We start from the raw sequence: 900,473 nt of genomic DNA, 5'->3' as shown, positions 1-900,473 counted from the left end.
CGTTCCAGGGCACGGCACAGGCCTTCCAGGATTCGCTCGCCTCACAGCCCTACCTGATTGCGGCGGCGCTGGTGGCGGTGTACATCGTGCTGGGCCTGCTGTATGAGAGCTACATCCACCCGCTGACGATTCTGTCGACGCTGCCCTCGGCCGGCGTGGGAGCCTTGTTGATATTGATGGCGGGCGGCTACGACCTGAGCGTGATTGCGCTGATCGGCATCATCCTGCTGATCGGCATCGTGAAGAAGAACGGCATCATGATGATCGACTTCGCGCTCAAGGCCGAGCGCGAGCAGGGCATGTCGCCGCACGACGCCATCTACCAGGCCTGCCTGCTGCGCTTCCGCCCGATCATGATGACCACCATGTGCGCGCTGCTCTCGGGCCTGCCGCTGATGCTGGGCCACGGTTCGGGCTCGGAGCTGCGCCGGCCGCTGGGCTACGCGATGGTCGGCGGGCTGATACTCTCGCAGGCACTCACCCTGTTCACCACGCCGGTGGTCTACCTGTACCTCGACCGCGCCCACTACTGGTACATGAATCGCAAGGAGGCGCGCAAGGCCCGCAAGGCAGCGAAGGAAGGCAAGGCCCCGGTGCCGGCCGAGGCGCACTGATGAGCGCCGGCTGACATCACGGACAGGGACGGAGACAGAGACAAAAACGCCATGAAGATCCTGATAGTCGAAGACGAGCTGAGAACCGCGGACTACCTCTCCAAGGGGTTGACCGAGCAGGGCTGCGCCGTCGACATGGCGCACAACGGCATCGACGGCCAGCACCTGGCGCTCACGCATGACTACGACGTGATCGTGCTCGACGTGATGCTGCCCGGGCAGGACGGCTTCTCGGTGCTGCGCGCGCTGCGTGCCGTCAAGCAGACGCCGGTCATCATGCTTACCGCGCGCGACAGCGTGGAAGACCGCATCAAGGGCCTGCACGAAGGCGCGGACGACTACCTCGTCAAGCCCTTCTCGTTTCTTGAACTGCTGGCGCGGCTGCAGGCGCTGAACCGGCGTGGCCGCAAGCAGGAGCCGATGCAGCTGCGCATTGCCGACCTGCAGGTCGACCTGCTGGCGCGCAAGGCTTTTCGTGGCAGTGGCGGCGGCAACACGCGCATCGACCTCACGGCCAAGGAGTTTGCGCTGCTCGCCGTGCTGGCAAGGCGCCAGGGCGAGATCCTGTCGAAGACCGCCATCGCCGAGCTGGTGTGGGACATGAACTTCGACAGCAACACCAACGTGGTCGAGGTGGCCATCAAGCGGCTGCGCGACAAGATCGACGTGCCCTTCAGCCCGAAGCTGCTGCACACCATCCGCGGCATGGGCTATGTGATGGAAGTGCGCGACGGCGACAGCAACACCGCCGAGGGGGAGGGCGCCGCACCGTGAAGCGCTCGATCACCGCGCGGCTGGTCATCATGTTCGCCGCGGCGGCGCTCGCGACCTTTGCGCTGACCGGCTTCGCGCTGCACAGGGTGCTGATTCGCGAGCTGGACCGGCACCAGTACGAAGAGCTCGACACCACGCTCAAGAGCCTGCAGTTCTGGATCAAGGCCATCGACACCCCCGAGCGCTGGACCCGCGTGCAGGCGCGCATGGATGCGCTCACGCCAGAGGACGGCAGCGTGCGCTTCTGGGTGCTCAGCGACGACCCGCGCTTCCAGTACGGCAAGGGCCTGGCCGAAATCGACGGCCTCACGCGCGAGGCCAACGGCCACACCAGCAGCATCGTGCTGCCGGGGCAGGAGAGGCCGTTTCGCACGCTGTCCGTGCACATCGAGCCCCATGCGCAGCGGCCGGCCGTACGGCTGATCGTCGGGCGCAACACCGAGCCTTATGCGCGCACGCGCCAGACCTTTCTGACCGCGCTGGCCGCGCTCGGGCTGGGGTCGGCGCTGGTGGTGGCCATTGCCGGCTACTGGATCGCGCGCGTGGGGTTGCGGCCGCTGGAGCGGCTTTCGGCCGAGGCGCAGGCGCTGCGGCCCAAGACCTTGTCGCAGCGGCTGCAGTCGGGGGCCTTGCCGGTCGAGCTATCGGCGCTGGCCGAGGCCTTCAACGGTGCACTGAACCGGCTCGAAGAGGCCTACGGCCAGCTCGAATCGTTCAACGCCGACGTGGCCCACGAGCTGCGCACGCCGCTGGCCAACCTCATCGGCAGCACGCAGGTGGCACTGTCGCGCCAGCGCAGCGCGGGCGAGTTCCAGGAGGTGCTGCAGGCCAACCTCGAAGACCTGGAGCGCGTGCGCTCCATCGTCAACGACATGCTGTTCCTCGCGCGCGCCGACCGCGGCGAAGTGGCGACCGGGCTGGTGCTCACGCCCGTGGCGCAGGAAGTGCGCAAGACCATCGAGTTCTTCGAGTTCGTGCTCGACGAGACGCGCGCGCAGGTCGTCATAGAGGGCGACGTGCTGGCCGAGGCGCGGCTCGAAAGCGCGCTGTTCCGCCGCGCCATGTCGAACCTGCTGCAGAACGCCATCGAGCATTCGAAGCCCGGGGCGCAGATTGCCGTGACGCTGCGCGAGGAGGCCGCCTCGACATGGATCACCGTGTCGAACCCGGGCGCACCCATCGACGAGCAGCATCTGCAGCACCTGTTCGACCGGTTCTACCGCGTCGATGCCGCACGCAACGACGGCGGCGAGCATCACGGCCACGGGCTGGGGCTGGCCATCGTGAAGGCGGTGGCGAGCATGCACGGGGGCCAGGTGAGCGCATCGAGCGAAGGCGGCCTGAACACCTTTGGTTTCAGCGTGGCGCGCCCCCCTGAAAAACTCGCTGGCTGAAGCCGCCCGCCAATGGCCTGTGCCCAGTACGTTCTTGGGCCATGCCCGAGAATCGCGGTTCGCATGAACCGCACGCAACCACCGCAAATTCATCCAGCATCCGGGCAAGGGCAGCCATGGCGCAGCTGATGTCCCTGCTTGTGCAGAACGCGATCCTGGTGGTGTTTGCCGCCAGTTTTGCCGCACGCCTCGGGCTCCCGGTGCCGGCGGCCGCGGTGCTGGTGGTGACGGGCGCGCTGCTGGCGGCGGGCGATGTCTCGGTGCCCGGCGTGGTGGCGGCTGCGGTCGTCGCCAACCTGCTGGGCGACGGTGCGTGGTTCTATGCCGGGCGGCGCTTCGGCTACCGCTTCATGCGCCTGCTGTGCCGCATCTCGCTGTCGCCCGACACCTGCGTGCGGCGCGGCGAATCGCTCATTACCGACTGGGGCGGCATGTCGCTCGTGGCCGCGAAGTTCGTGCCGGGCGTGTCGGTGGTGGCGCCGCCCATGGCTGGGGCGCTGGGCATGTCGGTGCGGCGCTTCATCGGCTTCGACATTGGCGCAGCGCTGGTCTGGACGGGCCTCTTCCTCGGGCTGGGCTGGGTGTTCCGCAACCAGATCCAGGAAGTGCTGGCCGTCATGGCGCAGGCCGGCGGCATTGCCACGGCCGCGCTGGCGGTGCTGTTGCTGGTGATCCTCGCGGTGCGCTACTGGCGCCGGCGGGCCTTCATGCGGCTCACGGGCATGCCGCGCATCTCGGTGGAAGAGCTGCACGAACTGCTGAGCGGGGAAGAGCCGCCGCTGGTGATCGACGTGCGCGGCCAAGCCGGCATGCAGATCGACCCGCGCCGCATTCCAGGTGCAGAGGCGTACACGCTCAAGGCGCTGCAGCAGCGCAGCCTTGACCTGTCGCATGCATCCGGGCGCGTCGTGGTGCTGTACTGCAACTGCCCCAACGAGGTGTCGGCCGCGCAGGCTGCACGCGTGCTGCTGGCGCGCGGTGCGCGACGGGCCCTGCCGCTGACCGGTGGGCTCGACGCATGGGTGGCCTCTGGCCGGCCCACCAGCGTGGACTGACCTCGCGCCTGCAGAAATCAGCCCTGCGTGCTAAGGTGCCCGGGCTTCGGGTTAACCCCTAAGCCCACCCCCCCTTCGCAACTGGCAACCGGGACTCCTCGTGTCTTCTTCCGCTCCCACAGCCTCTCCGGCCGCTTCGACCGCAACAGGCCTCACGCCCGCGCTCACGCTGGTCTTCGCCATCGCCTGCGGCCTGTGCGTGGCCAACATCTACTACGCCCAGCCGCTGATCGGCCCCATCTCCGACACGCTGCAGCTGCACGCCGGGCTGGCCGGCCTGATCATGACGCTCACCCAGCTCGGCTACGGCGCCGGCCTTCTGCTGCTGGTGCCGCTGGCCGACGTGGTCGAGAACCGCAGGCTCATCGTCGGCGCGTTGTTCGGCGCGGTCGTCGGGCTGGTGGGCATTGCGCTCTCGGACTCGGCCGTTACCTTCCTGGCTGCCTCCTTCGTGGTTGGCGCATGCGCGGTCGCGGCGCAGGTGCTGCTGCCCTTCGCCTCGCACCTCGCGCCGGAGGCCACGCGCGGCAAGGTGGTCGGCAACATCATGGCCGGGCTGCTGGGCGGGATCATGCTGGCGCGGCCCTTTGCCAGTGTGGTGGCATCGGCGCTGGGCTGGCGCGCGGTGTTCTGGTTGTCGGCCGTGCTGATGGCCACCCTCATCGCCGTGCTGTGGCGCGTGCTGCCGCAGCGGCGGCCGCATGCCTCGGTGGGCTACGCGCGCACCATGGCCTCGCTGCCCGGCATCGTGTGGAACACGCCGCTGCTGCGCCGGCGCGGCTTCTACCAGGGGATGATGTTCTCCGGCTTCCAGGCCTTCTGGACGGCCGTGCCGCTGGCGCTGGTGCACGAGTTCGGCATGGGGCAGCGCGGCATTGCGCTGTTCGCACTGGCCGGTGCTGCCGGCGCGCTGATGGCACCGCTGGCGGGCCGGCTGGCCGACAGGGGGCTGACGCGGCCCGCCACAGGAGTCGCCATCGTCGTCGCACTGCTTTCCTTCGTGCTCGGCGCGATCGCCATGCACTACCACTCGCTGGCCGGGCTGGTCGCGGCGGGCATCCTGCTCGACGGGGCTGTGCAGCTGTGCCAGGTGCTCAACTTCCGCAGCCTGTTCATGCTGGCGCCGGAGCTGCGCGGCCGGCTCAACGGGCTGTTCATGACCTTCATCTTCATCTGCGCCGCGGTGGCCTCGGGCATTGCAGCTGCCGTGTATGCCTTTCACGGATGGGGTGGGCTGTGCCTGCTGGGCGGCGGCTATGTGCTGCTGGCGCTGCTCTACTACGCGACCGAGTTCCGCCAGCAAACTTCGGCCGTGGCCGTCGGCAGGTAGCAGACGCAAACGACCGTAGACTCGTTCGCTTTGCGTTGCATTCAATGAGCTCGCCGATTTTTTCGCGGTCCATTCAGGTAACCCAAACCGACGCGAGCGGTATCTGGCCCATCCTGATGCTTTGCGTGGCTTACTCCGCATTGATGGTCGCAGGGGCTGCATGGGTTATCGACCTGGATGCGAAGGGCTGGTACATCGCGCGCGACATGGTGGCCATGCTTGCGCTCATGGCGCTGTGGCTGGTGGGCCTGGTGTTCGTCGTGCGTGCATGGATCTGGGTCGAAACGCATTGGCTGCAATCGGCCAAAGGCCGGGCAAAGGCGTTCAACGAATGCACGCGCGTCGACATCGGCGAAGGCGGTTTCTCCGTGCAAGGGCTTGGCCATGTCGATTGGATCGACGTGCTGACCCTCGAAGGGATTCCCGACAGCGACAACTATCTGATCGTTCACACACGGCCATTCAAGAAGCTGATGTTGACGGCACCTGTCGATGAACTGGCGCCGGTCATCAACCACTATCTCGCGCTGAGAAGCAGCGTCAAGGCAACGCGAACGGGCACTCTGCAAAGCCGCGCCATGGTTTTTTGCTGGCGATGCTTTCTCGCCTGGATCTGGGCGGGGTATGCGTTGGCTGGCGCCGCAGGCATCGCGTTGCTCCTCAACGTGTCAGATGCAGGATTCATGAAAACCATGGTGGGCCTCTGCGTGCTCATGCCACTGATCGCGTGGCTGGTCTGGGCCATTCCTGTCTCGCAGATCAGCACCTTTTCGCATTCGCGAGTGCGAGCCTTCGAACTCGACGGCACGCGGCTGCGCAGCATCGACGGTGCTTGGCAATTCGACCTGCTGCGAGCTCGCGTCAGCCGTCGCCGTGCCAGCGGTATCGGCTACGAATTCACTTTCCTGACCGTTCGCCCGGAGTCGGGAAAGAGGCTCGATCTGATACTGGAAGGCGGGCCCGATCAGGAGGCGTTGCTGGACGCCTTGAGCGATCGAGGCTTGCTGCCTGCGATGAACCCGCAAGGCTGAACGCCCGGGCCCCACAGGGGAGCCAGGGCGAAAGTGCTCAGTGGTAGCCTTGCCACCCGATGAATCTCCGCACCAAGATCGTTGCGCTGGCCGTTGCACCTTTGCTCATCGCACTGGTGCTGGTGGCCCTCGCGGTGCGCCACCAGGAGCATGACCTCGCCCAGCGCGAGCGAGCCCTCATCGAGCGCAGCTACATGGACCAGCGCCGTAGCGAGCTGCGCAGCTATGTCGAACTGGCCGTGAGCAACCTGCTGCCGCTGTACGAGTCAGGCCAAGACGACGAGGCCACCCGCAACGAGGCCCTGCGCCGCCTGGCCTCGCTCAACTACGGCGACGACGGCTACTTCTTCGTGTATGACCTGGAGGGCAACTCCCTCATGCACTCGCGCCAGCCCGAGCTGGTTGGCCAGAACCTGTGGGAGCTGCGCGACTCGCGCGGCCGCTACACCATTCAGGAGCTGATAAAGGGCGCGAAAGAAAACGGCGGCGGCTACGTCGAGTACGAATGGCGCAAGCCGTCGAGCGCGCAGATGGCGCCCAAGCTCGGCTACGTGACCGCCATGCCGCGCTGGAACTGGATGGTCGGCACCGGCCTGTACCTCGACGACATCCAGTCGACCATGGACACCCTCGACCGGCAGATGAACGCCAACGTTACCGCCACCCTGCTGTGGATTGCCGGCATTGCCGCGCTGTGCCTCGGCGTAGTCAGCGCCGCCGGCCTGCTGCTGAACCTTAGCGAGCACCGCACCGCGGAAGCCAAGCTGCGCCTGCTCGCGCGGCGCGTGGTGCAGTCGCAGGAAGAAGAGCGCGGCCACCTCGCGCGCGAACTGCACGATGGCACCAGCCAGACGCTGGTGTCGGCCAAGCTGCTGATCGAATCGGCAGTCGAATCGCTCGACCGCCAGCGTCAGCCCACACCACCCGCGCTGGCCAAGGCACTGCAGCGGCTCAACGATTCGCTGATTGAAGTGCGCCGCATATCGCACCGGCTGCGCCCCGCCTTGCTCGACACCCTGGGCCTGCCCGCCGCGCTGGAGCGGCTGGTCGACGAGTTCAGGGAAGAGGGTGGCGTCGACGCGTCGATGATGATGGGCGGCGAGTCTTTCGAGCTGCAGCCCGAAGTGAAGACCGCGCTCTTCCGCCTGACGCAAGAGGCGCTGACCAACGTGCGCAAGCACGCGAATGCACAGCACGTGAACATTGCGCTGCACTTCGACGAAGAAGAAGGCGTGCGGCTCGAAGTGAGCGACGACGGCACCGGCTTCGACATACAGGCCGTGCAGCTCGACCCCCGGCGCGGCATTGGCCTGCGAAACATGCGCGAGCGCATGGAGGCCATTGGCGGGCGGCTCATCATGTGCAGCAACGCCGGGCGCACATCCATCGAGGCCGAAGTGCCGACCCGCAGCGCAAGGGCTGCCGAAGAAGCGCCCGCATCCATCACATGACGACGACCAAGACCATCAGGCTTTTTCTTGTCGACGACCACCCGCTGGTGCGCGACGGCCTGCGCGCCCGGCTCGGCTCCATGCCCAACCTGGAGATCGTCGGCGAGGCCGGCAGCGCGGCCGAAGCGCTCGCACTGGTAGACAGCGTGCAGCCCGACCTGATGCTGATGGACGTCGGCATGAAGGACATGAATGGCATCGAGCTCGCGGCCCTGCTGCTGCAACGCCAACCCGCGACGCACATCGTGATGCTCAGCATGTACGACAACCCCGAGTACGTGCAGAAGGCCCTGCAGGTGGGCGCGCGCGGCTACGTGCTGAAAGACGCGCCTGCGGCGGAGATAGTCGCGGCCATCGAGGCCGTGTCGGCAGGCGGCACCTTCTTGAGCCCGGCCGTGTCGAAGAAGCTGTTTCGCACGCAGGAGCCGCGGCCTCTGCTGACGCCGCGCGAGAGCGAGATTCTTTCGGCGCTGGGGCGAGGCGAATCGAGCAAGCAGATTGCCCGCGACCTGGGGCTGAGCGTGCGCACGGTGGAGGCGCACCGGCAGAGCATCAAGCGGCGACTGGGCATCGAAGGGCAGGCGGAGCTCATCAAGTACGCGGTGGAGCATGCGCGGGAGTTCGGGCAGCGCTCGTGAGCTTCAACGACTGACTGTCAGAGCTTTGTGTATTAGCGCTGCCGCCCGGCGAATACCTGAGCTATTCGAGAAATTCTCGGCAGAAGTTTCTTCCTGCGCCGGGCTGGTTTTCTCTACAGTGAATGCCCCTGTGATTGAACGACCCGCTATGTGGGTGAGGAAGGCGGCATACACAACCAACACCAACAACCGGATGAATGAATGAACCGCTTCGCTTCACGGCGGGCTATCGGTGCGACGCGCATCGATGCGAACGTGAGGCACAAAAGGCGACGGCCAAGGTGCGCGAACACCTTGACCGTCTAACCAAGTGACGTGCATTAACTTTGGAAAGAGAGCACACCAAATGGCTGAACGAATTATGGCCGGGCCTGCGAGGCCGGCATCTGCGGACGCGACCGCCACGACACGGGATCCGTCCGATCTTCTTGAGAACAAGCTGGAGCAGTTGAACTCACTGCTGTGGTGCTTCTACGGCGCAGGGGACGGATGGTTCCAGGACGCGGGAGAGGCGCATCGGGAGAATCTGCTTTGGATTGCTTCTGATTTGGCGCGGGAGGCGGTGGAGTTGTTTCAGGAGAGTGGGGGTGGGTGACGGGGCTCGGTGCTAGATGCTTTGCAGGGTGTCCAGGGCTGCTTCAGACTGGTTGCGGTCAGTCGGCACGGCCCGCTGAATGTCGGCTGTGCGCAGCAATCGAGCCATCTGGCAGCACATCAATCCGCCTCACTGCTGTGGCAAGGCGGACCGATCTTCACCGCTCAATCGGCGCTCGCTCAGATCTCCGTCTGCTCCGAAATCTCCAAGGCGTCATCCACCTCGATGCCCAGGTATCTGACGGTCGATTCGAGTTTGGAGTGGCCGAGCAGCAACTGCACCGCGCGGAGGTTCCTGGTCCGTCGGTAGATCAGCGTCGCTTTCGTCCGTCGCATGGAGTGCGTTCCGTAGTCGGCAGGATCCAATCCAAGCTCCTTGACCCAGCCAGCAAGAATCCGGGCGTACTGCCGGGTGCCGAGGTGCGGCGAGTCGTGCATGCGGCTCGGGAACAGGAAGTCGTCCGATCTCAGTCCGGCGCGCTGGATCCACGCCTGCACAGCCTCTCGGGTTCCAGGCGTGAGTTCGAACTGCACCGGACGCTGGGTCTTGTGCTGCATCACCGTCGCCCGTGGGGCAACCTGCTCCCCGTGGCAGACGTCCCTGACCTTCAGGCTGACAAGATCGCAGCCGCGCAGCTTGCTGTCCAAGCCCAAGTTGAAGAGAACCAGTTCACGCACTCGGCCCTCCAGTTGCAGCCGCACCCGCAGCGCCCAAATGTCCTTGAGTTTGAAAGGCGCCTTCTGGCCGACGATCTTGCCCTTGTTCCAGGGCACTCGGCAGGTGGCTGTGTTTGCTGATCCCATGATGGTCTCCCATCGAGTTGAGGGAGCCTCAGCATGCGCGGCCAGACTGCATCTGTCCTTGAACCGCGCCTGCTTCACCGGATTCGGCATCAGCTTTCGCGGCCATATTTGACCTACGGCAGCAAGGGGCACAATCGGCCGGAAGCGGACTCTTACCAACCGAGCCACATCTGTTCATGACCAGCTACGTCCTCGCCCTCGATCTCGAAGGCACCTTGATCTCGAATGCGATGAGCCAGATCCCTCGACCGGGTCTGGCAAATTTTCTGACGCGTTGCGCTGAAATTTTTCCCCGCATCGTCATGTTCACCACCGTCAAGGAAGAGCGATTCAGAAGGATCGCGCGCTTGCTGGTGGACGAAAAGGTCGCACCCGATTGGTTTGCGGATGTCGAGTACGTCACATGGAACGGGGAGACAAAGGACCTCCGATTTGTGCCCGGCGTGCAACCGCACCAGGTGTTGCTTGTGGACGATTTTGAGAAGTACGTGCATCCGGGCCAGGAAGCTCAGTGGCTGCAGATCGAGTACTTCGACTATCCCTATAGTTCGGCAGATACCGGCCTTGCCAAGATGCTTCAAGTTCTGGTGGCGCGTGCTTGATTTCCGACTTGGTTCAGTACGGTCGCGGCAAGAATCGGCTAAGGGCCTTTTCGCCGGCAGTGCGACCGGCTACAGCCGGCCAAAAACCGACTTTCCTGATAGAGAAAAACAACCGTGTACGGATGCATATGAGAAGACGAAGATTCTTGACTGTTGCTCTTGCGCCGATCGCTGTGGTCGGATGCACGTCTATGGAAAGCATCTCTAAGCCATCCAAGGATGAGTATTTCGTGCTTGACAAGACCTATACGCGCGCCGAGGTTCGAGGTCTGATTCCTTACAACTACGTCATTGGACTTCGTGCAGGAACGTACTCTTCCGTCGGGGAAGATCGAGATGGACGCTATTTTCAAGGAGAGGGAGATTGCGTAATCCAACTCGGTACTGAACGAGCAGACCATTTCCTTAAATCTGGAGAGATCCCGCGAGCCATGGCTGGCTTTCCGGGTGGAGAAGGCGGAATCTGGTTGCCTAGAGCCGGAAGCAATAGTCCGCCTAGGCTGTGGTACAAAATTCGAAATAAGGGGTTGGATACGATGCAAATCGTGCCATTTCTTGTTGTGAATGCGACGGAGGGCTCTTTCGGGTGGGTGCCATTGGAGAACGATGCTGCATTGTTAGCAGAAATCAAGGTCCGCGAAAGATAGCTAGCACTGGTCGGTGTGCAATGTCTGGTTTCGATGGGGCGCAAGGTCACGTATGGGCTCACGCCGCCGACAGTACTTCGGCTGCAGTCGGCTAGTAGCCGACCTTCACCGCCTCGGTCTACCTTCCACCCCAACTCGCCAATCACAGAAACATGACAGTCGCGATGTCACCGCTGTGGATCAAGCATCCTGACATCCCATGGGGTAGCGTCGGGTGGCGCATGGGCTGGGGTGAGGCGTACTGGGGTCAATGGAGAATTTTCTTTCTGGCCTTGAAGGAAGAAGAGCGCCACCGCTACCGAGAGACCTGGCCGGAACCTGAGTCATGGCGGGGGCTGTATGCATTTATTGAGTCGGGTGAACCCCCACCCTGGGCAATCGAACACAGGAGAAAACTGGCTGGGCCATATCCCCTGCCAAGTACCGAAGAGTCCAGCATCAGCGAGCACTACCGGGTTGTATGGTTGGTCAGGTGCCACATGAGCAAGCTGGGCGTCTACGAAGTACCTGCGAGATTTCCGTCGCCGTATCTTGGACAAGCACTGGATGAGGGCGACGTAACGTTCTATGCGGAACCGAACGGCGCCTGGTGGCGTTTGTCGATGCCAAAAAGTGGCGGGCTTATGCTGAACCGATTGACGCAACCAAACGCCCCTGACATGTTGCTGTTCCGTAAGGCATAGCGGCTGTCGGCCACAAGCCGACCTTCGATAGCGGCTCACTGTTGTGTCAGAAATGAGGAGATTGGAACGGCATGGTGGCGCGTAAAGACGAGGTGACGGTAGAGCTGAGCGACGTGAGAAGCTCGCTCGAACTTCAGAATCGGCTAATGACCGCGCTCGACTTTCCAGGGTGGTACGGCCGGAACTGGGACGCCTTCTGGGACGCAATCGCAGGGTTGGTGGAAATGCCGCACCGGCTGCGATTTGCCGGCTGGGCCGACTTCGCAGACCGCCATCCGCGTGATGCCAAGCAGCTCCGTGAGTGCCTTGCCAGGATGCGAGCCGAACTGCCAACCCATGCCGCCGTGGTTGCCTATGACTAGGGGCGGGATGCGGTCACAGCCGGACTATTGCGTTGTTCACGTTAGGAGCACCCATTGAGCCTGCCTGATACGAAAGAGGCCATTCGCCGCCGGCTCTTCATCGCGGCTGTTCGCAGCGGCAACCAGACTCCACAGTTTGGCTTTCAGATCTGCCCCGACTGCGGCGGCCGAGGCTCCATTTGCGTGGAGCGAGAAGTGAGTGGGCGCCGGAGTGCGGCGTTCGAGGAGTGCCCGGAGTGCCACGGTGAGACCATAGTCCCTGCATAGCAACTCACGCGATACAGCCGATCAAATAGCCCGGCGGTGCATCCGTTTTTGAGTAGCGGCGACTTCTGCTCAGGGTTCGTTCACGACGGGAGCGCGACCGGCTACAGTCGGCCACATGCAGTCATTCAGCCAATTACCACCAGTCCCGCGAGACCGGTCGTTCGTGGCGCATTCCAATCTAGAAGCCTTCGAGAATGCCTCCGTCAACTGAAACCCTGCAAAGACTGAGCGACTTCGCCTCTGGCAAAACTCCGGTGCCTAAGTTCGAGCAACAGCTCTACAACGATCCAGACATTGAAACGTTGCTCTCGGCAGAGAGCGCTCCTCGATTTTGCCAAACGGGAACGACGCTATTCCACTACCTGATTGGACTCGACCTCAGCGACCCAGGCCACGTGCTCAACGCACAGGACGTATTGGTTTCGTTGCTCCAGAAGCACGGAGTGAAGACAGCGCTGGCCGGGGCCGCAACGGCGGAATATGCGCTGCTGCTCGATGCCCAGCCGCGCTGGCTCGACGCGGACGTCAAGTTCCTTGCCTCGTTACTCGATGCCGCGCCATGCCTACCTCCCAAACAGAGAAAGGTATGGCTGCGTCAGAGAATCTTGGAGCTGTTTAAGTACGCCAAGCAGCCCCCGCGCTGGTTGCAGTCTCCAGCGTGGCCCATCGGAGATGCTGGCCCTTTGGTCTTCTTGGGGCAGTTTCCTGTCGCCGACTACTTTCATGATGAGGCGGCGGTGTATGTTTTCCATGACCCGGCGAAGGACGCGTTCACAACGTTCGTTCAGCACTGCTGAGCTCGCGGCATGAGGACAATTACCAAGATGCTTCCTCGCGGCCAACACCGGACGTTCAGGCCCTCGGCCAGAATCCAGTCAAAAAATCAGCATCGGCCGCACTCCCATGGTCATTGACGAACTCTTCGGTCTGCTCCCGCGCCCCGCCCAGCCCAGGGAGCAAGGCACCGCGCCCGAATGGGGCACCGTGACGTCCAAGCTTGGCGGGCCATTGCCCACCGACTACATGCAGTTCGTTGACCACTATGGCTCAGGGACCATTAACGGATTCCTGACCGTTCTCAACCCTTTCAGCGCGAACCCACATGTGAACCTACTGGATCAAGTGTTCGTCCAGCTCTCGGCACTACGCGAACTCCGGACCAGCTATCCCGAGGACTTCCCGTTCCCGCTCTTCTTTGAACCAGGCGGCCTCCTGCCATGGGCTGTTTCGAATGAAGGAGATGTGTTCTGCTGGAGCACCGTCGGCGCGAGCGGTTTGTGGGAAGTCGTCACGGTGCCACGTAGTGATTCGCCCGAGCACTTCAAGATGAGCATGTCGCAGTTTCTCGCGCGAGGATTGACCGGCCAACTCAAGACCTCGGCCTTACCTCCGCATTTCGCTTCGGGAACTGGCTCATTTGAGCCGCACCCTGCGTGAGGAAAACTTCGGCAGACGGCCAGCAGCGGTCACTCGTCGCTGCCTCACAACGGTGTCTTTGTGAGCGCGTGCGCACTGTCCAGTTTGGCGGTCAACAACCAAACCAGAAGGGACATCAATCGGACCGGCCAAAGACGCCCCACTCCATCGAGCGGGGCGTCTCCCTATTGATCCCTGTCAGCTTGCCGGATTGCGCGCCATGACGATCCACGCCGCGCCGCCGATCATCACCGACCACTCACCGGGCTGGCCCGAAAAGGCGGCACGAACTGCGGCCGAAGCGCGGGCACGGATGTCGTTGGACTGATCAGCGAGCACGCGCGACAGGGGGCCAACTTCGAACGCCATCTCCACCGCGTCCTCAATCGCCGCGTCCCGCGTCCCGCCTTCGCCGAACGGGATGGAGGCATCCAAGGGCGCGATGGAAATATCGGTGAAGCCGGCCGCCGTCAAGATGCGCGCCACCCGCCCCTTATCGCCGAAAGAAAATGAGCCGGGTGCTTCAGAGTCGGGCTGTGCGGTCGACGGGACGATGCCCTTGATCGCGCCCATTGGTAGGCGCATCCAATCGTTCTCGGCCACGCCCCGCCAGCAAACAAAAGAGACCCGCCCGCCCGGCTTGAGCGCCCGGCGCATGTGGGCGAACGCTCCTGCCGGATCGTCGAAGAACATAACCCCGAAACGCGAGAACAGGATGTCGAACTCGCCCTCGGGCAGCTTGGCGCTGCTGGCGTCGGCTACTAGGAATAGGGCCGTCGAATCTTGTGGCGCAAGCGCGCGCGCTCGTCCAATCAGCGGCGCGGATATGTCCACGCCCAACACTCGGCCCTCCGCGCCAACGAGCGCGGCCAGAGCAAGACTCGACGCGCCCGCGCCGCAGCCGACGTCCAGCACGCGCTCGCCCATCACGGGCGCGGCTGCTTCGATCGCGGCCTTTCCAAACACCGCCAACATGGCGTCGAGTCGAGCCTGGTTGGCGACCCAGCGCTCCCCGCTTTGGCCGTTCCAGTCAGCGATCTGATTAGCGTTTTGCTCTGTCATGCAGTTTCCTTGTCTTGGGACGAGTGATCCGCTACTCGGCCCATGCCTCGATCCGTTCCGCGATCGCCTCGGGGGCCTCGATGTGCAGGAAGTGGCCGACGTCAGGGACGACTTCCAGCGAGTGTGGGCTGGCGAACCGATGTCTGTCGTCGACCTGTTGCGGAAAGATGCAGCCGTCGTCGGAACCGTGGAGCTGCAGCAGGGGCGTTGTGATCGGCTGAGATAGGCGGCGCATCGTCCCAAGCATGCCGGGCCGCAGCAGCCCCCTGTAGTAGCGCAAGGGCGCGGGCATGCTTGCCTGCAGGGTCTCGTGTAGCTCCGCCTGGACAGCTGGATCGAGCGAGAGGCCCGGCGACCACTGACGCCATAAGTGGTCGATGAGGGCGAGATTTCGGGCGCTGGCGATCCAGCCGCTTCCCGGCAGTTGGAAGAGCCCCATATACCAGCTGCGGCGTAGCTGAGTGAGGCGCGGCTGGCTCAGAAATGTCAGTGGGTGCGGGAAGGCCAGCGTGACTGCGCGTTTGATCCGCTCCGGCGCGGTGACGCAGACATCGTATGTGATCGCGCCGCCCCAGTCGTGACCAATCAACTCTACGGCTCGCCCGGGAGACCAGCGGTCGATCAGCGCGAGCACGTCGCCGGTGAGGGAAGCCATGTCGAACGGTCCCGAGGTCGGGGACGGGGCGTAACCGCGAAGCCAGGGGGCGACGACGTGACGCCCACGGCGACCGAGCTCGGCAAGGAAGGGCTTCGCCGTCGGCGGATGGTCCGGGAAACCGTGCAAGACAAGCGTCGGCTGAGCATCGGGATCACCACCCTGCAGCGCGTGAAAAGTGCCGTGTGGCAGGTCGAAGGTGACGTGTTCGAAGTCCATGTGCATCAGGCTTCTCTAAAAGTGCGTTTCCTCAGGCGCCGCGTGCGGATCTATGCCCTCAAGCCACCATCGATTGCTGGGCGAAGATTCCCGCCATCGCGCCCTGCGACGATGCTTGGGTGACCGAGGGCAAGAAGGGCGTGGTCAGGTCGCCGGCGGCGTAGATGCCGGGCATGCTGGTTTGGCGGCGCTCGTCGACCTTGAGAACGATGCCGGTGGGCGTATCCACCGTGGCGAGGCCCAGTGATTCATGCAGGCTTGCGGACGGCTTGTTGCGCGGATGGGCGAACAGGACGTCGACCGCGACGTTGCGGCCGGTATCGAGATTGACTGTGGAGATATGGCCCTTGTGATGGGCGATCTCGACGATCCGGCCATCGATGACAGGTATGTTGCGGCGCGCCAGATCGGCCTGGATATCGGGCGGGATGTCGTGACCATCGGCGAAGACAGTCAACTTGTCGGTCCAATCGCGGAACAGCTTGGCCTGACTGTGCGATTGCGGGCCGGACCAGACGAGGCCCCAATGCCGGCCGGCGACTTCAAAGCCGTCGCAATAGGGGCAGGGCACGATGGACGTGCCCCAGCTTTCGGCAAAGCCTGGAACCTCAGGCATCTGGTCGGCAACGCCGTAGCTCAGGATCACGCGGCGCGCCCCGAGGCTTTCTTGATCGTCAGTGACGACGCAGAAATCGTCGATGGCGCCAGACACGCTCTCGGCCCGGGCATTGACCAGCCTGATCGTTGGATAGCGCGCCAGCTGCTGCCGCGCCTCGGCCAGGATGTCCAGAGGTGGCTTGTGATCGTGGCCGAGCAGGCCATGCGAGTGGCCGGCAAAGCGGTTGCGCGGCCGGCCGGTATCGAGAACGGTGACCTTGCGGCGGGCACGGCCGAGTTGCAGGGCGGCGGCGAGGCCGGCAAAGCTGCCGCCGATGATGATGACGTCATTCATGGTGATGGGCTCCGTGTGGGTCGATTGATTATTGGACTATCAAGTACAGTAATTTATGTCCGATATAGTAAACTGTCAAGTCCACTAAATCCGCTCATGACTCTCCCCCCAGTTCCTGCTCCCAAGCCCCAACGCGGACGACCACGCGATCCCGAGCGCAGCCGGCGCATCCTGGAAGCGGCGCAAAGGCACTTCAACGAGCATGGCCTGGAGCGTGCGAGCGTGGATGCCATCGCCGCGGACGCAGGTGTTTCCAAGATGACCGTGTACAGCAACTTCGGCTCCAAGGAGGGGCTGTTCCAGGCGGTCGTGCGCGACAGGACGGCAGCGGTGGTGGCTGACTTCCCGGGCGCCGGGACGCTGGACCCGGGTCAGCCGGAGAAGGTGCTGCTGGCGATCGGCGCCCGGTTTCTCGCACTGGCGCGCGGGGACGCACTGGGCGCGTTGCGCTCTGCCTACGGCGTCGCGGGGACGCAGCCGGAAGCCTGCCGAGCGTTCTACAAGGACGGCCCTGAGCGTGCGAACGGCGAGCTGGCTGCATACCTGCGCCGTGCCCACTTGGCGGGCACGCTGAAGGTGCGGAACCCGCTGCAGGCAGCGGACCTGTTCCTGTCGATGTTCCTGGGCTCCGGGCACATCCGCGGAATGCTGAAGCTCGATATGCCGGATACCCGGGAAAACAGGGCTCTTCTTCGCGAGGCCGTACGGGTCTTCATGGCGGCCTACGGCGCGTAGGCTCCACAATGTGGCAAGGTCGCGATTACGCGGCGGCAAGTGAATCGAAGCTTTTAGGCCGGAACCTTGAACCGCATTCCGCCGCCGCTCAAGAGCCCAAGATGGTGAGTTCTAAGGTCCGCTTCCCAAGCCGTCGAAGGACAGCAACGGGCCCTTTGCGCCGATGGCCCGTGCGGCTACAGTCGGTCAGAAACAGACGTTCAGATGACTCACACCGTTAACGAAATTCTTGAACGCTTCACGACCTTCGATGGCAGGCTGACAGAAGTCGTAGGGCTCCTGGCATGGAGATTCGAGAATCAATCTCTTGAACACGCAGTCTGGGCCGAGCGGACCGAACGCTCAAAGCTATGGCTTGAGGTGGACGAGGAGACGCCCGTGCTGGACGCTGAATTGCTGACACGCTGGGACGGAAAGAGGGTCATCGTCACTGGTGTTCTGCGTGGGCCTGACCCAAAATTTGGCGGGTGCGGGCACTTTTCACTGTGGCCTGCAGAACTGCTGGTGCGGTCGATTCGGCGGGAGTAGCTTGACGCCAAGAGGTCAGCATCGCGCAACGATGCCGCCGCCTGAATGACTGCTTCCGAGTACACGGAATGTCTCGTGTGGGCGGCGGATTCAACCGGTCGATGCAACACATTCGCTGAACATCTCAGCGGGTGTCTGGAAACCGAGCGTCTTGCGCGGCCTCTCGTTCAATTGTCTCGCGATCGCGTTGAGCTGGCGCTGTGAGAAGCCTGCGAGGCTCACGCCCTTGGGCATGTACTGCCTAAGCAAGCCATTGGTGTTCTCGTTGCTTCCGCGTTGCCATGGGCTTTGCGGATCGCAGAAGTAGACCCGGATGTCGGTGGCCATCGTGAATTTCTTGTGCGCGTGCATCTCCGTGCCTCGATCCCAAGTCAGTGACTTGTAGAGCTCCTGCGGCAGTTTGCGGGCGTTCTTGATGAGTGCATTGACGACCGTCTGCGAGTCCTTGCCATCCAGCTTCACCAACATCACGTATCGCGTTTGACGTTCAACCAATGTCGCGATCTGGCTGTTGCCACTGCCAAAGACCAGGTCGCCCTCCCAGTGACCAGGCACTGCTCGGTCTTCAACGCAGGCGGGCCGCTCACTGATCGAAACAGCATCGACGATCTTCCCGTGAATTGCCGTCTTCTGCGTGTAGTGGCGTGACCGGCGCATTCCACGGGTGCGCCGCAGGTGCTCCAACAACTCTTTCTTCAAGGCGCCACGCGCTTGAATGAACAGACTGCGGTAGATGGTCTCGTGTGACACGTGGTGGCTCTCGTCGCACGGATAAGTATGCCGGAGCCAACCTGCGATCTGTTCCGGCGACCAGAGCACGCGCAGCTTGTCCATCACGATGCGAGCCAATGTGCGGTTCTCACTCAGCTTGCAACGCTTGGGACGTCGCGCTCGATCCCAAGTCGCTTCATCGGCCAGGCTGGCACGGTAGCCATCGCTACCACCGTTGCGCTTGATCTCTCGACTGATCGTCGATGGTGCTCGCCCCAGTCGCGCTGCAGTGGATCGAATCGACTCGCCTGCCACCATCGCCCGCGAGATCTCCTCGCGCTCGGCCAACGTCAATGCAGTCGATGCGCGCGATCGCTGAGGCGGCCGGAATCCGCCCGTTTCCGCAAGTATTCGATGGATCGACGTGTGAGGCCGATCGAAGAGTTTGCCGATCTCATGCAACGTCCAGCCTTGCTTCCAGCGCTCCCACATCAGTGCCTTCTGACTGCCTGAATAGTAGATTCTTGGTCGCCGCTTCATCTGCAACACTCCTTCCGCCTATGCGGTGGTTAGTGTGTTGCATCGACCGGTTGAATCCGCCGCCGATAGTACCCATTCGCGCTAGGCTGGGGGATGTCGGCAATCGCTGCATAGCCGTCCTTCGTGTGCGCCCGCTTCAGACTGTTGCGAGACCGGCCTGCACGCCTGGCTATCTCGCGAATGCACAACCATTCATTTCATTTGCATCTTTTACTCAGAGCAAATCAGCCGGCGCATCATGCCTTGTGCATGTCGTATTGATGCACTTTGGGTCTCGGCTCGACCCACCCGGCCGCTCCGGTATCCAACTACTTCAATTGGAGACCCAAATGAAAAAATTCATTCCCAGCGCCATCGCCAGCCTCCTGATCGCAGGGGCAATCTTGACGGCCGCCGCCAAGGAGAAAGTCGTCGACCGGAGCATCACGGAAGCGGAAGTCCTGGGGGCCCAGCAGGCCTGGTGCAAGGCGCTGGTCGACATCAGCGCTGCGAATTCCAGCGGAGGGCAGCCGGCCGCCAGGGCGCTGGCCGAGAAGGTCATCGACAGCGCTTACGCCTACCAACTGGGCGCAGTGCTGTTCAAGCCGACGCTCACGACATCGCCGCAGACCTTCCGCACCGCTCGCGACGGCGCGCTGGCGTACTTCGTGGGCGGCAACCCTGCCTTTCCCAACGACACCGGCTTCGCCCTGAAGGGCTGGACTAAATGCGAGATTGCCAACACTGCCGTACTCATCCACGGCGACGTGGCCAGCACGCTGGGTAACGTGCTGTTCACTGACCCGGACGGCAAGGTCACCACGGTCGACAAGACCTGGACTTTCGTGAAGGACGGTGCCGGCAAGCTGCGCATCGTCGTGCATCACTCGTCGCTGCCGTACGCTGGCCGTTGAACACCGCGTTCGAGTGCCGGCAGGCCCAGGCTCTAGGGCGGCGCCTTCAAGGGGCCTTCATCGGGTGATGAAGGCCCCTCGGAGGACCGTCATTGGTGGCTCAAAGGCGCGAATCGGTGGCAGCACGACATCGTAGCGCTCGACCTGCACCGTGGTGAATTGCCCCACGCAACCCTGCGCCAGTGATGAGGTGCCGATGTCGCGCGTCAACACATTGGGGTTGCCGTGCACGTTTGCACTTCGAGCGGCAGTGGCCAGAGTGGCCGAACGCCTGTCTGTCTTGGGTCAGTAGGCACCCATGTAGTCGCGCTTGCCGATCTCCATACCGTTGTGACGCAAGATGGCATAGGTGGTGGTCACGTGGAAGAAAAACTGCGGCAGTCCATAGTGCAAAAGATATGCGCTTGCGGTCAGCTTCTTTTCCTTGGGGGTGCCGGGGCGCAATACGATCTCGCGGCTTTCGCTGGAATCAAATTGCTCAGGCTTGAAGGAGCCGATATGGGCCAAAGCTTTGGCGATCAACGCTTGCAGGTCGGCGAAGCTGACCTCGGTGTCGGGCCAGGACGGCACCTCGGCACCAGCCAGGCGGGAGGCAATGCCCTTGGAGAAGTCTGCGGCGATCTGTACCTGACGTACCAGCGGAAACATGTCAGGGAACAGCCGCGCCTGCAGCAGCGCATTTGGATCGATATTTCTTTGCGTCGCCTGGTCTTCGGCCTTCTTGAGCACGTCGGACAGGGCGCGCAGCATCTGCTGCATGACGGGAACGGAGGCGTTGTACAGCGGGCTAGTCATGGTGAGTTCACTTCAAAAATTGGGCACGATGGCCGGAGTTGGCGTGGCAGGGGCCCTGCCGACCATGTAAGGCTAACAGCACAGGGCGAACTGAATCGCCCCGGCTTTTGTGGCTAGCTTTTCTTCCCGCTGGTAGTCGGAGCAGCCGCGTTGAAGGGCAGTTCACTGGCAAGAAGCGGACGTCAATTGCAGACGCACGACAGACCGCGATCGCTGCAATGCAGACATCGTCGACCGACCGGCAAGCATTCGATATCCTTACCCCAGTGTTTTCAAGCTTTCTCATCCAGGTACTACTCGAATGTCAGACCTTCTCTACAGCCCTGCAGCCGACCGCAACAAGCAGCCCATCCTCGATGCATTGACTCGCATCCTCGGCGAGCATGGCACCGTGCTGGAGATCGCATCTGGAACAGGCCAGCACGCCGCCTTGTTCGCCGCAGCAATGTCTCAATGGATCTGGCAACCCACCGACGCGGATGCCCGCATGCTCCCCGCACTCGCAAGCCGAGTCGCAGAAGCCGAGCTACCCAATCTCCGCCCACCACTCCCACTCGATGTGATGGCCCCTCAATGGCCATCGCAGGGCCCCGCGTTCACCCAAGAAGAGAAGTTCGACGCGATCTACTGCGCCAACATGCTGCACATCGCACCTTGGGCCACATGCGCCGCCCTGATGCAAGGGGCCGCGCGGCATCTGCTTCCTGGCGGGTTGCTCATCACATACGGGCCTTACTTCGAAGATGAAGTCCCAACGGCGCCGAGCAACCAGGCGTTCGACGAAGACCTGCGCGCCCGAAATCCCGCATGGGGCATTCGTCGTCTGGAGGACGTGGCAGCAGAGGCGCACCGATCAGGCCTCGCGTTGCGCGAGCGGCATGCGATGCCCGCGAACAACTTGCTGTTGGTCTTCGGCCTCCAGTGAATACAGCGTACCGGTGTCTCCAAGGTGCAGCCTGGAACGCCGCCGAGTGGTTGTGCCTGGAGCACGCGCGTATGGCATTGAGCCTTTATTTCTTGGCTAAAGCATGGTGATACAGAGGGAGAGGGGTTGAGCTCTGTGCGACGATGCCCCCGAAGTTCCACTTGCAATTTTTCCGCAAGAGGGAGTAATTTCTAGGCCGTTTCAGCTTCACCGTCATTCCTTGGAGATAGGCTAGCCTGCCAAGCTGAAGTCCTTGCCTTGCAAGGCTTCGAGATCCAAATAATCACCAGGAAGAATTAATGCCTACGTTCGCAACGCTTTGGGCCAATCATCCAAAAATCAAAGGTGACGATACCTTGTTGGATGAAAAGGTCTACACAGACCAATGCGCGATCGATGTCGGTGCAGCCTTTATTCGATCAGCTATGGACATGAGGTCCTTCAAAGGGGTCTATTCATGGCAAAAGGACAAGCCCAGGTATCCGATACGAGCACAGGAGCTCGCAAACTGGCTTGATTCCCCGGCAGCAGGGTTGATGCATCGAACTGAAAAGTACTTGGGCAAGGAAGGGTTCGAAAAGATTGCCGGCCGCACAGGGATCATCTTCATCCAGAACTACTGGGGAGAGGGCAGACAGGGCGACCACATTGATCTATGGAACGGTTCCCGCTTGACGAAGTTCTCTTCCTGGTTTCGTATTCATTGGCACTTGTCGGTCGAAGGATGGGCAACCGATATGAGGAAGGCAGAAGCCATCTGGTTCTGGTACGTGCCATGAACGTAGTTCTTCGAATTCTCTTCATCGCCGGCGGCGCACTGCTGCTTGGATTCCTTTCGAACGTCATCTTGGTCGGCATCGGTCATTGGTATGAAATGAAGGTGGCACGCAGTGAGTACGATCTCTCCGATGCCTTCATGATTGCCGTGTTCGTTCAGGCACTTTGTGTTGTTGCCGGCGGATTGATTGGCAACTGGCTGTACCGGCGGTGGCGTAACAAGAAAGTCCCGAAAACCGACTGATGAAGAGAAGAAGTTCGACGCGATCTGCTGCGCCAACATGCTGCACGTCGCGCCTTGGGCCGCATGCGCCGTCTGGAGAGCGGGACGACAGAGGCACGCCGATCAGGCCTCGCGTGGCGCGAGCGGCATGCGATGCCCGCGAACAACTTGCTGCTGGTCTTCGACTTCTAAGGCCGCGGTGCAATCCGAACGAAAGGTGGGTTTGCCGTTGCAGACCCTTGGCTGCATGCCGCTACCACGCTATCGCAAACTGAACGTACAAGAACAAAACGCCTTGGTCGAAGATGCGATCCGTCGAGAAGCCATGCACTGGCGGCAGAACGCGCTCCCCGAAGCACTCAAGGTCACTGGCCTTGAGCGAGGTGTTCAGTGGGAAAAATCCATCGTTGTTGATCTGGATATCGACTTCCCCGGAATGCCGAAGCTGTGCGGCTTGCTGCTCACGCAAGACGAGAGGTTCGTGGACTTCGAGATCGACACCGACACGACTTATGGGGTCGTTGAATCGGTGGAAATCTGGGAAGACGTGACGGCGATTCAGAACACGAACCCGCGCAACCGCGGAATTGGTGCGGGGCGTGGAGCGATCGCAATCAAGGTGCTTCGGGCACTCAACAGTTGAAAGTCAGACTCCTAGCAATATGAACATGATGCGCCTCGAAGGACAGAACTTTGCCGAACTCAAAGCGCCCACGGATGCGCAAATTCGGCGGAGAGTGCTCGCACTCCAGAGCGCAGGAAAGCACTCATACGCTTCGCTGACGAGCGAAGACGGAAGCTACGTTCAAGTTGCGGGTGGCCAGGCAACCTGCATGGTGGAGCGGTTCGACCCTACAACCGGGAAGCGAGAGAGGGCGTTTCACGATAAGCCAAGCCCGGTTTTTCCGGATGGCACCTTGCTTGTGTTTGGTGCGGGTGAGCTGACGCTCAAGTCCGATGAGTGGTTTGTGGCAGATCCGGTCGTGGAGATATTCCTGTGCTTCAAGGAGCATCGCCAGTATCCGGACACCGTGTCATGGCGTGCTGCACCGGGCTTCTGACATGCTGCACTGAAGCCGAACATTGCAGGCTGTCGTTGTCCGCGCTTGGGGCAGACCCGCATCGATGCGATACACGCATGCGCGCAAACCCGTGGCGACGCGCCATGGTCTTCTCAATACCATGCGGCTTGGGCGCATTGCCGCCCGTCCGACAACAACTCAGACAGGCGACAAATGGCAACTCCAGATTCCCGCAGGCGCAGCGCATCGATCAGCCTGGCCGCATTGGCCACCGCAGCCGCACTCGCCGGATGCGCCTCTGTCAGCGAGCCCGCAATCACGCCCGCCCAAACGGCCCAGGCGCAAGCCGCGTGCACGGCGCTGCAAGACATGAAGATCGCGGCCTCCGCCATCGGCAAGCCGAGCTCGGGCGCGGTCGTCCAATCCGCGAGCTTCGTTCCCGCCAATGCCGCGGACAACCCCAACGGCGAGTACTGCGCGGTCAAGGGCGTCGTGCTGCCCGTGAGTGCATCGGCGCCCAGCCTCGAGTTCCAGGTCAACCTTCCCACCGCATGGAACCGCCGTGCGCTGCAGATGGGCGGTGGCGGCTATGACGGCACGCTCGTCACCGGCCTGGGCGCCTACACCGCGCAGCCCAACGGCACACCCAACGCGCTGCGCCAGGGCTATGTCACGCTGGGCAGCGACGGTGGGCACAAGGGCACGGGCAACTTCGACGGCAATTTCGCGCTGAACGAAGAGGCGCTTCTCAACTACGGCCAGCAGTCGGTGAAGAAAACGCACGACGTGGCGCTGGAGATCATCCGGCAGCGCTACGGTGCGGCGCCACGGCGCTTCTATTTCATCGGTGGATCGCAGGGCGGGCACGAGGCGCTCGATGCCGCGGCGCGCTATGCCGCCGACTACGACGGGGCCATTGCCAACTACCCGGCGTACAACATCACGATGCTGCAACTGGCGTCGCTGCATGTCGGCAAGGCGCTGTATGCCAATGGCGGCGCGGGCTGGATGAACCCGGCCAAGAAGACGCTGCTCGTCAATGCAGTGTATGCCGCCTGCGACGGGCTCGACGGCGCCAAGGACGGGATCATCGGCAATGTCGCGGCCTGCAACGTGGTCTTCAACATCGACAAGGTGAAGGCCTCGCTGCGTTGCGTTGGTGGCGCTGACAACGGCGACTTCTGCCTGTCTGATGCGCAGATTGCGGCCGTGCGGCAGATCGCATCGCCCTATGACGCGGGGTTTGCGGTTGCGGGGCAGCAGGTGTTTCCGCGCTGGCCGGTGCTTGAAGGTGCGGTGTTCTCGGTGTCGTCGTTCGGCGCATCGCGCGTGCCGTCGAACCCGCCGGCCGCCACCGATGCGTTGCTGCTCTCCATTGGCGCGGCGCACGCCAAGTATTTCGCCACGCGCAACCCGTCGCTCGATGCGCTGCGCTATGAGCCGGCGCGCTACAGGGCACGGCTGCAGCAGCTGGGCAGCATCACCGACGTGACGACGGTGAGCCTCGAAGCCTTTCGCGCCAGGGGCGGCAAGCTGATCCTCACGCATGGCACGGCAGACGATTTCATCAGCCCCTACAACACCGAGGACTACTACCGTCGCCAGGTCGCCGCCTTCGGCCAGGCGGGTGTCGATTCATTCATTCGCTTCTACAGCGTGCCGGGCTTCGGCCACGGCATGGGCCCGTACCGGCTCGGCTACGACGGGCTCGCGGTGCTCGACAACTGGGTCGAGAAGGGGCAGGTGCCTGAAACGATTCCCTCGGTCGACAACAACCAGAACGCCAACCGCTCCCGGCCGATGTGCCGTTGGCCGGCATGGCCGGCGTTTACGGGGGCGGCGAGTGCTTCGATGAACGACGCGGCTAGCTTCAGCTGCAGGGCGTCCTGACATCGTTGGTACTTTCCATCGGGTTTTGTGCTCGAGTTTCGTGCACCATCGTGCATCGATCACGATGTTTCACTTTTGAAACGCATGCGTGTCTCGATCCCCCGGTGGGGCGTTTAAAGTTCGAGCCCGGTGCGTTTTCGCGTCACAGACTTTTCCCCCAACCGTTTTACTGATTGAAGAAAGAACCCCCGTTTTGAACAAGACCGACCTCATCGCCGCTATCGCCACGGACACGAACCTCAGCAAGGCTGACGCCGCCCGCGCGCTCGACTCCGCCATCGACAACCTGTCGCGCGCCCTCGCCAGCGGCGACACGGTACAACTGATCGGCTTCGGCACTTTCGCCGTTGCAAGCCGCCCCGAGCGCACGGGCCGCAACCCGTCGACCGGCGAGCCGATGACCATCAAGGCCAGCAAGGCGCCCAAGTTCACCGCCGGCAAGGCGCTGAAAGACGCTGTCAACACGCCTGCAGCAGGCCAGTAAGCGCTTTTTCCTCTCTTCCCTCCGTTGCGTCGGCGCAGCAGCGCGGGCCTCGGAGGGCCTCATCTTCAGGAAGCCGTCGCATTCCGCGCTAGAGTTCATGCACGTTCACGAGCCCAGCCATCCGACATGTACGACGCGCCTGTGCCATCAACGCAACAATCCCGCACATTGCAGCAGTGGCTGCTTCGGCTCCTTTTCACAGGGGCCTGCCTTCTGGTTCTGGGCTGTGCAAGCCCATCGGGGCCACGACAAGGGCCGGGGCCCGCCGTCAGCAGCACGTTGACGGACGAACAATCGAACAGCGTCGCAATCCACGCGCTCGGCCTTGTAGGCACGCCGTACCGCTATGGTGGCAACACGCCTGATGGCGGCTTCGATTGCAGCGGGCTCATCGGGTACGTGTATCTCAACAGCGTGGGCGAATCGCCGCCGCGCACCGTTGCGCGGATGAGCGGCTTCGGCAGCCCGGTGTCGATGTCCGAGCTTCGCACGGGCGATCTCGTGCTCTTCGGCCCGTCCACGCCGTCGCATGCGGGCATCTATGTGGGCGGGGGGCGCTTCGTGCATGCGCCATCGACTGGCGGCGTGGTGCGGCTTGATCGGCTGGATGGCGTTTATTGGTCGCGCCAGACGGTGCAGGCGCGGCGGCCTTGAGTCCGGCAAGCATGTCGGCAGCATCGTTCACCCTCACTCCGACAGACTTCGCGCGCCTTCAGAAGGTCGTCGGACGCCGCGTTGGCCGCAAGCCGGGTTTGTCGTCCACCCTGTTCATGTTGCGCGCGGCGGTATGGGTGGGCGTCGGATTGCTGGTCGCGGCGTACGTGCGCGTGCTGGACGACTACGCCGAGCTGCCACATCTCCGGTTCATGGCGTACCTTGTGATGATCGTCTTTCTGCTGCTGGTGTCGCTGCCCCATGTTTCCCAGGCGCTCTGGCGCAAGCACGTGTTCGCCCCCAATGGCACGTTTCTCTCGCCCCAGACCGTCAGCATCACGGACAGCGCGCTGACGATCCAGTCCGCAACGATGCGGTCAGAACTTCTGTGGGCGGGCTTCATGGCCCGCGAGGAAGACGACGTGAACCATTATCTCTTTACCGATGAGATGCAGGCGGTCGTGCTTCCTCGTTCTGCCACTGCATCGTTTGCCGACGAGTTCGAGCGCCTGACTTCGCATCTGAAGAACAAGCCCTGAGGTGAGGGCTCCGCTTCGATTGACTCCGGGGCCTCAGCTGGCCTTGCCGCGACCGCTCTTCTTCGGGCTTTCGGCGCGCGGGCTCGCCGCACTTGCTGCTGCAGCAGCGCCATTCAACTGATCGACCCACGACAGCGCATCGACATACGACATGAACCGGTTGAGGTATTCCGGCGACAGGTCGCGCATCAGCGTGAGCGAGCGGTGCACGAGGTGATGCGAGTTGAGGGGGCCGGCGTTCTCGGGCACCTTTGCCAGTGACTGCGTCAGGCGCCGGTCGGCGCTGAGCTTGGACCAGGTGCTCTTGAAGTAGCGGATCGACTTCAGTTCTGTGGAGGGCGAAGAGGCAGAAGAGTTGGCGGGCGTCGCTTTGCCTGCTGCTGTCGGGCTGGCATCCATGACCGGCGCGTGCTGCGCGATGTGGTCGACGAGCGCGGCGAGCGCACCGCGTTCAGTCGTTGCTGCTTGCGGCTTCGCAACGTCCGCAGGCGTCGCTTTCTCAAGATCCTCGCCGTACGCCGCCAGCAGTGCGACCACCTTGTCGTCGAGCATGCGCCGCGCTTCGCCGCCGTGCGCAGTCGCGCGCCTGGCCATCGCCTCGATGACACGAAAGCGCACAGGGTCGAAGCGCTGATCGCCACGCGCGATCGCTGCGGCGACCATCGCGCCGGTGTCGCGGCAAGTCTCCTGATCAGTCACGGGGCTTCGCGTTGGCGTTGGAAGGGCGCGGCGTGGGCGCCATCTCCACACGCCGGTTCTTCGAGCGCCCGTCGGCATCGGCATTCGACGCCACTGCCTGCTCGGAGCCGAAGGCGGCCGCAAAGATCGACGACGACGGAATGCCGGCCTCGATCAACGCACGCGTCACTGTCAGCGCACGCTGCGCCGACAGCTCCCAGTTGTCTGCGAACTGGCGTGCGTTGTCGCGCATCTGCCGGTCGTCGGTGAAGCCGCTCACCATCAGGATCTCGTCGCGCGACTTGAGGTATGCGGTCAGCGGTGCAGCCAGGCTCTTCAGCAGTTGCCGGCCTTCAGGTTGCAGCTCCGCGGAGTTGAAGGCAAACAGCACGCTGCCGTTGATGCCGATGCGCCCGTTGGCCAGCGTCACGCGGCCGGCCGCGAGCGGCCCTGCCAGGGCCTGTTCGAGCGTCTGCAGGCGCTTGGCCTCGGCCTGCCGTTGCTTGACTTCAGTTTCCAGCTTCGACGCAAGCTCCAGCTGCATGCCCAGCGCGCACACCAGGATGAGCACAAAGGCCCCGAGCAGGCCGGCCATCAGGTCGCCGAACACCGCCCATACCGGCACGCCCGGCTCGTCGAAGCTGGCGTCGAGCTCTTCGCGCATCATGCTTCGCTATCCACCGGCGCTTGCTGCTGCCTGCTGGCGATCTGCTGCATGTCTTCGACGATCTGCTTCTGCGACATGATGCTCAGGTCGATCACTTCACGGGCCTGCGTCACGTAGTAGGCCAACTGTTCATCGCTGCGCGCAATGGATTTGCCCAGCGCGCCTTCGATGCGCTGCAGGTGGCCCACGAGCTTGTCGTTCGACTGGCTGAACATCTGCACTGCGAGGCCGAAGGCTTCACCCAGGCTGGCCACTTCGACGGCGCTGCCGGTGATCTGCGCGGCAACGGCGGCCATCTTCTCGGACTCGGCATCGGCCTTTTCAGTGAAGCGGCTGCCGACGCGCTCCAGCAGGTCCGCCGATGCGGACACCAGCGTGTCGATGGCTGTGCGCTGTTCGGTGGACGCGTGGTTCACTGCATCGAGCAGGGTGGCTAGCGTTTCGAGGATGCGGCTGCGTTCCTCCAGCATTGCGTTGTCGCGCGTCATGCTGTCGGCGAGCTTCTGGCGCAGCTCGGTCACCACTTCGGCTGCGGCCCGTGGTGCTTCTGCAGCGGCTTGCAGGAGCTGCGCGATTTCGGCGACGGTGTTCTTCGCATGCGCCTCGGTCTGTGCCGTCATGTCGCGTGCGGTCTGCGCCACTGTGTCGAAGAGCTGCTGCTGCTGGCTTGCGTTGTGTGCGTTGACCTGCTGCCATTCCTGTTGCAGCGAGGCTGCCATGGCCGTGAGCGATTGCGTCCATGCCGAGAGGCGCTGCTCGTCGCGCGATGCCATCTGGGACATCACTTCGGCCGCGGCCTGCGGTGCTTCGGCTGCGGCTTGCAGTAGCTGCCCGATCTCTGCGACGGTGTTCTTTGCATGCGCTTCGGTCTGTGCGGACATTTCGCGCGCGGTCTGCGCCATGGTGTCGAGCAGCTGTTGCTGCTTGCTCGCGTTGTGCGCGCCAGCTTGTTGCCATTGGTCTTGGAGCGACGCGGCCATGGCTGTCAGCGATTGCGTCCAAGCCGAGAGGCGCTGTTCGTCGCGCGATGCCATTTCGGTCTGCAGCTTTGCGTGCGCCTGGTCCACGGTGCCCAGCAGCGAGGCCGAGTACTGCTCGAAAGTGGCGGCTGCGGCTGACAGGGCCTGGTGCGAATCACCCGACAGCTTCTCGCTGACGCGCTGATGCTGCGCGAGCGCGTTGCCCCAGGTGTCCGACACGTTGCTCACGGTGCTTTCGAGGCGTGCGGAAACGCTGTCTACCAGCGCGGCCGAGCGTTGCTCGAAGGTCTGCGCGAAATGATCGTGCGAGCCGCGCAGGTCTTGCGACAGCGCCTCGGTCGTGCGCTGGTGCTCGGTAAGGGCTGTCTTCCAGGTGTCGGCCACGCGGGTGGTGGTGGCCTCGAAGCGGCTCGAGAGGCCATCGAGCTGCTGCTGCACGGTTTGCGAAATGGTGTCGTGCAGCGTGGCGGTTTCGCGTGCGATGCCGGCCATGGTGGCCTCGACGACAGGCTGTATCACCGCGCTGGCGACGCGTGCGCTTTCGGTCAGGCTCTGCTTCAGCGACTGGTCGACGGAAGTGGCGAGGCTGCCGTACACGGCTTCGGCCTTGCTGTGGAAGTGGTCCTGGCTGCTGACGAGGCGTTCGTTCAGCGCCTGGGTCTGCCGCTCCATCGCATGCATCATGGCCTGCAGCTGGCCGACCAGCTCGGGCATGGCGTGGGCCTGCTGCTGCAGCAGCTTGAACGACTCTTCACGCTGATGGCTGAGCGAGAAGACGCGCAGCACGGTCGCGATCTTCGTGTCGAGCATCTGACCGGCCTGCAGCCGCTCGCGCCGGCTCAGTGCCGAGGCAAGGCCCAGCATGGCCGAAGCGGCCACGCCGGCCACCGAGGTGCCGAAGGCAAGGCCCAGGCCCTTCACGGGGGCGGAGAGCGAATCGCGAATGGTCTGCAGGTCGGTCGAGCTCTCCAGCGCCAGGCCGGTGCCCTTGAGCGTGACCACCATGCCCACGAAGGTGCCGAGCATGCCAAGCAACACGAGGAAGCCGGCAAGGTAGGGCGTCATCGCCGGGCCGGGCAGGCCGACGCGCTCGCCCTCGATGCGCAGGCGCACGGCGTTCTGCAGCGAAGGGTGCAGCTGGCCGAGCCAAGTGCCGAGGCTCTCGGGCGGGGAAGAGAGGTCTGCCACGGCGTGCGTCAGCGTGGCCGTGGCCTGCTGAAAGCGGTGCAGCTCCAGCGCGCCCATGATGTAGAACGCGCCGACGATCACGGTAACGGCCAGCGCCAGCGGGTTCGTGCCGATGTATCCGGCGCCCACCCAGCCAACGACGGCCAGGCCTGCGACAAAGACAGCGTATTGAAGGAATCGGGTCATGTAGTTCTGGTGGCCTGGGTGCGAAGGGCTTCGAGCAGCCCTTCGACCGGTTGAAATCGAAAGTCCAGTTCGGCGAGCAGCACGTCCTGGGCGTCCTTGCGGAACACGGCCAGCCACGCTTCGTCGGGCTGGGCACTGTTGTCTTTATCTGTCTCTGGTTCGCCGTCCGGCAGGTCCGGCACGTCTGGTGCCTGGCTGGCCTTGCGCAGGCGCTCGAAGTGCTTTTCGAGGATGCCCGGCACGGCCGACAGCAGGCTGTGCTCTCGCGCCTCCAGCACCTGCGCCATGACCACGTCCACGGACGCGAGCCGGGCCATGGACGGCGACCTTGCCGCCAGCGCCGAGCGCAGCCGGCTGCGCAAAGAGCCGACGCCTGCTTCCATCGCCTGTTGCCGGGCGAGATAGCGTCGGCGGTAGGGGGTGAAGTCTGGCGTTGCGTCCTTGCTGGTGCCGAAGGTGGTGTCTTCGACGATGGCGTTTGCCAGCGCGGTTCGCACGCGTTGGCATTCGCTTTCTTCGGTGTTGCGGGGAGCGCGCGTGCTGGCCTGCGTGGTTGCCGGTGCGCCATCGAGCGCTGCGGACAGCGAGATGGCATCGGTCCAGCCGAACCACTGGCTCAACCGGTCAGCGGTGGGTTGCGCGGGTTCGCGAGCGTCGATGTCGGTCAGTCGTGAAAGCAAGCGAATGAGCGCCGAGCCGTTGAAACCTGTGCGCCTTGAAACTTGCCCCATAACCTCCTGAACGCGCTTGAACGCACCTCTTCGAAAAACCTCGCAGTCTACAACAGAGCCCTCTCTCGAAGGCCTCCCTGGCGGCCTCGCCAGACCTCGGCTGTGTAACGAAATGCCAGCTTTTTCATTTTGTGCGCGGCGAAGTTACGTGCTCGGGCCGCACGCCCATTCCCACGGCCCGTGCCGGGAGCCTGCGCAGCAGGGGCCAGCGTGCCAGCAGCCGCAGCGGCCAGGGCACGTGCCCAACCGTGGCCGTGAGCTCGCCGTCGAGCACTGGCATCAGCACGCGGTCTTGTATGAGGCGCTGCACGGCCTGCGTCACGCGCACGGGCCATTCCCTGCGGCGCTGCAGCTGGGGCAGCAGGGTGTCGATTTCCTTGTCGGTCGCCGCGCCGGCCAGCGCTGAGGCCAGCAGGTTCGCGGCGGCCACGGCGTCTTGCACGGCGAGGTTGATGCCGACGCCGCCCACCGGCGACATCGCATGCGCGGCATCGCCGATGCACAGCAGCCCGCGGCACGACCAGGCCTCGAGGCGGTCGACTGTTACTTCGAGCAGCTTCACCGCGTCCCAGCCGGGCAGCGCTTCCGGCAGCCGCGCGGCGAGAAAGGGCGCGATCTTGCCGATCGCTTCATGGAATGCCCCGATGCCCCGGGCCTGCAACGCATCGTGGCCGCCCTTGGGAATCACGAAGGCGCATTGCCAGTAGTCGCCGCGGTTCAGTGTCACCAGAAAGCGCCCACCCGCGACGTGGCCCGCAGTGGCCGATGGGTCGCCGGCCTGCCTGGGAATGGCCATCCACAGCACGTCGATGGGCGCGCCATAGCTGATGTGCGGCAGCGCGGCGGCATCGCGCAGCGCGGAGTGCCGGCCGTCGGCCGCCACCACCAGCGAGGCGTGCAGCTCGACATCCTGCGGCTGGCCCGCGCGGCGGCCTCGCCGCACCTTCACGCCGTTGACGCGGCCCTTGTCCTGCAGCAGGCCGATGGCCTCGGCATCTGTCCACAGTTCGAAGCCCGGGTAGCGCCGGGCCTCGTCGCACATGAAGTCCAGAAACTCCCACTGCGGCATCAGCACGAGAAACCTGCTGTGCGCGGGCAGATGGGTGAAGTCGGCCACGGGGATGCTGCGGCCTTCGATGGTGGCGCGCAGTTCCTCGATGCGGTCGTGCGGGCGCTGCAAAAAGGCTTCGAGCAGGCCAAGCTCGTGCAATATCTCCAGCGTGGACGGGTGCACCGTGTCGCCGCGAAAGTCGCGCAGAAAGTCGAGATGCTTTTCCAGCACGACGACGGGCACGCCGGCCCGGGCCAGCAGAAGGCCCAGCACCATGCCGGCAGGACCGCCACCTGCGATGCAGCAGCGTGGTTGTGTGTCCATGGCTTCTATCTTTTCGCTCCCTGATGACGGGCTCGATCTTCGCGCGTGGTCCGGTTCATGCATGTAGGCCCGCAGGCATTGCACAGCGGCCCGGCGCTTGCCGTATCCGGGTTTTCCATTACGCAAAGCCACGCGCCCGCCCTGCGCAGTCCGACGGATGCGCCCGCGCCGCAGCCCGGCAAAACTCCTCGGGTCAATAACGAGGAGACATCCGCATGCACAGCATCCGACGCCATCTGGTGTGGCTGGTCGTGGCCGTGGTCGGCGCTTTCGCGCTAGGCACCGTGGCCCTGACCCGAGGCGAAAGCGTCAACGCCCTCTGGGTGGTGGCCGCCGCGATCTGCACCTACCTGATCGCCTACCGCTACTACAGCCTCTTCATCGCCGACAAGGTGCTGGGCCTGGACGGCAACCGCAAGACGCCGGCGCACCGCCACAACGACGGCCTCGACTACGTGCCGACCGACAAGAACGTGCTGTTCGGCCACCACTTCGCGGCCATCGCAGGGGCCGGTCCGCTGGTGGGCCCGGTGCTCGCCGCGCAGATGGGCTACCTGCCCGGCCTGCTGTGGATCCTGGCCGGCGTGGTGTTCGCCGGTGCGGTGCAGGACTTCATCATTCTCTTCATTTCCACGCGGCGCGACGGCCGCTCGCTGGGCGACCTAGTCAAGCAGGAGATGGGCGTGGTGCCCGGCATGATCGCGCTGTTCGGCACCTTCATGATCATGATCATCATCCTCGCGGTGCTGGCGCTGATCGTGGTGAAGGCGCTGGCCGAATCGCCGTGGGGCACCTTCACGGTGGCTGCGACGATTCCGGTGGCGCTGTTCATGGGCGTGTACCTGCGCTACATCCGACCGGGGCGCATCGGCGAGGTGTCGCTGATCGGCTTCGTGCTGCTGATGCTCGCCATCTTCGGCGGGCAGGCCGTGAGCCAGAACCCCGAATGGGCGCCCCTCTTCACCTTCGACGGCAAGGCGCTCACGTGGATGCTGGTGGGCTACGGCTTCATCGCCGCGAGCCTGCCTGTGTGGCTGCTGCTGGCGCCGCGTGACTACCTGTCGACCTTCTTGAAGATCGGCACGATCATCGCGCTGGCCATCGGCATCGTGTTCGTGATGCCCACGCTGCAGATGCCGTCCATCACGCAGTTCGCGCAGGGCAACGGCCCGGTGTGGTCGGGCAGCCTGTTCCCGTTTCTCTTCATCACCATCGCCTGCGGCGCGGTGTCGGGCTTTCATGCGCTGATCTCCTCGGGCACCACGCCCAAGATGCTCGACAACGAGCGCCATGCGCGCTTCATCGGCTACGGCGGCATGCTGGCCGAATCGTTCGTTGCGGTGATGGCATTGGTTGCGGCCTCGTGCATCGAGCCGGGCATCTACTTTGCGATGAACAGCCCCGGCGCGCTGGTCGGCACGACCGCGCAGCAAGTGGCGGCCACGGTGTCGAGCTGGGGCTTCGTGATCACGCCCGAGATGCTGGTGCAAACCGCCAAGGACGTTGGCGAAACCACCATCCTCGGCCGCGCAGGCGGCGCACCGACGCTGGCCGTGGGCATGGCCCACATCCTCCACCAGGTGATCGGCGGGCAAGCCATGATGGCCTTCTGGTACCACTTCGCGATTCTGTTCGAGGCGCTGTTCATCCTTACGGCTGTGGATGCCGGCACCCGCGCGGGCCGCTTCATGCTGCAAGACCTGCTGGGCAGCTTCGTGCCCGCGCTCAAGCGCACCGATTCGCTGCCGGCCAACCTCGTTGCCACGGCGCTGTGCGTTTCGGCCTGGGGCTACTTCCTGTACCAGGGCGTGGTCGATCCGCTGGGCGGCATCAACACGCTGTGGCCGCTGTTCGGCATCTCCAACCAGATGCTGGCCGCCGTGGCGCTGATGCTGGGCGTGGTCGTGCTGTTCCGCATGAAGCGCGAGCGCTATGCGTGGGTGGCCATTGCGCCGGCAGCATGGCTGCTGGCGTGCACGCTCACGGCCGGCTGGCAGAAGATCTTCTCGGCCGACCCGAAGATCGGTTTTCTCTCGCACGCTGCGAAGTACACCGACGGCATCGCCAACGGCGTGCTGGTTGCACCGGCCAAGACGCCCGAAGCCATGTCGCGCATCGTGTTCAACGACCGTCTCGACGCGGCGCTGTGCGCGCTCTTCATCTTCGTGGTGCTGAGCGTGCTGGTGTACAGCATCAAGGCCTGCCTCGCGGCGCGCGCGGCCAACCGGCCGACCACCAAAGAGACGCCGTTCGAGCCCGTGGGCGCGGCAGCCGCAACGGCTGCTCACTGACGCCATGGGCCTCGCATTGCCGGAAGCCGGGCGCTACTTTGCGCGCTCGCTCAAGCAGTCGCTGCGGCTCATGGTCGGGCTGCCCGACTACGACGCCTACCTGACGCACATGGCGGCCACCCACCCTGACCGGCCGCCGATGAGCTACGAGGCCTTCTTCCGCGAGCGGCTGGAGGCGCGCTACGGGGCGGGCAAGGGGCGCTGCTGCTGAGCCTGGCGCGGCATTGCGTTACAGGTATTTCCGATCGAAGCCCCGTCTCTAGGGATGTACTGGCCGGTTCCCGGGGCCTAGAGTCCCGTCCATGTCCGCAGCCTTGTGGCTGGCATGGAGGGCGATATGTCCCAGGATCCGTTTGCAGAGTTCAAGGGCCGCCAGCGCGAGATGTGGTCGACCTTTGCGCCGACCGCCATGTTCACGACCCCGGTGGCTGGGCATCTCGTCAGGTTCGCGCAGGTAGCGCAGGGCGAGGCGGTGCTGGACGTCGGCACCGGAACGGGCGTGGTGGCCATCACGGCGGCGCGCCGGGGCGCACGCGTCACGGGGCTCGACCTGACGCCCGAGCTGCTCGAAGCCGCGCGCGACAACGCCGGCGTCTCCGGGCATGGGGACATCACCTGGACCGAAGGCGATGCCGAGAACCTGCCGTACGCCGATGCCTCCTTCGACGTGGTGCTGAGCCAGTTCGGCCACATGTTCGCGCCGCGTCCGGAAGTTGCCGTGGCCGAGATGCGCCGCGTGCTGAAACCCGGCGGCCGCATCGCCTTCGCCACATGGCCGCCGGAGGATTTCGTGGGGCGCATGTTCGCCTTCATCGGGCGCAACTCGCCGCCCCCTCCGGCCGGCGCGTCGCCGCCGCCGCAATGGGGCAACCCGGGCATCGTCGCGGAGCGCCTGGGACCGCACTTCGAGGCGCCGTTCTTCGGGCGCGGCACCATGCAATTTCCGGCCCTGAGCATCGAGCACTTCCGCTTGTTCCTCGAGCGCTCGGTCGGCCCGATGCGCAAGCTCGTGGAAGGTCTCGCGGGCGATCCGCAGAAGCTGGCGGCACTGCGGTCCGAGTTCGATGCGCTTGCCGAGCCGTACTACGTCGACAACGTGGTGCACCAGAACTACCTGCTGACGCGCGCGCGGGCACGCTGAGCGCCGCCGGGCCGACACGCCGGGGCCGTTGCAGGAGTTGCCGCATCGAGCCGTCATTGGGCTCAGGCGCCGACTGAGGCGGCCTGTGTCAATTCCAGCTTCTTTCTTTGGCGCGGCGGCGCGACGATGTCTTCCATGTCAATCGTGGAGAACATCGATGCAACCCGAATTCAACCAGCTTGCCGGCCTGTCGTTGCGCTGGCGGGTCTTGCTCTCGGCGGCGCTGCTCCTGGCGGCCGCGCTCTGCGCGGCCAGTCCGCTGGACGCCGGCACGCAATTGCAGGCCGAGCAGCGCTTCCAGCTCGCGCTGGAGGCACAGGCCGCGCGCGACTACCGCTCGATGCTCGAACAACTGCGCCAGGCGGCCAACGAAGGCCATGCCGAGGCGCAGGAGATGCTCGGCATGGTGCTGATGACCGGCCCCGCGCTCTACGGCACCGCCGTGAAGGCCGACCGCTGCGAGGCGGGCATGTGGATGCGCCGCGCGGCGGTGCAGGGCAGCGAAACGGCGAAGGTGCAGCTGACCTTCCTGAACCGGCTGCGCGCCTCGCCTGCGGGGAAGAGCGCCTGCGGCTGAATGCGTAGTGCCTGATCGCGGCCATGCTTGCGCACTGGTCGCACAATGGCGCATGGCGACGAGGGCGTGCTGTCGCCCTCGACACAAGGACCGTCCTCCATGCGCAACGTGCTCGATTTCAGTTCCTGGCAAGGCCTGCTCACGACCCTGATGGGCCTGGTGCTGGTGTCTGTCGTGGCGGTCGGCATACGCCTGCTCGTGATGCACAGCGTGCAGCAGCGTCGCGAGCGCCAGAACCGGCAGATCAACGAGCGGCTGAAGACGCTCATTGCGGCCTACAAGGTGCTGGGCGGTTCGTTCACCGGCGACCTTGCCGTTGACCCCAGTCATCTGCGTGAGCTTCGGCAACGTGCCGGGGCTGCGGCGGCAGAGGATGCGGCTGCTCATGCAGACGTGTCCGCATCGGACCGCCGTCGCCGCATCCGCGATGCAGTGGAAGCCGCGCTGTCCGACGTGATCCTGCTGGGCACCGAGACGCACGTGCGCCTCGCCGCCAAGGCGGCCAGCGACATGGTCGCGGGCCGCACTGTCGAGACGGCAGAGCTGGTCGTGGCGCTGCGCACTTTCATCCGCGACGTGCTGGACCTCGATCCAGTCCCTGCAGAACTGGGCATTCCCAGGCAAGGCCCCGTTCGGGCGAAAGGCACGCCTGCGCGTGGTGATCGTGGCGAAGGAGCCGGTGGTGGGCGTGGTGGCAGTGCGAAAGGTGGCGGCGGTGGCGGCGCGGGGATGCGGTCCGAGACCGTTCTTGAAAGCAACGACGCTCACGCGCCGGGCAGCCGCGAATGAAGCGCGAACGAAGAGGGATGCGATGTTCAAGGATCGCTCCGATGCCGGCCGGCAACTGGCGTTATTGCTGAGCCAGTACTGCGATGCACAGCGCTGCATCGTGCTCGCACTGCCGCGAGGTGGCGTGCCAGTAGGTGCCGAAGTGGCACGCGCGCTGCACCTGCCGCTCGACGTGCTGGTCGTGCGCAAGCTCGGCCTGCCCGGCCATGAGGAGTACGCCGCCGGCGCCATTGCAGTCGGCGGCATTCGCGTGACGGGCGAAGAAGCGCCCGGTATGGCGCGCACATTGAAACGGGAGCAGCGCGAACTGCAGCGGCGCGAGCGCGAATACCGGGGCGATCGCGCGCCGCTCGACCTGCATGGCATGGCGGTCCTATTGGTGGACGACGGACTGGCGACCGGCTTGTCGATGCGCGCAGCGGTGATTGCTGCAAGGGCACTCGGCGCAGCCTCGGTCATCGTGGCCGTGCCCCTGGGCAGCGCGTTCGCGTGCCATGCGCTGCAGACACCGGCCGACCCGTCAGCGCTGACCGGCATCGGCAGCATGAGCCCCGCCATGACCCATGCCGACGAGGTGGTGTGCCTGCACACGCCAGAGCCCTTCTTCGCCGTCGGTGCCTGGTACGAATCGTTCGAGGCGCCCAGCGACGAAGAGGTGCGGCAGGCGCTGGCTCAATGGCGCTGATGATCTTTCTTCCCCGACGCCTCCGCACCGTAGACTCCTGTGTCACCAAAGAGTGGAGCGGAGTGATGGCCCAGAGAGAAGTACACAACGGGAGAGTGAGGCGAAGCGCCTTCCGCTCCGCAATGCGTGCGGGAGCATTGATTTCATGCGTGGCGCTGCTGGTTGCTACTGCCTTGACACTGACAGGCTGTGCATCGCATGACCCGAATCTCAAGCGCATTTCGGGGGATTCCATCGAACTCCACGAGAAGCTGATGTTTTCCGCCATCGCAGGCGCAGCGCCCGGCGTGCGGTACTACCACGGCTTGTTGCCCGGCACCTACAAGGCCACCATGGAAGACAAGGCCGGTCGGTACTACTTCGGCAACGGTGCCCTGCTGGTGCTTGGCGGTCAGCAGAATGCCGATGGCACTACGGAGGAGCCGCTGGCTGTCGGCGGTTTCTGGCTGGCGAAGGACAAGGGCGCATCTCCGCCAATGCGCCTGTTCTACCTGCCGAAGTTCCGGGATCAGGGCACGATGGTGAACGGCGTGATCGTGAACACCATTGTGCAAACTCCGGGGCTCTCGGTCGGACAGGCCGGCATTGCCGGTGCGCTGGGTGGTGCGATTGCCGGGGCGATCGTCGAGAGTGGCGCCGTGGGGTATGGCCCGAAGAACGGGGAGCCGATCTTCGTTCCCTTCAAACAGGTGCCGGATGAGAGTCTGCTCTTCACGCAAGCTGTGGCTAGCCGTACCCCGGCCAAGGCGGAAGAGGCGCGTTGAGACAGGAAGTACCTACAGGCAATGAAGAACGCACTCTCTTGACCAACGAAACCGAGTCTGGCGCCGATGCCCATCCATTCATTTGCCGCAACCGACCTCGTCTTCGATCACCAGAAACTCGGCGTGCTTCTGGTGTTTCCGACAGAGCAACTGCCTCAGGCGCGGCTTCGTCCCAGCCCGGTCGACCTTGAGGAACTCGTCGACAGCCCGCATCCCTATCTGCGTGAAATGGCCGAACAGGCCTTGCAGCGGGACAACGGAATCAAGAATGCTCTGGACGCGATCGCGAGCGAGTTCGAATTTGCTCCGCTCCCCACGCTGAAGCGATGGTGTCAGGCCAACGGCTTTGCGGCGCTTGCCTCGGAGTTAGGGCAACTGCCTGTCGCGGCGGCGGAAGGCACCTTCAAATTCAAGGGCTACCTTCCGACCAGGATCGATGAATCGGCAGCAACACGCTACGCCGCGTTGCTTCTCCTCATGGCTGTGCGTGCGATCTTCTTTGGCGAGCGAAGAGGTCTGGATCAGATCGTCGGTAGCGTCGAGGCCAAGGGCTGGCGCTATGCCCGTGTGCTTCCAGAAGACTCTGCGCTCGTGGTCAGCGGCTTTATGACGCTGTCCGAACATTTTTCCGATCTGGGGATGGCGACGGTGCTCCGCTCATGCGCTCAGCGAATAATCGATGCTGTTCATCCCGAAGACAGACCTGTCGCTGCGCTCGCAATCACTTATTCGTTGCTGGTGTCGACCGGTCGTTCCGCATTGGCCAAGAATCCTCAGCTACTTCTGAAGTTCGCTAGCTGAAGAATTCAGAGCTTCTTTTCGGTCGAGTGCTATGCCTTCTGCGTCGGAGCACTCATCGCATCGAACCCACGCGCCAGATCCGCCGTCAGATCCTCCGGCGCCTCCAACCCGATGTGCAACCGCACAACCGCCCCGCGCTTGCTCCAGTCCGTCACGCTGCGCGCCGCGCGCATGTTGGTCCATGCCACCAGGCTTTCATAGCCGCCCCACGATGAGCCACGCCCGAACAGCGTGAGCGCATCGACGAAGCGCTCGACCGCGGCGCTCTCGATGCCGGGCTGCAGCTCGATGGAAAGCAGCCCGTTCGTACCGCTGCAATCGCGCTTCCAGATATCGTGCCCCGGATGCTGCGGCAGTGCAGGGCAGAACACGGTCGCCACTTCAGGCCGCTTCTCCAGCCAGCGCGCCACGTCCAACGCATGCCGCTCGTGCATCTGCAGCCGCGCCGACAGCGTGCGCATGCCGCGCAGCACCAGCCATGCGTCGTCGGGGCTCACGGTCATGCCGAATGCGTCGCAGCGCTCGTTCAGCGGCCGCCACGCGGCTTCGGTCGTGGCGACTGTGCCCATCATCACATCCGAGTGGCCCGAGAGGTACTTGGTGGCGGCCATCGTCGAGATGTCGGCGCCCAGCGCCAGCGGCCGGTACTGGCAGCCCGAGCCCCAGGTGTTGTCCGCCGCGAGCAGCGCGCCGCGCGCGTGCGTCAGCTCCGCGAGCTTCGGCAGGTCGCACATTTCGTAGACCAGCGAGCCAGGGCACTCCGCGTACACCAGCCGCGTGTTCGGCTCGAACAGTTCCTCGATGCCGCTGCCGTCCGCCGCGAAGAACGAACTGCGAATGCCGTACGGCTCAAGAAACGAATGCACGAGGTTGCGCGTGGGCTCGTACACGCTGTCTGACATCAGCACATGGTCGCCCGGCTTCAGATACGACAGCAGCAGCATGCCGATGGCCGCGAGGCCGGTCGGAAAGAGCCGCGTGCGGTAGGCACCTTCGAGTTCGCTCACCGCGTCTTCCAGCGCAAAGGTGGTCGGGGTGCCGCGTGCGCCGTAGCTGAAGATGCGTTCGTCGTCGCGCCGCGCGCGTGCGTCGCGCATTGCGCCCACGCTGTCGAACAGCACGGTGCTCGCGCGCACCAGCGGTGTGTTGACGGGCGCGCCACCGGCATAGGAAGGCGCCTTGCCGGTGCGCGTGAGCCGGGTGTCGAGGGAGAGTCCAGGGAAGTCTTTGTGCGAGTTGGACATGGTGTTCAAGCGTTGGCCAAGCCTCGATGGTGCGTCAATCTGCCTTCGCACCGGAAAGTTTGACGATGCGCGACCAGCGGTCGATGTCCTGGCGCAGCTGCGCCGCAAAGGCTTCGGGCGAATTGGCCACCACTTCACTGCCACCGTCGTTCACGAGCTTGGTCACCTCAGGCATGCGCAGCGTGCGCACGATGGCTTCGTTCAGATAGGCCACGCGCTCGGGCGGTGTGCCGGCCGGTGCGAAGAAGCCGTACCAGTCTTCGAAGCGTGCACCGGCATAGCCCAGTTCCTCGAGCGTCGGTGCATTCTTGAAGACGCCGATGCGGCGCGGGCTGGTCACGGCCAGCACGCGCAGCTTGCCGTTCTGCACCAGGCCCGCGACCGAGGATGTCGAGGTCACGAGCACGTCGACCTGTCCGCCGAGCAGGTCTGTGAGTGCGGGGCCGGCACCCTTGTAGGGAACGTGCGTCATGGCGATGCCATCGTCTTTCGACAGCACCACGCCAACGAGGTGCGACAGCGTGCCGTTGCCCGGCGTTGCATACGTCACCTTGCCGGGGCTGGCCTTGGCCTTGGTGGCGAGGTCGGCGAAAGTCTTGAGCGGCGAGTTGGCATCCACTACCAGCGCGAGCGGCGCGGCGTTGATCTGCGTGATGGGAATGAAGTTCTTGATCGGGTCGAAGCCGGGCGCCGCATACAGCGTGGGGTTCACGGCCATGATCGACACCTGCGAGGTGAGCACGGTGTAGCCGTCGGGCTTGGCGTCGGCCACGGCCTTGGCGCCGATGTTGCCGCCCGCGCCGCCGCGGTTGTCGACCACTGCCGCCTGTCCCATGATTTCCGGCAGGCGCGTGGTCACGAGGCGCGCGGTTGCATCGTTGCCGCCGCCGGGCGGGAAGGGCGAGATGAACTTCACCGTCTGCGACGGATAGCCGTTGCGCGGCGCGAGCGGTTCGGCTGTGGCTGGCTGCAAGACGAGCGCCGCGAGCCATGCGGCGGCGACTGCAAAACGGGCAAGGTGCGGGATGCGGCTGGCGAACGACATGACGGAACTCCTGGAATAGGAACGGACAAGGACGAACAGAAAGCGAAAGCCGGGCTCAGGGGTGCGATGCGGCGGTGGGAAGGCGGAAGGCGGCTCGCTCCTGCGCGTCGAGCTGCGCGACGAGGCCGGTCTCCCATGCGAGGTAGCGGCGCGCGGCTTCCTTGTTGCCGTCGTGCCGGTCGTGCACGAAGAACAGGTAGTCGATGCAGTCGCTGTCGGCGGGCAGCGCGGGCGTGGCCTCGACGGGCAGTCCTGCGGCGCGCCATGCGGCCATACCACCGGCCAGCAGCAGCGGCGCGGGCGAGTGGCCTGCGAGCTCGGAGGCGGCAGCCCATGCCGCAAGCGGGGCATCGTCGGCGACCAGCACGAGCTGGCGGGTCTCGCTCTTCACGTCGCCTGCGAGGCGAGGGCGAATCGACCAGCGCGCCTGCGGGATATGGCCGGCGCGAAACTGCATGCTGCCGCGCAGGTCGATCACCGCCACCTCGTTGCGCTCGATGCGCGCAGAGAGGGCCTGCGCATCGATGGTGGCCAGTGCGGGTGCACCCGGCGCTGCAGCAGGCGCGAGCGAGAGGCCACTCGCCAGCCCGCCCTCGAGCACGCTCGCGTCATGCCCCATCTGCCGCAGCCAGCTCGCGATGGTCGGTGCGCGCACGCCGTCGTTGTCGAACAGCACGAGCCGGGCACCGCGCACGCCGAAGTACTGGTCGCCTGCCTGCATCAGTTGGCCGCCGGGCGTGTGCTGCGCGCCGGGCAGGCTGCCGGCCGTGAATTCTTCCGGCGTGCGTACGTCGCACAGGAACAGGCTGCGGCTCGCATCGGCGGCCCATTGCTGCACGGTCTGCGCGTTCACCGCCGGCACGTCGAAGCGGGCGGCCAGCGCTTTCGCTGCGGGGCGCAGGTCGGTGTTGCCGCTGTCGTCCGCATAGCGCCGCGTGCCGCCATGCTCCAGCGTGTGGTCGCCCAGGTACCAGCCCTGCGTGCCGTTCTCCAGCGCATAGACGGGGTTGGGCAGCCCGAGGTTGATGAGCGTCTGCGCGCCGATGATGCTGCGCGTGCGGCCCGCGCAGTTGATGACGATGGGCGTGGTGGTGTCGGGCGCCAGCTGGCGCACGCGGTAGGCCAGCTCGCCGTTGGGGCAGCAGGTGGCGCTGGGGATGTTCATCTTGTGGAACTCGCTGACGGGGCGGCCGTCGAGCACCACGACCTTGTCCTTGCGCGCCAGCATCTCGGCGAGCTGGTCGGCGCTGACGCGGGGCGTGTGATAGACCTCTTCGGCCAGCTCGCCGAAAGTCTTCGAAGGCAGGTTGACGCCCGCGAACAGCACGTAGCCCGCGGCCTTCCATGCGCGGGCGCCGCCTTGCAGCACGTGCACGTCGGTGTAGCCCAGCACGGCCAGCCGCGCGGCGGCGCGTTCGGCCACATCGGCATCGCCTTCGTCGTACACCACCACCCGCACGCCGCGGCGCGGCACGAGGCGCGGCGCATCGATTTCCAGCCGGCTGAAGGGCAGGGGAATGCCGTAGAACAGATGCGCCTCGCCGTACTGGCCGTGCTCGCGCACGTCGAGCAGCGCGATCTCGCCGCCGTCGTGCAGCCAGGATTTGAGGGTCTTCGGGTCGATGAAGGAGGTCATGAGAGCAAGTCGTTGGGACGAACGAAGTCCTGCGAGGCCGCAGCGCGCGGCCCGCATGAGGAAAAGGAAGGCCGGGAAGGGAGCGCTTAGCGGCGCGTCTGCACGCCGATGCCCATGGTCTGGTACGTGCCTGCTGCCAGGTCGTAGGCGGTGCGCTGGTTCAGCGTTTCGAGCGCACGGCCGTACATGTGCAGGTGGCGAATCACTTGCTCGCCCTGGATCTCGACCGAATGGATGTCTTCAGGCATCAGCGCGATGCCCTTGCCCGGCGCGACGACGACCAGTTCGGTCTGCTTCAGCTTGCCCACGCCCGGCACGTTGCCGTCGTCGGTGCGCTCGTACACGCGGTTGTGCTCGGTGCCCTCCACGGCTGCGATGCAGGCCCAGGTCGTGTGGTTGTGCGGCACGATCTTCTTGCCCGGGCGCATCACGTTCAGGTACAGCGCGTAGCTCTGGTCCGGGTCTTCGGCGATCAGGTAGCGGGCCTGGTGCTCGCCGGCCTCGGGCGGCGGGAAGTCGGCGGCGCCCCAGTATTCGGTGTGCGCGGCCAGGTCTTGCAGCGAATCGAGCACCACGTCGAGTTTTTCGCGGGTGGCTTCAGCGCCGCCGATGGCTTTCTTCATGTCGGCGATGGACGCCTCGACGGCCTGGCGGCGTTGCTCGGAAGGGGTGCTCATGCAGTTTCTCCAGTGGGGTTGCCTGTTTGGTGTGCATTCACTGTAGTGACGGGGGCGTGACGCAACAATCCAAGCAGAGCAGGAAACACATCAATAAAATTAATGTATGCCCACGCTCGATCTCGAACTGCTGCGCTCTTTTGCGGCCGTCGTCAGCCTCAACAGCTTTGCGGCGGCGGCCGTGCACCTGGGGCGCACGCAGTCGGCCATCACGCAGCAGATGCAGCGGCTGGAGGAACAGATCGGCCATCCGCTGTTCGCCAAGCAGGGGCGGCAGAAGCGGCTCACGGAGCACGGCGAACGGCTGCTCACCTACGCGCATCACATGCTGGCGCTGAACGACGAGGCGCTGCGCAGCCTGCGGCAGGGGCAGCTCGAAGGCAACCTGCGCATCGGTGCGCCGCACGACGTGGCCGAGACCATGCTGCCGTTGCTGCTGACCGAGGTGGCGCGCACCTCGCCGCTGCTGCAGCTCGACATCCACATCGGCCGCAGCCCCTATCTCATGACATCGCTCAAGAGCGGCGAGGTCGACATGATCATCTCCAACCGCGCCGACGAGCAGTCGCAGTTCGAAGGCGTGGTGCTGCGCACTTCGCCCACCGTGTGGCTGTGCGCCGCGAGCTACGTGCACGACCCGACGAAGCCGGTGCCGCTCATCATGGCGGACGGGCCCAGCATCTTCCGCCGCATCGGCCACGAGGCGCTCGACGCGGCGGGCGTGGCCTGGACGCCGCGCTACACCTCGTCGAGCCTGATCGGCATCAAGGCCGCATTGCGCGCGGGGCTGGGCGTGACGGCGCGCGGCGTGGAGCAGCTCGACGCGGGCTTGCGCGTGCTGGGCGCGGGCGACGGCATGCCGCGGCTACCCGACCTGGCGTACTACCTCTATGTGCGCAGCCATGTGGTGAACCCGGTCACGCGGCAGGTGTTCGAGACGCTGAAGAAGCACCTGCGGCTGCCGCGTACCGACATGCCGGCGTAGGGCTCCTGCTGTCGCCTACATCATTGCGTAGCTGCCGCGCCCGCCCTGCTTGGCCCGGTACATGGCCTTGTCGGCCGTGGCGAGCAGGTCTTGCGGCGTTTCGCTGCCGCTGCCCAGGGCGATGCCTATCGACACGCCGATGACCATGCTTGAATGCTCCAGCTGCAGCGGTTGGGCGATCGCGTCGATGCATCGCCGTGCCAGCGTCAATGCGGCCTGTTCCGCGGGCTCTTCGAAGTCGGTGGCCAGCAGCACGAATTCGTCGCCGCCGATGCGCGCCACTGTGTCTGTGTGCCGCACCAGGGCCCGCAGCCGGTGCGCGATTTCCCCGAGGGCCTTGTCGCCCGCTTCGTGGCCGAATGTGTCGTTGAGGTCCTTGAACCCGTCGAGGTCCAGGTAGAGCACGGCTACCTGCTGCGCGCGCTGCCTGGCATGGACCAGCGCCTGTTGCAGCCGCTCGTCCAGCAACTTGCGGTTGGGCAAGCCTGTCAATGTGTCGTGGTGGGCCAGGCGAGCCAGCGCCTCCTGGTTGTCGAGCAGCTTGGCCAGCAGCCGGTTGAAGGCTTGCGTAAGGTGCCCGATTTCGTCATTGCGCACCACCTGCAGCGGCGTCAGCGCGAGCTCGCCGCGGGTCATGCGGTCGGCCTGGTCGGCGGCGCGCAGCAGTGGCCGCAGCAGCCACGCCATGATCAGGCCGATCACGACGAGCACCGCCGTCACGGCGGGCGCGCGTTGCTGCAGGATGAAGGTCTGCATGCGCGACACCGGGGCCAGCGCTTCCGACACGGGTAGCCTCGCCACCACGAACCAGCCGCTGTTCGGCACCGAGGCAATGGCGGAGATTTCTTCGATGCCCTTGGCGTTGCGCGTCGTCCCACTGCCGCGAAAACCCGCCATGGCGCGGTCGTGCAATGGGTTCACGCCGTCGGGCGGGGTCGGCGTGAGGGACATCGAGACGTCCGTGGAGGCGACGAAGATGCGGTCGCGCGGCGAGATCACCAGGATGCCGCCGGCCTGGCCCACGCGCCCCTCCTGCAGGTGGTCGAGCAGGCCATCGGCCGAGAGGTCTGCCGTGCCGAGCAGCACGGCGACCACCTGGCCGGCACCGTTGCGGATGGGTGCGGCCATGGGCAGGGCCGAGTGCTGAGAAGCCGTGGACCGTGGGCGGCCTACCGCGCGCTTCCCGGCGGATGCGGCTGTGAATTCCGGACCGCCCGTTTCCAGCTGTACGGCGCTGTCGCGCCCGTCGAGTCGTTTGCCGGTGACATCGGTGACCACCAGGCCGAGGGGGAAGAAGGCGCTCAGCGCGCTGCGTTCCGCCAGCCATGCATGCAGCTGCTCGGGCTGCGCCAGGAGTTCCGGCGGCAGGGCGCCAGCCAGGCGCTCCAGGAACGACAGCCGTTCGTCCAGGTAGTTGTCGACATCGCGGGCCACGTAGGCGGCCAGCGCCATCTGCTGCGTCGCCACCGATTTCGTCAGGTCTTCCCGCAGGAAGCGGGTGAGCTGGATGTAGCTGGCGGCGGTGCCCACGACTGCCATCGCCAGACCCATCACGAGGAGACGAACGACCAGGCTATTGGCGGATTTTCGGAGATTCACTCTGGCTGCGGGTCGAGAGGCGGTTAGGTGCGGGACTGTATCCGAAGCGCTCCTGCGGCCGCCGACGGCGCGACCAGAGGAGGGCCGCGCCCATGGCCAGCACCAGGAAGCCGCCGAAGCCCGCAAGCGTCGGCAGCAGCGGCGCATCGAAATACAGCAGCGCGCCGTACACCCCCAGCATCGCCAGCGAGGCCAGGCTCTCGTTGAAGTTCTGCACCGCGATCGACTGGCCCGGGTGCATGTACAGCAGCCCGCGGCTTTGCAGCAGCGCGTTCATCGGCACCAGCAGCAAGCCCGCGAGCGCGCCGATCACCACCAGCAGCGCGGCGGCCACGGCGGGCTGCGTCACCAGCGTCATGAGCAATATCACGGCACCCAGTGCAATGCCGATCGGCAGCGCGCGCAACGCACGCCCGAGCGGGAACCAGCGCGAGGCAGCGACGGCGCCAGCCGCCATGCCGATGGCCACCGCGATCTGCAGCAGCGCGCCCTGCGACAGGGTGAGCCCCAGCCGCTCGGCCGCCCAGCGCAGCACCAGAAACTGCAGCGTGGCCGACGCGGCCCAGAAAAGGCTGGTGACGGCCAGCGAGATGCGCGCATCGGCATCGCGCCACAGCAGCGCCAGCGAGCCCCCGAAATCCCGCAACAGCCGGCCCGGGTGCGCCAGCGCCGCGTGGTCGCGTGCCGGGCTGTGCGGAATCGCGAGCGTGCAGGCGGCGGCCAGCAGGTACGCCGCGCCGATGGCGGGCAGGGCAAGGCCCTTGCCGACCAGCGTGCTGCCCAGCGCCACGCCGAACAGGATCGACAGCACCGTGCCTGCCTCGATCCAGCCGTTGGCGGCGACCAGTTCTTCTTGCGGAATCAGCTCGGGCAGGATGCCGTACTTGGCCGGCGAGTAGGCCGCGGCGCCAAGGCCGACCAGCGCGTAGGCCACCAGCGGCTGCACCTGCCACAGCAGCAGGGCGCAGCCGCCCAGCTTGATGAGGTTGGTGGCCATCAGCACGCGGCCCTTCGGCGCCGCGTCGGCCACGGCGCCTGCGAAGGCGGCGAGCAGCACGTAGGAAAGATAGAAGAACAGCCGCAGCGCGGGCGTCATCCAGCCGGGCGCGTGGCGCTGCATGAGCAGGTCGATGGCGACGATCAGCAGCGCGTTGTCGGCCAGCGAACTGAAGAACTGCGCGGCAACCACCGAACGCAGCGCGCGCTTCGACCGCGCGCGTGGGGCCGCCGCGCTCACGCGGTCATGCCGAAGAAGTGCTGGCGGTAGCGCGGCGACACGTCGTCCACGCGCAGCATCAGCGGCAGGTCGGCGGTGTTGAAGGCCACGTCGAGCGCGGGCGGGCCGAGCAGGCGAGCGCCGCAGCGCAGATAGCCCTTGATGAGCGGCGGGGCGGCGGGAGGCGCTGTGTCGCTGTCGGCATCGGCGTCTGCCCCGTTGTCCAGCGGCAGCGCGACGCGCGGCTCCACGCGCCAGCGCTGCTCGACCAGGTGCGTGCGGCACAGCCGGTGCCACAGCCGCGCGGCCGTCGCGCCCTGGTCGTCGAGCCCGATGCTCGCGCAGCCGATCATGGTGTCGAGCGCGTGGTCGACCATGTACTGCCCCAGCGCTGCCCACAGCGCCATGATGACGCTGCCAGAGCGCCACTCGGCATCCACGCACGAGCGGCCCAGCTCCAGCGCGCGGCCGCGCAGCGGCGCGAGCGGCGACAGGTCGAACTCGGTGTCGGTGTAGAAGCCGCCCGCGCGATGCGCCGCCTCGGGCGTCAGCACGCGGTAGGTACCGATGAGCGGGCCGGGGCCGTGCAGCGGGTCGATGGCGCGCACCAGCAGGTGGTCGCAGAAAGCGTCGAAGCGGTCGACGTCGAGCCCGGGCGGCGTGCCTTCGGGCGGTGTGAGGCGCGCGCCCATCTCCTGCGCGAACACGCGAAAGCGCAGGCGCTGGGCGTCACGCACGTCTTCTTCGCAATCGGCCCAGCGGGTTTCCAGCACGGGCGCAGCGGCCGCGAGTGGCGTGGGCGAACGGTCGGGCAGGGCGTGCGTGGCGGTGATGTCCATGTGCGTGCGGCAATTCACTCAGTTGGAGGGCGGATAGCGATCGACCAGGCGGTTCTGCCGCCGGTTGAGCCGAGCGAGCGCGAGCAGGCCGATGGGCCGCACGCCGGCCTTGCGCTGCGCCGCGCCAATGGCGAACAGCAGCCGCTGCTTGGCGAAGACCATGCGAAAGCCTTGCACCACGCCGGTGTCGGGGTCCCAGGCCTCGATGGCTTCGGAGCCCGCGCCGTTGATTTCCATGATGGTGAAGCCGCGCCCGGCGCCGAGTTCGCGCAGGCTCTGGTAGCGCACGTCGAAGCGCCCGAAACGGAAGTCGGGCATGTCGCGCGCGATGGCGTCGATGGCGCGCACGAGCTCGGGCGTGATGAGCGCCGCGCCGTCGCGGTAGAGGCCGCCCACGCGGGTCGAGCCGATGGTGGCCAGCCGCACCTGCTGGCCGGCGGCCGGCACGCAGTCGGGCGGCACGCTGCATTCGTGGCGCGGCGAGCGCGCGATGCGGCGGGCGCGCACGTCGGCCGCCACGAGCTGCGCCACGGTGCTGCGGCCGTCGCCCGTCACGCGCGGAAAGTAGCGCAGCGCCAGGCCGATGATGCGGCCTTCGCCAGTGTCGGGGTCGCGCGCATAGAAGATGCCGGCCTCGCCTTCCTGTGGCAGGTAGCGCTGCAGCACGACCGTTTCACTGCGAGGAAAGACGGCCAGGTAGGCCAGCAGCGCTGCCATGTCGGGCAGCAAGCGCACGCCGTAGCCGCACAGGCCGAGGTCGGGCTTGGCGACCACTGGAAACGCGAGGCCGCCGTTGGCCATGGTGTGCCGCAGCGAGTCTTCGGTTGCCGTGCCGTCGTTGAACACCGCGCAGTAATCGGCCGTGACCGAGCGCGCCAGCGCCCCCATGCCGCGGAAGTATTCGAGCTTGCCTTCGCCCACCAGCCCGCCGGAGGTGAGGTGTGGGTTGGCCGCCGATGGCACGGTGGCGCCGCCGTAGCGCAGCGACAGCCACAGCCACTGCACCACCAGCGGAACGCAGATGAGCCACTTGGGCATGCGCTCCAGCACGCTGCATTCGCGCACCACGGCCAGGCGGCCGGTGTCCACGCCGAAGTCGAGCCCGGCGGCCATCACGCGGCCTCCGTTGCGCGGGTGGCAATGAGGCCGACTGCGGCGATGCGATCGATGTGCGCATACACCGGCCGCTCCAGCTCCTCGCCGAACACATCGGGGTCGATCTCGGCATACGACCAGTCGAAGCCGGGTGCTGCAAGCAGGGACTGCAGTTCGGCAAGGAACGGGTCTTCGCCATCGACCATGGCCACGCCTGTGTAGAGCAGCAGTTGCCCGCCCGGCGCCAGCCGCTTCAGCGACTCGGCCGCGATGCGCACGCTGAGCGCTCGCCCGAGCCGCGTGCCGCCGTGGCGGTAGGCGCGCTGCGCGCCGTCGTCGAGGTAAGGCGGGTTCGACACGATGAGATCGAATTCGCCCTCGACCGCCGACAGCGCATCGCCTTGCGCGAGCGTGACGGCGATGCCGGCCACTTCCGCATTGATGGCCGTGTACTGCAGCGCGAGCGGGTTGATGTCGTTCATCACGACGGTCGCCTGCGTGCCCGTGGCGGCCAGCGCGCGTGCCACTGCGATGCCGCCCGCGCCGCTGCCGCAACCCACGTCCAGCACGCGCACATGAGGCTGTGCCTTGCGCCGGGCAAGTGCGTGGTGGAGAAAGCGCGCGAAGCGGCTGGTGTCCGGCCCGAAGAACACGGCGTTCTCCTCGACCGTCGGATAGGCCGAATGAAAGAACAGGTCGTCGCCCAGGCTGGCGATGCGCACGGTGCTGCGCAGCAGCGAGCCCGTGTGCCGCACGATGCCGGCACGCTCCATGTCGGCCAGCAATTCCGGCGGCACCGCGCGCGCTTCGAACGACAGGTTCCAGCCGAAGATGTCTCGCAGCGTCGCGCCCGGCTCGCGCCCGCGCCGCGCGAGCACGCGCTGGTGGGTCAGCGGGGTGACCGTGGTGAATCGGTAGCCCGTGGCCGCCACCTGGCGCAGCACGCCGGCCGCGTTCAGCATGCGATGGCCTCCTCGGCGTGCCGCAACTCGGCGGTGTAGCGCTCGAAGCAGCGTTCGCCGCAGACAAGGCGCATCAGCGCGCCTTCGGCAATGAACTGCCCGCAGGCCGGATCGACCTCGACCAGCGGCCGGATCACCTCGCGGTTCCATGCGCGCGAATGCGACACGTCGAGCGCCGCATGCAGGTCGAAGTAGGAGCGCGCGCGGCCGCTCAGGCCCAATCGGCGCATGCCGGCCGCCACTTGCTTCACGCGCCCGGGCGCCGTGAGCTCGATGACACCGAGCGCGCCTATGGAGTGGTAGCCGTAGCGGCGCGTGGTCGCCAGCCCAACCATGGTGTTGGCGAGCGCCAGCGACTCCCACACGGTGGTGTCGATGGCCGGATGCAGGCCGAGCTCGCGCACCATGTGCTCCAGCATCTGGCCGTGCATGGCGCTTTGCTTGCCGTGCCCCATCTCGTCCCAGAAGTTGCGCGCGCATTCCAGCTTGGGCTGTGGCGGCAGCTTGACCTGGGTATAGGCCAGCAGGTCTTCGAAGCCGGCCTCGCCCGCGGCCTCCTGCGTGAGGAACCAGCGCATCTGCGGCAGCGTGGCCTCGTCGGCCAGCCAGTCGAACAGCGGGTGATGCTGGCCGGGGCCGGTGTGCGCCAGCGATTCGAACCAGCTGATGAAGTGGCCCGCGTTGCCGGCCGCTGCCGCTGCCGCCGCCTGCACCGAAGCGCGCAGGGCTTCGAGGTATTTGCCTTCGAGCAGGCGGCACGCATGCTCGCGGGCGAGGTCGTCCTGCCACTGGGGCGAGGGGCTGCCGAGCCTGAGTCGCTCGGCGTTGAACCGCGCCAGGTGCCGGTGAAGCTGCGTGTTCGCGTCGGGAGTGTCGTCAGGAGACATGGCCGATCCTCGTCATCCGCTGGGCAAAAGAATCAGGTTGCGCCTTTGCAACGCGGCTGTCCGTCAGACAGTGCCTACAGATTCGCCCCTCGGCGCGGGGATCGGAGGGAGATCGGCCTCAGGTCGCCCAGATGCGCGGCGTGGCCGCGGGCAGCTGCCACAGCTCGCTGCGCCATGCCTGCCAGACCTGCCGCAGCAGCTGCATCGCGGGCTCGACCACGGGTGCCAGAACCCGCAGCACGACCACTTCGGGGTGCGGGCTGGTGGCGCCGGCGCTGTCGAACAGCGGGCTTGCTTCGAGCAGCGTGCGGGCTTGTGCAAGCAAGGCATCGCGCCGGGCGCGCGCCACCGGCGAGCCCGCCACGAAGAACAGCGAGGCCATGCAGCGGTGGCCGCCGAGGCCGATGGGGCTTTGCAGCAGCCGGTGGTCGGCCGCGTCGATGCGCCCGCGCTCCAGCCACACGCCGGGCACCTCGATGTGCTGCAGGTAGGTGCCACGCTCGAAGGGCTGCTTGGCGTTCGGCAGGCCGAGCGCGGTAACGTCCCAGCCGATCAGCTCGGCGCCGGGCGCGACCTCGATGGAGAGCCGGTTCTCCGCCTGGCAGCCGCTGTAGCAGATGGCTTCGAGCGGCAGCCATTCGAGCCGCGCGCCGGCCGCGAGGCGGATGCGCGTGCGCTGCAGCGCCAGCTCGCCTTCGGAGCGGTAGAAGCGCGAGGCGCCGGGCGTGGTGATCAGTCCGTGACTGCCGTCGGCGGCCTCGATGTCGATGTCGAGCGTGTCGCCGCCCACCAGCCCGCCCGGCGGATGCACCAGCACGTTGTGGCAGACGGTGTCGCCCTCGGGGTACAGGCTTTGCAGGATGCGCAGCGGACCGTCATGGCGAAAACGGGCGACGGTGCGGGCGGCTTCTTGTTGGTAAGCGAGATGGAGACGGGCGTGCCAGGGCATGCAGCGAGTCTAGTGCGCTCGCTTGCGGTGTCTCAGGTCTTCCAGGCGCCGTCGTGGGCCGCACTCGCTTCGTCGATCAGCGCTGGCCCGATGCATTCGATGGGATGCGGCGAGGCGCGGAACACATCGCGGCACGACAGTTCGGCATCGCGCTGGTCCTGCCGCTCGCCACGGAACACGCGCAGCCGCTCGGCATCGATGCCGAACACCACGCGCCCGATGTTCGACCAGAAGATGGCGCCGGCGCACATCACGCAGGGCTCGCCCGATGCGTAGATCGTGGCGCCCGCGAGTTCTTCGCGAGAGAGCTTGCGCCCGGCCAGCGCGCGCAGTGCGTTGACCTCGGCATGGGCGGTGCAGTCGCCCGTCTCGGCATTGCTGTTGCCGGCTTCGGCCAGCACCTCTCCGGCGGCGGAGACGATGACCGAGCCGAAGGGCCGGTTGCCCCGGCGACGTGCCGCATGCGACCAGACGATGGCCTTGCGCAGGTAGCGCCCGTCGCGTTCGTCGAGCGTGGTTTCGGCGGGATAGGTGGTGGTGTCGCTGTTGGAGTTCATGCCTTGGGGAGGGAGCGTTCGCTGCGCGATGGAAGCATTGAAGTGTTGAAGATGGCGTCGGACGCGGGCTTGACCTTGAGGCCGAAGACATCGGCCACTTCGTCGACCTGCTGTTCGAGCGTGAGTTTCTTTATATCGCCAAGACCGTGGCCGCGCGTGTCGGCCGCGCCCACGTATTGCGCGGTGATGCCCCAGCGCTCGAGTTCGATCTTCTCGTCGAGGATGGGCTCGCGCTGGCGCATGGCCGCGATGCTAGGCGCCGGATTGGCAAAGGTCTCGACGATGGCGCGGTTGCTCGCGCGCAGAAAGGCCGCCACTACCTTCGGGTTCTGCGCGATGAGGTTGCTGCTCGCGAGGATGGCGTTGCCGTACAGGTTGACGCCCGCGTCCGCGTACTTGAGCACCGACAGCTCCTCGGGCTTCATGCGCGCGAACAACGAAACGGCCGAGTCGTGGAAGTAGGTGGCGGCATCGACGTCGCCGCGCACCATGACGTTGTCGCGTGCGCTGAAGTCGGTGGTCTGCCACTGGAAGGCGTCGCCGCGCATGCCTTGCTTGCGCGCGACCATCGGCCAGGCACGGCGTGTCGATTCGACGGCCGCCGCCGCGACCTTCTTGCCCGCGAGGCTCTTGAAGTCGCCGGTCACGCCGCGGTCCTTGCGGCCGATGATCACGAACGGTGCGCGGTTGTAGTACTGGTACACGGCCTGCACCATCGGCGTGCCGGGGTTCTGCGCGTTGAACTCGACCAGCGAGCTGATGTCGCCCAGCCCCAGCTGGTAGACGCCGCTGGCAATGCGGGTAATGGAGGCGACCGAGCCGGCGCCGGTGTCGATGCTCACGTCGAGCCCCTCGTCCTTGTAGTAGCCCTTGGCCAGCGCCAGGAAGAAGGGAGAGGTCTGCCCGTTGATGCGGAAGTCGAGCGTGAACTTTAGCGGGGTGAGCTTGCCGCTGCCGCCTTGAGCGAAGACGACAGGGGCGGCAAGGGTGGCGGCACTGGCCGCGAGGAAGGATCGACGTTGCATGTGGGGCCTCGGAAGCTTCGGGTCTTGAATCCCCCTGCGCAGGGCAGAAGGCGTTTCAAGAGCAATTTCCGGGCGGGCGCACGTTCGTGGTGCGTGCGCTGCTGAACGCTTCTACTCTTGCAGCAGGTCATGCACGACGCATGCCAAGGGCCCTTTCGAGCATTTTGCTCGGGCATTGAGGGTGAGGGCTTGGAGGGGCAGCCTGGCCGGGCGCACAATCCGGGCGCGCAATTTGCAAGGCATGTTGCGCAGAGTAGAAGCGTTCAGTCGCGCGATGCCCCACGCATCCAGGCAGGAAATTGCTCTTTCACGTTCGTCCCCACGCAACAAAGAAGGAGTCCGCGCATGCTCGTTACCCAACAACCCGTCTTCCGCAAGTTCTGGCATGCCGTCATGCCGCTCACCGAACTGGCACAGGGCCCGAAGCCTTTCAGGCTGCTGGGCGAAGACATCGTTCTCTTCATCGATGCCGACGGCCAGCCCGCTGCGCTGCGCGACCGCTGCTGCCACCGCACCGCGAAGCTGTCGAAGGGCTGGTGCGTGGACAGCGAAGGCCAGGCCTGCGGCACCGGCGCCATCCAGTGCGGCTACCACGGCTGGACGTACGACCGCAGCGGCCAGGTCATCCGCATTCCGCAGTACGAAGCAGATCGCAAGATCTCGCCCGAGTACCGCACCGCTGCCTACCGCTGCACCGCGCGCTATGGCTATGCATGGGTGGCGCTCGAAGAGCCCATTGCAGACATTCCTGCCATTCCCGAGTTCGACGACCCGGGCTACCGCACCATCTTCCAGTTCTACGAAGAGTGGCAGACCAGCCCGATGCGCGCGCTCGAAAACTCTTTCGACAACTCGCACTTCAGCTTCGTGCACCGCGCCACCTTCGGCGTGGCCGCGAGCCCGAAGCCGAGCAAGTACGAGCTGGTGGAAAACGAATCGGGCTTCTATGCCGAGACGGTCATCGAAGCGACCAACCCGGTGAAGTTCCATGCGATCAGCGGCGTGACCGACCCGATCACCACGCGCCACATGCGCAACGCCTACTTTCTGCCGTTCTCGCGCCGGCTCGACATCGAGTACCCGAGCGGCGTGCGCCACATCATCATCAACTGCTTCACGCCCATCGACGATGGTCGCATGCAGCTGTGCCAATGGCTGTTCCGCAACGACACGGAGGCCGATTGCACCGCGCAGATGCTGATCGACTTCGACGATGCTGTGACGCGCGAGGACAAAGACATCCTGGAATCGACCGACCCCGATGCGCTGGTCGATACGCGCCGGCGCGGCGTGGAGTATTCGATGGAGTCCGATCGGCCCGGCATGCTGATTCGCAAGCATCTGATGCAGCTGCTTGCGAAGCATGGCGAGGCGGAGGTTTATCGCGGCATGAGCAGTGCCGTGATTCCGATTGCAAAGGCCGCCTGAGCGGCCTCCGCATCAAGCCGGAGCAGTCGCCGGGTTCGGGCGCGTTGCGCGCGATGAGCCCTGTTCGTAGCGGTCCATCGCAAGACCGTCGGTGCGGATCTCCGGCCGCTGCCCCATCACCATGTCGGAGATCAGCTTGCCCGAGCCGCAGGCCATGGTCCAGCCCAGTGTGCCGTGGCCCGTGTTGAGGAACAGGTTGCCGTAGCGCGTGCCGCCGACGATGGGCGTGCTGTCGGGCGTCATCGGGCGCAGGCCGGTCCAGAAGGTGGCGCGCGGCACGTCGCCGCCGGGGAACAGGTCGGTCACGACCTTCTCGAGGGTGGCGCGGCGGTTGGGGTTCAGGCGCAGGTCGAAGCCGCCGAGTTCGGCCATGCCGCCCACGCGGATGCGGTTGTCGAAGCGCGTGACCGCGACTTTGTAGGTCTCGTCGAGCACGGTCGATTGCGGCGCGAGCGATTCGTCGAGCAGCGGCACGGTCAGCGAGTAGCCCTTGACCGGGTACACCGGGATGTCGAGGCCCAGCGAGGCGATGGCGGCGCGCGAGTAGCTGCCGAAGGCCATCACGTAGCGGTCGGCCGTAAGGATCTTGCCGGTGGTGGTGCGTACGCCGGTGATGCGATTGCCGTCCGTCTCCAGTCCGTCGATGGTCTGGCCGAAGCGGAAATCCACGCCCAGGCCGCGCGCGATTTCTGCAAGGCCGCGCGTGAACAGGTGGCAGTCGCCGGTTTCGTCGTTGGGCAGGCGCAGGCCGCCTGTGAGGCGGTCGCGCGCGCCGGCCAGCGCGGGCTCGACGCTGGCGAGCGCATCGCGGTCGAGCAGTTCGTAAGGCACGCCGCATTCTTCGAGCACCGCGATGTCGCGCTGCACCGCGTCGAGCTGCGCCTGCGTGCGAAACAGCTGCAGCGTGCCGCCGGTGCGCTGCTCGTACTGCAGGCCGGTGTCGGCGCGCAGCTGCTGCAGGCAGCCGCGGCTGTATTCGGCCACGCGCATCATGCGTTCCTTGTTCACCGCGTAGGCCTCGGGCGAGCAGTTGCGCAGCATCGCGGCCATCCAGCGCAGCTGGAACATCGTGCCGTCGGGGCGGATGGACAGCGGCGCGTGCTTCTTGAACATCCACTTGATCGCCTTCAGCGGAATGCCCGGCGCGGCCCACGGCGTGGAGTAGCCCGGCGACACCTGGCCGGCGTTGCCGAAGCTGGTTTCCTCGGCGGGGCCGGCCTGCCGGTCGAGCAGGGTGACCTCGGCGCCCGAGCGCGCGAGATAGTAGGCCGTGGTGGTGCCGATCACGCCGCCGCCGAGAACGATGACTTTCATGGTGTATTCACTGATTCAGATGGAATGAGTGGAATCTAAAGTGCACAATGCAGTGGATTCCATTGTTTTCAGACGTTTGGCAGTGAAATACACTGCCGCCAATCGTCCAAAAGCCGCGCGCGAAGTGAAATGCCCGAACTCGACCGAATCGACCGCAAGATCCTCGACCTGCTTCAGCGCCAGGGCCGTGTTTCCATGACCGAGCTGGCCGAGCACATCGGCCTGTCGGCCTCGCCCTGCGCCGAGCGCGTGAAGCGCATGGAGCGCGACGGCGTCATCACGGGCTACCACGCGCACGTGTCGCCCGAGGCGCTGGGCAAGACGCTGCTGGTGTTCGTCGAGATCAAGCTCTCGGCCAAGTCCGGCGACGTGTTCGACAAGGTGCGCAAGGAACTGCTGCACATGCCCGAGGTGCTCGAATGCCACCTGGTGTCGGGCAGCTTCGACTACCTCGTGAAGGCGCGGCTCAGCGGCATGAGCGAGTACCGGCACCTGCTGGGCGACATCCTGAAGAAGCTGCCGGTGGCGGCCGAGTCGCACAGCTACGTGGTGATGGAAGAAATCAAGGAAACGCTGATGCTGGCCGTCGACCGCTGAACCGATGAGCAAGAACCACGACGTTCCCGACATCGCCATCCGGCCCTGGCGCCTCGACGACTTCGACGCGGTGAAGGCCATCCTCGACGACACCTTCGCCGGCACCTGGCTGCCGCAGCTCACGCCCGAGGCCGCGAAGGCCTACAAGGAGAGCGGCGAGCCCGTGGGCTACATCGACGAGATGGGGCCGGCCTTCTTCGTGGCGGAGATCGATGGCGAGGTGGTCGGCGTGGTCCATTGGGAGCACGACTTCGTGCACGCGCTGCACGTGCCGGCCGAGCACCAGCGCAAGGGCATCGCCCGCGCCCTGATGGCCTTCGCGGAAGACGGCATGCGCGCTGATGGTGTGGCACTCGCGCGGCTCGAAACCGACACCTTCAACACGCAGAGCCAGGGCTTCTACCTCGCGCTCGGCTACCGCGAGGCCGACCGCTACCCCGATCTCGAATGGCACAGCGGGTTCACGACCATCCTGTACGTGAAGACGCTTTCCTCCTGAACCGCAACTCCCTACCAAGGACATCTGCATGACGATCTCGATCCGCCGCGACGGCACCACCGGCACGCGCCACATCCTGAAGATCCGCAACCACGAGATTCCGGTCGATGCATCGCCCGCTGGCGGCGGCAGCGACGCCGGCCCCGAGCCGCATGACCTGTACGACGCATCGCTCGCGGCCTGCAAGGCGCTCACGGTGCTGATCTATGCGCGGCGCAAGGGCATTCCGGTGGAAGACATCGAGGTCGTGGTCGACCGCGACGACAGCGAGGAGCGCAAGGGCGTCTACCGCCTCAAGTCGGGCCTGCGGCTGAGCGGTGACCTGACGGAAGCGCAGCGCGACGAACTGTTGCGCGTGGCCGGCAAGTGCCCTGTGCACAAGCTCATGACCGAGGTGAAGACCGAGATCGAGACCGGCTGGGCGGACTGAGCTACCGCCGCATCGTCAATGCAGCACGCGGTAGGTGCGTACCGCGCGCAGCAGCGCCCACAGGCCGGCTTCGGCCGGCACCTTCTTCTCGTTGAACGACACGGCGATGTACACATCGTCGGCCGGCACGTAGGCCACGATGCTCGTGAAGCCCTCGATGCCGCCGCTGTGCCCGAGCATCAACCCGGGACCGTCGGGCACGTCGTAGAGCTGCACGCCCATGCCATAGAACGCGTTGCTCCCGACATAGGGGCCGAGCATGGCGGGCATGCCGGTGAACATGCGGTGTACCGCTTCGCCGGGCAGCACCTTGCCCGCGAGCAATGCGTGCCAGAACACCGCGAGATCGCCTGCGGTCGATGCCAGCGCGCCCGCGGCGTAGGGCGTGGCGTACTGGTCCGGTGCGTCAACTGGTCGGCCGGCTGCATGGCCCGTGGCGACGGGCAGTTCGACGCCCGGCTTGCGCATGGCCGTGTGCTTCAGCGCTAGGGGCTTGATGAGCCGCTTCGTGAGCACGTCTGCGAACGGCGCGCCGTCCACCTTCTCGACGATCACTCCGAGCATTGCGTAGCCGGTGTTGGTGTAGCTCCAATTCGTGCCGGGGCAGAACTGCGGCTTTTGCGACATGCCGAGTGCGATGACGTCGGCGGGCGTGCGGTAGGCCGCTCCCAGCGACGGTAGCGCGTTGAAGCTCACGAGGCCGCTGGTGTGGCGCAGCAGTTGCTCGATGGTTGTGAGCTTCGCATTCGGCGCGTCGGGAAACCACTTGTCTATGGTGTCGTCGAGCCTGAGCTTGCCTTCCTCGACGAGCTGCAGCACGACGGCGGCCGTGAAGGTCTTGGCGGTGCTCGCGACCTGAAAGGGCTGGTCGGGCACGACGGGTTGCGGCGGCTCCTTGCGAGCCAGGCCGCGCGTGGCGGACCAGATGCCTTCGCCGGGAATCGCGACCGCCACGCTGGCAGCGGGAACGTGCGCGAGCATCTTGTCGAGCGCGTCGCCGAGTGCCTTCTGCAGCTCGACAGGCAACTCGCCGTCGATGGAGCGCTTGAAGTCCTTCTGCCATACAGCTTCGGGCGCCGAGCGCATCGGCGGGCCGGCGTAGATGGGCGAGGGCGCGCACTGCGCCTGCGCGAGGCCCCACGCCACCGACGTGGCCAGCAGAACGGCCGATGAAATCTTCCGCAACGACATTCGGTGCTCCCGGTGTGCCGGCCTACTTGGCCGCCTCGGCTTTCGCGCGTGCGGTTTCAATGCGCTTGGCATTGCGGTCGCCCCAATCGGCCAGCGGCCCGAGCGCCGCATTGAGCGTGGCGCCCAGCTTGGTTGCCGAGTACTCCACGCGCGGCGGCACTTCGTGGAATACCTCCCGATGGACGATGCCGTCGGTTTCGAGTTCGCGCAGCTGCTGGATGAGCATCTTCTCGCTGATGTCGGGCAGCAGCCGCTTGAGCTCGCCGAAGCGATAGGCCTGCGCGTTCAGCTCCCAGAGGATGACGGCCTTCCATTTGCCGCCGATGACGTCGAACGCAGGCCCGATGCCGCAGTTGTAGGGTTTCTTCGATTTCATTTCTTATCCGTGGAATGCCCCATAAATACCCAATACATACGTTTTGGTAAGTACCTGACTTTATTGTAGGTACTTGACCATATGGAAGCGAAATTTCTACGATTCGACCATCTTCACAAACAGCAATCGAATCGTCATGAACAACAAGCGAGTTTCCGTTCTGGGCCTGGGCTCGATGGGTTTCACCATTGCTCAGCTCTATCTCGATCAGGGCTACGAAGTCACGGTGTGGAGCCGCACGCCCGGCAAGGCCGATGCGCTGGTCGCGAAGGGCGCCGTGCTGGCGCGCGACGCGGGCGAGGCGTTGCGTGCGAGCCGCGTCGCGGTGATGTGCGTCTACGACTACCGGGGCGCCGATGCGATCCTCGCGCTCGACGGAGTCGCGGCCGCCATGGACGGCCGCCTGCTGATACAGCTGACCACCGGCAGCCCGCAGGACGCGAGCGATGCAGAGGTCTGGGCTCACCGCCACGGCGCTGCGTATCTCGAAGGCGCGATCCAGGCCGCGCCGGATCAGATGGGCCGGCCCGATACGCCGCTGCTGGTGTCCGGCGCAAAGCACGTGTTCGACGAGGCCGAGCCGTGGCTGAATTTGCTGGCCGGCGGCATCGTCTATCTGGGCGAGAAGGCGAGCGCAGCGGCGGCCATGGACCTCGCTACGCTCTCCACCATCTACGGCACGATGCTGGGTTTCATCCACGGCGCGCGCATTGCCGAGCACGAAGGCTTCGACGTGGCCGAGTACGGTCGCATCGTTGCGGGCATCATGCCGACCTTCGCGGGTTTTCTTCAGCACGAGGGCTCCGTCATCCAGTCGGGCGATTTCAGCATCTCGCAGAGCCCGATGCGCATCTCGGTCGAGGCAACGCAGCGCATCCTGCAGGCGGCGCAGGCGTCGGGCATCAACACCGAGTTTCCGGCCTTCGCCGCGGGACTCTTCCAGCGGGCCGATGCGGCAGGGCTCGGCGGCGAGGAGCTCGCTGCGTTGATCAAGCTGCTGCGCGCTTGAAAGGCATCGGCATGGCTCAAGCCCATGTCATGAACTGGATGGCACGCAGCACATCGGCCTCGCGCTCCATGAAGAAGTCGGTGTGGTTGCTGTTGTCGAGGGTCAGCCGGTTCGGGGTGTTGAGCGCCGCCACGAGCTGGTTCGAATTCGTGATGGCCGCGCTACGGATCATGCGCACGTAGTCCGAGGCATCTTTCTGCGTCTTGGCATCGAGCGGCAGTTCCAGCCACGGGAACATGTCGCGGGTGTCCGCAGGCAGGGCGGTCACGACCAGCGAAGGTGCGCGCACGGCCTTGTAGTCGGGCGAGAACGAGTGGGCGGCTGTTTCCATGGCGTCATTCACTTCGCTGGGTGTGTTGAGACTCACGCTTCCGTCGGCATGGATGTCGAGGCTGTCGCGCAGGTTCGCTTCCAGCACAGGCCACCAGTTCTTCGAATTGCGGCGGGAGAAGGCGATGGCAGCCTGCAGCGAGCGGCCGTTCTCCGGCTTCGGTTTGGGTTCTTCGAGCAGTGAGTTCGCCGGTACGTCCTCGCCGCCACTGTCTGCGCCCACCGTGTAATCGAAGGTCGTGTCGAGATAGATCAGGCCCTGCGTCCGTTCGGGATACAGGCCCGCGAAGTGCGTGAGCTCGTTGCCTGCGATCGAATGGCCGCCCAGCACCGCGCGCCGTACGCCGAGGGCGTCAAGCACGGCCTTCAGGTCGGCCACGAGCGTGTCCACCTCGTAGTACTGCGTGGCGGTCTTCACGGGCAGCGGCTTGTCCGAGAGGCCGTAGCCGCGGCGGCTGATCGCGATCACGCGCGACTTGGCGGCCAGTGCGGGTGCGAGGCCGTCGAAGCTGCGCGCGTTGGCGCCAAGCCCGGGCAGAAATACAAAGACCGGGCCGGTGCTGCGGGGCGGCTGCCAGTCGCGCACCTGCAGCGAGACTTCGGGCGAGCTCGAGACCTTGATACGGCGGTCGATGACGGAGACTTTGCCTTCGCCACTGTCGTTCCTTGGGCTTCCATCGTCAACACCCGGGTTGGTGTTCGGGGGGGCATCCGGGTTGGCACCTGGGCCGGCAGCGGCGGGAGCAGCAGGACTGGCATCCGTGCCAATGCCGGGCCCGATGCCAACGCCGCCGCGGCCGCCGCCACCACCGCAGGCGGCGAGCCCTGCAGCACTGGTCAGTGCCATGGCATGGAGGATGTCCCGCCGCCGGAGGCGGTTGCGATCCGGCTGGTCGCGAGGGGCCAGGAGGGTGGGCGATCGATTCACGTCGGTGTTCCGTTTCCGTGTGGTGAGGAGTCGCTCCAGTGTCCGGGCCCCACCTGAAGGGCTGCTTCGGCATTCATGAAGATTTCCTGAAGTGCTTCACCGGCGTGTCGCTGATACTCCGGCCACATTCCGGAAACGGAGTGGTTCGTTCACGTGGAGGCTCATGAATCTCTTGCTTGTTGAGGACGACCTTGACCTGGGCAACGGCGTGCGCATCGCGCTGGCCAATCAAGGCATGGATGTGGTGTGGGTCCGCAGACTCGACGACGCCTTGCGCACCCTCGACGGCGGCACCTTCGACATGGTGCTGCTCGACCTCGGCCTGCCCGACGGCGACGGGCTCGACCTGCTGTTCCGCCTGCGCCGCGACCGGCAGATATTGCCGGTGCTGGTGCTGAGCGCTCGCGACGCGCTGACCGACCGGCTGCGCAGCCTGGACGACGGCGCGGACGACTATCTCGTCAAGCCCTTTGCGCTGGCCGAGCTGCTGTCGCGCGTGCGGGCGCTCGCGCGGCGCAGCTACGGCTTCAACGACGAGACCATCCGCATGCGCGGCCTGGCGCTGCACGAGCCCACGCGCGGCGTGATCGTCGATGGCGAGCCGGTGGAGCTTTCGCGCTGCGAGTTCGACCTGCTGGCCTTGCTGCTCAAGCGCACCGGCCGCGTGGTCACGCGCCGCGTGATGGAAGAGCAGGTGCTGCCCGGCGGCCAGGCCAACGGCAGCAATTCGCTCGAAGTGCACATCTCCAACCTGCGCAAGAAGATCGGCCAGGGCTACATCCGCACGGTGCGCGGCATCGGCTACGTGATTGACGTGCAGTCGCTCGTGCGGAGCACGCAGAAATGAGGCAGGCGCTGGCGCAGCGCTGGAAGAACTGGAAACAACCTTCCCTGATGCGGCGCCTGCTGCTGGCGCAGATGGGCGTGGTCGCCTTGCTGTGGACCATGGCCATCGCGCTGCTGCTGTACGACTCCTACGACGACCCCGAGCTGCTGAAGTTCGACAAGATCTTCCAGTCGGTGATTGCAATTGCGAAGAACACGGCCGACCAGCCCGACAAGCAACAGGAAACCCTGGCCGCCTTCGAGGCTGCGCTGCTCGAAACCATGGGCGACGGCGACGCCGCTTCGGACACCTCGCCGGTGCTGCAGGTCTGGCAGGGCGACAAATTGATCTATCGCTCGACGGCGGCCGTGCCTGTCATTCTGAATACCGTGCCGAACCGCGTCGAGACCGTGAAGGCGGGCAACCGCGAGTGGCGCGCGCGCACGCTGGCCTCGCCCACCTCGGACGTTCGCGTGATGCTGGCCGAGCCCAGCGTCTGGCGGTTGACGGTCACCGTGATGTACCGCGGCTACTACCTGCTGCCGCTGGTCATCAGCTTGCCTTTTCTGGTGTTTCCCGCGTGGCTGTCGGTGCGCCTTGCGCTGCGGCCGTGGCGCCGGGTGAGCCAGGAAACCGCTGAGCGCGGGCCGGCCGACCTCACGCCGCTGTCGTACGCGCCGCCGCACAAGGAACTGCAGCCGCTGGTGCAGAGCATCAACAGCCTGCTGCAGCGGGTGCGCGACAGCACTTCGCGCGAGCGCAGCCTGATCGCCGACGCCGCGCACGAGCTGCGCACCCCGCTGGCGGCCATGCGAGTGAATGTGGAGGCGCTGAAAGAGCAGAGCACCGACGAACAGCAGCGCGAACTCATGGGCAACCTGCTGCGCAGCAACGACCGCGCGGCGCGGCTGGTGGGGCAGCTGCTGCAGCTCATGCGCAGCGACGCGGTTTCGGACAACGCGCTACCCGTGATGCTGTCGCTCGACGCGCTGGTGCAAGACCGGCTGGCCATGATCGAAGGGCTGGCCAGCGCCCGCAACGTCGAGCTGGAACTGGTGAGCGAAGACCGCGTGCCGGTGCTCGGCGAGCGCGAAAGCCTGGTCTCGATGATCGACAACCTCATCAACAACGCCATCAAGTACAGCCCGCCGGGGAGCACGGTGGTCGTGCATGTGGCGCGCGAGGGCACCCAAGCACTTCTGACGGTGGCAGACGAGGGGCCCGGCATTCCGCCCGCGTTGCGCGAGCGGGTGTTCGACCGCTTCTTCCGCAACCCCGACCAGAACCAGAGCGGCAGCGGGCTGGGGCTGGCCATCGTCAAATCGGTGGTCGACCGGCACGGCGGCGAAGTCGCGCTCGGTGAAACCGCGAACGGCGGCCTGCTGGCCACCGTGCGGCTGCCGCTGGCCATGGCCGATACGCCGCAGCCAATGCTCTGCAGCTGAAACCTCGCCTGGCGCACGGCCAAAGGACCAGGGCAGGGCCAATTTGGTGCAAAGAATTACACTACCCGGTGCTGTTTACAGGACACTTTCCAAATGAAGTGGGTCATTCTTGCCATCTTCGCGCTCAGTGCGCTCTACGTTCATTTCCGCGGCCAGGTGCGGCATCGCTTCTTCAGACAGCTCTCTGATCACTCGACCTTCCTGGCCCCGTTGAACGTCTTCATGTACCTTTTCTCGAAGGTGCCGGGTACGCCGTACCTGTCGCCCGCGCAGTTCCCCGAGATGCGCGTGCTCGAAGAAAACTGGGAAGTCATCCGCGAAGAAGCGCTGGCCATGCGCAATGGCGGCAGCATCAAGGCGTCGAGCCAGTTCAACGACGTGGGCTTCAACTCCTTCTTCAAGAGCGGCTGGAAGCGCTTCTATCTGAAGTGGTACGACGAGGCGCATCCCTCGGCCGCGGTGCTGTGCCCGCGCACCACAGAGCTGCTCAAGGGCATCGGCACCATCAAGGCCGCGATGTTCGCCGAGCTGCCGCCGGGCAGCCGCCTCGTGCGCCACCGCGACCCCTTCGCCGGTTCGTTGCGCTACCACCTGGGCCTGTGGACGCCGGGTGTCGAAGGCTGCTACATCGACGTGGACGGCCAGCGCTATCACTGGCGCGACGGTGAAGCCGTGGTGTTCGACGAAACCTTCATCCACTACGCCGAGAACACGACCGACCACGACCGCGTGATCCTGTTCTGCGACATCGAGCGCCCGCTGAAGTACCGCTGGGCCAGCGCCGTGAACCGCTGGTTCGCGAAGAACCTGCTGGCCGCCGCCAGCTCGCCCAACGACGCGGGCGACAAGACGGGCGGTATCAACCGCGCCTTCAAGTACATCTACCAGATCCGCGTGATCGGCAAGCGCCTGAAGGCTTGGGACAAGCGCGTGTACTACCTCGTGAAGTGGGCCATCTTCGGTGGCCTGGCCCTCTGGATCTTCTGGTAATGCCGGCTTTTCACGGCTTTCGCTGAAGGCCGAAGGCGGTTGCGAAGGCCTCTGCAACCGCCTCGACATTGCGGCTGCCTTCGTCCGAGTTTCGCCAGACCAGCGAGAGCTTGCGAAACGGAGCACGACTTCCCAGGTCCACTTCGCGCACCGCATAGGCATCGACCAGCGGACGCCTGGGCTGCGGGACGACGGAAACTCCCAGGCCCTGGGCGACCATTGCAACGATGGCGTCCATCGAGCGCAGCTCCATCACGCAGCGCGCATCGGGTTTCAGGCTGCGCACGTATCGCGCGGCGACGCGTCCTCCCGAAAGAGACAGGTCGTAGCCGATCCAGTCGTAGGCTTCCAGCAGTTGCCTGACGGTTTTACCGGAGGCATTCGGCGGCGCCAGCAACACGTAGGGCTGGCGGTGCAGCTCCCGCCAGACCAGCCGGCGCGAGCCGCCGGCTTCCGGCCTGACGAGCAACGCGACGTCGAGCCGCGCCGCCTTGAGCTCCGAGATCATTTCGTCGCTGTCGTTCAGCGGGGGAACCACCACATCCAGCGACGGATGCTTCCGGCGAAGCTCATGCAGCGCCTGCGGCAGCACGTCGCTCTGCATGCTGGTGATCACGCCGACCCTGATGCGGCCCGCCACTTCCACTACCGGGCGGGAGCGAAGCATCTGCAGCCGGTGGGAGAAGTCGCCCACCGCGCTCACTACCTCATGGGCAAAGGCCGTTGGCGCCACCACGCGGGTGGAGCGGTCGAACAGCGGCTTGCCGAAATACTGCTCCAGCTGCTTGACCTGCAGGCTCACCGCGCTCGGGCTGCAGCCCACGACGCCGGCCGCGGCGGTGAAGCTGCCCTGTTCGAGGATGGTGCGCAGGGTGACCAGCATCGTGAGATTCATGAGAAATCCTCACAGTTGATATTTGTATATCTCGCTTTACTCATTTTATGGCGGGCCTAGGATTCGCTGAATTCATTCAACCTGCCCGATCGGAACCACCCGCTCATGAACGACATCCGACGCCATCGTCTCGCGCGCGCCAGGAGCCTGGCATGCACCTTGGGGCTCGCGCTCGCCGCAGCGCATGCGGCCGCCGCGGCGTGGGTGCCCGAGCGTCCCATTCACCTGGTCTCGCCGAGTCCCCCGGGTGGGGGCACGGATGCCGTCTGCCGCCTGCTTGCGGCCAAGCTGGGCGAGCAGGCCAAGTGGCAGGTCGTCGTCGACACCAAGCCCGGTGCCGGCAACAACATCGGCCTGGAGTTCGGCGCGAAGTCGCCGCCCGACGGCTACACCGCCGTGCTGGGCGAAACCAGCAACCTTACGGTCAACCAGTTCCTCTACAAGAAGCTCAGCTTCGATCCCTCGAAGGACCTCGCGCCGGTTGCGCTGGTCGGCACGGGCGTGTCGGTGCTGGTGGTGAATGCCTCCAGTCCGTACGACAGCCTTGCTTCGCTGCTGGCGGGCTCGAAGAAGAAGCAACTTGCGTACGCATCGTCCGGCAACGGAACCGTCGGGCATCTGGTGGCCGAGAACCTGCGCGTGACGGCGGGAGCCAACGTTTTGCATGTGCCTTACAAGGGCGGTGGCCCGGCCATGACGGACATGCTGGGCGGGCAGGTCGACTTCTACATCTCCTCCCTCGTTTCGGCGCTGCCGCTCATCAAGGACCACAAGCTGCGGGCGCTCGCCGTGACTTCGGGAGCGCGGGATCCATCGCTGCCTGACGTTCCCACCTTCATCGAGAGCGGCTTCAAGGGCTTCGAGTACTACACGCTCTATGGTGTCGTCGTGCCTGCGAAGACACCGGAGAACATCGTCCGGACCATGAACACGGAGATCAATCGGGTGCTCGATTCGGCGGATGTCCGGGCCAACCTCGCCGCGCGCGGCATCTACGTGCGGACCGGAACGCCGGAAGCGTTCAATACATTCCTGAACAGCGAGAGAAAAAAATGGGCGGAGGTCGTGAAGGCGACCGGCGCAACTGCCGAATGACCCAAGACAGCATGTATCCGCCGGTGGACCTTCGCAGCGACACGGTGACGCTGCCCACAGAGCAGATGTATGACCGCATCGCCTCTGCTCCTCTCGGCGACGACGGGCTCGACGGCGACCCGACCGCGCTGGAGCTGGAGGCCGAGGCCGCCCGACTGCTGGGCAAGGAGGCCGCGCTGTATGTCCCGAGCGCAACGATGGCCAACCTCCTTGCCATCCTCGCCCAGGCCGGGCGGCAGGAAGTCGTGCTTGCCGAAGCGGCATCGCACATCTACGTGACCGAGCGCGGCGCGGCCGCGCTGACCGGGTCGTTCTATCAGGGCATTGCCGGCGTCGACGGCGCCATGGACCTGGGCTTGCTCGCGCAGGCCTTGGGACCGGGCCGCAACAAGCTGCGCACCGGGCTCGTCTGTCTGGAAACTTCCCACAACAACGCCGGCGGGGCGGTGCTGCCGCTCACCCACATGCAGGCGGTGTTTGCAGTGGCCAGGGATGCGGGCGCTGCGGTCCACCTGGACGGCGCACGTTTGATGAACGCGGCAGTGGCACTGGGCGTGCCAGCTGCGGAGATCACGGCCTTTGCCGATACCGTTTCGCTGTGCCTGTCCAAGGGCCTGAGCGCGCCCATGGGGGCTGTGCTCGCCGGGCCAACGGACACCATTCAGCGTGCCAGGTGGCACAGAAAGCTGCTCGGGGGCAGCCAGCGCCAGGTCGGGATCGCCGCGGCCGCGGGGCTGGTTGCCATCACCACCATGGTGGGCCGGCTTGCGGACGATCATGCGGTCGCGCGCCGCCTCGCTCACGGAATCGGCCAGCTCCGTGGGCTTTCCGCCAACGAGCCGCAGACCAACATCGTGCAGGTCGACGTGAGCGCCACCGGGCTCGACGCGGCTCAGTGGGAAGCCGCGCTGCGCAAGCTGGGCGTGCTGGCCCGGACTTGGGGCAGGCACAAGCTGCGCTGCGTCACTCATCGTCATACGGGCGAGCGCGAGATCGATCTGGCGCTGGAGGTTTTCAGGGCCGTCGCCGCGAGCGCTGCTGCTTGACTGTCTGGTGTGCTGGGGCTCAGGCCTCGGTCCACACCAGCCAGTCGCGTGTGGTGCCGGCCCAGCTCACGGCGGCTGCGAGCAGCGTGCCGCCGAGCACATCGAGCAGCACGTGCTGTCGCGTTGCCAGCGTCGAGTAGACGATGCCGAAGGCCCACAGCAGGTTCAGTACGCGCAGCCATGTGGGCGCTTGCACGCTGCGCAGCTGGCGCTCCAGCAGCACGGCCGTCAGCACCGCGAACGCGACGTGCAGCGATGGAAACGCATTGCCACCCACGTCGGTGGCCTTCAGAAACTGCAGAGCCGGGTACTGCGCCCAGTCGACCGCAAACACCGGCACCGTCGTAGGAAAGAGCCAGAACACCACGAGGCCGACGGCGGCCATGATGGCGGCGTCGCGCGCACAGGCCCAGAGCTCTGCCTTGTCCTTCGCGAAGGCCGGCGCCAGCGAGATGTAGAACCACAGCGAGCCGTAGAGCACCATCGCGTCGTCGCTCACGTCCACCCAGTGGTCGAGCCGCGTGAGCGGCATCACCATCGGCTCCGATGGTGGGTTGTGCATCACCCAGAAGTACACGACGAAGAAGCCCGAGATGCCGACCGTGGTGCCGATCATCTTCGCCACCCAGAGCGTGGCGATCCGCTGGCCCAATGCCACGTACCAGGGCACGAAAGGGTGGAGGGAGGAAGTCGCCGGGCGGGAGGTCATGCAGTGCTCCAGCTTATGCAGCTGCATTGCGTGAACATTGCGCTTTCTGCAATGAGCTGCAATGAGGCCTCTCCTAGAATGGCCCGCTTCTTTTTTGCACACAGCCCTTGCCGCACCCCTCATGAGAATCCTGCTCGTCGAAGACGAAGTCGACCTGGCGCAAGCCCTGGCCTCGGCGCTGCGGCAGAACCAGGCAGTGGTCGACGTGGCGAGTTCGCTGCGCGAGGCCGAGGAGGCAGCGTTGTCGGCGCAGCACGACGTGATCGTGCTCGACCGTGGCCTGCCCGATGGCGACGGCCTCTCGCTCGTGGCCTTCCTGCGGCAGAACCACATCGCCACCGCGGTGCTGGTGCTCACGGCCATGACCGACGTGGCCGAGCGCGTGCTGAGCCTCGACGGCGGTGCGGACGACTATCTCGCCAAGCCCTTCTCGATGGACGAACTGATGGCGCGCGTGCGCGCACTGGCGCGGCGCCCAGCAGTGCGGGCGAACCTCGTCATGACGCTCGGGCAGCTGCGCTTCGACCATCACACGCGGCAGGCCCATGTGGGCGAGCTGTGCCTCACGCTGCCGCGACGCGAGCTGCTGGTGCTCGAGGCACTGCTCGAACACCGTGGCCGCACGGTGCTTCGCGAGGCCATGCAAGACCGTGTGTACGGCCACAAGGACGAGATCCAGTCGAACGCGCTCGACACGCATGTGTCGCGGCTGCGCTCCAAGCTCGACAAGGCCGGTGCGCAGGTGGAGATCCATGCGATCCGCGGTGTCGGCTACCTGATCTGCGCGGCCCGCATGGCGGCATGACATGACACTGAGCCTGCTCTCGCTGCGCTGGCGGCTGATCTGGAGCCTGATCCTGCTGCAGGTGGTGGTCGGCTCGCTGGTGATGGGCGGCTTTCTCGGGCTGGCCTGGGTGCTGGGCCGCGTGGTCGACGAGACCGGGCAGGAGACCGTCACCGTGATCCAGCGCGCGCTGGCGCGCGGCCCCGATGGGCAACTGGTGGTCGAGCCGACGGCAGAAGTGCAGCGCCTGCAGAAGGCCGACCCGCCGTTCTGGTTCATCGCGCGCGATGCCCACGGCTCGGAAGTGCGCAGTGGCGACGTGCCGCCTGCCTATTCCGCGCTTTTCAACGCGCTCGGCGACATGGAGCGCATGGCCCTCAACCCCGAGGACGACAACACCCGGCCCAAGGCCCGCTTCGAGCGCGCGGAGACGCGCGCGGGCCTGGTGGCCGTGATGGTGCAGACCGGTGGCCCGCTGACGGTGAGGAACACGCTCAAGGGCACGGGCATCGCCTTTCTCTTTCTGGTGGCGCCGATGGCGCTGGTGACCTGCCTCGGCGTGATCCTGGCCACGCCCTTCGTGGTGAAGCGCGGCCTCAAGGGCGTGGTGGCTACGGCCGAGCATGCCGAGAGCATCGACGTGCACGAGCGCACCACGCGCCTGCCGCTGGCCAACGTGGCCAGCGAGATCCGCCCGCTGGTCAACGCCGTGAACCGCGCATTCGACCGGCTCAACGAAGGCTACGACCGGCAGGAGCGCTTCCTCGCTGACGCCGCACACGAGCTGCGCACGCCGATCACCACGCTGCAGATCCATCTCGAAGGACTGCAGGACGGCCCGCTCAAGGTCAAGCTGATGCAGGCCTCGGCACGGCTCGCCACGCTGGCCGAGCAACTGCTCGACCTCCAGCGGCTGGACCACGTCGCGGTGCACGACCAGCAGCAGGTCGACCTGAAGGCGCTGTGCGAGCGCGTGGCGGGCGACATCGCGCCGCTGGCGATCATGAATCGTTGCACGCTGTCGGTCGATGCGCCGCAACCGTTGTGGGTGCGCGGCGATGCGCCCTCGCTCGAACGCGCGCTGAGCAACCTGATCCAGAACGCTATCGAGCACGGCGGGCAGGGCTGCGACATCCAGGTGCGGCTGTGGGAGCCATCGGGCTTCGAGGTGCTCGACTCCGGGCCCGGCATTCCGGCAGCGGACCGCGAGCGCGTGGTGGCGCCGTTTCACAGGCTCGTGCCGCGCGGGCGCGGCGCGGGGCTCGGGCTGCATCTCGTGGCCGAGGTTGCGCGCCTGCACGGCGGGCAGCTCACGATCGGGTCGAGCGAATCGGGAGGCGCGAAGATGCGCCTGGAGCTGAACCTCGACGCATGAAGATCTTTCCGCCATGAACGCCATCGACCGGCTACCCGAACCCACGAACCTCGCCGGCGCGCAAGCGCTCATCGCGCGCGTGCAGGCATTGCTCGATGCCGCAGGGCTTGCGATGCGCGCACCGCCGCCCGAGCCCACAACCTGCTGCGGTCGCGGCTGCAACGGCTGCGTGTGGGAAGGCTGGCTCGCCGCCGTGGCCTACTGGCGCGACGAGGCTTCGCTGCGGCTCGGCTGATGGCTCAAACGATGCCGGCACCAAGGGCCGGAAACACATCACTGAACAACAAGCCGATCAGCTGCTGCCCGGCGGGCGTGGACCAGTCTTGCGCGATTTCCGCCATCAGCGTGTTGGTGGCGGTGAGCACCACGCCCGCGTCGTGCATGCGCTGGCGGGAAAACTCTTCGGACAGATCGCTGGGCGAGCCCGATGCATCCATCACGGCCTGCACGGCAAAGCCTTCGACTGCGGCGTCAATGGCCGGGAAGATCAGGCAAACGTCGGTGGTGACGCCCGCCATGATCAGCTGCTTGCGCCCGGTTGCGAGCACTGCGTTGCGGAAGTCGGGATAGGCCCAGGCATTGACCACGCCAGGGCGCTTGATGCGTGCAGCGTGCGCTTCGGGCAGGATCTCGGCGATCTTCGGAAGGATCGGGCCCTGGGCGTGGTCTTCCTGGCTGGACGTGATCACGGTCGGGATGTTGAGGATCTTTGCCATCTTGGCCAGCGCAATCGACTGCTTGGCCGCGAGTTCGCTGTCGATGTTCTTGATCAGTTGCATCGTGCCGACCTGATGGTCTATCAGCAGCAAGGCGGTGTTGTCGGCGGTGAATCGTTCGATCTTCATGGTGTAGCTCCAGTTCGGCTTCTGCTTCAGGCAGCCTCGGCCGCAGCCAGCGCCGGATAGTCGATGTATCCCTTGGCGGTCGGCGGTGCGAAGAAGGTGCTGCGGTCGGCTGCGTTGAGCGCGGCGCCCACGCGGAAGCGCTCCGGCAGGTCGGGGTTCGCAAGGAAAGCGCTGCCGAACACCGTTGCGTCGGCCTTGCCTTCGTACAGTGCGCTTTCGGCGCTGTCCTGGGTGAGGCCGCCGCCGATCAGGTATGCGCCTTCGAAGCGCGGGCGCAGGAGGGCGTGGTAGTCGAACTGCGCACCGAAGAGGGTGACATGCAGATAGGCCAGACCCCAGCCGCGCAGTTGTTCGACCAGGTAGGCGTAGGTCTCCTGAGGCGCAGCATCCGTGATGCTGTTGTAGTTCATCTCCGGCGAAATCTTGATGCCGACGCGGTCGGCGCCGGCCTCTGCGGCCATCGCATCCAGCACGTCCAGCACAAAGCGGGCACGGCCTTCGACTGAACCGCCGTAGATGTCCTGGCGCTGGTTGCTGCCGGAGGAGAGGAACTGCTCAGGCAGGTAGCCGGAGGCTGCGTGCAGCTCTACACCGTCGAAGCCGGCCTCAAGCGCGCGGCGGGTGGCCTGGCGATAGTCTTCGATGACGTCGGCGATCTCGAGCAGGCTCAGCTCGCGGGGCGTGACGAAGTCGACCTGGCCGGCAGGCGTCCACGCCTGGCCCTCGGGCTTGATGGCCGAAGGCGCCACGGGCGTCGCGCCGTCGAGCAGCGAGGGATGCGAGATCCGGCCGGTGTGCATCAGCTGCATGAAGATGCGGCCGCCGCGAGCGTGCACGGCCTCGGTCACCTTCTTCCAGGCTGCGACCTGTGCCTCGGTCTCGATGCCGGGCGTGTGCACGTAGCCCTTGCCCATGGCGGACGGGAACACGCCTTCGGAAATGATCAGGCCGGCGCTGGCGCGCTGGGCGTAGTAGGCGACCGTCAGGTCGCTCGGGACGCCGTCGCCGTCGGCGCGGGAGCGGGTCATCGGGGCCATGACGAGGCGGTTCGGCGCAATGTAGCGGCCGATGCGAACGGGGGTGAACAGTTGGCTCATGGTGAATTCCTTGGGTTGTGCGGTGCGATGGACGCATCTTTGATTAATCTGCTGAAGAGATAAATACGTCAAAATGGCTTTCATTGATCCATAAATGGCGCAATCAAGATGGAACTGCTGAACGACATGGCCTTGTTCGTGGAGGTCGCCCACGCCAGGAGCTTTCGCCGCGCGGCCGATGCCTCGGGCGTGCCGAGTTCGACGTTGTCCAGGCGAATCAGCGGACTGGAGAAAGCCATCGGCCTGCGGCTCTTGCATCGCACGACACGCAAGGTCGAGCTGACGGAGGCGGGGCAGCTCTACTTCGAGCGCTGCCGGCGCATCGTCGAAGAAGCGCGCATCGCTCACGAGCAACTGGGCGAGATGCTGGCGCAGCCCAGCGGCGTGCTGCGCGCGTCGCTGCCGGTGGACTTCGCCACCATCTACATGGCACCCCTGGTCGCGGAGTTCGCTCGTCGCTACCCCGGCATCAGCTTCGAGTTCGATCTCACGCCGAGGCGGGTGGACCTGGTCACCGAGCCTTTCGACGTGGCCATCCGCATGGGCGAACTCGCGGACTCGAACCTGATCGCCCGGTTGCTCGCGCGGCTACCCGTTCAGGTTTATGCCTCGCCCCGCTACCTCGAGCTGTCCGGCGAGCCAACGCACCCGAGCGATCTGGCGCGACACGAGTGCCTGGGCCTGCCCAAGGCAAACAAGTGGACGCTGCAGCGCGAAGGAGAGGTCGTCGAGGTCGAGGTGGGAGGACGGTTTCAGGTGAACAGCGTCGGCATGTTCCGGCGCCTGGCGACCCTCGACCTGGGCGTGATCCTGCTTCCGCAGGAGATCGCTTCCGAAGATGTCGCGGCAGGTCGCCTGCGACCGGTGTTGCCGCAGTGGCACGGCACCCCGACTTCCGTCTATGCGCTCACTGAAACCCGCCTGCTGCCCGCAAAGACTCAGCGCTTCATCGAGTTCCTGCACGAGCATCTCGGGCAGCGGCCTCGCGGGGCCGAGTGAGCAAGGGGCGCTCGCGTCACTTCGATGAATCTCGCGCCGGCGCCGTGTCCTTCAGGTGCTCCAGGAACCATCGCCCGGCAGGCCCCGGCGGCAGGTCTTTGCGGTACACGGCAAACATGGCAATCGGCGGTGTGGTGGGTTGAAAGGCCTCCAGCTGCAACCGGGTCAGGAGCCCTGACTCGATGTCGCTGCGCACCATGGCAAGCGGCATGTGCCCCCAGCCAAAACCCGCGCGAAGAAACGCATGCTTTGCGCCCAGGTCTGCGAGCCGCCATATCGATGAAGTGAACACGCCGAAGCTCTTGCCGCTGGTCAGCGAGGTGCGATCCGTCAGGACGAGTTGAACGTGCTGCTCCAATTCCCGCGACGCGATGACGCGTTTCTGTGCGGCCAGCGGGTGCGAGGAGGCAGTCACCGTCACCATCGGAACGTCGAGCAGTTTCTCGGCATCGAGTTCCTCCGGAACGAGGGGCATGGACCCCATGATGCCGATCCTGCAGCCGCGCTGGAGCACCGGTTGCGCCACGGCGCCCAGTGCCTCGACATAGAGGCGCAGCGGCGTGTGCGGAAACGCGGCCCGAAAGAGACCGACCGCCACCGTCAGCGAGTCCATGGGGTACATGACGTCGACCACCACCGACAACTCGGGTTCGAGCCCTTCGGAGATCGTGCGCGCCGTGGCCTTGAAGCCGTCCATGCCGTGGACCACGGAGCGGGCCTGCGCAAGCAGAGCGGTGCCTTCCTCGGTGAGCTTCGGATAGCGCCCGCTACGGTCGAAGAGCTGCACATCGATCTGCCCTTCGAGGTTGGCCAGCGTCTGGCTCACCACCGACTGGGCCCGGCGCAGCCTGCGCCCGGCGGCCGAGAAGCTGCCCTCATCGGCGGCCGCAATGAAGGTGCGCAGTTGATCCATTGAAACGCCGTCCAGCATCTATCGCTCCCATCGATGAAACTCCCGGGAAAATATCTGCTTCCCCGCTGGGTGTCCAGCGAGTTGCCAGGATCGATGCGTTCACAGGATCAGGGCACGAGGATGATCGCCCCCGACTTGCGCCGGGCCGCGATGTCCTCGTGCGCCCGCGCCGCTTCGACGAGCGGATAGCGGGCCACGTCGAGCGTGCCGAAGACACCCTTGCGGTACGCGTCGAACACCTCGCCGGTCGCCTGGGCCACGGCACCTTGCACGTGCTGCGCCATCGGCCCGCCCACGATGCGAACGCCGCGAGCGGCAAGGCCCGCCCGGTCGATGTCTGGCGCCCCGGAAGCCGCGCCGATGGTGACGATGGTTCCGCCATCGCGCACGGCCGCTGCCGATGCTGCAAAAGTGGCCTTGCCGACGAACTCGTAGACCACGTCGACGCCTTCGGGCGCGATGCTGCGGATCTGTGCGGCCAGATCGGCGTCGCCAGAGAGCAATACGTGATCGATGGTGCCCTCGAGCGCTGCTCGCTTCGACTGCGAGCCCACCGTTCCGATGACGGTGGCGCCTTTTGTCTTGGCCCAGCGCGAGATCATGGTGCCCACGCTGCTCGAAGCGCCTTGCACCAACACCTTCTCTCCTGCCTTGAGCTGATGGAAGCCATTCAGTCCGACCCAGGCAGTCAGGCCCTTGGTCAGCACCGTGACGGTCTGTTCCGAAGAGAGATCGTCAGGCACCTTGAGTAGCGCGGCTGCATCGACCAGGCGCACCTGCGCGTAGCTGCCCGGCGCGAGGAAGTAAGCCATGCGATCGCCGACCTTGACGTCTGTGACGTCCGGCCCGATGGCCTCGACGATGCCGGCGCCCTCGACCCCAGGCACCGAGGGCAGCGGGACGGGCATCACGCCCTGGCGAAAAGCCGTGTCGATGAAGTTGACGCCGATGGCCTCATGGCGCAGGCGAACCTGTCCGGGCCCCGGCATGCCGACGTTGTCGTCCTCGACTTGGAGGACTTCGGGAGAACCGTATTGATGGAAGCGGATGGTGGTGGTCATGTCTTTCTTTCGGGTCAAATCACGGCGAGCAGGCCGCCATCGACGAGCAGCGCAGTGCCCGTCACATAGCTCGACAGGTCCGAGCCCAACCACGCGACGGCGTCGCCGATCTCGGAAGGTTTGCCAAGGCGCCGCAGTGGCGTGCGCAGGCGAAAGCCTTCTGCAGCCTCTGCGATGCCGGGGCTCGTTCGCAGCAGGTGCGTGTCGATCGTTCCCGGGGCGACTGCATTCACACGGATGCCATCCGGCCCCAGTGCATCGGCCAGCGACTTGGCCATCAGGACCACGCCGCCCTTGCTGGTGGAGTAAGCCACCGTCATGCCCGCGCCCGAGATGCCGCCCATGCTGGCCATGAGAACGATGCTCCCGGCCTTGCCCCGTGCCTTCATGCTGCGGGCTGCCGCCTGCGCGCTGAACAGCGTTCCGTCGAGGTTGATGCCCATGAGCCGGCGGTAGTCCGCCTCTGCAACGTCGAACCCATCGGCGCGCAGCGTGATGCCCGCATTGGCGACCATCACATCGACGCCGCCGAACTCGTCGGCTGCTTTCAGAAGGTCGTCGACCTGTGCCCGCTGGCTGACGTCTGCGCGATGAAAGCGCGCCAGCACGCCCAGCTCCTCGATCTCCTCCATCGTGGTGCGGCCTCCTTCGCGGGGCTCCGGCGTCACGTCCGAAACGATCACCGCCTTGGCTCCGTGCTTCGCGGCCTGCACGGCCACAGCCTTGCCAATGCCGCTGGCAGCGCCGGTCACGACGACCACCTTGTCCTGAAGAATGTTGGTGTTCATGACTTGTCTCCTGCGGCGCGGGGCCATGCATCCAGCTGTTGAAGCACGGAGAAGAGATTGGCAACACCCCAGTGCTCCGTGATCTTTCCGTTCTGCACGCGCATCGCGTCCACGGTTTCGAAATGGATCGCGCGGCCGGTCGGCGCAATGCCGAGGAAGGTTCCCTGCTGCGTGCCGTGATAGGTCTTGTAGGTGGTGACGACATCGCCATCGGCGCGTTGCCAATGGATCTCGGCGTGAAAGTCGGGGAACGCCTCCCGCAGGATGCGATACAGGCCCAGCGCACCGGCCTTGTCGGGCGTGCAGTTCGGCTGTGGCGTGTGGTCGAGGAAGTCGTCCGAGAACAGCTCGTCGAACAGGGCCCAGTTTCCGCGCCCTTGCACTTCTTCGGTATTGCGGCGAACGACGGCCTTTGCCATCTCGCCTGCATTCAAATTGCTCATGGTGTTGCTCCTTGTCGGTTCGGTTTGTTCAAAGTTCGAAGCCGCCGATGGTCATTCCACCGTCGACGACCAGCATCTGGCCCATCACGTAGCTCGCGGCATCGGAGGCCAGCCACACGGCGGCGGCTGCCACCTCTGCGGGATGGCCGCCTCGCTTGGCAGGAATCGCGGTGGAAACCAGCTTCGCGAAGGCCGGGTTCTGGTCGCTCGCGACCTTCACCATCGGCGTTTCCGTCCATCCGGGGGCGAGGGCATTGACCCGCACGTTGTGGGCGGCGTTTTCCATCGCGGCAACGCGCGTGAGGCCGTGCACGCCGTGCTTGGAGGCCGCATAGGCGCTCATCCCGCCGGGGCCCGTCAGTGCCGCCACGGACGCCGTGTTCACGATGGCGCCGCCGCCACTTTTCTTGATGAGCGGCAACTCATGCTTCATGCCGAGAAAGACGCTGCGCAGGTTGACTGCAATCACCTTGTCGAAGTCTTCGGTCGGGTAGTCCTCGATGCGTTGCGCCTTGCCGGTGATGCCGGCGTTGTTGAAGGCCACGTCGAGCCGGCCGGCCTCGCGTTCGATGCGTGCAATGGCGTTGGCCACTTCTTGCTCGACGGCCACATTGGCGATGAGCGCGCGGGCCTTCCCGCCGATCTCGGTGATGAGATCGATGGTTTCGGCAAGGCCGTGCTCGCTCAGGTCGGCGGCATACACAAGACCCCCTCGTGCCGCGAAGGCCTTGGCGGCCTCCCGGCCGATGCCGGAGCCCGCACCCGTGACGAGTACCACCCGTCCTGCAAAGTCGTTGGAGACCATGTCTTTCTCGCTTCTACAGATGGAGGGTGCGGGTGCTCAGGCAAAGAGCTTCGCGGCGGTCTTGGCCACCAGCTCGCCCTGATGGCGCGCGCCGGCCAGATCGATCGCCGTCGGTTGCCGCGAGCCATCGCCGCCTGCGACGGTGGTGGCACCGTAGGGCGCGCCGCCGACGATCTCGTCGACGCTCATCTGGCCCTGGTGGCTGTACGGCAGGCCCACGATGGTCATGCCGAAATGCAGCAGGTTGGTGATGATCGAGAAGAGCGTGGTCTCCTGGCCGCCGTGCTGGGTGGCCGACGACGAGAAGGCCGCACCGACCTTGCCGTTGAGTGCGCCGCGGGCCCACAGCCCACCGGCCTGGTCGAGAAAGGCGGCCATCTGGGAAGACATCCGGCCGAAGCGGGTGCCGGTGCCTACGACGATGGCGTCGTAGTTCTCCAGATCGGCAACGCGCGCGACGGGCGCTGCCTGATCGAGCTTGAAGTGCGCAGACTTTGCGACCGCTTCGGGAACCGTCTCGGGGACGCGTTTCACGTCGACCTGGGCGCCGGCTTCACGCGCACCAGCGGCAATGGCCTCGGCCATCTTTTCGATGTGGCCGTACGACGAGTAATACAGAACGAGGACTTTGGGCATCTCTGAATCTCCTGGTTGGACAGCTCGGCGAGCTGCATGACCTGAAGATTAGGGATGCACGACCTATCCAGGAAGCCTGTTTGTTTCGATGGAATATATCGGTCAAGTAGATGGATGCGACGTCACGCGATATCGGTGGAGCGAGTCAGGACCTCGTGCTTCGTCAAACTCGTCTGCATCGCGTCGAGCTTTGCGCTTACCAGCCCGAGCGCGTCGCTGCCGATCAGCAAATGCTCCGGCAGCTCCGGCATGTTCACCAGAGTGAGGATCGCATCTGCAGCCCTGTCCGGATCGCCCAGTTGTTTGCCGCTCTTGTCCATGCGCGATTGCCGGATTGGATCGAACAAGCTGTCGTAGTCGCTGATGGAACGCGCGCTGCGCACCATCGAGCGGCCAGCCCAGTCTGTCCTGAAAGATCCTGGGGCAACAGCAGTGACTGCGATGCCCAGGCCCTTCACTTCCTTCGCCAACGTCTCGGAGATCCCTTCGAGGGCGAACTTGCTGCCACAGTAGTAGCTGATGCCGGGCATCGTGATGTAGCCACCCATCGACGTGATGTTGATGATGTGGCCGCGCCGACGCTGACGCATGAACGGCAGAAACGCCTTGATGACTGCGACCGCACCAAAAACGTTGACGTCGAATTGGCGGCGCATTTCATCGAGAGACGATTCTTCCAGGATGCCCTCGTGACCATACCCTGCGTTGTTGATCACGACATCCACTGGCCCGATCTCAGCTTCGACGACAACGGCGAGTGGTGCAACGGAGTCGAACTGCGTCACGTCGAGCAGCTTCACATGAGCCTCCCCGCGAAATTGCCTGCCGAATTCGGTTGCTGCCTGCTCGGTACGAACGGTTCCGACGACTCGGTGGCCCGCCCGCAATGCGGCGTTCGCAATGGCGCGGCCGAGGCCGCTGCCGACGCCCGTAATGAAGAAAGTCCTGGTGTTTTGCATGCGTCGATCTTAGAAATCGAGGGCGCCCGGAGCCAGTCGCAATCCTATGTTTGGCTTGCCTATTTCTATGAAGTCCAACCGCTCTCGCTTACTTTTTGCCAGGGTGTGATGCACAGTACGATGAATGAGTAAATCGCGCGCATCAACCATCGACCGCGCTGGCAGACTCCGCGAGGAGCGCAAGGCCAGCATGGTGGCGCTCTTGAAGCGGCTCGCACCTCGAGAGGGCTACACGCTGACGGCGCTACCGGACGTGCGTTTCCTGCGCTCCGATCGCCCATTGGCCTCGACCCCTGTGCTCTACGAACCCGGGATCGTCATCGTCTGCCAGGGACGCAAGCGCGGCCTCTGGGCAAATCAGGTCTACCTCTACGATGCCCAGCACTACCTCGCGGTGTCCGTGCCGGTGCCGTTCACCATGGAGACCGACGCCAGTGCCGACGAGCCTCTGCTCGCGATTTACTTCAGCCTCGATCTCACCGTCCTCGCGGGTCTTGCGTTGCAGGTTGATGAACTTATCGAGAGTTCGAAGACGGCACCAGTCGGCATGTTCTCGACGCCGATCGACGACGCATTGATGCAGACCGTTCTGCGATTTCTCGAGGCGATGAGTTCGCCCGTAGAGGCTGTGTTGCTCGGGCCGGCGATCGTGCGCGAAATCTACTTTCGGGTGCTCATCGGGGAACAGGGAGCATCGATGCGCGCGGCGCTGGCCAGCCAGGGGCAGTTCGGAAAGATCGCCAAGGCCGTGCGGCGCATCCACACCACGTTCGGCGACCGTCTTACCGTCGACCGCCTGGCTCGCGAGGCGGGCATGAGCATCCCGACGTTTCACACTCACTTTCGTGCCGTCACCCAGAGTTCTCCGATGCAGTACCTCAAGTCGGTACGCCTTCATCAGGCGCGCCTGCTGATGTTGCGAAATGGGAAGACCGCGTCCGCGGCGAGCATCGAGGTGGGATATGAAAGCGCGTCGCAGTTCAGTCGTGAGTTCAAGCGCTTCTTCGGGCTCACTCCGAGCGATGAGGTTGCGCGCCTGAAGTCGAGCTTCGCGATGCCTCCTTTGCCGGGGAAGCAGGGGTGGGTGACGTCGCATTGATCGACGCGGCCAGATTGCTGCAAAGTGGCCGTCTGGCAAGCATCCTGAAAGCCGTTCTTCGCGAACGCCTGCTCCTGGCTGCTAGGCCCGAGCAGGCTTGCCTGCCGGTTGCCGTCGGGTGAGCGCCATGTTAGCCGTCATCATGGCCGCGACCAGCGTGACCAGCCACGAGACGTACACCCACAGCAAGAACATGGGGAGCACTGCGAACGCCCCATATAGCGCCTTGTACGTTGGCACTTTGACGAGGTAGGTGGTGAAGCCGCGCTTGCCGAGCTCGAAAGCCACGCTGGCGATCAGGCCACCTGCGAAGGCGTCGCGCAGCCGTACCTTGGTGTTCGGAACGAGGTAGAACATGCTCGTCAGTACGGTCACGCCGAGCATGAGCGGCCCGAGGTCGAGCACGAATGCAAGCGAGGATGGCAGTGCGCCGATGAGGCCCATGGAAACGCCCAGCAGATACGACGTCGCCCACAGGCTCAGCCCCAGAACGGGTGGCCCGACGGCCAACATCAGCAGGTACAGGCCAACCCTCTTGAAGAACGGCCGGTTCCTCCGGATCTTCCACATCTGGTTCAGCGCGTTCTCCACAGTGAGCAACATCGCGATGGCCGTGCCCAGCAAGAAGAGCGAACCGACCCAGGTCAGGCCGCTGGCGTTCGCGGCGAACTGGTTCAGGTACTTCAGCACTGTGCGTGCGATGTCCGCGGGAAGCAGCCTGCTCAGAAAGAACTCCTGAAGCGCATCCTTGAACCGCGTGAAGGCATGGAATCGCGTGAGCAGCGCGAGGCTCGCCGCCAGCAGGGGAACGATGGACAGCAAGGTCGTGAACGCCAGGCTTCCGGCGACTTGGGGCAAGCGCTCTTTTCTGGCGCGGTCGATGGTCAGGCGGGTCAGGGCAAACATGTATCGCTGAGGAAGGAGGAGTCGAACGGTTCCGCGGGCGCAAGGACCGCTGCCGCTGCAGCTGATTGTCAGTCCGACTGTTGTTCCGTACGGATCGCATCTCCGTTCGACCATCCCGAAGAGGCCTGCCCCTGAGGCCTCTCACTTTGGGTCAGCTACTGGACTTTGCGTATTCCTCTGCGCTCATCATCTCCAGTCCGACGAACGGGGCGTTGCCTTCGACCCATGCGTCGTGCCCCGGCGGGATGGTGTACGACATGCCTTCCTCGATGACGGTCTGCGAGCCGTCATTCATTTGCACGGTGATTCGACCGGAAACCGCATACCCGACGTGAGCCACCTGGCAACTGTCCGTGCCCACGACCGGCTTGATGCACTTCGACCAGCGCCACCCGGGCTCGAACTTGAAGCGTCCGAGCGTGTACCCCTCGAGGCGGACCACTTCGACCCGGGTCTTTTCGGGCTCCCGAACCTCATCCGGTTCGTCATGGGATTTCGTCTGAAGCTTGTTGACATTCATCGGACTTGCCATAGCTACTCTCCTTGCACGAGTGAGCAAACGGTCCGCGGCAGCCTCGTGCGAAACCGCACGTGAACGATTGAATAGTAGTCCTGGGCCATGCTCGCGGTGACCTATTTTTTGCACGACTGCACCGGTGGTGCGCAGTCACAGAAAGTCTTCGTCCACCACCAGCGACAGCAATGACCAGCGCAGTCGCTGGGCCCAGTTCGATTCCGGTTCCCGGTGCAGCACCCAGCGGCGTCCGTCGCGCAGAAAGCTCCATTGCAGGCCGCCTCGCAGCGGTGCTTCGCTCACGGTGAAGCTCGCAGGCATGCGCACGCGCTGGATCAGGTCCGCCAGCTCGCCTGCAAGCGTGGGGCTGTCGACGATCAGGCCCAGTTCAGTGTTGCAGTGCGCCGAGCGCCGGTCCATGTTCATCGACCCCACGTAGAACCAGCGCCGGTCGACCACCGCCAGCTTGGCGTGCAGGCGGCCGAGCGAGCCGCGGTCGCTTTCGGTGTCGCTCCAGGCCGTATGTGGTTCGCCAGTTGGCATCAGCTCGTACAGTGTGGCGCCCATCTTCAGGAGAGCGCTGCGGTAGCGCGCGTAGCCGTAGTGCACAAGCGGCTCGTCGGTGGTGGCGAGCGAGTTGGTCACCACCGATACGCTCGCGCCCTCGCGGCTCGCATGGGCGAGTGCTTCGATCATGCGGGGCATGGGTACGAAGTAGGGCGAGACGACGAGCGCCTCGGAGCGTGCGGTCCGGAAAAGATCGAGGTTCGCGGCCATGACCGCGCTCTCGCGGCCTTGCGGCCCTCCGGCTTCCTCGACGCTTCCGCTGGCATCACTGGCGAAGGGGCCTTGCACCACTGCGTCCGCTACGACGCGCACCTTCGCGGGCACCAGTTCGACCCGCCCCCGCGCCAGCTGCGCGCCGACCGGGCCGCGCCCCAGCGCGTCGCGCTCGTTGGCAGGAGGCATGAAGCGACCGAGGCCATGGACCAGCGCGGCGAAGCGTTCGCGCGCATGGGCCGGCGCCGGACGGTCTCCGGCCGCGATGGCCTCGAATGGGTACGACATCGGTCCGTTCCAGAAGGCATCGAAGCTCGCCGACAGCGCGCGCACCGCTGGCCCGGCCAGCAGCGCGTCCATGTCGATGAAGTTCGCTGGCTTGCTGCGCCCGAAGTACTCGTCGGCGATGTTGCGCCCGCCGGTGATGGCGAAGCTGTTGTCGGCAATGAAGAGCTTGTTGTGCATGCGCCGGTTCACGCGGCCGATCTCGTGCAGCGACAGCAGCACGCGCGTGCGCGGGCCGCCGCTGCGCACCGGCAGCGGGTTGAAGAGACGCACCTCCACGTTGGCGTGCGCGGCCAGCCCGGCCAGCATCTCGTCGTCCCCGCCCGCGTACAGGTCGTCGACCAGCAGGCGCACGCGCACGCCGCGCCGGGCCGCGTCGCGCAGCTCGCGCAGGAATTGCCGCCCCGAGGTGTCGTTGGTCACCACGTAGTACTGCGCGTCGACGGTATGCCGTGCGGCCTGCGTGAGTGCGATGCGCGCGTCGAGGGCCTGGTCGCCGTCCGGCAGCAGGCGCACGCCGGATACGTCGGGTATTTCGGGCGTCGCGCCGTCCGGTTCCGGCAGCGACGCGGCGGCGATGCGCGCGAGCGCGCTGTCCCCGACGTCGGTGCGCGCCTGCGACGCGACCCGGTGCACGTTGTCGGGCAATGCAGCGCAACCCGCCAGCAGCGAGACCGCGACCATGGCCGCGGCGCACAGCGCGCGGGCGAGCACCGCGTGGTGGAGCGCGAAGATGCAGAACCGGCACGCAAGGGGTTCCCATGCGGCACGCAGCGCGGCAAAAGACTTTGGGGTGTTCATGGCGGTCCTCGGTGCATCGCATGCGCAGTGGTGATCGATGCAGCCAGTCTTCCGCGCGGTGCCCGCCGCAACAATTGAACGCAGCGCCTAGTCTGCGGCGCGGTGCCGGCGTGGCCATCCGACTAGGCCGTTGGTGTAGGTGCGCGCACTCGCTTATTGGGGGGCTTTGCGCTAACCTGCATTCAGGACGGGGAGAGCCACCGTAGACGAGAGGTCTGTATGAAGGTTCTTCTGGTCGATGACCACGAGATCGTCTGGAACGGCACCCGACTCCTGCTGGAGCGAATGGCCGCCGAGATCGAACCGGGCCGCCCCTTTCATTTCGAAGCGGTGCGGGACGCCGAGCAGGCCTGCCAGCTGGACCCAGCCGGTGTCGACCTGCTGCTGCTCGACTACCACCTGCCCCAACTCTCCGGGCTCGCTGCGCTCAAGGCCGTGAAGGCGCACTTCGAGGCCACGCCCGTGTGCATGCAGTCTGCGGAAAGCTCGCCGCAGCGCGTGCGCGAGGTCATCGAGGCCGGCGCGGCCGGTTTCATCCCCAAGTCGTACCGGCTCGAGGACATGGAGGCAGCCCTGCGCGTGGTGCTGCGCCACAAGATCTACCTGCCGGCCGAGTTCGTGCTGGCCGATGACGTGACCCGCGCGCGCGACCCCGACGAACTGCCGCGCGAGGATCTCGCCGGCTTCCTGCGCATCGAGCTGTCGCCGCGCCAACGCCAGGTGCTGGCGCTGGCGATGCGGGGCATGCCGGTCAAGCTGATCGCGCGCCAACTGCTGATTGCCGAGGGCACGGTGAAGGTGCACCTGTCGATGGTCTACCGGGCGCTTGGCGCGCGCAACCGCACCGATGCCCTGTGCCGCGTCTTCGACGCGCAGGCGGCATGGGCGCTCGAGGCCACGTGAACATGGCGGCCGCACTCGACGAGCTGGACGAACGGCGCTTGCAGGTGGTCGCCGAGCAGGCTGTGGGGTTGCGCTGGCAGATTCTGCTCACCGCCGTTGTCGTCGCGGCCATCGTCTGGCGCGACGTTTCGGCACCCTGGGTGCTCGGTTGGTTCGCGGCGGTGATCGCCAGCCGCGAGTGGCGTGCCGCCGCGCTCGCGCGCATGGCCGCCGACCGGGCCCGCCCGATCGCCGCGCGACTGCGCGCCACCGTGCGCTGGAATGTGCTGATCGGCGCCTGCAACGGCTCCGCGGCGCTGTTCATGGCTTGGCTCGACCCGACGCTGGACGCGGTCCTCACGATGATCCTGGTGTCCTGGGGCGCGGGTGCCGTGTCCACCAGCGCGACCGTGATGCCCGCCTTCCTGGCCTACGCGGGGCTGCTCTTCATGCCCACTGCGGCCATGTGGCTGGTGGCCGGCGGCTGGCTCGGCTGGGGCGTGGGCGCGCTGGTGCTGATGTTCTTCGGGGTGCAGACGCGCTTTGCCCGGCGCAACCTGCAGACCTTCGAGGAGTCGTTCGGCATCCGCGCCGAGAACCAGGCGCTGGCCACTTCGCTGGAGTTCGAGCGCGCGCAGCTGGCCATCGCCCGCGACCAGGCGGTGCGCGCCAACAACGACAAGAGCCGCTTCCTGGCCGGCGCCAGCCACGACCTGCGCCAGCCCCTTCAGGCGATGGCGCTCAACGTGGGTGCGTTGCGGCACGTGGCGATGGCGCCCGATGCGCGCGCGATCGTCGAAGTGGTCGACAGCAGCCTGGAGCAGCTGCGCGCCATGCTCGACGCCTTGCTCGACGTCTCGAAACTCGATGCCGGCGTGGTGGTGGCTCAGCCCCAGCGCGTGCGGATCGACCGGCTGCTGACAGCCGTGATGGCCAGCTTCGGCGCTGCGGCGACAGCGCGCCGGGTCGGTCTGCACATCACCTGCCCGCCTGGTCTGGCGGTGCGCACCGACCCCGACCTGCTGCGCCGCATGTTGGCCAACCTCGTCGATAACGCGATCAAGTTCTCGCCCGCGGATGGACGGGTCGAGGTGCGGGTCTGCACGCGGGATGCGTCGGATGTATCGGGCGCATCGGACGCCGAGGTCGAGCTGACAGTGCAGGACAGCGGCCCCGGCATTGCACCCGAGAACCACCGGATCGTGTTCGAGGACCTGGTGCAACTCCAGGCGACGGGCCCAGGCATCGCGACTGCCGCGGGGCATGGCCTGGGCCTGGGCATCGTGCGGCGGATGGCCGAGTTGCTGGACGTGCCGGTCGAGCTCGAGTCCAGCCTTGGCGCGGGCGCCTGCTTTCGCCTGCGGCTGCCGCGCGCCGCAGCCGTCGGCGTCGACGGCTGCGAGGGTGACGGCGCAGGTGCGTCGTGGAGTCTGGCCGGGCGCTGCGTGCTGGTGCTGGAGGACGACCCGATGGTGCGCGGCGCCTATCTCAACGCGTTGGGAGCGATGGGCTGCCGCGTGCTGTCCGCCGCCACGCTCGACGAAGCACTGGGGCAGGTCGACGAGCCCGACGCGGTGGTGGTTGACTGCCGGCTCGGCGGCGGCGTCTCGGGCTTCGATGCCGCCGAGCGCCTGCGCGAGCAGCGCTGCGCACAGCCCGCGCTACCCATCGTCATGGTCACGGCCGATACCGACCCGGCGGTGGTCGAGGCGGCGCGGCGACAGGCGCTGCCGCTGCTGCGCAAGCCCGTCGACGACCAGAGGCTCGGCCGCGCACTGGCCGCGGCCATCGAAGGTTCCTGAGTTCGCGACCAACCCGCGAGGAGTCGAACATGAACAACGGAGGCCGCCACCACGACGATGTCCCGGGCGACCGTCTGCTCTCGGAGGGCGCTGAAGTGCTGGTGCGCGAGATCGTCGCGGCACCGCCCGACGCGCTGCACTGCGAGGTGCTGGTCATCGGCAGCGGCTACGGCGGCGCGGTGGCGGCGGCACGGCTGGCGGGCGCGCTGCCGGTGGACGCATCGCCGGGCACCGCACCGAGCGTGGTGCCAATCAGGGTCTACGTGCTGGAGCGCGGCAGCGAATACCTGCCGGGCGAATTTCCGGCCACCTTTGCCGAGCTGCCGGGACACGTGCGCTTCAGCATGCAGGACGGCAGGCCCGCGCGCGGCAATGCCTCGGGGCTGTTCGACCTGCGCCTGGGCGGCGATGTGAATGCGCTGCTAGGCAACGGGCTGGGCGGCGGGTCGCTCATCAATGCGGCAGTGATGGAACGCGCAACGCCCGATGCCTTCGAGGGCGGCGCCTGGCCCGCGGGCCTCGACCTCGCCGCGCTGGCGGACGGCTACGACAAGGCCGAAGCCATGCTGGGCCTGGAGCAGATCCCCGAGAGCGTGTCGAAGCTCGATTCCTTGCTGAAAGCCGGTGCGCGGCTGCATGCGGCGCGCGGCAAGGCCCACGTTGCGATCGCCTTCGCCGACGGCACGCGCACGCCGGCCCAGGTTGCGATGCATGGCTGCCTGCGCTGCGGCGATTGCGTGAGCGGCTGCAACCACCGCGCCAAGAAATCGCTGGACACCAACTACCTGGCTCTGGCCCATGCGCGGGGCGCGCGCCTGTTCACTGGTGGCACCGCGCACCGCATCGTGGCCCTGCCGGGAGGGGCCGGCTATGCGGTCGAGTTCTTCTTCACCAACCGGCGCAAGGCACGCACCGACAACGCCCGGCCCTACGTGGTGCGCGCGCGGCGGGTGGTAGTGGCCGCAGGCACGCTGGGCTCCACCGAGCTGCTGCTGCGCTCCAGGGCCGCGGGTCTGCCCGTCTCGCAGGCGCTGGGCGCGGGCTTCTCGGCCAACGGCGACATGATTGCGGTGGCGGCCGACCAGGACGACGAAGCGCTGTCCAGCGCGGCCGAAGGCGACGCGCCGGCGCAGCGCGGCATCGGGCCGACCATCACCGGGCTGCTGCGCACCCGCGCGAAGCAGGGCGAGCGCCCGCTGGTGATCGAGGAGTTCGCCATTCCCGCGCCGCTGCGCCGCCTGCTGGCCGAAGTGGTGAGCACCACAGACGCCCTGCAGGCGCTCGCGCGCATGGACCTCGACCTGCACGCGCCGGACGAGGTGCACGATCCGCTGGCCGTGGACGACGACATGCTGCGCCGCACGCCGGTCTACGGAATGATGGGCGACGACGGCGCCGCTGGCACCATCGAACCGGTCGGCCAAGGCGGCAGCGACGCGGTGCTGGCCGACGCGCAGGTGCGCGTCGCGTGGAACAAGGTCGCGGCCCTGCCGGTGTTCGCGGCGCAGATGCGTGCGCTGCATGTGGCTCACGACGGCGCCGGCGGGCTCGGCGGACGCGTGCTGCCCAACCCGCTGTGGAATCCGCTCCCGCCGTTTCGCAGCCTCGAGTCCCTGGTGGCTCCGGTGGGCTCGGTGCTCACCGTGCACCCGCTGGGCGGCTGCCGCATGGCCGAAGGGCGCGAGCGCGGCGTGGTCGACAGTTGGGGCCGCGTCCACGACGGTGTTGCCGATGCCGCGTTGTTGCCTGGCCTGGCGGTGCTCGACGGCTCGATCGTGCCGGTGTCGCTCGGCATCAACCCTTCGCTCACCATCGCGGCACTGGCCGAGCGCGCAGTACCGATGCTGGCCGCGGACTGGGGCCTGGCGCTGGCGGATTCGCCGCAACCCCCGGCGTCGGAGCGTCCGTTGCGCCGTGACCTGACCCATCCCCGCACGTCCGCGCCGACGCGTGTCTCGATGTGCGAGCGGATGACGGGCCGCGTGCACATCGACGGCCAGTCCTTCGCTTTGAGCACCGAGGTGGAATTCGAGCCCGTCGACATACCGGCCCTTCGCGCGACGCCGCGCACGCTGGCCCAGCCGGCGGTGATCCTTCGCTTCGGCAAGGGCAACAAAGCGCCCATCGCGCATTGCACCGGCACCGCGTCGATGCTGGTGCGCGAGAAGTGCGACAGCATCGAGCGCATCCTGCGCAGCCACGCGCTGGCGCGCAGGAAGCTGCAGGCGCTGGCGGAGGTCCTGCTGCCTTCGCGCGCGTCCGTGGCGGGCCCGAACGGCGGCAACGGCGAGGAGAACCTGGCCTTCGACGGTCCGGTCATGGCCGACCTGATGGCGCTGTGTTCCCACCTGGGGCAGGTGCGCCTCATCGAATACGACTGGACGGTGGCGCGGGTCGAGAACGGCGCGCCGCTGAAGGAGGGCGATCGGCTGCGGCTCACCAAGCGCATCGCGTTCGTCGAGGGCGGCAACCCGTGGCGGCAGCTGAGCGAGGGCGAGCTGCAGCGGATCGGCCCCCTCGGTGAGGAGCCGCTGGGCCGGATGGTGCTGGACCCTTCCTACTTCGTCGAGAAGCTGCAACCCCTGCTGCGCGTCGAGCACCAGCAGGACATGCCCAACCAGCTGGGCGACCTGGCCGAGCTGGCGCTGTGGGTGCTGCGCATCGTGCTGCACATTCACCTGCTGCACTTCGTGCCGCCGCCCGACTCGCCGAAGCGCGACTGGGAGCGGCTGCCCGGCGAGGTGTACGGCGTACGGCCCGAGCCGGTCGAGCTCGACACCGCCGCCGGCCCGGGCAGCGCGCCGCCGCGGCTGCTGTCGCGCTACCGCCCGCCGGCGCGTCGCGCGGGCACGCGGCCCGTGATGCTGATCCACGGCTACGGCGCGAGCGGTTCCACCTTCGCGCACAAGAGCATTCCCGGCAACCTGGTACACAGCCTGCTCGAGGCCGGGCGCGAGGTCTGGGTGCTCGACCTGCGCACCAGCATCGGCTTCTCGTGCCGGCCGCGGGCCTACTGGTCGTTCGACGAAGTGGCGGAGGCCGACATTCCAGATGCATTGCGCACCGTGCAGGCGGCGTATGCGACGCCCGACGAAGTAGCGCCCGTCCAGGTCGACGTGGTGGCGCATTGCATCGGCGCCGCCATGTTCAGCGTGGCGGTGCTGCGCCTGCCGGGGTTGCATGCGTCCATTGGCGCGGTGGTGCTGTCGCAGGTGGGGCCGCTGCTGCGCGCCACGGCTTTCAACCGCTTCCGCGGCTATGTGGCGGGCTACCTGCAGCAGTTCATCGGCATCGACGAGTTCGACACGCGACCCGCGCTGACGCACACGCAGCGCCTGCTCGTCGACGGCCTGCTGGCGACCTTTCCCTACCCTGATGAAGACGGCGAAGCGCAGCGCCTGCGCAAGGCACCGGGCTTCGCGGCCGTACGGCACCGGGCCGACGCGATCTTCGGCCAGACCATGCGGCTACACAACATCGGCAAGGACACGCTCGATGCGCTCGATTCGATATACGGCTTCGTGAAGCTGCGGGGCCTCGCCCAGGTCGGCAACTACGCCCGCGAAGAGGTGCTGACCGACGCCGGCGGACAGGGCCACGCGGTCGGCTTCGAGCAGCTCGGCGAGCGCTTCGGCTTTCCGGTGTTCATGCTGCACGGGCAGCGCAACGCGGTGTTCGACTGGCGTGGCTCGTACGAGAGCTTCTGGCTGCTGAAGCGCGTGTTCGGCAAGGACGGTGGCCTGCCGCGGGAGCCCCCGGAGCTGCCGGACCCGCCAGACTCCTCGAACCCTTCGGGGGGCGACCTGTTCCTCGGCGAAGGCACCCCGCACCAGCTGCTGGTGCTCGGCGCCTACGGCCACCAGGACACGCTGATCGGCGAGAAGGCCTGCAGCGACGTGTTTCCGCACATCGTGCGGTTCCTCGAGGCCTTCGACAAGAAGCCCGGCCCCGACACGCCGGTGCCGCCCGACTGGCGGGCCAGCCTGCCGTGGACCGGCCCATGGCTCGGCCATGCGAGCCGCGTGGCCGGCAACGCGGGCCGGCTGCATTGCCGGCTGGCGCTGCGCCCGCCGCCCGCGCATGTGTCGGCGCGCGCCGTGGTCTTCGTGCCCGCGTGGCGCCGCGGCGGGCGATGGTGCTTCGACTTCGCATGGATGGTGGGACTGCAGACCACGCGCGAAAAACTCCTGCAGGAGGCGGTGGAAATCGACCTCTTCGACGACCGGCTCGCCGAGTACCAGGGCTTCGCGGTGCTCACGGCGCACGACGACCTGCCCATGGCACGCGGCCCCGTCGACGTGCTGGGCCGGCGGCTGGAGGCCGGGCTGTTCGCGCAGCCGCAGGACGAGCCGATCGAGCCCATCCGCCGCCAGGTGATGCAAACTCTGGACGCAGCGACCGACGCGCAGCGCGAGCGTGCCGTGGTGCGCCTCGACCCCGCATGGACGAGCGCCGTGCAGCGCGAGGGCGAGCCCGCACAGGCCTCGCTGTGCTTCGCGCTCGCCAGTTGCCAGTACGTGCCGGGCCTGGTCGACCGGGTGCCTGCACAGGCGTCGTACCGGCGGCTCGCGCAGCGGCTCGAGGTGCTCGCGCCACCGCACAAGCCGCAACTGCTGGTGCTGGCCGGCGACCAGGTGTATGTCGACCAGACCGCGGGGCTCTTCGTGCCGGCGGGCGGCGACGACGTCGGCCAGGCCTATGCGCTCACCTTCAGGCTGGAGGCGCTGCGCCAAGTGATGGCCTCGCTGCCGACCTATCCGCTGCTCGACGACCACGAGGTGATGGACGACTGGGAGCCGGGCCCCGACCCCTATGGAACGCCGGCCGTGCGCGCCGCGCTCGACGGCTACTTCGCGCAACAGCACAAGCTGGTGCACGACATCGGCCCGGGCCGCGACCAGCGCCCCTTCGACTACCGCATTGCGCCGGCCGGCTTTCCGTTCTACATGCTCGACACGCGCAGCACCCGCCAGCAGCGGGCGCTGCGCACCGCAGCGCAAGCCGCGACCCCTGCCGCGCCGCTGGACCAGGCGGCGATCCGTGCCGAGGCCAGCATGGGCGACCTGAAGAAGTGGCTGGAGGCCGCGCCCGCCGGACTGCCCAAGTTCATCGTGTCGCCGGTGGCGCTGTTCCCGATGCCGCGTGCGGCCGTCTTCGGCGACCCCGCGCAACGCCTGGGGTTGGACGACTGGAGCGGGTACCCGGCCTCGCAGCGCGCGTTGCTCGAACTGCTGCGCGACACCAGCGCGCGCCACGTGGTGGTGCTGTCGGGCGACCGCCATATGTCGAGCGTGTCGAGCCTCTGGCTGCAGGCGGCGGGCGGGCCTGTGGAGGTGATCTCGGTCGTGTCCTCGGGCCTGTATGCACCCTGGACCTTCGTCAATGCGCGGCCCGACGCGTTCTGGCTCGACGGCCAGGTCGACCTCGGCGCCACGCCAGGAGCCTTCGGCGCCACCATGGTCACGGCGGCCGTGAGCACCGGCAACGGCTTCGCCGTGCTGCAGGTGGAGCGCGGCGCCACCGGCCATTGGCGGATCGGCGTCACCCTCGACCTGGACGACGGGCTCACGCAGTGCCATCGCGACCTCGATCCGGCCTGCGGCAGCGGCTGGACAGTGGAGGGACCGGCGCGCTTCGCTCGCGTGTAGCGCCTGTGTGTCCTCGGCATGCCGATTTAGATCGCTGCCGCCGTCAGCGCGTGAGCCAGCCGTTGATCTCGTCAATGACTTCGGCTTTGGCGCCGCCAGAGAGTGCCTGCAACCGTATCCGCGACATCAGGTAGACGAAACGGGCCTGCGCCAGATCACGCTGGGCGGAAACCTTCTGATGTTCCGAGTTCAGCACGTCGGGCAAGGTGCGGCTGCCGGCCTCGAACGAGCGGCGATTCGAGATGACGACCTGCTCCGCGGAGCGCACCGCCTGTTCAAGGGCCTTGACCCTCAAGATGCCTTCGGTCACGCCGCGGAACTCGCGATGCAGTCGCACCCCGAGGTCGCGGCGCAGGGCTTCGAGGGCCTCTTCTGCCCGCTGCTGGTCTGCGAGCGCCTGCCTCACGGTGGAACTCACATGGCCGCCCGAATAGAGAGGAATATTGAGCTGCAAGCCGATGGACCTGTTGTTGTAACGGGTCTTGATGCTGGTGATCGTGTCGCTGTCGTTGCGGGACCACTGGGCGATGGCGTCCAGCGTCGGGTAGTGACCTGCCTGTGCCTTCTCCAGCTCGTGCCGGGCTGCTTCAACCTGGGCGCCGAGCGACCGGAGTTCCGGGCTGTTGAGCTCGGCCCGCTCGATCCAGTCTTCCACCCGGTCGGGCGCCGGCCGAACGAGCCGCATCCTGGACGGGTCCAGCGACGCCAGCCCGTCGATCGGGCGGTTGACCAGGCTCTGGAGTTGCCTGCGTGTGAAGTCCAGGTTCTGGCGCGCCTCCAATTCCTGTGCGACGTTGAGGTCCAGGGCCGCGCGTGCTTCATCGATATCGGTGCGCGTGCCGAAACCTGCACCGAGCCGCTTCTGCGCGGCATCGAGCTGGGTCGTGTAAGCCGTCTTTTGCGAGAGCACCAGCGCGAGATGCTCCTCGGCCAGCAGTGCCTCGAAATAGGCGCCGCTCACCCGAACGCCGACGTTTTGCAATTCGCGTTCGAGAATCGCCTCGGCATCGTCGACCTGCGCCCGAGCCTGGCGGTAGTCGGCCATCTGGTACATGCGGAAGATGGGTTGCCTCAAGCTCAGCACTTCGCTGCTGCTGGTGTAGCGCAGGTTGGACGTGACGAGGTGCCCGGAGGCGTCCGGCGAAGTTCTCTCCAGCCAGTTCCGGTAGCGCGAGACGCTTGCCGACAAGTTGGGAAGCAGTTGCGCGCGGGCCTGCGGCAGGCGTTCGCGCCGGGCATCCGTGGCTGCCCGCACCGACCGGATCGTCGAGTCCTGTTCCAGTGCTTCCCCGTAGGCCTGAGACAAGTCGAGCGACCAGGCCGGCCCCCAGAGAAGGCCGGCAGCAGCGAATGCCAGCGCGGTTTTTTTCACTGCTCACTCTTCCGTCATGGAGGCTGCGATGCGCTTGGTGAGCGGATGCAGGAGGTAAATGAGCAGCGAGCGTTCCCCCGTCTTGAAAACCACCTCGACCGGCATGCCAGGCTGCAGCGAACGTTTGCCCAGCTTTCTCAGGCCCTCTTGCGTCACCGCCACTCGCGCGAGGAAATAACTCGTGTTGGTCTGGGGGTCCGTCAACAAATCGCCGGAGACCGAAACCAGCTTGCCCTGCACCACGAGCTGCGGAGAATGGGCGAACGTAGAGAAACGCACGTCCACCGGTATGCCGGCGTGGACGCGGTCGATCAGATGAGGCGGCACTCTCGTTTCAAGCAGCAAGGGCTCGTTGGCAGGCACCACATCCATCAGTTTTTGCCCCGGTGCGATCACGCCGCCCACGGTCTGCGCCACCAGTGCCACCACCTGGCCCGAAGCGGGCGAGCGGATCTCGGTGCGGCCCAGTTCGTCCCGCAAGGCGAGGAACTTCTCGAAGTCCCCAAGCACCTCGCGGCTGACTTCCGCCTGCTGCGTTTCCACTTCCTTATGGTATTCCTGCTGCCTGGCAATGGCACGCTGGCGAAGCTCCGCGACCGACCGCCGGGCCCGGCCCGTGTTGCCGATGAGTTCGGCAATGAATGTGCTCGACTCCGCGATTTGACGCTCCATCTCCAGCTGGCGATTGCGCGGGGCATACCCTTCGGCGACCATCTTGCGTGTCTGGGTCAATTCCTCGTCGAGAAGCGAAAGCTGGGTCCGGCGGCTGCTCAACATGCTTGCGTAAGCCTGGGACAACGCTTGCTGGCCCTGGATGTTCTCTTCGATCGATTGCAGGTCGGCGCGCAAGGCGGCGCGGCGCGACTTGAGCAGTTGCTCCTGGTTGAACATCTGCTGCCGGATCAGCGGGTCCGTGGCTGCCGCCTGCAAGTCCGGATGGAAGTCGATGGCGTCCTGTCCCCCCTGTTCGGCCAGCAGGCGGCCTTGTATGGCGCGAAACCCCAGGTAGCGCTGCCGCACGGTTTCGAAACTCGCTCTGGCTGCGGCGTCGTCGAGCTTGAACAGCAACTGGCCTTCCTGGACTTGATCGCCTTCGCCGACCCGCACCTCCTTGAGGATGCCTCCGATCTGGTGCTGGACAACCTTACGCTTCGTGTCGATGGCGACCTGCCCCTGGCTGGGCACGCCTTCGTCCAGCGGAGCAAACGCGGCCCACAGCAGAAACCCGCCGAATCCGGCGACCAAGGCCCACACGCCGATTCGCCCTGCGCGTCCGAACTCGTTCCCGAGTCCATCGGCATCCTGCGACCGATCGTCCTTGGCAGGCGAGGGGATGGAAGTCACGTCTCTGAGAAGATTCGGTTTGGCCATTTGGAACTCCCTGCGAGATGAGTCGAGTACAGGACGGCGCCGGATCAGGCCGACTGCACCAGGGCCGCCGGTCGCACGTCAGGCTGAGGGCGACGAAAAGACGCGAGCACGGCATCTCGTGGTCCGTCTGCTGTCAATTCGCCATCGCCCAGAACCATGAGGCGGTCGGCCACGGCAACCGCGCCCTGGCGGTGGGTTACCAGGAACACCGTTTTCCCCTTGGCCTTCAATTCCCGTATGGCTCGCAGCAGCGCTGCTTCCCCGTCATCGTCCAGGTTGGCATTCGGCTCATCCAGAACAATGAGCGACGGGTCGCCATAGAGCGCCCGGGCCAGTCCGATTCGTTGCCTCTGCCCTCCGGAAAGCAGGTGGCCCGCGTCCCCGATGAGGGTGTCGTAGCCTTTGGAAAAGCGCAGGATCGTCTCGTGCAGGCCGGCGCTGCATGCGGCCTCTATGACCTTGCGCGAGTCGACCTCGCCGAGCCGCGCAATGTTCTCGGCAATGGAGCCTGCGAACAACTCGACGTCCTGCGGCAGATAGCCAAGATGCGGACCCAGCTCCAGACGGTTCCAGCCTCGGATCGGCACGCCATCGAGCAGCACCGCGCCGCGGGATGCGGTCCAGATTCCGACCATGACTTTCACCAGCGTGGACTTGCCCGAACCGGAAGGTCCCAAGAGCGCGACCACTGTTCCTGCGGGGACCGCAAAAGAAATGTTCTTCAGGATGGGCGCCGCGCGCCCCGCAGCCCCCGCAAAGATGCCTTGCAGGCTGATCTCGCCGGTAGGTCCGGCCCGGGGAGGGACAGGGGCCTGCCCGGGGAAGTCGGCCAACAGCTTTTCGAGACGCTCGAGTGCAGCGCTGCACGAGACAAAACCCCGCCACGTGCCGAGCAACTGGTCGATGGGCGCGAGGGCGCGGCCCATCAGCACATTCGCCGCAATCATGGCGCCCGGCGACAACTGGCCATCGATCACCAGCAGCGCGCCCGCCCCCAGCGCGAGCGACTGTTGGCTGTAGCGTATGAATTTGCTCCAGCCGGCGACGCGATTGACAAAGCCATGAGCGGAAGTGCTCTTGTCCATGCAGGCCGCATGCTGGCGGTTCCAGCGCTTTTGCAGATTGGCGACCATGCCCATCGATTCGAGCACCTCGATGTTGCGAAGCTTGCCCTGCAGGTCGCTCATCGTCTCGCTCGCGGCTTTCAGGGCCGCTTCCGATGGCGCGACGGTCTTCCTCTGTCCGAACCAGGCCAGTGCGACCTGGACCAGGGCGAACCCGAGCGCCAGGACGCCGAGCCAGGGATGAAGAAAGAAGATCACCGCGATGTAGATCGGCGTCCAGGGTGCATCGAAGAGCGCAAAGACGCCCATGCCGGTCAGAAACTGGCGGATCTGGTTCAGGTCTGCGAACGGCCTTGACACGGTGGATACCGACTGGCCGAGGTAGGCCTGAAAGCTCCCGTTGAACACCCGGGTGCTCAATTGCCGGTCGAAGCGCAGGCTGGCCCGCACCAGCAGACGCGAGCGCAGCCATTCCGACAAGGCCAGCGCCCCGAAAAGAAGCAGCGTGATCAAGGAAACCGCGAGCAAGGTCAGTTCACTCTGACTGGCAAGCACGCGGTCGAATATCTGCAGCATGTAGATGGTCGGCGCGAGCATGAGCAGATTGGTCAGGAAGCTCAACGATCCAACCAGCAAGAACTCTCTTCGGAACCCCCAGAGAGCGCGCCCCAGTTCGCTGCGGTTGAAGAACGCAGGTTTCTTCATGGCAGTGGGTGCGCCTGAAGCGCGATGCTTGCAGCGTTTCCGGCATCGCGCCGCTTCGATGCAAGGCTGCTTTCTGCCTTGCGCATCCGATCCGCCGCCTGCTCGGTGGCTTGCCGCAGCGCAGCCAGGACCTCGTCGCGTGCGCCGAACGCCTGCATCGTGCCGTCGCACAGCACCAGCATCTTGTCCGCCACGGCCAGCACACTGGTGCGGTGCGTCATGACGACGAACGTCGTGCCGCGCGCCTTGAGATTCAGGATGGCGCTTGCCAATGCTGCGTCGCCGGCGTCGTCGAGGCTCGAATTCGGTTCATCGAGCACCACCAGCGCTGGCTCGTCATAAATCGCGCGCGCCAACGCGACCCGCTGCCTCTGCCCGCCCGACAGCACAGCCCCTTCGGGTCCGATCGGGCTGTCGTAGCCCAACGGAAGGCTCGTGATGTACGCGTGCAGGTCGACGGCCAATGCTGCCGCTTTGACCTTCGAAGGTCGCACCTCCCCGAAGCGCGCGATGTTCTCGGCCAATGTGCCGTCGAGCAATTCCACATCCTGCGGCAGATAGCCGATGTGCGGGCCGAGTTCGCTCTTGTCCCACGCGAACACGTCTGCGCCGTCCAGCCGCACCTTGCCGCTCGCTGCAGGCCAAAGGCCGACGATCAGGCGTGCCAGGGTCGTCTTTCCCGCGGCAGAGGGACCCACGACGGCAAGCACCTCGCCGGGCGCCAGGGCGAAGGCCACGTTCTTCAGGATGGCCGGACCATTGCCTGGCGCGCCTGCCACGAGGCTTTCGACTTGCAGCGCGCCTTTGGGTGGTGGCAAGGACATCGTTTCCGGTCTCGGGGCAATGGCGCTCAACAGGCTGTCCAGGCGTTGCCATGCATCGCAGACATTGACCACCGCGCGCCATTGCGTCACGAGCTGCACCAGCGGCGCCAAGGCACGGCCGCCCAGGATCGAGCCGACAACCATCATTGCGGCATTGCCATTGAGCGGGTTCTTCAGCAGCAGCCAGGCGCCCAGGCCGAGCAACAGGGAACCCATGGTGACCTGCAGGAACTTGCTGACGGCCTGGCAGGCCCCAGCACGGTCCGAAGCCAGGGCCTCGCGCTGCAGGAAATCGCGTCGCTTGCCCATCCAGCGGCGATGGACGTCCTGCAGCATGCCCATCGACTCGATGACCTGCGAGTTTCTCAGCGCAGCGTCCGCATACTGCTGTGCTTCGATCGCGCATCGATTGGCCGACACCAGCGGCGGCCGCGTGTTCCGGTCGTTGATCCAACCGACAAACACCTGCAGCAGCGAGCCCACGACAGCCGACCAGCCCAGCACCGGGCTGATGGCGAACAGCAGCCCCATGAAGACCAGCGAAACCGGCGCTTCCATCAGCGCCAGCAACGGCGGCGAATACAGGAATTCCCGCAAGGTCCGCAGGTCGTTGAGCGGTTGCACGGTTCCGCCCGGCAACCGCTTGAGCCCCGCTTCGAAGACGGCGACGAACACGCGGTTGCGCATCTTCTGATCCAGTTTCTGCCCGGCCCGGTACATCACTTCCGAGCGAGCCCAATCGAGTACTTCCATCAGGCAGTAGGCGGCCAGAACCAGCAATGTCAGCATGGCCAGCGTGAGCGTGCTGCGACTGTTCACGACGCGCCCGTACACCTCCAGCATGTACCCGCTCGGAGCCAGCAGCAAAAGGCCGGAGCAAACACTGAACCAGGCCGCCCGTACGAAGTAGGAGTGGAGCGTTGTCACCGCCTGCCGCAATTCGCCAGACTTTTCCTGAGGCTTCATACCACCCCGCAGGTTCGACATCAGTACGCCTGAATACAGGCCAAGTGAGAAGGGGCAGCATTTCTGCTGCCCCCTTGCTCCAGAGCTCGTTACGCGATCGCCTCCGTTTGCTGGGTTGTGCCTATCAGGTTGGCCACGCCATCGATCTCCAGGTGGACATCGAAGTTGAAGCCTGCGAAGTCGGCATCGCCGTCGATCACCTGACCCACAAAGTTCAGGTCCACGTCCGAATTGATCGTCGCCGACGTGATCACATCGATCTTGATGATCTTGAACACATCGTTGTCCGCCGTATCGGCATAGTTCGAACCGGTCGCGGTCAGATTCACCGCGTTATGGCCGCTCAGGCTGATACCCGTGCCAGTGATTTCTTCGGTGCTGCTCAGGACCTGCACGCCCGTGATCTGGAAATTGGCGCTGTCGTAGTCGTCCTCGCCGATGCTGACGACCTTCAGGCCTCCTCCGGCCGATTGATAGTCCGCCGCGGAGTTGGCGATCAGAAGCCTGGTCGTGGTGGTGTTGGTCGACGCATTGAACAGCTTCAGCAGAACAGCCACATCTTCGCCGTCCGTGATCTGATCGATCGTGATGTTGATCGCGTCAGCGTAGGCCGTGTCCGTACCGACGATGGTCGCCCCGGGTCGCTGCGGCGGGCTCGTCAGATTGGGGTTGCTCACCGGATTCGATTTGTAGAAGTCGAAGTTCAGCAACTCGCCGGCTTGGACGGTATCGGAGTTCACCCCGAGGGTGTTGGTTGCGACGTTGACAAAACCCGCGGTCTGGCTGGTGAAGGTTTCGCCCGTCAGGAACGCGTGATTGCCGCCCGCCAACAGATCGCTGGAATCACTCGGAGGCGAGGAGGCCCTGGCTGACAGCACGCCGAAAAAGTCGTTGCTGTATTTCTGGACCACGATCTCCGGCGAGTTGTTGCCTTCCGTGTCGTAGTTGAAGGATGCCAGCGGCGCACTCGTGGAGAACGTCGTTTGTCCTCCGAAGACCTGATCCAGATCGAAGGCGTAAGTACCGTCTGTCTTGTTGAAGACGACCGTGCCTGTTGCCGCCTGCGTTGTCGTCGACGTTGGCCCGGGGTAGTAGTTGAAGCTGAAGTTGTAGGTGACGGTCGTGGCGTCTTCGGCAAAGTGAGAGACGGCTGTATCGGTGATGGGCCGCCCGCCGCCGGTCGTTCCGGTCAGGCTGTTCAGCACGATGCCGTCGGTCGACGAGTTGTCCACGTCGTCGGCGCCAATGGAGAAGTTGTAGGTTCCCGCAATGGGCTGCGCGTCGTTCGCTCCGGTGAGGTCGGAGATGGCGGTCACCGTCGGGCCGTCGTCGTCGAACTTGATGTTGGCGCCGATGTTGAGCACCTTGGAATCGGTCGCGGTGTCGCCATCGCCATCGGTGAGCGTCACGGCATTGGTCAGGGTGATCAAGGTGTCGGCCAGCGTGGCCTGCTGGGCCGCGTAGTTCGACGAAGCACCCGGCAGCGCGTGGTCGATTTCTGCAAATTGCTGCAGCGTTACCGAACCGGCGCCACTCACGGCGACATCGAAGATGATGTTGGCTGCCGAAATACCGGCCTCGGTGGCGGAGGTCGAACCTATGACCGTTCCGGCAACCAGGTACAGCCTGATGACCGCACCGTCACTCGTGAGCCCGGATGCGCCGCCCTGCGTTGCCACGCCGAGCGCGAAGGTCGATGCGGTGCTGCCCGCCCCGTCGGCGCCATAGCCACTCGAAGTCACGCCGAAGGCCGTCGCGAAGTCCTGGGTGGCGGAGTCGGTGGCTGCCCCGATGGTCTGTGCGTCCTGGATATTGAGCAGCGTCGTGTCGGTGGGCGCTGCCAGCACGATGGACGGGCCGTCGTCGTCGAACTTGATGTTCGCGCCGATGTTGAGCAGCTCGGAATCGGCGGCGGTGTCGCCATCGCGATCGGTGAGCGTCACGGCATTGGTCAGGGTGATCAGATCGTCGGCCATCGTGGCCTGCTGGGCCGCGTAGTTCGACGAAGCACCCGGCAGCGCGTGGTCGATTTCTGCAAACTGCTGCAGCGTTACCGAGCCGGTTGCGTTCACGGCCAGGTCGAAGACGGTGTTGGCTGCCGAGACGCTGGCCTCGGTGGCGGAGGTCGAGCCGATGACCTTGCCGTTCAGCAGGTACAGGTAGATGCTGGCGCCATCGCTCTTGAGCCCGGAGTCTTCGCCCTGCGTCTTCACGCCGAGCGCGAAGGTCGAGTCGGTGGTGCCTGCCCCGTCGGTGCCGAAGCTGCTCGAAGTTGTGCCGAAGGCCGTCGCGAAGTCCTGGGTGGCGGAGTCGGTGGCTGCTCCGACGGTCTGTGCGTCCTGGGTGTTGAGCAGCGCCGTATCGGTGGGCGTTGCCAGCACGATGGACGGGCCGTCGTCCTCGAAGACCATCATGGAGCCGACCTCTGCCGTTGCGTTGGAAACCCGCAGCAGCCGGAAACCTCCGATGTCGAAGTCCGCGTGGGTGTTGCCCGAGGCATTGAGGTCGGCCCCGTTTTCGATGAGTACGCGGTTGTGGTCCGCTGACGTCGTGTATTCGATCGAGTAGCCGGACTTGACGCCGGTGATTGTTGCGATGCCGCCGGTGACGCTGATGACGATGGCCGAACTCTGTCCGCCCTCGGCGCCGTTCGAGAAGGTTTCCAGGGCCGCCCCGGTGACGGAGTCGAGCACGCGCACGCTCGTGATCGAAATCACCTGGTCGCCCGAATAGCCCTCGATGAAACTGTTGCCGGCCTCGAGCGCCGTGCTGTATGCGGTGATCTTGACCTGGGCGGTCTTTCCGCTTTGCAACTGCACAACGTCGAAATCGGCAGTCCTTGCTCCGAACATGCCGGTGAAGTCGATGTTCGATTCCAGATCGGCCTCGTTCTGGTCCAGGGTCGGAATGGTGACGTCCGCCCTGGCGCCGGTCACGAACGTGAAGCGGATGCCTTCCTGCTCGGTGATCATCTGGCTGTTGGTGCCAAACGTGGTCGGCCCGCCGGCCTTGCTGGTGTTGATCGTGTCGCCGGTCGTGATGTTGATATCGTCGGCGGTGCTGTTGGGGTTGGCCCCGGACTGATTTGCCGGGTCCTTCCCCGTCGCGATGATCGACACGTCGGAAATCCGGCCGTTGACGATCGTCGGATTGTCCTTCGTGAACATCAGGAACAGGTTCTGGCCGGATGGCGCGCCTGCGAGGTTGAACTCCGTATCCTGGCTGACACTGACGAAGACCTTGTCGAGCAGGTTGACTGCATCGTCGGGGTTGGTGGCATCCGGGTCCGATATCGCTTCGTACTGGACCATCCAGATCTTGGCGCCGGTCACCGGGGTTCCCGTTTCCTCCAGGTAGGCGGCGAACACGACGACATTGAGGGCGGTCTTCCCGTAGACGACGTTGTTGTTGGTCGTGTCGGTGTAAAGGAAGATGTCTTCGCCGTCGGCTGTATTGAGGCCGCTGTCGAAGCCATTGAGCGGAGCGCCGTTCGTGTCCGTGAAGGACACATCGGTGACCGTGCCGGAGATGCTGAATGTGAATGCGTTGGTGCCGGTATTGGACCCGTTGTAGCCACTCAACGCGGCGTTGATGGCGGTCCCGACACTCTGGGCCGCCAGGCGGCTGCTGAAGGCAGTCGGCAGCGAGCTTGCGGAGATGTCATTGTCGTTACTGTCGCCGGCAACGGCGGGAGTAGCGGCAAGGTTCTGCAGATTGGCGGATTCGTCCAGGGTGACGGTCGAGCCAGCCGTCAAATTTAGCGCGGGCATAAACACTCCTTGGTTGAGAAAAAACCCGCCGATCGGAATCAGTGCACCCGATTGAGGCGCGTTCGCCGCCAATCAACCAGGCTCACGTATCAGCAGAGGAGGCATGCTGTGCCGTCAGACGGCGCCTTGTCCATGGGATAAAAGTTGTCACCCAAAGGATGACGCGTCGTGCCGGGCGTGCGCTCTCATGCCCTTAACCTTTTGATACCTTGGGAGGTCCGCGGACCTATCTGCACGATGGTGCGGTCTTTATCATTAACCTCCGGATACCTCCAAAACAAGTGCCCCGGGGGAAGCCATGGAAGAAATCCCACTGTCGTCTGCTGGGCTGGAACCTGCGTGGAACGCAGATCCGCGGCCGTTCACGCAAGACTTCCGCCCCCCGTCGCCATTTGCGCCACCCACGCTGTGGACATCGAGCTGTTTTCAGCCGGCTTGCCTGGAGATTCCATCTCCTGCCCCGTGCCCTGCGGTCGAAGTCCGTGTTCCGGTTCTCGTCGCAACCTGTCCAGGTCGCGCATCGCTGCTGTCCGGGCTGGGCCTGTTGGCCTCGAGGCAATGGGCCGAGCAGATGTATCAGGTCGAGTACGCGGAAATGAACAGCATCTCTGACCTGGAAGCCTGCTGCCGGCAGCAGGCGCCTCGTTTGCTGTTGGTGGACATCGCGTTGATTTCGCCGGAGAGAGTCAACAAACTGGACGATCTGCGCCGCCGCTTTCCAGCCACCGACTGGCTCCTCGGCTGGGAGGAGCCCTCCATGCTGGGGCTGGATGCAGCGATCCGGAGTCAGGCGCGCGGCTGCGTCGAGTGGACAGCGAGCGCAGAGCAGTTCGCGCAATCGCTGGATGCCGTGCTGGCAGGCACCTTGGGCTTCCCGGGCCCGGTGTTGCAGGCACTCTATCTGTCTGTGCTGCGATTGAAGGCAGGCGGCGGGCGGCCGGCGTCCTGCGCGATATCACCTGCAATCAAACTGACCGCACGCGAGGACGAGGTGCTTTCGCTGATGTACCGGGACATGACCAACAAGCAGATCGCCGAGCGACTCGGCATCAGTGTCAACACAGTCAAGAAGCACCTCGCCCACGTGTTCGCGAAGCAGGGGCAGCACAGCCGGCGCTGGCATCTCACCTGATCCGTGGCAGGCACCGATGTCGAATCCGGCGTGGCCTACTTACTGATTCTGCGAACCCCGGTGCGCCCAACCCGTGGTGTGCTTCTCGATCACGCTGAAGAGCTCGTACATCAGCATGGCCATTGCGCCCACCACCATCAGGCCCGCGAAGGCCAGGCCCATCTGCATGGCCGAGCCGGCGGAGATCAGCAGGTAGCCGATGCCTTCGTTGGCGGCGGTCATCTCGCTCACCGTGGTGCCGACAAAAGCCAGCGTGATCGCCACCTTCAGCGAGCCGAAGAAGTAGGGCATGGAGCGCGGCAAGCCGATCTTCATGAGCACGTCCCAGCGCTTGGCGCCGAGCACGCGCAGCACGTCTTCAAGCTCCGGCTCCAGCGTGGCCAAGCCGGTCGCGATGTTGACCATGATCGGGAAGAAGCTGATCAGAAAGGCCGTGAGAATCGCCGGCCCCACGCCGATGCCGAACCACACCACGAGGATAGGCACGAAGGCCGCCTTGGGCAGTGCGTTGAAGGCGGTCATCAGCGGATAGATCGCCGCGTACGCGATGCGCGAGCTGCCGATCACGAAGCCCAGCAGAACGCCCACCACGATCGCCAGGCCGAAGCCGGCCATCGTGACCCAGAAGGTGCGCCACGCGTGGCCCGCGATGATTTCCTTGTATTCCCAGAACTGCGTCCAGATGCGCCAGGGGCTAGGGAAGATGAAGTCCGAAACCTCGAAGCCCGCACAGATGACCTGCCACAGGATGAGCACCGCGACCAGCAGCAGCCATGGCGACCAGCGTTCGATTTGCTTGGTGTTCTTCATGGTGCGCCCGCTCAGTGAGACACGGCCGCGGCCGTCTGCGCCGCGCTGATGCCGGTATTGCGGATGGCACCGATGTGCCCGCGCAGCTCCAGCACGATGTCGGTGAACTCCTTCGTGTAGGTGAGCTCGAGTTCGCGCGGACGCGGCAGGTCGATCTCGCGCTTGACCACGAAGCGCCCCGGGCTCTTGCTCATCACGTACACCGTGTCGGCGAGGAACACCGATTCGCGCAGGTCGTGCGTCACCAGGATCACGTTGAACTGCTGCTCGGTCCAGAGGTCGCGCAGGATGCACCACAGCTCTTCGCGCGTGAACGCGTCGAGAGCGCCGAAGGGCTCGTCGAGCAGCAGCATCTTGGGCTCGTGGATGAGCGCGCGGCAGATGCTCGCGCGCTGCTGCATGCCGCCCGAGAGCTGCCACGGAAACTTGTCTTCATAGCCCGCAAGGCCCACCTTCTGCAGCAGCTTGCGTGCGCGCTCGACGTATTCCTTGCGCTTGGCCTTGAAGTTCGAGCGGTAGGGCTCGACGATTTCCAGCGGCAGCAGCACGTTGTCGACCGTGGTGCGCCACGGCAGCAGCGACGGCGCCTGAAAGGCCATGCCCGATATCTTGAGCGGCCCGGTCACCGGCTGGCCGTCGATGCGAATCTTGCCCATCGAGGGCATCTTCAGCCCCGTGGTGAGCTTCATGAAGGTCGACTTGCCGCAGCCCGAGGGGCCGACGATGGCGATGAATTCGCCGCGCTTGACCTTCAGGTCGATGGCTTCGACCGCGAAGTGGTTCTCGCGCAGCAGCTCCTCGTTGTAGGCGAGCCAGACGTCCTGGAAGTCGACGAAAGGGGCTGCAGCCGCGTCTTGCGATGCGTCCGCCATCACTTCTTCAGGATGTTCAGTTCAGCGGCGGGCGGTAGCAGAGCGGCGGTCCACACCGCGTCGGGGCTCACGCGCGTCTTGGTGTTGAAGGCGTCCGACACCTGCGAGGCCATCAGCGACATGCGGCCTGCGTTGACCGCGCCGAAGCCTTCGGCGCGTGCGTCAGGGCTGTTGATGACGGTGTCGATGGCCAGTTGCAGGCGGCGGGTTTCGAGCTTGCTGTCGATGATGCCGTCGCGCGCCTTCACCGATTCGATGGCCACGGCCGGGTTGGCAATGACTTCCTTTGCGCCCTTGGCAAAGGCCGAGAGGAATTTCTTCACCGCCGCCGGGTTCTCCTTGATGAGCTTGGGCGAGGCGATGATGACGTTGCCATACAGCTTCACGCCGTAGTCGGGGTAAGGCAGCACCACCACGTCGGCCGTCTTGGCGCCGCGTGCCTCGAGGTTGAGCAGCGAGGTGAAGGTGAAGCCGGTGATGGCGTCGATGTCACCGCGCATCAGCATGGTTTCGCGCAGCGTCGGGTCCATGGCGGTCCAGTTGACGGCGCCGATGTTGTTGGCCTTGGCGAAGATCGGGAACGCGCGGCGGCCTGCGTCGAACACCGGCGCGCCCAGCTTCTTGCCGGCTAGGTCGGCCGGCTTGGTGATGCCGCTCTTCTTGAGCGCCATGACCGAGGCCGGCGTGTTGTTGTAGACCATCATCACCGCGACCGGCTTGTTGGGGCTGTCGGGGTTGTTGGCGTGAAATTCCATCAGCGCCGCGAGGTCGGCAAAGCCCATGTCGTAGGCACCCGAGGCCACGCGCGTGACGGTGCCGCCCGAGCCGTTGCCCGCGTCGATGGTCACGTCGAGCCCGGCCGCCTTGAAGTAGCCCTTGGCGGCGGGGTGCAGGAACAGCGCGGCCGGTCCTTCGAAACGCCAGTCGAGCTGGAACTTGATCGGCGTCGGGCTCTGTGCAAGGGCCGGTGTGAGGCCGAAGCAGATGGCCGAGGCGGCGAGGAAGGACTGGAGCAGTTGGCGCTTGTTCATGCGGAGATCGATCCGTTAGGGGAAGGTGAATGCTTCGGCATTCAAGCAAAAACGGTGCCCGCACGCGATTGGTGCGAACCCTTCCAGTGGATCGAGACGGTGCGCCTTTGCACCCCTCAAATGCAAAAACGCGGCGAGGCCGCGTTTTTGGCACCGAAGGCGGGCAAAAACACCCCCCGGTTGAAGGCTCTTACTTGTCGACCGTGACCTTCGCCACCGCCAGCGCCGTCATGTTGATGATGCGGCGCACCGTCGACGACGGCGTCAGCACGTGCGCCGAGCTTGCGGCGCCCAGCAGCACCGGGCCGACGGTGATGCCGTTGGCACCCGTCATCTTCAGCACGTTGTAGAGGATGTGCGCCGAGTCGAGGTTCGGGCACACCAGCAGGTTGGCTTCGCCGCTCAGCGTGGTCTCGGGCAGGGCGGTGCGGCGGATTTCTTCCGACAGTGCCGCGTCGCCGTGCATTTCGCCGTCGCATTCGATGTCGGGCGCCATCTGCGCGAACAGGTCGCGCGCCAGCCGCATCTTGCGGGCCGAGCCGCGGCTGGAGGTGCCGTAGTTCGAGTGCGACAGGAAGGCCACCTTCGGCGGCAAGCCGAAGCGGCGCACTTCCTCGGCGGCCATCAGCGCGATGCTGGCCAGCAACTCGGCACTCGGGTCTTCGTTCACGTTGGTGTCGGTGATGAACACCGTGCGCTTGTCGAGCGTGAGCGCGTTCAGCGTTGCGAAGCCTGGCGCGCCGCGCTTCAGGCCGATCAGGTTGCGGATGTGCTCCAGGTGCACGTCGAAGCGACCGACCAGGCCGCAGATCATGGCGTCGGCGTCGCCCAGGTGCATCATCAGCGCGGCGATGGTGGTGTTCGAGCGGCGCACCATCGTCTTGGCGGCCTCCGGCGTCACGCCGCGGCGGCCCATGAGCTTGTGGAAGCTTTCCCAGTAGATGCGGAAGCGCGGATCGTCCTCGGGGTCGACGATCTCGAAGTCGATGCCCGTGCGGATGTGCAGGCCGGCCTTCTTGATGCGCGCCTCGATCACTGCGGGGCGGCCCACAAGGATGGGCTTGGCCAGGCCTTCGTCCACGGCCCACTGGGCGGCGCGCAGCACGCGCTCGTCTTCGCCTTCGGCGTAGGCCACGCGCTTGGCGGTGGCGATCTTGGCGGCGCTGAACACCGGGCGCATGAACATGCCGGTCTGGTAGACGAAGCGCGTCAGGTGCTGGCGGTAGGCGTCCATGTCTTCGATCGGGCGCGAGGCCACGCCCGAGGCGGCGGCGGCCTTGGCCACGGCCGGGGCGATGCGCAGGATCAGGCGCGAGTCGAAGGGCTTCGGAATGATGTAGTCGGGGCCGAAGGCCAGCTCCTGGCCGGCGTAGGCGGTGGCCACCTCTTCGCTGATGTCGGCCTTGGTCAGGTCGGCGATCTCGCGCACGCAGGCCAGCTTCATTTCTTCGGTGATCTTGCTGGCGCCGCAATCGAGCGCGCCGCGGAAGATGTACGGGAAGCACAGCACGTTGTTGACCTGGTTCGGGTAGTCCGAACGGCCCGTGGCAATGATGCAGTCCGGCCGCACGGCCTTGGCCAACTCGGGGCGGATTTCAGGCTCGGGGTTGGCCAGCGCCAGGATGATGGGCTGCGTGCCCATGGTCTTGACCATATCGGCCGTCATCACGCCCGGGGCCGAGCAGCCCAGGAACACATCGGCGTCCTTCACCACGTCGGCCAGAGTGCGGGCGCCGGTGTCTTTCTGGGCGTAGCGTGCCTTGGATTCGTCGAAGCCGCCCGCACGGCCCATGTAGATCAGGCCCTTGGAGTCGCAGGCGTAGATGTTGGCGGGCTTGGCGCCCAGGCCCACCATCACGTCGAGGCAGGCGATGGCGGCGGCGCCGGCGCCCGAGACGGCGATCTTTACGTCCTCGATCTTCTTGCCGACCAGCTCCAGGCCGTTGAGCAGCGCGGCGGCCGAGATGATGGCCGTGCCGTGCTGGTCGTCGTGGAACACCGGAATGTTCATGCGCTCGCGCAGCTTCTTCTCGATGTAGAAGCACTCGGGCGCCTTGATGTCCTCGAGGTTGATGCCGCCCAGCGTGGGCTCCAGTGCCGCGATGATGTCGACCAGCTTGTCAGGGTCGTTCTCGGCCAGCTCGATGTCGAACACATCGATGCCGGCGAATTTCTTGAACAGGCAGCCCTTGCCTTCCATCACCGGCTTGGCGGCCAGCGGGCCGATGTTGCCCAGGCCGAGCACGGCCGTGCCGTTGGTGATGACGCCCACGAGATTGCCGCGCGCGGTGTATTCGGAGGCCGTGGCCGGATCCGCGGCGATGTCGAGACAGGGGTACGCCACGCCCGGCGAATAGGCCAGCGACAGGTCGCGCTGGTTCAGCAGGGGCTTGGTCGGGGTGATCGAGATCTTGCCCTTGACGGGCGAGCGGTGGTATTCGCGCGCTGCCTCGCGAAGTGCTTCTTCTGCAGGGGAAAGGGGTGCAGCCATGAAAGTCTCCTTGTTTCTGACGGGCAATGAGGCTACCGCAAAAGCGTGGCCTCTTCTTACAGGGTGAATGCCGAAAACGCCTGGATCTATATCTTTAGCTTGATAAGGAGGGCTGGCCGGTTCGCTAAACTGCAGATCGTTACCTACGGTTAACAGGGTATTGGCCGGGGAATCTCCAACAACGACAAAACCAATGAGGGGCAACAGCGCATGACATCCGGACCTTTCACCAGCAACGACCCCGATGTCGTGGTCATCGGCGGCGGCCCTTCGGGCTCCACGGTGGCCGCGCTGCTCGCGGACAAGGGGCACGACGTGGTGCTCATCGAGAAGGCGCAGCATCCGCGTTTTCACATCGGCGAATCGCTGCTGCCGATGAACATGCCGCTGTTCGACCGGCTGGGCGTGCGCACCGAGGTCGAGGCCATCGGCATCCGCAAGCACGGCGCCGAGTTCGTCTCGCCCTGGCATGACCACACCAGCCACTTTCACTTTGCCGAGGCGATGGACAAGAGCTTTCCGTACGCGGTGCACGTGCGCCGCTCGGAGTTCGACGAACTGCTGTTTCGCCATGCCGGCAATCGCGGCGCGCGCACCTTCGAGGGCCAGCGCGTCACAGGCGTGGACATGGAGGCCGGCAAGGGCACGCCAGACAACCGCCCGCTGGTCAAGGTCAAGGCCGACGACGGCGCCGAGACCACCTGGCGCCCGCGCTTCGTGATCGACGCGAGCGGACGCGACACCCTGCTGTCGAACCAGTTCGACGCCAAGCGCCGCAACCGCAAGCACGCCAGCGCCGCGCTGTTCGGCCACTTCGCCAACGCCGAGCGCCGGCCGGGCCGCTTCGAGGGCAACATCACGCTGTTCTGGTTCGACCACGGCTGGTTCTGGTACATCCCGCTGAAGGACGGCACCGTGAGCGTCGGCGCGGTGGCTTCCCCCGCGTACTTCAAGAACCGCAAGGGCACGCTCGAAGAATTCCTGATGGAAACCATCGCGCTCGCGCCCAAGCTGGCCGAGCGCCTGAAGAACGCCACGCTGATGGAAGGCGCCACCTCCACCGGCAACTACGCCTACGACTCCGCGTTCTGCCGCGGCGACCGCTTCATGATGGTGGGCGACGCCTATGCCTTCGTCGACCCGATGTTCTCCTCGGGCGTGTACCTGGCGATGAACAGCGGCTTCGAGGCCGCCACCGCGGCCGACCACTGGCTCAAGGGCGAGGCGAAGGAGGCCGAAAAAGCCTTCCGCCACTACGAGAAGGTGATGAAGCGCGGGCCGCAGATGTTCTCGTGGTTCATCTACCGCATCACCTCGCCGGCCATTCGCCGTCTGTTCATGAACCCGCGCAATGTCTGGCGGATGCAGGAGGCGCTGCTGTCCATCCTGGCCGGCGACCTGTTCCGCAACACTCCCATCGGCCCGCGCTTCTGGGGCTTCAAGGTGACGTACTACGCGTCGTGCCTGGGCATCCTGCCGCAGGCCATCAAGACCTGGGCATGGCGTCGGCGCAACCTCAAAGAGTCTCTGGAGGCTGCTGCGAAACCCTGAGGCTCAGTCAGGAGTGACGGTGTGCTGGGCGAGCGCTTCCAAAGCCCGCACCAGCGCCGAGTGGTCGAGCTGGCCGTAGCCCAGCGCCGCACACGCATTCATCAGCTGCGCGGCTCCCGCTGTCTGCGGCAGCGCCACGCCCAGCGAGCGCGCGCTCTGCATGGCGAGGTTCAGGTCCTTCTGGTGCAGTGCGATGCGGAAGCCCGGCGCGAAGGTGCGCTTGATCATCCGCTCGCCATGCACTTCGAGGATGCGCGAGCTGGCGAAGCCGCCCATCAGCGCCTGGCGCACCTTGGCCGGATCGGCGCCGGCCTTGGAGGCGAACACCAGCGCCTCGCCCACGGCCGCGATGTTCAGCGCCACGATGATCTGGTTGGCCACCTTGCAGACCTGGCCGTCGCCAGCACCGCCCACCAGCGTCACGTTCTTGCCCATCTTGTCGAGCAGCGGCTTCACGCGCTCGAAGGTGCCTTCGTCGCCGCCGCACATGATCGTGAGGCTGGCGGCCTTGGCGCCCACTTCGCCGCCGGAGACCGGCGCGTCGATGTAGCCGGCGCCGAGCGCGATGATGCGCTTGGCGAAGCCCTTGGTGGCAATCGGGTCGATGGAGCTGCAGTCCACCACGATCTTGCCGCGCGAATCCTTCAGGCCTTCGGCCACGCCCTGCGTGCCCGGCTCGCCGAACAGCACCTTCTCGACGTCGGGCGTGTCAGGCACCATGATGAAGATGATGTCGGCCTGGCGCGCCACCTCGGCGGCCGAGGCGCAGATCGTGGCCTTCGAGATGAAAGGCTCGGGCGTGTTGCCCTGCGTGTTCACGAACAGCTGGTGGCCTGCGTCGAGCAGGTGGCCCGCCATGGGCGCGCCCATGATGCCGAGGCCGATGAATCCGATTTTTTGTTGGGTCGTCATGTCTCTGGTTTCCTTATCCGATGTTCTCGAGGTTCGCGATGTTCATTGCTTCTGCGTGAGCGCCTGGCGCCAGCCGAGGCCTTCCACGGTGGTCGCGCGGGGCTTGTATTCGCAGCCGATCCAGCCGTCGTAGCCGAGCGAATCGATGTGCTTGAACAGCCATGGGTAGTTGATTTCGCCCGTGCCCGGTTCGCCGCGGCCCGGGTTGTCGGCCAGCTGGATGTGGCCGATCTGCGCGAGGTGCCTGGTGAGCGTGTTGCCCAGCTCGCCTTCCATGCGCTGCGCGTGGTAGATGTCGTATTGCACGCGCAGGTTGGCCGAGCCGACTTCTTCGATCAGTGCCAGCGCCTGGTCGGTGCGCGTGAGAAAGAAGCCCGGAATGTCGAAGGTGTTGATGGGCTCGATCAGCAGGCGCAAACCTGCCGCTTCGAGTTCGCGTGCGGCAAGGCGAAGGTTGTCGACCACCGTCTTGTGCGCAAGCTCCCTGCTCACGCCGGCAGGCACCTTGCCCACGAGGCAATTGACCTGCGGGCAGCCGAGCGCCGTCGCGTAGTCGATCGCCACGCCGATGCCTTCGGCGAACTCGCCCGTGCGGTCGGGGTGGCAGGCGATGCCGCGCTCGCCCTTGTCCCAGTCGCCGGCCGGCAGGTTGTGCAGCACCTGCTGCAGGCCGTTGTCGCGCAGGGCGGCGGCGAGCTCCTTCTTCTCGAAGGGGTAGGGGAAGAGGTACTCCACCCCTTCGAAGCCCGCCTTGGCGGCAGCCTCGAAGCGCTGCATGAACGGCAGCTCGGTGAAGAGCATCGTGAGATTGGCTGCGAACTTTGGCATGTCGTTTTTCTTTCTTGCAGTCTCAATCCAGCATGGCCGCGACGGCGGTCGGCGCATCGGCGATGGTCTCCGCCAGCGGTTCGAATTCGGTGATGTTGTCGATCTCGGTGCCCATCGCGATGTTGGTCACGCGCTCGAGCATCACTTCGATCACCACCGGCACGCTGAACTCGGACATCAGCGCCTCGGCGCGGCGGATGGCCGGCGCGATCTCTTCCTGCTTGTTCACACGGATTGCCTTGCAGCCCAGGCCCTCGACCACTTTCAGGTGGTCCACGCCGTAGCTGCTCTCGATGCCTGCATCGGGGCCCGCGTTGATGTTGTCGAAGGCGAGCTGCACGCAGTAGTCCATCTCGAAGCCGCGCTGCGCCTGGCGGATCAGGCCGAGGTAGGAGTTGTTCACCACGATGTGGATGTACGGCAGCTTGAACTGCGCGCCCACGGCCAGCTCTTCGATCATGAACTGGAAGTCGTAGTCGCCCGAGAGCGCGACGATCTTGCGCGTCGGGTCGGCGGCGCGCACGCCCAGCGCGGCGGGAATGGTCCAGCCCAGCGGGCCGGCCTGGCCGCAGTTGATCCAGTGGCGCGGGTTGTACACGTGCAGGAACTGCGCGGCGGCGATCTGCGAGAGACCGATGGTGCTCACGTAGCAGGTGTCGTTGCTGAAGTTGTTGTTCATGCACTGGTACACGCGCTGCGGCTTCATCGGCACGTCGTCGAAATTGGTCTTGCGCAGCATCGTCTTCTTGCGCTCGATGCATTGCTTGGCCCAGCCGCGGCGGTCGGGCAGGCGGCCTGCGGCCTTCATTTCCTCGGCCACTTCAACGAAGAGTTCGAGCGCGGCCTTGGCGTCCGAGACGATACCGAAGTCGGGCGTGAACACGCGGCCGATCTGCGTGGGTTCGATGTCGACGTGCACGAAGGTTCGGCCCTTGGTGTACACATCGACCGAGCCCGTGTGGCGGTTGGCCCAGCGGTTGCCGATGCCAAGCACGAAGTCGCTCGCCAGCATCGTTGCGTTGCCGTAGCGGTGGCTGGTCTGCAGGCCGCACATGCCGGCCATCAGCGGATGGTCGTCAGGGATCGCGCCCCAGCCCATCAGCGTGGGAATCACCGGCACGCCGGTGGCTTCGGCAAAGCGCACCAGCAGGTCGGCCGCATCTGCGTTGATGACGCCGCCGCCGGCCACGATCAGCGGGCGCTCGGCCGCATTCAGCATGCCGATGGCTTTTTCGATCTGGGCGCGCGTGGCGGCCGGCTTGTAGGGCTTGAGCGGTTCGTAGCTGTCGATGTCGAATTCGATCTGCGCCATCTGCACGTCGAAGGGCAGGTCGATCAGCACCGGGCCCGGGCGGCCCGAGCGCATCAGGTGAAAAGCCTGCTGGAACACCTGCGGCACCTGGCCTGGCTCGCGCACCGTGACCGACCACTTGGTGACGGGCTTGGAGATCGACTCGATGTCGACCGCCTGGAAGTCTTCCTTGTAGAGCCGCGCGCGCGGCGCCTGGCCGGTGATGCAGAGAATGGGGATCGAATCGGCCCAGGCCGAATACAGGCCCGTGATCATGTCCGTGCCCGCCGGGCCCGAGGTGCCGATGCACACGCCGATGTTGCCGGCGATGGCACGGGTGTAGCCCTCGGCCATGTGCGAGGCGCCCTCGACGTGGCGCGCGAGGATGTGCGAGATGCTGCCGCGCTGGCGCAGCGCCGAATACATCGGGTTGATTGCCGCGCCCGGAACGCCGAAGGCCTGCGTCACGCCTTCTTTTTCCATCACCAGAACCGCGGCTTGCACCGCTGTCATCTTTGCCATTTGAGTCTCCTTGAGGTGGTCCCACTGTAGGAAGCGGGGGGCATTCGAAGAAGACGGCTGGGGACCATAAAACCTATTCCATGGCGGAATAAGTGACTACCATCCGGCCCATGGACAGATTGTTGGCAATGGAAATGTTCGTGCGCGTGGTCGAGACCGGCAGCTTCTCGAAGGCGGCGCGCGAGTTCAACACCACGCAGCCCACCGTGACCAAGCAGATAGCGGCCACCGAAGAGCGGCTGAAGGTGCGGCTGCTCAATCGCAACACGCGCGGCGTGAGCCTCACCGAGCCGGGCGCGCTGTACTACGAGAAGTGCAAGACCATCGTGCGCGAGGCCGAGGAGGCCGACAGCATCGTGCAGCTGCGGCAGAACCAGGCTCAGGGGCTGCTGCGCGTGGGCACCTCGGTGGCATTCGGGCGGCGCGTGGTGGTGCCGCTGGCACTCGAATACATGCGCCGGCATCCGCAGGTGCAGCTCGACCTGAGCTTCGAGGACCGCTACGTGGACCTGATCGCACAGGGCATCGATGTGGCGATCCGCATGGGCAAGCTGGCCGATTCTTCGCTAGGCGCACGCTACCTGGGGGTCAATCCGTGGGCGATGGTCGCGTCACCGGCCTACCTGAAGAAACACGGCACACCGAAGCGGGCGCAGGACCTGAGCGCGCACGTGGCGCTCATCTACAGCAGCGTGGTGGGCGACGAGTTCTGGCGCATGCACACGCCCAAGGGCGAGCCGGTGACGGTGCCTGTGTCCGGCCGCTTCCGCTCGAACAACCTTTCCGCCGTGCTGGCCGCAGCACGCGACGGGCTGGGCATTGCGCTGATGCCGCGCTACGTGGCCAGCGACTCGCTGGCCACGGGCAAGGTGCGCGAAGTGCTCGGCGACCACGCGCTGCCCGAGCAGGAGATCCACGCCGTCTTTCCCTCGCCCAAGCTGGTGCCGGGCAAGGTGTCGGGCTTCGTGGCCTTCCTGCAGGGGCGCTTCGACGAAGGCTGGTGGGCGGCCTGAGCTTCTTCAGGCCGCAACGAATGCGCCGTGCAGGCCCAGCGGCAACGCGTAAGGCAGCGTGGCCTGCGCCACCGGCCCCGCCGCCAGGTTGTCGGCCGCGAAGCACGACAGCACCGTCTTCTGCCGGCCGAAGTCGAGCACCGTGCCCAGCACCCAGCCCGGCTTCGAGCCGTCTGGCACGAAGACATGCTCTTCCACCATGGCCTGCGCGCCATAGTTGAAGCGCTGGCTGCGGCCGGTTTCGACGTCGGTGCGCGCGATGGAGCCGAAGCCCGGAATATCAGGGCGGATCTGCGTGGCATGAACCACGTTGCGGTGGCGCATGCCCACGCGGCGCGGGTCGATGCGCGGAAACTCGGCCTCCAGCGGCAGGGCCTTCTGCGTGGCCTCCCCAGTGCCGAGATTCAGCGTCGCGACGGTCAGGTGTGGATGGGTGCTTCTCACAATGCGCACGCGCATCACTTCGCGGTTGGTCGTGAACACCGAGTCGGCGTTGTCCGAACGCACGTAGTCGATGTGGATCTGCGTGCCGCGCGGCGTGTCTTCTTCCCAGGCATTGCCGACGTGAAAGAGGAAGCCGGCCGGCAGCGTGAGCATCTGGCGCTTCTCCCAGTTCTGCTTGTCGACCACCAGCGCGCGCATGCCGAGCTCGGGCCGCCAGACGTGTGCGTCGAGAAAGCTCGCGCCAGCCTCCTTGCGCTTGCCGTCGTAGACCAGCGGCGGCATCAGGAACACCAGGTGCCGCTCGGTCACGGCGAAGTCGTGGACCATCGGCATATCGGCCACCGGCACCACGGCGGCGCGCCGCAGCGTACCTTCGGGCGCGATCTCGTACAGCGCCAGCAGGCCCTGGCCGGAGCTCACGCCGAAGTTCCAGATCGTGCCGTTCGGGTCGACCTTCGGGTGGGCCGAGAACGGCATGCCCGCGAGGTCGGCGCGCCAGGTCTTCACGCCCAGCGTGTCCAGCGTGCGCGCATCGATGCGCGTGGCCGAGCCGCCTTCCCACAGCGCCAGCACCTCGCCGCGCATCGGCAGCACGCTGGTGTTGGCGACGTTGATGCTGTCGGCCGAGGTTGGCGGCTCCACGCCCGGCGGCATGGTGCCGAAGGCCTCGAACAAACGGCGGCCGGCCTTCGCCTCGGCCACGCGCTTGGGCGTGGCGACGTAGCGGCCCTGGTGGCGCACGTCGGCGCCGTCGATCACGAAGCTGTGCACCATGCCGTCACCGTCGAACCAGTGGTGGTAGCGCTCGCCACCCAGGTCGTGGCCGGCCGGGCCGATGCGAAACAGCGTGCCGGCAACGGCATCGGGAAAGCGCCCGCGCACCGTGGCGCGGGTCAGCGGCAGGTCGCTCGGGGGCGTGGTGAAGCCGGTCTTCCAGGGCGCGCTGGCGGCTTCGAACTGGGCTTGCCAGTCGTCGGTGCCGGCGGCGCGCGCCAGCGGTGCCAGCAGGGGCAGGGCGCCGGCCGAAACCAGCAGGCGCAGGAGTTCGCGTCGTTCCATGGCGGTCTACTCCTCAGTGCAGGTGAATGACGGTCTGCAGGTCGGCGTCGACGCTGATCGCCGCGGCTTCGAAGGACGGCGCGGCGCGGTTGCCCTTGGCGTCGTTCGAGAAGCCGTAGCGCTCGGTCGGCATGCCCATGAGGTTGGTGTCGAGCTTGCCGTTGCCGTTCTCGTCGGCAAACACCCGCAGCGCGTAGCGCCCTGGCGCCAGCCCCGCGAACACGAGCCGGGCCTTGCCTTCGCGCATCGGCGCGGTCTGCGAGGCCACGGCCTTGCTGTCGGCGTAACCGGCGGCGTCGTTGTACAGCGCGACGTAGAGCGTGGCTTCGGCCGTGGGGCCGTCGGCGACGCTCAGGCTCAGGTCGGCGGCAAGGGCGCCGAAAGGCGCAAGGGCCACGGCGGTGCACAGGGCGCGCACGACCGGGCGGGACAGGAGGGCGGGAAGTTGCATGGCAGGCCTCGTTGGAAGTTGGAGGCCCGACGATCTCGCAGGCTGGGCGCGGTGCCCAGCGCCATGTGACGAAACGCAGGTTTGCGCGCGTGAAATGCGCGCGGGCGGGGGCAAACGGGTCGGCGCCCGTGCCTGCCTCAGCCCTTTTTCTTGTCTCCGGCGCTTTCCGCGCCCTCAGCCGCCTCGTGGCCGTTGCCCACGTGCCCCGAATCCGCGAACAGGCTCCACGCGGCCATGAACAGCGCCGCGATCACCGGCCCGATCACGAAGCCGTTGATGCCGAAGATCGCCATGCCGCCGATGGTCGACATCAGCACGATGTAGTCGGGCATCTGCGTGTCCTTGCCCACCAGCACGGGGCGCAGGATGTTGTCGACCAGGCCGATCACGAACACGCCAACGAAGATCAGCACGCCGCCCTGCCAGAAATGCCCCGTGGCCAGGAAGTAGATGGCCACCGGCCCCCAGATCAGCGCGGCACCCACGGCGGGCAGCAGCGAGAGGAATGCCATCAGCACTGCCCACAGCAGCGCGCCCTGCACGCCGAGAAACCAGAAGGCCAGCCCGCCGATGGTGCCCTGCGCAATGGCTACAGCCACGTTGCCCTTCACGGTGGCGCGGATCACGGTGGTGAACTTGTTGAGCAGGTAGTGCGTGTGCGGCTTGGCGAGCGGCACGGCATCGCGCATCGTCTTCGACAGCGTCGCGCCGTCGCGCACCAGGAAGTACAGCAGGTACAGCATCACGAAGAAGCTGACGACAAAGTCGAAGGTGTTCTGCCCGATGGTGAGCGCCTGGCTCGCGATGATCTGGCTGGCCTGCCCCGCGATGGCCGACACGCGCGCCTGCCAGGCTGCCATGTCGCCGAGGTTGAAGCGCTCGACCAGGTTCAGCAGCCATTGCGGCGAGGCATCGAGGATCTGCTGGAAGTAGGCCGCGAAGTTGATCTGGCCCGAGCGGATGTTCTGTGTGACCAGCGCGATCTCTTGCACCAGCGACACGCCCACCATCGCCAGCGGCAGGATCACGATGAACAGGCAGATCGCCAGCGTCGACAGCGCAGCGGCATTGGGCTTGCCGCGCATTTTCTTCAGCAGCCACTTGTAGAGCGGCGTGAACAGGATCGCCAGCGCCACCCCCCACAGCACTGCGCCGAAGAACGGCATCAGCACCCAGAGGAAGGCGGCGGTCACGGCGGCGAGAAGGGCGAGGAACACGCCGCGCTGGAGTTGGGGTGAGTTCATAGTTGTCTCGGACTGTAGCCGAGCCGGAACCCACGGCCGTGTCAGCGGGCGCGCCCTTGTGCGGCGCAACAGGACTGGGGAGGAAATCCGCCGGAAGCGATGGCCCGGCGGGCTATGCCTGCTATCGAACAGATAGCTACCACCGGTATTAATGCACGGCTTCAGCGCTTGGCGCGCGGCAACGCCACAGGCGCCAGCGTGGCGCGCAGCCGGCTCGGCGCGTCCGGCTCGGCGGCGGCATCGACCTCGAGCGAGCGCTCGACATTGCCGATGTGATCGAGCATCAGCCGGCGCGCCCTGGCCGTGTCGCCGGCTTCGAGCGCCGCGACGATGGCGCCGTGCTCCGAGCAAGACTGCCCCGCCTCGTGCTTCGACTGGTAGAGCGTGGCCGCCAGCGTGGTGCGCGCCGTGAGGTCGCGCAGCACGTCGACCAGCAATTGGTGTCCCATCTGCTCGGCCAGGCACACGTGGAAGTCGGCCAGCAGGAAGGCGCGCGTGGCGGCATCGGCGCCTTCGATGGCGCGCTGCTCGTCGGCGATGTGGTCGCGCAGCTTGCGGATCACCTTCGACAGCGGCCGCCCCTCGCTCGCTTCGAGGATGCCGGCCTCGACGATGCGCCGTGCGGAGAAAGCATCGCGCGCCTCTTCGGCCGAAGGCTCCACCACGTACCAGCCGCGGCGCGATTGCACTTCGACAAAACCGCGCGCCTGCAGCTGCATCAGCGCCTCGCGCACCATCGTGCGGCTCACCGAGAAGTTCTCGGCCAGCGCCTGCTCGCCGAGCCGCTCGCCCGGCGCGAGCTTCTGCGCGAGGATGGCCTCGACGACGCGTTCGGCAATGACGGTGGGGCTGACGTCGGCGGGCATGTTTCTTTTCTTTTTCTTCTTCAGTGGGCGCTCGAGGCGGTGGAGGTGCCTGCGGTGTTCACCACGGCCTCGGCCAGCGGTTCGTCGTCGGGCGAGTAGCGGCCGTCGAGCACCGCGTGTGCGCGTTCGCGGTCGATGTCGCCTTCCCAGGCGGCGATGGCAACGGTCGCCACGCAGTTGCCGATCAGGTTGCCCAGTGCGCGGGCGATGCCCATGAACCAGTCGACCGACAGCACCAGCACCAGCCCGATGGCGGGAATCGCCGGAATGGCGTGCAGCGTGGCCGCCAGCACCACGATGGCCGAGCCCGGCACGCCGTGCGCACCCTTGGACGTGACCAGTGCGATCGCCAGGATCGTCATCAGGTCGGTCATCGAGATCGGCGTGTTGGTGGCCTGCGCGATGAACACGGCCGCCAGCGTGATGTAGATCGAGAACGCGTCGAGGTTGAACGAGTAGCCCGTGGGAATCACCAGGCCCACTGTCGAATCGCGGATGCCCATGCGGCGCAGCTTGGCCATGATCTGCGGCAGCACGCTGTCCGACGAGGTGGTGGCGAAGACGATGGTGAGCTCTTCGCGCAGGTAGCGCAGCAGCTTGATCAGGCTGAAGCCCGACATGCGCATCACCAGCCCGAGTACCACGAACACGAAGATCAGCACCGCGCCGTAGAAGAGCGCAACCAGCATGCCCAGCTGCTTGAGCGAGCCGATGCCGTACTGTCCGACCGTGAACGCGATGGCACCCAGCACGCCCAGCGGCGCCAGCTTGATGATGATCCCCATGATCTTGAACAGCACCAGCGAGAGTGCATCGACCACCACGGCCACCGGCTTGCCACGCTCGCCCAGCAGCGTGAGCGCGCAGCCGAAGAGCACCGCGAACAGCAGCACCTGCAGCACGTCGCCAGTGGCGAAGGCGTTGACCACCGTGGTCGGAATGAGCTTCATCAGGAACTCGACCGTGCCGCCGCTCGTGAGCTTGTCGGCGTTCGAGGCATAGGCACTCATCGCGGCCGGGTCGAGCTTCGACGGGTCGACGTTCATGCCCGCGCCGGGCTGGAACACGAAGGCCAGCACCAGGCCCATCGCCAGCGCGATGGTGGTCAGCACCTCGAAGTAGATGAGCGACTTCACGCCCACCCGGCCCACGCGCTTCAGGTCTCCCGCGCCGGCAATGCCATGCACCACCACGCAGAACACCAGCACCGGGATGATCATCTTGATCAGCTTGATGAACCCGTCACCCAGCGGCTTGAGCTTGACGGCGTACTCGGGCGCGAAGAGCCCCGCGAGCACGCCGAGCACCAGCGCGATGACCACCTGACCGAAAAGCGATTTGGCGAAGCGAGGCATGGAGTCTCCTGTCTGTCTTGTCTAGGTTTTGCATGCAAGCAACGCCTTGTCTTGCATACAAGAAATGTAGGCAAGAAGACTTTGGGAAGGTCAGAGGGTATTCCCGGGCCCGCCATTTGTTGATTGGAGTGAACTACTGCGGCTCGTCGTCCATACGCGGTTGTGACTCTCTCGTCAGCGTCTTGGCCAGCAACCGCAAGGTACTCGCGGAGGCTGCAGTGGCCTCGGAAAGAACGGCACCGCGCCGATAGGCCAGCCCCAGGTCCATCGAGGGCACCGCGCTCGACACCACCGTCCTGCGAATTCGCCCGCCGTCGTGAGACCAGGGGCGAAACACCAGATCCGACAAGATGGTCACACCCACGTTCTGTGCAACGAGGCTGCGCACGGCCTCGATCGATTTGGTGCGGAACACGACCTTGGGCTTGAGCTTCATCGCGCCCCAGTAGCGGCCAACGGTGTCCACGTGCTCGTCCATGTCCAGCAGCACGAAGGGCAACTGCGCGATCTCACGCAGCGACACCGACTTCTGCGCCACCAGCGGATGGTCGAACGACGTCCACAGGCGGCGCTGCGACTTCAGCAGGTTCTCGCGCCGGATGTCCGGCGCGCGAGAGAGGTTCGACACCAGTACCACGGCCAGGTCGAACTCGCCGCTGCGCAGGCCATCCTCGATCTCGAGCCGGTTGCGCTCCACGGGCTCGAACTCGACCAGCGGCAGTTGCCTGCGCATCGCGCCGATGATCTTCGGCAGCATGTATTCGGACACGGTGTCGGTGATGGCGATCTGCACCCGCCCCTCGACCGAGGACACCGAGTTGCGGGTTTCCTCCACCGCTGCCTCGAGCGTGTGCAGCATGTGCTCCGCGTGCCGGAGAAAGCCCTCGCCCTGCACCGTGAGCCGCAGCCCGTCGGAGTGCCGCGTAAAGAGCTGCACCTTCAGCGTGGACTCCAGGTTCTTGAGCGAAGTGGTCAGCGACGGCTGACTCACATAGCAGCGCTGGGCCGCGCGGGACACCTGCCCCGTGTGCGCGGCAGCCACGAAGTGTTGCAGCTGCTTGATCGTTATCGACATAGATGCACCCTATATCGCTCTATTGAAAATAGAGATTATGAATTGTCGATGGTAGTTCCTAACATCCGCGCAGCACGCCATGTCAGGCGTGTGACGAGGACGCCCACAGTTCCAGCAGCAGTAGCAGGAGAAACCCATGCCATCGACATCACAGACTTCCGCCGGCCCCGGCATCCACCCTCCTGTACCCCAAGACGCCCAGGCCGATGCCGGGCTGCTGAGCCGCCTGGGCCTGCGCTTCACGGCTTGGGCCGAGCGCTGGTTTCCCGACGCCTTCGTGTTCGCGGCCATCGCCGTGGTGGTGGTCGCGGGCGCCGCGCTGCTCAACGGATCGAGCCCGCAGGCGGTGGCCAAGTCCTTCGGCGACGGCTTCTGGAGCCTGATTGTTTTCACGATGCAGATGGCGCTGGTGGCCATCGGCGGCTACGTGGTGGCGACCTCGCCGCCGGCCGCGCGGCTCATCCGCAAGCTGGCCGCACTGCCCGTGTCGGGGCGGCAGGCCATCGCGTACGTGGCAGCGATCAGCATGATCCTGTCGCTCTTCAACTGGGGCATTTCGCTGATCTTCAGCGCGCTCTACGTACGCGCGCTGGCCGGCCGTCTCGACCTGCGCATGGACTACCGTGCCGGCGGCGCGGCCGCCTACCTCGGCATGGGCGCGACCTGGGCGTTGGGGCTCAGCTCGTCGGCGGCGCAGTTGCAGGCCAACGCCAGCAGTCTGCCCAAGAGCATTCTTGACATCACCGGCGTGATCCCGTTCAGCCAGACCATCTTCCTGTGGCAGTCGGTCGTCATGGCGCTGGTGTTGATCGTCGTGTCGGTGGCCATCGCGCTGTGGTCGGCGCCCGACGCGAAGCACGCGGTCACGGCGCAGGATCTGGGCGTGGACCTCACGGAAGCGAAGCCGGCCTCTCCCGATTCCGCCGCACGCCGCCCCGGCGAGTGGTTCGAACGCAGCCCGCTGCTCACGCTGCTCCTGTGCGCGCTGGGCTTCGGCTGGTTGGCGCAGGAGTTCATGGCCAAGAGCCCGTTGATCGCGATCTCGGGCCTCAACACCTACAACCTGTTGTTCCTCATGATCGGGCTGCTGTTGCACTGGCGCCCGCGCAGCTTTCTCGACGCGGTGTCGCGTTCGGTGCCGTCGACGGCGGGCGTGATCATCCAGTTCCCGCTGTACGGTGCCATCGCGGCCATGCTGACCGCCGCCAAGGGCGACGGAGGCATTACGCTGTCGGACCGCATCGCGCACCTGTTCGTGAGCATCTCCAACGTCGACAGCTTCGCCGTGGTGATGGGGGCGTATTCCGCCGTGCTGGGCTTCTTCATTCCCTCGGGGGGCGGCAAGTGGATCATCGAGGCGCCCTACGTCATGCAGGCGGCCAACGACCTGAAGGTACACCTGGGCTGGGCCGTGCAGGTCTACAACGCGGCCGAGGCGCTGCCCAACCTGATCAACCCGTTCTGGATGCTGCCGCTGCTGGGCGTGCTCTCGCTCAAGGCACGCGACATCGTGGGCTTTACCTTCCTGCAACTGCTGGTGCATGCGCCGCTGGTGCTCTTCATGCTCTGGGTCTTTGGCCGCACGCTGAGCTATGTCGCGCCGGTGATTCCTTGAATGCCTTGAATCACGCAGGTTCCGGATGCAAGTGACGACGACGGCGGCAACGCAAACCAAGCAGGGCTACTGCACGCTCTGCCGTTCGCGCTGCGGCACGCTCAACGAAGTGCGCGACGACATGCTGGTGTCGGTACGGCCCGACCCTTCGCACCCTACCGGCCAGGCGATGTGCATGAAGGGCAAGGCCGCGCCCGAGCTTGTGCACAGCCCGCACCGCCTGCGCTACCCGATGCGCCGCACCAGGCCCAAGACCGAAGCGGATCCGGGCTGGGTGCGCATCGGCTGGGACGAGGCGTTGGCCGAGACCGCGCAGCGGCTGGGCGCCATCAAGGCCGAGAGCGGCGCCGAGTCGGTGGTGTTTGCCGTGACCACGCCCAGCGGCACGCCACTGACGGACAGCATCGACTGGATCGAGCGCTTCGTGCGCCTCTTCGGCAGCCCCAACATCTGCTACGCGACCGAGGTCTGCAACTGGCACAAGGACTTCGCGCACGCCTTCACCTTCGGCTGCGGCATGCCCGCGGCCGACTACGCGCAGGCCGAACTGATCGTGCTGTGGGGTCACAACCCCGCGAACACCTGGCTGGCACAGGCCAATGCCATCGGCCGCGGCCGCGCGAACGGGGCGAAGATGGTGGTGATCGATCCGCGCCCCACCGCGCTCGCGCGGCAGGCCGACACCTGGCTGCCCGTGCGGCCCGGCACCGATGCGGCACTGGCGCTGGGGCTGATCCACCTGCTGATCGCGGACGCGCGCTTCGACGAAGACTTCGTGCGCGCTTGGACCAATGCCCCGTTGCTGGTGCGCGGCGACAACGGGCACTTCCTGCGTGAGCAGGACCTGTGGCCCGATGCCGAGGGCAACCGCTTCGTGGCGTGGAACGAGGCGCGCGCTTGTGCGGTGCCCTATGACACCGCGCAGGCGGCGCAAGCCCAGGACGCAGCCCACTTCCGCCTGCGCGGCGCGGTCGAGATCGATGTGGGCGCACATCGCCTGTCGTGCGCTCCGGCTTTCGAGCTGCTGGCCCAGGGCTGCGCCACCTATACGCCGCCGGAGGTCGAACGCATCACCGGCGTTGCTGAAACCTCGTTGCGCGCGGTCGCCGATCTCTTTGGCACTTGCCGCCGCGTGGCCTACCACGCCTGGACTGGCATCGGCCAGCACACCAACGCCACACAGGCCGAACGCGCGGTCGCCACGCTGTATGCGCTGTGCGGCAGCTTCGACCGCATCGGCGCGAACCGCGTTCGCGTCGGTCCGAGCGTCAACGCCGTTAACTCGCTCTCACTGCTGCCCGACGCGCAGCGCGCCAAGGCGCTCGGTCTTGCGGAGCGCCCGATCGGCCCCCCCGCGCACGGCTGGGTGACGGCGCGCGACACCTACCGCGCGATTCTCGAAGGCGAGCCTTACAAGGTGCGCGCGATGATGGCCTTCGGCACCAACCTGCCCGTGTCGCAGGCCGACACCGCGCTCGCGCACCGGGCGCTGTCGCAGCTCGAATTCCACGTGCACTGCGACTTGTTCGAAACACCCGTCGCCAGGTACGCCGACATCCTGCTGCCGGTCAACACGCCATGGGAGCGCGAAGGCCTGCGCATCGGCTTCGAGATCGACGACCGCGCGGCCGGTTGGGTGCAGTTGCGCCAGCGCATGGTTGCGCCGCGCGGCGAATCGCGCTCAGACAACGATGTGATCTTCGAACTGGCCACCCGCCTTGGCATGGGTGACGGCTTCTTCGGCGGCCGCCTCGACGCCGGCTGGAACCACATGCTCGAGCCGCTCGGCCTCACGGTCGATCAGTTGCGCACCCGGCCCGAAGGCATTGCCTGCGCCATCGACGCAAGCGAGCAGAAATACGCCCGCGCCACACCCACCGGCGTGCGCGGCTTCGACACCCCGACGCGCCGCGTCGAGCTCTATTCCGAAACCCTGCTGCGCCACGGCCAGCCGCCGGTCGCCACCTTCGTCGAACCGGCCGACACGCCGCGCGACGCGAAGGCCACGCGCCAGGGCCGCTTCCCCTATGTGCTGAGTTCGGCCAAGAACGGCTTCTATTGCCATAGCCAACACCGCAGCCTGCCTTCGCTGCGCAAGCGCGCGCCCGATCCGGTGGCCGAGCTGAGCCCCGCACTGGCGGCCGCCAAGGGCATCGCGGACGGTGACTGGATGCGCATCCGCACGCGCGTGGGCGAAGCCCGCTTCGTCGCACGCGTCACGCCTCAACTGGCGGACGACGTCATCGTTGCCGAGTTCGGCTGGTGGCAGGGCTGCCCCGAACTCGACCGCGACGGCCTGCCGATCGAAGGAGCACTGGGCAGCAACTTCAACGCGCTGATATCCGCCGACAGCTGCGACCCGGTGAGCGGCTCGGTGCCGCACCGTTCCTTTCTCTGCGACATCGAACGCGACCCGGCTACCGGGACGCGGCAGCGCAAGTGGTCCGGCTACCGTCCCTTCCGCGTCAGCGAGCTGCGGCCCGAGGCCGATGGCGTGCTGGGTATCCACTTCGAGCCGGTCGACGACGGCAAGCTGCCCGACTACCGCCCAGGGCAGCACGTCGAGATGCAGTTGCATCTCGACGACGGCACGCAAGTCACGCGCGCCTATTCGCTCACGGGCGCGGCCGAGGTGCCGGGCCGGCGCAGCTACAGCGTGGCCGTGCGCCACCAGCGCGGCCGCTCGGCCGACGGCACGCCGCACGAGGGGCGCGTGTCGAGCCATCTGCACTGCGCGCTGAAGGTCGGCGACACCCTCACGCTACGTGCGCCGTCAGGCAGCTTCGTGCTGCCGCGCCACTCGCCGCAACCGCTGGTCTTCTTCGCGGGCGGCATCGGCATCACGCCCTTCATCAGCCTTCTCGAATCGCTTCCCGACGGCATGCAAGGGCCGGCCATCTGGCTCTACTACGCGAACCAGAACAGCACGACACACGCCTTTCGCGAGCGTATCGCGCAGCACAGCGCACGTCTGCCGCAGTTGCGGGTCGTTGACCACTACAACGCACCACGGTCGCAGGAGCGCCTGGGCATCGACTACCAGTCGAACCGCTACATCGACGCAAGCGTGGTGGACGATGCGCTGATCGCGCAGCGCGCCCGTTTCTACATGTGCGGACCACCCGCCATGATGGACGCCGTGACCGACGGGTTGATGGCGCGGGGCGTTCCGCGCTTCGACATCTTCAGCGAAGTGTTCCGCTCGCCCACTGCGCCGCCCACCGACGGCGACCAGCACTTCACCGTCAACTTCGCGCGCTCGGGCCACGCCCCCGCGACGTGGACGCCCAGACAGGGCACGCTGCTGACTTTTTGCGAATCGCTCGGCCTGCAGATGGCCAGCGGCTGCCGCGTGGGCCAATGCGAGAGCTGCGCCGTGCGCCTGCTGGCCGGCAAGGTCCGTCATCTGCACGGCAGTGAGCCGGAAGACCCGTCCGTGTGCCTCGCCTGCCAAGCCGTCCCTCTCGAAGACGTGGTGCTCGAGGCATGACTGCGGGCACTTCCATCCACTTGATTCCATCCGCAACCCTATGAAAATCATCGATACGGAAAGCACCCGCCGTGCGCTGCCTTTCGAACGCCTGATCCCGGCGCTTCGGGAGATGTTCGTCGCTGGCTGCGAGGTGCCGTTGCGGCACACGCATTCGCTCCAGGCCGGGGCGGACGACCCGCCCCGCACCGTGCTGGTCATGCCGGCGTGGCAGCGCGACCGCTACCTGGGCATCAAGACCGTGACCATCTTCCCGGACAACGCGCAGCGCGGCCTGCCCGGACTGTTCTCGACCTATGTGCTGTACGACGCAAGCACCGGCGAGCCACTGGCGCAGATCGACGGCAACGAGATCACTTCGCGGCGCACCGCTGCCGCATCGGCCCTGGCCGCGTCCTATCTCGCGCCTGCGGGTGCGCGCAGTCTGCTGGTCGTCGGCTGCGGGCGTGTCGGCAGTCTTGTTCCCGAGGCCTACCGTGCCGTGCTTCCCATCGAACGAGTGGTGGTGTGGGACCGCGACGAATCTGCGGCGAAGGCACTCGCTGCGCGGCTGTGCGCGCAGAACATCGAGGCGGCCGTCGCGCCGGACCTCGCCAAGGCGGTGAACGATGTCGACGTCGTGAGCTGTGCCACGCTCGCCACGCAGCCACTGGTGCAGGGCGCGTGGCTGCGGCCGCGCAGCCACCTCGACCTGATCGGCAGCTTCACGCCGCAGATGCGCGAAGCCGACGATGCCTGCTTTGCTGGCGCACGCCTGTTTGTCGATACGCAAGAAGCGTTGCACAAGAGCGGCGAACTGCTCGGGCCCATGTCGCGCGGCGTGTTCGCCGCCGCAGATGTAGCGGGAGAGTTGGCCGATCTGGCCGCGGGCAGGATTCAGGGACGAGCCGAAAGTGACGGGCGGACCGTCTTCAAGGCTGTGGGTACCGCGCTGGAGGACTTGGCCGCTGCAGTGGTGGTCTACGAGGCTTCCGATCCGCACTGAGGCACTTACCTTCGCAGGCCGTCGCTACATGATCTCAAAGAATCGCTTTTCTCGACCTCTCGCGTCCCAAACTTCACAGAAGTCAATCTGTCCCGTCGTTTCTGGACATGTCTTCTGGTCCATCGGTTTGTTCCCCTTGGGCAGGAAGACGCAATGAGCCATCGGGTCGAGTTCAGCGCAAGACAGCCGAATCAACGAGACGGAGCACTGGCTCGCCAGATTCCCTTCACGATCAGCACTGCGAGCAGCACGCCTGCTCCGGCAAAGACGACGCAGGCAAGCACAAAGCGAAGCGGCGCCTGTGCCAGCACGATGTCCGGTGCTCCCCATGGCGCGGAAATGACGCCTTTGAAAAGGCCTCGAACGGCAATGTAGACAGGTGCTCCCCCGAAGAGGAGAGCCAGAAAAATGCCGAAGGCCTTCAACTGCCACGGCGACAGCACGGTGTTCTCAAAACCGCTGTCCTCGAATCGGACACTTCCCAGGATCGGGAGGTTGAATATGACGACGACGAGCGCGAAGAAGGCGACAAGCACTGCGGGGATGAGGAAGATCCCTCCCAGCGCAGAGCTACTGCCCGAACGCATCTCGATCGCGCTGTAAGTCGCGCCGAGGAAGATGACAAGCGCAATTGCCCTGCGAAGCAAACCCATCGATTGATCCTGATGTGTCAAGTAAGGTCGAGATCCACGTCGTCGTCATTCCAGCGGCGCTCGATAAGCCAGGCAGCCAAAGCGGCGGTTGCCAGGCCCAGCAGGACGCTGCTCCAGCCCCATGGCCCCACGCGCCAGCGAGGCACCATCAGCAGGCATAGAGCCCAGAGCAGCGGGGCGCGCACCAGTGCCCGCAGGATTGCTCCGGGTACGAGGAACGTCATCAGGAAGATAAACGCCAACCCCAAGGCCCAGGCCACCAGCTGACCCAAGCCCATGACTGCAGACCAGCCCAGCATGCGAAAGAAATCCGCAACAGGTTCTGCATGCACGGACAGGCTTGTGAACGCCAGGAAGGCACCCACCCAGCGGGTGGGTCGAAGGTGCGATATCAGGGGCGGCGCGAGCATGGGCGCAGTATGCATACCCACGCCGTGTGCCGGATATCAGAGGCAGGAAGGCGCAAAGGCCGCAACCGGCAGGTGCATGGCCCGATACCGAAGACAGTTGTTCCTGGTCGATCAAGCGCCGCGCCGTGACGCGTATTTCTCTTGAGAGGCACGGGCGACAGCAGCGAGTTGCGCTTCGAAACAAAAATGACCCGGACCTTGCCCACTGTTGACCTATAGAGTCGAGCTTGGCGCAGGGTGGCAGTTCCATCCCGCTGGCGGCTTCCCCATCTTGTAAGGAAGGACGACGCGATGAGTAAGGACCAAGCTCGCCTGCAGCACCTCCTGGTGCGAATGCAGGCCCTGTACGGAGAGCACGATGCCGATGTTCTTCAGCTCCGTGACGCGGTGCACCGGCTGGAACTCGACGAGACCCGTGTACACGGGACGCTACGCTATTCCGATGCGCCGCTGTTTTCCGACCGGGCGGCACGCCTGGCGCGCGCGGGCCAGGACGCAGGCCTTTTGTAGAGCATGTGGCTTCGGTGTCCCGGCAACAGCAACGGCTACATCCGATCTGCGGTCGGCAGGTTGTCCGGCTCGTACTGCAACGCGGGCCCGTGGCAGTTAATGGAGTCTTGAAGGGAGTGGGCGAGCCAGAGATCGAGCATGTTGCTTGAAGGTGCGACGCTGCGTTCGTCTTGAGGCGGCGCACTGACAACATCACGCCGCTGGTCATGCCCCACCACCTCGCTGGCGAACCATCGGAAGATGTTGCTCCGGCTTTTCAGCCCATCGCTGGATCGAATGAAGAGAAAGCCCTACAGCTCATTGCCCTCCGCGTCGACCGGGATGCCGGCGGCTCGCAAGGCTGTGACCTTCGCGCCGGTGTCCATGTCGAACGGCAGCTTCAGGGTGATGGTTGCGTTGTGGACCGTCCGTCTCGACATGGCTTTGCCCTCATGTTTCCTGGTGGCTCCGCAGACCCTGGAGAGCTTCTTCTTCTCCGAAGGTCCGTCCCGCGTTGTCGCTCTCTCTCTACTTGTCGTGATGCAGGTACGTGGCCTGCTTCGGCAGCAGCAGGCTGACAAGGAAGGCCACCCCCATCATTCCTGTCACGTACCAGTAGAAGTACGACTCGTGCCCGATCGACTTCAGCCCCAGCGCCACGTATTCCGCGCTGCCGCCGAAGATGGCATTGCCCACCGCGTACGACAGGCCTACGCCCAGTGCACGAATCTCGGGCGGGAACATCTCGGCCTTCACGATGCCGCTGATCGAGGTGTAGAAGCTCACCACCGCCAGCGCGAGCGTGATCAGCATGCCGGCCACCAGCGGGCTGCTCACGTTCTGCAGGTTGCTCAGCACCGGCACCGTCATCAGCGCGCCCAGTGCGCCGAACAGCAGCATGTTGGTGCGTCGGCCGATGCGGTCAGACAGCGCGCCGAACAGCGGCTGCATGCACATGTAGATGAACAGGCAGGCCGTCATCACGTTGCTTGCGGTCTTGATCGACATGCCGGCCGAGTTCACCAGGTACTTCTGCATGTAGGTGGTGAATGTGTAGAAGATCAGCGAGCCGCCGGCCGTGTAGCCCAGCACCACGAAGAAGGCGCGCTTATGGTTCGTGAACAGCTCGCGCATCGTGCCCGCGCCCTTGGCGGCACGGGTCTTGGTGCTCGCGGTTTCGGTCAGCGTGCGGCGCAGCATGAGTGCGACCACGGCGGCGATGGCGCCGATGACGAACGGAATGCGCCAGCCCCAGCTCTTGAGCTCGGCCTCGTCGAGCACCTGCTGCAGCACCACCACGACAACCACCGCCAGCAATTGGCCGCCGATCAGCGTGACGTACTGGAACGACGAGAAGAAGCCGCGCTGTCCGCGCATCGCCACTTCGCTCATGTAGGTGGCTGTGGTGCCGTATTCGCCACCGACCGACAGGCCCTGCAGCAGCCGTGCGGCCAGCAGCAGCGCGGGCGCAGCGGCGCCGATCTGTGCATAGGTCGGCAGGCAGGCGATGACCAGCGAGCCCACGCACATCATGACGACCGAAGTCACCATCGAAGTCTTGCGACCCTTGCGGTCAGCCAGGCGGCCGAACAGCCAGCCGCCGATCGGGCGCATGAGGAAGCCGGCAGCGAACACGCCAGCGGTGTTCAGCAGCTGCACCGTGGGGTCGGACTTGGGGAAGAACGCCGGCGCGAAGTAGATGGCGCAGAAGGCGTAGACGTAGAAGTCGAACCACTCCACCAGGTTGCCGGACGAGGCGGCAAAGATGGCGAAGATGCGCTTGCGCTTTTCTTCGAAGGTGTACGGGGTGTTGTTGGCGGTGGTCGCGTCGGGGCTGGAGGCGCCGGCGGTCGCACTGCTTGCGATGGCGGTCATGAAAAGGGGTCCTTGCTTGTCTCTTGCTGCGGCCCGCCGCAAAGCCGCGCGAAGCCGTCCCGCCGAGTCTGTCCGGCCGCCGTCGGGCTGTCGTCCGTAGCCTGCCGCCGGGCGGCTACGTATCGGTACGCAAGGGTAAATACCTAGAATGGGGTGCCGCAAGCAAACGGGCTCGCAATGGAGGTCGATGATGGAAGAGCAGAACATCCGGACGGCTATCGACAGACATTGGGCTGCGTCCGCCGCAGGCGACCAGGTCGTCGAGCATGAGATCTATCACGACGATGCCGTGTGCACCTACCCGCAGTCAGGCGAGGTCATCCACGGCCGGCACAACCTGCAGGCACTTCGCAGCCATCACCCCGGCAAGCCATCTGGGTTTGTGGTCCGGCGGATCGTGGGGGAGGGCAGTCTCTGGGTAACCGAGTATGCGATCGACTACGGGGGCAAGAGCGCCTTCACCGTGAGCATCATGGAGTTCCGGGGTGGAAAGGTATCGCGCGAGACTCAATACTTTGCCGATCCCTTCGACGCCCCCGCTTGGCGCGCCCAGTGGGTCGAACGGGCAGCGTGATTGCGCACAAGCTGATGTTCAAATTCAGGAGACACCGCGCCCCGCCAGAAGGAGTTCTCGCCGCCATGACATGGTCACTGTTCTACCGCTTCGACAACGAGGTGCCCACCGACTTCCACGAATTGCGCCAGTTCGGCAGCTCACTGTGGGCCGCGAGTGGCAAGGTGAAAACCATGGGGCGCTCCAGCGTCGCCGAGTTTGCCAGTCCGCAGGCCGCGAAGGACGCCCTCGTGCAGCGCAGCAGCGAGATCGAGGCCCGGGGCTACAAGCGGGTGCGCCAGGGCACACACGACCCGGCTCGCATCGACTTCCCCCTGCTCACCGCCGAGATTCGCGATGGTGCTCGCCGCGCCTTCCAGGCCATTCGCGCGGCCCACCCCGACGAAACCATCCGCCTCTTCGCGCTCGGCAGTGACGACAGCGCGATGACCATCGTCCACGCCGCTGGCATTCTTGCGCTGGGCGAGCCCGGCGACATGGACGACGAAAGCGAGATCTGGTGCTCCGCCGAGTGGCCCCATTCGGAGGGCGACGAGTTCCTCGACATCGCCTACCGCATGATTCTGCCCTGCCACCGCAACGACTTGCCCTGCAGTGTTGAGTTCGACGTCTTGCACGCGGGCCTCTTCGAAGCCTGCGTCGCTGCGATGGAACAACTTGATCGCGAAGGGTTCTTTGGTACTGGCGCGGTGCGTGAAGAGGTTGTACTGCTGTGCCAGAGCGAAGGCGCCGAGGACATGGAAGGGTCGATTGCCCGGCTCAATACTCCGCGTGTGGTGGGGCGACTTGAACGCTGGATCAAGCTCTGCGAGTGAGTTCCGATGGGGATGGTCTTGGCGGGTTAACGGTCAGCGGAAACGTCGAAATCCGCAAAGCGGTCATCTTTCAGCGTGTGCAAGAAACTGGACTGGCTGATCTAGGCAAGGGAGGAGCCAAGGGTCGGCGAGGAAAGCCTCGACAGGACTGCAGTGCGGCAGACATCCAGAATTTCATCGGCGAGTGGTGAGTCGTCAGGACACGCCCGTGACAGCACTATTGCGCCGATTACCTGTGCAATGACGTCGATCCGCTTGGCACGCGCGTCGCCGCACTGATCGCCTTCCTCTGTCGCGCCGCACTGGTTTGCCAGGTTCGCCAGCAAGCTTTCAACGCCGGCCGCAAAAGCCGTCTTGATCGACTCCGTCTGACGCGCGGCATCTCCGCATAGTGCGGCCATCGTGCAACCGTCACCAGGAGCATCGCGGTGCTCACGGGACAAGTAGTGCTTGACGAACTCCATCGCATCGACGCCTTCGGCCTTGGCCGCCGTCTGCGCAAAACCGCATGTTGCCGCTTCTGCCATCAGGTCGGCCTTGGACCCGAAGTGCTTGTAGAAGCCACCATGGGTGAACCCTGCGCCCGCCATCAAGTCCGCAATCCCCACCCCGTCATAGCCTCGCTCGCGAAACAGCGTGGAGGCCGTCTCGACGATGTGTGCCCGGTTCGCCTGGGCCTGCGCTTTGGTGACCTTCATGTCCAGGATCTCTCTAGATGTGCCATCAGTGAAGTCATGAATATACATTGATGTTAATCATCATCAAACCCCTTGACAGCAAAGATGACAATCGACATCATTAAGCCAACTCACCTCGAAAGGCTTCTGGAAATGAGCGATACCCACCTGACTGCCCCCCCTTCTTCGAGGTGGATGGCGACAAATTCGCCTCTAGCCGCTGGGGCAACACGCGATCCAGTTCCTGAAGGAGTGATGCCGCCCGCATCCCCTTTTTCTGCCTGACCAACGACCTTTTCGATCAAGAGAAAACACATGACATCCCATTCCACTGTTCTCATCACGGGCGCCTCGACCGGCATTGGCGCCATCTATGCCGACCGCTTCGCACGCCGCGGCCACGACCTTGTGCTGGTGGCACGCGACAAGGCGCGGCTGGAAACGCTCGCTGCGCGGCTGCGCGAGGAAACCGGCGCTGCCGTCGATACCCTCCCGGCCGACCTGACCCAGCCCGGCGATCTGGCCGCAGTCGAGACGCGCCTGCGCGAGGACACCAAGATCGAAACCCTGATCAACAACGCCGGGGCTGCACTGTCCGGTCACTTCATCGACCAATCGACAGACGATGTCGCCCGCCTGGTCAGCCTCAACACCACCGCACTCGTAAGGCTGGCGAGCGCCGTCGCCCCGCGCCTGGCGCAGGCCGGCAAGGGCGCGATCGTCAACATCGGCTCGGTGGTCGGCCTGGCGCCCGAGTTCGGCATGTCGGTCTACGGTGCAACCAAGGCCTTCGTGCTGTTCCTATCCCAGGGGCTGAGCCTGGAGTTGACGCCCAAGGGTGTCTACGTGCAGGCGGTGTTGCCAGCCGGAACCCGTACCGAGATCTGGGAGCGTGCGGGCATCGACAGCAGCGCGATGCCTGATCTGATGGGAGTGGAAGAACTGGTAGATGCCGCACTGGTCGGATTCGACCGCCGCGAACTCGTGACCATCCCGCCGCTGCATGATGGCGCGCGCTGGGAGGTGCTGAACGCGGCACGGCAGACCTTGATCGCGGACATCCGGCAGGCGCATGTGGCAGAGCGCTATCGAGCCGCAGCCTGAAACCGCAAAAGCCCCAGAGCGGAAGGGACGGCACATGACATTCAAGGCACTGCTCGCCAGCAAGACCGGCGACACCATTTCAAGCAGCCTGGTCGACTTCAAGGACGAAGATCTGATGCCGGGTGACGTCACCGTCGCGATCGAGTACTCGACGGTGAACTACAAGGACGCGATGGCGCTCAGTGGCCGGTCACCGGTCATTCGCCAGTTTCCGCTGATTCCGGGCATCGACTTTGCCGGTGTCGTCGAGTCGTCGACCTACCCCGGCCTCGTCGCCGGCGACCGTGTGCTGGCGACCGGCTGGGGACTGAGCCAGACGCACCACGGCGGCTTCGCACAGAAGGCGCGAGTGAGCGGTGATTGGCTGGTCAAGATCCCGGAGGTCTTTTCGACCCGGGATGCCATGGCCATCGGCACCGCCGGGTTCACCGCCATGTTGGCCGTGCTCGCACTGGAGCATGGGGGCCTGGCGCCCGAGCGGGGAGACATCCTGGTGACCGGCGCCAATGGCGGTGCCGGCTCTGTGGCCATCGCATTGCTGTCGGGCCTGGGCTATCGCGTGATCGCATCGACCGGCCGACTCGACGAAGCCGTCTACCTGCGTGCGCTGGGCGCGGCGGACGTCATCGACCGCCACACCCTGTCCGAAGCGGGCGCACCGATCGCCAAGGAGCGGTGGGCCGGGGCCATCGATTCGGTCGGCAGCCATACGCTGGCGAACGTCCTGGCGCAGACCCGGTATCGCGGGGTGGTCGCGGCTTTCGGCCTCGCACAGGGCGCGGATCTGCCGGCATCGGTTCTGCCCTTCATCCTGCGCAACATCACCCTCGCAGGTATCGACTCGGTCAATGCGCCGCAGCCTGTGCGGCTGCAGGCGTGGTCGCGTCTGGCCAGCGACCTGGATCTGGAAAAGCTTGCACGGACCACCAAGGTGATTGGCCTCGCGGAGGTGCCTGATGTCGCCAGTCAAGTCCTCGCAGGGAAGGTTCAGGGGCGCACCATCGTCGATGTGAACGCCTGACCGCCAACACGATGACGATGACCCCTACCGACCGGCATCCAGGATCGAGCATGCCCTACATCGACACCGCCACCCGATCGATCGATGTCGACGGGACTGCATTCGCGTACCGTGACCTCGGGCCGCGCAGTGGCGTGCCGCTGGTTCTGCTCAACCACTGGGGCGCGGTACTCGACAATTTCGACCCGCGTATCGTCGATGGGCTTTCCCGCAGGCATCGCATCATCGCCATCGACTACCGGGGAATTGGCGCTTCGGGCGGAACGGCACCTGTGACCATCGACGCGATGGCACGGGATGCGATCGCACTGATCCACACGCTGGGTTTCGAGAAGGTCGATCTGCTTGGCTTCTCCCTCGGAGGATTCGTGGCGCAGGACATTGTGCTGAAAGCCCCCGGCCTGGTGCGCCGGCTCATCCTGACCGGTACGGGGCCGGCGGGCGGCAAAGGCATCGACCAGGTAGGGGCGGTCTCCTGGCCGCTGATGGTCAAAGGCTTGTTGACACTGCGCGATCCGAAGACCTACCTGTTCTTCACCTCCACGGCCAATGGTCGTCAAGCCGCCAAAGCCTTCCTGGAGCGACTGAGGGAACGCAAGACGGATCGGGACAACGGGCCGACGCCCAGTGCCTTCCTGCGACAGTTGAAGGCAATCAAGGCCTGGGGCCAGCAGGCGCCGCAGGATCTGGGCGGCATCCGCATCCCTGTGCTGATCGCCAATGGCGACAACGACATCATGGTGCCCACCGTGAACAGTCATGACATGGCGCGTCGCATTCCTGGCTCACAACTGGTCATCTACAAGGACGCCGGACATGGCGGGATCTTCCAGTACCACGGCGAGTTCGTGCCCAAGGCGCTGGCCTTCCTCAATGACTGAAAAAAGTACCCCATGAAAGCTTTCATCATCGATCGCTATGGAAAGAAAGAAGTTGGCCGCATCGGCGAAATGCCCGACCCCGAGGTCCGGGACGATGACGTCCTGATCCGGATCCACGCGGCGAGCATCAACCCCCTGGACACGAAGACCAAGAGCGGTGAATTCAAGCTGATTCTTCCCTACCGCCTCCCCCTGATCCTGGGCAACGACATGGCCGGAACGGTCGTGCGGGTCGGCGCTCGCGTTCGCAACTTCAAGCCCGGTGATGAGGTCTATGCACGCCCTGACGACGATCGCATCGGCACCTTCGCCGAGTTCATTGCCGTCAAGGAGTCGTCGCTGGCGCTGAAGCCCGCGAATCTCAGCATGGTCGAGGCCGCCTCCGTTCCTCTGGCGGCCCTGACGGCCTGGCAGGTGCTGGTCGAAACTGCCAAGCTGAAGAAGGGGCAGAAGGTGCTGATCCATGCCGGCTCCGGCGGCGTCGGCACCATCGCCATCCAGCTTGCCAAGCACCTCGGCGCGTTCGTGGCCACGACCACCAGTACGGCCAACATCGGCTGGGTGAAGGCCTTGGGCGCGGACGTCGTCATCGACTACAAGCAGCAGGACTTCGCCACGGTGCTTCGCGGCTACGACGTGGTGCTGAACAGCCTCGGCACCAACGAGCTGAACAAATCCCTCCAGGTTCTCAAGCCGGGCGGGCATCTCATCTCCATCTCCGGGCCACCGACCCCGACGTTCGCCGTCGCGCGAGGACTGGCTTGGCCGCTCCAGCAGGTGCTGCGCCTGCTGAGTTTCGGCATCAGGAAGAAGGCAAAAAAGATCGGGGGTGAATACACCTTCGTCTTCATGCGGGCCGATGGGGCGCAGTTGCGCGAGATCACCGCCCTCGTCGAATCTGGTGCGATCCGTCCGGTCGTCGACAAAGTATTCCCGTTTCAGGACACCCACAAAGCTCTGGCCTACGTAGACAGTGGGCGCGCCAAGGGCAAGGTCGTGGTGCAGATGATTTAGCTGCCGCGCGATGTTGCGCGGAAAGCGCACGGTTGTGCCCGGGCTGTTCAACAAGCTGTCGTGCTTCGGCGTGCGTTTCTTGATACGGCGTTCGCATCGCGGGTGGCGACTCAAGTGCTTGGCAAGCCGCGGTTCGAGCTGCCGACACGCTCCGAGCAGACAAGCCGCGTGGTCCAAGTAGCGAGTACGAGCGGCTCGCCTTGAGCTTCGGTGGGAATGCCGTCCAAACCGCTGGCGTATTGAGTACCCCGACGGCAACGAGAGAGATGCCGGTCTGCGGGCCGATTGCTTAATACGCCCTGCAACGAGATGTCCCGAAGGCATATGCCCTTCTGCCTATGCCTTTCTCTATTTGCGCGGCAATTGAACCTCTGCGTCACGAGCGTCAGCGCCGAACCGAACCGGTAGTGAGCAACGAGAGAGCGGCTTGATCGCTCATCAGTTCGATCAGGACCTGTGTGGCTCTCCGGTGGAAACATGCGTGATTTCAATACCGCCCTGCTGCTTAAGGCGTTCCATCCAAAGATGCAGGATGGTGTCGATATGGGAAACGTCGCGCGATGTTGTGAAGCCCGAACCTCCTACCGATGGCAGATGTTGCTCATGGCAGAGCCGTGGATCTCATGACTTTGGTCATTTCAGGTTCGCAGCCATCCGCACTAAGATGCCCGGACCATGGCTACTGCCACCCCCCTGCCGCTGCATGCCGCGCCGTTGCGTAGCGAGGCCAGCATTGCCATACCGGCGCGGGGCATCCTGGTGGTCGACGACCACGAGCTGGTGCGCCTGGGCCTGAGGGCGCTGCTGCTTGCGGAGACCGGCAGCGTGCCGGTGTACGAGGCACGCTCCCTGGCCGACGCATTGCGCTTGTACGAGTTTCATCTCACGTCGCATCTTCTGGTGCTGCTCGATCTCGATCTGCCCGACTCCCAGGGGCTGGATACCCTGGTGCGTTTCAGGCGCGCCTTTCCTGCATCGCGCGTGGTCGTGCTATCGGGCAAGGACAGCCATGCGTTGATGCAAGGGGTGATGGCGCTCGGGGCGCAGGCCTTTCTTCCCAAGACAGGTCACCTGGGCGAGGTGTTGCGCTACGTGAGGGACAACGATCTGGTCGCTCTGCCAGCCTCGCCGTCCACGGCCCCTGTCGCTGTCCGCACGACGCCGGCGACGGCGACGACTGAGTTGCAGCCGCAGCTCAATGTGCGCCAGGTCGAAATCCTCGACTGGCTGCTGGCCGGCAAGTCGAACAAAGAGATCGCACAGCTGTCGCACCTGACCGAGGGCACGGTCAAGAACCATGTGTCTACCCTGTTGTTGCTGTTCGGGGTGCGCTCGCGAGCCCAGCTCATCAGCAGTCTGAAGTGAGCCCTCCGCGCCATGCGGCCTTCGACGTGGCGATGCCCCGCATGCCTGCAATGAATGACTTGCATCCGCCCGAGTTGGCCGAGCGGGTGCTGCGCGAACAGGTGGCCGCGGTCCATGCCAACGCGCCGGCAGCCTATCTCGCGGACTTCCTCACGGCACAGTCGCTGGGCATCGGCCTGTTCGTGGCCACGTGGCGCTGGCAAGTCCTGCTGTGGATGGCGCTGCACCTGGCGTTAACGCTGCGACGAGCCTATCGGCGCTACCAGCGCAGTCCTGATGCTGCCGCCCATCCCGAGTACTGGGCACGCTTCAATGCGCGCAACGTGCTGCTGCGCTCCTGTGTCTGGGGCCTGGCGCCGTGGCTGTGCGTTCCGCCGGGGCGCAACCTGGGGCTCTGGGTCATGGTCATCGTGATGATGATGGGCGGCTGCGCCGGCGGAGCACTGTCGCTGGCGGTTCTCAAGCGCAACATTCCACGCTTCATCGTGCCCAGCATGGCGAGCCTGACCTTGGCGCTGGCCTGGCGCGGCGATAGCACGCACCTGTTCCTGGCCACCGGCTGCCTGCTGTACATGTGCGTCATGATCATGTTCGCGCTGCAGCATCATCGGCTGCTGACAGCGGCGCTTACCATGCGTTTCGAAAAGGAGGCGTTGGCCGAGCAGCTGAGCCATCAGATTGCCGCAACCCAGCGTGTCAGCGAGGAGAAGACGCGCTTTCTTGCCGCGGCGAGCCACGATCTGCGACAGCCTCTGCACGCCATCGCATTGTTCGGAGCCGTCATTGAAAAGAAGCTCAAGGGCACCGAGGAATGGAATCACGCGGTGCGGTTGATGGACGCGGTCGGAACGCTCGGCGATTCGCTCGACATCCTGCTGGACATCTCGCGACTTGATGCCGGCGAGGTGGCGCCGCAGATTCGACCCGTGGAGCTCAATCCGCTGTTCCTCGCGCTCAACAATGTGTTCGTGGCGCAGGCGGCCGATCGGGATCTGCAACTGCGGCTGCGTGCCACGCCTTGCTGGGTGCTGAGTGATCCGCAGCTGTTGCAGCGGCTGCTGTCCAATCTCGTGGACAACGCGCTCAAGTACACGACGCGCGGCGGCGTGGTGGTGGCTGCCCGCGCACGCGGTCCGCTGGTGTGGATCGACGTATGCGATACCGGCATCGGCATCGCGGATGAGCACCTCGGCCGCATCTTCGACGAGTTCTACCAGATCGGTAATCCGGGGCGCGATCGAGCACAAGGACTGGGCATCGGCCTGTCCATCGTGCAGCGGCTCTCACGCCTGCTGGCGCACCCGCTGCAGGTGCGCTCGCGCCTGCATCACGGCAGTCGCTTTCGCCTGGTGCTTCCGGCGGTGACCGCCTCGGGTGTCGTGCCACTCGCTGCATGCCCAGGCGCTGCCTCGCCATTGCCGCAGCGCGTGCTGCTCATCGATGATGAAGCCGCGATCCGCCAGGCCGTTACCGGGCTGCTGCAGGCCCACGGCGTAACCATCGATGCAGTGGCCAGCGAGGCCGAAGCCGAGGCCGTGCTGGTGCAAGCCGCACATGGGAGTACCCCTGTCGAAGTTCTGTTGTGCGACGTGCGGCTGGCCGACGGTGCCGACGGACTTGCCGCGGCGCAGCGACTGAGCGCGCGCTTCAGCCCTGGCTTGCAGGTACTGTTGATCACCGGGGAAACCGCGCCGCAACGACAGCGGCAGATGCTCGACTCCGGGTTGCAGGTGCTACTCAAGCCGGTGGCTGCCGACAGGCTGCTGCAGGCCCTTGCATCGCTGACGCGGCACGATACGACGCACGCTTGCATGCGCTCCTGAGCATCTTTTTTTGCTGCTCGGCGATGACCTTCGACACTAGATCGCAGGCGTTGCCGACCCTACCGTGGAGGCCTTCTCGTTCACTCCACTTGAAAAAAGGAAGGCCCATCATGAATACCACTCGTACCGTTTCCCGCGCATGGCGTGCACCTGCCGCGCTGCTGATGATGAACCTCGTGCTGGCCGCCTGCGGCGGCGGTGGGGGCGGAGGCGGTGGCTTCCCCGGCTTCGCTGTCGCTCCTGCACCTGCTCCTGTTCCTCAGGGAACGCAGACGCCGGCACCGACGCAGGAAGACACCGCGCCCTCCATCACGACACAGCCATCGGATACCACCATTGGCCAGGGCGTGACCGCCATGTTGAAGGTACAGGCTGTGCGTGCCACGACCTACCAGTGGCAGCGCAGCGTTGATGGCGGTGCCAACTGGACCGATGTTTCCGGCGCCACCAGCGACAGCTTCACCACAGCTGCCAATCAACTGGCCGACAGCGGCCAGCAGCTGCGCGTGCAAGTGACGGGCCCCAATGGCAGTGTGACCAGCCATGCCGCCACGCTGACGGTCAAACCCTGGGTCGCCAACGTGCTGGCGACCACCGGGGTGACATACAACCGTCCCTATCAACTCGTTCTGGATGCCAGCGGCGCGAACCTCTACGTGGCCATGGGAGGCAATGGTTCGGTCTACAGGATCGACACGGCCAGCGGCAGCGGCGCGGAAGTAACGCCGGGGACGACCATGAACACGCCGTATGGCCTGGCACTGGCCGCCGACGGTACCCTGTACGTGAGCGACCAGCATCGCATCAACAAGATCGCCCCCAACGCCACAACCTACAGCACCTGGGTGGGCAGTGGCACCAGCGGGTACGCCGACAGCCCGGCCGCTGCAATGTTCAACGACCCCGCCGGCATTGCGCTGGACAGCGCAGGCAACCTGTTCGTGGCAGACCTGGAAAACAAGCGCGTGCGCAAGGTCGCTGCCGATGGCACCACGAGCACGCTCGCCGGAGACGGCACGCAGGCCTACCTCGACGGAGTCGGCACGGCCGCCCAGATGGCGCGCCCGCAGGGCCTGGCGATCAGCCGCGATGGCAGCACGCTGTACGACACGGACACCGACGGCACATGCTTGCGCAAGATCGATGTGGCCAGCGCCACAGTGAGCACGCTGCTGGGCGATTGCAACGGCAACGCTGTTTCCAATGTGGTCGACGGAACGGCCGCCACGCCGGCCAAGCTCGGCTATTCCTACGGCGTAACGGTGGATGCACATGACAACGTGTTCCTGACGCATGCCTGGGATGGCGTGGCGCGAGTGGTCACGCCTGCGGGCGAGATCAGCACACTGCGGGACAGCACCGGCGCGGCGATGAGGTTCAATTTTCCGATTGGTGTGGCGGTCGCCAGCGACGGGACCATCTACGTGGGCGCATCCAACGGCAACCAGATCTTCAAGCTCACGCTGGCGCCCTGAGCCGTTGATCTTGTCTGCCCGATGCGGCTTCGCACGCCCGCTTCGCCGCGGATCAGGTGGCCTGCCTCTTTGGCCGAGCAGATTTTGGCGCCTCGCTTCGCGCCAGCCACAGTCCGCTCGCAACGATCAATGCCCCGCCGCCCAGCGTCCATGCGTCGGGCGCGGCCTGCCAGAACACCCAGTCCAGCACAAGCGCCCAGGCCAGGGCGCTGTATTCGAAGGGGGCGATGGCGGCGGCCTGGCCGTGACGGAAGGCCTCGGCGATAGCCATCTGGCCCAGAAAGCCGCTGATGGCCAAACCCGCAAGCACCCACGTGTGTTCAGCCTGGATTGGCACCCATTGCGGCGCCGACAGCAGACCGCCGCCCACTGCCATGCCGGCCGTGGTCCAGAAGACCAGCGCGGCGCTCGATTCGGTGCGGCTGATGAGCCGGCCCAGCATGTTCGACAGCGCATAGCAGACTGCGGCCACCAGAATCGCCAGAGCGCCCACCGAGAGGAAGGCACCCTGCTCAGGCCGCAGTGCGATCACGACACCGATGAAGCCCAGCCCGATCGCGATCCAGTGCCGCGGCTGGACCGACTCGCCCAGCATCGGCACGGCGATGAGCACCATCAGCATCGGAGCGATGAAAGTGAGTGTGTAGGCCTCTGCCAGGCCCAGGGTCTTCAGGCCATGGACGAAGAGCACGAGCATCGTCATGTTCAGCGCAGTGCGCAGCAGGTGCAGGCGCCAACGCAGCCGGCGGCTGAAAACGCCGGCTGCCTCGCGCCGCCAGGCGATGTACAGGCACACCAGGGGCAGAGCCGTGAGACCGCGCAGTGCCATCACCTGCACCGGCGGGTAGTGCCCGGCCAGGTTCTTGAGCAGCGCGTCCATGCAGGCAAAGAAGGCGCAAGCCAACAGCATCGCGGCGATGCCGCGCAGGGTTCCGGTCGAGTGCATGGTCGGGTTGTCTCGCGGCAGTGGCCGGGGAGGGGACTTGTTCTTGACCGCCTAGCATAGGCGCTGCGAACGTCCGGTCGTGGCCGGGCGCCGTCAATTGCACAACGAGCCGCTTGCCGCTGACGGCAACCCGCACGGCGACCGTGCTTGGGAGAGTGCGTCATTTCACGTGGCACGCCGTCTAGAGAAAGTCGCGCCAAGGCGACGCATCTAGAACGGCTTTTGCTTGTGCCACGCCGCCCTCTTTGTAGGCATGGGCAACTGCGACGGTGGAAGCTTGCAATTGAAGCAACTCATCTGCCGTTGGTCCACGTCTCAAGGCAGTAGGCTGCTCCGGGAGCCTATCGATGATTTCGCGCAGTTCTCGAATGACTTTCTGATGCTCCAAATGCCCGTCACAAGCTGAACCGCGCACCTCACTCAGAGCCAAATCGACGATCCATCCGTTGTGGGACATGCTGTCGCGAGCCCGTCGTAGATGGCTTGCGTAGGCCGCGTGAGGCCGGAGCGCAGCAAGAAAGGATGCTTCAACGACGCCCTGCCACGAATAATGAGTAGACAGATCGGCGACAAGTTCTTCGTCCAGTGCGCTGGCCGCTTTTGCGCATGCATATAGCGTATCGAGCGGTTCATACTTCACCAACGGAAATTGACTGAGAAGCGAAGCCAACTCCCGCCCATCATCTCGCAGTCTTGTCCAGAATCGAAGTGCCGCTTGCGGCTTCATGAAACGGAAATATGGAACCTCATGAAGGAGGCGGAGCACATCGGATTCAACGTAGAACACATCGCACCTACAAAACTTTTTCGGGTTGAATGCTGCGTCCAAAGCTGGAGGATCTCGGCGGACGAAAGGCGGCTAGTCCTTGTACATTGGCTTGCTTTCAATGTCCGGTTCTGGCCGGTTGCGGAAACATTGACACGCCACAGGCCCTGGATGTCATTGGCCACTATCGAACACAGATTTGAGAAATTCGCCAACATCAAGCGGCGATTGCTCGCGTCCCAGCGCATCGCCACCAAGCACCACACCATAGCTGAGACAGCGCTTAGATTCTGCTGTGGCCTCCGTACCCGACAGCGTTTTCTCATCTTTGCGCATCGTGAATTTGTTTGTATCCAGATCATAGGCGCCATGGCATTCGCGTGCGCTTGTTGCTGACTTGACGACATGGAGTCGTGTCGGCCTGTCAAATCCGTGATAAGCATCGGGGTAAGTTTTCAGCGTGACCTGTGCGCCTTGCTTGCGTAAATCGTTGGCGTACGTCACACACGGCGCTGCCGGCGTGTAGTTGTCCTTGCCGCCAAGTAGCATCAGTATCGGAGCGCCATCCAGATGCGCCGATGTGTAATGTATGCCGCAGCCGGGATAGAAGGCTATATGTGCGGCAAAGTGCAGATCGTCTTCGATCAGGGCGCGGCGAAACGGCTCCTGTGCAGAATAAAGCGCTGCAATCCCTCCGCGCGAGAAACCCATCACACCGATTTTTCTTTTGTCGATACGTGGATCGGCCGCCAATAGGCGTAGAGCAAAGTAGGCGTCTGCCACACCTGCCGTCATCGATAGCTGAGTTTGGTCAGCTTCGGTATTGGTGACGCCTCGGCCCGTAAAACTATCGACGACGAAACTGGCAAATCCCATCGAGTTCAAGCGTTGCGCCCAGACCATCTCGCCTGGATTAACACCGCTGCTTCCGTGCAGGATGACCACCGCCGGAACGGCAGAGTTCATCGCTTCAGGAAACGCCAATCGCCCGGTGATTGAGACCTTCTTGTCAACGGTGCGCTCCACAAAATCCTTGACGCGTTCAGGCGTGACAGTCTCAAAGACGATGGTGCTGCCATGGCCATCGTCAAGGGGAGACCCGGGCATTATTGAAGCTGCGCATGCGCTTCCAATGCTGACCATGCACATGGCAATAGCAATGAAAACTCTTCTACAAGTGCTCATGTTTTTGTGATGGTGTGGATGTACCAATTTCCGCTCCTGTGCCATTCTCCTCTCTACTCGCTAACCGGCAATGATCTGCGAACGCCAGCTACACGATAGTTATTTGCGAGCGTCGCTCGTCAGGATTCTTCATGGTGAGCCTTGCGATGACTGTGGGTCGGCAGCACCGCTCCAGTAGCCTCTTGCCCCAACTATTAGTCATAAGCCATTCAAGCCTTTCCCAAAAATATGGACGACTGGCTGGCAGGCCTGACTGGTCCTGGCCGAAATTTGCCATCAACTCGAGAGCAGCGCTGCGATGCAGCGACACTGAAACGGCACGGCCTTGGTGAGGTCCCCGGACCAGAAGACGTCGCAAAGCCCGCCCCAGGTCAGTTCGATATGCCGTCGAGAAATGTCAGGTCTTGTTGTCAGCCCGGCTCTGCTTCAGCCGGCGAATCTCGGCGAGCTGGAACCTGAAGGCATCGACCGCTTCCTTGGCCTTGGGCTCCCAGGTGTCGGTCTTCATGTGCGCGAGAACCGCCTCCAGCGCATCACCGAGTTGTCCAATCTGCCGTCCGTAGCTTCCGACGTCATCCAGAATCTGCTGCTCCAGAGCAGGGTCTGACGACTTGCCCATATTGATGTTGATGAACCCAAGCTGCCCATTGGCGATCTTGGTAAACCAAGTCCAGGGATTGATTTCCTGGCGCACATTGCCAGAGAGCGGCAAGTAAAAGTTCGGCATCGGAGTCCTCCTGCGCAACGCGACTGGCTGCAGCGATGAGGTCAAGCAAGAAGCTCGCCGAGCCACTTCCGGTCCTGCCATGGGCTCGCGCATTGGGCCCCCTTGCTTCCAGTCGGGTCGCTACAGCGCGTGTTCCCGCAGGAATCGGTCCAACTGATGGCTGTTCGCCAGCCCCAGCTTGGCGAACACATGCGCGCGGTGGGTTTCCACGGTGCGCTGCTCCAGCGGCGCGAGCTCCTGCGCGATCTGCTTGTTGGGCTTGCCCTCGGCCACCAGCCGGGCCACCTGCATCTCGCGCGGCGTCAGCTTGTCCCACAGTGCCTGCGCGGCCTGGCGGGCCTGCCGGCGCGCGGCGATCTCGCCAGCCTGCTGCAATGCTTTGGCGATGCTGTCCAGCAGGCGTTCGTCGTTGCACGGTTTTTCCAACCAGCCGAAGGCGCCGTTCTGCACGGCCTCGACGGCCATCGGTATGTCGCCGTGGCCGGACAGGAAGATCACCACCAGCGGGCTGTCTTGTGCGCGCAGCGCATCGAACACCTGCAGGCCGCTCACGCCGTCCATGCGCAGGTCCAGGATCACGCAGCCCGCGCGCTGCAAATCGGCGCCGGCCAGAAAGGCCTCGCCCGAGGCAAAGGTCTGCACCGCATAGCCGCGCGACAGCAGCAGCAGGCCCAGCGAGCGGCGCACGGCCTCGTCGTCGTCCACCACGCACAGGTTGTTGGCAAGAGCGCTCATGGCGTTCATGGGGGTGTGATTTCCAGTTCGAGGGTGAAAACTGTGCCACCGCCGGCCCGGTTGGCAAAGGACAGCCGGCCGCGATGGGCCTCGACGATGGTGCGGCAGATGTTCAGGCCCAGCCCCAGCCCGCCGGTCTTGGTGGTGAAGAAGGGCGCGAACACCTGCTCGGCCAGCGCGGCGTCGATGCCCGGCCCGCGGTCGGCCACGCGGATGTGCATGCGCCCTTCGAGCACCTCGGCCTCGATCTCCACGAGCCGTTGTTCCGGCGGCGTGGCCTGCATGGCATGCAGGCTGTTGGACAGCAGGTTCAGCAGCACCTGTTCGAGCAGTACGCGGTCGCCGCGCACCTCGGGCAGCCCTGCCGGTATGCGAACCTCGGCGCGCGCCTGGCGCATGCGCATCTCGCCCTGCAGCAGCGCCAGCGCGTTGCTGACCAGCGCCGCCACCGCGCAGTCTTCGGTGCCGGCGGTGCGCTGGCGCACGAAGCCGCGAATGCGCCGCACGATCTCGGCGCTGCGCTGGGCCTGGGCCATGGTCTCGTCGAGGCTGCTGACCAGCAGCGACTGGTTGCCCTGCTCTGCAAAAGCCTTGGCGGCGCTCGCGAAGTTGCTCAGCGCCATCAGCGGCTGGTTCAGCTCGTGGGCCAGCGTGGAGGCCATCTCGCCGAGGCTGGCCAGGCGCTGGGCGTGCTGCAGCTGCTCGTCGTTCTGGCGCTGGCGCAGTTCGGCGCGCTTCTGCTCGGTGATGTCCACCACCGAGCTCATCCAGCCGCTGTGCTTGCCGTCGGCGTCGATCAGCGCGGCGGTGTAGACCATGGTGATCACCTCGTGCCCGTCGCGGTGCCGCAGGCGGGACTCGAAGCCCGCGTGCGCGGGCTCGCCGCTCATCATGGCGTCGTAGTGGCGCCAGTGCAGCGTCACGTCGTCAGGGTGCCAGTAGGGGTAGGGCGGCAGCCGGCCGAGCAGTTCGTCGGCGCCGTAGCCGGTCATCTCGCAGAAGGCCAGGTTGACGTAGATGATGCGGCCGTCCAGGTCGCGCGCGCGCATGCCCACCAGCAGCGAATCTTCCATCGCCTTGCGGAAGGCGTGGGCCTCGTCGAGTTCGTGGGTGCGCTCGCGCACGCGCAGCTCCAGGTCGCGCCGCGCATCGCGCTGCTCCGCGAAGCGGCGTTCGCGCAGCTGCCAGTACAGGCCGCCCAGCAGCAGCAGGCTGGCACACAGCAGGCCCAGCATCCAGGCGCGTTCGCGCGCGCGAGTGACTTCGGCATGGTCGGCCATCACCGTCAGCGTCCAGCCGAGATCGGGCAGCGGCTCGTCCACCGCCAGGAAGCGGCGCGGCTGGCCGCCGAGGTCGGTGCGCACGAGGTAGCCGGGCCCGCCTTCGTCGCGATCGACCTTCCACGGCAGCGCCGGAAAGTTCGTGCGCGCGCCGTACTGCTGGTCGCGCCGCATGCCTTCGATCTCGGCGGCGCCCAGGGCTCGCGTGGCCTGGTACATCCATGACTGCACCGAACTCAGGAACACGATGCCGCGCGCGTCGGTCAGCAAGATGGGGTCGCGCGCGAAGGTCCAGGCATCCTGCAACTGGCGCAGGCTGACCTTGACCGTCACCACGCCCAGCACCGCGCCGCCGTCCGGCCGCACCGGTGCCGAAATGAAGAGCCCCGGCTCGCCGGTCGTCTGGCCCACACCGTAGAACAAGCCGTTGCGTCCCGCGCGGGCGTCGATGAAGTAGGGCCGGTTGGCATACGACTCGCCGACGAAGGTCTGCGGCGTTGCCCAGTTGCTGGCCGCCAGCGTGAGGCCCTGCAGGTCGATCAGGTAGAGCGCATCAGAGCCCGCCTGGCGGTTCACTTCCTCGATGTAGCGGTTGGCGCGCTGCTTCACCGCCGCGTCTTGCGGATGGGCCAGCGCGGCCAGCACGTCCGGATGCAGGCTTGCCGTGAACGGGAGGTAGCTGTACTTGCCGGCGGCATCGCGCAGGCCCAGCACGTGGACTTCCATGGCGCGGCGGATCGAGTCGGCCTGGAAGTTAGCTTCGCGGCTCGCGGCCCATTGGGCTGCGAGGCCGATCAGCAGCAGCGCCAGTGCGAGTACGGCCGCCCATGCGGCTGCCGCGCGGTAGCGGCGGCGCGGGCGGGTTGGGGGTGGCGGAGGAGCGAGCGTGATTGGCGGCATGGGAGGCAGGGGCCGACCGGCGCGGCGAGCAGAATTTTGCCCTGATCGCTGGAAGGCCCCCGGATGCCGCTGACGCTTGGCTCAGGCAGCCACGGGCTGCACAGGCGCTGGAGCTCGTGCACGGGAAGCAGGCACCACGTCCAGCTGCTTCACCAGCACGCCCCACCGCACGCGCGCTGACACCACACTCTCTTCCTTCACATGCCCGAAGCCGCGAATCTGCTCGGGCAACCGTGCCAGCGACAGCGCGGTGTCGAAGTCGATGCGATCGAAACGCGCAAGCACGTCCTCGACCATCGCGCGGTAGTCCTCGATCAGCTGCCGCTCCATGCGCCGTTCGGCGGTACGGCCAAACGGGTCGAGCGCCGTGCCGCGCAGGCCGCGCAACTTCGCGAGCAGGCGGAACGCGCTCATCATCCACGGCCCGAAGCTCGTCTTCACCGCGCGGCCCTCGGCGTCGCGGCGGCCGAGCACTGGCGGCGCCAGGTGAAAGCGCAGCACCGGCTTGCCTTCGAACTGCTCCTCCAGCTTTTCCATGAAGCGCTTGTCGGTGTAGAGCCGCGCGACCTCGTACTCGTCCTTGTAGGCCATGAGCTTGAACAGGCCCGATGCCACGGCCCTCGCCAGCTGCATGCTGCCGCGCTCGCGCTGTTCGACCACGCGCACGCGTTCCACCAGCTCGGCATAGCGCTGCGCATACGCCGCGTTCTGGTACGCCGTGAGGAATGCGGTGCGGTCCGCCACCAGCGCCTCGAAGCTCTGCGGCCGCTGCAGCGCCACCACCTTCGAAGGCGCGGCTTCACGCGTTACTGCGGCAAGATCCAGCGCCGCCTTGCGGCCCCAGCGGAACGCAGCCTGGTTCGCCTTCACGGCTACGCCGTTGATCTCGATGGCCTTGTTCAATGCCTCGGCGGACAGCGGCACAAAGCCCTTCTGGAACGCAAAGCCCAGCAGGAACAGGTTCGCCGCAATCGCATCGCCCATGAGCCGTGTTGCAAGCTGCGTCGCATCGATGAAGTCCGCGCGGCCTTCGACCGATTCCTCGATCAGAGCGCGCACCTGCGCGGCCGGAAACTCCCAGTCGGGTTGCTGCGCGAAATGCCCCGTCGGCTGCTCGAAGGTGTTGACCAGCGCATAGGTGCGCCCCGGCCGCATGCGCGCGATGGCATCGGGCGCACCGGCCGTGAGCATGTCGCAGCCCAGGATCAGGTCGGCCTCGCCGGTGGGAATGCGCTGCGCCTTCAGCTGCGCCGCGTCGCGCGCGATGCGCACGTGTGACGTTACCGAGCCGTTCTTCTGCGACATGCCCGTCATGTCGAGCACGCTCACGCCCTTGCCCTCGAGGTGCGCCGCCATGCCGATCAGCGCGCCGATGGTGATGACGCCCGTACCGCCGATGCCGGTGATCAGGATGTTGTGCATGCCTTCGAGCGCGAGCGGTGCCGGATCGGGCAGGGCGGCTTCTTCCGACGGAGCCTTTGCTGCCACCAGCGCCTGCTTGCGCGGCTTCACGCCTTCCACCGTCACGAAGCTCGGGCAGAAACCCTTGATGCACGACTCGTCGGCATTGCACGCGCTCTGGTCCACGCTGCGCTTCAGGCCCAGGTCGGTCTGCTTGGGCAGCAGCGCGGTGCAGTTCGACTGCTCGCCGCAGTCGCCGCAGCCTTCGCACACCGCGTCGTTGATGAACACGCGCCGCGCGGCCTGCGGAAACTCGCCCTTCTTGCGGCGGCGGCGCTTCTCGGCTGCGCACACCTGGTCGTAGATGAGCACCGACACGCCCTCGAACTCGCGCAGCTCGCGCTGCACCGCGTCCATGTCGTCGCGGTGGTGCACGGTGAGCATGAAGCCGTCACGCTCCGGCGGCAGCACGCTGCGATCGGCCCAGCGCGTCGGGTCTTCTGCCACCAGCGCGAGGCGCTTCACGCCCTCGGCTGCCATCTGGTGCGCGATGCGCGGCACAGTGATGGGCCCGTCGACCGGCTGCCCGCCCGTCATTGCGACCGCGTCGTTGTAGAGGATCTTGTAGGTGATGCTCACGCCAGCAGCCACCGCCGCGCGGATGGCGAGCGAGCCCGAGTGGTAGTACGTGCCGTCGCCCAGGTTCGCGAACACGTGCTTGCGCTTGGAGAACCACGCCTGCCCCAGCCATGGCGCACCTTCGCCACCCATGTGCGTCGTCGTCTTGTTGTGCTCGGGGTAGATGGCCGTTGCCATCACGTGGCAGCCGATGCCCGCGAGCGCGAGGCTGCCTTCGGGCACCTTGGTCGAGGTGTTGTGCGGGCAGCCCGAGCAGTACCAGGCTGGCCGCGAGGGCGTGGCCACGGCCTTGCCCAGCACCACGTCCTTCGCGTCAAGAATGGCGAGCCGCATGCGGATGCGGTCGCTGGTGTGAAAGCGCGCCACTCGCCCTGCGATCACGCGCGCTATCTGCGCCACCGAGAAATCGGCCGTTGCCGGCAGCAGCCAGCGGCCACGCGGATGCACCCACTCGCCCTGTTCGTCGAACTTGCCGATCACGCGCGGGCGCACGTCTTCGCGCCAGTTGTAGAGATGCTCCTTGAGCTGGTACTCGACGATCTGGCGCTTTTCTTCCACCACCAGGATTTCTTCGAGCCCGTCGGCAAACTCGCGGATCGAGTCGGGCTCCAGCGGCCACGGCATCGATACCTTGAAGAGGCGAATGCCGATGCGCGCGGCCTCGTCTGCATCGATGCCGAGTTCTTCCAGCGCTTCGAGCACATCGCGGTACGACTTGCCCGAGGCCACGATGCCCAGCCGCGCCTTGGGTGAGTCGATGGTCACGCGGTTCAGCCGGTTGGCGCGCGCATAGGCGATGGCGGCGTAGATCTTGTAGTCCTGCATCAGCGCTTCCTGCTTGCGCGCCTGCACGCCGAGCGTGTCGGTCGACAGGCGCGCGTGCACGCCGCCGGGCGGGAACACGAAGTCCGAAGGCAGCCGCGTGTGCTCGTCGAGCGCGCCGGCCGGTATGGAGCCGGAAGATTCAACCGTGTCGGCCAGCGCCTTGAAGCCCACCGGCAGCCCTGCGAAGCGCGACATCGCGAAGCCGTGCAGGCCCAGCTCGATGTATTCCTCCACGCTCTGCGGATAGAGCATCGGGATCATCGAGGCGGCGAACAGGTGGTCGCTCTGGTTGGGCAGTGTGGAAGAAGACGCGCCGTGGTCGTCGCCCGCCACCAGCAGGATGCCGCCGTTGGGTGAGGTGCCCGCATGGCTCATGTGCTTGAACACGTCGCCGCATCGGTCCACGCCAGGTGCCTTGCCGTACCACATGGCAAAGACGCCATCGACCGTGCTTTCGCCGGTCAGGTGCACCTGCTGCGTGCCCCAGACGGCGGTGGCGGCCAGCTCCTCGTTCACGCCGGGCAAGAACTTGACTGCGTTGGCTTCGAGCTGCGGCTGCGCCTTCCACAGCGCTTCGTCCAGGCCGCCGAGCGGCGAGCCGCGGTAGCCCGAAACAAAGCCCGCGGTGTTCAGCCCCGCCTTCTGGTCGCGCCATTTCTGCACGAGCATGAGGCGCACCAGCGCCTGGATGCCGCTGAGGTAGATCCGGCCTTCGGTGGCCGTGTATTTGTCGTCCAGCGCAACGCTGGCCAGTTCGTGGGATGCCATGACTGAAAAAGACTCCGGGTAGGACTCGTTGAAATGCGGGCGTGGCCCCGGTAGAGGGCCGGCTCGCGAGATGCCTTGCCGGGGTAGACGGCGAGGCAGCAATGATTCTTCCGCCTTGTCTTCTGAAAGTGCTTCTTCGTTTTGGCAAAGCGCGGCGCTTTACGGAAGATCTGTCTTTTGCGGGTGCGATCGACCGAAAGGATTTCGGCAGGCTCGGAGCCTCCCGCTGGCCCGACAATGGCGACCCCCGCAGCACGACGAGAACCCGATGAGACCCGACCTCGATTCGCTGGCGCTTTTCCTGCGCGCCATTGAGCACGGCAGCCTGTCGAAGGCCGCCGCAGAGAGCCACATGGTGCTGTCGGCCGCGAGCCGCCGCCTGTCCATTCTCGAAGGCCACCTGGGCGTTGCGCTGCTGAACCGCACCTCGAAGGGCGTGACGCCCACCGGCGCCGGCGAGTCGCTCGCCATGCATGCGCGCCAGATCCTGCGCGACGTAGACCGCATGCGGGCCGACCTGTCCGACTACGCACAGGGCGCCACCGGCCGCGTGCGGCTGCATGCCAATGCCTCGGCCATGGGCCAGTTCTTGCCGGACGACGTGGCGAGCTTCCGCCAGCGCTACCCCGAGATCCGCGTGAGCGTGGAAGAGCACCGCAGCGTCTACATCGTGCAGGCCATTCGAGACCGGCAGGCCGACGTGGGCGTCATCACCAGCGAGGCGGCCGACCCGGCGCTCAACTTCATTCCCTACCGCACCGACCGGCTGGTGGCCATCGTGCGGCAGAAGCATCCGTGGCGCGGGCGCGAGGTGTCGTTCGAGGAACTGCTCGACTTCGATTTCGTGGGGCTGGAAGACGACTCGGCCATCTCCCGCACGATGGAAGACGCCGCCATGAGTGCGCGCAAGGTGTTGAAGCTGCGCGTGCGGGTGAAGAGCTTCGAGGCCGTGTGCCGGATGATCGAAGCGGGAATGGGCGTGGGCATCCTGCCCGAGGGGGCTGCGGTGACTTATCGCAAGGAGATGAAGCTGCGCTTTATCAACCTCACCGACGCTTGGGCTTCACGACGGATGTATCTGTGCACGCGGCAGGAGGCGTTGAGCTTTCCGCAGCGCCGGTTGGTCGACCATCTGTTGGCGCGCGGGATGCCGTAGGGCTCGGGCTCGGGGTCATTCGGGGCGACGCTCACGCCGACGGGGTACCTTGCTCCGCGAATGTCCCCCGGCCTGCGGCCTCCTCCTTTATTTCGCTGCGCAAGGCACCCCATCGGCGTGATCGTTCAGAGCCGCTGCGGAAGCTGCATTTGTTGGCGGTCGCCGAGACTTCGTGCCGCATGGAACGGCTATTTCGCCGGGTTCTTCTCTAGAGTGGATGCCCCTGTCACTCGAGACCCCACCAAGGGGAGAAGAAAGGCGCCACACACCCCCAGTCACCTGAATGTTCGAAGGCTGCTTGCCTCGCGGCAGGTTGTCGGTGCGAAAGCAGCGACGCAAATGCGAGGTATCAAAAGGCGACGGCCGAGGTGTTACGAGCACCCCGACCGTCTAACCAAGTTCGTGCACTTACCTTGGAAGGAACGCACAAAAATGGCTACCAAGACTATAGCCCGGCCTCGCACGCCGGTAGCTTCCGAAGACAACGCCCAACACCCGGCGGATCTTCTCGAAAACACCCTCTCTCAACTCGAAGCCCTCCTGTGGGTCTGCCACGGGGAAGACATCGACTGGTGCAGCGGGGATGGGCCTCGACGATTGGACAACCTGCTTTGGCTTGCGGCTGAACTGGCTCGCAAGGCGGGGGAGCTGTTTCAGATGAGCGAGAAGGCGCGGCGCGGGGCGCTTGAGACCGGCAGTTAGTGGCTGGTCTGCGGGCTGCGTGTTTCGCGGCCCGCCTGGCGAACGGGTTCTTTGGGGTACGACGGCTGAAGCCTTCGTGATGGAGGGAATTCGGTTTGGTTGAGGCTGCTTGTGGATAGGCCTCGGTATCAGCCATGCGCTCCATGCTGATCGTCTACAGACAATGCGAGCATCCGCTTTGCAGGGCGGAAGCGGACTGTCGCTGCTCAAGGCTAGACTTCCGAGTCCGGCCAAGACCCGACATTCGCCGACGGGGCTCAATTTGTGTACACCGGCGGAATGCACGTCAACATTCGACCAACATGAGCTACTCAGTATTTGTGCAGAAGTTTGCCCGCGGCGAGCCCAGCGCCGCTGCTTCTGCTTCGGTCGTTTCGATTCTGCAAAGGTATGGTGACGTCAGTGATGCCGGCGGTCGGCTGGAATTCACGCCGGACGACGACGACCTTTGCGAAATCGGATTTGTTGGCGGCGGTGAAGTCGACGGGATCGACTCGGTCAGCTTCGAGCGACCGGTCTCTGGTGGTCGGCTAGCCTCGCTCGTGTTCGAGCTACTCGGCATCCCCGGAATGTGCTACTACGAGTTGGATTGCAGCTACGTTCTGGCGCGAACAGAAATCACAGCAGAACTTCCGCCCGACTTGGTCGGCCTGTGCGAATCGGGAAGGGTCACTGTCATTTCTTCTATGAGTGACGTTCCGCTGTGACCCAGGACGGCCACGAGCCGACATTCGGCTAGCATTTCAGTTGTAGCAAGAACAAGGTGCCGCCGCCCCGAGCCGACCACAAAGAGACGTTGAACAATGGCGAGTTTCTTCGACAAGTTCCTAAAGGGTGATGCCCGGCAGCCCGCAATCGGACCGGTCAAGGCGGAAATGCCTGCATCGGACGAGGGCCGCGCGGTGCTTCAGAACTATCTCGATGCATCTGCGCGTTTCGGCAAAGGCGATTCGCATCTCCTTCCGCCACTCCAGGTTCTGGAGCAAAGCGGTCTTTTTGCATATCACCCCATCATTCAGCAGCTAGGTGGGTATGTCCTGGACGACGCCGACACAAGCGACCACCACATTCTCGCGACCAGTTCGCCCCTCATTGGGAGCGTGCTCTTCCTCGCTCACGACGGAGATACACGCTTCGTGTTCGACTCTGGGTCGACCTTTCTCGCGGCCGTTCGCGAGGCGCACGAGAGGGGCATTGAAGTAACGGACTTGCATCCAGACCACTCGCCTCTCGCAAAAGACCAGAGTGCACTGGGCGCGTTCGTTCGCAGCCTCCTCGACGGTCAAGAACTGAACGACGTGGTGGTCTCTCTGATTCCATCGCTAAATCTCGAGGACATCGATTTGCTGCGGAGGCTCGCACAAGACGAAGACTTCTTTCTAGGCGAGGCCGTCGGGACCGAAATCGAAAGGCGTCCATCGCCGGCGCTCCTACCGATTGCCGAGCTATGCGCAGCACATCGTCATCCGCAGGTCGCTCGGGCGGGGGAGCGCGCGGTCAGACGGATTCGTCAGCTTGGCTAGTTCCCCGCCCGCAAGGCGCGGCGTCGCGGCGGGGGGGGCCGACCGGCTACAGTCGGCCAGAAGCCGATCTTCGACAGTGCCGTCCGAAGCGCGTGCGTACTAACCGCAACGTGAGCAAAATCGACCGAGTGATCAACAGCCATCAGCGAACGATGACCGCCTCAACTGCCGTGCTTCTCTTTATGTGCGTCGGGACGGTCTTCCTGTACACGGAAAAGATGAAGTTCGACCCGCCAGCAGGTCGTTTGCGACTGGCTTGGCGCCTGGCCTACTGGGGTGGATCGATGGTGTTTTTGCTAGGAGCAGTGCTTGCAGCCGACGCGACGTTTGTATCGCCAGTGTTGAAAAGTCATCTCGTGTGGGTTGCGCTGTTCTTTGTGGTGGTTGCGTTCGGAGGCATAGTCATCCAGTTTTTCTAGGCTATGACGGCCTGCGGCCAGAACCAGTCACCCGTCGTGTCGACGCGATCATTTCCATGACCACCTACTCAGTTCCAGTTCCGCATACCGTTCGCGAGATAGGTGACCGGTTCACCAGCATCTTTGTTGGTGCACCGGACTTTGTGTTCCTGAACTCCTGTGTTACTTACACGATCACGCTCGACATGATGATGAACTCGCTGGTCGAGGGCATCACGAGCGTCATGCAACGAACGAAAAGCGCCGACGCTGCTAAGGCGTATGAGAAGTGTTTGTCAGAAGTCGCTGCGATTCATGAGCTCTATCGAAGCGGCGAGGTGGCTGAGGCTCAGCAGCGCATTCAGACAGCAGAATGCAGTTTCCTGGGTGCGGGAAAGCGAAAGAAGTCGCGGCCCAAATAGTGGCGACGGGTGTCCGCTTTCGAGTCAGGCGACCGACCGTTCAGGGCCCTGTGCTGCCGTCCACCCGACCGTTACAGATGTCTGCTTTGCAGTCTGAAGCGGGCATCGAACGCAGTCATACCAATGTCGACCGTGGCCGACGCCAGCCCTTCGCCGCAGCGGTCGAACCGCCAACGCCACAGCCGCGCTCATCGTGCGCAGGGCATCTGGTGCTCCCCGCAGCGAAATAAAGGAGGAGGGGCGCAGCCCCGGGGGACATTCGCGGAGGGGAGTACCCGGTGTCCTGTGCACGCGCCCCGAACAACGGTGCACAGAACACAACAAGAAATCAGCGCAGCGCTTCGACCAGATCCAGCACCATCCGATCAGGCCCGAATTTCTCGACGCCCTGCGTCAAAAGCGCATCGACAGCCTGCGCAATGCCATGACTGGAAGACGACTGCTCCGCCATGTCGTTGTAGTACCCCAGGTCCTTCTTGGCATTGGCCATCGAGAACTTCAGCGAATCGGTGCTGCCCGTCAGCAGCTTGGGCTTGACGCGTTCCAGCGCCACACCGTTGCCGCCGCCCTTGGCAAGCACGTCGACAAACACATCGGGCTTCACGCCCGCGCGCTCGGCACAGGCAGCAGCCTCGCACAGCAGCGCCACGGTGCCCAGCGACACAAAGTTGTGCAGCAGCTTCATCGCGTGGCCCGCACCGATGCCGCCCACGTGCGTGACGTTCTCGGCAAAGCAGCGCAGCAACGGCAGGCACGAGGCCAGCACCTCGGCGTCGCCACCCACCAGCAGGTTCAGCCGGCCTTCGGCGGCTTCCTTCGCGGTGCGCGTCATCGGCGCATCGATGAACTTGCCGCCCTTGGCGCTTACTGCTTCCGCCACCTTGGCGGTGGAGGCGGGAACGGCCGTCGAGCAGTCGATTACCACCGTGCCGGGGCGCAGCGCAGTCAATGCGCCCTTGTCGCCGAGCATCACGGCCTCGACCTGCGGCGTGCCGGTAACGCACAGGATCAGCACGTCGACCTGCGCAGCGAGCGCGGCCACGTCCTTCACCGAAGTGGCGCCGGCCTTCAGCAGGCCGTCGATGGGCTGGTTGCCCGCATGCTCCAGCACGGTGAGCTGGTGGCCGTGCTTGACGATGTTGCTGGCAATGCCGTGGCCCATCAGGCCGACGCCGACGAGGCCGACTTTGCGCGGCGCTTGCTGTTCAGTGGTTGTCATGTGTTGTCTTCATCCGTGCTTGATGGCGATGGTCTTGAGGGTCGTGAATCCGAGCAGGGCCTCGAAGCCCTTCTCGCGGCCGAAGCCGCTGGATTTCACGCCGCCGAAAGGCAGTTCTACACCACCCGCCGCACCGTAATTGTTCACGAAGACCTGGCCGCAGTGCAGCTTGTGCGCCATGCGCAGCTGGCGTGCGCCGTCGCGGGTCCACACGCCGGCCACCAGTCCGAAGTCCGTGCCGTTGGCCAGGCGCACTGCCTCGGCCTCGTCGGCGAAGGGCATCACGACCAGCACCGGGCCGAAGATTTCGCGCTGCACCAGGTCGCTGTCGTGCGGCACGTCGCGGAACAGCACGGCCTCCTGGTAGTAGCCGGTAGCCGATGCATTGGGCGACACCGTGCCGCGCGCCGCCACCTTCAGGCCGCTGGCCTCGGCCGTCGAGACCATGTCGCGCACCTGGCGAAACTGCTTCTCGTTGATGAGTGGACCCATGTCCAGGTCTTCGGCGGGCGTGCCCGCGCGAACGGCCGTGAAGCGCTTCGAGAGCCGCTGCACCACCTCTTCGTAGACCGACTGCTCCACCAGCACGCGGCTGCCCGCCGAGCAGGTCTGGCCGGCGTTCTGGATGATGGCGTTGAGCAGCACTGGCTCGGCCGCATCCAGGTCGGCGTCGGCGAACACGATCTGCGGCGACTTGCCGCCCAGCTCCAGCGTCACCGGGCAATGGCGCTCGGCTGCGGCCAGGCCCACGCTGCGGCCGGTCATGGTCGAGCCGGTGAACGAGATGTGGTCGATGCCCGGGTTCGCACACAGCGCCGCGCCGGCTTCCTTGCCGTAGCCCGTCACCACGTTGAGCGCGCCGGCCGGAAAGCCCACCTCCGTCGCAATCTCCGCCAGGCGCAGCAGCGACAGGCTCGCGTCTTCCGCCGGCTTCACCACACAGGCGTTGCCCGCGGCGAGCGAGGCGCCAACGCTGCGGCCTGCGATCTGCATCGGGTAGTTCCAGGGAATGATGTGGCCCGTCACGCCGTGCGGAATGCGCACCGTCAGCACGGTGTAGCCGCGCTCGTAGGGCAGGGTGTCGCCGTGCAGCTTGTCGCAGGCACCGGCGTAGTACTCCATGTAGCGGGCCAGCGCGGTCGCGTCGTTGCGCGCCACGCGCAGCGCCTTGCCGGTGTCGCGAGCTTCGAGCTGCGCGAGCTCTTCGTGGTGCTGCATCACGGCGGCGCCCAGCTTGGCGAGCAGGCGGCCGCGCTCCAGCGCGGTCATCGCGCCCCAGGAGCCGTCGAAGTTCTCGCCCATGGCCTTGCGTGCGGCGCGCACGGCCGTGTCCACGTCGGCGGCGGTGCCGCGCGCGATCTGGCCGAATTTCTGGCCATCGCTCGGGTCGATCACGTCGATGGTGGCGTTGCCTTCGGACGGCACGTGGCGGCCGTCGATGTAGTGGGTTGCGTTCATTTGCTTTGTCTCCTTGCGACCGGTCACTTGGGTTCCGGCCAGGGGTGTTGTGCTTCGCGGATCTGCTCGAAGGCGCGGCTGAACTGCAGCACGCCCAGGTCGTCGAAACGGCGCCCGGCAATCTGCAGGCCGATGGGCAGGCCCTCGGCCGAGTAGCCGCAGTTGATCGAGGCGGCAGGCTGCTCCGACATGTTGTAGGGCACCGTGAAGCCGATGTGCTCCAGCGGCAGCATCGGGTCGTTGGTCGGCGAGGCATGGTCCGCCGGCGCGGGCATGTTGGGCGACACCGGCGATATCACGAAGTCGTAGCCCTTGGTGGCGGCAACGGTGGCCGCGCGCGTGGCGATGAACTGGCTGTAGGCGTCGAAGATGTGCGCGCCCGAAAAACCGGCCGCGCTCTCGGCCCAGTCGCGGATGTACGGCAGGATCTTCGCGCGCTTCTCCGGCGTCATCGCCTGCATGTCGATGCACGAGCGCATGCGCCAGAAGTGGTCCATGCCCTGCAGCATCTTCGGCGTCATGAAGGGCTTGATTTCTTCCACCAGCGCGCCGGCCGCCTCGATGCGCTTCGCAGCGCGGCGCACCGCCTCCGCGATCTGCGGGTCCAGCGGCAGTCCGCAGCCCGCGTCCATGTGCAGCGCCACGCGCTTGCCCTTGATGAACGACGGGTCGACTTCGAAGGTCGTCCAGTCGATGCCCGGCGCCGGCAGTTCCGAATAATCGCGGTCGTCGGGCTGTGCGACCGAGGCCATCATCAGCGCCGAGTCGGCCACCGTGCGCGTCATCGGTCCGGCGCAGCGGCCCATGTAGGGCGTGCTCAGCGGAATGCGGCCGAAGCTGGGCTTGAGCGTGTAGATGCCGCACCAGCTGGCCGGCAGGCGCAGCGAGCCGCCGATGTCGGTGCCCACGTGCAGCGGGCCGTAGCCTGCGGCAGCCGCTGCACCGGCACCCGCGCTGGAGCCGCCCGGCGTGCGTGACAGGTCCCACGGGTTGCGCGAGAGTTCATGAAAGCTCGACAGGCCCGACGACAGCATGCCCAGGTCGGGCATGGTGGTCTTGGCGACCAGCACCGTGCCGTCTTCCTTCAGGCGTGCGGCGGGCGGGGAGTCCTGCGTCATCGGCACGAGGTCGTAGGCGGCGGTGCCCAGCGGCATCGGGTCGCCTTCGGTCGCGAGGTTGTCCTTGATGGTCACGGGCACGCCGTCGAGCGTGCCGCGCGGCTTGCCGGCCAGCCAGCGCGCCTCGGAGGCGCGGGCCTGTTCGAGCGCAAGCTCGGGGCGGAAGAGCCAGGTCGCGTGCAGCTCGGGTTCGTAGGCCGCAATGCGCTCGTTGACCGAGCGCACCACTTCCACCGGCGAGAGCTCCTTGCTGCGGTAGGCCGCGTGCAACTCCTGCACGCTCAGGGAGTACAGGGGCCTGGTCATCGCATCAGCTCCACGAGATAGCGGCCAGGTCGTTCACCACGATCGGCATGCTCGGCCACAGGCCCTTCACTTCCTTGCGTGCGATGGTCGGGAACACCGCCTGGTACAGGAAGCCGTTGACCGCATCGGTTGCCAGCTGGCGCTGGGCCTCGGCCAGCAAGTCGGCGCGGCGCTTCTTGTTCTCTTCGTTCTGGATGCTGACGAACAGGTCGCGGAACTTCTTCGAGTCGTAGCCCCAGTAGTAGTCGGGCTCGGTGTACTTCACAAGGTCGAAGGGCTCCACGTGCGCGACCATGGTCAGGTCGAAGTCGTGCGCGCCGCCGAAGGTGCCGCTGAGCCACTGGGCCCACTCGACGTTCTGGATCTTCACGTTGATGCCGATCTGCGCGAGCTGCGCCGCGATCATCTCGCCGCCCTGCCGCGCATACGAGGGCGGAGGCAGCTGCAGGCGCAGTTCGAGCGGCGTCTTCACGCCAGCCTCGGCCAGCAGCTTCTTCGCTTTCTCGATGTCGTAGGGGTTCATCGCCGTGGTGTCGATGAAGCCCGGCGCGCCGAGAGCGTAGTGGCTGCCGATGGGCCTGCCGAAGCCGTCCGCCGCGCCCTGGACGATGGCGTTGCGGTCGATGGCCGCGAGGATGGCGCGGCGCACGCGCACGTCGTCCAGCGGCTTCTTGCGGTTGTTGATGGTCAGGATCACCTTGCCGCGCGTGCCGACCTCGATCACCTGGAAGCGCGGGTTGCCCTTGAACTGGCTTACCGAGCGCGTGCCCGCGCGCGGGAAGATGTCGATGTCATTCGACAGCAGCGCGGCGGTCTGCGCGGCCGTGTCAGACATGAATCGGAAGACGAATTTCTCGGTCTTCGCAAGATTCGGGTCGCGATACGTCGGCGATTTCACCAGCGTGCACGAAGCGCCGCGCTGCCATGCGCTCAGCTTGTACGGGCCGGTGCCTACCGGCGCAGTGACGTTGGTCTCGGCGCTCTTGGGCTCGACGATGCAGGCGGTCGATTGCCCCAGCATGAACGGCAGGTCGGGGTTGGGCAGCGTGCTGTTCACGCCCACCATGTACTCGTCGAGCACCACGGTGCCGATCTCGCTGAAGAAGCGCTTGTCCTTGTTGGTGCTCTTGGCATTGCCCGCGCGGTCGAACGAGAACTTCACCACCGACGCGTTGAAGGGCTGGCCGTTCTCGAAGCGCACACCCTTGCGCAGCTTGAAGACGAAGGTCTTCATGTCGGGCGACGACGTCCAGCTCTCGGCCAGCATCGGCGTGACCGAGCCGTCGGCGTTCACCTTGGTGAGCGTCTCGAAGATGTTGTACTGCGTGATCTCCGCGATGGCCGATGCGGCGCCGCTCGTCGGGTCCAGGCCTGGCGGTTCGAGCGGCATGCCGATCGTCAGCGTGTTCTTGCCGGCCTGCGCGCGCGCCTGGGGCAGGAAGACACCCGGGATTGCCGCGGCCATGGCGGAAGTCATGAGTGTGCGTCGCTTCAACATTCGATAGTTCCTGGAGGTGAGGGTGGAGGAAAAGAAAGCCTTGCCCGGCTAGCGGGACGGCGTGTGCAGAACGGCGGAAAGCAGGGTGCGCGTGTATTCGTGCTGGGCGTGCTGGAACAGGTCGGCCGGGCGGCCTCGTTCGACGATGCGGCCCTTGAAGACCACGCAGACCTCGTCGCACAGATGGTTGACCACCGCGAGGTCGTGACTGATGAGCAGATAGCTGATGCCGAACTGCTGCTGCAAGTCCTGCATGAGGTTGAGCACTTGCGCCTGCACCGACACGTCGAGCGCGCTGACGGGTTCGTCGGCGACTATGAGCTTGGGGCGCGTGATGAGCGCGCGGGCAATCGCGATGCGCTGGCGCTGTCCGCCCGAGAACTCGTGCGGGTACTTGTCCATGTCTGTTGTGCGCAGGCCGACCGCTGCCAATGCTTCGGAAGCACGCTCGCGCTGCACCGAGCGGCTGGTCTCGGCCAGTGCTTCGAGCGGCTCGGCGACGATGCGTGCGACCGTCTGGCGCGGGTCGAGCGAGCCGTAGGGGTCCTGGAACACCATCTGGAAATCGCGCCGCGCGGTGCGCAGCTCGGCCTTGGGCAGCGCATGCAGGTTGCGGCCTTCGAGCGAGACAGTGCCGGAGGTAGGCGTGTCGAGCGCCATCACAAGGCGCGCGATGGTCGACTTGCCCGAGCCCGATTCGCCGACGATGCCCACGCTCTTGCCGGCCTGCACCTCGAAGCTCACGCCGTTGAGCGCCTTGACGGTGGGCGGGGGGCCGAAGAGCTTTTCGCGCGGCAGCGCGTAATGGCGGTAGAGGTTGTTCACGGCCAGCAGGGGCTGGCCGGCGGTGATGGGCTTGCTCATGCGGTGGCCGCCTTGGCATTCAACGCGGCGATTTCGCCCAGGCGCAGGCAGCGCACCGTGTGGTCGTTCGGCAGCATCGTGGCTTTGGGTCGCGTGCTCTGGCACAGGTCGATGGTGTGGGCGCAGCGGCCGGCAAAGGCGCAGCCGCGCGGCATGTCGACCAGCTCGGGCACGCTGCCGCGAATGGTCGGCAAGCGGCCGGCGCGCACTGCGCCGATGGCGGGCCGCGCAGCGAACAAGCCGCGTGTGTAGGGATGTGCACGGCCGGCAAAGACCGTGTCGGTCGGGCCGCTCTCCACTGCGCTGCCGCCGTACATCACGAGCATGCGCTGCACGCTGTTGGCGATCACGCCGAGGTCGTGCGAGATCAGGATCAGCGCCATGCCCATTTCCTTGACCAGGCCCTGGATCAGGTCGAGCACCTGCTTCTGGATGGTCACGTCGAGCGCGGTGGTGGGCTCATCGGCAATCAGCAGGTCGGGCCCGCAGGCAAGCGCCATGGCAATGCCGATGCGCTGGCGCTGCCCGCCGGAGAACTGGTGCGGGTAGGCGTCGAGGCGAGACGCCGCATCGGGAATGCCCACGCGGTCGAGCAGGCTCAGTGCTTCCTTGCGCGCCTGCGCCTTCGTCAGCCCGCGATGCAGCTGCAGTGGCTCGCCGACCTGGCGCGCGATGGTGTGCACCGGGTTCAGCGCAGTCATCGGCTCCTGGAAGATCATGCCGATGCGGTTGCCGCGGATCTGGCACATCTGCTTTTCGGGCAGGCCGACGAGCTCCTGCCCGTCGAGCTTGATGCTGCCCGCGACCTTGGCACTCGATGGCAGCAGGCCCATGAGCGACATCACGGTGATCGACTTGCCGCAGCCCGATTCGCCGACGATGCCCAGCGTTTCGCCGCGCTCGAGCGAGAACGAAATGCCGCGCACGGCCTGCGCCGGCCCACGCTGGGTCTGCAGGCCGATCTGGAGGTTGTTGACTTCGAGGAGGGGCATGGCGCTTACCGGGCTCTGGCGAGGCGGGGGTCGAGCAAGTCGCGCAACCCGTCACCAAGGAGGTTCAGCCCGAGCACTGCGAGGGCGATCGCCATGCCGGGGAAGACGGCCAGCAGCGGCTGCTGGAACATGAGGGTCTGCGCCTCGCTGAGCATGCGACCCCACGAGGGTTGCGGCGGCTGCGTGCCCAAGCCGAGGTAGGAGAGGGCGGCTTCGGCCAGGATGGCGATGGCGAAGCGGATCGTGATCTGTACGATCAGCACGGCCGAGATGTTGGGCAGCACGTGCTGCATGGTGATCGCGAACGGGCCCTTGCCGCAGGCGCGTGCGGCGGCCACGTACTCGCGCGACCAGATTGCGTTGGCAGAAGCCCGTGTGATGCGCGCGAAGGTCGGGATGTTGTAGATGCCGATGGCCACGATGGCATTCACGATGCCGGCTCCGAACACGGCGGTCATCATGATGGCCGACAGGATCGCAGGGAAGGCCAGCGTGAAGTCCGACAGCCGCATCACCGCTTCTTCGACCCAACCGCGTTTCGCAGCCGCGAGCAGGCCCAAGGCGGTGCCGACCACCAAGCCAATACCGACTGCGATCACGCCGACGAGGATGGACGCGCGCGCACCGACCAGCAGCAATGAAGTCACGTCGCGGCCGAACGCATCGGTGCCGAGCCAGTGCGAGGCCGAAGGGGCCTGCATCTTGTTCGGCATGTCCATCGCATAGGGCGACCAAGGCGTCCACACGAAGGACACGAGGGCGGCCAGGAGCAGCAGGGCGGCAAGCACGCCGCCGATGACGAAGCTGCGGTGCTTCAGCGCGCGGCGCCAGAAGCCCGGCACCTTGAGCGCCGCGGCGCTTGGGCTTGGAATAGCTAGGGTGCTCATATGTCGCTGGCCTTGATGCGCGGGTCGATCACGGCATACAGCACGTCGACCACGAAGTTCACGATGACCACCATGGCCGCCAGCAGCATCACGCAGTTGCGCACCACGATCAGATCGCGGTTGCTGATGGCCTGGAAGATCAGCCGGCCCAGGCCCGGCAGGTAGAACACGTTCTCCACCACGATGGTGCCGGCCAGCAGCTCGGAGAACTGCATGCCCATCACGGTGATGACGGGGATCATGGCGTTGCGCAGCACGTGGGTCCACAGCACCGCGCGCTGCGAGACACCCTTGGCGCGGGCAGTGCGCACGAAGTCTTCGCGCATCACTTCGAGCACGGCCGAGCGCGTGATGCGCGCGAGGATCGCGGCTTGAACGACGGCGAGAGACAGCGCCGGCAGCAGCAGCGACTTGATGCCCGCGAAGATGCCTTCGCCCCATCCCTCGAAGCCGCCTGCGGAGAACCACTGCAGCTGTACGGAGAACACGAGGATCAGCAGGATGGCGAACCAGAAATTCGGGATCGCGATGCCGACCTGGGCCATGCCCATCAGGCCGACGTCGCCGAGCTTGTTGTGGCGGGCAGCGGCCGTAACGCCGACGAGCAGCGCGATCACGACGGTGAGTGCCATCGCCAGCATGGCGAGCGGCACGGTGAGCGCGAGGCGCTCCAGGATCAGGTCGAGCACCGGCGAGCTGTAGGCGTAGCTGTCGCCGAGGTTGCCGGTGAGCAGGCCGCCTATCCAGTGCCAGTAGCGTGTCCACGCCGGCAAGTCGAGGCCCAGCTTGGTGGCCAGCGCTGCGACGGCTTCAGGAGAGGCATCCGGTCCCATCAGCATCTGCGCTGCATTGCCCGGAAGAATCTCCAGCACCAGGAACACGATGATCGATGCGCCCACCAGGGTGCCGATGAGCGTCAGTGTGCGTTTCAGCAGGAACAGGCCCATTTCAGTGACTCCGCTCTGCGTTGTGTCGTTGGGTGTTCTTGTTCAGGGCGAGTGCGAATGACACCGGGTACTCCCCTCCGCGAATGTCCCCCGCCTTCGGCTCCTCCTTTATTTCGCTGCGGGGAGCACCCGGTGCCATTCGCACATGAGCGTGCCTTGAACAAGAGCGAGATTTCATGCCGAGATGCAGCTAGCAATCGCGCGGCCGACGTCCACAGTCGAAGCAGTGCCGCCCATGTCGCGAGTGCGCGGACCTTCGCTCAGCACAGTCTCGATGGCCGAGATCACCGCAGCCGAAGCCTCTGCGTACACGGGGTCGTTGTTGCCCAGATGGTCGAGCATCAGCGCGGCCGACCAGATCTGGCCGATCGGATTGGCGATGCCCTTGCCCGCGATGTCGGGCGCCGAACCGTGCACCGGTTCGAACAGTGAGGGGAATTTGCGTTCGGGGTTCAGGTTGGCCGAGGGCGCGATGCCGATGGTGCCGGTGCAGGCCGGGCCCAGGTCGGAGAGGATGTCTCCGAACAGGTTGGAAGCCACCACCACGTCGAACCAGTCAGGGTGCTGCACGAAATGCGCGCACAGGATGTCGATGTGGTACTTGCTCGTCGCCACGTCGGGGTAGCGCGTGGCGATCTCGGCCAGGCGCTCGTCCCAATAGGGCATGGTGATCGAGATGCCGTTCGACTTGGTGGCGGCCACCAGGTTCTTGCGCTTGCGGCGATTGGCGAGCTGGAACGCGTAGTCGATGATGCGGTCCACGCCGGTGCGGGTGAACACGGCCTCCTGGATTGCCATCTCGCGCGGCGTGCCTTCGAACAGGCGCCCACCCACCGAGGTGTACTCGCCCTCGGTGTTCTCGCGCACCACCAGAAAGTCGATGTCACCGGGCTTGCGGTGCGCCAGCGGGCCAGGCACGCCGGGCATCAGGCGCACGGGGCGCAGGTTCACGTACTGGTCGAAGTCACGGCGGATCTTGATGAGCAGGCCCCACACGGCAATGTGATCGGGCACCTTGTCGGGCGCACCCACCGCACCGAAATAGATCGCGTCGTGGCCCTGGATCTTGTCGGCCCAGTCGGCCGGCATCATCAGGCCGGTGCGCACATAGTGGTCGGAGCCCCAGTCGAAGTGGTCGTACGAGAAATCGATGCCGAAGCGGCGACCGACCGCATCGAGTACGCGCAACCCTTCGGGCATGACCTCGACGCCGATGCCGTCTCCGGGAATGACGGCAATCCTGTGCTTTTTCTGCATTGACTCAACCTGTTCCAAGTTCGTTTCGTTCGGTGCACCAGCGCTCGTGACGCAGGGCTTGCCAAAAAATTCTAGAAGCGAGAACCGGGCCTGAAGAGGGGGTTGGCACTCAAATGGTATTGACAAAATCAGAAGGCAAAGCGGAATGCCTTCAAAGGAGATTCCGAGAATTCCTTGTCATTAAATTGACTTTGACTTCAGAAAATTAGAAGGCGAAGAGCATCCGCGACCGACCGCTTGCCGGCTCCGACAACCGGTTCATGAAGGTTTTCTGAAGCCCTCGGCGCGGGCGTGCCGGATACTCCACGCGCTTGCGATGCGCTCCGCAGAGACCGCCGCCTGGAGGACCATGAATCTTTTGCCTGTCGCCATGACGGCGCTTGCCCGGCGCTGGAAGCGGTGGTTGCAGCCCTCGCTGCTGCGGCGCCTGCTGCTGGCGCAGATCGCAGTGGTCGTGCTGCTGTGGGGCGCCATCCTGGCGCTGTTCCTGTACGACTCCAACCGCGTGACGGATCTGGTGCGCTACGACAAGATCTTTGATAGCGTCATCACGATTGCGCAGAACCTCGCGGCCGACCCCGCCCGTCAGCAGGAGGCCCTGAAGGCCTTCGACATGGCGCTGCTCGAAACCTCGGGTGACTTCAGTTCGGAGACGGACAAGGCGCCCGTCATGCAGGTGTGGCAGCGGGGGCGGCTCATCTTCAACTCCACAGCTGCCGCGCCGGTCATGCACACGGCAGTGCCGGGTCGGGTGGAGAACGTGCGCGTCGGCGAGCGCGTGTGGCGCGCACGCATGATGACTTCGCCGGGGCTCGACACCCGCGTGCTGCTGGCCGAGCCGAAAGTCCTGCGTTTCAGCTTCACCGTCGACCACCGCAGCTACTACCTGCTGCCGCTGGCCATCAGCCTGCCGTTTCTCGTCTTTCCGGCGTGGCTGTCGGTGCTGTTCGCGCTGCGGCCCTGGCGGCAGGTAACGCAAGAGACTGCCGAGCGTGGCCCGGCCGATCTGACGCCGCTGAGCTTCGAACCGCGGCACAAGGAACTGCAGCCGCTGGTGCGCAGCATCAACGGCCTGCTGCGCAGCGTGCGCGACCGGGCATCGCGCGAGCGCGTGCTGATCGCCGATGCAGCGAATGAACTTCGCACGCCGCTCGATGCGATGCGCGTGAATGTCGAAGCGCTGAAGGAACAGACCGCCGACGCGGGCCAGCGCGAACTCATGATCAACCTGCTGCGCAGCAACGACCGCGCCGCGCGGCTGGTGGGCCAACTGCAGCAGTTGATGCGCAGCGACGAGATGCCGCAGGACGCGGTGCCCACGCGGCTCGCGTTCGATGCGCTGGTGCAGGAGCGCATCCCGTTCGTGGAAGACCTTGCACGCGTGCGCGGCATCGGGCTGGACTTCGTGTCCGAAGGCGCGGTGCTGGTGTTCGGCGAACGCGAGAGCCTGATCTCGATGGTGAGCAATCTCATCGAGAACGCCATCAAGTACAGCCCGGATGGCGGCACTGTCACCGTGCGCGTTGTGTGCGAACCGGAATCGGCGAAGGCCGTGCTGCGCGTGACGGACCAGGGGCCGGGCATTCCGCCGGAGCTGCGCGAGCGCGTGTTCGACCGCTTCTTTCGCAACCCGGACCAGACGCAGTCGGGCAGCGGACTGGGGTTGGCGATCGTTCGTTCGGTGCTGAACAAGCATGGCGGCCGGATCGAACTGGCAGCCGGTGAAGACGGGAGCGGCCTGCTCGCGACCGTGTGGCTTCCGTTGTCGACGGGCTGACAGGGCCTTGCGTCCCCCGTACCATGGCCCGATGCGAACACTCCAACTCCCCACCGGCGGCGAGATGCCGGTCCTCGGTCTCGGCACCTGGCGCATGGGCGAAAACGCGGGGCATCGCGCGGCCGAAGTGAAGGCGGTGCGCGAGGCCATCGCGATCGGCTACCGCCTCATCGACACCGCCGAGATGTACGGCGAAGGCGGTGCCGAAACCGTCCTGGGCCAGGCCATCGGCGAGGCCTTGCGTGCGGGCGACGTGCGGCGTGAAGAGCTCTTCGTCGTCAGCAAGGTCTACCCGCACAACGCCAGCAGGCGCGGCACGCGCGATGCCTGCGAGCGCAGCCTGAAGCGGCTGGGGCTCGACGCCATCGATCTCTACCTGCTGCACTGGCGCGGCAGCCATCCGCTGAGCGAGACGGTCGCGGCAATGCATTCGCTGGTGGCAGACGGGCGCATAGCCCACTGGGGCGTGAGCAACTTTGACACCGACGATATGGAAGAGCTGGCGCAGGCCGTGGGCGATGGCCCGGAGTGCGCAGCCAATCAGGTTTACTTGTCGCTTGGCGAGCGCGGCCCGGAGTTCAGCCTGCTGCCCTGGCTGCGCGAACATGGCATGCCGCTGATGGCCTACAGCCCGATCGACCAGGGCGCGCTGGCCGAAGACGATGGGCTGGGCGAATTGGCCGAGCGGCTCGGCGTGACGGCCGCGCAACTGGCGCTGGCTGCGGTGATCGCGCGGCCCGGCGTGGCGGCGATTCCGAAGGCGGTGCGCAGCGCGCACCTGAAGGAGAACCTGGCGGCAGCGGAGTTGAAGCTCGATGCGGCAACTCTCGAAGAACTCGACCGATTGCACCCACCGCCGCGGCGCAAGGGGCCGCTGGCGATGATCTAGCAAAGGCTCAGTGGGCTTCGGCCTGCTTGGCCGCAGCAATGACGGCTTGCTCGTCGTGCTTCGCACCATTGAGGAACAGGTTCAGCAGCACAGCCGCAATCGACGCCAGCAAGATGCCCGACTCGATCAGCGAGTGAATGGCATGCGGCATCCACTGCTTGAAGTTGGGCGCAATCAGCGGAATCATGCCGACGCCAATCGACACCGCGACGATCATCGCGTTGTGGCGGTTGGTCTTGAAGTCCACGCCCGACAAAATGCGGATGCCGGTGGCCGCCACCATGCCGAACATCACGAGGCCCGCACCGCCGAGCACCACCGTGGGCAGCGACTCGACCAGCGCGGCCATCTTCGGCAGCAGGCCCAGCACGATCAGGATCGCGCCGCCGGCCACGCACACATAGCGGCTCTTGATGCCGGTGACGGCCACGAGGCCCACGTTCTGCGAGAAGCTGGTGTACGGAAAGGTGTTGAAGATGCCGCCAATCAGCGTGCCCAGGCCGTCGGTGCGCAGGCCGCGGGCCAGGTCCTTCTGGCTGATCTTGCGGTCGGTCATTTCACCGAGCGCGAGGAACATGCCGGTCGATTCGATCATCACCACGATCATGATGAGCGTCATCGTCAAGATCAGGATCGGGTCGAACTGCGGCATGCCGAAGTGAAAGGGCAGCACGATGTCGACCCACGCGGCCTTGCCCACCTTCTCGTAGGTCATGAGCCCGGTGATCGAGGCCACCACGGCGCCGATCACGATGCCGAGCAGCACCGAGATGTTGGCGATGAAGCCCTTGGCGTACTTGACGATCAGCAGGATCGACACCAGCACCAGCGCAGCCACGCCGAAGCCCGACAGGTCAGCGTACTTGGGGTTGGGCACGGTGGGCATGATCGCGAAGCCCTTGGGCACGGCGGGAATGGAGCTGCCGGGCGAAGTCACTTCGGCCAGCCACTTTGCATAGACCGGGTCGACCAGCGCGGGCGCCGTCGGGCCCACGGGGTTGCCGAAGATCCAGTTGATGCCTACGCGCATCAGGCTGATGCCGATGACCGCGATGATGGTGCCGGTGACCACTGGCGGAAAGAAGCGCAGCATTCGGCTCACCAGCGGCGCGATCAGTATCGACACCACACCCGCGCCGATGATGGCGCCGAACAGCAACTGCGCGCCGTTCTGGCCGGGGTTGGCATTGGCGATGGCGACCATCGGCGCGACCGACGCGAAAGTCACGCCCATCATCACCGGCAGCTTGATGCCGAAGAACTGCGTGGCGCCCAGCGCCTGGATCAGCGTGGCGATGCCGCAGCAGAAGAGGTCGGCCGAGATCAGCAGCGCGACCTCGTCGGGCGTGAGCTTGAGCGCGCGCCCGACGATCAGCGGCACCGCGACGGCGCCCGCATACATCACCAGCACGTGCTGCAGGCCGAGGGCCGCGAGCTTGCCCGAAGGCAGGCGCTGGTCCACGGGATGGACTGTTGAGAGAGAACTGTCGGCCGTCATCGTTGGGCTCCTGCTGCGGCGAGAAGGAAGGTGGGCGACACGGCTTGGCATGCGCACACCCCGTTGTGTACGCCAAACTGTATACAACTTATGCAACAATCCAGACTCTGGAAAACCCGCATCCGCGCAGGGGCCTCGCCGGGTGGTCAAGGCCGCAAGACTGTCGCCGGCCGCCGGGACCATCGACGCATGAATCCCTGCGCTATGCGCGCGGCCGGGCCTCGCGCACCGTGAGGCCCGAGGCCGCCTGCTTGGCATCGTGCTTCGCAATGGCCGCTTCGCTCGCCACATCCTCGGCATGGCTGAACATTCCCGGCGGAATGCGCACCGCGCCGATGGACAGCGTGGAGAAGGGCGTGAACCGGACCACGCCATGCCGGTCCTCGCCTTCGATGCCACCGGACTGTCTTTCCGCTTCGTCGTAGAGGCCGGGCGCCTGCCGGTTGAAGTCGTCGATCAGAGCGGTGCAGCGCCGGTGCCAGTCAGGGCTCTGGAACAGCACCAGGAAGTCGTCGCCGCCGATGTGGCCGACGAAGTCGCGATGGGCGTCTGCATGCTGCGTCGCCAGTCGCGCGAGCAGCAAAATCATTTCGTCGCCGCGCCAGTAGCCGTAGTGGTCGTTGAACACCTTGAAGTTGTTCAGGTCGGCATAGCAGGCAGCAAAGTCGGCACCGCTGTCGAGCAGGCGCGCAATGTGGATGTTGATGGGGATGTTGCCCGGCAATGAGGTCAGCGGATTGGCGTGCCGGGCGGCCTCGATGCGCGCCTCGGTCACGGCGCGCACGAGCTGGTCGCCCGTGCCCAGGCCGACGTAGCGCTTCTTCTCCGTGACGATGAAACCTTCGCTCAGGTAGCGCTGGTCTTCAGACATCAGGATGCCGAGCAGGCTCTCGACGTTCTCCTCGCGCTCCACGATGCGCGGGGTGCTGCTGCCGTAGGCCAGGCAGGGGCGGCGGCCATGGACCTCGCGGAAGTACATCCGCGCGTAGTCGTTCATGAACGACTGCCGGTTGATCAGCGAGACGGGGGTGCCCTTGTCGACCACGGCGAGCGCATGCAGCTCGGGGTGCTTCTGGAAGATTGCGGAGACCTCGTCGATCGGCGTCTGCGGGCTGAGCGCAGGCGCCTGGATGACCGACAGGCTGCGCAGCACGTTGGGCTGCGACGGTTGCGACGCGTGCGGCATCACGGCGATGCGGGTGTCGCGGATGGTGGCCGCCATGGGCTCGGGCAGCGCCGGCTGCAACGCTGGCGTCGGCCGGCCGAACAGGTAGCCCTGGCCGTGGGCAATGCCGAGGTCGCGCAGCACGTGCAGGTCCTTCGCGTCTTCCACGCCCTCTGCAATGAGCTCGGTGCCCAGCGCGTTGCCGAAGCCGACGATGGCGCGCACCAGCGCCACGCTCTGCGGGCTGTTGGCGATGCCCTGGGTGAGCAGCTTGTCGATCTTCACGAAGTCTGGCTGCAGGTCTTTCCAGCGCCGCAGGTTGGAATGGCCTTCGCCGAAGTCGTCGAGCGCGACGCGTGCGCCAAGCGCATGCAGCGTCTCGACCGCACGCCCAAGCGCCTCGGGGCTGCCGGTGGCCCGCTGCTCGGTGAGCTCCACGGTCACGTCGCGGGCGCTGACGTTGTGGTGCGCGAGCATGCGTTCGAGCCAGCACGCCGTGCCCGCGCCGCCCATGGCCGCGACCAGCGCGTCGGCGCTCATGTTCACGAACAGCCGGCCCGCATCGGGCAGGCGGCCCCACTGGGCGAGGATGACTTCCACGCACAGCAATTCGAATTCGGTCAGCCGCGACTCGGCCGCGGCAAGTGCAAGCAGCGCCTGCGGGCTGTGGAGCGGGGTGCCGGTCGGTCCGCGAATGAGGGCTTCATGGCCGAAGACCGTGCCCTTGCGCAGATCCACGATGGGCTGGAAGAAGGGCGAGATCGCAGGAGGCGAGGCAGGGGTGGCGTTGGGCCGTGTTTGCCGGGGCATGCTGTGGAAGTTGTTCGTCGGCGGCGATCGCGCACGGGAAAAACGCGTAAGCCATTCGGGCTACAGCATGACGCGGTTGTGTGACAGCCGCACCGGCCCTGCCGGCCGTGTGGGGTCAGGCGAGCAGCGCCTTGACCAGATCGAGCTGGCGGTCGGGCTTTTCGGTGCCGAGTTCGAGGCTGGACTCGATGCGCTCCAGGTGGTCGATCATGCTCGTCACGGCTGCCTCCACGTCGCCCTTGCGGCACAGGCGCAGGAAATCGGCGTGCTCGTCCGACGAGCAATGCGGGTCGTTCGACGAGTGGTAGAGCATCGCAATCAGCGAGCTGCGTGCGACCAGTTCACGCACCAGCTCGGCGAGCGTGCGGTTGCCGGTGGCCTCGGCCAGCGCCACGTGGAAGTCGCCCAGCAGCTTCTCGCGCACGGTGCCCGTGGTGGTGGTCTGGCGCAGTGCGGTGCGCTCGAACTTGATGTGCTGCTCCAGCACCTGGTAGTCGCGCGGCCGCGCGGCGGCGATGAACAGGCGCACCACTTCGCTTTCGAGGATGCGGCGCACCGCGAACACCTCGCGGGCCTCTTCCACCGAGGGCTGGCAGACGAAGGCGCCCTTGTCGGGAATCATCTCGATGAGCTTGTCCTTCGACAGCATCAGCAGCGCGGCGCGCACCTTGGTGCGGCTCACCGAATACACGCGGCCCAGCGCTTCTTCGCGCAGCCAGGTGCCGGGCGGCAGGCGCTTCTCGACGATCGCGGTGGCGATGTCGTTGGCGATGCTTTCGATGGAGCTGTTCTTGTCGGCTGCAGCCACGCCGTTCTCGTCCGGAACGGCGGTGGCAGGGGAAGCGGAGGGTTTGGAACTGGCGCGGGGCATGCGCGGATTGTGGCCTAGCGCGGGAGAGTGAAGCCCTCGAGCGCACCAATGATGGGCTTGGGCAGGGGCTTTGCCAATTCGCCGCGCTTGCTGGTGCGCAGCTTCAGGGCAACGAGCGATTCGACCAGCTTGGTGCCCGCGGCCACGCCGTCGATCACGGGCACGCCGAGCACCTGCTCGATGTGCGCGCACAGGTCGGTCATGCCCGCACAGCCGAGCACGATGCAGTCGGAGCCGTCTTCTTCGAGCGCGCGCCGGCACTCGTCGACGATGCGTTCCCGCGCGCCCGAGCCCGGCTCTTCCAGTTCGAGCACGGGCAGTTCGCAGGCGCGCACGTTGGCGCAGAAGCGCTCCATGCCGTAGATCTCGGCCAGGTGCCAGGCCTGGCCCATGGTGCGGCCCAGGGTGGTCACCACGCTGAAGCGGCTGCCGATCATGCTGGCCAGGTGCATCGCCGCCTCGGCGATGCCCACCACCGGGCCGCGTGCCAGCTCGCGCGCGGCCTTCAGGCCCGGGTCGCCGAAGCAGGCGATCACGTAGCCGTCGATCCCGTCGCGCTCGCCCGAAGCGATCTCCTGCAGCAAGCCCGGCACGGCCAGCGCCTCGTCGTAGTGGCTTTCGATGGAGACCGGCCCCATGGCCGGGCTCACGGCCACGATCTCGGTGCCGGCATGCGCCACCGCGCGGGCGCAGGCGCCGATCTTCTCGGTCATGCTCCAGGTGGTGTTGGGATTGATGATCTTGATGCGCACGGCGCGGTCCCTTTCTTTCTCTTTCAGTTCAAGTCTTGCTGTTACGGTTCAGCAGGGCATAGAGGACGAAGCCCAAGCCCATGCCGATGAACCAAGCATAGTTGGCGCCACCGCGCAGCGCCGGCACCATCACGCACAGGATCGGCACGAGGGCGGACGGCACCAGCGCCTGGATCGCCTTCGGGTTGTAGCCGCCGCTGTACCAGTATTCGCCCTTGGGGCTCATCGTGTAGAGCGCGTCCACGTCGATGCGCTGCTTGCGCACGATGTAGTAGTCGGCAATCAGGATGCCGAACAGCGGGCCGATGAACGAACCCAGCACGTCGAGCGTGTAGTGAATGACCTCGGGGCTGTTGTAGAGGTTCCACGGCGTGAGAAACACCGAGCCCACCGCGGCGATCATGCCGCCCGTGCGCCAGCTGATGTGCTGTGGCGCCACGTTCGAGAAATCGAAGGCCGGCGAGACGAAGTTGGCCACGATGTTGATGCCGATGGTGGCGATCATGAAGGTCAGTGCGCCCAGCACCACGGCGGTGGTGCTGTCGATCTTGCCCACGGTGTGCACCGGATCGGTGATGAGTTCACCAAACACGGGCAGCGTGGCGGCGGTGGTGATGACGGTCAGCAGCGAGAAGAACACGAAGTTCACCGGCAGGCCCCAGAAGTTGCCCTTCTTCACCGCGTCGAAGCTCTTGCCGTAGCGCGAGAAATCGCCGAAGTTGAGCATCGGGCCGCTGAAGTAACTCACCACCAGCGCAATGGCCGAGAGCATCACCGGCAGCGCGTCCCAGCCCTGGAACTTGATGCCGCCCAGGTTCAGGTCGATGTTGCTCCAGCCGGCCTTCCACACCAGCCAGCCGCAGAGCACGGCCATCACCACGTACACCGCCGGGCCGGCCCAGTCGATGAACTTGCGGATGGCATCCATGCCGCGCCAGAACACGAAGGCCTGCAGCACCCACATGACCATGAACGCGACCCAGCCAAGCGCCGAGAGGCCGACGAAGCCGTACTGCGCGACATCGGCATACGGCGCGAGGCCCGGGGCCATGTGCAGCGCCAGCACCATGAACGCCGCCGAGGCAAGGTACGTTTGCACGCCGTACCAAGCCACCGCGATCAACCCGCGGATGATGGCCGGAATGTTCGCGCCCAGCACGCCGAAGGGCGCGCGGCACACCACGGGGTAGGGCACACCCGTGACCTGGCTGGGCTTGGCCACCAGGTTGCAGAAGAACTGCACGATCACGATGCCCACCAGCAGCGACACCAGCACCTGCCAGCTCGACAGGCCCAGCGCGAACAGGCTGCCGGCCGTGATGTAGCCGCCCACGCTGTGCACGTCGGACATCCAGAAGGCAAAGATGTTGTATTGGCCCCAGGTCTGCTTCTTCAGCGGAGCGAGGTCTTCGTTGGTCAGGCGCGGGTGGTAGCCGGGCTTGATGAGGGCGTTCGATTCCGCGTGCGGCGCAATGCCGGCTTCGCTTGCCCCCGCGGGGGCGTGGCTGACGACTGTGCTCATGGTCTTTTCCTCGTGCGAGTGGGGTGGATTGAGTACGTGTTTTTCGGATGCGTTATTTGTATACAAAAAATGCACTCAATCAAGACCATTCGGGGAATCATATATCCGTAGATTCCCTGATGCGCTGCCGACGCTGCGGGGTGAACCCCGTGGCGTGCGTAGCGCGCCGCTATGCTGCGGCAAACATTTGGAGGTGGAGATGCAAAGAGAAAACTGGGGGCGTGCCGCCCGGTGCATGGCGGTGCTGCTTTGCTGTGCCGCGTTGGGAGGCTGTGGTCTCTATTCCGTCAACCGCGAGGCGAAGCTGTACCGCGCCGAGATGGCCGAGGAGATGAGGCGTGAGGTGGAAGAGTGCCGCAATGGCTCCTCACCGGAAAAGCGGCACGTTCTGGACCATCGCTACCGGGATACCGACGCGTCCGACTGCTACAGCGCGGTGATCTCCGCTGCCAGCCGCTCGCTCGAGGGAGCGAGGGTCGATAGGATTCAGAAACCGACGATAGGCAGTTCGCCGTCCGCCGTTGCAATACGCAAGCCGTGGACGCCCCAGGAAGTGGCCCAGGCAACCTCCGCGGCCGAAGTGCTCGGCCAGATGGCGTGGCCTGCAGTGCTGAGCAAAGTGGTCTACCGACGGTATGCGCCTGAGGCAAGCCGGGGCGACTGCGCCTACAGGCCGGATCTGCATCCGCTGGAGCGGCTGAAGAGGGTCCCGTCCGCCGGTGCCGGCAAATGGGAGTCATGGGAGCACTCGGGGGTCGGCTGCAAAGCCGTGGGAGGCCTGTACTACGAGACCTTCGTTTATCGCCTGCCCGACGGGCCGATCACACAAGCGTTCATTGTCTTTCGCGGTACGGAGAACTACAGCGGCCAGTTGTTGCCCGATTGGGAAGCGAATCTGGCGATGGCGCTGAATCTCGAACCACAGCAGTTCGTGCAGGTCCGGATCGGATTGAAAGAGATCGTCAGAAAATTGAAGAAAGACGCCCCGAATGTCGAGATCTACACAGCCGGGCATTCCTTGGGGGGCAGCATGGCGCAACTGGCCGCATACATGAGTGAGGACGTGAAGATCGCCTACGCCTTCAACACGTCGCCGGTGAGCGGCTGGACGTGGTTGCGCAAGCAGCAGAGCGAAAACCCGGGAGAAGTCGTGATGCCGAGAAAGGATCCCCCGATCATCAGGGTCATGCAGGACGATGAGGCTCTGGGGTTCATCCGGGTGTTCTCCAACGCGGCGAACTCGACAGTGCGCCGTACAGGCCGCACCGACGTGGCGCTGGATTTCCCTTCGAGCCGCGACGTGCTGAAAATCTCCAAGGTGTCGGGGCGTCTGAGCGCTGGCGTGGCCCTGCACTCCATTACTTTGCTCGCGTGCAACTTGACGGCTCGCGTCGCGAATGGAGCTCCCGGTGCATTTGGCTTCACGAAGGAGCAGGCTGAAGCGGTTATCAGCGAGCGAGATGGCGCCTATTCGGTAACGGGCGCCGAAAGGACAGAAGGCCTATGCCAGGTGGTTGACCGTGGCGCGAATTGCACGGTGAACTGGACCGGCGCAGGTTGGCCGACAAACTGCAGGTCGGACCAGGCGCCCTCGCTCAGCCCGTCGCCATGAGGTTTTCACATCCCGACGGTCGCGCGGATTGCATCGGGGGAGCCGGCCGTTTCTGTCGCTCTCGATCTCATTGACTGATCGAAATCCGTGTGGCTCAGAGAAAAAATATATCGCTTTCAGTTGTGAGACGCGCTGCTTAGAGTCCCGTCCATCCCCCACTTTCGATGGCAAGAACCATGAGCAACGCAACCACCCGCATCCCCTTTCATCTCGCGTTTCCGGTGCGCGACATCGCCGAGGCACGCGCGTTCTACGGCGACTTGCTGGGATGCCCCGAAGGCCGCAGCGCGCCCGAATGGGTGGACTTCGATTTCTACGGCCATCAGATCGTGGCGCACCTGGCGCCCGACGAATGCGGCCACCACCAGAGCAGTTCGGTCGACGGTCACGACGTGCCGGTGCGTCACTTCGGCGCGATCGTTCCCATGGACCAATGGCAGGCCATGGCCGACAAGCTCATCGCCCGCCAGACCAAGTTCGTCATCGAGCCCTATATCCGGTTCAAGGGCGAGCCTGGCGAGCAGGCGACGATGTTCTTCCTGGACCCCTCCGGGAACGCCATCGAGATGAAGTCGTTCGCGGACCTGAGCTCGCTTTTCGCCCGCTGAACGGGCAATGGCCCATGGGTCGCGGGGGCGCTGGCGCCATGTGCGTGCGCGCCTTTAAGATGCGCTCGCCCGCCGCGGTCGCCGACCGCGCGTTGACGCAACAGAGTCGCGCCCATGCTCCAACTTCTCTCCGATCCCCAGGTCTGGATCGCCTTCGCCACCCTGACCGCGCTTGAGCTGGTCCTCGGGATCGACAACATCATCTTCATCTCGATCCTGGTCGACAAGCTGCCGCTGGCCCAGCGCGAATTCGCACGGCGCATCGGCCTTTTCATGGCCATGTTCATGCGCATCGGCCTGCTGCTGGTGCTGGCATGGATCGTCGGGCTGGTGAAGCCGCTCTTCGTGGTGTTCGGCCAGGAGATCTCGGGCCGCGACCTGATCCTGATACTGGGTGGGCTGTTCCTGATCTGGAAGAGCACGAGCGAGGTTCACCAGTCGCTGGAAGGCGAACATGAGCACAAGCAGAGCACGGCCAAGGCGACCTTCGCCTCGGTGATCCTGCAGATCATGCTCATCGACCTGGTGTTCTCGCTCGATTCGATCATCACCGCGGTCGGCATGGTGGACGACGTGCGCGTCATGATCGCAGCGGTGATCGCTTCGGTGCTGCTCATGATGCTGTTCGCCGGGCCGATCGGCCGCTTCGTCTCCAACCATCCCACCATCAAGATGCTGGCGCTGTCCTTCCTGGTGGTGGTGGGTGTCGTGCTGGTTGCCGAAGGCTTCGAGCATCACGTGCCCAAGGGGTATGTGTACTTCGCAATGGCTTTCTCGCTGAGCGTGGAAATGCTCAACATCCGCATGCGCAAGAAGTCGGCGAAGCCCGTGGTGCTGAATCCGCCCCACATACCGGGCGATTGAGGGGCCGAGCCGGTCAAGTCGGCACTACGCCGAACGTCGGCGAGTCGGTGCCGTCGCGTCGACCGCATCGCGCAGGCATTGGGCGAAGTGCGCCACCACGGGCGGACTGGCCCGGGGCTTGCGATGAAGCAAGCCGATTTCGCGATGGAAAGTGAACTCGCCCAGCGAGACGATGCGCACCCCCGCAGGCATCGGAAGATGCGCCTCGACCAGCGGCACAAGCGCCACGCCCAGGCCCCTGGAGGCCAGATGAATCAACCCGGGGATCTCGTCGATCTCGATGGCGTCGTTGACCGAAAGGCCTTCCCGGCGCAGAAACGCCTCGACCATCCGCCCTCCGAACGAAGCCCTGTCGTAGCGAAGGAACGGCTGTTCCTGGATCAGCGCCCGCCAGTTCTTCGTTGCGGGAACGGCCTTGGGCACGACCAGCACAAAGGGCTCCTGCACCAACGCCTGCCACGTCAGGTCGGGAGGCATTCCGAAGGGCGGGCGGATGATCACGGCCGCATCGATCTTGCCGGCGTCCAGGTCGTCCATCAGGCGCATCGAGACGCCGGGCGACACATGGACGCGCACAAGGGGGAATGATTTGCGCAGCTGCTCAAGCGCGCGCGCCAGCAGAGTTGGTTGCGCCGACGCAATCGAACCGATGCGAAGGAGCCCCCGGGTGGCGTCGTCGTGAGGAAGTTCGCCGAGCTTGGCGAACAGGGCGCAGATTTCTTCCGCCCGCGGCAAGGTCGTCTGGCCCGCGACGTTCAAGGTGGCCGATCGGCCCGTCCGGTCGAAGAGCTCGAAGCCCAGGGCCTCTTCGAGCCGCTTCATCTGGCTGCTCACTGCCGATTGCGTGAGGCCGATGCGGTCGCCGGCTGCCGCGAAGGTGCCGAGCTTGCACACCGCAATGAAGGTCTTGAGTTCGTTGATCACGCCCGGAGCATCGCAAACATCGATGCTCGGGTCAATCGAGCTTCAACAGAAGTGATGGATGTCCGACTGTCCAACGGGCATGGGCTATTCTTCGCACCCTTCCAAGCAGGTATCCGCCTCGCACCGATCGATGCCTTCCATCAAATTCCGCTCGCGGCTCTCACTGGCCTTTGCAGCGCTCGTTGCGCTGGTCTGCGTGCAGGCTGCCTTCATCTACCTGGGCTCCGAGCGCGTCACCTTCTATGCGCAGCACAGCCGGCTGGCGAGCGACATCCAGTCCGATCTGCTGGAGCTGTCCGCCAACAAGCAGCGGCTGCGGGTATGGGCCTCGCTGCGGCTGATGAATGGCGACGCACCCATCGAGTCGCGCGACCGCTGGCTGGCCGGCATGCGCTCCAGCGCAGCCAGCCTGCGGGACCTGACGCAGCGCGACCTGGCCTGGTGGACCACCGTGACCTCGGCGCGGGGCACACAGGTGCCCGAGGCGGTGACCCAGCTGGCGGCCAGCATCGACCTGCTCGATGCCAACATCGCCGCGGTCCAGGATCGCCTGCTGCAGCTCACGCCACTGCAGCCGGGAGCGGAGTTTTCGTCGGTGTGGCAGCAGATCAACCAGGTGTTCGACGTGACGCGCGGGCGCGACCTGCGCGAACTCGTCAACGGCGCAATCGAGCGCCAGAAGCAGGCGGTGCCGGCCGCGCGCCTGGCCACCGAGCACGCCATCGAGGTGCTGCGCCTGCAGGCCATCGGCCTCGCTGTGTTGACCCTGGCAGCGGCGGTGCTGCTCGCCATTCGCCTGAACCGGCGGCTGCAGGCACCCATCGCCAGCCTGCTGACCGGCACGCAGGCCTTGCAGGCGGGCCAGATGGACCATCGCATGACGGTCGGCTCGGGTGACGAATTCGGCCAGGTGGCCGAGAACTTCAACGCCATGGCCGCCGAACTGCAGCAGCGCCGGAGCGATGCCGAAGCCGCGCGGCACAAGCTCGAAGAAGCAGTGGATGCGCGCACGGTTGAGTTGCAGACCGCGCACGTCACGCTGCAGAACATCGACCAGCGCCGCCGCCAGTTGTTTGCCGACCTGAGCCACGAGCTGCGCACGCCGGCCACCGCCATCCGCGGCGAGGCCGAGATTGCGCTGCGCGGCACCGACAAGCCACTGGCCGAATACAAGGAAACGCTGTCGCGCATCGTCGGCGGCGTGGAGCAGCTCGCGCGGGTGATCGACGACCTGATGCTGATCGCGCGCGCCGAGGCCGATCAGCTCGTCATGCGGCAGGACCAGGTGGACCTCGGCCTGCTGGTCGGCGATGCCACCGAGCAGGCCGAGGCGCTGGGTGCGCTGCACGGCGTTGGGGTTCGCCTCGATGCCTCGCACGACGCACAGCCAGGGCTGCTCTACGTGCATGCCGATGCCGACCGGCTGCGCCAGGCCTTGGTGATCGTGCTCGACAACGCGGTGCGCTATTCGCGCTCGGGCGGCGAGGTCCGCATCGGCTGGCGTGAAGTCGACGGATGCGCGGAGATCGCGGTGCGCGACAAGGGCATCGGCATCGACGCCGACGAGCTGCCCACGGTGTTCCAGCGCTTCACGCGCGGCCAGCGCGCGCGGGCGCATCGGGTCGATGGCACCGGCATTGGCCTGTCGATTGCGCAGGCCATCGTTGTCGCGCACGAAGGCCGCATCGACATAGACAGCGAACCGTTCGTGGGCACGACGGTTCGCATCCGGCTGCCGCGCTTTGATGGCGCAGCCAGCCCCACAACGCCGGAGGCCGCATGAACAACATCCTCGTGGTCGAAGACGATCCGCGCGTGGCCGACTTTCTGCAGCGCGGCCTGCGCGCCGAAGGTTATGGCGTGCAGCTGGCGCGCACCGGCACCGAGGGCCTGGCATTGGCGCGCGGCGGTGAGCCGGCGCTGCTCATCCTCGACCTGATGCTGCCCGGCATCAGCGGCCTGGAGCTCTGCCAGACGATGCGCGCCGAAGGCCATCATGTGCCGGTGCTGATGCTCACGGCCATGAGCTCGCTGGAGGACAAGGTCAACGGCCTGCGGCTGGGCGCGGACGACTATCTGACCAAGCCCTTTGCCTTCGAGGAGCTGCTCGCGCGCATCGAGGCGCTGCTGCGGCGCGGACGCGAACAGCGCGTGAAAGCGAGCAGCCTGCAGGTGGCCGACCTCGTGCTGGACCGCGAACGCATGCAGGTCACGCGGGCCGGACAGCCGATTGCGCTGACGGCGAAGGAGCTGGCCTTCCTGGAGCTGCTGATGAGCGCGCCCGGCCGCGTCTACAGCCGCGAGCGCATCCTCTCGAACGTGTGGGGCACCAACGAGGATCCGCTGACCAACGTGGTCGACGTCTACGTGCGCCGCCTCAGGGCCAAGATCGACGAGGGCCACCCGCTCGCGCTGCTCAAGACCGTGCGCGGCTTCGGCTACCGGCTCGACGCGCAGGAGGCCTGAACAACTGGACGCCCGGGCGCGCGTTCATCCGTTGTTCATCTGCGCTTCAACCTGCGTTCATGGCCCGGCACGGGTCGTGTTCATCTCTGCGCCAGAGACTTGATTCCTGCCTCGCGAATGCGGTGCAGCGCCGGCAGACACCGGTGCTTCAACACTTTCACAACAAGGAATCTCCGTGAAGAAAAGTCTCGTCACCAGTGCCGCCCTCGGCGTTCTTTCTTTCACTCTCGCCACCGGTGCGCTGGCCCAGGGTTCGGGCGCCGTTGCCTGCGCGCCGACCAATGAAGCGCAGATCGGCGCGCTGTTCGACCGCTGGAACAACTCGCTGCGCACGCTGGACCCCGACAAGGTGGTCGCCAACTACGCACCCGACGGCGTGCTGCTGGCGACCGTGTCGAACCAGCCGCGCACCAACCCGGCGGAGATCCGCGACTACTTCGTCAAGTTCCTCAAGAGCGAGCCGCAAGGCACGATCGACAAGCGCATCGTCAAGATCGGCTGCAATGTGGCGCAGGACGTCGGAACCTACACCTTCCGCTTCAAGGATGGCGGCACGGTGCATGCCCGCTACACCTATGTCTACGAATGGGTGAACGGGCAGTGGCTGATCGCGCATCACCACTCGTCGGCGATGCCGGAGGCGCGCGCCGCGAAGAACTGATCGATGCGGGCGGGCTCCGGCTCGCTCGCTACAGCGCCGCGACCTTCACGAACACCGGGTTCGAGTAGAACCACAGGTCGCTGTAGTTGCGCACGTTGATCGCATTGAAGCGCGCCACGTTGTCGGTGCCGGTGGTCTGCGCATCGGGCAGCGGCTCACCGGCGGCGGTTTCGTTGGGCACGTCGGTTCCCAGGTTGGTGCCGCGCAGGCGGAAGTACTGGTTGTTGCCGGCCTTCACCGTGTAGCTCACCGAGAAGTAGCCGTCGGCATCGAGCTTCCAGTCGTTGCGGGTGAAGCGCTTGAGCACGCGCGTCGACGGGTTGGTGTCGCGCGCATAGCCCGGCGTGCCCGCCAGCTCGGGGCCGGTCACGTCGCCGCCGATCAGGTCGATGTGGTCGACCACCGGCTTCACGTTGGCGAAGTTGCCGCTGCCGAGCTGGTATTCGAAGTTGTTGCGCTCGGGGCTCTTGAAGCGGATGGTGATCTTCAGGTCTTCACCGGCCTTGGCCGTCACGTCCGAACCCATCTCGCCAGTACCTTTGGCGCTTTGCACCTTGAAGTCGAGCGCGTCGATCAGGCCGCCGTTCACAGCGAAGAGCTTGCCTGAGCGCAGGGCCGAGAGCAGCGACTTCGGATCCTTGACGTCGCCCCACAGGTGGTTCCTGGCGTATTCGCCCGGCGCGTAGCCGCTGCTGTACTGGCCTTGCGAGGTGGTGAAGTGGTAGTCGGAGTCGGCCACGTTCCAGATGTGGCGGCCTTCGGACAGCAGCGCGTCCCAGGTGCCGCCGAGCTTGGCGACGAGGTAGTCGACGCCGCCGTAGGTGCGCGAGGGCAGGTTGGCCGGAATGTAGGCGCTGTTGTAGCCGCCGCGGTCGGGCTCCATCTGGTTGCCGACCATGCCTTCGAGCGAGAACACGATGTTCGGCGCGAGGTCGTTCATCTCGCGCAGCTGGGCGATCGTGTACTTGCCGGGGTTGCGCGAAGGATGGTTGATCTGCAGGTAGCTGGTGTCGGGGTAGTTCTTCTTGAGCCAGGCGATAGCGGCGAGCGTCTCGGCGTGCGTGTCGTAGTTGACGCCGGCCTTCGGGCCCCAGGCGGTGACGTCGCCGGCCGGGAAGAGTGCGGCGGCCCGGTTGGTGAAGAGGTATTCGAACTGGCTCGCGGCCTTGAGCGCGGCATCCGACATGGGGTTGTCGGTCAGGATGCCGACGTTGCCGTGGTCGTGCGAGGGCATGTCCCATTCGAAGGACGCGAAGATCGTCTTGTCGGCATATTTGCCGCCGGCCTGCAGCGCCTTGATGCGCGGCACCTGGTACTTGGCCATGCCTTCCGAGAACGGAATCTGCGCCGGCAGCTTGGTGCCGTTGTTGTCGTAGGAGGACAGGCGCAGGTGGTCGGACAGCGCCGCCCAGTCGAGCCCGAACTGGTCGAAGGCCTTGGCCAGCACCTGGTCGAGCGTGGAAATCTGCTGCGTGTCGTCCGACTGGATCGTGTGGATGTGCAGGTCGCCCACGGTCCAGCGGCCTGGCGGTACCGACGGGCCTGGATCGGCCGCGGGAGCGGGTGCGGGCGCGACGGCCGCCGGGGTGCTGGGCGCCACGGGGAAGAAGGCCGGGCCGCTGGAGTCTCCGCCGCCGCAGCCGGCCAGCATGAGCGTGCCGATGGCGAGGGTGGAGAACAGCGTGCGGCGGAACGGGAGGGGCGTCGAGAGGGCGGTCGGAAGAATGAACATGGCGGTCTGAAAAAAATGACGCGCACCTGAAGTGCGCGTGTCGAAGGAAGTCGCCGAGTCTCGAATGGCGCGATGACGCTTCGATGAAAGCAGAACGAAAGTTCGTTGTTTTCGCGCCAGCAACCGGGCCGCCGGAGGGCTTGCCCTCTATAAACTGTGCCCCTTCCATGATCCCCAGCGCGCCCGTCCCCCTGCCCACCGCATCCATCGACGATGAAGTGCTGTCGCGCATGGTGCGCACCGATCAGCTCGTGACGGTGCGCCGCAGCGTTCTCTCGGCCATTCCGATCAGCGTGGTGCTGAGCTTCACCGCGGCGCTGGTCGCCCTCAATGCCGGCCGCGCGTTCGAAGGGATGAGCTGGCTGCTGCTGTCGCTCATGGTGAACGGGATGCGCAGCTACATCTGCCGCTGGCCGTTCGCGCCTTCGCCCGGTGCCGAGCCCGGCAGTGATGTCCTGACCTCGCCAAATGGTCGTCCGGTCGAATGGCACTTGCGCATTGCTGCGGTCCTGGCTGCGGTGTCGGGCTGTGTGTGGGCCCTCATTCCGTTTCTGTGCGACGGCTACTCATCGCCGCAAGCGGTGTTCTATCTCACGGTGGTGTGCGGCATCTGCGCGGGGGCCGTCACCTATGGCATTGCCTATGCGCTCGTGCCCATCAGCTTCATCACGCCGGCGCTGCTGTCGGTGGTCGGTTGCCTTGTCTATGCAGGCGGCTTCGACAATCTGAGCCTGGCGGCGATGGTGCTGCTGTACCTCGCGGCACTGGTGCGCGGTGCGCTGCACAGCGACAGGACCTTCCGCGAAGGAAGCCGCCTGCGCAACGAAGCCACAGCCATGGCCGCGCAGCTGCGGCTGGTGCACGCGCTGTCGCTGGACGCCACGCAGCAGCTGGCCTTCCGGGCCTCGCACGATTCGCTCACGGGCCTGCTCAACCGCGAAGGCTTCACCGAGGCGGCGACGCTGCACATCGCCGCACCCGGCGGCCGCCAGCACGGCCTGCTGCTGCTGGACCTCGACGGCTTCAAGGCGGTGAACGACGCCTTCGGCCACAAGGTCGGCGACCGCGTGCTGCAGGACGTGGCCCGCTGGCTGCAGCGGGAGACCGCCGACATGCAGGCCGTGCTCGGCCGCTGGGGCGGCGACGAGTTCGCGGTGCTCTACAGCCTGCAGGACGAGCGGCAGGCGCCCACGGCGATTGCGCAGGCGCTGATCCGTTCGATCTCATTCGCCACTGCGCACTACGGCGGCCATCTGGGCGTGAGCATCGGCATCTCAGTCTCGGGCGAGGCCGAGATCGCCGACATGATCAGCTTTGCCGACGAGGCCGTCTACGAGGCCAAGCGCACCGGGCGCAACCGCTACCAAGTCTTCGACAAAGCGCTCAACCAGCGGCTGGCCACGCGCCGGGACGTGGAGCGCGACCTTCTCCATGCCATCGAGGCGCGCGACATCGGCGTGTGGTACCAGCCGATCATGAACAGCGACGGCCGGGAAGTTCACAGCCTCGAGGCATTGATGCGCTGGAACCATCCGCGCCATGGCCACATTGCCCCTGAAGAGGTGATCTACGCGGCAGCGAGCACCGGCGTGGCCGAGCCGCTGCTGCGGCATCTGGTCGACGAGGTCTGCCTGGGCATGCGCCAGCTGGAGGCCGTAGGCTCCAGCCTGGCCGCCGTGCCGGTTGCCATCAATGTCTCGCCGCGCGAGATGGCGCAGCTGGCGGTCGACGACATCGTGCTCGGCATGCTGAAGGCGCGCGGCGTGGCACCGCGCCGGCTGCAGATCGAGATCACGGAAGAGGTGGCGCTCGACACGCATGCCACGCGCAGCCGGCTGAGCGCGCTGTCGGCCGCGGGCGTGGCAATCGTGGTCGACGACTTCGGCGTGGGTTATTCGTCGCTGGCGTCGCTGCGCAGCGAGTACGTGCGGCAGGTGAAGATCGACCGCAGTTTCATTCTCGACCTGTCGTCCTCGCCGGGCAACGTGGTGCTGGTGGACGCCATCGTCCAGCTCGGCCGCTCGCTGAACATCCAGGTGGTTGCCGAAGGCGTGGAAACGCAGGACGAGCTCGATGCCCTGCACGCGATAGGTTGTCGGCTGGTGCAGGGCTATCACCTGGCGCGGCCCGCGCCGCTGCCCGATGTGATGGCGTGGGCCGCGGCGCGCCTGGCGCCCGCGGCCGTCAAGGTCATCTGAGCTGGATCAGGATCAGGCCAGCAGGTCGCTGAGCGTGCGCGCGATCACCTTGGTGGCGCGGCGCAGGTCTTCGAGCACCACGCGCTCGTCGCTGCGCTTGGCGTGCGATTCGAGCACCGTGCGCGGGCCGGCGCCGTAGATCACGCCGGGAATGCCGGCTTCGACGTACAGGCGCACGTCGGTGTACAGCGGCGTGCCCATGGCCTTGATGGGCTCGCCGAACAGTTCGCCGCCGTGCTTCTGGATCGCATCGACCAACGGCTTGTTGCCGGCCAGCGGCTTCATCGAGTTGGCGAGCAGCAGGCGCTTGATCTCGACCGTGATGCCCGCGCTCTCGGCGGCCGCATCGGCAATCACCTTGCGGATCGCGGCTTCGACTTCGACCGGGTTCTCTTCGGGGATCATGCGGCGGTCGAGCTTGAACACGACCTTGCCGGGCACCACGTTGGTGTTGGTGCCGCCCTCGATGCGGCCGACGTTGAGATACGGGTGCGTGATGCCCTCGACCTTCGACGTGACCTGCTGGTAGAGCGTGTTCTGCGCATACAGCGCGTTGAGGATCTTCACGGCGCCTTGCAGCGCGTCGATGCCGGTGGCCGGCACGGCGGCGTGGGCCATCTTGCCGTGCACCGTCACTTCCATCTGCAGGCAGCCGTTGTGCGCGGTGACCACTTCGTAGCTGAAGCCGGCCGCGATCATCAGGTCGGGCTTGGTCAGGCCCTTGTCGAGCAGCCAGCCCGGGCCGAGGATGCCGCCGAACTCTTCGTCGTAGGTGAAGTGCAGCTCGACGCTGCCCTTGGTCGGCTTGGCCACCGCCTCGAGTGCGCGCAGCGCGAAGGTGAAGCTGGCGAAATCGCTCTTGCTGACTGCTGCAGCACGGCCGTAGAGGCTGCCGTCAGCGATCTCGCCGCCATACGGGTCGTGCGTCCAACCTTCGCCGGGGGGCACCACGTCGCCGTGGGCGTTCAGCGCCACGGTGCGGCCTTCGTTGCCGTACTTGCGGCGCACGATCAGGTTGGTGATCGATTCGAGGCCGTAGTCCTTCACTTCCTGCGCGGGCACGGCGTGTTTTTCGGCGTCGAGGCCGAAGTCTTTCAGCAGCTCGGCGGTGCGCTCGGCGTGCGGCGCGTTGTTGCCCGGTGGCGTGTCTGTGGGCACCTGCACGAGTTGCTGCAGGAATTGCACTTCCTCGTCGAAGTGGGCGTCGATCCAGGCGTCGAGCTTGGCGTAGTCGGTCATGGTTGTTCTTCTGTGAATCAGTGGGCTTGTTCGGCGGTGAGGTTTTCCAGAAGCAGCTGGAAGGCCTGCACTGCGAGCTGGATGTCGTCGTTGGTGCTCGATTCGAGCGGGTTGTGGCTGATGCCCGAGTTGATGCCGCGCACGAACAGCATGGCCTGCGGCATCACCTCGTGCAGCTTCATCGCGTCGTGGCCGGCGCCGCTGGGCATGCGAAAGAGCGGAATGCCCAGCGTATCGACGGCCTTTTCCCAGCGCTGCTGCCAGGCGGGTGCGCTGGGCGCGGCGGCGGCGCGCATGGTTTCTTCGAGCTCGTAGCGCACGCCGCGGCGCTCGCAGATGTCCTTCAGCGCGTTGACCACGTCGGTGGCCAGCGCGTCGCGCTGCGCGTTGTTGGGCGCGCGCAGGTCGAGGCTGAACTTGCAGCGGCCCGGCACCACGTTGATGGAACCGCTGGGCACTTCGAGCATGCCGACGGTGCCGACCGAGTCGCCGTCTTTGGCGGCGCGCTGCTCGGTGTAGAGGATCAGCTCGGCCACGGCGGCCGCGGCGTCGCGGCGGCGGTCCATGGGCGTGGTGCCGGCGTGGCTGGCCATGCCGATCACTTCGCCCACGTAGCGCACGCTGCCGTTGATGGAGGTGACGATGCCCAGCGGCAGGTCGAGCTCGGTGAGCACCGGGCCCTGTTCGATGTGCACTTCGACGAAGCCGAGGTAGCGCGCCGGGTCGCGCTGGATCTTCGGGATGTCTTCTTCCTTCAGGCCTGCCTGCTGCATGGCCTCGCGCATGGTGATGCCGTCGGCATCCTTCTGGTCGAGCCAGCGCCGGTCGAAGTGGCCGATGAGCGCGCCCGACCCGAGGAAGGTCGCCTTGTAGCGCTGGCCTTCTTCTTCGGCGAAGCCCACCACCTCGAAGGCGAAGGGCAGGCGCTTGTTCTGACGCTTGAGTTCGCGCACGCAGGCCATCGGCACGAAGATGCCCAGGCGGCCGTCGTACTTGCCGCCGTTGCGCACGGTGTCGTAGTGCGAGCCGGTGAGCAGGGTCTTGGCGCCGGGCGTCGAGCCTTCATAGCGGCCCACCACGTTGCCGACCGCGTCGATGTGCACCGAGTCGAAGCCCACGTCGCGCATCAGCGCGCTGATCTGTGCGGCGCAGGCGCGGTGCGCATCGGTCAGGTAGGTGACGGTGAGCTGGCCCTTCTCGGCGTAGCCGGGATCGGTGTGCACCGAGAGCTGTTCCTGCCAGTCCCACACGTCGTTGCCGAGCGTGACGTCGGCGGCGAACTTGTCGTCGAGGCGAATCTCCGCAATGCGATGGATGTTGCGCAGGGCCTCGCCGAGTTCGAAGTCGGAGTGGTTGTACAGCCGGCGCGCGAAGGTGTCGATGATCTCGCGCTTGGCCAGCCCCGTGCCGCGCGGGCCGCGCACCGCGAGGATGAACGGAAAGCCGAACTTCGCGTTGTAGTCGGCGTTGAGCTGCTGGATCTTTGCGAACTCCTCGGGCGTGCAGTCGGTCAGGCCGGCCTTGCTCTGCTCGTTGGTCGATTCGGCCGTCAGCGTCTTGCTGACCATGGCCTTGCCGGCGAGCTCGGGGTGGGCGCGGATCAGGCCGATCTGCTCGTCGGCCGACGAAGCAGCCAGCGCCTGCACGAGCGCATGCTTGAGATGCGCGAGCGAGCGGAACGGGCGAGCGGCCAGCGCGCGCTGAGCGATCCAGGGCGAGTGCTCGTAGATGCCGTCGAGCAGCGCGACGGCTGCGGCCGGCACCGCGGCGTTGAGTTGGGCGATGGTGAGGCTCATGATGCGGCTCCGGCTTCAAAGGGGTGCGCCTGCTTCCAGTGGCGCGCGATGTCGACGCGCCGGCAGACCCACACGCGGTCGTGTTGTGCGATGTGATCGAGAAAACGCTGCAGCGCCGTGATGCGGCCCGGCCGCCCGAGCAGGCGGCAGTGCATGCCGATGCTCATCATCTTCGGGCTGTTGTCGCCGTTCGGGTCGCCTTCGGCATACAGCGCGTCGAAGGTGTCCTTCATGTACTGGAAGAACGGGTCGGCGTGCGAATAGCCCTGCGGCAGCGCGAAGCGCATGTCGTTGCAATCGAGCGTGTAGGGCACGATGAGCTGCGGCACCACGGTGCCGTCGGTCTTTTGCACCTTCATCCAGAAGGGCAGGTCGTCGCCGTAGTAGTCGCTGTCGTATTCGAAGCCGCCGTAGTCGGCCACGAGGCGGCGCGTGCGCGGGCTGTCGCGGCCGGTGTACCAGCCCAGGGCGCGTTCGCCGGTGAGCTTTTCAATGGCTTCCATGCCCAGGCGCATGTGTTCGCGCTCGGTGGCTTCGTCGAGGTTCTGGTAGTGGATCCAGCGCCAGCCGTGGCAGGCGATCTCGTGGCCCAGTTCCTTGAAGGCGGCGGTCAGCTCGGGGTAGCGCTCAAGCGCCATGCCCACGCCGAACACGGTCAGCGGCAGGCCGCGTTTTTCGAACTCGCGCAGGATGCGCCACACGCCGGCACGCGAGCCGTACTCGTAGATGCCTTCCATGCTGATGTGCCGGTCTGGAAAGCTCGCCGGGTTGAACATCTCGGAGAGGAACTGCTCGGAGCCCGCATCGCCGTGCAGCGTGGCGTTCTCGCCGCCTTCTTCGTAGTTGAGGACGAACTGCACCGCGACGCGCGCACCGCCCGGCCATTGGGCGTGGGGCGGGTTGCGGCCGTAGCCGACGAGGTCGCGCGGGTAGGGCAGGGTAGTGTCGTAGACGGTCATGGTTTGGATCAGGACAGCGCGAGGGAGATGTCGTTGGTGGGCACCTTGCGGTCGAACGTGAGATTGGCCTCGACGTGCTCCAGGTGTTCGGTCATGAGGCGCACGGCGCGCTCTTCGTCGCGCGCGGCCAGCGCCTTCACGATGTCGGCGTGCTCGTCGTTGGAGTGCTCGGCCGCGCTGGCGCTCTGGTACATCAGCGTGATGAGGGCGCAGCGCGAGATGAGTTCGCCCAGGATCTGCGCCAGCACCTGGTTGCCCATGAGCTCGGCCATGCGCACGTGGAAGTCGCCGAGCAGCTCGGTGCGGCCCGAGATGTCTTCGCCCGACACGGCTGATTTTTCGAGCGCAACGTGCTCCTTCAGCGCCTTGATCTTGGCGGGCGTGACGGTGCGCACGAACTCGCGCGTCATCTCGGCTTCGAGCATGCGGCGCACGGCGAACACCTGCTTGGCCTCGTCGACGGCCGGTGCGGCCACGAAGGCGCCGCGTGCGGGCTCGAGGCGTATGAGCTTGTTCTGCGACAGCTGGAACAGCGCCTGGCGCACCAGCGTGCGCGAGACGCCGAAATGATCGGCCAGCTTCTGCTCGGCCAGCTTGGTGCCGGGCTGAAGCCGGTGCTCGACGATGGCCTTCGTGAGGGCATCGACGATCGAACGGGTGGTGGAGGACTCCATGTTTTTCATGATAGACCCAAAGCCGGTAACTGTATACACTTTTGTCCACCGGAATTTCCCGCACCCATTTCAAGGAGCGCCCCATGGGCCTGAGCACTCACGTACTGGACACGATGCATGGCGGTCCCGCAGCCGGCATGGAGGTCGCGCTGTTCACCACCGACGGCGACGCCGCGACGCTGGTGAAGCGCTTCACGCTGAATTCGGACGGCCGCAGCGACGGCCCGCTGTACGACAACAACTCGCTGAAGGCCGGCACCTACCGGCTGGTGTTCGACGTGGCGGGTTACTTCAAGGCTCGCGGCGTCAAGCTGCCTGAGCCGAACTTCCTGAACAAGGTGTCGCTGGACTTCGGCGTGGCGCACACCGACCAGCACTATCACGTGCCCCTGCTCGTCAGTCCGTGGAGCTACTCCACGTACCGGGGCTCCTGAGGTCAGTCGCCTTGTTGCTGGCCTTCTGTCAGGGTGTCGAGCTGGAAGCGCCCGCTCTTGTCCCACAGCCAGGTGTCGGTCCACGTGACCGCTCCGAGGCGCGTGGCGGCGGGGAAGGGCGCGGCCTGCAGCACGGCACGCTCGATCTCGGCGATCACTTCGGGCGCATGCTGGGGCGCGCGCAACCAGTGCATCGACACCACCTTGCCACCCGCATCCAGGTTCACCTGCAGCGTACCGACCGCATAGAGCATCGGCGGCAGTTGCCCGCCGTAGATGCGCGAGCGGTTGATCTCGTAGATGTGGCGCGCCGCATCGCGGCGGTAGTCGCGCGCCGTGGCGGCGTTCGATGCACGAGGCACCCGGCCGGATGCGTTGGAAGGGGAGGCGCTGCTCAACTGGCCGGGCACGGCGCCAGGGCTGCCGCAGCCGGCCAGCCAGAGGGCGGAAAGAACGGAAGCAGCAAGTGCAAGGCGGCGGGGCGTAAGCTGGCGATTCATCGCCGGGTTTATACCGTGAGTCCTCACGGGCCAGGCAACCGAAGGTATCGACAACGATGAGCGGTGCGGTCGATCAACTGCTGGCACGTCTTCGCCACGAAGACGCGGTGCTGGTGCGCGTCGAATCGACGCAGGGCTCGGCACCGCGCGAGGCCGGCACCTGGATGGCGGTGTGGGCCGAGGCGCTCACGGCCACCATCGGCGGTGGGCAGCTCGAATTCCAGGCCACGAAGGAAGCACGCGAAATGCTGGCCGGCTCGCGCAAGCCCTTCGATGGCATCCAGCGCTACCCGCTGGGCCCGAGCCTGGGACAGTGCTGCGGCGGCGTGATGTTCCTGTCGTACGAGCGCATCACGGCCGCTGATGCGCCAAGGCTGCAGCGCGAACTGGTCGCGCAACTCAAGCCCGTGGCGCTGTTCGGCGGCGGCCATGTGGGCGCCGCACTGGCAAGGCTGCTGGCTGCGCTGCCGTTTGCGGTGCGCTGGGTCGACAGCCGCGACGGCGTGTTTCCCGACGAATTGCCCGCGCAGATCGACACCGAACATTCAGAACCCGTGCAGGACGCCGTGGCCGCGCTGGTGCCGGGCAGCCGCGTGCTCATCATGAGCTTCAGCCATGCCGAAGACCTGGACATCGTCATCGCCTGCCTGAAGCGCCTGCGCGAGCGCAACGACTTGCCCTATGTCGGCCTGATCGGCAGCAAGACCAAGTGGGCCACTTTCAGCCATCGGCTCGAGGCGCGGGGCTTCACGGCCGGCGAACTGGCCCGCATCACCTGCCCGATCGGCGTGCCCGGCATCACGGGCAAGGAGCCCGAGGTGATCGCCGTGGCGGTGGCGGCACAGTTGTTGCAATCGCTGGGCTGAACAGGGTTTTCCCGGCGGCCACGCCCTAAAAAACAGCCCCGTCCCTTGCCAAAACTGTATACACTTTCGGTCCACAACAAGCCGCAGCGGAGCGAGGCCCATTTTTTCATGGAGCCTGCGTTCGCGGCACTTTCTCTGCTTACAGCGCCCGCGGTGGTGAGCAGGCTGAAACCCCTCCTTGGTGCCCCCACGCGCCAATCGGGTTGAGAGAGAAGCATATGGAAAGTTATTACCTCGACTGGGCCAACCTGCTGCTGCGCTGGGTCCACGTCATCACCGCCATCGCCTGGATCGGCGCCTCCTTCTACTTCGTGATGCTGGACAACAGCCTCGAGAAGCCGCAGGACCAGGAATCGCTCGACAAGGGCGTGGGCGGCGAGCAATGGGCCGTGCACGGCGGCGGCTTCTACAACATGCAGAAGTACGCGCTGGCGCCCAAGAAGCTGCCGGACCACCTGCACTGGTCGTACTGGGAGAGTTATTCGACCTGGATCACGGGTTTCACGCTCTTCACCATGTCGTACCTGTGGAACGCGAGCACGTACCTCATCGACAAGTCGAAGATGGACTGGCAGCCCGGCGCCGCCATTGCCGTGGCGCTGGCCTTCTTCGTGGTGTTCTGGATGGTGTACGACGGCATCTGCCAGATCTTCGGCCGGCGCAAGCACGGCGACACCATCGTCGGCGTGCTGATCGCCATCTTCATCGCCTTCGCGACCTGGCTGGCCTGCCAGTGGTTCGCGGGCCGCGCGGCCTTCTTGCTGGTGGGCGCCATGATGGCCACGACCATGAGCGGCAACGTGTTCTTCTGGATCATCCCCGGCCAGCGCAAGAACGTGGCGGCGCTGCGCGAAGGCAAGCCGGTGGACCCGGTGCACGGCCAGCGCGGCAAGCAGCGCAGCGTGCACAACACCTACTTCACGCTGCCGGTGCTGTTCGCGATGCTGAGCAACCACTACAGCTTTACGTACACGCACAAGTACAACTGGATCGTGCTGCTGCTGATCATGCTCGGCGGCGCGGCCATTCGTCAGTTCTTCGTGGTGCGGCACCGCTTCAAGCTGGGCAATGCGGGCAACCCGCTGCCCTATGCGCTGGTCGGCATCGTGGTGCTGGGCCTGACCATCGTCTGGATGAAGCCTGAACCCGTGGCGGCCCCCGCGGTGGCTGCCGCTGCGCCTGCCGTGCCGTTCAAGGACGTGCAGAAGGTGCTCGAACAGCGCTGCTTCATGTGCCACGGCGCGGCCGTTCAGATGAAGAACGTGCGCGTCGATTCGCCGGAGCAAGTGGCCGCGCATTCACAGGCGATCTACCAGCAGGTGGTGGTCACGAAGATCATGCCGATGAACAACGCCACGGGCATCACCGACGAAGAGCGGGCCCTCATCAGCCGCTGGTTCCAGGCTGGCGCAAAGACCAACTAGACAGACAGAAGTTGACCGGCGGCAAGAGGGCGGGTCACGGTCCGCAGCACAATCGCCGGATTGGAGACAAAGCAGCAATGACCGCATCGAACCCCGCCTTCGGCCCCGCTCCCGATCCGCGCGAAGCCCCGCGCGCCTTCCTCGAACATCTCTACCGTGTGGCGGTGGACCGCGCGCTGCCGCTGTCCACGCTGGGCGCTCATCTGCCGCCGCCGCCCAAGGGCCGTACGCTGGTGCTGGGCGCAGGCAAGGCCGGCGGCTCGATGGTGCAGGCGCTCGAGGCCCTGTGGCCGGCCGATGCGCCGCTGTCGGGGTTGGTCGTCACGCGTTACGACCACATTCCGCCGCGGCCCGAAGGCGTGCCGCAGCGCATCGAGATCGTCGAGGCCGCACACCCCGTGCCCGACGCAGCAGGCCAGCAGGCCGCCGAGCGCATCCTCGCGCTGACGCAGGGCCTCACGGCCGACGACCTTGTGCTGTGCCTGATCTCGGGTGGAGGTTCGTCGCTGCTGGTGCTGCCGGCCGAAGGCTTGACGCTGGCCGACAAGCAGCGCATCAACAAGCAACTGCTCGAAAGCGGCGCAGGCATCGGCGAGATGAACTGCGTGCGCAAGCACCTGTCGCGCATCAAGGGTGGCCGGCTGGCGGCGGCATGCGCGCCGGCCCGCGTGGTGACGCTGACGATCAGCGACGTGCCCGGCGATGACGCAGCCGTCATCGCCAGCGGCCCGACGGTGCCCGACGCCACCACCTGCGCCGATGCGCTCGCCATCCTCGACCGCTATGGCATCGAAGTGCCCGCGCCGGTGCGCGCGCAACTCGAAAGCGGTGAACTCGAAACGCCCAAGCCGCACGACGCCGTGTTCAAGGGCCACGAGACGCACATGATCGCCACGCCGCAGCAGTCGCTCGAAGCGGCGGCCAAGGCTGCGCGCGAGGCCGGCATCGAGGCGCACATCCTCAGCGACGAAATGGAAGGCGAATCGCGCGAAGTCGGCAAGGTGCACGCTGCGCTCGCGCGCGCCGTGGCGCACCGCGGCGAGCCGTTCGCGCGGCCCTGCGTGATTCTTTCGGGCGGCGAGACCACGGTGACGATCCGCCCACGCCAGCCGGGCCAGGCCAAAGGCCGCGGCGGGCGGGCCGGCGAGTTCTGCATGGGGCTGGCCGGTGCGCTCATGGGCCAGCCGCGGGTGTGGGCGCTCGCCGCCGACACCGACGGCATCGACGGTGTGGAAGACAACGCGGGCGCCTTCGTCACGCCCGACACGCTGGCGCGCGCCACCGCTGCCGGGAAGAAGCTGTCGGACCACCTCGACCGCAATGACGCCTATGGCTACTTCGACGCCATCGGCGATCTGTTCGTGACCGGCCCGACCCACACCAACGTCAACGACTTCCGCGCGCTGCTGGTGCTGTAAGGAGCTTTCTTACTCCTTCAGCACCATGTCGATGCACATCACCGCCGCCACGATCAGCAGGCGGCGGGCATCGTTGGCCGGCACGCCCGGGTCGATCGACAGCATGTAGTTGTCGGCGGTGGTGAAGAGCTCCTTGCCCAGCCCCGCCCATTTCTTGGACACGGCGGCGAACTCGGTGCTGCCCTGCACGAAGCGGAAATCCCAGCTGGTCCACTTGCCCTTGAGCGTGCAGGCAATCTGCTCCTGAGCGTCGAGCACGTCGAACTTGCCGCCGATGGAAAAGAGCTTCTGCTTGAACGAACCGACGACCTGGTCGTTGCCGTCGAGCACCTGCACCTTCGACAGGAAGATGGACACGCCGCGCTTGACCGACAGCACCTTCTGCCCTTCGGGCGTCGACACCACCACGTCGAATGGCGTGAAGCGCTTGTAGTCGGTGAAGCGCAGCAGCTTGCTGAAGAAGCCGAGGTTCGGCTCACGGCACTCCAGAATTTTCTGTTGCGAATTCGGGTCGAAGATGTCGTAGTTGTTGGCGGCCTTGAAGATGCCGACGTGTTCCTTGATGAAAAACAGGTTGTTGCGCAGCGCTGCGTGCATGGATTTCCCTCGTCCTCTGTGTGTTTGTGTGACGGGGATTATGTTCGGCGCGCATGACGACCCCGTTCCTCCCCCGTGACCGCCGGCGGGCGAGGTTTGTGAACTCGGGTTAATCTATGCCTCCGGCGGCCTGTGGCTGCCGTTGAAGCCGGCGCATCCTTTCGGGTGCAGAGCCGCACAGCACCTCCAGAATTCCCCATTCTTCTTTTCATCATCCAGTCCCCGAAGGAAAGTTCGCCATGACCGCCACCTACACCGACACCCGCCTGCTGATCGACAACGAATGGGTCGACGCCACCGGCGGCAAGACGCTGGACGTAGTGAACCCCGCCACCGGCAAGGCCATCGGCAAGGTGGCTCACGCCAGCATCGCCGACCTCGACCGCGCCCTGGCCGCCGCACAACGCGGTTTCGAGACCTGGCGCAATACCCCTGCCAATGAGCGCGCCGCCGTCATGCGCCGCGCCGCCGGCCTGATCCGCGAACGCGCCCCCGAAATCGCCAAGCTCCTGACGCAAGAGCAGGGCAAGCCGCTGGCCGAAGCCAAGGGCGAAACGCTGGCTGCCGCTGACATCATCGAATGGTTCGCCGACGAAGGCCGCCGCGTCTACGGCCGCATCGTGCCCTCGCGCAACCTGGCCGCACAGCAGCTCGTGCTGAAGGAGCCGCTGGGCCCCGTCGCCGCGTTCACGCCGTGGAACTTCCCGATCAACCAGATCGTGCGCAAGCTCGGCGCTGCGCTGGCCACCGGCTGCTCGTTCCTGGTGAAGGCGCCCGAAGAAACCCCGGCATCGCCAGCCGCGCTGCTGCAGGCTTTTGTCGATGCAGGCATTCCGCCCGGCACCGTGGGCCTGGTGTTCGGCAACCCCGCTGAAATCTCGAACTACCTGATCGCCCACCCGATCATCCGCAAGGTCACCTTCACCGGCTCGACCCCGGTCGGCAAGCAACTCGCCGCGTTGGCCGGTTCGCACATGAAGCGCGTGACGATGGAACTGGGCGGTCACGCTCCGGTGATCGTGGCCGAAGACGCCGACGTGGCGCTGGCCGTCAAGGCAGCGGGCGCGGCCAAGTTCCGCAATGCGGGCCAGGTCTGCATCTCGCCGACCCGCTTCCTGGTGCACAACAGCCTGCGCGAAGAATTCGCCCGCACGCTGGTCAAGTACACCGAAGGCCTGAAGCTCGGCGACGGCCTCGCCGAAGGCACGACCATCGGCCCGCTGGCCAACGCCCGCCGCCTCACGGCCATGGCCCATGTGCTGGAAGACGCGCGCAAGAAGGGCGCCACCGTGGCGGCCGGCGGCGAACGCGTGGGCGACACCGGCAACTTCTTCGCCCCCACCGTGCTGACCGACGTGCCGCTGGACGCCGACGTGTTCAACAACGAACCCTTCGGCCCCATCGCCGCCATCCGCGGCTTCGACAAGCTCGAAGAAGCGATTGCAGAAGCCAACCGCCTGCCCTTCGGCCTGGCCGGCTATGCTTTCACCAAGTCGATCAAGAACGCGCACCTGCTGAGCCAGAAGCTCGAACTCGGCATGCTGTGGATCAACCAGCCCGCCACGCCGTCGCCCGAAATGCCGTTCGGCGGTGTGAAGGATTCGGGCTACGGTTCGGAAGGCGGCCCCGAAGCGCTCGAGGCCTACCTGAACACCAAGGCCGTTTCGATCCTCGGCGTTTGATCGGCGCTTAGTCTTCGGCGGAGGCGTTCCAGAACGCCTGCTGCACGCCGTCGAGCGTTTCAAGCTCGGCAATCACTTGGTCGAGCTCCAGCGGCTCGACTGCGGTGGCGTACAGCGTTGCCTCGATTTCCGTGTCGGCCGGCCCGAAGGCGTGCTGGTCGACGTCGCGCACCGGGTAGTTCGCGGCTTCCAGGAGCAGCAGCAACTGGTCCATTACCTCGGGCCGCGCCGCGCGCGAGCAGATCACGCGCACCGCATAGGTCGCCTCGCTCGATTCTTCGCTGATCGGGCGGCGGTTGATCCGGTTGACCACCGGCCGCAGCAGCGTGTTGCTGGCGAGTACGAACAGCGCGGCGATCATCGCCTCGCCCAGCAGATCGGCGCCCGCGCAGGCGCCTACCGCCGCCGACCCCCACAGCGTGGCCGCCGTGTTCAGGCCCGTGATGTTGGCGCCTTCCTTCATGATCGCGCCCGCGCCCAGGAACCCGATGCCCGAGACCACGTAGGCCACCACGTGCACAGCCCCGTCCTGGCCGTGCAGCCGATTGGCCATATCGACGAACACCGCCGCACCCACGGCCACCAGCGTGTTGGTGCGCAGGCCCGCGGTGCGCTGTCGTATCTGCCGCTCGAGGCCGATCAGCGAGCCGAGGACGAACGCGGCCGCGACGCTGATGAAAGTGTCGAGCAGCGAGAGCAGGTTGATGTTCTGGATGGCTTGCATCGAAAGGTTCTTTCTTGTCGGTAGGCCCCGCATCGGGAGCCAGGGCATATTTGACGTTGCCAGGATGAAACCTTGTTGGCGAGTTGTTCGGGGCACTAGTTGATCGGCGAGCATTCATCTCACTGCCACCCATACCGCCGCGCATACCACCCCTTCACCGCCTGCGTCAGCAACGCATAGCCGACCAGCATGGCGACAAGCCAGGGGAAGTACATCAACGGCAGTGCCTGCAGCTTGAAGTAGTGCGCCAGCGGCCCCATCGGCAGCCAGATGCCCACCGCCGCAATCGCCGCACCCATGATCAGCAGCGGCCATGCCGCGCGGCTTTGCAGGAAAGGAATCTTGCGCGTGCGGATCAGATGCACGATCAGCGTCTGCGACAGCAGGCCCTCGACGAACCATCCCGACTGGAACAGCGTCTGGTGGCCCACCGTGTTGGCCGCGAAGACGAACCACATCACCGCGAACGTGAGGATGTCGAACACCGAGCTCAGCGGGCCGAAGAACACCATGAAACGGCCCAGGTCCGCCGGGTTCCAGCGCTGCGGGCTCTTCAGAAACTCCTCGTCCACGTTGTCGAACGGAATCGCGATCTGCGACACGTCGTACAGCAGGTTCTGCACCAGCAGGTGCAGCGGCAGCATCGGCAGGAACGGAAGGAACGCGCTCGCCACCAGCACCGAGAACACATTGCCGAAGTTCGAACTGGCAGTGAGCTTGATGTACTTGAGCATGTTCGCAAAAGTGCGGCGCCCCTGGATCACGCCTTGCTCCAGCACCATCAGGCTCTTCTCCAACAGGATGATGTCGGCCGACTCCTTGGCCACGTCCACCGCGCCGTCCACCGAGATGCCGATGTCCGCGGCGCGCAGCGCGGGCGCGTCGTTGATGCCGTCGCCCATGAAGCCCACCACATGGCCATTGGCATGCAGCGCGTGCACGATGCGCTCCTTGTGGGCAGGCGTGAGCTTGGCGAACACCTGGTGCGCTTCGACCACCAGGCGCAGGTCGGCATCGGCCATGTCCTCGATCTCTCGGCCGAGCACGATGCGGCCGACTTCCAGTCCCACGTCGGCGCAGACCTTGCGCGTGACCAGTTCGTTGTCGCCCGTCAGCACCTTCACGGCCACGCCGTGCTCGGCCAGCGCGCGCAATGCGGGCGCGGTGGATTCCTTCGGAGGGTCTAGGAAGGCGACGTAGCCCAGCAGCGTGAGCCCTGACTCATCGGCCACGCCGTAGGCCGGCTTCCGTGCCTCGGTCTTCAGCGAACGGCTGGCCACGGCCACCACACGCAGGCCCTGGGCATTGAGCTCCGATGCCACGCGATGGATGCGCGCCAGCACCTCCGCATCGAGCGCCAGCACTTCAGCGCCACGCTCGACCGAGGTGCATACCGACAGAATCTCTTCCAGCGCACCCTTGCAGATCAGCAGGTGCTCGCTGCCGCCATTGGCCACCACCACCGACATGCGCCGGCGCGAGAAATCGAAGGGCACTTCGTCGATCTTGCGATAGGCCGTCTGCAGACGCGTTTCGAGTTGCAGCTCGGCATGGCTCAGCACGGCTTTGTCGAGCAGGTTCTTCAGACCCGTCTGGTGAAAGCTGTTGAGGTAGGCCAGCTGCAACACGTGGTCCGAGCCTTCGCCCCAGGCGTTGGTGTGGCGCTCGAGCACGATGCGATCCTGCGTCAGGGTGCCGGTCTTGTCGGTGCACAGCACGTCCATTGCGCCGAAGTTGTGGATGGCTTCGAGCCGCTTCACGATCACCTTCTGGCGCGACATCACGACCGCACCCTTGGCCAGCGTGGCCGTCACGATCATCGGCAGCATCTCGGGCGTGAGGCCGACCGCGATAGACAGCGCGAACAGCGCCGCCTCCCACCAGTCGCCCTTGGCAACGCCATTGATCACCAGCACCAGCGGCGCCATCACCAGCATGAAGCGGATCAGCACCCAGCTCACGCGGTTGATGCCTGCCTGGAACGCGCTGGTGCCGCGATCAGTGGCTGTCACGCGTTGCGCCAGCGCACCGAAGAATGTGCGATCGCCCGTGTGCACGATGAGCGCGGTGGCGGTGCCGCTGATCACGTTGGTGCCCATGAAGAGCAGGTTCTCGCGTTCGAGCACGCCCGCCGCGTGGTCGCCGCGATCGACGACGAATTTTTCCACCGGCATGGCCTCGCCCGTCAGCGCGGACTGGCTGATGAACAGGTCCTTGGCGGTGAGCAGTCGGCAATCGGCCGGGATCATGTCGCCGGCCGACAGCGCGATCACCTCGCCCGGCACCAGGTCGCGCATCGGCACTTCGACGCGCACCGTACCGGCGTGCGTGGTGTCGAAGCCCTCGTCGCCAGCGGCACCCGCCTTGTAGCCCGGCGCAGGCCGCAGCACGGTGGAGGTGTTGCTCACCATGGCCTTGAGCCGGTCGGCCGCCTTGTTGGAGCGCGACTCCTGCAGGAAGCGCAGCACCGTCGACAGCACCACCATGCTGCCGATCACGAGCGTGGCCTTCATGTCCTCGGTGACATAGGAGACCAGCGCCAGCACCGTCAGCAGCAGGTTGAACGGATTGCGGTAGCACTGCCACAGGTGCTGCCACCAGGGCAGCGGCTGCTCGTGGCGAACCTCGTTGCTGCCGAGGCGCTTGCGCAGCACTTGCGCATGGCCTTCGCTGAGGCCGCGCGGCGAACTGTTGAGCTTGAGCAGCATCTCGCCGGCATCGGTGCGCGAGGCGGTGCCCAGTGCCTTCGCGATGTCGGGCGGCATGCTGACGAAGGAGCCGGTGCCGACGGGCTTCGATCCCAGCAGCGTCTGCCAGCGCTCGAAGTGATGCAGCATGTGGCGGCTGCGCAGGAAGCTTTCGAAGAAAGACTTCAGGACGTTTTTCATGGGGTTCTCCTTCGGGGCGGCCGCCGCCCGCCCAGGGAGAACCTCCGGGCATCAATCAGCCAGGAGCAACCCTTTGCGAAGCGCGGCGGCGGGCCGCGTTGTTGTTGGTGCAATCGATCGAAGCGAAGGGGGCGCGCTACGGCGCAAATGAGAGGCTGGGTCCATCGTGTGCTCCCGGGTTGCTTGCAGGTTGAAAGAAGGGCTCGGAGCGCGGCTCAGCGGCGAGGCGCGCAGGCCGGCTGGAGCACCAGGAAGCTGCGGATGCGGCGCGTTGTCCAGAGCGCCGCGGCCTGGTCGAGCGAGGCATCGACGACGGGCGCGGCGTCAACTGCCGCAGGGTCGCGGACAGGCGCGTGCGCCGACGGGCGAACACGCTGCTGCTGTTCGTGCGGCTGACGACGAAGATGAAAGTGACGCATGACAAGACTCCTTCGCAGTGAAGGGCCTCGTGCACGGACGCACGCAAGCTGACTGAAAAAGTCAGCGACGAAACGACGGGAATCGGGAGGAGGGGAACCGCTTGCCGATGAGGCAAGAGGGCCACGCTGTGTGCACACCGGCACGCAGCGCGGGAGAAGCCTGCGCTAGAGAGCCGGGTGTGTCACGCCTGCCGAGGCACGCGTCTTGTCACTGATCCAACTGGCACTGTCCACGCACGGGGCTCCGAAATGAAGATGCAGGATTGTTGCACTGCGGCACGAACAGCGTCAACCATTTTGGCCATGTCCCTCGATGCCGGCATGGTAGTTATCGCCTCACTGTTGCGGTTACGTCCCGCTTGTGCGGGCACCTGAGACGGTCGTGCAAACTGCGCGCCCTCACTTCACAGAACATCCGCGCTGACTTCATGCTGAATTCACTTCACTTGAGCACACTGGCTTCGACAGCAGACGGCGCTGGTAGAGGCGAGGGAGGAATAAAATCGCTCAGGGAAGTGCCTCGATGCCGACTGCTGTCACCTTTCACGGTCTGCAGGACCATCAGACCAGATCGCTCGGGCGTGAAAAAGCCCGCACGAAGCGGGCTTTGGGAATGTGGTCGTGAACTCTTACGCGGTCCACGCTACGGCAAATTCTTTTGCATGAAGTCATTATTGTTTTTCTCGTCGTAGTGACTTCGACGCGCTGGTGTGAGATTCAGCTTGCCTGGCCAGGCAGTGCTCAGGATCATTGAGCGAGGTCGCATTGTAGCCTCTCTGCCGCATCCATCAGCCCGCGAAATCATCCAGCCGTTGTCGCATATGAAGAAACTGGCAATTCTGTTTATTTGCACCGGCAACATCTGCCGCTCCCCCACAGCCCACGTCCTGTTGATGCACAAGGCCCGCGCAGTGGGTTTCCACGTCGAAGTCGACAGTGCAGCCGTCTCCGACGAAGAGCGCGGCAATCCGCCCGATCCACGCTCCGTGGCCGAGGCCAAACGCCGCGGCATCGAGATGCACGCCCATTCCGCGCGGCAGGTCCGCAAGGCCGACTTCGAACGTTTCGACCTGATCATCGGCATGACTGCCCAGCATTGCGCCGCGCTGCGCCGGCTCGCGCCCGCAGGCACGGCCCACAAGGTGCACCTGTTCACCGAATTCGCCGAGGGCGTCGAAGGCGATGTGCCCGACCCCTGGTATGGCGGGCAACAGGCTTTTGTCGAAGTCTTCGACCTGATCGATCTTGGCGTCGATGGCCTGCTGACGAGGCTGGCCGCGCTTGCTACCAGCGCACCCGCACACCCAGCGACGCGTTGATCGAGCTCTTCAAGCGCGCCGCGCCGCCCGAGGCCCACAGCTTGCCCAGCTCCCCGTAGAGCGAGGCGCGCTCGCCGAGAGCGAGCGTCACGCCACCGGCCACTTCGGTGCTGGTCGAGCCCGTTTCGCTGCGGATGGCCGTGCCGCCGCCGAAGTTCAGGAACTGCGTCACGTCGGCACCGCCGGAGGCGTGGAACACGTTGATGCGTCCATAGGGCTGCAGCGTCCCGGCGCCGGTGGCGATCTCGCCCTTGATGCGCACGCCTGCGCGCACGATGAGGCCGTCATGCGGGTCCTGTGTCACCGCGGCGCCGGAGATGCCCGTGTCGTCCATGCGCAGGCGCTGGTGAATGAGCTGCAGCTGCGGTTCCACGATCCAGCCGCTGCCGATGCCGAAGGCCTTGCCCACCTCGATGGAGGCCAGCAGGCTCTTGCCCTTGCCCGAGCTGCCGAAGGTCGCGAACGGCTGCACGTTGTAGCGGTGCTGGCCGGCCTGCAGCACGGCATCGGCGTACCAGCCCTCGTCGCCGTGCCAGGTGGCGTAGGCGCCGAGGTAGCGGCTGCGCAGGTCGTTGGAACCCACGTCCAGCCCCTGGATGCCGCGCGCGAAGCCGTTCACGCGGATATTGCCTTCGAGCTGGCCGACGTAGACGCCCACGTTCCAGCGGGTGTCGGCCCACAGGTCGGTACCGGCCTGGAAGCCGTGGAGGCGACCCTTGCTCTGCGCGTTCGCAGTGCCGCGCTGGCTCGCGTCGATGTCGGTGCTGATCAGGCGGCCCCAGGCGCGGCGACCGCGAGCGCTGGCGCCGTCGGTGGCGAGCCGCGTGTCGTCGCCGCCGCGCAGGTGCAGGTTGCCCAGCATTTCGAGGTTGCCTTGGCGCAGCTGTTGCGCCAGCGCGGCATACAGCGGCACTTCGATGCGGTAGGTAGGCAACCCGCCGATCCCGCCCGGCCCGCCCGGTGCTCCAGGAAGGCCGCCGGTGGTGGAGCGCAGGTACCAGTTCTCGCCGCTGCCGCTGGCATCCGCCGGATACAGCCGGTACTCGTAGGCGCCAGCGTCCACGTGGCCGCCGGCCAGCGAGAAGGCGTCCCTGGTGGTCTGTGCGGTGGTGGTCGCGCCGTTCAGGGCGCTGATCACCTCGATGCCGTTGCCCGTCGTCAGCGCGCCCAGTCCGCCGAGGTTGATGATCTGCACCGTGGTGCGCCCGCTCGCGGTCGCGCCGGCGCCGTCGAGCACCAGGCGGTCCGAGGGGCCGGTGGCATTGAGCACCGCGCCCAGTTGCAGGATGCCGTTGTTGCTCGTGTAGGGCCCGGTGACGGTGAGCGTGGTGCCCGGCGCGGCGCCGGCCAGCGAGACCGTGCCGCTGTTGGCCAGCGCGGCCACCGTCTGGCTGAAGCCGGCCAGGTCGAGCGTCGCACCCGCGGACACGCTGGTGGCGGAGGCAGGGCTCAACGCATTGGCCGCGCCTGCGCGCAGCGTGCCCGCGTCCACCTGCGTTGCACCGGTGTAGGTGTTGGCGGTGCCGGCCAGCGTCAGCGTGCCGCTGCCCTCCTTGACGAGCGCGCCGCCGCCGCTGACGGCGCCCGTGAGCGTGCCGTTGAAGGCACCGGTGTCGACCACCGCGCCGCCGCCGCCGGCGGCGAGCGTCACGTTGTTGGCGACCGTCAGGCCATCGGCCGCAAGACCGAGCGTGGTGCCGCCGGACATCGCAAGCGCGCCCGTGCCCAGTGCCGCATTGGCGCCCACGTCGATGCGGCCCTGTGTGAGCGATGTGCCGCCCGCATAGCTGTTCGCGCCGGTCAGCGTGAAGGTGCCCGTGCCTTGCTTGACCAGGTCGCCGCTGCCGCTGAGCGTGCCGCCGAAGGTGGTGCTGGTGTTGTCGCCGCCGGTCGTGAGCGTTGCGCTGCCGAGCTGGAGTTCGCCGCCGGCCGTGCCGCCGCCGGACAGCGAGCCGATGGTCTGGTTGAAACCGTTCAGGTCCAGCGTTGCGCCCGCCGTGTTGGCCAGTGCGATCGGCGCGGTGGGATTCAGCAGGTCCGGCGCGCCGAAGCGCAGCGTGCCGGCCGCGACGGTGGTGGCGCCCGTGAGGGTGCTGGTGCCTGCGAGCGTCAGCGTGCCTGCGCCCGACTTGACCAGGCCGCCACTGCCGCCGAGCGCGCCGCTGGCGGTGAAGTCCAGACCCGGATCGACGATCTCGATGCCGCCGCCCGCCGCGCCGATGTTCAGGTTGCGCGCGGTACCGGTGAACGTGGTGCCCGTCACCTGCAGGCGCCCGCCGTCCAGCGTCACATTGCCGGCGGCCGCGCCGAGGTTCACATCGGCGGAAACGGACAGCGTGCCGCCCTGCACCGCGGTGCCGCCGGTGTAGGTGTTGGTGCCGCCGAGAACCAGCGTGCCGTCGCCGGTCTTGGCGATGCCGGCCGTGCCCGCGACCGTGTTGTTCAGCGTGGCGGTGAAGCCGGCCGAGCCCGCGCCGCCGTCGCCGACGCGGATCTCCGCCTTCGCGCCGCCCCCCGCGCCCAGCAGCGTCAGCGCGTCGCCGGTCAGCGTGTAGCCGTTGCTCGCGAACTGCAGGCCGGTGGCCTGCACCGCGCCGCCGGTGTTGTCCACCGTCACGGTGCCCGGCGCGCCGGTGAAGATCGCGAAGCCCGGTTGCGGCTGCATCGGCAGCGAGATGTTGCCCACCGCATCGGTCCACACCGGCGAGGTGGTCGACCAAGTGCCGGTGCCGCCGCCCGACTGCGTCGGACTGGCCAGGCCATTGGCATTCCAGAAGTCCAGCGTCATGCCCGTGCTGTTGACGAGCGTGAAGCGCTTGTCGGCGCTGAGGTTCTGCAGGACCACCGTGGCGCCGCCGGGCACACCGCCCAGCGTCAACGTGCCGCCGCCCGTGAGCGCGCCGCCGTAGTCCACGAGCCGGTACACACCGGGGCCGAAGCCGCCGGTGTCCGTCACGTTGATGGTGGTGTTGCCCGCGATGAGGAGGTTGCCGCCCACGCTCACGCTGTCGCTCTGGCCGGGCGTGGCGAAGTTGGCGCCGGGCGTGCCGAACTGATAGTCGAACACGCTGCCGTTGGCAAGTGACAGGCTGCCGCCGATGGTGAGCATGCCCATCGCGCCGGGGGTGCCCGGTGCCAGCACGGCAGTGTTGTTGAGCGTGACATCGCCACCGATGCGGCCATTGCCCGACAGCGTGGAGCCGTTCTGCATCGTGACCGCGCCGCTCCCGGTGGCGCTGCCGGTCGCGTTGCCCACCTGCAGCGTGCCGCTGGCGACCACAGTCGGCCCCGAGTAGGTGTTGGCGTTGTTCAGCGCCAGCGTGCCGGTGCTGCCCATCGAGATTCCCCCGGCGCCGCTGACCGTGCCGCCGAGCGTGATGTTCCTGGCGCCCGCGACACCCAGGTTGTCGTTGAGCACGACGTCGTTCGCCAGCGCCACGTCGGTGCTGGCGCTGAGCATCGCGGTGCTGGCCACCGTCAGCGCGCCGGTACCCAGGGCTGTGTTGTTGCCGACGCTGAGCGTGCCCGCCTGCAGGGTGACGCCGCCGCCGAAATTGTTGGCGTTGTTGAGTGCCAGCGTGCCGGTGCCGTTCTTGATGAGCGAGCCGGCACCGCTCACCGTGCCGTCGAGCGTGAGGTCTGCTGCACCGCCCACCGTGAGCCCCGCGCCTGCTCCGAGCGTGACGGCGTTGGTCAGCGCGAGTGCACCGCCCGTGCTCGACAGCGTGGCGTTGCCCGTCACGCCGAGCGTGCCGGTGCCCAGCGAGGTGCTGGTGCCCAGCGCGAGCTGGCCGCCGGCCAGCGTCACGCCGCCGCCGAAGTTGTTGGCGCCGCCCAGCGTGACGGCGGCGGTGCCGTTGACCGCGAGCGCGCCCGCACCGCCGATGACCCCGCCCAGCGTGAGCGCATTCGCGCCACCCAGGCCCAGCGTGGCGCCGCCGTTCAGCGTGACGTTGTTGCCCAGGGTAATGCCGGGTACGCCCGCGCTCAGGTTCGCGCTGCCGCTGACACCGAGCCCACCCGTGCCCAGCGCGAGGTTGTTGCCCACGCTGAGCGTGCCGCTGGCCAGGTTGACGCCGCCCAGAAGGCCGACGTTGGCGCCATTGAGGCCCAGCGTCGCCGTGCCGTTGTAGCCCAGCGCGCCGATGCCCGACACCAGCCCGCCGAGGGCGATGTTGTTGGCGCCGCCCACTGTCAGGCCCGCGTTGAGAACGACCGCGTTGCCCACGCTCACGTTCGCACTCGCATCGAGCGTGGCGGCGCCGTTGACCGTCAGCGCGCCCAGGCCCAGCGACGTGTTCGTGCCGATGCCCAGGCCGCCGGCCTGCAGGTTCACGCCGCCGGAGAAAGTGCTCGCGCCGCCCAGCGAGAGCTTGGCGGCACCGGTCTTGATGAGGCCGCCGAGGCCGCCGAGGGCGCCGTTGAGCGCCAGGTCGCTGCCGCTGCCGATGGTCAGGCCGGCATTGAGGTTGAAGTTGTTGGCAACGCTCACGGCCGCGCCGGCCGTGAGCGAGCCGGCACCGCTGACCGTGACCGCCCCCGTGCCCAGCGCGAGGTTGTTGCCGACGGTGAGCGCGCCGCCGCCCAGGTTGAAGCCGCCGGCGAAGTTGTTCGCGCCGTTGAGCGTGAGTCCCGGCGCACCGGCCAGGCTCATGCCGCCCGCGCCACTGATCGTGCCGTTGAGCGTCAGCGCACCGCCTCCGCCACCCGCGCCGAAGTTCAGTGTGTTGTTGAGCACGACAGCGTTGCCGATCGTCACGCCGGCCACACCGGTCAGCGAACCGGCGCCGTTGACGGTCAGCGCGCCCGAGCCGAGCGCGGAACTGTTGCCGAGGTCGATCGAGCCGGCCTGCAGCACGGTGCCGCCGCCGTAGTTGTTGCTGCCCGTCAGCGCCAGGGCGCCGCTGTTGAGCGTCAGGCTGCCGGCACCGGCAATGTTGCCGCCCAGAGTCAGGGCGCCTGCGCCGTTGAGCGACAGGGCGCCATTGAGCTGCACCGGGTTGGTGAGCGTGCCCGTGAAAGCGGTGTTCAGCGTGGCCGGACCACCGACCAGGAACAGGCCGGTGCCGAGCGAGCTGGCCGAGCCCAGCGTGAGCCCGCCCGCATTGAGCGCCAGCCCGCCGCTGAAGTTGTTGCTGCCGGACAGCGTCAGGGTGCCGGCCCCGTTCTTGATCAGCCCGCCCGCGCCGCTGATCGTGCCGCCAAGCGTCAGGCCGTTGGCGCCCTGCACGATCAGGCCGCCTGTCAGGTTGACGTTCTGCGCCAGCGCCAGGCCCGGGAGCGACGCCTCGATGGCGCCGCCGTTGGCCGTCAGCGCGCCGGTGCCGAAGGCCAGCGGGTTGTCGAAGACCGAGAGACCGCCGTTGAGCGTGGTGGCGCCGCTCACCACCGCGCCGGTGAGCGTCCACGTGCCGCTGTTGACGGTCAGGTTCTCGAAGTTGAGGTACTGCAGGCCCGAGATGTTGCCGGTGCCGCCCGTGCCGGAGCCGGGCCCGGCGATGGTGTTCTGCAGCACGAGCGTGTCGCTTCCGCCGACGCCCGCATCGACCGTGCCCGTGGCGGCGAATGTGAGCAGGCCCGGTGGGAGGGTGAGCGTGGGAATGGCCACGGCAGGCAGGGGTATCAGTGGATTGCCGATCGACGAGCCGGTCACCGCCACGAAGGTGTCGTTGCTGACTGTGGTGCCCAGCGAGACGCTGCCGTTGATGGTGCCCGCGTTGACGAAGGTGTTGCCGCCAGCGGTGGGGCTCTCGAAAGCCACGCGGCCCGTGATCGTTCCGGTGTTCGTGAAGTTGACGTTGCCGCCGCCGTAGACGGCGACCGCGATCGAGTTGACCGGATCGAAAGCGCCCAGCACGCTCACGCCGATCGAGCCGCTGTTGTTGAACGTCGTGGTTCCGGCGTTGGCGATGACCGCCGCCGTGCCGAGCAGGCCGAAGGTGCCGTCGAAGGTGCCTTCGAGCAAGCCCGAGTTGTTCACCGTGACGTTGCTGCTGGTGGGCGCGATCAGGTTGCCGATGGTCAGGGCCCGCGCGAGCACGAGGGACCCCGCCGCATTCGCATCGATGGCACCCAGGTTGTTGAGCGTGATGTTGTTGCCCCCAAGGGCCATCGCGGTGCCGCCGGGCAGCGTGCTCATGATGCCGCCCGCCTGCACCGTCACGGCGAGGCCGTTGGCGTTGCTGAGAAAACTGTTCGGGTTCGGCGGCAGCGTGATCGGCACGCCGGTGCAACTCACCGTGTCGTTGTCGATGGGGGCTGCGGGTGTGCATGCCGCCGCCGCTTCGCCGCTGTGAAACTGCAGCGCCGCCAGCACCGCGAGGGCAGGGAGCACGCTGTGGCATACAGCACCGGTGCTGCCTCTTGTCCTCCCTGAACCACTGCGCTTCGTCAGTTCCGATGCGACCCGGAACTCCCCCGACCGATGATCAAAGATGACACGGTAGACATGGTTCACGGCTCGCCTCCAGCCTTGTAATGGCTGTGATTATTTGTATCGAGGCGTGTGAAATGAAAGGGTACTGAAAGGCTTCACGGAGCGCGAAGCCGCGGCGAATGAGGTCCAAGGAATTAACCGGCGGCGCTGGCCGGCGCTATGCGCAGAGTGCGCGAATGTCCGGCGGAATCGGCACCGCGCGGATGCCGCCGCCCTCGCGTTTCGCGGCGAAGATCCGCACCTCTTCGCATTCGAGGATCAGGTCTTCGTCGCGCGTCACGCGGTAGGTCTGCACGAAACTCTTGTCGCGCCACTCGGTGATGCGCACCGCAATCTGCAGCGTGTCCCCATAGCTCGCGGCCTTCACGAAGCGCGTGTGCGTGTCGACCAGCGGCGTGCCGATCACGCCCAGCGTCTGCGCCGTTTCCTCCCAGCGCGGCACGCCGCACTCGGCAAAGAAGTGCCGGGAGGCCGCATCGATCCAGCGGAAGAAATTGGGAAACCAGACGATGCCGGCGGGGTCGCAATCGCCGAATTCGACGCGTGCGGTGTAGACGATTTCTTTGATGCTGCTCATCAGCCCATTCTCGTTGGCAGCCACAGGGCAATGATGGGGAAGGCGATCAGAATCACCAGCCGCACGATGTCGGTCACGATGAACGGCAGCACGCCCTTGAAGATGGTGGTGAAGCTCACGTCCTTCACCACGCTCTTTATGACGAACACGTTCATCCCCACCGGTGGATGGATGAGCCCCAGCTCCACCGTCATCACGATGATCACGCCGAACCAGATGGGGTCGAAGCCCAGGTGCACGATCACCGGGTAGATGATGGGCACGGTCAGGATGATCATCGCCATCGCATCCATCAGGCAGCCCAGCACCAGGTACATCAGCATGATGAGCGCGAGCACGCCGTAGCGGCCGATGCCCAGGCCGGTGAGAAATTCGGTGAGCTTCTGCGGGCTTTGCGTAATGGTGAGGAAGTAGCCGAACAGCAGCGCGCCGATCAGCACCGTGAACACCGCCGCGGCCGTGCGCGTGGCCGACAGCAGTGCCTCGCGGATCTTCGGGCCGTCGAGCTTGCGCCGCACCAGCCCGAGGATGAACGCGCCGCTCGCGCCCACGCCGCCCGCCTCTGTCGGCGTGAAGAAGCCGCCGTAGAGCCCGCCGATCACGAACACGAACAGCACCAGCGGCGCCCACACGTTCTTCAAATCCTTCAGGCGCTCCGACCACGGCTTGATCTCGCCGCCGGGCAGCCAGTCGGGCCGCAGTTTCACGATGATCGCGATGGTCAGCACGTACATGGCCATCGCGAGGATGCCGGGCACGATGCCCGCCATGAAGAGCTTGCCGATGTCCTGCTGCGTGAGGATGGCGTACACCGCCAGCACGGTCGAGGGCGGCAATATCGCGCCCAGCGTGCCGCCCGCGGCAATCACGCCGGTGGAAAACGACTGCGGATAGTTGAAGCGCCGCATCTCCGGATACGCCACCGCCGAGAACGTGGCGGCCGTGGCTACCGACGAGCCGCAGATTGCCGCGAAGCCGCCGCACGCCACCACGGTGGCCACGCCGAGCCCGCCGCGCAGGTGGCCGATCATTGAGTTCGCAGCCTTGAAGAGTTCACGGCTCACACCCGACACCGATACCAGCGCGCCCATCAGCATGAACATGGGGATCACGCCGAAGGTGTAGTCGGTCACGGTGCGCATGGAGGTCTGGCCCACCAGCTTCAGCGCGGGCCCGGGCCCGACGAGGTAGCTGTAGCCCACCACGCCGACCAGCCCCATCGCCATGCCGACCGGCACGCGCAACAACATCAACACGAAGAGGGCGACGAAGCCCAGGATGGCAACTGCATCGGGGCTCATTCATCAGCCTTCTGTTCGGGGTGGATTTCTTCGAGCTGCTCGGGGTGGAAGATCAGCCTGTAGGTGCGGATGGCGATCAGCAGCACCGCGCACACGTCGCCGGCCCAGGCCACCGCGTAGAAGGGCCAGGTCGGAATGTTGAGGTCGTAGGTCTGCACGTTGTCGACGTAGGTGCCGCGCACCTTGTCGAACAGCATGGCGGTCTGCACCGCCACCACGAACAGCAGCACCAGCGTGGCGAACACGTCGATCACGCGTTTCATGCGCGGGCCCGCAGCCGTCCAGACGAGGTCGACCGTGATGTGGCCGCCGCGATAACTGGTGGCCGCGATGCCCCAGAAGATCAGGATGCCCAGCAGCATGCGGCCGAAATCGTATGCGTCGGGGATCGAGGTGTCGAAGAACTTGCGCAGCACCACGGCCACGAAGATGTTGAGCGCGACGATCCCCACGAAGATGGCGGCAAGCCATTCGATCGTGTTGATCGCGCGGTCCATATAGCTGGCGGACCGTGTAGCCATCGCTCAGAGCGCCGATTTGTATTTGACGAGGCTGGCCTTCAGTGCATCCATGATGGCCTTCGGGTCTTCACCCACCTTCTTCACGCTCTCGGCCCACTGCGCCTCCGAAGGCGCTGCCGCCTTGCGCCATGCATCGAGCTGCTCGGGCGTGAGCTTGTAGATCTCATGCCCCGACAGCGCCGCCATCTTGGCGTGCCCCGCAAACTCGAAGTCGGCCCACGGGCCGGCCACCTTCTGCGCCCATTCGCTGGTGCAGTGATCGTCGATCACCTTCTTCTGCGCGGTGGACATGGCGTCGTACTTGCCCTTGTTCATCACCCACACGAAGGGCGTGACGTAGAGCGGTGCGTCCATGTGGTACTTCACCACCTTGTCGATGCCGAACAGGCCGATCGATCCCCACGGGAAGGTGATGGCGTCGGCCACGCCGCGCTCCAGCATGTCGCGCGACTCGGGCGCCGATGCCTGCACGTTGGTGCCGCCCAGCGACGTGATGAGCTGGCCCACGGTGCTGGTGGCCGGGCGCACCTTCATGCCCTTGACGTCGGTGGGCACGGTGATCTTCTTGCGCGAGTGGAAGGTGCCCGGGTCATGCACGAACGCGAAGCAGTACTTCACGTCCTTCATTTCCTTGGCCGCGTAGTTGCGATACCAGGCGTCGATGGCAGCCGAGCCCTCCTTGCCGTTGGCGAACAGGAAGGGCAGCGACGCGCCCGCCATCACCGGGAAGCGCCCCGGTTGGTAGCCGGGGTTCACGTACGAGAAGTCGGCGATGCCGTCGCGCGCCATGTCGTAGTGGTCGAAGGCCTTGCCGAGCTGCTCCGACGGAAACAGGATGGCGGTGATGGTGCCGCCCGATTCCTTCTTGATGTCGTCGGCCCAGGCCTGCAGCGCGGGGTTGAGCGGGTGCTGCGCGGGCACCCAGCTCGACAGCTTGAGCTGCACGGGCTTGTCCTGCGCCTGCACGGCGGGCGAGCCCGCGACGAGCGCGGCGCAGGCTGCGAGCAGGGCAAGGGGCTGGATGCGGCGAGCGACGCGTTGCGGGCGTGGTTTGCCGAGGCGGCGGGGGCGGTGCGTGGTTTGCATGGTCTCCTTCGTTATGGGTAGCGTGTGAAATCGTCGAGTCCGGTGAGCCTAGGCAGGCGCGCGTGCGGGGTAAATGGAGGGTTTCCCGCGCGTGCTTTCCGGAGTTCGTTGTGTGGAGCCGTTCTGTTCGTCGAGCGAACGCGGTGTGGGCCGGTCGACATGGCGCGGCCCGAGCTCGCGTGCATGCGCGGCGCCGAGCAGCGTCATCGTGCGTTCGGTCTCCTGCGCGAGCAGTTGCAGCACCGACAGCGCGCCTCGCTCGCCGTCGCAGGCCAGTCCGTAGACGGGTGCGCGGCCGACGAGGACCGCACGCGCGCCCAGTGCGAGCGCCTTCACGACATCGCTCCCGCGCCGGATGCCTCCATCCATGAGCACGGGGATACGCCCGCCGACCGCATCGGCGATGGCGGGCAGCGCCGCAATGCTGGCCGGTGCCGCATCGAGCTGGCGTCCGCCGTGGTTCGAGACCACGATGCCGTCCGCGCCATGCCGCACCGCGCGCCGCGCGTCTTCCGCGCCGAGCAGGCCCTTGACGAGCAGCGGGCCGTCCCAGAGCTTGCGCAGCCACGCGAGGCTTTCCCATGTCAGCGTGCGGTCCATGGTGCGCGAGAGCAGCGCGGCCTGCGTCTGCGCTGAGACCGGTGCGTCGTCGTCATCTGGCAGCAGATTCGCGAACTGCGGCATGCCACCGCGCGCCAGGCGCAGCAGCCATGCGGGGTGCCGCGCCATGTCGAACACCGTGCCGGGCGTGAGGCGCATCGGCACGCGAAAGCCGTGCCGCAGGTCGCGTTCGCGCAAGCCGCCGACGGGCACATCCACCGTGAGTACCAGCGCCTCGAAGTTGGCTGCGCGCGCGCGGCGCACGATGCGCTCGGCGATGGCGCGCTCGCCCATCACATAGAGTTGCATCCATAGCGTGGCGTCGGGGGCGGCAGTGCGCACGTCCTCGATGCGGGTGTTCGATGCGGTCGAGAGAATGAAGGGCACGCGAGCGGCCTGCGCGGCGCTGGCCAGCAGGGCATCGGCGCGCGGGCGCACAAGGCCGGCCAGTCCGATGGGCGCGACCGCGAAAGGCGCGCGCCAGCGTCGGTCGAAGAGTTCGATGCCGATGTCCATCGCGTGCGTGTCGCGCAGGCACTCCGGAATCAGCGGCAATGCTTCGAGCGCATCGCGGTTGCGCCGCAGGCAGCGTTCGTCTTCCGCGCCGCCGTCGACATAGTCGAACACCAGTCGCGGCAGCACGCGCCGTGCGCGGCGGCGGTAGTCCTCGACGTTGAGCAGCTGCGTCATCGTGGGCGCCTTCCGTCTCAGGCGCCGCCGGTCGGCTTGCGCTTCATCCAGCGGATGGGCTGGGCCTTGATGGGGCGTGCGGGCGCGCCATGCTCGACCAGTGCGGCATCGAGCGCCTTGCCCGCGTCGTCGGCCAGTGCGGCCGTGCGCGCGGCGGCCACGGCTAGCGCGCGCTCGGCCGGCGCCACGCCGGACTGTGCGGCGAGCTGGTCGGTCACGTGCAGCAGGTTGTCCTTGCCGCGTTCGTTGGTGCTGCCGTAGCCCTTGATGAGCCGCCCGCACAGCGCGAGTTCGTGGCCCAGCGCCCAGGCTTCGCGCGTGCCGGCTTCCACGGCGGCGAGCCAGCGTTCGATGAGCGCCTGTTCCTCGGCGAAGCGGCTGCCGCGGCGGCGCAGCCAGCGCAGCGAGGCCAGCAGCCGCAGCGAGGCCATGCCGAACACCGAATGACTGCCCACCTTCAGCGGCAGCGCCCACGGCGCGAGGCCGCGCGCCTGCCGGCCCCGGTCCCATGCCGTCACGCGGCGCGAGAGCGAAGGAGGCAGCAGCGCCGCGAACTCGGCGGCACCTGGCTTGAAGTGGTCGTAGACCTTCACGATGTCTTCATCGCCGGCCCGCACCTCCTGCCGCACCCGCTGTGCGCGGCTCGCGCGGCCCTTGAGCGCGGCCACGCGCACGATGTCGTCGAAGGCCATCCACAGCGCGAGCCAGCGCGCGGCCTCGCGGGTGATGGCAAAGCCATGTGCTCCGGCCGGATCGGCGGCGCGCTCTGCGTCCAGCACGCGGCTCAGGCGTTCGGTGTAGAGCGCGGCGTAGGCGGCGTCCTGGTAGTCGAGCACGCGGGCGTGGCCGAGCGTGAGCATGTCGTGCACGGCCGGCGGAAAGCGCCGCGCGAGGTCGGCGGGCAGGGCGCTGGCTGGCGGTGGTGCGTCGCTCGTGTCTCCGGCCAGCACGCTGCTGACGAAGGCGGCCTGTGCGCGCGGGGCGCTCACCGCGTCGAAGGCTGCCGCGAAGCCCCGCAGGCTGGCGGCGGCCATCTTGCCGAGCTTGTCCGGCGCGCTCGTGTCGCCGCCGCGCACAACGTGCTCGTAGGCCTCGCGTGGGAACGGAAACAGCCCGCTGCCCGCGATGGCGCCGAGCATCACCGCGCTGACCACCGTGCCGCTGTCGCGCGCGATGGCGTTCATGTCGAACACATGATGCTCGCGGCTGAAGGCCTTCACCACGTCGAGAAGTCGTTGCGCGTCGGCGCGGCCGTCGCCGGGCTCCATGCGCTCGGCCGTCGTGAAGATGCGTGCCGACGAACTGATGACCAGCGTGCGCAGCGGCGCGCTCATGCCGTTGCCGATCTGCCGCGCGGTTTCCAGCAGCTCCGACGAGACGATCGCGTCGAGCGCGCCCGGCACCGGGCTCAGGCTGAACACGGGGCGCTTGCCGCTGAGCTGCGCGAGCGGCACAGGGAACACTTCGAGGTAGTAGGTGGTGGCGCCCGTGCGCTGCGCCACGCCGGGAATCGACGTGCTCTGCGCCGCGTAGCCGGCGTGGCGTGCGATGTCGACCAGCCATTCGGTCAGCACGCCGCCGCCTTCGCCGCCGAGGGCGCAAACGAGCAGGGTGAGGGGGCGGTTCTGTTCCATGCCTTCGCTCCTCACGCCGGTTGCAATGCGCGAACTACCGCACCGCGCAGCCCGTGCAGCAGTCGCTCATGCCACTTCGGGTTCTGCACCACCTCGGCGCGGTAGAAGCTCGGGCACAGCGTGGCCGCATGCGCATTCGCGCCGCACAGCCCGCAGCCCACGCAGCCGTCGATCACGGTGGCAACTGGGTCCACCTTCAGCGGATCGGGGTTGTCCTTGAGCGTGAGCGTCGGGCAGCCCGACAGGCGGATGCAGGCGTGGTCGCCGTTGCACACGTCCTCGTCGACGCCGTACTTCACGCGCACCACGCGCTCGCCCTTCTTCAGCAACCCGGCAATCCACGGCTTGATGCGGCGCTGGCGCTCCAGCTGGCATTCGCCCTCGGCGATCACCACCTTCAGGCCGTTGAAATCGCTGGTGAGCGCCTCGGTCAGCGTCTTGCGCATGCGCTCCACGTCGTAGGTGGTGACGGTGCGCATCCACTTCACGCCCAGGCCCTTGAGCGTGTCTTCTATGGTCTGGTTCTTGTCGACCAGGCTCTGCTGCTTGTCGACGGCGCGCTCCTTGATCTCGTCGTCGGGCGTCGAGATGATGTCCTGCGTGCCGGTGGCCGAGGTGTAGCCGTTCTTGAAGATCAGCAGCACCGCGTCGTCGCCGTTGAACAGCGCGCTCTGCACGCCCGTGAGCAGGCCGTTGTGCCAGAAGCCGCCGTCGCCCATGATCGACAGTGTGCGGCGGTTCATCATCGGCGCCACGCCCGCGCGGCTCGCCAGGCTCATGCCGTAGCCCAGGATGGAGTGGCCCATCGAGAAGGGCTCGAAGGTGCCGAAGGCGTGGCAGCCGATGTCGGCCGCGATGTGCACCGGCCCTGTTTCCTGCTGCGCGAGCTTCAACGCCGAGAACACAGGCCGCTCGGGGCAGCCGATGCAGAAGCTCGGCGGCCGGTTGGGCAGCGGCGCGCTCAGGCTGCGCGCAACGGCTTCGCGGCGCTCGCGGTTGCCGGCCAACCAGGCCTGCGCAGAAGACGAGGCTTCGCTTGCCTCGATGTACTTCGCGGCAAAGGCTCCGATGCCGCCCGACAGCACCTCGACGCCGTACTCGCCCGCCGACGGCAGCATGTCCTTGCCGTGCAGCGGCGTCTGGATGTCGCGCCGGCGCAGCAGCGTGGCAATGTCCTGCTCGATGTACTCGGGCTGGCCTTCTTCCACCACAAGCACCGCGCGCTTGCCTACGCAGAAGTCGGCGACCTGTTCAGGTACCAGCGGGTAGGTGACGTTGAGCACGAGGATCGGTATGTCCGTCTCGCCGAAGGCATCGGCCAGCCCCTGCTGTTGCAGGCTGCGGATCAGCGCGTTGTAGAGCCCGCCCTGCACCACGATGCCAAGGTCGGCGTGGCGCTGGCCCGGTATCAGCTCGTTGAGGCCGTGCTCGACGATGTAGCGCCGCGCTGCCGGAATGCGCTCGTCGCCCTTGAGCTTCTCGTGCCGGAAGGTGACGGGTGGATGCGCGAGCCGCATGTAGTCGAAGCCCGCCGGCTCCGTCATCAGCGCGCGGGTCGAAATGGCGGGCGCCATGTTGTCCTTGCATTCGAAGCTGCCGCGCACGTGGCAGGTGCGGATGCGCAGCTCCATCAGGCAGGGCATGTTCGAGCTTTCGGAGAGGCGGAAGCCTTCTTCCACCATGCGCACCATCACGCCGAGGTCGGGCCGCGGGTCGAGCAGGCACATGCTCGACTTGAGCGCGTAGGCATGCGTGCGCTCCTGGATCACGCTGGCGCCTTCGCCGTAGTCCTCGCCCACCACGATCAGCACGCCGCCGGTCACGCCCGGCGAGGACAGGTTCGACAGCGCATCGGCCGCCACGTTGGTGCCGACGATGGACTTCCACGTGACCGCGCCGCGCAGCGGGTAGTGAATGGACGCGCCGAGCATTGCCGCGGCCGAGGCCTCGTTGGAGCAGGCCTCCACGTGCACGCCCAGCTCGTCCATGTAGGCCTTGCCCTGGACCATCACGTCGAGCAGGTGCGACACCGGCGCGCCCTGGTAGCCGCCGACGTAGGCCACGCCCGATTGCAGCAGGCCCTTGGTGATCGCGAGGATGCCCTCGCCGTGAAAGGTGTCGCCTGCGCCGAGGCGCAGCATTTCCACTTCCTTGCTGAATGAGACTTCCAAGAGATTCGGCTCCGATGTTCGTTGGGGGGAGGGTTCGGGGTGCGCAGTGCCGGCACCGTGCATCCGCCGGTGCTGCATGCCGGAAGAGGGCGTTTATTTGGGAGGCGGCTTGGGCGCCGCGCCGGGAAAGCGCGCCACGTAGTAGGCGAGGGTGTCCAGGTCTTCCGGCGGAACGCGGCCCACCGCTTCGCCCATGGCCTGCGTGTAGCCCGGGCGCTTGCCGGTGCGGAAGCCTTGCAGGGACAGTTGCAGATAGTCCTCGTGCTGCTGTGCGATGCGCGGCACCTGCTGGCCGCCGCTCAGGTCGGCGCCGTGGCAGAGCAGGCAGCGATGTTCCTGCGCCAGCGCCTGGCCGCGCGCCATGCGCGCCGCGTCGGCCGGCGCGGCAGGCGGCGGGGGCGGCACCGCGGGCAGGGTGGCGATGAAGTCCGAGAAGCCGCGCAGGTCCTCGTCCTTCATGGTCTTGGCCACCGCCGTCATCGCGGGGTTGTCGCGCCGGCCTTCACGGAAGAGATACAGCTGCGTGATCGCGTAGAACGAATGCTGCCCCGCGAGCACCGGCGTGCCTGCCATGTCGCTGCGACCGTTGGCGCCGTGGCATGAGGCGCAGAGCTCGGCGTAGCGCTGGGCGTAGCCGCCCTTTGCCGCCTGCGTGCCCTGTGCACCGGCCGACGATGCTGCGGCCGCCATGATCATTGCCGCCATCGCGTGTCGAAAGAGAAGGCCCGCTGGTGTCATCGGCCGCCGTAGCTGATGCGGTAGATAGCGCCGGCGTGGTCGTCGCTCACGAGCATCGAGCCGTCCTTCAGCACCAGGAAGTCCACTGGCCGGCCGAGGTAGGTGTTGTTCTCGACGAAGCCGGTCATGAAGGGCTCGACCTTCGCGCCGCCCTTGCCGTCGGGCCAGGCGACCGCGATGTCGGCGTACTTGGCGGTGCGGTTCCACGGGCCGTGGCGTGCGATGAACATGGCGCCGCGGTACTTGGCCGGGAACATCTTTCCCTTGTAGAAGGTGAGGCCCAGCGCGGCGGCGTGCGGGCCGAGCAGCGCGGCGGGCTTCACATAGTCGTTGCAGCTCTTGCCCCAGCCGAATTCGGAGTCGGCGATGTTGCCCTGGTGGCAGTACGGGTAGCCGAAGTGCTGGTCGGGCCTGGTCACCACGTTCAGCTCGTCGTTCGGCAGGTCTTCGCTGAGCCAGTCGCGGCCGTTGTCGGTGAACCAGAGGTTGCCGGTCTTGGGATCGAAGTCGAAGCCCACCGTGTTGCGCACGCCGCGCGCCACGGTCTCGATGCCGCTGCCGTCGGGGTTCATGCGGAAGATGCGCGCGTGCGCGTCGTCGGGCTCGCACAGGTTGCAGGGCGCGCCGACCGCGTAGTAGAGCTTGTCGTCGTGCATGCGCAGGTAGCGCCAGCTGTGGTCCTGCCCGCCGGGCAGCTTGTCGTTGAGCACCACGGGCGTGCCGGGGTTGTCCAGCTTGTCCTCGATGCCGTCGTAGCGAACGATCTGCTTGTGGGTCGCGAGGTAGAGCGCTCCTTTGTAGAACTCGATGCCGGTGGCGAACTCGGTCTTGTCGATGATGGTCCTGGGCTTGCGGTCGCCCTTCTCGGGGATCGCGTAGACCTTGTTGCCCACGAAGAGCGTGCTCACGAACACCGTGCCCTTGGCGCCCTGGCGCAGCTCGCGCGCGTCGAGCACGCCCGAGGCCCAGGTCTCGACCTTGAAGCCGGGCGGCAGCTTGAACTTGGCCGTGGGCAACTGGTCGGCCACGGTCGGAATCGGGAAGGAGGGCACCGGCGCCATGCGCGTGGCGGCTTCGTTCTTCGGCCTGCCCTTGGCCCAGCCCGGCTCTTCGGTGGGCGGCTGCTGGGCCCATGCGGTAACGGCTGCGCAGAGAAGGGCGGCGAGCGCCGCATGCGCGCGGAACGCGCCGAATGCACGAATCGGGGCCATGTCTTGTCTCCTTCTTGTCGTGGGGCTGTCCGGTCGCGGGGGCGATCCGGACAGCGCCCGCCAGTGTGCGTGGCGCTGCTGCAGCGTTCAATAAAATAATCGAGCTAAGTAATATGAATGGCATGCATATGGAAACGCTCGACCTCAACCTGCTGCGGCTGTTCGACGCGGTCTACCGCGAGCGCAACGTGAGCCGTGCCGCCGAATCGCTGGGCCTCACGCAGCCGGCAGCCAGCCACGGCCTGGGCCGCCTGCGGCTGCTGCTTGCCGATGCGCTCTTCACCCGCGCCCCCGGCGGCGTGGCGCCAACGCCGCGCGCCGACCGGCTGGCGGTGGCCGTGCAGGCGGCGCTGAGCGTGCTGGAAGAAGCGCTGCACGAGTCCGACCACTTCGAGCCGCTGGTGTCGCGCAAGACCTTCCGCATTCACATGAGCGATATCGGCGAGGGGCGCTTCCTGCCGGCGCTGATGGCGCGGCTGCGAGAGTTGTCGCCCGGGGTGAGGGTCGAGACCATGCCGCTGGCGCCGGGCGACATCGCCACCGGCCTCGACGGCGGCAAGGTCGATTTCGCCTTCGGCTTCCTGCCGCGCGTGAAGGACACCCAGAGCACCCAGCTGCTGAAGGACCGCTACATCGTGCTGTTGCGCAAGGACCATCCCTTTGTGAAGCGGCGGCGTAGCGGGCAGGCGTTGCTCGAAGCCTTGCAAGAGCTCGAGTACGTGGCGGTGCGCACGCATGCGGACACGCTGCGCATCCTGCAACTGCTGAACCTCGAAGACCGGCTGCGGCTGACTACCGAGCACTTCATGGTGCTGCCGGCGATCGTGCGTGCTACCGATCTGGCGGTGGTGATGCCTCGCAACATTGCGCGCGGCTTTGCGCAGGAGGGGGGCTACGCCATCGTCGAGCCGCCGTTTCCGCTGCGCGACTTCACGGTGTCGCTGCACTGGAGCAAGCGCTTCGAGGCCGATCCGGGGAACCGGTGGCTCAGGCAGGTCATCGTCGAGCTCTTCTCGGAGAAGCCGTGAATTCGTGAGTTGGCGCGCGGTTATTCTTGGGTGGCCGCCGCCTCTGCGCCTCCCGTTGCCCTGATTGCTTTCGAATGTTCGTTTTGCTTCCCCTTTCCCCCGCACTCTGAAGACGCAGCCGGTGCAAGAAGTTCTTTCCCAGGCCGGCCCCGTGCTGGTCTTCATGGCCTGCGTGGCGCTCGCCACCTATGCGCAGAACCTGACCGGTTTTGCATTCAGCCTCATCCTGCTCGGGCTGGTGTCGGTGTTCCATATCGCCAGCGTGAGCGACACCGCCAACGCCGCCACGGTGCTGAGCCTGATCAATGCGTGGACGTATTTCCGCGCCCGGCCCGGCGTGGTGCCCTGGCAGCTGATGAAGCCGGCGCTCAATGGCAGCACGGTAGGCGTGATCGTGGGCCTGATGCTGCTCACATGGCTCAGTGGCGGGGCGGTCAACTGGCTGCGCGGGCTGCTGGGCGTGTCGATCCTGGGCTGCGCCGTGCTTCTGGTGCTGCAGGGCAAGCCGCTGCCGGTGGTGTCGGGGCGCACGAGCTTTGCCGTCATCGGCGGGTTGTCGGGCGTGCTGGGCGGGCTGTTCTCGAGTTCGGGGCCGCCCATCGTCTTCCATATGTACCGCCAGCCGCTGGACCGCGAGCTGGTGCGCCGCGCGCTGCTGCTGATGTTCGCGTTCAACTCGCTCGTGCGGCTGGTGATCGTGGTGCCGACAGGGCATTTCTCGTGGCATGCGGCGCTGCTCGCCGGGTGCGCGATGCCTGTGGTCTACGGGGTGACGCGTGTGCACCACCGGTTGCCGAACAAGCTGCGGCCGCGTACGCTGAAGTGGCTGGTCGGCGGCTTGCTCGCGGCGGCGGGCTCGACGCTGATCGCCTCCGCGTGGGTGGCCATCGCGCACGGCTGACCACCGCCCGGGCCACGGCACCGCCCGGTGTGTGGCCCGGTAATTGCAGCGCATGCGCAAGGGTTTCCCCGTACGTGGCATACCGACCCCCACATACGCGTTATGGGCCCCTCCGTATGCACGACGCCGAACAAGCCGCTAACGTCCATGACTGACCCACGACGGGTCCCCCACGAGCCCAAAAGCATGAGCACCGACAGCAGCAGTAGCAGCCAGATTCACCCGATCCGCTTTTTCCATCGCGGAAAGATCGTCGACGTCACCGGCGTCCACCCGACCCGTTCCGTGCTCGACTGGCTGCGCGAGGACGCCCGCTGCACCGGCACCAAGGAAGGCTGCAACGAAGGCGACTGCGGCGCCTGCACCGTCGTCATCGGCGAACTCGCAACCGACCCGAACGCCCCCAGCGCCGTTGGCGGCCTGAACCTGCAGACGGTCAACGCCTGCATCCAGTTTCTTCCCACGCTGCACGGCAAGGCCCTGTTCACGGTCGAAGACCTCAAGGCGCAGACCCAGTGCCAGGCCAAGGCACAGGACAGCAACATCGCCAAGAAGCACCCCGTGCACACGCTGCACCCGGTCCAGCAGGCCATGGTCGACTGCCACGGCTCCCAGTGCGGCTTCTGCACGCCCGGCTTCGTGATGTCGCTGTGGGCCACCTACGAGCACCACCAGGCCGAAGGCACGCAGCCCACCCGCCAGCAGCTGGCCGACGACCTCTCCGGCAACCTGTGCCGCTGCACCGGCTACCGGCCGATCCTCGATGCCGGCCAGCGCATGTTCGACCTGCCTTCGGTTCGCCTCGACACCCAGCCCGTGGTCGCAGCGCTCACCGCCCTGCAGAACGACGGCCTGGACCTGAACTACGCCGCCCCGCTCGGCGCCCGCATCGACCACTTCCACGCCCCCAAGACCCTGGCCCAGCTTGCCGCGCTGCGCGAACAGAAGCCACGCGCCCAGCTGCTGGCCGGTTCGACCGACGTCGGCCTCTGGGTCAACAAGCAGTTCCGCGACCTGGGCGACATCATCTACGTGGGCGACGTGGCCGAAATGAAGACGATCGAAGACCGCCCGAACAATGCAGGTGGCGAGCTCTACATCGGCGCGGGCGCCTCGCTCGAATCCGCCTTCGCCGCACTGGTCGAGCGCGTGCCCAGCCTGGCCGAGGTGTGGCTGCGCTTCGCCTCGCCGCCGATCCGCCACGCAGGCACCATGGGCGGTAACGTGGCCAACGGTTCGCCCATCGGCGATTCGCCGCCGGTGCTGATGGCGCTCGACGCACAGATCGAACTGCGCCGCGGCGATGTGGTGCGCCGCATGCCGCTGCCCGAGTTCTATCTGGACTACATGAAGAACCAGCTGCAGCCCGGCGAATTCGTCCAGGGGCTGGCCGTTCCGCATGCCGCGCTGCGCCGCCAGATTCGCGCCTACAAGATCAGCAAGCGCTTCGACTGCGACATCTCGGCGCTGTGCGCGGGCTTCGCCATCGAGCTCGAAGCCGGCAGCGACACGGTGAAAGCCGTGCGCCTGGCCTTCGGCGGCATGGCCGCTACCGTCAAGCGCGCCGCGAATGCCGAGGCTGCTTTGCTCGGCAAGCCGTGGACGCAGGCCAGCGTTGCCACCGCCAGGCTCGCGCTGGCGCAAGACTTCAAACCGCTGTCGGACATGCGCGCATCGGCCGACTACCGGCTGCAGGTGGCGCAGAACCTCATTCAGCGCCTCTGGCTCGAAACCCGCGCCGAAGACGCCCTGTCGCTGGAAGAAACCAGCGTCTGGAGCGTGATGCCCCACGCGACCCCGGCCACTGCCGCAGGAGTCTGACCATGAACAAGCCCATCGACGCCCGCCTGCTGCAGCCCTCCGAGGCCTTTGCCGACTACCTGACCAACACCGCCGCCCGCATCGACGTGGGCGCTGAAGCGCTGGCGCACGAGCGCGGCATGCGCGTGGGCATCAGTCGGCCTCACGAATCGGCGCACCTGCACGTGGCCGGTGAAGCGACTTACATCGACGACATTCCCGAACTCACCGGCACGCTGCATTGCGCGCTGGGCCTGTCGCCGGCCGCCAATGGCCGCGTCACGGCGCTGTCGCTCGACGCCATTCGCGCCATGCCGGGTGTGGTCGCGGTCATCACGGCCGACGATATTCCGGGCACCAACGACTGCGGCTCGATCATTCACGACGACCCGATCCTGCTGCCTGTGAACGACGGCGGCGAGATCCGCTACCTCGGCCAGCCGGTGTTCGCCGTGATCGCCGAAACCCGCGCCGACGCGCGCCGCGCCGCCGCGAAGGCCAAGGACGCGCTGACCATCGAGGCCCAGCCGCCCGTGCTCACGCCGCAGGCCGCGCACGAACGCGGCCAGTACGTGGTGCCGCCGATGCACATCGTGCGCAGCGGCGGTGCCGCCAACGAAGGCGACGAGGCCGCAGTGCGCACCGCCATCGCCAACGCGCCGCATCGCCACAAGGCCACGCTCGACGTGGGCGGGCAGGAACAGTTCTATCTCGAAGGCCAGATCAGCTACGCCATTCCGAAGGAAGGCGGCGCGCTGCACATCCATTGCTCCACGCAGCACCCGAGCGAGATGCAGCACCTGGTGGCGCATGCGATGCACCTGCAGTCGAACGAAGTGCATGTGGAATGCCGGCGCATGGGCGGCGGCTTTGGCGGCAAGGAGTCGCAGTCGGCACTGTTCGCCTGCGTGGCGGCCATCGCGGCGCGGCAGCTGCAGCGCCCCGTGAAGCTGCGGCTCGACCGCGACGACGACTTCATGGTCACGGGCCGGCGTCACTGTTTCTGGTACGAATACGAAGTCGGCTACGACGACGAAGGCCGCATCCTCGGCGCAGAGATCACGATGGTCTCGCGCGCCGGCCACTCGGCCGACCTGTCGGGCCCGGTGATGACGCGTGCGCTGTGCCACTTCGACAACGCCTACTGGCTGCCCAACGTGACCATGCACGGCTTCTCGGGCAAGACGAACACGCAGAGCAACACGGCCTTCCGCGGCTTCGGCGGTCCGCAGGGCGCGATTGCCATCGAGAACATCATGGACTCGGTGGCGCGCGAATTGAAGCGCGACCCGCTCGACGTGCGGCGCGTCAACTTCTACGGCAAGGCGGAGAACAACGTCACGCCGTATCGCCAGACCGTCACCGACAACATCGTCCACGAACTCGTGGCTGAGCTGGAAGCCAGCAGCGACTACCGCGCGCGGCGCGAAGACATCGCGGCCTTCAACAAGAAGAGCACGGTGCTCAAGCGCGGCCTGGCACTGGCACCGCTGAAGTTCGGCATCTCGTTCAACGTGAAGCACTTCAACCAGGCCGGCGCGCTGGTGCACGTGTACACCGACGGCTCGATCCTCGTGAACCACGGCGGAACCGAGATGGGGCAGGGCCTCAACACCAAGGTGGCGCAGGTGGTGGCGCACGAGCTGGGCGTGAGCTTCGAGCGCGTGCGCGTCACGGCGACCGACACGACCAAGGTGGCCAACACCTCGGCCACTGCCGCGTCGACCGGCGCCGACCTGAATGGCAAGGCCGCGCAGGACGCAGCCCGCCAGATTCGCGAGCGCCTGGCCGAGAGCGCGTCCGAGCGCCATGGTGGCAAGGCCAGTGAAGTGCGCTTTGCCAACGACAAGGTCGAGGTCAACGGCCGCACGCTGGCTTTCAGCACCGTGGTGGGCGAGGCGTATCTCGACCGCAAGCAGCTGTGGTCCGACGGCTTCTACGCCACGCCCGGCCTGAGCTGGGACAAGGACAAGATGCAGGGCCGCCCGTTCTACTACTACGCCTACGGCGCGGCGGTGAGCGAGGTGATCGTCGACACGCTCACCGGCGAGTGGAAGCTGCTGCGCGCCGACATCCTGCACGACGCGGGCAAGTCGCTGAATCCGGCGGTGGACATCGGCCAGGTCGAAGGTGCCTTCATCCAGGGCATGGGCTGGCTCACCACTGAAGAGCTGGTGTGGCACCCGCAAAGCGGCAAGCTAACCACGCACGCGCCCAGCACCTACAAGATTCCGACCGCCAACGACTGCCCGCCCGTGTTCAACGTGCGTTTGTTCGAAGGCCAGAATTTCGAAGACTCCATTCACCGCAGCAAGGCCGTGGGAGAACCGCCGCTGCTGCTGCCGTTCTCGGTGTTCTTCGCGATCCGCGATGCGGTGTCGGCGGCCGGTGGGCACAGGGTCGATCCGCCGCTGAAGGCGCCGGCCACCAGCGAGTCGATCCTCCGAGCCATCACCGCCGTGCAGGCGGTGGAACCCGCATCGGCCGAATGACAGCGGGCCGTGCTCGCACGGTCCGAGCTTCACTTCCACACCCGGTTTCGCCAAATGCTGCGCTGTATAACTGTTCGCACAGACAAGAAAGGTGTGAACAGCCATGAGAGACCAGGCGCTTTTCGACAAGATCGATCTTCATTTGATCCGGGTGCTTCACACTGTGCTGACCGACCGCAGCGTCTCGCGCGCAGCCATCCGCCTGGGCATGTACCAGCCGGCCGTCTCGGCCGCGCTGAAGCGCCTGCGCGAGCTGTCGGGCGATCCGCTCCTGGTGCGCTCGGGCTCGGGCATGGTGCCCACCGATGCGGGGCTGCGCATGATCGAGCCGGCTGCGAGCATTCTTCGCGCGGCCGAGATGCTGTTCTCGGATGCGCGGGGCTTCGAGCCGCAGTCGGCGGCCACCACCTTCCGCATCGCGGCCAGCGACTACATGGACCCGCTGTTCCTGCCCATGCTGGTGGCGCAGGTCAAGCGCGACGCGCCGCTGTGCCAGATCGAGATCCACGCGCTCTCGCCCGACTCGGACTACCACGGCCACCTGGCACTCGGCCAGGTCGATCTGGTGATCGGCAACTGGCTCAAGCCACCGGAAGACCTGCACATGGCGCGGCTCTTCGGCGACGAGGTGGTGTCGCTGGTCAACAAGGACCATCCGGCGGTGCGCCGCGGCTGGGACCTGGAGACATGGCTTGCGGCCGAGCACATCGCGCCCACGCCCATGCACCCGGGCGGGCGCGGCATCATCGACCAGATGCTCGACGAGCTGGGTCGGCAGCGCAACATCACGGCGCGCTGCGCGCACTTCAGCCTCATTCCGGACATGGTGGCTTCGAGCCTGCTGGTGCTGACCACCGGGCGCCAGTACTGCGAGCGTTTTGCGTCGCGGCTGCCGCTGAAGATTCTCGATTGCCCCGTGGCGCTGCCGCGCCTCATGTACTACCAGCTCTGGCACGAACGCACCCATTCGTCGAGCTCTGCGCGCTGGTTGCGCGAATGCATCAAGGACGTGGCGGCTTCGCTGCGGCCTCCGGCTTCCGCCATACCCGGTGTATCTGGCGTTGCGGCGCGCCCGCCTGCCGCCCCTGAAACCCCGGATCCCTGAGAAAACCCCGTTCGCGCCGGCGTCGTGAGCGGGGGAACGATGAAAACCGCCACTACAACAGCTGGAGACAAGCGAAATGAGTACGTTGGAACAGGCGCCGAAAGGCGCCGAGCCCCGCATCCCGGGGCATGTCGAGTCCGCGCGTCCGCGTGCGGCTGTGGGCAGCGCAAGCGGCTCGGGCCTGCTTGAACGCCTGTTCAAGCTCAGTGCGCACAACACCACCGTGCGCACCGAGGTCATCGCGGGGCTCACCACCTTCCTGACGATGGCCTACATCATCTTCGTGAACCCGTCGATCCTCGGGGACGCGGGCATGCCGAAGGGCGCGGTCTTCGTCGCCACCTGCCTGATTGCCGCGCTGGGCACGCTCATCATGGGCCTGTACGCCAACTACCCGATTGCCATGGCGCCGGGCATGGGCCTGAACGCCTACTTCGCCTACGTGGTGGTGCTGGGCATGGGCTACACGTGGCAGGTTGCGCTGGGCGCGGTGTTCATCTCGGGCTGCCTGTTCCTGATCGTCACGGTCACGGGGTTGCGGGAGCTGTTCATACAGGGCATACCGCAGTCGTTGCGAACTGCGATCACCGTGGGCATCGGGATGTTCCTGGCGCTCATCGCGCTGAAGAGCGCCGGCGTGGTGGCAGCATCGCCCGCCACTTTCGTCACGCTGGGCGACCTGCACTCGGCGCCGGTGGTGCTGGCGACGCTGGGCTTTCTCATCATCGTGGCGCTCGACAAGCTCAAGGTGCGCGGCGCGATCCTGATCGGCATCGTCACGGTGACGGTGCTGTCGTTCTTCTTCGGCGGCAACAAGTTCCATGGTGTGTTCGATGCGCCGCCGTCCATCGCGCCCACCTTCATGCAGCTCGACATCCTGGGCGCGCTCAAGGGCGGCATCCTGAACGTGGTGCTGGTGTTCTTCCTGGTCGAGATGTTCGACGCCACCGGCACGCTGATGGGCGTGGCCAAGCGCGCCGGCCTGCTGGTGCCGGGCAAGATGGAGCGCATGAACAAGGCGCTGCTGGCCGACAGCGGCGCGATCTTCGCCGGCTCGCTGCTCGGCACCTCGAGCACCACGGCTTATGTGGAAAGCGCTGCGGGCGTGCAGGCGGGTGGGCGCACCGGCCTCACGGCCGTGGTGGTGGCGCTGCTGTTCCTGGCCTGCCTGATGATCTCGCCGCTAGCGGGCTCGGTGCCGGCCTATGCCACCGCGCCGGCGCTGCTCTTCGTGGGCTGCCTGATGCTGCGCGACCTGGTCGAGCTCGACTGGGAAGACACCACCGAGGTGATCCCCGCCGCGGTGACCGCGCTGACGATGCCCTTCACCTACTCGATCGCCAACGGCCTGGCCTTCGGCTTCATCACGTACGCCGTGCTGAAGCTCTGCACCGGCCGGGCACGGGAAGTGCATGCGATGGTCTGGGTCATCGCCGCCGTGTTCCTGTTCAAGTTCGCCTATATCGGCGGACACTGATGCAATGAACTGAGCGAAGCGCCGTCGGGCGCCGATGGTCGCGGGAGCACGCTATTAAACTGATAGCTGTTCCCGCTTTGTTGCAGTTGAACGAGACAAATCCACGAAACCCGGCATGACAACCCCCAGACTCCAGCTCGCGAACATCACCAAGCGGTATCCCGCGGTGGTGGCGAACAGCGACATCTCCCTGGCCGTGCAGCCCGGCGAAATCCACGCCGTGCTCGGCGAGAACGGCGCCGGCAAGTCGACCCTGATGAAGATCATCTACGGGTCGGTCAAGCCCGACGAGGGCACCGTGATGTTCGACGGCCACGTCGTCAACCTGCGCAACCCGCAGCAGGCGAGGGCACTGGGCATCAGCATGGTGTTCCAGCACTTCAGCCTGTTCGACACGCTCACCGTGGCCGAGAACGTCTGGCTGGGGCTCGACAAGTCGCTGCAACTGGCCGAGGTTGCGCGCAGCATCACCGCCAAGGCGAGCGAGTACGGGCTCGACATCGACCCCTCGCGCCCGGTGCACACGCTGTCGGTGGGCGAGATGCAGCGGGTGGAGATCATCCGCGCGCTGCTCACCAACCCCAAGCTGCTGATCCTCGATGAGCCGACCTCGGTGCTCACGCCGCAGGCGGTCATCAAGCTCTTCCATGTGCTGAACAAGCTGGCCTCCGAGGGCTGCAGCATCCTCTACATCAGCCACAAGCTGCACGAGATCCAGGAGCTGTGCAGCGCCTGCACCGTGCTGCGCGGCGGCAAGGTGACGGGGGTGTGCAATCCGCAGAACGAGAGCACGCAGTCGCTGTCGCGGCTGATGATCGGCAGCGAGCCGCCGCCGTTGCAGCACCGGCCGGTGCATGCGGGCGCAGTGGCGCTGCGCGTCGACGGGCTGTCGCTGGCGCGCGAAGACCAGTTCGGCATGGACCTCGAGGGCATCTCGTTCGAGGTTCGCGCTGGCGAGGTCGTCGGTATTGCGGGCGTCTCGGGCAACGGCCAGCGCGAACTGCTCTACACGCTCTCGGGCGAGGACGTGCGCGCCGAGGCTTCGATGGTCCGGGTGTTCGACAAGCCGGCCGGCCGGCTGCGCCCGCGCTCGCGTCGTGCGCTCGGCCTGCACTTCGTGCCCGAAGAGCGGCTGGGCCGCGGCGCGGTGCCCACGCTGGGGCTCGCGCACAACCTGCTGCTGACGCGCAGCGACGCAGTGGGCCGGGGCGGGTGGATCCGCACCGGCGCGCTCGAGCGCCAGGCCAAGGCCATCATCGAGCGCTTCAAGGTCAAGGCCGGCGGGCCGCGCGCAGCGGCGCGTTCGCTCTCGGGCGGCAATCTGCAGAAGTTCATCGTCGGGCGCGAGATCGACGCCAACCCGAAGCTCTTCATCGTCTCGCAGCCGACCTGGGGCGTGGACGTGGGCGCGGCTGCGCTCATCCATGCGGAGATCCTTGCGCTGCGCGACGCCGGCTGTGCCGTGCTGGTCATCAGCGAGGAGCTCGACGAGCTGTTCAACATCTGCGACCGGCTGCACGTGATCGCCAAGGGGCGGCTGTCGCCCTCCATCGACCGCGCGGCTGCCACGCTGCCGCAGATCGGCGAATGGATGAGCGGGCTGTGGCAAGCCAGCGCCGGCCAGAAGGCGGAGGCCGCCCATGCTTAAGCTCGAACCCCGCCCGGAGCTGTCGCGCTTCTGGAGCTATGCCTCACCGATCCTGGCGCTGCTGATTACCGTGCTGATCGGCGTGGCGCTGTTCGCCGCGCTCGGCAAGGACCCGGTCAAGGGCCTGCTGGTGTTCTTCTATGAACCCATCAAGAGCGGCTACGCCATCGGCGAGCTGATGGTGAAGGCGACACCGCTGCTCATCATCGCGCTCGGGCTGGCCGTGTGCTTCCGCTCGAACGTGTGGAACATCGGCGCCGAAGGGCAGTTCGTGTTCGGTGCCATCGCGGCGGGCGGCGTGGCGCTGCTGGCCGACAAGACCACGGGGCAGTGGATCGTGGTGGCCATTTTGCTGGCCGGCATCCTTGGCGGCATGGTGTGGGCGGGCATCGTCGCGTTCCTGCGCGACAAGTACAACGCCAACGAAATCCTGGTGAGCCTGATGCTGGTCTACGTGGCCACGCTGTTGCTGGGCTACATGGTCTATGGGCCATGGAAAGACCCGAACGGCTACAACTTCCCGCAGACCAAGACTTTCGAGGCAGTCACGCAGATTCCGCGCTTGTTCAAGGGCTCGCGCGTGAGCATCGGACTGGTCATCGCGCTGGTGGGCGCGGGGGCGCTGTGGGTGTTTCTGTTCCGCACGCGGGCGGGCTTCGCGCAGCAGGTCGGCGGGCTGGCACCGGCGGCCTCGCGTTATGCGGGCTTCTCGGCGCGGCGCGCGGTGTGGATTGCGCTGCTGACTTCGGGCGGCGCGGCCGGCCTGGCTGGTGCGCTCGAAGTGGCAGGGCCGCTCGGCCAGCTCACACCCTATGTGCCGGCGGGCTACGGCTTCGCGGCCATCATCGTGGCCTTCGTCGGGCGGTTGCATCCGGTGGGCATGATCTTCTCGGCCATCCTGATGAGCATGTTCTATATCGGCGGTGAGCTTGCGCAGTCGCGGCTGGGCCTGCCCAAGTCGCTGACCGGTGTGTTCCAGGGGCTGCTGCTGTTCACGCTGCTGGCTTGCGACACGCTCATCGCGTACCGCATCCGGCGCAAGGCGGCCGCGAAGGCCGCCACCATGACCACTGCCTCGCTGCAGGCCAGCACGCCCATTACTGCACCCGTCGCGCGTGCCACCGAAGGGAGCCACTGAACATGGAAAGCTACGCACTCCTGCTCGGCTCCACGCTGAGCGCGGGCACCGTGCTCGCCATCGCGGCGCTGGGCCTGCTCATCAACGAGAAGGCCGGCATCGTCAACCTCGGCGCCGAGGGAATGATGCTGTGCGCAGCAATCGCCGGCTTTGCCACGGTCGTCACCACGCACAACCCCTGGCTCGGCTTTCTGGCCGGCATGGCGGCGGGCGCCTTGCTCGCAGCCTTCTTCGGCGTACTGGTGATCTGGCTCAACACCAACCAGTACGCAACGGGCCTGGCGCTGAGCCTGTTCGGCGTCGGCTTCTCTGCCTTTGCCGGCATCAACTTCGTGCAGGCCAAGCTGCCGGAAAGCACGTCGTACGCGATCCCCATGTTGAGCGACATTCCGCTCGTTGGCCCCGCATTGTTCCGCCATCACCCGATGGTGTATTTCGCGGTGGTGCTGACCCTGGCGTTGATCTGGTTCCTGTACCGCACGCGTGCCGGCCTGGTGCTGCGCTCGGTCGGCGAATCGCCCGAGTCGGCGCATGCGCTGGGCTATCCGGTGCGGCGCATCCGCTTCATGGCGGTGATTGCGGGCGGCTCGCTGTGCGGGCTCGCGGGCGCGTATCTGTCGACCGTGTATACGCCGCTGTGGGTCGAGGGCATGGTGGCCGGCCGCGGCTGGATCGCGCTGGCGCTCACCACCTTCGCCACCTGGCGGCCGGTTCGCGTGCTGCTGGGTGCGTACCTTTTCGGCGGCGTGTCGATGCTGGGCTTTCATTTGCAGAGCAGCGGCGTCGACGTGCCCTCGCAGTTCCTCAGCATGCTGCAGTACATCGCGCCCATCGTGGTGCTGGCGCTGATCTCGCGCAACCCGGCCTTCATCCGCGCCAACATGCCGGCTTCCATCGGGAAACCGTTCTACCCCGGCTCATAATCGCGTTTCGTTTTCCGCCAACCTGTCCTTTTGAGGATTTCCGACAATGAATGATCTGAACAAGCGCTCCCTGCTCAAGCTGGCCGCTCTCACTGCGGTCGCTTCGGCGGCCCTGATCGGCTGCGGCAAGAAAGAAGAAGCGGCAGCACCGGCCGCGGCGCCCGCGCCGGCCCCGGCACCCGCCGCAGCAGCTCCGGCTCCGGCAGCGCCGCTGAACATCGCATTCGCCTACGTCGGACCGGTGGGCGACGGCGGCTGGACCTTCGCGCACGACAACGCCCGCAAGGCGCTCGAGAAGGAATTCGGCGACAAGATCAAGACCACCTTCGTCGAAAGCGTGCCCGAGGGCGCCGACGCAGAGCGCGTGTTCCGCGACATGGTCGGCCAGGGCAACAAGCTGATCTTCGGCACCACCTTCGGCTACATGGAGCCCATGCTCAAGGTCGCGGCCGACAGCAAGGAAGTGAAGTTCGAGCACGCCACCGGCTACAAGACCTCGGACAACATGCGCACCTACGACAGCCGCACGTACGAGGGCGCGTACATGGCCGGCGTCATTGCCGGCGCCATGACCAAGAGCAACACGCTGGGCGTGGTCGGCTCGGTACCGATTCCCGAAGTGCTGCGCAACATCAACAGCTTCACGCTGGGCGCGCAGTCGGTCAACCCGAAGATCACGACCAAGGTCGTGTGGGTGAACGAGTGGTTCAGCCCGCCCAAGGAAACCGAAGCCGCAACCGCCCTCATCAACGGCGGCGCCGACGTGCTGTTCCAGAACACCGACTCGCCGGCCGTGCTCAAGACCGCACAGGAAAAGGGCAAGCGCGCCTTCGGCTGGGATTCGGACATGACCGCCTACGGTCCCAAGGCCCACCTGGCCTCGGCCACCATCAACTGGGCCCCGTACTACATCAAGGCCACCCAGGAAGCGCTGGACGGCAAGTGGGCCACCGGCCAGAGCTGGTGGGGCGTGAAGGAAGGCGCCATCGACCTCGTGTCGATCGCCGAAGACGTGCCGGCCGAAACCAAGGCCAAGGTCGAGGCCGTGAAGAAGGGCCTGAAGGACGGCAGCTTCGTGATCTGGAAGGGCCCGATCCTCGGCCAGGACGGCAAGGAAGTGGTCGCCAAGGACGCCGTGGCCGACGACAAGTTCCTGTCGGGCGTGAACTTCTACGTCAAGGGCGTCGAAGGCAAGGTGCCGGGCGGCGACAAGAAATAAGCTCGCCCCCAGGCTTCGCGCACTTCGTGTCGCTACGCCAACCCCCTACCGGGGGCGACACCTGAGGCCCGGCGGAGCCGGTTCCTCGGTGTCCGCGAATCGGCCACGTTCGCGAGCGAGGGCGCTTATACATTCAAAAGTTCTAACCTCCCGCGCGTTGCGCGGGTTTTCTTTTTTGGGGCGACCCAGTTGAAAAGTCCTCGCGTCCGCTACAGTAACAATTAGTGTCTAATTCGCGTTCCTGCCGCAGCGCAGATCGCGGCCGCGGCACGCTCCGGAGGACTCTCAACGATCCATCACGACGAGACTGAAATGCAGGATGCCGTCACCAACCCCACGCACGCAGTGTCGCAATCATCATTGCCGAATCCGTTGGAGATTCCGGGCTACGAGTTGCTGGAGGAGCTAGGCGCCGGCGGCTATGGCACCGTGTATCGCGCGCTGCAGAAGAACACGGGCACCGTGGTCGCAATCAAGGTCGTGAAGCTGCAGGTCGGCAGCCAGCGCGTTGCACGTTTTCACCGCGAGACGAAGCTCTGCGCCTCGCTGCACCACCCGCACATTGTCCAGTTGCTCGACAAGGGCGAGCAGGGCCCATGCGTCTATGGCGTCTTCGAGTACGTGCCGGGCGAAACGCTCACCAGCCTGATCCGGCGCAAGGGCGCGCTGACGGCCACCGAAACCGCTCACCTGATGGCGGAAGTGCTGGACGCGCTGGACTGCGCGCACAGCGCGGGCATCGTGCACCGCGACCTGAAGCCCGACAACGTGATGGTCACGTTCACCGGCGCCGTCCCGCATGCGAAGGTGCTCGACTTCGGCATCAGCACCGTCATTCCCTCGAACAGGGGCGCCGAGTTCCCTACGCTCACGATGACCGACGAGTCTCTGGGCACGCCGGCCTACAGCGCGCCCGAGCAACTGCGCGGCGAGCCGCCCGGCGTCAAGTCCGATATCTACGCCTGGGGGCTGATGTTCATCGAGTGCCTGACGGGCGTGCCCGCTATTCGAGGCGCATCGGCGGCAGAAATTCTTCACCAGCAACTGAGCCCGCAAGAGGTGCCTCTGCCGGCGGAAATCGCCAGCCATCCGGTGGCCTCCGTCTTGCGCCAGGCATTGAGGAAAAAGGCGGCCGACCGCAGCGATTCGGCGGCCACGCTGCTGGCCGAACTCGGGCGCCTGCGGCTTGACGACCTGGTGGGCGTGCTGCGATCGGCGAAGCAGGCGCAAGACGAAGCTCTCAGCCACACCGTGGCCACCACGCGCGGGTTTTCCGAAAAGCGGCAGCTCACCGTGCTGTGCTGCAGCGTCTCCGTCTGGCCGGACGCCGGCGCGGACGAAGAGGGCATTGACGACGCCTTGCCCTCCGACATCGAAAACCTGGAGCTGTTGCAGCGCAACGAGCTCACCCTGTTCGCGGAGACCGCCACGCGGCGCGGCGGATTGCTGGCGGGCACGCTGGGCGACCGGATGATCGTGCTGTTCGGCTATCCGCACGCCAGCGACACCGATGCGCGGCAGGCCGGCATGACGGCGCTGGAGCTGATCGACCTGAGCCGCGAGCGCTCGGCCGCCATCGAGCAGGCGCACGGCGTGCACCTGGGCATTCGCATGGGCATGCACACCGGCATGGCGGTGGTGGCCGCCGGAGAAATCCCGTCGGGCCATGCCGTCAACGTCGCGGTGCGGCTCGAGGGCGTGGCCGATACCGGCACGCTGCTGGCAAGCGAAAGCAGCTACCGGCTGCTGGGCCGCCATGCGCGTTTCGACAAGGCCGGCAACGTGACCCTGCCGGGGCAGTCCGGCGGCATCCAGACCTACCGCCTGGGCGGTGAACAGCAGGCGCCCGCGCCGCATGGATCCGTGGAGCAGGCACTGCACAACGCGTGCATCGGACGCGAGCCCGAACTGCAACAGCTGCGCGCCGCATGGGCGCAGGCCCGGCAAGGCCACGGCGGCGCGGTGTGGGTCCGCGGCGAGCCCGGCATCGGCAAGTCGTGCCTTGCCGACGTGCTGCGCGAGCAGGTGGCGCGGGAAGGCTGGCAGACCGTCAGCGCGCAGTGCCAGCCCGAGAACCAGAACAACGCGCTGACGCCGTTCCTGACGCTGCTGCGCCAGCGCCTCGAAGCTGCGCCGGATGCAACCACGCCCGACGCCCGGCGTGAGCGGCTGCGCGAGGCCCTGCAGGCCGCCGGCTGCGACGCCGAAGCGGTACTGCCGATCTTCTGCGCGTGGCTGTCTCTCCCACTGGGCGATCGCGCACCCAGCCAGGTGTCTCCCGCGATGCAGAAGGGATTGCTGCTGCAGTCGACCGCACAGTGGCTGCTGCACATGGCCGAGGCGGCGCCGCTGCTGCTCCTGCTCGAAGACGTGCACTGGGCCGACCCCACCAGCATCGAGTTCGTCGAGCAGCTGGTTGCCCAATTGCCGCAGCAGCGCGTGCTGCTGGTGCTGACCGCGCGGCCCGAATGGGTGAAGCCGCCGGCGCTGCAGGCCGAGTGCATCGAGGTGCGTCGGCTCGAAGACGCGCAGGCCGCCGAACTGGCCCGGCAAGCGCTGGCGCCGAGGGTCGCCGCGCAGCAGGTGATCGACAACGTGGTCGCGCGCACCGACGGCGTGCCGCTGTTCATCCAGGAAATGGCGCGCATGCTGCTCGACGCCTACCTGGTGGAACAGGAGGGCGTCTGGGTCTTCAAGGACACGGCGCAGCCGGCTGCCATTCCGGTCACGCTGCGCGACTCTCTGGTCAGCCGCTTCGACCGGCTGGGCTCCGTCAAGGGCCTGCTGCAGCTGGCAGCCACCATCGGGCGGCAGTTCGATGCCGAATTGCTGTGCGCCTGTTCGGGCAAGTCGCCCGAAGCGATGGACAAGGACATGGCCGTGCTGCTCGACGCGGGGCTCGTGGCCCCGGCCGGGCCGCCGGGCGCCTTCATCTTCCGCCACGCGCTGATCCGCGACACCGCCTACGAATGCATGCTCGACGCGCAGCGCCGGCAACAGCACCGCAACGTCGCGCAGACGCTGCTGAGCAGCCAGCCTCAGCGCGTGGCCAGCGAGCCGGGCAGCGTGGCCCAGCACTGGGCCGATGCGGGCGAGCATGCGGAGGCCGTCGCGCTGGCCGTGCGGCAGCTGCTGATTACCCAGCACCGCTCGCTGAACGACGAAACCATTGCCTATGCCCAGCACATCGACGGCTGGATGGCGCACCTGGACAGCGCCGCGCAGCGCGAGGCGCGGCTCGATGTGAACAGCTACGTCACGCAGGCCATGATGAACAAGTACGGCTGGGCGCATGCGCAGGTGGTGGACCGCATCGCCCTGTCGCAAGAGCTGCTCTCCGACGACGTGGCGCGGGAGAAGCAGGTGCAGCACCTGTGGACGCTGATCACCTTCCACCACGTCGCGAGCAATCGCGCCGAGGTGCAGCAGCTGAGCAACCGGCTGCTCGACCACGCCACCCAGCAGCAGGACGAGGGCGTGTTCGTCGCGGCGCAAACGTACCTCGGGCTCGCGCACTATTCCGACGGCTATTTCGAGCGCGCCGAGCAGTCGCTGACGGACGGCATCGAGCGCTACAGCCCCGAGGGGCATGCGCACCATGCCGCCTACTTCGGCTTCGACACCCGCGTGTGGGCGACCACGGGGCGCGCACTCGTGCGCTGGTTCGCGGGCCACGACGCGGCCGCGCGCGCCGACGCCACCAATGCCGTGCGCTGGGCTCGCGAGATGTCGCACATCCCGTCGCTGAGCATGGCCCTGCTGTACCAGAGCCTTGGCCATCAGGGCCGCAACGACAAGGCGCGGGCGCTGGTGAGCACGGGCGAGCTGCTCGGCATCACCGAGCGCTACGGCCTGCCGGCATTCCAGGGCTACGCGGCAATCATCCGCTGCTGGGCTACCGGCGACGTCGACAACATCGCGCAGGCCGACGGCTGGGTGCAGGCGCTGTGGGGCATGGGCTGCCGCTATTGCCAGACCTACTACCGCGCCTTTGCCGCCGACACGCTGGCCGCCAATGGCCGCTGGGGCGAGGCGCTGGAGCGGATCGACGAGTGCCTGCGCCTGGCGGACGAGCTCAAGGAAGGGCTCTACAGGTCCGAGCTCCATCTGCAGAAGGCCCGTTACCTGCAGGCCTCGGGCGGCGAACACGACGCAGTGGCCGAGTGCTTCTCGCAGGCCGCCAACGTCGCGCGCGAGGGTGCGAAGTACAGAACCGAATACGAAGCCCTGGCGGCGTTGCAGGCACTGGCACCCGCCGGGCACAACGTGGCTGGACGCCTCAAGGAGCTGGCCGACCTGCGGCCGGAACTGTCGTCGCGCATGCCCGTGCATGCGCCTGTTTCTCGAACCATGTCTTGAACCAAGGATGAAGTCACCATGACCTTTCAAAGCCAAGCTGCCGACCCATTGCTCGAATTCCGCCTTGCCTACCTGCGCGGCATTGCCAAATCGTGGCAAGACGACGCCTATCGCGCAAAGCTGCTCGGCGCGTCGGACATCCAGCAGATGCTGCACGACGACTTCGGCCTGCCGACGCAGTGGCCGCTGCTCGACATCTCGCTCTTCCAGGACCCCAATCCGGACATGCGCGCCGCATGGAAGCCGATGCTGACGTCCGGCTGGGTCGGCCCTGACGATTCCTTCGTCATCGTGCTGCCGCAGGCACCGTCGTCGCAGGCCACGGAGGCCCTGGCTGCTTACTACCAGCTGTTCCCCGACTTCATGGGCCCCGCCGCTGCCTACGAAAAGCCGCCCGGCGTCGTTGGGGGGGCGCTGCCCACCGGCCTCGGCATTCCTGGCGGCGGCGACGGTTCGTTGCTGGCGTTCGGTGGCGTGGTGCTGCGTGCGGTCGCCCTCGCATGGCAATCGCCGGAGTTCCTCTTCGACCTGACGCGCGACCCCGACGCCGACAAGGCGCCCGTGCTGAGCCAATGGCTGGGCTACAACAACCCGTTCAACTTCAAGATCCTGTTCACGACCAACTCCGCCTTCACATGGGACGCAGCGAAGGGCGAATGGAACCTGGAGGGCGCCAACGGCTCGCTGATCAAGAACGGCATCCGTCTCAACTACCCGACTGCTCCGGTGGAAGTGGAGCTGCGGCCGATCGCGCTCACCTCGTACAACAACACGGGCCCGGCCTATCCCTTCACCTGCTGAGTCCGCTGCCGAACAGGGGCAGGCCACGAGCGCGCTGCAAGGCGCCTCGGCCACGCTCCTGCTGACGCTGGCCGCGCGTGCCGACTCCGGCAGCGTGGCCGATGCGTCGGTGTTTTCCGATCCCGAGGCGCGGCGCATCGCGGCGTCGCTGCCTTTCGATCTGTCGGCTTACGCGAAGGACGCGGCATTCGTCAGGAGCGTTGTCCTGCGTGCCGCACTGTTCGACCGCTATGCGGCCGAGTTCCTCGCGGCCCACCCTGCCGGCCTGTGCATCACGCTCGGCGCGGGGCTTTGCACCCGGCGCAGTCGCCTCGGGGCCGCCGTCACGGCGAATTCCCGCTGGCTGAACATCGATCTGCCTGAAGCCATCAGCCTGCGGGCGCAGCACGTCGCGCGTCATGAGGGCGAGAGCGACCTCGCATGCTCGGTGCTCGACGACGCGTGGTTCGACGCCGCCGACCTGCCCGGCGAGCGGCCCGTGCTCGCGATGCTGGAGGGTGTCTGCCCCTATCTTCCGCAGGCGCCGCTGGAGGCGCTTCTACGCCGGTTGGCCGGTCGCTTCGAACACACCGCCACGCCATGTGTCGTCGTGCTCGACCACGTGCATCCGGTGTTCGCGCGCATGCCCATGGAGGTGGGCGGCATGCGGTTGCCGGTGGTGTCGGGCTTCGAGGATGGCGCCCGCATCGCAGGCCTGCATCCGGCGATGCGAGTGCTGTCCGAAGACCATATCTACGCGCAATTCTCGGAACAGCATCGGCTGTTCGAGGCGGCGTTCCGGGCCACGACTGGGGCTTGGCCCTATGCCGTCGTGCGCCTCGCGCTGGGCCTGAAAGACGATGAGTAGCGCTGCGGCGGCGCCGGATTTCTTCGGCGAGGTTTTCCGTTGGCACGACAGGTACCTGCCGCCGGTGGTGTTGCAGGACCGCCTGCTGCTGCCCAGCGAGAACGACCTGTCGGTGCTCGGCTCGCCGGGTGTCATGGCCGTCGAGCGCGTGCTGCGCGAGGGCGTCAACCTCGCCACCTATTGCCGCACCGAAGGCGCAGCCGCACTGCTCGCGCAGATGCTGCATGCGCTCGAGGCGTTGACGCGCCAGGGGCTCGTGCGACCCGTTGCGATGGACGGCGGCGAGCCGTACCTCGTGCCCGATTTTTCGGCGGCGCATGTGCGCACGGCCATCTCCGACCACGTGGATGTCATCGCGCTGTCGAACGCGGTGAGCGGCGACGCGGCAAGCGGCTGGGCGCAGGCGTTCGCCGACACCGGCCTCACCCTCGTTTTTTGCGACGACTACCTCGACCCCCGGCTCGGCACCATCGATGCGCAGCAGCGCGCCTCGGGTCGTCCCTGGCTGCTGGTCAAGCCCACCGGCGAACAGGCCATGGCCGGCCCATTCTTCAGGCCGGGCGCAGCGACGGTCGGCCCCTGCTGGCATTGCCTCGCGCACCGCTGGCTGAGGAACCGGCCGGCGCGTGCATGGTGGCAGGCGCGGCATGGCACCCCGGGCAGCGGCCTGCCGGTGCGGGCAGGTGACCGGCTAGTCGCCGAGCGCCTCGGCCAGTTGCTGCCCATAGCGCAGCAGATCGCCACGCATGCGGACGCACAGGTGCGGACGCTGGATTCACCGCAGCCGCATTCCGTCGCCGCCCGCCCCCAGTGCCCGCATTGCGGAACGCCGGGGCTCGTCGCGCAGCGGCAACGCGAACGCATCGTGCTGGCGCCGGGCCTACCCATTGGCCGGCGCGATGGCGGCTGGCGCACGGTGCCGGCCTCGGTCACGGTGGCGCGGCTGGCGCCACACGTCAGCCCGCTGTGCGGCGTGATCGCGCAGATCGCGCCGCTGAACGCCGAGTCGGAGGGCGCGCTGACCGTCTATCGCAGCGAAATCTTCAGGACGCCGCCGCCCGGCGACGACCTTTTGCCTGGCGCGCTGACCCAGATCTGCCTCGGCAAAGGCATGTCGATGGACCAGTCCCGCGCCAGCGCGCTGTGCGAGGCGGTCGAGCGCTATGCCGCCTTCCATCAGGGCGACGAAGCCTCGGTCGTGGCCTTCGCCGCCGACCTCGATGCGCGCTGCATCCAGCCGCAGGCGCTGGCGCTCTTCAGCGACCGGCAGCGCGAGCGATTCGACACGGCGCAGAAGCCTCCGCATGCCGTGGCGTCGTCCGTGTCGTCCGGGCCCGCATGGTGGACGCCTGCCTGGTCGCTCACGGCCGATGAACGCTGCTACCTGCCGCTGGCCTTCTGCTTTGCCCATGCGCCGGCGCAAAGCCAGTGCCACGTCAGCTGGACATCGAACGGCTGCGCCGCCGGGAACACGCGCGAGGAAGCCATCCTGCAGGGCTTTCTCGAACTGGTGGAGCGCGATGCCGCCGCCATCTGGTGGTACGGCGAAGTTCCCAGGCCGGCCATCGACCTCGGCGGCCTGTCCGACGAAATCCGCCAGCGCGTCGAACGCACCTGCGGCCCGCAATGGGAGCGCTGGGTGCTCGACATCACCCACGATTTCGGCATTCCGGTGGCGGTTGCCATCGGCCGGCATCTGCAGACGGGCGCGTGGGCCATCGGCTTCGGCTGCAGCCCCGACCGTGCGCTGGCCTGCGAGCGCGCGCTCACCGAAATGAGCCAGCTGATCGCGGCCGGCAAGACCTTCGCGATGCAGCGTGCCGCCGGGGAAGCCAGGGAAGAAGGCCCGCCGCGCTTTCTCATGCCGTCGGACGCGGGCAACGTCGTGCCGGCGCCAGCCGCGCGCACGGACATCGCCGGGGAGATCCGGCGCTGCGTTGCCATTGCTGCTGCGCTCGGCCTGGAAACCATCGTCCTGGACCACACGCGCCCCGACATTCCCCTGCACACTGTGAAGGTGGTCGTGCCGGGGCTGTGCCACATCTGGCCGGAGCTGGGCAATCCGCGCCTGTACCGCGTTCCAGTCGCCATGGGATGGCGCGACACTCCGGTGTGCGAAAGCGACCTGAATCCGCAGGCGCTGTACGTCTGATACGGTCCGATTTCAAGAGAAGGAGAAAAGGGAAAGCCGATGGCCATTTTCAGGAACAAGCTCGACGAGCGCGCCATCATGCTGCGACCCGTGCACGCCTTCGGCCGCCGCGCCTCGGCGTGCCAGACGGTGCTGAAGGCAGCGGACGTGTCGCAGGTCCATGCGATGGTGCGATGGAACAGGCACACATGGGAAATCGTCGACCAGAGCCGCAACGGCACCACCGTGAACGGCGAGCGGCTGCCCAGCGGCCGATGGACTGCCTTGCCCGTGGGCGCCGAAGTCCGCATGGGCGTGGGCGATGAAACGGCCTGGACCGTGGTCGACCTGGCACCGCCGGTCACCTGCCTTTTTCCTGTCGATGGAGGCGTTGCCCCGCTGGCGCTGGGCCTGCGCGAGAACCTGCTGCCGGACGAGCACCAGCCCGAAGTGAACGTGTATTTCCAGGACGGCAGATGGATGCTCGAGCACATCGACGGCATCGAGCCCCTGAGCGACGGTGCCATGGTCCGCACCGCGGTTCGCATGTGGGAGTTCGTGCTGTGCGACGACCTGGCGTTCACTTCCGAGAACCCGATCACGCCGTCGGCGCCGGGCTCGGCATCGGCGGATGTCGCGCTGCACTTCAACGTCAGCCAGAACGAGGAGCACACGAGCCTGAGCCTGGTGGCGGAAGGCAAGTCGGTATCGCTCGGCGAACGCATCCATCACTACACCCTCGTCACGCTCGCGCGCGTGCGCCAGAAAGACGCGCAAAGAGGAATCGCGCCGCAGAGCCAGGGCTGGATCGGGCTGGACGAACTGTCGCGCATGCTGGGCGTGGAGCCCTCTTACGTGAACATCCAGATCTTTCGCGCCAAGCACCAGATCCTCAATGCATTGCCGCCCCATCTGGCCGAGCCGCCGCTGGTCGAGCGGCGTCGCGGGACCGTGCGGCTGGGCAACTATCCCTTCGAGATCCAGGGCGGTGCACAGCCTGTGTAATCGTCTGTAATTCCATTCGACCCCTGCGCTCCCTAGAGTGACGTCAAGTTCGGTGCCGCCGTCGCGGCATGAACTGGCTGATCAACCACTTCCGGGAAGTTGTCATGGGAATGATCTATTCCGTCACGGTCAACAACCATGCGAGCCATTCGGCTTATTTCATGGTGTTCCAGAACGACCCGACGCAATGGGCGCCGAATGCCCTGTCGCTGGCCTGGTTCGCCAGGTTCTCGAACCCGAGCCCGACTTCGCGCGTCAAGTTCCAGTGGAGCATCGACACCGGCTTCTCCTGGGCCGAGACGGGCGAGCTGCAGCCCGGCATCCAGTTCATCGCCACTGAAACCTACGACCCCAGCGGCCTGAACAACAAGATCACGCTGGACTACAACGGCGCCTACCGGTTCGTGAACCCCACCCAGGGGCCCGACCAATCCCGCTTCTATCTCGCCGAATCGCCCAGCATCCCGATCAGGTCCGCGGCCGCCGTGGGCGTGACCATGGGGGGCAGCACGGTGTATGCGGCGCAGGCGCGCCCCAACCAGAACCTGGCCTTCTCGCCGCGGCCCAAGTACTTCATCGCCTACGGTGACTACGAGGAAGGCGGCGTGATCGACGTCAGCACGGTCAACAACCCGCTGGAGCTGCCATTCCCGGCAGGCGTCTACGCGTTGACCACCACGCTGAACGCGGACGGTACCTGGGACCAGCCGGAGAGCCTGGCCCATTCCAATGCGAGCCGCCTGCGACTGCTCGCGGCCTGAAATTCCAAGCCTGTCACACAACGTGCGCCTCCGCCGAGGATGACGACCATGAGAAAGCCACGCCATGTTGCAATACCCCATGCCGCTGAGGCAGCCATCACCGCTGAAGTTCCGGAGTCCGGCGATGCACTCGCAAACCGCCGTTGAAAGAGTCGCCATGCGGCGCGTGTTCCTGGTGCCCCCAGGTGCCCGCCCGGAGGATCCCGGCGTCGACTGCCTGCCCATGGACGAAGAGGTCTGGGAGCGCGGCTACACGCTCGTGATCGACGAAGTCAAGCGCGGCCTGCTGCAGGACTTCTGGAAGAACTACTACGGCGCCTCCGCCGAAATGGCGATGTCCGGCGACCGGCTGATGGAGTTCCGCAAGGACATCATGGCGATCACGCCGGACTGCCTGTGCGAGCCGACCGTGTTCCGCTTTCTCGTGCAGCTGACCCGCATGTGCGTGCGGGCGTACAGCGTGCAGGGCAGCCTGCAGGTCGTCGCCGACTGACTGGGATTGACTAGGATTGCGCCGCCTGGAGCTGCGCCGCCATCTTCTGGTGAATGAGGTTCACCGCCTTCAGGGGGCGCAGCATCACCTTGAACTCGGTGATCCTGCCTGCGTCGTTCCACTTCATCATGTCGACGCCGTTGATCTGGATGCCGTCCAGCTCCAGCGCGAATTCGAGCACGGCGTCGTTCGCGGACCGGAGCTCGCGCACATAGCGGAAGCTCTCGTTGAAGAAGACCTGGAACGCCGCGGCCAGGTACTTCTGCGTGATGGCTTTCCCGACCTGGGGCTTGTGCACCACCGGCGAGTGGAAGACGGCCTCGTCGTCCAGCAGGGCGTCGAGCCCCGCCACGTCGCGTTCCTTGACGAGCCGGTGCCAGGTGGCGAGGGTGTCGATGGCCATGGTTCTCCTGAGGCTGTGAGTGAAGATGCCCGGCATTTGACGTACCCGCATGCGACATGGCAAGGCTTCCCCCGCGCCTTGGCGACTCGACTCCCTCAGACGGCAGACGCCGCCGCAGCCCTCGTACCGCGACGGTCGAAGACCGGCGGCGTCTTGACGATCGAAGTCAGCGCGGGTTCGGCCATGCGCAACGAGGCCAGGTCCGGCCGGGGGCGGCGCAGCTGCGCGTGGGCCGAGAAGGCTTCTTCCATCGCCCGCGCTGCGCCCAGCACCTGGTGGTCGGCGCGAAAGCCGCCCACCACCTGCAGCCCGAAGGGCATGCCCGCATGGTCGAGTCCGCAGGGCAGCGAAATGGCCGGGTGCGTGGTGAGCGTGACCACGTAGGTCAGCGCCAGCCAGCGGTAGTAGTTGGCCTGCTGCTCTCCGTTGATGTGGCCGGCATACAGCTGCGTCCACGGAAAGGGAGACACCGGCGTGGTGGGCGACAGCACCAGGTCGTAGTCGGCGAAGGTCGTCTGAAAGCGCTTGATGAGCCGCGTCTGCTCGGCCTGCGCCCAGGCGCTGTCGAGCAGGCTCATGCGAGCGCCCATCTCGTAGTTCGCGCGCGGGTTGGGTCCCAGGCTGGCGGGGTCGCGCTCGTAGGCCGCCTGCATGCCTGCCACGAAGGCTTCGGCACGCAGCACGTCGAAGCAGCGGTGTGCCTCGCCCATGTCGAACTCGACCTTGTCGCAGCGGCGGAACAGGTGCCGCATGGCTTCGATCTTCTGCCGGAAGGTGGCGCGGATGCCGTCGTCCACTGCGCAGGTGCCGAAGTCTTCGGTCCACGCCACGCGCAGGCCGGCCAGGTCGACCTGCGCGGGCGCCAGAAAAGACATCGGGTCGAGCGGATAGCTCAGCGGGTCGCCCGCGTGCATGCCGGCGGATGCCGCCATCTGCAGGCAGGCGTCTTCCACCGTCCGGCCCATGGGGCCGACGACCGAAATGGGCGTCCAGCCCAATGGCTTGCGCACGCTGGGCACGATGCCCGGCGACGGCCGGAAGCCCACCACGCCGCACTTGGCCGCCGGAATGCGGAGCGACCCGCCGGTGTCGGAGCCGGTGCACACGGGCAGCATGTCGCAGGCCAGCGCAGCCGCCGAGCCGCCCGAGGAGCCGCCGGCATTCAGGTTCGGATTGAAGGGGTTGCCCGTGGCGCCCCACACGTCGTTGCGCGAGTTGGCGCCCGCGCCCATCTCGGGCACGTTGGTCTTGCCCGCCACGACGGCGCCCGCGCGGCGCAGGCGGGCCACCAGCTCGATGTCTTCCGTGGGCACGTGGTCGCGGTAGATCGCCGAGCCCCAGGTCGTGAGCAGGCCTTCGGTGGGCTCCAGGTCTTTCACGCCCAGCGGAAGGCCGTGCAGCAGGCCGAGCGCATCGCCGCGCATCACGGCGCTTTCGGCCACCATGGCTTCGTTGCGCGCGCGCTCGAAACAGGTTGCGGTCACCGCGTTGACGAAGGGGTTCACGCGCTCGATGCGCGCGATGCATGCTTCAAGGAGCTCGACGGGCGAGATGGCCTTGCTGCCGATGAGCCGGCGCAGTTCGACGGCGGATTTTTCGACGAGCTCAGTGCTGGTGTCGCGGGATGTGTTGTTCGTTGGGTTCATCAGTCGGCTGTGATGTTTGCGCGAGCCGCAACGGCACGCATCAAGGGCAGTTCGCGGTTGATCAGCTCACTCGACGCGGTACTGCTGCTGAACGCCGGCTCCAGCCCCTGGCCCAGCAGCTTGGTACGCGTTTCGGGGTCGGCGATGGTCGCGGCCAGCGCCTTCTCAAGCTTGGCCTTCACGTCGGCGGGCACGCCCTTCGGGACGGCGATCATCAGCCACGAGTCCATGTCGACGCTGGCATAACCGCTCTCGGCGAAGGTGGGCACGTCGGGCAGCAGGGCGGAGCGCTTCGCAGTCGTCAGCGCAATGGCCTTGATCTTTCCGCTCTTGAGCTGCGGGATCGCCGCGCTCACCGTGTCGATGCTGAACGGAATCTGGCCTCCCATCAGGTCGGTCATTGCCGGCGCGCTGCCCTTGTAGGGGATGTGCGTCATCTTCAGGCCAGTGGCATGCAGCATGGTTTCGCCGGCGAACTGCGCGGTGGTGCCGGTGCCGAAGGAGCCGTACGAATACTTGCCCGGCGAGGCCTTCACGTAATCGACGAACTGCTTCACCGTCTGCACGGGCACCTCGCTGTTCGCCAGCAGGATCAGCGCGACGCGACCCGCGATGCCGATGGGGTCGAAGCTCTTCACCGGGTCGTAGGGCAGGGCGGCGCGGATCGCGGGGTTGACGGTGAACGTCGAGCCCGAGCTGATCAGCAGCGTGTAGCCGTCGGGCGCGGCCTTCGAAACATAGCTTGCGCCGACCACCGTGCCGGCGCCCGCGCGGTTCTCGATGATGACGGGCTGGCCGAGCTCCTTGCCCAGACGTTGCGCGATCACGCGCCCGTTGACGTCCGTCGCCCCACCCGGCGGGAACGGAATGACCAGCGTGATCGGGCGCGAGGGAAAGTCCGCCGCCGCCGCGGCGGCGGGCGCGGTCAGCGGCAGGGCGCCAAGTGCGAGGCCACATACCAGTGCCATGCGCGCCATGAGCGGGAGACGGTTCATCGGGAACTCCTGGATTTCGACGGGGATTTCGATGGGGATCGGGAGAGGGCGGGTTCATCCTAGGAGCGTCATGCCGGTGTCACAAGCGCAATGTTTAGAATTCTGCGTTGCCGAATCGGCAATCCACGCAATCCGTTTCGGACCACGCCACAGGAGAAATTCATGCAGCTTCGTGCCTTGCAGGAGACCGCGGTGCGCTACTTTCTCGAGGTCGTGAAAACCGGCTCCGTGAAGGAGGCAGCGCTCAAGCTCAACGTGGCGCCCTCGGCGGTGAGCCGGCAGGTGGCGCGGCTGGAGCGCGAACTCGACACTCTGCTGTTCGAGCGCCATGCGCGCGGCATGGTGCCCAATGCCGCGGGCGAGCTGCTGGCGGCACACGCCAAGCGGGCGCAACAAGACATCGAGCGGGTCACGAACGACATCGCCGGCCTGCGCGGCCTGCGCAGCGGCCATGTGCGCGTGGCGAGCACCGAGGGCTTTGCCTTCGACTTCATTCCCAGGCTGATCGCGGACTTCCGCCGCAAGCACGAGGGCATCCGCTTTCACCTGGAGGTCTGCTCGCCCACCGATATTTCGAGCCAGGTACGCGACGGCGAGGCCGACGTAGGCATCACCCTGAGTGCTGCGCCCGAGCCCGGCATCGAGATCCAGCTGCGGTACCCCAGCCCCATCCTCGCCGTGATGGCCAGGGACCACCCATTGGCGCAGCAACGGCAGCTGTCGCTGCGCCAGGTGGTCGCGTATCCGCTGGGGCTGCCGCAGGAAGACAGCTCCATACGCCGCCTGCTCGACGCAAGCTGCGCCCGGCAGGGGCTGCGCTATTCACAGGCCATGTCCAGCAACCACGCGAATGCACTGCTGAGTTTTGCAGCGGCCGGCGGCGGCAGCATCGCCTTCTACGGCCCGCTGTCGATACGCACGCTGCTGCAGAGCAAGGCGCTGGTCGCCCTCCCCGTGAAAGACCGCGAAATGAACGAACGGCACCTGGAGATAGAGACCATGGCGGGCCGCTCGCTGCCCGATGCCGCGAAAGCCTTCGTGCGGCATCTGGTGGAGGCCGTCAAGGCCAGCGGATAGGCCCTGGGGTTGCGCCGCCTTCAGCGGGCGTCAGGCTGGTTTCAGCTATCCGCGCCGTTCGAGCGCAGCCTTGATGAGCGAAGGGTAAGGCGGCCGCGATTGCGGCGTGGCTGCAAAGCGCTGGCCGGCGATGTCGATTTCGTACTCGCCGTGCATTGCCTCTTCCCTCGTCAGTGGTTCGGCGCTGCGTACGTAGCCCATCACCACCATCCGCTCCAGTACCGCGCTGTAAGCCGTGGAGGTCAGCTCGCCGACGGCCTTGCCGTTGCGCAGGATCGGTTCGCCGCCCCATGCGAAGGCCTGCGGGTCGTCCAGCGTGAACATCATCAGCCGCTTGGAGAGCCGTTCGGGTGTGATCTTCGCGAGCGCGGCCTGTCCGATGAAGGCAACCGGCTTGTCCAGCTGGACCGCGAATTCCAGGCCCGCCTCGAACGGGTTTTCGTCCGGACCAAGTTCGAGGCCGAAGGCCCGGCGCCCGGCCTCGATGCGCAAGGCGTCGATCGTGTAGTAGCCGCCGTCGCGAAGGCCCAGGTCGGTGCCCGCGTCGAACAGCGTGTCGTACACATGCACCGCCATCTCAGTCGGGATGTACAGCTCCCATCCCGGACCGCCGACGTACGAGACCTTGGCCGCGAGTGCGCGCGCGTAGCCGACATCGATCTCGATCACTGCCGATTGCGGAAACGCCTCCTTGCCCAGGTCCTGCGGCGTGACCCGGGACAGCAGCTGCTGCGCCTTCGGGCCGGTCACCGTGAGGGTGCAGTAGCTGGAGGTCACGTCCGTCACCGTCACATGCTCGTGCGCATGCATGTGGCGCCTGATGTGGCCGATGTCGCGGCAGGGCTGAGCGGAGCCGGTGATGATCAGGAAGCAGTCTGCCGCCAGCCTCATCACCGTGAGGTCGCTCTCGAAGCCGCCGCGTTCGTTGAGCAGCGCGGTGTAGACCATGCTTGCAGGCCGGATCGCCACATCGTTGGCGCACAGGCGCTGCAGCAGCAGCTCGGCGTCGCGGCCCTGCACCATGAGCTTGCCGAACGAGGTCTGGTCGAAGACAACCACGTCTCGCCGCACCGCCATCTGCTCTTCGATGCAGGCATCCAGCCAGTCGGGGCGGCCGAAGCCGTAGCGGGCATGCGCCTCTTGCCCCGGCAATGCGAACCAGCTCGCGCGCTCCCATCCCAGCTTGCTGCCGAAGGCGGCGCCCTTGGCCTTGAGCCGGTCGTACAGCGGCGAGCGGCGCAGCGGTCGTCCGGACTCCAGCTCGTGGCGCGGCCAGCGCATTGCGTAGTGCAGCCCGAGCGCTTCCACCGTGCGGTCCTTCAGCCAGCGCTTGTTGCTGTTGAAGGGCGCGAAGCGGCGGATGTCCACGTCGAGCAGATCGGCCGGCGCGGCGCCGCCGACGATCCATTCGGCGATCAGCTTGCCCGCGCCGCCCGCGTTGGCGATGCCGGCCGAGTTGAAGCCGGCGGCCACGAAATAGCCGCGCACCTCGGGCGCTTCGCCGAGGATGAAGTTGCCATCCGGCGTGAAGCTCTCGGGGCCGTTCAGGAACAGCTTGATCTCGGTGGTCTCCAGCGCCGGCGTGCGGTGCACCGCTTCGTCGAGCAGGATCTGGAACTGGTCCATGTCGTCCGGCAGCAGCTGGAACTCGAACTTCGGCGGGATGCCGTCCATGCCCCAGGGCTTGGCCACCGGCTCGAAGCCGCCCATCACCAGGCCGCCGACTTCTTCCTTGTAGTAGATGTAGCCGTCGGGGTCGCGCAGCACCGGCAGGTCCCGGTGGACGCCTTCGATCTCCTTGGTGACCAGGTAGAAGTGCTCGGCCGAATGCAGCGGAATGTTGACGCCCGACATCTTGCCCAGCTCGCGTGCCCATTGGCCGGCGCAGTTGAGAAAGCTCTCACAGCGCACCGTGCCCTGGCTGGTCTCGACGCCGACGATGCGGCCGTTCTCGATGATCGTGCCGGTGATCTGCACGCCCTCGAAAATTTTCGCGCCGCGGTTGCGCGCGCCCTTGGCCAGCGATTGCGTGAGGTCGGTCGGGTTCGCCTTGCCGTCGCCGGGCAGCCAGACTGCGCCCACGAGATCGTCGATGCGCATCAGCGGCCACAACTCCAGCGCTTCGGCCGGCGTGATGAACTCGGCCTCGATGCCGAAGCTGCGGGCCGTGGCGATGGTCCGTCGCAGAAGCGTCATGCGCTCGGGCGTTCGGGCGACCGTGATGCTGCCGCACTGTTTCCAGCCGGAGGCCAGGCCCGTCTCGGCTTCGAGCGAGGCATACAGGTCGATGCCGTAGCGGCTCATCTTCGTCATGCTGCGGTTCGCGCGCAGCTGGCCGACCAGCCCGGCGGCATGCCAGGTCGTGCCGCAGGTGAGCTGGCCTTGTTCGAGCACGATCACGTCGGTGCAGCCGAGCTGGGTGAGGTGGTAGGCCGCGCTGCAGCCGGCAATGCCGCCGCCCGCAATGACGACCTGCGCATGGGAGGGAAGTGGCGTCGCCATGATGTGTCGGAGGACTCGTTGATTGAGGGAGGGTTACTTGAAGACCACCGTCTTGTTGCGATGGACCAGGATCCGGTCTTCCAGGTGGAGGCGCACGCTGCGCGACAGCACGCTCTTTTCGATGTCCTTGCCGAGCCGCACCATCTCCTCGATCGAGTTGCCGTGGTCGATGTCGATCACGCCCTGCTCGATGATCGGGCCGGCGTCGAGCTCGGCCGTCACGTAGTGGCTGGTTGCGCCGGTCATCTTCACGCCGCGCTCGAAGGCCTGGTGGTAGGGCTTGCCGCCGACGAAGGCCGGCAGGAAGCTGTGGTGGATATTGATGATGCGGTTGCGCAGGCGCTGGGTCATGTCGTCCGACAGCACCTGCATGTAGCGCGCGAGCACCATGAAGTCGCCGCTGAACTCGCGGAACAGCCGCTCCACTTCGGCGTAGGCCTGCGTCTTGGTGTCGGGCGTCACCGGCACGTGGAAGAACGGGATGCCGTGCCACTCGACGAAGGATCGCAGGTCGTTGTGATTGGAGATCACGCACGGAATTTCGCAGTGCAAGTCCTTGTTGCGCCAGCGGTGCAGCAGGTCGTTCAGGCAGTGGTCGAGCTTGCTCACCAGCACCAGCATGCGTTTCTTCACCGAGCTGTCGGAAACGCTCCACTCCATGTCGAACTGCTTGGCGACCGGCGCGAAGCGTTCGCGCAGTTCGTCCAGGTAGAAGGGCAGCGTGTCGGCCTGGATCTCCACCCGCATGTAGAAGCGGTTGTGCAGCGCGTCACCGTGCTGTGCGGCCTGGGTGATCAGGCCGCCGTGGCTTGCGATGAAGCTGCCCACGCCCGCCACGATGCCCGTGCGGTCCGGGCAGGTGAGGGTGAGGATGTAGCGGCGTGGTGTTTCGTCGCCCATTGCCATGCCTTCAGGCGGCAACGGGTGCGGTGACGCGCCTGATGCCCATGGCCTTGAGCGTCTCGCCGATGGCGGCCACGGCGCCCGGAATGCCCGCCTCGCCGAAGTGGCCCATGCAGCCGACGCGGAAGGTCTCCACCTGCGTGAGCTTGCCGGGGTAGAGGATGTAGCCGCGCTTCTTCACCTCCTGGTAGAAGGTCTTGAAGTCGTAGTTGGCATCGTCGGGCGCGTGGAAGGTGACGATGATCGGCGCCTGGATGGCGGACTCCAGGAAGCTGCGGATGCCCAGCGAAGCCAGGCCTTCGATCAGCGCCTTGCAGTTGCGCGCATAGCGCCCGCCACGCGCCGCAAGGCCGCCTTCCTCGATGTACTGCGCGATGGCGGTGTCGAGCGCGGCGACCACGTGCGTAGGCGGCGTGAAGCGCCACTGCGTGGTCTTCTCCATGTACACCCACTGGTCGTACAGGTCCATGCTCAGCGAGTGGCAGTTGCCTTCGCACTTCTCGAGCGTGCTGCGCTTGATGACGACGAAACCCATGCCCGGCACGCCTTCGAGGCATTTGCCCGAAGCGGCGACGACCGCATCGAAGGGCGTCTTGCGCGCATCGATCTCCAGCGCGCCGAAGGAGCTCATGGCGTCGATGATCAGCCCGCGGCCGTGCCTGGCGACAACCACCGCGATCTCGTGCAGGGGGTTGAGCACGCCGGCGCCGGTTTCGCAGTGCACCACCGCGACATGGGTGATGCCTGGGTCGGCCGCGAGCGCCCGGTCAACGTCGGCCGGCGAGACCTGCTTTTCTTCCGTGTAGTCGATGGTGGTCAGCTTGCGGCCGAGCACCTTGCAGATCTTGGCGAGCCGCTGGCAGTACGCGCCATTGCTCGGCACCAGCACGTGGCCGTCGCGCGGCACGACGGTGCCGATGGCAGCTTCCACCGAGAAGGTTCCGCTGCCCTGCAGCGGAACGCACTCGTGCGTGCCGGTGCCGTGCACGATCTCCAGCACATGCTTGCGGATGCGTGCGGTGATCTGGTTGAAGTCGGCGTCCCACGATCCCCAGTCGCGCAGCATCGCCTGCCGCGTGCGGTCCGAAGTGGTCAGGGGGCCGGGCGTGAGAAGAATGGGGTAGGGGGCTTGACTCATGATGTCTCCAGGCAGGGAAAGAAATGAGAGGAAGGGGAAGACAGAGGGGCCGCCGTTCAACTGCGGCTCAGGTTGCGCCAGGCCTGCGTGCGCGACAGCAGCACGCGCGTCAGCAGCGAGTAGGCGATGCACACGATGGTCGAGGTGACGACGATCAGGCTGGCCAGCGCCGCGGCCGGGCCGATGTCGCCGGCGTCGTCCAGATGCATGATCGCGACCGAGGCCAGGATGGTCTCCGGCGTGTAGAGAAAGATGGCGCACGACAGGCTGGCCATCGACACCACGAAGAAGTAGCGCCCGATGTCCAGGATCGCCGGCAGGCACACCGGCACCGTCACGCGCAGGAAGGTCTTGAAGAACGGCACCTTGAGAGAGGCCGACACGGCTTCGAACTCGTTGTCGATCTGCTTGAGCGCCGTCACGGCTGTGAGATGGCTCGAGGTGTAGTAGTGCACCACCATCGAGATGATCAGGATCGCCATCGTCTGGTAGAGAAAGTTCAGCGGGTTGGCCGGATGGTTGAAGAACATCACGTAGCCCAGCCCGAGCACAAGGCCCGGCACCGCCATCGACAGCACCGCCATCAGATGCATGCCCTTGCGCATCAGGCCGAGGTTGCGCGTCTTCTCGATCAGGTAGGCGCCCACGAAGACGATCAGCGAGCCGGCCACGGCGGTGGCCATGGCAACGATCAGGCTGTTGCCGTAGGCCGCGGCCATGTCGCTTTCGACCAGCACGAAGTGGTAGTGCTTGAGCGTGAGCGAAAGGTCGTAGGGCCACAGCGAGATCAGCGAGGTGTAGATCGCCATGCCGATGGTGGCCAGCAGCAGCCCGCACACGACCGCGCAGAACAGCATCAGCAGCGGATCGGCGAGCTTGCGGCGCTTGGGGCTGTAGGGCACCGAGCGGGCCGTGAGCTGCGCCTTCAGCTTGCGCCGCACCACGTAGTCGATCACGAAGGAAATGATCGAGGGAAGCAACAGCAGCATGCCCACCACCGCGCCGATGGAGAAGTTGTGCTGCCCGACCACCTGCTTGAACACATCGACCGACAGCACGTTGAAGTTGCCGCCGATCACCTTGGGCGCGCCGAAGTCGCTCACCACGTAGGTGAAGACAACGGTCGCCGCGCTGATGAGGCCGTACTTGCACGAGGGCAGCGTGATGGTCATGAACTGGCGCGACGGCCGCGTGCGCAGCGCGGTGGCCGCCTCGTACAGCCGGCCGTCGGCGAGCGACAGCGCGGTGACCAGGATCATCAGCGCATGCGGAAAGGTGTTGTAGACCTCGGCCAGGATGATGCCGGGCGCGCCGTAGATCGACGCGCCGCCCAGCAGGAACTTGAGAGCCCCCTGGTTGCCGAACCACTGCACGAAGGAAATGGCCGAGAGCAGCGAGGGCGCCAGCAGCGGAATCAGCGCAATGAGGCGGAACACCGCCTTCAGCGGCGCCGGCATGCAACTGCGCGTGAGCGCGTAGGCAAAGACGAAGGCGGTGGGCACCGAAATCATCACCACGGCCGCCGAGACCCACACCGAGTTCCACGCAGCGCGCAGCAGGCTCGGCGTCTGGAAGTAGGTGATGAAGTGGGCGAGGCCGACGAAGCGGCCGTCCTTGTCCTGCACCGCGTGGGCCAGGATGGTCGCCAGTGGTGCGATCAGGAACACGAAGAGCATTGCCATCACCACGAACAGGATGACCCGGGCAATGGTCTCGTCGCGGCTCCAGCGCATGGCCGGTCGCGCGGCGAACGAAGGACGAGGGTGTGCCAGCGTGTTCATGGCTTCGGGCTGCGTGCGGCGAAGGCGCGGATGCGATTGGCGCGCAGCGCGATGTCGATGGTGTTGCCTTCGCGGATGTCGAGGTCGTGCAGCTGGTTGAGCGAGAAGTGCAGGCCGAGCGTTTGTCCGTGCAGCGCATCAGCCGTCACTTCGGCGATGCACAGGCCGCCGAGGAATTCGACCTTGGTGACCAGCGCCTGCAGGCGGTTGGCCGTGTCGTCACCCAGGTGCTCGACCGCGCGGTCTTCGGGGCGCAGGTAGAGGTTGACCGCTTCGCCGGGCTCGAAGGCGCCGTCGCAGGCGTCGCACTGCAGCTCCATGTCGCCGACCTTGAAGCGGTGGTTGCCCAGCGCCACCGCACGCAGCACGTTGACCTTGCCGACGAAATCGGCCACGAAGGGCGTGGCCGGCTGTTCGTAGACTTCCATCGGCGTGCCGACCTGCTCGATCACGCCGTGGTTCATGACCACGATGCGGTCGGCCATCGACAGCGCCTCTTCCTGGTCATGCGTGACCATGATGGTCGTGATGCCGACCTGCTTCTGCAGCCGGCGGATTTCGCCGCGCAGGCGAATGCGCTCCAGCGCATCGAGCGCCGACAGCGGCTCATCGAGCAGCAGCAGGCCGGGGCGCGTGGCGAGCGCGCGGGCCAGTGCCACGCGTTGCTGCTGGCCGCCCGAAAGCTGGCTCGGGTATTTGTTGCCCGAGGTCGGCAGGCCGACGAGCTTCAGCAGCTCTTCGACTCGCACCTTGATCTCACCCCGTTTGGCGCGGCTGTTGACCAGCCCGTAGCCGATGTTCTCGGCAATCGACAGGTTGGGAAAGAGCGCATACGACTGGAACACGATGCCGTAGTCGCGCCGGTCCGGCGGCAGCCACGAGACGTCCTTGCCGTTCTGCAGGATCTGCCCGGCGGTCTGCGTTTCCAGCCCCGCGATGATGCGCAGCAGCGTGGTCTTGCCGCAGCCCGAGGGGCCCAGAAAGCACAGCATCTCGCCCGGGTTCACGCGCAGGTGCACGTCGCGCAGCGCACTGAAGGATTCGAAGTCCTTGCGAACGCCGACGATCTCGAGCGCTGCAGGAGCGCTAGCAGGCACCGGGCTGGCAATGAACTTGGTGTCGGTCATATCCATTTTTCGCACTCGTCGTTGGCGGGCGTCACCACTGCGGCAGCGCCCGCGGATTGAAAGTCGTCGGGAATGCCGTCGGGCCTACTTGGGTTCAGCCTTGCCTTCGTAGCGCTTGCTCCATTCCGCCAGGATGCGCTCGCGGTTCTTCGCTGCCCAGTTGATGTCGTTCTTGGCGAGCAGCTTTTCGTAGTTGTCCGGAATGCCTTCGAGCTTCGAGGCCACGCCGGGGTAGGCCACTACCGCCCACCATGTGGAGGTGATCTGGTTGGCCTCCTTGCTGGCCATCCAGTCGGCGAAGCGCTTGGCCTGTTCCGTCTTCTTGCTCGTCTTCATGATGCTGGTGGCCTCGATGTCCCAGCCCAGGCCTTCCTTCGGAAAGATCAGGTCGACCGGCGCGCCCGACTTCTTGACCTGATGCGCGCGGAACTCGAACGAGATGCCGATGGGGAACTCACCCGCGCCGGCCTGCTTGCAGGGCTTGGAGCCCGAGTGCACGTACTGCGCGATGTTCTGGTGCAGCGCGTCCATGTACTTCCAGCCTTCGGCGTCGCCCATGTTCTGCAGCCATGACGACACGTCGAGATAACCGGTGCCGCTGGAGGCCGGGTGCGGCATCGAGATGGTGCCCTTGTAGACGGGCTTGGCCAGGTCCTTCCAGCTCTCGGGCTTGGGCAGGCCGAGCTTCTGGGCCTCGACGCGGTTGAAGCAGATGGTTGCGGCCCAGACGTCCATGCCGACCCAGGCCGGCGGGCGGGCGGTGTCGGAGTAGGCGGGGTTCAGGTCCTTGAAGCCCTTGGGCTCGTAGGGCAGGAGCATGCCTTCCTGCTGCAGCAGCGCGAGGCTGCTGGCGGCCAGGCCGGCCACCACGTCGGCCTGCGGGTTGGCTTTTTCGGCCAGCAGCTTGGCGGTGACGATGCCGGTGGAGTCGCGCACCCACTTCACTTCGATGTCGGGGTTGGCTTTTTCGAAGGCGTCCTTGTAGAGCTTCATGGCGTCGGTCTCGAGCGCCGTGTAGACCAGGAGCGGAGTCTTCTGCGCCCAGGCGGCGCCGCCGGCCATGAGGCCTAGCGCCGCAACGCACAGGGCCGCCGTGAGACGGCGCGTGCTTTGTTTCATCGTCATCTGTTTCTCCTGAAGTGGCTTGCTGTCACAGGGGGGTGAGTGAGTGGCGGGCTCCGGCGCGTGGCGTTCCAAGGTCCGGTGAACGCAATGTAGATTGCTGATTGAAGACTGTCAATAAAAAATTGTTGACAGTTTTCAATCCTCGGGGAAAATACGCCCCATGGTCACCACCAATCACTCCGCCGCCCTCGCGTTTCTCCAGTCCAGCTCGCTGCCGATGCTGATGCAGGAAGAAATCGAGCGTTTGATCATGACCGGCGAGCTCCCCGTGGGCAGCCGCATCAACGAGAGCGAACTCTCGCAGCGCTTCAACACCAGCCGCGGCCCTATCCGCGAGGCGTTGCGTGCGCTGGAAGAGGCCGGCCTCGTGCGCAACGAAAAGAACCGTGGGGTCTTCGTGCGCGAGATTGCGTTCGAGGAAGCCGACGAAATCTACGAACTGCGCGAGGCGCTGGAAGAAATCATCGGCCGGCGCGTGGCGCTCGCCATCAAGCCCGACGCGGTCGAGCGCCTGCGCGCCATGCTCGATGCAATGCGCTCGGCAGCCCAGGCGCAGGACGTGGAGCAATACGCGCAGCTCAATCTGCAGTTCCACGAGATCCTGCTCGACACGGCCGGCAGCAAGAAGCTCACCGAAACCTACAAGCGCCTGGTCAAGGAGCTGCACCTTTTCAGAATGCGTGCGCTCGACAGCGGCGGCGGCCTGCGCGTGTCGGCCGACGAGCACCGCGACATCGTCGACGCCATTGCCAGCGGCGACCCCGACACGGCAGGGCGCGCGCTGCGCCAGCACGTCGCGGGCAGCCGCGCGCGCATGCACAAGGCCTTCGGCCGCGCCGATTCCGACGCGGCGACCGCATCGAACAACCCACCCCAAAAGGAAGTCTGAAATGACACCGGAGACACTCGAAGTCAATGCCCGCAGCTACCGCTGGATGAGCCGCCCCGTCGTGGTGGTATGCGTCGATGGCTGCGAGCCTGCGTACCTGGACGCGGCCATCGCAGCCGGCGTAGCCCCCTGCATCGAGCGCATGCGCAAGACCGGAGCAGACCTGCTGGCCGACTGCGTGGTGCCCTCCTTCACCAACCCGAACAACCTGTCCATCGTCACCGGCGCCCCACCGGCCGTGCACGGCATCTGCGGCAACTACTTCTTCGACCGCGAACTCGGCCAGGAAGTCATGATGAACGACCCCAAGTACCTGCGCGCGGGCACCGTGCTCGCAGCCTTCGCCGATGCGGGCGCCTCGCTCGCGGTGGTCACCGCCAAGGACAAGCTGCGCAAGCTCCTGGGCCACCGCATGAAGGGCATCTGCTTCTCGTCCGAGAAGGCCGACCAGGCCACCATCGAGGAGAACGGCATCGACGGCGTGGTCGAGATGGTCGGCATGCCCGTGCCCTCGGTGTACAGCGCGGAGCTCTCGGAGTTCGTCTTCGCCGCCGGCGTGAAGCTCATGGAATCGCGCCGCCCCGACCTGATGTACCTGTCGACCACCGACTACGTGCAGCACAAGGCCGCCCCCGGCAGCCCCGCGGCCAACGCCTTCTACGCCATGATGGACGGCTACCTCGCGCAGCTCGATGCGCTGGGCGCCACCATCGTGCTCACGGCCGACCACGGCATGAACGACAAGCACGACGCCGACGGCGCGCCCAAGGTCATCTACCTGCAGGACGTGCTCGACGACTGGTATGGCAAGGACCAGGCCCGCGTGATCCTGCCGATCACCGACCCGTACGTGGTGCACCACGGCGCCCTCGGCTCCTTCGCCACCGTGTACGCCCCCGACGAGGCCCGCGTGCCGGGCTGGATCGAGCGCATCCAGCGCCTGCCGGGCATGGAGCTGGTGCTCTCGCGCAAGGACGCGGCCGCGCGCTTCGAGCTGCCGCCCGACCGCATCGGCGACATCGTGGTGGTCAGCGAGCAGAGCACGGTCATCGGCACCTCGGCCAGCCGGCATGACCTGTCGGCGCTGGAAGTGCCGCTGCGCTCGCACGGCGGGGTGTCGGAGCAGCGCGTGCCGCTGATCTGCAACCGGCCGGTCACCGGCATTGCCGCCAGCCGCCGGCTGCGCAACTTCGATGCGCTGGACCTTGCGCTGAACCACGCCCAGTAAACCGTCGCCCGGAGCACTCCCCCATGAGCCAAGCCACCCTGAAGCCAGGCACCATTCACCGCGAAGCCCTGCGCATTGCCGGCGAGCGGATTCACCGCGACCGCACGATCGACGTCACCTACCCCTACACCGGCGAAGTGATCGCCACCGTGCCCAAGGCCACGCTCGAAGATGTTCGGGTGGCCTACAAGATCGCGCGCGACTACAAGCCCACCCTCACGCGCTACGAGCGCTACAAGATCCTGATGCGCGCGGGCGAGATCATCGCCTCGCGCCTGGACGAGATCTCGCGCGTGATCACGATGGAGTCGGGCCTGTGCCGCAAGGACTCGCTGTACGAGGTGGGCCGCGCCTCCGACGTGCTGCTGTTCGCGGCCAACCAGGCGCTGGTGGACGACGGCCAGGTGTTCTCCTGCGACCTCACGCACCACGGCAAGAGCCGCAAGGTCTACACGCTGCGCGAGCCGCTGCAGGGGGCGATCACGGCCATCACGCCGTTCAACCATCCGCTGAACCAGGTGATCCACAAGGTGGCGCCCTCCATTGCCACCAACAACCGCATGGTGCTCAAGCCCAGCGAGAAGACGCCGCTGACGGCCTTCATCCTGGCCGACATCCTGTACGAGGCGGGCCTGCCGCCGCCGATGCTGTCGGTGATCACGGGAGACCCGCGCGAGATTGCCGACGAGATGCTCACCAGCGCCGACGTGGACCTGGTCACCTTCACGGGGGGCGTGGCCATCGGCAAGTACATCGCGGGCAAGGCGGTGTACAAGCGCCAGATCCTGGAGCTGGGGGGCAATGACCCGATCATCGTGATGGAGGATGCAGACGTCGAGGAGGCGGCCACGCTGGCGGCCAGCGGCTCGTACAAGAACTCGGGCCAGCGCTGCACGGCGATCAAGCGCATGCTGGTGCACGAGGCGGTGGCGGACCGGTTCGTGGAGCTGCTGCTGGCCAAGACAAAGGCGCTGAAGTACGGCGACCCGATGGACCCGGCCACGGACATGGGCACGGTGATCGACGAGGCGGCTGCGATCCAGTTCGAGGCGGTGGTCAACGAGGCCATCAAGGCGGGTGCGAAGCTGCTGTACGGCAATGAGCGCAGCGGTGCGCTGTATTCGCCCACGGTGCTCGACCATGTGGACCCCGGGATGACGGTGGCCAGGCACGAGACCTTCGGGCCGGTGTCGCCGGTGATCCGCTTCAGGACGATCGAGGAGGCGATCCGCATCTCCAACGGCACGGCCTACGGGCTGTCGTCGGCGGTGTGCACGAACCGCATGGACTACATCACGCGCTTCATCCGCGAGCTGAACGTGGGCAGCGTCAACGTGCGCGAGGTGCCGGGCTACCGCCTGGAGCTTACGCCCTTCGGCGGCATCAAGGACTCGGGCCTCGGATACAAGGAAGGCGTGCTCGAGGCCATGAAGAGCTTTACCAACACCAAGACTTATTCGTTGCCGTGGTAGTCGCCGCATCGCTCGCTGTACCGTTGGACGTGGAAGGCATCGTCGCCCTGTTCGAGGCCAAGGGCCACGCGCAGTACGACGGTGAACCCGTCACGCAGCTCCAGCACGCGCTGCAGTCCGCGCATCTGGCCGAGCAGGCCGGTGCATCCAGCGAACTCATCACCGCAAGCCTGCTGCACGACCTGGGGCACCTGCTGCACGACATGGACGGCACGCCCACGCAGCAGGGCCTGGACGACCTGCACCAGTACCGCAGCCGCGCCTTCCTGAAGCACCTGTTCGGCCCGGCCACGCTCGACCCGATCCGGCTGCACGTGGACGCCAAGCGCTTCCTGTGCGCGCGCGAGCCGGGGTATCTCGAAGCGCTGTCGGCCGATTCGCAGCGCAGCCTGGTGCTGCAGGGCGGCGTGTTCGACGAAGCGCAGGCAAGGCAGTTCGAAGCGCTGCCGCATGCGCTCGACGCTGTGCGACTGCGCCGCTGGGACGACAACGCCAAGTGCGCCGATGCGAAGACGCCCGACCTGATGCACTACGCGCGGCACATGGTGCTCGCGTCGAGGCAGGCTGCCACGCCGCAGCCATAACCTGAAACCGAGAGCCTTCCGACATGCGCCCCTTCTGGATCGAACAGGCCCTCTTCAACGACGGAGACCTCGCACCTGCACTGCAGGGCGCACAGCGCGCCGACGTCTGCATCGTCGGTGGCGGCTTCACCGGGCTGTGGACCGCCATCCAGGCGAAGCAGCGCAACCCGGCGCTCGACATCGCCATCGTCGAGAGCGATCTCTGCGGCTCCGGTGCGAGCGGGCGCAACGGCGGCTGCCTGCTGACGTGGTCGACCAAGTTCTTCACACTGCGCAGGCTGTTCGGCGAAGCCGAGGCCATCCGCCTCGTCAGGGCCTCGGAAGATGCGGTGCAGCACATCGCCGACTTCTGCCGCGCGCAAGGTATCGATGCCGAGCTGCGGCAGGACGGCACGCTCTACACCGCAACCTCGCAGGCCCAGGTCGGCGCGCTCGACCCCGTGATGAAGGGGCTGGAGGACTGCGGCATTCATTCCTACCGCACGCTGCCGCCCGAAGAAGTCGCGCGCCGCTCGGGTTCCGCGCGCAACCTGGCAGGCGTGTATTCGCCCATCGCCGCGACCGTGCATCCGGGCAAGCTGGTGCGCGGGCTGAGGCGCGTGGCGCTGGGCATGGGCATTCGCATCTACGAGCGCAGCCCGATGATCGACTTCACGCAAGGCCATCCGGTCACGGTGCGCACGCCGGCCGGCAGCATCGAGGCGCCGAAGCTGGTGCTGGCGATGAACGCGTGGATGGCCAGTGCCTTGCCTCAGTTCGAGCGCACGATCGCCATCGTGTCGAGCGACATGGTCATCACGGAAAAATGCCACGAGCTGCTGCGCGCGACGGGATTGGTCGATGGCGTCTCGGTGCTCGATTCGCGCACCTTCGTCTATTACTACCGCACCACCGTGGACGGCCGCCTGATGCTGGGCAAGGGCGGCAACACCTTCACCTGGGGCGGGCGCATCGCGCCGGTGTTCGACCAGCGCTCACCTTACGAGGCCGAGCTCACGCGCGCGCTGCATGGCTTCTTTCCTTCGCTGCGCGACGTGCCAGTGACCGCGAGCTGGAACGGGCCGTCGGACCGCTCCGTCACCGGCTTCCCGTTCTTCGGCAAGCTCAACGGCGCGCCGCACATCTACTACGGCTTCGGCTACTCGGGCAACGGCGTGGGGCCGACCTACATGGGTGGGCAGATCCTCTCTTCGCTGCTGCTGGACGAGGACAACGCCTGGACGCGCAGCCCGCTCATCCAGGGGCCGCTGGGGCAGTTTCCGCCCGAGCCGATCCGCTACATCGGCTCGATCGTCGTGCGCGACGCGATCCGCCGCAAGGAAGCGGCCGAGGACCGCGACAGCCGGCCGTGGATGGTCGACCGGCTGCTGAGCAAGTTCGCCGACGCGGCAGGCAAGTCGGACAAGGGCTGAGCGCGTTCAGGCCAGCCGGTCGAGCAGGCTGTACCAGGCCACGCCGCCCGCCACGTAGAAGCGCTGCAATCCGTGCAGTGGAATCGGCTGGATCGGCGTTACCGGGTACGGAAAATCGGCGCCCGCATCGACCAGTCGCGCCGCCACGTGCTTGCCCATGCTCGTGGCCAGCGCGATGCCGCGTCCGTTGTAGCCCAGCGCCACCGTCACGCCCGGCGCGGGCGTGTGCACGTGCGGCATGAAGTCGCGCGTGACCGCGATGCGGCCGGCCCAGCGGTACTCGTAGCGCAGCGGCCCCAATTGGGGAAACAGCAGCTCGAGCGAGCGCTCGAGGTGCGCGAAATCCGCGGGCCCGGCCGGGTCGGCAAAGTGGCCGCGACCGCCCATCAGCAGGCGGCCCTGCGCGTCCTTGCGGAAGTAGAGCAGCAAGCGCTGCGAGGTCGAGGCGGTTTCGCCGCCCGGAAGAATGGCGTCGGCCGCCGCACCTTTGAGCGGTTCGGTCGCGACGATGAAGCTGTTGGCGGCCAGCACGGTGCTCGACAGCTTCGGCCACAGCGCGCCGGTGTAGCCGTTGGTCGCGATGAGGACCTGCTCGGCGGTGACGCTCGCGCCAGTCGATGTGCTCGCATGCCAGTGCGTGCCGCGGCGCTCCAGCGCCGTGACTTCGGTGCCGCCGTGCACGGCAGTGCCCGCAGCCTGCGCGGCGCGCACCAGCCCGCGCGTGTAGGCCAGCGGCTGGATGCCGCCAGCGCGGCCGTCGAGCCAGCCGCCGGCAAAGGCTTCGGTGCCGAGTCGCGCGCTGACGGCGGCGTGGTCGAGCTGCTGCGTGCTGACGCCACGCTTCGCCCACTGCTCGGCGCGCGCATGCAGCGCGGCCACGTCCTTCTGTGCGTAGGCGGCCTGGATCCAGCCTTTGCGCACCGGCTGGCAGTCGATGCGGTGGCGGGCGATCAGGTCGAACACCAGGTCGGCCGAGCGCGAGACCGCATCGATCAAGGGCTCTGCACGCATGTGGCCATAAATCTGGACCAGCTCCTCGGGGTCGTGCTTGAGTGAAGGATTCACCTGCCCGCCGTTGCGCCCCGATGCACCCCAGCCGGGTTCGTGCGCCTCGAGCACGCAGGCCTGCGCGCCGGCCTCGGCCAGATGCAGCGCAGCCGAGAGGCCGGTGAAGCCGCCGCCGACGATCAGCACGTCGGCCTTGCGCGATTCGGTCAGCGGCGGTGTCGGTGGAGCGGGTGGCGCGGTGTCGGCCCAGAGCGAAGGAGGCAACGCGCGAACGCTCATGCGCGCACCTCCGCGGACGCCACGGCACCGGAGGGGTGCAGCACGCGCCGCAGAAAGTCTTGCGTACGCGCCTGGCGCGGCGCGCCCAGCACCTGCGCGGAAGGGCCTTCCTCGACGATGCTGCCGCTGTGCAGGAAGCACACGCGGTCGGCCACTTCGCGCGCAAAGCCCATCTCGTGCGTGACCACGATCATCGTCATGCCCTCGTCGGCCAGTGCGCGCATCACGCCGAGCACGTCGCCGACCAGCTCGGGGTCGAGCGCGGACGTGGGCTCGTCGAACAGCATGGCCTCGGGCTTCATCGCGAGCGCGCGGGCGATTGCCACGCGCTGCTGCTGCCCACCCGAGAGCTGCGCCGGATACGCCTGTGCCTTCTCGGCCAGCCCCACCTTGGCCAGCAGCGCCAGCGCTTCTTCGCGCGCCTGCGCCGCGTTCTGGCGCAGCACGTAGACCGGGCCTTCCATCACGTTCTCCAGCACGGTGCGGTGCGGGAACAGGTTGAAGCGCTGGAACACCATGCCCATGCGGCTGCGCAGCCGGTGGATGTTGGGCGCGTTGCGGTCCACCCGCTCGCCGAAGGCGCGCACTTCGCCGCCTTCGTACGACTCCAGCCCGTTGATGCAGCGGAGCACCGTCGACTTGCCCGAGCCCGAAGGGCCGATCAGGCACACGACCTCGCCCTTGTCCACGTTCAGGCTCACGCCCTGCAGCACGCGGTGCGTGCCGAAGCGCTTTTCCAGTCCTTCGACGTGGATCATGGTTGTTTTCTCCCGGCGGCAAAGCGCTTCTCTAGCCGGCGCAGGCCGTAGACCAGCGGCAGGCTCATCAACAGGTAGAGCAGGGCGACCAACGTGTAGACCGTCATGTTCTGGAAGGTCGACGAGGCGATGAGCTGGCCGGCACGCGTCATCTCGGCCACGGTGATGGTCGAGACCAGCGAGGAATCCTTCAGCATCATCACCAGCGTGTTGCCGTACGGCGGCAGCGCGATGCGAAAGGCTTGCGGCAATATCACGCGCCGCATGATCAGCGCCGAGCGCATGCCCATGGCCTGCGCGGCCTCGCGCTGGCCCGGATCGACCGCCTCGATGCCGGCGCGGAAGTTCTCGGCCTGGTACGCCGAGTAGGCAATCCCCAGCCCGATCACGCCGGCCTGGAAAGCCGTGAGCTGCACGCCGAACTCCGGCAGCACGAAGTAGATATAGAAGAGCTGCACGATGATCGGCAGCCCGCGAATCACGTTGATGGCCACCGTGGCGGCCCAGGAGAGGGCGCGCACGGGTGACAGCTTCATCAGCGCGAGCGCAAGGCCGAGCGCGCTGCTCAGCAGGAAGGCGAGCACCGTAACCTGCACGGTGACCACCGCGCCCTGCAGGAGGATCGGCAGGAAGTCCTGCGCGTTCTGTAGAAAGGTGGGAGCAGCCATCTGCATCAGCCTCGTCGCTTGATGCGCGGCGCATCGAACTGGTCGGCCGACGCAGTCAGGCCCATTCGGGGAACACCGCGGAACCGACTTTGCCGGGCCACAGGTGTTGCCCCCTGCAAGGGGGTTGGCGAAGCGACACGAAGTGCGCGAAGCCTGGGGGTGTGCATCAGATCCCCCATTTCTGGACGATCTTGGCGAGCGTGCCGTCAGCCTTCACGGCGGCAATGGCCTTGTTGATGCGGGCCATCGTCTCGGTGTCGCCCTTGCGCACCACCAGGCACACATCGCCCACGTTCACGGCCTTGTAGCTGTCGACCAGCTTCACGCCAGGGAATGTGTTCTGGCGGATCTGGTAGGCCATGATGGGTTGGTCGCCCAGCCCTGCCTTGATGCGTCCGAGCGAAAGGTCGCGCGTCATGTCGGCCACCGAGTCGTAGCTGCGCACTTCCTTGAAGATGCCTTTCTTGTTCAGCATGTCGAGGAACACGGTGCCGACCTGCGCGCCCACCACTTCGCCCTTGAGCTCGTCGAGCGAGACATACGCGCGGGTGTCGTCGGCCTTGACGATCAGGCCCTCGCCGTACGAATACACCGGGTCGCTGAAGTCGACCACTTCCTGGCGCGCCGCTGTCTTGAGCATGGCCGCCGAGACGATGTCGATCTTGCGGGCCGTGAGCGAGGGAATCAGCGCCGAGAACACTGTCTGCTGCACGTTGACGTTGAAGCCGCCCGCCTTGCCTACGGCAGTGACGGTGTCGACCATCATTCCCTGGATGGTGTTGGTCTTCACGTCGAGGAATGTGAAGGGCACGCCGGTGGCGGTGGCGCCCACGTTGTAGGTCGGGGTGGCGCCTTGTGCCATGGCCAGCGAGGCGGTGCCGGCGATGCAAAGACCCAGGGCCAGGCGGTGAAGGCGGCGAACGATGCGATTCATGGAAGCACTCCTCGGAGGAAAAGGACGTTGAAAAGTGGAAATGAACGGAAAGGAACGGAAAAAGGTGATGCACCCCGCGATGCAACATGCATGCCAATAGTCGATTCTTTTGAATCTCTAATCAATAAATAGAAACCACTAGTCGGGTTTTGAGAATCGATATTCGATATTTCAAGAGACTGTAGCTATACTCCAGCGCCATGGACGCCACACCCGACACAGCCCCCGAAGACAGCCAGAGCCTGCTTTTCAACCAGTCGCTGGAGAAGGGCCTGGCCGTGCTGCGCGCCTTCAGCGCACGGCGGCGCACCATGACGCTGGCCGACGTGGCCGAGGCCACCGACATCACCAAGAGCTCGGCCCAGCGCATGGTCTTCACGCTCGAAAAACTGGGCTACGTGCGCAAGCACCCGAAGACGCGGCGCTACCAGCTCACGCCGCGGGTGATGGAAATCGGCTTCAACTACCTGGCGGCCCATTCGCTGATCGACATGGCCAACCCCTTCCTGTCAGAGCTGACCAAGGTGACGACGGAAACCTCCTGCCTCACCGAGCCCGACGGGCTCGACATGGTCTACGTGGCGCGTTTCGTCAGTGCGCAGTTCGTGCCGGTGCACATGCCCATCGGCAGCCGCATTCCCATGTACTGCACGGCTTCGGGGCGCGCTTTTTTGAGTGCGCTGCCCGAGGAAGAGGCGCGCTCGCTCATCGAGGCCTCCGACCGCGTGGCCCACACCATGCACACGTGCACCGATGTGGACGCAATCCTCGAAACGCTGCGCCAGGCGCGCCTTCAGGGCTTTGCCACCAATGCCGAGGAGCTGTTCCTCGGCGACATGACCATCGCGGCGCCCGTGCTGGGCAGCCAGGGGCGGCCGGTGGCCTCTGTGCACATCGTGGCGCCGACCAGCCGCTGGACGATCGACGAAGCCGTGCGCAAGCTGGCGCCCACGCTGCTGCTGTGCGCGCGCTCGCTGACCAGTTCGGCGCGCAGCATCGACTGACTGACGGCTATACGGTTTCAGGCATCGCGCTGGCGGTGGCTGGCTTTATGCTGTGCGGGATCACAACGCAGCAGCAGAGTCCCCTACCATGACCGATTTCCGCCCCGTCTACGACAAGAGCTTCGACCGCATCGCAGCCGACCGCCTGCCCGAGTTGCTGCGCGCCATGCCCAAGGCCGAACTGCACATGCACATCGAGGGTTCGCTCGAACCCGAGCTCATCTTCGCGCTCGCGCAGCGCAATGGCGTGTCCATTCCCTACGCCAGCGTCGAAGAATTGCGCAAGGCCTACGCCTTTACCAATCTGCAGAGCTTTCTCGACATCTACTACGCCGGCGCCAGCGTGCTGCTGAAGGAACAGGATTTCTACGACATGGCCTGGGCCTACCTGGAGCGCGCGGCAGCAGACAACGTGGTGCACACCGAGATGTTCTTCGACCCGCAGACGCACACGGCGCGCGGCGTGTCGATGGAGACGGTAATCAACGGCCTGCACCGCGCCTGCGTCGATGCGCAACCGAAGCTGGGCGTGAGCGCCACGCTCATCCTGTGTTTCCTGCGGCACCTGAGCGAAGAAGAAGCCTTCGAGACGCTGGAGCAGGCGCTGCCATTCCGCGACAAGTTCATCGGCGTGGGGCTCGATTCGAGCGAGGTCGGCCATCCGCCAGAGAAGTTCGCGCGCGTGTTCGCACGCTGCCGCGAGCTGGGCTTTCACCTTGTCGCGCATGCGGGCGAAGAGGGCCCGCCGGCCTATGTGTGGAGCGCGCTCGACGTGCTCAAGGTCGAGCGTGTCGACCACGGCGTGCAAAGCACCAAGGACCCTGCGCTGATGAAGCGGCTCGCGCAAGACCGCATTCCGCTCACCGTGTGCCCGCTGTCGAATCTCAAGCTCTGCGTGTTCCCGGACCTGTCGCAGCACAACCTTGGCGCGCTGCTGGGTGCAGGCCTGGTCGCTACCGTCAACTCGGACGACCCGGCTTACTTCGGCGGCTACATGAACCAGAACTTCACGCAGACCTTCGCGGCCACCGGGCTCAATGTGCAGCAGGCCTGGCAGCTCGCGGCGAACAGCTTCGAAGGCAGCTTCATCGACGCGGCGGCCAAGCGCGCCTATGTCGACCGGCTCAACGCGGCCTTCGCGACTTTCTGATCCGCAACGGCGGGCCGCGGCACCAGCAGCGGCATCGCCACCAGCGCGCAGGCGCTGGCCGCCAGCCACACCATCGGCCAGCCCTGCAGCGCCAGCAGGTGCGGAATGGAAAACGGCGTGACGAAGCAAACAAGGAACACGCTGGTGTTGGCCATGCCCAATGCCGTGCCGGCGCGGGCCGCACCGGCCAGCGTGGCGAGCTCGGTGTAGGCCACGCCGTGCCAGGCCGACACACACACGCCGCTCACGCCCAGCAGAACGACCAGCGCGATGCGCAGCGCAACTGAATCGGCGGCATGCGTGCCCGAGGCCATCACCAGCACCGCGAGGCCCGCGAACAGCAGCACGCTGAGCGCACTGCAAGCCCGCAGGTAGGCCGGCCGGTTGCGCCGCCGGTCGGTCCAGCGACCGCTCCACACGCGCATGACCATCGCGCCGACCTGCGTGAACACCATGGTCGCGGTAATCGTCGCAAAGCCCGCATGGCCAAAGTCGTGCAGGAACACGGTGCCGAAGGACAGCACCGCGAACTGCGGCGCGCAGAGGATGCCGATGCCGGCCACGATGCGCCACACGCGCACGTCGCGCAGTGGACCACTCTTGGGTGCGGCCGCTTCCACGGTCTTGTTGCCGCGCGGCGCAATGGGTGGCTCGTGCACCCACGCCCAGCTCATCGCTGCGCTCAGCGCGCACAGCAGCGCGAGCAGGCCGTACAGCGCGGCAAAGCCGAAGTGCAGGGCGACGAAAGGCAGCACCAGCGCGCCGATGCCGCCGCCCAGTGGCACGGCCGTCTGCCGGATGCTCATCGCGAGGCCGCGCTCGCTGGCGTCGAACCACGTCATCACCGCGCGGCCACTGGCACCGTTGACGCTGCCGCCAAGCAGGCCGACCAGCAGCAGCCCGGCGCCGAGCCAGCCCAGGCCGGGAATGTGCCCCGCCGCTGGTGCGGCCCACAGCGCCATAGCCACGAGCGCGATGGCCGTGCTGCCCAGGCCCATCAGCAGCACCGGCCGGTCGCCCCAGCGGTCGGTCAGCAGGCCCCATGGCAACTCGCTCACCGCGATGCCTAGCCCCATGAGGCCGAGCACCAGCCCGAGCGTGGCGTTGTCGAGCTGGTAGCCGGTGCGCATGAGCACGGCGGTCATCGGGATGCCGCTGAAGGCCACGGAGAACGCCGCGTTGGCGGCCACGCCGGCAGTCAGCACCTTCCAGCGGTGGCGCGGCGAGAACGTAGAGGAGGAAGAGGGAGGTTGCGTCATGTTGGGCGCAGTGTCCGCCGCCGCCAAGGTTTTGAAAATCAGAAAATAATGTGCCAATCGTCCTGAAAAACAGGATGGTCAAAAAAGGAGCCCCGACATGAGCCAGGTGATGTTCGATCTCGACGTGCTGCGCACTTTCTCCACCGGCATCGCGCTCGGCAGCTATGCGCGTGCCGCCGACAAGCTGGGCCGCTCGACTTCAGCAGTGAGCGCGCAGCTCAAGAAGCTGGAGTCACAGGCCGGCACCGTGCTGTTCCGCAAGGCCGGCCGCGGGCTGGAGCTAACCGACGCCGGCGAAACGCTGCTGGCCTATGCGCACCGCATGCTCGAACTGAATGAAGAAGCCAGCGCCGCCATGCGCGGCGCCGACCTGCAGGGCTGGGTGCGCCTCGGCCTGCAGGAAGACTTCGGCGAGACGCTGCTGCCTGCCGTGCTCGGCCGCTTCGCGCGCGCGCATCCCAAGGTGCGCATCGAGGCCTGCGTGGCGCGCAGCGGCGAGCTGCGGGAGCGGCTCGAACTCGGCCAGCTCGACCTGGCGCTGGCATGGGACGCGGGCGACCAGCCCCTGTCGCCGTATGCCGAGCGCGTGGCCCGCCTGCCCTTGCTGTGGATCGGCCCCAAGGCGCCCGACCGGATCGAAGCCGACTGGTGGACGCAGCGCGAGTACCGCGGCACCGGTACGCGCCAGGCCAAGAGCAAGGAGCCGTTGCCGCTCATCATGCTCGACGCCCCGTGCCCGCTGCGCGAGATCGTCATCACTGCGCTCGACCGTGCCGGCGTGCCATGGCGCCGGGCCTTCGGCAGCGCCAGTCTGGCCGCGCTGTGGGCCGCTGCCTCGGCCGGCCTGGGCCTCACGGTGCGCACGCCTTTCGGGCTGCCATCGCACGTGCGCATCATCGATCGCACGATGCTGTCCCTGCCGGCACTGCCGCAGATATCGCTCGTGCTCTATCGCGCGCAGGCCCACTCCGAGGCCCCGGTGGGCCGGCTGGCCACGCTGCTGCTGGAGGCGGTTCGCCAGCATGTGCAGCCCATGGCCGTTCCGATGCGGGAGAATCCGCCGCTGGAGACAAAAACAAAAGTGATACGGCATGGCAACGCAAAACTTCCTGCACCTGTGGGATGACCGGTTCCTCTACATCACGCCGGCGATCCAGTCGGGCCTGACGGCCCGCTCGTCGGCCACGCTGCTGGCGTCGATCAGCGGGCATCCCTTCGCGCTGGAGGCGGTCGACGGCACGCGCGTGCACTGCACCGCGGCGCTTGTCGCTCCGCACGTGTCGCGCCGGCTCGACGTCGATGGCTGCGGGCTGCTGTCGCTCAATCTCGATCCGGCCTCGAGCGCCTACCGCATGCTCGCCAAACGCATGGGCGGCCACGGCATCCTGCCGATCGATGCGCGCCGCTTCGGCCGGCTGCGCGACGATTTCGATCCGGCGCAGCACGGCGCGCTTTGCAGCCGCGGGCTACGGGCGCTCAGTGTGAAGCTGGTCGAGGCCATCAACGAATTCCCCGAGAGCGAAGCGGCCATCGACCCGCGCATCGAACGCGTGCTGCAGGCCATCCGCGCGCATGCGGGGCAGATTCCGCTGCGCGACCTGTCGGCGGTGGCCTGCCTCTCGCCCGACCGGCTCACGCACCTGTTCGCCCGGCAGGTGGGGGCGTCGGTCAAGCGCTATGCGCTGTGGACCAAGGTGCGGCGCACGGTGCAGCAGTTCACCGTGCGGCGCCCACTTACCGACGTGGCGCTGGTCAGCGGCTTCACCGACGCGGCGCACATGAGCCGCACTTTCCAGCGCTACTTCGGCCTGTCGCCGTCCTTCCTGGCGAGCCAGGTGCGCGTGACCGCTGACGACGGGGCCTCGCACGCCTGGGGCCACCAGCAGGGGCTGGCGTCAATGTAAAGAAGGGCACGCGCGCGAGGCGTTCGCGTCGCCCGTCTTAAGATTGCCGCCGAACGCGCCACGCACGCTCATCGCCCACGCAGCTGCGTTCCTCATACACAACAGGAACACTGCATGCGCTCGAAATTCAAGTGCGGCCTCGGGTCGCTTTTTCTCGCGCCGGTTGCCATGGCCCTCGTGGCGTGTACCGGCATTACCGACCGTTCAACGCAACCGCACGGCAGCTACAAGGCCGAGATCCGCCGCACCGCCATGGGCGTGCCGCACATCAAGGCCGACGACTGGGCCGGTGCCGGCTATGGCTACGGCTATGCGCAGGCGCAGGACGATCTCTGCACCATGGCCGACAGCTTTCTCACCTACCGCGGCGAGCGTTCGCAGTTCTTCGGCGCCGAGGCGCTGCTGCTGGCCAAGAGCACCATCGGCCAGCCCAGGAACATCGACTCCGACTTTTTCCACAAGCACGTGGTCACGGCCGACGTGGTGGGGGCCATGGCTCGCGCGCAGCCGGCCAGCATCCGCGGCATGGTCGAAGGCTTTGCCGCTGGCTACAACCGCTACGTGCGCGAGCTGAAGGCTGGTGCCGGTGCAGGCAACGCACATGCGGCCTGCCGCAACGAGGCGTGGGTGCGGCCGGTGAGCGCCGACGACATCTACCGCCGCATGTACGCCACCAACCTGGCGGCGGGCTACAGCAACTTCCTCTCGAACATCGCGAACGCGGCGCCGCCTGCCGCCAAGGTGTCGTCACGCGAGGAGCACGGCGCGCAGCCGCTGGCGTTGCAGGTCGGCGGCGAGGCGGGCGTGGGCAGCAACATGATCGGCTTCGGCACAGCGAGCACAGGCGACGCGAGCCCGTTGCTGTTCGGCAACCCGCACTGGTACTGGCGCGGGCCTGATCGCTTCTATCAGGCGCAGCTCACCATTCCGGGGCAGCTCGACGTCAGCGGCACCTCCTTCCTCGGCGTGCCGGTGATCCTGATCGGCTTCAACGACAACATCGCGTGGAGCCACACGGTGTCGGCGGCGCGGCGCTTCGGTCTCTTTCAATTGCAGCTCGCTCCGGGTGACGCCACGAGCTACCTGCGCGACGGTCGCGTGGTGAAGATGCAGGCCCGCACCGTCACCGTGAACGTCAGGCAGGCCTCGGGCAAGGTCGAGCCGGTGACGCGCACGCTCTACACCTCCGAATACGGCCCGCTGGTGAACCTGGGCGCGATCAACCCGGCGCTGGCCTGGAGCCAGAGCATGGCCTTCGCCATCCGCGACATCAACGCCGACAACTACCGCACCTTCCGCACCTGGCTGCGCTGGGCGCAGGCGAAATCGCTCGACGAGCTCATCACCGTCCAGCGCGAGGAGGCCGCGATCCCTTGGGTCAACACCGTGGCCGTGGGCCGTGGCAGCGCCAAGGCCTGGTATGCGGACATCGGCGCGGTGCCCAACGTGTCGCCCGAGCAGATGGCTGGCTGCACCACGCCCGCCGGCAAGGCGATGGCGGCCGCGCTGCCGCGCGTGCCGGTGTTCGACGGCTCGCGCAGTGCCTGCGACTGGCAGAGCGACGCCGACTCGGTGCAGAAGGGGGCAGTCGGCCCTTCGCGCATGCCGAGCCTGCTGCGCGACGACTACGTCGCCAACATGAACGACAGCTACTGGCTCGCCAACCCGAAGGCGCCGCTCACGGGCTACCCGGCCATCTTCGGCCCGACGGGCAGCAACGCGCAGACATTCCGCACGCGGCTCGGCCATCTCATTGCGCAAGACACGAGCAAGGGCGCAACGGTCGATGCCGTCGAGCGTGCGACGCTCGGCAGCCGCGCCTACACCGCCGAACTGTTCAAGGCCCGCGCGCTGGAGCTGGTGTGCGGCGTGCCGCGCATTGCAGTCACGGGCGACGCGCAGACCGGTGAGGCGTTCTCGCCGCCGCGCAGCGTCGACACCGGACCCGCCTGCGCGGTGCTGAAGGCGTGGAACAACACCGGCCTGGCCTCGGCGCGCGGTGCCCATGTGTGGGACGAGTTCTGGGCGCGCGCCTCGCGCCTGCCCGCGGACAGGCTCTATGAAGTGCCTTTCAGCGCGAGCGATCCGATCAACACGCCGAGCGGCCTCAAGACTTCAGCCGCTGAAGATCTGCGGCAGGCCTTCGGCGCGGCCGTGCTGCGCGTGCAGGCCAGCGGCTACGCGCTCGACGCGCCGCGCGGCGACACGCTGTTCGTGACGCGCAACGGCCAGAAGATTCCGCTGTCAGGCGGCTGCGACGGCCAGGGCTACTTCACGATCCTTTGCTCGGAGAACCGGCTCGACAAGGGCGGCTACACGATGGATGCCAACCCCAACGGCAACAGCTACATGCAGATCGTGCGTTTCCCCGTGGGAGGCGTCGAAGCTCACACCTTCCTCACCTTCTCGCTGTCGGACGATCCGGCGTCGCCACACAACGCCGACTACACACGCGCCTACAGCGCCGGGCAGTGGCTGCGCCTGCCGTTCTCGGAAGCGGAGATCAAGGCCGACGCCGCCTACAGCAGCGTGACCATCAGCGAGTAGGGAGGAGGGCGCAGCGGTGCTTCAGCGCCGCTTCGCCAGCCAGTTCCACCCGGCGCCCGCGGCCATCAGCACGCAGGTGCCGAGGAACACGGCGCGCATGCCGATGTGCCCGCCCACGAAGCCGCCGAGCAGCGGCCCCGCGACTTGGCCTGTGTACTGCGCAGAGGTCGAGTAGCCGAGCATGTTGCCCGCCACGCGTTCGGGCACGTTGTGGCGGATCACGCTCGCGATGCAGGGCAGCAGCCCGCCGAGCGACAGCCCCATCAGAAAGCGCAGCACCACCAGCTGCCAGCCCGAGCTGACGAAAGCCTGCGGCACCAGCAGCAGCGCCGACACCGCGAGGCAGCCGACGATCACGTTCCAGTGACCCACGCGGTCGGCCAGCTTGCCCAGCCACGAGGCCGAGAGGATGCTGCCCAGCGCCGCCGCCGACATCACAAGGCCGGCCATCATCGTCACGTGGTTCGGGTCTTCGACCAGCGTGGCAACGTAGACGGTGATGATCGGCTCGATCGACATGTTCGCGAGCATCAGCAGCATGCCGGTGAAGAGCATCGCGACCAGCGGGCGCTTGTCGGGCACGGCGGCCCAGCCGGTGTCGTCGGAGGCGCCGCGCTGCTTCGATGCGGAAGGCACCTTCTTCTCTTCGCGGATGAGGAAGGCCGTTGCGAGAAAGGCCACGAAGATCATCGCGCCCGCCGCGAAGAAGGTGTTGCGGATGCCGACCAGCGGCGGCAGCACGCCACCCACCAGCGGCCCCACGAGGTTGCCCGCCATGATGGCCGACGACATCGTGCCCAGCGCCCAGCCGGTGCGCTCCTTGGGCGTCTGCGTGGCGACCAGCACCATCGAGCCCGAGGCATAGCCGCCGAGCAGCCCTGCCAGGAGCCGCAGGCCCACGAGCTGCCACACGTTGCCCGCAAGGCCGATCAGCGCCATCGCCACCGCCATGCCGAGGCTCGCGCGGATCAGCATCGGCTTGCGCCCGTAGCGGTCGGCCAGCCGGCCCCACAGCGGCGCGACCAGCGCGGCGCTGAAGAAGGTGGCGCCGTAAGCCGCGCCCGACCACTGCACGATGGCCGCATGGTCCTTCACGCCCAGCTGCTCGACGTACAGCGGCAGGAAGGGCAGCAGCAGCGTCATCGCGATGATGGTGGTGAAGGAGCCGAACATGCAGACGGCGAGGTTGCGCTGCCAGTGGGTGTGGGCGCCCGTCCCGGCTGGCGGGGCGTTTGTTGCGTTCGTTGTTGTCGGGTGCGTCATGGGGAGCGCCCATTGTGGGACGACGCGGCCGGGTTGGCGCTTGCCGATTGGTGGCGGCACCCATCGCCGCGCGGGAAGGCCGCGCTGCGTATCCCTCACGCCAACGCGGTCAGCGCAGGTCGTCTAGCCTCGCGTCCGTCATTCAGTGCAACCCTCTTTTCAGGACATGGCCATGAAACGCATCGGCGTGCTCGTCTTCCCCGGCTTCCAGATCCTCGACCTGGCGGCGATTGCGGCGTTCGAGCTCGCCAACATCCATGCCGGCAAGGCGGTCTACAAGGTCGAGCTGCTATCGGAAGAGGGCGGCCTCGTGACCAGCTCGTCGGGCGTGGCCACCGACAGCAAGCGCTTCGGCACGGCGAAGTTCGACACGCTGGTGATGAGCGGCGCGCTCTTCGTCGCGCCCACGTCCGAGAAGATGCGCCGCTTTCTGCGTGCGGGGCTGCGCAATGCGCGCCGTGTGGCCAGCATCTGCACCGGCGCCTTCGGGCTGGCAGATGCGGGCCTGCTCGACGGACGCCGGGCGACCACGCACTGGTCCTTTGCGGGCGAACTGCAGAAGCGTCATCCCGCCATCAGGGTGCAGCCCGACCGCATCTTCATCAACGACGGGCCGGTGTGGACCTCGGCCGGCATGACGGCCGGCATCGACCTCGTGCTGGCGCTGGTGGAGGAAGACCTCGGCGTGGAGGCCGCCCGGTTCGCGGCGAGGAAGCTGGTCGTGTATCACCGCCGCGCGGGCGGGCAATCGCAGTACTCCGCGCTGCTCGAGCTGGAACCCAAGTCCGATCGCATCCAGAAGGCGCTGGTGCATGCGCGGGCCAACCTGCGCGAGACGCTTTCGGTGGAGGAACTGGCCGAGGTCGCGCACCTGAGCCCGCGCCAGTTCAGTCGCGCCTTCAAGGCCGAGACCGGGCAGTCGCCCGCGCATGCCGTGGAGAACCTGCGCGTGGAGGCGGCGCGCGCGCTGATCGACGAGGGCAGCCTTGCGCTCGGCGTGGTCGCGCGCGAAACGGGCTTCGGCGACCCCGAGCGCATGCGCCGCGCCTTCCTGCGCACGCTGGGGCAGCCGCCGCAGAGCGTGCGCCGAGTGGCCCGGAAAGAGGCCGCCACGGCCTGAAGCGCCGGATGTCCTGAAAGGTGGCTTATATGACATTTACGCCATAGCCTTGCAGGAGGAGACTTCCCCTCATGGCCACAACCCCGTGGCGATCAAAGGAAACTCCATGACTGCAACTTCAAATCCCGGCAAGGGCACAGCCCTCATCACCGGCGCCTCGTCGGGCATCGGCGCCGTGTACGCGGACCGCCTCGCGCGGCGCGGCTTCGACCTGATCCTGGTGGCGCGCAATCGCGAGCGCCTCGCCGCACTGGCCGCGAAGCTCGCGGACGAGACCGGGCGAAAGGTCGAGGTCCTTTCGGCCGACCTGTCCGACCGAAAGGACATCGCGTCCGTGGAAGCCGTGCTGCGCACTCGCGGCGACATCACCGTGCTGGTGAACAACGCCGGCTTCGGCGCCGCCGCACCGCTGCTCGGCTCGGACATCGACAGGATGGAGGAAATGATCGAGCTCAACGTGAGCGCGCTCACGCGGCTCACCTATGCGGCCGTGCCCGGTTTCGTCGAACGCGGCGCAGGCACGCTGGTGAACATCGCCTCCATCGTGGCGATCTCGCCCGAGACGCTCAACGGCGTGTACGGCGGCACCAAGGCTTTCGTGCTGGCGCTGAGCCAGTCGCTGCAGCACGAGCTGAAGGACAAGGGCGTGCGCGTGCAGGCGGTGCTGCCCGGTGCGACGGCCACCGAGTTCTGGGGCGTCGCGGGCGTGCCGATCGAGCATTTGCCCAGCGAGATCGTGATGACCGCGCAAGACATGGTCGACGCGGCCCTCGCGGGGCTCGACCAGGGCGAGCAGGTCACGATTCCCGCGCTGCCCGACCTTGCCGAGTGGGATGCCTTCGATGCGGCGCGGCGTGCGATGTCGGGGCGGTTGTCCAGCACCGTGCCCGCGGTGCGCTACCGCGCCGCCTAGACGGCTCGGGCATAAAATCCTCACCCCGCAGCAGGGCGTCCCGGCCTGCTGCGGGGTTTTGCTTTTCCGGGGCCATGTAGAGGAACACCATGTACAAAAACCTCGCGGGCCGCGCCGTTCTGGCGCTGGCCGCCGCGTGCTTTTTATCTCCCGCCTTCTCGCAAACGCAGCAAGCCAAGGGTCCGCTGAAGATCGGCTTCGTCTACGTCACGCCCGTCACCGATGCCGGCTGGGTGCGCCAGCATGAAGAGGGCCGCAAGGCCGTCGATGCTGCGTTGGGTGACAAGGTCAAGACCACCTATGTCGAGAACGTGGCCGAGGGTGCCGACGCCGAGCGCGTGATCCGCGACCTCGCGCAGCAGGGCAACACGCTCATCTTCACGCCGAGCTTCGGCTACATGGAGCCGACGCTGAAGGTGGCGAAGGACTTCCCCGAGGTGAAGTTCGAATCGATCACCGGCTACAAGACCGCGCCCAACGTGGCGACCGCCAATGCGCGCTACTACGAGGGCCGTTATCTCGCGGGCATCGCGGCCGGCCGCATGACGAAGACCAATATCGCGGGCTACGTGGCGGGCTTTCCGATTCCCGAGGTGCTGCAGGGCATCAACGCCTTCACGCTCGGCATGCGCTCGGTGAACCCGGCCGCGAAGGTGCACGTGGTGTGGCTCAACGAGTGGTTCGATCCGCCGAAGGAGCGCGATGCGGCGATGGCGCTGTTCAACCAGAACGCCGACGTTGTCGCCTTCCACACAGGCTCCACCGCCGTGATGGCTGCGGCGCAGGAGCGCGGCAGGATGGCCATTGCCTACCACTCCGACATGCGCAGGATCGCGCCCGACGCGCAGATCGTCGCGGTCACGCACCAGTGGGGCGGCTACTACACGCAGCGCGCGAAGGCCGTGCTCGACGGCAGCTGGAAAAGCGGCAACCTCTGGGGCGGCGTGAAGGAAGGAATGATCCGCGTCGGCGACTTCGGCACGAAGGTGCCCAAGGCCGTGCAGGACGAGGTGCTGGCGCGGCAGAAGGACATTGCGGCGGGCAAGCTGCAGCCGTTTCGCGCAACTGCCGGTGACGTGCGTGACAACGAAGGCCACGTCGTGATCGCCAAGGGCGCGCAACTGAGCGACGAGCAGATACTGAAGATGAACTGGCTGGTCGAGGGCGTGCAGGGGCGGGTGGCGCGCTAGCTCTATTGACCTGCGCGCGCAGCACGAGGCAACAGAGCCTTGATGCGCTGGCGAAGCAGCGCGGGCGTCACGGTCGGAGTCATTTGCAGCACGGCCATACAACGGTCCATTCGACCCGGTCGTGCAAGCAGCGCCTCGGCGGCCTTGGTGAGATCGGTGTCGATGCTGTTGCCGTAGGCGCGGCTGGCTTTGCTCGTTGCTCGACGCAACAGTGCCGCCCCGGGTTTCATCATGGCCAGGTCGATGATGTCGCGGCTGAAGACGCTGTCGTCGGCCCAACGGTCCGAGTTTGCGAGCAACTTGCTCGTTGCCATGTCGAGCGGCGTAAGGGTCGCGATGTCGCCGACTCGGTCCTCTGCTCCCGGCAATTCAAGTTCGATGCGCGCTTCGAGAACGATTTCAAACTTGATCTCGGTGTTGTCTACGCGAACCGACGATCGAATGCCGTATTGATCGGCGCGAAGTTCAGCCGATTGCTGAATCTCGGAGCCTTGGCGTGCGAGTGCGCCGAGGCCTTGATTCCTCGTCAGCAGTTGGCGCAGTTGGCGATAGCCATCGATGTCGGATACGAGGAAGTCGATGTCCACGGACTCGCGGTACTCGCCGTAGCGAAGCGCGATAGCCGTGCCTCCGCCGAAGAAGCAATGGCTTTGGGCGAGCAGGTTTGCGTCGAGTGAGGCCAGCACCTGAGCGACGCGTTGATGGTGTGGCCGTTCAAACATGCAATGGCTTCCTGCCAAGGGTGCGCGCCAGGTCTTCCAACAAGTCGCGCTCTTTGGCGTCCAGTGCGGATGTGTCGACATGGCGCCAGTTGCGCTCGTAGGTTCCCCATGCTTCTTCGGGCGTGAGTTCGGTGGTCGGGGCCAATTGCCAGGCAAGTCGGCGCAACTGGGGGTAATCGGCAATTCGAATGCCCCCTGGGAGCGGCGCAAGGGCTGGCGGCTCAGTGGACATCACCACATCGACGTCGAGACCCAATGCTCCCAGCGCATTCATATAGGCGCCCATCGTGACCGAAGGTTCTCCGCGCTCGATCCTGTGCAGCGTCATGCGAGACACGCCCGCTGCCTCTGCGGCGGTGGTGGCGCTGACCTTCAACGCCTTGCGGTGTGCATGAATGCGGCTGCCGAGCGTTGCGAGGCGCCGGTCTGCTGTGGCTGTGGTGGGCGGGGAAGTGGAGGGCATTATGTCTCCCATGTTAGACAAATTTGAAAATTTGTCCAAAATGAGTGACATCAAGCGCTATCTTTCAGCCCAGCCGCTCGACCACAAAGTCCACAAAGGTCCGCAGCTTCGCACTCGGCCGCGCTTCCGGCAGCCGCATGATGTGCACCTGTCGCGTGGGCAGTTCCCAGTCGGGCAACAGCTGTACCACCTGGCCCGATGCGAGTGCAGGTCCGAGCAGCGCATCGGCCTGCACGATCACACCCACGCCGGCCATGGCTGCGGCCAGCAGCGCCTGCCCGTTGTTGGTGGTGAGCGGGCCGCGCACCGGCACGTGCACCGTCTCGCCCTTGCGTGTGAAGCGCCATGAATGGTTCGGCCCCCAGGTCGCGAAGCCCAGCAGCGGAAAGGCCTCCAGGTCGGACGGGTGCTTCGGCTGCCCGTGGCGCGCGACCCACGCGGGGCTGGCGACGGCATACATGCGCGCCAGCGCGAGCGGTCTTGCAATGAGCCGCTCGTCGACCGCGGCGCCCGAGCGGATGCCGCAGTCGAAGCCCTCCTCCGCGAGATCGACCACGCGGTCGTTGAGGCTCAAGTCGACCTTCACCTGCGGGTAGGCGGCGATGTAGTCGCCGATCACCGGCGTGAGCCGGTGCGCGCCGTAGGCCACGGGCGCGGTGACGCGCAGCACGCCCTGGGGCATGGCGCGCAGCGACTCGGCCACGCCGTCGGCGGTGTGCACGCTGGCCAGCACGTCGCGGCAGCGCTCGAGGTAGGCGGCGCCGATCTCGGTGAGCGAGTGGCGGCGCGTGGTGCGCTCCAGCAGGCGGGCGCCAAGCTGCTCTTCGAGCGCGCGGATGTGCTTGCCGACCATTACTGCCGACAGGTCGAGCGCCTCGGCGGCAGCGGCGAAGCTGCCTGCATCCACCGTGGCCACGAAGACTTCCATGGCGCGGAGCTTGTCCATATTGAGAATCCAGAGTTTCGAATGACCGAACCAGATGGCAATTTATCAAATCAATGGTTCGTAAAACAATAGCCGCTTGTTGAGTCACTTTTGGCGAGGTTCTCCATGAAGGTTCTTGTTGTGGGCGCGACGGGCGCAATTGGCAGTGCGGTGGCTCAGACGCTGGCTGAGCGCGGTCACGAGGTGATTCGCGCAGGCCGCACGCGCGGCGACTACCAGGTCGACATCACGAGCGATGCGAGCGTCGAGGCGCTGTATGCGGCGGTGGGACGCGTCGATGCCATCGTGTCGGCGGCGGGCGGGCTGTTCTTCGGGCCGCTGAATGAAATGCGGCCGGCCGACTTCAACGTCGGCCTGCAGGACAAGCTGCTCGGCCAGGTGCGGCTCGCGTTGCTGGGCCAGCATGTGCTGACCGATGGTGGCTCGATCACGCTGACCACGGGCATCGTGGCGGACGAGCCGATCCGCCAGGGCGCGAATGCCACGGCCGTCAATGCGGCGGTCGAGGGTTTCGTGCGCGGCGCGGCGATCGAGTTACCGCGCGGCATCCGCATCAACGTGGTGAGCCCGACGGTGCTGACCGAATCGCTGCCGCTGTACGGGTCGTTCTTTCCCGGATTCGAGTCGGTGTCGGCGGCGAAGGCTGCGCAGGCCTATGTTCGCAGCATCGAAGGGCCGCAGACGGGGCGCGTGTATCGCGTGTGGCAATGAGAGTGCGTGCGTTGCTTGGGGGCGTGTCGCTCGCGTTCGTGGCGGCGATGGCTTCGGCTGCGCCGGCCGGGGTGCAGGCCTTGCCGGACGACTGGTATCCGGAAAGCGTCGCCATCGGCCCGGACGGCTCGTTCTACGTCGGCAGCTGGCGCGAGGGCGCGGTCGCGCGCCTGAAGCCGGGTGTCGCGCCGAAGGCCGAGGTGCTCGTGAAGCCAGGCGCCAATGGTCTGGCGAACGGGCAGGGCGTGCTGGTCGATGCGAAGCGTCGGGCGCTGTGGGTCTGCTCGGGCAGCAGCGGCTTCACCACCGTGCCGCAGACGCCGAGCGCACTCAAGCGCTACGACCTGGCCACGGGCGCGCCGCGCGCGAGCTATGCAATGCCCGACAGCGGCTACTGCAACGACCTCGCGCAGGACGCACGCGGCAATCTCTACGTGACCGACTCCTACCACCCGCGCGTGCTGAAGCTCGCACCGGGCGCTGCCGCGCTCACGGTGTGGAAGGAAGACCCGGCGCTGGCCGGACCGGGCCCCTACAAGGGCCTGAACGGCATCGCCATCGATGGCGGACGCGATGTCTATGTGAGCCTCGTGGCGGCGGCTCCTTACGTGCTGCGCATCGGCCTGGGCACCGGCGGCAACGCCGGCGAGGTCACGCGCATCGAGGCGCCGCGTGTGCTGAAGAACGTCGACGCAATCCGCGCCTGGAAGCCCGGCCGGCTCGTGCTGTTCGAGAGCAATGCCTTCGGCGAAGGCCCCTACGGTGGCCAGATCACGGTGGCGCGTGTCGACGGCACGAAGCTCGGCCTGCAGACGGTAGTGACAGGGCTCAACGACCCCTCGTCGGGCGCGGTGCGGGGCGATCGCGTCTACTTCATCGAATCGAAGTACGCGCTGCTGACCAAGCGCAAGGACGGCGACGGGCCCGTGCCGACCGGCGTGCCCTTCGACATCCAGTCGCGTGCGCTGCCGCCGCGGTGAGTGCGTTCCGCATATAGCACTCATATGCGCATGGAAATTGCGGTGCAGCGGGGCTGGATTACCCTCCGCACCCACGATGAAAAAAGCCTACCGCGCCTCCCTCCTGCGATTCGACGCCGCCGGCCAGCCCGTTTTCGATGAAGACGGCCTGCTGGTCGTGGCCCCCGACAGCACCGGCCGCCAGCGCGTGCTCGATGCGGGCAGCCATGGCGCCGTCGCGCCGCGCCACCCCGGCGCCCACGTGACCCATCTGCCGGGGCGCATCCTCGCGCCGGGCTTCGTGGACATGCACATCCACTATCCGCAGACCGACATCATCGGTTCGCCCTCGCCGGGCTTGCTGCCCTGGCTCGAGAACTACACCTTCCCTGCCGAAAGCAAATTCGCAGACCCCGCGCATTCGAACGAAGTGGCGGACGTGTTCTTCGGTGAACTGCTGCGCAACGGCGTCACTACCTCATTGACCTTCGCGACTTCGCATGTGGCCTCGGTCGATGCCTTCTTCGAAGGCGCGCAGCGCCGCGGCCTGCGCATGATGACCGGCAAGGTGCTGCAGGACCGAAATTCGCCCGACGGCGTGCGCGATGAAACCGAGCAGAGCCTGATCGACTCCGAAGCGCTGATCCGCAAGTGGCACAACGTCGACCGGCTGGGCTATGCCATCACGCCGCGCTTTGCACCCGCGAGCACCGATGCCCAGATGCGCGGTGCGAGCGAGTTGGCCGCCAAATACGCCGACACCTGGATCCAGTCGCACGTGGCGGAGAACCGCGACGAAGTGAGCTGGGTGCGCGAGTTGTACCCCAAGGCGCGCTCGTATCTCGACGTGTACGCCGGCTTCGGCCTGATGCGCGAGCGCGCCGTGTACGCCCACTGCATCTACCTCGACGACGCCGACCGCGCCCTGCTGCGCGAGACGAAGACGGCGGCGGCCGTGAGCCCGACGAGCAACCTGTTCCTCGGCAGCGGCTTCTTCGACTTCGGCGCGGCCGACCGCGTGGGCTATCCGTACGGCCTGGCCAGCGACGTGGGCGGCGGCACCAGCTTCAGCCCCTTCCACACCATGATGGCCGCCTACTACGTCGGCCGTGAAGGCCAGACCAAGACCGGCCTGAGCATCGCGCCTTCCGAACTCTGGTGGCGCCACACCGGCGGCGCGGCGCGCGCGCTGGGGCTCGATGGTGTGGTCGGAAACCTGCAGCCGGGCTGCGAGGCCGATTTCCTGGTGCTCAACCCGGCGGCCACGCCGCTGCTGGCGCGCAAGACGAAGCTGGCGAGCACGCTGGAAGAAATGCTCTTCGCCATGATCGTGCTGGGCGATGACCGCCTGGTCGAGCGCACGGTGATTTCGCAGGCGCTGTAGCACCCGGGGCGGCGGGGAGGGCAGTGGCGCATGCCACAATTCGCGCCATCTCCCCCGCAGCAGCAGTAGCGACCGCATATGAGCATCAAGAGCGACAAATGGATCCGGCGCATGGCCGAAAACGAAGGAATGATCGCGCCCTTCGAGCCCGGTCAGGTGCGCGAGAGCGACGGCCACAAGATCATCAGCTACGGCACCTCCAGCTACGGCTACGACATCCGGTGCGCGCCTGAATTCAAGGTTTTCACCAACATCCACAGCACCGTGGTCGACCCGAAGAATTTCGACGAGAAGAGCTTCGTCGACATGCACGGCGACTACTGCATCATTCCGCCCAACAGCTTCGCGCTGGCGCGCACCGTCGAATATTTCCGCATCCCGCGCAACGTGCTCACCATCTGCCTCGGCAAGAGCACCTATGCGCGCTGCGGCATCATCGTCAACGTCACGCCCTTCGAGCCCGAGTGGGAAGGCTACGTGACACTCGAATTCAGCAACACCACGCCTCTGCCCGCCAAGATCTACGCGGGCGAAGGCTGTGCGCAGGTGCTGTTCTTCGAGAGCGACGAGGTCTGCGAGACCAGCTACAAGGACCGCGGCGGCAAGTACCAGGGCCAACGCGGCGTTACGTTGCCAAAAACCTGACGAAACACCAGGCCGTCTGCTGACGGCCGGTTACCCCGGAGGGCGCCGGGGCAAGTACCATCCTGCGACCGCCGGCAAATCCTCCTGCAATGGCCGGCAAGGAGACTGCGATGAGATGGGAAGGCAACGAACAATCGGACAACGTCGAAGACCGCCGCGGTGAAGGTGGCGGTGGTGGCGGGGGCGGCGGCTTCATCGGCGGTCGCGGCATCGGCATCGGCACCATCGCGGTCGCGCTGATCGCGGGCTGGGTCTTCGGCATCAACCCGCTCACGGTACTGAGCCTGCTCAGCGGTGGCGGCGGTCCGGCCCCGATGCAGCAACAGCAACAGGGGCCCGCACCCAAGCCACCGTCCGGCGACCGCGAGGCGGCCTTCGTCTCCACCGTGCTCAAGAACACCGAAGTGGTCTGGACGGGCATCTTCAAGCAGAACGGCGGCACGTACCACGCACCCCGGCTCGTGCTGTTCCGCAATGCCACGCCCACGGCCTGCGGTACCGGGCAATCGGCCATGGGCCCGTTCTACTGCCCTGGCGACCAGAAGGTCTACATCGATCTCGGCTTCTACGACACGCTGAAGAACCAGCTCGGCGCGCCGGGCGAGTTTGCGCAGGCGTACGTCATCGCGCATGAGGTCGGCCATCACGTGCAGGACGAACTCGGCATCACCGCCAAGGTCGACGGCATGCGCAGCCGCCTGAGCCAGACACAGAACAACGCGATGAGCGTGCGCGTCGAACTGCAGGCCGACTGCTTCGCGGGTGTGTGGGCACACCATTCGCAAGAGTCGAAGAAGTGGCTCGACCCGGGCGACATCGAGGCCGCCATGAACGCCGCGCAGAAGATCGGCGACGACGCCCTGCAGCGTTCCGCAGGCCGTGCAGTGGTGCCCGACAGCTTCACCCACGGCTCGAGCGCGCAGCGCCAACGGTGGTTCGGCGCGGGTTATCAAAGCGGCGATATCAAGTCCTGCGACACCTTCAATGCGCGTAGCCTCTGAGCTGCATCGTCTTGAAGGGCCTGCCAGCGCTGGGTTGGTTGCTATCTAATAAATAGCAATTCCGCTGGCGCGGGCGTTGTCATGCCACCGTCACTGCCGTTTTTTGCGGCAATGCGACAATAGCGGGCTCAATGACAAGCTCCTTCTCCAATCTATCGCTGGCGGAACCGCTGGCGCGCGCCGTAGCCGAAATGGGCTACGAGACCATGACACCGATCCAGGAGCAGGCCATTCCGGTCGTGCTCGCGGGCCAGGATGTGATGGGCGCCGCCCAGACCGGCACCGGCAAGACGGCGGCGTTTTCGCTCCCGCTGCTGCAGCGCATGCTCAAGCATGAAAACGCCTCGACCTCGCCCGCGCGGCATCCGGTCCGGGCTCTTGTGCTGCTGCCCACGCGTGAACTGGCCGACCAGGTCGCGCAGCAGGTCAAGCTGTACGCCAAGTACACCAACCTGCGCAGCACGGTGGTGTTCGGCGGCATCGACATGAAGCCGCAGACGCTGGAACTGAAGAAGGGCGTCGAGGTGCTGGTCGCTACGCCGGGCCGTCTGCTCGATCACATCGAAGCCAAGAACGCGGTGCTCAACCAGGTCGAATACGTCGTGCTCGACGAAGCCGACCGCATGCTCGACATCGGCTTCCTGCCCGACCTGCAGCGCATCCTGAGCTACCTGCCCAAGCAGCGTACTACGCTGCTGTTCTCGGCCACGTTCTCGCCCGAAATCAAGCGACTGGCCGGCAGCTACCTGCAGAACCCCGTCACCATCGAAGTGGCGCGGCCGAACGAAACGGCCTCCACCGTCGAGCAGCATTTCTACAGCGTGGCCGACGACGACAAGCGCCGCGCGCTCAAGCAGATCGTGCAGCAGCGCGGCATCACGCAGGCTTTCGTGTTCGTCAACAGCAAGCTCGGCTGCGCGCGCCTCGCACGCTCGCTGGAGCGCGATGGCCTGCGTACCACCGCACTGCATGGCGACAAGAGCCAGGACGAACGCCTGAAGGCGCTCGCCTCGTTCAAGGCCGGCGAAGTCGACCTGCTCGTGTGCACCGACGTCGCGGCCCGTGGCCTCGACATCAAGGACGTGCCGGCGGTCTTCAACTTCGACATTCCGTTCAACGCCGAAGACTACGTGCACCGCATCGGCCGCACGGGCCGCGCCGGCGCCTCGGGCCTGGCCGTGAGCTTTGCCAGCGGCGGCAACGATGCGCGCCTGGTGGCCGACATCGAGAAGCTGATCAAGAAGAAGATCGAGCTCGAACCCGTCGAGTTCGAAGAAGACCGCCCGCGCGGCCGCATCAACGACGGACGCCGCCACTGGCGCGAAGAAGGCGAAGCCGGCGACGCACGCGACGTGCTCGACCAGCCGCGCGAACGCCGCGAGGCCGAAGCCCGCCGCGGCGGTGGACGTCCGCACCGCGCACCGTCGGCACCGCGCGATCCGTTCTTCGACAAGCCTTACGAAGCCGGCGAGCCCGATGCCACACCGGCATGGGAAGCCGCCGCCAAGGCTGCAACGCCCGCACGCGGCATCTCCAGCAACATCAAGACCAAGCGCAAGGTCGCCGCTCTGTTCAAGAGCGCCGAGCCGAGCTGATCCAGGCGTGTAGAGGCGGCATCAGCCGCCTCGGTTCAGCGCCAGCCGCGGTGCCATCCGTATTGCGGGTGGTGCCAGCCCCAGCCGTAGCGCGGGTGGTAGGCCCACACGAAGCCGACACCGGGCGACACATACGTGGGTGCCACATAGGCCACGCCCGGAGGCGCTGAGTACACGGGGGCTGCCGGTGCGACCACGCAGCCGGTCAGGACTGCTGCCAGCGCGGCGGCGGACAAGGCAAGAACAGGGAATCTCATGGCAAAGCTCCTGGGATGAGTTGTTGTCGGTATGAACAACCAACGTCCCGTGGCATCGCCGGATGACGGCCTTTACCCAGGCTACACAGTGTCACCACCGTGTTGTCATCCTTTCAAAACGCTTGCATCTAGATCACGTTGAAATGATGCGTGCCGTCGCGCCCTAGCTGCGCCACCAGGCCGTACTCCCAATCGAGATAAGCCTGCATCGCTTCGGCCGGCGCGTCGGTGCCTTCGTAGGGCCGGCGATAGCGATCAGTGCGCGCGGTGGCCAGTCGTGTCTCGCCGGTCTCCGCGTCGAGGCCTGCGGCGAACCATGCCGCGTTGCCGCCGGTCAGCACCAGCACCTCGATATCGCCCTTGCCGCGCGCATCGAGCAGCGCGCGCAGGTCGGCCGCGGCATATCGGGCGAGCAGGCTGCTGCCGCAGGTCAGCACATAGCGCTGCGCCGGTGGAATGACCGCATCGAGGGCCTGCGCAAGTTGCGCGCGGATTACATACCAGGCGCCGGGAATGTGGCGCTTCACGTAGTTCGCGCTCGTCGTCACGTCGATCACCGCGGTGCCGGGTTGCTCCAGCAACGCCGCCAGTTCCTTCGGCGCGAGCTCGCCCACAACGGCCGCAACCGGCGGGTATGAGCTCGGCGGTGCCGAGGTCTCGATGAAGTCCGCAGCCGTTGGCACGACCTCCGGCACGTAGACCTCCCACCCCATCTGCGCAAGCCACGACGCGCTCATCGAAGCCCGCACGCCATCGTCGTCCGCCAGCACGATGCGCGCGCCGCGCACGGGCACCTGGTGATCGGTTTCCTGCACAAGTTGCCCGCCGGGCGCACTGGCAAAGCCGGGCAGGTGGCCCGCCGCATATTCCTCGGGCGTGCGCACGTCGAAGCGGTACACGGTGCGTCCCGGCGCTTCGAGCGTCTGCAGTGCGCCGAGCGCGATGCGGCGCACGCCAGCCAGATCGGCCACGCGTTTTGCATCGGCCCGCGCCTGTGCGCGATGCGTTTGCGACACCACGGCAGGCGCCTGCCGGTCGGCACCATGGTCCAGCACCTGCCCCGCAAGCTTCCAACCGATCGTGCCGTTGCGCAGCGCAGCCACCGGGTTCGGAATGCCCGCGTTCACCAGCGACTGCGTACCGATGATGCTGCGTGTGCGTCCTGCGCAATTGACGATCACCTGCGTCGAAGGATCAGGCGCCAGCTCGCGCACGCGCAGCACGAGCTCCGCGCCCGGCACGCTGGTGGCCGAGGGAATGCTCATCGTCTGGTACTCGTCGAAGCGGCGCGCATCGAGCACCACCACGTTGGCCTTCGCATCGACCAGCGCCTTCACCTCGGGCGCGGACAGCGAAGGTGTGTGCCGCTCGTGCTCGACCAGTTCGCCGAAGGACTTGCTCGGCACGTTCACGTCACGGAACAACTCGCCGCCCGCGCGCCGCCAGCCTTCGAGGCCGCCTTCGAGCAGATGCAAGTTCGTGTAGCCCAGCGCAGCCAATGTCTTCGCGGCCAGCGGCGCAAGGTCGACACCGCCGTGCTCGCCGTACAGCACGATCAGCGTGTCGCGCCGCGGAATGCGCCGCCACGCTTCGATCTCGATGCGCGACAGCGGCAGGTTCGCAGCCCACAGCGGATGCTCCTGTGCGAACGGATCTTCCTCGCGCACGTCGAGCAGGGCGGTTTCGTCGCGGGCGATGAGCCGCTCGCGCACGGCGGCGAATGAAAGAACGGGAAAGGAGGCAGTCGTCATACGGTGTTCGAGGATGCGAGTTCAGCGGAGCGGTCCCACAGGTTGGGCAGCAGCGCGTTGGAGTATCCGGAGACAAAGGGCTTGCGGCCGCCCTCCGTCGGGTAAGTATGCCGCCGCACGGCGCCGATGTTCGCGCCGTACACGTGGATGCTGATCGACACGCGATCCGCATGCGCGTTGTGCACGCGGTGGAGGTCGCCGATGGTGGGCGACACGGCTTCCACGTCGCCAGCGTCGAGCCGCACCGCCTCGCCCTGCGACTGCGCATTGCCCTGCGCATCGAGCGCATAGCCCTGGCTGTACTCCGCGCCGCGCAGCATGCCGATCAACCCCCACACCGTGTGGTCGTGCACCGGCGTGGCCTGTCCCGGCCCCCACACGAAGCTCACGACCGAAAAGCGCTCGGTGCTGTCCGCGTGCAGCAGAAATTGCCGATAGCGCACAGGGTCGGGCTGGGCAAAGGCCTCGGGCAGCCAGTCGTCGCGCGCAACCAGCGTGCGCAGCAACGCGCCGCCTTCAGAAAGAATGCGGGGCTCGTCAGGCGCGCTGTCGAGCAGCCGGCCGAAGGCGCCGACGAATTCGCGCAGGGGCGCCAAGGTGGCGATCACGCCGGGCGCTTCCAGACGCTGGTGTCGGTAATCGCGCGCACATCCACCCGCACCGGCAGGATGCCGTCGCGCGCCGAGCGGTCGGCTACGGCCTGCAGCGCGACGATGTCGGCTTCGCTCACCGGCCGGCCTGCCACCGAAGCCCGCGCGGTGATGATGCGCGACGACTCGATCGGCAGCCGCGTGAGCTGGCTGTAGGCTTGTGCGTAGGCTTCGGGGTTGGCCAGCGCCCAGTCGCCCGCGCGGCCCAGCCGGTCGAGAAACTGCACGATGGCCGCGCGCCTGGCCGGGTCGGCCAGCGAATGTTCGCTCGCGGTGATGAAGCCCAGGGCAGTGTTGATTCCGCGCCCGTCGCGCAGGATGCGTCCGCCTTGCTGCACGGCGATGGTGTAGTACGGATCGAAGATGGCCCACGCGTCGATCTGCTTCGAGGCGAAGGCGGCGGCTGCGTCTGTCGGCAGCACGAACTTCACCGTTACCTCTTCGCGCCGCACGCCGGCTTCTTCGAGTGCGCCGTACAGCTGGTACTGCGAGATGCTGCCGCGCGCCGACGACACGATCACCGTCTTGCCGCGCAGGTCCGCAACGCTGCGCAGCGGCGAATCGGGCTGCACGACGATGCCCAGCGAGTCGGCCTTGCCGACGCGCGTGGCGACGATCTTCAGCGGCGTCTTGCCCACGGCCGCGGCCAGCACGGGCAGGTCGCCGGCCATGGCTGTGTCGACTGCCGCGCTGCGCTGCGCCTCGAACAACGGTGCCGCCCCCTGGAAGTTGGCCCAGCGGTAGGCGAACGGCGCGCCTTCGAGGGTGCGCGAGGCCTCGAAGAGCGAGCGCAGGCCACCGGCCTGGTCGCCAAGCACCAACGTCGTCTGTTGCGGCTGCGCCCACACGCGCAGCGAGCCAGCGGCGGCCAGCGAGAGCGCGGTGCCTTGCTTCAGCCAACTGCGGCGGGAAGCCCTGGAAAACAGCAGGTCGGTCATGCAGCGGCTCCCGTCGAGAGCAAAGCGCGCCTGCCCGCGGCCACCAGGATCGCATCGTTCTGCGGCGTGTGGATGCGGCTGCACAGCACGTCGCGGTAGTGCCGCTCCAGCGGGTTCTGCCGCGTGAGGCCGTGGTTGCCGCTGAGCTGCAGCGCCAGCTCCACCGCGCGGATTGCGTTGCCTGTCAGCGTGTACTTGAGCAGGCCGCTGTCGGCGGCAGGTTGCGCATGGCCGCGATCGACGGCGGCAGTTGCGTCGTCGAGCAGCACCCGGTTGGTTCGCAGCAGCGCCTCGATCTCGCCCACATGCTCCTGCACGCGCGGCAGGCTGGCCAGCGGCGCGCCGAGGCTGCCAGGGGCGCGCTGGTTCAGGAAGCCGACCAGCCAGTCGCGTGCGGCCGTGGCCACGGCGTCGTAGAGGCTGCCGAGCAGCACCGTCATCCACGCCTGCTGCGTGGCATGGGCGTCGATATCGGTCTGGCTGCCTGCATCGGGCGCCCAGTCGGCCGGCGCGCGAAGGTCCACTGCATGGTCGAGATCGATGGCGACGTCTTCGAACACCACCTCGTGGCTGCCCGAGGCGCGCAGGCCCAGATGGTCCCAGCTCGCGATCACGCGCACGCCGGGCGCGTTGCGCGGCACCAGGAACACGCCGGTGCGCGGGGCGGCTTCATCATCCTCATCGGTACGAGCCCACACGGCGAGCCAGCTCAGGCCCTCGATGCCGGTGGTGTAGAGCTTGTGGCCGTCGATCTTCCAGCCGCTGCCGTCGCGCCGCGCGACCGTGCCGGGCAGGCCGCCGCGGGCCGGCGAGCCGAGCGCGGGCTCCACGCGCAGCGCGTTGATCAGCGCGCCGTTTGCGACTGCATCCCGCGCCACGCGTTCGCGCAGATGCGGTGGCCAGCGGCTGTCGATGCGCGTCAGTGCGTGGTGTTGCAGATAGGTCATCGTGAGAATCAGCGCCGTGGCCGGCTCGCCCCGCGCCACGGCCGAGATCACGCGCCGTGCCGTCGCCAGCGTGGCACCGCCGCCGCCGTGCTCGGCGGGCGCGACCAGCCCGATGAGTCCATGCGCCTGCAGTGCCTCAAAGTTCTCGCGCGGAAAAGCGCCGCTGCGGTCGTGGTCGGCCGCGGTGGCTGCGAACTGGGCCGACAGGCGCGCCAGCACGGAGGCATCGACGGTGGAAGGCGGGGAGGGGTGTTCAGGCGTGGCCGGCGTGCGGCGCAAGGGGAGTGCACTCATGGTTCCCGCACGGTACCGGGCCGCCCGGCGCGGGAAAACGACGCATCCCGCATATGCAAACTCGTTTTTCTGCGTTCGCTTCCGTGGGGCGTCTGGTTACGGTTCGGTGCATGAAACCAGACTTTCCTTTGGGCAGGCGTCGTCTGCTGCAAGCCGCCGCGGCGTTGGCCGCGACCGGCACAGCAGGCTGGGCGCAGGCGGCCACGCCCTCGCGCGACCTGTCCGGCGTCACGCTGCGCGTGGGCACCTACAAGGGCCTCTGGCGCCCGCTGCTCGCGGCTTCGGGCCAAGCCAACACGCCCTACAAGATCGACTGGCGCGAGCTCAACAACGGCGTGCTGCACATCGAGGCCATCAACGGCGATGCGCTCGACCTGGGTTCGGGCAGCGAGATTCCGCCGGTGTTCGCGGCGCGACAGAAGTCCAGCGTGAAGCTGGTGGCCGTCACGCATGAAGACCTGAACAACCAGGCCACGCTGGCGCGCAAGGACGCACCGATCCGCACCATCGCCGACTTCAAGGGCAAGCGCGTGGGCTACGTGCGCGCCACCACCTCGCACTACTACCTGGCCAAGCAGCTGGCCGAAGCGGGCCTGTCGTTCAGCGACATCCAGGCCGTGAGCCTCACCCCGTCGGACGGCCTCTCGGCCTTCGCGCGCGGCGACCTCGATGCCTGGGCCATCTACGGCTACAACGGCCAGCTGGCGCGCACGCAGTACGGCGCCCGCGTCATCAAGACCGGCGTGGGGTATCTCTCGGGCAACTTTCCGATCTACGCCAACCCGCGCGCTCTCGACGATGCGTTGCGCCGCGCCGCGCTGAGCGACCTGCTGCAGCGCCTGCAACGCTCGTTCGCGTGGATCAACGGCAACTTCCTGGCCTATGCCCGCGCGCAGTCGGCCGAAACGCGCGTGCCCGTCGGCGACATCGTCGAGCTCTTCAACGGCCGCAGCGGCGACTACAGCCTCGGCCCCGTCAGCGATGCCGTGGTGCGCAGCCACCAGGACGTGGCCGACACCTTCCTGAAGATCGGCGTGCTCGACGGTCCGGCCGACGTCAAGCCGCTGTGGGACCGCAGCTTCGAGAACGCGCTGCGCCTGCCCGCTGCCTGACATCCACCCCCCATTCATATTCAAACAAGGACAACACCATGAGCCAGCAACACCAAGACGGCGTCGAATTCATCGGCATGATCCAGGGCCAGAAGGTCTCGGAGATCCACGCGGCCAAGGGCCCCTCGCTCGACCGCGACTACGTGCGCGCCTTCGCGCAGGCCCACGAAACGGCCGGCTTCGACCGCGTGCTGGTGCCGCACCACTCGACCAGCCCCGACGCCACGCTCACGGTGGCCTACGCCGCCTCGGTGACGCAGCGCATCCACTTCATGCTCGCGCACCGCCCTGGCTTCGTGGCACCCACGCTGGCGGCGCGGCAGTTCGCCTCGCTCGACCAGTTCAGCGGCGGCCGGCTCGGCGTGCACTACATCTCGGGCGGCTCCGACGAAGAGCAGCGCCGCGACGGCGACTGGCTCGACCACGACCAGCGCTACGCCCGCACCGACGAATATCTCGAAGTGCTGCACAAGGTGTGGACGGCCGAGAAGCCCTTCGACCACGAAGGCGCGCACTACCGCTTCCAGAACGCGTTCTCCGAAGTGAAGCCGCTGCAGACGCGCAACGGCAAGCCGCACGTGCCGGTGTACTTCGGCGGCGCTTCCGAGGCTGCGATTCCGGTCGCCGGCAAGTACGCCGACGTGTACGCGCTGTGGGGCGAATCGCTCGACCAGGCGCGCGAGCTGACCACGCGCGTGCGCGCTGAAGCGGCCAGGCACGGGCGCAGCGTGCGCTTCTCGGTGTCGTTCCGTCCGATCCTGGCGCAGACCGAAGAAGCCGCATGGGCGCGCGCCGAGAACATCCTGGCAGAGACCAAGCGCCTGCGCGTGGTGCAGGGCTACAACCGCGGCGGTCCGCAGCAGAGCGAAGGCGCCAAGCGCCTGCTGGCCGCGGCTGAGAAAGGCTCGCGGCTCGACAAGCGGCTGTGGACCGCGGTCGCGCAGGAAATCGGCGGCCGCTCGAACAGCACCGCGCTGGTCGGCACGCCCGAGCAGGTGGCCGATGCGCTGCTCGACTACTACGACCTGGGCGTGACCACTTTCCTGATCCGCGGCTTCGACCCGCTGGAAGACGCTCTGGACTACGGGCGCGAGCTGATTCCGCGTACGCGCGAACTGGTGGCGCAACGTGCGCAGGCACAACGCAAGGCGGCCTGAGTCATGAGCGCTGTTCTCTCCATCGACCGCAACGCCCCCCAGCCGCTGAAGCTCAACCCGAACCCGCAGCAGAAGTACTGGTTCGACCCCATCCCGCCGCGCACCACCGTGCAGGCCGAGCGCCGCCATCGGCAGGAGCGCCTGGCCGGCGCCTTCCGCCTGTTCGCGCGCTTCGGCTTCGCGCAGGGCCTGGCCGGCCACATCACGGCGCGCGACCCTGAGCTGAGCGACCACTTCTGGGTCAACCCGCTGGGCATCCATTTCTCGCGCATCAAGGTCTCCGACCTGCTGCTCGTCAATTCGAAGGGCGAGACCGTCATTGGCGACAGGCCGCTCAACAAGGCCGCCTTTGCCATTCATGCTGCCATCCACGAGCACAACCCGAAGATCGTTGCCGCCGCCCACACGCATTCGACCTACGGCAAGGCCTGGTCCACGCTGGGCCGCAAGCTCGACACCATCACGCAGGACAGCTGCGTGTTCCACGAAGACGTGGCGCTGTTCGACGACTTCACCGGCATGGTGGTCGACACCAGCGAGGGCGACCGCATCGCTCACGCGCTGGGCGACAAGAAGGGCGCCATCCTCAAGAACCACGGCATCCTGACCGCAGGCCCCACGGTGGAGGCCGCCGCGTGGTGGTACATCGCGCTCGACAACGCCTGCCACACACAACTGCTGGCCGAAGCCGCCGGCAAACCGCAGCCCATCGACGAGGCCACCGCGCGCCACACGCACAGCCAGATCGGCGGGCCCGAAGGCGCCATCCATTCTTTCGACAGCCTCTATGAGGGCCTGGTCGAAGCCGAGCCCGAACTGCTGCTGTAACGCGACGACGATGAACCCAACCCTCTCCCGCCGCAGCGTGCTGCGCGCCGGCGGTGCTGCCGCCGTGGTCGCCTCGGGTGGCCTGATCGCTTCGCGGGCCTTCTCGCAGCAGGCGCGCAAGCTCACCTTCGCCTGGAACGCCGCAGCCTTCTGCCTCTCGCCCGTGGTGGTGGCGCAGGAGCGCGGCTACTTCGAGCGCAACGGCCTGCAGGTCGACCTCATCAACTACACCGGCTCCACCGACCAACTGCTGGAGTCGCTGGCCACCGCCAAGGCCGATGCGGCCGTGGGCATGATCCACCGCTGGCTCAAGCCGCTCGAATCGGGCTTCGACGTGAAGATCGTCGGCAGCTCGCACGGCGGCTGCGTGCGGCTGGTGGGCGCGAAGAGCGCGGGCGTTACCAACCTGGCGAGCCTCAAGGGCAAGACCATCGGCGTGTCCGACATCGCGAGCCCGGGCAAGAACTTCTTCTCGATCCTGCTCACGAAAAATGGCATCGATGCCGACAAGGACGTCACCTGGCGCCAGTACCCGGCCGACCTGCTCGACATCGCGGTGAAGAAGGGCGAGATCCAGGCCATTGCCGACGGCGACCCCAACATCTACCTGATCGAGAAGCGCAACCAGGGCGCCTACGTGGAGGTGGCGAGCAACCTCTCGGGCGAATACAAGGACAAGGTCTGCTGCATCGTCGGCGCGCGCGGCGAGCTCGTGCGCAAGGACAAGGCCACTGTTGCCTCGCTGGTGCGCGCCATCGCGCAGGCCTCCGACTACGTGGCCGAGAACCCGAACGAGTCGGCCAAGCTCTTCGCCAAGTATTCGCCCAACGTCGCGGTGGAAGACCTGCGCGCCTTGCTCGGCACGCTCACGCACAACCACCATCCGCTGGGCCGCAACCTGCGCGACGAAGTCGAGTTCTATGCGCGCGATTTCCGAGGCGTGGGCGTGCTCAAGAAGAGCACGGACCCGGTGCGCTTCGCCGAGCATGTTTCTTTCGATCCGCTGGCATGAAGCCCGGCATCAACAAATCCATGACCCACAGTTCACGTCGCCAGTTTCTCGTTCAAGGCACCACCGCAGCCGCCGCCATCGCATTGCCCGGCTGGGCCTCCGCACAGGGCCGCCCGGTGCTCAAGGCCGGCGACCAGAAGGGGGGCCTGCGCGCGCTGCTCGAAGCAGCGGGCGGACTCGAAGGCCTGGGCTACGACATCCAGTGGTCGGAGTTCCCGGCCGCTGCGCCGTTGGCCGAGGCTCTCAATGCCGCTGCGGTCGATTCCGGCCCCATCGGCGATGCGCCGCTGATCTTCGCGCTGGCCGCGGGCACGCGCGTGAAAGCCATCGGCGCGAACCGCTCCGACTCCTACGGCACGGCAGTGCTCGTGCGGCCCGATTCACCGCTGAAGACCGCTGCCGACCTCAAGGGGAAAAGCGTCGCGACCAATCGCGGCTCCATCGGCCACTACATCACGCTCAAGGCCATCACTGCGGCCGGCCTCAAGCCCGAGGACGTGAACCTGCGCTTCCTCGCGCCGGCGGATGCCAAGCTCGCGCTCACGCAGGGCTCGGTCGATGCCTGGGCCACGTGGGAGCCCTACACCGCACTGGCCGAGGTCAGCCACCATGCACGCGTGCTGGTCAGTGGGCGAGGGCTGCTGCCGGGCCTGAGCTACCTCGCGGCGACCGACAGCGCCATCGCGGCCAAGCGGCCGGTGCTGCAAGACTTCCTGCAGCGCGTGGTGAAGGCCCAGATCTGGTCATACCGCAACGTCGACGCCTACTCGGCCGCGCTGGCGCGCATCATCGGCATTCCGCCCGAAGCCGCGAAGCTGCAGTTCGAACGCCGCCAGCAGAAGTGGGTGCCCATCGACGCGCAGGTCATCGCCGACCAGCAGGGCACCGCAGACTTCTACCGGCAGGTCGGACTCATCAAGCAGCCGCTTGATGTGAAGGGCACTTTCGACACGGGCTTCGGGGTAGCGGCTGGCTAGTGATGCCCGGCTGCAGATGCGCCGGCTTTCACCGAATGCTCTGCCGCGGAGGCCGTAACGGCCGCGGTGCCCGTTTCGAGCGAGCACCATGCTGCCGAAGGTTTGCCCGCCTCCAGCGAACACCATGCTGCTGCGGGTTTGCCTGCCTCGAGCGAACACCACGCTGCTGAAGCCTTGCCCGTCTCGAGCGAACACCATGCTGCCGAAGGGTTGCCGGCCTCCGCCGAACACCACGCTGCTGCAGGCTTGCCTGCCTCAAGCGAGCACCATGCGGCCACATCCTTGGCTGCCTCGTGTCGGGGCGCGGGCGCAGGCTCGCCGAATTCCTCGACGGTCAGGCGCTGCATCTCCAGGAAGGCTGCTTGCAGCGCCTGGGCATCTTCCTCGCCGCGCAGGCCGAGGTACGGAAAGTGGTGCAGGAAATAGCCGAAAGTGGTTTCGCAATCGGCTGCGTACTTTCTCGTGTCGAGGATGTGCATGTGCCAGAAGCGGTCGACGTCCTGCTCTGGAGCGAGCGTCAGGTCGGGGTGCTTGGCGTGCAGTATCAGGTAGCGCTTGTAGGCCACCTCCATCTGATCCGCGTAGGCTGCCGACCAGCCGTAGCCGTCCTCCTTGCGGCAGGCCTTGAACTTGATCGGTGTGAGGTCGAGCGCATTGATCGCGGTGATCGTCTGCTCCAGTGTCTTGCCTTGAGTGGAATGAACCATGAATGCTCCTGTTGAGTTGCTGGAAGGTCCGAGCGAACGTGCCCGGTGAAGATTGCTCCGAAGGTTCGGCCGTCAGACCACTACCGATGGGGCAAATTGGTTGCGCAGGTGATGCGCCATGAAATCGCGCGCCTCGTCGGCGGGTACGGGCTTGCACAGCCAATAGCCCTGGGCCTCGTCGCATCCGTGGCTGCGCAGGTAGTCGAGCTGGGCTGTGGTCTCGATGCCCTCGGCCACCACCTTCATCCGCAGTCCGTGGGCCAGGGTGATGATTCCGTCGATGAGCGCTCGTGCGTCGGGGTCTTGCGAAAGGTCGTTGATGAAGGAGCGGTCGATCTTGACCGTCGACAGCGGGAAGTGCTTCAAGTAAGAGAGCGAGGAATAGCCCGTTCCGAAATCGTCGATGGCGAGCCTGACGCCCATGTCCCGAATCGTCCGGAGCAATTTCGCCGCATGCTCGGGGTTCGCCATCACCGCGCCTTCGGTGATTTCCAGCTCCAGCAGCGACGGCTCCAGGCCCGAGGTTTCCAGGACGGCCCGTATGTCGGCGATGAGCGTGCGGCTTTCGAATTGGCGCGGCGACAGATTGACGCTCACCAGCACCGCGGGCAAACCGTATTTCTGCCACGAACGCGAATCGGCGCAGGCCCTCTCCAGCGCCCACTTGCCCATGGACACGATCAAGCCGATCTCTTCGGCGATCGGAATGAACTGCATCGGCGGAATCATGCCCAGAACCGGATGGTGCCAGCGCATAAGCGCCTCGACACCGACGATGCGCTGGGTCTGCAGATCCATCTTCGGCTGGTAATACATTTCCAGCTCGCCACGTTCCAGGGCATGGCGCAGCGCGCTTTCCAGCATCAGCTGCTCGGTACTCTGCGCATTCATCTTCGCTGCGTAGAACCGGTAGGTGTTGCGGCCCTTTTCCTTGGCGCGGTACATCGCCGTGTCGGCATTTTTCAAGAGCGCTTCGGCATCGGCGCCGTTCTCCGGATAGACGCTCACGCCAACGCTTGCGCTGACGTGCAGTTCGCGCCCCTCGATCACGAAAGGCTCGGCGCAGCAGGCCAGCACCTTTTCGGCGAGCACCTCGGCATCTTTCGGGCCGGACAGGTTCTCCAGCACCAGCACGAACTCATCGCCGCCAAAACGCGCCACGACATCGGTATCGCGCAGCAGCGCCGTGAAGCGCTCGCCGCAGATCTTGATCATCTCGTCGCCCACACCGTGGCCCAGCGTGTCGTTGATGTGCTTGAAGCGATCCAGGTCGACGAACATCACCGCGAACTGCCTCTGATGGCGGTTGCTGCGCCTGATGGCACGGGCAAGCTCGTGCTGCAGCGCGGCGCGATTGAGCAACCCGGTCAGTTCGTCGTGGCTGGCAATGAAGCGAAGGCTCCGCTCGGCCCGCTTGCGTTGCTTGTACTGGGCGATCTGCAAGGCGATCACACGCAGCGACTCCAGCGTCTCTGCGTCGGCAACGTACGGATTGGAGCCAAAGAGTTCCAGTGCCGTGGTCGCATCGGCGGAGGCCATCGGCACGATGAGGCCGACGGTCAGCCCGGCCTGGTGGGCCATCGTATCGCGCGTGAAATGGCTCGGAGCCGCCAGCGTGTCGATTCGCACAACGCCACCGATCCCCCAGGCGCGACCCAGCGAACCTTCGCTGGGCCGGTAGGTGAGCGACCGGCTGGCGCTGACGAATCGCTGCACCGCCGGGTCGTTGTCGGCATGCCAGGCCGCGGCACAGCGAGCCAGGCCGTCGTCGCCAACGCTCCACAACGCGCCGCAGTCCCAGCGCAGGTCGGTGCATACCGCCTCCAGCGCCAGCGCGATCACCGTCTCGGTCCTGCCGTCACCGGCAAGCAGCCGGGCGATCTTGTATTCGAGCTTCTGGCGCAACGCATCCTTGCGCGGCTGCGTGGCGTCGCGCACGGTGCCGCGCACCAATCTCTTGCCTTCATCTTCGGCCGATTGCGCGATGACGTGGAGCCAGCGTTCGGTGCCATCGGGCAGGCACAGACGATGCTCGAATTCGCTGCGTTCCGTGGACCGGGATGCCATTGCGATGCGCTGTTCGACCGCGAAACGCTCTGCGGGCGGAATGCGCAAGAGCAGCGTGGGCAGGTCCGGCGGCAAGGGGCCCGCCTCGAAGCCCAGGATGCGCCGGGCTTCTTCGGAGCATTGCAGGGCTCCGGTTTCGGGATCGAGGATCCAGCTGCCCAGGCTTGCCAGGTGCTGGGCCTCCTCCAGCTGCCGTTCGCTCCTGCGCAGGTGGCTGGTCATCCGGTTCGCCAGGACCTGGGCCCGGCTGCGTGCGGTGGTCAACGAAAAGACGATGCCGGCAAGCAGCATGCTGGTGGCCAGGCCACCAAGGACGATGAGCCACGGGATGGTCTTGTCGAGCGGGCCGAAGACCTGGTTTTCGTCCTGGCCGACTTCCACCAGCCAGGAGTGCCCGCCCAACTCGAAGCCGAGCACGCGCTCGAGGCTGTGCGCCGGTGCGGCAGCGGGTTTCGCCCGGGACGCGCTGTCGAACAGCAATTGCCGCTCGCCGAATGGGGTTGGCGTTACAAACCTGGTCTCCACGCGCGTCCCGATCGCCCCCTTACCCGGCCCGGCATCGATCAGGCGCAACCGGAACGTCCTCGCGGCATCGGTACCGACCACGTCGCTCAGCATCCCTGCGATGCTGAAGCCCGCGCCAACCGAACCGATGTAGGCACTGCGCCGCTGCTCGAGCGTATCGAGCGGTTGCCTCGGGCGATAGACCGGCAGCCGCATCGCCAATCCAATGTCGGACTCGCGACCCGGGAGGCGGACCTTGCGGCCGGACATGACGAGCCCGCCGGTGTCGCGCCCCTGCTCGAGCGCGTTTCCTCTGTCGGGCATCGCGCCCAGGTCATTGCCGAGCAGCTTCTCGTTGCCGCCCTGTGGTTCGACGTAGATCAGCGGGTAGTACGTGTCCCGCCCACCGGGCGGCTTGATGGCGAAGCCGGAGGCAACGCCGGCGTCGAGGCCGGCATCACCGCGGACTCGTTCCTCGAAGGCCTGCTTGTCGTTGGCCGCGACGCGGGGCGCATAGTTGACAGCCTGGAAACCGGGGTAGGCGCTCGCCAGGTTCAGCCCCGCGACGTAGTCCCTGAAGTCGCTCCGCGTCACGGCATCGGAGGTGTTGAATCGCGCACGCAGGCCGATCAGGACGGCGATGTAGTCGTCGAAGCGGGCCTCGACCTTGCGAGCCAGATCGAAGGCGGCTGCGTCGAAGCGCGTCTGGGCACTACGCCCGATCTCCTGGTGGGCGGAGACACCGAGGGCGATCGACAGCGCCGTGCCGGCCACGAAAATTACCAGCGGCAAGCGAATCCTGACCCAGACGGACACTGACATCGGATTTGATCCTGTCGTTGGTACAGGCCGGTTAGCTCTGTGTGCAGTGGTGCGGCACGGCAGAGAACGCAGCAGGTTGCTTCGTTGCCGCAATATATATGGCTGGCGAGAGGGCGTCACGCAATTCGTTACAACAATAACAGCACATGCATGGGCGGCTCATTCCGAGTTTGAATGCTTAAGTTTCAACTCTGGCAAGGCGAAACCTGGCATTCGGATCAACCTGCCGATTCGGAGCGCGGCGGTTGATCGCCCGGCGTAGCGACGGCGCTCCTGTGCACGCGCCCCGAAAAGAGACGTCAAAACGAAAACGTAGCCAAGTCCAAGACTCGCGTAGATGCGTCCCCCGGACGCGGGGCGCCGCTGGCTAGAGTTGTTACATGATTTCTGCCACCGACACCCTCTACGCCATCGCACCCGCGCCCGTTCACTCGCTGCCCATCCAGGGCGAACGCGCACGCTTCCCGGTCAACCGCATCTTCTGCGTGGGCCGCAACTATTCAGAACACGCCCGCGAGATGGGCCACAACCCCGATCGCGAGCCGCCGTTCTTCTTCATGAAGCCGGCCAGCGCCATCGTGGCCGACGGCGGCGAGTTCGCATACCCGACGCTCTCGAACGATGTGCACCACGAGATCGAACTGGTGGTCGCGCTCAAGACCGGCGGATCGAACATCGCCGCCGCCGATGCGCTCAGCCACGTGTACGGCTATGCCGTCGGCCTCGACATGACCCGCCGCGACCTGCAGGGCGAGGCCAAGAAGATGGGCCGCCCCTGGGACACCGGCAAGGCCTTCGACGGCTCGGCGCCCTGCGGCGAGCTGGTGCCCGCGGCCAAGGCCGGCCATCCGGCGGCCGGCGAGATCCGCCTCGAAGTGAATGGCGCGCAACGCCAGGTCGGCGACCTCGCCGACATGATCTGGAACGTGCCCGACACCATCGCCTACCTGTCGACTCTGTTCACGCTGCAGCCTGGCGACCTGATCTTCACGGGCACACCGGCCGGCGTGGCGGCCGTGCAGCGCGGCGACCGCATGCGCGGCACGGTGGCGGGCGTGGGCGCGCTGGAAGTCGTGGTCGTCTGAGCCTGAGGACGGTCCGCGCATCGGACCTGCCGGGCCTGGCCGCCTCGCACGCCGCAAGTTGGCGTACCCTCGCGGGCAGACGCCTGCCGCCACGCCTGTTCCGATGCGCCCCTCTCCCTCCACGTCCGTCCGCACCTATGGCATGCACGAGCGTGCCGACCACCTCGACTTCGACATCCGCTTTCAGGGTGCGCGCAACGAGCTCACGCTGCCGCACCGGCATGCGTACTTCCAGATCCAGATCGGCATCGAGGGCAGCTCGCAGCAGGCCATCGGCGGCGAGGTGCGCCCCTTCGGGCCGCGTCACCTGAGTTTCGTGCTGCCGTACCGGGTGCACGTGATTCCGCATCCGCCCGAGGCGCTGTACTGCATCGTCAACTTCGACCAGCGCTTTTTGTGGCCCGAACTCGAGGTCGACGCGCTCGACCTCGACGACGTGTCGCTCGCGCGCTACCCCGACCTCGCGCCCTTCCTGTTCCAGGAGTACGTCGACTTCGCCTTCGACGAGACCGACTTCGCCCGCATCCGCGGCTGGCTCGACGAGCTGCACGCACTGAACGCGGGCCGCAACTTCGGCGCCAAGATCGCGATGCGTGGCATCGTGCAGCAGATCATCGGGCTGGCCTGCATGCGGCAGGAGCAGGCGCTGATGCGCCTTTCGCTCCAGCACAACGGCAAGACCTCGCAGCGCGATGCGTTGCAGCGCGTGGTGCGCTACGTGCGCGACAACCTCGACAAGCCGCTGTCGCTGACCGATGCAGCGGCCGCTGCATTCCTCTCGCCCAACTACCTCGCCAACCTGCTGCGCAAGGAAACCGACCGCACCTTCACCGACCTCGTGACCGAGCGGCGCATCGAGCGGGCGAAGGAGCTGTTGTCGTCCACCTCGCTGCTGGTGCGGGAGATTGCGCACCAGTGCGGTTTTACCGACGAGGCGTATTTCAACCGGCGCTTTCGTCAGTGGGTGGGGAGTACGCCGCGCAATTTCCGGCGCGACCACGTGGTGAATGCGCGCGGGTAGTTTTCCTCAGATCAAGACGCCGAGCGCTCCAGTCAGGCTTGGGTCACGCCGTCGATGGGGCTTACGTCGCCTACGAGCTGCAGGAGGTCCACCATCGTAAAAGTCCCAGGCGTGCGCGAGGGAAGAGTCGGCGTCCAGTCCGGGCCTTTCTTCCAAAGGTAGGACTCATGATCGCCGTGGACCAATCCGATGAAGACTTCCGCCACGATACGCGCGCCCACAGGCCCCAATCGCTCGCCGCCCTCTCTGACCGACGCTTCCTTGAGGATGTAGTACCACAAGGGCGTCTGCTCATGTAGTCCCTGCGCCTTGGCCACCGCGCCGTCCGTGCCGGACGAGATCTCGGCGCTTGTCAAAGGGTTGGGCACTTCCATTGACTGCGCAACCGATTGGCCTGAAGGCAGTCCGAGCATCACGCCCCGCTTCAGGTTCAGGAACGGCAGGCTGGCACCGCCAGGCAGCGTATGCAGCGTCTTGACGACGAAAGGATCGATGCGCCGCGCATGATTGAGCGTGACCCCTGGTGGGTTGTTGCCGAAATCGTAGAAGCGCCGCCAGTCGATGATCCAGTTGCTGGCGAGCTTGCTTATCGGAGTCGGAGCGGTGAGCGGGTTGGGCGCCAGGTCACCCACGATGCCACCTGAGAGGCCGGAGAACGCGAAGAGAAGTCCCAGCGAGGCGGGTGCGAGCCCGCCCGGGGTGAAGACTCTGTTATGGCTGTAGACCTCCCGAACCATGCTGTGTCCGAGCCGGTAGGCCGCACCGGAGAACTCCACGGGCATGTAGGGCGTCTTCTTGAACCGGTAGAACTGGCGGCCCTCGTTGAGAACGCGAGCCACGATGCCGTCTTCGGTGAGCCGTTCCACGAAGTCGTGCAGCACGAGCCATTGATAGTGCCAAGTCACCTCGCGCCGGGCTTGAAAGAAGAGCTCGGCGGGCGTGGGAGCCGTTGGCGAAGCCATCAGCAGGTCCACCACCTTGTTGTGGAACTTCATGAAGGCCAGATGAGTTTGTGCGACCAGCAGGTTCTCGTCATTGCGATGGTCGCCGATCAAGGCCTGGCCCTCGGGGCTTCTCGGAAGGTCGTTGGGAAACACGCCAGGTATGTCGGCCGCATTCTGTTGAAAGCCCAGGGTGGTCTTGCCGATCAGCAGCTTCGCGCTCGGCGCATTGTTGGGGCCGCGGGCGTAGAGGTGCGGGCTGCCGTCCGGACCTCGCCCATAGATCGAGTCCAGGTCCAGCGCCGGCGTCCTGAAGTTCTCGACCCCGGTCGGGTCCTCCAGCTTGTCGCCGATGGAGGTCAGATCCAGCGTGATGTCGTGGTCGACGAACTGGCCCAGATAGGTGAACCCCGCCGGCACTCGTGCGTTGTCTGCGCTGCTGTTGTCGTCCAGCATTGCAGCGGCGAGCGCCTTCAACTTGTCGTCGGAAACAGAAAGAGGCGCCAGGTGAGGGAACATCCGGCCGAACATGCCCGGATCGCCATGTCCCGAGAGCGCATCCAGCGATCCTTTGGTGGGGTGGCGGCCGGCTCGGCCGTGCTTGGGATCGACACCGATTTCATCAGTCATGACGAATTCCTTTGCTTCGTGTGTGGGGCTTCGAGCAACATGATCGGAGCGGGTTTGCATCCTACGGAGCGGCAGAAGAATTCATATACGCTGCTCGCGGTAGGCCGGTTGCGCTAGCGAAGCTTTGCGACGAAGAGCTCACTGAATAGCCAGACTCTTTCTCCGGCCGTTCTAAATTTCTACCGCACGCGCCAATTGCGACAACCTCTTCACCAGCGGCTCGAATAGCTCCGCCGGCGTGTTGCCATACCCCAGCACCAGCCCGTTGTCCGACGGCGTGGGCTGCAGCGCGAAGCCCGATAGCGGTGTGGGCGCAATGCGATGGCGCAGCGCCTTGGCCGCGATAAGTCGATCGTCATAGCGCGCGGGTAGACGCACCGTCAGATGTAGGCCGCAGTAGCCACCGTCGATCTCGTGTAGCACTTTGAAATGTTTGTTCAGCGCGAGCCGCAACGCTTGCTGCCGGTCGCGGTACAGCCGGCGCATGCGGCCCAGGTGCCGGCTGAATTGGCCGCTCTCGATGAAGTCGGCCATGGCCAGCTGCTCGTGGCGGTGCCCACCGCGCAGCATCTCTTCCAGCGGCGCCTGCACGGCGGACATCAACTGCGCGGGCAGCACAAGAAAGCCCAACCGCAGCGAGGGAAACATCGTCTTGCTGAAGGTGCCGACGTAGAGCACGGGCGCATCGTCCACCAGCCCCTGCATCGCACCGATGGGCTCGCCCGTGTGGCGAAATTCGCTGTCGTAGTCGTCCTCGATGATCCACGCGCCATGCAGGCGGGCCTGCGCGATCAGGTCGAGGCGGCGCGCGATGCTCAGCACGGAACCCACCGGGTACTGGTGCGAGGGCGTGGTGTAGATCAGCCGGGGCGGATGCTTCTGCCAGTCGCGCTCGTTCACGCACAGGCCTTCGGCATCGACCCGCACGGGCACGATGCGCATGTCGCCCGCATGCATGGCAGCCTTCACGCCGCGGTAGCCCGGGTCTTCGACCCAGCCGATGTCGCCGGGGTTGGACAGCAGCCGCACGCACAGCGAGATGGCTTCCTGTGCGCCTTCGGCAATGACGACCTGGTGCGGCTCGCAGCGTACGCCGCGTGCCACCGACAGGTGACGCGCGATGGCCGCGCGCAGTGGCGGCTCGCCCAGCGGGTCGCCATAGCCCAGCGCGGCAGAGCCGGCGTCGCGAATCGCCCGGTCGAGCGCGCGCCGCCATGCGGCCGACGGAAAGTGCGATAGCGCGGGCACGCCGGGGCGCAGTGCCATGTCTGTCTCGGCGCGCGACACGCTGGGCTTGATGTTCGAGAGGCGCAGCGCGGTGGTGGGCGTGCCGGCTGGCTTGCCTGCGCGCTTCGGCGGAAGGGCGGGCGACGAAAGCTCGGTCACGCGCGTGCCCTGCCGGTCGGGCCGCACATAGCCCTCGGCCGCCAGATGCTCGTAGGTCGCGGTGACGGTGTTGCGCGAGATGCCGAGCGCCTCGGCGAGTGCACGCGAACCGGGCAAGCGGCTGCCCGGCGCCAGGCTGCCGTCGAGGATGGCGCGCTTGAGCCGGTCGTGCAGCTGGCGCTGCATCGAGCCGGCGTCGCGCTCCTTCACGAGAGGAGATTCGAGCAGGGCGGTGGGGGAAGGGAGTGGGCGTGGCACCATTGAATAAGGCATTCGTGGCACTTTCATTGGAGCCACGATGCGGGTACTTTACGTCCTCCGACCTTGCCGCTCCAGCTTTTCAGAAAGACACCCGCATGCCAGTCCGCCACAACGAATTCGGCCAGTCCATCGGCCCCGGCCTGCCCGAATGGACCCCGCGTTCCCTGCCGCCGCGCCGCTCCCTCGAGGGCCGTTTCTGCACCCTCGAGCCGCTCGATGCAGCAAAGCACACCGACGACCTGTACGCCGCCTACGCGCAGGCCCCGGACGGCCGCGACTGGACCTACCTGGGCATCGAGCGGCCCGCTGACATCGACAGCACCCGGGCCTACGCCGAGCGCATCGCGAAGAGCACCGACCCGATGCACTTCGCCGTCATCGACAGGCAAAGCGGCCGCGCCATTGGCTCGTTGGCGTTGATGCGCATCGACCCCGCCAATGGAGTCATCGAAGTCGGCACCGTCAATTTCTCGCCGCTGCTCAAGCACACGCCGATGTCCACCGAGGCGCAATACCTGCTGATGAAGCTCGTCTTCGACGAACTCGGCTACCGCCGCCACGAATGGAAGTGCGACAACTTCAACGAACCTTCGAAGCGTGCGGCCCTGCGGCTGGGCTTCCAGTACGAAGGGCTCTTTCGCCAGGCCGTGATCTACAAGGGACGCGGCCGCGACACGGCGTGGTTCTCGATCATCGACAGCGAATGGCCGGCGTTGCGCACCGCCTTCGAGCGCTGGCTCTCGCCCGAGAACTTCGATGCGCAGGGCAAGCAGCGCATGTCGCTCGACAAGTTCCGCCTGCCTTCCTGAGCCTGCATCGTCACTGCGTACCGGGCGCAGGCAGCGCCTTGCACAGGAAGTCGAGAAAGGCACGCACCACCTCGGGCAGCGTGCGCCCGGCCAAGGTCTGCAGCTCGACCGAGCGCGCCCGCATGCCGCGCTCGCGAATCTCCGCGGCATGCAACTCGCCGCGCCGCACGCGTTCGCGCACCGTGATCTCGCCGGCAATCGCAAGGCCGCCGCCGTGCAGCACGAAGCTGGCGAGCGCCTCGAAACGGTTGCTCACCAGCGCGGGCTCGAACACCACTGCGCGGTTGCTGCAGGCCACGTCGAACAGCTGGCGCACGGTGGTGTCCGGCCCCGACAGCCCGATGGGAAACGGCAGCATCTGCGCCAGCGTCACGCTGCGCTGCTTCGCCAACGGATGGTCGGGCCGCATCAGCGCGAACACCGAGGCCGCCTGGCGATGCGACACCCGAACGCCCTGTACCGCGGCGCGGCTGTAGGTGAGGCCGATGTCGGCATCGCCGAGCAGCACGGCTTCGGTCACGTCGGCGGGGTCGCAGGCCTCCAGCTCGAACTGGATGCCGGGGTGCAGCGCGCGGAACGCGACGATGGCCTGCGGCAGGAACTCGTTCGCGAAGCCCGACGAGCAGGCGATGCGTACATGCCCGCGCTGCAGGCCTTGCAGTCCCTGGATGTCGGACACAACGCGCTCGGCTTCCAGCGCACCGCGTCGCGCGTGCGCCGCCAGCAGCTCCCCGGCTGCGCTGGGCGCCATGCCGCGCGGGCGGCGCTCGAACAGCGGCACGCCCAGCAACTCCTCGAGCATGGCCACCTGCCGGCTGATGGCCGATGCACTGACGTTGAGGCGCGTGGCCGCTTCGGTCAGCGAGCCGCTGCGGACCACCTCGAGAAAGTAGCGAAGCGAGGTTTCCTGCAGGCGATGGGAGGACATGGCGGCGGACGCGGGTTGGCTGCGTTGCAAAAAAAGCAAAGATATCCCGAAAAATCGGCAATTGTTCAAAAGCACGCGTTTGCCTAGACTGCCTCGCAACTGTCACAAAGCGGATCCCGCCATGCCCTTACAGCGCAGAACCTCGCGCAGCCCGCTCGCGCTGCTCCCACTGACCTTGCTCGCAGGCGCCTGCATGACCTGCATGGCCGCAGCCGCAGAACTTTCCCCGGCCGATGCCGAGCGCCATGCGCAGGCCACCTATCGCGAGTACTTCGAGCTTCTGTCCTTGCCCAACGATGCGATCTCGCCGGAGGACATCCGCAAGAACGTCGAATGGCTGGAGCAGGCCTTCCGCAAGCGCGGCTTCACCACGCGGCAGTTGCCCAACGACGGCAAGCCGATGCTCTATGCCGAGTACCCGGGCAGCGACCCCGCGCGCAAGACGGTGCTGTTCTACATGCACCTCGATGGCCAGCCCGTCATTCCCGCGCAATGGGCGCAAAAGAGCCCGTGGACGCCCGTGCTCAAGCGCAAGGCGGCCAACGGCGGATGGGAAGAGATCGATTCGGCGCCGCTCTTCAGCGGACCGCTCGACCCCGAGTGGCGTGTGTTCGGCCGCGCGTCGGCCGACGACAAGGGGCCGATCATGATGATGCTCGCGGCCATCGACGCCCTGAAGGCCGGCGGCGGGCAGCCGGCGGTCAACGTCAAGGTGATCCTCGACAGCGAGGAGGAAAAAGGCTCGCCGTCGATCAGCAAGGTGATGCAGGCGCACCGCGACCTGCTGCGCTGCGACGCGATCGTGATCCACGACGGCCCCATGCACGCCACCAACCGGCCCACGCTGGTGTTCGGCAACCGCGGCGCGGCCAGAGCCCAGCTCACGGTGTACGGTGCCAAGGTGCCGCTGCACAGCGGGCACTATGGCAACTACGCGCCCAATCCGGCGCAGCGGCTGGCCAGCCTGCTGGCCTCGATGAAGAACGATCAGGGCCGCGTGACGGTGGCCGGCTACTACGACCACGTGAAGATCGGCGAGGCCGACCGCAAGATCATGGCCGCCGTGCCCGACGACGAGGCCGCACTCAAGCGTCGCCTGGGTATTGCCCAGACCGACAAGGTCGGCGCCAACTACCAGGAGGCGATGCAGTACCCCTCGCTGAACGTGCGCGGCATGGCCGCGGCAGCGGTGGGCGACAAGGTGGCCAACATCGTGCCCGACAAGGCCGTGGCCGAGATGGACCTTCGCACCACGCCCGACTCCGATCCGGCCTACCTCGGCCAGCTCATCCAGAAACACATCGAGCGCCAGGGCTACCACCTGGTCAAGGGCGAACCGACCGACGAGGAGCGCAGCCGCTACGACAAGCTCGCGAGCTTCTCCTACCAGAGCGAGGGCGGCGAAGCAGCGGGCTCGCAGATCGACTCGCCCGTGGGGCAGTGGGCCTACAGGGCGCTGAGCGACACCTTTGGCGCCAAGCCCGAGCCGGTGCGCATCCGGATGATGGGCGGCACGGTTCCCACCGCCGAGATCGTGCGCGTGCTGCCGGTGCCCTTCGCGATCATTCCGCTGGTGAACGCCGACAACAACCAGCATGCAGCCAACGAGAACCTGCGCATGGGCAACTACGTGAGTGGCGTGCGCACCGTGTACGGGCTGATGACGCAGGCGTTCTGAGAGGTCCTTCAGCCGAGCTTCAGCCCGGCTTCTGCGCCTGCTCGCACTCGACCTGGATCAGCTCGCGCTCGTCCAGCGTCGCGCCGATGCGCACCGCACTCAGGCAGCCGCCCCACACACAGCCCGTGTCGGTCGAGAGCAGGTCGGGCCGCGAGAGCCAGCCCAGCGTCGACCAGTGGCCGAAGGCGACGGTGGCGTTGGCCGTCTTGCGCCCGGGCACGTCGAACCAGGGCATGAAGCCTTCGGGCGCGGTGGCCGCGCTGTCCTTGGCATCGAACTCCATCACGCCGTCGGTCGTGCAGAAACGCAGCCGCGTCAGTGCATTGACGATGGCGCGCAGCCGGGCGCTGCCCGTGAGCGTGTAGCTCCACTGCGCCGGCTCGTTGCCGTACATCGACATCAGGAACTCGCCGAGCGCCGGCCCGCGCAGCACCGATTCGACCTCTGACGCCAGCACCAGCGTGTCGCCCACCGTCCACTGCGGCAGCACGCCAGCGTGCACCATCAGCAGATCGCCGCTGCCGATGCGCATGTGCAGCGCCATGTGCTGCTGGCGCACCCATTCGAGCAGCGCCTCGATGTCGGGCGCGGCCAGCAGCTCGGCCAGGGTGTCCTTGCGGCCGGCCTTGCGCGCGCCGTGCGCCACGCCCAGCAGGTGCAGGTCGTGGTTGCCCAGCAGGCTCAGCGCCGAGGCGCCGTAGCCCTGCACACGGCGCAACACCGCGAGCGAATCGGGGCCCCGGTTCACCAGGTCGCCCAGCAGCACGATAGTGTCTCGGCTGGGAGAGAAATCGATCTTTTGCAGCAGCCGCCCGAGGGGGGCGTCGCAGCCCTGCAGGTCGCCAATCAAGTAAAGTGACATTCCCTCATTCTCTCCCTCAGTTCATGGATGTCTTCCTCCTGGCCTTGTTGACCACGCTCAACGCGTTGTTCGCAATGTCCGAAATGGCCCTTTCCACCAGCCGGCGCGCACGTCTCGCGGCATTGGCCGAAACGGGAGACACCGGCGCGGTGGCCGCGCTGAAGCTGATGGAGTCGCCCACGCAGTTCCTCTCGACGGTGCAGATCGGCATCACCTCCATCGGCATGCTCAGCGGTATCGTCGGCGAGGCCGCCTTTGCCGAGCCGCTCTCGGTCTGGATGGAAAGCGTCGGCATGGGCCGCGGCACCGCCAGCATCGCGTCTACTGCGGTGGTGGTTACCTGCATCACCTTCTTCACCATCATCTTCGGCGAGCTGGTGCCCAAGCGCATCGGGCAGCTGTATCCCGAGCCCGTGGCGCGCTGGGTGTCACGCCCCATGCGCGGACTGGCCAAGGCCGCCAAGCCCTTCGTTTGGATGCTGGCGGGCGCCACTGCCACCATGCTGAAGGTGCTGCGCATCGATGCCAACGCGGCCCGCTCCGTCACCGAAGAAGAGATTTCGGCCAGCCTCGAAGAAGGCGTGGACGCCGGCGTCATCGAGCAGCATGAGCACCAGATGGTGCGCAATGTGTTTCACCTCGACGACAGGCGCCTGTCGTCGCTGATGATCCCGCGCGCCGACATCGAATGGCTCGACGCCTCCTTCAGCGTGCAGCAGGCGCTGCAGAAGGTGGCCGAGGCGGGCGCGCTCAATCTCGTGCATTCCTGGTACCCCGTGTGCCGCAACTCGCTCGACGACGTGGTCGGCGTGATCAGCGTGGCGCACCTGCTGCGCCTGGGCGCCGCACACCCCGGCGTGCTCGGCCAGGAGGCCACGCCCGCCGTGTTCGTGCCCGAGACCCTCACCGGCATGGAGCTGCTGGAACAGTTTCGCGCCCGCGCTGGCCGTCTCGTGTTCGTGGTCGACGAATACGGCGTGGTGCAGGGCCTCATGACTCCGCGCGACCTGCTCGAAGCCATTACCGGCGAGCTGCAGCCCGGCATGCAGACCGACGCCTGGGCGCGCGAGCGGCCCGACGGCGTGTGGGAGCTCGATGGCCTCATGCCCGTGTCGGAGCTGCGCGCGCGCCTGGGCATCCGCGAGCTGCCCGACGAAGAGCGCAACCGATACAACACCGTGGCAGGCTTGCTGATGGCTGTGTCCGGCCACTTGCCCGAGGTGGGCGAGCACATCGATTGCGCCGGCTGGTGCTTCGAGATCGTCGCGCTGGAAGGCCGCCGCATCGATCGCGTGCTGGCATCGCCCGACCCGGCGGCGCCCCCCAAGGAAGACTGAGGCGCGGGCCATGCTGTCGCTGCTTGCTCTCAGCTGCCCGCAATGTTCCGCGCCGCTGCCGCGCGCCGCCCGTTGGCGCACGGTGAACTGCAGTTACTGCGGTGCCACTGTCGTGCGCAGCGAGGAAACCGTCGAGCGCGAGAGCTTCCGCGCCGCGCTGCGCCGGGCCAATGCCGACGTTGCCGGCGGACGCATCCTCGCGTGGCGCGGTGCGCGCTACCGCGTGCTGGCGCCGCTGGCTACCGGCGAGCACGGCGAAGTGCTTCTGGCCGAACGCCTCGGCGCATTGCCCGAGCGCGTCACCTTCAAGCTCGCGCGAGACAGCGCGGCCAACGACGTGCTGGTGCGCGAAGGCGCGGTGCTGCAGGCCCTGCAAGACTTGTCGGTGCCCGGTGCTGCCTACTTCACCCGCCGCCTGCCGCAGCCCTTGGGTGTGGGCGTGGCCGAGGGGCTGGGCGACGGCGCTCGCCAGGCGCTGGTGCTGCGCCATCCGCCCGGCTTCTGGGGCAGCCTGCAAGACGTGCAGCAGGCCAATGCACAAGGCATCGACCCGCGCCATGCCGTGTGGATCTGGCGCCGCATGCTCGAAGTGCTGGCTTTCGTGCACGGCGCTGGCTGGACGCATCGTGACCTGTCGCCTGCGCACGCGCTCGTGCATCCGCGTGACCATGGCGTGCTGCTCATCGGCTGGTCGCGCGCTCAGCATGCGACCGGCGCGGCCCAAGGCTCCGCTGTTGCTCGCGACCTCATGCAAGCCGCCTGGACCGTGCGCGCCGTGTTGCATGGCGGCGCGGCCGGTGAGCCCGGCTTCGGCTCTCACACCCCCGCACCGCTCGTCGCCTTGCTGCGCCAGTGCAGCGAAGACGCCGCCACCTGCCGGCGCCTCGGCGCGCAGGGCATCGAGCAAGAACTCTCCGCCGCATCGCGAGAAGCCTTCGGCGCATCGAAGTTCGTTCACTTCGACCCCGCGCCGCGCGCCGGCGCCTGAACCGCAGTCATCAAGGAAGAAAAGCTCATGGGATACGGAAACTACTCGCACGCCGCCCACACGGCGCTCATTGCCGATCGCGCCGCCAAGCCTGGCGCCGAGGTTTTCACGCAGCGCTCCACCCACCCGCTGATGAACCCGAAGGGCCTGAAGGTGCGTGAGTCGCGCGACAACGCCGACCACCCCAACTCGCTGGGCATCGTCTTCGCGCTCGACGTCACCGGCTCCATGGGCGACATCCCGCAGACCTTGGCGCGCCGCGAGCTGCCCACCTTCATGAAGCTGCTGACCGACTGCGGCGTGGCAGACCCGCAGCTCATGTTCATGGCTATCGGCGACGCCACCTCCGACCACGCGCCGCTGCAGGTCGGCCAGTTCGAGTCGACCGCAAACCTCATGGACCAGTGGCTCACCTGGAGCTATCTCGAAGGTGGTGGCGGCGGCACCGGCGAAGAGAGCTACGAGCTGGCCTTCTACGTCATGGCGCAGCACACCGACATGGACTGCTGGGTCAAGCGCAAGAAGCGCGGCTACCTGTTCGTTACCGGCGACGAGCTGCCGTACCCGGCAGTCTCGCGCCACCAGGTCGAAGGCCTCGTCGGCGAGAAGCTCGACGAGGACATTCCCATCGAAGAAGTCATCGCCGCCGCGGCCGAGACCACCAACCTGTTCTTCCTGATTCCTGATGCCCAGCGCCGCCGTCGTTGCGAACCGCGCTGGCGCGAACTGCTGGGCGATCACGTCATCTGCATGGATTCGCCCGACGACGCCTGCGCCGTGGCGGCCGGCATCGTCGCCCTTACCGAGAAGGCCGTGCCCAGCCTCGAAGCGCTGGCCGGCGTGATGAGCGGCACAGGCATGGCCAAGGAACGTGTCGGCGGCGTTCTGCATGCGCTCGACGGCTATGCCGCGCTGCTCGACCCGACCGCATCGCGCCGCGCACCGCCGGCTGTGGCCGCCGCGGTAGCGGGCCCGCGTTCGTCGTGGTGGAAGCGGCTTTTCGGCTGATGGCCGTGTGACTGCCGCCACGCGCTACGTTTCGCTGCTGGGCCTTGGATTTGGAGACTGCGGCAAGGGGCTCTTTACCGATCACCTTTGCGGCACGCTGCAAGCCCACACCGTCGTGCGCTTCAACGGCGGCGCGCAGGCCGGGCACAACGTGGTGCTGGCCGACGGGCGGCATCACACCTTCTCGCAATTCAGTGCTGGCAGTTTTCATGCGGGCGTGGGCACTGTGCTCGCGAGCCCGGTGGTGGTGCACCCGACGGCACTGCGCGTAGAGGAAGCGGCATTGCGCCGCATGGGTGTGGAAGACGCCTTCTCGCGTTTGCTGATCGACGCACGCTGCCGCGTGACCACGCCTTTCCACCAGGCTGCGGGGCGGTTGCGCGAATGGGTGCGAGGGGAGGACGCGCATGGCAGTTGTGGCGTGGGTGTTGGCGAGACCGTGCGGCACGCGCTTGCTTCACCCGACGAAGCCTTGCACTACGGCGACTTGCTGCAGCCCGCACGCGCGCTTGAAAAACTGGAAGCCTTGCGCACCACGTTGCTGCGCGAGTTCGCAACCAACTCAGTTCCCTCGCATGCCGATGCTGCACAGGAACTCGCCATGCTTCGAGACGACACGCTCGCACGGCGCTGGCTCGATGCCGTGGCGCTGTGCCTTAAGCAGTCGCCACCCGCGAGTACGGACCGCATCGCTGAACGCCTCGCGCAGCCCGGTACCGTGATCTTCGAAGGCGCGCAGGGCGTGCTGCTCGACGAGTGGCGCGGGTTTCATCCGCACACCACGTGGAGCACCATCTCGACCACAGCGGTCGAAGCCGTGCTGCGAGACGTGGGCATCGATGCGCCCGTGCAGCACCTCGGCGTGCTGCGCACCTACCTCACGCGCCACGGCTCAGGCCCGCTTCCCACGCACGACCACGCACTCGACGCGCGGCTGGCCGAGCCGCACAACGCCGATGACGGCTGGCAAGGGGCGTTTCGGCGAGGGCACCCGGACGCGGTGCTGCTGCGGTATGCACTCGATGCGGTCGGCAAGCTCGATGGGTTGGTGGCGAGCCATCTCGACGGCATCGAAGGCGCAGGCTTGCGCTGGTGCTCTGGCTATCGCAGCGCAGATGGTTCGAGGCTCGCCTCGCTGCCTTGCAGCGAGACGCCAAACCTCGATCACCAGCACATCCTGACGCAACAGCTACAAGGCGTGCAGCCACTGTACGAGCCCGGCGCCATCGCCACGCCGCAGGAGTGGGTCGAGCGCGTCGAGACCCTGAGCGGCCTTGCGGTGCGCTACGGTGCCTTCGGTCAGACGCGTGACATGGTGCGCGCGCTGCAGCCCGTCAATCGTCTTTGAAAGACGTCATGCCCTACAACATTCCCTTGATCGTCGGCGCCGCACTCAGCGCCATCGCCGCACTGCTGCATATCTGCGTGATCTTCGGTGGGCCCGCGTGGTATCGCTTCTTTGGTGCAGGGGAGCGCATGGCCGCAGGCGCCGCTGCCGGGCACCTGTATCCACCCATCGTCACGTTGCTGATCGCGTGCGTGCTGGGGGTGTGGGCGGCGTATGCACTCTCGGGGGCCGGAGTGCTGCAACCACTGCCGCTGCTGGCGTTCGTGTTGCCCGTGATCACCGCGGTGTACCTGCTGCGCGGACTCGTCGCATTGGCGCTGTTCGTCTTCGACCGGCAGCGGTTGACGGCCTTCTGGGTGTGGAGTTCGGCGATCTGCCTCGTGTTCGGCATCGTCCATCTGGTTGGGTTGGTCCAGGTGTGGGACAGGCTTTGAATTTGTCGAACGCGCGTCCGAGCGGTTCGTACGCATCTGCGCATTGGTAAAAAAACCAGATGAAACAAGGGATCAAGACATGAAGAAATTCGTGGTTTCCTTTCTTTCGCTACCAGAGCGGTTCGGGTCCCTCTGAGCTGACCGGCTGGATCGTTACCTTGTTCCCCTGCCTGATCGTCGATTGGAGAACCAAGGCGCTTGGGCCAAACAAGTACCTGGGCAACTGGAAGGCGCACTTCGACGCCGCGAATGCGCGCACGGGATGGCTGCGTTACGACGTGCCATCAGAAGGCCCTGGCATCCATGCGGTGCCGCAGGCGCTGGCTAGCGCGCCCGTGCGCTGCATCGATCTGCTGAACGGCTCGAAGAAAGAGCTGCGATTTGTGGCGGGTATGTTCGGCGTCGCGCAGGATGGTGACACGGGCGCGCTGTCAGCGAGCTTTGGATGGGCGGTGGTTCATGAACCGGCGGTTGATGGGGCCGCCGCCAGCCCGCTTTCCGAGCCAGTGCCTGTTCTCGATGAAGTCACGGGGAAGTGGATCGCCGAATAGGTACAGAGGTACAGGTCGTTCTGCTGAGCAAATCGATGCTGCCACTAAGATCCGTCGGCGACCGCGGTTGACAGTCTGGCTTCCACTAAAACCATCATCAAGGAACGCGACATGGAGACAAGAGGGATTCTTCGCAGGCTCATGTTCACGGCAGGTTGTGCCCTGCTGCTGGAGCTTTCAGGCTGCGGCGGAGGAGGCGGAGGAGGCGGAGGGGGCGGCGCAGCGGTATTGCCCGTAGCTCCTGCAGTCACCACACCGCCGCCCGCGAACACCTCGAGCGGCCGGGTGGTCAGCATCTCGATGAAGTCGGATGTCACGGGCGCGACCTATCCCATCCAGTTCTATCTGCCGGCCGGATACGACAGCGCAACGTCGTCCTATCCCGCGATCTACATCACCGATGGCGACGCCGTCTACAACAACAGCGTGACGCGCTTCAAGAACTTCACGGACATCCTCGAGGCGGCGGGCAAGAAGGCGATCGTCGTTGGCATCGGCGGCACCGCGCGCCGCAACACCGACTATCTGATGCCGGGTGCCAAGGCGTACCACGACTTCCTCACCGGCCAGCTGGTGCCGTACGTCGAGTCGAACTACCGTGCCAACCCGGCCAAGCGCATGCTCTCGGGCTTGTCGAACGGCGGCATCTTTGTCGCATGTGCCTTCTTCATGGAAGGTGCGAGCCAATTCACCTTCCAGTATTTCTTCTCTTCCGAGGCGCCCTTCAACGGCGCACACGACCAGATCGATCCGCTCGAAAGCCAGATGTACGCGAGCAGCAGCGGGCGGGACATCCCCGTGACCTTGCTGCTCGGATATGGCATCGGCAACGTCGGAGGAACGGTGATCACCGCGATGTACGACCAGATCGCCAGTCGCAACTACAAGGGCCTGCAGCTGAGCGTGAAGGGCTATCCGGGCGGCCACACGCCGATGGACCTGCCGTCATTCGAGGACATCGTTGCAAGGTTCATCGACTAGCAGCGCAAGCCGGTCCCCTTCTTCCATCGATCAGTCCCGCCGGGTGCCCTTGGGCAGCAGAGCCGCCACCACGCCCAGCAGCGGCAGGTAGGCGATGGTCTGGTAGACGAAGGCGATGCTGGTGTGGTCCGCGAAGATGCCCAGCACCGCGGCGCCCAGCCCGCCCATTCCGAACGCGAAGCCGAAGAACAGGCCCGACACCATGCCCACCTTGCCCGGCATCAGTTCCTGCGCATAGACCAGGATCGCAGAGAAGGCCGAGGACAGCACGAGTCCGATCACGACGGTCAGTGCCGTGGTCCAGAACAGATCGGCGTGCGGCAGCAGGAGCGCGAACGGTGCCACGCCAAGAATGGACACCCAGATCACCGGCTTGCGGCCGATGCGGTCACCAACGGGCCCACCGAGGAGTGTGCCCAGCGCCGAGGCGAAGAGGAAGAAGAACAGGTGCAGTTGCGCGTTCTGCACCGTCAGGCCGAAGCGCTCCATCAGGTAGAACGTATAGAAGCTGCTGATGCCCGCCACGTAGAAGTACTTGGAGAAGATCAGCACCAGCAGCACCGCGATGGCGCCCATCACCACCTTGGGCGGATACGGCGCCGCGGCGGCCGGCTTCTTGCGGCCGGCCTTGGCGACATGGTGCGCGGCATACCAGCGGCTCACCTGCAGCAGCAGGACGATGCCCAGCAATGCTGCCAGCCCAAACCAGGCCACGCTGCGCTGGCCGAAGGGCACGATGACGGCGGCAGCCAGCAGCGGCCCGATGGCCGTACCCGTGTTGCCGCCCACCTGGAACACCGATTGCGCGAAGCCGTGCTGCCCTCCCGAGGCCAGCCGCGCGATGCGCGACGACTCCGGATGGAAGATGGACGATCCGATGCCCACGAATGCCGCGGCCAGCAGTACAAAGCCGAAGCTGGGCGCGAAGGCCAGCAGCATCAGGCCGATCAACGTGGACATCATTCCGAAGGGCAGCGAATACGGTTGCGGCCGGCGGTCGGTGAACAGGCCCACCAGCGGCTGCAGCAGCGATGCGGTCAGCTGATAGGTCAGCGTGATCAGCCCGATCTGGGTAAAGCTCAACGAGAACTCGCCCTTCAGGATGGGATACATCGCCAGGATCAGCGACTGCATCATGTCGTTGATCATGTGCGAGCTGCTGATGCCGGCGAGGATGCCGAAGGCCGGCTTGGATTTTTGAGAAAGAGAGGCCGGATCGCTGGCCGCGCCGGTCGGCGTGGCGCTGGCGTCCAAGGATGCTGCTGCGGAGGTTGTCATGGGAGAATTATCGAAAGCACCGCTGCGCCTGTCTCGCGCCAATCCACCAGAAACCCTCGCGAAAAGGACATGGACTCATTTCGCAAGCCCAAGGCCCTGCCTCAGGTGCTCAAGGAGATCGATGAGGCGCCGACGCCCGTCACCGGCCGGGCCACCGACTACCCAAGCGGCTGGTACATAGAGCCGCATGCGCACACCAAGCACCAGCTGATCTATGCCGTGCGCGGCGTAATGGTGGTGCAGGCCCGGGCGGGCCGCTGGGTGGTGCCGCCCACTCGCGCCATCTGGATGCTGGCCGGCATGACCCACGAGATCCGCTGCATCGGAGAAGTGCACATGCGCAGCCTGCAGGTGGCGACCGATGCCGCCCCCAAACTGCTGGGAGAGACCCGGGCCGTGGGCATATCGCCCCTGCTGCGCGAACTCATCCGAGCCGCCATGGAGGTGCAGCAGCCTTACGTGCCCGGCACCCGCGATGGCCGCGTCATGCGCTTGATTCTGGACGAGCTGCGTGCATTGCCGGTGCTGCCGCTGCACCTGCACATGCCGTCCGACCCGCGGCTGCTGCAGATCTGCGAACTGCTGCAGCAGCAACTGGACGACTCCTCCACCATGGCCGACTGGGCGCGGCGCCTTGCGGTGAACGTGAAGACCATCCAGCGCCTGTTCGTGAACGAGACCGGCATGACCTTCGGTCAATGGCGACAGCAGGCTCGGCTGCTGCGAGCGCTGGAGTTGCTCGCGGCCGGCGAGAAAGTCATCGACGTTGCCCTTGCGCTGGGTTACGAAAGCCCCAGTGCCTTTGCCACAATGTTCCGCAAGCAGTTCGACCAGACGCCCAGCCAGTTCTTTGCCGAAGGCTGAGTCCTCGCGGTAATCATCGGAACGAGCCATGAAGATCGACGCATTCGACGAAGGCCTTGAGCACCGGAATATCGTCCCGTATGACCTTGCATACGCCCGAGTCTTCGCCGGGGTGAAGGAGTACGTGTGCATGCATCTGGCCAGCGTGGAACTCGTGCACATCGGAAGCACAGCGGTGGTCGGACTGCGTGGCAAGCCGATGATCGACATCACGGCGATCACCTCCCGCGATGACCTTCGGGAAGAGCAGAGGGCGTTCGAGCGCATCGGCTTCCACCGTCGGCCGGTCTGGGTCGACAGGGATGAGAAGCCGTATGTCTGCGCCTCCGTCTTACATGAAGGGCGGCGCTTCAACGTCAACATCCACATCTGCCATCGCGGCGATCCTGTCCACAAGGACTCGCTGGCCTTCATCGACATACTCAGCCGCCGCCCGGATCTGCGCAGAAGATACGAAGAAGCCAAGGACCGCGCCCATGCGGTGGACCCGGCCAACCCCCAGGTCTACAACCGGGAGAAAGAGGCCGTGATCAAGGAGATAGAGGCGCAGATTCCAAAGGCCTCGACAAAGGAAGGATGCATGGAAGTTCATCAAGTTGGCGCTTCGGAACTCAAGGACCTTCTGGCCTTGTACAAGTATCTTCACGACGCCGATGACCCCTTGCCCGACGCCGCAACTGTCGAGGCCGTCTGGCAGGAACTGCTGGGCAACCCTCGCTACAAATACTTCGGCGGTTATGTGGGCGGCAAGCTCATCGCAAGCTGCGCCCTCACCGTCGTCCCGAATCTCACCCGCGGCTGCAGGCCCTATGGCGTGATCGAGAACGTGGTGACCCACTCCGACCATCGCAAGCAGGGACATGGCAAGGCGGTGCTTGCAGAGGCCTTGTCCTTTGCGTGGTCGCAAGGCTGCTACAAGGTCATGCTGATGACCGGCAGGAAGGATGAAGCGACCTTCCAGTTCTACGAGTCGGCCGGCTTCAATCGCAATGACAAGCAGGCGTTCATTGCAAAGGCGCCTGCCGACCAGGGCCGTTCCTTCCCGTGAGCCTCGAAACAAGGCTCATCCTCTTCACTTCAGGAGAACACAACCATGGCTACCAACACCGTTCGTCTGCACCGCGTGCTGCGCACTCCGCCGGACCGGCTCTACCGTGCCTTCGTCGAGCCTGGTGCTTTCGAGCGCTGGCTGCCACCATTCGGATTCACCGGAAAAGTCCACAGCATGGAGCCCGTGGTCGGGGGCGCCTGGCGCATGTCGTTCACCGCCTTTGGTACGGGCCACAGCCACTCGTTCGGCGGGAAGTACCTGGAGCTCGTCCCCGGCCAGCGCATTGCATACGACGCCACTTTCGACGACCCCAATCTGCCTGGCACCATGAAGACCACCGTGACGCTGACTCCAGTGTCCTGCGGCACTGAAATGTCCGTCGTGCAGGAGGGCATCCCCGATGTGATTCCTGTCGAGATGTGCTACCTGGGTTGGCAGGAGTCGCTTGTCGCACTGGCCCAGTTGGTCGAGCCGAATATTCCGGGTTGAGGAGGCCCCTTTGAGCTTGTGGTGCCACCTCTGGAGAAGGGCGTTGCGACCTGACCAGAATTTGCTGACCAAAACTTCAGTGGAAAGGGTAGTTCAATGCACCCTGTGATCCGTCTTCTCGCAACCCTCATCGTGTTATTGAGCAGCGTGGCACACGCAGGACAGGGGCGCGAGTACGTCAACTCCTATTTCGAACTCTGGCTCAAGGCCCACAACTTCACGAAATTCGAGAAGAAGCCGAATGGGCTTTTCTTCCCCGCGCAAGGGGTACTTCTCGACGGTGAGATCCATGAGGCAAAGGAGTTTTCCTCCAGCAAGTTGTACTCGGTCGAATCCCGGGTTTCCATCACGTTCAAGGATGGACGTCGGCTCGATGATTTCGTCGCAGGCATAGGGAGCAGCGCCGAGGACGCGTTCAAAGACTCGCTGCAGAACTTCTGTCTTACGACGCTGCACCCGATCTACGCGGAGCTCTTCGATCATTCCGACTCCCATGTCAGAAAGGATGCATGGGAGATCAATGGCACTCGGCGCCGGATTTTCTTATCCGAGTGGGGGCAGCGGGGTGTGTCGATCAATGAGGCCACCCAGAAGCAGATCGAGCAGTTGATCGCGGCGGAGTTGCGGAACACCTCCCCGACAAAGGAACTGCAATGGGCGAAGCTGGTTGTCCTGATCGTCAAGGGGAAGGTGGAGCAGGTGGCGTTCACGGTCAACGGCATGCAGGACGAGCGCATTACGCGACGGCTCTCCGCCTTCAAGTGGCCAGTCTCCGGCGAATTTACGATGGCGAAATTGTTCTTTGTGATCGGCGGGGTGTAACTACCGGAGTGGCGGTCAAAGGCCGGCACTGATGAAGCATTGACGACGGCGCAACGCCACGCTTATAGTCGCCCCCGCAGTCGCCTCCACGGCACTGTCGTAGGCGTTACCGTCATCCAACGCGTCCTTTGTCGAGAGGATCCCAGCAGGGAGTGTCTCGACGCAGTAAAGGAGCCTTTGGCATGACATCACTTCCCTCATCCTGACCCCGTTGCCACGCTTGTCGCACTGATCTTCGGTCGACTGGCGCTGGACTCGTCCATCTTTTCCTTTCACAAGCCGCATCGCCGATCCTTTCAAGGACGAGGCGAATGCGCTGTCACGTCACCTGCATACGACCTCAACACAACAAGGAGTAGCGAATCATGAAAATGACCGGCAACACAATCCTCATCACCGGTGGAACCAGCGGCATCGGCCGTGCGCTCGCCGAAGCTTTTTACGACCGCGGCAATCGCGTCATCGTCTCGGGGCGACGGCAGGCCCTGCTCGATGAAATCACGGCGAGCCGGCCGGGCATGATCGGGATGCCGCTCGATCTCGAAGACCCGGCTTCGTTGCCTCGTCTCGCCGAAGACGTTCGTGCGCGCTTTCCCGAACTCAATGTGTTCGTCGCCAACGCCGGCATCTCGCGAGCGGAGAACATGGCCGCAGACGGCTGGGATGTTTCTGCCGCCCAGGCCATCGTGGAGACGAACATCATGGGCGTGCTGCGCGTGACGGCGGCGCTCCTGCCGCTGCTGAAAAGGCAGCCAGACGCGGCAATCATGGCGACCAGCTCCAACCTTGCCTTCGTGCCTCGGGCCGATTTCCCGACCTATTGCGCCAGCAAGGCATTCGTGCACTCCTGGCTTCAATCGCTGCGCCATCAGCTGCGCAATGTTTCAGTCGAAGTGCTTGAACTGGCGCCGCCCTATGTGCAGACGGAGCTCACGGGCGACAGCCAGGCATCCGACCCGCGCGCCATGCCGCTTGCCGCGTACGTGGCGGAGGTCATGCAGCTGCTGGAGTCGCAGGACCACCCCCGGGGCGAAGTGCTGGTCGAGCGCGACAGGGCTCGGCGCTGGGCCGAGCGGGATGGCCGCTACGACGCTACCTTTGCCGCCATGAACCCGACTGCGGCGTAGTTTTAGAGAAGAGCGGCGCGGTGCGGAAAAAGCAAATGCGCTGGGAAGTCTCGATTTGTGGGAATAACTTTTCTTCAGCCCACAATGGCGGCTTGAGTACAACGAAGTCGTGGCGTCGGGCTTCTTTTCCACTGAACGAGCAAGGGAGCTTCTATGGATTTCGAATCGCTGCTGGGGCGGCAGCTGAAGGATGACGAGGTTGTCGAGGTGTTGGAAGTGCAGGACATGCAAGTCGTCTACGACTTCGACCGGACACACGAGAATCTTGAGGATGTTTATTGGGCTGCAGCACAAGCGTCCGGTTTTCAGTTCCGCTTCGACCAAGACCAGAAGCTGGACGTTGTGTTTCTCTATATCGCGGCCAGCGAGGGTTTCAGGCCTATCGCGCGTGACGAAGTGGGCATCCCCTTGTATGAGAGCTTCGATGAGGCGAAGCAGGGCTTCATGCGGGAGGGAATTTCTTTCAGAGAAAGCCCTGGGGAGAAATGGTGGATCAAAGGCGATTTTGGGTCCAACACACGGCACTACGAGTTTCAGGACGACGCGCTGTTTCGTGTCACGCTGAGCATGAAAGCGGCATAGGCTGTGCCGACGGCAATGTCTCGATTGGCGTCTGCCAGGGTGCGCATCGCAACTACCGGCTACAAGCCGGTATCGATGTCGATTGCTTCACTAACTTTCTTCGTATCTATCCGATCGGTGTCCGTCTAATGTCCGCGCCACCATTCTTCAAATAGACGTGACTTCGCTAGAGCGACAGGATGCTCAGGCAAGCCAGATTCATACTTTGTTATGAACGCAGGCAAGAACTCTCGCAGCCTCTCTTTGCCATTCACCGCACCAGATTAGTACTTCGGTGAGCTCGATCGCGCATTGCTTTTGCGCAAAACCAACCGCAGGGGCAGCATATCGATCCGCGCCCGTAACAACGCTTGAAATTGTCATCGGTTCGGGCCCACACTCCGAACGCCTGTCACTCTGGATAGATCGCGATGTCCTTTTCGTTCGGTGCCGTTGTCGTCACCTATTTCCCCACCGACGGGCAACTGACGAACCTCCATTCACTCGCGCAGTCGTGCCCGCGCCTTTGTGTGGTCGACAACACGCCAGAAGTGGGCGACTGGCATCGCGCGCTCATCGACGCGGAGATCCCCGTGCTGCACAACGGCAACCGTGGCGGCATCGCGGGTGCCTTCAACTGCGGCATCGTCGAACTCGAAGCGCGGGGCGTTGAACTCTTCTTTCTGCTCGACCAGGATTCGGAGCTCCCGCCCGGCTACTTCAACGCCATGTGCCAGGCCGCAGTGGCAGCACGAGACAGGAAACACGATCGCGGCACAGGCGATGCCGGCGAGAGCGAAGAAGACGCTGCCTTCCTGATCGGCCCGCTCGTCCATGACACGAACCTGGACGCGCTGATTCCGCAATTCGGCCTCGAGGGCAAGCGTGTCTATCAGTTCGACCTGCGAAAGCCTTTCACCGAACCGCTGGTTCGCTGCGCCTTCCTGATCTCTTCTGGTTCTTTGATTTCGCGCGCGGCCTGGGCCAGGATAGGTCGCTTCGACGAGCGCTACGTGATCGACCACGTCGACACCGACTACTGCATGCGCGCACTGCACTGCGACGTACCGATCTATCTGAATCCGCACGTCGTGCTTCAGCATCAGATCGGCGATCTCCAGGCGAAGTCGCTGTTCGGCTGGAAGATCTACGTCATCAACTATTCGGCCGTGCGCCGCTATTACATTGCGCGCAATGCCCTCGACCTCTCGCTGGCGCATGTGCGCGCCTTTCCCGCGATTCTGTTCATCAACGTCTACACGCTGAAGCAGATCCTGCCCATGCTGATCTTCGAGCGCGATCGTTTGAGAAAGTGCATTGCACTGATGGTCGGCTTATTCGATGGCCTGCTCGGCCGGCTTGGCGGCATCCGCGAGGCGCGCCCCCGGATGAGCAAGTACCTGAGCCGCAGCGGTTGAACTCGCGATGAGCTCGACCCTTCAAGCGCCCCGCGCCCGCCGCGCCGCGCTCGCTTTCATATTCGTGACCGTGCTGATCGACTTCCTCGCGTTCGGGTTGATTCTTCCTGGTCTGCCGCATCTGGTGGAGCGCCTCGCTGGCGGCAGTACTGCAACAGCGGCGTATTGGATCGCAGTGTTCGGCACGGCGTTTGCAGCTATTCAGTTCATCTGCTCGCCGATTCAGGGCGCCTTGTCCGATCGCTTCGGGCGGCGACCTGTGATCTTGCTGTCGTGCCTGGGGCTGGCCGTGGACTTTGTGTTCATGGCCCTGGCCAACAGCTTGCCGTGGCTGTTCATCGGCCGGGTGGTGTCCGGCGTGTTCTCGGCCAGCCTTACTGCAGCCAATGCCTACATCGCCGATGTGACGTCGCCGGAGGAGCGCGCCAAGAGCTACGGCATAGTGGGCGCGGCGTTCGGTGTGGGCCTGGTGCTCGGGCCGGTGCTCGGCGGGCAACTGAGCCACATCGATTCACGCTTGCCGTTCTGGTTCGCGGCCGGCCTGACCATGCTCAACTTCTGCTACGGATGGTTCGTTTTGCCGGAGTCGCTGCCCTCGGAACGGCGCAGCCGGAAGTTTGACTGGTCGCACGCCAATCCGATCGGATCGCTGGTGCTGTTGAAGCGCTACCCGCAGGTGTTCGGGCTTGCGGCGGTGATCTTCCTTGTCAACCTCGCGCAGTATGTCTATCCCAGCGTGTTCGTGCTGTTCGCCGACTACCAATACCGCTGGAAGGAAGACGCGGTGGGTTGGGTGCTCGGACTGGTAGGCGTGCTCAGTGTGCTGGTCAACGTGCTGTTGATCGGGCCGGGCGTGAAGCGCTTCGGCGAGCACCGCACCCTGTTGTTCGGGCTGGGTTGCGGCGTGCTCGGCTTCGTCATCTACGGCTTCGCCGATGTCAGCTGGGTCCTTGTGGCTGCGCTGCCGTTCGGCACGTTGTTGACGGTCGCCGGACCGGCGGCACAGACGCTGCTCACCAGGCAGGTCGACGCTAGTGAGCAGGGTCGCGTTCAGGGCGCGTTGACGAGCCTGGTGTCAGTGGCAGGTATCGTCGGACCGGCGACGTTCGCCGGCAGCTTCGGTTATTTCATCGGCGTGGACGCACCCGTGCATTTGCCAGGCGCGCCTTTTTTCATTGCCGCGGTGTTCCTGGGCATCGGCGCGCTGATCGCGTGGCGTTACGCACGGCCGACGGTGGCGGTGGACGCAACAGCAGCGGTAGTCGAGCCGACCTAGCACGGCCTTCTCGGCCATGCCTCGGCAAGGTCATGGGCAACGGAAGCTATATTGTTCATTCAGCAACAAGAGAGAAGTCACCATGGCAAAAGCCTATTGGGTCAGTGCGTACCGTGCCATCAAGGACGCCGACAAACTTGCAGCCTACGCAAAACTGGCCGGCCCGGCGATCACTGCTGGCGGTGGGCGCTTTCTGGCGCGTGGCCTGCCCGCCAAGGTCTACGAGTTCGGTTTGTCCGAACGCACCGTGTTGATCGAGTTCGACAGCCTCGAGCTGGCTACGTCCACGCATGACAGCCCTGACTACCAAGCTGCGCTTGCCGCGTTGGGCGACGGCGCCGAACGGGATCTACGGATCATCGAAGGGGTCTGAGCAACCGCGGGCCAGGGGCTGGCGCCGACTCAAGCAGCCGAATCCTTCTCTGGCAGCAACGCCTCCAGGACGAAGCGTGTCGGTCCGCTGGCACCCCGGTCGCTGACCGCTAGACCGAGCTGCCGCCATAGAGCCGGGCTGAGCGGGCGAACGGCGACGCGAGGATCGCGCGCGGGCTCGTGCGATTCCTCCGGCAGCAAGGCCGCTCCGTAGCCGGCGGCGACCAGTGTCCTGATCGCATCGTTGTAGTTGAGCTCGATGCGCGGCCGGCAATGGACGCCAGCCGCAGAGAACCATTCCGCGGTCAGCCGGTAGAGACGTGTGGAAGAGTCGTTCATGATCAGCGGTCGCTGGGCCAGCCACTGCGGGGTAAGCCGCCTGGGTGCTTTCCAGTCCGCCGGCAGAAAGGCGACGACAGACTCGCGCCGCAGCGGAGTGACATGAACACCGCGCACAGGCGCCTGCGGCAGCGCCACGACCGCCAGGTCGAGGCTGCCTGCGGCGAGCCGGGCCATGCTGTCGTTGGAGGTCAGCACCTGCACGTTCACGTCGATGCCGGGATGGTTCCGGGCAAGACGTTCGAGCGCGGGCGGCAGCAGGTGCGCAATGGCGCCCGTCGAGGCTCCCACCCGCACGCGGCCCGTTTGGCCGGCGAGCTGACGTCGAACGTCCTCCACTGCGTCGTCCGCGTCCGCCAGCAACCTGCGGGCACGCGCGATGAAGCGCTCTCCCAAGGCAGTCGCTTGCGCGGGCCCCCGCCCGCGAACGAGCAACTGGCCACCCAGGCGCGACTCCAGTTCCGCGATCTGGACGGTGACGGTGGGTGCCGCCAGGTGAAGGGCGCGCGCAGCATTGGCCAGGGACCCGAGGTCGGCGATGGCGACAAGGGTGCGCAGATGGTCAAGGCTCAGTTCCCGCATATGGCTAATTTAACTTTTCTTAATCTGGGGTTCCATATATTTAGCTGGAGCCATCGAGGTCGTATCCCTACGATTGCGCTCCATGGACCTCAATATCTTCATCGACGGCGACCAGGGCACCACCGGCCTTGACCTGCAGAACCGCCTGCGGGGCGGGGAATTTCGCATCCGCACATTGCCGACAAGCCTGCGCAAGGATGCGGCTGCCCGTCGGGCCGCTCTCAACGAGTGCGACATCGCGATCCTTTGCCTGCCCGATGCCGCAGCGCGCGACGCGGTGGCGATGATCGAGAACCCTGCCGTGCGTGTCATCGACGCCAGCTCGGCCCACCGCACCAGCCCGGGTTGGGTCTACGGCCTGCCGGAGCTCGATGCACAGCAAGGCGAACGTATCGCCTCGGCACCGCGGGTCACGAATCCGGGCTGCTATCCCACCGCCGCGGTCGCTCTGCTGCGACCGCTGACGGATGCGGGTTTGTTGCCCACCGACTATCCGCTGGTCATCCATGCCGTCTCAGGCTATTCGGGTCAGGGCAGGGCGGGGGCGGAAGCGCACGAGGCCGCAGCTGGCGGCGCAGGGGCGCATTCGCTGAAGGTCTATGGCCTTGCACTCGAGCACAAGCACGTCGCGGAAATCGAGGCCTATGGCGGCTTGGCGCAGCGGCCCATCTTCGTGCCGGCCTATGGCAGCTACCGGCAGGGCATCGTGCTCACCATCGGATTGCACGCGCGGATGCTTCCCTCTGATGCTTCGGGCGTGCGCATCCACGAATGCCTTGCGGAACGATACCGCGATGCGGCGCATGTGCGCGTGCTGCCGATGTCGTCTGCTGTGCCGATGACCGAACTGGACCCGCAAGTCCACAACGGCTCGAACGACATGAGTCTGGCCGTTGCATTCAATGAACGCACAGGTCAGATCGTCTTGAGCGCGGTTCTCGACAATCTGGGCAAAGGTGCCGCAGGCGCGGCCGTGCAGAACCTGCGATTGATGGCGAGCGCTTCGTAGCCCACTTTGTGAATTCGAAAGGGATATGGCTCACGCAGCCGGATTGTTGTGGGTCCTTCTTTCCCCACCTCTCACCACGCATACCCCGCCTGCACCCGAGCCGCAACCCTGTTATTGCTCCCGCTACTCGTAGCCGTCGAAACCCCCACCCCCAGATTCAGGTTGTCATTGACCTGATAGCCAAACGCAAAGCCCACAGCCGACGCACCTGCATAGTTGCCAACCGCAGCGCCCATCCATTTCTTGCCCACCGGCAGCGTTGGCATCGACGGCATGGCCAACGCCGCGGCCACGCCCTGCGCAGCAAATGCATTGGCCTGGCTGGTCGCGTTGCTCACTGCCTGCTGCAGCTGATTGACGTTGACTGCGTCAGTGCCCAGCACCCCCGGCGCGACATTCGTGATGCCGCGCAACTGACCGGTGGCGGCGTTGCCCACCGACACGGTGTTGTCGCGCTCCGCCACGGAGCCCTGGCCCAGCGCGACCGCGTTGCTGCCCGAGGCCAATGTGTTGGCGCCCAGCGCCACGGCGTTGTTGCCGGTGGCGATGGCGTTGTTGCCTACTGCGGTGGTTGGGTCGGCCAGCGCCTTGGCGCCGGCACCGATGGCGACCGAGCCCGCATTGCTGGCTTGCGCCCCGTTGCCGATGGCCACGGTGTTCTCGCCGTTGGCCTGCGCGTTGGTGCCCATCGATGTGCTGCCCGCGCCGCTGGAACTGGCGCCGGGGCCGCAGGCCACGGCACCGCCAGCGCCCACCGCGCACACGCCGCTGGCCAGGGCCTGGTTCATCAGCGTCTGCAGCGCCGTCACCTGCTGCACGGTGAAGTTGTTGGCCGTGGTGATGGCGGTCTGTTGTGCCTGCTGCACCTGGCCGACGTTGGCTGCATCGGTGGTCGCCTGACCCGCGCTCACGTTGCTGATGGTGGTGCCGGCGCCGCCGTTGGCGTTGAGTTGCAGCGATGTGCCGCCCGCGCCGTACTGCGCCGAGTTCTGCGCGAGGGACTGCGCAGTCGAGGCGGTCTGCTGCACGGTGTAGAGCTGGCTGCCATTGACGGCATCGGTGCTCGTGGCGTTCACCGCGCCGGCGTTGACGTTGACGAGGGTGCGCGTCTGGCCCGCCGAGCCGAATGAAACGGTGTTTGCCGCGGTTGCGACCGAGTTGGCGCCGATGGCTGCGCTATTGGTCGCGCCACTGGCAACCTGGCTGCCCGTGCCGACGGCCACGCTGCCGGTGGCCAGCGCCGACGCACCGGATGACCCGTTGTAGGCGCCGCCAATGGCGGTGCTGCCGTTGCCCGATGCCACGGCGCCCTGGCTGGCGCCCGAGGCACTGCCGATGGCGACCGCCGAGACGCCCGATGCCTGCGCGCCGCCGCCGCCCGCCTGGCCGCTGAAGCCGCAGCAGCCGTCCGTGCCCTGGCCTCCCGACCCGACGGCGATGGCGCCGCTGGCAGAAGCTTGTGCACCGCTGCCGCCGTTGCCGCCCGTGCCGCCCGCGAACCCCTGCCCGGCGGTGCCGCCGCCGCCGATGGCCGTCGCGCCGTTCGCGTTTGCGCTGGCGCCCGCTCCACCTGTGCCGCCGGTTCCGCCGGCGGTTCCGTTGCTGCCGTCGCCGCCCGCTCCGATCGCGGTGGCGCCATCTCCGGAGACCGTGGCTGCGCCACCGCCGCTGCTGCTCGTCCAGCCCGGCTGGTTGGGGCCGGGGTTGCCGGCGTCACCGGCCACGTAGCCCGCTGCGTGAGCGCTTCCCATGGTGAGCAGGGCCACGGCCGGCAAGTACCGGCGCGAGAGCTGGAGTCGAGTGAGCATGGTTCTTCCCTTGCAAAAACGAATAAGACAAAACGCGGGCGAGTGTGTCTTTTTGTTTGCAGAAGAGCCATACCCGAGAACTGGTAGATCCGGCTCCGGCAAGGCTCGGCGTCAGGTTGAGCGCGTCATACTCCCAGCCGGATCATTCGCACGGGATGTGATGTGCCAACCGAGCCGGGAGTAGAAAAATGATCACTGCATGCTGGCGTGCGCTGCCTGCCGCACTGGCGCTTGCCCTCTCGCTGCTGATGAGCGCCTGCTCCAGCCTGCCGCCCCGGGTGCCGGAACAGCCTGTCAACGCCATCGCAGATTTCTCGGCCACGCCGTTGAGCGCGATCACGCAGAAGGTGCTGCCTCAAGATACCCGCTCGGGCTTCCAGCTCCTGCCCTATGGCCCCACTTCCTTCGCCACCCGCATCGCAATGGCGAAGCTCGCCACCCGCAGCCTCGACGTGCAGTACTACCTGCTGGCCGCGGACAACACCGGCCGCGCCCTGATGCGCGAGCTACGCGACGCCGCGCTGCGCGGAGTGCGCGTGCGGCTGCTGGTCGATGACCTCTACACCACCGGCGAAGACGATCTGCTGCTGGCGCTCGCCAGCTATCCGAACGTGCAGGTGCGCCTGTTCAACCCGTTTCCGGGCGGGCGCGGCAGCGACGTGACGCGCTTCATCAGCTCGGGCCTGGACTTCGACCGCATCAACCGGCGCATGCACAACAAGCTGTTCGTGGCCGACAACGCCGCGGCAGTGGCGGGCGGTCGCAACATGGCAGACGAATACGTGATGAATGCCGCCGGCAGCAACTTCGTCGACATGGACGTCTTCGCGGCCGGCCCGGTGGTGCGCGAACTGTCGAACGAGTTCGACCACTACTGGAACAGCGAAGTCGTCTACCCCGTGGGCCAGATCGCCCGCAGCACGCTGACACCCGCGCAACTGCAGCAGAACTTCGAAGCGCTCACCGCCACGGCAAAGCCGCCCGAGGCGTTCCGAATCCCGCTGGACGGCAAGATCCTCAACGCCAGCGCAAACGAGCCTTCCGTCGTGCCGCTCGACATGGTGCCCATGCTGAACCTGCCTTTCGAGCTGGCCGAGCACCAGTTGAGCCCGCTGCTGTGGGCCAATGCGCGCGTGCTGTTCGATCCGCTCACCAAGACCGAGGGCCTGAACGAGCGCGAGAACTCCATCAAGGGCACGGTGACCGAAGGCGTCATCCGCTGGTTCGAGACTTCGCGCTCCAGCATCAAGATGGTGTCGCCGTATTTCGTTCCGTCCGATGCGGCCGTGGCCAACCTGGCGCGGGCGCAGGCCGAGGGCATCAGCGTGTCGCTGGTCACCAACTCGCTTGCGTCCACCGACGAGCCATGGGTGTACGTGGGCTACTGGCCGCACATCCACGAACTGCTCAAGTCCGGCGTGACCATCTACGAGCTGAGCCCCACGCTGAGCGTGAAGCGCGGCAAATACGGCATCTTCGGCCACCGAACGGGCGCGTTGCACATGAAGAACGGCATCGTCGACCAGAAGCAGGTGTTCCTCGGCTCGATGAACCTCGACCCCCGCTCGGCCCGGCTCAACACCGAACTAGGCGTGATCATCGACAGCCCCGAGATGGCGCGGCAGCTGCTGAGCTTCGCGGATGCGGGCAGCTCCTACCGCTTGCGGCTCGACGCCACCGGCCGGAACGTCGAATGGGTAGAAGAAGACGAGGACGGCAAGGAAACGGCCTACGACGTGCCGCCCGAAACCTCGGCGTGGCAGCGCTTCAAGCTGCGGCTGATCGCGCCGTTCATTCCGCAGAGCCAGCTATAGCGGCTCTGCGTTCGCGGGCTCGCCCTTACCGCTCTTACACGTTGCTGGTGGCGCGCACTTCCTCGATGGTGGTCTGACCGGCCAGCACCTTCTCGATGCCGTCCTGCCGCAGCGTGCGCATGCCTTCCTGCAGGGCCGCTTGCTGGAGCTCCTCCGCGCGTGCGCCGGTCTGCACCAGGCGGCGCAGCGTCTTCGACATGGTCATCAGCTCGTGGATGCCCACGCGCCCCTTGAAGCCGGTGTCGCCGCAATGCTTGCAGCCGGTGCTGGTGTAGGTGTGCAGGTGTCCGTCGCGGCCGTATCGCTGCACCCAGTCGCTTCGCACCGCCTGGCGCTGGGCCGCATCGTGCTGCTGCGCGCCGAAGGCGTGCATGTAGTCGTCCAGCAGTTCGTCGACGGTCTCGGGGCTTGCGGGCTTGCTGCTGGTGCATTGCTTGCACAGGCGGCGTACCAGCCGTTGCGCGAGCACGGCCAGCAGAGAGTCTGCGAAGTTGAACGGGTCCATGCCCATGTCGAGCAGTCGGGTCACGGTTTCAGGCGCGCTGTTGGTGTGCAGGGTCGACAGCACGAGGTGGCCGGTCAGTGAGGCCTCGATGGCGGTCTTCGCGGTTTCCTCATCGCGGATTTCGCCGACCATGATCACGTCCGGGTCGGCGCGCACGAAGGCGCGCAGCGCCTTGGCAAAGGTCCAGTCGATGCGCGGATTGATCTGCACCTGCCGCAGCCCGGCCTGCGTGATTTCGACCGGGTCTTCCGCCGTCCAGATCTTTCGCTCCGGCGTGTTGATGTGCATCAGCGCCGAGTGCAGCGTCGTCGTCTTGCCCGAGCCCGTGGGCCCCACGCACAGCACCATGCCGTAGGGACGCTCGATGGCCTTGGTCAGCTGCGCGAGGTTGTTCGGCGACAGGCCCAGCTCGCTCATGGGAATGGGCTTGGCCGATGCCAGGATGCGCATCACCACGTCTTCGAGCCCGTTGTTGGTGGGAATGGTCGCCACGCGCAGTTCGATGCGGTGCTGCGGCGAGTACTTCGCAAAGTTGATCTTCCCGTCCTGGGGGTTGCGCTTTTCGCTGATGTCCAGGTCGCACATGATCTTCACGCGAGCGACGATGGCGTTACGGTAGCTCGGCGGAAGCTCCAGGTAGGTGTAGAGCAGGCCGTCGCGGCGAAAGCGGATGCGGGTTTTTTCCTGGCCGGGGTAGCTTTCGATGTGAATGTCCGACGCGCCCTCGCGATGCGCCTCGAGGATCATGCTGTTGATCATGCGCACAAGGGAGTTGTCAGACTGCTCGATCGGCGCGTCGGAAGTGGGCGCGGCGGGGCCTTCTTTCTCCAGCGTCTGCAGCAGTTCGCTGGTGCCGGCCATGTCGAAATCGAGCGGCTGGCTGGGATCGAGGCTGGACGAGAAGACGCCGGGAGCGGAGGCCGTGTGCTCGCCGATCTTTTCGTACACCGCTCGCAGCACGCCGTCGAGGTCGAGGCATTGCCCGACGACCGGCGTGACCTTCATCTGGGCGATGAACTCCACTTCGTCGAGGGCCGAATGCCGGCTGGTCGGGTCGTCGATCGCTACGACGAGGCGCCCTTCGTGCAGCATCAGCGGCATCACCTGCAGGCGGCGCGACACCGCATACGGGAGCTTGCGCAACGCCTCGGCAGCAGCGGGAAACAGATGCAGGTTGACGAGGGGGTAGCCCATCTTGCGCACCAGCGCGGTCTGCAGCTGGCCGCGGCTCACTACGCCCATGCGCACCAGCGTCTCGCCCAGCGGCACGGTGGGCTCCAGCTTTTGCTGCGCCAGCCCCGCGCGAAGCTGCTCGTCGGTGATCATGCCCAGCGATGTCAGCGCTTCGCCGATGCGTGCGATCGGTGTGCGGCTCTGGGCTTCGAGCGCGCTATGCAACTGCTCGGGCATGACGACTTCGATGGGGGGCATGGGGCGATCTCCTGTCTGGATTGCGGACAGGCAATCGTAGAGCGTGATCGATGCACTTGCCACCAGCTTGACCCTTGAGTACACAAGTTCTCAATGCTGTAATGAAATGCCCCCCAAGGCTTCGCGCACTTCGTGTCGCTTCGCCCGCCCCTCGCCGGGGGCGACACCTTCTCGGCCGTGGTTCGCACCCCGAATCTCCTTTAGTCCTACGCGGATTGCCCGCCATCTGCCCAAACATGGCCGCGATGCGTCAATTGATCCTTGCAACGACCCTGGGGCTGAGCGCGCTCGGCGCTTCCACACAGGCCGAGCCCGTCAAGGTGCCCGTCGACAGCGACGAGAAGGGCTCCGTCTACGTCGCGCCCAACGTCAACCCGACCGAGACATCGGCCACCGTCAAGGGGGGCACGGTCGGCGTGCTGCGGCCCGATGGCAGCGGCACTTACATCGGTACCGACACCTCCATGCCACGGCCTACTTACTCGCTGGGCGGAAGCACCGGCGGCAATCTGTCGCTCTCGGGCGGGTTGTCGTCGGACGGCAAGAACAACAACGGCGTGAAGGCCGGCGTCACCATCAAGTACTGAGTCGGGTACCGAAGGCCCCACGGGCTCAGACCAGCGTGCCGTACACGATGAACCCATCGTGCGTCGCGACCTTGTCGTAGAGCGTGCGGCCGGCTGTGTTGGTCACGTGCGTCTGCCAGTACACGCGATGCACGCCTGCATCCTTTGCGCGCTCGTACACGCCCTGGATGAGCTGGCGGCCAACGCCACGCCCACGCTCTGACGGCAGCGTGAACAGGTCCTGCAGATAGCAGGTCGGCTCCAGGCGCGTGGTGCTGCGGTGAAAGAGGTAGTGCGTGAGCCCGACCAGCTGGCCATCTCGCTCGGCGACCAGCGCGTGCACCGGCTCGTAGGCATCGAAGAAGCGCTGCCAGGTGGCTTGCGTGATTTCATCGGCGAGCGCGGTCGCACCCTCGCGTCCATAGAAGGCGTTGTAGCCATCCCAGAGCGGCTTCCATGCCGCGTAGTCTTGCGGCGTCGGCGGGCGAATCAGGAGGGAGGAGGTCATGGCGTCGGTGGTCTGCACGTTGAAAGACATGCGATTGCAACATGACCCGGCTCAGGGCGCGAAGAACTCCTTCAGCGCTTCTTCAGGCAACTGCCCGCGCAGGCCGATGGCGACAACGCCGGGGCGCGTGTCATCGGCGGGCGGCGCGGCCTTGCGCAAGCTGCCGTGACGGCCGGCGAACTGCACCTCCGACCATTCGCCGTCGCCAGTGCGCAGCAAGCCCTTGAGCCGCAAGACACCCGGCGGCACCTCGCGCAGCCAGGCGCGCAGCGTGGCGGCGGGAATCGCGGCTTGGGGCAGCGCGCTCCACGTCTGGAACAACGATCCGTGATCGGGGTTGTCATGACCGTGGTGATCGTGACAGTCATGACCGCAGACATGCGGAGCCACATCCGCATGCGGCAGCCCCGACAGCAGCGCCAGCGGCACCGCCGATTCCGTCGTCTCGATGCATGGCGTGCCCGGCGCCGTCGCACCGACCCACGCTCTGGCCGCAGCGAGCGCCTCGGCGGACGCAAGGTCGGCCTTGTTCACCACCACGAGGTCGGCCGACTTCAGCTGCCGCACCAGCGTGTCGGCCAGCAGCGGGTCTGCCGACTGCTGCGCCACCGCACTCGCATCCACCAGCACGATCACGCCTTCGAGGCTCAGCTCCGGCGCGGCCATGCCGATCTGCGCGATGCGCCACGGGTCTGACACGCCGCTGGCCTCGATCACCACCGCGTCGAACGGCGTCTTCGCTTCGATCACGTCCACCAGTGCCCGCCCGAGGTCGTCGCCGATCTGGCAGCACACGCAGCCGTTGGTCAGCGCGGTGGTGTCGCCGTGCGTGGCAGCGATCAGTCCGGCGTCGATGTTGAGGGCGCCGAAGTCGTTCACCAGCACCGCCATGCGCAGGCCGTTCGCCTCGCGCAGCCAGCGGTTGAGCAGCGTGGTCTTGCCCGCGCCCAGGAAGCCGCCGATGACGGTGAGCGGCAGGCGCTTCTTCTTCGGCGTCATGTGGCCTTCAAGCCCTTTGCGCCTCGAACACGCGGCCCGACAGCACCGTGCCCCACACGCGCGCGTCCTTCAGCGCCATCGGATCCATCTCCAGCGGATCGTCTTCCAGCACGCAGAAGTCGGCGCGCTTGCCGCATTCGATGCTGCCGATCTCGCCGTCGAGCCTCAGCGTCCACGCCGCACCGAGCGTGATGGCGCGCAGTGCCTGCGGCACGCTGATGCGCTCGGCCTCGCCCAGCAGCCGGCCCTTGGGCGTGATGCGGTTCACGGCGCACCATGCGGTGAAGAGCGGCCCGAGCGGCGTGACGGGCGCATCGGAGTGGATGGCCAGCGGCACGCCCGCCGCCAGCGCGCTGCCGCAGGCGTCGAGCCGGTTCGCGCGGTCGGGGCCCATGGTCATTTCGTAGTGCTGGTCGCCCCAGTACCAGATGTGGTTGGCGAACAGGTTGGCGCACAGGCCCAGCGATGCCATGCGGCGGAACAGCGGCGCGTCGATCATCTGGCCATGCTGCAGCGTGTGGCGGTGGTCGGGGCGCGGGGCGCGCGCGAGCACGCGGCCGATGGCGTCGATGGCCACCTCGCTGGCCTCGTCGCCGTTGGTGTGAGTGTGGATGGTGAGCCCGGCGCGGTGATAGGTCTCGAAGTCGGCCTCGTACTGCGCGGGCGCGGTCACCCAGATGCCGTTGGGTGCGCCGTTGAAATGCCCCGGCCAGCGCAGCCGCGCCGAGAAGCCCTGGATGGAGCCGTCGAGCATCATCTTCACGAGGCCGTAGCGCAGGCGGTCGGTGTTGCGCGGCACCAGCGCCTTCACGTGCTCCGCGCCCTGCGCGGCGCCATGCGTGCCGTGGAAGGCCTGGAACGCGGGCAATATGCGCACGCCGAAGCCGTCGTCCTGCGTCACCGTCTCCAGCACGCCGCAGTCTTCAGGCGTGAGCTTGTTGACGAGGTCGGTCGCGGTGGTCACGCCCTGCAGGCAGGCCAGCCGGGCGAAAGAGCGCACGCCCGCTTCGGTCATCGGCGCGAGCAGGCCGGCGTTGCCGATCTTGCGCAGCACAAGAAACATGGCAGCCGGCTCCTGCAGTTCACCGGTGGGCTCGCCTTCGCTGGTGCCACTCGCGAACTTGACCACGCCTTCGACCTCGTTGTCGCGCGTGATCTCGGCGATGTTCAACATCGCACTGTTGACGTTCATCAGGTGCCCGTTGGCATGGCCGATGACGATGGGCCGCGTGCTGCTCGCACGGTCGACGTGCTGCACCGTCATGCGCTCGCCGCCGAAGTAGATGGGGTCGAACCCCCAGGCGATGAGCGGCTCGGTGTCGGGTACGCCGTCGGCCGTCATCTTCGCGGCCACTTCGCTCAGGCGAGCGACCACCTCGTCCATGGACCGCAGGCCGTTCCACACCTTGCCTTCGGGGTCACGGCGGTCGAACCAGCCGAGGTACGTCCAGTCCCACATGCTGCCTTCCTTCAGGTGGCAGTGGCCTTCGACGAGGCCGGGCATCAGCACCTTGCCGGCAAAGCGCTCGTCGAGCGTGAAGGGGCCCCAGCCCTGAATGTCCGCCAGCGCGCCGACGGCAAGCACGCGGCCGTCGCGCACCGCCACGTGAGTGGCGTGCGGCTGCATCGGGTTCATGGTGATGATCTTGCGGGCGAGGTAGACGGTGGTGTTGCTGGTGCTCATGGCGATGTGGGGATCGAAAGAGGAGGGCGCGGCAAGCCGTCGACGACATCGACGCGCCTGCAGCGTACCCAATGATCGGGCGCGACTTCGCGCAGCGGCGGCAGCTCGGCCGCGCAGGCCGGCTCCGCCACGGGGCAGCGGCCGGCAAAGCGGCAGCCCTGCGGCGGGTTGATGGGGCTCGGCGGATCTCCGCTGAGCTTGATGCGGTTCGCCGCGCGCCGCCGCCCGCCGCTCACCGTGGGCACGGCCGACATCAGTGCCACGCTGTACGGATGCAGCGGCCGCGCGAAGAAACTGCGCCGCGGCGCGCGCTCGACGATCTGGCCGAGGTACATCACCGCGATGTCGTCGCAGATGTGCTCCACCACCGCCATGTCGTGCGAGATGAAGAGATAGGTCAGGCCCAGCTCGCGTTGCAGTCGTGCGAGCAGGTTCAGTATTTGCGCGCGAATGGCGATGTCGAGTGCCGACACAGGTTCGTCGCACACCACCAGCTCCGGGTTGGTGGCCAGCGCTCGCGCAATGTTGATGCGCTGGCGCTGCCCGCCCGAGAACTGGTGCGGAAACAGGTGCTGCTGCTCGGGCCGCAGGCCCACCGCCTCGAACAGCTCTGCCACACGGCGCGTGCGTTCTTCCGGAGTGCCCACCCGCATCAGGTCGAGCGGCGCGCGCACCGCTGCACCAGCCCTCTCGCGCGGATTGAGCGAGGAGAACGGGTCCTGAAAAATGATCTGCATGCGCGTGCGCGCCTGCCGCAATGCTTCGCCCTGCAGCGCGCCCAGGTCGGTGTCGCCAAGCCGCATGCGGCCCGAGGTAACGGGCGACAGCCGCATCACCGCCAGCGCGGTCGTGGTCTTGCCCGAGCCCGATTCGCCGACCACCGCGAGCGTGCTGCCGCGCCGCACCTCGAAGGAGACGCCATCCACCGCCTTCACCACCTCGGGCGTGCGGCCCCAGCCGGCCTTGCCGCGCGGAAAGTGCACTTTCAGGTCATCGACCGAAAGCAGCGTGTCGGTCTTGCCGATGAATGTCATGCGGCCTCTCTTTCGCGTTGGTCGAGCGCTTCGGCATGCAGCCAGCAGGCCGCGCCGTGCGGCACGCCAGCGGCCGCATTGCCGTGCATCGCGAACATCGGCGGCACTTCGGAGGCGCAGCGTGCCATCGCGCGCGGGCAGCGTTCTCGAAAGGCGCAGCCCGTGCCCAGCTCCCAGATCGAAGGCACCACGCCCGCGATCTCGGCCAGGTCTTCACGCGCATCGTCGTCGTACGCTGCGCTGCTGCCGAGCTCGGGCAGGCAATCGATCAGCCCGCGCGTGTAGGGGTGGCCGGGCTCCGACAGCACCTGCTCGGTTGTGCCTTGTTCGATGACGCGGCCCGCGTACATCACCATCACGCGGTCGGCCATCTCGGCGACCGCGCCCATGTCGTGCGTGATGAGCATGATGGCCGTGCCCTTCTCGCGCTGCAGTTCGCGCAGCAGGTCGAAGATCTGCGCCTGTACCGTCACGTCGAGCGCAGTGGTGGGTTCGTCGGCAATGAGGATGTCGGGGCGACAGGCCAGCGCCATCGCGATCATCACGCGCTGGCGCATGCCGCCGGAGAGCTGGTGCGGGTACTCGTCCACGCGCCGCTCGGGCGCAGGAATGCCCACCTGCTGCAGCATCTCGATGGCGCGCTGCCTCGCCGCACGCGCGTTCATGCCGGCATGCAGCTGCAGCGATTCGCCGATCTGGTCGCCCACGGTGAACACCGGGTTCAGCGATGTCATCGGCTCCTGGAAGATCATCGAGATGCGGTTGCCGCGCACCTCGCGCATACGTGCATCGGTGGCCTGCACCAGGTCTTCGCCCTGGAACAGCACCCGGCCGTCGCGGATGCGGCCCGGCGGCGAGGGAATGAGCCGCAGCAGCGCCAGTGCCGTCATGCTCTTTCCGCAGCCCGATTCGCCGACCACGCACAGCGTTTCGCCGGCGCGGATCTCGAAGTCGACCCCGTTGAGCACCAGCGCCTGGCCTCGCCTTGTCTTGAACTCGACGTGCAAGTCCTGCACGCGCAGCAGTGCGTCGTCGTTCGTCATCAGCGTTCCCTCAGCTTGGGGTTGAGGGCGTCGTTCAGGCCGTCGCCGATCAGGCTCACGGCCAGTACGGTGACGAAGATCGCCGCACCGGGAAAGGCCACGGCCCACCAGCACGAAAGCACGTACTGCCGACTGGAGCCGATCATCAACCCCCAGCTCATCTGGTTCGGATCACCCAGCCCGAGGAAGGACAGGCCCGCCTCGAACAGAATCGCAGCGCCGATGGCCAGCGTGGCCGACACCACCAGCGGCGGCAGCGCGTTGGGCAAGATCACTTTCCAGATGATGCGAGCGTCGCGTGCGCCGATGGCACGCTCGGCCCGCACGAACTCCAGCCCGCGAAATTTCATGAACTCAGCACGCGTGAGCCGCGCGGTGCCGGTCCAGCTCACGATGCCGATGGCCAGCGTCACCGTTACCAGCGTGGGCGAGAACAGCGTTACCACCACCATCGCGAACAGCAGCGCGGGCAGCACCTGGAAGAACTCGGTCAGCTTCATCAGCGCAGAATCGACCTTGCCGCCGTAGTAGCCCGCGAAGGCGCCGAGCGTGATGCCGATCAGCACCGAGAGCAACGCGGCCACCGCACCCACCAGCAGCGTGGCGCGCCCGCCGTAGATCAGCGCGGTGAGCACGTCGCGGCCCAGGTAGTCGCTGCCGAGCCAGGCGTCTTCGCTGAAGGGCGGCGTGAGCGGCGCGGCCTTGATCTCGAACGGGTCGGCCGGGTAGACCCATGGCCCGGCAATGGCCACGAGCAGCACGACCAGCAGCATCGCCATGCCGGCGATGGCGGCAGGGTTGCGCAGGAACATGCGCATCGCCTCCACACCCGGGTGCTCGATGCGCATGGCGGGTTTTGCCTGGGCCTTGGAAGATGCGGCAGCAGCAGCGGTAGGCATCGTGATCACCTTGCTCATGAGGCCTTGATCCGTGGATCGATGAAGCGGTAGCACAGGTCGGTGAGCTGGTTCATCACCACCACCACGATGGAAGAGAACAGCAGCACGCCGAGAATGGTCGGGTAGTCGCGCCGCAGCACCGACTCGAAGGCCAGCCGGCCGAGGCCCGGCCAGTTGAACACCGTCTCCACCAGAATGGCGCCGGCCAGCACGTTGCCGAACTGCAGCCCCAGCACCGTGACCACCGGCAGCAGTGCGTTGCGCAGCGCATGCTTGTAGAGCACCACGCGGTCGGCCAGCCCTTTTGCGCGAGCGGTGCGGATGAAGTCGGAGCCCAGCACGTCGAGCATCGACGAGCGCGCAAGCCGGCTGTACTGCGCGAGATACACCAGGCTCAGCGTGAGCGTGGGCAGCACCAGGTGCTGTGCCACGTCGAGCATGTCCGCGAAGCCGCCGGTGCCCGTCGAGTCGATGGAGCGCATGCCCGCGACAGGAAGAATCGGAAACACCGATGCCAGCAGGATCACCAGCATGATCCCCAGCCAGAACACCGGCGCGGCGAAGCCCACCAGCGACAGCACGGTGATGAACTGCGAGAGCAACCCGTTCGGCCTGCGCGACGACAGCACGCCCAGCGCAGTGCCCACGAAGAAGGCCAGCAGCACCGAGCTGAGCACCAGCAGCAGCGTGGCCGGTACGCGCTCGGCGATCATGCTCGTCACCGGCAGGTTGAAGAAGTACGAGTAGCCCAGGTCGCCCTGCGCCACCTTGCCCAGGTACACGCCGAGCTGTACCGGCAGCGACTTGTCGAGCCCGTACTGCGTGCGCAGCTGCGCCATCAGCTCGGGCGACATGCCGCCGCTGGCGCCGGCAATGGTTTCCACCGGGTCGCCCGGCGCCGCGTGCACCAGCACGAAATTGAGCACCACCACCGCGAGCACCAGGCCCAGGGCCTGGAGCAGTCGCGAGGCGGTGTAGCGAAGCGTGCCCATGTCGTGCCCGCCTTACTTGATGTACACCTCGTCGAGCGGCGACAGCGGCCCCCAGATGGTGGTCGGCACGTTGCCCACCTTCTTGCTGGTGATGGTGTGGTACGGCACCTGGTTGATGAACTCGATGGGCAGCTCGTCGGTCACGATCTTCTGGAAGATCGCGTAGTAGGCCTTGCGCTGCGTCGGGTCGATCAGGCCGCCTGCGGTGTTGAGCAGTTCGTCGACCTTCGGGTTGGCGTACGACTGCGTGTTGGTCCACACAATGGGCTTGATGTTGGTCGACAGGTAGGTGCGGTGCACGCCGATGATCGGGTCGCCCCAGTTGAACACCGCGTCCATCGACATGTCGAAGTCGTGCGAGGCCAGGCGCTTGGCCCAGGCCGGGAAGTCGGCCGAGGCGCGCACCTCCACCGTGATGCCCACTTTCTTGAGCTGGCCGCGGATGTACTCGGCCACGTTCTTCTGCTGGTCGTCGCCGCCGGGCAGGTAGTCGATGGTGAGCTTGAAGCGCTCGCCGCCCGCGCCTGCCTTGTAGCCCGCGGCGTCGAGCATTTCGCCGGCCTTCTTCAGGTCGAGCGGGTAGCGCACGAGGTCGGGCACGGCAAAGGGGCTGCTGGCCACCAGCGGGCCGTCGGACACGGTGGCAAAGCCGCCCATCAGCGCCTTGGTGATGAAGTTCTTGTCGATGGACGTGGCGATGGCCTTGCGCACCTGCACGTCCGACAACGGCTTCTTCGCAGTGTTGAAGGCCAGCCAGTTGAGCGGGCCGATGCCGTCGTAGCCCTTGGGCGTGAGCGACACCCTGGGGTCGTTCGCGAAGCGCTTCAGGTCGGTGGGCAGCGTGGCGAAGGGCAGCATCTGGATGTCGCCGCGCTCCAGCCCGAGCACCAGGCTCGCCATGTCGGGCGTGACGTTGACGATGATCTTGTCGAGATAGGGCTTGCCGGGCAGGAAGAACTTGTCGAAGCGCTCCAGCACGATGCGCTGCGCTGGCTTGAACTCGGTCACGCGGAAGGGGCCCGAGCCGATCACGTCGGTGGTGTTGCGCGGGTGGTTCTTCAGGTCTTGCCCGTCGCCGTAGATGTGCTTGGGAAGAATGGGGCACAGCGCCGGCGACATTGCCAGCACGATGGCCGGGTGCGGCACGCTCATGCGGATGATGGCCGTGTACGCATCGGGCGTTTCCACCTTCTCGACCGGGCCGAGCATGGTGGTGAACGGGTGGTTGGCCTTGATGGCCATGATGGAGAAGGCCACGTCGGCCGAGGTGACGGGCTTGCCGTCATGGAACACGGCATCTTTGCGCAGCTTGAGCGTGAGCGACTTGCCGTCGTCGGCCAGCTTCCACGACTCGGCCAGGTAGGGCTGCGGATTCCACTTGTCGTCGAAGCGCAGCGGGCTCGCAAAGATCTGCGTCGAGGGCAGGGCGGTGGCAATGCCCGACTGCACCGCGCCGTTCAGGTGCCGGGGCGTCTGCGTGCTGCCGATGACCAGCGTGCCGCCGCGCTTGGGCTCGTCGGCCGCGGAGGCGGGCAGCGGAAGCAGGGCGCTCGCGGCCAGGAGCGCGGCGGAAAGCAGTGTGGTGCGGCGCGTGAAAAGAGAAAGCGGGAGCTGCATGACAAGACCTCGGAGAGTTCGACACAGGCAATCGGATTCGGCCAACGCCAACGCGAAGACCTTGTGTCGAAGATAGGCGCTTGGTACACACCGGCGAAGAGCCAACGTGGCACGACTCACAGGGCCAGAAGGGGCGGGTTTGCCCCGTTGTGCAGCAGGGCGTGCGCCACTTCGGTGAATGCGCGCAGGCGGTGCGCCTACTTCTCGTCGCGCAGCCAGTACCACTTGTAGAGCATGCGCTGCCCGATGCGCCGGAACGGCGCGAACGCGCGCGACTCGACCACCCCCAGCACGTTGGGAAAGGGCAGCGGCGAGCGGTAGATGGGCAGCTCGAACACGTCCTTGCCCGAGTCCTTGCCCGCCACGCGCTCGGCCAGCCGCTTGCCCGCCCAGGTCGAGAACGACACGCCGTTGCCGCCGTAGCCCACCGCGTACCAGATCTTCTTGCCGGCATCGGGCTGCGTGATGCGCGGCATCATGTCGTGGCTCATGTCGACCCAGCCCCACCACGAGTAGTCGATGCGGATGCCCGCCAGCGGCGGGAACTTGCGCGCGATGGCGTCGGTGAGCAGCTTCAGGTGCACCGGGCCTTCGGCGTCGGCGCCGCTCACGGCGCTGCGGCTGCCGATCTGCAGCCGGTTGCCCTTGAGCAGCCGGTAGTAGAAGCGCAGCGTGCGCGTGTCGGTCAGGAAGGTCTGCGACTTGAAGTTGGTGGCTTGCAGCTCGGCATCGGTGAGCGGGCGCGTGACCACCGAGTTCGACAGGATCGGCATGATCCGGTTCTTCAGCAGCGGGTTGAGCGCCTGCCCCGTGTAGCCGCCGGTGCACACCGCCACGCGGCGCGCGCGCACCACGCCGGCGGGCGTCTGCAGGTGGTGCACGCCGTCGATGGTCTGCCAGCCTTGCACGGGGCTGGATGTGTGCACCGTCACGCCCAGCGCGCGGGCGCGCCGCATCAGGCCGAAGGTGAACTTCAGCGGGTGGATGCCCACGCCCTCGGCCTCGTACATCGCGCCGACGGTCTCGCGCTCGTCGCAGTAGTCGTGGCGCACTTCCTCGGCGCTCATCATGCGGGTGGCGTAGCCGAACTTCTCGCGCATGAGCCGTGCCTCGGCGTCGAGGCCGGCGAGCTTTTCAGGGCGGTGTGCGAGGTAGAGGTGGCCGCCGTCGTAGGCGTCGCAGTCGATCTGCGTGGTGAGGTGGCGGAAGTTCTCGAAGCCGCTGCGGATCTCGGCGTCGAGCCGCTTGGCGGTGTCGAGGCCCCAGCGTTCGATCCACTGCGATCGCTTGAGCCGGCCGCTCGCGTTCTGGCCCTGGCCGCCGCTGCGGCTGGAGCAACCCCATGCGGCCTGGTTGGCTTCGAGCACGGTGGCGCGGATGCCGTGCTCCTGCGCGAGGTAGAGCGCGGTCGACATGCCGGTGGCGCCCGAGCCGATGATGGCCACGTCTACATCGATGTCGCGCAGCAGCGGGCCGTCGTCTTCCGGCGGCTCGCCGGCGCTGGCCACCCACCAGGTGGGTGCGTAGGCGCGGCCGGCGCCGGGGTCGGGCGCGCGCAGCGGGTCGTACTGCGGGTCGTAGGGGCGGAAAGGGGCCTGCGGCGGCTGCTGCTCGAACGCTGCGGCGTCGATGGCCGCGCTGGCGGTGGCCGTGGCGGAGGCGAACTGCACGGTGCCTGTCATGGTCATGAAGGGCTCCAGGAGAAGGGGAAAGAAGAGGGCCGGAAAGAAGTGGGCCGAGGCGTGCTTGCCTACTTCGCGGCGGGCAGGTTCGGGCGTGCCTTGCGGAACACGTTCTTCAGGTGGATCTTTCCGCCCTTGAAGGTGAAGACGTCGATGCCGTCGGTCTCGATGCGGCTGCCGTCGGCGGCGGTGCCGGTGAAGGTCCACTGCGAGGTGCCGAAGTCGCCATGCACGAAGTGCTGGCCGTTGATCCATTGCGCGTCGGGCACGGCTTGCCATGCTGCGGCAAAGGCCTTGCGCACCGCCTCGGTGCCAACGTGGCGGGTGCCGCAGGCGTCGGGGCCGGCGGCGGTCTGGAAGATGCAGTCGGGCGTCATGAAGCTCATGAGGGCGTCGATGTCGTGGCGGTTCCAGGCGTCGCTGAAGGCGGCAAGGGTGTCGGTGGTCACAGAAGTGGAAGGCATTGCGGTCACGCGGGAACTCCGGAAATTGATGCGGCAAGAGTAGGCAGCCGCCTGCCGGCGCGATAGGGCCAGTTGGGAGGATTCGACCGAGCCAGAGCACCACGAACCGCGTGCACTGCCCTAAACTGCGGCGCACCATGCCCCCGAATCCGCGAGCCACCCAGTGGGCGCAGCTCTTCGCGCTGCCCGATCAACCGGCGCTGCCGCTGCAGGCCCGTTTGCGCGCCGCCGTGGTGCAGGCCATTCTTGAAGAGCACCTGGCGCCCGGTGCGCCGCTGCCCTCGTCGCGCGAGCTTGCGGCGTTGCTGGGGCTGAGCCGCAATACCGTTACCTCGGCGTACCTGCAGCTCATTGACGAAGGCTTTCTGGAGGCGCGTCCGCGCAGCGGGGTGTTCGTGGCGCACGATGCCCGTCCGCTTTCAGCCGTTCATGCGGAGCCGCTGGTCGGGCGCAGTGGGCAGGCGAGCCAGCCGCCCGACTGGTCGGGTCGCGTGCTGCGCTCGCTGGTCGACAAGCCAACGTTGTCGAAGCCCGACCGGTGGCGCGACTATCCGTACCCTTTTGTCTACGGCAACTACGACCCGCAGCTCTTTCCCACAGAAGACTTCCGCGAGTGCTGCGCGCGCAGCCTGGCGCGCTCGCAGCTGCCGCACTGGACGCCCGACTTCGAAACCGACGACGTGCCCGACCTGATCGAGCAGATCCGCACGCGCCTCTTGCCCAAGCGCGGCGTGTTCGCGCTCAAGGAAGAAATCCTCGTGACCATGGGCGCGCAGCATGCCTACTACCTGCTGGCCGAGGCGCTGTTCGACGAGCAGACGCGCGTGGGGCTGGAGGAGCCGGGGCATCCACATGCACGCAACAGCTTCTCGCTGCGGCAGCCCAAGTGGGTGGAGGTGGATGTCGACGAAGACGGGCTGGTGGTCGATGCGCTACCGGCGGCGGACTACTTGTTCGTCACGCCTTCGCACCAGAGCCCCACCACCGCAACGCTGAGCCTCGAACGGCGCCAGTGGTTGCTGCGCAAGGCCGAGTTGCAGGACTTCGTGATCATCGAGGACGACTACGAAGCGGAGAACCTGTACGAAGGCACGCCCATGCCCGCGCTCAAGAGCCTGGACAAGACGGGGCGGGTGATCTACGTGGGGTCGGTGTCGAAGAGCCTGTCGCCTGCCTTGCGGCTGGGCTTTATCGTGGCGCCGCGTGCGCTCATCAAGGAGCTGCGCGTGATCCGGCATGCGATGGTGCGGCACCCGAGTGCCTTCCTTCAGCATGCGTATGCGCTGTTTCTCTCGCTGGGGCACCACGAGTCGCATGCGCGGCGGGTGAACCACGCGATGCAGGAGCGGCTTGCCCTGGCTGCCCAGGCGCTGCGGGACCATCTGCCCGATTTCGAGTTCCGGCTGCCTTCTGGCGGGGCTTCGATATGGGTGCAGGCGCCGACGTGGGTAGATGCCACGGAGCTGTCGCTGATGGCGCGCAACCATGGGGTGCTGATCGAGGCGGGCGATGTGTTCTTTGCCAAGCCGCCTTATCCGTGCCCCTTCTTCCGGCTGCGCCTGTCTTCGATTGCGGCCTCGCAGATTCCGGCGGGGATCCGGGCTCTGGGAATAGCGGTGGAAGAACTGGCTTTGGCGCGCGGAGAGAAGCGGCCGGCGGGCGGCCGGACCCATTGACCGGCTGAAGAGTTCGGGGGAGGCAACGCCCCGTCTGAGTGCCATGTGCACCAGAACAAGGGTATTCACCCATCGGCTGGCTCCATGCCCGCCCCGGTGCTGGTACTTCCTGGCTGGAGGCGATGCGTGCAAAGTCGCTGCGAGATTCACCTACTGGAGAAACCCGATGACCATGTCCCGCCGTCTCCCCCTGCAACTCGCCGTGCTGGCCGCCACGCTGGCAGCCTTGTGCGGCACCGCTTCCGCACAGCAGGCCAAGGAACTCACCTTCGCCCACCAGGACATGCTGGTTCCACTGCGCCTCGTCATGGAGTCCGGCGAGGTCGAGAAGGTCACGGGCTACAAGATCAACTGGCGCATGTTCGCGGGCGGCGGCGACGTGATCCGCGCGATGGCTTCAGGCGACGTGCAGATGGGTGAAACCGGCTCAAGCCCGCTGACGGCCGCGGCCAGCCAGGGGCAGGACATCAAGCTGTTCTGGATCTCCGCCGACATCGCGAATGCGGAAGCGCTCATCGCGCGCAATGCATCGGGCATCAACAGCATGAAGGACCTGGCCGGCAAGAAAGTGGCCACGCCCTTCGTGTCGACCGCGCACTACCAGCTCATGGCCGGCATGAAGATGGACGGCGTCGACCCCAAGAGCGTGAACGTGATGAACATGCGCCCGCCGGAGATCGCGGCCGCATGGGAGCGCGGCGACATCGACGCCACTTTCATCTGGGACCCGGTGCTCTCGAAGATCAAGGCCAGCGGCAAGACCATCGCCACCTCGGGCAGCATCGGCAAGCGCGGCGCGCCCACCTTCGAGGGCATCGTGGTCAACGCCAAGTGGGCGGCCGCGAATGAGCCTTTCATGATCGCCTTCGTGAAGGCACTCAACCGCGCGAACGAGGAATACAAGGCAACAGGCAAGAGCTGGACGCCCGATTCGCCGCAGACCAAGGCCATGGCCAAGTGGACCAAGGCTGATCCGAAGGACGTTGGCGCAGCGATGGCGCTGTACACCTTCCCGACGATGGCAGAGCAGGTTTCGCCGACGTGGCTGGGCGGTGGTGCTGCCAAGGCGATGGCTAACACGGCGGCCTTCCTGAAGGAACAGGGGCGGGTGCAGGAGGTGAAGCCTGACTACGGCGCGTTCGTGACCACTACTTATGTCGAGAAGGCAATGGGCAAGTAGCAACGAACGGAAAGCGGAGATCTGAAATGCCCACGCTAGACATCCGAGACCTGACGGTCAACTACGCGGTAAAGGGCGGCACGCTGCAGGCGCTGGCCCCCGTCAACCTTACGATGCACGACGGCGACTTCGTCGTAGCGCTAGGTGCCTCGGGCTGCGGCAAGACCACGCTGCTCAACAGCATCGCCGGCTTCCTGCCGCCATCGACCGGCGAGATATTGCTGGATGGCAAACCGGTGGTCGGCCCCGGCGCCGACCGCGGCGTGGTGTTCCAGAAGCACGCATTGATGCCCTGGCTCAACGTGCGCGACAACGTGGCGCTGGGCCTGCGACTGTCCGGCGTGGGCAAGGCCGAGCGCGACCGCATCGCTGAAGAAAAGCTGGGCCTCGTCGGCCTGCAGAAATACGCCGACCGTGCGGTGTACGAACTGTCGGGCGGCATGCAGCAGCGCGTTGGCATTGCGCGCGCACTCGCGAGCGACCCGGCCGTGCTGCTCATGGACGAACCCATGGGCGCTCTCGATGCTTTCACGCGCGAACAGGTGCAGGAGATTCTTCTGCAAGCCTGGTCCAAGTCGAACAAGATGGTGTTCTTCATCACCCACTCGGTGGAAGAGGCGCTGTTCCTCGCCACCCGGCTGATCGTGATGAGCCCGAGCCCCGGGCGCATATCGCACGTCTACGACGACGTGCCTTTCTCTCGCCAGTACCTGTCGCACGGCGACTCGCGCAAGGTGAAGTCGGAGCCCGAATTCATCCGCATGCGTGAAGAAGTGCTGTCGATCATTCATCATCGCGAGGTTGCCCATGTCTGAGGTGTCGATCGCATCCCCCGTCGCCATGACGCCACCGCCTTCCAAGCCCGCCACCCCGCCAGTACTGCCTGCACCCGCAGCAGGCGCCAAGCTCAAGACCAGCGCCTTCAAGGTGCCGGGCGAAGGCTCGAGCGTGACCATCAGCATCGTCACCGTTGTGGCGTTGGTGGCGCTGTGGTTCATCGTTACCAACATGGGCTGGGTCAAGCCTCTGTTCCTGCCCACACCGCAGGCGGTGTTCCAGCAGTTCTACGAATACCTCACCGGCCAGGCCAACGACAAGCCGCTGTGGCAGCACTTTCTTGCCAGCATGTTCCGCGTGTTCTCGGCCTTCTTCCTGGCCTGCGTCACCGCCATTCCTGTGGGCATCGCGATGGGCATGAGCCGCTTCTGGCGCGGCATCTTCGATCCGCCGCTGGAGTTCTACCGGCCGCTGCCGCCGCTGGCGTACCTGCCACTCATCATCATCTGGTTTGGCATTGACGAGCTGCCGAAGGTGCTGCTGATCTTTTTGAGCTGCTTCGCGCCGCTGGCATTGGCCGCGCGCTCGGGCATGCGCAGTGCCTCACAAGAGCAGATCAACGCCGCGTACTCGATGGGCGCGAGCTACATGCAGGTGATTCGTCACGTGATATTGCCGTCGGCATTGCCCGACATCCTTGTGGGCATGCGCATCGCCATCGGCTTCGGCTGGACAACGCTGGTGGCCGCCGAGATGGTGGCGGCCAACATGGGGCTGGGTCAGATGGTGCTGAACGCGTCGAACTTCCTGCGCACCGACATCGTCATCATGGGCATCATCGTCATCGGGGTGGTTGCTTATCTGTTCGACCTGCTGATGCGGTGGCTCGAGCGACGTCTGGTGCCCTGGAAAGGGCGCATGTAGTCGGTGCCATGTGCACGGGCTGCTGTGGCGGCAGCGCCGGGCCTTCGGCCAGCGCGCCCATCGATTGCTCCAGGAAGTCGAGCATCGCGCGCATCGCGGCGCTGTTGTGGCGGCGCTGCGAATACGCGGCATACAGCCAGTGCTCGCGCGGCATGTGCTCGCGCAGCACCGGCACCAGCGCCCCGCGCTCCAGGTGCGACTGCGCCAGCGGCTCGGGCACATAGGCCACGCCCACGCCACGCAGAGCCAGCTCGATCAGCGCCACGGCGTCGTTGGCTTCCATGCGGCTGTGCACCGGCACGTCGTACGGCTTGCCGCCGGTCTCGAAGGGCAGGTGGGTGGTCGGCTTCGCCGAGAAGCTCAGCACATCGTGCCGGCCCAGGTCTTCGGGCGTCTGCGGCATGCCGCGCTGGGCCCAGTAGGCCGGCGTGGCGCAGACCACCATGTCGAACTGCACCAGCCGGCGCACGATCAGGTTCATGTCGTCGATGCGCCCGCCCGTCAGGTGGATGTCGATGCCTTCCTCGATCAGGTCGAGGTTGTCGTTGGTGAACACCAGGCTCACGTACACGTCGGGGTAGAGCTTGATGAACCCGGCGATCACGTCAGAGAGCCAGCCGGCGATAAGCCCGTGCGGCGCGCTCATGCGTAGCCGACCGCGCGGATGCGAGCCGTGGGCCTGCAGGTCGTTCAGGGTGTTCTCGGCCATCGTCACCAGTTGCGTGCTGCGGTCGAGCAGCACCTGGCCGGCGTCGGTCAGGCTCAGGGAGCGGGTGGAGCGGTTCAGCAGGCGCACGCCGCTGCGGGTTTCGAGCTCTGCCACATAGCGGCTCACCGTGGCTTTCGACATGCCCAGCGAAATCGCTGCGCGGGAGAAGCTGCGCCGGAACGCGACTTCACGGAATGTTTTGATGAGATCGAGGCCGTCCATGGTGGAGGCATTGTTCCAGCATCGAGGATGAGGCCGTGGGGTGTAGGGGCATACCCAGGCCTGGATCGGACTTCACGCGAGACAGCTTCCGTGACGATCGACACGAGTAGACTCCGCGGTTTTTCCTTTCTGCAGAGGAGCGAGCTGCGATGGCTATCTTGGACGCTGGCCCCTACTTCCACGGTACGCGGGCGGACCTTCAGATGGGCGATCTGCTCACGGCCGGCTTTCGGTCAAACTACGACGGCCGCGTCGTCATGAACCACATCTACTTCACCGCCTGGCCCAAGGGCGCTGGGCTGGCCGCCGAAATGGCGAGGGGCGACGGCCGTGGCCGCGTCTACATCGTCGAGCCCACGGGCGCCTACGAGGACGATCCCAACGTCACCGACAAGAAGTTTCCGGGCAATCCCACACGCTCGTACCGCAGCCGGGAGCCGCTTCGGATCGTCGGCGAACTGGAGACCTGGGAACTCTTCGATCCGGAGTACATCCGGCAGCTCAGGGAGCGCGTACGCGTTGGCATGGGAGAGATCATCAACTGAATCCCGCCTGCCGTGCCGCGCCGGGTAGCGAACGGAGATGGACCGGGTTGTTGACCGTCTTGGGCCTCTCGGCGCCACTGCTGTGCGGCTGAATTCGGCCAGAAGCGCTCCCTCGCGGCCGACGTTCGAAGCTGAGGCAGCCGCAATGAGTTCAACCCACAGGGCTACGGCAGTTGGTCATTTTGGATCGATAACATCAAACTCGAACTGCACCGGAGCGGAGTCTGCGACGTAGGCGCTGATCAGGTAGTGGCCGGCAGGATCGCCATCGGCCACGTCCCAAGACTTCGAAATGGTGCCGTCGTAGATGGTCAGGGTCACGTCCAGCGAAATAGTCTTGCGATCCGCCGACGTACCGTAAGGCTGGCCACCGCTGCCCCACGTCTTCGGGGTTTCCGGCAATGTCACGCGTTCGAGAATGCGGACCTTGCCAGATTTCCGGTTGAGTTTCAGGATCCAACCGTAGTTTTGGTTGATCGCCCGTGGCACGGTGTTCGAAACCTTGAAGTCCAGCACATCGTTGTTGGGCGCGAGCTTGAAGAGCCCAAAGACCGCATCGAGCGGGCACGCTCCATTCGCTGTCGGGGCAACGGCGCAAGCTTTGAACACGGCGGCATTGGATTCAGAAATGAATCCATGCGATGCGGCGCCCGTTGTTTGAGCGCCAATGTGGGTGCATGCGACCGCGGCGAAAAGAACAGGAAGGTGGCGTGAATATTTCATGGCAGATGAGGCTCGGCAAGCGACTGTCAAACGATCAAACCTTGCATGTCTTATGGCATAGGTTGAGCCAGGAGCGAGCTCGACCTTCGATGCGAGATGCGCCCGCCATGCTCTCCCGGCGAAACGCAGCAGCATTGCCAGCGAGACCTACTTGAATGTAAGGCTCAAGGGTCGGCTCCCGTCAACCAGGCGTGCCCGGCGTACCCGGCGTACCCGGCGGAATCCTAAGCGTCCGCTTTCGAGAACGTCGCTGGGCCCTTTGCGCAGACTTCCCGTGCGGCCACAAGCGGCCAATCGCGAATGGCTGCTTCGGCGATGCTCTATCCTCATTAAAAAGGTGTGGGATCGCTAACTCGGAGGAGTAGGCGATTGACGCGCGCAGCCTTCGCTGCTTAACATCAATGCACCTTCCACCGTCGACGTGCCATGAAACGCCGTGAGTTCGTTCTTGTTGGCACTGCGCTCGCCTCACTCGGCGTGTCAGCGTGCACCCATTCGATCGGAGGCTTCGCCGCAAAGACTTCGCGAGAAGATGACTGGGACATCGCCGCGGGTGACGACGGCAAGCTCGTTGACACCGCCGCACTCAGCAAGATGGCCGATCGGCTTGCGGCTTCGGGCTCGAACATTCACTCCGTTCTTGTCTTGCATCGCGGCAAGCTCGTTTTTGAGCGCTACCTCCAAGGCAGCGATCAGGTGCCGACCAGCTTTTTCGGCAGCCGCGTGGAGAACGTCGTCTTCGACGCCAACACGCGCCATGCAATGAAGTCAGCGACGAAGAGCGTCGCGTCGCTCGCCGTCGGCATCGCGATCGACCGGGGGCTGATCCATGGCGTCGACGAGCCGATCCTTGGCTTCTTCCCCGAACTCGCAGACCTGCGAACGCCAGAATCGGATCGCCTGTTGCTGCGGCACGCGCTCGGCATGACGCTCGGTCTCGAATGGATCGAGTCAACGCCCGCGACCGGCGATCTCGCGAACGACGAAACGCGCATGTATTTTTCGGGCGATCCGTGCCGCTACGTGCTCACGCGCCGAACTGTCGCGGCGGCTGGGCAGCAGTTCTTCTACAGTACCGGCGCGCTGGCGCTTATATCAGCGATCCTGCATCGGGCCACCGGCAGACCGCTCGACGAGTTCGCGCGAACGAGCCTGCTGGAGCCCCTGGGCATCTCCGGCGAAGAATGGAGCCGAATGGGCAGAGACAGCGACGCCGGCGGAGGCCTTCGCATGCGTCCACGGGACATGGCGAAGATCGGACAGCTCGTGCTGGCGGGCGGGCGCTGGGATGGACGCCAGATCGTGTCGAAGGGCTGGATCGAAGCTTCCACCGCGTCGCTCATCAAGGCAACGGACGACCAGGACTACGGCTACCTTTGGTGGAGCGGCCATGCCAGAGCGCACCGACGAATAGTCCGCTGGATCGGTGCGCTCGGTCGAGGCGGGCAATCGATCCGCATCGTGCCCGAGCTCGATCTCGTCGTTGCCGTGACGGCAGGCTACTACCAGGACTACAGCCCGCAGGCATTCAAGTTGCAGTACGGCGTGTTCAACGATGTGCTGCAGGCTATCTCACCGTCCCTATGACTCGGATACCGTGACTGGCGTCCATGCTGTCAGCGCTTAATTGAACCGCGAAACACCGGGCGATCTTCGCGAAACGCCTATTACGGTGACTGGCCGCTTGGCGATGGCCCACGTTGCACTCGCTACATCCGCTTGGGGCCCGAAGGCGGCATAGGTTTATCCCGCAAGCGGACCTCCAGTTCAGCTTCGCCGCCCCTGCAGCAGGGCTTGCGGCTACTGCCGGAAAGAGCCCTTCGGCCTAACCATTTGCTTGAGATTCTTGAGCTTTCGAGGGGCGCGCTCGGTCCATAAGATTTCCGCCCCGTCTCCCAGCTTCTCGTAGATTGGGAGGACATCGGTGATACCCACCAACTTCCATTGAACAGGTACGCCTTCCGGACCACCCTTGTATGGCTTCGCATTCGCGCGAGCAACCGTCATGCCCTTTTTATAGGCATCGTCAAGGGTTCGCGCACGCACAAGAATTGTGTTCTCCCACGACATGAATCGAGCTTCATCATCGTCCTTTCTGTCGTCATTCAACTCCACGAAGCGCAGCAGGTACGAAACCGCATACCAGCCCACCGGTGAAAGATTCTTGTCGTATGTCATGCAAAGATTGTCTCGCCAGTGGCTCGGAGCTAGTAGAGCGACAGCTGCTCAACCGAAACTCTGAACGACTGGTTCTGACCGGCTGGCGTCATTTTTGATTCACTCGCACGAGTGCAAGAGCTTGCTCAGAATCCCCCGCTCTTCATCGCTGAAAAAGTCCTTCAGGTCCTCGAAGTCGCCTTCAATGAAATGCTTCTGCATGTTTCTAAGACTTGCTCTCAGCAGGAGGAGTAGCCCTTTAGCGTCGTAGTCATATCCTGGACCGCTGAAGCCTACCCAGTCCTCTACAAAGTTCAGCAACTCATCGCTGGTTTCGAAGTGCATATTTCTCCCGAATGACTGGTTGTGGGCTAAGTTTTCCCAACGGGGCGACTGGCCGCTCCTAGTCGATAGTACTCACCCGCGCTTTGCCGCCAAATGCCAGCAACCGCCGCGCACGGAACGGACATCAGGTCTCCAGAGTGCAGCGTGTGATGCAGTCCCAGCCGACGTACGCGAAGCACGCAGCCTACGACGCGGCAACGGCCTCCTTGACGAAGTCGGTGTACTTGCGCAGAGGACGTCCGAGGACGGCCTGCAGGCGATCCGCGGCGCCGTCCGCGCCATGCATGCCGAACTTCTGGATCCCGGCCATCATCAGGCGCATATCGTAGGCAAGCCAGGACGGCGCCGATGTGGCCATCTGCGCTTCGAAGGCCGCCACGTCGTCTCCGCCGTAAGCCACTTCACGACCGAGCGCAGCACTCCAGATTTTGGCCACCGACTCTCCGGTCAACAGCTCGGGCCCGACCAGCTCCAGCGTCACGCGTGGTGACGGCGCGGTCGCGCGATCGCGGCGCAGCAGTTCGGCGACGGCGGCGTCCGCGATGTCTCGCGCGTCGATCATCGCGACGCCTGTGGAGCCGATCGGCATCGGGTAGACGCCGTAGCCCTGGATCACCTGCTGGACCATGCGCTCGTTCTGCATGAAGTAGGCCGGCCGAAGGATGGTTGCCGGAATGTCGAGGCTCTCGATCATTCGCTCGACCGTGTGCTTGCCGGTGAAGTGCGGCACATCGGTGAACTTGTCTGCATGGATGACCGAGAGGTAGACGATGCGCTCGATGCCAGCTTCGCGCGCCAGGTTCAGCGCGACGAGGGCCTGGGTCACTTCGTCGGGCGTGACGGCGTTCAGCAGGAACAGCGTGCGCACCGACGACAGTGCCGCGCGCAATGAGGGCACGTCGGTCAGGTCGCCGACGACCTCCTTGACGCCGGTCGGAAAGCTCTGCTTTCCGGGTGTGCGAACGAAGGCGCTGACTTCGGCGCCGGCACTGGCCAGGCCTTGGACGACGAGGGAACCGATGGTGCCGGTGGCACCGGTGACGAGAATGCTCATGGAAATCTCCTGGGAGGTTGGTGGGGGGGATGAAAAGATCGATCAGCGCGAGAAGTCCGCAACGACCTTGCCGATGCGCGGGTCGGTGCGATTGCGTTCGATGGCCATGGGGATGTCGCCGAAGCCCACGACTTCGTCGAGCTTCGAAATCAGCGTGCCTCCGGCGATCTCTGCCGCCAGCCGTTCCAGGAGCGCCGCGTCAGGCTTGCTCATGAACCACAGTCCGCGGCGGCCGGGGGGCGTGCGTGCCAGGATGTCGGGCGAGGACGTGCCGACGATCGCGCCGTCCTTCGTCAGCACCTGCCACGAGCGATCGAGCACTTCGCCGCCAACGTAGTCGAGCACAAGGTCGATGTCGCGCGCGACCGACTCGAAGCGTTCGGTGCGGTAGTCGATGACGTGGTCCGCGCCCAGGCTGCGCACGTATTCGACGTGGGCGGTAGACGCCGTCGCGAAGACTTCGGCGCCTGCCTGCTTGGCGTACTGCACGGCATAGCCGCCCAGCCCTCCCGCTGCACCATGAATGAGGATTCGCTGGCCTGCGGCGATCGGACCCGCGTGGTGCAGGCTTTGCCAGGCGGCCACGGCCGCGACGGGGACGGCGGCCGCATGGACGTCGTCCAGGCCTTGCGGCGTGCGTACGAGCTTCGCCTCGTCGACTGCCACGAACTCGGCATAGGCACCCAGGCCGCCCAGCGGGCCCATGACGCGATCGCCCACGCGAAAACGCGAGGCGCCGGAGCCAAGCGCTTCGACGACACCCGCAAGCTCGATACCCAGCACGGCGGGCAGTTGAAGCGGGAACGCGTCCCGGACGAAGCCTTCACGAATCTTCCAGTCGATGCCGTTCACGCCGGCCGCCCGGACGCGCACCAGGACCTGGCTCTGTCCGGCCGTGGGCCTCGCGGTCTCGGCGACCTCGGCGGCGGCAGCACCGCCATAGGCCCGGATAAGCACGGCACGTTGAGTGATGGTGGTGGTCATTTCAGTTTTCTCCTGTTGAAGTTGCGGTAAGGAGAAGATAAGTCGTTGCATTGTTAAAACGAAGATCCGAAAATGAAGACACCTCGTTTCAATTGCGGAACACTATGGATCTGAATGCACTGAGCGACTTCGCGCTCGTCGCAATGAACGGCGGCCTCGGAAAAGCAAGCCGCGCGAGCGGTAGATCGAAGGCGACCTTGTCCCGGCGCATCGCCGATCTGGAAGAGCAACTCGGCGTGCGGCTCATCGAGCGCAGCGCCCGCGGGCTCAAGCTCACAGAAGCCGGGCAGATGCTGATGGACCGCACCGAAGGGCCGATGCACGAGGTGGCCGACGCCATGACTTCCGCGCGCGAGGGCTTGTCGGTGCCCCGCGGACGCCTGCGCATCGCTTCGCCGGTGCTGTTCTCCCAGCTGGCGATGGGCCGCATCTCCGCCGAGTTCTGCACGGCCTACCCCGAGGTCAGCTGCGAGGTGGTGGCGGACGATCGCCTGGTGGACCTCGTCGAGGAGCAGTTCGACGCCGCGATCCGGATCAATCCAAGCCCGGACAGCAGCCTCGTCGGCCGGTGTTTTGCCAAAGACCGGCTGGTGGTCGTGGCCGCGCCCTCCGTGCCCGTGCCTACGCCAGGCAAGGTCAGCCCGGTCCCAGGCATCGTCTCGACAAGCTTTCAACCGACGAACTGGACGCTGGACGACGGACGCCTTGTCCTGGAGCCGATTCCGAGGCTCAGACTTTCCTCGTTCCTGATGATTCGCGACGCTGCGATCGCCGGCGCTGGCGTTGCCCTGATGCCGCAGTCGATCGCATGGAACCAGCTGACGCGCGGAGAACTGGTTCAGTGGGGCATGGTTTCAGGCGTGGAGGTCGCGCTCTGGGTCCTGCATACGTCGAGGCGACTCCCTGCACCGAAGGTTCGGGCGTTCGTCGATTTCATGTGCGCGCAGTATCCGCAGGGGTCTCTCGTACTGAACGGCTAGGTCAGCTGTTTTCATTCTGGGGAAAATGGACTCACCCTAAACCGAGCACGAGGGGATCAAGATGTCAGCCGACGACTGGTGGAAGTGCGGAATCGTCTATCAGGTCTACCCGCGTTCGTTCCAGGACAGCAACGGCGATGGCATCGGCGACCTGGGCGGAATCCGCGCCCGGCTGGATCATCTGGTCTCGCTCGGCGTCGATGCCATCTGGATCTCGCCGATCTATCCCTCGCCGATGGCCGACTTCGGGTACGACATCTCCGATTTTTGCGGCATCGATCCGCGCTTCGGCACGCTGGACGGCTTCGATGCGCTGGTGCAGGAGGCCCACGCGAGAGGGCTCAAGCTCATCCTGGACTTCGTGCCCAACCACACGTCGGACCGTCATCCGTGGTTCGCGCAGAGCCGCAGCGCACGCAGCGATCCGCGACGCGACTGGTACATCTGGCGCGACCCGGCGCCGGGCGGCGGGCCGCCCAACAACTGGCTCAGCAATTTCGGCGGCCCGGCCTGGGCCTTCGATGCGACCACCGGCCAGTACTACTGCCATTCGTTCCTGAAGGAGCAGCCCGACCTCAACTGGCGCAACCCCGAAGTGCGAGCCGCGATGTACGAGGTGCTGCGCTTCTGGCTTCGGCGTGGCGTCGACGGATTCCGTGTCGACGTGCTCTCTCAAATCATCAAGGACGCGCAGTTCCGCGACAACCCGCCGAATCCGGACTTCGCCCCGGGCCAGGACCCATTTTTTCGCTGGTTGATGCTCTACAACACCGACCTGCCGGAGGTGCAGCCGATCGTGGCCGAGATGCGCCGCGTGGTCGACGCGTTCAGCGACGCACGCTCGTCGCGCGTGCTGATCGGCGAGCTCTACCTGCCGCTCCCGCGCCTGGTCGCCTACTACGGACTCAACGCCGCAGGCGTGCTCGAAGGCGTGCAGCTGCCCTTCAACTTCCAGCTGATCGCGACCGAGTGGCAGGCGGCGCGCATCGACCGTTTCGTGCGCGACTACGAAGCCGCCTTGCCCGCCGGCGCCCAGCCGAACTGGGTGCTGGGCAATCACGACAGACCTCGCATTGCGAGCCGCGTCGGGCCACAGATGGCGCGGCTCGCGGCCATGCTGCTGCTCACGCTGCGCGGCACGCCGACGCTCTACTACGGCGACGAGATCGGCATGACGGACGTCCCCATTCCCGCCGATGAAGTGCAGGACCCGTTCGAGAAGAACAAGCCTGGCATGGGCCTGGGTCGCGACCCGGAGCGAACACCCATGCAGTGGAGCGCGGCAGAGCATGCGGGCTTCTCGACCGGTACGCCGTGGCTGCGCCTGGCAGCCGACTGGCCCACGAACAATGTGGAGGCGCAATCACACGACGCGGGGTCGATGCTGGCGCTCTACCGGCGCCTCATCGCGTTGCGCCGCGCGCAGCCTGCGCTGAACCGGGGCAACTACGAAGCGCTTGAAACCGGAGGCGAGGTGCTCGCCTATGCGCGCAACGGCGAAGAGCAGCGGCTGGTGGTGCTCTTGAACTTCGGCACCACCCCGGCGCCGATTTCGCCAGCGTTGATGCCGCACCAACCGATCGTGCTCGCATCGACCGATCCTGCGCGCGCCGAGTTCATCAAGGGGCCCCTGGTGCTGGCGCCTTGCGAAGGCATCGTCATCGGCGCCGTGGACGACAAGGGTCCGACGACACGATGAGCAATCAAGACTTGCCGGTCTGGATCTCGACGTAGCTGCGCGCATGCCAGCGCACTCGAATGGGCCACTTCGCGTCGGCAATGGTTTCCGAATTCACGTCCTTGCCGCTGCCGTAGTTGATCTGCCGGTCGGGACGCCTGTTGAGGCCGATCAGCAGCACGATGCGGCTGCCCGCCGCGAGCTTGCAGGCCGTCACGCGTTCGGCGGTGAACGCAAGCAGCTGACGCTCGCCGGCCCGCAGAAGCCGGCGACGCATGCGATGGCCTGCGTAGCTGGCGCGAAAGTCGTAGGGATCGAACAGCAGCTGGTATTCGCCGCTTGCCGTCTGCTCGTACAGCGAGATGTTGAAGTCCACGTCCTGCCGTGAGGGCGTGATGTCGAACACGCCGCGCAAGCTGCCGATGAGCTCGGTGCCCTCCGGGAGCGGATCACTGACAAAGCTGATGCTGTTGCGCGCCGGCAGTTGCTTCACGCGCAGCGCGTCCGGCCACGGGATGCGCACGTCGCGTCGATCGGCGAGATCGACCGAGAGCCGCACGTTGCCACCGCCTTCGGACGGCGACGGCAACAGTCGGTGCGGGTCGTCGCGCTCGCGGGTATCGAGGTGAAGGCGCAGCCGGGTGCGCTGCGGCGCGTCCAGCGTCGGCGCATGGCGCCACTGGTCCGCGCCCATCACCTGGTAGTTGACGCGATCCATCAGCAGAGAAGGCTTGTTCGCGCCTTTCAGGATGTGGTCGAGCCATTGGTAGCGCAGATCGGGCAGGTCGACGCGTGCGACGGGGTCGAGCGTGTAGCCGCGCAGCGTCGGCGCCGTGCCGCGCCGGATCGAGGCCGCGTCGTAGGGGCCGAGCAGCAGCGTCGTGTCGGCCTGCGGCCGGTTGCGAAGATGCTCGTGGTGGAAGTAGAGCGCGCCGGCATCGGCGCCGTAGTAGCCGGCAAAGCTGAGCACCGGAATGTCGATTCGCGCAAACTGCTCCGCCGACGGCAAGAACTTCTGCCAGTAGCGATCGTGGCTCGGGTGCGTCAGCCAGGTTCGGACCAGCCTGCTGCGCTTGCCCAGCAGGACGCGGTCTATGTCCCAGTAGGGGCGATTGCCACGGTGCCAGCGTGCGTCGAGTGCCTGCCACATCGTGTCCGGGTCCGCGTCGGCGTCGACGCCGGCCCGCAGGGGCTCGGCAGTCGCGTGCTCCTGCGCCCAGCGGACCATGGCGTTGCGGAAGATTTGTCCGGCCATCGGGAAGTCGATGCCCGGCGCCATCGGCGCGATCGTGGCAATGGCCTTGAGGGCAGCAGGTCTCCTGCGAGCGGCGGCCCAGGCGGCGTAGCCGGAGTAGCCGTCGCCGAGCATGGCGACGCGGCCGTCGCTCCACGCCTGCCGGGCAATCCAGTCGATGACGGCGGCGGCGTCTTCGCCGTCGCGAACGAACGGCCACACGGCGCCCTTGCCGTCGGGCGTGCGTCCGCGCACGTACGCCGTGACGCCGACGTAGCCTTTGGCGGCACTGTGCTGTGCGTCGTCCTCGGCGGGATCGAGCGTGAAGCGCAGCAGCGTCGGCAGGGCTGCCAGTGCGTCGTTTGCGCGGCCGGGCCGAACCAGGCGCGCATGGATGACTCCCCCGCGCACGGGAATCCTGATGTCAGCCTCCGCCACGTAGCGGTTGCGGTTTTCCGCCGCGAACAATTCGGGCAGCAGCGCATTGAAGCTGCGACGCGACTGGTACGAAAGCCAGGTTCGCACGAGCGCCAGCGCATCGGCCTGCGGGAGGCTGCCCTTCGCGCGCCAGAGATCGAAAGCCTGGCGCAGCGGCTCTCTGTACACCGCCGGCGGGATTTCGAGCCGCGCCATGATGGCCTGGGCTTGCGCGTTGTCGAGCGGCGACACCAGTTCCTGGAACGAGCGCGCGTAGGCTTCGGAGAAGCCGAGGCGCCCGTCCGCTTCGAGCATGCGCGCACGCGCATAGATACCGTCGAGTATCGCCCGCTGGACCAGGTCGTCGAACGGCTTGCCCTGGCGGCGGCTGCGCAGCGAGCCGCTGCTGTCGTAGGCTGCACGGTAGGCGCCGCTGACGATCTGCAGGGCGGTCAGGTTGGCCAGGAAGACATCGGTGTCCGCCTCCTGGTACACCGGCAAGATGCGCTCGGCCAGATCCCGCATCAGGTCCGCCGCGGTGGCATCGTCAGGATCGCGCGGTGGCCGGAAGCCGAAATCGGCCGCCCAGGCCCAGGTCGGCCACGCGGGCAGCGCAAGAATCAGCCGCATGAGGGCGCGACGCGCACGACTGACGGTTGACCCGGGGTGTCTCATGGTCGCTGCTCCTCGGGTGCGGCGTTCGGCGCCTTGACCAGATGCACCACCCGCGTGAACAGCCGGTCGTGCGCTCCTCCAGCCGAGCCTATGTGAACAATGCCCGTGTGCTTGAGCTTGCCCAGTGCGTCGATGATGAGTTCGAGCGTGTCGTCGTCGAACGCGCTGAAGGCTTCGTCCATCACCAGCCAGGGCGGCGCCTGCAGCACCACGCGGGCGAAGCCCAGCCGCAACTGCTCGTCCATGCTGAGTTCGCTCTCCCAGCGACCCGTCTTGTTCAGCAACTGTTCCAGGCGCTGGAGGCCCACACTCGCCAGCGCGGCCACCATGGCTTCTCTCGGGTAGCTCGATGGCTCCATCGCATACGACAACACTTCGGCCAGCGTGCCGCGGGGAATGTAGGGCGTGCCGCGCGGCATGTAGTGGATCGTCTCGCCGACGGGCCGGCGCACGGTGCCGCAGCCCCAGGGCCAGAGGCCCGCGAGCGCCCGGAACAGCAAGGTCTTCTCCGTGCCCGGTGTGCCGAGGATCAGGACGCACTGGCCGCGGTGCACGACGAGACTGGGGTCGTCCAGCTGATCGTGGCCGCTCCAGGAGCGAACCTCGAGCGCTTCGATCGCGAGCGTCCCAGCTTCGCTCTCTTCGTAGGCGATGCGGCTGCCACCTGCCTGTGCCTCCAGATCGGAGGCCAGCATCCGGCGCAGGTCGGTGACACGCAGCAGCGTGGCGCGCCAGTCGGCAATGATGCTGAAGTTGTCGACGAACCAGCGCAGCGACGACTGCGCCTGCGTGAAGGCCGCGGCAGCCATCATCAAGCCGCCGAACGAAACCTTCCCCGAGAAGTAGAGGGGGGCGGCCACCAGCGTCGGCGCGATGATGGTGACCCAGCCGAAGCCTGCGGTGACCCAGGTCAGGTTGGTCAACCCGAGCACCACGCGCGACGTGGCGCGCAAGACGTCGCCGAAATGCATGGCGACGCGACGCTTCTCGTCGGCCTCGCCACCAGCCAGGGAGATGCCGTCCAGATGCTCGTTGATGCGCGTCAGCGAGAAGCGCAATTCGCCTTCACGCGCGTAGCGCTCGGCGTTGCGCGAGATCAGGCCGTTGCCGACCCAGTAGGTGAGCAGCGAGCCGGCGATCGCATAGGCAATTGCCGCCCACAACATGAAGCCCGGCAACACGTGGTCCTCGCCGTTGAAGAAGAGGCTGAAGTCCTTGGAGATGACCCACAGCACGCTCGCAAAGCTGCCGAACAGCATCGCTGCCTGCAACAGACCCACGCCGAGGGTGACCGACAGATCGCACAGCTTCAGCGTGTCGTCGTGCATGCGCTGATCCGGATGGGCCCCCATCGGGCCGCTGGCCTGGAGCCAGAAAGCCCGGCGCGGCTGCAGCCACAGCCCCACGAGGTCATTGACCACGGCCTCGCGCAGCTTCAACTGCAAGGTTTCGCCCAGCCACCTCTGTGCGACGTTCAAGACCAGCAGCACGCCCGCAATGATGGCGAAGACGCCTACCTGCACGACGAATTCGCTCAGGTCGCGACGCGAGATCGCATCGTAGAACGGCTTGTTCCAGCTATTGAGCTCAATCTGCCCATACGCCGTGAGCGCGACGACCACTACGATCGCGCCCATCAGCACGACAAGCGTTTTCGCGACCGGGGACACTCGCAAGGCGCCGAGCAACTCGCGGACCTGACGGAAGACACCGGCTCTTGCAGCCGGCTCGACACGGTTCTCAGGCCTCGCGCTCATCGCTACTGCGGCGCCTGACAAGCGGCGGCCGCGATGCGGCGCGCCGAGACACACGAAATGAAGGCGGCGTGGCTCCATGCCAGTTGCTTCGCCGAGGTCTGCGCGCCGCTGCGCTGGTCGAACTGTTCCGACAGATCACCACCGGCCGGCGTGTACGCGCGTACGGTGGCGAGGTAGGCGTCGCCGCGCCCCATCCACTGGTTCCAATGGCGTGCATCGCCGCCCATCGCCGCGGCGCGGAAACAGAACTCGGCGGCGCCGAGTGTCGAGAAAAAGTACGCACCACCCGAGTAGTACACGTCGCCGGCATACCGACCCATCGCCGCGCCACGGCCTGTGGCACGGCCGTGGTTGATCGGATAGGCTGCATCGAACAGCGCGTCGAGTCGCGCCAGCGTGGCCTGCATGCGCGGATCGGCCGGGCCATGCGCGGCCTCGGTGCCGAGGCTGTGGATTGCCGACAGGATCACCGCGATGTCCAGCGCCTTCGCACTGGGCTGGCCGTCCACTAGCACGCGTGAACGGTAGTAGCCGCGCGTCGAGTCGCGTTCGTCTCGCTCGTCTACCCAGTAGTCGTCGAGCAGGCGCTGCACGGCCCGCGACTCCTCCCGGCAGCGCTGCGCCAGCGCCGCGTCGCCCAAGCCCTCCAGCCATGCCGCGCCTTCGGCCAGCGCGGCCCCTGCGACGCGCAGTGTGTAGTAGTGGTGGCCGAGCTCTTCCTCCCAGATGTCGTACGACGGCTCGCGCCAGTGACGCAGCGTGAAGTCGATGTCGAAGCGAATCAGCGGCGTGACCTCCGCCAGCAGGGCCGCGTCGAGGTGCCCGCCGGCCGCCCAGCGCAGCAGCGCCAGCGCGCGCAATGGCGGCCCGTCGTGCTGGGGGCGCGCCCATCGGAGGACGTCGAGCGTACCGTCGGGGTTCACTCTCGTTTCGGCGACGACGGCATCGCCGTGGACGCTCGCGAGGTCATGGTCTTCGCGCAGGTACTGCAGGAGTTCGGGGGCCACGCGCGCTCTGCGGCTCTGCTCCGCGGGAACCGCGCGGCCGTCGAGCCCGTTCACGGCAAGGCTGAAGCGGGTGAAATCGCGCAGATGCTGCAGGGCTTCGTCGCCGATGCGTCCGTCGACGTAGAGCAGGCGCAATGCATCGATGACGACAGCAGAGTCCCGGAACCAATGAAAGAAGTAGTCCGGGTCCGGGTCGTAGTTGCCGAGTACGGGCGAGGCAATGATGGCGCCGGCGACCGGCCGTATGGTCTGACCGAAGCCGGGGCGATGCTTGACGATAGACACCGGCGAGATGCAGGGCAGCATCGCGCTCGCCGAATGGGACAGCTGTCTTTCGAGCCATGACTCGAAAGCCGGGTCTTGCTGGCTCGCCACGCTGAAGGTCACGGTGCAGGCGACTCGAGGTGCGGGCTGCTGAAGTCCAGGGCGCGCAGCCCGGCCTGCACTTCGGGCACGCTCATGAACAGTTTCCACAGAAGGCCCGTGCGATGGTTCTCCATCATCACGACGATCGGGCCCTGGTCGATGGCGAGATATGTCTCTGCGAACCAACCGCGCCGTTCGCAGAACGCATCGATGAAGCCGTAGTCCTTCCACAAGCGCGTGCCATGCACGGTGAGGAAATGCCGCAGAACCTGCATCACCTCGGTGGGCGCATACGGCAGGCTGGCCAGCGCGGCCGTCGGCGAAATGGTGCCGTTGTCGATGTCCGGGGCGTGCGCGAGGTAGCCGTCGGGGTCGTCGCTGGCGGTCAGGCCCCAGCACGATTCACCGTAGCCCGGGTGGCCATGAGGATTGGCGATGCAGTGCGCACGGTTGATCTGCAGGTGGCGGCAGTTGAGGTCCCAGTAGTCGGCGTAGCGATCCTTCAGGCCGTGCGGATCGAGGCCGCAGAACGAGTAGTGCGTGAAGAACAGCGGGCCGCCGTACGGCATGCCCAGCGGTATCTCGATGCCGTAGTACGACCGGCCGTTGAGGAAACCGGCCCCCGCCGCAAAGCCGCGGTGGTACACCCGCGGATCTATCGCATGGCGCGGCGCGGCCGCTGCCAGCAGGTAGGTGATGAGGCACTCGTTCCAGCCGCGCACTTCATGGTTCATCGCCCAGCCGTGGTTCGGGCTCCAGTGCCAATACAACACGTCCCGCCCGCCCTGGGTGAACCAGTTCCATTCGACGTCGTGCCACAGCGTGTCGATGTCGCTGCGCAACCGGCGCGCCGCGGCCGTGTCCTCGCTGAAATACTGGCGCGCACAGAGCAGGCCCATGCAGAGGAACGAGGTCTCGACCAGATCGCCCGCGTCGTCCTTGGGGCTCATCGGGATCGTCGCGCCGCTCGCTGCGTCCATGAAGTGGGGGAAGGCGCCGTGGTAGCGCCTGGCGCGAAAGAGGGCGTCCCGCATGCGCCCCAGGCGCTCCAGCGCTGCGTCCCGCGTGACCCAGCCGCGCTCCACCGCGACGATCATGGCCATGATGCCGAAGCCCGTGCCGCCGATCGCGATCCTGTCATCGGGCAGGTCTTCGCCCGTGGCGCCGACGAGCGTGCGGCGGTCGAGCGCCAGGCCGCTGTCGGCATCCGCACCGTCCCAGAAATAGCGGAAGGTCTGCCGCTGCACGGCGTCGATCAAGGCTTCATCGGGCAGGGCTGCCAGTGCCCTCGGGTTCCTGTCATCCATCAACACGAACGGTTCCTTTCGTTGTTGTCCCGGGTGTCACGTTTGGTTTCACCGAATCATCGGCGACGCCACGCGGCTGAGAGCTCTTCGCCCGCAGCATGCCATCATTAGGCCCCCTGGGTTCTATTCGAAATCCCTGATGAGTCGCATCGATACTCTCATGGCCCGGATGACGCTAGCCGAAAAGCTGGGTCAACTGACGATGACTGCCTCCGGCTACACGGTCACCGGGCCGGTGCTCGCGGGAGACTCCACGCAGTCGATCATCGACGGCACCGTCGGCAATCTGCTGAACATGGTCGGCGCCGGCCACACGCACGAGATGCAGCGACTGGCCGTCGAGAAGTCACGGCTCGGCATTCCGCTGCTGATTGGCCTGGACATCATTCATGGCCATCGCACGCTCTTTCCGATCCCGCTTGCGGAGGCCGGCACCTTCGACGAAGACCTCTGGGAGCGCACGGCGCGGGAGGCTGCACGCGAAGGCGCTGCCGACGGCCTGGCGATGACTTTTGCGCCGATGCTCGATGTATCGCGCGATCCCCGCTGGGGCCGTACCGCGGAAGGACCCGGCGAAGACCCTTGGCTTAACGCACGCATCGCGCAGGCCAAGGTGCGCGGCTTCCAGGGGGCAGACCTTTCATCGGCCGATTCGCTGGCGGCCTGTGCGAAGCATTTCGTCGCGTACGGCGCAGTCACCGCGGGGCGGGAGTACGCCGCCGTGGACATCTCCGAGCGCACCTTGCACGAGGTGCATCTGCCGGGCTTCGCAGCAGCGGTGCGCGCCGGCGTTGCGACGCTGATGCCCGCCTTCACCGATCTCAACGGCGTGCCGATGACTGCGCACATCCCCTTGCTGCGCGACTGGCTGCGCGGCGAGATGGGCTGGGACGGCGTCATCGTCAGCGACTACAACGCAATCGCGGAATTGATCAAGCACGGCGTCGCGGCCGATCTCGTCGATGCCGCAGTACTGGCGCTGAAGGCCGGCGTCGACATCGACATGATGGCCGACGCGTATCGCAAGGGCCTGCCCATCGCGCTCGCGCAGGGACGGGTGACGATCGAAGAGATCGACGCGAGCGTGCGCCGCGTGCTGCAACTCAAGGAGCAGCTCGGCCTGTTCGACGACCCTTACCGCCGCGGCGCGACACCCGAACTCGCGGCGGTTGTTGCCGAGCGGCACGCGGTGGCGCGCGACGCCGCGCGCAAGGCCATCGTCATGCTGAAGAACGAGCGGGACACCCTGCCTTTGCCTGCTGCGGCGAAGGCACTGTGCGTCATCGGCCCGCTGGCCGACGCAAGCACCGAGATGAAAGGCCCGTGGTGGGGTGCCGGCGAACACGAGCCGGCCGCGAGCGTGCTTGCCGGCTTGCGTGCCGCGCTGCCGCAGACCGACATACGCCATGCACCCGGCGTTGCCATCGAGAGTGATGACGACAGCGGCATCGAAGCTGCTGTTGCGCTGTGCGATGGCGTCGACGCCGTCCTGCTGTGCCTGGGCGAGCGTGCCACCATGAGTGGCGAGGCCGCGAGCCGCGCCACGCCCGCGCTTCCCGGGCTACAACAGGCGCTGGCCGAAGCGGTGACGGCACGTGCACACGCGCTCGGCATCCCCGTCGTCGCAATCTTGTTCTCGGGCCGTTCGCTCGTCGTCCCCTGGCTGGCCGAACACGCCGATGCGCTGCTGGCTGCGTGGTTCCTCGGCATCGAAGCCGGCCATGCGATCGCCGACGTAGTCACGGGCCAGGCAACGCCAAGTGGCCGCACGCCGATGAGCTGGCCGCGCGCCGTCGGGCAGCTGCCGATCTACTTCGGCCAGCGTCCCACCGGCCGGCCGATGAATCCCGCCGACTACTTCACGAGCAGGTACCAGGACGTCGAAAATTCGCCGCTGTATGCCTTCGGCCACGGCTTGACCTTCGGCCGGTTTGTCTACGACGAGCTTCAGGTAGAGCCGCGACGCGTGCGCGAGCAGGACGCGCTGAAGATCAGCGTCAGGCTGCGCAACGTTGGTGCACGCGAGGCTGAAGAAACTGTCTTCCTGTTCGTTCGCGGCAAGCTAGGCCGTGTCACCCGGCCGTTGCTGGAACTCAAGGGCTACGCGAAGCTGCGATTGATGCCGGGCGAAGCCGGCTTGGTGAACCTGGAACTGCCGGCGGCCGAGTTGCGCTACCTCGGGCCGGACCTGCAGCCCTTGTTCGAGGCGGGCGAAGTCGAAATCTTCGTCGGGCCGAGTGCTGAGCAAACAGGGTTGTTGCGGCAGACCATTGAATTGTGCTGAAGCCCTAGGGCGTAGGGGCATGCCGTTACCCGTGGCTATACTGCACCGGTCACGTCAAAAAGAGGCGTGATCGGGATTGGACTCCCGTGCAATCACTGCGACGCAAGCCGCAGTTTCCCCGCAGGGTCTGCGGCTTTGTCGTTCGTGCTTCCAGTTTTGGCGGCTCGATGGGCGGGCGCGAGCCCGGCCGGTTTCACGCAAGTGGTTGCCCGGTAGTCCAACCCGTCGAGCTGCCGCCCCCGCTTGGACTCGGGTGCGGCGGTTTCAGCAAACCGCAATCACTTGGAGGCCATTCATGGCTGCATCCGCTCGCGCGTCCGTGCACGTTCACTCACTTCCCGAATCTTCTGAAGCCGCTAGCGTTGAATCGCTTGCGCTTCAGGCATGCGATGACATCGACAGCCTTCACGCTGTGCATCGTGCCTATGCGTGTCTTGAAAAACTCATCGTCCCGCAACGCGTGAACGACACGGAAGAGGTCTATCCGACGCGCGCTGAACTCGGTGCTCTGGTGCGATTGGTCAATGAAGAACTGCAGCAGCGTATCGAAGCGGCTGAGGCCACGATTCAGTCGTGGCGAGCTGCCGTAGGCGAGGGCGGTGCGCAATGAAAAGCTCGCGTCAACTATGGCAGTCGACTTTGGGCCTCTTCGCCCCGGCCTTGCGCGAGGCTACAGTCGACGGGCAGCGGAAGTTGCCTTTCCAGCCGGTGATGGACCAGATCATCCAGCAATGAGTAATCAAGAAAAGCCTAGAAGCGAATCGACTGCCTTCGAGCGCATTGGCGGAAAGATAGTGCTGCTTGCACTTGCTGCGCTTTCGAGCGGTGAGGGCTTCGTTGCGTTGCTAACGGGTCGTCTTGCTGAACGAGGACCACGTAGTGCCCCGCTTCGTGTTTCGGAGTTGAGCGGACTTGCGGCGTATGCCGGAGGCGTATTTCTCATACTCGTTGGAATCACGCTCGTCGTGCTTGCCTTTAGAGGGCTACGTTCTCAAAGAGTATTGAAGGTTTTGCTTGCCGTTGACGTACTGGCATTCGTCGCCGCTGTCGCGACTCGCCTCCAGTACTGAATGTCTGCTTCGGTCCCCTTTGCGCAGGCCGCATGTAAGGCTACAGTCGGCCAGGAGCGGTCACTCATTCAAAGCCGTTGGAAAAGCTTGAAACAGCGATTCACAACGCACACCGCATATAAATTCACCAGCTTAACTATTCCTAGCAGAGGAAGCAAACAGCATGTTTTTGCTTGATGCATCAAACAAAGCGACCATCAGCGAACACTTTAGAAGAAACAAGGCCTTCTCGTGGTCTGAGGAGTTTTTCCTCTCAGCAATCGATGCCGACAAGTCGAAGTATGACGTTCTCTGGGCGGTGATTGCATTGCGTGATTGCGGTACTCGGAAGAGCCTGCCAGCGTTAAAAGCTCTATCCAAGTACCCAAAGCAAGATGTCAGGGACAGTGCAGTCCTGACGATTGCGCAAATAGCCGGCGCAGCGGAGACGCCTTACTTTGTAAAGATCCTTGAAGATCCACTGAGCGGCCGCAACAAGGTCTATGCGCTGTGGGCCATCGGCGTATCAGGTGACGAGCGCGCGTTAGCGTCAGTTGAGCAATATGTTCGAAAGAACAAAAAGAAGCTACAGACTGAAGACTTGGACCCTAGAGCGCAGGAGGAAGTGCTTGCGTTCCTCTATCGGGTGGATGCTTCGAGCCTGCTGCAAGAGTTTTCCTTCCTAGTCCCGCCGTTGGCTCGTTTAACGCCGTTGGCGCTGCACAACTTTCTGCAGCGCGTTCCTGGAATGAGGGCTTCGATTGAAGCCGAGCTTGGAAAATTCGTTCCAGCTGAAATCCCAAAGAATGACTCGTCACTGGCTTAACCGCGCCTGGACGCTGCGCTCGCTGCTTGCGGACCTCTTTGCCCTGAAAATCTAGTGCGACCTTGAGCCAAAAAACATCCGACGGCCAACGGCCAATAGCCGTCACTCATGCCAGAGACTCAACTTAAATGAATACGGGCGAGATTGCACTCAAGATCACTAATCACGAGAGCGTTGAAAGCCTGATTGGCTTCGCGTCATCGTGGTTGGTCGATCTAGGCTTCGTATCGCACGCCGGGCCAACTTGTGCGCTGCTGATGCCAGACGACCCTGAAGAGATCGACCTGCATGACCAGGAGCAATTCAACTGGTTTCGAGCCTCAGTGGTCGAGTCTCTGCACGTGGCGGGGCTGGCCGGAGTCTGCGTGGCTGCAGGGCCAACTGACCCTGCAGCGGAAGACGTCCGCCGACTCTGAGTGCATTTGGCTTCGAGCAACCGTAGTGCCGCAGGCGAGGCAGAATTCGGCCGGAAGCGGACTCTTACCAACCGAGCCACATCTGTTCATGACCAGCTACGTCCTCGCCCTCGATCTCGAAGGCACCTTGATCTCGAATGCGATGAGCCAGATCCCTCGACCGGGTCTGGCAAACTTCCTGACGCGTTGCGCTGAAATTTTTCCCCGCATCGTCATGTTCACCACCGTCAAGGAAGATCGATTCAGAAGGATCGCGCGCTTGCTGGTGGACGAAAAGGTCGCACCCGATTGGTTTGCGGATGTCGAGTACGTCACATGGAACGGGGAGACAAAGGACCTCCGATTTGTGCCCGGCGTGCAACCGCACCAGGTGTTGCTTGTGGACGATTTTGAGAAGTACGTGCATCCGGGCCAGGAAGCTCAGTGGCTGCAGATCGAGTACTTCGACTATCCCTATAGTTCGGCAGATACCGGCCTTACCAAGATGCTTCAAGTTCTGGTGGCGCGTGCTTGATTTCCGACTTGGTTCAGTACGGTCGCGGCGAGAATCGGTTAAGGGCCTTTTCGCCGGCAGTGCGACCGGCTACAGCCGGCCAGGAGCGGACCGTCGCACCGCATGGTGTCCTCGCAGCGCGCAATCTTTTGGGAGAGAAATGCTGATGAATCGCTTCTTGGTGACTCATAACTACGGAATGGGCGCGTTGTACTGGTGGATCGAGGCTCCGTCTTCAGACGCGATCATTCAACGCTATGCAGAAGTTGAAGTCGTTGACTTGAGTGGGATCGACCCAACTCGATTCACTGATATCGCATCGCTTAGCATCGGCGACCCTGCACCTCCTGGTCTTGCTGGGCTGGAAGATCAACGCCGTATTCAACGAGGTAAGCCTGGCTATGGAGTGCTAGTGGGGCGTGGCAAGGTCTATTTGAGACAAGACTATCTCGAAGAACGTGAGACCTATCTCGTCGAGTACGACGAGAACGGATACCGGACCCGTCAGATCATGCAATCTGCCGATGGCAGTTTGGAAAGAAGCGGTCCCGAGGATTGGCTCTTCAATCCACCTGAGGACCTTTGGAATCCAGATCTTGCATCTTGCGAAATCCCCCGTGAAGAGTTCGATTCCCTATGGGCCCGCGCTCACGACGGGAATTGAGAATGTTTGCTGTCGTCTGGTGCGCCCATAGTTGCCCAGTTCTAGCCACCGCCGCCATGGCACAGTTCGGCCAGTTGCGGTCCTTCGTCACGAGCTCCTGGTTCGCGAACACCCCAAGCTCGGTGCACGGCAGCGAGCGTCGGCCAAACAACAGGCGTACGCAGCGGATGAGATCCAGCAGATCCTCATGAACCGCGGCTACTGATGCGTGTGTCCCGACCACAAGGGGCAACAGTGGATCATTTCCCTGCCTGATGCTGTGCGACGGCCTTGGCATCAGTGCGTTCGGCAAACAGGTATTCGAGCTTGCAGGAGCCAAATTCGCGCTCGAGCTCCCGCTGGCGGACCGGGTGGTTTCCGAACCGAAAACTGCTTGTGGAGTCGGCCGAAGTGGGGATGCGATACACGCCGTAGCTCCGAGGCGACGTGAGCCGCCCATTCGGCCGCACGCTGGAGGGGCTAATGGCGCGAGTAATGATGTGCTCGATCGACGTCATGGTGAGCAGAATGCACGATCAGCAGGGATGCGCCAAGGGACAAATGTCCCAAATCTGGCTAGGTGGAGCCTCCTCTGCTTTCAGCGATGCCTACAATTTTGCCTGGGCGACATAAGCGCCGTTCTGGCGGTGGAGAGGAGTCGCCGGCTAGCTGGCTTGGGGGCTATGCGGTACTTGAAATTCGTTCGTCGCGATGACGAAACGACGCCGACGACTAAAAGTTGCGAGCGAAGGCTCTCTGACGGCCTCACCCGACCTCCCAGCATATCGACCTGAAACAACTACTGACCATGGCAATTGTTGAAATTACCGGATGGCGACCCGGTTTTTTGAAGGTCTCTTGCACGACGACCTTGCGAGCCGTTGCGGGCCTGGGTTTGGCGGAGGCTAAAGCCGTTACCGATGGGGTGCTCAGAGATGAACCTCAGCGAGTCCAAGTTCCCGATGCGAAAGCGCATCAATTCGTGCTCGCTCTTCGAGAACTAGGGGCATCAGCAGACGTTGTCGAAGGAAATGGCGACTCGACATCGACCTAGAACTGCATCGCGCAAATTGAACGCCCGCTTCGGAGAAAACTGTACAGCCGGTTAGGGCCCAACACGGCCGTACGTTTTTCTCCGAAGCCGTCATTCAAGAACGTATAGATGCGGTTTAAGCCAAAACCATACTGCTGCGCCCACGGCCAGCCACAGGACCGCGACGAGGAGTGCGCCGGCCCTGCTGCTTGGCTTCGAGCCCTTCGTCTGCATCCACTCGTCTGCTTGGCTGCGACATTCCGCGAGGACTTCAGGCGGCAGCAGCCTGATGGTCAGCCAGATTAAGACGGGAAGTAGCAGAACGTCATCGACGTAACCCAGCACGGGGATAAAGTCTGGAATCAGGTCAATGGGACTCAGCGCATAGGCCACCACAAAAACACCCAATGCCTTCGCGTACCAAGGCGTTCGAGGATTTTTGCCTGCAAACCAAAGCGTCACGCCGTCGCGTTTGATTCGCTTGGCCCAAGTCTTCAAGTTGTCGCTGATTCGCATGGGCGCAAGCATGCCAGGGTCACGTGGCCGAACTCTGCCCCGCGGCTTCGAAGGACTGCTGATCGCCGATAGTACCCGTTCGCACACACCCTATCGAACAACAGCGACGAGCCTGAAGCGGGGGCGGAGCCTGATCTCAAACGACCGTTCTTGGTACTGACGTCCACAATTGGCAAAGCCTCATCCAAAACCCATCCAGCCGCGTACACGCACCCACGGCACACACTCCGAAGTGCCCCCAACGAGGAAACCGCACATGCCGCAGGACATCGCATTCGCCATCCGCTGGGTCGAAAAGGGCCTGGTGCCCGACACCGTCGTCCGCCAGGGCATCCGCCGCCTGCTGAAAGACCGGCTCGCCGAACTGCACGCCGGCAACGCCCTGGCCGTGGCCGATCTGACGCAAGACTTCGTCGCCCGTATGGCCGCTGAGAACCTGGCACCCCTGCCCGAGAAAGCCAACGAACAGCACTACGAAGTCCCCGCCGCCTTCTTCGCTGAGGTGCTGGGCAATCACCGCAAGTACAGCAGCTGCTACTGGCCCGAGGGCACCCGCACGCTGGAAGATGCCGAGTCCGCCGCGCTGGCTGCCACCTGCGAGCGCGCCGGCCTGGGTACGGGGCAAGACGTGCTGGAGCTGGGCTGTGGCTGGGGTTCGCTCACGCTGTGGATGGCCGAGCGCTATCCGGGCAGCCGGATCACGGCGCTGTCGAATTCGAATTCGCAGCGCGAGTACATCGAGACGCAGGCGGCGCAGCGGGGGCTGGGCAACGTGCGCGTGCTGACGCGCGACATCAACGTCTTCGACACCGACGAGCGATTCGACCGGGTGGTGTCCGTCGAGATGTTCGAGCACCTGCGCAACTGGCCGCAGGCGTTTGCCAATGTGGCGCGCTGGCTCAAGCCTGGAGGGCGCTTCTTCATGCATGTGTTTGCCCATCGTGAGGCGCCGTACCCTTTCGAGGTGCGCGACCCGAGCGACTGGATGAGCAAGTATTTTTTCTCCGGCGGCATGATGCCCAGCGACGACTTGGCGCTGCACTGCCAGGACGACTTGCGGCTGCTGCGCCGCTGGCGCTGGGAAGGCAGTCATTACCAGCGCACGGCCGAGGCCTGGCTGCGCAACATGGACGAGCGACGTGATGCGCTGCGTCCGCTGTTCCAGGCCACGTACGGCGCCGAGGCCAATGTGTGGTGGACGCGCTGGCGGCTGTTCTTCATGTCGGTGGCGGAGCTGTTCGGCTTCGACCATGGGCAGCGTTGGTGGGTGAGCCACTATCTGTTCGAGCGCAGGGCATGAGTGGCGTAACGGAAGTAGCGATTGCGGGCCTGGCATGGACCGTATCGCTGGCGCTGCTGACGTGGGTGGTGAGCCTCGTGCGGCACGACGCGAGCCTTGTCGATCGCATGTGGCCGGTCTTCATCGTGGGCGCGGGCCTCGTGTATTTCGCGCTGCTGCCTGTGCAGACGGTGCGTGGGCTGTGGATGGCGGTGCTTGGCGCAGCGTGGGCTGTGCGGCTGTGCCTGTACATCACCTGGCGCAACTGGGGCCACGGCGAAGACCGGCGCTATCAGGCGATTCGCGCACGCAACCAGCCGAACTTCGGCTTCAGGAGCCTGTATCTCGTGTTCGCCCTGCAGGCGGTGCTGGCGTGGATCGTCTCCGCGCCTTTTCTGCCGGGCATGTTGGCGGCACGACCGCTGGGCGTGCTCGATGTGTTGGGCGTGGCACTGGCGCTGTTCGGCATCTTCTTCGAGGCCATTGGCGATGCGCAGATGGCGCGCTTCAGGGCCGACCCGAAGAATGCGGGCCAAGTGATGGACCGCGGCCTGTGGCGCTACACACGGCACCCTAACTACTTCGGTGAGGCCTGCGTCTGGTGGGGCATCTGGCTGATGGCCATGGGCGGGGCAGGGTGGAGCGGCGCGTGGAGCGTGGTGTCGCCGCTGCTCATGACGTGGCTGCTGCTCAAGGTTTCGGGCGTGCGCATGCTCGAGGCCGACATCGGCGAGCGTCGCCCCGCATACCGCGAGTACATCGCGCGCACCAATGCCTTTGTTCCGGGGCCGGTGCGGCGGTGGCACTATCCGGATCAGTGAAGCCCTCGTTCAAAAGTCTGCTGATGCGCATCGTCCTCTGGAGCACGGCAATCGTCGTGCTGGTCGTCCTCGTGGGCGTGGTGTACGAGCAGGTCGGCCGATACCGTGCGGCGCGCGACTTTCCCGCGCCGGGGAAGATGGTCGACATCGGCGGGCGAAAGATCCAGCTGGATTGCCGGGGCTCGGGCTCGCCCACCGTCGTGTTCGAGGCGGGGCTGAGCGTCGACGGTTCGTTGAGCTGGTCGGCCGTGCAGTCGAAGATCGCGGCACACACGCGTGCGTGCTCGTACAGCCGCGCGGGTTTGATGTGGAGTGACGCTTCGGATGCGCCCTATAGCGCCAGGCAGGTGGCACAAGACCTTCACGAAGCGTTGACCCGCGCGGGCGAGCACGGCCCCTTCGTGCTGGTCGGCCAGTCGCTGGGCGGTCTTTATGCGACGAGCTTCACGAAGTACTTCGGCGCTGAGGTGGCGGGGCTGGTTCTTGTCGACCCATCGCATCCGGACCAGGTCGCGCGTGTCGCGGCTTTCATGACGGAGACGCGGTCGCTGCGCTCTCGCATCGCCGTGTGGCTTGCGTGGTCCGGCCTGTTGCGCGCGGCGGCCCCCTCGCTCTTGCCGCAGGCTCCGAACCAGACGGCGCGCGATGCGCAGGCGGTTCACGCCTTTGCGCCGAAGTCGATGGTCACGCAGCTGGCGGAGAGCGATGCGACCGATGCGTCGCTCGCCGAGGCCGGTGCCTTCCGGAATCTGGGCAACCGGCCGCTGGTGGTGCTCACCGCGATGGCGCCTTACACCGAAGCGGAACTCCGGGGAATGAAGATCACGCCTGAGCAGGGCAAGCAGGTGCAGGCCATCTGGGAGAAGCTGCACGAGGACATGGCGACATGGTCCTCGCGAAGCACGCACCGGCTGTTGCCGAACGCCGGGCACGACATCCAGTTCGACGACCCGGCTGCGGTGATCGACGCGGTGCTGTCCGTCGTCGAAACGGTCCGTGCGGACCGCGACAACGGGTCGCACTGACGCTACGCCTCACCAGCGGATCTTCACGCCCACGCTGCCGTTGACTCCGCTCTTCGTGCGCGTCGCGCCGCCCGAGTCCCACAGTTTGCCCAGTTCCGCATACACGCTCGTGCTTTGCGTCAGCTGCAGCGTGGCGCCTACCGCGAGCTCGGTGCTCGTGCCGCCTGTGCGTGTGGCAATGTCGGTGTACGCGGCCGGGCCGATGAAGCGGCTGACATCTGTGCCGCTGCTGCTGCGGTAGACATTGGCTCGCACATAGGGCTGCAGCAGGCCGGCGGAAGTGGCGATCTCGCCCTTGACTCGCACGCCCGCGCGCGCCAGCCAGCCGTTGTGGCTGTCTTGTTGCACCAGGGCGCCCGTGATGCTGCCGTCGTCGAGGTTCACGCGCTGATGCACCAACTGCAACTGGGGCTCGATGGTCCAGCCCGGGGCGATGTTGAAGGCCTGGCCCACCTCGATGGAGGCCAGCAGGCTGCTGCCCTTGCCGGAGCTGCCGAAGCCCAGCGTGGGCGACACGGTGTAGCGGTGGCGCCCGGCCTGCAGCACGCCGTCGACGTACAGGCCGCTGTCGTTCTTCCAGGTGGCGTAGGCGCCCAGGTACTGGCTGCGCAGGTCGTTGGAGCCGGCTGCGTAGTTCACGATGCCGCGCGCGAAGCCTGTCACGCTCATGTCGCCGTCGAGCTGGCCGACGTAGACGCCGGCGCGCCAGTTGGCATCGGCCCACAGGTCGGTGCCGGCCTGGAAGCCCGTGAGGCGCCCCTTGCTGGTGGGGCTGACGGTGCCGCTCTGGCTGATGGTGCGGTCGGTGCTGATGATGCGGGCCCAGGCCTGGCGGTAGCCCTGGTCTGGCGTGGCGGTGTTGGCGCCGGTCGGGCCGTCGTCGCCGACGCGCTGATGCATGTTGCCGAGCATCGCCAGGTTGGACTGGCGGAACTGCTCGGGCAGCGCGGCGTAGAGCGGCACTTCGGTGCGGTAGGTGGGCACGGTCACGCCGCTGCCGCTTCCGCCACCGCTGGCCGGTGGAACGACGGTGGCAGTGGAGCGCAAGTACCAGTTCTCGCCCGTGCCACTTGCGTCGGCGGCGTACAGCCGGTACTCGTAGGCGCCGGCATCGACGTGGCCGCCTGCCAGGGCGAAGGCGCTCTTCGTGGTCTGTGCGGTGGTCGTCGCCCCGTTCAGCGCGCTCACGACTTCGATGCCGCTGCCGCTGGTCAGCGCGCCCAGGCCTCCGAGGTTGGTGATCTGCACGTTGGTCGTGCCGCTGGCAATGGCGGTGCTGCCGCTGAGGATCAGCCGGTCGCTTGCGCTGCTGCTGTCGCCCAGCGCCGTGCCAAGGCGCAGCGTGCCGCCGCTGCCCACCCACGGGCCGGTCACCGTGAGGGTGGTTCCGGGCACGGTGCCCACCAGCGAGACGGTGCCGCCGTTGGTCATCGACGCGATGGTCTGGCTCCGGCCGGCCAGGTCGAGCGTGGCGCCCGATGCGACCGTGAAGGCGCTGGCGCTGCTGAGTGCGTTCGCCGCACCGGCGCGCAAGGTGCCGGCGGCGACGTTGGTGGCGCCGGTGTAGATGTTGGCGCCGGCCAGGGTCAGGGTGCCTGCGCCACTCTTCACCAGGTCGCCGGCACCCGAGATCGGGCCCGACCAGCCCATGTCGTGGCCGTTGGTGTTGATGGTGCCCGTGCCGCCCAGAAGCAGGGCATTGCTCATGCTCAGGCCGTCGGCGCCGGCAATCACGCTGGCGGTGGCGCCGCTGTCGATGGCAACGGCGCCCGTCAGCGCCGCGCCGGCGTTCAGGGTCAGGCTGTTGCTGCCGCCGGTGAATTCCACGGCCGACGCACGGGTGAGGCCGTCGCCGGCCAGTCCGCCCGAGATGGCGCCGCTGTTGGCAATGGTGAGGTTGGCGCCCATCACGCCGACGCCGCCCACACCGTTAGCGCCGCTCGCGCCTCCGTTGCTGTTGGCGCCACCGGTGCTGCCGGCCCCGCCGGTGATGGTGCCGCTGTTGGTGATCGTTGCGCTGGCACCCGTGGCCCACAAGCCGATGCCGCCGTCGCCGCCGGCCCCCGGCGCACCGGTGCCGCCCGCGCCGCCGCCACCGGCTCCGCCTGCACCCCCTGCGCCACCAGTGACCGTGCCGGTGTTGGTCACCGACACCGCGCTGCCGGCCAGCGTGATGCCGTTGCCGCCGGCCCCGCCGCCGCCGCCCGATGCGTTGCTGCGCGCCGGCAGCAGTTCTGCCCCGCCGTTGCCGCCCGCACCGCCAGCGATGGTGCCGCTGTTGGTGAAGGTGAGCCCCGCCGTCGTGGCATTCAGGAAGAACCCGCCGCCGCCGCTGCCGCCGCCGCCGGCTTGCGAGAAGGCATTGCCGCCATTGCCGCCCGCGCCGCCCGTGGAACTGCCGGAGGCCGTGTAGTTGCCGGTCGGCCCGATGAGGATGGAGCCGAAGCCGCCCGCGCCGCCGCCGCCGGCAGCCCAATAACCGTTGCCGCCCAGGCCTCCGGTGCCGCCGGTGTAGCTGTTGGAAGAGGAGGCAACGGCGCTGCCGATCGACGAGCCCTGGAATCCGCCGCCACCGCCGCCGCCGTACCCGTTGCCGTTGGCTGCGTCGCCGGTCTGCGATTGGCCCGCGCCGCCGTTGTCGCCCTGCAGTACGCCGGGGCTGACGACGTTGCTGGTCGTGCCCGCCGCGCCGCCCGTGCCTGCGGTAGCGCCGGCAAAGGAGCCGATGTTGGCAGTGGAGCCCGCCGTAACGCCGGCATCGGTCGACGATCCGCCGGCTCCGCCGTTCGCACCCACCGTGGTGTCGTTGAGCCCGCCGCTGCCACCGCTGCCGTTGCTGCCGCCCGCGCCGGCGTGCAGCGAAGGGTCGCCGACGGGCTGCCCGCCAGCGCCGCCGGCCGCCATCGCCGGCCCGGCGCCCAGGAGCAGCACCGCGACGGCGACTGCCCCCAGTTCGCCCAGTCTGGCCGATCGCGCGTGGCCGCGAGATGTTTCAGGAGCGGCTACCCAAGTGCCGAGCGTTGGATTCCAGAGGGTGCGAAAAATCTTGTTCATGGCTTCAATTTGTTCGTTTGTTGTTACCTGACAGGCAGGCTCCCGTGCGCAGGTGCGCTCTCTCTTGCGTCTGCGCGTTCCGTCGTTTTCCATTTACAAGTCAAAAATGTAAGTACGCGTACACGCTGGCGATATGCCTGAAAGCGGGTACCCCCTGAGGGAGTGATAGGCGAGGAACGGGAGCACCAGGCCCGTCCCGAGGCTGCGTACTGAGGCCTACGGCACTACAGGCGCAGCGCCGTCTGACGCAGGTCTACCCTGAACTGCGTCTGAAAGTAACCAATGATTCGCGACGGATACAAAGATCCGGCTCGCGAGGCGAGCTACGTGCCCGGCCTTTGGGAGATCGCCAGGCGCGCGGCCAGGCCGGCCAGCACCGAGCCCATCGCATAGCGCTGCACGGCCAGCCAATGCGGGTTGTGCTCGAACCATCCGGCAATGCGGGAGGCAGACATCGCCATGGTCAGCAGCACGACAAAGCTGATCGCGATCTGCGCGACGCCGAGGATCAGGCTCTGCGCGAACAAGGAGCCGTGCTCCGGCGAAATGAACTGCGGGAACAGCGAGAGATAGAAGAACGCGACCTTCGGATTCAGCAGGTTCGTCAGCAACCCCATGACGAAGAGCTTGCGGGGCGAGTCATGCGGCAGCTGCCGCCCCTGAAACGGCGAGCGCGCGCCGGGCCGAACAGCCTGCCAGGCCAAATACGCCAGGTACACAGCGCCCGCCCACTTCAGCAGCTCATACGCCAGAGGCACCGTCACGAACAGCGCCGACAAGCCCAGTGCAGCCGCCATCATGTGCGCGATGAATCCGGCGAGCACGCCGAGCAGCGAAACAAAACCGGCCTGTCGACCCTGGCAGATCGACCGCGAGATCAGATACACCATGTTGGGCCCAGGCGTGATAGCCAGCAGAACCACGGCACCGGCAAAGATCGCCAGATCGGTCAGGGGGACCATGGCAGCCTCCGTGCGGAAGACGACGTGACGATGCGCAGCACCGCGGCGCTTGCTCCATCGCTCTGCACCACGACCGGTCCGTTGTGATGCAGCAGCAGCGATTCGCCGCTGGCGACGAAGTGGTCGTCGAGATCGCCGGGTTCGGTGAGCCACACGCGGCCGCTCGTCACTTCGAGGCGTGCGCCGGCGCGGTGGCGCAGCGTGCGTGCCTCGCCGATGGGTAGCGTCATGAGAGACGGGGCGGATGCGCCGTGGCGTGTTCCGGGCGATGGGGTGTGGGTGAGTGTGTTCATGGACTCGACAGTAGAGATCGGGCCCCAAGTCGCACAGCCACAGGCATTCGCCATCTGGAGTGGTACAGACCGGGCGCAGCCGCATCTGTGCCAGTCGCGGCGGCCGTCATCTGTACCTGTCGGGCCACTTCGGCGCGGTACAGAATGCGGCCATGCCCGAGCACGACCAAGCCGAGGTGCTGTATCTGCAGATCGCCGAATCGATCGCCATGCCGATCCGCACCGGCACGCTCGCGCGGGGCGAGCGCATTCCGTCGGTGCGCGAACTGGCGCGGCATCACAGCGTGTCGCTGGGCACGGTGGTGCAGGCCTACCGCATGCTGGAGGATTCGCGCCTGATCGTGGCGCGCCCGCGCTCGGGCTACTTCGTCGCGGCCCGCCCGCCGAGGCCGCCCGAGCCAGAAACCTCGAACCCGCCTGCGGACTCGATGGCAGTGGACGTCAGTTCGCTCGCAGCGCGCGTGATGCAGCTCGCGCACGACCCGGGCTACGTTTCCTTCGGCGCCGCATGCCCGAGCGCCGACCTGTTTGCCGAAGAGCGCGTGCGCCGCGCAACCAGCCGCGCCGTTCAGCGCCATCGCGCAACGCTCACCCAATACATCGTCGGCTCCGGCGATGAGAGCCTGCGCCGCGCAATCGCGCGCCATGCGCTGCGCATGGGCTGCCAGCTCGACGCGCGCGACATCGTCGTGACGAACAGCTGCCTCGAATCGATCACGCTCTGCCTGCGCGCGGTAACGCAGCCCGGCGACGTGGTCGCACTCGAATCGCCAACGCTCTTCAGCTTTCTGGAGATCCTCGAAGACCTGCACCTGCGTGCGCTGGAAATTCCGACGCATCCGCGCACCGGGCTCTCGCTCGACGCGCTGCAGCTGGCCTTCGAAACGCAGCCGGTGAAAGCCGTGCTCGCCGTACCCACGCTCTCCAATCCGATGGGCGCGAGCATGCCGCCGGCCGACCGGCGCCGCCTCGCGCAGATGGTTGCCGAGCGTGGCATCCCGCTGATCGAGGACGTCACCTACAACGACCTTGCCGAGCAGGACGAGCAGCGCCGTGCCGTGCGCTCCTTCGACACCACGGGGCACGTGATGCTGTGCTCCTCGTTCTCCAAGACGGTCGCACCGGGGCTGCGGCTAGGCTGGGTCGATGCCGGGCGCTGGGGTACGAAGGTCGCGCGCATGAAGCAGGTGACCAGCGGCAGCCAGTCGGCGATGCTGCAGCGTGCAATGGCCGACCTGCTGATGCAGCCGGGCATCGAGGCCAACTACCGCCAGATGCGCTCGACCATCGCGGCGCGCGTCGATGAAGTGCGCGGGCTCATCGCGCAGCACTTTCCGAAGGGCACGCGCGTCACCGATCCTCCGGGCGGGTTCATCCTGTGGGTCGAACTGCCGCACGGCACCGATTCGCTCGCGCTGTTCCAGGCCTGTCTTGCCGAAGGCATCGTCATTGCTCCAGGCACGATGTTCAGCGCCACGAACCACTTTCGCCACTGCATCCGGCTGGGGCTCGCCGGCCGCTGGGACGACGCCCATCGCCATGCACTGCGGCGTGTGGGCGCGTTGGCGGAGGCCATGTCAACGCTGCGCTGAACGACTGGTGCGTTTCTTCTGGCCGTGCCCGAGGCTTTGGAGGTACGCGCAGAACATGTCGGCCATGGCGTCTGCGTAGGCTTCGATCTCCGCGTCGGTTCGCGGGCTTTCAGAGAACTGCTTTCCCACCGCGCTGAACGTCGTCGTGATCAGGTCGCCGGCCAACGCGCGCGTGGCTTCGGAGGCATCGGGCAGGGCCTCCCGCATGAAGGCCTGCACGGTGCGGTCTCCGGCGGCCCTGGCCTCATGCGCCTCGGGTGCGTCCCGGTAGAGCGGGGCGGCGTCGCTCAGCGCCACGCGCATTCCGGCTTCTTCGCACTCCGAGCGGATGAAGGCGTGCACCAGCATGCGCAGCCGCTCCAGCGGCGGCCTTTGTGCGTCTTCGAGGATGCCGCACAGCATTTCCGTCGTCTGCCGCCATTCGTCGCTCTGGAGGCGAAAGAGGATCGACGCCTTGTTCGGAAAGTACTGATACACCGACCCGACACTGACGCCGGCCCTCTCGGCCACTCGCGTAGTGGTGAAGCGGTTTGCGCCTTCCTTCGCCAAAACCTGAAGGGCGGCTTCGAGGATCGTGGCGACGAGCCCGGTCGAGCGGGCCTGCTTGGGCTGTCTTCTAGAGGAGATCGGTGCGCTTCGGCGTTCGGTCATCGGTGGGGCTCGCAACGCGAATAGGAAATGTGAATGTTCCTTCATATTATGAGTGCTCGTTCACTCCAACACGAAGACCCCTGTGACAACCCTGACCACCACACCGCTCGAGCCCTTGCTGGAGCGCCTGTTCGAAGAGGCCGCCGCCGCGTCGCCTGCAATGAGCTCCGCAGTTGCCGATCTCTCCAGCGAAGAGCGCACGCGCCTGATGCGCAGCAAGACCGACTACCTCGACTTCTACGCAAAGCTGAAGGACGTTCCGCTCCCCGTTTCGCGCGAGACGAGCGCGCTGCTCTACATGTTGGCGCGCAACAGCGGCGCGCGAACCGTCGTCGAGTTCGGAACCTCGTTCGGCATCTCGACCCTGCACCTCGCCGCGGCCCTTCGGGACAACGGCGGCGGCCGCCTCATCACCACCGAGTTCGAGCCGTCCAAGGTGGCGAGGGCTCGCCAGAACCTGGCGGCCGGAGGCCTCGACGACCTGGTCGAAATCCGCGAGGGAGACGCGCTGCAGACGCTTGCCGCCAACCTCCCGGATTCGATCGACCTGCTGCTGCTCGACGGCGCCAAGGCGCTCTATCCCGAGATCCTGGAGCTGGTCGAAAGCCGCCTCAGGCCGGGCGCTTTCATCGTCGCCGACAACGCCGACTACAGCCCCGACTACCTGGCGCACGTGCGCTCGCCTGAAGCGGGCTACATGTCCACGCCGTTCGGCGGAGATGTCGAACTGTCGATGCGGCTCGGCTGACAACAACACCGGCGCGGACACAGCGTCCGCGGTGCCAGTCGCACTGGCCGTAAGCGTCTGACGTCAAGCAACGCACTCAACGATCCTCGTCGATCGGAGTGCGTTCGTTTGCGCGCTTCCGTCGATGGGGAACAGCCTGGACAACACCATGACTTCTCAATCGACACAGTCGACAACATCTTCGACACGTCACCCGGCGCAGGGCCGCCTGCTGCTGCTGACGGCCATCCTCTTCATTTCCTATCTTTGCGTCGGCATGTCATTGCCCATCGTGCCGATCTTCGTGACCGGGCGGCTGGGGCTCGGCAATGTGTGGGCCGGGCTCGGCGTCGGCATCGCCTTTCTTGCCACCGTCGTCAGCCGGGCGCATGCCGGCAGCCTTTCGGACCGTCGCGGGGCCAAGGTCGCGGTGGCGCGCGGGCTGGCTTTCTATGTGGGCGGGGCGGTGGTCTCGCTGATTGCGGGGCTGTCGTTTCTGGCGCCGTGGACGGCCTTCCTGATCCTCATTGCAGGCCGGCTGCTCATCGGGCTTGGCGAGAGCCTTGTTGCGGTCGGCGTGATCGGCTGGGGGATCGGCCTCGTCGGTCCCGCCCGTTCGGGCCACGTGCTGGCATTGGTTGGCGCCGCCATCTACGGCGCTCTGGCAGTTGGCGGGCCCATCGGCCTGGCGTTGCTCGACCGGTTCGGATTTGCCGGTGCGATGGGCGTCAGTGCGATCCTGCCCTGCCTCGGGCTGCTGACCGTCTGGCGCATCGCAGGCGTTGCCGCGCACCCTGGCACAGAGCGCCCGCCGTTCTGGCGCGTGATCGGCAGGATCTGGCCGCACGGTTCCATCGTCTGCCTCCAGGGCATCGGCTTCGCCGCGATCGGGGCGTTCTTCACGCTCCATTTTCTGGATCAGCACTGGCGCTATGCCGGGCTGGGCCTGACAGCCTTCGGCAGCGGATTCGTTCTGGTCCGCGTGCTCTTCGGCCATCTGCCGGACCGCGTGGGCGGCCTGCCCGTGGCGATCGGATCGCTCGCCGTCGAGACGCTCGGCCAGGTCCTGATCTGGAGTGCGACCGATCCGGTGCTTGCCCTTGTCGGCGCGTTTCTCACAGGGCTCGGCTGCTCGATGATCTTTCCGGCCATGGGGCGCGAAGTCGTGCGCCTTGTGGAGCCGCATCTGCGCGGCACGGCGCTGGGCGGGTTCTCGGCATTCCAGGACATCGCCTACGGCCTGACGGGTCCCGTGGCCGGGCTTCTGGCCGACCGGGCGGGTTACAGCGGCGTCTTCCTCATCGGCGCAGGTGCTGCGGCGGCGGGTCTTGTGATTGCGATCAGTCTCCGCCAGGTGCAGAGAGTTGCTCCAGGTTGATTTCGCAGGCCGCCTTCAAAGCGGCCGCGACCTTCTCCGGCTCCAGGCGTAATTCCGCGATGTCGCGCTCCCCGACGCAAAGGCCGTCGAGCCGCACGTAGATGCGTGAGAAGTCGCCACCGAGCGCCCGCGCCACGTCGCTCAGGCAGTCGGCAAGCGTGGCGAAGCCGCCGTCGCGGTACGAACTGGGCGGTATCACGCCCTTGGACCGCGGCGCGCGAACGGAATACGCGTACGCCGCCGCTTCCTTTCGGAGCTCCACCACGGGCTGCAGGCAGCGTTGAACTTCCCCGGTCTTTTTCATGGACTCAGTTTAGATGTGGCGCTGCGCCCCATCCAGCTAGCGCGTGCGCTGCTTTGCAACGAATTCCGGCGTCACCGTGCCCTGCTTGTTGCCGAACTGCGCGATGACGTAGTTGGCGAGCGCCGCGACTTCTGTGTCGGTGTAGGCCTTGCCGAACGCCGGCATGTAGACCTCCCTGTCGTGCACGTGCATCCGCACGCCCTGCAGGATCATCTGCGTGACGTTGGAGCCGTCAGGGTCGTTCACGCCGCGCGTTCCAAGCAGCGACGCGTTGGCGGTCTGCTGGCCTTGTCCGTTCCACTGGTGGCAGCTCGCGCATGCCGCCGCGAAGAGCCTCAGGCCTTGCTCGTGGCCTTCGGCCGTGTTGGCGGCAGGCGCCGCCGCACTCGCGGCCACGGCCCATGGCGCCTTTGCGTCGACCTCGATCGGGTCTTTGCCGGCCTTGGCGGGCACCGTGCGCAGATAGCTCACCAGCGCCGAGGCGTCCTCCGGCTTCAGGTACTGCAGGCTGTGCTCCACAGCCTCGCCCATGGGGCCAGAGGCCGAGCCGCGGCCATCGGCGTGCCCGGTCGTCAGGTACGAGGCAATCTCTGCATCGCTCCACGCGCCGATGCCGTTCTTCGCATCCGACGTGATGTTGTAGGCGCGCCAGCCCTGGATCGATTCGCCCGCGAGGTTGTTGCCCGCATCCATCGCGAATGCGAAGTTGCGCGGCGTATGGCATTCCGCGCAGTGGCCCAGCGCCGTGGCGAGGTACTTGCCCTGGTTCCACGCAAGCGGCTTCGACGCGTCGGCCTCGAAACGGCTGCTCTTGAAGAAGGCCGCGTTCCAGAAGCCCATGGCCCAGCGCTGGTTGAACGGGAAGCCCAGGTCGGCCTCCTTGTTCGGCTGGTTCACCTTGGGCAGGCTGAAGATGTAGGCCTTGATCGCGAGCACGTCGTTGCGGCTCAGCGTGGTGTACGAGGTGTACGGGAACGCCGGGTACAGGCGTTTGCCGTCGGCGCGTACGCCGTCGTGCAGCGCGCGCACGAAGTCATCGTCGCTCCATTTGCCGATGCCCGTCTCCGGGTCGGCGGTGATGTTCGACGAGTAGATCGTGCCGAAGGGCAGCACGAAGGGCAGGCCGCCTGCAAAGGGCTGCCCCTTGCCGCCGGGCACCGTGTGGCAAGCGATGCAGTCGGCGGCCTTGGTGAGGTATTCGCCGCGCACGAGCAGCGCCGCGTCGCTGGGTGCGCCGGCCAGCACCGGCGCCTCGCCCTCGGACTTGTCGGTGCGGTTCAAAAAGAAATACAGCGCCGCCCCAACGACGAACACCGCCACCAGAAGTTTGAGAAGCCGCTTCATGCTGCGCTCCTTTCGCCGAGCCCGGTGGGCCCACTGGGTTCGGCACTGGCGATCTTTTTCTTCAGCGCTTCCTTGTCCTGCGCCAGCAGCGCGCGGTTCACCGGCAGCTCGCGCAGGCGCACGCCCGTGGCCGCGAAGATCGCGTTGGCCAGCGCCGGTGCGGCAATGGCGGTGCCGACTTCGCCAAGCCCGCCAGGGGCCTCGCCGCTCTTGACGGTGTGCACCTCTATCGGCGGTGCCTCGTTGATGCGCAGCATCCGGTAGTCGTGGAAGTTGCTCTGCTCGATGGCGCCGTCGCGCACCGTGATTTCGCTGAAAAGCGCCGAGCTCAGCCCGAACAGCAGCCCGCCCTGGATCTGCGCCTCGATGGAGCTCGCGTTCACCGCAATGCCGCAGTCGAGCCCGACCACCGCGCGCCGCATGCGCACTTCGCCCTGCGGCGTGACCTCGGCCTCGACGATGGCGCACACGCGGCTGCCGAAGGCATCGCCCACCGCCACGCCGCGCCCGACGCGCGCCGGCAACGTGCCCTGGCCCCAGCCGATCTTGCTTGCCGCCAGGTCGAGCACCGCGAGCGTGCGCGGGTTCTTCTTCAGCATGGCGCGCCGGTAGGCCACCGGGTCTTTCTTCGCGCGGTGCGCCAGCTCGTCGATGAAGCTCTCCATCACGAAGAGGTTGTGCGTCGGACCCACGCCGCGCCACCAGCCGACGTTCAGGCCGGCCGGCATGTCGTGCCGTACCCATTCGACCTTGAGGTTCGGCAGGTCGTAGCAGGGCTCGGCAACGCATTCGATCAGGTCGCCGTCCATGCCGTCCTTGCCCATGAAGGCGGGAGCCCAGCGGCCCAGCACCGTGCCGCCCGAGATACGGTCGCCGAACCAGAGGATCTGGCCCTCGCCATCGACCACGGCCGAGATGTCGTCGTGGTACATCGGGCGCACGATGTCGTGGCGGATGTCTTCCTCGCGCGTCCACACCACCTTGAGCGGGTAGGGCACCTGCTTGGCGAAGGCCACGGCCTGCTCGACCGAATCGGTCTCCAGCCGTCGGCCGAAGCCGCCGCCCAGGTACTGGTTGTGCACCACGACCTTGTCTTCGGCCAGGCCGGTGATCTTGGCCGCGGCGCTCACGCAGCGCGTGGGCACCTGCGTGCCGACCCAGATCTCGCACTGGTCGGGCCGCACGTGCACCGTGGTGTTGAGCGGCTCCATGGTCGCGTGGGCCAGCATCGGAAGGTCGTAGGTGGCCTGCACCAGCGTGCCTTCCGGCCGCTTGCCGGCTTCCTTGCCGATGATGGCCTTGTCTTTCGCCAGCGCGTTGGCCAGCGCCGCACGCAACTGCTGCGTGGTGAGCGTGGCGTTCTGCCCCGGCGTCCACTGGATCTTCAATGCATCGAGGCCCCGCTTCGCGGCCCAGAAATGCTCGCCCACCACTGCGACCGCGTCCTTGATGCGCAGCACGTCGATCACGCCGGGAATCGCCCGTGCCGCCTTGTCGTCCACAGAGGCCAGCACGCCGCCGAGCGTGGGGCTGGCCTTGACCGTCGCCACCTTCATGCCCGGCAGCCGCACGTCGATGCCGAATTGGGTGGTGCCGTTGACCTTGCCCGCCGAATCGACGCGCCGCAACGGCTGGCCGATCAGCTTGAAATCCTTCGGCTCCTTCAGCGTCACCTTTTCCGGCATCGGCAGCTTGGCGGCGGCGCTGGCAAGCGCACCGAAGCCGAGCTGCCGGCTGGATGCCGCATGGCTCACCACGCCGCGCGCGACCGTGCAGCTCGCAGCGTCGACCTTCCACTGCGCGGCGGCGGCACTCACCAGCAGCGTGCGCGCCACGGCGCCAGCTTCGCGCAGCACGCCATAGGTGCCGCGCGTGCTGGTCGAGCCGCCGGTGATCTGCCCGCCGAGCAGCGGCATGCCGTAGAGCGCCTCGTTCGGCGGCGAATGCTCCACGCGCACCTGGTCGAGCTCGACGCCCAGTTCCTCGGCCAGCAGCATCGCCGAGCCGGTGTAGATCGCCTGGCCCATCTCGGCCATCGGCATCACGAGGCGCACGCCGCCGTCGGCATCGATGCGGATGAAGGCATTCGGCGCGAATGCCGGGTTGCCGTCGGCGAGCGCGGCGGCCGCGTCGGCCGGCTGCTGCCTGGGGCTGATCGCGGCGAAGGCCTTGCTGCCTCCGACCCAGGTGAAAGCCAGCGCAAGGCCGCCGGCCTGCAGGGCGGCGCGCCTGCTGATGCCACCGATGCCGGCGGCCTTCACGATGCGCTCCTTGCCGGCATCGCGACCACCGACTGCAGCACCTCGGCCTTGCCGGTGGCGGCCTGCTTGATGGCCGCACGAATGCGCGAGTAGGTACAGCATCGACAGACGTTGCCCGACATGGCCAGGTCGATGTCGGCGTCGCTCGGGTTGGGCGTGCGCTGTATCAGCGCTGCTGCCGACATGATCTGCCCGGACTGGCAGTAGCCGCACTGCACCACGTCGACATCGAGCCAGGCCTTCTGGATGCTCTTGCCCGCAGGCGTCTGCGAGACGGCTTCGATGGTGGTGACGGCTTTCTTGCCGATGGAGCCGACCGGCAGTACGCATGAGCGCACGGGCTGGCCGTCGAGGTGCACGGTGCAGGCGCCGCACTGCGCGATGCCGCAACCGAACTTGGTGCCGGTCAGGCCGACGATGTCGCGCAATGCCCAGAGCAGGGGCATGTCCTCGGGCGCGTTGAGGGCAACGGACTGGCCGTTGATGTTGAGATCGATCATGGGCCCCGCCTTTTTTCTGGTTCGCCGTGGGTGGCAGCGCGAACCATAGCGCGACTTCGGAAAGTGCGCTTGGCGGGCAGGGCAACGCTCAACCGGGTTACCCGGATTTCATCGACGGGCGCCTATCGAAAGCACCCGAAGGTATTCATCGCCGCGCAGGATCGTCAGGCGGGCACCTTCTGCGCGGGCGCCTGCAGCGGCGGCGTGCCGGTCTTGAACAGACTTGCCAGCTGCGTGCGCAATTCCGGCGTGTCGGCATGGCCGTGGACGGCCACGGCGTGCTGCACGGCAGCATCGAGCAGTTCGCTCTCCGTGTCGGCAGATAGCGCGACGCTGCAGTTCGTCGTACTCGGGTACTCGCGGCAGTCGATGTATTGGCGTGACATGGTGGCTCCTGGAATGTCCTTACGGACGTGCTTCGAAGATCAGGTTGAACGGGGTCTCGCTGGCGCGGCGGAAGTGCGAGAAGCCGCCTTGCGTGACCACCTCGCGAAGGCGCGCTTCGCCGGCCTGCGCACCCAGGCATAGGCCCACTTCCTGCGAGCGCGAGGCAGGCGTGCAAATGAAGCTCGAGGCCGAATAGAACACGCGCCCTACGGGGTTGATGTTGTCCTCCAGCCGGTCGTTGGCAAAGGGCTCGACGATCATCCAGGTGCCCTGCGGCTTGAGGCTTCGCCGCACGTGCGCCGCCGCGCCGACGGGGTCGCCCATGTCGTGCAGGCAGTCGAAGACCGCGACGAGGTCGTAGTTTTCTCCGGGGAAATCCTTGGCGCTCGCGACCTCGAAGCGCAGGCGCTTTTCATCGTCGACGCCGGCCTTGCGCGCCGTTTCGCGGGCGCGTTCGATCGAAGGCGCGTGATAGTCGAAGCCGACGAAGCTGGACTCGGGATAGGCCTGCGCCATCAGCAGCGTCGATGCACCGTGCCCGCAGCCCACGTCGGCCACGCGCGCGCCGCGCTTCAGCAGGGGCTCGATGCCCTCGAGCGCCGGGATCCACTGGCTCACCAGATTGGCCGCGTAGCCGGGCCGGAAGAAGCGCTCGGTGCCATGGAAGAGGGCCACATCGTGCTCGTGCCAGCCGATGCCCAGGCCCGTGCGCATGGCCTGGACCATCTTGGGAATGATCTTGAACTGCGCCACCGCGATCTGGAAGGCGCCGGGCACGAAGGCCGGGCTGCCTTCCTCAGCGAGCGCGAAGGCCTGTTCCTCGGTCAGCGAGAACAGCTCGCCTTTGGGGTCGTACTCGACGTAGCCGCTGGCGGCCTGGGCCGAGAGCCATTCGCGCAGGTAGCGCGGATCGGTCTCGGTGCGGCGGGCCAGTGCCTCCGCGGTGGAGGGGCCTTCGGCCAGCGCCTTGTACAGGCCGAGCTGGTCGCCGACGACGATGGTTGCCGCGTGCATCACGGCGCCGATGTCGTGGACGAAGTTACCCATGAACGCGTTAAGCCGTGTTTCGTCGATAGCCATGTGTATCTCCTTCGCCGGTGGGCGGCCCGCGCGCCCCCCGCCTGCCTATACTGTTCGCGGCAAAGGGCCTGCAAGCATCCTGCGTCTCGATGCGTGCAGGCGCCATACGCAGCAATGCGTATGCACCGTGAAAGGGGCATGCCATGACGAACCTGACGCGCAACAATCGCGCGAGCGCACTTCGCCTGCTGGAACAACTGGAGTCCGGGCATTCGCCCGTGCGGCATCACGGCGCCGGCAACGATGGCTTGCGCGCAACCCACCGCATTGCAACAAAGGCGCCGGGCCGGCGCGAATTCCGCCGCGCTGCGCTGCAGGCCGACTACTACCGGCGCGCGGGGTTGGAACATGCGGTGGCGGTTGCCTTCCTGTACCGGCTGGCCTGCCGCGCCGAGGCGCCGTTGCCCGAAGCACCGCTTGCCGGCCTCACGCCCCGCGAGGGCGACGTCATGCACTGGCTCTCGCGCGGAAAGACCGATGCCGAGATCGCCGCCTTGCTGGAGATAAGCCCACGCACCGTGCACAAGCACCTGGAGCATGTGTACGTGAAGCTGGGCGTCGAGACGCGCACGGCGGCCGTGATGCGCGCGCTCGGCATGGACAGGAGCCCATAGGGAAGGAGCAGCCGGGGCCGGCCGGCCCTCGCCGTCAGCGCGAGGCTACCGCCACCGGGGCATCGGCCGGCGAGGCAGATCGCCCGATCATCCACGCGCACACCGCCGACACCACGCCCGCGAACAGCACGTACAGGCAGATCTGCCACGGCTCGCCGCCGCCAGACTTCAGCAGCGCGGTCGCGATGATCGGCGTGATGCCCGAGGCGAAGATGCCCGAGAACTGGTAGACGAAGCTGATGCCCGTGTAGCGCACCTTCGCATCGAACAGATCGCAGAACAAAGCAGCCTCGGGCCCATACACAGATGCATACAGGATGCCGAAGGGCACGATGATCGACAGCCAGATCAGCATCACGTTGCCGCCGCTGTGCGTCATGAGCCAGAAGCCCGGGAACGCCGACACCGCAGTAATGAGCGAACCCCACATGTACACCCGGGGCCGCCCCAGCCGGTCGGACATGCGCCCGAAGAAGGGAATGGCAAAGCACATCACCACGGCCGCCGCCATCACGCCCAGCAGCGCTTCGGTGCGGCTGATCTTGATGGTGGTCGTGAGGTAGTTGATGGAGAACACGCCGAAGATGTTGAAGAACACGCCGTCGATGTAGCGCGCGCCCATGCCCTTCAGAACATTGCCCGGGTAGCGCCGGATCATGTCCATGAACGGAATGCGCAGCTCGGCGTTGCGCGCCTTCACGGCCGCGAACTCGGGCGTTTCCTTCACGTGCAGGCGGATGTACATGCCCACCATCACCATCGCGCCGGAGATGAGAAAGGCGATGCGCCAGCCCCAGGCCAGGAACTGCTCGTCGGTGAGCAGCGACGACAGCAGCGCCACCACGCCCGAGGCCAGGCACAGGCCGATGGCCAGCCCGATCTGCGGCAGCGAGGCATAGAAGCCGCGCTTTTCCTTCGGTGCGTATTCGTACGCCATCAGCACCGCGCCGCCCCATTCGCCGCCCAGGCCGATGCCCTGCGCCACGCGAAGCAGCAAGAGCAGCAGCGGCGCCGCGATGCCGATCTGCGCATAGGTGGGCACCAGCCCGATCAGGAAGGTAGCCACGCCCATGATCATCAGCGTGATGATGAGCATGCTCTTGCGGCCGATCTTGTCGCCGAAGTGGCCGAAGATCACGCCGCCCAGCGGCCTCGTGACAAAGCCCACTGCGAAGGTCGTGTACGCCAGCAAGGTCGACACCACCGGGTCGCTGCCCGGAAAGTAGAGCTTGTTGAATACGATGCCGGCCACCACGCCGTACAGGAAGAAGTCGTACCACTCGATGGTGGCGCCCACCAGGGCCGAGACCACCACCCTGCGAATCGCTTTCTCGTCGCTTGCGCTCATGTCGTTGTCTCCGATGAGGTTGTCGTGGCGGCCTCTGCGGGCCTTGGGTTTGCAAAAAACAAAAAACTCAGTGCGCGGCTGCTGCCGCTCTCGCGTCCTCTCTGATCAGGTCGACGGCCTTCTCGGCCATCATCACGGCGGGTGCGTTGGTGTTGCCCGACACCAGCGTCGGCATCGCCGAACAGTCGATCACGCGCAGGCCCGCCACGCCGTGCACGCGCAGGCGCGCATCGACCACGGCGAGCGCATCGCTGCCCATGCGGCAGGTGCCGGTGGGGTGGAAGATGGTGGCGCCGTTGTTGCGGCAGAACTCCAGCAGGTCGGCGTCGCTCGCGGCATCGGGGCCGGGCTTCACCTCACGCTTCACGTAGGGGCGCATCGCGGGTGAATCGGCAATCGCGCGCGCGGCCTTCACGCCGGCCACAGTGGTCGCGCGATCGAGCTCGGTGGCGAGATAGTTCGGCTGCATCTCCGGCGGCTCGGCCGCGTCGAGCGAGCGGATGCGCACATGGCCGCGCGACTCCGGCCGCAGCTGGCACACCGACATCGTGAAGCCCGAATACGGATGCACCTTGCCGCCCGCCATGTCGGCCGAGAGCGTGGCCACGTGGAACTGGATGTCGGGCGTGGCCGCCACCGGCTGGCCGCTTTCATCCTTCAGCGCGCGCATGAAGCAGCCGCCCTGGTTGATGCCCACCGCCAGCGGGCCGGTGCGGTGCATCAGCCATTCCAGCCCCATGCCCATCTGGCCGAACCAGGAGTTGAGCTGGTCGTTGGTGGTGATGGGCTTGGTGCACTCGTAGCCGAGGCGTATCTGCAGATGGTCTTGCAGGTTCTCGCCCACGCCGGGCAGCTCGTGCACGACCGGGATGCCGAAACGATCGAGCAGCGCGCGCGGCCCGATGCCCGAGAGCTGCAGCAGCTGCGGCGACTGGATCGAGCCGGCCGACAGCAGCACCTCGGCGCGGCAGCGCGCGGTCTTCAGTTCGCTGCCTTGCCGGTACGTGACACCGGCGGCGCGCTGGCCTTCGAACACCAGCTTCTGCGCCATCGCCTCGGTCTCGATGCGCAGGTTGGGGCGGCGCTTCACGGCCGGCGTCAGGTAGGCCTTGGCCGTGCTGCAGCGCCAGCCCCTGTGCGTGGTCAGCTGGTAGTAGCCCGCGCCTTCCTGCGCGGCGCCGTTGAAGTCGTCGGTGCGCGGCACGCCTGTCTGCCCGGCGCCGTCGATGAAGGCCTCGATCAGCTCGTGCTTCGCGGCGATGTCCGAAACCCTCAGCGGGCCGTTGCCGCCGTGAAAGGCGTCACCGCCGCGCTGGTTGCCCTCTGATTTGATGAAGTAGGGCAGCACGTCGTCGTAGCCCCAGCCGGCGTTGCCCAGCGCGGCCCAGTGGTCGTAGTCCTCGCGCTGGCCGCGGATGTAGATCAGCCCGTTGATCGCGCTCGATCCGCCCAGCGTCTTGCCGCGCGGCCAGTAGATGCGCCGGCCGTTCATGTTCGGGTCGGGGTCGGTCTCGAAGCGCCAGTTGTAGGTGGGGCTCCACATCGTCTTGCCGTAGCCGATGGGCAGGTGGATCCACAGCGAGCGGTCGGCAGGCCCTGCTTCGAGCAGCAGCACGCGCGCGGCCGGGTCTTCGCTCAGCCGGCCAGCCAGCACGCAGCCGGCCGAGCCGGCGCCGACGACGATGTAGTCGAACTCTTCTTCAGGCATGAAGGGGTCCTGTAGGGGCCTGTGGGGTCCGGGAGTGGAACAATCGCTTCGCTCGGCCGCATCCTAGGCTAATGATTTTCGGAACGCAATGTTCCATTTTTAAGGTTTACCCGCATGCCCCGTTCCGCGCGCACGCCTGCCGCAGTGATTTCTCCAGAGGAGGCGGAGTCCGCTTCCGGCTCCGGTTCGTCGGCCGAGCGCAGCCTGCGCCTGCTGGCGCTGCTGGCCAACGAAGGCCGCGCGCTCACGCTCGCTGAACTGGCCGCGCAGCTCGGCCTGCCCAAGGGCACCGCGCACCGCATCTGCACCCAGCTGCTGGCCACCGGCTTCCTGGCGCGCGACGTGGACGAGCGCTCGTTCAGCGTCGGCCCCGCGCTGCGCAAGCTCGCCTTCGACACGCTGAACCACGGCGTGGTGCGCGGGCTGCGGCACGAGGTGCTGTCGGAACTGGTGCGCCAGGTGGGCGAAACCTGCAACCTCACCACGCTCGACGGTGCGCAGGTGCTCTACCTCGACCGCGTGGAAGCGCAATGGCCGCTGCGGCTGACGCTCGACGTGGGCTCGCACGTGCCGCTGCACTGCACCGCCAGCGGCAAGCTGTTTCTCACGCAGATGCCGAAGAAGGAGCGCGATGCGCTCATCGACAAGCTGCCGCTGGAACGCATGACGGCCAACACCATCACCAAGGCCGCTGCGCTGCGCACCGAGTGCGAGGCGATCGCCAAGGGCGGCTACTCGTGCGACCGCGAAGAGTTCATCGCCGGGCTGGTGGCCGTGGCCGTGCCGGTGCGCGATGCGGCGGGCGCGGTGCGCGCCGCGCTGGCGGTGCATGCGCCGACCGCGCGCATGTCGATGGACGATGCAGTGAAGCGCATCGATGCGCTGAAGGCGGCGGCGGAGAAGATGAGCGGGCTGCTCTGAGCTTGTCGGCCTGCTCTTACTCTTCGTAGCCGATGTCCAGCCTCATCATGGCGCCGGCGCTGTCGATTCTTTCCGCGCGGAAGTAGTAGCGCCCGCGGTAGCTCTCGAAATGAAGGGGAAGGGCGACGGGTTCGTCCCAGCTCGTCAGCGCGAAGCCCTGGTTGCGCAATTCATGCAGCAGCGCATCCAGGCGCTGCGGATCGGGGGCGACGCGAATGTCGGCATCGGCCGGCGGTGTGCCTTGCGGGTCGTGCAGCCATCGCGCGAAGCTGCCGATCAAGGTGAAGACATGGCCCTGTGTGCGGAGGGCGTCGAGCAACCGGGCTGTGCCCTGCAGGTCTATGCGCGCGCGCTGCTTGCGAAACACCAGCGCGTATTCGTGGCGGCGATCCGTGCGCGCTGGAAAAGCTTCGCTGACGGCAGTCGCTTCGCTCTCATGCGGATAGATCAGCACACGCTCTTCTTCCATGGTGAAGAGCGCACCGAGGATGCGTGCGAGATCGAAGGCCAGGGGCAGCACGCGATCGCCGAGGCGAATGTTCTGCACCATCGCAATGCAATGGCCGCCTTCGCGCAAGCGCGTGCGAACGGCGTGGAACACGTTGCGCAGGCCCTCCAGGTGCTGCGCATAGCTGCGGCTGTCGTAGAGCTGCGAAGCCGCAGGGGCGCCCGACCACTGGCATCCGAAATAGGGCACGTTGGTAAGGCAAAGCTCGAAGGGCTGCAGCGCGGTGGTGTCGAGCGTGTCGCATGAGCCGTGCAGCAGGGTGATGTCGCTGTCGCCGATGCCGTGGCGCGCCAGCCGTTCGCGTATGAGCTGGATGCGGTCCGCGTCGATTTCGCAGCCTGCCGCCCGCCGGTTTTCCAGGCGCGCCGCAAGCAAGGTCGTGCCGAAGCCCGCGAAGGGATCGAAGACTGTGTCGCCGCGCTGCGAGAACTGGCGCACGAACGGCGTCATCTGCTCGACCCACCCGCAGTCGCGCGCGCCCAGCGGGTCACGCGCACGCAGATCGTCGGGCAGGCGGTGGAGCGGCGACTCGTGGTCGAGCATCAGCCAGCTGTGGCTAGGCATCGGCATGCACCTGCATCGAACGGGTGTCGAGCAGCACGTCGCGCCCGGGCTCCCAGCCGGCGCAGAGTTGCCCATCGGGAAAGTAGACCAGCTTGTAGATGTCTTCGGTCGCATGGCGGGCGTGCATGGCGCCGTAGTCGGAACTCTCGAAGATCACGGACAGGCCATTCGCGGTGCGCAGGCGCAGGTTCCAGAAGTAGTAGCCCTCGGTCAGGCTCTCGACAGTCCATCCGCGCGAGACGGCGGCGTCGTCGAGGCAGGCTGTCAGCAGCGCGTCCATTGGCACCCGCTGGGCGTGCAGGTAGCGCGCCGTGGCGTTGTCCCGGTAGCTGCCGTCGAGCCGGGAGAACTCACGGAAGACGACGGTGCCTGCGCCGCAGCGCTGCTGCGCCCACGAGAGGTAGGTCGAGACGTCCTGCGGCCGTGCGATGCCGCTGCGCTGAAGAATGCACACCAGGCGCAACGGCATTGCATCGGCCAGTTGCCGCGCTGTGCGTTCGAACACCGCCTGATCGCTGATTTCCAGCCCGGGCCTGAAACGCATGATGGCCTGGTTGGTTGCACCTTCGTGGTGGTGGCGGGACAGTTCGAGCCAGCTCAGTCCGAAGTCTTGCAGCGCACGCTGCAGGATGGCACCGCCTGTCTTTGCAAAGCCGGCACCGTTGGTGTACAGCACGCGGTCTTCGACGCTCGGGCCGTCGCTTGCTTCGGCCGCGGCCAGCGTGGCCAGCAGTTGCAGCATCCAGCCGGCGTCGTCGCTGGTCTCCAGGCCCGAGAGCGACCACGAGAGCGGGACGCCGCGCAAGGCCCGCAGTGCATGTGCAAGGCCATCGAAGTAAGTGCCGTCGGGCCGCAGCCGGGAGGCCGGCACACCGCCATAGGTCTTGCGAAGATTCTCCGAGCAGAAGCCGCAGCGCGCCGAGCAGGGCTGAACGGCCGCATAGGGCGTGAAGGTCAGGGGTTGCGCAAGGCGCCGCCGGACACCGCCGATGGTGTGCGTGTGCCAGCGTGCGGCCTGCCGTGGGTCGGGCGCTCGCAGGTTGACCTGTGCGGCGGCGGCGCGCAGGCGCTCGAAGAACGGAGAGCTTGCGCTGCGTGGCAGATCGGCGACGGCCACGCTGCCCATGGGGACGGTGAGGGCGCGCGTGGCACTGTCGGAAGGCATTGCGGAAGGCATGTCGGGCGGAGGAGCCAGGAGTCGATGCACCCGCAACGATACGACACCGCGCCGCGCGCGTTGAACGAGAATCTGCCGCTCACCAACCGGGAGAAGCAACGCCATGGCGAATGTCGTCAAAACCATCCGCAACTTCAACGCCGGTCGCGACCCCGAGCGCCTGGCGATGAAGTACGAGAAGCTGCGCTCCAGTCCGTTTGTCTTCCTGCGCGGTACCTGCCACCTGTTCTACGACCGCCTGCCGGCCGATGCGCTGTTCACCAGCAAGGCTCCGACGGCATGGCTGTGCGGCGACGCCCATCTGGAGAACTTCGGCAGCTACAAGGGCGACAACCGGCTCGCGTACTTCGATCTCAACGACTTCGACGAAGCGGCCCTCGCGCCGGTGACGTGGGAACTGGTGCGCTTCCTCACGAGCATCCTGGTGGCCGGCGACAGCCTGCGCGCCTCGCGCGACGATGCGAATGCGCTGTGCAAGGTGTTTCTTGAAGGCTATGCCGGCGCATTGGCGCTCGGCAAGGCCCGCTGGGTGGAGCGCGACACAGCCAGTGGCCTGATCCATGAGCTGCTCGCGAAACTCAAGGCCCGCAGCCGCCCCGATTTCCTGAACAAGCGCACCGAACGGAAGAACGGTCGCCGAAGCATCCTGCGCGACGGCGAGCATGCGTTGCCAGTCGACAAGGTCGGGCGCGAACGGGCGAAGAATCTGATCGGCGCATTCGCGGCAACGCAGGACAACCCCGACTTCTTCAAGGTGCTCGACGTGGCGCGGCGCATCGCCGGCACCGGCAGCCTGGGCGTGGAGCGCTATGTTGTCCTGGTCAAAGGCAAGGGATCGCCCGACGGCAACTACCTGCTCGACCTGAAGCAGGCGCCCGTGTCGTCGCTAGTGCCGCACCTGAAGAAGATCAAGCAGCCCGCATGGCCGTCGAATGCGCACCGCATCGTGGGGCTGCAGCGCCGCATGCAGGCCGTGTCGATGGCCTTCCTGCACCCGATCGTCGATGGCAAGTCTTCCTACGTGCTGCGCGACCTGCAGCCCAGCGAAGACCGGGTGACCCTCGACGTGCGCCACACCGGGCTCGACCAGGTCCGCGACGTGATCGGGGAGATGGGGCAGATGATGGCCTGGGCGCACCTGCGCAGCTCGGGGCGCCAGGGCTCGGCCATCGCGGATGCGTTGGTCGACTTCGGCGCTTCGGCGAAGTCGTGGCGGCGCGACCTGCTGGATGCGGCGCACCAGTGCGCCGCGCAGGTCGAGAGCGATTGGGAGGTCTACTGCGAGGCCTACGATGCGGGGAAGCTGGCGTAGCCTTCCTGGTCGTGTCCTGGTGGCCGACTTACCCGAGCAGACCCACCACCGACCGCACCACACTCACCAGCGCCAGCGCAATCAGCAGGTTCAGCACATGCCTCCTGAACTGCTCCGGCGAAACCCCCTTGAACGAGCGCTGTCCGTACCAGATGCCCGCGAGCATCGCCGGCGCCAGCCACAGCGCCCACTTGAGGGTGTCCGGCCCCAGCAGGTTGCCGGACGCGTGGGTTGAAGAAGGCATCAGCGCCGCGCAGATGAGCGACACCACGTCGCTGAACAGCAGCAGCGCAATCAGCGTGGCCCGCAGCGCGGCCGGTGCCATCTTCGCGGTGCTGAGCAGCACCGCGATCGCGATGCCGCCAATGGCCGCCACGCCGTTGATGAAGCCAGAGGCCAGCCCGGCCGCCAGCCGCACGCCGCGCGTGGGCACCAGCGTGACGTGCGCGCCGCCGCGCAGCAGCAGCGCGGCCGCCATCAGCAGCGCGCCGATCAGCAGGCGCAGTGGTGTCTCAGGCAGCCATGCGAGCAGCGCCACGCCGACGGGAATGCAGATCAGGTTGCCCAGCATCAGCCAGCTGAGCCAAGGCATGTCGACATCGCGCGCAATGCCGCGCAGCTGGCTCAGGCTTGCCAGGATTTCGAGCATGAAGATCGCGGGCACGACCAGCGCGGGCGACACCACCAGCGACATGCCCGCCACGGTGATGGCCGAGAAGCCGAAGCCCGCGAAGCCGCGCACGATGCCCGCCGCGAAAACCACGCACAGGCTGTAGACCAGCGTTCCCGGCGCCAGCGGCGGCACCAGCAGTTCAGCCGCCGTCATGCCTCGAACAGCGGCAACAGCTTCAGGCGCTGCACCTTTCCAGAGGGGCCGCGTGGCAGGTCTTGCACGAAGCGGTAGTGGCCGGGCGCCTTGTAGCGGCCGAGCGCGGTGGCGCTGAACTCGCGCAGCTCGTCTTCGGTGCAGGCGCAGCCTTCGCGCAGCACGATGCACACGCCGATCTCCTGGCCGTAGTGGCGGTCGGGCACGCCTACGGCAGCGGCTTCGAGCACGGCGGGATGTTGCAGAAGGGCTTCGTCGATCTCGCGCGGCGCGATGTTCTCGCCGCCCTTGATGATCAGCTCCTTGATGCGGCCGGTGACGAAGAAGAAGCCGTCCTCGTCGCGATGGCCGAGGTCGCCGGTGCGCAGCCAGCCATCGGGCGTGAAGCTTGCGCGGGTGGCTTCCTCGTTCTTGTAGTAGCCGAGCATCACGTTGGGCCCGCGGATCACGATCTCGCCGGTCACGCCGGTGGGTACGGCTGCGAGCCGGTCATCGACCACGCCGGCCATGCAGCCCGACGCGCGGCCCACCGAACCGAGCTTGCGCGCGGCCGGGTCCATGGGGTTGGAGAACGAGGGCGCGGCCGTCTCGGTGAGGCCCATGGTTTCGACGATGCCGATGCCGAACATCCGCTCGAACGCACGCAGGTGCTCGGGCGGAAGCGCAGCCGAGGCCGAGCGGCAGAAGCGGATGGCCAGCGTCTGCGCAAGCGGCGGCTTCGGACCTTCGAGCAGGTACGAGATCATGGTGGGCACGACGTTGATCCAGCTGCACTGCGTTTGCGTGGCCTGCTCCCAGAAGCGGCCGGCCGAGAACTTCGGTGGCATCGCCAGGCTGCCGCCGTGCGCGAGCGGCGCGAGCATGGTCACGGCAAAGGCGTTGATGTGATACAGCGGCAGCACGGCGAGCACGCGGTCGGAGGGGCGCAGCGCGTGCTCGACGCTGATGGCATGCGCGTTGGCCGCGAGGTTGCGCTGCGTGAGCATCACGCCCTTGGGCATGCCCGTGGTGCCGGAGGTGTACATCAGCAGCGCGACGGCATCGGGCGAGGGCGGCGGTGTGTCGACGGCCGGTTCTTCCTCGTCGGGCAATGCATCGCCTTCGGGGTCGACCACGACCAGCGTCACGGGCCGGTCGAAGCCTTCGACGATGCCGCGCACACGCTCTTCCCACTCGGGCGCAACGCAGACCACACGGCAGTCGGAGTGCGAGAGCACATAGCGCATCTGCTCCGGCTGCGAGAGCAGGTTGATCGGGTTCACGCAGAAGCCGCCATGCATCGCGCCCAGCAGCAGCCGCAGGGTCTGCAGGCCGTTGGGCATGACGACGGACACCGTGTCGCCGGGCTGCATGCCGAGGCCGCGCAGCACGGCCGCCACGCGGCGGCAACCGGTCGCGAGCTCGCCGTAGCCCAGGTGGCGTTCGGTTTCGGTGGCGCGGGCATACACCGCGTGCGGCTGCTGCCTCGCCTGTTGCTCGATCAGCGCATGAACCGTTGTTGCAGCCGCCGTCATGCTTACTTCGCGCCGTGCTCGGCGAAGAAGGCGCCGAAGATTTCTTCCTCGCTCGGCACCTTCTCCGGAATCGGCCGCGACACGCGCGTGATGTTCAGGTAGTGGCGGTAGTTCATGTTGTCCGAGAAGTTGTTCTTGCCCCAGGTGCCACAGCCCATCGACAGCGAGAACGGCAGGCCGTTGTCGAAGCTGCCGCCGGTGGCAATGCAGTGCGCCTGGTCGACGATGACGCGCGACACCGGCAGCGTAAGGCCCAGCGTGAGCGCGCGTTCGGGCACCGCACTGTGCAGGCCCACCGAGTGGCCCGCGCCTTCGTACGCATAGATGCGTTCGACGGTAGCCATGGCGTGCGCGAAGTCGCGCGCCGCATACACCGCGAGCACCGGGCTCAGCTTCTCGCCCGAGAACGGATGGTCGTGGCCCACGCCGTCTTCGGCCACCATGAGGATGCGCGGATCGGCATCGGCAATTGCCAGCCAGGCGGCGCGGTTGGCGCCGTCGATGGCGGCCGCCCGCTCGGCGATGGTGCGCGCCGACTGGCCGATGACGGCGGGCGAGAGCTTGCCCTCGGGCCACATCAGCGCCTGCAGCGTGGCCTTCTGCGCGTCGGCGAGCATGACGGCGCCGCGGTCTTTCAGCGCGGCGAGCGTCTGGGCGCGCACTGCGTCGATGATGACGAGGCTGTTCTCCGACGAGCAGCTGGTCGCGTTGTCGAAAGTCTTCGAACGCACGATGCGGTCGGCGGCCGCGGCGATGTCCGCCGTTTCGTCGACGATGCCCGCCACGTTGCCCGCGCCCACGCCGAAGGCCGGCGTGCCGCTCGCATAGGCCGCGCGCACGTTGGCCTGCGAGCCGGTGGCGACCACCAGGTCGCACAGGCGCATCAGCTCGGCGGTCGATTGCTTGTTGACCGGCGAGGGCAGCAGCTGCACCAGGTCGCGCGGCGCGCCGATGCGGTCGAACTGCTGGTGGATGAATTCGATGAGCCGCGCCGCCGTTGACCAGCCCTTGGGCGATGGCGCGACGATGACCGCGTTGCGCCCCTTGAGCGCGTTGATGATCTTGTTGGCCGGCGTGGCGCCCGGGTTGGTCGATGGCGTGACGGCGCACACCACGCCCACGGGCCGCGCAATTTCGACGATGCCGCGTGCCGGGTCTTCTGCGATCACGCCGACCGAGCGCGCCCCGTGCAGGTCGCGCAGCAGGCCGAAGGTCTTGCGGTGGTTCTTGCGCACCTTGTCCTCGACGTTGCCCACGCCGGTGTCGGCCACGGCCAGTTCGGCCAGTTCGCGGTTGCGCGCCGGCTCGATGATGGCCCAGCCGGCCGCGACCACGGCGGTGTCGACCTGTGCCTGCGACCAGGTTTCGTAGATGCGCTGCGCGGTGCGGGCGCGCGCCACGAGTTCGGCGATGGGGGAAGAGGGGGCTGCGTTTTCCATGAGTTTGTCCGTGTCGATCAATCGACCTTGATGCTGGCTTCCTTGGCGAGCTTTTGCCAGCGCACGAGTTCGGTGGTGACGACCTTGCCGAGTTGCTCGGGCGTACCGCCGACGCCTTCGCTGCCTTGTGCGAGCAGCTTGTCGCGGATGTCCGGTTCTTTCACCACCGTGTTGATCACGCGGTTGAGCTTGTCGATGGCCGGCTGCGGCGTCTTCGCGGGCACGAACACGGCGTACCACGAGTCCACGTCGAAGTCGGGCACGCCGGCTTCCTGCATCGTCGGCACGTCGGGGAAGGCCGCGCTGCGCTTGGTGGTGGACACCGCGAGTGCCTTGAGCTTGCCTGCCTTCACGAACTGCGCGGCCGCCGGAATCGACACCCACAGCAGCGGCACCTGCCCGCCCATCACGTCGGTCACGGCCGGGCCGCCGCCGCGGTAGGGAATGTGCGTCATGTGCGTGCCGGTGCGCAGCTTCAGCAGCTCGCCCGCCAGGTGCCCGGGCGAGCCGTTGCCCACCGAGGCGAAGGCGATGCTGTCGGGCTTGGCCTTGGCCAGCGCGATGAGTTCGGCCACGGTGTTGGGCGCGAACTGCGTGTTGGCCACCAGGATCTGCGGCAGCGAGGCGACCATGCCGACCGGAGCGAAGTCTTTCGCGGTGTCGAAGCTCAGCTTGGCGTAGATGGCCGGGTTGATGGTGTGCGAAGACAGCGTGAACAGCACCGTGTAGCCGTCGGGCGCCGACTTGGCAACCACCTCGGTGCCGATGGAGCCGGCTGCGCCACCGCGGTTGTCGATCAGCACCGGCTGGCCCAGCAGCGTTTGAAAGCGCTCCTGCACGATGCGCGCGATCACGTCGGTGCCGCCGCCGGGCGGGTAGGGCACGATCAGGCGGATCGGCTTCGTCGGGTAGTCGCTGCCGTTCTGCGCTTGTGCGGCGAAGGGCGACGACAAGGCGGCGAGAGCCAGCAGCCCGGCGTGCAGCCAGGGGGCGAAGAGCAACTTCATTCCGATCTCCTTCTCTTTGTGATGGGCGTCGGCGGCAACGGCACGGCCGGTGCGGCGTTCAAGCGATAGCCCAGCGTGACGCTGGCGTCGCGCGCGCAGGCCATCAGGTGATCTGCCAGCCCGCGTGCCTGTGTGCGCGCAAAGCGGATCGAGGGCACGCTCATGCCGACGGCGGCCACGGCTTCGCCGCGCGCATTAAGCACGGGCACGCCGAGGCCGCAGACGCCGATGCGCCATTCCTCGCGGTTCTCGGCATAGCCGCGGGCGCGCGAGCGTTCCAGTTCGCTGAAGAGGGCGTCGAAGTCGGTGATGCTGTTCTTCGTGTGCGCGACCAGCGTGCCCAGGCGCTCCTGCAGTGCCGGCACGTCGAGCGCGGCTGCAGCGAGCAGCGCCTTGCCCGAGGCCACGCAGTACGCCGCCGCCCGGCCGCCGATGCGCGAGTACGCGGCCACGGGCAGCGGGCTGTCGAACTTGTCGAGGTAGACGATCTCGGCGTCGTCCAGCACTGCGAGGTGGATGGTCTCGCCCGTGGCTTGTGCCAGCAGCGCGAGGTGGGGCCGCAGCAGCGCGCCGATGTCCGATGCATCGGACACCATGGCCCCCAGCTCGAACAGCCGCAGGCTCGGCCGGTAGGCGCTCGTGTCCGGGTCTTGCACGGCCCAGCCGCATTCGACGAGCGTCTGCAGCGTGCGGTGTGCATTGCTGCGTGCCATGCCAAAGGCCTGGGCCAGTTCGGTGACGCGGCAGTCGCGCTGCTGGCGCACCATCCATTCGATGGCGGCGAGGCCCTTGGCAAGCGTGGAGTCCATGAGGCTTTCTATGGGATATCCGATGTTCCAAATATTGGAACTGCGTTCCCGGATGTGAAACGCAATGTAAGAACGCTGGGTGCCCTTTGTCAATCAGGGACTTGGATGTAATGCCAAACGCCTCAGGTTGCAGGCCTCAGCGGCGATGGCGCCCGGCCATGAGTTCGATCACCTCGCGGAAGAGGGTGTTGCCGCTGGAGGCGGCCAGGTCGAGCACATGGCTGCGGCTGTAGTAGGGGCTCAGGTCGAGGCCCACGCCGATGCCCGCAATGGCGATGTCGCCGCGCTGCTCCTGGCGCGCGACCACGTCGCGCAGGTGGTGGTCGAGGTAGTGCGCGTCGTTGGCCAGATGCGTGGCGCTGTCCATCGGCGAGCCGTCGGAAATCACGAGCAGCAGCTTGCGCGCCTCGCTGCGCTGGCGCAGCCGCATGCAGGCCCAGTCGATGGCCTCGCCATCTATGCCTTCGCGGAACAGGTCGGCTTTCAGCAGAGCCGCCATTGCGGGGCGTGCGCGCCGCCATGGCATAGCAGCACTCTTGAAGACGAGGTGGCAGCGCTCGTTGAGCCGGCCCGGGTGCGGCGGCCGGCCGGCGCGCACCCATTCGCGCTGCGGGCGCCCACCGTTCCACGCGCCGGTGGTGAAGCCCAGCACCTCGCTGGTCACGCTGGCCTGTTCGAGCGCACGCGCGAACACGTCGGCCATCATCGCGACCGACTCGGCATGCTCCTTCATCGAGCCCGAGCAGTCGATGAGAAAGGTGACGATGCAGTCGGCCGCCGGCTCCATGCGCTCGGTGCGGAACAGGCGGCGCTCGGTAGGCGAGGCCACGAGCTGCGCGAGGCGGCGGCCGTCGATCAGGCCTTCTTCTTGCGCGCCGTCCCAGCCGTCGCGCTCGGGCTCGGCCAGCAGGGTGCGCAGTTCACGCGCGAGGCGGGCGATGTTCACTCCCTGCGCGGCAATGCGGCGGTCGAGCTTTTCGCGGTGGTCGGCGAGCACGTCCTTGCGCGCGAGCGTGGCGGCGTCGTGTTCGCGGTCGTAAGCGTTGGAGAAGACGCGGTATGCGCCACCTGCGTTGTCGAGCACCGCGCTGCGGCCCGACTCGGCGGTGGTGAAGCGCTCGACGATCTCCTGGTCCATGTCGGCCACGAGGCTGAACACGCTGCGCTTGTCGTCCACATGCGGGTCGCGCGCGGCGTTGCTGCCTTCTTCATCGGCTTCGTGCAGCATCGCGGCGACGGTGCGCGCGATGGCACGGGCGTGCACGGCGTAGGCGGCCTGGTCGGCGCGATCCTTGCGCAAACCTGCCAGCGCATGGCCGATCAGCGGTGCGAGCGCGAAGCGCGTGGCTTCGAGCATGTCCTCGGTTTCTTCCACCACCTGCTGGCCGCTGACGCGGGCGCGGCAGATCTGCGCCACGGCGTACAGCAGCAGCCCGCGCGCGGTGTCGGTCAGGCCCGAGTGATGAAAGGCGAGTGACCACTGCTCGTGCCGGTGCCGCAGGTTGTGCCGCATGCCGGCCATGACTTCGGGCGCCATCGCCTCGACGCGGAACTGCTCGAGCATTTCGAACAGCATGCGTTCGACCGGCTCTTCGGGGCGCAGGCTTTCGTGCAGTGCTGCGTCCGATTCGGTGAGCCGCAGCGCGAGCCCGTCGGCCACGCCACGGAACGAAGCGAAGTCGTCGGTGTCGGGCGAGGGATGCAGGTGCGGCGCAAACCACGGCAGCGCCACGCGGCCACGGTGCAGCCGCCGGCCGCGAAAGTGCAGGTCGCGCTCGCCGCTGAAGGCGCGCACCACGCCCGCGCAAAGCTCCGCGACCTGTTCTTCTTGCCGCACGCGGCGCTGCATCGCGCTCGCGGGTTCGGCATTCATTCGCGCGGGCCTTCAGAGAGCTGGTGCGACTCCTTCAGTTCGCGGTCGAAGCAGCGCTGGAAGTATTCGGCGACCAGGGGCCGCTCGGCGTCGTCGCACTTGTTGACGAAGGACAGGCGAAACGCCAGCGCCGGGTCCTTGAAGATCTCGATGTTCTCTGCCCAGGTGATCACGGTGCGTGGCGACATCAGCGTAGAGAGGTCGCCCGCCGCGAAGCCCTTGCGAGTGAGGTCGGCCACCGCCACCATCGACGCGACCAGCTTCGTGCCCGCCTCGTCGGCCAACGATGGCACGCGCGCCTGCACGATGGCGATCTCTTCATCGGCCGGCAGGTAGTTGAGCGAGGCCACGATGTTCCAGCGGTCGATCTGCGCGTGGTTGAGCCGCTGCGCGCCGTGGTACAGGCCGTTGAGGTTGCCCAGGCCCACCGTGTTGGCGGTGGCGAACAGGCGGAAGAAGGGGTGCGGCCGCAGCACTTTGTTCTGGTCCATCAGCGTGAACTTTCCGTCGCGCTCCAGGATGCGCTGGATGACGAACATCACGTCGGGCCGGCCCGCGTCGTACTCGTCGAAGACCAGCGCCACGGGGCGTTGCAGCGACCACGGCACGATGCCTTCCTGGAACTCGGTGACCTGCTTGCCTTCGCGCAGCACCACTGCGTCCTTGCCGACGAGGTCGAGCCGGCTGATGTGGCCGTCGAGGTTGAGCCGCACGCAGGGCCAGTTCAGCCGCGCCGCCACCTGCTCTATGTGCGTCGACTTGCCGGTGCCGTGCAGGCCCTGCACCATCACGCGCCGGTCGCGCGTGAAGCCCGCGAGGATGGCGAGCGTCACGTCGGGGTTGAAGCGGTAGACCGCGTCGACCTCGGGCACGTGGTCGTCACGTTCGCTGAAGGCTGGCACCCGCAGGTCGGTGTCGATGCCGAACACATCGCGCACGCTCAGCATCCGGTCGGGTCGAAGGTCGGCGGTATCGGTCACGGTGGGCTTTCGGGGAATGTGGGGTCAGGCCTGCGCGCGGTCGGAGGCTGCGTCGGCATCGATGCGGCTCAGCGCCTGTGCGGCGCGTTGCAGGGCGGGCAGCAGCGTCTTCGCCTTGGTTGCGTCGAGCCGCATCACTGGCGCCTGCACCGCGATGCACAGGTTTGAGGGCGCGTCGTCGCCCGAAGGCACCAGCGTGGCGATGCACAGCAGGCCCGGCAGGAACTCTTCGTGGTCGATGGCGTAGCCGTCCTTGCGCACGCGCTGCACTTCCTTCTCCAGCGCCTCGGGGTCGGTCAGCGTCCGGGGCGTGTAGGGCTCCAGCGGCGCGTTCGACAGCAACCGGCGGCGCTGCGCCGCGCTCATCTGCGAAAGAAAGATCTTGCCGCTGGCCGAGCAGTGCACCGGCACGCGCGAGCCCGAGTGCAGGTAGAAGCGCAGCGGCGCGGCGGTTTCCACGCGGTCGAGGTACACGACCTCGCTGCCCGAAAGGGCGGTGAGGTTGCAGCTCTCGCCGATCTCTTCCACCAACTGGCGCAGCACCGTGTGGCGCGCACCGTGCAGGCTGTCGTTGAGCAGCAGGTTCTCGGCCAGCCGCCGCAGCCGCGTGCCGATGCCGTAGTGCCGGCCATCGCCTTCGCGCTGCAGCAGCCCCGCGCCTTCGAGCTGCTGGAGCATGCGGTGCAGCGTGGGCTTGGGCAGGCCGGTTTCTTCCACCAGGCCCTGCAGCGAGTAGCGCTGGTCTTTCGCGGCCATGACTTCGAGCAGCGCGAACAGGCGCATGGTGGGCGTGTCGCCCGCCGGTTCCTGCGCTTCAGGTGAGAGGCCTTTGACGATCTTCATGGGGGCGGATCATATTCTTTTTACGAAAAACAAGACAATACGTTCCGATTTTTGTAAATTGTTTGACGCCGCGGCGATGCCGACCTATATTCCGCCGGAATGAAATCCGGAACGAGAAGTTCCGACTTTTGACGCGCAACCACTGCCCACTTTCCTTCAGGAGACGCCTTCCATGAGCCAGAAGCAACCCGCAGCACCCACACGCGAAGCCGTCACCGGCGTGCAGAAGATGACGCCCTCCGAGGCCTTCGTCGAGACCATGGTCGCCAATGGCGTGACCGACATCTTCGGCATCATGGGCTCGGCCTTCATGGATGCGATGGACATCTTCGCGCCCGCCGGCATCCGGCTGATTCCGGTGGTGCACGAGCAGGGCGGCGCCCACATGGCCGACGGCTATGCGCGCGTGTCGGGCCGTCACGGCCTCGTGATCGGCCAGAACGGCCCCGGCATCAGCAACTGCGTGACGGCCATCGCGGCCGCCTACTGGGCGCACAGCCCGGTCGTGATGATCACGCCCGAGACCGGCACCATGGGCATGGGCCTCGGCGGCTTCCAGGAGGCCAACCAGCTGCCTATGTTCCAGGAGTTCACCAAGTACCAGGGCCACGTGAACAACCCCAAGCGCATGGCCGAGTACACGGCGCGCTGCTTCGACCGCGCCATCTCCGAGATGGGCCCCACGCAGCTGAACATTCCGCGCGACTACTTCTACGGCGAGATCACCACGGAGATCCCGAAGCCGATGCGCGTGGAGCGCGGCGCGGGCGGCGAGAACAGCCTGAACGCGGCCGTCGAGCTGCTGGCCTCGGCGAAGTTTCCGGTGATCCTCTCGGGCGGCGGCGTGGTCATGGGCGATGCGGTGGCCGAGTGCCAGGCACTGGCCGAGCGCCTGGGTGCGCCGGTGGCCAACGGCTACCTGCGCAACGACTCCTTCCCCGCGAGCCACCCGCTGTGGGCCGGCCCGCTGGGCTACCAGGGCTCCAAGGCCGCGATGAAGCTCATCGCGCAGGCCGACGTGGTGCTCGCGCTCGGTTCGCGCATGGGCCCCTTCGGCACGCTGCCGCAGCACGGCATGGACTACTGGCCGAAGGACGCGAAGATCATCCAGGTCGAGGCCGACCACACCAACCTCGGCCTCGTGAAGAAGATCACCGTGGGCATCCACGGCGACGCCAAGGCCACGGCGAAGGAACTGCTCAAGCGCCTGCAGGGCAAGACGCTGGCCTGCGACGCCAGCAAGGCCGAGCGCGCCGCGAAGATCAAGGCCGAAAAAGCCGCGTGGGAAAAAGAGCTCGACGAGTGGACCCACGAGCGTGACCAGTTCAGTCTCGACGCCATCGAAGAAGCCAAAGGCGAGAAGACACCCACCGGCGGCAGCTACCTGCACCCGCGCCAGGTGCTGCGCGAGCTCGAAAAGGCCATGCCGCCGCGCGTGATGGTCTCGACCGACATCGGCAACATCAACGCCATCGCCAACAGCTACCTGCGCTTCGAGGAGCCGCGCAGCTTCTTCGCGCCGATGAGCTTCGGCAACTGCGGCTACTCGCTGCCAACCATGATCGGCGCCAAGTGCGCGGCGCCCGACCGTCCGGCCGTGGCCTATGCCGGTGACGGCGCCTGGGGCATGAGCATGGTGGAAATCATGACGGCCGTGCGCCACGACATTCCGGTGACGGCCGTGGTCTTCCACAACCGGCAGTGGGGCGCGGAGAAGAAGAACCAGGTCGACTTCTACAATCGCCGCTTCGTGGCCGGCGAGCTCGAAAGCGAAAGCTTCGCAGGCATTGCCAAGGCCATGGGCGCCGAGGGCATCGTGGTCGACAAGCTCGAAGACGTGGGCCCGGCGCTGAAGAAGGCCATCGACATGCAGATGAACGAAGGCAAGACCTGCGTGATCGAGATCATGTGCACGCGCGAGCTGGGAGACCCCTTCCGCCGCGACGCGCTGTCGAAGCCGGTGCGCTTCCTCGACAAGTACAAGGACTACGTCTGAGCCATTCCATGACTGACTCGCTGCTGACGCTGAACGCGGGTTCTTCGTCGATCAAGGTTGCATTGTTCGATGCGGCTGGTGACGGCGATGCCTCGTTGCCGGCAGCGCGTTGGTCGGGGCAGGCGGATGGACTCGGCGCGGGCCTGAAGGCGCGGCTGCGTGTGCGCGATGCCCAGGGGCAGACGCTGCACGATGCGGCGCTCGATGGCGCGCAGGCTTCGCATCAAGGCGCGCTTGCGGCCTTGCTCGAATGGCATGCGCAGCAGGCCGATGGCCGGCGCATCGCGGCGGTCGGGCACCGCATCGTGCATGGTGGTGCGGACTTCGTTGCGCCGGTGCGCATCGATGCCTCGGTGCTCGATGCGCTCACCAAGCTTGAGCCACTGGCGCCGCTGCACCAGCCGCACAACCTTGCGGGCGTACGCGCTGCAATGGCAGCGTTCGAAGGTGTGCCGCAGGTGGCGTGCTTCGACACGGCCTTTCATGCGGTACAGCCCGAGGTCAACCGCCGCTTCGCGCTGCCACGTGCGCTGCATGACGCGGGCGTGCGGCGCTATGGCTTTCACGGCCTCTCCTACGAATCGATCGTCGCGCAGTTCGCCGGCATCGCGCCCGAGCTGGCGCAGCGGCGCGTGATCGTCGCGCATCTCGGCAATGGTGCGTCGATGTGCGGCATCGCGCAGGGCCGATCGGTCGCGACGACCATGACTTTCTCGCCACTCGACGGGCTAACGATGGGCACGCGCTGCGGCCACATCGACGCGGCCGTCGTGCTGTACCTGATGCGCTCGCACGGCATGTCGGCCGACCGGGTCGAGGCGCTGCTGTTCCGCGAATCGGGCCTGCTCGGCATCTCGGGCGTGTCGAGCGACATGCGCGTGCTGGAAGCATCGGCCGAGCCTGCTGCGGCCGAGGCCATCGGGCATTTCGCCGAGCAGGTGGTGCAGCACATGGGCAGCCTCGCGGCCGCGCTGCGCGGTGTCGACGCCATCGTGTTCACCGGCGGCATCGGCGAGAACGCGGCCCCGCTGCGTGAGCGCATCCTCGAAGACTGCGAATGGCTGGGCGTGAACGTCGACGCGGCCGCTAATCGCAGCGGCGCCGCGCGGCTCACCACTGCCGAGAGTCCTGTCAGCGCGTGGGTGCTGCGCACTGACGAAGAGGCGGTGATCGCGCGGCACACGGCGAACGTGCTTCGCGTTGCTGGCTGAGGGCTTTCTAGCGCGCCGATGAAGCGCGCGGCACGCTGGCGCCGCAGTGGCGCAGGAAGTCGGCCGTCGCGCGGCCCAGCAGCTTGTCGCGGTGCATCACCGTTGCCAGCCGCCGCGTGCCCGCCGGCAATCGCGTGCGCAGCTCGACCAGGTGGCCGTCTTCCAGCGCCTGCGCCACCGTGTAGCGCGACAGGCACGCCAGCCCGGTGCCCGAGGCCACCACACGCTTGATCGCCTCGGTGCTGCCCAGCTCGAAGCCCACGCGCACCTGCTCAAGGTTCTGGATCAGCCATGCGTCCGTTACCTGCCGTGTGCCCGAGCCATGCTCGCGCAGCACCCACGTGGCTTGCGACAGCTGCTTGTGCGTGGCGACACGGCCCGCCAGTGCATGGTTGGGCGCGGCGACGATCACCAGCTCGTCTTCGCGCCAGGCGCGCACCACGAGGTCGGGGTGCGTCTGCGGGCCTTCGATGAAGCCGACGTCCACGTCGAAGCCCGCGACCGCCTGAATCACATCGTGCGTGTTCGCGATGTGCAGGTGCACCTGGCTCTGCGGATGCAGGTGCGTCCATTGCGACACCTTCTCGGGCAGCAGGTACTCGCCGATGGTGAAGCTGGCCGCCACGCGCAGCGGCGCCGCATGCTCGCCGCTGAAAAGCGCCTCGACCTCGCCCGCCTGATCGAGCAGCGCCTGTGCCTTGGGCAGCAGCGCGCGGCCGTTCTCGTTGAGCACCAGCCGGCGTCCGAGCCGGTCGAAGAGCAGGGCGCCCACCGAAGACTCCAGGTCGGCCAGCGCGCTGCTCGCGGCCGATTGCGAACGCGCGATGCGGTCGGCTGCGGCACGGGTGCTGCCTTCGCGCGCGGTGGCGACGAACACCTCCAGCTGCCGCAGGTTGAGGCGCAGGCGCTGGCTCGAAGTCTGACTCTGAAGCTGATCTGTTTTTCCGGTCATGGTGAGCGATATTCTCTGCTTTTTCGTTTGATCGAGGCTGCATAACATCGCACGGACCCCGCCTGAAAACAAAGGACCGCCAGTGTTCAGCTTCCTGTCTCGCGAGCCGGTGCACGACCCGCTGGTCGCGCCCACGCCCACAGCCGACACCACGGTCAAGACCACCACCTGCTACATGTGCGCCTGCCGCTGCGGCATTCGCGTGCACCTGCGTGAAGGCGAAAAGGGCCCCGAGGTTCGCTACATCGACGGCAACCCGAACCATCCGCTGAACCAGGGCGTGATCTGCGCCAAGGGCTCGTCGGGAATCATGAAGCAGGTATCGCCTGCACGTATCACGCAGCCGCTGCTGCGCAAGGCCGGCAGCGAGCGCGGAGCCGGCGAGTTCGAGCCCATCAGCTGGGAGCGCGCCTACGACATGCTCACCGAGCGGCTCGGCAAGATCCGCGCGACCGACCCGAAGAAGTTCGCGCTGTTCACGGGGCGCGACCAGATGCAGGCGCTCACGGGCCTGTTCGCGCGGCAGTTCGGCACGCCCAACTATGCGGCGCACGGCGGCTTCTGCTCGGTCAACATGGCCGCGGGAATGATCTACACCATCGGCGGCAGCTTCTGGGAATTCGGTGGGCCCGACCTGGAGCGCGCCAAGCTGTTCGTGATGATCGGCACGGCCGAAGATCATCACAGCAATCCGATGAAGATCGCGATCAGCAAGTTCAAGCGGGCTGGCGGTCGCTTCATTTCGATCAATCCGGTGCGCACGGGCTACTCGGCGATTGCCGACGAGTGGATTCCGATCAAGCCGGGGACCGACGGCGCGCTGTTCATGGCGCTGCTGCACGAGTTGATAGCCAACGAGCTTGTGGACCACGCCTTCCTCAAGCGCTTCACCAACGCACCGCAGCTCGTGGTGCTCGACAACTGCGAGCGCGAAGGCCTGTTTGCCTTCGACCCTGAACGCGGCCCACCGGGCGACGGCCGTAACCCGCACAACAAGCTGGTGTGGGACAAGGCCAGCGGCACGGTGATGCCCGCGTATCCCGAAGGCATTGCCGACGGCTGCGATCCGGCGCTCGAAGGCCACTACACGCTGGTCGACGGTACGCGCGTTGCGCCTTCATTCCAGCTGCTGCGCGAGCGGGTAGCGAGCTGCACGCCCGAGTGGGCGCAGGCCATCACCGGCATCGACGCGGCGCGCATTCGCAAGCTGGCGCGCGAGATGGGCGAGACGGCGCTGCAGCAGGCCTTCGAGCTGCCCATTCCGTGGACCGATGCATGGGGCAAGCACCACGCCACCACGCAGGCGCGCCCCGTGGCCTTCCATGCGATGCGCGGGCTGGCGGCGCACTCCAACGGCTTCCAGACCGTGCGGGCGCTGGCCGTGCTGATGAGCGTGCTCGGCACCATCGACGCACCGGGCGGCTTCAGGCACAAGGCACCGTATCCGCGTCACATCGTGCCGAACTACCGGGCCTTCAACGACCCCGGAATGATCCAGCCGAACACGCCGCTCAATGCCGCGCCACTGGGTTTTCCGGCCAGCCCGGAAGAGCTGGCGATCAACCCCGATGGTTCGCCGATCCGCATCGACCATGCCTTCTCGTGGGAGCACCCGTTGTCGGCGCATGGGCTGATGCACAACGTGATCACCAATGCGGCAAAGGGCGACCCGTACCGCATCGACACGCTGCTGATCTTCATGGCCAACATGGCGTGGAACTCCAGCATGAACACGATGGCGGTGCGCGAGATGCTCAACCGCAAGGACGAGAAGGGCGAGCACATGATTCCCTTCCTCGTGGTGTGCGACGCCTTCCAGAGCGAGACCGTGGCCTTTGCCGACCTGGTGCTGCCCGACACCACGTACCTCGAACGCCACGACGTGATGGGCATGCTCGACCGGCCGATCTCCGAGTTCGATGGGCCGGTGGATTCGGTGCGCGTGCCGGTGGTGCCGCCGACGGGGGAGTGCAGGCCCTTCCAGGAGGTGTTGATCGAGCTGGCCTCGCGGCTGAAGTTTCCGGCTTTCACCACGCCGGAGGGGGGGCGCAAGTTCACGGGCTACCCCGACTTCGTCGTCAACTTCGAGCCGCAGCCGGGCATCGGTTTTCTCATGGGCTGGCGCGGCAAGGACGGCACCGAGCACCTGCGCGGCGCGCCCAACCCCAAGCAGTGGGAGGCGTACGCGCAGAACAACTGCGTGTTCCAGTACCACATGCCCGAGACCATGCACTACATGCGCAACTGGAACCGGGAATACCTGGACTTCGCAAAAGACAAGGGCTGGCGCCAGCGCAACGACCCGGTGCAGCTGGCGCTGTACTCCGACACGCTGCAGAGCTTTCGCCTTGCGGCGCAGGGCAAGAGCGCGGGGCGGCAGCCACCCGATGCGCTGCGCGAGCGCATCGACAAATACTTCGACCCGCTGCCGTTCTGGTATGCGCCGCTCGAAGAGGCTGCGACTGATCTCGATGCCTACCCGCTCAATGCGCTCACGCAGCGGCCGATGGCGATGTACCACTCGTGGGACTCGCAGAACGCGTGGCTGCGGCAGATACACAGCCACAACTACCTGCACGTGAATCCGCTGACCGCGCAGGCCGCGGGCATTGCTGATGGCGGCTGGTGCTGGGTCGAGAGCCGCTGGGGCAAGGTGCGCTGCATGCTGCGCTACAGCGAGGCTGTGGAGCCTGGCACTGTGTGGACGTGGAATGCCATCGGCAAGGCGGACGGCGCATGGCAGCTGGCGCCTGGCGCCGACGAGGCGCGCAAGGGCTTTCTGCTGAACCACCTGATCAGCGAGGAACTGCCCTGCGCCGGCACTGCGAGCGGGACCATCAGCAACTCCGACCCGATCACCGGGCAGGCCGGCTGGTACGACGTGCGCGTGCGCATACGGCCGGCCGAACCGGGCGAGCCCGAAGAGAGCTATCCGCAGATCGCGAGCATGCCGGCGGTGCCCGGGGTGCTGGGCAAGGCGGCGAGCGTGTTGACGTACTTTGCGGGGAGGGGGAGGAAATGATGCAGTGGTTGAAGGACCTGATGTCGTCGGCTCCGGTCTTGCCCCCTCTCCCGCAAGCGGGAGAGGGCTGGGGTGAGGGCGGCGGCGCTGGAGCTGGAGGCCTTGCCGCCATGAAGGCCGCTGCACCCTCACCCCAACCCTCTCCCGCCAGCGGGAGAGGGAGCAACACGGTGCGTGCGGCACAGGGCGAGACACTCGTCAAGCAACTCGCCCTCGTCATCGACCTCAACGTCTGTGTCGGCTGCCACGCCTGCGTCACCTCGTGCAAGCAATGGAACACCTCCGGCAGCGCAGGCCCGCTCGCCGACGAGCGGCCCTATGCCGCCAACCCCACCGGCACCTTCTTCAACCGCGTGCAGACCTACGAGGCCGGCGCCTTCCCGGTCACTGAAACCATCCACTTCCCCAAGAGCTGCCTGCACTGCGAAGATCCGCCCTGCGTGCCCGTGTGCCCCACGGGCGCGAGCTACAAGCGCAAGGAAGACGGTATCGTGCTGGTCGACTACGACAAGTGCATTGGCTGCAAGTACTGCGCATGGGCCTGCCCGTACGGTGCACGCGAGCTCGACGAAGAGCGCCAGGTCATGACCAAGTGCACGCTGTGCGTGGACCGCATCTACGACGAGCAACTGCCGAAGGAAGACCGCAAGCCGGCCTGCGTGAAGGCCTGCCCCACGGGCGCGCGCATCTTCGGCGACGTGAAGGACCCGGACTCCGAAGTGTCGAAGGCCATCCGCGAGCGCGGTGGCTACCAACTGATGCCCGAGTGGGAGACCAGCCCGGCCAACCAGTACCTGCCGCGTCACATCACGCAAGCCACGCAGGCAACGGACGCGCGGGAGTAGCCGGATGCATCCCGCGTTCTCGATTCTTTTCTTCACCACGCTGGCCGGCGCGGCTCAGGGGCTGGTCTTCACGCTCGCGCTTGCGACGCTGTTCGGCCTTGCGCTGGCACCCGGCTTCCTGACGTTGGCGCTTGGTGTTGCCGAAGTGCTGCTCGTGGCCGGGCTTGCCGCATCGTTCATGCATCTGGGGCGCAAGACTCGTGCGTGGCGTGCAGTGCTGATGTGGCGCACCTCGTGGATGTCGCGCGAGGTGATCGTGCTGCCAGCCTTCATCGCGCTGGTGGGGCTGTGGTGGCTGTCGCTGATGCTGGGTATCGGCGCGCCGTGGTCGTGGCTGCTGCCCGTGCTGGTGCTGTGCGGGGCCGTCGCGCTCTGGTACTGCACCGCGATGATCTATGCCTGTCTGCGCTTCATCGAGGAATGGGCGCATCCGCTGACTATCGTCAACTTCACGCTGATCGGGTTGTCGTCGGGGCTGGTGCTGGCCTGTGCAATGGCGGCTTTGAGCGGTGAGGCGCGCTTCGTGCAAGTCTTCGGGCCGTGTGCGCTGGTTGCCACGCTGGCAGCGTGGGCTGCGCGCGGGCAGGCGCTCCGGCGCAACGCGGGCATCCGCCACAAGTCGACGCTGCAGTCGGCCACCGGCATCCGCACGCAGAAGCTGGTTCAGAAGTCGATGGGCATGTCGGCCGGGTCGTTCAACACGCGCGAGTTCTTTCATGGCGCATCGCTGGCTGCGCTGAAGAACATGAAGCTCGGGTTTCTGCTGCTGGCCTTCGTGTTGCCGGCGTTGCTTTTGGTGTGGGGCCTTGCGAGTGCTGCGGTGTTGCCGTGGTTGCTCGCGGTGCTGGTGCAGGCACCGGGCCTGCTGGCCGAGCGCTGGTTCTTCTTCGCGCAGGCGAAACACCCGCAGAACCTGTACTACCAGGTGGTGTCTTAGCGAGCAACAGCGTGATCACGCTCGGCCCGAGAAGGCAGGCCTGCTTACCTGCGTGATGGAAGCAGCGTCGACAGCGCATCTGCTTCCTTCTTCATGGCCAAGGCCAGAGCGGTGCCGGCCGCACCGGCCAACTTGTCAGACAGGCCAGTGGCGACAAGTGTGTGCGCTACCCGCCCGGAGGCATCGAGCAGCGGCACGGCAATCACCGTCACGCCGCTCATGTAGTAGCCGCGATCGATGCTGAAGCCGCGCTTGCGGACCTGCTCGACCTCGCGCTTCCAGGTGGCAAGATCGATTGGCTTGTCCCATCGCAGGGCCTTGAAACGCTTTTCGATCTGCGGCCACGTCTCGCTGCTGAAGGCCGCCACCAGGCGCCCCGTGGCACTGACCAGCGCAGGGAAACGACTGCCGACATCCACATGCAGGCGGAAGGGAGCGTTGGAGCGCGACAAGGCCAGCACGACCATCGGCTCCATGTCATGGGTTTCGACGCCGATCATCGTTACGTTCCACTCGTTGGCCAGAACGTCGAGTACTGGTTGTGCGAGGCTGGCGAAGCTGCTGCTTTCGATCGCGCTGCGGGCCAGGCTCAACATGCCGGTTCCCAGCGAGTAGCGCTTGGTGTCGCTGTCGATCTTGACCAGGTCTTCAACGATGAGTGCACGAAGAATATGCAGGCAGGTGCTGGGGACGAGTTCGAGTTCATCGGCAATGGCCTTGACGCCCATCGCATGCGCGGAGCGCCCGAGAAGTCGCAGGATCGCGATGGCCCGCGTGACGCCGGGCACCGGCCTGACACGCACGGGCTTGGTGGGCTTGGCGCCTGTTTTCGTTGGCTTCGAGGCGGAAGAGGAACTGGACTTCATGGGGCTTGCGATTGGCGGGCGCAAGCTTATCCCAGAAGGCGCGCGGCGAACCAGGCCAGCCCAGGTGTTCCCGATAGCGGCGAGAGGGTCGGTCAGCGCAGTCATGGTGTCCATCGGTCCTAGTCCGCCTTCATTCCCGACGTCTTGATGATCGGCTCCCACTTTCGGCGCTCGCTTTGCACGAACTCGGCGAGCTGCTGGCGCGTGCCGCCGCCCGGGTCGAAACCGTACTCCAGCAATTGCTGGCGGGTCTCGGGCTTCTTGAGAATCCGGTTCATTGCTTCGTTCAACACGTCCAGCGTGGCCGAAGGCGTGCCGTGTGGCGCGAAGAGCGCGTTCCATGCGATGACCTCGAATCCCGCATAGCCCTGTTCCGCCACCGGCTTGATGCCCGGGACGAGCGCGCTCGGCACCGCAGAGGTGACGGCCAGAGCGCGCACGTGGCCTGCCTGCAGCTGCGAGCGCAATGCAGTGGGGGTATCGATCAGCAGCGGCAACTGCCCGCCGAGCACATCGGTCATCGCACTGCCGGAGCCCTTGTACGGCACCTGGAAGATCTGGAGCCTGGAGCGCTCCTTGAGCAGTTCGATGACCAGGCGGGCGCTCGTGCTCGGTGTCGCGATGTCCGCGGAGCGAGGGTCGCTCTTGAGCGCACTCACCAGATCGCCGATGGATCGCATCGGCGACTTGGCGTTCACAACCAGCACCATCGGAAAGCTGCCCGTCAGAACGATCGGTTCGAAGTCCTTCTCCGTCTTGATGCGCTGGCCGGCATAAAGGTACTGGTTGACCGCATGCGTGGCATTGGTCCCCATCGTGAGCGTGTAGCCGTCGGGCGGCGCGTCGGCGGCAAGCTCGGTGCCGAGATTGCCACCGGCGCCCGGCCGGTTGTCGACGATGACCGGTTGCCCCAGCTCTTTGGCCAGCAGATTGCCCAGATAGCGCGTAGCGATGTCCGTGCCTTGCCCGGCCTGGTAGGCCACGATGATCCGGATCGGCTTGGTGGGGTAGGTCTGTGCCGGCGCACCGTGCGAACAAAGAGCGATTGCGCAGCCCGTGGCGAGCAGTTTCCAAAGTCTCATTTTTGTCTCCTGTGAAGGCATCGTCGGTCCGGGCCTGACGCCCTTTTTCGGGTCTGTGTCACAGGCCTGGCCTCCGTTCGGAGTGTTGTGATTCGATGGCACACCACGGTCGGACGGGTTGAATCAAGTATCAAAGTCGCGGATGAAATTGTCAAAGAAGATGCAAATTTGTACTAAGACAAAATTAATTTTTGTACTTTCATGAGCGCCTGCGCGACCAGAACCTCCTGACCCGCAGCCTGCAGCTGGCCGCGCATGAACAGCAGGCTCGAGGTGCGGCGCACCAGCTGCGCTCGAGCTTCCACGAGCACGCCGGCTGCTACCGGCGCCAGAAATTGCGTGTCCAGCTGCACCGTCACGCAGGGCATGCGTGAGGCGGCCTCCCAGGCCACGGTGCTGATCGCGTGATCGGTCAAGGTGGCCAGAAGGCCACCGTGCACGACACCCGCCGGGTTCAGATGAGCGTCGGTCGACCAGACGGCGTAGACCCAGCTCGTGCCTTCGCGCCTGGTCCACAGCGGTCCGGCGGTCGACATGAAGGCACCGGCTGTGCGGATGCGACGCCAGCCTGCAGCGGCAAGGTTCTCGAATGGATCGATGGGTTCTTCCATGGCATGAGAGGTGTTCGTTGGAGGATGTCGAAGGTCTTCTTTCTACCGCAACTGAATTCGTGGGTTTGTCTATATACAAAACAGAGTCGTATTTGACAATGAAACATCGTGAGTCGCATAGTTCAGGCATCGCAAGAGGACCTGAACTGATGACCCACCTGACCGACTACACCTCCTTCTCAGACGCACAGTCGCATTGCTCGACGGAGACGCTCTGGGCGCTTTTCGACGGCGACCGGCAGTCGTTCAACATCGCCTACGAGTGCGTCGACCGCCATGCGAGCGAAGGAAAGGTGGCCATCGTGGTGGCGTATGCGAATGGCAGCGAAGAGGTCATCACGTTCAAGGCGCTGTCGCGCCTGTCGAATCGCTTCGCCAATCTGCTGGTGGCGCGTGGCGTCCAGCCCGGCGATCGCGTCGCGGTCATGCTCGAGCCCTCGCTGGCCTTCTACGTGGCGATCTTCGGCGCGATCAAGACGGGCGCGATCGCCGTGCCGCTCTTTACGCTCTTTGGCCCGGACGGCATTCGCCTGCGCGTGGAAGACTGCAAGCCGAAAATTCTCGTGACCAATGCCGAGAAGGCGCCGGTGTCCCAAGGCATCGACGGTGTCGAGGTGCTCGTGGCCGATGGCGGCTTCGTGCAGAGCCTGAGTGCGTTCCCCGACACCTTCGAGGTTCGGACAACGGCCGAGGACTACGCGATATTCCAGTACACGTCCGGCACCACCCGCGAATTGCCGGCGGCCGTCAAGCACAAGCAGCGCGCACTCGTCACGTTGATGCTGGCGGCGCTCTACGGCACCGGCGTCCGGCCCGGTGACCGCTTTTTTTGCCCGTCGTCTCCCGCATGGGGGCATGGGCTCTGGCACGGCACGCTGGCGCCGCTGGCGCTCGGGGTGACCATCGGCGCCTACTCCGGAAAGTTCGATGCGGCACGGCTGCTCAAGGCCCTGCAACACGGCCGCTTCAACAACATTTCGGCCGCGGCAACGCACTTCCGGATGATGCGCAACTCAGGTGCCGCGGACAAATACAAGTACTACCTGGAAAAGGTTTCCTTCACCGGCGAGCCGATGGACAGCGAAACAGAAGATTTCGTCCGCGCCGCTTTCGGGCGGCCCGTGTGCAGCATGTACGGCACCACCGAGATCGGCGTGATTCTCGTGAACTACCCCGGCGCTGCGGATTTCAAGGTGAAGCCCGGTTCGCTCGGCAAGCCCATCCCCGGAGGGCGGGTCGATGTTCAGGACCCGGAAGGCAAGACATGTGCACCGGGTGTCGTGGGCGAACTCAAGATCTGGCGCAACGACGCCTGGGTGCCCACCAAGGACCTGGGCAAGGTCGACCAGGACGGCTACTTCTTTCACGCTGGCCGGGCCGACGACGTGATCATCTCCGCGGGCTGGACCATGAGCGCGGTGGAGATCGAAGACGCGGTGCTCAAACACCCCGACGTGCGCGAGGCCGCTGCGATTGGCGTGGCCGACGAACTCCGGGGCCAGGTGGTGAAGGCCTTTGTCGTCACGGAGCGCGAGGGCAGTGATGCCTTCACCAAGGAAATCCAGGACCTCGTGCGCAGCCGACTGAGCCAGCACGAGTATCCGCGCCACGTGGTCTTCGTGTCGGACCTTCCCAAGACACCCGCCGGCAAGGTGCATCGCAAGGTCCTGCGAGACCGCGAGCGGCAGCCCGCGAGCGTCTGACCCCTTTATTCCCCAACCCTCTTATCTACAACCACCAGGAGACCAACGATGTCTGTGCAAAGCGAAAGAACCTTCCCGAAGATCACCGAGCGCGGCCTGGACGAATTGCGCGAGCGCATCGGCCAGAAGATCGAAAACACCCAGGAGCCATGGTGCTACGAAGCCACGCGCGACAACATTCGCCATTACGCACACGGCATCGGAGACGACAACCCGCTCTGGTGCGATCCGGCCTATGCCGCAAAGACGAGGTACGGCAGCGTCGTGGCACTTCCGAGCTTCCTGTTCTCGACCAGCCGGATCGTGTCGGGCTATGTGGGTGGCCTGCCGGGTGTGCATGCGATGTGGTCGGGCGCCGACTGGACCTGGCACAAGCCCGTACTGCGCAATGATGAGATCCGCACCGAGGCCTACCTCAAGGACCTGGTCGAGCACCAGACGCGTTTCGCGGGCCGCGCGGTCCAGCAGATCTATCACGTCGACTTCTACAACCAGAAGGGCGACAAGGTGTCCGAGGCCGACAGCTGGTGCTTCCGCACCGAGCGCGATCATGCCCGGGAGCAGGGCACGAAGTACAAGGAAGTGCGCGCACGCACGCCCCGGCAGTACTCGCCCGAGGAGATCCAGGAGGCCTTCAAGCTCTATCGCAACGAGGAAGTGCGCGGAACGACCCCGCGCTACTGGGAAGACGTGGTCGAAGGCGAGGCGCTGCCTGTGATGTTCAAGGGCCCGATGACCGTGACCGGCTTCATCGCCTATGCGCAGGGCTGGGGCGGCCTTTATATCCGTGCCAACAAGATGGCCTGGAAGCTGATCGACGCGCATCCCGGCGTGGGCATTACCAATCGCTTCGGCATTCCCGACGTGCCCGAGCGCGTGCATTGGGAAGAAGACTTCGCGCTTGAAGTGGGCGCGCCAGGCGCCTACGACTACGGCCCGGAGCGCACTTCCTGGCTCACGCATCACCTGACGAACTGGATGGGCGACGACGGCTTCCTGCGGAAGGCCAGCTGCAAGATCCGCCGCCACAACCCCGAGGGCGACATGCTGTTCATCAAGGGGCATGTGAAGCGCAAGTACGTCGAGGACGGCAAGCATCTGGTCGAGATCGAGCAGGAAGCGCGCAACCAGGACGATGAGCTCTCCGTGCTCGGTTCCGGCGTGGTTGAATTGCCCAGCCGCGGCTAGTATTTGCGGCCGGAAACAAAAAAAGGCCAACAAGGAAGACAAACGATGCGTGGTGCGCTCAGCGGCATTCGGGTAGTGGATCTGTCGCGCGTGCTGGCGGGGCCGATGTGCTCGCAAATGCTCGCGGATCACGGCGCGCATGTGATCAAGGTGGAGCCGCCCGGTGGTGACGACACCCGCACGCTCGGGCCGCCCTTCGACCGGCACGGTGACGCGTCCTACTTCGGCGCGATAAACCGGGGCAAGCAGTGCATCAGCATCGATCTTTCGAAGCCGCCGGGACGGCGGATCCTCGAACGGTTGCTCGAGGAGGCCGACGTCCTGATCGAGAACTTTCTGCCCGGTACGCTGGAAAAATGGGGAATTTCTTACGAAGGGTGGATCAAGGAGCGCTTCCCGCGCCTCATCCACTGCAGCATCAGCGGCTTTGGCGCAGACGGCCCGCTGGGTGGGCTGCCCGGCTATGACGCGGTGCTGCAGGCGCTGTGCGGACTCATGAGCGTCAATGGCGAACAGGCGAGTGGCCCGACACGGATCGGCGTGCCCATCGTCGACCACCTCACCGCCTACACCGCGCTGTCGGGCATCCTGCTTGCGCTGCAAGGCCGCAACGCCTCGGGCCAAGGGCAGCACGTGGAGGCTACGCTGTTCGATGCGGCGCTGAGCCTGCTGGTCCCGCATGCGGCCAACTACTTTCAATCGCATCAGGAGCCGGGTCTGCTCGGCAGCGCCCATCCCAACATTGCGCCCTACGACCGCTTCACGTGCGGCGATGGCGAGATCTTTCTCGGGATCATGAACCGTGGCCAGTTCGAGCGCTTCTGCGGCGTGGTCGAACGACCTGACCTTGCGGTGGACGAACGCTTCGCCGACAACGCTGGGCGTCTGCAGCATCGGGATGCCCTTCGGGTCGAGATCGAACACGCCATCTGCCACCGCGCGCGCAAGATGCTGTGCGATGCGTTGATGGCGGCGGGGGTGCCCGCGGCGCCGGTGCATTCGGTGTCGGAGGCCTTTGCCCAGCCTCACGCAAAGCATCGCGAGATGGTGGTCGCTCGCGATGACTACAAGGGAATCGGTCTTCCTGTCCGGTTGCACGGCACGCCAGGCTCGCCGGGCGCGAGTCCTCGGCCTTTCAATTCAGACGCCGTCTGCGTCCTGGAATCGCTCGGATTCACCGCGCTCGAGATCGAGCAACTGTTTGCCGACGGCGTCGTGCCCGCGCCGAATACGGCCATTCCCTTTGCTTAGGCTTCGAAGTTCAACGTGAGCCCGGGCGTCGGCCAGTCATCGATGGCAATCAGCCTCCCGCTGCCCGAGAGCGTGACGTAGGCCGTGCGCCGGTCGCGCCCGCCGAAGCAGATGTTGGTGGTGTAGCGGTCGGGCAGCGGCACATGCTCGACGGTGCTGCCATCGGGCGACACGATGCTGATGCCGCCGTGCAGCAGCGTCGCCACGCACAGGTTGCCGAGCGCGTCGACAGCCATCGAATCGAAGCGCTGGTAGTGCCCGCCCGGCGAGGCGCAGAGCATGCGGCCGCCATGCGGCGAGGGCCAGCCGTCCTTGCGAACGCGGCCCGGCGCGGTGATGTCGAAGGCCCAGACGCGGGCGCCCTCGGTCTCGGCGTAGTAGAGCGTGTTGCCGTCCGGCGAAAGGGCGATGCCGTTGGGCGTCATCACCGGCCGGGCGATGGTGCTTGCGGCGCTGCCATCGGCATGGCCGTAGAAGAGGCCACCGCGGTCCATGTCGCGCTCGCGCACCTTGCCCAGGTCGGTGAAGTAGAAGCCGCCCTGTGCGTCGAACACGATGTCGTTGGGGCCGCACAGCGCGCCGCCTTCGACTGTTTCGTACAGGCGCTCGGCGCGGCCGGTGGCGAGGTTCACGCGTTCGATGCGGCCGCCCGAATAGTCTTCGGCTTGGCCGACCGGCCGCAAGCAGCCATCCGCTTCGGTGTGCCACTTGAAGCCACCGTTGTTGCAGACATAGACCGCACCATCGGGCCCGATGGCCGCGCCGTTCGGCCCGCCGCCGAGGTCGGCAACCACTTGCACCAGTCCGTCAGCACGTACGCGGGTGAGCGTGCCACGCGCGATCTCGACCAGCAGCACCGAGCCATCGTCCATGGCGATCGGGCCTTCGGGAAACTGCAGGCCGCTGGCGAGTTCGCGAATGTGCATTGGAGGGCCTCGGTGATTGATCCTCTTACTTTTTCGGATTCTGCATGCGCGCGATGATCTTGGAGGTCTCGTTGCCTTCCTCTCGACCGTCCGCGTAGCGGCGCATGTAATCGAACACCTTGGCTTGCGACACCTTCACCATCTGGCCCGCGTGCAGGTTCGGTACCTCGACCGGTTCGTTCTTCAGCAGGCCTTCGATGGTGTCGCCGTTCCAGCGCGCGACTTCGACCCACATCCATTCGTTGCTGCCGCTACGTGTTGTGAAGGGCGCCTTCACGAGGATGTATTCGCCGGGCTGCAGGCCCTTGGCGAAGGCGTCGCGCAGCTTGGGCAACTGCGCGTTGGCCGCCTTGCTGGCGGCGAGCAGTTCGTCGTTGTGCTTGAGCCGCGTGACGCTGTCTTCGTCAGCACCGAAGACCGAGACCAGCATTGCGGTCTGCTGCGCATAGCGGTCGGGGCCCTTGTAGCGATCGAAGCGGATCTCGTACAGCCGGTTCTGCGGATCGCCGCTTTCCCATGTGCCATTGACCAGCGAGAGCTTGGCCACCGCTGCGGCATTGGGCTTCAGGTGCGTGAGCTGCGGGTCGCGCGCGGCAGCGTGCTTGAGTGCGCGCAGGTCCAGGTCGTACTGGCCGGGCTGCGCCAGCGTGGCGCCTTCGACCATTGCCTGCGAGAACATGTTGACGAGATTGCCCATCGGGCGGTTGCTCGACCACGAGAAATCGCTCACCACCACGTCGGGCAACCCGAACTTCGACATACCGAGCGTGATGGCCCGCACGAGGTCGCCGCTGCGGTAGGCATGAATGGTCGTGTGCTGCGACATGTCGGGCACGCCGCCGGCCCAGGTGTCGATGCGGCGCTTCTGCCATTCGTCGGGCGAAAAGACCTCGCGTGTTTCTTCGTCCCACAGAAGGCCGTTGGTGTCGCGCGCCACCTGCAGTGTGAGCTGCAGGGCTTTCTGCATCGCGGCCGACGACTGCTGCGCCGGGTGCGCGAAATCGATGATGAGTGCCTTGTCCGCGGTCTGCAGGGCTTCGGCTTGCTCGCGCGAGATGCCGCGGCCGAAGCGCTGCAGCATCTCCATGCTCGGCGCGCGGTACTCCTTGAGCACCGTGGTGGTGTTCCAGTTCGCGAAGACCACGGGCTCGGTGGCCGTCGCTGGCGTGGGTGCCGCCTTCAGCAGCTTCGGGCTGCCGCCGAGCTTGGCGAGCCGGCTGCGCAACGCGGCCATCGGGTCGGTAGCCGGGGCCTTGGCGTAGTAGATGGCGAACTGGAAGTGGACCGGGCCGGCCTGCTGCGGCGAGCCTGCAGGCACTGGAGCGCCTGGTACGGCCTTGGCTGCGCTTTGCGCAGTCGCTGGCGCCGCGGTCGGCGTGGCCGCGAAGGCGACGGCACCGGCAGAAGAAAGAATCAGCGCGGCGAGCGCGAGGCGGGGGAAGAAGGCGGTCGTCTTTGGTGAGGGCATGGTCAGGACGTCTTCGTTGCTGCGGATGCCGGCATTCTCCACACGGCCCGGCCTCAGCTTCGCCGGCCCCCCGTCGCGCGAGGCTTGCCCGGCGTGCCCGGCAGCAGGTGGTCGAGCGGCAGCGCCGTTTCCGACTTGATCTCGCGCAGCACGATGCTCGAGCGCACATGCGTTACGCCGGGCAGGCTGAACAGCACCTCGTGCAGGAAGCGCTCGTAGTGCTTCATGTCCGGCACGGTCACGTTCAGGATGTAGTCCGCGGGCCCGGTGGCCGACACGCAGCGAATGATCTGCGGGCTCGCGGCCACGGCTTCCTCGAAGCGCTGCACCATCGCCTCGCTGTGGCGGTCGAGGTTCACCTCGGCCACGGCAGACACGTGCAGGCCCACCAGTTCGGGGTCGACCAGCGCCGTGTAGCCGCGGATGACGCCGGCCGTTTCCATGTCTTTTATGCGCTTCCAGCAGGGCGTGGGCGACAGGCCGATGGTGTCTGAAATCTGCTGCACCGTCTGGCGGCCATCGTGCTGCAGTGCAGAAAGGATCTTGAGGCAATGCTCGTCAAGGGAAAGAGAATCGACGTTCATGGCAAGTTCCGAGAAGATTATTCTTCAAACAAGGGTCTGCGCCAGTGTATTGAAGAAGCACTTCCCTGGTGTGTCGCAGAACAATTCCGGGCATGAACGCCCCACACGACACAGCCGCACTCAGACGGCCCGGCTACCAGCTCTCCGACAACCTCTGGGCCCCTTCGGGCTCGGTCTTCATTACCGGCACGCAGGCGCTGATCCGCGTGCTGGTGATGCAGGGCCGGCGCGACGCGCAGCGCGGCCTGCACACGCAGGGCTTCGTCAGCGGCTACCGCGGCTCGCCGCTGGGCATGGTCGACCAGGCCATCTGGAAGGCCGGCGAGCGCTTCAAGGAAACGGGCATCCGTTTTGTGCCGGCCGTCAACGAGGAGCTGGCGGCCACGCAGGTGCTGGGCACGCAGCGCGTCGAGTCTGATCCCGAGCGCACCGTCGAAGGCGTGTTCGCCATGTGGTACGGCAAGGGGCCGGGCGTGGACCGCGCGGGCGACGCCCTCAAGCACGGCAATGCGTATGGCTCGTCGCCGCACGGCGGCGTGCTGGTGGTGGCGGGCGACGACCACGGCTGCGTGTCGTCGTCGATGCCGCACCAGAGCGACCACGCCTTCATGGCCTGGCGCATGCCGGTGATGCAGCCCTCGTGCGTGGCCGAGTACCTGGAGTTCGGCCTGTACGGCTACGAGCTGTCGCGCTACTCGGGTGCCTGGGTCGGCATGGCGGCGCTGTCTGAAGTGGTCGAAAGCGCCGGCACCGTGGACCTGGACGTGATCAACGAGCGCGTCCAGGCCTGGGAAGACGCCGACACCGTGAGCGCCGCCACCGGCCACCGCGCGCCGCCGGACGGCCTGCATTACCGCTGGCCCGACCTGCCGTCGCTGCGCATCGAATCGCGGCTCGAAGACAAGCTCGCGGCCGTGGCTGCTTTCACCAAGCGCAACAGCATCGATCGAGATGTGATCGTGAGCCCGCACGCAAAGGTGGGCATCGTCACCTGCGGCAAGGCGCATCACGATCTGATGGAGGTGCTGCGCCGGCTCGAACTCTCGCCGGAGCAACTGGCCCGCGCCGGTGTGCGGCTCTACAAGATAGGCCTGAGCTTTCCGGTCGAGCAGACGCGCATCAAGGCTTTTGCGCAGGGGCTCGAAGAGATCCTCATCGTCGAGGAGAAGGGCGCAGTGGTCGAGACGCAGCTGCGCGACATCTTCTACAACGCACCGCCCGATGCGCGGCCTGTGCTCGTGGGCAAGCATGACCGCGACGGCCAGCCGCTGGTGTCGGCGCTCGGCGAGCTGCGCCCATCGCGGCTCATCGAGCTGGTTGCGCACTGGCTGGCCGTGCACTTTCCCGACAACCATGACCTGGGTGACCACCTGCAGCACGTGCGCGACTTCACGCCGCCCGAGCTGCTTGGCAACGCAAGCGATGCGGTCAAGCGCGTGCCGTATTTCTGCGCGGGCTGCCCGCACAACACCAGCACCAAGGTGCCGGAGGGTTCGACGGCGCGTGCCGGCATCGGCTGCCACTTCATGGCCAACTGGATGGACCGCAGCACGGCAGGGCTGATCCAGATGGGCGGGGAGGGCGTCGACTGGATCTCGCACGCGATGTTCACCAAGACGCCGCACGTGTTCCAGAACCTGGGCGACGGCACGTACTACCACTCGGGCTACCTCGCGATCCGGCAGGCCGTGGCGGCCAAGGCAACGCTCACCTACAAGATCCTGTTCAACGACGCGGTGGCGATGACTGGCGGGCAGCCGGTCGATGGCGTCATCAGCGTGGATGCCATCGCGCGGCAGGTCGAATCGGAAGGGGTGCGCAAGGTCGTCGTCGTCAGTGACGAAATCGGCAAGTACGACGACATCAAGGACCGCTTTCCGAAAGGCACCGAGTTTCACGATCGCGCTGCGCTTGACGACGTGCAGCGCCGCCTGCGCGAGATGCCGGGCGTGACGGTGCTCATCTACGAACAGACCTGCGCGGCCGAGAAGCGCCGCCGCCGCAAGAAGGGCGAACTGGCCGACCCGCCCAAGCGCCTGTTCATCAACGAGGCGGTGTGCGAAGGCTGCGGCGACTGCACCGTGCAAAGCAACTGCGTGGCCGTGCTGCCGCACGAGACGTCGATGGGCCGCAAGCGCAAGATCGATCAGACCAGCTGCAACAAGGATTATTCCTGCGCCAAGGGCTTCTGCCCCAGCTTCGTGGGCGTGACGGGCGGCAAGCTGCGCCGCAAGAGCGGCGCGCTGGCGGCCGGGCGCGATGCTTTCCTGCATCGGGTGGCCGCATTGCCGCATCCGGCGGAGCATGTGTGGACCGGCCCCTACGACCTGCTCGTGACCGGCGTGGGCGGGACCGGCGTGGTAACGGTCGGCGCGGTGATCGCCATGGCGGCGCACCTGGAAGCGAAGGCCGCGAGCGTGCTCGACTTCATGGGCTTCGCGCAGAAGGGCGGCTCGGTACTGAGCTTCGTGCGGCTGGCCGATTCGCGCGAGCGGCTCCATCAGGTGCGCATCGACACGCAACAGGCCGATGCGATCCTGGCCTGCGACGTGGTCGTGGGTGCGTCGGCCGATGCGCTGCAGACCGTGCGGCACGGGCGCACGCGCGTGCTGGCGAACATCCACGAGATTCCGGTGGCCGAGTCGCTGCGTAACCCCGATGCGGATCTGCATGTGGATCTGCTGTTGGAGAAGATGCGCTTCGTTGCCGGCGAAGAGCAGGTCGAGACCTTCGATGCGCAAAGTCTGGCGGAAGAGTTCCTGGGCGACACGCTGGCGGCGAACATCGTCGCAACCGGCTACGCATGGCAGCGCGGACTGGTGCCGCTGAGCCTGGAGGCGCTGATGCATGCGATCGAGCTGAACGGCGTGGCGGTGGCGGCCAACCAGTCGGCGTTCTCGCTGGGGCGGCTTGCTGCGGGTGACCCCGCGGCGCTGGATCAATTGCGCGCTGCGCCTGTGGATGCGCAGGCATCAACTGCCGATGAGCGCCCGCTCGAGACGCTGCTCGCCGATGCACGCCGCCATCTGACCGGCTACCAGAACGCCGCATGGGCGGCCTGCTTCGAGACGCGCATCCGCAGCCTGCAGACGCGCGAGGTGGCACTGCCGGGCGGCGATGCGAGCCTGCCTTTCACGCGCAATGCGGCGCGCAGCCTGCTCAAGCTCATGAGCTACAAGGACGAGTACGAGGTCGCGCGCCTGTACACCGATGGCGCGTTCATGCAGAAGCTGAAGGAGCAGTTCGAAGGCGAGTTGAAGCTCGAATTCCACATGGCGCCGCCGCTGGTTTCTCGTGGGGCGCACGGGCAGGCACCTGCCAAGATCCGCATCGGCGGCTGGATGCTGTCTGCGATGCGATGGCTGGCGCTTGGCAAGCGGCTGCGCGGTACGGCTTTCGATCCGTTCGGGCGCACTGGCGAGCGGCGCGCAGAGCGTGAGTTGATCGTGCATTTCGATGGCTTGCTCGAAGCCATGGCTGGCGAGTTGTCGGCCGGCAATCAGGCAACGGCCGCGCGCATTGCTGCGTTGCCGCTGTCGATTCGTGGCTTCGGCCACGTCAAGCTCGCGAACCTCGAAGCCGCGAAGCTGCGGGAGGCTGAGTTGCTGCACCGGTTTGCACCGGCGCGCTATCCGAAACCGGAGCGTGCTGTGGAGGCAGGGCAGATCCGGGGGATTGCGATCGTGGCCGGCGCGCGCTGACCCTGGCTGCTCAGCCGACCGCCTTGATGAGCTTGTCGCGTCCTGCCTTCGCCAGCATGGACGCGACGGCGCAAGAGGCGAGTCGTGCGGGTTCGGAATCGGCGCGGCTCGTGAGGATCACCGGCACCTTCGTGCCCAGCACGATGCCCGCTGCATAGGCGCCACCGAGAAAAGTGAGGCTCTTGGCGAGCATGTTGCCTGCGTCCAGGTCGGGCACGATGAGCACATTGGCGCGGCCCGCTACCGGCGAGGTGATGCCCTTGATGCGCGCGGCCTCGGCGTCGATGGCGTTGTCCATCGCGAGCGGACCGTCGAGCACCGCGCCGGTGATCTGGCCGCGATCGGCCATCTTGCACAGCACTGCCGCATCGAGCGTTGACGGCACCTTGGGGTTGACGGTTTCAGTTGCCGAGAGAACGGCCACGCGCACCGCCGGCATCTGCAGCGCATGCGCGAGATCGATGGCGTTCTGCACGATGTCGACCTTCTCTTCGAGCGTGGGCGCGATGTTGATGGCCGCGTCCGAAATGATCAGCGGCTGCGCGTGGCCGGGTATGTCCATCACGAAGCAATGACTGATGCGGCGCGAGGTGCGCAGGCCGCCTTCGCGGCGCACGACTGCGCCCATCAGTTCGTCGGTGTGAAGGCTGCCCTTCATCAATGCATCGACCTCGCCGCGCAGTGCCATCGCGACGGCGGCATCGGCTGCGGCGTGGCTGTGCGGTGCATCGACGATGGCTATGCCAGAGATGTCGGCGCCGATCTCGCGCGCCGCGGCTTCGATCTTTGTGCGCGGGCCGACCAGCGTAGGAGCGATGAGGCCCAGTGCCGCAGAGGAGAGTGCTGCTTCGAGCGACACAGCGTTGGCGGGGTGGACCACTGCAACGCGCAACGGAGGCAGGTTGCGCGCGGCTGCGATCAGGCGGTCGTAGTGCGGATGGGCTGCGAGGGTCGAAGACGCCATGCGGGCTCCTGGAGGTGAAGGGGAGGGGGTGCGTTGCCGCAACGGTACTTGAAAAAAAGTTGATCGAGGTAGTTGACGATTGTGTAAAGACTATTTACAGTCCAAACCCAGTCAACGCCAACAGGACACACATCGTGAAAGCCGCACAGATCCGCATCTACAGCACTTGCCCCGCATCGGGCAATGTGTTCGTGCGCGTCGCATCGCATGCCGGCCTCAGCTTTGGTCTGCTGCCGTCGTTGCAGCAGCTCGATCAGTCCCCGTATTCCATGCAGAAGCCGCAGACCAATCTGTGGTCGTGCGATTACGAGGATCAGGTGCAACCGGGTGGAGGAAGCGCATAGGCGCAGACCTCCCAAGCTCTCTCGAAAAGAGGCCCGGAAACCGCAAGGTTCCGGGCCTCTTTGTTTTTCTTCTCACCCATTTCTCAAGCAGTGATCGTGCTGCATGACACCGGGCTTCGGCCTCGTGAACGCTCTTTAAAAATTCGCAAGCATCGAGGCGAGACCGGCCACTGGAACGGATCGTCGCCTCACACATTTTTCATTCAGCCCTGGTGACGCAATTGGTAGACGTGTCCGCCTTAGAAGCGGAATTCTGGGAGTTCGAGTCTCCCCTGGGGCACCAAATTTTCTCTGGGTGTAGTGTCAATCTGGTAGACGGCCTGCCTTGGAAGCAGGAGGCTGCAGGTTCAAATCCTGCCACTCAGACCATCTCTTTTTCTTCGTCTTTTCTTCCACGCGTGTGTAGCTCAACTGGCAGAGCACTGGACTCCAAACCCAACGGTTGAAGGTTCGACTCCTTCCGCGCGCGCCATTCCTTACCGGCCCTTCGCCTAGTGGTCCAAGGTACCGGGTTTTGATCCCGGCATCCAAGGTTCGAATCCTTGAGGGTCTGCCAGCTCTTCTTTCTCTTTCGTTCCGCTAACTCAGTGGCCAGAGTGCCTCCCTGTCCAGGAGGAAGCCAGGGGTTCGACTCCCCTGCGGAACGCCATACTCGATCGAACGCAAACGCCAAAGGAGCAGCGAAGCATGAAACCCGAAGTCCAACCGAAAAAGATCGTCGTGCTCTCTGGCTCCGGTGTGAGTGCCGAAAGCGGCCTGCCCACGTTCCGCGATGCCAAGGGCCTGTGGAACACCTACTCGTGGCAGGAGCTCGCAAGCCCTGAAGGCTGGCGAAAGCACCCCGAGGCGGTGCTGGCCTTCTACAACGAGCGGCGAGCGAAGGCGTGGCAGGCGCAGCCGAACGCCGCGCACCTTGCCATTGCGTCGCTCGAGTCGGCGTATGAAGTCGTGATCGTCACGCAGAACGTCGATGCACTGCACGAGCGTGCGGGTTCAAGCAACGTGCTGCACGTGCACGGGCAACTCGCGTATGCGCGCGGCACGTCGGAGCCTGAACCCAGGCGCTATCGCATCGACGGCGAACCCATTGCCATGGGCCAGTTGTGCGAGGACGGCACGCAACTGCGGCCTGACATCGTGTGGTTCGGCGAAGCGGTACAGCACTTCGACGAAGCTGAGTTGCATGTGGCCACCGCGGCGCGCGTGCTGGTGGTGGGTACGTCGCTCACTGTCAACCCCGCCGCATCGCTTGTGCGGTACGCGGATCGCTCTGCGCAGAAAGTGCTGGTTGCGCTCGACATGGAAGACGTGCCGCACGGATTCACCTTCCTGCAAGGCAAGGCCACCGACGTGGTTCCGGCCTTGGTGGCAAGGTGGCTCCACGAGGCGAGAGCCGGCACGTGATTGCTCGGTAGCGCTGCTCCAACCCAAGCCCGTCATCGTGTCGATGACGGGCTTTTTTATTGATCTTTCTTGTTCGAATCGATCAGCGCATCGTGCAGGCAGTGTCTGTAGTTCTTTCTCCGCATGCCGTTTGGCACTGGTTGTGCGCAGGTGCCTCGCTTAAGGTACGTGCCTTGCGAACCCGATGTAGCGCGGACCGCCAACACCTCTCAGACCCTTTGGCTCATTGCATCTTCGAGAGATGGGGCGGTTTAAAACTTATTGTTTTGTTTCGGACGTTTTCTGAAGAAATAGACAAAAAAGATCCGTGCAACAGATCGATAAAGCAGGAAAAGTTTGTTAAAAATCGGGCCTTCCGTTGCGTACTTGTTTCGATTTGATCGAATGGAAAGTGGGCACGAATGGATTCGAAGGCGCGATGTAATGCGAAAGCGTTGCGCCTGAAAGATGGGGCGACCCCCGCTGTGTCACCAGCGCTGGCGCCATCCGGTTGCGATTCGCTGCCGTCCTCCTGCAACTGGAGGGCGGCTGGTTCCACGGTGTCCTCGATGGGCACGCAATTTCTGAGGGAGTTGATCTCATGGCAGTAGACATGTTCATGCGCGTTGAAGGCGCGAACGGCGAATCGAAGGACTCGAACCACAAGGAGTGGACGGACATCAAGTCGTTTGCGTGGGGAGCAACGCAGCCTGGAAACATGGTCAGCGGCGGCGGCGGCGGGGTTGGCAAGGCCAGCTTCAACGACCTGCAGGTGCTCGCGCGCATCGACAAGGCGGCGCCTTCGGTGCTCAAGAACTGCGCCAGCGGCAAGCACCTGAGCAAGGTGGAAGTGTCGGTGTGCAAGGCCGGCGGTTCGCAGATCGAATACACCCGCGTCACGCTCGAAGAAGTGCTGGTCACCTCGGTGCAGTACACGGCCGAGCAGGGTTCGGACGCCGTGTTCGTGCAGTACGCCTTCCAGGCCGCGAAGGTGAAGCAGCAGTACTGGGAACAGACCGACAAGGGCGGCAAGGGCGCCGAGACGGTGCTGGGCTGGAACATCAAGGAAAACAAGGAAGCATGAGTTCCCTTTGCCGGGCGCGTTGCACGCTTCTGCGGCACGCGCCGGGCTCGCATTGACCAGGGAGCCTTCCAGGAATGACCCGCAGCTTCATCGCCCACAGCGTGTTGGGCGAGCGCCTGAAGTTCCGCTCGATGACGGGACAGGAGCGCATCTCCGCACTGTTCGAGCATCGCGTGCGGCTCATCAGCGACATGCCCAACATCCAGCCCAAGCGCATGCTGGGGGAGGACATGAGCATCGAGGTGAACCTCGCCACGGAACTCGGCGGCGCCGGCAAGCGCTTCCTGAGTGGACAGGTCACGCGCTTTGCCTACGTGGGCAAGGACGACGGCGACATGTGCGTGTACGAGGCCACGCTGCGCCCCTGGCTGTGGTACGCCACGCGTCGCTCCGACTTCAAGATCTTCCAGTTCAAGACGGCACCGCAGATCCTGCAGGAGGTGCTCGCGCCCTACGGCTATGCCATCGACGCGCGCCTGAGCGGCAACTACCGCACCTGGGACTACTGCGTGCAGTACTCGGAGAGCGACTTCAACTTCGTCAGCCGGCTCATGGAGCAGGAGGGCATCTACTACTTCTTCTCGCACGCGCAGGGCAGCCATCAGCTGGTGCTGTGCGACGGCGCGGATTCGCACGCCCCTCTGCCCAGCGGTCCGGTGAAGGTGCCGTACCACGCGGGGGTGCTGGCCGCGCAGATCCTCGAGCAGGACTTCATCGACAGCTGGAGCCATTCGGAAGACATCGCTTCGGGCAACTTCGCCGCTGACGACTACGACTTCAAGAAGCCCAACGCCGAGATCGACACAGTGCGCCAGCAGCCGGCCGGCCACAGCCGCGACGACTTCGAGATCTACGACTGGCCCGGCGGCTACACCGAGCTGGGTGACGGCGAGAACTATGCACGCCTGCGGCTGGAGCAGCTCGCCGGGCGCCGCGAACTGGTGAGCGCCGAAGGCAACCTGCGCCACATGGCACCGGGCTACCTGTTCGAGCTGGCGCGCCATCCGAACGCCGAGGACAACCGCCGTTACCTGATCGAGGCCGTGACATACGACTTCCAGGAGAACGCGCTGCGCGTGGTCGGCGCGGCGGACGCGGCCTACAGCGAATCGACCAGCAGCACCAGCTATCGCCAGACCTTCGAGGTGCTCCCCGACAGCGCACCCTATCGCCCCGCGCGCGTCACGCCCAGGCCGCGCACCACCGGGCCGCAGACCGCTGTGGTGGTGGGCCCCGCGGGCGAAGAGATTCACACCGATGAGTACGGCCGCATCAAGGTGCAGTTTCATTGGGACCGCTATGGCCGGCGCGACGAGAACTCGTCGTGCTGGATCCGTGTGTCGCAGACCTGGGCTGGCAGCAACTACGGCGCCATGCACATCCCGCGTATCGGACAGGAGGTGATCGTCGACTTTCTCAACGGCGACCCTGACTATCCGATCGTCACCGGCTGTGTCTACAACGCCGCGCAGATGCCGCCGTGGGAGCTGCCGCGCCACAAGACGCAGACCGGCTTCCAGACGAACTGGAGTAAGGGCGGCGGCGGCAAGCACATGCTGCGCTTCGAAGACAGCCGCGGCACCGAGCACATCGAGCTGTCGACCGACCACGGCAACACCCACCTGCACATGGGCTACCTGATGAACCAGGGCTCGGGCGTGCAGCGCAGCTATGGCTTCGAGCTGCGCACCAACGAGTGGGGCTCCATCCGCGCGGACAAGGGCCTGCTGTTGACCACCTACACGCAGGACTACGCGCAACGCGTCTCGCGCGACAACCCCGACGGCCACGAGCACATGGGCGCCACGCTGGCGCAGAGCAATGCGCTGATGCAGGCGTCGGGCCAGGCCATCGCGGCCACCAAGGCGCTGGTCGGGTCGATGGCTCAGGGCAAGAACCAGACGCTGATGGGCCTGGTGCAGGGTGTGCAGGCCGCGGGCGGCGTTTCGCAGGCCGTGGCGGCGCTGGCCGCGGGCGGCACGCCGGAAGCCGGCGTCTCGGACAACCCCGACCCCGCCATGGCCGACGCGCAGCAGATGCTCGACCTCTCGCGCAAGATCGACAAGCCCGTGGTCTCCATCGTCAGCCCCGAGGGGCAGACCATGATCAGTCCCAAGCCTATCGTCGTGAGCTCGGGGCAGAGCGTGTCGATGCGCGCCACTTCGGCCATGACGCTGACCACCGGCGCGCAGCTCACGCAGCTCGTTACCGGCGGCATGCTCACGCAGGTGAGCGAGGGCGGGCAGGTCAACGTGGTATCGGGCGGCGACATCGTCTCGCACGCCAGCGCGGGCGCCGTCAACCTGGTGTCGAAGACCGACGCCTCCATGACCTCCACCGAGAGCAACGCCAACATCACCGGCCGCAAGTCGGTCGTGATCCAGGCGGCCGACCAGGACGTGTTCGTTACCGGCAAGACCAGCATCTCGCTGATCTGCGGCAAGTCGTCCATCGTGCTGCTGGCCGACGGCACGGTGAACATCAACGGCGTGAAGGGCCTCGTCAACTTCACGGGCGAGCTCGACCAGCGCGGCAGCAAGATCTTCTTGAACTGCGATGCGCCCATCGGCAGCCAGAGCGAGGAAGCCGTGGTGGAAGACGGCGTGCCCCTGACGCCCGCGGCCGCTGCCACGTCGGCAGAGGCATCGGAGCGTGCTGTGCCCGCAGCCGCGCCGCCGGGCTACGTCACCACCGGCCTCGGCAAAGGTGTCGACGCCATCGCGGCGAGGTCGCCCACGCTGCAGAGGCAGATCAAGTTCCTGCAGGGCGAGAAATGGAATGTCAGCTATGGCCCTGCGGGCGGGGGCTCGTATGCCAACACCAATCCGGGTGTCAGGAAGATCGTGATCGACGGCGACTACGCGAGCGACCCGTACAAGACCGCCGCCTCGCTGTCGCACGAGGTCGGGCACGCGGTCTATTCATACCGCTTCAAGCCCGATATTTCCTCGAAGACCGCGTTCGTCAACAGCATGCTCAGCTCCGAGGGCGAGGCCGCACTGAACCAGATCCAGGTGCAGCGTGAAGTCTGGCGCGCGGCCAAGGTCGACATCCTCCAGGGCGCGAACCCCGCGAACGTGGAGGCTTTCAACGAGGCCTACAACGGCATGGTGAAGGGTGGTACCCGGGAGGCCGCAAGAGCCGCGGCCGGCAAGTACTACGGCACGCTCACCACATCGACCACCGGCGAGCAGTACACGCAGTACTACGGCAACTCCTACGACAAGAAATATGCCGGCAAGCACTGAATCCATGAACCGGCAAGCCACGACCATGACGCTCTGGCAGGCCGTCGATGCGCTGGCGGCGCAGTTGCCGTTCTCCACGCAGAAGGTCGGCCGCACGCTGTCGACCACCTTGAGCGACATGCATGCCGCGGGCGGCGACGCGTTCCGGTTCTTCGAAGGTACGCCGGTGCGCCTGGCGGATGGCACTGAGCTTGCGCGCATCGACCTGCGCATCAAGCGCGAAGACGCGAGCCAGGGCTTCCTGGTGCTGGAGCTGAAGGGGCGCTGCGTGCCGATGGCCGAAGTGCGCCAGCACTACGCCGCACTGGAACTCATCGACGTGCCGCGCGGCCGTTCGCTCGACGAAGCGAGCACCTTCACGGCCACGCTCGGCTGGGGCCGGCTGTCGTTCGGCTTCACCGAGCGCAACCCCGACTGCCTGGCCTTCGTGGCTTTCGACCCCGCATAGAACAAACCCGGAAGAAAGCAGCCTGATGAAGTACCACATCCAGGAAGGCCAGTTCGACGTGCCGGACGATGGGCGCATCGATCGCTCGATGAACGTGCTGGCCATGCCCGATGGCTCCGGCACCACGCTCATCGTGAGCCGCGATGCGCTGCGCGCGCAGGAGAGCCTGGCGCAGTTCGTCACGCGGCAGATGAATGACCTGACGCGCCAGGTGAGCCAGCTGAAGGAGGTGTCGCGCACCGACATCGCCGTGGGGCCCGCCATTGCGAGCGTGCGCGCCATCGAGCTCGCCACGCAGTTCAAGCAGAACGGACAGGCGCTGCACCAGCGCCAGGCCGTGTTTCTCTTGCCGCAGGACGCCACCGGCAAGGCCGTGCTCATCCTCACGGCCAGCAGCCCCGTGCCGTTCGACACAGAGGCGCTCGCGCTGTGGCGGCGCACGCTCGAGAGCTTTCAGCCCAGGGCCTGACACCTTGAAGGCCACGACGACCCATGGCCGGTAAACCCGCCGCCCGGCTGCACGACCCCATTGCCCACACCAACGCGCACGCGCGCTTCTGGGCCAAGTTCGCGGGCGGGCTGATCGGCGGCATCGCCGTTGGCTTCGCGGTGGGCGTGGCGGCGGCCGCCGTGGTCGGCACCGGGGGGCTTGCGGGGCCGCTGGTGGCGGGCGCTGTGGTGGTGGGCGCGCGCATGGTCGGCGGGTACGTCGGCGCGAGCCTGGGCGAGTCGATTGCCGATGCGCTGGTGCCCGAGACCCTCACCGTGACCGGCATGATCACCAGCGGCTCGTCGGACGTGTTCATCGACAGCAAGGCCATAGGCGCGGCGCGCGCCTCGCCCGAGATGCCGATGGACACCGTGAGCTGCAAGAAAGACTCGCCGCAGATCCTTCTTGCCGAGGGCGCGGAGACCGTGTTCGTCAACATGGGCGTGGCCTCGCGCAAGGACGACCACACCGAGTGCGGCGCCAAGGTGAGCGAAGGCTCGCCAACCGTCTTCATCGGTGGGCCGACCGCACGCGTGCGCGAGGTGGCCGACGAGGTGCCGCTCATCTCGAAGGTGCTGGTGACCATCTTCAACGTGGTCATGATCTACCGCGGCCTGCGCTGCCTGCCCAAGCTCGCGCGCCAGGGCAAGAACGCGCTGCCTTGCCTGATCGAAGGCGCGGTGGGGCTGGGCATGGGCATCCACGGCCTGGTCAGCTCCTTCGGCAACCCGGTGCATGCGGCCACGGGCGGAAAGTTTCTGGGCAGCGAGAGCGAGCTCGACTTCAGCTTGCCCGGCCCGCTGCCCATTGCGTGGCAGCGCTTCTACAGCAGCCACGACCTCCGCCGCGACGGCGCGCTTGGGCAGGGCTGGAGCCTGCCCTATGCGATGGAGCTGCGGCTGGGCAATGACCCCGCCGGACGGCCCACCGTGACGCTCATCGATGAGCAGGGCCGGCCGATGGTGCTGCCAGACATCGAGCCCGGTACTCGGCAATACAGCCTGCGCGACGGCCTGGACCTGTGCCGCTCCGAAGGCGGCCACTACTTCGTTCACGTGCCGGGCGGGCTGTTCTTCATGTTCGGGCCACCGTCCGCCGAACTGCCGCGCACGCAGACGCTGAAGCTCGCGCGGCTCGAGGACCGCAACGGCAACTTCATCGACCTGCGCCACGATGTGCTGGGCCGGCTGAGCGAGCTGACCGACAGCACCGGGCGCCTGCTTGCGCTCGACTACGCGGGCGAGAGCCGCCGGCTGGGGGCAGTGCGCCTGGCTGCCGGTGCGCCCGGCGAGCTGCCGGGCTTGCTGGTGGCGTACAGGCACGACGCCGAAGGCCGCCTGCTCGACGTGACCGACCGCAACGGCGTAGTGGTGCGCCGCTTCGGCTACGACGCCCAGGGCCTCATGAGCTTCCACGCCGACGCGGCGGGGCTGGAGTGCCGCTACGAGTGGCGCGGCTCGGCCGGCGACGCGCACGTGGCCCGCCACTGGACAAACGACGGAGAGAGCTACACCGTGCGCCGCATGACGCCCCCCGCGGACGATGCGCTGGCGCTGGGTGAAACCCTGGTCATCGACCAGCTCGGCCGCGAATTCGCCTGGCACTGGAACGCCGACCACCAGGTCACCGACTACATCGACGCGGCCGGCCGCCAATGGCATGCGCAGTACAACGAGCTGCGCCAGCTCGTTGCCATCACCGAGCCGGGCGGCGCCACCACGCGCTGCACCTACGACCCCATGGGGTTCATGAGCAGCCGAACCGATGCGCTGGGCCGCACGCAGAGCACAGGCTGGACCGAGTTCGGCGAGCGCTGGCGCGAAACCCTTGCAGACGGCAGCACCTGGACCTATGCCTATAGCGACCAGGGCAACCTGGTGCGCGAGACCGACCCGCTGGGCCACACCTCCGAGTACGCCTACGACAGGCGAGGCCTGCCCATCGTCGTTACCGACGGCAAGGGCGGCACCAACCGCATGGCCTGGAACGAGTGCGCGCAACTGCTCTCCCTGACCGACTGCTCCGGCAAGACCACGCGCTACGCCTACGATGGCTGGGGCCACCTGCAGGCTGTGATCGACGCCGCGAATCAGCGCACTCGATTGACGCACGACGCCATGGGTCGGCTGCTGTCGATGTCGCTGCCCGACCAGAGCCATCAGTCGTTCCGCCGCGACGCGGCCGGCCGCATCGTGGCCGCCACCGATGCGCTGAGCCGCAGCACGCAATTCGCACTCGGCCTGCGTGGCCAGCCGCTGACGCGGCAGGACGCCGAGGGGCGCCGCATCGCGTGGCATTACGACAGCGCCCAGCGCCTGCAGTCGCTCGTCAACGAGAACGGCCTGCACTTCGAGTTCGTGCGCGACGCCGCCGACCGCGTGGTGGAAGAGCGCCGCGTGGGCGGCACGCGTGTGCAGGTGGAATACGACGCCAACGGCTGGCCGGTGTGCATCACCCATGTGCCCGGCATCGGCGACGAAGACCTCGCGCTGCACGACGGCATCGGGCAACGGCCTGCCGCGAGCCGGCCCTTGCGCACCGAACTGCTGCGCGACGCCGCGGGCCGCCTCATCGGGAAGCGCACCCAGAGCCACCACTATCGCTACAGCTACGACCAGCTCGATCGGCTGACCGAGGCGGTCAAGCTGGAGGCGCCGCAACCCGGCACCGGCGGCGAAGCGCGCACGCTGCACCGCACCGTTTTCGCCTACGACAAGCTCGGCCGGCTGATCGAAGAAACCGCCATCGACGAGCTCACCGGCGAGACGCACACCCTGCACCACGCGCACGACGAACTGGGCAACCGCACGCAGACCGTGTTGCCCGCCATCGCGTCGCAGCCGGGTGTGCAGCGTGTGCTGAACTACCTGTACTACGGCTCCGGCCACCTGCACCAGATCAACCTGTCGCAGCAGCGCGGTGATGCACCCGCGGTGCACCAACTGATCAGCGACATCGAGCGCGACGACCTGCACCGCGAAGTGGCGCGCAGCCAGGGCGCGCTGCACACCCGCTTTGCGCTCGATCCGCTGGGCCGACGTGCCGCATCGTGGTGTCGGGCTGGCGGGCTGGACACAGCCTTCACCACGCAAGACCCGAGCTGGCGCCAGGCCATCGACAGCGCCGGCACGCCCGGGGCCCACCTGCTCGACGGGTTGATGAAGGAATACAGCTACGACCCCGTGGGCGAGCTGCGGCAGAGCCGGCATTCGCTGCAGGGCACGACAGGGCACCGGTACGACGCCACCGGGCGCATCGAGGAGACCTTGCGCAGCGCGGCTGCCAACAGCGAACGCTTCGCCTACGACCCCGCGGGCAACCTGCTCGATGCATCATCGACCGCGCCCGGCTATGTGCGCGACAACCTCGTGCGCGTGTTCGAGGACAAGCGCTACAGCTACGACGGCCACGGACGGCTGGTGCGCAAGAGGGCGGGCAGGCATACCGAGCAGCGCTTCGAGTGGGACGACGAAAGCCGGCTCATGGCCGTGCACACCACGCGCCGCCCGGGCACGCCCGAAGCCACCACGCAGCTCACGCGCTTCGACTACGACGCCATGGGGCGGCGCGTGGCGAAGCACGATGCATTCGGCAGCACGCGGTTCGTCTGGGAGGGGATGCGGCTGATCGAGGAGCGCAGGGGCTCGCAGGTGGTGAACTACGTGTACGAGCCCGAAAGCCACGTACCAGTCGCGCGGCTTGACGCGAAGGCCGAGCCCGCCTCGGCATCGACCACGGCGCAGGTCTTTCACTTTCACAACGACACCGCCGGCCTGCCGGAAGAACTGAGCAACAACGAAGGCCAACTGTGCTGGCGCGCGAGCTACAGGATATGGGGCGCGACCGTTACCGAGCAGTGGGAGGTCACGGCCCTGAATGGCCGCGCTGTTGCATCGACCGGCACGGTGCCCCAGGCCATCGAGCAGAACCTGCGCTTCCAGGGCCAGTACCTGGACCGGGACACGGGGCTGCACTACAACACCTTCCGGTTCTATGACCCGGACATTGGGCGGTTCATCAGCCCTGACCCGATCGGGCTTGCGGGCGGCGACAACCTGCATAGCTACTCGCCCAACCCCATCCGGTGGATCGACCCGCTGGGTTGGATCTGCGGCGAGACGCTTGCACGGCCGGTCGGCTTCAACAGGGGCAGCCGCAACTTCACGCTGGAGCAGGGCAATGCCACCTCGGGCTGGAAGCACATCTACGACCGACACGTCGATCCGGTGCGGTTCCCCAACAAGTCGAAGTTCAACTCCAGCATGAGCCAGGGAGAGATTTCCTCGCTGCTGGGCAAGACGCTCAAGCACGGCAAGGAGTCGAGCTACGAGGGGAAGGCCGTGTTCGAGTCCCGGCTGAAGTACGACGGACAATACAAACGCTATCGCGCCACCGTCAACGAAGACGGAACCGTTCGAACCTTCCACCCGCTGGACTGACTATGCTGGACATCTACTACACAGACCCCTCCACCACGGACATGCCCGAAGACCCGGGCAGCCTGGAACTGGCGGGCTCCATCGAACTCGATGCGCACCGTTCGCTGGCCGTGTTGTTCGACAAGGGCAGCAAGGCCGGCGCAAGTTTCAAGTACTTCGAAGATTCCCTGCTGAAACCCGCACAGGTTGCAACGCTGCTGAAAATCTTCACTTCGAATGTGGGAGAGCTTGGCGGCAACCGCCAGGCGCTTGCGGCGTTCGACGAAATGCGCGGCATCTTCGAAGGAGCGGTCGGCAAAGGCGCGGGGCTTGTGGCGTTCAGCGACTGAGCCTGTCGGGGCGAAGCACGATGCCTTGGCAGGAATGGAACTCACATTCCGACCACAAGGTCACCTGACCCATGAAGGCCTGCAGTCCATGAAATCGATCGACCTGTTGTACGAAGACCTGCAGAACGCGCCCTCACTGCTTTCCGTGGGGGACGAGGTGCGCTTCATGCTTGGCGTGATGGCGCTCGAGCCCGATGACATCGCGCGCAGCGAGGTTTTCTTCAAGATACTGGACCGGCTCGAAGACTCCCACACCACGGGGTGGGGCCATACCTCCGAGGATCCCGAGGCCGTGAAGGTCTTCGAGCGCTTTGCTTCATTCCTGGAAGGACTTGCGGCGCACATTCCTGCTCAGCAAGAGTGGCTCGGCAGTGCGGCGGAGAACTTCCGTCTCCGGTGAAACGGAGGCTGGTGAAGCACGTCGGATGTTGAAGCAAACCATCGCCGGGCAGCTCGACCTTCTGCGCTACCTCGAGCGAGGCGCCGTGCATCTGGCCGCGGGCATGAGCATTCCGGAGCAGACAGCCTGCGAGCAGGAGGCCGACGAGCAATGGCGCACGGGGGCGGGGGTCGTGTACACCTTCGACTTCGACGGCTGGAGCGTCAACTTTCACTTCGACCCCGAAAGGCGTTTCTCGCACGACACCATCGACTTCTTCGGGCACTGCAACCTGCCCGGCTTCGCGGATATTGCCGGACCCGCGCGGGCCGCTTGCGCTATCGAGGGCGCGACAGGCTTCGACCTGGGCGACGAGCAAGTGGTTCTGCTTCCATCCAGCGTCACGCTCCATTTCCGCAAGGAGGAGGGCGACGTGCAAGTGCTGACGAAGATTGCAGGTGCTCTGCTTTCGTACGGTGCACTCGCGGACTACTACCGCTCGATGCTGCGGCGTTGAGCGTGGCCCCGTTGCACCCATGCTCGACATCTACTTTTTCCCATCTTCATGCATGGCCATGCCCGAGGACCCGCGCGGGTTGGTGCATGCGGGCTCCATTGACTTCGATGCGCATCGCTCCTTGGCCGTTGTGTTCGACCAATGCGGGCACGCGGGCGCAAACCTCAGCTACTTCGGTGACTCCCTGCTGCGCCCCGAACAGGTCGTGACGATGCGGCGTGTGTTCGCCGCGAGCACCGGCGTGCTTGGCGCTCATCGCGGGCAGATCGCTGCGTTCAAGGCGATCCGGGGGATTCTTGATCGTGCCGCAGAAGAAGACTCGGGGCTTGCGGCATTCTGTGACTGATGCCGGCGACCGTGCTCGAGAGCCTGTTCACCGAGATCGTTTGATGCGCCCCTGAACTTGCCATGACGCCGACCATCCAGAAACTCGAAGCCGTCGCTGCGGCAAGAGACTTCAAGCCGCTGCCCGATGCGCCCGCTCGCGAACTCGCCGAAGTACTCCACGCCTTCAGTGCAGCCAGGGTGAACGCTACAGGCCACGGCCCCGCCAACGATCGGTACTCACACCTGATCGATTGCGAGTTCAGCAAGGAAATGCAGGCGCGGTTCTATGTCCGCTTCGACCTGCGCGTTTTCGTAGTCTTGCCGTACGTCATGACCGGCGGTGTGAGGCAGCTTGCTGTCGACCACGCGGCGCTTGCCAAGCTGTGTGCACCGTTCGTGAAGGTGCTGCAAGACCGGAAGTTCGATCAGATTTCCTTCGATGATGCCGCGCGGTCTCTTTCGGACGAAATGTTCGACAAGGGATTCGTCGACGACACAGTGCTGGCCTACTTCTTCGAGAGCCTGTAGGCCCATGACCGCGATGACCCCCGGCAAGCTGTTGGCACATTGGGCAACGCGGCCGACCGTGATGCCGATGCAGGAAGAGCTGAGCCTGATCCGCGATATGCGCGCACTGGACACTGCCGACATTGCGAAAGATCTGGAGTCGTTCATCTCGCTCATCGAACTCGTCCAGCGATCGCATGCGAGCAACGGAATTTTTGAGATGACCGAGGCCGACGAAGCGTACACCGTCGGTTTCTTCCAGTGGCTCAAGAGCCTGGAAAAGACGCTTGGCATCCCCTTGGCAACCCACGCCGATGGCCTGGACCTGACCTGCGCCGAGCTGGCGAAGCGGATGCCGCGATAGGGTGCCGAAGGCTCGACCTCTACTTCGTCGAATCGGCCTGCAGGCACTTGCCTAACAACCCGCGTGGCCTTGAGCGTCGCATCGCTCAGCCGATCCAGTCGATCAACCTGTCGTACAAGAAGCCGCAAAAATTTCCAAACCGTGAGCCGGGCCAAACCGCGCTGACCGCCCTGTGAATCGGCGGGCCTTTTCGGGCTACTTGATGGGCGAGATCGACACCGGAAAGATCAGCACGCTCGTCTGATGGTTGCCATTGTCCGAATGGAAGAGTCGGCCGGTGACCTCGACCGTCTTGCCCTTGAGGCGCTTGAACGCAGCCATGTTTTTTTCGTCGAGCGCCATGTGCAGTAGCACCACGTTTTTCTCGGCAGGCCAATCGCGCGGCTCGTCTTCCGGCACGGAGATGGGCTCGGTGAGCCGTATCGCCGGGAACTTGAGCTTCTCTCCCTCGGGCTTCATCCCGTCAGCGGAGAGCAGCGTGCCTTGGAGCGTGACGACGGCTGGCTCATAAGGGAGGGGCTTGGCGGTCGCGAGCGAAGCACAGAGCGCGAAGGCTAACGAACACAGGATTGAAGCGAAGGGCGTGTTTTGCATGGCGAATTTCTGATGCCGGATTCGTGACAGGCTTCACGATCGTGCAAGCGTAGACTGTACGTCAGTGGCGTACGACTTGGCGCATGCTAACCGTCGTTAGAACACCAGCTTTTCCAGAAGCTATGGCCGAATTATTGGACAGAGGACGAGCGCGGTGAATTCGCAGCCTACATCTCTGAGAACCCTGATGCTGGCGATCTCGTCCAGAAGTCCGGCGGGTCCGCAAGGTGCGTTGGAGCCGCGCCGGATCGGGCAAGAGCGGCGGCGTACGGGTCGTGTACTTCAACCGCGGCAGGTTCGACGAAGTCGTCTTGATATTGATCTATGCCAAAGCGAACCTCGATTCGATCTCTGGCGAAACCTTGAAGGAGTTGCGCGATGCCGCAGAAAAAGCCAATGGGTGATGCCGAACTGGCCGCCTTCGAAGCGAGCCAGGACTTCGAGGCCTTGCTTATTCAGTCTGCACGCGAGATGGGCGCGGGCAAGACGCGCAAGGTCTACACGCCGGTCGTTGCCGCGCGTGAGAACGCGGGCTTGTCGCAAGCCGGGTTTGCGCAACTGCTGGGCGTCTCGGTGCGTACCTTGCAGCAATGGGAGCAGGGGCGTCGCGAGCCGACGGGCGCTGCGAAGACGCTGATTGCCATTGCAGAGAAGATGCCTGAGGCACTAAGGGCGGTTGATCCCGAGTACAAGGCGCCGCGACGCGCGCTCGGTCGTGCGAAGAGCAGGCAGATCAAGACCTAAGCTTCCGCATCGTCGAGCGCAGCAGCGATCACGGTGATGCGCTCAAAGTCGACGCGATCCCCAATTTGTTCACTGCATAGAGGCGTCCGCCAGCGCGCTTCTCCCATACATTTGAAGGTCCGCCGCGCCTCACGGCGGGACATCGATGCACACCGCAGCGATGTCGATGTGAGGCACAAAAGGCGACGGCCAAGGTGCGCTAACACCATGGCCGTCTGACCAATCAACGTGCAACAACTTCGAAAGAGCGCACATCAAATGGCTGATCAAATTATCGCCGGGCAAGCCACGCCCACTTCCCACAGCGCAATCGCCTCATCCGACGCGGCTGATCTTCTTGAGAAAAAGTTGTCCCAATTGCAATCCTTGCTGAAGTGTTGCTACGGGGACGGATGTGATTGGTTCGACGCGATCGGGGCGATCCACCGAGACCGCGTCATGTGGATCGCAGCAGACCTGGCCGACGATGCGGCGCAGCTCTCTCAGGAACTGCTGAAGCAAATCAATGCGGCGGACCTGCCTAAGGCTTGACGAGAAATCGGACGCTGGACGGGGAGGTTCATCGCTCAAGCTCATGCTGCGGCGCTAGTTGTTGAAAGCCGCGCCCGGAAGTGATTCGCTGTCTCTTCGTCGCTGCAGTAGAGGTAGCAGCCCTTCATGCCACGCATCATCAACTCCTGATTGGTATTTTTGATGATCAGGTTGGCATCAGCTGCAGCAGCCTTGGTGTTCCATTACCCAACTTATGAGAGGCATTGCGGGTGCCAAAATGCCTCTGTAAGAACTGGTAAAAATCCGGACCACAAAATTCTAGAATTCCGCTACGCTACTACGAGCTCAAAGCAGAAATTGGCTTTAACTAAAAGCAAACCCATATTCTAGGGAGAACGAATTGGATCAAAGCTTCTCTGAAAAGTCATTTTGGAAGACTCTCAGGAAAGGGGATGCTCAGAAATATAACCTCGGGAAGAATAGAGGTGAAATTAAAGATTCTCTAAAAACAATCGAAGATGCAGTGAGTGGGGAGGGCTTTAAATTCCAAACCTTCAGCACTCAAATAAGGAATAAATTTAAAGTCTTTACGACAAATAATAAAGTAGATGAATTTGTCCTCAGGAAAGTGGCTGACAATCTTAAAAGAGCTCTCGGCATTAAATCGGCTGATCGAAATGAGCTTGTTCCCCAGGTCATAAACCTGGCCAAAGAGGCTAGAGATTGTACGATTTATAAATTTGACATTGGTAGCTTTTTTGAAAGTATTGATAGAGGGGTTCTACTAAAAAACCTCAATGTTGAAGAAAAGCTTAGCCTCAAAACAGTCCAGTTGATATCCTCTTTGTTTCAATCTGAGCAAATAAAAATGATAACAGGACTGCCCAGGGGGTTGTCCATAAGCCCTATTTTGGCCGAATACTATCTCCGCAATTTAGAGTCGGCATGTCGGCGATTTGATTATTGTTACTACTACACTCGCTACGTAGATGATATGCTGTTCTTTTGTCACGGTAATTCCAATAGTTTGAATGCAGATTTAGTTAAGAACCTCCCCGCAGGTTTAACATTGAATTCCAAAAAAGCAGCCGTTGTCTCAATAGATCGTAAAGGCCTTCTTCTTGACGAGCGATCATCCGAAAAATCAATTTCCTATCTTGGGTATGAAATTATATTTCCAAGCATTGATCTGGAGAAAATGAAAATTTCAATACCTCAAAGTAAGATTGCAAAAATTAAATCTAGAATTGCCATGTCGGTAGTTAGATTTATAGAAGACAAAAGCTATGAAAAACTGCTGCTTCGCATTCGATTTCTGACTTGTAATTTTCAAATCGGCGGCTCGAAACAAATTGGGATTTTGTACTCTGGAGTCTACTATAACCATCGATACATTGATTCTGAATCAGCGCAGCTGATCTTCTCGGACTTGGATGACTATCTTCAAAAACTCATCTATTCTAAAACTGGAAGTTTGGGGAGAAAACTGCATCCGCTATTGAGCAATAGCAGGCGCAAAGAGCTTTGCAGTCATTCGTTTCTGATGGGGCACAAAAAGCCAATTTACAGAAAACTAAAAAATAAGGAGCTCGGCGAAGCAACGGAGGCATGGGCACATGCTTAAAAATGCCGTAAAAATCAGAAAATCAGACGGCCTTCGAGCTATTTTGACAGATGTTCTGCCCTACGAAGTCCCAATGCTTTTCTCGAATGAAGGACTATATAATTTTCTTCAGACTAACAACCCCACGGTTTTTAGAGAGAAGTTTAGTATTGACATACTTGCGACGCCAAGATATACGATTCCGTATAGTTTCAAAATCAAGAAAAATCCTACCGAACTTAGATCTCTTTCGGTGATGCATCCTGCTCAGCAAATTCATGTAGCGAATTTCTACAAAAACTACTATGGAATGATTTTGGCGCAATGCCAAAAAAGCAATTGGACTCTTAGGGCTCCGGCATCAATTGCCTCCTACTATGTGGAGAAGCCTCGTGCAAAGAAAAATGTGGTAGGACGATCAGACACCGTAGATCCATCGGTTTCTGGATTTGAAGGCGTGCCTAGAACCGCCTCCTCCTATTTCACATATAAAAACTACGGATTTCTGCATAAATTCTTTGAATCTAGCGAGTTTCATGCATTGGAGAAGAAATTTCCCTTGCTTTTAAAGCTCGACATCTCTCAGTGTTTTGGGCGAATTTATACGCATACCATAGCGTGGGCGGTAAAGAGCAAAGAGTATGCAAAGAAAAACAGAAGCGCAACGTTTGAGTCTGCATTTGATTCATTAATGCAAAATGCAAATTATGCAGAAACTGCGGGAATAATAGTTGGGCCGGAAATATCAAGAATATTTGCAGAAATAATACTTCAGCAAATTGATTTAAACATCGAGCGCGCATTGGAGGATCTTGTGGATCCTCTTTTGCATGGAGTTGATTACGATATCAGGCGCTATGTTGATGATTATTTTGTTTTTGCAAAAAGACAAGATGATCTTCCTAGGATTCAGTTGGCAATATCCGAGTGTTTGGCGCCTTATAGGCTTAGCCTAAATGAAGCCAAGTCCATGCGCATGATTCGACCTTTTTCAACAGCGGAGACTTCGGCTCGAATAGAAATTGTCGCTACAATTTCTGATGTCTTTTCTCGTGCCATAGCTGAAGACGAAGAGACCGATGCATCCGGTCTTGTGTCTAAGATCTTCCGTCCGACGCGAACTGCATCTTCTGAGCGCCTTGCCAATTCAACAATTCGAGACATAAAAAGAGCACTGCGTGCCAACGACACGGTTTTTGATACGGCCTCTAATTATTTCTTCTCGGCAGTAAAGCGATTGATAATTAGATATACAGGCAAGCTTGATCCAAAGGGGATGAGCCCAATTCATCTTGAGTGGAGCGCGAATTTTGTCTTGGCAATAATTGAAAATGTTTTTTTCTTTTATGCAAGCAGTCCTCGTGTAAGGCAAACATATCTTGTGTCTGAAATACTTTTGCTTATAACGGAATATTTTCGAAAGGCTCCTTCATCTTCTTCGGAGCGGATTTTTTCCAAAATATCCCAAGAGATAAAACTATCAATTGCTTCGGGAAGAAGTGGTGATGAAGGAGACGGTATTGAAAAACTGAATTTACTGCTTGTGCTTCAAAACCTGGGCGGGCAACACGTCTTGGATGGTGTGAATTTGCCTGCTGCATTGAATGTTTCAAGCAAAAGCGAAAAATTCGTTTTTCCAAAAAACTATGGGTATTTTCAGATGGCAACGACCTTGTACATTATAGAAAATATGCCTGAGCATAAGGGCTTTAAGGATGCATTGATTGATTATATTTTGTCAAAATTCAATAATGATGCTGACTGGATGGAGAAGTCGGAGTTGGTGATGCTTATTTTGGATGTGTCTGCATGCCCATATCTCACCGAGGCTGAGCGCAAAAAAATAATTAAATCTGGGCTGGGACATAAGATTGGCTCTAAAAATTTGACTGAAAAGGCTGGCCAGTTTTTCGAATTGACAAGTAAGGGTAATTGGTTTTTTAATTGGTCCAAGAGTGTTGGTCTGTACGACATTCTGCAAAGAAAAGAGCTTCGAACGCCTTATTAATGTGAGATACTGCTTAAGGATCTCCTACATGGCCGTAATTTGGCCAACTCCAGACAGCATGGGTTCGAGACTTTTTGTTGAGGCCTCATGCTGAATACTGGTGTGCTGCAAGGCACATCGGGACCGACGCATCAGTCTGCCTAGCCACGATCCTCGAGGACTTGTCTAGGTCGACGCTTAGGACACACGACCGGAATGTGGGGGATCCACCCTCGTCTGTCATGCGGGGGCAACTGGAAGGGCTGGGTCACAGCCTCCTTGAGTATCTGCAGCGTTACACGCTCCCCATCATCAAGCGGCGAAGCGCTTGAGGCTTCATATGTGCGAGCGTCTACAAGCCTTAGCTTTCGACGTAGCTCCACCCGTTTCCTTGTAGGGGAGCTTTGACCATAGTTTTTCCTCTAAGGGAGGCTAGATGACGATCGGGAGTCTCAGTTGCGCGAAGCTAAGGTCTTAGCTTGGCAGAGCGGGATGCTCATTGAGCACGTAGTGCGAATTGGGCGGTGACAGTAGGCTGAGATCGAGGATTTCCGCTGGCACGACCTCGGCCGCTTGTTCGCTGCGTGGTGCAGAGAGAAGGGGATGCCTCCTGGGTTGCAGTGGCTCGGCGACTGAAAAAAGCGCGTTGGGGTGCAGCTTGAGGGTATCCCGCCTAGACAATCACCTCGGAGTTTCGCGTTAGTCACGCGTAAAAAAGGCCCCTGACTACGGGAGTCAGGGGCCTTTGTTTTGGTGCCGGAGAGATGAATCGAACACCCGACCTTCTCATTACGAATGAGCTGCTCTACCGACTGAGCTACACCGGCGAAGCCTCAGATTATAGCCAAGAAATCACGCCTTCTCGGCGTGGTACTGGGTCAGCCGCTCAACTTCGTTACGTGAACCCAACATCACGCTCACCCGCTCATGCAGTTTGGTGGGCTGCAGGTCGAGGATGCGTTGCTTGCCATTCGTGGCCGCGCCGCCGGCCTGTTCGACCAGCCAGCTCATCGGGTTGGCCTCGTACATCAGGCGCAGCTTGCCGGCCTTTTCGGGCTCGCGCTTGTCCCACGGGTACATGAAGACGCCGCCGCGCATCAGGATGCGGTGCACGTCGGCCACCATGCTGGCAATCCAGCGCATGTTGAAGTCCTTGCCGCGCGGGCCTTCCTTGCCGGCCAGGCATTCGTCGATGTAGCGCTTCATGGGCTCGTCCCAGTGGCGCATGTTGCTCATGTTGATCGCAAATTCCTTCGTATCGGCCGGAATCTGGATGTCTTCCTGCGTCAGCACGAAGCTGCCTTGCTCGCGGTCCAGCGTGAACATGGCCACGCCGTTGCCCACGGTCAGCACCAGGGTGGTTTGCGGGCCGTAGATGCAATAGCCGGCGGCCACTTGCTGGGTGCCTGCCTGCAGAAAGTCGCCTTCCTGCACGCCGGGGTGGTCGTCGGGCTTCTTCAGCACGCTGAAGATGGTGCCGATGCTGACGTTCACGTCGATGTTGCTGCTGCCGTCGAGCGGGTCGAACATGAGCAGGTATTCGCCCTGCGGGTAGCGGTTGGGCACCACGTAGATGCTGTCCATTTCCTCGCTGGCCATGGCCGCGAGGTGGCCGCCCCATTCGTTGGCCTCAATCAGCACTTCATTGGCGATGATGTCCAGCTTCTTCTGGATCTCGCCCTGCACGTTCTCGCTCTCGGCGGTGCCGAGCACGCCGCCCAGCGCGCCCTTGTTGACGGCCTGGCTGATGCTCTTGCAGGCGCGCGCGACCACTTCGAGCAGCAGGCGCAACTGGCCGGGAATGAGGCCGTCGGCGCGCTGTTGTTCGACGAGGTAGCGGGTGAGGGAAATCTTTTGTTGAGCCATGTGTCTTGTCGGGTTCGGTTGCTTCAGTTTCCGGCCAGGGCGCGGGTCACGACTTCATGCGTGTCCTTGCTCAGGTCGGGCTTGGCGGCCACGCGGGCGATGGCTTCGCGCGCGGCGCTGCGGTACGGCTCGGCCAGCTTGCTCCAGCGGTCGAGTGCGCGGGCGAGGCGGGCAGCCACTTGCGGGTTGATGGCGTCGAGCTCAATCACGCGCTCGCTCCAGAACACATAGCCGGCCGCGTCGGGGCGGTGGAAGGCGCCGGGGTTGGCGCTGCAGTAGCTGAAGATCACGCTGCGCGCGCGGTTCGGGTTCTTCAGCGAGAAGTCGGGGTGCTTCATCAACTGCTTGACCAGCGGCAGGATGTCGCCGCCGCGGTCGCTGGCGCCGGCCTGCAGCGAGAACCACTTGTCGATGACCAGTGCCTCGTCCTTGAAGATGGCGTGGAAACGCGCGAGCGCCTGTGCCGCCAGGGTGTTGCCCGACGACACCAGCGCGTTGAGCGCGTTGAAGCGGTCGGTCATGTTGCCCGCGTCCTTGAAGCGCTGCAGCGTCTTGCCCGGCCACACGACGTCGCCCGAGGCGCGCGCCGCCAGGCACAGAAAGTTGAGCGCCATGCCGGCCAGCGCGCGTCGGCCCGACGAGGTCGGGTCGGGGCTGTAGGCGCCGGTGTCGTGGTTCTCTTCATAGGCCCACTGCCAGTCGGCAAAGAGGGCGGTGGCCAGTTGCGCGCGCATGGCTTCGCGCACGAGGTGCACGCGCTGCGGGTCGACCACGTCGAGCTGCTCGGCAATGTAGGTTTCCGACGGCAGCGTGAGCACCAGTTCCTTGAAGGCGGCGTCGAGCTGCGGGTTGCGCAGCACGCTGCGCATGGCGTCGATGTACGCGTCGTTCAGCACCGGCGTGGTGTCGGTGGCCAGTGCGGCAATGCCTTGCAGCGCGGCGCGCAGGCCCAGTCGCTGGCCGGCTTCCCAGCGGTTGAACGGGTCGGGGTCGTTGGCTAGCAACGTCAGCAGTTGGGCGTCGGTGTACTCGAAGTCGAGGATCACCGGCGCGCTGAAGCCGCGCAAGATGGAAGGCACGGGCTCGGCGTCGAGGCCCACGAAGGTGATCTGCTCGCCGGCGCGCGACAGCACCAGCGTGCGGGTGCCGCGGGTTACGTCGTTTTCGCCTTCGAGCTGCATCGGCAGTTCGCGGCCGCTGGCGTCGAGCAGGCCAATGTTCAGCGGAATGACGAAGGGCTCCTTCGTCGGCTGGCCCGGCGTGGGCGGGCAGCTTTGCACCACGCTCAGGGTGTAGCTGCGGTTCTGCGCGTCGTACACGCCGTGGGCTGCAAGGCGGGGCGTGCCGGCCTGGCTGTACCAGCGCTTGAACTGCGGCAGCAGGCGTGCCAGTTCCGACTCGGGGTTGGCGTCGGCAATGGCCTGGGCAAAGTCGTCGCAGGTCACGGCCTGGCCGTCGTGGCGCTCGAAGTAGAGCGTGATGCCCTTTTCAAAGCCCTTGCGGCCGACCAGCGTCTGCATCATGCGGACCACCTCGGCACCCTTTTCGTAGATGGTGACGGTGTAGAAGTTGCTGATCTCGATGTAGCTGTCGGGGCGCACCGGGTGGGCCATGGGGCCCGCGTCTTCGGGGAACTGGGCGGTGCGCAGCACGCGAACGTCTTCGATGCGCTTCACGGCGCGGGCCGAAGCGTCGGCGCACAAATCCTGGCTGAATTCCTGGTCGCGGAAGACGGTGAGGCCTTCCTTCAGCGAAAGCTGGAACCAGTCGCGGCAGGTCACGCGGTCGCCGCTCCAGTTGTGGAAGTACTCGTGGCCGACAACGCTTTCGATGTTGCTGTAGTCGGCGTCGGTGGCGGTGGCCTGGTTGGCCAGAACGTACTTCGTGTTGAAGATGTTCAGGCCCTTGTTCTCCATGGCGCCCATGTTGAAGTCGCTGGTGGCAACGATCATGAAGCGGTCGAGGTCCAGCGGCAGGCCGAAGCGGGTTTCGTCCCACAGCACCGAGTTGATGAGCGAGTTCATCGCGTGCTCGGTCTTGTCGAGGTCGCCGGCGCGCACGTACACCTGCAGCAGATGCTCCTTGCCGTTGCGCGCCTTGATGCGTTGCTCGCGCGCCACCAGCTTGCCGGCCACCAGGGCGAACAGGTAGCTGGGCTTCTTGAAGGGGTCGACCCACTTGGCGAAGTGGCGGCCTTCGGGCAGTTCGCCTTGTTCGACGAGGTTACCGTTCGACAGCAGCACCGGGTAGGAGGCCTTGGCGGCGCGCAGCGTGACGGTGTACATCGCCATCACGTCCGGACGGTCGAGGAAGTAGGTGATGCGGCGGAAGCCCTCGGCCTCGCACTGCGTGAAGAAGGTGTCTTCGCTCACGAACAGGCCCATCAGCTTGGTGTTCTTGATGGGGCAGCAGGTGGTGAAGATCTCGAGCTCGAAGGCATCGGGCAGGCCGTCGATGACGAGCTGTTCGCCTTCCATGCGGAAGGAAGCGCCCTGGCCGTTGACCAGCACGCGCGCCAGGTTCAGCTCGTCGCCGTCCAGGCGCAGCGGCTGCACCGGCACCTCTGGGTTGCGGCGCATCTGCATGCGGTTGAGCACGCGGGTCTTGGCGGGGTCGAGGTCGAAGGTGAGGTCGACGGTGTCGATCCAGTACGCCGGGGCGGCATAGTCTTCGCGGCGGATGGCAATGGGTTGCCCTTGAGCGTCACGTAGCAGCATCGAGTGTCTCCAGAAAATTCGAATGGGCGAGTTCGTTGTAGTCGCGAACCGCGGCAATCACATGGGGGCCGGCAAGCTCGGCGGCGGTATGGGTGCTGCACACGGCCACGGCGCGCATGCCGCCGCGGCGGGCGGCTTCTATGCCGAAGGGTGCGTCTTCAAAGACGATGCAGCGCTCGGGCGCTATGCCGATGCGGCGCGCGGCTTCGAGAAAAATGGCGGGCGTGGGCTTGCCCGAGAAGCCTTCGTCGCCACCCACTATGGCCAGCGGCAGCGGGTCCATCTTCAGGCGCGACATGGCGAACTCGATGTTGCCCTTGTCGCCCGCAGTGCCCACCGCCACCTTCAGGCCGCGTGCAACGGCGGCCTTGGCAAAGGCCGTGAAGCCAGCCACTTCGGTGAAGTTGTCGCTGAACATGGCACGGTAGATCTCTTCCTTCTCGTGCACCAGCGCCTGGCACTCCTCGTCGGAGAGCTCGCGCTCGAACAGCTCTCGCATGCACTCGGTGCCGGTGCGGCCCGTGGTGCGCGCGAGGATGTCGCTCACGTCGAGCTTCAGCCCGTGGCGCGCCACGAACTCCACCCACGAGCGCGCATGCCAGGGCATGGAGTCGATCATGGTGCCGTCCATGTCGAAGATGAAGGCTTCGACCTTGCCACCATCCTTCAGGCTTTTCAGGCTCATCGGTTTTACACGCCCTGCTTGAGAGAGGCTTCGATGAACACGTCGAGGTCGCCGTCCAGCACCTTCTGCGTGGCCGAAACTTCCACGTTGGTGCGCAGGTCCTTGATGCGGCTGTTGTCCAGCACGTAGCTGCGGATCTGGTGGCCCCAGCCCACGTCGGTCTTGCTGTCTTCGAGCTTTTGCTGTTCTTCCTGGCGCTTGCGCATCTCGTGGTCGTACAGGCGCGAGCGCAGGCGCTTCCACGCCACGTCGCGGTTGCTGTGCTGGCTGCGGCCGTCCTGGCACTGCACCACGATGCCGGTCGGGATGTGCGTCAGGCGCACGGCCGAGTCGGTCTTGTTGATGTGCTGGCCGCCCGCGCCGCTGGCGCGGAAGGTGTCGGTGCGCACGTCGGCCGGGTTGATCTCGATCTCGATGGAATCGTCGATTTCCGGGTACACGAAGATGCTGGCAAAGCTGGTGTGGCGGCCGCCCGACGAGTCGAACGGCGACTTGCGCACCAGGCGGTGCACGCCGGTCTCGGTGCGCAGCAGGCCGAAGGCGTAGTCGCCCTCGACCTTGATGGTCGCGCCCTTGATGCCGGCGGTGTCGCCGGGCGTTTCGTCTTCGATCTGCGTCTTGAAGCCCTTGCGCTCGGCATACTTCAAATACTGGCGCAGCAGCATGCTGGCCCAGTCGCAAGCCTCGGTGCCGCCGGCGCCGGCCTGGATGTCGACGAAGGCGTTCAGCGGATCGGCCGGGTTGTTGAACATCCGGCGGAATTCGAGCTGCTTGATGTCGGCTTCGAGTGTGGCGGCGTCATCGGCAATGGCCTGCAGGCCGTCCATGTCGCCGTCTTCCTTCGACATTTCGAAGAGTTCGGTGTTGTCCGAGAGCCCGTTGGTGAGCCGGTCGAGCGTGACGACCACGTCGTCGAGCGACTTCTTTTCCTTGCCCAGCTCCTGGGCCTTCTTCGGGTCGTTCCAGACGTTCGGGTCTTCGAGCGATGCGTTGACCGTCCTCAGACGTTCGGCTTTGGCATCGTAGTCAAAGATACCTCCGTAAATCGACCGTACGGACGCTCAGGTCCGCGAGCATTGCGCCGATTTGGTTGATCTGTTCTGCGTCCATGGGGTGTCCTGACTGTGTTCGGGGAAACCGGGCATTTTCTCACGGTCCGCCAGCCAGCCAGGGAGTACCCCTGTATTGCGCCTTTCCCCTCTGGGGGAAGGCGCAAGACCCGAAATCAGAACGCCGGCACGAGCGAGCCCTTGAACTGGGTCTCGATGAAGCTCTTCACCTCCGGCGACTGGTAGGCGGCCACGAGGCGCTTGGCCCAGGGCTTGTCCTTGTCGGCGCGGCGCACGGCGATCAGGTTGGCGTAGGGGCTCTTCGGCGATTCCTTGATCACGGCGTCCTTGTTCAGCGACAGGCCGGCCTTCTCGGCGTAGTCGTTGTTGATGGAGGCAATGGTCAGGTCGTCGAGCGAGCGCGGCAGCTGGGCCGCGTCGAGTGCCACCAGCTTCAGCTTCTTGGGGTTCGTCACCACGTCCAGCGGCGTGGCCGTGTTGTTCTTCACCGCCTCGGGTTTCAGCGTGATCAGGCCGGCCTGCTGCAGCAGCAACAGCGCGCGGTTGCCGTTCGACGGGTCGTTCTGGATGCCGACCGAGGCGCCATCGGGCAGCTGGTCGATCGACTTGATCTTGCGCGAGTAGAAGCCCAGCGGCGCGGTGATGGTCAGGCCCACGGGCACGATGTCGAAGCCGCGCGCCTTGTTCTGGTTGTCGAGAAAGGGCTGGTGCTGGAAGGCGTTGGCGTCGAGGTCGCCCGAGGCCAGCGCCGCATTGGGCAGCTGGTAGTCGTTGAACACCACGACCTGGATGTTCAGGCCGTCCTTGGCGGCGACCTTCTTGACCACCTCGAAGATCTGCTCGCCGTTGCCGACGGAGACGCCGACCTTGAGCGTGTTCTTGTCCTGCGCGAAGGCGGTGCTGCCGGCGAAGAGGGCGGCGGCCAGCGTGGCAAGGGCGAGGGTGCGGCGGCGGAAAGAGGTATGCATGTCGTTGCGCGAAATCAAAAAAGAAGGCGCGAATGTGGCATTGCCGCCAGCGTTTGGGAACGAACCAATGCGCATATCGATATGGCGTGTCTTGCCCACTACAGGATTTCCTTATGCGCATATGCGTATAAACAGCATCCTTTTTGTTCGTTCCCTTTCGCTGCGTTTCTTTTCATACTCGGCACCTTTTTGCGAACCTCCGCGACCTGCCTTTGCGCGGGCTGCGCATCTTTTCCATGACCCACCCTACGCCTGACGCGGGCCGCAGCCACGCGGCGCCAGTCATCCGTCTTCAATCGGTGCAGAAGTCTTTTGCCTTGCCCAACGGCGAGGTGTTCGACGCCGTGCAGTCGCTGTCGCTCGACATCCAGCAGGGCGACGTGTTCGGCCTGATCGGCAAGAGCGGCGCCGGCAAATCGACGCTGCTGCGCCTCATCAACCTGCTGGAGCGGCCCGATTCGGGCCAGGTCTTCGTCGGCGGGCGCGACCTCACCACGCTCTCGCGCCGCGAGCTGCGCGATACGCGCCAGAACATCGGCATGATCTTCCAGCAGTTCAACCTGCTGCAGAACGCCACGGTGTTCGACAACGTGGCCTTCCCGCTGAAGATCCACGGCCGCCACTCGAAGGCCGAAATCAACGCACGTGTGCGCGAGTGCCTGGCCCTCGTGGGCCTGGCCGAGAAGATCGACACCTACCCGGCCCAGCTCTCCGGCGGCCAGAAGCAGCGCGTGGCCATTGCCCGCGCGCTGGCGCCGCGCCCGCAGGTGCTGCTGTGCGACGAGCCCACCTCGGCGCTCGACTCCGAAACCACGCGCTCGCTGCTCGAAACGCTGCGCGAAATCAACCAGAAGATCGGCGTGACCATCGTGATCGTCACGCACGAGCTGTCGGTGGTCGAGGTGCTGTGCCGCAACGTGGCCATCCTCGAAAAGGGCCGGCTGGTGGAGCAGTTCGCGGTCGATGCACCGAGCGTGGAGCGCAAGACCGCGCTGGGCCGCGAAATCGACGAACTGGTGCGCCGCCGCGAACGCGAGGCGCGCGAACCCTATTCGCCGCGCCCGCCGTCGCAGCTCGGCGCACAGGAGCTGGCCTATGTTTGAGAACATCGCCCCCATCCTCCCCGAGCTGTGGGTCGCCACCGGCCAGACCTTCATGATGCTGGCCATCGGCCTGTCGGCCGCCGTGCTCATCGGCGGGCCGCTGGGCATCCTGCTGTTCCTTCTGGGCCCCGGCCAGTCGCTGGAGAACAAGCCCGCGTTCCTGGTGCTCAACTGGCTGGTGAACACGGTGCGTTCATTCCCTTTCATCATCTTGCTGGTGGCGCTGGTGCCCTTCACGCGGGTGATCGCGGGCACGTCGATCGGGCCGCTGGCGGCTGCGGTGCCCCTGTCGTTCGCGGCCATTCCGTACCTGGCCCGGTTGGTCGACCAGTGCCTGCGCGAAGTGCCGCGCGGCGTGATCGAGGCGGCGCATGCCATGGGCGCGACCGAGCTGCAGATCGTCTGGCGCGTGCTGCTGGTCGAGGCCCGTTCGGGGCTGGTGCTGGCACTGACGGTGCTGGCCGTGAGCTTTCTCTCGTACTCGGCGGTGGCCGGCGTGGTGGGCGGCGGCGGCATCGGTGACCTGGCCATCCGCTACGGCTACTACCGTTTCCAGACCGACGTGATGGTGCTCACCGTGGCGCTGCTCGTGGTGCTGGTACAGATCCTGCAATTCGTGGGTAACACCACGGCAAGCAGGCTCGACAAGCGTTGATTCCTTCTCTTTTCTTCCCTGCTTTCCCTATCTCATGAAAACCGCATTCCTGCGCCGCTCCGTTCTCGCCCTGTCCCTGGCTGCCGTCTCGTTCGGCGGCCTCTCGCTGCAGGCCCACGCGCAAGACCCCGCCAAGAAGAACCTCGTGATCGGCGGCACCGCCGGCTCCAACGCCGACCAGCTCAAGGCCGGCATCGTGCCCATCCTCGAAAAGAAGGGCTACAAGGTGAAGCTGGTCGAGTTCAACGACTACGTGCAGCCCAACCTCGCGCTGGCCCAGGGCTCGCTCGACGCCAATTTCTTCCAGCATCAGGTGTACCTGAAGAAGTTCGCGGCCGACCAGAAGCTCGACCTCGCCGAACTGGTGCAAGGCCCGATCGCGCCCATGGGCGTGTACTCGACCAAGCGCAAGACGCTGGCCGACGTGAAGGAAGGCGACCGCGTGACGCTGCCGAACGACCCGAGCAACCTGGCCCGCGCGCTGGTGCTGCTGGAGCAGAACAAGCTGATCACCATCAAGACCGGCATCGATCCGCTGCGCGCGTCCGAAAAGGACGTGGCCGAGAACCCGAAGAAGCTGAAGTTCATTCCGCTCGAAGCTGCGCAACTGCCACGCTCGCTGGGCGACACTGAATACGCCATCGTCAACGGCAACTTCGCGATTTCGTCGGGCCTGAAGCTCACCGAGGCCGTGGTGCTCGAGAAAACGCCCGACTACTACCTGAATGTGGTCGCCGTGAAGACCGCCGACAAGAACACCCAATGGGCCAAGGACATCGCCGATGCCTACCGCTCGAAGGAGTTCAAGGCGGTGGTCGACAGCAAGTTCCAGGGCTACGCCAAGCCCAGCTTCCTGCAATAACTCTTCCCGCAAGAAAAGGACTCCCATGCCCGTTCTGGCCATATTCGATGCTCAGGGAAGCTGGCGCGACACGCACGTGTGCGACGGCTGGATCACCGAACACCTGGCCGGGCAGGGCGTGAGTTGGGGGCGTGGCAAGAAGAAGGGGCAACGCGTGCTCGACAGCGCGGGGCTGTTCTACGTGCCGACTGCCGACGGCTACCTGGGGCTGCTGCTGGAGGCTGGCGAGTGGGCTGCCATTCCGGCCGGCAAGCCGCATTTCTTCGATGCGGGCGAGGCTGAGTCGCTCGACGGCTTGCCTGCCGCGCTGCCGCTGTTCGAAGCTTTCGTCGAAGAAGTGCTGTCCCTTACGGGTAACGACGCCGACGAAGAGTGAAGGGCGCGGCCGGTCTCAGGCCGCCAGCCGCTGTTGCGCCGTTCGACCGGCGGGCCGCGCCAGCCCCAGATGGTCGCGCAGCGTGCGGCCTTCGTACTCGGTGCGGAAGATCCCGCGCTTCTGCAGGATCGGCACCACGCCGTCGACAAAATCCTGCAGCCCATGCGGCAGCGCATCGGGCATCAGGTTGAACCCATCGGCCGCACCGGCCCTGAACCAGCGCTCGATGTCGTCCGCGATCTGCTCCGGCGTGCCCACGATCACGCGGTGCCCCCCGCCGCCCGCCAGTTCGCGAATCAACTGCCGCACCGTGTAGCCGTGGGTGCGGCCTGCCGCGACCACTGCATTGAAGAAGGTGTGGTTACCGTTGCCATTGCCTGGCAACGGAAGGTCTTCAGGCAGGCGCTCGTCGAGCTTCAGGCGGTCGGGCGCAATGCCCAGCGTGCCGGCGATGCGCGTCAGGCTGTAGTCCCACGGAATCAGGTCGACCAGCTCGTCGCGTCGGCGGCGGGCTTCGGCCTCGGTGCTGCCGACGATGGTGGTCAGGCCCGCGAGCACCTTCACTGCGTCGGGGCCGCGGCCCAGTTCGGCGGCGCGTGTCTTCAGCGCGCGGGCATACGCCAGAGATTCCTCGAACGACTGCGAGGCCGAGAACACCGCCTCCGCATGGCGCGACGCCAGCTCGCGCCCGTCGGCCGAAGCACCGGCCTGCACCAGCACCGGGTGGCCCTGCGGCGGGCGCGGCAGGTTCAGCGGGCCCTGCACCGCGAAGTGTTCACCGCGGTGCGCAATGGCGTGCACCTTCGTTGTGTCGATGAAGCTGCCGGTGGCCTTGTCGCCGATGAAGGCGTCGTCCTCCCAGCTGTCCCACAGCGCCTTCACGATGTCGGTGAACTCCGAGGCGCGTGCGTAGCGCTTCGCATGGTCGGGCGTGGCGTCGAGGCCGAAGTTGCGTGCTGAGGGCAGGTCGGCCGTGGTCACCACGTTCCAGCCCGCGCGGCCGCCGCTCACATGGTCGAGCGTGGCGAAGCGGCGGGCGATGTTGTAGGGCTCGTTGTAGCTCGTCGAGGCAGTGGCGATCAGGCCGATGTGCGTGGTGGCGGCGGCCACGCAGGCCAGCAGCACCGTGGGCTCCAGCGCGGTGATCGGGCGGAAGTTGATCTGGTCGACGATGGCCGCGTTGTCCGCGAGAAACACCGCATCGAGCTTGGCCGCCTCGGCGATCTGCGCCGTTCGGATGTAGTGCCGGATGTCGGCAAAGGCCCGCGGATCGCTCTCCGGCAGGCGCCATGCCGAGGGCACGAAGCCCGAATGCAGGATGTTGACGTTGAGGTGCAGTTGCCGGGGCTTGGGGCTGGTCGAAAGGCTCATTGGGAGAAGTAGTCGGGCAGCCGGTAGCCGGCCCATGTCGGGTTGGCCCTGAAGAAGCGCTGGAACTCGGCCGACTGGTAGGCCGCCGCAATGTCTTTCGCGAACTGTGCTTGCTCATTGCTGCGCTTGACGGCCACCACGTTCACGTAGGGCAGCGTCATGTTCTCGAGCTTGAGCGCATCGGTGAGCTTCAGGCCCGAGGCCACCGCGAAGTTGCCCTGCACGGCCGCGATGTCGGCATCGGCCAGCGAGCGCGGGGCCTGCGCGGCTTCGAGCGGCACCAGCTTCAGGCGCTTCGGGTTGGTGGCGATGTCGCGCTCCGACACGGCCAGCGGGCTCACGCCCGGCTTGAGCGTGACCCAGCCGACGGCCGCGAAGATGTTGAGCGCGCGCGCCGCGTTCACCGGGTCCGAAGGCAGCGTGACCGTGGCGCCGTCGGGCACCGTGTCGAGCGACTTGTGGCGCTGCGAGTAGAGGCCCATCGGCGGCGTCGGCACATGCACCACCGGCACGAGGTCGAAGCCCTGCTGCTTGTTGGTGGCGTTGAGGTACAGCGTGTGCTGGAAGATGTTGGCGTCGATCTGCCCGCGCTCGACTGCGTCGTTGGGCTGCACGCCCTGGCTGAACTCGACGTACTTGACGGTGTAGCCGAGCTTCTTCAGCTGGGGCTCGATGCCGTTCGTGAAGGCATCGCGGTACGGGCCGGGCATGAAGCCCACGCGCAGGTCGGCGGCGTGGGCGGAAACCTGAAGAAGCAGGCTCAGGGCAAGGCCGCCGAGCAGTGGGGCGGACCAGCGCGCCAGCGAGGGCGCGCGCGAAGAAAAGCGCATGACAGGCAACTCCGGGAGGCAAGAGGGAGCTGCGCACTCTAGGTCGCGGTGCCTGCGGCGCGAACGAAGATTCGTGCGCTTCGATATCCGCTTGTCGAATATCAGGCGGGCTGGCTTTCGTTCTTCAGGAAGTCGACGAACGCGCGCAGCGGCGCGGGCATGTGCGTACGGCTCGGGTAGTACAGGAACGGCCCCGAAAAACTCTGCCACCAGTCTTCGAGCACGGGCACCAGCGTGCCGCGGTCGATGGAGGGCCGCAGGTATTCGTCGAAGGTGTAGATCAGGCCCAGGCCCGACTCGGCGGCGTGCAGTTCGAGGTCGAGCATCGACGCGATCAGCGGCCCTGCCGGCGTGATCTTGACGGCCTTGCCCTTGCGCACGAAGCCCCAGGTGGCGAGCACGCCGCTCGGGAAACGGTGGGCGATGCAGGCGTGCTGCAGCAGGTCGGTCGGGTGTTTGGGCGTTCCGTGCTTCGCCAGGTAGGCAGGCGACGCCGCGGCCACGAAGCGCTGCGTGCGAGGGCCCAGAGGCACGGCGATCATGTCGCGCGCAATGCTCTCGTCGTAGCGGATGCCGGCGTCGAAGCCCGCGGCGAGTACGTCGATGAAGGTGTCGTTGGTCGTGATCTCCAGCGTGATGCCCGGGTGCTCCGCCAGGAAGCGGCTGGCCAGCGGCGGCAGCACGCGCTGCGTCACGATCGTCGGTACGTTCAGCCGCAGCGTGCCGGTGGGACTGTCGCGAAAGCTGTTGAGCGTGTCGAGCGCGCCCGCGATGTCGTCGAGCGCGGGCGAGATGCGGTCCAGCAGCCGTTGGCCGGCTTCGGTGGGTGTGACGCTGCGCGTGGTGCGGTTCAGCAGGCGTACGCCAAGCTGCGCTTCGAGCCGCCGCATGGCCTCGCTGAGCGAGGAGGGCGATACGCCGCGCAGCGTGGCGGCGCCGCGAAAGCCGCGCGCCCGGGTCACGGCAACGAAGGCGCCGAGATCGGAAAGATCGGGATCGGTCATGGCGGGATTGTGCGTTTTTCTGCACAACCCGTGCGCTGCCGGACGGATTATCGAACGGGCCGATTCCTTCCAGACTAGCGCCATGCCGTTCGCAACCGCGTCCGGCCACAGTCAAAAAGTCAGAAAGGACACTGCAATGAACACACTTCAACTCGGCACCGAGGCCATGAACGGCCCCAAGGTTTCCGCCTTCGGCCTCGGCTGCATGGGCATGTCGGGCATGTACGGCCCTTCGGATCGCGCAGAAAGCATCGCCACCATCCACGCCGCGATGGACGCGGGCATCACGTTGCTCGACACCGGCGACTTCTACGGCAGCGGCCACAACGAAATGCTGATCGGCGAAGCGCTGAAGGGTCTCAAAGGCTCGCAGCGCGATGCTGCACTGGTCAGCGTGAAGTTCGGCGCCATGCGCGACCCGGCCGGCGGCTGGGTTGGCTACGACGCGCGGCCCGCGGCGGTGAAGAACTTCGCCACCTACTCGCTGCAGCGCCTGGGCGTGGACCACATCGACATCTATCGCCCGGCGCGGCTCGACCCGAACGTGCCCATCGAGGACACCATCGGCGCCATCGCCGACCTGGTGAAGGCGGGCTACGTGCGCCACATCGGCCTGTCGGAAGTCGGCTCGCAGACCATCCGCAAGGCGGCGGCCGTGCACTCGATCTGCGACCTGCAGATCGAGTATTCGCTGATCTCGCGCGGCATCGAGGACGACATCCTCGCGACCTGCCGCGAGCTGGGCATCGGCATCACCGCGTACGGCGTGCTCTCGCGCGGCCTGATCAGCGGGCACTGGAAGAAGGATGCGGCGGGCGAGAAGGATTTCCGGGCGCACAGCCCGCGCTTCCAGGGCGAGAACGTGGACCGCAACCTCGCGCTGGTCGATGCGCTGCGCAAGATCGCCGAGGCCAGGGGCGTTACCGTCGCGCAGATCGCCATTGCATGGGTGGCGGCGCAGGGCGACGACATCGTGCCGCTGATCGGCGCGCGGCAGCGCACGCGGCTCGACGAGGCACTGGGCGCGCTGAACGTGAAGCTTGCGGCCGACGACTTCGCGGCCATCGAGCGCGCGGTGCCGAAGGGCGCTGCCGCCGGCGACCGCTATGCGGCGGCGCAGATGGCGAGCCTGGACAGCGAATCGCGCCGCGCCTGAGGCGGCTCAGTTCGCGAGGAATTCCTCGATCATCCGCGCCACACGCTGCGGCTGGTCGTGGTGCAGCATGTGACCGGCGTCTTCGAGGCGCTCGATGCGGCTGTTGGCAACCGACCTCAGGCGCTCGTGGAATTCGTCGAGCGTGTAGCGGTTCTTCCACCAGCCTTTCAGGCTGTCGTCGGATGCCTCGACCATCAGCAACGGAGCGGTGATGCGCGCGTAGAGCGCCAGCGTTTCGTCGACGCGGAAGATGTGTGCGTTGACGATCTTGTGCGCCGCCTCGCCGAGGATCTGCCAGCGTTCGCTGCCGTCGGGCTGGGCGTGGTTCACCGACCAGTGGCTGGCCAGCCAGTTGGCCTTGTCGGGCGTGAGGCGGGGGTTGGTCTTCATGAGGCGGCGCGCCACGCCGTCCACGGCCGAATAGCCAGCCAGCGCCATCTCGCCGCGATGCAGGCGCTTGAGCTCGTCGATCCACTGGCCGTAGCGCGCGGGCGCTTCATCGGGCTTGCGCGCGGGCATGCCGAAGCCTTCGAGATTGACCAAGCGGCGGATGCGCTGGGGCCGCACGCCGGCGTAGTGCATGACGACGTTGCCGCCCATGCTGTGGCCGACGAGGTCGACCTGCCGGGCGCTGTCGTCTTCGCCTGCGTAGTGGTCGAGCAGCCATTCGAGGTCGGCCAAGTAGTCGGCGAGCCAGTAGTTGTCGACGCCGCCGCCGTCGGTCAGGCCGAAGCCGCGCCAGTCGGGGGCGATGATGAAGCGGTCTTCCTCCATCGCATCGACCACGAACTGCCACGATGCGGCCACGTCCATCCAGCCATGCACCAGCACGAGCGGCGGGCGCTCGTCGGAGGGCTGGCCCCAGAGGCGCACGTGGTAGCTGAGGTTGCGCACGGGCACGAATTCGCTGCGGGAGGGGCGGAGGGCTTGGTACATGGGCGTCGATGATAAAGAGGCCTTTGTGCTGACGCAGTCCGGCACAGGACAGCGGGCGGGCGCGGATTGCTCGGGTTTTGATGGGGCGGTCAGCAGGCTGTGGGGCGGGGCGGTAGCATCCCGCGCATGAAAAAGATCCAACTCGGTCAAAGCGACCTGCACGTCACCCCGATCTGCCTTGGCACGATGACCTTCGGCGAACAGGTCGACGAGCCCACCTCCCACGCCATCCTGAGCCGCTCGCTCGAGCGCGGCGTCGACTTCATCGACACCGCCGAGATGTACTCGGTGCCCACGCGCAAGGAAACCTACAGCGTCACCGAGACCATCATCGGCAACTGGTTCGCCGCCAACCCCGGTGCGCGCGAGAAGCTGGTGGTCGCGACCAAGGTGGCCGGCCCGTCGCGCGGCATGCCCTGGGTGCGCGAAGGCAGCGGCATGACGGCGGCCGACATCGAAGCCTCGTGCAACGCCAGCCTGAAGCGGCTGCGCACGGACGTCATCGACCTCTACCAGATCCACTGGCCGGAGCGCCACGTGCCGCTGTTCGGCAACATGTATTACGACCCGGCGAAGGAAACCTCGAAGACGCCGATCCACGAGCAGCTCGAAGCGCTGGGCAAGCTGGTGAAGGCGGGCAAGGTGCGCGCGATCGGCCTGTCGAACGAAACGCCGTACGGCGTGCACGAGTTCGTGCGGCTGGCCGAACAGCACGGGCTGCCGCGCGTGGCGACGGTGCAGAACGTGTACAGCCTCATCAGCCGCGGCCATGAGAACGCGCTGGACGAGACGATGCACCGGCTGGGCGTGTCGCTGCTGGCGTATTCGCCGCTGGCCTTCGGCCTGCTGACGGGCAAGTACGACCAGGGCGGCATCGAAGGGCCGGATGCGCCGAAGGGCGCACGGATTTCGAGCTATGAATCGGTGCGCAAGCAGCGTTGGGGTCGTCCCGATTCGCTGCGCGCGGCCAAGCGCTACAACCAGCTGGCCCGCGACAACGACCTGACGCCGACGCAGCTGGCGCTGGCCTTCTGCTACACGAAGTGGCAGGTGGCGAGCACGATCATCGGCGTGACCTCGGTGGCGCAGCTGGAAGAAGACCTGGACGTGTACGGCACCACGCTGTCGGCGGAAATCCTGGCGGAGATCGACAAGATCCGCTGGGAGATTCGCGACCCTGCTGCGTAATTCAACGGCCACATTCGCCCTGGGCGGCGGCCAGGGCGAGGGCTGGCAGGCTCAGCAGGCCCATGTTGCCGCCTTTGAACTGGCCCTTCATGCAGTCGCCGTGTGCAGCGCTTGCGACGCCTGCGCTCAACCTGGAATCAAAGGCTGAGCGCGGGGTGCCGTTGAGGTTCTGGCCGGCGCGTTCCGCGAATGAGCGCTCGCGGCCGATGTCGCGCAGGGCGCGGCGGGTGCTTTCCGAATGAAGGATCAGCGGCGCGGGGGTTGTCGTGGCTTGCGGCGGCTGTGTGGCTGGCGTAGCGGGGACGGTGATCGCCTTGCCGCGAGCAGTTCGGGGCATGCGCGTGGTTGTCGCGCGTGTGGTCGCAGTCGTGGTTTGCGGCGCCGCTTCCCGCGGTGCGGGAGGCACGGCCTTCACTGGGGCTTCGACCTGCACCACCTCCATGACCATTCGCTTCACCGGGGCGGTCTCGCGGCCGTGCGGCTGCGTGGCGACCAGCAGCAGCCAGAGCACCGCCGCGTGCATCGCCACCACGGCCAGCACCAGCCCGAGGTAGAACGAAGCCGTGGCCACCGGGGCTGGCGTATGCTGCATGGCTGGAACGGAATTCAATGTAGTACGGCAGATTTTTTGCCGTGGAACACCAGGTTTTCTGAAGCGATCCTGAACCCGCAGTTGCCACCGAGATGGCCAAGAAAAGCACTCACACCTCCGAGACGCCCGCCACCCAGTTGCTGCGCGCGCACAAGATCACCTTCACCGAGCACCCCTATGAGTACGTCGAGCACGGCGGTGCGCAGCGCGGCGCCGAGATGCTCGGGCTCGACCCGTTCACCGTCATCAAGACGCTGGTCATGCAGGACCAGGACGCCAAGCCGCTGATCGTGCTGATGCACGGCAACCGCACGGTGTCGACCAAGAACCTCGCGCGGCAGATCGGCGCCAAGTCGGTCGAGCCGTGCAAGCCCGAAGTGGCGCAGCGGCACAGCGGGTACATGGTGGGCGGCACTTCGCCGTTCGGCACGCGGCGCGAGATGCCGGTGTATGTGGAATCGACCATCCTCGAACTGCCGAGGATCGTGCTCAACGGCGGGCGCCGTGGCTACCTGATCGGCATCGATCCGCAGGTGTGCGTGGCGCTGCTGGGCGCGAAGCCCGTGCAATGTGCGCTGGCAGAATAGCCGGCGCCATGCCGACATCCTCGTCTTCCGACTTCTTTCCCCTGCGAGCCGCTGGCAACCCGGGCCAGGGCACGGCGTTCGCACTTGCCTTTCGCAACGACGAGCGCGAATGGACCGAATCGCTCGACCTGTCGGCGTTGCTGCGCGACGCACTGCTGGCGCGCGGCCAGGCCGCCGCGCTCGCACGCGATGGCTGGGTCACGCTGTCCGACGGACTCTGGCTGCTGCCGCAGATCCTGAGCTACTCGCGCGCCGAGGACGGCAGCGTACGCACCTCCAGCACCATCGAGGTGGCCCATGCCGGACTCTTGCCGCAGGGCGTCTTCGAGTACCAGCATTCGGGCGGCGAAACCACCGGGCAGGCCCTGACCCGCGGGTTCGACCTGTGGGCGCAGGTCGATCTGGTTGTGTTCCAGGATGCGCTGGGCGGTGAACTCGCCCACTGCACGTCGATGGACATGAGCTGGAAGGAGGGGCGGCAGCGGCGCGTGCTGTTCGGCCCCGTGGCTCACCGGGCGGCGCTGCCGGCGGCCGAGGTTGAGGAAGAGCACCCGTTCTGCCCCTGCTGCCTGTTCACCAATACCTGGGACGCCTTCAAGCCGCAGATCGAATCGGACAGTCTCCACGCCGTGCGCCTCTATGCCGTGCGCGACGCCGAGGGCCAGGTGCAGGCCGACTGCCGTGTCAACGGCGAGGACTGGTCCGCCGGCGCCGAGGCCCTGCGCGCCTATGTGACACAGTGGCCCGACCGCGGCTTCGAGTTTCGCAAGCAGTATGTTGTGATCCAATCGCCGCCCCAGGCGTGTGTCGCCGAATAGAACAACAACCATCCCCCGCGGAGTGCCGTCTTGAGTTTCAACTTGCCTTCCCTCATCGCCATCGTGGCGTCGTACCTGATCGGCTCGCTGTCCTTCGCGGTCATCGTGAGCAAGGCGCTCGGCATGGCCGATCCGCGCAGCTACGGCAGCAAGAATCCCGGCGCCACCAATGTGCTGCGCTCGGGTAATAAAGGTGCGGCGCTGGCCACGCTGCTGCTCGACGCTATCAAGGGCTGGGTGCCGGTGTTCCTGATTCACCGGTTCGGCGCGCAGTGGGGGCTGGGAGAGGGCGTTGCCGCCCTGGCCGGCCTGGCAGCGTTTCTTGGCCACCTGTATCCGGTGTTCTTCGGCTTCCAGGGCGGCAAGGGCGTGGCTACGGCGGCAGGCGTGCTGGTGGGCGTCGCGCCCTGGCTGGGGCTGGCCACCGGCGCCACCTGGCTGATCATCGCCGTCTTCTTCCGCTACTCGTCGCTGTCTTCGCTGGTGGCGGCCTTCTTCGCACCGGCCTACTATCTGATCGGCGGCGGCATCGCGTGGCCGCTCGACCGCACAGTGCTGATCGCGCTCATCGTCATGAGCCTGCTGCTGATCTGGCGGCACCGCGAAAACATCCGCCGGCTCGCGGCCGGCACGGAGTCGAAGCTCGGCTCCAAGAAGAAACAGGACTGAAGAAAGAACACCATGGCCTCCATCACCCGCTTCCACGTCGGCCCCCGTCTCTCGGAGACGGCCGTGCACAACGGCACCATCTACCTCGCGGGCCAGGTGCCTGACGACACCTCGCAGGACATCCGCGGCCAGACTACGCAGGTGCTGGGCATGGTCGATCGCCTGCTGGCCGAGGCCGGCAGCGACAAGTCGCGCATTCTCATGACGCAGATCTTCCTGGCGGACATCACCGACATCACGGCGATGAACGAGGTGTGGGACGCCTGGATTCCGGCCGGCAACACGCCGCCGCGCGCCACCGTGCAGGCCAAGATGGCCAATGCGGCCTACAAGATCGAGATCGTGGTGACGGCCGCGCAGGCCTGACGCTCAATCAATAGCGTTTTTCGAGGACCATCTGGTCCGCGTCGCGCCGCATCGAGAAGCGATTGATGAAGCTGTTGCCCAGCAGCACGAAGGGCATGGCCTGCGGCGAGACGATGGCGTCGATGTCGTAGACCTCGACGTCGCCCACGCGCACCGACTGCAGCCGCAGCTTGTAGCCCGAAGTCGTGCCGTTGGCGGTGTTCATCATGACGCGCTGGCCCTTGCTGTAGTCGAGCCCGATGCGCTGGGCGTCGTCGGCCGAGAGCGCGATCGACGTCGCACCCGTGTCGAGCATGAACGTGACCGGCCGGCCGTTTATGGCGCCTTGCGTCATGAAATGCCCGCGGCTGTCGGCCGACAGCACGACACGGTTTCCGCCCCCGCCTGAGCTGCCACCGCCGCCGATGCTGACCGGCGTGTCCATGCGCAGGCTGACGCGCTTGCCGTCGAGTTCGACCACGGCCTGTTCGGCCTGCAGCGAGAGCAGTTTCACGCCCTGGTAGCTCTCGCCGACCGCCACGGTCTTGGGCGGGTTGCCGTTCACGATCAGGATCGCGCGGCTACCGATGCTGCCGGTCAGGGTGACCGAGCCGGCGGCATGCGCCACTGCAGCGGCAGCCAGCAGCTGCGCTGCGACGACGAGGGCTTTCATGAAGGGAGCCCGCTCAGTCGCGGAAGTTGTTGAACGTGAGCGGCATGTCCGGCACGTCCTTCTTGATGAGTGCCATGGCGGCTTGCAGATCGTCGCGCTTGGCGCCGGTGATGCGCACCGCGTCGCCCTGGATGGCTGCCTGCACCTTGAGCTTGCTGTCCTTGACGATGCGGGTGATCTTCTTGGCCTGCTCGCTTTCGATGCCGCTCTTGACCTTGATGACCTGCTTGACCTTGTCGCCGCCCATCTTCTGGACGTCGCCCTTGTCGAGGAAACGCACGTCGACGCTGCGCTTGGTGAGCTTGCTGCGCAGGATGTCTTCCACCTGCACGAGCTGGAACTCGGCGTCGCCGATCATGGTGATCTCCTTGTCCTTGAGCTCGACGGCGGCGGCCGTGCCCTTGAAATCGAAGCGCGTTCCGATTTCCTTGGCGGTGTTCTCGACCGCGTTCTTCACCTCGGGCAGGTTGGGCTCGCAGACGGTATCGAAGGACGGCATGGACTCTCTCCTGAATTCACTGGTGCTGGATGCGACAATTCTCCCATGATCGTGGAGTCCAACGTCCCGCTGCAGCCCTACAACAGCTTCGGCATCGTCGCGCGTGCGCAGCATCTGGCGCGCATTGCGGGCGAGGCCGACCTGGTCGCGCTGCGCGCCGATCCGGCATGGCGCGACGCGCCCCGGTTCGTGCTGGGCGGCGGCAGCAACATCGTGCTCACGGGCGACGTCAAGCCGCTGGTGCTGAAGATCGAGATCAAGGGCCTGCGGCTGGTGGAAGAAACGCCGCGCGCCTGGATCGTCGAGGCCGGTGCCGGCGAGATCTGGCACGACGCCGTCGAGTGGATGGTGCGCAACGGCTACCCGGGGCTGGAAAACCTGGCTCTCATTCCGGGCACGGTGGGCGGCTCTCCGGTGCAGAACATCGGCGCCTACGGGGTCGAGTTGCAAGACCGCTTCGATTCGCTCGACGCCTTCGACCTGGAAACCGGCCGCAGCTTCACGCTCGATGCCGCCCAATGCGCCTTCGGCTATCGCGATTCGGTGTTCAAGCACGTGCGCAGCGGCCCGAACGACTTCGGCCTGGCGGGCAGGGCGGTGATCACCCGGGTGCGCTTTCGCCTGCCCAAGCCGTGGAAGGCCGTGGTCGGTTACCTCGACCTCGAACGCAAGATGGAAGAAACCGGCAACTTCACGCCGAGCGCTCAAGACGTCTTCGACTGGATCTGCGCTATTCGCCGCGCGAAGCTGCCCGACTGGCGCGTGCTGGGCAACGCCGGCAGTTTCTTCAAGAACCCGACCGTCACGCCCGAGCAATGCGCGGACATCATCGCGCGCGACCCCAAGATCGTTCACTACCCGATGGACGACGGCAGCATCAAGCTGGCGGCCGGCTGGCTCATCGATGCCTGCGGCTGGAAGGGCAAGTCGGTGGGCAATGCTGGCGTGTACGAGCGGCAGGCGCTGGTGCTGGTCAACCGCGGCGGCCGCGAGAACCCGGTGACCGGCGGCGAGGTGATGACCCTGGCCAAGGCCATCCAGACCAGCGTGTACGAGCGCTTCGGCATCCGGCTGGAGCCGGAGCCGGTGGTGGTCTGACGGCATGGATCTCGACTTCCTGCACCTGAATTTCCGCCGCCGCATCGGCGCGCTGCTATGGGCCCGGCGGGCGGTGCCGCTCATTGCGTTGCTCGCGTTGTTTCTGGGCTCGCGCCGCTGGGGCTCGGTGGTGGCCGTGATTGTGGTGGCGCTGCTGTTTTCGGCGGTGCTCAAGTTCCTCGAAACCAGCTTGCGGCGCCAGTTCATCCGTGAAGCGCGGCTGCCGCCCTTCCTCGTCGGCAAGCTGTGCGAGGCGCATCCGCAGCTCAGCCGGCGCGACGCCGAACTGGTGCTGCGCGGCCTGCGCCAGTTTTTCATGGCGCACCTGCGCAGCGAGCGCAAGTTCGTGGCGATGCCTTCGAAGGTGGTCGACACGGCCTGGCACGAGTTCATCCTGCACACGCAGGGCTACCAGAACTGGTGCAAGGCGGCCTTCGGCGGCATGCTGCACCACAGCCCGGCCGAGGTGCTGGGCAAGGATGCCCGGCGCAACGACGGCCTGCGCCGCACCTGGTACTGGGCCTGCAAGGAAGAAAGCATCGATCCGCGCAAGCCGGCGCGCCTGCCGCTGCTGTTCGCGCTGGACGTCAAGTTCGCGATCGACGGCGGCTTTCACTACGTGCCCGACTGCCGGGCGGTCGAGCGGTACATCGGCTCGGACGCCCAGTGCGGCACCAGCTTCGGGGAATCGTCTTCGTCGGATGGTGGAAGCGCGGGTGATGCCGGCGGGTTCGGCGGCAGCGAGTCGTCGAGTGGTGGCGGTGACGGCGGCTCCGGCGATGGGGGCGGCTCGTCCGACGGCGGTGGCGGGTGTGGCGGCGGCTGCGGTGGAGGTGGCGGGGACTGACGCTCGCAGCGCACCAATGAAAAACGGGCCTCGAGGGGCCCGTTGTCGTTTCTGCCTCGCAGGGGAGGCAGAGAGCGGCGATCAGCTCGCGTCGCCGTCGTTGGCCAGCTTCGGCAGCGAAGCGCCTTCGCCCGACGACAGCAGACCGACCCGGGTGTAGATCGCGAGCTTCTCGCGCGTGTCGACGATGTCGAGGTTGCGCATCGTGAGCTGGCCGATGCGGTCCAGCGGCGTGAACGCGCCCTCGACCTTTTCCATGCTCAGGCGCTCGGGCTTGTACGTCAGGTTGGCCGATTCGGTATTCAAGATCGAATAGTCGTTGCCACGGCGCAACTCGACCGTCACTTCGCCGGTAATGGCGCGCGCCACCCAGCGCTGCGCCGTTTCGCGCAGCATGATGGCCTGCGGGTCGAACCAGCGGCCCTGGTACAGCAGGCGGCCGAGGCGGCGGCCGTTGTCGCGGTACTGCTCGATGGTGTCTTCGTTGTGGATGCCGGTGACGAGACGCTCGTAGGCGATGAACAGCAGCGCGAGGCCGGGGGCCTCGTAGATGCCGCGGCTCTTGGCCTCGATGATGCGGTTTTCGATCTGGTCGCTCATGCCCAGCCCGTGGCGGCCGCCGATGCGGTTGGCTTCGAGGATCAGGTCGACCAGGTTGGCGTAGCGAACGCCGTTCAGCGCAACGGGCACGCCTTCTTCGAAGCGCACCGAGACGGTTTCGCGCTTGACTTCGACTTCGTCCTTCCAGAAGGCCACGCCCATGATGGGCTGCACGATCTGGATGCCGCTGTTCAGGTGCTCGAGGTCTTTGGCCTCGTGCGTGGCGCCGAGCATGTTCGAGTCGGTCGAGTAGGCCTTTTCGGCCGACATCTTGTAGGCGAAGCCGGCCTTCTGCATGAACGCCGACATTTCGGCGCGGCCACCCAGCTCGTCGATGAAGACCTGGTCGAGCCAGGGCTTGTAGATCTTGAGGTTGGGGTTGGTCAGCAGGCCGTAGCGGTAGAAGCGCTCGATGTCGTTGCCCTTGTAGGTGCTGCCGTCGCCCCAGATGTGGACGTCGTCTTCCTTCATGGCCGACACCAGCATGGTGCCGGTGACGGCGCGGCCCAGCGGCGTGGTGTTGAAGTAGGTGACACCGGCGGTGGTCACGTGGAAGGCGCCGGCCTGCAGGGCGGCGATGCCTTCGTTGGCCAGTTGCACGCGGCAGTCGATCAGGCGGGCATTTTCGGCGCCGTAGAGCATTGCCTTGCGCGGGATCTCGTCGTAGTCGGGCTCGTCGGGCTGGCCGAGGTTGGCGGTGTAGGCGTAGGGGATCGCGCCCTTGTTGCGCATCCAGTGGAGCGCCGCGCTGGTGTCCAGGCCGCCCGAGAAGGCAATGCCGACTTTCTGGCCGGCGGGAACGTTTTGGAGGATGGTCGACATGTCAGGTTTCCCGGGTTCGCGGTTCAGCCGAAGTGGCAGATGTAGCTGTAGGGCTCGCCGCTCACGCGGATCTGGAAAGTGGAGTTGCCCGGCACGCTGAACTTCTGCCCGGGGCCCGAGGCCACCCATTCGCTGGTGCCCGACAGCAGGTATTCGCAGCTGCCGGCGGTGCCTTCCATGATCTCGGGGGCGCCGGTGTTGAAGGTGAGGGTGGACGGCAGGATCACGCCGACCGATTTCTTCGTGCCGTCTGCGAGCGTGAGGCTGTGGCTCACGCATTTGCCGTCGAAGTACACATTGGCCTTGGTGGCCACTGCGGCGCTGTTCAGAGTGTCGGTAGTCGTCGTCATTGGGTGGCGCCGGCGCCTGGGCGGTCGGCAAATCGAGGACGCACCGCACCAGCGGCGCACCCGTCAAGGGTTGGAAAAGTCCTCGATTTTAGGGGCTCGGGCGGCTTGGGCCGCCGGCCGGTGGCTCAGCGGTGCCAGCCGCGGTATCCGCCACCCCAGCCGCCACGGTAGCCGCCGCCCCAGCCGCGCGAATAGCCGAGGTTCAGCGAGATACCGACCGGCGGGTAGACGTAAGGATAGGCATAGGGGTACGCATAGGCCGGCTGCACGTAGACCGGATCGGCATATACCGGCGCGGGCTGATAGACCGGGGCGGGGGCGTTGGAGACGACGACGCCCGGTTCGGGCACCACGTTGTCCCAGGGAGAGCCTCCGGACTGCGGGGCGTAGCCGCCGTTGTTGGCCTCGACCGGATAGGTCTGCACCTGCGACTGCGGCGCCACCGGCGAGGTCGTCACGCCGTAGCCGCTGGCCTGGATCGGAATGGTCGCGCCGGGCTGGCTGTTCATGCGGGTGGTGTACTGACGCCCGTTGTACTCGTAGGTGACGTTGTAGTTCACGTCGCTGCCGGTCGTTTCGCGGATCGGGGTGGCGGAAATCACCCGGGCCTGGACCACCTGGTTCTGCTGGGCGTGCACGACGCCGGTGCCCGCGGCCAGCGTGCCGGCCACGGAAATGCCGGCGAGGGTGCGAAAAACAAGTTTGTTCATGGTGTGTCTCTCCTGCAGATCGCGGTTTGACGCCGGGCTGTAGGTCGGGTTCCGGGGTTTACACGGCGTTGACAGCCCAGGATTCGGCGTCGAACCCTGTCGTAACGGGCTTTTTCGGGCCCCAGTTGACCACCGGCCGCTTGATCAGGCTGGGGTTGGCCAGCAGCACCGCGCGGGCCGAACCGGCGTCGACCACGCCTTCTCGGGTGGCGTCGTCCAGCTTGCGCCAGGTGGTGCCCTTGCGGTTGACCAGGGCCTCCCAGCCGGGCTTCTTCAGCCACTGGTCGAGCTCGGCTTCGGGCACGCCCTGTTTCTTGAAGTCGTGGAAGGTGTAGGCCACGCCATGTTCATCGAGCCAGGCGCGGGCGCGCTTGACGGTGTCGCAGTTCGGGATGCCGTATAGGGTTGTCATGGCCGCGATGATGCCCCGAGCGGCGGGTCGGCGACAATGCCGGCCTCCATGGAAACCCTTAACGACTGGCTCGCGCGCGCCGAGCAACTCCATCCCAAGAACATCGAACTCGGGCTCGAGCGCGCCAAAGAAATGGCGCAGCGCCTCGGCCTGCGCTTCGGCTGCCCCGTCATCACGGTGGCGGGCACCAACGGCAAGGGCTCGACCTGCGCCATGCTCGAATCGATCCTCACGCACGCGGGCTACCGCACGGCGGTATTCACCTCGCCGCACCTGGTGCGCTTCGAAGAGCGGCTGCGGCTCAAGGGCGAAGCCGTCGATGCTTCCAAACTGATAGCAAGCTTCGAAGTAGTGGAAAAGGCGCGCGGCGACATGCCCTTGACCTACTTCGAGTTCACCACGCTCGGCATCCTGCATTGCATGATCGAGGAAAAGCCCGACGTGGCGATCCTCGAAGTCGGCCTGGGCGGGCGGCTCGACGCGGTCAACATCATCGACACCGACTGCGCGGTCATCACCAGCATCGACCTCGACCACATGGAATACCTCGGACCCGACCGCGAAAGCATCGGCTTCGAGAAGGCCGGCATCCTGCGCCCGGGCAAGCCCGCCATCGTGAGCGACCCGATGCCGCCGCAGAGCGTGATTGACCATGCCAACGCCATCGGCGCCGACCTCTGGCGCTTCGGAACCGACTTCAATGTGTCGGGCGACAAGCAGCAGTGGGGCTGGTCGGGCCGTGGGCGGCGCTACAGCGGGCTGGCCTATCCGGCGTTGCGCGGGGCCAACCAGCTCATCAATGCGGCCGGCGTGCTTGCGGCGCTCGAAGCGCTGCGCCCGCAACTGCCGATCACGGCGCAGGCCGTGCGCAACGGGCTCGCGATGGTCGAGTTGCCGGGCCGCTTCCAGATCGTGCCGGGCGAACCGGCGCTGGTGCTCGACGTGGCGCACAACGCCCATGCCGTGGCCGCGCTGGCCGAGAACCTCGATGCGATGGGCTTCTACCCCACCACGCATGGCGTGTTCGGTGTGATGGCCGACAAGGATCTCGCACCGATCCTCGCGCGCATCGGGCCGCTGATCGACCGCTGGTACTTCACCGACCTGCCCACCCCGCGCGCGGCCAAGGCGGCCGACCTGCTGGCCAGCTGGCAGGCGCAGAACACGCGCACCGATGCCTCGGGCAGCGTGTACGCGGGCCCGATGGAAGCGTTGCGCGCAGCCATCGAGCAGGCGGGGCCCGCTGATAGAATCGTGGTCTTCGGATCGTTCTTCACCGTGGGTGGCGTGCTCGAAAACGGCACCCCCCGGCTGCAAGCCAAACACCTGCTGCCAGGCGGCTGATCGTCGGGCTGTCCATACCATCTGGCACCACCTCGCTGCACTCCTTCAGGGATCGAACTTCATGGCGTTTTTCAAGTTCCGCACGCGCGGCCCACAAGGCAACGAAGGACGCAGCGCCCCGGCCGCTGTCCCCGCGGAAAGTGTCGAAACCATGCGTCGGCGTGCGCGCCACCGGCTGCTCGGCGCAGCGGTGCTGGTGCTGCTTGGCGTGATCGGTTTCCCGCTGCTGTTCGATACGCAGCCGCGGCCCGTGTCGGTCGACATTCCCATCGAGATTCCAGACCGCAACAAGGTCAAGCCGCTGCCCGTGCCCGCCACGCCGGCACCTGCCACGAGCACCGCACCGGCTGCGCCCGACAACAGCAGCTCGCGCGTGGCCTCGGCATCGCCCTCGTCCGGCGGCATGATCACCGAGACCGCCGACGGCACGGTGATCGACTCCGGCAAGCCCGTGCCCAGCACGCCGCCCGTCGCGGCCGCCGAGCCCAAGCCTGAACCGAAGCCCAAGCCCGAGCCCAAACCGGAGCCGAAGCCCGAACACAAGCCGGAACCCAAACCAGAGCCCAAGCCGAAGCCCGAAGCCAAGCCGGACCCCAAGCCCGAAGCGAAGCCCAAGTCGGCCGCCTCGGACGACGGCGCCCGAGCCCGTGCGCTGCTCGAAGGCAAGCCCGTCACCACTGCTGCCAAGCCCGCCGTTTCCGATGAAGGTGGCCGCTTCGTGGTGCAGGTGGGCGCTTTCGCCGATGCCGACAAGGCGCGCGAAGTGCGCCAGAAGCTCGAAAAAGCCGGCCTCAAGACCTATGTGCACGTGGCGAAGACTGCCGACGGCGAACGCACGCGTGTGCGTGTCGGCCCCTTCGGTTCACGTGCCGAGGCCGACCGCGCGGCGGAGAAGGTCAAGGGCTTGTCTTTGTCGGCCGCGATCCTCACGTTGTAAGAGCCGTCGCCAGCTGTTGCCGTGGCCTTGCTCGACTGGATTGCCGTCGCGCTCATCGGGGTGTCGATGCTGTTCGGCCTGATGCGCGGGCTGGTGTTCGAAGTGATTTCGCTGATCGGCTGGGTGGCAGCCTTCATTGCAGCCCAGTGGCTGGCTTCCGGTGTGGCGGCATGGCTGCCGTTCGGCGATCCGCAGGGGGCGTGGCGCTATCCGCTGGCCTTCGTGCTGGTGTTCGTGGCGGTGGTGTTCGGCGTGGGCTTGGTGGCCGCGCTCACGCGCAAGTTGATCACGGTCGTGGGTCTGCGGCCGGTGGACCGGATTTTGGGAGCAGCGTTCGGAGCGGCGCGGGGTGCGGTGGCCCTGCTCGTGCTGGCCGTCGTTGTTCATTTGCTGGTGTTGAGCGACAGTGCCTGGTGGCACGAGTCGCGCAGCGCCATTGTTCTCGATGCGGCATTGCAGGGCCTCAAACCCTCGCTGCCTGAAAAGTTGGCAAGCTACCTGCCCTGAGAGGAATCGTTCATGTGTGGAATCGTCGGCGTTGTCAGCAGCGCACCCGTCAATCAGCTGCTCTATGACGCGCTGCTGCTCCTGCAGCATCGCGGCCAGGATGCCGCTGGCATCGTGACCTTGCTCGAACGCAAGTTCTTCATGCACAAGGCCAAGGGCATGGTCCGCGACGTGTTCCGCACGCGCAACATGCGTGCGCTGCCGGGCAATGTGGGCTTGGGCCAGGTGCGCTACCCGACCGCCGGCAATGCGTACAGCGAGGAAGAGGCCCAGCCCTTCTACGTGAACGCGCCGTTCGGCATCGTGCTCGTGCACAACGGCAACCTGACCAACGCGCATGCGCTGCGTTCGGAGCTGTTCTCCACCGACCACCGCCACACCAACACCGAGAGCGACTCCGAAGTGCTGCTCAACGTGCTGGCGCACGAACTCGAGCGCTCCTCGCGCGGCGTGCCGCTGCATCCGGCCGAAGTGTTCGCCGCGGTCAAGAACATGCACAAGCGCCTGCGCGGCTCGTACGCCGTGGTGTCGCTGATTGCCGGCCACGGCCTGCTCGCTTTCCGCGACCCGTACGGCATTCGCCCGCTGTGCATGGGCCGCAGCGCCGACGGCACAGTGATGGTGGCGAGCGAATCGGTCGCGCTGGAAGGTTCGGGCCATGTGTTCGAGCGCAACATCAATCCGGGCGAGGCCGTGTTCATCGACCTCGAAGGCAACGTGCATTCGATGCAGTGCGCCGAAGCGCCGACGCTAAACCCCTGCATCTTCGAATTCGTGTATCTCGCGCGTCCGGACTCGGTGCTCGACGGCATCTCGGTCTACCAGGCGCGTCTGAACCTCGGCGAGACGCTGGCCAAGCGCGTGGTGTCGACCGTGCCGCCGAACCAGATCGATGTGATCATTCCGATTCCCGAATCGAGCCGGCCGAGCGCCACGCAGCTCGCGCACCTGCTGGGCGTGCCTTACCGCGAAGGCTTCGTGAAGAACCGCTACGTCGGCCGCACTTTCATCATGCCGGGGCAGGGCGTGCGCAAGAAGTCGGTGCGCCAGAAGCTCAACGTGATCGCCAGCGAGTTCAAGGGCCGCAACGTGCTGCTGGTCGACGACTCGATCGTGCGCGGCACCACCAGCCGCGAAATCGTGCAGATGGCGCGCGACGCCGGCGCCCGCAAGGTCTACCTGGCCAGCGCCGCGCCGCCGGTGCGCTACCCCAACGTCTACGGTATCGACATGCCGACCAAGGACGAACTGGTGGCGCACGACCGCACCATTGAAGAAATCCGCGAACTGATCGGCTGCGACGCGCTGATCTACCAGGACGTCGACGCCATGAAGCGCGCCATTGGCTCGCTCAACCCCAAGCTCGACGGCTTCGACGCCTCGTGCTTCGACGGTGTGTACGTGACCGGCGACATCGACACCGACGCCATCTCGCGCATGAACGGCAACCGTCCCCGCGTCGAAGAGACCGAAGAAGATTCTTCGCGTCTCGCGCTCCCCAACCACAGCGAATAAGAGCCCAAGAAGTGACCGACGAACGAACCCTGCCGCCCGGACTGCATCGCGACACGCTCGCGCTGCGCACCGGGCTGGCGCCGAGCCAGCACGGCGAGCACTCCGAGGCGCTGTTCCTGACAAGCGGCTTCGTGCAGCCTGATGCCGAAACCTCGGCGCGCCGCTTTGCGGGCACCGAAGCGGGCTTCACTTATTCGCGCACGTCCAACCCGACGGTGGCGAGCTTCGAGCAGCGCCTTGCAGCGCTCGAAGGCACCGAGGCCGCCATCGGCGCATCGACGGGCATGGGCGCGATTCTCATGATGTGCATGGGCCTGCTGAAGGCCGGCGACCATGTGATCTGCTCGCGCTCGGTGTTCGGCTCCACGCTGAACCTGTTCGGCAAGGAGTTCGCCAAGTTCGGCGTCGAAACCACTTTCGTCTCGCAGACCGACGTGGCGGAATGGCGCGCGGCGCTGAAGCCCAGCACCAAGCTGTTGTTCGCCGAAACCCCGACGAATCCGCTGACCGAGGTGTGCGACATCCGGGCGCTCGCCGATCTCGCGCACGGCGCGGGCGCGCTCCTGGCCGTAGACAACTGCTTCTGCACGCCGGCGCTGCAGCGCCCCACTGAACTGGGCGCCGATCTCATCATCCATTCGGGCACCAAGTACCTCGACGGGCAGGGCCGAGTGATGGCCGGCGCGATCTGCGGGCCATCGAAGCTCATCGTCGACGTGTTCGGCCCCGTGGTGCGCACCGCCGGCATGGCGCTGTCGCCGTTCAATGCGTGGGTCGTGCTCAAGGGCATGGAAACGCTGGGCATCCGCATGCAGGCGCAATGTGCGAACGCACTGGCCGTTGCGAAATGGCTCGAAGCGCAGCCGGGCATCGCACGCGTCTATTACCCGGGGCTCGCTTCGCATCCGCAGCATGAACTGGCGATGCGCCAGCAGGCGGGGAAGGGCGGGGCGGTCGTGTCCTTCGACGTGGTCGGCAACGACCCCGAGACGGCGCGCGCCAATGCCTTCCACGTGATCAACAGCACGCGCGTGGTCAGCATCGCGACCAACCTCGGCGACACCAAGACCATCATCACGCACCCCGGTACGACCTCGCACGGGCGCCTCACCGAAGTGCAGCGCCAGGCCGCAGGCATCAGCCAGGGGCTGATCCGCCTCGCGGTCGGCCTCGAGTACATCGACGACATCACGGCCGACCTGCAGCGCGGCCTGAGCACCCTGACAACCTGATTGATTCATGACCGGCAAAGTTCGCACCCGCATCGCACCGTCTCCCACCGGCTTTCTTCACCTGGGCACGGCCCGCACTGCGCTCTATTCGTGGGCCTATGCGCGCCACCACGGCGGCGAGTTCGTGCTGCGCATCGAAGACACCGACGTGGCCCGCTCCACGCAGGACTCGACCGACCAGATCCTCGCGTCGATGCACTGGCTCGGCCTCGACTATGACGAAGGCCCGATCTACCAGATGCAGCGCCTGGAGCGGTATCGCGAGGTGATCGCGCAGATGCTCGCGGCTGGCACGGCCTACCACTGCTACTGCACGCCGGCCGAACTCGACGAGATGCGCGAGGCGCAACGCGCACGCGGCGAAAAGACGCTGTACGACCGCCGCTGGCGCCCCGAGCCGGGCAAGGTGCTGCCGCCCGTGCCCGAAGGCGTGCCGCCTGTTGTGCGCTTCTGCAATCCGCCCGAAGGCGACGTGACGTGGAACGACCTCGTCAAGGGCGAGATCACCATCAACAACCGCGAGATCGACGACCTCATCATCCTGCGGCCTGACGGTGTGCCCACCTACAACTTCGCGGTGGTGGTCGACGACTGGGACATGAACATCACGCACGTGTTCCGTGGCGACGAGCACATCAACAACACGCCGTGGCAGATCAACATCTTCCGTGCGCTCGGCGCACCGTTGCCCGAGTTCGGCCATGTGCCCGTGATCCTCGGCGACGACGGGCAGAAGCTGTCGAAGCGCCGCGGCGCCGTGAGCGTCACGGCCTATGAAGACAACGGCTACCTGCCCGAAGCGATGCTCAATTACCTCGCGCGCCTCGGCTGGAGCCACGGCGACGACGAGCTCTTCACGCGCGAACAGATGGTGAGCTGGTTCGACGGTTCGCACCTGTCGAAGAGCCCCGCGCAGTGGGATGCAGCCAAGCTCGCATGGGTCAACGCGCAGTACATCAAGGCGAAGAGCGGCGACGAACTCGCACCGCTTGTTGCAGCACAGTTGCAAAAGCGTGGCATTGCGGCCGACGAGCGTTTGCCTGCGATCTGCGCGTTGTTCAAGGACCGTTGCGACACCACGGTGGCATTGGCCGACTGGGCTGCGGGGTTCTATGCGGACATCAACGTGAGCGATGCCGATCGTGCGCAGCACATCACTGATGCAGTGAAGCCAGCGATCGCAACGCTCGCAGAAAAATTGACGACGGCTGCCTGGGATAAGGCCTCGATCGCAGTTATCATCAAAGAAGTTCTCGCGACACATGCATTGAAAATGCCGGTGTTAGCGATGCCAGTACGAGTGCTTGTGATGGGAACATCGCAGACACCGTCCCTCGATTCAGTGCTCGAAATTTTTTCCCGCGAAAAAGTTATCGAGCGATTGAAAAAGGCCTGAAAAATCGGGCTATAATTCGAGGCTCGACACCCACACGGGGGTATAGCTCAGCTGGGAGAGCGCTTGCATGGCATGCAAGAGGTCATCGGTTCGATCCCGTTTACCTCCACCATCAAAGTGTCGAGAAGGTATGAAGTGCTGATCGCAGCACGTCCAAGGTTTTGACCCTATCGTCTAGAGGCCTAGGACACCACCCTTTCACGGTGGCTACCGGGGTTCGAATCCCCGTAGGGTCGCCAGTTTCACTTCGGTGAAGCAGGCACAAGTGGCAACACTTGGCTCCGTCAAACGAGCGAACGTTGTCTACCAGGAGTGGTAGTTCAGTTGGTTAGAATACCGGCCTGTCACGCCGGGGGTCGCGGGTTCGAGTCCCGTCCACTCCGCCAGTCAGAAGCCCTTGCAGCTCAATGAGTTGCAAGGGCTTTTCACTTTCTGGCCTCCCCACGCAATTACTTCATCTTGCTGCTTCGGGGCGTGTCACGCCTGCGAGTTGCTGCTCGTTCGACAGCAGGAAGTCGATGAAGGCGCGCACGCGCCGAGGCATCGCCCGGCTCGCGGGATAGACCAGTGATGCGAGCTTTGGCGCGGGCTCGAAGTCTTGCAGCAATCTTTCGAGCCGGCCATTGGCGAGGTGCTCGCCCACAACGAACATCGGCAGGTGCGCGATGCCCAATCCGGCCACCGCCATTGCCGCGAGGTGGTGCATGTCGTCCGACCGCACTGCGGCTCGTGGCTCGATCTGCAGCGGGCCTTCCGACGCCTTGAAATTCCACGGATCCTCGCGACCATCTGGCCGCGTGTAGGCCATGCATCGATGCTCAAGAAGCTCTTCGGGCCGTGATGGCCGCGACATCTCTTTGAAACAGGCAGGTGCCGCAACGGTGACGAACTGACCGTATCCAAGCGGCCGTGCCACAAGGCTCGAGTCGGGCAGGGCGCCCACCGCGATCGCGACATCCAGTCCCAGGTCGAAGATGTCTGACAGCCGCATGGTCGACACGATCTCGATGCGCAGTTTCGGATGCCGCGCGAGCAGTGCTGGTAGCAGCGGCGCCACGAGAAACGTTCCGAAGAGCGGCGGCAACCCCATGCGCACCGTGCCGGCCACCGCGCGCGTGCCCGCGCCAGCTTCTTCCGCCGCTTCGGCCAGCAGGTCGAAGGCCCGCGCACAACGCTCGTGAAACGCCATGCCTTCCTCGGTCAGATGCAAGGCCCGCGTCGTGCGCGCCAGCAACTGCACGCCGAGATCGCTTTCGAGCCGGCCAATGGCCTTGCTCACGGCCGATGGCGTCATCGCGTGCAGTGCCGCTGCGGCGGTGAAGCTGCCCGCATCGGCCACGGTCACGAACACGCGCGCATCGGCCTCCGAGATTGGCAACTCGTGAGTCCGGCTCATCAATCTTGTGCCCTCAACCCGCTTTTTCATGAAGCCCCTCGCGGCCACCATTTGTGGCGTGCACATCGATCACGTCAACACAACCCCGTCTGACCACCAACAGGAGCCGATCATGAAACTCTTCTACAGCCCCGGTGCTTCTTCATTGTCCCCGCACATCGTGCTGCGCGAGGCCGGACTGACCGCGGAGATGGTCCGCGTCGACCTCGAGACCAAGACGCTGCCCGCCACCGGACAGAGCTATCTGCCGATCAACCCCATGGGCAAGGTGCCCGCGCTCGAATTCGACGACGGCGCGGTGCTCACCGAAGGCCTCGCCGTGCTGCAATACCTCGCCGATCTCGCACCGGCTTCGCGGCTTGCGCCGGCTGCCGGCACCATGGCCCGCTATCGCCTGGCCGAAGCCCTGAGCTTCGTGGCCACCGAACTGCACAAAGGCTTCGCGCCGATGTTCGATCCCGACGTGCCGGCAAGCTACAAGCACAGCCTGATCGCGGACACACGCGCCTTCGATCGCATCGCATCGCTGGTGCAGCCGGGGCCGTACATCCTCGGCGAACACTTCACTGTCGCGGATGCGTACCTCTATCCGATCCTGCGCCTCGGCCGTCATGCGGGACTCGATTTTTCCTCATGGCCGGCGATAGGCCACTACATGGAACTGGTTGCGAAACGCCCCTCCGTGCGCGCCGCGATGCGGGCCGAAAGCCTCATCGAAGACTGATCGATGAAGGCCTGAAGCGACCGCGTTACATCCGGGCTCTCGCAGTCGAATAAACTCCGCCCCGCTTGCAGCTTGTATTCGTGCTGCGCCGCCATAGGCAACATGGCGAAATCAAACCTAATAGGAACTCAGTTGAACCGCATCGAACTCGTCGAAAAAATCGTCACCGCCCACAACGTCAGCAAGGCAGAAGCTGCGCGCATTCTCGAGACCGTTACCGGCTCGATCGTCGCCGCAGTAAAGAAGGGTGACCCCGTCCAGATCGTCGGCTTCGGCACTTTCAAGCAAGTGGCGCGCGCCGCACGCTCGGGCTTCAACCCCAGCGCCGGCACCAAGATCAAGATCGCCGCACAGAAGGTGCCGAAGTTCGTGCCGGGCGCTGCCTTCAAGGCCGCCGTGGACCCGAAGGCTGCAAAGCGCAAGGCCGACAGCAAGGCAGTGACTGCCAAGCCCGCAGCAGCGAAGAAGGCCGCAGCACCCGCCAAGAAGGCCGTGGCTGCCAAGAAGAAGTAAGAAGCTGCGACTGCAGAAACAAGAACGGCCCCTCGGGGCCGTTTTTATTTGGTGGTGCATTTATGCGCCGCTTCAGTCGGGTTCGATCACACCTTCGCTCAGATAGCGCTGGTATTCGGCAATGGGAATCGCCGTCGTCTGCGTGCTGCCGCCATCGCCCCAACTCAGCACGGCGCTGTCGGGCGCCAACTGGACCTCTATCGGCCCTTGGGGAATGAGGATCAGGGGGCCGTCGCCGGCCCGGTATTCGACATTTCCTGTGACTTTCGCGTTCGCTGCCATGGTTTCGTTCCTCGGGATGTTGGGGAATGCGGGGGCGGGCCTCAAGCGTATCGGATATGGCGACTCGTGGGGTATCGCGCTGCGGCGATGCGTGTAGGCGAACGTCCATCGGAAGCGCCCGTCACATCGGCGTAACGCGCGGCGTGGCACGCTCGCGCTTCGAATGACGAAGCGTTTCAGAATTCTTGTTGCAGTGTCGGTGGCCTGCCTGGCGATCCTGGCGGCAGCCGTCGCGTGGCGACTGACTGCCGGCAGCGATGCGCAGGCTCGCGTGGCGGATGCAGCCCCGTCGCTAGAAATCCGCTGGCACGGCGGCGGCATCGTGCTGCAGGGCGCGGTGCAGGACGTCGCCACGCAGCACGCACTGGCGGACGGCGCAGCCGCGCGCCTGGGTGGTGAGAGCGATCAGGTGACCGACTGGCTCGACATCACGCCAGCGGCGCTGCCGGTGGCCGATGCCGCATCGCTCGCCCGGCTCATCCTTCTAGGGCAGGAAGGCTGGCACCTGCAGCGGCGGCCGACCGAGGGCTGGCTCGCCGTGCAATCGCTGACTGACGAGCGCAGCGTGCAGGCAAAGGCGCTGCTGCAGGCCGCCTTCGGCCCTGGCGTTGCGATGCGTCTCGTGCTCCTGCCCTGAGCGGGCGATCTCCTTGCGGGTTCAAGGGGCCTTCACGGCACCGTCATGTGCTGTCCCCAGCATCCGCTGCATTCAAAACAGAGGAGAGAGGTTCCCATGCATCCATCGTTCAAGCGCCTTGCCGTTGCCGGCGTGGTGGCCGCCACCCTGACTGCCTGCGGCGGCAGCGACAACTCAAACAATTTCATTCCTTTCGTGCCACCGCCCGCGGCAACCAACCCGCCGCCGGCGTCGCCCGCCGTGCCTGGCACCATGGACGTGAAGCTCATCGCCTTCAACGACCTGCACGGCAACCTCGAGCCGCCGAAGCTGTCGATCAGTGCGCCTGCCAAGGGCGGCGGCACGGTGCCGGTGCCCGCCGGTGGCGCGGCCTACCTGGCCTCGGCCATCGCCTCATTGAAGGCCAAGAACCCGAACAACGCGGTGGTATCGGCCGGCGACATGATCGGCGCCTCGCCGCTGGTCTCGGCACTGTTCCTCGACGAGTCGACCATCGAAGCCGTGAACGCGATGAAGATCGATTTCAACGCGGTTGGCAACCACGAGTTCGACAAGGGCCAGACCGAACTGCTGCGCATGAAGAACGGCGGCTGCGCGAAGAACACCGCGCTCGAACCCTGCCGCGTCAACAAGAGCTTTCCGGGCGCCAACTTCGGCTTTCTTGCGGCCAATACCGTGAAGGGCGACGGCAACACGCTGTTCCCCGCCACCGGCATGAAGACCTTCACGAAGGACGGCGCCACAGTGAAGGTGGCGTTCATCGGCATGACGCTGAAGGGCACGCCGAACATCGTGACGCCTGCCGGCGTCGCGGGCCTGACTTTCAAGGACGAGGCCGACACCGCCAACGCGTTGATCCCGCAGCTGAAGGCGCAGGGCGCGGACGCCATCGTCGTCGTCATCCATGAAGGCGGCACCACCACCGTGGGCTACAACGACAAGAGCTGCGCCGGCCTGAGCGGCGACATCCTGCCGATCCTCAACAAGCTCGATACTTCGGTTGACATCGTGATCTCGGGTCACACGCACCGCTCGTACGTGTGCGACTACGGCAAGACCAACCCGGCCAAGCCCTTCCTGCTGACCAGCGCCGGCCAGTACGGCACGCTGCTGACCGACATCAACCTGACCATCGATACCCGCACGCGCAAGGTGACGGCCAAGGCGGCCGACAACGTGATCGTGCAGGGTGAGGCCTACACCAGCGGCACCACCACCGTCGCGCTGACCGACCAGTACCCGACCTTCGACAAGAACCAGGAAGTGGCTGCGCTCATCAACCAGTACCTCACCATCGCCGGACCGCTGGTGCAGCGCGTGGTGGGCTCGCTCACCGCAACGGCCACGCGCACGCAGACCGCGTCGAAGGAAAGCGTGCTGGGCAACCTGATAGCCGACGCACAGCTGACAGCGACCAGCCCGGCCGGCAAGGGCGCCGCGCAGATCGCCTTCATGAACCCGGGCGGCGTGCGCGCCGACCTCGCGCCCGCCGGCGACGGCAGCGTGACCTACGGCCAGATCTTCGCCGTGCAGCCTTTCGGCAACAGCCTGGTGGTGAAGACCATGACCGGCGCGCAGATCAAGGCCGTGCTGGAGCAGCAGTTCAACAGCGGCTCCAACACCGTGGCCGCGCCGAAGGTGCTGCTGCCCTCCGCAGGGTTCACCTACAGCTACAGCACTTCGGCGCCCGCTGGCTCGCGCATCAGCAACTTGTCGCTCAACGGAACCGCGATGGCCGACGGCACCAGCTACCGCGTGACGATGAACAGCTTTCTGGCTACCGGCGGTGACAACTTCACCGTCTTCAACCAGGGCACGGACACGCTCGGCGGCGACCAGGACGTGGACGCCCTGGAGGCCTACATCAAGGCGAACAGCCCGCTGACACCACCGGCGACGAACCGCATTACGGTTCTGCCCTGAGCGGTTGCTGGCGAAGGGGGCGGGCCGCGTTCAGCTGGCCTGCCTGCCGGGACGACCAACGCGCCAGCCACCAGCAACTGAGCATCGCCTGCAGCACGGCGATGCCCAACAAGAAGCCGAAGCTCGGCCCGAGGGCGTAGAACAGGCCCAGCCCGAGCAGTGCCTGCGCGAGCCAGTTCGTCAGCGCCATGCACCCCATGGGCGAGAGCTTGCGCAACCAGTGCCGCCAGCGGGTCTGCTGGAACAGCAGCACGAAGGCCGTCATGCAGAAAAGGCCGAGTGCGATCTGGTGCAGCAGGCGCATCACCCTGACACCCGCGCCGCCGGAGTCCCACAACAGCGGCGCGGTCGTGGCCAAGCTCACGACGAGCGCCACCTTCAACAGGCGAACCCAGAGCCGCCGGTGGGCGACGGACTCCTGCAGCATGCGTCGAACGAGCAGCCGTATGGAGTTGGGCTTCTCCCCAGGCCGCACCGCCTGCATCGCGAAGCCCAGGCCGAAGAGCAGGGCGAGCAGAGCAATCGACGTCACGATGAATTCGAGTAGTGAAGAACTGCGCAGATTGAACAGCGGCATGCTGAACAGCGCGAAGCCGCGTAGCGAGTCCAGCAGTTCAAGGCGGCGGGTGCTACCGGCGCCTGGGTGGCGCGACGGCCTTGCGAGGTCGAATGTCATGGGAGTGCGCAAAGTGGGGTCGCTGCGATGCTATGAATCTGCATTGCACGAACATTGCGTTTGGGCCGCCTCCAGTCCGGCCCTGGGCGCACCGCCGTTCGCCGATGCCGTGACCTTGCGTAGGCCGATGTCTCCAACCCGATTTGTGCCGGTTTTGCAGGCTTAGCATGAGCAAATCTGCTGTCGAAGGCAGAGATTTCTTCGCCGACTCATGTTCTTTGCAAAGGATTCCGTCATGAAAACCATGAACTTCCGCATGCTGGCGCTTTCGTCCGCCGTGGCGGCGTGCAGCCTGGCCTTTGTCGGGTGCACCACCACGCGACCGCAGGATCAGTCCAGCAGCGCGTCTTCGCGCACTTCCATCGACGCCCAGGTCGATGCCTCGCTGTCCAAGCTGTACGACTCCGTGAGAGGTTCACGCGAGCTGGTCGCCAAGTCGAGCGGCGTGCTGGTGTTTCCTGCCGTGATGGGGGCCAGCTTGGGCGTGGGCGCTGAATACGGCCGGGGCGCCTTGCGCGTGAACGGGCGCACGCAGTCGTACTACAGCACCACCGCCGGGTCGGTGGGCTTCCAGGCGGGTGCGCAATCGAAGGCGGTGATCTATCTGTTCACCACGCAGGCGGCGCTGGACAAGTTCCGCAGCAGCAAGGGCTGGACAGCGGGCGCTGACGCCACTGTGGCGCTCGCGACCATCGGGGCCAACGGCAGCATCGACACCAACACGCTGCGCCAGCCCGTGGTGGGCTTCGTGATGACGAACGTGGGGCTGGAAGCCGGCGTCTCGCTGTCGGGCGCGAAGATCAGCGAAATCCAGCCGTAGCAGGCTGCTGGGCTCAGTGGCCGAGCCGGGCCTGCAGCTCGGCCACTTGTTTGCGCAGGGCCTCGTTCTCGGCTGTGAGTTCGGCCACGCGCTGTTCCAGCGCCTGCACCGCATCCGGCTTGGCTTGTTGTTGTTCGTCGTCCGAATGCGCTTCGGCGGACTCCTCACGCGGCTTCTTCTTCGACTCGCGCACGCGCTTGGCGGCCTGCTTGAGCTCGTCCTTGCCGGCGTTCGCGGCCGAGACCTGCTCCTCGGCCGGCAGCGTGGCCACGGCAGCTGCGGTGTTGATCGAAATCACGCCCGACTTCACGGCTGCCACCAGTTCCGGCGCGGCCTGCTTCTGGATCTTTTCGATCATTCCGACCTGGCTGCTGCTCAGGCGTGCGGCCTTGGCGATGGCTTCGCGGCTGCTCAACGGCGCGGGTGGCGGCAGGGTGGGGGCTGACGCACTGTCGTCCGGCGAGCCGTCGGCGGGGGGATCGACGTCGAACGGGGCGTCGGACGCCGAGGCTGGCTCAGCAGCGACGCGGCTGCGCTGCTTGTCGACGATGTCCTTCTTCCGCAGCGCGAGCACGCCGCGCAGGAAATCCGAAATGCTGCGCCGGCCAAGGTGCTGGTCGATCATCCAGAGATGCACGTCCTCGATGGTCTTGAAGCGCGTGTTCTGCACCGTCTTGAACGGCAGGTCGTGTTTCTGGCAGATGCCGTAGCGGTTGTGGCCGTCCACCAGCACGTCGCCCCACAGCACCAGGGCGTCGCGGCAGCCCTCGGCCAGGATGCTGCGTTCCAGCGCTTCGTGTTCCTCCGGCGTCAGTGGGTCGATATAGGCTTTGAGTTCTTCGTTGACGACGATGTTCATGAGGGGGCGGGAAGCGGAACGGGGCAAAGGGGCGGAATTTTAGATGCGCCCGGCCGGCGGCTTTCGAGACGTCGTCCGGGTGTCTCTGTTTGGTGCATCCAAACGTCTATAGAGGTAAGGACACAGTCGCAAATTTGCGCTGTCATCCTTTTGTAAATATTAATGATTCTTATTTAAATATGTGGCCGGAGAGCCGCAGCCACGCCAATGCGCCCGACGCGCGCCGTTCCGAATTTCGACGCCTGGCCCCAATCTGGAGTTGCTCAAAAAATGCTGTCACTCACGTCCGAATCTTCTCTGGGAGATGTTTTCGTCGCCAACCGGGCCCAGCTTCTGCACGTGGCCCGCAGGATCGTCCGCACCACGGACCTTGCCGACGACGTCGTGCAAGACGCCTATCTCCGCATTGCCGACGGCGCCTGCGACCGCAAGGTCGACAAGCCCATGGGCTATTGCTGCCAAGTGGTGCGCAATCTCGCACTCGACCATTGCCGCCGCCAGTCCCTCGAAGCCACCTACCGCACCTTCGACGTGGACGTCGAGACGCTCGATGTCCCGGGACCAGCGTCGCCGGACCGCGTGATGCGCGACCGGCAGGCTGTCGGCCTGATCGAGAAAGCGCTGTCGGCGCTGTCCCCGAGGACGCGCGTGGCCTTCCAGCTCTACCGTCTCGAAGGCCTCACGCAGCGCGACATCGCGGCGCAGATGGGCTGCGCGCTCGGGCTCGTGAACCGCCTGATTGCCGAGGCGGACGAAGCCATCGGCGCGATGCGTCACCTGATCAAGGATTGACGCAGAGAAACTCTCGTGCCGCTTCGTGTAAGGTAAAACCGTACACGCATGGCACAAGAGCAAGACGACCTCATCTGGCGCACCGCATGGGAGTGGGTGCGGCGCGAGCACGACCGCGAGAATTTCGGCGAAGGTTCGCGTGTCGAAATGGTGACGTGGCTTCTCGCCGACCCCGCCCACCGCAAGGCCTACGACAAGGCCGCCCGCCTCTGGCTGCTCGCGGGTCTGGTGCCTCCCACCATCGACGTCGATGCGTGGAAGAAAAACCGGAACCGGGCATCCCCCGAAGACGCAGCACCCAGCGACGACGACGCCTGATCGTCGCCAGCGCGCCGCCTGGCCGCTCCCCGCACCGGGGTGAACAGATTCGGTCCCGAATCGTCATGTTGATCAGAAGCCCAGCAATCGGCCACCCACCGGCCCGCTTGCCCGCCCGCTTCCTCCATCAACCGCACAAGGACCGCCCATGTCTACCAGCTGCTTCGATCGCGAAGACGAAACCTTCATCGTCCTGGTCAACCAGGAAGACCAGTACTCCATCTGGCCGCACTGGAAGGCCGTGCCCAGCGGCTGGAAGGCTGTCGACGGGGTAAAGGGCGACAAGAAGACCGCGCTCGATTTCGTCGAGAAGAACTGGACCGACATGCGCCCCAAGTCGCTGCGCGACTGGATGGCCGCGGAAGCTGCCGCAAGCTGATGGCCGGGCCGGCGAGGGTTTCGCTGCTGTGCCTGCCCTGCGCGGGCGCCAGCGCGACGATGTATTTGCGCTGGCGGCATCAGCTGCCGCGCTGGATCGAGCTCGTGCCTGTCGAATTGCCGGGCCGGGGCATGCGCATGGGCGAGCGCTTCGTCGAAACCTACGATGCCCAGGTCGCGCGGATCTGCGCCGAGCAGGCAAACGCGATGCACGGCAGCTTCGCGATCTTCGGGCACAGCATGGGCGCATTGCTGGCCTATGGCGCCGTGCAACGTCTGCGTGCGCTCGGCCGGCCGTTGCCGCTGGCGCTTTTCGCGTCAGGCAGTTCCGCGCCGTCGCAGCGCGACCCGAGCCGCCTCCCCGACACGCACGACGACGCTGCGTTGATCGCCGATCTGCGCAAGCAGGGCGGCACCCCCGAAGAAGTCTTCGCCAGCGCCGAGCTGATGCGCATCACCCTCGACACGCTGGGCGCGGACTACCGCGTGTGCCAGAGCTTCGAGTACACGGCCGATGCGCCTCTTCCAATGCCTCTGCATGTCTTCGCGGGCCGACAGGACGACATCGACGCGGCGCGCATCGAGGCCTGGTCGGCGCATGCCGGCGGCGCGTTCACGCTCGACTGGTTCGATGGCGGCCACTTCTTCATCCGTCAGCACGAGGCGGCCTTCCTGGCTGCACTGACGCGCCGTCTGGGGCAGGCCATGGCCGGCAGGCATCAAGGCTCATTGCATGGGCATCGACTTGACGCGGCATGAGTGAACGCTGCCGGCCCGGTGCCGGCTGCGCCCCTACTAATTTTCTGGAGTGAGCGAGATGGCAGACACGGCAGCAACGACGGTGAATCTGGGGCATCACCCGGTGTCCGCAAACTTCGTGGAACACCTGCGGGCATTGGCGCAAGGCCGGCCGGACGACGTCTGGCTCACGGTGGCGGGCGAGGCGGATGGCGCCTACTTCGAGAAGCCGATCACCTACGCCGTTTTCGAGTCGCGCGTGCGCGCGCTGGCGGCCCGCCTGCAGCAGCAGTTTGCGAAGGGCGAGCGCGCCCTCGTCATGCTGGACAACGATGACCATTACGCGGTGAGCATGCTGGCGTGCTTCTACGCCGGCGTGATCGCGGTGCCGGTGTTCCCGCCCGAATCCATGCGGCCGCAGCATCTCGCGCGGCTGACGGGCATTGCGCAAGACTCGCAGGCGCGCTGCGTGCTGACCTCGGCGGCGATGCGTGCCGCGATGAGCGGCGCGGCCGATGCGTTTGCGCAGGCCGAGATGATTGCCGTCGACGAGGTGAGTCCCGCGCTCGCCGATGCATGGATGCCGTTCGCGCCCGCCGCGGACGATGCTGCGTTCCTGCAATACACCTCCGGCTCGACCTCCGCCCCCAAGGGCGTGATCGTGACCCACGGCAACCTCATCGCCAACGAGCGCGCCATTCGCGACGGCATGGGCATCGGGCCGGACGACAAGTTCGTGTCGTGGGCGCCGCTCTATCACGACATGGGCCTCATCGGCGGCCTCATGCAGCCGCTCTACAGCGGCATTCCGCTGGTGCTGACCTCGCCGCGCTATTTTCTCGAAAGCCCGGTGCGCTGGCTCGAACTGATCTCGCGCCATCGTGCCACCCTGAGCGGCGGTCCCGACTTTGCCTATCGCCTCTGCCTCGACCGCGTGAAGGGCGCGCGGCTCGCGGGGCTCGACCTCTCGTCATGGCGCGTCGCCTACACCGGCGCCGAGCCCGTGCGCGCAGACACCGAAACCGAATTCATCGAGCGATTCGCGCCCGCAGGCTTCGGCCCTGACGCCGTGTATGCCTGCTACGGCCTCGCGGAAGCGACCCTGTTCGTCACCGGTGGCCGACGCGGCGCCGGGCTGGTCGCGCGCACTTTCTCCGCCGATGCACTGGCCAGGGGCGAGGGCGTGGAAAGCGCGCAGGGCGCGATGCTGGTCGGCTGCGGCGCCGCGCCGGAAGGCCACGACGTACGCATCACCGACCCCGATTCGCTGGCCGCGCTAGACGCTGGCCGGGTCGGTGAAATCTGGGCCAGCGGCCCGAGCATCTGTGCCGGCTACTGGGGCAAGGAACGCGAAACCAGCGAGACCTTCGCCATGCATGAAGGGCAGCGCTGGCTGCGCACCGGCGATCTCGGCTTCATGCATGACGGGCAGCTCTACGTGACGGGCCGTATCAAGGACCTGATCATCGTTCGCGGGCACAACATCTACCCGCAGGACATCGAGCGCACAGTCGAGGCCGAGATCGAGGCCGTGCGCAAAGGGCGAGTCGCCGCATTCGCGGTGTCGGGGCCGGATGGCGAAGGCATCGGCGTGGCCGCAGAGGTTTCGCGCAGCATGCAGAAGCTCGTGCCTCCGCACCTGCTGGTCGACGCACTGGGTGCGGCGGTCAGTGAAGTGTTCGGCGAGGCGCCGTCCGCCGTGGTGCTGCTCAACCCGGGCGCGCTACCAAAGACATCGAGCGGCAAGCTCCAGCGCCAGGCGTGCCGCGCGGGGCTTGCGGCGCGCAGCCTCGATGCGTACGCAATCCACGAACACGGCGTCTTCACACTCGGCGGCCGCGGGTCTTCGATTCCGGCGGAAGCACCGGTGCTCGACGAAATCGGAGAAGCGGTCTCGGCCATCTGGAAGGAAGTGCTCAAGTGGCCCGAAGACCGTGCGTTGGCGCACGACGCGCACTTCTTCACTTCGGGCGGCAATTCGCTGGCCGCGGTTCAAGCATGCGCGCGTATCGCCCGGCACTGGAACATCGAATTCGATCTGCGCGACCTCTTCGAGCAGCCCCGGCTGAACGCTTGCACGGCCATCGTGCACGGCCGCAAGGACCGTCCGGGCCGCGTGCCCGGCACGGCGGCCATCGAGCCGCTGTCCGCCGAGCGCCGGCTGCAGCCCTTGCCGTTGTCGCACGCACAGGAGCGTCAATGGTTCCTGTGGAAGCTTGCGCCGCAGAGCACGGCGTACCACATGAGCGGCGCGCTGCGCCTGTCGGGCACGCTGGACGCCGCCGCGATGCATGCCGCGTTCGAAGACATCGCCGCGCGCCACGAGTCGTTGCGCACGGTATTCCTGGCAGGCGCTGACGGCACGGCAGAGCAGCTGATCAGCCCGTCGTGGGCACCGCTTCTGAATCTGATCGATCTGCGTCACCTCGCGGCCAGCGAGCGCGAAGCACGTGCCGCAGAAGAAGCGCAGCGCCTGTATGCCGCGCCCTTCGACCTGACGCAGGGGCCGTTGCTGCGCGTAGCGTTGATCCGCCTGTCGGACACCTCGCACCTGCTGGTGGTGGTGATGCATCACATCATTTCCGACAGCGCGTCGATGCAGGTGCTGCTCGATGAACTGGCGGCCGGCTATGCCGCGCGGCTGAAGGGCGATGCCCCGTCGCGCCGCACCGCGCCACGAATCCAGTACGTCGATCATGCGGCGTGGCAGCGCAACTGGCTCGCCGCGGGCGAGGCCGGGCGGCAACTGGCCTGGTGGCACGCGCAGCTCGGCGAAGAACATCCTGTCCTGGCGCTGCCGATCGACCGTCCGCGCACGGCGCAGATCGGCTATCGCGCGGCACGCCACAGCGTCGAAGTGCCCGGGGCACTGCTGGTCGGCTTGCGCCAGGCCGCGGCTACCGAGGGCGCCACGCTGTTCATGGTGCTGCTGGCCGGCTTCCAGGCGCTGCTGCACCGCTACACCGGGCAGGAAGACATCCGCGTCGGCGCGCCGGTGGCCAACCGCAGCCGTGTCGAGGCGGAAAACATCATCGGCTTCTTCGTCAATACGCTGGTGCTGCGCAACCGGATCGGTGGGCGCATGCGGCTGTCGGATGTCGTGGCGCAGGCGAAAGAAGCGGTGCTGGGCGCGCAGACGCACCAGGACCTGCCCTTCGAGCAATTGGTCGAGGCACTGCAGCCGCAGCGCAGCCTGAGCCAGAGCCCGCTGTTCCAGGTGATGTTCAACCACCTCGTCGAAGACTACCGGGCGCTGGCGCAGTTGCCGGGGCTCGAGGTTGCGCACCATGCGCTGCCAGACGGAACTGCGCAATTCGAACTCGTGCTGGAAGCCCGCGAGACACCCGATGGCCGGTTGACGCTGGGGCTGGTCTACGCGGCGGAGCTGTTCGATCGGGAGACGATCGAGCGGATGGCTGGGCACTATTTGGCGGTGCTGGAGGCGTTGACTGCCCAGCCTGAACTGGCAGTGGGCGATGTGGCGCTGGTGGGTGCTGCGGAGCGTGCGCAGCTTGTGGCTTGGAGCGAGAACCCGCGCCGCCACGAAGGCGCGCAACCCGTGCATCGCCAGATCGAGGCGCACGCGAAGTCGAAGCCGCAGGCGCCTGCTTTGGTCTTCGGCGACGAAGCCCTGAGCTATTCGGAACTCAATGCCCGGGCGAACCGCCTTGCCCACCGCCTGATCGGCATGGGCGTAGGCCCCGATGTGCTGGTGGGCATCTGCGTGGAGCGCTCCACAGAAATGATGGTGGGCATCCTTGCAGTGCTCAAGGCGGGTGGTGCTTATGTACCCCTTGATCCTGAGTACCCCGCAGACCGTCTTTCCTACACGGTCGAAGACAGCGGCATCGCGCTGCTGCTGACCCAGAGCCATCTTCGCAATCTCATACCTAATGCCGACGCATTGCAGGTGCTGGAACTCGACACGCTCGATACCTCTGCTGAGTCCGAGGCCGACCCACAAGTCAGGCTGCACGGCGAACACCTCGCCTACGTCATCTACACCTCAGGCTCCACAGGCCGCCCCAAGGGTGCAGCCATTCGCCATTGCTCGCTGTTCAGCTGCATGGCCTGGATGCAGGAGTTCTACACCCTCGCAGGCGCTGACACGGTCCTGCACAAGGCCCCCTTCGGCTTCGACGTGTCGGTCTGGGAGATGTTCTGGCCATTGACCTCTGGTGCCAGACTGGTCATTGCCAATCCGGGCGATCACCGGGATCCGGTACGCCTGGTCGAACTCATCCAGAAGCACCAGATCACGACGCTGAACTTCGTGCCCTCGATGCTGCAGGCGTTCCTGGCCTACGAGGGCATCGAAGCAACGACGAAGCTCAAGCACATCATCTGCGGTGGCGAGGCCATGCCGGCAGCCACGCAGAGGGAAGCACTTCAACGCCTGAGCGGCGCCACGCTGCAGAACCTGTACGGCCCGACGGAGACGACGATCCACGTCACCCAGTGGACGTGCCGGGACGACGGCAGCAGCCAGGTGCCGATTGGCCGGCCGATCAGCGAGACGCAGGCGTATGTGCTGGATGGGAGCCTGAACGAAGTGCCCGTGGGCGTGGCCGGTGAGCTGTACCTGGGCGGCATCAACCTCGCACGGGGCTACCTGAAGCGGCCAGGACTGACGGCAGAACGCTTCATCGCAGCGGCCAACGGAAGCCGGCTGTACCGCACGGGCGACCTTGTTCGCTGGAACAACGAGGGCCAGCTGGAGTACCTGGGGCGCATCGACCACCAGGTGAAGGTGCGGGGCTTCCGTATCGAGCTGGGGGAGATCGAGGCGCAGTTGCAGGCGCAGCCCGAAGTCAGGGAGGCGGTGGTCGTCGCGAACGAAGGCCCTGCAGGAGCGCGGCTCGTGGGCTACGTCTCGGGGCAAGGCATAGACACCGCAACGCTGCGAGAGCGCCTTGCAGAGGCGCTGCCCGACTACATGGTGCCCAGCGTCATCGTGGTGCTCGATGCCCTGCCACTGAACGCCAACGGCAAGGTAGACCGCAAGGCGCTGCCCACCGCCGCCATCACCAGCGACAAACCCTACGAGGCCCCGCAAGGCCCCATCGCCGAAACCATAGCCGCCATCTGGGCCGAAGTGCTGCAGATGGACAAGGTCGGCACTCACGACAACTTCTTCGATCTCGGCGGGCATTCGCTGCTGCTGGTTCGCGTGCACCGCCTGCTCGAAGACAGGCTGCGCACCACCGTCGCGCTGGTCCAGCTTTTCAAGTACCCCACGGTCGGTTCGCTGGCGCAGTGGATGGCGCGCGGCGCCGATGCACCCGCGGCGTTGTCGCCCACGGCCGGCGACGACCGTGCGCTGCGCCAGCGCGCCGCCTTGCTTCAACGTCGCAAATCCGCGGAAAGAGTCAACTGATGAACACCCTCAACGAACAGGCCGCGCAGGCCGATGCAGCCACCGGCATCGAGATCGCCATCGTCGGCATGGCGGGGCGCTTTCCGGGCGCCGAAGATGTCAATGCGTTCTGGCGCAACATCCGCGACGGTGTGGAGTCCATAGCCGGCTTCACCGACGAGCAGCTGCGCGCGCAAGGCATTTCGCAGGAGCTGCTCGACGACCCCGCCTACGTGAAGGCGGGCGTCCAGTTCAAGGGCTTCGACCAGTTCGACGCCGGCTTCTTCGGCTACTCGCCGCGCGAAGCCGAGTATCTCGACCCGCAGCAGCGCATCTTCCTGGAGTGCGCATGGGCCGCGCTCGAGCACGCCGGCTGCGACGCGCACACCTGGCCGGGCAAGATCGGCGTGTACGCGGGCGAGGGCCCCAACCTGTACCTCATGCGGCACCTGCTGCCCGCGTTCGGCCTGGGTGACGGACGCGGCATTGCCGACCTGCTGGGCCTCATGAGCGGCAACTCCGGCGGTTCGCTGTGCACCCGCGTGGCCTACAAGCTCAACCTGCGCGGCCCGGCGGTGACGGTGCAGACCGCCTGCTCGACCTCGCTGGCCGCGGTGCACACAGCCTGCCAGGCGCTGCTGGGCTACGACTGCGACATGGCGCTGGCCGGCGGCGTGTGGCTCAACCTGCTGCAGGACGGCGGCTACCTCTACCAGGCCGGCGCCATCCTCTCGCCCGACGGCCACTGCCGCGCCTTCGACGAGAAGGCCGCGGGCACGGTAATCGGCAGCGGTGCAGGCCTCGTGGTGCTCAAGCGCCTGGACGACGCGCTGCGCGACGGCGACACCATTCACGCCATCATCAAGGGCACGGCCGCCAACAACGACGGCGCCGACAAGGTCGGCTTCACCGCGCCCAGCGTGAACGGCCAGGCCGAAGTCATCCGCGCGGCGCAACTGATCGCTGGCGTGACGGCCGAATCCGTCGGCTACATCGAGGCGCACGGCACGGGCACGGTGCTCGGCGACCCGATCGAGCTGGCCGCGTTGACGCAGGCCTTCCGTGCCGATTCAGATCGCACGGGCTACTGCGCCATCGGCTCTGTCAAGACCAACGTCGGCCACCTCGATGCGGCGGCCGGCGTCACCGGCCTCATCAAGACGGTGATGGCGCTCAAGCACAAGACGCTGCCGGCCAGCCTGCACTACGAGCGGCCCAACCCGCAGATCGATTTCGCGGCGAGCCCGTTCTATGTCAATGCCGCCACCAAGGCTTGGCCCGCGGGTGCCGCGCCGCGCCGCGCGGGCGTCAGCTCGTTCGGCATCGGCGGCACCAATGTGCATGTGGTGCTCGAAGAGGCGCCGGCCGCGAAGCCGGCCGAAAGCCCGTCCAGCTGGCAGGTGCTGCCGCTGTCGGCGCAGAACGCCGCTGCGCTGCAGGAGGCCGGCCGGCAGCTCGGTCGCCATCTCGAAGCGTCTGCCGACCAATCGCTTGCCGACATCGCGCACACCTTGCAGAGCGGCCGCCGCCCGCTGCCGCTGCGCGCGGCCATCGTCGCCAACGGCCATGCCATGGCTGCGCAGACGCTGCTGTCGCCCGAGGGCGGCTTCGAGCAGGTGATGCGCGCGCCGGCCACCGCGCCCGAGGTCGCCTTCCTGTTCCCCGGCGGCGGCACGCAGCACGCCAACATGGGCGCGGCGCTGTACCGCGACGACCCGGTGTTCCGCGGCGAGGTCGACCGCTGCTGCGCCCTGCTGAACGACGCGATGGGCATGGACCTGCGCCAGCTGCTTTACCCCGCAGCCGGTGCCGAAGCCGCAGCCGACCAGAAGCTGTCGTGCATCGAATACACGCAGCCGGTGCTGTTCATCGTCGAGTACGCGATGGCACGCACCTGGATGGCGCGCGGCGTGCAACCCGCCGTGATGCTGGGCCACAGCCTTGGTGAATACGTGGCTGCCTGCCTGGCCGGCGTGTTCAGCCTGGAAGACGCGCTGCGCATCGTCACCACGCGTGGCCGCTTGATGCAATCGATGCCCGCCGGTGCCATGACGGCCATCGCGCTGACCGAGGCCGAACTCGCACCGTTCCTCCAGGCCGGCTGCGACATCGCCGCGATCAACGGCCAGCAGCTGTGCGTGCTCGCGGGGCCGTTGCAGGCCATCGAAGCGGCAGAAAGGCAACTGCTCGCCGGTGGCCTGATGCCGCGCCGCCTGCACGTTGCCATCGCTTCCCACTCGGCCATGACCGAGTCCATCGTGGCCGAACTGCGGCAGGTGGTTGCCTCGGTGCCACGCCATGCGCCGCGCATTCCTTTCATCTCCAACGTCACCGGCCAGCCGATCACGGCCGAGCAGGCGGTGGACCCGGCCTACTGGGGTCGCCATCTGCGCAGCACAGTGCGCTTTGCCGACGGACTGGCCGCGCTGCTGGGCGTGGCCGGGCGTGTCGTGCTCGAAGTGGGCCCCGGCGAAACGCTGGCGGGCCTCGCGCGCCAGCATCCGATGGCCGGGTCGGCCGCAGGCATCTGGGCGAGTCAGGCGCATCCACAGCAGCAGGCCCGCAACGAGCGGCAACTGGCCAGCGTGACCGGCGCGCTCTGGTGTGCCGGTGTCGAGATCGACTGGGCCGCCTGCCGCGCGGGCCGGCCGCGCCGCCAGGTGCCGTTGCCTACCTATCCGTTCCAGCGCCAGTCGTACTGGATCGAGGCGGGCACATTCGAGGGCAGCGCCAAGGCAGGGCCGGCAGCCGACGCCTTCTACGTGCCCACCTGGAAGCGCACCGAGCCGCTGCTGGCGGTGCACACCCCCGCGCCGGCCGGCACCTGCACGCTGGTGTTCGGCGAAACGCGCAGCCTCACCGACAGCCTGATCCGCCACCTGCACCGTGAGGCCGACGCGCATCCCGTGGTCTGGGTGGAGCAGGGGCCGGGCTTCGTCGAGATCAGCCCGCGCCACTACGCGGTGCGCCCCGGCGAGCGCGCCGACCACGAGCAGGTGCTGGGCAAGGTGCAGGCCGAGCTGGGGCCGGTCTCGAAGATCTATCACCTGTGGAGCGTGGACGACGAGCTTGCAGCGCCTTCGCAGTCGAGCGAGACGCTGGAGCGCGGCTTCTTCAGCCTGCTGGCTCTTGCGCAGGCCCTCGACAGCGCGTCGGCCGGCAGCGAGCGCAAGCTGGCGATCCAGGTCGTCACCAACCAGATGGAAGACGTGAGCGGGCTGGAGCCCCTGTGCCCCGAGAAGGCCACGCTGTTCAGCCTGGCCAAGGTGATCGGGCAGGAATATCCGCACATCGACTGCCGCGTCATCGATGTGGTGCTGCCCACAGCCGGCAGCGATGCCGAGGCATGGCTGGTGAAGCAGCTCGCGGCCGACATGCCGGCGCGCCACGACGAGCCGCTGGTGGCGTACCGCGGCCCGCATCGCTGGGTCAAGGCCTACGAGCCGCTGGCGCTGCCGGCGCCGGGCGCGGGGCCGCAGCAGCGGCTGCGCACCCATGGCGTCTACCTGATCACCGGTGGCCTCGGCGGCGTAGGCCTTTCCGTGGCGCGGCACCTTGCCAAGTCGTGGCAGGCGAAGCTGGTGCTGTTCGGGCGCACGCCGTTGCCCGAGCGCAGCACCTGGGAGGCGTTGGCCGCATCGCCGGAGCAGCCGGCGGCATTGCGCCAGAAGCTGCTGCAGCTGCTCGAACTCGAAACCCTCGGCGGCGAAGTGCTCGCGCTATCCGCAGACGTGGCCGATGCCGCGCAGATGAAGGCGGCCACCGCGCAGGCCCGGCTGCGCTTCGGCGCCATCCACGGCGTGATCCATGCGGCGGGCCATGCCAGCAGCGGGATGATCGGCCAGCGCACCCGCGCCATGGTCGACGCCGTGTTCGCGCCCAAGCTGCGCGGCACGCAGGCGCTGCTCGAAGCGGTGCGCGAAGACGCACTCGATTTCGTGCTCTTCTGTTCATCTATTTCCAGCATGGCCGGCGGCCTGGGCATGAGCGACTACGCCGCGGCCAACGCGTATCTCGATGCATTGGCCGCGCAGGTGCAGCGCAGTGCGCGCCACGCGGTGTTCTCGGTCAATTGGGACGCCTGGCGCGATCTGGGCATGGCCGCTGGCATGGTGCTGCCCGAAGGCGTCGGCATGGACGGCCCCGAAGGCGCGCTGGCGCTGGAACGAATCGTCAACGGCCCGGCGTTCTCGCAGGTCGTGATTTCTACGACCGACCTGACGCAGCGCCTTGGCGAGCTCGACAGCGGCATGCTCGAGCTGATCGAGTCCGGGCCGCTGGCCCACGCCGCGCGCGCGGGCCGTCGCAACCACCCGCGCCCCGCGCTCGACACGCCCTACGTCGCGCCCGACGGCGACCTCGAGACCGGCCTTGCCGCCGTCTGGCAGGACATGCTGGGCATTACCGCCATCGGCATCCACGACAACCTGTTCGAGCTGGGCGGCGACTCGCTGCTCGCCATCCAGATCCTGGCGCGCGTGCGCAAGGCTTACGAGGTCGAGCTGCACCCGGCCGCCTTCTTCAAGGCGCCAACCATCGCCGACCTGGCCCTGCTGGTCGAGACCCGGCTGATCGAAGAGATAGAGAACAGCGAGAACAGCGACCCGGCCGATGCCGCCACACCGGACCGACTGTCCGCCACCGTCTGAAACAAGCACCGTCATGCCCGAAATCCAGGATATCTCCGCACGCCGCGCCAGCCTGAGCGCCGAACAACGCGCCAGGCTGAAAGAAAGACTGCGCGGTGCGAACGTGGCCGGCACGCGAGAGGCCGGGAGCGCCATTCCCCCGCGCCCGCAGAAGGACCGGGCGCCGCTGTCTTTTGCCCAGCGCCGGCAGTGGTTCCTGTGGAAGCTGGACCCGGCCCGCACCGCCTATCACCTGAGCGGCGGCCTGGTGCTCACGGGGCAACTGGACACCGAGGCCCTGCGCGCGAGCATGCAGGCGCTGGTCGATCGCCACGAGTCGCTGCGCACCGTGTTCCGCGAGGAAGGCGACGGCGAGGCGGAGCAGGTCATTCTTGAAGCCTTGACGGTTGAACTGCCGTGCATCGACTTGAGCGCACTCGACGCCGGGGCGCGCGAAGCGGCTATTCAGCACGAGGTGCGCAGCATTCGCACCGAGCCCTTCGATCTCACGCGCGGCCCGCTGATGCGCACCGTGCTGCTGAAGACCGGCGCGCAAACGCATCGGCTGCTGGTCGTGATGCATCACATCGTGTCCGACGGCTGGTCCGTGCAGCTCACGCTGGACGAACTGGCCGTGCAGTACGCCGCGCGCGTGCAGGGGCAGCCAGCAGCGCAGCCCGCACTGACGGTGCAGTACGCCGACTACGCCGTCTGGCAGAACCAGTGGCTCGACGGCGGCGAGGGCGAGCGCCAGCTCGCATGGTGGCGCGATCACCTGGGCACCGAGCAGCCGGTGATCTCGCTGCACACCGATCGCCCGCGCAACGCCGATGGCCGCTACGGCTCGGCACGCGTCACCGTCGCGCTGCCGGCCGACACCGTCGCGCGGCTGCGCCAGCAGGCGCAGGGGCAAGGCGCGACGCTGTTCATGGCGCTGCTCGCAGGCTTCAATGCGCTGCTGTTCAGGCACACGGGGCAGACCGATGCGCGCGTCGGCGTGCCCATTGCCAACCGCAACCGCGCGGAGACGGCGGGCGTCGTCGGCTTCTTCGTCAACACGCAGGTGCTGCGCTCGCAAATCGGCGCGCGCACGACGCTGGCCGAGTTGCTGGTGCAGACGCGTGACACCGCCATCGGCGCGCAGACCCATCAGGACCTGCCGTTCGAGCAACTTGTTGGTGCACTGCGGCCCGAACGCAGCCTGAGCGCGAACCCGCTGTTCCAGGTGATGTTCAACCACGTGCGACGCGACCATCGCTCGCTGGCCGAATGGCCGGGCGTGTCGGTTCAGCGGCTGGATTTCGAGGAAGAGGATGCGCAGTTCGAGCTGACGCTGCAGACGCTGGAGCTCGAAGACGGTCGGGTCGATGCGACCTTTCTCTATGCGGCGGAGCTGTTCGATCGGGAGACGATCGAGCGGATGGCGGGGCACTATCTGTCGGTGCTGGAGGCATTGACTGCCCAGCCTGCGCTGGCAGTGGGTGATGTGGCGCTGGTGGGTGCTGCGGAGCGTGCGCAACTCGCGGCGTGGAGCGAGAACCCGCGCCGCCACGAGGGCGCACAGCCCGTGCATCGCCAGATCGAGGCGCACGCGAAGCACCGCCCGGATGCGCCCGCGTTGGTGTTCGGCGACGAAGCCCTGAGCTATGGCGAACTCAATGCCCGTGCGAATCGCCTTGCCCACCGCCTGATCGGCATGGGCGTATGCCCCGATGTGCTGGTGGGCATCTGCGTGGAGCGCTCCACAGAAATGATGGTGGGCATCCTTGCCGTGCTCAAGGCAGGCGGCGCCTACGTGCCCCTGGACCCCGAATACCCCGCAGACCGCCTTTCCTACATGGTCGAAGACAGCGGCATCGCATTGCTGCTGACCCAGAGCCACCTGCGAGATCTCATCCCCGGTGTCGACGCATTGCAGGTGCTGGAACTCGACACCCTCGATACAGCGTCCGAGTCCGAGGCCGACCCACAAGTCGCGCTGCACGGCGAACACCTGGCCTACGTCATCTACACCTCCGGCTCCACAGGCCGCCCCAAGGGTGCAGCCATCCGCCACAGTGCTCTCTTCAGCTGCATGGCCTGGATGCAGGAGTTCTACACACTCGCAGGTGCAGACACGGTCCTGCACAAGGCCCCGTTCGGCTTCGACGTGTCGGTCTGGGAGATGTTCTGGCCATTGACCTCAGGGGCAAGACTGGTCATTGCCAACCCAGGCGACCACCGGGATCCGGTACGCCTGGTCGAACTCATCCAGAAGCACCAGATCACGACGCTGAACTTCGTGCCCTCGATGCTGCAGGCGTTTCTGGCGTACGAGGGCATCGAAGCGACGACGAAGCTCAAGCACATCATCTGCGGCGGCGAGGCCATGCCGGCAGCCACGCAAAGAGAGGCACTGCAACGCCTGAGCGGCGCCACGCTGCAGAACCTGTACGGCCCGACGGAGACGACGATCCACGTGACGCAGTGGACGTGCCGGGACGACGGCAGCAGCCAGGTGCCGATCGGGAGGCCGATCAGCGAGACGCAGGCGTACGTGCTGGACGCAAGCCTGAACGAAGTGCCGGCGGGCGTGGCCGGTGAGCTGTACCTGGGGGGCATCAACCTCGCACGGGGCTACCTGAAGCGACCAGCACTGACGGCAGAGCGCTTCATCGCAGCGGCCAACGGAAGCCGCCTGTACCGCACGGGTGACCTGGTGCGCTGGAACAACGAGGGGCAGCTGGAGTACCTGGGTCGCATCGACCACCAGGTGAAGGTGCGGGGCTTCCGCATCGAGCTGGGGGAGATCGAGGCGCAGTTGCAAGCCCAGCCCGAAGTCAGGGAGGCGGTGGTCGTCGCGAACGAAGGCCCCGCAGGAGCGCGGCTCGTGGGCTACGTCTCGGGGCAAGGCATAGACACAGTCACGCTGCGAGAGCGCCTTGGAGAAGCACTGCCCGACTACATGGTCCCAAGCGTCATCGTCGTGCTCGATGCCCTGCCGCTGAACGCCAACGGCAAGGTAGACCGCAAGGCGCTGCCAGCACCGGAGTTCACGAGCGACAGGGCGTACGAGGCGCCCGAGGGCGAGATCGAGCAGGCGCTCGCAACGATCTGGGCCGAAGTGCTCGGCGTCGCCCGCGTGGGCCGCAACGACAACTTCTTCGAACTTGGCGGCGACTCCATCCTCAGCCTCAAGGTAGCGGCGCGCGCCGCCAGGGCCGGCGTGCAACTGAATCCCCGACAGGTTTTCGAACACCAGAGCCTGTCGCGCATCGCCCATGCCATCAGGATCGATCACGCTTCACAGTCACCGGCAATTCCCGTACTGACGACAACGCAGCGCGCCGGCACCCTCGCGCTGTCTCACGCGCAGATGCGCCAGTGGTTCCTGTGGCAGCTCGACTCCGCAAGCACCGCGTATCACATCAGCGGCGCACTGAAGCTGGAAGGCAAGCTCGATGTAGAGGCCGTGCGCGCGAGTTTCAACGCGCTGGTGCAGCGCCACGAGTCCCTGCGCACAGTGTTCCGCGCCGACGCGCAAGGCCTGGCCCGGCAACTGATCCACGAAGCCGGGGCGCTGGACATCGCCATGGTCGATCTGGCGGCACTGCACACCGGGCAGGAACGTGAAGCGCGCAGCAGGGAAGAAGCCCTGCGCCTGAGCCATACGCCCTTCGACCTCGGCGAAGGCCCGCTGCTGCGCGTAGGCCTGATCCGCCTGGCGCCCGAGGAGCACATGCTCGTCGTGGTGATGCACCACATCGTGTCCGACGGCTGGTCGATGCAGGTCATCGTCGACGAATTCGTGGCGCAGTACAGCGCACGCGTGCAAGGCTCGGTTGCAGAGTTGCCTCCATTGCCGATCCAGTACGCCGACTACGCCGCATGGCAGCGCGACTGGCTGGAAGCCGGCGAGCGCGACCGCCAGCTGGCGTACTGGACGCAGCACATCGGCACCGAGCAGCCCGTGCTGCAACTGCCCACCGACCACGCAAGAAAGGCCGATGGCCGATACAGCGCCGTGCGGCATGGATTCGAACTGTCGGGCGATCTCGTGCAGCGGCTGCACCGGCGCCTGCAGGGCCAGGGCGCGACGCTGTTCATGGGCTTGCTTGCGGGCTTCCAGGTACTGCTCAGCCGCTACACCGGCGAGCCCGACATTCGCGTGGGCGTGCCGATTGCCAACCGCCACCGCGCCGAAACCGAAAGCGTGATCGGCTTCTTCGTCAACACGCAGGTGCTGCGCAACGTGCTGGACGGTCGCGAGAGCCTGACGCAGGTGCTGCTACGCGCCAAGGAAGCCGCACTGGGCGCACAGGCCCATCAAGACCTGCCGTTCGAGCAGCTGGTGGAGGCGCTGCAGCCCGAGCGCAGCCTGAGCACCAGCCCGCTGTTCCAGGTCATGTTCAATCACCAGCGCGGCGACCTGAAGGCGCTGCAGAATCTGCCCGGTCTCACGCTGAGCGAGTGCGACCTGGGTGCGCAGGCCGCGCAGTTCGAACTGACGCTGGAAACCACTGAAAGCGCCGATGGCAGTGTGCGAGCGAGCCTGCGGTACGCCGCGGAACTGTTCGAGCCTCGAAGCATCGAGCGCATGGCAGGCCACTACCTCGCGGTGCTGTCCGCATTGGCCGATCACCCCGAACAGCCTGTAGGCGACGTGGCATTGCTCGGCGAAGCCGAGCATGCGCAACTGGCCGCATGGGGCGCGCGAAAGCGGGCGGCTGAAACGAGTGAGCCGATTCATCGGTTGATCGAGAAGCAGGTTCGGGCGCATCCCGAAGCGCCTGCGCTGTCCTTCGGCGAGCAGACGCTCAGCTACGCCGAGCTCAATGCACAAGCCAACCGCCTCGCACACCGGCTGATCGCCCTGGGCGTGCGGCCCGAGACCAAGGTGGGCATTGCAGTGGATCGCTCCATCGAGATGGTGGTGGGCATCCTGGCGATCCTGAAGGCCGGCGGTGCCTATGTGCCGCTGGATCCGGAATATCCGGTCGGCCGGCTGGCCTACATGGTCGGCGACAGTGGCATCAGGCTGCTGCTCACGCAGAGCCATCTGCAGGTGCCAGGCACCGAAGCGCTGCAGGTGCTGGCGCTGGACACGCTCGACCTGGCCGAAGAGCCGTCGCACGATCCGCAGGTCGAACTGCACGGCGAGAACCTCGCCTACGTCATCTACACATCGGGCTCCACGGGCCGGCCCAAGGGCGCGCAGCTGTGCCATCGCAACGTGAGCCGCCTGTTGAGCGCCACAGATGCGTGGTTCGGCTTCGGCGCTGACGACGTCTGGACGATGTTCCATTCCTACGCCTTCGACTTCTCCGTGTGGGAGATCTTTGGCGCCCTGTGCACCGGCGGCAAGCTGGTGGTCGTGCCGTTCTGGGTGAGCCGCTCGCCTGAAGACTTTCTGCAGCTGCTGCGCAAGGAGCGCGTCACGGTGCTCAACCAGACGCCCTCGGCCTTCGGCCAGCTGGCCGGCCTGCCCCAGGCCCATGAAGGCGGCCTGGCGCTTCGCACGGTGATCTTCGGCGGCGAGGCGCTGGACCCGCAGCGCCTGCGCGGGTGGATAGAGCACCACGGCGACGACAGCCCGCAGCTGATCAACATGTACGGCATCACCGAGACCACGGTGCACGTGACCTGGCGGCGCATCACCGCTGCGGACGTCGGCGAGGCGCGCAGTCCGGTGGGCATCGCGATCCCGGACCTGGGGCTTCGGGTGCTCGACGGGCAGCTCAACCCGGTGCCGCTGGGCGTGGCGGGCGAGCTGTACGTCTCGGGTGCCGGGTTGGCGCGCGGTTACCTGAACCGCAAGGGCCTGACGGCAGAAAGATTCATCGCGGCAGAAGACGGGGAGCGGCTGTACCGCACGGGCGACCTGGTGCGCTGGAACGTGGAGGGCCAACTGGAGTACCTGGGCCGCATCGACCACCAGGTGAAGGTGCGGGGCTTTCGCATCGAGCTGGGCGAGATCGAGGCAGGGTTGCTGGCGCAGCCGGAGGTGCGCGAAGCCGTGGTTGTTGCGAACGGCGGCCCTGCGGGGACCCGGCTGGTGGGCTATGTGTCGGGGCAGGACATCGACACCGCCGTGCTGCGCGAGCGTCTCGGCGAGGCGCTGCCCGACTACATGGTGCCCGCGGTGCTGGTGGTACTCGACGCACTGCCGCTGAACGCGAACGGCAAGGTGGACCGCAAGGCGCTGCCGGCGCCGGAGTTCGCCGCGTGCAGCGCGTACGAGGCACCGCGGGACGAGACCGAAGAGAAGCTCGCCGCTATCTGGGCGGAGGTGCTGGGTGTCGAGCGCGTGGGGCGCAACGACAACTTCTTCGAGCTTGGCGGGCACTCGCTGCTTTCCGCGCGGCTGGTGGCGCGCCTGCATGCCGCCATGCAAAGCGAACTCACGATCCGCGACGTCTTCCAGTACCCGACCCTGGCCGCCATGGCCGCCCGGATCGCCGAGGCCCTTCGGGACAGCCCCGTGGTCCAGGCCCTTTCAGAAATCGATTCGCTGATCGACAGCATGGAGACCGTTTGATGGAAACCACAGCAACCCGTCGCATCGCCGAGCGCTTCTCCCGGTTGTCGACCGAGCAGCGCCGCGTGGTGTACGAGGGGATCCGTTCCAAGGGTCTGACGCTTGACCAGTTTCCCATCCTCCCGCGCGAAGACGCGGCGCAGGACCGCTGCCATGTCTCCTACGCGCAGCAGCGCCAGTGGTTCCTGTGGCAGCTCGATCCGCAGAGCACGGCCTATCACATCAGCGACGCGCTCAAGCTCACTGGAGCGCTCGATGTGGACGCGGTACGCACGAGCTTCAAGGCATTGGTGGCGCGCCACGAATCGTTGCGCACGGTGTTTCGCGCCGATGCCGACGGGCTCGCCGAGCAGGTGATTCGCGAAGACGGCGAACTCGACTTCTCGCTGCTGGACCTCAGCCTGACGGACGCCGACGCCCGCGAGGCGATGGCCCGCGAAGCAGCGCACCGCATCGGCAACACGCCCTTCGACCTGACGCAAGGACCGCTGCTGAGGGTGGCGCTGATCCGCCTGGCGCCCGAGGCGCACGTGTTGGTGCTGGTGATGCACCACATCGTCTCGGACGGCGGGTCGCTGCAGATCATCGTGGACGAGTTTGTGGCTCAGTACCGCGCCTGCGTGCAGCACGAAGCGGTGGCCTTGCAGGCAATGCCGATCCAGTACGCCGACTACGCCGTGTGGCAGCGCCACTGGCTGGAGGCCGGCGAGCAGGAGCGCCAGCTCGCCTACTGGAAGGCGCAGCTCGGCGCGACGCAGCCAGTGCTGCAACTGCCGCTCGACCGCGCCCGAAGGCCCGATGCCCGGTATGGCGCGGCCGCCCATCGGGTCGAGTTGCCCGTGTCGCTGGTTCAGGGCCTGCAGAAGCGGGCCCGGAGCCAGGGGGGCACGGTGTTCATGGTGCTGCTGGCCGGCTTCCAAGTGCTGCTCGGTCGCTACAGCGGCCAGCAAGACATTCGCGTGGGCGTGCCGATTGCGAACCGCCACCGTGTGGAGACTGAAGGCGTCGTCGGCTTTTTCGTCAACACGCAGGTGCTGCGCGCCGTGGTCGACAACCGCACCAGCCTGTTGCAGGTGCTGGCGCAGACGCACGAGGCGGCATTGGGCGCGCAGATGCATCAGGACCTGCCGTTCGAGCAATTGGTCGAGGCACTGCAGCCCGAGCGCATTCCGGGAATCCAGCCGCTGTTCCAGGTGCTGTTCAATCATCAGCGCGCGGATTTCTCGGGACTGGAGGGGCTGACGGGGCTTGCGCTGGAGCCCTACGACCTGGGTGCCCAGGCCGCGCAGTTCGAGCTGATGCTGGTCACCGACGAGAGCCCCGACGGCCGGCTGCATGCGAAGTTCAGCTATGCGGCGGAGCTGTTCGATGCCTCGACCATCGAGCGCATGGCCGGCCACTACCTGGCAGTGCTGCAGGCGCTGGCGGACCACCCCGAACAGGCCGTGGGCGAGGTGACGTTGTTGAGCGAAGCCGAACGGGCGCAGCTCGCGGCCTGGGGTGCCAATTCGCAAAGCTTTCCGGATGCGACGCCGGTGCACCGGCTGATCGAAAGGCAGGCTGCGCAGCAGCCCGAAGCGGCAGCGCTGGTGTTCGGCGACGAGATGCTGAGCTACGGCGAACTCAACGCCAGGGCCAACCGCCTCGCGCACCACCTGATCGCGCTGGGCGTCAAGGCGGAAACGAAGGTGGGGATCGCGGTGGAGCGCTCCATGGAAATGGTGGTGGGGCTGCTTGGCATCCTCAAGGCCGGTGGCGCTTATGTTCCGATGGACCCGGAGTACCCCGCGGAGCGGCTGGCCTACATGGCGCAGGACAGCGGCGTTGCACTGCTGCTGACGCAAAGCCATCTGCAGTCGCAGGTGCCGGGCGCCGAGGGATTGCGCGTGCTGGCGCTCGACACGCTGGACCTGGACGCACAGCCCGCAAGCGACCCGCAGGTCGCGCTGCACGGCGAGAACCTCGCCTACGTAATCTACACCTCGGGCTCCACCGGCAGGCCCAAGGGCGCGCAGATGAGCCATCGCAACGTGACGCGGCTGCTCGGCGCCACCGATGCCTGGTTCCGGTTCGGCCGGCAGGACACCTGGACCCTTTTCCATTCCTATGCCTTCGATTTCTCGGTGTGGGAAATCTTCGGCGCGCTGTGCACCGGCGGCAAGCTGGTCATCGTGCCGTTCTGGGTCAGCCGGTCACCCGAAGACTTCCTGCAACTGCTGCGGGCGCAGCGGGTGACGGTGCTCAACCAGACGCCTTCGGCGTTCGGCCAGTTGATCAGCCTGCCGCAGGCCTACGAGGCTGGCCAGGAACGCCTGGCGCTGCGCGCGGTGATCTTCGGCGGTGAGGCCCTGGACCCGCAGCGGCTGCGCCAGTGGATCGAGCACCACGGAGACGAAAGCCCGCAGCTGGTCAACATGTACGGGATCACCGAGACGACGGTGCATGTGACCTACCGGCGGATCACGGCGGCAGACATGGGCCGGCAGCGCAGTCCGGTCGGCCTTGCCATTCCGGACCTCGGGCTGCGGGTACTCGATGCGCATCTGAACCCGGTGCCGGTCGGCGTGGCCGGCGAGTTGCATGTCTTCGGCGCAGGTCTCGCACGCGGCTACCTGCACAGGGCCGGCCTGACGTCGGAACGCTTCGTTGCGGGAGCGCACGGAGAGCGGCTGTACCGCACGGGCGACCTGGTGCGGTGGAACAACGAGGGGCAGCTGGAGTACCTGGGCCGCATCGACCACCAGGTGAAGGTGCGGGGCTTCCGCATCGAGCTGGGAGAGATCGAGGCGCAGTTGCTGGCGCTGTCCGAAGTGCGCGAGGCGGTTGTGGTGGCCGACGAAGGCCCCGCCGGCACGAGGCTGGTGGGCTACGTATCGCCGCATGCCGGCCAGGCGATCGACGTTGCGCAGCTGAAGGAGCAACTGGGCCAGGCGCTGCCCGACTACATGGTTCCCGCGGCAATCGTCGTGCTGCAAGGATTGCCGCTCAACACGAACGGCAAGGTAGACCGCAAGGCGCTGCCGGCCGCGGAATTCACGAGCGAGCAGGCGTACGAAGCGCCCGAGGGCGAGGTGGAAGAGAAGCTCGCCGCGATCTGGGCCGAGGTGCTGGGCGTGGCGCGCGTGGGGCGGCAGGACAGCTTCTTCGAACTCGGCGGCCATTCGCTGCTGGCGCTGCGGCTGTTGGAGCGCATGCGCGCCCAGGGCTGGGCGGCGCAAGTGCGCACGCTGTTCCAGCAGCCCCGGCTCGGCGCCTTCGCGCAGGCGCTGGCGCAGGAGCCGGTGCGACGGGAAGTGATTGTTCCGCCCAACGGCATCCCGGCGGATTGCAGGGCGATCCAGCCGGAGATGCTGACGCTTGTGGCGCTGGATGCGCGGCAGATTGCGCGCATCGAGGCGGCGGTGCCGGGCGGGGCGGCCAACGTACAAGACATCTACCCGCTGGTGCCGATGCAGGAGGGGATGCTCTTCCACCACATGCTGCAGACGGAGGGCGACGCATACATCACGCTGAACCGCCTGAGTTTCGAGAGCCGCGAAAGGCTCGAGCACTTCGTCGCCAGCTTCAACGAAGTGATTGCGCGCCATGACATCCTGCGAACGGCCGTGATGTGGGAAGACCTGCCCGAACCAGTGCAGGTGGTGCATCGCAAGGCGTTGCTCGAGCTCCAGTGGCTGGCAGATGCCGAGCCGAGTGGTGCGAGCGCGGCCGCGCGGCTCGATGCGCACGTCGACCCGGCCCACTACCGCATCGACGTGCGCAATGCACCGATGCTCAGGGCCATCGCCGCTCACGACACGGACAACGGCCGCTGGCTCCTTCAACTGGCGAACCATCACCTGGTGGTGGACCACACCACGCTGGAGCTGGTCGTCGAGGAAATCGCGCTGATCCAGCAAGGGCGAAAGGCCGAGCTGTCGGCGCCCGTGCCGTTCCGGCGCTTCGTCGGGCAGGCCAGGCTGGACGTGAGCCAGGCCGAGCACAAGGCCTTCTTCAGCCGGATGCTCGCCGATGTGGAGGAGCCGACGGCGCCCTTCGGCCTGCTCGACGTGCAGGGCGACGGCACCCGCGTGCGCGAAACCTCGCTCGCGCTGGACGCCGGACTCGCATTGCAGGTCAGGCGGCAGGCACAGAGACATGGCGTGAGCGCCGCGGCGCTGTTCCACCTGGCCTGGGCGCTGGTGGTGAGCAAGACCACGGGCAGGGACGACGTGGTGTTCGGCACCGTGCTGTTCGGCCGCATGCAGGGCGGTGCGAATGCCGACCGGGCGCTGGGCATGTTCATCAACACGCTGCCCGTGCGCGTGCGGCTGGGAACGCAAGGCGTGCAGGCATGCGTGCGCCAGACGCATGCGGCACTGATCGAGCTGATGCATCACGAATACGCCAGCCTCTCGCTGGCCCAGCGCTGCAGCGGACTGCCGGAGCGGATGCCGCTGTTCACGGCGCTGCTGAACTACCGCTACGGCGCGCAGCAGGGCAAGGCGGCGCAGAAGGGCCCGCTCTGGGAGGGCATGGAGATCCTCGGCAGCAGGGAGCGCACCAACTACCCGATCGAGATGTCGGTGGACGACCTGGGCGAGGGCTTCGGGCTGGTCGCGCAGATTCACGAGGCCGTGGATGCCGGGCGCGTGTGCGACCTGATGGTTGCAGCTGTCGAGGCCGTCGTGCAGGGCCTGTCGCTGCAGCCCGACTGGCCGGTCTGCGAACTCGGGGTGATGTCCGATGGCGAGCAGCGCCAGCTTGCCGCGTGGGGTGAAAACGCTGTGCGGTACACCGAGGATGTGCCGGTGCACCGGCTGATCGAGCGTCAGGTCGCGGCACATCGCGACGCGGTGGCGCTGGTCTTCGGCGACGAGATGCTGAGCTACGGCGAACTCAATGCGCGAGCCAACCGCCTCGCGCACCATCTGATCGCCCTGGGCGTGAAGCCGGAGACGAAGGTGGGGATTGCGGTGGAGCGCTCCATCGACATGGTGGTTGGCGTGCTCGCGATCCTGAAGGCCGGCGGTGCGTATGTGCCGCTGGACCCGGAGTACCCGGTGGACCGGCTGGCCTACATGGTGGCTGACAGCGGCATCGCGCTGCTGCTCACGCAGAGTCACCTGAGAGCCCTGGTGCCGGGCGCCGAGGCGCTGCAGGTACTGGCACTGGACACGCTGGACACCGGCGGCTGCTCCGATGCGGACCCGCAGATCGCGCTGGGCGGCGAGAACCTGGCCTACGTCATCTACACCTCCGGCTCCACGGGAAAACCGAAGGGCGTGATGGTGCGGCACCTGTCGCTCAGCCACTTCATGCTGAGCATGAAAGACGCACCGGGCATGACGCAGGACGACGTGCTGGTCGCGGTCACTTCCCTGTCGTTCGACATCGCCGCCCTGGAGCTGTATCTGCCGCTGCTCAGCGGCGCGCGCCTCGTGCTGGCATCGAGGGATGTGGTGCGAAGCGGCAGTGCGCTCGGGAAGCTGATGGATGACTGCGGCGCCACGGTGCTTCAGTCCACGCCCGCGGGCTGGCGGCTTCTGCGGGCTACCGGATGGAACGGTGGCCGGCTTGCGAACTTCAAGGGCCTGTGCGGTGGAGAAGCGCTGCAGGAAGACCTTGCGGAAGACCTGCGGGCGATCGGTGTCGAGCTCTGGAACATGTACGGCCCCACCGAAACGACCATCTGGTCGACGGCGGCCGAGGTTCGCGGCAGGCCTCGCATCGGCGGACCGATTGCGGCCACAACGCTCCACGTGCTGGACGGATTCCTGAACCCGGCGCCGGTAGGTGTGCCGGGCGAACTGTTCCTGGGCGGCATCGGCCTGGCGCGCGGCTACTTCCAGCGCGCGGGCCTGACGTCCGAGCGCTTCGTTGCGGCGAAAGACGGTCAGCGCTTGTACCGCACGGGCGACCTGGTGCGATGGAACACTGAAGGGCAGCTGGAGTATCTGGGCCGCATCGACCACCAGGTGAAGGTGCGGGGCTTCCGCATCGAACTGGGGGAGATCGAGGCGCAGCTGCTGGCGCAGTCCGAAGTGCGCGAGGCCGTGGTGGTGGCGCGCGAAGGCGCGGGTGGCGCATCCCTGGTCGCCTACATCGCATTGCAGGTGGGGCAGGCGATGGAGGTGGCGATGCTGCGCGACCGGCTCGCGGTGGTGCTGCCCGACTACATGGTGCCGGCCGCCATCGTCGTGCTCGACCGCCTGCCTTTGAACGGAAACGGCAAGGTCGATCGCAAGGCACTGCCGGAGACGGAGTTCACGAGCGACCGTGCATACGAGGCGCCCGAAGGCGAGGTGGAACAAAAGCTGGCTGCGATCTGGGCCGAGGTGCTGGGCGTTGCACGCGTGGGGCGGCATGACAGCTTCTTCGAGCTCGGCGGGCACTCCCTGCTGGCCGCACAACTCGCGTCGAGGGCACGCGTCGACGGCGGCTTCGAGTTGCCGCTGCGCAAGATATTCGAGCACCCGGTGCTTCGAGACCTTGCGAATGTCGCCCGGCAGGCGAGGCATGGCACCCCGTTGTCCAGCCAGGCACCGGTGCTGCAACCGGTCGAGCGCATGGCCGACATGAAGCTCTCACCCGCGCAACAGCGCTTGTGGCTGGTGAACCGGCTGTCGGACGGATCGGCCGGCAAGCACTCGGCCTACAACATCTCGGCGGCGCTGCGATTGTCGGGAGCACTCGATGTCGATCTGGTGCGGGCCACGCTCGATGCCATCGTGCAGCGGCACGAAGTGCTGCGGACCTGCTTCCCCGAGAACGACGACGGCGACCCCGTGGCGCGCATCGCGCCAGAGAGCGAGCTCGTCGTTCCGTTGACGGATATTTCGCACCTGTCGGGCGAGTTCCGGGCGACAGCGATGAACGACGCGCTCGCCGTGCATGCGGGCACCGCGTTCGACCTGACCACTCGCCCGGCCTTTGCGGCGGCCGTGCTGCGCTTGCAGCCCGAGGAGCACGTGCTGCTTCTGTGCGTGCATCACATCGTGTTCGACGGTTGGTCGGAAGCCGTCTTCATCCAGGACTTCATGGCCCTGTATGCGGCGCTGCGGGAAGGGCGTGGCTCACTCCTTGCACCGCTCGCGATCCAGTACGCGGACTACGCCGACTGGCACCACCGCAAGCTCGCGCAGAACCTTGCGCAAGACACCGCGTTCTGGCGCGACTACCTCGATGCCGCTCCCGCCGTTTCCACGCTCAAACCCGATCGCACCCGTCCCCCTGTGGCTTCGGTGGCGGGCGACACGGTCGGCATCGACATCGGACGCGAACTCGCGCAGGCGCTGCAGGGCCTGGCGCGGGAGCAGAAGACCTCGCTCTACGTGCTGCTGCTCTCGGCCTTCCTGCTCGTGCTGCACCGGCAGGCCGCGTCGGACGACCTGGTGGTCGGCACCGACGTTGCAGGGCGCGACCATCCGGCGCTCGAAGACCTGATCGGCTTTTTTGTCAGCGTGGTGCCGTTGCGTTCCCGGCTCTTGCCCGCGCTGCCATTCGCGCAGTGGCTCTCGACGGTCAAGGAGAGCACGCTGTCGGCCTTCGAGCACCAGGACGTGCCGTTCGACCAGATCGTCGAGCTGGTCGGCGCGCCCCGCAGTCGCCAGCACAACCCGCTGGTGCAGGTTCTGTTCGTCATGCAGAACATGCCCGAAGAACGCTTCGAGATCCCGGGTGTCGTCATCGAGCCGATCGCGAAACCCGGAACGACATCGAAGTTCGACCTCGCGGTCTTCGTGAGCGAGAACGAAAGCGGCCTGCGGGCCGAGTGGACCTTTGCCTCCAGCCTGTATTTGCGCGAAACCATCGAACGCGCATCCGCCGCGTGGCGCGATCTCCTGCAGCAGGTTGTCGCGGCACCCAACGGCGTGCTGGAGAGTTTCGTCATTCAATCCAACCCGGAAAGAAAAACCATGTCATCTACTTCGCCTGCGCTGGGCAAACTGCAGAAGCTCAAGAAATTCGCGGACAAGGACCGCGACGTCCAGTCGGCACCGCGCTCGCCTGTGCGCACGTCCTTCCTGTCGAACCAACGGACCTTTCCGCTGGTCATCGAGGCCACGAGCAGCGACATCGACGCGGTGGCATGGGCCCGGGAGCAGCGCGACTACATCGAGGCCAGCCTGCGCAAGCACGGCGGCATCCTGCTGCGCAATTTCGGCCTGCGTACGCCGCAGGAATTCGAGGCTTTTGCAGAAGTGATCGAGCCTGAGCTCTACGGCGGCTACGGCGACCTGCCGAAGAAGGAAGGCGGGCGCAACACCTATCGCTCGACGCCGTATCCCGAGCGCCAGATGATCCTGTATCACAACGAGAGCTCGCACCTCGACCGCTGGCCGCGCAAGCAGTGGTTCTTCTGCGAGCTGCCTTCGCCCGTGGGCGGCGCCACGCCCATCGTCGATTGCCGCGAGATGCTGCGCCATCTGCCGGCCGACATGGTGGTGGAGTTCGAGCGCAAGGAGCTGTTGTACGTGCGCACCTTCGTGCCCCGGTTCGACGTGAGCTGGCAGGACTTCTTCAAGACCGACAGCAAGGCGGAGGTCGAGGCGCGTCTCGCACTGGCGGGCATCGCCTGGCGTTGGCTGGACGAGGAAACCCTGCAGACCCGTACCCGTTGCCCGGCGGTGATCACGCACCCCGTCACGGGCGAGCGCGTTTTCTTCAACCAGATCCAGCTGCACCATGTGAGTTGCCTGGAGGCGGACGTGCGCGAAGACTTGCTTGTCATGGCCGGAGGCCTGGATCGCCTGCCGCGGCACGTGACCTATGGCGACGGTACGCCGATCGATGATGAGACCATGGCGATCGTCGGCCGTGCCTACGAGGCCTGCGCCGTGCGCTTCGACTGGCGCCAGGGCGATGTGGTGATGCTCGACAACATGCTCGCGGCACACGCGCGGGACCCGTACGAGGGGCCGCGCAAGATCGTGGTCGCCATGGGCGCGATGTTCGACCGCGCTGCCCAGCAACCCGTTGTGTCCGAGGGTTGAAGCCATGGCTGCCATCCTTGAAACCACGAGTTCCGCTTTGCCGCTCAGCCCGGAGCAGCGTGCCATCTGGGCTCAGCATGGAGAACAGGCCGCGACCGGCGCGCCCAAGCTCGTGCTGCTGGCCGATCTTGGCGGCGAGCTCGATGCGGCGCGCCTGCAGGCTGCGGTGCAGTCGGTGGTGCAGGCCCATGTGGCGCTGCGTTCGGCTGTGTTGCAGGTTCCCGGCTTCCGGGGCCTGCGGCAACAGGCACTCGATGCGGCGGTAATGCCGGGCTTGAAAAAAATCGACCTTCGCGGCAACGACGACAGTGCGGCCGCGCTGGCCGACTGGATCGCCGTGTGTACGGAAGAGCCGCTGGATGTCGCGAGCGGCGCGCTGCTGCGCATCGGAGTCGCCCGGCTCGGAGAAACACGACACAAGCTCCTGCTGGTTGCCAGCGTGTTCGCTGCGGACAAGGGCAGCCTGCAGGGCTTGCTGGATCAGATTGCCACGGCCTACCTGACGGGGCAGGTCGTCGATGCGGACGAGGTCTTCCAGTACGCGCAGTTCGTCGAATGGCGCCAGGAGCTCGACAGCGACGACGAAGCGGCCGACGGGCGTGGCTACTGGCATGCCTACATCGACCGCGCCGACATGCTGCAGGCGCCGCGCCTGAACACCCGGGCGGACGGGGAGCGCGAAGGCACACCGACTCGCATCAGCCTCGCCCTTCCTCTTGACGCGGCGCTCGCCGCCCGTATGCAGGAAGTGGCCGGGCAGCTTGGGTGCGGCACCGACTTGCTGCTGCAGGCCGTTTGGTGGCTGCTCGTGGCCCGGCTGACGGGCCACCGGCCATTCATTGCCGGCTGGCAGAACGATTGCCGGCGCAACTACGAAGTGATGCAGGCAGCAGTGGGCGTCTTCGAGAAGATCCTGCCCGTGGTCGTGGATGTCGCGCCTGAAGAGCTTTTCTCCGACTGGATCGGGCGCCTGGGCAAAACAGTCGAGGCGCATACCGAGGCGCAGGAGTACTGGGCAATCGATGCGCCGCCGATCTCCGCGCACCTCGACGTGGGCTTCGGTTTCGACGAGGCGCCTGTGCGGTCGCACGGTGCCGTGTCATGGCGTGTGGACACCGCGCCCGGGCCGCAGCCTTGTTTTGAGCTGGCCCTGCAGGTCGGCCAGGCCGGGCAGGCGTTCACGCTGTCCGTGCATGCGGACGCATCGCGCTATTCATCGCAGGCCGTGGAGCGGTTGCTGTGGCAGTACGGCACGTTGCTTGAAGATGCCGTGGCGCAGCCTCGCGCGACGGTTGGCAGTCTCGCGCTGGTCGGTTCGCGCGAGCGCGAATTGCTGTTGCTCGCAGCCCGTGGCGAGGAGGCGGATTTCGGAACCCTCACGCTGGCCGAGCAGGTCGCCGGCTGGGCTCGGACGACGCCGGACGCGCCCGCGCTGGAGGCAGGCGATGTGCTTCTGAGCTACCGCGAATTCGACGCGCGAATCAACCGGATGGCGCACTGGCTGCAGGCCAAGGGCGCTACGGCCGGCGCGCTGGTGGCGCTCAACCTTCCGCGGTCGGCCGACTTGCTTGTGGCGATGCTTGCGAGCTGGCGCATCGGGGCGGGCTACCTGCCGCTGGACCCCGAATGGCCCGTTGCACGCCGCCAGGCCGTGCTGGAAGACGCCGTGCCGTCGCTCGTGCTCCATGCCACCGGGTCGGCTTCGCCCGGCGATGCACCGTGGCGTCAGGCATCGCTCGGTGACATGGACCGGGGCGGCTTTGCCGACAGCGCACCGGCACACCAGCCTGCGATGCGTGACCTGGCCTATGTGCTCTACACCTCGGGTTCGACGGGAACGCCCAAGGGCGTGGTGATCGAGCAAGGGCAATTGCTCAACTACGTGGCGGCGGTGTCGTCGGCCATGGACCTGGGCCGCTGCCGTCGCTGGGCGCTCACCAGTTCGGTCGTCGCGGACCTGGGCAACACGGCGCTCTTCGGTGCGTTCCACAACGGCGCCTGCCTCGTCGTGGCGGGCCCCGGCGACGTGAAGGATGCGCGCGCTTTCGCGGGCTTCATGCGCGAACGCCGGATCGACGCACTCAAGATGGTGCCCTCCCACCTGGAGGCCTTGCTCGAGGACGATGCACCGAAGCTGCCCGACACGCTGGTGCTGGGCGGCGAGGCCGCACCGCGCTCGCTCATCGAGCGCATCGCGCGGCTCGCACCGCAGACCGTGGTCTACAACCACTACGGCCCCACGGAAACGACGGTGGGTGTGATGGTGCATCGTGTGCCGGCAGAAGGCGCCTCGTCTTCGGTGCTGCCGCTGTCGCGCGTGCTGGCGAACAACCGCATCCATGTACTGGATGAGTCCCTGCGCGTGGTGCCGAGCGGTGCGCTGGGGGCGGTGTATGTCGGCGGTGCGCAGCTGTGCCGCGGCTATCTGAACCGGGAAGTGGAAGGCGCTTTCGTGGCCGATCCGTTCCAGCCGGGGCAAAAGCTCTACCGCACGGGCGACCTGGCCTGCGTGCTGCCCGAGGGCGGCATCCGCCTGGCAGGGCGGGCTGACGACCAGGTCAAGATCCGGGGTTTTCGTGTCGAGCCGGCCGAGGTGGAGGCGGTGTTGCTGTCGCAACCCGGCGTACGGCAGGCCGTGGTGCTGGCGGTGCCGGCCGGCGGAGGCGACACCGAACTCCGGGCCTTCGTCGTGGCAGACGAGTTGCTCGCATCGGAGGCCGACCGTTCGGCGCTGACCGGGCGGCTGGGCACGCTGCTGCCCGCGCACATGGTGCCCGCACGCTGCACCTTCGTTGCGGAGTTCGCGCGGCTGCCGAACGGAAAAATCGATCGCCAGTCGTTGCGGTCCGCAGCAAAGGTCGATGACCGGAAGCCGGTGGCAACGGCCCCGCGCGACGCACTCGAATCGGTGCTGGCGCAGTGCATGGCCGGCCTCGTTCAGCGCGACGTCATCGGCGTGGAAGACGACTTCTTCGAACTGGGCGGGCACTCGCTGCTCGTGATCAAGCTGGTGGCGCGCATCCGCAAGCTGCTGCGACTCGATATCGCGCCGGGGCTGGTGTTCGACCATCCCACCGTCGCCACGCTGGCGGCGGCGCTTCGCGCGCTGGAGGCGCAGGACGTCGAGCGAATGGAACTGCTGGCGCACACGCACGAGCAAGCTCGCCTCAAGGACTCAGGATCAGTTTGATATGCAGGATGGAACAGTGATGAACATCACCGATGCGGCGCAGCGGATTTCGACAGCAGACGAGTGGGCGGAGGAAGACGACGAAATCCGCCGTCGAGTGTCGAACGGCGACGAGGTGCCGTTGTCCCATGCGCAGGAGCAGCTCTGGTTCCTGCAGCGCCTGGAGCCGGGGCTGACGGCCTACAACCTGCCGAGGATGCTCCGCCTGCAGGGCCCGCTGGATGCGGATGCGCTCGAGCGGGCGTTCCAGGCCGTGATCGATCGCCACGGCATCCTGCGCACCCGCTTCTTCGAGAAAGACGGCGTGCCCATGCAGCAGATGGTGCGGGACGTGACGTTCGTGCTGGAGCGGTTCGATCTGTCCCTGGAGTCCGGGGTCGTGCGGCAGGCGCGTGTCGATGCGCTGGCGAGCGAGATGGCCCTGCACGTGTTCGACCTGGGCGCCGCGCCCGCACTGGTGGCGAGGTTGATCCGGCTGTCGGACGAAGAGCATGTGCTGACGGTCTGCCTGCATCACATCGTGTCGGATGCCTGGTCCAACCCCATCCTCGCGGCAGACCTCGCTTCGGCCTACCGCCTGGCATTGGCCGCGGGCGCGGCCGTGCGGCTGCCGGCCTTGCCGGTCCAGTACGCCGACTACGCACTGTGGCAGCGGGAACGCTTGCAGGGCGAGGCCCTGGCGACGCAGCTGAACTACTGGAACACCCATCTGGGTGCCGATGTGCCGCCGCTGGAACTGCCGTTGGACGGGGTTCGTTCCTCGCGGCAGACCTTCGACGGCGCCGTGCATCGCTTCGAGCTGGAGCCTGCACTGGCCGTGGCGTTGCAGAAGTTCTGCCGCACGGAAAAGTGCACGCCCTTCGTGGTCCTGCTCGCGACGTGGCAGATGCTGCTGGGCTGGTATAGCGGCCAGAACGACTTCGCCGTCGGCGTGGCCAATGCCGGTCGCCATCGCGACGAGGTGCGCGATCTGGTGGGGTTTTTCATCACGACCCAGGTGTTCCGGGCGCGGCTCGAGCCGCGCGCCACGCTGCTCGAAGTCTGCCGACGGGTGCGGCGCGATTCGTTGTCCGCGCTGGAGCATGCGGATCTTCCCCTCAAGGCGCTGCTGGCCAGCCGCAACGTGAAGCGCGACGCGTCGCGCAATCCGTTGTTCCAGGTGATGTTCGGCGTGCAGATGGGCGACAGCGCTGCCGGCCTCGCGTTCGGCGACGTGCGCACGGAGGAGATCGGTGCCCGCAATGCGAGCGCCAAGTTCGACCTGTCACTGGATTTCTTCATCGAACCGACGCGGGCGCACGCGCAGATCGAATACAACACGGGCCTTTTCGGCGAGGCGACGGTGGCGCGGCTGGCAGGCTGGTACGTGCGCCTGCTCGAGGCATTGACGGTCGATCCGGGGCAGGCCTTTTCGGGCGTCGATCTTTGCAGCGCGGCGGAGCGCGCGCAACTCGCGGCGTGGGGTGTGAACACGCAGCGCCATGAAAACGCGACACCGGTGCATCGGCTGATCGAAGGGCAAGCGCAACGAACCCCGGATGCGCCGGCCTTGAGCTTCGGCGAAGAGACGCTGAGCTACGCGCAGCTCAATGCGAGGGCGAACCGTCTCGCGCACCATCTGATTGGCCTTGGCGTAAGGCCAGAGGCGAAGGTGGGTATCGCGGTGGAGCGCTCCATCGAGATGGTGGTGGGGATCCTGGCGATCCTGAAGGCAGGCGGTGCGTACGTGCCGCTGGACCCGGACTACCCGGCGGAGCGGCTGGCCTACATGGTGGCCGACAGCGGCATCGGGCTGGTGTTGACGCAGAGCCATCTCACCGTGCCGGGCACCGAGGCCGTGCAGGTGCTGTCGTTCGACATGCTGGACGTTCGCGCCGAATCCGAGACAAATCCGCAGATTGCGTTGAGCGGCGAGAACCTCGCCTACGTCATCTACACCTCCGGCTCCACCGGAAAGCCGAAGGGCGCCGCCAACCGTCATGGCGCCTTGTACAACCGCCTTGCCTGGATGCAGCAAGCCTATGCACTCGGTGCGGACGACACCGTGCTGCAGAAGACTCCCTTCAGCTTCGACGTGTCGGTGTGGGAGTTTCTCTGGCCCTTGATGTTCGGCGCCCGCCTGGCGGTTGCCCTTCCGGGCGACCACCGCGACCCGGCACGCTTGCGAACTTTGATCGGGCAGCACCGGGTCACGATCCTGCACTTCGTGCCCTCGATGCTGCAGGCCTTCCTGGCCCACGAGGGCATCGAGGCTTGCACCAGTCTGCGGCGCATCGTGTGCAGTGGCGAGGCCCTGTCGGCCGAAGCACAGAACGAGGTGTTCAGGCGGCTGCCGCAGGCAGTGCTCTGCAACCTCTATGGCCCGACCGAGGCCGCGATCGACGTGACGCACTGGACCTGCCGGGATGACGGGCGGAGCCAGGTGCCGATCGGACGACCCATCAGCGACACCCAGGCGCATGTGCTGGATGCGGAGCTCAACCAGGTAGCTGCAGGAGCGGCTGGAGAGTTGTACCTGGGCGGGGTCAACCTTGCGCGCGGCTATCTCAACAGGGCGGCCCTTACCGCAGAGCGCTTTATTGCGACGGAAGATGGCGCCCGGCTGTACCGCACGGGCGACCTCGTTCGCTGGAATGCGGAGGGCCAACTGGAGTACCTGGGCCGCATCGATCACCAGGTGAAGGTGCGGGGCTTCCGCATCGAGCTGGGCGAGATCGAGGCGCAACTCCTGGCGCAGCCCGAAGTGCGCGAAGCGGTGGTGGTGGCACGAGATGCCGCAAGCGGAGCCCGACTGGTGGGCTACGTCTCCGCCCACGCCGGGCAGGCCATCGAGACAGCCGTGTTGCGTGAACGTCTTGCCGCGGCGCTGCCTGACTACATGGTGCCGGCGGCGCTGGTGGTGCTGGATACATTGCCGCTGAACGCCAATGGCAAGGTCGACCGCAAGGCGTTGCCGGCGCCGGAGTTCGGAGAGGCGCGGGCAGGCGAAGAGCCACAGGGGTTGGTGGAGGGCGCACTGGCCGCTATCTGGGGGCAGGTGCTGGGCGTGCCGCACGTGGGGCGCCACGACAACTTCTTCGAGCTCGGTGGCGATTCCCTTGTCGCGCTCAGGCTGCTGGCCAGGATCAACAAGTCGCGTGCGCTGGGCGTGAAGATCTCCCTGCAGGACCTGCTTCAGAAGCAGACGATCGCCAGGCTGGTTGCACAGCTGGACATCGGAGCGACTCCGCAGCCCGTCCAGTTGCTGAACGCGTATGCCGGGCCGGCAGAAGCGATGCCGCTCTTCTGCGTGCCGCCCGGGCTGCGCCATCCGGTCGACTATCGGCCGATGGCGCGCCACCTGGAAGACTCGCGTGCCGTCTACGGCCTGAGCTACACGGACGACATCACCGGGCTGGAGTCCATCGGGCAGATGGCCCGGTACTACGTCGATCTCATCCGCAAGACGCGGCCGCAGGGTGCCGTTGGCATCGTCGGCTGGTCACTGGGAGCGGTTGTTGCAGTGCATGTCGCCAGCCTGCTGGAGCAGGAGGGCGTGGACGTCGCCTTCCTCGGCATGGTCGACAGTTTCCTGCTGGACGAGAGCTTCGATCCGGACGGCTGGTATCAGGACTTCCGCGATTTCGTTCTGGACACCGCGAACGGCAGCATGGGCCGCGAAGCCGTCGACGCAATGCTCGACAGGTTCGAACCGATCCGCTCAGCATCGGACGAGACCGTGCGCGACGCTGTCGAAGAAATCGTGGCCGCGGCCGGCATGAGCATGAAGACGGCCGACATCGTCCAGGGGATCGTCGCAACCAGGCGCATGAACGCGATCACGGAAAAGATCGCCGCGTTCCCGCGTCTGAACGTGGCGCCGCATTTCTGGTGGAAGAAGGGAAGAGCGGCTGCGGAGAAGGCCGCGCTCCTGTCGCAGTTCGACGGCGAAGCGCGTGCTTCAGTCGAAGTGGATGCCGACCATCAGGGCATCGTGCGCCACGCTGCGATGTTGAGCCATCTGCATGCGGCCATGTGCGATGCGCAGGACAGGGAGACAGCAGGCGCGCGCTGATGGATGGCCTGCCCCCCGCATTCACGCGGGGGGCGAGGCTGATCGATCAGAACTTGTACCGGGCGGTCAGGGTCGCCGCGCGAAGGGTGCCCTGGTAGCACTCGCCGTGGTAGCAGATCGAGTTGTACTTCTTGTTCGCCAGGTTGGAGACGTTGAGCGCGAAGCGCCACGGGCCGGTTTCGTAGTGCACGGCCGCATCGACGAGCGTCACGCCGCGTTCGAACGTGGTGTTGTACTCGTCGTTCTGGCGCTTGCCGATGTAGCGCACGCCGCCGCCGAAGCCCAGGCCGTTGCCCAGGGTGTAGTCGAGCCACACCGATGCGGACTGCTTGGGCACGAGCGGCGGGATCTTGCCGACTTCGTCCGGATCGGCGCTGGCGAGCACCTTCATGTCCAGCCAGGTGTAGGCAGCAGCGATGTTCAGGCCCGGTGCGAGTTCGCCCTTGGCTTCCAGCTCGATGCCGCGTGAGCGCTGCTTGCCGATCTGGCGCCCCTCGGAGGTTGCCGGGTCGTAGGTGACCACGTTGGTCTTGCGCAGGTCGAAGGCCGCGGCGGTGAACAGGGTGCGCGTGCCTTCGGGCTGGAACTTGACGCCGACCTCGACCTGCTTGCCGCGGCTGGGATCGAAGGGCTGGTTGTTCGCGTCGACGCCGCTGTTGGGCAGGAAGGACGTGGTGTAGCTCATGTAGGGCGCCCAGCCATTGCCGAGCAGGTAGCTAAGGCCTGCCCGGCCGCTGAACGCACTGTCCGACTTCCGGGTGAAGGTCTCGCTCAGGTAGTTGCTGGTGCTCTGGCGTACCTGATCCTGGCGGCCGCCGACGGTGAAGACCCATTTGTCGCCGAACTTGATCTGGTCCTGGGCGTAGATGCCGATCTGGCGCGTCGACTGCGACAGGTCGGTCACCGGGATGGTGGGCGTTGCCACGGCCTGGCCGTAGACGGGTGCTAGCACGTCGAGGTCCGGTGCCGCGCCGCGGAAACGCCGCTGCTTGCCGTTCTGGTCGGTGTAGTCGAAACCGAGCAGCACCGTGTGCTGGACGGAGCCGTACTGCAGCTTGCCCTGCACGTTGGTGTCGAGCGTTGCCAGGTTCACGGGGTCGTTCCAGCTTCTGGCAACGCGGGAGAGCGTGCGCTGGTCATCGCCGAGCGAGCCGGCCCAGACTGCTCGCCTGTTCAAGTCGATCCTGCTGTAGCGGAAGTTCTGGCGGAGGGTCCAGGTGTCGTTCAGGGCCGTTTCGAAGCGGTAGCCGATGGCGGCCTGTTTCTGCTTGAGCTGGCCGAAGCTGTAGTCGCCCACCTTCACGGGGTAGAGAACGTAGTCCTGGGTGAGGTAGTACGGGTCTTCAGACGTGTTGTTCTTGAGGTACTCCGCAAAGACGGTCAACGAGGTCGTTGCATTGGGCTGCCAGCGCACGGAAGGCGCGATGTAGGTGCGCGTGTGGTTCAGCTTGTGACCGTCGGGGTATCTGTCCTGGTCGTTGCTGTCGAGGCCTACGCCAACCAGGCGATAGCTCAGGTCGGTGTTGTTGCCGATCTTGTCGCCGAGGTCGAACGCCAGTTGCTTGCGTTGGTAGCTCCCGTACTGGAGTTCGATTTCGCGGCTCTTCTCCCCGGTCGGCTCCTTGCTCACGCGGTTGACGATGCCGCCTGCGTCGCCCTGGCCGAACACCATCGACGACGGGCCGCGCAATACCTCCACGCGCTCCAGCCCATACGGTTCGCTCAGGTAGTAGGTGGGGCCGAACGCCGGCTGGGCGAGCCCGTCCCGATAGACGCCGTTGGCGGAAGTGCTGAAGCCCCGCAGCAGGATGTATTCCCAGCCACGGTTGTCGGGGCCGTACGTGTTCGTCGTGACGCCAGGCGTGTAGCGAATGGCCTCCATGACGTCCTGTGCGCCGCGCGCCTCCATTTCATTGCGGCCGATGATGGAGATCGACTGCGGCACCTCGAGCACCGGCGTGTCGGTCTTGGTGGCCGTGCTGCTGCGGCGGGCCACGTAGCCGGTGACCGGGCCGGTGGGCGATTCGTCGGCGTTGGCCACCACCTGCACCGCGGGCAGAGTGCCCTGGGAGCTGGCAAGGTCGGCGGTGCGGCGGATCGTGAAGCTGCCGTTGGCGGCACGCGTCGCTTCGAGCGAGGTGCCGGCGAGCATCTGGCCCAGGGCCTGGTCGACCGTGAGCCTGCCTTGGACGGCGCGCGAGTTCGTGCCCGCGACCACCTCGCCAGCAGCAAACACCTGCACGCTGGTCTGGCGCGAGAGCTCGTTGAGCGCTGCACCGAGTGCCTGCGACGGCACTTTCACGTCGAACACCTGCGCCACGGCCTGGCCGGAAGCCTGCGCTTGCGCTGAAGCCAGTGGGGCCCAGACGGTGAGAACGGAACCGAACGCCGCGGCAAGCGCGGCATTCAGCAGATGTTGACGAGGCAGGGGACGCATAAAAGAACAACTCCAGTTTTTTGAATTACGACGCATTCACATTCAGGTGCGGATGCCGGCCCAACTTCCGGTCTCTGGCGCATCTATGAGTAAGACGTTCGAACTCATCAAACAGAGACACTCTCCCTGCACAAATCTTTAGTACGCCGGGGTGCGGCGCCGGAATTTCAGTTCTGGACGGCCTCGGGTTCCGGCCGGAGATGCACTGCCGCGCCGGCCGGGGTGGCCAGCAGGGCGCTGCCGATTTCGCCGGTTCTGACCGAGGTGACGGACAGCAGGGTGTCGCTCAGGCCGTGCGAATCCTCGCAGGCGCCCTGCAGGTAGATGGCCGGATGGAAGTTGGGCGTGGCCAGCACGCGGTAGTGCCGGTCGACCTCGTAGCTGCCGAGATAGCCCGCCAGCGGCGCGAGCAGAGCCTTGTGGTGCTCCCGCACATAGCCGGTGGCGAGCACCACGGCGTCGTAGCGCACGGTGTGCTCGCGCAGGGCGTTCTGGTCCCACAGCGTGAGGTGCACGCCCTGGTCGTCGGCCGTGACGTTGCGGATGTCGTGCCGGCGCAGGAAGCGCAGGCGGTTGCCGCCGGTCACTCGCTGTTGGTAGAAGGCCTTGTAGATCTGCTGGATCAGTTCCAGGTCGGCCACCGCATAGTTGGTGTGCCAGAACTCGTCAAGCAGCGCGGCGCGTTCCTCATCGGAGCGGCTGAAGGTGTAGTCGGTGAACTCGGCGTTGAAGATCTCGTTCACGAAGGGGCTGTCGTCGGCCGGGCGGATCGAGCGCGAGCGCGTGACGAGGTCGACCTGCGGCGCGCCGGGCCGGCCCTGCAGGTCCATGAAGATCTCGGCCGCGCTCTGCCCCGCACCCACCACGGCGATGCGGCGGGCGTCCGGCAGCTGTGCGATGTCCTGCAGGTAGCTGCTCGAATGAAAGACGCGCGGGTCGTTGCGGAGTGCGCGAAAGCCGTCGGGGATGTTCGCCATGCCGCCGATGCTGACCACGAGATTGCGCGCGAGCCGCTCGACCAGCTTGCCCGCATGGTTGCGCGAGCGCACGCGCAGCAGGGCCACCTCGCCGCCCTTTTCTTCGGGCAGCACCTCGAATACCTCTTCGCCGTAGGCGCAGGCGTCTTCGAACTGCTCGGCGGCCCACGAGAGGTAGTCGTTGAACTCGTGGCGACTGGGGAAGAAGCTCTTCAGGTTGGCGAAGTCGGTCAACCGGCCTTTTTCGTGCAGGTAGTTGATGAAGGTGAAGCGGCTGGTCGGGTTGCGCAGCGTCGCCAGGTCCTTCAGGAAGGAGATCTGCATGTGCGCGTGGTCCAGCAGCATGTGCGGGTGCCAGGCGAAGCTCAGTTGCTTCTCGATGAACAGCGCATCGAGCGGGCGGCCGGCATGGCGCTTTTCGTCGAGGGCGATGGCCAGGGCGATGTTGGACGGGCCGAACCCGATCCCGACCAGATCATGGACGTGTGGCATTGAAATCAACTCCTGTGGTGGAGGGCGGCGCGCCGCATGCGGCAGCCCACCCTGGGCCGTGTGTAAGAAGACGCTCGGCGGCGCGGGATGTTCACGCTTCCACGGTCTCGGCCATCAGGGCCAGGCCCTGGTGGAGCGCCGGAAAGAGGCTGCGGTTGAAGTTGTTCCAGCGCAGCTCGAGGATGGTGTCCGCGGGGTCGATGTCGGTGCCCAGCACGTCGAAGATGACTTCGCCCGAATCGATGCCGGTGTCCACGTAGTGGAAGGAGGCGCCGGTCTTCAGCACCGGCTCGATCGCGACCGTCTCGCGCGTGCGCCAGTCGACCACCCGCTGGCCCTTGGCGCCGTACAGCGCGTCGAGCGTGGCCCAGGCGCCGCGGCGCTCGAACGGCGACTCCAGGCGCGTGATGCCCGGATGGATGTTCACGATCCGGCGGAAGAAGGGACTTTCGGGGCGCGCCAGCTGGTCGAGGATCACCAGCAGGCCGTCGAGCACGACAAGGTCGGCCTCCAGCGCGGTGAGCCGCTCGAGCAGGCGCTGCTCGAACTCCTTCTTTCCGGCTGCGCGCTCGGCGGCCGCGTCCAGCGGCAGCCGCCGGTAGGTCGACGGTACGTTGTGGAAGATGTCGTTGGCCCGGCGGCCCTGCACCTGCAGGTCGCCCGGGTAGATCCATTGGCGGGCCGGATCGAAGCCGAAGCCGTAGTCCTGCAGCGCCTGGCGGTCGCGCGGCGAGCCTTCGTCGTCGTCGAAGAGCACAGCCTCCAGCGAGTAGGCATCGCCCAGCGACGTGCGCTCGAGTGCCTCGGCCAGGTACTCCAGCGGGGACTTCATGTAGCGCTGCCCGCCCTTGTAGTCGATGTACTGGCCAGCCTTGTCGGCCGCCGCATTCCTCAGGGACATGATGTAGACGAGTTTTGCCTTGGACATGGATATGCGCTCGATGGATGGGTGGATGGAAGAAGTGATGACTTGATGACGTGATGGCGTTGTCAGCGGTGCGCCGGCGACAGCGGGCAAGCGCCGCAGTAGCCTTCGCGTGGCAACAGATGGAAGAGGCAGCACTGGCGGTGCAGCTTCACGGTCCGCTCGCGACCCTCGAGGCGCACGCGGATTTCGCGTTGCCGGCCGGGCAGGGGGTTGCTCCACGCCGGCCAGGCGGGGTTGTGCAGCAACTGCTGCCTGTCGCCGGCGATCGGCGGCGACCCGCCGGTCAACGCAAGCGCCTGGTCGAGCACCGGTTCGAGGTTGCGCGCCGCGTTGCCCCAGAGGATCTTGGCGGCGATGCCCGTCAGGCGGCACAGCGCAGAGAACAGCGGCTCCAGGTGCTGCCGCAGCAGCGCCGAGTAGCGCTCCTCGGCGGTCGCGCCGCGTTGCGGCTGGCCCAGCTCGCGGATGTGGAAGCTCAGTGGGTGGGCGTGCGGGCCGAGGCGCACCCAGACCTGGTCGGCGGCAACGGGAAATCCATGCTGCAGCACGCTGGCGGCGGCCGCGACCGGCGGCAGCAGCATGCCGAGGTAGTCCAGGCTCCAGGCCGAAGCCACCGCGCGCAGGTCCTTGCCCTCGACCCCCAGGTGCGACGCATGCAGACGCAGTACACGGCCCAGCAGTTCGGGCGAGTGCACCAGGTCGGCAACGCGCAGCGCGCCCGCGGGCGGCTGCGGCGCGCACTGCAGCGCCTCGCCGTGCGGCGCCAGGTTGCCCTGGAATAGGGGTTCCAGCATGGCGATCATGGCGTCGTCGCGAAAGAGGAGGCGCCGGCGGTGCGGCGGTTTGCAGGGGGCATGAAGCTAGGACGGATGGGCCGCGCAGGTGTTCATGCCGCGCGGCGTGAACATTTGCGCGGGCCACCCGTCAAGTGGGGTACAGGCGGTCCGTTGCCGCCCGCAGCCCTGTAGCCCAGTCGGCGCGGCAGGGGTGCATCCATCCGTTTCGCGTCCGGCGGCAGGGCTTGCCCATGCCGCCGGACCCCAGTCGCCCAAGGGCGGAAAGAGTTCTTGCATGACAACTGCCCCCGCTCCCGACGGCGAGTTCGCACGCCTGCTCAAGCCGTTCCTGCCGTGGATCCTGCTGTCGGCGGTCATGGGCATCGGCGCGGGCGCGGCCACGGTCGCGCTGCTGAGCACCATCAACCAGGTGCTCAACCGGCAGGGCGGCCTGTCCGGCGGCCTGCTGCTGACGTTCATCGGGCTGTGCGCGGTGGCGCTGTTCGGGCGCATGGTGTCCGATGTCTCGACCAACTTCGTCGGCCAGCGGGTGGTCGCGCAGGTCCGCAAGAGCCTGGCGCAGAAGATCCTTTCGGCGCCCATCGATGCGCTGGAGCGCTACCGCACCCATCGGCTGATGCCGGTGCTGTCGCAGGACGTGGACATGGTCAGCGACGTTGCGTTCGCGCTGTCCGCGACGCTGATCGCCTGCGTCACGGCGCTCGGCTGCCTGGCCTACCTGGCCTACCTGTCGCTGCCGCTGTTCGGTGTGCTGCTGGTGGCGCTGGCGATCGGCGCGACGGTGCAGGCCATGGCGCAGTTCCGCGGAGTGAGCGGTTTCTGGAAGGCGCGCGAACATGAAGACCAGCTGCACAAGGCCTACCGCGCGATCAGTGAGGGCGCCAAGGAGCTGCGCATGCACCGCGTGCGCCGCCAGCGCATGTTCGGCGGCCAGATCGAGCGCATCGTCGACAACATCCGCACGGTCAACGGGCGCGCGATCAACACCTTCGTCATTGCCGCCGCATTCGGTTCGGGCCTGTTCTTCCTGCTGATCGCGCTGATCCTGGGCTGGGCCTCGTTCCGCCCGACCGAGCCTGCGGTGCTCAGCGGCTTCGTGCTGGTGCTGCTGTTCCTCAAGGGGCCGATGGACCAGATCGCCGGTGCCTTGCCTGCCGTGGGGCGCGCGCGGGTCGCATTCCGGCGCATTGCCGACCTGTCGGCGCGCTTCGCCACGCCGGAGCCGCATCTGCACGTTGGCCATGCGGGCAGCGAGCTGAAGTTCGAGCACGAGATCGCGCTGCGCGGCGTGCGTTATGCCTTCGATGCGCCCGAGGGCGGCGAGGCCTTCGCGCTCGGGCCGATCGACCTGCGGCTTCGCCGCGGAGAGATGGTGTTCGTGGTGGGCGACAACGGCTCCGGCAAGACCACGCTGATCAAGCTGCTGCTCGGCCTGTACGCGCCGCACGAAGGCGAGGTGGCAATCGACGGCACCCCGGTGGGCCCCGAGCGCCGCGACGACTACCGCCAGCTCTTCACCACGGTGTTTTCCGACTTCTACCTGTTCGAGGACCTCGCAGCCGGCCCGGACGAAGAGCAGGGCGAGGCCAGCATGCAGGTGCTGCCGCAGCGCGCCTTGCCCTACCTGGAGCGCCTGGAAATCGCACACAAGGTGAGCCTGAAGAACGGTGCGTTCACCACCACGGACCTGTCGACCGGCCAGCGCAAGCGACTGGCGCTGGTGCACGCCTACCTCGAGGGGCGCCCGGTGCTGGTGTTCGACGAATGGGCCGCCGACCAGGACCCGACCTTCCGCCACCTGTTCTATACCGAGCTGTTGCCCGAGCTGCGTGCCAAGGGGCACCTGCTGGTGGTGATCTCGCACGACGACCGCTACTTCCACCTGGCCGACCGCATCATCACCATGAGCGCCGGCCGCATCGCGGACGACCGGCCTCGCGCCCACCTGGAGAGTCTTGCTGCATGACCGACGGCCCGCAAACCAACGATACGCAGCGGCCGGTGTTCATGTCGCAACTGCGGGCGGCGCGAATCCGGCCGTCCGTGGTCCGGCTGTGCGTGCTCCAGACGCTGGCGGACGCGGGCAGCGAATGGCAGCGCGGTGAAGAAGTCTTTCGCCGCATGCTGCTGCGCGGCACCTCGGCCAGCCTGACCACGGTCTACCGCATCCTCAAGGAGTTCGAACATTCGGGGCTTGTCGAGCGCGAATGGGCGCGCAGCCGCGGTGGTGCGCTGGCGGTGTTCCGCTACGCCGCGCCCGGTGCGGATGCCGACGCCTTGAGCGTGCGCATGCGCTGCAACGGATGCGGCACGTTCACCGAGGTGCAGGACCGCGAGCTTCACGAGGCGCTGGTGCGCGTGGCCCAGAGCAAGGGCCTGCCGCTGGCGGGCACCTTCGACGTGCAGATCCATGGCTCCTGTTCGTCCTGCGAGCACCGGTCCGCGGGGGAATCGTCGAGCGAGCACCAGTCGTCGCGCGAGCACGGCAGGATGCTGCCGCTCGTGGGCTTCAGGGCTCGCCCGCGCGCGCAGCGCCTTGCCGCTTGACGAGGAGCCGGCGTGAGTGATGTGCGTCAAGGCGCCTGGCGTCGCCGTGCGGTCGCCGCGGTGCTCGTGTCCCTTTGCGCGGCGGCCGGCGCGGGGTTGCTCTGGGGAAGGGGCGAGCCGATGGACGTCGACTCCGTGCCGGTCGCGCGCGGCACCATCGAGTCCAGCGTCTCGGCACTCGGGGTGCTGCAGCCGCGGCACTACGTGGACGTGGGCGCGCAGGTCTCCGGGCAGATCCTTCGGCTGCACGTGCAGCCGGGCGACGTCGTCAAGCGGGGGCAGTTGCTGGTGGAGATCGATCCCAGCGTGCAGCGGGCCACGGTCGATGCGGGCCGAGCCTCGCTGGCGGGGCTGCGCGCGCAGCGCGACGACCAGCAGGCCCAGCACGTGCTGGCGCAGCAGCAGCATGCGAGACAACGCCAGATGGCTGCCGACGGCGCCACGCGGGACGAGGACGTGCAGGCCGCGCAAGCCGCGCTGGCGTCGGCCGGTGCGCGCGTAAGACAGCTCGAGGCGCAGATCGCACAGACCCAGGCGACGCTGAAGGCCGACGAGGCCCGCCTCGGCTACACCAGCATCTACGCGCCGATGTCCGGCACCGTCGTGTCGGTGGAGGCGCGCGAGGGCCAGACGCTGAACGCGACCTACCAGACGCCCAATGTGCTGCGCATCGCAGACCTGTCTTCGATGACGGTGTGGTCGGAGGTTTCCGAGGCCGACGTGCGGCGCATCAAGACCGGCATGCCGGTCTACTTCACCACGCTCGGTGAGAGCCAGCGCCGTTGGCAGGGTCACGTGCGGCAGCTGCTGCCCGCGCCGCCGGTGCCCGAGAGCAAGACGGGCAGCGACAGCAGCGCCAAGCCTTCCGCCGCGGCGAGCAAGGTGGTGGTCTACACGGCGCTGTTCGATGTCGACAACGCCGACGGCGAGCTCATGCCGCAGATGACGGCCAAGGTCGCCTTCGTCGAGTACGCCGAAAAAGACGCGCTTTCGGTGCCGCTCGCCGCGCTGGTGCCGGTGGCCGGCAGCAGCGACCGCTTCACGGCGCGCGTGCTTCGCCCCGATGGCAAGGTCGAGGTCCGGCAGCTGCGCATCGGCGTACGCAACCGGCTCGCTGCGCAGGTGCTGGAAGGCGCGCAGGCCGGGGACCGCATCGTCATCGCCGCCAGGGCTCCGAAGCCATGACGACCGCGGCGCGTGCGCCGGGCGATGCGCCGCGGCCGCTGATCGAACTGCAGGACATTCGCAAGTCGTACGGCGGGCGCGGTGGCCGGGGCGGCAAGGAAGCAGGGGCGGGCAGCCCGGCAACGACCGTGCTGCATGGCATCTCGTTGCGCCTGTACGCGGGCGAGTTCGTGGCCGTCGTCGGTGCTTCGGGCTCCGGCAAGTCCACGCTGATGCACATCCTGGGTTGCCTCGATCGGCCGAGCGCCGGGCGCTACCTGTTCGACGGCCAGGACGTGGCCAGCTTCGATGCCGACGCGCTCGCCTGGCTGCGCCGCGAGGCCTTCGGTTTCGTGTTCCAGGGCTACCACCTGGTGCCCAGCGAGTCGGCGCGCGAGAACACGGAAATTCCCGCGCTCTATGCCGGCATGCCGGAGGCCGAGCGGCGTGCGCGCGCCACCGCACTGCTCGAACGGCTGGACATGGGCGCGCGGCTCGACCATCGCCCGCACCAGCTGTCGGGCGGGCAGCAGCAGCGCGTGGCGATCGCGCGTGCGCTGATGAACGGCGGGCGCATCATCCTGGCCGACGAGCCCACCGGCGCGCTCGACAGCAAGAGCGGCGCCGAAGTGATGGCGCTGCTGCACGAACTGGCGGATGCGGGCCACACCATCATCCTCATCACGCACGACCGCTCGGTGGCCGCGCAGGCGCGGCGGATCATCGAGATTCGGGACGGGCGCATCGTGGCGGACTCGGGTGAGCACACAGGCGAAGGCGCGGCGGCAATCGCTGCCGCGCCTTCGCCGGTCTTCAGTCGCCCATCGGTCACTGGCGGCGCCTCGCTGCCTGCCGACATTCGCGAGGCGACACGGGCCGCGTGGCGCGTGATGTGGAGCAACCGGTTCCGCACCGGGCTCACGCTGCTGGGCATCGTGATCGGCGTGGCCTCGGTCATCGTGATGCTGGCGGTCGGCGGCGGCTCGCAGCGGAAAGTGATGGCGCAGTTCGAGACCTTCGGCACCCGCACCATGTTCGTTTCCGTGCAGCTCGCCAGCCTGCGCAATCCGAGCGCGCCGCTCACGCTGGACGACGCGCTGGCCGTTCGCGCGCTGCCCAATGTCGAAGGCGTCGCGCCCTACATCGAAGACAGGGTGGTCGTGCGCCGCGGCAATATCGACCACCTCACCGAGGGCGGCGGTGCCACGGTCGATTTCTCGCGAGTGCTCGGCTGGGGCGTGAGTCGGGGAGTGATGTTCGACGCCGAGGACGAACGGCGCATCGCCAAGGTCGCGGTGATCGGCGAAACGGTGCGCCAGCGCCTGTTCGCCGACGGGCAGGACCCCGTCGGACAGGACATCCTGGTGGACAAGGTGCCGTTCCAGGTCGTCGGCGTGCTGGCGTCGAAGGGCGCCACCAACGGCGAGGACCAGGACGACCGGGTGGTTGTGCCGCTGTCTTCCGCGGCCACGCGCGTCTACGGCCATCCCCACCCGACGTGGCTTGCAGTGCAGGTGCGCGACATCGACAAGGCGCAGGAAACGGCCACCGCCATCGAGGCGCAGCTCGAACGCCAGCAGGCCGGGCGCCACGTGCTGATATGGAACCGCGTCGAGGCGCTGCGCGTGCAGACCGAAACCGCGCGCGCCATGACGCTGATGCTGGGGCTGATCGCCATCGTGTCGCTGATCGTGGGCGGCATCGGCGTGATGAACGTGATGCTCATGACGGTGCGCGAGCGCACGCGCGAAATCGGCATCCGCGTGGCGACGGGCGCGCGCCAGCGGGACATCCTGCGGCAGTTCATGACCGAGGCGGTGCTGGTGACGTCGGTGGGCGGCACCGTGGGCGTTGTTGCCGGGCTGGGCATCGTCGTGGGGCTGATGCTGGCCGGCGTGCCGGTGCTGTTCTCGCTGGCGGCGAGCGTGGGCGCCTTCGGCTGCGCGGTGCTGACGGGCGTGATCTTCGGGTTCATGCCGGCGCGCAACGCTGCGCGGCTGGACCCCGTGGTGGCGCTGGCGGGGGAATGACGGTGTTGCTGCGAACGCGCTCTGGATGCGGCTGGTGGGCGGCTTTGTTGTGCGCGGCGCTGTCGTCGGGCTGCGCGCTGCATGGCGATCGCGCCGGGCGCGCGGTGGAGCTTCCCTCCGCATGGCGACATGCGCAGGCTCGCGTCGACACGGGGCCGGTCGATGCGCAGTGGTGGCGCAGTTTCGGCAGCACGGAACTCGACACGCTGATTGCGCGCGCGCAATCGCAAAGCAACGATCTCGCAGCCGCTGTCGCGCGGATGCGGCAGGCCGACGCGCGGGCGCGCATCGCCGGCGCGGCGCTGCGGCCGCAGGTGACGGGCACTCTCGGCGTCAGTCGCGAGGGCCGCCTGGGCGGCAATGCAACGGTTGCCGGCAGCACTTATGCGGCGGGTTTTGCCGCCAGCTATGAACTCGACCTGTGGGGCCGGGACGCCGCGCTGCGCGACGAAGCGCTGCAGGGCTTGCGCGCAAGCGCCTTCGACCGCGACACGGTGCGGCTCACCGTGACGGCCGATGTCGCCGCCACCTGGCTGCTGGCGCTGGCCCTGCGCGAACGCGCCGAAATTGCGGCACGCAACCTCGACAACGCGCACCGCGTGCTGGCGCTGGTGGAGGCCCGTAGCCGCGCCGGCGCGGTGTCGCCGCTGGATCTTGCACAGCAGCGCGGTCTGGTGGCCGCGCAGCAACGTGCGCTCGCAGCGCTGCATCAGCAGGCGGGCGACACCGAGACCGCGCTGGCGTTGCTGCTGGGCACTGCGGCGCCGGCGTTCGAACTGCGGGGGCCGCGGCTCGATGCGCTTCAGGTTCCCGTCGTTGGCGCGGGCGCGCCTTCTGCATTGCTGGTGCGGCGCCCGGACATCGCACGCGCGGAGGCGCATCTGGCTGCGGCCGATGCCAACGTGCTGGCGGCGCGCGCCGCACTGCTGCCGACCGTCTCCCTGAGCGCCACGGTAGGCACCGGAGATAGCCGCTTCGGCAGGCTCTTCGACAACCCGCTCTACAGCCTGGCTGCCGGCCTGACCGCGCCGGTTTTCGACGGTGGGCGCCTGGCGGGCGGCCAGCACCTGGCCGAGGCGAGGCGCGAAGAATTGCTGGCCGCCTACCGAGGCGCGATCGTCGGTGCGTTCGCGGATGCGGAGACTGCGCTGAACGGCGTGTCGGCCATCGATGCGCAGGCAACGGCGCAAGGCGCCGAACTGGCCGAGGCGCGCCGCGCGGCAGATCTGTCGGAGGCCCGCTACCGTGCGGGCGCCGAGACACTGCTGACCTTGCTCGACGCGCAGCGCACCCTCTACACCGCGCAGGACCTGGCGGTCCAGTTGCGCATGGCGCGCTTGCAGGCACGGGTCTCGCTCTACCGTGCAATGGGCGGCGGATGGCGGCAGGCCCGGTGCGCGGATGCCGCACCCGCCGCAGTCGAAGGACATGCCGAATGCGTTTGACGCTCGTGGCCCTGCATCGCCGGGCCGGCCTCCTTGAACATTCGGGGCCGCGGATCGTCTTTTTCTCTAGACGCCTGCGCGCCGGCATTTTCCGGTGCGCATCGGCCTCGACGGTCATCCCCCTGAATCAACAACACAGCGCCTGGAGTAGCAGTGGCCCCGCAAAACCATCCGGAGGCACCGTCCGCCGAGGAGACCGCATGGCGTCTCTACATGGACCTCCGAGAGAATCCATGCCGCACGGGCGCGTTGAAGCTGACGCACTGGCTGCGGGAAGACCAGGCGCATCCGCCCGCATTCGACCGCGCCCTGCGCCTCTGGGCACTGGCGGGCGCCGCTCTGGTCGTCAGCCGCCGCAGGAATTTTCATCCGCCCACGGGCGGGCTCGAATGAGGCGCGCCGGGTTGGCCGCGCACTGCCTCGTGCCCGATGAATGCGTCCGCACCGCGGCGTCGCTTTTCGCTTGCATGCACGCCTCGCCGACCCTGCAGAACACGGAGGAACTGGCCCGGTGGCTCGGGAAAGACCCCCGGCACCTGCGCGCGCTCGACATCGCGCTGGCGGAGTGGGGCCTGGTGCAGTCCGGCCACCCCGTGGGGAATGTGCGCGGCGCCTGACGCGGCGAAGGATTCAGCGCGTTCGCAGGGTCACGCTGCCGTCCGGCTGCGGTTCGGCGGCCAGAGGCAGGATCGTCGGCAGGGCGGCCACGAGGCCGTCGGAATCGTTGGTGCGGAAACGGCCCGACAGCCGCATCGCGTCGACGCGCGAACTCGTGCTGACGATGGGCCGTGCGCGATAGCTGTTGACCGCGGCCAGAGCGTCGCCGAGCGGTGTGTTCTCGAAGACGAGCCAGCCATTGCGCCACGCAGACAGGGCTGCCGTGTCGGTTTGCCGCACTGCGGCGGCACGGCCGTCGTCGATTTCAAGCAGCTCGCCCATGCGCAGGTCGATCACTTCCGTCTCTGCGCCAGTGGACCCGTCGCGCGGCGGCATGTGCACGCGCACATGGCCATGCTCCACGCCCACGGTGATCGGGCCGCCACGGTCGCGCACGGTGAACGCGGTGCCGACCACTTCGATGGTGGCGCCGCGCGTGCGGACCCTGAAAGGGCGGTCTGCATCGCGCGCCACCTCGAAGCGCACTTCGCCGTGCGCCATGTCGACGGCGCGGTGCTGGCGATAGAGCGCCACGTCGATCGCACTCTGCGGTGCCAGGTCGAGCTGGCTGCCGGGCGCGCCGCTGCGGCCGTCGGTCAGCGTCACCTTCAGCATCTGCGCGGTACGGGTTTCGTAAGCTGCGCGAAACACGGGTTGCTGCCAGTACCACTGCACGCCCCGGCCCGCGACCAGGCCGGTGCCCAGCAAGGCGGCGACCGAAAGCAGCATCTTGCGGCGCTGCTGCCGGTGCGTCGATGCGGCGGCAGTGGCGGCCGCGTTGGCCATCAGCGCGGCGTCGGGTTCGTCGAAGTGCGCGCGCAAGTCGTTCGCCATGCCGCCGAGTGCGTCCCAGCGCTCGCGTGCCTCCTGCACGGCCGCCGCATGTTCCGCCGATTTGCCGCGCCACTGGTTGAGCAACGCGCGGGCGCGGCCCGCGGCCTCGCCGGGTGCGATCTCTCCTTCGACGATCAGCGCGAGCGCGCGCTCGATCAGCCGTTCGCGCGGAGGAGCGCTTGCCGCCATGCTGTCGCCGTTCACGAGAAGTCTTCGGCCAGCGCCGCGTCGAAGCCCGGCCGGCTCAGCACGACCTGCGGCTCGATCAGCTCCGAGCGCAGCTCGGCGAACACGCGCGAGCAATCGATGGTGGCGCGCAGCAGGTGCTTGGCCACGGCCATCTCGGTGATGTTCAGCCGCTGCGCAATTTCAGCGCGCGTGTGGCCGTAGGCGCGGAACAACAGGAATACCTCGCGCCGGCGCGGCGGCAGTTGTTCCATGGTTTCGACCACCCGCGCCAGCACCCGTTGCTGGGCCACGACGTATTCGCTGGACTGGGCCGTCTGGTGCGTGCCGATGCCCGCATGCGTGCTGACCCATTCCTGCGCGACCTTGCGCCGGCGTGCATCGTCGACGCACAGGTTGCGCGCCACGCGAAACAGCAGGGCGCGGGGCGATTCGATGGAATAGGCGGCGTCCTGCAGATCGGGCAGTGCATCGCCGCGATTGCCGCCGCGCGTCTTGAGCGACGCCGCATAGACCCGCTCGAAGCTGGACTGCGCGATGTCGGCCGCGTAGTGCGGATCTCTCAGGTCGCGAGTGAGCTGTCGGCGCAAGTCCGCGTAGTGAGCTACCAGTTCCTGAACGAGGTCGCGCATCCGGCCGCCTTCTCGCAAGCATCGACGATGGACCCCGGGGCCGCTTGCCAGAACGCACCGACGGATTCGCCTCGACTTCCGCATGGGAAGAGGCGAGCTGGCCGCAGAAGCATTTGGTTTTGAAAATCCCCGGGAAGGGTGAATAAGAACTATTCTTATTGGAGTGTATCACTGAATTGTTAGCCGAAGACATGACTGTGGCGCGTCGCGGACGACCCGCCTTTGCCACTTTTGCCAATGGCTGTCGAAACTAACTTGTCAGGTTCTCGCGGCGTTGCCGCATCCACTTACTGTCCAGAGAGTTCCTTCTTATGTCTTCTTCCCGTTTCGCGGCGCCTTCGCCTGATGCCCCCCAACCCGGGCTGATCGAACGCACGTTCACCCGCCTGTTCCTGCGTCCGGTGCGTGTCATTGCGGCCACCAGCCTGTCGACGCACTTCCGGTTCATCGACCTCGAAGGCGCGGCTTTCGAAGGCCATCGCTGGTCGCCTGGCCAGAAGCTCCAGATCAAGGCCGGCGGCACATTCGAGGCGCGCACCTACACCCCCGCGTCCTTGGATGTGGCGCGCGGCGTCATGCGCATCGTGGCGTTTGCGCACGGCGAGGGGCCGGGCAGCGAATGGGTGCGCCGCACCCGGCCCGGCGACGAACAGCAGGTGTTCGGGCCGCGCCGCTCGCTGGAACTCGAGCCGCTGCCGGCGTCGACGATCGTCTTCGGCGACGAGACCTCCTTTGGCCTCGCGGCGTCGCTGTGCGGCAGGGATGCGCCCGGGCAGGGCGTTCGCGCCGTGTTCGAGGTGAACGCCGTCGCCGAATCGCGTCAGGTGCTGGATGCGCTGGGCGTCCAGCCGCTCGCGCTGATGGAGCGCCGCGCCGACGATTCGCATATCGGCGAGCTGCTGGCCGCGATGGTGCCGCCCATGGACGGCAGCACCCACTATGTGCTGACCGGCAAGGCCGCGTCGATCCAGAAGGTGAGTCGGGCACTCAAGGCGCAGGGCGTCGAGGCGCGGCGCATCAAGGCCAAGGCCTACTGGGCACCGGGGAAGACCGGGCTCGATTGAACGCAGTCCGCAAGCGGGCCAGGCTAGACCCGGATCACGCGGCCCGGGTTGAGGATGTTCTTCGGATCGAGCCCGCGCTTGATCGCCCGCATCATCTCCAGCGCCACCGGCGACTTGTGCTTTTCCAGCTTGTCGACCTTGAGCGAGCCCACGCCATGCTCGGCCGAGAACGAGCCGCCGAACTTCTCGACCGCGTCGTACACCAGCGTGTTGATGCGCTCTTCCTCGTTCTTCAGGAACGCCTTGGTGTCGATATTCTCCGGCGCCTGCACGTTGTAGTGCAGGTTGCCGTCGCCCAGGTGGCCGAAGTTCACCAGCCGCACGCCGGCAATTTCACGCGCCAGCAGCGCATCGGTTTCTTGCACGAAGGCCGGGATGCGCGACACGGGAATCGAGATGTCGTGCTTGATGTTCAGGCCTTCCTCGGCCTGCGCGAGCGGAATGCTTTCGCGGATGTGCCACAGCTGGTGCGCCTGCGTGAGGTTCTCGGCTACCACCGCGTCGGTGACGCAGCCGTCTTCGAAGGCGGTTTCGAGCAGCGCCTCGAAGCGTGCGCGCGCATGGTCTTCGGATTCGCTGTCGGAGTTTTCCAGCAGCACGCAGTACGGCACGGCCTCATCCTTGATGAAGGGCACGCGCAGCTGCGGCATGTGCTTGTCGACCAGGCTCAGTGCAAACTTGCCCATCACCTCGAAGCCCGTGAGGCCCGAGCCCAGGTGCTTGTGCGCAAGGCCCAGCAGCGTGACCGCATGGTCGAGCGATGGCACCGCGGCCCAGGCCGTGAGCTGCGCGGCCGGCAGCGGGTAGAGCTTCATGGTCGCGGCGGTGATGATGCCGAGCGTGCCTTCGCTGCCGATGACGAGGTCGCGCAGGTCGTAGCCGGTGTTGTCCTTGCGCAGGCCGCTGGTGCCTTCCCAGATCTCGCCCTGCGGCGTGACCACTTCGAGGCCCAGGCACAGCTCGCGCGTGTTGCCATAGCGAACCACCTGCGTGCCGCCCGCGTTGGTCGCGAGGTTGCCGCCGATGGTGCAGCTGCCTTCGGCCGCGAGGCTCAGCGGGAAGAGGAAGCCGGCCTTCTCGGCGGTCTCCTGCAGCGTTTGAAGAATGCAGCCGGCCTCGACGGTCATCGTGAGGTTGGCGCCGTCGATGGTGCGGATCGCGTTCAGGCGCTGCAGGCTCAGCACCACCTGCGTGCCGCTCTCGTCCGGAATGGAGCCGACCGCCAGGCCAGTGTTGCCGCCCTGCGGAATGATGGCGGTGCCGGCGGCCGCACAGGCCTTCACCACGTCGGCCACCTGCTGCGTGCTGCCGGGCCGCACCACGGCCAGCGACTTGCCGCGCGCGCGCTTGCGCCAGTCCTGCTCGTAGGCAGTGAGGTCGCCCTCGTTCAGCACGTTCGCCGCGCCGACGATGGCGCGCAGTTGATCGATCAGGGAAGAAGAAGCAGCAGTGGTCATTGGGCGGAAGCCTCCAGTTGGCGGGCAGCGTTCTTGGCGTGGCGCAGGCGCAGCCGCACATGCCATGCGCAGGCCGCGAAGAGCACGAGGCACAGCAGCACCTCGACGAGCGCGAGCACCTGGCCCACGCCGTTGGTGTCGCTCCAGGCGCGCACCACGCCCTCGGTGAAATAGAGCCAGATCATCAGGCTGACCCAGCGGTAGGTGTACATGCGGTTCTTCCACAGACCCGCGAGCGGAATGACGAGCGGCAGCACCTTCAGCGCCAGCAGCGAGCCACCCGGGCGCAGCGGCGCCAGCCACAGCTCCCAGGCCAGGCCCAGCACGATGAGGCCGACGAGGCTGCCCACGGCGGCCCAGCGGGTCGCGCGAACGGAGGAGGGCGGGAGCGGAGTGTCGGACACGTTGGGCAGCGAAGGGAAGAGAGCGCCCGGCAGGCGGCCAGCGGCGACAAAAAGAGCGGATGGCATGATAGCCGCCATGAATCGCAGGCAACTCTGGAGGGATCTTTCGCGCTTTCCGTGGCGCAACACCGCAGCGGTGCTGGGCGAGCGTTTTCGCGAAGACCGGCTCGGCCTCACGGCCAGCAGCCTGACCTTCACCACCACCATCGCGATGGTGCCGTTCTTCACGGTGGCGCTGGCACTGTTCACCGTGTTCCCGATGTTCGCGAAGATGCAGGGCCGCCTGCAGCGCTGGCTCATCGAGAGCCTGATTCCCGACAACATCGCACGGCAAGTGCTGGGCTACCTGAACCAGTTCGCGAGCAAGGCCAGCGGGCTGGGCATCGCGGGCCTGATCGTGCTGCTGATCACCGCCATCGCGCTGATCCTCACCATCGACAAGACGCTCAACAACATCTGGCGCGTGCGCTCGCCGCGGCCGTTCGCGCAGCGGGTGCTCATCTACTGGGCGGCCATCACGCTGGGGCCGATCATCCTTGCGGTGAGCCTGTCGACCACTTCGTACGTGGTCTCGGCCACCAGCGACGTGGTGGGGCGCGGCATGGTCAAGCTGTTCTTCGACACCTTCGAGTTCGCGCTGCTCGCGGTCGGCATGGCGTCGCTCTACCACTACGTGCCCAACACCAACGTGCGCTGGTCGCATGCATGGGCCGGCGGCATCTTCGTGGCGGCCGCCATCGAAATCGCCAAGCGCGTGCTGGCCTACTACCTGAGCCTGGTGCCGACCTATTCGGTGCTGTACGGCGCCTTTGCCACGGTGCCGATCCTGCTCGTGTGGATCTACGTGGCCTGGGTGATCGTGCTGCTCGGCGCGGTCATCGCGGCCTACTTGCCCAGCCTGCTCACGGGCGTGGCACGGCGCGGCGGCACCGCGGGCTGGCCCTTGCAGCTGGCAATGGAAGCGCTTCAGCACCTGGCCCGCGCGCAGGCCACGCCGGCCAAGGGCATGGGCGCGACCGAACTGGTCACGCGCATGCGGGTCGATGCGCTGCAACTGGCGCCGGTGCTCGAGACGCTGGTGGCGCTCGACTGGATCGCGCCGCTGGCGGAAGAGCCCGCCAACGAAGACCCGCGCTTCGTGCTGCTCGCGGACCCTTCGACGCCCATCGAGCCGCTGCTGAAAGAACTGCTGATGCCGCAGGCCGAGCCGCTCGAAGACCTGTGGCAGAAAGGCCCATTGCGCTCGCTGCGCCTGGGCGACGTGCTCCTGATCTAGATCTTCACCCGACCGAGCCAGATGTCGCGGTACATCGCCCAGTCGCCCATGAAGGAGTAGAGCGGCCGCTTGAACGAGGCCGGCTTGTTCTTCTCGAACCCGAAGTGCCCGACCCAGGCAAAGCCGTAGCCCGCCACCAGCCCGGCCAGCAGCCACAGCGGGTTGAGCGTGACCACCAGCGCCACCAGGCACAGCAGCGAAATGGTCGAGCCCGCGAAGTGCAGCCGCCTGCAGGTGAGGTTGGCGTGCTCGGTCAGGTAGAAGGGATAGAACTGCGCAAAGCTCTTGAATTGACGCGGATCGACGGCAGATCCTGGGGCAGTCGTGGTGTTCATCGTGCGAGTCTCCTGTGCCCCTGAAACCCGGTGGTCCCGGCGGATGAGGGCTTTGTCCATAATAGCCACGACCTTCCGGCCGCACCACCCCGGCCTTCCGATCACACCACCGACGCATCAGCCTTGAGCGCCCTTCCAAGCACCCCCGAATCCGTCGAGCCGGCCAGCAACGATGCGCCGTGGGTCGTGTGCCTTTGCGCCGAATGGTGCGGCACCTGCCGCGACTACCGGCCGCTGCTCGAAGAGGTGGCGCGCGCGCACCCGCAGTTCCGCTTTGCCTGGGTCGACATCGAGGACCACGCAGACATCGCCGACGCCTTCGACGTAGAGACTTTCCCGACCCTGCTGGTTGCGGGCGCCGACGGCACGCGCTTTCTGGGCCCGCTGCTGCCGCATGCCGAGACGCTGTCGCGCATGCTCTCTGCGCTGCAGCCGCCAAAGCCTTCGAGTTTGGACGTCGACCTGCTGCTCGCCGTGCTCAACAAGAAACCGACCGTCTTCACGGTCTGACCGGAAGCTCCGTCATGAAAATCCTGATCTTCGGCGCCACCGGCATGGTGGGGCAGGGTGTGCTGCGCGAGTGCCTTCTGGCGCCCGACGTCGAGAGCGTCGTCGCGGTCGGTCGCAATGCCACGGGGCAGCAGCATCCCAAGCTGCGCGACCTGGTCCACAAGGACATGTACGACTACAGCGCCATCGAGCCGCAGCTGCAGGGCTTCGACGCCTGCTTCTTCTGCCTCGGCGTGTCGTCGGTCGGCATGAAGGAGCCTGAGTACAAGCGCATCACCTACGACCTGACGCTGGCCGCCGCCACCGTGCTCGCGCGGCTCAACCCGGCCATGACTTTCACCTACGTGACGGGTGCCGGCACCGACAGCAGCGAGCGCGGCAGCAGCATGTGGGCGCGCGTGAAGGGCGCGACCGAAAACGCCTTGCTGCGCCTGCCGTTCAAGGCGGCCTACATGTTCCGCCCCGGCATGATCCAGCCGCTGCATGGCATTCGCTCGAAGACGCCGCTCTATGACGCTGCTATCGTCGTGCTCAGGCCCGTGCTCGGGCTGGCCCACAGCCTGTGGCCGAACAAGGTGACGACCACCGAGAAGATCGGTCGCGCCATGCTGGCCGTGGCGCGCAACGGCGCACCGAAGGTGCTGCTCGATCCGGCGGATATCAACGCGCTGGGCTGAAGAGCTTCTTCAGGCTGCCGCAGCCCGCGCGCGCCCCAGCTTGCGCCGGCCCGCGCTGGCGATCGCGCTCACCAGGTGCCGCACGAAGTCCTGCGCCAGCGGCGGCAGCGTGCGGCCTTCGAGCGCCAGCACCTGCAACTGCCGCTGCTGCAGCGGCGCTTCTGCAAAGGGCCGCGCCACCACCGTGCCCGCGTCGACCAGGTGCATCACCGTGAGAAGGCCCGACAGCATCACGTCGGGTGTGCGCAGCAAGGGCAGCAGCACTGAAGAGAAATTGCTCACGAACAGCGCGTGGTACTGCAGCCCCTGCAGGCTGCAGGCCTGGTCGAACAGCTGGCGCGCGGTCACGCCCCTGTCGCCCACGGCCAGCGGATAGCGCACCGCATCGGCCACCGACACCACGCGCTGGCGCGCCAGCGGATGGTCGGGGCGCAGCACCGCGTACACCGGCGCGGTGGCCGTGTGCTCGATCTTCAGGCCCGGCTCGGGCGCAACCACGTACTTGAGTGCGATGTCGGTCTCGCCGCGCGCCAGCAGCGCGCTCACGCCGTCGGGCGAGCCCACGTGCAGTTCGAGCTGGCAGCCCGGATTCGCCGTCTCGAAGCTGCGCATCACCAGCGGCATGAAATGCCCCGCGAAGCCCTCGGTGCAGGCCATGCGAATGCGCCGCGCGCGTTGCCCGCCAAGATCGCGTACCTGCTCGACCACCTGCTCGATGTCGAGCTGCGCATTGCGCAGGTGCGCGGCCAGCCGTTCGCCGGCGGCGGTGAGCGCCATGCCGCGCGCATGCCGCTCGAACAGCGGCGTGCCCAGGCTGTCTTCGAGCTTGGCGATCTGCCGGCTCACCGCCGAAGACGCCACGAACAGCCGCGCCGCCGCCTGGTTGACCGAGCCGCTGCGCGCCACTTCGAGGAAGTGGCGCATCGGGATGCTGAGAAGCGGGAGGGTCATGACGCCAGGGTGTTGCCTTCAAGGCAATGGTAGCTTGCCAAAACGATGCTGGAAGCATCGGCCTTCAGGCCTTGTACTTGCTGCACCCGATGGACAGACAGACAAGGAAGCCCTTCATGCAACGCACAGACAGCCTGGCCGCTGCCGCCGCCTACTTCGACGGGGGCGGCTTCTTCGCCGACCTCCAGCGCCGCATCGCCTTTCGCACCGAGAGCGACACCGGCGCCGCAACGCCCGCGCTGGAGGCCTACCTGCGCGAAGAATTGATGCCGCCGCTCGCGGCGCTCGGCTTCGCCTGCGAGGTGGTCGCCAACCCGGTGCCCGGCGGTGGGCCGTTCCTCATCGCGCGCCGCGTCGAAGACCCGGCCCTGCCCACGGTAATGACCTACGGCCACGGCGACGTGGTCAGCGGGCAGGACGCGCACTGGGAAGAGGGCCTCGCCCCGTGGGCGCTGACCGTGCGCGGCGAGCGCTGGTACGGGCGCGGCACCGCCGACAACAAGGGCCAGCACAGCATCAACCTCGGCGGGCTTGCTGCCGTGCTAGAGGCGCGCGGCGGGCGCCTGGGCTACAACATGACGTGGCTCGTCGAGATGGGCGAGGAGGCCGCCTCGCCCGGCCTGCACGCGGTGTGCGCGCAGGAGCGCGACAAGCTGCGCGCCGACGTTTTCATCGCCAGCGACGGCCCGCGCGTGAGCGCCGCGCGGCCCACGCTGTTCCTCGGTTCGCGCGGCGCGGTCAACTTCAGCCTGCGGCTGCGCGCCCGGCCGCGCGGCTACCACTCGGGCAACTGGGGCGGTGTGCTGGTCAATCCGGGCACAGTGATCAGCCATGCGGTGGCCTCGCTGGTGGATGCGCGCGGCCGCATCCTCGTCGAAGCCTTGCGCCCGCCGCCGGTTACGCAGGCCGTGCGCGATGCGCTGGCCGACATCGCCATCGGCGGTGGCGCGGACGACCCCGCGGTCGACGAGGGCTGGGGCGAGCCCGGCCTGAGCCCGGCCGAACGGCTGGTGGCGTGGAACACCATCGAAGTGCTGGCGCTCGGCGCGGGTTCGGCGCAGCGTCCCGTCAACGCGATTCCGTCTGAAGCCGTGGCGCATTGCCAGCTGCGCTTCGTGGTCGGCACGCCGTGGCAAGACCTGGAGAAGATCGTGCGCGCGCACCTGGATACGCACGGCTTCGGCCAGGTCGAGGTGCAGATCACGCTGACCGGCGCGGCGACGCGGCTCGATGTCGAGAACCCGTGGGTGGGCTGGGCGCGCCACTCCATCGCGCAAAGCAGCGGGCAGCGCGTCGACCTGCTGCCCAATCTGGCGGGCTCGCTGCCCAACGACGTGTTCGCCGACCTGCTCGGGCTGCCCACGGTATGGGTGCCGCATTCGTACCCGGCCTGCGCGCAGCACGCGCCCAACGAACACCTGCTCGCGCCGCTGGCGCGCGAGGGCCTGCAGATCATGGCCGGCCTCTACTGGGACCTGGGCGAGCCGGGGCTCGCGCCGTGGGCCGCCGGGCAACTGCCGCCATCCGTTTCTTCCCTTTCCTGACACGCACCATGAACCTCGTCATTTCCCGTCGCGCCTTCGGCCTGCTGCTTTCCGCTTCCGCCGTCCTGGGCGCCCAGGCACCCGCCTTCGCGCAGAGCGCATGGCCCGATCGGCCGGTCAGGCTGGTCGTGCCCTTTCCGCCGGGCGGCGGCACCGACATCGTGGCGCGGGCAATGGGGCAGACGCTGTCGGAGCACCTCGGCCAGCCCATCGTGGTCGACAACAAGCCCGGCGCCTCCACCATCATCGGCACCGATGCGGTCGCCAAGGCCGCGCCTGACGGCTACACGCTGCTGCTCTCGGGCTCTACCAGCTACAGCGTGAACCCGGCCCTGCGCGCCAAGCTGCCGTACGACCCGGTGCGCGACCTGGCGCCCATCGCCATCGTGGCGCGCACGCCGCTGGTGCTGGTGGTCGGCAAGGGCACGCCGTGGCACTCGATGCCCGAGCTCATCGCCGCGGCCAAGGCCAAGCCGAAGAGCATCCGCTACGCCACCTTCGGCTCGGGTTCGGGCCCGCACCTGGCCGGCGAACTGCTCGCGCTGGCCGCCGGCATCCAGCTTCAGGACATTCCGTACAAGGGCAGCAGCCAGAGTTCGATGGCGGTGATCGGCGGCGAGATCGAGATCGGCATCGACACCGTGGCCGCCGTGGCGCCGCATGTGCGCTCGGGCAAGCTGCGTGCGCTCGGCATCGTGGGTGCGACCCGCTCCAGCATGCTGCCCGAAGTGCGCACGCTGGCCGAGCAGGGGCTGCCCGACGCCACCTTCGATGCCTGGTATGGCTTTGCCGCGCCAGCGCGCACCCCGGCGCCGGTGATCGAGAAGCTCGCCCGCGCGGTCACAGCGACCATGGGCAACCCTGCGCTGCAGGCGCAACTGCGCGCGCAGGGCATGGAGCCGGTGGCGATTGGCGCGGCGGCGTTCCGTACGCAGATGGAAGGCGAGATCTCGCGCTACCGTGCCCTGGCGCACCGCGCGGGCATCGCAGCGGAATAAGAGCGTGCCTGCTCAGGCAGCCGCGAAGTCGCGCAGCGCGAACAGCACCTCGTCGGGCGCCTCGCTCATCAGCGAGTGGCCGGCATGCACTGTCACCACCTTGGCGTTGCGCGCCTTGCCCACCAGCGCCTTGGTGGCGCGCGGCGGCGTCATCTGGTCGGCGTCGCCGAGCAGGAACAGCACCGGGCACTGCACTTTCTCCATCGCGGCCTCGCCGTTGGCGTAGTCGTTGCAGGCCTTGAAGCCGATGTGGAACACGTTCGCATCGCGGTTGCTCGCGAGCACGCGGCGCATCAGCGCGCGCGAGCTGCCGTAGAGCCAGGTGCCCGGCCCGAGCGAGGAGGGCGGCGGCGCCAGCAGCGAGTGCGAGAAGGTGTTGACCATGGCGATGGCGCGCTGCGGGTCGCTCACCGAGCTTTCGAGCAGCGCGGGCGACACCACCATCGGGTAGGCCGTGCCGACCATCGCGAGGTGCGTGATGCGGTCGGGTGCGCGCGAAGCCGTTTCGAGTGCGATCAGCGAGCCGAAGCTGTGGCCGACCAGTGCGGCCTTCTGCACGCCGGCCGCGTCGAGCAGCGCAATGACGAACTGCGCCGCGTCCTCCACGCTGGCGGGTGGCGGGCCTTCGCTCTTGCAATGGCCGGGCAGGTCGACTGCGAGCACGTTCCAGCCGTGGTTGGCAAACCAGCGGCTTTGCAGGATCCACACGCTGTGGTCGTTGAGCACGCCGTGGATGAGCACTACGGTTGGCTTGGCCGCATCGAAGGGCTTGCCGCCGGTGTAGCAGTAGGTGGTGTGGCCGTTGACGGTGTAGTTCATGTCAGGCGCCCGCCTTTTCCGCGGCCTTCAGGGCACGCTTCAGGTCGTCGATCAGGTCGGCCGGGTCTTCGAGCCCGATCGACAGGCGAATCGTGCCTTGCGAGATGCCCGCACCCGCCAGCGCCTCGTCGGTCATGCGGAAGTGCGTGGTGCTCGCAGGGTGGATCACCAGGCTGCGGCAGTCGCCCACGTTGGCCAGGTGGCTGAAGAGCTTCAGCGCCTCGATGAAAGCCTTGCCCTGCGCGCGGCTGCCCTTGATGTCGAAGCTGAACACCGCGCCCGCGCCGCGCGCGCCATGGCGCAGCAGCTTCTGCGCGAGCACGTGGCTCGGGTGCGATTCGATCAGCGGATGTCCCACGCGCGACACGAACGGGTGGGTGGACAGGAACTCGACCACCTTCTGCGTGTTGTCGATGTGCCGCTCCATGCGCAGCGGCAGCGTCTCGATGCCCTGCAGGATCAGCCAGGCCGTGTGCGGGCTCATCGAGGCGCCGAAGTCGCGCAGACCCTCGCGGCGGGCGCGAAGCAGGAAGGCGCCGACGGTGCTTTCCTCGCTGAACACCATGTTGTGGAAGCCGTCGTAGGCCTGGGTCAGCTCGGCGAATTTGCCGGACTTTTCCCAGTCGAAGCTGCCGCCGTCGACCACCACGCCACCAATGACGGTGCCGTGGCCCGACAGGAACTTGGTGGCCGAGTGATAGACCAGGTCGGCGCCCCAGTCGAAGGGCTTGATCAGGTAGGGCGAGGTGAGGGTCGAGTCGACCAGCAGCGGTACGCCGGCCTCGTGGGCGATGTCGCTCACGGCCGGAATGTCGAGCACGTCGAGCCCGGGGTTGCCCACGGTCTCGCCGAAGAACAGCTTGGTCTCGGGGCGTACCGCGGCGCGCCAGCCGTCGAGGTCGCCGGGCTTCACGAAGGTGGTGTCGATGCCGAAGCGCCGCATCGTGTAGTGCAGCAGGTTCTGCGAGCCGCCGTACAGGGCTGTGCTGGCCACGATATGCGAGCCAGCGCCCATCAGCGTGGCCACCGACAGGTGCAGCGCCGCCTGCCCGCTGGCGGTGGCGATGGCGCCGATGCCGCCTTCGAGCGCAGACACGCGCTGCTCCAGCACCGCATTGGTCGGGTTGCTGATGCGCGAGTACACGTGGCCCGCGCGCTCCAGGTTGAACAGGGCCGCCGCGTGGTCGCTCGACTCGAAGACGAAGGAAGTGGTCAGGTGGATCGGCACCGCCCGTGCGCCAGTGGCGGGGTCGGGCGCGGCGCCGGCGTGCAGCGCGAGGGTGTCGAAACCGGGGTCGGAATAACCGGGCATGAGGGCCTTTCTGGGTCTGAGCAGTTGTCTCCTGGCAATGCCCCGTTACGTATGCAATTCATGCGTCCGCGACATGGGCGCTCAGGTCGGCGTCGATTGTGGGCTATATTCAAAAACGGCACGCCCGCCTAGATAGCCGAGATTGAGTCCGAGAGGAGCACACGATGAAAGTCAGCGACATCCTTCGCGTCAAGGGCAATACGCTCTTCACCATCACGCCAGACGACCTGCTGGCAGAAGCCGCCAACACCATGGCGGAAAAGGACATCGGTTCGCTGGTGGTCATGGAGCACGGCGACCTGGTCGGCATGCTCACCTTCCGGGAAGTCATCGTGGCCATCGTCGGCAACGGCGGCCAGGTCGGCACCACGCTGGTCCGCAAGGCCATGGACGACGCCCCCGTCACCTGCACGCTGGAAACCGACCTCGACGAAATCCGCCGCATCATGCTGGAGCGCCACGCGCGCTACATGCCTGTGATGGACAAGCGCATGCTGATGGGCGTGATCAGCTTCTACGACGTGGCCAAGGCCGTGGTGGACAGCCAGAACTTCGAGAACAAGATGCTCAAGGCCTACATCCGCGACTGGCCGGCGGAAGACGAAAAGGCCGGTTGATCCCGGCCAGCCCGTTCAGGGCAGCCGCGCGATCTGCGCGCGCAGCAGCGCGTAGAAGCCTTCGGTGTCGGCCTCGCTGATCCACAGCGTATTGGGCGTGCGGCGGTTGTAGCCGCGAAAGTCGACCACCGTCGCGCCGGTCGTGAACTCGCCCTTGGTTTCCACATCGACGCTCACCTTCGCGCCCTTGAAGAGTTCGGGCTTCAGCAGATACGCGATCACGCACGGGTCGTAGATCGGCCCGACCGCCACGCCCCGGCGGCGCTGGCCGTACGCCATCATCGAATCGAAGATATCCGCTACCACCTTGCCGGCGTTGTTGCCCATGGTGCGGAAGGGCCCGATGCGCTCGGGCGTCAGCAGCACGCGGCGCGCCGCGTCGTGCGACATGGCCGTGACGGGCACGCCGCTGCGGAACACGATCGATGCCGCCTCGGGGTCTGCGTACACATTGAAGGTGGCGGCGGGCGTGATGTTGCCGCCCACGCCCCAGGAGCCGTCCATCACCACGATCTCGGCAATGGCGGGCTTGATGTCGGGCGCCGAGTTGAGCGCCGCCGCGAAGTTGGTCAGCGGCCCCAGGCCCACGAGCGTGATGCTTTTCGGCGCTGCGGCGCGCAGCGTGTCGATGAGGTACTGCACCGCGTGCGTGGGCATCAGCGGTCCGCGCGGCTCGTGCAGCGTCGGGCCTTCCATGCCGGTCTTGCCGTGCACGTCATCGGCAAAGATGGGTTCGCGCACCAGCGGGCGCGGGTAGCCGGCGTAGACCGGAATCTCGGGCCGGCCTGCCCAGTCGCGCACGATGCGCGCGTTCTTCTCTGTCACCGTCAGCGGCAGGTTGCCCACGCTCACCGTCAGCGCCTTGATGTCGAGCCGGTCGGTCGCGGCCATGGCCATCAGCAGCGCGATGGCATCGTCCTGGCCGGGGTCGGTGTCGATGATGACCTGGCGCTTGCCTGCCACGGGCGGCAACCGCGTGGCGGGCGTGCCGGCAAGCGCCTGTGCCAGTTCGGCGGGGCTGGGGCTCTGCGCGAAGGCCATGCCTGCAAGGCCGGCGGCGGACACGCCCAGCAGGGCGCGGCGGGACAGCATGGGCGTCGTCTTCACGCGCTCACTCCTTGATGTTGGCCGTCTGCACGATCTTCTGGTTGCGCGCGTACTCCGTCTGCACGAACTTCGCGAAGCTCTCCGGCGTGCCGCTGCCCGGCAGCGCGCCTTGCTCCATCAGCTTGCTGCGCACGCCTTCTTCCTGCAGCACCGCGTTGAGCTCGTGGTTGATCTGCGCGACCACGGCCGGCGGCGTTTTCGCAGGCGCGAAGATGCCGGTCCAGCTCACCATGTCGAAGCCCTTGAGGCCGGGCATCTCGTCGAAGGTAGGCACGTTGGGCAGCGCGGCCAGCCGCTTGCTGCTGGTGATGCCGAGCGCCTTCAGCCGCTTTCCGTTCACGTGCGGAATGGCGCTGGTGCTCACCAGCATCGCCAGGTCGACCTGGTCGCCGATCACGTCGGTGGCAATCTGCGCGCCGCCGCGGTAGGGCACGTGCGTGACGAAGATGCCGCTGCGTTCCTTCAGCAGTTCCATGGCCAGTTGCAGCACCGTGCCCACGCCCGAGGTCGCGTAGTTGTATTTGCCGGGCTTGGCCTTCGCGAGCTTCACGAAGTCGGAGAAGGTCTGGGCCTCGAGGCCGGGGCGCGCCACCAGCACCATCGGCGCGGTGTTGAGCAGGCCGACCGGCGCCAGGTCTTTCAGCGGATCGAAGCGGAAGGCCGTGGGGTTGACCAGCTTGCCGATGGCGATGGCGCTGTCGGGCCCCACCACCAGCGTGTAGCCGTCGGGCGTGGCGTTTACGGCCTTGGCAACGCCGATGGCGCCGCCCGCACCGCTCACGTTCTCGATGACGACCGACTGCTTGAGCCGCTCTCCGAGGCGCTGCGCGACCAGGCGCGCATTCACGTCCACGCTGCCGCCGGCCGTGTAGGGAACGATCAGCGTGATGGGCTTGGCAGCGGGCCATGCCTGCGCGAATGCCGCGGTGGGAAGCGCGGCGCAGAGTGCGGCGGCAAGGAGCAGGCGGCGGGGTGTGTTCATGGCGTGGGTCATTCGAGGGTGGTGGGGGCGGGTTCGGTATCGAGGCGGGCGCGCAGCGAGTCGAATTCATCGCTCCACTGCGTGCGCCATGCGCAGCGCTGCGTGTCGTCGATCCACGCGCCGTCCAGGCCGTTGTGCATGAAGCCGCGCAGGTCGTCCAGGCCGAAGCCGAAGTCGCGCACCATCATCAGCCAGGCCTGCGTAGGCGTGACCTTGTGCAGCGTCGGGTCGTCGGTGTTGGGGTGGATGCGCAGGCCCAGGCCGGGCATGCGGCGGATCGGGTGGTCGATGGCCCATCGCTCGGGCGGCAGCGTGCGCAGGTAGTACGAGTTGGTCGGCACCACCGTGAAGATCACGCCGCGATCAGCACATTCGCGCGCGAAGTCGGGCTGGTCGACCACCGTGTAGCCGTGGTCGATGCGGTCGACCTGCAGCACGTCGAGCGCAGTGCGCACGTTGGTCCAGGGCATGCCGAACTCGCCCGCGTGCGCGGTGGTCTTCAGGCCCGCCTTCTTCGCATCGGCGTAGGCCTGCGTGAACAGTTCGGGCGGACGGTCGACCTCGCGGTAGTCGATGCCGATGCCGATCACCTCCTCGCAGCGATGCGCCTTGACCCACTCGACCATCTCCACGGCCGCCTCAGGCCTGGCTTCGCGGTCGATGGCGGCGATGAGGCGGCCGACGATGCCGAATTCTTGTTGCGCGTCCTGGATCGCGCGGACGATGGCGCCTTGCGCGAGTGGGTAGGCAATGCCCGACTCGTGCACCGTGCCGGTCGGGTTCCAGAAGAACTCGGCGTAGCGCACGTTGTGCGAGGCCGCGTCCTGCAGGTATTCGAGCGTGAGCTGATAAAGGTCGCCGGCGCTGCGCACCAGCTGGGCGTCGAGCGCGCGCAGCACCCGCAGCACGCCGACCGGCTTTTCGCCGCGCGTGTAGAAGCCCTCGATCTCGTCGGCTGCCAGCGGCGAGCCGGCGCGCAGGTTGAGCTGCTTGAAGGTTTCGTGGCGCACCGTGCCGAACAGGTGGCAATGCAGCTCGGCCTTGGGCATGGCGCGGAGCATCGATTCCAGCGTGAGGGGCGCGTGGGGAGCAGGCGTGGGGCTGGTCATGCTGACCAGTCTAGTAACGGCGCTCTCATAAAGAAAATTTTGAATTTCTATAATTTGATTCACTGAATTAATAACCGGGAGTGCTCATGGCCGCTTTGCCCCTGCGTGCGCTCACGTTGCGCCAGCTGCAGTTCTTCTCGGTGCTGGTGGAAGAAGGCCAGTTCGGCCGCGCCGCGCGCCGGCTGGCCATCACGCAGCCGGCCTTGAGCAACGCCATCAAGCAGATGGAGAAGCTGCTCGGCGCCGAACTGCTCACGCGCTCCACCCACCGGCTGGAGCTCACGCCAGTGGGCGCCGAGGTGCTGGCGCGCACCGACTTCCTGGTCAATACCTTCGAGGTGGCGCTGCGCGACATCGAAAGCACGGTGCAGCGCGGCCGCGCCTTCGTGCGCATCGGCGTGATTCCCTCGGCCAGTGCGCGCGTGGCGGCTGCTGCCAGCGAGTTTTTGCAGAGTGGGCAGCGCGAGGTGGAGCTGGCCTGGCGCGATGCCCCCTCGAACACGCTGCTGGCCGAACTGCGCAGCGGGCAGATCGACATGGCGGTGGCCGCCATCACCGAGCCGCCGGGCGGGTTGACCTGCATCGACCTGTTCCGTGACCCGCTGGTGCTGGTGGTGCGGCGCGACCACGCACTGGCAGCGGCCGGCGATGCCCAGTGGGAGGCCATCGGCAAGGAGCGACTGGTGCTGTTCGAACGCGGCAGCATGCCTGCGCTGGGCAACCCGGCGCGCGCGCAGTTCGCGCAGGGCCCGGAACCGTACCGTGTGAGCTATTCCGAGACGCTCTATGCGCTGGTGCGCAGCGGGCAGGCGCTGGGCCTGATGCCGCGCCTGTACACCTCGTCGCTGCGCGACCCCGAACTGGTGGTGGTGCCGCTGCTGAAGCCGCGCGTCGAGCGCCGAGTAGTGCTGGCCTACCTGCCGGGGCCGATGCGCAACGTGGTGGCGCAAGAGCTGATCGCGTTCCTGCGCGAGCGCCTGCCGCAGGCCGGCGAGGCGACGGTGCGGCGCGTGAGCGGCAAGGGCGTGCGCGCGCGGCGCCAGTCCTAGCCGTTCAGTTCAGCCGCGGCGTGGATCGTCTCGCGCACGCGCGGATAAATCTGCGCATTCCACTTGCTGCCGCTGAACACCCCGTAGTGCCCCACGCCGGCTTGCAGGTGGTGCGTCTTGAGGTACGGCCGGATGCCCGTGCAGAGGTCTTGCGCCGCCACCGTCTGGCCCACGGCGCAGATGTCGTCGCGCTCGCCTTCCACCGTCAGCAGCGCGGTGCGGCGGATGGCGGCGGGGTTCACGGTGCGGTCGCCCACGGTGAGCACGCCTCGTGGCAGGTCATACGTCTGGAAGACTCGTTCGACGGTCTCCAGGTAAAACTCGGCCGGCAGGTCGTTCACGGCCAGGTACTCGTCGTAGAAGGTGCCGATGGTGCGGGCCTTCTCGATGTCGCCCTCGACCAGATGGCTGTACATGTCCTCGAACTGCTTCTTGTGCCGCTCGGGGTTCATGCTCATGAAGGCCGAGAGCTGCAGGAAGCCCGGGTACACGCGCCGCATCATGCCGGCGTGCGGCCACGGCACGTGGCTGATGAGGTTGCGCCTGAACCACTCGATGGGCTTGCTGGTGGCCAGCGTGTTCACGCCGGTCGGGTTGATGCGGCAATCGACCGGGCCGGCCATCAGCGTGAGGCTGCGCGGCGTGGCGGGGTTGTCGTCTTCGGCCATCAGCGCGGTGGCCGCCAGCGCGGCCACGCAGGGCTGGCAGACCGCGACCATGTGCACGCCCGGCCCCACGGCCTCCAGGAAGCTGATGAGCTGCAGCGTGTAGTCGTCCAGGCCGAAGCCGCCGTGCCACAGCGGCACGTCGCGCGCGTTGTGCCAGTCGGTCAGGTACACGTCGTGGTCGCGCAGCAGGGTGCGCACGGTTTCGCGCAGCAGCGTGGCGAAATGGCCCGACAGTGGTGCGGCCAGCAGCACCGGCGGGTGCACCGCATCGGTGTCCTTGCGGAAATGCAGCAGGGTGCCGAAGGGCGAAACGAGGGTCGTCTCCTCGTGCACGGCCACTTCCGCGCCGTCGACCATGACGCTGTGTATGCCGTAGTCGGGCCGCGTGTGGGTCAGCCGCATGCGCGAGAACACCTCGAACTGGGCGGCCATGCGCCGCAATATGGTGCGCTCCGTGCCGTCTTTCCACAGTGCCTTGCTCATGTACTGCGCCGCGAGCCGCGCCGGAGAGAGCAGGTCGGCTTGGTTCTGGTAGGCCCGGTACAGCATGAATACCTCGCAGGCAAGTTGCGGGCCAACCGCATGGCATGGCGCTTGCACGCAACAGCGCAACGCCCAAGGAGCTTCACGATGGCCAAACCCGTTCTCACCATCAGCAGCAAGAACTACGGCGCGTGGGCGCTGCGCGGCTGGCTGATGTGCAGGCTGGCCGGGCTGGACTTCAGCGAGAAGGTCATTCCGCCCGACGATCCGGCCATGAAGGCCGAGATGCTGCTGCTGTCTTCGTCGATGCTGGTGCCTTCGCTGCAGCACGGCAGCGTGAAGGTGTGGGACACGCTGGCCATCGGCGAATACCTCAACGAGATCAAGCCCAAGGCCGGCCTGCTGCCGGACGACGTGGCGGCCCGCGCCCATTGCCGCGCCATCTGCGGCGAGATGCACTCGGGCTTCGGCTCGATGCGCGGCGCGCTGCCGATGAACATCAAGGCCCACTTCAAGAACTTCAAGGTGTGGTCGCGCGCGCAGGCCGACATCGACCGCATCGTCGCCATCTGGCGCGAATGCCTCAAGGCGTACGGCGGCCCCTTCCTGTTCGGCAAGCAGCCGGGCATGGCCGACGCGATGTACGCGCCGGTGGTCACGCGCTTCCTGAGCTACGACGTGGTGCTAGACAACGTGTGCGCGGCTTACTGCAAGCGCGTGATGGAACTGCCGGCCATGAAGGAATGGGTGACGGCCGCGAAGCAGGAGCCGGAAGAGATCGACGAGCTCGACGCAGAGTTCTGAGCAGCGCGCTTCATGAACTCGCCGGGGGCGGCTCGAAGCCGGCCTGCGCCAGCTTGCGCTCGATGTTCTGCGCGGCCTGTTGCAGGTCGGCCAGGTGGGCCGAGACGATCTCGCGCTCGCTCTTCACCGCCGGCAGCCAGGCGCAGCTGAGGCAGCCCACCACCAGCTCGCCTTGGCGCAGTGGCACCGAGATCGCGCCGAAGCGGTCGGGCGAATCCATGCTGGTCGAGGTCGGGTCGCGCGCCACGTAGCCGAGGTCGCGGGCGTGCGCCACCATGCGCCGGATGTTCTCGGGCCGCCGCGCGGTGCGGTCGAAGTCGTTGGGCGAACGCGCCAGCGCCGCGAGGATTTCGCGTCGCTCGTCTTCCGGGCAGAACGAGAGATAGCAGCGCCCCAGTGAAGACAGCAGCATCGGCGGACGAAAGCCCAGCGCACGGTAGTTGACGGCCAGGCCGTTGCGCGGCCGGTCGGTGTCGAGGATGAGCATGGCCGTGCCGTCACGCACGCCCAGGTCGATGGGCCACGGCACCACCCGCTGCAGCGTGGCGCGCGCGGGCGCCGCCAGCGCTGACAGGCGCGTGCGCCATGCCATTGCAGGCCCCGACTGCCCGGTGGCCGACGTGGGCACGTAGCGCCTGTCGTGCTCGCTGCGCTCGGCCCAGCCCGCCTGCTGCAGCGTCTTGAGGATGCGCAGCAGCGTGGCCTTCGACAGGCCGGTCTGGCGGTGCAGCTCCTGCAGCGTGACTGCCGACGAGCGCTGGATGGCCAGCATCACGTCGAGCCCGCGGCGCAGCGCGTCGATGGCTTTCACGCTCTGCGCGCCTGTGGTGTCCGACATGCCGGCCTCCGGAAAAAAGTTCACTCAGTGAAACTATATCTTCTGGCTTCGAGGCCCCGTTCCTACAGTGCGGACGACACCAACGTCGTCCCACCGAGAAGGAAAAGAGCATGATGTTTCACCCGCGAAACGCGGTCCGTGCCGCTGCAGCAGCCGTTCTTTCGCTATGCGTCGCCACCGCGGCCATGGCGCAGGCCTGGCCCTCCAAGCCGATCACCATCGTCGTGGCCTACCCGGCCGGCGGCGACACCGACGCCATCGCGCGCACCTATGCCGAGAAGCTGTCGCAGCGCATCGGCCAGCCGGTGCTGGTCGACAACCGGCCCGGCGCGAGCGGGATGATCGGCAACGTCTGGGTCGCCAAGGCGCCGGCCGACGGCTACACGCTGCTCTTCACGCCCAGCACCTTTCCCATTGCGCAGCACGTGCTGAAGACCGGCCCCGGCGTGGCGCACGACGTGGTGAAAGACTTCACGCCCATCGTGAAGACCGGAAACATCCCGCTGCTGCTGGTGACCGCGCCGTCGACCGGCATCCAGAGCGTGGCGCAGCTCGTGGCCGGCGCGAAGGCCGGCAAGACCACGACCTACGGAACGCCCGGTGCCGGTTCGCCGATGCACATTGCGGGCGAACTGCTCAACAAGGACGCGGGCATCGCGGCCACGCACGCGCCGTACCGCGGCGTGGCGCCGGTGGTCAACGATGCATTGGGCGGCCATGTCAGCGTGGGCTGGATCACGCCCGGCGCCGTGGCGGGCCACATCGCCGCGGGCAAGCTGATTCCGCTCGCCGTCGCGGAACGCCAGCGAACGAAGCTGATGCCCAACGTGCCCACCTTCATCGAGCTGGGCTTCAAGGACGTGGACGTGAGTGCCTGGATGGGGTTGCTCGGCCCGAAGGCGATGCCGGCCGACGTTGTGCAGGCGCTCAACAAGCACTTCAACGAGATCCTGAAGATGCCCGACGTGCAGGCAAAGATGGCCGCGCTCGGCATCGAGCCCGTGGGCGGCGCGCCCTCCGTGCTGGCGCAGCAGATTGCAGACGACGACCAGCGCTTCGGCAAGCTGGTGCGCGAGTTCGGCATCCGCGCCGATTGAAGAAGAGCAAGGAGACGATGCATGTTGAGTGAAGAAAAGAACCACCTGCTGACCGAAGTTGGCCCCGGCAAGCCGATGGGCGACTACCTGCGCCGCTACTGGCACCCGATTGCCGGTGCGAGCGAGTTCGACGACAAGGCCGTAAAGCCGCTGCGCATCCTCGGCGAGGACCTGGTGCTCTACAAGGATCTGAGCGGCAACTACGGCCTGGTCGACCGCCGCTGTCCGCACCGCAACGCCGACATGTCGTACGGCTACGTCGAGCAGTGCGGCCTGCGCTGCAGCTACCACGGCTGGCAGTACGACCAGAGCGGCCAATGCGTGCACCAGCCCTTCGAGGAAACGCTGGACCCCGGCGCGCGCATGCGCAAGAACACGAAGATCAAGGCCTACCCGGTGCAGGAGAAGGCCGGCCTGCTGTGGGCCTACATGGGCCCGCAGCCCGCGCCTCTGCTGCCCGACTGGGAGTTGTTCAACTGCAGGAACGGTTTTGCGCAGGCGGTGTTCGCGGAGATTCCGTGCAACTGGTTCCAGTGCCAGGAAAACTCCATCGACCCGGTGCACTTCGAGTGGACCCACAACAACTGGACCACGCGCCTGCAGGGCGAAGAAGGGCCGTACGTGCCCACGCACCTGAAGCTGGCCTTCGAGGAATTCGAGCACGGCTTCGTCTACAAGCGCCTGCGCGGCGGCGAGCGTGAAGACAACGTGATGTGGACCACCGGGCGCGTCACGCTGTGGCCGAACGGCTTCTTCCTCGGCCATCACTTCGAATGGCGAGTGCCCATCGACGACCACCACACGCTCAGCGTGCTGTGGGTGCTGAGCCGCGTGCCGAGCGAGCAGGAGCCTTATGCGCAGGAGCGCATTCCTTCGTGGTACGGGCCCATCAAGGACCCGATCACCGGGCGGTGGATTAGCAGTCATGTGGCCAACCAGGACTTCGTGGTGTGGGTCGGGCAGGGCGCCATCACCGACCGCACGCGCGAGAAGCTGGGCCAGAGCGACAAGGGCATCGTGATGATGCGCCGCCGCTTCTTCGAGGAACTCGAGGCAATGCAGGCCGACCCGGCGCACGAGCCCAAGGGGCTGATCCGCGATCCCGAGAAGAACCGCGATGTGTTCCTGCCGTCAGCGTGCCGCGACGAGATGCTGAACGGCTTGCCGCGTGCCGAATTGGCCGCGCATCCGCTGCTGGGGCCGTATCTGAAGGATTTCTTCGGCCAGGCCGGGCAGCCTGAGGACGTGCGCGCGGCCTATGAGAAGGCCATTGGCCAGAAGGTCGAGGGCGCGACCTTCTTCAAGGTGCACGGCGCCGGGGGTGAAGAAAAGGCCTAGTGGCGGAACATCCGCAGGTCGAGCGCGCTTTCTTCGCCGAGCCACATGGCATGGGCTGTGTGGTCGGCAAAGTCGTCGCCCGTCACGCCGTGCACGAACACGTCGAGGCCGTTGCGGTTGGCGTCGAGCCAGCCGATGACTTGGTCGAACTCGGCGGCGTCGAAGGCGAGCTGGCAGCTCCAGTGCGGATGCGGCCCCACCAGCCGCTCGTGCACGCGGCCGACCACCACCATCAGCTCGTGGCCCGCGCGCTCGCAGAGGGCGCGGGCCTGCGCCACCGTGTCGGGCGCGAAATAGACGTGGGCGTGGTACTGGGCGTAAAGGTTTTCGGGGCGGCGTGGCATGGTGCGCTCATTGTGGCCCTAACCGCGGGCCCAGGTGAAAACGCCCGCTGTAGCGGAACACGTCGCCGAACCAGCGGTGGCGCAGCAGCATCTTCATGGTGAAGTGGTCGGCATCGGCGGGGTCGGGCCGCTCCTCGACATAGGCGGTGCCGAGAAAGAGGCCGAGCGGCAGCGGAATGCGCAGCCCCGCGATGCGCCAGATGTAGCCCATGTCGCGGAACACCACCGCGCCGTCTTCTGCGCTCACCGCCAGGCGCATGCCGATGCCGAAGCGCACGTATTCGATCACCTCGCTGCCTTGCTTCGCATCGTGTTCCATGTGCGAGCGGAAATGGAAAGGCGGCTTTCCCGGAAAGTGAAAGATACGGTCCCAGTAGAGATTGGCGTCGTCGGGGCGGCAGCGGTAGTGCACCTCGATCGGCACATTCGTGCCCTGGTGCGGAACGAGCGCGCCGAACAGCCGGCCGAAGGGCATCAGCAGCGCGGCCCAGGGGGCGTGCCAGACCTCGTTCATCGTTCCGCGCACGCACACGTAGTCGCCGGAGAACGGCGTCATCGTGTAGTGGCGGCGGATGACGTCGCCGAGCCGGTCCCACGCGGGGCCGAGCGCCTGCTGGAAGACGGGTTGCATCGTCATCCTGCTGCCGCCGTTGCCGTGGCTTCGCTGCGCGCCTTGTAGAAGCGCAGGATGTTCTCCGAGGCGTCATTGAGCAGCATCTGCATGACCCGGTCCGCATACCAGTTGAAGCGCGTGCTCAGGCGCCACGACACTTCTACGCGCAGCTCGGTGCCGCCCTCACGCGGGGTCAGCGTGTAGGTGGCGTCGCGCAGGTCGAAATACTGGCCGCCGATCATCACGTGGTCGTCGAGCGCACCGGGGGGGAAGGAGTCGGGCGAGAAGCGAAAGCGCCACTTCAGCAGGCGGTTGGGCTGCCACTCGGTGACGATTTCTTCGAAGTGCACGTTCTTCTGCCACTGCACCTGGCGCACGCGGCCCTCGGGCGTGTCGACGGTCACCCCAGACACCGGCATCGGCACGCCGATGCGGTAGGCCCATGCGTCGCCGACTTCGGCGGGGCGGATGTCGCGCGCGGCATTGAGCTCGTGCCACACGCGCTCGGTCGGCGCGGCGATGAAGAGCGTGCGCGAGGTGTTCGAGAACTGGTCCGGGTTGGGCAGTTGCGGCTCGATGCCGCCGAGCAGCAGCGGCATCAGGGCGAAGCTGTACAGCGCGGGCTTGGGCCAGTTGGTGATGCGGCACACGATGCCCATTGCGAGCCCGCCGACGCTGCCCATCACCGCGAACAGCGGAATGATGACGATGGCGCAGATGATGCCTTCGATGAACACCGCCAGCGTGCCGGTGACGAACAGCGCCGTCGCCACCCAGGGCGCCCAGAGGTAGTAGCCCCAGCTGCGCCGCTCGATGCGCTCGGCCAGGTAGACCGTGACCGCGCCGCACACGGCGGGCACGAAGTACACGAACGACCCGAGCATCGGGGAGAAGCGCTGGCCAGGCCCGCCGCTGAAGACGACACGCAGCACCAGCGCGACGAGCGCGCCCGCCAGGATCGGCCAGAACCATGCGAAGGGCATGCGGCGCCGGGGCTCGGCCTGCTCGGCGGGGGCGAGCTCGGAGAGCCTGCTTTCTTCGTTGTCGTTGCTCATGTGGAAACCTCTTCTCCTCGTTGTGCTTGTGTTGTTCGTTCTGTCAGTCGGCGCGGCGCTTCGCCGTCACCATGCAGTAGTCGAAGTCGCGCCAGAACATGCCCAGCGCGAGCGCGCAGTAGCTGGCCACGATGTGCTTGCGCCGCCACGGGCTGAGCTTGCCGCGCGCCTTCCAGAGCTCGGCCAGCGTGAAGCGGGTGGCCAGCACCGGGATGTGCAGCGCGCTGGGCGCCACGCGCCAGCGCAGCGACTTCACCTCGATGTCGTCGAAGCCGTGCTCGCGCAGCGCGGCGACGAAGTCTTCGCGCACGGCCAGCGTGGGCACGGCCCAGCTGTCGGCCCACAGGCGGTGCAGCCAGCTTGCCAGGCGGCCGGGCTGGGGCCGCAGCAGAAAGCCGTCGACAACAGCCAGCCGCGCGCCGGGCTTCAGCAGCCGTGCGGCTTCGCGGATGAAGTCCGCCTTGGCGGTGCCGTCGGCATAGCAGGCGCTCTCGACGGCCCACGCGCCATCGGCTTGCGCGGCGGGCAGGCCGGTGCGCGTGTAGTCGGCTTCGAGGTGCGCCATGCGGTCGGCCACGCCAGCAGCGGCGTCGAGCTTCGCGGCGATGCGGTTCTGCACGGCGACGTTGGTCACGGTGATGGCGTAGAGCGACGGATCGTCGCCGACCAGCGTGCGCGCGGTGGCGCCGGCGCCGCAACCCATGTCGATCACGCAGCGGCGGTGCGCGGTGCCGGGCTGTGCGTCGCCGAGCTGCAGCGCACGGCCGACCGCGCGGTTCATCTCCACCAGCATGCCTTCGCGCCGCAGCGGGTTCAGGCCCGCGCGCCAGAAGCCGAAGTGCATGTTGTAGCTGGGGCTCCAGGCGCTGTAGTCGGTCGCTACTTCGGTGAAGTAATCCTGCGTGTCCTCGGTCGTGATGGGCGCGCTGGCGTGGCTTGCCGGGGTGCGCAGGGGCGTTTCGTGCGGCACGCGGAAGTCGGGCTGGAAGACGGTGGGCATGGCGATTCCCTCGGTGGTTGCTTGTTCGTTGGTTCTCAGAGGCGGCAGTTGCCGTCGTCGCAGGAAGGCGCGACACGCCCGGCCAGCCTTGCGGCCAGCCAGCGCGGAATGCGGTAGCGGTTGCGGGCCAGCAATGCATAGGCGCGGTCGGCCAGCGGCGCGACGATCGGCAGGTCGAGCAGGAAGCTGCCGCTCGACAAGCCGACAGCTGTGCGGCAGATGCGGATCGCGGGCACGCCGACGAACACCCGGCCTTCGGCGTCCAATACGTGGATGGCCGCCATCAGCGCGTCGCGCGGAGCCGGGCCGCTGCTGAACGCTACTGGCGAGCAGTCGACCAGTTGCAGTCGGCCAGCCGCATCGCGCGCCTTGAGGCTGCCCATTTCGGCCGAGCAGATCGCGCAGCTTGCGTCGAAGTAGATCGTGAGCGGGTAGGCAGGAAGGGCGGTGTGGCTCATGTTGTTTTTGGTTCTCGATATTTCTGTCAAAACAGAAACTGAAGGGCAAAAAAAGGGGGGCTCAGATCATCGGCAGGCTGGCATGGTGCGCGTCCGGGTCTTCGTCCTTGCCGTCCTTGCCGGATGCAGCGGTATCGCCGCGCACGAACCTCTGCACGCTCGCGCCCAGCGTCATCACCTTGTCGAGCGTGCCGGGCGACAGCCGCAGCATTTCGTCGGCCCAGGTGGCGAGCTTGTCCATGAGTTCCATGGTGGAGCGGATGCGGTCCTGTGCATCGGCCGGTTCTTTCTGGAAGTCGGGGCTGGAGACCAGTTCGCGCAGCACGCGCACGGTGGGGTCGAATTCGCGTTCCTTGCGTTCGCGCACGACGGTGCGGAACAGCTCCCACACGTCGACGCTGGTCTCGAAATAATCGCGGCGGTCGCCCAGCGTGTGGGTTACGCGCACGAGATTCCAGGCCTGCAGCTCCTTCAGGCTGTTGCTGATGTTGGAGCGGGCGACGCCGAGCGTGTCGCACAGCTCCTCGGCGTTCATCGGTTTGCCGTGCGCGAAGAGCAGGGCGTGGATCTGCGAGACGGTGCGGTTGACGCCCCACATGGAGCCCATTTCGCCCCAGTGCAGGACGAACTTGCGTTGAATGTCGGTGAGTTCCATGGCGTCGAGTTTAGGATTTATGAAATTTCTGTCAATAGAGAAATTTAAAAACTGGCAACAACGGTGAATCAGTGGAATACTGTATGAATAAACAGTAAATCCAGCCTCGAAGGAGTTGCCATGCCAGCTGCCCGGATCCCCATTCACGCCATCAAGGGCCGCGGCGCGGCCACGCATATCGCGCATCGCTTCTCGAAGGACGAGCGCAACGCCTTCGACGACGGCTGGGGCACGCTCGAAGAAGGCGTGGCCGAGGCCGATGAGCTCCAGCCCATTGCCACCGAGGTGCGCTTCGAAGACGTGAAGTCGGTGCTCAACGGGAACGACTCGCCCGACATCTACTTCGACCGATCGCTCAATCCGTACCGCGGTTGCGAACATGGCTGCATCTACTGCTTCGCCCGGCCCACGCACAGCTACCTGAATCTCTCGCCCGGACTCGACTTCGAGACCAAGCTGATCGCCAAGCGCAACATCGTCGAGGTGCTGCGCACCGAGCTCGGGCGCAAGAGTTACAAGCCCAGCTACATCGCCATCGGCACCGCCACCGACTGCTACCAGCCCATCGAGCGCGATCTGCGGCTCACGCGTTCGATCATCGAGTTGCTGCAGGAAACGCGGCATCCGTTCGCGCTGGTCACCAAGTCGAGCGCCATCGAGCGCGACCTCGACCTGATCGCGCCCATGGCGGCCGACCACCTGGTGGCCGTATACGTGACCGTGACCACGCTCGACGGCGAACTCGCCCGCAAGCTGGAGCCGCGCGCCGCCGCGCCGCATCGCCGGCTGCGCACCATCCGCACGCTGACCGACGCCGGCGTGCCGGTCGGCGTGAGCGTGGCGCCGCAGATTCCCTTCGTCACCGAAGACATGGAGCAGGTGCTCGAAGCCGCTTGGGAGGCCGGCGCGCGCAGCGCCTTCTACACGGTGGTGCGGCTGCCGTGGGAGGTGGCGCCGCTCTTCAAGGAATGGCTGATGCTGCACTACCCGCAGCGTGCCGACCGCATCATGGCGCGCATCCACGAGATGCGCGGAGGCAAAGACTACGACGCCGACTTCGCCACGCGCATGAAGGGCTCGGGCCTGTGGGCCGACCTGATCCACCAGCGCTTCGAGAAGGCCACGAACCGCCTCGGCTACAACCGCGAGCGCATTCCGCTGGATGTCACCGCGTTCCGGCCGCCTGGGGCTGCGGGGCAGGGCAACTTGTTCTAGCCGTACTCAGGCGCGCACTCGGGCCATCGATGGCGCGTGCCGCCCGAGCGGCGGTCGGCTTTTTCCGGGACCACGCCCAGCGCGCTCAGTTCCCTGCCGCGCAATTCGAGCCGGTGCAGGCACTCGAGAAAGATGTCGAGGTGCTCCGCGTCGATGCCGTCGAGAAGATCCATGTTGAGGCGAGCGACCCGCGGAAACAGCGCGTCGCAGAGCTCGCGGCCGGTGGAGCTCAGGCGCACGTGCACTTCGCGGCCGTCCTGCGCATCCTGGCGCCGCTCCACCAGTTTCTTCTCGCTGAGGCTGCGCAGGCCGCGCGAAGTGCGCACACGGTCCAGCTGCAGGCGCTCGGCAAATGCGGAGGAGGTGATCTCGCCGATCTGCGCGAGCATGCCGATCATTCCCCACTCGCGATGCGTGATGCCGAAGCCGCCTTCGACCAGGCGGGTTGCCATGCCGCTGCAGGCACGCACCGCGCGCGACAGCCGGTACAGGAGCAGGTCGTCCAGGGAGCGCGGATCGCGCAAGGCATCTGCATTGGGAAAAGCTTGCATGCGAGTCGGAAATGAAGAACTGTGGCCAAGCCGCTTTGGCGGCAAGTGATTGATTAGATTAACTATTGACTGCCTGTTTATAACAAAGCAACAAAGGATAAATAGTGCCGGAGTAAGTATTGATATGCAGGTTTTATTTTTTGAACACTCGTCAAGGTCAATTGGTCAGCTTCTGCTCAGTGTCGATGTAATCGTGCCTGTGCCGAATGGCACCGTGTGATTGCAATTCAGTTATCGATCGATAGCAATTGAGAAATTGAAAAATCCGAACGCCGCGAGCGAATTGTATTTCCGCCATTCACAGAAAGAATATCCGTGCTCGACCTGAACGAAGTCGCAATGTTCGTGCAAGTTGCGCGCCTCGGCAGCTTTGCCGAGGCCGCGCGGCAGCTGCGCATGCCATCGGCAACGGTGAGCCGGCGCATCCAGCAGCTCGAGGCGCGCCTGGGCACCCGGCTGATGCAGCGCTCCACCCGCAAGCTGACGCTGACGAGCGCGGGCCAGACCTTTCATGAGCGATGCGGCCCGGCGGTCGAGGAACTGATCGAAGCCGGTCAATCGCACGTCGCGGATAGCCAGGAGCCGAGCGGCGTGATCCGGGTGGCCGCCTCGGCCAGCTTCTTCGAATACTTCGAAATGGAATGGGTGTCGGCCTTTCTCGCTGCGCACCCCCTGGTGCAAATCGACTTTGTTCTCAGCGATATCACGGCCGACCTCATTGCCGACCGCATCGACGTCGCGTTTCGCATCGGATCCCTGCCGGACTCCAGCTACGTTGCCCGCAGGATCTTTGCAAGCTACGGGGGGCTTCTTGCCAGTCCTGCCTATCTGGCGGCGCATGGTGCGCCCGCCGATCTGGAGGAATTGAGCAGGCACGCGTGCGTGACACAGCCGCCGGAGACCGGAAATCTCGCCATCTGGCGCCTCCAGGGTCCTGACGACGTGGAGGAAGAAGTGCGGGTGAGAGGGGCCTTCACCAGCAACATGCAAGTGGCGCTGCGCGAGGCCGCTTGCGCCGGGCTTGGCATCGTCGCGCTGCCGTCGATCCTGACGGCGGCGGAGGTGGCCGCCGGCCGGCTGGTGCCAGTGCTGCCGCAATACATGCGGGCGGGCCGCGGCTTGAGCGTCGTCTACCCCAGCCGCCAGCAGCGGCCGCTGGCAGTCTCGGCGTTCGTCGACATGGCCGTGGAAAAGCTCAGCCTGCAGGAGTGGACACCGTCGTCCCCCGCATTAATTGACATCTCGTAATTCATTGGTGAATCGCATTTCGCGATTCGCCCAATTGCGGGCGCCGGGTGAGCCATATTGGGTGTAGATGCACCAATTTGGTGTGGTTTGCATTGGCTGCCACCAGGATTGCCTCGAAAACTGAGCGGCTGAATTTCATTCCGGGTGCTAGCGGAGAGTACCAAAGTTCGTAAACAATTGTCACACGCCATCTCTCGATAGAGCGGCGTATTGCTGATCCATTTCCGCTCCGTTGGGAGCGTATCTCGGGATCGCCTCGAATTGGACGAGTCTTTCGGTGCAGCCCAATTCATTCGTCTTCGTCGTTCCTCCGATCTGGAGATGAACGGATTTTCTTTGTTGCAAGGATGGACAGCGGATGCACACACGGTCTTTGAGCGCAGCGAAACAACCGGGATTCGAACGACTCGGGCATCGCGTCACGTGGTCATGCTGAGGCTCGGCGTCTACAAGTTGCCGGTCGCCGAGGTCGTGGTGATCCAGACGATCGTCCGGCTGTATGCGAGCGACGCTGCCTTTCCGTGGCAGCTGGTCAACGCGCCGCCGTACGACGCGCTGCTCGTCGATGCCGCCGCCGTGGAGCATGAATATCCCACGGTGGTCGGCATGGCTGCCGCCGTGCTCAGGCTCACGCGCATGAATTCGGGTGGACAGCCCAACGCGCTGGAGCGGCCGATACGTGCCGACAAGCTGCAGCGCTGGCTCAAGAGCACCGAGCAGGCACTGCGCGAGTCGCGACCCGCGGGGCCGACGCTGGACGAGCAGACCGCCCTGGAGGTCGAGGTTTCCGATGCGGTCCGCTTCATGCTGCGCCGCTGGCCACCGGCCACGCTGTTGCGCAACGACCTCGACAACATCCGCATGGCGAGCCTGCTGGCGCGGCGCGCGCTGAATGCGAGTGAGCTGGCCGAGATCAGCCAGCTTCCATTCACCCAGTGCGCCGCGTTCCTGCAGGCGCTGCGAACGGCCGGCGTGCTGGAGCTGCATGTCGAGCAGGCCCTGCCGCCGTCGTTCGCACCGCAATCCGACAGGCCGATCCGCAGCGACTTCGCGCGAAGTCTCCTTGATGGCATTCGCCGCCGGCTGGGCCTGCGAGCGTCATGAAGGAATACAAGATCCTTCTCACGGGCACTGTGGGCGCGGGCAAGACGACCGCGATCGGATGCGTGAGCGAAACCTCGCCGGTCATGACCGAGGTGCCGAACTCCGATGCGGCCATCGACAAGGAGCGCACCACCGTGGGCCTCGACTTCGGCCAGCTCACGCTGGACAACGGGGACCGCGTTCGCCTGTTCGGCACGCCCGGGCAGGCCCGCTTCGACTTTCTCTGGAAGATTCTCGCCAGGAACGCGCTGGGCGTGATCGTCCTGATGGACAACTCCCGGCCCGACCCGCTGGGCGACCTGTCCATGTACATGCAAGGCTTCGCCGAAGCCCTGCGGACCCTGCCTTGCGTGATCGGCGTGGGACGGATGCACCGCCACCCTGTGCCGACCCTCGACGACTACGCGCAACGACTCGAGTCCACGGGCCGGGTGTTTCCGATTCTCGATGTGGACGTGCGAAGCAGGGCCGACGTGATCCTGCTGATCGACACGCTGCTGATGCAACTTGAAGCCGACATGCAGGGAGAGACAGAGTGAGTGTTCGACATGGCTTGTCCAGGACGGCAACCGCGCACGCGCAACGCGAGGTGCAGAAACTGGTCGACGAACTGAACGGCGTGACGGCTGCCGTGGTGGCTACCGTGGACGGTTTCGACGTGGCGTCCACAACCATCGGCGATGCCGATCCTGCCCGCATGGCTGCCATGGCCAGCTCCATCGTGGCGATCAGCGGCGTTGTCGCCGAAGAGGCACGCCTCGGCCGCCATCAGAGCGTGATGGTCCTGACGGATTCGGGCTTTGCGGTTTTCCACAGCGTGCACCGGCGCGACGGCGAACTCGTCATCAGCGTGCTCGCCCGCGACAGCGCGGTTCCGGCACTGGTGGCCTACAAGGCCGCCCAACTCGCCAAGACCCTGGCCGAGGCATGACGGCAGATTTCCACAACAACCTTTTCAACCATCCGACAGGAGAACAACTTGGCATCCATTAAGCAAACGCTCGACGACATCCTCACCATCGACGGCGCCATGTGCGCCGCCGTTGTCGACTCGGGCAGCGGCATGATCCTCGGCGCCGTGGGTTCGGGCGTGGACATGGAGATTGCCGCCGCCGGCAACACGGAAGTCGTGCGCGCCAAGCTCAAGACCATGCAGGCTCTGGGCCTGAGCGACGTGATCGAGGACATCCTGATCACCCTGGGCAAGCAGTACCACATCATCCGCCCCTCGGCATCGAAGGAGGGTGTCTTTCTCTACGTCGTGCTCGACAAGCAGCGCGCCAACCTCGCGCTGGCTCGCCGCAAGACGCAGGACGTGGACAAGCTGATGGACTTCTGAGATCAGCGGAAAGGCAGAAAGAATCTCCGTGCTCGATCTGAACGAAGTCGCAATGTTTGTGCAAGTGGCGCGTCTCGGCAGCTTCGCGGAAGCCGCGCGGCAGCTGCGCGTGCCGTCAGCGACGGTGAGCCGGCGCATCCGGCAACTCGAGGCGCACCTGGGCACCCGGCTGTTGCAGCGCTCCACCCGCAAACTGGCGCTGACCAATGCCGGCCAATCTTTCCAGGAACGATGCGGCCCGGCGGTCGAAGCGTTGATAGGCGCCGGGCGGCTGCAGGTCGAGGGCGGCCAGGAACCGAGCGGCCTCGTACGCGTGGCCGCGCCGGCCAGTTTTTTCGATTTCTTCGAGATGGAATGGGTTGCCGATTTCCTGGCCGCGCATCCACGGGTGCGGCTGGACTTCGTTCTCGACGATGTCGTGGCCGACCTCATCGGCGATCGTATCGACGTCGCCTTTCGCGGCGGGCCCCTGCAGGACTCGAGCTTCGTGGCCCGCAAGATCTTCGCAAGCTACGGCGGCCTTCTTGCCAGTCCCGCCTACCTGGCGGCGCGGGGCACACCCAGCAGCCTGCAGGAGCTGCTCGAGCACGACTGCGTGACGCAGCCGCCGGACAGCGGCAATCTCTCGACCTGGCGCCTGCAAGGCCCCGACGGCATGGAAGAAGACGTGCGGGTGAGGGGGCGCTTCATCAGCAACGTGCAGGGCGTGCTGCTGAAGGCTGCGTGTGCAGGGCTGGGCATCGCCGCGCTGCCGTCGATCCTGACGGCGTCCGACGTGGCGGCCGGTCGGCTGGTGCCGGTGCTGCCGCAGTACATGCGGGCAGGGCGCGGCCTGAGCGTCATCTACGCCAGCCGGCAGTACGTTCCGCAGGCGGTGTCCACGTTCGTCGACATGGCGATGGAGAAGCTCAGCCAGCAGGATTGGGCGCCCGCAGCCAGGCTGGCTGCCTAGCGTCGCCGCCTGCGCCTGTCGCGTTCAACCCGCCTTGGCGGAACGATCTGCGACGGTGGTGGGGCAGGACGAGGGCGTCGCACCGGTCGCGTCGGCACCACACCAGTCGCCGCCCAGCGCCTTCACCAGGAACACCGAGGTCAGCAGCCGCTGCCCCTGCAATTGCGCGGCCTGGCGCTCGACCGTCAGCAGCGACTGCTGCGCGGTGATCACGTCGAGATACGTCGAGGCGCCGCCTTCATAACGGCTGGTCGCCATGTCGAGCACGCGCCGCGCCGCCGTCACGGCCGACTGCGCCTGCGTGGTCGCGCTGTCGAGTGCCGACAAGCCGGTGATGCCGTCTTCCACTTCCTGCATCGCCGTCAGCACGGTGCGGCGGTAGTTGCCCACGGTAGCGTCGTAGCCGGCCTTGGCGAAGTCGACGTTGGCACGCACGCGCCCGCCGTCGAACAGCATCTGCGTGGCCGACACGCCCACCGACCACAGCAGGCTGGGCCCGTTGAACAGCGACTCGATCAGGCGGCTGTCCACGCCCACCGTCGGCGAGATGATGAAGCTCGGATAGAAGGCCGCGGTGGCCACGCCGATCTGCGCATTGGCCGCGGCCATCGCGCGCTCGGCCGAGGCCACGTCGGGCCGGCGCTGCAGGATTTCCGAGGGCACGCCCAGCGGTACCGCGGGCGGCTTGATCTCGCGCAGGTCCACCGGCAGTGCGAAGTTCGGCGCAGGCGTGCCGGTGAGGGTGGCCAGTGCGTGTTCGTACTGCGAGCGCTGCTTCTTCAGCACGTCGACCTGCGTCAGCGTGGTTTCGAGCAGCGCCTGCTGCTGCGCCACGTCGAGGCCCGACACCGCGCCCAGGTCGTGCCGCGCCGTGACCAGCTCCAGCGCCCGGCGTTGCAGCCCGATGGAGCGCGAGAGCACGTCGAGCTCGATGTCGGTCGAGCGCAGGTTGAAGTAGTTGCTGGCCACGTCGGCGCTCAGCAGCAGCCGCGTGTTGGCCAGGTCGGCAGCCGATTGCTCGGCGGAGGCCGAGGCGCCCTCGACGGTGCGCTGCACGCGGCCCGCGAGGTCGAGCTCGTAGCTGGCGTTCAGCGAGACGGTGAAGTCGTTCTGCACCGTGGACGCGTTGGCGGTCGCGTAGTTCGTCAGCGGCCGGTTGGCGGAAATCTTCAGGCGCGAGGCGCGCGTGCCGAGGCCCAGCTGCGGGTACTGGCTGGCCGCGTTGGACGCCAGCGCGGCGCGCGCCTGCGCCAGCCGCGCGTTGGCAATGACCAGCGTCGGGCTGCCGGCCAGGGCCTGCGCCTGCAATGTGTCGAGCGTGGTGTCGTCGAAGCGCTTCCACCAAGGGCCCTTGTCGGCGCTGTCGCTGGGCGTGCTCATGCGCCAGGGCTCTTCGAGCTTCCAGCTGACGGGCAGGGGCGTGTCGGGCGTCTTGTAGTCGGGGCCGACCGCGCAGCCCGCGACGAGCGCGAGCACCGCAGCAGCCACTGCAACGACTGGCGATCGCAATGTCACGCCGGTTCCTTCTTCGGCATGACGGGCGGGGCAGCCTTTGCGGCGGCCGGCGGCGCTTCGGGCGCGACGGCCACGATGTCGCCTTCGGCCAGCGAGTCCGAAGGGTTCAGCACCATGCGGTCTGTGCCTTCGAGCCCATCGATCACTTCGACGTTTTCGCCGTAGTTGCGCCCCAGCGTCACGGCGCGCAGGCCGACGCGGCCCTTCGCATCGACCACCGCGATGCGCGTGCCCTCGGCGCGGAACAGCAGCGCGTTCGACGGCACGGTGAGCGTGCGGCTCGCGGCCAGCGGCAGCGACACCTGCACGTAGGCACCCGGCAGCAGCGCGCCGTCCTTGTTGGGCAATGACACCTCGACCTGCATCATCCGCGTGGTCGTGTCGATGGAGCCTGCGGTGCGCGCCACCTGGCCCTTGAAGCTCTGGCCGCGCAGTTCGGCCTGCGTGACGACCACCGGCTGGCCTGCCTTCACGAGCTGCGCGTAGGCCTGCGGCACGTTGATGTACACGCGCAGCGGGTCGGTCTGCGCGAGCAGGAAAAGGGCGCGACCGGCACCGCCGCCCGCGCCCGCGTCGATCAGGTCACCCACGTCGACGTTGCGCCGCGTGATCACGCCCGCGAACGGCGCCACCACGCGCTTGAAGCCTTCGGTCTGCTTGAGCCGCTGCACGTTGGCATCGGCCGCCGCCACGTTCGAGGTGGCCTGCGCCACGGCGCTGCGGCGCTCGTCCAGGTCTTGCTGCGAAACCACGTCTTTCTTGCGCAGCGCTTCCCAGCGGTCGGCGGTGCTGCGTGCCAGCTCCAGCCCCGAGGCGGCCTGCGCGCGCGCGGCCACGGCCTGTGAGAGCTGTTGGTCGATTTCGGGCGTCTCGATTTCGGCGAGCAGCTCGCCCTTTTCGACGCGGCTGCCGATGTCCTTGGTCCAGCGCTTGAGGTAGCCGCTGGCGCGCGCCGAAATGGGCGATTGCACGAAGCCCTGCAGCGTGCCCGGCAGCGCCAGCGTCTGGCCGGCGGTGGGCACGCGGGGCAGGGCGGTCTGCACGTACTGCTTCGCGCGCTCGCTGGTGCCTGCTTCGAGCGCGCGAGCGTTGGCGATGCGCACGAACACGGTGCGCGCCGCACCGAGCGCCAGCAGCACCAGCACGATCAGCACCAGCCAGCGCGTGCGCCGCACGATCTGCCGGCGGCGCAGCAGTTCACCCTCGCCCTCTTCAACGGCGATGGGGTGGATGGCCAATGCCGAATGGCGTTGCTCCGTCATGACCAGCTCGGCGCCGGGCCGCTCCCAAGGCGAGCTACGGCCCCCTCGGGGGGCAGCGAATACACGAAGTGAATGAGCGTGGGGGTCAAAGTTTCAGTTCTCCTGGGGCGTTGCGCCCGCTGGCGGTTGATGCGGCTGCGAGGCTTCACGTGCCGCCCGGCGGTGCGCAAGCCGACTGTGCACCCCCGCGAACACGGCGGGTACGAAAAACAATGTCGACACCGTGGCAAAGATCAGGCCACCGATCACCGCGCGGCCCAGCGGCGCGTTCTGCTCTGCGCCTTCGCCCAGGCCCAGCGCCATCGGGATCATGCCGATGATCATCGCCAGCGCCGTCATCAGCACCGGGCGGATACGGGTGGCGCCGGCTTCCAGCGCGGCCGACAGCGGCGGAATGCCCGCCTGCAGCCGCTCGCGCGCGAACGACACCAGAAGAATGGAGTTGGCCGTGGCCACGCCCATGGTCATGATCGCGCCGGTCAGCGCCGGCACGCTCAGCGTGGTGCCGGTGATGAACAGCATCCACGCAATGCCCGCCAGCGCGGCCGGCAGGGCGGTGATGATGATGGCCGCGTCCAGCCATGACTGGAAGGTGACCACGATCAGCAGGTACACCAGCACGATCGCCATCGCGAGGCCGACGCCCAGGCCGATGAACGACGACTGCATGGTCTGCACCTGCCCGCGGATCTCGACCCGGCTGCCGCGCGAGAGTTTGGGCCGCATCTCGTCGACCAGCTTCTGCACCTTCGACGCCACGCTGGCGAGGTCGGTGCCCTGCACGCTCACGTACACGTCGATCACCGGCGCGATGTTGTAGCGCGACATCACCGCCGGCTGGCGGTCGGCCTGCGTGCTCACGAGGTTGCCCAGCAGCTGCTGCGCGCCGGTTCCCCCCGTTGCTGCGCCTGCACCCGCACCAACCGGAATGTTCAGCAGCGAGTCGAGCGAGTCGACGGTGTACTGCGGCGTCTGCACCGCAATGCTGTAGACCACGCCGTTCACCGGGTTCAGCCAGAAGGCGGGTGCCGTCTGCGAGCTGCCCGACAGCGCGATGAGCACGTTCTGCCCCACGTTGGAGGCGGTCAGGCCGTACTGCTGCAGCCGCGTGCGGTCCATCTGCAGGCTCAGCGCCGGGCCGTCGAGCCGCTGGTGCACGTGGGCGTCGACCGCGCCCGGAATCTGGCGGATAGTCTTGGTCAGTTCGGCCGCGCGCAGGGCGTTGCCGGCCATGTCGTTGCCGCTGAACTGCACGTCAATGGCCGCGGGCAGGCCGAAGTTCAGGATCTGCGTGACGATGTCCGCTGGCTGGAAGAAAAACTCGATGCCCGGAAAGCGCTTGGGCAGCTCGGCCCGCAGGAGCGACACGAACTGCTCGGTCGGCTTGTGGCCTTCTTTCAGCGACAGCAGCAGCTCGCCGTCGAAAGTGCCGATGGTGCCGGCGTTGCTGTAAGACAGGTTGATGCCGCTGTTGGGCACGCCCAGGTTGTCGAGGATGGTTTCGAGCTGGTCCTGCGGCACCAGCTCGCGGATGGCGGCCTCCACCTGGTCGGTGAGGCGAGCGGTCTCCTCGATGCGCGTGCCGGTGGGCGCACGCAGGTGCAGGCGGATCTGGCCGGCATCGACGGTCGGGAAGAAGTCGCGCCCCAGCGCGGGGTAGAGCAGGCAAGACAGCAGGCAGAAGCCGAGGAACAGGCCGATGAACCCGGCACGCTTCGACAGCACCGCCGACAGCACCAGCGTGTAGGCGCGGCGTACGCGTTCGAAGCGGCGGTCGAAGGCGCGGTACAGGCGCTGCAGGGCGCTCTGCTTCGCGCCTTCCGCTGGTGCATGGCCGCCGCCGTGCGAGCCGCCCATCAGCAGCATCACCAGCGTCGGCACCAGCGTGCGCGAGAGCAGGTAGGAGGCCAGCATGGCGAACACCACCGCTTCGGCCAGCGGCACGAACAGGAAGCGCGCCACGCCCGAGAGGAAGAACATCGGCACGAACACGATGCAGATGCACAGCGTGGAGACGAAGGCCGCCGAGCCGATTTCGCCCGCGCCGACCTCGATGGCCTCTTTCAGCGGCGTGCCCATGTGCAGGTGCCGCTCGATGTTCTCGATGGTCACGATCGCCTGGTCGACCAGGATGCCCACCGAGAGCGCCAGCCCGCCCAGCGTCATGAGGTTGAGCGTTTCGCCCAGCGAGTACAGCACCAGGATGGACGCCAGGATCGACAGCGGAATCGTCAGCCCGATGATCAGCGTGCTGCGCCAGTTGCCGAGAAACAGCAGCACCATCGCGGCGGTGAGCGCGGCGGCCAGGATGGCTTCGAACACCACGCCCTTGACGGCCGCTTTCACGAACACCGACTGGTCGAACAGCGGCGTGATCTTGATGTCTTCCGGCATCGTCTGCGCGGCGATGGGCAGCATGGCGCGGATGTTGGAGACGATGTCCAGCGTGGAGGCGCCGCCGTTCTTCAGCACCGACAGCAGCACGCCGCGCACGCCGTCCTGGCGCACCACGTTGGTCTGCGGCGAGAAGCCGTCGCGCACGTAGGCCACGTCGCGCAGGTAGGTGGTGGCGCCGTTCACCGTGCGGATCGGCAGGTCGTTCAGGCCTGCGATGGCGTCGGGCGAGCCGTTCATCTTCACGTTGTATTCGGTGGCGCCGAACTTGGCCGTGCCCGACGGAAGAATCAGGTTCTGCGTGTTCACCGCGTTCACCACGTCGGCCGGCGAGAGGCCGCGCGCCTGCATCGCCTGGGTGTCGAGGTCGACCGAAATCAGCCGGTTCTTGCCGCCGTACGGAAAGGGAATGGCCGCGCCCGGCACCGTGATGAGTTGCGGGCGCAGCTGGTTGACGGTGGAGTCGAACAGCGAGTTTTCAGAGCGCGTGGGGCTCGACAGCGCCAGCTGGATCACCGGCACGCTGGAGGCCGAATACTTGATGACCAGCGGCGGCGTGATGCCCGGCGGCAGCTGGCGCACCTGCGCCTGCATCGAGGCCACCACCTGCGAGATGGCCATCTCGATATTGGCCGTGGGCTGGAAGAACACCTTGATGATCGACACGCCCGCCAGCGATTGCGACTCGATGTGCTCGATGTCGCTCACCGTGGTGGTCAGCCCGCGCTCCACCTGCCCCGAAATGCGCTGCCCCATTTCCTGCGCCGGCAGGCCGGTGTAGTTCCAGATGACGCTGACCACCGGTATGTTGATTTCCGGGAAGATGTCGGTCGCCATGCGTGCGAGGACAAAGGGCGTGGCCAGCACGATCAGCATCGCCATGACGATGAAGGTGTACGGACGACGCAACGCAAGCTGGACCATGGAGGGGGCTCTCTGCTTCCGACGGAAAAAGGTTTTGCATCATAAGGAAGTAGATTTAAGTTTGCCGACTCCGTTAAATAGGGTGTGGCGCTTTACCAAAAGGGTGCATATGGACAGGGTCTGGCTGGTAGTGATGGGCGTTTCGGGATGCGGCAAGTCGAGCCTGGGCGCGGCGCTGGCCACCGCCCTCGACCTGCCGCTCATAGAAGGCGACGACCACCATCCGCCGGCCAACGTCGAGAAGATGAGCCACGGCATCGCGCTGACCGACGCTGATCGCGCGGGCTGGCTTGCAACGCTGGGCCGCGCGCTGGCCGATGCGCCGCAGGGCGCTGTGCTGACCTGCTCGGCGCTCAAGCGCATCTACCGCGAGCAGCTGCGCGCGGCCGCGCCGGGGCTGCGCTTCGTGTTCATGGCGATCGAGCGGGCCGAGGCCGAGCGCCGCGTGGCCGCGCGGGCTGGAGCAGGGGAGCACATGTTTCCCGCCAGCCTGGTAGCCAACCAGTTCGCCACGCTGGAGTCGCCTGTGGGAGAGGCGGGTGTGCTCGCGGTGGATGCGACGGCGCCGCTGGCGCAGTCGGTGGGGGCGGTGAAGGCGTGGCTGGTCAGCCCTTGAGTTCGGCGCGCATTCCTTCGAGCGTGGTGGCCACGCGGCCCATCACGTCGGCCACTGCGTCCAGTTCGTCGCGCGTGGCCGGCGCGACCATCGCGGTCACCATCTCCGCCTGAACCGCCAGGCACTTCTTCGCCATTGCCATGCCGTCGTCGGTGAGCGTGAGGCGCCGCACGCGCGCGTCGGCGCCATCGCTGTCGCGCCGCACCCAGCCCCTGGCCTCCATCTGCGTGAGCAGCATGCTGACGCCGCTCTTCGCCACGAAGCAGCGCGCGGCCAGCGCCTGCTGCGTGATGCCCGGCGTGGTCGCGATGGTCGCCAGCACCTCGTGCTCGCCCACGCGCAGGCCTATGGCGGCGAGCCGTGCCGTCATCACTGCATCGCAGAGGTTGTAGGCCCGCACCACCGCCAGCCATGCGGCCGTGCCGTGGGGCGAGGAGGGGGCCTTGTCGGTCTTGCCGGGCTTGGAGGACTTTGCTGCGGGCATCGAGATGGTTCAGTCTTGAACTAGAATGTTCTGAATTGAACCAATTCTAGGCTGTCCATGAATCTCTACCTGCGCTTGCTGATGACCCTGTTGCGCGCCTGGCGTGCGCCGCGCCTGGCGCCGGGCGACACGCTGGAGCGGCAACTGCGCGTGCTGCCGAACGACCTCGACATCAACGGCCACATGAACAACGGCCGCTACCTGACGGTGGTCGACCTGATGCTGGTCGAGTACTTCGTGCGCACCGGCTTCGCAACCGCCATGCTGCGCCAGGGCTGGAGGCCGATGTCCGGCGGCTCGCTCATCAGCTACCGGCGCGGGCTCAACCCCTTTCAGGTGTACACGCTGCGCTTTCGGCTCGACGCCACCGACCAGCACTGGAACTACATGCGCTTCGAGTTCGTGCGTGGAGACAGGGTGTGCGCGGCCGGCTACATGAAGGGCGCTGCCGTGGGGCGCGGCGGGCTGGTGCCGAACCAGGAGTCGTATGCGGCGATGGGGCTCGTGCCGCCGGCGCATGCACTGCCGTTGCCGGTGCGCGACTGGATCGCAGCCGAGCAGGGCGTGATGAACGCGGCCTGGTAAGGCTCAGCGCGTTGGCGGCGCATCGAGCGCCAGGCGCAGCCGCGTGACGTTCGGGTTGCCCGGATCGCGCTGCAGCTTGAAGCCCAGCTTGCGCGCCAGCGCCAGCATGCCGGTGTTGTCGTAGAGCGTGATGTCCGCCAGCTGCTTTACGCCGGCTGCCGCAGCCGCGTCGATCAGCCTGCGCATGAGCTTGTGGGCTACGCCGTGGTGCTGCCATGCATCGGCAATGACGACGGCGAATTCGGCGACGTGCGCCGTCTCGGGCGTTTCGCCGCGCACGTAGCGCACCACGCCCATCTGCTGCTCCACGCCCTCGACCTCGGTCGTCGCGATGAGCGCGAGTTCGTGGTCGTAGTCGATGTGCGTCATGCGCCACAGCTCGTCGGGCTGCGGCTTTCGCGGCGACAGCAGGCGGTGGTAGCCCGTCTCTTTCGAGAGACCGTCCACGAAGGCCGTGTGCATGGCCAGATCGTCGGCGCGGACCGGGCGGATCCGCACCGGCGTACCGTCGCGCAGTTGCCAGTCCTCGACCAGGTGGCTGGGGTAGTCGAGGGCCGGCATGGCATCAGCCGATCACTTCGGGCCAATCGGTGTGGAAGAACTGGCCTTCGGGCTTGTCGGTGCGCTCGTAGGTGTGGGCGCCGAAGAAGTCGCGCTGGGCTTGCAGCAGGTTCGCCGGCAGGCGCTCGGTGCGGTAGCTGTCGTAGTAGGCCAGCGAGGCGCTGAAGGCCGGCACCGGGATGCCGTTGCTCACCGCCAGCGCCACCACTTCGCGCCAGTTCTGCTGCGTGCGGTTCAGCAGGTCCTTGAAGAACGGGTCGAGCATCAGGTTGCCCAGGGCAGGGTCGGTGCGGAAGGCGTCGGTGATGCGGTTCAGGAAGCGCGCGCGAATGATGCACCCGCCGCGCCAGATCGACGCGATGCCGCCCAGGTCGAGGCCCCAGTTCTTCTTGTCGCCCATGGTCTTGATGAGGTCGAAGCCTTGCGTATAGCTGATGACCTTCGACGCATAGAGCGCGTCGTGCACCTTGGCCACCAGCGCTTTCTTTTCGACCGACAGCTCGATCTTCGGCCCCTGCAGCAGCTTGCTGGCCGCCACGCGTTGCTTCTTCTGCGAAGACAGCACGCGCGCCTCCACGGCCGCGTTGATGGTGCTGATGACCACCGCGTTCTCGGCCGCGTTGATCAGCGTCCACTGGCCCGTGCCCTTCTGGCCAGCCTTGTCGAGAATCACGTCGACGATGGGCTTGCCCGTCTCCGGATCCTTCTGTTCGAGCGCCTTGGCGGTGATCTGGATCAGGTAGCTCTGCAGCTCGCCGTCGTTCCACTCGTTGAAGATGGCGGCCATCTCGTCGGTGCTGAAGCCGGCCGCCTTGAACAGGCTGTAGGCCTCGCAGATCAGCTGCATGTCGCCGTACTCGATGCCGTTGTGCACCATCTTCACGTAGTGGCCGGCGCCGCCCGGGCCGATGTGAATGACGCAGGGCTCGCCGTCCACCTTGGCCGCGATGCTCTCGAAGATCGGCTTCATCACCTCCCAGGTGGAAAGCGGTCCGCCCGGCATGATCGACGGCCCCTTGCGCGCGCCTTCTTCGCCGCCCGACACGCCCGCGCCGATGAAGCGAAGGCCCTTGCTGCTCAGGTACGCGTCGCGGCGCTCGGTGTCGGTGTAGAGGCTGTTGCCGCCGTCGATGACGATGTCGTCCTTGTCCAGCAGCGGAATGAGCTGCTCGATCACCTGGTCGACCGGCGCACCGGCCTTCACCATGATCTGGATCTTGCGAGGCTTGGCCAGGCTCTGCACAAACTCTTCCAGCGTCTTCGCGCCGACCAGCTTCTTGCCGGGGTTGGCGGCAATGAAGGCTTCGGTGGTGGCCTCGGTGCGGTTGTACACGCTGACCTGGAAGCCGCGGCTTTCCACATTCAGCACGAGGTTCTGGCCCATCACGGCCAGGCCGATCAGTCCGAAATCGCTTTGCTTGTTGCTGCTCATGACCCGTCTTGCCCTTCTTTCATGTGCGTGCGCCGGAATGTCCCGCGCACGGGTTGGTTCGCGGGTCATTTTGCCGGTGCCGGGCGCAGGGTGGCGTCGGAGACGGTCTATACCCGCTTGGCAAGCGGGCATGGCTTGGGTATGTTTGGCGCGCATGAGCGCCGCGCCGGGCCGCCCCAAGCAAGCTCGCACCGCAGTGCGAAGCACGAAGGTATTTCAATGAGCGAAGCCATCGACACCATCCACCGCTGGTCCACTGACGCCGTGCCGCCCGCGCAGCGGCTGGACTACTGGGTGGGCGCGGTCTGCGAGGGCTTCCTGGAGATGGACGTGACCAGCCCGATGGCCGGCAGCTTCGGCGCCACGCTCGAATCTGCGCCGCTCGGCCCCATCGTCGTCAACCAGGTGCGCGGCAGCGCACAGGACGTCTACCGCACGCGCCGCGCCATCGCCCACAGCCGCAACAACTACTTCTACCTGCTCTGCAAGACCGACTCGGCCTGGGTGGCCGTGCAGGACGGCCGTTCTGCGCGACTGCTGCCCGGCGATGCGGTGCTGGTCGACTCGCGCCGGCGCTACGAATTTCACCTGCTGCAATCGGCCGACACCATTTCGCTCGAACTGCCGACCGCCTGGGTCGATGCATGGATTCCCGACGCGGGCGACCAGGTGGCGCGGCGCATCGACGGGCAGGCGGGGTGGGGCGGCGTGCTGTGCAGCTTCGTGCAACAGCTGACACCGCAGATGGCAGCAAAGCCGCCACTGCCGGCGGCGTTGCTGGGCGACCAGCTCGGTAGCCTGCTGGCACTGGCCACGGGGCACAGCCCTTCAGAGTCTGGGAGCGAAGGGCGCGCCGCGCTGCGCCGCCGCGTGCTCGACACTACGCGCGAGCGCCATGCAGAGCCGGGCCTCACGGCCGCGGGCGTGGCGCGCGAGCTGGGCATTTCGGAGCGCAGCCTGCACCGCTGCCTGGGCGAAGGCGGTACCACCTTCGCCACCGCGCTGGCGGGCTTTCGCATGCAGGCGGCGCGGCGCATGCTGGCCGATGCACGCTTCGATCGCCTGGGCATCGCGGAGATCGGCTTCCGCGTGGGGCTGACCGATGCCTCGCACTTCGTTCGCCAGTGCCGCAGGCACCTGGGTGCCACGCCGGGTGAGCTGCGCCGCTTGCGGCACTGAGCCGTCGCTCAGATGCTGCGCAGGTTGACCCGCTTCGACAGCGCCTCCGCACTCTCGCGCCGCTCGCTGTAGCGGTCCACAAGGTAGCCTGCGCAGTCGCGCGTGAGCAGCGTGAACTTGACCAGCTCTTCCATCACGTCGACCACTCGCTCGTAATACGGCGAGGGCTTCATGCGGCCGTTCTCCTCGAACTCGAGGAAGGCCTTGGCCACCGACGACTGGTTGGGGATGGTGAGCATGCGCATCCAGCGGCCGAGCACGCGCAGCTGGTTCACGGCGTTGAACGACTGCGAGCCGCCCGACACTTCCATCACCGCAAGCGTCTTGCCCTGCGTGGGCCGCACCGAGCCGACGGACAGCGGGATCCAGTCGATCTGCGCCTTCATGATGCCGGTCATGGCACCGTGGCGTTCGGGTGAAGTCCACACCATGCCCTCGGACCATTGCGCAAGATCACGCAGTTCCCGCACTTTCGGATGGTCTTCCGGCGCGTCGTCGGGCAGGGGCAGGCCGCGCGGGTCGTAGATGCGCGGCTCCGCGCCCAGGGCCTGGAGCAGCCGCGCGGCTTCTTCGGTGAGCAGCCGGCTGTAGGAGCGCTCGCGCACCGAGCCGTAGAGCAGCAGGATGCGCGGCGCGTGCGTGGCGCGCTCCGTGGGCAGCAGTTGCCGCAGGTCCGGCCGGTGGAAATGCCCGGCGTCGATGTTCGGCAGTTCAGGGCTTGACGACACGCTGGCCCTTTGCGTCGATGACGGCCTCGCCGTCTTCCTTGGAGAAGGCGCCTTGCTGCGGCCGCGGCAGGATGTCGAGCACCGCTTCCGAAGGCCGGCACAGCCGCGTGCCGAGCGGCGTCACCACGATCGGCCGGTTGATGAGGATCGGGTGTTGCAGCATGAAGCCGATCAGCTCATCGTCGCTCCACTTCGCATCGTCGAGGCCGAGTTCGGCGTAAGGCGTGCCCTTGCGGCGCATGACTTCGCGCACCGGCATGCCCATTGCCGCGATCAGTTGCTTCAGCGTCGCGCGATCGGGCGGGGTCTTCAGGTACTCGATGACGGTGGGCTCGTCGCCCGTGTTGCGGATCAGCGCGAGCATGTTCCTCGACGTGCCGCAGGCGGGGTTGTGATAGATCGTGATGTCGTTCATGGAAGTGTGGTGTCGGGTTTCAAAGACTCAGTCGAAGCGCCAGTGCCGCCAGGGTGACCAGCAGCACGGGCAGGGTCAGCACGATGCCGACCTTGAAGTAGTAGCCCCAGCCGATCGCCATTCCCTTCTTCGCGAGCACGTGCAGCCAGAGCAGGGTGGCGAGGCTGCCGATGGGCGTGATCTTCGGGCCGAGGTCGCAGCCGATCACGTTGGCGTAGACCATCGCTTCCTTCACCGCGCCGCTCGCGCTCGACGCGTCGATGGACAACGCGCCCACCAGCACGGTGGGCATGTTGTTCATGACCGACGAGAGCAGCGCCGAGAGAAAGCCCGTGCCCATCGCCGCACCCCAGACGCCGCCTTGCGCGAACACATTCAGCAGCGAGGCGATGTAGCCGGTCAGGCCGGCGTTGCGCAGCCCGTAGACCACGAGGTACATGCCCAGCGAGAAGATCACGATCTGCCAGGGCGCGCCGCGCAGCACCTTGCGAATGCCGATCACCGGGCCGCGCCCTGCAACAGCCAGCAGCACGACCGCGCCGAAGGCGGCCACCGCGCTGACCGGCACACCCAGCGGCTCCAGCCCGAAGAACCCGACGAGCAGCAGCACCAACACGACCCAGCCCGCGCGGAAGGTCGCGGGGTCGCGGATCGCATCCGCAGGCGCCTTGAGTTGGGTCGCGTCGTAGCTGGCCGGGATGTCGCGACGAAAGAAAAGCATCAGCGCCAGCAGGCTCGCGAGCACCGCCGCGATGTTCACGGGGATCATGACCGAGGCGTACTCGCCGAAGCCGATGCGGAAGAAGTCGGCCGACACGATGTTCACCAGGTTCGAGACGATCAGCGGCAGGCTGGCCGTGTCGGCGATGAAGCCAGCCGCCATCACGAAGGCGAGCGTGGTGGCCGGCGAGAAGCCCAGCGCCACGAGCATCGCCATCACGATGGGCGTAAGGATCAGCGCCGCGCCGTCGTTGGCGAACAGCGCCGACACGGCAGCGCCCAGCAGCACGATGAACGCGAACAGCAACCGCCCGCCCCCGCCGCCCCAGCGCGCCACGTGCAGCGCGGCCCATTCGAAGAAGCCCGCTTCGTCGAGCAGCAGGCTGATGACGATCACGGCGATGAAGGTGGCGGTTGCGTTCCACACGATGCTCCAGACGACGGGGATGTCGGACAGCTGGACCACGCCGAGCAGCAGCGCGATGACGGCGCCGAGCGAGGCGCTCCAGCCGATACCCAGCCCGCGCGGCTGCCAGATCACCAGCACGAGCGTGAAGACGAAGATCGCAACGGCGCTCAGCATGTCGGCGGGCATCCGACAGCGCAGGTTTCTCCCTCGCAGCAGTTCTCGGTGAGGTAGGCCAGCAGTCCATTCATCTGCTCGAACGCCGCGCGGTAGATGAGGTTGCGGCCCTGCCGCTCCTGCGAGACCAGCCCCGAATGCACGAGCTCCTTGAGATGGAACGACAGGCCCGTGGCCGACACCTCGAGCGCTTCGGTCAGCGCGCCGGGCGTGAGTCCGGCAGGGCCCGCCACCACCAGCGCACGAAACACCCGCAGGCGAACGGGCTGCGCCAGTGCGGCAAGGGATCGGACAACGTCATTTTCTTCCATATTTCAAGTATCGTTGAATAATTGAATCGAAGCAACACGGCTGGCGCGAATCGGCCATCGCGCTGGCACGCATCGGCCATGCGCAAGTCACCGATGTTCCTTACAGTCGTGCTCCGTCACAAACAAAAGGAGACACACCCACCATGTCCGACACCTATGTTCTCGTCCACGGCGCCTGGCACACCGGCGCAGAAATCGAAGCCGTGGCCGACGGCCTGCGCGCAGCAGGGCACACCGTGTATTGCCCGACGCTCGCTGGCAACAACCCCGGCGACGACCGCTCGAGCATTGGCCTGGAAGACGCCATTGCTTCCGCCGTGCGCTACATCGAGGAAAAGAATCTCACGCAGGTCCGCCTCGTGGGCCATAGCTACGGCGGCATGGTGATCTCGGGCGTGGCGGATCGCATTGCGCCGCGGCTGAAGCGGCTGGTGTACATCAACGCCTTCGTGCCGCTCGATGGCGAATCGCTCAACGACATGGTGCCGCCGCATTACGTGACGATGTTCGACGCCGTCGCGGAGGCCAACGGCAATGCCGTGACCTTGCCCTTCGAGATCTGGCGCGAAGCCTTCATCAACGATGCGGACCTGGCGACCGCGACGGCCGCCTACGGCAAGCTCAACCCGCACCCGTATCGCACCTTTACCGACAAGATCAGGCTGCAGCAGCCGCTGGCCGCGCTGGCGCTGGGCAAGTCGTATGTCAACTGCCTGCAGGACACCGCGCTGCCGCATGGCATGCCGTGGCATCCGCGCCTGTCGGAGCGGCTGGGCCTGTTCCGGCTGGTGGAGTGCCCCGGCAGCCACGAGATGTTCTTCTCGAACCCCCAGAGGCTCGCGCAGGCGATCCTGGAGGCGGGGCGCGACTGACCCCGTTTCGATCGGTCAGTTGCCGCTGAAGAGCGCGTCGTACACGCGTATTGACGCATAGGCGTCGTTCGCGGCATAGCGGATCTGCGCCTCGGTGAGCTGCTTGTTGGCCCAGTTCGAAGTGGTCGCCTTGCGCGACTTGATGAAGCGGCGGTTGAACACCAGAGCCACCGCCGCCTTCACGCCGACCGACTTGCGGTAGCCGCGGTGGCGGAATTCGTTGTCGATGTCGAACACCGCCTTCGGCTCGATGTTGAGCCGGTTGCGGATCAACGTGAGGTCGCCCGACAGGCCGAAGCCGACCTTGCGCAGCTCGGTGGAGGCGATCAGCGCGGCCACCACCGGGTTGCACTCGGTGCGGTGCAACTGGAACAGCCACGCCGTGTCGCGCGTGGAGAACTGCACCACGTGCGGGCCGCCCGACACCTCGTTCTTCGCGAAGGTGGGCTTGGATTCGGTGTCGAAGCCGGCGATGCCCGCGGCGAGCAGCGTGGCGGCGGCGTGTTCTGCATCTTGCAGTGTCTGCACGACCACGATGTCTTTCAGGCCGAGGCCTTCGAAGGGTTCGAGCAGCGCGATCTGTTCGCGCTCGGGCAGGGGAGGGAGCTTGGGGTTCTCGCTCACCGGGAGGCTGCTTTCGCTGTCTTTTTCTTCACTGAGGTTTTCTTCACTGCTGTTTTCTTTGCGGGTGTTTTCTTCGGCTTCGGTGGCTGGCCCGAGCGCAGCGCTGCTTCATATGCAAGGCGGCCCCACAGGGCGGCTTCCTCGCGGTCTTCGAAAAGATCCGCCGGGGCTTGCCGGTACGACATCGGCATCGACTTGCCCTGGCGCACGTAGGTGAAGGGCGGCAGGTTCAGCTTGTCGAAATGCGCGGCGCTCTCGGCATCGGCCTTGAGGTAGAGCGTGTCCTTGGCGACCAGCGCGATCATGCGGCCTTCGTGCCAGATGCCGTGGCCGCCGAACATGCGGCGCGTTTCGATGCGGCCGAGCCGCTCGAAGGTTTCGTGCAGGCTTTCGACGAATTCGCTCATGCGGTGATCTCGATGCGGTTGCCGTCCGGGTCGAGCACCACGCTCTCGTAGTAGCCATCGCCAGTGCGGCGCGGGCCGTCGAGCAGCGGGTAGCCGTCGGCCTTCAGACGCTGCGTGAGTTCGTCGACCGCAGCGTCTGAGCCCACGCTGATCGCCAGGTGCGTCCAGCCCATGCGCTGCGCGCCGGCTTCGGCCGTCACGGGCGAGAGCGTGCTCGTGGTCATGGCCTCTATGCGCGCGCCGTCGCCCAGGCTCAGGAAGCACGAGGCGAAGCCCTTGGCCGGGTTGACATAACCCGCGCCGGCGGTGGCGCCGAAGTAGTCGACATAGAAGCGCTTGCAGCGTTCGAGATCGGTGGTCCAGAGTGCGATGTGGTCGATGCGCATGGGCACGAAAAGAAGATGGGGTTCAGCCGATGCGCCACGGCGGGCGCGAGGGCGACCAATGGTAGGCGATGCGTTCGCGGCCGCTCGAGGGGTGCCGATCGACCGCACCGCGCTCGAGGCCATAGCGCTCGTAGAAGCGCTGCGCCGACGTGTTGGTGGAGGCAACGTGCAGCCACCAGCCTGTGGGAATGCGCACGCAGGCCTCGTCGAGCAAGGCCTTGCCCAAACCCTGGTTGCGCAGATGGGGCTCGACGAAGAGCTGGGCCACGTACTCGCGCCGCTCCAGCAGCACCATGAACGCCAGCACCTGCCCGTCGCGCTCCGCCAGCACCACTTCGGCGGGCGGGCCGAACTCGGTCTGCACGCGGTGCAGCCAGTAGCCGATCGGCTCGAAATGGGGGACGCCCCGGTTGGCCGCGATCCAGGCGCGGCGCCAGATGCCGGCCAGCACCATGTTCTCTTCGGCGCTGCCTTCGCGCAACCGCAGGTGGAAGGCGGGAATTTGGGCGGCGGACATGCGAACCATGATACGGCGCGGGGCCGCTGTGGTCGATGAGGCGCGGCCCTAGGAGCGCAGGGTTTGCGCGTGGTGCGCTATGTGGTCGGCCATGAAGCTCTGGATGAAGTAGTAGCCGTGGTCGTAGCCCGCGTGGCGGCGCAGCGTGAGCGGCTGGCCCGCCGCGAAGCAGGCGGCCTCGAAGGCCTCGGGGTGCAACTGCTCGGCGAGGAATTTGTCGGCCAGGCCCTGGTCGATGAGGATGCCCTGCGGGTAGGGCGCCACCACCTGCGACTTCATGAGCGCGCTGGCGTCGTGCGCCAGCCACTGCGCACGGTCGGCGCCGGGCTGGCCCAGATAGCCGCCGAGTGCCTTCTCGCCCCATGGGCACTGCGTGGGCGCGCAGATCGGCGCAAAGGCCGAGAGCGACTTGAAGCGCCCCGGATGCCGCAGCGCCAGCGTGAGCGCGCCGTGGCCGCCCATCGAGTGGCCGAAGATGCCGATGCGCTCGCCGTCGATGGCGAAGTGCTTCGCGACCAGCGGCAGCAGTTCGTGCACGACCCAGCTTTCCATGCGCCAGTGCGTGGCCCATGGCTCGACGAGCGCGTCGAGGTAGAAGCCGGCGCCGATGCCGAAGTCCCAGTCGTCCTTCGCACCCGGAATGCTTTCCGCTTCGCGGCCGCGCGGGCTGGTGTCGGGCGCGATCAGCGCAAGGCCCAGGCTCGCGGCCATGCGCTGCGCGCCGGCCTTCATCGCGAAGGTCTCCTCGTTGCAGGTCAGGCCCGCGAGGTAGAGCAGGGCGGGCACCCGCTCGTGCGCGACCTGCGGCGGCAGGTAGACCGAGAAGCGCATCGGAAGGCCGATTTCATGCGAGCGGTGTTCGAGAAAGCGCTGCACGCCGCCGAAGGCGTGGTGCTCGGAAAGAGTCTTCGGAGTGTTGTCGGTCATTGAGGGTTCTTGCCGCGCAGGGCGGGCACGAGTTCGAGCACGGCGTCGGCAAAGGTGCGCGGCGCTTCCTGCGGCATGTTGTGGCCCGCGCCGGGCACGAGCCGGTGCGAACGCGGGCCGCTGAAACGGTGTGCGTGGGCCGATGCATCGGCGGGCGGGCGCACGCCGTCGTCGATGCCGTCGAAGGTGATGGCGGGCACGGTGATCGTGGGCTGGGCCGCAAGGCGGCGTTCGATGTCGGCGTAGGCCGGGTCGCCCGGCACGAGGCCGAAGCGGTGGCGGTACGACTGGATCACCACGTCCACGAAATCAGGGTGGTCGAAGGCGGCGGCGCTGCGCTCGAAGGTGGCGTCGTCGAACTTCCAGGTTGGCGACCAGAGCTTCCACAGCAGCTTTGTGAGCGCCTTGCGGTCTTTCTCGAGGCCGGCGCGGCCGCGCTCGCTGTGGAAGTAGTACTGGTACCAGAGGCTGTGCTCGTTGGCCGGCGTGTCCGGCTCCATCGCCTTCGCGATGTTCTGGATGTTGTAGCTGTTGAGGGACACCAGCCCCGCGCAGCGTTCGGGCCACAGCGCCGCGACCACGCAGGCGGCGCGGCCGCCCCAGTCGTAGCCGGCCAGCACGGCACGGTCGATCTTCAGCGCGTCGAGCAGCGCGAGCAGGTCGGCGCCCAACGCGGCCTGTTCGCCCGAGCGGGGCGTAGCCTCGCTCAGGAAGCGCGTGGCGCCGTAGCCGCGCAGGTACGGCACGATCACGCGGCAGCCCTGGTCGGCCAGCATTGGCGCGACTTCGGCATAGGTGTGGATGTCGTACGGAAAGCCGTGCATCAGCAGCACGGGAGGCCCGTCCGCAGGGCCTGCTTCGTAGTAGGCGATTTCAAGGACGCCCGCTTCGATCTTGCGCAGGGGTTCCATGCGATTCATGGCGAGCGCCTCCCGGGGTTTAGTAGAGAACCACGCCGCGAATGGATTCGCCGCGCTTCATCAGGTCGAAGCCCTTGTTGATGTCCTCCAGCGGCATGGTGTGCGTGATCAGGTCGTCGATGTTGATCTTGCCTTCCATGTACCAGTCGACGATCTTCGGCACGTCGGTGCGCCCGCGTGCGCCACCGAAGGCCGAGCCTTCCCACTTGCGGCCGGTGACCAGCTGGAATGGTCGCGTGCTGATCTCGGCGCCCGCTTCGGCCACGCCGATGATGATGCTGCGGCCCCAGCCCTTGTGCGTGCATTCGAGCGCCTGGCGCATCACCTTCGTGTTGCCGATGCACTCGAAGCTGTAGTCGGCGCCGCCGTCGGTCAGCTGCACGATGGCATCGACGACGTTCTCGGTGTCCTTGGGGTTGATGAAGTGCGTCATGCCGAACTTGCGGGCCATGGCTTCGCGCTCGGGGTTCAGGTCCACGCCGATGATCTTGTCGGCACCTACCATCCTGGCGCCCTGGATCACGTTCAGGCCGATGCCGCCGAGGCCGAACACCACCACGTTGGCGCCGGCTTCCACCTTGGCCGTGAAGATCACCGCGCCGATGCCCGTGGTGACGCCGCAGCCGATGTAGCAGACCTTGTCGAAGGGGGCGTCTTCGCGGATCTTGGCCAGCGAGATTTCAGGGGCGACCGTGTAGTTGCTGAAGGTCGAGGTACCCATGTAGTGAAAGATCGGCTTGCCGTCGAGGCTGAAGCGCGAGGTGGCGTCGGGCATCAGGCCCTTGCCCTGCGTGCCGCGGATCAGCTGGCACAGATTCGTCTTGCGGCTCAGGCAGAACTTGCACTGGCGGCATTCGGGCGTGTACAGCGGGATGACGTGGTCGCCCTTTTTCAGCGTGGTGACGCCGGGGCCGACATCGACCACGATGCCCGCGCCTTCATGGCCGAGGATCGCGGGAAAGATGCCTTCGGGGTCGGCGCCCGAGAGGGTGTAGTAGTCGGTGTGGCAGATGCCGGTGGCCTTGATCTCGACCAGCACTTCGCCGAATTTCGGGCCTTCGAGGTCCACGGTTTCGATGGTGAGCGGGGCTCCGGATTTCCAGGCGACGGCGGCTTTGGTTTTCATGGCGAGTGTGATTCTTCAGAAAGGCGAAGCGGTAAGGATACCCAGACGACGTTCAAACAGGGCCGGCAGGAAAGATTCCCGACATTCCCACAAAGCCGGGCAGGTGGCGAAAGTCCCAGACCCAGTTTCGCAGTGCGGGAAATTCATCGAGAGAAATGCCGCCTTCGCCGGCGAGCGCGACGTAGGGGAAGCAGGCGAGGTCGGCAATGGTCGGCTCGGGTGGGGACGCAAGCCAGCGCAGGCCCACGCTGGCCTGCTCGGCGAGATGGTCGTCGAGCACGCGGAACACGGCGCGCGCGCCGCTGCGGCAGGCCTCGATGTCGAGGTGGTGGTAGCCGAGCGCGTCGTGCAGCCGCGCGGCCGAGGCGGTGCGGGTGATGTCGTCGGCAGTGGCGAGCCACATCGCGACCTGGCCGCGCCGCTTCGGGTCGTCGGGGTACCAGCGGCCTTGCGCGTCGTAGCGGCTTGCCAGGTAGACCAGGATGGCCTGTGCATCGCGCAGCAGGAAGCCGTCGTCGTCGATCACCGGGAGCTGGCCGAGCGGGTTGATGTTCGCCAGGAATACGGCGGATTTGTGCTCGCGGCCGGGAAAGAAATCGACCGGCACCGTTTCGTACGCGACACCCAGCCAGGCCAGCATCTGCCGCACCTTGAAGCAGTTGCCCGAGAGCGGATAGTCGTAGAGCTTCAGCGTCGTCATGCCGCCGCCCTCACGCCGAAGCGCATGCCGCGCTCGCGCAGCCATCGCCGGTAGGTGACGGAGGATGTGTCGCCGCGCGTCGGTGTTTCGGCGCGGCCTTCGAGCGGCATGCGCTTGAAGGCGTGGTTTTCCAGGATGGGCTTGTCCTGGCCGAAGATGGTGTGCTGGAAGGCGATGAGCTCGGCATCGGTGGAGTCGTCGTCGTAGCAGGCGAGCAGCGTGTGGGCGACAACGTGCTCGTCGTCGATGGGCTGAAGAAAGAGGCCGATCGCGTCGAGCGCGCCCGCACGGAAGCTCGATTTGTAGAGCATGGCCGAGAAGGGCTGCATCACGCGGTACTTGTAGAGCACCTCGCTGCCCGAATCGTGCGCGGCGGAAGCGCGCGGCTGCCAGAAGCGGCAGTCGGTGGCCCAGATCTCGCCGGTGGCGGGCTCGACCTGCACCTGGTACTGCGCCACCTCGGTGTGCGGCACCTTGCCGAGGTAGTCGGCATGCACGAAGGGAAAGTGCGCCATGTCGAGGAAGTTCTCGATCACGCGCAGGCCCGACACCGCGACGCCGATGCCGCCGCAGTCGATGATGCGGCGGCCGGGTTCGCTGTGCTCGGGAAAGTCGAACAGGGCGCGCGCGGGTCGGCCGCTGGGGCAGACCCAGAAGTAGCCGTAGCGCGACTGCACAGTAAGCGGCTGGTCGCCGAGGCGGCATCGGGGTGTGCCGTCGGCGTCGGTCCAGAGCTGCACGGTTTCGCCGAGCAGGCGGGTCGTGCGGGGCGTGGTCGTCGCGGGCCCGACGACCAGCCAGTCGTCGAGCATGTTGGGGTCGTCGGTGACGAAGGGCATGGGTGCTTTCAGCGTTGGGGCAGGGCTTCGATGCCGGCGCGCAGTTCGCGAGCGGCGGTGTGCAGGGTCTTCATGGCGGGCGAGTCGGGGGCTGCATCGGTCCACAGGTGGACGAAGGCAAGCCGGGGCTGGGCGTCGAGGACGAGGGCGACGGTGTTCACGTCGTCGAGCAGGCCGCGCCAGGCAGCTGAGACTGCATCGGCTGTCAGGCCGCGCTGTGCCAGCGTTTCTCGCACCGTGCCGGCGGGCGCACGCACGGTCAGCGTGCGGCAGAAGTGCCAGCCGGTGGGGATGGCGCCTTCCAGTTCGGCGGGCGCGGGCGGCACTTCGGGCGACAGGTGAACCCACAGCATCCCTGCGGCCTCCATCGTGCCGAAGGTCTTCGCGCAGACGTTGCGCGGAGCCTGCATGGCCGGATGCGCCGGAATGCTGGTGCACTGCCCGCTGCCCGCCGCGTACTGCCAGCCGTGGTACGCGCAGGCCAGGCGGTTGTCGACGACCTGGCCCAGCGTGAAGCGCACGCTGCGGTGCGGGCAGCGGTTCTCCCAGGCCTGGGCGGTGCCGTCGGCGGCGCGCCAGAGCGCGAGCTCCTGGCCCTCGGCAAAGCCGGCGACGATGTTGGCGCCGGGGCGCAGGTCGGCCGAGCGCGCGACGGGGTGCCAGGTGGCGGTGTTCTGTGTGTTCATGGATCGTGGGGGAGCAAGGCTGGACGCCGGTGATACCGTACCGCTTCCGCCGCACCGATGAAAGCCACATGAAGAGACGCTACTTTTCATTCCTGCAACGCCGGGCCTCATGAGCCGGATCGATCTCGCCCTTGTAGAGGCCTTCGTACTGATCGCCCGGAGCGGCAGTCTCACCAAGGCCGAAAGCCTCTCGGGCGTGTCCAAGGCCACCTTGAGCCGGCAGCTCACGCGGCTGGAGAAGTTGCTTGGCGCGCAGTTGCTGATGCGCAGCCCCCGCCGCATTGCGCTCACCGAGGCCGGCCGCGCGTTCTTTGCGCGCGGCGAAGGGCTGCTCGACGAAGTGACGGGCCGGCTCGAAGCGGCCAGCACCGAGATCCACGCGCTGACGACGGGCGTCTCGGGCGGCCTCTCGCTGCTGTCGGACACGCAGTTCAGCACCTCCTTCGTCTGCCATGTCGTCAAGCTGTTCCTGGAAATGCACCCGGACGTGCGCTGCCAGCTCGACGTGGCGAACGGCTTTCATGCGCCGCAGATCGGCGATGTCGACTGCTACGTGTGCTCCGAGCCGCCCGATGCGCCGAACCTCGTGGCCAAGCTGCTCGGGCGGCTGAACTACGGGCTGTATGCGAGCCCGCAGTACCTGGCACGCCGCGGCACGCCGTCGTCGCCTGAAGAGCTGGCCACGCACCAGTTCATCGTGATGAAGGAGCCTTCGGTGCGTTCGCAGGTGCTGCTGGTGTCGGGCGCGTCGAGCTTTGCCTTCCAGCCCGAGCCCGCCTTCGAGACCAACGACCACTGGGTCATGAAGACTTTCTGTATCGACGGCCTGGGCATCGCGCTGCTGCCGGCCTTCTTCGTGCGCCCGGAGCTGGAGCAGGGCGTGCTGGTGCCGGTGCTGCAGCAGTGGCAGCCCGAGCCGCGGCGCATCTACTGTGCCTACCAACGGCAGCGCTACATGGGGCAGAAGCTGCGCTCGTTCGTCGACCTGATGGCGCGCTGCGTGGTCGACATCGATTCGTACAACTACTACGTCGGATCGTCCACGGCGCGGCGCCGCAGGACGGCCGCGAGACCATAATTGCAGACCGCCAGACCCTCATCCATCATGAAGAAAATCCTCGTCCTCAACGGCCCCAACCTCAACCTGCTCGGCACGCGCGAGCCCGAACAGTACGGACGCGACACGCTGGCCGACGTCGAGCGCCTGTGCAAGGACACGGGCGCGAAGCTGGGCGTGGAGATCGAATGCCGCCAGTCGAACCACGAAGGCGTGCTGATCGACTGGATCCAGGAAGCCGGCCGCGAAGTGGCGGCGGGCAACATGCTCGGCGTGGTGATGAACCCCGGCGCCTACACCCACACGTCGATTGCGCTGCACGATGCGATCAAGGGCGCGAGCGTGCCGTTGATCGAACTGCACATCTCCAACGTGCACGCGCGCGAGGAGTTTCGCCACCACTCGTACATCTCGCCCGCGGCGAAGGGAATCATCGTGGGGCTGGGCGTGAAGGGCTACACCTTGGCCATCGCGGCCCTGGTGCCCTGACCCTCGTACTTCTAGTAGAGCTGCTTCGGCGCCGTGGCCTTCCAGCTGCGGCTGATGCGCCCGGCGCTGTCGATGCTTTCGAGGTGCACGTCGAAGCCCCAGAGCCGCGCGACGTGCTTCAGCACTTCTTCCGCCCCGTCGTGCAGTGGCAGGTTGTTGCGCTGCGTGTGACGCAGGGTCAGTGAACGGTCGCCGCGCGTGGCCACGCTCCACACCTGGATGTCGGGCTCGCGGCTGCTGATGTCGTACTGGCGTGACAGCGATTCGCGCAGCGCCTGGTAGCCGCTGTCGTCGTGGATGGCGGATACCTCCAGCTCGGCCTCGCTCTGGAAGTCGCGGATCGAGAACAGGCGGAAGTCGCGCATCGTCTTCGGGCTCAGGAACTGGCCGATGAAGCTCTCGTCCTTGAAGTTGCGCATCGCGTAGTCGAGCGTCTTGAGCCAGTCGCTGCCCGCGAAGTCGGGGAACCAGCGGCGGTCTTCCTCGGTCGGCTTTTCGCAGACGCGCCGCAGGTCGGTGTACATCGCGAAACCCAGCGCATACGGGTTGATGCCGCTGTAGGCGCGGTGTCCCACCGGCGGCTGGAAGATCACGCCCGTGTGCGAACTGAGCCATTCCATCATGAAGCCGTCGGCCAGCTGGCCGCGGTCGTACATGGTGTTGAGCAGCGTGTAGTGCCAGAAGGTGGCCCAGCCTTCGTTCATCACCTGGGTCTGGCGCTGCGGGTAGAAGTACTGCGCGATCTTGCGCACGATGCGCACCACTTCGCGCTGCCAGGGTTCGAGCAGCGCGGCGTTCTTCTCGATGAAGTAGAGCAGGTTCTCCTGCGGCTCCGACGGAAAGCGCTTTGACGAATCGGACTCGGCCGCCTGCTCGCTCTTGCGCGGCAGCGTGCGCCACAGGTCGTTCACCTGCTGCTGCATGTGGCGCTCGCGCTCGGTACGCTGGGCACTCTCTTGCGCCAGCGAGCGCTTCTGCGGGCGGCGATAGCGGTCGACGCCGTAGTTCATGAGCGCGTGGCAGGAGTCGAGCAGTTCCTCGACCGCATCGAGGCCGTGACGCTCCTCGCATTCGGCGATGTAGTGCCGCGCGTAGACGAGGTAGTCGATGATGGACGACGCATCGGTCCACATGCGGAACAGGTAGTTGCCCTTGAAGAAGCTGTTGTGGCCGTAGGCCGCATGCGCGATCACCAGGGCCTGCATGGCCATGGTGTTTTCTTCCATCAGGTAGGCGATGCACGGATCGGAGTTGATGACGATCTCGTAGGCCAGCCCCATGTGGCCCCGGCGATAGTTCTTCTCGGTGGCGATGAACTGTTTGCCGTACGACCAGTGGCGATAGATCATCGGCATGCCCACGCTCGCGTAGGCGTCCATCATCTGTTCGGCCGTGATGACCTCGAGCTGGTTCGCGTACACGTCGAGGCCATAGCCCTTGGCGGTCTTGGCGATCTCGGTGTGATACGTCTCGATGAGGTCGAATGTCCAGTCGGAAGGGCTGGGCAGGCGTTCGAGCCGGGGGGGGACGATGATGGCGCTCATGACGTGACCCCTTCCTTCTTGAACAGGTCGCGGAAAACCGGATAGATGTCTTGCGCGTCGGACACCTTGCGCATGGCGAAGTTGGGCGCGACGCCCTCGAGCTGCTGGTACTCCTGCCACAGGTTCTGCTCGGTCTCGGCCACCTGCACGTAGGCGTAGTAACGCACCACCGGCAGGATGTTCTCGACCAGCAGCTCGCGGCAGCGGCCGCTGTCCTGGTGCCAGTTGTCGCCGTCGCTGGCCTGCGCGCCGTACACGTTCCATTCGCCGCTGGGGTAGCGTGCCTTGATGATCTCGTCCATCAGTACCAACGCGCTCGACACCACGGTGCCGCCGGTTTCGGTGGCGTGGAAGAACTCTTCTTCAGTCACCTCCTGCGCCTGCGTGTGATGGCGCAGGAACACGAGGTCGATGGTCTCGTAGTGCCGCGTGAGGAACATGTACAGCAGCATGAAGAAGCGCTTGGCCATGTCCTTGCGCGCCTCGTCCATCGAGCCCGACACGTCCATGAGGCAGAACATCACGGCCTTGGCACTGGGCACCGGCGTCTTCACGCGGTTGCGGTAGCGCAGGTCGATGGGGTCGATGTAGGGCACGTGCCGCATGGTGCGGCGCAGCTCGGCGATGCGCTCTTCGGTCTCGCGGATTTCCTTCTGGATGAGCGCTGAAGTGACCTGCGGATGCAGCTTCAGGTGTTCGAGGTGCGCTTCCAGGCGCTTGAGCTCCTTGCGCGGTTCGCCGCCCAGCGCGATGCGGCGGGCGAGCGCACCGCGCATCGAGCGCACCACGTGCAGGTTGTTGGGAGAGCCGTCGCTGGTGAAGCCGGCGCGGTGGCTCTTCCACTCGGGCACGTCGGCGATCTGCGTGCGAATGAGGTGCGGCAGCGCGAGGTCGTCGAAGAACACGCGCATGAACTCTTCGCGCGTGAGGCGGAAGACGAAGTCGTCCTCGCCTTCGCCGCTGTCGCTGGCCTCGCCGCTGCCGGAGCCACCGCTGCCCCCGCCTTCGGGGCGCTTGATGCGGTCGCCTTTCAGGTACTCCTGGTTGCCTGGGTGCACGTACTCGCGGTCGCCGCCGCGTGCATGGCCGAACACCGGTTCGGACACGTCGTGGCGCGGCAGGGTCACGTCTTCGCCTTGCTCCAGTTCGCGGATGTTGCGGCCGCTGACGGCGCGCCTCACCGCTTCCTGGATCTGCCCCTTGTAGCGCCGAAGGAAGCGCTCGCGGTTGCCAATGGACTTGTTCTTGCCCGATAGCCGGCGGTCGATGATCTGCTGCAGGATGGCCACGATGTTGTCAAAGCTCCTTGCAAAGAGAGAACGAACGAAGGGTCGTCTTTTTTATGAACTCTTGCGCACCCGCAGATACCACTCGCAGAGCAGGCGAACCTGTTTGGCCGTGTAGCCCTTCTCGACCATGCGGGTCACGAAGTCTTCGTGCTTCTTCTGTTCGTCGGCGCTGCTCTTGGTGTTGAAGCTGATCACCGGCAGCAACTCTTCGGTGTTGGAGAACATCTTCTTCTCGATCACCGCGCGCAGCTTCTCGTAGCTGGTCCACGCCGGGTTGCGCCCCGCGTTGCCGGCCCGTGCGCGCAGCACGAAGTTGACGATCTCGTTGCGGAAGTCCTTGGGGTTGCCGATGCCGGCGGGCCGCTCGATTTTTTCGAGTTCGCCATTGAGCGAGGCGCGGTCGAACACTTCGCCGGTGTCGACGTCGCGGAACTCCTGGTCCTGGATCCAGTAGTCGGCGTAGGTGACGTAGCGGTCGAAGATGTTCTGGCCGTACTCGCTGTAGCTCTCGAGGTAGGCGGTCTGGATCTCCTTGCCGATGAACTCGGCGTAGCGCGGCGCCAGCAGCTCCTTGATGTAGCTGATGTACTTCTGCTCGATCTCGGGCGCGAACTGCTCGCGCTCGATCTGCTGTTCGAGCACATACATCAGGTGCACCGGGTTCGCGGCCACTTCCGAGCTGTCGAAGTTGAAAACCTTCGAGATGATCTTGAAGGCGAAGCGCGTGGACACACCGCTCATGCCTTCGTCGACGCCCGCGTAGTCGCGGTACTCTTGGATCGACTTGGCCTTGGGGTCGGTGTCCTTGAGGTTCTCGCCGTCGTACACCTGCATCTTGCTGAAGGTGCTGGAGTTCTCGGGCTCTTTCAGGCGCGTGAGCACCGAGAGCTGGGCCATCATGCGCAGGGTGCCGGGAGCGCAGGGTGCCTGGGCCAGCGACGAGTTGCGCACCAGCTTCTCGTAGATCTTGATTTCTTCCGAGGCGCGCAGGCAGTAGGGCACCTTGACGATGTAGATCCGGTCGAGGAAAGCCTCGTTGTTCTTGTTGTTGCGGAAGGCCTTCCACTCGCTCTCGTTGCTGTGCGCGAGCACGATGCCGTCGAACGGGATGGCGCCGAAGCCTTCGGTGCCCTTGAAGTTGCTTTCCTGCGTTGCCGTGAGCAGAGGGTGCAGCACCTTGATGGGCGCCTTGAACATTTCCACGAACTCCAGCAGGCCCTGGTTGGCCAGGCACAGGCCGCCGGAGTAGGCGTAGGCGTCCGGGTCGTCCTGGGCATAGGTTTCGAGCTTGCGGATGTCGACCTTGCCGACCAGCGAGGAAATGTCCTGGTTGTTCTCGTCGCCGGGCTCGGTCTTGGCGACGGCGATCTGCCGCAGCACCGACGGGAAGCGCTTGACGATCTTGAACTGGCGGATGTCGCCGCCGTACTCCTCGAGCCGCTTGACGGCCCAGGGCGAGAGAATTCGATTCAGGTACCGGCGGGGGATGCCGTATTCTTTTTCAAGGATCTCGCCGTCTTCCAGCGTGTCGAAGAGGCCGAGCGGGGATTCGTTCACCGGCGAGCCCTGGATGGCGTAGAAGGGCACGTGCTCCATCAACTGCTTCAGGCGTTCGGCGATCGAGCTCTTGCCGCCACCGACCGGGCCCAGCAGGTAAAGGATTTGCTTCTTTTCTTCCAGCCCCTGGGCTGCGTGGCGGAAATAGGACACCACCTGTTCTATGGCGTCTTCCATGCCATAGAACTCCTTGAACGCCGGATAGATCTTGATGACCTTGTTGGCGAAGATGCGCGAAAGACGGGGGTCGTTGCGCGTGTCGACCAGCTCCGGGTCGCCGATGGCCTTGAGCATGCGCTCGGAGGCAGTGGCGTAGGCCGTGGGGTCACGCTTGCAGATATCCAGGTAGTCCTGCAGCGAGATGACTTCCTCGCGGGTGCGCTCGTAGCGGGCGGCAAAGTTGCTGATCACATCCATGGTCACGCCTCCATCAAGTCAGTGGGCTTTTAGCCCGATGGCGTGCAGCAAAGGCCTTGCGCAACATTTAAAGGTGTGCCTGCCCATGGCTGCATGCCGCGGAAAACTCCCTTACAACAATCTGCTAACAATCAGCATAAAGCAAAGATTGAACCCGGCAAATCATTTGTTAATTCAGAACCACACGGACGAGTAAAGTTCAACGAAAAACAAGGAACAAATTTCCGGATTTCAGTTAAATTCAAAGGCTCGCTTTCCCAATTCTCCCCGGGTGAAAACACCTATGCCAAATGGCTATCGTCCGTTTTTGCCTTTTCTCCGGGAAAGCATCGCCTATTGAGCCTCGGGGCTCAAAAAACGGGCGTCTCCTGCAATAACGCGCGGCCTGTCGTTTGGTTTATTGCACAGCCAAAAAAAATATAAAAGCAATCCTCGCGCCACTTTTTGATGGGCCGCTTGCGCGTGTTGGCGTGGGAAGGAAGCTTGGGCGCGGGTCGGCATGTACCGCAGAGGTGCAAGACGCACTGCCAATGTGCCTGCTACGGGCCTGGGAGGCCTGGATGCACCAGTCCGGCGACTCCAGCATGACAAAGGGCCGCTAAGTGGCCCTGGTTGGAGGTGGTGGCATCCACTGAAGTGAAGCCCCCGGCGTTACATATCTCAGATGGAGAACAGGTCCGACGTGTAACGCTGGCGCCGGATGAGGCAGGGATTCAGGCAGCCGGCCAGTCCCTGCACGCCTTTGGTGCTCACAAGCCAGCTCAGCTGAAGAATTCCTTCGCCTTGTCGAACCAGCCCTTGTCGGTCGGGCTGTGCTTCTCGCCGCCCTTCTTGAGCGACTCGTCGAGGTCCTTCAGCAGCTTGCGCTGGAACTCGGTGAGCTTCACCGGCGTCTCGACGCGCACGTGGCAGTAGAGGTCGCCGGGGTAGCTCGAGTTGACGCCCTTGATGCCCTTGCCGCGCAGGCGGAACTGCTTGCCGCTTTGCGTGCCTTCGGGAATGTCGATGGCCGCCGCGCCCTTGAGCGTGGGCACGTTGATCTCGCCGCCCAGCGCCGCCGTGGTCATGCTCACGGGCACCACGCAGTGCAGGTTGTCGCCGTCGCGCTCGAAGATGTCGTGCTTCCTGAGCCGGATCTCGATGTACAGGTCGCCCGGCGGGCCGCCGTTGACGCCGGGCTCGCCGCTGCCGGTCACGCGCATGCGCTGGCCGTCGTCGATGCCTGCGCGGATCTTCACTTCGAGCGTCTTGTTGCGCTTGATCTTGCCCTGGCCGTGGCACACGGTGCAGGGCTCGGGAACGATCTTGCCGCTGCCGTGACAGGTAGGGCAGGTCTGCTGCACGCTGAAGAAGCCCTGGCGCATCTGCACCGCGCCCGCGCCGTGGCAGGTCGTGCAGGTGATGGGCTTGGTGCCGGGCTTCGCGCCCGAGCCATGGCAGGTGTCGCACTCGTCCCAGGTGGGGATGCGGATCTCGGTGGTCTTGCCTTCTGCAGCCTCTTCGAGCGAGATCTCCATCGCGTAGCTCAGGTCGCTGCCGCGGAACACCTGGCGGCCGCTGCTGGTGCGGCCTCGGCCGCCGCCGCCGAACACGTCGCCGAAGATGTCGCCGAAGGCTTCCGCGAAGCCGCCGAAGCCTTCCGCGCCCGGGCCGCCGCGCATGTTGGGGTCGACGCCGGCATGGCCGTACTGGTCGTAGGCCGCGCGCTTCTGTCCGTCGGACAGCATTTCGTAGGCTTCCTTCACCTCCTTGAACTTGGCCTCGGCCTCCTTCGAGGTGTCGCCGTGGTTGCGGTCGGGGTGGTGCTTCATCGCAAGCTTGCGATAAGCCTTCTTGATTTCTTCCTCGCTCGCGTTCTTGGGGACGCCGAGGGTTTCGTAGTAGTCGCGTTTGGTGGCCATGGCAGGTCGATCAGCAGATCAGGGAAGCAGCGGGAACTCGGGTAACTTGAAGCGAGAAAGGCTGGAGCACCTTTTCAGGTGTTCCAGCCTTGCTCAAGGGACTGAAGATCAGCCCTTCTTGACTTCCTTCACTTCGGCGTCGACCACGTTGTCGTCGGCCTGCGCGCTTGCAGCAGCTTCCGCGCCACCCGGGCCGGAGGCGGCCGAGGCGCCGGCCGCGGCCTGCGATTCGGCGTACATCTTCTCGCCCAGCTTCTGGCTTGCGGTCATCAGCGTGTTGGTCTTTTCCTCGATCGCGGTCTTGTCTTCACCCTTGAGGGCTTCTTCCAGGTCCTTGATCGCTGCTTCGATCGCGTCCTTCTCGGCGGCTTCGAGGCTTGCACCATGTTCGCCCAGCGACTTCTTCACGCTGTGCACCATTGCCTCGCCCTGGTTGCGCGCCTGCACGATTTCGAGCTTCTTCTTGTCGTCTTCGGCGTTGAGTTCGGCGTCCTTCACCATCTTCTGGATCTCGTCCTCGGACAGGCCCGAGCTCGCCTTGATGGTGATCTTGTTTTCCTTGCCGGTACCCTTGTCCTTCGCGCCGACGTGCAGGATGCCGTTGGCGTCGATGTCGAAGCTCACCTCGATCTGCGGCGTGCCGCGCGATGCCGGCGGAATGCCTTCGAGATTGAATTCGCCGAGCGCCTTGTTGCCCGCGGCGATGTCGCGCTCGCCCTGGAACACCTTGATGGTCACGGCCGGCTGGTTGTCTTCGGCGGTCGAGAAGGTCTGCGCGAACTTCGTCGGGATCGTCGTGTTCTTGGCGATCATCTTCGTCATCACGCCGCCCATCGTTTCGATGCCCAGCGACAGCGGGGTCACGTCGAGCAGCAGCACGTCCTTGCGGTCGCCCGAGAGCACCTGGCCCTGGATGGCGGCGCCGACAGCCACGGCTTCGTCGGGGTTCACGTCCTTGCGCGGCTCCTTGCCGAAGAAGGCCTTCACCTTGTCCTGCACCTTGGGCATGCGGGTCATGCCGCCGACCAGGATCACGTCGTTGATGTCGCCCACGCTGATGCCGGCGTCCTTGATGGCCACGCGGCAGGGAGCGATGGTGCGCTCGATCAGCTCGTCGACCAGGCTTTCGAGCTTGGCGCGGGTGAGCTTGATGTTCAGGTGCTTCGGACCCGAGGCATCGGCCGTGATGTAGGGCAGGTTGATGTCGGTCTGCGCGCTGTTCGACAGTTCGATCTTGGCCTTTTCAGCGGCTTCCTTCAGGCGCTGCAGGGCCAGCACGTCCTTGCTCAGGTCGACGCCCTGGTCCTTTTTGAACTCGCCGATGATGTAGTCGATGATGCGCTGGTCGAAGTCTTCGCCGCCCAGGAAGGTGTCGCCGTTGGTCGACAGCACTTCGAACTGCTTCTCGCCGTCGACGTCGGCAATTTCGATGATCGACACGTCGAAGGTACCGCCGCCGAGGTCATACACGGCGATCTTGCGGTCGGCCTTGTCCTGCTTGTCGAGGCCGAAGGCCAGGGCGGCAGCGGTGGGCTCGTTGATGATGCGCTTGACGTCCAGGCCCGCGATGCGGCCGGCGTCTTTGGTGGCCTGGCGCTGGGCGTCGTTGAAGTAGGCCGGCACCGTGATCACGGCTTCGGTCACGGTTTCGCCGAGGTAGTCTTCGGCGGTCTTCTTCATCTTGCGCAGGATGTCGGCGCTGACCTGTTGCGGGGCCATCTTCTTGCCGCGCACTTCCACCCATGCGTCGCCGTTGTCGGCCTTGGCGATGGTGTAGGGCATCAGGTCGATGTCCTTCTGGACTTCCTTTTCCTCGAACTTGCGGCCGATCAGGCGCTTGATCGCGTACAGCGTGTTCTTGGGGTTGGTAACGGCCTGGCGCTTGGCCGAGGCACCGACCAGCACTTCACCGTCTTCCTGGTACGCGACGATCGACGGCGTGGTGCGCGCACCTTCCGAGTTCTCGATCACACGCGTGGTGTTGCCTTCCATGATCGACACGCACGAGTTGGTGGTGCCGAGGTCGATGCCGATGATCTTTGCCATGTTCTTTACTCCTGAAAGCCTGAAAAATATGTTGTTATGAACTTGTGGATAACCCGTCGCGATTCAAGGTATGAAGCGGGGATTTCCTGTGGGAATCTTGTGTGCCGATGCGAGCCGGTTACTTCGGCGCGCTGACCGTGACCAGCGCCGGGCGCAGCACGCGCTCGTTGATGGTGTAGCCCTTCTGCAGCACGCTCACCACGGTGTTCGGCTCCTGGTCGGCGGGCACCACCGAGATGGCCTGGTGCTGGTGCGGGTCGAACTTGGTGCCGGGTGCGGGGGCCACTTCGATCACCTTGTTGCGTTCGAGCGCGCTCTTGAGCTGGCGCAGCGTGGCTTCGGCGCCTTCGCGGATCTGCTCGGGGGTGGCGTCCTTGATGGCCAGGCCGGCTTCGAGGCTGTCGGTCACCGGCAGCAGGCTCTCGGCAAAGGCCTCGACGGCGAACTTGCGGGCCTTGGTGATCTCGTCGTCGGCGCGGCGACGGGCGTTCTGCACATCGGCCTGGGCGCGCAGGTACTGGTCGGCCAGTTCGGCATTCTTGGTCTGCAGGGCGGCGAGCTCGCCTTGTGCCACGGCCAGGGCGTCGAGCGCCTCGGCTTCATTGGCGGCGTGCGCAGCCTCCAGTTCTTCGGGGCTTGGCTCGCCTTGCAGCATTTGAGAATTCTGTGCGGATTGTTGCGGGTCAGACATTTTTCAAAGAACCGGCGTGTGCCGGAAAACAAACGTTAGCCAGCCACATGGGGCTGGCCCAAAGCATTTCAAGCGAAAAAACGCGGCCAAAAGGGCCGCGGAGGCATGAAAAAGGCCCGGAATCGGGCCTTGGAGCCGTCGGCTCGAATGCTCAGTGTGCGTCCAGGAGCTCGACGTCGAACTTCAGCGTGGCGTTCGGCGGAATCACGCCGCCGGCGCCGCGGGCGCCATAGCCCAGCGATGCGGGAATGATCAGCGTGCGCTTGCCGCCGATCTTCATGCCGGCCACGCCTTCGTCCCAGCCCTTGATGACCTGGCCCGCGCCCAGCGAGAACGCGAACGGGTCGTTGCGGTCGCGGCTCGAATCGAACTTGGCGCCTTGCACGCCGTCGTTGTAGAGCCAGCCGGTGTAGTGCACGTGCACGTGCTGGCCAGCCTTGGCTTCGGCGCCGGTGCCGACTTCGGTGTCTTCGTATTGCAGGCCGGAGGGAGTGGTGGGCATGAGAAACGCTCCTTGCGTCGATGTGAGATCAGTGGATCGAAGGCGCGGAGTTTACCGATGCCGGACAGGCAGGCCTGTGGTCCGTCAGCTCTGGCTGGTGTCGTCGGAAGGGGGCGCGGGTGTGGACGCAGGTGCCGCCACCGGGGCCGGAGCGGGTGCGGCCGCTGGAGAAACCGGCGCGGCGGGCGATGCGACCGCTGCGGGTGCCGCTGCTTTCTTGAGTTGTCCCAGTTGCCATTTGCCGGCAAAAGCCTGCAGGTCGGAAAGGCGCTTGAGCAGGTCCTGGCCGCTGAGCGTGAGGCTGTAGCCGTCGCTGCCATGGCCGACGATGCCGGCTTCGCGCAGTTCCTTGATGCGGGTGTTGAGCGTGTTGGGAGTGATGCTGCCCACGCTGTCCTGAAGCAAACGGAAGGTCTGCGCATGGCCGTCGCGCAGGGCCCAGAGCACGCGCAGCGCGTAGCGGGCTTCGAGCAGGGCGAGCAACTGGCTGACGGCTGCGTTTTCCTTGGTACTCATCGACATCATCTCCTCGAAGCGTTCTTGTGGTTGGTATGAACCGTCTCGTTGGCCGGCGACTATAGCGCAATCGATGAGGATGCTACTAGTTTTATAGCTGTCAGGGCATGCTGCATGCGGGTTGTGAGACAAACACTCACAAATTGGTGTAGTTGGCCATGGCTTCGCCCAGGCGGATCGCGCGGGTGGGCGACCAGTCCTGGTTGAAGGCCAGCGCGGGCGCCGGGAACAGCATGACGACCGTCGACCCGAGCAAGAAACGGCCCATCTCGTCGCCCTTGCGGATGTCGATCTGCTGGTCGGTGTAGTGCCACTCGCGCAGCTCGCCCACGCGCGGCGGATTGACCACGCCGTGCCATACGGTGGCCATGCTGCCGACGATGGTGGCGCCCACCAGCACCAGCACGAAGGGCCCATGCGCCGATTCGAAGACGCACACCACGCGCTCGTTGCGCGCGAACAGGCCGGGTACGCCGCGCGCCGTGGTGGGGTTCACCGAGAACAGGTCGCCCGGCACATGAATCATGCGCACAAGCCGCCCGTCGCAAGGCATGTGGATGCGGTGGTAGTCCTTGGGGCTCAGGTACAGCGTGGCGAAGCTGCCGTGCGCGAACTTCGCGGCCAGCGTAGCGTCGCCGCCGACCAGTGCGGTGGTCGTGTAGTTGTGGCCCTTGGCCTGGAAAATCTGGTCGCCCTGGATCGCGCCGAACTGGCTGATCGCGCCGTCTACCGGGCAGACCAGGTCGGCCTGCGCGAGCGGCCGCGCACCGGGCTTGAGTGCGCGCGTGAAGAACTGGTTGAAGCTCTTGTAGTGCTGGATGTCCGACTCGAGCGCCTCGCCCATGTCCACGCCGTACTTGGCCACGAAGCGCCGGATGATCCACGTCGTCACGGCGCCCCGTTCCTTGCCCGCAACCCAGCCGGCGAAATTGGTCAGGGCCTGCTTGGGGAACAGGTATTGGGGCAGTACGGCAGAGCGGTCGGACACGTGGGGAAGGCCTGGAATGCGGAATCGGAGGGGCATTCTATAAAGCGCTTCTTCCTCGGGGCGTAGGAAGCTTCCCTTGGTTCGCCCGGCCCGCAGTCAGCCGGTCAATCGGCCTTGATGCCTGCCGCCTTGATCACCTGCGCCCACTTCTCCACCTCGGCCTTCTGGAACGCCGCGATCTGCGTGGTGCTCAGGTCGGTTGGCTCCATGCCGAAACCCTTGAGCTTGTCCTGCATCTCGGGCGTTGCGAGGATCTTGCGGATCTCGGTGTGCAGCCTGTCGACGACCGGTGCAGGCGTGCCCGCAGGCACGAAGATCGCCTGCCACGACACCACCTCGAAGTCTTGCAGTCCCGGCACGCCCGACTCGGCCACTGTCGGCACGTCGGGCATCGAGGCCAGGCGCTTCGACGATGTGACGGCGATCGCGCGCAGCTTGCCGCTCTGGATGTGCGGACCCGCGACCACCGTGGTGTCGAACATCATGTCGACCTGTCCGCCGATCACGTCCTGGATCGCCGGGCCGCTGCCCTTGTACGGAATGTGAGTGAACTTCACGCCCGACTTGAAGGCCAGCAGTTCCAGCGCCAGGTGCTGCGAAGTGCCCGTGCCGGCCGAGGCCGACGAGAGCCCGCCCGTCTTGGCCTTGCTGGCCGCGATCACGTCCTTCAGCGTCTTGTACGGGCTCGCCTGGTTCACCACCAGCACCACCGGGTTGGTGCCGATCAGCGTCACCGGCGCGAACGACTTCTGCGGGTCGTAGCCGATCTTCGGATACAGGCTCACGTTGATCGCGTGCGAGCTGATGGTGCCGCCGATCAGCGTGAAGCCGTCCGGCGCCGCACGCGCGCCGACTTCCGAGCCAACGCTGCCGCCGGCGCCGCCCTTGTTGTCGATGATCACGCTGGTGCCCAGCACGGTGCCGAGCTTCTGCCCGATCAGCCGGCCCAGCACGTCGGTGGTGCCGCCCGCCGGAAAGGGCACGAGGTAAGTGATGGCCTTGCCCGTCGGCCAGTTGTTGCTGCTCTGCGCGAAGGCCACCGGAAGACCGGCGGCGAGCGAAGAGGCGAGGGCAGTGCGAATGAGTGTGCGGCGTTGCATGCGAAGGTCTCCTATTGATGTGTGGTGCGGCGCCCGTCAGGGCATGTCGACGATCTCGATCCAGTTCGGGTTCTTGCCTACGTCCAGGTGCTGGGGCTTGCCCAGCGCACCGGTGGCGGCGTCGATGGCGTAGAGCGAGATGCCGTTCGACTCCTGCCCCGCGGCAATCAGGTAGCGGCCGGTGGCATCGATGGCGAAGCCGCGCGGTGTTTTCTCGGTCGGGGTCTGTCCGAGCGGCTGAAGCTGCCCCGTGGTGGCATCGACCTTGAATGTCGAGAGAGTGCTCGACGTGCGCTCCGACGCGTACAGGTAGCGCCCGTCGGGTGTCAGGTGCAGGTCGGCGGCCCAGGGCTTGCCGGTGAAGCCGGCGGGCAGCGTGGTCGTGCTCTGTTCGAGCTTGAGCGTGCCGCGCGCGGCATCCCACGCGAACACGTGCAGCGCCGCGTCAAGCTCGTCCAGCAGATAGACGTGCCGCTGCGCCTTGTCCCAGACGAAGTGGCGCGGGCCCGCCTTCGCGGCGGTGGTGGTCAGCGGCGGATCGTTGGGCGACAGCAATCCTTTCTCCGCATCGAAGCGCCAGCTCGACACGTTGTCGCCGCCGAGGCTGGTGGCGAGCACGAAGCGATTGCTCGCGTCCGCATGGATCGCGTGCGCGTTGGGCCCGGTCTGGATCAGCTGGTGAATTGGGCCCACCGCGCCGTCCTTGCCGATGGCATTGACCGTGATCTTGCCGCCCTGATACGAGGCCGCGAAGAGCCACTTGCCGCTCGCGTCCAGGTCGATGTTGGCCATGCTGTCGGCCAGCGGCGCTTCGCCGAGCTTCTGCAGTTTGCCGGTGGCGCCGTCGATCGACAGCGCGGTCACGCGAAACGGCTGCGAGCGCAGCGCGGCATACAGCATGCGCTTGTCATGGCTCACCACCATCGGCATCACGGTGCCGCCGACGTTCAGCGTCTGAACGGGCTTGAGCGCGCCCTGGGCCCGGTCGAGTTCGAGCACCGAGATTTCCTGGCTGTCGGCGTTCGACACATAGACCCAGGTCGCGGCCGAGGCCTGGCCGATGGCGGCCAGCCACAGCAGCGATGCGATGGTTGTTTTCTTCATGGCTGTGCGGCTCAGGGCTTGATGTTGAGCTTGGTGATGAGCTGCTTGAAGTACACGTTGTCCTTCGCCAGCGTTTCCTTGAACACGGCACCGTCGGTGTAGACATAACCCAGGTTCTGCTTGTCCATCACTTCGTGCATCAGCGGCTCGGCGGCGGTCTTCGCGGTGATCTCGCGCAGCTTCGCCATCACTTCGGGCGGCGTGTTCTTCGGCGCGCCGAGGCCGCGCCAGGTGCCGATCGACAGGTCGATGCCGCGCTCCTTGGCGGTAGGCACTTTCTCGAAGCCCTTCACGCGCTTGTCGGCCATCACCATCAGCACCTTGAGCTTGCCGCCCTGCACGTGCGTCGTCACCTCGGCCGGGCTCACCGCCACGGCTTCGATGTGGCCGCCGAGCAGCGCCAGCACAGCGGGTGCTGCGCCCTGGAACGGAATGTGGCCGAACTTGGCGCCGGTCTTGTCTTCCAGTGCTGCGGCGGCAAGGTGCCAGATCGAGCCGTTGCCCGAATTGCCCACGCGCACGCTCTCGGGTGATTTCTTCGCGGCGGCGAGGAATTCCTCGATGGTGTTCCACGGCGCGTCGGCCTTCACCGTGATCGCGGCCGGGTCGGCGTTGAGCTGTGCGATGGGCTGGAAGTCGTCGTAGTTGAACTTGGCCAGGCCCAGGTGCGGCAGCGTCAGCAGCTCGACCGTGAGCACCGCGAGCTTGTAGCCGTCGGGCTTGGCGTTGATCACTTCCGTCCAGCCGATGGCGCCGCCCGCGCCGGGGCGGTTGACGATCACGATGCTCTGCGAGATGTGCTTGCGGCTCGCTTCGGCGAACGCACGCGCCAGGCCGTCGGTGCCGCCGCCGGGCTGGTAGGGCACCAGCAGCTCGATCGTGCGATTCGGAAAATCGGCCTGCGCCGCGGCCGGCGCGGCCAGCCCGAGCGAGAGCGCGGCCGTGGCCGAGAGGGCGGCGATGCCGCGAAGAAGTTGGCTTCTCTTCATGATGTCTTTGTCTCCGTTGTTGATCTGATCCTTCAGCCCCGGGGGTGTTTCCTCTGTGGGCTTCCTCGCTGTCCTCGCGCGTCAGGGCATGTACTGGCCTCCGTTCACCTCGATCACCTGCCCGGTGACATAGCCCGAGAGCTGTTCCGAGGCGAGATAGAGGAAAGCGCCCACGCATTCCTCGGGCTCGCCGATGCGGCCCATCGGAATGCTGGCGCGGAAGTTCTCCAGCATCGCGGGCGTCGAGAAGCGGTCCTGGAACGGCGTCTGGATGACGCCCGGTGCCACCGCGTTCACGCGGATGCGGTCGCCCACCAGTTCCTTCGCCAGGCCGTGCGTCGCCGTGCTCACGAAGCCCTTCGAGCCCGCATAGAGGTACGCGGCCGGCCCGCCGCCGGTGCGCGCCGCGACAGAGGTCACGTTGATGATGTTGCCGCCGCCCTGCGTGCGCATCAGCGGAACCACTTCGCGGCAGAACGCGAGCACCGAGCGCGCGTTGATGTGCATCACCTCGTCGAACAGCGCATCGTCGAACTCGGCGATGGGCACGCGCTTGACCAGGCTGCCGGCGTTGTTCACCAGCACGTCGATGCGGCCGAACTGCGCCGCGGCCTGCTTCACGCAGTCGCGGATCGCGGCCGTGTCGCGCACGTCGGCCTTCAGCGCGAAGGCCGTGCCGCCGGCCGCGCGGATGGTGTCGACCACGCGGTTCGCCGCATCGGCCGAGCTGTTGTAGTGCACCGCCACGCGCATGCCGCGTGCGGCGAATGCGATGGCCACGGCGGCGCCGATGCCGGTGCTGGCACCGGTGACGAGCGCGGTCTTGTCCTTGAGGTCTTCCATGTCGTCGCTCCGTGTCTGAAGGGAATGAAAAGAGTCAGGTGACCGGGGCCGGGTTGAACAGCACCAGCGCGTTGTGCAGCTTCCAGTGCTCGGCCCAGGTTTTCTTGCGGCCGCTGGCCACGTCGAGCATCAGGTGGAACATCTCCCAGCCGATGTCCTCGATGGTGGCGTCGCCATCGGCGATGCGGCCCGCGTTCACGTCCATCAGGTCGTGCCAGCGGCGCGCGAGGTCGCTGCGCGTGGCGACCTTGATCACCGGCACTTCGGCCAGCCCGTAGGGCGTGCCGCGGCCGGTGGTGAACACGTGCAGGTTGATGCCGGCCGCCAGCTGCAGCGTGCCGCAGATGAAGTCACTGGCTGGCGTGGCGGCGTAGATCAGGCCCTTCTGCGTTGCCTTCTCGCCGGGCGCGAGCACGCCGGTGATGGGGGCCGAGCCCGACTTGACGATGGAGCCCATCGCTTTCTCGACGATGTTCGACAGCCCACCCTTCTTGTTGCCCGGCGTGGTGTTGGCGCTGCGGTCGACGCGGCCCTTCTCCAGGTAGGCGTCGTACCAGGCCATCTCGCGGATCATGGCCTCGGCCACCTCGGGCGTGGATGCGCGCGAGGTGAGCTGGTCGATGCCGTCGCGCACCTCGGTCACTTCCGAGAACATCACGGTGGCGCCAGCGCGCACCAGCAGGTCGGTGCAGAAGCCCACGGCGGGGTTGGCGGTGACGCCCGAGAAGGCGTCGCTGCCGCCGCACTGCACGCCCACCACCAGCTCGCTGGCGGGCACGGTTTCGCGCCTGCGCTTGTTGAGCCGCGCGAGGTGTTCCTCGGCCTGCCGCATGACCGAATCGATCATCGACATGAAGCCGACGTGCTCGTCGTCCTGCAGGCAGACCACGTCGAGTTCCGCGTCACCTTGCTTGCCTTCGGCTTCGCCGCGCTTGTCGACGATGGGAATGCTCCCCGGCGGCAGCAGGCGCTCGGGCTGCAGCTTCTCGCAGCCCAGGCTCACCACCATCACCTCGCCGCCGAAGTTCGGATTGAGGCTGATGTTGCGCAGCGTGCGGATCGGCACGATGGCATCGGGCGCATCGATGGCCACGCCGCAGCCGTAGGTGTGCGCCAGCGCCACCACGTCGTCGACGTTCGGGTACTTGGGCAGCAGCTCGGCCTTGATGCGCTGCACCGCGAAGTCGGTCACGCCGGCCACGCACTGCACCGTCTGCGTGATGGCCAGGATGTTGCGCGAACCCACCGAGCCGTCGGCGTTGCGGTAGCCCTCGAAGGTGTAGCCCTCCAGCGGCGGCAGGGCAGGGGGTTTGACCGTGGCGATGGGCAGGCCGTCGAGCTCGGGCGCGGTCGGCATGCGCATCACGCGCTCGTGGACCCAGCTGCCGCGCGGCAGCGCCTTCAGCGCGTAGCCGATCACCACGTCGTAGCGGCGGATGGCGTCGCCTTCGGCCAGGTCGACCAGCGCGACCTTGTGGCCTTGCGGCACGTTGTCCACCAGCACGAGGCCGTCGGCGAACTCCGCGCCGGCCTTCAGCCCGCCGTCGTTCGCGACGATGGCCACGTTGTCTGCCGCGTGGACGCGGATGTAGAGCGGTGGGCGGGTGGGTTCGGACATCGTGGGCTCCTTGCTTACTTCACGACCATGAACATGCTGGGCAGCCAGGTCGAGAACGCGGGAACGAATGTGACTACTCCCAGCGCAAAGATCAATGCCCCGTAGAACGGCCAGATGGTCTTCATCACCGTGCCCACCGACACCCCGCCGATCGCGCAGCCGACGAACTGCGTCGTGCCCACCGGCGGCGTGTTCAGGCCCAGCGCGCAGTTGATCAGCATCACGATGCCGAACTGCACCGAGGTCATGCCGTAGTGCTGGGCAATGGGCAGGAAGATCGGCGTGCACAGCAGGATGGTGGCCGCCATGTCCAGGAAGGTGCCGAGCACGAACAGGATGATGTTGATCAGCAGGAAGATCACCCATGGTGTGCTGGTTACCTGCGACAGCATCTCGCCCGTGAGCTCGGCCACGCCGTACAGGCTGATGAGGTAGCCGAAGGTGCTGGAGATGCCGATCAGCAGCAGGATCACGCCCGTGGTGCGCACCGCCTTCGAGGCCGCCTTGATGAAGTGCTCCCACTTCAGCGTGCGGTACACGAAGATCGTGAGGCCCAGCGCATACAGCACGGCCACCGCCGCAGACTCGGTTGCCGTGAACACGCCCGACAGGATGCCGCCGAGGATCAGCACCACGATGAACAGGCCAGGCAGCGCCGCCGCGAACGAGCGCGCCACGATGGACCAGCCCGGGAAGCTGCCGGCCGGATAGCCGCGCTTCACCGCCACCAGGTAGGCGGCCGCGAGATTGCTGATGGTGAGCACGGCCGCCGGCAGCAGCGCCGCCAGGATCAGCGCCGCGATCGACACCTTGCCGCCCGCTGCCAGCGAATAGATGATCAGGTTGTGGCTGGTCGGCATCAGCGCGCCGACCAGTGCCGCATGGGTCGTCACGTTGACTGCGTAGTCGGCGTGATAGCCCTCCTTCTTCATCATCGGGATCATCACGGCGCCCATGGCCGAGACGTCGGCCACGGGCGAGCCCGAGACGCCGCCGAACAGCGTGCAGGCCACCACGTTCGACATGCCGAGGCCGCCGCGCACGTGGCCCACGAGGTCGCGAGCCAGGTTGACGATGCGGTCCGCGATGCCGCCGTAGAGCATCAGCTCGCCGGCGAAGATGAAGAACGGGATGGCCAGGAACGAGAAGATGCCCATGCCGGAGGTCATCTGCTGGAAGCCGACCGCCAGCGGCAGGCCTTCATAGAGCAGCGTGGCCAGGGCCGACAGGCCGATGGAAAAAGCGACCGGCACGCCCAGCAGCAGGAAGAGCGTGAACGAGATGCAGAGAATGAGCAGAGGAATGGTCATGGTGGCTCAGGCCCAGGCAGGTTCGACTTCGCGGCCTTGGGCGAGCGCGATGATGTGTTCGATGGAGAACATCACGATGAGGACGCCCGACACGGCGGCGGGCACGTACTTCCAGCCCTCGGAGATCCAGAGCGTGGGCAATCTGTAGTCCCACACCGATTCGGCGAGCGAGGCGCAGTTCCAGGCCATGGCAATGCCGAACAGCAGGATCAGTGCGTGGATGAGGTATTCCATCTTCAGCCGCAGCCAGTCGGGCGCGAGCACGAGGAAGGATTCGAGTCCGATGTGGCCCGCGTCGCGCACGCCCACGGCCACGCCGAGCATGGTGACGTAGAGCACCAGCAGCAGCGCGAGGCTTTCGGCCCAGGTGGGGGTGTTGTTGAGCACGTAGCGGCCGAACACCTGCCAGCTCACGGCGCAGATCACCGCGACGAGGCCGAAGATGCCCAACCACATGCAGGCACGTGCGAGGGTGCGGCAAAGTTTGGTGTACATAGATTTTCTTTGCCCTTCCCCCGAGGGGGAAGGAGGGGAGCGGGTCGAGTCGACGAGGGCGGGCTTACTTCGTGTCCTGCACGCGCTTGACGAGGTCTTTCAGCTTCGCGTCGGTGATGAACTTGTCGTACACCGGCTTCATCGCTGCCTGGAACGGAGCCTTGTCGACTTCGATGATCTCGGCGCCGCCGGCCTTCACCGTGGCCAGCGACTTCACTTCACGCTCTTCCCACTGCTTGCGCATGTAGGGCACTGATTCCTTGGCGGCCTGGCGGATCCAGCCCTGCTCTTCGGTCGAGAGCTTGTCCCACACGCGCTTGGAGAACAGCAGCATCTCGGGCGCCATGGAGTGCTCGGTCTTGCTGTAGTACTTGGCCACTTCGAAGGCACGTGCGCTTTCATACGTGGGGTAGTTGTTCTCGGCGGCGTCGATCAGGCCGGTCTTCAGGCCCGTGTAGACCTCGCCCATCGGCATTGGCGTGGCGTTGGCGCCCATGGCTTCGAGCATCGACACCCACAGGTCGGACTGCTGCACGCGGACCTTCAGGCCCTTCATGTCGGCGAAGGTGCGCACCGGCTTCTTGGCCGTGAACATTGAACGCGCGCCGCTGTCGTAGTAGGCCAGACCGATGAAGCCCTGCTTCTCGCACGACTTCAGGATCTCTTCGCCGATCGGGCCGTCGAGCACCTTGTGCAGATGGTCGACCGAGCGGAACAGGAAGGGCATGGTCGGCACCTGCGTCTCGGCGCAGATGTTGTTCATGGGCGCGATGTTCACGCGCACCATCTGCAGCGCACCGATCTTGGTCTGCTCGATCGTGTCTTTCTCGCTGCCGAGCGAACTGTTGTTGAACACCTTGATGCTGTGCTTGCCGCCCGACAGCGCCTTCAGGCGCTCGCTCATGAACTTCACCGCGGTCACGGTGGGGTAGTCGTCGGGGTGGATGTCGGCCGAACGGAACTCGGTGGCGTGTGCAGCCAGTGTGGTCAGCGCGGCTGCGGCGCACGCGGAAAGTGCGATCAGGGTCTTGGTGAATTTCATTTGTCTCATCCTCTGCTTGGTGGTTGTCGAAAAAGGTTCTTCAGGTGCCGAAGGCCGGTTCGGGAACACCCGCGATGCCGGTGCCGGGCCGCAGCGCGAACACGCCGCCGGCCAGCGGCTGGTCCGACAGGTCGATGCCGCCGGGTCGTATGGAGGTGACGAACAGGGTGTCGAGCCCGGCGCCGCCGAAGGCGCACATCGCGGGCTTCTTCACCGGCACTTCGATCGAACGGTCGAGCCGGCCGTCGGGCGTGAAGCGGTGCACCAGGCCCGCGTCGTTGCCGCAGATCCAGTAGCAGCCGTCGGTATCCATGGCGGCGCCGTCGGGGCGGCCGGGCAGGGGCCTCATGTCGATGAAGAGGCGGCGGTTGCTTGGCGCGCCGGTTTCCGTGTCGTAGTCGAAGGCCCAGACGGCCTGCACCGTGGGGTGCGAATCCGAGAGATACATCGTGCGGCCGTCGGGGCTGAAGGCCAGGCCGTTGGGCACGATGAGGTCGTCGAGGCGCAGAGCGGCGCTCTTGTCACCCTTGCCGTAGCTGTAGAGGCGGCCGACGCGTGCGCCCGCCGCCATGTCCAGCAGCATCGTGCCGGCCCAGAAGCGGCCCTGGCGGTCGCAGCGGCCATCGTTGAAGCGCATGGCCGGGGCCGCGTGCTCGACCGGGGCGAGCGAGGTGGCAGCCAGCGTGCCGTCGGCCTGCGGCTTCAGCGAGAACAGGCCGCTCTCCATGCCGGCGATCCATTCGCCCGGCGCATCGGCGCGCGGCGCGATGCAGGCGACCATTTCGTTCGCCGTCCACTGCGCATGGCCTTCGCTCGCGTGCCAGCGGTTCAGCGTGCGCGCGGGAATATCGACCCAGTAGAGCGCCTGTTCGACCGCGTGCCACACCGGGCTCTCGCCGGTGCCGTTGCGAGCGTCGAGAACGAGCTCAGCTTGCATCGCCGAAGGGGCCCTGTGCGGTGAAGGCTCCGCCCTGGTAGATCGCGTTCGGATCGGTCGGCGGGACGGGCGGCTGCGCCTCGACCTTGTCGCGGAACACCTCCGAGCTGTCCTGCGGCACGAAGCCCAGGTGCGCGGCCGCACTGTTGTCCCACCACACGTCGCGGTTGTTCGACATGCCGTAAACCACGGTGTGCTTCACGTCAGGCGTGAACAGCGACTTCTCGATCAGCGAGGTCAGGTCACGGTAGCTGAGCCAGGTGCTCATCATCCGGCGGTTGGCCGGCTCGGGAAACGAGGAGCCGATGCGGATGCTTACGGTCTCGATGCCCCAGCGGTCGAAGTAGAACTGCGCCATGTCCTCGCCGAAGGACTTCGACAGGCCGTAGTAGCCGTCGGGCCGGCGCACGGCATGCGCGTCGATGTGCTCGCTCTGCTTGTAGAAGCCGATCACGTGGTTCGAGCTCGCAAACACCACGCGCTTCACGCCGTGGCGGCGCGCGGCCTCGTAGACGTTGAAGATGCCCTTGATGTTGGCTTCGAGGATTTCCTCGAAAGGCCGCTCGACCGAGACGCCGCCCAGGTGGACGATGGCGTCGCAGCCTTCGAGCAGCGCATGCACCGCGGCCTTGTCGGAAAGATCGCACGGCACGACTTCCTCGTGCGCATCGGCGGCCGGGGCCAGCGACGCGATGTCCGACAGGCGCAGCACGTTTGCATAGGGCTTGAGCCGCTCGCGCAGCACCTTGCCCAGGCCGCCGGCCGCGCCGGTCAGGAGGAGGCGGTTCATCTTGTTGTCGTTCATCGTTGCCTGTCCATACACGGAAGAGTCATGGTTTCCGAGGGCCCGCCGTCACGGTGCTTTTCTGAAAGCGGCCGGTACGATGCCGACGGAGCAAGGTCGAAAGGGCGCTGCATGTCGGTGCCGTGGAGACCGGAAAGCCGCTGGCGGAATGGCCGGCGGCGCCAGGAGTTGAGTGATAAGTTATCTGTTGTCGTACAACTAGTTTGAGGATTATCATCGTGGCCATGGCTCAGACGACTGCGGGTAATCCCTTGATATCGGAAGCGGAGGCGCCGGCGGAAACGGCGTCTGCTGCTTTCGTGGGCCGTCCGCGCCAGCGCGCACGCGGCCTGGCGCATGGGCTGGTGGAAGACCTGGGCGAGAAGATCCGCAACCAGTCGCTGCGGCCCGGCGACAAGCTGCCGACCGAGTCGGCCATCATGCAGGCCTATGGCGTGAGCCGCACCGTGGTGCGCGAGGCGCTGTCGAAGCTGCAGGCCGGCGGGCTGGTCGAGACGCTGCACGGCGTGGGCACCTTCGTGCTGCAGCCGCGGGCCGGCGGGGTGTTCCGCCTCGATCCCGGCGAGATCGCCGCCTCGGTCGACGTGCTGGCCGTGCTGGAGCTGCGCATCAGCCTGGAGACCGAATCGGCCGGCCTCGCCGCCACCCGCCGCACCGACGAGCAACTGGTCGCCATGCGCCAGGCGCTCGACGACTTCGAGCACAACGTGGCAGTGGCGGGGGACACGGTGGCGCCCGACTTCCGCTTTCACCTGCAGATCGCGCAGTCGACCGGCAACCCGTATTTCGCCGACATCATGCGGCACCTGGGCACCACGCTCATTCCGCGCACGCGCATCAGCGCCATCCGAACGCACGAGGGTGGTGGCGCGCCTTACCTGAGCCGCGTCAATCGCGAGCACGAAGAAATCTACGCGGCCATCGCGCGCCGCGATCCCGAGTCGGCGCGCGCTGCCATGCGCATCCACCTGACCAACAGCCGCGAGCGGCTGCGCATGGCGCAAGAGGCCGCGCAGCAGAAGGCGAAAGCCGATGCGGCCGCCGGTACGGGTGCGGCTGCACCGGCGCCTGACGACGCTCCTTCCCGCTGAGTTTTTCTTGTCTTGCCCGCTGGACAAGTTGTTTTTCTAGTTGTACGATGACTGATAACTCGCACGGCCAGCCGTGCGCAGCCATGACGACCATCGAACAACAGGAGGCAGCATGTCCATCAACCGACGCGGCGCACTTGGCGCCGCACTGGCCACGACGCTGGCCGCCAGCCTGCCCCTGCGCGCCATTGCGCAGGGCACGCAGGGCGGCACCGGCAACTGGCCCTCGAAGCCAATCAGGATCATCGTTCCGTACCCGCCGGGCGGCTCGTCCGACATCATTGCGCGGGCCATCAGCCAGCCGCTGTCGGAGGCGCTGGGCCAGTCGGTAATCATCGACAACCGCGCGGGCGCCAACGGCAACCTCGGCGCCGACCTGCTGGCCAAGGCGCCGGCCGACGGCTACACGCTGATGCTGTGCGACCTCGGCGCGCTGGCCATCAGCCCGTCGCTGTACCCCAAGCTGCCTTTCGATCCGTCGAAGGACCTGCGCAGCGTGTCCATGCTGGCCTACTCGCCGCACCTGCTGGTGGTGCACCCCTCGGTGCAGGCCAGCACGTTGAAGGAACTGGTCGAGCTCTCGAAGAAAAGCGATCTCAACTTTGCCGTTACCGCCAGCGGCAGCACCGCACATCTCGCGGGCATCGAGCTGCAACGCAAGGTCGGCGCCAAGTGGGAATACGTGCCCTACAAGGGCGGCGTGCAGGCAGTGCTCGACACCGTGTCTGGCCAGACGCAGGTGCTCATGAACGGCATGCTCGCCACCTACCCGCAGGTGCAGGCCGGCAAGCTCAAGCTGATTGCCGTGTCCAAGGCCACGCGCATGCCGCTGATCGGCAGCGTGCCCACCATCGCGGAGCAGGGCGCGCCCGGCTACGAGTCGGGTACGTGGCAGGGCGTGGTCGCGGCGCGCGGCGTGCCTGACGCGGTGATCGCCCGGCTCAACAAGGAACTGGTTCGCATCATCCGCACGCCCGACATCCGGGCCCGCCTCGCGGGGCAGGGCGCCGAGGTCGTAACCATGACCGCGCCCGAGCAAGACCAGTTCTTCGCCAAGGAGCGCGCGCGCTGGGCGCAAGTCATCAAAGAGGCCAACGTCAGGCTCGACTGACCGCCTGCTTCACCCCTTTTTTCTTTTTTCAAATCTTCACTGGACCATTCCCGATGAACCCGCAAGAACTCAAGACCATCATGGGCTCCGGCCTGCTCTCGTTTCCGCTGACCGACTTCGACAGCAACGGCGACTTCAACCCGGCGGGCTATGCCAAGCGCCTCGAATGGCTCGCCCCTTACGGCGCGAGCGCGCTGTTCGCGGCCGGCGGCACGGGCGAGTTCTTCTCGCTCACCGGCGAGGAGTACCCCGGCATCATTAAGACCGCAGTGGACACCTGCCGCGGCGTGGTGCCGATCATTGCCGGCGCCGGTGGTCCCACGCGCTTTGCCATCCAGTGCGCGCAGGCTGCAGAGAAGGCCGGCGCGCACGGCATCCTGCTGCTGCCGCACTACCTCACCGAAGCCGGCCAGGAAGGCCTGGCCGCGCACGTCGAAGCCGTGTGCAAGAGCGTGAAGTTCGGCGTGATCGTCTACAACCGCGCCACCAGCCGCCTGAAGCCCGACACGCTGGCCGGCCTGGCCGAGCGCAACCCCAACCTCGTCGGCTTCAAGGACGGCGTGGGCGACATCGAAGCCATGGTCGCCATCTACCAGAAGATGGGCGGCCGCTTCGCCTACCTGGGCGGCCTGCCCACGGCGGAGGTCTATGCCGCGGCCTATAAGGCAATGGGCACGCCGGTGTATTCGTCGGCCGTCTTCAACTTCATTCCGAAGACCGCCATGGATTTCTACAAGGCTGTTGCCGCCGACGACCTGCCCACGCAGCACCACCTGCTGAAGAACTTCTTCATGCCCTACCTCGAGCTGCGCAACCGCGTGCCGGGCTATGCCGTGAGCATCGTCAAGGCCGGCGCAAAGATCGTCGGCCACGACGCAGGCCCTGTGCGCGCACCGCTCACCGACCTGAAGCCCGCGGAGATGGAACAGCTCAAGGCGCTGATCGACGCGCTCGGCCCGCAGTAAGCCTGCAGCGTCGAACACCACAAACAACAACGGAGACAAGACGCCATGTTCCTCAAGAAGTTTTTCCTGATTGCCGCTTCGGCAGCCCTGTTCTCGGCCTGCTCGATGATGCCCGCGGGCAGTGCGGCACCGGCCGCACCCGAAGTGGCTGCCGCCGCCGAACGCCTGCGCATCGCGATGGTCGACCCAACCCCTGCCGCACTCGGCGCGCTGGTGTCCGACGACCTGAGCTACGGCCACTCGGGCGGCAAGGTCGACACCAAGGCCAGCTTCATCAGCGACCTGCTCGACGGCAAGTCGGACTTCGTGTCCATCGCCATCACCGAGCAGACCGTCAAGGTGGTCGATGCCAACACCGCCATCGTGCGCCACACGCTCACGGCCGATACCAACGACTCGGGCAAGCCCGGCAAGGTGGCGCTGAAGATCCTCGGCGTCTGGCAGAAGCAGGGCGGAAGCTGGAAGCTGCTCGCCCGCCAGGCCGTGAGGATCTAGTCCGCATGAAGAAGAGACTCCTTCTTGCCGCGGCCCTCGCAGCTGCCTCGACCGCGCTGCTGCCCCTGCATGCCTCGGCGCAAGCCGATGCATGGCCGCAGCAGAAGCCGGTGACCATCATCGTTCCGTTCCCGGCCGGCGGCTCCACCGACATGGTGGCGCGCGCAATCGCGCTGCAGATGCAGACCAAGCTGGGCGGCAGCTTCGTCGTCGACAACCGGCCTGGCGCCACAGGCACCATCGGCACTGGTTTCGTCAAGCGCGCGGCGCCTGATGGCTACACGCTGCTGGTGTCCTCGCTCGGCGCCTTCGTCGTCACGCCGCACCTGCAGAAGAGCGTGCCCTACGACGCGACCAAGGACTTCGACTACATCAGCGTGCCCGTGCAGGCGCCCAACGTGCTCGTCGCCAACGTCGCGCGGCCCGAGCACACGGTGGCCGACGTGCTGACGCTGCTGCGCAAGACGCCGGGCAAGGTCTCGTTCGCGAGCTCGGGCAACGGCTCGTCCGACCATCTCTCGGCGGAACTGTTCTGGCAGCAGACCAAGACCGAAGGCGTGCACGTGCCCTACAAGGGCGGCGCGCCGGCGGTCAACGACCTGCTGGGCAACCAGGTCGACTTTTCGTTCCAGAACGTGAATGCCGTGCTGCCGCACATCCGCGCGGGCAAGCTGCGCGCCATTGCCGTTACCGGCGACAAGCGCTCGCCCGTGCTGCCCGACGTGCCCACGCTGGCCGAAGCCGGCGTGAGGGGCGCGGAGGTCTACTCCTGGCAGGGCATGGCCGCACCCAAGGGACTGCCGCCTGCCGTCAAGAAAAAGCTGAGCGACGCCGCGATTGCCGCCATGCAAGACCCCGAGACAAAGAAGCGCATGCTCGACCAGGGCCTGGAGATCGTCGCCAGCACGCCCGAAGAATTCACCGCCTTCCAGTTGCGCGAATGGGCGCGATGGAAGACATTGATCGACACCCGCCACATCACCGCAGACTGAGGCACCGAGCCCGAAGATGACAAGTCCTGAATCCGTTGTTTCCAAAGTCGTGTCGGGCGCACCCGTCGTCACTGGCATGCGCGTGGTTCCCGTCGCGGGCCACGACAGCATGCTGATGAACCTCAGCGGCGCGCACGGCCCGTTCTTCACGCGCAACCTGCTGATCCTGACCGACAGCGCCGGCCACACCGGCGTTGGCGAAGTGCCCGGCGGCGAGAAGATCCGCCAGACGCTCGAAGACGCGCGCGACCTCATCGTCGGCCAGCCCATCGGCCGCCACAACGCGGTGCTCAACAGCCTGCGCAGCGCCTTTGCCGGCCGCGACAGCGGCGGCCGCGGCCAGCAGACCTTCGACCTGCGCGTGACCATCCATGCGGTGACGGCCGTCGAGGCCGCGCTGCTCGACCTGCTCGGCCAGTTCCTCGAAGTGCCCGTGGCGGCCCTGCTCGGCGAAGGCCAGCAGCGCGACGCGGTGCAGATGCTCGGCTACCTCTTCTACGTGGGCGACCGCAAGAAGACCGATCTGCCGTACGAGACCGACCCCAACGCCGACAACGACTGGTTCCGCCTGCGCCACGAAGAAGCGATGACGCCCGAAGCCATCGTGCGCCTGGCCGAGGCCACGCATGCGCGCTACGGCTTTACCGACTTCAAGCTCAAGGGCGGCGTGCTGCGCGGCGAGGAAGAGGTCGAGGCGATCCGCGCGCTGCACGAGCGCTTTCCGAAGGCGCGCGTCACGCTCGATCCGAACGGCGGCTGGCTGCTGCAGGACGCGATCCGGCTGTGCCGCGACCTGCACGGCGTGATGGCCTATGCAGAAGACCCGTGCGGCGCCGAAGGCGTGTTCTCGGGCCGCGAGGTGATGGCCGAGTTCCGCCGCGCCACGGGCCTGCCCACCGCCACCAACATGGTGGCTACCGATTGGCGCGAGATGGTGCACAGCCTCTCGCTGCAGTCGGTCGACATTCCACTGGCTGATCCGCATTTCTGGACCATGCAGGGCTCGGTGCGCGTGGCGCAGCTGTGCCAGGCCTGGGGCCTGACCTGGGGCTCGCATTCGAACAACCACTTCGACGTGTCGCTGGCGATGTTCACGCACGTGGCGGCGGCTGCGCCGGGCAAGGTCACGGCAATCGATACGCACTGGATCTGGCAGGATGGCCAGCGCTTGACGAAAGCGCCATTGCAAATCGAAGGCGGCTTCGTGAAGGTGCCGACTCGCGGCGGCCTGGGCATTGAACTCGACATGGACGAAGTCGAGAAGGCGCACCAGCTGTACCTGAAACATGGCCTCGGCGCGCGCAATGACGCACAGGCGATGCAATATCTCATTCCCAACTGGACTTTCGACAACAAGCGCCCGTGCATGGTGCGCTGAAGGAAACGACGCAATGCAGAACTTCGACAACCTCATCGCCGGCGAATGGCGTGCTGGCGCAAGCTACAGCCCCAATGTCAACCCGAGCAACCTGTCCGACGTGCTCGGCCAGTACACGCAGGGCGATGCCGCCCATGTCGACGCCGCCGTGGCAGCCGCCACCGCAGCGTTCCCGGCCTGGGCCACGGGCAGCGTGCAGGCGCGCTCCGACGCGCTCGACAAGATCGGCAACGAGATCCTTGCGCGCAAGGAAGAGCTGGGCACGCTGCTGGCGCGCGAAGAAGGCAAGACCAAGGCCGAAGGCATTGGCGAGGCCACGCGCGCGGGTCAGATCTTCAAGTTCTTCGCAGGCGAATGCCTGCGCCTGTCGGGCGAGTTGCTGCCTTCGGTGCGCCCCAACATCGGTGTGGAAATCACGCGCGAGCCGGTTGGCGTGGTCGGCCTCATCACGCCGTGGAACTTCCCTATTGCCATTCCCGCGTGGAAGATCGCGCCTGCACTGGCCTTCGGCAACTGCGTGGTGCTCAAGCCTGCCGACCTCGTGCCGGGCAGCGCCTGGGCTCTCTCCGAAATCATCAGCCGCTCGGGTATTCCGGCCGGCGTGTTCAACCTCGTGATGGGGCGCGGCAGCGTGATCGGCGAGGCGCTGGTCAACCACCCGGGCATTCATGCGATCAGCTTCACCGGCTCGGTGGGCGTGGGCCGCAACATCGCGATCCAGTGCGTCACCAAGCACAAGAAGGTGCAGCTCGAAATGGGCGGCAAGAACCCGCAGGTGATTCTTGACGACGCCGACCTCGCGCAGGCCGTTGAGCTCAGCGTGCAGAGCGCGTTCTACTCGACCGGCCAGCGCTGCACGGCGTCGAGCCGCCTCATCGTCACCGAAGGCATCTATCCGAAGTTCATCGCCGCCATGAAGGAACGCATGGCGAAGATCAAGGTGGGCGACGCACTCGCGCAGGGCACCGATGTGGGCCCGGTCTCGTCGAAGTCGCAGCTCGAGCAAGACCTGAACTACATCGAGATCGGCCAGAGCGAAGGTGCCACGCTGGCCGCCGGCGGTGAACGCCTGAAGCTGGAGACCGACGGCTACTACATGTCGCCGGCCCTCTTCAGCGAATCGGCCGCGGCCATGCGCATCAACAAGGAAGAGATCTTCGGCCCGGTGGCGAGCGTGATTCGCGTGAAGAACTACGAAGAGGCGCTGGCCACGGCGAACGACACCGAGTTCGGCCTGTCGGCCGGCATTGCCACCACCTCGCTGAAGTACGCCACGCACTTCAAGCGCCACAGCCAGGCCGGCATGGTGATGGTCAACCTGCCGACGGCCGGCGTGGACTATCACGTGCCGTTCGGCGGCCGCAAGGGCAGCAGCTATGGTCCGCGTGAGCAGGGCCGCTATGCGCAGGAGTTCTTCACGACTGTGAAGACGGCCTACACGCTGGCCTGATCTTCATTCAGGCGGGTGGCAGCGAGCTCGGCGGGGCTCGCCGCCTGCGCCGCATCAGGTACTCCACGAGCTCGAAGATCCCTTCGCTCAGCAGCGCCAATGCGGCTGCCGGCAGTGCGCCCGCCACCAGCAGCTCGCGGTCGTTGAGCGCCAGCCCCGTCACGATGCGCTCGCCGAAGCCGCCCGCACCAATGAAGGCTGCGATGGTCGCCGTGCCGATGGCAATCGCAGTGGCGGTGCGCACGCCCGCCAGCAGCGTGGGCAGCGCCAGCGGCAGCAGCACCAGCTGAAGGCTCTGCGGCGGTGTCATGCCGAGCGCGGTGCCGGCGAGCCGCAGGCCATTGGGCACTTCGGCCAGGCCCGTCACCGTGTTGCGCATGATCGGCAACAGCGAATAGAGCGTGAGCGCAATCAGCGCGGGCAGCGCGCCGATGGCGCCCAGCATCGAGATCAGCACGGCCAGCAACGCGAGTGACGGCACGGTCTGCAGCAGGCTCGCAAAGCCCAGCACCACAGCGCGCAACCGCACATGCGGAAACACCAGGATCGCGATCGGCACGCCGATCAGGATGGCGATGCCGACCGACAGCGCCACCAGCACCAGGTGCTGCCGCGCGAGCTTCCACAGGTCGGGCCCGAACAGCTTGGCCATGAAGCCGCGGCGCGCTTCCTGCGGCTGCGCCTTTGCATCCTTGCCCGTATTCGCCAGGAAGTCGCGCGCGATCACGTCGAAGGGCACGCTCTGCAGCTCGGCGCGCGCGTTCATCGCGATCATTGCGTGCTCGTCGACCTTGCCTTCGAGCGTCTGCAAAGCGGCCCAGGCCTTGGGTAGCCGCGTGGGCAGGTCGAGCTTGTAGAGCACCACGGCGTCGTAGCGCGGAAAGTATTTCTTGTCGTCTTCCAGCACGCGCAGGCCGAGGTGGTCGATCTTGGCGTCGGTGGTGTAGATGTCGATCACGTCGATCTGCTTGGCGGCCACGGCGTCGTAGGCCAGCCCGTGGTCGAGACCGGTGGGCACCTGCGTGAAGCCGTAGCGGTCGGCCAGGCCCTTCCATCCGTCGGCGCGGCCGATGAATTCGTTCGACAGGCCGAGCTTGAGTTCGGGGTGCTTCGCCAGGTCGCTCAGCGTGCGCAGGCCCAGCCGTTCGGCATCGGGCGCGCGCACCGCGAGTGCGTAGCCGTCGTTGAAGCCCAGCGGAATCGCCACGCCCAGGCCCATCGGCGCGAGTGCCGCGTTCATGGCCTCGCGCGTGTTGGCCGGCGAGCCCTTGAGGATTTCGAGCGCGATGGTGCCGGTGTATTCGGCGTACATGTCGATGGCGCCCGAGCGCAGCGCCTCGTAGACGATGGCCGTGTTGCCCAGCCCCTGCCGCACGACGGGGGGCGATGCAGTGTGCGGCGCCGCCGTCTGCGCCAGCAGCTCGGCCAGGATGTACGACTCGGTGAAGCGCTTGGAGCCGACGCGCAGCGTCTCGTCCGCGGCCCGAGCGGCGCCGGACGCGGCAAGCCAGGCAAGGGCGAACAACAGGGCGGCGCGCCAGAGGCTGCGGGGCAGATGCATCCGGGCCAGTGTATAGACAACGCCCCGTTCGGCGTACCCGTCAATCTCCTACACGCCGTGGTGCGCGGTGCCGATGCGGCGGGCCGCCGATCGGCCCCACAGTCGATGGCCATGAAGACCCAACCCAGGAAAGACAAGCTCCCCGGCCCCGACGTCCACGGCCTGCGCGAACTGCCGGGTGTGCAGGTAGACGGCTACAGCCTGCAACTGCGCGACAAGGACGGTTTCGTAGGCGACCAGGCCAGCCAGACGGCCTTCCGCGAACTGCTCGAACGCTGGCGCAAGCGCCACCGCAGGAAGGGAAAAGACCCGCTGGGCCTCTCGCATTCGCGCGACCTGAGCAAGAGGGAGCTCGACCAGGCGCTGCAGGAAAAGAAGGCGTCCGAAGCCACCGACGTGATGCATGCAGCCATCGAGGAGTTCGCGCAGGAGCTGGCCTTCGTGATCCAGCGCTTCATGCGCCAGCCCTCGTGGCAGAAGGTGCAGCGCATCGTGATCGGCGGCGGCTTTCCCGAGAGCGACGCGGGCGAGCGCGCCATCCTGCAGGCCGGCGCCATCCTCGAAGAGATGGGCCTGCACGTGCAGATCGGCCGCCTCTCGCACGACGTGGACGACGGCGGCCTGATCGGCTGGGCGCACCTCGTGCCGCCCCACATGCTGAAGGGGCACGACGCGATCCTCGCGGTGGACATCGGCGGCACCAACGTGCGCTGCGGCATCGTGAAAACGCGCCACCGCAAGGCGCCCGACTTCTCGCTCGCGAAAGTGGTGCTCCGCGAGAAGTGGCGCCATGCGGATGAGGACCCCAACCGCGGCGGCATGGTCGATCACATCGCCGGCATGCTCGAGGACATGGTGCTTTACAGCGAGCGCAAGAAGATCCGGCTGGCGCCCTTCATCGGCATCGGCTGCCCGGGCCTGATCCGGCAGGACGGCTCGATTGCGCGCGGTGCGCAGAATCTGCCGGGCGACTGGGAAGGCCACGCCTTCCACTTGCCGAGCCAGCTGTGGCGCCGCATGCCGATGATGGGCTCCGGCCCGACGCTGGTGCTGATGCACAACGATGCGGTGGTGCAGGGCCTGAGCGAGCTTCCCTTCATGCGCGACGTGCGGCACTGGGGCGTGCTGACCATCGGCACGGGGCTGGGCAACGCGAGCTTCACCAACCGGCCCTGAGGCCGGGCCAACGCTACAGGTCTTCGGGCCGCAGGCCTTCGATGCGCATGCTGGCGGAAGCGGTGGCGACGTTGCCTGCCGCATCGATGGCGCGCACTTCGATGTTCGCGGCGCCGGGCCTCTTCGGCGTCCACGTGCAGACGTACGGCGCGGCGTGCAGCGTGCACGCGGTCTTGCCGTCGACGACGAACTTCAGCTCGGCCACGGCCACGTTGTCGGATGCCGTGGCGGAAAGCCTTGTCGCCATGCCTGCCGCGGCGGTTGGCGGTGGGGCCAGCGCAACTGTCGGCGCCACCGTGTCGGAAGGCGCATTGACGATCACGTTGGCGGAGGCCACGGCGGAGTTGCCAGCCGCGTCGATCGCGACCACGCGGATCGTCTGCACGCCGGGTGCGGTCGGCGTCCAGCTGCAGGTGTAGGGCGGGGCGGTGAAGGTGCAGATCGGGATGCTGTCCCGGCCCAGCACCTTGACGCCCCATACGCCCGCGTTGTCCACCACGGCCGGCGCGATGGTGGTGGGTTGGCCCACCACGGCCATGGAAGGCGCGGCCAGCGAAACGGTCGGCGGCGTCGCGTCGGTGCCGCCGAGCGCCAGGTCGATGGTGAACATCGGCTGGCCCTGCACGGCCTTCTGCTCGAACGCATCGAAGATGGTGAACCAGCTCGCGCCGGGCGCGCGGTTGGCGGCGCGCGCCTTGACCAGCAGCGTCGTCTTGCCGACGGCGAAGCAGCTGAAGCCGCAGTTCCAGTCGAACACGAAGCGGCCCGACGCATCGGCCACGCCGGTCACCAGCATGACCAGCGGCTTGCTGGCCCCGGGGTCGCGCCACACCGACACCTGCGCGCCGGGCAGCGCGGCGCCGGTGTCACGGTCGGTCACGCGCACCTGGGTGCCGGTGGTGGCCGCCATGAACTTCGAGCTGCCGAGCTTGGGCCAGTCGGTCCAGTCGGTGTCGATGTTGGCCTTGGTGCCGGCCGTGAAGCGGATCATCTCCAGCGTGGCGATGCGATTGGCGGCAGGGTCGCGGCGCTGCTCGAAGACGGTGCCCAGCAGCGGGTCGAGCCGCCAGTGCTGGCGCGTCCACCAGTAGCGGTCGTTGTCGTTGGCCAGGGCGAGGTCGACGATGGGCGCGACGCCGGTGGTGTCCGCCACCGCAACGCCGTTGTAGTACTCGCCCGCGCCGGCGCCGAACACATGCTCCAGCTCGTGCAGCAGGGTCTTGAGCTGACGGCCGAGGTAGTCCTTCTCGGTGGACTCAGGCGCGCCCGGGGTGGGCGCGCGCGACAGGCGCAGCGGGTCGTGGATGGCAATCCAGTTCAGGTTCCAGGTCACGCCTTTCTGCGGAAAGGTCCAGCTGGTAGACAGCCCGCCGTGGCTGTAGCCGCGGGTGGACTTCGATATGCACACCACCACTTCGCCGTTGACCAGGCCGTTGTAGCTGCACTGCGGCGCGGTGGCGGGCGCTGCGAGCTGCAGGTCGGCGGCGGGGTCGAAGGCAAAGCTGCGCACGGTCTCGCGCGTGAACACCGTGTTGACGTCGGCCACGTACTGCGCGAGCCGGCGGGCGGCTTCGGCGGCGCCGATGTCGGTGGCCAGCTCGGGGTCGACGATGAACTTCAGGCGATGGGTGCTGGGGGCGGCCCGGCCGACTTCGTCCATTGCGGCGAAGGCGGGCACCATTCCAGAAAGCGCGAACAGAGCTGGTAGCACGAACGCCAGACTCACGAATGCACGCAGCGAGAAGAAAGCTCGCATCGGTTTTCCCCCGGGGCAGGGGCGCAGGACTCAAACGGATGACGCCTCGGTCGGCCTTTTCAGGGGCCGGGCCCAGGCGGGCTGCCCCGCGATGCAGGGGGTGCCGGAAGATCCGTTCACGCTTGCCCGATGACGAATCAGTGGGCAGGCAGGCTTGTCAATCCCGGAAACCGGTGGGTATTTTAGTCTGCATGTTCAACTTGTTTCAATTGTGTTGCATTTGTGCTTCTGACGCCACAGTGTCACCACCCAGCGCCTTGTAGACCGCCACCAGGCCCACCAAAAGACGGCTGGTGCTCTGTGCCTGGTCGCGCTGCGCCTGCAGCAAGGTGCGGCGCGCATCGAGTTCAACGCCAAAGTCGGTGAGCCCGCCCTTGTAGCGAGCCGCCGCCAGCACCAGCGCATCACGGCTGCGGCGTTCGCGCTCGGCCAGCTCGACCTGGCGCTGGCCCTCGGCGGCGTAGGCGTTGAGGGCTGAATCGATCTCGTGCCAGGCCTTGAGCACGGTCTGCTGGAACGCCACGGCCGCTTCCTGCTGCTGCAGTTCGCGCAGTTCGATGGCGGCGCGGCGGCGGCCGTTGTCGAAGATCGGCAGGCTGATCGACGGGCCCACGTGCCACTGCCGGCTGCCCCAGTCGCCGAAGCGCTCGCTGCCCACCGATTCATAGCCGAAGCCGGCGCCCAGCGTCACGCGTGGGTAGAGGTCGGCCACGGCCACGCCGATGCGGGCTGTGGCGGCGTGCAGCTGCGCCTCGGCGGCTGCGATGTCGGGGCGGCGGCGTGCGAGCTCGGCGGGCAGGCCCAGCGTGAGTGCGGGCAGCGCGGGGGCGTCTAGCGTGTCGCCGGTGGAGGTGTCTGCCAGCTCGGTGTTCAGCGCGCCGGGCGCGGCGCCGGCCAGCAGCGTGATGCGGTTCATTGCATCGGCCTCTTGCTGCAGCAGCGCGGGAATGCGTGCGCGCAGTTCGGCCACCAGCGCGCGCTGGCGCACCGGGTCCATGTCGGTGACGAGGCCGCCGTCGGCGCGTGCCTGCACCAGTTCGAGCGACTCGGCGGCCGCCGCGATGTCGGCGCGCGCGATGCGCAGTTCGCGCTGTGTGCCGCGCAGCTCGAAATAGTTGCGCGCCAGTTCGGCCTGCACGCTGAGCCGGGCCTGCTGCAGCAGCGCAGCCGATGCGCTCGCGTCGGCATCGGCCGCCTCGATGGCGCGGCGCACGCGGCCCCACAGGTCGATTTCCCACGAGGCGTCGAAGCCGGCCTGATAGAGGTTGTAGGGCTCGCTGAGCGTGCGGATGAGCTGGTCGCGGTTGGAAACCGACGAGCCCAGCGCGTCGATCATCCGCGTGGCGGAGCCGCTCTCGCTCTGGCGCTGCCGGGTGACGCCGGCGCTCGCATTCAGCTGTGGACCCTGCTGGGCCGCGGTGGTGGTGCGCTGCACGCGGCTTTGCGCGAAGCGCAGGGCGGCGGTCTGCAGGTCGGGGTTGCTCGCGAGCACCATGGCCTCGAGGCGGTCCAGCACCGGATCGTTGAAGGACTTCCAGTCGCCAGATGCGACGCCGCCAAAGGAACCTTGCCGCTCCGCACCAAGCAGCGCGGGCGAACCGCCATGCCACGCAGACCAGTCGGCGGGAGCGCGGGCTTCGGCCGGCTTGTGGTCGGGTCCCACGGCGCAGCCGACAAGAATGAAAGCGAGAGAGAGCGTGGCCGCGACGGAAGAATGAGGAAATGGAAGGGGCATGACGTGCTCCCGTTATCAGACAAGACGATTGCGGAACAGCCACGCCGCCAGCGGCAGCGTGACGGCGGCGATGACGGCAAGCGGAATCAGGTTGTGCCAGACCGTGCCCAGCCCCACGCCTTCGAGGTACACGCGCTGCACCAGGTCGATGGCAAAGCGCAGCGGGTTGGCCAGCGTTGCCACCTGCAGCGCGTGCGGCATGTTGCGCACCGGCGTGGTCAGGCCCGACAGCAGCATCAGCGGCATCAGCAGCACGAAGGCATAAAGCATGGCCTGCTGCATGTTGGCCGACACAGCGGAGATCGACAGGCCGATGCCCACGCTCGCCACCGTGAAGAACAGCAGCCCGGTGTAGAGCGTGACGAGCGAGCCCGCCATCGGAATGCCGAACCAGAAGAGCGCCACCAGCAGGATCAGCGACGACTGCACCAGCCCCACCAGCACAGGCGGCAGCGCCTTGCCGATCATGATTTCGAGCGGCGACATCGGCGTTACCAGCAGCTGGTCGAAGGTGCCTTGCTCGCGTTCGCGCGCCACCGACAGTGCGGTGAGCAGCAGCGTCTGCAGCATGCTGAGCGCGGCGATCATGCCGGGCAGCAGGTTCCAGCGCGTTTCGAGATTCGGGTTGAACCAGGCGCGCGATTCCACGACCAGTGGCGACGGCGGTGCGCCCACGCGCGTGCGCAGCTCGGCGTTGTAGCGCTCGACCACCGCACTCACGTAGCCGGCCGCCGAGCCCGCGGTGTTGGAGTTGCGCGCATCGAGGATCAGCTGGATGGCCGCCGTCTGCCCCGCGCTGAGCTGCTGCTCGAAGTTGGCGGGTATCTGTATGACCAGCAGTGCCTTCTCGGTGTCGATCACCTCGCGAATGTCGGCCTGCGAGCGCAGCGTGGCCACGCGGTGGAACACGCCGGTGCTGTCCAGATGCGCAATCAGCTCCGTCGACGCGCCGTTGTGGCTCTGGTCGAGCAGCGCATAGGGCACGTTGGTGAGGTCGTAGGTCGCGCCGTAGCCGAAGACCAGGCTCTGCATGATCGCCGGTGCGATCAGGATGGCGCGCGTGGCCGGGTCCTTGAGGATGGTCAGCAGCTCCTTGCGGCAGAGGTTGGCGACGCGCAGGAAGAAATCGATGAGGGCGTTCATGGCCAGGGCTTTCAGTCGAGGCTCTTGCGCGTCACCGCACGCGCCACCAGCAGCAGGCCCACCGCGTACGCCATCAGGATCGCGCAGTTGCGCCAGATCAGCGGCCAGACGTCGCCCGCGAGAAACAGCGTCTTGATGAGGTCCATGAAGTAGGTGGCCGGCAGCAGGTGGCCGATCACCCACACGGCGGTGGGTACGTTGCGCAGGTCGAACAGGAAGCCCGACAGCATCATCGAGGGCATGAAGGTCGCGATCAGCGCCACCTGGCTCGCGAGAAACTGGTTGCGCGTGACCGACGAGATCACCAGGCCCAGGCTCACCGCCACGATCAGGTACAGCATCGAGCTGAACACCACCACGACCAGCGAGCCGTACATGGGCACCGCGAACAGGTAGCGCGCCGAGAGCAGGCACAGCGCAAGGCCCAGCATGCCGACCGCGAAGTACGGAATGATCTTGGCCAGCAGAATCTCGACCGGCCGCACGGGCGTGACGAACAGCGCCTCCAGCGTGCCGCGTTCCCACTCGCGCGCCATCACCAGCGCTGTGAGAAAGGCGCCGACCAGCGTCATGATGAGCACGATGAGTCCCGGCACGAGGTACCAGGTGCTGGTGTTCGCAGCGTTGAACCACATGCGCTGCTCCACCGTGACGCTGCCGACGGGCGGGGCGTCGGCGCCGGAGGCGTTGCCGCTCCTGTCCATCTGCCGAATTGCCGATTGCATGAGGGCGCCTGTCACGTACGCCTGGATGATGCTCGCGCGCCCCGCGTCGGAGCCGTGCACGATGAGCTGCACGCGTGCATTGCCGGCAGCCAGCGAGCGCGAGAAGTCGGAAGGCACGCGCACGATGCCGTCGACCTTGCGTTCGCGCATCAGCTCTTCGGCGTCGTGCATCGAGCCCAGCAGCACCGGCGCGATGGTGGGCGAGAGCTGCAGCCCGGCGACGGCCTCGTGCGCGGTTGGCGAGGCGTCTTCCATCACCACCGCGACGGGTGCGTTCTTCACGTCGAGCGACATGCCGTAGCCGAAGATCAGGATCAGCACCATCGGCAGCAGGATGCCGATGGCCAGGTTGCTGCGGTCGCGCAGCAACTGGCGGAATTCCTTGCGCGTGAGGGAGATCAGGCGGGACCGGAAGCCGCTCATGCCGTCACCTCTGTCTTTGTTTCTTGCCGCGCCTTCTCGACGATGCCGATGAAAGCTTGCTCCATGTCGATGCGCCTGCCGTTGCCTTCCTCATCGCCCAGCGCCTGCGCGCGCACCTCCTGTGGCGTGCCGATGGCCAGCACCTTGCCCGCGTCCTGGATCACGATGCGGTCGCAGTACTCCGCCTCTTCCATGAAATGCGTGGTGATGACGACGGTGGTGCCGCCTTCGGCCAGCGCCGTGATGCGCCGCCAGAACTCGCGGCGCGCGAGCGGGTCGGCGCCGCTGGTGGGCTCGTCGAGGAACAGGATCTCGGGTTCGTGCAGCAGGCCCGTGGCCATGGCCAGGCGCTGCTTGTAGCCGCCGGGCAACTGGCCGCTGGGTACGTCGAGCGAGTGGGCCAGGTCGAACTGGCGCAGCACCGTGTCCATGCGCTCGCGCAGCTTCGCGCCGCGCAGGCCGTAGGCGCCGCCGAAGAACGAGAGGTTCTCGCGCACAGTGAGGTTGCCGTAGAGCGCGAATTTCTGCGAGACATAGCCGATGCGCTGGCGCGCCTGCGCGCGGGCATGTCGCAGGTCGACGCCGGCCACGCGCAGCTGGCCGCCGCTGGCGGGCAGGAGGCCGCAGAGCATGCGGAAGGTGGTGGTCTTGCCCGCACCGTTGGGGCCGAGCAGGCCGAAGATCTCGCCGCGCCGCACCGAGAAACTGGTGCTGGCCACGGCCACGAAGTCGCCGAAGCGGCGTACGAGGTCCTTGACTTCGATGACCACTTCGCCGGGCTGGCCTGTGTTCGGTTGCGAAGTGGCCATGCTGGTGGCCGGGGTGGCGTCGGCGTTGGGCGATGGCTGCGCACGCAGCAGCGTCATGAAGCCGTCTTCGAGGCGCGGCGCGACCGGCTCGGTGCGCGCGCCTTCGAGCAATGCATCGAGCCGCGCATCGTCTGTCTCGCTGCGGCGAATGAAGCGCACCTCGCCACCTTGCGGCACCGCATCGATGATCTCCTGCCGCGCGTCGAGCAGACGGGCCTGCAGCAACCGTGGCGGCTCGCCGTCGGGCGGTGTCGCGATGAAGCAGAGGCCGTGTGCCCGGTCGCGCAGTTCGCTGGGCGCACCCTGCGCCAGCAGCTTGCCGCCATGCAGCACGAACACATGGCTGCAGCGCTCGGCCTCGTCGAGGTAGGCGGTGCTGACGATGACCGAGAGCTTTTCGTCGTCTACCAGCTGCTGCACGATTTGCCACAGTTCGCGGCGCGAGAGCGGATCCACGCCCACGGTCGGCTCGTCGAGCAGCAGCAGGTCGGGCGAGCGCACCAGCGTGCAGGCCAGGCCCAGCTTCTGCTTCATGCCGCCCGAGAGCTTGCCGGCCGGGCGATCGGTGAAGCGGCCCAGGTCGGTCATTTCCATCAGCCGCGCATAGCGTTCGCGCCGCTTGTCGCGGGGCACGCCGTGCAGGTCGGCGTAGAGGTCGAGGTTTTCCTGCACGCTCAGGTCGTCGTAGAGGCCGAAGCGCTGCGGCATGTAGCTGATGCGGTCCTGCACGGCCTGCGGATCGGCCGATACATCGATGCCGAGCACGCGCAGCTCGCCCGCGTCGGCGCGCATCAGGCCGGCCATCAGGCGCAGCAGCGTGGTCTTGCCGGCGCCGTCGGGACCGACCAGCGCGGTGAGCGTGCCGGCGGGCACTTCGAGCGATACGTCGTCGAGCGCGAGCACGGGTTCTTTCGACACTTTCAGCAGAAAGCGCTTGTGCAGCGAGCGTCCGGCCACGGCCGGCCCGGTGATCGGCATCAGGTCTTGCCGGTGGCGGGCGACAGTTGGAGCCGCACAGTGGCCGGCATGCCGAGCCGCAGCCGGTCTTGCGGGTCATCGACCATCACGCGGATCTCGTAGACGAGGCTGCTGCGCAGTTCCTCCGTCTGCACGGTCTTGGGCGTGAACTCGGCCACCGACGAGATGTAGCCGACCTTGCCTGCGATGGCTTCGCCGGGCTGGCTGTCGGTGCTCACGCGGGCCTCCTGCCCGGCGCGCACGCGGCCAAGGTCGGGCTCGGCCACATAGGCGCGCACCCACTTGGGATCGGTGATGGCGAGCGTGAAGGCCGGGCGCTGAGGCGAGGCCATGTCGCCAGGCTCCAGCAGGCGGGCGCGCACGACGGCGTCGATGGGCGCCTTGAGCTCGGCCTCGGTGAGCTGGTGGTTCATGAGCGCGAGCTCGGCGCGGGCCGATTCGAGCTGGGCCGTCGCCTGGCCGATGTCTTCCTTGCGCGGGCCGGTGATGACCAGCTGCTGCGCCTTGCGGGCGTTGTCGAGCTGCGCCAGCGCCACCTTGCGCCTGGCCTGTGCGCTGTCGAGGTCCTGCTGGCTCACGGCGCGGCCGGCCGTGCTGGCGCCGATGGCCTGCAGGCGCGTGAGCTGCTGCTGTGCGAGATCGGCATCGGCCTGCGCGCCGGCCACCTGGGCCTTGGCCTGTGCCACTTCTTCGGGGCGGCTGCCGGTCTTCAGGCGCAGCAGGGCCTGTTCCTGCACGCCGATGCGCGCCTGCGACTGCGCCACGCGCAGCACCAGCGAGCGGGTGTCGAGCCGGCCGAGCACCTGCCCGGCGCGCACGCGGTCGCCCTCGCGCACCGTCAGTTCGGCCACGCGATCGTTGGCGTTGAAGGCCAGCGAGACCTGGCGCAGGTCGACGTTGCCGTACAGCACGAGCTGGTCGGAGGGCGTGGCCGAGCGGTGCGTGTACCACCAGCCGCCCACCGCCGCGACGATGGCCGCGGCGGCGATGGCAATGAGGGGCTTCTTGTTCATGGCGTGTGTGTCCTGACGAGGCTGCTGCCCGGAAGTCGGTGTGATGTTATCAAATTGAAATTTGAATTTGAAGTATTCTTTTGTTTGGGGTAGCCTCGGGGCATGGCAACCCGCACTCCGCGTACCGACGGCAACACCACGCGCCTGCACATCCTCGAAACCGCCGGCCGGCTGTTCGCGGCGCAAGGCTTCGCAGAAAGCACCAGCAAGGAAATCTGCACCCGCGCCGGCACCAACATGGCCGCCATCAACTACCACTTCGGCGGCCGCGACGGGCTCTACGAGGCGGTGCTGGTCGAAGCGCACAAGCAGCTGGTGAGCCTCGACGAGCTGATGGCGCTGTCATTGGAGTCGACCGATCCGCGCCTGAAGCTGCGCGCCTTTCTCACGCACATGGTCGAGATGAGCGCCCAGCCGAAGGCGCCGTGGGGGTTCCGCGTGGTGCTGCGCGAGGCGCTGTCGCCGTCGCCTGCCATGCCGGCGCTGATCCAGCGGGCTGTGCTGCCCAAGGCCAGGCTCATGCGCGGCATCGTCGGCGAGATCATGGGCTTGCCCGACGACCATCCATCGGTGCAGCGCAGCCTGCTGCTGACGGTGCTGCCGTGCCTGGTGATGACGGTGGCGCCCAAGGACCTGAGCAGCAAGGTGTTGCCGGCCCTGAAGGACACGCAGGCCCTGGCCGAAGAAGTTGTGCGCTATGTGCTTGCGGGACTCGATGCCGTGGCGAAGGAGGCAAAGGCGGCCGAGCCGTCCCCGGCGTCCACAACGCCTAAAGCTGGAAAGCGACGGTGAGCAGCAGCCCCTCGGCCACGTCGCGCATCAGCCCCGGGCGCCGCGCACGATAGGGCTCGCCGGCCGAGGCGGTGGTCTCGATCCACTCGGCCAGCCATTCGATGTCTTCATGGCCGTAGAACACGACGGCCGCCTCGTGGTTCAGCAGCAGGCTGCGCAGGTCGAGGTTGATCGAGCCGCACATGGCGAGTTCGTCGTCCACCACCACGGCCTTGGCATGCGCCATGAACGGCAGCATGCTGAAGCTCACGCCCGCGCGCGCCAGGTCGCGCATGGCGCGTGCACGCACGAAGTCGGCAAGGCGATGGTTCGACTGCGCGGGCATCGCGATGGTCACCTGCACGCCGCGCCGCGCGGCCAGCCGCAGTGCATCGCGCAGGCCGTCGCCGGGCACGAAGTAGGGCGTGATCGCTAGCACGCGGTGCTCGGCGCGAAAGCATGCATCGATCAGCAGTGCGTGTGCTGTGTCTTCGGTCTGGTCGGGGCCGCTCGGCAGGAACTGGGCCATGGCAGTGCCCGGGCCCGGGGGCACGTCGTCGGCGGTGATGGCGCGGGCCTTGCGGCTGCGCACCGAGGCCCAGTCGTGGTCGAACTGGCGCGCCGCCGCAGCGGCCACGCTGCCATGCAGGTCGAACGACAGGTCGCGCCAGGCCTCGGGGTGCTTGTCGTTGCCGGTGAAGTATTCGCCCGCGAGGTTGCGCCCGCCCGACCAGAGCCAGCCGTCGTCGGCGATGGTGAACTTGCGGTGGTTGCGCAGGTTGCGCGGGCCGATGCGGCGCAGGCTGAAGAAGGGGCGGAACACGGCCACCTCGCCGCCCGCCACACGCAGCCGGTCGAAGTGATGGCGCGGCAGCGACAGCGCGCCGAAGCCGTCGAGCAGCACCCGCACCTTGATGCCCTCGCGCGCGCGCTTGGCGAGCCGGTCGATCACCGCGTGGCCGAGTGGGTCGTCGCCGATGATGAAGGTGCACACGTCGATGCGCTCGCGCGCGCCGTCGATCACCTGCCACAGCGCATCGCGCGCGGCCTCGCCGTCGGCATGCATGCGGATCGCGCAGCGCCCCGGCGGCGCGAGGCCGAAGCTCTCGATCAGGTCGGCAGCCCAGTGGCCCGGCGGCACCGAGCGCGGCGGCCTGGGCGACCCCGCCGGGCGCAGCTTGCGCTGGCCGAACAGCAGGTACATCGGCAGGATGAAGTAAGGCATCAGCACCAGCCCCATGACCCAGGCGATGGCCGTGGTGGGGGCGCGCTGCTCGCGGCGCGCGCGCGTGGTCAGCACGTAGACCAGCAGCGCGAAAGTGACGACGAGGAAATGCTGCGAAGGAGAGGGCAGCCAGTCGAACTCTTTGGTCGGCATGGACCGATGATGCCTCAGCGTTGCGGGCTGTGCCTTCAGTGTCCCTTCAGCGTTGCAGGAAGGCCGGCACGCCGCGCCCTTCCGAGGCCAGGAACCGCATCATCGGATCGACCACCGCGCGCACCGCGGGCCGGTCGCCTACGCGCGTGCGCCAGGCCAGCAGGCGCGGCGTGGCGTCGGTCATGCCGGCGCCCTTGCGGTCGGCGAACACACAGGCCATGTAGAAGGCGATGTCGGCGAAGGAGTAGGGGCCGGCCAGGTACTCGCGTGTGGCCAGCAGGCCTTCCATCTCTTCGTAGAAGCGCGCGCAGCCGGCGCAGGCCGCGACTGCCGCAGCGCTCTGCATGTCGTGCTGCAGGCCGAAGAGCTTGATGACGTTCGGGAAGAAGACCTCGTCGGACTTCTGCTCCAGCTGCCGCGCGCGGGCCCGTCCGGCAATGCCTTCAGGCCACAGCGCAAGGCTGGGATAGCGGTCTTCGAGGTACTCGAAGATCTGCGTCGAGTCGAACAGCGAGACCTCGTCGTCGACCAGCACGGGCACCTGCTGCTTGACGGGGTTGACCCGAAGCACCTCGGGGTGCTTGGGCTCGTAGGCATCGTCCTTGGTGAAGGGCACCATGACCAGTTCGAAGGGCACGCCTTTTTCGCGTGCCGCGATCTCGACCTTAGCGCCGAACATGCTGAGGGGGCCTGAGTAGATGTGAGTCGTCATGCCCCGACTTCACCAGAAACGGCGCGTCAGGTCGAGCCCCAGACCTCCTGCGCGGTCTCGACCACCAGGCGCAGCTTGTTGCGCTGCGCTTCCACCGCGATGTTGTTGCCGTGCACGGTGCTGGAGAAGCCGCACTGCGGCGACAGCGCGAGCTGGTCGAGCGAGGCGTACTTGGCGGCGTCCTCGATGCGGCGCTTGAGCTCGTCCTTGTCTTCCATCTCGCCGAACTTCGTGGTCACGAGGCCGAGCACCACGGTCTTGCCCTTGGGCAGATAGCGCAGCGGCTTGAAGTCGCCCGAGCGGGCGTCGTCGTATTCCATGAAGTAGGCGTCGAGGTCCATCTCCTTGAGCAGCGCCTCGGCCACCGGCTCGTAGTTGCCGGCCGCGGCGTGCGTGCTTTTGAAGTTGCCGCGGCACAGGTGCATGGCCAGCAGCATGCCCGGGGGCTTCTGCGCCACCACCTTGTTGATGAAGGCGGCATAGCGATGCGGCAGCTCGTTCGGGTCGTCGCCGCGCTTGCGGGCAGCTTCGCGCATGTGCTCGTCGCACAGGTAGGCGAGGTTGGTGTCGTCCATCTGCACGTAGGTGCAGCCGGCGGCGGCCAGCGAGCGCAGCTCGTCGCCGTAGGCCTTGGCCACGTCGTCGTAGAACGCCGGGTCGAGCTCGGGGTACGCCTCCTTGCTGATGCCGGCGCGGCCGCCGCGGAAGTGCAGCATGGTCGGCGAGGGGATCGTCACCTTGGGCGTGCGGCCCGCCGAGACCTGGCTCTTGAGGTACTGGAAGTCGGCGAGCTGGATGTCCTTGATGTGGCGCACCTTGTCGAGCACGCGCATCGCGGGCGGCGCGAGTTCTTCAGTGCCGTCGGGCTTGCGGATGGTGACCGGGATGTCGGTTTTCACGCCGCCGAGCTGGTCAAGGAAGTCGATGTGGAAGTAGGTGCGGCGGAACTCGCCGTCGGTGATGCTTTTCAGGCCGATGTCTTCCTGGAAGCGGACGATCTCGGTGATGGCCTTGTCTTCGACGAGGCGAAGCTGTTCGGGCGTGATCTCGCCCTTGGCTTTCTGTTCGCGGGCATCGAGCAGGTATTTGGGGCGCAGGAAACTGCCCACGTGGTCGTAGCGGGCAGGCAGGGCGGCGTGCTGTGACATGGATGACTCCGTCGTGATTTGGGGAACGAGCGGAACATCGTATCGCCTTCGAAATGCCGATGTCTGTATACAGATATCTCAGTGTTTACCCTCGAAATGCTTCAAAAGACTGGAAATTTCAGGTTTTCTGTATACATTGAGTATTCATGAAAACGCCCACGACCGCCTTTCCTCTGAACGCCTGGTATGCCGCCGCCTACGACGTCGAAGTGCGTCACGCGCTGCTGCCGCGCACGATCTGCAACCAGAAAGTGGTGCTGTTCCGCCGCACCGACGGCCAGGTGGCCGTGCTCGAAGACGCCTGCTGGCACCGGTTGATGCCGCTGTCGCTGGGCCGCCTCGAGGGTGACGAACTGGTCTGCGGCTACCACGGCCTCGTCTACAACAGCCAGGGCCGCTGCACTCACATGCCGAGCCAGGAAACGCTGAACCCCTCGGCATGCGTGCGCAGCTTTCCGGTGGTCGAGAAGCACCGCTTCGTGTGGATCTGGCCAGGCGATCCGGCCAAGGCCGACCCGGCGCTGGTGCCCGACATGCACTGGAACGACGACCCGGCCTGGGCCGGCGACGGCAAGATGATCCGCGTCAACTGCGACTACCGCCTCGTGGTCGACAACCTCATGGACCTGACGCACGAGACCTTCGTGCACGGCTCGTCCATCGGCAATCGCGAAGTGGCAGAGGCGCCTTTCGTGGCCACGCACGGCGACCGCTCGGCCACCGTCACGCGATGGATGGAAGACATCGACCCACCGCCGTTCTGGGGCAACCAGATCCGCCACGCACGCGGCTACACCGGCAAGGTCGACCGCTGGCAGATCATCCGTTTCGAAGGCCCGTGCACGGTGAACATCGATGTCGGCGTGGCCGAGGCGGGTAGCGGCGCCGTGCCGCACGGTAGCAACCCCGGCGACCGCAGCAAGGGTGTGAACGGCTACGTGCTCAACACCATCACGCCCGAGACCGACAAGACCTGCCTCTACTTCTGGGCCTTCTCGCGCAACTACTGCCTCGGTGAGCAGCGCCTTACACACGAACTGCGCGAGGGCGTCGCCGGCATCTTCCGCGAAGACGAGCTGGTGCTCGAAGCGCAGCAGAAGGCGATGGACGACCACCCCGATCACAAGTTCTACAACCTCAACATCGACGCCGGCTCGATGTGGGCGCGACGCCTGATCGACCGCATGATCGAAAAGGAAAAACCCGCGCGCGCCGCGATCCCGATCCGGCCCGCCCAGAAGGAAGCCGCGTGAAGGTCGCTGCCGTTTCCACCGCCGCCGAGCCCGGCGACAGCGGCAGTTCGCAGGCCGTGAAGGCGCAGCTGCGGTTGCGCGAGATGATCCTCGCGGGCGAGCTGCCCGGTGGCGCGCGCATTGCCGAAGTGGCCATCTCCGAGCAGCTCGGCGTGTCGCGCACGCCGGTGCGCACCGCGCTGATGCGGCTCGAACAGGAAGGCCTGCTCGAAGCGCTGCCCAACGGTGGCTATGCGGTGCGTACTTTTTCCGAGCGCGACGTGGCCGATGCCATCGAGCTGCGCGGCACGCTCGAAGGGCTGGTCGCCCGGCTTGCGGCCGAGCGCGGCGCGGCGCCCGTGGTGCTGCGCGAAGCGCGCGCCTGCCTGCAGCGCATCGACGAACTGCTGCGCGAGCCCGCGCTCGACGACGCGGCCTTCTCGCGCTACGTGACGCACAACGAGCGCTTCCACGCACTGCTCTGCGAAATGGCGGGCAGCCCCGTCATCGCGCAGCAGCTCGAGCGCGTGATCAACCTGCCGTTCGCGTCGCCCTCGGGCTTCGTCATCGTGCAGGCCAACTCGCCGGCCGCGCGTGACATGCTCGTGATTGCGCAAGACCAGCATGTGCAGGTGCTCGACGCCATTGAATCCGGCGAAGGCTCGCGCGCCGAGGCGCTGATGCGCGAGCACAGCCGCATCGCACGGCGCAACCTGCGCGATGCGTTGCACGGCACGCCGACCGCCGAGCAGCGCCCGCTGCCGGGTGTGCAGCTGATCCGCCGGCGCGGCTGATCGGTTTCTTCTTTTTCCCTCCTCTTTCGTGTTGCTCCCCCGATGAAAAGCGATCTTCAATGGATGCAGGCGCAAGTCGTTGCGCTGCGCGACGTCACGCCCACCGTGCGCGAATTCGAACTGCGCCCCGATGGCGGCTTTGCCGAATCCCATGAGCCTGGCGCCCACCTGCAGGTGCAGGTGCTGACGGCGCAGGGCAAAGTGCAGACCCGCTCGTACTCGCTGGTGGGCGAGGGCGACGGCCAGTGCTGGCGCATCGCCGTCAAGCGGCTCGACGACGGCCGTGGCGGTTCGCTCGCGATGTGGCGGCTGGCCGTGGGCGACCGCCTGCAAGTGAGCGCGCCGCAGAACCACTTTCCGCTCGACCTCTCGGCTCCCGGCTACCTGCTGGTGGCGGGCGGCATCGGCATCACGCCGCTGGTACTGATGGCGCAGCGGCTGGGCGCACATGCAAGGCGCACCGGCGTGCCGGTGAAGATGCTCTACGGCGCGCGGCATGCGGGCGAGCTCGGCTATCTGTCGCATCTGCAGGAAGCATTGGGCGAGGGCGTCGAAGCGCATGAAGGCTCGGCCCCCATCGACTTCGCCGCCGCCATCGCGGCACTGCCGCCCGGCGGCCAGCTCTACACCTGCGGCCCGGTGCCGATGCTCGAAGCCGTCAAGCGCGCGTGGCACGCAGCCGGCCGTGCCATCGAAGACCTGCGCTTCGAAACCTTCGGCAGCAGCGGCCGCCTGGCCACGCAGTCATTCCAGGTGCGAATTCCCCGGCACGACCTGGCCATCACCGTGCCGGCCGACTGCACGCTGCTCGAAGCCCTCGACGCAGCCGGCGTGCAGACGCTCTCGGACTGCAAGCGCGGCGAATGCGGCCTGTGCGCCATGGACGTGATCGCCGTCGACGGCGAGATCGATCACCGCGACGTGTTCCTTAGCGAGCACGAGAAGAAATCGACCACGCGCATCTGCGCCTGCGTGTCCCGCGCCGTGGGCACTCTCACGCTCGACTCCGCCTACCGCGCCGACAGCTGACGCGCGCGCTCCGCAGCCTGCCTTGCGCGATGATCGCGCAGTTCATTTGGCAATCGCGCAACAAAGGTCAACGGTAATGGCCGGCTAGGTGATTGCCTGCTCCGCCGGATGTTGCAAAGTGTTGAAAATAGCCCCGGTTCGCGTTCCGCCCCTCAAAGGAAAAAACATGCAAAGACGCCATCTCATCCAGACCGCCGCCCTCTCGGCACTTGCGCTTTCAATGTCGCTGGCCAGTGCCCAGGACGCCAACAAGTTCAAGATCGGCCTGATCCTTCCGATGACGGGCCAGTCGGCCTCCACCGGCCGCCAGATCGAAGCCGCCGCGCGCCTGTACATGGCCCAGAACGGCGATACCGTGGCCGGCAAGAAGGTAGAGCTGATCGTCAAGGACGACACCGGCCTGCCCGACGTGACCAAGCGCCTCGCGCAGGAGCTGGTGGTGAACGACAAGGTCAACGTGCTGGCCGGCTTCGGCCTCACACCGCTGGCGCTGGCCGTGGCGCCGATTGCCACGCAGTCGAAGACGCCCGAAGTGGTGATGGCCGCGGCCACGTCGAGCATCACCGAGGCTTCGCCCTACATCATCCGTTCGAGCTTCACGCTGCCGCAGGTGTCGGTGGCCATGGGCGACTGGGCACCTAAGAACGGCGTGAAGACGGTCGTCACGCTGGTGGCCGACTACGGCCCGGGCAACGACGCCGAGAAGTTCTTCAGCGAGCGCTTCCAGCTCAACGGCGGCAAGGTGCTCGACAAGCTGCGCGTGCCGCTGCGCAACCCCGACTTCGCGCCGTTCCTGCAGAAGGTGCGCGACGTGAAGCCCGACGCGCTGTTCGTCTTCGTGCCCTCGGGCGCGGGCGCGGCGGTGATGAAGCAGTTCCTCGAACGCGGCATGGACAAGGCCGGCATCAAGATGATCGCCACCGGCGACGTGACGGATGACGACCAGCTCAACGACATGGGCGACGGCGCGCTGGGCGTGGTTACCTCGCACCACTACTCGGCCGCGCACCCCTCGGCCATGAACAAGAAGTTCGTCGAAGCCTTCGAGAAGGCCAACCCCAAGATGCGTCCCAACTTCATGGCCGTGGGCGGCTATGACGGCATGCGCGTGATCTACGAAGCGCTCAAGACCACCAAGGGGCAGGGCGGCGGCGAAGCGCTGCTGGCCGCCATGAAGGGCCAGGTCTTCGAGAGCCCGCGCGGCCCGGTGCTGATCGATGCGCAGACGCGCGACATCGTGCAGGACGTGTACCTGCGCAAGGTCGAGAAGAAGGACGGGCAGCTCTACAACGTCGAGTTCGACGTGATCAAGGGTGTGAAGGATCCGGGCAAGGCAAAGTGAGGCTTGTCTCTGGGGGACGTTGTTGTTCGGGGCGCGATCACGCCGACGGGGCACCTTGCTCCGCGAATGTCCCCCGGCCTTCGGCCTCCTCCTTTATTTCGCTGCGCAAGGCACCCCATCGGCGTGATCTTTCAGAGCAGTCGTTGATCGGCCGGCATAAGCACGCACCCCGAACGAAACGAACAGCCCCAGAAATAGCTTCGTAAAAAACACGACATGCTGACCATTCTTTTCGACGGCATCGCCTACGGCATGCTGCTCTTCGTGTTGGCGGTAGGCCTCGCAGTGACGCTCGGCCTGATGAACTTCATCAACCTCGCGCACGGTGCTTTCGCCATGGCGGGCGGCTACCTCACGGTGTTCGCGATGCAGAAGTTGGGCGTGCCCTTCCTGGCCTGCCTGCCGCTCGCATTCATCGTCGTCGCGCTGGCCGGGGCCTTGCTCGAACGCACGCTCTACCGGCCGATGTACGGCAAGCCGCATCTCGACCAGGTGCTTTTTTCCATCGGCCTCGCCTTCATGGCGGTGGCGGCCATCGACTACTTCGTGGGCTCTTCGCAGCAGAACGTGCAATTGCCCGAATGGCTGCGCGGGCGCACCGAGATCGGCGACGGCGCGCTGCTGCTGGGCATGGGGCACTACCGGCTCTTCATCATCGGCGTGTGCGCTGTGCTCACGGTGGTGCTGCAGCTCATCCTCTCGAAGACCCGCTTCGGCAGCCGGCTGCGCGCCGCGGTCGACGATCCGCGCGTGGCGTCGGGCCTGGGCATCAACGTGAACATCGTGTTCCTGCTGACCTTCGCCGTGGGCTCCGGGCTCGCGGGGCTGGGTGGTGCGCTGGGTGCGGAGATCCTCGGCCTCGACCCGACCTTCCCGCTGAAGTACATGATCTATTTCCTGATCGTGGTGTCGGTCGGCGGCACCTCGTCGATCACCGGGCCGCTCGCGGCGGCGCTGCTGCTGGGCATTGCCGACGTGGCGGGCAAGTATTTCATTCCGAAGATGGGTGCATTCACCGTCTACCTGCTGATGATCATGATCCTGATGTGGCGGCCCCAGGGCCTGTTCACGCGCAAGGGGGGCCGTTGATGAGTGCGCCTTCCACCACCGAGTTTCAGTCGGCCCTGCTGCGCAAGGCACGCTGGCACCCGCTCGAATTCGTGGCCTGGGCAGTGGCCTTCGCGCTGCCGCTCGTCATGCCTTCTCACTCGCTGCTGGTCAACGAGATCGCCATCGTCGCGCTGTTCGCGATGTCGCTCGACCTGATTCTTGGCTACACCGGCATCGTGTCGCTGGGCCATGCCGCTTTCTTCGGCTTCGGCGCGTATGCGGCGGCGCTGTTCGCCAAGCTCGTGATGCCGGACCCGACCGTGGGGCTGGTGATCGCGACCGTGCTCTCGGCATTGCTGGGCCTCGTGGCGAGCGTGACGATCTTGCGCGGCAGCGACCTCACGCGGCTGATGGTCACGCTCGGCACTGCGCTGCTGCTGCTCGAACTCGCCAACAAGCTCGACTGGCTCACCGGTGGCGCCGACGGCCTGCAGGGCGTGGTGATGGGGCCGGTGCTCGGCCTGTTCGAGTTCGACCTGTACGGCCGCACGGCCGCCTGGTATTCGCTGGCCGTGATGCTGGTGCTGTTCCTCGTGATGCGCCGGCTCGTGCATTCGCCGTTCGGCGCCACGCTGAAGGCCATTCGCGACAACCGACTGCGTGCCATGGCCATCGGCATTCCGGTCGTGTCGCGGCTCGTGGTGATCTACACCGCGGCGGCCGGCATCGCCGGCGCCGCGGGCGCGCTGCTGGCGCAGACCACCGGCTTCGCCTCGCTCGACGTGCTGGCCTTCGACCGCTCGGCCGACGTGCTGCTGATGCTGGTCATCGGCGGCGTGGGCTGGCTCTATGGTGGCGTGGCGGGCGCCATCGTGTTCAAGCTGCTGCAGACCTGGCTGTCGGCCGTGACGCCGCAGTACTGGATGTTCTGGATCGGCCTGATCCTGGTGCTGCTGGTGCTGGTGGGACGCGACCGCCTGCTCAAGCCGTGGACATGGTTCGGCGCGGGCCAGAAGAAAAAGAAGGGCGGTGCGGCATGACCGACACCGTGCTTTCGACCCACGGCCTCGTGATGCGCTTCGGCGGCATCACGGCCACCAACAACGTGACGATGGAACTCAAGCGCGGTGCACGCCACGCGCTGATCGGCCCCAACGGAGCGGGCAAGACCACGCTGATCAACCAGCTGACGGGCGTGCTCACGCCCACCGAAGGCCGCATCACGCTGCTGGGCGAAGACATCACCACGCTCGCGCCGCACAAGCGCGTGGCGCGCGGACTGGTGCGCACCTTCCAGATCAACCAGCTGTTCGACTCCATGACGCCGCTCGAAACGCTGGCGCTGGTCGTGTCGCAACACCAGGGCATCGGCGCGCAATGGTGGCGGCCGCTCGGCGCCAGCAAGGCGATTGCCGAGCGTGCAGGGCAACTGCTCGAGCAGTTCCACCTTGGCGACGTGGCGCAGCAGCAGGTGAAGCACCTGGCCTATGGCAAGCGCCGCCTGCTGGAGATTGCGATTGCGCTGGCCTGCGAGCCGCGCGTGCTGCTGCTCGACGAGCCTGTGGCGGGCGTGCCCGCCGGCGAGCGCGAAGAGCTGCTGCAGACCGTGGCCGCGCTGCCGGCCGATGTGTCGGTGCTGCTGATCGAGCACGACATGGACCTGGTGTTCAGCTTTGCCGACCGCATGACGGTGCTGGTCAACGGCACGCTGCTGACCGAGGGCGACCCCGAAACCATCGCCAACGATCCGAAGGTGAAAGAGGTCTATCTGGGCCACGGGGAGAGCGCCCATGTCTGAGCTGCTGCGAATAGAAAACCTGAGCGCCGGCTACGGCGAGGCCGTGGTGCTGCACGACGTGGCGTTCGCGCTCGGCGAAGGCCAGACGCTGGCGCTGCTGGGCCGCAACGGCACGGGCAAGACCACGCTGATCAATACGCTCGCGGGCGCAACGCGCCAGCACGGCGGCAGCATCACGCTGGGCGGCCAGGCGCTGCACAAGCTCGCGCCGCATCAGCGCGCGGCAGCCGGCATCGGCTGGGTGCCGCAGGAGCGCAACATCTTCAAGTCGCTCACGGTGCACGAGAACCTCACGGCGGTGGAGCGGCCCGGCAAGTGGAGCCCGCAGCGTGTCTACGAAATGTTCCCGCGCCTTGCGGAGCGCAAGACCAACCTGGGCACGCAGCTCTCGGGCGGCGAACAGCAGATGCTGGCCGTGGGTCGCGCGCTGGTGCTCAACCCGAAGCTGCTGCTGCTCGACGAGCCACTCGAAGGGCTCGCGCCGATCATCGTGGAAGAGCTGCTGCGCGCCATCCGCCGCATCACGCAGGACGAGGGGCTGGCCGCGATCATCGTGGAGCAGCATCCGCAGGCCATCCTCGCGATTTCCGACGAAGCGGTGGTGCTGGACCACGGGACCATCGTGCATACCGACAAGGCCGCGACATTGCGCATGCAGCCTGAAGTGCTCGACCGCCTGTTGGGCGTCGCGCGCTAGACGAGTTCCGCCAGGCGCGCCTTCCAGTCTTCCGCGCGGCCGAGCCATGGGCCGATGTCGATGCGGCTGGCGCGGCCATCAGGCTGCGTCAGCACGAAGGTCGGAAAGCCCTGGCCGCCAGCGCGCTGCAGGAACTGGCGGCTTTCGGCGAAGTGCCGTGCGGTCGATTCGCCTGACAGGCGTTCGAAGGCCGACGCGAAGGCTTCGGCGTCGAAGCCGAGTTCGGCGGCGATCGCCTTCAGCACCTGCTCATCGGCGATGCACTGGCCTTCGACGTAGTGCGCCCGCTGCAGGCGATGGATCATGTCCAGCCCGCCGCCCGCCCGCAGCGACTCGGCCGCGAGGATGGCGGTGGTCGGCGGCTCGGAGTCCATCGTCGCACCGGTGTCGCGCAGCAGTCCCTCGAAGTAGCCTTCACCGAAGGGCTGGCCCGTGAGTTCCGCGATGCGCCGGTCGTGCGGCATCACGTACTCGCGCCACTGCGGCGTGATCGAGCGGCGGTTGGCGCCGGTCATCATGCCGCCGCCATGGAACTCGACCTTCAGGCCGGGCACGCTGCGCGCCGCGTCGACCAGCGGCGCGGCGGCATAGCACCAGCCGCACAGCGGGTCGAAGATGTAGTGGAGCGTGGCGCCTTCATTCGCGCCTTCGTTCATTGCGGCCATTTCATTTCTCCCTTGATGACCTTGGCGCCGAGTTCCAGCGACGAGGCGTCTTCCAGCTTCGGGTAGCGCTTCTTCATTGCGGCGATCAACGCTGCCGAGTCCTTGGCCTTCGCGGCTTCGGTCTCGAAGGCCTGCAGATAGCTTCGCGTGAATTTCACCGAGGCGAGCGAGTAGGGCGCGCTGCCGTCGGCATTCGGCAGGTAGTGGCCGGGCACCACGGTCTTGGGGTGCAGGGCTTCGATGCGGCCCAGCGTCTTGATCCAGTCGCGGCGCGATTCGGGCGTTTGCGTGTCGGCCACCCACACGTGGATGTTGGCCGACACCGGAATGCCGCCGACTACCGCCTTCAGCGAGGGAATCCACGCGAAGCTGCGCTCGGGCGTGGGGCTGTCGAGGCCGACGACCTGGATCTTGCGACCTTCGAGCGTGAGGCTGTCACCGGCCAGTGCTTCGGGCACGACCAGCGCCTTGGGCGCGTTGTCCTTCAGGATCGGGCCCCAGTGCGCGAGCTTGCCGTCCTTCGAGGCCTGGATGGCGGCCACGGTCTGGGGCGTGGCGACGATCTTCGCGTCGGGGAAGGCGGCCTGGATCACGTCGAGGCCGAAGTAGTAATCGGGGTCGCTGTGGCTGATGTAGACCGTGGTGAGCTTCTTGCCCGTGGCCTTGATCTTCTGCACCAGCGCCTCGGCGTCGTTGCGCTGGAACTGCGCGTCGATCAGCACGGCTTCGGTCTGGCCGGTGACGATTTCCGAGGAGACCGGAAACATCGACTTCGTGCCGGGGTTGTAGACGTCGAGCTTGAGCGGCTGGGCAGCCTGCGCGGCGAGCGGAGCAAGGCTCAGGGTGGCGGCGAGGGCGGCGGCGGAGAGGAGGGCTCTGCGGAACATGCGGTGGTCTTTCTGTGTGCGGTGTGAAGGAGTGACTGCTCTGACCTTTCGAATGTAAGTTGCGTGAATCGAAATAAAAACCTGCTCCAGGGCAATGAATAGTTTCGGATTCCGGTCGAATTGGGTGCTTGGCCGTCAATCCGTGGCGCGCCGCTCCAGGTGCGCGACCAGCAATTGCGCGGACGGCGACAGCGCCGCCTCACTGCGGAAGCAGATCGCAAAACGCCGCCGCGCCCATGCATCGGTCAGCGGCATCAGGCAAAGGCCGAAGGCATCGGTGAAGGGCCGCGCGACCTCCGCAGGCACCACGCTGATTGCCAGCCCGGCGCGCACCACGCGCAGCGCCGCATCGAAGTTGGACACCAGCACGCGGTAAACCAGCGGCTTGCCTGCCACTGCAGCCTCGCGCGCAAGCATCAGTTGCACCGCGCTGAGCGCGGGCATGCCGACGAATTCATGGTCGAGCACCTGCTCGAAGCGCACGTGCTCGTGCTTCGCCACCGGGTGCGAGGGATGCGCGACGATGGCGAGGTGGTCGGTGCGGTAGTCGCGCCGCTCCAGGCCTTCGAGGTCGGCCGCGTCCCAGCACAGGCCGATGGAGGCGCTGCCCTCGCGAATGCCGCGCACGATCTCGGGGCTCACGCGCTCTTCCATGTCGACGCGGATGTTGCGGTGCGCCGGGTCTTGCAGAAAGTCGGCCACGTCTTCGGCCAGCGATTCGGCCATGACCGAGGCCGAGGCCAGGATGCGCACGTGCCCGCGCGCGCCGCCGGCGTAGGCGGCCATGTCGCGCTCGATGCGGTTCACGCTGCCGAGCATGGCGCGGGCGTGCTCCAGCAGGGTTTCGCCGGCCGGCGTGGGCAGCACGCCGCGGCGCTTGCGCAGCAGCAGCGGCGTGCCGACGGCTTCTTCGAGCTGGGCCAGCCGCTTGCTGATGGCCGAGCCGACGATGCTGGCCTGCTCGCCAGCACGCGCGATGCTGCGCGTTTCGCAGACGGCGACGAACAGGCGCAGGGTGGTCAGGTCGAGGTCTCTCATGATGTTCCGTTCTGGAATCAGATGGCTTCCAAAATATACCTTCTGGATCGAATCGGAACTTCTAACATCAACTCCGTACCCTCACGACGGAGACAAAGTCTTGATTCACGCCTTCCTGCCGCCGCGCGCGGTCGTCCGCGAAGTGGGCCTGCGCGATGGCCTCCAGAGCATCGCCCGCGTACTGCCCACCGAACGCAAGCTCGAATGGATCCGCGACGCGCATGCCGCCGGCCAGCGCGAGATCGAAGTCGGCTCGTTCGTGCCGGCGCACCTGCTGCCGCAATTGGCCGACACGGCCGAGCTGCTGGCGTACGCGAAGACACTGCCGGGGCTCTTTGCCTCGGTGCTCGTGCCCAACCTCAAGGGCGCCGAACGCGCCATTGCGGGCGAGGCCGACCTGATGGTCGTGCCGCTTTCGGCCAGCCACGCGCACAGCCTTGCCAACCTGCGCAAGACGCCCGACGAGGTGGTGGCCGAGGTCGGGCGCATGCGCGCGGCGCGCGATGCGGCGGGCTCCAAGACGCTGATTGACGGCGGTGTAGGCACGGCCTTCGGCTGCACGCTGCAGGGCCATGTCGCGCCCGACGAAGTGCTGCGGCTGATGCAGGCGCTGCTCGACGCTGGCGCCGACCGCGTCAGCCTCGCCGACACAGTCGGCTATGCCGATCCGGCGATGGTGCGCAGCCTGTTCGAGCGCGCCTTGCGCATCGCGGGCGACCGGCTGTGGTGCGGCCACTTCCATGACACGCGCGGCATGGGGCTCGCGAATGCGTATGCCGCGCTGGAGGTCGGCATCACACGTTTCGACGCCTGCCTGGCCGGCATCGGCGGCTGCCCGCACGCGCCCGGCGCCAGCGGCAATGTCGACACCGAAGACCTCGTCTTCATGCTCGAGAGCATGGGCGTTGCGACCGGCGTCGATCTGCCGAAGCTGCTCGACCTGCGCCGACGCGTGGCGAGCTGGCTCGAAGGCGAAACCTTGCAGGGCACGGTGTGGCGCGCGGGCTTTCCGAAGACCTTTGCTGCGACGGCGGGAGTCACGGCATGAGCGCGGCAAAGACCGGAGAAAAGCGCCTGCCGCTCACCGGCATCCGTGTGGTCGAGTTCACCCACATGGTCATGGGCCCCACCTGCGGCATGGTGCTCGCGGACCTGGGCGCGGAGGTCATCAAGGTCGAGCCCATCGATGGCGACCGCACGCGACACCTGCTGGGCGCGGGCGCGGGCTTCTTCCCCATGTTCAACCGCAACAAGAAGAGCATCGCGCTCGACCTGCGGCACCCGCAGGGGCTGGAAGCCGCGCTGCGCCTGTGCGCCACGGCCGACGTGGTGGCGCAGAACTTCAAGCCCGGCACCATGGACAAGTACGGCCTGGGCTATGCCGCCCTCGGCAAGCTCAACCCTCGCCTCGTGTACGTCAACCACACGGGCTTCTTGCCCGGCCCTTATGAGCACCGCACTGCGCTCGACGAGGTGGTGCAGATGATGGGCGGTCTGGCCTACATGACCGGCCGCCCCGGCGATCCGCTGCGCGCGGGCACCAGCGTGAACGACATCATGGGCGGCATGTTCGGTGCCATCGGCGCGATCGCCGCGCTGATGCAGCGCGCCGAGACCGGCAAGGGGCAGGAGGTGCAGTCGGCATTGTTCGAGAACAACGTCTTCCTGGTCGGGCAGCACATGCTGCAGTACGCGATCACCGGGCAGGCCGCTGCGCCGATGCCCGATCGCATCTCGGCCTGGGCGCTGTACGACGTGTTCACCGTGAAGAATGGCGAGCAGATATTCCTGGCCGCCGTGAGCGACGCGCAGTGGAAGACCTTCTGCGACGCGCTGGGTTTCGACGACCTGAAGGCCGACCCCGCCCTGCGCACCAACAACGACCGCGTGCGCCTGCGGCCCACGCTGCTGGCCGACTTGCGTGAGCGCCTGGCAGGCCGCTCGGCGGCGGAGCTGTCGGCGATCTTCGAGGCCAGCGGGCTTCCTTTCGCGCCGATCACGCGGCCCGAAGACCTCTACGACGACCCGCATCTGAAAGCCACCGGCGGCCTGGCCGACATTCGCCTGCCGGACGGTGAGCGTGCCGGAGAAATGGCGCAGACGACGCTGTTCCCGATCACGCTCGGTGGCGAGCGCCTCGGTGTGCGGCTGCATCCGCCGACGCTGGGCGAGCACACGCGCGAGCTGCTGGCCGAACTGGGCTACGCGCGTGAGCAGGTCGATGCGCTGCACGCCGAATCGGCCGTAGCCTGAGCAGAGTGACTTTTCAAGAACATAAAGAGAGACAAAACCATGACCCAGACACTTCCCTCGATGAACCGCCGCGCGGTGCTCGGCCTCGGTGCGTGCGCCGCCGCCGTGGCCGCATGCCCCGCGCTTGCGCAGGGCTCCGACAAACCCATCCGCTTCATCCTGCCGATCAGCGCCGGCTCGGGCGTCGACACCATCGTGCGCGCTGCATCGGTCGCGCTCGGCAAGGCCTTCGGCCAGCCGGTGGTGATCGAGAACCTGCCGGGCGCGGGCGGCATCACCGGCGCCGCGGCCATCGTCAAGGCCGCGCCCGACGGGCTCACGCTGGGCATGGTGTCGAACAACCACGTCATCAACCCGGCGGTGTTCAAGAAGATGCCCTTCGACGCGATCAACGATGTCACGCCGATCAGCGTGGTGGGCGCGACGCCGCTGGTGCTGGTGGTGAACCCGAAGCTGCCCGCGAAGAACGTGAAGGAACTGGTCGCGCTGCTGCGCGCGAAGCCCGAGGGCTACAACTACGCCTCGTCGGGCAACGGCACCATCATTCACCTGGCTGGCGAGATGTTCATGGACGAGGCCGGCGTGAAGGCGCGGCACATTCCCTACAAGGGCACCGGGCCGATGGTGACCGACATGATCGCGGGGCAGGTCGAGATGGGCGTGGTTGCACTACCGGCCGTGCAGCAGCACATCAAGAGCGGCGCGCTGCGCGCCATCGGCCTGTGCGGCGCGACGCGTTCGCCAGCCGCGCCGGACATCCCGACCATCGCGGAGCAGGGGCTGCCGAACTACGCGGTCGAAGGCTGGTTCGCGGTGATCGGGCCGCCGAAGATGCAGGCAGCCGATGTCCAGCGCGTGCACGACGCGGTCGCCGCTGCATTCACCAGCGCCGAAGTGCGCGATGCGATGGACAAGCAGGGCAACGTCATCAAGCCCACGACACCGGAGCAGGCCGCGGGCTACTTTCGCAGCGAGGCCGCGCGCTATGCGGCGCTGGTGAAGAAGGCGAACGTGGTGCTTGAGTGAGGAGCGGCTCTTACGCCGGCCCCACAGCGCGATAGAGGGCGCGCACGAAGTCCGACTGCGTGATCATTCCCGCGAGGCGCTTCTCGCCATCGATGATCGGGATGTGGTGGTGCCCGCCCTCGGAGAACAGCGGCACCAGGTCGACCACGGGCCGGTCGGCGCTGGCCACGCGCACTTGCCGCGTCATGATCTGGCCGACCACCTCGGGCTTGTTCGACATCACCGTGCGCGTGGCGCGGATCAGGTCGCGCAGCTTGCCGGCGATGCCCTCGTGATGCTGCAGGTCGAGCTGGCGGAAGAAGTCGGCCTGCGTGACGATGCCCACCACGCGGCGCGTGCGGTCGGTGATGGGCAGGGCCTTGATGCGGCGCTCGTGCATCAGCGCCCACGCTTCCTGCAGCGGCGTGCCGAACTCCACCGAGACCGGCGTGCGCGACATGATGTCGGCGCAGTGCAGCGTGCCCAGGCGCCGCTTGTACGACTCGAGCTCGGTCTGCTGGATCAGCGATTGGAGGTCGTCTCGGCTGATGTCCAGCACCTGGTTGTAGCGGGCCAGCACGGCGTCGATGTCGGCCTGGCTGAAGCGCGCATCGGACGCAGGCGGGCGAGCCACCACCTGCACATGCGGATAGCGCCGTCCGGTCAGCGAGTTGTAGGCCACGCCGGCCAGCACCAGCAGCAGCGAGTTGGTGAAGAAGGGGAAGAGGGCGGACGAGAAATGCGTGGTGTGCGTCAGCACCGCGAGCAGGGCCGCGGCACCGCCCGGCGGGTGCAGGCAGCGTGCGCTGAACATCAGGCCGATGGCAGCAGCCACTGCAACGGCGGCGCCCAGCGCCGGATCGGGAATCCAGTTGGCAGCCGCAATGCCGACCACCGCCGACAGCGTGTTGCCGCCGATGACCGCCCACGGCTGCGCCAGCGGACTGGCCGGCACAGCAAACACCAGCACGGCGCTGGCGCCCAGCGGCGCGATCAGCCAGACGGAGGCGGCGAGCGGGCCGGCCATCCACCGGCACAGCAGCGCCGTGACCAGCAGGCCGAGGCCCGCACCCGCCACCGCGCGCAGGCGCTCGCGGGCATCGACGGTGGTGCGGCCTGGCAGCCAGGCGCGCGCATGAGTCAGGAATGCTTCGAAGCGCATCGGAGCCTCGTTCCTGCTGTCAGCCTTCGTGCGCCACCATGCGCCCGATCTCTGGCCAGCGGTCATGCAGCCACACCCAGGCGACAAGGCCGATGGCGAGCATGCCCATGGAGGTCAGTGCCAGCGCGAGTGTCGAATGCATCACCAGCGGCGCCACCGCGCCGGCCACGATGCCGTTGGCAGTGGAGCCGATCACGGCCTGCAGCGAAGAGGCCATGCCGCGGCGCTCGGGGTGCAGGTCGAGCACCAGCAGCGTGACCACCGGCACCATCAGCGCCCAGCCGAAGGCGAACACCGCCAGCGGCCACAGTGCCCAGGCCACGTGCGCCTGGAAGAAAGTGTTGGCCACCACGTTGACCACCGAGGTGGCCAGCATGATGACGAAGCCGTCGCGGATCTGCCGCTTGGGCGCGACCTTGCCGGCCATGCGGCCGCTGGCGCGCGCGCCGAGCATGATGCCGCCGATGGTCAGCAGGAAGAACCAGAAGAACTGCTGCGGCTGCAGCGCGAGGTGGTCGCCGAGGAATGCGGGCGCGGCCAGCACGTAGAGGAACATGCCGTTGAAGGGCACGCCGCTTGCGAAGGCCAGCAGCAGGAAGCGCGGGTCGGAGCACAGGTCCCAGTAGCCGCGCATCAGGTGCCGCACCTGGAAGGGCTGGCGGTGGTCCTTGTGCAGTGTCTCGGGCAGCAGCTTGTAGTTGGCAGTGAACAGCACCACGCCCACCGCCACCAGAAACCAGAACACTGCGTGCCAGCCCGCGTGCACGAACAGGAAGCCGCCCACGATGGGCGCGATGGCCGGTGCCACGCCGAAGTAGATCGTGACCTGGCTCATGACCCGCTGCGCCTCGGCAGGCGGGAACATGTCGCGGATCACCGCGCGCGAGACCACGATGCCGGCGCCGGTCGAAAGGCCCTGCAGCCCGCGGAACAGCACCAGCTGCGTGATGTTCTGCGAGAGCGCGCAGCCCAGCGAGGCCAGCGTGAACACGGCCAGGCCCCACAGCACCACGGGGCGGCGGCCGAAGCTGTCCGACAGCGCGCCATGGAACAGGTTCATGAACGCGAAGCCGAACAGGTAGGCCGAAAGCGTCTGCTGCATCTCGGCCGGCGTCGCGCCGATGGATTGCGCAATGCCCGAGAAGGCCGGAATGTAGGTGTCGATGGAAAAGGGCCCGAGCATGCCGAGCACCGCGAGCAGCACGGCAAGCGCCCAGCGCGGGGCCTGCCAGAGTTTGTCTGCATCGGGATTCATGAGGTTTGCTCCGTTCTTTTTATCGCGAAGGCCAAAAAAGAAAGCGCCCTTGCGGGCGCCTCCTCGTCGGGAAATACCGGGAGACCGGCTTAGAGCGTATCAATAAAGCTGCGCAGCTTGTCCGAACGCGACGGATGCTTGAGCTTGCGCAGTGCCTTGGCCTCGATCTGGCGGATGCGCTCGCGGGTCACGTCGAACTGCTTGCCGACTTCTTCCAGCGTGTGGTCCGTGCTCATTTCGATGCCGAAGCGCATGCGCAGCACCTTGGCTTCGCGCGGCGTGAGGCTGTCGAGGATGTCCTTGACCACGTCGCGCAGGCCGGCCTGCATCGCGGCTTCGATAGGAGCCGTGTTGCTGCTGTCCTCGATGAAGTCGCCCAGGTGCGAATCGTCGTCGTCGCCGATGGGGGTTTCCATCGAGATCGGCTCCTTCGCGATCTTCATGATCTTGCGGATCTTGTCTTCCGGAATCTCCATCTTCGCCGCCAGGATGCCGGCGTCGGGCTCGAAGCCGAACTCCTGCAAGTGCTGGCGCGAAATGCGGTTCATCTTGTTGATCGTCTCGATCATGTGCACCGGGATGCGGATGGTGCGCGCCTGGTCGGCGATCGAGCGGGTGATGGCCTGGCGGATCCACCACGTGGCGTACGTCGAGAATTTGTAGCCGCGACGGTATTCGAACTTGTCGACCGCCTTCATCAGGCCGATGTTGCCTTCCTGGATCAAATCGAGGAACTGCAGGCCGCGGTTGGTGTACTTCTTGGCGATGGAGATCACGAGGCGCAGGTTGGCCTCGATCATTTCCTTCTTGGCATCGCGCGAAGACGATTCGCCTTCGTTCATGCGCTTGTTGATGTCCTTCAGCTCGGACAGCGGCACCACCACGCGCGACTGGATGTCGGCGAGCTTCTGCTGCAGTTCCTGCACTGGCGGGATGTTGCGCGCGAGCACCGTGCTCCAGGGCTTGCCAGCGGCGGCCTGCTTCTCGACCCACTTCAGGTTGAGCAGATTGGAGGCGATGCGGTTGCCGTTCTTATCGTAGCCGCTGAAGTCGCGGATGAACTCGTCCTGCGGGAAGCCGCACTTGTCCACGATGATGCGGCGCAGCTCGCGTTCCTTCTTGCGCACGTCGTCCACCTGCGTGCGCACCAGGTCGCACAGCTTCTCGATGGTCTTGGCGGTGAAGCGGATGGTCATCAGCTCGTCCGACACGGCCTGCTGGGCCTTGACGTACGCCGGCGTGCCGTAGCCTTCCTTCTCGTAGATCTTGTGGATCTTCTCGAACATGCTGGCGATGCGGTCGAAGCGATCGAGCGCTTCACGCTTGAGTTCCTCGAGCTTCTTGGTCAGGGCCTTGGAGCCGCCCTTGCCGTCGTCGTCGTCTTCCTCGTCGAACTCGTCGAAGTCTTCTTCGGCCACGTAGTCGTCGGCCTCGTTGGGGTTCGAGAAGCCGTCGACGATGGTCGAGATGACGACCTTGCCTTCACGGATCGTTGCGGCCATTTCGAGGATCGCGGCGATGGTGGCGGGGGAGGCCGAAATGGCTTCCATCATGGCCATCAGGCCGCCTTCGATGCGCTTGGCGATTTCGATTTCGCCTTCGCGCGTCAGTAGCTCGACCGTACCCATTTCGCGCATGTACATGCGGACCGGGTCGGTAGTGCGGCCGAATTCGCTGTCCACCGTGGAGAGCGCGGCTTCGGCTTCTTCCTCGGCTTCTTCCACCGTGGTGGCGGTGGGCGCGGTGTTGTTCAGCAGCAGGGTTTCGGCGTCGGGCGTCTGCTCGTACACCGCCACGCCCATGTCGTTGAGCATGGTGACCACGACTTCCATGGTCTCGGCGTCGACCAGCTTGTCGGGCAAGTGGTCGGAGATTTCGCCGTGCGTGAGGTAGCCGCGGGTCTTGCCCAGCGTGATCAGGGTCTTCAGGCGCGAGCGGCGCTTGGCCAGGTCTTCTTCGGAGAGCACGGTCTCGTCGAGGCCGAACTCCTTCATCAAGGCGCGTTCCTTCGCCTTGCTGATCTTCATGCGCAGCGGCTTGACCTTCTCTTCGGTGGTCGTCGCAACCGCGGGCTCGTCGCCGGCAAGGTCATCTTCGATGTCCGACAGGTCGACGTCGCTCTCGGGGGCTTCCTTGTCAGCCTTGGGCTTGCGGCCGCGCTTGGCGCCGGTGGCGGGCGTGGCGGCGCCAGCGGCCTTGGGCGGGCGGCCGACTTTCTTGGCTGCGGGGGCGGCTGCTTTTTTGGGATCGTCGAGAGAGGTCGATTTCGTGGGCACGGTTTTCACTTTCGTTGCGGCTGCCGATTTGGATGCGGCGGCGGCCGTCTTGGTTGCCGGCTTCGCGCCGGCTTTCAACGGTTTTTCTGCTGCGGGCTTGGTGGCGACGCTTTTGGCAAGTGAAGGAGCAGGCTTCTTTGAACTGGGCATACGACCTCGTTACGGCAAGAAAGAACAAGCGGGATCACAGGCGCACCGTCACGCGGACAGCGCCACCACAGCCCGTGCACAGGCACGGACTAAAAACAAATGGGAAAGAGGAATTAATTCCTCAACAGGCAAGATGTCGGGCGAACATTTGGTATGCAGTCCTTGCGGTTATTGACCCTTTCCGCCGGAATTTACCGTTGGAGTGCGTTGCGCTAGGGGTCGGCCCGGAGGTGCTGCTGTCGCTCTTGCCTAATTTCGCCAGTTGCGAAGCCCTACATTATAGCGTGTTGCGCAAATTTCAAGCAGTTTCTGAACCCGAGGCGCGCAGACGGGCGCGCAATTCGAGCCGGCGGGTTTCCAGCGCCTTGTAGCGTTCCAGGGCTTTCGGGTCTTTTCCCACGGCGGCGATGGCCTCGCTCTGCTGGGCCTTGAGAAGGTCGTCGAGCATGAAATCGAGCACGCTGGAGAGTTCGCGGGCGGCGTCGGCCAGATGCTGCGCCTCCTCGCCCTCGGGCACCGGACTGGCCTCGGAGACGGACATCAGCCGCTCGGCCAGCGGCTCGAAGTCGAGTCCGCGCATGCCTTCGCGCAGGGCCGCCCAGGGCTGGACGCCGTGCTCGTGCAGCTGGCTGTCGAGCCAGGTGAAGAGCGCGCCGTGCGAGCCGGGCAGGTCGCACAGCATCATGTGGAGCTCGTGCGACAGGGCTTCCCATTGCGCCATGTTCGACAGCAGCAGCCGCACCGCCACATCCGGGCGGCTGGGCGGGGCACCGCGTCCGCGCAGGGGCTCGATGGGTTCCTCGAACTTGCCGCCCCAGCGCTTGCCCTTGACGAACTTGCGCGGCTGGAACTTGGGCTTGCTATCGCTTTCATAGCGCGGCGGTTCAAAGTCCTGCGGCGGGGGCATGTCCGGGTAGTAGTCGTCACCGCCACCACCGCCGCCGTAGCCGGAGGGCTCGCCTTGGCGCTGCGGCGCGGGTGCGCCGCCGGCCTTGCGCGGGCCCGGCGTGGAGGCCCAGAGTTCCGACAGCGCCGGCGCGTCGAGCTGTACCAGCGTCGCGATCTCGCTCAGCAACTGTCGCTTGAGGGCACCGTCGGGCATGGCGCTCCAGAGCGGGCGCACGTTGCTCGTCATGTGGGCGCGGCCCTCGGCGGTGGTCAGGTCGCAGCCTTCGCGGGCGGCTTCGAGCATGAAGCGCGACAGCGGCGTGGCCTCGTTGACGAAGCGGGCGAAGGCCTCGGCGCCGTGCTCGCGGATGAAGCTGTCGGGGTCATGCTCGGCCGGCAGGAACAAAAACTTGATGCTGCGCACGTCGGTGGCGTAGGGCAGGGCACCGTCGAGCGCCTTGCGCGCGGCGCGGCGACCGGCGGCGTCGCCGTCGAAGCTGAACACCACCGATTCGGTGAAGCGGAAGAGCTTTTGCACGTGCTCCGTGGTGCAGGCCGTGCCGAGCGTGGCCACCGCATTCGGAAAACCGAGCTGGGCCAGCGCGACCACGTCCATGTAGCCCTCGGTGACGAGCGCATAGCCGCGGTCGCGGAAGGCGGCGCGGGCTTCGTAAAGGCCGTAGAGTTCGCGGCCCTTGCTGAACACGGGCGTTTCGGGCGAGTTCAGGTACTTGGGCTTTTCGTCGCCCAGCACGCGCCCGCCGAAGCCGATGCACTCGCCCTTCACGTTGCGGATCGGGAACATCACGCGGTCGCGGAAGCGGTCGTAGCGCTTGGCTTCCTCGTCGCTGAGCTTGCCTTCCTCGTTGTTGACGATCACCAGCCCGCTCTCGGCGAGTAGCGGGTCGTCGTAGTCGGGGAAAACGCTGGCCAGCGCGCGCCAGCCGGCCGGCGCATAGCCGATGCCGAACTGCTTGGCCACCTCGCCCGAGACGCCGCGGCCCTTCAGATATTCGATGGCGCCGGGCGCCTGCCGCAGGTGCTTGCGGTAGGCGTCGCCGGCTTTTTCGAGCACGTCGGTCAGCGTGGCCTGTTTCTGGCGCTGGCTGGCGGCGCGGGCGCGTTCGGCCGGAGAGGCGTCGTCCTCGGGCACCTGCAGGCCGTACTGGCCGGCGAGGTCATGCACTGCCTCGACGAAGCCCATGCCCGCATGCTCCATCAGAAAGCCGATGGCGTTGCCATGCACCCCGCAGCCGAAGCAGTGATAGAACTGCTTGGTCGGGCTGACGGAGAAAGAGGGCGATTTCTCGCCGTGGAACGGGCACAGCCCCATGAAATTGGCGCCGGCCTTCTTGAGCTGCACATAACGGCCGACGATCTCGACCACATCGGCGCGCGCGATGAGTTCCTGGATGAATGAAGCGGGGATGGTCATGTAGGCGAAGAGCGGCAAATCATACGCAAGCGGGCGAAGGCTGGCGGCCGGGCGGCATACTGAAAGCGACCGGAATCCACGCATGACGACGCCCAAACCCCTGCAACACATCGCGCCGCTGCTGCGCCACCCCCTGAGATTCGCCTGGGATGCGCTCAAGGAATTTCGCGCCAACCAGGGGCTGCTGCTCGCAGGGGCGGTGGCGTACTACGCGCTGCTTTCCATCGTGCCACTGCTGATCGTGAGCGTGATCGCGCTGTCGCACGTCATCGAGCAGGCCGAACTGCTGCGCACCATCGGACAGTACCTGGGCTGGCTGCTGCCGGGGCAGTCGAAAGCCATCGTGGCCGAACTGTCGAGCTTTCTGGATCACCGCGACGTGCTGGGGCCGGTGCTGCTGGTGACGATGCTTTTCTTCAGCTCGCTGGCCTTCAGCGTGCTCGAAAGCGCGATGGCGGTGATCTTTCACCACCGCAAGGCCGACCACAAGCGCCACTTCCTGGTGTCGGTGGCCATGCCCTACATCTACATCCTGTGCCTGTGCGTGGGGCTGCTGCTGGTTACGCTGGTGTCGGGCGCGTTGCAGCTGGTGGGGCGGGAAAGCGTCGACCTGCTGGGGCGCAGCTGGTCGCTGTCGGGTATTTCGGGGCTGCTGCTGTACCTGCTGGGACTGGGCGGCGAGATCTTCATGCTGACCTCGCTCTACCTCGTGATGCCGGCCGGGCGCATGTCGCTGCGCCATGCGCTGCTGGGCGGCGTGACGGCCGCGCTGCTGTGGGAGGCCACGCGGCGCGTGTTGATCTGGTACTTCTCGACCTTGTCGCAGGTGAACGTGGTCTACGGTTCGCTCACCACGGCCATCGTGGTGCTGCTGAGCCTGGAGATCGCCGCCACGCTGGTGCTGCTCGGGGCCCAGGTGATCGCGAACTACGAGCGCCTGGACCGCACCGGCAGCGCGAAGCTGCCAGCCTCCGAGGTCAGCGGGGAGCCAATCGAATCGCTCCGTCCAGGCGAATCACTTCGCCGTTGAGCATGTCGTTCTCGATGATGTGCTTCGCCAGCTTGGCGTAGTCCTCGGGCGTGCCCAGGCGGGAAGGGAAGGGCACGCTGGCGGCCAGCGCGTCCTGCACCTCCTGCGGCATGCCGAAGAGCATGGGCGTGCCGAAGATGCCGGGGGCGATGGTCATGTTGCGGATGCCGCTGCGCGCGAGGTCTCGGGCGATGGGCAGCGTCATGCCGACCACGCCGCCCTTCGAGGCGCTGTAGGCCGCTTGGCCGATCTGCCCGTCGTAGGCTGCGACAGAGGCGGTGGAAATCAGCACGCCGCGCTCGCCCGTGGCTTCGGGCTCGTTCTTGCCCATGGCGTCGGCCGCGAGCCGGATCATGTTGAAGCTGCCGATCAGGTTGACCGTGACGGTCTTGCTGAACACGGCCAGTGCGTGCGGGCCGTTCTTGCCCACCGTCTTCTCGGCCGGCGCGATGCCAGCGCAGTTGACGAGGCCGACCAGCTTGCCAAGCTTGAGTGCGGCGGCCACGGCCGCCTGGCCGTCGGCTTCCTGGCTCACGTCGCACTTGACGAACACGCCGCCAATTTCCTTTGCAACGGTTTCGCCCTTGTCAGCCTGCATGTCGGCGATCACCACCTTGGCGCCGTTGGCGGCCAGCATGCGCGCCGTGCCTTCGCCGAGGCCCGAAGCGCCACCGGTCACGATAAAAACCTTGCCATCGATCTGCATTGAAGTCTCCTGGATGAGACCGGCATTATCGAAGACGCCTCGCCGGGCCAAAAAAAAGGCCTCATCCGAGGATGAGGCCCTGAATTGGATCCGTGAGGACCCAAGGAGACAACTGGTGGTGGTCAGCGGCTTAGCGCTTGCGCGAAGCGGTCGCGGTCTTCGCGGCGGCAACGGCTTGGGTCGACACGGCGTTGAAGTTGGCTTCGGCGACGTCCGACGCTTGCTTGACGGCCTTTTGAACCGATTCGAAAGCGTTGTTGGCGGCAGCCACGGCGCTCTTCAGCACGGCAACGGCGGTTTCCGAACCGGCGGGGGCGTTCTTGGAAGCGCTGTCGACCAGGCCGACGAAGGCTTGCTGGGCTTCAGCAGCCTTGGCTTCGAAAGCCTTGGAGAACTCGGCGCCGGTGCCTTGGGCGATGTCGTACAGGTGACGGCTGTAGGCAGCGGTCTTTTCAGCCAGGGGCTGGAACAGGCTGGCTTGCAGCGTCAGCAGTTCTTGTGCGTCCTTGACGCTCAGGGCAGCCTGGGCGGTGTTCTGGGCTTCGGCCAGGGCGGCCTTCGAAGCGGTCACGTTCAGTTCGACGAGCTTCTCGACGCCTTCGAAAGCCTTGGTGGTCAGGCCGAACAGGGTTTCGAGGTTTGCTTTTTGGGCGGCGAGGATTTGGTCAGCGGTCAGGGCCATTTGGGATCTCCAGAAGGGATGATTGAGTGGTCGGTTCACGTTGCGCTGTCTCGCCGTCTATGTTGCGGTGCAGCATGGCCTCAAGTATAGGCAGCTGAGTTTTGCGATCAAGGGGTTTTTGCTGCCCTGCAGCAATTTAGAAGCCGTCTTCTAAATTCGGCCGCCGGGCGGGCCCGTTCAAGTCCAAAGCCGCCTTCGACGGCAACGGCCGCTGGCAAAATGCCGCGCGATGAGCAGCGCCCCCACCAAACCCACCCCGCACGCGCGCAGCAGCTATAGCGCGTTTCGCAGCATCCCGACGCGCTGGGCCGACAACGACATGTACGGCCACGTCAACAACGTCGTCTATTACAGCTGGTTCGATACGGCGGTGAATGCTTTGCTGATCGAGCGCGGCGCGCTCGACATCCACCAGGGCCAGGTCATCGGCTTCGTGGTGGAGACGCAGTGCAACTACTTTGCGCCGATCGCGTTCCCGCAGACGGTGGAAGCGGGCATCCGGGTGGCCCAGGCGGGCCGATCGAGCGTGCGATACGAGATCGCGTTGTTCGCCGAGGGGACAGACACCGCCGCAGCGCAAGGCCACTTCGTCCACGTCTACGTGGACCGCGCCACGCAGCGGCCGGTGGCGCTGCCCGAGGCGCTGCAGCGGGTGGTCGATTCGCTCAGGAACTGACCTGAGCAACCGAGGCCGCCCGCCGCGAAGACCTTACATGGCCTTCTTCATGGCCTTGATGTCGGCCTTGCCCTGGGCTTCATCCGCCTTGGCCTGCTTCACGCATGCGGTCTTGGCTTCGCCCTTCTGGTCGTCGCACTTTTCCTTCGCGACTTCGTAGGCGGCCTTCACCTTCTCTTCAGCCACGTTGCGGGCGTGGCTGTCGCTCGGCTGGTACTGCTGCTCGAGCTCCGCCTTGGCAACGTCTTCCTTGCCCTTGGCTTCCTTCTGGCAGACGTCCTTGGCGTTGTCCTTCATCGTGTCGCACTGGGCCTTGGCGACCTTGTAGTCGGCCTCGATCTTTTCCTTGGCGACCTTGTATTCGTCCTTGGTCATGGCGCTGGCCTGCGTGGCCACGAAGCAGGTGGAGGCGAGAGCCAGCATGAGGAGGTGCTTTTTCATGATTGTTTTCCTTCGGGGAGTTGATGAAATCGAGGGGGCGCTCAGCGCTCAGTAGCGTTCGAACCAGAGCGCGTCCGGCGAGCGGCCGTCGCGCGATTCCCAGTCCTTGACCTGCTTTTCGGCTTCCTCGCGGCTGATGCCGTGGCGTTCCTGGATGCGGCCGAGCAGCTGGTCGCGCTTGCCGGCGATGACGTCGAAGTCGTCGTCCGTCAGCTTCCCCCATTGCTCCTTGACCTTGCCCTTGAGCTGTTTCCAGTTGCCTTCGATGGTGTCCTTGTTCATGCGAATCTCCTTTGAGACAGTTGATTCGACGGGCTGTGTTCGCCGCCGTGAAATCACTGTCGCGGGGCTGATTCACCCTCCCGGTAGGACGTGCTGTTCAGGCCCCGTAGGCAGAGGCCGACGCGCCCCGTGATAATCGAACGGCCGCCGAAAAGTTTGAGACACCGCGCCCAGCACCATGATCATTCACAGCCTGCTCGACACCGACCTCTACAAGTTCACGATGATGCAGGTGGTCCTGCATCACTTCCCGGGGGCCCGGGTCGAGTACCGCTTCAAGTGCCGCAACTCCGGTGTCGACCTGGCCCAGTTCGCGGGCCAGATCCGCGACGAGGTGCGCAGCCTCTGTTCGCTGCAGTTCCGCGATGCCGAGCTGTCCTACCTGCGCTCGATGCGCTTCATCAAGAGCGACTTCGTCGACTTCCTCGGGCTCTTCCGGCTCAACGAGAAGTACATCAACATCATTCCCCAGCCCTCGGGCGAGCTCGAGATCCGCATCAAGGGGCCATGGCTGCACACCATCCTGTTCGAGATCCCGGTGCTGGCCATCGTCAACGAGGTCTACTTCCGCAACACGCAGAAGAAGCCCGACATCGCCGAAGGCCGCCGCCGTCTCGAAACCAAGATCACGCAGCTGCAGGACGCCGGCCTCGCCGACCTGAAGATCGCCGACTACGGCACGCGCCGCCGCTTCTCGAAGGACTGGCACGAAGAGGTGCTGCGCACTCTCACCGCCCGCCTCGGCGCCGTCACCTCGCCGCCGGTGCAGGCACCGCCCGGCACGCGGCTGCCGCAGCTCGCGGGCACCAGCAACGTGCTGTACGCCATGAAGCTCGGCCTGATCCCGCTGGGCACCATGGCCCACGAATACCTGCAGGCCTGCCAGGCGCTCGGCCCGCGGCTGCGCGACAGCCAGATCTTCGGTTTCGAGAGCTGGGCGCGCGAGTACCGCGGCGACCTGGGCATCGCACTGTCCGACGTGTACGGCATGAGCGCCTTCCTGCGCGACTTCGACCTGTACTTCTGCAAGCTCTTCGACGGCGCGCGGCACGACAGCGGCGACCCGTTCCAGTGGGGCGAGCGCATGCTGGCGCACTACATCGCCAACCGGGTCGACCCGCGCACCAAGACGCTGATCTTCAGCGACGGCCTCACGGTGCCGCGCACCATCGAGCTGTACCAGCAGTTCCGCGGCCGCTGCCAGCTGGCCTTCGGCATCGGCACCAACCTCACCAACGACCTGGGCTACGAGCCGCTGCAGATCGTCATCAAGATGATCCACTGCAACGACCAGCCGGTGGCCAAGCTGTCGGACACGCCGTCCAAGAACATGTGCGAGGACGAAAAATACCTGGCGTACCTGCGCCAGGTGTTCGAAATCGAACAACCTCCGGCTTGAAGGCTGTACTGACCTGTCTGGTACGGTACAGCCCCCCATGCAAAAAACGATTCGACTGAAGGCGGCCGCGGTGTCGCTGCCGCTGCTTTTTCTTCCCGCCCTGGTCTCGGCCGCCGACTTCGACGGTGGCAGCCTCTCGCCGCTGTGGGGCGTGCCGTTTGCCGGCATCCTGTTGTCGATCGCGCTGTTTCCGCTGCTCGCGCCTGCGTTCTGGCACCACCACTACGGCAAGATCTCCGCGGCCTGGGCGCTGGCATTCCTGCTGCCCTTTGCCGCGGCCTTCGGCGTACAGCTTGCCGGCGTTCAACTCGTGCACGCGCTGGTGGCCGAGTACATCCCGTTCATCATCCTGCTGACGGCGTTGTTCACCGTGGCGGGCGGCATCCACATTCGCGGCAACCTGCATGGCGCACCCGGCCTCAACACGGCGATCCTCGCCATCGGCGCGGTGCTTGCGAGCTTCATGGGCACCACGGGCGCATCGATGCTGCTGATACGGCCGCTGATCCGCGCCAACGACAACCGCGTGCACAAGGTGCATGTGATCGTGTTCTTCATCTTCATCGTGTCGAACGCGGGCGGTGCGCTCACGCCGCTGGGCGATCCGCCGCTGTTCCTGGGTTTCCTGAAGGGCGTGGGCTTCTTCTGGACCGCGCAGAACATCCTGCCTGAAACCTTGTTCATCCTCGGCGTGCTGCTGGCGCTGTTCTATGCCATCGACCGCCACTACTACCGCAAGGAAGGCGTGATGCCGGTCGATCCGACCCCCGACACGCCCGGCATCGGCTTCGACGGCGCTGCCAACTTCTGGCTCCTGGGCGGCGTGGTCGCGCTGGTGCTGCTCAGCGGCTTCTGGAAATCACCCGTGGCCTTCGACGTGTTCGGCACCGAGGTCGGCCTGCCGGGGCTGGTGCGCGACGTGGGGCTGGCGTTGATCGCGGTGGTCTCGTACAAACTCACCGCGCCCAAGGTGCACGCCGACAACCAGTTCGAGTGGGAGCCCATGGCCGAAGTGGCCAAGCTGTTCGCAGGAATCTTCCTGACCATCATCCCGGTGATCGCGATGCTCAAGGCCGGCACGCAGGGCCCGTTCGGCGCCATCGTCTCGGCCGTGACGCGCGCCGACGGCCAGCCCGATCCGGCGATGTACTTCTGGGCCACCGGCGTGCTGAGCTCCTTCCTCGACAACGCACCGACCTACCTCGTGTTCTTCAACACCGCGGGCGGAGACCCGGCGGCGCTGATGACCACCTACGCCTCCACGCTGGCTGCCATTTCGGCTGGCGCAGTGTTCATGGGCGCCAACACCTACATCGGCAACGCGCCCAACCTGATGGTCAAGGCCATCGCCGAGAGCCGCGGGGTGCGCATGCCGAGCTTCTTCGGCTACATGGCGTGGTCGGTGGCCATCCTGGTTCCGCTGTTCGTCATTTGCACCTTCATCTTCTTCCGCTGACCTTCCTTCGCAGAGAGACAACATCATGAGCAAGCCCAAGATCCTGGTCGCGCGCGCGATCTTTCCCGAGACCATCGAACGCCTGTCGCAGAATTTCGAGGTCGAGTCGAACCAGTCGGACGAGAGCTGGAGCAAGGAACAGCTGATTGCCAAACTGCAAGGCAAGCAGGGCGCCTTCACCACCGGCAGCGAGCGCATCGACGCCGCCGTGCTCGACGCCTGCCCCGACCTGAAGATCTGCGCCAACATGGCCGTGGGCTACAACAACTTCGACGTCGATGCGATGGCCGCGCGCGGCGTGCTCGGCACCAATGCGCCCGACGTGCTGACCGAGACCACCGCCGACTTCGGCTTTGCGCTGCTGATGGCCACGGCACGCCGAATCACCGAGAGCGAACACTTCCTGCGCGCGGGCAAGTGGCAGAAGTGGAGCTTCGACATGTTCGCGGGCTCCGACATCCACGGCTCGACGCTGGGCATCATCGGCATGGGCCGCATCGGGCAGGGCATTGCCAAGCGCGGCGCGCACGGCTTCGGCATGAAGGTGATCTATCACAACCGCTCGAAGCTCGACGCGGCGCTCGAAGCCGAATGCAAGGCCAGCTACGTGAGCAAGGAAGAGCTGCTCAAGACGGCCGACCACGTGGTGCTGGTGGTGCCTTACTCGCCGGCTTCACATCACACCATCGGTGCGGCCGAGATCGCGCTGATGAAGCCGACCGCCACGCTCGTCAACATCGCGCGCGGCGGCATCGTCGACGACGCGGCCCTGGCCGTGGCCCTGCGCGAAAAGCGCATTGCCGCCGCTGGCCTCGACGTGTTCGAGGGTGAGCCCAAGGTCCACCCCGACCTGCTGACCGTGCCCAACGTGGTGCTGACACCGCACATCGCCAGCGCCACCGTGCCCACGCGCCGCGCCATGGCCGACCTTGCTGCCGACAACCTCATCGCGTACTTCGGCGGCAAAGGGCCGCTGACGCCCGTGACGCCAGTGCCCGGCAAATAGGCAGAGGCGATACCGCAACCTTGGACACTTCACTGGTTCTTATTGCACTGGCCGTACTCGCGGTCATCCAGCTCGTGCTGGTGATCTGGCTGCTGGCCCGCCAGCAGGCCCCGGCCGACCACGGCGACCTGCTGCGCGTGCTGGCCGCGCTGGGCTCGGCCAACGAACGCACCGAGCGCGAGCTGCGCAACGACATCGGCGAAAGCTCGCGCGGTGCGCGGCAGGAAACCGCACAGGCCTTCGCCACCTTCCAGCAGGCGCTGGTGCAGCAGGGCGCCGAAGCCACGCGCACGCAGAACGCGCAGCTCGATGCCTTCTCGCTGCAGCTCGCGTCACTGCAGAAGACGCTGGCCGACACGCTCAACACCCAGCTGCAGGGCCTGAGCGAATCGAACGCACGGCGCCTGTCGGAAGTGCGCGAGACGATGGAAACGCAGCTCGCGCAGCTGCAGCAGACCAACGCAGCCAAGCTCGACGAGATGCGCAAGACCGTCGACGAGAAGCTGCAGAGCACGCTCGAAGCGCGCCTTGGCGAAAGCTTCAAGCAGGTGGCCGACCGGCTCGAGCAGGTGCACAAGGGCCTTGGCGAAATGCAGACGCTGGCCGTGGGCGTCGGCAGCCTGCAGCGCGTGCTGACCAACGTGAAGACGCGCGGCATCTTCGGCGAGGTGCAGCTCGAAGCGCTGCTCGAACAGGTGCTCACGCCCGACCAGTACGCCAAGCAGATAGAGACCAAGCCGCGCAGCGGGCAGCGCGTCGATTTCGCGATCCGCTTTCCGGGCCGCGGCGATGACGGCGCACCGGTTTGGCTGCCCATCGACGCCAAGTTCCCGCGCGACGACTACGAGCGGCTCATCGATGCGCACGAACGAGCCGATGCCGGGGGCGCCGAGCTGGCTGCCAAGGCGCTCGAAGCGCGCATCCGCACCGAGGCCAAGTCGATTGCCGACAACTACCTCGCGGCCCCGCACACCACCGACTTCGCCATCCTCTTCCTGCCCGTCGAAAGCCTCTATGCCGAGGTGCTGCGCCGGCCCGGCCTGATGGATGCGGTGCAGCGCCAGCATCGCGTGACGCTGGCCGGCCCGACCACCTTGCTCGCGATGCTCAACAGCCTGCACATGGGCTTTCGCACCCTGGCACTGGAGCGGCAGGCGTCCGAGGTCTGGAAAGTGCTGGGCGCGGTGAAGACCGAGTTCGAGCGCTATGGCGAATGGGTCGCGCGCATCAAGGAGCAGGTGGCCAAGGCTTCGGACACGCTCGACAAGGCCGACACGCGCGCCCGGCAGATGCGCCTGGCGCTGCGCAAGGTCGAGGCGCTGCCCGAGGCGCAGGCCCAGGCGCTGCTGCCGCCCACGGCTGGCACTGACGCCGAATCCGACAGCGAGGGCGAAGACACCCCGTGAAAGGCTCCGAACTGTTGCGTGTCATCGGCGCCCAGGTGTGCCTGCACGCCACCATGGCCGGCATGCGGCTCGCCACGCCGCTGCTGGCACTTCAACAGGGGTACAGCGCGCTGGCGGTCGGCGTGCTGATCTCGCTGTTTGCGCTGACCCAGGTTTTTCTCGCCTTGCCGGCAGGGCGCTTTGCCGATCGATACGGCTTCAAGCGGCCGCTGTGGTTGTCGGTCATCGCGGCGGTTGTCGGCGCGGGGCTGGTGGTGATCTTCCCGATCTTTCCGGTGATGTGCGTCGCGGCCCTGCTGACCGGCGGCGCCACGGGAGCGACGGTCATCGCGCTGCAGCGGCATGTGGGGCGCTCGGCTACCGACCCGACGCAGCTCAAGCGCGTTTTCAGCTGGCTCGCCATCGCGCCGGCCGTGGCCAATTTCGTGGGGCCGTTCCTGGCCGGCATGCTGATCGACCATGCGGGCCGTGCGCCTGCGGACATGCTCGCGTTCCGCATCTGCTTCGCCGTGATGGCGGCGCTACCCATCCTCTGCTGGATGCTCGCACGCGGCGCGCACGAGCCGCCGCCCACCGCCCCCGTGGCGGGCGCCAAGCCGACGCGCGCCTGGGACTTGCTGCGCGAGCCGATGTTCCGCCGCCTGCTGTTCGTGAACTGGCTGCAGTCGTCGAGCTGGGACGTGCACGCCTTCGTGCTGCCGGTGCTGGGGCACGACCGGGGCATCAGCGCTTCGGTGATCGGCTCGATCCTGGGCGCCTTCGCCATCGCGGCGGCGGTCATCCGCGTGGTGCTGCCGGTGATTGCGTCGCGGGCATCGGAGCGCAGCGTGATCCTGAGTTCGACGGCGGTCACGGCGATGGTGTTCGCGATCTATCCGCTGCTGGACTCGGCCTGGACCATGGGCATCTGCTCGGTGGTGCTCGGGTTTGCGTTGGGTGCGGTGCAGCCGATGGTGATGAGCATGCTCCACCAGATCACGCCGCACACCCGCCATGGCGAGGCGCTGGGCCTGCGGCTCATGACCATCAATGCGTCGAGCGTGGCAATGCCGATGTTGTTCGGCTCGCTCGGCGCGCTGATCGGCATCGGTGGCGTGTTCTGGGTGGTTGGGGGCGTGGTGGCGATTGGCGCGCGCGCGACCTGGGGTCTCAAGGTCTGATGGGGCGAGGGCGCCAAATCCACGTTCCAAATGCGATTAATTCTCATCTGATTGACAATTTACTGACCTGAAGTCAGTATCGGCGCCTTCTTCAACGACCTTGAAGGCGTCCATGGACTCCCCCATTCAGGCTGCGGCCGACCCGCGCCGCCGTCTCGCGCTGGTTGCCGCGGTGTACCTCGGCAGCTTCATCGCCACGCTCGACGTGAGCATCGTCAACGTCGCGCTGCCCACGCTGCAGCGGGCGCTTTCCACCGACCTCGCCGGGTTGCAGTGGGTGATCGACATCTACGCGCTGTGCCTCTCGGCCTTCATGCTGTCGGCGGGGCCGCTGGGCGACCGTTACGGCCGCAAGCGCGCGTGGCTGGCCGGCGTGGCCGTGTTCACCATCGGCTCGGCAATGTGCGCGATGGCCGGCAGCCTGCCGATCCTGCTGGCGGGCAGGGCGGTGCAGGGCGTGGCCGGCGCGCTGATGATTCCAGGCGCGCTGTCGCTGCTGGCGCATGCGTTTCCGGAGCCGGTCGCGCGGGCGCGGGTGATCGGCGGCTGGTCCTCATTCTCGGCGCTGTCGCTGGTCCTCGGGCCGCTGCTCGGCGGGCTGCTGGTGGACCATGCGGGCTGGCAGAGCATCTTCCTCATCAACATTCCGATCGGGCTGCTCACGGTGGGGCTGGGGCTCTGGGGCATCAAGGAAAGCTCGCATCCCGAACATGCGGCGCTCGACCCGGTCGGCCAGGTGCTCAGCGTGCTCTGGCTGGGCGCGCTGACCTACGGGCTGATCGCGGCGGGCGAGCATGGCTGGAGTTCGGTGCAGGCCGCGAGCGCGCTGGTGGCGGCCGCCATCGGGCTCGCGCTGTTCCTGATGGTGGAGGCGCGCGTGGCGCGGCCATTGCTGCCGCTCGGGTTGTTCCGCGATGCGCGCTTCTCGGTCACCAATTTCGCGTCGTTAGTGCTCGGGTTCTCGGCGTACGCCAGCCTGTTCTTCTTCTCGCTGTTCCTGCAGCAGGTGCAGGGCTGGTCGCCCAGTGACACTGGCTGGCGGCTGGTGCCGCAGTTCGTTGCGACCGGCGTCGTGGCCTCGCAGTTCGGCCGTCTCGCGAAACGTTTCGACGTGCACACGCTGATGGTGGCGGGCTACGGGCTCATCGGCGGCGCGATGCTGCTGCTGACGCTGTTCTCCGCCGACACGTCCTATGCGTTGCTGGCGCTGCTGTTCGTGTTCCTCGGCGCGGGCACCGGCCTTGCCGTGCCGGCCACGAGCACGGCCGTGATGGCGTCGGTGCCGGCGCAGCGCTCGGGCATGGCCTCGGCCACGATGAACGCGCTGCGCCAGGCCGGCATGCTGATCGGCATCGCGCTGCTCGGCACGCTGATGAGCACGCGCGCCACCTCGCTGCTTGCCGATGCGCTCGGGCAGGCGGGCCTGGCCAACGCGCGGCAGGCCGCCGCCGCGGCGGTGGGCCGGCACGACCTGGGCGCGCTGGCCTCGCTCGATGCGTCCACCGCGCACAGCCTCCTGGCCAGCGCACTGGCTGGGGGCTTCCACGCCGCCGTGGCTTGCGCCGGCATTGCCGGCCTGCTGGCGGCGGGGCTGCTCGTGAGCGTGCGGCCCCGTGCCGCCGCATTGCCCGCGCGCGCCTGAGGCTTCGTCCAGCCATGCCCGCCGCATACGTGCCGGTGCGCTTTCGTGCGCGTCTTCGTTCGATTTTTCCCAAGGAGCTTTTCATGACCCATCACGAACTCAGCCAATGGCCCCTCGTCATCAGCGTCTCGGCCGGGCTTCAGACACTCGAAGGCATGCAGGCCTTCACCGAGGACTGGAACCGCTGGCTCGACCGCGGCGAACCCTTCGCCTCTCTGCGCGTGTTCGCCGACGCCGATGCGCTGGTCCACCCCGAAGGCAGCGCGCAGAGCGCCAGGCAATGGTTGCAGGAGCGCGGTGCCGACATCCGCAGCCATATGATGGGCATGGCGAGCGTGGTGCCCGCCGACCAGTACGAGAAAATGCGCAAGATGAATGTCGAGAAACTCTTCGGCGTGCCCGCCAGCATCTTTGCCGACGCCGACGACGCACTGGTGTGGCTCGGCGAGCGCGTAATGGCGCCGCGCGGCCTGCCTTTCGATCTGGCGGCTGTGCGTGCGGCGATCCGCTCGGCCCGCCTGGCGGCAGCCGTTTCCTGAGGCAGCCGATGGTCAAGAGCAGCGACACCGTCACGATTCCCGCATCTCCCGAGGGAGAGGCCGCGCCACGCCGCCGCACCAAGGCACCCGAAACGCGCGCCGCCGCGTTGATGGACGCCGCCGAGCGCCTCTTCATCGCGAAGGGCATCGCCACCACCAGCATCGACGACATCGCGGCCGGCGCGCAGGTGGCCAAAGGCACCTTCTATCTGTACTTCCCGTCGAAGGAGGCGATGCTCGGCGCATTGCAGCAGCGCTTTGTCGACACCTTCTGCGCGCGGCTGCAGGAGGCCATGGACCGCCATCGGCCCGACAACTACCACGAGCGCCTGAAGGCCTGGGTCGAAACGGGGCTCGAAACCTATCTGGACAACGTCGCCTTGCACGACGTGGTGTTCCACGAGTACCGGCCCGAAGACCGCCGCATGCGCAACGACAACGCGGTCATCACGCAACTGGTCGGGCTGCTGAAGCAGGGCGATGCCGCCGGCTTCTGGGACGTGGAGGATGCGACCCTCACCGCTGTGATCCTCTTCAATGCGCTGCACGGCGTGGCCGACGACGCGGTGGCGGTGGGGCAGACCGGCGAGGCGGAGCGCAAGCGCCGCGCGCGCACGCTCACGAGATTCCTCGAGCAGGCGCTGCATCCGGCCGAGGATGACAGCGCCGACTGAATCAGACGCAACTCAGAGCTTGTAGAAGCGCTTGATTGCGCTCCACGCATCTTCCGGCGCGTCGACGTACTCGAAGAGCTTCACGTCGCCCGGCGAGATCACGCCCTCTTCGACCAGGAAGTCGAAGTCGATCAGCCGCTTCCAGTAATCCGAGCCGAACAGCACGATCGGCACCGGCTTCGACTTCTTCGTCTGCACCAGCGTGATCACCTCGAAGAGCTCGTCGAGCGTGCCGAAGCCGCCCGGGAACGCCACCAGCGCCTTCGCACGCATCATGAAATGCATCTTGCGGATGGCGAAGTAGTGGAACTTGAAGCTCAGCGCCGGCGTGACGTACGGGTTGGCTTCTTCTTCCATCGGCAGCGCGATGGCCAGGCCGACGGAGAGGCCGCCGCCCTCGTGCGCGCCGCGGTTGGCCGCCTGCATGATGCCGGGGCCGCCGCCGGTGCAGACGAAGAGCTTGTCCTGCGGTTCCTTGTCGTTGCTGTACTGGGCGACCAGCTTGCCGAAGGCGCGCGCCTTCTCGTAGTAGTGTGAGTTGCGCGCGAGCCGGCGCCAGCGCTCGGACGCTGCTGCGTCACCGCTGGCATCGGCCTGGGCGATCATGGCGGCGGCGTCTTCCTCGCTGCGAAAGCGGGCGCTGCCGAACACCACCACGGTGTTCTCGATGCCATGGGCGCGCTGCTCGATGTCGGGCTTCATCAGCTCGAGCTGCATGCGGATGCCGCGCGTCTCGCGGCGCAGCAGGAATTCAGGGTCGGCGAAGGCGATGCGCGAGGGATCGGGGTCGAGCGGCAGGCCCTGGTCGGCATGGGACCGGAGCGTGGCCCAGGCATCGGCCAGGCGTTTGTCGTGAATGTTGTGCGTGTTGTTCATGGGGAAACCAGACAGAAGTACCTTGGAGATTGTGCAGCGTTGCAACCACCATGCCCACCAAACAAAAAAGGCTCCTTTCGGAGCCTTTTTCGAGGGTGTGGTCAGCGGTGAAGCCGAGACTCAGACGCGCTTGCGGTATTCGCCGGTGCGCGTGTCGATTTCGATCTTGTCGCCTTGCGAGACGAAGAGGGGAACCGGCACTTCGAAGCCGGTGGCGATCTTGGCGGGCTTGAGCACCTTGCCCGAGGTATCGCCCTTGACGGCGGGTTCGGTCCAGGTGATTTCTCGCTCGACGCTGGTCGGCAGTTCGACCGAGATGGCCTTGCCGTCGTAGAACACCACTTCGACAGCCATGCCGTCTTCGAGGTAGTTCAGGGCGTCGCCCATGTTTTCGGCTTCGACTTCGTACTGGTTGTAGTCGGCGTCCATGCAGACGTACATCGGGTCGGCGAAGTAGGAGTAGGTGCAATCCTTCTTCTCGAGCACGATCTGGTCGATCTTGTCGTCGGCCTTGAAAACCACTTCGGTGTTGAAGTTGGCGATCAGGCTCTTCATCTTCATGCGCACGGTGGCGGAGTTGCGGCCGCCGCGGCTGTATTCGGTCTTGAGGACAACCATCGGGTCCTTGCCGTGCATGATGACGTTGCCGGCGCGGATTTCTTGAGCGATTTTCATAACAGGGTCTCTGGATGTTGGCCGCTCGGTGCACGGGGCCATCGGCGACCGTCTCGATTATTTGGACGTTTGCCGCTATGTCTGGCCCCGCGGTACAGGTCCCGCGGCAGGTTTAGCGGAGAGCATCTCGGATCGATGAGATCCGGGCCGAAATCCGCAAAGCCCACTATTTTAGCTTTTTTGGGCGATCAGTTTCCGCAGTTGCGTGACCAGATCATCCTGCGCTAGCAGCCGCGTGCGGGCATCCAGGGCCGTTTCGCGCCACGGGCCCTGCGTTTCCGGTGCGGGCAGGGCGCTGTCGCCGAAGCCGTTCCAGGCGTGGTGAAAAAGCCGCAGCGAGGGCGGGGCGCCGAGCCAGTCCAGCCAGGCATTCAGCTTGACGTGGTGGGCATCGTCGTCCTGCGGGTAGATCTGCCAGACCAGCGGCGCGCCGGCCCAGAGGGCGCGCACCAGCGAATCTTCGCCGCGAACGAAGTTCAGGTCGCAGGCCCACAGCAGGTGGTCGAAATCGGGTTGCGTGAGGTGGGGAAGGTATGAAATTGATAGCGCACCGCGCCCGTGGGGCAATGGGGTGCTCGCAAAGCATGCCTGGACTGCCCGCGTGGCACGGCCCGCCGTCACCAGCAGGCGCGTGGGCTCTGGGCCTTCCGCCAGCCGGGCCAGCAGGGCGGCCAGCGCGGGCGGCTCGTAGCAGAAGAGCGACACCAGCCGCTCGTGGTTCTGCCACGGGATCTGCTGTGCAGCCAGCCACTGCGTGCGGTCGAAACGCGCCCGGCGTTCCATCAGATGGGGTTCCCGTAGCAGTCCTCCCGTAGCGGGGGTGAAGCCTGGATAGAAGAAGCGCTTCGTCAACCCGGCGCCAGGGCCCTTGAACACCGGCGAAGGCAGCCCGTGAAGCCGTTCCACATACGGCTCGGCCGACAGGTATTCGAGGTTGATCCATGCAAGGCCCGGCCCTTCGGCAAAGCGGGCGATCAGTTCCGGCGCCGGCTCGCAGCCGAAGGCTTCGATCAGCACATCGGGCGCCGGCCCTGCCACGGCCGCCTGAAGTGCGGCGGGATCGAGCCAGTCGATCACCTCCACGCCGTCACGGCCGGTGCGAGCCTTGGGCGCCATCCAGAGCAGAGCCGATGCGTCGTCGACCCACAGCCGCGCGCGTTCACCAATCGCTGCCAGCTGGCAGGCCAGCCTCCAGCAGACGCCGAGGTCGCCATGGTTGTCGATGACCTTGCAGAAGATGTCCCATTGCCTGGATTGCATGGCCGCGAGTGTGCCTGTCTTCGACTGCCGGGCCGCTGGCCGTGCTTGCTATGCTGACGGCACAACCACCACTGGAGAGAGAACCCATGAGGATGCAGACCCGTCGCCGCTCGCCCCTGTCCTTTCGTTCCGCGAGAACCGTGCTCGCCCTGTCGCTGGCCTTGTGCGGCATGGCCGGTGCGTCGGCCCAGACTTCGGCTCCTGCGCTCACACCGCAGCAGCAGCGCTTTCACGACATCTACAAAGAGCTGATCGAGATCAACACCACCCATTCGGTGGGCGACAACACCGTGGCGGCGCGCGCCATGGAAAAGCGTCTGGTCGATGCTGGCTTCGCGCCCGGCGACGTCCAGATCTTCGAACCCTTCCCGAAGAAGGGCAACCTGGTGCTGCGCTTCAAGGGCGACGGCAGCAAGAAGCCGCTGCTGTTGCTGGCCCACATCGACGTGGTCGAGGCCCGCCGCGAAGACTGGAAGACCGACCCCTTCAAGCTGCAGGAAACCGGCGGCTACTTCACCGCCCGCGGCGCCATCGACGACAAGGCGATGGCTGCGGCACTGGTCTCCGTGGTGGGGCAACTGAAGCAGGAGGGCTTCAAGCCCAAGCGCGACATCATCCTCGCGCTGACTGCCGACGAAGAGCGCGGCGATGCGCTCAGCAACGGCGCCTTCTGGCTCATCAACAACAAGCCCGAGCTGCTGCAGGCGGAGTTCGGCATCAACGAAGGCGGAGGCGGCGAGCTGCGCGGCGGCAAGCCGAACCTGCACCGCATGCAGGTGGCCGAGAAGATGTACACCACCTACATGCTGGAGGCGCGCGACGTGGGCGGCCACAGCTCGGTGCCGACGAAGAACAACCCGATCTATGCGCTCGCAGCGGGCCTGGAGCGCCTGGGCAATTTCAGCTTTCCGGTGAAGCTTGCGGACGTCACCAAGACCTACTTCGCGCGCAGCGCACCGTTCGCCACCGGCCAGCTGGCCGACGACATGCGCGCGGTGGGCAACGGCAATCCCGATCCCGCAGTCATCGAGCGCATGTCGGCCAACCCGGCCTACAGCGCACAGTTCCGAACCACCTGCGTCGCGACGATGGTGCAGGCCGGCCACGCGGAGAACGCGCTGCCGCAATCGGCCAAGGCCACGGTCAACTGCCGCATCCTGCCGCACGACGACCCCGAGGAAGTGGAGCGCCTGCTGACCCAGGCCATCGGCAACGACAAGATCGTGGTGCGCAACCTGGGCAAGCCGCTGCGCAGCCCGGCGTCGCCGCTGAACGGCGACCTCGTGAAGACGGTGGAGTCGATCACGCAGCAGATGTGGCCTGGTGTGCCAGTGGTGCCCGCCATGAGCACCGGCGCCACCGACAGCCGCTTCATGCGCAACGCGGGCATCCCGATGTACGGCGTGACCGGCATGTTCCTGGAGCCGGCCGATGCGCGGGCGCACGGACTCGACGAGCGCATCGAGATCCAGCGGCTGTACGACGGCCGCGAGTTCCTGTATCGGCTGGTCAGCGAACTCGCGAAGTAGTAAGCGGCGCCTTCAAGACCCTCAGGGCGTGAAGGTATCGCCCAGCACGATGCCTTCGCGCCGCGGGTCGGCGCCGCCGGTCAGCACCGTCTTGCCACCGACGCTGGTGCGGATGACGGTGCTCACGCCGCTGGACTGCGCCGATACAGACACCTTGTGACCGAGCCCGATCAGGCCGGCGACCAGCGGATCGTTGAGGCCCGAGTTCGTCGCGTCGATGTTCGGATGCTCACCGCCGACGTTGGTGGTCGCGCTGTTGGAGGCGCCGAAGTCGACCAGTGAGGTGGCCTGCTGTGCGTCGAGCCCCCAGTCGAGCGCACCGACCACCGTCTTCACGACGAACTGGATGATGGTGCCGCCGCCGGGCGAGCCGGTGCCCATGACGAATTCGCCCATGCTTCCGTCGCTCTGCTTCTTGAACACCAGCGTCGGCGCCATCGTGCTGCGCGGGCGCTTGCCGGGCGCGACGCGGTTGGCCACCTTGATGCTGGGGTCGACCGTGTCGTTCGGATTGGCCGAGAAGTCGGTGAGCTGGTTGTTCAGCATGAAGCCCTGCGTCATGTGGAACGAGCCCAGCGTGCTTTCCACCGTGGTGGTCATCGAGACCACGTTGCCCTGCTTGTCGACGATGGTGAAGTGCGTGGTGCCGTGCTCCTCGGTCTTGTCGATGCCCAGCGGCACCGCGCCCAGGTTGCCGGCCTGCGCGACGCCCATGCTCTTCGTCAGGCTGATGAGGCTGGCGCGGCTCTGCAGGTAGGGCTTGTTGATCATCGTGTCGACCGAGCCGCCGGGCAGCGGGACGAAGTCGGTGTCGGCCACGTACTTGTCGCGGTCGGCGTAGGCCAGGCGCTCGGCCTCGCTCACCAGGTGCACGCCCATCACGGTCGGCTTGCCGCCTTCGATGTCGATGGCGGTCGGCTTGTACAGGCCCATGTTGAAGGTCTCGAGAATGCCCAGGCTCGCCACCACCGCGATGCCGCCCGAGGACGGCGGCGACATGCTGCACACGTAGTAGTCGCGGTAGGTGCCGCAGACCGGGTCGCGCCGCTTGGCCTTGTAGTTGGCCAGGTCGGTCAGCGTGGTCATGCCGGGTGTGATGGCCGAGCCGTCGTTCGCGGCGGTGGTGATGCCGATCTTGTCGACGATGCCCTTGGCGACGTCGCCCGTGTAGAAGGCGTTGGCGCCCTGCGTGGCGATGGTGGTCAGCGTCTTCGCGTAGGCCGGGTTCTGCAGCCGCGTGCCCAGCGCCTTCGGCGTGCCGTCGGCGTTGAAGAAGTAGGCCGTGGCTTCGGCGTCGCGCTTCAGGCTGGTGGCCGACGACGAGATGGCGGCGGCCATGCGTCCGCCGATCAGGAAGCCGTCGGAGGCCAGCGTGATGCCGTAGCCGAAGAGGTCTTTCCACGGCAGCTTGCCGTGATCCTGGTAGGCGAGATCGAGCATGCGCACTGCGCCGGGCGTGCCGATGGAGCGGCCGCTGGCGCGCGCGCCGCCGGGCAGAGGCGGCGTGGTGTCGGCACCGGTCGGGTCGATGTAGCGCAGGTAGTTCTCGTTGGCGGCGGCAGGCGCGGTTTCGCGGCCGTCGTAGGCCTGCACTTTCTTGGTCGCGGCGTCGTAATAGAGCATGAAGGCGCCGCCGCCCAGGCCGCTGGATTGCGGCTCGACCAGGCCCAGCACGGCCTGCACGGCCACTGCCGCATCGACGGCGCTGCCGCCGGCCTTCAGCACGTCGCAGCCGGCGCGGGTGGCGAGCGGATGGTTGGCCACCACCATGTAAGTCTTGGCATACACCAGCTTGTGGCCCGGCGCATAGCCCGACGCCGCCTCGGGTGCAGCCGGGTCGCCTGCGTCGCCCGAGCCGACCACCACGGATGAATTGCCTGTCGAGGTGAGGCAGCCGTTGTCGGGCGCGGGCGGCTGGTTGGCCGCGTTGATCGCGGCGATGGTTGCAAGAATCGTTGCCGTGTCTTGGGCGTCGTTTCTGGAGGCGCCACCACAGCCCGCCAGGCCCAGCGAGAGGGCGATGGGCGAGAGCGCCCACCAGACGCGTCTGTTGTTTTTGTTCATGTGGATTTCCCGGGTAGGTATGTTGAAAAACCACGGGCGCTCCTCGCGCCCGTAGCCATCTTCAGCACATTCCATTCCAGCAACGTCGGGGTTTGCGCGCAGGCGGGCGCCGCACCGCGTGCCGCGCGCCACAATAGCCGCCATGTCAGACGTGCATTCCGATCAATTGCTAAGCGAAGTCGCGGCCCTGCCGCAGCTGCCCGGCGTCTACCGCTATTTCGATGCGGCGGGCGCGGTGCTCTACGTGGGCAAGGCGCGCAACCTCAAGAAGCGGGTTGCCAACTACTTCCAGAAGAGCCACGGCGGCACCCGCATCGGCCACATGATCTCGAAGATCGTGCGCATGGAAACCACGGTGGTGCGCTCCGAGGCCGAGGCGCTGCTGCTCGAAAACAACCTGATCAAGACGCTCAAGCCGCGCTACAACATCCTGTTTCGCGACGACAAGAGCTATCCCTATCTCAAGATCGCGTCGCACCAGTTCCCCCGGCTGGCCTACTACCGCGGCGCGGTCGACAAGAAGCACCGGTACTTCGGTCCCTACCCGACCGCCTGGGCGGTGAAGGAATCAATCCAGCTGCTGCAGAAGGTGTTTCGCCTGCGCACCTGCGAGGACACCGTGTATGCCAACCGCACGCGGCCTTGCCTGCTGTACCAGATCAAGCGCTGCAGCGGGCCGTGCGTCGGCTATATCGCGCCCGAGGCCTATGCGCAGGACGTGGCCAGCGCCGAAGCCTTCCTGATGGGCGACACGCAACTCGTGCTCTCGAAGCTCGAACAGCGCATGACGGCGCATGCCGAGAAGCTCGAGTTCGAGCAGGCGGCCGAACTGCGCAACCAGATGTCGGCCATCTCGCGCGTGCTGCACCAGCAGTCGATCGAGATCGCGTCCGACAAGGACGTGGACATCCTGGCTGTGAAGGTGCAGGGCGGCAAGGCCTGCGTGAACCTCGCGATGGTGCGCGGCGGCCGGCACCTGGGCGACCGGCCATACTTTCCCGTGCACGTGGAAGACGCGGCGCAGATCCATCATGGCGAACTTGACGACGATGGAGACGATGCGCCGCCCGTTGCCGCCGACCCGATCGAAGTGCAGGTGCTCGAGGCCTTCATCGCGCAGCACTACATCGACGTGCCTGTGCCTGCCACGCTGGTGTTGAGCGAGCAGGTGAGCCGCGAGCTGATCGAGGCGATTTCGCAGCAGGCCGGCGCGCGCGTGACGGCGGTGTTCCAGCCGCACGAGCAGCGCCGGCACTGGCTGGAAATGGCCGAGACCAATGCCAAGCTGCAGCTGGCCCGGCTGCTGGCCGAAGAGGGCTCGCAGCAGGCGCGCACGCGCGCGCTGGTCGATGCGCTCGAATTGGCATCGGACGACCTCGACAACTTCCGCGTCGAATGCTTCGACATCTCGCACACCGCGGGCGAGGCGACGCAGGCCTCGTGCGTGGTGTTCGAGCACCACACCATGCAGAACCGCGAGTACCGCCGCTACAACATCGAAGGCATCACGCCTGGCGACGACTATGCGGCCATGCGTCAGGTGCTGCATCGTCGCTACGGCAAGCTGGCAGAGGCCATGGCAGCCGAGACCGATGCCTTGCCTCCGGGTGACGCCGAAAGCGACGACACAGACGCGCCGCCGAAGCCCCGGACCGCACGCATGCCCGACCTGGTGCTGGTGGACGGCGGCAAGGGGCAGGTGTCGATGGCGCGCGAAGTGTTTGGCGAGCTGGGTCTGCCGCTGTCGCTGATCGTTGGGGTCGAGAAGGGCGAAGGCCGCAAGGTCGGACTCGAAGAACTCGTGTTCGCCGACGGCCGCGAGAAGGTCTACCTGGGCAAGGACTCGGCCGCGTTGATGCTGGTGGCCCAGATCCGCGACGAGGCGCACCGCTTCGCCATCACCGGCATGCGGGCCAAGCGCGCCAAGGTGCGGGTGGGCGGCAGCCAGCTCGAAGACATTCCGGGCATCGGGCCGAAGCGGCGTGCGCGGCTGCTGCAGCGCTTTGGCGGCATCCGCGGCGTGGCTGCGGCAAGCGTGGAAGACATCGCGTCGGTCGAGGGCATTGCCTCCGACCTGGCGGAGGAAATCTACAAGGCGTTGCATTGAGGACGTGACCCCCGAAGGGGGTTACTTCCGCCATGACACAATCAAGCGATGTTCTGGACACTACCGACCATCATGACCTGGACGCGCATCGTCGCGATCCCTTTGATCGTCGGTGTGTTCTACCTGCCGATGGCCGAGCCGATGCGCAACCTGATCGCCACGGTCATGTTCATCGTCTTCGCGGCAACCGACTGGCTCGACGGCTTCCTGGCACGCCGGCTCAATCAGACCTCGGCCTTCGGGGCCTTTCTCGATCCGGTGGCCGACAAGTTCCTAGTGTGTGCCTCGCTGCTGGTGCTGGTGCACCTGAACCGGGCCGACGTGTTCGTGGCGCTGATCATCATCGGCCGCGAGATCGCCATCTCGGCGCTTCGCGAATGGATGGCGCAGATCGGCGCCAGCAAGAGCGTGGCGGTCCACATGATCGGCAAGGTCAAGACGACCGTGCAGATGATCGCCATTCCGTTCCTGCTCTATGACGGGCGCCTGTTCAAGGTGATCGACACCGGCGTCTGGGGCCAGTGGCTGATCTGGATCTCGGCCGTGCTCACCATCTGGTCGATGGTGTACTACCTGCAGAAGGCCATTCCGGAAATCCGGGCCCGCACCAAATGACCTCGGCGGCCACGGCCCCCGGCGGGGGCTGGCTGCGGGCGATGCCGGCGGTCTTCGTGCTGATCTGGAGCACGGGCTTCATCGTCGCGCGCTACGGCATGCCGTATGCGCCACCCCTCAAGTTCCTGGCCGTGCGCTTCGCCTTGTCGCTGGTGTGCTTCGGCGTGTGGGTCGCGCTGGCGCGGGTCGAGTGGCCGAGGCAGCGCGCGCAGTGGGGGCACCTGGCGGTCACGGGCATCCTGATGCAGGCGGGCTACCTGGGCGGCGTGTGGGCCGCGGTGCATGCCGGCATGGGCGCGGGGCTGGTGGCATTGCTGGTCGGCATCCAGCCGGTGCTGACGGCGGTGTGGATGTCGTTCAACGGCGGGCGCATCTCGGGCCGGCAGTGGGCCGGGCTCGTGCTGGGCTTTGCGGGGCTGGTGCTCGTGGTGTCGCGCAAGTTCGGGCAGGGCGCCGAGGTCAATGCGCTGACGATGACACTGGTGGTGATGGCGCTGCTGTGTATCACAGCGGGCACGCTCTATCAGAAGCGTTTCGTCGCGCCCTGTGACGTGCGCAGTGCCAGCGCCGTGCAGATGGCGGCGGCGCTGCTGGTCACGCTGCCGTTCGCTGCGCTGGAGTCTCAAGGCATCGAATGGAACGCGTACTCGGGCGGCGCGATGGCGTGGTCGGTGCTGGCGCTGTCGCTGGGCGGCAGTTCGCTGCTCTACATGCTGATCCAGCGCGGCACGGCGACGGCCGTCACGAGCCTGCTGTACCTGGTGCCGCCCTGCACGGCGGTGATGGCATGGCTGCTGTTCTCCGAGCCGATCACGCTGGTGACAGTGCTGGGCATTGCGCTCACCGCGGTGGGTGTGAGTCTCGTGGTGCGCAGCGGGCGCTGAGCGGCCGGTTTCTTAACGTGCGCCGGCCTTGCCGGGCTTCCAGGGCTCGCCGCGGAACTGCTCCACGAGGTGATCGACCAGCAGGCGCACGCGGCGCGGCGTCTTCGGCCGCCAGGGCGCGATCCAGTGGATGTCGGCTTCCGCCATCGCATATTGCGGCAGCACGCGCACGAGTTCGCCGCTCGCGAGTTGCGGTGCGATGTCCCACAGGCTGCGCAGCATGACGCCGTGCCCGGCCACGCACCAGTCGCGCACCATCTCGCCCGAGTTGCTGGCCAGCGGCCCTTGAACACGCACGCGCGCCGTGCTGCCGTCGCGCGCATGGCGCAGGGTCCAGAGCGCGTACTGGCGCTGGCTGGCATCGCCGTTCTCGCGGGCGACCAGGCAATCGTGCGAAGCCAGTGCCTCGACGGTGGCCGGCGTGCCACGGCGCTTCAGGTAGCCGGGCGACGCCGCCAGCACGCGCTGGTTGCGCGCGATGCGCCGCGAGACCCAGTCGGCCGCATGGCGCTGCTGCACGGCCCAGAGCCAGACCGCGCCGTCGTAGCCTTCGGCGCCGAGGTCGGGCAGCTGCTCGGTCAACATCAGCTCGATCTGCAGCGCGGGGTGCCGCGCCTGAAAGGCCGCCACCGCCGGTCCGAGCCAGCGCCGGCCGAAGCCGAATGTCGCGGCCAGACGGACTGTGCCGGTCAGCTCGTTCTGGCGTTCGCCGAGCTCGCTTTCGAGTGCGGCAAAGCCGTCGAGCAGCGTTCGCGCATGCAGGCAGACCGCCTCGCCTTCGGCGGTGACGCTGAGCCGCCGGGTGGTGCGGTCGAACAGGCGCTGGCCCAGGCGGGCTTCGAGCGCGCCCAGCCGCTTGGTGATGACGGAGGGCACGACATCGAGCGTGGCTGCCGCGCCCGCCAGGCTGCCGTGGTCGCGAATGGCCAGTACCAGTGCGAGGTCGCCGCGGTCCATCGAGGGTTGATTCATGCCAGATCAGAAAGTATGAATTGACTGATTGTTGCTTGATGATCGTGGAGGCGCAACGCACAATCGTTCCCGTGACGGCCTCTTTTCTTTCCCTTCCCACTTTCGACATCGAGCGCAACGGCGTGCGCATCCACGGCCGTATCGGCGGGAGCGGGGCTCCCTTGCTGCTGCTGCACGGTCATCCGCAGACACATGCGATCTGGCATCGCGTGGCGCCGGCATTGATGGAGCGGTTCACGGTGGTCGCGGTCGACCTGCGCGGCTACGGCGATTCGGGCCGGCCGGCGGCCGATGTCGAACACGCGGTCTACAGCAAGCGGGAGATGGCGCTCGATGCACTCGCCGCCATGCGGCATCACGGCTTCGAGCGCTTCGGCGTGCTGGCGCACGACCGTGGCGCGCGTGTGGCTCATCGGCTCGCGATGGACCATCCCGCAGCAGTCGAGCGCATGCTGCTGCTCGATATTGCACCCACGCTTGCGATGTACGAGCAGACTTCCGAAGCATTTGCCAAGGCCTACTGGCATTGGTTCTTCCTGATTCAGCCGCCGCCGCTGCCCGAGGCGCTGATTGCGTCCAACCCCGTGCGCTACGTGCGCAGCGTGATGGGCGGGCGGCATGCCGGCCTCGCGCCTTTTGCGCCCGAGGTGCTGGCCGAATACGAGCGCTGCGCCGCCATCGCGGGCACCGCCGAATCCATCTGCGAGGACTATCGCGCCTCCGCCACCATCGACCTCGTGCACGACCGCGAAGACATCGCCGCCGGCCGGCAGCTGGCGCAGCCGCTGCGCGTGCTGTGGGGCGAGCATGGTGCAGTCGGCAAGGCCTTCGACGTGCTCGCGCTGTGGCGCGACCGCGCCGCCGATGTGTCGGGCCGTGCGTTGCCGTGCGGCCACTACGTTCCCGAAGAGGCTCCGGACGAGTTGCTCGCCGAGGCCCAGGCATTCTTTCTACCTCTACAACACGCACACGCAGGAGCCAACTCATGAGCACCCACAGAATCGCAGTCATCGCCGGCGACGGCATCGGCAAGGAAACCATGCCCGAGGGCGTGCGCGTGCTCGATGCCGCGGCGCGCAAATTCGGCATCGACCTGAAGTTCGACCACTTCGATTTCTCGAGCTGGGACTACTACGAGAAGCACGGCCAGATGCTGCCCGACAACTGGAAGGACCAGATCGGCGGGCACGACGCCATCTTCTTCGGCGCGGTCGGCTGGCCCGAGAAAATTCCAGACCACGTGTCGCTGTGGGGCTCGCTGCTGATGTTCCGCCGCGAGTTCGACCAATACGTCAACCTGCGTCCGGCACGCCTGATGCCCGGCATCATCGCGCCCGTGGTGCGGCGCGACGGCACGCCGCGCGAGCCCGGCGAGATCGACATGTACATCGTGCGCGAGAACACCGAGGGCGAGTACTCCAGCATCGGCGGGCGCATGTACCAGGGCACGCCGCGCGAGATCGTGGTGCAGGAAACCGTGATGTCGCGCGTGGGCGTCGACCGGGTACTGAAGTTCGCGTTCGAGCTCGCTCAATCGCGGCCGAAGAAGCATCTGACCAGCGCCACCAAGTCGAACGGCATCTCGATCACCATGCCGTACTGGGACGAGCGCGTGGCCGAGATGGGCAAGAACTACCCGGGCATCACGCTCGACAAGTTCCACATCGACATCCTCACCGCGCACTTCGTGCAGCGGCCCGACTTCTTCGACGTGGTGGTGGCGAGCAACCTGTTCGGCGACATCCTGTCGGACCTGGGCCCGGCCTGTACCGGCACCATCGGCATCGCGCCGAGCGCCAATCTCAACCCGGAGCGCACCATGCCCTCGCTGTTCGAACCGGTGCATGGCTCGGCGCCCGACATCGCCGGCAAGGGCATCGCGAACCCGATCGGGCAGATCTGGTGCGGCGCGATGATGCTGGAGTTTCTGGGCCACAAACAGGCGCACGACGCCATTCTTTCGACCATCGAGAAGGTGCTCGCGCCCCAAAGCGGAGCACCACGCACCCCGGACATCGGCGGGACGGCCAGCACCAGCGACCTCGGCAAGGCGATCGCCGAGGCGCTTTGAAAAAGGAGTTCACGAAAGGCCCCTAAAATCGCGCGCTCCGCTGATCGGCATGGCTCTGTGTCTTATTGACACCCTGCAGACCAGTGGTTGTAATCCTCGCTGGCAGTGCGCTGCCGAGGCGTCAGGCCTGCCAGGCTCTTGAGTCGCACCGTTTGCGGCCAGGTCGCAGCTGACGGAAGCCGACCAACTTTTTTTCTACAAGGGGCCCTTGTGAACAAGACCGAACTGATTGAGCACATCGCAAAGAACGCCGATATTTCCAAAGCCGCAGCGACCCGTGCGCTCGAATCCACCATCGGCGCCATTCGTACCACGCTCAAAAAGGGCGGCTCCGTTTCGCTCGTCGGTTTCGGCACTTTCGCAGTAGGCAAACGCGCGGCCCGCACCGGCCGAAATCCCCGTACCGGCGACGCGATTAAAATCAAGGCAGCCAAGATCCCGAAGTTCCGTCCAGGCAAGGCGCTGAAAGACGCGCTGAACTAAGACGTTAGACTCGGAAAGTATTCCCGGTGGGGTGCTTAGCTCAGTTGGTAGAGCGGCGCCCTTACAAGGCGTAGGTCGGGGGTTCGAGCCCCTCAGCACCCACCACCACCCGATGCAAAGGCGAACCACAAGTTCGCCTTTTTTATTGCCGTCCGACAGCCGTCGAAAAAGAGTGTTCAAGCATGTTTGATTTCTTCCGCAAGTACAACAAGATCGTCATGATTTTCTTGTTCTTGCTGATCATTCCCTCGTTCGTGCTCTTCGGTGTCGAGCGCTACCAGGGCTCCGGTCGCGACGAGAAGGTAGCCCGCATCGAGGGCCACGACATAACGAAGCCCGAATGGGATCAGCAGCACCGCGTTGAGACCGATCGCATTCGCCAGCAATCGCCCAACGTCGACCCGACGCTGCTCGACTCCGATGCCTTGCGCTACGCCACTCTGGAGCGCATGGTGCGCGACCGCGTGCTGGCCGCAGCGGCTGCCAAGGCCAACATGACGGTGTCTGAAGACCGCCTGTCGCGCATGTTTGCGCAGGACACCGGCCTGGCTGCGTTCCGTACACCCGACGGCAAGTTCGACCGCGATGCTTTCCAGCGTGTGACCGGTCGCACGCCTGAACAGTACGAAGCGTCGGTGCGCTCCGACATGGCAACGCAGCAGGTGCTGCTGGGCGTTTCGGGCACGGCCTTCACACCGCCTGCTCTGGCCGCCACCACCATCAACGCTTTCTACGACAGCCGCGAAATCCAGGTGGCCCGCTTCAGCCCCGAGAGCTTCGCATCGAAGGTGGCGGTGAGCGATGCCGACATCGAGGCCTACTACAAGGACCACACGGCACAGTTTCAGGCGCCCGAGCAGGCCAGCATCGAGTACCTCGTGCTCGACCTCGAGGCGGCCAAGAAGAACGTCGTCGTGAACGAGGCCGACCTCAAGACCTATTACGAACAGAATGCCTCGCGCTTCGGCACCAAGGAAGAGCGCCGCGCCAGCCACATCCTGATCACCGCGCCAGCCAGCATGTCTGCCGCCGACCGCGAAAAGGCCAAGGCCAAGGCCGAGCAACTGCTGGCCGATGTGAAGAAGGCGCCCAACACCTTCGCCGAAGTTGCGCGCAAGAATTCGCAGGACCCGGGTTCGGCGGAGAAGGGCGGCGACCTCGACTTCGTGACGAAGGGCGCGATGGTCAAGCCGTTCGAGGACGCGATGTTCGCGCTCAAGAAGGGTGAGATCAGCGGCGTCATCGAAACCGAATTCGGCTACCACATCATTCACCTGACCGACATCAAGCCGGCTGTGGTGCCGCCCTTCGAGCAAGTGCGCGCAACCATCGAGAACGACATGCGCTCGCAGCAGGCGACGCAGGAGTTCGCGAAGGCCGCCGAAGCATTCACCGATGCGGTCTACCAGTCGCCCGAGAGCCTCAAGCCGGCCGCCGACAAGCTGAAGCTCACGATCAAGACGGCCGACAACGTCGCGCGCCTGCCTGCACCGGGCGCCACCGGTCCGCTGGCCAGCCGCAACTTCCTGAGCGCGCTGTTCGCAGCCGACTCGCTCGACCGCAAGCAGAACACCGAAGCGATTGAAGTCGGCCCCAGCCAGCTCGCATCGGGCCGTGTGACGAAGTACGCGCCGGCACATCCTGTGCCGCTGGCTGACGTGAAGGACAAGATCCGTGCGCAGCTTGTCACCGAGCGCGCTGCGGTGCTGGCCAAGACCGAGGGCGAAGCCAAGCTCGCCGCGTGGACCGCCAAGGCGGACGGCGCGACCTTCGGTGCACCCGTGACAGTGTCGCGCCGCGACGCGCAATCGCAGCCGCTGCCGGTCATCGACGCCGCGCTGCGTGCGGATGGCTCCAAGCTGCCCGCGATCGTGGGCGTGGACCTTGGCGCGCAGGGCTATTCCGTGGTCCGCGTGACCAAGATTGTTCCGCGTACGCCGCCGCCACCCGAGCTCGCAAAACAGGAGCAGGCGCAGGTCGGCCAGTCCGTGTCCGCGGCTGAAGATGCCGCCTACTACAACATGCTGAAGGACCGCTTCAAGGCTGAGATCCTGGTGCCGAAGCCGGCAGAAACGCTGCCGACTGCTGCGGGCCGCTGATACACACGAGCGTCGCCAGACAAAGCCCGAGCCAATCAAAGGCTCGGGCTTTTTTCATGGCCGCGCGAATTGGTCGCACGAGGGACAAGCGGCGTCTTCGCTTCTTGCCAGAATCCCGTGCATGGGAACCCTCTACCTCGTGCGCCACGGGCAAGCCAGCTTTGGCGCTGCCGACTATGACAACCTGAGCGAACTCGGACATCGCCAAGCTGTTCGCCTCGGTGAGTACTGGCGTGAGCGCGGCATGAAGTTCGATGCCGTCATCACCGGCACGTTGAAGCGCCATCGCCAGACGTGGGAAGGCATCGCCAAGGGCCTTGGTCTCGAGCGCGACGATGTGTTGCCGTGGCCCGGCCTCAACGAGTACGACAGCGAAGCGGTCATCGCCACCATCCACGAAGGCAAGCTGCAGAAGCCCGATTCGCCCGAGATGTACCGCCATCACTTCCGCCTGCTGCGCGAAGGGTTGAGCGCGTGGATGCAGGGCAAGACGGCGCCAGTGGGCATGCCGAGCTATGTCGACTTTCTGGCTGGAGTGACGACGGCGCTCGACCACGTGCGTGACAAGCACCATGGCGCGAAGGTACTGGTGGTGTCGAGCGGAGGGCCGATCAGCACGGCAGTGGGGCATGTGCTCGGTACGAGCGCCGAGACGACGATCGAGCTCAACCTGCGCATCCGCAATACGTCGGTGACCGAGTTCGCCTTCACGCCCAAGCGGCACATGCTCGTGACCTACAACACGCTGCCGCACCTGGATGGTCCGGCGTATGAAGACTGGATCACCTACTCCTGAAGGCTTGCCGCATCAGGCCTGCCAAACGCCGTAGCCGGCCTTGCGCAGCGCGATGCCGAGGTCGACCTCCATCAGGCGCGCGTCTTCGTAGGTCATCGGGTTGTAGCGTTCGTAGAGCGCGGGCAGCAAGCGAAGGCCGAACTCCTGCACGAAGGTGTTGGCCTGGATGCCGGCCTTGTGCTTGTCGAAACGGATGTCGGGGTCCAGGCCGGTCATGCCGACGTAGACGAAGGGCTTGCCGAGTTGGTAGTCGGGGTTGGCGCGCCTGAAGCGGCCGTTGTTCCATACGCGGTCGTCGAGTTCGACGACATAGACATGATGCTTGGCGCGTGGTTTGCGGGGCATCACAGTGGCCGTGCGCGCGGAGCGGCACGGCCCCTTTTTTGCATCAGCTCTTGCGCTTGATCAGGCCGTAGATGATGAGCAGCACGATCGCGCCCAGCACGGAGGCGATGAAGCCAGCGCCCTGGCCGGCGGTGTACCAGCCCAGCGATTGGCCGACGTACGTGACGATCAGCGAGCCTGCGACGCCGATGATGGTGGTGACGATGAAGCCTGCGGAGTCGTCGCCCGGCTTGACGGCCCGTGCCACAAGACCCACGACGAACCCGATCAGAATAGTCCAGACGATGCTCATGAAGAAATTCCTTTGGTGGTGAAGTGGTGGAAGTGGCCAGAAGCCATGCCCGTCTGCGCGGGCCGCATTCATGATAGCGGAGCGATATGCGTGCCGGTGCCGGCGATGCACATCGAACAGGCACACGAGAATTTGTGCCGGACTTCGTGACGTGGAGGCTGCGCCGCGTCCTACAGGTCCGCTGCCAGCGCCGCGATACACCGTTCGCATGCTCGAAAAACTGCCCGAAGTCATCGGCCAGGCGCTGCAGGGTGTGCGCGCCGGCCTGGACAACATCGTCTTCAACACTCTCGGCATGCGGGAAGGGATGGCCTCCATTGCGCTCACCAGTGTGGCCTTTGCGGACCATGCGCCGCTGCCGAGGCGCTATACCGCTGATGGCGAAGGCGTATCGCCGCCGCTCCAGTGGACCGGCTTGCCGGCTGGCGCGGCGTCGTTGCTGCTGATTGTGGAAGACGCCGATTCACCCACGCCGAATCCGCTGGTACATGCCATCGTGGTGAATCTTGCGGCGGACAGCGGGGCGCTGGCCGAGGCTGCCATTCCCAGTCAGGGCAACGAAGGCGCGGGATTGCACGTTGGGCGCAATTCGACGCTGCAGGCAGCTTGGCTGCCGCCCGACCCGCCTCCTGGGCACGGGGTCCATCGATACGCGTTCCAGTTGTTTGCGCTTGGAAGCGTTCCGGAGCTTTCAGACACTCCCGGCCGCGACGAAATCGTCGATGCCTTGCACGGACACGCTATTGCCAGCGGACTGTTGATCGGCACGCACGAGAGATCTGATGGCTCGATCAAGATTCAGGAGGGTGTGACCCCGGGCGGGCCAATGGCGGCCGGGTGAAAATGTGGCTTTCAAGCCTCGCCATTGATTGCTGCCGTCAAAACCGCGATTTTTAACGCTACAATCGTAGGCTCTGCGGTGGCTGTAGCTCAGCTGGTAGAGTCCCAGATTGTGATTCTGGTCGTCGTGGGTTCGAGTCCCATCAGCCACCCCAAAAAATATCTCATATCTCCTTTGTGCTATTGCGCAATAGCGTTCAAAGGATCACAGCGCCGGGCTTGCCCCGGCGTTGCCATTTCTGGCTGCCGCAACTTCTTCTTCTGCCTGCGCGCCGCGGACTCTTTTCCCCATCTCACTCGCATATAACGCGTCCAAAGTGGTGCGCTTTATGTTGCGAGTTGTTGCATTAATGCAATGCGCCGCCAATTTTTTCGCGCGGTAAGGTACTTGTGGCAAATGTAAACTGAATTAAAATCCACCCGTTTTCAATTTCAGGAGTCCAACAATGGCTTCGACCCTCGCCGATATCAATTCCCAGATCAAGAAGCATGACGAGCAGATTGCGCAATTGCGCAAGCAGGCTGAAGACCTGCGCAACCAGGAACGCGCAGGCGTGGTTGAAGAGTTGCGCAAGAAGATCGCCGAATACGGTTTGACGGCTTCCGATCTGAAACTTACCGGCCGTGTGGGCGCGGCCAAGCGCAGTGCGGGAGCCGCTCCGGCCAAGGCTGCCGCCAAATACCGCGGCCCGACGGGCGAAACCTGGTCTGGTGGTCGTGGCCGCAAGCCGCGTTGGGTGACTGAGGCGTTGGCCGCAGGCAAGTCGCTTTCTGATTACGAGATCAAGTAAGTGCCCCTGTTTTCGCTGGGCAGATGCCCAATAAAAAAGCCCGCATGCGCGGGCTTTTTTATTGGGCGTTGAGGGGTGACGCGCTCAGTTCACCATCACCAGTTTTCCTTTAACGCCGCGCGAACCCATGTGGGCGTATGCGGCCTTCAATTCCGCCATCGGCATCGTGCTGTCGATCACTGGCTTGATCTTTCCCTGACCGTACCAGTGCGCCAATTCCGCCATCATCTGTGCATTGGCCTTGGGTTCTCGCTTGGCGAAATCGCCCCAGAACACGCCGACCAGCGAAGCGCCTTTCAGCAGCGTCAGATTCAATGGCAGCGACGGAATCGGGCCGGACGCAAAACCGACGACCAAATAACGGCCGCGCCAGCCGATGGAGCGAAAGGCCGGCTCTGCAAAATCACCGCCCACCGGGTCGTAAATGACGTCCGGTCCTTTGCCATCGGTGGCGGCCTTGATGGCGTCGCGAAAACCGTTGGGTAGCGCATGTGTCGTGTAGTTGATCGTCGCGTCGGCACCGATGGAGCGGCAAAGGTCGCATTTCTCGTCGGTGGAGGCTGCTGCGATCACCTTGGCCCCTGCAGCCTTTGCGATCTGGATGGCCGCCGTGCCCACGCCGCCGGCCGCGCCGAGCACCAGCACGGTTTCGCCGGCCTTGAGTTGCGCGCGGTCCATCAGTGCATGCCACGATGTGGCATAGATCATGATGAAAGCCGCCGCATCGACGTGGCCGAAGCCTTCAGGTAGCGGCATGCACAGCGCGGCTGGCGCCAGAGTGTGCGTGCCGAAGCCACCCGTGCCCGAAAGGCAGGCCACGTTCTGCCCGACCTTGAGGTGCGTGACACCATCGCCGACCGCCTGGACGACGCCCGCATATTCAGAGCCCGGCACGAAGGGGAGGGGCGGCTTCATCTGGTATTTGTTCTGCACGATCAGCAGATCGGGGAAATTCAGGCTCGCCGCCTTGATTTCGATCAGCACCTGACCCGGGCCCGGTGTTGGTGTCGGCAGTTCTTTCCAGGTCAGCGCGTCGACGCCGGTGGGGTTTTCGCAAAGCCATGCGTGCATGCTCGGGTCTCCTTCGGGTAGGTAATGTTCGGCCAATGAATGCGGGCGATGATAGGTGGCGCGGTGGGGTGGGCTTGTCCCTGCTGCGACGCACCCGACGCCTACAATCTGAGCGCATCCAGGACACCATGAAGATACTAATTTCCAACGACGATGGCTTTCAGGCGCCGGGCATCGTCGCGCTGCACGACGCGCTCAAGGACATCGCCGAGGTCGAGGTGGTTGCACCCGAGCACAACAACAGTGCCAAGTCGAACGCGCTGACCCTGGCGGCACCGCTCTACGTGCGCGAGGCGCACAACGGCTTTCGCTATGTGACCGGCACTCCAGCCGACTGCGTGCACATCGCGCTCAAGGGCCTGCTCGACTATCGGCCCGACCTGGTGGTTTCCGGCATCAACAACGGTGCCAACATGGGCGACGACACCATCTATTCGGGCACGGTCGGTGCGGCGATGGAGGCCTATCTGTTCGGCATTCCGGCCATTGCGTTCTCGCAGATCGAAAAGGGCTGGGCACATGTGGATGCGGCCGCCCAGGTGGCGCGTCGACTGGTGCAGCAGATCGAACGCGAACGCATGCTCGACGGCGGTGCTTTCCTGCTCAACGTGAACGTGCCGAACCTGCCTTTCGACGAGTTGAAGCCCGTCAAGGTCTGCCGGCTCGGCCGTCGCCACGCGGCTGAGAAGGTGATCACGCAGGACAGTCCTCGCGGCGAGACCATGTATTGGATCGCCGGCGCGGGCGGCGCCAAGGACAGCGGCGAAGGCACCGACTTCCATGCCACTGCAGCCGGCCACATCGCGCTGACACCGCTGCAGATCGACCTGACCGACCACGCCAACCTCGGCCAATGGCGCGAGACGGTGGCCCGTCTCGGCAACTGACATGGCCACACAGCGGCCCAGTTTCCCCGTTCGCCTGACACCTACTGCTTCTGCCGCCACGCGTGGGCGCATGCCCGCCGTGCCGGCCAAGCCCTTGGTGCACTCCACGCCCTCGATGGCGTCTGATGCTGTGCGCGCGCGCATGGTGCAGAGGCTCGCGGCACAAGGTATTTCCGATCCGCGTGTTCTGCGCGCGATGGGGGCCGTGGAGCGGCATCGTTTCGTCGACAGTGCGCTGGTCAATCAGGCCTACGAGGACACGAGCCTGCCGATCGGGTTGGGACAGACCATTTCGAAGCCCAACGTGGTGGCCCGCATGATCGAGCTGCTGATGGGTGCACCCGCACTGTCAGGAAAGCCGCAGGACAAACTGGGCCGCGTGCTCGAGATCGGCACCGGTTGCGGTTACCAGGCGGCCGTGCTGAATCATGTTGCGACCGAGGTCTACAGCATCGAGCGCCTGCGTGGCCTGCACGAGCGAGCGCGCGCCAACCTGCGGCACTTCCGTTTGGCCACGGTGCACCTGATGCTGGGCGACGGGATGGTCGGCTATGCCAAGGGCGCGCCCTATGCCGGCATCATTGCCGCGGCAGGCGGCGAGGCGGTGCCCGAGGCCTGGATTGCGCAGCTCGCGGTGGGCGGCCGCATCGTGGCGCCAACCCAATCAGCGAGTGGTGGTCAAGCCCTTGTCGTCATCGACAAGACCTCACGGGGACTGGAGCGGCTCATTCTTGAGGCGGTTCACTTTGTCCCCCTAAAATCAGGTATCGCTTGAAGGAATAACAAATGCAGGGTTTTGGCAATCGGAGTTGGTTCGCTGGCGTCACGTTGGCCTTTGTGCTCGTGATCGCGGGCTGTTCCACACCGCGTGGGCCGGCACCGGTCGAAGACCGCGGCACCATGACGCGCGCGCCAGGCGCAGCAGTGCCTGGCGGCCCGCCCATCACCACAGATGCCAACGGCAAGCCACTCGCCGGTATCGAAAACTATGGCAAGCCTGGCTACTACGCTGTGCGCCCAGGCGACACGATCCGCCGTATCGGCAATGAAACCGGCCAGCGCTGGCAGGACATCGTTCGCTGGAACAACATCGATAACCCGGACCTGATCGAAGTCGGCCAGGTGCTGCGCGTGATTCCGCCAGTTGGTTCGGGAACGGCTGTTGCGGCCGCGCCCGCGACGCCGCCTGCCACTTCTTCCGAAGGTGCGGTCACGAAGCCTGTGACGCCGCAGCCTGCGGTGGTGCCCACGACGCCTGCCAGCGGTGCGAGCAAACCACCGGCTCCGGTTACGGCTTCCCCGGCCAGTCCTGGCAGCGGCAACTCGGGTGATGAAGACCTCGGCTGGATCTGGCCCGCCAGCGGTTCGCTGATCGCAGGTTTCGACGAAGCCAAGAACAAGGGCTACGACATCAGCGGCAAGGCGGGCGACCCCGTGCTGGCCGCCGCCGACGGTCGTGTGGTCTATGCGGGTGCAGGTCTGCGCGGCTATGGCAACCTGATCATCCTGAAGCACAACAACACCTACCTCACGGCGTATGCGCACAACCAGACGCTGCTCGTGAAGGAAGACCAGTCGGTTCAGAAGGGCCAGAAGATCGCCGAGATGGGCAACAGCGATGCTGATCGCGTGAAGCTGCATTTCGAGATTCGCCGCCAGGGCAAGCCCGTCGATCCTTCGCGCTACCTGCCCGGCCGGTGATGCCATGGCTGCCTCCCGCCCCCGCCGCACGCTGTTGCCTGTGCGCGGGTCGGCGGGCAGGGGCAGCAGCCCATCTTCCAGCAAGGGTCAGCGCGAGCTCACCAGCGAGAGCGCTGGTCCCCGAGAAGAAGGCGTAGATCCATCGTCGACAGACACCGCGCTGCCCAATGGCGTCGCGAGCGAACTGATTGGCGGCGAGGGCGCGGATGCACTGACCATCTACCTGCGCCAGGTCCGGCGCACCGAGCTCTTCACGCCCGCGCAGGAATACCAGACTGCATGCGCCGCGCGGGCTGGCGACTTCGCCGCGCGCCAATCGATGATCGAGCACAACCTCCGGCTCGTGGTCAACATCGCCAAGAGCTACCTGGGCCGGGGCGTGCCGCTGTCCGACCTCATCGAGGAGGGCAATCTTGGCCTGATGCACGCCATCACCAAGTTCGAGCCTGAACGCGGCTTTCGCTTTTCCACGTATGCGACCTGGTGGATCCGCCAGTCCGTCGAGCGCGCTGTCATGACGCAGGCGCGTGCGATCCGGCTGCCGGTGCATGTGGTGCGCGAACTGCAGCAAGTTCTGAGGGCTCGCCGCACCCTCGAAGGCGACGCCGAATTCCTTGCGCACCGGCCCGACGGCGTGCGCGTGGAAGACATTGCCGCGCTGCTGGGCCGCGAGGTGCAGGCGGTGGCCGACCTGCTGGCCCTGTCCGAGGCCCCGCGCTCGCTGGATGCGGGCGATGCCCGGGGAGACGAGGGCTTCACGCTGGCCGATACCGTGGCTTCTGAAGACGAGCAGAGTAGTCCGACTGGCGTGGCGCACACGCACGAGGTGGAGCGCCTGCTCGACCAATGGGTGCACGCCCTCGATGCGCGCGAACGCGAGGTGCTGGAGGGGCGCTATGGCCTGCACGACCGCGAGCCCGAAACGCTGGAGGTGCTGAGCGTGCGCCTCGGCCTCACGCGCGAGCGTGTACGGCAGATCCAGAACGAGGCGCTGGCCAAGATGCGCCGCCAACTGGCCCGTTCGGGCGTGGGCCGCGACGCGCTGTTCTAGGGGGGCCGGCCACGCTGAGACAATCGGGGGATGACGGAATCCATCGAAGAAAAGAAAGTCCCCACGAATCCCGGCGAAGAATGGCTGCAGGTCGAGTCTCTTGACCTCGATGCGCAGGGCGTGGCGCACAAGGCCGACGGCATGGTCGTGTTCATCGAAGGCGCATTGCCTTTCGAGGAAGTGCAGTTCAATGTCCATCGCCGCAAGAACAACTGGGAGCAGGGCACGGTCACGACCATCCGCCGCGAATCGTCGCAGCGGGTGCGCCCGGGCTGCCCGCATTTCGGCCTGCACACGGGTGCCTGCGGCGGTTGCAAGATGCAGCACCTGGACGCAGCCGCCCAGGTGGCCGTGAAGCAGCGCGCACTGGAAGACAACCTGTGGCACCTCGGCAAGGTCAAACCCGACAACCTGCTGCGGCCGCTCGAAGGGCCGGCCTGGCACTACCGCTACCGTGCGCGTCTTTCGGTGCGCCATGTGGTCAAGAAGGGCACGGTGCTGATCGGTTTTCACGAGCGCAAGAGCCGCTACCTGGCCGACATGCAGGTGTGCCCGGTGCTGCCGAAGCAGGTCAGCGAGATGCTGATGCCGCTGCGCGCGTTGATCGGCTCGATGGATGCGCGCGAGACATGCCCGCAGATCGAATTGGCCTGCGGTGACGCACCCGATTCCACGCGGCTCGGCACGATCGCTTTGGTGCTGCGTCACCTCGAGCCGCTCTCGCGTGCGGACATCGATCGGTTGAAGGCCTTTGCCGCGGGCAACGAAGGCGTCCAGTGGTGGCTACAAGCCAAGGGGCCGGAAACCGTGAAGCTGCTGGAAGAGGGCGGCACGCCACTGGCGTATCGGTTGCCGGAGTTCGGCGTCACGATGCCCTTCAAGCCCACCGATTTCACGCAGGTCAATCCGCACATCAATCGGGCGCTGGTGGGCAAGGCGCTGCGCCTGCTCGACGTGCAGTCGGACGAGCGCGTGATCGACTGGTTCTGCGGCCTCGGCAACTTCACCCTGCCGCTGGCGAGCAAGGCGCGCGAGGTGCTGGGCATCGAGGGCAGCGACACGCTGGTGGCGCGCGCGACCGACAACTTCAAGAGAAACCAGCCTGCAACGTCGGCCCGCCGTGCGTTGTCGCCTGCAACCTTCGTGGCGCGCAATCTGTTCGACATGACGCCGGCGATGCTGGTGGCAGATGGCAGCGCCGACAAGTGGCTGGTCGATCCGCCGCGCGAAGGCGCATTCGCGCTGGCCAAGGCCATGGCCGACCTACACCAGCAGCCCGAGTTGCGCACCGATGGCTGGACGCCGCCCAAGCGCATCGTGTACGTGAGCTGCAATCCGTCGACGCTCGCGCGCGACGCCGGCTTGCTGGTGCACCAGGCGGGCTACCGCTGCACATTCGCGGGGGTGGTCAACATGTTTCCGCACACCGCGCACGTCGAGTCGATAGCGGTCTTCGAGCTGGAATGAAAAAGGGCCCCTCGGGGCCCTTTGTTCTGGTGAGCGCGATTCGCTCGCTTGTTCGTTCGTTCAGTCGCGCTCGCCGCCGAAGATGCCCAGCAGCGCCAGCAGACTCTGGAACACGTTGAACAGGTCGAGGTACAGCGCGAGCGTGGCGCTGATGTAGTTGGTTTCGCCGCCGTCCATGATCTGCTTCAGGTCATAGAGCATGTAGGCCGAGAAGATGCCGATGGCAGCCACCGAGATGACCAGCATGCCCGTGGTCGAACCAACGAACACGTTGATGATGGCGCCGAACATCAGCACCAGCGCGCCGACGAACAGGAACTTGCCCATGCCTGACAGGTCGCGCTTGATGACCGTGGCCAGCGAGGCCATCACGAGGAACACGCCGGCGGTGCCGCCGAAGGCCGTCATGATGAGTTCCGAGCCATTCTTGAAGCCGAGCACCATCGCGATCAGGCGCGACAGCATCAGGCCCATGAAGAAGGTGAAGGCCAGCAGCACCGGCACGCCGGCGGCGGAGTTCTTGGTCTTCTCGATGGCGAACATGAAGCCGAAGGCGCCGCCAAGGAAGACGATGAGGCCCAGGCCACCGGTGAGCGAGCGGGTGATGCCGGTGCTCACGCCGACCCAGGCGCCCAGAACGGTGGGCAGCATGCTCAGTGCAAGCAGCCAGTAGGTGTTGCGCAGCACGCGCTGGCGTTCAGCCTGCGCCAGCGGCTGGCCGTAGCCTGTTGAAGTATCTAGGGTGGTAACGCGGTCGTTCATGGCCGGAGCTCCTGTGATTGCTGCAATGACGCAGTTGGGCGCATTCTAGGGGGCTGCAAGAGGAGGTGTCGCAAAGACCGTATGCGGGGTGTTCTCAAGCCCTGAAGACACCCCTGGCAGCATGGCCGTTATGCTGTCGGGTTTTCACGCAAACTGAGCTCATCATGAAGACCAAATCTTTCCTCGAACTCGCCGACGTCAAGGCCGTTGCCGCAGCGGCTGAAGCCGAGGCCCTGAAGAACAACTGGGCGGTGACGATCGCGATCTCGGACGACGCCGGCAACCTGCTCTGGCTGCAGCGTTTGGACGGCGCCGCGGCGCTGTCTTCGCACATCGCTCCTGCCAAGGCGCACACGGCAGCCATGGGCCGGCGCGAAAGCAAGGTCTACGAAGACATCATCAACGGCGGCCGCACGGCGTTCCTGACGGCTCCCGAAGTGCAGGGCTTGCTCGAAGGCGGCGTGCCGATCGTCAAGGACGGCCAGGTGATCGGCGCTGTTGGCGTGAGCGGCGTGAAGTCGAATGAAGATGCCCAGATTGCCAAGGCGGGCATTGCGGCTCTCGGCCTCTGAGTTTTTCTTCCGCACAAAGCAAAACGCCGACTTCGAGGTCGGCGTTTTCTTTTGGGCTGCTTCAGCGTGAAAAAAAGCTTGGCTAGTCGGCGAACCGTTGGCTAGCAAAAAACGACCCTTCGGAGATGAATCTCCTTGAGTCGCCCCACGATGAAACTTGCGCGAAGGGCGGGCTGGACGACTTACTTGGTCAGGATCAGCTTGCCGAGTTTGGTGGCTTGAAGCCGGTAGAGGGAACCGTTGTGCATGATGCCCACGGTCTTGCTTCCTTTCAGAAGCTCCGTGCTTTCAACCATCGGCACCGGACGCGTTGCCTGGATGGACGCATGGCCGCCACCCGACTGGTCGAGCGAAGGATGGTTCAGGACAGAAAAGGCATTCGGTGTGGCTGGCATCTGGAGTTCCCTTATCGAAGCGATGAGTGAATGATAATGATTCGCAATAAAAAGTCAATCGTCGCGATCAACTTTTTTTGGCTTGCGATTTCAGATCACTTCGCTTCAGGCTCCGTGATGAAGCCGATCTTGCGCACACCGGCTTCACGGGCTTCCGACATCGCCTTGGCCACGCGCTCGTAACGCACGGCCTTGTCGCCGCGGATGTGCAGCTCGGGCTGCGGTTCCTTGGCGGCTTCGGCGGCGAGGCGGTTGGGCAACTCGCTGTCGTCGATCTTCTGTTCGTTCCAGTAGTAGGAACCGTCAGCCGTGACGCTGAACAGGATGTTCTGCGGTTTGGGCTGCTCTGGCTCGCTGGAAGCGCGCGGCAGGTCGATGTTGACTGCGTGCTTCATCACCGGCACGGTGATGATGAAGATGATGAGGAGCACCAGCATGACGTCGACCAGCGGCGTCATGTTGATCTCGTTCATCACCTCATCGGGTTCGTCTTGCGTTCCGAAGGCCATGATGCTCAGCCCTTCTTGAGCGGAACCACGACCGCATCGCCGCTGCCGCTCTGGACGCGGGCGCCGGTCACGAAGTAGGCGTGCAGGTCGTGGGCGAAGGCGTTGAGCTTGGTCAGCACGAACTTGTTGCCGCGCACCAGTGCGTTGTAGCCCAGCACCGCGGGAATGGCCACGGCAAGGCCGAGCGCCGTCATGATCAACGCTTCACCGATCGGGCCAGCCACCTTGTCAATGGTCGCCTGGCCGGCCGAGCTGATGCTCATGAGCGCGTGATAAATACCCCAGACAGTGCCGAACAGGCCGATGAACGGTGCGGTGGAGCCGACCGAAGCCAGGATCGCGAGGCCGGTCTGCAGTCGGGCGGTGAAGGCGTCGATGCCATTGCGCAGTGCGCGCGTGATCCAGTCGCTCACGTCGAGCGCATCGTGCAGATGGGCCTTGGTGTTGCGGTGGTGAGCAGCCGCCTCGCGGCCTTCGAGGGCCAGCGCGCGGAAGGGGTTGCTGTCGTCCTTGCCCAGTTTGTTCAGCGCGGTGGCGAAGTCTTCGCTGTGCCAGAAGTCCTGCGAATGCTTGGCAAGGCGCTTGTAGCGGACGACATCGAGTGCCTTGACGATGATCACGATCCACGACGCGAGCGACATGCCGACCAGCAGCACCGCCACGGCCTTGGTGACGAAATCGCCCTGATTCCAGACGTTCATCAAGCCAAATTGGGAATCCATACGAAGTTGCTCCAGAGAAAAATTAGTTCAGGACGTAATTGACGGGGGCGTCATAGGACATGGCCTGCACCACGCCGTTGACCTTGCCGGGCACAAACCGGCATTTCATGATGTATTCCACGGCCGCCTCGTCGAGGCGATCGAAGCCGCTGGATTTCTTGACCTCGGCGCTCTTGGGCAGACCGTCGACACCGACGAGCACTCGCACGATCACCTTGCCCTGTTCGCCGAGCCGTTTGCTCATGGCGGGGTAGGTGGCTTTCGGGTTTTGAAGATAGTCGGCGTTGCTCGATGGCAGCTGCACGGCCGGCGGAGCCGGGGGTGCAGGTGGCGGTGCGGGCGGCGCCGGTGGAGCGGGAGGTGCCGGCGGCGTTGCCGGTGGGGGTGGTTCCGTGACGCCGACGGGCGCCATGGGCGCCGGCGTGGGCTTTGGCTCGCGAATGGCCTGGGGCCGCGGCGGAGGCGGCGCCTTGGTCACCTTGGGTTGGGGCGGCGGGGGAGGCGGCGGAGGCGGGTCCGCCTTCGGCTTCGGTGGCTCGACGAACTGGCTCAGTATCTCGACGGGAATCACCACTTCGGCGGCGCGGCGCAGTAATCCGCTTTGAAGCGCCCAGAGCGCGGCCGCGTGAAACAGGATGACACCGCCGGCAATGACGACATTGCGCGAAAGGCCAAGGACGGATGGGGGGGGAGCAAAGCGGTCAGACACGATCAACCATTCGAATGCGGGCACCGCGAAAGGTGCCCCGATTGCAGCAAAACCGCTACGAAGACGCCACGCGCGCTACTTGCGAAAGATCCACCAGACCGAACCTGCGACCAGAATCAGGCTGCCGCCGAGTGCCGAGACGAGTTCCATGCCTTGCTTTCCTTGATGGAGTTGGCAAGCTGGATCGCTCTCGGACCCGAATCGCAATTCAGCGCGGCGACCGGATGCGAAGCGCTGCACTGCGCGACGATATCGCGCGCACAACCTTCACATTGACCACACTGGGTGGCCACGCCAAGTTCGAATTGCACTTCGTCAAAAGTCATGCCGGCCCGCACGTGGCGTGCGATTTCTCGGTCGGAGACTCGGCGGCAGACGCAAACGATCATGGCTGTGAAAGCGGCAGTTGGCTGGCTGTTGGATGTGGTCGATTATAAATAAGAATCCATCGCATTTGCAATAACTATGTGTTACTGATTCATGCAACATCTTGTTCCCCCGGAATCAGACCTCCGACCAGAGCCGCAGCAGGTTGTGATAGTGCCCGGTCAGCGCCACCGTTTCCTCGCATTCGCCGAGGCGCGCGCGCAGTTTCTGGATGTTCTGGTCGAGCTCGAACAGCATGCTGCGCTGCTGATCGTTTCGCACCATGCTCTGCAGCCAGAAAAATGAGCAGATCCGCGCTCCCCGGGTCACAGGGTGAACGCGATGCAGGCTGCTGGCCGGGTAGAGGATGAGATCGCCGGCCGGCAGCTTCACTTCGTGCGAGCCGTAGGTGTCGATCACCTCCAGTTCGCCGCCCTCGTAGTCTTCGGGGTCGCACAGGAAGAGGGTGCACGACAGGTCAGTGCGCAGTTGTTGACCACTGCCGGGCAGAGCACGGACCGCACCGTCGACATGAACGCCGTAATGCTCGCCCCCCTCGTAGCGATTGAACAGCGGCGGCACGAAGCGCGACGGAAGCGCTGCCGAGAAAAAGAGCGAGTGCCGGGCCAGCGCGGCCAGCACGATGTTGCCCAGCTCCCGGCCGACGGCCGACTGTTCCGGCAACTGGCGATTGCGCTTGACCTGCGCGCCTTGTGCGCCGACCGTCTCGCGCCCGTCGGTCCATTGCGTGGCATCGAGTGCGGTGCGCATTTCACGCACCTGGTCAGGGCTCAGCACTTCGGGCACATGCAGCATCATTTTCAGGAACTCCGCAATGAGAAAAGCCCCGGCGCGGGCCGGGGCTCGAGTTTCGCACCGCACCGGGCAAGCCCGGCGCGCGCAAGGACCGTCAGAACGCGAAGTTCGCGGTGATCTTGGCCGAGCGCGGCGTGCCCGGCGTGTAGCGGTAGCCGCTCTTGTTGATGGCCGCCACGTAGTCCTTGTCGAACAGGTTGTACAGGTTCAGCTGGATGTCGATGTTCTTGTTGATGCGATAGGAGGCCATCGCATCGAACACCCAGTACGAATCGACGTACGCCGGCGTTCCCACCGCACCGTCGGTGCCGCGCTGCAGCTTGCCGTTGTAGCGGGCGCCGCCGCCGACAGTCAGGCCGAACGGGAACTGGTAGGTGGTCCAGAGCGTGAAGGCCTTCTTCGGCGTGTAGGCGAGGGCGGTCGAGCCATCGGCCAGCACCGAGGGGCCGCTCGCCACACGGGTGTTCATGGTGGTGAAGCCCGAGCTCACGCCCCAGTTGTCGGTCAGCGCGCCTGATACGCCCAGCTCGACGCCCTGCACGCGCTTCTTGCCGGTCTGGAAGTACTGCTGCGAGACCGTGTCCTGCACGACTTCGTTGCTCACGTCGGTGCGGTACAGCGCCGCCGTCAGGGCCACGCGCTTGTTCATCACGTCCCACTTGGTGCCGACCTCGTAGGTCTTGGCCTTTTGCGGCAGGAAGTCGGTGCGCCCGGCGCTGTTGCCGGTACCGCTGGCGGCCAGCTGGAAGTTGGCGCCGCCCGGCGGCTGTGCGGCGGTGCCGTAGGCCGCGTAGACGCTGCTGTTCTCGGTGGGCTTGTAGACCAGGCCGATCTTGCCGGAGAGCAGGTTGTCCGACAGCTTCAGGTTGGTCGGCGTGATCGTCGAGGTCTGCGGGCCGTTGCCGGTGCGTGCCAGCGTCAGCGCGGTGGCGTTGTACGTGGTCGAGTAGTGGTCATAGCGCAGGCCGGCGGTCAACTGCCATTGCTCGTTGAACTTGAGCGTGTCGAAGGCGTAGAGGCCGATGGTGTCGGTGCTGCCGTCCGAGCCGGTGCCGTTGGCAATGCGGTTGTAGCCGCTCACGTACGGGTTCGGGTTGTACAGGTTGGCGGCTGGCCACGAACCGGCTGCTGCCAGCGTGGTGCCTACGCTGGGGTAGCCCGCAGCGTAGTAGTTGTTGGCGGTCTGCTTCTCGCGGATGAATTCGAGGCCGCCGTTGAACGAGTGGCTGATGCTGCCGGTGTTGAACTTGGCCGACACGCTCGTCTGGTTGGTGAAGATCGTGTTTTCCTGGTCCTTGTTGGTGGGCAGGCTGCGCGTGACGGTCCAGCTGGCGGGAATCGTGGGGATCACCGTGTTGAGGAAGCCCGCGTTCGCGGCCGGCAGTTGGCCGACACCGGTTGCCGACGCCGTGAGGCCGCCGCCCATGAACGACGTCAGCATGTAGTCCTGCGAGGTCTTGCCGTAGCGCGTGGTGTTGCGGATGGTGATGTCGGGCGTCAGGTCGTGCTCGATGCGCGCGGTGAACATGTCCGCGGTCACATTGTCGAAGTCCGAGCTGGTGCCGTAGAAGTTGCTCGAATCCACGCGCGCGGCGGTGTTCAGGTAGGTGCGGCGCGCCAGGCCGCGCGTGATCGCGGTGGCGTCAGGCGTGCTGTAGCCCGGCAGGCCGATGGTGGGCACACCGCCATCGGGAATGTTGTTCTGCTTGACGTGCAGGTAGTCGAGGAAGATACGCGTCGGGCTGTTCAGGCCGAGGGCCAGCGACGGGGCGATCGCCGTGCGCTTGTTCTTGACGAAATCGCGGCCGGCCACGCCGCCGTCTTCGGTTACTGCATTCAGGCGGAACGCCGCGCCGATGCCGTTGGCGCTGCTGAGCGACTTGTTCCAGTCGACGCTGCCGCGCTTGAAGTCGGCGCTGCCGAAGCTGAGCGAACCAAGGAAGCTGTCTTCGAGCTTCGGCTTCTTGGTGACGAGGTTGATGTAGCCGGTGGGCGAGGTGCGGCCCACGTCGGTGCCCGACGGGCCCTTCACGACCTCGATCTGTTCGATGTTGAACACGTCGCGCGACACCGAGCCCAGGTCGCGGATGCCGTCGACGAAGATCGCGCTCGAGCTGTCGAAGCCCCGCATGAAGACGGCGTCGCCAGTGTTGGTGTTGCCGTTTTCCCCGAGGAAGAAGGTGCCCACGCCGGGCGTGTTGCGCAGCGCCTCGGTCAGGGTGGTCGCGCCCTGGTCGCGAATGATCTGTTCCTTGATGACCTGGATGGTCTGGGGCGTGTTCACCAGAGGAGCCGTGAACTTGGGGTTCGACGAGTTGTCGGTCTTGTAGTCGGCGGCGGTGGAGTCCTGAACGCGGACTTCAGGCAGTGCGCCACCCGATTGGGCGAGAGCGGCTGGGGCCGCAATGGCCATCAGCGTGGCGGCGGCAGCGCCTGAGAGGTGTGGAACGGCGCGCGAAACGGTGTGTTTGCGGCTCTTGATGTAGGCCATGAAGTTCTTCTCCGAAAAGGGCGGCAGCAGGACTCGACTGGCGATGTCCTGGCGGCCTGCGTTTTCTGGAGAAGCGAGGGCGGACTGGCTGGGTGAGTCGACTTACAAAGCGTTTGTAAATCGCTGCGAATGATATTGTTTCTCAATACGCCGAAGCGCAGATGGAGCACTTTCTAATCCGAAAGTTTTGCTTTCTGTTGCTATCGCGCAACTGAAGCAAGCGTGCGAGCCTCAATAGACGTCGCGGCGATAGCGCCCGCTGGCCGTCAGCTCACTCATCAATGCCTCGCCTGTAACCTGCCGCAACGCGGCGTCCACGCCCGACGCCATGCCTTGCAAGCTTCCGCAGACATAGACGGCCGCGCCGTCGTGCAGCCACCGCAGCAAGGCGTCGGCCGACTGCAGCAGCCGGTGCTGGACATAGAAGCGCTCCGCTTGATCGCGCGAGAACACCATGTCGAGCCGCTGCAGCACGCCGTTGGTCTGCCAGGTTTCGATTTCTTCGCGGTAAAGGAAGTCGTGGGCGGCTTGGCGTTCGCCGAACACCAGCCAGTTGTCGTGCCTGCCCGCGGCGGCACGGGCCCGCAGGTGGGCGCGCAGACCGGCCAGGCCGGTGCCGTTGCCGATGAGGATCAGCGGCCGCGTTTCGTTGCCATCCAGGCGGAACCCTCGATGAGGCCGCAGCCGCAAGGCCACCGTGTCGCCGATGCTGAGGGTGGACGTGAGCAGCCCCGACGCAGCACCAAGCGTCCCGTCGGGATGCTGCTCCTGCCGGACGAGCAATTGCAGTTCGCCGTCGGCATGCACGGATGAGATCGAATAGTCGCGCGGGCGGGCCGGATCGCTCGCCACCGCCACCTGCGCCAGGTCGCCCGAAACCCAATGCGGCATCGCACCGGCCTGCGGCACAAGTCCGAGGTGGAAGACAGGTGCGCCCGCACTGCCTTGATTGAGCCGCTCGCGTGCAATGAGCCGCCACTGCGTGAAGCTGGCAGTCGTCGCGCTGTCGTCGGTCGCCGGCGTATCGCCCCATTGCGCCTGCCATGCGGCCAATGCAGCAGGGTCGCTGTTGTCGACCTCGATGCGATCGAACTCGCGCTTGGCGCCCGTCGCAAGCAGCCACTCGTCGAGCGCGCGGCCGAAGCCGCAGAAGTTGGCGTACTGGCGGTCGCCCAGCGCCAGAACGGCATAGCGCAGCGAAGGCAGCTTGGGTGGCGAATCCATCATCACGCGTTCGGCGAACACGCTGGCGCCATCAGGTGCGTCGCCTTCGCCGTAGGTGCTTGCGATGAAGAGTGCACGCCGCGCGGCGGCAAGCGTTGGGGCATCGAGCGTGTTCAGCTCCATCACGCGAGCCGGCATGCCTGCGGCGCTCAGTTGCCGCGCGGTCTGCCAGGCGATGGCTTCGGCCTGTCCGGTCTGGCTGGCGAACAGCACGAGAACGGGGGGCTCGTCGCCGCTCCCTGAGAGCGCCACGGCGTCGCGTGCGGCAGCGGCTTGACGCCTGCGCTCGCGCATGTAGATCGACGCACAAAGCGCCGCATACGCCACCACGGTGGAACCCGCACCCAGCGCGCGCAAGGTGAGGTCGGTCATGCCCGGGCCGGTGCGGGCCACGCGCGCGTGGCCTTTGCCGCAGGCGATGCGTCGCCATGGCTCACGAACAGCGCGGCAACGTCGTGCTGCTGCGCAAAGTCGAATCCTTCGTCCGGGCCCAGCACCGTCAGCACGGTGGCCAGCGCGTCGGCCTGCATGCATTCCGCGTGCAGCACGGTGACGCTGGCCAGCGCATGTGCGACAGGCTCGCCCGTGCGCGGATCGATGGTGTGCGACCAGTGGCGCCCTTCGTGCGAGCGCCGATGCCAGCGGTCGCCCGAAGTGGCGATGGTCATGTCGGCGAGCGCAACGCGCCGCGCCTTGGTCGGGTCGCCGTCGACGAGCACTTGCCAGGGCTGCCCACCGGGACGTTGCCCGGTGCCTCGCAACTCTCCGCCGACTTCAAAGAGAAGGTCGACAAGGCCAAGTGCGCGCAGCGCCTCGACGCCGTGGTCGACCGCGAAGCCCTTGGCAATGCCCGAAAGGTCGAGCGCGACGCCGCCCGGTTGCAGCAGCGAGCCATCGACCGAATCGAAGGCCAGCCGCGACCAGCCGACGCGCGCACGCGCATCGGCCAGGGCCTTTGCAGCAGGTAGGCCGCCTTCACGCGCTTCGGGGCCGAAGCCCCAGCAAGCGACGAGCGGACCGACCGTCGGATCGATCGCACCACCGCTGGCTGCTGCCCATCGCGCAGCACAGCGCATCACCTCGGCGAACTCCGCGGGCAGCACGTGCAGCGACCCGGCCGGCGCCCGGTTGAACCGGCTGATGTCCGAGTCCGGCTCCCAGTGGCTCATCTGCGCGATCACGCGGCCAAGCGCCGACTCGACGGCCGCGCGCACCTGCGCCAGCGGCAGCATCCGCGGATTGTCGAAGCGCAGCGACCAGGTGGTGCCCATGGTCTGTCCGCCCAACTGCTGCAGGGTCGCGGGATCGGCAGGGCGCGGTACGGCCGCGTTGGCGTAGCCGCCAGCGCGCCAGGTGCTGAACGAAATGCCCAAGGTGGCTTGCTGCGTCAGGGCATCACTTCAAGGGTGGCCGCGTAGTTCAGGCGGCGTTCCTTGGCTTGCGGCACCGTGGTCTTGTTGTCCTTGGTGCTGGCGTCGAGCCAGTACATGCCGGCGGCTGGCCAGGTCACGCTGAACTGGCCCTTGTCGTCGGTCTTGAGCTTGATTTCTTCGAGCTTGTCGCGGTACTGGGTGTTGCCTGCCGTCACCGTCACTTCGAGGCCTTTGGCGGGCTGGCCGTCGAGGTTCAGCGTGAAGGTGGCCTTCTCGCCCTTGACCAGGTCGGTCGGGCTGCCGGTGGCGATCAGCTCCAGCCCCTGGCCGGTCGGCTTGAGCACCGAAGGCTTGCCGACCGTCACGAAGGTCTCGATGCGGCCGGACGATTGGGTGACCGTCACGTCCTGCGCATCGGCCGGGATTTCCTTGCCGATGGTCTCGGCCGTGCCGCGCGCGCGCTTGGTCTGGCCCGTAGCCTTGTCCTTCCAGCTCGCGAAGGCGCCGGCATTGATCACGGCGATGCGATAGGTGCCCGATTGCGCCAGGCTCACGTCGAACACGTTGCGCAGCTTGAGCTTGGCCTCGGTCTCGGGCTTGATGGTGCTGCCGTCGGGCGCGGTGATCTGCAGGCCGTCGAGTCGCAGCGGTGCGTGGTTGGCAACGAACAAGTCGTTCGACACCGCGGCATCGACGCTCACGGTGTCGGCCTTGGAGAACACGGTGGAAGAGGGCAGCAGCCAGGCGTTGTGCGCCTGGGCGAGCGAAGCGGCGGCTGACAGGGCAATGGCGATGGAGGCAGCGCGCAGGTTGAAATGGGTCATGGCAGTTCCTTGATGTGACGGGCTGGCGGTGAAAGGGGCTGTGCGGCGCAAGTCAGGGCTTGAGTTCGAGCTTGATCTCGCCGAGCTCTTCCTTGCCAGTGGCAGTTGGCTGCGCGGCTGCCGTCGGCGGCCACTGGAAGGGAATGCTCACGACCTCGCGGCCACCGACTTCGCGCGCGGCTTCCACCACGAGCTTGTAGGCGCCCGGCGCGAGCTTGGGCATGGGCGCCGTGCCTTCGGTGAAGCTCAGCTGGTGCTTGCCGGCGGGCTTGGTGGCGCCCGTCACGCCGTCGACCGGCACCGCGAGTTCGCGGCCGCCGCGGCGCCACCACTGGCGCATGTCCTTCAACCATTTCGTGCCTTCGCCCTCGGGGTTGTTGGTCTTGGTGCGCACGTCGTACCAGACGGCCAGCGTGCCGGCGACGGTGTTGTCGGCGCGCTCGATCCAGGTTGCCACGTAGGGGCGGTGGTACTCGGAGACATTCAGCCGGGGTATCTCGATGTTGACGGCCAGTCCCGACGCGAAGGCCGGGGCTGCGAACAGCGCCGACATGGCCAGCGGCGCGAGTGAATAGCGAACGTGCACGGGAAACCTCTTTTCCTGGATCGACGATTGATGAATGAATCAGTGAATGAACAGCAGCGCGAGCAGCACCGGCACGGCGAGCCCCATGCCCACCATCGGCCAGGTGAACGGCCGGTTGCCTGCGTGCATCTTGAGAATGAACAGGCCGGTGATCGAGAAGACTAGGGCGGCGCCCGCGAAGATGTCTATGAACCAGCTCCACGCGGCGCCGGTGTTGCGGCCCTTGTGGAGGTCGTTGAAGTAGGAGAGCCAGCCGCGGTCGGTGCGCTCGTATTCGATTTCGCCGTCGGCCAGGCTCAGGCGCAGCCAGGCGTCGCCGCCGGGGCGGGGGAGCGACAGATAGATTTCGTCGTCCGACCACTCGGCCTCGCGGCCGGCGGTGCCGACGTCCCAGTGCGTCTGCACCCAGGTCTGGAGTTCGGTGGGCAAGGGCGCTTTCCCCTTGCTGGCCTTGGCGGCGGGCAACTGCTTTTCGAGTTGCGCGCGAAGGGCTTCGTCGATCGAACCGCTCAATTTCGTGACGGCCGGCTTGGCCTCGATCTGTCCCGCGTGGTTGAGCGTGAAGCCCGTGACGCTGAACAGGATCATGCCGATGAGGCAAATGGCCGAACTCACCCAATGCCATTCGTGCAGGGTCTTGAGCCAGTAGGCACGGCGGCGGTTGTCGGGGCGGGTGGCAGTCATCGAAGGCGCGGATTTTATCCGTGCAAATGAGAATGACTGTTATTCGTGCAGGGTTAAGTTACGTAAAGCAATGAAAAACGGGACCGAAGTCCCGTTGATTGGCTGGTGCGAGAACTTCGCCTTACTCGAGTTCGCCCATCTGCGATTGCAGGTAGTTCTGCACCCCGACCTTGTCGATCAGGTCGATCTGGGTTTCGAGAAAGTCGATGTGCTCTTCGGTGTCGTCCAGGATCTCTTGCAGCAGATCGCGCGAGACATAGTCGCGCACCGATTCGCAATGCGCGATGCCGTCCTTGATGGTGGCCTGCGCGCCGGTTTCTGCACCGAGGTCGCAGCGCAGCAGTTCGGGCACGTCTTCGCCGATGTTCAGCTTGCCCAGGTCCTGCAGGTTCGGCAGGCCGTCGAGCATGAAGATGCGGTCCATCAGCTTGTCGGCGTGCTTCATTTCGCCGATCGATTCCTCGTATTCCTTCTTCGCCAGCTTGTCCAGACCCCAGTGCTTGAGCATGCGGTAGTGGAGGAAGTACTGGTTGATCGCGGTGAGCTCGTTCTTGAGCTGCGCCTGCAGATGTTCGATGACCTTGGGGTCGCCCTTCATGGTTTTTCCTTGTTCTGAAAGCAGCGATTGTCAGAGGGGCGCAGTGGCACTTGCAAGCAATCCCATGCTGCGCCGGTCTGCATGCGTGTGATGGTGATACACGTTCGTATTGCGGCCTCGAAAAGGAGGCTCCAGGCTCATCGTGAACATAGCGACTTGCAATACTTTTGATAGATATCAACTATCAAAATATCTTGATTGGTAGTTATACTGATGCTTCGCCCTTTTCATCAGTCACCACCACTAGGAACCAGCATGTCCCTGATCAATACCGAAATCATTCCCTTCAAGGCCACCGCGTATCACAACGGCAAGTTCGTGCCCGTCAGCAACGACAACTTCAAGGGCAAATGGTCGGTCGTGGTGTTCTACCCGGCGGACTTTACGTTCGTGTGTCCCACGGAACTCGGCGACCTGGCCGACCACTACGCTGAATTCCAGAAGCTCGGCGTCGAGGTGTATGGCGTGTCGACCGACACCCACTTCACCCACAAGGCCTGGCACGACACCTCGGACACCATCGGCAAGGTCCAGTACCCGCTGATCGGCGACCCGAGCCAGCAACTGGCCCGCGCCTTCCAGGTGCTGATCGAAGAAGGCGAAGACGCAGGCCTGGCCTACCGCGGCACCTTCGTGATCGACCCCGAAGGCAAGATCAAGACCATCGAAGTGCACGACAACGGCATCGGCCGTGACGCTGCCGAACTGCTGCGCCGCGTGAAGGCTGCCCAGTACGTCGCCGCACACCCCGGTGAAGTCTGCCCCGCCAAGTGGACCGAAGGCGCCGAGACGCTGAAGCCCTCGTTCGACCTCGTCGGCAAGATCTAAGCGCCTGCGTGCGAAGCCCGGGCGCTCACGAGGCCCCGGGCTTTTTTGTCCCCAGTTGATAGTTTTCAGTTATCGAAAGAGAGTCCCTCATGCTCGACGCAAGCACCAAAGCCCAATTGAAGAGTTACCTCGAACGCGCCACGCAGCCGATCGAGATCGTCGCCTCGCTCGACGACAGCAAGGCCTCGGGCGAAATGCTGTCGCTGCTGAAGGACGTTGCCGAATCGTCCCCGCTGGTCAAGCTGACCGAAAGCCGCGACGACAACCATCGCAAGCCCTCGTTCTCGGTCAACCGCCCGAGCGAAAACCACGGCCCGCGCTTTGCCGGCCTGCCGATGGGCCATGAATTCACGTCGCTGATCCTTGCGTTGCTGCAGATCGGCGGCTATCCCCCCAAGGTCGAGCAGGCAGTGCTCGACCAGATCAAGGCGCTCGACGGCGACTTCGAGTTCGAGATCTACGTCTCGCTCACCTGCCACAACTGCCCCGACGTGGTCCAGGCGCTGAACCTGATGGCGGTGCAGAACCCGCGCATCCGCACCACGATGATCGAAGGCGGCACCTTCCAGGAAGAAGTGAAGGAACGCCAGATCATGGCTGTGCCCACCGTGTTCCTGAACGGCACCGAGTTCGGCCAGGGCCGCATGAGCCTGGAAGAGATTCTCGCCAAGATCGATACCAGCGGCGTCGAGCGCGAAGCGAAGAAGATCGCCGCCAAAGACCCGTTCGACGTGCTGATCGTCGGCGGCGGCCCTGCCGGCGCGGCAGCAGCGGTGTACGCAGCGCGCAAGGGCATCCGCACCGGCGTTGCCTCCGAGCGTTTCGGCGGCCAGGTGCTCGACACCATGGGCATCGAGAACTTCATCTCGATCAAGGAAACCGAAGGACCGAAGTTCGCGCACGCGCTCGAAGAGCATGTGCGCGACTACGAGGTCGACATCATGAATCTGCAGCGCGCTAAAGCGCTGGTGCCCGGCAGCGACCTCATCGAGGTGAAGCTGGAAAGCGGCGCGTCGCTCAAGAGCAAGTCGGTCATCATTTCGACCGGCGCACGCTGGCGCAACATCAACGTGCCCGGCGAGCACGAGTTCAAGAACAAGGGCGTGGCCTACTGCCCGCACTGCGACGGCCCACTGTTCAAGGGCAAGCGCGTCGCGGTGATCGGTGGCGGCAACTCGGGCGTCGAAGCGGCGATCGACCTGGCCGGCATCGTGGGCCACGTCACGCTGATCGAGTTCGACACGCAATTGCGCGCCGACGCCGTGCTGCAGCGCAAGCTCAGGAGCCTGAAGAACGTTGACGTGTTCACCAACGCACAGACCACCGAGATCACCGGCGACCAGAAGGTCAACGGCCTGGTCTACAAGGACCGCGCCACGGGCGAGCTGAAGAAGGTCGAGCTCGAAGGCGTGTTCATCCAGATCGGCCTCGTGCCCAACACCGACTGGCTCAAGGGCACGGTCGAGCTGTCGAAGCACGGCGAAATCATCGTCGACGCGCGCGGCCAGACCTCTGTGCCCGGTGTGTTCGCAGCGGGCGATGCCACCACGGTGCCGTTCAAGCAGATCATCATCGCGGCAGGCGACGGCGCGAAGGCGGCGCTCGGTGCGTTCGACCATCTGATCCGCACATCGGCCCCTGCATGAGTAAGCCTTAAGTTGTTTCAATGAGAATTGTTCTCATACAATAAAAGGCTTGGGCGACAGCCCTTCATTGCCAGCCAGGTCGTTCGCGCAGTCTTCTGCGCCTGAAGGTCCAGCAAGCAGTTCTTTAACTGTTTCTGGACCTTTTTCGTGGCCTCCAAACTCAACCGACGTCCCTCCCATCGCCTTGCCCTCCTGCCTTGCCTGATCGCCTCCGGGCTCGGTCTTTCGGCACCCTCGTGGGCCCAGCGCGTCGCGGCGCTCAATGAAGTGGTGGTGAGCGGTTCGCGCTCGGAGCAGGCGAGGGACGATCTTCCGGTGAGCACCGAGGTCATCAACCGCGACGACATCGAATCGAAGCAGATCACCGACATCCGCGACGCGGTGCGCGACCTGCCCAACGTGTCCGTCAAGCGCGCCCCCGCGCGCTTCGGCCTCGCGCAGGGCAGCACCGGCCGCGACAGCAATGCGGGCTTCAACATCCGTGGCCTCGACGGCAACCGCGTGCTGCTGCTGACGGACGGCATCCGCACGCCGCGCAGCTATGTCTTCAGCGCCAACGCGTTCGGGCGCGACTACTTCGACATCAGCCTTGTCGAGCGCATCGAGATCATCAAGGGGCCGGCCTCCGCGCTCTATGGCTCCGACGGCCTCGCGGGCCTGGTGAACTTCATCACGCGCGATCCGTCGTCCTACCTGCGCGACGGCAAGAGCTTCGGCGGCAGCGCCAGCATCGGCTACAGCGGCGACGACAACGGCACGCATGGTGGCGTCACGCTGGCGGGCAAGGCCAACGAAACGCTGCAGTGGCTCATCTCGGCCAACATGGGCCGCTCCGGCGCGCTGGAGAACATGGGCACCAACAACGCCGCCAACGTCGACCGCACCACGCCCAACCCCGAGCGCGACCGCAACAAGGCGCTGCTTGCCAAGGTCATCCTCACGCCCAATGCCGACCAGCGCCACGGCTTCACCTTCGAGCACATCGAGAAGACCAACCGCTACGATCTGCTCTCGGGCGTCGCCAAGCCGCCCTATGCGTCCACCTCGGTCGTCGGCCTCAACGCGAAGAACGACCTGCAGCGCGACCGCTTCACCTACGACGGCCGCCTGCGCCTGAACTCCGTCATGGCCGACAGCCTGCTCGCCGTGGTGAGCTACCAGAAGGCGAAGTCGCGCGAGTTCATCTACGAAGACCGCTTCACCGCAGCCGACCGCACGCGCGACGTCACCTACGACGAAAGCACCTGGCAGTTCGGCCTGCAGGCCGACAAGACCGTGCGCACGGGCGATTGGGCACAGAAGATCACCTACGGCTTCGACTACACGCGCACCAACGTCGAGAACCTGCAGACCGGCCTGGTACCCCCGGCCGGCGAGACCTTCCCGCTCAAGCGCTTTCCCGACACGCGCGAGACCTCGTCCGCGTTCTACGTGCAGGACGAATTCATCCACGACCGCTGGAGCATCACGCCGGGCATCCGCTTCGACCGCTTCTCGCTCGACGCGAAGCAGGCCGGCTTCGGCGCGCAGGCCGTGTCGCTCTCGGGCTCGGCCGTATCGCCCAAGCTCGGCGTGCTGTTCCGCGCAACGCCGCAATGGAGCGTGTACGGCAACTACGCCTCTGGCTTCAAGGCGCCCAACGCGTTCCAGGTCAACAACTTCTTCGAGAACGTGATCTCGGGCTACAGGACGATTCCCAACCCGAACCTCAAACCCGAGAAGAGCCAGAACATCGAGCTCGGCGTGCGCGGGCGCACTGGCGTGCTGAGCTTCGACGTGGCCGCGTTCACCGGTGACTACAAGGACCTGATCGAGAACGACCGCCAGGTCGGCGGCGTGTTCGGCTCGCGCACCAATCCGGCGACCTTCCAGTCGGTCAACATCGGGCGCGCGCGCATCAGCGGCTTCGAGATCAAGGGCGAACTCGACTTCACCGACAACGGCAACGGCTTCTCCGTGCCCTTCGCCTATGGCCAGACGCGCGGGCGCGACCGCACCAACAACCGGCCGCTCAACTCGATCGACCCGAGCAAGGCCAGCGTCGGCGTCAAGTACCAGGCGCCGGTGTGGAGCGTGCGCCTCGACGCCGTGAACCACGCACGCAAGAAGTGGTCGGACATCGACGGCACCGAGGTCACGACCGGCACCCAGTTCCGGACGCCCGCTGCCACCACCTTCGACCTGAGCGCACAGTGGCGCATCCGCAAGGACTTGCGCCTGAACGCGGCAATCGTCAACCTCACCAACAAGCGCTACTGGATGTGGAGCGATGTGCGCGGCCTGACCTCGACCTCGACGATCCGCGACGCCTACACCCAGCCGGGCCGCAGCTTCAACGTGTCGCTCGTGGCGGACTTCTGATCGCCGCACCCCGCTCTCACCACAACAAGGAAACCCGATGATCAACGCCCAAGACATCCGAGACCGATTCGCCGCATTGCGCGCCAAGGGCATGCGCCACAAGGACGCCGCTGCGGCCATGGGCCTGTCCGAAGGCGCGGCGGTGGCCGCGCACATGGACACGCACGACAAGGCCCTGCGCGCCACGCGACTGCACGGCCCGTGGGTCGAGCTGCTGCAGGCGCTGGATCTGTGCGGCCCCGTGCTGGCGCTCACGCGCAACGAGACCACGGTGCACGAGAAGACCGGTGTCTATGAAAAGGTGTCGGGCAGCGACGCGATGGGGCTCGCGCTGGGCGAGGCCATCGACCTGCGGCTGTTCTTCAGCCGCTGGCATGCGGGCTTCGCGGTGAGCGAGGCAGCGGCCAACCCGGGCGTGCTGCCGTCTCTGAGCCTGCAGTTCTTCAATGCGCAGGGCGTGGCCGTGCACAAGATCTTCGTGCGCGACGCCACCGACCGCGATGCCTTCCAGTCGGTCATCGACAGCTTCACCGCGCCGGACGAACCCGTGGTGTTTGCCGCGCCCGAAGACAAGGCAGTGCCGCGCGAAGACAGCGTCATCGACACGGCAGGCCTCGCCGAAGCCTGGCGCGGCATGCAGGACACGCACGAGTTCTTCGGCCTGCTGAACAAGTTCGGCGTGGAGCGCCAACAGAGCTTTCGCCTGACCGAAGGCGAGTTCACTCAGCGCGCCGAACTGAGTGCCATCAGCGGCCTGCTGAACGAAGCCGCGTTCGACGGCACGCCGATCATGGTGTTCGTCGGCAGCCCAGGTTGCATCCAGATCCACTCCGGCCCGGTGGTGCGCATCGAACCGATGGAAATGAAGGGCCACGGCGAGAACGCGACGCCGATGCGTTGGCTCAACGTGCTCGACCCCGGCTTCAACCTGCACATGCGTGAAGACCGCATTGCCAGCGTCTGGATCGTCGAGAAGCCGACCAGCGACGGTGTCGTGACATCGGTCGAAGCCTTCGACCAGCAGGACGAGCTGATGGCGATGTTCTTCGGCGCGCGCAAGCCCGGCATGCCGGAGCGCGAGGAATGGCGTCGCATCGTGCGCGAGCTGCCGCGTCTTCAACCTGCGACCGAGGCCCCATGACCTCCCTTCACGAAATGAACGATCGTTTTTCGCTGCAGCGCCGCGACGTGCTGCGCCTGCTCGGCGCCTCGTCGCTGGGCGCCACCGCGCTGCCCCTGTTCGCGCAGGACGCGAAGCTGCCGAAGCTCGTGACCGTCAGCGGCGCGATCACCGAGGTCGTGTACCTGCTGGGCGCTGAAGCGCAGCTTGTCGGCACCGACACCACCAGTCTGTATCCCGCTGCCGCGCGTGCCACGCCGAAGGTCGGCTACATGCGCCAGCTGTCGGCCGAGGGCCTGCTGTCGCTGAAGCCCGACGCGATCATCGCCACCAACGAGTCAGGCCCGGCCGTGGTGCTCGACCAGGTTCGCAGCGCGGGCGTCAAGGTCGAGATCATCGAGGCCGACCACAGCTGGGGCGAAGTGCAGCGCAAGGTACAGGCCGTCGGCCGCGCCGCTGCGCGCGAGGCGCAGGCGCGCGAGCTGCAGGCGAAGCTCGATGCCGATTGGAGCCAAGTGCAACAGCGCGTGGCCGCAGCGTCGAAGGGGCGCAAGCCGCGCGTGCTGTTCGTGCTGTCGCACAGCGCCAGCCCGCAGGTTTCGGGCGAGAAGACCGCTGCGCACTCGGTGATCGGCTTTGCGGGCGGCGTCAACGCACTCGGCGGTTTCCAGGGCTACAGGCCGATGACCGCCGAATCCATGGCCAGCGCCGCGCCCGACATCATCCTCACCAGCACGCAGAGCATCGAAGCCCACGGCGGCGTCGACAAGTTCTGGCAGCGGCCCGAGCTTGCGCTCACGCCGGCGTTCAAGAAGCGCAGCCTGATCACGCAGGACGCCTTGCTGCTGCTGGGCTTCGGCCCGCGCATGCCTGCGGCCATCGCCGAACTGCACGAAAAGTTCCTGGCTGCCACCGCATGAGCCAGCGCTTCTCGGCACAGGCCGTGCTGGGCGGCAGTGCGTTGCTGCTCGTCGCCGCCTTCGTGGTGGGGGCTGTTTCGGGGGCGTATGCCATCAGCCTGCCGCAACTCTGGGGCGTGCTGACCTCGCTGGGGCAGGGCGCCGACAAATCGCCCGAGCACCTGGTGTTTCTCAACATCCGCCTGCCGCGCCTCGTGCTGGGCGTGGCGGCGGGTGCGGGACTCGGGATGGCGGGCACGCTGATGCAGGGGCTGTTCCGCAACCCGCTGGCCGACCCGGGGCTTGTTGGCATCAGCAGTGGCGCGGCGCTGGCGGCGGGCGTGACGATCATCCTCGGCGCATGGCTGTGGCCCGTGCTGCCGCGCACGCTGGGCAGTTGGACGCTGGTGCTCATGGCATTCGGCGGCGGGCTGTCGGTGACCTTGCTGATCTACGGCCTGTCGCGCAGCGAAGGTGGCACGCGCATGGCGCTGATGCTGCTGGCGGGCATCGCGGTCAATGCGCTGGCGAGCGCGGGGCTTGGTTTTCTCAGCGTGATGGCGACCGACGAGCAATTGCGCAGCCTGCAGTTCTGGCTGCTGGGCAGCCTGGGCGGTGCGCGCTGGAGCGCCGTGCTGCTGGTCGGCGCGGCGGTGCTGCTGTCGTGCGTGGCGGCACGATCTCTGGCGGCGCCGCTGAACGCCATTGCGCTGGGCGAGGCGCAGGCGGCGCTGCTCGGCGTGGACGTCGAACGCATCAAGCGGCGCGCCATCGTCGTCACGGCCGTGGTTGTAGGGGCGGTGACGGCGACGACCGGGATCATCGGCTTCATCGGCCTGATCGCGCCGCACTGGGTGCGCATGGTGGCCGGGCCCGATCACCGCGTGGTGTTGCCGGCGTCAGCTCTGCTTGGGGCGGCGCTGGTGCTGGCCGCCGACACTGTGGCCCGCACGGTGATGGCGCCGGCCGAACTGCCGCTGGGCGTGCTCACGGCGTTCATCGGCGCGCCGATGTTCCTGTGGATGCTGCGGCACTTCAAGGGGCGCATATGACTGCGATGCCACGCGATCCAATGGCGCTGTGCTGCGCCGGTGTGGGGGTCCGCGTCGGGGCGAAGACGCTGCTCGCCGATGCTTCGGTTCACCTGGCGCCGGGCCGGGTAACGGCCATCCTCGGGCCCAACGGCGCGGGCAAGTCGACGCTGTTATCGGTGCTGGCCGGCCAGCGCGCGCCGACGCGGGGGAGGGTGGCGCTCGACGGCCGTCCGCTCGAAGACCACGGCATGCCGGCACTGGCGCTGCGCCGGGCCCTGATGCCGCAGGAGAGCGCGGTCGCCTTCGACTTCACAGCGCAGGAGATCGTGGCGCTGGGCCGCTACCCGCACCACCGATCGCCGGGCCGCGACGAGGACGCGATCGTCGAAGAGGCGATGGGGCTGACCGACGTGTCGGCGTTGGCGCCGCGCGTCCTCAACACCCTGTCGGGTGGCGAGAAGGCGCGGGCCCACATGGCTCGGGCGCTGGCCCAACTCTGGCATCCGCGGCCCGACGGCGCGACCCGCTGGCTGCTGCTCGACGAGCCCACTGCGGCGCTCGACCTCGCGCACCAGCATTCGGCGATGCGCCTGCTGCGCGCCTGGGCCGCACGCGGCGTGGGCGTGGTGGCCGTGCTGCACGACCTGAACCTCGCGCGGCGCTACGCCGACGAGGTGGTGGTTCTGGGCGGCGCTTCGGGCGGGCTGATGCAGGGGGCGACGGCTGAGGTGCTCCAGCCGGGGCTGATCGAGGCGGTCTGGGGCACGCCGTGCCAGCCGGTGACGAGCGTGGACGGCACGGTCCAGTATCTTTTCGGGTAGCTCTTGTTCTTGTTGCTGATTGCTATCCAAAAGATAGCAATCAACCTCAGTAGACCAGCCGCTCGGGCCGCAGCTCCTGCAGGATCGTGGTCGCGATTTCCTCGATTGACTTGGTGGTCGTCGACAGCCAGCGGATGCCGGCGCGCCGCATCATCGCCTCGGCCTCGCTCACCTCGTGGCGGCAGTTCTCGAGGCTGGCGTAGCGCGAATTCGGCCGGCGCTCGTTGCGGATCTCGCTGAGCCGCTCGGGCTGGATGGTCAGGCCGAATATCTTCTTGCGATGCGGAATCAAGGCCGGCGGCAGCTGCCGGCGGTCGAAATCTTCCGGAATCAGCGGGTAGTTGGCCGCCTTCAGGCCGTGCTGCATTGCCAGGTAGAGCGAGGTCGGCGTCTTGCCGCTGCGGCTCACGCCCACCAGGATCACGTCGGCGCCCTCGAGGTCGCGGTTGCTCTGGCCGTCGTCGTGCTGCAGGCTGAAGTCGATCGCTGCGATGCGGTCGTTGTATTCCTTGCTCTTGCTGACGTCGCTGAAGCGGCCGATGCGGTGGTTCGACTTCACAGCCAGCTCGATTTCGAGCGGCCGCACGAAGGTGCCGAACATGTCCAGCAGCATGCCCTTGCAGCCGGTTTCGATCACTTCCAGCACGTCCATGTTGGCCAGCGTGGTGAAGACGATGGGGCGCACGCCCTCAAGTTCGGCCGTGTGGTTGATCTGTCGCACCGCCTGGTGGGCCTTGTCGACCGTGTCGGTAAAAGGTAGTCGGACATGGCGCGGTTTCATCTCGAACTGGGCCAGAACGGCGTTACCGAAGGTTTCGGCGGTGATGCCGGTGCCGTCGGAAATGAAGAAAACAGTGCGTGAATGCGTGGTCATGCGGCCTTGTCCTGCGGCGCGGGCAACCTTGCCACGCCTACAATCCGGGCCATTATCGGGAATCCGCTTCCCAGCCCCAATTCTTTCCATGCACACCGCGCCCGCACCCAAAGCAACGACAACGATCGTGCCGCGCCGTCTGCATGCGGCATCGGTTTCAACTTCTGGAGCTTCCCCATGTCTGCACTTTTCGACGCGACCGCCCTGGTCGTACCGTTTGAAAACCTGAGAATGACCGACGTCGAGGCGGTTGGCGGCAAGAACGCCAGCCTCGGCGAAATGATCTCGCAGCTGCCGCAGGGCGTGCGGGTGCCCACCGGTTTCGCGACCACGGCGCACGCATTCCGCCAGTTCCTCGCCCACGACGGCCTGGCCGACAAGATCAGCAAGCGGCTCGCCGCGCTGGACACCGAGGATGTGCGCGCGCTGGCCACCGCCGGTGCCGAGATCCGCGCCATGGTCGAGGCCCAGCCGTTCCCGGCCGACCTGCAGAAAGCCATTGGCGAAGCCTTTGCCACGCTGAGTGCCGGCAACCCGGCCGCCTCGTTCGCCGTGCGCTCGTCGGCCACCGCCGAAGACCTGCCCGACGCCTCCTTCGCGGGCCAGCAGGAAACTTTCCTGAACGTGGTCGGCATCGATGACGTGCTGCACAAGATGAAGGAGGTGTTCGCCTCCCTCTACAACGACCGCGCCATCAGCTACCGCGTGCACAAGGGCTTCGAGCACGACGTGGTCGCGTTGTCGGCCGGCGTGCAGCGCATGGTGCGCTCCGACCTCGGCGCCGCCGGCGTGATGTTCACCATCGACACCGAGTCTGGCTTCGAAGACGTGGTGTTCATCACTTCCAGCTACGGCCTGGGCGAAACGGTGGTGCAGGGCGCCGTGAACCCTGACGAGTTCTACGTGCACAAGCCGACGCTGCGCGCCGGCAAGAAGGCCGTCATCCGCCGCAACCTCGGCTCCAAGCTGATCCAGATGGAGTTCGCCACGCCCGAAGAGAAAAAGGCGACCGGCAAGCTGGTGAAGACCACCGACGTCAAGGCCGAGCAGCGCAACCGCTACTCGCTGAGCGACGCCGATGTCGAGCAACTCGCCAGGTACGCGCTGGTCATCGAAGAGCACTATGGCCGCCCGATGGACATCGAGTGGGGCAAGGACGGCACCGACGGTCATCTCTACATCCTGCAGGCGCGCCCGGAAACGGTGAAGAGCCAGCAGCAGGGCAAGGCCGAGCAGCGCTACAAGCTGCTGGGCAAGGGCGCGGTGCTGGCCGAAGGCCGCGCCATCGGCCAGAAGATCGGCACCGGCCCCGTGCGGCTGGTGCACAACATCAGCGAGATGGACAAGGTCCAGGCCGGCGACGTGCTCGTCACCGACATGACCGACCCCAACTGGGAACCGGTGATGAAGCGCGCCGCCGCCATCGTCACCAACCGCGGCGGGCGCACCTGCCACGCGGCCATCATCGCGCGCGAACTGGGCATTCCGGCCGTGGTCGGCTGCGGCGACGCCACCGATCTGCTGAAGGACGGCACGCTGGTCACGGTGAGCTGCGCCGAGGGCGACACCGGCTTCATCTACGACGGCCTGCTCGAAACCGAAGTGACTGAAGTGCAGCGCGGCGTGATGCCCGAGATCGACATCCAGCTGATGATGAACGTGGGCAACCCCCAGCTCGCCTTCGACTTCGCGCAGCTGCCGAACCACGGCGTGGGCCTCGCGCGGCTCGAGTTCATCATCAACAACAACATCGGCGTGCACCCGAAGGCGATCCTCGACTACCCGAACGTCGACAACGACCTGAAGAAGGCCGTCGAGTCGGTGGCCCGCGGCCACGCCTCGCCGCGCGCTTTCTACGTCGACAAGGTTGCCGAAGGCATCGCGACCATCGCGGCGGCCTTCTGGCCCAAGAAGGTCATCGTGCGCCTCTCGGACTTCAAGTCGAACGAGTACCGCAAGCTGATCGGCGGCAGCCGCTACGAGCCGGAAGAAGAAAACCCGATGCTGGGCTTCCGTGGCGCCGCACGCTACCTGAGCGCCGATTTCGGCGAGGCCTTCGCCATGGAGTGCGAAGCGCTGAAGCGCGTGCGCAACGACATGGGCCTGACCAACGTGCAGATCATGGTGCCCTTCGTGCGCACCCTGGGCCAGGCCGAGCGCGTGACCACGTTGCTGGGCGAGCATGGCCTGAAGCGCGGTGAGAACGACCTCAAGCTGATCATGATGTGCGAGGTGCCGAGCAACGCCATCCTGCCCGAGGAGTTCCTGAAATTCTTCGACGGCTTCTCGATCGGCTCGAACGACCTGACCCAGCTCACGCTGGGTCTGGACCGCGACTCGGGCCTTGAGCTGCTGGCAGCCGACTTCGACGAACGCGATCCGGCCATCAAGGCGCTGCTGAGCCGCGTCATCAAGGCCTGCAAGGCCGAGGGCAAGTATGTTGGCATCTGCGGCCAGGGCCCCAGCGACCACCCGGACTTCGCGCTGTGGCTGGCGGAGGAGGGGATCGAATCGATCTCCCTGAACCCCGACAGCGTGATCGACACCTGGCAGCAACTCGCCAAGCGCTGAAGCCCGGATTGCGGAAATCCCCATGGGGGGATTCCCGCGACGGTGGGGTGTTATTGAAACGAATTGCGTAATTGATGCCAGACTTGTGAGATTCACGGGCGCATCCCGGAAGGGAAGACCACCATGATTCTTGTCAAGACGCAAACGGGCCATCAGGTTCTAAAGGACCGCTCGGTCCCTCTGTCGCCGCGCCAGCGCTCGGCCTTCATCCTGTTCGACGGCAAGCGCTCGGTCGATGAGGTGCTGGCCAACGGCATGGGCATTGCCCGCGAAGACATCGACCAGATGGTGGCGTTGGGCCTGCTCGAGCCGGCGGAGGGCAGCGCAGCATCGCCGGCCGCCGGAGGCGCATCCGCTGAGGCAGTGGCGAAACCGGTCGCGCCGGCCGCACCCGCTGCTCCCGCTGTGGGCTCCTCCGGGCGCAGCAAGCAGCAGCGCTACAAGGACGCCTATCCCATCGCCACGCAACTCACCGGCGGCCTGGGCCTGATGGGCTTCCGGCTCAACCTGCAGGTCGAGGGCACGACGAGCTACGAAGACCTCCTGGCGCTGGCGCCCAAGATCCGCGCCGCGGTGGGCCCAGAGAAGGCCGCTGCCCTGGACAAGGCCCTCAACGACTGAGGTGACTTGCCGAAGTGCGCGCTACAGGGCTATAATCGCCGGCTTTGCCTTGCCACACTGCGCCCGACGCTGCAGGTGGCTTTTCCTCTTCTTCGGAAGAATCCACAAGGAGTGCCATGCGTCACTACGAAATCATTTTGCTGATCCACCCGGATCAGAGCGAACAAGTTCCGGCCATGCTGGAGCGCTACAAGGGCCTGATCACGGCCGGCGGCGGCAAGATCCACCGCGTTGAAGACTGGGGCCGTCGTCAGCTGGCTTACCAGATCAACAAGCTCAACAAGGCCCACTACCTGTGCGTCAACATCGAAGCTGAGCAAACCGTGATGGGCGAACTCGAACACGCGTTCAAGTTCAACGACGCCGTGCTGCGCCACCTGACCGTTCAGAAGAAGAAGGCCGAAACCGGTCCTTCGTCGATGATGAAGACGGTCGAGCGCGAAGAGGCTCGCAAGGCCCAGCAGGCCGAATACGCCGCCAACAACAACTGATGGCGTGACTGCTGCCGCTGCGGCAACCGGGGTCAACCAGCTTCTGCTGACCGCCTCCGTTGCCGAACTCGGAGCATTGCGATTCACACCAGCCGGCTTGCCCGCCATAGACCTGAAGCTCGAACACGAGTCGACGCTTCAGGAGGCAGGTAAACCCAGGCAGGTGAAGACGGCCCTCAAGGCCGTTGCCTTCGGCGCCATCGCCGAACGGCTCGCAAAGCAGTCGATGGGAAGTCTCTGGCGTTTTCAGGGCTTTCTCGCGACACCGGGCAACGGCAAGCATCCGGTCCTGCACATCCAGGATTTTCAGCAAGATTAATTTTCGACAAGAGGTCCCCAAATGGCCACGTTCAAGAAATTCAACAAAGACAAGCGCCCGAAGCGCAACACCCAGTCGCTGCTGTTCAAGCGCAAGCGCTTCTGCCGCTTCACCGTCGCTGGCGTCGAGGAAATCGACTACAAGGACATCGACACGCTGCGTGACTTCATCAGCGAAAACGGCAAGATCATCCCCGCCCGCCTGACCGGCACGCGCGCGATCTACCAACGCCAGCTGAACACCGCCATCAAGCGCGCGCGCTTCCTGGCCATGGTGCCGTACAGCGACCAGCACCGCGTCTAAGGAGTCGACACCATGCAAATCATTCTTCTGGACAAGGTTGTCAACGTCGGCGGCCTGGGCGACATCGTCAAGGTCAAGGACGGCTACGCACGCAACTTCCTGATCCCGACGGGCCGCGCCCGCCGCGCCACCGCCGCCAACAAGGCCGAATTCGAAGCCAAGCGCGCCGAACTCGAAAAGGCTGCGGCCGCCAAGCTGGCCGAATCGCAAGCTCAAGGCGAAAAGCTCGGTGGCACGACCATCAAGCTGACGCAAAAGGCTGGCGTCGACGGCCGTCTGTTCGGCTCGGTCACCAACGGCGACATCGCCGAAGAACTGGGCAAGCAAGGCTACAAGGTTGCCAAGTCGCAAGTGCGCCTGCCCAACGGTCCGATCAAGGTCGTTGGCGACAGCACCGTGAGCGTGGCCCTGCACACCGACGTGGTGGTCGACATCACCGTGACGGTCTACGGCGAAACCGCCTGATCGTCCACAGCGCCTGTGCGCTGCAGCAAAAGCCGCCTTCGGGCGGCTTTTCTTTTTCTGCGCCTGAGTTTTCCAGTCGATTGCACTGGAAGATCACCGTTTATTCACAACCTTGTCCACACGCGCATCGGCGCGCGCGGCTTAGCATGCAGGGTTGCAAGGGAAGTCCATGTCCGCCGTTTTCTCCTATGCCGACAATGACCCGTCGGCCGATCGCCAGGTTGCCCAACTGCGCATTCCGCCTCATTCCATCGAGGCCGAATCCAGCGTGCTCGGCGGCCTGCTGCTCGACAACGGCGCCTGGGACCGCATGGGCGACCTGCTGGTCGACGGCGACTTCTACCGCCACGAACACAAGCTGATCTATGCCGCCATCGGCGGGCTGATCAACGCCAGCAAGCCGGCCGACGTGATCACCGTCTATGAGCAGCTGCAGAACCTCGGCAAGGCCGACGACATCGGCGGGCTGGTGTACCTGAATTCGCTCGCGCAGTACGTGCCCAGCGCGAGCAACATCCGCCGCTACGCCGAGATCGTGCGCGAGCGCTCGATCCTGCGCAAACTGGTTTCCGCCAGCGACGAGATCGCGACCAACGCCTTCAACCCGCAGGGCAAGGCGGTCGACAAGATCCTCGACGAAGCCGAACAGAAGATCTTCAACATCGGCGAAGAAGGCACGCGGATGAAGCAGGGCTTCCAGAGCATGGATGCCCTGGTGGTCGAACTGCTCGACCGCGTGACGGAAATGGCCGAGAACCCGAACGACATCACGGGCGTGCGCACCGGCTTCAACGACTTCGACAAGATGACCTCGGGCCTGCAGCCGGGCGACATGATCGTGCTGGCTGCTCGTCCCTCGATGGGGAAGACGTCGCTCGCGATCAACATCGCCGAGCACGTGGCGCTTGAAGAAGGTCTGCCGGTGGCGGTGTTCTCGATGGAAATGGGCGCCGCGCAGTTGGCGGTGCGTATCGTGGGCTCCATCGGCCGCATCGACCAGGGTCACCTGCGCACCGGCAAGCTCAGCGACGAAGAGTGGCCGCGCCTGACCGAGGCCATCGAGAAGCTGCGCACCGTGTCGCTGCACATCGACGAAACGCCGGGCCTCTCGACCAGCGAACTGCGCGCCAACGCGCGCCGCCTCGCGCGCCAGTACGGGCGTCTGGGCCTGATCGTGGTCGACTACCTGCAGCTGATGTCGACCAGCACTTCGGGCGACGAAAACCGCGCCACCGCCGTGGGCGAAATATCGCGCGGCCTGAAGATGCTGGCCAAGGAACTGAAGTGCCCGGTGATCGCGCTGTCACAGCTCAGCCGCGGCGTTGAAAGCCGCACCGACAAGCGCCCCATGATGAGCGACTTGCGCGAATCCGGCGCCATCGAGCAGGACGCGGACATCATCATGTTCATCTACCGCGACGACTACTACAACAAGGAGTCGAAGGAGCCGGGCGTGGCCGAGGTGATCATCAGCAAGCACCGGAACGGCCCGACAGGCACCATCAAGCTGGCCTTCCTGAAGCCGATCACCAAGTTCGAGAACCTGGTGGGCTACAGCCACAACGACGAGTACTGAGCCGGCGCGGAAGGCCGTCAGCTGGCGCCGTTGCCGGACCAGGGCGGCAAGGCCGGCGGCTCCTGGGGCACCACCTTGCCCTGCTCCGTCTCGGCCTTCAACTGCCGCAGCATGTCGGCCAGCGTCTTGCCCGGCTCGTCACGAAAGCGCTCGGGCAGCACCGTGATCGCATCCATGCGATCCAGGCGAAAACCCCGGAAGTCATTGCGCAGCTCGCACCAGGTCGAGAGCGTCCAGACCTTGCCCCAATAGAAGCAGCCGAGCGGCCGCACCGTGCGCTCGCTGGCATCGCCCGATACGTCGTGGTACTGCAGCAGCAGCTTGTTGTGCGACTGCACCGCCTCGCGCAGCGTCTGCAGCCGCGCGCGCAAGGTGTCGTCCAGGCCCATTGCAGGTGCGTAGAGCGCCAGTGCCTCGGCCGAGACCCGCGCCGCCGGCGGCAGCACCGACAGGATCTTGCCCAGCCCGGTCTCGATGTCGCGTGCCAGTGCCGGATCGACCCAGCTCTGCGCGAGCCGCGCTGCGGCCACCAGGGCCGAGGCCTCGTCCTGCGTGAACATCAGCGGCGGCAGCTCGAAGCCCGCGCCCAGCCGGTAGCCCACGCCTGCCTCGCCCTCGATGGGCACGCCCTGGTGCTGCAGATCGGCCACGTCGCGGTACACGGTGCGCTCCGACACTTCGAGGCGCTGCGCCAGGAACGCGGCCGTGGTCAGCCGGCGCCCGCGGATGAGCTGCACGAGTTGGAACAGGCGGTCTGCGCGGCGCATCAGCGTGTTCCGGTGAGCTTCTTCGCGAAGTCTTCGACGAAGTAGCGCTTGCCGCGCTGCACAACCGTGTGGCCTTCGCCTTCGAGCTTCGACATCTGCGCCTCGATGCCGCCGGGGTACTTGGCATTGAGCTCGCCACCGATCTTGAGGGTGCGCCAGTAGGGCGTTCGTTCTTCCGTCCCCTCTGCCTCCTCGGCCGCATGCGCGACCATGTGCGCAAAGATCGCCGTGGTCACGGTGCAGCCGATGGTCGCCTGGTGGCGCAGCGCGATGCCCTCGCCGATGCCCATCACCGTTGCGAGCCGGCCTTCCGGAATGCTGCGCATCGCAGCTTCGACCTCCCGCGGCGACGGCGTGGCGATGGTCCCTTCGCCGCGCCGGGAGCGCATGGCGGCGGGAATCTCCTTGACGTTCGGCAGGTGAGGGTAGCTGGCCAGCCGGTCGCGCCAGCTCTTCTTGGGGCTCATGAAACTCCGATGTGGATCGCCACCTTGTCCGGCCCTTCGTAGGCTTCGAAATCGCTGCGGTAGCGGCGCGCGACTTCCGGGTGCGCCTCGAAATACTGCCAGATGCGCTGCCATGTGGCGATGACCATCTGCGGCATCTCTCCCTGGCCGGTGAACACGAGATAGTCGCCTGCCTCGACGGCGCGGCTGCCCTCGCTGCCCGAGACGGCGACACCCGCCGTCACGTCGAAGGCGCCGTGGGCGTCGGATTCGTAGGCCGAGTAGACGCTGAAGATACGAGCGTCGCCGGTGCGGTCCGGCGTCGATGCGTAAGTCTCTTCGCCGAAGAAGCGGCCCCACAGCTTGCCGATGCGGGCGGTTGCGGGCTCGTTCTCCTCGCGGTTGGTGGTGCGGATGGTGAGGCCCGCGACGTGAAAGGCATCCTGGTGTTGGCGGGTAGGTTCCATGGGGGCTTCTCCTCAAAGCGACAGTGTTTTCAGATCGGCCTTCATCGCCTGCGCGATCAGCTTCATGTCGGCGTCGGTGACGTCGAACATGCCAAAGCGAAACTTGTAGCCCCATTGCTTGGGGTTCTCGATGAAGGCCAGGCGCTCGATCAGTGGTGCGATCGGCGCCTCGTGCCCGGCTGCATAGCTCACGTCGCGCCGCCACGGCACGAAGCCGTTGCCCATGTCGAACTCATACGGCTCGCCGGGTTGCACGACGCCGATCGACACGAAGCTCTGCAGCCTATCCGTGCCACCGAACACCGTGGACGGCGAATAGTAGGCGACGCGGTCGCCCGCCGAGAGCCGCTTGAGCGGCGAATGCTTGCCGTGGCCGACCTGCATGAAGCCGAGCGGCCGGTGGTCGCGGCCGAGCCGCGCGTGCTCGGCGCTGGCCACGGCAATCCAGTTGCGTTGTGTCATGACGGGATCAATCCAGCGCGTGCAAGCCGACTTCGTTGCCCTCGGTGTCGCGCATGTGGGCGATGAAGCCCATGCCGGGCGGCAGCGCAGACTTTGGCGCCACGATCTGCCCGCCGGCGGCTTCGACCCGCGCAAGCACGGCGTCGATGCTGGGGTTGCAGTCGAGGTAGATGCGGATGCCCGCGCCGGCGTTGGCACCGGCCTGCAGGGCACCGCCCGTGGCGGGATCGTCGTAGGGGAACACGGCCAGCGTCTCGCCGCCGAAGTTCTCGCGGCGCAGCTTGCGGGCCAGCACGGTTTCGTAGAAGGCCTGGGCGCGGTCCATGTCGGCGACCGGAATCTCGAACCAGCTGATGGCGTTCTGTTTTTGCATTCTGGGGCTCTCTTTCGTGTCGGTTGAAGGAGCCCTGATGGTGCGAGCCGCCTACTGACAACGTCTTGTCAGTAGCCTGTCATGGCGGGCGAAAAAAAGCCCGCGATGCTCCGGGGAGCATGCGCGGGCTTGTGTCGGCCGGTGCCGCTGGTTCTAGAGCACGTCGCTTGCGAAATCCGCCAAACGCGATCGTTCGCCGCGCGCCAGCGTGATGTGCCCGCCGTGCGGCCAGCCCTTGAACTTGTCGACCGCGAAGGTCAGGCCCGAGGAGCCTTCCGTCAGGTACGGCGTGTCGATCTGCGCGAGGTTGCCCATGCAGATGATCTTCGTGCCGGGGCCGGCACGGGTGATCAGCGTCTTCATCTGCTTGGGCGTGAGGTTCTGCGCCTCGTCGATGATCACGTACTTGTTGAGGAAGGTGCGTCCGCGCATGAAGTTCATGCTCTTGACCTTGATGCGGCTGCGGATCAGCTCGTTGGTGGCCGCGCGGCCCCACTCGCCGGCACCGCCGCCATCGCCCTTGGCCAGGAACTCGAGGTTGTCGTCGAGCGCGCCCATCCAGGGGCCCATCTTTTCCTCTTCCGTGCCGGGCAGGAAGCCGATGTCTTCGCCGACGCTCACGGTGGCGCGGGTCATGATGATCTCGGTGTAGCGGCGGTCGTCGAGCACCTGCGTGAGGCCGGAAGCCAGTGCCATCAGGGTCTTGCCGGTGCCGGCGGTGCCGGTCAGCGTGACGAAGTCGATCTCCGGATCCATCAGCAGGTTCATCGCGAAGTTCTGCTCGCGGTTGCGCGTGTTGACGCCCCAGACCGCGTTCTTGCCCGAGCTGTAGTCCTTGAGCGTCTTGAGCACCGCGGTCTTGTCGCGGATTTCGGTGACGCGGGCGTACATGCTCGGCTCGCCGGGTGCCTCGAAGTACACGAATTGGTTGATGTACAGGTTGGGCACCAACGGACCGCTGATCCGGTAGAAGGTGTTGCTACCGCTCTGCCAGCTTTCGACCGTCTTGCTCTGGCGGGTCCAGAAGTCGGGCGGCAGTGCGAGCGAACCGGCGTAGAGCAGGTCGCCGTCTTCCAGCGTCTTGTCGTTCTGGTAGTCGTCGGCGGCCAGGCCCAGCGCGCGCGCCTTGACGCGCATGTTGATGTCTTTCGACACCAGCACCACTTCCTGCTTCGGCTTGCCCGGGCGGTCCTTGGCGTACTCGTCGCGCAGCGCGTGCACTACGCCGAGGATCTGGTTGTCGGCCTTGCCCTGGGGCAGGCTGATCGGCAGCGAGTAGTCGAGTGGGGCGGTCTGGAAGAACAGCCGGCCGCCGGCTTCGCGATGGCCAGTGGTGTCGAGCTTCAGGCCCTTGTCGATGTCGGCGTCCTGGGCGCCGGCCAGCGCATCGAGCGTGCGGCTGGTCTGGCGGCCGTTGCGCGCGACTTCGGTGGTGCCTTTCTTGTGGCCGTCGAGTTCTTCGAGCACGATCATCGGCAGGAAGATGTCGTGCTCCTCGAAGCGGAACAGGCACATGGGGTCGTGCAGCAGCACGTTCGTGTCGAGCACGAACAGCTTGGCCGGGCCGGTGGACTTGTTGCGTTTGGGGCGCGTCGGCGATTGCGGCGCGGGGGCGGGAGCCGGGGTGACTTCGACGACCGGCGCCTTCCTCGTCTCGACCTGCACCATGGCCTCCGGCTGCGGTGCGCTCACGGGCGCCGGTGCCGGCGCAGGTTTGGATCTGGCCCGGCGCGTCGGGCGTGTGGTGGCGCCGCCGGCGCCTTCAGTGCCGAGGCTGTCGAACAATTCCAGCGGCTGCGGGCTGTGCACCGTGGCTTCGTCAGCGCGCGAATCGCCGGAACGGCGCGAGCCCCTGTGCGAGGACCGGGCAGGCGCATCGAGTGCGTCCGGCGAGAGCAATGCAGCGCGTTTCGTGGGGGCGGGGGGCAGTGGCATGTGTCAGATCGCTCGCAGAAAGTGGGAACCAGAAAACGAAAAAGCCGCCTGAAGACCAAGGCGGCTTTGTTCGGGGGATGCGGTCGTGGAGCTCAACGGCATGAAACCATTATGCACACCGCAGATGACGAGTCGGAGGCTCTTTACGCGCTGCGTTGGGCATTCCCCACGCCAGAGCGGAAAAGTGCACGGCCGGCTCGCCGGGCGGCGGTCAGGCAGCTTTCTTGAGCGCCTTGACGGCCTTGAGCACGTCGTCGACATGGCCGGGAACCTTGAGCCCGCGCCATTCGGCCTTCAGGATGCCGTCGGCGCCGATCAGGAAGGTGCTGCGCTCGATGCCCTTGACCTTCTTGCCGTACATGATCTTGTTCTTGACCACGCCGAACATGTGGCACATCTTTTCTTCCGTGTCGGCGATGAGCTCGAAGGGCAGCTCGAGCTTGGCCTTGAATTCGTCGTGCGACTTCATGTTGTCGCGGGACACGCCGAACACCGTGGCACCGGCCTTTTCGAAGTCCTTGTAGCGGTCGCGAAACTGCATGGCTTCGGTGGTGCAACCCGGAGTGTTATCTTTCGGGTAAAAATACATGACCAGCACGTGGCCGAGATGCGAGGTATTCGAGACCTTGAGGCCGCCCGTGGCGTTGGCGTCGAATTCAGGAATGGGTTTGTTGACAACGATCGCCATGAAACTTGTTTTCTCCGTTAGATTCCGTTCCCGAGCCCTCTCGTCCCGTTTCGGACGGGACTTGCTCAAGGAATGGAGGATTGGTCGTTGCTAACTTTGGGGTAGCGGGCCTGTTCGCAACCCGGTATTTTACCCCGAAAATACCTCTCTCAGCCACCCACCGGGCTCTCGACCAGCAGGGCGGCAATCACGTGCCGGCCTTCTCCGGCCAGGATGTTGTAGGTTCTGCAGGCCGCCGCGGTGTCCATGGTCTCGACGCCAGTGCGCTGCGCCATCAGGGGCTTCAGCCATGCGGGCTGGGGGAAGCGGATACGGTTTCCGCTGCCGAAAATGATCAATTCCGCACCCAGGGTCGCCAATTGCGCGAAATGTTCGGCGCCGAGCTGATCGAAGCTTGAACAATTCCATTCGAAGCGCTCGCCGCGCGAGCCAACCACTACGCTGCCTTCGACTTTTTCGTTGTTGATTGCCACCCAGCCGGGGCCGTGTGCGGTGAGGGACTGAGCGTCGGATTTGTCGGGCTGGAGCTTCATCTGGGCACTGGGAACTGTGGTCAAATTATAGGTTTTCCCTAGTGCCACGGGGCTCGCAAGGGCCTTTGACTCCGCGGTGACCCCGCATCAAGCGCATCCAAGCAACTCCGTAACCCGCGCCCGGGAGGGCCTTTTGAAGCAGCTCAAGAAATCGGCCAAGCTGGCCAACGTTCTTTATGACATCCGCGGTCCCATCATGGACGCCGCCAAGCAGATGGAAGAAGACGGCCAGAAGATCATCAAGCTCAACATCGGCAATCTGGCCGTGTTCGGCTTCGATGCCCCCGAGGAAATCCAGCAGGACATGATCCGCAACCTGCCCACCTCGGCCGGTTATTCGGACAGCAAGGGCGTCTTCGCCGCGCGCAAGGCGGTGATGCACGAGACGCAGAAGCAGGGCATTGCGGGCGTCACCCTCGACGACATCTACCTCGGCAACGGCGCCAGCGAGCTGATCGCCATGTCCACCAACGCGCTTCTCAACGACGGCGACGAACTGCTGCTGCCGGCCCCTGATTACCCGCTGTGGACTGCTTCCACGAGCCTGTCGGGCGGGACGCCGGTGCACTACCTGTGCGACGAAGCCAACGGCTGGATGCCCAACCTCGACGACATCCGCGCCAAGATCACGCCGCGTACCAAGGGCATCGTGGTCATCAACCCGAACAACCCGACCGGCGCGCTGTACTCGAACGACCTGCTCAAGAGCATCGTGGCCATCGCGCGCGAGCACGGCCTCGTGATCTTTGCCGACGAGGTCTACGACAAGGTGCTGTACGACGGCGTCAAGCACACGGCCATTGCCAGCCTGTCGACCGACGTGCTCACGCTCACCTTCAATTCGCTGTCCAAGAGCTACCGTTCGTGCGGCTACCGCGCCGGCTGGCTCGTGGTGTCGGGCGACAAGCGCAGCGCGCAGGACTACATCGAGGGCCTGAACATGCTCTCGAACATGCGCCTGTGCGCCAACGTGCCGGGCCAGTGGGCCATCCAGACCGCGCTCGGCGGCTACCAGAGCATCAACGACCTCGTGTGCGAGGGCGGTCGCCTGCGCCGCCAGCGCGACCTGGCCTACGAGCTGATCACCGCCATCCCGGGCGTGAGCTGCGTCAAGCCGAGCGCAGCGCTCTACATGTTCCCCAAGCTCGACCCCGAGGTCTATCCGATCGAGGACGACCGCCAGTTCTTCCTCGAGCTGCTGAAGGAAACCCGCGTGATGCTGGTGCAGGGCACCGGCTTCAACTGGGCCACGCCGGACCACTTCCGCATCGTGTTCCTGCCCCATGAAGACGACCTGCGCGAGGCCATCAACCGCATCGCGAAGTTCCTGGAGCAGTACCGTTTGCGCCGCAAGTCGCGCTCATGAAATCTGCCTGCATCGCTGCTGCGGCGCTGTCGCTCGCCGCGTTGTCCGCCGGAGCTGCCGACAAGGAGCTTGTCTCGTTCTCGCACAACGACTGGGAGCTGGCCTGCGACAACACGCGCACCTGCCGCGCCGCCGGCTACCAGCCGGAAAGCGGGGCGAGCGAGCCGGTGTCGATGCTCATCACCCGCAAGGCCGGGCCCGGCACGGCAATAGACATCCAGCTGCAGATCGGTGATGACGACGGCGTCAAGGGCCCGCTGCGCTTCAAGGTCGGCAAGACCACCGTCTCGGGCCTGGCTGCGGGCACCGCCAGCTTCGACGACAGCCAGGCCCGCACCGTCCTGCCCGAGCTGCTCAAGGGCGACGACGCCACGGTGACCGCCAGCGGCGGCAAGAAGTGGACCCTTTCGCTCGCCGGCCTCAACGCCGTGCTGCTGAAGATGGACGAGGCCCAGGGCCGCGTCGGCACGCCGGGTGCGCTGGTGCGCCGCGGCAGCAAGCCCGAGTCTTCGGTGCTGCCGCCGGTGACGGCCCCCGTCGTGAACGTGGTCGTGCCGCCGAAGGCGTACCCCGGCGACGACGCACTCGCCGCGCGCATCTTCCCGTTCCTGAAGCTGGACAGCGCCAAGGAAGACTGCAACAACCGCGAAGACATCAACGCCAAGTCGCTGACCGTCTCGCGCCTGACCGACCGGAAGGTGCTGCTGTCGCTGGGCTGCGGTATGGGCGCCTACAACTATTCCAGCCTGCTCTGGATCGCCAACGACAAACCGCCCTATGCGCCGGTGTCCATCGAGGCGAATGGCGACTTCGACGAGAAGGAAGGCAGCGTCACCTCTGCCATGAAAGGCCGAGGCATCGGCGACTGCTGGTCGAGCGAGACCTGGCATTTCAACGGCAAGGACTTCGTGCGCACCGGCTCCACAGGCGACGGCATGTGCCGCGGCTTTGCCGGCGGCGCCTGGACCTTGCCCCGCTACGTCAGCCGCGTCGTGACTTCCACGCCGTCAGCCACCCCATCCAAACCATGAACGCGACTCTCCCAATGAAACCCATCCAAGTAGGCCTGCTCGGCGCAGGCACGGTCGGCAGCGGCACCTTCAAGGTGCTCCAGCGCAACCAGGAAGAAATCAAGCGCCGCGCCGGCCGTGGCATCGAGATCACCATGGTGGCCGACCTCGACACCGCCCGCGCCCGCGACGTGGTCGGCGAAGGCGTCAAGGTGGTCAGCGACGCGCGCGAAGTCATCGCCAACCCCGACATCGACATCGTCATCGAGCTCATCGGCGGCTATGGCATTGCCAAGCAACTGGTGCTCGAGGCCATCGCGGCCGGCAAGCACGTGGTTACGGCCAACAAGGCGCTGCTCGCGGTGCACGGCACCGAGATCTTCGCGGCCGCGCACGCCAAGGGCGTGATGGTGGCCTTCGAGGCTGCGGTGGCCGGCGGCATCCCGATCATCAAGGCGCTGCGCGAAGGCCTCACGGCCAACAGCATCCAGTGGCTGGCCGGCATCATCAACGGCACCACCAACTTCATCCTGTCCGAGATGCGCGACAAGGGCCTGGACTTCGCGACCGTGCTCAAGGAGGCGCAACGCCTGGGCTACGCCGAAGCCGACCCGACCTTCGACATCGAAGGCGTCGACGCCGGCCACAAGGTCACGCTGATGAGCGCCATTGCCTTCGGCATTCCGGTGCAGTTCGACAAGGCCCACATCGAAGGCATCACCAAGCTCGCCGCGCAGGACATCAAGTACGCCGAACAACTGGGCTACCGCATCAAGCTGCTTGGCGTTACCAAGCGCACCGCCAAGGGCATCGAGCTGCGCGTGCATCCGTCGCTCGTGCCGTCGAAGCGCCTGCTGGCCAACGTCGAAGGAGCGATGAACGCGGTGGTGGTGCACGGCGATGCCGTCGGCACCACGCTCTACTACGGCAAGGGCGCCGGCAGCGAGCCTACGGCCAGCGCCGTGATCGCCGACCTGGTCGACATCACCCGCCTGCACACCGCCGACGCCGCGCACCGCGTGCCGCACCTGGCCTTCCACCCCGACGCGATGAGCGACCTGAAGGTGCTGCCGATGTCGGAAGTCGTCACCAGCTACTACCTGCGCCTGCGCGTGGCCGACCAGGCCGGCGTGCTCGCCAAGGTCACTGGCCTGCTGGCCACCGCCGGTATCAGCATCGACGCCGTGCTGCAGCGCGAAGCCGACGAAGTGGGCGGCGAGGGCTCCACGCAGACCGACCTCATCATCCTCACGCACGATGCGCGCGAAGGCACCGTCAATGACGTCATTGCCGAGCTGCAGGCGTTGCCGACCGTGCTCGAACCCATCGTGCGCATCCGCAAGGAAGAGCTGAAGTGAACTACCTGAGCACCCGCGGCCACCCCGACCGCAAGCGCTTCTGCGAAATCCTTCTTGAAGGCCTCGCGCCCGACGGCGGCCTCTATCTGCCCGAAACGTATCCGCAGGTCGACACCGCCACGCTCGCCAAATGGCGCGCGCTGCCGTACGCCGAACTGGCCTTCGAGATCCTCTCGCTCTACATCGACGACATTCCGCCGGCCGACCTGAAGGCGATCTGCGCGAAGACCTACACAGCCGAAGTGTTCGGCACCGACGAGATAGTGCCGCTGCGCGAGCTCGAAGACGGCGTGTACCTCGAAGCCCTGTCCAACGGCCCCACGCTGGCCTTCAAGGACATGGCAATGCAGCTGCTGGGCAACCTGTTCGAGTACGAACTGGCCCGCCGCGGCTCCGAGCTCAATATCCTCGGCGCCACCAGCGGCGACACCGGCAGCGCGGCCGAATACGCCATGCGCGGCAAGAAGGGCGTTCGCGTCTTCATGACCTCGCCCGACGGCCGCATGAGCCCGTTCCAGCAGGCGCAGATGTTCAGCCTGCAGGACGCCAACATCCACAACATCGCCATCACCGGCGTGTTCGACGACTGCCAGGACATCGTCAAGGCGGTGTCGAACGACCTGGGCTTCAAGCGCAAGTACCGCATCGGCACGGTCAACTCGATCAACTGGGCGCGCCTTCTGGCGCAGGTCGTCTACTACTTCGCGGGCTACTTCCAGGCCACGGCGAGCAACGACAAGCCGGTGAGCTTCACTGTGCCCTCGGGCAACTTCGGCAACGTCTGCGCGGGCCACGTGGCGCGCATGATGGGCCTGCCGATCCAGACGCTGGTGGTCGCCACCAACGAGAACGACGTGCTCGACGAGTTCTTCCGCACCGGCGTGTACCGCGTGCGCGCGGCCGTCGATACGCACGAAACCTCCAGCCCGTCGATGGACATCAGCAAGGCCAGCAACTTCGAGCGCTTCGTGTTCGACCTGGTGGGCCGCGACCCCGCCAGGCTGCGCCAGCTGTTCGTGGACGACCTGGGCCTGCAGGGCAGCTTCGACCTGAGCGCCGACCCGGCGTTCAAGCAGGCCGCGGGGCGCTTCGGCTTCCGCAGCGGCCGCAGCACGCACGCCGATCGCCTGGCCACCATCCGCGACACCGAGAAGCGCTTTGCCACGCTGATCGATCCGCATACGGCCGACGGCCTCAAGGCCGCGCGCGAGCAGATCACGCCCGGCGTGCCGATGGTGGTGCTCGAAACCGCGCTGCCGATCAAGTTCGCCGCGACGCTGGTCGAGGCGTTGGGCGAAGAGCCCGCGCGGCCGAAGAAGTTCGAAGGCATCGAGGCGCTGCCCAAGCGCGTCGTCAAGCTGCCGGCCGACGCGGAAGCCGTCAAGGCCTACATCGCAGAGAACTGTGACTGATCACGGCCGGGCTCCCGCATGAAGGTCGTCGGTTTCGCCGGCTATTCGGGCGCGGGCAAGACCACGCTGCTCGAGCGCCTGATTCCGGCGCTCAAGCGGCTCGGCCAGCGCGTGTCGGTGGTCAAGCATGCGCACCACAAGTTCGACATCGACCATCCGGGCAAGGACACCTACCGCCATCGCGAGGCCGGCGCCTTCGAGGTGGTCGTGGCGTCAGACAAGCGGCTGGCCGTGATGCGCGAATTCGAAGTTCCCGTTGAACTCAGCGTGCACCAGTTGCTGGCCGAGGTGCACCCGGCGGCCGACTGGGTGCTGGTCGAAGGCTTCCGGCACAGCGACGTGCTCAAGATCGAGGTCTGGCGCGAGCCGGAAGCGGGCGAGCCTTCGCGGCCCGTGCTGTACACCAACGATCCCTTCGTCACCGCCGTGGCCACCGACGCACCGGCCGGCCTGCCGTCGCCCACCGAACGGCCGCTGTTCGACCTCAACGACGCCGAGGCCATTGCGAAGTGGTTGATCGACAGCGGCGACCGCTTCGAATACAACCCCGATCACCATGGCTGAATCCCCCGTTCCTTTTTCCGCTTCCTCGTTGCGCCCGCCGCTGATGCCTTTGGACGAGGCCATCGCGGTCCTGCTCGCGAAGGCGCAGCCGAAGCTGCCCACCGAAAGCGTCGGCACCTTCGACGCCGACGGCCGCGTGCTGGCGCAAGACCTCGTCTCCGGCCTCACGGTGCCGCCGCGCGACAACAGCGCGATGGACGGCTATGCCGTGCGCATCGCCGACTGCGCCGCACCGGGCGCCGAGCTGACAGTGGCGCAGCGCATTCCCGCAGGCACTGTCGGCACGCCGCTCGCGGCCGGCACCGCGGCGCGCATCTTCACGGGTGCACAGATTCCGGAGGGGGCCGACGCGGTCGTGATGCAGGAAGACACCACGGCCACGCCGCAGGAAGGCAGCCTGGGCTCGGTGCGCATCGCCATCGTTCCGGCGGCCGGGCAGTGGATTCGCCGTGCCGGCGAAGACGTGGCCTCCGGTGACGTCGTACTCAAGCAGGGCGAGTGCCTCACGCCAGCCGCACTCGGCCTCGCGGCCAGCGTCGGCTTTCACAAGCTGCAGGTGGCCCGCAAGCCGCGCGTGGCCATGCTCTCCACCGGCGACGAGCTGGTGATGCCCGGCGAGGTTGCGCCTGACGCGATGAAGCCCGGCGCCATCTACAACTCGAACCGTTTCTTCATGCGGGCCCTGCTGCACCGCCTGGGCTGCGAGGTGAACGACCTGGGCATCGTGCCCGACGACCGCGAAGCCACCATCGCCGCGTTGCGCAACGCGGCTGAGGCCACCGATCTGATCATCACGACCGGCGGTGTCTCCGTCGGCGAAGAAGACCATATCCGCGCGGCGCTGCAGTCGCTTGGCGAGCTGCAGCTCTGGTCGCTGTCGATGAAGCCCGGCAAGCCTTTTGCCTATGGCTCCATTGCGCGCAGCAACGGGCAGGGCGCATGTCATGTGACGGGGCTGCCCGGCAATCCGGTGTCGAGCTTCCTCACATTCCTGATGCTGGTGCGGCCCTTTCTGCTGACGCTGCAGGGTGCCACGCGCGTCGCGCCGGAGGCGGTGAAGATGCGCGCCGATTTCGACTGGCTGCGTGCCGACAAGCGCCGCGAGTTCCTGCGCGCGCGGCGCAATGCGGCCGGCGGCCTCGACCTGTTCGGCAACCAGAGTTCGGGCGTGCTCACGTCGATGGTCTGGGGCGACGGCGTGGTCGACAACCCGTCGGGCCAGACGATCAAGTCGGGCGACACCGTCAACTTCATTCCGTTTGCATCGCTGCTGGGCTGAATCCCGTCATGAAGGTCCAGGTCCGTTATTTCGCCTCGGTGCGCGAGGCACTTTCCAGCAGCGGCGAAACCGTCGACACGCAAGCCGAAACGCTGTCGGCCCTGCGCGACGAACTCATCGCCAGGGGCAGCGCCTACGCCACCGCGCTTGCGCGCGGCAAGGCGGTGCGGATGGCGCTCGATCAGGCCATGAGCGACGAGGCCGCCACCCTGAGCGAAGGCTGCGAAGTCGCTTTCTTTCCGCCAGTCACGGGCGGTTGAGCCGGGCATCCAGCGCCACGAGGCGCTCGCGCAGGCCGTCGGACGCGCGGGTCATCGGCGAGCGCAACTCGTCGCGCATTTCACCCATGTGCGCCAGCAATGCTTTCAGCGGGCCCGGGTTCGGCTCGGCAAACAGCATCTCCACCAGCGGTTGCAGCGCCTGCCATTCGGCGCGCGCCTCGGGCAGCCGGTTTTCCGCAAGCAGGCGCACCAGCCGGACGAAGCGGCGCGTCTGCACGTTTCCGCTGGCCGCGATGGCGCCCACGCCGCCTTCGGCCATGGTGCCGAAAATCTGGTGGTCTTCGCCTGTCAGCACCTGCAGCCGCCCATCGGCGATCACCGCGCGCGTCTTGGCCATGTCGCCGCCGCAGTCCTTGATGCCGTGAATGCGCGGATGCTCGGCCAGCGCCAGCAGCGTGTCGCGGGCGATGGTGACGCCCGTGCGATAGGGAATGTCGTAGACCAGCACCGGCACCGTGCTCGCATCGGCGATGGCGCGGAACCATTCGAGCAGGCCGGCCTGCGACGGGCGGATGTAGTTCGGCGCGGACACCAGAAGGCCCGCCAGCGGGCGTTCCGAGAGCTTGCGCGCCCAGGCCGCGGCCTTGCCCAGGTGGTAGCCGGAAATGCCCATGACGACCGGCAGGCCGCCGGCCGCTGCCAGCACGGTGTCGAGCACGGCCAGTTGCTCGGCCTCGTCGAGCGCGGCGGCCTCGCCAGTGGAGCCGCAGGGCACGAAGCCCGTCACGCCGTCGTCGGCGAGCCGCCGGGTCAGCGCGGCGAGGGCGGCATGGTCTACCGCGCCGTCGCGGAACGGTGTGACGAGGGCCACCCAGAAGCCGGAGAAGTCAGGGGTGGTGGAGCTTGGTTGTTGATGAGGCACGCGGGTTTCCTTTCAGGAATCGACCGATGGAAAGAACCACCGTCCGATGCGCGCGAAACCCATGAGAGGGCCAAAAAAACCTTGGCAGGTTCCGTCGCTCATCCGACGACGGAACCTCGGCTCCGGTCAGACGAGCTTTGGTTTTTTGGCTTTGTTGCTGCCTTGGCGCGCGCGGCGGCCTTCGGGGTGCGAAGGCACCGGGAAGAGCGTGGCGGGACAAGGCATTGCGGCAGTCTATCGCGATGCCACAATTCGGACATGAGCGTTGCGCGTGTTTCGATCCAGACGGCCGATTTCGACCTTTCGCAGGAGGTTGCCGCGTTGCGCGACGGCGACAAACGCGTGGGCGCCGTCTGCAGCTTCGTCGGCACCGTGCGCGACCGCAACGACGGCAGCACCGTCGCCTCGATGGAGCTGGAGCACTACCCCGGCATGACCGAAAAGGCCATCGAGGCCATGATCGACGAGGCGCACAGGCGCTTCGACATCCTCGGCGCGCGCGTGATCCATCGCGTCGGGCTGCTGCATCCGCTGGACCAGATCATGATGGTGGCGGTGGTGTCGGCGCACCGCGGCCAGAGCTTCGAGGCCTGCGAGTTCCTGATGGACTATCTCAAGACCCAGGCGCCGTTCTGGAAGAAAGAGCAGACGCCCGAAGGCGCCCGCTGGGTCGATGCGCGCGTGGCCGACGACGCGGCGCTGGCGCGCTGGGGCATCAGCGCCCCGAATGCCTGAAGACGTTCAGAGGGGCTTGAAGCCGCTCGCCTGGATGATCCGCTCCCAGGTCTGCGTGTACGTGCGCACGCGGCCCGCGAACTGGCCCTGCGGCTCGTAGCCGACCGTCAGCCCCATCGTCGTGAGCTTCTGCTTCACGTCAGGCATCGCCAGCACCTTCTGCAGCGCATCGCCGTACTTGTCGATGATCGGCTGCGGCGTGCCCACCGGCGCGAAGATGCCGTAGTAGGGCAGGTCTTCCAGGTTCGAGAAGCCCAGTTCGGTGAAGGTCGGCACGTTCGGAATCACGGCCTGGCGCTTGGCGCCGATGGAGGCCACGATGCGCACCTTGCCCGCCTTGTGGTTTTCGATGAAGTCAGGCACCGAGGCGATGCCTGCGGTGATCTGGTTGCCCAGCATGTCGGCCGTCATCGGCGCGCTGCCGCGGTAGGGCGCGGGTTGCACGTCGATCTTGTACTTGTCCGAGATCATCTTCACCAGGAACTCGGGGATCGAGGCCGGCGCCGGGATGCCGATGGTTTCCTTGCCGCCCTTCTGCGTGCGGACCCACTTCACGTACTCGTCGATGCTCTTGGCCGGCGTGCCGCCCGACACCGCCAGCACGTTGGCGAAGGTGGCGAAGCCGGCCACGGGCACGAAGTCGGTGGCGGGGTTGAAGCCCGGGTTCTTCACCACCTGCGGCAGGATCGAGATGGTGTGGTCGTGCGACAGGAACAGCGTGTGGCCATCGGCCGGGGAAGACTTCAGCACCGTTGCGGCAATCTGCCCACCCGCGCCGGCGCGGTTCTCGACCACCACGGGCACGCCCAGCACATCCTTGAGTTTTTCGCCCAGCGTGCGTGCAATGGCGTCGGTGCCGGCGCCGGCGGGGAAGCCCACGAGCAGGCGGATGGGGGTGCCGCTTTGCGCTTGCGCAAGGCCGGACAGGCCCATGGTGGCTAGAAAGAGGCCCACGCTGATCGCCCGGCGCACCGGTTGAACGCGCTGCATTGAAAAAACCATGATCGACTCCATTCGAGAGAGGGAAATGCCTACGGGCAGGGGAAACGGATCTTGTGCAATAGCCGTGCCCACGGCACCGGCGTAGCCGGCAGCCTTGAATCGTGCCCGAACAGCCCTATTTTGGATGCAGGAATACCACCATGCGACAAGACAAACTCACCACCAAATTTCAGGAAGCGCTGGGCGATGCCCAGACGCTCGCGCTGGGCAGCGACAACGCCTACATCGAACCGGCCCACCTGCTGGTCGCGATGCTGCGCCAGGACGACGGCCCGCGCGCCCTGCTGGAGCGTGCCGGCGTCAACGTACCTGGCCTGACGCAGGCGGCCGAGGCCGCCATCAAGAAGCTGCCGCAGGTGCAGGGCCACGACATCGTCCAGGTCGGCCCCGAACTGGGCAAGCTGCTCCAGGCCACCGAAAAGGAAGCCCTCAAGCGCAATGACCAGTTCATTGCCGGCGAACTTTTCCTCCTGGCATTGGCCGACAGCAAGGCCGACATCGGCAAGACCGCCCGCGAAAACGGCCTGAGCCGCAAGTCGCTCGAAGCCGCCATCGACGCCGTGCGCGGCGGGCAGGGCGTGAACAGCGCCGATGCCGAAGGGCAGCGCGAAGCGCTCAAGAAATACACCATGGACCTGACCGAGCGCGCCCGCCTGGGCAAGCTCGACCCGGTCATCGGCCGCGACGAGGAAATCCGCCGCGCCATCCAGGTGCTGCAACGCCGCACCAAGAACAACCCCGTGCTCATCGGCGAACCCGGCGTGGGCAAGACCGCCATCGTCGAAGGCCTCGCACAGCGCATCGTTGCGGGTGAGGTGCCCGATTCGCTCAAGGGCAAGCGGGTGCTGTCGCTCGACATGGCTGCGTTGCTGGCTGGTGCCAAGTTCCGCGGCGAATTCGAAGAGCGCCTGAAGACCGTGCTGAACGAACTCGCGAAGGACGAAGGCCAGACCATCGTCTTCATCGACGAGCTGCACACCATGGTCGGCGCCGGCAAGGCCGAAGGCGCGATGGATGCGGGCAACATGCTCAAGCCCGCACTCGCTCGAGGCGAGCTGCACTGCGTGGGCGCCACCACGCTCGACGAATACCGCAAGTACATCGAGAAAGATGCCGCGCTGGAGCGCCGCTTCCAGAAGATCATCGTGGGCGAGCCCAGCGTCGAGGCCACCATCGCCATCCTGCGCGGCCTGCAGGAAAAATACGAAGTGCACCACGGCGTGCAGATCACCGACCCGGCCATCGTGGCCGCGGCCGAGCTGTCTGACCGCTACATCACAGACCGCTTCCTGCCCGACAAGGCCATCGACCTGATCGACGAGGCCGCGGCCAAGATCAAGATCGAGATGGACTCCAAGCCTGAGGTCATGGACCGCCTCGATCGCCGCCTCATCCAGCTGCAGATCGAGCGCGAAGCCGTGCGCCGCGAAAAGGACGAGGCCTCGCAGAAGCGCTTCGGCCTGATCGAGGACGAGATCGAAAAGCTGCAGAAGGAAATCGCCGACTACGACGAGATCTGGCAGGCCGAGAAGGCCCAGGCCCAGGGCAGCGCACAAGTGCGCGAAGACGTCGACAAGATCAAGTTCCAGATCGAAGAGTGGAAGCGCAAGGGCGACTTCAACAAGGTCGCCGAGCTCCAGTACGGCCAGTTGCCCGCGCTCGAAAAGCGCTTGAAGGAGGCCGAGGCCAGCGAGGCGAACAAGGGCAAGTCCAGCGCGCCCACGCTGCTGCGCACCCAGGTCGGCGCGGAAGAAATCGCCGAGGTCGTGGCGCGTGCCACCGGCATCCCGGTCGCCAAGCTGATGCAGGGCGAGCGCGACAAGCTGCTCGTGATGGAAGACAAGCTGCACGAGCGCGTGGTCGGCCAGGACGAGGCCATCGGTGCGGTCGCCAACGCGATCCGCCGCTCGCGCTCGGGCCTGTCGGACCCGAACCGCCCGACCGGCTCGTTCCTGTTCCTCGGCCCCACGGGTGTGGGCAAGACCGAGCTGTGCAAGGCGCTTGCGGGCTTCCTGTTCGACAGCGAAGACCACCTGATCCGCATCGACATGAGCGAGTTCATGGAGAAGCATTCGGTCGCGCGCCTGATCGGCGCGCCGCCGGGCTACGTGGGCTACGAGGAGGGCGGCTACCTCACGGAAGCCGTGCGCCGCAAGCCCTATAGCGTGGTGCTGCTCGACGAAGTCGAGAAGGCCCACCCCGACGTGTTCAACGTGCTGCTGCAGGTGCTCGACGATGGCCGCCTTACAGACGGCCAGGGCCGCACCGTGGACTTCAAGAACACCGTGATCGTGATGACGAGCAACATCGGCTCGCCCATCATCCAGGCCATGGTGGGCAAGCCTTCCGAAGAGATCAAGGAAGCGGTGTGGGACGAGCTGAAGAACTACTTCCGCCCCGAGTTCCTGAACCGCATCGACGAGACGGTCGTGTTCCACGCGCTCGACGCGAAGAACATCGAATCGATTGCCGCGATCCAGCTCAAGGTGCTGAAGGCGCGGCTCGCGAAGATGGATCTGGGGCTGGAGGTGTCGCCGGCGGCGCTGGCAGAAATTGCCAAGGTCGGCTTCGACCCGGTGTTCGGCGCGCGTCCGCTGAAGCGTGCCATTCAGCAGCGCATTGAGAACCCGCTCTCGAAGCTGCTGCTCGACGGCAGCTTTGGGCCGAAGGACACGATCGAGGTCACGACCGACCCGATCCAGTCGCCGGGCAAGTTCTCGTTCGCCAAGGCCGGGGAACCAACGGCGGCGGCTTCGGCCTAAAGTTGGATGATGAACTTCATTTTTCGCGTCATTCTTCTGCTCCTGGGGCTGGTCTTTGCGGCCAGCCTGGCCGTGGCGGTCATGCTGCTGGCGGCTGTGTGGGGTGTGCGCTACGCCTGGGGGCGTCTCACGGGCAAGCCCGTGACGCCTTGGGTCATGCGCTTCAATCCCCGCTCCGGCTTCGATAAATTTCGTAATGCGGCACAGCCGGCCGAACCGACCGCCGCCGACGTGGCCAACGCGCGGGCACGCGGCGAATCGGTGGAGCGCCCGGTGCGCATTCGCGGCAGCGCCAGCGACGTGACCGACGTGTCGCCGAAATCGGTCTCGCGCGGCTGAGCCACCGCTATTTCAGGCGCGACAACCCGTTGCGCCTTTCGCCGTCAGAATCGTCCTCCTGCAGCCGCCGCTGAGTGCGGCTTTCGCTTTCATCAGGAGAGACATTCCATGACATCGCGCGACATCTTCGTGGTCGGCACCGCCCGCACCGCCATCGGCACCTTCGGCGGCGCGCTGAAGGACGTGCCCAATACCCAGCTTGCCACCACCGCCGTCAAGGCTGCCATCGAGCGCAGCGGCGTGGCCGCCGATGCCATCGGCCACGTGGTCATGGGCAACGTGATTCCCACCGATGTGAAGGATGCGTACCTCAGCCGCGTGGCCGCCATCGACGCCGGCTGCCCCATCGAGACGCCGGCCTTCAACGTCAACCGCCTCTGCGGCTCGGGCCTGCAGGCCATCGTGTCGGCTGCGCAGGCCATCGCGCTGGGCGACTGCGACATCGCCATTGGCGGCGGCTCGGAGTCGATGAGCCGCGGCCCGTACTTCGACACCTCGGCCCGCTACGGCGCACGCATGGGCGACGCAGTGCTGGTCGACTACATGCTGGGCATCCTGCACGACCCGTGGGAGAAGATCCACATGGGCATCACTGCAGAGAACGTGGCCGCGCGCTACGGCATCACGCGCGAGCAGATGGACGAACTGGCCGTAAGCAGCCAGCAGCGCGCGGCAGCCGCCATCGAGGCAGGACGCTTCAAAGAGCAGATCGTTCCGGTCGAAGTGAAGACGCGCAAGGGCATCGTCTTGTTCGACACTGACGAGCACGTGCGCGCCGACACCACTGTCGAGACGCTCGCGAAGATGAAGCCCGCTTTCAAGAAGGACGGCCTCGTCACCGCCGGCAACGCCTCGGGCATTAACGACGGCGCCGCCGCCGTGGTGCTGGCAAGCGGCGAGAGCGTCAAGGCGCGGGGCCTGAAGCCGCTGGCGCGCCTGGTCGGCTACGCACACGCCGGTGTCGAGCCCGCATACATGGGCATCGGCCCGGTGCCGGCCACGCGCAAGGTGCTGGAGCGTACTGGCCTGAAGGTGAGCGACTTCGACGTGATCGAGTCGAACGAAGCCTTCGCGGCGCAGGCCTGCGCGGTCATCAAGGAGCTGGGCTTCGATCCGGCCAAGGTGAACCCGAACGGCTCGGGCATTTCATTGGGCCACCCGGTGGGCGCGACCGGCGCGATCATCACGACGAAGGCGATTGCGGAGCTGCACCGCACGGGCGGCCGCTACGCACTCGTCACGATGTGCATCGGCGGCGGCCAGGGCATTGCCGCCGTCTTCGAAAGAGTCTGACCCACATGCTCCGCCCACCCATCCTGATCGACCCCGACGAGGTCGACTTCAGCGCCATCCGGGCGCAGGGTGCGGGCGGGCAGAACGTCAACAAGGTGTCGAGCGCGGTGCACCTGCGCTACGACATCCACGCCAGCTCGCTGCCGGCCGACGTGAAGGAGCGGCTGCTCGCGCTGCGCGACAGCCGCATCACGCAGGAAGGCGTGTTCGTGCTGAAGGCGCAGCAGCACCGCACGCAGGAGATGAACCGCGCCGACGCGCTCGCGCGCCTGCAGGCGGTGATCGACAGCGTGGCCACGCCGCCGCGCGTGCGGCGCGCCACCAAGCCGACCTACGGTTCGAAGCAGCGCCGGCTCGAAGGCAAGAGCCAGCGCGCGCAGATCAAGAACCTGCGCGGGCCGGTGCGGGACTGAGCGCGCCAGCGCCGCCGCGCAGCCGGCGGATCTGCAGGCCGACGCCGATCAGGTACAGCACGAGCAGCACGCCGGTGATCGCCTTGAGCTCCGGCGCGTCGGCGTTCGGCAGCAGCGGGGCGCCGAGCGGCAGGCGCGTCAGCGTTTCGGTGAAGGCCGGAATCCAGTGGAACAGGAAGCTGGCCGAGAACGCGATGGCCTCGACATAGCGCGCCGACTTGCCGAAGAGCACGCCCCGGCCCGCGAGCGTGCCCACGGCCAGCGCCAGCAGCGTAATGATGCCCAGCACATGCGGCTTGCCGAAGCCGCCGTGCTGGAAGATGCCGAAGCCCGTGAGGCAGGTGAGCACGGTGGTCCACACGAAGACCTGGCCGAGCCCGGTGCGCATCGTGATCTCTTTGTAGCGGAACAGGGCCAGCAGCCCTGCGGCGACGGCGATCAGGCTGATCGCGGTATGAACTGTGCCCAGGGACGTGAGTCCCAGCCATCCTGTCGGTGCCATGCGGATCCCCTCGTTGTTCGTGGTGCGGCATTCTGGCGCGTTGCATCAAATTTGTGGAATCTGGGATGAAATGAGTGCAAAAGGCCCTGCTTTACGGGCCTGAAACATCTCCCAAGCAGAATCGTGGTCATGAGAAGGTTTCTTTCGCGCGCCGTGCTGGCTGCGCTCCTGCTTGTGCCGGCCGCGGCGCTCCTGACCGGCTGCGGTCCGGGAGTGGCGGCGCAGCAGACCGCGAGCGCCGCGCCGGCCCCCGAGCTCAAGTGGGAAGAGCTGATTCCCAAGAGTTGGGACCCGACCAAGCGCTACCGCAACATCAGCCTCGAGGCGCTGCGCGACAACGACCCGCGCGCGATCCAGATGCTCGACGAGATGCGCGCCGTCTGGGATAACGCGCCGGTCAACGTGGCGCTGGACGACAAGCCGGCCAAGCTGGCGGGCTTCGTCGTGCCACTCGACAGCACGCAGGACGGCATCCGCGAATTCCTGCTGGTGCCGTATTTCGGCGCCTGCATCCACACCCCGCCGCCGCCCGCCAATCAGATCGTTCACGTGATCGCGGCCACCACCGTGAAGGGCTTGCACGCGATGGACACGGTGTACGTCAGCGGCACGCTGAAGGCGGCGCGCTATTCGTCGGTGGACATGGGCGTGAGCGGCTACGAGATCAAGTCGGCCGCGGTCGAGCGCTTCGTGGCCAGGCAGCCGCAGTAAGCCGCACCGGCCGCGCAGCTCAGGCCATGCGCTGCGACAGAAAGTCCAGGAACGACGTGATCCGCGCTGTCAACTGCGTGTTGCGGTAGTACACCGCGTTGACCGGCTGGCGCACGTCCGCCGTTTCTTTTGCCAGCACCTGCACCAGCGCGCCGCTGGCGCGGTCGGCACCCGTCATGAAATCCGACAGGCAGACGATGCCCACGCCAGCCAGCGCCAGCTGGCGCAGCGTTTCGCCGCTCGACGCCATCAGCGTCGGCGCGATGTTCCATTCGTCGCCATGCACGCCGCGCAAGGGCCAGCGGTTCAGCGACTCGGGCTGGGTGAAGCCCAGCAGCGCGTGCTCGGCCAGGTCGGCCACCTTGCGCGGCTTGCCGTGCGCTTCGAGGTATGCCGGGCTCGCGAGCACGCGCAGCCGGTGCGTGCCCAGTGGCCGCGCATGCAGCGTGGAATCGCGCAGCGGCCCGATGCGGATCGCGATGTCGGTGCGGCGCTCCAGCAGGTCGATGGGCAGGTCGTCGGTGTCGAGCTCGAGGCTGATCTGCGGGTAGAGCCTTCGAAACTCCGGCACCAGAGGCACGATGGCATGCAGCATGAAGGGCGAGGCCGCGTTCACGCGCAGCCGGCCGGCCGGCTGCTGGCGGCGCGCGGCCATTTGCTCTTCGGCGTCGTCGATGGCATCGAGGATGGCGCGCGTGCGCTGCAGGAAGGCCGCGCCTTCTTCCGTCAGCTCTAGCCGCCGCGTGGTGCGGCGCAGCAGCGTGGTGTCGAGCTTCTGTTCGAGCCGGCTCAGGGCGCGGCTGATGCCCGAGACCGTTTGCGCCAGCTGCTCGGACGCAGCCGTGATCGAGCCCGTGTCCACCACCGTACGGAACGCGACCAGTTCTTCGATGGTGGTCTTCATGGGCGCTGGCAGGTCAGGCTTCGGCTTCCTGCACCACGGGCATGTCGCCGATGCGCGGCATCAGCGCCGCGAGCGCTTCGCCGTCGGTGCGGTAGCTGAACAGCATCGGCCCCGGGGCCAGCAGGCCGGCGCGTTCCAGCACCTGCATCGCGGGCAGCTTCAGGCCGCTCAGGTGCAGGCGGATACCCTTGGATTCCATCATCCGGCGGATCGAGCCGAACACCTCCGCGCCGGTGATGTCGATGCGGTTGATGGGCTGCGCGAACAGGCACACGTCGGTGAGCTCGGGCCGCTCGGCCAGCGCCACGGTGAGCGCGCGTTCCAGCGTGGAGGCCGAGGCGAAGTCGAGCTCGGCATCCATGCGCAGCGCATAGAGCTGCGGCGCCAGCGGCGGCAGCTTCCAGAGGTTGCGGTCGCGCAGGCTGCCGTCGGGGTGCAGGCCCACTTCGATGATGCGCGGGTGCAGGTGCCGGTACATGTAGTGCGCCAGGGCGGCCAGCAGCCCGCCGAGCACGCCCCAGTAGATGCTGGGCGCGGTCGCGATGGTCAGCACGAAGGTACCGAAGGCAATGCCCGCCTCGATGCGCGAGATGCGCCACAGCGCGGTAAAGCTCGCGGGCTTTACCAATCCGAGGATGGCCGTGACCACCACCGCAGCCAGCACCGCCTGCGGCACGTGATACAGCAGCGGCATCAGCCACAGCAGCGCGCCGGCCACGACGACCACGCTGAACAGCGTGGCCCAGCCGGTCTGCGCGCCCGCATAGAGCGTGATGGCCGAGCGCGAGAAAGACGAGCTGGTGGGAAACGCGCCCGTGAAGCCCGAGGCCAGCTTGGCCAGGCCCTGGCCGATGAGGTCCTGGTTTTCGTTCCACAGCGTGCCGGCACGCGCGTTGTCGACCTTGGCGCTCGATGCGGTTTCAAGGAAGCTCACCAGCGTGATCATCAGCGCCGGCAGCACCAGCGCGCTGAAGGTGCTCACGGGCAGCAGGCCGGGCCAGTAGAACGAGGGCAGGCCCGAAGGCAGGCTGCCCACCACCGCGCCGCCGCGCAGCGCGTAGTCGATGACCCAGCTGATGGCGGCAGCGCCGGCCACCAGCGCCATCGTGGTCGGAAAGCGCGGCAGTGCGCGCTTGCCCAGCCACAGCACCGCGATGCTGCCGAGCCCGAAGGCAATGGCCACGAGGTCGGGCAGCGGCCCGCCCTGCAACACCTGCGGAATGGTGCGCCCCGTGAAGCCGAGCAGCGCGGGCAATTGCGAGATGGCGATCAGCACCGCCGCGCCCTGCGTGAAGCCGATGAGCACCGGCGAATTGACCAGCCGCAGCAGCCAGCCGAAGCGCCCCGCGCCCAGCACGATCTGGATCGTGCCCGACATCAGCGTGAGCCACACCGCCATTGCCACCCACTCGGCACTGCCCGCCACCGCCAGCGGCGCGAGCGAGGCGCCGACCAGCAGGCTGGTGAGCGCCGTGGGCCCGACCGACAGCCGCTGCGACGAGCTGAACATCACTGCGATCAGCGCCGGGAACAGCGCCGCGTACACGCCCGTGACCAGCGGCATGCCCGCCAGCGCCGCATACGCCACGCCTTGCGGAATGACCATCAGCGCCACGGTGATGCCGGCCATCGCCTCGTTGCGCAGCAGCGGGGCGGAAGGGCGCGGCCAGGCGAGACAGGGAACCCAGCGCGCGAGGCGCTGGCGCAGGGAGGGAGAGGGGGCAGCCGGGGTCATGGAGATTTGCGGGCGCACTGGGGAAAACTGCAAACGCATGCGCGGTGCGCCGCGCGGGAGCGATGTGGAATGCGGGTCGGGATCAGATCAGCGAACTCGCGTTCTTCAGAACGTAGTCGCAAGCCTTTTCCTTCACCTTCGACGACAGGCCCTTGAAGTTCAGCGACTTGCCGTCGCCGCCCTGCAGCAGGCCCTTGGCGCCGCTGGCGAAGCCGGTTTCCTGCTTCTTCTGCCCGGTGATCTTGGCGAGCAGCTTGTCTTTCACCGAGGCCGCGTCGCCGCCCAGGTAGTTGTTCTTCACGCAGTACTGCAGCACGCCGGCTGCGTTGCCCATGGTGCTGGAGCCGATGGCGGGCATCTTGAAGCCCAGGTTGCTGCCGAGGCTGCCGAGCGCAGATCCGCCTGCGCTGCCTTGCGAGTTGGAGGTAGCCGCTTCGCCGGCCTTTTCCTTCAATTGGTCGAGCAGGTCGTTGGCTTGTGCCGAGGCGCCTGCCGCAAGCAGAGCCAGGGCGATGAGGGTGGAACGGGCGTGCATGGTGTCCTCCTGTCGGTAAGCGTGATGGAAAGCGGCCACCAGCATACCGGAGACTTCCATGGGCGCACCCCCTCGGTGCACGCCCGCTTGCCTGCTTACTTCGTGCGGGGCGGGCGCTTCTCGAGCAAGGGCGTGCTGGTGCCCTGCACGCCGACCAGGCCGAGCACCGTCACCAGCGAGTTCTGCGCACCCTTCCAGCCGTCGGTCACGTCGATCCACTCGGACAGCGCATGGAAGCCGCCGGTCTTGCCGCCGCCGCCGATGATGATCGCCGGGATGCCCAGCGACATCGGCACATTGGCGTCGGTGCTCGCGCCCGTCAGCAGCGTCTTGTGGCCGAAGGCGCTGTTCGCGCGCGTGGCGGCTTCGACGATCACAGTGTCTGATTGCGTGCGACCGCCCGGGCGGTCGCCGATGAGCTTGGTGCTCACGCTCAGCGTGCTCACGTTCCAGCGCTTGTTTTCCTCGACCACTGCTTCGTCGATGGCGGCCAGGATCTTCTTTTCGGTTTCGAGCAGCGGCGCCATTTCGTCGGAGCGGATGTCGACCGCCATGCGCGCATCCGGCGCGATGGTGTTGACCGAAGTGCCACCGCCCACGGTGCCGACGGTGAACGTCGTCTTCGGGAAACTCGGCGTGCGGATGTCGGCGATCTTAGCGATGGCGCGGCCCATGCCGTGGATGGCGCTGGGCACCTGGCCGAAGGCACCGTAGCTGTGGCCGCCCGGGCCCTTGAAGGTCACTTCGTAGCGGTGGCTGCCCGTGCCCAGCATCAGCACCGAGCCGTCTGGTGCGGGCTCCAGGCCGACCATGCCGTCGATGTCGAGGTTGTCGCGAAAGATCGCCTTGATGCCGCGCAGGTTGCCGAGCTCTTCCTCGCCGACGTTGCCTACGAACATCAGGTCGCCCACCGTCTGGATCTTGTTGTCGTTGAGCACCTTGAGCCACGACAGCAGCACCGACAGGCCGCGCGTGTCGTCGGAGATGCCGGGGGCGTAGAGCTTGCCGTCGCGCTCCTTCACCTTCACGTCGGTGCCGGCGGGGAACACGGTGTCGAGGTGGGCCGAGATCAGCAGCTTCGGGCCGTTGCCCGTGCCCTTGCGCAGGCCGACGACGTTGCCTTCGGCGTCGATCTTCGCATCCGTCAGGCCGAGGGCCTTCATGCGGGCGAGGAAGGCTTCGGCGCGCTTCTGTTCCTTGAAGGGGGGCGCCTCGATCTCGGTCAGCATCTTCAGGTCTTCGACCGAGCGATCGTGGTCGGCCTTGACCGCGTCGAGCAGCTTCTGGATGGCGGGGGAGGCCATCAGCTGTGTGTAGGCCTTGTCCACGTCTGGCCGCACCTGCGTGGGGGTGGCCGCGACGCTGCCGCTCTGGGCGTGTACGAGGCCGGCGGCCGCGGAGGCCAGGGCAATAACGAGCGGGGCGAGACGAAGCGACACGAGGCGGGGCATGGTGCGGGGATGTCCTTGTAGGCGAGCAACGCCGACGCGGCGTCTTCAGCGATTCTTACGGCTGTGTTAGCCGTGCGCTCTGGTTTAATCTTCGGCGTCGTCAGTTTTTCTAACAATGCCCGCCATGCGCCGCCACATCCCCAGCACCCGAGCGCTGCTGATCTTCGACGCGGTGGCCCGCCACCATGGCGTGGGCAAGGCCGCGGAGGAGCTGTGCCTCACTCACAGCGCGGTGAGCCAGCAGCTGCGGCTGCTGGAGACGCAGATCGGCGTGCGGCTGGTGCTGCGCACGGCGCGCGGCACCGAGCTCACCGAAGCCGGGCGGCGCTACCACGGGCAGATTTCAGGCGACCTGCTGCGGTTGCAGAACCACACGCTCGAAGCCATGGCACAGCGCACCGACGGCCTGCGCCTGCTGGTAGGTGCGGTGCCGGTGCTGGCCGAGGGCTGGCTGACGCCGCGGCTGCCGGAATTCATCGCGCGACACCCGGGCTGCAGCCTGCATCTACAGGTGTTCCCGACGCACCTCTACATGGAAGACATGTCCTTCGACGTGGGCGTGCAGTACGACGATGCGGTGTGGCCCGGCGCGAATGCGCTGCCGTTGATGGGCGAGTCCTGCGTGGTGGTGTGCTCGCCACAGGCAAAGGGGCGAGCGGCCATGGCGCGGGGCGATTTCCGCGCAGCGTCGCTGCTGCAACTGCGCACGCGTGTGGGTGCCTGGGAAGAGTGGTTTGAGCAGACGGCACATGCGCAGCGGCCCGAAAACCTGGTGACGGGGCACCGCTTCGACCTGTTCTCGTCGCTGGTTGCAGCGGTGCGTGCCGACCTGGGCGTGGGGCTGGTGCCCGAGTACTTCGTCGAGCGCGAGTTGCGTTCGGGCGAACTGGTGCTGGCCTGCCCGCATCGGGCGCCGTCGAGCCGGGGCTACAGCGTGTTCGTGGCGCCGAGCCGTACGGACGATCCGTTGGTCAGCGCTTTCGTGGCATGGCTGTGCGCGGCGGCCGCACTGCCAGAAACTTTGCCTGCCTAGGCGCGGCGGAAGAGAAGCACCGAGTTCGTGCCGCCGAAGGCGAACGAGTTGCTGATGGCAGCTTCGAGCGACGGCGCCGCCGCGTCGTCTTGCGTCACCAGGTTCAGCCTGCAGTCTGCGTCGATCTCGCGGCAGTTGGCGTTGGGCGGCAGTTGCCGCTGGTGCAGCGCCAGCACGGTGATGAGCGCTTCGAGCGCGCCCGCCGCGCCCAGCAGGTGGCCATGCAGTGCCTTGGTCGAACTCACGCGCAGCGTGTCGAGCTCGTCGCCCCACACATCGGCCAGCGCATTGCGCTCGACCACGTCGCCGATGCGCGTGGCCGTGCCGTGGGCGTTGCAATAGCCCACGTCGCGCGGCTGCAGGCCGGCCTGGCGCAGGGCGGTGCGCAGCGCGCGGGCCTGGCCCGGTGCGTCGGGCTTGGTGAGGTGGGTGGCGTCGCTGCTCAGCCCCCAGCCGGCCAGCGTGGCATAGCTGCGGGCGCCGCGTGCGCGTGCCCGCTCGGCGGATTCGAGGATCAGGAAGGCCGCGCCTTCGCCGAGCGCAAAGCCGCTGCGGTCGGTTGCGAAGGGCCGCACCGCGCCGGCCGCTTCGCCGGGCTGGAGGGTAGCCAGCGTCTGCATGGCCTGCCAAGCCACGACCACGCCCGGCACGATCAGCGCTTCGCTGCCGCCGGCGATGGCGATGTCGACCTCGCCGCGCTGCACGGCCTTGGCCGCTTCGGCAATCGCGGCCGAAGAAGAAGCGCAGGCGACCGAGTAGGTGAGCACCGGGCCCTGAACACCCTGGCGCATTGCCACATGGGCGGCCGGCGCGTTGGGCATGAAGGCGGGAATGGTGAGCGGCGACACGCGGCCATTGCCGCGGTAGGCCGCTTCGAGCGCTGCGGCGCCACCCATGCCGCAGCCGGCAAAGACGCCCACGCGCTCCGGGTCGGCGTCGGCAACGGCCAGGCCCGCGTCGCGCATCGCCATGTCGGCGGCGGCCACGGCCAGCTGGCTCACGCGGTCGACGCCCGCCAGCTGCAGCTTGGTGAACCAGCGGGTTTCATCGAAGGCCACGGTGGCCGCGGCGGCCGGCTTGGGCAGATCCGCAAAGATGGGCTGGATGGCCGATCGGCCCTGCAGCAGGGCCTGGAACAGCGCGTCGGGCTCGCCGCCGTGCGGCGCCATGACGCCCAGTCCGGTGACTGCGACCTCGTGGTTCACGCGACTTTCGCGGCTCGTACCTTGTCGACCAGCAGCGCGAGTTCGGCCAGGGTGTCGATGCTCGCGTCCTCGTCGGGCATGGTGATGCCGAAGTGGTCTTCGATGGCGAACAGAAACTCGGCGAGAGCCAGCGAATCGAGTCCGCCGGTTTCCCGCATCGAGGCGTGGGGGTCGAGCTTCGACGGTTCGATGCCGTACTTCTCGTGGATCAGGTCCTGCAATTCCTTCAGCGAACTCATCGTGCAATGCCTGTCGTCATGTGCCGTTGATCGATTGCCACCGTGTGGTGGTTGCCATTGAATCGATCCCTTCCTCGTCGGCCAGTGGTGAGTGTGGTCAGTGATTACAGATGATATCCGCTTCGACCCGAGGGGCATCCCCTCGCTAACGCGCCCCCGGGCGCCAGCGCAACGAGGGTAGTGCGAAGGCCATACCCAGCAGCGCGCCGGCCGCCACGTCCAGCACCACGTGCTGCTTGACCGCCAGCGTCGAATAGGCGATGGCGACGAACCAGGCCCAGTTCAGCACGCGCCACAGGGCCGGCGTGCGCGCCTCGCGCAGCACGTGTTCGACGCGGATGGCGGTGAAGATGGCCACGGCCACGTGCATCGAGGGGCAGGCGTTGCCCGCCGCGTCCACGCCCTGCAGCATCGCGAAACCGGGGTAGCCGGTGCCGTCGATGGCCATAGGGGGTATCTGGGTCGGCCAGAAGTAGAAGAGGCTCAGGCCGGTGATGCACAGCCCGCCGATCCACAGCCCGTAGACCACCAGCTCGCGGAACGTGAGCTGCAGCCCCGGCGCGATGCCCACGTACACCCAGAGCGAGAGGTATGCGCCCAGCGTGTAGGGCTGGAACGGAATCAGGTGGTCCAGCGGCGTCAGCGGCATCACCGCCACCGGAAAGGCCGGGTTGCGCAGCAGGTGGAAGTAGCCGATGAAGAACAGCCAAGTGAAGACGGTGGTGCCGACCGCTTTCAGCAGGAAATGGCGGCGCACGCGCAACCAGATCTCGGCGGTCCACGTCGGGGGCCGGGCGTCGGGCGCCATGTGCAGGGGGATCGGTGAGTGCATGGTGTTGTCGGTCGCCGATCTTGCCAGAGCACCATGAAGCCCCCCCGCGATGCCCCGCTATATCAGGGGGTGGTGGGCCGCTTGCGGTGCTGGAACGAAGTGGGTGAGCGGCCCGTGGCGGCCTTGAACATCGCGCAGAACGCGCTGTCGGTGGCATAGCCGCTGGCGGCCGCCACCTGGCTCACGGCCATGCCGCGCGCCAGCAGCGGCAGCGCATGTGCCATCACGGCTTGCTGGCGCCACTGCTGCCAGCTCATGCCGAGCTGGTCGCGGAACAGGCGCGCCACCGTGCGCTCGCTGGCGCCGATGGTGGCGGCGCGCTCGGCCAGCGTGGCGCGGTCGGCCGGGTTGCGCAGCAGCGCCTCGCACAGTTGGCGCAGGCGCTTGTCGGTGGGTAGCGGCACATCGATGCGGATCTGCGTGGCGCGCTCCACCTCGTCGACCAGCAGCGGCGCGATCATGCGTTCGCGCTGCGGCGCGTGCGGATCGGTCGGCGGCAGGCCATCGGGCGTGGTGTCGAGCGCCAGCATCAGCGCGCGCAGCAGCGGGCTGATTTCCAGCACTTCGCACTTTTCCCAGGTAGGCGCGATCCAGGCGTGCAGGTAGACGGTGCGCAGTTCGGCGTCTTCGATCAGCGTGATGCTGTGCGGCATGTTGGCCGGCACCCAGAGCGCGCGCGAGGGCGGCACGATGTAGCTGCCGTCCTGCGTGCTCAGGCGGATCACGCCGCGTGTGGAAAAAGTGAGCTGCGGCCACGGGTGCTCGTGCAGTTCGACCAGCGTGTCCGCGCTCAGGAAGTGCTCCTTGGCGCGCAGCGGACGCACCGCGTCGGGGGCGTAGAGGTGCGGCGTGAGAGAGGCAACGCTGGTGATCGGGGCGGGGAGCGCGCCGCGCGGCCTGGCGGGCGCGGCGCTCCTGGAGGTGGGTGAGGCGGCGCTTGGCATGGTTTCGACAAATGTTGTCGCTGTATCGCCATTCTGCCGCGTCCCCGGCGCATAGCATCGATGCCTGCCCCGTTTTTTTGTAGCAATCCATGTCTTCCACTTCGTCCGCGAGCGCTGGTTCTCCTCCTCACAACAACACCTTGCGCACCGACGCCAAGCTGATCGGGCTGGTCGGCCTGGCCCATGCGGTCAGCCATTTCAGCCAGCTCATCCTGGCGCCGCTGTTCCCGTGGCTGAAGGACGCGTTCAACGTGAGCTATGTGGAGCTGGGCGCGGTGCTCACGGTGTTCTTCGTGGTCTCGTGCATCGTGCAGGCGGCCTCGGGCTTCATCGTCGACAAGCTGGGCCCGCGGCCGGTGCTGTTCGTCGGGCTCGGGGCACTGGGGCTGGCGGCTTTCGGCTACGCCGCGGCGCAGAGCTACTGGATGCTGCTGTTGTGCGCGGTGGTCGGCGGCATCGGCAACGGCGTGTTCCATCCGGTGGACTACACGCTGTTCAACCGCAAGGTCGCGCCGACGCGGCTGGGCCATGCCTACAGCGTGCACGGCATCACCGGCAGCCTGGGCTGGGCGCTGGCGCCGGCCTTCGTGGTGCCGATCGCCATCGCTTTCTCGTGGCGCGTGGCGCTGGCTTCGGCGGGCGTGGTGGCTCTCGTGGTGCTGCTTGTGCTGTGGGCGTATCGCAGCGTGCTGTCGCTCGACGCGGCCGCCGTGCACAAGGCCACGGGGCAGGGCGAGCCCGCGCCGGTTGGCGGCGAATTCGACTTCCTGCGCATTCCGGCCGTATGGATGTGCTTCGGTTTCTTCTTCTTCTATGCCGCGGTGATCAGCGTGGTGCAGACCTTCGCGCCGGTGGCCGCGGGACACCTGCATGCGGTGCCGGTGGCGCTGGTGGCGGTGTGCCTCACGGTCTACATGGTGGCGAGCGCCGCGGGGATGGTGGTGGGTGGCTTCCTGGCCTCTGATCCGACGCGCTGCGAGCGCATCGTGGGCGCGGGCTTCGGCATTGCGGCCGCGCTGGCGCTGGTGCTGGCGTTCGCGAGTTTTCCGCCGGTCGTGGTGCCGGTGCTGTTCGGGGCCATGGGTTTCGTCTCGGGTGTCGCAGGGCCGTCGCGCGACCTGCTGGTGAAGAAGTCGACGCCGCCCAATGCGACCGGGCGCGTCTACGGCGTGGTGTATGCCGGGCTCGACATCGGACAGGCCCTGGCGCCGCTGGTGTTCGGGCGGCTGATGGACCATGGGCAGTACACGAGCGTGATCGTGGGGCTGGCGCTGGTGCAGGGTGTGCTGATCGCCAGTGCGTTCAACGTGCGCCGCGTGCGGCGCACGGCGCTGGTGCCTGCCTCGGCCTGAGTCCCTTCTTTTGATCGAAGTGCGGTCGATATCATCGGCCGCATGCAAGCCTTGTATGTCTATGTGATCGCCGGTGCTGTGCTGGCGGGTTTCGTGCAGGGCCTGTCGGGCTTTGCGTTCGGGCTGGTAGCCATGTCAGTCTGGGCGTGGACACTGGAGCCGCAACTCGCGGCGGTGCTTGCTCTCTTTGGCGCGTTGACGGGGCAGGTGATCGCGGCGGTCACGGTGCGGCGGTCTTTCGACAAGAGCGTTCTCTGGCCCTTTGTGCTCGGTGGGCTGGTCGGGGTGCCGTTCGGTGTCTGGCTGCTGCCGCACCTCGATCTTGTCGTCTTCAAGCTGTGTCTTGGCGTGCTGCTGGTGCTGTGGTGTCCGGCGATGCTGATGTCGCAGCATCTGCCGAAGGTTTCGTTCGGTGGGCGTTGGGCTGATGGCGTGGTGGGTGCCATGGGTGGTGCGATGGCGGGCATCGGCGGGTTCTCGGGGACCCTTCCCACGTTGTGGTGCACGTTGCGCGGCTTTCAGCGCGATACGCAGCGGGCTGTGATCCAGAACTTCAATCTGTCGATGTTGATGGTGGCGTTTGCCATTCATGTTTTCAGCGGGAGCATCGGGCGTTCTGTGGTGCCGCTGCTGGGGCTCGTTGCGCTGGCTGTTGCTGTGCCTGTGTTGCTGGGGGCTCGGCTTTATATCGGGATCAGTGAGGTGGCGTTTCGGAAGCTGGTGTTGGGGTTGTTGACTGCTTCTGGGGTGGCTTTGTTGGCATCGGCTTTGCCTGCTTTGTTGCGGCGCTGAGGGGTTGTGTTCCGGGGCCGGGACTCGCCCCGGCGGGCGACCTACTTTTCTTTGCTTCGCCAAAGAAAAGTAGGCAAAAGAAAGGCGACCCCACTGTCTGCGACCCCTTCGCTTTGCGAAGGGGCGACCTGCGGTGCTCGCGTTTCGCGGGGTCTCGCCCAAACTCGCTTCGCTCAGACAAGGGCGAGCCCTGATCCGCGAAACGCTGCGCTCCTCGGCGCAGCCAGAGGGGAGAGGAGACGGAACGGGCCTTTGCTTCGCTCGGCTTGGTATCGGCTGTTCAGAGGCCGAGCGCAGCGATGGCCTGTTGGGCTCCCCAATCCCTTCTGGCTGCGCCGAGGAGCGCAGACGTAGGAGGGATCAGGGCCGCAGCTGTCTGAGCGGAACGAAGTGCAGCGAGTTCTGCGGACCCCCTCCGGAGTCGAGCACCGCAGGTTGCCCGTAGCGAAGCGAAGGGACGCAGACAGTAGGGTCGCCTTTTCTTTGCTTACTTTCTTTTGGCGAAGCAAAAGAAAGTGAGTCGGCCGCCGGGCCGAGACCCGGCCCCGGAACGCACTAAACCAGCAAGGCTTCACCGAGGCAGCGCCAAGGCAAACGGCAAACTGAAAACCCCCAGCAAGGTAGACAACGTCACCAACCCCGCCACATAAGGCCCGTTGTACCCCATCCGAGCAGCCAGCACATAAGCACTGGAAGCCGTAGGCACAGCAGAAAAAGCCATCAACACGGCAGCATGCGTCGCATCCAGCCGCAACCAAAGCGCCAACCCCCATGCGACCAGCGGCAAGAACAGATGCCGTATCGCCAGTACCGAAACAGCCAGCACCTTCCCCGCCCCCAGCGTGGAGAACTTCATCCCAGCCCCCGCAGCCAGCAACCCCAACGCCAGCGACGCAGCCCCGATACGCGTCAACGTAGGCGTCGCCCAGGCAGGCACAGCCAAGCCCAGCACATTCGCCAGCAGCCCTGCCACCGTCGCGACGATCAGCGGGTTGCGCACCAGCTGCCGCACGAACCCGGTCTGCGCATGTCGCGTCATCGGCCACACGGCCGCGATGTTGAAGATGGGCACGCACACACCGATCAGCACCGCGATCAGCAGCAGGCCCTCGGCCCCGGCCAGCCGCTCCGCCAACGCCAGGCAAATGAACGAGTTGAAGCGGAACGCGACCTGCGCACTGGCCGCGTGGTCGCGTCGGTCGATGTGCGTGCGCAGGCCCGGAACGAAGGGCAGGGCATAGGCCATTGCGATGCCGCAGGCACCGACGCCGACGCCCGCCGTGAGCAGGCTCGACGTCGCACCGAAGTCGAGCGGGCTGCGCACGATCGAATGGAACAGCAGTACGGGAAAAAGAAAGTAGTAAACGAGGCTCTCGACCTGATCCCACACGCGGCGGTCGAGCGCGGTGTAGCGGCACAGTAGCCAGCCGATGGCGATGAGGGAGAAGTCGGGGAAAAGCAGCTGAGCGTAATTCACCGCTTCGAGGATAAACCCGCTTGACCATGGGTAATCCACAGCATGGAGAGCGCTCCTGAACCGCTAGCATCCGGGCTTCGTTTTTCGACATCATTCATTCAAATACCAAGGAGTTTTCGATGCAACGTCGTCAATGGAGCGCGCTGGTGGGAGGCGCCGCACTGGTCGCCATCGCGGGTCAGAGCTTTGCGCAGGGGTACCCCAACAAGCCCGTCGAGTTGAGCGTGCCCTTTGCACCGGGCGGCACGACGGACATCGTGGCGCGCGTGATCTCCGATCCGCTGGGCAAGGTGCTGGGCCAGCCCGTGGTGGTGATCAACCGCGCCGGCGGCGGCGGCATCGTGGGCGCGGCCGAAACGGCACGCGCCACGCCCGACGGCTACAAGCTCGGCATTGCCACCGTGTCGAGCACGGCGGCCAACCCGGCCATCAACCCGAAGACGCCGTACGACCCGATCAACGACTTCACGCCGATCATCAACATCGCGGCCACGCCGAACATCATTGCGGTCAACCCGAGCTTCCCGGCCAAGAACTACGCCGAGTTCGTGGCCGAGCTGAAGAAGAACCCCGGCAAGTATTCGTACGCTTCGTCGGGCACGGGCGGCATCGGCCACCTGCTGATGGAGCTCTACAAGAGCCTGACCAACACCTTCGTCACGCACATCCCCTACCGCGGCGCGGGCCCGGCGCTGAACGACGTGGTGGCCGGCCAGGTGCCGATCATGTTCGACAACATTCCCTCGGCCATGCCCTTCATCACCAGCGGCCGGCTGATCCCCATCGTGGTGTCGGCGCCGCAGCGCCTGGCCGCGCTGCCCAATGTGCCGACCTTCAAGGAAGTGGGCCTGGAGCCGGTGAACCGCATGGCCTACTACGGCATCCTCGGCCCCAAGGGCCTGCCGAAGGAAGTGGTCGAAAAGATCAGCGCTGGCGTGAAGAAGGCCGTGGAAGAACCGGCGGTGCGCAAGCGCATCGAGGACACGGGCTCGCTGATCGTGGCCAACTCGCCCGAGCAGTTCGCCGCGCAGATCAAGGCCGAGTACGAGGTCTACAAGCAGGTCGTGAAGAAGCAGAACCTGAAGCTCGACTGATAACTCTTCTTCGCACGAAAGAAAGCCGCCCGCATGCCGGGCGGCTTTTTCTTTTGTTATCTTGCAAGGCATGACCGAGGCAGCCACGCAGACACCCGACATCGACGACTTCATCGACGCCCTCTGGCTCGAAGACGGGCTGTCGAAGAACACGCTGGCCGCCTACCGCCGCGACCTCGCGCTGTTCGCGCAGTGGCTGCACGCGCAGCGCAGCGGCGCCGGGCTCGATGCCGCGAAGGAGTCCGACCTGCAGGCCTACATGGGCGCGCGCCTGTCCACCAAGGGCAAGGCCACTTCGGCCAACCGCCGCCTCACCGTGTTCAAGCGCTACTACCGCTGGGCGCTGCGCGAGCGCCGTGTCGTGGCCGACCCGAGCATCCGGCTCGCGCCCGCGCGGCAGATGCCGCGCGCCATCAAGACGCTGTCGGAAAAGCAGGTCGACGACTTGCTGGCCGCGCCCGACGTCGAGTCGCCGCTCGGCCTGCGCGACCGCGCGATGCTGGAGCTGATGTATGCGAGCGGCCTGCGCGTGAGCGAGCTGGTGGCGCTCAAGGCCATCGACATGAGCCTGAACGACGGTGTGCTGCGCGTGCTGGGCAAGGGCAACAAGGAGCGGCTCGTGCCCTTCGGCGGCGAAGCGCGGCGCTGGATCGAGCGCTACCTGGAGGAGTCGCGCCCCGCCATCCTCGATGGGCAGCAGACGCCCGACCTGTTCGTGACCGCGCGCGGTGCGGGCATGACGCGCGTGATGTTCTGGATCATCGTGAAGAAGCACGCCACCGCGGCCGGCATCCACGTGCCGCTGTCGCCGCACACGCTGCGCCATGCCTTCGCCACGCACCTGCTGAACCACGGGGTCGATCTGCGCGCGGTGCAGCTGCTGCTGGGGCATGCCGACATCTCGACGACGACGATCTACACGCACGTGGCGCGCGAGCGCCTGAAGCAGCTGCATGCGCAGCACCATCCGCGTGGATGAAGGCGGACAATGAGAAGCGACGCAACCCTCGCAGACGAACGACAGACACCATGAATTTCCTTGCTTCCTCGAAGCCCTCGCACCGCATGGCGACCCGCCTTCTTGCTGCCGCCGCGCTGTGCGCCGCTTCCGGCGCGCACGCGCAGGCCGTGCCCAAGACGGTTCGGCTCATCGTTGCCTACCCGGCGGGCGGCGTCAGCGACGTGGTCGCGCGTGCACTGGGCGACCGGCTCGCTGCGCAGATGGGCATCACGGTGATCGTGGACAACCGCGCCGGCGCGAGCGGTGCCATCGGCATGGACGCCGTCGCCAAGGCCGCGCCCGACGGCGCAACGCTGGGCTTCTCGGCCATCAGCCCGCTGGTGCTGAGCCCGCACTTGGGCAAGCTGCCCTTCGACCCGCTGAAAGACGTGGCACCGGTGGCGAGCGTGATGTATTCGCCGGTGCTGCTGATTGCCACGCCGGCCAGCAAGGCGAAGGATTTCCGCGCGCTGATCGATGACGCCAAGGCGCATCCGGGTGCGGTGCGCTGGGCCACGTCGGGGCCGGCCTCGCTCGGGCACATCGTGCTGGAGCAGCTGCGTGCGGCGGCGGGCGTCGACATCACGCACGTGCCCTACAAGGGCGGCGGCCAGCAGCTCAACGATGCGATCGGCGGGCAGTTCGAGATCCTGTCGACCAACGCGAGCCCGACGCTGTCGTCGCACATCCAGTCGGGCAAGCTGCGCCCGCTGGCGGTGGGCGCGCCCGCGCGTCTCGAGAGCCTGCCGCAGGTGCCCACGCTGGGCGAGCTGGGCTACAAGGCGGCCAACATCAATTCACTGTTCGGCGTGTTCGCGCCCGCAGCTACGCCGAGCGCTCTGGTTGCGAAGTACAACGCCGAGATCAACAAGGCGCTGGCCAGCCCCGAGCTGCGCGCCAAGCTCACGGCCACCGACAACGTGCCGACCGGTGGCAATGCGGCCGCGTTTGCGAAAGAGATCGCCAGCGAGTTCGAAAGCAACGGCCGCATCGTGAAGGCCGCGGGCATCAAGGCCGACTGACGCCTGAATGACACCTCGGCTTGTGGTTTGATTTCCCCTACCTTATAGTAGGTAGATGACCAGCGCCACAGCCCTTGCCACCGGCAGCACCCGCGAGCAGATCCTCGCGGTGGCGCGCGGGTTCATCGAAACGCGCTCCTACTTGGGCTTCAGCTTCCAGGACGTGGCCGACGCGGTCGGCGTGCGCAAGGCCAGCCTGTATCACCACTTCCCGACCAAGGAGGCGCTGGGCGTCGCGGTGATTCGCGCGGCCACGCAGGGCTTCAAGGACTGGGACGCCGCCCGGGCGCGCGAGCCGAAGGACGCGCTCGAATCGTATTTCCGCATGTACCGCAACACGCTGAGGGCTGGCTCTGGCATGTGTCCCGCCGGGGCGCTGGCGCCCGGCTGGGGCGTCATCAACGACGAATTGCGCCAGGCCGTGCAGGAGTTGCGCAACACGCAGGTGACGTGGCTCACCGGTGTGCTGGGCGCGCTGATGCCGGCGCGGAAGAAGGGCACGTCAGTCGCTTCGCTGGCCGCCTATGTGTTTTCGGTCTGCCAGGGCGCGCTGCTGTCGGCGCGCATGACAGGGCGCGTGGACGACTTCGACGAAGCCGTCGCGCAACTCAGGAGTTCACTGCCCGGCTGACCGCCAGGCCTGATGCAGGCACGTTTCGGCGTGCCTATTTTTTGACCTCGTAGCCTACCGATTGGATGGTAGACAAACCTGTTGGAGCACACCCATGAAAGCCGTCATTTCCGCCTACGCTCGTTCCCCCTTCCACTTCTCGAAGAAAGGCGCGCTTGCCGAAGTACGGCCCGACACGCTCGCCGCCGGCGTGGTGCGCGGCCTGCTGCAGCGCACCGACCTCGACCCTGCGCTGCTCGAAGACGTCATCCTCGGCTGCGCGTACCCCGAAGCCTCGCAGGGTAACAACCTCGCGCGCATCGTCGGGTTGCTGGCCGGCCTGCCGCACGAGGTGGGCGGCATGACGGTGAACCGCTTCTGCGGCTCGTCGATGCAGGCCGTGCACATCGCCGCCGCGCAGATCGAGGCGGGCATGGGCGACGCCTTCCTGTGCGTCGGCGTGGAGTCGATGACGATGGTGCCGCAGGGCGGCTTCAACTTCTCGCCGAACCCCGAGCTGAAGGAGAACACCGACGCCTACATCTCGATGGGCGAGACGGCCGAGAACGTGGCGCAGCGCTGGAACGTGAGCCGCGCCGACCAGGAGGCCTTTGCGGTCGAGTCGCACCGCAAGGCGGCCGAGGCGCGCGCGCAGGGGCGCCTGGCAGGCGAGATCGTGCCCGTGCGCCTGACATCGGGCGACATCGTCGATGCCGACGGCTGCATCCGGCCCACGACTTCGGCCGAGGCACTGGCGAACCTCAAGCCCGCATTTCGCCCCGATGGCGTCGTGACGGCCGGCACCTCGTCGCCGCTGACCGACGGCGCGGCCGTGGTGCTCGTCACCAGCGATGCCTTCGCTGCCAAGCACGGCCTGCAGGCGCTGGCGCGCATCAGGTCGTTCGCGACCGTGGGCGTCGACCCGGCCATCATGGGCATCGGCCCGATTCCCGCGACCCGCAAGGCGCTGGCGCGCGCCGGCCTGAGCGCGGCCGACCTTGATGTGATCGAGATCAACGAGGCCTTCTCCTCGCAAGCGCTGGCTTGCATCCGCGACCTCGGGCTCGACCCGGCGAAGATCAACCTCGACGGCGGTGGGCTTTCGATCGGCCATCCGCTGGGCGCGACGGGTGCGCGTATCACCGGCAAGGCTGCATCGCTGTTGGCGCGCGAGAAGGGCCGCTATGCGCTGGCCACGCAATGCATCGGGGGCGGGCAGGGCATTGCGACGATTCTCGAGCGGGTCTGAGCGTCCGAGAATGCGGGCAGAAACCACAAGGAGACCCGATGACGGCAAGCACTGAAGCCGGCGCGAAGCGCAAGCTGTACCTGGAAGACTTGGCGGTAGGCGACCGCTTCCAGAGCGGCGAGCACGTGCTGGACATGGCGCAGATCAAGGCCTTCGCGCAGCAGTTCGACCCGCAGCCTTTCCACACCGACGAAGAGGCCGCCAAAGCCACCTTCTTTGGCGGCCTCGCCGCGAGCGGCTGGCACACGGCCGCCCTCACGATGAAGCTGCTGGTCGACAGCGGCATCCCCCTGGCCGATGGCATCATCGGTTCGGGCGGCGAGCTCCAATGGCCCAGGCCGACGCGCCCCGGCGACGTGCTGCACGTGGTGAGCGAGGTGGTCGAGATCACGCCCTCGCGCTCCAAGCCTGGCCGCGCGATGGTGACGATGCGTTGCCAGACGCTCAACCAGCGCGGCGAAGTGCTTCAGGCCTTCACGCCGAAGCTGGTGGTGCACAGCAGGCCAGCATCGGCCTGAGTTCAGACCACGCGCAGGCCTAGTTCCTCGACCAGCGAGGCGGCCTGCCGGTGTGAGATGGTGGCGCCCTTGAACTGGGCCGCGTTCGCGAGCCGCAGCCCGCCGAGATCGACCTCGCGCAAGTCCGCGCCTTCGAAGCGCGCGAGCTTCAGGTGCGCGTTGCGCAGGCTGCCACCCTCGAACACGGCCTCGCGGAAATCGCAGCCCGACAGGTCGGCCTCGGAGAAGTCGAGTTGTTCGAGCTTCTGCTTGCGGAACGACATGCCCCGCAGGTGCGCGTCCACCAGCAGCGAATCCTTGAAGCCGATGCCTAGTGCCGAGACTTCGCCGAAGTGCGCACCCGTGAGCTTCACGCCGGTGAAGAACGCCGAAGCCAGCTTGGCGCGCGTCCACTGCGTGTTGTTCAGGTCGCAGTCCTGGAAGCGCGCGTTCGTCAGGTCTGCAAGGCCGAAGTCGGCCTGGCGTGCCCTGCATCCGGCCCAGCGCGTCTCCGACAGCAGCGCGCGGTCGAACGAGGTTTCGGCGAAGTTGCAGAGCGTGAACTGCGCTCCGCGCAAGTCGAGTCGCGACAGGTCGGCTTCATCGAAATTGCAGCGCTCGAAATGCAGCGGTTCGGCGCCCTTGCGGTCTTGCAGGCAGGCCAGCAGGTCGGGGCGCGACCAGGTCTGGTCGGAAATCACGTTGCTCATTCGGGGCGCGAGTCGGTCAGCGCACGCAATTCTTCGGGGCTGAAGCCCGCCCGGCTGCGTGCCTCGAGGTTGAAAGGCGGCTTGTGGCGCGGTGCGTCATAGCGCGCCACAAGCGCGGGGTAGGTCGCCTCCGCATCGAGGCCCGCGCCATCGCACAGCCAGCGGTACCAGTGGTTGCCGATGGCCACGTGGCCCACTTCGTCGCGCAGGATGATGTCGAGAATCTCCACCGCGCGCAGCGCATCGGGCGTGTTCACGCGCTTGAGCTTGCCCTGGATGAGCGGCGTGGCGTCAAGCCCGCGCGCCTCCAGCGTGCGCGGCACCAGCGCCATGCGGGCGAGCACGTCGTCCTTCGTTTTCTCGCACATGTTCCACAGGCCGTCGTGGCCGGGGAAGTCGCCGTAGCGCCAGCCCATGTCCTGCAGGTGCGTGTGCAGCAGGGTGAAGTGCAGAGCTTCTTCGTCGGCCACGCGCAGCCAGTCGCGGTAGTAGGCCTCGGGCATGCCGTCGTAGCGCCACACGGCGTCGAGCGCGAGGTTGATCGCGTTGAACTCGATGTGGCAGATCGAATGGATGAGCGCGGCACGGCCTTCGGTGGTGAAGGGCGAGCGCTTTTGCACGGCAGTGGCGGCCACGCGCAGCGGTCGTTCGGGGCGGCCCGGCACGCCAACATCGTCGCCGGCGGTGCGGATCGGGTCGGTTGCTATGGAATCGGTAGCGCCGGACAAAGATATGGCGCGCGTTGCAGCCACCTTTTCGTCGGGGTCTGTCAGGCGTAGCGCGGCTAGCGCGCTCAAACGGGGGTGCATCCCTACAATTCTAGTTTTTGACCTTCCATGGACTGAAAGCAATGGCGCTCTACGAACTCGACGGCGTGGCCCCCCAGATGGGCGAAGGAGCATGGGTGGCCGACAGCGCGGAGGTCATGGGCAACGTCAAGCTGGCGGACAACGCCAACGTGTGGTTCGGCGCCGTGCTGCGCGGCGACACCGAGCTGCTGACCGTCGGGCGCAACAGCAACATCCAGGACCTGTCGGTGTTGCACGCCGACATCGGCTGCCCGCTGACCGTTGGCGACAACGTGACCATCGGCCACCAGGTGATGCTGCATGGCTGCACCATCGGCGACAACACGCTGATCGGCATCCAGGCCGTGGTCTTGAATAACGCGAGGATCGGCCGCAATTCGATCGTTGGCGCCGGCAGCGTCGTGACCGAGGGCAAGGAGTTTCCGGACAACTCGCTCATCATGGGCTCGCCGGCCAAGGTGGTGCGCACCCTCGACGACGCGGCGGCCGCCAAGCTGCGACAGGGCGCCGAGCACTATGTGTTGAACGCCCGTCGCTTCGCGAAGGGCCTGAAAAAGATCGCCTGACCGTCACGGTCGCAGGCACACAAAGAAAGAAGACGTTTTGAGCGAGCTGCACAAATTCCTGTTCGATGGCCTGCCGGTGCGCGGCATGATCGTGCGCCTGACAGATGCGTGGCAGGAGATCCTTGCGCGGCGCGCCTCCAACACCGCCACCGGCGCCTATCCGCCGCCCGTGGCCGAATTGCTCGGCGAGATGACGGCTGCGGCCACGCTGATGCAGGCCAACATCAAGTTCAACGGCGCGCTGATCCTGCAGATATTCGGCGACGGTCCCGTGAAGGTCGCAGTGGCCGAGGCCAAGCCCGACCTGAGCCTGCGCGCCACCGCCAAGGTGATCGGCGATCTGCCGGCCGATGCGCGCCTGCCCGACATGGTCAACGTGAACAACAAGGGTCGCTGTGCCATCACGCTCGACCCCAAGGACAAGCTGCCGGGCGCCACCCCCTACCAGGGCGTGGTGCCGCTCTTCGGCGACGAGGGCGAGAAGCTCGGCAAGCTCAGCGACGTGCTGCAGCACTACATGCTGCAGAGCGAGCAGCTCGACACCACGCTGGTGCTCGCGGCCGATGACAAGGTGGCTGCTGGCCTGCTGATCCAGCGCCTGCCTGTGAAGGGCGAGGGCAACCTCGAAGGCACCTCCGACAAGGATCACGACCAGGCCAACGAAGACCAGATCGGCCGCAACGAGGACTACAACCGCATCTCGATCCTCGCGTCGAGCCTGACGCGCGACGAGCTGCTGACGCTCGACATCGAAACCATCCTGCGCCGCCTGTTCTGGGAAGAAAAGCTGCTGCGCTTCGAGCCGCAGGCCGGCCTGCTGGGCCCGCACTTCGCATGCACCTGCGGCCGCGAGCGCGTGGCGCAGATGATTCGCGGGCTGGGCGTGGAGGAGGCCGAGAGCATCCTCGCCGAGCGCGGCGACATCGAGGTGGGCTGCGACTTCTGCGGCAAGCAGTACCGCTTCGACGCGGTCGATGCGGCGCAGCTGTTCAAGCCGCTGGGCGACCAGATTCCGGGTAGCCCGGTCGTTCAGTAATCCTGGGTGCCCGGGCTGGGCAGGCTCAGCGCGCGCCGTCGCCGAATTCGCTGAAAGCTATGTCGGGCGCGCTCGTGTTGTGCTTCGACGGCAGGCTGCGGCCGAAGCGCACTTGCGTGGCCTGCAGCGTCTTCATCTCGGGCAACGGCAGCACCTGCAGCGCCGCTTGAGGCGATGCCTGCCAGCGCACTTCGCTCACGTCGGCGTTGTCGGGCGTGACGTACATCGAGCGCAGCACAGCGAAGGGCTGTGCGCTCGCGGTGGGCTTCGACAGCGTCACGTCGAGCGCGGTGCGCGCGCGGCTGATTTCGTCCACGCGCACCGCGGCGCTGCCGCCGTCGGTGAAGCGCACGTTAATGGCCAGCGGCCGCGGCACGATGCGGATCGACGCGATGTTCACCACCGGCCGCGCGGCCGCCTCGACCGGGCCGAGCAGGAACGACGAGCCGTACACGCCATCGCCGAAGCGGGCTTCGGGCAGCGGCTTGATGCGCCAGTAGCCGTCGGACGGGTAGAGCACGATCGCTTCGAGCGCCTTGCCGTTCTCCTTCTTGAACACCTGCAGCAGGTGAAAGCCGCTGTCCTTGCGCTTGCCCACCTGCACAGGCACGCGCTGCGGCCGCCAGAAGGTCGGCAGCGTCATGCCGACGATGCGCCACTGGGCGTTGTCCATCAGCACCACGGTGCGCTTGCGGAAGCGGTGTGCCGGGTCGGTCGGGTGCGCGCCGCCGTCGAAATTGCAGCCCGAGAAGTCGGGCTTGGTGACGTCGTTGCCGATCTTGTCGAGATAGTCAGGCTGCAGTGCCTCGATGCGCATGTGGCGGATGCCGTCGCCGCGCAGGGTCAGCGAGACGTTGTCTTCCTCGGCGCAGGCGGTGGTGGTGGTGCCGTTCTCGACGGTGGCGGCAACGGGGGCTGCGGTGGCCTGGCCAGTGGCCAGCAGCAGGGCGGCCAGGGTGCAGGGAAGAAGCGTGACGCGCGCGGCAGTCGAAAGGGGCATCGGGTCTCCGGTAAGAAGTGAGGCGCGCCGCTACTCGCGGCGCGCGATCAGGTCGCTGAAGAGCTTATGTTCGCATTCCGGGTCGGAGCATTTCTCGCAAGGCCACGACCACGAGGCGGGCTTCGCGTCGGACTGGACGCGCGTACGCGGACGGCCTTCGCTGCCCGCGATGGAATTGATGGCGTTCCAGGCATTGGCAAGCCGTTCGCCGCCCGTGCCGTGCACCACGGCATACGAGAGCTTCGCGCCCGTGAGCGCGGCGCGCACCAGCGTGTCGGTCGGCTGGCGAGCATGCGGGCCATCGCGCATGTCGTCGGCCACCCAGGGCAGGTCGAGCGCGGTGAGCAGCGTGATGGCATAGCGCCGTTGCGCGGCCAGGGCGCTTTCGTAGAGCTTGGTGTCGGCGAACAGCTGCTCGCTGTAGACCGCAGTCATGAGTGCGGTGGTGTCGGCCACCACCACGCCGGTGGCGGCCGCGGCGTCGATACGGCGGGTCTGCTCGTCGGCGATGGCCTGCTGCTCGTCGGGGCGTGGCGTGCGGCCTTCGCGCTCGCACCACTCCCGCAGGTACTCGCCCACCAGCGTGGCCGGCGTGCCGCGGTCCTGCAGGCGCTGCGCGATGGCACGGGCCAGCTCGGTCTTGCCGGTGCTCTCGGCGCCCACGAGTGCGATGACGCAGCCGGTCGGCAGCACTGGCGTCATGCACGCACCGCCTGCGCGGGCATGCGCTGCCGCCACGCGATGTAGCCCGCCACGCTGAGCACGGCGAATACCGCGTACAGGCCTACGGTGAGCCACAGCCCCTTGTGGATGAACAGGCCCACGCTCACGACATTCACGGCCAGCCAGATCAGCCAGTTCTCGATGAACTTGCGCCCGAGCAGGAACTGCCCGACCAGGCTCAGGCCGGTGGCGAAACCATCCCACCAGGGCACGTCGGTGTCGGTGAAGCGGCGCAGGAAGAGGGCGACGGCCGGCCACGCCAGTGCGCAGGCAGCAAGCGTGAGCGCGATGCCGCGCGGCGAGAGCCGGGTGACATGCAAGGCGCTGCCGTCGGCGCGATGGCCACGCAGCCATTGCGACCAGCCCCATAGCGCGACGAAAGCGAAGAAGACCTGGAGCGAGGCGTCGCCGTAGATGCGCGCCTTGGCGAATACCGCCACGTAGAGCAGTGAACTGACGATGGCCAGCGGCCATCCCCAGTGAATCTCGCGCATGTTGCAGCCGACCATGGCGAGCGCCAGGAGCGAGGCCACGAGCTCGAGCCAGCTGACAGGAGAGCCCCAGAGCAGAAATGCAGGGGCCGAGAGAAGCTCGAGGATCAGGTTCTCCCCCGGAGGGCACCGTCGCAGTCTGTGCGTGGGACACCGCGGAACCGGCTTTGCCGGGCCGCTGGTGTCGCCCCCTGGAAGGGGGTTGGCGAAGCGACACGAAGTGCGCGAAGACTGGGGGTCATCCTAATGTGCGATCTGTACGAACACTTCGTTCGGCTTCACCATGCCGAGTTCCGCGCGTGCACGCTCCTCGACCATTTCTAGGCCGTCCTTGAGGTCGTTGACCTCGGAGGTCAGGCGCTCGTTGGTCAGCGCAGCCTTGGCGTTGGCTTCCTTCTGGTCGGCCAGCTTGGTGCGCAATTGCGTCACGTCGCGCACGCTGCCGCGCCCGTTCCACAGCTGCCACTGCAGGATGGCCAACAGGAGCAGCAGGACGATCGGTGGAACGAGGCGGGCGCGCATGCCGCGTGGCGTCCGGGCGTTACTTCAGGTTGTAGAACGCGCCGCGGCCGGGGTAGACGGCGATGTCGCCGAGGTCTTCTTCGATGCGCAGCAGCTGGTTGTACTTGGCGATGCGGTCCGAACGCGACAGCGAGCCGGTCTTGATCTGGCCGGCGTTGGTGCCCACGGCGATGTCGGCGATGGTGCTGTCTTCGGTTTCGCCCGAGCGGTGCGAAATGACGGCCGTGTAGCCCGCGCGCTTGGCCATCTCGATGGCGGCGAAGGTTTCGGTCAGCGTGCCGATCTGGTTGATCTTGATCAGGATCGAGTTGGCGATGCCCTTTTCGATGCCTTCCTGCAGGATCTTGGTGTTGGTGACGAACAGGTCGTCACCCACCAGCTGCACGCGCTTGCCCAGGCGTTCGGTCAGGTGCTTCCAGCCGTCCCAGTCGCCTTCGTGCATGCCGTCTTCGATGCTGATGATCGGGTACTTGTCGACCCAGGTCGCGAGCATGTCGGTCCAGCTCTCGGCCGTGAGCGAGAGGTTTTCGCCCGACAGCACGTACTTGCCGTCCTTGTAGAACTCGCTGGCCGCGCAATCGAGGCCCAGGGCGATCTGCTCGCCGGCGGTGTAGCCGGCCTTGTCGATGGCTTCGAGGATCAGCTGGATGGCCGCTTCGTGGCTCTCGACGCTGGGGGCGAAGCCGCCTTCGTCGCCAACCGCCGTGCTGATGCCGCGGTCGCCCAGGATCTTCTTCAGTGCATGGAACACTTCGGCGCCATAGCGCACGGCCTCGCGGAAGCTCTTGGCGCCCACGGGGATGATCATGAATTCCTGCAGGTCGAGGCTGTTGTTGGCGTGCGCGCCGCCGTTGATGACGTTCATCATCGGCACCGGCATCTGCATGCCGCCCATGCCGCCGAAGTAGCGGTACAGCGGCAGGCCCGACTCTTCGGCTGCTGCGCGGGCCACGGCCATCGACACGGCGAGGGTGGCGTTGGCGCCCAGGCGGCCCTTGTTGTCGGTGCCGTCAAGGTCGATCATCGTGCGATCGAGGAAGGCCTGTTCGCTGGCGTCGAGGCCGAGCACGGCTTCCGAGATCTCGGTGTTGATGTTCTCCACGGCCTTGAGCACGCCCTTGCCGAGATAGCGGCTCTTGTCGCCGTCGCGCAGCTCGATGGCTTCGCGCGAACCGGTCGATGCGCCCGAAGGCACGGCTGCGCGGCCCATGGTGCCCGATTCGAGCAGCACGTCGCATTCGACGGTGGGGTTGCCTCGGCTGTCGAGAATTTCGCGGCCGACGATGTCAACGATTGCACTCATCTTTTGTCTTTCTCTTTCTGGTCTCTTTGGCGGATGAACAAATTGGGATCAGAGGCCTTCGACGGCGATCATGTTCATGATTGCCGCGCCGGCACGCGCTTCGCGTGCCTTGAGGTACTCGGGTGTCTCGTAGAAGGCCTTGGCCTTCTCGAAGCTGGCGAACTTGAGGATGACGATGCGCGTGGGCTTCCAGTCGCCTTCGAGCGGTTGAATCTGGCCGCCCCGCACGCACACTTCGGCGCCGTGCGCCTGCATGGCGACAGTCGACCACTTCTTGTATTCCTCGTACTGCGTCGGGTTGGTCACCTCGACGTGGGCGATGACGTAGCCGCTGCTCATGCGACCGCCTTCAGTGTCTTGTTGGTGCTGCCGGCGCCCTTGTCCTTGTGCTCGAGCGCAGCCTTGATGAAGGCGTTGAACAGCGGGTGGCCGCCCCACGGGGTCGACTTGAACTCGGGGTGGAACTGCACGCCGATGAACCACGGATGCACGTCCTGCGGCAGCTCGACGATCTCGGTCAGGTGCTCGCGCTGCGTGAGCGCGGAGATCACGAGGCCGGCGTTGCGCAGCTCGTCGAGGTAGTTCACGTTGGCTTCGTAGCGGTGGCGGTGGCGCTCCGTGACCACGTCGCCGTAGATGCTGTGCGCCAGCGTGCCGGGAGCCACGTCGGAGCTTTGCGCGCCCAGGCGCATCGTGCCGCCGAGGTCGGACTTCTCGTCGCGCGTCTTCACAGTGCCGTCGCGGTCCTTCCACTCGGTGATCAACGCGATCACGGGGGTAGGCGTCTCGGGGTCGAACTCGGTGCTGTTGGCGTTCTTCAGGCCGGCCACGTGGCGGGCGTATTCGATGGTGGCAACCTGCATGCCCAGGCAGATGCCGAGGTAGGGCACCTTGCCTTCGCGGGCGAAGCGGGCAGCCGAGATCTTGCCCTCGACGCCGCGCTGGCCGAAGCCGCCGGGCACCAGGATGGCGTCGTACTTGGCCAGGCGCGACACGTCTTGTGCCGAGATGGTTTCGGAGTCGATGTAGTCGATCTTCACGCGGGCATGGTTCTTCATGCCGGCGTGGCGCAGTGCTTCGTTCAGCGACTTGTAGCTGTCCGACAGGTCGACGTACTTGCCGACCATGGCAATCGACACTTCCTTTTGCGGATGCTCGACTTCGTACACCAGGTCGTCCCAGCGCTGCAGCTTGGCGGGCGGGGTGTTGATGCGCAGCTTGTCGCAGATCAGGCCGTCCAAGCCTTGCTCGTGCAGCATGCGGGGCACCTTGTAGATGGTGTCCACGTCCCACATCGAGATGACGCCCCATTCGGGCACGTTCGAGAACAGCGATATCTTGGCGCGCTCGTCGTCGGGAATCGGGCGGTCGGCGCGGCACAGCAGGGCGTCGGCCTGGATGCCGATGGCGCGCAGTTCCTTGGCGGTGTGCTGCGTGGGCTTGGTCTTGAGTTCGCCGGCGGCGGCGATCCAGGGCACGTAGCTCAGGTGCACGAAGGCCGAGTTGTTCGGGCCCATGCGCAGACTCATCTGGCGCACGGCTTCGAGGAAGGGCAGCGACTCGATGTCGCCCACGGTGCCGCCGATTTCGACGATGGCCACGTCCACCTCGTGCGCCGTGCCGATGCCGGCGCCGCGCTTGATGTATTCCTGGATTTCGTTGGTGATGTGCGGAATCACCTGCACCGTCTTGCCGAGGTAGTCGCCGCGGCGCTCTTTTTCGAGCACGGTCTTGTAGATCTGGCCAGTCGTGAAGTTGTTGGCCTTGCGCATCCGCGTGTTGATGAAGCGCTCGTAGTGGCCGAGGTCGAGGTCGGTCTCGGCGCCGTCATCGGTGACGAACACTTCACCATGCTGGAAGGGCGACATCGTGCCGGGGTCGACATTGATGTACGGATCGAGCTTGATGAGGGTGACTTGGAGGCCGCGCGATTCGAGGATCGCGGCGAGCGAGGCGGAGGCGATTCCCTTGCCAAGGGAAGAAACGACACCACCGGTGACGAAGACAAATTTGGTCATGCCAGTTCCGGACCATAGATCCGGGCAGTGGGAAATTGCGATTATAGGTGTGCCCTTCGCGACACCTTTCGCCAAGGGCTTGTTGCCGCTTGTTCGATGGCATGTGAGCAACAATACGCCCCATGCAAGATCTCGCCGGCAAACACATCGTCCTGGGCCTCACAGGGGGCATCGCCTGCTACAAGTCGGCCGAGCTGTGCCGCCTGTTCGTCAAGGCGGGCGCGACCGTCCAGGTCGTGATGACCGAGGCGGCCGAGCAGTTCATCACGCCGGTGACCATGCAGGCACTCTCGGGGCGCACGGTCTACACCTCGCAGTGGGACACCCGCGAGCCCAACAACATGCCGCACATCAACCTGAGCCGCGAGGCCGATGCGATCGTGCTGGCGCCCTGCAGCGCAGACTTCATCGCGCGGCTGGTGCAGGGCCGCTCCGACGACCTTCTGAGCCTGATGTGCCTGGCCCGCCCCATGGACCGCGTCCCTCTGCTGATCGCGCCAGCCATGAACCGCGAGATGTGGGTCCATCCCGCCACGCAGCGCAACCTGATGCAGGTGTCGGCCGATGGCGCGACCGTGCTGGGCGTGGGCAACGGCTGGCAGGCCTGCGGCGAAACCGGCGACGGCCGCATGCTGGAGCCGGCGCAATTGCTCGAGGACATCACCGCCTTCTTCAGCCCCAAGCTGCTGGCGGGGCAGAAGGTGCTGGTCACGGCCGGCCCGACCTTCGAGGCGCTGGACCCGATCCGCGGCATCACCAACCATTCGTCCGGCAAGATGGGCTTTGCCATTGCCCGTGCGGCCCGCGAGGCGGGCGCCGAGGTCACGCTGGTGGCCGGCCCGGTGCACTTGCCGACCCCGCGCGGCGTGACGCGCGTCGACGTGCTGTCGGCGCAAGACATGCTCGAAGCGACCACCCGCGCTGCGCAGTCTGCTAGCATTTTTGTAGCTACGGCCGCCGTCGCCGACTGGCGGCCCGCAACGCACAGCGACCAGAAGATCAAGAAGGACGGCAGTGGCAAGACACCGGTGCTGAATTTCGTGGAGAACGCCGACATCCTCCTCACGGTCGCCAAGAGCGAGCGGGCCCAGTCGAAGAAGCTCTTCTGCGTTGGCTTCGCAGCCGAGAGCGAGAACCTCGCCGAGCACGCCAAGGCCAAGCGCGAGCGCAAGGGCATTCCGCTGCTGGTCGGCAACATCGGCCCACTGACCTTCGGGCAGGACGACAACGCGCTGCTGCTGGTGGACGCCAATGGCGTGCGCGAACTCCCTCGCGCGCCCAAGCTCACGCTGGCGCGCGAACTGATGACCGAAATTGCAGCCCGGCTTACCGACTGGAGGGTCTGATGAACCTGAATCCCCAATGGAACACGCCGCCGAACGGCGACTTCGCTCGCTATGTCGAGCGGCTGTCGGCGCAGGCCGCGTTGCCGAAGAGGGCAGCGCAGCCCGGCGAGCCCGGGCTCGATGTCGGTATCACGACGGCACCCGGGCAGCAGGGCGGCCCCGTGACTGCCGCCATGCAGCAACGCAACGAGGCAGCGTCGAACGGCGAAGTGCCGAAGTCACAGCCCGGGTCGTTCGACCCCCTGACCCTCAAGGTGCTGGGCGTCGGCGGCGCACTGGCGTTCCTCGTGCTGTGGGCGGCCGGCGTGCCGTTCGGCGTGCTGGTCCTGCTGGCGGGCCTGGCCGTCTGGTTCGGCAAGAAATTGAAGGGCGTGAAGCTCACCCCCGGCGTCGCCAAATGGCAGCAGGTGCTCGAGGAAGCCGCCCGCAAGCAAAAAGAACAGCAACAGAAGCAAGGCAGCAAGTAAGTGAAAGTCGACGTTCGTATCCTCGATCCGCGCATGGTGGATCAATTGCCCGCGTATGCCACTCCCGGAAGCGCCGGCCTCGATCTGCGGGCCTGCCTCGATGCCCCCATCACGCTGGAGCCCAATGGCTGGCAGCTCGTGGGCACCGGCATTGCCATCCACCTTGCCGACCCGGCCTATGCGGCGCTGATCCTTCCGCGCTCCGGGCTGGGCCACAAGCACGGCATCGTGCTGGGCAACCTCGTCGGCCTGATCGACAGCGACTACCAGGGCGAGCTGAAGATCAGCGCCTGGAACCGCAGCGACACGCCTTTCGTGCTGCAGCCGATGGAACGGCTCGCGCAACTGGTGATCGTGCCGGTGGTGCAGGCGCAGTTTCGGGTGGTCACAGACTTTGCACCTTCGCAACGGGGCGAGGGCGGCTACGGCTCCACGGGCAAGCACTGAGCCGATCTGGGAGGGAAGTTGGGTTTCCGAGCGGTAAAGAGCGGAACCGGCAAAGGCCGGCCGGCCTCGAAGGTATCAGTGTGTGTTCTGACGTCATCGCAGCGGGCGCTGCGGCGTTAGTCAGGCAGACACAAGCCGATGCATGCATTCTTCATGCATCGTTCTATTCGAGGAGCCTCCCAACATGAAGATCTCAATGCGCTTTGTTTCCGTCACCGCTTCCGTGCTGGCCGTGGCCACGCTTACGGCATGCGTGGCACCGGCGCCGGTCTACCAGACCTCGCGCTATCCGTACCAGGCGCCTCCGCAGGCCATTCAGTACCGCGAAGCTTCCTATGTCGAGTACGGCCATGTGGCCAACATCGAGGTGCTGCGCAGCGAAACCGCTGGCACCGGCACCACGGGCGGCGGCGCTGTCGCCGGCGGCGTCATCGGCGGGGTGGTGGGCAACCAGTTCGGGCGCGGCAATGGCCGTGCCGCAGCCACCGCGCTGGGCATCGTGGGCGGCGCCTTGCTGGGCAACACCATCGAGGCCCAGCAGAACGGCCCGCGCGCCTATGAAACCTATCGCGTGTCGGTGCAGACCGACCGCGGCGGCTTCCGCGCCTTCGACGTGCAGAGCCCGGGTGACCTGCGCATCGGCGACCGCGTGCGCATCGACAACGGTCAGATCTCGCGCATGTAAGTCGCTTCGTCCTTCGGGGCGTGAAAAAGCCGGGCGCCGCCCGGCTTTTTTTGTGGGCGCTCGCTGGCGGCCCTTTGGTCAGTGCAGCGTCTGGTTGCTTGGCGCCATCGGCGACACCTTGAAGAAGCCCGTGCCTGCCGAGCCGCGGCCGACTTCCTCTTCGGTGGCCTCGCGCACCGAACGCACCGTGATGTCGAGCCGGATCGCGATGCCGGCCAGCGGATGGTTGCCGTCGAGCACCAGGTGATCGGGATAGATCTCGGCCACGGTGTAGATCGCGTCTTTTGGAATGTTGCTGTTCACGCCCTTGGGCAGGGCGGAGCCGTCGAAGGTCATGCCTTCTTCCGTGCCTTCAGGGAAGAGCGAGCGGGGTTCCAGAAAGAGCAACTGGTCGTTGAAGTCACCGAAGCCCTGTTCGGGTTCAATTTGCAGCTGCACCCGGGCGCCGGGCTCATGGCCTTGCAGGGCCGCTTCGATCACGTCGAAGAGATCGTCGCCGCCGACCATGAATTCCACCGGCTCGTCGAGCACATCCAGCACGTCGCCGAGCGTGTCTTTCATGGTCCAGGTCAAGCCGACCACGCATTGTTCAGAGATTTCCATTGCAGAATTCTCCCATGGAGATTAACCAACCGCTGCCGTTGCTCGGCGGCCTGAGCGCCGCGCAGTTCATGCGGCGGTACTGGCAGAAAAAACCTTTGCTCGTCCGCCAGGCGATACCCGCGATGGTGCCACCGATCGAGCGTACTGAGCTGTTCGCCCTGGCCGAGCGTGAGGACGTCGAATCGCGCTTGATCCGCCACGGCAAGGCTGGCTGGTCGCTCAAGCATGGGCCGCTGGCCCGGCGCGCCCTGCCGCCGTTGAAGCAGCCGGCCTGGACGCTGCTGGTGCAGGGCGTCGACCTGCATCACGAGGGCGTGCACGAACTGTTGCGGCAGTTTCGCTTTCTACCTGACGCCCGCCTCGACGACCTGATGATCAGCTACGCGAGCGACACCGGCGGCGTGGGCGCGCATTTCGACAGCTACGACGTTTTCTTGCTGCAGGCACAGGGACGCCGCCGCTGGTCCATCGGCAAGCAGAGCGACCTGCGCCTGCAGCCGGGCGTGCCGCTCAAGATTCTCGAGAACTTCGAGCCTGAGCAGACCTTCGTGCTCGAGCCCGGCGACATGTTGTATCTGCCTCCGCGCTATGCCCACGACGGCGTGGCCGTGGGCGACGATTGCATGACTTGCTCCATCGGCCTGCGTTCGTCGGCCCTGGGTGAGCTCGGCGCGGACCTGCTGGCGCGCATGGCGCAGGCCTATGCAGAAGATCTGGAAGATGCCGGGCCGGCGGAGCTGGCGCGCTACCGCGATCCGGCACAGCCCGCGGTCGATGCGCCAGCCGCAATGCCTGCCGCGCTCCAGGGCTTCGCGCGCAAGGCCATCGAGGCCGCACTGCGCGACCCTGACGCCGTCGATCGCGCGCTGGGCGAGTCACTCACCGAGCCCAAGGCCAACGTCTGGTTCGGCGAAGGCGGCGAGGCGCCCGATGCGATGCAGCACGTGGCGCTCGACCGCCGCACGCGCATGCTCTACGACACGCGGCACATCTACATCAACGGCGAGAGCTTTCGCGCAGGCGGTGCCGACGCGACGCTGATGCGCCGTCTGGCCGACCAGCGCGCGCTCGGCGCACGCGAGCTGGCCCGTGCGAGCGAAGGCGCACTCGCGTTGCTGGGCGAGTGGTGCGAAGCAGGGTGGCTTCATGCCGAATGACGACGCGCCCAGCCTATCGTTGCCCGAAGGGCGCTTCGATGGCCGCGAGGCCTTCGATGCGCTCCTGCGCGGCGCGCTGTCGGCCGCGGCGCAGCAGGGCTGGAAAGAGATCGTCTTCAGCGACCCCGACTTCGCCGACTGGCCCCTGGGCGAGCGCGCGACCATCGAAGCGCTGCAGGCCTGGTCGGCCAGCGGCCGCCGCCTGATGTTGCTCGCGCAGCGCTTCGATGTTCTCGAGCGCGGCCACGCGCGCTTCGTGCCGTGGCGCCGCATGTGGGATCACATCATCGAATGCCGCGCCACCGGCAAAGCCGCGGGTTCCGAAGTGCCGAGCGCCATCTGGACGCCCACGTGGTTCGTGCACCGCATCGACCCCGAGCGCAGCAGGGGCGTGAGCGGTGACGACGCGCGTGCGCGCCGTGCGTTGCGCGAGGCCATCGACGAGTGCTGGCGCCTTGCGCGGCCCGCCTTTCCTGCATCGACACTCGGCTTGTAAGCCAATGCCGCGAATGCGGCCGCGAGACATATTCGGGCGGGTATGCAGGTCTAGAATTTTTTCGTCCAGACCTTCATTGCCAAAGGAGATTCCATGAAGAAGTCATCGTCCGTCCTGATTGCCTCGCTGATTGCCGCTGCCGCGCTCGTCGCCTGCGGAAAGAAGGAGGATGCAGCGCCGGCTGTCGTGACGCCGCCTCCTGCGCCCGTGACCGAACCTGCGCCCGCTCCGGCCCCTGCGCCTGCCACCGATCCCGCCGCAGCGCCTGCACCCGGTGCTTCGTCTGCACTCGATGCCGCGAACGCAGCTACCGAGGCCGCGAAGAAGAATGAAGCGCCGAAGCAATAAGCAAGGTATCCGCCATGCAAAAAGCCGCCATGAGGCGGCTTTTTTTCTTAGGAGAGAGTGAGGGCGCTTCGGCTCACACGTCGAGCCAGGGCGAGCCCTCTGATGCGGTGGCGGTAAGCATCTCGGCTTCATCACCGCCGAGCGCTTCGGCCATCAGGCGCCGCACGATCTCGGGCCGATTGTTCTGCTCGCTCAAGTGCGCCGCGACCACATGGCGCAGGCCGTCGTGCAGCACCGCGCGTGCGATCTCGGCCGCGGCCGTGTTCGACAAGTGCCCGTAGTTGCCGCCGACTCGGTGCTTGAGAAAAGGCGGATAAGCCGAGTTGGCCAGCAGATCGCTGTCGTGGTTGAACTCCAGCAACAGCGCATGCACACCGCTCAGGCGGGCCAGCACGTGGGCCGTGGCGTGGCCCAGATCGGTCAGCACGCCCAGCGTGCGGTTGCCGTCGGTGCAGCGCAGCTGCAGCGGTTCGCGCGCATCGTGGGGAACGGTGAAGGGCTGCACGCAGATGTCGCCGACCGCAAACTCCGCATCGTCGCGCGCCAGGTTCAGCAGGCCCTCGAAATCGCGGCCGCCGGTGGCGAGCCAGGTGCCTTCGCTCATCCAGACTGGAATTCGGTTGCGCCGCGACAGCGAATGGGCGCAGCCGATGTGGTCGCCGTGCTCATGGGTCACGAAGACCGCATCGATGTCGCCGGCGGCAAGGCCCGCCTGGGCCAACCGCAGATCGAGCTGCTTGATGCCGAAGCCGCAGTCGATCAGGAGGCGGGAGGTGCGGCCGCCGCTGGTCGCTTCGACCAGCGCAGCGTTGCCCGTGCTGCCGCTGCCGAGACTTCGGAAGCGGAGCATTCGGGTTACTTCAGGTCGTCGGCGATGACCTTGACGATGCGCTCGGCATTCGCCGAGGTTTCGGGCGCACCGGTTTCGTTGAGCACCGACACCGTGGTGGCTTCGCCCTGGCCCTTGACCGAGATGCGGAACTTGAGCGGCGCTTCGGTCTTGCTCGAGCCGCTGAACAGCTTGCCGAAGAAGCCGGGCTCCTTCTTGTCGGGATCGGGCGTCACGTAGCGCACGTAGTACAGGCCGGCGCTGCGATCGCGGTCTTCCACGGTGAAGCCGGTGCGGTCGAGCGCGAGGCCGACGCGGCGCCATGCGCGGTCGAAGCCTTCGCTGATCTGCACGACCGGCTGGTTGCCGACCTTGGCGATGGTGGCGGTCTTGGTCGGCGCGGTGGTAGCGGCCAGGATCTTCGACTGCTCTTGCGAGACGCCGAGCTTGACCATCAGGCGGCGCAGGAATTCGGTCTCGAGTTCAGGATCGCTGGGGCGGGGCTGCCACACGGTCTGGTCCTGGCGCGAGTTGTTGTAGACCTCTTGCATGCCGCGGTGGCTGATGAAGATCTCGGTACCGGTCGGCGTGCGCTCCAGGCGGGTGCGGAAGCGGTCGAGTTCGCCGGTCGAGTAGACCGAATCGACCAGCTTGCCCAGCGTGCCGCGGATGATGTCCTGCGGCAGCTTGGCGCGGTTCTCGGCCCAGTCGGTTTCCATGATGCCCAGGTTGCGCTGGTCGGTGGTCAGCAGGAAGCCGCTTTCCTGCCAGAAGTCTTTCACCGGGTCCCAGAGCTGGTCAGGCGTGCGGTTGACGATGATCCAGCGCTGCGTGCCCGAGCGCTCCATGCGCACGTCGCCGATGTTGCTCACGGCGGTGGGGATGCCGGGGGCGTTGGCGATGCCGGCCTGGTAGGCATTGGCAGTCACGGCGCCGCCGGGAATGGCATAGCGGTTGTCGCGCGAGAGTTGGGAGAGATCGGGTGGGACTTCGAGCGTCGGGGCCTTGCCTGCGCTCTTGTAGTCGATCTTGTCGCTCTCGAGGACGGAGCAGGCGGCGAGGCTGGCAACGAGGGCCAGCAGTGCAAGTCGCGAAAGGTTCTTCAACGTCGTCTTCCTTGTTGGAATGGTTCGGTCTATCTATGGGCCGCAGTGCCCGCCATCTCAGAGCACGGTTCGGGCAAAAGGTTGCTTAACCTTGCTGCGACCAGGGAAAAGGCAGTTCCGGAATGTAGGGGGAGGGGTGCTCAGCCCTTCAGCAGGCCGGTGGCGCGCAGGGCGCCTTCGACTGCGGGGCGGCTCGCTTCGCCGAGTTCGGTGAGCGGCAGGCGCAGCGCGCCGCCGCAAAGGCCGAGCCGGGCCATGGCCCACTTCAGCGGAATCGGATTGGGCTCGACGAAGAGGTTGCGGTGCAGCGGCATGAGCTCGAACTGGATCTGCATGGCGCGCTTGACGTCGCCTGCCAGCGCCGCCACGCACAGCTCGTGCATCTTGCGCGGCGCAATGTTGGCCGTGACGCTGATGTTGCCCTGGCCGCCGCAGAGCATGAGCGCGACCGCGGTCGGGTCGTCGCCGGAGTAGACGGCAAAGTTCTTCGGCAGGTCGCGAATGAGCCACTGGGCCCGCTCGATGTTGCCGGTGGCTTCCTTGATGCCGATGATGCCGGGCACCTGCGCCAGGCGCAGCACGGTGTCGTGCGCCATATCGGCAACGGTACGGCCGGGCACGTTGTAAAGCACGATGGGCAGGTCGCCCACGGCCTCGGCAATGGCCTTGAAGTGCTGGTACTGGCCCTCTTGCGTGGGCTTGTTGTAGTACGGCACGACCTGGAGCTGCGAATCGGCGCCCACGCCCTTGGCGAACTTGGCGAGCTCGATGGCTTCCTTGGTCGAATTCGCGCCGCAGCCGGCCATCACGGGCACGCGGCCCTTGGCCTGCTCGACCGAGACACGGATGATTTCGCAGTGCTCTTCGACATCGACCGTCGGCGATTCGCCGGTGGTGCCGACCACGCCAAGGCAGTCGGTGCCTTCTTCGATGTGCCAGTCGATGAGCCGCCGCAGGGCGGGGTAGTCGACACTGCCGTCGTCGTGCATCGGCGTGACGAGCGCGACGATGCTGCCTGTCAGTTGCTCCAAGGGGGAATCTCTTTGTCGGTGGACGAAAGCGCCGATTCTACTTACTCCGGCGCCCTGCAAGACAGCCGCCCCGGCCCCCTCAGTTTCCCTTAAGGAGGTGGCGGGCGGGCTGGCCGGCGTCGGGTGCGGCCGGGCGTATGGCTGCGATTCGCTGCACGAAGCGCGCCGGTTCAGGGATGAAGCCGTCTTCGTAGGCCACCACCCGCAGGCCGGCGCAGGCTGCCAGCAACTCGCCGGGCTGCAGCAGGAAGTCGGGGCGCGAGGGCTTGCCGACGGTCTCGTTGCCCGCGGCGAAGGTTTCGTAGAGCAGCATGCCGCCCGGCGCCACAGCGTCCACGATGTCGGCCATGCGCGGGCGCCAGAGGTAGTTGGTGACGACGACAGCGCCGAAGGCCTGGCCGGTGAAGGGCCAGGGGCCGGATTCGATGTCCGCCTCGACGGTGCGGCCGAAGGCGCCGGCCGCCTCGACGGCTTCGGGCGAGCGGTCGACACCGGTGACCGGGTGCCCGCGGCCCGCGAACCACTGCATGTGCCGCCCGGCGCCGCAGGCCACGTCGAGCACCGTGGCGCCAGGCGCAAGCAGGTGCGACCAGCGGACGATCCATTCGGAAGGCGCGGACAGGCCGTGCATGGGTGCTACGTCTTTCATGACCGGCCCGGCCTCAGAAGCAGGACCAGATCTGATCGACCAGCGTCACCAGAAAGTCCGGGTGAACGTAAAGCGCGAACACGCCGCCCAGCACAGCCAGCGCGGCGGCCAGCCAGCCCGCGTGGATGATGTGGTGGCGCATTTGCGGAGTCATGGCCCTGGTTTATACGCAATCCCGTCAGCCTGCGGCACCGGCCGGCTGCGGCGACGAGCGCGCAATGGCGCTTTCCTTCACCGGCAGGTTGATCAGCGCCGCGAACACGCCCAGCGCGATCGCGATGTACCAGACGATGTCGTAGCTACCGGTGGTGTCGTACAGGTAGCCACCGAGCCACACGCCCAGGAACGAGCCGACCTGGTGGCTCAGGAACACGAAGCCGCTGAGCATCGACAGATGTGCCACGCCGAAGATGCCCGCCACGATCGCATTGGTCGCAGGCACGGTGGACAGCCACAGGAAGCCCATTGCCGCCGAGAACACATACACGCTGAGCGGCGAGATTGGCGCCATCAGGAACAGCGCGATCGACACGGCCCGTGCGAAGTAGATCGCCGCGAGGATCTTGCGCTTGGCCAGCTTCTGCCCCAGCAGCCCCACCGTATACGTGCCGAACACGTTGAACAGCCCGATCAGCGCCAGCGCGTAGCCAGCCACCTCGGCCGGCAGCGCGCGGTCGCGCAGGTAGGTCGGCATGTGGATGCCGATGAACGCCAGCTGGAAGCCGCAGACGAAGTAGCCCGCCATCAGCAGCCCGAAGCTCGGGTAGCGGAAAGCTTCGCCCACCGCCTGCAGCACCGACTGTTCGCGGTGCCCGGCCAGCGCTGCCGTCTTCGGTTCGCGCAGGCCGAAGGCCAGCGGGATGATCACCAGCACCAGCACAGCCACAACGGCCAGCGCTGTCTGCCAGCCCAGGTGGCCGATCAGCCGCCCCTCGATGGGCGCCATCAGGAACTGGCCGAACGAGCCGGCCGCCGCCGCCACGCCCATGGCCCACGATCGCCGCTCGGCCGGAATCTGCCGCCCGATCACGCCGTAGATCACCGCATAGGTCGAACCTGCCTGCGCCGCGCCAATCAGTACGCCCGCACTCAGTGTGAAGAGCAGCGGCGTAGGCGAATGCGCCATGCCGAACAGCCCCAGCGCATAGAACACCGAGCCTCCGATCAACACCCGGAACGCGCCGAACCTGTCGGCCAGCATGCCCGCGAACACGCCGAAGATGCCCCACGAGAGGTTCTGGATGGCCAGCGCGAACGAGAAGGTCTGCCGGCTCCAGTCCTGCGCCTGCGTGATCGGCTGCAGCCAGAGCCCGAAGCCGTGGCGGATGCCCATCGAGAGCGTGACGATCATTGCCCCGCAGAACAGGACTTGCTTGACCGAGAGAGCAGGGGCGGCGGGGGATTGCATGACTTCGAATGTAACGATTCGCCTGCTTTGGCAGGTGGCACGGCGGCCAAAGCCATTGATGATTTATCGGGGCGGTTTTGATGCAATCGGCGCATCAAGCTGACGCGGGCCTCGTAAATCCATGTTTGTAATTCGTTACATTCATCTGCAGTGCTTTTTCCTCACGAGGAATTCAAACAATGAAAAGAACCGCCCTGAAGCTTGCCGTACTCACGGTGATGACTATCGCGATTGCGGGCTGCGCCGTTACCGGCACCAAATATCAGGACATGTCCGGCACCATTCCCAAGGTGAAGCCCGGCGAAGGCCGCATCTTTTTCTTCCGCGCTGCAACCCCCTACGGCTCGGCATTGCAGCCGCTCATTCGCCTCGACAAGGTGGTGGTGGGAGCTTCGAAGTCCGGCGGCTTCTTCTATGTCGACCATCCCGCCGGCACCTACCAGGCCGCGACCATGAGCGACCTGAGGAAGACGCTCGGCATTTCCCTCGAAGCCGGCGAAACGAAGTACGTGCGCATGTCGCCGTCGTTCGGCCTGGTGACCGGGAGCATCGTTCTGGACATGGAGCCGGCTGAAAAGGCCAGGCCCGAGCTTGCCTCGCTGGCTTACACCGGTCAGGTCATCATCGACAAGTAGGCCCGGCCATCATGCAAACCTCCGGCTGCGGCCGGAGGCCCCTGTATGGGTATCCAGTCATTTGGCGGCGACTGACTACAATCCGCCCCCATGGCGACTCCCCCCAAGACTCCCCCCAATTCACCGTCCGCATCCTCCGGCTACTCGGAAGGCTCCATCCGCGTGCTCAAGGGCCTCGAGCCCGTCAAGCAGCGCCCGGGCATGTACACCCGCACCGACAACCCGCTGCACATCATCCAGGAAGTGCTCGACAACGCGGCCGACGAGGCGCTCGCGGGCTACGGCAAGAAGATCAAGGTCACCCTGCACACCGACGGCTCGGTCAGCGTCGAAGACGACGGCCGGGGCATTCCCTTCGGCCTGCACCCTGAAGAAAAGGCCCCCGTGATCGAACTCGTGTACACCCGGCTGCATGCGGGCGGCAAGTTCGACAAGGGCTCGGGCGGCGCCTACAGCTTCTCGGGCGGCCTGCACGGAGTGGGCGTGTCGGTGACCAATGCGCTGTCGAAGCGGCTCGAAGTCACCTCGCACCGGGAAGGCTCGGCCGCCAAGCTGGCCTTCAGTGCCGGCGATGTGATCGAGGCGCTCGAAATCCGCAAGCTCGAAGCGGGCGAGCGCAAGCAGGGCACCACCGTGCGCGCCTGGCCCGACGCCAAGTACTTCGAAACCGCCGTGCTGCCCATGGGCGAGCTCACGCACCTGCTGCGCAGCAAGGCCGTGCTGATGCCCGGCGTGAGCGTCACGCTCACGAACGAGAAAACCAAGGAAACACAGCAGTGGCTCTACAAGGGCGGCCTGAGCGACTACCTGATGCAGACGCTCAACGGCGACCCCGTCATCCCGCTGTTCGAAGGCAGCGGCCATGCCGACAAGAACGCCGACAACTTCGCCGAAGGCGAGGGCGCCGACTGGTGCGTGGCCTTCACCGAAGACGGCCAGCCAGTGCGCGAGAGCTACGTCAACCTGATTCCCACCAGCGCCGGCGGCACGCACGAAAGCGGCCTGCGCGACGGCCTCTTCACCGCGGTGAAGGGCTTCATCGAACTGCACTCGCTGCTGCCCAAGGGCGTGAAGCTGCTGCCCGAAGACGTGTTTGCGCGCGCTTCGTACGTGCTGAGCGCCAAGGTGCTCGATCCGCAGTTCCAGGGCCAGATCAAGGAACGCCTGAACTCGCGCGATGCCGTGCGCCTGGTGTCGAGCTTCGTGCGTCCCGCGCTCGAGCTATGGCTCAACCAGCATGTCGACTACGGCAAGAAGCTGGCTGAGTTGGCCATCAAGGCCGCGCAGACGCGCCAGCGCGCCGGCCAGAAGGTCGAGAAGCGCAAGGGCTCCGGCGTGGCCGTGCTGCCCGGCAAGCTCACTGATTGCGAGAGCAAGGACATCAGCCACAACGAAGTCTTCCTGGTCGAGGGCGACTCCGCCGGCGGCAGCGCCAAGATGGGCCGCGACAAGGAAAGCCAGGCGATCCTGCCCCTGCGCGGCAAGGTGCTCAACACCTGGGAAGTGGAGCGCGACCGGCTGTTCGCCAACACCGAAATCCACGACATCTCGGTCGCCGTAGGGGTCGATCCGCACGGCCCCAACGACACGCCCGACATGAGCGGCCTGCGCTACGGCAAGGTCTGCATCCTGAGCGATGCCGACGTGGACGGCTCGCACATCCAGGTGCTGCTGCTCACGCTGTTCTTCCGTCACTTCCCGAAACTCATCGAAGCCGGCCACGTGTATGTCGCAAAGCCGCCATTGTTCCGGGTCGATGCGCCCGCGCGCGGCAAGAAGCCGGCCTCCAAGGTCTATGCGCTGGACGAGGGCGAACTGACCGCCACGCTCGACAAATTGCGTAAAGATGGCGTGCGCGAAGGCGCCTGGAGCATCAGCCGCTTCAAGGGCCTGGGCGAAATGAGCGCGGAACAATTGTGGGAAACCACGCTCAATCCTGACACCCGGCGCCTGATGCAGGTCCAATTGGGCCGGTTCGACTTCACGTCCACCCAGGGCGAGATCACCAAGCTCATGGGCAAGGGCGAAGCGGCAGCCCGGCGCGAACTCATGGAGTTGCGCGCCGACGATGTCGACATCGATGTTTGATTCCTCCACCACGCATGTCAGTTTTCAAGCGCTTGTTGCTATTGGCCTTCCTGCTGTGTACGCAGCAGGGGCTGGCGCACGCCGCTGACATCTACGGCTACATCGACAGCAAGGGCATCGCGCACTTCGCTTCCGAAAAGATCGACGAGCGCTACCAGATCTTCTTTCGCGGCGGCCAGAGCTTCGACACGGCGCAAGGCATTTCTCCGCTGGGCCGTGGTGGCCGCAAGCTCGACGGCAAGGTGTCGCCTGCCTCGCAGAGCCTGCTCGCCATGTTCGAGGCATCGCCTGGCTACAAGACCGCCAAGACGGCGCTGCGCGACGCATCGAACAAGCATTCGATCGACTACGAACTGCTGCAGGCGCTCATCGCGACTGAGTCGGGCTTCGACGCGCAGGCCGTCTCGCCCAAGGGTGCCATGGGCCTCATGCAGCTGATGCCCGCGACGGCTCAGCGCTACGGCGTGTCGGCGGACAAGCGCAATACCATCGAGAAAAAGCTGTTCGACCCGCGCATCAACATCGCTGCCGGCTCGCGCTACCTCGGCGACCTGATCGCGATGTTCCCGGGCCAGATCGAGCTGGCGCTGGCCGCCTACAACGCGGGCGAGGGCGCGGTGCAGCGCGCGGGCAACAAGATCCCGAACTACAAGGAAACGCAGAACTACGTGCAGACCGTGCTGCAGCTGTATGCGTACCTGAAGCCGTCCGTGGCAGCGGGCGGTAGTGGCGGTGGTGCCGTGCGTGGTGGCAAGACGCCGGGCCGCATCCGCATGGAGCTGACGGTGCCGCAGGGCGGGGCCATCGGCCGCGGCAACATGCCGTCCGACGCGCCGCGCAACATGCCGACCATGCCAGACATTCCCGAGCCTTCGGCGGTGCCGACCGGCGCGGCCGATGCGCCCGGCGCGCCGCTGTCCTGATGAGGGAGCCCGTCATGCACCGTCGAAGCTTCGTCCTCGCGACCGCTGCCGGCATGGTGGCAGGCACTGCGCGTGCACAGCATCCGGCCACGCATGACACGCTGCCCGCAGTGCCTTCGTCGGCCGAGCCCTATGCCAAGCTGCAGGGCGGCGTGCCGCACCACATGACGCCCGACCAGGAGGCGCAGCGCTTCACCGAGAGCACCGCGCCGCCCGGCCCGCAAGGCCGCTGGGAGCCGCGCGCGGCCTTGCCGATTCCGCGCAGCGAGATGGCCTGGGCTACCGCCGCGATGGGGCGCATGCATGTGGTCGGCGGATATGGCGAGGGCAAGGTCAACCGCGACTACCACCACATCTACGACCCGAAGGCCGACCGCTGGCTCGACGGCGCGCCCCTGCCGCGCGGCGCTAACCATGTCGCGGTGACGGCCGAGGGTGGCCGCGTCTATGCGCTCGGCGGTTTCGTCGAGCAGAACCGCCGCTCCGACACGAACGCCTACGTCTACGACATTGCCGCCAACCGCTGGACTGCCATCGCGCCGCTGCCGCGACCGCGCGGCGCGGCGGCTGCAGTAATGCTCGACGGCGCGCTGCACCTGATCGGCGGAGCGTCGGAGCCTGCTGCCGAACGCGCGAGCGTCAGCTGGCACGAGGTCTACGACCCCAAGGCCGATCGCTGGTCCACCGCCAAGCCGCTGCCCGGCGCGCGCGACCACGTCGGCTGCGTGTCGAACGGCGGCCAGATCCACGTGATCGGCGGGCGCTTCAACACCTTCGAATACATCACCGACCTGCACCACGTCTACCTGCCCGCACGCGACACCTGGGAGCTGCGCTCGCCGCTGCCTACCGCGCGCTCGGGCCATGGCCTCGTGGTGTATCGAGGCCGCTTCTTCGCCATGGGCGGGGAGGGCGGCATTCTCGTCAGCGGCGTACCGCGCCAGGCCAAGGTGTTCGGCCAGATGGAAAGCTACAACCCCGTGGACGACACCTGGCAACGCCACGCTCCCATGGCCACGCCGCGCCACGCCGTGGGCGCGGCCGTCATCGGCGACTGGATCTACGTCGCGGGCGGCGGCGCGGTGCTCGGCGGCGCCGTGCAGTCCGCGGTGCACGAGGCATTCACACTGGGCTGATCACGACTACCCTCGCGCACGGCCCGCAGCAACTGTTTTTCTCACCTTCTCTTTCATGGATTCCCAACCTCCGCTCGATCTCCAGGGTCCTACCGACGGCGACACGACCCTGACCCTCGCCGACTACGCCCAGACTGCCTACCTCGAATACGCGCTCAGCGTGGTCAAGGGCCGCGCGCTGCCCGATGTGTCCGACGGCCAGAAGCCGGTGCAGCGCCGCATCCTGTACTCGATGTCGCGCATGGGCCTGGGCTTCGGCGGCACCAACGGCACTGTGGGCGCCAAGCCCGTGAAGAGCGCGCGCGTGGTCGGCGACGTGCTCGGCCGCTTCCACCCGCACAGCGACCAGGCCGCGTACGACGCGCTGGTGCGCATGGCGCAGGATTTTTCGCAGCGCTATCCGCTGGTCGATGGCCAGGGCAACTTCGGCAGCCGCGATGGCGACGGTGCCGCGGCCATGCGCTACACCGAAGCTCGCCTGGCGCGCATCACCAGCCTGCTGCTCGACGAGATCGACGAAGGCACGGTCGACTTCATTCCCAACTACGACGGCAGCACCGAGGAGCCGCGCCTGCTGCCCGCGCGGCTGCCCTTCACGCTACTCAACGGCGCGAGCGGCATTGCCGTGGGCCTGGCCACCGAAATCCCGAGCCACAACCTGCGCGAGATCGCCGACGCCTGCGTGGCGCTGATCAAGTCGAACGGCAAGCTCAGCGAAGAAGAGCTCTTCGCCATCGTGCCCGGCCCCGACTACCCGGGCGGCGCGCAGATCATCAGCAGCGCGAGCGACATCGCCGACGCCTATCGCACCGGCCGCGGCTCGCTCAAGGTGCGCGCGCGCTGGAAGATCGAAGAGTTGGCGCGCGGGCAATGGCAACTCGTGGTCAACGAGCTGCCGCCGGGCGTCAGCACGCAGAAGGTGCTCGAGGAAATCGAGGAAATCACCAACCCGAAGGTCAAGACCGGCAAGAAGGCCCTCTCCGCCGAGCAGACCCAGTTGAAGGCCGCGATGCTGTCGGTGCTCGACGTGGTGCGCGACGAGTCCAGCAAGGACGCCGCCGTGCGCCTGGTGTTCGAGCCCAAGACCTCGCGCATCAGCCAGGACGACTTCATCACCACGCTGCTCGCGCAGACCTCGCTCGAAACCTCGTCGCCGATCAACCTCACGATGGTCGGCATCGACGGCAAGCCCACGCAGAAGTCGCTGCGCCAGATGCTCAACGAGTGGATCGCGTTCCGCGAGATCACCGTCGAGAAGCGTTCGCGGTTCCGGCTCAGCAAGGTGATGGACCGCATCCACATCCTCGAAGGCCGGCAGCTGGTGCTGCTGAACATCGACGAGGTGATCGCGATCATCCGCGCGGCGGAAGACCCGAAGGCGGCGCTCATCGCGCGCTTCAATCTCAGCGAAGTGCAGGCGGAGGACATCCTCGAAATCCGGTTGCGCCAGCTTGCGCGGCTCGAAGCCATCAAGATCGAGCAGCAGCTCAAGGAACTGCGCGAGGACCAGAAGAAGCTCGAGGACATCCTCGGCAGCCCGGCCGCGCTGCGCCGCCTGCTGGTGAAGGAAATCGAGTCCGACGCCAAGACTTTTGAAGACGCGCGCCGCACGCTGATCCAGGCCGAGAAGCGCGCAGTGGCCGAAGTGAAGGTGGTCGACGAGCCCGTCACCGTCATCGTGTCGCAGAAGGGCTGGGTTCGTGCACAGAAGGGCTGGGCCAGCGAGAAGGCCGCGGGCAACGGCGCGAATGGAGAAAAGGGCGCAACGCCCGAATACAGCTTCAAGTCGGGCGACTCGCTCTACGGCGCCTTCGAGTGCCGCAGCGTCGACACGCTGCTGGTGTTCGGCAGCGCCAAGGACAAGAGCGTGCGCGTCTACACCGTGCCCGTGGCCTCGCTGCCCGGCGCACGTGGTGACGGCCAGCCCGTCACCACGCTCATCGAGCTCGATGCTGGCACGCACGTCACGCATTTCTTCGCGGGCCCGGTGGGCGCCAGCGTGCTGCTGGCCAACACCGGCGGCTACGGCTTCATCGCCTCGGTCGAGAACATGATGTCGCGCCAGCGCGGCGGCAAGGCCTTCATCGACGTGGGCGAGGGCGAGCAGCTGTGCCGTCCGTCGCTGGTGGGTGGCGCAAGTGGCGCCGAGCCGATGCTCCCGGCCACGCATGTGGCCTGCGCCTCGACCGGCGGCCGCATCCTGACCTTCGACATCACCGAGCTCAAGAGCCTGCCGAAGGGCGGCCGTGGCCTCACGCTGATCGACCTCGAGGCCAAGGACACCCTGGCCGGAGCCGCTGCCTACACGCGCAGCGTGAAGATCGAAGGCATCGGCCGCGGCGCCAAGGAGCGCGAAGAAACGCTGGAAATCCGCACCCTCAACAACGCGCGCGGCACCCGCGCGCGCAAGGGCAAGGCGGCCGACCTGGGCTTCAAGCCGACGAGCATCGTGCGGGTGCTGTGATGGGTGGCATCGACATCAGCGTCATCGGGATCTTCATTGCCGTGGTCACGGGCCTCGGCAGCTACGTGCTGGGCCGCCGCATGCGCGAGAAGCGGGCGGCGAAGAAGCGCGAGAAGAACCGCATTGCGTCGCAGGCCAACGAGACGCGCCAGGTGCGGCGCGCGCGGGAGCGCAAGGAGCGCGGCGAGTAAACATGGCCGCTTGCGCTTGGAGTCGAACAGCAGGAGGAGAGAGCGTTATGGCAGTAGCTGAGGGACTGCTCGGTTGCGTTCGCTATATCGCGTTCGCAGGCGCAGCGGCTGTGTTGTCGGGGTGTGCGAGCGTCGAATACAAGGACGCGACGGGCGACAGGACTGCAAGGCTGCGTGTTGTCCAGAATGCGTCGGCCCGGGTGATCTCTTACTCCTTCGCGGTGCGCGAGAGTTGCCGCAGGGAGGGCCCCAAGGGCGGCGTGCTCTTCAACGAGCGATCGGAGTCCAGGAGGGTGGGCATGGCGCCTCGTCTGAGTACCGACTTCATGAGCTCTGAGCGGATCATTCCGGCGGACGTTGAAGTGGTGCTGCTGGCTGGCGGCAGCACCGTGTGGTCGAATTGCGTGGGAACCGTTCGCTTCGTCCCTCGCAGCGGCGAACAGTACGAAGCGATTTTTCTCTGGCCTGCATCGGCGCCTCGCTGCACCATTCAGTTGCGCAGGATTGTTCTGGCCGGAAACGGCGAGGTTTCACGTATCGAGGAGCCCAGCGCCTCGCGTTGCGACTAGCGCAACCCTTGCCACCACCGCGTGTTGGTCCGCGCCTGCCCCACCGTCACCACTTCGCCGATCACTGGCGTCGCCAGCTCGATCTTCTTCGCCTCCGCCAGGTCAGCGATGCGGTCCAGCGGGTCGTGCCAGGTGTGGAACGCCAGGTCGAAGGTGCTGTTGTGCACCGAGAAGAACACCTTGCCGCGCAGGTCTTCGAAGGCCTGCACGCTCTGCTCGGGCGTCATGTGCACGGCGGGCCACATGGTGTCGTAGGCGCCGTTTTCCATCAGCGCGATGTCGAAGCCGCCGAAGCGCTCGCCGATCTGCTTGAAGCCCGGGAAGTAGCCCGAGTCGCCGCTGTAGAAGAGGCGCTGGTCGCCGCTTTGCACCACCCATGAGGCCCACAGCGTACGGTCGCGGTCGTTCAGCGTGCGGCCCGAGAAGTGCTGGGCGGGCGTGGCGGTGAGCTTCACGCCGTCGTGTTCGCCGCCTTGCCACCAGTCGAGCTCTGTCACGCGCTCGGCCGGCACGCCCATCACTATCAGCCGCGCACGCACGCCCAGCGGCACGAAGTAGCGCTGCACGCTCTTCGAGAGGTATTCGATGGTTGCCACGTCGAGGTGGTCGTAGTGGTCATGCGAGAGGATCACGCCTTCGATGGGTGGCAGTTGTTCGAGCGTGATCGGCGGCTGGTGAAAGCGCTTCGGCCCGGCCCATTGCACGGGTGACGCGCGTTCGCTGAACACGGGGTCGATCAGCCAGTATTTGCCGCGCAGCTTCAGCAGATGCGACGAATGGCCGAGGCGCACCACGTGGTTGGCTTTGACGTCGAGCGAATCGAGCGCACCGCGGTCCAGCGCCTTCACCGGAATTGCATCGACCGGGACGGTGTCGACCTTGCTGCCCACGATGAAGCGCGACCAGATGCGCCATGCGCTGGCTTGGGCGGGCAGGTCGGGGTTGGCCATGTTGTGGAAGCCGCCGTCCTTGAATTGCGGCGAGCTGTCATAGCGCGTCTCGCCGCTGCCGGCGGCACTGCAGCCCGCGACGAGGGCGCAGCCGGCCGCGGCCAGCACGGTGCCCCGGCGCAGCAGTTGGGGCAGGTAGGAGCCCTGGGAGCCCGAATCGTCAGCCATGAGAAAGCCCTCTGGATCTTTGTTTGCAGGATGGCGCGAGAGTAGCCACGGCGAACATTTCAATGGTTTCAGCGGTAGAAACATTTAGGGCGCGGGGGTATATCGGTCTCCCCTGCGCGAATGTCCCCCGGCCTTCCTATGCCATGAGCCGTATGGCGGGCCCCTGCCAGGTTCGGCACACTGGAAAGCTTCATCGACTTTCGACGAGGCGGCAGATTCCATGAGCAGCAATCGCTATCCCATCATCTACGTGCGCGGCTATGCCATGACCGAGTCCGAGCGGGACGAAACCGCGGCCGATCCGTTCTGCGGCTTCAACATCGGCTCCACGGTGTATCGCGCCACCGTCAAGAAGGAAGCGCCGGCGCAGAAGTTCGTTTTTGAATCGCCCATGGTGCGCCTGCTGGCCGACTTCCAGTACCAGAGCGTCTACCAGAACGGCCTGGACATCCTCGACCCCGACTGGAAGCCCTCGCCGGACGAGAACGGCCGGGACGTCGACGGCATCCCCTCGGCCTCGGTCATCATCTACCGCTACTACGACTCGGGCTCCGAGTTGCTGGGCGACGGCCAGGCCAAGGACGTCAAGGTGTATGCGCAGGGCCTGAGCCAGCTGATATTGCGCGTGCGCGAGCTCGTGGCGCTGCGCGAGGGGCCGGGCTATTCGCCCGCCGACTTCCGCTGCTACCTCGTCGCGCATTCGATGGGCGGCCTGGTGGTGCGAGCCTTCCTGCAGAACGCCGCACTCGGTGATGCGGCCGCGCGTGCCTGCGTCGACAAGGTGTTCACCTATGCCACGCCGCACAACGGCATCGACATGGGCGGCATCAACGTGCCGGCCTGGCTCACGGTGAACGAGATGAACACCTTCAACCGCGAGAAGATGTCCGAGTTCCTGGCCACGCAGCCGATCAACGGCCGCATGGACTACCTGCCGGCCACGGCCTTTCCGGCCGAGCGCTTCTTCTGCATGGTCGGCACCAATCGCGGCGACTACGAAAGCGCCAAGGGCCTGTCGCGCATGTTCGCGGGCCACGGCAGCGACGGGCTCGTGCGCATCGAGAACGCCTCGCTCTGGTCCACCGATGCCGCAGGCAAGACGCAGCCGGTGGCCACCGCCTTCACCTACCGGTCGCACTCCGGCTTCTTCGGCATCGTCAATTCCGAGGAGGCCTACCAGAATCTCACGCGCTTCCTGTTCGGCGACGTGCGGGTCGACCTGTGGTTCGACATAGACGGCGTCACCTTGCCGCCCGACCTGCCTGCCGGTGCCGACGTCGATGCGCTCTACCAGGTCGAGTTGCTCGCCGCGCCGCGCGGCAAGCGCTGGTACCTGAGCCGGCGCGTGGCCGAAGAAGACTCGCCCGCCTGCCGCACGCACAAGGAACTGACCGACCCGGCCAAGGCCGACCGCCGCTCCATTTACCTCTCGACCGTGTTCCTTGCCAACAAGGCCCGCGTGAAGCAGGACCGCCCGACGCTGGCCTATGCCATGACGCTGGGCGTGCGCGTGCCCGACTACCAGGTCAACAACAAGTTCTGGCTCGACGGCCACTACGAGGGCAGCTCGCTGTTCCGCGACACGCTGATCATCGAGATCGCGCCGCCCCAGCCCGACGACGCGGCTCAGAACTGGAACGTCAAGTACGGCTGGCAGACCGACACGGCCGGGCGGGCCTCGCTGCCGATGAGCCCGAAGCAGCTGGCCGGCGGCAAGCTGCAGTTCGTGGTGCCGCTGTCCAGCCTTGGTGCGGCGCCCGCCGCACCGGGCATCAGCGGCAAGGTGCGGCTGGAGGTGAGCGCCTGGCAGTAGGGCGCAGGTCAGGCAGCGTGGGGCACAATCGCGCCGGTCAAGAACCCGCCGATTCCGGACCCATGAAAACTGCCGTTCTCGTCATCGACGTCCAGCGTGGCCTTTGCGACGATCCGCCGCGTCCCCATCAGGCCCACGAGGTGATGCAGCGCATCAACGCGCTCACCGAACGCGCCCGCGCGGCCGGCGTGCCGGTGGCCTTCATCCAGCACGAGAATGCGGTCGACCTCGAATTCGACTCCGAGCGCTGGCAGCTCGCCGGCGCGCTCAACACCGACTCGCGCGACGCGCGCATCCGCAAGACCACGCCCGACTCCTTCCTTCGCACGCCGCTGGAAGCCTGGCTCTCCGGGCACGGCGTGAAGCGCGTGGTGGTCTGCGGCTATTCGTCGGAGTTCTGCGTCGACACGACAGTGCGCCGCGCTGCCGCCCTCGGCTACCACGTGGTGCTCGCGGCCGATGCGCACACTTCGCACGACAAGCCGCACGCCACGGGCGCGAAGATCCGCGAGCATCACAACGCCACGCTGTCGGACATCACGAGCTTCGGCGTGCCGATCCGCGCCGTGGCCAGCGCGGAAGTCGCCTTCGGCGACTGAACGCAGCCTGCACGAACCGCGCGCGGCACGGGCGTGCGCCCGCAGGCGAAAGAGCCTGCATCGAATGGATGCCTGAATGCTCACACCCTGCGTGACACGGCAACCTTGTGCAGGAGCTCGATCAAGATCAATTGCTCGCCCTTGGAGAGGTTGCCGAGCACATGCTGCTCGCCTTCGATCACCAACCGTGTAGCGCTGCTGGCAAGCGTTGCGCCGGTCGGGGTGGTGCGAAGGTACTGGGCCCTTCGATCCGTTGCGTGCGGGGTGCGGCGGATCAACTCTCGCCTCTCGAGCCGTTCGAGCCATGCCGCGATGTTGGGCGCCGTGACCGCGAGTGCCTTTGCCAGGCGGGCGGCCGACACGTCGGGATTTTCGTGAATCAGGCACAGCACCGTGAACTCGACGGGGCGAAGGTCGAAAGGTGTGCCTACTCGCTCGGCGAACACTGCGTCGGTGACGATCGTCGCCTGCGCGAGCTGATAGCCGAGCACGTGATGCAGGGACGCTTCGACCAGCCGGCCGGCTGGTGTGGCATCTACCGGATTGCTTCTGTTCTTGGGCATTCCGGGCATTGTCGTTCTGCCTCCAAGTGATTCACTACCTGATCTAACTGGCTCAGGGGATCGCCGTGGGAGTGCAAACTGCTTAATGGAAAACCATAACTGGTTATCTTTGATAGTTAAGTAGATTAACTATAGGCGCTGCATCCAGGCGTCGAAGGAGACATTCTTGAAGACCCCCGCATCCCTGATCTTTGTCGCTTCATTGCTGACCGCCTGCGGCGGAGGAAATGGTGGTGGCGGCTTCGTCGGCTCGTTCCCGGCGACCGGCACATCGACGAGCGCCCCGCCGGCCGGCAACGGCAATCCCGTGACTCCTCCCGACAATCCGCTGCCGCCTGTCGAGACACTGCCGGTGCTCGGCGCGGCCACCGGCGCGGCACTCATCGATTGCGCCTCGCTTGCCGGCTTCACCTTTGCCAACACGACGATCACTGCAGCCAATGCGATTGCCGCCGGCACCCTGAGCGTAGCCGGCAAGCCGGTGGGGGCGCATTGCCAGGTGCGCGGATCGATGTATCAGCGCACAAGCCCGGTCGACGGCCAGAGCTATGCGATCGGCTTCGAGATGCGCTTACCGGTGAACTGGAACGGGCGGTATTTCTATCAGGCCAACGGGGGGCTCGACGGCAGCGTCGGCACAGCCACCGGGCCGGTGGGCGGAGGCGGCGTTCTGGACAACGCCCTGAACAAGGGCTTCGCGGTGATCAGCTCCGACGCGGGGCACCAGGCGCCCACGCCGTTCTTCGGCATCGATCCACAGGCTCGCCTCGACTACGGCTACCAGGCGGTCGGCAAGCTCACGCCGATGGCGAAGGCGTTGATCGCGTCGGCTTATGGAAAGGGCCCCGACCGCTCCTATATCGGCGGCTGCTCCAACGGCGGGCGCCACACCATGGTTGCCATGTCACGCTATGCAGACGACTACGACGGCTTCCTGGTGGGCGACCCCGGCTTCCGGCTTCCCCTTGCGGCCTCCGCAAACATCGTCGGCGCCCAGAACTACAACGCCCTGGCAACCACCCCGGGCGATCCGAGTACGGGCTTCACGCTCGCCGAACGCACCCTGGTCTCCAATGCGGTCCTTGCCAAGTGCGACGCCCTCGATGGCACGACCGACGGCATCGTCCAGGACACCGGCGCATGCCAGGCGGCTTTCTCGCTCGACCGCGACGTTCCCACCTGCAGCGGCTCGCGCGATGGCACATGCCTCTCGGCCGACCAGAAGCTTCGCATTGCGCAACTCTTCGCGGGTGCGCTCGACGGCAGTGGAAAGAAGATCTATGCGAGCTTTCCCTTCGATGCGGGCCTGAACACGACCGGCTGGTCATCGTGGAAGTTCTCGAATTCATTGAACCTCGACTCGGGCGCGGTCGCCTTCGTCTGGCAGGTGCCGCCCGAGAACCCGACCGGCTTCAATGGTCCCAATTTCACGCTCACGGCCAACATCGATTCGATCCTCTCGAAGATCACGTCGACCGACGGGCTCTACACCGAGAACTCGCTTTCGTTCATGACGCCGCCGAACCCTACCGATCTGAGTCGATTGAAGAAGCGCGGCGCCAAGGTCATGGCCTACCATGGAACGAGCGACCCCATCTTCTCGAGCGACGACACGCAGCACTGGTACGACCAGCTGACGGCGGCCAACGGCGGCGATGCATCCAACTTCGCACGCTTCTATCGGGTGCCCGGAATGAACCACTGCTCCGGCGGGCCGACCACCGACCAGTTCGACATGCTCGCACCGCTCGTCAATTGGGTGGAGAAGGGCGAGGCCGCCGATTCCGTCGTCGCTTCGGCGCGCGGTGCGGGCAACGCAGGCGGCGTGAACGGGGATGTTCCCTCCGGCTGGTCGCCCACCCGCAGCCGGCCGCTCTGCGCCTACCCGAAGGTTGCGCGCTACAAGGGCACGGGCGATATCGAGAAGGCCGAGAGTTTCAGCTGCCAATGAAAGGCTTCGCGCCTGGTAGCACTCGGCCGCGAGCGAACTGCGTGGCTATACTGCGCCCGTCACGCCGAATGAGGCGTGATCGGGTTTAGCAGCCCGAAGCAACCTCTGCGACGCAAGCCGCAGTTTCCCCGCAGGACCTGCGGCTTTTTCGTTCGCGCCCCCAGTTTTGGCGGCTCGGATGGGAGGGCTCGCGCCCTGCCGGTTTCTCGCAAGAGGTTGCCCGGTCTGCTAACCCGTCCGAGCTGCCGCCTCGTTTAGCAGCGGGTGTGGCGGTTTTTGCAAATCGCAACCTCTGGAGGTCGTCCGTGACCAAGTCTGCTCGCGTGCTCAAGCACGCGCCGAAAACCGATACCGCCTCAACGCCGAAGTCGGTTCATCCCCATTCAAATGCCGAGTCGGTTGCCCTGCAAGCAGGCGACGACGTCGAGGGCATTCGCCAAGTGCACAGCGCCTACGTATGCCTCGAAAAGCTCGTCGTTCCGATGCAGGTGAATGAGCGCGAGGAGATCTATCCAACCCGATCCGAATTCGGCGCACTGTTCCGCCTGGTCAATGAGGAGCTGCAACGGCGGATCGACGCTGCGGACAGCACGATCGGCTCCTTGCGCGACGCTTTGAGCAAGCAAGTCTGCGAACCTGATCGATGAGTGGCTCGGGGCAAGCGCCGGTCAATCCGCCCCAGGCCGCCACACCCGCGCCAGTGCGGCCATCTTGCCCCTGAATCCCAGCCGGTCGTTCGACAGCGCATCGATGAAGTCCGACAGCCGCTGCGACTTCACCATCGTGTAGATCGTCAGCCACGTCGTCGCGACGAACACCACGCCGAACCACACTGCCTTGCGCCACAGCGGCGCGTCGGCCTCAGCCAGCAGGTTCATGCCCAGGAAGCCGGTGGTGATGGTGCCGATGAGGCCGAACAGCGTGACCACCGTGAGCCGCACGACAGTGCTGGCCTGCCTGCGCAGGCTGTCGGCGTCGAGATACGTGTTCATGTCGGCGATGCGTGCCTTGACTTCGTCGTAGAGTGGGTCGAGCCCGAGGTGCGTGGCGCACATGTGCGAGAGCGCGCGTACCTGCGCCTGCTCTGAAATTTCGTGGAACCAGTAGCGATGCGTGAAGCGCAGGAAGCGCTCAAAGCTCGCGCGGATGGCGCGCTTGAACTGCTTCACGCTCGGCGTGCTGCGGATGTCCAGCCGCTTGAGCGCCTCCACCAACTGATCGGAGAACATCAGCAGCGAGGCTTTCTGGAAATGCGCAATGAGGAACAGCAGGAAGTGCTGATGCCTGAACTGCGCGAGCACGCCGCGGTCGCGGCAGCAGAAGAATTCGGAGTTCGCGTCGCCCACCACGATGAGCGCATGGCCGTTGCACAGGTAGCGCGTGTTGGGCGCTGCGCCCGCGTTCACCCAGAAGCGGTCGTAGCAGTACCTGTGCTCGAAGTCCGCGAGGTGATGCTCGGCGTAGGGCAGGTGGGCGTCGGTGGCGCCTGCGCCGGTGACCAGCGCGAGCCGCACGAAGTCGTCGCGAGTGAGGCGGCGCGGATCGTCCAGCGAGAGATAAGCCATGACCGGCATTCGGTAGTACTCGATCTGCCGGTAGCGCAGCACGCCAGGGTCTTCCGAATGGTCGCTCACCAGCGGTTGCATCAGGTAGGCCCAGTGGGCGGAGATGCGCGGCGCGCGGTGCTGCGCCACGTGCGAGAGAAAGGCCTCGCGCTGCTGCGCGTCGGAGCTCGCGAGCACGTGGCCGTCGGCGGCCAGCCATTCGACGCTGGCCATGCAGTGCAGCGCCGAGCCGTCGGGCTCCCAGCCTGAAGGGTAGGCGCGGCCGAAACGGTAGAGGATGTCTTGCGCCTGCGCGAGGCTCAGGTTGTTCGCACCGACTTCGAGGTTGAGCAGCACCACGTCGATGTCGAAGAAGAAATACAGGTCGCAATGGATCACGTCGAGCGTGACCGGCGCGTCGCCCGGCTGCGCCACCAGGCGCACGGCCGCAATGTCGTGGCGACGGAAGATGCGCATCGGCGAATCGCCGTCGCCGCCCACGCCGTCGCCACGTGAGCGGCCTTCGCCGTACAGGAAGCGCTGCACGTACGGCAGGAAGCTCACGAACTCGTTGTAGTGCCGCTCGTGAAAGCGGCTGCTGTCGCCGGTGTATTCGTCGACCTCTTCGCGCCACGGCGAGGCGTCGCCCATCTCGCGCAGCACGTGCCAGGGCCCGTGATGGTGCGCGGCGTGCGGCGCAGGCATCAGTCGCAAGGGCCACAGCAGCGCCTGGCGGAAATGCTGCACGGTGGGGGCGCCCGTGAGGGGCGTATGTGCCTCTGTGGGCATGGTGGCCGCGGGTGGGTTCAGCATGGGCTTCAGTGTAGGCAGAAGGTGAGACAAAACGACCACCTAGGGGAATCCCTATATGAGCCTGAAACCGGTTTCATATAAGCTGCAAGCCTTGCTTTCGGGGCACGCACGCGCCCACCCGGCGCGCATTCGGGTCCGCCCACCATGAACTACCAGTTTCAATTCGACGCCGTCTTTGCCGCCTGGCCGCTGCTGCTCAAGGGCACGTGGATCACGGTCCAGCTCTCGCTCATTGCCACGGTGCTGGGCCTGGTGGTGGCCATCCTCTGTGCCTGGGGCAAGACCTCGGGGCCGGGCTGGCTGCGCTTTCTGGTCAATGCCTACATCGAGGTGATCCGCAACACGCCGTTCCTCGTGCAGCTGTTCTTTTTCTTCTTCGCGCTGCCGGCCATCGGGCTGCGCTGGTCGCCGCAGACGGCCGCGCTGGTGGCCATGGTGGTGAACCTGGGCGCCTACGCCACGGAAATCATCCGTGCGGGCATCGAGTCGATTCCCAAGGGGCAGATCGAGGCGGGCAGGGCGCTGAACCTCAAGCCTTGGGAAATCTTCCGCTTCGTCATCATCAAGCCCGCGCTGAAGGCCATCTACCCGGCGCTCACGAGCCAGTTCATCTTGCTGATGCTGAGCTCGGCCGTGGTGTCGGTCATCTCGGCCGACGACCTGACCTCGGTGGCCGCCAACCTGCAGTCGCAGACCTTCCGCAGCTTCGAGATCTACATCGTCGTGGCCGCCATCTATCTCGCGCTGGCGCTGGCCTTCTCGGCCATGTTCAAGCTGATCTACAAGCGCACGCTCAACTACCCGGACCGCCGGTAAGAGACGACGGACGGAGACATCAACATGCGCACCTTCGGCTTTCCCGAATTCCTTTTCATCCTCGAAGCGGCCAAGTGGACGCTGGCGCTGTCGGCCATCGCCTTTGTGGGCGGCGCGATCCTGGGGCTCATCATTGCGCTGATGCGCACGTCTGAATCGACGTGGGCGCGGGCCGTATCGACCACCTTTATCCAGATCTTCCAGGGCACGCCGCTGCTGCTGCAGCTGTTCCTGGTGTTCTTCGGCGCGCCGGTGCTGGGGCTGGACATCAACCCGTGGGTTGCCGCCGGCGTAGCGCTCATCCTGAACAGCGCGGCCTTCCTCGGCGAGATTTGGCGCGGCTGCATCGAGGCCATTCCGCGCGGACAGTGGGAGGCGGCCGAGGCGCTGAGCCTGAAATACAGCTCGCGCATGCGCGACGTGATGCTGCCGCAGGCCTTCAAGATCGCGCTGGCGCCCACGGTGGGCTACGTGGTGCAGATCATCAAGGGCACCTCGCTCGCGGCCATCATCGGTTTTGTCGAAGTGACGCGTGCGGGGCAGATCGTCAACAACGCCACTTTCCAGCCGCTCATCGTGTTCTCGGTGGTGGCAGCCATCTACTTTGCCATCTGCTGGCCGCTTTCATTGCTGGCCGCGCGCATGGAGCGCCGCCGGGCCCGCGCTCTCGCGCGCTGACCCTTTTCGTTGTTCTTTTTCTTTCTCGTCGCTTCTTTCCCTTATTCAGGAGACACATCCAATGACCGTCATCACTTCCCGCCGCGCAGCGCTCGCAGCCCTCGGCCTCGGCGCCGCCCTCACCGTGTTCGCACCCTTCGCCTCGGCGCAGACCGTGGCCGACATCAAGAAGAAGGGCGAGATCACCATCGGCATGCTGGTCGACTTTCCGCCCTACGGCACCACCGACGCGAAGAACCAGCCCGACGGCTACGACGCCGACGTGGCCAAGCTGCTGGCCAAGGACTGGGGCGTCAAGGCCAACATCGTGCCGGTGACCGGCCCGAACCGCATTCCCTTCCTGCTGACCAACAAGGTCGACCTGCTGGTGGCTTCGCTGGCCGTGACGCCCGAGCGCGCGAAGCAGGTGCAGTTCTCGCAGCCCTACGCAGCCGCCACCATCGTGCTGTACGGTGCGACCAAGACCTCCATCAAGGCGGCAGGCGACCTGAAGGGCCTGCGCGTGGGCGTGGCTCGCGCTTCGACGCAAGACGTGGCCGTGACCAAGGCCGCACCGGAAGGCACCGAAATCCGCCGCTTCGACGACGACGCTTCTGCCATGCAGGCGCTGATCTCGGGCCAGGTCGATGCCATCGGCTGCTCGGTGACCGTGGCAGCGCAGATCGCCAAGCGCGTACCCGCCAACACCTTCGAAAACAAGTTCACGCTGGTGCAGCAGTCGATGGGCATTGCGATGCGCCCGGGCCAGGAAGAGCTGCACAAGGCGGTGAACGAATTCGTGCAGAAGAACACTGCCAACGGCGAGCTCAACAAGCTGTATCAGAAGTGGCTGCAGGCCGACCTGCCCAAGATGCAATAAGCAACCCCGAGGCTGAAGGAATCCTGGCATGACGACGGAATCGATCATCCGCATGGAAGCGGTCAACAAGTGGTACGGTGAATTCCAGGTGTTGACCGGCATCGACCTGTCGGTGCGCCAGGGCGAGCGCATCGTGATCTGCGGGCCCTCGGGCTCGGGCAAGTCCACGCTCATCCGCTGCATCAACCGGCTCGAGACGGTGCAGAAGGGCCGCATCGTGGTCGACGGCATCGACCTCACGGCCGGCGGCAAGAACATCGACGCGGTGCGTGCCGAGGTCGGCATGGTGTTCCAGCAGTTCAACCTGTTCCCGCACCTCACCATCCTCGAGAACTGCACGCTCGCGCCGATGCGTTCGCGCGGCATGACGAAGGCGCAAGCCGAAGAGGTAGCCATGAAGTACCTCACGCGCGTGCGTATTCCGGAGCAGGCTGGCAAGTACCCCAGCCAGCTCTCGGGCGGCCAGCAGCAGCGCGTTGCGATTGCGCGCGCGCTGTGCATGACGCCCAAGATCATGCTGTTCGACGAGCCCACTTCGGCGCTCGACCCCGAGATGGTCAAGGAAGTGCTCGACACCATGATCGGCCTGGCCGAAGACGGCATGACCATGCTGTGCGTGACGCACGAAATGGGCTTTGCCCGCAGCGTCGCCGACCGCGTGATCTTCATGGCCGAAGGCAAGATCGTCGAGCAGGCGCCGCCCGAAGAGTTCTTCGGCAACCCGAAGGACGAGCGCACCCGCCAGTTCCTCGGCCAGATCCTCAGCTCCCACCAAGCACACTGAATGTCCTTCTCCGTTCTGATTTCTCTGTCGTCCTTCGGCGCGGCCGAGGTGGGGCGGCATGGCCAGCTCTGGTGTTCGCAGCTGGCACGCACGGCGGGCGCCGATTCGGTGGAAGTGCGCGGCGAGATGCTGCGCGACGCCGATGCCGAGCTGCCCGCATTGAGCGGACTGGCCTCCGTGTACTCCAGCCCCGAGGGCCTGTGGGCGCAGGGCGGCTGGCTCGACAGTGCAGCGCTCAAGCGCGGCATCGCCGCCGCCACGCGCGTGGGCGCGAAGCGGCTGAAGATGTCCATCGGCGACTTCCAGGCTTCTTCTCACGGCTCACTCTGGGGCCTGAAGGTGGAGCTTGCCGAAACCCGCGTCGAGCTGCTCATCGAGAACGACCAGACCGTGCGCGCCGGCACGCTGCCCGCGCTGCAGACCTTCTTCGACGTGGCCGACCGCGCCGGCGTGCCGCTGGGCATGACCTTCGACATGGGCAACTGGCACTGGCTCGGCGAATGCCCGCTGCAGGCGGCGCAGGCGCTCGGCCACCGCGTGCGCTACGTGCATTGCAAGGGCGCGCAGCGCCTGCCGCACAAGTGGGTGGCGGTGCCGCTGGGCGACTCTGTCGCGCCATGGCGCTCGGTGCTGCGCGCGCTGCCGGCCGACGTGCCGCACGCCATCGAGTACCCGCTCGTGGGCGACGACCTGCTGGCCGTTACCCGCGCGCAGATCGACTTCATCCGCGCCGCGCGGGCGTAGGAACAAACACATGACAGAACCAACCGCCTTCGACGTCGCACTCTTCGGCGAAGCCATGCTGCTGCTCGTGGCCGACCGGCCCGGCCCGCTGGAAGACGCCCAGTCGTTCCACAAGCGCACTGCCGGCGCCGAGACCAACGTGGCCATCGGCCTCTCGCGCCTGGGCCTCAAGGTGGGCTGGGCCAGCCGGCTCGGCACCGACTCGATGGGCCGCGCGCTGCTGGCTGCGATGCGCGCGGAGGGCATCGACTGCTCGCACGTGATCACCGACGCAACGCAGCGCACTGGCTTCCAGTTCAAGGGCCGTGTCACCGACGGCAGCGACCCGCCGATCGAATACCACCGCAAGGGCTCGGCCGCGAGCCACATGGGCCCGGCCGACGTCGACGAGGCCTGGCTGCGTTCGGCGCGTCACCTGCATGCCACCGGCGTGTTCGCCGCCATCTCCGACACCAGCCTGCAGGCTGCGCTCAAGACCATGGACGTGATGCGCGCCGCCAGCCGCACCATCTCGTTCGACACCAACCTGCGCCCCACGCTGTGGTCGTCCACCGAGACCATGCGCCACTGGGTCAACGAACTCGCTTCGCGCGCCGACTGGGTACTGCCCGGCATCGAAGAGGGCCTGCTGCTCACCGGCCACGACAAGCCCGAGGACGTGGCGAAGTTCTATCGCGATCGCGGCGCGAAGCTGGTGGTCGTCAAGCTCGGCGCCGAGGGCGCCTACTACGACAGCGACGTGGCCGGTACCGGCCGCGTCGACGGTTTCCCGGTGAAGGAAGTGATCGACACCGTGGGCGCGGGCGACGGCTTCGCAGCCGGCGTGGTGAGCGCGTTGCTCGAAGGCAAGAGCGTGCCCGAGGCCGTGCGCCGCGGCGCATGGATCGGCGCGCGTGCAGTGCAGGTGCTGGGCGACACCGAAGGCCTGCCGATGCGGGCGCAACTCGAAGAAGCGGGGCTCTGAACACCATGACGAATGTGTCGAAGAAGAACGTGCTCGTCTTCCGGCCGTTGCCCGAAGACCAGTTGGCGCGCCTGCAAGCCGTGCACCACGTGGTCGTGGCCGATCCGCGCAAGGAACCCGAGGCCTTTGCCGCCGCGCTGCGCAGCGCGAACGGGCTGATCGGGTCGAGCCATACGGTCGATGCCGCTCTGCTCGACGGGGCGCCGCAGCTCCAGGTGATTTCGAGCGTGTCGGTCGGTGTCGACAACTATCCGCTGGCCGAGCTGCACAAGCGCGGCATCGTGCTGTGCCACACACCCGACGTGCTCACCGAAACGGTGGCCGACACGGTGTTCGCGATCCTCATGGCAACGCAGCGCCGCGTGGTCGAACTCTCTACGCTCGTGCGCGAAGGCCACTGGACGAAGAACATCGGCGAAGAGCTCTTCGGCACCGACGTGCACGGCAAGACGCTGGGCATTCTCGGCTTCGGCCGCATCGGGCAGGCCGTGGCGCGCCGTGGTGCGCTGGGCTTCGGCATGCCGGTGCTGTATCACGCACGCCGCCCGGTCGACCTGGCAACGCAGGCGCCCGAATTGCAGGGCCGCGCCACGCACACGCCGCTCGACGACCTGCTCGCGCGCGCCGACATCGTGCTCGCGATGCTGCCGCTGACCGACGCGACGCGCGGCATGATCGACGCCGCCTTCTTCGCGCGCATGAAGCCCGGTGCAGCCTTCATCAACGGTGGCCGTGGCGCCACCGTGAACGAAAACGCGCTGCTCTACGCACTCGACCACGGCACACTGCGCGCCGCCGGCCTCGACGTGTTCGCGAAAGAACCGCTGCCGGCCGATTCGCCGCTGCGTACGCACCAGCGCGTGACGCCGCTGCCGCACATCGGCTCGGCCACGCACGAGACGCGACACGCCATGGCCGAACTCGCCACGACGAACCTGCTGCAGGTGCTGGCTGGCGAGAAGCCGACTGCGCCGTACGACACGGCATCCGCATGAGCACGAGCCGGTTTTTCTCCCTCCCCCGCTGGGGGAGGGCGGGAGCAAAACCATGAAGCCGACCGGCCGCGCCACCATCGCCGACGTCGCCGAAGCCGCCGGCGTCTCCAAGGCCACCGTCTCGCGTTTCCTCAATCACCGCGAGCGGCTGCTGAGCCCCGACATCGCCGCACGCGTCGAAGTTGCCATCGCGGCGCTGGCCTATTCGCCGAGCCCGATGGCGCAGGCGCTGAGCCATGGCCGCTCGCGGCTCATCGGCCTGATCGTGGCCGACATCACCAATCCGTACTCGGTGGCGGTGCTGCGCGGCGCCGAGAAGGCCTGCCAGGACGCCGGCTACCTCGTGATGCTGTTCAACCTCGGCAACGAGAGCGAACGCGAGCGCGAGGCCATCGACGCGCTGGCGGGCTACCAGGTCGACGGCTTCATCCTCAACACGCTGGGCCGCGGCAGCAATGTGGTCGATGCAGTCACGTTGCACGGCAAGCCGGCGGTGCTGGTCGACCGGCGCCACACCGGCATGCACACCGACTTCGTCTCGCTCGACAACCACGCCGCGATGCAGGCCACCTGCGGTCATCTGGTCGAAGGCGGGTATCGCGAACTGCTCTACGTCACTGAGCCGCAAAAGGGCGTGAGCTCGCGGCGCGAACGCACGGCCGCCTTCGGTGCCTGCGTGGCCGCGCACGAGCCGCGCGTGGCGGGCGAGGTGTTCGAGTGCGTCGAGGGCGAGAGCGATGCGCTCGACGAGGCCTTGCGCGCCCTGCGCCAGCGCGCCAAGCGCGGCCGCCGGGCCGCGGTGGTCGCGGGCAATGCCGTGGTCACGCTGCGCATCGCGCAGGCCATGGCGCGACTTGGCTGGCAGTTTGGCGCCGACCTCGGCTTTGTCGGCTTCGACGATCCCGAATGGGCCTCGCTCATCGGCCCCGGCCTGAGCACCGTGGCACAGCCTACCGACGCCATCGGCCGCACGGCCGCTACCTGCCTGATCGAGAGGCTGCGTGGGCTGGATGCTGCGCCGCGCCAGTTGCTGCTGCCTGGAGAGCTGGTGGTGCGGGGCTCGTCGCAGGCGCTCTAGCGTCCTGCTGCGCGCGGTCGAAGGTGATCGGCCCGCGCATCCAGTCGGCCGCGCGTTCGGCAATCATGATCGTCGGCGCGTTGGTGTTGCCGCCGATCAGCGTCGGCATGATCGAGGCATCGACCACGCGCAGGTTCTCGATGCCGTGCACGCGCAGCTTCGCGTCTACCACCGCCATAGCATCCGTGCCCATCTTGCAGGTGCCCACGGGGTGGTAGATGGTGTCGGCGCGCGCGCGAATGTGCTGAACGAGTTCTTCGTCGGTGTGCGCGTCGGCCGTGTAGAGCTCGCGGTGGCGGTACTTTTTGAGCGCCGGCGCGCGCAGGATCTCGCGCATCTTCTTCACGCCCTGCAGCAGCAGCGCCGTGTCTTCCGGGTCTGACAGAAAGCGTGGGTCGATGCGCGGCGGCGAGCCTGGGCTGGCATCGTTCAGGCGCACATCGCCGCGGCCCTTCGGACGCAGCACGCACACATGGCACGAGAAGCCGAAGCCCGCGTGCAGCTTGCGTGCATGGTCGTCGGTGATCGCGATCACGAAGTGCAGTTGCAGGTCGGGCCGCCGCAGTTCGGGCGACGACTTGATGAAGGCGCCGCCCTCGGCGAACGGCGTCGCGATCATGCCCTTGCCGCTCTTGCGCCACTCGGCGATGGCCTTCACCAGATGCAGGCCACCCACCACGCCGATGCCGAACAGGTCGGTGTGCTTCGAGGTGTAGGCGAGGATGAAGTCGGTGTGGTCCTGCAGGTTCTGGCCGACGCCCGGCAGTGCATGCTGCACGGCAATGCCGTGGCGGCCCAACTCGGCCGGGTCGCCGATGCCCGAGAGCATCAGCAGTTGCGGCGAGTTGAATGCGCCGCCGCACAGCGCCACCTCGCGCCGCGCGTGAAGGGTCTCGATGCTGCCGTCTTTGTGCCGCACTTCCACGCCGGTGGCGCGCCGGTCTTCGAGCACCACGCGCAGGGCCTGCGTGTCGGTCAGCACCGTGAGGTTGGGGCGCTGGTTCATCACCGGATGCAGGTAGGCGGCGGCCGCCGAGCAGCGCTCGCCGTTGCGCGCGCCATCGTGGAACTGCGTGACCTGGTAGAGGCCCGCGCCTTCCTGTTCGGCGCCATTGAAGTCGTCGTTGCGCGGAATGCCGCACTCCGCAGCGGCCCGCACGAAGTCTTCGGCAATGGGGCGCGGGCTCTGTTGCTCCGAGACCTGCAGCGGCCCGTCGGCACCGTGCAGTGCGCTCGCGCCGCGCTGGTTGCCCTCGGCGCGCTTGAAGTAGGGCAACACTGCGTCGAACGACCACCCGGTGCAGCCCGCGCGCTCCCAGTCGTCGTAGTCGTCGCGATGGCCGCGCACGTAGAGCATGGCGTTGATCGCGCTGGAGCCGCCCAGGCAGCGCCCGCGCGGCTGGTAGCCGCGGCGTCCATTCAGGCCAGGCTGCGGCACGGTCTGGTAGGCGTAGTTGTTGATGCGCGGGCGGCCCGGCAGCATTGCCACCGTGGCGGCGGGCGCCCGCACCAGGATGCCGCGGCCGTCGCCGCCGGCCTCGACCAGGCAGACCTTCACGGCGGGGTCTTCGCTCAGCCGCGAGGCCAGCGTGGTGCCGCCGGAGCCGCCACCCACGATGACGTAGTCGAATTCCATGGCGCTTCTTCCTTTTGTTCTGTGCTGCCTGCGTCCGCGCGGACGGATTCGACTGTAGGAATGAACGTGCAATCAGGGCTTGGCGTTTTCCCTTGTCTCCGAAGTCAGGTCGAGGTCATGCCGAGGTCGTGCAGATATCTCTGCAGCTCTTCGATGTGGGCGGAGTCGACGATGGCGCCGACATAGCCGTCCGGGCGCACCAGCACCCAGTCGCCCGACGCGAGCCCATAGGCTTCGCGGAAATGGCCGCCGTGGTCGCGCAGGTCGCCTCTTTCGCCGAAGGTGTGGATGTGCAGGCCTGGGCGCGGTGCCACGTCGCGACGCTCGACCTCGCAGCCCAGCAGCGTCCAATGCGCGCCCTTGAACGGCTCGAACAGGCGCGTCGGTTGCCCGGCGGCGCCGGTGACCGGCGCATCCGGCGCGCGGTCACCCGCACGCAGGCCGTCAACGCGCGCCGGCTTTTCCATCGCGAGGGACGATTCGGCGTACCCGAGGTCGAGCTGATGCACTTCCCGCCCGCGCCGCATCTCGCCGCGCTTGGCTTCGCCGAGCAACTTCGTGGCAAGCCCGAGCATGTCCGCGGCAATCGGGCGGCGCTCTTCCTCGTAGCTGTCTAGCACGGTGCCGGGTGCGCCGGCGGCAACTGCCGCCAGCTTCCAGCCAAGGTTGTAGGCGTCCTGCACGCTGGTGTTGAGCCCCTGGCCGCCGGTGGGGGGATGGACGTGTGCGGCGTCGCCGACCAGCAGCACGCGACCTACCTGGTAGCGATCGGCCAGACGCGCGTTCATGCTGAAGGCCGAGGCCCACGAGACCGAGTGGATACGGATGTCGTCACGGCCGGTGCGTTCGGCAACCATCGCGGCCAGTCCCTGTGCGGAGAGGTCGATGTCGCCCTCCAGTGGGATCGGTGCCTGCAGCTGGAACAGCTCCGTCCCGGCGAGCGGGCACAGGGACATCTGTGCATTCATCTCGCCTTCGTTGAAGCGGTGCCATGCTTCGCGCCCCAACCCCGACAGGACGACATCGGCCACCACGGCACGCACGCCCAGCGTCTTGCCCGGAAAGCCGATGTCCAGCGAATGCCGCACGAAGCTGCGGCCACCGTCGGCGCCGACGAGAAAGCGCACGCGCAGCGTTTCTTCACCCGCCGCGCTGGCCAGCCGCGCCGTCACGCCGTCCTCGTCCTGCTCGAAGCCGATCAGTTCGCAGCCGAAGGCGGGTCGATGCCCGAGCTCGGTCAGGCGCTCGCGCATCACGCCCTCGGTCAGGAACTGCGGGACCATCAAAGGAGAGCCATAGGGTTCAGAAGGTGTCGGTGCTTCGTGCGCCATCACCAGCGAATCGGCATGGCTGCCGTCAGCGCGGTATTCCCGCGAGGGCGGATACAGGCCGCCGGCCGCGACGATCCGCTCGAGGATGCCCAGATCCTCGAAGACCTCCTGCGTTCGCGGCTGGATGCCCTTGCCGCGCGAGCCCCGGAAAGGCGTGTCCATCTTCTCGATCAGGCGGAAGGAAACACCTCGCCGCGCCAGGTCGATGGCGAGCGTGAGGCCGGCTGCGCCGGCGCCGCAGATCAGGACGTCGGCGGAAAACTGCTGTGTCATGGCAAACTCCAATATGTGTAATATGCACTCAATAGGAGCGGATGCTATGCCAAAGAAAATAAATGTGCAAGATACACATATGTCCGCGCAATTGCGGGCGTTGCACGGTGCGCTGCTGACCGTGGTGAGCGTCATGAATCGCCCGCAGCGCGACGAGGCGATGGTGCGCGAAGCGGGCATCTCGCTCGACCGCGCCTTGTTTCCGCTGCTGGTGGGCATCGAACGCGTAGGACCGATCGGCGTGGTCGAACTCGCCGACCGTGTCGGGCGCGACTACACCACGGTCAGCCGGCAGGTCGCGAAGTTGGAGAGTCTTGGCCTGGTGGAGCGCCAGGGCGGCGTTCACGACCGGCGCGTGCGCGAAGCGATCGTGACGCCGAAGGGCAAGGTCATGACAGATGCCGTGGATGCAGCAAGGGAACGGCTGGGGCGCGCCATATTTGCCAAGTGGGAACAGCAGGATTTCGAGGAGCTGGTGCGGCTTCTGCAGAAGTTTGCGGTCGATATCGAGGCGGGCCCTGCAGGCGAGCGTTGATCGGGTTGAGGGGCGCTGCCTCGCTGACCTTTGAACACATGGCGCGCGACCGGGGCCTCATCGGGTTTCCTCTGCCGCTGCAGACAGGCGATTGACAGCCACCGGCGCGACACTGTCGCGACCGGTCCATCCCGGAAGACAAGGAAGCCAGGAACATGGAAGAGACAACAACAACGACCCCCGCCATCTCGCGCCGCGGCCTGCTGCGCCTTTCCCTTGGCGGCACCGCCATGGCCTCGCTGCCCGGCATCGGCTGGGCCGCCACCGGCGCCGCCGCGCCGGCCTTTGCCGACGGCCTGCCGCGCAGCCGGCCCGAGGCGCAGGGCATCTCGTCGGCGTCGATCCTCGCCTTTCTCGACGATGCCGAACGCGGCGCGTTCGAGCTGCACAGCTTCATGCTGTGGCGCAACGGCCATGTGGTGGCCGAGGGCTGGTGGGACCCCTACAAGCCCGAGCGCCGGCACATGACGCATTCGCTGACCAAGAGCGTCACCGTGTGCGCGGTCGGCATGGCCATTGCCGACGGCAAGTTCGGACTCGACGACAAGGTCGTGTCCTTCTTTCCCGAGCACCTGCCATCCACGGTCAGCGCCAACCTCGCGGCAATGACCGTACGCGACCTGTTGACCATGCGCACCGGACACGAGTCGATGGTGTCGGGCTCGGTGTGGCGGCCCATTCGAACGAGCTGGATCGCCGAGTTCTTCAAGATCCCCGTGGTCTACACGCCGGGCAGCAAGTTCGTCTACACCAGCGCGGCTACCTACATGCTGTCGGCCATCGTGACGAAGACAACCGGGCAATCGACGGCCGACTACCTCAAGCCGCGCTTCTTCGAGCCGCTGGGCATTACCGGCTATGAGTGGGACGTGGGCCCCGAGGGCATTTCGCCAGGCGCCAACGGCCTGAGCTGGAAGACGGTCGACTCGCTCAAGCTCGGCATCCTGCATGCGCAGAACGGGCAGTGGAACGGCAAGCAGATCCTTACGAAGGCCTGGGTCGATTCGGTGCATGCGCCGCACACCAAGGACCGATACGGCTACCAGTGGTGGCTGGGCCAGCACGGCGCCTACAACGCCGATGGCCTGTTCGGGCAGTATTCAGTGGTGTTCCCTGAACAGAACGCGGTGCTCGCGCTCAATTCTGCGCTGCCGCCCAAGGCGGGGTTCAACGCGGGCATCCTGTACAAGCATTTTCCCGCGGCATTCGGCGCTACTGCCGTGGCCAGCGAGAAGGACTACGCCGCGCTCAAGGCCCGCACGCGCACGCTGCAGCTGCTCCCACCGGTGAAGCCGACCAGCTCGCCCGTTGCCGCGAACGTGTCGGGCCAGCGCTTCGACTTTGCTGAGAACCCGGAGAAGATCAAGTCGATGCGGCTCGACTTCTCTTCCGCGGAGTCGTGCGTCTTCACCATGGAAGACGACCGCGGCACGCACAAGGTGCAGGTCGGCTTGCGCAAGCCCTTCGAGGGCGACACAACCATCACCGGCAACAAGCTACACCACGAGTACCAGCCCGAAGTGATGCGCGTGGTGGCCAGCGGCGAGTGGCGCGACGCGCGCACCTTCGTCATGACGTGGACCTTCGTCGAGTCGGCCTTCCGCGACACCGTGGAGTGCCGCTTCTCTGGGCCGTACATGCGTTTCGACCGCAGCGTCAATGTGAACTCCAGCGCAACCGAAATGCCTACGCTCACAGGGACGCGCGCGAAGACTTAGCCCACACTTTTTGAGAGGCGCTTTTACCGGCGCTTCACTTCCCGGACAAATTGACGGGCGTGGTTCGTGGCTCAATGTCCGTCATGCACATGCTTTCGGACGCCACGATCTTCACGCAGGTGCGCTTCTGGGTGCTGGTGCTGTGTTCGCTGGTGTGCCCGGCCGCGATCTTCGTCACGCTGTTCGTGCGGCGCGAGTTCTCCAAGAAGGCCGTGCTTGCCTTCGGCCTGCTGCTGATCCTGCTCGCGGGCGTGGACATCTTCGTGCTGCGAGCGCTCTCGCTGGAGGCGCAGGCCACGCCTTCGCTGGCTGACGACATCGTCTTCTCGTCCGAGCTGTCGATTGCGCTTTACATCATTCCCGCTGCGTTCGGCACCTTCGGGCTCAACATGGTTTCGCATGTGCTCATGCATTACCTGAAGCAGAAGGAAGCGCGCTTCGAGGCGCACCGGCAATCGGCGCAGCCGCTGCCCATCGTCAATGGGGCGCATCGGAATCGCCCGAGGGCGCCGGGCGGGCCGCGGATGCGGCCGACCGCCGTGGTGCGTCGTCGGCGCGAGGCGGTGCAGGTCGTCGCCAACGCGCTGCCTCGCGATCCGTCAGCGACGGAAAGACGTCGCGCAACTCCGCGAGCGGCACGCAGCCCGATTCGCGGTTCATGATGAACCACGTCGGTTCTGCCGCATGGCTCGACATTGAATGCGCTGCAACGACCAGTGCGGCCAGGGCGACGAGGGTGCGGGATGCTGCGATCAAGTCATCTTCAGGGAAGAGGAGGGACGTACATCCTGCTGCGGGAAGGGGACGGCATGGCATCATCGTGCGCCTCTCCCACTCGCATGCCCATGTCCGCAGATTCCTTTGTCCGCCGCGTCCGCAGCCAGCTCGACCAGTTGTCCGCAACCGAGCGGCAGCTTGCCGATTTCGTCCTGGAGTTTCCGGGCGAGCTGGCCAGCTATGCGGGCAACGAGCTAGCGGAACTGGCGGGGGTGTCGCCTTCGACGGTGAGCCGCTTCATCCGTCGCATCGGCTACGAGAACTACGAAGAGGCCCGGCGCCAGGTTCGCGAGGAAAAGCAGACGGGTTCGCCGCTGTTCCAGAACGCGACCGAGGCGTCGAAGCGCGGCCACCTTGTCGCCACGCATTTCCAGCAGTCTCAGGCCAACCTGGCCAGCACCTTCGACCGGCTCAACGACAGGCAGATGGCCGGCATCGTGAAGGCGATCATCGGCGCGGGGCAGGTGCTGATCTTCGGCAGCCGCAGCAGCCATGCCTTTGCCCTTTACCTGCGTTGGCAGATCGTGCAGGTGGTGCCGCGCGTCACCGCCATTCCGGGGCCCGGCGAGACGTTGGCCGAGCACCTGGCCGGACTGACCGGGCGCGACTGCGTGATCGTCTTCGGCACGCGACGGCAGACGCGGCAGATGGACATCCTGCTCGCGGGCGCCAGCAAGGCCGGCGCGAAGATCGTCTACATCAGCGACAAGGCCTCGCCGGACTTCGCTGGGGCCACCTGGTCGCTGCAATGCGATTGCCGGGGGCCGGGGCTTCTGGACAATCACACTGCCGTGATGGGCATCTGCGACCTGATCGCCACGATGGTGATCGAAGCCTCGGGCTCCGCCGGTCGCAAGCGTCTGGCCGCGATCGAGCTCGAGCACGAGGAAAACGGCGAGCTTTGAGCGGCAGCGGCGCTCGACTGGCCTGATCTGGTCGGAGTGCACTGAAAAGACGCACGACCGTAGTGCGCATCTGCCCATCCAAGGTGCATCCGCAGAGGCTGCAACAGGTCTCGGATGCGCCCGCCTGTGATGGTCATTCCACGCTTTCCCCTCTGAAAAGTACCCCTGCGGCACGTGGCTTACGTGCGTCACGCGCAGGCGGGCATGTCACTTGCATAGGGATGTTCTGCGTGAAATTGAGATTTCAAAAAAACAAACTAGGTGAAATTGATATGTCAGACCGATGGAGTCGCCGATAGCATGCGAAGCGATTCCGGACTGCGCCGAGCAAAGCACTTCATACCTTTCTCAAGGGGTTTCCTATGGCTGGACCTGCACTTTCTTCCGGACCCGACTCGCCCCGGGTCGCCGAACTCGACAGAGCGCTCGACAAGATCGGCGTCACGCGATCGCACCACACGATCATCTTTTTGATCCTCATCGGCTGCCTGTTCGACAGCTTCGAGCAGAACGCCGTGGGTATCGTGGGACCGATGCTGCGCGAGCAGTGGGGGCTCAGCGCTTCCGACATCGGCTTGCTGAACACCGTTACCTTCGCCTGCGCGGCGGTGGGGCGGATCATCTCGGGCTTCATCGCCGACCGCTACGGCCGGCGCGTGATGCTGTCGATCGACCTGCTGCTGTTCACCCTCGGCGCAGGCATCTGCGCGATGGCGCCCAACCTGGCGGTGATGGCGCTGGGCCGCGCGGTCGTGGGTTTCGGGCTGGGCGGCGAGATCGCGATCGCCGTCACCATGCTGGCCGAGTTCTGCTCGACCAAGTTCCGCGGCACCGCTGTCGGGCTGGTGAACGTCGGCGCGGGTGGGCTCGGCAACTTCCTGGCGCCGGGCTTCGGCCTGCTGGTGTTCTGGATGTTCCCGGGCGACAACGCATGGCGCTGGCTGTTCGCCTGCCTGATGGTGCCGGCGCTACTCGGTGCTTTCTATCGCCGCTACATCCCCGAGACGCCGCGCTTCCTCCTGTCGCAGGGCAAGGTGAAGGAAGTCAATGCGGTGTTGTCGCGACTGGCGTTGGGCAGGCTTTCGAAGAAGAACGTGCCGCAGCATCAGTACATCACCGACGATGGGCTGGCCGCGCCGAATGCCCGCATCAAGGTACGCGTGACCGAGATCTTTCGCGGCGCACTGGCGCGGCGGACCATTCCGCTGTGCATCACGATCTGGATGACCTACGGCGCGCAGATCTCGGTGCTCACGCTGATGCCGACCATCCTTGTTGCCCTGGGCTACAGCATGTCGAAGAGTCTGCTCTTCACGATGGTGATGCAGGGCGGCAGCCTGCTGGGGGCCATCGCAGCCTCGCTGCTGGGTTTTCACTTTCCGCGCAAGCGCGTGCTGACGGCCGGCGCCGTGTGCGCCTGCCTGGCGGCGTTGACCATCGGCTTCGTTGCCAAGAGCATCGTGGTGATCCTGATTGCCGGCGCGGTGTTCCAGTTCTTCGTGCTGCTGCTCAACACGACGATCTGGATCTTCGCGCCCGAGCTGTACCCGACCCGGGTGCGAGCCTTCGGCACGGCCTTCATTCTTGCCACTGGCACAGCGGCAGGCGCGCTGATGCCGCTGGTGGCGGGCCGGCTCTTCGATGCCTTCGGCCTGGTCGGCGTGTTTGGCCTTGCGGCCGGTATGTACGCGGTCTTCGTGGTCAGTGTGCAGAGCGTGCCCGAGACCTATGGCCAGTCGCCCGATGCGTTGCCGCTGCCGGGTGAAAGCCCCGGCGACGACGCTGCCCCGACCACGAAGATCGTGCAGCCGGGTTGAATTTTCAGAGAGTCCTCACGCATGCAAGAAATCCTGCTCATCAACCCCAACTCGTCGTCGTCGACCACCGCAATGATGGCGAAGATCGCCAGCAGCGAGGCACCGGCCGGATGCCGCGTGACAGGCATCACCGCGGCCGGCGGGCCGACCATGATCGTCAATGAAGACGAGCTGAATGCGGCTGCGACGGAGGTGTTGAAAGCCTGGCGTTCCGCTGCCGGCGGAAGGTGGAATGGCGTGATCGTCAGCGCCTTCGGCGATCCGGGCATCGAGTTGCTGCGCCGTGAAGCAAGCGTGCCGGTGGTCGGCATCGCCGAAGCATCGATGCTCGCGGCCAGCGAGGGCCGCCGCCGCTTCGGCATTGCCACGGTCACGCCCGAACTGGTGTCGCCCATCGAGGGCAGGGCGGCCGCGCTGGGACTGCGCGCTCTCTACACCGGCATCCGCCTGACGCAAGGCGACCCGCGCGCGCTGGCAGCCGATCCGCAGGCGCTGGAAGAAGCGCTGGCAAAGGCCGTGCAGTGCTGCATCGACGAAGACGGCGCCCAGGCGGTGATCATCGGCGGCGGCCCGCTGGGGCAGGCCGCACTGGCGCTGGCCCCACGGTTCGACGTGCCGGTGATCGCGCCCATCTCGGCCGCTATGCGACTGCTGTGTTCGCGGTTCGCATCAACCCGGGGAGCATGAGGAATGAGCACCGTGGACGTGTTCATCACAGTGTCGAACTGGAAGCGCGAGTAGCCGCTTCTGGCTGCACGATCCGCAGCCACGGCCATCGCGCCTGGTAGTCCGCCGCCTTCTTGAGGAACAACTCGCGCATCGGGAGCAGCGGGTTCATGCGCAGAATGCCCGCTGCCAGGTCGTCCAGCCCGTCGGGCGCATAGAGCGTTCCGTCGGCCAGGTCGATGCCGACGCGGGTGCATGCGATGAGGTAGCGGTCGATCCCGTCGCGCGCGGACCCGAGCCGGGGGTAGGGCGACTTGAAGCGCTGCTCATACCAGAGGTGAACGCGCGCCTGGTTCTTGACCTCCACGCTCACGCCCAGGTCGGCCACCGCTTTCTGCACGCGCTGGATCACGATGTCTTCGGCTTCCCACGACAGGTCGGTGTCGTCGAAGTAGAAGACGTCGTAGTCCTTCACGCCCCAGCCGGGCGGTTTGTCGGAAAGACGGTTCCACGTCGCCTGGAACAGGCAGCCGGCGGTCAGGAAGCCCTGGCGAAGCCCGAGGCCGGGCAGGCGTGAAAGCAGCGCGGCGTTGACCGGGTCCTGCATGGCTTGCCCGATCAAGCCGGTGGGTGTCAATGGCATGGTGTCGACGCAATGCAAAGAGGCCTGACGACCATCGCCGTCAGGCCTCGAATCGTGGAGATGCGAAAGAAGCGGATCAGCCGACTTCAGCAATCAGCTCGATTTCCACGCAAGCCCCCATCGGCACCTGCGCCACGCCGAAGGCGCTGCGTGCATGCGCGCCCTTTTCGGGGCCGAAGACTTCAGCGAAGAACTCGCTCGCGCCGTTGGTCACCAGATGCTGTTCGGTGAAGGTGCCGACCGAGTTGACCAGGCTCATCACCTTGACGATGCGCTTGACCTTGTTGAGGTCGCCCACGGCCGCATGCAGCGTGCCGAGCAGGTCGATGGCGATGGCGCGCGCGGCCTGCTTGCCTTCTTCGGTGCTGATGTTGGCGCCGAGCTGGCCGGCCCAGACCTTGCCGTCCTTCTTCGCGATATGGCCCGAGAGGAACACGAGGTTGCCGGTCTGCACGAAGGGCACGTAGGCGGCGGCAGGGGCGGAGACCGGGGGCAGGGTGATGCCGAGGCTGGAAAGTTTGTCGTAAACGCTCATGGAGACTCCTTGTCTTGGGAAGGCGATTGTGTCCGGGTTTGCGGAAGGCCCTCGACCACTTCCCCCACTGGCTGCACGGTCACGCCGACCCGCAGCGTGTGCCTTGCGCCACCATGGAGTACGCCGCGCATCGGCGACACGTCGGAGTAGTCGCGGCCGATGGCGAGCGTGACGTAGTCTTCGCCCGGCTGGCGGCCGTTGGTGGGGTCGAAGTCGGCCCATCCGCCTTGACTGCCGACGCCTTCGAGGCCGTCGCCGGGCAGGTACACCGACACCCAGGCGTGCGAGGCGTCGGCGCCCACCAGCCGGGGCTGGCCGGGCGGGGGCTGCGTCAGCAGGTAGCCGCTCACGTAGCGTGCGGGCAGGCCCATGGTGCGGAAGCACGCAATCATGATGTGGGCGAAGTCCTGGCACACGCCCTTGCGCTGCGCGAGGGCCTCGACGGCGGGGGTGTTGATCTCGGTGCTGTCGGCGTCGTACGCGAAGTCTTCGTACATGCGCTCAGTGAGGTCCATCGCCACGTCGAAGGTGGGGCGGCCGGGCACGAAGCTGGCGCGGGCGTAGGCCGTGAAGTCGTCGTGGCGCGGCACGTAGGGCGACGGAAAGACGAACTCCGAGGCCGCGTCGAAGGTGGCGTCCTTGCGGAAGCGGAAGCGCTCGCGCACGCTCTCCCAGGGCAGCTCGCGCGCCACGGTGGCGGGCAGCACGGGCACCGAGGTTTCGACCACGCTCTCGGCCGTGACGACGAGCCGGTCGTGCGTGGCCTCCAGCGCGAAGAAGGCGCGCGTGTTGCCGTACAGGTCGGCCACCTCGCTGCGCTGTGCGGGCGCCGGCTCGATGGCGAGCTTGTGGCTCACGAGCCGCTGCGAGTCGGTGGCCAGCGGCTTCAGGTGGGCGAGGTGCTGCGCCGTCTCGACCGGCGGCGCGTACTCGTAGCGCGTTTCGTGGGTGACGTGTAGCAGCATGATGGGTTGGCCTACTTCGACTCGGCGCCGAAATGCGAAGCGTAGATCTTGGCGTAGGTGCCGTCGGCCCGGATGCCTTCGAGGCCCTGGTTGATCTTGGCGAGCAACTCGGTGTTGCCCTTCTTCACGGCAATGCCGTACTTCTCGACCGGGAAGTTCGCATCGCTCACCGTCTTGAAGCCGCCTGCAGTGTTGTTGGCGATGTAGTGCACCACCACGCCGTTGTCGGCCACCACGGCCTGCACGCCGCCGGCTTCGAGTTCCTTGAGCGCGAGCGGCGTCGATTCGAAGCGCTTGATGGCGGTGCTCGATTTGCCCAGCAGCTTGCCCACGACCTCGTCGCCCGTGGTGCCGTTCTGCACGCCGACCTTCAGGGTCTTGATGTCATCGAACTTCGTGACGGGCGAGTCGTTCTTCACGGCGATCAGCTGCCTGGCGTCGAAATACGACTGCGAGAAATCCATCGTCTGGCGGCGCTCGTCGGTGATGGTGATGGCCGACACCAGTAGATCGCGGTCGCCCTGGTCGAGCGCGTTGAAGATGCCTTCCCACGGCGTGTTGACGAACTTCACCTCGATGCCGGCTTTCTGCGCGACCGCTTTCACCACGTCGATGTCGAAGCCCACGATCTCGCCCTTGTCGTTCTGCGATTCGAAGGGCGTGTAGGCGGCGTCTGTACCGACCACGAGCACGCGGGCGGCGGCCGGCGGGGGCGGTGCGCTGGCTGCGGCAGGCGCGGCAGGCTCCTGCTTGCTGCAGGCCGCGATGGCGAGCGCCGCGAGCATGCCGGCGGCGGTGAGTGCGAAGCGGCGGTTGATGGCGATGCCTGACATGGATATGCCTCCTTGGAACTGTCTTTGTCTGGGAATCAGGCTCCGACCGAGCGCAGCGATTCGGATGTCAGCGTGAAGTAGCGTGTGCCGATCGCATCGGACACATGGTAGGCGGCCGTCTCGCAGTTGGCGAGCAGCTCGACGAGGGCCGGGTAGTTGGCTTCGGGCCCTGCGGCGCAGAGGTGTTCGAGCGTCCAGCCGGCCGGGTCGGGCAGTTCGTACGACAGCGCGGTCAGCTTGCCGGGCGCGCTGCCGGCCAGCCGTGCAATGCGCCCGCGCAGGGTCTGCGTGACCCATGCGAGCGAGCGCGGGTTCTCGGCGTCGAGCACCAGCAGGTCGACCATGGTGGCGACGTCGCGGCGCTGCTGGTAGCGGGCGTGGAAGGTGATGGTGCTGTCGAATAGCGCCACCATCGCCTCGAAGCCGCTCACCTCGTGCACGGCGCCGTTGTCGAAGCCGGCCTCCAGCGCATTCGACAGAAAACCCAGTCGCTCGATGTGGCGGCCGATGGACAGCAGCCGCCAGGCGTCGTCGCGCGTCATGCGGTCGGTCTGCGCGCCGGTCATGGCGGCCAGCGCCGTGCTGGCGGACTCGAGGGCGCGCAACGCGGCACTGCTGGCAAAGCTGCCTTCGCCGGCCTGCTCGGCCGCGCGGCGCAGGAAGTCGGTCTCGGCGCGCACGATCTGGTTCCAGTTGTCCTGCGACAGGCGCTCGCGCACGGCGGCGGCCGCTTGCCGGATGCACATCAGGCTGAAACCCACGCTGCCGCCGCGCTCCACATCGCCCAGTTCGGCGATGAGCGCGCGTTCGAACACGCGGCGCGATTGCGGCGCGCTCGGCACTTCGGCCGGCACCAGTGCATTTCGCAGCGCCATGCGGTGCAGCCATTCGAGCAACGGGCGCGAGGACTGGTCTTCGCTGCCCAGCAAGTTGAGCGTGAGGCGCGCAAGGCGCACGGCGTTCTCGGCACGCTCGGTGTAGCGGCCGAGCCAGAACATGTTCTCCGCGGCGCGGCTGGTAACGGGCGCGCGGTGCCGTGCGAGCGAGGCCGGCGTGGCGTGCGGCTGCAGCAGCGTGGTGCGGTCGACCTCGCCGTGGGTCTGCACCCACACGTCGGCGCTGCTGCCGCCACGTTGCATCGACGCGATCTGCGCATCGGGCCCCGCAAGCCGGGCCAGGCCGCCGGGCAGCACGCGCCACGACTGCGCGCCGTCGCTCACCGCGAACACGCGCAGCAGCACAGCGCGCGGCGCGATGTGGCCCGGGCCCATGTCGTTGGCCCAGGTGGGCATCTGCGACAGCGGCTGATAGCCCTGCACTGTGTGCACGTCGCCTTCTCGCACGATGCGGCCGGCCCATTCGTCGAGCTCGCGCCGGCCGAGCTGGCTGCCGAGCACGGCGTCGAAGCTGGCGCGGCCGTCGAAGCCGGGGTAGGTGGGCTTGATGGCGCAGTCGGCCAGCTGCGGCAGCACCGATTCGAGCGCGGCGCGCTCGCCGCACCACCAGGTGGGCAGCGCGGGCAGCTTGAGTTTTTCGCCGATCAGGCGGCGCGCCAGCCCCGGCAAGAAGCCGAGCAGCGCGGGCGATTCGAGGAACGCCGAGCCCGGCATGTTGGCCACCAGCACGTTGCCGGCACGAATGGCCTGCAGCAGGCCGGGCACGCCGAGCGTGGAATCGGGGCGCAGCTCCAGCGGGTCGAGGAACTGGTCGTCGAGCCGCTTGATGAGGCCGTGCACCGGGCGCAGGCCCTGCAGCGTCTTGAGGTAGAGCCGCTGGTCGCGCACCGTGAGGTCGCTGCCTTCGACCAGCGTGATGCCCAGGTAGCGCGCGAGATACGCGTGCTCGAAGTAGGTTTCGTTGTACGGGCCGGGCGTGAGCAGCGCGATGTGCGGCGGCACGCCGGCCGGGCACATGCGCTGCAGGCCTTCCATCATGGCGCTGTAGGTGGCGGCCAGGCGTTGCACGTGCAGCGCCTCGAAGGCCTGAGGAAACTGCCGCGTGATGGCGAGGCGGTTTTCGAGCAGGTAACCCAGGCCCGAAGGCGCCTGCGTGCGCTGCGAAACCACCCACCAGTTGCCGTCGGGGCCGCGCGCGAGGTCGAAGGCTGTGATGTGCAGCCAGGTGTCGCCCGGCGGCTTCACGCCGTGCAGCGCGCGCAGGTAGCCGGGGTGGCCGCGCACCAGCGCCGGGGGAATGAGCCCCTCGGCCAGCAGCTGCTGCGGGCCGTAGACGTCGGCCATCACGCGGTCGAGCACGCGCACGCGCTGCAGCACGCCAGCCTCGATCTGGCTCCAGCTTTCGGGCGAGACGATCAGCGGGAACAGGTCGAGCGACCACGGCCGCTGCGGGCCGTTGGCGTCGGCGTACACGTTGTAGGTGACGCCGTTGTCGCGGATCTGCCGTTCAAGGCTGGCCGCGCGTCGGGGCAGGTCGTTGAAGCCGCCCGGGCCGAGCTGTTCGAAGAAGGCGTTCCAGGCGGGCGTGAGCGGCGGTTGTTCGCCGGAGGGGCCCTGTGTCTGCGTCTGGGATTGAGACTGCGACTGCGACTGCGACTGCGACTGCGATTGGGACTGCGACTGCCCGGCCGCCGGTGGTCGTTCGACCGCGGCGTCGTACAGCAGCGGGGCGGGCGCAGGGGCTGGCGCAGCCCCCGGCACCGGCCGTACAGGCGCTACCGCGGTGGCCTGCCCACGCAGTTCATCGAAATGGCCGGGCAGGGCCGGCGGGGCGAGCGCCGACGCCAGGGCCGCTGGAAACTCCAGTGCCTGGGCGTCGAACAGGGATTCGTTCAAAGGTTCCACAGGAGGGGGATTGTCACACTGCCTTCACGGGTATCCGTTTGGGCAGCGTGCTAAATGTCCCCTTATCGCCGCAGATCCAGCGTGAACGGGAATTCGCGGCTGCCCGGCAGCTCGATGGTTGCCGGGGGCGTGCGCATGAGTCCGGGTGTATGGCCGGTGCGGGTGAAGCGCGAGTGGCGGCGGCTTTCCGCCTCGTAGGCGTTGACCGGGAAGGTGTCGTAATTGCGCCCGCCCGGGTGGGCGACGAAGTACTGGCAGCCGCCAAGGGAGCGCTTCATCCAGGTGTCGACCAGGTCGAAGGTCAGCGGCGCGTGGGCCGGGATGCTCGGGTGCAGGGCCGAAGGCGGGTTCCAGGCCTTGTAGCGCACGCCGGCCACGAACTCGCCGACCACGCCGGTGGGCTGCAGCGGCAGCACCTTGCCGTTGACGGTGATGACGTGGCGGCTCTCGTTCAGGCCGGTCACGCGCACCTCGATGCGTTCGAGCGACGAATCAACGTAGCGCACCGTGCCGCCGGCCGAACCTTCCTCGCCCATCACGTGCCAGGGTTCAAGCGCGTTGCGCAGCGAGAGCTCCACGCCCATCGCCTGCATCTGGCCCACCAGCGGGAAGCGGAACTCGAAGTGCGGCGCGAACCAGTCGGCATCGAAGGCGAAGCCGGCCTGGCGCATCTCGCTGATGACGTCGTCGAAGTCCATCTTGACGAAGGTCGGCAGCAGGAAGCGGTCGTGCAGCTCGGTGCCCCAGCGGGTAACGGGCGCCTTGTAGGGCTCGTCCCAGAAGCGGGCGACCAGCGCGCGAATGAGCAGCTGCTGCGCGATGCTCATGCGCGCATGCGGCGGCATTTCAAAAGCGCGCAGCTCCAGCAGGCCGAGGCGGCCGGTGCTCGAGTCGGGCGAGTAGAGCTTGTCGATGCAGAACTCGCTGCGGTGCGTGTTGCCCGACACGTCGATCAGGATGTTGCGCAGCGTGCGGTCGACCAGCCAGGCCGGCATGTTCTGGCCATAGATCTCGCGGTTCTTCGCGATTTCCTTCAGGGCGATTTCCAGCTCGTAGATCTGGTCGTTGCGGGCCTCGTCCACGCGCGGCGCCTGGCTCGTCGGGCCGATGAACATGCCCGAGAACAGATAGCTCAGCGACGGATGGTTGTGCCAGTAGAGCAGCAGGCTGGCCAGCAGCTCGGGCCGGCGCAGGAAGGGGCTGTCGGCGGGCGTGGCGCCGCCCATCACGAAGTGGTTGCCGCCGCCGGTGCCAGTGTGGCGGCCGTCGGTCATGAACTTCTCGGCCGACAGGCGGGTTTCGAACGCGGCGTTGTAGAGAAACTCGGTGTGGTCGACCAGTTCCTTCCAGTTGTGGGCCGGGTGGATGTTGACTTCGATCACGCCCGGGTCGGGGGTGACGGCCAGCATCTTCAGGCGCGGGTCGCGCGGCGGCGGGTAGCCTTCCATCACGATGCGCACGCCCAGGTCGCGCGCGGTGGCTTCGACTGCTGCGACCAGGTCGAGATAGTCCTCCAGGCGCGCGAGCGGCGGCATGAAGACGTAGAGCACGCCCGAGGCACTGCCCTTCTTCTCGGCCGAGGGGCCGTTGGCGCGGCGCGGGTCGCGCACTTCGACGCACAGCGCGGTGCGCGTGACCCAGTGGGCTGATTCACCGCGCAGCGGCTGGCGGGTGGTCGATTTGTCGTCCGCATCGTCAGTTGCTGCTGCAGCCGATGCATCGCCTTCGCCGGCACTGCCCGGCGCCTGCATGCGTAGCGAGGCGGGCACGACGGGCGGTGCGCCGAAGGCATAGGGCACTGCGCCGAGGTCGGCCCCTGTGCCGGTTGTGCCTACGGCATAGCGCGCACGGTAGTCGGCCGCACTCGGCAGGGCGCCGCGCGGCGCGGTCGGGTCGCGTTCGATCAGGTAGGGGTAGTCGCCCTTGCTGGCCCACGGCTGCGAGTCGAGCGGCAGGCGGTAGCCCATGGGCGAGTCGCCGGGGATCAGGTAGAGCCGGTCGTCGCGCAGGAACCAGGGGCCGGTCTTCCAGGCCGGCCCTGCGAGCGCGGGGGCGTCGCCGTTCGCATTGCCGGGTTCGATGGGCAGCATGTAGCCGATCACCGCGTCGAGCTTCTGCGTGAACACGCGGCGCAGGCGCACGCGTTCGAGTTCGTCGTCGAGCTTCGACTCGAAGGGGTCGACGTTCACCGGCAGGCGGCGTTCGCGCCAGAGGTAGTAGTAGATGTCTTCGTAGCCTGGCTGGATGTAGCGCTCGGTCAGGCCGAGCTTGTGGGCCAGCACGGTGGTGAAGCGGCGCGCGTCTTCGCTCGTGTAGTGCGTGGGAAAGCGCTCGTCGGCAAACAGTTCGGGGTCGTGCCACAGCGTCTGGCCGTCGGCGCGCCAGAAGATCGACAGCGCCCAGCGCGGCAGTTGCTCGCCCGGGTACCACTTGCCCTGGCCGAAATGCAGGAAGCCGCCCTTGCCGTACTCGGCGCGCAGCTTGTGCACGAGCTCGGTGGCGTAGCCGCGCTTCGTGGGGCCGAGGGCGTCGGTGTTCCATTCGGGCGCGTCGCGGTCGCTGGTGGCCACGTAGGTCGGCTCGCCGCCCATGGTGAGGCGCACGTCGCCGGCCTTAAGGCGCGCATCGACTGCGTCGCCCAGGGCCAGTACTTCGGACCACTGTTCTTCGGTGTAGGGCTTGGTGACGCGCGGCGATTCGTAGATGCGCGTGACCTTCATCTCATGGCCGAACTCGACCTCGGATTCGTCGACGCCGCCCTCGATGGGCGCCGCGCTCGAAGGCGTGGGCGTGCAGGCCAGCGGAATGTGGCCCTCGCCGGCCAGCAGGCCCGAGGTGGCGTCGAGGCCGATCCAGCCTGCGCCCGGCAGGAACACTTCGCACCAGGCGTGCAGGTCGGTGAAGTCGACCGTGGTGCCGCTCGGGCCGTCGAGCGCCTTCACGTCGGGCGTGAGCTGGATCAGGTAGCCCGAGACGAAACGCGCGGCCAGCCCGCAGTGGCGCAGCAGTTGCACCAGCAGCCAGCCCGAGTCGCGGCAAGAGCCGCTGCCGCTGGTGAGCGTTTCTTCCGGCGTCTGCACACCGGGCTCCATGCGGATCAGGTAATTGACGTCTTGCTGCACCTGCTGGTTGATGCCGACCAGGAAGTCGATGGTGCGCTGCTCCTTGCGATCGATCTTGTCGAGGTAGGCCTGCAGCAGCGGCGTGGGCGCTTCGGTGACGAGGTAGGGGGCGAGCTCTTCAGCCTGCGAGGCCGTGTACTTGAAAGGAAAGTTCTCGGCCTGCGGCTCGAGGAAGAAGTCGAAGGGGTTGTAGACCGCCATCTCGACCACGAGGTCGACCGTGACCTTGAACTCGCGCGTCTTCTCGGGGAACACGAGCCGCGCCTGGTAGTTGGCGAACGGGTCCTGCATCCAGTTGACGAAGTGCTCGGCCGGCTCGACCCGCAGCGAATACGAGATGACGTTGCTGCGGCAATGCGGCGCGGGACGCAAGCGCACGACCTGTGGGCCCAACTGCACCAGGCGGTCGTATTTGTAGTGGGTGACGTGGTGGAGAGCGGCGTGAATGGACATGCGTTTTTGTGTGCAGTACTGCGAGATTGCATCGAAAAGATGTCTCTTGTGAGACGCATACTAGCCCAGATGCCAAGCAATTAACGCGCCACTGAGCGTGACTTTGGGGAGGGTTTGCATCATGGGTTCGGGAGTTTTTCGTTGACGCCGTTTCGTGCGTCCGGTGGTGCCATGGGTGGAGCGGGGGCGTTCGTGGCGCTGGGTGGCTCGCTGCTGGGAGCGGCCTTGCAGTTGCAGCAGGCGGTGCTTTGGCCGGCGTGGGCCTACGCCGGCTTGCTGTTCGTGGCAGTGGCCGGCCTGTGTTGGCGACGCATGCCGGGCAGGGGCCTGATGCTCATCGCCTTGCTATGCGGCGCGATGGCTGGCGCAGGGCTCGCGGGATGGCGCGCGGCGGTCTATGCGCACGGCGCGCTTGACCCAACGCTCGAAGGGCGCGACCTGCAGGTCACGGGCGTGGTGTCGGAGATGCCCCAGCGCAACGAAGCTGGAACGCAGTTCCGCCTGGATGTCGAGTCCGCGGGTTGGGCTGATCCGGATGCGCAGGGGCGGCCCGCGGTGCCCGATCGCATTGCACTCGGCTGGTATGCCGAAGGCTCGAGCCTGTGGAGCCGGGCGTCCCAAAGCCGCGCGCCCTTGACCAGCACCGTCGGCCCCCTGCACGCTGGCGAGCGATGGCGACTGACGGTGCGTCTGAAGGCGCCGCACGGCAGCCGCAATCCCCATGGCTTCGACAGCGAACTCTGGATGTGGGAGCAGGGCCTGCATGCCAGCGGCTATGTGCGAACCGGCGCGCGCGATGCGGCACCCATGCTGGTGGCAAGCACGTGGTGGCATCCCATCGAACGCGCACGCGAAGCCGTACGCGATGCCGTCTTCGAGCGCGTGCCCGACCGCGCCCAGGCCGGCGTGATCGCGGCCTTGGTCACCGGCGACCAGAGCGCCATCGACCGCTCGGGCTGGGACGTGTTCCGCGCCACGGGCGTGGCACACCTGATGTCGATCTCCGGCCTCCACGTCACGATGTTTGCCTGGCTGGCCGCGCACGTCGTCGGCCTGCTCTGGCGGCGCAGCGCGCGGCTGATGCTGCGCTTGCCGGCGCAGCAGGCAGCGTTGATAGGCGGCGTGCTGCTGGCCACGCTCTACGCGCTCTTCAGCGGCTGGGGTGTGCCCTCGCAGCGCACTGTGTGGATGCTGGCGACGGTCGCGCTGCTGCGCCTCACGGGCCGGCGCTGGCCTTGGCCGCATGTGTGGCTGCTGACGGCGGCCGTGGTGGTCGCGCTCGATCCGTGGGCCTTGATGCAGGCCGGCTTCTGGCTGAGCTTCGTGGCGGTGGGCGTGCTGTTCGCCACGGACGCCGCGGTGCCGGGCGAGCGGAAGACCGGCGCCGCTTCCCGCCTGTTGCAGTTCTTTCGCGAGCAATGGGTCATCACGCTGGCAATCACGCCGCTGAGCCTGCTGCTGTTCCAGCAGGTGTCGCTGATCGGCTTGGTGGCCAATGCGGTGGCGATCCCCTGGGTCACGCTCGTGATCACGCCGTTGGCCATGCTGGGCGTCGCCGTGGCGCCGCTGTGGGACCTTGCAGCCCGGGCCGTGCAGGTGCTGGCGCTGCTGCTGCAATGGCTGGCCGGGCTGCCGTATGCCACGCTGTCGATGGCCGCGCCGCCTTTGTGGATGGCCGCTTGCGGCGTGGCCGGCGGTGCATTGCTCGCCATGCGGCTGTCCTGGTCGCTGCGCAGCCTCGGCATTCCGCTGCTGCTGCCAGTGTTGCTGTGGCAGGCGCCCCGGCCGGCGGCCGGCGAATTCGAGCTGCTCGCTGCCGACATCGGCCAGGGCAACGCGGTGCTCGTGCGCACCGCCACGCACAGCCTGCTCTATGACGCCGGCCCGCGCTACGGCCTTGAAAGCGATGCCGGCCATCGCGTGCTCGTGCCGCTGCTGCGGGCGCATGGTGAGCGCCTCGACATGCTGGTGCTGAGCCACCGCGACACCGATCACACCGGCGGTGCGCCCGCGGTGCTCGCGATGCAGCCGCGGGCCGAGCTGCTGAGTTCCCTCGAAGCCACGCATCCGCTGCAGGCGACGCTGGCGGCACGGCGTTGCGAGGCGGGGCAGGTCTGGACCTGGGACGGCGTGCGCTTCGAGGTGCTGCATCCGTTCGACACCGACTACCGCGGCTTCACCAAGCCCAATGCCGTCTCGTGCGTGCTGCGCATCGGCAACGGGCGCGCGGCGGCGCTGCTGGCCGGCGACATCGAGCGGCTGCAGGAGGCCGCGCTCGTCGTTCGCACGCCGCAGCTGCTGCGGGCCGACGTGCTGCTGGCGCCGCACCACGGCAGCAAGACTTCGTCGAGCCCGGCCTTCCTCGATGCGGTGCAGCCGGGCATTGCCTTTGTCCAGGCGGGGTATCGCAATCGCTTCGGCCATCCGGCGCAGGAGGTGGTGGCGCGCTACCGGGACCGTGGCGTGCGGCTGGTCGAAAACACCCGCTGCGGCGCCGCGCACTGGACCAGCACGCGTCCCGCCGACGTGGCCTGCGAGCGCGAGCGCCATGCGCGGTACTGGCAGCACAGCCCTGAAATCGTGAATTAATTGTCAAAAGTAGTCCGAAAGGCCACTTGTCAGCGTGCTCGTACTGGCGTCCCATGCGTTGTATCGTTTGGCTACAACTCAGAAGAGGGGACAGCATGAGCAACCGTCAAGGCCTTCGGTGGGACCTGTTTTCCGGGCATACGCCGTGACGGCCGCTGTTCCGGCCATCACCAGCACGAGCGCCGCGGCCGCACCCGGCGCGCGGCTCAAGATGCACCGCGAAGGCCCGGTGCTGGTGCTGACGCTGAGCAACCCCGCGGCGCGCAATGCGCTCAATCCGTCGGTCTACCGCGCGGCCGCCAAGGCGATGCGCGCCACCTCGGGTTTTCGCACCGTGCGCGCCATCGTGTTGTGCGGGGAGGGCGATCATTTCAGCGGCGGCGGCGACCTGCGGCGCCTGGCCCGGCAACGCAAGCTGCCGGCCGCCGAGCAGCATGGCCACATTGATGCGCTGCACGAATGGATCATGGCGATCCAGGAGGCTCCCCAGCCCGTCATTGCCGCTGTCGAGGGCGCTGCCATGGGCGGCGGCTTTTCGCTGTGCCTGGCCTGCGACCTGATCGTGGCCGCGGAAGACGCGAAGTTCGCCATGTCCTATGTGAATGTGGGCCTCACGCCCGACGGCGGCGGCACCGATTCGCTGGTGCGCGCGTTGCCGCCGCAGGCCGCCATCGAAATGCTGCTCGACGGCACGCCCAGCACCGCGAAGCGGCTGCACGAACTGGGCGTGGTCAACAAGGTCGTGCCGCATGGGGAGGCCGGCGCCACCGCGCTCGCCTGGGCGCAGCAGCTCGCGCGCGGCCCGTTCGAGGTGCAGGCGCGCATCAAGCAGCTCGTGTATTCGGCGCGTGGGCGCAGCCGGCGTGAGCAACTTGACGCCGAGCGCGAATCCTTCTTGGCCAGCCTCTACAGCGACGAGAGCGGGGAGCGCATCAAGGGATTTCTCTCGCCCCGCAAGAAGCTGACGGCCAGCGAGGAAGGGCCTGAGCGCTGAGCGAAGAAAAAGTCTTCCGGCCCGTCTCCGGCCTTGGCATAAGGGGTTCTACTGGCCCTGAACTTGCTAAGCTATAGCTCAAGGAGATTGGTCGTTCCATGCACAAATTTGACGAGATGTATGAGCAGTTGCCCTATGCGGGGGCTGCAATCCGACAGCACTACAAGCGCTACGACCAATGGCTCGCGAAGCAACCCGGTGAGGTGATGCGTTCGCGGCGCGAAGAGGCGGAATTGATTTTCCGCCGGGTCGGCATCACCTTCGCGGTGTATGGCGCCAAGGACGAGGACGGCTCCGGCACCGAGCGGCTCATCCCGTTCGACCTGCTGCCTCGCATCATTCCCGCTCACGAGTGGGACAGCATGGAAAAAGGGCTGGTGCAGCGCGTCACGGCGCTCAACCGCTTTCTTCACGATGTCTACCATGATCAGGAAATCATCAAGGCCGGCATCATCCCGGCCGAGCAGATCCTGAACAACGCCCAGTTCCGCCCCGAGATGATGGGCGTGAACGTGCCGCACAACGTCTACTCGAACATCTCGGGCATCGACATCGTTCGTGCCCCCGATGCCGACGGCAACGGTGAGTACTACGTGCTCGAAGACAACCTGCGCGTGCCCAGCGGCGTGAGCTACATGCTCGAAAACCGCAAGATGATGATGCGGCTCTTCCCCGAGCTGTTCAACCAGAACCGCATCGCGCCGGTCGCGCACTACCCCGACCTGCTGCTCGAAACCCTGCGCGCCAGCGCGCCGCCGGCCACGGCCGAGCCCACGGTGGTGGTGCTCACGCCCGGCATGTACAACAGCGCCTACTTCGAGCATGCCTTCCTCGCCCAGCAGATGGGCGTGGAACTGGTCGAGGGCCAGGACCTGTTCGTCAAGGACAACTTCGTCTACATGCGCACTACGCGCGGACCGCGCCGCGTCGACGTGATCTACCGCCGCGTGGACGACGACTTCCTCGACCCCGAGGTGTTCCGCCCCACGTCCACGCTCGGTACCGCCGGCCTGATGCGCGCCTACCGCGAAGGCAACGTCGTCATCTGCAATGCAGTGGGCACCGGTGTGGCCGACGACAAGTCGATCTACCCCTACGTGCCGAAGATGGTTGAGTTCTACCTCGGCGAAAAGCCGATCCTGAAGAACGTGCCCACCTACATGTGCCGCAACAAGGACGAGCTGCAATACACGCTCGACAACATGAAGGACCTGGTTGTCAAGGAAGTGCACGGCGCCGGCGGCTACGGCATGCTGATCGGCCCGGCCGCCACGCAGGCCGAGATCGAAGACTTCAAGAAGGCCGTGATCGCCAAGCCCGACGGCTACATCGCCCAGCCCACCCTGAGCCTGTCGACTTCGCCCACCTTCGTCGACGCCGGCATCGCGCCGCGCCACATCGACCTGCGCCCCTTCGTGCTCTCGGGCAGCGAGGTGCAGATGGTGCCCGGCGGCCTCACGCGCGTGGCGCTGAAGGAAGGCTCGCTGGTGGTCAACTCGTCGCAGGGCGGCGGCACCAAGGACACCTGGATTCTCGAAGCCGACCGCGCTCCCAAGCCCAAGGCGGCGCCCGCGCAGTCGCAAAGCCAATCGTAGTAGGAGCACAACCGATGCTGTCTCGCACCGCCGACCATCTCTACTGGATGTCCCGCTACACCGAGCGCGCCGAGAACACGGCGCGCATGCTGGACGTCAACTACCAGACCTCCCTGCTGCCGCAGTCCGCCGAAGTGGCCAAGTACGGCTGGCAGGGCGTGCTGTCCATCAGCGAGCTGCTGCCCTGGTACAACAAGAAGTACGACCAGATCACGCCCCACGACGTGATGGAGTTCATGGTCAAGGACGAGAGCAATGCCTCTTCGATCGTCTCCTGCCTGAAGGCCGCTCGCGAGAACGCACGTGCCGTGCGCGGTGCGCTCACCACTGAAGCCTGGGAAACGCAGAACACCACCTGGCTCGAAGTCAACCGCATGCTCCGCGCAGGCGATTTCGAGCGCGACCCCGGCCAGTTCTTCGAGTGGGTCAAGTTCCGCTCGCACCTGTCGCGCGGCGTCACGCTGGGCACCATGCTGCAAGACGAGGCCTTCTACTTCTCGCGCCTGGGCACCTTCCTGGAACGTGCCGACAACACCGCGCGGCTGGTGGACGTGAAGTTCCATGCGCTCAACAGCGAGTTCTTCGGCGCCGCCACCGAGGAAGACCAGGAGTACGACTTCTATCACTGGAGCGCGATCCTGCGCAGCGTTTCGGCCTTCGAGGTCTACCGCAAGGTGTACCGCGATGTGATCAAGCCCGAGCGCGTGGCCGAGCTGCTGATTCTTCGTGCCGACATGCCGCGCTCGCTGCACGCGAGCCTGGTCGAGGTGGTGAACAACCTCGCGAAGGTGCAGAACGAGCAGAGCGCCGAAACACAGCGCCGCGCCGGCAAGCTGCTGGCCGATCTGCAATACGCGCGGGTCGACGAGATCCTTGCGACCGGCCTGCATGCCTATCTCACGCAGTTCCTCGACCGCGTGAACGAGCTGGGCGGGCGCATCAGCCAGGACTTCCTGGTTCCCGCCCACTGAGCGGTAGAGAGTCGGTGCGCCGCTGGCGCCCGGCTCAGAGCTTGTGCGTCGACAGCAGGATGCTCGTCTCGGTGCTCGAGATGCCTTCGATCTGCCGGACGGCATTGAGCACTTTGTCGAAGGCTTCTAGCGAGTCGGCGCGCAGCTCGGCCATCAGGTCCCAGCGGCCGTTGGTCGAGTGCAGGGCCACGACGTTGGGATGACCGCGCAGAACTTGGCTCACGCGTTCGGCGCGGTGCCCTTCGATCTCGATGCTCATGATCGCGCGGATGCGGTGCGCCTCCGCTTCGGGCTTCAGCCGCACGGTGTAGCCGACGATGGTTCCGTCGTTCTCCAGCTTGGCAATCCGGTTCTGCACGGTCGCCCGCGCCACGCGGAGCTTCTGGGCCAGTGCCACCACCGGCATGCGCGCGTCGTCGCGCAACAGGGCAATGAGTTGTCGGTCGATGTCGTCCATTGCCATTTGTCAAATTGCTAATCAGATCGAGCGAAATGTAAGGTTCAAGGGCTAACTTGACAAGTTGAAGGGTTCAGTCTGGCACGTCTCCCCGGAACAATCGAAAGACGGCTGCGCGATGCTGCCGGACCGTTCAGGAGACCCCCATGACCCGCTTCATCGACGTTCCCGCCATGTCCCGCCTCGTGCAGGAGATCGGTGTGGCCCCCTTCATCGGCGCATTGGCCGACACCATCCGGGAAGACTTCATCCGCTGGCCTGATTTCGACAAATCGGCCCGTGTGGCAAATCACTCGGACATCGGCGTCATCGAACTGATGCCTGTGTCGAACGCCTCGCGCTATGCCTTCAAGTACGTCAACGGCCATCCGGCCAACACCGGCAGAGGCCTCTACACGGTGATGGCCTTCGGCGTGCTCGCCGATGTCGAGACCGGCTACCCCGTGCTGTTGTCTGAACTGACCCTTGCCACTGCGCTTCGCACGAGCGCGACCTCGCTGATGGCGGCGCGCGCATTGGCGCGGCCCGGCGCGCGGCGCATGGCGCTCATCGGCAACGGCGCGCAGAGCGAATTCCAGGCATTGGCCTTTCACTGCCACTTGGGTATCGAGGAAATTGCCGTGTACGACATCGACGCCCGCGCCACCGACAAGCTGGTGCGCAACCTCTCGGCCTTTCCGTCGCTCAAGATCATTCGTGCCGACTCCACGGCGCAGGCCGTGCGCGGCGCCGACATCGTGACGACCGTGACTGCCGACAAGGCCTGCGCCACCATCATCACGCCGGACATGATCGAGCCGGGCATGCACCTGAACGCCGTCGGCGGCGATTGCCCCGGCAAGACCGAACTGCATGCCGACGTGCTGCGCGGCGCGCGCGTGTTCGTCGAGTACGAGCCGCAGACGCGCATCGAGGGCGACATCCAGCAGTTGCCCAAAGACTCCCCCGTGGTCGACCTGTGGCGCGTGCTGGCCGGCACGGCAACGGGGCGCGAAAGCGCTGAACAAGTCACGGTGTTCGATTCGGTCGGCTTCGCGCTCGAGGACTACGCCACCTTGCGCTATGTGCACGAACAGGCCGAGCGTCGCAACCTCGGCGTGGACGTCGAGCTGGTGCCCCGGGCCGATGACCCGAAGGACCTGTTCCGCCACACTCGCAGCGGCGCCTCGCGTGCTGTCATCCGAAGGGTGGCTTGACGATGCCGGCCGCGATCCGCTCCGTTCAGGCGCCGGCCGCCGTGGTCATGGTCCGTCCGCACAGGTTCACGCCGAACCCGGAGACTGCTGCCGACAACGCGTTCCAGACCGCAGCCGCCAAGGAGGCCGCGCAAGCCGTGGCCGACGCTGCCTATCGCGAGGTAACGGCAGCCGTCGAGCAGCTCGAAGCCGAAGGCGTGCGCGTGCATCTGTTCGAAGACCGGGGCGAGCACGACACGCCGGACTCGGTCTTTCCCAACAACTGGTTCTCCACCCACCCGGGCGGACATGTCGCCATCTATCCGATGCATTCGCCGAGCCGCCGCCGCGAGCGGCGCAGCGACGTGATCGAGATGCTCAAGGCCAACTACCGGGTGCAGGACGTCATCGACTATTCCGGCCTCGAGCACGACGGCCTGTTCCTGGAGGGCACCGGTGCGATGGTGCTCGACCACCTGGCGCGCGTGGCCTACACCGCTCGCTCCAACCGGGCCGATCCGGTGGCGCTGGAGCGTTTCAGCACGCACTTCAATTTCGAGCCGATGCTGGTGGATACGGCCGATGAAGCCGGCCGGCCGATCTATCACACCAATGTGCTGATGTGCGTGGCCACGGCCTTCGCGTTGGTCGGCTTCGACATGATCCCGGATGCGCATCGTGCGGCCGAGGTGCGCGCCCGGCTGGAGGAATCGGGGCGCGAGGTCATTGCGCTCACCGCAGGGCAGATCGCCGAGTTCGCAGGCAATGCAATCGAGCTGTCAGGCCGCGATGGCCGCGTGCTCGCGCTGTCGCAGCGCGCCTGCAACAGCCTGAACAGCCAGCAGAAGGCTGTCATCGAACGGTCCGCGCGGCTGGTTCCGCTGCCGGTTCCGACGATCGAGATGGCGGGCGGATCGGTGCGCTGCATGATCGCCGGCATTCATCTGTCGCCCCGGCACGGCTAGCGCGAAAACGATTCGACCGCCACCGGAATCGTGGGCGCCTGCCAGCGGTAGGCATCCTGCAGCACATCGCGTTCCGGCTTCTGCCCGTTCCACTGGATGTGGAGCAGGTCCATCAGCGTCCAGCCCGACCAGTCCGCGCGAAACGGTTGTTGCTGCGCCGCGGCCGACGGCAGCGGCTGCTGGTTGCGCCACACCACGGCCGGAATGCGATAGCCCGAGGCGGTCGCCGGGCTGTGCCCCGCGCGGTCGCTCACGTGGCCTACCTCCTGCCCGTGGTCTGACAGGTACATCCAGGCACGGTAGTCGCCCGGCTTGCCCGCGCTGCGCGTCTGCTGCAGCAGCTCGGACACGACGAAGTCGTGATACAGCAGCGCGGCGTCGTATTCCTGGCGGAAGCGGCGCACCCAGGCCGAGCGGCCGTCTTTCACGAGGCCGTTCTCGACCGCATCCACATCGTCGTCGAAGGGGTTGGCGTTGGCCGGAAAGCGCAGGCTGTAGTGCGGATGCGCGCCCATCAGATGGACCACGATCAGCCTGCGGTCGGTGCTCGTATCGGCCAGCGCCTCCTGCACGCAGTCGAGGATCTCGCCGTCCAGCGAGGCGCTGGCGCGGCCGGGCGTGCGGTTGACCATGTCGACCACGTCGGCGAGGCGCGCATGCTGCTGCTCGATGGCGAGGTCGTCATGGTTGCTGATCCACCAGACCTTGTAGCCGGCGGCGCGTGCCAGCGCCAGCAGGTGCGGCGGGTTCTCGCTCTCGGGCAGGCCGAAGTGGAACATGTTGCGCAGCGCGGGCAGGGTGCTTGCGTCGACGGACCAGGCGTTCTTCAGCACCGCCATCTGGTCGCCGGTCTGCGCCTTGTGCGCCAGCAGGCGGGGCGTGGTCGGGCGGCCGTAGCCGTACAGCGCCATGTTGTCGCGGTTGATGCTGTCAGTGATGACCAGCACCACCGTGGAAGGGCCGGTCTGCGAAATCACGGGTGCGATGCCTTTGGCTTGCACCATCAGGCGGTCGCGCTGCTTCTGCTGGTCGGCCCAGGCGGTGCGCAGCGTGTGAACGGAATTCGCCCACTGCGTCCAGAAGACCGCGGGATGCAGCCGGCGCCAGGGCTTGCTCGCATAGGCCACGCACGCAACGAGAAGCAGCAGCGCGACAAGCGCCACGGCCCATCGAGCAGGCCGGGCTGATGTAGTCGTCGCATCGGCTACAGTGCCGCGCCGCGCGAACATGCCCACGAGCACGCTCGCCACGACCAGCGCGGCACACCACACCGCAGCCGAGCGCCAATGCATCCACAGGTATTCGGAGCCTTCGCGCGCATTGGTGTTGGCCGCTGCACCCAGCACCATCGCGCCGTCGGGCGCGGCCTGGTAGGCGTCGAGCAGATAGGCGCGCACCGCGCCGTCGAGTGCGAAGCCCATGGCCCAGAGCCAGACCAGCAGCGTGCGTATGCGCCGCATCCGCGCGCTGCGCAGCGGCCACGCAAGCCACAGCACCATCGGCATTGCCAGCACCGCGAGCTGCGCCATGCGGCGGCCGTCATGGCCCAGCGCGATGAGCGCCAGCAGCGTCGCGCCCACCACGCCGCAGGCGAGCAGCGCGTTGCGCGACGGAGAGACTTCGTTGGTTGGAGTGGTCAAGCAGGCAGCGCGGCAAGTCGGGGGCGGCCGAATTCTGCCCCGGGGCTCGTGCAGCGGACCTCAGTGCCCCGATGGTGGCGAGGTCTTTTGGATCATCAGGTCGCAGTGGCCTGGCGCACCGCGCGCTCCCAGCGCGCCATCGATTCCTCGGCCTGCGCGCGGCCCATGGTCGGCATGAAGCGGCGTTCGATCTTCCACAGCTTCGAGAGTTGGCGCGCGTCGGTGTAGACCCCGGTCGACAAGCCTGCGAGGTACGCAGCGCCCAGCGCCGTGGTCTCGATCACTTCGGGCCGCACCACCGGAATGCCCAGCAGGTCGGCCTGGAACTGCATGAGCAGGTCGTTCACGCTCGCGCCGCCGTCCACGCGCAGTTCGGCCACGGGCTTGCCGCCGGCGGCCACTGCGTCGCGGCTCATGGCTTGCAGCAGCGCGGCGCTCTGGTAGGCGATGCTTTCCAACGCGGCGCGCGCGATGTGCGCGACCGTGGTGCCGCGCGTGAGGCCGGTGATGGTGCCTCGCGCATCAGCATCCCAGTAGGGCGCGCCGAGGCCGGTGAAGGCCGGCACCATCATCACGCCGCCGGCATCGGGCACGCTCTCGGCCAGCGACTGCACTTCGGCGCTGCCCTTGATGGCCTTGAGCCCGTCGCGCAGCCACTGCACCACGGCACCGCCGACGAACACGCTGCCTTCCATGGCGTACTGCGGCGTTGCATCGGTCTGCGCGGCGCTGGTCACGAGCAGGCCGTTGTGCGAGGGCTGGAACGCGCCACCCGTGTGCATCAGCAGGAAGCAGCCGGTGCCGTAGGTGTTCTTGGCCATGCCGGCCTCGAAGCAGGCCTGTCCGAAAAGGGCGCTCTGCTGGTCGCCGGCCACGCCGCCGATGGGCAGCGTGTGGCCCAGCAGCGCCGCATCGGTGTCTGCGAAGTGCGAGCTCGAGGGCTGCACCTTGGGCATCAGCGTGGCGGGAATGTCGAGTGCCTTCAGCAGGTCGGCATCCCACTCGTTGCTGTGCACGTTGAAGAGCATGGTGCGCGAGGCGTTGCTCACGTCGGTCACGTGCACCTTGCCGCCGGTGAGCTGCCACATGAGCCAGCTGTCGACGGTGCCAAAGGCGAGTTCGCCGCGCTCGGCCTGCGCACGCGCGCCGGGCACGTTGTCGAGCAGCCAGCGCAGCTTGGTGCCGGAGAAGTACGCGTCGATCACCAGACCGGTCTTCTCGCGGATGGTGTCGGTCATGCCCTCGTCGCGCAGCCTGGCGCACAAGGGCTCAGCGCGGCGGTCCTGCCAGACGATGGCGTGGTGCACTGGCTGGCCCGTGGTGCGGTTCCACAGCACGGTGGTTTCGCGCTGGTTGGTGATGCCGATGGCGTGGATGTCGGTGGGCTTGAGCTTCGCCTTGGCGAGCACTTCGCGCGCAGTGGCGAGCTGGCTGCGCCAGATTTCCATCGGGTCATGCTCGACCCAGCCCGGCTGCGGGTAGATCTGCGTCAGCTCTTTCTGCGCGATGGCGACGATGTGGCCTTCGCGGTCGAACACGATGCTGCGGGAGCTCGAGGTGCCCTGGTCGAGGGCGAGCAGGTAGGTGGTCATTCGTTCGTGTTCTTTCTTGTCAGTTCTCGCGCGCGATCTCGAGGCGCACCTGGGCGGTGTGCAGCAGGTCGGCGAATGGCGCCGGCGGCTCGGCATCGGTGAACAGCCGGTCGATCTGCGAGAGCGTGCCCAGCTGGATCATTGCCGGCCGGTTGAACTTGCTCGCATCTGCCGCGAGCCACACCTCGCGCGCCTGCGCGATGATGGTCTGCGCCACCTTCACTTCGCGCAGGTCGAAGTCGCGCAGCGACCCGTCGGCCTCGATGCTCGACACGCCGATCAGTGCGATGTCGACCTTGAACTGGCGGATGAAGTCGATGGTTGCCTCGCCCACGATGGCGCGGTCGCGTTGGCGCACCGAGCCGCCCGCCACGATCACTTCGCACGAGGTGTTGCCGCTCAGGATGGTGGCCACGTTCAGGTTGTTGGTGATCACGCGCAGGCCCGTGTGGCGCAGCAGCGCCTTGGCGATGGCCTCGGTGGTGGTGCCGATGTTGAGGATCAGCGAGCAGTCGTTGGGCACCAGCTCCGCCACGCGGCGGGCGATGCGCGCCTTGCCTTCGGCGTGCAGGGTCTCGCGCTGCTGGTAGCCGATGTTTTCCGTGGTCGAGCTGGGCACGCGCACGCCGCCGTGAAAGCGCGTGAGCAGGCCTTCGTCAGCCAGCCGCTGCACGTCGCGCCGCACGGTCTGCAGGGTGACGCCGAGCATGTCGGCCAGTTGCTCGACGGTGACGGAGCCGCGCGCGCGCACGGTGTCCAGGAGGTTGATCTGGCGCGGGTTGGAGTTCACAGGGGCGTCGTGGAAAGCAGGAAGACTGCGACCGAGGGTACAGAGCGCGCCACTTTAAAGCGAAAGAAAACGAAGCCATCTAAGGGAAAACTCGTAGGAAAATCGCGCCAAAAGGAATCCAAATGAAAAGACGCGAAAATACAATGGCCGCCGTTAGTGACCAAAGTCACGCTTCAACGGACCCAATTTCTGTGAGCGATTTCTCTTCCATTTCGCCCGCGCCGGCCACCGACTGCGACGTGCTCATCGTCGGCGGCGGCATCAACGGCTGCGGCATCGCGCGCGACCTCGCGGGCCGCGGCTGGCGCGTGGTGCTGTGCGAAAAGGACGATCTCGCCTCGCACACATCGTCTTCCTCCACCAAGCTGATCCACGGCGGGCTGCGTTACCTCGAGTACTACGAGTTCTCGCTGGTGCGCAAGGCGCTGCAGGAGCGCGAGGTGCTGCTCAAGAGCGCGCCGCACATCATGTGGCCGCTGCGCTTCGTCATGCCGCACGACCCGTCGATGCGCCCGGCCTGGATGATCCGCATCGGCCTGTTCATGTATGACCACCTTGCCAAACGCGAGGTGCTGCCGGCTTCGCACAGCGTCGATCTGCGCCGCCACGCCGCGGGCAAGCCGCTGAAGGACCAGTACAAGCGCGGCTTCATCTATTCGGACGGCTGGGTCGACGATGCGCGCCTCGTGGTGCTCAACGCGCTCGACGCGCAGGCGCGCGGCGCCGAGGTGCTGACCCGAACGCGCTGCGTGCACGCCCAGCGAGACGCCGACGGATGGACTGCCACGCTGCAAGGCGCCGACGGCAACAAGCGCACGCTGCGCGCCCGGGCGGTGGTCAATGCCGCGGGGCCGTGGGCCGAATCATTCCTGCGCGGCGTCGCGCAGTCGGCCAAGGGCGAGGCGCTGGCCACCAAGAGCCTGCGGCTCGTGAAGGGCAGCCACATCGTGGTGCCGCGCCTGTTCGAGCACGACCACGCCTACATCTTCCAGAACCCCGACAAGCGGATCATCTTCGCCATTCCCTACCAGGACGAGTTCACGCTGATCGGCACCACCGACATCGAACTCACCGGCGACGACCCCGGCGCCGCGCGCATCGCGCAGGAAGAAATCGACTACCTCTGCACCCAGGCCAGCCGCTACTTCGAGAAGCCCATCGTGCCGGCCGACGTGGTGTGGACCTACTCGGGCGTGCGCCCGCTGCTGGATGACGACTCGGGCGACCCATCGGCCGTCACGCGCGACTACATGCTCGAATCGAACACCACCGCCGCGCCGCTGCTGTCGGTGTGGGGCGGCAAGATCACCACATTCCGCAAGCTGGCCGAGGACGCGGCCGACGAGGTGGGCAGGATGCTGGGCCAGTCGAGCGCGCAGCGCCCAGCCTGGACCGACGGCGCCTTTCTCGCGGGCGGCGACCTGTCGGCATGGATCGGCGCCGCCAAAAGGCCCGACGACGATTTCGAACGCTTCGTGTCGGCTGTGCAAACCAGGTATCCGTGGCTCTACGGCCACCTGGCGCGCCGCCTGGCGCGGGGCTACGGCGCCCGCATCGCGGAGTTGCTGGGCGAAGCGAAGTCCTTTGCCGACCTGGGCGACGAAGTGGCGCCCGGCCTGTACGAGCGCGAGCTGCGCTTCCTGCAGGACCGCGAATGGGCCGTGAGCGCGGAAGACGTGCTCTGGCGGCGTTCCAAGCTGGGGCTGCACTACACGCCGGAAGAGCGCGAGCAGGTCGCGCGCTGGCTGCTGCAGCAGCAGGTCCGCGTCAAAAACAACTAGACCGAACACAAGGGAAAGAGCGCCAATGCAATTGACACTGGAGCGCGTCACCAAGAAGGTGGGTGCGCAGACATGGCTCTACGAGCAGAGCATCGCGCCCAGGAGCGGCGCGGTCACCGTGCTGCTGGGCGCAACGCAGGCCGGCAAGACCAGCCTCATGCGGCTGATGGCGGGGCTGGACACGCCCACCGAAGGCAAGGTGCTGGTCGACGGCAAGGACGTGACCGGCATGCCCGTGCGCGAACGCAATGTCGCGATGGTCTACCAGCAGTTCATCAACTATCCGTCGCTCAAGGTTGCGGACAACATTGCCTCGCCGCTCAAGCTGCGCGGTGAGTCGAACATCGATGCACGCGTAAAGGCGCTGGCCGACAAGCTGCACATCGGCATGTTCCTCGACCGCTATCCGGCCGAACTCTCGGGCGGCCAGCAGCAGCGCGTGGCGCTGGCGCGCGCGCTCGCCAAGAACGCACCGCTGATGCTGCTCGACGAGCCGCTGGTCAACCTCGACTACAAGCTGCGCGAAGGCCTGCGCGAAGAGCTCACGCAACTCTTCGCCACTGGCGATTCGACCGTGATCTACGCGACCACCGAGCCCGGCGAAGCGTTGCTGCTTGGCGGCTACACGGCCGTGATGGATGCCGGCGAGCTGCTGCAGTACGGCCCGACGGCCGAAGTGTTCCACGCGCCGCAGTCGCTGCGAGTGGCACGGGCCTTCAGCGATCCGCCGATGAACCTGCTGGCCGGCACCGCGACCGCCGGCAAGGTGCAACTGGCCGGTGGTCCCGCGCTGGCTCTGGCTGTGCCTGAAAGCGTTGCAGGCGCCGTCACGGTCGGCCTGCGCGCGAGCGCACTGAACGTGGATGCGGGGCAGGGCGACATCGCCTTGCCCGGCAAGGTGGAGCTGGCCGAAATCTCGGGCTCCGACACCTTCGTGCACGTCGAGACAGCGGTGGGCGAACTGGTGGCACAGCTCACCGGTGTGCACCGCTTCGAGCTGGGCGCCTCGATCACGCTGTACTTCAGCGCGTCGCAAGCCTATGTGTTCGATGCCAGCGAAAAGCTGGCGCTGGCGCCGGCATGGCGCAAAGGAAACTAGTCATGGCACGCATCGACCTCGACCTGGCCCACGCCTATCGCCCCAACCCGACGCAGGACAGCGACTATGCGCTGCTGCCGCTGAAGATGAGCTTTCGCGACGGCGGGGCATATGCCTTGCTCGGCCCTTCGGGCTGCGGCAAGACGACCATGCTGAACATCATCTCGGGCCTGCTCGTGCCCTCGCAGGGCACGGTCACCTTCGATGGCCGCGACATGACGCGCGCCACGCCGCAGGAGCGCAACATCGCACAGGTGTTCCAGTTCCCGGTGATCTACGACACCATGACCGTGGCCGAGAACCTTGCGTTCCCGCTGCGCAACCGCAAGGTGCCGGCCGACCAGATCAAGAAGCGCGTGGGCGAGATTGCCGAGATGCTCGACATGAGCGGCCAGCTCAACCAGCGCGCCGCCGGCCTCGCTGCCGACGCCAAGCAGAAGATCTCCCTCGGGCGCGGGCTGGTGCGCAGCGACGTGTCGGCGGTGCTGTTCGACGAGCCGCTCACCGTGATCGACCCGCACCTGAAGTGGCAGCTGCGCCGCAAGCTCAAGCAGATCCATCGCGAGCTGAAGCTCACGCTGATCTACGTCACGCACGACCAGGTCGAGGCGCTCACCTTCGCCGAAGAGGTGGTGGTGATGACGCGCGGCAAGGCCGTGCAGGTGGGCAGCGCCGAAGCGCTGTTCGAGCGGCCGGCCCACACCTTCGTCGGGCATTTCATCGGCTCGCCGGGCATGAACTTCCTGTCCGCGAAGAGCGCGAACGGCACCATCGAGGTTGCGGGAACGCCATTGGTACCCACGCGCGAGTTGCCGCAGGGGCCTCTGAAGATCGGCATCCGCCCCGAGTACCTGCGCCTGTCCAACGCGGGCGCCGCCGGTGCGGTGCCGGCCGTGGTGAAGCAGGTGCAGGATGTGGGCACGCACGTGATGCTGAGCGTGGAGGCCGACGGCAGCGTGCTGAAGGTGCGGCTGCACTCCGACGACCAGCTGCCGGCAGCGGGAGACACGGTGTGGGTGCGAGTACTGGATACGCACACCTGCTATTACAAAGACGAGGAACTGGTCGCATGAACGCAACCAACAAACCGATCAACCAGAAGGCTTGGTGGCTGGTGCTGCCGGTGCTCATCTGCGTTGCGTTCTCGGCCATCGTGCCGCTCATGACGGTGGTCAACTACTCGGTGCAGGACATCATCTCGCCCGAGCGCCGCGTGTTCGTCGGCACCGAGTGGTTCGCCTCGGTGATGCGCGACGACGAGCTGCACGAGGCGCTGTGGCGCCAGCTGGGCTTCTCGCTGTCGGTGCTGCTGGTCGAGATTCCGCTGGGCATCGGCCTGGCGCTGTCGATGCCGGCCAAGGGCTGGAAGTCTTCAGCGGTGCTGGTGGTGGTGGCGCTGTCGCTGCTGATTCCATGGAACGTAGTCGGCACCATCTGGCAGATCTATGGCCGTGCCGACATCGGCCTGCTGGGCCATGCGCTGCAGACGATGGGCATCGAATACAACTACACCGGCAGCGCCACAGACGCGTGGCTCACCGTGCTGGTGATGGATGTGTGGCACTGGACGCCGCTGGTGGCGCTGCTGTGCTACGCGGGCCTGCGCTCGATTCCCGACGCCTACTACCAGGCTGCGCGCATCGACGGCGCGAGCAAGTTCGCGGTGTTCCGCTTCATCCAGCTGCCCAAGATGCGCGGCGTGCTGATGATCGCGGTGCTGCTGCGATTCATGGACAGCTTCATGATCTACACCGAGCCCTTCGTGCTGACGGGCGGCGGGCCGGGCAACGCAACCACCTTCCTGAGCCAATACCTCACGCAGAAGGCAGTGGGGCAGTTCGACCTGGGGCCTGCAGCGGCGTTTTCGCTGATCTATTTCCTCATCATCCTGCTGTTCTGCTTCGTGCTCTACAACTGGATGCAGCGGGTCGGTACGCAGGAAGCGGAGGTGGAGAAATGAACGAGAAGAGATTTCACAAGCGCAGCATCTTCCTGGTGCTGTACATCCTGTTCGCGCTGTTGCCCATCTACTGGATGATCAACATGAGCTTCAAGACGAACGAGGAGATCCTGTCGAGCTTCTCGTTCTTTCCGCAGCAGCTCACCTGGGCCAACTACGCGCGCATCTTCACCGATGAGTCGTGGTACTCGGGCTACATCAACAGCCTGATCTACGTGGCTATCAACACGGTGATCTCGCTCACCGTGGCACTGCCTGCGGCCTATGCGTTCTCGCGCTATTCGTTCCTGGGCGACAAGCACGTGTTCTTCTGGCTGCTGACCAACCGCATGACGCCGCCCGCGGTGTTCCTGCTGCCGTTCTTCCAGCTGTACAGCACGGTCGGCCTGATGGACACGCACCTGGGCGTGGCGCTCGCGCATTTGCTGTTCAACGTGCCGCTGGCGGTGTGGATCCTGGAAGGTTTCATGAGCGGCATTCCGCGCGAGATCGACGAGACGGCGTACATCGACGGCTATTCGTTCCCGCGCTTCTTCCTCACTATCTTCCTGCCGCTCATCAAGGCCGGCGTGGGCGTGGCGGCGTTCTTCTGCTTCATGTTCAGCTGGGTCGAGCTGCTGCTGGCGCGCACGCTCACGAGCGTGAACGCCAAGCCCATCGTGGCGACGATGACGCGCACGGTGAGCGCCTCGGGCATGGACTGGGCAACGCTGGCTGCGGCTGGCGTGCTGACCATCGTGCCGGGTGCCATCGTCATCTGGTTCGTGCGCCATTACATCGCGAAGGGTTTCGCGATGGGTCGTGTTTAAGGAGGCCGAGAGATGTTCGACTGGATGGTCTGGACCACCCCGGTGGCCGTGTTCTTCATCTGCATCGCGCTCATGCTGGTCGGCATGACGGTGTGGGAATTCAAGTCGCCCACCACGCTGCGGCGCGGCTGGCTGCCGATGGCCACCACGCGCGGCGACCGGCTCTTCATCGGGCTGCTGTCGGCGGCGTACCTGAACCTGGTCTTCATCGGCCTGGCCGGCAAGTTCCAGGAGTGGTTCAGCCTGGAGGCCGAGCCTTCGATCTGGATCAGCTTCGTGCTGTCGATGGGCCTGCTTGCGCTTGTGATGCGCAAGGGCTGAGCGGGCACTGCCTTTCGCCTTATTCGTTCAACCAAATGCGTTCCGGCTCTCCGCCTCCCCGGAGCCGTGATCGAACACAACACCGGGGAAGCAACAACCGAGGAGACAACTTCATGAAGATGCGCTACACGGCATTGGCACTGGCAGCGGCGATGTTCGCCGCGCACGGTGCGGCAACGGCCGGCGAGGCTGAAGCCAAGAAATGGATCGACAGCGAGTTCCAGCCATCTACCTTGTCCAAGGACAAGCAGATGGAGGAAATGAAATGGTTCATCGATGCGGCCAAGAAGCTGCAGGCCAAGGGCGTGAAGGAGGTGTCCGTCGTCTCCGAAACCCTGACCACCCACGAGTACGAATCGAAGACGCTGGCCAAGGCCTTCGAGGAAATCACCGGCATCAAGGTCAAGCACGACCTGATCCAGGAAGGCGACGTGGTCGAGAAGCTGCAGACCTCGATGCAGTCGGGCAAGTCGATCTATGACGGCTGGGTGTCCGACTCCGACCTGATCGGCACGCACTACCGCTACGGCAAGATCATGTCGCTGACCGAGTACATGGGCGGCGCGGGCAAGGAGTTCACCAACCCCGGCCTCGACCTGAAGGACTTCATCGGCACCAGCTTCACCACTGCTCCCGACGGCCAGCTCTACCAGCTGCCCGACCAGCAGTTCGCCAACCTGTACTGGTTCCGCGCCGACCTGTTCGCACGCAAGGACCTGCAGGACAAGTTCAAGGCCAAGTACGGCTACAACCTGGGCGTGCCGCTCAACTGGAGTGCCTACGAAGACATCGCCGAGTTCTTCAGCGTCGACGTGAAGACCATCGACGGCAAGCCGATCTACGGCCACATGGACTACGGCAAGAAGGACCCGTCGCTGGGCTGGCGCTTCACCGATGCGTGGCTGTCGATGGCCGGCTCCGCCGACAAGGGCATCCCCAACGGCATGCCGATCGACGAATGGGGCATCCGTGTGGCCGCCGACAAGTGCACGCCCACCGGCGCCTCGGTGTCGCGTGGCGGCGCCACCAACTCGCCGGCCGCCGTGTACGCGCTCACCAAGTACATCGACTGGATGAAGAAGTACGCGCCCAAGGAAGCCATGGGCATGACCTTCGGCGAATCCGGCCCCGTGCCGGCGCAGGGCCAGATCGCCCAGCAGATCTTCTGGTACACGGCCTTCACGGCCGACATGACCAAGAAGGGCCTGCCCGTGGTGAACGACGACGGCTCGCCGAAGTGGCGCATGGCCCCCGGCCCGAACGGTCCGTACTGGAAGCAGGGCATGCAGAACGGCTACCAGGACGTGGGTTCGTGGACCTTCTTCAAGGGCCATGACGCCAACAAGACGGCAGCAGCCTGGCTCTACGCGCAGTTCATCACCGCCAAGACCACCTCGCTGAAGAAGTCGATCACCGGCCTGACCTTCATCCGCGACAGCGACATCCGCTCGGACTACTTCACGCAGAACGCCAACAAGTACGGCGGCCTGATCGAGTTCTACCGCAGCCCGGCACGCGTGGCCTGGACCCCGACCGGCACCAACGTGCCCGACTATCCGAAGCTCGCGCAGCTCTGGTGGAAGAACGTGGCCGAGGCCGTCACGGGCGAGAAGACCCCGCAGAAGGCAATGGACAACCTGGCCGACGAGATGGACAACGTGATGGCCCGCCTCGAGCGCGCCGGCATGGCCCATTGCGCGCCCAAGCTCAACCCCAAGGGCGACCCGGCCAAGTACCTGAGCGACGACCACGCCCCGTGGAAGAAGCTGGCCAACGAGAAGCCGAAGGGCGAGACCATCGACTACAACAAGCTGCTGACCGCCTGGAAGGAAGGCAAGGTGCGCTGAGCTTCCCTCGCGCACCACGACAGGGGCCGTGCCGCAAGGTGCGGCCCTTTTTTCTTGTTCTTTTTCCGCATCGCCGGCCATTTGACCGATGCGACCGTCTGATTGCCGCGACGCCATGACCATTGGCAGATGCGCTCGCTACAGGCATCGCGTACATTCGACGGCCCCCGAAACGCCACCGCCAGTGACTTCCAGCCCCTCCAGCCCCCCTCGAAGCGTCAAGCGCGTCCTCGTTCTTCGCTATTCGCAATCCGGCCAGCTCGACGAGGTTGCAGACCGGATCGTGGCGCCGCTGCGCGCCGACCCGTCGATCGAGGTGCACGAGGAAACGCTGCGCCCACTTGCGCCGTACCCCTTTCCCTGGCCCTTCCTGAGCTTCTTCGACGCCTTTCCGGAATCGGCCCACATGAAGCCGCAGCCGCTGGCGCCGCTGTCGCTCACGGGCGAGGAAGACTTCGACCTCGTCATCCTGCCGTACCAGGTGTGGTTCCTGGCGCCTTCACAGCCCGTGGCGGCCTTCCTCAAGCACCCGGTGGCGGCGCGGCTGCTCAAGGGCAAGCCGGTGGTCACGGTCATCGCCTGCCGCAACATGTGGCTTCTGGCCCACGAAAAACTCAAGGGCATGCTCGACGACGTCGGCGCGCGGCTGATCGACAACGTGGTGCTGACCGACCCCGGCCCCACGCTCGCCACCTTCTTCACCACGCCGGCCTGGCTGATCTGGGGCCGCAAGCGCGGCTTCTGGGGCATGCCCGATGCGGGACTCAGTACCGAACAGATCGACGGTACAGGCCGCTTCGGCCGTGCCCTGCGCGATGCCCTGCACAACGACCTGGAGCGCGGCAAGCAGCCGCTGCTGGCCGGCCTCGGGGCGGTGCAGGCCAATGCCAGGCTGCTCATCAGCGAGAAGGCTGGCACGCGCAGCTTCTACCTCTGGGGCAAGCTGATCATGGCCGCCGGCGGGCCCGGCGCGTGGCAGCGCAAGCCGCTGCTGCTGCTGTACGTGCTGTTTCTGCTGGTACTGATCATTACGGTGGTGCCCGTGAGCCTGAGCCTGCAGGCACTCTTGCGACCTTTGTTCAGAGGGTGGCTGACTAAAATGACAGCCCAATTCGAGTGCCCGTCGGGCTCTGCCACGGACCGCACCCCCCTCTATGACGACTGATGTCTTCCTGACCCGCACTGCCGCCTTTCTGCCCTTTTCCCCGGTCAGCAATGAAGACATCGAAGACGTCCTCGGTCGCATCGGCGGCAAGGCGTCTCGCGCGCGGCGGCTGATCCTGCGCAGCAACGGCATCCAGTCGCGCCACTACGCCATCGACCGCGCCACGGGCGAACTGGCGATGACCAACGCGCAGCTCACTGCATCCGCGATCCGCGCGCTGGGCGACGTAGGGCCGGTCGACTGCCTCGTCACCGGCACCTCGCTGCCCGACCAGCTCATGCCCAACCACGCGGTAATGGTGCACGGCGAACTCGGCTGGCCGCGGCTCGAAGTAGTGGCCTGCGCGGGCATCTGCCTGGCCGGTGCCACCGCGTTGAAGCATGCATGGCTCTCGGTGCGCGCGGGCGATGCCCGGCGCGCGGTGGCCACGGGTTCGGAGCTCGCCTCGGCCGTGATGCGCGGCTCGCGCTTCGAGGCCGAGCTCGAGCACAAGCTCGAAGCGCTGGAGGCGCGGCCCGAACTGGCCTTCGAGAAAGACTTTCTGCGCTGGATGCTGTCCGACGGCGCGGGTGCAGTGCTGCTGGAGCGCGAGCCACGCGGGCCGCTGTCGCTGCGCGTCGACTGGATCGACCTGTCGTCCGCCGCGCACGAGCTGCCGGTGTGCATGTACGCTGGTGCCGAGAAGAACGCCGAAGGCGGCCTCGACGGCTGGGGGCGCAAGTCGCCCGAAGACTGGCAGCGCGAGTCGACCTTCGCCGTCAAGCAGGACGTGCGCCTGCTCAACGACAACATCGTGCGCGCCACGCTGGGCGAGCCGCTGGCGGCCATCATCGAGCGGCGCGGGCTGAAGTCGGCGGACATCGACTGGTTTTTGCCGCACCTGTCATCGCAGTACTTCGTCGAGCCGGTGAGCCAGTGCCTCGAATCGCTGGGCCTGCCGATTCCGCGCGAGCGCTGGTTCAGCAATCTTGCGAGCAAGGGCAACACGGGTTCGGCGTCGCCGTACATCATGCTCGACGAGTTGTTCCGCTCGGGCCGCATCAAGCGCGGCCAGAAGCTGCTGATGTTCGTGCCCGAAAGCGGCCGCTTCTCCAGCGGCTTCATCTATATGGAAGCGGTGTAGCCATGGATCTCGACGCTGTACCGCAGGAGGGCAATGCGACCCTCGACGGCCACTCCAAGCTGATGTACGCCCGCGATGCGCAGGGCCGCGTCGTCACCACCACTTCGCGCGGCTGGGAGGCGGAAGAGATCGTCACCAGCCATGCGGTCGACGTGCTCGTCGAACAGGCGCAGGCCGCAAAGGAGCGCGTGAAAGCGGGGCAGGCCTCGCCGCTCGAATACTGGATGTACGAGCGCCGCATGGACGTGGCGCTGCTCTCGCAGACCAGCGGCTTCTGGCAGTGGCGCGTGCGGCGCCACCTGCAGCCGCGCCATTTCGCCGCGCTGTCGTCGGCGCAACTCGCACGCTACAGCGAAGCGCTGGGCCTGCCCGTTTCCACCTTGCAAGGCCTGCCGTGAACTTTCAACACCAACAGGCGGCGCATTGCGAAAGCGGCGTCATCTCCAGCCTGATGCGCCACCACGGCGCGCCGATGAGCGAGAGCATGGCGCTGGGCCTGTCGTCCGCGATTTCGTTCGCGTACCTTCCCTTCATCAAGCTGTCGGGCCTGCCGCTGATCTCGTACCGCATGCCGCCCAAGGCCATCATCAAGGGCCTGCTGGCGCCGATGGCCGCGCGCTTCCGCTTCGAGACCTTTCGCAGCGCCGAGGCGGGGCAGCAGAGGCTCGACGCGCTGCTGGCCGATGGCCAGCTGGTGGGGCTGCAAACGTCGGTGTACTGGCTGCCGTACTTTCCGCCGAACATGCGCTTTCACTTCAATGCGCACAACCTGCTGGTGTACGGCAAGGACGGCGACGACTACCTGATCAGCGACCCGGTGTTCGAGGAGCCCGTGCGTTGCGCGAGCAGCGACCTGGCACGTGCCCGCTTCGCCAAGGGCGTGCTGGCCCCGAAGGGACTCATGTACTACCCGCAGGCCATCGACCGCAAGGTCGTCGATGCGGCCTCGGTGGTCAAGGCCATCCGCAAGACAGTGCGCAACATGCTCGCGCCCATTCCCATCGTCGGTGTGCGCGGCATGCACACGCTGGCCAAGCGCATGCAGAAGCTGTCGCCGGCCGATCCGCGCAGCGTCGACTTCATCGGCCACGTGGTGCGCATGCAGGAAGAAATCGGCACGGGCGGGGCGGGCTTTCGCTTCATCTATGCGGGCTTTCTGCAGGAGGCGGCCCAGCTGCTCGACAAGCCGCAGCTGCAGCAGATGTCGGAGCGGCTCATCGCCATCGGCGACGGCTGGCGTGCGTTCGCGCTCAAAGCCGCGCGCATGGTGAAGGGGCGCGAGGCGGTCGACCCGGCTGCGCTGGCTGCGAAGCTGCGTGAGCAGGCGCGGCAGGAAGAAAGCTTTTTCCGCGACCTGAAGGCAGCCGTCGCCTGATGTTAGAGCTGCGCCAGCTCAGCTACCGCTACCCGCATGCCGACGCGCCCGCGCTGGCCGACGTATCGCTCGCGGTGCCAAGGGGCTGCGTACTGGGTTTGCTGGGACCGAATGGCGCAGGCAAGACCACGCTGATCTCGCATCTGTCGGGCGCGCTTGCCGTGCAGTCGGGCGAGATCCGCATCGATGGCCAGCCGCTGCAGCAGGTGCGCGCGAAGACGCCAACGCGCATTGCCGTGGCGCCACAGGAGCAGGCCTTCTATCCGATGCTGACCGTGGCCGAGAACCTTGCCTGCTTTGCCGCGGCTGGAGGCCTGTCGGGCGCGCGCAAGAAGGAGCGCATCGCGGCCTGTACGCAGTTTGCGCAGCTGGAGCAGTTCGCGGGCGTGCGCGCCGAGCGGCTGTCGGGCGGACTCAAGCGCCGGCTCAACCTGGCCATTGCCCTGCTGCCCGAACCCGAGCTGATGCTGTTCGACGAACCCACCGTGGGTGTCGATCCGCAATCGCGCGCCTTCATCCTCGACGCCATCAAGAGCCTCGCGCAGCAGGGCGCGGCGGTGATCTACGCCTCGCACTACATGGAAGAGATCGAGGCGATCGCTGACCGTGTCGCCATCCTCGACCGCGGCCATGTGCTGCGCGAAGGCTCGCTCGACGAACTGCTGTCGAAGAACGCGATGCTGCTCACGCTGGCCGCCGATGGGCTAGATGCCGACATGCTCTCGCGCTTCGGCATGGTGGAGCAGGGGGGAGTGCACTGGCGCATTCACCTGAACGCCGGCAGCGGCCCGGGGCCTGTGCTGGCCGCGCTCGAAGCTGCGGGCATCGAAGTGCGCCATGCCGAGTTCGGCCGCCATGACCTCGAGCAGCTTTTCATGGCGCTCACCCATCGCTCGCTGCGCGACTGAACCCCATGCTCCTCGCGCTCATCAAGAAAGAACTGCTCGCCCTCGTGCGCGACATGCATGGCCTTGCCGCGCTGTTCCTGATGCCGATGGTCTTCATTGTGCTGATGTCGCTCACGCTGAAGGATATCTATCGCCCGCCACTGGCCGAGCTGACTTATGCCATCGACATGCGCGACACGGCCACGCCGGCCAAATGGCTGCAGCAGCTCTGGCAGCGCAGCCATGGTGCACCGCAGCCGCTGGGCAGCGACTGGCAGGCGCGGCTGCGCAACGGCTCGCTCAAGTACGTGATCGTGATGGAGCCGGGCCTGTCTGAAGAACTGGAATCTGCCGCGCTGTCGACGCAGGCGCGCATCCATCTGCTGACCGAGCCCGGCATCGACGCCAACCTGTTCAATGCGCTGCGTGCCGAACTCATCGGCGCGTCGGGCGAACTCAAGGCGCGCCTTGCGCTGGCGGTGCCCGGCACAGCCAGCCCTGCGCCAGAGGCCTCCATCGAGGCGATGGTGCGTGCCGAGCGCTTCTCCACCGCCGGCCCGCGGCCGACCTCAGTGCAGCAGAACGTGCCGGCATGGCTGGTGTTCGGCATGTTCTTCGTGGTGGCCTCGCTCTCCAGCCTGTTCGTGCAGGAGCGCAGCTCGGGCGCGCTCGGCCGGCTGCAGAGCCTGGGCGTGTCGCGCACCATGCTGCTCGCGTCGAAGGCGTTGCCGTACCTGGGCGTGAATGCGCTGCAGGCTGTGCTGATGCTCGCGGCCGGCATCTGGTTCATGCCGCTGATCGGCGGTGATGCACTGTCGCTTGCGGGCATCCACTGGGGCGCGCTGCTGCTGTCGCTGGCGGCGGTGAGCCTGGCGGCGGTGAGCCTGTCGCTCGCGCTGGCTTGCCTGGTGCGCAGCCATGCGCAGGCCGCCACCATCGGGCCGATGGTCAATGTGCTGATGGCGGCGGCGGGCGGCATCATGGTGCCCAAGTTCGTCATGCCGGGCTTCATGCAGCGGCTGGTCGAGATCTCTCCGATGAACTGGGGGCTCGAGGCGCTGCTGACCGTGCTGCTGCGCGGCGGCGGCGTGGCCGATGCCCTGCCGCAGATCGGCCGGCTGGTCGTGTTCGCGGCGCTGATGTTTCTTCTGGCCGTTTTCCTGTTTCGCAGGCGCGCACCGTGAGCACCACCGTCACCCCTGAATTCATTGCCAGCCTCAAGGCGATGGTGCTCGAAGCCGTCGAGAAAGATGCGCCCTCGGGCGGCCTCGGCGACGACGAGCCGCTGTTCGGCCCCGAGGCCCGGCTCGACCTCGATTCGCTCGACGCCCTGCAGGTGTCGATGACGATCCAGCAGCGCTTTGGCGTGCGCATGCCCGACAGCAAGGAAACGCGCCGGGCGATGACTTCCATCGCCCATCTCGCGGAGCATCTGGCGCAAGCGGGCAAGGCATGAACGATGTCTACCTGGCCGGCATGGGCCTGGCCTGTGTGCTGGGTGACGACATGCCGTCCGTGCTGGCCTCATTGCGACATGGTGGCGTGCCCCCGACGCCGGTGGCCGTGGCGGACGGAATCGGCTGGCCGGTCTACGCGCTGGCGTCGAGAGAAGGCGACTGGACGCAGCGCCTGTGCAGCACCGTGCGCAGCGTGGTTGCGCAGACTGACAAGACCGGTGATTTGGGACCACGCACCGCGCCGCTGTTCGTGGCCTCGTCGTCTCTCGACATCGGCTTCATGGAATACGAGAAACAGGATCTGCGGCTAGGCGGTGATCTGCAGGACTTTGCCGGTGTCGTGGCCCGCGCGCTGGACTGGCAGGGGCCGGTGTTCACCGTCTCGACCGCCTGCACCTCGGCGCTGAACGCCGTGCTGGCCGCCGCCGACCTGATCCGAAGCGCGGAGGCCGACGAAGCGCTGGTGATCGGCGTCGAGATGGACAACCGCTTCACCGTGGCCGGCTTCGGCGCGATGCAACTGCTGGCGCCGGACAGCGCGCAGCCCTTCGGTGCGCAGCGCAAGGGGCTGGTGCTCGGCGAAGCGGTGGCTGCATTGCGCCTGACATCGCAGCCCGCGCGATGGCAGATCACGGGTGGCGCCAATGTGGTCGATGGGCGCAACCCCTCTGGCACCGAAGCCTCGGCCGTACTCGCGATGTGCCGCGGCGCGCTGACGCAGAGCGGCCTGCAGCCCGGCGACATTGACCTGATCAAGGTGCAGGCGGCTGGCAGCCCCGTCAACGACGCCATCGAGGTGGAAGCGCTGAAGCAGGTGTTCGATCCGCTGCCGCCGCTGGTGTCGCTCAAGTCGGCGATCGGCCACACGCTGGGCGCGGCGGGGGCGGCGGAATTGGCCCTGCTGGTTGGCTGCATCGAAGGTGGCGCCTGGCCCACCGTGGACTATCCGCTCGACGCCTCGCTCGGCATTGCGCTGAGCGAGCGGGCGCCGCAGAAGCTGCGCAACATCCTGCTCAACGTGGTCGGCTTCGGCGGCGGGCATGCCTCGCTGGTGTTGAAGGATGTCGGCTCATGAGCACCTGGCGCACCGCAGCTCATTTCGTCGCGCATCCGCCGCCCGCCGACTGGCGCGACGACCTGGCCCGCCGCATCGGCCGCCGGCCGCGCCGCGTCGGCCTGTGGACCGAACTGGCGATGTACGGCGCGCGCTGCTGCCTAGACGCCGTTGGCGAGGCCGCGCTGCCGGCCGGCGCGCGCATCCGCGTTGCCAGCATGCGCGGCGCATGGGGCGCCACGCATGCGGGGCTGACCCAGCTCGATGCGGGCCTGCCGATGCCCTTCACCTTCATGCAGAGTCAGCCTGCGCTGATGCTGGCCGAAGTCGGCCGGTGCCTTGAATGGCAGGGCGATGCCAGCTTCGCGCTGTGCCGCGATGCGGCGCGCACGCTGCAGCTGGCGAAGATGGGTGCGTCGCGTGATGGACTGCTGTTCGGCATCGTTGAAGAGGAGCGCAACGGCGAACTGCCGCGCTCCGAGTGGTGGCGGCTGATGCCCGACTGACGGGCAAGGCCAGTCAGCCGGCGATGGAGCGTTGCAGGTTGGCGCGCGCCTGTGCTTCGAGCTGCGCGTGCATCCGCGGCGTGGCGTAGATGGCCTGGCGGTCGAGAAAGCGCTGAAGGATCGCGCGGCGGCGCGGCAGGCGCACTTCATCCGGAACGAAGGCGTATTCGGCATGCACCTGGCGCTCGTACTCGTCGAAGCGTGTGCGTTCAGCGCCGAGGATCGACAGGTCGATGTCGATCAGCAGTTCGGCATCGCGGCCTTCGGGCACAGCGTCGTGGCGCGTGGCCATGACGAGCGCGTGAACCCGTTCGGCTGCTGCTTCGTCCACGCCGGCTTCAAGCAGGGCCTGGCGCGCCCAGTCGGCGCTGCGAGCTTCGTTGTCGTGGGCGTGCACGTCGTAGATCGCGTCATGGAACCACAGCGCAAGCGCCACTTCGCCAGGGCGCTCGGCCGATGTCTTCTCGCGCTCGAACCATGCGAGGCATTCGCCCAGGTGCTGCATCGTGTGGTAGTGGCGCTGCGGCTCGCCGTAGCGGCGCTGCAGCTCGGTGCAGAGCGCATCGCCGGGCGACTCGACGCCCAGCGCACCCCATGCGTCGGTCCAGTTCGCGTGCAGCGCCTCGGGTGTCATGGTGCCTATTGCTCCATCGCCGCCTTGACCTCTTGCCCGAGGTCGAGCACGGACATGGCGTAGTAGCTGCTCCAGTTGTAGCGCGTGATCACGTAGAAGTTGCGCGTGCCCGCCACGTAGGTTGGCGGTGCGTCGGCACCGTTCTGCAGCTCGATCAATGCGAGCAGGCCCTTGTGCTTGATGCCTTCGCCCTCGGGCACCGCACCGGCGGCCACGAAGCTGTCGGCGCTGAAGGTCGGCTGGATGTCGGGCGCCAGCAGCAGCGCCTTCTGCAGCCGCGCTTCCTCGAAATGCACGGGGTAGATGGCCGGCATGCCGGGCGTCCAGCCGAAGGACTTGAAGTAGTTGGCGACCGAGCCGATCACGTCGGCGGGGTTGTTGACGAGGTCGATGCGGCTGTCGCCGTCGAAGTCGACCGCGTACTTGGCCATGCTGCTGGGCATGAACTGCGGCATGCCCATGGCGCCGGCATAGCTGCCCAGGGGCGTGAGCGGATCGTCGGCGGTGCGGCTCTCGGTGCTCAGGAAGCTTTCGAGTTCGCCGCGGAAGAATGCCTGGCGCTCGGCTGCGCGTGGGTGGCCGTCGGGGAAGTCGAATGAGAGCGTGGCCAGCGCGTCGATCACGCGGAAGTTGCCCATGTTGCGGCCGTAGATGGTTTCCACGCCGATGATGCCGACGATGATTTCAGGCGGCACGCCGTACACCTGCTCGGCGCGCGCCAGCGTGTCAGCGTTGGCGCGCCAGAAGCGCACGCCGGCCGCGATGCGCACCGGGTCGATGAAGCGGCTGCGGTACGTTTGCCAGTTCTTCACGGTGCCGACCGGGCCCGGCAGCATCAGGCGCGGCACGTTGGGCAGGAAGCGCGCGCTGCCGATGGTGGCGCGCACCCAGTCGCGGTCGAGTCCTCGGCGCTCGGCCACGTCGTCGGCGAATTGCATCGCGTCGTCGCGCGTGGCGTAGGGCGTGCTGCCGCGCACCGGGTTGGCGGCTGCATTCCGGCCATTGGAAGGGCCGTTGGAAGATTTCTGGGCCATGGCCCCCGTGGACCAGGCGCAGCATGCGGCGAGAAGAGCGGCTGCCGCAGCGGCGCGAGAAGGCGTAGGGAGAAAAAATCGCATCGGCCGATTGTGCCGTCCGCCCGCGCCGCCCCTCTTCAGGGACACATGTGGTTTCAGCCGCGTGCGTTGGCGCTGGGCCAGGCGAGGTGGCGGAACTCCGAGCGCAGGGTGGAGAGCGAGTCTGGCGTGGCCGGCGCGTAGCGCTGCGCTTCGAGTTTCAGCAGCCAGTCGCGCACGGCCTGCGCGGCAGGGCCGAAACGCGCGTCGGCTGCCTGCGCCATCTGGCGGGGCGGGGCGGTGTCGGGCAGTTGCAGGCCGGCCTTGGCGAGGCGCGCGCGCGCCTGGCCCAGCAGGCGCAGCCACGGATCGTGCCGGCTGCGCTCCCACAGCGTCCAGGCGGCACCGGCCAGGCTCGCGCCCACCAGCAGGTAGAGCAGCACGTAGGCCAGGTCTTCGAGGCTCGGCGCTTCGAAGCCGATGTTCTTCAGCAGGTTGAGCTGGCGGCTCTGCGTGTAGTTGAGCACCCACTGGTTCCAGCCGTTGTTCACGGCCTCCCAGGCGGCGCGGATGTTCTGTGCGAGCGTGGGGCTCATCGAGCCGATGGCGCCCGCGAACAGGCCCGGTTGCGGCACGAGCCGTTGCGTCTGGCCGATGCGCCCCGGGGCGACGGAGCCTGTCGGGTCCACGCGCGTCCAGCCGGAGCCTTCCTGCCAGATCTCGGCCCAGGCGTGGGCATCGCTCTGGCGAATGATCCAGTAGTTGTCGACGCCGTTGAGTTCTCCGCCCTGATAGCCCGTCACGATGCGTGCCGGAATGCCGAGGTTGCGCATCAGCACCACGAAGGCCGAGGCGATGTGCTCGCAGAAGCCCTCCTTGCGGTCGAACCAGAACTCGTCGGCGGTGTTGTCGCCATAGACGCCCGGCTCCAGCGTGTAGGTGTAGCCGCCGGTGCGAAGGCGCCGCAGGGCGGCCTGCACGAATGCCTGTGCATTGGCGTTGGCCAGCGCGGGATCGGCACGCATCTCGGCGGCGAGGGCGGCGGTGCGCGGGTTGGTGCCAGGCGGCAGCGCCAGATAGGCCTGGAGCTGGCCCCCCGTACGCTTCACCGGGCCGCTCTGGAACTGCGTGTAGCTCTCGGCGCGGTAGCGCACCAGATCGGTGACGGGGCGGTTAGCGAGCCATTGCAGGTCGGGCGTGCCGGTGACTTCGAATCCGGCCGCCTCGGGGGGGCGCTGCGAGGCGTCGAGGGTCAGCAGCCAGGGGCGGTTGTTGGCTTCGAGCGTGATTTCGTAGCGCACGGGCTCGCCGCTCACGCGCAGGTTGGCGGACCACTGCGCGCCGCGCGCCCATGAGGGGAGCGCGGTCCACTCACGGCCGTCGAACTGCGCCAGCACCGGCCCGCGAAAGTAGAGCTGGCTTTGCGGCGGCGCGCGGTCGCCATCGAACCTGATGCGCGCGGCGATGCTGTCGTCGAGCGCCAGTTCAGCGATGGTGCCCACGCGCATGGTGTTCGACAGGCCGGTGCGGCCCGCCATGGCGTCGCTGGGCGTGCCCCACAGCGGTGCGAAGCGCGGGAACAGCAGGAACAGCGCGAGCATGATCGGTGCGCCCGCAAGCGCCATCCATCCCGCGGTGCGCGCGGCCTGCATCAGCGGAGGCCGGCCCACGGGCATGTGCGCGTTGACCAGTGCCGTCAGCAGGCCCAGCAGCGCCAGCAGCATGGTGAAGGCGGTCAGCAGCGATTGCGAATAGAAGAAGTTCGTGAGCATCGTGAAGAAGCCCAGGAAGAAGACGACGAAGGCGTCTCGCCGCGCGCGCAGTTCCAGCGTCTTGAGTGCGAGCAGGCTGACGATCAGCGTGACGCCCGCGTCCCGGCCCAGCAGTGTGCGGTGGGTGGCGTAGGTGGCGCCGATCGTCAGCATCAGCAGCGCAAGGCGCCACCACTTGCTGGGAAGGGGGCGTGCCTGCACGGCCAGCGAGGCACGCCAGAGCAGCACCATTGCCGTGATGGCCGTGCACCACCAGGGCAGGTTTTCGACCTGCGGCAAGAGGATCAGGCCGATGACGCAGAGAAGGAAAAGGGTGTCCCTCGCGTCGCGGGGAAGCGAGGCGAGTTCGCGTGCAACTCTGTTCATTCGACGGTCTCGTTCAGCACAGGGCCAATGCCTCCAGGCAGGCCCGTCGGTGGGCTTCGCCCTGGGACGGTTTCACGACCCGGCCCGCCACCCGCACGCCGTAGTCCACGCCCAGCCGGTCTGACATCAGCACCCAGGCGCACAAGCGCGAGATGCGGGCCTCGGTGTCCGCGAGGCCAGTGGCCTGCGCATCGAGCCAGAGTTCTTCGCGCTGGGTCTGCTGCGTGTCGCGGCTGACGAGGTCTTCCGACCCGGCTGCCTGCGCCCGCGCGGCCTTCTTCCAGACCACGAGCTTCAGCGGATCGCCGCGCCGGTAGGCCCGCACGCCGTCGTATTCGCCGGCGTTGTGTGCCCGCAGCGCGGCGGACACTGCCGCCGGGCCGGACAGGGGCTCGCCCGGCGGGAGCGGCGGCGGATGCGCTTCGGGCGTGGGGTACACCAGCATCTGCGCGGCCGGCCGCCAGACCGTCCACACGCGGAACGTGCCGAGCGGGAAGCGCGTTTCCGCCGTCAGCGGCGGCACCGGATGCAGCCCGCGCCGCTCGGGCTTGAATGCGATCTCGACGGTCGACGTGCCCTCGGCCGGCACATCGGTCCAGGCCCATTGCCCGCTGCCGCGCACGGCCATGCCGATGCCGTAGCGCACGCTGCGTCGCGTGTTGTGCAGCACCACCCGGAAGACGGCGGCGGCGCCCGCATAGTGGGCGTCGGGCGCCACCATGTGCATGGCCAATCCGCGCAGCGTGCCGTGGCACACATGCATGCCCACGGCCACGCTGCCGGCGAGCAGGAAGGTCAGCATGTAGCCCAGGTTGAGCTGGTAGTTGATCGAGGCGATCAGCAGCACCAGCAGCGTCGCGGCCAGCGTCCATCCAGCCCGCGTGGGCACGATGTAGACATTGCGCTGCGTCAGCTCCAGTGTGTCCGACGGCGGACGGCGCGACAGGAACCAGCCGTCGATGCGCGAGCGGAGGGCGCCTGCAGGGCTCACGGCAGCGGCACTGCGGCGATCATGGCGCGCACCTGCTCGACGGCGCCGCGGCCTGCGTCGCCAACCGGCGTGAGGCGGTGCGCGATCGTCTGCGGCAGCACGGCCTGCACGTCATCGGGAGCGACGTAGTTGCGGTTGGCCAGCAGCGCCTGCGCCTTGGCCGCACGCAGCACCGCGATGCCGGCGCGCGGCGACAGGCCCTGCAAAAACCAGCGGCCAGAGCGCGTGGCCGCGATAAGGTCTTGCACGTAGTTGAGCAGCGGATCGGCCGCATGCACCTGCTGCACGCGCTGCTGCAGGGCGGTCAGCTCGCCGGCGGTCAGCATCGCGGGCAGGGAGGCCAGCATTTCGCGGCGGTCGATGCCCGAGAGCAGCTGGCGCTCGGCGGCGCGGTCGGGGTAGCCGAGCGAGATGCGCATCAGGAAACGGTCGAGCTGCGACTCGGGCAGGGCGAAGGTGCCGAGCTGGTCCTGCGGGTTCTGCGTGGCGATCACGAAGAAGGGCGTGGGCAGGGGACGGGTCTCGCCTTCGACGGTGACCTGCTTTTCTTCCATCGCCTCGAGCAGCGCGCTCTGGGTCTTGGGGCTGGCGCGGTTGATTTCGTCGGCCAGCAGCACCTGCGCGAAGATCGGCCCGGGGTGGAACACGAAGGCCTGCTGGCCCCGGTCGTAGATTGCCACGCCCGACAGGTCGCCCGGCATCAGGTCGGCGGTGAACTGCACCCGGGAGAACTGCAGCCCGAAGGTGTGCGACAGCGCGTGGGCGAGGGTGGTCTTGCCGACCCCGGGCACGTCCTCGATCAGCAGGTGCCCGCCCGCCAGCAGACAGGCAACGCAGTCGCGCACTTGGGCCTCTTTGCCCACGATCACCGTGTTAAGCTGAGTTAACAAAGTGGCTAGCTTTGCAGCAACGTCCATATTTGTATCCATATGCAAACGATACCGTAAGACCTGCCGGCCCCATGCCGCGTGAGGTCTAGACGTGGCGACAGAGACACATGGGCAAGACAGGCTACTTCACACATCGCGACTTCTGGAAGCACGACATGGGCGGGGGGCATCCCGAATGTCCCGGGCGCCTGGATGCCATCGAAGACCGCCTGCTGCTTACCGGCGTGGGTGACGCACTGGAGCACTGCGAGGTGCCGCTGGCCACCCTGGAGCAGCTCACCCGGGCGCACAGCACGGAGCACGTCGAGTACCTCGAGGAACTGCATCAGCGCCTGGTGGCCGACGAGCCCGCCGGCGGCCCCGACCACGCGCAGGTCGATCCCGACACGATGCTCACCCGCTTCACTCTGCTGGCCGCGCGCCGCGCCGCCGGCGCCGCGATTGCCGCGACCGACGCGGTGATTGCCGGCGATCTGGAAAACGCCTTCTGCTCGGTGCGCCCACCTGGCCACCACGCTTGCCGGGAGCAGGCGATGGGCTTCTGCTTCTTCAACAACATCGCCATTGCCGCGCGGCACGCCATCGACGTGCACGGCCTGGAGCGCGTGGCCATCGTCGACTTCGACGTGCACCACGGCAACGGCACCGAGAACATCCTGTCGAACGACCCGAACGTGCTGATGGTCGGCTTCTTCCAGCATCCGTTCTATCCGTACAGCGGCACGGTGCATCCGGCATCGAACATGCTGAACCTGCCGATCCCGGCCTACACCCGGGGCATGGACGTGCGTGAGCTGATCGAGGCGATCTGGATGCCGCGGCTGGAGGAATTCAAGCCGCAGATGATCTTCATCAGCGCCGGCTTCGACGCCCACCGCGAGGACGATCTGGGCCAGCTTGGCCTCAACGAGAACGACTTCGCCTGGATCACGGGCCGCATACAGGATGTTGCCAGGCGCCATGCGAAGGGCCGTATCGTCTCGATGCTCGAAGGCGGCTACAACCTCGATGCGCTGGCGCGCAGCGTGGAAGCCCACATCCGCGTTCTCGCGGACCTGTAACGCAGCCGGCGCGAATGGCGCCCACGCTTCCGTTTTCTTTCAATAGATGAATTTCAACGATTTCACCCAACGCCTCGCCCAGGTCGATGCGCGCGGCCTCGGCATCGAGCTGGTTGCGCTGGTGGCCTGCGTGGCGCTGGCCTGGGCCGTGAGCAAATGGTTCGGCCGCGACCAGCCCAAGGACTCGATCTGGTTCGGCGAAAGCACTTTCGACGGGCTGCTGTTCCCGCTGCTGGCGCTGGTGCTCACCGATCTCGCCCGGCGCGTGGTGATCGATTTCCAGACCGTGCTGGTGCTGCGCATCGCGGTGCCAGTGTTCCTGTCGCTGGCGGTCATCCGGCTGTTTGCGCGAGTGCTGCGGGCGGTGTTTCCGGCGTCCAACGTCGTGCGGTTGATCGAGCGCACAGTCTCCTGGCTGGCCTGGATCGCGGCGGTGCTCTGGATCGTGGGGCTGCTGCCGCCAGTGCTGGCCGAACTCGACCAGATCACGCTGGCCTTCGGCAAGACGCGCGTGAGCCTGCAGACGATCTTCCAGGGCGTGCTGTCGGCGGGGCTGGTGCTGGTGATCTCGCTGTGGATCTCGAGCACCATCGAAAAACGCATCCTGCGCGAGGCCGTCACTGACCTGTCGATGCGCAAGGTGGCTTCGAACGCGGTGCGCGCCTTCCTGCTGCTGGTCGGCCTGCTGTTCGCGTTGTCGGCGGTGGGGGTGGACCTGACGGCGCTGTCCGTGCTGGGTGGCGCGCTCGGCGTGGGCCTTGGCTTCGGGCTGCAGAAGCTGGCGGCCAATTACGTGAGCGGCTTCGTGATCCTGCTCGAACGCTCGATCCGCATCGGCGACAACGTGAAGGTCGACACCTTCGAGGGCCGCATCACGGACATCAAGACCCGCTACACCCTCATTCGCGCGGGCAACGGACGCGAGGCCATCGTGCCGAACGAATCGCTCATTACCAGCCGGGTGGAAAACCTGTCGCTGGCCGACCGCAAGTTCAACATCACGACCACCATCGTGGTCGGCTACGAGAGCAACGTGGCGCAGGTGCAGACCATCCTGTGCGATGCGGCCAAGGCCCAGCCGCGCGTGATGACCGACCCGGAGCCCGTGGCTTTCCTCATGAACTTCGCGCCCGACGGCCTGGAGTTCACGCTGAACTTCTGGGTGGCCGACCCCGACAAGGGCAAGGACAACCTGCGCTCGGCCATCAACATCGCCATCCTCGACGGGCTGCGCGGCGCGGGCATCGACATTCCCTATCCGCAGCGGGTGGTGCGTGTGGAGTCTTTACCGGATGGACTCGCCCAGCCGCCCAACGCTGTTTTATAATCACGGAAAAGCACGATCGTTCTTTTTTCTTGGCGCCTGCGCCGATGAGAAGAACGGAGAGGCCGCAAAGGTCGCGTCCTAGAATGACCGGCTGCCCTCGAAGCCCCCTTTTTGCAATCCAATGGAGTCAAGTCAATGAAGGTTCTTGTACCTGTCAAACGGGTCGTCGACTACAACGTGAAAGTGCGCGTCAAGAGCGACGGCACCGGAGTGGACATTGCCAACGTCAAGATGAGCATGAACCCCTTCGACGAGATCGCCGTTGAAGAAGCCGTGCGCCTGAAGGAAAAGGGCGTTGTGACCGAAGTCATCGCCGTCTCGTGCGGTGACGCCAAATGCCAGGAAACCCTGCGCACCGCAATGGCCATCGGTGCCGACCGCGGCATCCTCGTGGAAACCACCGAAGAACTGCAGCCCCTGGCCGTGGCCAAGCTGCTCAAGGCGCTGGTCGACAAGGAACAGCCGTCTCTCATCATCCTCGGCAAGCAAGCCATCGACGACGACGCCAACCAGACCGGCCAGATGCTGGCGGCTCTTGCTGACCTGCCCCAAGCCACCTTCGCCTCCAAGGTCGAAGTCGCTGGCGACAAAGCCACCGTCACCCGCGAAGTCGACGGCGGCCTGGAAACCATCTCCCTGAGCCTGCCGGCCGTCATCACCACCGACCTGCGCCTGAACGAGCCGCGCTACGTCACGCTGCCCAACATCATGAAGGCCAAGAAGAAGACGCTCGACGTCTTCAAGCCCGAGGACTTGGGCGTGGACGTCAAGCCGCGCCTGAAGACCCTGAAGGTGGCTGAGCCCCCGAAGCGCGGCGCCGGCATCAAGGTGCCTGACGTTGCAACGCTGGTGGACAAACTGAAGAACGAAGCGAAGGTGATCTGAACATGACCGCACTTGTTATTGCCGAACACGACCACGCGACCGTCAAGCCCGCGACCCTCAACACCGTGACTGCTGCACTCGCCTGCGGCGGCGATGTCCACGTGCTGGTGGCCGGCGCCAATGCCGCCGAAGCCGGCAAGGCCGCCGCGCAAATCGCCGGAGTCTCCAAAGTCATCGTGGCCGACAGCCCCAGCCTCGCTGAAAACCTCGCCGAGAACGTCGCAGCCCAAGTGCTGGCGATCGCATCCAACTACAGCCACATCCTGTTCCCCTCGACCGCCAACGGCAAGAACGTCGCTCCGCGCGTGGCTGCCAAGCTCGATGTGGCCCAGATCAGCGACATCACTTTGGTTGTCAGCCCCGACACCTTCGAGCGCCCGATCTATGCAGGCAATGCGATTGCCACCGTGCAGAGTGCGGACCCGATCAAGGTGATCACGGTGCGCACGACCGGCTTCGACGCCGCAGCCGCCACGGGTGGCAGCGCAGCGGTTGAAACGGCCGAAGGCGTCGCAGACAGCGGCAAATCGAGCTTCGTGGGCCGTGAAGTCACCAAGAGCGAACGCCCCGAGCTGACCGCCGCCAAGATCATCGTTTCGGGCGGCCGAGCCCTCGGCAGCGCAGAGAAGTTCACCGAAGTGATGGCCCCTCTGGCCGACAAGCTGAACGCGGGCTTGGGCGCCAGCCGCGCAGCCGTCGACGCGGGCTACGCCCCGAACGACTGGCAAGTGGGCCAGACCGGCAAGATCGTCGCGCCTCAGCTGTACATCGCAGCAGGTATCTCGGGTGCCATCCAGCATCTGGCCGGCATGAAGGACTCCAAGGTGATCGTGGCGATCAACAAGGACGAAGAAGCCCCGATCTTCTCGGTGGCCGACTACGGCCTCGTCGCCGACCTGTTCACGGCTGTGCCGGAACTGGTGAAGGCGCTCTGATCGCATTGCTGCACTGAGCCAGAGGGCATCGTTCGCGATGCCCTTTTCGTATCCGCTGTATCTGGAGACAAGACATGAGCTACACCGCCCCCATCAAGGACATGCTGTTCGACATCGAGCACCTGGCCAACATCGGCGAGATCGCGAAGCTGCCGGGCTTCGAAGACGCCGGCCTCGAAACCGCGCAGGCCGTCCTCGAGGAATGCGCGCGCTTCAACCAGGACGTGGTCGCGCCGCTGAACGTGGCGGGCGACCGCAATCCCTCGTCGTTCAAGGACGGCGCCGTCACCACCACGCCGGGCTTCAAGGAAGCCTTTGCGCAGTACGTGTCGGGTGGCTGGCAGGGCCTGCAGCATCCGGCGGACTTCGGCGGCCAGGGCCTGCCCAAGACCATCGGCGCGGCTTGCGGCGAGATGCTCAACTCGGCCAACATGAGCTTCGCTCTGTGCCCGCTGCTGAGCGACGGCGCCATCGAGGCGCTGCTCACGGCCGGCTCCGACGAGCTCAAGGCGGTGTACCTTGAAAAGCTCGTGAGCGGCCAGTGGACCGGCACGATGAACCTCACCGAGCCGCAGGCCGGCAGTGACCTCGCCATGGTGCGCAGCCGCGCCGAGCCGCAGCCCGATGGCACCTACAAGGTGTTCGGCACCAAGATCTTCATCACCTACGGTGAGCACGACATGGCCGAGAACATCGTGCACCTCGTGCTGGCCCGCGTGACCGGTGCGCCCGAGGGCGTGAAGGGCATCAGCCTGTTCGTGGTGCCGAAGTTCCTCGTCGGCAAGGACGGCTCGCTGGGCGAACGCAACGACGTGCACTGCGTGAGCATCGAGCACAAGATGGGCATCAAGGCCTCGCCCACTGCCGTGCTGCAGTACGGCGACCACGGCGGCGCAGTGGGCTACATCGTCGGCCAGGAGAATCGCGGCCTCGAATACATGTTCATCATGATGAACTCGGCCCGCTATGCGGTGGGCATGCAGGGCATTGCGATTGCGGAGCGCGCCTACCAGCACGCCGTGGCCTACGCAAAAGACCGCGTGCAGAGCCGCCCGGTCGATGGCTCCATCAATGCCAGCGCGCCCATCATTCATCACCCCGACGTCAAGCGCATGCTGATGACGATGCGCGCCTACACCGAAGGCTGCCGCGCGATGGCCAGCGTGGCCGCTGCCGCCTACGACGCCGCGCATCATCATCCCGACGCGGATGCGCGCAAGCAGAACCAGGCCTTCTACGAATTCATGGTGCCGCTGGTCAAGGGGTACAGCACCGAGATGAGCCTCGAAGTGGCCTCGCTCGGCGTGCAGGTGCACGGCGGCATGGGCTTCATCGAGGAGACCGGCGCGGCGCAGTACTACCGCGACGCCAAGATCCTGACGATCTACGAAGGCACCACCGCCATCCAGGCCAACGACCTCGTGGGCCGCAAGACCGCACGCGACGGTGGCCAGACCGCAAAGGCGATTGCCGCGCAGATCGAGAAGACCGAAGCCGAACTCGCCAAGAGCGACAGCCCCGCGGCGGCTGCCGTGCTCAAGCGCCTGAAGGCCGCGCGCCTTGCGTTCATCGACGTGGTCGATTTCGTGGCCGGCCAGACCAAGGCGTCGCCCAATGCAGTGTTCGCCGGCAGCGTGCCCTACCTGATGCTCGCGGGCAACCTCGTGGCAGGCTGGCAGCTCGCGCGTTCGCTGATCATTGCGCAGGACCTCGCCTCGCGCAGCTTCGACACCGACTTCATGCTGGCCAAGATCGCCACCGCGCGCTTCTACGCCGAACACATCCTCAACAAGGTGCCGGGCATCCGCGACAGCATCGTCGACGGCGCCGAGAGCGTCACGGCGATGGCGCTCGACGCCTTCTGACGCACCGCCGCTGTCGCCCATCTGACGGGCGATGGCGGCTTCTCTCTCTTATAAAACCGAACCCATCTCCGGAGACGACATGTCCAAGCTGCCCCCCGTACTCGCGAACCTGCCGCTGCCGATCATCGGCTCGCCGCTGTTCATCATCAGCAACCCGAAGCTCGTGATTGCGCAATGCAAGGCGGGCGTGGTCGGCTCGATGCCGGCGCTCAACGCGCGCCCCGCGGCGCAGCTCGAAGAGTGGCTGATCGAGATCACCGAAGAGCTCGCGGCCTACAACAAGGCCAACCCCGACAAGCCTGCCGCCCCGTTCGCCATCAACCAGATCGTGCACAAGAGCAATGACCGGCTCGAGCACGACATGGAGATGGTCGTGAAGTACAAGGTGCCGATCGTCATCACCTCGCTGGGCGCGCGCACCGACGTGAACGACGCGGTGCACAGCTACGGCGGCGTGACGCTGCACGACATCATCAACAACAAGTTCGCGCAGAAGGCGATCGAGAAGGGCGCTGACGGCATCATCGCCGTGGCGGCCGGTGCCGGCGGCCACGCGGGCGTCAAGAGCCCGTTCGCGCTGGTGCAGGAAATCCGCCAGTGGTTCGACGGCCCCATCGCGCTGTCGGGCTCCATTGCCACCGGCGGTGCGGTGCTTGCCGCGCAGGCCATGGGCGCCGACTTCGCCTACATCGGCACGGCCTTCATCGCGACCGAGGAAGCGCGCGCGAGCGACGACTACAAGCAGGCCATCGTCGACGGTAGTTCGGACGACATCGTCTATTCGAGCCTCTTCACGGGCGTGCACGGCAACTACCTCGCGCCCAGCATCGTCAAGGCCGGCATGGACCCGGCCAACCTGCCCGAGGGCGACGTGAAGACCATGAACTTCGGCGGCGGCGAAGGCAGCAAGGCCAAGGCCTGGAAGGACATCTGGGGCTCGGGCCAGGGCATTGGCGCCGTGACCGAAGTGGCCAGTGCCGCGGCCTTCATCGAAAAGCTCAAGCGCGAATACCAGGAAGCAAGGCAACGGCTCGCGCTTTGACTGCCACTGCGAACGGCGCCGCGCCTGCTGCCGGCGCGCCGCCGTCATCGCTGGGGCGCATGCCGCTGCTCGACGCGGCGAAGGGCATCGCCTGTGCGGTGATCGTTGGACACCATCTCTCGCGCTATGGCCCGATGCCGGCAGGCGCGTACGCGCTCGCGCCTGATTTCTTCTCGTGGTTGGCCAACGAAGGCCGGCTGGCGGTGCAGGTGTTTCTCGTCATCGCCGGCTTTCTAGCGGCCGCCAGCCTTGCGCCCGACGGCATGCTGCGCGTGGAGCGGCCGGTGACGCGCATCCTGCAGCGCTATGGGCGGCTGGTCATGCCGTACCTCGCCGCGCTCACTGTGTGCGTGCTGGTCGCGGCGGTGGTGCGGCCGTGGCTCGATGAAGAGGTTGTGCCTGCGTCGCCGACCTTCGGGCAACTGGTCGCCCATGGATTGCTGCTGCAGGACTTGTTGGGCTACGAGTCGCTGTCGACGGGCGTCTGGTACGTGGCCATCGACTTCCAGCTGTTCGCGCTGGCGCTGGCACTGGTGGGCCTGCCCACGATGCTGCAGCGCTCCAGCGGCTCGCCGCCGCTGAGCGCACAGGCGCGCTGGATGCCGGTGGCGCTGGTGCTCGGGCTGGCTGTGGCTTCGCTCGCGCTCTTCAATCGCAATGCCGGGCTGGACGACACAGCCTTCTATTTCTTCGGCACCTACGGTGTGGGCATGCTGGTGTTCTGGATCGGGCGCGCGACACGGTCAAGCACCTGGCAGAGCGCGATCGCATTGCTTGCGCTGGTGGGGGCGGGCGCGCTGGCTATCGACTGGCGCAGCCGTATCGCCACGGCGCTGTTCACGGCACTGCTGATTGCCATTGCGCAGCGCCGCAACTGGCTGTCGCCTAAGCACTGGCCTGCCGTGGCCCTGCCTTTGCTGCGGCTGGGGCGTATGTCGTACTCGCTGTTCTTGATCCACTTTCCGGTGCTGCTTGCCATGAATGCGGCGGTTGCGAATTCCGGGCCGCACGGTGCGTGGTTCGACGCGGTCGGCCTCGTGGCGACCTTCGGCCTGTCGGTGGCCGCGGCGGCGCTGCTGTACCGCTGGGTGGAAGCGCGCCCGGCCTCGTGGCGCGCGGTGTTCACGCTTTTTGCTGCGCTGCTGGTTACCGGGCTAGTCGTTTCTCATTAAGGACAGGGGCGCCCGCGCAGGCGCACTGGCCGAATCTTCCTGAACCCGGTTGCGCTCGAGCGCCGGAGCGTGCAGTCTGCGGGCTCGTCAGCCGCTCGTATCTTCGGTATGATTGTGGAGATTTCAGTAATTACTGAAAATACACGAAACCAAGGAATGACCAAGCACTCGCCATCCCGATCGCCGCTGCGGGCTTTCGCGTCGCCTGACGTCGGCGGGGTGGTGCAGGGTGCCGCGGCGCTGTTCTGGCTGCCGCAGGCGGCGCTGCTGGCGATGGCGGTGCAGGGACTGGCTTCCGGGCGCGGTTTCGCTGCCGTGATCTGGCCCGCCGGCGCGATCCTGCTGCTTGGGCTGCTGCGGGCGGGTTGCGAGGCCTGGGGCGCTCGCCGGACCTTTGCTCGTGCACGTGCACAACTCACGGCGCTGCGCGAGCAAACGGCCACGGCGCTGGCCGGCAGCTCGCCGCTGGACCGCAGCCGCGCGCCTTCCGGGCTCGCCGCCAGCGTGCTCGCCGAGCAGGCCGAAGCTCTGGTGCCGTACCTCGTGCGCTACCAGCCCGCGCGTTGGCGCGCGACGGTGGTGCCGATCTTCATCCTGTGCGCGGTGGCCGCCTTTTCATGGGTGGCCGCGCTGGTGCTGCTGTTCGCGGCGCCGCTCATTCCGGTCTTCATGGCCATCGTCGGCTGGCGCGCCAAGGCTGCGAGCGAAGCGCAGATGGTGGAGATGGGCGGCATGAACGCCTTCCTGCTCGACCGGCTTCGCGGGCTGGCGACACTGCGTGCGCTCGATGCGGTGGAGACCACGGCGCAGCGGCTGGGCGATGCAGCGCAATCCCTGCGCCGACGGACGATGGCGGTGCTGCGCATCGCGTTTCTCTCGTCAGCTGTGCTGGAGCTTTTCTCGGCGCTGGGCGTGGCGATGGTGGCCGCGTACGTCGGCTTTCACCTGCTGGGCTCGCTCGGCTTCGGCGCTTGGGGCCGGACGCTGAGCCTGGGCGAGGGGCTGTTCGTGCTGCTGCTGGCGCCGGCGTTCTTCGAGCCCCTGCGAGAGCTGTCGGCGGTCTGGCATGACCGGGCTGCGGGCGAAGCGGCGCTGGAGGCACTCGACCGCTTGCAGCGCAACGACCTGCCGCTGCCTGGTGCGAACGCCTCGCTGACGCGCGCCGCGACGGGCGTGCCAGGCGGCGCGCCGACCATCGCCATCCACAACCTGCATTTCTCCTGGCCCGGCGAGCAGCAAGAGGTCTTCGAAGGCTACGAGCTTCGCATCGCGGCCGGTGAACACATTGCGCTGATGGGCCCCAGCGGCTCTGGCAAGACTGCATTGCTCTCAATACTCGCAGGCCTCGTGCCCGCCACGCGCGGCGAGATCTCGATCGGCGGCGTGGCGCTCACGGACCACACCGTGGCGGCGCTGCGCCAGCGCATGGCGTGGATGGGCCAGGCGCCGCACGTCTTCGCCGGCTCGGTCGAAACCAACGTCGCATTGGGGCGCGTGGGCGTGGACACCCCACAGGTCGCCGAAGCCATGCGCTTCGCATCGCTCGAAGCCGTGACGCAGGCGCATCCCGGCGTGACGCTAGGCGAGGGTGGCCATGGCCTGTCTGGTGGAGAAGCCGTGCGACTTGCCCTCGCGCGCATCGCGGTGCATCCGCACGCCGACCTGCTGCTGGTAGACGAACCGACAGCGCACCTCGACACCGAAACCGCTGAGCGCGTCGCCGACGCTCTGGTGGCACTGGCGCGCGGCAAGACCCTCGTCGTCGCCACGCACGACCCGGTGCTGGCGGCTCGCATGGACCGCGCGGTGAACCTCGGCGCAGAAGCGCTGGAGAAGGCCGCATGAAGGCGACGCCAATCCACGCCACGAATTGGCGCGATCTGCGCCTGGTCCTGCGCCCCTTCCTTGCCGCGCAGCCACGTCCTCTTCTGCTCGGCTGCCTGCTCGCCGCAGTCACCGTGCTCGCAGGAATGGCGCTACTCGGCCTCTCGGGTTGGTTCATCACCGCGACCGCATTGGCCGGCCTGCACGCGGCCACCGCCTTCACCTTCGACGTGTTCATGCCCTCCGCCGGCATCCGCCTGCTGGCACTCGGTCGTACGGCATCGCGCTATGGCGAGCGGCTTGTGACGCACGACGCGACCTTCGCCGTGCTCGCAGCGCTGCGCGTTCGCCTGTTCCGCGGCTGGGCAAAGGCCGAGGCGGCGCGCGAGCTGCTGATGCGCCCGGCCCGCCTGCTGTTTCGTTTGACGGCGGACATCGACGCGCTGGAATCGCTTTACCTTCGCCTGCTCGTGCCAGCCGCCGCAGCGCTGGGTGCGGCATTGCTGGCCGGCGTGGTGCTCGGCTTCATGCATGTCGCCATGGGCCTCGCGCTGATGCTCTGGCTCGTGACCGTCGGCTGGGGCATCGCGTTCGTCGTCGCAAGGCGAGCACGCCGGCCGGCCGTGCAGCGGGCGCATGCCATCGAGGCGCTGCGCGCACGCGCAGTCGATCTCGTGGCGGGGCAGACCGATCTGGTGATGGCCGGCCGCATCGGCGCACAGCGCCAGGCGTTGATGAACGCCGACATGCATCTCGCAAAGGCCGACCTGGCATTGAACAAGCTCGAAGCGGCGGCCGGCTTCGCCTATGGCAGCGCGGGCACCCTGACCCTCGTCGGCGTGCTGCTTGCCGTCGGCCTGCTGGTGGGCGAGGGCGTCATCGGCGCGCCGGCGGCGGCACTGGCACTGCTGGTGGCGCTCACTGCCACCGAGCCCTTCGCGGCCTTGCGCCGCGGTGCGCTCGATGCGGGCCGCACGTGGCTGGCGGTGCGGCGTCTTGCACCGCGCATGAGCGAGGAGTCCGCCTCAACGTCAACGTCGAACGAACCCGATGCGACGCTCGCATTGCAACTGCAGCGCGTCACCGTGGTCCACGATGGCAGCCGCACACCCGTCCTGAGCGACGTGACCTTGGCCCTGAACGCAGGCGAGCGCGTCGCATTGATCGGCGCGAGCGGCGCAGGCAAGTCGACGCTGCTCGCCGCCATTGCAGGCGAAATCACGCCGCAGTCCGGCAGCAAGAACGCACAGCCCGCGTGCCTTCTGACCCAACGCACCGAACTCTTCCAGGACAGCCTGCGCGACAACCTCCGCCTCGCCGCGCCCAACGCCACTGACGCCCAACTGCATGCCGTACTGCACGCAGCAGGCCTCGAAGACGAAGTGCGCGCACTGGCCACGGGCCTCGACACCCGGCTCGGCGAAGGCGGCCTGGGCCTCTCCGGCGGCCAGTCGCGCCGCCTTGCGCTGGCCCGCCTGCTGCTGCGCCCCGTGCCCCTCTGGCTGCTCGACGAACCCACCGAAGCGCTCGACGCTGCCACCGCACACGACGTGCTGCAACGCCTCGCCCAACACGCAGGCCCACGCACCTTGCTGATCGCCACTCACCTGCGCCGCGAAGCCGCGCTCGCAGACCGCCTCGTGTGCATGCGCCAGGGCCGCATCGTCGCCGACCTGCGGCGTGGCAGCGAAGCCTTCGACGCCGCACTGCGCAGCCTGCGCCCCGACTGAACACTGACAAAGAAAAAACAGGCAACCCAAAAGGAAGAACCCCCCATGGACCTCGACATCGTCGCGCTATCGCGCCTGCAGTTCGCCGTCACGGCGCTGTACCACTTCCTGTTCGTGCCGCTGACGCTCGGGCTTTCGATCATCCTCGCCATCATGGAGACGGTCTACGTGATGACCGGCCGCGTGATCTGGCGCGACATGACGAAATTCTGGGGCGTGCTGTTCGGCATCAACTTCGCGATGGGCGTTGCCACCGGCATCGTGATGGAGTTCCAGTTCGGCATGAACTGGAGCTACTACAGCCACTACGTCGGCGACATCTTCGGCGCGCCGCTGGCCATCGAGGGGCTGATGGCCTTCTTCATGGAGGCCACCTTCGTCGGGCTGTTCTTCTTCGGCTGGGACAAGCTCTCCAAGGTGGGCCACCTGATCTCGACATGGGCTGTGGCCATCGGCTCCAACTTCTCGGCGCTGTGGATCCTCATTGCCAACGGCTGGATGCAGAACCCCGTGGGCGCGGCCTTCAACCCGCAGACCATGCGCATGGAAGTGACCGACTTCTTCGCGGTGCTGACCAACCCGGTGGCGCAGGCCAAGTTCGTGCACACCGTGTCGGCAGGCTATGTGTGCGCCGCCGTGTTCGTGCTGGGCGTGTCGGCCTGGTATGTGCTCAAGGGCCGTCACCTCGAACTGGCCAAGCGCTCGATGACGGTCGCGGCCTCGTTCGGCCTGGCCGCCGCGCTGTCGGTTGCCGTGCTCGGCGACGAGAGCGGCTATCTCTCGGGCGAGCACCAGAAGATGAAGCTGGCCGCCATCGAAGCCATGTGGGAGACGCAACCCGCGCCTGCCGCCTTCACCGTCATCGGCTTCCCCGATCAGGAGGCGCGCGAGACGCACTACGCCATTCACATCCCCGCGGTGATGGGCCTGATCGGCACGCGCTCGCTCAACACAGTGATGCCCGGCATCGACGAGCTCGTGAAGCGCGCTGAAGCCCGCATCCGAGAAGGCCTCAAGGCGTACGACGCACTGCAGAAGATCCGCGAGGCAGGCGGCACCGGCAAGGTGACGCAGGGCGTGCGCGGGGACTTCGAGGACAACGGCATCAACATGGGCTACGCGCTGCTGCTCAAGCGCTACGTGGACGATCCGCGCACAGCGACGGACGAGCAGATCACCAAGGCCGCATGGGACACCGTGCCGCAGGTGGCGCCGCTGTTCTGGCTGTTCCGCGTGATGGTGGGCATCGGCATGCTGCTGATCCTGCTGACGGGCACCTTCTTCGTGCTCTCCGCGCGCCGCAAGCTCGACAGCTACCGCTGGCTGCTGAAGCTCGCCGTGTTCGCGATCCCGCTGCCGTGGATCGCCATCGAGTCGGGCTGGCTGGTTGCTGAGTTCGGCCGCCAGCCGTGGGTGATCGAAGGCGTGCTGCCGACAGCTGTAGCTGTGTCGAACCTCGGCGTGAAGACGCTGCTGCTCACGCTCGCTGGCTTCATCGCGATCTACACCACGCTGCTCATCATCGAGATGAAGCTGATGCTCAAGGCCATCCGCAAGGGGCCTGAAGCCGAGCATGCGCCGGACGAGGGCGACACGCTCTCGCACATTCCGCCGGCCCACGCAGGCGCGGCCATTCCTTCTCCTTCCACCGGGAGCGCAGCATGATCCTCCACACACTCCTCGACTACGACACCCTGCGCATCATCTGGTGGCTGCTGATCGGCGTGCTGCTGGTGGGCTTCGCCGTGACCGACGGCTTCGACCTGGGCAGCGGCATGCTGCTGCCCTTTGCCGCGCGCAACGACATCGAACGCCGCGTCGTCATCAACAGCGTGGGCCCGGTGTGGGAAGGCAACCAGGTGTGGCTGATCCTCGGCGGCGGCGCGATCTTCGCGGCGTGGCCGCAGTTGTACGCCGTGTCTTTCTCGGGCTTCTACCTTGCGATGTTCGTGATTCTCACGGCGCTGATCCTGCGGCCCGTGGCCTTCAAGTTCCGCAGCAAGCGCGAGTCGCCGCAGTGGCGCGCGCGCTGGGACTGGGTGCTGTTCTTCAGCGGCTTCGTGCCCGCGCTGATCTGCGGCGTGGCCGTGGGCAACGTGCTGCAGGGCGTGCCGTTCCGCTTCAACGCCGACATGCACATCTTCTACGACGGCAGCTTCTTCGGCCTGCTGAATCCGTTCGCGATCCTGTGCGGTCTGGTGTCGGTGGCAATGCTCGTGATGCACGGCGCGGCATGGCTGCTGCTGAAGACTGCCGGGCCGGTGGCCGAGCGTGCACGCACCTACGGCATGGTTGCCGCCGTGCTCACCATCGCGCTGTACGCACTGGCCGGTGTGCTGCTGGCGACGAGCATCGGCGGCTACCGCATCAGCAGCGTGGTCGATGCGGTGGGGCCGTCGAATCCGATGCTGAAGACGGTCGAACTGCATGCCGGCGCGTGGACCGTCAACTACGCGGCGCACTCGTGGACGCTCGCCGCACCGGCGGCTGGCTTCGTCGGCGCGCTGGGTGCTTTGCTCGGGCTCGCGTTGCGCCGCCCGGTACTCGCGCTGCTGACCGCGGCGCTCGGCATCGCCGGCATCATCCTCAGCGTGGGAGCGTCGATGTTCCCGTTCATCCTGCCGTCGTCGATCGATCCGCGCGCCAGCCTCACGGTGTGGGACTCGTCGTCGAGCCACCTCACGCTGTTCATCATGCTGGTGGTCACGGCCTTCTTCATTCCGCTGATCGTGGCCTACACCAGCTGGGTCTATCACGTGCTGTGGGGCAAGGTCGACGAGCAGGCCATCCGCGACGAGAGCGGCCACGCCTACTGAACGAACAGAGGAGAAAAAAGATGTGGTACTTCGCCTGGATCCTCGGCCTGCCGCTGGCAGCCGCTTTCGCCGTACTCAATGCGATGTGGTACGAACTCATGGACGACGAGGCCGTGCGCAAGGCCAAGCTCGGAACGCCCGAGCCGCTGGCGGGGCAGGAGCGGCTCTAGAGGCTGCAGGCCTATTCGGCGGCCTTCTTCTTCGACGCTGCGCCGCCGGTAATGCGGTCCTTGAGCGTCAGCACCTTCGTCACGGTCGCGCCCATGCCCATGAGCTTCATGGCGGTCTCGGGCGCGAGCCGCTGCACGTCGTCGAACCACTTCATCAGCCGGTCGATCAGGTCGTGCATTTCGCGCATGCGCTCCTGCGCGTGGCGCTCGGCGTCGCTCGTGGGCGATTCGAGCAGGGCGTTGCGCAGCATCGAGAGCGTGGGCTCGATCTCGCGGCGGCGGCGCTCCTCGGCCAGCACGCGAAAGATTTCCCACACGTCCGAAGGCGCCTCGAAGTATTCGCGTCGGTCGCCCGGGTGATGCCGCAGGTGCACCAGTCGCCAGGCCTGCAGTTCCTTCAGGCCCATGCTGACGTTCGAGCGCGAGAACTCGAGCAGCTCGGCGATCTCGTCGGCGTTGAGCGCGCGCTCCGACAAAAAGATCAACGCGTAGATCTGCCCGACGGTGCGGTTGATGCCCCACTTGCTGCCCATCTCGCCGAAATGGGCGACGAACTGGCGGTTGAGGGGAGGGAGATCGGAGGAAGTTGCCATGCGCCGGATTGTCGCGTGGATGGCTGTAATTTCGGAAAGTCCTGAAAACTCAATCCGCTGGCGCGCGCCGCCGGTACGACCCCGGCGCGCCTCCCGTCCATGCCTTGAAGGCTCGCTGGAACGCCGCGCTGTCGGCAAAGCCCAGCTCCTCCGCCAGCACCGCGAGCGGCACGGTGCTGGTGTTGAGCCGCACGATGGCGAGGTCGCGTCGCAACTGGTCTTTCAGCGCCTGGAACGAGGTGCCCTCGGTCGCCAGGTGCCGCTGCAGCGTGCTGACCGACATGTGCAGCACGCTCGCCGTGGTCGCCAGGTCGGCCCATGCCGGGCGGTGCTGCTGCAGCACCGCCCGCACCCGCGCGCTCACGGCCTGCTCGGCGAGTCGGGGCAGGATCACGTTGGCCGGCGCGGCCGCCAGAAAAACCTGCATCTCCTGCGCGTCACGGTGCACCGGCGTGTCGAGCGCGCTGGCGTCGAACCACACGGCCGACAGCGGCTGGCCGAACTGCAGCGGCCCCGGGAACACCTTGGCGTAGCCGTCCGCATAGGGCGGCAGCTCGAAGCCGAAGTCGAAGCGGCGCGCCACCAGCCGGCCGCCGTGCAGCCATGCGAAGAGCCGCCAGTACACCCGCAGCATCAGCTCGTGCAGAAAGTTCTGGTGCGTGGCGGGCTGGATGTTCAGCCTCACGCCGAAGCCCGCGAGCGGGCCTTCGTGCAGCAGCACCAGCGACAGGTCGTCCTGCAGCAGGCTGAAGGTGTGGGCCACGCGGCGCAGTGCCACCTCGAAGGTGCGCGCGCCCAGCGTGGAGCGCGTCATCAGCGCAAAGCTGCCGCGGCGCAGGCGCCGGGTGAGAAAGCCCAGTGCCTCGTCGTCCATCCGGTCCATCAGCAGTGCGAACAGCGCAACGTACTGCTCGGCCGTGATGCGCGCGCCGGTCTCGTCGAGCAGGGCGGGGGCGATGCCCGCGTCTTCCAGTGCCGTGTCGATATCGAGCAGCGCCTCGCCGCCGCGCGCACGAATGCCCGACAGCATGCCGTGGACGAAGGCGATCGGAATGGTGACGGGCGGTTGCAGCATGAGTCCTGTCGATTGACGTTTTCTGCCATGCGATCGAAGCGAAGTGCAATCGCCGGGCAGCCGCCGGATTTCTACCATGCGGCTACACAAGAACGAGACGGAGACAAACCCATGTACCTCACCCAGGGCCTTCACCGGGCCGTGCAGCAGCGCCCCGATGCCATCGCCGTGCGCTTTGCCGGCCGTGCACGGAGCTTCCGCGACTTTGCCGAACGGGTCGCACGCCTGGCCGGTGCGCTGCAGCGGCTGGGCATGCGGGCGGGCGACCGCGTTGCCATGCTGTCGCTCAACTCCGACCGCTATCTTGAGTACCAGATGGCCGTGCCCTGGGGCGGCGGGGTGCTCAACCCCTGCAACATCCGCTGGTCGGCTGCCGAGATTCTTTACTCGCTGGAAGACTCGGGCTCCAGCATCCTGCTGGTCGACGAGACCTTCCGGCCGGTGGTCGAGCAGATGCGTGGCCAGTCGAAGAGCCTGCGCGAAGTCGTCTACTGCGGCGACGGCCCGGTGCCGCCCGGCATGCACAGCTACGAAGGCCTGATCGACGCCGCCCAGCCGGTGCCTGATGCCGTGCGCCGTGGCGAAGACCTGGCCGGCATCTTCTACACCGGCGGTACCACCGGTTTCCCCAAGGGCGTGATGCTGAGCCACACCAACATCTGCAGCTCGGCGCTCGCGGCGCAGGCAGAAGGGCTGGCCCCGGCGGGCGGCTGCTACCTGCATGCCGCGCCGATGTTCCACCTGGCTGACATGGGCCTGGCCACGCCGCACTGGTTTGCGGGCAACACGCACGCGATCATTCCGATGTTCACGCCCGAGGGCGTGCTCAACGCCATCGAGCGCGACCACGTCACCAGCCTGCTGCTGGTGCCCACCATGATCCAGATGCTGGTGGACCACCCCGCCATGCGGGAGCCGCGCGACCTGAGCAGCCTGAAGAACATCACCTACGGTGCCTCGCCAATCTCCGAAGCCGTGCTGAACCGCGCGATGGAGGCCTTTCCGGGTGTCGGGTTCGTGCAGGCCTATGGCATGACCGAGCTGTCGCCCATCGCCACGCTCAACCCCGCGTACTTCCACACGGCCGAAGGCCGCAAGCACGGCAAGCTGCGCTCGGCGGGCCGCGCCGCTGTGTGCATGGAAGTGCGCGTGGTCGATGCCGACGACAAGGAGGTGCCGCGCGGCACCGTCGGCGAAGTGGCCGTGCGCGGCCCCAACGCGATGCAGGGCTACTGGAACAAGCCCGAGCAGACGGCCGCCGCGCTGCGCGACGGCTGGATGCACACCGGCGACGGCGCCTACATGGACGACGACGGCTTCATCTTCGTGGTCGACCGGCTGAAGGACATGATCATCAGCGGCGGCGAGAACGTCTATTCGGCCGAGGTAGAGAACGCCATCAACCAGCATCCCGCGGTGGCAGCCTGCGCTGTCATCGGCATTCCGAGCGAGGAGTGGGGCGAGGCCGTGCATGCCGCGCTGGTGCTCAAGCCGGGGCAGGCAATCAAGCCCGAGGAGCTGATCGCGCACTGCAAGACGCTGATTGCCAACTACAAGTGCCCGCGCAGCGTGGCCATCCTCGACGCGCTGCCGCTGTCGGGCGCCGGCAAGGTGCTGAAGACAAAGCTGCGCGAACCCTTTTGGCAAGACCGCCAGCGAGGCGTAGCCTGAGCCTGTCTGTTTTCTTATTCGAACCTCCAAGGAGCCTCTCATGAGTCAAGACGTCTATGTCGTCGGGGTCGGCATGATCCCGTTCACCAAGCCGGGCGCGAACCAGCCCTATCCGCAGATGGCCGCCCATGCCACGAATGCGGCGCTGAAAGACGCCGGCATCGGCTACGAGCTGGTGCAGCAGGCCTACGTGGGCTACGTGTACGGCGACTCCACCGCCGGGCAGCGCGCGCTGTATGAAGTGGGCATGACGGGCATTCCGGTCGTCAACGTCAACAACAACTGCTCCACCGGCTCGACCGCGCTGTTCCTCGCGCGCCAGGCCGTGGCCAGCGGCGCCGCCGACTGCGTGCTGGCGCTCGGCTTCGAGCACATGAGCCCCGGCGCGCTCGGCGCGGTGTTCAACGACCGGCCCAGCCCCTTCGACCATTTCGAAAGCATCACCGACGAGCTGGTCGGCAACGAGCAGGTGCCGCTCGCGCTACGCTACTTCGGCGGTGCAGGGCTCGCGCACATGCAGCAGTACGGCACGCAGATGTCGACCTTCGCGAAGATCCGCGCCAAGGCCAGCCGCCACGCGTCGAACAATCCGGTGGCGCTGTTCCGCACCGTCGTCACCGAAGATGAAGTGATGGCCGCGCCCGTCATGTGGCCCGGCGTGATGACGCGGCTGATGGCCTGCCCGCCCACCTGCGGCGCAGCCGCGGCCATCGTGTGCTCGGCCCGCTTTGCCGAACGCCACGGGCTGGACCGCAGCGTGCGCATCAAGGCGCAGGCCATGACCACCGATCGGCCCATCACCTTCGAGAGCCGCGACATGCGCGAGGTGGTCGGCTTCAGCATGGCGCAGGAGGCCGCGCAGAAGGTGTACGACGCGGCCGGCGTCGGCCCGCAGGATGTCGACGTGGTCGAGCTGCACGACTGCTTCGCGCACAACGAACTCATCAGCTACGAGGCGCTGGGCCTGTGCCCGGTGGGCGGCGCCGAGAAGTTCGTGGTCGATGGCGACAACACCTATGGCGGCAAGGTGGTGACCAATCCGTCGGGCGGGCTGCTGTCGAAGGGGCATCCGCTCGGGGCCACGGGGCTGGCGCAATGCACGGAGCTGGTCCAGCAGCTTCGGGGCACAGCCGACAAACGGCAGGTCGAGGGTGCGCGGATGGCACTGCAGCACAACCTCGGGCTGGGCGGCGCCTGCGTGGTGACGCTCTACGAGCGCGTCTGAGAAAGGCCACCCGATGATCGACAAGAAATGGATCGGCCACGAGCTGCCGCCTTCGGTGCTGCCCATCGAGCGCAGCCGCCTGCAATTCTTCGCCAAGGCCATCGGCGAGACCGACCCCGTCTACACCGATGCCGCCGCCGCGCGTGACGCCGGCTACCCCGACCTGCCCGCACCGCCGACCTTCCTGTTCGCGGCCGAGCTCGACTCGGGTGCGTCCGACAGATTGCTGGCCGACCTGCAGATTCCGCTGTCGAAGCTGCTGCACGGCGAGCAGGGCTTCAGCTATCACCGGCCGGCCTGCGTGGGCGACACGGTGACGGTGCGCTCCACCATCACCGACATCTACGACAAGAAGAACGGTGCGCTCGAATTCGTCATCAAGACATCGCGCGCCACCAACCAGCGCGACGAACTGGTGGCCGAGCTGCGCACGGTGATCGTCTGCCGTCATTGAAGGAACCCGCACCGATGAATGCCCTGACCTACGACGCCGTGAACATCGGCGACGAGCTGCCCTCGCTGCAGCTGCCGCCTGTGAACCGCACCACGCTCGCGCTGTTCGCCGGCGCCTCGGGGGACCACAACCCCATTCACATCGACACCGATTTCGCGCGCAAGGCCGGCATGCCCGACGTGTTCGCGCAGGGCATGCTGGGAATGGCCTGGCTCGGGCGCCTGCTCACGCAGTGGGCGCCGCAATCGCAGCTTCGGCGCTTCGACGTGCGCTTCCAGGGCATCACGCACCTGGGGCATGCGGTGCAGTGCAGCGGGCGCGTGGTCGAGAAGCTCGAGCACAACGGCGAGCGCTGCGTGCGCGTCGAGGTGCTCAGCGCCAACCAGTATGGGCAGACGCGCATCGCGGGCGAAGCGCTCGTCGCGCTGCGCTGAGATCAACCGAAGAAAGAATAGAGACATGACACTCAAGCTCGGCGGCAAGGTCGCCCTCATCACAGGTTCGGGTCGTGGCATCGGCCGGGCCATCGCGCTCAAGCTCGCATCCGAAGGTGCGCGTATCGTCGTCAACGACCTCGATGCCGGGCCGGCTGAAGAGACCGTACAGGCCATCCGTGCTGCCGGCGGAGAAGCGGTGGCCTGCGTCGGCAGCGTGGCCGCACCGGACTTTGCCGAGCGCTTCGTCGGCACGGCGGTGAACGAATTCAAGGGCCTCGACATCATCGTCAACAACGCCGGCTACACCTGGGACAGCGTGGTGCAGAAGATGACCGACGAGCAGTGGTACGCCATGATCGACGTGCACCTCACGGCACCGTTCCGCATCCTGCGCGCGGCGCAGCCGGTGATCCGCGCGCTGTCGAAGTCCGAGACCGAGGCGGGCCAGCGCGTTGTGCGCAAGGTGGTCAACATCTCGTCGGTGGCGGGGCTGTTCGGCAACGCGGGGCAGGCCAACTATTCGGCGGCCAAGGCCGGCATCGTCGGCATGACGCAGACGCTGGCCAAGGAGTGGGGCCGCATGAACGTCACCGTCAACTGCGTGGCCTTCGGCTTCATCCAGACGCGGCTGACCGCGAGCACCGCCGAAGCCACCACTGCGAACATCGAGGGCCGCGAGATCAAGGTGGGCATCAACCCGGGGCTGCTGGCGATGATGGAGCAGTCCATTCCGCTGGGACGCGGCGGCACGCCCGAAGAAGCCGCAGGCGCGGTGTACCTGCTGTGCGCGCCCGAGTCGGACTACGTGAGCGGGCAGACGCTGATGTGCACCGGCGGGCTCACGGGGGTCTGAGCATGAACATCAGCGAAGGCATTGCCTGGGGCGTGGAGGAGGGCGTCGGACGCATCGTGCTGAAGCGGCCCGAGCGCGCGAATTCCCTTGGCTTGGTGAACGGGCGCGCGCTGGTACGGGCCATCGACGAAGTGCTGGCGCAGAAGCCGCGCGTCATCCTGCTGACCGGCGAGGGCAGGGTGTTCTGCGCCGGCGGCGCCATCGATGAATTCGTGGCGGCCGGCGAAGCGCTGCCCGAGCTGGTGAGCGAGATGCTGGACAGCCTGCACCCGGCATTGCTGCGCCTGTCGAACAACCCGGCGCCGCTGGTCGTGGCGGTGAACGGAGCGGTGGGCGGCGCCGGCGTGGGGCTCGCGCTGTGCGGCGACTTCGTGCTCGCCGCCGAATCGATGAAGCTGCGCACGGGCTACGCGGCCATCGGGCTGTCGCCGGATGCGGGCGCCTCGTACTTCCTCGCGCGCCGCGTGGGGCCGGTGCGTGCGCAGCAATTGCTGATGCTGAGCGATGCCGTCGACAGCCAGCGCTGCCTGGCGTGGGGCGCCGTCGATGCGCTCTACGCGGATGCCGAACTCGCAGCCGCCGCCGAAGCACTCGTCACGCGGCTCGCCCATGGCGCGAGCGGGTCGTTCGCGGCCATCAAGACCCTGTGCGCCGGTGTGCCGGGCCGGGCTTTCGATGAGCATCTGGCGCTGGAGCAGAAGCTGCTGCGCGAACGTGCCGGCAGCGCCGATGCGCGAGAGGGCGTGGCGGCGTTCGTAGCCAAGCGCGCGCCGCGCTTCACCGGTCGCTGAGGCACGGCGCCTGCATCGCATTCGCCGCGCCATGCGGATGGGATGCGTGCAAGAATCTCCGCGGCGCTTTCGCTTTGCGCCCAGCCCACGGAGTTTCTTCTTGAGTCTTGTCTCCACGACCTCGCTTCGGTACTTCGCCGAAGTCGTTCGCACCGGTTCGATCAGGGCGGCTTCCGAGAACCTGTACGTCGCGGCATCCGCCATCAGCAGGCAACTCGCCATGCTCGAGGACTCGCTGGGCGCACCTTTGCTGGAGCGGCGCCAGGGGCGCGGCAAGGTCAAGCTCACGGCGGCCGGCGAGATCTTGATGCGGTATCACAAGAACGTCGTCAAGGAGTCCGGGCGGCTGCATTCCGAGATCGAGGCGCTGCAGGGCCTCAAGCGGGGCCACGTCAATTTCGGCATGCCCGAATCGTTGACGCGCGACTTCATGCCGCAGTTCTTCTCCGGCTTTGCCAAGCGTTACCCGGGCATCTCGTTCAGCGTGAAGGTCAGCGGCAGTCCCACGCTGGCGGAGATGCTGCTCGAAGACGACCTCGACGCCTGCTTCACCTTCGGGGACATCGCGTTCCAGGATCTTTCGATGGTCTATACGCGGTTGCTGCCGCTCTATGTGCTGGTGCCCACCGGGCATCCGCTCGAGGGCTACAAGTCGCTGCGGCTTTCGGATTGCGCCGAGTACAGCCTGTCGTCGCTCGACTCGTCGCTGTGGGCCAAGCAGCAGTACGACGAGATGCTCGCGAAGGCGAAGATCCGGCCGCGCATCGCGCTGGAGACCAACTCTTACGAACTCATGCGCAACGTGGCGGCAGAGGGCATGTGCCTCACGTTCACGACCACGCCGCTGGAAGACCCGTTCGGGCGTCCCAGGGCCGGCTCCTATGTGCCGCTGAAAGACCCGCGCGCCAGGCCGCAGCGCCTGGCGCTGTGCGTGCACAAGGGCCGCAGCCTGCCGATACCGGTGGCTGCATTTCTCTCGGAACTCACGGTTGCGCTGGAAGAGGCGGAGCAGCGTGCCGAACAGGGCCGCCCCGCCGCTTGAGGCCCTGAAGCCTTACCCCGCGGCCAACTCCGCAGGCGTCTTGTACTTCTGCACGGCCGCGAACCGTCGCACCAGGTAGTCGCCCGACTTGATGGGCGCATGGCTGGGCTCGCCTTCGCCGGGCGCGAACTCGGGCAGGCAGGCCACGGGCGTGTCGTAGTCGAGGTTGAAGAATGTGGGGATCGAGTAGCGCTCCTTGCCCGTGCGGTTCGCGACGCGGTGCCTGTTGGACACGTAGACGTCGTTGGTCCACACCTTCACCAGGTCGCCCAGGTTGATGACCAGCGTTCCCTCGACGTAGGGCGCGGCCACCCATTCCCCACCGCGTGTGCACAGTTCGAGGCCGCCGATAGGGTCTTGCGCCAGCACGGTCAGCATGCCGTAGTCGGTGTGCGCGGCGGCACCGAGTTCGAGGTTGGTGAACGACTCCTGCGGCGGGTAGTGAAAGAGCCGCGACTGCACCATCGGCTTGGTGGCGTACTGCAGGAAGAAGCCTTCATCCTTGCCGACGGCCGAGGCGAAGATCTTCAGCAGGTTGCGGCCGAGTTCGATGGTGGCGTTGAAGTACGCCATGGCCGCGGGCTCGAGCCAGGGCTTGTCCGCAGGCCAGCGATTGGGGCCGTGCAGCGGCCGCCCGTTCGCAACGTCGGGGTCCGTCAGCGGCAGGTCCATGCCGAGTTCGTAGCTCTCCTTCAGGTCCGGCTTGTGGCCCGGATGCTGCGTGACGCCCATGGGCATGAAGCCGCGTCGGAAGCGCTCGTCGATCTGGTCCTTCATGCGCTCCTCCATCGGCAGCGACATGTAGCGGCGGGTGGCGTCGAACACGGTGTCGATCACGGCCTGCGGCACCCCGTGGTTCCTGACGTAGAAGAAACCGGTGTTGGTGCATGCGGCCTTGAACTGCTCGACCACCAGCCCGATCGGGCCGCCGGCCAGCCACGGGCCCAGGTCGAGAATCGGCATTTCCTGCGCGGAGGCCCTGCGGGGTGCCTCGAGCTTCTGTTCGTCTTGGATCATTGCGTTGCTCCTTTGTAGGGGTTGTGTTGTTGCTTCATGTGCCGCGAGACAGGTCGGTGAACGCGTCCGCCCAGAACACCACGCGCCGCGCAATCGCCTTCATCAGGCCGTGCAGCACGATGCCGATGGCCGAGAGAACGATGAGGATCGCGAACATGCCCGCCGCGTCCATCGAGAAGTTGCGCTGCAGGATGAGATAGCCCAGCCCGGCCTGGGCGCCAACGAACTCGCCCACGATCGCGCCGATCACGGCCAGCACGATGCCGATGTCCAGCCCGGCGAACACATAAGGCAGCGCGTGCGGCAGCCGGACCATGCGGAACACATGCCAGGAAGACGCCGTGAATGCGCGCATCAGGTCGATCTGATCCCTGGGCGCCGAGCGAAGCCCCACGATCGTGTTGGCGAGCACCGGAAAGAACACGATGGTCGCTGTGATCACGACCTTCGACGTTGTGTCGAAGCCGAACCACAGCACGAACAGCGGCGCCACGGCCACCTTGGGCACGGTCTGGAACGCGACGACGTACGGGTAGAGCACCAGTTCGAGCAGCGCGCTCTGGCCGATCAGCGCGCCGAGCAGAAAACCCGCGAACGCGCCGAGCGCGAAGCCCGCAAGAATCTCGTAGAGCGTCACCCACAGGTGCGGCCACACCTCGCCTGACTGGAAGACGTCATAGATGGAGCGGGCCACGCCCGCGGGCCCCGGGAAGATCAGGTGCGAGATGCCCAGCGCGCTCACCACGAGCTGCCATGCGGCAATCACGGCCACGAAGACGGCCGCGATCAGCGCCTTGCGCCGCGAGGGGGTGAGCCACGGCGCGGGCGGCTCGAAGTCGATGTTCTCGGTGTTCGCGGTGCTCATCCGTCGAGCCCTCCACTGGCGTTCAGGTTGGTCCGGATGTCGCGGACATGGCTGCCGAATCTCTCGGTGTTGATGAGCTCCAGCGTGCGGGCGGCGGGCAGGTCGACGTCGATGACCTTCGTGACGCGCCCGGGCCGCGGCGACATGACGATCACGCGGTCGCCGAGGAACACGGCTTCCGGAATGCTGTGCGTCACGAGCATGATCGTGGCGCCGGTGCGTTCGCGCAGCTTCAGCAGCTCGACGTTCATGGTCTCGCGCGTCATGGCATCGAGCGCGCCGAAGGGCTCGTCCATCAGCAGCAGCATCGGGTCGTTGACCAGCGCCCGCGCAATGCCCACGCGCTGCTGCATCCCGCCGGAAAGTTCGCCGGGGTACTTGGTCTCGAAGCCGGCCAGCCCCACCAGATGCAGGTAGTGGAGGGCGCGTTCGCGCGCGACCTTGGGGTCGCGCCCCTGGATCTGCGCGGGCACCAGCACGTTGTCGAGGATGTTGCGCCACGGCAGAAGCACGGGCGCCTGGAACACCACGCCCACATCGCGGCTCGGCCCGGTGTGGCGCCGCCCGCCGAGTTCGACCGTGCCGCGGCTCGCACGCTCGAGGCCGGCCAGGATGCGCAGCAAGGTGCTCTTGCCGCAGCCGCTCGGGCCGACCACGGTGACGAATTCGCCGCGTTCGACGCTGAAGCTCACGTCGTGCAGCGCGACCACATCCGCGCCGTCCTTCGATCGGAATGTCTTGTACAGGCCTTCGAAGCGGAACGCCGGTACGGCGCCCGATGCTTCCTGCAGCGTCGTCCGTCTCGGCGGAAATTGAACGATTGCGTTCATGCCGGTGCCTGCTCCGCGCCGTGGGCCACCCATGCATCGATGGCGCGAAGCGCGGCGCTGCGTTGCAGCGGCGTGATGAAGGCGGCCTCGAAGCTGTTGCGCGCCAAGCTCACCATGTCGTCGCGCCCGAGGCCGAGCGCCTGTTGGCACGCAAGGTAGTTGTCGTTGACGTAGCCGCCGAAGTAGGAGGGGTCGTCCGAGTTGACGGTCACGCACAGGCCTGCGTCCATGAGCCTGCGCAGCGGGTGCGCGGCCATCGAAGGCACCAGCTGCAGCTTGAGGTTGGACAGCGGGCACACCGTGAGCGGAATGCGCTGCTGCGCGAGTTGCGCGACGAGCGCGGGGTCGTCGAGACAGGCGTTGCCATGGTCCAGGCGCTGCACCTGCAGCAGTTCGACCGCTTCGCGCACATAGGCGGCCGGGCCTTCCTCGCCCGCATGCGCCACCACCTTGAAGCCGCGTTCGCGGCAGCGGCGGAAGAACTCGGCGAACTTCGAGGGCGGGTTGCCCACCTCCGCACCGCCGAGGCCGAAGCCCAGCAGCCGGTCGTACCAGGGGCGCAGGTCGTCGAGAAGGGTGAGCGCCTCGTCTTCGCTGCGGTGGCGCTGCACGACGACGATCAGGCCCGAGCTGATGCGGTCTTCGGCCTGCGCGGCTTCCATGGCGCCGAGCACGCCTTCCATCACCACGGCCAGCGGCACTGCGCGGCTGGTGTGGCCTTGCACGCCCAGGAACATTTCCGCATGCAGCACGCGATCGGCATGCGCGCGGCGCAGGTAGTCGCGCGTCACGTCGTGGAAGTCCTGCGGCTGGACGAGCACACGGCAGCCGTCGTAGTACAGGTTCAGAAAGTCCTGCAGGTCGGTGAAGCGGTAGGCGGCGCGCAGCTCTTCTTCCGTCTGCCAGCGGATGGCCACGCCGTTGCGCCGGGCCAGCCGCAGGAAAAGCTCGGGCTCGATCGAGCCTTCGATGTGCATGTGCAGTTCGGCCTTGGGCAGGCCCGCGACGAATTGTTCGGGCGTCACGTCACAGCCCCTTGCAGGCCTTGGCGGCCTCGATGACGGCGTTGCGGTCGAAGCGGTTGATGGCCTCGACGAAGCCGGGCTTCAGGTAGAGCATCGACTCGGGCGGCAGCGTGCGCTTGATCAGGCCGTCCTTGAGCATCGCGTCCTGCATTCGGCCGTAGGCGGCCGGGCTCATCGAGCCGATCAGCTTGCCGCCGTTCATGGTCTGTGCGTCGGCCATCGTCTGGAGTTGCGTCTGCAGGAGCGCAAGGTCCCACTTGGCGAGCGTGGCCTCGTCAGCACCCGTGGGCTTGGCGCCGGGAAAGTGCTTCCAGTGGATCTGGCGGGCGCACTCGGGATCGGTCTGTGCGAACAGCGTCGCCTTGGCCGCGCCGCGCGCGATGGCCTCGACCATGGCCGGGTCGGCGTCGATGGTCTTCTGCATCGCGGCGAAGGTGAAGTCGGGCAGCGAGCGCCACGTCGGATCGAACAATATGCGCATGTTCGCGCCCGCGTTCTGGAAGCCGGTGAGCGCGGAGCCCCAGAACATCAGCGCCTGCACGCGGCCAGCGCGCATCGCCTCCAGCGCCGGCGCGCCGGCACCGGTGGCAATGATCTGCACGTCGGTGTCGGGGTTGACGCCGTTGGCGCGCAGGTAGCCCTTGAGCAGCGGCATGCCACCCGTGCCCAGGCTGAAGATGCCGATCTTCTTGCCCTTGAGGTCCGCCACCGTCTTCACGGGGCTGTCCTGCGGCACGCCCACGCCCCAGTCGATCACGCCGGTGCCCATGAGCCCGCGCACGGCGACGTTGTTCTCGGTGTTGGCCTGGATCAGCCCGGTGGAGTTGATCTGCGCGAAATCGACGCCGCCGGCCACCATCTGCTGGATGCCCTGCAGCGAGCCTCCGGTGGTGACGATCTTCACGTCGTAGCCTTCGTCCTTCCAGTAGCCCAGCGCGATGGGCAGCGTCAGCCAGGGGTAGGTGACGTTGACGACCTGCGTGCCCAGCGCGATGGTCACGGGCTTCAGCGGCTTGTTCTGGGCCTGCGCCACGGTGGCAGACAGCAGGAGGACCAGGGCGGCGAGCGCGGCCGCAGCCCGTGCGGCAAAGCGGGCAGGGCGGGCGAAGGCGAGTTTCAGGTGGGGGGGCATGAACGATCCTGTGTTGGTCGGATCGTTGCGAGATTAGCCCTGGGAACCAATCGCTGTGGATCAATATTCCGTCAGCATTGTTCTGATTTTTCGCACATTGAATCGCCCGGTTCGCGTGCTGTTCCGGTGCGGCGTGCAGCGCCTCGTGCGGAGGCTCGTCCGCACGGGGCTGCTGTTTGCTAGTTGCTGTTGCGCTTGAACAGCTTCGCGATGCCCCAGAGCGCCGCGCCGCCCGCCACCACGGCCAGCTTGGCGAATTTGGCCAGGAAGGCCAGGGCGATGGCGAAGAGGCCCAGCTTCTTCACTGCCACGCCTGCCACCAGTGCGGCCAGGCCATAGGCGGCGACCTTGTCGGTCGAGGAGTTGAAGTCTGCGTACTTCTTGCCGTCGTCGTACTGGATCGCGCCGAGCAGCTTGCTCGCGTCGGGCTTGTACTTGTCGAGGTCCTTCGCGTTGGTGATGAGGTTCAGGCTCAGGTAGCCCTCGCGGCCCAGCGCGTAGGTGTTGTAGTTGACGCCCTGGTTGCCGTCGGTGCTGCCCTTGCGCTGGGACAGGGCCGACCACACGAGGCGGTGCGACGCAGCCTCGTACTGCGGCTTCTGCGCCCAGCCCGTGACCTCGATGGCGGGAATGCCGCGCTTGGCGCGCTCCTCGTTGGCGGCCTCGGTGCCCTCCTTCAGGCTCTTGAGCAGGTCGTCGGCGTTCCAGTCCTTCGCGTCGTCGTCCTTGATGTAGCCCTCCTTGACGAACTTCACGACGGCCATCCAGTCGGCGTCGTCGGCGGGGAAGACTACGCCGACAAAGGTGTCGTCGGTGCGGTTGCCCATGCTGCGCATCAACTGCGCGGCCGCGGGCGTCGGCACCCACACGTAGCCGGCAGGCAGCTGCAGGTGGGCCTGGTCGCGCAGCACGATGTCGGCGGGGCCGGCTTTCTGCACGGCCTTGGCGGCCTTGAATGCGGCGTCCTGTTCGGCTTCCAGTGAACTGGCGGTCGAAGCGGGGGCAGTGGTGGACGGGGTGGTTGGCGATGCGGCGTGAGCGGTGTTGTGCGCCACGAAAGCGGCGCACGCGAGCAGCACGCCGGCCGTCAGGCGGGCGGTTTGAATACGCAAGTTCTCTCTCCTCGGTTGTTGTCTGTTTGGCGAGCCGGGAGAGTTTAAGAGTTCAGGTATCGCTCCATTCATACGTCTGCTCGAGATGCCGGCGCTGGGTGGTGCTGTGCTCGATCAAGTGCAGGGCCATACAAGCAGGGCCATACAAGACGTATATAATTCATATACGTTTCATATAGAGGTCGCCGATGGGCATCGTAAAAATTTCGGACTTGATGCACGAGAACCTGCGAGTGGCGGGGAACGCTCTCAGCAGGTCCATCAATGCACAGGCAGAGCACTGGATGCGGGTCGGCATGCTGACAGAGATGCACCCGGAGCTGGACTACCGGGAAATCTGCCAACTGTTGATACAGGCTGACCTCGCGGGGGGGCTGGACATCGCCGCGGCTGTCACGATTCAACCCGGCAAGCCCCGCGCGTCCTCGAGCGGAAAACACTGATGGCTCACGGCGTTCCCATCAAGTCCGCCGAGGAGCTTGAAATGTCACGGCGTGCCGGCAGGCTTGCCGCAGAGGTTCTAGCCATGATCGAGCCCCACGTCGTGCCGGGGGTGAGCACGGAGACGCTCGACCGGATCTGCCACGACCACATCGTGAATGTCCAGGGCGCCATTCCAGCGAACGTGGGGTATCAGGGGTATCCGAAGACCGTTCTCACTTCCGTCAACCAGGTGGTTTGCCACGGCATCCCCTCGGCCGACAAGATTCTGAAGAAGGGAGACATCGTCAACATCGATGTCGCCGTCATCAAGGACGGCTGGTTTGGCGACACGAGTCGCATGTACTTCGTCGGAGCTCCCAGTGTGTTGGCTCGGCGCCTTGTGGAGACGACGTACGAAGCAATGCTGGCCGGAATCCGGCAGGTCAAGCCCGGAGCGACTCTGGGCGATGTTGGCCATGCCATCCAGTCGGTTGCCCACCGGGAGCAATTCAGCGTGGTGCGCGAATACTGCGGGCACGGCATCGGCCAGATCTACCACGATGAGCCGCAGGTGCTGCACTATGGGCAGCGCGGGGGAGGGCTCAGGCTGGAGCCGGGGATGGTTTTCACCATCGAACCGATGCTCAACGCAGGCAAGCGCGAAACCAGGCAATTGCCTGACGGATGGACAGTTGTGACAAAGGACCGGTCTCTGTCCGCCCAGTGGGAGCACATGGTGGCTGTAACGTCCGAAGGCTATGAGGTGCTTACGCCCTGGCCTGGAGGCACAGGCGCCTACGCACCGGTTTGATGCTGAGCCTGGGCGAAAAAACGCTTCACTTTTCGTGTCGCCCGACAGTTGTTGAAATTCATGGCGCCGGCGGGTACCGCCACCAGATCGCCGAGGCCAATCACTACAGCTTTACCGACGTACCGCTGTACCTGTCGCGCCCGGCGACGTTGCCGCGGCGGCGAGACGGCATCCGGGGGTGAGTGGCGGAGTGTCGAGCCGGGAGAGTTCAAGAGCTCAGGTATCGCTCCATTTGCGAAGCAGGTTGTGATACGTGCCCACCAGCGTGCGGCGCGCCGATTCGTCGGCGCCGCTCTGGTTGAGGCGCTGGATCGCGTTGTCCATGTCGAACAGCAATGCGCGGTCGCCTGCGTCGCGCACGAGGCTCTGCACCCAGAAGAAGCACGCGAGCCGCACGCCGCGCGTGATGGGCGTGACCTGGTGCAGGCTGGTGGCGGGGTAGAGCACCATGTCGCCGGCCGCGAGCTTCACTGTCTGCATGCCGTGCGTGTCTTCCATCTGAAGCTCGCCGCCGTCGTAGCTGTCGGCATCCGACAGGAAGAGCGTGGCCGACAGGTCGGTGCGCAGCTTGCGGCCGGTGCGCGGGTCGATGCGCACGCCGCCGTCCACGTGCAGGCCGAAGCGCATGCCTTCGCTGTAGCGGTTGAACATCGGCGGGTACAGCAGGTTGGGCAGCGCCGCGCTGATGAAGGTCGGATGGCGTTCGAGTGCGCTCGCCACGATGGCCTGGCATTCGTGCGCCACCGCCGAGCCTTCGTCGATCTGCTGGTTGAACTTGACCGGCGCGCCCTGGTGGCCCGCGGTGACGCGGCCGTCGACCCAGGCGTCGCCGGCCGCATCGAGGCGCGCGCGAACTGCCGCGAGCGCTTCGCGGTCGAGGACGCCGGGAATGCAGACCAGCATGTTGTGTCGAATGCTCCTGGGGAAACTCAGAGCCGGTAGGTGAGCGACAGCGTGGCGGCGCGGCCCGAGCCCGGCACCGCACGGCCGCCGTCCGATGGGATCAGCGCGTCGTAGTAATGGCGATTGGCCAGGTTGAACAGGTTCAGCCGGATGTCGTACTTGGGCTGATGGTAAGCCACCATCGCGTCCAGCCGCGCATAGCCGCCGACCTGCACGAGGTCGGTGTTGTTGGCGAAGCGCCTGGCGCTGTAGGTGGTGCCGCCGCCGATCTCCCACTCGGGCGTGATCGCGTAGGTGGCCCACAGGCTGGCCGCGTCCTTCGGCGTGTTGGCGGGCACCTTGCCGAGCGTGCCGGGCGCGATGCCGTCGATGATGGTCGCGTCCAGGTGCGTGTAGGCGCCGAACAGCTGCAGCTTGTCGGTCACGCGGCCCGCGACGCCGGCACGTGCGCCGTTCACGCGTATCGTGCCGGTCGCGCTGTAGGTGCCGTCGCTGTTCTGCGAGCGCGCATTGGTCTGCGTGATCTGGAACGCGGCGGCTGTCAGCGAGAGGTTGCCGTCGTTCAAGTCCCACTTGCCGCCGACTTCATAGGCCTTGTTCTTCTGCGGTGGCAGCGGCTGCGTGCTGCCCGTGGTGGCCACCAGCTGCTCGAGCGAGGGGTTGAACGAGGTGCTGTACGACACGTAGTACGACTGCTCGGGCGTCGGCTGCCAGATGGCGCCGGCGCGCACGCTGGTGAAGTCGACGGTCTGGCTTTCGGAGGCGAGCGTGGTCGCGGTCGGAATGCTGTTGTAGATGCTCGCGCGGTAGTGGTCTTGCCGCACTCCGGCCACCAGCTTCCACTGCGGGCTCAGCTCGATGGTGTCGTTCACGTAGCCCGCGACGGTCGTCGCGCTGGCGGTGGCCAGGTTGCCGGGCAGCGAGGGCGCGGTGCTCGGCGTGTTGCCCTGGTACGGCGCGAGCAGCGGCGAGCAGGTGGCATAGCCACTGGTGCCGCCAGCCGGGTTCAGCGCCACGCCCGCGCAGGTGCCGTTGCGGTAGTAGGCCTGGTTGTCGTAGGTGTCGTGGCCCAGCTCCAGGCCGGCGAGCAGCGTGTGCTTGATCGAGCCGGTGGTGAACTTGGTGTTGAGCTCGGTCAGGTTGAACAGCGACTTGTCGTGGATCGTGCGGTCATGGCTTTGCTGGCGCACCCACAGGCTGCTCAGCGGCAGCGACGAGAACGCGGCGGCCGGCACGGCCGTGGTGCCGGTGGAGAAGGGCGTGAACACGCCCTTGGCCGACAGCGTGCCGATGCTCTGCGGCGCGGTTTCGCGCGCATCGGTGGTCACGTCGTTGTACTGCGTCTGGTTGCGGATCGAGGTGTCGGGCGTGAGCTTGTGCTGCACCACCGCGCTGAAGGCCTGGATGTCGGAGATCGTGCGGTCGTCGCTGAAGCCGTAGGCCGTGTCGCGGTCGACCTTCACGGGGTGGCCGTTGAGCGGCGGCACGCCGTAGTCGGGCTGGTCGCGGTTGTGCTGCACCAGCGCCGAGAGAGTGACCTGCGTCGGCGTGTTGATGCCGAACTTCAGCGAGGCGTCGAGGCCGAAGTCTTTCAGCTTGGTCTGCTCGCGCGTGCTGGCGTCGCCCTGCTGGCCCATGGCCGCGATGCGGAAGGCCGAGGTGTCGGACAGCGGGCGGTTGATGTCGATGGTCGAGCGCACGAGCCCCGTGGTGCTCGCCGACACCGAGACCTCGCCCGCGGGCGTGAGCGACGGTTTCTTCGTGACCTGGTTGATCACGCCACCGGTGGAGCCGCGGCCGAACAGCATCGACGACGGGCCCATCAGCACCTCGACCGATTCGAGCGCGAAGGTGTCGCGGTAGTACTGGGCGCGGTCGCGCGCGCCGTCCAGGTAGATGTCGGTGCGCGCCGAGAAGCCGTTGAGGTTGATGTTGGTGCCGATCTGCCCGCCCTCGGCACCGCCGATGGTCAGGCCCGGCACGTTGCGCAGCGCGCTTGCGAGCGAGGTCGCTCCCTGGGACTGCATCACGGCCTGGTTGATGACGGTGACGGATTGCGGCGCATCGCGCAGGTCGGCCGGCAGGCGGTTCAGCGAAGACGGGTTGGCGCCGAAGCCGGTCTTGTCCTGTGCGCCCTGAACCTGCACTTCGCGCAGCGTGGCGGGGACGGAGGTGCCGGGGGCAGGCGCAGGCGCAGCGGAGGGCGAGGAAGCCGCGGGCTGCGCGGCTTGCTGGGCGAATGCGGTGGGGAGGGACGAAGCACACAGGCCGATCAGGGCGAGTGCGATGGGCGTGCGGCGACGCATCGGGCGAGTGGAGCGGGTCATCGTGAGTGCCTTGGAGACGATGCAAACGAAAGCAGCATCGGCCGGCATTCTGGCTGCGAATGACTCTTGTTTGAAGCATTCCTCGCCGGGTGTTTGGCCGAGGAGACAGCCTCCTGTCTTTACGTGCGAGGTCAGGTGGAAGGCAGGTTTCTTCAGTAGGCCTGCCGCCTGCGCTGACCTACTTCCAGGGCGTAGGCGCCGGAATCTCGCACACCGGCTCCACGTCGATGCTCTTGAAGTCCGCCGGCGAGACGATTTCCAGGTACTCCATGTCGGGCGAATAGTCGAACAGGAAGTGCCGGATGCCCGGGCGCTGGTGCACAACGTCGCCGGCCTCGACCAGCGTTTCCTTGTCTTCGTACATGAAGCGGGCCCAGCCCTTGACCATGATCACGATCTGGAAGTCCGCCTCGTGGCGGTGCCAGCCGGTGCCCGTTTCCGGTGCCATGTTGGCCTTGACCAGATGCGCGATCACCTTGCCGTTGGTGGCCTCGGCGATGCCAAGGTCGCGATAGAGAAAAAAGTCACGCAAACCACCCGATACGAACTCTGTGTCGCCGGGCTTCACGTGGGAGAACTGGGTGGCGGTACGGTCCAGCATGGGGCGCTCCTTCGCAGGTGGTTGTGTGGTGCGGTGCAGCACGCATAAAGCGTTCCCGGGCCGTAGCGGCTGCGCGCGATTCAGCGGCTGGCAAAACCGTCGGTCGCGCGCAGCAGCCGGTCGAGGATGCCGGGCTCCGAGTAGGCATGCCCTGCGCCCTCGATCAGATGGAACTCGGCCTCGGGCCAGGCCTTGTGCAGCGCCCATGCGTAGCGCGCGGGGCAGGGCATGTCGTAGCGGCCGTGCACGATCACCCCGGGAATGCCGTGCAGCCGGTGCGCGTCGCGCAG

820 protein-coding genes, 11 tRNA genes and 4 pseudogenes (2 of these 835 running past the window's edge) are annotated in these 900,473 nt (G+C 66.2%); 443 read left to right on the top strand and 392 right to left on the bottom strand.

Going from position 1 to position 900,473, the window contains the following annotated elements; genetic code table 11:
- From ACN9MV_RS24480 to ACN9MV_RS24440, 9 genes are all read left to right on the top strand, one after another.
- On the top strand, positions 1–614 hold the final stretch of the coding sequence (locus ACN9MV_RS24480) for an efflux RND transporter permease subunit (RefSeq protein ID WP_093058626.1). It extends 2,557 nt beyond the left edge of the window; 614 of the gene's 3,171 nt are visible here — the last part of the coding sequence; its start codon lies off the left edge, out of view; it ends in the stop codon at positions 612–614.
- A gap of 51 nt (positions 615–665) precedes the next feature.
- Positions 666–1,388, top strand: a complete 723-nt coding sequence (locus tag ACN9MV_RS24475) for a heavy metal response regulator transcription factor (RefSeq protein WP_093058627.1) — start codon at positions 666–668, stop codon at positions 1,386–1,388.
- On the top strand, positions 1,385–2,782 hold the full coding sequence (locus ACN9MV_RS24470; protein WP_426389896.1) for a heavy metal sensor histidine kinase: 1,398 nt from the start codon (positions 1,385–1,387) through the stop codon (positions 2,780–2,782). Before ACN9MV_RS24475 ends, ACN9MV_RS24470 begins: the two co-directional genes overlap by 4 nt.
- A 128-nt stretch (positions 2,783–2,910) precedes the next feature.
- Entirely contained in the window at positions 2,911–3,837 is a 927-nt protein-coding gene (locus tag ACN9MV_RS24465) for a VTT domain-containing protein (protein WP_426389895.1), read from the top strand.
- 100 nt (positions 3,838–3,937) lie between these two features.
- Positions 3,938–5,167, top strand: a complete 1,230-nt coding sequence (locus tag ACN9MV_RS24460; RefSeq protein ID WP_426389894.1) for an MFS transporter — start codon at positions 3,938–3,940, stop codon at positions 5,165–5,167.
- A gap of 44 nt (positions 5,168–5,211) precedes the next feature.
- Positions 5,212–6,198: a hypothetical protein gene (locus ACN9MV_RS24455; protein ID WP_426389893.1), complete on the top strand. Its 987-nt coding sequence runs from the start codon at positions 5,212–5,214 to the stop codon at positions 6,196–6,198.
- Positions 6,199–6,257: 59 nt separating this feature from the next.
- Positions 6,258–7,649, top strand: coding sequence for a cache domain-containing protein (locus ACN9MV_RS24450; protein WP_258353454.1), 1,392 nt, complete (start codon positions 6,258–6,260; stop codon positions 7,647–7,649).
- Entirely contained in the window at positions 7,646–8,287 is a 642-nt protein-coding gene (locus ACN9MV_RS24445; protein ID WP_258353455.1) for a response regulator transcription factor, read from the top strand. The genes ACN9MV_RS24450 and ACN9MV_RS24445 overlap by 4 nt, the downstream gene beginning before the upstream one ends.
- A 346-nt stretch (positions 8,288–8,633) precedes the next feature.
- A complete protein-coding gene (locus ACN9MV_RS24440) occupies positions 8,634–8,882 on the top strand; it encodes a hypothetical protein (protein ID WP_093077197.1) in 249 nt (82 codons plus the stop codon).
- Between the two features lie 179 nt (positions 8,883–9,061).
- Here the strand turns inward: ACN9MV_RS24440 and ACN9MV_RS24435 are convergent, their stop codons facing one another.
- A complete protein-coding gene (locus ACN9MV_RS24435; protein WP_426389892.1) occupies positions 9,062–9,685 on the bottom strand; it encodes a tyrosine-type recombinase/integrase in 624 nt (207 codons plus the stop codon).
- A 176-nt stretch (positions 9,686–9,861) separates the two neighbouring features.
- Between ACN9MV_RS24435 and ACN9MV_RS24430 the strand changes: the two genes are divergently transcribed.
- The 6 genes from ACN9MV_RS24430 to ACN9MV_RS24405 all read left to right on the top strand — a co-directional run bounded on the left by ACN9MV_RS24430 (position 9,862) and on the right by ACN9MV_RS24405 (position 13,683).
- A complete protein-coding gene (locus tag ACN9MV_RS24430) occupies positions 9,862–10,287 on the top strand; it encodes an NIF family HAD-type phosphatase (RefSeq protein ID WP_426389890.1) in 426 nt (141 codons plus the stop codon).
- A 191-nt stretch (positions 10,288–10,478) separates the two neighbouring features.
- Complete coding sequence (locus ACN9MV_RS24425) at positions 10,479–10,934, top strand: hypothetical protein (protein ID WP_426389888.1); 456 nt, start codon at positions 10,479–10,481, stop codon at positions 10,932–10,934.
- Positions 10,935–11,086: 152 nt separating this feature from the next.
- Positions 11,087–11,617: a hypothetical protein gene (locus ACN9MV_RS24420; RefSeq protein WP_143042573.1), complete on the top strand. Its 531-nt coding sequence runs from the start codon at positions 11,087–11,089 to the stop codon at positions 11,615–11,617.
- 71 nt (positions 11,618–11,688) lie between these two features.
- The gene (locus ACN9MV_RS24415; RefSeq protein WP_413315725.1) at positions 11,689–11,979 is read left to right on the top strand and encodes a barstar family protein; all 291 of its coding nucleotides are present in this window, start codon (positions 11,689–11,691) and stop codon (positions 11,977–11,979) included.
- Between the two features lie 461 nt (positions 11,980–12,440).
- Entirely contained in the window at positions 12,441–13,043 is a 603-nt protein-coding gene (locus ACN9MV_RS24410) for a hypothetical protein (RefSeq protein ID WP_426389886.1), read from the top strand.
- Between the two features lie 106 nt (positions 13,044–13,149).
- Positions 13,150–13,683, top strand: a complete 534-nt coding sequence (locus tag ACN9MV_RS24405; protein WP_426389885.1) for an SMI1/KNR4 family protein — start codon at positions 13,150–13,152, stop codon at positions 13,681–13,683.
- 177 nt (positions 13,684–13,860) lie between these two features.
- Here ACN9MV_RS24405 and ACN9MV_RS24400 read toward each other — a convergent pair whose 3' ends face one another.
- From ACN9MV_RS24400 to ACN9MV_RS24390, 3 genes are read right to left on the bottom strand one after another with little or no spacing between them, the layout of a single operon-like run.
- On the bottom strand, positions 13,861–14,724 hold the full coding sequence (locus ACN9MV_RS24400; protein WP_426389884.1) for a class I SAM-dependent methyltransferase: 864 nt from the start codon (positions 14,722–14,724) through the stop codon (positions 13,861–13,863).
- A 31-nt stretch (positions 14,725–14,755) separates the two neighbouring features.
- The gene (locus ACN9MV_RS24395) at positions 14,756–15,598 is read right to left on the bottom strand and encodes an alpha/beta fold hydrolase (RefSeq protein ID WP_093060042.1); all 843 of its coding nucleotides are present in this window, start codon (positions 15,596–15,598) and stop codon (positions 14,756–14,758) included.
- 58 nt (positions 15,599–15,656) lie between these two features.
- Positions 15,657–16,550, bottom strand: a complete 894-nt coding sequence (locus ACN9MV_RS24390; protein WP_093060022.1) for an NAD(P)/FAD-dependent oxidoreductase — start codon at positions 16,548–16,550, stop codon at positions 15,657–15,659.
- Positions 16,551–16,772: 222 nt separating this feature from the next.
- Here ACN9MV_RS24390 and ACN9MV_RS24385 point away from each other — a divergent pair, with 222 nt between their 5' ends.
- Both ACN9MV_RS24385 and ACN9MV_RS24380 read left to right on the top strand, forming a co-directional pair.
- Positions 16,773–17,285: a TetR/AcrR family transcriptional regulator gene (locus ACN9MV_RS24385; RefSeq protein ID WP_426389883.1), complete on the top strand. Its 513-nt coding sequence runs from the start codon at positions 16,773–16,775 to the stop codon at positions 17,283–17,285.
- Positions 17,286–17,489: 204 nt separating this feature from the next.
- Positions 17,490–17,813 (top strand): hypothetical protein, encoded by a 324-nt coding sequence (locus ACN9MV_RS24380; RefSeq protein ID WP_426389882.1) that lies wholly within the window; start codon positions 17,490–17,492, stop codon positions 17,811–17,813.
- Between the two features lie 90 nt (positions 17,814–17,903).
- Here the strand turns inward: ACN9MV_RS24380 and ACN9MV_RS24375 are convergent, their stop codons facing one another.
- On the bottom strand, positions 17,904–19,064 hold the full coding sequence (locus tag ACN9MV_RS24375; protein ID WP_354339586.1) for an IS30 family transposase: 1,161 nt from the start codon (positions 19,062–19,064) through the stop codon (positions 17,904–17,906).
- A 329-nt stretch (positions 19,065–19,393) separates the two neighbouring features.
- Here ACN9MV_RS24375 and ACN9MV_RS24370 point away from each other — a divergent pair, with 329 nt between their 5' ends.
- Positions 19,394–19,957 (top strand): hypothetical protein, encoded by a 564-nt coding sequence (locus ACN9MV_RS24370; RefSeq protein ID WP_093058072.1) that lies wholly within the window; start codon positions 19,394–19,396, stop codon positions 19,955–19,957.
- Between the two features lie 57 nt (positions 19,958–20,014).
- On the opposite strand, the pseudogene ACN9MV_RS24365 reads toward ACN9MV_RS24370, so the two are convergent.
- Positions 20,015–20,188 (bottom strand): annotated as a pseudogene (locus ACN9MV_RS24365) (hypothetical protein); the annotation flags it as partial.
- Positions 20,189–20,242: 54 nt separating this feature from the next.
- Complete coding sequence (locus ACN9MV_RS24360; RefSeq protein WP_093058073.1) at positions 20,243–20,752, bottom strand: DUF1993 domain-containing protein; 510 nt, start codon at positions 20,750–20,752, stop codon at positions 20,243–20,245.
- 301 nt (positions 20,753–21,053) lie between these two features.
- On the opposite strand from ACN9MV_RS24360, the gene ACN9MV_RS24355 reads away from it, so the two are divergent.
- The 10 genes and pseudogenes from ACN9MV_RS24355 (at position 21,054) to ACN9MV_RS24310 (ending at position 27,266) form a co-directional block, all read left to right on the top strand.
- Entirely contained in the window at positions 21,054–21,677 is a 624-nt protein-coding gene (locus tag ACN9MV_RS24355) for a DUF938 domain-containing protein (RefSeq protein WP_426389880.1), read from the top strand.
- Between the two features lie 299 nt (positions 21,678–21,976).
- Positions 21,977–22,456, top strand: coding sequence for a type VI secretion system amidase effector protein Tae4 (locus tag ACN9MV_RS24350; RefSeq protein WP_093058075.1), 480 nt, complete (start codon positions 21,977–21,979; stop codon positions 22,454–22,456).
- Positions 22,453–22,698: a hypothetical protein gene (locus tag ACN9MV_RS24345; protein WP_093058076.1), complete on the top strand. Its 246-nt coding sequence runs from the start codon at positions 22,453–22,455 to the stop codon at positions 22,696–22,698. The genes ACN9MV_RS24350 and ACN9MV_RS24345 overlap by 4 nt, the downstream gene beginning before the upstream one ends.
- A gap of 4 nt (positions 22,699–22,702) precedes the next feature.
- Positions 22,703–22,869 (top strand): annotated as a pseudogene (locus ACN9MV_RS24340) (DUF938 domain-containing protein); the annotation flags it as partial.
- A 7-nt stretch (positions 22,870–22,876) separates the two neighbouring features.
- Entirely contained in the window at positions 22,877–23,320 is a 444-nt protein-coding gene (locus ACN9MV_RS24335; RefSeq protein WP_218840264.1) for a hypothetical protein, read from the top strand.
- A 25-nt stretch (positions 23,321–23,345) separates the two neighbouring features.
- Positions 23,346–23,738 (top strand): hypothetical protein, encoded by a 393-nt coding sequence (locus ACN9MV_RS24330; protein WP_257014607.1) that lies wholly within the window; start codon positions 23,346–23,348, stop codon positions 23,736–23,738.
- Between the two features lie 174 nt (positions 23,739–23,912).
- On the top strand, positions 23,913–25,589 hold the full coding sequence (locus ACN9MV_RS24325; protein ID WP_426389879.1) for a tannase/feruloyl esterase family alpha/beta hydrolase: 1,677 nt from the start codon (positions 23,913–23,915) through the stop codon (positions 25,587–25,589).
- A 193-nt stretch (positions 25,590–25,782) separates the two neighbouring features.
- Positions 25,783–26,073 carry an HU family DNA-binding protein gene (locus tag ACN9MV_RS24320; RefSeq protein WP_093058078.1) on the top strand — a complete coding sequence of 97 codons (291 nt, stop codon included), beginning with the start codon at positions 25,783–25,785 and terminating at the stop codon, positions 26,071–26,073.
- Between the two features lie 126 nt (positions 26,074–26,199).
- Positions 26,200–26,727, top strand: a complete 528-nt coding sequence (locus ACN9MV_RS24315) for a C40 family peptidase (protein ID WP_093178088.1) — start codon at positions 26,200–26,202, stop codon at positions 26,725–26,727.
- Between the two features lie 11 nt (positions 26,728–26,738).
- Complete coding sequence (locus ACN9MV_RS24310; protein WP_426389877.1) at positions 26,739–27,266, top strand: YcxB family protein; 528 nt, start codon at positions 26,739–26,741, stop codon at positions 27,264–27,266.
- Positions 27,267–27,299: 33 nt separating this feature from the next.
- Here the strand turns inward: ACN9MV_RS24310 and ACN9MV_RS24305 are convergent, their stop codons facing one another.
- From ACN9MV_RS24305 to ACN9MV_RS24285, 5 genes are all read right to left on the bottom strand, one after another.
- Complete coding sequence (locus ACN9MV_RS24305) at positions 27,300–27,929, bottom strand: DUF2894 domain-containing protein (RefSeq protein ID WP_426393197.1); 630 nt, start codon at positions 27,927–27,929, stop codon at positions 27,300–27,302.
- 28 nt (positions 27,930–27,957) lie between these two features.
- The gene (locus tag ACN9MV_RS24300; protein WP_426393196.1) at positions 27,958–28,608 is read right to left on the bottom strand and encodes an OmpA family protein; all 651 of its coding nucleotides are present in this window, start codon (positions 28,606–28,608) and stop codon (positions 27,958–27,960) included.
- Positions 28,608–30,965, bottom strand: coding sequence for a DUF802 domain-containing protein (locus tag ACN9MV_RS24295; protein ID WP_426389876.1), 2,358 nt, complete (start codon positions 30,963–30,965; stop codon positions 28,608–28,610). Before ACN9MV_RS24295 ends, ACN9MV_RS24300 begins: the two co-directional genes overlap by 1 nt.
- Positions 30,962–31,696, bottom strand: a complete 735-nt coding sequence (locus ACN9MV_RS24290; protein ID WP_426389875.1) for a DUF3348 domain-containing protein — start codon at positions 31,694–31,696, stop codon at positions 30,962–30,964. Before ACN9MV_RS24290 ends, ACN9MV_RS24295 begins: the two co-directional genes overlap by 4 nt.
- Positions 31,697–31,820: 124 nt before the next feature.
- The gene (locus ACN9MV_RS24285) at positions 31,821–33,071 is read right to left on the bottom strand and encodes an FAD-dependent oxidoreductase (RefSeq protein WP_426389874.1); all 1,251 of its coding nucleotides are present in this window, start codon (positions 33,069–33,071) and stop codon (positions 31,821–31,823) included.
- Between the two features lie 215 nt (positions 33,072–33,286).
- Here ACN9MV_RS24285 and ACN9MV_RS24280 point away from each other — a divergent pair, with 215 nt between their 5' ends.
- The 8 genes from ACN9MV_RS24280 (at position 33,287) to ACN9MV_RS24245 (ending at position 40,119) form a co-directional block, all read left to right on the top strand.
- Positions 33,287–35,362: a carbon starvation CstA family protein gene (locus ACN9MV_RS24280; RefSeq protein ID WP_426389873.1), complete on the top strand. Its 2,076-nt coding sequence runs from the start codon at positions 33,287–33,289 to the stop codon at positions 35,360–35,362.
- A gap of 4 nt (positions 35,363–35,366) precedes the next feature.
- Complete coding sequence (locus ACN9MV_RS24275; RefSeq protein WP_093058085.1) at positions 35,367–35,573, top strand: YbdD/YjiX family protein; 207 nt, start codon at positions 35,367–35,369, stop codon at positions 35,571–35,573.
- Between the two features lie 126 nt (positions 35,574–35,699).
- Complete coding sequence (locus ACN9MV_RS24270; RefSeq protein ID WP_093080652.1) at positions 35,700–36,503, top strand: class I SAM-dependent methyltransferase; 804 nt, start codon at positions 35,700–35,702, stop codon at positions 36,501–36,503.
- Between the two features lie 157 nt (positions 36,504–36,660).
- Positions 36,661–37,080 (top strand): sel1 repeat family protein, encoded by a 420-nt coding sequence (locus tag ACN9MV_RS24265; protein WP_093058086.1) that lies wholly within the window; start codon positions 36,661–36,663, stop codon positions 37,078–37,080.
- A 99-nt stretch (positions 37,081–37,179) separates the two neighbouring features.
- Positions 37,180–37,869, top strand: coding sequence for a hypothetical protein (locus ACN9MV_RS24260; protein ID WP_426389870.1), 690 nt, complete (start codon positions 37,180–37,182; stop codon positions 37,867–37,869).
- A gap of 22 nt (positions 37,870–37,891) precedes the next feature.
- A complete protein-coding gene (locus ACN9MV_RS24255) occupies positions 37,892–38,554 on the top strand; it encodes a phosphoribosyltransferase (protein ID WP_426389868.1) in 663 nt (220 codons plus the stop codon).
- Positions 38,555–38,703: 149 nt separating this feature from the next.
- Positions 38,704–39,318: a hypothetical protein gene (locus ACN9MV_RS24250; protein ID WP_426389866.1), complete on the top strand. Its 615-nt coding sequence runs from the start codon at positions 38,704–38,706 to the stop codon at positions 39,316–39,318.
- Between the two features lie 66 nt (positions 39,319–39,384).
- A complete protein-coding gene (locus ACN9MV_RS24245; RefSeq protein ID WP_426389864.1) occupies positions 39,385–40,119 on the top strand; it encodes a hypothetical protein in 735 nt (244 codons plus the stop codon).
- A gap of 29 nt (positions 40,120–40,148) precedes the next feature.
- Here ACN9MV_RS24245 and metC read toward each other — a convergent pair whose 3' ends face one another.
- The 4 genes from metC to ACN9MV_RS24225 all read right to left on the bottom strand — a co-directional run bounded on the left by metC (position 40,149) and on the right by ACN9MV_RS24225 (position 44,721).
- Positions 40,149–41,363, bottom strand: coding sequence for a cystathionine beta-lyase (gene metC / locus ACN9MV_RS24240; RefSeq protein WP_426389862.1), 1,215 nt, complete (start codon positions 41,361–41,363; stop codon positions 40,149–40,151).
- A 34-nt stretch (positions 41,364–41,397) separates the two neighbouring features.
- Entirely contained in the window at positions 41,398–42,408 is a 1,011-nt protein-coding gene (locus ACN9MV_RS24235; RefSeq protein ID WP_093058090.1) for a Bug family tripartite tricarboxylate transporter substrate binding protein, read from the bottom strand.
- A gap of 55 nt (positions 42,409–42,463) precedes the next feature.
- Complete coding sequence (locus tag ACN9MV_RS24230) at positions 42,464–44,044, bottom strand: rhodanese-like domain-containing protein (RefSeq protein ID WP_426389860.1); 1,581 nt, start codon at positions 44,042–44,044, stop codon at positions 42,464–42,466.
- 86 nt (positions 44,045–44,130) lie between these two features.
- On the bottom strand, positions 44,131–44,721 hold the full coding sequence (locus ACN9MV_RS24225; RefSeq protein ID WP_093058092.1) for a cysteine dioxygenase family protein: 591 nt from the start codon (positions 44,719–44,721) through the stop codon (positions 44,131–44,133).
- A 106-nt stretch (positions 44,722–44,827) separates the two neighbouring features.
- Here ACN9MV_RS24225 and ACN9MV_RS24220 point away from each other — a divergent pair, with 106 nt between their 5' ends.
- Positions 44,828–45,706, top strand: a complete 879-nt coding sequence (locus tag ACN9MV_RS24220; protein ID WP_093058093.1) for a LysR substrate-binding domain-containing protein — start codon at positions 44,828–44,830, stop codon at positions 45,704–45,706.
- A 15-nt stretch (positions 45,707–45,721) separates the two neighbouring features.
- Here ACN9MV_RS24220 and ACN9MV_RS24215 read toward each other — a convergent pair whose 3' ends face one another.
- The 9 genes from ACN9MV_RS24215 to ACN9MV_RS24175 all read right to left on the bottom strand — a co-directional run bounded on the left by ACN9MV_RS24215 (position 45,722) and on the right by ACN9MV_RS24175 (position 54,835).
- Positions 45,722–47,245, bottom strand: a complete 1,524-nt coding sequence (locus tag ACN9MV_RS24215) for a diguanylate cyclase domain-containing protein (RefSeq protein ID WP_426389857.1) — start codon at positions 47,243–47,245, stop codon at positions 45,722–45,724.
- Positions 47,246–47,279: 34 nt separating this feature from the next.
- Positions 47,280–48,542, bottom strand: a complete 1,263-nt coding sequence (gene lplT, locus ACN9MV_RS24210; protein ID WP_426389855.1) for a lysophospholipid transporter LplT — start codon at positions 48,540–48,542, stop codon at positions 47,280–47,282.
- Positions 48,539–49,360 (bottom strand): GNAT family N-acetyltransferase, encoded by an 822-nt coding sequence (locus tag ACN9MV_RS24205; protein ID WP_426389853.1) that lies wholly within the window; start codon positions 49,358–49,360, stop codon positions 48,539–48,541. Before ACN9MV_RS24205 ends, lplT begins: the two co-directional genes overlap by 4 nt.
- An 18-nt stretch (positions 49,361–49,378) precedes the next feature.
- The gene (locus ACN9MV_RS24200; RefSeq protein ID WP_426389851.1) at positions 49,379–50,473 is read right to left on the bottom strand and encodes a hypothetical protein; all 1,095 of its coding nucleotides are present in this window, start codon (positions 50,471–50,473) and stop codon (positions 49,379–49,381) included.
- Positions 50,473–51,417 (bottom strand): methyltransferase, encoded by a 945-nt coding sequence (locus ACN9MV_RS24195; RefSeq protein WP_426389849.1) that lies wholly within the window; start codon positions 51,415–51,417, stop codon positions 50,473–50,475. Before ACN9MV_RS24195 ends, ACN9MV_RS24200 begins: the two co-directional genes overlap by 1 nt.
- On the bottom strand, positions 51,411–52,304 hold the full coding sequence (locus ACN9MV_RS24190; RefSeq protein ID WP_426389847.1) for an iron-containing redox enzyme family protein: 894 nt from the start codon (positions 52,302–52,304) through the stop codon (positions 51,411–51,413). Before ACN9MV_RS24190 ends, ACN9MV_RS24195 begins: the two co-directional genes overlap by 7 nt.
- A 118-nt stretch (positions 52,305–52,422) precedes the next feature.
- Positions 52,423–53,253 (bottom strand): urease accessory protein UreD, encoded by an 831-nt coding sequence (locus tag ACN9MV_RS24185; RefSeq protein ID WP_258353482.1) that lies wholly within the window; start codon positions 53,251–53,253, stop codon positions 52,423–52,425.
- 32 nt (positions 53,254–53,285) lie between these two features.
- On the bottom strand, positions 53,286–53,810 hold the full coding sequence (locus ACN9MV_RS24180; RefSeq protein ID WP_093058099.1) for a nucleoside deaminase: 525 nt from the start codon (positions 53,808–53,810) through the stop codon (positions 53,286–53,288).
- Positions 53,807–54,835, bottom strand: a complete 1,029-nt coding sequence (locus tag ACN9MV_RS24175; RefSeq protein WP_426389845.1) for an ABC transporter substrate-binding protein — start codon at positions 54,833–54,835, stop codon at positions 53,807–53,809. Before ACN9MV_RS24175 ends, ACN9MV_RS24180 begins: the two co-directional genes overlap by 4 nt.
- Positions 54,836–55,180: 345 nt before the next feature.
- On the opposite strand from ACN9MV_RS24175, the gene ACN9MV_RS24170 reads away from it, so the two are divergent.
- Positions 55,181–56,263 carry an aromatic ring-hydroxylating oxygenase subunit alpha gene (locus ACN9MV_RS24170; RefSeq protein ID WP_093058101.1) on the top strand — a complete coding sequence of 361 codons (1,083 nt, stop codon included), beginning with the start codon at positions 55,181–55,183 and terminating at the stop codon, positions 56,261–56,263.
- Positions 56,264–56,275: 12 nt separating this feature from the next.
- Here ACN9MV_RS24170 and ACN9MV_RS24165 read toward each other — a convergent pair whose 3' ends face one another.
- Entirely contained in the window at positions 56,276–57,577 is a 1,302-nt protein-coding gene (locus ACN9MV_RS24165) for a D-amino acid dehydrogenase (RefSeq protein ID WP_093178056.1), read from the bottom strand.
- Between the two features lie 129 nt (positions 57,578–57,706).
- Between ACN9MV_RS24165 and ACN9MV_RS24160 the strand changes: the two genes are divergently transcribed.
- Genes ACN9MV_RS24160 through ACN9MV_RS24150 form a run of 3 tightly spaced genes read left to right on the top strand, consistent with a single transcriptional unit; the run spans position 57,707 to position 59,103 of the window.
- Entirely contained in the window at positions 57,707–58,174 is a 468-nt protein-coding gene (locus tag ACN9MV_RS24160; protein WP_093058103.1) for a winged helix-turn-helix transcriptional regulator, read from the top strand.
- A gap of 4 nt (positions 58,175–58,178) precedes the next feature.
- Complete coding sequence (locus ACN9MV_RS24155; RefSeq protein WP_426389842.1) at positions 58,179–58,673, top strand: GNAT family N-acetyltransferase; 495 nt, start codon at positions 58,179–58,181, stop codon at positions 58,671–58,673.
- A 28-nt stretch (positions 58,674–58,701) separates the two neighbouring features.
- Complete coding sequence (locus tag ACN9MV_RS24150) at positions 58,702–59,103, top strand: OsmC family protein (protein ID WP_093058105.1); 402 nt, start codon at positions 58,702–58,704, stop codon at positions 59,101–59,103.
- A 15-nt stretch (positions 59,104–59,118) separates the two neighbouring features.
- Here the strand turns inward: ACN9MV_RS24150 and ACN9MV_RS24145 are convergent, their stop codons facing one another.
- Entirely contained in the window at positions 59,119–60,294 is a 1,176-nt protein-coding gene (locus tag ACN9MV_RS24145) for a serine hydrolase domain-containing protein (protein WP_426389841.1), read from the bottom strand.
- 22 nt (positions 60,295–60,316) lie between these two features.
- The gene (locus ACN9MV_RS24140) at positions 60,317–60,670 is read right to left on the bottom strand and encodes a winged helix-turn-helix transcriptional regulator (protein WP_093058107.1); all 354 of its coding nucleotides are present in this window, start codon (positions 60,668–60,670) and stop codon (positions 60,317–60,319) included.
- Positions 60,671–60,806: 136 nt separating this feature from the next.
- On the opposite strand from ACN9MV_RS24140, the gene ACN9MV_RS24135 reads away from it, so the two are divergent.
- Complete coding sequence (locus tag ACN9MV_RS24135) at positions 60,807–61,679, top strand: NAD(P)-dependent oxidoreductase (RefSeq protein ID WP_426389840.1); 873 nt, start codon at positions 60,807–60,809, stop codon at positions 61,677–61,679.
- Between the two features lie 16 nt (positions 61,680–61,695).
- On the opposite strand, the gene ACN9MV_RS24130 is transcribed toward ACN9MV_RS24135, so the two are convergent.
- Positions 61,696–62,856 carry an alpha/beta fold hydrolase gene (locus tag ACN9MV_RS24130; protein WP_426389839.1) on the bottom strand — a complete coding sequence of 387 codons (1,161 nt, stop codon included), beginning with the start codon at positions 62,854–62,856 and terminating at the stop codon, positions 61,696–61,698.
- A 244-nt stretch (positions 62,857–63,100) separates the two neighbouring features.
- On the opposite strand from ACN9MV_RS24130, the gene ACN9MV_RS24125 reads away from it, so the two are divergent.
- The 3 genes from ACN9MV_RS24125 to lpxO all read left to right on the top strand — a co-directional run bounded on the left by ACN9MV_RS24125 (position 63,101) and on the right by lpxO (position 66,198).
- Positions 63,101–63,784, top strand: coding sequence for a response regulator (locus tag ACN9MV_RS24125; RefSeq protein ID WP_093058110.1), 684 nt, complete (start codon positions 63,101–63,103; stop codon positions 63,782–63,784).
- Positions 63,781–65,208, top strand: a complete 1,428-nt coding sequence (locus ACN9MV_RS24120; RefSeq protein ID WP_093080599.1) for a sensor histidine kinase — start codon at positions 63,781–63,783, stop codon at positions 65,206–65,208. Before ACN9MV_RS24125 ends, ACN9MV_RS24120 begins: the two co-directional genes overlap by 4 nt.
- Before the next feature lie 93 nt (positions 65,209–65,301).
- Positions 65,302–66,198 carry a lipid A hydroxylase LpxO gene (gene lpxO, locus ACN9MV_RS24115; protein ID WP_093058112.1) on the top strand — a complete coding sequence of 299 codons (897 nt, stop codon included), beginning with the start codon at positions 65,302–65,304 and terminating at the stop codon, positions 66,196–66,198.
- Between the two features lie 10 nt (positions 66,199–66,208).
- On the opposite strand, the gene ACN9MV_RS24110 is transcribed toward lpxO, so the two are convergent.
- A complete protein-coding gene (locus tag ACN9MV_RS24110) occupies positions 66,209–67,093 on the bottom strand; it encodes a LysR family transcriptional regulator (protein WP_426389837.1) in 885 nt (294 codons plus the stop codon).
- 105 nt (positions 67,094–67,198) lie between these two features.
- On the opposite strand from ACN9MV_RS24110, the gene ACN9MV_RS24105 reads away from it, so the two are divergent.
- The gene (locus ACN9MV_RS24105; protein WP_093058114.1) at positions 67,199–68,188 is read left to right on the top strand and encodes a Bug family tripartite tricarboxylate transporter substrate binding protein; all 990 of its coding nucleotides are present in this window, start codon (positions 67,199–67,201) and stop codon (positions 68,186–68,188) included.
- Positions 68,185–69,234, top strand: coding sequence for a threonine aldolase family protein (locus ACN9MV_RS24100; protein WP_426389835.1), 1,050 nt, complete (start codon positions 68,185–68,187; stop codon positions 69,232–69,234). Before ACN9MV_RS24105 ends, ACN9MV_RS24100 begins: the two co-directional genes overlap by 4 nt.
- 19 nt (positions 69,235–69,253) lie before the next feature.
- On the opposite strand, the gene ACN9MV_RS24095 is transcribed toward ACN9MV_RS24100, so the two are convergent.
- Positions 69,254–69,943: a phosphatase PAP2 family protein gene (locus tag ACN9MV_RS24095; RefSeq protein ID WP_426389833.1), complete on the bottom strand. Its 690-nt coding sequence runs from the start codon at positions 69,941–69,943 to the stop codon at positions 69,254–69,256.
- A 121-nt stretch (positions 69,944–70,064) separates the two neighbouring features.
- Here ACN9MV_RS24095 and ACN9MV_RS24090 point away from each other — a divergent pair, with 121 nt between their 5' ends.
- From ACN9MV_RS24090 to ACN9MV_RS24080, 3 genes are read left to right on the top strand one after another with little or no spacing between them, the layout of a single operon-like run.
- Positions 70,065–70,748, top strand: a complete 684-nt coding sequence (locus tag ACN9MV_RS24090) for a response regulator (RefSeq protein ID WP_426389832.1) — start codon at positions 70,065–70,067, stop codon at positions 70,746–70,748.
- Between the two features lies 1 nt (position 70,749).
- Positions 70,750–72,102 (top strand): sensor histidine kinase, encoded by a 1,353-nt coding sequence (locus tag ACN9MV_RS24085; RefSeq protein WP_097198438.1) that lies wholly within the window; start codon positions 70,750–70,752, stop codon positions 72,100–72,102.
- A gap of 13 nt (positions 72,103–72,115) precedes the next feature.
- Positions 72,116–72,337, top strand: a complete 222-nt coding sequence (locus tag ACN9MV_RS24080) for an oxidoreductase-like domain-containing protein (protein WP_093080586.1) — start codon at positions 72,116–72,118, stop codon at positions 72,335–72,337.
- 4 nt (positions 72,338–72,341) lie between these two features.
- Here ACN9MV_RS24080 and ACN9MV_RS24075 read toward each other — a convergent pair whose 3' ends face one another.
- Positions 72,342–72,947, bottom strand: a complete 606-nt coding sequence (locus ACN9MV_RS24075) for an isochorismatase family protein (protein ID WP_093058119.1) — start codon at positions 72,945–72,947, stop codon at positions 72,342–72,344.
- 26 nt (positions 72,948–72,973) lie between these two features.
- The gene (locus tag ACN9MV_RS24070) at positions 72,974–74,044 is read right to left on the bottom strand and encodes an alkene reductase (RefSeq protein ID WP_426389830.1); all 1,071 of its coding nucleotides are present in this window, start codon (positions 74,042–74,044) and stop codon (positions 72,974–72,976) included.
- A gap of 108 nt (positions 74,045–74,152) precedes the next feature.
- Between ACN9MV_RS24070 and ACN9MV_RS24065 the strand changes: the two genes are divergently transcribed.
- On the top strand, positions 74,153–75,043 hold the full coding sequence (locus ACN9MV_RS24065) for a LysR family transcriptional regulator (protein ID WP_426389829.1): 891 nt from the start codon (positions 74,153–74,155) through the stop codon (positions 75,041–75,043).
- Positions 75,044–75,059: 16 nt separating this feature from the next.
- Here the strand turns inward: ACN9MV_RS24065 and ACN9MV_RS24060 are convergent, their stop codons facing one another.
- The 7 genes from ACN9MV_RS24060 to ACN9MV_RS24030 form a co-directional block, all read right to left on the bottom strand.
- Positions 75,060–75,974 (bottom strand): LysR family transcriptional regulator, encoded by a 915-nt coding sequence (locus ACN9MV_RS24060; protein WP_426389827.1) that lies wholly within the window; start codon positions 75,972–75,974, stop codon positions 75,060–75,062.
- 89 nt (positions 75,975–76,063) lie between these two features.
- Positions 76,064–77,017: a zinc-binding dehydrogenase gene (locus tag ACN9MV_RS24055; RefSeq protein WP_426389826.1), complete on the bottom strand. Its 954-nt coding sequence runs from the start codon at positions 77,015–77,017 to the stop codon at positions 76,064–76,066.
- A 14-nt stretch (positions 77,018–77,031) separates the two neighbouring features.
- The gene (locus ACN9MV_RS24050) at positions 77,032–77,805 is read right to left on the bottom strand and encodes an SDR family NAD(P)-dependent oxidoreductase (protein WP_176928941.1); all 774 of its coding nucleotides are present in this window, start codon (positions 77,803–77,805) and stop codon (positions 77,032–77,034) included.
- Complete coding sequence (locus tag ACN9MV_RS24045) at positions 77,802–78,248, bottom strand: ester cyclase (protein WP_097198444.1); 447 nt, start codon at positions 78,246–78,248, stop codon at positions 77,802–77,804. Before ACN9MV_RS24045 ends, ACN9MV_RS24050 begins: the two co-directional genes overlap by 4 nt.
- A 28-nt stretch (positions 78,249–78,276) precedes the next feature.
- Positions 78,277–79,053 (bottom strand): SDR family NAD(P)-dependent oxidoreductase, encoded by a 777-nt coding sequence (locus ACN9MV_RS24040; protein WP_426389823.1) that lies wholly within the window; start codon positions 79,051–79,053, stop codon positions 78,277–78,279.
- Between the two features lie 36 nt (positions 79,054–79,089).
- Positions 79,090–79,689: an NAD(P)H:quinone oxidoreductase gene (gene wrbA, locus ACN9MV_RS24035; protein WP_426389822.1), complete on the bottom strand. Its 600-nt coding sequence runs from the start codon at positions 79,687–79,689 to the stop codon at positions 79,090–79,092.
- 122 nt (positions 79,690–79,811) lie between these two features.
- Positions 79,812–80,648, bottom strand: coding sequence for an oxidoreductase (locus tag ACN9MV_RS24030; protein WP_426389820.1), 837 nt, complete (start codon positions 80,646–80,648; stop codon positions 79,812–79,814).
- A 124-nt stretch (positions 80,649–80,772) separates the two neighbouring features.
- Between ACN9MV_RS24030 and ACN9MV_RS24025 the strand changes: the two genes are divergently transcribed.
- Positions 80,773–81,747, top strand: a complete 975-nt coding sequence (locus ACN9MV_RS24025; RefSeq protein WP_426389818.1) for an AraC family transcriptional regulator N-terminal domain-containing protein — start codon at positions 80,773–80,775, stop codon at positions 81,745–81,747.
- Positions 81,748–81,828: 81 nt separating this feature from the next.
- Here ACN9MV_RS24025 and ACN9MV_RS24020 read toward each other — a convergent pair whose 3' ends face one another.
- From ACN9MV_RS24020 to ACN9MV_RS24010, 3 genes are all read right to left on the bottom strand, one after another.
- A complete protein-coding gene (locus tag ACN9MV_RS24020) occupies positions 81,829–82,653 on the bottom strand; it encodes a YihY family inner membrane protein (RefSeq protein WP_093058129.1) in 825 nt (274 codons plus the stop codon).
- Between the two features lie 151 nt (positions 82,654–82,804).
- Positions 82,805–83,185: a cupin domain-containing protein gene (locus ACN9MV_RS24015; RefSeq protein ID WP_093058130.1), complete on the bottom strand. Its 381-nt coding sequence runs from the start codon at positions 83,183–83,185 to the stop codon at positions 82,805–82,807.
- A 135-nt stretch (positions 83,186–83,320) separates the two neighbouring features.
- A complete protein-coding gene (locus tag ACN9MV_RS24010; protein WP_097198448.1) occupies positions 83,321–85,033 on the bottom strand; it encodes a phospholipase D-like domain-containing protein in 1,713 nt (570 codons plus the stop codon).
- A 219-nt stretch (positions 85,034–85,252) separates the two neighbouring features.
- Here ACN9MV_RS24010 and ACN9MV_RS24005 point away from each other — a divergent pair, with 219 nt between their 5' ends.
- From ACN9MV_RS24005 to ACN9MV_RS23995, 3 genes are read left to right on the top strand one after another with little or no spacing between them, the layout of a single operon-like run.
- Positions 85,253–85,936 (top strand): response regulator, encoded by a 684-nt coding sequence (locus ACN9MV_RS24005; RefSeq protein WP_093058132.1) that lies wholly within the window; start codon positions 85,253–85,255, stop codon positions 85,934–85,936.
- Between the two features lie 2 nt (positions 85,937–85,938).
- Positions 85,939–87,717, top strand: coding sequence for a hybrid sensor histidine kinase/response regulator (locus tag ACN9MV_RS24000; RefSeq protein WP_143696773.1), 1,779 nt, complete (start codon positions 85,939–85,941; stop codon positions 87,715–87,717).
- A gap of 29 nt (positions 87,718–87,746) precedes the next feature.
- Complete coding sequence (locus ACN9MV_RS23995; RefSeq protein WP_426389815.1) at positions 87,747–93,365, top strand: alkaline phosphatase D family protein; 5,619 nt, start codon at positions 87,747–87,749, stop codon at positions 93,363–93,365.
- 43 nt (positions 93,366–93,408) lie between these two features.
- Here ACN9MV_RS23995 and ACN9MV_RS23990 read toward each other — a convergent pair whose 3' ends face one another.
- From ACN9MV_RS23990 to ACN9MV_RS23970, 5 genes are all read right to left on the bottom strand, one after another.
- Complete coding sequence (locus ACN9MV_RS23990) at positions 93,409–94,737, bottom strand: TolC family outer membrane protein (protein WP_093058135.1); 1,329 nt, start codon at positions 94,735–94,737, stop codon at positions 93,409–93,411.
- Between the two features lie 3 nt (positions 94,738–94,740).
- The gene (locus tag ACN9MV_RS23985) at positions 94,741–96,108 is read right to left on the bottom strand and encodes an HlyD family type I secretion periplasmic adaptor subunit (protein WP_093080546.1); all 1,368 of its coding nucleotides are present in this window, start codon (positions 96,106–96,108) and stop codon (positions 94,741–94,743) included.
- A 44-nt stretch (positions 96,109–96,152) separates the two neighbouring features.
- Positions 96,153–97,877 (bottom strand): type I secretion system permease/ATPase, encoded by a 1,725-nt coding sequence (locus ACN9MV_RS23980; protein ID WP_093058137.1) that lies wholly within the window; start codon positions 97,875–97,877, stop codon positions 96,153–96,155.
- Complete coding sequence (locus ACN9MV_RS23975) at positions 97,874–99,667, bottom strand: type I secretion system permease/ATPase (protein WP_093058138.1); 1,794 nt, start codon at positions 99,665–99,667, stop codon at positions 97,874–97,876. Before ACN9MV_RS23975 ends, ACN9MV_RS23980 begins: the two co-directional genes overlap by 4 nt.
- 89 nt (positions 99,668–99,756) lie before the next feature.
- On the bottom strand, positions 99,757–103,509 hold the full coding sequence (locus tag ACN9MV_RS23970; RefSeq protein ID WP_426389813.1) for a DUF5801 repeats-in-toxin domain-containing protein: 3,753 nt from the start codon (positions 103,507–103,509) through the stop codon (positions 99,757–99,759).
- Between the two features lie 523 nt (positions 103,510–104,032).
- On the opposite strand from ACN9MV_RS23970, the gene ACN9MV_RS23965 reads away from it, so the two are divergent.
- Positions 104,033–104,569, top strand: coding sequence for a response regulator transcription factor (locus ACN9MV_RS23965; RefSeq protein ID WP_179830411.1), 537 nt, complete (start codon positions 104,033–104,035; stop codon positions 104,567–104,569).
- A 39-nt stretch (positions 104,570–104,608) separates the two neighbouring features.
- Here ACN9MV_RS23965 and ACN9MV_RS23960 read toward each other — a convergent pair whose 3' ends face one another.
- The 4 genes from ACN9MV_RS23960 to ACN9MV_RS23945 all read right to left on the bottom strand — a co-directional run bounded on the left by ACN9MV_RS23960 (position 104,609) and on the right by ACN9MV_RS23945 (position 109,773).
- Positions 104,609–105,379: an ABC transporter permease gene (locus ACN9MV_RS23960; RefSeq protein WP_093058140.1), complete on the bottom strand. Its 771-nt coding sequence runs from the start codon at positions 105,377–105,379 to the stop codon at positions 104,609–104,611.
- 11 nt (positions 105,380–105,390) lie between these two features.
- The gene (locus ACN9MV_RS23955; protein WP_426389812.1) at positions 105,391–106,251 is read right to left on the bottom strand and encodes an ABC transporter ATP-binding protein; all 861 of its coding nucleotides are present in this window, start codon (positions 106,249–106,251) and stop codon (positions 105,391–105,393) included.
- On the bottom strand, positions 106,251–107,282 hold the full coding sequence (locus ACN9MV_RS23950; RefSeq protein ID WP_426389810.1) for an ABC transporter substrate-binding protein: 1,032 nt from the start codon (positions 107,280–107,282) through the stop codon (positions 106,251–106,253). Before ACN9MV_RS23950 ends, ACN9MV_RS23955 begins: the two co-directional genes overlap by 1 nt.
- A gap of 190 nt (positions 107,283–107,472) precedes the next feature.
- Complete coding sequence (locus ACN9MV_RS23945; protein ID WP_093080533.1) at positions 107,473–109,773, bottom strand: NADP-dependent malic enzyme; 2,301 nt, start codon at positions 109,771–109,773, stop codon at positions 107,473–107,475.
- A gap of 210 nt (positions 109,774–109,983) precedes the next feature.
- Here ACN9MV_RS23945 and ACN9MV_RS23940 point away from each other — a divergent pair, with 210 nt between their 5' ends.
- The gene (locus ACN9MV_RS23940; RefSeq protein WP_097198455.1) at positions 109,984–111,324 is read left to right on the top strand and encodes an NAD(P)/FAD-dependent oxidoreductase; all 1,341 of its coding nucleotides are present in this window, start codon (positions 109,984–109,986) and stop codon (positions 111,322–111,324) included.
- Between the two features lie 3 nt (positions 111,325–111,327).
- Here ACN9MV_RS23940 and ACN9MV_RS23935 read toward each other — a convergent pair whose 3' ends face one another.
- From ACN9MV_RS23935 to gcl, 3 genes are read right to left on the bottom strand one after another with little or no spacing between them, the layout of a single operon-like run.
- Positions 111,328–112,236, bottom strand: coding sequence for a 2-hydroxy-3-oxopropionate reductase (locus ACN9MV_RS23935; protein WP_093058145.1), 909 nt, complete (start codon positions 112,234–112,236; stop codon positions 111,328–111,330).
- 42 nt (positions 112,237–112,278) lie between these two features.
- On the bottom strand, positions 112,279–113,064 hold the full coding sequence (gene hyi, locus ACN9MV_RS23930; RefSeq protein ID WP_426389808.1) for a hydroxypyruvate isomerase: 786 nt from the start codon (positions 113,062–113,064) through the stop codon (positions 112,279–112,281).
- 22 nt (positions 113,065–113,086) lie between these two features.
- On the bottom strand, positions 113,087–114,877 hold the full coding sequence (gene gcl / locus ACN9MV_RS23925; protein ID WP_258353505.1) for a glyoxylate carboligase: 1,791 nt from the start codon (positions 114,875–114,877) through the stop codon (positions 113,087–113,089).
- A 110-nt stretch (positions 114,878–114,987) separates the two neighbouring features.
- Between gcl and ACN9MV_RS23920 the strand changes: the two genes are divergently transcribed.
- Entirely contained in the window at positions 114,988–115,890 is a 903-nt protein-coding gene (locus ACN9MV_RS23920) for a LysR family transcriptional regulator (RefSeq protein WP_093058148.1), read from the top strand.
- A gap of 6 nt (positions 115,891–115,896) precedes the next feature.
- Here the strand turns inward: ACN9MV_RS23920 and ACN9MV_RS23915 are convergent, their stop codons facing one another.
- From ACN9MV_RS23915 to ACN9MV_RS23890, 6 genes are all read right to left on the bottom strand, one after another.
- Complete coding sequence (locus ACN9MV_RS23915) at positions 115,897–117,393, bottom strand: carotenoid oxygenase family protein (RefSeq protein WP_426389807.1); 1,497 nt, start codon at positions 117,391–117,393, stop codon at positions 115,897–115,899.
- A 13-nt stretch (positions 117,394–117,406) separates the two neighbouring features.
- Complete coding sequence (locus tag ACN9MV_RS23910) at positions 117,407–117,844, bottom strand: DUF2141 domain-containing protein (RefSeq protein ID WP_426389805.1); 438 nt, start codon at positions 117,842–117,844, stop codon at positions 117,407–117,409.
- Between the two features lie 137 nt (positions 117,845–117,981).
- Positions 117,982–119,088 (bottom strand): AI-2E family transporter, encoded by a 1,107-nt coding sequence (locus ACN9MV_RS23905; protein WP_093080517.1) that lies wholly within the window; start codon positions 119,086–119,088, stop codon positions 117,982–117,984.
- Between the two features lie 161 nt (positions 119,089–119,249).
- A complete protein-coding gene (locus tag ACN9MV_RS23900) occupies positions 119,250–119,954 on the bottom strand; it encodes a GntR family transcriptional regulator (RefSeq protein WP_307616522.1) in 705 nt (234 codons plus the stop codon).
- Between the two features lie 20 nt (positions 119,955–119,974).
- Entirely contained in the window at positions 119,975–121,309 is a 1,335-nt protein-coding gene (locus tag ACN9MV_RS23895; protein WP_426389803.1) for a C4-dicarboxylate transporter DctA, read from the bottom strand.
- 133 nt (positions 121,310–121,442) lie between these two features.
- Positions 121,443–122,384: a LysR family transcriptional regulator gene (locus ACN9MV_RS23890; protein ID WP_093058154.1), complete on the bottom strand. Its 942-nt coding sequence runs from the start codon at positions 122,382–122,384 to the stop codon at positions 121,443–121,445.
- Positions 122,385–122,520: 136 nt separating this feature from the next.
- Between ACN9MV_RS23890 and ACN9MV_RS23885 the strand changes: the two genes are divergently transcribed.
- The 3 genes from ACN9MV_RS23885 to ACN9MV_RS23875 are packed head-to-tail and all read left to right on the top strand — an operon-like array spanning position 122,521 to position 128,474.
- Positions 122,521–123,999 carry a short-chain fatty acid transporter gene (locus ACN9MV_RS23885; protein ID WP_426389801.1) on the top strand — a complete coding sequence of 493 codons (1,479 nt, stop codon included), beginning with the start codon at positions 122,521–122,523 and terminating at the stop codon, positions 123,997–123,999.
- A 25-nt stretch (positions 124,000–124,024) separates the two neighbouring features.
- Positions 124,025–127,489 (top strand): molybdopterin-dependent oxidoreductase, encoded by a 3,465-nt coding sequence (locus ACN9MV_RS23880; RefSeq protein ID WP_426389800.1) that lies wholly within the window; start codon positions 124,025–124,027, stop codon positions 127,487–127,489.
- Positions 127,490–127,529: 40 nt separating this feature from the next.
- On the top strand, positions 127,530–128,474 hold the full coding sequence (locus ACN9MV_RS23875; protein ID WP_426389798.1) for an ornithine cyclodeaminase family protein: 945 nt from the start codon (positions 127,530–127,532) through the stop codon (positions 128,472–128,474).
- A 191-nt stretch (positions 128,475–128,665) separates the two neighbouring features.
- Here ACN9MV_RS23875 and ACN9MV_RS23870 read toward each other — a convergent pair whose 3' ends face one another.
- Together ACN9MV_RS23870 and ACN9MV_RS23865 are read right to left on the bottom strand one after the other, a co-directional pair.
- Positions 128,666–129,127, bottom strand: a complete 462-nt coding sequence (locus ACN9MV_RS23870; RefSeq protein ID WP_426389797.1) for a hypothetical protein — start codon at positions 129,125–129,127, stop codon at positions 128,666–128,668.
- 17 nt (positions 129,128–129,144) lie between these two features.
- Positions 129,145–129,537 carry a hypothetical protein gene (locus ACN9MV_RS23865; RefSeq protein ID WP_426389795.1) on the bottom strand — a complete coding sequence of 131 codons (393 nt, stop codon included), beginning with the start codon at positions 129,535–129,537 and terminating at the stop codon, positions 129,145–129,147.
- A gap of 291 nt (positions 129,538–129,828) precedes the next feature.
- On the opposite strand from ACN9MV_RS23865, the gene ACN9MV_RS23860 reads away from it, so the two are divergent.
- Complete coding sequence (locus ACN9MV_RS23860; RefSeq protein ID WP_426389794.1) at positions 129,829–130,047, top strand: hypothetical protein; 219 nt, start codon at positions 129,829–129,831, stop codon at positions 130,045–130,047.
- 290 nt (positions 130,048–130,337) lie between these two features.
- Here the strand turns inward: ACN9MV_RS23860 and ACN9MV_RS23855 are convergent, their stop codons facing one another.
- A complete protein-coding gene (locus ACN9MV_RS23855) occupies positions 130,338–130,466 on the bottom strand; it encodes a hypothetical protein (RefSeq protein WP_426389792.1) in 129 nt (42 codons plus the stop codon).
- Positions 130,467–130,554: 88 nt separating this feature from the next.
- Complete coding sequence (locus ACN9MV_RS23850; RefSeq protein ID WP_426389791.1) at positions 130,555–131,901, bottom strand: MFS family transporter; 1,347 nt, start codon at positions 131,899–131,901, stop codon at positions 130,555–130,557.
- Positions 131,902–132,091: 190 nt separating this feature from the next.
- On the opposite strand from ACN9MV_RS23850, the gene ACN9MV_RS23845 reads away from it, so the two are divergent.
- Together ACN9MV_RS23845 and ACN9MV_RS23840 are read left to right on the top strand one after the other, a co-directional pair.
- Positions 132,092–132,475 (top strand): nuclear transport factor 2 family protein, encoded by a 384-nt coding sequence (locus ACN9MV_RS23845; RefSeq protein ID WP_426389790.1) that lies wholly within the window; start codon positions 132,092–132,094, stop codon positions 132,473–132,475.
- Positions 132,472–133,290 (top strand): DUF4303 domain-containing protein, encoded by an 819-nt coding sequence (locus ACN9MV_RS23840; RefSeq protein ID WP_426389788.1) that lies wholly within the window; start codon positions 132,472–132,474, stop codon positions 133,288–133,290. The genes ACN9MV_RS23845 and ACN9MV_RS23840 overlap by 4 nt, the downstream gene beginning before the upstream one ends.
- Before the next feature lie 101 nt (positions 133,291–133,391).
- Here the strand turns inward: ACN9MV_RS23840 and ACN9MV_RS23835 are convergent, their stop codons facing one another.
- On the bottom strand, positions 133,392–133,988 hold the full coding sequence (locus ACN9MV_RS23835; protein ID WP_176928943.1) for a TetR/AcrR family transcriptional regulator: 597 nt from the start codon (positions 133,986–133,988) through the stop codon (positions 133,392–133,394).
- A 294-nt stretch (positions 133,989–134,282) separates the two neighbouring features.
- On the opposite strand from ACN9MV_RS23835, the gene ACN9MV_RS23830 reads away from it, so the two are divergent.
- The 7 genes from ACN9MV_RS23830 to ACN9MV_RS23800 all read left to right on the top strand — a co-directional run bounded on the left by ACN9MV_RS23830 (position 134,283) and on the right by ACN9MV_RS23800 (position 142,650).
- Positions 134,283–135,071 (top strand): SDR family NAD(P)-dependent oxidoreductase, encoded by a 789-nt coding sequence (locus tag ACN9MV_RS23830; protein ID WP_426389786.1) that lies wholly within the window; start codon positions 134,283–134,285, stop codon positions 135,069–135,071.
- 34 nt (positions 135,072–135,105) lie between these two features.
- The gene (locus ACN9MV_RS23825) at positions 135,106–136,092 is read left to right on the top strand and encodes an MDR family oxidoreductase (RefSeq protein WP_426389784.1); all 987 of its coding nucleotides are present in this window, start codon (positions 135,106–135,108) and stop codon (positions 136,090–136,092) included.
- A gap of 50 nt (positions 136,093–136,142) precedes the next feature.
- Positions 136,143–136,973, top strand: a complete 831-nt coding sequence (locus tag ACN9MV_RS23820; protein ID WP_426389783.1) for an alpha/beta fold hydrolase — start codon at positions 136,143–136,145, stop codon at positions 136,971–136,973.
- A 12-nt stretch (positions 136,974–136,985) separates the two neighbouring features.
- Positions 136,986–137,987, top strand: coding sequence for an NADP-dependent oxidoreductase (locus ACN9MV_RS23815; protein WP_426389781.1), 1,002 nt, complete (start codon positions 136,986–136,988; stop codon positions 137,985–137,987).
- A 675-nt stretch (positions 137,988–138,662) separates the two neighbouring features.
- Positions 138,663–139,352, top strand: a complete 690-nt coding sequence (locus tag ACN9MV_RS23810) for a response regulator (RefSeq protein WP_426389779.1) — start codon at positions 138,663–138,665, stop codon at positions 139,350–139,352.
- A gap of 32 nt (positions 139,353–139,384) precedes the next feature.
- On the top strand, positions 139,385–141,175 hold the full coding sequence (locus tag ACN9MV_RS23805; RefSeq protein WP_426393195.1) for an ATP-binding protein: 1,791 nt from the start codon (positions 139,385–139,387) through the stop codon (positions 141,173–141,175).
- A gap of 110 nt (positions 141,176–141,285) precedes the next feature.
- Complete coding sequence (locus ACN9MV_RS23800; RefSeq protein WP_426389777.1) at positions 141,286–142,650, top strand: hypothetical protein; 1,365 nt, start codon at positions 141,286–141,288, stop codon at positions 142,648–142,650.
- A gap of 52 nt (positions 142,651–142,702) precedes the next feature.
- On the opposite strand, the gene ACN9MV_RS23795 is transcribed toward ACN9MV_RS23800, so the two are convergent.
- The 7 genes from ACN9MV_RS23795 to ACN9MV_RS23765 form a co-directional block, all read right to left on the bottom strand.
- Positions 142,703–143,596: a DMT family transporter gene (locus tag ACN9MV_RS23795; protein WP_097198472.1), complete on the bottom strand. Its 894-nt coding sequence runs from the start codon at positions 143,594–143,596 to the stop codon at positions 142,703–142,705.
- Between the two features lie 181 nt (positions 143,597–143,777).
- Complete coding sequence (locus ACN9MV_RS23790) at positions 143,778–144,425, bottom strand: hypothetical protein (RefSeq protein ID WP_426389775.1); 648 nt, start codon at positions 144,423–144,425, stop codon at positions 143,778–143,780.
- 111 nt (positions 144,426–144,536) lie between these two features.
- Positions 144,537–145,547 carry a dienelactone hydrolase family protein gene (locus tag ACN9MV_RS23785; protein WP_426389773.1) on the bottom strand — a complete coding sequence of 337 codons (1,011 nt, stop codon included), beginning with the start codon at positions 145,545–145,547 and terminating at the stop codon, positions 144,537–144,539.
- 397 nt (positions 145,548–145,944) lie between these two features.
- Positions 145,945–146,274: a hypothetical protein gene (locus ACN9MV_RS23780; RefSeq protein ID WP_093058168.1), complete on the bottom strand. Its 330-nt coding sequence runs from the start codon at positions 146,272–146,274 to the stop codon at positions 145,945–145,947.
- A 120-nt stretch (positions 146,275–146,394) separates the two neighbouring features.
- Positions 146,395–147,009, bottom strand: coding sequence for a response regulator transcription factor (locus ACN9MV_RS23775; RefSeq protein ID WP_093080676.1), 615 nt, complete (start codon positions 147,007–147,009; stop codon positions 146,395–146,397).
- A 5-nt stretch (positions 147,010–147,014) separates the two neighbouring features.
- Positions 147,015–149,189, bottom strand: a complete 2,175-nt coding sequence (locus ACN9MV_RS23770; RefSeq protein WP_426389771.1) for an ATP-binding protein — start codon at positions 149,187–149,189, stop codon at positions 147,015–147,017.
- Between the two features lie 81 nt (positions 149,190–149,270).
- The gene (locus ACN9MV_RS23765) at positions 149,271–152,822 is read right to left on the bottom strand and encodes an indolepyruvate ferredoxin oxidoreductase family protein (protein WP_426389769.1); all 3,552 of its coding nucleotides are present in this window, start codon (positions 152,820–152,822) and stop codon (positions 149,271–149,273) included.
- A 268-nt stretch (positions 152,823–153,090) separates the two neighbouring features.
- Between ACN9MV_RS23765 and ACN9MV_RS23760 the strand changes: the two genes are divergently transcribed.
- The 6 genes from ACN9MV_RS23760 to ACN9MV_RS23735 all read left to right on the top strand — a co-directional run bounded on the left by ACN9MV_RS23760 (position 153,091) and on the right by ACN9MV_RS23735 (position 157,023).
- Positions 153,091–153,978, top strand: a complete 888-nt coding sequence (locus ACN9MV_RS23760) for a LysR family transcriptional regulator (protein WP_093058171.1) — start codon at positions 153,091–153,093, stop codon at positions 153,976–153,978.
- A 432-nt stretch (positions 153,979–154,410) separates the two neighbouring features.
- Positions 154,411–154,680: a hypothetical protein gene (locus ACN9MV_RS23755; protein ID WP_097198474.1), complete on the top strand. Its 270-nt coding sequence runs from the start codon at positions 154,411–154,413 to the stop codon at positions 154,678–154,680.
- Between the two features lie 302 nt (positions 154,681–154,982).
- On the top strand, positions 154,983–155,387 hold the full coding sequence (locus ACN9MV_RS23750; protein WP_426389768.1) for a hypothetical protein: 405 nt from the start codon (positions 154,983–154,985) through the stop codon (positions 155,385–155,387).
- A gap of 96 nt (positions 155,388–155,483) precedes the next feature.
- Entirely contained in the window at positions 155,484–156,203 is a 720-nt protein-coding gene (locus ACN9MV_RS23745; RefSeq protein WP_426389766.1) for a hypothetical protein, read from the top strand.
- Between the two features lie 110 nt (positions 156,204–156,313).
- Positions 156,314–156,622: a hypothetical protein gene (locus ACN9MV_RS23740; protein WP_426389764.1), complete on the top strand. Its 309-nt coding sequence runs from the start codon at positions 156,314–156,316 to the stop codon at positions 156,620–156,622.
- Positions 156,623–156,678: 56 nt separating this feature from the next.
- A complete protein-coding gene (locus tag ACN9MV_RS23735) occupies positions 156,679–157,023 on the top strand; it encodes a hypothetical protein (RefSeq protein WP_426389762.1) in 345 nt (114 codons plus the stop codon).
- Between the two features lie 328 nt (positions 157,024–157,351).
- On the opposite strand, the gene ACN9MV_RS23730 is transcribed toward ACN9MV_RS23735, so the two are convergent.
- From ACN9MV_RS23730 to ACN9MV_RS23690, 9 genes are all read right to left on the bottom strand, one after another.
- Positions 157,352–158,242 carry an NAD(P)-dependent oxidoreductase gene (locus ACN9MV_RS23730; RefSeq protein ID WP_093180225.1) on the bottom strand — a complete coding sequence of 297 codons (891 nt, stop codon included), beginning with the start codon at positions 158,240–158,242 and terminating at the stop codon, positions 157,352–157,354.
- 9 nt (positions 158,243–158,251) lie between these two features.
- Positions 158,252–159,700 carry an aldehyde dehydrogenase family protein gene (locus ACN9MV_RS23725; RefSeq protein ID WP_426389760.1) on the bottom strand — a complete coding sequence of 483 codons (1,449 nt, stop codon included), beginning with the start codon at positions 159,698–159,700 and terminating at the stop codon, positions 158,252–158,254.
- 23 nt (positions 159,701–159,723) lie between these two features.
- A complete protein-coding gene (locus tag ACN9MV_RS23720; protein WP_426389758.1) occupies positions 159,724–161,124 on the bottom strand; it encodes an amidase in 1,401 nt (466 codons plus the stop codon).
- Between the two features lie 4 nt (positions 161,125–161,128).
- Positions 161,129–162,622 carry an ABC transporter substrate-binding protein gene (locus ACN9MV_RS23715; protein WP_426389757.1) on the bottom strand — a complete coding sequence of 498 codons (1,494 nt, stop codon included), beginning with the start codon at positions 162,620–162,622 and terminating at the stop codon, positions 161,129–161,131.
- Between the two features lie 48 nt (positions 162,623–162,670).
- Positions 162,671–163,486 (bottom strand): ATP-binding cassette domain-containing protein, encoded by an 816-nt coding sequence (locus ACN9MV_RS23710; protein ID WP_093083041.1) that lies wholly within the window; start codon positions 163,484–163,486, stop codon positions 162,671–162,673.
- Complete coding sequence (locus tag ACN9MV_RS23705; protein ID WP_426389754.1) at positions 163,483–164,478, bottom strand: ABC transporter ATP-binding protein; 996 nt, start codon at positions 164,476–164,478, stop codon at positions 163,483–163,485. Before ACN9MV_RS23705 ends, ACN9MV_RS23710 begins: the two co-directional genes overlap by 4 nt.
- Positions 164,479–164,483: 5 nt before the next feature.
- Complete coding sequence (locus ACN9MV_RS23700) at positions 164,484–165,365, bottom strand: ABC transporter permease (RefSeq protein ID WP_426389753.1); 882 nt, start codon at positions 165,363–165,365, stop codon at positions 164,484–164,486.
- Positions 165,362–166,312 carry an ABC transporter permease gene (locus tag ACN9MV_RS23695; RefSeq protein ID WP_097198480.1) on the bottom strand — a complete coding sequence of 317 codons (951 nt, stop codon included), beginning with the start codon at positions 166,310–166,312 and terminating at the stop codon, positions 165,362–165,364. The genes ACN9MV_RS23700 and ACN9MV_RS23695 overlap by 4 nt, the downstream gene beginning before the upstream one ends.
- 174 nt (positions 166,313–166,486) lie before the next feature.
- The gene (locus ACN9MV_RS23690; protein WP_093058883.1) at positions 166,487–167,569 is read right to left on the bottom strand and encodes a tartrate dehydrogenase; all 1,083 of its coding nucleotides are present in this window, start codon (positions 167,567–167,569) and stop codon (positions 166,487–166,489) included.
- Positions 167,570–167,918: 349 nt separating this feature from the next.
- Between ACN9MV_RS23690 and ACN9MV_RS23685 the strand changes: the two genes are divergently transcribed.
- The gene (locus ACN9MV_RS23685; RefSeq protein ID WP_426389750.1) at positions 167,919–169,346 is read left to right on the top strand and encodes a sensor histidine kinase; all 1,428 of its coding nucleotides are present in this window, start codon (positions 167,919–167,921) and stop codon (positions 169,344–169,346) included.
- Positions 169,347–169,377: 31 nt separating this feature from the next.
- Positions 169,378–170,235 carry an aldo/keto reductase gene (locus ACN9MV_RS23680; protein WP_426389748.1) on the top strand — a complete coding sequence of 286 codons (858 nt, stop codon included), beginning with the start codon at positions 169,378–169,380 and terminating at the stop codon, positions 170,233–170,235.
- A gap of 7 nt (positions 170,236–170,242) precedes the next feature.
- On the opposite strand, the gene ACN9MV_RS23675 is transcribed toward ACN9MV_RS23680, so the two are convergent.
- The 5 genes from ACN9MV_RS23675 to ACN9MV_RS23655 form a co-directional block, all read right to left on the bottom strand.
- Positions 170,243–171,733, bottom strand: coding sequence for a nucleobase:cation symporter-2 family protein (locus ACN9MV_RS23675; protein WP_093058880.1), 1,491 nt, complete (start codon positions 171,731–171,733; stop codon positions 170,243–170,245).
- 202 nt (positions 171,734–171,935) lie between these two features.
- Positions 171,936–173,708: an EAL domain-containing protein gene (locus ACN9MV_RS23670; RefSeq protein WP_426389746.1), complete on the bottom strand. Its 1,773-nt coding sequence runs from the start codon at positions 173,706–173,708 to the stop codon at positions 171,936–171,938.
- Positions 173,709–173,823: 115 nt separating this feature from the next.
- Complete coding sequence (locus ACN9MV_RS23665; protein ID WP_093058878.1) at positions 173,824–174,579, bottom strand: GntR family transcriptional regulator; 756 nt, start codon at positions 174,577–174,579, stop codon at positions 173,824–173,826.
- Between the two features lie 14 nt (positions 174,580–174,593).
- Positions 174,594–175,331 (bottom strand): aspartate/glutamate racemase family protein, encoded by a 738-nt coding sequence (locus ACN9MV_RS23660; protein WP_426389744.1) that lies wholly within the window; start codon positions 175,329–175,331, stop codon positions 174,594–174,596.
- A 28-nt stretch (positions 175,332–175,359) separates the two neighbouring features.
- Entirely contained in the window at positions 175,360–176,853 is a 1,494-nt protein-coding gene (locus ACN9MV_RS23655) for an NCS1 family nucleobase:cation symporter-1 (protein ID WP_426389742.1), read from the bottom strand.
- Between the two features lie 199 nt (positions 176,854–177,052).
- Between ACN9MV_RS23655 and ACN9MV_RS23650 the strand changes: the two genes are divergently transcribed.
- The 3 genes from ACN9MV_RS23650 to ACN9MV_RS23640 all read left to right on the top strand — a co-directional run bounded on the left by ACN9MV_RS23650 (position 177,053) and on the right by ACN9MV_RS23640 (position 179,937).
- Positions 177,053–178,465, top strand: coding sequence for a lipase family protein (locus ACN9MV_RS23650; RefSeq protein WP_143047847.1), 1,413 nt, complete (start codon positions 177,053–177,055; stop codon positions 178,463–178,465).
- A gap of 221 nt (positions 178,466–178,686) precedes the next feature.
- Positions 178,687–179,073: a VOC family protein gene (locus ACN9MV_RS23645; protein WP_371127416.1), complete on the top strand. Its 387-nt coding sequence runs from the start codon at positions 178,687–178,689 to the stop codon at positions 179,071–179,073.
- A gap of 114 nt (positions 179,074–179,187) precedes the next feature.
- Positions 179,188–179,937, top strand: a complete 750-nt coding sequence (locus ACN9MV_RS23640; protein ID WP_093081345.1) for a TerC family protein — start codon at positions 179,188–179,190, stop codon at positions 179,935–179,937.
- 24 nt (positions 179,938–179,961) lie between these two features.
- Here ACN9MV_RS23640 and ACN9MV_RS23635 read toward each other — a convergent pair whose 3' ends face one another.
- Positions 179,962–180,861 carry a LysR substrate-binding domain-containing protein gene (locus tag ACN9MV_RS23635; RefSeq protein ID WP_426389739.1) on the bottom strand — a complete coding sequence of 300 codons (900 nt, stop codon included), beginning with the start codon at positions 180,859–180,861 and terminating at the stop codon, positions 179,962–179,964.
- A gap of 130 nt (positions 180,862–180,991) precedes the next feature.
- Between ACN9MV_RS23635 and ACN9MV_RS23630 the strand changes: the two genes are divergently transcribed.
- The 3 genes from ACN9MV_RS23630 to ACN9MV_RS23620 all read left to right on the top strand — a co-directional run bounded on the left by ACN9MV_RS23630 (position 180,992) and on the right by ACN9MV_RS23620 (position 183,988).
- Positions 180,992–182,644 (top strand): sensor histidine kinase, encoded by a 1,653-nt coding sequence (locus ACN9MV_RS23630; protein WP_426389737.1) that lies wholly within the window; start codon positions 180,992–180,994, stop codon positions 182,642–182,644.
- Entirely contained in the window at positions 182,641–183,327 is a 687-nt protein-coding gene (locus tag ACN9MV_RS23625) for a response regulator transcription factor (protein WP_093058870.1), read from the top strand. The genes ACN9MV_RS23630 and ACN9MV_RS23625 overlap by 4 nt, the downstream gene beginning before the upstream one ends.
- A 175-nt stretch (positions 183,328–183,502) precedes the next feature.
- On the top strand, positions 183,503–183,988 hold the full coding sequence (locus tag ACN9MV_RS23620) for an SgcJ/EcaC family oxidoreductase (RefSeq protein WP_093081350.1): 486 nt from the start codon (positions 183,503–183,505) through the stop codon (positions 183,986–183,988).
- 28 nt (positions 183,989–184,016) lie between these two features.
- On the opposite strand, the gene ACN9MV_RS23615 is transcribed toward ACN9MV_RS23620, so the two are convergent.
- A complete protein-coding gene (locus ACN9MV_RS23615) occupies positions 184,017–185,720 on the bottom strand; it encodes an S-layer protein (RefSeq protein WP_426389734.1) in 1,704 nt (567 codons plus the stop codon).
- 167 nt (positions 185,721–185,887) lie between these two features.
- Between ACN9MV_RS23615 and ACN9MV_RS23610 the strand changes: the two genes are divergently transcribed.
- Positions 185,888–187,918: a putative bifunctional diguanylate cyclase/phosphodiesterase gene (locus ACN9MV_RS23610; protein WP_426389732.1), complete on the top strand. Its 2,031-nt coding sequence runs from the start codon at positions 185,888–185,890 to the stop codon at positions 187,916–187,918.
- 12 nt (positions 187,919–187,930) lie between these two features.
- Here the strand turns inward: ACN9MV_RS23610 and ACN9MV_RS23605 are convergent, their stop codons facing one another.
- From ACN9MV_RS23605 to ACN9MV_RS23590, 4 genes are read right to left on the bottom strand one after another with little or no spacing between them, the layout of a single operon-like run.
- Positions 187,931–189,157, bottom strand: a complete 1,227-nt coding sequence (locus tag ACN9MV_RS23605) for a M20 family metallopeptidase (RefSeq protein WP_093058866.1) — start codon at positions 189,155–189,157, stop codon at positions 187,931–187,933.
- A gap of 17 nt (positions 189,158–189,174) precedes the next feature.
- Entirely contained in the window at positions 189,175–190,953 is a 1,779-nt protein-coding gene (uraD, locus tag ACN9MV_RS23600) for a 2-oxo-4-hydroxy-4-carboxy-5-ureidoimidazoline decarboxylase (RefSeq protein WP_426389730.1), read from the bottom strand.
- A complete protein-coding gene (gene puuE / locus ACN9MV_RS23595) occupies positions 190,950–191,912 on the bottom strand; it encodes an allantoinase PuuE (protein WP_097198491.1) in 963 nt (320 codons plus the stop codon). Before puuE ends, uraD begins: the two co-directional genes overlap by 4 nt.
- Before the next feature lie 8 nt (positions 191,913–191,920).
- The gene (locus ACN9MV_RS23590) at positions 191,921–192,595 is read right to left on the bottom strand and encodes a GntR family transcriptional regulator (RefSeq protein WP_093058863.1); all 675 of its coding nucleotides are present in this window, start codon (positions 192,593–192,595) and stop codon (positions 191,921–191,923) included.
- A gap of 74 nt (positions 192,596–192,669) precedes the next feature.
- Here ACN9MV_RS23590 and uraH point away from each other — a divergent pair, with 74 nt between their 5' ends.
- Positions 192,670–193,020 (top strand): hydroxyisourate hydrolase, encoded by a 351-nt coding sequence (gene uraH, locus ACN9MV_RS23585; protein WP_056519771.1) that lies wholly within the window; start codon positions 192,670–192,672, stop codon positions 193,018–193,020.
- Between the two features lie 2 nt (positions 193,021–193,022).
- Here uraH and ACN9MV_RS23580 read toward each other — a convergent pair whose 3' ends face one another.
- Complete coding sequence (locus ACN9MV_RS23580) at positions 193,023–193,520, bottom strand: hypothetical protein (RefSeq protein ID WP_093179694.1); 498 nt, start codon at positions 193,518–193,520, stop codon at positions 193,023–193,025.
- Between the two features lie 56 nt (positions 193,521–193,576).
- On the opposite strand from ACN9MV_RS23580, the gene xdhC reads away from it, so the two are divergent.
- The 3 genes from xdhC to ACN9MV_RS23565 all read left to right on the top strand — a co-directional run bounded on the left by xdhC (position 193,577) and on the right by ACN9MV_RS23565 (position 197,228).
- Entirely contained in the window at positions 193,577–194,386 is an 810-nt protein-coding gene (gene xdhC / locus ACN9MV_RS23575; protein WP_426389729.1) for a xanthine dehydrogenase accessory protein XdhC, read from the top strand.
- A 218-nt stretch (positions 194,387–194,604) separates the two neighbouring features.
- Positions 194,605–195,810 carry a urate hydroxylase PuuD gene (locus tag ACN9MV_RS23570; protein WP_093058860.1) on the top strand — a complete coding sequence of 402 codons (1,206 nt, stop codon included), beginning with the start codon at positions 194,605–194,607 and terminating at the stop codon, positions 195,808–195,810.
- Positions 195,811–195,887: 77 nt separating this feature from the next.
- Positions 195,888–197,228: a glycerate kinase type-2 family protein gene (locus tag ACN9MV_RS23565; RefSeq protein WP_426389728.1), complete on the top strand. Its 1,341-nt coding sequence runs from the start codon at positions 195,888–195,890 to the stop codon at positions 197,226–197,228.
- Between the two features lie 9 nt (positions 197,229–197,237).
- Here ACN9MV_RS23565 and ACN9MV_RS23560 read toward each other — a convergent pair whose 3' ends face one another.
- A complete protein-coding gene (locus tag ACN9MV_RS23560) occupies positions 197,238–197,825 on the bottom strand; it encodes a phospholipid scramblase-related protein (protein WP_426389727.1) in 588 nt (195 codons plus the stop codon).
- 239 nt (positions 197,826–198,064) lie between these two features.
- Between ACN9MV_RS23560 and ACN9MV_RS23555 the strand changes: the two genes are divergently transcribed.
- Positions 198,065–199,507 (top strand): NAD-dependent succinate-semialdehyde dehydrogenase, encoded by a 1,443-nt coding sequence (locus ACN9MV_RS23555; RefSeq protein ID WP_093058857.1) that lies wholly within the window; start codon positions 198,065–198,067, stop codon positions 199,505–199,507.
- A 7-nt stretch (positions 199,508–199,514) separates the two neighbouring features.
- On the opposite strand, the gene ACN9MV_RS23550 is transcribed toward ACN9MV_RS23555, so the two are convergent.
- The 3 genes from ACN9MV_RS23550 to ACN9MV_RS23540 form a co-directional block, all read right to left on the bottom strand.
- Positions 199,515–200,231: an MgtC/SapB family protein gene (locus ACN9MV_RS23550; RefSeq protein ID WP_093058856.1), complete on the bottom strand. Its 717-nt coding sequence runs from the start codon at positions 200,229–200,231 to the stop codon at positions 199,515–199,517.
- Positions 200,232–200,350: 119 nt separating this feature from the next.
- Entirely contained in the window at positions 200,351–203,119 is a 2,769-nt protein-coding gene (mgtA, locus tag ACN9MV_RS23545) for a magnesium-translocating P-type ATPase (protein ID WP_426389726.1), read from the bottom strand.
- A 215-nt stretch (positions 203,120–203,334) separates the two neighbouring features.
- Positions 203,335–203,538 carry a hypothetical protein gene (locus ACN9MV_RS23540; RefSeq protein ID WP_093081375.1) on the bottom strand — a complete coding sequence of 68 codons (204 nt, stop codon included), beginning with the start codon at positions 203,536–203,538 and terminating at the stop codon, positions 203,335–203,337.
- Positions 203,539–204,359: 821 nt separating this feature from the next.
- On the opposite strand from ACN9MV_RS23540, the gene ACN9MV_RS23535 reads away from it, so the two are divergent.
- Positions 204,360–204,857, top strand: coding sequence for a low molecular weight protein-tyrosine-phosphatase (locus ACN9MV_RS23535; protein WP_093179706.1), 498 nt, complete (start codon positions 204,360–204,362; stop codon positions 204,855–204,857).
- On the opposite strand, the gene ACN9MV_RS23530 is transcribed toward ACN9MV_RS23535, so the two are convergent.
- The 11 genes and pseudogenes from ACN9MV_RS23530 to ACN9MV_RS23480 all read right to left on the bottom strand — a co-directional run bounded on the left by ACN9MV_RS23530 (position 204,823) and on the right by ACN9MV_RS23480 (position 221,822).
- Complete coding sequence (locus tag ACN9MV_RS23530; protein ID WP_426393194.1) at positions 204,823–211,191, bottom strand: autotransporter outer membrane beta-barrel domain-containing protein; 6,369 nt, start codon at positions 211,189–211,191, stop codon at positions 204,823–204,825. The genes ACN9MV_RS23535 and ACN9MV_RS23530 overlap by 35 nt on opposite strands.
- A gap of 36 nt (positions 211,192–211,227) precedes the next feature.
- Positions 211,228–211,314, bottom strand: a pseudogene (locus ACN9MV_RS23525) (ESPR-type extended signal peptide-containing protein); the annotation flags it as partial.
- A gap of 136 nt (positions 211,315–211,450) precedes the next feature.
- Positions 211,451–211,870: an acyl-CoA thioesterase gene (locus tag ACN9MV_RS23520; RefSeq protein ID WP_426389724.1), complete on the bottom strand. Its 420-nt coding sequence runs from the start codon at positions 211,868–211,870 to the stop codon at positions 211,451–211,453.
- Entirely contained in the window at positions 211,870–213,171 is a 1,302-nt protein-coding gene (locus ACN9MV_RS23515; protein ID WP_093058852.1) for a TRAP transporter large permease, read from the bottom strand. Before ACN9MV_RS23515 ends, ACN9MV_RS23520 begins: the two co-directional genes overlap by 1 nt.
- Positions 213,168–213,692, bottom strand: coding sequence for a TRAP transporter small permease (locus ACN9MV_RS23510; RefSeq protein ID WP_256216979.1), 525 nt, complete (start codon positions 213,690–213,692; stop codon positions 213,168–213,170). The genes ACN9MV_RS23515 and ACN9MV_RS23510 overlap by 4 nt, the downstream gene beginning before the upstream one ends.
- Positions 213,693–213,695: 3 nt before the next feature.
- Entirely contained in the window at positions 213,696–214,778 is a 1,083-nt protein-coding gene (locus tag ACN9MV_RS23505; protein WP_426389721.1) for a TRAP transporter substrate-binding protein, read from the bottom strand.
- A 48-nt stretch (positions 214,779–214,826) separates the two neighbouring features.
- Positions 214,827–216,068: an alpha-hydroxy acid oxidase gene (locus tag ACN9MV_RS23500; protein WP_426389720.1), complete on the bottom strand. Its 1,242-nt coding sequence runs from the start codon at positions 216,066–216,068 to the stop codon at positions 214,827–214,829.
- Positions 216,069–216,085: 17 nt separating this feature from the next.
- Entirely contained in the window at positions 216,086–217,702 is a 1,617-nt protein-coding gene (locus tag ACN9MV_RS23495; RefSeq protein ID WP_426389718.1) for an indolepyruvate oxidoreductase subunit beta family protein, read from the bottom strand.
- An 11-nt stretch (positions 217,703–217,713) separates the two neighbouring features.
- The gene (locus ACN9MV_RS23490; RefSeq protein ID WP_093081391.1) at positions 217,714–219,873 is read right to left on the bottom strand and encodes an indolepyruvate ferredoxin oxidoreductase subunit alpha; all 2,160 of its coding nucleotides are present in this window, start codon (positions 219,871–219,873) and stop codon (positions 217,714–217,716) included.
- A gap of 93 nt (positions 219,874–219,966) precedes the next feature.
- The gene (locus ACN9MV_RS23485) at positions 219,967–220,578 is read right to left on the bottom strand and encodes a c-type cytochrome (RefSeq protein ID WP_177192877.1); all 612 of its coding nucleotides are present in this window, start codon (positions 220,576–220,578) and stop codon (positions 219,967–219,969) included.
- A 29-nt stretch (positions 220,579–220,607) separates the two neighbouring features.
- Positions 220,608–221,822 carry a PQQ-dependent sugar dehydrogenase gene (locus tag ACN9MV_RS23480; RefSeq protein WP_426389716.1) on the bottom strand — a complete coding sequence of 405 codons (1,215 nt, stop codon included), beginning with the start codon at positions 221,820–221,822 and terminating at the stop codon, positions 220,608–220,610.
- 122 nt (positions 221,823–221,944) lie between these two features.
- Here ACN9MV_RS23480 and ACN9MV_RS23475 point away from each other — a divergent pair, with 122 nt between their 5' ends.
- The 17 genes from ACN9MV_RS23475 (at position 221,945) to ACN9MV_RS23395 (ending at position 245,950) form a co-directional block, all read left to right on the top strand.
- Entirely contained in the window at positions 221,945–222,850 is a 906-nt protein-coding gene (locus ACN9MV_RS23475) for a LysR family transcriptional regulator (RefSeq protein WP_371127583.1), read from the top strand.
- A gap of 121 nt (positions 222,851–222,971) precedes the next feature.
- Positions 222,972–223,751, top strand: coding sequence for a sulfite exporter TauE/SafE family protein (locus ACN9MV_RS23470; RefSeq protein ID WP_093058845.1), 780 nt, complete (start codon positions 222,972–222,974; stop codon positions 223,749–223,751).
- Between the two features lie 186 nt (positions 223,752–223,937).
- The gene (gene xdhA, locus ACN9MV_RS23465; protein WP_426389714.1) at positions 223,938–225,572 is read left to right on the top strand and encodes a xanthine dehydrogenase small subunit; all 1,635 of its coding nucleotides are present in this window, start codon (positions 223,938–223,940) and stop codon (positions 225,570–225,572) included.
- Between the two features lie 2 nt (positions 225,573–225,574).
- Positions 225,575–228,043 carry a xanthine dehydrogenase molybdopterin binding subunit gene (gene xdhB, locus ACN9MV_RS23460; protein WP_426389713.1) on the top strand — a complete coding sequence of 823 codons (2,469 nt, stop codon included), beginning with the start codon at positions 225,575–225,577 and terminating at the stop codon, positions 228,041–228,043.
- A gap of 103 nt (positions 228,044–228,146) precedes the next feature.
- Positions 228,147–229,148 carry a LysR family transcriptional regulator gene (locus ACN9MV_RS23455; RefSeq protein WP_426389711.1) on the top strand — a complete coding sequence of 334 codons (1,002 nt, stop codon included), beginning with the start codon at positions 228,147–228,149 and terminating at the stop codon, positions 229,146–229,148.
- A gap of 76 nt (positions 229,149–229,224) precedes the next feature.
- Positions 229,225–230,625 carry an NCS2 family permease gene (locus tag ACN9MV_RS23450; protein WP_426389710.1) on the top strand — a complete coding sequence of 467 codons (1,401 nt, stop codon included), beginning with the start codon at positions 229,225–229,227 and terminating at the stop codon, positions 230,623–230,625.
- Between the two features lie 115 nt (positions 230,626–230,740).
- Complete coding sequence (locus tag ACN9MV_RS23445) at positions 230,741–232,273, top strand: ABC transporter ATP-binding protein (protein ID WP_426389709.1); 1,533 nt, start codon at positions 230,741–230,743, stop codon at positions 232,271–232,273.
- On the top strand, positions 232,266–233,411 hold the full coding sequence (locus ACN9MV_RS23440; RefSeq protein ID WP_093058839.1) for an ABC transporter permease: 1,146 nt from the start codon (positions 232,266–232,268) through the stop codon (positions 233,409–233,411). Before ACN9MV_RS23445 ends, ACN9MV_RS23440 begins: the two co-directional genes overlap by 8 nt.
- A 2-nt stretch (positions 233,412–233,413) precedes the next feature.
- Complete coding sequence (locus tag ACN9MV_RS23435; RefSeq protein WP_097198506.1) at positions 233,414–234,334, top strand: ABC transporter permease; 921 nt, start codon at positions 233,414–233,416, stop codon at positions 234,332–234,334.
- Positions 234,335–234,380: 46 nt separating this feature from the next.
- Positions 234,381–235,553 (top strand): BMP family ABC transporter substrate-binding protein, encoded by a 1,173-nt coding sequence (locus ACN9MV_RS23430; RefSeq protein WP_093058837.1) that lies wholly within the window; start codon positions 234,381–234,383, stop codon positions 235,551–235,553.
- A gap of 312 nt (positions 235,554–235,865) precedes the next feature.
- Positions 235,866–239,912, top strand: coding sequence for a TOMM system kinase/cyclase fusion protein (locus tag ACN9MV_RS23425; protein ID WP_093081405.1), 4,047 nt, complete (start codon positions 235,866–235,868; stop codon positions 239,910–239,912).
- An 18-nt stretch (positions 239,913–239,930) separates the two neighbouring features.
- Positions 239,931–240,713, top strand: a complete 783-nt coding sequence (locus ACN9MV_RS23420) for a BMA_0021/BMA_0022 family TOMM bacteriocin (protein ID WP_426389707.1) — start codon at positions 239,931–239,933, stop codon at positions 240,711–240,713.
- Positions 240,714–240,807: 94 nt separating this feature from the next.
- Entirely contained in the window at positions 240,808–241,560 is a 753-nt protein-coding gene (locus ACN9MV_RS23415) for a class I SAM-dependent methyltransferase (RefSeq protein WP_093179725.1), read from the top strand.
- The gene (locus tag ACN9MV_RS23410) at positions 241,553–243,712 is read left to right on the top strand and encodes a TOMM precursor leader peptide-binding protein (protein WP_426389706.1); all 2,160 of its coding nucleotides are present in this window, start codon (positions 241,553–241,555) and stop codon (positions 243,710–243,712) included. Before ACN9MV_RS23415 ends, ACN9MV_RS23410 begins: the two co-directional genes overlap by 8 nt.
- A 39-nt stretch (positions 243,713–243,751) precedes the next feature.
- Complete coding sequence (locus tag ACN9MV_RS23405; RefSeq protein WP_426389705.1) at positions 243,752–244,696, top strand: FHA domain-containing protein; 945 nt, start codon at positions 243,752–243,754, stop codon at positions 244,694–244,696.
- A 104-nt stretch (positions 244,697–244,800) separates the two neighbouring features.
- Positions 244,801–245,457, top strand: a complete 657-nt coding sequence (locus tag ACN9MV_RS23400; protein WP_093081438.1) for a hypothetical protein — start codon at positions 244,801–244,803, stop codon at positions 245,455–245,457.
- A gap of 124 nt (positions 245,458–245,581) precedes the next feature.
- On the top strand, positions 245,582–245,950 hold the full coding sequence (locus ACN9MV_RS23395) for a hypothetical protein (protein ID WP_256216981.1): 369 nt from the start codon (positions 245,582–245,584) through the stop codon (positions 245,948–245,950).
- Positions 245,951–245,960: 10 nt separating this feature from the next.
- Here ACN9MV_RS23395 and ACN9MV_RS23390 read toward each other — a convergent pair whose 3' ends face one another.
- The 3 genes from ACN9MV_RS23390 to ACN9MV_RS23380 form a co-directional block, all read right to left on the bottom strand.
- Positions 245,961–246,353, bottom strand: a complete 393-nt coding sequence (locus tag ACN9MV_RS23390) for a nuclear transport factor 2 family protein (RefSeq protein WP_093058832.1) — start codon at positions 246,351–246,353, stop codon at positions 245,961–245,963.
- A 95-nt stretch (positions 246,354–246,448) separates the two neighbouring features.
- A complete protein-coding gene (locus ACN9MV_RS23385) occupies positions 246,449–247,999 on the bottom strand; it encodes an amidase (RefSeq protein WP_426389704.1) in 1,551 nt (516 codons plus the stop codon).
- A complete protein-coding gene (locus ACN9MV_RS23380; protein WP_426389703.1) occupies positions 247,999–248,994 on the bottom strand; it encodes a Bug family tripartite tricarboxylate transporter substrate binding protein in 996 nt (331 codons plus the stop codon). Before ACN9MV_RS23380 ends, ACN9MV_RS23385 begins: the two co-directional genes overlap by 1 nt.
- Positions 248,995–249,156: 162 nt before the next feature.
- Here ACN9MV_RS23380 and ACN9MV_RS23375 point away from each other — a divergent pair, with 162 nt between their 5' ends.
- Entirely contained in the window at positions 249,157–250,071 is a 915-nt protein-coding gene (locus ACN9MV_RS23375; RefSeq protein ID WP_093058829.1) for a LysR family transcriptional regulator, read from the top strand.
- Between the two features lie 45 nt (positions 250,072–250,116).
- Here the strand turns inward: ACN9MV_RS23375 and ACN9MV_RS23370 are convergent, their stop codons facing one another.
- From ACN9MV_RS23370 to ACN9MV_RS23345, 6 genes are all read right to left on the bottom strand, one after another.
- A complete protein-coding gene (locus ACN9MV_RS23370; protein ID WP_426389702.1) occupies positions 250,117–252,573 on the bottom strand; it encodes a GcvT family protein in 2,457 nt (818 codons plus the stop codon).
- 33 nt (positions 252,574–252,606) lie between these two features.
- Complete coding sequence (gene purU / locus ACN9MV_RS23365; protein WP_426389701.1) at positions 252,607–253,473, bottom strand: formyltetrahydrofolate deformylase; 867 nt, start codon at positions 253,471–253,473, stop codon at positions 252,607–252,609.
- Between the two features lie 10 nt (positions 253,474–253,483).
- A complete protein-coding gene (locus tag ACN9MV_RS23360) occupies positions 253,484–254,614 on the bottom strand; it encodes a 2-aminoethylphosphonate--pyruvate transaminase (RefSeq protein WP_093058827.1) in 1,131 nt (376 codons plus the stop codon).
- A gap of 56 nt (positions 254,615–254,670) precedes the next feature.
- Positions 254,671–256,395 carry a putative 2-aminoethylphosphonate ABC transporter permease subunit gene (locus ACN9MV_RS23355; protein ID WP_093081429.1) on the bottom strand — a complete coding sequence of 575 codons (1,725 nt, stop codon included), beginning with the start codon at positions 256,393–256,395 and terminating at the stop codon, positions 254,671–254,673.
- A complete protein-coding gene (locus ACN9MV_RS23350) occupies positions 256,392–257,528 on the bottom strand; it encodes a putative 2-aminoethylphosphonate ABC transporter ATP-binding protein (RefSeq protein WP_426389699.1) in 1,137 nt (378 codons plus the stop codon). The genes ACN9MV_RS23355 and ACN9MV_RS23350 overlap by 4 nt, the downstream gene beginning before the upstream one ends.
- 78 nt (positions 257,529–257,606) lie before the next feature.
- Positions 257,607–258,647: a putative 2-aminoethylphosphonate ABC transporter substrate-binding protein gene (locus ACN9MV_RS23345; protein ID WP_426389698.1), complete on the bottom strand. Its 1,041-nt coding sequence runs from the start codon at positions 258,645–258,647 to the stop codon at positions 257,607–257,609.
- 160 nt (positions 258,648–258,807) lie between these two features.
- On the opposite strand from ACN9MV_RS23345, the gene ACN9MV_RS23340 reads away from it, so the two are divergent.
- The 5 genes from ACN9MV_RS23340 to ACN9MV_RS23320 are packed head-to-tail and all read left to right on the top strand — an operon-like array spanning position 258,808 to position 264,232.
- The gene (locus ACN9MV_RS23340; RefSeq protein WP_093058823.1) at positions 258,808–259,536 is read left to right on the top strand and encodes a phosphonate utilization associated transcriptional regulator; all 729 of its coding nucleotides are present in this window, start codon (positions 258,808–258,810) and stop codon (positions 259,534–259,536) included.
- A 1-nt stretch (position 259,537) separates the two neighbouring features.
- Positions 259,538–260,764: a phosphonoacetate hydrolase gene (gene phnA, locus ACN9MV_RS23335; protein WP_426389697.1), complete on the top strand. Its 1,227-nt coding sequence runs from the start codon at positions 259,538–259,540 to the stop codon at positions 260,762–260,764.
- Between the two features lie 23 nt (positions 260,765–260,787).
- Positions 260,788–262,236, top strand: coding sequence for a phosphonoacetaldehyde dehydrogenase (gene phnY / locus ACN9MV_RS23330; RefSeq protein ID WP_426389696.1), 1,449 nt, complete (start codon positions 260,788–260,790; stop codon positions 262,234–262,236).
- On the top strand, positions 262,230–262,820 hold the full coding sequence (locus ACN9MV_RS23325; RefSeq protein WP_426389694.1) for a phosphonate degradation HD-domain oxygenase: 591 nt from the start codon (positions 262,230–262,232) through the stop codon (positions 262,818–262,820). The genes phnY and ACN9MV_RS23325 overlap by 7 nt, the downstream gene beginning before the upstream one ends.
- Before the next feature lie 23 nt (positions 262,821–262,843).
- A complete protein-coding gene (locus ACN9MV_RS23320) occupies positions 262,844–264,232 on the top strand; it encodes an FAD-dependent oxidoreductase (protein WP_426389693.1) in 1,389 nt (462 codons plus the stop codon).
- A 6-nt stretch (positions 264,233–264,238) separates the two neighbouring features.
- On the opposite strand, the gene ACN9MV_RS23315 is transcribed toward ACN9MV_RS23320, so the two are convergent.
- The 4 genes from ACN9MV_RS23315 to ACN9MV_RS23300 all read right to left on the bottom strand — a co-directional run bounded on the left by ACN9MV_RS23315 (position 264,239) and on the right by ACN9MV_RS23300 (position 267,879).
- Positions 264,239–265,519 (bottom strand): NAD(P)/FAD-dependent oxidoreductase, encoded by a 1,281-nt coding sequence (locus tag ACN9MV_RS23315; protein ID WP_426389692.1) that lies wholly within the window; start codon positions 265,517–265,519, stop codon positions 264,239–264,241.
- Positions 265,516–266,277 (bottom strand): amino acid ABC transporter ATP-binding protein, encoded by a 762-nt coding sequence (locus ACN9MV_RS23310; RefSeq protein ID WP_093058523.1) that lies wholly within the window; start codon positions 266,275–266,277, stop codon positions 265,516–265,518. Before ACN9MV_RS23310 ends, ACN9MV_RS23315 begins: the two co-directional genes overlap by 4 nt.
- A complete protein-coding gene (gene ehuD / locus ACN9MV_RS23305) occupies positions 266,274–266,945 on the bottom strand; it encodes an ectoine/hydroxyectoine ABC transporter permease subunit EhuD (RefSeq protein WP_093058542.1) in 672 nt (223 codons plus the stop codon). The genes ACN9MV_RS23310 and ehuD overlap by 4 nt, the downstream gene beginning before the upstream one ends.
- Positions 266,946–267,111: 166 nt before the next feature.
- The gene (locus ACN9MV_RS23300; protein WP_093080879.1) at positions 267,112–267,879 is read right to left on the bottom strand and encodes an ABC transporter substrate-binding protein; all 768 of its coding nucleotides are present in this window, start codon (positions 267,877–267,879) and stop codon (positions 267,112–267,114) included.
- Between the two features lie 200 nt (positions 267,880–268,079).
- Between ACN9MV_RS23300 and ACN9MV_RS23295 the strand changes: the two genes are divergently transcribed.
- Both ACN9MV_RS23295 and ACN9MV_RS23290 read left to right on the top strand, forming a co-directional pair.
- Complete coding sequence (locus ACN9MV_RS23295; RefSeq protein WP_093058521.1) at positions 268,080–268,883, top strand: IclR family transcriptional regulator; 804 nt, start codon at positions 268,080–268,082, stop codon at positions 268,881–268,883.
- Between the two features lie 88 nt (positions 268,884–268,971).
- Entirely contained in the window at positions 268,972–270,033 is a 1,062-nt protein-coding gene (locus tag ACN9MV_RS23290) for an adenosine deaminase (RefSeq protein ID WP_426389691.1), read from the top strand.
- Here the strand turns inward: ACN9MV_RS23290 and ACN9MV_RS23285 are convergent.
- Positions 269,994–271,292, bottom strand: coding sequence for an MFS transporter (locus ACN9MV_RS23285; protein ID WP_426389689.1), 1,299 nt, complete (start codon positions 271,290–271,292; stop codon positions 269,994–269,996). The genes ACN9MV_RS23290 and ACN9MV_RS23285 overlap by 40 nt on opposite strands.
- Before the next feature lie 97 nt (positions 271,293–271,389).
- Here ACN9MV_RS23285 and ACN9MV_RS23280 point away from each other — a divergent pair, with 97 nt between their 5' ends.
- The 3 genes from ACN9MV_RS23280 (at position 271,390) to ACN9MV_RS23270 (ending at position 275,743) form a co-directional block, all read left to right on the top strand.
- The gene (locus tag ACN9MV_RS23280; protein WP_426389688.1) at positions 271,390–272,418 is read left to right on the top strand and encodes a LysR substrate-binding domain-containing protein; all 1,029 of its coding nucleotides are present in this window, start codon (positions 271,390–271,392) and stop codon (positions 272,416–272,418) included.
- Positions 272,384–273,196, top strand: a complete 813-nt coding sequence (locus ACN9MV_RS23275; RefSeq protein WP_426389687.1) for a helix-turn-helix domain-containing protein — start codon at positions 272,384–272,386, stop codon at positions 273,194–273,196. Before ACN9MV_RS23280 ends, ACN9MV_RS23275 begins: the two co-directional genes overlap by 35 nt.
- Positions 273,197–273,310: 114 nt before the next feature.
- Positions 273,311–275,743 carry a penicillin acylase family protein gene (locus ACN9MV_RS23270; protein WP_426389686.1) on the top strand — a complete coding sequence of 811 codons (2,433 nt, stop codon included), beginning with the start codon at positions 273,311–273,313 and terminating at the stop codon, positions 275,741–275,743.
- Between the two features lie 21 nt (positions 275,744–275,764).
- Here the strand turns inward: ACN9MV_RS23270 and ACN9MV_RS23265 are convergent, their stop codons facing one another.
- The gene (locus tag ACN9MV_RS23265; protein WP_426389685.1) at positions 275,765–277,006 is read right to left on the bottom strand and encodes an MFS transporter; all 1,242 of its coding nucleotides are present in this window, start codon (positions 277,004–277,006) and stop codon (positions 275,765–275,767) included.
- A 172-nt stretch (positions 277,007–277,178) separates the two neighbouring features.
- On the opposite strand from ACN9MV_RS23265, the gene ACN9MV_RS23260 reads away from it, so the two are divergent.
- The 3 genes from ACN9MV_RS23260 (at position 277,179) to ACN9MV_RS23250 (ending at position 280,229) form a co-directional block, all read left to right on the top strand.
- Positions 277,179–278,126, top strand: coding sequence for a GlxA family transcriptional regulator (locus tag ACN9MV_RS23260; RefSeq protein ID WP_426389684.1), 948 nt, complete (start codon positions 277,179–277,181; stop codon positions 278,124–278,126).
- A gap of 106 nt (positions 278,127–278,232) precedes the next feature.
- Entirely contained in the window at positions 278,233–279,039 is an 807-nt protein-coding gene (locus tag ACN9MV_RS23255; RefSeq protein ID WP_093080861.1) for an SDR family NAD(P)-dependent oxidoreductase, read from the top strand.
- An 89-nt stretch (positions 279,040–279,128) separates the two neighbouring features.
- Positions 279,129–280,229: a BMP family ABC transporter substrate-binding protein gene (locus ACN9MV_RS23250; RefSeq protein ID WP_426389682.1), complete on the top strand. Its 1,101-nt coding sequence runs from the start codon at positions 279,129–279,131 to the stop codon at positions 280,227–280,229.
- A gap of 2 nt (positions 280,230–280,231) precedes the next feature.
- On the opposite strand, the gene ACN9MV_RS23245 is transcribed toward ACN9MV_RS23250, so the two are convergent.
- The 3 genes from ACN9MV_RS23245 to ACN9MV_RS23235 form a co-directional block, all read right to left on the bottom strand.
- A complete protein-coding gene (locus ACN9MV_RS23245) occupies positions 280,232–280,951 on the bottom strand; it encodes a nucleotidyl transferase AbiEii/AbiGii toxin family protein (protein ID WP_093179579.1) in 720 nt (239 codons plus the stop codon).
- The gene (locus ACN9MV_RS23240) at positions 280,944–281,414 is read right to left on the bottom strand and encodes a helix-turn-helix domain-containing protein (RefSeq protein WP_093058539.1); all 471 of its coding nucleotides are present in this window, start codon (positions 281,412–281,414) and stop codon (positions 280,944–280,946) included. The genes ACN9MV_RS23245 and ACN9MV_RS23240 overlap by 8 nt, the downstream gene beginning before the upstream one ends.
- 64 nt (positions 281,415–281,478) lie before the next feature.
- Positions 281,479–282,360, bottom strand: a complete 882-nt coding sequence (locus tag ACN9MV_RS23235) for a LysR family transcriptional regulator (RefSeq protein ID WP_426389681.1) — start codon at positions 282,358–282,360, stop codon at positions 281,479–281,481.
- A 105-nt stretch (positions 282,361–282,465) separates the two neighbouring features.
- Between ACN9MV_RS23235 and ACN9MV_RS23230 the strand changes: the two genes are divergently transcribed.
- The 6 genes from ACN9MV_RS23230 (at position 282,466) to ACN9MV_RS23205 (ending at position 288,655) form a co-directional block, all read left to right on the top strand.
- Positions 282,466–283,071 carry a short chain dehydrogenase gene (locus tag ACN9MV_RS23230; protein WP_426389680.1) on the top strand — a complete coding sequence of 202 codons (606 nt, stop codon included), beginning with the start codon at positions 282,466–282,468 and terminating at the stop codon, positions 283,069–283,071.
- On the top strand, positions 283,068–284,051 hold the full coding sequence (locus ACN9MV_RS23225) for a hypothetical protein (protein WP_426389678.1): 984 nt from the start codon (positions 283,068–283,070) through the stop codon (positions 284,049–284,051). Before ACN9MV_RS23230 ends, ACN9MV_RS23225 begins: the two co-directional genes overlap by 4 nt.
- Before the next feature lie 76 nt (positions 284,052–284,127).
- The gene (gene guaD / locus ACN9MV_RS23220; RefSeq protein ID WP_426389677.1) at positions 284,128–285,414 is read left to right on the top strand and encodes a guanine deaminase; all 1,287 of its coding nucleotides are present in this window, start codon (positions 284,128–284,130) and stop codon (positions 285,412–285,414) included.
- Between the two features lie 78 nt (positions 285,415–285,492).
- Positions 285,493–286,059: a dCTP deaminase gene (gene dcd / locus ACN9MV_RS23215; protein ID WP_426389676.1), complete on the top strand. Its 567-nt coding sequence runs from the start codon at positions 285,493–285,495 to the stop codon at positions 286,057–286,059.
- Positions 286,060–286,169: 110 nt separating this feature from the next.
- Positions 286,170–287,060 (top strand): KPN_02809 family neutral zinc metallopeptidase, encoded by an 891-nt coding sequence (gene ypfJ, locus ACN9MV_RS23210; protein WP_426389675.1) that lies wholly within the window; start codon positions 286,170–286,172, stop codon positions 287,058–287,060.
- Between the two features lie 131 nt (positions 287,061–287,191).
- Positions 287,192–288,655 (top strand): DEAD/DEAH box helicase, encoded by a 1,464-nt coding sequence (locus tag ACN9MV_RS23205; RefSeq protein ID WP_093080851.1) that lies wholly within the window; start codon positions 287,192–287,194, stop codon positions 288,653–288,655.
- A gap of 35 nt (positions 288,656–288,690) precedes the next feature.
- Here ACN9MV_RS23205 and ACN9MV_RS23200 read toward each other — a convergent pair whose 3' ends face one another.
- From ACN9MV_RS23200 to ACN9MV_RS23180, 5 genes are all read right to left on the bottom strand, one after another.
- Positions 288,691–288,912, bottom strand: a complete 222-nt coding sequence (locus ACN9MV_RS23200) for a hypothetical protein (protein ID WP_093080849.1) — start codon at positions 288,910–288,912, stop codon at positions 288,691–288,693.
- A 128-nt stretch (positions 288,913–289,040) separates the two neighbouring features.
- A complete protein-coding gene (locus ACN9MV_RS23195; RefSeq protein ID WP_426389674.1) occupies positions 289,041–290,663 on the bottom strand; it encodes a rhodanese-related sulfurtransferase in 1,623 nt (540 codons plus the stop codon).
- On the bottom strand, positions 290,660–291,271 hold the full coding sequence (locus ACN9MV_RS23190; RefSeq protein WP_093179589.1) for a cysteine dioxygenase: 612 nt from the start codon (positions 291,269–291,271) through the stop codon (positions 290,660–290,662). Before ACN9MV_RS23190 ends, ACN9MV_RS23195 begins: the two co-directional genes overlap by 4 nt.
- Complete coding sequence (locus ACN9MV_RS23185; protein ID WP_097198531.1) at positions 291,268–292,251, bottom strand: ABC transporter substrate-binding protein; 984 nt, start codon at positions 292,249–292,251, stop codon at positions 291,268–291,270. The genes ACN9MV_RS23190 and ACN9MV_RS23185 overlap by 4 nt, the downstream gene beginning before the upstream one ends.
- Positions 292,248–293,492 carry an acyl-CoA dehydrogenase family protein gene (locus ACN9MV_RS23180; RefSeq protein ID WP_426389672.1) on the bottom strand — a complete coding sequence of 415 codons (1,245 nt, stop codon included), beginning with the start codon at positions 293,490–293,492 and terminating at the stop codon, positions 292,248–292,250. The genes ACN9MV_RS23185 and ACN9MV_RS23180 overlap by 4 nt, the downstream gene beginning before the upstream one ends.
- Before the next feature lie 110 nt (positions 293,493–293,602).
- On the opposite strand from ACN9MV_RS23180, the gene ACN9MV_RS23175 reads away from it, so the two are divergent.
- From ACN9MV_RS23175 to ACN9MV_RS23155, 5 genes are read left to right on the top strand one after another with little or no spacing between them, the layout of a single operon-like run.
- On the top strand, positions 293,603–294,604 hold the full coding sequence (locus ACN9MV_RS23175) for an ABC transporter substrate-binding protein (RefSeq protein WP_426389671.1): 1,002 nt from the start codon (positions 293,603–293,605) through the stop codon (positions 294,602–294,604).
- A gap of 38 nt (positions 294,605–294,642) precedes the next feature.
- Positions 294,643–295,761, top strand: a complete 1,119-nt coding sequence (locus tag ACN9MV_RS23170; RefSeq protein WP_307617649.1) for an LLM class flavin-dependent oxidoreductase — start codon at positions 294,643–294,645, stop codon at positions 295,759–295,761.
- Between the two features lie 3 nt (positions 295,762–295,764).
- Positions 295,765–296,589: a class II aldolase/adducin family protein gene (locus ACN9MV_RS23165; RefSeq protein WP_093080831.1), complete on the top strand. Its 825-nt coding sequence runs from the start codon at positions 295,765–295,767 to the stop codon at positions 296,587–296,589.
- A gap of 10 nt (positions 296,590–296,599) precedes the next feature.
- Positions 296,600–297,601: an ABC transporter substrate-binding protein gene (locus tag ACN9MV_RS23160; protein WP_426389670.1), complete on the top strand. Its 1,002-nt coding sequence runs from the start codon at positions 296,600–296,602 to the stop codon at positions 297,599–297,601.
- 20 nt (positions 297,602–297,621) lie between these two features.
- The gene (locus ACN9MV_RS23155) at positions 297,622–298,578 is read left to right on the top strand and encodes an ABC transporter substrate-binding protein (RefSeq protein ID WP_177142479.1); all 957 of its coding nucleotides are present in this window, start codon (positions 297,622–297,624) and stop codon (positions 298,576–298,578) included.
- Here ACN9MV_RS23155 and ACN9MV_RS23150 read toward each other — a convergent pair.
- On the bottom strand, positions 298,575–299,285 hold the full coding sequence (locus ACN9MV_RS23150; RefSeq protein ID WP_426389669.1) for a glycine-rich domain-containing protein: 711 nt from the start codon (positions 299,283–299,285) through the stop codon (positions 298,575–298,577). The genes ACN9MV_RS23155 and ACN9MV_RS23150 overlap by 4 nt on opposite strands.
- A 72-nt stretch (positions 299,286–299,357) precedes the next feature.
- Positions 299,358–302,678, bottom strand: coding sequence for a bifunctional diguanylate cyclase/phosphodiesterase (locus tag ACN9MV_RS23145; protein ID WP_426389668.1), 3,321 nt, complete (start codon positions 302,676–302,678; stop codon positions 299,358–299,360).
- A gap of 380 nt (positions 302,679–303,058) precedes the next feature.
- On the opposite strand from ACN9MV_RS23145, the gene ACN9MV_RS23140 reads away from it, so the two are divergent.
- Together ACN9MV_RS23140 and ACN9MV_RS23135 are read left to right on the top strand one after the other, a co-directional pair.
- Positions 303,059–303,763, top strand: coding sequence for a fumarylacetoacetate hydrolase family protein (locus tag ACN9MV_RS23140; protein ID WP_426389667.1), 705 nt, complete (start codon positions 303,059–303,061; stop codon positions 303,761–303,763).
- Positions 303,764–303,866: 103 nt separating this feature from the next.
- Complete coding sequence (locus tag ACN9MV_RS23135; RefSeq protein ID WP_097198537.1) at positions 303,867–304,784, top strand: helix-turn-helix transcriptional regulator; 918 nt, start codon at positions 303,867–303,869, stop codon at positions 304,782–304,784.
- A 32-nt stretch (positions 304,785–304,816) separates the two neighbouring features.
- Here the strand turns inward: ACN9MV_RS23135 and ACN9MV_RS23130 are convergent, their stop codons facing one another.
- Together ACN9MV_RS23130 and ACN9MV_RS23125 are read right to left on the bottom strand one after the other, a co-directional pair.
- Positions 304,817–306,355, bottom strand: coding sequence for a peroxidase family protein (locus tag ACN9MV_RS23130; protein ID WP_426389665.1), 1,539 nt, complete (start codon positions 306,353–306,355; stop codon positions 304,817–304,819).
- Positions 306,356–306,526: 171 nt separating this feature from the next.
- Complete coding sequence (locus tag ACN9MV_RS23125) at positions 306,527–308,002, bottom strand: PLP-dependent aminotransferase family protein (RefSeq protein WP_426389664.1); 1,476 nt, start codon at positions 308,000–308,002, stop codon at positions 306,527–306,529.
- A gap of 95 nt (positions 308,003–308,097) precedes the next feature.
- On the opposite strand from ACN9MV_RS23125, the gene ACN9MV_RS23120 reads away from it, so the two are divergent.
- Positions 308,098–308,811 (top strand): GNAT family N-acetyltransferase, encoded by a 714-nt coding sequence (locus ACN9MV_RS23120; RefSeq protein ID WP_093179605.1) that lies wholly within the window; start codon positions 308,098–308,100, stop codon positions 308,809–308,811.
- A gap of 10 nt (positions 308,812–308,821) precedes the next feature.
- Here ACN9MV_RS23120 and ACN9MV_RS23115 read toward each other — a convergent pair whose 3' ends face one another.
- The gene (locus ACN9MV_RS23115; protein WP_426389663.1) at positions 308,822–309,739 is read right to left on the bottom strand and encodes a LysR family transcriptional regulator; all 918 of its coding nucleotides are present in this window, start codon (positions 309,737–309,739) and stop codon (positions 308,822–308,824) included.
- Between the two features lie 193 nt (positions 309,740–309,932).
- On the opposite strand from ACN9MV_RS23115, the gene ACN9MV_RS23110 reads away from it, so the two are divergent.
- The gene (locus ACN9MV_RS23110; protein WP_426393193.1) at positions 309,933–311,417 is read left to right on the top strand and encodes a M20/M25/M40 family metallo-hydrolase; all 1,485 of its coding nucleotides are present in this window, start codon (positions 309,933–309,935) and stop codon (positions 311,415–311,417) included.
- Between the two features lie 19 nt (positions 311,418–311,436).
- Here the strand turns inward: ACN9MV_RS23110 and ACN9MV_RS23105 are convergent, their stop codons facing one another.
- On the bottom strand, positions 311,437–312,279 hold the full coding sequence (locus ACN9MV_RS23105) for a symmetrical bis(5'-nucleosyl)-tetraphosphatase (protein WP_093080806.1): 843 nt from the start codon (positions 312,277–312,279) through the stop codon (positions 311,437–311,439).
- Positions 312,280–312,302: 23 nt separating this feature from the next.
- On the opposite strand from ACN9MV_RS23105, the gene ACN9MV_RS23100 reads away from it, so the two are divergent.
- From ACN9MV_RS23100 to ACN9MV_RS23070, 7 genes are all read left to right on the top strand, one after another.
- Positions 312,303–313,616 carry a hemolysin family protein gene (locus ACN9MV_RS23100; protein ID WP_093058490.1) on the top strand — a complete coding sequence of 438 codons (1,314 nt, stop codon included), beginning with the start codon at positions 312,303–312,305 and terminating at the stop codon, positions 313,614–313,616.
- Positions 313,617–313,626: 10 nt separating this feature from the next.
- Positions 313,627–314,604, top strand: coding sequence for a lipopolysaccharide kinase InaA family protein (locus ACN9MV_RS23095; RefSeq protein WP_426389662.1), 978 nt, complete (start codon positions 313,627–313,629; stop codon positions 314,602–314,604).
- A gap of 27 nt (positions 314,605–314,631) precedes the next feature.
- Complete coding sequence (locus ACN9MV_RS23090) at positions 314,632–315,612, top strand: VWA domain-containing protein (protein ID WP_426389661.1); 981 nt, start codon at positions 314,632–314,634, stop codon at positions 315,610–315,612.
- Positions 315,613–315,619: 7 nt separating this feature from the next.
- A complete protein-coding gene (locus ACN9MV_RS23085; protein WP_426389659.1) occupies positions 315,620–316,960 on the top strand; it encodes an adenylosuccinate synthetase in 1,341 nt (446 codons plus the stop codon).
- A gap of 8 nt (positions 316,961–316,968) precedes the next feature.
- Entirely contained in the window at positions 316,969–317,394 is a 426-nt protein-coding gene (locus tag ACN9MV_RS23080) for a hypothetical protein (protein WP_093080895.1), read from the top strand.
- A gap of 137 nt (positions 317,395–317,531) precedes the next feature.
- Positions 317,532–317,945: a hypothetical protein gene (locus ACN9MV_RS23075; RefSeq protein WP_426393192.1), complete on the top strand. Its 414-nt coding sequence runs from the start codon at positions 317,532–317,534 to the stop codon at positions 317,943–317,945.
- Between the two features lie 111 nt (positions 317,946–318,056).
- Positions 318,057–318,926, top strand: a complete 870-nt coding sequence (locus ACN9MV_RS23070) for an alpha/beta hydrolase (RefSeq protein ID WP_426389658.1) — start codon at positions 318,057–318,059, stop codon at positions 318,924–318,926.
- A 30-nt stretch (positions 318,927–318,956) separates the two neighbouring features.
- On the opposite strand, the gene ACN9MV_RS23065 is transcribed toward ACN9MV_RS23070, so the two are convergent.
- Positions 318,957–320,204, bottom strand: a complete 1,248-nt coding sequence (locus tag ACN9MV_RS23065) for an MFS transporter (RefSeq protein ID WP_426389657.1) — start codon at positions 320,202–320,204, stop codon at positions 318,957–318,959.
- Between the two features lie 69 nt (positions 320,205–320,273).
- Here ACN9MV_RS23065 and ACN9MV_RS23060 point away from each other — a divergent pair, with 69 nt between their 5' ends.
- From ACN9MV_RS23060 to ACN9MV_RS23020, 9 genes are all read left to right on the top strand, one after another.
- Positions 320,274–321,068, top strand: a complete 795-nt coding sequence (locus ACN9MV_RS23060; RefSeq protein ID WP_426389655.1) for an AraC family transcriptional regulator — start codon at positions 320,274–320,276, stop codon at positions 321,066–321,068.
- A gap of 28 nt (positions 321,069–321,096) precedes the next feature.
- Positions 321,097–322,116: a GNAT family N-acetyltransferase gene (locus ACN9MV_RS23055; protein ID WP_426389653.1), complete on the top strand. Its 1,020-nt coding sequence runs from the start codon at positions 321,097–321,099 to the stop codon at positions 322,114–322,116.
- A 45-nt stretch (positions 322,117–322,161) separates the two neighbouring features.
- Complete coding sequence (locus tag ACN9MV_RS23050; protein ID WP_093080786.1) at positions 322,162–322,608, top strand: SRPBCC family protein; 447 nt, start codon at positions 322,162–322,164, stop codon at positions 322,606–322,608.
- A 96-nt stretch (positions 322,609–322,704) separates the two neighbouring features.
- Positions 322,705–323,430 carry a DUF6348 family protein gene (locus tag ACN9MV_RS23045; protein WP_093058480.1) on the top strand — a complete coding sequence of 242 codons (726 nt, stop codon included), beginning with the start codon at positions 322,705–322,707 and terminating at the stop codon, positions 323,428–323,430.
- Positions 323,431–323,795: 365 nt separating this feature from the next.
- Positions 323,796–324,557, top strand: coding sequence for an SDR family oxidoreductase (locus ACN9MV_RS23040; protein ID WP_426389651.1), 762 nt, complete (start codon positions 323,796–323,798; stop codon positions 324,555–324,557).
- Positions 324,558–324,710: 153 nt separating this feature from the next.
- A complete protein-coding gene (locus tag ACN9MV_RS23035; RefSeq protein ID WP_426389650.1) occupies positions 324,711–325,139 on the top strand; it encodes a hypothetical protein in 429 nt (142 codons plus the stop codon).
- Positions 325,140–325,648: 509 nt separating this feature from the next.
- Positions 325,649–326,536 (top strand): rhamnosyltransferase, encoded by an 888-nt coding sequence (locus ACN9MV_RS23030; protein WP_256331039.1) that lies wholly within the window; start codon positions 325,649–325,651, stop codon positions 326,534–326,536.
- A 7-nt stretch (positions 326,537–326,543) separates the two neighbouring features.
- Complete coding sequence (locus tag ACN9MV_RS23025; RefSeq protein WP_426389649.1) at positions 326,544–327,812, top strand: TCR/Tet family MFS transporter; 1,269 nt, start codon at positions 326,544–326,546, stop codon at positions 327,810–327,812.
- 82 nt (positions 327,813–327,894) lie between these two features.
- Positions 327,895–328,185, top strand: coding sequence for a DUF1330 domain-containing protein (locus ACN9MV_RS23020; RefSeq protein ID WP_093179630.1), 291 nt, complete (start codon positions 327,895–327,897; stop codon positions 328,183–328,185).
- Between the two features lie 29 nt (positions 328,186–328,214).
- Here ACN9MV_RS23020 and ACN9MV_RS23015 read toward each other — a convergent pair whose 3' ends face one another.
- Complete coding sequence (locus tag ACN9MV_RS23015) at positions 328,215–329,105, bottom strand: LysR family transcriptional regulator (RefSeq protein WP_426389647.1); 891 nt, start codon at positions 329,103–329,105, stop codon at positions 328,215–328,217.
- An 82-nt stretch (positions 329,106–329,187) separates the two neighbouring features.
- On the opposite strand from ACN9MV_RS23015, the gene argC reads away from it, so the two are divergent.
- Positions 329,188–330,114: an N-acetyl-gamma-glutamyl-phosphate reductase gene (gene argC, locus ACN9MV_RS23010; RefSeq protein WP_093179632.1), complete on the top strand. Its 927-nt coding sequence runs from the start codon at positions 329,188–329,190 to the stop codon at positions 330,112–330,114.
- Between the two features lie 71 nt (positions 330,115–330,185).
- On the opposite strand, the gene ACN9MV_RS23005 is transcribed toward argC, so the two are convergent.
- Entirely contained in the window at positions 330,186–331,922 is a 1,737-nt protein-coding gene (locus ACN9MV_RS23005) for a YadA family autotransporter adhesin (protein WP_426389645.1), read from the bottom strand.
- Between the two features lie 188 nt (positions 331,923–332,110).
- Here ACN9MV_RS23005 and ACN9MV_RS23000 point away from each other — a divergent pair, with 188 nt between their 5' ends.
- Positions 332,111–333,736: a phospholipase D family protein gene (locus ACN9MV_RS23000; protein ID WP_426389643.1), complete on the top strand. Its 1,626-nt coding sequence runs from the start codon at positions 332,111–332,113 to the stop codon at positions 333,734–333,736.
- Between the two features lie 34 nt (positions 333,737–333,770).
- Here the strand turns inward: ACN9MV_RS23000 and ACN9MV_RS22995 are convergent, their stop codons facing one another.
- On the bottom strand, positions 333,771–335,672 hold the full coding sequence (locus ACN9MV_RS22995) for a GspE/PulE family protein (RefSeq protein ID WP_426389642.1): 1,902 nt from the start codon (positions 335,670–335,672) through the stop codon (positions 333,771–333,773).
- Positions 335,673–335,917: 245 nt separating this feature from the next.
- On the opposite strand from ACN9MV_RS22995, the gene ACN9MV_RS22990 reads away from it, so the two are divergent.
- Positions 335,918–336,259 carry a hypothetical protein gene (locus tag ACN9MV_RS22990; RefSeq protein ID WP_093058531.1) on the top strand — a complete coding sequence of 114 codons (342 nt, stop codon included), beginning with the start codon at positions 335,918–335,920 and terminating at the stop codon, positions 336,257–336,259.
- Positions 336,260–336,284: 25 nt separating this feature from the next.
- Here ACN9MV_RS22990 and ACN9MV_RS22985 read toward each other — a convergent pair whose 3' ends face one another.
- The 10 genes from ACN9MV_RS22985 to ACN9MV_RS22940 all read right to left on the bottom strand — a co-directional run bounded on the left by ACN9MV_RS22985 (position 336,285) and on the right by ACN9MV_RS22940 (position 347,160).
- Positions 336,285–336,746 carry a GNAT family N-acetyltransferase gene (locus tag ACN9MV_RS22985; RefSeq protein WP_093080889.1) on the bottom strand — a complete coding sequence of 154 codons (462 nt, stop codon included), beginning with the start codon at positions 336,744–336,746 and terminating at the stop codon, positions 336,285–336,287.
- A gap of 51 nt (positions 336,747–336,797) precedes the next feature.
- Positions 336,798–337,745, bottom strand: coding sequence for a CobW family GTP-binding protein (locus tag ACN9MV_RS22980; protein ID WP_093058466.1), 948 nt, complete (start codon positions 337,743–337,745; stop codon positions 336,798–336,800).
- Between the two features lie 7 nt (positions 337,746–337,752).
- Complete coding sequence (locus tag ACN9MV_RS22975) at positions 337,753–339,429, bottom strand: amidohydrolase (RefSeq protein ID WP_426389640.1); 1,677 nt, start codon at positions 339,427–339,429, stop codon at positions 337,753–337,755.
- A complete protein-coding gene (locus tag ACN9MV_RS22970) occupies positions 339,426–340,463 on the bottom strand; it encodes an ABC transporter ATP-binding protein (protein ID WP_426389639.1) in 1,038 nt (345 codons plus the stop codon). Before ACN9MV_RS22970 ends, ACN9MV_RS22975 begins: the two co-directional genes overlap by 4 nt.
- Positions 340,460–341,506 carry an ABC transporter ATP-binding protein gene (locus ACN9MV_RS22965; protein ID WP_426389638.1) on the bottom strand — a complete coding sequence of 349 codons (1,047 nt, stop codon included), beginning with the start codon at positions 341,504–341,506 and terminating at the stop codon, positions 340,460–340,462. The genes ACN9MV_RS22970 and ACN9MV_RS22965 overlap by 4 nt, the downstream gene beginning before the upstream one ends.
- Complete coding sequence (locus tag ACN9MV_RS22960; RefSeq protein WP_426389637.1) at positions 341,506–342,423, bottom strand: ABC transporter permease; 918 nt, start codon at positions 342,421–342,423, stop codon at positions 341,506–341,508. Before ACN9MV_RS22960 ends, ACN9MV_RS22965 begins: the two co-directional genes overlap by 1 nt.
- Positions 342,420–343,397 (bottom strand): ABC transporter permease, encoded by a 978-nt coding sequence (locus tag ACN9MV_RS22955; RefSeq protein ID WP_093058462.1) that lies wholly within the window; start codon positions 343,395–343,397, stop codon positions 342,420–342,422. Before ACN9MV_RS22955 ends, ACN9MV_RS22960 begins: the two co-directional genes overlap by 4 nt.
- A gap of 12 nt (positions 343,398–343,409) precedes the next feature.
- The gene (locus ACN9MV_RS22950) at positions 343,410–345,014 is read right to left on the bottom strand and encodes an ABC transporter substrate-binding protein (RefSeq protein ID WP_426389636.1); all 1,605 of its coding nucleotides are present in this window, start codon (positions 345,012–345,014) and stop codon (positions 343,410–343,412) included.
- Between the two features lie 197 nt (positions 345,015–345,211).
- Positions 345,212–346,702 (bottom strand): NAD(P)/FAD-dependent oxidoreductase, encoded by a 1,491-nt coding sequence (locus tag ACN9MV_RS22945; protein ID WP_097198561.1) that lies wholly within the window; start codon positions 346,700–346,702, stop codon positions 345,212–345,214.
- Positions 346,703–346,764: 62 nt separating this feature from the next.
- Positions 346,765–347,160: a nuclear transport factor 2 family protein gene (locus tag ACN9MV_RS22940; protein ID WP_426389635.1), complete on the bottom strand. Its 396-nt coding sequence runs from the start codon at positions 347,158–347,160 to the stop codon at positions 346,765–346,767.
- 137 nt (positions 347,161–347,297) lie between these two features.
- Between ACN9MV_RS22940 and ACN9MV_RS22935 the strand changes: the two genes are divergently transcribed.
- The 4 genes from ACN9MV_RS22935 (at position 347,298) to ACN9MV_RS22920 (ending at position 351,717) form a co-directional block, all read left to right on the top strand.
- Positions 347,298–348,836 (top strand): PLP-dependent aminotransferase family protein, encoded by a 1,539-nt coding sequence (locus ACN9MV_RS22935; protein ID WP_093080746.1) that lies wholly within the window; start codon positions 347,298–347,300, stop codon positions 348,834–348,836.
- Positions 348,837–349,002: 166 nt separating this feature from the next.
- A complete protein-coding gene (gene tauA / locus ACN9MV_RS22930; protein ID WP_426389634.1) occupies positions 349,003–350,016 on the top strand; it encodes a taurine ABC transporter substrate-binding protein in 1,014 nt (337 codons plus the stop codon).
- Between the two features lie 26 nt (positions 350,017–350,042).
- Positions 350,043–350,831, top strand: coding sequence for a taurine ABC transporter ATP-binding protein (locus ACN9MV_RS22925; protein WP_097198563.1), 789 nt, complete (start codon positions 350,043–350,045; stop codon positions 350,829–350,831).
- Entirely contained in the window at positions 350,824–351,717 is an 894-nt protein-coding gene (locus tag ACN9MV_RS22920) for an ABC transporter permease subunit (protein ID WP_426389632.1), read from the top strand. The genes ACN9MV_RS22925 and ACN9MV_RS22920 overlap by 8 nt, the downstream gene beginning before the upstream one ends.
- Here ACN9MV_RS22920 and ACN9MV_RS22915 read toward each other — a convergent pair.
- A complete protein-coding gene (locus ACN9MV_RS22915) occupies positions 351,635–352,648 on the bottom strand; it encodes a LysR family transcriptional regulator (protein WP_093080739.1) in 1,014 nt (337 codons plus the stop codon). The two genes, ACN9MV_RS22920 and ACN9MV_RS22915, sit on opposite strands and share 83 nt — an antisense overlap.
- Positions 352,649–352,797: 149 nt before the next feature.
- Between ACN9MV_RS22915 and arr the strand changes: the two genes are divergently transcribed.
- Positions 352,798–353,193 carry an NAD(+)--rifampin ADP-ribosyltransferase gene (gene arr, locus ACN9MV_RS22910; protein WP_426389631.1) on the top strand — a complete coding sequence of 132 codons (396 nt, stop codon included), beginning with the start codon at positions 352,798–352,800 and terminating at the stop codon, positions 353,191–353,193.
- A gap of 177 nt (positions 353,194–353,370) precedes the next feature.
- On the opposite strand, the gene ACN9MV_RS22905 is transcribed toward arr, so the two are convergent.
- Complete coding sequence (locus tag ACN9MV_RS22905) at positions 353,371–353,916, bottom strand: hypothetical protein (protein WP_426389629.1); 546 nt, start codon at positions 353,914–353,916, stop codon at positions 353,371–353,373.
- A gap of 426 nt (positions 353,917–354,342) precedes the next feature.
- Here ACN9MV_RS22905 and ACN9MV_RS22900 point away from each other — a divergent pair, with 426 nt between their 5' ends.
- Entirely contained in the window at positions 354,343–355,503 is a 1,161-nt protein-coding gene (locus ACN9MV_RS22900; RefSeq protein ID WP_426389628.1) for a serine hydrolase domain-containing protein, read from the top strand.
- Positions 355,504–355,716: 213 nt separating this feature from the next.
- On the opposite strand, the gene ACN9MV_RS22895 is transcribed toward ACN9MV_RS22900, so the two are convergent.
- The 4 genes from ACN9MV_RS22895 to ACN9MV_RS22880 all read right to left on the bottom strand — a co-directional run bounded on the left by ACN9MV_RS22895 (position 355,717) and on the right by ACN9MV_RS22880 (position 358,456).
- Positions 355,717–356,094, bottom strand: a complete 378-nt coding sequence (locus ACN9MV_RS22895; protein ID WP_093080732.1) for a DUF4288 domain-containing protein — start codon at positions 356,092–356,094, stop codon at positions 355,717–355,719.
- Positions 356,095–356,193: 99 nt separating this feature from the next.
- Positions 356,194–356,418: a hypothetical protein gene (locus tag ACN9MV_RS22890; protein ID WP_093080730.1), complete on the bottom strand. Its 225-nt coding sequence runs from the start codon at positions 356,416–356,418 to the stop codon at positions 356,194–356,196.
- Positions 356,419–356,602: 184 nt separating this feature from the next.
- Positions 356,603–357,472 (bottom strand): SDR family oxidoreductase, encoded by an 870-nt coding sequence (locus ACN9MV_RS22885; protein WP_426389625.1) that lies wholly within the window; start codon positions 357,470–357,472, stop codon positions 356,603–356,605.
- Between the two features lie 42 nt (positions 357,473–357,514).
- Positions 357,515–358,456, bottom strand: coding sequence for an NADP-dependent oxidoreductase (locus ACN9MV_RS22880; protein WP_093180165.1), 942 nt, complete (start codon positions 358,454–358,456; stop codon positions 357,515–357,517).
- 104 nt (positions 358,457–358,560) lie between these two features.
- On the opposite strand from ACN9MV_RS22880, the gene ACN9MV_RS22875 reads away from it, so the two are divergent.
- A complete protein-coding gene (locus ACN9MV_RS22875) occupies positions 358,561–359,436 on the top strand; it encodes a LysR family transcriptional regulator (protein WP_093180163.1) in 876 nt (291 codons plus the stop codon).
- A 61-nt stretch (positions 359,437–359,497) separates the two neighbouring features.
- Complete coding sequence (locus ACN9MV_RS22870) at positions 359,498–361,135, top strand: alpha-amylase family glycosyl hydrolase (RefSeq protein ID WP_426389624.1); 1,638 nt, start codon at positions 359,498–359,500, stop codon at positions 361,133–361,135.
- A 4-nt stretch (positions 361,136–361,139) separates the two neighbouring features.
- Here ACN9MV_RS22870 and ACN9MV_RS22865 read toward each other — a convergent pair whose 3' ends face one another.
- The 4 genes from ACN9MV_RS22865 to ACN9MV_RS22850 form a co-directional block, all read right to left on the bottom strand.
- A complete protein-coding gene (locus tag ACN9MV_RS22865) occupies positions 361,140–363,440 on the bottom strand; it encodes a CocE/NonD family hydrolase (protein ID WP_426389623.1) in 2,301 nt (766 codons plus the stop codon).
- The gene (locus tag ACN9MV_RS22860) at positions 363,437–365,077 is read right to left on the bottom strand and encodes an ABC transporter ATP-binding protein/permease (RefSeq protein WP_426389622.1); all 1,641 of its coding nucleotides are present in this window, start codon (positions 365,075–365,077) and stop codon (positions 363,437–363,439) included. The genes ACN9MV_RS22865 and ACN9MV_RS22860 overlap by 4 nt, the downstream gene beginning before the upstream one ends.
- Positions 365,078–365,199: 122 nt before the next feature.
- Positions 365,200–366,591, bottom strand: a complete 1,392-nt coding sequence (locus ACN9MV_RS22855) for a glycoside hydrolase family 15 protein (protein ID WP_426389621.1) — start codon at positions 366,589–366,591, stop codon at positions 365,200–365,202.
- Positions 366,588–367,877, bottom strand: a complete 1,290-nt coding sequence (locus ACN9MV_RS22850; protein ID WP_426389620.1) for a glucoamylase family protein — start codon at positions 367,875–367,877, stop codon at positions 366,588–366,590. The genes ACN9MV_RS22855 and ACN9MV_RS22850 overlap by 4 nt, the downstream gene beginning before the upstream one ends.
- A 139-nt stretch (positions 367,878–368,016) precedes the next feature.
- On the opposite strand from ACN9MV_RS22850, the gene ACN9MV_RS22845 reads away from it, so the two are divergent.
- The 6 genes from ACN9MV_RS22845 (at position 368,017) to ACN9MV_RS22820 (ending at position 373,609) form a co-directional block, all read left to right on the top strand.
- Positions 368,017–370,161 carry a glycoside hydrolase family 3 N-terminal domain-containing protein gene (locus ACN9MV_RS22845; protein ID WP_426389619.1) on the top strand — a complete coding sequence of 715 codons (2,145 nt, stop codon included), beginning with the start codon at positions 368,017–368,019 and terminating at the stop codon, positions 370,159–370,161.
- 295 nt (positions 370,162–370,456) lie between these two features.
- A complete protein-coding gene (locus ACN9MV_RS22840; RefSeq protein ID WP_426389618.1) occupies positions 370,457–370,771 on the top strand; it encodes a hypothetical protein in 315 nt (104 codons plus the stop codon).
- Positions 370,772–371,394: 623 nt separating this feature from the next.
- Positions 371,395–372,036 (top strand): HEAT repeat domain-containing protein, encoded by a 642-nt coding sequence (locus ACN9MV_RS22835; RefSeq protein WP_426389617.1) that lies wholly within the window; start codon positions 371,395–371,397, stop codon positions 372,034–372,036.
- A 128-nt stretch (positions 372,037–372,164) separates the two neighbouring features.
- The gene (locus ACN9MV_RS22830) at positions 372,165–372,452 is read left to right on the top strand and encodes a hypothetical protein (RefSeq protein ID WP_426389616.1); all 288 of its coding nucleotides are present in this window, start codon (positions 372,165–372,167) and stop codon (positions 372,450–372,452) included.
- 88 nt (positions 372,453–372,540) lie between these two features.
- Positions 372,541–372,966, top strand: a complete 426-nt coding sequence (locus tag ACN9MV_RS22825; RefSeq protein WP_258353704.1) for an HAD family hydrolase — start codon at positions 372,541–372,543, stop codon at positions 372,964–372,966.
- Between the two features lie 145 nt (positions 372,967–373,111).
- Positions 373,112–373,609, top strand: a complete 498-nt coding sequence (locus tag ACN9MV_RS22820) for a hypothetical protein (RefSeq protein ID WP_426389615.1) — start codon at positions 373,112–373,114, stop codon at positions 373,607–373,609.
- A gap of 239 nt (positions 373,610–373,848) precedes the next feature.
- On the opposite strand, the gene ACN9MV_RS22815 is transcribed toward ACN9MV_RS22820, so the two are convergent.
- On the bottom strand, positions 373,849–374,106 hold the full coding sequence (locus tag ACN9MV_RS22815) for a hypothetical protein (protein WP_426389613.1): 258 nt from the start codon (positions 374,104–374,106) through the stop codon (positions 373,849–373,851).
- Between the two features lie 626 nt (positions 374,107–374,732).
- Positions 374,733–375,137 carry a YkvA family protein gene (locus ACN9MV_RS22810; RefSeq protein ID WP_093059534.1) on the bottom strand — a complete coding sequence of 135 codons (405 nt, stop codon included), beginning with the start codon at positions 375,135–375,137 and terminating at the stop codon, positions 374,733–374,735.
- Positions 375,138–375,393: 256 nt separating this feature from the next.
- On the opposite strand from ACN9MV_RS22810, the gene ACN9MV_RS22805 reads away from it, so the two are divergent.
- The 3 genes from ACN9MV_RS22805 to ACN9MV_RS22795 are packed head-to-tail and all read left to right on the top strand — an operon-like array spanning position 375,394 to position 378,262.
- A complete protein-coding gene (locus tag ACN9MV_RS22805; protein ID WP_426389612.1) occupies positions 375,394–376,437 on the top strand; it encodes an SAM-dependent methyltransferase in 1,044 nt (347 codons plus the stop codon).
- Complete coding sequence (locus tag ACN9MV_RS22800) at positions 376,434–377,237, top strand: DUF1295 domain-containing protein (RefSeq protein ID WP_426389610.1); 804 nt, start codon at positions 376,434–376,436, stop codon at positions 377,235–377,237. Before ACN9MV_RS22805 ends, ACN9MV_RS22800 begins: the two co-directional genes overlap by 4 nt.
- A 23-nt stretch (positions 377,238–377,260) precedes the next feature.
- Complete coding sequence (locus ACN9MV_RS22795) at positions 377,261–378,262, top strand: alpha/beta fold hydrolase (protein WP_426389609.1); 1,002 nt, start codon at positions 377,261–377,263, stop codon at positions 378,260–378,262.
- A gap of 9 nt (positions 378,263–378,271) precedes the next feature.
- On the opposite strand, the gene ACN9MV_RS22790 is transcribed toward ACN9MV_RS22795, so the two are convergent.
- The 3 genes from ACN9MV_RS22790 to ACN9MV_RS22780 all read right to left on the bottom strand — a co-directional run bounded on the left by ACN9MV_RS22790 (position 378,272) and on the right by ACN9MV_RS22780 (position 382,571).
- The gene (locus tag ACN9MV_RS22790) at positions 378,272–381,316 is read right to left on the bottom strand and encodes an autotransporter outer membrane beta-barrel domain-containing protein (RefSeq protein WP_426389607.1); all 3,045 of its coding nucleotides are present in this window, start codon (positions 381,314–381,316) and stop codon (positions 378,272–378,274) included.
- Between the two features lie 323 nt (positions 381,317–381,639).
- Positions 381,640–382,278 (bottom strand): LysE family translocator, encoded by a 639-nt coding sequence (locus tag ACN9MV_RS22785; protein ID WP_426389606.1) that lies wholly within the window; start codon positions 382,276–382,278, stop codon positions 381,640–381,642.
- Positions 382,266–382,571 (bottom strand): DUF2917 domain-containing protein, encoded by a 306-nt coding sequence (locus ACN9MV_RS22780; protein ID WP_177192894.1) that lies wholly within the window; start codon positions 382,569–382,571, stop codon positions 382,266–382,268. Before ACN9MV_RS22780 ends, ACN9MV_RS22785 begins: the two co-directional genes overlap by 13 nt.
- A gap of 152 nt (positions 382,572–382,723) precedes the next feature.
- Here ACN9MV_RS22780 and ACN9MV_RS22775 point away from each other — a divergent pair, with 152 nt between their 5' ends.
- Positions 382,724–384,163 carry a PLP-dependent aminotransferase family protein gene (locus ACN9MV_RS22775; RefSeq protein WP_426389605.1) on the top strand — a complete coding sequence of 480 codons (1,440 nt, stop codon included), beginning with the start codon at positions 382,724–382,726 and terminating at the stop codon, positions 384,161–384,163.
- Here ACN9MV_RS22775 and ACN9MV_RS22770 read toward each other — a convergent pair.
- Positions 384,149–384,814 (bottom strand): TetR family transcriptional regulator, encoded by a 666-nt coding sequence (locus tag ACN9MV_RS22770; RefSeq protein WP_426389603.1) that lies wholly within the window; start codon positions 384,812–384,814, stop codon positions 384,149–384,151. The two genes, ACN9MV_RS22775 and ACN9MV_RS22770, sit on opposite strands and share 15 nt — an antisense overlap.
- 82 nt (positions 384,815–384,896) lie before the next feature.
- Here ACN9MV_RS22770 and ACN9MV_RS22765 point away from each other — a divergent pair, with 82 nt between their 5' ends.
- Both ACN9MV_RS22765 and ACN9MV_RS22760 read left to right on the top strand, forming a co-directional pair.
- The gene (locus ACN9MV_RS22765; RefSeq protein WP_426389601.1) at positions 384,897–385,562 is read left to right on the top strand and encodes an O-methyltransferase; all 666 of its coding nucleotides are present in this window, start codon (positions 384,897–384,899) and stop codon (positions 385,560–385,562) included.
- A 148-nt stretch (positions 385,563–385,710) separates the two neighbouring features.
- Positions 385,711–386,919: an MFS transporter gene (locus ACN9MV_RS22760; protein WP_426389599.1), complete on the top strand. Its 1,209-nt coding sequence runs from the start codon at positions 385,711–385,713 to the stop codon at positions 386,917–386,919.
- Here ACN9MV_RS22760 and ACN9MV_RS22755 read toward each other — a convergent pair.
- From ACN9MV_RS22755 to ACN9MV_RS22730, 6 genes are all read right to left on the bottom strand, one after another.
- Entirely contained in the window at positions 386,882–387,223 is a 342-nt protein-coding gene (locus tag ACN9MV_RS22755) for a hypothetical protein (protein WP_093059460.1), read from the bottom strand. The genes ACN9MV_RS22760 and ACN9MV_RS22755 overlap by 38 nt on opposite strands.
- 36 nt (positions 387,224–387,259) lie before the next feature.
- Positions 387,260–388,567, bottom strand: coding sequence for a c-type cytochrome (locus ACN9MV_RS22750; RefSeq protein WP_093059462.1), 1,308 nt, complete (start codon positions 388,565–388,567; stop codon positions 387,260–387,262).
- Complete coding sequence (locus tag ACN9MV_RS22745) at positions 388,564–390,930, bottom strand: xanthine dehydrogenase family protein molybdopterin-binding subunit (protein ID WP_371258881.1); 2,367 nt, start codon at positions 390,928–390,930, stop codon at positions 388,564–388,566. The genes ACN9MV_RS22750 and ACN9MV_RS22745 overlap by 4 nt, the downstream gene beginning before the upstream one ends.
- The gene (locus ACN9MV_RS22740; protein ID WP_093059465.1) at positions 390,825–391,328 is read right to left on the bottom strand and encodes a (2Fe-2S)-binding protein; all 504 of its coding nucleotides are present in this window, start codon (positions 391,326–391,328) and stop codon (positions 390,825–390,827) included. The genes ACN9MV_RS22745 and ACN9MV_RS22740 overlap by 106 nt, the downstream gene beginning before the upstream one ends.
- A 164-nt stretch (positions 391,329–391,492) precedes the next feature.
- Positions 391,493–391,714: a DUF1059 domain-containing protein gene (locus ACN9MV_RS22735; RefSeq protein WP_093179937.1), complete on the bottom strand. Its 222-nt coding sequence runs from the start codon at positions 391,712–391,714 to the stop codon at positions 391,493–391,495.
- A 19-nt stretch (positions 391,715–391,733) separates the two neighbouring features.
- Entirely contained in the window at positions 391,734–392,795 is a 1,062-nt protein-coding gene (locus ACN9MV_RS22730; protein WP_093082067.1) for a class I SAM-dependent methyltransferase, read from the bottom strand.
- Between the two features lie 143 nt (positions 392,796–392,938).
- On the opposite strand from ACN9MV_RS22730, the gene ACN9MV_RS22725 reads away from it, so the two are divergent.
- Positions 392,939–393,409, top strand: coding sequence for a response regulator transcription factor (locus ACN9MV_RS22725; protein ID WP_426389594.1), 471 nt, complete (start codon positions 392,939–392,941; stop codon positions 393,407–393,409).
- Between the two features lie 34 nt (positions 393,410–393,443).
- Here ACN9MV_RS22725 and ACN9MV_RS22720 read toward each other — a convergent pair whose 3' ends face one another.
- Both ACN9MV_RS22720 and ACN9MV_RS22715 read right to left on the bottom strand, forming a co-directional pair.
- Positions 393,444–394,757, bottom strand: coding sequence for an MFS transporter (locus tag ACN9MV_RS22720; RefSeq protein ID WP_093059473.1), 1,314 nt, complete (start codon positions 394,755–394,757; stop codon positions 393,444–393,446).
- A gap of 67 nt (positions 394,758–394,824) precedes the next feature.
- Positions 394,825–396,465: a GMC family oxidoreductase gene (locus tag ACN9MV_RS22715; protein ID WP_426389592.1), complete on the bottom strand. Its 1,641-nt coding sequence runs from the start codon at positions 396,463–396,465 to the stop codon at positions 394,825–394,827.
- A gap of 114 nt (positions 396,466–396,579) precedes the next feature.
- Here ACN9MV_RS22715 and ACN9MV_RS22710 point away from each other — a divergent pair, with 114 nt between their 5' ends.
- Complete coding sequence (locus ACN9MV_RS22710; protein ID WP_426389590.1) at positions 396,580–397,386, top strand: IclR family transcriptional regulator; 807 nt, start codon at positions 396,580–396,582, stop codon at positions 397,384–397,386.
- Between the two features lie 16 nt (positions 397,387–397,402).
- Here the strand turns inward: ACN9MV_RS22710 and ACN9MV_RS22705 are convergent, their stop codons facing one another.
- Entirely contained in the window at positions 397,403–398,458 is a 1,056-nt protein-coding gene (locus ACN9MV_RS22705) for a DNA methyltransferase (protein ID WP_426389588.1), read from the bottom strand.
- A complete protein-coding gene (locus ACN9MV_RS22700) occupies positions 398,451–399,623 on the bottom strand; it encodes a hypothetical protein (RefSeq protein WP_426389586.1) in 1,173 nt (390 codons plus the stop codon). Before ACN9MV_RS22700 ends, ACN9MV_RS22705 begins: the two co-directional genes overlap by 8 nt.
- Positions 399,624–399,738: 115 nt before the next feature.
- Here ACN9MV_RS22700 and ACN9MV_RS22695 point away from each other — a divergent pair, with 115 nt between their 5' ends.
- Positions 399,739–400,947, top strand: coding sequence for a DUF2252 domain-containing protein (locus tag ACN9MV_RS22695; protein WP_426389584.1), 1,209 nt, complete (start codon positions 399,739–399,741; stop codon positions 400,945–400,947).
- 28 nt (positions 400,948–400,975) lie between these two features.
- Here the strand turns inward: ACN9MV_RS22695 and ACN9MV_RS22690 are convergent, their stop codons facing one another.
- The 8 genes from ACN9MV_RS22690 to ACN9MV_RS22655 form a co-directional block, all read right to left on the bottom strand.
- Complete coding sequence (locus ACN9MV_RS22690) at positions 400,976–401,773, bottom strand: sulfite exporter TauE/SafE family protein (RefSeq protein WP_426389582.1); 798 nt, start codon at positions 401,771–401,773, stop codon at positions 400,976–400,978.
- On the bottom strand, positions 401,770–403,287 hold the full coding sequence (locus ACN9MV_RS22685) for an AMP-binding protein (protein ID WP_426389580.1): 1,518 nt from the start codon (positions 403,285–403,287) through the stop codon (positions 401,770–401,772). Before ACN9MV_RS22685 ends, ACN9MV_RS22690 begins: the two co-directional genes overlap by 4 nt.
- A 2-nt stretch (positions 403,288–403,289) precedes the next feature.
- Positions 403,290–404,726, bottom strand: coding sequence for an acylating sulfoacetaldehyde dehydrogenase (gene sauS, locus ACN9MV_RS22680; protein ID WP_426389578.1), 1,437 nt, complete (start codon positions 404,724–404,726; stop codon positions 403,290–403,292).
- Positions 404,727–404,743: 17 nt separating this feature from the next.
- A complete protein-coding gene (locus ACN9MV_RS22675; RefSeq protein WP_426389576.1) occupies positions 404,744–405,733 on the bottom strand; it encodes a tripartite tricarboxylate transporter substrate binding protein in 990 nt (329 codons plus the stop codon).
- Positions 405,730–406,542, bottom strand: a complete 813-nt coding sequence (locus ACN9MV_RS22670; RefSeq protein ID WP_093179951.1) for an IclR family transcriptional regulator — start codon at positions 406,540–406,542, stop codon at positions 405,730–405,732. Before ACN9MV_RS22670 ends, ACN9MV_RS22675 begins: the two co-directional genes overlap by 4 nt.
- Positions 406,543–406,678: 136 nt before the next feature.
- Positions 406,679–408,415, bottom strand: a complete 1,737-nt coding sequence (locus ACN9MV_RS22665; RefSeq protein ID WP_426389574.1) for a cobaltochelatase CobT-related protein — start codon at positions 408,413–408,415, stop codon at positions 406,679–406,681.
- Positions 408,412–409,395 carry an AAA family ATPase gene (locus tag ACN9MV_RS22660; RefSeq protein WP_093059494.1) on the bottom strand — a complete coding sequence of 328 codons (984 nt, stop codon included), beginning with the start codon at positions 409,393–409,395 and terminating at the stop codon, positions 408,412–408,414. The genes ACN9MV_RS22665 and ACN9MV_RS22660 overlap by 4 nt, the downstream gene beginning before the upstream one ends.
- A 24-nt stretch (positions 409,396–409,419) precedes the next feature.
- Entirely contained in the window at positions 409,420–410,238 is an 819-nt protein-coding gene (locus tag ACN9MV_RS22655) for an IclR family transcriptional regulator (protein WP_097198597.1), read from the bottom strand.
- A gap of 172 nt (positions 410,239–410,410) precedes the next feature.
- Here ACN9MV_RS22655 and xsc point away from each other — a divergent pair, with 172 nt between their 5' ends.
- Positions 410,411–412,234: a sulfoacetaldehyde acetyltransferase gene (xsc, locus tag ACN9MV_RS22650; RefSeq protein ID WP_093059498.1), complete on the top strand. Its 1,824-nt coding sequence runs from the start codon at positions 410,411–410,413 to the stop codon at positions 412,232–412,234.
- A gap of 8 nt (positions 412,235–412,242) precedes the next feature.
- A complete protein-coding gene (locus ACN9MV_RS22645) occupies positions 412,243–413,445 on the top strand; it encodes an acetate/propionate family kinase (RefSeq protein ID WP_426389571.1) in 1,203 nt (400 codons plus the stop codon).
- Positions 413,446–413,452: 7 nt separating this feature from the next.
- On the opposite strand, the gene ACN9MV_RS22640 is transcribed toward ACN9MV_RS22645, so the two are convergent.
- Positions 413,453–414,397, bottom strand: a complete 945-nt coding sequence (locus ACN9MV_RS22640; protein WP_426389569.1) for a LysR family transcriptional regulator — start codon at positions 414,395–414,397, stop codon at positions 413,453–413,455.
- An 82-nt stretch (positions 414,398–414,479) separates the two neighbouring features.
- On the opposite strand from ACN9MV_RS22640, the gene ACN9MV_RS22635 reads away from it, so the two are divergent.
- From ACN9MV_RS22635 to ACN9MV_RS22625, 3 genes are read left to right on the top strand one after another with little or no spacing between them, the layout of a single operon-like run.
- The gene (locus tag ACN9MV_RS22635) at positions 414,480–417,419 is read left to right on the top strand and encodes a molybdopterin-dependent oxidoreductase (RefSeq protein WP_426389567.1); all 2,940 of its coding nucleotides are present in this window, start codon (positions 414,480–414,482) and stop codon (positions 417,417–417,419) included.
- Entirely contained in the window at positions 417,416–418,264 is an 849-nt protein-coding gene (locus ACN9MV_RS22630) for a 4Fe-4S dicluster domain-containing protein (RefSeq protein ID WP_426389565.1), read from the top strand. The genes ACN9MV_RS22635 and ACN9MV_RS22630 overlap by 4 nt, the downstream gene beginning before the upstream one ends.
- A gap of 4 nt (positions 418,265–418,268) precedes the next feature.
- Positions 418,269–419,201 (top strand): dimethyl sulfoxide reductase anchor subunit family protein, encoded by a 933-nt coding sequence (locus ACN9MV_RS22625; RefSeq protein ID WP_426389564.1) that lies wholly within the window; start codon positions 418,269–418,271, stop codon positions 419,199–419,201.
- Between the two features lie 44 nt (positions 419,202–419,245).
- On the opposite strand, the gene ACN9MV_RS22620 is transcribed toward ACN9MV_RS22625, so the two are convergent.
- From ACN9MV_RS22620 to ACN9MV_RS22610, 3 genes are all read right to left on the bottom strand, one after another.
- Positions 419,246–420,181 carry an IclR family transcriptional regulator gene (locus ACN9MV_RS22620; RefSeq protein ID WP_426389562.1) on the bottom strand — a complete coding sequence of 312 codons (936 nt, stop codon included), beginning with the start codon at positions 420,179–420,181 and terminating at the stop codon, positions 419,246–419,248.
- Between the two features lie 5 nt (positions 420,182–420,186).
- On the bottom strand, positions 420,187–421,149 hold the full coding sequence (locus ACN9MV_RS22615) for a Bug family tripartite tricarboxylate transporter substrate binding protein (protein ID WP_093082116.1): 963 nt from the start codon (positions 421,147–421,149) through the stop codon (positions 420,187–420,189).
- Between the two features lie 173 nt (positions 421,150–421,322).
- Positions 421,323–421,760: a PaaI family thioesterase gene (locus tag ACN9MV_RS22610; protein ID WP_256329669.1), complete on the bottom strand. Its 438-nt coding sequence runs from the start codon at positions 421,758–421,760 to the stop codon at positions 421,323–421,325.
- A 149-nt stretch (positions 421,761–421,909) separates the two neighbouring features.
- Here ACN9MV_RS22610 and ACN9MV_RS22605 point away from each other — a divergent pair, with 149 nt between their 5' ends.
- From ACN9MV_RS22605 to ACN9MV_RS22595, 3 genes are read left to right on the top strand one after another with little or no spacing between them, the layout of a single operon-like run.
- Entirely contained in the window at positions 421,910–423,463 is a 1,554-nt protein-coding gene (locus ACN9MV_RS22605; RefSeq protein WP_426389560.1) for an acyl-CoA synthetase, read from the top strand.
- Positions 423,464–423,511: 48 nt separating this feature from the next.
- Positions 423,512–424,651 carry an FAS1-like dehydratase domain-containing protein gene (locus ACN9MV_RS22600; RefSeq protein ID WP_426389558.1) on the top strand — a complete coding sequence of 380 codons (1,140 nt, stop codon included), beginning with the start codon at positions 423,512–423,514 and terminating at the stop codon, positions 424,649–424,651.
- A gap of 45 nt (positions 424,652–424,696) precedes the next feature.
- On the top strand, positions 424,697–425,902 hold the full coding sequence (locus ACN9MV_RS22595; protein WP_426389556.1) for a CaiB/BaiF CoA transferase family protein: 1,206 nt from the start codon (positions 424,697–424,699) through the stop codon (positions 425,900–425,902).
- On the opposite strand, the gene ACN9MV_RS22590 is transcribed toward ACN9MV_RS22595, so the two are convergent.
- The 3 genes from ACN9MV_RS22590 to ACN9MV_RS22580 are packed head-to-tail and all read right to left on the bottom strand — an operon-like array spanning position 425,899 to position 428,880.
- Entirely contained in the window at positions 425,899–426,828 is a 930-nt protein-coding gene (locus ACN9MV_RS22590) for an SMP-30/gluconolactonase/LRE family protein (protein ID WP_426389554.1), read from the bottom strand. The two genes, ACN9MV_RS22595 and ACN9MV_RS22590, sit on opposite strands and share 4 nt — an antisense overlap.
- Positions 426,829–426,853: 25 nt before the next feature.
- Entirely contained in the window at positions 426,854–428,296 is a 1,443-nt protein-coding gene (locus tag ACN9MV_RS22585; RefSeq protein ID WP_426389552.1) for a DUF2314 domain-containing protein, read from the bottom strand.
- A gap of 53 nt (positions 428,297–428,349) precedes the next feature.
- Positions 428,350–428,880, bottom strand: a complete 531-nt coding sequence (locus ACN9MV_RS22580; protein ID WP_093059524.1) for an Lrp/AsnC family transcriptional regulator — start codon at positions 428,878–428,880, stop codon at positions 428,350–428,352.
- Between the two features lie 92 nt (positions 428,881–428,972).
- Here ACN9MV_RS22580 and ACN9MV_RS22575 point away from each other — a divergent pair, with 92 nt between their 5' ends.
- A complete protein-coding gene (locus tag ACN9MV_RS22575; RefSeq protein WP_426389550.1) occupies positions 428,973–432,581 on the top strand; it encodes an indolepyruvate ferredoxin oxidoreductase family protein in 3,609 nt (1,202 codons plus the stop codon).
- Positions 432,582–432,591: 10 nt separating this feature from the next.
- Here the strand turns inward: ACN9MV_RS22575 and ACN9MV_RS22570 are convergent, their stop codons facing one another.
- Positions 432,592–433,545, bottom strand: coding sequence for a phosphate acetyltransferase (locus ACN9MV_RS22570; protein WP_093082132.1), 954 nt, complete (start codon positions 433,543–433,545; stop codon positions 432,592–432,594).
- Between the two features lie 134 nt (positions 433,546–433,679).
- Between ACN9MV_RS22570 and ACN9MV_RS22565 the strand changes: the two genes are divergently transcribed.
- The 7 genes from ACN9MV_RS22565 (at position 433,680) to ACN9MV_RS22535 (ending at position 435,293) form a co-directional block, all read left to right on the top strand.
- A complete protein-coding gene (locus tag ACN9MV_RS22565) occupies positions 433,680–433,889 on the top strand; it encodes a hypothetical protein (protein ID WP_093179973.1) in 210 nt (69 codons plus the stop codon).
- A gap of 206 nt (positions 433,890–434,095) precedes the next feature.
- Positions 434,096–434,172, top strand: a tRNA-Leu gene (locus ACN9MV_RS22560).
- An 8-nt stretch (positions 434,173–434,180) separates the two neighbouring features.
- Positions 434,181–434,258, top strand: a tRNA-Pro gene (locus tag ACN9MV_RS22555).
- A 27-nt stretch (positions 434,259–434,285) separates the two neighbouring features.
- Positions 434,286–434,361, top strand: a tRNA-Trp gene (locus tag ACN9MV_RS22550).
- 8 nt (positions 434,362–434,369) lie between these two features.
- Positions 434,370–434,445: transfer RNA gene (locus ACN9MV_RS22545), tRNA-Gln, on the top strand.
- 17 nt (positions 434,446–434,462) lie between these two features.
- Positions 434,463–434,538: transfer RNA gene (locus ACN9MV_RS22540), tRNA-Asp, on the top strand.
- Positions 434,539–434,576: 38 nt separating this feature from the next.
- Positions 434,577–435,293: an SIR2 family NAD-dependent protein deacylase gene (locus ACN9MV_RS22535; protein WP_093082137.1), complete on the top strand. Its 717-nt coding sequence runs from the start codon at positions 434,577–434,579 to the stop codon at positions 435,291–435,293.
- 223 nt (positions 435,294–435,516) lie between these two features.
- Here the strand turns inward: ACN9MV_RS22535 and ACN9MV_RS22530 are convergent, their stop codons facing one another.
- The gene (locus ACN9MV_RS22530) at positions 435,517–435,831 is read right to left on the bottom strand and encodes a hypothetical protein (RefSeq protein WP_426389548.1); all 315 of its coding nucleotides are present in this window, start codon (positions 435,829–435,831) and stop codon (positions 435,517–435,519) included.
- 42 nt (positions 435,832–435,873) lie between these two features.
- Here ACN9MV_RS22530 and ACN9MV_RS22525 point away from each other — a divergent pair, with 42 nt between their 5' ends.
- The 11 genes from ACN9MV_RS22525 to ACN9MV_RS22475 all read left to right on the top strand — a co-directional run bounded on the left by ACN9MV_RS22525 (position 435,874) and on the right by ACN9MV_RS22475 (position 447,404).
- The gene (locus tag ACN9MV_RS22525) at positions 435,874–436,356 is read left to right on the top strand and encodes an Hcp family type VI secretion system effector (RefSeq protein WP_097198611.1); all 483 of its coding nucleotides are present in this window, start codon (positions 435,874–435,876) and stop codon (positions 436,354–436,356) included.
- Between the two features lie 74 nt (positions 436,357–436,430).
- Entirely contained in the window at positions 436,431–439,604 is a 3,174-nt protein-coding gene (locus ACN9MV_RS22520) for a type VI secretion system Vgr family protein (RefSeq protein WP_426389546.1), read from the top strand.
- A gap of 4 nt (positions 439,605–439,608) precedes the next feature.
- Positions 439,609–440,052: a hypothetical protein gene (locus ACN9MV_RS22515; RefSeq protein ID WP_426389544.1), complete on the top strand. Its 444-nt coding sequence runs from the start codon at positions 439,609–439,611 to the stop codon at positions 440,050–440,052.
- A gap of 25 nt (positions 440,053–440,077) precedes the next feature.
- Positions 440,078–440,521 (top strand): DcrB-related protein, encoded by a 444-nt coding sequence (locus tag ACN9MV_RS22510; RefSeq protein WP_426389542.1) that lies wholly within the window; start codon positions 440,078–440,080, stop codon positions 440,519–440,521.
- Positions 440,522–440,544: 23 nt separating this feature from the next.
- Positions 440,545–444,981: an RHS repeat-associated core domain-containing protein gene (locus tag ACN9MV_RS22505; RefSeq protein WP_426389540.1), complete on the top strand. Its 4,437-nt coding sequence runs from the start codon at positions 440,545–440,547 to the stop codon at positions 444,979–444,981.
- Positions 444,982–444,983: 2 nt separating this feature from the next.
- A complete protein-coding gene (locus ACN9MV_RS22500; RefSeq protein ID WP_093060053.1) occupies positions 444,984–445,310 on the top strand; it encodes a hypothetical protein in 327 nt (108 codons plus the stop codon).
- Positions 445,311–445,398: 88 nt separating this feature from the next.
- Entirely contained in the window at positions 445,399–445,710 is a 312-nt protein-coding gene (locus ACN9MV_RS22495) for a hypothetical protein (protein WP_426389538.1), read from the top strand.
- A gap of 25 nt (positions 445,711–445,735) precedes the next feature.
- Entirely contained in the window at positions 445,736–446,206 is a 471-nt protein-coding gene (locus tag ACN9MV_RS22490; protein WP_426389536.1) for a hypothetical protein, read from the top strand.
- 19 nt (positions 446,207–446,225) lie between these two features.
- Entirely contained in the window at positions 446,226–446,552 is a 327-nt protein-coding gene (locus ACN9MV_RS22485) for a hypothetical protein (RefSeq protein WP_426389534.1), read from the top strand.
- A gap of 62 nt (positions 446,553–446,614) precedes the next feature.
- Positions 446,615–447,061 carry a hypothetical protein gene (locus ACN9MV_RS22480; RefSeq protein WP_426389532.1) on the top strand — a complete coding sequence of 149 codons (447 nt, stop codon included), beginning with the start codon at positions 446,615–446,617 and terminating at the stop codon, positions 447,059–447,061.
- Between the two features lie 4 nt (positions 447,062–447,065).
- Positions 447,066–447,404 (top strand): hypothetical protein, encoded by a 339-nt coding sequence (locus ACN9MV_RS22475; protein WP_426389530.1) that lies wholly within the window; start codon positions 447,066–447,068, stop codon positions 447,402–447,404.
- A 195-nt stretch (positions 447,405–447,599) separates the two neighbouring features.
- Here the strand turns inward: ACN9MV_RS22475 and ACN9MV_RS22470 are convergent, their stop codons facing one another.
- Complete coding sequence (locus ACN9MV_RS22470; RefSeq protein ID WP_093060056.1) at positions 447,600–447,998, bottom strand: DUF4431 domain-containing protein; 399 nt, start codon at positions 447,996–447,998, stop codon at positions 447,600–447,602.
- 227 nt (positions 447,999–448,225) lie between these two features.
- Here ACN9MV_RS22470 and ACN9MV_RS22465 point away from each other — a divergent pair, with 227 nt between their 5' ends.
- From ACN9MV_RS22465 to drt3b, 5 genes are all read left to right on the top strand, one after another.
- Positions 448,226–448,402: a hypothetical protein gene (locus ACN9MV_RS22465; RefSeq protein WP_426389529.1), complete on the top strand. Its 177-nt coding sequence runs from the start codon at positions 448,226–448,228 to the stop codon at positions 448,400–448,402.
- Complete coding sequence (locus tag ACN9MV_RS22460; protein ID WP_309148866.1) at positions 448,377–448,742, top strand: helix-turn-helix domain-containing protein; 366 nt, start codon at positions 448,377–448,379, stop codon at positions 448,740–448,742. The genes ACN9MV_RS22465 and ACN9MV_RS22460 overlap by 26 nt, the downstream gene beginning before the upstream one ends.
- 258 nt (positions 448,743–449,000) lie before the next feature.
- Positions 449,001–449,273, top strand: a complete 273-nt coding sequence (locus tag ACN9MV_RS22455; RefSeq protein WP_426389528.1) for a hypothetical protein — start codon at positions 449,001–449,003, stop codon at positions 449,271–449,273.
- A gap of 361 nt (positions 449,274–449,634) precedes the next feature.
- Positions 449,635–450,858 (top strand): antiviral reverse transcriptase Drt3a, encoded by a 1,224-nt coding sequence (gene drt3a, locus ACN9MV_RS22450; protein WP_426389526.1) that lies wholly within the window; start codon positions 449,635–449,637, stop codon positions 450,856–450,858.
- Positions 450,851–452,845 carry an antiviral reverse transcriptase Drt3b gene (gene drt3b / locus ACN9MV_RS22445; protein ID WP_426389524.1) on the top strand — a complete coding sequence of 665 codons (1,995 nt, stop codon included), beginning with the start codon at positions 450,851–450,853 and terminating at the stop codon, positions 452,843–452,845. Before drt3a ends, drt3b begins: the two co-directional genes overlap by 8 nt.
- Positions 452,846–453,575: 730 nt before the next feature.
- On the opposite strand, the gene ACN9MV_RS22440 is transcribed toward drt3b, so the two are convergent.
- The 6 genes from ACN9MV_RS22440 to ACN9MV_RS22415 all read right to left on the bottom strand — a co-directional run bounded on the left by ACN9MV_RS22440 (position 453,576) and on the right by ACN9MV_RS22415 (position 460,130).
- Positions 453,576–453,651: transfer RNA gene (locus ACN9MV_RS22440), tRNA-Thr, on the bottom strand.
- A gap of 25 nt (positions 453,652–453,676) precedes the next feature.
- Positions 453,677–454,690, bottom strand: coding sequence for a class 1 fructose-bisphosphatase (locus ACN9MV_RS22435; protein WP_093051765.1), 1,014 nt, complete (start codon positions 454,688–454,690; stop codon positions 453,677–453,679).
- A gap of 23 nt (positions 454,691–454,713) precedes the next feature.
- Positions 454,714–457,407, bottom strand: a complete 2,694-nt coding sequence (pepN, locus tag ACN9MV_RS22430; protein ID WP_426389521.1) for an aminopeptidase N — start codon at positions 457,405–457,407, stop codon at positions 454,714–454,716.
- A complete protein-coding gene (locus tag ACN9MV_RS22425) occupies positions 457,394–458,092 on the bottom strand; it encodes an HAD family hydrolase (RefSeq protein WP_258353764.1) in 699 nt (232 codons plus the stop codon). Before ACN9MV_RS22425 ends, pepN begins: the two co-directional genes overlap by 14 nt.
- Before the next feature lie 5 nt (positions 458,093–458,097).
- A protein-coding gene (prfB, locus tag ACN9MV_RS22420) for a peptide chain release factor 2 (RefSeq protein ID WP_097198623.1) occupies positions 458,098–459,202 on the bottom strand; the annotation gives its coding sequence in 2 pieces (ribosomal slippage) (positions 458,098–459,120 and positions 459,122–459,202; 1,104 coding nt in all).
- Positions 459,203–459,317: 115 nt separating this feature from the next.
- A complete protein-coding gene (locus ACN9MV_RS22415; protein WP_258353765.1) occupies positions 459,318–460,130 on the bottom strand; it encodes a MetQ/NlpA family ABC transporter substrate-binding protein in 813 nt (270 codons plus the stop codon).
- 236 nt (positions 460,131–460,366) lie between these two features.
- Here ACN9MV_RS22415 and ACN9MV_RS22410 point away from each other — a divergent pair, with 236 nt between their 5' ends.
- Genes ACN9MV_RS22410 through ACN9MV_RS22395 form a run of 4 tightly spaced genes read left to right on the top strand, consistent with a single transcriptional unit; the run spans position 460,367 to position 463,126 of the window.
- Positions 460,367–461,233 (top strand): methionine ABC transporter ATP-binding protein, encoded by an 867-nt coding sequence (locus ACN9MV_RS22410; protein WP_426389518.1) that lies wholly within the window; start codon positions 460,367–460,369, stop codon positions 461,231–461,233.
- Positions 461,226–461,888, top strand: coding sequence for a methionine ABC transporter permease (locus ACN9MV_RS22405; RefSeq protein WP_007835547.1), 663 nt, complete (start codon positions 461,226–461,228; stop codon positions 461,886–461,888). Before ACN9MV_RS22410 ends, ACN9MV_RS22405 begins: the two co-directional genes overlap by 8 nt.
- A gap of 34 nt (positions 461,889–461,922) precedes the next feature.
- Entirely contained in the window at positions 461,923–462,750 is an 828-nt protein-coding gene (locus tag ACN9MV_RS22400; RefSeq protein ID WP_097198624.1) for a MetQ/NlpA family ABC transporter substrate-binding protein, read from the top strand.
- A 25-nt stretch (positions 462,751–462,775) separates the two neighbouring features.
- Complete coding sequence (locus ACN9MV_RS22395; protein WP_426389515.1) at positions 462,776–463,126, top strand: hypothetical protein; 351 nt, start codon at positions 462,776–462,778, stop codon at positions 463,124–463,126.
- Positions 463,127–463,141: 15 nt separating this feature from the next.
- On the opposite strand, the gene ACN9MV_RS22390 is transcribed toward ACN9MV_RS22395, so the two are convergent.
- From ACN9MV_RS22390 to ACN9MV_RS22380, 3 genes are all read right to left on the bottom strand, one after another.
- Positions 463,142–464,497 (bottom strand): LLM class flavin-dependent oxidoreductase, encoded by a 1,356-nt coding sequence (locus ACN9MV_RS22390; RefSeq protein ID WP_426389513.1) that lies wholly within the window; start codon positions 464,495–464,497, stop codon positions 463,142–463,144.
- Entirely contained in the window at positions 464,494–465,327 is an 834-nt protein-coding gene (locus ACN9MV_RS22385) for a MetQ/NlpA family ABC transporter substrate-binding protein (RefSeq protein ID WP_426389511.1), read from the bottom strand. Before ACN9MV_RS22385 ends, ACN9MV_RS22390 begins: the two co-directional genes overlap by 4 nt.
- Before the next feature lie 101 nt (positions 465,328–465,428).
- On the bottom strand, positions 465,429–466,331 hold the full coding sequence (locus tag ACN9MV_RS22380) for a LysR family transcriptional regulator (protein WP_426389509.1): 903 nt from the start codon (positions 466,329–466,331) through the stop codon (positions 465,429–465,431).
- Between the two features lie 136 nt (positions 466,332–466,467).
- On the opposite strand from ACN9MV_RS22380, the gene ACN9MV_RS22375 reads away from it, so the two are divergent.
- The gene (locus ACN9MV_RS22375) at positions 466,468–467,487 is read left to right on the top strand and encodes an aldo/keto reductase (protein ID WP_426389507.1); all 1,020 of its coding nucleotides are present in this window, start codon (positions 466,468–466,470) and stop codon (positions 467,485–467,487) included.
- Between the two features lie 6 nt (positions 467,488–467,493).
- Here the strand turns inward: ACN9MV_RS22375 and ACN9MV_RS22370 are convergent, their stop codons facing one another.
- Complete coding sequence (locus tag ACN9MV_RS22370; protein WP_093051740.1) at positions 467,494–468,423, bottom strand: alpha/beta fold hydrolase; 930 nt, start codon at positions 468,421–468,423, stop codon at positions 467,494–467,496.
- A 126-nt stretch (positions 468,424–468,549) separates the two neighbouring features.
- Between ACN9MV_RS22370 and ACN9MV_RS22365 the strand changes: the two genes are divergently transcribed.
- Positions 468,550–469,611 carry an aldo/keto reductase gene (locus ACN9MV_RS22365; RefSeq protein WP_426389504.1) on the top strand — a complete coding sequence of 354 codons (1,062 nt, stop codon included), beginning with the start codon at positions 468,550–468,552 and terminating at the stop codon, positions 469,609–469,611.
- 1 nt (position 469,612) lies between these two features.
- Here ACN9MV_RS22365 and ACN9MV_RS22360 read toward each other — a convergent pair whose 3' ends face one another.
- A complete protein-coding gene (locus tag ACN9MV_RS22360; protein ID WP_093176874.1) occupies positions 469,613–470,203 on the bottom strand; it encodes a hypothetical protein in 591 nt (196 codons plus the stop codon).
- 92 nt (positions 470,204–470,295) lie between these two features.
- Here ACN9MV_RS22360 and ACN9MV_RS22355 point away from each other — a divergent pair, with 92 nt between their 5' ends.
- The 4 genes from ACN9MV_RS22355 to ACN9MV_RS22340 are packed head-to-tail and all read left to right on the top strand — an operon-like array spanning position 470,296 to position 472,643.
- Positions 470,296–470,790, top strand: coding sequence for an aminoacyl-tRNA deacylase (locus tag ACN9MV_RS22355; RefSeq protein WP_426389502.1), 495 nt, complete (start codon positions 470,296–470,298; stop codon positions 470,788–470,790).
- 8 nt (positions 470,791–470,798) lie between these two features.
- Entirely contained in the window at positions 470,799–471,608 is an 810-nt protein-coding gene (locus ACN9MV_RS22350) for a DUF6348 family protein (RefSeq protein WP_426389500.1), read from the top strand.
- Between the two features lie 30 nt (positions 471,609–471,638).
- Positions 471,639–472,277, top strand: coding sequence for a glycerol-3-phosphate 1-O-acyltransferase PlsY (gene plsY, locus ACN9MV_RS22345; RefSeq protein WP_093051725.1), 639 nt, complete (start codon positions 471,639–471,641; stop codon positions 472,275–472,277).
- A 12-nt stretch (positions 472,278–472,289) separates the two neighbouring features.
- Complete coding sequence (locus ACN9MV_RS22340) at positions 472,290–472,643, top strand: RidA family protein (protein ID WP_093051722.1); 354 nt, start codon at positions 472,290–472,292, stop codon at positions 472,641–472,643.
- Between the two features lie 7 nt (positions 472,644–472,650).
- On the opposite strand, the gene ACN9MV_RS22335 is transcribed toward ACN9MV_RS22340, so the two are convergent.
- On the bottom strand, positions 472,651–473,295 hold the full coding sequence (locus ACN9MV_RS22335; RefSeq protein ID WP_093051719.1) for a retropepsin-like aspartic protease family protein: 645 nt from the start codon (positions 473,293–473,295) through the stop codon (positions 472,651–472,653).
- 13 nt (positions 473,296–473,308) lie between these two features.
- Positions 473,309–473,794, bottom strand: a complete 486-nt coding sequence (locus ACN9MV_RS22330) for a YajQ family cyclic di-GMP-binding protein (protein ID WP_093051716.1) — start codon at positions 473,792–473,794, stop codon at positions 473,309–473,311.
- A 45-nt stretch (positions 473,795–473,839) separates the two neighbouring features.
- Between ACN9MV_RS22330 and murB the strand changes: the two genes are divergently transcribed.
- Positions 473,840–474,892 carry a UDP-N-acetylmuramate dehydrogenase gene (gene murB / locus ACN9MV_RS22325; protein WP_093077901.1) on the top strand — a complete coding sequence of 351 codons (1,053 nt, stop codon included), beginning with the start codon at positions 473,840–473,842 and terminating at the stop codon, positions 474,890–474,892.
- A gap of 4 nt (positions 474,893–474,896) precedes the next feature.
- A complete protein-coding gene (locus tag ACN9MV_RS22320) occupies positions 474,897–475,739 on the top strand; it encodes a glycine-rich domain-containing protein (protein ID WP_426389496.1) in 843 nt (280 codons plus the stop codon).
- Between the two features lie 81 nt (positions 475,740–475,820).
- Here ACN9MV_RS22320 and argG read toward each other — a convergent pair whose 3' ends face one another.
- From argG to ACN9MV_RS22300, 4 genes are all read right to left on the bottom strand, one after another.
- Positions 475,821–477,161 carry an argininosuccinate synthase gene (gene argG, locus ACN9MV_RS22315; protein ID WP_093051703.1) on the bottom strand — a complete coding sequence of 447 codons (1,341 nt, stop codon included), beginning with the start codon at positions 477,159–477,161 and terminating at the stop codon, positions 475,821–475,823.
- Between the two features lie 23 nt (positions 477,162–477,184).
- Complete coding sequence (locus tag ACN9MV_RS22310; protein WP_093051699.1) at positions 477,185–477,511, bottom strand: pyrimidine/purine nucleoside phosphorylase; 327 nt, start codon at positions 477,509–477,511, stop codon at positions 477,185–477,187.
- 125 nt (positions 477,512–477,636) lie between these two features.
- The gene (locus ACN9MV_RS22305) at positions 477,637–478,221 is read right to left on the bottom strand and encodes a hypothetical protein (protein ID WP_093051696.1); all 585 of its coding nucleotides are present in this window, start codon (positions 478,219–478,221) and stop codon (positions 477,637–477,639) included.
- A 58-nt stretch (positions 478,222–478,279) separates the two neighbouring features.
- A complete protein-coding gene (locus tag ACN9MV_RS22300; RefSeq protein ID WP_097198633.1) occupies positions 478,280–478,633 on the bottom strand; it encodes an ArsC family reductase in 354 nt (117 codons plus the stop codon).
- 36 nt (positions 478,634–478,669) lie between these two features.
- Here ACN9MV_RS22300 and folC point away from each other — a divergent pair, with 36 nt between their 5' ends.
- The 9 genes from folC to ACN9MV_RS22255 all read left to right on the top strand — a co-directional run bounded on the left by folC (position 478,670) and on the right by ACN9MV_RS22255 (position 485,950).
- Positions 478,670–479,977 (top strand): bifunctional tetrahydrofolate synthase/dihydrofolate synthase, encoded by a 1,308-nt coding sequence (gene folC, locus ACN9MV_RS22295; protein WP_097198634.1) that lies wholly within the window; start codon positions 478,670–478,672, stop codon positions 479,975–479,977.
- A gap of 61 nt (positions 479,978–480,038) precedes the next feature.
- Positions 480,039–480,914: an SPOR domain-containing protein gene (locus ACN9MV_RS22290; RefSeq protein ID WP_426389492.1), complete on the top strand. Its 876-nt coding sequence runs from the start codon at positions 480,039–480,041 to the stop codon at positions 480,912–480,914.
- A 21-nt stretch (positions 480,915–480,935) separates the two neighbouring features.
- Entirely contained in the window at positions 480,936–481,421 is a 486-nt protein-coding gene (locus ACN9MV_RS22285; protein ID WP_093051684.1) for a CvpA family protein, read from the top strand.
- Between the two features lie 12 nt (positions 481,422–481,433).
- On the top strand, positions 481,434–482,936 hold the full coding sequence (purF, locus tag ACN9MV_RS22280) for an amidophosphoribosyltransferase (RefSeq protein ID WP_093051681.1): 1,503 nt from the start codon (positions 481,434–481,436) through the stop codon (positions 482,934–482,936).
- Positions 482,937–482,947: 11 nt separating this feature from the next.
- A complete protein-coding gene (locus ACN9MV_RS22275) occupies positions 482,948–484,168 on the top strand; it encodes an O-succinylhomoserine sulfhydrylase (protein ID WP_426389490.1) in 1,221 nt (406 codons plus the stop codon).
- 7 nt (positions 484,169–484,175) lie between these two features.
- Positions 484,176–485,564: a glutamate--tRNA ligase gene (gene gltX / locus ACN9MV_RS22270; RefSeq protein ID WP_426389489.1), complete on the top strand. Its 1,389-nt coding sequence runs from the start codon at positions 484,176–484,178 to the stop codon at positions 485,562–485,564.
- Positions 485,565–485,600: 36 nt separating this feature from the next.
- Positions 485,601–485,676, top strand: a tRNA-Ala gene (locus ACN9MV_RS22265).
- 51 nt (positions 485,677–485,727) lie between these two features.
- Positions 485,728–485,803 (top strand) — tRNA-Glu (locus ACN9MV_RS22260).
- Between the two features lie 70 nt (positions 485,804–485,873).
- Positions 485,874–485,950: transfer RNA gene (locus ACN9MV_RS22255), tRNA-Asp, on the top strand.
- 68 nt (positions 485,951–486,018) lie between these two features.
- Here ACN9MV_RS22255 and ACN9MV_RS22250 read toward each other — a convergent pair.
- Positions 486,019–486,960, bottom strand: a complete 942-nt coding sequence (locus ACN9MV_RS22250; RefSeq protein ID WP_426389487.1) for a LysR family transcriptional regulator — start codon at positions 486,958–486,960, stop codon at positions 486,019–486,021.
- Between the two features lie 112 nt (positions 486,961–487,072).
- Here ACN9MV_RS22250 and gstA point away from each other — a divergent pair, with 112 nt between their 5' ends.
- Together gstA and ACN9MV_RS22240 are read left to right on the top strand one after the other, a co-directional pair.
- Complete coding sequence (gene gstA, locus ACN9MV_RS22245; protein ID WP_426389485.1) at positions 487,073–487,684, top strand: glutathione transferase GstA; 612 nt, start codon at positions 487,073–487,075, stop codon at positions 487,682–487,684.
- A 132-nt stretch (positions 487,685–487,816) separates the two neighbouring features.
- The gene (locus ACN9MV_RS22240) at positions 487,817–488,197 is read left to right on the top strand and encodes an HU family DNA-binding protein (RefSeq protein WP_426389483.1); all 381 of its coding nucleotides are present in this window, start codon (positions 487,817–487,819) and stop codon (positions 488,195–488,197) included.
- Positions 488,198–488,269: 72 nt separating this feature from the next.
- Here the strand turns inward: ACN9MV_RS22240 and ACN9MV_RS22235 are convergent, their stop codons facing one another.
- Positions 488,270–488,479 carry a hypothetical protein gene (locus ACN9MV_RS22235; protein ID WP_093051663.1) on the bottom strand — a complete coding sequence of 70 codons (210 nt, stop codon included), beginning with the start codon at positions 488,477–488,479 and terminating at the stop codon, positions 488,270–488,272.
- Positions 488,480–488,642: 163 nt separating this feature from the next.
- Between ACN9MV_RS22235 and ACN9MV_RS22230 the strand changes: the two genes are divergently transcribed.
- Both ACN9MV_RS22230 and ACN9MV_RS22225 read left to right on the top strand, forming a co-directional pair.
- Complete coding sequence (locus tag ACN9MV_RS22230; RefSeq protein ID WP_426389481.1) at positions 488,643–489,116, top strand: hypothetical protein; 474 nt, start codon at positions 488,643–488,645, stop codon at positions 489,114–489,116.
- A gap of 96 nt (positions 489,117–489,212) precedes the next feature.
- On the top strand, positions 489,213–491,039 hold the full coding sequence (locus tag ACN9MV_RS22225) for a bifunctional metallophosphatase/5'-nucleotidase (protein ID WP_426389479.1): 1,827 nt from the start codon (positions 489,213–489,215) through the stop codon (positions 491,037–491,039).
- Here the strand turns inward: ACN9MV_RS22225 and ACN9MV_RS22220 are convergent.
- Positions 491,023–491,715, bottom strand: a complete 693-nt coding sequence (locus ACN9MV_RS22220; protein ID WP_426389477.1) for a DUF418 domain-containing protein — start codon at positions 491,713–491,715, stop codon at positions 491,023–491,025. The two genes, ACN9MV_RS22225 and ACN9MV_RS22220, sit on opposite strands and share 17 nt — an antisense overlap.
- A 235-nt stretch (positions 491,716–491,950) precedes the next feature.
- On the opposite strand from ACN9MV_RS22220, the gene ACN9MV_RS22215 reads away from it, so the two are divergent.
- On the top strand, positions 491,951–492,535 hold the full coding sequence (locus ACN9MV_RS22215; RefSeq protein WP_093051892.1) for a BPSL1445 family SYLF domain-containing lipoprotein: 585 nt from the start codon (positions 491,951–491,953) through the stop codon (positions 492,533–492,535).
- 13 nt (positions 492,536–492,548) lie between these two features.
- Here ACN9MV_RS22215 and ACN9MV_RS22210 read toward each other — a convergent pair whose 3' ends face one another.
- Entirely contained in the window at positions 492,549–493,394 is an 846-nt protein-coding gene (locus ACN9MV_RS22210) for a plasmid replication/partition related protein (RefSeq protein ID WP_426389475.1), read from the bottom strand.
- A gap of 270 nt (positions 493,395–493,664) precedes the next feature.
- On the opposite strand from ACN9MV_RS22210, the gene ACN9MV_RS22205 reads away from it, so the two are divergent.
- The 10 genes from ACN9MV_RS22205 (at position 493,665) to ACN9MV_RS22160 (ending at position 528,340) form a co-directional block, all read left to right on the top strand.
- A complete protein-coding gene (locus tag ACN9MV_RS22205; protein WP_093051649.1) occupies positions 493,665–494,186 on the top strand; it encodes a sigma-70 family RNA polymerase sigma factor in 522 nt (173 codons plus the stop codon).
- 48 nt (positions 494,187–494,234) lie between these two features.
- Positions 494,235–494,504, top strand: coding sequence for a DUF4880 domain-containing protein (locus ACN9MV_RS22200; protein WP_426389473.1), 270 nt, complete (start codon positions 494,235–494,237; stop codon positions 494,502–494,504).
- A 148-nt stretch (positions 494,505–494,652) separates the two neighbouring features.
- Positions 494,653–494,883 carry an MbtH family protein gene (locus ACN9MV_RS22195; protein WP_093051643.1) on the top strand — a complete coding sequence of 77 codons (231 nt, stop codon included), beginning with the start codon at positions 494,653–494,655 and terminating at the stop codon, positions 494,881–494,883.
- Positions 494,883–495,641 carry a thioesterase II family protein gene (locus ACN9MV_RS22190; RefSeq protein WP_426389470.1) on the top strand — a complete coding sequence of 253 codons (759 nt, stop codon included), beginning with the start codon at positions 494,883–494,885 and terminating at the stop codon, positions 495,639–495,641. The genes ACN9MV_RS22195 and ACN9MV_RS22190 overlap by 1 nt, the downstream gene beginning before the upstream one ends.
- A 58-nt stretch (positions 495,642–495,699) precedes the next feature.
- Positions 495,700–500,997 (top strand): amino acid adenylation domain-containing protein, encoded by a 5,298-nt coding sequence (locus tag ACN9MV_RS22185; RefSeq protein WP_426389468.1) that lies wholly within the window; start codon positions 495,700–495,702, stop codon positions 500,995–500,997.
- On the top strand, positions 500,997–505,625 hold the full coding sequence (locus ACN9MV_RS22180; RefSeq protein WP_426389466.1) for an SDR family NAD(P)-dependent oxidoreductase: 4,629 nt from the start codon (positions 500,997–500,999) through the stop codon (positions 505,623–505,625). Before ACN9MV_RS22185 ends, ACN9MV_RS22180 begins: the two co-directional genes overlap by 1 nt.
- Positions 505,626–505,638: 13 nt before the next feature.
- Positions 505,639–512,121, top strand: a complete 6,483-nt coding sequence (locus ACN9MV_RS22175; RefSeq protein ID WP_426389465.1) for an amino acid adenylation domain-containing protein — start codon at positions 505,639–505,641, stop codon at positions 512,119–512,121.
- The gene (locus ACN9MV_RS22170) at positions 512,121–521,096 is read left to right on the top strand and encodes an amino acid adenylation domain-containing protein (protein ID WP_426389463.1); all 8,976 of its coding nucleotides are present in this window, start codon (positions 512,121–512,123) and stop codon (positions 521,094–521,096) included. Before ACN9MV_RS22175 ends, ACN9MV_RS22170 begins: the two co-directional genes overlap by 1 nt.
- Positions 521,097–521,100: 4 nt before the next feature.
- A complete protein-coding gene (locus ACN9MV_RS22165) occupies positions 521,101–524,286 on the top strand; it encodes a non-ribosomal peptide synthetase (protein ID WP_426389462.1) in 3,186 nt (1,061 codons plus the stop codon).
- A gap of 19 nt (positions 524,287–524,305) precedes the next feature.
- A complete protein-coding gene (locus ACN9MV_RS22160; RefSeq protein WP_426389460.1) occupies positions 524,306–528,340 on the top strand; it encodes an amino acid adenylation domain-containing protein in 4,035 nt (1,344 codons plus the stop codon).
- Between the two features lie 46 nt (positions 528,341–528,386).
- On the opposite strand, the gene ACN9MV_RS22155 is transcribed toward ACN9MV_RS22160, so the two are convergent.
- From ACN9MV_RS22155 to fhuF, 4 genes are all read right to left on the bottom strand, one after another.
- Positions 528,387–530,777 carry a TonB-dependent siderophore receptor gene (locus ACN9MV_RS22155; RefSeq protein ID WP_426389458.1) on the bottom strand — a complete coding sequence of 797 codons (2,391 nt, stop codon included), beginning with the start codon at positions 530,775–530,777 and terminating at the stop codon, positions 528,387–528,389.
- A 167-nt stretch (positions 530,778–530,944) separates the two neighbouring features.
- Entirely contained in the window at positions 530,945–532,246 is a 1,302-nt protein-coding gene (locus ACN9MV_RS22150; RefSeq protein ID WP_426389456.1) for a lysine N(6)-hydroxylase/L-ornithine N(5)-oxygenase family protein, read from the bottom strand.
- Positions 532,247–532,337: 91 nt separating this feature from the next.
- Positions 532,338–533,174: a N(5)-hydroxyornithine transformylase PvdF gene (locus ACN9MV_RS22145; RefSeq protein WP_426389454.1), complete on the bottom strand. Its 837-nt coding sequence runs from the start codon at positions 533,172–533,174 to the stop codon at positions 532,338–532,340.
- Positions 533,175–533,236: 62 nt separating this feature from the next.
- Entirely contained in the window at positions 533,237–533,968 is a 732-nt protein-coding gene (gene fhuF, locus ACN9MV_RS22140) for a siderophore-iron reductase FhuF (RefSeq protein WP_426389452.1), read from the bottom strand.
- 277 nt (positions 533,969–534,245) lie between these two features.
- Between fhuF and ACN9MV_RS22135 the strand changes: the two genes are divergently transcribed.
- From ACN9MV_RS22135 to ACN9MV_RS22105, 7 genes are all read left to right on the top strand, one after another.
- The gene (locus ACN9MV_RS22135) at positions 534,246–535,937 is read left to right on the top strand and encodes a cyclic peptide export ABC transporter (RefSeq protein ID WP_093077841.1); all 1,692 of its coding nucleotides are present in this window, start codon (positions 534,246–534,248) and stop codon (positions 535,935–535,937) included.
- On the top strand, positions 535,934–536,518 hold the full coding sequence (locus ACN9MV_RS22130) for a Fur family transcriptional regulator (RefSeq protein ID WP_426389449.1): 585 nt from the start codon (positions 535,934–535,936) through the stop codon (positions 536,516–536,518). Before ACN9MV_RS22135 ends, ACN9MV_RS22130 begins: the two co-directional genes overlap by 4 nt.
- A gap of 21 nt (positions 536,519–536,539) precedes the next feature.
- Positions 536,540–537,703: an efflux RND transporter periplasmic adaptor subunit gene (locus tag ACN9MV_RS22125; RefSeq protein WP_426393191.1), complete on the top strand. Its 1,164-nt coding sequence runs from the start codon at positions 536,540–536,542 to the stop codon at positions 537,701–537,703.
- Positions 537,700–539,712 (top strand): ABC transporter permease, encoded by a 2,013-nt coding sequence (locus tag ACN9MV_RS22120; RefSeq protein WP_426389447.1) that lies wholly within the window; start codon positions 537,700–537,702, stop codon positions 539,710–539,712. Before ACN9MV_RS22125 ends, ACN9MV_RS22120 begins: the two co-directional genes overlap by 4 nt.
- A complete protein-coding gene (locus ACN9MV_RS22115) occupies positions 539,709–541,157 on the top strand; it encodes an efflux transporter outer membrane subunit (RefSeq protein ID WP_426389445.1) in 1,449 nt (482 codons plus the stop codon). Before ACN9MV_RS22120 ends, ACN9MV_RS22115 begins: the two co-directional genes overlap by 4 nt.
- Positions 541,158–541,370: 213 nt before the next feature.
- Entirely contained in the window at positions 541,371–541,550 is a 180-nt protein-coding gene (locus ACN9MV_RS22110) for a hypothetical protein (protein WP_093077835.1), read from the top strand.
- A gap of 74 nt (positions 541,551–541,624) precedes the next feature.
- Positions 541,625–541,774, top strand: a complete 150-nt coding sequence (locus ACN9MV_RS22105) for a hypothetical protein (RefSeq protein ID WP_426389443.1) — start codon at positions 541,625–541,627, stop codon at positions 541,772–541,774.
- A gap of 13 nt (positions 541,775–541,787) precedes the next feature.
- Here ACN9MV_RS22105 and ACN9MV_RS22100 read toward each other — a convergent pair whose 3' ends face one another.
- Together ACN9MV_RS22100 and ACN9MV_RS22095 are read right to left on the bottom strand one after the other, a co-directional pair.
- On the bottom strand, positions 541,788–542,852 hold the full coding sequence (locus ACN9MV_RS22100) for a FecR family protein (protein ID WP_426389441.1): 1,065 nt from the start codon (positions 542,850–542,852) through the stop codon (positions 541,788–541,790).
- Positions 542,849–543,466 carry an RNA polymerase sigma factor gene (locus tag ACN9MV_RS22095; protein ID WP_093051594.1) on the bottom strand — a complete coding sequence of 206 codons (618 nt, stop codon included), beginning with the start codon at positions 543,464–543,466 and terminating at the stop codon, positions 542,849–542,851. The genes ACN9MV_RS22100 and ACN9MV_RS22095 overlap by 4 nt, the downstream gene beginning before the upstream one ends.
- 311 nt (positions 543,467–543,777) lie before the next feature.
- Here ACN9MV_RS22095 and ACN9MV_RS22090 point away from each other — a divergent pair, with 311 nt between their 5' ends.
- On the top strand, positions 543,778–544,530 hold the full coding sequence (locus tag ACN9MV_RS22090) for a siderophore-interacting protein (protein ID WP_426389439.1): 753 nt from the start codon (positions 543,778–543,780) through the stop codon (positions 544,528–544,530).
- Between the two features lie 23 nt (positions 544,531–544,553).
- Here the strand turns inward: ACN9MV_RS22090 and ACN9MV_RS22085 are convergent, their stop codons facing one another.
- Together ACN9MV_RS22085 and ACN9MV_RS22080 are read right to left on the bottom strand one after the other, a co-directional pair.
- The gene (locus ACN9MV_RS22085; protein ID WP_426389437.1) at positions 544,554–545,987 is read right to left on the bottom strand and encodes an FAD-binding oxidoreductase; all 1,434 of its coding nucleotides are present in this window, start codon (positions 545,985–545,987) and stop codon (positions 544,554–544,556) included.
- Positions 545,984–546,457, bottom strand: coding sequence for a DUF2069 domain-containing protein (locus tag ACN9MV_RS22080; RefSeq protein WP_256216820.1), 474 nt, complete (start codon positions 546,455–546,457; stop codon positions 545,984–545,986). Before ACN9MV_RS22080 ends, ACN9MV_RS22085 begins: the two co-directional genes overlap by 4 nt.
- On the opposite strand from ACN9MV_RS22080, the gene ACN9MV_RS22075 reads away from it, so the two are divergent.
- Positions 546,456–547,667 carry a YihY family inner membrane protein gene (locus ACN9MV_RS22075; RefSeq protein ID WP_093176934.1) on the top strand — a complete coding sequence of 404 codons (1,212 nt, stop codon included), beginning with the start codon at positions 546,456–546,458 and terminating at the stop codon, positions 547,665–547,667. The two genes, ACN9MV_RS22080 and ACN9MV_RS22075, sit on opposite strands and share 2 nt — an antisense overlap.
- Here the strand turns inward: ACN9MV_RS22075 and ACN9MV_RS22070 are convergent.
- On the bottom strand, positions 547,664–548,002 hold the full coding sequence (locus ACN9MV_RS22070) for an Mpo1-like protein (protein WP_093176935.1): 339 nt from the start codon (positions 548,000–548,002) through the stop codon (positions 547,664–547,666). The two genes, ACN9MV_RS22075 and ACN9MV_RS22070, sit on opposite strands and share 4 nt — an antisense overlap.
- Positions 548,003–548,125: 123 nt before the next feature.
- Between ACN9MV_RS22070 and ACN9MV_RS22065 the strand changes: the two genes are divergently transcribed.
- Positions 548,126–548,512 (top strand): thioredoxin family protein, encoded by a 387-nt coding sequence (locus tag ACN9MV_RS22065; RefSeq protein WP_307614965.1) that lies wholly within the window; start codon positions 548,126–548,128, stop codon positions 548,510–548,512.
- Positions 548,513–548,526: 14 nt separating this feature from the next.
- Positions 548,527–549,189 carry an NmrA family NAD(P)-binding protein gene (locus ACN9MV_RS22060; RefSeq protein ID WP_093077827.1) on the top strand — a complete coding sequence of 221 codons (663 nt, stop codon included), beginning with the start codon at positions 548,527–548,529 and terminating at the stop codon, positions 549,187–549,189.
- Positions 549,190–549,198: 9 nt separating this feature from the next.
- Here the strand turns inward: ACN9MV_RS22060 and ACN9MV_RS22055 are convergent, their stop codons facing one another.
- Positions 549,199–550,140 carry a LysR family transcriptional regulator gene (locus tag ACN9MV_RS22055; RefSeq protein ID WP_093051573.1) on the bottom strand — a complete coding sequence of 314 codons (942 nt, stop codon included), beginning with the start codon at positions 550,138–550,140 and terminating at the stop codon, positions 549,199–549,201.
- A 116-nt stretch (positions 550,141–550,256) separates the two neighbouring features.
- On the opposite strand from ACN9MV_RS22055, the gene ACN9MV_RS22050 reads away from it, so the two are divergent.
- Positions 550,257–551,684 (top strand): M20 family metallopeptidase, encoded by a 1,428-nt coding sequence (locus ACN9MV_RS22050; protein ID WP_426389432.1) that lies wholly within the window; start codon positions 550,257–550,259, stop codon positions 551,682–551,684.
- 8 nt (positions 551,685–551,692) lie between these two features.
- The gene (locus tag ACN9MV_RS22045) at positions 551,693–552,682 is read left to right on the top strand and encodes a Bug family tripartite tricarboxylate transporter substrate binding protein (protein WP_093077824.1); all 990 of its coding nucleotides are present in this window, start codon (positions 551,693–551,695) and stop codon (positions 552,680–552,682) included.
- Between the two features lie 12 nt (positions 552,683–552,694).
- On the opposite strand, the gene ACN9MV_RS22040 is transcribed toward ACN9MV_RS22045, so the two are convergent.
- Positions 552,695–553,501, bottom strand: coding sequence for an alpha/beta fold hydrolase (locus tag ACN9MV_RS22040; protein WP_426389430.1), 807 nt, complete (start codon positions 553,499–553,501; stop codon positions 552,695–552,697).
- A gap of 1 nt (position 553,502) precedes the next feature.
- The gene (locus ACN9MV_RS22035) at positions 553,503–554,813 is read right to left on the bottom strand and encodes an O-acetylhomoserine aminocarboxypropyltransferase (RefSeq protein WP_093051563.1); all 1,311 of its coding nucleotides are present in this window, start codon (positions 554,811–554,813) and stop codon (positions 553,503–553,505) included.
- Between the two features lie 164 nt (positions 554,814–554,977).
- Here ACN9MV_RS22035 and ACN9MV_RS22030 point away from each other — a divergent pair, with 164 nt between their 5' ends.
- Positions 554,978–555,430 (top strand): CBS domain-containing protein, encoded by a 453-nt coding sequence (locus ACN9MV_RS22030; RefSeq protein ID WP_093051560.1) that lies wholly within the window; start codon positions 554,978–554,980, stop codon positions 555,428–555,430.
- Positions 555,431–555,445: 15 nt separating this feature from the next.
- On the opposite strand, the gene ACN9MV_RS22025 is transcribed toward ACN9MV_RS22030, so the two are convergent.
- Genes ACN9MV_RS22025 through ACN9MV_RS22015 form a run of 3 tightly spaced genes read right to left on the bottom strand, consistent with a single transcriptional unit; the run spans position 555,446 to position 558,628 of the window.
- Positions 555,446–556,522: a nucleoside hydrolase gene (locus ACN9MV_RS22025; protein WP_176928726.1), complete on the bottom strand. Its 1,077-nt coding sequence runs from the start codon at positions 556,520–556,522 to the stop codon at positions 555,446–555,448.
- A 19-nt stretch (positions 556,523–556,541) separates the two neighbouring features.
- A complete protein-coding gene (locus tag ACN9MV_RS22020) occupies positions 556,542–557,519 on the bottom strand; it encodes a Bug family tripartite tricarboxylate transporter substrate binding protein (protein WP_426389428.1) in 978 nt (325 codons plus the stop codon).
- A gap of 8 nt (positions 557,520–557,527) precedes the next feature.
- On the bottom strand, positions 557,528–558,628 hold the full coding sequence (locus ACN9MV_RS22015) for an adenosine deaminase family protein (RefSeq protein WP_426389426.1): 1,101 nt from the start codon (positions 558,626–558,628) through the stop codon (positions 557,528–557,530).
- A gap of 86 nt (positions 558,629–558,714) precedes the next feature.
- On the opposite strand from ACN9MV_RS22015, the gene ACN9MV_RS22010 reads away from it, so the two are divergent.
- Complete coding sequence (locus ACN9MV_RS22010; protein WP_093176949.1) at positions 558,715–559,677, top strand: LysR family transcriptional regulator; 963 nt, start codon at positions 558,715–558,717, stop codon at positions 559,675–559,677.
- Here ACN9MV_RS22010 and ACN9MV_RS22005 read toward each other — a convergent pair.
- A complete protein-coding gene (locus ACN9MV_RS22005) occupies positions 559,674–560,894 on the bottom strand; it encodes a polyhydroxyalkanoate depolymerase (protein ID WP_354337771.1) in 1,221 nt (406 codons plus the stop codon). The genes ACN9MV_RS22010 and ACN9MV_RS22005 overlap by 4 nt on opposite strands.
- An 81-nt stretch (positions 560,895–560,975) precedes the next feature.
- Between ACN9MV_RS22005 and ACN9MV_RS22000 the strand changes: the two genes are divergently transcribed.
- A complete protein-coding gene (locus ACN9MV_RS22000) occupies positions 560,976–561,632 on the top strand; it encodes a glutathione S-transferase (RefSeq protein WP_426389425.1) in 657 nt (218 codons plus the stop codon).
- Positions 561,633–561,642: 10 nt separating this feature from the next.
- On the opposite strand, the gene ACN9MV_RS21995 is transcribed toward ACN9MV_RS22000, so the two are convergent.
- Positions 561,643–562,470: an IclR family transcriptional regulator domain-containing protein gene (locus ACN9MV_RS21995; protein ID WP_307614971.1), complete on the bottom strand. Its 828-nt coding sequence runs from the start codon at positions 562,468–562,470 to the stop codon at positions 561,643–561,645.
- 110 nt (positions 562,471–562,580) lie between these two features.
- On the opposite strand from ACN9MV_RS21995, the gene ACN9MV_RS21990 reads away from it, so the two are divergent.
- Together ACN9MV_RS21990 and ACN9MV_RS21985 are read left to right on the top strand one after the other, a co-directional pair.
- A complete protein-coding gene (locus ACN9MV_RS21990; protein ID WP_426389423.1) occupies positions 562,581–563,567 on the top strand; it encodes a Bug family tripartite tricarboxylate transporter substrate binding protein in 987 nt (328 codons plus the stop codon).
- A gap of 21 nt (positions 563,568–563,588) precedes the next feature.
- Positions 563,589–564,905, top strand: coding sequence for a Rieske 2Fe-2S domain-containing protein (locus ACN9MV_RS21985; RefSeq protein ID WP_426389421.1), 1,317 nt, complete (start codon positions 563,589–563,591; stop codon positions 564,903–564,905).
- Here the strand turns inward: ACN9MV_RS21985 and ACN9MV_RS21980 are convergent.
- From ACN9MV_RS21980 to ACN9MV_RS21955, 6 genes are all read right to left on the bottom strand, one after another.
- Positions 564,902–565,249, bottom strand: a complete 348-nt coding sequence (locus ACN9MV_RS21980; protein ID WP_093051535.1) for a DOPA 4,5-dioxygenase family protein — start codon at positions 565,247–565,249, stop codon at positions 564,902–564,904. The genes ACN9MV_RS21985 and ACN9MV_RS21980 overlap by 4 nt on opposite strands.
- 7 nt (positions 565,250–565,256) lie before the next feature.
- The gene (locus tag ACN9MV_RS21975; RefSeq protein ID WP_426389419.1) at positions 565,257–565,886 is read right to left on the bottom strand and encodes a DUF4166 domain-containing protein; all 630 of its coding nucleotides are present in this window, start codon (positions 565,884–565,886) and stop codon (positions 565,257–565,259) included.
- Positions 565,883–566,917 (bottom strand): SRPBCC domain-containing protein, encoded by a 1,035-nt coding sequence (locus tag ACN9MV_RS21970; protein WP_426389418.1) that lies wholly within the window; start codon positions 566,915–566,917, stop codon positions 565,883–565,885. Before ACN9MV_RS21970 ends, ACN9MV_RS21975 begins: the two co-directional genes overlap by 4 nt.
- A gap of 43 nt (positions 566,918–566,960) precedes the next feature.
- Complete coding sequence (locus tag ACN9MV_RS21965) at positions 566,961–567,917, bottom strand: SAM-dependent methyltransferase (RefSeq protein ID WP_426389417.1); 957 nt, start codon at positions 567,915–567,917, stop codon at positions 566,961–566,963.
- Positions 567,918–567,952: 35 nt separating this feature from the next.
- The gene (locus ACN9MV_RS21960; protein WP_426389416.1) at positions 567,953–568,375 is read right to left on the bottom strand and encodes a thiol-disulfide oxidoreductase DCC family protein; all 423 of its coding nucleotides are present in this window, start codon (positions 568,373–568,375) and stop codon (positions 567,953–567,955) included.
- A gap of 61 nt (positions 568,376–568,436) precedes the next feature.
- Entirely contained in the window at positions 568,437–569,030 is a 594-nt protein-coding gene (locus ACN9MV_RS21955) for a GbsR/MarR family transcriptional regulator (protein ID WP_426389415.1), read from the bottom strand.
- Between the two features lie 120 nt (positions 569,031–569,150).
- Between ACN9MV_RS21955 and ACN9MV_RS21950 the strand changes: the two genes are divergently transcribed.
- Positions 569,151–570,245, top strand: coding sequence for a PA0069 family radical SAM protein (locus ACN9MV_RS21950; RefSeq protein ID WP_093051516.1), 1,095 nt, complete (start codon positions 569,151–569,153; stop codon positions 570,243–570,245).
- On the opposite strand, the gene ACN9MV_RS21945 is transcribed toward ACN9MV_RS21950, so the two are convergent.
- Positions 570,242–570,796, bottom strand: coding sequence for a MarR family winged helix-turn-helix transcriptional regulator (locus ACN9MV_RS21945; RefSeq protein WP_093051513.1), 555 nt, complete (start codon positions 570,794–570,796; stop codon positions 570,242–570,244). The two genes, ACN9MV_RS21950 and ACN9MV_RS21945, sit on opposite strands and share 4 nt — an antisense overlap.
- Positions 570,797–571,111: 315 nt before the next feature.
- Here ACN9MV_RS21945 and ACN9MV_RS21940 point away from each other — a divergent pair, with 315 nt between their 5' ends.
- From ACN9MV_RS21940 to ACN9MV_RS21915, 6 genes are all read left to right on the top strand, one after another.
- A complete protein-coding gene (locus ACN9MV_RS21940; RefSeq protein WP_426389414.1) occupies positions 571,112–572,044 on the top strand; it encodes a LysR family transcriptional regulator in 933 nt (310 codons plus the stop codon).
- Between the two features lie 429 nt (positions 572,045–572,473).
- Positions 572,474–573,148, top strand: a complete 675-nt coding sequence (locus ACN9MV_RS21935; RefSeq protein ID WP_093077954.1) for a hypothetical protein — start codon at positions 572,474–572,476, stop codon at positions 573,146–573,148.
- Complete coding sequence (locus ACN9MV_RS21930; RefSeq protein ID WP_426389413.1) at positions 573,145–573,687, top strand: GTP-binding protein; 543 nt, start codon at positions 573,145–573,147, stop codon at positions 573,685–573,687. Before ACN9MV_RS21935 ends, ACN9MV_RS21930 begins: the two co-directional genes overlap by 4 nt.
- Entirely contained in the window at positions 573,684–574,079 is a 396-nt protein-coding gene (locus ACN9MV_RS21925; protein WP_093051489.1) for a roadblock/LC7 domain-containing protein, read from the top strand. The genes ACN9MV_RS21930 and ACN9MV_RS21925 overlap by 4 nt, the downstream gene beginning before the upstream one ends.
- A gap of 48 nt (positions 574,080–574,127) precedes the next feature.
- Entirely contained in the window at positions 574,128–574,487 is a 360-nt protein-coding gene (locus tag ACN9MV_RS21920) for a hypothetical protein (RefSeq protein ID WP_093051487.1), read from the top strand.
- Positions 574,488–574,515: 28 nt separating this feature from the next.
- Entirely contained in the window at positions 574,516–575,439 is a 924-nt protein-coding gene (locus tag ACN9MV_RS21915) for a LysR family transcriptional regulator (RefSeq protein ID WP_426389412.1), read from the top strand.
- A 24-nt stretch (positions 575,440–575,463) separates the two neighbouring features.
- On the opposite strand, the gene ACN9MV_RS21910 is transcribed toward ACN9MV_RS21915, so the two are convergent.
- The 3 genes from ACN9MV_RS21910 to ACN9MV_RS21900 all read right to left on the bottom strand — a co-directional run bounded on the left by ACN9MV_RS21910 (position 575,464) and on the right by ACN9MV_RS21900 (position 581,534).
- Positions 575,464–576,954 carry an efflux transporter outer membrane subunit gene (locus ACN9MV_RS21910; RefSeq protein WP_426389411.1) on the bottom strand — a complete coding sequence of 497 codons (1,491 nt, stop codon included), beginning with the start codon at positions 576,952–576,954 and terminating at the stop codon, positions 575,464–575,466.
- Complete coding sequence (locus ACN9MV_RS21905) at positions 576,951–578,216, bottom strand: efflux RND transporter periplasmic adaptor subunit (RefSeq protein WP_307614985.1); 1,266 nt, start codon at positions 578,214–578,216, stop codon at positions 576,951–576,953. The genes ACN9MV_RS21910 and ACN9MV_RS21905 overlap by 4 nt, the downstream gene beginning before the upstream one ends.
- 93 nt (positions 578,217–578,309) lie before the next feature.
- Complete coding sequence (locus ACN9MV_RS21900; protein WP_426389410.1) at positions 578,310–581,534, bottom strand: efflux RND transporter permease subunit; 3,225 nt, start codon at positions 581,532–581,534, stop codon at positions 578,310–578,312.
- Between the two features lie 109 nt (positions 581,535–581,643).
- Here ACN9MV_RS21900 and ACN9MV_RS21895 point away from each other — a divergent pair, with 109 nt between their 5' ends.
- Entirely contained in the window at positions 581,644–582,150 is a 507-nt protein-coding gene (locus tag ACN9MV_RS21895; protein ID WP_256216817.1) for a gluconokinase, read from the top strand.
- On the opposite strand, the gene ACN9MV_RS21890 is transcribed toward ACN9MV_RS21895, so the two are convergent.
- On the bottom strand, positions 582,140–582,634 hold the full coding sequence (locus tag ACN9MV_RS21890; protein WP_426389409.1) for a MarR family winged helix-turn-helix transcriptional regulator: 495 nt from the start codon (positions 582,632–582,634) through the stop codon (positions 582,140–582,142). The genes ACN9MV_RS21895 and ACN9MV_RS21890 overlap by 11 nt on opposite strands.
- A gap of 57 nt (positions 582,635–582,691) precedes the next feature.
- Between ACN9MV_RS21890 and ACN9MV_RS21885 the strand changes: the two genes are divergently transcribed.
- A complete protein-coding gene (locus ACN9MV_RS21885; protein WP_093077792.1) occupies positions 582,692–583,219 on the top strand; it encodes a thioesterase family protein in 528 nt (175 codons plus the stop codon).
- A 3-nt stretch (positions 583,220–583,222) separates the two neighbouring features.
- On the opposite strand, the gene ACN9MV_RS21880 is transcribed toward ACN9MV_RS21885, so the two are convergent.
- Together ACN9MV_RS21880 and gnd are read right to left on the bottom strand one after the other, a co-directional pair.
- Complete coding sequence (locus tag ACN9MV_RS21880; RefSeq protein WP_426389408.1) at positions 583,223–583,780, bottom strand: GNAT family N-acetyltransferase; 558 nt, start codon at positions 583,778–583,780, stop codon at positions 583,223–583,225.
- Between the two features lie 4 nt (positions 583,781–583,784).
- Complete coding sequence (gene gnd, locus ACN9MV_RS21875; RefSeq protein WP_093051464.1) at positions 583,785–585,212, bottom strand: decarboxylating NADP(+)-dependent phosphogluconate dehydrogenase; 1,428 nt, start codon at positions 585,210–585,212, stop codon at positions 583,785–583,787.
- A 219-nt stretch (positions 585,213–585,431) separates the two neighbouring features.
- On the opposite strand from gnd, the gene ACN9MV_RS21870 reads away from it, so the two are divergent.
- Positions 585,432–586,391 carry a helix-turn-helix domain-containing protein gene (locus ACN9MV_RS21870; protein WP_426389407.1) on the top strand — a complete coding sequence of 320 codons (960 nt, stop codon included), beginning with the start codon at positions 585,432–585,434 and terminating at the stop codon, positions 586,389–586,391.
- Between the two features lie 8 nt (positions 586,392–586,399).
- On the opposite strand, the gene arsH is transcribed toward ACN9MV_RS21870, so the two are convergent.
- Genes arsH through ACN9MV_RS21850 form a run of 4 tightly spaced genes read right to left on the bottom strand, consistent with a single transcriptional unit; the run spans position 586,400 to position 589,148 of the window.
- Positions 586,400–587,119 carry an arsenical resistance protein ArsH gene (arsH, locus tag ACN9MV_RS21865; RefSeq protein WP_426389406.1) on the bottom strand — a complete coding sequence of 240 codons (720 nt, stop codon included), beginning with the start codon at positions 587,117–587,119 and terminating at the stop codon, positions 586,400–586,402.
- Positions 587,103–587,534 carry an arsenate reductase (glutaredoxin) gene (gene arsC, locus ACN9MV_RS21860; protein WP_426389404.1) on the bottom strand — a complete coding sequence of 144 codons (432 nt, stop codon included), beginning with the start codon at positions 587,532–587,534 and terminating at the stop codon, positions 587,103–587,105. The genes arsH and arsC overlap by 17 nt, the downstream gene beginning before the upstream one ends.
- 19 nt (positions 587,535–587,553) lie before the next feature.
- Positions 587,554–588,837, bottom strand: coding sequence for an arsenic transporter (locus tag ACN9MV_RS21855; protein WP_426389403.1), 1,284 nt, complete (start codon positions 588,835–588,837; stop codon positions 587,554–587,556).
- The gene (locus ACN9MV_RS21850) at positions 588,831–589,148 is read right to left on the bottom strand and encodes an ArsR/SmtB family transcription factor (RefSeq protein ID WP_093051451.1); all 318 of its coding nucleotides are present in this window, start codon (positions 589,146–589,148) and stop codon (positions 588,831–588,833) included. Before ACN9MV_RS21850 ends, ACN9MV_RS21855 begins: the two co-directional genes overlap by 7 nt.
- Before the next feature lie 143 nt (positions 589,149–589,291).
- Between ACN9MV_RS21850 and ACN9MV_RS21845 the strand changes: the two genes are divergently transcribed.
- Entirely contained in the window at positions 589,292–590,020 is a 729-nt protein-coding gene (locus tag ACN9MV_RS21845; RefSeq protein WP_093051448.1) for an alpha/beta fold hydrolase, read from the top strand.
- A gap of 15 nt (positions 590,021–590,035) precedes the next feature.
- On the opposite strand, the gene ACN9MV_RS21840 is transcribed toward ACN9MV_RS21845, so the two are convergent.
- The 10 genes from ACN9MV_RS21840 to ACN9MV_RS21795 are packed head-to-tail and all read right to left on the bottom strand — an operon-like array spanning position 590,036 to position 597,152.
- Positions 590,036–590,644, bottom strand: a complete 609-nt coding sequence (locus ACN9MV_RS21840) for a 3'-5' exonuclease (protein WP_097198686.1) — start codon at positions 590,642–590,644, stop codon at positions 590,036–590,038.
- Positions 590,641–591,051 (bottom strand): TfoX/Sxy family protein, encoded by a 411-nt coding sequence (locus tag ACN9MV_RS21835; RefSeq protein ID WP_093176984.1) that lies wholly within the window; start codon positions 591,049–591,051, stop codon positions 590,641–590,643. The genes ACN9MV_RS21840 and ACN9MV_RS21835 overlap by 4 nt, the downstream gene beginning before the upstream one ends.
- Positions 591,048–591,437 (bottom strand): VOC family protein, encoded by a 390-nt coding sequence (locus ACN9MV_RS21830; protein WP_093051439.1) that lies wholly within the window; start codon positions 591,435–591,437, stop codon positions 591,048–591,050. Before ACN9MV_RS21830 ends, ACN9MV_RS21835 begins: the two co-directional genes overlap by 4 nt.
- Before the next feature lie 22 nt (positions 591,438–591,459).
- Positions 591,460–591,954 (bottom strand): GNAT family N-acetyltransferase, encoded by a 495-nt coding sequence (locus ACN9MV_RS21825; RefSeq protein WP_256216816.1) that lies wholly within the window; start codon positions 591,952–591,954, stop codon positions 591,460–591,462.
- Between the two features lie 48 nt (positions 591,955–592,002).
- A complete protein-coding gene (fghA, locus tag ACN9MV_RS21820; RefSeq protein ID WP_093176985.1) occupies positions 592,003–592,881 on the bottom strand; it encodes an S-formylglutathione hydrolase in 879 nt (292 codons plus the stop codon).
- Positions 592,878–593,801: an alpha/beta fold hydrolase gene (locus ACN9MV_RS21815; RefSeq protein ID WP_426389399.1), complete on the bottom strand. Its 924-nt coding sequence runs from the start codon at positions 593,799–593,801 to the stop codon at positions 592,878–592,880. The genes fghA and ACN9MV_RS21815 overlap by 4 nt, the downstream gene beginning before the upstream one ends.
- 19 nt (positions 593,802–593,820) lie before the next feature.
- Positions 593,821–594,927, bottom strand: coding sequence for an S-(hydroxymethyl)glutathione dehydrogenase/class III alcohol dehydrogenase (locus ACN9MV_RS21810; protein ID WP_093051428.1), 1,107 nt, complete (start codon positions 594,925–594,927; stop codon positions 593,821–593,823).
- Between the two features lie 52 nt (positions 594,928–594,979).
- Entirely contained in the window at positions 594,980–595,627 is a 648-nt protein-coding gene (locus ACN9MV_RS21805; RefSeq protein WP_426389398.1) for a glutathione S-transferase family protein, read from the bottom strand.
- Complete coding sequence (locus ACN9MV_RS21800; RefSeq protein ID WP_426389396.1) at positions 595,624–596,466, bottom strand: aromatic ring-hydroxylating dioxygenase subunit alpha; 843 nt, start codon at positions 596,464–596,466, stop codon at positions 595,624–595,626. Before ACN9MV_RS21800 ends, ACN9MV_RS21805 begins: the two co-directional genes overlap by 4 nt.
- Positions 596,467–596,474: 8 nt before the next feature.
- On the bottom strand, positions 596,475–597,152 hold the full coding sequence (locus ACN9MV_RS21795; protein ID WP_426389394.1) for a Rieske 2Fe-2S domain-containing protein: 678 nt from the start codon (positions 597,150–597,152) through the stop codon (positions 596,475–596,477).
- Positions 597,153–597,261: 109 nt separating this feature from the next.
- On the opposite strand from ACN9MV_RS21795, the gene ACN9MV_RS21790 reads away from it, so the two are divergent.
- Together ACN9MV_RS21790 and aroQ are read left to right on the top strand one after the other, a co-directional pair.
- Positions 597,262–598,230, top strand: a complete 969-nt coding sequence (locus tag ACN9MV_RS21790; protein ID WP_426389393.1) for a LysR family transcriptional regulator — start codon at positions 597,262–597,264, stop codon at positions 598,228–598,230.
- A gap of 27 nt (positions 598,231–598,257) precedes the next feature.
- Complete coding sequence (aroQ, locus tag ACN9MV_RS21785; protein WP_093051415.1) at positions 598,258–598,698, top strand: type II 3-dehydroquinate dehydratase; 441 nt, start codon at positions 598,258–598,260, stop codon at positions 598,696–598,698.
- A gap of 11 nt (positions 598,699–598,709) precedes the next feature.
- Here the strand turns inward: aroQ and ACN9MV_RS21780 are convergent, their stop codons facing one another.
- The 19 genes from ACN9MV_RS21780 to ACN9MV_RS21690 form a co-directional block, all read right to left on the bottom strand.
- On the bottom strand, positions 598,710–600,242 hold the full coding sequence (locus ACN9MV_RS21780) for a SpoVR family protein (protein WP_093051412.1): 1,533 nt from the start codon (positions 600,240–600,242) through the stop codon (positions 598,710–598,712).
- Positions 600,239–601,531 (bottom strand): YeaH/YhbH family protein, encoded by a 1,293-nt coding sequence (locus ACN9MV_RS21775; RefSeq protein ID WP_093051409.1) that lies wholly within the window; start codon positions 601,529–601,531, stop codon positions 600,239–600,241. The genes ACN9MV_RS21780 and ACN9MV_RS21775 overlap by 4 nt, the downstream gene beginning before the upstream one ends.
- Before the next feature lie 51 nt (positions 601,532–601,582).
- A complete protein-coding gene (locus tag ACN9MV_RS21770; RefSeq protein WP_093051862.1) occupies positions 601,583–603,505 on the bottom strand; it encodes a PrkA family serine protein kinase in 1,923 nt (640 codons plus the stop codon).
- A 761-nt stretch (positions 603,506–604,266) separates the two neighbouring features.
- On the bottom strand, positions 604,267–605,406 hold the full coding sequence (dnaJ, locus tag ACN9MV_RS21765; protein WP_093051406.1) for a molecular chaperone DnaJ: 1,140 nt from the start codon (positions 605,404–605,406) through the stop codon (positions 604,267–604,269).
- A gap of 108 nt (positions 605,407–605,514) precedes the next feature.
- Positions 605,515–607,452, bottom strand: a complete 1,938-nt coding sequence (gene dnaK / locus ACN9MV_RS21760) for a molecular chaperone DnaK (RefSeq protein ID WP_093051403.1) — start codon at positions 607,450–607,452, stop codon at positions 605,515–605,517.
- 118 nt (positions 607,453–607,570) lie between these two features.
- The gene (grpE, locus tag ACN9MV_RS21755; protein ID WP_426389392.1) at positions 607,571–608,107 is read right to left on the bottom strand and encodes a nucleotide exchange factor GrpE; all 537 of its coding nucleotides are present in this window, start codon (positions 608,105–608,107) and stop codon (positions 607,571–607,573) included.
- A 187-nt stretch (positions 608,108–608,294) separates the two neighbouring features.
- On the bottom strand, positions 608,295–608,645 hold the full coding sequence (locus ACN9MV_RS21750; protein ID WP_013540334.1) for an FKBP-type peptidyl-prolyl cis-trans isomerase: 351 nt from the start codon (positions 608,643–608,645) through the stop codon (positions 608,295–608,297).
- A gap of 84 nt (positions 608,646–608,729) precedes the next feature.
- Positions 608,730–609,161 (bottom strand): winged helix-turn-helix transcriptional regulator, encoded by a 432-nt coding sequence (locus ACN9MV_RS21745; RefSeq protein ID WP_093077949.1) that lies wholly within the window; start codon positions 609,159–609,161, stop codon positions 608,730–608,732.
- Between the two features lie 136 nt (positions 609,162–609,297).
- Positions 609,298–610,149, bottom strand: a complete 852-nt coding sequence (gene asd, locus ACN9MV_RS21740) for an archaetidylserine decarboxylase (RefSeq protein WP_093051397.1) — start codon at positions 610,147–610,149, stop codon at positions 609,298–609,300.
- Between the two features lie 104 nt (positions 610,150–610,253).
- Positions 610,254–611,249, bottom strand: coding sequence for a Bug family tripartite tricarboxylate transporter substrate binding protein (locus ACN9MV_RS21735; protein WP_093077771.1), 996 nt, complete (start codon positions 611,247–611,249; stop codon positions 610,254–610,256).
- A gap of 36 nt (positions 611,250–611,285) precedes the next feature.
- A complete protein-coding gene (locus tag ACN9MV_RS21730; RefSeq protein ID WP_097198696.1) occupies positions 611,286–612,353 on the bottom strand; it encodes a lactonase family protein in 1,068 nt (355 codons plus the stop codon).
- An 11-nt stretch (positions 612,354–612,364) separates the two neighbouring features.
- Complete coding sequence (locus ACN9MV_RS21725) at positions 612,365–613,342, bottom strand: tripartite tricarboxylate transporter substrate binding protein (RefSeq protein ID WP_093077768.1); 978 nt, start codon at positions 613,340–613,342, stop codon at positions 612,365–612,367.
- A gap of 81 nt (positions 613,343–613,423) precedes the next feature.
- Positions 613,424–614,185, bottom strand: coding sequence for an SDR family NAD(P)-dependent oxidoreductase (locus ACN9MV_RS21720; RefSeq protein WP_093077767.1), 762 nt, complete (start codon positions 614,183–614,185; stop codon positions 613,424–613,426).
- A gap of 34 nt (positions 614,186–614,219) precedes the next feature.
- Complete coding sequence (garD, locus tag ACN9MV_RS21715) at positions 614,220–615,803, bottom strand: galactarate dehydratase (protein WP_426389389.1); 1,584 nt, start codon at positions 615,801–615,803, stop codon at positions 614,220–614,222.
- Positions 615,804–615,817: 14 nt separating this feature from the next.
- Positions 615,818–617,113 carry a TRAP transporter large permease gene (locus tag ACN9MV_RS21710; protein WP_093051379.1) on the bottom strand — a complete coding sequence of 432 codons (1,296 nt, stop codon included), beginning with the start codon at positions 617,111–617,113 and terminating at the stop codon, positions 615,818–615,820.
- Positions 617,114–617,119: 6 nt separating this feature from the next.
- Positions 617,120–617,608, bottom strand: coding sequence for a TRAP transporter small permease (locus ACN9MV_RS21705; protein WP_093051376.1), 489 nt, complete (start codon positions 617,606–617,608; stop codon positions 617,120–617,122).
- A 64-nt stretch (positions 617,609–617,672) separates the two neighbouring features.
- Positions 617,673–618,650, bottom strand: a complete 978-nt coding sequence (locus ACN9MV_RS21700; protein ID WP_093051373.1) for a TRAP transporter substrate-binding protein — start codon at positions 618,648–618,650, stop codon at positions 617,673–617,675.
- A gap of 40 nt (positions 618,651–618,690) precedes the next feature.
- Positions 618,691–619,587 (bottom strand): SMP-30/gluconolactonase/LRE family protein, encoded by an 897-nt coding sequence (locus tag ACN9MV_RS21695; RefSeq protein ID WP_426389388.1) that lies wholly within the window; start codon positions 619,585–619,587, stop codon positions 618,691–618,693.
- Positions 619,577–620,392, bottom strand: coding sequence for an NAD-dependent epimerase/dehydratase family protein (locus tag ACN9MV_RS21690; RefSeq protein ID WP_426389386.1), 816 nt, complete (start codon positions 620,390–620,392; stop codon positions 619,577–619,579). Before ACN9MV_RS21690 ends, ACN9MV_RS21695 begins: the two co-directional genes overlap by 11 nt.
- A gap of 224 nt (positions 620,393–620,616) precedes the next feature.
- On the opposite strand from ACN9MV_RS21690, the gene ACN9MV_RS21685 reads away from it, so the two are divergent.
- The 7 genes from ACN9MV_RS21685 to ACN9MV_RS21655 all read left to right on the top strand — a co-directional run bounded on the left by ACN9MV_RS21685 (position 620,617) and on the right by ACN9MV_RS21655 (position 627,874).
- A complete protein-coding gene (locus ACN9MV_RS21685; RefSeq protein ID WP_426389385.1) occupies positions 620,617–621,483 on the top strand; it encodes a FadR/GntR family transcriptional regulator in 867 nt (288 codons plus the stop codon).
- Positions 621,484–621,595: 112 nt separating this feature from the next.
- Positions 621,596–622,594 carry a Bug family tripartite tricarboxylate transporter substrate binding protein gene (locus ACN9MV_RS21680; RefSeq protein WP_093051361.1) on the top strand — a complete coding sequence of 333 codons (999 nt, stop codon included), beginning with the start codon at positions 621,596–621,598 and terminating at the stop codon, positions 622,592–622,594.
- Positions 622,595–622,647: 53 nt separating this feature from the next.
- Positions 622,648–623,559, top strand: coding sequence for a 5-dehydro-4-deoxyglucarate dehydratase (kdgD, locus tag ACN9MV_RS21675; RefSeq protein ID WP_426389383.1), 912 nt, complete (start codon positions 622,648–622,650; stop codon positions 623,557–623,559).
- 45 nt (positions 623,560–623,604) lie between these two features.
- The gene (locus tag ACN9MV_RS21670) at positions 623,605–624,054 is read left to right on the top strand and encodes a nuclear transport factor 2 family protein (RefSeq protein ID WP_093051355.1); all 450 of its coding nucleotides are present in this window, start codon (positions 623,605–623,607) and stop codon (positions 624,052–624,054) included.
- A gap of 5 nt (positions 624,055–624,059) precedes the next feature.
- Positions 624,060–625,046 (top strand): Bug family tripartite tricarboxylate transporter substrate binding protein, encoded by a 987-nt coding sequence (locus tag ACN9MV_RS21665; RefSeq protein WP_426389382.1) that lies wholly within the window; start codon positions 624,060–624,062, stop codon positions 625,044–625,046.
- Between the two features lie 16 nt (positions 625,047–625,062).
- Positions 625,063–626,424 (top strand): glucarate dehydratase, encoded by a 1,362-nt coding sequence (gene gudD, locus ACN9MV_RS21660; protein WP_093051348.1) that lies wholly within the window; start codon positions 625,063–625,065, stop codon positions 626,422–626,424.
- Positions 626,425–626,437: 13 nt separating this feature from the next.
- A complete protein-coding gene (locus ACN9MV_RS21655; protein WP_093077759.1) occupies positions 626,438–627,874 on the top strand; it encodes an aldehyde dehydrogenase family protein in 1,437 nt (478 codons plus the stop codon).
- A gap of 7 nt (positions 627,875–627,881) precedes the next feature.
- Here ACN9MV_RS21655 and ACN9MV_RS21650 read toward each other — a convergent pair whose 3' ends face one another.
- Positions 627,882–629,435: a glycine betaine ABC transporter substrate-binding protein gene (locus tag ACN9MV_RS21650; RefSeq protein ID WP_093051342.1), complete on the bottom strand. Its 1,554-nt coding sequence runs from the start codon at positions 629,433–629,435 to the stop codon at positions 627,882–627,884.
- A gap of 105 nt (positions 629,436–629,540) precedes the next feature.
- On the opposite strand from ACN9MV_RS21650, the gene ACN9MV_RS21645 reads away from it, so the two are divergent.
- A complete protein-coding gene (locus tag ACN9MV_RS21645; protein ID WP_426389380.1) occupies positions 629,541–630,611 on the top strand; it encodes an ROK family protein in 1,071 nt (356 codons plus the stop codon).
- 13 nt (positions 630,612–630,624) lie between these two features.
- Here ACN9MV_RS21645 and ACN9MV_RS21640 read toward each other — a convergent pair whose 3' ends face one another.
- The 6 genes from ACN9MV_RS21640 to ACN9MV_RS21615 all read right to left on the bottom strand — a co-directional run bounded on the left by ACN9MV_RS21640 (position 630,625) and on the right by ACN9MV_RS21615 (position 639,193).
- Positions 630,625–632,367 carry an Ig-like domain-containing protein gene (locus ACN9MV_RS21640; protein ID WP_426389379.1) on the bottom strand — a complete coding sequence of 581 codons (1,743 nt, stop codon included), beginning with the start codon at positions 632,365–632,367 and terminating at the stop codon, positions 630,625–630,627.
- 205 nt (positions 632,368–632,572) lie between these two features.
- Positions 632,573–634,102, bottom strand: a complete 1,530-nt coding sequence (locus ACN9MV_RS21635) for an efflux transporter outer membrane subunit (RefSeq protein ID WP_426389377.1) — start codon at positions 634,100–634,102, stop codon at positions 632,573–632,575.
- A 15-nt stretch (positions 634,103–634,117) separates the two neighbouring features.
- Complete coding sequence (locus ACN9MV_RS21630) at positions 634,118–635,245, bottom strand: ABC transporter permease (RefSeq protein WP_426389376.1); 1,128 nt, start codon at positions 635,243–635,245, stop codon at positions 634,118–634,120.
- 11 nt (positions 635,246–635,256) lie between these two features.
- Entirely contained in the window at positions 635,257–636,393 is a 1,137-nt protein-coding gene (locus tag ACN9MV_RS21625; protein ID WP_426389375.1) for an ABC transporter permease, read from the bottom strand.
- Complete coding sequence (locus tag ACN9MV_RS21620; RefSeq protein WP_426389374.1) at positions 636,390–638,180, bottom strand: ATP-binding cassette domain-containing protein; 1,791 nt, start codon at positions 638,178–638,180, stop codon at positions 636,390–636,392. The genes ACN9MV_RS21625 and ACN9MV_RS21620 overlap by 4 nt, the downstream gene beginning before the upstream one ends.
- A complete protein-coding gene (locus tag ACN9MV_RS21615; protein ID WP_426389372.1) occupies positions 638,180–639,193 on the bottom strand; it encodes an HlyD family efflux transporter periplasmic adaptor subunit in 1,014 nt (337 codons plus the stop codon). Before ACN9MV_RS21615 ends, ACN9MV_RS21620 begins: the two co-directional genes overlap by 1 nt.
- A gap of 102 nt (positions 639,194–639,295) precedes the next feature.
- On the opposite strand from ACN9MV_RS21615, the gene ACN9MV_RS21610 reads away from it, so the two are divergent.
- Positions 639,296–639,985 (top strand): TetR/AcrR family transcriptional regulator, encoded by a 690-nt coding sequence (locus tag ACN9MV_RS21610; protein WP_093177015.1) that lies wholly within the window; start codon positions 639,296–639,298, stop codon positions 639,983–639,985.
- Here the strand turns inward: ACN9MV_RS21610 and ACN9MV_RS21605 are convergent.
- From ACN9MV_RS21605 to ACN9MV_RS21595, 3 genes are read right to left on the bottom strand one after another with little or no spacing between them, the layout of a single operon-like run.
- On the bottom strand, positions 639,963–641,342 hold the full coding sequence (locus ACN9MV_RS21605) for a phospholipase D-like domain-containing protein (RefSeq protein ID WP_093051318.1): 1,380 nt from the start codon (positions 641,340–641,342) through the stop codon (positions 639,963–639,965). The two genes, ACN9MV_RS21610 and ACN9MV_RS21605, sit on opposite strands and share 23 nt — an antisense overlap.
- A gap of 46 nt (positions 641,343–641,388) precedes the next feature.
- A complete protein-coding gene (locus ACN9MV_RS21600) occupies positions 641,389–642,054 on the bottom strand; it encodes a glutathione S-transferase family protein (RefSeq protein WP_426389371.1) in 666 nt (221 codons plus the stop codon).
- Between the two features lie 26 nt (positions 642,055–642,080).
- The gene (locus tag ACN9MV_RS21595; protein ID WP_093177020.1) at positions 642,081–643,202 is read right to left on the bottom strand and encodes a 5-methyltetrahydropteroyltriglutamate--homocysteine S-methyltransferase; all 1,122 of its coding nucleotides are present in this window, start codon (positions 643,200–643,202) and stop codon (positions 642,081–642,083) included.
- A 146-nt stretch (positions 643,203–643,348) separates the two neighbouring features.
- On the opposite strand from ACN9MV_RS21595, the gene ACN9MV_RS21590 reads away from it, so the two are divergent.
- The 8 genes from ACN9MV_RS21590 (at position 643,349) to ACN9MV_RS21555 (ending at position 651,144) form a co-directional block, all read left to right on the top strand.
- A complete protein-coding gene (locus ACN9MV_RS21590) occupies positions 643,349–644,455 on the top strand; it encodes a Rieske 2Fe-2S domain-containing protein (protein WP_426389368.1) in 1,107 nt (368 codons plus the stop codon).
- Positions 644,452–645,228 carry a GntR family transcriptional regulator gene (locus tag ACN9MV_RS21585; protein WP_093051306.1) on the top strand — a complete coding sequence of 259 codons (777 nt, stop codon included), beginning with the start codon at positions 644,452–644,454 and terminating at the stop codon, positions 645,226–645,228. Before ACN9MV_RS21590 ends, ACN9MV_RS21585 begins: the two co-directional genes overlap by 4 nt.
- Positions 645,229–645,270: 42 nt before the next feature.
- Positions 645,271–646,257 carry a PDR/VanB family oxidoreductase gene (locus tag ACN9MV_RS21580; protein WP_093077745.1) on the top strand — a complete coding sequence of 329 codons (987 nt, stop codon included), beginning with the start codon at positions 645,271–645,273 and terminating at the stop codon, positions 646,255–646,257.
- 166 nt (positions 646,258–646,423) lie between these two features.
- Positions 646,424–647,599 (top strand): ABC transporter substrate-binding protein, encoded by a 1,176-nt coding sequence (locus ACN9MV_RS21575; protein ID WP_093051300.1) that lies wholly within the window; start codon positions 646,424–646,426, stop codon positions 647,597–647,599.
- 216 nt (positions 647,600–647,815) lie between these two features.
- The gene (locus ACN9MV_RS21570; RefSeq protein WP_093051297.1) at positions 647,816–648,688 is read left to right on the top strand and encodes a branched-chain amino acid ABC transporter permease; all 873 of its coding nucleotides are present in this window, start codon (positions 647,816–647,818) and stop codon (positions 648,686–648,688) included.
- Complete coding sequence (locus ACN9MV_RS21565) at positions 648,688–649,689, top strand: branched-chain amino acid ABC transporter permease (RefSeq protein WP_426389367.1); 1,002 nt, start codon at positions 648,688–648,690, stop codon at positions 649,687–649,689. The genes ACN9MV_RS21570 and ACN9MV_RS21565 overlap by 1 nt, the downstream gene beginning before the upstream one ends.
- The gene (locus ACN9MV_RS21560) at positions 649,686–650,447 is read left to right on the top strand and encodes an ABC transporter ATP-binding protein (protein ID WP_093051289.1); all 762 of its coding nucleotides are present in this window, start codon (positions 649,686–649,688) and stop codon (positions 650,445–650,447) included. Before ACN9MV_RS21565 ends, ACN9MV_RS21560 begins: the two co-directional genes overlap by 4 nt.
- Positions 650,440–651,144: an ABC transporter ATP-binding protein gene (locus ACN9MV_RS21555; protein WP_426389365.1), complete on the top strand. Its 705-nt coding sequence runs from the start codon at positions 650,440–650,442 to the stop codon at positions 651,142–651,144. Before ACN9MV_RS21560 ends, ACN9MV_RS21555 begins: the two co-directional genes overlap by 8 nt.
- Here the strand turns inward: ACN9MV_RS21555 and ACN9MV_RS21550 are convergent.
- The 3 genes and pseudogenes from ACN9MV_RS21550 to ACN9MV_RS21540 all read right to left on the bottom strand — a co-directional run bounded on the left by ACN9MV_RS21550 (position 651,141) and on the right by ACN9MV_RS21540 (position 653,734).
- Entirely contained in the window at positions 651,141–651,809 is a 669-nt protein-coding gene (locus ACN9MV_RS21550; RefSeq protein ID WP_426389363.1) for a DsbA family protein, read from the bottom strand. The two genes, ACN9MV_RS21555 and ACN9MV_RS21550, sit on opposite strands and share 4 nt — an antisense overlap.
- Positions 651,803–652,696, bottom strand: a pseudogene (locus tag ACN9MV_RS21545) (MBL fold metallo-hydrolase); the annotation flags it as partial. The pseudogene ACN9MV_RS21545 and the gene ACN9MV_RS21550, both read right to left, overlap by 7 nt.
- Positions 652,697–652,831: 135 nt before the next feature.
- Entirely contained in the window at positions 652,832–653,734 is a 903-nt protein-coding gene (locus ACN9MV_RS21540; RefSeq protein WP_426389362.1) for a LysR family transcriptional regulator, read from the bottom strand.
- A gap of 100 nt (positions 653,735–653,834) precedes the next feature.
- On the opposite strand from ACN9MV_RS21540, the gene ACN9MV_RS21535 reads away from it, so the two are divergent.
- Genes ACN9MV_RS21535 through ACN9MV_RS21525 form a run of 3 tightly spaced genes read left to right on the top strand, consistent with a single transcriptional unit; the run spans position 653,835 to position 657,013 of the window.
- Positions 653,835–654,782: a hydroxymethylglutaryl-CoA lyase gene (locus ACN9MV_RS21535; RefSeq protein WP_426389361.1), complete on the top strand. Its 948-nt coding sequence runs from the start codon at positions 653,835–653,837 to the stop codon at positions 654,780–654,782.
- Positions 654,779–655,987 (top strand): CaiB/BaiF CoA transferase family protein, encoded by a 1,209-nt coding sequence (locus ACN9MV_RS21530; protein WP_093077733.1) that lies wholly within the window; start codon positions 654,779–654,781, stop codon positions 655,985–655,987. Before ACN9MV_RS21535 ends, ACN9MV_RS21530 begins: the two co-directional genes overlap by 4 nt.
- Positions 655,988–656,026: 39 nt before the next feature.
- Positions 656,027–657,013, top strand: a complete 987-nt coding sequence (locus ACN9MV_RS21525; protein ID WP_426389360.1) for a tripartite tricarboxylate transporter substrate binding protein — start codon at positions 656,027–656,029, stop codon at positions 657,011–657,013.
- A 10-nt stretch (positions 657,014–657,023) separates the two neighbouring features.
- Here ACN9MV_RS21525 and ACN9MV_RS21520 read toward each other — a convergent pair whose 3' ends face one another.
- The 3 genes from ACN9MV_RS21520 to rpoD form a co-directional block, all read right to left on the bottom strand.
- Entirely contained in the window at positions 657,024–658,154 is a 1,131-nt protein-coding gene (locus ACN9MV_RS21520) for an HPP family protein (RefSeq protein ID WP_426389359.1), read from the bottom strand.
- Between the two features lie 19 nt (positions 658,155–658,173).
- Positions 658,174–659,409: a multidrug effflux MFS transporter gene (locus ACN9MV_RS21515; protein WP_093051261.1), complete on the bottom strand. Its 1,236-nt coding sequence runs from the start codon at positions 659,407–659,409 to the stop codon at positions 658,174–658,176.
- An 89-nt stretch (positions 659,410–659,498) separates the two neighbouring features.
- Positions 659,499–661,685, bottom strand: a complete 2,187-nt coding sequence (rpoD, locus tag ACN9MV_RS21510) for an RNA polymerase sigma factor RpoD (protein ID WP_256216814.1) — start codon at positions 661,683–661,685, stop codon at positions 659,499–659,501.
- On the opposite strand from rpoD, the gene ACN9MV_RS21505 reads away from it, so the two are divergent.
- On the top strand, positions 661,678–662,010 hold the full coding sequence (locus ACN9MV_RS21505) for a hypothetical protein (protein WP_256216812.1): 333 nt from the start codon (positions 661,678–661,680) through the stop codon (positions 662,008–662,010). The two genes, rpoD and ACN9MV_RS21505, sit on opposite strands and share 8 nt — an antisense overlap.
- A gap of 123 nt (positions 662,011–662,133) precedes the next feature.
- Here ACN9MV_RS21505 and dnaG read toward each other — a convergent pair whose 3' ends face one another.
- Positions 662,134–664,158, bottom strand: a complete 2,025-nt coding sequence (gene dnaG / locus ACN9MV_RS21500) for a DNA primase (RefSeq protein WP_426389358.1) — start codon at positions 664,156–664,158, stop codon at positions 662,134–662,136.
- Between the two features lie 82 nt (positions 664,159–664,240).
- Here dnaG and ACN9MV_RS21495 point away from each other — a divergent pair, with 82 nt between their 5' ends.
- Entirely contained in the window at positions 664,241–665,188 is a 948-nt protein-coding gene (locus ACN9MV_RS21495; protein ID WP_426389356.1) for a YihY/virulence factor BrkB family protein, read from the top strand.
- On the opposite strand, the gene ACN9MV_RS21490 is transcribed toward ACN9MV_RS21495, so the two are convergent.
- The gene (locus ACN9MV_RS21490; protein WP_426389355.1) at positions 665,136–665,894 is read right to left on the bottom strand and encodes a 3-hydroxyacyl-CoA dehydrogenase; all 759 of its coding nucleotides are present in this window, start codon (positions 665,892–665,894) and stop codon (positions 665,136–665,138) included. The two genes, ACN9MV_RS21495 and ACN9MV_RS21490, sit on opposite strands and share 53 nt — an antisense overlap.
- Positions 665,895–666,024: 130 nt before the next feature.
- A complete protein-coding gene (locus ACN9MV_RS21485) occupies positions 666,025–666,576 on the bottom strand; it encodes a phasin family protein (RefSeq protein WP_093077725.1) in 552 nt (183 codons plus the stop codon).
- A 229-nt stretch (positions 666,577–666,805) separates the two neighbouring features.
- On the opposite strand from ACN9MV_RS21485, the gene ACN9MV_RS21480 reads away from it, so the two are divergent.
- Positions 666,806–667,252 (top strand): acyl-CoA thioesterase, encoded by a 447-nt coding sequence (locus ACN9MV_RS21480; protein WP_426389353.1) that lies wholly within the window; start codon positions 666,806–666,808, stop codon positions 667,250–667,252.
- Positions 667,253–667,285: 33 nt separating this feature from the next.
- On the opposite strand, the gene ACN9MV_RS21475 is transcribed toward ACN9MV_RS21480, so the two are convergent.
- Positions 667,286–667,693 (bottom strand): hypothetical protein, encoded by a 408-nt coding sequence (locus tag ACN9MV_RS21475; protein ID WP_093051242.1) that lies wholly within the window; start codon positions 667,691–667,693, stop codon positions 667,286–667,288.
- Between the two features lie 48 nt (positions 667,694–667,741).
- Positions 667,742–667,975, bottom strand: a complete 234-nt coding sequence (locus ACN9MV_RS21470; RefSeq protein WP_093051239.1) for a CsbD family protein — start codon at positions 667,973–667,975, stop codon at positions 667,742–667,744.
- A 178-nt stretch (positions 667,976–668,153) separates the two neighbouring features.
- Here ACN9MV_RS21470 and pncB point away from each other — a divergent pair, with 178 nt between their 5' ends.
- The 8 genes from pncB to ACN9MV_RS21430 all read left to right on the top strand — a co-directional run bounded on the left by pncB (position 668,154) and on the right by ACN9MV_RS21430 (position 677,257).
- The gene (pncB, locus tag ACN9MV_RS21465) at positions 668,154–669,374 is read left to right on the top strand and encodes a nicotinate phosphoribosyltransferase (protein WP_426389350.1); all 1,221 of its coding nucleotides are present in this window, start codon (positions 668,154–668,156) and stop codon (positions 669,372–669,374) included.
- Between the two features lie 37 nt (positions 669,375–669,411).
- Entirely contained in the window at positions 669,412–670,830 is a 1,419-nt protein-coding gene (locus tag ACN9MV_RS21460; RefSeq protein WP_426389348.1) for a sodium:proton antiporter, read from the top strand.
- Between the two features lie 25 nt (positions 670,831–670,855).
- On the top strand, positions 670,856–671,836 hold the full coding sequence (locus tag ACN9MV_RS21455) for a 2-hydroxyacid dehydrogenase (protein ID WP_426389347.1): 981 nt from the start codon (positions 670,856–670,858) through the stop codon (positions 671,834–671,836).
- Positions 671,837–671,856: 20 nt separating this feature from the next.
- Positions 671,857–673,242 carry a DNA recombination protein RmuC gene (gene rmuC, locus ACN9MV_RS21450; protein WP_426389346.1) on the top strand — a complete coding sequence of 462 codons (1,386 nt, stop codon included), beginning with the start codon at positions 671,857–671,859 and terminating at the stop codon, positions 673,240–673,242.
- Positions 673,239–674,402 (top strand): MFS transporter, encoded by a 1,164-nt coding sequence (locus ACN9MV_RS21445; RefSeq protein ID WP_093077717.1) that lies wholly within the window; start codon positions 673,239–673,241, stop codon positions 674,400–674,402. Before rmuC ends, ACN9MV_RS21445 begins: the two co-directional genes overlap by 4 nt.
- Before the next feature lie 112 nt (positions 674,403–674,514).
- Positions 674,515–676,044: an MFS transporter gene (locus ACN9MV_RS21440; protein WP_426389344.1), complete on the top strand. Its 1,530-nt coding sequence runs from the start codon at positions 674,515–674,517 to the stop codon at positions 676,042–676,044.
- Positions 676,045–676,127: 83 nt separating this feature from the next.
- Complete coding sequence (locus tag ACN9MV_RS21435; RefSeq protein ID WP_354337763.1) at positions 676,128–676,583, top strand: hypothetical protein; 456 nt, start codon at positions 676,128–676,130, stop codon at positions 676,581–676,583.
- A gap of 8 nt (positions 676,584–676,591) precedes the next feature.
- Positions 676,592–677,257, top strand: a complete 666-nt coding sequence (locus tag ACN9MV_RS21430; protein ID WP_093077714.1) for a TetR/AcrR family transcriptional regulator — start codon at positions 676,592–676,594, stop codon at positions 677,255–677,257.
- Between the two features lie 12 nt (positions 677,258–677,269).
- Here ACN9MV_RS21430 and ACN9MV_RS21425 read toward each other — a convergent pair whose 3' ends face one another.
- From ACN9MV_RS21425 to earP, 3 genes are all read right to left on the bottom strand, one after another.
- Positions 677,270–678,133 (bottom strand): TIGR00730 family Rossman fold protein, encoded by an 864-nt coding sequence (locus tag ACN9MV_RS21425; RefSeq protein ID WP_093051216.1) that lies wholly within the window; start codon positions 678,131–678,133, stop codon positions 677,270–677,272.
- Between the two features lie 120 nt (positions 678,134–678,253).
- Entirely contained in the window at positions 678,254–678,808 is a 555-nt protein-coding gene (gene efp / locus ACN9MV_RS21420; RefSeq protein WP_007830687.1) for an elongation factor P, read from the bottom strand.
- Positions 678,809–678,979: 171 nt separating this feature from the next.
- Complete coding sequence (gene earP, locus ACN9MV_RS21415; RefSeq protein ID WP_093077710.1) at positions 678,980–680,068, bottom strand: elongation factor P maturation arginine rhamnosyltransferase EarP; 1,089 nt, start codon at positions 680,066–680,068, stop codon at positions 678,980–678,982.
- 86 nt (positions 680,069–680,154) lie between these two features.
- On the opposite strand from earP, the gene ACN9MV_RS21410 reads away from it, so the two are divergent.
- The gene (locus ACN9MV_RS21410; protein ID WP_093077708.1) at positions 680,155–681,597 is read left to right on the top strand and encodes a M20/M25/M40 family metallo-hydrolase; all 1,443 of its coding nucleotides are present in this window, start codon (positions 680,155–680,157) and stop codon (positions 681,595–681,597) included.
- 21 nt (positions 681,598–681,618) lie between these two features.
- Here ACN9MV_RS21410 and ggt read toward each other — a convergent pair whose 3' ends face one another.
- Complete coding sequence (gene ggt / locus ACN9MV_RS21405; RefSeq protein ID WP_093077707.1) at positions 681,619–683,661, bottom strand: gamma-glutamyltransferase; 2,043 nt, start codon at positions 683,659–683,661, stop codon at positions 681,619–681,621.
- 142 nt (positions 683,662–683,803) lie between these two features.
- Here ggt and uvrC point away from each other — a divergent pair, with 142 nt between their 5' ends.
- The 3 genes from uvrC to ACN9MV_RS21390 are packed head-to-tail and all read left to right on the top strand — an operon-like array spanning position 683,804 to position 687,267.
- Positions 683,804–685,768 carry an excinuclease ABC subunit UvrC gene (gene uvrC, locus ACN9MV_RS21400; RefSeq protein WP_093051205.1) on the top strand — a complete coding sequence of 655 codons (1,965 nt, stop codon included), beginning with the start codon at positions 683,804–683,806 and terminating at the stop codon, positions 685,766–685,768.
- A gap of 48 nt (positions 685,769–685,816) precedes the next feature.
- Positions 685,817–686,383: a CDP-diacylglycerol--glycerol-3-phosphate 3-phosphatidyltransferase gene (pgsA, locus tag ACN9MV_RS21395; protein ID WP_093051202.1), complete on the top strand. Its 567-nt coding sequence runs from the start codon at positions 685,817–685,819 to the stop codon at positions 686,381–686,383.
- Positions 686,380–687,267, top strand: a complete 888-nt coding sequence (locus ACN9MV_RS21390; protein ID WP_093051199.1) for a DMT family transporter — start codon at positions 686,380–686,382, stop codon at positions 687,265–687,267. The genes pgsA and ACN9MV_RS21390 overlap by 4 nt, the downstream gene beginning before the upstream one ends.
- A gap of 12 nt (positions 687,268–687,279) precedes the next feature.
- Here the strand turns inward: ACN9MV_RS21390 and ACN9MV_RS21385 are convergent, their stop codons facing one another.
- Entirely contained in the window at positions 687,280–688,239 is a 960-nt protein-coding gene (locus tag ACN9MV_RS21385; protein ID WP_093051196.1) for a LysR substrate-binding domain-containing protein, read from the bottom strand.
- A 38-nt stretch (positions 688,240–688,277) separates the two neighbouring features.
- On the opposite strand from ACN9MV_RS21385, the gene ACN9MV_RS21380 reads away from it, so the two are divergent.
- The 6 genes from ACN9MV_RS21380 (at position 688,278) to ACN9MV_RS21355 (ending at position 693,688) form a co-directional block, all read left to right on the top strand.
- Positions 688,278–689,228: an alpha/beta fold hydrolase gene (locus tag ACN9MV_RS21380; RefSeq protein ID WP_426393190.1), complete on the top strand. Its 951-nt coding sequence runs from the start codon at positions 688,278–688,280 to the stop codon at positions 689,226–689,228.
- A complete protein-coding gene (locus tag ACN9MV_RS21375) occupies positions 689,225–690,310 on the top strand; it encodes a tartrate dehydrogenase (RefSeq protein ID WP_093077705.1) in 1,086 nt (361 codons plus the stop codon). Before ACN9MV_RS21380 ends, ACN9MV_RS21375 begins: the two co-directional genes overlap by 4 nt.
- A 210-nt stretch (positions 690,311–690,520) precedes the next feature.
- Positions 690,521–690,793, top strand: coding sequence for an HU family DNA-binding protein (locus tag ACN9MV_RS21370; RefSeq protein ID WP_007830705.1), 273 nt, complete (start codon positions 690,521–690,523; stop codon positions 690,791–690,793).
- Positions 690,794–690,822: 29 nt separating this feature from the next.
- Positions 690,823–690,898: transfer RNA gene (locus ACN9MV_RS21365), tRNA-Val, on the top strand.
- Positions 690,899–690,975: 77 nt separating this feature from the next.
- Positions 690,976–692,892, top strand: a complete 1,917-nt coding sequence (locus ACN9MV_RS21360) for a SurA N-terminal domain-containing protein (protein ID WP_426389341.1) — start codon at positions 690,976–690,978, stop codon at positions 692,890–692,892.
- Between the two features lie 121 nt (positions 692,893–693,013).
- Positions 693,014–693,688 carry a histidine phosphatase family protein gene (locus tag ACN9MV_RS21355; RefSeq protein WP_354339338.1) on the top strand — a complete coding sequence of 225 codons (675 nt, stop codon included), beginning with the start codon at positions 693,014–693,016 and terminating at the stop codon, positions 693,686–693,688.
- A gap of 12 nt (positions 693,689–693,700) precedes the next feature.
- Here the strand turns inward: ACN9MV_RS21355 and ACN9MV_RS21350 are convergent, their stop codons facing one another.
- Both ACN9MV_RS21350 and ACN9MV_RS21345 read right to left on the bottom strand, forming a co-directional pair.
- The gene (locus tag ACN9MV_RS21350; RefSeq protein ID WP_093051185.1) at positions 693,701–694,033 is read right to left on the bottom strand and encodes a hypothetical protein; all 333 of its coding nucleotides are present in this window, start codon (positions 694,031–694,033) and stop codon (positions 693,701–693,703) included.
- Between the two features lie 43 nt (positions 694,034–694,076).
- Positions 694,077–694,325: a GlsB/YeaQ/YmgE family stress response membrane protein gene (locus ACN9MV_RS21345; RefSeq protein ID WP_007830716.1), complete on the bottom strand. Its 249-nt coding sequence runs from the start codon at positions 694,323–694,325 to the stop codon at positions 694,077–694,079.
- A 208-nt stretch (positions 694,326–694,533) separates the two neighbouring features.
- Here ACN9MV_RS21345 and ACN9MV_RS21340 point away from each other — a divergent pair, with 208 nt between their 5' ends.
- The 3 genes from ACN9MV_RS21340 (at position 694,534) to ACN9MV_RS21330 (ending at position 695,956) form a co-directional block, all read left to right on the top strand.
- Complete coding sequence (locus ACN9MV_RS21340) at positions 694,534–695,166, top strand: YbhB/YbcL family Raf kinase inhibitor-like protein (protein WP_093051182.1); 633 nt, start codon at positions 694,534–694,536, stop codon at positions 695,164–695,166.
- Positions 695,167–695,244: 78 nt separating this feature from the next.
- Positions 695,245–695,320: transfer RNA gene (locus tag ACN9MV_RS21335), tRNA-His, on the top strand.
- 291 nt (positions 695,321–695,611) lie between these two features.
- Positions 695,612–695,956, top strand: coding sequence for an H-NS family nucleoid-associated regulatory protein (locus ACN9MV_RS21330; RefSeq protein ID WP_093051178.1), 345 nt, complete (start codon positions 695,612–695,614; stop codon positions 695,954–695,956).
- A gap of 84 nt (positions 695,957–696,040) precedes the next feature.
- On the opposite strand, the gene ACN9MV_RS21325 is transcribed toward ACN9MV_RS21330, so the two are convergent.
- Positions 696,041–697,027, bottom strand: coding sequence for an NADPH:quinone oxidoreductase family protein (locus ACN9MV_RS21325; protein ID WP_426389339.1), 987 nt, complete (start codon positions 697,025–697,027; stop codon positions 696,041–696,043).
- 128 nt (positions 697,028–697,155) lie between these two features.
- On the opposite strand from ACN9MV_RS21325, the gene surE reads away from it, so the two are divergent.
- From surE to rlmD, 5 genes are read left to right on the top strand one after another with little or no spacing between them, the layout of a single operon-like run.
- Positions 697,156–697,914: a 5'/3'-nucleotidase SurE gene (gene surE, locus ACN9MV_RS21320; protein WP_093051172.1), complete on the top strand. Its 759-nt coding sequence runs from the start codon at positions 697,156–697,158 to the stop codon at positions 697,912–697,914.
- A gap of 1 nt (position 697,915) precedes the next feature.
- Positions 697,916–698,689 carry a protein-L-isoaspartate(D-aspartate) O-methyltransferase gene (locus ACN9MV_RS21315; protein WP_426389338.1) on the top strand — a complete coding sequence of 258 codons (774 nt, stop codon included), beginning with the start codon at positions 697,916–697,918 and terminating at the stop codon, positions 698,687–698,689.
- Between the two features lie 11 nt (positions 698,690–698,700).
- A complete protein-coding gene (locus tag ACN9MV_RS21310; protein ID WP_093051166.1) occupies positions 698,701–699,615 on the top strand; it encodes a peptidoglycan DD-metalloendopeptidase family protein in 915 nt (304 codons plus the stop codon).
- A gap of 4 nt (positions 699,616–699,619) precedes the next feature.
- Positions 699,620–700,666: a sigma-70 family RNA polymerase sigma factor gene (locus ACN9MV_RS21305; RefSeq protein WP_426389337.1), complete on the top strand. Its 1,047-nt coding sequence runs from the start codon at positions 699,620–699,622 to the stop codon at positions 700,664–700,666.
- Positions 700,667–700,696: 30 nt separating this feature from the next.
- Entirely contained in the window at positions 700,697–702,133 is a 1,437-nt protein-coding gene (rlmD, locus tag ACN9MV_RS21300) for a 23S rRNA (uracil(1939)-C(5))-methyltransferase RlmD (RefSeq protein ID WP_093077696.1), read from the top strand.
- 60 nt (positions 702,134–702,193) lie between these two features.
- Here rlmD and ACN9MV_RS21295 read toward each other — a convergent pair whose 3' ends face one another.
- On the bottom strand, positions 702,194–702,895 hold the full coding sequence (locus ACN9MV_RS21295) for a Bax inhibitor-1/YccA family protein (RefSeq protein WP_093077694.1): 702 nt from the start codon (positions 702,893–702,895) through the stop codon (positions 702,194–702,196).
- A gap of 164 nt (positions 702,896–703,059) precedes the next feature.
- Here ACN9MV_RS21295 and ACN9MV_RS21290 point away from each other — a divergent pair, with 164 nt between their 5' ends.
- Complete coding sequence (locus ACN9MV_RS21290; RefSeq protein WP_093051154.1) at positions 703,060–703,467, top strand: GlcG/HbpS family heme-binding protein; 408 nt, start codon at positions 703,060–703,062, stop codon at positions 703,465–703,467.
- 182 nt (positions 703,468–703,649) lie between these two features.
- Here the strand turns inward: ACN9MV_RS21290 and hemP are convergent, their stop codons facing one another.
- The 13 genes from hemP to bfr all read right to left on the bottom strand — a co-directional run bounded on the left by hemP (position 703,650) and on the right by bfr (position 714,764).
- Entirely contained in the window at positions 703,650–703,862 is a 213-nt protein-coding gene (hemP, locus tag ACN9MV_RS21285; RefSeq protein ID WP_093051151.1) for a hemin uptake protein HemP, read from the bottom strand.
- 95 nt (positions 703,863–703,957) lie between these two features.
- On the bottom strand, positions 703,958–704,371 hold the full coding sequence (locus ACN9MV_RS21280; protein WP_007830740.1) for an ExbD/TolR family protein: 414 nt from the start codon (positions 704,369–704,371) through the stop codon (positions 703,958–703,960).
- Positions 704,372–704,376: 5 nt separating this feature from the next.
- The gene (locus ACN9MV_RS21275) at positions 704,377–705,093 is read right to left on the bottom strand and encodes a MotA/TolQ/ExbB proton channel family protein (RefSeq protein WP_093051148.1); all 717 of its coding nucleotides are present in this window, start codon (positions 705,091–705,093) and stop codon (positions 704,377–704,379) included.
- Positions 705,094–705,115: 22 nt separating this feature from the next.
- Positions 705,116–705,805, bottom strand: coding sequence for an energy transducer TonB (locus ACN9MV_RS21270; protein WP_426393189.1), 690 nt, complete (start codon positions 705,803–705,805; stop codon positions 705,116–705,118).
- 113 nt (positions 705,806–705,918) lie between these two features.
- Positions 705,919–706,191, bottom strand: a complete 273-nt coding sequence (locus ACN9MV_RS21265; protein WP_093051142.1) for a (2Fe-2S)-binding protein — start codon at positions 706,189–706,191, stop codon at positions 705,919–705,921.
- Between the two features lie 115 nt (positions 706,192–706,306).
- Positions 706,307–706,987: a Fe2+-dependent dioxygenase gene (locus ACN9MV_RS21260; protein ID WP_093051139.1), complete on the bottom strand. Its 681-nt coding sequence runs from the start codon at positions 706,985–706,987 to the stop codon at positions 706,307–706,309.
- 91 nt (positions 706,988–707,078) lie between these two features.
- On the bottom strand, positions 707,079–709,475 hold the full coding sequence (locus ACN9MV_RS21255) for a catecholate siderophore receptor Fiu (protein ID WP_426389334.1): 2,397 nt from the start codon (positions 709,473–709,475) through the stop codon (positions 707,079–707,081).
- Between the two features lie 231 nt (positions 709,476–709,706).
- Positions 709,707–711,071, bottom strand: a complete 1,365-nt coding sequence (locus ACN9MV_RS21250) for a sulfite reductase subunit alpha (protein WP_426389333.1) — start codon at positions 711,069–711,071, stop codon at positions 709,707–709,709.
- A complete protein-coding gene (locus ACN9MV_RS21245; RefSeq protein WP_426389332.1) occupies positions 711,068–712,072 on the bottom strand; it encodes an FAD:protein FMN transferase in 1,005 nt (334 codons plus the stop codon). Before ACN9MV_RS21245 ends, ACN9MV_RS21250 begins: the two co-directional genes overlap by 4 nt.
- A 14-nt stretch (positions 712,073–712,086) precedes the next feature.
- A complete protein-coding gene (locus tag ACN9MV_RS21240) occupies positions 712,087–712,896 on the bottom strand; it encodes a DUF4198 domain-containing protein (protein ID WP_426389331.1) in 810 nt (269 codons plus the stop codon).
- Positions 712,897–712,948: 52 nt separating this feature from the next.
- A complete protein-coding gene (locus tag ACN9MV_RS21235; RefSeq protein ID WP_371127353.1) occupies positions 712,949–713,449 on the bottom strand; it encodes a DUF2271 domain-containing protein in 501 nt (166 codons plus the stop codon).
- 72 nt (positions 713,450–713,521) lie between these two features.
- Positions 713,522–714,166 (bottom strand): PepSY-associated TM helix domain-containing protein, encoded by a 645-nt coding sequence (locus ACN9MV_RS21230; protein WP_426389329.1) that lies wholly within the window; start codon positions 714,164–714,166, stop codon positions 713,522–713,524.
- Between the two features lie 121 nt (positions 714,167–714,287).
- Entirely contained in the window at positions 714,288–714,764 is a 477-nt protein-coding gene (gene bfr, locus ACN9MV_RS21225) for a bacterioferritin (RefSeq protein ID WP_007830763.1), read from the bottom strand.
- Between the two features lie 255 nt (positions 714,765–715,019).
- On the opposite strand from bfr, the gene ahpC reads away from it, so the two are divergent.
- From ahpC to ACN9MV_RS21190, 7 genes are all read left to right on the top strand, one after another.
- Positions 715,020–715,592 (top strand): alkyl hydroperoxide reductase subunit C, encoded by a 573-nt coding sequence (gene ahpC / locus ACN9MV_RS21220; protein WP_093051124.1) that lies wholly within the window; start codon positions 715,020–715,022, stop codon positions 715,590–715,592.
- Between the two features lie 89 nt (positions 715,593–715,681).
- The gene (gene ahpF / locus ACN9MV_RS21215; RefSeq protein ID WP_093051121.1) at positions 715,682–717,238 is read left to right on the top strand and encodes an alkyl hydroperoxide reductase subunit F; all 1,557 of its coding nucleotides are present in this window, start codon (positions 715,682–715,684) and stop codon (positions 717,236–717,238) included.
- 147 nt (positions 717,239–717,385) lie between these two features.
- On the top strand, positions 717,386–719,599 hold the full coding sequence (locus ACN9MV_RS21210; protein ID WP_426389326.1) for a TonB-dependent hemoglobin/transferrin/lactoferrin family receptor: 2,214 nt from the start codon (positions 717,386–717,388) through the stop codon (positions 719,597–719,599).
- 37 nt (positions 719,600–719,636) lie between these two features.
- Complete coding sequence (locus ACN9MV_RS21205; protein WP_426389325.1) at positions 719,637–720,740, top strand: hemin-degrading factor; 1,104 nt, start codon at positions 719,637–719,639, stop codon at positions 720,738–720,740.
- Positions 720,737–721,639, top strand: a complete 903-nt coding sequence (locus tag ACN9MV_RS21200) for a heme/hemin ABC transporter substrate-binding protein (RefSeq protein ID WP_426389324.1) — start codon at positions 720,737–720,739, stop codon at positions 721,637–721,639. Before ACN9MV_RS21205 ends, ACN9MV_RS21200 begins: the two co-directional genes overlap by 4 nt.
- Positions 721,636–722,670: a FecCD family ABC transporter permease gene (locus tag ACN9MV_RS21195; protein WP_426389322.1), complete on the top strand. Its 1,035-nt coding sequence runs from the start codon at positions 721,636–721,638 to the stop codon at positions 722,668–722,670. Before ACN9MV_RS21200 ends, ACN9MV_RS21195 begins: the two co-directional genes overlap by 4 nt.
- A 5-nt stretch (positions 722,671–722,675) precedes the next feature.
- Complete coding sequence (locus ACN9MV_RS21190; protein ID WP_426389321.1) at positions 722,676–723,473, top strand: heme ABC transporter ATP-binding protein; 798 nt, start codon at positions 722,676–722,678, stop codon at positions 723,471–723,473.
- A 46-nt stretch (positions 723,474–723,519) separates the two neighbouring features.
- Here ACN9MV_RS21190 and ppsR read toward each other — a convergent pair whose 3' ends face one another.
- Positions 723,520–724,347, bottom strand: a complete 828-nt coding sequence (gene ppsR, locus ACN9MV_RS21185; protein WP_093051109.1) for a posphoenolpyruvate synthetase regulatory kinase/phosphorylase PpsR — start codon at positions 724,345–724,347, stop codon at positions 723,520–723,522.
- Positions 724,348–724,524: 177 nt separating this feature from the next.
- Here ppsR and ppsA point away from each other — a divergent pair, with 177 nt between their 5' ends.
- From ppsA to dnaB, 7 genes are all read left to right on the top strand, one after another.
- Positions 724,525–726,918, top strand: a complete 2,394-nt coding sequence (ppsA, locus tag ACN9MV_RS21180) for a phosphoenolpyruvate synthase (RefSeq protein WP_093077679.1) — start codon at positions 724,525–724,527, stop codon at positions 726,916–726,918.
- 123 nt (positions 726,919–727,041) lie between these two features.
- Positions 727,042–727,539 (top strand): hypothetical protein, encoded by a 498-nt coding sequence (locus ACN9MV_RS21175; RefSeq protein WP_307615046.1) that lies wholly within the window; start codon positions 727,042–727,044, stop codon positions 727,537–727,539.
- 116 nt (positions 727,540–727,655) lie between these two features.
- Positions 727,656–728,030 (top strand): 30S ribosomal protein S6, encoded by a 375-nt coding sequence (gene rpsF, locus ACN9MV_RS21170; protein ID WP_093051100.1) that lies wholly within the window; start codon positions 727,656–727,658, stop codon positions 728,028–728,030.
- Between the two features lie 4 nt (positions 728,031–728,034).
- A complete protein-coding gene (priB, locus tag ACN9MV_RS21165; RefSeq protein ID WP_093051097.1) occupies positions 728,035–728,349 on the top strand; it encodes a primosomal replication protein N in 315 nt (104 codons plus the stop codon).
- 21 nt (positions 728,350–728,370) lie between these two features.
- A complete protein-coding gene (gene rpsR / locus ACN9MV_RS21160) occupies positions 728,371–728,652 on the top strand; it encodes a 30S ribosomal protein S18 (protein WP_007830781.1) in 282 nt (93 codons plus the stop codon).
- Positions 728,653–728,664: 12 nt separating this feature from the next.
- Entirely contained in the window at positions 728,665–729,117 is a 453-nt protein-coding gene (gene rplI / locus ACN9MV_RS21155; RefSeq protein ID WP_093051094.1) for a 50S ribosomal protein L9, read from the top strand.
- A gap of 169 nt (positions 729,118–729,286) precedes the next feature.
- On the top strand, positions 729,287–730,693 hold the full coding sequence (gene dnaB, locus ACN9MV_RS21150) for a replicative DNA helicase (RefSeq protein WP_093051090.1): 1,407 nt from the start codon (positions 729,287–729,289) through the stop codon (positions 730,691–730,693).
- A gap of 17 nt (positions 730,694–730,710) precedes the next feature.
- On the opposite strand, the gene ACN9MV_RS21145 is transcribed toward dnaB, so the two are convergent.
- The 8 genes from ACN9MV_RS21145 to ACN9MV_RS21110 form a co-directional block, all read right to left on the bottom strand.
- The gene (locus tag ACN9MV_RS21145) at positions 730,711–731,460 is read right to left on the bottom strand and encodes a helix-turn-helix transcriptional regulator (protein ID WP_426389319.1); all 750 of its coding nucleotides are present in this window, start codon (positions 731,458–731,460) and stop codon (positions 730,711–730,713) included.
- A complete protein-coding gene (locus ACN9MV_RS21140; protein ID WP_426389318.1) occupies positions 731,460–731,927 on the bottom strand; it encodes a 6-O-methylguanine DNA methyltransferase in 468 nt (155 codons plus the stop codon). The genes ACN9MV_RS21145 and ACN9MV_RS21140 overlap by 1 nt, the downstream gene beginning before the upstream one ends.
- Entirely contained in the window at positions 731,924–732,373 is a 450-nt protein-coding gene (locus ACN9MV_RS21135) for a GyrI-like domain-containing protein (RefSeq protein WP_093051082.1), read from the bottom strand. The genes ACN9MV_RS21140 and ACN9MV_RS21135 overlap by 4 nt, the downstream gene beginning before the upstream one ends.
- 12 nt (positions 732,374–732,385) lie before the next feature.
- The gene (locus ACN9MV_RS21130) at positions 732,386–732,835 is read right to left on the bottom strand and encodes an EVE domain-containing protein (RefSeq protein WP_093077671.1); all 450 of its coding nucleotides are present in this window, start codon (positions 732,833–732,835) and stop codon (positions 732,386–732,388) included.
- A 7-nt stretch (positions 732,836–732,842) separates the two neighbouring features.
- On the bottom strand, positions 732,843–733,208 hold the full coding sequence (locus ACN9MV_RS21125; RefSeq protein ID WP_426389317.1) for a VOC family protein: 366 nt from the start codon (positions 733,206–733,208) through the stop codon (positions 732,843–732,845).
- A gap of 153 nt (positions 733,209–733,361) precedes the next feature.
- The gene (locus ACN9MV_RS21120; protein WP_307615051.1) at positions 733,362–735,143 is read right to left on the bottom strand and encodes a PhoH family protein; all 1,782 of its coding nucleotides are present in this window, start codon (positions 735,141–735,143) and stop codon (positions 733,362–733,364) included.
- Between the two features lie 211 nt (positions 735,144–735,354).
- A complete protein-coding gene (locus tag ACN9MV_RS21115; RefSeq protein WP_007830801.1) occupies positions 735,355–735,831 on the bottom strand; it encodes a peroxiredoxin in 477 nt (158 codons plus the stop codon).
- 149 nt (positions 735,832–735,980) lie between these two features.
- The gene (locus ACN9MV_RS21110) at positions 735,981–736,364 is read right to left on the bottom strand and encodes an Mth938-like domain-containing protein (protein ID WP_093051070.1); all 384 of its coding nucleotides are present in this window, start codon (positions 736,362–736,364) and stop codon (positions 735,981–735,983) included.
- A gap of 133 nt (positions 736,365–736,497) precedes the next feature.
- On the opposite strand from ACN9MV_RS21110, the gene ACN9MV_RS21105 reads away from it, so the two are divergent.
- Genes ACN9MV_RS21105 through moaD form a run of 7 tightly spaced genes read left to right on the top strand, consistent with a single transcriptional unit; the run spans position 736,498 to position 743,613 of the window.
- Complete coding sequence (locus tag ACN9MV_RS21105; protein WP_093051067.1) at positions 736,498–737,730, top strand: pyridoxal phosphate-dependent aminotransferase; 1,233 nt, start codon at positions 736,498–736,500, stop codon at positions 737,728–737,730.
- A complete protein-coding gene (locus tag ACN9MV_RS21100) occupies positions 737,727–738,761 on the top strand; it encodes a DUF1176 domain-containing protein (RefSeq protein WP_426389315.1) in 1,035 nt (344 codons plus the stop codon). Before ACN9MV_RS21105 ends, ACN9MV_RS21100 begins: the two co-directional genes overlap by 4 nt.
- A 14-nt stretch (positions 738,762–738,775) precedes the next feature.
- Positions 738,776–740,098, top strand: coding sequence for a homoserine dehydrogenase (locus ACN9MV_RS21095; RefSeq protein ID WP_426389314.1), 1,323 nt, complete (start codon positions 738,776–738,778; stop codon positions 740,096–740,098).
- Positions 740,095–741,510, top strand: a complete 1,416-nt coding sequence (thrC, locus tag ACN9MV_RS21090; protein ID WP_354339361.1) for a threonine synthase — start codon at positions 740,095–740,097, stop codon at positions 741,508–741,510. Before ACN9MV_RS21095 ends, thrC begins: the two co-directional genes overlap by 4 nt.
- Before the next feature lie 18 nt (positions 741,511–741,528).
- Positions 741,529–742,074: a molybdopterin-guanine dinucleotide biosynthesis protein B gene (mobB, locus tag ACN9MV_RS21085; RefSeq protein WP_426389312.1), complete on the top strand. Its 546-nt coding sequence runs from the start codon at positions 741,529–741,531 to the stop codon at positions 742,072–742,074.
- On the top strand, positions 742,067–743,353 hold the full coding sequence (glp, locus tag ACN9MV_RS21080; protein ID WP_426389310.1) for a gephyrin-like molybdotransferase Glp: 1,287 nt from the start codon (positions 742,067–742,069) through the stop codon (positions 743,351–743,353). The genes mobB and glp overlap by 8 nt, the downstream gene beginning before the upstream one ends.
- An 8-nt stretch (positions 743,354–743,361) precedes the next feature.
- Positions 743,362–743,613 carry a molybdopterin converting factor subunit 1 gene (gene moaD, locus ACN9MV_RS21075; RefSeq protein WP_426389308.1) on the top strand — a complete coding sequence of 84 codons (252 nt, stop codon included), beginning with the start codon at positions 743,362–743,364 and terminating at the stop codon, positions 743,611–743,613.
- On the opposite strand, the gene dapA (ACN9MV_RS21070) is transcribed toward moaD, so the two are convergent.
- The gene (gene dapA / locus ACN9MV_RS21070) at positions 743,600–744,496 is read right to left on the bottom strand and encodes a 4-hydroxy-tetrahydrodipicolinate synthase (protein WP_426389306.1); all 897 of its coding nucleotides are present in this window, start codon (positions 744,494–744,496) and stop codon (positions 743,600–743,602) included. The genes moaD and dapA (ACN9MV_RS21070) overlap by 14 nt on opposite strands.
- A gap of 258 nt (positions 744,497–744,754) precedes the next feature.
- Here dapA (ACN9MV_RS21070) and ACN9MV_RS21065 point away from each other — a divergent pair, with 258 nt between their 5' ends.
- Positions 744,755–745,231 (top strand): molybdenum cofactor biosynthesis protein MoaE, encoded by a 477-nt coding sequence (locus tag ACN9MV_RS21065; RefSeq protein WP_426389304.1) that lies wholly within the window; start codon positions 744,755–744,757, stop codon positions 745,229–745,231.
- A 6-nt stretch (positions 745,232–745,237) separates the two neighbouring features.
- Here ACN9MV_RS21065 and ACN9MV_RS21060 read toward each other — a convergent pair whose 3' ends face one another.
- On the bottom strand, positions 745,238–746,233 hold the full coding sequence (locus tag ACN9MV_RS21060) for a Bug family tripartite tricarboxylate transporter substrate binding protein (RefSeq protein ID WP_093051835.1): 996 nt from the start codon (positions 746,231–746,233) through the stop codon (positions 745,238–745,240).
- Positions 746,234–746,373: 140 nt separating this feature from the next.
- Here ACN9MV_RS21060 and clpB point away from each other — a divergent pair, with 140 nt between their 5' ends.
- The 4 genes from clpB to arfB all read left to right on the top strand — a co-directional run bounded on the left by clpB (position 746,374) and on the right by arfB (position 751,040).
- On the top strand, positions 746,374–748,995 hold the full coding sequence (gene clpB / locus ACN9MV_RS21055; protein ID WP_093051037.1) for an ATP-dependent chaperone ClpB: 2,622 nt from the start codon (positions 746,374–746,376) through the stop codon (positions 748,993–748,995).
- A 9-nt stretch (positions 748,996–749,004) separates the two neighbouring features.
- A complete protein-coding gene (locus ACN9MV_RS21050; RefSeq protein ID WP_256216808.1) occupies positions 749,005–749,334 on the top strand; it encodes a hypothetical protein in 330 nt (109 codons plus the stop codon).
- Between the two features lie 108 nt (positions 749,335–749,442).
- Positions 749,443–750,627 carry an acetyl-CoA C-acyltransferase family protein gene (locus tag ACN9MV_RS21045; RefSeq protein ID WP_426389303.1) on the top strand — a complete coding sequence of 395 codons (1,185 nt, stop codon included), beginning with the start codon at positions 749,443–749,445 and terminating at the stop codon, positions 750,625–750,627.
- A 5-nt stretch (positions 750,628–750,632) separates the two neighbouring features.
- Positions 750,633–751,040 (top strand): alternative ribosome rescue aminoacyl-tRNA hydrolase ArfB, encoded by a 408-nt coding sequence (arfB, locus tag ACN9MV_RS21040; protein ID WP_093177098.1) that lies wholly within the window; start codon positions 750,633–750,635, stop codon positions 751,038–751,040.
- Here the strand turns inward: arfB and ACN9MV_RS21035 are convergent.
- Complete coding sequence (locus ACN9MV_RS21035) at positions 751,009–751,542, bottom strand: hypothetical protein (RefSeq protein ID WP_426389301.1); 534 nt, start codon at positions 751,540–751,542, stop codon at positions 751,009–751,011. The two genes, arfB and ACN9MV_RS21035, sit on opposite strands and share 32 nt — an antisense overlap.
- A 129-nt stretch (positions 751,543–751,671) precedes the next feature.
- Between ACN9MV_RS21035 and ACN9MV_RS21030 the strand changes: the two genes are divergently transcribed.
- Positions 751,672–752,253, top strand: coding sequence for a DUF3299 domain-containing protein (locus ACN9MV_RS21030; protein ID WP_177192797.1), 582 nt, complete (start codon positions 751,672–751,674; stop codon positions 752,251–752,253).
- Positions 752,254–752,272: 19 nt separating this feature from the next.
- Here ACN9MV_RS21030 and ACN9MV_RS21025 read toward each other — a convergent pair whose 3' ends face one another.
- From ACN9MV_RS21025 to ACN9MV_RS21010, 4 genes are all read right to left on the bottom strand, one after another.
- Positions 752,273–753,157: a LysR substrate-binding domain-containing protein gene (locus ACN9MV_RS21025; RefSeq protein ID WP_093051019.1), complete on the bottom strand. Its 885-nt coding sequence runs from the start codon at positions 753,155–753,157 to the stop codon at positions 752,273–752,275.
- A gap of 13 nt (positions 753,158–753,170) precedes the next feature.
- A complete protein-coding gene (locus tag ACN9MV_RS21020; RefSeq protein WP_426389299.1) occupies positions 753,171–754,892 on the bottom strand; it encodes a SulP family inorganic anion transporter in 1,722 nt (573 codons plus the stop codon).
- Between the two features lie 82 nt (positions 754,893–754,974).
- The gene (locus tag ACN9MV_RS21015; protein WP_426389298.1) at positions 754,975–755,427 is read right to left on the bottom strand and encodes a DUF2501 domain-containing protein; all 453 of its coding nucleotides are present in this window, start codon (positions 755,425–755,427) and stop codon (positions 754,975–754,977) included.
- A gap of 95 nt (positions 755,428–755,522) precedes the next feature.
- Positions 755,523–756,878, bottom strand: a complete 1,356-nt coding sequence (locus ACN9MV_RS21010) for a M20/M25/M40 family metallo-hydrolase (protein WP_426389296.1) — start codon at positions 756,876–756,878, stop codon at positions 755,523–755,525.
- Positions 756,879–757,002: 124 nt separating this feature from the next.
- On the opposite strand from ACN9MV_RS21010, the gene ACN9MV_RS21005 reads away from it, so the two are divergent.
- Positions 757,003–757,911: a LysR substrate-binding domain-containing protein gene (locus tag ACN9MV_RS21005; protein ID WP_426389294.1), complete on the top strand. Its 909-nt coding sequence runs from the start codon at positions 757,003–757,005 to the stop codon at positions 757,909–757,911.
- Here the strand turns inward: ACN9MV_RS21005 and ACN9MV_RS21000 are convergent.
- From ACN9MV_RS21000 to ACN9MV_RS20985, 4 genes are all read right to left on the bottom strand, one after another.
- Positions 757,908–759,116, bottom strand: coding sequence for a beta-ketoacyl-[acyl-carrier-protein] synthase family protein (locus ACN9MV_RS21000; RefSeq protein WP_426389293.1), 1,209 nt, complete (start codon positions 759,114–759,116; stop codon positions 757,908–757,910). The two genes, ACN9MV_RS21005 and ACN9MV_RS21000, sit on opposite strands and share 4 nt — an antisense overlap.
- Entirely contained in the window at positions 759,113–759,355 is a 243-nt protein-coding gene (locus ACN9MV_RS20995; RefSeq protein WP_093050999.1) for an acyl carrier protein, read from the bottom strand. The genes ACN9MV_RS21000 and ACN9MV_RS20995 overlap by 4 nt, the downstream gene beginning before the upstream one ends.
- 145 nt (positions 759,356–759,500) lie before the next feature.
- Positions 759,501–760,187, bottom strand: a complete 687-nt coding sequence (locus tag ACN9MV_RS20990; protein WP_426389292.1) for a phosphatase PAP2 family protein — start codon at positions 760,185–760,187, stop codon at positions 759,501–759,503.
- 62 nt (positions 760,188–760,249) lie between these two features.
- On the bottom strand, positions 760,250–761,131 hold the full coding sequence (locus ACN9MV_RS20985) for an AraC family transcriptional regulator (protein ID WP_093050991.1): 882 nt from the start codon (positions 761,129–761,131) through the stop codon (positions 760,250–760,252).
- Between the two features lie 89 nt (positions 761,132–761,220).
- Here ACN9MV_RS20985 and ACN9MV_RS20980 point away from each other — a divergent pair, with 89 nt between their 5' ends.
- Together ACN9MV_RS20980 and ACN9MV_RS20975 are read left to right on the top strand one after the other, a co-directional pair.
- The gene (locus ACN9MV_RS20980; RefSeq protein ID WP_093050988.1) at positions 761,221–762,483 is read left to right on the top strand and encodes an MFS transporter; all 1,263 of its coding nucleotides are present in this window, start codon (positions 761,221–761,223) and stop codon (positions 762,481–762,483) included.
- A gap of 42 nt (positions 762,484–762,525) precedes the next feature.
- Positions 762,526–763,275 (top strand): sulfite exporter TauE/SafE family protein, encoded by a 750-nt coding sequence (locus ACN9MV_RS20975; protein WP_093077633.1) that lies wholly within the window; start codon positions 762,526–762,528, stop codon positions 763,273–763,275.
- A gap of 571 nt (positions 763,276–763,846) precedes the next feature.
- On the opposite strand, the gene ACN9MV_RS20970 is transcribed toward ACN9MV_RS20975, so the two are convergent.
- Positions 763,847–764,764 (bottom strand): AEC family transporter, encoded by a 918-nt coding sequence (locus ACN9MV_RS20970; RefSeq protein WP_179830522.1) that lies wholly within the window; start codon positions 764,762–764,764, stop codon positions 763,847–763,849.
- A 107-nt stretch (positions 764,765–764,871) separates the two neighbouring features.
- Here ACN9MV_RS20970 and ACN9MV_RS20965 point away from each other — a divergent pair, with 107 nt between their 5' ends.
- From ACN9MV_RS20965 to ACN9MV_RS20940, 6 genes are all read left to right on the top strand, one after another.
- Entirely contained in the window at positions 764,872–765,846 is a 975-nt protein-coding gene (locus ACN9MV_RS20965; RefSeq protein ID WP_093050982.1) for a tripartite tricarboxylate transporter substrate binding protein BugE, read from the top strand.
- Between the two features lie 70 nt (positions 765,847–765,916).
- Positions 765,917–766,825 (top strand): site-specific tyrosine recombinase XerD, encoded by a 909-nt coding sequence (gene xerD / locus ACN9MV_RS20960; protein ID WP_093050979.1) that lies wholly within the window; start codon positions 765,917–765,919, stop codon positions 766,823–766,825.
- A gap of 50 nt (positions 766,826–766,875) precedes the next feature.
- Complete coding sequence (locus ACN9MV_RS20955) at positions 766,876–767,868, top strand: Bug family tripartite tricarboxylate transporter substrate binding protein (RefSeq protein WP_093080024.1); 993 nt, start codon at positions 766,876–766,878, stop codon at positions 767,866–767,868.
- Positions 767,869–767,923: 55 nt separating this feature from the next.
- Positions 767,924–768,499, top strand: a complete 576-nt coding sequence (locus tag ACN9MV_RS20950) for a TetR/AcrR family transcriptional regulator (protein ID WP_093050973.1) — start codon at positions 767,924–767,926, stop codon at positions 768,497–768,499.
- Positions 768,500–768,593: 94 nt separating this feature from the next.
- On the top strand, positions 768,594–769,727 hold the full coding sequence (locus tag ACN9MV_RS20945; protein ID WP_426389289.1) for a thiolase family protein: 1,134 nt from the start codon (positions 768,594–768,596) through the stop codon (positions 769,725–769,727).
- A 38-nt stretch (positions 769,728–769,765) separates the two neighbouring features.
- Positions 769,766–770,245 (top strand): MaoC family dehydratase, encoded by a 480-nt coding sequence (locus ACN9MV_RS20940; RefSeq protein ID WP_426389287.1) that lies wholly within the window; start codon positions 769,766–769,768, stop codon positions 770,243–770,245.
- Between the two features lie 2 nt (positions 770,246–770,247).
- Here ACN9MV_RS20940 and ACN9MV_RS20935 read toward each other — a convergent pair whose 3' ends face one another.
- Positions 770,248–770,934: a pentapeptide repeat-containing protein gene (locus ACN9MV_RS20935; RefSeq protein ID WP_097198771.1), complete on the bottom strand. Its 687-nt coding sequence runs from the start codon at positions 770,932–770,934 to the stop codon at positions 770,248–770,250.
- The gene (locus ACN9MV_RS20930; RefSeq protein ID WP_093050961.1) at positions 770,931–771,743 is read right to left on the bottom strand and encodes a ferritin-like domain-containing protein; all 813 of its coding nucleotides are present in this window, start codon (positions 771,741–771,743) and stop codon (positions 770,931–770,933) included. The genes ACN9MV_RS20935 and ACN9MV_RS20930 overlap by 4 nt, the downstream gene beginning before the upstream one ends.
- Positions 771,744–771,784: 41 nt before the next feature.
- Between ACN9MV_RS20930 and ACN9MV_RS20925 the strand changes: the two genes are divergently transcribed.
- Positions 771,785–772,309 (top strand): gamma carbonic anhydrase family protein, encoded by a 525-nt coding sequence (locus tag ACN9MV_RS20925; protein WP_093050958.1) that lies wholly within the window; start codon positions 771,785–771,787, stop codon positions 772,307–772,309.
- A 37-nt stretch (positions 772,310–772,346) separates the two neighbouring features.
- Entirely contained in the window at positions 772,347–773,345 is a 999-nt protein-coding gene (locus tag ACN9MV_RS20920) for an Hsp33 family molecular chaperone HslO (protein ID WP_093050955.1), read from the top strand.
- A 25-nt stretch (positions 773,346–773,370) separates the two neighbouring features.
- Here the strand turns inward: ACN9MV_RS20920 and ACN9MV_RS20915 are convergent, their stop codons facing one another.
- From ACN9MV_RS20915 to ACN9MV_RS20885, 7 genes are all read right to left on the bottom strand, one after another.
- Complete coding sequence (locus ACN9MV_RS20915) at positions 773,371–774,345, bottom strand: hypothetical protein (RefSeq protein WP_426389285.1); 975 nt, start codon at positions 774,343–774,345, stop codon at positions 773,371–773,373.
- Between the two features lie 30 nt (positions 774,346–774,375).
- A complete protein-coding gene (locus tag ACN9MV_RS20910) occupies positions 774,376–775,047 on the bottom strand; it encodes an AAA family ATPase (RefSeq protein ID WP_426389283.1) in 672 nt (223 codons plus the stop codon).
- The gene (gene pnuC / locus ACN9MV_RS20905) at positions 775,044–775,637 is read right to left on the bottom strand and encodes a nicotinamide riboside transporter PnuC (RefSeq protein WP_371127352.1); all 594 of its coding nucleotides are present in this window, start codon (positions 775,635–775,637) and stop codon (positions 775,044–775,046) included. The genes ACN9MV_RS20910 and pnuC overlap by 4 nt, the downstream gene beginning before the upstream one ends.
- 165 nt (positions 775,638–775,802) lie before the next feature.
- Positions 775,803–776,081 (bottom strand): cell division protein FtsB, encoded by a 279-nt coding sequence (ftsB, locus tag ACN9MV_RS20900; protein WP_093050946.1) that lies wholly within the window; start codon positions 776,079–776,081, stop codon positions 775,803–775,805.
- Positions 776,082–776,100: 19 nt separating this feature from the next.
- Complete coding sequence (eno, locus tag ACN9MV_RS20895; protein ID WP_093050943.1) at positions 776,101–777,384, bottom strand: phosphopyruvate hydratase; 1,284 nt, start codon at positions 777,382–777,384, stop codon at positions 776,101–776,103.
- Between the two features lie 48 nt (positions 777,385–777,432).
- Positions 777,433–777,723 carry a DUF1330 domain-containing protein gene (locus tag ACN9MV_RS20890; protein WP_093050941.1) on the bottom strand — a complete coding sequence of 97 codons (291 nt, stop codon included), beginning with the start codon at positions 777,721–777,723 and terminating at the stop codon, positions 777,433–777,435.
- Positions 777,720–779,402, bottom strand: a complete 1,683-nt coding sequence (locus ACN9MV_RS20885; RefSeq protein WP_093050939.1) for a CTP synthase — start codon at positions 779,400–779,402, stop codon at positions 777,720–777,722. The genes ACN9MV_RS20890 and ACN9MV_RS20885 overlap by 4 nt, the downstream gene beginning before the upstream one ends.
- Before the next feature lie 122 nt (positions 779,403–779,524).
- On the opposite strand from ACN9MV_RS20885, the gene coaBC reads away from it, so the two are divergent.
- From coaBC to ACN9MV_RS20865, 4 genes are all read left to right on the top strand, one after another.
- Positions 779,525–780,748 (top strand): bifunctional phosphopantothenoylcysteine decarboxylase/phosphopantothenate--cysteine ligase CoaBC, encoded by a 1,224-nt coding sequence (coaBC, locus tag ACN9MV_RS20880; protein ID WP_093050936.1) that lies wholly within the window; start codon positions 779,525–779,527, stop codon positions 780,746–780,748.
- A complete protein-coding gene (locus ACN9MV_RS20875; protein WP_256328867.1) occupies positions 780,748–781,215 on the top strand; it encodes a hypothetical protein in 468 nt (155 codons plus the stop codon). The genes coaBC and ACN9MV_RS20875 overlap by 1 nt, the downstream gene beginning before the upstream one ends.
- The gene (gene dut / locus ACN9MV_RS20870) at positions 781,216–781,662 is read left to right on the top strand and encodes a dUTP diphosphatase (protein ID WP_007835673.1); all 447 of its coding nucleotides are present in this window, start codon (positions 781,216–781,218) and stop codon (positions 781,660–781,662) included.
- A gap of 184 nt (positions 781,663–781,846) precedes the next feature.
- Positions 781,847–782,347, top strand: a complete 501-nt coding sequence (locus tag ACN9MV_RS20865) for a glycine zipper 2TM domain-containing protein (protein ID WP_093080054.1) — start codon at positions 781,847–781,849, stop codon at positions 782,345–782,347.
- A 78-nt stretch (positions 782,348–782,425) separates the two neighbouring features.
- Here ACN9MV_RS20865 and ACN9MV_RS20860 read toward each other — a convergent pair whose 3' ends face one another.
- Positions 782,426–782,950 carry an FKBP-type peptidyl-prolyl cis-trans isomerase gene (locus ACN9MV_RS20860; protein ID WP_093050929.1) on the bottom strand — a complete coding sequence of 175 codons (525 nt, stop codon included), beginning with the start codon at positions 782,948–782,950 and terminating at the stop codon, positions 782,426–782,428.
- A 14-nt stretch (positions 782,951–782,964) separates the two neighbouring features.
- Here ACN9MV_RS20860 and ACN9MV_RS20855 point away from each other — a divergent pair, with 14 nt between their 5' ends.
- The 3 genes from ACN9MV_RS20855 to ACN9MV_RS20845 all read left to right on the top strand — a co-directional run bounded on the left by ACN9MV_RS20855 (position 782,965) and on the right by ACN9MV_RS20845 (position 784,951).
- Positions 782,965–784,107, top strand: a complete 1,143-nt coding sequence (locus tag ACN9MV_RS20855) for a JmjC domain-containing protein (protein WP_093050926.1) — start codon at positions 782,965–782,967, stop codon at positions 784,105–784,107.
- Positions 784,097–784,603, top strand: coding sequence for a hypothetical protein (locus ACN9MV_RS20850; protein ID WP_426389279.1), 507 nt, complete (start codon positions 784,097–784,099; stop codon positions 784,601–784,603). The genes ACN9MV_RS20855 and ACN9MV_RS20850 overlap by 11 nt, the downstream gene beginning before the upstream one ends.
- Positions 784,604–784,696: 93 nt before the next feature.
- The gene (locus tag ACN9MV_RS20845) at positions 784,697–784,951 is read left to right on the top strand and encodes a hypothetical protein (RefSeq protein ID WP_093050920.1); all 255 of its coding nucleotides are present in this window, start codon (positions 784,697–784,699) and stop codon (positions 784,949–784,951) included.
- A gap of 73 nt (positions 784,952–785,024) precedes the next feature.
- Here the strand turns inward: ACN9MV_RS20845 and ACN9MV_RS20840 are convergent, their stop codons facing one another.
- The 6 genes from ACN9MV_RS20840 to ACN9MV_RS20815 all read right to left on the bottom strand — a co-directional run bounded on the left by ACN9MV_RS20840 (position 785,025) and on the right by ACN9MV_RS20815 (position 789,974).
- Positions 785,025–785,801, bottom strand: a complete 777-nt coding sequence (locus tag ACN9MV_RS20840; RefSeq protein WP_097198777.1) for an MBL fold metallo-hydrolase — start codon at positions 785,799–785,801, stop codon at positions 785,025–785,027.
- Positions 785,802–785,806: 5 nt separating this feature from the next.
- Positions 785,807–786,886: an outer membrane protein assembly factor BamC gene (bamC, locus tag ACN9MV_RS20835; protein WP_093050915.1), complete on the bottom strand. Its 1,080-nt coding sequence runs from the start codon at positions 786,884–786,886 to the stop codon at positions 785,807–785,809.
- Positions 786,887–787,026: 140 nt separating this feature from the next.
- Positions 787,027–787,875 carry a 4-hydroxy-tetrahydrodipicolinate synthase gene (gene dapA, locus ACN9MV_RS20830; protein WP_426393188.1) on the bottom strand — a complete coding sequence of 283 codons (849 nt, stop codon included), beginning with the start codon at positions 787,873–787,875 and terminating at the stop codon, positions 787,027–787,029.
- A gap of 121 nt (positions 787,876–787,996) precedes the next feature.
- Positions 787,997–788,566: a class I SAM-dependent methyltransferase gene (locus ACN9MV_RS20825; protein WP_426389277.1), complete on the bottom strand. Its 570-nt coding sequence runs from the start codon at positions 788,564–788,566 to the stop codon at positions 787,997–787,999.
- A 13-nt stretch (positions 788,567–788,579) separates the two neighbouring features.
- Positions 788,580–788,720 carry a hypothetical protein gene (locus ACN9MV_RS20820; RefSeq protein ID WP_176928714.1) on the bottom strand — a complete coding sequence of 47 codons (141 nt, stop codon included), beginning with the start codon at positions 788,718–788,720 and terminating at the stop codon, positions 788,580–788,582.
- 24 nt (positions 788,721–788,744) lie between these two features.
- The gene (locus ACN9MV_RS20815) at positions 788,745–789,974 is read right to left on the bottom strand and encodes an MFS transporter (RefSeq protein WP_426389275.1); all 1,230 of its coding nucleotides are present in this window, start codon (positions 789,972–789,974) and stop codon (positions 788,745–788,747) included.
- A 179-nt stretch (positions 789,975–790,153) separates the two neighbouring features.
- On the opposite strand from ACN9MV_RS20815, the gene ACN9MV_RS20810 reads away from it, so the two are divergent.
- The 7 genes from ACN9MV_RS20810 to ACN9MV_RS20780 all read left to right on the top strand — a co-directional run bounded on the left by ACN9MV_RS20810 (position 790,154) and on the right by ACN9MV_RS20780 (position 797,980).
- On the top strand, positions 790,154–790,609 hold the full coding sequence (locus ACN9MV_RS20810) for a DUF2846 domain-containing protein (RefSeq protein ID WP_426389274.1): 456 nt from the start codon (positions 790,154–790,156) through the stop codon (positions 790,607–790,609).
- Positions 790,610–790,699: 90 nt separating this feature from the next.
- Positions 790,700–792,697, top strand: a complete 1,998-nt coding sequence (locus tag ACN9MV_RS20805; protein ID WP_093050902.1) for a DNA topoisomerase IV subunit B — start codon at positions 790,700–790,702, stop codon at positions 792,695–792,697.
- Positions 792,698–792,711: 14 nt separating this feature from the next.
- A complete protein-coding gene (locus ACN9MV_RS20800) occupies positions 792,712–793,620 on the top strand; it encodes a lytic transglycosylase domain-containing protein (RefSeq protein ID WP_426389273.1) in 909 nt (302 codons plus the stop codon).
- Positions 793,621–793,634: 14 nt separating this feature from the next.
- Positions 793,635–794,756 carry a Kelch repeat-containing protein gene (locus ACN9MV_RS20795; protein WP_426389272.1) on the top strand — a complete coding sequence of 374 codons (1,122 nt, stop codon included), beginning with the start codon at positions 793,635–793,637 and terminating at the stop codon, positions 794,754–794,756.
- A gap of 55 nt (positions 794,757–794,811) precedes the next feature.
- Positions 794,812–797,220, top strand: a complete 2,409-nt coding sequence (parC, locus tag ACN9MV_RS20790) for a DNA topoisomerase IV subunit A (protein ID WP_426389271.1) — start codon at positions 794,812–794,814, stop codon at positions 797,218–797,220.
- The gene (locus ACN9MV_RS20785) at positions 797,220–797,411 is read left to right on the top strand and encodes a hypothetical protein (protein WP_093050889.1); all 192 of its coding nucleotides are present in this window, start codon (positions 797,220–797,222) and stop codon (positions 797,409–797,411) included. Before parC ends, ACN9MV_RS20785 begins: the two co-directional genes overlap by 1 nt.
- A gap of 47 nt (positions 797,412–797,458) precedes the next feature.
- Positions 797,459–797,980 carry a hypothetical protein gene (locus ACN9MV_RS20780; protein ID WP_093080078.1) on the top strand — a complete coding sequence of 174 codons (522 nt, stop codon included), beginning with the start codon at positions 797,459–797,461 and terminating at the stop codon, positions 797,978–797,980.
- Here ACN9MV_RS20780 and ACN9MV_RS20775 read toward each other — a convergent pair.
- Positions 797,977–799,098 carry an MBL fold metallo-hydrolase gene (locus ACN9MV_RS20775; RefSeq protein WP_093050883.1) on the bottom strand — a complete coding sequence of 374 codons (1,122 nt, stop codon included), beginning with the start codon at positions 799,096–799,098 and terminating at the stop codon, positions 797,977–797,979. The genes ACN9MV_RS20780 and ACN9MV_RS20775 overlap by 4 nt on opposite strands.
- Positions 799,099–799,318: 220 nt before the next feature.
- On the opposite strand from ACN9MV_RS20775, the gene ACN9MV_RS20770 reads away from it, so the two are divergent.
- Complete coding sequence (locus ACN9MV_RS20770; protein ID WP_426389270.1) at positions 799,319–800,911, top strand: esterase/lipase family protein; 1,593 nt, start codon at positions 799,319–799,321, stop codon at positions 800,909–800,911.
- A 62-nt stretch (positions 800,912–800,973) separates the two neighbouring features.
- On the top strand, positions 800,974–801,510 hold the full coding sequence (locus ACN9MV_RS20765) for a cysteine hydrolase family protein (RefSeq protein WP_354338146.1): 537 nt from the start codon (positions 800,974–800,976) through the stop codon (positions 801,508–801,510).
- An 80-nt stretch (positions 801,511–801,590) separates the two neighbouring features.
- On the opposite strand, the gene ACN9MV_RS20760 is transcribed toward ACN9MV_RS20765, so the two are convergent.
- Positions 801,591–802,073 carry a MarR family winged helix-turn-helix transcriptional regulator gene (locus ACN9MV_RS20760; protein ID WP_177142362.1) on the bottom strand — a complete coding sequence of 161 codons (483 nt, stop codon included), beginning with the start codon at positions 802,071–802,073 and terminating at the stop codon, positions 801,591–801,593.
- A gap of 307 nt (positions 802,074–802,380) precedes the next feature.
- Here ACN9MV_RS20760 and ACN9MV_RS20755 point away from each other — a divergent pair, with 307 nt between their 5' ends.
- Positions 802,381–804,024 (top strand): tannase/feruloyl esterase family alpha/beta hydrolase, encoded by a 1,644-nt coding sequence (locus ACN9MV_RS20755; RefSeq protein WP_426393187.1) that lies wholly within the window; start codon positions 802,381–802,383, stop codon positions 804,022–804,024.
- 305 nt (positions 804,025–804,329) lie between these two features.
- The gene (locus ACN9MV_RS20750) at positions 804,330–804,671 is read left to right on the top strand and encodes a hypothetical protein (protein WP_256216928.1); all 342 of its coding nucleotides are present in this window, start codon (positions 804,330–804,332) and stop codon (positions 804,669–804,671) included.
- Positions 804,672–804,692: 21 nt separating this feature from the next.
- Here the strand turns inward: ACN9MV_RS20750 and ACN9MV_RS20745 are convergent, their stop codons facing one another.
- On the bottom strand, positions 804,693–806,381 hold the full coding sequence (locus tag ACN9MV_RS20745) for a hypothetical protein (protein WP_426389268.1): 1,689 nt from the start codon (positions 806,379–806,381) through the stop codon (positions 804,693–804,695).
- Positions 806,382–806,525: 144 nt separating this feature from the next.
- On the opposite strand from ACN9MV_RS20745, the gene ACN9MV_RS20740 reads away from it, so the two are divergent.
- The 8 genes from ACN9MV_RS20740 (at position 806,526) to ACN9MV_RS20705 (ending at position 813,299) form a co-directional block, all read left to right on the top strand.
- On the top strand, positions 806,526–807,197 hold the full coding sequence (locus ACN9MV_RS20740; RefSeq protein WP_426389267.1) for an amino acid ABC transporter permease: 672 nt from the start codon (positions 806,526–806,528) through the stop codon (positions 807,195–807,197).
- 24 nt (positions 807,198–807,221) lie between these two features.
- Positions 807,222–807,875 carry an amino acid ABC transporter permease gene (locus ACN9MV_RS20735; RefSeq protein WP_426389266.1) on the top strand — a complete coding sequence of 218 codons (654 nt, stop codon included), beginning with the start codon at positions 807,222–807,224 and terminating at the stop codon, positions 807,873–807,875.
- Positions 807,876–807,936: 61 nt separating this feature from the next.
- Positions 807,937–808,734: a transporter substrate-binding domain-containing protein gene (locus ACN9MV_RS20730; RefSeq protein WP_093050866.1), complete on the top strand. Its 798-nt coding sequence runs from the start codon at positions 807,937–807,939 to the stop codon at positions 808,732–808,734.
- A 28-nt stretch (positions 808,735–808,762) separates the two neighbouring features.
- Positions 808,763–809,518 carry an amino acid ABC transporter ATP-binding protein gene (locus ACN9MV_RS20725; RefSeq protein ID WP_093050863.1) on the top strand — a complete coding sequence of 252 codons (756 nt, stop codon included), beginning with the start codon at positions 808,763–808,765 and terminating at the stop codon, positions 809,516–809,518.
- The gene (locus ACN9MV_RS20720; RefSeq protein WP_426389263.1) at positions 809,519–810,262 is read left to right on the top strand and encodes a sugar phosphate isomerase/epimerase family protein; all 744 of its coding nucleotides are present in this window, start codon (positions 809,519–809,521) and stop codon (positions 810,260–810,262) included.
- A 10-nt stretch (positions 810,263–810,272) separates the two neighbouring features.
- Complete coding sequence (locus ACN9MV_RS20715) at positions 810,273–811,226, top strand: sugar kinase (RefSeq protein WP_426389262.1); 954 nt, start codon at positions 810,273–810,275, stop codon at positions 811,224–811,226.
- 5 nt (positions 811,227–811,231) lie between these two features.
- Positions 811,232–812,221 carry a 2-hydroxyacid dehydrogenase gene (locus ACN9MV_RS20710; RefSeq protein ID WP_426389260.1) on the top strand — a complete coding sequence of 330 codons (990 nt, stop codon included), beginning with the start codon at positions 811,232–811,234 and terminating at the stop codon, positions 812,219–812,221.
- 52 nt (positions 812,222–812,273) lie between these two features.
- Positions 812,274–813,299: a LacI family DNA-binding transcriptional regulator gene (locus ACN9MV_RS20705; protein WP_093050851.1), complete on the top strand. Its 1,026-nt coding sequence runs from the start codon at positions 812,274–812,276 to the stop codon at positions 813,297–813,299.
- Here ACN9MV_RS20705 and ACN9MV_RS20700 read toward each other — a convergent pair.
- Together ACN9MV_RS20700 and ACN9MV_RS20695 are read right to left on the bottom strand one after the other, a co-directional pair.
- Entirely contained in the window at positions 813,199–814,935 is a 1,737-nt protein-coding gene (locus ACN9MV_RS20700) for a GMC family oxidoreductase (protein WP_426389258.1), read from the bottom strand. The two genes, ACN9MV_RS20705 and ACN9MV_RS20700, sit on opposite strands and share 101 nt — an antisense overlap.
- 104 nt (positions 814,936–815,039) lie before the next feature.
- The gene (locus ACN9MV_RS20695) at positions 815,040–816,539 is read right to left on the bottom strand and encodes an FAD-dependent oxidoreductase (protein ID WP_426389256.1); all 1,500 of its coding nucleotides are present in this window, start codon (positions 816,537–816,539) and stop codon (positions 815,040–815,042) included.
- Positions 816,540–816,618: 79 nt separating this feature from the next.
- On the opposite strand from ACN9MV_RS20695, the gene ACN9MV_RS20690 reads away from it, so the two are divergent.
- The 6 genes from ACN9MV_RS20690 (at position 816,619) to ACN9MV_RS20665 (ending at position 822,978) form a co-directional block, all read left to right on the top strand.
- Positions 816,619–817,074, top strand: coding sequence for a MarR family winged helix-turn-helix transcriptional regulator (locus ACN9MV_RS20690; RefSeq protein WP_256216930.1), 456 nt, complete (start codon positions 816,619–816,621; stop codon positions 817,072–817,074).
- A gap of 155 nt (positions 817,075–817,229) precedes the next feature.
- Entirely contained in the window at positions 817,230–818,792 is a 1,563-nt protein-coding gene (locus ACN9MV_RS20685; protein WP_426389254.1) for a serine hydrolase domain-containing protein, read from the top strand.
- An 83-nt stretch (positions 818,793–818,875) separates the two neighbouring features.
- Complete coding sequence (locus ACN9MV_RS20680; RefSeq protein ID WP_426389252.1) at positions 818,876–819,454, top strand: hypothetical protein; 579 nt, start codon at positions 818,876–818,878, stop codon at positions 819,452–819,454.
- Between the two features lie 177 nt (positions 819,455–819,631).
- Positions 819,632–820,474: a MurR/RpiR family transcriptional regulator gene (locus tag ACN9MV_RS20675; RefSeq protein ID WP_176928712.1), complete on the top strand. Its 843-nt coding sequence runs from the start codon at positions 819,632–819,634 to the stop codon at positions 820,472–820,474.
- A gap of 362 nt (positions 820,475–820,836) precedes the next feature.
- Positions 820,837–822,291: an MFS transporter gene (locus ACN9MV_RS20670; RefSeq protein WP_426389250.1), complete on the top strand. Its 1,455-nt coding sequence runs from the start codon at positions 820,837–820,839 to the stop codon at positions 822,289–822,291.
- A 21-nt stretch (positions 822,292–822,312) separates the two neighbouring features.
- Positions 822,313–822,978, top strand: coding sequence for an aspartate/glutamate racemase family protein (locus ACN9MV_RS20665; RefSeq protein WP_426389249.1), 666 nt, complete (start codon positions 822,313–822,315; stop codon positions 822,976–822,978).
- A 25-nt stretch (positions 822,979–823,003) separates the two neighbouring features.
- On the opposite strand, the gene ACN9MV_RS20660 is transcribed toward ACN9MV_RS20665, so the two are convergent.
- The 6 genes from ACN9MV_RS20660 to ACN9MV_RS20635 form a co-directional block, all read right to left on the bottom strand.
- Positions 823,004–823,600, bottom strand: coding sequence for a nucleotidyltransferase family protein (locus ACN9MV_RS20660; RefSeq protein ID WP_093177157.1), 597 nt, complete (start codon positions 823,598–823,600; stop codon positions 823,004–823,006).
- A gap of 76 nt (positions 823,601–823,676) precedes the next feature.
- Positions 823,677–824,135: a RidA family protein gene (locus tag ACN9MV_RS20655; protein ID WP_093080114.1), complete on the bottom strand. Its 459-nt coding sequence runs from the start codon at positions 824,133–824,135 to the stop codon at positions 823,677–823,679.
- A complete protein-coding gene (locus tag ACN9MV_RS20650; RefSeq protein WP_426389247.1) occupies positions 824,132–825,100 on the bottom strand; it encodes a transglutaminase family protein in 969 nt (322 codons plus the stop codon). Before ACN9MV_RS20650 ends, ACN9MV_RS20655 begins: the two co-directional genes overlap by 4 nt.
- An 11-nt stretch (positions 825,101–825,111) precedes the next feature.
- Complete coding sequence (locus tag ACN9MV_RS20645; RefSeq protein ID WP_093050827.1) at positions 825,112–825,933, bottom strand: basic amino acid ABC transporter substrate-binding protein; 822 nt, start codon at positions 825,931–825,933, stop codon at positions 825,112–825,114.
- A gap of 35 nt (positions 825,934–825,968) precedes the next feature.
- Positions 825,969–828,734 (bottom strand): circularly permuted type 2 ATP-grasp protein, encoded by a 2,766-nt coding sequence (locus ACN9MV_RS20640; RefSeq protein ID WP_426389246.1) that lies wholly within the window; start codon positions 828,732–828,734, stop codon positions 825,969–825,971.
- Positions 828,735–828,796: 62 nt separating this feature from the next.
- Positions 828,797–832,309: a DUF2126 domain-containing protein gene (locus ACN9MV_RS20635; protein ID WP_426389244.1), complete on the bottom strand. Its 3,513-nt coding sequence runs from the start codon at positions 832,307–832,309 to the stop codon at positions 828,797–828,799.
- 171 nt (positions 832,310–832,480) lie between these two features.
- Between ACN9MV_RS20635 and ACN9MV_RS20630 the strand changes: the two genes are divergently transcribed.
- From ACN9MV_RS20630 to ACN9MV_RS20615, 4 genes are all read left to right on the top strand, one after another.
- Complete coding sequence (locus ACN9MV_RS20630) at positions 832,481–834,898, top strand: DNA internalization-related competence protein ComEC/Rec2 (RefSeq protein WP_426393186.1); 2,418 nt, start codon at positions 832,481–832,483, stop codon at positions 834,896–834,898.
- A gap of 145 nt (positions 834,899–835,043) precedes the next feature.
- Positions 835,044–835,892, top strand: coding sequence for an oxepin-CoA hydrolase, alternative type (locus ACN9MV_RS20625; RefSeq protein ID WP_093177167.1), 849 nt, complete (start codon positions 835,044–835,046; stop codon positions 835,890–835,892).
- 98 nt (positions 835,893–835,990) lie between these two features.
- Positions 835,991–837,487, top strand: a complete 1,497-nt coding sequence (locus ACN9MV_RS20620) for a circularly permuted type 2 ATP-grasp protein (RefSeq protein WP_093050814.1) — start codon at positions 835,991–835,993, stop codon at positions 837,485–837,487.
- Positions 837,488–837,501: 14 nt separating this feature from the next.
- Entirely contained in the window at positions 837,502–838,458 is a 957-nt protein-coding gene (locus ACN9MV_RS20615) for an alpha-E domain-containing protein (RefSeq protein WP_093050811.1), read from the top strand.
- A gap of 34 nt (positions 838,459–838,492) precedes the next feature.
- On the opposite strand, the gene ACN9MV_RS20610 is transcribed toward ACN9MV_RS20615, so the two are convergent.
- Entirely contained in the window at positions 838,493–838,915 is a 423-nt protein-coding gene (locus ACN9MV_RS20610; RefSeq protein ID WP_426393185.1) for an Lrp/AsnC family transcriptional regulator, read from the bottom strand.
- Between the two features lie 146 nt (positions 838,916–839,061).
- On the opposite strand from ACN9MV_RS20610, the gene ACN9MV_RS20605 reads away from it, so the two are divergent.
- Both ACN9MV_RS20605 and ctlX read left to right on the top strand, forming a co-directional pair.
- Positions 839,062–840,111, top strand: coding sequence for an ornithine cyclodeaminase (locus ACN9MV_RS20605; RefSeq protein ID WP_426389243.1), 1,050 nt, complete (start codon positions 839,062–839,064; stop codon positions 840,109–840,111).
- Between the two features lie 2 nt (positions 840,112–840,113).
- Positions 840,114–841,055, top strand: coding sequence for a citrulline utilization hydrolase CtlX (gene ctlX, locus ACN9MV_RS20600; protein WP_426389242.1), 942 nt, complete (start codon positions 840,114–840,116; stop codon positions 841,053–841,055).
- Here ctlX and ACN9MV_RS20595 read toward each other — a convergent pair.
- The 3 genes from ACN9MV_RS20595 to ACN9MV_RS20585 form a co-directional block, all read right to left on the bottom strand.
- Entirely contained in the window at positions 841,052–842,695 is a 1,644-nt protein-coding gene (locus tag ACN9MV_RS20595) for a phosphoethanolamine transferase (protein WP_426389240.1), read from the bottom strand. The two genes, ctlX and ACN9MV_RS20595, sit on opposite strands and share 4 nt — an antisense overlap.
- Before the next feature lie 95 nt (positions 842,696–842,790).
- On the bottom strand, positions 842,791–844,287 hold the full coding sequence (gene glpK / locus ACN9MV_RS20590; RefSeq protein WP_426389238.1) for a glycerol kinase GlpK: 1,497 nt from the start codon (positions 844,285–844,287) through the stop codon (positions 842,791–842,793).
- Positions 844,288–844,306: 19 nt separating this feature from the next.
- Positions 844,307–845,077, bottom strand: a complete 771-nt coding sequence (locus ACN9MV_RS20585; protein ID WP_093050798.1) for a DeoR/GlpR family DNA-binding transcription regulator — start codon at positions 845,075–845,077, stop codon at positions 844,307–844,309.
- A gap of 122 nt (positions 845,078–845,199) precedes the next feature.
- On the opposite strand from ACN9MV_RS20585, the gene glpD reads away from it, so the two are divergent.
- From glpD to ACN9MV_RS20505, 16 genes are all read left to right on the top strand, one after another.
- Complete coding sequence (glpD, locus tag ACN9MV_RS20580; protein WP_426389236.1) at positions 845,200–846,858, top strand: glycerol-3-phosphate dehydrogenase; 1,659 nt, start codon at positions 845,200–845,202, stop codon at positions 846,856–846,858.
- A 25-nt stretch (positions 846,859–846,883) separates the two neighbouring features.
- Entirely contained in the window at positions 846,884–847,957 is a 1,074-nt protein-coding gene (locus ACN9MV_RS20575) for an ABC transporter ATP-binding protein (RefSeq protein WP_093080145.1), read from the top strand.
- Between the two features lie 2 nt (positions 847,958–847,959).
- Positions 847,960–849,030, top strand: a complete 1,071-nt coding sequence (locus ACN9MV_RS20570) for an ABC transporter ATP-binding protein (RefSeq protein ID WP_426389234.1) — start codon at positions 847,960–847,962, stop codon at positions 849,028–849,030.
- The gene (locus ACN9MV_RS20565; RefSeq protein WP_093050786.1) at positions 849,027–849,917 is read left to right on the top strand and encodes a carbohydrate ABC transporter permease; all 891 of its coding nucleotides are present in this window, start codon (positions 849,027–849,029) and stop codon (positions 849,915–849,917) included. The genes ACN9MV_RS20570 and ACN9MV_RS20565 overlap by 4 nt, the downstream gene beginning before the upstream one ends.
- Entirely contained in the window at positions 849,914–850,726 is an 813-nt protein-coding gene (locus ACN9MV_RS20560) for a carbohydrate ABC transporter permease (RefSeq protein ID WP_019656045.1), read from the top strand. The genes ACN9MV_RS20565 and ACN9MV_RS20560 overlap by 4 nt, the downstream gene beginning before the upstream one ends.
- 12 nt (positions 850,727–850,738) lie before the next feature.
- Positions 850,739–851,047: a DUF2160 domain-containing protein gene (locus ACN9MV_RS20555; RefSeq protein ID WP_093050783.1), complete on the top strand. Its 309-nt coding sequence runs from the start codon at positions 850,739–850,741 to the stop codon at positions 851,045–851,047.
- A 113-nt stretch (positions 851,048–851,160) separates the two neighbouring features.
- Positions 851,161–852,894: an ABC transporter substrate-binding protein gene (locus ACN9MV_RS20550; RefSeq protein ID WP_093050780.1), complete on the top strand. Its 1,734-nt coding sequence runs from the start codon at positions 851,161–851,163 to the stop codon at positions 852,892–852,894.
- A 184-nt stretch (positions 852,895–853,078) separates the two neighbouring features.
- Positions 853,079–854,059, top strand: coding sequence for a dialkylrecorsinol condensing enzyme (locus ACN9MV_RS20545; protein WP_426389233.1), 981 nt, complete (start codon positions 853,079–853,081; stop codon positions 854,057–854,059).
- On the top strand, positions 854,049–855,182 hold the full coding sequence (locus tag ACN9MV_RS20540) for a beta-ketoacyl-ACP synthase III (RefSeq protein ID WP_426389231.1): 1,134 nt from the start codon (positions 854,049–854,051) through the stop codon (positions 855,180–855,182). Before ACN9MV_RS20545 ends, ACN9MV_RS20540 begins: the two co-directional genes overlap by 11 nt.
- A gap of 2 nt (positions 855,183–855,184) precedes the next feature.
- Positions 855,185–855,580, top strand: coding sequence for a hypothetical protein (locus ACN9MV_RS20535; protein ID WP_093080156.1), 396 nt, complete (start codon positions 855,185–855,187; stop codon positions 855,578–855,580).
- Positions 855,577–856,557: a BtrH N-terminal domain-containing protein gene (locus tag ACN9MV_RS20530; RefSeq protein WP_093050766.1), complete on the top strand. Its 981-nt coding sequence runs from the start codon at positions 855,577–855,579 to the stop codon at positions 856,555–856,557. The genes ACN9MV_RS20535 and ACN9MV_RS20530 overlap by 4 nt, the downstream gene beginning before the upstream one ends.
- Positions 856,557–857,465, top strand: a complete 909-nt coding sequence (locus tag ACN9MV_RS20525) for an ABC transporter ATP-binding protein (RefSeq protein ID WP_426389230.1) — start codon at positions 856,557–856,559, stop codon at positions 857,463–857,465. The genes ACN9MV_RS20530 and ACN9MV_RS20525 overlap by 1 nt, the downstream gene beginning before the upstream one ends.
- Before the next feature lie 5 nt (positions 857,466–857,470).
- A complete protein-coding gene (locus ACN9MV_RS20520; protein WP_093080163.1) occupies positions 857,471–858,628 on the top strand; it encodes an ABC transporter permease in 1,158 nt (385 codons plus the stop codon).
- Positions 858,625–858,900: an acyl carrier protein gene (locus ACN9MV_RS20515; RefSeq protein WP_426389228.1), complete on the top strand. Its 276-nt coding sequence runs from the start codon at positions 858,625–858,627 to the stop codon at positions 858,898–858,900. Before ACN9MV_RS20520 ends, ACN9MV_RS20515 begins: the two co-directional genes overlap by 4 nt.
- Positions 858,897–859,976 carry a beta-ketoacyl synthase N-terminal-like domain-containing protein gene (locus tag ACN9MV_RS20510; RefSeq protein WP_426389227.1) on the top strand — a complete coding sequence of 360 codons (1,080 nt, stop codon included), beginning with the start codon at positions 858,897–858,899 and terminating at the stop codon, positions 859,974–859,976. The genes ACN9MV_RS20515 and ACN9MV_RS20510 overlap by 4 nt, the downstream gene beginning before the upstream one ends.
- On the top strand, positions 859,973–860,461 hold the full coding sequence (locus ACN9MV_RS20505; protein WP_426389225.1) for a hypothetical protein: 489 nt from the start codon (positions 859,973–859,975) through the stop codon (positions 860,459–860,461). The genes ACN9MV_RS20510 and ACN9MV_RS20505 overlap by 4 nt, the downstream gene beginning before the upstream one ends.
- Positions 860,462–860,474: 13 nt before the next feature.
- Here ACN9MV_RS20505 and ACN9MV_RS20500 read toward each other — a convergent pair whose 3' ends face one another.
- From ACN9MV_RS20500 to ACN9MV_RS20480, 5 genes are read right to left on the bottom strand one after another with little or no spacing between them, the layout of a single operon-like run.
- The gene (locus ACN9MV_RS20500) at positions 860,475–861,095 is read right to left on the bottom strand and encodes an HD domain-containing protein (RefSeq protein WP_426389223.1); all 621 of its coding nucleotides are present in this window, start codon (positions 861,093–861,095) and stop codon (positions 860,475–860,477) included.
- A gap of 5 nt (positions 861,096–861,100) precedes the next feature.
- Positions 861,101–862,213, bottom strand: a complete 1,113-nt coding sequence (gene mltB, locus ACN9MV_RS20495) for a lytic murein transglycosylase B (RefSeq protein ID WP_426389221.1) — start codon at positions 862,211–862,213, stop codon at positions 861,101–861,103.
- Positions 862,214–862,266: 53 nt separating this feature from the next.
- Positions 862,267–864,288: a transglutaminaseTgpA domain-containing protein gene (locus ACN9MV_RS20490; RefSeq protein WP_426389220.1), complete on the bottom strand. Its 2,022-nt coding sequence runs from the start codon at positions 864,286–864,288 to the stop codon at positions 862,267–862,269.
- 13 nt (positions 864,289–864,301) lie between these two features.
- Positions 864,302–865,279, bottom strand: a complete 978-nt coding sequence (locus ACN9MV_RS20485; protein ID WP_426389219.1) for a DUF58 domain-containing protein — start codon at positions 865,277–865,279, stop codon at positions 864,302–864,304.
- The gene (locus tag ACN9MV_RS20480) at positions 865,276–866,196 is read right to left on the bottom strand and encodes an AAA family ATPase (RefSeq protein ID WP_426389218.1); all 921 of its coding nucleotides are present in this window, start codon (positions 866,194–866,196) and stop codon (positions 865,276–865,278) included. The genes ACN9MV_RS20485 and ACN9MV_RS20480 overlap by 4 nt, the downstream gene beginning before the upstream one ends.
- Positions 866,197–866,276: 80 nt before the next feature.
- Here ACN9MV_RS20480 and ACN9MV_RS20475 point away from each other — a divergent pair, with 80 nt between their 5' ends.
- The 12 genes from ACN9MV_RS20475 (at position 866,277) to cydX (ending at position 880,996) form a co-directional block, all read left to right on the top strand.
- Positions 866,277–867,230: a histone deacetylase family protein gene (locus ACN9MV_RS20475; protein ID WP_093080179.1), complete on the top strand. Its 954-nt coding sequence runs from the start codon at positions 866,277–866,279 to the stop codon at positions 867,228–867,230.
- Positions 867,231–867,276: 46 nt separating this feature from the next.
- Complete coding sequence (locus ACN9MV_RS20470; protein WP_093050734.1) at positions 867,277–868,557, top strand: mechanosensitive ion channel family protein; 1,281 nt, start codon at positions 867,277–867,279, stop codon at positions 868,555–868,557.
- Between the two features lie 135 nt (positions 868,558–868,692).
- Positions 868,693–869,442, top strand: a complete 750-nt coding sequence (locus ACN9MV_RS20465; RefSeq protein WP_426389216.1) for an electron transfer flavoprotein subunit beta/FixA family protein — start codon at positions 868,693–868,695, stop codon at positions 869,440–869,442.
- A gap of 2 nt (positions 869,443–869,444) precedes the next feature.
- On the top strand, positions 869,445–870,377 hold the full coding sequence (locus ACN9MV_RS20460; RefSeq protein WP_097200197.1) for an electron transfer flavoprotein subunit alpha/FixB family protein: 933 nt from the start codon (positions 869,445–869,447) through the stop codon (positions 870,375–870,377).
- A gap of 74 nt (positions 870,378–870,451) precedes the next feature.
- Positions 870,452–872,242: an acyl-CoA dehydrogenase gene (locus ACN9MV_RS20455; RefSeq protein ID WP_093080189.1), complete on the top strand. Its 1,791-nt coding sequence runs from the start codon at positions 870,452–870,454 to the stop codon at positions 872,240–872,242.
- Between the two features lie 79 nt (positions 872,243–872,321).
- Positions 872,322–873,284, top strand: a complete 963-nt coding sequence (locus ACN9MV_RS20450) for an NAD(P)H-dependent flavin oxidoreductase (protein ID WP_093050722.1) — start codon at positions 872,322–872,324, stop codon at positions 873,282–873,284.
- A 59-nt stretch (positions 873,285–873,343) separates the two neighbouring features.
- On the top strand, positions 873,344–874,456 hold the full coding sequence (locus ACN9MV_RS20445) for an acyltransferase family protein (protein WP_093080249.1): 1,113 nt from the start codon (positions 873,344–873,346) through the stop codon (positions 874,454–874,456).
- A 156-nt stretch (positions 874,457–874,612) separates the two neighbouring features.
- Positions 874,613–876,301 carry a thiol reductant ABC exporter subunit CydD gene (gene cydD / locus ACN9MV_RS20440; protein ID WP_426389214.1) on the top strand — a complete coding sequence of 563 codons (1,689 nt, stop codon included), beginning with the start codon at positions 874,613–874,615 and terminating at the stop codon, positions 876,299–876,301.
- Positions 876,298–878,010: an amino acid ABC transporter ATP-binding/permease protein gene (locus ACN9MV_RS20435; protein ID WP_426389212.1), complete on the top strand. Its 1,713-nt coding sequence runs from the start codon at positions 876,298–876,300 to the stop codon at positions 878,008–878,010. The genes cydD and ACN9MV_RS20435 overlap by 4 nt, the downstream gene beginning before the upstream one ends.
- Before the next feature lie 45 nt (positions 878,011–878,055).
- Entirely contained in the window at positions 878,056–879,675 is a 1,620-nt protein-coding gene (locus ACN9MV_RS20430; protein ID WP_093050710.1) for a cytochrome ubiquinol oxidase subunit I, read from the top strand.
- Positions 879,672–880,826 carry a cytochrome d ubiquinol oxidase subunit II gene (gene cydB / locus ACN9MV_RS20425; RefSeq protein WP_426389209.1) on the top strand — a complete coding sequence of 385 codons (1,155 nt, stop codon included), beginning with the start codon at positions 879,672–879,674 and terminating at the stop codon, positions 880,824–880,826. Before ACN9MV_RS20430 ends, cydB begins: the two co-directional genes overlap by 4 nt.
- A 20-nt stretch (positions 880,827–880,846) precedes the next feature.
- A complete protein-coding gene (gene cydX, locus ACN9MV_RS20420) occupies positions 880,847–880,996 on the top strand; it encodes a cytochrome bd-I oxidase subunit CydX (RefSeq protein ID WP_426389207.1) in 150 nt (49 codons plus the stop codon).
- Between the two features lie 11 nt (positions 880,997–881,007).
- Here cydX and ACN9MV_RS20415 read toward each other — a convergent pair whose 3' ends face one another.
- Positions 881,008–881,589: a GbsR/MarR family transcriptional regulator gene (locus ACN9MV_RS20415; protein WP_093050701.1), complete on the bottom strand. Its 582-nt coding sequence runs from the start codon at positions 881,587–881,589 to the stop codon at positions 881,008–881,010.
- Positions 881,590–881,638: 49 nt separating this feature from the next.
- The gene (locus tag ACN9MV_RS20410) at positions 881,639–882,664 is read right to left on the bottom strand and encodes an AraC family transcriptional regulator (RefSeq protein ID WP_426389205.1); all 1,026 of its coding nucleotides are present in this window, start codon (positions 882,662–882,664) and stop codon (positions 881,639–881,641) included.
- A gap of 111 nt (positions 882,665–882,775) precedes the next feature.
- Here ACN9MV_RS20410 and ACN9MV_RS20405 point away from each other — a divergent pair, with 111 nt between their 5' ends.
- From ACN9MV_RS20405 to ACN9MV_RS20375, 7 genes are all read left to right on the top strand, one after another.
- Positions 882,776–884,335 (top strand): long-chain-fatty-acid--CoA ligase, encoded by a 1,560-nt coding sequence (locus ACN9MV_RS20405; protein WP_426389204.1) that lies wholly within the window; start codon positions 882,776–882,778, stop codon positions 884,333–884,335.
- A 40-nt stretch (positions 884,336–884,375) separates the two neighbouring features.
- Positions 884,376–885,560 (top strand): lipid-transfer protein, encoded by a 1,185-nt coding sequence (locus tag ACN9MV_RS20400; RefSeq protein ID WP_097198820.1) that lies wholly within the window; start codon positions 884,376–884,378, stop codon positions 885,558–885,560.
- A 13-nt stretch (positions 885,561–885,573) separates the two neighbouring features.
- Positions 885,574–886,014, top strand: a complete 441-nt coding sequence (locus ACN9MV_RS20395; protein ID WP_093050690.1) for a MaoC family dehydratase N-terminal domain-containing protein — start codon at positions 885,574–885,576, stop codon at positions 886,012–886,014.
- 14 nt (positions 886,015–886,028) lie between these two features.
- Positions 886,029–886,448: a MaoC family dehydratase gene (locus ACN9MV_RS20390; RefSeq protein ID WP_093179544.1), complete on the top strand. Its 420-nt coding sequence runs from the start codon at positions 886,029–886,031 to the stop codon at positions 886,446–886,448.
- Positions 886,449–886,473: 25 nt separating this feature from the next.
- Positions 886,474–887,304 (top strand): SDR family NAD(P)-dependent oxidoreductase, encoded by an 831-nt coding sequence (locus ACN9MV_RS20385; RefSeq protein ID WP_097198822.1) that lies wholly within the window; start codon positions 886,474–886,476, stop codon positions 887,302–887,304.
- A 2-nt stretch (positions 887,305–887,306) separates the two neighbouring features.
- Positions 887,307–888,095: an enoyl-CoA hydratase-related protein gene (locus ACN9MV_RS20380; RefSeq protein ID WP_426389202.1), complete on the top strand. Its 789-nt coding sequence runs from the start codon at positions 887,307–887,309 to the stop codon at positions 888,093–888,095.
- 100 nt (positions 888,096–888,195) lie between these two features.
- On the top strand, positions 888,196–889,137 hold the full coding sequence (locus ACN9MV_RS20375) for a LysR family transcriptional regulator (RefSeq protein WP_176928711.1): 942 nt from the start codon (positions 888,196–888,198) through the stop codon (positions 889,135–889,137).
- Positions 889,138–889,149: 12 nt separating this feature from the next.
- On the opposite strand, the gene ACN9MV_RS20370 is transcribed toward ACN9MV_RS20375, so the two are convergent.
- From ACN9MV_RS20370 to ACN9MV_RS20345, 6 genes are all read right to left on the bottom strand, one after another.
- Positions 889,150–890,154, bottom strand: a complete 1,005-nt coding sequence (locus tag ACN9MV_RS20370) for an isopenicillin N synthase family dioxygenase (RefSeq protein ID WP_426389201.1) — start codon at positions 890,152–890,154, stop codon at positions 889,150–889,152.
- A gap of 34 nt (positions 890,155–890,188) precedes the next feature.
- Complete coding sequence (locus ACN9MV_RS20365; protein WP_426389200.1) at positions 890,189–891,019, bottom strand: ABC transporter permease; 831 nt, start codon at positions 891,017–891,019, stop codon at positions 890,189–890,191.
- A complete protein-coding gene (locus ACN9MV_RS20360; RefSeq protein ID WP_426389199.1) occupies positions 891,016–891,849 on the bottom strand; it encodes an ABC transporter ATP-binding protein in 834 nt (277 codons plus the stop codon). The genes ACN9MV_RS20365 and ACN9MV_RS20360 overlap by 4 nt, the downstream gene beginning before the upstream one ends.
- Positions 891,846–892,874: an adenosine deaminase gene (locus tag ACN9MV_RS20355; RefSeq protein ID WP_426389198.1), complete on the bottom strand. Its 1,029-nt coding sequence runs from the start codon at positions 892,872–892,874 to the stop codon at positions 891,846–891,848. The genes ACN9MV_RS20360 and ACN9MV_RS20355 overlap by 4 nt, the downstream gene beginning before the upstream one ends.
- A 1-nt stretch (position 892,875) precedes the next feature.
- Positions 892,876–894,006: an ABC transporter substrate-binding protein gene (locus ACN9MV_RS20350; protein WP_426389197.1), complete on the bottom strand. Its 1,131-nt coding sequence runs from the start codon at positions 894,004–894,006 to the stop codon at positions 892,876–892,878.
- Between the two features lie 179 nt (positions 894,007–894,185).
- A complete protein-coding gene (locus ACN9MV_RS20345; RefSeq protein ID WP_093050667.1) occupies positions 894,186–895,118 on the bottom strand; it encodes a DUF2167 domain-containing protein in 933 nt (310 codons plus the stop codon).
- 188 nt (positions 895,119–895,306) lie between these two features.
- On the opposite strand from ACN9MV_RS20345, the gene ACN9MV_RS20340 reads away from it, so the two are divergent.
- From ACN9MV_RS20340 to ACN9MV_RS20330, 3 genes are read left to right on the top strand one after another with little or no spacing between them, the layout of a single operon-like run.
- Positions 895,307–895,561, top strand: a complete 255-nt coding sequence (locus ACN9MV_RS20340; protein WP_426389195.1) for a ParD-like family protein — start codon at positions 895,307–895,309, stop codon at positions 895,559–895,561.
- A complete protein-coding gene (map, locus tag ACN9MV_RS20335; protein ID WP_426389194.1) occupies positions 895,561–896,352 on the top strand; it encodes a type I methionyl aminopeptidase in 792 nt (263 codons plus the stop codon). Before ACN9MV_RS20340 ends, map begins: the two co-directional genes overlap by 1 nt.
- On the top strand, positions 896,352–896,534 hold the full coding sequence (locus ACN9MV_RS20330) for a hypothetical protein (RefSeq protein WP_426389192.1): 183 nt from the start codon (positions 896,352–896,354) through the stop codon (positions 896,532–896,534). Before map ends, ACN9MV_RS20330 begins: the two co-directional genes overlap by 1 nt.
- Positions 896,535–896,568: 34 nt before the next feature.
- On the opposite strand, the gene ACN9MV_RS20325 is transcribed toward ACN9MV_RS20330, so the two are convergent.
- From ACN9MV_RS20325 to pip, 4 genes are all read right to left on the bottom strand, one after another.
- Positions 896,569–897,255: a Fe2+-dependent dioxygenase gene (locus ACN9MV_RS20325; RefSeq protein ID WP_093050628.1), complete on the bottom strand. Its 687-nt coding sequence runs from the start codon at positions 897,253–897,255 to the stop codon at positions 896,569–896,571.
- A 26-nt stretch (positions 897,256–897,281) separates the two neighbouring features.
- The gene (locus tag ACN9MV_RS20320; RefSeq protein WP_426389190.1) at positions 897,282–899,582 is read right to left on the bottom strand and encodes a TonB-dependent receptor; all 2,301 of its coding nucleotides are present in this window, start codon (positions 899,580–899,582) and stop codon (positions 897,282–897,284) included.
- A gap of 178 nt (positions 899,583–899,760) precedes the next feature.
- On the bottom strand, positions 899,761–900,183 hold the full coding sequence (locus ACN9MV_RS20315; protein ID WP_093081559.1) for a cupin domain-containing protein: 423 nt from the start codon (positions 900,181–900,183) through the stop codon (positions 899,761–899,763).
- A gap of 80 nt (positions 900,184–900,263) precedes the next feature.
- On the bottom strand, positions 900,264–900,473 hold the 3' end of the coding sequence (gene pip / locus ACN9MV_RS20310; RefSeq protein WP_426389189.1) for a prolyl aminopeptidase. Its footprint extends 744 nt past the window's final position; 210 of the gene's 954 nt are visible here — the last part of the coding sequence; its start codon lies beyond the right edge, outside the window — the gene reads right to left on this strand; it ends in the stop codon at positions 900,264–900,266.

It is taken from the genome of Variovorax sp. R-27 (assembly GCF_049913215.1).
GTDB lineage: Bacteria > Pseudomonadota > Gammaproteobacteria > Burkholderiales > Burkholderiaceae_C > Variovorax.
This window is presented reverse-complemented; position numbering and strand designations above follow the sequence as displayed.

Coding starts and splice junctions, on each gene's coding strand:
- ACN9MV_RS24165 (WP_093178056.1), bottom strand. CDS start 57,577: ATGAAAGTCATCGTTCTCGGCGGCGGCGTGATCGGCACCACCACGGCC.
- ACN9MV_RS21140 (WP_426389318.1), bottom strand. CDS start 731,927: ATGAGCCCCAAGAAGAGCTGGCGCGACCGGCTGGCCAGCTACCCTCAC.
- ACN9MV_RS21650 (WP_093051342.1), bottom strand. CDS start 629,435: ATGCATCTGCCCCGCAGCCTCTGGCGCGCCGCCCTGTTGTTCGCCCTT.
- ACN9MV_RS22195 (WP_093051643.1), top strand. CDS start 494,653: ATGTCTACCAGCTGCTTCGATCGCGAAGACGAAACCTTCATCGTCCTG.
- ACN9MV_RS21635 (WP_426389377.1), bottom strand. CDS start 634,102: ATGCCCCTTCCATTTCCTCATTCTTCCGTCGCGGCCACGCTCTCTCTC.
- ACN9MV_RS23905 (WP_093080517.1), bottom strand. CDS start 119,088: ATGAACTCACCCCAACTCCAGCGCGGCGTGTTCCTCGCCCTTCTCGCC.
- tauA (WP_426389634.1), top strand. CDS start 349,003: ATGACCATGTCCCGCCGTCTCCCCCTGCAACTCGCCGTGCTGGCCGCC.
- ACN9MV_RS22375 (WP_426389507.1), top strand. CDS start 466,468: ATGAACACACTTCAACTCGGCACCGAGGCCATGAACGGCCCCAAGGTT.
- folC (WP_097198634.1), top strand. CDS start 478,670: ATGCCGGCCTCCATGGAAACCCTTAACGACTGGCTCGCGCGCGCCGAG.
- ACN9MV_RS20695 (WP_426389256.1), bottom strand. CDS start 816,539: ATGACACAGCAGTTTTCCGCCGACGTCCTGATCTGCGGCGCCGGCGCA.
- ACN9MV_RS23265 (WP_426389685.1), bottom strand. CDS start 277,006: ATGACGCACCCGACAACAACGAACGCAACAAACGCCCCGCCAGCCGGG.
- ACN9MV_RS22515 (WP_426389544.1), top strand. CDS start 439,609: ATGAACCGGCAAGCCACGACCATGACGCTCTGGCAGGCCGTCGATGCG.
- ppsA (WP_093077679.1), top strand. CDS start 724,525: ATGTCTGCACTTTTCGACGCGACCGCCCTGGTCGTACCGTTTGAAAAC.
- ACN9MV_RS22190 (WP_426389470.1), top strand. CDS start 494,883: ATGGCCGGGCCGGCGAGGGTTTCGCTGCTGTGCCTGCCCTGCGCGGGC.
- ACN9MV_RS22970 (WP_426389639.1), bottom strand. CDS start 340,463: ATGACATTCATCGGCAAGACCGACACGCTGCTTTCGGTCGATGACCTG.
- ACN9MV_RS21030 (WP_177192797.1), top strand. CDS start 751,672: ATGAGAAGGTTTCTTTCGCGCGCCGTGCTGGCTGCGCTCCTGCTTGTG.
- ACN9MV_RS20400 (WP_097198820.1), top strand. CDS start 884,376: ATGAGTCAAGACGTCTATGTCGTCGGGGTCGGCATGATCCCGTTCACC.
- ACN9MV_RS21620 (WP_426389374.1), bottom strand. CDS start 638,180: ATGCCGATCACCGGGCCGGCCGTGGCCGGACGCTCGCTGCACAAGCGC.
- ACN9MV_RS23230 (WP_426389680.1), top strand. CDS start 282,466: ATGAAGGTTCTTGTTGTGGGCGCGACGGGCGCAATTGGCAGTGCGGTG.
- ACN9MV_RS21295 (WP_093077694.1), bottom strand. CDS start 702,895: ATGAACGACCGCGTTACCACCCTAGATACTTCAACAGGCTACGGCCAG.
- ACN9MV_RS24060 (WP_426389827.1), bottom strand. CDS start 75,974: ATGCTGGACGGCGTTTCAATGGATCAACTGCGCACCTTCATTGCGGCC.
- ACN9MV_RS23860 (WP_426389794.1), top strand. CDS start 129,829: ATGAGTAAGGACCAAGCTCGCCTGCAGCACCTCCTGGTGCGAATGCAG.
- glpD (WP_426389236.1), top strand. CDS start 845,200: ATGAAAAGACGCGAAAATACAATGGCCGCCGTTAGTGACCAAAGTCAC.
- ACN9MV_RS24215 (WP_426389857.1), bottom strand. CDS start 47,245: ATGGCAGTCGTGGGCACCGCCGCCAGCTACATCCAGCTCACCCGCTTC.
- ACN9MV_RS22390 (WP_426389513.1), bottom strand. CDS start 464,497: ATGAGCCTTTCGACCAGCCCCAAGCCCCGGCAACTGCACCTCAACGTC.
- ACN9MV_RS22600 (WP_426389558.1), top strand. CDS start 423,512: ATGTCTGTGCAAAGCGAAAGAACCTTCCCGAAGATCACCGAGCGCGGC.
- ACN9MV_RS21480 (WP_426389353.1), top strand. CDS start 666,806: ATGAGCAGCGCCCCCACCAAACCCACCCCGCACGCGCGCAGCAGCTAT.
- ACN9MV_RS21905 (WP_307614985.1), bottom strand. CDS start 578,216: ATGACGGAGCAACGCCATTCGGCATTGGCCATCCACCCCATCGCCGTT.
- ACN9MV_RS22950 (WP_426389636.1), bottom strand. CDS start 345,014: ATGCAGCTCCCGCTTTCTCTTTTCACGCGCCGCACCACACTGCTTTCC.
- ACN9MV_RS20940 (WP_426389287.1), top strand. CDS start 769,766: ATGACGGCAAGCACTGAAGCCGGCGCGAAGCGCAAGCTGTACCTGGAA.
- ACN9MV_RS20565 (WP_093050786.1), top strand. CDS start 849,027: ATGAACGCAACCAACAAACCGATCAACCAGAAGGCTTGGTGGCTGGTG.
- ACN9MV_RS21005 (WP_426389294.1), top strand. CDS start 757,003: ATGCGCCGCCACATCCCCAGCACCCGAGCGCTGCTGATCTTCGACGCG.
- ACN9MV_RS23165 (WP_093080831.1), top strand. CDS start 295,765: ATGAGCGCTGTTCTCTCCATCGACCGCAACGCCCCCCAGCCGCTGAAG.
- ACN9MV_RS22015 (WP_426389426.1), bottom strand. CDS start 558,628: ATGACCAGCCCCACGCCTGCTCCCCACGCGCCCCTCACGCTGGAATCG.
- ACN9MV_RS20875 (WP_256328867.1), top strand. CDS start 780,748: ATGAACCTGAATCCCCAATGGAACACGCCGCCGAACGGCGACTTCGCT.
- ACN9MV_RS21745 (WP_093077949.1), bottom strand. CDS start 609,161: ATGAGTACCAAGGAAAACGCAGCCGTCAGCCAGTTGCTCGCCCTGCTC.
- ACN9MV_RS20860 (WP_093050929.1), bottom strand. CDS start 782,950: ATGGAAATCTCTGAACAATGCGTGGTCGGCTTGACCTGGACCATGAAA.
- ACN9MV_RS23910 (WP_426389805.1), bottom strand. CDS start 117,844: ATGCAACTTCCCGCCCTCCTGTCCCGCCCGGTCGTGCGCGCCCTGTGC.
- ACN9MV_RS23260 (WP_426389684.1), top strand. CDS start 277,179: ATGAAACGCATCGGCGTGCTCGTCTTCCCCGGCTTCCAGATCCTCGAC.
- ACN9MV_RS22825 (WP_258353704.1), top strand. CDS start 372,541: ATGACCAGCTACGTCCTCGCCCTCGATCTCGAAGGCACCTTGATCTCG.
- ACN9MV_RS23805 (WP_426393195.1), top strand. CDS start 139,385: ATGCCCCGCATGCCTGCAATGAATGACTTGCATCCGCCCGAGTTGGCC.
- ACN9MV_RS22030 (WP_093051560.1), top strand. CDS start 554,978: ATGAAAGTCAGCGACATCCTTCGCGTCAAGGGCAATACGCTCTTCACC.
- ACN9MV_RS21565 (WP_426389367.1), top strand. CDS start 648,688: ATGAGTGCGCCTTCCACCACCGAGTTTCAGTCGGCCCTGCTGCGCAAG.
- ACN9MV_RS22965 (WP_426389638.1), bottom strand. CDS start 341,506: ATGACGAACGACGACGCACTGCTGCGCGTGCAGGACTTGCACGTCGAG.
- pncB (WP_426389350.1), top strand. CDS start 668,154: ATGATCATTCACAGCCTGCTCGACACCGACCTCTACAAGTTCACGATG.
- ACN9MV_RS24045 (WP_097198444.1), bottom strand. CDS start 78,248: ATGAGCAATTTGAATGCAGGCGAGATGGCAAAGGCCGTCGTTCGCCGC.
- ACN9MV_RS20725 (WP_093050863.1), top strand. CDS start 808,763: ATGACGACGGAATCGATCATCCGCATGGAAGCGGTCAACAAGTGGTAC.
- ACN9MV_RS21770 (WP_093051862.1), bottom strand. CDS start 603,505: ATGGATGTGATCAGCAACTTTGCCGCCCGCTACGAGCGCACCCGCGAG.
- ACN9MV_RS21120 (WP_307615051.1), bottom strand. CDS start 735,143: ATGCCACTGCCCCCCGCCCCCACGAAACGCGCTGCATTGCTCTCGCCG.
- ACN9MV_RS22745 (WP_371258881.1), bottom strand. CDS start 390,930: ATGCTGTACCTACTCGCGCATTCGTGCGGCCATCAAGCAGGCCGCCAC.
- ACN9MV_RS23655 (WP_426389742.1), bottom strand. CDS start 176,853: ATGAGCACAGTCGTCAGCCACGCCCCCGCGGGGGCAAGCGAAGCCGGC.
- ACN9MV_RS22630 (WP_426389565.1), top strand. CDS start 417,416: ATGATGCAGTGGTTGAAGGACCTGATGTCGTCGGCTCCGGTCTTGCCC.
- ACN9MV_RS20840 (WP_097198777.1), bottom strand. CDS start 785,801: ATGCTCCGCTTCCGAAGTCTCGGCAGCGGCAGCACGGGCAACGCTGCG.
- ACN9MV_RS23615 (WP_426389734.1), bottom strand. CDS start 185,720: ATGTTCATTCTTCCGACCGCCCTCTCGACGCCCCTCCCGTTCCGCCGC.
- ACN9MV_RS22480 (WP_426389532.1), top strand. CDS start 446,615: ATGACGCCGACCATCCAGAAACTCGAAGCCGTCGCTGCGGCAAGAGAC.
- surE (WP_093051172.1), top strand. CDS start 697,156: ATGAAGATACTAATTTCCAACGACGATGGCTTTCAGGCGCCGGGCATC.
- ACN9MV_RS21360 (WP_426389341.1), top strand. CDS start 690,976: ATGTTTGATTTCTTCCGCAAGTACAACAAGATCGTCATGATTTTCTTG.
- ACN9MV_RS24450 (WP_258353454.1), top strand. CDS start 6,258: ATGAATCTCCGCACCAAGATCGTTGCGCTGGCCGTTGCACCTTTGCTC.
- ACN9MV_RS22595 (WP_426389556.1), top strand. CDS start 424,697: ATGCGTGGTGCGCTCAGCGGCATTCGGGTAGTGGATCTGTCGCGCGTG.
- ACN9MV_RS22740 (WP_093059465.1), bottom strand. CDS start 391,328: ATGATCGATCTCAACATCAACGGCCAGTCCGTTGCCCTCAACGCGCCC.
- ACN9MV_RS21615 (WP_426389372.1), bottom strand. CDS start 639,193: ATGAACAAGAAGCCCCTCATTGCCATCGCCGCCGCGGCCATCGTCGCG.
- ACN9MV_RS23100 (WP_093058490.1), top strand. CDS start 312,303: ATGGATGTCTTCCTCCTGGCCTTGTTGACCACGCTCAACGCGTTGTTC.
- ACN9MV_RS21520 (WP_426389359.1), bottom strand. CDS start 658,154: ATGCGCTTCGAAGCATTCCTGACTCATGCGCGCGCCTGGCTGCCAGGC.
- ftsB (WP_093050946.1), bottom strand. CDS start 776,081: ATGCGCGCCCGCCTCGTTCCACCGATCGTCCTGCTGCTCCTGTTGGCC.
- ACN9MV_RS23005 (WP_426389645.1), bottom strand. CDS start 331,922: ATGCTCACTCGACTCCAGCTCTCGCGCCGGTACTTGCCGGCCGTGGCC.
- ACN9MV_RS20945 (WP_426389289.1), top strand. CDS start 768,594: ATGAAAGCCGTCATTTCCGCCTACGCTCGTTCCCCCTTCCACTTCTCG.
- ACN9MV_RS23035 (WP_426389650.1), top strand. CDS start 324,711: ATGGATTTCGAATCGCTGCTGGGGCGGCAGCTGAAGGATGACGAGGTT.
- ACN9MV_RS24475 (WP_093058627.1), top strand. CDS start 666: ATGAAGATCCTGATAGTCGAAGACGAGCTGAGAACCGCGGACTACCTC.
- ACN9MV_RS22070 (WP_093176935.1), bottom strand. CDS start 548,002: ATGAACACCACGACTGCCCCAGGATCTGCCGTCGATCCGCGTCAATTC.
- rplI (WP_093051094.1), top strand. CDS start 728,665: ATGCAAATCATTCTTCTGGACAAGGTTGTCAACGTCGGCGGCCTGGGC.
- ACN9MV_RS21595 (WP_093177020.1), bottom strand. CDS start 643,202: ATGTCACAGCACGCCGCCCTGCCTGCCCGCTACGACCACGTGGGCAGT.
- ACN9MV_RS23080 (WP_093080895.1), top strand. CDS start 316,969: ATGCCCTACAACATTCCCTTGATCGTCGGCGCCGCACTCAGCGCCATC.
- ACN9MV_RS21495 (WP_426389356.1), top strand. CDS start 664,241: ATGACGACGCCCAAACCCCTGCAACACATCGCGCCGCTGCTGCGCCAC.
- ACN9MV_RS20510 (WP_426389227.1), top strand. CDS start 858,897: ATGAACGATGTCTACCTGGCCGGCATGGGCCTGGCCTGTGTGCTGGGT.
- ACN9MV_RS23940 (WP_097198455.1), top strand. CDS start 109,984: ATGACATCCGGACCTTTCACCAGCAACGACCCCGATGTCGTGGTCATC.
- ACN9MV_RS23280 (WP_426389688.1), top strand. CDS start 271,390: ATGAGCCAGGTGATGTTCGATCTCGACGTGCTGCGCACTTTCTCCACC.
- ACN9MV_RS21440 (WP_426389344.1), top strand. CDS start 674,515: ATGGACTCCCCCATTCAGGCTGCGGCCGACCCGCGCCGCCGTCTCGCG.
- ACN9MV_RS24105 (WP_093058114.1), top strand. CDS start 67,199: ATGAACGACATCCGACGCCATCGTCTCGCGCGCGCCAGGAGCCTGGCA.
- ACN9MV_RS20350 (WP_426389197.1), bottom strand. CDS start 894,006: ATGCCCCCCCACCTGAAACTCGCCTTCGCCCGCCCTGCCCGCTTTGCC.
- ACN9MV_RS20605 (WP_426389243.1), top strand. CDS start 839,062: ATGACCCGCTTCATCGACGTTCCCGCCATGTCCCGCCTCGTGCAGGAG.
- ACN9MV_RS20550 (WP_093050780.1), top strand. CDS start 851,161: ATGAAGATGCGCTACACGGCATTGGCACTGGCAGCGGCGATGTTCGCC.
- ACN9MV_RS22305 (WP_093051696.1), bottom strand. CDS start 478,221: ATGAACAAACTTGTTTTTCGCACCCTCGCCGGCATTTCCGTGGCCGGC.
- ACN9MV_RS22750 (WP_093059462.1), bottom strand. CDS start 388,567: ATGAAGCGGCTTCTCAAACTTCTGGTGGCGGTGTTCGTCGTTGGGGCG.
- ACN9MV_RS21115 (WP_007830801.1), bottom strand. CDS start 735,831: ATGGCGATCGTTGTCAACAAACCCATTCCTGAATTCGACGCCAACGCC.
- ACN9MV_RS20890 (WP_093050941.1), bottom strand. CDS start 777,723: ATGAGCAGCGGCTACGTCATCGCCCACGTCGAGGTGACCAACCCGACG.
- gudD (WP_093051348.1), top strand. CDS start 625,063: ATGACAAGTCCTGAATCCGTTGTTTCCAAAGTCGTGTCGGGCGCACCC.
- ACN9MV_RS21845 (WP_093051448.1), top strand. CDS start 589,292: ATGTCCGACACCTATGTTCTCGTCCACGGCGCCTGGCACACCGGCGCA.
- ACN9MV_RS23255 (WP_093080861.1), top strand. CDS start 278,233: ATGACTGCAACTTCAAATCCCGGCAAGGGCACAGCCCTCATCACCGGC.
- ACN9MV_RS20815 (WP_426389275.1), bottom strand. CDS start 789,974: ATGCAATCCCCCGCCGCCCCTGCTCTCTCGGTCAAGCAAGTCCTGTTC.
- ACN9MV_RS20795 (WP_426389272.1), top strand. CDS start 793,635: ATGCACCGTCGAAGCTTCGTCCTCGCGACCGCTGCCGGCATGGTGGCA.
- ACN9MV_RS20885 (WP_093050939.1), bottom strand. CDS start 779,402: ATGACCAAATTTGTCTTCGTCACCGGTGGTGTCGTTTCTTCCCTTGGC.
- rpsF (WP_093051100.1), top strand. CDS start 727,656: ATGCGTCACTACGAAATCATTTTGCTGATCCACCCGGATCAGAGCGAA.
- ACN9MV_RS21100 (WP_426389315.1), top strand. CDS start 737,727: ATGAAATCTGCCTGCATCGCTGCTGCGGCGCTGTCGCTCGCCGCGTTG.
- ACN9MV_RS23690 (WP_093058883.1), bottom strand. CDS start 167,569: ATGCAGAAAAAGCACAGGATTGCCGTCATTCCCGGAGACGGCATCGGC.
- ACN9MV_RS23580 (WP_093179694.1), bottom strand. CDS start 193,520: ATGAATCGCCAGCTTACGCCCCGCCGCCTTGCACTTGCTGCTTCCGTT.
- ACN9MV_RS24175 (WP_426389845.1), bottom strand. CDS start 54,835: ATGCAACGTCGATCCTTCCTCGCGGCCAGTGCCGCCACCCTTGCCGCC.
- ACN9MV_RS22850 (WP_426389620.1), bottom strand. CDS start 367,877: ATGGATGACAGGAACCCGAGGGCACTGGCAGCCCTGCCCGATGAAGCC.
- ACN9MV_RS24270 (WP_093080652.1), top strand. CDS start 35,700: ATGTCCCAGGATCCGTTTGCAGAGTTCAAGGGCCGCCAGCGCGAGATG.
- ACN9MV_RS21525 (WP_426389360.1), top strand. CDS start 656,027: ATGACCCAGACACTTCCCTCGATGAACCGCCGCGCGGTGCTCGGCCTC.
- ACN9MV_RS20740 (WP_426389267.1), top strand. CDS start 806,526: ATGAACTACCAGTTTCAATTCGACGCCGTCTTTGCCGCCTGGCCGCTG.
- ACN9MV_RS24265 (WP_093058086.1), top strand. CDS start 36,661: ATGCAACCCGAATTCAACCAGCTTGCCGGCCTGTCGTTGCGCTGGCGG.
- ACN9MV_RS20850 (WP_426389279.1), top strand. CDS start 784,097: ATGCCGAATGACGACGCGCCCAGCCTATCGTTGCCCGAAGGGCGCTTC.
- ACN9MV_RS24300 (WP_426393196.1), bottom strand. CDS start 28,608: ATGCGCGAAGAGCTCGACGCCAGCTTCGACGAGCCGGGCGTGCCGGTA.
- ACN9MV_RS21255 (WP_426389334.1), bottom strand. CDS start 709,475: ATGGCCTACATCAAGAGCCGCAAACACACCGTTTCGCGCGCCGTTCCA.
- ACN9MV_RS22155 (WP_426389458.1), bottom strand. CDS start 530,777: ATGCGTCCCCTGCCTCGTCAACATCTGCTGAATGCCGCGCTTGCCGCG.
- gstA (WP_426389485.1), top strand. CDS start 487,073: ATGAAACTCTTCTACAGCCCCGGTGCTTCTTCATTGTCCCCGCACATC.
- ACN9MV_RS24360 (WP_093058073.1), bottom strand. CDS start 20,752: ATGACTAGCCCGCTGTACAACGCCTCCGTTCCCGTCATGCAGCAGATG.
- dnaG (WP_426389358.1), bottom strand. CDS start 664,158: ATGACCATCCCCGCTTCATTCATCCAGGAACTCATCGCGCGCGCCGAT.
- ACN9MV_RS23150 (WP_426389669.1), bottom strand. CDS start 299,285: ATGGTTCATTCCACTCAAGGCAAGACACTGGAGCAGACGATCACCGCG.
- ACN9MV_RS22425 (WP_258353764.1), bottom strand. CDS start 458,092: ATGAGCCTGAAAAGCCTGAAGGATGGTGGCAAGGTCGAAGCCTTCATC.
- ACN9MV_RS22005 (WP_354337771.1), bottom strand. CDS start 560,894: ATGCTGTACCGGGCCTACCAGAACCAAGCCGACCTGCTCTCTCCGGCG.
- ACN9MV_RS20715 (WP_426389262.1), top strand. CDS start 810,273: ATGACAGAACCAACCGCCTTCGACGTCGCACTCTTCGGCGAAGCCATG.
- drt3b (WP_426389524.1), top strand. CDS start 450,851: ATGCTTAAAAATGCCGTAAAAATCAGAAAATCAGACGGCCTTCGAGCT.
- ACN9MV_RS23675 (WP_093058880.1), bottom strand. CDS start 171,733: ATGACGGCCGACAGTTCTCTCTCAACAGTCCATCCCGTGGACCAGCGC.
- ACN9MV_RS20650 (WP_426389247.1), bottom strand. CDS start 825,100: ATGCTGCTACACGTCACCCACGAAACGCGCTACGAGTACGCGCCGCCG.
- ACN9MV_RS22805 (WP_426389612.1), top strand. CDS start 375,394: ATGCCGCAGGACATCGCATTCGCCATCCGCTGGGTCGAAAAGGGCCTG.
- ACN9MV_RS22310 (WP_093051699.1), bottom strand. CDS start 477,511: ATGACGACGACTACCGACACTCTGAACAGCGCCGCAGTGGCCACCAAG.
- ACN9MV_RS22180 (WP_426389466.1), top strand. CDS start 500,997: ATGAACACCCTCAACGAACAGGCCGCGCAGGCCGATGCAGCCACCGGC.
- ACN9MV_RS23755 (WP_097198474.1), top strand. CDS start 154,411: ATGGCTACCAAGACTATAGCCCGGCCTCGCACGCCGGTAGCTTCCGAA.
- argG (WP_093051703.1), bottom strand. CDS start 477,161: ATGTCGACCATCCTCCAAAACGTTCCCGCCGGCCAGAAAGTCGGCATT.
- bfr (WP_007830763.1), bottom strand. CDS start 714,764: ATGAAGGGCGACCCCAAGGTCATCGAACATCTGCAGGCGCAGCTCAAG.
- ACN9MV_RS24135 (WP_426389840.1), top strand. CDS start 60,807: ATGAACAACAAGCGAGTTTCCGTTCTGGGCCTGGGCTCGATGGGTTTC.
- ACN9MV_RS23050 (WP_093080786.1), top strand. CDS start 322,162: ATGGCTACCAACACCGTTCGTCTGCACCGCGTGCTGCGCACTCCGCCG.
- ACN9MV_RS22395 (WP_426389515.1), top strand. CDS start 462,776: ATGCCCGTTCTGGCCATATTCGATGCTCAGGGAAGCTGGCGCGACACG.
- ACN9MV_RS21560 (WP_093051289.1), top strand. CDS start 649,686: ATGACCGACACCGTGCTTTCGACCCACGGCCTCGTGATGCGCTTCGGC.
- ACN9MV_RS20390 (WP_093179544.1), top strand. CDS start 886,029: ATGAATGCCCTGACCTACGACGCCGTGAACATCGGCGACGAGCTGCCC.
- ACN9MV_RS24025 (WP_426389818.1), top strand. CDS start 80,773: ATGAGTAAATCGCGCGCATCAACCATCGACCGCGCTGGCAGACTCCGC.
- ACN9MV_RS24260 (WP_426389870.1), top strand. CDS start 37,180: ATGCGCAACGTGCTCGATTTCAGTTCCTGGCAAGGCCTGCTCACGACC.
- ACN9MV_RS21965 (WP_426389417.1), bottom strand. CDS start 567,917: ATGCCCACCGTCTTCCAGCCCGACTTCCGCGTGCCGCACGAAACGCCC.
- ACN9MV_RS24350 (WP_093058075.1), top strand. CDS start 21,977: ATGCCTACGTTCGCAACGCTTTGGGCCAATCATCCAAAAATCAAAGGT.
- ACN9MV_RS23870 (WP_426389797.1), bottom strand. CDS start 129,127: ATGGGTTTGCTTCGCAGGGCAATTGCGCTTGTCATCTTCCTCGGCGCG.
- ACN9MV_RS23670 (WP_426389746.1), bottom strand. CDS start 173,708: ATGCCCCGGCAAACACGGCCCAACGCCACCCCTGCCTCGCCTCCTGCG.
- ACN9MV_RS21710 (WP_093051379.1), bottom strand. CDS start 617,113: ATGACCATTCCTCTGCTCATTCTCTGCATCTCGTTCACGCTCTTCCTG.
- ACN9MV_RS22470 (WP_093060056.1), bottom strand. CDS start 447,998: ATGCAAAACACGCCCTTCGCTTCAATCCTGTGTTCGTTAGCCTTCGCG.
- ACN9MV_RS24290 (WP_426389875.1), bottom strand. CDS start 31,696: ATGGGGCAAGTTTCAAGGCGCACAGGTTTCAACGGCTCGGCGCTCATT.
- ACN9MV_RS23765 (WP_426389769.1), bottom strand. CDS start 152,822: ATGGCATCCCACGAACTGGCCAGCGTTGCGCTGGACGACAAATACACG.
- ACN9MV_RS22990 (WP_093058531.1), top strand. CDS start 335,918: ATGCGTCAATTGATCCTTGCAACGACCCTGGGGCTGAGCGCGCTCGGC.
- lpxO (WP_093058112.1), top strand. CDS start 65,302: ATGAAGTGGGTCATTCTTGCCATCTTCGCGCTCAGTGCGCTCTACGTT.
- ACN9MV_RS22775 (WP_426389605.1), top strand. CDS start 382,724: ATGCCCGAGCACGACCAAGCCGAGGTGCTGTATCTGCAGATCGCCGAA.
- ACN9MV_RS23855 (WP_426389792.1), bottom strand. CDS start 130,466: ATGTCGAGACGGACGGTCCACAACGCAACCATCACCCTGAAGCTGCCG.
- ACN9MV_RS22790 (WP_426389607.1), bottom strand. CDS start 381,316: ATGAACAAGATTTTTCGCACCCTCTGGAATCCAACGCTCGGCACTTGG.
- ACN9MV_RS21355 (WP_354339338.1), top strand. CDS start 693,014: ATGGGAACCCTCTACCTCGTGCGCCACGGGCAAGCCAGCTTTGGCGCT.
- ACN9MV_RS20320 (WP_426389190.1), bottom strand. CDS start 899,582: ATGACCCGCTCCACTCGCCCGATGCGTCGCCGCACGCCCATCGCACTC.
- ACN9MV_RS22405 (WP_007835547.1), top strand. CDS start 461,226: ATGTTTGAGAACATCGCCCCCATCCTCCCCGAGCTGTGGGTCGCCACC.
- ACN9MV_RS21855 (WP_426389403.1), bottom strand. CDS start 588,837: ATGCTGAGCGCCGTTGCGATCTTCGTCTTCACGCTCGTGCTGGTGATC.
- fghA (WP_093176985.1), bottom strand. CDS start 592,881: ATGACCGACAACACTCCGAAGACTCTTTCCGAGCACCACGCCTTCGGC.
- ACN9MV_RS22055 (WP_093051573.1), bottom strand. CDS start 550,140: ATGACCCTCCCGCTTCTCAGCATCCCGATGCGCCACTTCCTCGAAGTG.
- ACN9MV_RS20925 (WP_093050958.1), top strand. CDS start 771,785: ATGGCGCTCTACGAACTCGACGGCGTGGCCCCCCAGATGGGCGAAGGA.
- ACN9MV_RS21110 (WP_093051070.1), bottom strand. CDS start 736,364: ATGAAGCTCCAGCCCGACAAATCCGACGCTCAGTCCCTCACCGCACAC.
- ACN9MV_RS20370 (WP_426389201.1), bottom strand. CDS start 890,154: ATGATCCAAGACGAACAGAAGCTCGAGGCACCCCGCAGGGCCTCCGCG.
- ACN9MV_RS23110 (WP_426393193.1), top strand. CDS start 309,933: ATGACCTGCATGGCCGCAGCCGCAGAACTTTCCCCGGCCGATGCCGAG.
- ACN9MV_RS20610 (WP_426393185.1), bottom strand. CDS start 838,915: ATGGACGACATCGACCGACAACTCATTGCCCTGTTGCGCGACGACGCG.
- ACN9MV_RS20735 (WP_426389266.1), top strand. CDS start 807,222: ATGCGCACCTTCGGCTTTCCCGAATTCCTTTTCATCCTCGAAGCGGCC.
- ACN9MV_RS24005 (WP_093058132.1), top strand. CDS start 85,253: ATGAAGGTTCTTCTGGTCGATGACCACGAGATCGTCTGGAACGGCACC.
- arr (WP_426389631.1), top strand. CDS start 352,798: ATGGCTATCTTGGACGCTGGCCCCTACTTCCACGGTACGCGGGCGGAC.
- ACN9MV_RS23045 (WP_093058480.1), top strand. CDS start 322,705: ATGCACCCTGTGATCCGTCTTCTCGCAACCCTCATCGTGTTATTGAGC.
- mgtA (WP_426389726.1), bottom strand. CDS start 203,119: ATGAAAAACGTCCTGAAGTCTTTCTTCGAAAGCTTCCTGCGCAGCCGC.
- ACN9MV_RS23380 (WP_426389703.1), bottom strand. CDS start 248,994: ATGAACCGTCTCCCGCTCATGGCGCGCATGGCACTGGTATGTGGCCTC.
- ACN9MV_RS24235 (WP_093058090.1), bottom strand. CDS start 42,408: ATGTCGTTCGCCAGCCGCATCCCGCACCTTGCCCGTTTTGCAGTCGCC.
- ACN9MV_RS22020 (WP_426389428.1), bottom strand. CDS start 557,519: ATGAACACACCCCGCCGCCTGCTCCTTGCCGCCGCACTCTGCGCCGCG.
- ACN9MV_RS22415 (WP_258353765.1), bottom strand. CDS start 460,130: ATGCATACCTCTTTCCGCCGCCGCACCCTCGCCCTTGCCACGCTGGCC.
- ACN9MV_RS23985 (WP_093080546.1), bottom strand. CDS start 96,108: ATGGCCAAACCGAATCTTCTCAGAGACGTGACTTCCATCCCCTCGCCT.
- ACN9MV_RS23275 (WP_426389687.1), top strand. CDS start 272,384: ATGGCAACGCAAAACTTCCTGCACCTGTGGGATGACCGGTTCCTCTAC.
- ACN9MV_RS20700 (WP_426389258.1), bottom strand. CDS start 814,935: ATGGAATTCGACTACGTCATCGTGGGTGGCGGCTCCGGCGGCACCACG.
- ACN9MV_RS24180 (WP_093058099.1), bottom strand. CDS start 53,810: ATGAACTCCAACAGCGACACCACCACCTATCCCGCCGAAACCACGCTC.
- ACN9MV_RS24310 (WP_426389877.1), top strand. CDS start 26,739: ATGTCGGCAGCATCGTTCACCCTCACTCCGACAGACTTCGCGCGCCTT.
- ACN9MV_RS21695 (WP_426389388.1), bottom strand. CDS start 619,587: ATGCAAGCTGAGCTCGTTCTCGACGCTCGCAACGGCACCGGCGAGAGC.
- ACN9MV_RS21790 (WP_426389393.1), top strand. CDS start 597,262: ATGAGCCGGATCGATCTCGCCCTTGTAGAGGCCTTCGTACTGATCGCC.
- ACN9MV_RS20505 (WP_426389225.1), top strand. CDS start 859,973: ATGAGCACCTGGCGCACCGCAGCTCATTTCGTCGCGCATCCGCCGCCC.
- ACN9MV_RS21060 (WP_093051835.1), bottom strand. CDS start 746,233: ATGGTTTTTTCAATGCAGCGCGTTCAACCGGTGCGCCGGGCGATCAGC.
- uraH (WP_056519771.1), top strand. CDS start 192,670: ATGGGCCTGAGCACTCACGTACTGGACACGATGCATGGCGGTCCCGCA.
- ACN9MV_RS22200 (WP_426389473.1), top strand. CDS start 494,235: ATGGCACAAGAGCAAGACGACCTCATCTGGCGCACCGCATGGGAGTGG.
- ACN9MV_RS22730 (WP_093082067.1), bottom strand. CDS start 392,795: ATGGCTATCGACGAAACACGGCTTAACGCGTTCATGGGTAACTTCGTC.
- ACN9MV_RS23500 (WP_426389720.1), bottom strand. CDS start 216,068: ATGACGCAGCTGCTCAACGTCGAGGACTACCGCCGCCGCGCACGGCGC.
- ACN9MV_RS22000 (WP_426389425.1), top strand. CDS start 560,976: ATGGCCAAACCCGTTCTCACCATCAGCAGCAAGAACTACGGCGCGTGG.
- ACN9MV_RS21930 (WP_426389413.1), top strand. CDS start 573,145: ATGAAGGAATACAAGATCCTTCTCACGGGCACTGTGGGCGCGGGCAAG.
- dcd (WP_426389676.1), top strand. CDS start 285,493: ATGAGCATCAAGAGCGACAAATGGATCCGGCGCATGGCCGAAAACGAA.
- ACN9MV_RS20615 (WP_093050811.1), top strand. CDS start 837,502: ATGCTGTCTCGCACCGCCGACCATCTCTACTGGATGTCCCGCTACACC.
- ACN9MV_RS21600 (WP_426389371.1), bottom strand. CDS start 642,054: ATGACGACTCACATCTACTCAGGCCCCCTCAGCATGTTCGGCGCTAAG.
- ACN9MV_RS22690 (WP_426389582.1), bottom strand. CDS start 401,773: ATGACGGCGGCTGAACTGCTGGTGCCGCCGCTGGCGCCGGGAACGCTG.
- ACN9MV_RS24230 (WP_426389860.1), bottom strand. CDS start 44,044: ATGACCTCCTTCATCGACCCGAAGACCCTCAAATCCTGGCTGCACGAC.
- ACN9MV_RS21015 (WP_426389298.1), bottom strand. CDS start 755,427: ATGCACGCCCGTTCCACCCTCATCGCCCTGGCTCTGCTTGCGGCAGGC.
- rlmD (WP_093077696.1), top strand. CDS start 700,697: ATGACGGAATCCATCGAAGAAAAGAAAGTCCCCACGAATCCCGGCGAA.
- ACN9MV_RS23705 (WP_426389754.1), bottom strand. CDS start 164,478: ATGCCCCTCCTCGAAGTCAACAACCTCCAGATCGGCCTGCAGACCCAG.
- ACN9MV_RS21665 (WP_426389382.1), top strand. CDS start 624,060: ATGAAGAAGAGACTCCTTCTTGCCGCGGCCCTCGCAGCTGCCTCGACC.
- ACN9MV_RS21720 (WP_093077767.1), bottom strand. CDS start 614,185: ATGGAAGACCTCAAGGACAAGACCGCGCTCGTCACCGGTGCCAGCACC.
- wrbA (WP_426389822.1), bottom strand. CDS start 79,689: ATGCCCAAAGTCCTCGTTCTGTATTACTCGTCGTACGGCCACATCGAA.
- ACN9MV_RS22935 (WP_093080746.1), top strand. CDS start 347,298: ATGCCCCCGAATCCGCGAGCCACCCAGTGGGCGCAGCTCTTCGCGCTG.
- ACN9MV_RS21550 (WP_426389363.1), bottom strand. CDS start 651,809: ATGGCCGCAATGAACGAAGGCGCGAATGAAGGCGCCACGCTCCACTAC.
- xdhB (WP_426389713.1), top strand. CDS start 225,575: ATGAACAAGCCCATCGACGCCCGCCTGCTGCAGCCCTCCGAGGCCTTT.
- ACN9MV_RS20620 (WP_093050814.1), top strand. CDS start 835,991: ATGCACAAATTTGACGAGATGTATGAGCAGTTGCCCTATGCGGGGGCT.
- ACN9MV_RS23270 (WP_426389686.1), top strand. CDS start 273,311: ATGCGCTCGAAATTCAAGTGCGGCCTCGGGTCGCTTTTTCTCGCGCCG.
- ACN9MV_RS21485 (WP_093077725.1), bottom strand. CDS start 666,576: ATGGCCCTGACCGCTGACCAAATCCTCGCCGCCCAAAAAGCAAACCTC.
- ACN9MV_RS22115 (WP_426389445.1), top strand. CDS start 539,709: ATGACGGTGTTGCTGCGAACGCGCTCTGGATGCGGCTGGTGGGCGGCT.
- ACN9MV_RS22640 (WP_426389569.1), bottom strand. CDS start 414,397: ATGACCGGAAAAACAGATCAGCTTCAGAGTCAGACTTCGAGCCAGCGC.
- xerD (WP_093050979.1), top strand. CDS start 765,917: ATGACCGAGGCAGCCACGCAGACACCCGACATCGACGACTTCATCGAC.
- ACN9MV_RS23060 (WP_426389655.1), top strand. CDS start 320,274: ATGGACTCATTTCGCAAGCCCAAGGCCCTGCCTCAGGTGCTCAAGGAG.
- ACN9MV_RS23720 (WP_426389758.1), bottom strand. CDS start 161,124: ATGACCAGGCCCCTGTACTCCCTGAGCGTGCAGGAGTTGCACGCGGCC.
- ACN9MV_RS24195 (WP_426389849.1), bottom strand. CDS start 51,417: ATGCTGAACGCGGCCGGCGTGCTGCGCCAGGTGGCGGCCACGGGCTAC.
- ACN9MV_RS23730 (WP_093180225.1), bottom strand. CDS start 158,242: ATGACAACCACTGAACAGCAAGCGCCGCGCAAAGTCGGCCTCGTCGGC.
- ACN9MV_RS20820 (WP_176928714.1), bottom strand. CDS start 788,720: ATGACTCCGCAAATGCGCCACCACATCATCCACGCGGGCTGGCTGGCC.
- ACN9MV_RS20330 (WP_426389192.1), top strand. CDS start 896,352: ATGCTGAGCCTGGGCGAAAAAACGCTTCACTTTTCGTGTCGCCCGACA.
- ACN9MV_RS23180 (WP_426389672.1), bottom strand. CDS start 293,492: ATGAGTGCACTCCCCTTGCGCCGCACGCCGGCCACGCCTGAACACCCC.
- ACN9MV_RS21195 (WP_426389322.1), top strand. CDS start 721,636: ATGAGCCAGCGCTTCTCGGCACAGGCCGTGCTGGGCGGCAGTGCGTTG.
- ACN9MV_RS23560 (WP_426389727.1), bottom strand. CDS start 197,825: ATGCACGCAGCGCTGCGCAACAACCTGTTTTTCATCAAGGAACACGTC.
- ACN9MV_RS20575 (WP_093080145.1), top strand. CDS start 846,884: ATGCAATTGACACTGGAGCGCGTCACCAAGAAGGTGGGTGCGCAGACA.
- ACN9MV_RS20930 (WP_093050961.1), bottom strand. CDS start 771,743: ATGCACCCCCGTTTGAGCGCGCTAGCCGCGCTACGCCTGACAGACCCC.
- ACN9MV_RS24075 (WP_093058119.1), bottom strand. CDS start 72,947: ATGAAGATCGAACGATTCACCGCCGACAACACCGCCTTGCTGCTGATA.
- ACN9MV_RS23800 (WP_426389777.1), top strand. CDS start 141,286: ATGAATACCACTCGTACCGTTTCCCGCGCATGGCGTGCACCTGCCGCG.
- cydX (WP_426389207.1), top strand. CDS start 880,847: ATGTGGTACTTCGCCTGGATCCTCGGCCTGCCGCTGGCAGCCGCTTTC.
- ACN9MV_RS20910 (WP_426389283.1), bottom strand. CDS start 775,047: ATGACGCCAGTGCTGCCGACCGGCTGCGTCATCGCACTCGTGGGCGCC.
- ACN9MV_RS21425 (WP_093051216.1), bottom strand. CDS start 678,133: ATGAACAACACGCACAACATTCACGACAAACGCCTGGCCGATGCCTGG.
- ACN9MV_RS23385 (WP_426389704.1), bottom strand. CDS start 247,999: ATGAACCCAACGAACAACACATCCCGCGACACCAGCACTGAGCTCGTC.
- ACN9MV_RS24420 (WP_143042573.1), top strand. CDS start 11,087: ATGACAGTCGCGATGTCACCGCTGTGGATCAAGCATCCTGACATCCCA.
- ACN9MV_RS21895 (WP_256216817.1), top strand. CDS start 581,644: ATGGACAGGGTCTGGCTGGTAGTGATGGGCGTTTCGGGATGCGGCAAG.
- ACN9MV_RS23995 (WP_426389815.1), top strand. CDS start 87,747: ATGAACAACGGAGGCCGCCACCACGACGATGTCCCGGGCGACCGTCTG.
- ACN9MV_RS21315 (WP_426389338.1), top strand. CDS start 697,916: ATGGCCACACAGCGGCCCAGTTTCCCCGTTCGCCTGACACCTACTGCT.
- ACN9MV_RS23920 (WP_093058148.1), top strand. CDS start 114,988: ATGGACAGATTGTTGGCAATGGAAATGTTCGTGCGCGTGGTCGAGACC.
- ACN9MV_RS22535 (WP_093082137.1), top strand. CDS start 434,577: ATGAAACCCGAAGTCCAACCGAAAAAGATCGTCGTGCTCTCTGGCTCC.
- ACN9MV_RS20380 (WP_426389202.1), top strand. CDS start 887,307: ATGAACATCAGCGAAGGCATTGCCTGGGGCGTGGAGGAGGGCGTCGGA.
- ACN9MV_RS22860 (WP_426389622.1), bottom strand. CDS start 365,077: ATGGGCGCGATCGTAGTGGTCGTCGCGCTCACGGCGTATGGGCAGATT.
- ACN9MV_RS24065 (WP_426389829.1), top strand. CDS start 74,153: ATGGAACTGCTGAACGACATGGCCTTGTTCGTGGAGGTCGCCCACGCC.
- ACN9MV_RS23130 (WP_426389665.1), bottom strand. CDS start 306,355: ATGACTGATGAAATCGGTGTCGATCCCAAGCACGGCCGAGCCGGCCGC.
- ACN9MV_RS24395 (WP_093060042.1), bottom strand. CDS start 15,598: ATGGACTTCGAACACGTCACCTTCGACCTGCCACACGGCACTTTTCAC.
- ACN9MV_RS23125 (WP_426389664.1), bottom strand. CDS start 308,002: ATGGTGCCACGCCCACTCCCTTCCCCCACCGCCCTGCTCGAATCTCCT.
- ACN9MV_RS23565 (WP_426389728.1), top strand. CDS start 195,888: ATGACCGCATCGAACCCCGCCTTCGGCCCCGCTCCCGATCCGCGCGAA.
- grpE (WP_426389392.1), bottom strand. CDS start 608,107: ATGCTGCAAGGCGAGCCAAGCCCCGAAGAACTGGAGGCTGCGCACGCC.
- ACN9MV_RS22490 (WP_426389536.1), top strand. CDS start 445,736: ATGTTGAAGCAAACCATCGCCGGGCAGCTCGACCTTCTGCGCTACCTC.
- ACN9MV_RS23400 (WP_093081438.1), top strand. CDS start 244,801: ATGGGAATGATCTATTCCGTCACGGTCAACAACCATGCGAGCCATTCG.
- ACN9MV_RS23890 (WP_093058154.1), bottom strand. CDS start 122,384: ATGTCGATAACGATCAAGCAGCTGCAACACTTCGTGGCTGCCGCGCAC.
- eno (WP_093050943.1), bottom strand. CDS start 777,384: ATGAGTGCAATCGTTGACATCGTCGGCCGCGAAATTCTCGACAGCCGA.
- ACN9MV_RS20450 (WP_093050722.1), top strand. CDS start 872,322: ATGTCCAAGCTGCCCCCCGTACTCGCGAACCTGCCGCTGCCGATCATC.
- ggt (WP_093077707.1), bottom strand. CDS start 683,661: ATGAACAAAAACAACAGACGCGTCTGGTGGGCGCTCTCGCCCATCGCC.
- ACN9MV_RS21850 (WP_093051451.1), bottom strand. CDS start 589,148: ATGGAAGAAAATGACGTTGTCCGATCCCTTGCCGCACTGGCGCAGCCC.
- ACN9MV_RS23355 (WP_093081429.1), bottom strand. CDS start 256,395: ATGAACACGCTGGCACACCCTCGTCCTTCGTTCGCCGCGCGACCGGCC.
- ACN9MV_RS22170 (WP_426389463.1), top strand. CDS start 512,121: ATGGAAACCACAGCAACCCGTCGCATCGCCGAGCGCTTCTCCCGGTTG.
- ACN9MV_RS21885 (WP_093077792.1), top strand. CDS start 582,692: ATGAATCTCTACCTGCGCTTGCTGATGACCCTGTTGCGCGCCTGGCGT.
- ACN9MV_RS23140 (WP_426389667.1), top strand. CDS start 303,059: ATGATTTCTGCCACCGACACCCTCTACGCCATCGCACCCGCGCCCGTT.
- ACN9MV_RS21835 (WP_093176984.1), bottom strand. CDS start 591,051: ATGAGCGAATTCGTCGAAAGCCTGCACGAAACCTTCGAGCGGCTCGGC.
- ACN9MV_RS22145 (WP_426389454.1), bottom strand. CDS start 533,174: ATGTCCAAGGCAAAACTCGTCTACATCATGTCCCTGAGGAATGCGGCG.
- ACN9MV_RS21705 (WP_093051376.1), bottom strand. CDS start 617,608: ATGTACACCAAACTTTGCCGCACCCTCGCACGTGCCTGCATGTGGTTG.
- ACN9MV_RS21305 (WP_426389337.1), top strand. CDS start 699,620: ATGGCTGCCTCCCGCCCCCGCCGCACGCTGTTGCCTGTGCGCGGGTCG.
- ACN9MV_RS20825 (WP_426389277.1), bottom strand. CDS start 788,566: ATGAAAGACGTAGCACCCATGCACGGCCTGTCCGCGCCTTCCGAATGG.
- ACN9MV_RS23695 (WP_097198480.1), bottom strand. CDS start 166,312: ATGGGCCTGTTCCTGCTGAAACGCACACTGACGCTCATCGGCACCCTG.
- ACN9MV_RS23795 (WP_097198472.1), bottom strand. CDS start 143,596: ATGCACTCGACCGGAACCCTGCGCGGCATCGCCGCGATGCTGTTGGCT.
- ACN9MV_RS22485 (WP_426389534.1), top strand. CDS start 446,226: ATGCTCGACATCTACTTTTTCCCATCTTCATGCATGGCCATGCCCGAG.
- ACN9MV_RS23105 (WP_093080806.1), bottom strand. CDS start 312,279: ATGTCACTTTACTTGATTGGCGACCTGCAGGGCTGCGACGCCCCCCTC.
- ACN9MV_RS23915 (WP_426389807.1), bottom strand. CDS start 117,393: ATGGAACGACGCGAACTCCTGCGCCTGCTGGTTTCGGCCGGCGCCCTG.
- ACN9MV_RS22250 (WP_426389487.1), bottom strand. CDS start 486,960: ATGAGCCGGACTCACGAGTTGCCAATCTCGGAGGCCGATGCGCGCGTG.
- ACN9MV_RS22060 (WP_093077827.1), top strand. CDS start 548,527: ATGAAAATCCTGATCTTCGGCGCCACCGGCATGGTGGGGCAGGGTGTG.
- ACN9MV_RS24040 (WP_426389823.1), bottom strand. CDS start 79,053: ATGGTCTCCAACGACTTTGCAGGACGGGTGGTACTCGTCACGGGTGCG.
- ACN9MV_RS21815 (WP_426389399.1), bottom strand. CDS start 593,801: ATGAATCGCATGGAACCCCTGCGCAAGATCGAAGCGGGCGTCCTTGAA.
- ACN9MV_RS23025 (WP_426389649.1), top strand. CDS start 326,544: ATGAGCTCGACCCTTCAAGCGCCCCGCGCCCGCCGCGCCGCGCTCGCT.
- glpK (WP_426389238.1), bottom strand. CDS start 844,287: ATGACCACCTACCTGCTCGCCCTCGACCAGGGCACCTCGAGCTCCCGC.
- ACN9MV_RS23015 (WP_426389647.1), bottom strand. CDS start 329,105: ATGCGGGAACTGAGCCTTGACCATCTGCGCACCCTTGTCGCCATCGCC.
- ACN9MV_RS20670 (WP_426389250.1), top strand. CDS start 820,837: ATGGCTGGACCTGCACTTTCTTCCGGACCCGACTCGCCCCGGGTCGCC.
- ACN9MV_RS23090 (WP_426389661.1), top strand. CDS start 314,632: ATGGGATACGGAAACTACTCGCACGCCGCCCACACGGCGCTCATTGCC.
- ACN9MV_RS23555 (WP_093058857.1), top strand. CDS start 198,065: ATGACCGCCACCTACACCGACACCCGCCTGCTGATCGACAACGAATGG.
- ACN9MV_RS22460 (WP_309148866.1), top strand. CDS start 448,377: ATGCCGCAGAAAAAGCCAATGGGTGATGCCGAACTGGCCGCCTTCGAA.
- ACN9MV_RS22330 (WP_093051716.1), bottom strand. CDS start 473,794: ATGCCGTCCTTCGATACCGTCTGCGAGCCCAACCTGCCCGAGGTGAAG.
- ACN9MV_RS21990 (WP_426389423.1), top strand. CDS start 562,581: ATGATGTTTCACCCGCGAAACGCGGTCCGTGCCGCTGCAGCAGCCGTT.
- ACN9MV_RS23155 (WP_177142479.1), top strand. CDS start 297,622: ATGACCCACAGTTCACGTCGCCAGTTTCTCGTTCAAGGCACCACCGCA.
- ACN9MV_RS20415 (WP_093050701.1), bottom strand. CDS start 881,589: ATGGCAACTTCCTCCGATCTCCCTCCCCTCAACCGCCAGTTCGTCGCC.
- ACN9MV_RS23095 (WP_426389662.1), top strand. CDS start 313,627: ATGCTGTCGCTGCTTGCTCTCAGCTGCCCGCAATGTTCCGCGCCGCTG.
- ACN9MV_RS20405 (WP_426389204.1), top strand. CDS start 882,776: ATGTACCTCACCCAGGGCCTTCACCGGGCCGTGCAGCAGCGCCCCGAT.
- ACN9MV_RS24330 (WP_257014607.1), top strand. CDS start 23,346: ATGATGCGCCTCGAAGGACAGAACTTTGCCGAACTCAAAGCGCCCACG.
- ehuD (WP_093058542.1), bottom strand. CDS start 266,945: ATGGCTGCTCCCACCTTTCTACAGAACGCGCAGGACTTCCTGCCGATC.
- ACN9MV_RS21700 (WP_093051373.1), bottom strand. CDS start 618,650: ATGAAATTCACCAAGACCCTGATCGCACTTTCCGCGTGCGCCGCAGCC.
- ACN9MV_RS22360 (WP_093176874.1), bottom strand. CDS start 470,203: ATGCAGCATACGCCAGCCCCGGTGGCCACGGCTTCGTTCTACCTCGGG.
- ACN9MV_RS23370 (WP_426389702.1), bottom strand. CDS start 252,573: ATGGCGACGCCACTTCCCTCCCATGCGCAGGTCGTCATTGCGGGCGGC.
- ACN9MV_RS20765 (WP_354338146.1), top strand. CDS start 800,974: ATGAAAACTGCCGTTCTCGTCATCGACGTCCAGCGTGGCCTTTGCGAC.
- ACN9MV_RS23515 (WP_093058852.1), bottom strand. CDS start 213,171: ATGAGCCCCGATGCAGTTGCCATCCTGGGCTTCGTCGCCCTCTTCGTG.
- ACN9MV_RS22960 (WP_426389637.1), bottom strand. CDS start 342,423: ATGAGCAAGGTGATCACGATGCCTACCGCTGCTGCTGCCGCATCTTCC.
- ACN9MV_RS21830 (WP_093051439.1), bottom strand. CDS start 591,437: ATGCGCATCGACCACATCGCACTCTGGACCACCGATCTCGAACGCTGC.
- ACN9MV_RS22845 (WP_426389619.1), top strand. CDS start 368,017: ATGAGTCGCATCGATACTCTCATGGCCCGGATGACGCTAGCCGAAAAG.
- ACN9MV_RS23605 (WP_093058866.1), bottom strand. CDS start 189,157: ATGACCGACTACGCCAAGCTCGACGCCTGGATCGACGCCCACTTCGAC.
- ACN9MV_RS24370 (WP_093058072.1), top strand. CDS start 19,394: ATGAAAAAATTCATTCCCAGCGCCATCGCCAGCCTCCTGATCGCAGGG.
- ACN9MV_RS21825 (WP_256216816.1), bottom strand. CDS start 591,954: ATGTCCGCCGCCCAAATTCCCGCCTTCCACCTGCGGTTGCGCGAAGGC.
- ACN9MV_RS21310 (WP_093051166.1), top strand. CDS start 698,701: ATGCAGGGTTTTGGCAATCGGAGTTGGTTCGCTGGCGTCACGTTGGCC.
- ACN9MV_RS22085 (WP_426389437.1), bottom strand. CDS start 545,987: ATGACCACTGCTGCTTCTTCTTCCCTGATCGATCAACTGCGCGCCATC.
- ACN9MV_RS23315 (WP_426389692.1), bottom strand. CDS start 265,519: ATGAGCGTTCGCGCGTTGCCTCCTTCGCTCTGGGCCGACACCGCGCCA.
- ACN9MV_RS24015 (WP_093058130.1), bottom strand. CDS start 83,185: ATGGCAAGTCCGATGAATGTCAACAAGCTTCAGACGAAATCCCATGAC.
- ACN9MV_RS23170 (WP_307617649.1), top strand. CDS start 294,643: ATGAGCCAGCAACACCAAGACGGCGTCGAATTCATCGGCATGATCCAG.
- ACN9MV_RS23445 (WP_426389709.1), top strand. CDS start 230,741: ATGACAACCCCCAGACTCCAGCTCGCGAACATCACCAAGCGGTATCCC.
- ACN9MV_RS23735 (WP_426389762.1), top strand. CDS start 156,679: ATGACCACCTACTCAGTTCCAGTTCCGCATACCGTTCGCGAGATAGGT.
- ACN9MV_RS23435 (WP_097198506.1), top strand. CDS start 233,414: ATGGAAAGCTACGCACTCCTGCTCGGCTCCACGCTGAGCGCGGGCACC.
- ACN9MV_RS22050 (WP_426389432.1), top strand. CDS start 550,257: ATGCAACGCACAGACAGCCTGGCCGCTGCCGCCGCCTACTTCGACGGG.
- ACN9MV_RS24055 (WP_426389826.1), bottom strand. CDS start 77,017: ATGACCACCACCATCCGCTTCCATCAATACGGTTCTCCCGAAGTCCTC.
- ACN9MV_RS24085 (WP_097198438.1), top strand. CDS start 70,750: ATGACACTGAGCCTGCTCTCGCTGCGCTGGCGGCTGATCTGGAGCCTG.
- ACN9MV_RS20770 (WP_426389270.1), top strand. CDS start 799,319: ATGAGCAGCAATCGCTATCCCATCATCTACGTGCGCGGCTATGCCATG.
- ACN9MV_RS21050 (WP_256216808.1), top strand. CDS start 749,005: ATGAACTTCATTTTTCGCGTCATTCTTCTGCTCCTGGGGCTGGTCTTT.
- ACN9MV_RS22475 (WP_426389530.1), top strand. CDS start 447,066: ATGACCGCGATGACCCCCGGCAAGCTGTTGGCACATTGGGCAACGCGG.
- ACN9MV_RS24405 (WP_426389885.1), top strand. CDS start 13,150: ATGGTCATTGACGAACTCTTCGGTCTGCTCCCGCGCCCCGCCCAGCCC.
- ACN9MV_RS23760 (WP_093058171.1), top strand. CDS start 153,091: ATGAGACCCGACCTCGATTCGCTGGCGCTTTTCCTGCGCGCCATTGAG.
- ACN9MV_RS22290 (WP_426389492.1), top strand. CDS start 480,039: ATGGCGTTTTTCAAGTTCCGCACGCGCGGCCCACAAGGCAACGAAGGA.
- ACN9MV_RS23135 (WP_097198537.1), top strand. CDS start 303,867: ATGCGCCCCTCTCCCTCCACGTCCGTCCGCACCTATGGCATGCACGAG.
- ACN9MV_RS24255 (WP_426389868.1), top strand. CDS start 37,892: ATGTTCAAGGATCGCTCCGATGCCGGCCGGCAACTGGCGTTATTGCTG.
- ACN9MV_RS23570 (WP_093058860.1), top strand. CDS start 194,605: ATGGAAAGTTATTACCTCGACTGGGCCAACCTGCTGCTGCGCTGGGTC.
- ACN9MV_RS24190 (WP_426389847.1), bottom strand. CDS start 52,304: ATGTCTCCTGACGACACTCCCGACGCGAACACGCAGCTTCACCGGCAC.
- ACN9MV_RS20500 (WP_426389223.1), bottom strand. CDS start 861,095: ATGACACCCGAGGCGCTGCACGCGAACTGGACCGACGCATGGGGTGCG.
- ACN9MV_RS21900 (WP_426389410.1), bottom strand. CDS start 581,534: ATGGTCCAGCTTGCGTTGCGTCGTCCGTACACCTTCATCGTCATGGCG.
- ACN9MV_RS22815 (WP_426389613.1), bottom strand. CDS start 374,106: ATGACGTCGATCGAGCACATCATTACTCGCGCCATTAGCCCCTCCAGC.
- mltB (WP_426389221.1), bottom strand. CDS start 862,213: ATGCGATTTTTTCTCCCTACGCCTTCTCGCGCCGCTGCGGCAGCCGCT.
- ACN9MV_RS21680 (WP_093051361.1), top strand. CDS start 621,596: ATGTCCATCAACCGACGCGGCGCACTTGGCGCCGCACTGGCCACGACG.
- gcl (WP_258353505.1), bottom strand. CDS start 114,877: ATGGCAAAGATGACAGCGGTGCAAGCCGCGGTTCTGGTGATGGAAAAA.
- ACN9MV_RS24030 (WP_426389820.1), bottom strand. CDS start 80,648: ATGCAAAACACCAGGACTTTCTTCATTACGGGCGTCGGCAGCGGCCTC.
- ACN9MV_RS24410 (WP_426389886.1), top strand. CDS start 12,441: ATGCCTCCGTCAACTGAAACCCTGCAAAGACTGAGCGACTTCGCCTCT.
- ACN9MV_RS24125 (WP_093058110.1), top strand. CDS start 63,101: ATGAATCTCTTGCTTGTTGAGGACGACCTTGACCTGGGCAACGGCGTG.
- ACN9MV_RS20475 (WP_093080179.1), top strand. CDS start 866,277: ATGGGCAAGACAGGCTACTTCACACATCGCGACTTCTGGAAGCACGAC.
- ACN9MV_RS23340 (WP_093058823.1), top strand. CDS start 258,808: ATGGTCACCACCAATCACTCCGCCGCCCTCGCGTTTCTCCAGTCCAGC.
- ACN9MV_RS22150 (WP_426389456.1), bottom strand. CDS start 532,246: ATGCCACACGTCCATGATCTGGTCGGGATCGGGTTCGGCCCGTCCAAC.
- ACN9MV_RS22175 (WP_426389465.1), top strand. CDS start 505,639: ATGCCCGAAATCCAGGATATCTCCGCACGCCGCGCCAGCCTGAGCGCC.
- ACN9MV_RS20490 (WP_426389220.1), bottom strand. CDS start 864,288: ATGAACAGAGTTGCACGCGAACTCGCCTCGCTTCCCCGCGACGCGAGG.
- ACN9MV_RS20455 (WP_093080189.1), top strand. CDS start 870,452: ATGAGCTACACCGCCCCCATCAAGGACATGCTGTTCGACATCGAGCAC.
- ACN9MV_RS22500 (WP_093060053.1), top strand. CDS start 444,984: ATGCTGGACATCTACTACACAGACCCCTCCACCACGGACATGCCCGAA.
- ACN9MV_RS23475 (WP_371127583.1), top strand. CDS start 221,945: ATGCATATGGAAACGCTCGACCTCAACCTGCTGCGGCTGTTCGACGCG.
- ACN9MV_RS21280 (WP_007830740.1), bottom strand. CDS start 704,371: ATGGCCTTCGGAACGCAAGACGAACCCGATGAGGTGATGAACGAGATC.
- ACN9MV_RS22905 (WP_426389629.1), bottom strand. CDS start 353,916: ATGAAATATTCACGCCACCTTCCTGTTCTTTTCGCCGCGGTCGCATGC.
- ACN9MV_RS20990 (WP_426389292.1), bottom strand. CDS start 760,187: ATGCACTCACCGATCCCCCTGCACATGGCGCCCGACGCCCGGCCCCCG.
- ACN9MV_RS20810 (WP_426389274.1), top strand. CDS start 790,154: ATGAAAAGAACCGCCCTGAAGCTTGCCGTACTCACGGTGATGACTATC.
- ACN9MV_RS23430 (WP_093058837.1), top strand. CDS start 234,381: ATGAATGATCTGAACAAGCGCTCCCTGCTCAAGCTGGCCGCTCTCACT.
- ACN9MV_RS24120 (WP_093080599.1), top strand. CDS start 63,781: ATGAGGCAGGCGCTGGCGCAGCGCTGGAAGAACTGGAAACAACCTTCC.
- ACN9MV_RS21010 (WP_426389296.1), bottom strand. CDS start 756,878: ATGCCCCGCCTCGTGTCGCTTCGTCTCGCCCCGCTCGTTATTGCCCTG.
- ACN9MV_RS23285 (WP_426389689.1), bottom strand. CDS start 271,292: ATGACGCAACCTCCCTCTTCCTCCTCTACGTTCTCGCCGCGCCACCGC.
- ACN9MV_RS23835 (WP_176928943.1), bottom strand. CDS start 133,988: ATGAAGGTCACCAAAGCGCAGGCCCAGGCGAACCGGGCACACATCGTC.
- ACN9MV_RS22735 (WP_093179937.1), bottom strand. CDS start 391,714: ATGTCACGCCAATACATCGACTGCCGCGAGTACCCGAGTACGACGAAC.
- ACN9MV_RS20785 (WP_093050889.1), top strand. CDS start 797,220: ATGGGTGGCATCGACATCAGCGTCATCGGGATCTTCATTGCCGTGGTC.
- ACN9MV_RS23225 (WP_426389678.1), top strand. CDS start 283,068: ATGAGAGTGCGTGCGTTGCTTGGGGGCGTGTCGCTCGCGTTCGTGGCG.
- arfB (WP_093177098.1), top strand. CDS start 750,633: ATGCTCCGCCCACCCATCCTGATCGACCCCGACGAGGTCGACTTCAGC.
- ACN9MV_RS21265 (WP_093051142.1), bottom strand. CDS start 706,191: ATGATCGTTTGCGTCTGCCGCCGAGTCTCCGACCGAGAAATCGCACGC.
- ACN9MV_RS22785 (WP_426389606.1), bottom strand. CDS start 382,278: ATGGTCCCCCTGACCGATCTGGCGATCTTTGCCGGTGCCGTGGTTCTG.
- ACN9MV_RS21340 (WP_093051182.1), top strand. CDS start 694,534: ATGCTCGAAAAACTGCCCGAAGTCATCGGCCAGGCGCTGCAGGGTGTG.
- ACN9MV_RS20775 (WP_093050883.1), bottom strand. CDS start 799,098: ATGGCTGACGATTCGGGCTCCCAGGGCTCCTACCTGCCCCAACTGCTG.
- ACN9MV_RS22975 (WP_426389640.1), bottom strand. CDS start 339,429: ATGAGCACCAGCAACACCACCGTCTACCTCGCCCGCAAGATCATCACC.
- gltX (WP_426389489.1), top strand. CDS start 484,176: ATGACCGGCAAAGTTCGCACCCGCATCGCACCGTCTCCCACCGGCTTT.
- ACN9MV_RS22880 (WP_093180165.1), bottom strand. CDS start 358,456: ATGACCACCACCATCACTCAACGTGCCGTGCTTATCCGGGCCTATGGC.
- ACN9MV_RS23965 (WP_179830411.1), top strand. CDS start 104,033: ATGAACAGCATCTCTGACCTGGAAGCCTGCTGCCGGCAGCAGGCGCCT.
- ACN9MV_RS20660 (WP_093177157.1), bottom strand. CDS start 823,600: ATGCCATTGACACCCACCGGCTTGATCGGGCAAGCCATGCAGGACCCG.
- ACN9MV_RS22340 (WP_093051722.1), top strand. CDS start 472,290: ATGGCCTCCATCACCCGCTTCCACGTCGGCCCCCGTCTCTCGGAGACG.
- dnaB (WP_093051090.1), top strand. CDS start 729,287: ATGTCCGCCGTTTTCTCCTATGCCGACAATGACCCGTCGGCCGATCGC.
- ACN9MV_RS22985 (WP_093080889.1), bottom strand. CDS start 336,746: ATGACCTCCTCCCTCCTGATTCGCCCGCCGACGCCGCAAGACTACGCG.
- ACN9MV_RS23065 (WP_426389657.1), bottom strand. CDS start 320,204: ATGACAACCTCCGCAGCAGCATCCTTGGACGCCAGCGCCACGCCGACC.
- ACN9MV_RS23540 (WP_093081375.1), bottom strand. CDS start 203,538: ATGCGTCACTTTCATCTTCGTCGTCAGCCGCACGAACAGCAGCAGCGT.
- ACN9MV_RS22230 (WP_426389481.1), top strand. CDS start 488,643: ATGACGAAGCGTTTCAGAATTCTTGTTGCAGTGTCGGTGGCCTGCCTG.
- ACN9MV_RS20865 (WP_093080054.1), top strand. CDS start 781,847: ATGAAGATCTCAATGCGCTTTGTTTCCGTCACCGCTTCCGTGCTGGCC.
- ACN9MV_RS24375 (WP_354339586.1), bottom strand. CDS start 19,064: ATGAAGCGGCGACCAAGAATCTACTATTCAGGCAGTCAGAAGGCACTG.
- ACN9MV_RS20955 (WP_093080024.1), top strand. CDS start 766,876: ATGAATTTCCTTGCTTCCTCGAAGCCCTCGCACCGCATGGCGACCCGC.
- sauS (WP_426389578.1), bottom strand. CDS start 404,726: ATGGAAAACGCAGCCCCCTCTTCCCCCATCGCCGAACTCGTGGCGCGC.
- ACN9MV_RS21890 (WP_426389409.1), bottom strand. CDS start 582,634: ATGCCCGCAGCAAAGTCCTCCAAGCCCGGCAAGACCGACAAGGCCCCC.
- ACN9MV_RS24100 (WP_426389835.1), top strand. CDS start 68,185: ATGACCCAAGACAGCATGTATCCGCCGGTGGACCTTCGCAGCGACACG.
- ACN9MV_RS22090 (WP_426389439.1), top strand. CDS start 543,778: ATGTCTTCTTCCCGTTTCGCGGCGCCTTCGCCTGATGCCCCCCAACCC.
- ACN9MV_RS21325 (WP_426389339.1), bottom strand. CDS start 697,027: ATGCACGCATGGCTTTGCGAAAACCCCACCGGCGTCGACGCGCTGACC.
- ACN9MV_RS23935 (WP_093058145.1), bottom strand. CDS start 112,236: ATGACGACCCAACAAAAAATCGGATTCATCGGCCTCGGCATCATGGGC.
- ACN9MV_RS24400 (WP_426389884.1), bottom strand. CDS start 14,724: ATGACAGAGCAAAACGCTAATCAGATCGCTGACTGGAACGGCCAAAGC.
- ACN9MV_RS22105 (WP_426389443.1), top strand. CDS start 541,625: ATGCACGCCTCGCCGACCCTGCAGAACACGGAGGAACTGGCCCGGTGG.
- ACN9MV_RS24355 (WP_426389880.1), top strand. CDS start 21,054: ATGTCAGACCTTCTCTACAGCCCTGCAGCCGACCGCAACAAGCAGCCC.
- ACN9MV_RS23245 (WP_093179579.1), bottom strand. CDS start 280,951: ATGTTTGAACGGCCACACCATCAACGCGTCGCTCAGGTGCTGGCCTCA.
- ACN9MV_RS23410 (WP_426389706.1), top strand. CDS start 241,553: ATGAGTAGCGCTGCGGCGGCGCCGGATTTCTTCGGCGAGGTTTTCCGT.
- ACN9MV_RS21610 (WP_093177015.1), top strand. CDS start 639,296: ATGGCAACCCGCACTCCGCGTACCGACGGCAACACCACGCGCCTGCAC.
- ACN9MV_RS23495 (WP_426389718.1), bottom strand. CDS start 217,702: ATGGAACAGAACCGCCCCCTCACCCTGCTCGTTTGCGCCCTCGGCGGC.
- ACN9MV_RS22720 (WP_093059473.1), bottom strand. CDS start 394,757: ATGAGCGCAAGCGACGAGAAAGCGATTCGCAGGGTGGTGGTCTCGGCC.
- xsc (WP_093059498.1), top strand. CDS start 410,411: ATGAGCCAGAAGCAACCCGCAGCACCCACACGCGAAGCCGTCACCGGC.
- ACN9MV_RS22575 (WP_426389550.1), top strand. CDS start 428,973: ATGAACGCCCCACACGACACAGCCGCACTCAGACGGCCCGGCTACCAG.
- ACN9MV_RS22205 (WP_093051649.1), top strand. CDS start 493,665: ATGCTGTCACTCACGTCCGAATCTTCTCTGGGAGATGTTTTCGTCGCC.
- ACN9MV_RS22620 (WP_426389562.1), bottom strand. CDS start 420,181: ATGGACACCATGACTGCGCTGACCGACCCTCTCGCCGCTATCGGGAAC.
- ACN9MV_RS20460 (WP_097200197.1), top strand. CDS start 869,445: ATGACCGCACTTGTTATTGCCGAACACGACCACGCGACCGTCAAGCCC.
- ACN9MV_RS20560 (WP_019656045.1), top strand. CDS start 849,914: ATGAACGAGAAGAGATTTCACAAGCGCAGCATCTTCCTGGTGCTGTAC.
- ACN9MV_RS23785 (WP_426389773.1), bottom strand. CDS start 145,547: ATGAGCACTTGTAGAAGAGTTTTCATTGCTATTGCCATGTGCATGGTC.
- ACN9MV_RS22160 (WP_426389460.1), top strand. CDS start 524,306: ATGAACATCACCGATGCGGCGCAGCGGATTTCGACAGCAGACGAGTGG.
- ACN9MV_RS23975 (WP_093058138.1), bottom strand. CDS start 99,667: ATGAAGCCTCAGGAAAAGTCTGGCGAATTGCGGCAGGCGGTGACAACG.
- ACN9MV_RS21805 (WP_426389398.1), bottom strand. CDS start 595,627: ATGACGACGCTGAAGCTCTACGACTATCCGCTCTCGGGCAACTGCTTC.
- ACN9MV_RS21290 (WP_093051154.1), top strand. CDS start 703,060: ATGAAGACCAAATCTTTCCTCGAACTCGCCGACGTCAAGGCCGTTGCC.
- ACN9MV_RS23550 (WP_093058856.1), bottom strand. CDS start 200,231: ATGCAAGCCATCCAGAACATCAACCTGCTCTCGCTGCTCGACACTTTC.
- ACN9MV_RS22795 (WP_426389609.1), top strand. CDS start 377,261: ATGCGCATCGTCCTCTGGAGCACGGCAATCGTCGTGCTGGTCGTCCTC.
- ACN9MV_RS24305 (WP_426393197.1), bottom strand. CDS start 27,929: ATGGTCGCCGCAGCGATCGCGCGTGGCGATCAGCGCTTCGACCCTGTG.
- ACN9MV_RS23880 (WP_426389800.1), top strand. CDS start 124,025: ATGCAAGTGACGACGACGGCGGCAACGCAAACCAAGCAGGGCTACTGC.
- ACN9MV_RS20680 (WP_426389252.1), top strand. CDS start 818,876: ATGCACATGCTTTCGGACGCCACGATCTTCACGCAGGTGCGCTTCTGG.
- ACN9MV_RS23950 (WP_426389810.1), bottom strand. CDS start 107,282: ATGAACAAGCGCCAACTGCTCCAGTCCTTCCTCGCCGCCTCGGCCATC.
- ACN9MV_RS21655 (WP_093077759.1), top strand. CDS start 626,438: ATGCAGAACTTCGACAACCTCATCGCCGGCGAATGGCGTGCTGGCGCA.
- ACN9MV_RS21625 (WP_426389375.1), bottom strand. CDS start 636,393: ATGAGCGGCTTCCGGTCCCGCCTGATCTCCCTCACGCGCAAGGAATTC.
- ACN9MV_RS23205 (WP_093080851.1), top strand. CDS start 287,192: ATGACAAGCTCCTTCTCCAATCTATCGCTGGCGGAACCGCTGGCGCGC.
- ACN9MV_RS21870 (WP_426389407.1), top strand. CDS start 585,432: ATGAGCGAAGCCATCGACACCATCCACCGCTGGTCCACTGACGCCGTG.
- ACN9MV_RS21380 (WP_426393190.1), top strand. CDS start 688,278: ATGATCGTGGAGGCGCAACGCACAATCGTTCCCGTGACGGCCTCTTTT.
- ACN9MV_RS22705 (WP_426389588.1), bottom strand. CDS start 398,458: ATGCCTAGCCACAGCTGGCTGATGCTCGACCACGAGTCGCCGCTCCAC.
- ACN9MV_RS24160 (WP_093058103.1), top strand. CDS start 57,707: ATGCCCGAACTCGACCGAATCGACCGCAAGATCCTCGACCTGCTTCAG.
- pgsA (WP_093051202.1), top strand. CDS start 685,817: ATGTTCTGGACACTACCGACCATCATGACCTGGACGCGCATCGTCGCG.
- ACN9MV_RS22755 (WP_093059460.1), bottom strand. CDS start 387,223: ATGAAAAAGACCGGGGAAGTTCAACGCTGCCTGCAGCCCGTGGTGGAG.
- ACN9MV_RS21020 (WP_426389299.1), bottom strand. CDS start 754,892: ATGACCCCGGCTGCCCCCTCTCCCTCCCTGCGCCAGCGCCTCGCGCGC.
- ACN9MV_RS21065 (WP_426389304.1), top strand. CDS start 744,755: ATGAGCGTTGCGCGTGTTTCGATCCAGACGGCCGATTTCGACCTTTCG.
- ACN9MV_RS23775 (WP_093080676.1), bottom strand. CDS start 147,009: ATGAGCGCTCTTGCCAACAACCTGTGCGTGGTGGACGACGACGAGGCC.
- ACN9MV_RS24225 (WP_093058092.1), bottom strand. CDS start 44,721: ATGAGCACCCCTTCCGAGCAACGCCGCCAGGCCGTCGAGGCGTCCATC.
- ACN9MV_RS23900 (WP_307616522.1), bottom strand. CDS start 119,954: ATGCCCGCCGACGTCAGCCCCACCGTCATTGCCGAACGCGTCGTCGAG.
- ACN9MV_RS23425 (WP_093081405.1), top strand. CDS start 235,866: ATGCAGGATGCCGTCACCAACCCCACGCACGCAGTGTCGCAATCATCA.
- ACN9MV_RS24445 (WP_258353455.1), top strand. CDS start 7,646: ATGACGACGACCAAGACCATCAGGCTTTTTCTTGTCGACGACCACCCG.
- ACN9MV_RS21730 (WP_097198696.1), bottom strand. CDS start 612,353: ATGAAGAAAACAACCATCGCATCGCTGCTGTGGCTGGCCGCCATCGGC.
- ACN9MV_RS23700 (WP_426389753.1), bottom strand. CDS start 165,365: ATGAGCACCCTAGCTATTCCAAGCCCAAGCGCCGCGGCGCTCAAGGTG.
- ACN9MV_RS23865 (WP_426389795.1), bottom strand. CDS start 129,537: ATGCTCGCGCCGCCCCTGATATCGCACCTTCGACCCACCCGCTGGGTG.
- ACN9MV_RS23815 (WP_426389781.1), top strand. CDS start 136,986: ATGAAAGCTTTCATCATCGATCGCTATGGAAAGAAAGAAGTTGGCCGC.
- ACN9MV_RS23885 (WP_426389801.1), top strand. CDS start 122,521: ATGCCATCGACATCACAGACTTCCGCCGGCCCCGGCATCCACCCTCCT.
- coaBC (WP_093050936.1), top strand. CDS start 779,525: ATGCAAGATCTCGCCGGCAAACACATCGTCCTGGGCCTCACAGGGGGC.
- ACN9MV_RS23240 (WP_093058539.1), bottom strand. CDS start 281,414: ATGCCCTCCACTTCCCCGCCCACCACAGCCACAGCAGACCGGCGCCTC.
- ACN9MV_RS21375 (WP_093077705.1), top strand. CDS start 689,225: ATGAGCACCCACAGAATCGCAGTCATCGCCGGCGACGGCATCGGCAAG.
- ACN9MV_RS23405 (WP_426389705.1), top strand. CDS start 243,752: ATGGCCATTTTCAGGAACAAGCTCGACGAGCGCGCCATCATGCTGCGA.
- ACN9MV_RS21580 (WP_093077745.1), top strand. CDS start 645,271: ATGAAAAGCGATCTTCAATGGATGCAGGCGCAAGTCGTTGCGCTGCGC.
- ACN9MV_RS20720 (WP_426389263.1), top strand. CDS start 809,519: ATGTCCTTCTCCGTTCTGATTTCTCTGTCGTCCTTCGGCGCGGCCGAG.
- ACN9MV_RS22725 (WP_426389594.1), top strand. CDS start 392,939: ATGACGAACCTGACGCGCAACAATCGCGCGAGCGCACTTCGCCTGCTG.
- ACN9MV_RS22220 (WP_426389477.1), bottom strand. CDS start 491,715: ATGACATTCGACCTCGCAAGGCCGTCGCGCCACCCAGGCGCCGGTAGC.
- ACN9MV_RS22025 (WP_176928726.1), bottom strand. CDS start 556,522: ATGCTGTCCCGCCGCGCCCTGCTGGGCGTGTCCGCCGCCGGCCTTGCA.
- ACN9MV_RS21515 (WP_093051261.1), bottom strand. CDS start 659,409: ATGAATCCCGATGCAGACAAACTCTGGCAGGCCCCGCGCTGGGCGCTT.
- ACN9MV_RS21135 (WP_093051082.1), bottom strand. CDS start 732,373: ATGGAACCTACCCGCCAACACCAGGATGCCTTTCACGTCGCGGGCCTC.
- argC (WP_093179632.1), top strand. CDS start 329,188: ATGGACCTCAATATCTTCATCGACGGCGACCAGGGCACCACCGGCCTT.
- cydD (WP_426389214.1), top strand. CDS start 874,613: ATGACCAAGCACTCGCCATCCCGATCGCCGCTGCGGGCTTTCGCGTCG.
- ACN9MV_RS22955 (WP_093058462.1), bottom strand. CDS start 343,397: ATGGGCACGCTTCGCTACACCGCCTCGCGACTGCTCCAGGCCCTGGGC.
- ACN9MV_RS22455 (WP_426389528.1), top strand. CDS start 449,001: ATGGCTGATCAAATTATCGCCGGGCAAGCCACGCCCACTTCCCACAGC.
- ACN9MV_RS22520 (WP_426389546.1), top strand. CDS start 436,431: ATGACCCGCAGCTTCATCGCCCACAGCGTGTTGGGCGAGCGCCTGAAG.
- ACN9MV_RS21975 (WP_426389419.1), bottom strand. CDS start 565,886: ATGACGATGCAACCCGTCTTCCAGCAGGCGCTCGGCCCCGCGTGGGAC.
- ACN9MV_RS24325 (WP_426389879.1), top strand. CDS start 23,913: ATGGCAACTCCAGATTCCCGCAGGCGCAGCGCATCGATCAGCCTGGCC.
- ACN9MV_RS22800 (WP_426389610.1), top strand. CDS start 376,434: ATGAGTGGCGTAACGGAAGTAGCGATTGCGGGCCTGGCATGGACCGTA.
- ACN9MV_RS22110 (WP_093077835.1), top strand. CDS start 541,371: ATGGACCTCCGAGAGAATCCATGCCGCACGGGCGCGTTGAAGCTGACG.
- ACN9MV_RS22925 (WP_097198563.1), top strand. CDS start 350,043: ATGCCCACGCTAGACATCCGAGACCTGACGGTCAACTACGCGGTAAAG.
- ACN9MV_RS21960 (WP_426389416.1), bottom strand. CDS start 568,375: ATGAGCCACACCGCCCTTCCTGCCTACCCGCTCACGATCTACTTCGAC.
- ACN9MV_RS20745 (WP_426389268.1), bottom strand. CDS start 806,381: ATGCTGAACCCACCCGCGGCCACCATGCCCACAGAGGCACATACGCCC.
- ACN9MV_RS20435 (WP_426389212.1), top strand. CDS start 876,298: ATGAAGGCGACGCCAATCCACGCCACGAATTGGCGCGATCTGCGCCTG.
- ACN9MV_RS24390 (WP_093060022.1), bottom strand. CDS start 16,550: ATGAATGACGTCATCATCATCGGCGGCAGCTTTGCCGGCCTCGCCGCC.
- metC (WP_426389862.1), bottom strand. CDS start 41,363: ATGTCCAACTCGCACAAAGACTTCCCTGGACTCTCCCTCGACACCCGG.
- ACN9MV_RS23310 (WP_093058523.1), bottom strand. CDS start 266,277: ATGATCCACGTCGAAGGACTGGAAAAGCGCTTCGGCACGCACCGCGTG.
- ACN9MV_RS23640 (WP_093081345.1), top strand. CDS start 179,188: ATGCTCCAACTTCTCTCCGATCCCCAGGTCTGGATCGCCTTCGCCACC.
- ACN9MV_RS22225 (WP_426389479.1), top strand. CDS start 489,213: ATGCATCCATCGTTCAAGCGCCTTGCCGTTGCCGGCGTGGTGGCCGCC.
- hyi (WP_426389808.1), bottom strand. CDS start 113,064: ATGCCAAAGTTCGCAGCCAATCTCACGATGCTCTTCACCGAGCTGCCG.
- ACN9MV_RS21880 (WP_426389408.1), bottom strand. CDS start 583,780: ATGCCGGCCCTCGACTACCCCAGCCACCTGGTCGAGGACTGGCAACTG.
- ACN9MV_RS24145 (WP_426389841.1), bottom strand. CDS start 60,294: ATGTCGTTGCGGAAGATTTCATCGGCCGTTCTGCTGGCCACGTCGGTG.
- ACN9MV_RS22505 (WP_426389540.1), top strand. CDS start 440,545: ATGGCCGGTAAACCCGCCGCCCGGCTGCACGACCCCATTGCCCACACC.
- ACN9MV_RS23450 (WP_426389710.1), top strand. CDS start 229,225: ATGAGTACGTTGGAACAGGCGCCGAAAGGCGCCGAGCCCCGCATCCCG.
- ACN9MV_RS22410 (WP_426389518.1), top strand. CDS start 460,367: ATGACCCACCCTACGCCTGACGCGGGCCGCAGCCACGCGGCGCCAGTC.
- ACN9MV_RS23780 (WP_093058168.1), bottom strand. CDS start 146,274: ATGCCGAACTTTTACTTGCCGCTCTCTGGCAATGTGCGCCAGGAAATC.
- ACN9MV_RS22995 (WP_426389642.1), bottom strand. CDS start 335,672: ATGCCCCCCATCGAAGTCGTCATGCCCGAGCAGTTGCATAGCGCGCTC.
- ACN9MV_RS24425 (WP_426389888.1), top strand. CDS start 10,479: ATGGAAAGCATCTCTAAGCCATCCAAGGATGAGTATTTCGTGCTTGAC.
- ACN9MV_RS21950 (WP_093051516.1), top strand. CDS start 569,151: ATGCCAGCTGCCCGGATCCCCATTCACGCCATCAAGGGCCGCGGCGCG.
- ACN9MV_RS22570 (WP_093082132.1), bottom strand. CDS start 433,545: ATGGCGTCTTCGACCCTCGCAGCCCATCCGCACTACGACCGCCTGATC.
- ACN9MV_RS20800 (WP_426389273.1), top strand. CDS start 792,712: ATGTCAGTTTTCAAGCGCTTGTTGCTATTGGCCTTCCTGCTGTGTACG.
- ACN9MV_RS23160 (WP_426389670.1), top strand. CDS start 296,600: ATGAACCCAACCCTCTCCCGCCGCAGCGTGCTGCGCGCCGGCGGTGCT.
- ACN9MV_RS22760 (WP_426389599.1), top strand. CDS start 385,711: ATGACTTCTCAATCGACACAGTCGACAACATCTTCGACACGTCACCCG.
- purU (WP_426389701.1), bottom strand. CDS start 253,473: ATGGGCGACGAAACACCACGCCGCTACATCCTCACCCTCACCTGCCCG.
- ACN9MV_RS21945 (WP_093051513.1), bottom strand. CDS start 570,796: ATGCAAGCTTTTCCCAATGCAGATGCCTTGCGCGATCCGCGCTCCCTG.
- ACN9MV_RS21540 (WP_426389362.1), bottom strand. CDS start 653,734: ATGAGAGACCTCGACCTGACCACCCTGCGCCTGTTCGTCGCCGTCTGC.
- ACN9MV_RS21330 (WP_093051178.1), top strand. CDS start 695,612: ATGGCTTCGACCCTCGCCGATATCAATTCCCAGATCAAGAAGCATGAC.
- ACN9MV_RS24155 (WP_426389842.1), top strand. CDS start 58,179: ATGAGCAAGAACCACGACGTTCCCGACATCGCCATCCGGCCCTGGCGC.
- ACN9MV_RS21095 (WP_426389314.1), top strand. CDS start 738,776: ATGAAACCCATCCAAGTAGGCCTGCTCGGCGCAGGCACGGTCGGCAGC.
- ACN9MV_RS21190 (WP_426389321.1), top strand. CDS start 722,676: ATGCCACGCGATCCAATGGCGCTGTGCTGCGCCGGTGTGGGGGTCCGC.
- ACN9MV_RS20685 (WP_426389254.1), top strand. CDS start 817,230: ATGGAAGAGACAACAACAACGACCCCCGCCATCTCGCGCCGCGGCCTG.
- ACN9MV_RS23375 (WP_093058829.1), top strand. CDS start 249,157: ATGCAGCTTCGTGCCTTGCAGGAGACCGCGGTGCGCTACTTTCTCGAG.
- ACN9MV_RS24415 (WP_413315725.1), top strand. CDS start 11,689: ATGGTGGCGCGTAAAGACGAGGTGACGGTAGAGCTGAGCGACGTGAGA.
- ACN9MV_RS22670 (WP_093179951.1), bottom strand. CDS start 406,542: ATGGACTCCACGCTTGCCAAGGGCCTCGCCGCCATCGAATGGATGGTG.
- cydB (WP_426389209.1), top strand. CDS start 879,672: ATGATCCTCCACACACTCCTCGACTACGACACCCTGCGCATCATCTGG.
- ACN9MV_RS20410 (WP_426389205.1), bottom strand. CDS start 882,664: ATGCTGCAACCGCCCGTCACCATTCCGATCGCCTTCGTCCACGGCATG.
- dnaJ (WP_093051406.1), bottom strand. CDS start 605,406: ATGGCCACCAAACGCGACTACTACGAAACCCTCGGCGTCCCCAAGAAC.
- ACN9MV_RS23710 (WP_093083041.1), bottom strand. CDS start 163,486: ATGAGCAAGCCCATCACCGCCGGCCAGCCCCTGCTGGCCGTGAACAAC.
- ACN9MV_RS24285 (WP_426389874.1), bottom strand. CDS start 33,071: ATGGACACACAACCACGCTGCTGCATCGCAGGTGGCGGTCCTGCCGGC.
- ACN9MV_RS24095 (WP_426389833.1), bottom strand. CDS start 69,943: ATGACCTCCCGCCCGGCGACTTCCTCCCTCCACCCTTTCGTGCCCTGG.
- dnaK (WP_093051403.1), bottom strand. CDS start 607,452: ATGGCAAAGATCATCGGCATCGACCTCGGCACCACCAACTCGTGCGTG.
- gnd (WP_093051464.1), bottom strand. CDS start 585,212: ATGAGCAGCAACAAGCAAAGCGATTTCGGACTGATCGGCCTGGCCGTG.
- ACN9MV_RS24275 (WP_093058085.1), top strand. CDS start 35,367: ATGGGCCTCGCATTGCCGGAAGCCGGGCGCTACTTTGCGCGCTCGCTC.
- ACN9MV_RS23625 (WP_093058870.1), top strand. CDS start 182,641: ATGAACAACATCCTCGTGGTCGAAGACGATCCGCGCGTGGCCGACTTT.
- ACN9MV_RS23040 (WP_426389651.1), top strand. CDS start 323,796: ATGAAAATGACCGGCAACACAATCCTCATCACCGGTGGAACCAGCGGC.
- ACN9MV_RS23485 (WP_177192877.1), bottom strand. CDS start 220,578: ATGGCGGCAATGATCATGGCGGCCGCAGCATCGTCGGCCGGTGCACAG.
- ACN9MV_RS23200 (WP_093080849.1), bottom strand. CDS start 288,912: ATGAGATTCCCTGTTCTTGCCTTGTCCGCCGCCGCGCTGGCAGCAGTC.
- ACN9MV_RS23850 (WP_426389791.1), bottom strand. CDS start 131,901: ATGACCGCCATCGCAAGCAGTGCGACCGCCGGCGCCTCCAGCCCCGAC.
- ACN9MV_RS20470 (WP_093050734.1), top strand. CDS start 867,277: ATGAATTTCAACGATTTCACCCAACGCCTCGCCCAGGTCGATGCGCGC.
- ACN9MV_RS20385 (WP_097198822.1), top strand. CDS start 886,474: ATGACACTCAAGCTCGGCGGCAAGGTCGCCCTCATCACAGGTTCGGGT.
- aroQ (WP_093051415.1), top strand. CDS start 598,258: ATGAAGAAAATCCTCGTCCTCAACGGCCCCAACCTCAACCTGCTCGGC.
- arsC (WP_426389404.1), bottom strand. CDS start 587,534: ATGAACGACATCACGATCTATCACAACCCCGCCTGCGGCACGTCGAGG.
- ACN9MV_RS24345 (WP_093058076.1), top strand. CDS start 22,453: ATGAACGTAGTTCTTCGAATTCTCTTCATCGCCGGCGGCGCACTGCTG.
- ACN9MV_RS20480 (WP_426389218.1), bottom strand. CDS start 866,196: ATGGACGTTGCTGCAAAGCTAGCCACTTTGTTAACTCAGCTTAACACG.
- parC (WP_426389271.1), top strand. CDS start 794,812: ATGGATTCCCAACCTCCGCTCGATCTCCAGGGTCCTACCGACGGCGAC.
- ACN9MV_RS21470 (WP_093051239.1), bottom strand. CDS start 667,975: ATGAACAAGGACACCATCGAAGGCAACTGGAAACAGCTCAAGGGCAAG.
- ACN9MV_RS22185 (WP_426389468.1), top strand. CDS start 495,700: ATGGCAGACACGGCAGCAACGACGGTGAATCTGGGGCATCACCCGGTG.
- ACN9MV_RS21670 (WP_093051355.1), top strand. CDS start 623,605: ATGTTCCTCAAGAAGTTTTTCCTGATTGCCGCTTCGGCAGCCCTGTTC.
- ahpC (WP_093051124.1), top strand. CDS start 715,020: ATGTCCCTGATCAATACCGAAATCATTCCCTTCAAGGCCACCGCGTAT.
- ACN9MV_RS21275 (WP_093051148.1), bottom strand. CDS start 705,093: ATGGATTCCCAATTTGGCTTGATGAACGTCTGGAATCAGGGCGATTTC.
- ACN9MV_RS24170 (WP_093058101.1), top strand. CDS start 55,181: ATGCTCGTTACCCAACAACCCGTCTTCCGCAAGTTCTGGCATGCCGTC.
- ACN9MV_RS20655 (WP_093080114.1), bottom strand. CDS start 824,135: ATGAGCGTTTACGACAAACTTTCCAGCCTCGGCATCACCCTGCCCCCG.
- ACN9MV_RS20710 (WP_426389260.1), top strand. CDS start 811,232: ATGACGAATGTGTCGAAGAAGAACGTGCTCGTCTTCCGGCCGTTGCCC.
- ACN9MV_RS24245 (WP_426389864.1), top strand. CDS start 39,385: ATGCCCATCCATTCATTTGCCGCAACCGACCTCGTCTTCGATCACCAG.
- ACN9MV_RS23810 (WP_426389779.1), top strand. CDS start 138,663: ATGGCTACTGCCACCCCCCTGCCGCTGCATGCCGCGCCGTTGCGTAGC.
- ACN9MV_RS23665 (WP_093058878.1), bottom strand. CDS start 174,579: ATGCCCCGCGCCAGTTCCAAACCCTCCGCTTCCCCTGCCACCGCCGTT.
- ACN9MV_RS22320 (WP_426389496.1), top strand. CDS start 474,897: ATGGATCTCGACTTCCTGCACCTGAATTTCCGCCGCCGCATCGGCGCG.
- ACN9MV_RS23350 (WP_426389699.1), bottom strand. CDS start 257,528: ATGGATATGACCGACACCAAGTTCATTGCCAGCCCGGTGCCTGCTAGC.
- ACN9MV_RS24185 (WP_258353482.1), bottom strand. CDS start 53,253: ATGCCCTGGCACGCCCGTCTCCATCTCGCTTACCAACAAGAAGCCGCC.
- ACN9MV_RS22010 (WP_093176949.1), top strand. CDS start 558,715: ATGGCCGCTTTGCCCCTGCGTGCGCTCACGTTGCGCCAGCTGCAGTTC.
- ACN9MV_RS23290 (WP_426389691.1), top strand. CDS start 268,972: ATGACCGATTTCCGCCCCGTCTACGACAAGAGCTTCGACCGCATCGCA.
- ACN9MV_RS23745 (WP_426389766.1), top strand. CDS start 155,484: ATGGCGAGTTTCTTCGACAAGTTCCTAAAGGGTGATGCCCGGCAGCCC.
- ACN9MV_RS21690 (WP_426389386.1), bottom strand. CDS start 620,392: ATGAACGACAACAAGATGAACCGCCTCCTCCTGACCGGCGCGGCCGGC.
- ACN9MV_RS23895 (WP_426389803.1), bottom strand. CDS start 121,309: ATGCCTCGCTTCGCCAAATCGCTTTTCGGTCAGGTGGTCATCGCGCTG.
- ACN9MV_RS23070 (WP_426389658.1), top strand. CDS start 318,057: ATGGAGACAAGAGGGATTCTTCGCAGGCTCATGTTCACGGCAGGTTGT.
- ACN9MV_RS24435 (WP_426389892.1), bottom strand. CDS start 9,685: ATGGGATCAGCAAACACAGCCACCTGCCGAGTGCCCTGGAACAAGGGC.
- ACN9MV_RS21235 (WP_371127353.1), bottom strand. CDS start 713,449: ATGTCGGCGCTGTTCGCAGCCCCGGCCTTCGCGTCGGGACTGGCCGTC.
- ACN9MV_RS22370 (WP_093051740.1), bottom strand. CDS start 468,423: ATGTACCAAGCCCTCCGCCCCTCCCGCAGCGAATTCGTGCCCGTGCGC.
- ACN9MV_RS22840 (WP_426389618.1), top strand. CDS start 370,457: ATGGCTGCATCCGCTCGCGCGTCCGTGCACGTTCACTCACTTCCCGAA.
- ACN9MV_RS23845 (WP_426389790.1), top strand. CDS start 132,092: ATGGAAGAGCAGAACATCCGGACGGCTATCGACAGACATTGGGCTGCG.
- ACN9MV_RS20665 (WP_426389249.1), top strand. CDS start 822,313: ATGCAAGAAATCCTGCTCATCAACCCCAACTCGTCGTCGTCGACCACC.
- ACN9MV_RS21985 (WP_426389421.1), top strand. CDS start 563,589: ATGTTGAGTGAAGAAAAGAACCACCTGCTGACCGAAGTTGGCCCCGGC.
- ACN9MV_RS21460 (WP_426389348.1), top strand. CDS start 669,412: ATGCAAAAAACGATTCGACTGAAGGCGGCCGCGGTGTCGCTGCCGCTG.
- ACN9MV_RS21980 (WP_093051535.1), bottom strand. CDS start 565,249: ATGCCACGCCGCCCCGAAAACCTTTACGCCCAGTACCACGCCCACGTC.
- ACN9MV_RS22120 (WP_426389447.1), top strand. CDS start 537,700: ATGACGACCGCGGCGCGTGCGCCGGGCGATGCGCCGCGGCCGCTGATC.
- rpsR (WP_007830781.1), top strand. CDS start 728,371: ATGGCCACGTTCAAGAAATTCAACAAAGACAAGCGCCCGAAGCGCAAC.
- ACN9MV_RS22645 (WP_426389571.1), top strand. CDS start 412,243: ATGACTGACTCGCTGCTGACGCTGAACGCGGGTTCTTCGTCGATCAAG.
- glp (WP_426389310.1), top strand. CDS start 742,067: ATGGCTGAATCCCCCGTTCCTTTTTCCGCTTCCTCGTTGCGCCCGCCG.
- ACN9MV_RS23610 (WP_426389732.1), top strand. CDS start 185,888: ATGATCCCCAGCGCGCCCGTCCCCCTGCCCACCGCATCCATCGACGAT.
- ACN9MV_RS20645 (WP_093050827.1), bottom strand. CDS start 825,933: ATGTCAGGCATCGCCATCAACCGCCGCTTCGCACTCACCGCCGCCGGC.
- moaD (WP_426389308.1), top strand. CDS start 743,362: ATGAAGGTCCAGGTCCGTTATTTCGCCTCGGTGCGCGAGGCACTTTCC.
- earP (WP_093077710.1), bottom strand. CDS start 680,068: ATGCAATCCAGGCAATGGGACATCTTCTGCAAGGTCATCGACAACCAT.
- ACN9MV_RS20525 (WP_426389230.1), top strand. CDS start 856,557: ATGTTAGAGCTGCGCCAGCTCAGCTACCGCTACCCGCATGCCGACGCG.
- ACN9MV_RS23120 (WP_093179605.1), top strand. CDS start 308,098: ATGCCAGTCCGCCACAACGAATTCGGCCAGTCCATCGGCCCCGGCCTG.
- ACN9MV_RS21390 (WP_093051199.1), top strand. CDS start 686,380: ATGACCTCGGCGGCCACGGCCCCCGGCGGGGGCTGGCTGCGGGCGATG.
- ACN9MV_RS23955 (WP_426389812.1), bottom strand. CDS start 106,251: ATGGCGGACGCATCGCAAGACGCGGCTGCAGCCCCTTTCGTCGACTTC.
- ACN9MV_RS20365 (WP_426389200.1), bottom strand. CDS start 891,019: ATGAGCACCGCGAACACCGAGAACATCGACTTCGAGCCGCCCGCGCCG.
- puuE (WP_097198491.1), bottom strand. CDS start 191,912: ATGACCGTCTACGACACTACCCTGCCCTACCCGCGCGACCTCGTCGGC.
- ACN9MV_RS22875 (WP_093180163.1), top strand. CDS start 358,561: ATGGATCTGAATGCACTGAGCGACTTCGCGCTCGTCGCAATGAACGGC.
- ACN9MV_RS24295 (WP_426389876.1), bottom strand. CDS start 30,965: ATGACCCGATTCCTTCAATACGCTGTCTTTGTCGCAGGCCTGGCCGTC.
- ACN9MV_RS22890 (WP_093080730.1), bottom strand. CDS start 356,418: ATGCACTTCGAAACCAGCGATGAGTTGCTGAACTTTGTAGAGGACTGG.
- ACN9MV_RS20730 (WP_093050866.1), top strand. CDS start 807,937: ATGACCGTCATCACTTCCCGCCGCGCAGCGCTCGCAGCCCTCGGCCTC.
- clpB (WP_093051037.1), top strand. CDS start 746,374: ATGCGACAAGACAAACTCACCACCAAATTTCAGGAAGCGCTGGGCGAT.
- ACN9MV_RS21455 (WP_426389347.1), top strand. CDS start 670,856: ATGAGCAAGCCCAAGATCCTGGTCGCGCGCGCGATCTTTCCCGAGACC.
- ACN9MV_RS22615 (WP_093082116.1), bottom strand. CDS start 421,149: ATGAGACTTTGGAAACTGCTCGCCACGGGCTGCGCAATCGCTCTTTGT.
- ACN9MV_RS23145 (WP_426389668.1), bottom strand. CDS start 302,678: ATGTCAGTGTCCGTCTGGGTCAGGATTCGCTTGCCGCTGGTAATTTTC.
- ACN9MV_RS20935 (WP_097198771.1), bottom strand. CDS start 770,934: ATGAGCAACGTGATTTCCGACCAGACCTGGTCGCGCCCCGACCTGCTG.
- ACN9MV_RS22365 (WP_426389504.1), top strand. CDS start 468,550: ATGAAAAAGATCCAACTCGGTCAAAGCGACCTGCACGTCACCCCGATC.
- ACN9MV_RS22525 (WP_097198611.1), top strand. CDS start 435,874: ATGGCAGTAGACATGTTCATGCGCGTTGAAGGCGCGAACGGCGAATCG.
- ahpF (WP_093051121.1), top strand. CDS start 715,682: ATGCTCGACGCAAGCACCAAAGCCCAATTGAAGAGTTACCTCGAACGC.
- ACN9MV_RS22040 (WP_426389430.1), bottom strand. CDS start 553,501: ATGAACTACACCGTCAACGGCCACACCACCTACTGCTACACCGGCGGC.
- ACN9MV_RS22665 (WP_426389574.1), bottom strand. CDS start 408,415: ATGAATGCCGAACCCGCGAGCGCGATGCAGCGCCGCGTGCGGCAAGAA.
- ACN9MV_RS20975 (WP_093077633.1), top strand. CDS start 762,526: ATGCAAGCCTTGTATGTCTATGTGATCGCCGGTGCTGTGCTGGCGGGT.
- garD (WP_426389389.1), bottom strand. CDS start 615,803: ATGTCCGAACCCACCCGCCCACCGCTCTACATCCGCGTCCACGCGGCA.
- ACN9MV_RS21345 (WP_007830716.1), bottom strand. CDS start 694,325: ATGAGCATCGTCTGGACTATTCTGATCGGGTTCGTCGTGGGTCTTGTG.
- ACN9MV_RS20950 (WP_093050973.1), top strand. CDS start 767,924: ATGACCAGCGCCACAGCCCTTGCCACCGGCAGCACCCGCGAGCAGATC.
- ACN9MV_RS21435 (WP_354337763.1), top strand. CDS start 676,128: ATGACCCATCACGAACTCAGCCAATGGCCCCTCGTCATCAGCGTCTCG.
- ACN9MV_RS21590 (WP_426389368.1), top strand. CDS start 643,349: ATGAAAACGCCCACGACCGCCTTTCCTCTGAACGCCTGGTATGCCGCC.
- ACN9MV_RS21145 (WP_426389319.1), bottom strand. CDS start 731,460: ATGCGCCGCGCAGACCGCCTGTTCCAACTCGTGCAGCTCATCCGCGGG.
- ACN9MV_RS20340 (WP_426389195.1), top strand. CDS start 895,307: ATGGGCATCGTAAAAATTTCGGACTTGATGCACGAGAACCTGCGAGTG.
- ACN9MV_RS23345 (WP_426389698.1), bottom strand. CDS start 258,647: ATGACGATGAAACAAAGCACGCGCCGTCTCACGGCGGCCCTGTGCGTT.
- ACN9MV_RS20760 (WP_177142362.1), bottom strand. CDS start 802,073: ATGCCCAAGAACAGAAGCAATCCGGTAGATGCCACACCAGCCGGCCGG.
- ACN9MV_RS22355 (WP_426389502.1), top strand. CDS start 470,296: ATGGCCAAGAAAAGCACTCACACCTCCGAGACGCCCGCCACCCAGTTG.
- ACN9MV_RS22700 (WP_426389586.1), bottom strand. CDS start 399,623: ATGCCTTCCGACAGTGCCACGCGCGCCCTCACCGTCCCCATGGGCAGC.
- ACN9MV_RS22300 (WP_097198633.1), bottom strand. CDS start 478,633: ATGACAACCCTATACGGCATCCCGAACTGCGACACCGTCAAGCGCGCC.
- ACN9MV_RS20995 (WP_093050999.1), bottom strand. CDS start 759,355: ATGAGTTCGCTGAAGGAATTGCAGGACCTGATCCACGAGAAGTACGGC.
- ACN9MV_RS23825 (WP_426389784.1), top strand. CDS start 135,106: ATGACATTCAAGGCACTGCTCGCCAGCAAGACCGGCGACACCATTTCA.
- ACN9MV_RS20555 (WP_093050783.1), top strand. CDS start 850,739: ATGTTCGACTGGATGGTCTGGACCACCCCGGTGGCCGTGTTCTTCATC.
- ACN9MV_RS22235 (WP_093051663.1), bottom strand. CDS start 488,479: ATGGCAGCGAACGCGAAAGTCACAGGAAATGTCGAATACCGGGCCGGC.
- ACN9MV_RS23820 (WP_426389783.1), top strand. CDS start 136,143: ATGCCCTACATCGACACCGCCACCCGATCGATCGATGTCGACGGGACT.
- xdhA (WP_426389714.1), top strand. CDS start 223,938: ATGAGCACCGACAGCAGCAGTAGCAGCCAGATTCACCCGATCCGCTTT.
- ACN9MV_RS22980 (WP_093058466.1), bottom strand. CDS start 337,745: ATGACGCCGAAGAAGAAGCGCCTGCCGCTCACCGTCATCGGCGGCTTC.
- ACN9MV_RS22035 (WP_093051563.1), bottom strand. CDS start 554,813: ATGCCCGGTTATTCCGACCCCGGTTTCGACACCCTCGCGCTGCACGCC.
- ACN9MV_RS20630 (WP_426393186.1), top strand. CDS start 832,481: ATGGGTGGAGCGGGGGCGTTCGTGGCGCTGGGTGGCTCGCTGCTGGGA.
- ACN9MV_RS23715 (WP_426389757.1), bottom strand. CDS start 162,622: ATGTTGAAGCGACGCACACTCATGACTTCCGCCATGGCCGCGGCAATC.
- ACN9MV_RS22400 (WP_097198624.1), top strand. CDS start 461,923: ATGAAAACCGCATTCCTGCGCCGCTCCGTTCTCGCCCTGTCCCTGGCT.
- ACN9MV_RS22780 (WP_177192894.1), bottom strand. CDS start 382,571: ATGAACACACTCACCCACACCCCATCGCCCGGAACACGCCACGGCGCA.
- ACN9MV_RS22870 (WP_426389624.1), top strand. CDS start 359,498: ATGTCAGCCGACGACTGGTGGAAGTGCGGAATCGTCTATCAGGTCTAC.
- ACN9MV_RS20845 (WP_093050920.1), top strand. CDS start 784,697: ATGAAGAAGTCATCGTCCGTCCTGATTGCCTCGCTGATTGCCGCTGCC.
- ACN9MV_RS24205 (WP_426389853.1), bottom strand. CDS start 49,360: ATGGACATCACCGCCACGCACGCCCTGCCCGACCGTTCGCCCACGCCA.
- ctlX (WP_426389242.1), top strand. CDS start 840,114: ATGCCGGCCGCGATCCGCTCCGTTCAGGCGCCGGCCGCCGTGGTCATG.
- ACN9MV_RS22510 (WP_426389542.1), top strand. CDS start 440,078: ATGAAGTACCACATCCAGGAAGGCCAGTTCGACGTGCCGGACGATGGG.
- ACN9MV_RS20520 (WP_093080163.1), top strand. CDS start 857,471: ATGCTCCTCGCGCTCATCAAGAAAGAACTGCTCGCCCTCGTGCGCGAC.
- ACN9MV_RS22215 (WP_093051892.1), top strand. CDS start 491,951: ATGAAAACCATGAACTTCCGCATGCTGGCGCTTTCGTCCGCCGTGGCG.
- ACN9MV_RS22940 (WP_426389635.1), bottom strand. CDS start 347,160: ATGCCTTCCACTTCTGTGACCACCGACACCCTTGCCGCCTTCAGCGAC.
- efp (WP_007830687.1), bottom strand. CDS start 678,808: ATGAAAATCGCTCAAGAAATCCGCGCCGGCAACGTCATCATGCACGGC.
- ACN9MV_RS22335 (WP_093051719.1), bottom strand. CDS start 473,295: ATGAAAGCCCTCGTCGTCGCAGCGCAGCTGCTGGCTGCCGCTGCAGTG.
- murB (WP_093077901.1), top strand. CDS start 473,840: ATGATCGTGGAGTCCAACGTCCCGCTGCAGCCCTACAACAGCTTCGGC.
- ACN9MV_RS24220 (WP_093058093.1), top strand. CDS start 44,828: ATGCCCACGCTCGATCTCGAACTGCTGCGCTCTTTTGCGGCCGTCGTC.
- ACN9MV_RS22045 (WP_093077824.1), top strand. CDS start 551,693: ATGAACCTCGTCATTTCCCGTCGCGCCTTCGGCCTGCTGCTTTCCGCT.
- ACN9MV_RS23115 (WP_426389663.1), bottom strand. CDS start 309,739: ATGTCCTCCCATCGCCTGCAGGAAACCTCGCTTCGCTACTTTCTCGAG.
- ACN9MV_RS22920 (WP_426389632.1), top strand. CDS start 350,824: ATGTCTGAGGTGTCGATCGCATCCCCCGTCGCCATGACGCCACCGCCT.
- ACN9MV_RS22585 (WP_426389552.1), bottom strand. CDS start 428,296: ATGCCCTCACCAAAGACGACCGCCTTCTTCCCCCGCCTCGCGCTCGCC.
- ACN9MV_RS21035 (WP_426389301.1), bottom strand. CDS start 751,542: ATGGCACCGACAGGATGGCTGGGACTCACGTCCCTGGGCACAGTTCAT.
- ACN9MV_RS23250 (WP_426389682.1), top strand. CDS start 279,129: ATGTACAAAAACCTCGCGGGCCGCGCCGTTCTGGCGCTGGCCGCCGCG.
- ACN9MV_RS21995 (WP_307614971.1), bottom strand. CDS start 562,470: ATGTCGGACACCACAGGCGCGCAGAGCGTGAAAGCCATCGACGCGCTG.
- ACN9MV_RS23320 (WP_426389693.1), top strand. CDS start 262,844: ATGCGCCCCTTCTGGATCGAACAGGCCCTCTTCAACGACGGAGACCTC.
- ACN9MV_RS22915 (WP_093080739.1), bottom strand. CDS start 352,648: ATGGACGGCCTCGATCTCATCAAAACATTCCGTGAAGTCGCGTTCCGG.
- ACN9MV_RS23455 (WP_426389711.1), top strand. CDS start 228,147: ATGAGAGACCAGGCGCTTTTCGACAAGATCGATCTTCATTTGATCCGG.
- ACN9MV_RS21970 (WP_426389418.1), bottom strand. CDS start 566,917: ATGAGCAACGACAACGAAGAAAGCAGGCTCTCCGAGCTCGCCCCCGCC.
- ACN9MV_RS21125 (WP_426389317.1), bottom strand. CDS start 733,208: ATGCAAAAACAGAACGCCATCAGCTGGTTCGAGATTCCGGTCGCCGAC.
- ACN9MV_RS24380 (WP_426389882.1), top strand. CDS start 17,490: ATGACTCACACCGTTAACGAAATTCTTGAACGCTTCACGACCTTCGAT.
- ACN9MV_RS20465 (WP_426389216.1), top strand. CDS start 868,693: ATGAAGGTTCTTGTACCTGTCAAACGGGTCGTCGACTACAACGTGAAA.
- ACN9MV_RS23235 (WP_426389681.1), bottom strand. CDS start 282,360: ATGGACAAGCTCCGCGCCATGGAAGTCTTCGTGGCCACGGTGGATGCA.
- ACN9MV_RS21630 (WP_426389376.1), bottom strand. CDS start 635,245: ATGAACGCCCTCATCGATTTCTTCCTGCGCGTCGCCAACCTCTGCCGC.
- ACN9MV_RS21795 (WP_426389394.1), bottom strand. CDS start 597,152: ATGAACACACAGAACACCGCCACCTGGCACCCCGTCGCGCGCTCGGCC.
- ACN9MV_RS23360 (WP_093058827.1), bottom strand. CDS start 254,614: ATGAGTCAAGCCCCCTACCCCATTCTTCTCACGCCCGGCCCCCTGACC.
- ACN9MV_RS24315 (WP_093178088.1), top strand. CDS start 26,200: ATGTACGACGCGCCTGTGCCATCAACGCAACAATCCCGCACATTGCAG.
- phnA (WP_426389697.1), top strand. CDS start 259,538: ATGACACCGGAGACACTCGAAGTCAATGCCCGCAGCTACCGCTGGATG.
- ACN9MV_RS21555 (WP_426389365.1), top strand. CDS start 650,440: ATGTCTGAGCTGCTGCGAATAGAAAACCTGAGCGCCGGCTACGGCGAG.
- ACN9MV_RS20985 (WP_093050991.1), bottom strand. CDS start 761,131: ATGCCAAGCGCCGCCTCACCCACCTCCAGGAGCGCCGCGCCCGCCAGG.
- ACN9MV_RS23685 (WP_426389750.1), top strand. CDS start 167,919: ATGAATCTTTTGCCTGTCGCCATGACGGCGCTTGCCCGGCGCTGGAAG.
- ACN9MV_RS20855 (WP_093050926.1), top strand. CDS start 782,965: ATGGAGATTAACCAACCGCTGCCGTTGCTCGGCGGCCTGAGCGCCGCG.
- ACN9MV_RS21645 (WP_426389380.1), top strand. CDS start 629,541: ATGGCCATGAAGACCCAACCCAGGAAAGACAAGCTCCCCGGCCCCGAC.
- ACN9MV_RS22095 (WP_093051594.1), bottom strand. CDS start 543,466: ATGCGCGACCTCGTTCAGGAACTGGTAGCTCACTACGCGGACTTGCGC.
- ACN9MV_RS23195 (WP_426389674.1), bottom strand. CDS start 290,663: ATGACGACTGCCTCCTTTCCCGTTCTTTCATTCGCCGCCGTGCGCGAG.
- ACN9MV_RS23770 (WP_426389771.1), bottom strand. CDS start 149,189: ATGCCGCCAATCACGCTCGCTCCTCCGCCACCCCCAACCCGCCCGCGC.
- ACN9MV_RS22580 (WP_093059524.1), bottom strand. CDS start 428,880: ATGAACGTCGATTCTCTTTCCCTTGACGAGCATTGCCTCAAGATCCTT.
- ACN9MV_RS21935 (WP_093077954.1), top strand. CDS start 572,474: ATGCTGAGGCTCGGCGTCTACAAGTTGCCGGTCGCCGAGGTCGTGGTG.
- ACN9MV_RS23980 (WP_093058137.1), bottom strand. CDS start 97,877: ATGAAGAAACCTGCGTTCTTCAACCGCAGCGAACTGGGGCGCGCTCTC.
- ACN9MV_RS21725 (WP_093077768.1), bottom strand. CDS start 613,342: ATGAAGAGAAGCCAACTTCTTCGCGGCATCGCCGCCCTCTCGGCCACG.
- ACN9MV_RS22080 (WP_256216820.1), bottom strand. CDS start 546,457: ATGCCATCCGCTCTTTTTGTCGCCGCTGGCCGCCTGCCGGGCGCTCTC.
- ACN9MV_RS23395 (WP_256216981.1), top strand. CDS start 245,582: ATGCACTCGCAAACCGCCGTTGAAAGAGTCGCCATGCGGCGCGTGTTC.
- ACN9MV_RS24000 (WP_143696773.1), top strand. CDS start 85,939: ATGGCGGCCGCACTCGACGAGCTGGACGAACGGCGCTTGCAGGTGGTC.
- ACN9MV_RS23535 (WP_093179706.1), top strand. CDS start 204,360: ATGAAGAAACTGGCAATTCTGTTTATTTGCACCGGCAACATCTGCCGC.
- ACN9MV_RS22695 (WP_426389584.1), top strand. CDS start 399,739: ATGGCGAATGTCGTCAAAACCATCCGCAACTTCAACGCCGGTCGCGAC.
- ACN9MV_RS21490 (WP_426389355.1), bottom strand. CDS start 665,894: ATGCAGATCGATGGCAAGGTTTTTATCGTGACCGGTGGCGCTTCGGGC.
- ACN9MV_RS21240 (WP_426389331.1), bottom strand. CDS start 712,896: ATGACCCATTTCAACCTGCGCGCTGCCTCCATCGCCATTGCCCTGTCA.
- fhuF (WP_426389452.1), bottom strand. CDS start 533,968: ATGCTGGAACCCCTATTCCAGGGCAACCTGGCGCCGCACGGCGAGGCG.
- ACN9MV_RS21685 (WP_426389385.1), top strand. CDS start 620,617: ATGGCTCAGACGACTGCGGGTAATCCCTTGATATCGGAAGCGGAGGCG.
- ACN9MV_RS20965 (WP_093050982.1), top strand. CDS start 764,872: ATGCAACGTCGTCAATGGAGCGCGCTGGTGGGAGGCGCCGCACTGGTC.
- ACN9MV_RS24455 (WP_426389893.1), top strand. CDS start 5,212: ATGAGCTCGCCGATTTTTTCGCGGTCCATTCAGGTAACCCAAACCGAC.
- ACN9MV_RS23875 (WP_426389798.1), top strand. CDS start 127,530: ATGAAAATCATCGATACGGAAAGCACCCGCCGTGCGCTGCCTTTCGAA.
- ACN9MV_RS20705 (WP_093050851.1), top strand. CDS start 812,274: ATGAAGCCGACCGGCCGCGCCACCATCGCCGACGTCGCCGAAGCCGCC.
- ACN9MV_RS23630 (WP_426389737.1), top strand. CDS start 180,992: ATGCCTTCCATCAAATTCCGCTCGCGGCTCTCACTGGCCTTTGCAGCG.
- ACN9MV_RS22610 (WP_256329669.1), bottom strand. CDS start 421,760: ATGGAAGAACCCATCGATCCATTCGAGAACCTTGCCGCTGCAGGCTGG.
- ACN9MV_RS21570 (WP_093051297.1), top strand. CDS start 647,816: ATGCTGACCATTCTTTTCGACGGCATCGCCTACGGCATGCTGCTCTTC.
- ACN9MV_RS20635 (WP_426389244.1), bottom strand. CDS start 832,309: ATGTCCATTCACGCCGCTCTCCACCACGTCACCCACTACAAATACGAC.
- ACN9MV_RS21735 (WP_093077771.1), bottom strand. CDS start 611,249: ATGCAACGCCGCACACTCATTCGCACTGCCCTCGCCTCTTCGCTCGCC.
- ACN9MV_RS22895 (WP_093080732.1), bottom strand. CDS start 356,094: ATGACATACGACAAGAATCTTTCACCGGTGGGCTGGTATGCGGTTTCG.
- ACN9MV_RS22075 (WP_093176934.1), top strand. CDS start 546,456: ATGATAGCCGCCATGAATCGCAGGCAACTCTGGAGGGATCTTTCGCGC.
- ACN9MV_RS22605 (WP_426389560.1), top strand. CDS start 421,910: ATGACCCACCTGACCGACTACACCTCCTTCTCAGACGCACAGTCGCAT.
- ACN9MV_RS22135 (WP_093077841.1), top strand. CDS start 534,246: ATGACAACTGCCCCCGCTCCCGACGGCGAGTTCGCACGCCTGCTCAAG.
- ACN9MV_RS21430 (WP_093077714.1), top strand. CDS start 676,592: ATGGTCAAGAGCAGCGACACCGTCACGATTCCCGCATCTCCCGAGGGA.
- ypfJ (WP_426389675.1), top strand. CDS start 286,170: ATGAGATGGGAAGGCAACGAACAATCGGACAACGTCGAAGACCGCCGC.
- ACN9MV_RS21410 (WP_093077708.1), top strand. CDS start 680,155: ATGAGGATGCAGACCCGTCGCCGCTCGCCCCTGTCCTTTCGTTCCGCG.
- ACN9MV_RS22770 (WP_426389603.1), bottom strand. CDS start 384,814: ATGACCGAACGCCGAAGCGCACCGATCTCCTCTAGAAGACAGCCCAAG.
- ACN9MV_RS22810 (WP_093059534.1), bottom strand. CDS start 375,137: ATGCGAATCAGCGACAACTTGAAGACTTGGGCCAAGCGAATCAAACGC.
- ACN9MV_RS23510 (WP_256216979.1), bottom strand. CDS start 213,692: ATGGCTACACGGTCCGCCAGCTATATGGACCGCGCGATCAACACGATC.
- ACN9MV_RS20360 (WP_426389199.1), bottom strand. CDS start 891,849: ATGAACGCAATCGTTCAATTTCCGCCGAGACGGACGACGCTGCAGGAA.
- dapA (WP_426393188.1), bottom strand. CDS start 787,875: ATGCACGACGACGGCAGTGTCGACTACCCCGCCCTGCGGCGGCTCATC.
- ACN9MV_RS24010 (WP_097198448.1), bottom strand. CDS start 85,033: ATGAACACCCCAAAGTCTTTTGCCGCGCTGCGTGCCGCATGGGAACCC.
- ACN9MV_RS23650 (WP_143047847.1), top strand. CDS start 177,053: ATGCAAAGAGAAAACTGGGGGCGTGCCGCCCGGTGCATGGCGGTGCTG.
- ACN9MV_RS23420 (WP_426389707.1), top strand. CDS start 239,931: ATGACCTTTCAAAGCCAAGCTGCCGACCCATTGCTCGAATTCCGCCTT.
- ACN9MV_RS20540 (WP_426389231.1), top strand. CDS start 854,049: ATGACGACTGATGTCTTCCTGACCCGCACTGCCGCCTTTCTGCCCTTT.
- ACN9MV_RS22130 (WP_426389449.1), top strand. CDS start 535,934: ATGACCGACGGCCCGCAAACCAACGATACGCAGCGGCCGGTGTTCATG.
- ACN9MV_RS24020 (WP_093058129.1), bottom strand. CDS start 82,653: ATGTTTGCCCTGACCCGCCTGACCATCGACCGCGCCAGAAAAGAGCGC.
- ACN9MV_RS22715 (WP_426389592.1), bottom strand. CDS start 396,465: ATGCCTGAAGAAGAGTTCGACTACATCGTCGTCGGCGCCGGCTCGGCC.
- ACN9MV_RS21200 (WP_426389324.1), top strand. CDS start 720,737: ATGACCTCCCTTCACGAAATGAACGATCGTTTTTCGCTGCAGCGCCGC.
- ACN9MV_RS23300 (WP_093080879.1), bottom strand. CDS start 267,879: ATGAATCGCATCGTTCGCCGCCTTCACCGCCTGGCCCTGGGTCTTTGC.
- ACN9MV_RS20805 (WP_093050902.1), top strand. CDS start 790,700: ATGGCGACTCCCCCCAAGACTCCCCCCAATTCACCGTCCGCATCCTCC.
- ACN9MV_RS20430 (WP_093050710.1), top strand. CDS start 878,056: ATGGACCTCGACATCGTCGCGCTATCGCGCCTGCAGTTCGCCGTCACG.
- ACN9MV_RS22885 (WP_426389625.1), bottom strand. CDS start 357,472: ATGAGCATTCTCGTCACCGGTGCCACCGGCACCATCGGTTCCCTCGTC.
- ACN9MV_RS23750 (WP_426389768.1), top strand. CDS start 154,983: ATGAGCTACTCAGTATTTGTGCAGAAGTTTGCCCGCGGCGAGCCCAGC.
- ACN9MV_RS23175 (WP_426389671.1), top strand. CDS start 293,603: ATGAAACCAGACTTTCCTTTGGGCAGGCGTCGTCTGCTGCAAGCCGCC.
- mobB (WP_426389312.1), top strand. CDS start 741,529: ATGAAGGTCGTCGGTTTCGCCGGCTATTCGGGCGCGGGCAAGACCACG.
- ACN9MV_RS22865 (WP_426389623.1), bottom strand. CDS start 363,440: ATGAGACACCCCGGGTCAACCGTCAGTCGTGCGCGTCGCGCCCTCATG.
- ACN9MV_RS24465 (WP_426389895.1), top strand. CDS start 2,911: ATGTCCCTGCTTGTGCAGAACGCGATCCTGGTGGTGTTTGCCGCCAGT.
- kdgD (WP_426389383.1), top strand. CDS start 622,648: ATGAACCCGCAAGAACTCAAGACCATCATGGGCTCCGGCCTGCTCTCG.
- ACN9MV_RS24140 (WP_093058107.1), bottom strand. CDS start 60,670: ATGAAATCGAAGAAACCCTACAACTGCGGCATCGGGCCTGCGTTCGAC.
- ACN9MV_RS22830 (WP_426389616.1), top strand. CDS start 372,165: ATGAATACGGGCGAGATTGCACTCAAGATCACTAATCACGAGAGCGTT.
- ACN9MV_RS21780 (WP_093051412.1), bottom strand. CDS start 600,242: ATGAGCGCCATCATCGTCCCCCCCCGGCTCGAACGCCTGCCCAGCCCT.
- ACN9MV_RS21350 (WP_093051185.1), bottom strand. CDS start 694,033: ATGCCCCGCAAACCACGCGCCAAGCATCATGTCTATGTCGTCGAACTC.
- ACN9MV_RS23185 (WP_097198531.1), bottom strand. CDS start 292,251: ATGACCGACCTGCTGTTTTCCAGGGCTTCCCGCCGCAGTTGGCTGAAG.
- ACN9MV_RS23505 (WP_426389721.1), bottom strand. CDS start 214,778: ATGCAAACCACGCACCGCCCCCGCCGCCTCGGCAAACCACGCCCGCAA.
- ACN9MV_RS22710 (WP_426389590.1), top strand. CDS start 396,580: ATGCCCCGTTCCGCGCGCACGCCTGCCGCAGTGATTTCTCCAGAGGAG.
- ACN9MV_RS22495 (WP_426389538.1), top strand. CDS start 445,399: ATGAAATCGATCGACCTGTTGTACGAAGACCTGCAGAACGCGCCCTCA.
- ACN9MV_RS24080 (WP_093080586.1), top strand. CDS start 72,116: ATGAACGCCATCGACCGGCTACCCGAACCCACGAACCTCGCCGGCGCG.
- ACN9MV_RS23680 (WP_426389748.1), top strand. CDS start 169,378: ATGCGAACACTCCAACTCCCCACCGGCGGCGAGATGCCGGTCCTCGGT.
- ACN9MV_RS20315 (WP_093081559.1), bottom strand. CDS start 900,183: ATGCTGGACCGTACCGCCACCCAGTTCTCCCACGTGAAGCCCGGCGAC.
- ACN9MV_RS24200 (WP_426389851.1), bottom strand. CDS start 50,473: ATGGCCGCCGGGCTCGACTTCGGCGTGGACACCGGCCGCCTGGCCGTG.
- ACN9MV_RS22835 (WP_426389617.1), top strand. CDS start 371,395: ATGTTTTTGCTTGATGCATCAAACAAAGCGACCATCAGCGAACACTTT.
- ACN9MV_RS21800 (WP_426389396.1), bottom strand. CDS start 596,466: ATGCCCTTCGTCACCGACGACCCCAACATGCTCGACGACTGGCTGGTC.
- ACN9MV_RS22210 (WP_426389475.1), bottom strand. CDS start 493,394: ATGAACATCGTCGTCAACGAAGAACTCAAAGCCTATATCGACCCACTG.
- ACN9MV_RS23020 (WP_093179630.1), top strand. CDS start 327,895: ATGGCAAAAGCCTATTGGGTCAGTGCGTACCGTGCCATCAAGGACGCC.
- ACN9MV_RS22820 (WP_426389615.1), top strand. CDS start 373,112: ATGAATCGCTTCTTGGTGACTCATAACTACGGAATGGGCGCGTTGTAC.
- ACN9MV_RS24440 (WP_093077197.1), top strand. CDS start 8,634: ATGGCTGAACGAATTATGGCCGGGCCTGCGAGGCCGGCATCTGCGGAC.
- ACN9MV_RS21025 (WP_093051019.1), bottom strand. CDS start 753,157: ATGAAGACCACCATCGAAGAACTGGTCGCGTTCCGTACGGTGGTGGAC.
- ACN9MV_RS20915 (WP_426389285.1), bottom strand. CDS start 774,345: ATGCCCCTTTCGACTGCCGCGCGCGTCACGCTTCTTCCCTGCACCCTG.
- map (WP_426389194.1), top strand. CDS start 895,561: ATGGCTCACGGCGTTCCCATCAAGTCCGCCGAGGAGCTTGAAATGTCA.
- ACN9MV_RS22350 (WP_426389500.1), top strand. CDS start 470,799: ATGCCGACATCCTCGTCTTCCGACTTCTTTCCCCTGCGAGCCGCTGGC.
- ACN9MV_RS24130 (WP_426389839.1), bottom strand. CDS start 62,856: ATGGCACTGACCAGTGCTGCAGGGCTCGCCGCCTGCGGTGGTGGCGGC.
- ACN9MV_RS22165 (WP_426389462.1), top strand. CDS start 521,101: ATGGCTGCCATCCTTGAAACCACGAGTTCCGCTTTGCCGCTCAGCCCG.
- ACN9MV_RS21260 (WP_093051139.1), bottom strand. CDS start 706,987: ATGATGCTGCATGTGCCCGAAGTGCTGAGCCCTGACCAGGTGCGTGAA.
- ACN9MV_RS24050 (WP_176928941.1), bottom strand. CDS start 77,805: ATGAACACCAACATTCTTCAGGACAAGGTGGTCGTCGTGACCGGCGCT.
- ACN9MV_RS24430 (WP_426389890.1), top strand. CDS start 9,862: ATGACCAGCTACGTCCTCGCCCTCGATCTCGAAGGCACCTTGATCTCG.
- ACN9MV_RS20395 (WP_093050690.1), top strand. CDS start 885,574: ATGATCGACAAGAAATGGATCGGCCACGAGCTGCCGCCTTCGGTGCTG.
- ACN9MV_RS20780 (WP_093080078.1), top strand. CDS start 797,459: ATGGCAGTAGCTGAGGGACTGCTCGGTTGCGTTCGCTATATCGCGTTC.
- purF (WP_093051681.1), top strand. CDS start 481,434: ATGTGTGGAATCGTCGGCGTTGTCAGCAGCGCACCCGTCAATCAGCTG.
- ACN9MV_RS22945 (WP_097198561.1), bottom strand. CDS start 346,702: ATGACCATGACAGGCACCGTGCAGTTCGCCTCCGCCACGGCCACCGCC.
- ACN9MV_RS20325 (WP_093050628.1), bottom strand. CDS start 897,255: ATGCTGGTCTGCATTCCCGGCGTCCTCGACCGCGAAGCGCTCGCGGCA.
- ACN9MV_RS22625 (WP_426389564.1), top strand. CDS start 418,269: ATGCATCCCGCGTTCTCGATTCTTTTCTTCACCACGCTGGCCGGCGCG.
- ACN9MV_RS21475 (WP_093051242.1), bottom strand. CDS start 667,693: ATGAAAAAGCACCTCCTCATGCTGGCTCTCGCCTCCACCTGCTTCGTG.
- ACN9MV_RS22590 (WP_426389554.1), bottom strand. CDS start 426,828: ATGCACATTCGCGAACTCGCCAGCGGCCTGCAGTTTCCCGAAGGCCCG.
- ACN9MV_RS23390 (WP_093058832.1), bottom strand. CDS start 246,353: ATGGCCATCGACACCCTCGCCACCTGGCACCGGCTCGTCAAGGAACGC.
- ACN9MV_RS20980 (WP_093050988.1), top strand. CDS start 761,221: ATGTCTTCCACTTCGTCCGCGAGCGCTGGTTCTCCTCCTCACAACAAC.
- ACN9MV_RS23000 (WP_426389643.1), top strand. CDS start 332,111: ATGATCACTGCATGCTGGCGTGCGCTGCCTGCCGCACTGGCGCTTGCC.
- ACN9MV_RS22900 (WP_426389628.1), top strand. CDS start 354,343: ATGAAACGCCGTGAGTTCGTTCTTGTTGGCACTGCGCTCGCCTCACTC.
- ACN9MV_RS20690 (WP_256216930.1), top strand. CDS start 816,619: ATGTCCGCGCAATTGCGGGCGTTGCACGGTGCGCTGCTGACCGTGGTG.
- ACN9MV_RS21640 (WP_426389379.1), bottom strand. CDS start 632,367: ATGCGAGCTTTCTTCTCGCTGCGTGCATTCGTGAGTCTGGCGTTCGTG.
- ACN9MV_RS22380 (WP_426389509.1), bottom strand. CDS start 466,331: ATGACCGATCCCGATCTTTCCGATCTCGGCGCCTTCGTTGCCGTGACC.
- ACN9MV_RS21175 (WP_307615046.1), top strand. CDS start 727,042: ATGATTCTTGTCAAGACGCAAACGGGCCATCAGGTTCTAAAGGACCGC.
- ACN9MV_RS22675 (WP_426389576.1), bottom strand. CDS start 405,733: ATGAAGTTGCTCTTCGCCCCCTGGCTGCACGCCGGGCTGCTGGCTCTC.
- ACN9MV_RS24070 (WP_426389830.1), bottom strand. CDS start 74,044: ATGAGCCAACTGTTCACCCCCGTTCGCATCGGCCGCTACATTGCGCCG.
- ACN9MV_RS21810 (WP_093051428.1), bottom strand. CDS start 594,927: ATGAAAACCAAAGCCGCCGTCGCCTGGAAATCCGGAGCCCCGCTCACC.
- phnY (WP_426389696.1), top strand. CDS start 260,788: ATGAGCCAAGCCACCCTGAAGCCAGGCACCATTCACCGCGAAGCCCTG.
- ACN9MV_RS21955 (WP_426389415.1), bottom strand. CDS start 569,030: ATGGAACTCACCGACATTCAACGCAAGTTCGTCCTGCACTGGGGCGAA.
- ACN9MV_RS23945 (WP_093080533.1), bottom strand. CDS start 109,773: ATGGCTGCACCCCTTTCCCCTGCAGAAGAAGCACTTCGCGAGGCAGCG.
- ACN9MV_RS20445 (WP_093080249.1), top strand. CDS start 873,344: ATGCCGCTGCTCGACGCGGCGAAGGGCATCGCCTGTGCGGTGATCGTT.
- ACN9MV_RS23725 (WP_426389760.1), bottom strand. CDS start 159,700: ATGAACGCAACCCACTACATCGACGGCCGCCACGTGCCGTCCGAAGGC.
- hemP (WP_093051151.1), bottom strand. CDS start 703,862: ATGCCAGCCACACCGAATGCCTTTTCTGTCCTGAACCATCCTTCGCTC.
- ACN9MV_RS23830 (WP_426389786.1), top strand. CDS start 134,283: ATGACATCCCATTCCACTGTTCTCATCACGGGCGCCTCGACCGGCATT.
- ACN9MV_RS23520 (WP_426389724.1), bottom strand. CDS start 211,870: ATGAGCAGCATCAAAGAAATCGTCTACACCGCACGCGTCGAATTCGGC.
- guaD (WP_426389677.1), top strand. CDS start 284,128: ATGAAAAAAGCCTACCGCGCCTCCCTCCTGCGATTCGACGCCGCCGGC.
- ppsR (WP_093051109.1), bottom strand. CDS start 724,347: ATGACCACGCATTCACGCACTGTTTTCTTCATTTCCGACGGCACCGGC.
- ACN9MV_RS21750 (WP_013540334.1), bottom strand. CDS start 608,645: ATGCCCACCACTCCCTCCGGCCTGCAATACGAAGACACCGAAGTCGGC.
- uraD (WP_426389730.1), bottom strand. CDS start 190,953: ATGAGCCTCACCATCGCCCAACTCAACGCCGCGGTGCCGGCCGCAGCC.
- ACN9MV_RS23960 (WP_093058140.1), bottom strand. CDS start 105,379: ATGAAGAACACCAAGCAAATCGAACGCTGGTCGCCATGGCTGCTGCTG.
- ACN9MV_RS24110 (WP_426389837.1), bottom strand. CDS start 67,093: ATGAATCTCACGATGCTGGTCACCCTGCGCACCATCCTCGAACAGGGC.
- ACN9MV_RS23440 (WP_093058839.1), top strand. CDS start 232,266: ATGCTTAAGCTCGAACCCCGCCCGGAGCTGTCGCGCTTCTGGAGCTAT.
- ACN9MV_RS23590 (WP_093058863.1), bottom strand. CDS start 192,595: ATGAAAAACATGGAGTCCTCCACCACCCGTTCGATCGTCGATGCCCTC.
- ACN9MV_RS21250 (WP_426389333.1), bottom strand. CDS start 711,071: ATGACCGACCTCACCTTGCGCGCGCTGGGTGCGGGTTCCACCGTGGTG.
- uvrC (WP_093051205.1), top strand. CDS start 683,804: ATGTCAGACGTGCATTCCGATCAATTGCTAAGCGAAGTCGCGGCCCTG.
- ACN9MV_RS21045 (WP_426389303.1), top strand. CDS start 749,443: ATGACATCGCGCGACATCTTCGTGGTCGGCACCGCCCGCACCGCCATC.
- ACN9MV_RS20570 (WP_426389234.1), top strand. CDS start 847,960: ATGGCACGCATCGACCTCGACCTGGCCCACGCCTATCGCCCCAACCCG.
- ACN9MV_RS23055 (WP_426389653.1), top strand. CDS start 321,097: ATGAAGATCGACGCATTCGACGAAGGCCTTGAGCACCGGAATATCGTC.
- ACN9MV_RS24280 (WP_426389873.1), top strand. CDS start 33,287: ATGCACAGCATCCGACGCCATCTGGTGTGGCTGGTCGTGGCCGTGGTC.
- xdhC (WP_426389729.1), top strand. CDS start 193,577: ATGAGCGGTGCGGTCGATCAACTGCTGGCACGTCTTCGCCACGAAGAC.
- ACN9MV_RS23295 (WP_093058521.1), top strand. CDS start 268,080: ATGGACGCCACACCCGACACAGCCCCCGAAGACAGCCAGAGCCTGCTT.
- ACN9MV_RS22435 (WP_093051765.1), bottom strand. CDS start 454,690: ATGGCTCAACAAAAGATTTCCCTCACCCGCTACCTCGTCGAACAACAG.
- ACN9MV_RS24090 (WP_426389832.1), top strand. CDS start 70,065: ATGAGAATCCTGCTCGTCGAAGACGAAGTCGACCTGGCGCAAGCCCTG.
- ACN9MV_RS21205 (WP_426389325.1), top strand. CDS start 719,637: ATGATCAACGCCCAAGACATCCGAGACCGATTCGCCGCATTGCGCGCC.
- ACN9MV_RS21575 (WP_093051300.1), top strand. CDS start 646,424: ATGCAAAGACGCCATCTCATCCAGACCGCCGCCCTCTCGGCACTTGCG.
- ACN9MV_RS21530 (WP_093077733.1), top strand. CDS start 654,779: ATGAGCGCGGCAAAGACCGGAGAAAAGCGCCTGCCGCTCACCGGCATC.
- pepN (WP_426389521.1), bottom strand. CDS start 457,407: ATGCTGCTACGTGACGCTCAAGGGCAACCCATTGCCATCCGCCGCGAA.
- ACN9MV_RS21605 (WP_093051318.1), bottom strand. CDS start 641,342: ATGCCGACCAAAGAGTTCGACTGGCTGCCCTCTCCTTCGCAGCATTTC.
- ACN9MV_RS22655 (WP_097198597.1), bottom strand. CDS start 410,238: ATGAAGATCGTCAAAGGCCTCTCACCTGAAGCGCAGGAACCGGCGGGC.
- ACN9MV_RS20535 (WP_093080156.1), top strand. CDS start 855,185: ATGGATCTCGACGCTGTACCGCAGGAGGGCAATGCGACCCTCGACGGC.
- ACN9MV_RS20675 (WP_176928712.1), top strand. CDS start 819,632: ATGCCCATGTCCGCAGATTCCTTTGTCCGCCGCGTCCGCAGCCAGCTC.
- ACN9MV_RS21385 (WP_093051196.1), bottom strand. CDS start 688,239: ATGAATCAACCCTCGATGGACCGCGGCGACCTCGCACTGGTACTGGCC.
- ACN9MV_RS22385 (WP_426389511.1), bottom strand. CDS start 465,327: ATGCGCTTTTCTTCGCGCGCGCCCTCGCTGGCGCGCTGGTCCGCCCCA.
- ACN9MV_RS21230 (WP_426389329.1), bottom strand. CDS start 714,166: ATGACTGCCACCCGCCCCGACAACCGCCGCCGTGCCTACTGGCTCAAG.
- ACN9MV_RS24150 (WP_093058105.1), top strand. CDS start 58,702: ATGACGATCTCGATCCGCCGCGACGGCACCACCGGCACGCGCCACATC.
- ACN9MV_RS22685 (WP_426389580.1), bottom strand. CDS start 403,287: ATGACGGCGGCTGCAACAACGGTTCATGCGCTGATCGAGCAACAGGCG.
- ACN9MV_RS23480 (WP_426389716.1), bottom strand. CDS start 221,822: ATGGCCCCGATTCGTGCATTCGGCGCGTTCCGCGCGCATGCGGCGCTC.
- ACN9MV_RS21130 (WP_093077671.1), bottom strand. CDS start 732,835: ATGACACAACGCAACTGGATTGCCGTGGCCAGCGCCGAGCACGCGCGG.